The 911,108-nt window shown below is 66.2% G+C and carries 840 protein-coding genes, 9 tRNA genes, 1 other RNA gene, 3 pseudogenes and 1 riboswitch (1 of these 854 cut by a window edge); of the genes and pseudogenes, 419 read left to right on the plus strand and 434 right to left on the minus strand.

Annotated features, from left to right (window positions below; translation table 11 throughout):
- Positions 1-129 precede the first annotated feature (129 nt).
- Complete coding sequence (locus AC3D24_RS09320) at positions 130-750, plus strand: Dps family protein (RefSeq protein WP_489030047.1); 621 nt, start codon at positions 130-132, stop codon at positions 748-750.
- A gap of 55 nt (positions 751-805) precedes the next feature.
- Here the strand turns inward: AC3D24_RS09320 and bluB are convergent, their stop codons facing one another.
- The 3 genes from bluB to glmU are packed head-to-tail and all read right to left on the minus strand — an operon-like array spanning position 806 to position 4,773.
- Positions 806-1,513 (minus strand): 5,6-dimethylbenzimidazole synthase, encoded by a 708-nt coding sequence (gene bluB / locus AC3D24_RS09325; protein WP_489030049.1) that lies wholly within the window; start codon positions 1,511-1,513, stop codon positions 806-808.
- 28 nt (positions 1,514-1,541) lie between these two features.
- Entirely contained in the window at positions 1,542-3,365 is a 1,824-nt protein-coding gene (glmS, locus tag AC3D24_RS09330; protein ID WP_489030051.1) for a glutamine--fructose-6-phosphate transaminase (isomerizing), read from the minus strand.
- A gap of 25 nt (positions 3,366-3,390) precedes the next feature.
- Complete coding sequence (gene glmU / locus AC3D24_RS09335; protein WP_489030053.1) at positions 3,391-4,773, minus strand: bifunctional UDP-N-acetylglucosamine diphosphorylase/glucosamine-1-phosphate N-acetyltransferase GlmU; 1,383 nt, start codon at positions 4,771-4,773, stop codon at positions 3,391-3,393.
- A 62-nt stretch (positions 4,774-4,835) separates the two neighbouring features.
- On the opposite strand from glmU, the gene AC3D24_RS09340 reads away from it, so the two are divergent.
- Both AC3D24_RS09340 and AC3D24_RS09345 read left to right on the plus strand, forming a co-directional pair.
- Positions 4,836-5,504 (plus strand): HAD-IA family hydrolase, encoded by a 669-nt coding sequence (locus AC3D24_RS09340; RefSeq protein ID WP_489030055.1) that lies wholly within the window; start codon positions 4,836-4,838, stop codon positions 5,502-5,504.
- The gene (locus AC3D24_RS09345; RefSeq protein WP_489030057.1) at positions 5,501-5,860 is read left to right on the plus strand and encodes a VanZ family protein; all 360 of its coding nucleotides are present in this window, start codon (positions 5,501-5,503) and stop codon (positions 5,858-5,860) included. The genes AC3D24_RS09340 and AC3D24_RS09345 overlap by 4 nt, the downstream gene beginning before the upstream one ends.
- On the opposite strand, the gene AC3D24_RS09350 is transcribed toward AC3D24_RS09345, so the two are convergent.
- Genes AC3D24_RS09350 through AC3D24_RS09365 form a run of 4 tightly spaced genes read right to left on the minus strand, consistent with a single transcriptional unit; the run spans position 5,857 to position 8,438 of the window.
- Positions 5,857-6,900, minus strand: a complete 1,044-nt coding sequence (locus AC3D24_RS09350; protein ID WP_489030059.1) for a nucleotidyltransferase domain-containing protein — start codon at positions 6,898-6,900, stop codon at positions 5,857-5,859. The genes AC3D24_RS09345 and AC3D24_RS09350 overlap by 4 nt on opposite strands.
- The gene (locus tag AC3D24_RS09355) at positions 6,885-7,745 is read right to left on the minus strand and encodes an HprK-related kinase A (protein ID WP_489030061.1); all 861 of its coding nucleotides are present in this window, start codon (positions 7,743-7,745) and stop codon (positions 6,885-6,887) included. The genes AC3D24_RS09350 and AC3D24_RS09355 overlap by 16 nt, the downstream gene beginning before the upstream one ends.
- A complete protein-coding gene (locus tag AC3D24_RS09360) occupies positions 7,742-8,017 on the minus strand; it encodes an HPr-rel-A system PqqD family peptide chaperone (RefSeq protein WP_489030062.1) in 276 nt (91 codons plus the stop codon). The genes AC3D24_RS09355 and AC3D24_RS09360 overlap by 4 nt, the downstream gene beginning before the upstream one ends.
- 4 nt (positions 8,018-8,021) lie before the next feature.
- Positions 8,022-8,438: a hypothetical protein gene (locus AC3D24_RS09365; RefSeq protein WP_489030064.1), complete on the minus strand. Its 417-nt coding sequence runs from the start codon at positions 8,436-8,438 to the stop codon at positions 8,022-8,024.
- Positions 8,439-8,554: 116 nt separating this feature from the next.
- Between AC3D24_RS09365 and AC3D24_RS09370 the strand changes: the two genes are divergently transcribed.
- From AC3D24_RS09370 to AC3D24_RS09415, 10 genes are all read left to right on the plus strand, one after another.
- Positions 8,555-9,781 (plus strand): ATP-binding protein, encoded by a 1,227-nt coding sequence (locus AC3D24_RS09370; protein WP_489030066.1) that lies wholly within the window; start codon positions 8,555-8,557, stop codon positions 9,779-9,781.
- Positions 9,782-9,827: 46 nt separating this feature from the next.
- Positions 9,828-10,886, plus strand: a complete 1,059-nt coding sequence (locus tag AC3D24_RS09375) for a substrate-binding domain-containing protein (RefSeq protein ID WP_489030068.1) — start codon at positions 9,828-9,830, stop codon at positions 10,884-10,886.
- Between the two features lie 292 nt (positions 10,887-11,178).
- Positions 11,179-12,555: a phosphate ABC transporter permease subunit PstC gene (pstC, locus tag AC3D24_RS09380; protein WP_489030070.1), complete on the plus strand. Its 1,377-nt coding sequence runs from the start codon at positions 11,179-11,181 to the stop codon at positions 12,553-12,555.
- Positions 12,548-13,846 (plus strand): phosphate ABC transporter permease PstA, encoded by a 1,299-nt coding sequence (gene pstA, locus AC3D24_RS09385; protein ID WP_489030071.1) that lies wholly within the window; start codon positions 12,548-12,550, stop codon positions 13,844-13,846. Before pstC ends, pstA begins: the two co-directional genes overlap by 8 nt.
- Positions 13,846-14,625, plus strand: a complete 780-nt coding sequence (gene pstB / locus AC3D24_RS09390) for a phosphate ABC transporter ATP-binding protein PstB (protein ID WP_056489020.1) — start codon at positions 13,846-13,848, stop codon at positions 14,623-14,625. Before pstA ends, pstB begins: the two co-directional genes overlap by 1 nt.
- Before the next feature lie 14 nt (positions 14,626-14,639).
- The gene (gene phoU / locus AC3D24_RS09395) at positions 14,640-15,329 is read left to right on the plus strand and encodes a phosphate signaling complex protein PhoU (protein ID WP_187504876.1); all 690 of its coding nucleotides are present in this window, start codon (positions 14,640-14,642) and stop codon (positions 15,327-15,329) included.
- Positions 15,329-16,021 (plus strand): phosphate regulon transcriptional regulator PhoB, encoded by a 693-nt coding sequence (gene phoB / locus AC3D24_RS09400; RefSeq protein ID WP_055873047.1) that lies wholly within the window; start codon positions 15,329-15,331, stop codon positions 16,019-16,021. The genes phoU and phoB overlap by 1 nt, the downstream gene beginning before the upstream one ends.
- Positions 16,022-16,137: 116 nt before the next feature.
- A complete protein-coding gene (locus AC3D24_RS09405) occupies positions 16,138-16,485 on the plus strand; it encodes a hypothetical protein (RefSeq protein ID WP_187504877.1) in 348 nt (115 codons plus the stop codon).
- Positions 16,486-16,583: 98 nt separating this feature from the next.
- The gene (locus AC3D24_RS09410; protein ID WP_489030075.1) at positions 16,584-17,483 is read left to right on the plus strand and encodes an SDR family NAD(P)-dependent oxidoreductase; all 900 of its coding nucleotides are present in this window, start codon (positions 16,584-16,586) and stop codon (positions 17,481-17,483) included.
- A gap of 210 nt (positions 17,484-17,693) precedes the next feature.
- Positions 17,694-18,728, plus strand: a complete 1,035-nt coding sequence (locus AC3D24_RS09415; RefSeq protein ID WP_489030077.1) for a hypothetical protein — start codon at positions 17,694-17,696, stop codon at positions 18,726-18,728.
- A 6-nt stretch (positions 18,729-18,734) separates the two neighbouring features.
- Here AC3D24_RS09415 and AC3D24_RS09420 read toward each other — a convergent pair whose 3' ends face one another.
- From AC3D24_RS09420 to AC3D24_RS09435, 4 genes are all read right to left on the minus strand, one after another.
- Positions 18,735-19,136, minus strand: coding sequence for a PilZ domain-containing protein (locus AC3D24_RS09420; protein WP_489030079.1), 402 nt, complete (start codon positions 19,134-19,136; stop codon positions 18,735-18,737).
- Between the two features lie 200 nt (positions 19,137-19,336).
- Positions 19,337-19,717 carry a phasin family protein gene (locus tag AC3D24_RS09425; protein WP_489030081.1) on the minus strand — a complete coding sequence of 127 codons (381 nt, stop codon included), beginning with the start codon at positions 19,715-19,717 and terminating at the stop codon, positions 19,337-19,339.
- Between the two features lie 35 nt (positions 19,718-19,752).
- Entirely contained in the window at positions 19,753-20,253 is a 501-nt protein-coding gene (locus AC3D24_RS09430; RefSeq protein WP_489030082.1) for a homogentisate 1,2-dioxygenase, read from the minus strand.
- Positions 20,254-20,263: 10 nt separating this feature from the next.
- Positions 20,264-21,265, minus strand: coding sequence for an NAD-dependent epimerase/dehydratase family protein (locus AC3D24_RS09435; RefSeq protein ID WP_489030084.1), 1,002 nt, complete (start codon positions 21,263-21,265; stop codon positions 20,264-20,266).
- A gap of 196 nt (positions 21,266-21,461) precedes the next feature.
- Here AC3D24_RS09435 and AC3D24_RS09440 point away from each other — a divergent pair, with 196 nt between their 5' ends.
- The 6 genes from AC3D24_RS09440 (at position 21,462) to AC3D24_RS09465 (ending at position 30,189) form a co-directional block, all read left to right on the plus strand.
- Positions 21,462-22,763, plus strand: coding sequence for a UDP-glucose dehydrogenase family protein (locus AC3D24_RS09440; protein ID WP_489030086.1), 1,302 nt, complete (start codon positions 21,462-21,464; stop codon positions 22,761-22,763).
- Between the two features lie 64 nt (positions 22,764-22,827).
- A complete protein-coding gene (locus AC3D24_RS09445) occupies positions 22,828-23,442 on the plus strand; it encodes a TetR/AcrR family transcriptional regulator (RefSeq protein ID WP_489030088.1) in 615 nt (204 codons plus the stop codon).
- 351 nt (positions 23,443-23,793) lie between these two features.
- The gene (locus AC3D24_RS09450) at positions 23,794-24,192 is read left to right on the plus strand and encodes a hypothetical protein (protein WP_107953860.1); all 399 of its coding nucleotides are present in this window, start codon (positions 23,794-23,796) and stop codon (positions 24,190-24,192) included.
- Complete coding sequence (locus AC3D24_RS09455) at positions 24,189-25,466, plus strand: efflux RND transporter periplasmic adaptor subunit (RefSeq protein WP_489030091.1); 1,278 nt, start codon at positions 24,189-24,191, stop codon at positions 25,464-25,466. Before AC3D24_RS09450 ends, AC3D24_RS09455 begins: the two co-directional genes overlap by 4 nt.
- 135 nt (positions 25,467-25,601) lie before the next feature.
- The gene (locus AC3D24_RS09460) at positions 25,602-28,778 is read left to right on the plus strand and encodes an efflux RND transporter permease subunit (protein WP_489030093.1); all 3,177 of its coding nucleotides are present in this window, start codon (positions 25,602-25,604) and stop codon (positions 28,776-28,778) included.
- 10 nt (positions 28,779-28,788) lie between these two features.
- A complete protein-coding gene (locus AC3D24_RS09465; protein WP_489030095.1) occupies positions 28,789-30,189 on the plus strand; it encodes an efflux transporter outer membrane subunit in 1,401 nt (466 codons plus the stop codon).
- A gap of 147 nt (positions 30,190-30,336) precedes the next feature.
- Here the strand turns inward: AC3D24_RS09465 and AC3D24_RS09470 are convergent, their stop codons facing one another.
- Positions 30,337-33,543, minus strand: a complete 3,207-nt coding sequence (locus AC3D24_RS09470; RefSeq protein ID WP_489030097.1) for an autotransporter outer membrane beta-barrel domain-containing protein — start codon at positions 33,541-33,543, stop codon at positions 30,337-30,339.
- Between the two features lie 136 nt (positions 33,544-33,679).
- Here AC3D24_RS09470 and AC3D24_RS09475 point away from each other — a divergent pair, with 136 nt between their 5' ends.
- Entirely contained in the window at positions 33,680-34,165 is a 486-nt protein-coding gene (locus AC3D24_RS09475; RefSeq protein WP_489030099.1) for a hypothetical protein, read from the plus strand.
- 97 nt (positions 34,166-34,262) lie between these two features.
- Here AC3D24_RS09475 and AC3D24_RS09480 read toward each other — a convergent pair whose 3' ends face one another.
- The 4 genes from AC3D24_RS09480 to AC3D24_RS09495 form a co-directional block, all read right to left on the minus strand.
- A complete protein-coding gene (locus AC3D24_RS09480; RefSeq protein ID WP_489033117.1) occupies positions 34,263-36,698 on the minus strand; it encodes a TonB-dependent receptor in 2,436 nt (811 codons plus the stop codon).
- Positions 36,699-36,700: 2 nt separating this feature from the next.
- Complete coding sequence (locus AC3D24_RS09485) at positions 36,701-37,618, minus strand: FecR family protein (RefSeq protein ID WP_489030101.1); 918 nt, start codon at positions 37,616-37,618, stop codon at positions 36,701-36,703.
- Between the two features lie 65 nt (positions 37,619-37,683).
- The gene (locus tag AC3D24_RS09490; RefSeq protein ID WP_489030102.1) at positions 37,684-38,196 is read right to left on the minus strand and encodes a sigma-70 family RNA polymerase sigma factor; all 513 of its coding nucleotides are present in this window, start codon (positions 38,194-38,196) and stop codon (positions 37,684-37,686) included.
- Between the two features lie 113 nt (positions 38,197-38,309).
- A complete protein-coding gene (locus AC3D24_RS09495; protein ID WP_489030104.1) occupies positions 38,310-39,158 on the minus strand; it encodes a hypothetical protein in 849 nt (282 codons plus the stop codon).
- Between the two features lie 190 nt (positions 39,159-39,348).
- Between AC3D24_RS09495 and AC3D24_RS09500 the strand changes: the two genes are divergently transcribed.
- The 6 genes from AC3D24_RS09500 to AC3D24_RS09525 all read left to right on the plus strand — a co-directional run bounded on the left by AC3D24_RS09500 (position 39,349) and on the right by AC3D24_RS09525 (position 45,336).
- A complete protein-coding gene (locus AC3D24_RS09500) occupies positions 39,349-40,965 on the plus strand; it encodes an ATP-binding protein (protein WP_489030106.1) in 1,617 nt (538 codons plus the stop codon).
- Positions 40,965-41,588 (plus strand): response regulator transcription factor, encoded by a 624-nt coding sequence (locus AC3D24_RS09505; RefSeq protein ID WP_489033118.1) that lies wholly within the window; start codon positions 40,965-40,967, stop codon positions 41,586-41,588. Before AC3D24_RS09500 ends, AC3D24_RS09505 begins: the two co-directional genes overlap by 1 nt.
- A 65-nt stretch (positions 41,589-41,653) precedes the next feature.
- Complete coding sequence (locus tag AC3D24_RS09510) at positions 41,654-42,949, plus strand: MFS transporter (protein WP_489030108.1); 1,296 nt, start codon at positions 41,654-41,656, stop codon at positions 42,947-42,949.
- Positions 42,946-43,962, plus strand: coding sequence for a helix-turn-helix domain-containing protein (locus AC3D24_RS09515; protein ID WP_489030110.1), 1,017 nt, complete (start codon positions 42,946-42,948; stop codon positions 43,960-43,962). Before AC3D24_RS09510 ends, AC3D24_RS09515 begins: the two co-directional genes overlap by 4 nt.
- 149 nt (positions 43,963-44,111) lie before the next feature.
- Positions 44,112-44,960: an AraC family transcriptional regulator gene (locus tag AC3D24_RS09520; RefSeq protein WP_489030112.1), complete on the plus strand. Its 849-nt coding sequence runs from the start codon at positions 44,112-44,114 to the stop codon at positions 44,958-44,960.
- An 85-nt stretch (positions 44,961-45,045) separates the two neighbouring features.
- Positions 45,046-45,336, plus strand: a complete 291-nt coding sequence (locus tag AC3D24_RS09525) for a hypothetical protein (protein ID WP_489030114.1) — start codon at positions 45,046-45,048, stop codon at positions 45,334-45,336.
- An 18-nt stretch (positions 45,337-45,354) separates the two neighbouring features.
- Here the strand turns inward: AC3D24_RS09525 and AC3D24_RS09530 are convergent, their stop codons facing one another.
- Positions 45,355-45,642 carry a hypothetical protein gene (locus AC3D24_RS09530; protein ID WP_489030116.1) on the minus strand — a complete coding sequence of 96 codons (288 nt, stop codon included), beginning with the start codon at positions 45,640-45,642 and terminating at the stop codon, positions 45,355-45,357.
- A gap of 102 nt (positions 45,643-45,744) precedes the next feature.
- Between AC3D24_RS09530 and AC3D24_RS09535 the strand changes: the two genes are divergently transcribed.
- Entirely contained in the window at positions 45,745-45,897 is a 153-nt protein-coding gene (locus AC3D24_RS09535) for a hypothetical protein (RefSeq protein WP_489030118.1), read from the plus strand.
- Between the two features lie 127 nt (positions 45,898-46,024).
- A complete protein-coding gene (locus AC3D24_RS09540) occupies positions 46,025-47,074 on the plus strand; it encodes a lactonase family protein (RefSeq protein WP_489030120.1) in 1,050 nt (349 codons plus the stop codon).
- A 7-nt stretch (positions 47,075-47,081) separates the two neighbouring features.
- Here the strand turns inward: AC3D24_RS09540 and AC3D24_RS09545 are convergent, their stop codons facing one another.
- The 7 genes from AC3D24_RS09545 to AC3D24_RS09575 all read right to left on the minus strand — a co-directional run bounded on the left by AC3D24_RS09545 (position 47,082) and on the right by AC3D24_RS09575 (position 56,232).
- Complete coding sequence (locus AC3D24_RS09545; RefSeq protein ID WP_489030121.1) at positions 47,082-47,354, minus strand: hypothetical protein; 273 nt, start codon at positions 47,352-47,354, stop codon at positions 47,082-47,084.
- Positions 47,355-47,479: 125 nt separating this feature from the next.
- Positions 47,480-49,024 carry a DHA2 family efflux MFS transporter permease subunit gene (locus tag AC3D24_RS09550; protein ID WP_489030123.1) on the minus strand — a complete coding sequence of 515 codons (1,545 nt, stop codon included), beginning with the start codon at positions 49,022-49,024 and terminating at the stop codon, positions 47,480-47,482.
- A gap of 277 nt (positions 49,025-49,301) precedes the next feature.
- The gene (locus AC3D24_RS09555) at positions 49,302-50,465 is read right to left on the minus strand and encodes an EmrA/EmrK family multidrug efflux transporter periplasmic adaptor subunit (RefSeq protein WP_489030125.1); all 1,164 of its coding nucleotides are present in this window, start codon (positions 50,463-50,465) and stop codon (positions 49,302-49,304) included.
- A complete protein-coding gene (locus AC3D24_RS09560) occupies positions 50,462-51,862 on the minus strand; it encodes an efflux transporter outer membrane subunit (protein WP_489030127.1) in 1,401 nt (466 codons plus the stop codon). The genes AC3D24_RS09555 and AC3D24_RS09560 overlap by 4 nt, the downstream gene beginning before the upstream one ends.
- Positions 51,859-52,329, minus strand: coding sequence for a MarR family winged helix-turn-helix transcriptional regulator (locus AC3D24_RS09565; RefSeq protein WP_489030129.1), 471 nt, complete (start codon positions 52,327-52,329; stop codon positions 51,859-51,861). Before AC3D24_RS09565 ends, AC3D24_RS09560 begins: the two co-directional genes overlap by 4 nt.
- A gap of 61 nt (positions 52,330-52,390) precedes the next feature.
- Positions 52,391-52,552, minus strand: coding sequence for a hypothetical protein (locus tag AC3D24_RS09570; RefSeq protein WP_489030131.1), 162 nt, complete (start codon positions 52,550-52,552; stop codon positions 52,391-52,393).
- 137 nt (positions 52,553-52,689) lie between these two features.
- Positions 52,690-56,232 carry an autotransporter domain-containing protein gene (locus tag AC3D24_RS09575; protein WP_489030133.1) on the minus strand — a complete coding sequence of 1,181 codons (3,543 nt, stop codon included), beginning with the start codon at positions 56,230-56,232 and terminating at the stop codon, positions 52,690-52,692.
- 310 nt (positions 56,233-56,542) lie between these two features.
- Between AC3D24_RS09575 and AC3D24_RS09580 the strand changes: the two genes are divergently transcribed.
- Together AC3D24_RS09580 and acnA are read left to right on the plus strand one after the other, a co-directional pair.
- Positions 56,543-56,893 carry a hypothetical protein gene (locus AC3D24_RS09580; protein ID WP_489030135.1) on the plus strand — a complete coding sequence of 117 codons (351 nt, stop codon included), beginning with the start codon at positions 56,543-56,545 and terminating at the stop codon, positions 56,891-56,893.
- 179 nt (positions 56,894-57,072) lie between these two features.
- Positions 57,073-59,769, plus strand: a complete 2,697-nt coding sequence (gene acnA, locus AC3D24_RS09585; RefSeq protein WP_489030137.1) for an aconitate hydratase AcnA — start codon at positions 57,073-57,075, stop codon at positions 59,767-59,769.
- Positions 59,770-60,231: 462 nt separating this feature from the next.
- On the opposite strand, the gene AC3D24_RS09590 is transcribed toward acnA, so the two are convergent.
- The 8 genes from AC3D24_RS09590 to AC3D24_RS09625 all read right to left on the minus strand — a co-directional run bounded on the left by AC3D24_RS09590 (position 60,232) and on the right by AC3D24_RS09625 (position 68,376).
- On the minus strand, positions 60,232-61,623 hold the full coding sequence (locus tag AC3D24_RS09590) for an amino acid permease (protein ID WP_489030139.1): 1,392 nt from the start codon (positions 61,621-61,623) through the stop codon (positions 60,232-60,234).
- Positions 61,624-61,930: 307 nt separating this feature from the next.
- Positions 61,931-62,284, minus strand: a complete 354-nt coding sequence (locus tag AC3D24_RS09595) for a HesB/IscA family protein (protein ID WP_332754289.1) — start codon at positions 62,282-62,284, stop codon at positions 61,931-61,933.
- A gap of 136 nt (positions 62,285-62,420) precedes the next feature.
- On the minus strand, positions 62,421-62,882 hold the full coding sequence (locus tag AC3D24_RS09600; RefSeq protein WP_056057670.1) for an SUF system Fe-S cluster assembly protein: 462 nt from the start codon (positions 62,880-62,882) through the stop codon (positions 62,421-62,423).
- Complete coding sequence (locus AC3D24_RS09605) at positions 62,879-64,039, minus strand: cysteine desulfurase (protein ID WP_489033119.1); 1,161 nt, start codon at positions 64,037-64,039, stop codon at positions 62,879-62,881. The genes AC3D24_RS09600 and AC3D24_RS09605 overlap by 4 nt, the downstream gene beginning before the upstream one ends.
- A 176-nt stretch (positions 64,040-64,215) precedes the next feature.
- Entirely contained in the window at positions 64,216-65,289 is a 1,074-nt protein-coding gene (locus AC3D24_RS09610; protein ID WP_489030142.1) for a SufD family Fe-S cluster assembly protein, read from the minus strand.
- A gap of 146 nt (positions 65,290-65,435) precedes the next feature.
- Positions 65,436-66,179: a Fe-S cluster assembly ATPase SufC gene (sufC, locus tag AC3D24_RS09615; protein ID WP_120299889.1), complete on the minus strand. Its 744-nt coding sequence runs from the start codon at positions 66,177-66,179 to the stop codon at positions 65,436-65,438.
- 153 nt (positions 66,180-66,332) lie between these two features.
- A complete protein-coding gene (gene sufB, locus AC3D24_RS09620) occupies positions 66,333-67,823 on the minus strand; it encodes a Fe-S cluster assembly protein SufB (protein WP_056057660.1) in 1,491 nt (496 codons plus the stop codon).
- Between the two features lie 124 nt (positions 67,824-67,947).
- Positions 67,948-68,376 carry an SUF system Fe-S cluster assembly regulator gene (locus AC3D24_RS09625; protein WP_489030144.1) on the minus strand — a complete coding sequence of 143 codons (429 nt, stop codon included), beginning with the start codon at positions 68,374-68,376 and terminating at the stop codon, positions 67,948-67,950.
- A 298-nt stretch (positions 68,377-68,674) separates the two neighbouring features.
- On the opposite strand from AC3D24_RS09625, the gene AC3D24_RS09630 reads away from it, so the two are divergent.
- From AC3D24_RS09630 to AC3D24_RS09640, 3 genes are all read left to right on the plus strand, one after another.
- Positions 68,675-69,700, plus strand: a complete 1,026-nt coding sequence (locus tag AC3D24_RS09630; protein WP_489030146.1) for a quinone-dependent dihydroorotate dehydrogenase — start codon at positions 68,675-68,677, stop codon at positions 69,698-69,700.
- A 182-nt stretch (positions 69,701-69,882) separates the two neighbouring features.
- Complete coding sequence (gene ggt, locus AC3D24_RS09635; protein WP_489030148.1) at positions 69,883-71,619, plus strand: gamma-glutamyltransferase; 1,737 nt, start codon at positions 69,883-69,885, stop codon at positions 71,617-71,619.
- Between the two features lie 185 nt (positions 71,620-71,804).
- Positions 71,805-73,589 (plus strand): AMP-dependent synthetase/ligase, encoded by a 1,785-nt coding sequence (locus AC3D24_RS09640; RefSeq protein WP_489030150.1) that lies wholly within the window; start codon positions 71,805-71,807, stop codon positions 73,587-73,589.
- A gap of 156 nt (positions 73,590-73,745) precedes the next feature.
- On the opposite strand, the gene AC3D24_RS09645 is transcribed toward AC3D24_RS09640, so the two are convergent.
- A complete protein-coding gene (locus AC3D24_RS09645; protein WP_489030152.1) occupies positions 73,746-76,658 on the minus strand; it encodes a M16 family metallopeptidase in 2,913 nt (970 codons plus the stop codon).
- A gap of 286 nt (positions 76,659-76,944) precedes the next feature.
- Between AC3D24_RS09645 and AC3D24_RS09650 the strand changes: the two genes are divergently transcribed.
- The 16 genes from AC3D24_RS09650 to AC3D24_RS09725 all read left to right on the plus strand — a co-directional run bounded on the left by AC3D24_RS09650 (position 76,945) and on the right by AC3D24_RS09725 (position 91,836).
- Positions 76,945-77,682, plus strand: a complete 738-nt coding sequence (locus AC3D24_RS09650) for an aspartyl/asparaginyl beta-hydroxylase domain-containing protein (protein WP_489033120.1) — start codon at positions 76,945-76,947, stop codon at positions 77,680-77,682.
- Positions 77,683-77,777: 95 nt separating this feature from the next.
- On the plus strand, positions 77,778-78,788 hold the full coding sequence (locus AC3D24_RS09655; protein WP_489030154.1) for a patatin-like phospholipase family protein: 1,011 nt from the start codon (positions 77,778-77,780) through the stop codon (positions 78,786-78,788).
- 190 nt (positions 78,789-78,978) lie between these two features.
- Positions 78,979-79,551, plus strand: a complete 573-nt coding sequence (locus AC3D24_RS09660) for a NifU family protein (protein WP_093398839.1) — start codon at positions 78,979-78,981, stop codon at positions 79,549-79,551.
- Positions 79,551-80,144 (plus strand): malonic semialdehyde reductase, encoded by a 594-nt coding sequence (locus tag AC3D24_RS09665; protein ID WP_489030156.1) that lies wholly within the window; start codon positions 79,551-79,553, stop codon positions 80,142-80,144. The genes AC3D24_RS09660 and AC3D24_RS09665 overlap by 1 nt, the downstream gene beginning before the upstream one ends.
- Before the next feature lie 120 nt (positions 80,145-80,264).
- Positions 80,265-80,882, plus strand: a complete 618-nt coding sequence (gene tsaB, locus AC3D24_RS09670; RefSeq protein WP_489030158.1) for a tRNA (adenosine(37)-N6)-threonylcarbamoyltransferase complex dimerization subunit type 1 TsaB — start codon at positions 80,265-80,267, stop codon at positions 80,880-80,882.
- Complete coding sequence (locus AC3D24_RS09675) at positions 80,882-81,370, plus strand: GNAT family N-acetyltransferase (RefSeq protein ID WP_489030160.1); 489 nt, start codon at positions 80,882-80,884, stop codon at positions 81,368-81,370. Before tsaB ends, AC3D24_RS09675 begins: the two co-directional genes overlap by 1 nt.
- 74 nt (positions 81,371-81,444) lie before the next feature.
- Entirely contained in the window at positions 81,445-81,867 is a 423-nt protein-coding gene (locus AC3D24_RS09680) for a Fur family transcriptional regulator (RefSeq protein WP_056047123.1), read from the plus strand.
- A 70-nt stretch (positions 81,868-81,937) separates the two neighbouring features.
- Positions 81,938-82,585, plus strand: coding sequence for a lysophospholipid acyltransferase family protein (locus AC3D24_RS09685; protein WP_489030163.1), 648 nt, complete (start codon positions 81,938-81,940; stop codon positions 82,583-82,585).
- A gap of 286 nt (positions 82,586-82,871) precedes the next feature.
- Positions 82,872-84,188: a tRNA (N6-isopentenyl adenosine(37)-C2)-methylthiotransferase MiaB gene (gene miaB, locus AC3D24_RS09690; protein ID WP_489030165.1), complete on the plus strand. Its 1,317-nt coding sequence runs from the start codon at positions 82,872-82,874 to the stop codon at positions 84,186-84,188.
- A gap of 384 nt (positions 84,189-84,572) precedes the next feature.
- Positions 84,573-85,577, plus strand: a complete 1,005-nt coding sequence (locus AC3D24_RS09695) for a PhoH family protein (RefSeq protein WP_489030167.1) — start codon at positions 84,573-84,575, stop codon at positions 85,575-85,577.
- A gap of 48 nt (positions 85,578-85,625) precedes the next feature.
- The gene (locus AC3D24_RS09700) at positions 85,626-85,883 is read left to right on the plus strand and encodes a type II toxin-antitoxin system VapB family antitoxin (protein ID WP_489030169.1); all 258 of its coding nucleotides are present in this window, start codon (positions 85,626-85,628) and stop codon (positions 85,881-85,883) included.
- Positions 85,884-85,940: 57 nt separating this feature from the next.
- Positions 85,941-86,273 carry a PIN domain-containing protein gene (locus AC3D24_RS09705; protein WP_489030171.1) on the plus strand — a complete coding sequence of 111 codons (333 nt, stop codon included), beginning with the start codon at positions 85,941-85,943 and terminating at the stop codon, positions 86,271-86,273.
- 9 nt (positions 86,274-86,282) lie between these two features.
- Entirely contained in the window at positions 86,283-86,792 is a 510-nt protein-coding gene (gene ybeY / locus AC3D24_RS09710) for an rRNA maturation RNase YbeY (RefSeq protein ID WP_489030173.1), read from the plus strand.
- Positions 86,793-86,800: 8 nt separating this feature from the next.
- On the plus strand, positions 86,801-87,700 hold the full coding sequence (locus tag AC3D24_RS09715; protein WP_489030175.1) for a hemolysin family protein: 900 nt from the start codon (positions 86,801-86,803) through the stop codon (positions 87,698-87,700).
- A 194-nt stretch (positions 87,701-87,894) separates the two neighbouring features.
- On the plus strand, positions 87,895-90,168 hold the full coding sequence (gene katG, locus AC3D24_RS09720; RefSeq protein WP_489030176.1) for a catalase/peroxidase HPI: 2,274 nt from the start codon (positions 87,895-87,897) through the stop codon (positions 90,166-90,168).
- Positions 90,169-90,507: 339 nt separating this feature from the next.
- A complete protein-coding gene (locus AC3D24_RS09725; protein ID WP_489030178.1) occupies positions 90,508-91,836 on the plus strand; it encodes a PQQ-dependent sugar dehydrogenase in 1,329 nt (442 codons plus the stop codon).
- Positions 91,837-91,888: 52 nt separating this feature from the next.
- On the opposite strand, the gene AC3D24_RS09730 is transcribed toward AC3D24_RS09725, so the two are convergent.
- Positions 91,889-92,434 carry a pyridoxamine 5'-phosphate oxidase family protein gene (locus AC3D24_RS09730; RefSeq protein WP_489030180.1) on the minus strand — a complete coding sequence of 182 codons (546 nt, stop codon included), beginning with the start codon at positions 92,432-92,434 and terminating at the stop codon, positions 91,889-91,891.
- On the opposite strand from AC3D24_RS09730, the gene AC3D24_RS09735 reads away from it, so the two are divergent.
- On the plus strand, positions 92,421-92,729 hold the full coding sequence (locus AC3D24_RS09735; protein WP_489030182.1) for a type II toxin-antitoxin system CcdA family antitoxin: 309 nt from the start codon (positions 92,421-92,423) through the stop codon (positions 92,727-92,729). The genes AC3D24_RS09730 and AC3D24_RS09735 overlap by 14 nt on opposite strands.
- A complete protein-coding gene (locus tag AC3D24_RS09740) occupies positions 92,729-93,025 on the plus strand; it encodes a CcdB family protein (protein ID WP_489030184.1) in 297 nt (98 codons plus the stop codon). The genes AC3D24_RS09735 and AC3D24_RS09740 overlap by 1 nt, the downstream gene beginning before the upstream one ends.
- Before the next feature lie 3 nt (positions 93,026-93,028).
- Here the strand turns inward: AC3D24_RS09740 and tldD are convergent, their stop codons facing one another.
- Both tldD and AC3D24_RS09750 read right to left on the minus strand, forming a co-directional pair.
- Entirely contained in the window at positions 93,029-94,456 is a 1,428-nt protein-coding gene (tldD, locus tag AC3D24_RS09745) for a metalloprotease TldD (protein ID WP_489030186.1), read from the minus strand.
- 18 nt (positions 94,457-94,474) lie between these two features.
- The gene (locus AC3D24_RS09750) at positions 94,475-94,708 is read right to left on the minus strand and encodes a zinc-finger domain-containing protein (protein ID WP_489030187.1); all 234 of its coding nucleotides are present in this window, start codon (positions 94,706-94,708) and stop codon (positions 94,475-94,477) included.
- Positions 94,709-94,993: 285 nt separating this feature from the next.
- Here AC3D24_RS09750 and AC3D24_RS09755 point away from each other — a divergent pair, with 285 nt between their 5' ends.
- From AC3D24_RS09755 to AC3D24_RS09765, 3 genes are all read left to right on the plus strand, one after another.
- Positions 94,994-95,932, plus strand: coding sequence for an ABC transporter ATP-binding protein (locus AC3D24_RS09755; protein WP_489030189.1), 939 nt, complete (start codon positions 94,994-94,996; stop codon positions 95,930-95,932).
- Positions 95,929-97,506 (plus strand): L-aspartate oxidase, encoded by a 1,578-nt coding sequence (nadB, locus tag AC3D24_RS09760; RefSeq protein WP_489030191.1) that lies wholly within the window; start codon positions 95,929-95,931, stop codon positions 97,504-97,506. The genes AC3D24_RS09755 and nadB overlap by 4 nt, the downstream gene beginning before the upstream one ends.
- Positions 97,507-97,624: 118 nt before the next feature.
- Positions 97,625-98,737: a serine hydrolase gene (locus AC3D24_RS09765; protein WP_489030193.1), complete on the plus strand. Its 1,113-nt coding sequence runs from the start codon at positions 97,625-97,627 to the stop codon at positions 98,735-98,737.
- Positions 98,738-98,873: 136 nt separating this feature from the next.
- On the opposite strand, the gene AC3D24_RS09770 is transcribed toward AC3D24_RS09765, so the two are convergent.
- The 5 genes from AC3D24_RS09770 to hflK all read right to left on the minus strand — a co-directional run bounded on the left by AC3D24_RS09770 (position 98,874) and on the right by hflK (position 105,683).
- Positions 98,874-100,118: a M20 metallopeptidase family protein gene (locus AC3D24_RS09770; protein WP_489030195.1), complete on the minus strand. Its 1,245-nt coding sequence runs from the start codon at positions 100,116-100,118 to the stop codon at positions 98,874-98,876.
- Between the two features lie 174 nt (positions 100,119-100,292).
- On the minus strand, positions 100,293-101,936 hold the full coding sequence (locus tag AC3D24_RS09775) for a helicase HerA-like domain-containing protein (RefSeq protein WP_489030197.1): 1,644 nt from the start codon (positions 101,934-101,936) through the stop codon (positions 100,293-100,295).
- Positions 101,937-102,045: 109 nt separating this feature from the next.
- The gene (locus tag AC3D24_RS09780) at positions 102,046-103,587 is read right to left on the minus strand and encodes a Do family serine endopeptidase (RefSeq protein WP_489030199.1); all 1,542 of its coding nucleotides are present in this window, start codon (positions 103,585-103,587) and stop codon (positions 102,046-102,048) included.
- Between the two features lie 102 nt (positions 103,588-103,689).
- Entirely contained in the window at positions 103,690-104,556 is an 867-nt protein-coding gene (hflC, locus tag AC3D24_RS09785) for a protease modulator HflC (protein ID WP_489030201.1), read from the minus strand.
- Positions 104,553-105,683 (minus strand): protease modulator HflK, encoded by a 1,131-nt coding sequence (gene hflK, locus AC3D24_RS09790; RefSeq protein ID WP_489030203.1) that lies wholly within the window; start codon positions 105,681-105,683, stop codon positions 104,553-104,555. The genes hflC and hflK overlap by 4 nt, the downstream gene beginning before the upstream one ends.
- 70 nt (positions 105,684-105,753) lie before the next feature.
- Here hflK and AC3D24_RS09795 point away from each other — a divergent pair, with 70 nt between their 5' ends.
- The 5 genes from AC3D24_RS09795 (at position 105,754) to AC3D24_RS09815 (ending at position 108,571) form a co-directional block, all read left to right on the plus strand.
- Positions 105,754-106,704, plus strand: a complete 951-nt coding sequence (locus AC3D24_RS09795; RefSeq protein ID WP_489030205.1) for an Mrp/NBP35 family ATP-binding protein — start codon at positions 105,754-105,756, stop codon at positions 106,702-106,704.
- A 99-nt stretch (positions 106,705-106,803) separates the two neighbouring features.
- Positions 106,804-107,235 carry a CoA-binding protein gene (locus tag AC3D24_RS09800; RefSeq protein ID WP_489030207.1) on the plus strand — a complete coding sequence of 144 codons (432 nt, stop codon included), beginning with the start codon at positions 106,804-106,806 and terminating at the stop codon, positions 107,233-107,235.
- A gap of 55 nt (positions 107,236-107,290) precedes the next feature.
- Positions 107,291-107,626: a hypothetical protein gene (locus AC3D24_RS09805; RefSeq protein ID WP_132896124.1), complete on the plus strand. Its 336-nt coding sequence runs from the start codon at positions 107,291-107,293 to the stop codon at positions 107,624-107,626.
- A 28-nt stretch (positions 107,627-107,654) separates the two neighbouring features.
- A complete protein-coding gene (locus AC3D24_RS09810) occupies positions 107,655-108,074 on the plus strand; it encodes a hypothetical protein (RefSeq protein ID WP_332755539.1) in 420 nt (139 codons plus the stop codon).
- 26 nt (positions 108,075-108,100) lie between these two features.
- A complete protein-coding gene (locus tag AC3D24_RS09815) occupies positions 108,101-108,571 on the plus strand; it encodes a hypothetical protein (RefSeq protein WP_489030209.1) in 471 nt (156 codons plus the stop codon).
- 201 nt (positions 108,572-108,772) lie between these two features.
- On the opposite strand, the gene AC3D24_RS09820 is transcribed toward AC3D24_RS09815, so the two are convergent.
- Positions 108,773-110,062, minus strand: coding sequence for a homoserine dehydrogenase (locus AC3D24_RS09820; protein ID WP_489030211.1), 1,290 nt, complete (start codon positions 110,060-110,062; stop codon positions 108,773-108,775).
- Between the two features lie 91 nt (positions 110,063-110,153).
- Here AC3D24_RS09820 and AC3D24_RS09825 point away from each other — a divergent pair, with 91 nt between their 5' ends.
- The gene (locus tag AC3D24_RS09825) at positions 110,154-112,901 is read left to right on the plus strand and encodes a [protein-PII] uridylyltransferase (RefSeq protein ID WP_489033121.1); all 2,748 of its coding nucleotides are present in this window, start codon (positions 110,154-110,156) and stop codon (positions 112,899-112,901) included.
- A 98-nt stretch (positions 112,902-112,999) separates the two neighbouring features.
- On the opposite strand, the gene AC3D24_RS09830 is transcribed toward AC3D24_RS09825, so the two are convergent.
- The 3 genes from AC3D24_RS09830 to thrS form a co-directional block, all read right to left on the minus strand.
- On the minus strand, positions 113,000-115,807 hold the full coding sequence (locus tag AC3D24_RS09830; RefSeq protein WP_489030213.1) for a TonB-dependent receptor: 2,808 nt from the start codon (positions 115,805-115,807) through the stop codon (positions 113,000-113,002).
- Between the two features lie 550 nt (positions 115,808-116,357).
- Positions 116,358-116,888 (minus strand): translation initiation factor IF-3, encoded by a 531-nt coding sequence (gene infC / locus AC3D24_RS09835; RefSeq protein ID WP_031396176.1) that lies wholly within the window; start codon positions 116,886-116,888, stop codon positions 116,358-116,360.
- Positions 116,889-116,986: 98 nt separating this feature from the next.
- The gene (gene thrS, locus AC3D24_RS09840; protein WP_489030215.1) at positions 116,987-118,978 is read right to left on the minus strand and encodes a threonine--tRNA ligase; all 1,992 of its coding nucleotides are present in this window, start codon (positions 118,976-118,978) and stop codon (positions 116,987-116,989) included.
- A 134-nt stretch (positions 118,979-119,112) separates the two neighbouring features.
- Between thrS and AC3D24_RS09845 the strand changes: the two genes are divergently transcribed.
- Complete coding sequence (locus AC3D24_RS09845) at positions 119,113-119,664, plus strand: hypothetical protein (protein ID WP_489030217.1); 552 nt, start codon at positions 119,113-119,115, stop codon at positions 119,662-119,664.
- A gap of 76 nt (positions 119,665-119,740) precedes the next feature.
- Here the strand turns inward: AC3D24_RS09845 and AC3D24_RS09850 are convergent, their stop codons facing one another.
- Positions 119,741-120,556 (minus strand): LD-carboxypeptidase, encoded by an 816-nt coding sequence (locus tag AC3D24_RS09850; protein WP_489030219.1) that lies wholly within the window; start codon positions 120,554-120,556, stop codon positions 119,741-119,743.
- Positions 120,557-120,608: 52 nt separating this feature from the next.
- Here AC3D24_RS09850 and AC3D24_RS09855 point away from each other — a divergent pair, with 52 nt between their 5' ends.
- From AC3D24_RS09855 to AC3D24_RS09905, 11 genes are all read left to right on the plus strand, one after another.
- Complete coding sequence (locus AC3D24_RS09855) at positions 120,609-122,006, plus strand: glutamate ligase domain-containing protein (RefSeq protein WP_489030220.1); 1,398 nt, start codon at positions 120,609-120,611, stop codon at positions 122,004-122,006.
- A gap of 25 nt (positions 122,007-122,031) precedes the next feature.
- The gene (locus AC3D24_RS09860; RefSeq protein WP_489030222.1) at positions 122,032-122,286 is read left to right on the plus strand and encodes a DUF6356 family protein; all 255 of its coding nucleotides are present in this window, start codon (positions 122,032-122,034) and stop codon (positions 122,284-122,286) included.
- Between the two features lie 213 nt (positions 122,287-122,499).
- On the plus strand, positions 122,500-122,904 hold the full coding sequence (locus tag AC3D24_RS09865; RefSeq protein ID WP_489030223.1) for a hypothetical protein: 405 nt from the start codon (positions 122,500-122,502) through the stop codon (positions 122,902-122,904).
- A complete protein-coding gene (locus tag AC3D24_RS09870; RefSeq protein WP_489030225.1) occupies positions 122,901-123,110 on the plus strand; it encodes a helix-turn-helix transcriptional regulator in 210 nt (69 codons plus the stop codon). The genes AC3D24_RS09865 and AC3D24_RS09870 overlap by 4 nt, the downstream gene beginning before the upstream one ends.
- Positions 123,107-124,036: an alpha/beta fold hydrolase gene (locus AC3D24_RS09875; RefSeq protein ID WP_489030227.1), complete on the plus strand. Its 930-nt coding sequence runs from the start codon at positions 123,107-123,109 to the stop codon at positions 124,034-124,036. Before AC3D24_RS09870 ends, AC3D24_RS09875 begins: the two co-directional genes overlap by 4 nt.
- A 20-nt stretch (positions 124,037-124,056) precedes the next feature.
- Positions 124,057-124,821: an alpha/beta hydrolase gene (locus AC3D24_RS09880; protein ID WP_489030229.1), complete on the plus strand. Its 765-nt coding sequence runs from the start codon at positions 124,057-124,059 to the stop codon at positions 124,819-124,821.
- The gene (locus AC3D24_RS09885) at positions 124,818-125,624 is read left to right on the plus strand and encodes a tetratricopeptide repeat protein (protein WP_489030231.1); all 807 of its coding nucleotides are present in this window, start codon (positions 124,818-124,820) and stop codon (positions 125,622-125,624) included. The genes AC3D24_RS09880 and AC3D24_RS09885 overlap by 4 nt, the downstream gene beginning before the upstream one ends.
- A gap of 206 nt (positions 125,625-125,830) precedes the next feature.
- Entirely contained in the window at positions 125,831-126,244 is a 414-nt protein-coding gene (locus AC3D24_RS09890; protein ID WP_489030233.1) for a VOC family protein, read from the plus strand.
- Positions 126,245-126,251: 7 nt separating this feature from the next.
- On the plus strand, positions 126,252-126,977 hold the full coding sequence (gloB, locus tag AC3D24_RS09895) for a hydroxyacylglutathione hydrolase (RefSeq protein WP_489030235.1): 726 nt from the start codon (positions 126,252-126,254) through the stop codon (positions 126,975-126,977).
- Between the two features lie 40 nt (positions 126,978-127,017).
- Complete coding sequence (locus tag AC3D24_RS09900) at positions 127,018-127,434, plus strand: hypothetical protein (protein WP_489030237.1); 417 nt, start codon at positions 127,018-127,020, stop codon at positions 127,432-127,434.
- Positions 127,434-127,787 (plus strand): hypothetical protein, encoded by a 354-nt coding sequence (locus AC3D24_RS09905; protein WP_489030239.1) that lies wholly within the window; start codon positions 127,434-127,436, stop codon positions 127,785-127,787. The genes AC3D24_RS09900 and AC3D24_RS09905 overlap by 1 nt, the downstream gene beginning before the upstream one ends.
- A gap of 197 nt (positions 127,788-127,984) precedes the next feature.
- On the opposite strand, the gene AC3D24_RS09910 is transcribed toward AC3D24_RS09905, so the two are convergent.
- Positions 127,985-128,767, minus strand: a complete 783-nt coding sequence (locus tag AC3D24_RS09910) for a crotonase/enoyl-CoA hydratase family protein (protein ID WP_489030241.1) — start codon at positions 128,765-128,767, stop codon at positions 127,985-127,987.
- A gap of 95 nt (positions 128,768-128,862) precedes the next feature.
- Here AC3D24_RS09910 and AC3D24_RS09915 point away from each other — a divergent pair, with 95 nt between their 5' ends.
- The gene (locus AC3D24_RS09915; RefSeq protein WP_489030242.1) at positions 128,863-129,318 is read left to right on the plus strand and encodes a PaaI family thioesterase; all 456 of its coding nucleotides are present in this window, start codon (positions 128,863-128,865) and stop codon (positions 129,316-129,318) included.
- A complete protein-coding gene (locus AC3D24_RS09920) occupies positions 129,315-129,710 on the plus strand; it encodes a PaaI family thioesterase (RefSeq protein WP_489030244.1) in 396 nt (131 codons plus the stop codon). Before AC3D24_RS09915 ends, AC3D24_RS09920 begins: the two co-directional genes overlap by 4 nt.
- 191 nt (positions 129,711-129,901) lie before the next feature.
- Here AC3D24_RS09920 and AC3D24_RS09925 read toward each other — a convergent pair whose 3' ends face one another.
- Positions 129,902-131,026 (minus strand): PQQ-dependent sugar dehydrogenase, encoded by a 1,125-nt coding sequence (locus tag AC3D24_RS09925; protein ID WP_489030246.1) that lies wholly within the window; start codon positions 131,024-131,026, stop codon positions 129,902-129,904.
- Between the two features lie 178 nt (positions 131,027-131,204).
- Here AC3D24_RS09925 and rimP point away from each other — a divergent pair, with 178 nt between their 5' ends.
- Genes rimP through AC3D24_RS09940 form a run of 3 tightly spaced genes read left to right on the plus strand, consistent with a single transcriptional unit; the run spans position 131,205 to position 133,812 of the window.
- On the plus strand, positions 131,205-131,801 hold the full coding sequence (rimP, locus tag AC3D24_RS09930) for a ribosome maturation protein RimP (protein WP_056051561.1): 597 nt from the start codon (positions 131,205-131,207) through the stop codon (positions 131,799-131,801).
- A complete protein-coding gene (nusA, locus tag AC3D24_RS09935; protein WP_489030248.1) occupies positions 131,801-133,576 on the plus strand; it encodes a transcription termination factor NusA in 1,776 nt (591 codons plus the stop codon). The genes rimP and nusA overlap by 1 nt, the downstream gene beginning before the upstream one ends.
- Complete coding sequence (locus AC3D24_RS09940; RefSeq protein ID WP_489030249.1) at positions 133,576-133,812, plus strand: tautomerase family protein; 237 nt, start codon at positions 133,576-133,578, stop codon at positions 133,810-133,812. Before nusA ends, AC3D24_RS09940 begins: the two co-directional genes overlap by 1 nt.
- Positions 133,813-133,939: 127 nt before the next feature.
- On the opposite strand, the gene AC3D24_RS09945 is transcribed toward AC3D24_RS09940, so the two are convergent.
- Complete coding sequence (locus tag AC3D24_RS09945; RefSeq protein WP_489030251.1) at positions 133,940-134,248, minus strand: GIY-YIG nuclease family protein; 309 nt, start codon at positions 134,246-134,248, stop codon at positions 133,940-133,942.
- 155 nt (positions 134,249-134,403) lie between these two features.
- Between AC3D24_RS09945 and AC3D24_RS09950 the strand changes: the two genes are divergently transcribed.
- The 14 genes from AC3D24_RS09950 to AC3D24_RS10015 all read left to right on the plus strand — a co-directional run bounded on the left by AC3D24_RS09950 (position 134,404) and on the right by AC3D24_RS10015 (position 147,514).
- Positions 134,404-135,150, plus strand: coding sequence for a DUF448 domain-containing protein (locus AC3D24_RS09950; protein ID WP_489030252.1), 747 nt, complete (start codon positions 134,404-134,406; stop codon positions 135,148-135,150).
- Complete coding sequence (infB, locus tag AC3D24_RS09955; protein WP_489030254.1) at positions 135,147-138,002, plus strand: translation initiation factor IF-2; 2,856 nt, start codon at positions 135,147-135,149, stop codon at positions 138,000-138,002. The genes AC3D24_RS09950 and infB overlap by 4 nt, the downstream gene beginning before the upstream one ends.
- Positions 138,003-138,117: 115 nt before the next feature.
- The gene (gene rbfA, locus AC3D24_RS09960; RefSeq protein WP_107954753.1) at positions 138,118-138,507 is read left to right on the plus strand and encodes a 30S ribosome-binding factor RbfA; all 390 of its coding nucleotides are present in this window, start codon (positions 138,118-138,120) and stop codon (positions 138,505-138,507) included.
- Complete coding sequence (locus AC3D24_RS09965; RefSeq protein ID WP_489030257.1) at positions 138,479-138,802, plus strand: AbrB/MazE/SpoVT family DNA-binding domain-containing protein; 324 nt, start codon at positions 138,479-138,481, stop codon at positions 138,800-138,802. Before rbfA ends, AC3D24_RS09965 begins: the two co-directional genes overlap by 29 nt.
- A gap of 5 nt (positions 138,803-138,807) precedes the next feature.
- Positions 138,808-139,200 carry a type II toxin-antitoxin system VapC family toxin gene (locus AC3D24_RS09970; RefSeq protein ID WP_489030259.1) on the plus strand — a complete coding sequence of 131 codons (393 nt, stop codon included), beginning with the start codon at positions 138,808-138,810 and terminating at the stop codon, positions 139,198-139,200.
- Positions 139,200-139,775: a thymidine kinase gene (locus AC3D24_RS09975; protein WP_489030261.1), complete on the plus strand. Its 576-nt coding sequence runs from the start codon at positions 139,200-139,202 to the stop codon at positions 139,773-139,775. The genes AC3D24_RS09970 and AC3D24_RS09975 overlap by 1 nt, the downstream gene beginning before the upstream one ends.
- Positions 139,776-139,886: 111 nt before the next feature.
- Positions 139,887-140,912: a tRNA pseudouridine(55) synthase TruB gene (truB, locus tag AC3D24_RS09980; RefSeq protein WP_489030262.1), complete on the plus strand. Its 1,026-nt coding sequence runs from the start codon at positions 139,887-139,889 to the stop codon at positions 140,910-140,912.
- Positions 140,913-140,930: 18 nt separating this feature from the next.
- Positions 140,931-141,200, plus strand: a complete 270-nt coding sequence (gene rpsO / locus AC3D24_RS09985; RefSeq protein ID WP_055881152.1) for a 30S ribosomal protein S15 — start codon at positions 140,931-140,933, stop codon at positions 141,198-141,200.
- Between the two features lie 192 nt (positions 141,201-141,392).
- The gene (gene pnp / locus AC3D24_RS09990; protein ID WP_489030265.1) at positions 141,393-143,807 is read left to right on the plus strand and encodes a polyribonucleotide nucleotidyltransferase; all 2,415 of its coding nucleotides are present in this window, start codon (positions 141,393-141,395) and stop codon (positions 143,805-143,807) included.
- Positions 143,808-143,948: 141 nt separating this feature from the next.
- Entirely contained in the window at positions 143,949-144,323 is a 375-nt protein-coding gene (locus AC3D24_RS09995; RefSeq protein WP_489030267.1) for a response regulator, read from the plus strand.
- 122 nt (positions 144,324-144,445) lie between these two features.
- The gene (locus AC3D24_RS10000) at positions 144,446-144,664 is read left to right on the plus strand and encodes a hypothetical protein (protein ID WP_489030269.1); all 219 of its coding nucleotides are present in this window, start codon (positions 144,446-144,448) and stop codon (positions 144,662-144,664) included.
- 54 nt (positions 144,665-144,718) lie between these two features.
- Entirely contained in the window at positions 144,719-145,492 is a 774-nt protein-coding gene (locus tag AC3D24_RS10005) for a GDSL-type esterase/lipase family protein (RefSeq protein ID WP_489030270.1), read from the plus strand.
- A 22-nt stretch (positions 145,493-145,514) separates the two neighbouring features.
- Positions 145,515-146,663: an acyltransferase family protein gene (locus AC3D24_RS10010; protein WP_489030272.1), complete on the plus strand. Its 1,149-nt coding sequence runs from the start codon at positions 145,515-145,517 to the stop codon at positions 146,661-146,663.
- A gap of 134 nt (positions 146,664-146,797) precedes the next feature.
- A complete protein-coding gene (locus AC3D24_RS10015) occupies positions 146,798-147,514 on the plus strand; it encodes a hypothetical protein (RefSeq protein ID WP_489030274.1) in 717 nt (238 codons plus the stop codon).
- 50 nt (positions 147,515-147,564) lie between these two features.
- Here AC3D24_RS10015 and ssrA read toward each other — a convergent pair.
- Positions 147,565-147,920: a transfer-messenger RNA gene (ssrA, locus tag AC3D24_RS10020) on the minus strand.
- 121 nt (positions 147,921-148,041) lie between these two features.
- Here ssrA and AC3D24_RS10025 point away from each other — a divergent pair.
- On the plus strand, positions 148,042-148,473 hold the full coding sequence (locus tag AC3D24_RS10025) for an RrF2 family transcriptional regulator (RefSeq protein ID WP_489030275.1): 432 nt from the start codon (positions 148,042-148,044) through the stop codon (positions 148,471-148,473).
- 147 nt (positions 148,474-148,620) lie between these two features.
- On the opposite strand, the gene mscL is transcribed toward AC3D24_RS10025, so the two are convergent.
- Positions 148,621-149,091, minus strand: coding sequence for a large conductance mechanosensitive channel protein MscL (gene mscL / locus AC3D24_RS10030; RefSeq protein ID WP_056065888.1), 471 nt, complete (start codon positions 149,089-149,091; stop codon positions 148,621-148,623).
- Positions 149,092-149,196: 105 nt separating this feature from the next.
- Here mscL and AC3D24_RS10035 point away from each other — a divergent pair, with 105 nt between their 5' ends.
- Genes AC3D24_RS10035 through AC3D24_RS10050 form a run of 4 tightly spaced genes read left to right on the plus strand, consistent with a single transcriptional unit; the run spans position 149,197 to position 151,828 of the window.
- On the plus strand, positions 149,197-149,793 hold the full coding sequence (locus tag AC3D24_RS10035) for a LemA family protein (RefSeq protein WP_056051590.1): 597 nt from the start codon (positions 149,197-149,199) through the stop codon (positions 149,791-149,793).
- 10 nt (positions 149,794-149,803) lie between these two features.
- Positions 149,804-150,661: a TPM domain-containing protein gene (locus AC3D24_RS10040; RefSeq protein ID WP_489030278.1), complete on the plus strand. Its 858-nt coding sequence runs from the start codon at positions 149,804-149,806 to the stop codon at positions 150,659-150,661.
- 1 nt (position 150,662) lies between these two features.
- Complete coding sequence (locus AC3D24_RS10045) at positions 150,663-151,328, plus strand: TPM domain-containing protein (protein ID WP_489030280.1); 666 nt, start codon at positions 150,663-150,665, stop codon at positions 151,326-151,328.
- Positions 151,325-151,828 (plus strand): NUDIX hydrolase, encoded by a 504-nt coding sequence (locus tag AC3D24_RS10050; protein ID WP_107954744.1) that lies wholly within the window; start codon positions 151,325-151,327, stop codon positions 151,826-151,828. The genes AC3D24_RS10045 and AC3D24_RS10050 overlap by 4 nt, the downstream gene beginning before the upstream one ends.
- Before the next feature lie 100 nt (positions 151,829-151,928).
- Here the strand turns inward: AC3D24_RS10050 and AC3D24_RS10055 are convergent, their stop codons facing one another.
- Together AC3D24_RS10055 and hrpB are read right to left on the minus strand one after the other, a co-directional pair.
- Positions 151,929-152,210 (minus strand): ETC complex I subunit, encoded by a 282-nt coding sequence (locus tag AC3D24_RS10055; RefSeq protein WP_489030283.1) that lies wholly within the window; start codon positions 152,208-152,210, stop codon positions 151,929-151,931.
- 10 nt (positions 152,211-152,220) lie between these two features.
- Positions 152,221-154,749, minus strand: a complete 2,529-nt coding sequence (hrpB, locus tag AC3D24_RS10060) for an ATP-dependent helicase HrpB (protein WP_489030285.1) — start codon at positions 154,747-154,749, stop codon at positions 152,221-152,223.
- 517 nt (positions 154,750-155,266) lie between these two features.
- Here hrpB and AC3D24_RS10065 point away from each other — a divergent pair.
- From AC3D24_RS10065 to AC3D24_RS10075, 3 genes are all read left to right on the plus strand, one after another.
- Positions 155,267-157,786 (plus strand): penicillin-binding protein 1A, encoded by a 2,520-nt coding sequence (locus AC3D24_RS10065; protein WP_489030287.1) that lies wholly within the window; start codon positions 155,267-155,269, stop codon positions 157,784-157,786.
- 105 nt (positions 157,787-157,891) lie between these two features.
- Complete coding sequence (gene prfB, locus AC3D24_RS10070; protein WP_056051599.1) at positions 157,892-159,019, plus strand: peptide chain release factor 2; 1,128 nt, start codon at positions 157,892-157,894, stop codon at positions 159,017-159,019.
- Between the two features lie 23 nt (positions 159,020-159,042).
- Positions 159,043-159,738 carry a class I SAM-dependent methyltransferase gene (locus AC3D24_RS10075; protein ID WP_489033122.1) on the plus strand — a complete coding sequence of 232 codons (696 nt, stop codon included), beginning with the start codon at positions 159,043-159,045 and terminating at the stop codon, positions 159,736-159,738.
- 185 nt (positions 159,739-159,923) lie between these two features.
- Here AC3D24_RS10075 and AC3D24_RS10080 read toward each other — a convergent pair whose 3' ends face one another.
- The gene (locus tag AC3D24_RS10080) at positions 159,924-160,271 is read right to left on the minus strand and encodes a JAB domain-containing protein (RefSeq protein WP_489030290.1); all 348 of its coding nucleotides are present in this window, start codon (positions 160,269-160,271) and stop codon (positions 159,924-159,926) included.
- 136 nt (positions 160,272-160,407) lie between these two features.
- Between AC3D24_RS10080 and AC3D24_RS10085 the strand changes: the two genes are divergently transcribed.
- From AC3D24_RS10085 to AC3D24_RS10115, 7 genes are all read left to right on the plus strand, one after another.
- Positions 160,408-161,202, plus strand: coding sequence for a thymidylate synthase (locus tag AC3D24_RS10085; protein WP_489030292.1), 795 nt, complete (start codon positions 160,408-160,410; stop codon positions 161,200-161,202).
- Between the two features lie 77 nt (positions 161,203-161,279).
- Positions 161,280-161,798, plus strand: coding sequence for a hemerythrin domain-containing protein (locus AC3D24_RS10090; RefSeq protein ID WP_489030294.1), 519 nt, complete (start codon positions 161,280-161,282; stop codon positions 161,796-161,798).
- Between the two features lie 190 nt (positions 161,799-161,988).
- Positions 161,989-162,453, plus strand: coding sequence for a dihydrofolate reductase (locus AC3D24_RS10095; protein WP_489030296.1), 465 nt, complete (start codon positions 161,989-161,991; stop codon positions 162,451-162,453).
- Between the two features lie 128 nt (positions 162,454-162,581).
- A complete protein-coding gene (locus AC3D24_RS10100) occupies positions 162,582-163,508 on the plus strand; it encodes a bifunctional riboflavin kinase/FAD synthetase (protein WP_489030298.1) in 927 nt (308 codons plus the stop codon).
- 176 nt (positions 163,509-163,684) lie between these two features.
- Complete coding sequence (locus tag AC3D24_RS10105) at positions 163,685-166,675, plus strand: isoleucine--tRNA ligase (RefSeq protein ID WP_489030300.1); 2,991 nt, start codon at positions 163,685-163,687, stop codon at positions 166,673-166,675.
- Positions 166,668-167,171, plus strand: coding sequence for a signal peptidase II (gene lspA / locus AC3D24_RS10110; protein ID WP_121904308.1), 504 nt, complete (start codon positions 166,668-166,670; stop codon positions 167,169-167,171). Before AC3D24_RS10105 ends, lspA begins: the two co-directional genes overlap by 8 nt.
- Entirely contained in the window at positions 167,164-167,577 is a 414-nt protein-coding gene (locus AC3D24_RS10115; RefSeq protein WP_489030302.1) for a DUF3035 domain-containing protein, read from the plus strand. Before lspA ends, AC3D24_RS10115 begins: the two co-directional genes overlap by 8 nt.
- A 319-nt stretch (positions 167,578-167,896) precedes the next feature.
- On the opposite strand, the gene AC3D24_RS10120 is transcribed toward AC3D24_RS10115, so the two are convergent.
- Positions 167,897-168,751 (minus strand): TorF family putative porin, encoded by an 855-nt coding sequence (locus tag AC3D24_RS10120; RefSeq protein WP_489030303.1) that lies wholly within the window; start codon positions 168,749-168,751, stop codon positions 167,897-167,899.
- A gap of 556 nt (positions 168,752-169,307) precedes the next feature.
- On the opposite strand from AC3D24_RS10120, the gene AC3D24_RS10125 reads away from it, so the two are divergent.
- Positions 169,308-170,285: a CsgG/HfaB family protein gene (locus AC3D24_RS10125; RefSeq protein WP_489030305.1), complete on the plus strand. Its 978-nt coding sequence runs from the start codon at positions 169,308-169,310 to the stop codon at positions 170,283-170,285.
- A 15-nt stretch (positions 170,286-170,300) separates the two neighbouring features.
- On the opposite strand, the gene metC is transcribed toward AC3D24_RS10125, so the two are convergent.
- From metC to AC3D24_RS10140, 3 genes are read right to left on the minus strand one after another with little or no spacing between them, the layout of a single operon-like run.
- Positions 170,301-171,497, minus strand: a complete 1,197-nt coding sequence (metC, locus tag AC3D24_RS10130) for a cystathionine beta-lyase (protein ID WP_489030307.1) — start codon at positions 171,495-171,497, stop codon at positions 170,301-170,303.
- Positions 171,494-172,321, minus strand: coding sequence for a sulfurtransferase (locus AC3D24_RS10135; protein WP_489030308.1), 828 nt, complete (start codon positions 172,319-172,321; stop codon positions 171,494-171,496). The genes metC and AC3D24_RS10135 overlap by 4 nt, the downstream gene beginning before the upstream one ends.
- Before the next feature lie 24 nt (positions 172,322-172,345).
- On the minus strand, positions 172,346-173,896 hold the full coding sequence (locus AC3D24_RS10140; RefSeq protein WP_489030310.1) for a cryptochrome/photolyase family protein: 1,551 nt from the start codon (positions 173,894-173,896) through the stop codon (positions 172,346-172,348).
- Positions 173,897-174,084: 188 nt separating this feature from the next.
- On the opposite strand from AC3D24_RS10140, the gene queF reads away from it, so the two are divergent.
- The 3 genes from queF (at position 174,085) to AC3D24_RS10155 (ending at position 178,307) form a co-directional block, all read left to right on the plus strand.
- Positions 174,085-174,543: a preQ(1) synthase gene (queF, locus tag AC3D24_RS10145; RefSeq protein ID WP_056489630.1), complete on the plus strand. Its 459-nt coding sequence runs from the start codon at positions 174,085-174,087 to the stop codon at positions 174,541-174,543.
- A 146-nt stretch (positions 174,544-174,689) separates the two neighbouring features.
- Positions 174,690-176,960 (plus strand): glycosyltransferase family 4 protein, encoded by a 2,271-nt coding sequence (locus AC3D24_RS10150; RefSeq protein ID WP_489030312.1) that lies wholly within the window; start codon positions 174,690-174,692, stop codon positions 176,958-176,960.
- 63 nt (positions 176,961-177,023) lie between these two features.
- Complete coding sequence (locus AC3D24_RS10155) at positions 177,024-178,307, plus strand: glycoside hydrolase family 130 protein (RefSeq protein WP_489030313.1); 1,284 nt, start codon at positions 177,024-177,026, stop codon at positions 178,305-178,307.
- Between the two features lie 346 nt (positions 178,308-178,653).
- Here AC3D24_RS10155 and AC3D24_RS10160 read toward each other — a convergent pair whose 3' ends face one another.
- Both AC3D24_RS10160 and AC3D24_RS10165 read right to left on the minus strand, forming a co-directional pair.
- A complete protein-coding gene (locus tag AC3D24_RS10160) occupies positions 178,654-180,627 on the minus strand; it encodes an OPT family oligopeptide transporter (protein WP_489030315.1) in 1,974 nt (657 codons plus the stop codon).
- A 234-nt stretch (positions 180,628-180,861) separates the two neighbouring features.
- The gene (locus AC3D24_RS10165) at positions 180,862-182,100 is read right to left on the minus strand and encodes an N-acetylmuramoyl-L-alanine amidase family protein (protein ID WP_489030317.1); all 1,239 of its coding nucleotides are present in this window, start codon (positions 182,098-182,100) and stop codon (positions 180,862-180,864) included.
- 552 nt (positions 182,101-182,652) lie between these two features.
- On the opposite strand from AC3D24_RS10165, the gene AC3D24_RS10170 reads away from it, so the two are divergent.
- From AC3D24_RS10170 to AC3D24_RS10190, 5 genes are all read left to right on the plus strand, one after another.
- Positions 182,653-185,619: an Rne/Rng family ribonuclease gene (locus tag AC3D24_RS10170; protein ID WP_489033123.1), complete on the plus strand. Its 2,967-nt coding sequence runs from the start codon at positions 182,653-182,655 to the stop codon at positions 185,617-185,619.
- A 741-nt stretch (positions 185,620-186,360) separates the two neighbouring features.
- A complete protein-coding gene (locus tag AC3D24_RS10175) occupies positions 186,361-187,716 on the plus strand; it encodes a M48 family metalloprotease (protein ID WP_489030319.1) in 1,356 nt (451 codons plus the stop codon).
- A complete protein-coding gene (locus tag AC3D24_RS10180) occupies positions 187,713-188,423 on the plus strand; it encodes a DsbA family protein (RefSeq protein ID WP_489030321.1) in 711 nt (236 codons plus the stop codon). Before AC3D24_RS10175 ends, AC3D24_RS10180 begins: the two co-directional genes overlap by 4 nt.
- 188 nt (positions 188,424-188,611) lie before the next feature.
- Complete coding sequence (locus AC3D24_RS10185) at positions 188,612-189,541, plus strand: ABC transporter ATP-binding protein (RefSeq protein WP_489030323.1); 930 nt, start codon at positions 188,612-188,614, stop codon at positions 189,539-189,541.
- A complete protein-coding gene (locus AC3D24_RS10190; protein ID WP_489030325.1) occupies positions 189,538-190,299 on the plus strand; it encodes an ABC transporter permease in 762 nt (253 codons plus the stop codon). The genes AC3D24_RS10185 and AC3D24_RS10190 overlap by 4 nt, the downstream gene beginning before the upstream one ends.
- 72 nt (positions 190,300-190,371) lie before the next feature.
- Here AC3D24_RS10190 and AC3D24_RS10195 read toward each other — a convergent pair whose 3' ends face one another.
- From AC3D24_RS10195 to AC3D24_RS10215, 5 genes are all read right to left on the minus strand, one after another.
- Positions 190,372-192,237: a CocE/NonD family hydrolase gene (locus AC3D24_RS10195; protein ID WP_489030327.1), complete on the minus strand. Its 1,866-nt coding sequence runs from the start codon at positions 192,235-192,237 to the stop codon at positions 190,372-190,374.
- Positions 192,238-192,291: 54 nt separating this feature from the next.
- Positions 192,292-193,023: a CPBP family intramembrane glutamic endopeptidase gene (locus AC3D24_RS10200; protein ID WP_489030329.1), complete on the minus strand. Its 732-nt coding sequence runs from the start codon at positions 193,021-193,023 to the stop codon at positions 192,292-192,294.
- Positions 193,024-193,262: 239 nt separating this feature from the next.
- A complete protein-coding gene (glpX, locus tag AC3D24_RS10205) occupies positions 193,263-194,234 on the minus strand; it encodes a class II fructose-bisphosphatase (RefSeq protein WP_423327280.1) in 972 nt (323 codons plus the stop codon).
- Positions 194,235-194,295: 61 nt separating this feature from the next.
- Positions 194,296-195,114 carry a 2,3,4,5-tetrahydropyridine-2,6-dicarboxylate N-succinyltransferase gene (gene dapD / locus AC3D24_RS10210; RefSeq protein ID WP_489030331.1) on the minus strand — a complete coding sequence of 273 codons (819 nt, stop codon included), beginning with the start codon at positions 195,112-195,114 and terminating at the stop codon, positions 194,296-194,298.
- Positions 195,111-195,776 carry a pyrimidine 5'-nucleotidase gene (locus tag AC3D24_RS10215; RefSeq protein WP_489030333.1) on the minus strand — a complete coding sequence of 222 codons (666 nt, stop codon included), beginning with the start codon at positions 195,774-195,776 and terminating at the stop codon, positions 195,111-195,113. The genes dapD and AC3D24_RS10215 overlap by 4 nt, the downstream gene beginning before the upstream one ends.
- Positions 195,777-195,901: 125 nt before the next feature.
- Between AC3D24_RS10215 and AC3D24_RS10220 the strand changes: the two genes are divergently transcribed.
- Positions 195,902-196,900, plus strand: a complete 999-nt coding sequence (locus tag AC3D24_RS10220; RefSeq protein WP_489030334.1) for an LLM class flavin-dependent oxidoreductase — start codon at positions 195,902-195,904, stop codon at positions 196,898-196,900.
- Between the two features lie 117 nt (positions 196,901-197,017).
- On the opposite strand, the gene nudC is transcribed toward AC3D24_RS10220, so the two are convergent.
- The 3 genes from nudC to AC3D24_RS10235 are packed head-to-tail and all read right to left on the minus strand — an operon-like array spanning position 197,018 to position 200,315.
- Positions 197,018-197,896: an NAD(+) diphosphatase gene (nudC, locus tag AC3D24_RS10225; protein WP_489030336.1), complete on the minus strand. Its 879-nt coding sequence runs from the start codon at positions 197,894-197,896 to the stop codon at positions 197,018-197,020.
- Between the two features lie 5 nt (positions 197,897-197,901).
- Entirely contained in the window at positions 197,902-199,254 is a 1,353-nt protein-coding gene (locus AC3D24_RS10230) for a serine hydrolase domain-containing protein (protein ID WP_489030338.1), read from the minus strand.
- Entirely contained in the window at positions 199,251-200,315 is a 1,065-nt protein-coding gene (locus tag AC3D24_RS10235) for an A/G-specific adenine glycosylase (protein WP_489030340.1), read from the minus strand. Before AC3D24_RS10235 ends, AC3D24_RS10230 begins: the two co-directional genes overlap by 4 nt.
- 26 nt (positions 200,316-200,341) lie before the next feature.
- Between AC3D24_RS10235 and AC3D24_RS10240 the strand changes: the two genes are divergently transcribed.
- The 4 genes from AC3D24_RS10240 (at position 200,342) to AC3D24_RS10255 (ending at position 205,998) form a co-directional block, all read left to right on the plus strand.
- Positions 200,342-200,905 carry a DUF721 domain-containing protein gene (locus AC3D24_RS10240; protein WP_192976822.1) on the plus strand — a complete coding sequence of 188 codons (564 nt, stop codon included), beginning with the start codon at positions 200,342-200,344 and terminating at the stop codon, positions 200,903-200,905.
- Positions 200,905-201,570, plus strand: a complete 666-nt coding sequence (locus tag AC3D24_RS10245; RefSeq protein WP_489030342.1) for a thioredoxin domain-containing protein — start codon at positions 200,905-200,907, stop codon at positions 201,568-201,570. Before AC3D24_RS10240 ends, AC3D24_RS10245 begins: the two co-directional genes overlap by 1 nt.
- A gap of 26 nt (positions 201,571-201,596) precedes the next feature.
- Complete coding sequence (locus AC3D24_RS10250; protein ID WP_489030343.1) at positions 201,597-202,337, plus strand: thioredoxin domain-containing protein; 741 nt, start codon at positions 201,597-201,599, stop codon at positions 202,335-202,337.
- 274 nt (positions 202,338-202,611) lie between these two features.
- Positions 202,612-205,998, plus strand: coding sequence for a chromosome segregation SMC family protein (locus tag AC3D24_RS10255; protein WP_489030344.1), 3,387 nt, complete (start codon positions 202,612-202,614; stop codon positions 205,996-205,998).
- A gap of 24 nt (positions 205,999-206,022) precedes the next feature.
- Here the strand turns inward: AC3D24_RS10255 and AC3D24_RS10260 are convergent, their stop codons facing one another.
- The gene (locus tag AC3D24_RS10260) at positions 206,023-206,295 is read right to left on the minus strand and encodes a hypothetical protein (protein WP_489030346.1); all 273 of its coding nucleotides are present in this window, start codon (positions 206,293-206,295) and stop codon (positions 206,023-206,025) included.
- A gap of 127 nt (positions 206,296-206,422) precedes the next feature.
- Between AC3D24_RS10260 and AC3D24_RS10265 the strand changes: the two genes are divergently transcribed.
- From AC3D24_RS10265 to AC3D24_RS10275, 3 genes are all read left to right on the plus strand, one after another.
- Positions 206,423-206,599, plus strand: coding sequence for a hypothetical protein (locus AC3D24_RS10265; RefSeq protein WP_489030348.1), 177 nt, complete (start codon positions 206,423-206,425; stop codon positions 206,597-206,599).
- 219 nt (positions 206,600-206,818) lie between these two features.
- Positions 206,819-208,063, plus strand: coding sequence for a putative DNA modification/repair radical SAM protein (locus tag AC3D24_RS10270; RefSeq protein ID WP_333923222.1), 1,245 nt, complete (start codon positions 206,819-206,821; stop codon positions 208,061-208,063).
- Between the two features lie 139 nt (positions 208,064-208,202).
- Complete coding sequence (locus tag AC3D24_RS10275) at positions 208,203-209,588, plus strand: UdgX family uracil-DNA binding protein (RefSeq protein WP_489030351.1); 1,386 nt, start codon at positions 208,203-208,205, stop codon at positions 209,586-209,588.
- 129 nt (positions 209,589-209,717) lie between these two features.
- Here AC3D24_RS10275 and AC3D24_RS10280 read toward each other — a convergent pair whose 3' ends face one another.
- Positions 209,718-210,515 (minus strand): aldo/keto reductase, encoded by a 798-nt coding sequence (locus AC3D24_RS10280; protein ID WP_489030353.1) that lies wholly within the window; start codon positions 210,513-210,515, stop codon positions 209,718-209,720.
- Positions 210,516-210,595: 80 nt separating this feature from the next.
- Here AC3D24_RS10280 and AC3D24_RS10285 point away from each other — a divergent pair, with 80 nt between their 5' ends.
- The gene (locus AC3D24_RS10285) at positions 210,596-211,228 is read left to right on the plus strand and encodes a DedA family protein (RefSeq protein WP_489030354.1); all 633 of its coding nucleotides are present in this window, start codon (positions 210,596-210,598) and stop codon (positions 211,226-211,228) included.
- On the opposite strand, the gene AC3D24_RS10290 is transcribed toward AC3D24_RS10285, so the two are convergent.
- The 12 genes from AC3D24_RS10290 to AC3D24_RS10345 form a co-directional block, all read right to left on the minus strand.
- The gene (locus AC3D24_RS10290) at positions 211,225-211,926 is read right to left on the minus strand and encodes a DJ-1/PfpI family protein (protein WP_489030356.1); all 702 of its coding nucleotides are present in this window, start codon (positions 211,924-211,926) and stop codon (positions 211,225-211,227) included. The genes AC3D24_RS10285 and AC3D24_RS10290 overlap by 4 nt on opposite strands.
- Positions 211,927-212,574: 648 nt before the next feature.
- The gene (locus AC3D24_RS10295; RefSeq protein ID WP_489030358.1) at positions 212,575-213,084 is read right to left on the minus strand and encodes a hypothetical protein; all 510 of its coding nucleotides are present in this window, start codon (positions 213,082-213,084) and stop codon (positions 212,575-212,577) included.
- Positions 213,085-213,149: 65 nt separating this feature from the next.
- Positions 213,150-213,686 carry a demethoxyubiquinone hydroxylase family protein gene (locus tag AC3D24_RS10300; RefSeq protein ID WP_489030360.1) on the minus strand — a complete coding sequence of 179 codons (537 nt, stop codon included), beginning with the start codon at positions 213,684-213,686 and terminating at the stop codon, positions 213,150-213,152.
- Positions 213,683-214,165, minus strand: coding sequence for a disulfide bond formation protein B (locus tag AC3D24_RS10305; RefSeq protein WP_489030362.1), 483 nt, complete (start codon positions 214,163-214,165; stop codon positions 213,683-213,685). Before AC3D24_RS10305 ends, AC3D24_RS10300 begins: the two co-directional genes overlap by 4 nt.
- A gap of 20 nt (positions 214,166-214,185) precedes the next feature.
- Entirely contained in the window at positions 214,186-215,580 is a 1,395-nt protein-coding gene (locus AC3D24_RS10310; RefSeq protein ID WP_489030364.1) for a S41 family peptidase, read from the minus strand.
- A 309-nt stretch (positions 215,581-215,889) separates the two neighbouring features.
- Positions 215,890-217,062 (minus strand): murein hydrolase activator EnvC family protein, encoded by a 1,173-nt coding sequence (locus tag AC3D24_RS10315; RefSeq protein ID WP_489030366.1) that lies wholly within the window; start codon positions 217,060-217,062, stop codon positions 215,890-215,892.
- Positions 217,063-217,065: 3 nt separating this feature from the next.
- Positions 217,066-217,488 carry a 23S rRNA (pseudouridine(1915)-N(3))-methyltransferase RlmH gene (locus tag AC3D24_RS10320; protein ID WP_132895442.1) on the minus strand — a complete coding sequence of 141 codons (423 nt, stop codon included), beginning with the start codon at positions 217,486-217,488 and terminating at the stop codon, positions 217,066-217,068.
- Between the two features lie 14 nt (positions 217,489-217,502).
- The gene (rsfS, locus tag AC3D24_RS10325; RefSeq protein ID WP_131583613.1) at positions 217,503-217,910 is read right to left on the minus strand and encodes a ribosome silencing factor; all 408 of its coding nucleotides are present in this window, start codon (positions 217,908-217,910) and stop codon (positions 217,503-217,505) included.
- Between the two features lies 1 nt (position 217,911).
- Positions 217,912-218,526, minus strand: coding sequence for a nicotinate-nucleotide adenylyltransferase (locus tag AC3D24_RS10330; protein WP_489030369.1), 615 nt, complete (start codon positions 218,524-218,526; stop codon positions 217,912-217,914).
- The gene (locus AC3D24_RS10335) at positions 218,523-218,810 is read right to left on the minus strand and encodes a type II toxin-antitoxin system RelE/ParE family toxin (protein ID WP_489030371.1); all 288 of its coding nucleotides are present in this window, start codon (positions 218,808-218,810) and stop codon (positions 218,523-218,525) included. Before AC3D24_RS10335 ends, AC3D24_RS10330 begins: the two co-directional genes overlap by 4 nt.
- The gene (locus AC3D24_RS10340; RefSeq protein ID WP_489030373.1) at positions 218,807-219,061 is read right to left on the minus strand and encodes a hypothetical protein; all 255 of its coding nucleotides are present in this window, start codon (positions 219,059-219,061) and stop codon (positions 218,807-218,809) included. Before AC3D24_RS10340 ends, AC3D24_RS10335 begins: the two co-directional genes overlap by 4 nt.
- Before the next feature lie 31 nt (positions 219,062-219,092).
- Complete coding sequence (locus AC3D24_RS10345) at positions 219,093-220,355, minus strand: glutamate-5-semialdehyde dehydrogenase (RefSeq protein WP_489030375.1); 1,263 nt, start codon at positions 220,353-220,355, stop codon at positions 219,093-219,095.
- A 78-nt stretch (positions 220,356-220,433) separates the two neighbouring features.
- Between AC3D24_RS10345 and AC3D24_RS10350 the strand changes: the two genes are divergently transcribed.
- Entirely contained in the window at positions 220,434-221,543 is a 1,110-nt protein-coding gene (locus AC3D24_RS10350; RefSeq protein WP_489030377.1) for a DUF3667 domain-containing protein, read from the plus strand.
- Positions 221,544-221,692: 149 nt separating this feature from the next.
- Here the strand turns inward: AC3D24_RS10350 and AC3D24_RS10355 are convergent, their stop codons facing one another.
- From AC3D24_RS10355 to ruvB, 7 genes are all read right to left on the minus strand, one after another.
- A complete protein-coding gene (locus AC3D24_RS10355; RefSeq protein ID WP_235518258.1) occupies positions 221,693-222,070 on the minus strand; it encodes a hypothetical protein in 378 nt (125 codons plus the stop codon).
- Positions 222,071-222,133: 63 nt separating this feature from the next.
- Complete coding sequence (gene ftsH / locus AC3D24_RS10360) at positions 222,134-224,041, minus strand: ATP-dependent zinc metalloprotease FtsH (RefSeq protein ID WP_243644099.1); 1,908 nt, start codon at positions 224,039-224,041, stop codon at positions 222,134-222,136.
- A 185-nt stretch (positions 224,042-224,226) separates the two neighbouring features.
- Positions 224,227-225,195 carry a tRNA lysidine(34) synthetase TilS gene (tilS, locus tag AC3D24_RS10365; protein WP_489030378.1) on the minus strand — a complete coding sequence of 323 codons (969 nt, stop codon included), beginning with the start codon at positions 225,193-225,195 and terminating at the stop codon, positions 224,227-224,229.
- 193 nt (positions 225,196-225,388) lie between these two features.
- Positions 225,389-226,318, minus strand: a complete 930-nt coding sequence (locus tag AC3D24_RS10370; protein WP_489030380.1) for a tetratricopeptide repeat protein — start codon at positions 226,316-226,318, stop codon at positions 225,389-225,391.
- 101 nt (positions 226,319-226,419) lie between these two features.
- Positions 226,420-227,388, minus strand: a complete 969-nt coding sequence (locus AC3D24_RS10375; RefSeq protein WP_489030382.1) for a helix-turn-helix domain-containing protein — start codon at positions 227,386-227,388, stop codon at positions 226,420-226,422.
- 110 nt (positions 227,389-227,498) lie between these two features.
- Positions 227,499-229,772, minus strand: a complete 2,274-nt coding sequence (gene ptsP, locus AC3D24_RS10380) for a phosphoenolpyruvate--protein phosphotransferase (protein ID WP_489030384.1) — start codon at positions 229,770-229,772, stop codon at positions 227,499-227,501.
- Positions 229,773-229,974: 202 nt separating this feature from the next.
- Positions 229,975-231,000: a Holliday junction branch migration DNA helicase RuvB gene (ruvB, locus tag AC3D24_RS10385; protein ID WP_132736034.1), complete on the minus strand. Its 1,026-nt coding sequence runs from the start codon at positions 230,998-231,000 to the stop codon at positions 229,975-229,977.
- A gap of 54 nt (positions 231,001-231,054) precedes the next feature.
- Here ruvB and AC3D24_RS10390 point away from each other — a divergent pair, with 54 nt between their 5' ends.
- On the plus strand, positions 231,055-231,963 hold the full coding sequence (locus AC3D24_RS10390; RefSeq protein ID WP_489030387.1) for a 2-hydroxyacid dehydrogenase: 909 nt from the start codon (positions 231,055-231,057) through the stop codon (positions 231,961-231,963).
- Between the two features lie 170 nt (positions 231,964-232,133).
- On the opposite strand, the gene ruvA is transcribed toward AC3D24_RS10390, so the two are convergent.
- The 4 genes from ruvA to AC3D24_RS10410 form a co-directional block, all read right to left on the minus strand.
- On the minus strand, positions 232,134-232,733 hold the full coding sequence (gene ruvA / locus AC3D24_RS10395; RefSeq protein ID WP_489030389.1) for a Holliday junction branch migration protein RuvA: 600 nt from the start codon (positions 232,731-232,733) through the stop codon (positions 232,134-232,136).
- Complete coding sequence (gene ruvC, locus AC3D24_RS10400) at positions 232,730-233,236, minus strand: crossover junction endodeoxyribonuclease RuvC (protein WP_489030391.1); 507 nt, start codon at positions 233,234-233,236, stop codon at positions 232,730-232,732. Before ruvC ends, ruvA begins: the two co-directional genes overlap by 4 nt.
- A 195-nt stretch (positions 233,237-233,431) precedes the next feature.
- Positions 233,432-234,175 (minus strand): YebC/PmpR family DNA-binding transcriptional regulator, encoded by a 744-nt coding sequence (locus AC3D24_RS10405; RefSeq protein WP_056477859.1) that lies wholly within the window; start codon positions 234,173-234,175, stop codon positions 233,432-233,434.
- Positions 234,176-234,204: 29 nt separating this feature from the next.
- Positions 234,205-234,747 carry a DUF1003 domain-containing protein gene (locus tag AC3D24_RS10410; RefSeq protein ID WP_489030393.1) on the minus strand — a complete coding sequence of 181 codons (543 nt, stop codon included), beginning with the start codon at positions 234,745-234,747 and terminating at the stop codon, positions 234,205-234,207.
- Positions 234,748-234,950: 203 nt separating this feature from the next.
- On the opposite strand from AC3D24_RS10410, the gene AC3D24_RS10415 reads away from it, so the two are divergent.
- Positions 234,951-236,414 carry a helicase HerA domain-containing protein gene (locus tag AC3D24_RS10415; protein WP_489030395.1) on the plus strand — a complete coding sequence of 488 codons (1,464 nt, stop codon included), beginning with the start codon at positions 234,951-234,953 and terminating at the stop codon, positions 236,412-236,414.
- Here AC3D24_RS10415 and AC3D24_RS10420 read toward each other — a convergent pair.
- The 4 genes and pseudogenes from AC3D24_RS10420 to AC3D24_RS10435 form a co-directional block, all read right to left on the minus strand.
- A complete protein-coding gene (locus tag AC3D24_RS10420; protein ID WP_489030397.1) occupies positions 236,411-236,848 on the minus strand; it encodes a nuclear transport factor 2 family protein in 438 nt (145 codons plus the stop codon). The genes AC3D24_RS10415 and AC3D24_RS10420 overlap by 4 nt on opposite strands.
- 166 nt (positions 236,849-237,014) lie before the next feature.
- Positions 237,015-237,212 (minus strand): annotated as a pseudogene (locus AC3D24_RS10425) (DUF1294 domain-containing protein); the annotation flags it as partial.
- A gap of 89 nt (positions 237,213-237,301) precedes the next feature.
- Positions 237,302-237,544 (minus strand): DUF2312 domain-containing protein, encoded by a 243-nt coding sequence (locus AC3D24_RS10430; RefSeq protein WP_197942503.1) that lies wholly within the window; start codon positions 237,542-237,544, stop codon positions 237,302-237,304.
- A 214-nt stretch (positions 237,545-237,758) separates the two neighbouring features.
- Positions 237,759-238,067, minus strand: coding sequence for a DUF1244 domain-containing protein (locus AC3D24_RS10435; RefSeq protein WP_489030399.1), 309 nt, complete (start codon positions 238,065-238,067; stop codon positions 237,759-237,761).
- A 92-nt stretch (positions 238,068-238,159) separates the two neighbouring features.
- Here AC3D24_RS10435 and pyk point away from each other — a divergent pair, with 92 nt between their 5' ends.
- The 4 genes from pyk to AC3D24_RS10455 all read left to right on the plus strand — a co-directional run bounded on the left by pyk (position 238,160) and on the right by AC3D24_RS10455 (position 243,008).
- Positions 238,160-239,623, plus strand: a complete 1,464-nt coding sequence (gene pyk, locus AC3D24_RS10440; RefSeq protein ID WP_489030401.1) for a pyruvate kinase — start codon at positions 238,160-238,162, stop codon at positions 239,621-239,623.
- Between the two features lie 627 nt (positions 239,624-240,250).
- On the plus strand, positions 240,251-242,305 hold the full coding sequence (locus tag AC3D24_RS10445) for a carbon starvation CstA family protein (protein WP_489030403.1): 2,055 nt from the start codon (positions 240,251-240,253) through the stop codon (positions 242,303-242,305).
- Positions 242,302-242,490: a YbdD/YjiX family protein gene (locus tag AC3D24_RS10450; protein ID WP_489030405.1), complete on the plus strand. Its 189-nt coding sequence runs from the start codon at positions 242,302-242,304 to the stop codon at positions 242,488-242,490. Before AC3D24_RS10445 ends, AC3D24_RS10450 begins: the two co-directional genes overlap by 4 nt.
- The gene (locus tag AC3D24_RS10455) at positions 242,487-243,008 is read left to right on the plus strand and encodes a biliverdin-producing heme oxygenase (RefSeq protein WP_489030407.1); all 522 of its coding nucleotides are present in this window, start codon (positions 242,487-242,489) and stop codon (positions 243,006-243,008) included. Before AC3D24_RS10450 ends, AC3D24_RS10455 begins: the two co-directional genes overlap by 4 nt.
- 21 nt (positions 243,009-243,029) lie before the next feature.
- Here AC3D24_RS10455 and AC3D24_RS10460 read toward each other — a convergent pair whose 3' ends face one another.
- Positions 243,030-243,332: a polyhydroxyalkanoic acid system family protein gene (locus AC3D24_RS10460; RefSeq protein WP_489030409.1), complete on the minus strand. Its 303-nt coding sequence runs from the start codon at positions 243,330-243,332 to the stop codon at positions 243,030-243,032.
- A 9-nt stretch (positions 243,333-243,341) separates the two neighbouring features.
- Positions 243,342-243,761, minus strand: a complete 420-nt coding sequence (locus AC3D24_RS10465; RefSeq protein WP_489030411.1) for a VOC family protein — start codon at positions 243,759-243,761, stop codon at positions 243,342-243,344.
- A gap of 344 nt (positions 243,762-244,105) precedes the next feature.
- On the opposite strand from AC3D24_RS10465, the gene lnt reads away from it, so the two are divergent.
- Together lnt and metK are read left to right on the plus strand one after the other, a co-directional pair.
- On the plus strand, positions 244,106-245,638 hold the full coding sequence (lnt, locus tag AC3D24_RS10470) for an apolipoprotein N-acyltransferase (RefSeq protein ID WP_489030413.1): 1,533 nt from the start codon (positions 244,106-244,108) through the stop codon (positions 245,636-245,638).
- A gap of 58 nt (positions 245,639-245,696) precedes the next feature.
- Positions 245,697-246,914: a methionine adenosyltransferase gene (gene metK, locus AC3D24_RS10475; protein ID WP_489030415.1), complete on the plus strand. Its 1,218-nt coding sequence runs from the start codon at positions 245,697-245,699 to the stop codon at positions 246,912-246,914.
- 302 nt (positions 246,915-247,216) lie between these two features.
- Here metK and AC3D24_RS10480 read toward each other — a convergent pair whose 3' ends face one another.
- From AC3D24_RS10480 to AC3D24_RS10495, 4 genes are all read right to left on the minus strand, one after another.
- Positions 247,217-248,296, minus strand: a complete 1,080-nt coding sequence (locus AC3D24_RS10480) for an AI-2E family transporter (RefSeq protein WP_489030417.1) — start codon at positions 248,294-248,296, stop codon at positions 247,217-247,219.
- A gap of 119 nt (positions 248,297-248,415) precedes the next feature.
- The gene (locus AC3D24_RS10485) at positions 248,416-248,700 is read right to left on the minus strand and encodes a hypothetical protein (RefSeq protein WP_489030419.1); all 285 of its coding nucleotides are present in this window, start codon (positions 248,698-248,700) and stop codon (positions 248,416-248,418) included.
- Between the two features lie 94 nt (positions 248,701-248,794).
- A complete protein-coding gene (locus AC3D24_RS10490) occupies positions 248,795-249,424 on the minus strand; it encodes a phosphatase PAP2 family protein (RefSeq protein WP_489030421.1) in 630 nt (209 codons plus the stop codon).
- Entirely contained in the window at positions 249,424-250,266 is an 843-nt protein-coding gene (locus AC3D24_RS10495) for a formate/nitrite transporter family protein (protein WP_489030423.1), read from the minus strand. Before AC3D24_RS10495 ends, AC3D24_RS10490 begins: the two co-directional genes overlap by 1 nt.
- 65 nt (positions 250,267-250,331) lie before the next feature.
- Here AC3D24_RS10495 and trmB point away from each other — a divergent pair, with 65 nt between their 5' ends.
- Positions 250,332-251,012 (plus strand): tRNA (guanosine(46)-N7)-methyltransferase TrmB, encoded by a 681-nt coding sequence (trmB, locus tag AC3D24_RS10500; RefSeq protein WP_489030425.1) that lies wholly within the window; start codon positions 250,332-250,334, stop codon positions 251,010-251,012.
- Between the two features lie 13 nt (positions 251,013-251,025).
- On the opposite strand, the gene AC3D24_RS10505 is transcribed toward trmB, so the two are convergent.
- Positions 251,026-252,126 carry a GNAT family N-acetyltransferase gene (locus tag AC3D24_RS10505; RefSeq protein ID WP_489030427.1) on the minus strand — a complete coding sequence of 367 codons (1,101 nt, stop codon included), beginning with the start codon at positions 252,124-252,126 and terminating at the stop codon, positions 251,026-251,028.
- Between the two features lie 123 nt (positions 252,127-252,249).
- On the opposite strand from AC3D24_RS10505, the gene AC3D24_RS10510 reads away from it, so the two are divergent.
- Complete coding sequence (locus AC3D24_RS10510; protein WP_489030429.1) at positions 252,250-252,708, plus strand: DUF2721 domain-containing protein; 459 nt, start codon at positions 252,250-252,252, stop codon at positions 252,706-252,708.
- A complete protein-coding gene (locus AC3D24_RS10515) occupies positions 252,705-253,094 on the plus strand; it encodes a DUF4345 domain-containing protein (protein WP_489030431.1) in 390 nt (129 codons plus the stop codon). The genes AC3D24_RS10510 and AC3D24_RS10515 overlap by 4 nt, the downstream gene beginning before the upstream one ends.
- A 54-nt stretch (positions 253,095-253,148) precedes the next feature.
- Here the strand turns inward: AC3D24_RS10515 and AC3D24_RS10520 are convergent, their stop codons facing one another.
- Both AC3D24_RS10520 and AC3D24_RS10525 read right to left on the minus strand, forming a co-directional pair.
- Positions 253,149-253,535, minus strand: a complete 387-nt coding sequence (locus tag AC3D24_RS10520; RefSeq protein WP_489033124.1) for a VOC family protein — start codon at positions 253,533-253,535, stop codon at positions 253,149-253,151.
- Positions 253,536-253,703: 168 nt separating this feature from the next.
- On the minus strand, positions 253,704-254,534 hold the full coding sequence (locus AC3D24_RS10525; RefSeq protein ID WP_489030433.1) for a ferredoxin--NADP reductase: 831 nt from the start codon (positions 254,532-254,534) through the stop codon (positions 253,704-253,706).
- 166 nt (positions 254,535-254,700) lie between these two features.
- On the opposite strand from AC3D24_RS10525, the gene uvrB reads away from it, so the two are divergent.
- Entirely contained in the window at positions 254,701-256,899 is a 2,199-nt protein-coding gene (uvrB, locus tag AC3D24_RS10530; RefSeq protein WP_332799199.1) for an excinuclease ABC subunit UvrB, read from the plus strand.
- A 50-nt stretch (positions 256,900-256,949) separates the two neighbouring features.
- Here uvrB and AC3D24_RS10535 read toward each other — a convergent pair whose 3' ends face one another.
- Positions 256,950-257,324: a PRC-barrel domain-containing protein gene (locus AC3D24_RS10535; protein ID WP_380783702.1), complete on the minus strand. Its 375-nt coding sequence runs from the start codon at positions 257,322-257,324 to the stop codon at positions 256,950-256,952.
- A gap of 55 nt (positions 257,325-257,379) precedes the next feature.
- Here AC3D24_RS10535 and AC3D24_RS10540 point away from each other — a divergent pair, with 55 nt between their 5' ends.
- On the plus strand, positions 257,380-258,015 hold the full coding sequence (locus tag AC3D24_RS10540) for a hypothetical protein (RefSeq protein WP_489030436.1): 636 nt from the start codon (positions 257,380-257,382) through the stop codon (positions 258,013-258,015).
- A gap of 426 nt (positions 258,016-258,441) precedes the next feature.
- Here AC3D24_RS10540 and AC3D24_RS10545 read toward each other — a convergent pair whose 3' ends face one another.
- The 3 genes from AC3D24_RS10545 to AC3D24_RS10555 form a co-directional block, all read right to left on the minus strand.
- Positions 258,442-258,918, minus strand: a complete 477-nt coding sequence (locus AC3D24_RS10545; protein WP_489030438.1) for a DUF2501 domain-containing protein — start codon at positions 258,916-258,918, stop codon at positions 258,442-258,444.
- A 55-nt stretch (positions 258,919-258,973) separates the two neighbouring features.
- Positions 258,974-260,491 (minus strand): fumarate hydratase, encoded by a 1,518-nt coding sequence (locus AC3D24_RS10550; RefSeq protein WP_489030440.1) that lies wholly within the window; start codon positions 260,489-260,491, stop codon positions 258,974-258,976.
- Positions 260,492-260,708: 217 nt separating this feature from the next.
- Complete coding sequence (locus AC3D24_RS10555) at positions 260,709-261,503, minus strand: hypothetical protein (RefSeq protein ID WP_489030442.1); 795 nt, start codon at positions 261,501-261,503, stop codon at positions 260,709-260,711.
- A gap of 204 nt (positions 261,504-261,707) precedes the next feature.
- Between AC3D24_RS10555 and AC3D24_RS10560 the strand changes: the two genes are divergently transcribed.
- Positions 261,708-262,406 (plus strand): NAD-dependent deacylase, encoded by a 699-nt coding sequence (locus tag AC3D24_RS10560; RefSeq protein WP_489030444.1) that lies wholly within the window; start codon positions 261,708-261,710, stop codon positions 262,404-262,406.
- Between the two features lie 230 nt (positions 262,407-262,636).
- On the opposite strand, the gene era is transcribed toward AC3D24_RS10560, so the two are convergent.
- The 3 genes from era to lepB form a co-directional block, all read right to left on the minus strand.
- Entirely contained in the window at positions 262,637-263,560 is a 924-nt protein-coding gene (era, locus tag AC3D24_RS10565; RefSeq protein WP_489030446.1) for a GTPase Era, read from the minus strand.
- A gap of 279 nt (positions 263,561-263,839) precedes the next feature.
- Positions 263,840-264,502: a ribonuclease III gene (gene rnc / locus AC3D24_RS10570; RefSeq protein WP_489030448.1), complete on the minus strand. Its 663-nt coding sequence runs from the start codon at positions 264,500-264,502 to the stop codon at positions 263,840-263,842.
- Positions 264,499-265,308, minus strand: a complete 810-nt coding sequence (lepB, locus tag AC3D24_RS10575; protein ID WP_489033125.1) for a signal peptidase I — start codon at positions 265,306-265,308, stop codon at positions 264,499-264,501. The genes rnc and lepB overlap by 4 nt, the downstream gene beginning before the upstream one ends.
- A gap of 125 nt (positions 265,309-265,433) precedes the next feature.
- Here lepB and pgi point away from each other — a divergent pair, with 125 nt between their 5' ends.
- From pgi to gorA, 3 genes are all read left to right on the plus strand, one after another.
- Positions 265,434-266,924, plus strand: a complete 1,491-nt coding sequence (gene pgi, locus AC3D24_RS10580) for a glucose-6-phosphate isomerase (RefSeq protein ID WP_489030450.1) — start codon at positions 265,434-265,436, stop codon at positions 266,922-266,924.
- A gap of 189 nt (positions 266,925-267,113) precedes the next feature.
- On the plus strand, positions 267,114-267,590 hold the full coding sequence (locus AC3D24_RS10585) for a DUF4174 domain-containing protein (protein ID WP_489030452.1): 477 nt from the start codon (positions 267,114-267,116) through the stop codon (positions 267,588-267,590).
- Positions 267,545-268,942 (plus strand): glutathione-disulfide reductase, encoded by a 1,398-nt coding sequence (gorA, locus tag AC3D24_RS10590; RefSeq protein ID WP_489030454.1) that lies wholly within the window; start codon positions 267,545-267,547, stop codon positions 268,940-268,942. Before AC3D24_RS10585 ends, gorA begins: the two co-directional genes overlap by 46 nt.
- Positions 268,943-269,016: 74 nt before the next feature.
- Here the strand turns inward: gorA and AC3D24_RS10595 are convergent, their stop codons facing one another.
- On the minus strand, positions 269,017-269,808 hold the full coding sequence (locus AC3D24_RS10595) for an enoyl-CoA hydratase/isomerase family protein (protein WP_489030456.1): 792 nt from the start codon (positions 269,806-269,808) through the stop codon (positions 269,017-269,019).
- Positions 269,809-270,134: 326 nt separating this feature from the next.
- On the opposite strand from AC3D24_RS10595, the gene AC3D24_RS10600 reads away from it, so the two are divergent.
- From AC3D24_RS10600 to AC3D24_RS10615, 4 genes are all read left to right on the plus strand, one after another.
- The gene (locus AC3D24_RS10600) at positions 270,135-273,131 is read left to right on the plus strand and encodes a TonB-dependent receptor (protein ID WP_489030458.1); all 2,997 of its coding nucleotides are present in this window, start codon (positions 270,135-270,137) and stop codon (positions 273,129-273,131) included.
- A gap of 81 nt (positions 273,132-273,212) precedes the next feature.
- Positions 273,213-274,661, plus strand: a complete 1,449-nt coding sequence (locus AC3D24_RS10605; RefSeq protein ID WP_489030460.1) for a glucoamylase family protein — start codon at positions 273,213-273,215, stop codon at positions 274,659-274,661.
- 66 nt (positions 274,662-274,727) lie between these two features.
- The gene (locus tag AC3D24_RS10610) at positions 274,728-275,924 is read left to right on the plus strand and encodes a thiolase family protein (RefSeq protein ID WP_489030462.1); all 1,197 of its coding nucleotides are present in this window, start codon (positions 274,728-274,730) and stop codon (positions 275,922-275,924) included.
- Positions 275,925-276,067: 143 nt separating this feature from the next.
- On the plus strand, positions 276,068-276,853 hold the full coding sequence (locus AC3D24_RS10615) for an SDR family NAD(P)-dependent oxidoreductase (RefSeq protein WP_489030464.1): 786 nt from the start codon (positions 276,068-276,070) through the stop codon (positions 276,851-276,853).
- A 33-nt stretch (positions 276,854-276,886) separates the two neighbouring features.
- On the opposite strand, the gene AC3D24_RS10620 is transcribed toward AC3D24_RS10615, so the two are convergent.
- The 4 genes from AC3D24_RS10620 to AC3D24_RS10635 form a co-directional block, all read right to left on the minus strand.
- Positions 276,887-278,272 (minus strand): dihydrolipoamide acetyltransferase family protein, encoded by a 1,386-nt coding sequence (locus AC3D24_RS10620; protein ID WP_489030466.1) that lies wholly within the window; start codon positions 278,270-278,272, stop codon positions 276,887-276,889.
- A complete protein-coding gene (locus tag AC3D24_RS10625; protein ID WP_489033126.1) occupies positions 278,272-279,279 on the minus strand; it encodes an alpha-ketoacid dehydrogenase subunit beta in 1,008 nt (335 codons plus the stop codon). The genes AC3D24_RS10620 and AC3D24_RS10625 overlap by 1 nt, the downstream gene beginning before the upstream one ends.
- A 56-nt stretch (positions 279,280-279,335) precedes the next feature.
- Positions 279,336-280,625, minus strand: a complete 1,290-nt coding sequence (locus tag AC3D24_RS10630; RefSeq protein WP_056490339.1) for a thiamine pyrophosphate-dependent enzyme — start codon at positions 280,623-280,625, stop codon at positions 279,336-279,338.
- Between the two features lie 139 nt (positions 280,626-280,764).
- Positions 280,765-281,784 (minus strand): fumarylacetoacetate hydrolase family protein, encoded by a 1,020-nt coding sequence (locus AC3D24_RS10635; RefSeq protein WP_489030468.1) that lies wholly within the window; start codon positions 281,782-281,784, stop codon positions 280,765-280,767.
- A gap of 152 nt (positions 281,785-281,936) precedes the next feature.
- Between AC3D24_RS10635 and AC3D24_RS10640 the strand changes: the two genes are divergently transcribed.
- From AC3D24_RS10640 to AC3D24_RS10655, 4 genes are all read left to right on the plus strand, one after another.
- On the plus strand, positions 281,937-282,182 hold the full coding sequence (locus tag AC3D24_RS10640; RefSeq protein ID WP_489030470.1) for a DUF6894 family protein: 246 nt from the start codon (positions 281,937-281,939) through the stop codon (positions 282,180-282,182).
- 152 nt (positions 282,183-282,334) lie between these two features.
- Positions 282,335-283,069: a Crp/Fnr family transcriptional regulator gene (locus AC3D24_RS10645; protein ID WP_489030472.1), complete on the plus strand. Its 735-nt coding sequence runs from the start codon at positions 282,335-282,337 to the stop codon at positions 283,067-283,069.
- A 241-nt stretch (positions 283,070-283,310) separates the two neighbouring features.
- The gene (locus AC3D24_RS10650; RefSeq protein ID WP_489030474.1) at positions 283,311-284,744 is read left to right on the plus strand and encodes a DEAD/DEAH box helicase; all 1,434 of its coding nucleotides are present in this window, start codon (positions 283,311-283,313) and stop codon (positions 284,742-284,744) included.
- A gap of 57 nt (positions 284,745-284,801) precedes the next feature.
- Entirely contained in the window at positions 284,802-285,068 is a 267-nt protein-coding gene (locus tag AC3D24_RS10655) for a hypothetical protein (RefSeq protein WP_489030475.1), read from the plus strand.
- Between the two features lie 208 nt (positions 285,069-285,276).
- Here AC3D24_RS10655 and AC3D24_RS10660 read toward each other — a convergent pair whose 3' ends face one another.
- The 5 genes and pseudogenes from AC3D24_RS10660 to AC3D24_RS10680 form a co-directional block, all read right to left on the minus strand.
- Positions 285,277-285,942 carry a nitroreductase gene (locus AC3D24_RS10660; RefSeq protein ID WP_489030477.1) on the minus strand — a complete coding sequence of 222 codons (666 nt, stop codon included), beginning with the start codon at positions 285,940-285,942 and terminating at the stop codon, positions 285,277-285,279.
- Positions 285,943-286,059: 117 nt separating this feature from the next.
- Positions 286,060-287,355 (minus strand): ATP-dependent protease ATPase subunit HslU, encoded by a 1,296-nt coding sequence (gene hslU / locus AC3D24_RS10665; protein ID WP_060526425.1) that lies wholly within the window; start codon positions 287,353-287,355, stop codon positions 286,060-286,062.
- A gap of 130 nt (positions 287,356-287,485) precedes the next feature.
- A complete protein-coding gene (gene hslV, locus AC3D24_RS10670; protein ID WP_056066793.1) occupies positions 287,486-288,028 on the minus strand; it encodes an ATP-dependent protease subunit HslV in 543 nt (180 codons plus the stop codon).
- Positions 288,029-288,191: 163 nt separating this feature from the next.
- Positions 288,192-288,419, minus strand: a pseudogene (locus tag AC3D24_RS10675) (3TM-type holin); the annotation flags it as partial.
- Between the two features lie 95 nt (positions 288,420-288,514).
- Positions 288,515-289,051 carry a glycoside hydrolase family 108 protein gene (locus AC3D24_RS10680; protein ID WP_489030480.1) on the minus strand — a complete coding sequence of 179 codons (537 nt, stop codon included), beginning with the start codon at positions 289,049-289,051 and terminating at the stop codon, positions 288,515-288,517.
- 548 nt (positions 289,052-289,599) lie between these two features.
- On the opposite strand from AC3D24_RS10680, the gene AC3D24_RS10685 reads away from it, so the two are divergent.
- Positions 289,600-291,882 (plus strand): NADP-dependent malic enzyme, encoded by a 2,283-nt coding sequence (locus AC3D24_RS10685; RefSeq protein ID WP_489030481.1) that lies wholly within the window; start codon positions 289,600-289,602, stop codon positions 291,880-291,882.
- Between the two features lie 257 nt (positions 291,883-292,139).
- Here the strand turns inward: AC3D24_RS10685 and AC3D24_RS10690 are convergent.
- Positions 292,140-292,216 (minus strand) — tRNA-Pro (locus AC3D24_RS10690).
- A 243-nt stretch (positions 292,217-292,459) separates the two neighbouring features.
- Between AC3D24_RS10690 and yajC the strand changes: the two genes are divergently transcribed.
- From yajC to AC3D24_RS10710, 4 genes are read left to right on the plus strand one after another with little or no spacing between them, the layout of a single operon-like run.
- Positions 292,460-292,801, plus strand: a complete 342-nt coding sequence (gene yajC / locus AC3D24_RS10695; RefSeq protein WP_489030483.1) for a preprotein translocase subunit YajC — start codon at positions 292,460-292,462, stop codon at positions 292,799-292,801.
- Positions 292,801-294,405 (plus strand): protein translocase subunit SecD, encoded by a 1,605-nt coding sequence (secD, locus tag AC3D24_RS10700; protein WP_489030485.1) that lies wholly within the window; start codon positions 292,801-292,803, stop codon positions 294,403-294,405. Before yajC ends, secD begins: the two co-directional genes overlap by 1 nt.
- A gap of 14 nt (positions 294,406-294,419) precedes the next feature.
- Positions 294,420-295,385, plus strand: a complete 966-nt coding sequence (gene secF, locus AC3D24_RS10705) for a protein translocase subunit SecF (protein ID WP_489030487.1) — start codon at positions 294,420-294,422, stop codon at positions 295,383-295,385.
- Positions 295,386-295,760 carry an MTH938/NDUFAF3 family protein gene (locus AC3D24_RS10710; protein WP_056489903.1) on the plus strand — a complete coding sequence of 125 codons (375 nt, stop codon included), beginning with the start codon at positions 295,386-295,388 and terminating at the stop codon, positions 295,758-295,760.
- Positions 295,761-295,804: 44 nt separating this feature from the next.
- On the opposite strand, the gene AC3D24_RS10715 is transcribed toward AC3D24_RS10710, so the two are convergent.
- Both AC3D24_RS10715 and AC3D24_RS10720 read right to left on the minus strand, forming a co-directional pair.
- A complete protein-coding gene (locus tag AC3D24_RS10715) occupies positions 295,805-296,977 on the minus strand; it encodes a glycosyltransferase (protein ID WP_489030489.1) in 1,173 nt (390 codons plus the stop codon).
- Positions 296,978-297,292: 315 nt separating this feature from the next.
- Entirely contained in the window at positions 297,293-298,117 is an 825-nt protein-coding gene (locus tag AC3D24_RS10720) for a class I mannose-6-phosphate isomerase (RefSeq protein WP_489030491.1), read from the minus strand.
- Between the two features lie 147 nt (positions 298,118-298,264).
- On the opposite strand from AC3D24_RS10720, the gene AC3D24_RS10725 reads away from it, so the two are divergent.
- Both AC3D24_RS10725 and recN read left to right on the plus strand, forming a co-directional pair.
- Positions 298,265-299,227 carry an outer membrane protein assembly factor BamD gene (locus tag AC3D24_RS10725; protein WP_489030493.1) on the plus strand — a complete coding sequence of 321 codons (963 nt, stop codon included), beginning with the start codon at positions 298,265-298,267 and terminating at the stop codon, positions 299,225-299,227.
- Positions 299,228-299,282: 55 nt separating this feature from the next.
- Positions 299,283-300,947, plus strand: a complete 1,665-nt coding sequence (recN, locus tag AC3D24_RS10730) for a DNA repair protein RecN (protein WP_489030495.1) — start codon at positions 299,283-299,285, stop codon at positions 300,945-300,947.
- Positions 300,948-301,094: 147 nt separating this feature from the next.
- Here the strand turns inward: recN and AC3D24_RS10735 are convergent, their stop codons facing one another.
- The gene (locus tag AC3D24_RS10735; RefSeq protein WP_489030497.1) at positions 301,095-301,445 is read right to left on the minus strand and encodes a hypothetical protein; all 351 of its coding nucleotides are present in this window, start codon (positions 301,443-301,445) and stop codon (positions 301,095-301,097) included.
- 153 nt (positions 301,446-301,598) lie between these two features.
- Positions 301,599-302,378: a class II aldolase/adducin family protein gene (locus tag AC3D24_RS10740; RefSeq protein WP_423326490.1), complete on the minus strand. Its 780-nt coding sequence runs from the start codon at positions 302,376-302,378 to the stop codon at positions 301,599-301,601.
- A gap of 97 nt (positions 302,379-302,475) precedes the next feature.
- Here AC3D24_RS10740 and AC3D24_RS10745 point away from each other — a divergent pair, with 97 nt between their 5' ends.
- Positions 302,476-303,141 carry a Crp/Fnr family transcriptional regulator gene (locus AC3D24_RS10745; RefSeq protein WP_489030499.1) on the plus strand — a complete coding sequence of 222 codons (666 nt, stop codon included), beginning with the start codon at positions 302,476-302,478 and terminating at the stop codon, positions 303,139-303,141.
- Between the two features lie 151 nt (positions 303,142-303,292).
- Here AC3D24_RS10745 and AC3D24_RS10750 read toward each other — a convergent pair whose 3' ends face one another.
- Complete coding sequence (locus AC3D24_RS10750; RefSeq protein ID WP_489030501.1) at positions 303,293-304,276, minus strand: SDR family oxidoreductase; 984 nt, start codon at positions 304,274-304,276, stop codon at positions 303,293-303,295.
- A gap of 115 nt (positions 304,277-304,391) precedes the next feature.
- On the opposite strand from AC3D24_RS10750, the gene ligA reads away from it, so the two are divergent.
- Both ligA and AC3D24_RS10760 read left to right on the plus strand, forming a co-directional pair.
- Positions 304,392-306,515: an NAD-dependent DNA ligase LigA gene (gene ligA / locus AC3D24_RS10755; RefSeq protein ID WP_489030503.1), complete on the plus strand. Its 2,124-nt coding sequence runs from the start codon at positions 304,392-304,394 to the stop codon at positions 306,513-306,515.
- A 210-nt stretch (positions 306,516-306,725) separates the two neighbouring features.
- On the plus strand, positions 306,726-309,443 hold the full coding sequence (locus AC3D24_RS10760) for a TonB-dependent receptor (RefSeq protein ID WP_489030505.1): 2,718 nt from the start codon (positions 306,726-306,728) through the stop codon (positions 309,441-309,443).
- Between the two features lie 64 nt (positions 309,444-309,507).
- Here AC3D24_RS10760 and AC3D24_RS10765 read toward each other — a convergent pair whose 3' ends face one another.
- From AC3D24_RS10765 to AC3D24_RS10775, 3 genes are read right to left on the minus strand one after another with little or no spacing between them, the layout of a single operon-like run.
- Complete coding sequence (locus AC3D24_RS10765; protein WP_489030507.1) at positions 309,508-310,818, minus strand: PepSY-associated TM helix domain-containing protein; 1,311 nt, start codon at positions 310,816-310,818, stop codon at positions 309,508-309,510.
- The gene (locus tag AC3D24_RS10770) at positions 310,806-313,085 is read right to left on the minus strand and encodes a TonB-dependent receptor (protein ID WP_489030509.1); all 2,280 of its coding nucleotides are present in this window, start codon (positions 313,083-313,085) and stop codon (positions 310,806-310,808) included. Before AC3D24_RS10770 ends, AC3D24_RS10765 begins: the two co-directional genes overlap by 13 nt.
- A 55-nt stretch (positions 313,086-313,140) precedes the next feature.
- Complete coding sequence (locus AC3D24_RS10775; RefSeq protein ID WP_489030511.1) at positions 313,141-313,560, minus strand: hypothetical protein; 420 nt, start codon at positions 313,558-313,560, stop codon at positions 313,141-313,143.
- 329 nt (positions 313,561-313,889) lie between these two features.
- On the opposite strand from AC3D24_RS10775, the gene AC3D24_RS10780 reads away from it, so the two are divergent.
- From AC3D24_RS10780 to AC3D24_RS10795, 4 genes are all read left to right on the plus strand, one after another.
- Positions 313,890-315,035: a sensor histidine kinase gene (locus tag AC3D24_RS10780; protein WP_489030513.1), complete on the plus strand. Its 1,146-nt coding sequence runs from the start codon at positions 313,890-313,892 to the stop codon at positions 315,033-315,035.
- Positions 315,032-315,829: a LytR/AlgR family response regulator transcription factor gene (locus AC3D24_RS10785; protein WP_031393111.1), complete on the plus strand. Its 798-nt coding sequence runs from the start codon at positions 315,032-315,034 to the stop codon at positions 315,827-315,829. The genes AC3D24_RS10780 and AC3D24_RS10785 overlap by 4 nt, the downstream gene beginning before the upstream one ends.
- A gap of 174 nt (positions 315,830-316,003) precedes the next feature.
- The gene (locus AC3D24_RS10790; RefSeq protein ID WP_489030516.1) at positions 316,004-317,020 is read left to right on the plus strand and encodes a cell wall hydrolase; all 1,017 of its coding nucleotides are present in this window, start codon (positions 316,004-316,006) and stop codon (positions 317,018-317,020) included.
- A 378-nt stretch (positions 317,021-317,398) separates the two neighbouring features.
- Entirely contained in the window at positions 317,399-319,267 is a 1,869-nt protein-coding gene (locus AC3D24_RS10795) for an ABC-F family ATP-binding cassette domain-containing protein (protein WP_489030518.1), read from the plus strand.
- Between the two features lie 282 nt (positions 319,268-319,549).
- On the opposite strand, the gene AC3D24_RS10800 is transcribed toward AC3D24_RS10795, so the two are convergent.
- Positions 319,550-319,870: a DUF3297 family protein gene (locus AC3D24_RS10800; protein WP_489030520.1), complete on the minus strand. Its 321-nt coding sequence runs from the start codon at positions 319,868-319,870 to the stop codon at positions 319,550-319,552.
- A gap of 121 nt (positions 319,871-319,991) precedes the next feature.
- Positions 319,992-320,387 carry a hypothetical protein gene (locus tag AC3D24_RS10805; RefSeq protein WP_489030521.1) on the minus strand — a complete coding sequence of 132 codons (396 nt, stop codon included), beginning with the start codon at positions 320,385-320,387 and terminating at the stop codon, positions 319,992-319,994.
- 240 nt (positions 320,388-320,627) lie between these two features.
- On the opposite strand from AC3D24_RS10805, the gene AC3D24_RS10810 reads away from it, so the two are divergent.
- Positions 320,628-321,290, plus strand: a complete 663-nt coding sequence (locus AC3D24_RS10810) for a L,D-transpeptidase family protein (RefSeq protein ID WP_489030523.1) — start codon at positions 320,628-320,630, stop codon at positions 321,288-321,290.
- 177 nt (positions 321,291-321,467) lie between these two features.
- The gene (locus tag AC3D24_RS10815; protein ID WP_489030525.1) at positions 321,468-322,460 is read left to right on the plus strand and encodes a diguanylate cyclase domain-containing protein; all 993 of its coding nucleotides are present in this window, start codon (positions 321,468-321,470) and stop codon (positions 322,458-322,460) included.
- A 312-nt stretch (positions 322,461-322,772) separates the two neighbouring features.
- Here AC3D24_RS10815 and typA read toward each other — a convergent pair whose 3' ends face one another.
- The 3 genes from typA to AC3D24_RS10830 form a co-directional block, all read right to left on the minus strand.
- Positions 322,773-324,617: a translational GTPase TypA gene (gene typA / locus AC3D24_RS10820; RefSeq protein WP_056051990.1), complete on the minus strand. Its 1,845-nt coding sequence runs from the start codon at positions 324,615-324,617 to the stop codon at positions 322,773-322,775.
- An 89-nt stretch (positions 324,618-324,706) separates the two neighbouring features.
- Entirely contained in the window at positions 324,707-325,672 is a 966-nt protein-coding gene (locus tag AC3D24_RS10825; protein ID WP_489030527.1) for a hypothetical protein, read from the minus strand.
- A gap of 323 nt (positions 325,673-325,995) precedes the next feature.
- Entirely contained in the window at positions 325,996-327,009 is a 1,014-nt protein-coding gene (locus tag AC3D24_RS10830; RefSeq protein ID WP_489030529.1) for a zinc-binding alcohol dehydrogenase family protein, read from the minus strand.
- Between the two features lie 152 nt (positions 327,010-327,161).
- Here AC3D24_RS10830 and AC3D24_RS10835 point away from each other — a divergent pair, with 152 nt between their 5' ends.
- From AC3D24_RS10835 to AC3D24_RS10845, 3 genes are read left to right on the plus strand one after another with little or no spacing between them, the layout of a single operon-like run.
- Positions 327,162-328,373: a toxic anion resistance protein gene (locus AC3D24_RS10835; RefSeq protein ID WP_056066683.1), complete on the plus strand. Its 1,212-nt coding sequence runs from the start codon at positions 327,162-327,164 to the stop codon at positions 328,371-328,373.
- Between the two features lie 5 nt (positions 328,374-328,378).
- The gene (locus AC3D24_RS10840) at positions 328,379-329,086 is read left to right on the plus strand and encodes a hypothetical protein (protein WP_489030531.1); all 708 of its coding nucleotides are present in this window, start codon (positions 328,379-328,381) and stop codon (positions 329,084-329,086) included.
- 4 nt (positions 329,087-329,090) lie between these two features.
- Positions 329,091-329,270 carry a hypothetical protein gene (locus AC3D24_RS10845; protein ID WP_489030533.1) on the plus strand — a complete coding sequence of 60 codons (180 nt, stop codon included), beginning with the start codon at positions 329,091-329,093 and terminating at the stop codon, positions 329,268-329,270.
- A 125-nt stretch (positions 329,271-329,395) separates the two neighbouring features.
- On the opposite strand, the gene AC3D24_RS10850 is transcribed toward AC3D24_RS10845, so the two are convergent.
- From AC3D24_RS10850 to ubiA, 4 genes are all read right to left on the minus strand, one after another.
- Entirely contained in the window at positions 329,396-330,442 is a 1,047-nt protein-coding gene (locus tag AC3D24_RS10850; RefSeq protein ID WP_489030534.1) for a hypothetical protein, read from the minus strand.
- Positions 330,443-330,618: 176 nt separating this feature from the next.
- The gene (locus AC3D24_RS10855; protein WP_489033127.1) at positions 330,619-331,383 is read right to left on the minus strand and encodes a 3'(2'),5'-bisphosphate nucleotidase CysQ; all 765 of its coding nucleotides are present in this window, start codon (positions 331,381-331,383) and stop codon (positions 330,619-330,621) included.
- A gap of 43 nt (positions 331,384-331,426) precedes the next feature.
- Positions 331,427-332,773 carry a TldD/PmbA family protein gene (locus AC3D24_RS10860; protein WP_489030536.1) on the minus strand — a complete coding sequence of 449 codons (1,347 nt, stop codon included), beginning with the start codon at positions 332,771-332,773 and terminating at the stop codon, positions 331,427-331,429.
- 9 nt (positions 332,774-332,782) lie between these two features.
- The gene (ubiA, locus tag AC3D24_RS10865; protein ID WP_489030538.1) at positions 332,783-333,724 is read right to left on the minus strand and encodes a 4-hydroxybenzoate octaprenyltransferase; all 942 of its coding nucleotides are present in this window, start codon (positions 333,722-333,724) and stop codon (positions 332,783-332,785) included.
- Between the two features lie 83 nt (positions 333,725-333,807).
- Between ubiA and AC3D24_RS10870 the strand changes: the two genes are divergently transcribed.
- The 3 genes from AC3D24_RS10870 (at position 333,808) to AC3D24_RS10880 (ending at position 336,387) form a co-directional block, all read left to right on the plus strand.
- The gene (locus AC3D24_RS10870) at positions 333,808-333,969 is read left to right on the plus strand and encodes a hypothetical protein (RefSeq protein WP_489030540.1); all 162 of its coding nucleotides are present in this window, start codon (positions 333,808-333,810) and stop codon (positions 333,967-333,969) included.
- A 236-nt stretch (positions 333,970-334,205) separates the two neighbouring features.
- Positions 334,206-334,946 (plus strand): 16S rRNA (uracil(1498)-N(3))-methyltransferase, encoded by a 741-nt coding sequence (locus tag AC3D24_RS10875; protein WP_489030542.1) that lies wholly within the window; start codon positions 334,206-334,208, stop codon positions 334,944-334,946.
- 67 nt (positions 334,947-335,013) lie between these two features.
- Positions 335,014-336,387, plus strand: coding sequence for a glutamate--cysteine ligase (locus AC3D24_RS10880; RefSeq protein WP_489030543.1), 1,374 nt, complete (start codon positions 335,014-335,016; stop codon positions 336,385-336,387).
- A gap of 109 nt (positions 336,388-336,496) precedes the next feature.
- Here AC3D24_RS10880 and AC3D24_RS10885 read toward each other — a convergent pair whose 3' ends face one another.
- Positions 336,497-337,771 (minus strand): methyltransferase family protein, encoded by a 1,275-nt coding sequence (locus AC3D24_RS10885; protein ID WP_489030545.1) that lies wholly within the window; start codon positions 337,769-337,771, stop codon positions 336,497-336,499.
- 128 nt (positions 337,772-337,899) lie between these two features.
- On the opposite strand from AC3D24_RS10885, the gene AC3D24_RS10890 reads away from it, so the two are divergent.
- Positions 337,900-337,973, plus strand: a tRNA-Gly gene (locus AC3D24_RS10890).
- Between the two features lie 27 nt (positions 337,974-338,000).
- On the opposite strand, the gene AC3D24_RS10895 is transcribed toward AC3D24_RS10890, so the two are convergent.
- From AC3D24_RS10895 to groES, 6 genes are all read right to left on the minus strand, one after another.
- A complete protein-coding gene (locus AC3D24_RS10895) occupies positions 338,001-338,492 on the minus strand; it encodes a hypothetical protein (RefSeq protein WP_489030547.1) in 492 nt (163 codons plus the stop codon).
- 21 nt (positions 338,493-338,513) lie between these two features.
- Positions 338,514-338,972: a hypothetical protein gene (locus tag AC3D24_RS10900; protein ID WP_489030549.1), complete on the minus strand. Its 459-nt coding sequence runs from the start codon at positions 338,970-338,972 to the stop codon at positions 338,514-338,516.
- Between the two features lie 34 nt (positions 338,973-339,006).
- Complete coding sequence (locus AC3D24_RS10905) at positions 339,007-340,032, minus strand: sigma factor-like helix-turn-helix DNA-binding protein (protein WP_489030551.1); 1,026 nt, start codon at positions 340,030-340,032, stop codon at positions 339,007-339,009.
- 285 nt (positions 340,033-340,317) lie between these two features.
- A complete protein-coding gene (locus tag AC3D24_RS10910; protein ID WP_489030553.1) occupies positions 340,318-340,881 on the minus strand; it encodes a Uma2 family endonuclease in 564 nt (187 codons plus the stop codon).
- Between the two features lie 199 nt (positions 340,882-341,080).
- Entirely contained in the window at positions 341,081-342,724 is a 1,644-nt protein-coding gene (gene groL / locus AC3D24_RS10915; protein WP_380782136.1) for a chaperonin GroEL, read from the minus strand.
- A 120-nt stretch (positions 342,725-342,844) separates the two neighbouring features.
- A complete protein-coding gene (gene groES, locus AC3D24_RS10920; RefSeq protein ID WP_056052039.1) occupies positions 342,845-343,132 on the minus strand; it encodes a co-chaperone GroES in 288 nt (95 codons plus the stop codon).
- A 468-nt stretch (positions 343,133-343,600) separates the two neighbouring features.
- Between groES and sppA the strand changes: the two genes are divergently transcribed.
- Complete coding sequence (gene sppA, locus AC3D24_RS10925; RefSeq protein ID WP_489030556.1) at positions 343,601-345,544, plus strand: signal peptide peptidase SppA; 1,944 nt, start codon at positions 343,601-343,603, stop codon at positions 345,542-345,544.
- Positions 345,544-346,110, plus strand: coding sequence for a GNAT family N-acetyltransferase (locus tag AC3D24_RS10930; RefSeq protein WP_489030558.1), 567 nt, complete (start codon positions 345,544-345,546; stop codon positions 346,108-346,110). The genes sppA and AC3D24_RS10930 overlap by 1 nt, the downstream gene beginning before the upstream one ends.
- Positions 346,111-346,457: 347 nt before the next feature.
- Here the strand turns inward: AC3D24_RS10930 and AC3D24_RS10935 are convergent, their stop codons facing one another.
- A complete protein-coding gene (locus AC3D24_RS10935; RefSeq protein ID WP_489030560.1) occupies positions 346,458-347,096 on the minus strand; it encodes a trimeric intracellular cation channel family protein in 639 nt (212 codons plus the stop codon).
- A gap of 199 nt (positions 347,097-347,295) precedes the next feature.
- On the opposite strand from AC3D24_RS10935, the gene AC3D24_RS10940 reads away from it, so the two are divergent.
- The 3 genes from AC3D24_RS10940 (at position 347,296) to AC3D24_RS10950 (ending at position 348,817) form a co-directional block, all read left to right on the plus strand.
- Positions 347,296-347,601 (plus strand): glycine zipper 2TM domain-containing protein, encoded by a 306-nt coding sequence (locus tag AC3D24_RS10940; protein WP_489030562.1) that lies wholly within the window; start codon positions 347,296-347,298, stop codon positions 347,599-347,601.
- A gap of 78 nt (positions 347,602-347,679) precedes the next feature.
- A complete protein-coding gene (locus AC3D24_RS10945) occupies positions 347,680-348,108 on the plus strand; it encodes an OsmC family protein (RefSeq protein WP_489030564.1) in 429 nt (142 codons plus the stop codon).
- A 112-nt stretch (positions 348,109-348,220) separates the two neighbouring features.
- Positions 348,221-348,817: a glycine zipper 2TM domain-containing protein gene (locus AC3D24_RS10950; RefSeq protein ID WP_489030566.1), complete on the plus strand. Its 597-nt coding sequence runs from the start codon at positions 348,221-348,223 to the stop codon at positions 348,815-348,817.
- Positions 348,818-348,872: 55 nt separating this feature from the next.
- On the opposite strand, the gene AC3D24_RS10955 is transcribed toward AC3D24_RS10950, so the two are convergent.
- Entirely contained in the window at positions 348,873-349,094 is a 222-nt protein-coding gene (locus AC3D24_RS10955; RefSeq protein ID WP_056052052.1) for a hypothetical protein, read from the minus strand.
- A 240-nt stretch (positions 349,095-349,334) separates the two neighbouring features.
- Here AC3D24_RS10955 and AC3D24_RS10960 point away from each other — a divergent pair, with 240 nt between their 5' ends.
- The 3 genes from AC3D24_RS10960 to AC3D24_RS10970 all read left to right on the plus strand — a co-directional run bounded on the left by AC3D24_RS10960 (position 349,335) and on the right by AC3D24_RS10970 (position 352,042).
- Positions 349,335-350,063: a hypothetical protein gene (locus tag AC3D24_RS10960; protein ID WP_489030569.1), complete on the plus strand. Its 729-nt coding sequence runs from the start codon at positions 349,335-349,337 to the stop codon at positions 350,061-350,063.
- 315 nt (positions 350,064-350,378) lie between these two features.
- Complete coding sequence (crcB, locus tag AC3D24_RS10965) at positions 350,379-350,753, plus strand: fluoride efflux transporter CrcB (RefSeq protein WP_489030571.1); 375 nt, start codon at positions 350,379-350,381, stop codon at positions 350,751-350,753.
- Positions 350,750-352,042, plus strand: coding sequence for an RluA family pseudouridine synthase (locus AC3D24_RS10970; protein ID WP_489030573.1), 1,293 nt, complete (start codon positions 350,750-350,752; stop codon positions 352,040-352,042). Before crcB ends, AC3D24_RS10970 begins: the two co-directional genes overlap by 4 nt.
- A 360-nt stretch (positions 352,043-352,402) precedes the next feature.
- Here AC3D24_RS10970 and AC3D24_RS10975 read toward each other — a convergent pair whose 3' ends face one another.
- On the minus strand, positions 352,403-352,897 hold the full coding sequence (locus AC3D24_RS10975) for a DUF1440 domain-containing protein (RefSeq protein ID WP_489030575.1): 495 nt from the start codon (positions 352,895-352,897) through the stop codon (positions 352,403-352,405).
- 114 nt (positions 352,898-353,011) lie between these two features.
- Between AC3D24_RS10975 and AC3D24_RS10980 the strand changes: the two genes are divergently transcribed.
- Genes AC3D24_RS10980 through AC3D24_RS10990 form a run of 3 tightly spaced genes read left to right on the plus strand, consistent with a single transcriptional unit; the run spans position 353,012 to position 354,563 of the window.
- The gene (locus AC3D24_RS10980; protein WP_489030577.1) at positions 353,012-353,671 is read left to right on the plus strand and encodes an HAD-IA family hydrolase; all 660 of its coding nucleotides are present in this window, start codon (positions 353,012-353,014) and stop codon (positions 353,669-353,671) included.
- Positions 353,668-353,886: a hypothetical protein gene (locus AC3D24_RS10985; RefSeq protein ID WP_056489735.1), complete on the plus strand. Its 219-nt coding sequence runs from the start codon at positions 353,668-353,670 to the stop codon at positions 353,884-353,886. Before AC3D24_RS10980 ends, AC3D24_RS10985 begins: the two co-directional genes overlap by 4 nt.
- Positions 353,883-354,563, plus strand: coding sequence for an ATP12 family chaperone protein (locus AC3D24_RS10990; protein ID WP_489030579.1), 681 nt, complete (start codon positions 353,883-353,885; stop codon positions 354,561-354,563). Before AC3D24_RS10985 ends, AC3D24_RS10990 begins: the two co-directional genes overlap by 4 nt.
- A gap of 130 nt (positions 354,564-354,693) precedes the next feature.
- Here AC3D24_RS10990 and gmk read toward each other — a convergent pair whose 3' ends face one another.
- From gmk to AC3D24_RS11015, 5 genes are all read right to left on the minus strand, one after another.
- Positions 354,694-355,344, minus strand: a complete 651-nt coding sequence (gene gmk / locus AC3D24_RS10995) for a guanylate kinase (RefSeq protein WP_489030581.1) — start codon at positions 355,342-355,344, stop codon at positions 354,694-354,696.
- Between the two features lie 72 nt (positions 355,345-355,416).
- Positions 355,417-355,614, minus strand: a complete 198-nt coding sequence (locus tag AC3D24_RS11000; protein ID WP_423326398.1) for a hypothetical protein — start codon at positions 355,612-355,614, stop codon at positions 355,417-355,419.
- A complete protein-coding gene (locus AC3D24_RS11005; RefSeq protein WP_131583932.1) occupies positions 355,611-355,823 on the minus strand; it encodes a hypothetical protein in 213 nt (70 codons plus the stop codon). The genes AC3D24_RS11000 and AC3D24_RS11005 overlap by 4 nt, the downstream gene beginning before the upstream one ends.
- A 152-nt stretch (positions 355,824-355,975) precedes the next feature.
- Complete coding sequence (gene fumC / locus AC3D24_RS11010; RefSeq protein ID WP_489030584.1) at positions 355,976-357,364, minus strand: class II fumarate hydratase; 1,389 nt, start codon at positions 357,362-357,364, stop codon at positions 355,976-355,978.
- Positions 357,365-357,550: 186 nt separating this feature from the next.
- Positions 357,551-358,036, minus strand: coding sequence for an SspB family protein (locus tag AC3D24_RS11015; RefSeq protein WP_489030586.1), 486 nt, complete (start codon positions 358,034-358,036; stop codon positions 357,551-357,553).
- A 71-nt stretch (positions 358,037-358,107) separates the two neighbouring features.
- Here AC3D24_RS11015 and hisB point away from each other — a divergent pair, with 71 nt between their 5' ends.
- The 8 genes from hisB (at position 358,108) to AC3D24_RS11055 (ending at position 363,939) form a co-directional block, all read left to right on the plus strand.
- The gene (hisB, locus tag AC3D24_RS11020) at positions 358,108-358,695 is read left to right on the plus strand and encodes an imidazoleglycerol-phosphate dehydratase HisB (protein ID WP_489030588.1); all 588 of its coding nucleotides are present in this window, start codon (positions 358,108-358,110) and stop codon (positions 358,693-358,695) included.
- On the plus strand, positions 358,692-359,297 hold the full coding sequence (gene hisH / locus AC3D24_RS11025; RefSeq protein ID WP_489030590.1) for an imidazole glycerol phosphate synthase subunit HisH: 606 nt from the start codon (positions 358,692-358,694) through the stop codon (positions 359,295-359,297). The genes hisB and hisH overlap by 4 nt, the downstream gene beginning before the upstream one ends.
- The gene (gene hisA, locus AC3D24_RS11030) at positions 359,294-360,040 is read left to right on the plus strand and encodes a 1-(5-phosphoribosyl)-5-[(5-phosphoribosylamino)methylideneamino]imidazole-4-carboxamide isomerase (protein ID WP_489033128.1); all 747 of its coding nucleotides are present in this window, start codon (positions 359,294-359,296) and stop codon (positions 360,038-360,040) included. Before hisH ends, hisA begins: the two co-directional genes overlap by 4 nt.
- Before the next feature lie 220 nt (positions 360,041-360,260).
- Entirely contained in the window at positions 360,261-361,037 is a 777-nt protein-coding gene (hisF, locus tag AC3D24_RS11035) for an imidazole glycerol phosphate synthase subunit HisF (RefSeq protein ID WP_489030592.1), read from the plus strand.
- 3 nt (positions 361,038-361,040) lie between these two features.
- The gene (locus AC3D24_RS11040) at positions 361,041-361,247 is read left to right on the plus strand and encodes a hypothetical protein (RefSeq protein ID WP_489030594.1); all 207 of its coding nucleotides are present in this window, start codon (positions 361,041-361,043) and stop codon (positions 361,245-361,247) included.
- A 32-nt stretch (positions 361,248-361,279) separates the two neighbouring features.
- Entirely contained in the window at positions 361,280-361,600 is a 321-nt protein-coding gene (locus AC3D24_RS11045) for a phosphoribosyl-ATP diphosphatase (protein ID WP_489030596.1), read from the plus strand.
- Between the two features lie 238 nt (positions 361,601-361,838).
- On the plus strand, positions 361,839-362,216 hold the full coding sequence (locus tag AC3D24_RS11050; RefSeq protein WP_489030598.1) for a histidine triad nucleotide-binding protein: 378 nt from the start codon (positions 361,839-361,841) through the stop codon (positions 362,214-362,216).
- Positions 362,217-362,328: 112 nt separating this feature from the next.
- Positions 362,329-363,939 (plus strand): amino acid permease, encoded by a 1,611-nt coding sequence (locus AC3D24_RS11055; protein WP_489030600.1) that lies wholly within the window; start codon positions 362,329-362,331, stop codon positions 363,937-363,939.
- A gap of 121 nt (positions 363,940-364,060) precedes the next feature.
- Here AC3D24_RS11055 and AC3D24_RS11060 read toward each other — a convergent pair whose 3' ends face one another.
- The gene (locus tag AC3D24_RS11060; protein WP_489030602.1) at positions 364,061-365,059 is read right to left on the minus strand and encodes an adenosine kinase; all 999 of its coding nucleotides are present in this window, start codon (positions 365,057-365,059) and stop codon (positions 364,061-364,063) included.
- A 426-nt stretch (positions 365,060-365,485) separates the two neighbouring features.
- Here AC3D24_RS11060 and AC3D24_RS11065 point away from each other — a divergent pair, with 426 nt between their 5' ends.
- Together AC3D24_RS11065 and AC3D24_RS11070 are read left to right on the plus strand one after the other, a co-directional pair.
- The gene (locus AC3D24_RS11065) at positions 365,486-366,175 is read left to right on the plus strand and encodes an EI24 domain-containing protein (protein WP_489030604.1); all 690 of its coding nucleotides are present in this window, start codon (positions 365,486-365,488) and stop codon (positions 366,173-366,175) included.
- Positions 366,172-366,543 carry a hypothetical protein gene (locus AC3D24_RS11070; protein WP_489030606.1) on the plus strand — a complete coding sequence of 124 codons (372 nt, stop codon included), beginning with the start codon at positions 366,172-366,174 and terminating at the stop codon, positions 366,541-366,543. The genes AC3D24_RS11065 and AC3D24_RS11070 overlap by 4 nt, the downstream gene beginning before the upstream one ends.
- Before the next feature lie 588 nt (positions 366,544-367,131).
- Here AC3D24_RS11070 and queG read toward each other — a convergent pair.
- The gene (gene queG / locus AC3D24_RS11075; protein WP_489030608.1) at positions 367,132-368,268 is read right to left on the minus strand and encodes a tRNA epoxyqueuosine(34) reductase QueG; all 1,137 of its coding nucleotides are present in this window, start codon (positions 368,266-368,268) and stop codon (positions 367,132-367,134) included.
- A gap of 44 nt (positions 368,269-368,312) precedes the next feature.
- Between queG and AC3D24_RS11080 the strand changes: the two genes are divergently transcribed.
- The 4 genes from AC3D24_RS11080 to msrB (AC3D24_RS11095) all read left to right on the plus strand — a co-directional run bounded on the left by AC3D24_RS11080 (position 368,313) and on the right by msrB (AC3D24_RS11095) (position 372,474).
- The gene (locus AC3D24_RS11080; RefSeq protein ID WP_489030610.1) at positions 368,313-369,239 is read left to right on the plus strand and encodes an ABC transporter ATP-binding protein; all 927 of its coding nucleotides are present in this window, start codon (positions 368,313-368,315) and stop codon (positions 369,237-369,239) included.
- Positions 369,236-370,471, plus strand: coding sequence for an ABC transporter permease (locus tag AC3D24_RS11085; protein ID WP_489030612.1), 1,236 nt, complete (start codon positions 369,236-369,238; stop codon positions 370,469-370,471). Before AC3D24_RS11080 ends, AC3D24_RS11085 begins: the two co-directional genes overlap by 4 nt.
- Positions 370,472-370,685: 214 nt before the next feature.
- Positions 370,686-371,924 carry a cytochrome P450 gene (locus AC3D24_RS11090; RefSeq protein WP_489030614.1) on the plus strand — a complete coding sequence of 413 codons (1,239 nt, stop codon included), beginning with the start codon at positions 370,686-370,688 and terminating at the stop codon, positions 371,922-371,924.
- Between the two features lie 61 nt (positions 371,925-371,985).
- Entirely contained in the window at positions 371,986-372,474 is a 489-nt protein-coding gene (msrB, locus tag AC3D24_RS11095; protein WP_489030616.1) for a peptide-methionine (R)-S-oxide reductase MsrB, read from the plus strand.
- A 359-nt stretch (positions 372,475-372,833) separates the two neighbouring features.
- Here the strand turns inward: msrB (AC3D24_RS11095) and AC3D24_RS11100 are convergent, their stop codons facing one another.
- From AC3D24_RS11100 to AC3D24_RS11115, 4 genes are all read right to left on the minus strand, one after another.
- Complete coding sequence (locus tag AC3D24_RS11100; RefSeq protein ID WP_489030619.1) at positions 372,834-373,454, minus strand: CHAP domain-containing protein; 621 nt, start codon at positions 373,452-373,454, stop codon at positions 372,834-372,836.
- A gap of 137 nt (positions 373,455-373,591) precedes the next feature.
- A complete protein-coding gene (locus AC3D24_RS11105; protein WP_489030621.1) occupies positions 373,592-375,469 on the minus strand; it encodes a M1 family metallopeptidase in 1,878 nt (625 codons plus the stop codon).
- Between the two features lie 239 nt (positions 375,470-375,708).
- Positions 375,709-377,142, minus strand: a complete 1,434-nt coding sequence (locus AC3D24_RS11110) for an MFS transporter (protein WP_489030622.1) — start codon at positions 377,140-377,142, stop codon at positions 375,709-375,711.
- On the minus strand, positions 377,139-377,966 hold the full coding sequence (locus tag AC3D24_RS11115) for an SDR family NAD(P)-dependent oxidoreductase (protein WP_489030624.1): 828 nt from the start codon (positions 377,964-377,966) through the stop codon (positions 377,139-377,141). The genes AC3D24_RS11110 and AC3D24_RS11115 overlap by 4 nt, the downstream gene beginning before the upstream one ends.
- 131 nt (positions 377,967-378,097) lie before the next feature.
- Between AC3D24_RS11115 and AC3D24_RS11120 the strand changes: the two genes are divergently transcribed.
- Positions 378,098-378,886: an SDR family NAD(P)-dependent oxidoreductase gene (locus AC3D24_RS11120; protein WP_056061017.1), complete on the plus strand. Its 789-nt coding sequence runs from the start codon at positions 378,098-378,100 to the stop codon at positions 378,884-378,886.
- A 156-nt stretch (positions 378,887-379,042) separates the two neighbouring features.
- Here the strand turns inward: AC3D24_RS11120 and AC3D24_RS11125 are convergent, their stop codons facing one another.
- On the minus strand, positions 379,043-381,298 hold the full coding sequence (locus AC3D24_RS11125) for an NADP-dependent malic enzyme (RefSeq protein WP_060526371.1): 2,256 nt from the start codon (positions 381,296-381,298) through the stop codon (positions 379,043-379,045).
- Positions 381,299-381,745: 447 nt separating this feature from the next.
- Between AC3D24_RS11125 and mutS the strand changes: the two genes are divergently transcribed.
- The 3 genes from mutS (at position 381,746) to AC3D24_RS11140 (ending at position 386,018) form a co-directional block, all read left to right on the plus strand.
- Entirely contained in the window at positions 381,746-384,325 is a 2,580-nt protein-coding gene (gene mutS, locus AC3D24_RS11130; protein WP_489030627.1) for a DNA mismatch repair protein MutS, read from the plus strand.
- Positions 384,326-384,568: 243 nt separating this feature from the next.
- The gene (locus AC3D24_RS11135; protein ID WP_489030629.1) at positions 384,569-385,528 is read left to right on the plus strand and encodes a cation diffusion facilitator family transporter; all 960 of its coding nucleotides are present in this window, start codon (positions 384,569-384,571) and stop codon (positions 385,526-385,528) included.
- 64 nt (positions 385,529-385,592) lie between these two features.
- Entirely contained in the window at positions 385,593-386,018 is a 426-nt protein-coding gene (locus tag AC3D24_RS11140; RefSeq protein WP_423326341.1) for a glycine zipper 2TM domain-containing protein, read from the plus strand.
- 149 nt (positions 386,019-386,167) lie between these two features.
- On the opposite strand, the gene AC3D24_RS11145 is transcribed toward AC3D24_RS11140, so the two are convergent.
- Positions 386,168-387,196, minus strand: a complete 1,029-nt coding sequence (locus AC3D24_RS11145) for a polyprenyl synthetase family protein (protein ID WP_489030632.1) — start codon at positions 387,194-387,196, stop codon at positions 386,168-386,170.
- A gap of 129 nt (positions 387,197-387,325) precedes the next feature.
- On the opposite strand from AC3D24_RS11145, the gene AC3D24_RS11150 reads away from it, so the two are divergent.
- The 13 genes from AC3D24_RS11150 to AC3D24_RS11210 all read left to right on the plus strand — a co-directional run bounded on the left by AC3D24_RS11150 (position 387,326) and on the right by AC3D24_RS11210 (position 402,644).
- Positions 387,326-387,613: a chorismate mutase gene (locus AC3D24_RS11150; RefSeq protein WP_489030634.1), complete on the plus strand. Its 288-nt coding sequence runs from the start codon at positions 387,326-387,328 to the stop codon at positions 387,611-387,613.
- A 218-nt stretch (positions 387,614-387,831) separates the two neighbouring features.
- Positions 387,832-388,533 (plus strand): AcvB/VirJ family lysyl-phosphatidylglycerol hydrolase, encoded by a 702-nt coding sequence (locus AC3D24_RS11155; protein WP_489030635.1) that lies wholly within the window; start codon positions 387,832-387,834, stop codon positions 388,531-388,533.
- A 10-nt stretch (positions 388,534-388,543) separates the two neighbouring features.
- The gene (locus tag AC3D24_RS11160; protein WP_489030637.1) at positions 388,544-388,957 is read left to right on the plus strand and encodes a DUF2147 domain-containing protein; all 414 of its coding nucleotides are present in this window, start codon (positions 388,544-388,546) and stop codon (positions 388,955-388,957) included.
- A gap of 5 nt (positions 388,958-388,962) precedes the next feature.
- Positions 388,963-391,503, plus strand: coding sequence for a bifunctional lysylphosphatidylglycerol flippase/synthetase MprF (mprF, locus tag AC3D24_RS11165; RefSeq protein ID WP_489030639.1), 2,541 nt, complete (start codon positions 388,963-388,965; stop codon positions 391,501-391,503).
- Between the two features lie 19 nt (positions 391,504-391,522).
- A complete protein-coding gene (locus AC3D24_RS11170; RefSeq protein WP_489030640.1) occupies positions 391,523-392,182 on the plus strand; it encodes a nucleoside/nucleotide kinase family protein in 660 nt (219 codons plus the stop codon).
- Between the two features lie 210 nt (positions 392,183-392,392).
- Positions 392,393-394,864 (plus strand): TonB-dependent receptor, encoded by a 2,472-nt coding sequence (locus AC3D24_RS11175; RefSeq protein ID WP_489030642.1) that lies wholly within the window; start codon positions 392,393-392,395, stop codon positions 394,862-394,864.
- Between the two features lie 13 nt (positions 394,865-394,877).
- A complete protein-coding gene (locus tag AC3D24_RS11180; protein WP_489030644.1) occupies positions 394,878-395,684 on the plus strand; it encodes a TOBE domain-containing protein in 807 nt (268 codons plus the stop codon).
- 212 nt (positions 395,685-395,896) lie between these two features.
- Entirely contained in the window at positions 395,897-396,349 is a 453-nt protein-coding gene (locus tag AC3D24_RS11185; RefSeq protein ID WP_489030646.1) for a MarR family winged helix-turn-helix transcriptional regulator, read from the plus strand.
- Positions 396,346-398,400 carry an FUSC family protein gene (locus tag AC3D24_RS11190; protein ID WP_489030647.1) on the plus strand — a complete coding sequence of 685 codons (2,055 nt, stop codon included), beginning with the start codon at positions 396,346-396,348 and terminating at the stop codon, positions 398,398-398,400. Before AC3D24_RS11185 ends, AC3D24_RS11190 begins: the two co-directional genes overlap by 4 nt.
- Positions 398,397-398,603, plus strand: coding sequence for a DUF1656 domain-containing protein (locus AC3D24_RS11195; RefSeq protein ID WP_353465542.1), 207 nt, complete (start codon positions 398,397-398,399; stop codon positions 398,601-398,603). Before AC3D24_RS11190 ends, AC3D24_RS11195 begins: the two co-directional genes overlap by 4 nt.
- Positions 398,600-399,499, plus strand: coding sequence for an HlyD family secretion protein (locus AC3D24_RS11200; protein WP_489030649.1), 900 nt, complete (start codon positions 398,600-398,602; stop codon positions 399,497-399,499). The genes AC3D24_RS11195 and AC3D24_RS11200 overlap by 4 nt, the downstream gene beginning before the upstream one ends.
- A gap of 257 nt (positions 399,500-399,756) precedes the next feature.
- Positions 399,757-401,145 (plus strand): efflux transporter outer membrane subunit, encoded by a 1,389-nt coding sequence (locus tag AC3D24_RS11205; RefSeq protein ID WP_489033130.1) that lies wholly within the window; start codon positions 399,757-399,759, stop codon positions 401,143-401,145.
- Positions 401,142-402,644, plus strand: a complete 1,503-nt coding sequence (locus AC3D24_RS11210) for a DHA2 family efflux MFS transporter permease subunit (RefSeq protein WP_489030650.1) — start codon at positions 401,142-401,144, stop codon at positions 402,642-402,644. The genes AC3D24_RS11205 and AC3D24_RS11210 overlap by 4 nt, the downstream gene beginning before the upstream one ends.
- 24 nt (positions 402,645-402,668) lie before the next feature.
- On the opposite strand, the gene mdoH is transcribed toward AC3D24_RS11210, so the two are convergent.
- From mdoH to AC3D24_RS11280, 14 genes are all read right to left on the minus strand, one after another.
- Positions 402,669-404,474, minus strand: a complete 1,806-nt coding sequence (mdoH, locus tag AC3D24_RS11215; protein ID WP_489030652.1) for a glucans biosynthesis glucosyltransferase MdoH — start codon at positions 404,472-404,474, stop codon at positions 402,669-402,671.
- Positions 404,474-405,967 carry an OpgD/OpgG family glucan biosynthesis protein gene (locus AC3D24_RS11220; protein ID WP_489030654.1) on the minus strand — a complete coding sequence of 498 codons (1,494 nt, stop codon included), beginning with the start codon at positions 405,965-405,967 and terminating at the stop codon, positions 404,474-404,476. Before AC3D24_RS11220 ends, mdoH begins: the two co-directional genes overlap by 1 nt.
- 87 nt (positions 405,968-406,054) lie before the next feature.
- Entirely contained in the window at positions 406,055-406,300 is a 246-nt protein-coding gene (locus AC3D24_RS11225; protein ID WP_489030656.1) for a hypothetical protein, read from the minus strand.
- A gap of 272 nt (positions 406,301-406,572) precedes the next feature.
- Positions 406,573-407,262 (minus strand): response regulator transcription factor, encoded by a 690-nt coding sequence (locus AC3D24_RS11230; protein WP_489030658.1) that lies wholly within the window; start codon positions 407,260-407,262, stop codon positions 406,573-406,575.
- 42 nt (positions 407,263-407,304) lie between these two features.
- The gene (gene nhaA, locus AC3D24_RS11235; protein ID WP_489030660.1) at positions 407,305-408,426 is read right to left on the minus strand and encodes a Na+/H+ antiporter NhaA; all 1,122 of its coding nucleotides are present in this window, start codon (positions 408,424-408,426) and stop codon (positions 407,305-407,307) included.
- Complete coding sequence (locus tag AC3D24_RS11240; protein WP_489030662.1) at positions 408,423-409,799, minus strand: FAD/NAD(P)-binding protein; 1,377 nt, start codon at positions 409,797-409,799, stop codon at positions 408,423-408,425. Before AC3D24_RS11240 ends, nhaA begins: the two co-directional genes overlap by 4 nt.
- Before the next feature lie 222 nt (positions 409,800-410,021).
- The gene (locus tag AC3D24_RS11245; protein WP_489030665.1) at positions 410,022-411,998 is read right to left on the minus strand and encodes an alpha-L-fucosidase; all 1,977 of its coding nucleotides are present in this window, start codon (positions 411,996-411,998) and stop codon (positions 410,022-410,024) included.
- A complete protein-coding gene (locus AC3D24_RS11250) occupies positions 411,995-414,307 on the minus strand; it encodes a GH92 family glycosyl hydrolase (RefSeq protein WP_489030667.1) in 2,313 nt (770 codons plus the stop codon). Before AC3D24_RS11250 ends, AC3D24_RS11245 begins: the two co-directional genes overlap by 4 nt.
- Positions 414,304-415,737 (minus strand): glycoside hydrolase family 125 protein, encoded by a 1,434-nt coding sequence (locus AC3D24_RS11255; protein ID WP_489030668.1) that lies wholly within the window; start codon positions 415,735-415,737, stop codon positions 414,304-414,306. The genes AC3D24_RS11250 and AC3D24_RS11255 overlap by 4 nt, the downstream gene beginning before the upstream one ends.
- Positions 415,734-418,280 (minus strand): glycoside hydrolase family 3 protein, encoded by a 2,547-nt coding sequence (locus AC3D24_RS11260; RefSeq protein WP_489030669.1) that lies wholly within the window; start codon positions 418,278-418,280, stop codon positions 415,734-415,736. The genes AC3D24_RS11255 and AC3D24_RS11260 overlap by 4 nt, the downstream gene beginning before the upstream one ends.
- Positions 418,280-420,889: a beta-mannosidase gene (locus AC3D24_RS11265; protein WP_489030671.1), complete on the minus strand. Its 2,610-nt coding sequence runs from the start codon at positions 420,887-420,889 to the stop codon at positions 418,280-418,282. Before AC3D24_RS11265 ends, AC3D24_RS11260 begins: the two co-directional genes overlap by 1 nt.
- Complete coding sequence (locus AC3D24_RS11270) at positions 420,889-423,177, minus strand: beta-N-acetylhexosaminidase (RefSeq protein WP_489030673.1); 2,289 nt, start codon at positions 423,175-423,177, stop codon at positions 420,889-420,891. The genes AC3D24_RS11265 and AC3D24_RS11270 overlap by 1 nt, the downstream gene beginning before the upstream one ends.
- On the minus strand, positions 423,174-425,372 hold the full coding sequence (locus AC3D24_RS11275; protein WP_489030675.1) for a glycoside hydrolase family 2 protein: 2,199 nt from the start codon (positions 425,370-425,372) through the stop codon (positions 423,174-423,176). Before AC3D24_RS11275 ends, AC3D24_RS11270 begins: the two co-directional genes overlap by 4 nt.
- 56 nt (positions 425,373-425,428) lie before the next feature.
- On the minus strand, positions 425,429-428,245 hold the full coding sequence (locus AC3D24_RS11280) for a TonB-dependent receptor (protein ID WP_489030677.1): 2,817 nt from the start codon (positions 428,243-428,245) through the stop codon (positions 425,429-425,431).
- 381 nt (positions 428,246-428,626) lie between these two features.
- On the opposite strand from AC3D24_RS11280, the gene AC3D24_RS11285 reads away from it, so the two are divergent.
- From AC3D24_RS11285 to nagE, 6 genes are all read left to right on the plus strand, one after another.
- Positions 428,627-429,391 (plus strand): copper homeostasis protein CutC, encoded by a 765-nt coding sequence (locus AC3D24_RS11285; RefSeq protein WP_489030679.1) that lies wholly within the window; start codon positions 428,627-428,629, stop codon positions 429,389-429,391.
- 80 nt (positions 429,392-429,471) lie between these two features.
- The gene (locus tag AC3D24_RS11290) at positions 429,472-430,209 is read left to right on the plus strand and encodes a GntR family transcriptional regulator (protein WP_489030681.1); all 738 of its coding nucleotides are present in this window, start codon (positions 429,472-429,474) and stop codon (positions 430,207-430,209) included.
- 133 nt (positions 430,210-430,342) lie between these two features.
- A complete protein-coding gene (locus AC3D24_RS11295; RefSeq protein WP_489033132.1) occupies positions 430,343-431,350 on the plus strand; it encodes an SIS domain-containing protein in 1,008 nt (335 codons plus the stop codon).
- Entirely contained in the window at positions 431,347-432,498 is a 1,152-nt protein-coding gene (gene nagA, locus AC3D24_RS11300) for an N-acetylglucosamine-6-phosphate deacetylase (RefSeq protein ID WP_489030683.1), read from the plus strand. Before AC3D24_RS11295 ends, nagA begins: the two co-directional genes overlap by 4 nt.
- 4 nt (positions 432,499-432,502) lie before the next feature.
- On the plus strand, positions 432,503-435,073 hold the full coding sequence (gene ptsP, locus AC3D24_RS11305) for a phosphoenolpyruvate--protein phosphotransferase (RefSeq protein WP_489030684.1): 2,571 nt from the start codon (positions 432,503-432,505) through the stop codon (positions 435,071-435,073).
- Complete coding sequence (gene nagE, locus AC3D24_RS11310; RefSeq protein WP_489030686.1) at positions 435,070-436,818, plus strand: N-acetylglucosamine-specific PTS transporter subunit IIBC; 1,749 nt, start codon at positions 435,070-435,072, stop codon at positions 436,816-436,818. The genes ptsP (AC3D24_RS11305) and nagE overlap by 4 nt, the downstream gene beginning before the upstream one ends.
- Before the next feature lie 73 nt (positions 436,819-436,891).
- Here the strand turns inward: nagE and AC3D24_RS11315 are convergent, their stop codons facing one another.
- From AC3D24_RS11315 to AC3D24_RS11325, 3 genes are all read right to left on the minus strand, one after another.
- Positions 436,892-439,738 (minus strand): TonB-dependent receptor, encoded by a 2,847-nt coding sequence (locus AC3D24_RS11315; RefSeq protein WP_489030687.1) that lies wholly within the window; start codon positions 439,736-439,738, stop codon positions 436,892-436,894.
- Between the two features lie 234 nt (positions 439,739-439,972).
- Positions 439,973-440,128 (minus strand): hypothetical protein, encoded by a 156-nt coding sequence (locus AC3D24_RS11320; protein ID WP_489030689.1) that lies wholly within the window; start codon positions 440,126-440,128, stop codon positions 439,973-439,975.
- A complete protein-coding gene (locus AC3D24_RS11325) occupies positions 440,125-440,451 on the minus strand; it encodes a hypothetical protein (RefSeq protein ID WP_489030691.1) in 327 nt (108 codons plus the stop codon). The genes AC3D24_RS11320 and AC3D24_RS11325 overlap by 4 nt, the downstream gene beginning before the upstream one ends.
- 251 nt (positions 440,452-440,702) lie before the next feature.
- Here AC3D24_RS11325 and bamA point away from each other — a divergent pair, with 251 nt between their 5' ends.
- From bamA to AC3D24_RS11345, 4 genes are all read left to right on the plus strand, one after another.
- Entirely contained in the window at positions 440,703-443,306 is a 2,604-nt protein-coding gene (gene bamA / locus AC3D24_RS11330) for an outer membrane protein assembly factor BamA (RefSeq protein WP_489030693.1), read from the plus strand.
- 245 nt (positions 443,307-443,551) lie between these two features.
- Positions 443,552-443,851 (plus strand): putative quinol monooxygenase, encoded by a 300-nt coding sequence (locus tag AC3D24_RS11335; RefSeq protein ID WP_489030695.1) that lies wholly within the window; start codon positions 443,552-443,554, stop codon positions 443,849-443,851.
- Between the two features lie 26 nt (positions 443,852-443,877).
- The gene (locus tag AC3D24_RS11340) at positions 443,878-444,780 is read left to right on the plus strand and encodes a Gfo/Idh/MocA family protein (protein ID WP_489030697.1); all 903 of its coding nucleotides are present in this window, start codon (positions 443,878-443,880) and stop codon (positions 444,778-444,780) included.
- A 1,263-nt stretch (positions 444,781-446,043) separates the two neighbouring features.
- Positions 446,044-447,690 (plus strand): Na+/H+ antiporter, encoded by a 1,647-nt coding sequence (locus AC3D24_RS11345; RefSeq protein WP_489030699.1) that lies wholly within the window; start codon positions 446,044-446,046, stop codon positions 447,688-447,690.
- Between the two features lie 324 nt (positions 447,691-448,014).
- On the opposite strand, the gene AC3D24_RS11350 is transcribed toward AC3D24_RS11345, so the two are convergent.
- Positions 448,015-448,392, minus strand: coding sequence for a hypothetical protein (locus AC3D24_RS11350; RefSeq protein ID WP_489030701.1), 378 nt, complete (start codon positions 448,390-448,392; stop codon positions 448,015-448,017).
- 219 nt (positions 448,393-448,611) lie between these two features.
- Between AC3D24_RS11350 and AC3D24_RS11355 the strand changes: the two genes are divergently transcribed.
- The 10 genes from AC3D24_RS11355 (at position 448,612) to AC3D24_RS11400 (ending at position 462,460) form a co-directional block, all read left to right on the plus strand.
- Entirely contained in the window at positions 448,612-450,792 is a 2,181-nt protein-coding gene (locus AC3D24_RS11355; protein ID WP_489030703.1) for a TonB-dependent siderophore receptor, read from the plus strand.
- A 363-nt stretch (positions 450,793-451,155) separates the two neighbouring features.
- A complete protein-coding gene (locus AC3D24_RS11360; protein ID WP_489030705.1) occupies positions 451,156-453,369 on the plus strand; it encodes a TonB-dependent siderophore receptor in 2,214 nt (737 codons plus the stop codon).
- Positions 453,366-453,674, plus strand: coding sequence for a hypothetical protein (locus AC3D24_RS11365; protein ID WP_489030706.1), 309 nt, complete (start codon positions 453,366-453,368; stop codon positions 453,672-453,674). Before AC3D24_RS11360 ends, AC3D24_RS11365 begins: the two co-directional genes overlap by 4 nt.
- Positions 453,671-455,341 carry a PepSY-associated TM helix domain-containing protein gene (locus AC3D24_RS11370; protein WP_489030708.1) on the plus strand — a complete coding sequence of 557 codons (1,671 nt, stop codon included), beginning with the start codon at positions 453,671-453,673 and terminating at the stop codon, positions 455,339-455,341. Before AC3D24_RS11365 ends, AC3D24_RS11370 begins: the two co-directional genes overlap by 4 nt.
- The gene (locus AC3D24_RS11375) at positions 455,338-455,670 is read left to right on the plus strand and encodes a DUF3325 family protein (RefSeq protein WP_489030710.1); all 333 of its coding nucleotides are present in this window, start codon (positions 455,338-455,340) and stop codon (positions 455,668-455,670) included. The genes AC3D24_RS11370 and AC3D24_RS11375 overlap by 4 nt, the downstream gene beginning before the upstream one ends.
- 364 nt (positions 455,671-456,034) lie before the next feature.
- Positions 456,035-456,241 (plus strand): amidohydrolase family protein, encoded by a 207-nt coding sequence (locus AC3D24_RS11380; protein WP_489033134.1) that lies wholly within the window; start codon positions 456,035-456,037, stop codon positions 456,239-456,241.
- 20 nt (positions 456,242-456,261) lie between these two features.
- Complete coding sequence (locus tag AC3D24_RS11385; RefSeq protein ID WP_489030712.1) at positions 456,262-457,686, plus strand: M20/M25/M40 family metallo-hydrolase; 1,425 nt, start codon at positions 456,262-456,264, stop codon at positions 457,684-457,686.
- A gap of 147 nt (positions 457,687-457,833) precedes the next feature.
- Positions 457,834-460,014 (plus strand): TonB-dependent siderophore receptor, encoded by a 2,181-nt coding sequence (locus AC3D24_RS11390; RefSeq protein WP_489030714.1) that lies wholly within the window; start codon positions 457,834-457,836, stop codon positions 460,012-460,014.
- Between the two features lie 4 nt (positions 460,015-460,018).
- Positions 460,019-460,930, plus strand: coding sequence for an alpha/beta hydrolase (locus AC3D24_RS11395; protein ID WP_489030716.1), 912 nt, complete (start codon positions 460,019-460,021; stop codon positions 460,928-460,930).
- Between the two features lie 198 nt (positions 460,931-461,128).
- Positions 461,129-462,460 (plus strand): MFS transporter, encoded by a 1,332-nt coding sequence (locus AC3D24_RS11400; protein ID WP_489030718.1) that lies wholly within the window; start codon positions 461,129-461,131, stop codon positions 462,458-462,460.
- Positions 462,461-462,652: 192 nt separating this feature from the next.
- Here the strand turns inward: AC3D24_RS11400 and AC3D24_RS11405 are convergent, their stop codons facing one another.
- Positions 462,653-463,540 (minus strand): LysR substrate-binding domain-containing protein, encoded by an 888-nt coding sequence (locus tag AC3D24_RS11405; RefSeq protein ID WP_107959558.1) that lies wholly within the window; start codon positions 463,538-463,540, stop codon positions 462,653-462,655.
- Between the two features lie 34 nt (positions 463,541-463,574).
- Positions 463,575-464,510 carry a 5-dehydro-4-deoxyglucarate dehydratase gene (kdgD, locus tag AC3D24_RS11410; RefSeq protein ID WP_489030720.1) on the minus strand — a complete coding sequence of 312 codons (936 nt, stop codon included), beginning with the start codon at positions 464,508-464,510 and terminating at the stop codon, positions 463,575-463,577.
- 342 nt (positions 464,511-464,852) lie between these two features.
- Here kdgD and AC3D24_RS11415 point away from each other — a divergent pair, with 342 nt between their 5' ends.
- The 6 genes from AC3D24_RS11415 to AC3D24_RS11440 all read left to right on the plus strand — a co-directional run bounded on the left by AC3D24_RS11415 (position 464,853) and on the right by AC3D24_RS11440 (position 475,372).
- On the plus strand, positions 464,853-466,007 hold the full coding sequence (locus AC3D24_RS11415) for a mannonate dehydratase (protein ID WP_489030722.1): 1,155 nt from the start codon (positions 464,853-464,855) through the stop codon (positions 466,005-466,007).
- Positions 466,008-466,062: 55 nt separating this feature from the next.
- Positions 466,063-468,915, plus strand: coding sequence for a TonB-dependent receptor domain-containing protein (locus tag AC3D24_RS11420; protein ID WP_489030724.1), 2,853 nt, complete (start codon positions 466,063-466,065; stop codon positions 468,913-468,915).
- A gap of 257 nt (positions 468,916-469,172) precedes the next feature.
- Positions 469,173-470,483: a sugar porter family MFS transporter gene (locus AC3D24_RS11425; RefSeq protein WP_489030725.1), complete on the plus strand. Its 1,311-nt coding sequence runs from the start codon at positions 469,173-469,175 to the stop codon at positions 470,481-470,483.
- Positions 470,480-471,838, plus strand: a complete 1,359-nt coding sequence (locus tag AC3D24_RS11430) for a family 43 glycosylhydrolase (RefSeq protein ID WP_489030727.1) — start codon at positions 470,480-470,482, stop codon at positions 471,836-471,838. Before AC3D24_RS11425 ends, AC3D24_RS11430 begins: the two co-directional genes overlap by 4 nt.
- Positions 471,835-475,005 (plus strand): glycoside hydrolase family 2 TIM barrel-domain containing protein, encoded by a 3,171-nt coding sequence (locus AC3D24_RS11435; protein WP_489030729.1) that lies wholly within the window; start codon positions 471,835-471,837, stop codon positions 475,003-475,005. Before AC3D24_RS11430 ends, AC3D24_RS11435 begins: the two co-directional genes overlap by 4 nt.
- A 142-nt stretch (positions 475,006-475,147) precedes the next feature.
- Positions 475,148-475,372, plus strand: coding sequence for a hypothetical protein (locus AC3D24_RS11440; RefSeq protein WP_489030731.1), 225 nt, complete (start codon positions 475,148-475,150; stop codon positions 475,370-475,372).
- A 300-nt stretch (positions 475,373-475,672) separates the two neighbouring features.
- Here AC3D24_RS11440 and AC3D24_RS11445 read toward each other — a convergent pair.
- Positions 475,673-475,765: transfer RNA gene (locus tag AC3D24_RS11445), tRNA-Ser, on the minus strand.
- A gap of 242 nt (positions 475,766-476,007) precedes the next feature.
- Between AC3D24_RS11445 and AC3D24_RS11450 the strand changes: the two genes are divergently transcribed.
- A complete protein-coding gene (locus AC3D24_RS11450; RefSeq protein ID WP_489030733.1) occupies positions 476,008-476,784 on the plus strand; it encodes a DUF1134 domain-containing protein in 777 nt (258 codons plus the stop codon).
- A 179-nt stretch (positions 476,785-476,963) separates the two neighbouring features.
- Positions 476,964-477,314: a hypothetical protein gene (locus AC3D24_RS11455; RefSeq protein WP_489030734.1), complete on the plus strand. Its 351-nt coding sequence runs from the start codon at positions 476,964-476,966 to the stop codon at positions 477,312-477,314.
- A gap of 112 nt (positions 477,315-477,426) precedes the next feature.
- On the opposite strand, the gene pyrC is transcribed toward AC3D24_RS11455, so the two are convergent.
- On the minus strand, positions 477,427-478,461 hold the full coding sequence (gene pyrC / locus AC3D24_RS11460) for a dihydroorotase (protein WP_489030736.1): 1,035 nt from the start codon (positions 478,459-478,461) through the stop codon (positions 477,427-477,429).
- 94 nt (positions 478,462-478,555) lie between these two features.
- On the opposite strand from pyrC, the gene ygfZ reads away from it, so the two are divergent.
- The gene (gene ygfZ, locus AC3D24_RS11465) at positions 478,556-479,311 is read left to right on the plus strand and encodes a CAF17-like 4Fe-4S cluster assembly/insertion protein YgfZ (RefSeq protein ID WP_489030738.1); all 756 of its coding nucleotides are present in this window, start codon (positions 478,556-478,558) and stop codon (positions 479,309-479,311) included.
- Between the two features lie 542 nt (positions 479,312-479,853).
- Here ygfZ and AC3D24_RS11470 read toward each other — a convergent pair.
- From AC3D24_RS11470 to AC3D24_RS11565, 20 genes and pseudogenes are all read right to left on the minus strand, one after another.
- The gene (locus AC3D24_RS11470) at positions 479,854-480,975 is read right to left on the minus strand and encodes an OmpA family protein (protein WP_489030739.1); all 1,122 of its coding nucleotides are present in this window, start codon (positions 480,973-480,975) and stop codon (positions 479,854-479,856) included.
- Between the two features lie 121 nt (positions 480,976-481,096).
- Positions 481,097-481,600 carry a DUF2793 domain-containing protein gene (locus AC3D24_RS11475; RefSeq protein ID WP_489030741.1) on the minus strand — a complete coding sequence of 168 codons (504 nt, stop codon included), beginning with the start codon at positions 481,598-481,600 and terminating at the stop codon, positions 481,097-481,099.
- Positions 481,601-481,622: 22 nt separating this feature from the next.
- Positions 481,623-482,450 (minus strand): GTA baseplate fiber-binding domain-containing protein, encoded by an 828-nt coding sequence (locus AC3D24_RS11480; protein ID WP_489030743.1) that lies wholly within the window; start codon positions 482,448-482,450, stop codon positions 481,623-481,625.
- Positions 482,431-483,153: pseudogene (locus tag AC3D24_RS11485) on the minus strand (non-contractile tail sheath protein); the annotation flags it as partial. The pseudogene AC3D24_RS11485 and the gene AC3D24_RS11480, both read right to left, overlap by 20 nt.
- Before the next feature lie 230 nt (positions 483,154-483,383).
- Positions 483,384-483,935, minus strand: coding sequence for a tail tape measure protein (locus tag AC3D24_RS11490; protein ID WP_489033136.1), 552 nt, complete (start codon positions 483,933-483,935; stop codon positions 483,384-483,386).
- Positions 483,925-484,227 (minus strand): phage tail assembly chaperone, encoded by a 303-nt coding sequence (locus tag AC3D24_RS11495; RefSeq protein WP_489030745.1) that lies wholly within the window; start codon positions 484,225-484,227, stop codon positions 483,925-483,927. The genes AC3D24_RS11490 and AC3D24_RS11495 overlap by 11 nt, the downstream gene beginning before the upstream one ends.
- Positions 484,113-484,427: a gene transfer agent family protein gene (locus AC3D24_RS11500; RefSeq protein WP_489030747.1), complete on the minus strand. Its 315-nt coding sequence runs from the start codon at positions 484,425-484,427 to the stop codon at positions 484,113-484,115. The genes AC3D24_RS11495 and AC3D24_RS11500 overlap by 115 nt, the downstream gene beginning before the upstream one ends.
- Positions 484,428-484,595: 168 nt before the next feature.
- Complete coding sequence (locus AC3D24_RS11505; protein WP_056060976.1) at positions 484,596-485,003, minus strand: phage tail tube protein; 408 nt, start codon at positions 485,001-485,003, stop codon at positions 484,596-484,598.
- A gap of 83 nt (positions 485,004-485,086) precedes the next feature.
- On the minus strand, positions 485,087-485,437 hold the full coding sequence (locus tag AC3D24_RS11510; protein WP_489030749.1) for a DUF3168 domain-containing protein: 351 nt from the start codon (positions 485,435-485,437) through the stop codon (positions 485,087-485,089).
- A 29-nt stretch (positions 485,438-485,466) separates the two neighbouring features.
- Complete coding sequence (locus tag AC3D24_RS11515) at positions 485,467-486,015, minus strand: head-tail connector protein (RefSeq protein WP_489030750.1); 549 nt, start codon at positions 486,013-486,015, stop codon at positions 485,467-485,469.
- A gap of 121 nt (positions 486,016-486,136) precedes the next feature.
- Complete coding sequence (locus AC3D24_RS11520; protein ID WP_489030752.1) at positions 486,137-487,138, minus strand: phage major capsid protein; 1,002 nt, start codon at positions 487,136-487,138, stop codon at positions 486,137-486,139.
- Positions 487,139-487,357: 219 nt separating this feature from the next.
- Entirely contained in the window at positions 487,358-487,807 is a 450-nt protein-coding gene (locus AC3D24_RS11525; protein WP_489030753.1) for an HK97 family phage prohead protease, read from the minus strand.
- Positions 487,729-488,034, minus strand: a complete 306-nt coding sequence (locus AC3D24_RS11530) for a DUF6127 family protein (RefSeq protein ID WP_183129183.1) — start codon at positions 488,032-488,034, stop codon at positions 487,729-487,731. The genes AC3D24_RS11525 and AC3D24_RS11530 overlap by 79 nt, the downstream gene beginning before the upstream one ends.
- Entirely contained in the window at positions 488,034-489,884 is a 1,851-nt protein-coding gene (locus tag AC3D24_RS11535; RefSeq protein ID WP_489030755.1) for a phage portal protein, read from the minus strand. Before AC3D24_RS11535 ends, AC3D24_RS11530 begins: the two co-directional genes overlap by 1 nt.
- A complete protein-coding gene (locus AC3D24_RS11540) occupies positions 489,862-490,536 on the minus strand; it encodes a hypothetical protein (protein ID WP_489030757.1) in 675 nt (224 codons plus the stop codon). The genes AC3D24_RS11535 and AC3D24_RS11540 overlap by 23 nt, the downstream gene beginning before the upstream one ends.
- A gap of 318 nt (positions 490,537-490,854) precedes the next feature.
- Complete coding sequence (locus tag AC3D24_RS11545) at positions 490,855-491,166, minus strand: type II toxin-antitoxin system RelE/ParE family toxin (RefSeq protein ID WP_489030758.1); 312 nt, start codon at positions 491,164-491,166, stop codon at positions 490,855-490,857.
- Entirely contained in the window at positions 491,163-491,450 is a 288-nt protein-coding gene (locus AC3D24_RS11550; protein WP_489030760.1) for a CopG family ribbon-helix-helix protein, read from the minus strand. The genes AC3D24_RS11545 and AC3D24_RS11550 overlap by 4 nt, the downstream gene beginning before the upstream one ends.
- A gap of 22 nt (positions 491,451-491,472) precedes the next feature.
- A complete protein-coding gene (locus AC3D24_RS11555) occupies positions 491,473-491,658 on the minus strand; it encodes a hypothetical protein (protein WP_489030762.1) in 186 nt (61 codons plus the stop codon).
- Between the two features lie 233 nt (positions 491,659-491,891).
- Positions 491,892-492,878, minus strand: coding sequence for a DUF4062 domain-containing protein (locus AC3D24_RS11560; RefSeq protein ID WP_489030764.1), 987 nt, complete (start codon positions 492,876-492,878; stop codon positions 491,892-491,894).
- Positions 492,879-493,192: 314 nt separating this feature from the next.
- Positions 493,193-494,062: a 3-hydroxyacyl-CoA dehydrogenase NAD-binding domain-containing protein gene (locus AC3D24_RS11565; RefSeq protein ID WP_489030766.1), complete on the minus strand. Its 870-nt coding sequence runs from the start codon at positions 494,060-494,062 to the stop codon at positions 493,193-493,195.
- Between the two features lie 124 nt (positions 494,063-494,186).
- Between AC3D24_RS11565 and AC3D24_RS11570 the strand changes: the two genes are divergently transcribed.
- The gene (locus AC3D24_RS11570) at positions 494,187-495,287 is read left to right on the plus strand and encodes a DUF1176 domain-containing protein (protein ID WP_489030768.1); all 1,101 of its coding nucleotides are present in this window, start codon (positions 494,187-494,189) and stop codon (positions 495,285-495,287) included.
- 70 nt (positions 495,288-495,357) lie between these two features.
- On the opposite strand, the gene AC3D24_RS11575 is transcribed toward AC3D24_RS11570, so the two are convergent.
- The 5 genes from AC3D24_RS11575 to AC3D24_RS11595 form a co-directional block, all read right to left on the minus strand.
- The gene (locus AC3D24_RS11575; protein ID WP_489030770.1) at positions 495,358-495,825 is read right to left on the minus strand and encodes a DUF1203 domain-containing protein; all 468 of its coding nucleotides are present in this window, start codon (positions 495,823-495,825) and stop codon (positions 495,358-495,360) included.
- A gap of 154 nt (positions 495,826-495,979) precedes the next feature.
- The gene (egtD, locus tag AC3D24_RS11580) at positions 495,980-496,957 is read right to left on the minus strand and encodes an L-histidine N(alpha)-methyltransferase (RefSeq protein ID WP_489030772.1); all 978 of its coding nucleotides are present in this window, start codon (positions 496,955-496,957) and stop codon (positions 495,980-495,982) included.
- A complete protein-coding gene (egtB, locus tag AC3D24_RS11585; RefSeq protein ID WP_489030774.1) occupies positions 496,957-498,225 on the minus strand; it encodes an ergothioneine biosynthesis protein EgtB in 1,269 nt (422 codons plus the stop codon). Before egtB ends, egtD begins: the two co-directional genes overlap by 1 nt.
- Before the next feature lie 64 nt (positions 498,226-498,289).
- Complete coding sequence (locus AC3D24_RS11590) at positions 498,290-498,877, minus strand: cob(I)yrinic acid a,c-diamide adenosyltransferase (protein WP_489030776.1); 588 nt, start codon at positions 498,875-498,877, stop codon at positions 498,290-498,292.
- A gap of 148 nt (positions 498,878-499,025) precedes the next feature.
- Positions 499,026-499,256, minus strand: coding sequence for a twin transmembrane helix small protein (locus tag AC3D24_RS11595; protein ID WP_056052241.1), 231 nt, complete (start codon positions 499,254-499,256; stop codon positions 499,026-499,028).
- 83 nt (positions 499,257-499,339) lie between these two features.
- Here AC3D24_RS11595 and AC3D24_RS11600 point away from each other — a divergent pair, with 83 nt between their 5' ends.
- Positions 499,340-499,690 carry a DUF3147 family protein gene (locus AC3D24_RS11600; protein ID WP_489030778.1) on the plus strand — a complete coding sequence of 117 codons (351 nt, stop codon included), beginning with the start codon at positions 499,340-499,342 and terminating at the stop codon, positions 499,688-499,690.
- 273 nt (positions 499,691-499,963) lie between these two features.
- Here AC3D24_RS11600 and gluQRS read toward each other — a convergent pair whose 3' ends face one another.
- Complete coding sequence (gene gluQRS / locus AC3D24_RS11605) at positions 499,964-500,803, minus strand: tRNA glutamyl-Q(34) synthetase GluQRS (protein ID WP_489030780.1); 840 nt, start codon at positions 500,801-500,803, stop codon at positions 499,964-499,966.
- An 89-nt stretch (positions 500,804-500,892) separates the two neighbouring features.
- Between gluQRS and AC3D24_RS11610 the strand changes: the two genes are divergently transcribed.
- From AC3D24_RS11610 to ppc, 3 genes are all read left to right on the plus strand, one after another.
- Positions 500,893-501,459: an HNH endonuclease gene (locus AC3D24_RS11610; protein ID WP_423326253.1), complete on the plus strand. Its 567-nt coding sequence runs from the start codon at positions 500,893-500,895 to the stop codon at positions 501,457-501,459.
- Positions 501,460-501,484: 25 nt separating this feature from the next.
- Positions 501,485-501,859 (plus strand): EF-hand domain-containing protein, encoded by a 375-nt coding sequence (locus AC3D24_RS11615; RefSeq protein ID WP_489030782.1) that lies wholly within the window; start codon positions 501,485-501,487, stop codon positions 501,857-501,859.
- Positions 501,860-501,952: 93 nt separating this feature from the next.
- Positions 501,953-504,628, plus strand: coding sequence for a phosphoenolpyruvate carboxylase (ppc, locus tag AC3D24_RS11620; RefSeq protein ID WP_489030784.1), 2,676 nt, complete (start codon positions 501,953-501,955; stop codon positions 504,626-504,628).
- Between the two features lie 150 nt (positions 504,629-504,778).
- Here ppc and AC3D24_RS11625 read toward each other — a convergent pair whose 3' ends face one another.
- Together AC3D24_RS11625 and AC3D24_RS11630 are read right to left on the minus strand one after the other, a co-directional pair.
- A complete protein-coding gene (locus AC3D24_RS11625; protein ID WP_489030786.1) occupies positions 504,779-505,171 on the minus strand; it encodes an acyl-CoA thioesterase in 393 nt (130 codons plus the stop codon).
- Positions 505,168-507,222, minus strand: a complete 2,055-nt coding sequence (locus AC3D24_RS11630; RefSeq protein ID WP_489030788.1) for a S9 family peptidase — start codon at positions 507,220-507,222, stop codon at positions 505,168-505,170. Before AC3D24_RS11630 ends, AC3D24_RS11625 begins: the two co-directional genes overlap by 4 nt.
- 622 nt (positions 507,223-507,844) lie before the next feature.
- Between AC3D24_RS11630 and AC3D24_RS11635 the strand changes: the two genes are divergently transcribed.
- On the plus strand, positions 507,845-509,653 hold the full coding sequence (locus AC3D24_RS11635; RefSeq protein ID WP_489030789.1) for an aminopeptidase P family protein: 1,809 nt from the start codon (positions 507,845-507,847) through the stop codon (positions 509,651-509,653).
- Here AC3D24_RS11635 and AC3D24_RS11640 read toward each other — a convergent pair.
- Positions 509,646-509,783: a hypothetical protein gene (locus tag AC3D24_RS11640; RefSeq protein ID WP_168371626.1), complete on the minus strand. Its 138-nt coding sequence runs from the start codon at positions 509,781-509,783 to the stop codon at positions 509,646-509,648. The two genes, AC3D24_RS11635 and AC3D24_RS11640, sit on opposite strands and share 8 nt — an antisense overlap.
- 89 nt (positions 509,784-509,872) lie before the next feature.
- On the opposite strand from AC3D24_RS11640, the gene AC3D24_RS11645 reads away from it, so the two are divergent.
- A tRNA-Thr gene (locus tag AC3D24_RS11645) sits at positions 509,873-509,947 on the plus strand.
- A 527-nt stretch (positions 509,948-510,474) separates the two neighbouring features.
- On the opposite strand, the gene AC3D24_RS11650 is transcribed toward AC3D24_RS11645, so the two are convergent.
- The 4 genes from AC3D24_RS11650 to AC3D24_RS11665 form a co-directional block, all read right to left on the minus strand.
- Positions 510,475-512,892, minus strand: a complete 2,418-nt coding sequence (locus AC3D24_RS11650) for a hypothetical protein (RefSeq protein ID WP_489030791.1) — start codon at positions 512,890-512,892, stop codon at positions 510,475-510,477.
- Between the two features lie 34 nt (positions 512,893-512,926).
- Positions 512,927-513,757: a WecB/TagA/CpsF family glycosyltransferase gene (locus AC3D24_RS11655; RefSeq protein WP_489030793.1), complete on the minus strand. Its 831-nt coding sequence runs from the start codon at positions 513,755-513,757 to the stop codon at positions 512,927-512,929.
- A 225-nt stretch (positions 513,758-513,982) separates the two neighbouring features.
- Positions 513,983-515,422, minus strand: a complete 1,440-nt coding sequence (locus AC3D24_RS11660) for a UbiA family prenyltransferase (protein WP_489030795.1) — start codon at positions 515,420-515,422, stop codon at positions 513,983-513,985.
- A complete protein-coding gene (locus AC3D24_RS11665) occupies positions 515,419-516,792 on the minus strand; it encodes a hypothetical protein (RefSeq protein WP_489030797.1) in 1,374 nt (457 codons plus the stop codon). The genes AC3D24_RS11660 and AC3D24_RS11665 overlap by 4 nt, the downstream gene beginning before the upstream one ends.
- Positions 516,793-517,017: 225 nt before the next feature.
- On the opposite strand from AC3D24_RS11665, the gene AC3D24_RS11670 reads away from it, so the two are divergent.
- Entirely contained in the window at positions 517,018-519,405 is a 2,388-nt protein-coding gene (locus AC3D24_RS11670) for a WD40/YVTN/BNR-like repeat-containing protein (RefSeq protein ID WP_489030799.1), read from the plus strand.
- Here the strand turns inward: AC3D24_RS11670 and AC3D24_RS11675 are convergent.
- The 6 genes from AC3D24_RS11675 to AC3D24_RS11700 are packed head-to-tail and all read right to left on the minus strand — an operon-like array spanning position 519,349 to position 526,444.
- Positions 519,349-520,662 carry a hypothetical protein gene (locus AC3D24_RS11675; protein ID WP_489030801.1) on the minus strand — a complete coding sequence of 438 codons (1,314 nt, stop codon included), beginning with the start codon at positions 520,660-520,662 and terminating at the stop codon, positions 519,349-519,351. The genes AC3D24_RS11670 and AC3D24_RS11675 overlap by 57 nt on opposite strands.
- A complete protein-coding gene (locus tag AC3D24_RS11680; protein WP_489030803.1) occupies positions 520,659-521,771 on the minus strand; it encodes a glycosyltransferase family 4 protein in 1,113 nt (370 codons plus the stop codon). Before AC3D24_RS11680 ends, AC3D24_RS11675 begins: the two co-directional genes overlap by 4 nt.
- A complete protein-coding gene (locus tag AC3D24_RS11685; protein WP_489030805.1) occupies positions 521,768-522,934 on the minus strand; it encodes a glycosyltransferase family 4 protein in 1,167 nt (388 codons plus the stop codon). Before AC3D24_RS11685 ends, AC3D24_RS11680 begins: the two co-directional genes overlap by 4 nt.
- A complete protein-coding gene (locus AC3D24_RS11690) occupies positions 522,931-524,262 on the minus strand; it encodes an oligosaccharide flippase family protein (protein ID WP_489030807.1) in 1,332 nt (443 codons plus the stop codon). Before AC3D24_RS11690 ends, AC3D24_RS11685 begins: the two co-directional genes overlap by 4 nt.
- Positions 524,259-525,260, minus strand: a complete 1,002-nt coding sequence (locus tag AC3D24_RS11695) for a glycosyltransferase family 2 protein (RefSeq protein ID WP_489030809.1) — start codon at positions 525,258-525,260, stop codon at positions 524,259-524,261. The genes AC3D24_RS11690 and AC3D24_RS11695 overlap by 4 nt, the downstream gene beginning before the upstream one ends.
- A complete protein-coding gene (locus AC3D24_RS11700) occupies positions 525,257-526,444 on the minus strand; it encodes a glycosyltransferase family 4 protein (RefSeq protein WP_489030811.1) in 1,188 nt (395 codons plus the stop codon). The genes AC3D24_RS11695 and AC3D24_RS11700 overlap by 4 nt, the downstream gene beginning before the upstream one ends.
- Before the next feature lie 77 nt (positions 526,445-526,521).
- Here AC3D24_RS11700 and AC3D24_RS11705 point away from each other — a divergent pair, with 77 nt between their 5' ends.
- Positions 526,522-528,444: an acyltransferase family protein gene (locus tag AC3D24_RS11705; protein ID WP_489030813.1), complete on the plus strand. Its 1,923-nt coding sequence runs from the start codon at positions 526,522-526,524 to the stop codon at positions 528,442-528,444.
- On the opposite strand, the gene AC3D24_RS11710 is transcribed toward AC3D24_RS11705, so the two are convergent.
- From AC3D24_RS11710 to AC3D24_RS11735, 6 genes are all read right to left on the minus strand, one after another.
- Positions 528,419-529,864, minus strand: a complete 1,446-nt coding sequence (locus AC3D24_RS11710; protein WP_489030815.1) for an O-antigen ligase family protein — start codon at positions 529,862-529,864, stop codon at positions 528,419-528,421. The two genes, AC3D24_RS11705 and AC3D24_RS11710, sit on opposite strands and share 26 nt — an antisense overlap.
- Before the next feature lie 169 nt (positions 529,865-530,033).
- Positions 530,034-532,154, minus strand: a complete 2,121-nt coding sequence (locus tag AC3D24_RS11715; RefSeq protein ID WP_489030817.1) for a GumC family protein — start codon at positions 532,152-532,154, stop codon at positions 530,034-530,036.
- A gap of 64 nt (positions 532,155-532,218) precedes the next feature.
- A complete protein-coding gene (locus tag AC3D24_RS11720) occupies positions 532,219-533,580 on the minus strand; it encodes an outer membrane beta-barrel protein (protein ID WP_489030819.1) in 1,362 nt (453 codons plus the stop codon).
- Positions 533,581-533,641: 61 nt separating this feature from the next.
- Positions 533,642-534,217: a polysaccharide biosynthesis/export family protein gene (locus AC3D24_RS11725; RefSeq protein ID WP_489030821.1), complete on the minus strand. Its 576-nt coding sequence runs from the start codon at positions 534,215-534,217 to the stop codon at positions 533,642-533,644.
- Between the two features lie 93 nt (positions 534,218-534,310).
- Positions 534,311-534,853 carry a glycosyltransferase gene (locus tag AC3D24_RS11730; protein ID WP_489030823.1) on the minus strand — a complete coding sequence of 181 codons (543 nt, stop codon included), beginning with the start codon at positions 534,851-534,853 and terminating at the stop codon, positions 534,311-534,313.
- Complete coding sequence (locus AC3D24_RS11735; RefSeq protein WP_489030825.1) at positions 534,850-535,347, minus strand: hypothetical protein; 498 nt, start codon at positions 535,345-535,347, stop codon at positions 534,850-534,852. Before AC3D24_RS11735 ends, AC3D24_RS11730 begins: the two co-directional genes overlap by 4 nt.
- Positions 535,348-535,692: 345 nt before the next feature.
- On the opposite strand from AC3D24_RS11735, the gene AC3D24_RS11740 reads away from it, so the two are divergent.
- The 5 genes from AC3D24_RS11740 to AC3D24_RS11760 all read left to right on the plus strand — a co-directional run bounded on the left by AC3D24_RS11740 (position 535,693) and on the right by AC3D24_RS11760 (position 542,863).
- A complete protein-coding gene (locus tag AC3D24_RS11740) occupies positions 535,693-536,490 on the plus strand; it encodes a metallophosphoesterase family protein (protein WP_489030826.1) in 798 nt (265 codons plus the stop codon).
- Positions 536,491-536,556: 66 nt separating this feature from the next.
- The gene (locus tag AC3D24_RS11745; RefSeq protein ID WP_489030828.1) at positions 536,557-536,829 is read left to right on the plus strand and encodes a hypothetical protein; all 273 of its coding nucleotides are present in this window, start codon (positions 536,557-536,559) and stop codon (positions 536,827-536,829) included.
- A 367-nt stretch (positions 536,830-537,196) separates the two neighbouring features.
- Complete coding sequence (locus AC3D24_RS11750; RefSeq protein WP_489030830.1) at positions 537,197-539,785, plus strand: O-antigen ligase family protein; 2,589 nt, start codon at positions 537,197-537,199, stop codon at positions 539,783-539,785.
- A 136-nt stretch (positions 539,786-539,921) separates the two neighbouring features.
- On the plus strand, positions 539,922-540,623 hold the full coding sequence (locus tag AC3D24_RS11755) for a polysaccharide biosynthesis/export family protein (protein ID WP_489030832.1): 702 nt from the start codon (positions 539,922-539,924) through the stop codon (positions 540,621-540,623).
- A gap of 23 nt (positions 540,624-540,646) precedes the next feature.
- The gene (locus AC3D24_RS11760) at positions 540,647-542,863 is read left to right on the plus strand and encodes a GumC family protein (protein WP_489030834.1); all 2,217 of its coding nucleotides are present in this window, start codon (positions 540,647-540,649) and stop codon (positions 542,861-542,863) included.
- Positions 542,864-542,900: 37 nt separating this feature from the next.
- Here the strand turns inward: AC3D24_RS11760 and AC3D24_RS11765 are convergent, their stop codons facing one another.
- On the minus strand, positions 542,901-543,332 hold the full coding sequence (locus tag AC3D24_RS11765; protein ID WP_489030836.1) for a Rap1a/Tai family immunity protein: 432 nt from the start codon (positions 543,330-543,332) through the stop codon (positions 542,901-542,903).
- Positions 543,333-543,389: 57 nt separating this feature from the next.
- Between AC3D24_RS11765 and AC3D24_RS11770 the strand changes: the two genes are divergently transcribed.
- The gene (locus AC3D24_RS11770) at positions 543,390-544,529 is read left to right on the plus strand and encodes a cell wall hydrolase (RefSeq protein WP_489030838.1); all 1,140 of its coding nucleotides are present in this window, start codon (positions 543,390-543,392) and stop codon (positions 544,527-544,529) included.
- Between the two features lie 2 nt (positions 544,530-544,531).
- Here AC3D24_RS11770 and AC3D24_RS11775 read toward each other — a convergent pair whose 3' ends face one another.
- The 14 genes from AC3D24_RS11775 to AC3D24_RS11840 form a co-directional block, all read right to left on the minus strand.
- Positions 544,532-545,647, minus strand: a complete 1,116-nt coding sequence (locus AC3D24_RS11775; protein ID WP_489030840.1) for an acyltransferase family protein — start codon at positions 545,645-545,647, stop codon at positions 544,532-544,534.
- Between the two features lie 65 nt (positions 545,648-545,712).
- Positions 545,713-546,009, minus strand: coding sequence for a hypothetical protein (locus AC3D24_RS11780; RefSeq protein ID WP_489030842.1), 297 nt, complete (start codon positions 546,007-546,009; stop codon positions 545,713-545,715).
- Entirely contained in the window at positions 545,999-546,364 is a 366-nt protein-coding gene (locus tag AC3D24_RS11785; protein ID WP_489030844.1) for a hypothetical protein, read from the minus strand. Before AC3D24_RS11785 ends, AC3D24_RS11780 begins: the two co-directional genes overlap by 11 nt.
- 210 nt (positions 546,365-546,574) lie before the next feature.
- Positions 546,575-546,880 carry a hypothetical protein gene (locus tag AC3D24_RS11790; RefSeq protein WP_489030846.1) on the minus strand — a complete coding sequence of 102 codons (306 nt, stop codon included), beginning with the start codon at positions 546,878-546,880 and terminating at the stop codon, positions 546,575-546,577.
- A 232-nt stretch (positions 546,881-547,112) separates the two neighbouring features.
- Positions 547,113-547,865 carry a class I SAM-dependent methyltransferase gene (locus tag AC3D24_RS11795; protein WP_489030848.1) on the minus strand — a complete coding sequence of 251 codons (753 nt, stop codon included), beginning with the start codon at positions 547,863-547,865 and terminating at the stop codon, positions 547,113-547,115.
- A gap of 66 nt (positions 547,866-547,931) precedes the next feature.
- Positions 547,932-548,177 carry a hypothetical protein gene (locus AC3D24_RS11800; protein WP_489030850.1) on the minus strand — a complete coding sequence of 82 codons (246 nt, stop codon included), beginning with the start codon at positions 548,175-548,177 and terminating at the stop codon, positions 547,932-547,934.
- Between the two features lie 85 nt (positions 548,178-548,262).
- Positions 548,263-550,794: a DNA topoisomerase (ATP-hydrolyzing) subunit B gene (gene gyrB, locus AC3D24_RS11805; protein ID WP_489030852.1), complete on the minus strand. Its 2,532-nt coding sequence runs from the start codon at positions 550,792-550,794 to the stop codon at positions 548,263-548,265.
- Positions 550,795-551,278: 484 nt separating this feature from the next.
- Positions 551,279-552,079 (minus strand): OmpA family protein, encoded by an 801-nt coding sequence (locus AC3D24_RS11810; RefSeq protein ID WP_489030854.1) that lies wholly within the window; start codon positions 552,077-552,079, stop codon positions 551,279-551,281.
- Positions 552,080-552,166: 87 nt separating this feature from the next.
- A complete protein-coding gene (locus tag AC3D24_RS11815; protein WP_489030856.1) occupies positions 552,167-553,354 on the minus strand; it encodes a DNA replication/repair protein RecF in 1,188 nt (395 codons plus the stop codon).
- A gap of 174 nt (positions 553,355-553,528) precedes the next feature.
- Entirely contained in the window at positions 553,529-554,338 is an 810-nt protein-coding gene (locus AC3D24_RS11820; protein WP_489030858.1) for a Coq4 family protein, read from the minus strand.
- A 52-nt stretch (positions 554,339-554,390) separates the two neighbouring features.
- The gene (locus tag AC3D24_RS11825; RefSeq protein ID WP_489030860.1) at positions 554,391-554,819 is read right to left on the minus strand and encodes a type II toxin-antitoxin system VapC family toxin; all 429 of its coding nucleotides are present in this window, start codon (positions 554,817-554,819) and stop codon (positions 554,391-554,393) included.
- Positions 554,816-555,067 carry a type II toxin-antitoxin system Phd/YefM family antitoxin gene (locus AC3D24_RS11830; protein ID WP_489030862.1) on the minus strand — a complete coding sequence of 84 codons (252 nt, stop codon included), beginning with the start codon at positions 555,065-555,067 and terminating at the stop codon, positions 554,816-554,818. The genes AC3D24_RS11825 and AC3D24_RS11830 overlap by 4 nt, the downstream gene beginning before the upstream one ends.
- A 54-nt stretch (positions 555,068-555,121) precedes the next feature.
- A complete protein-coding gene (dnaN, locus tag AC3D24_RS11835; RefSeq protein ID WP_056017955.1) occupies positions 555,122-556,240 on the minus strand; it encodes a DNA polymerase III subunit beta in 1,119 nt (372 codons plus the stop codon).
- 130 nt (positions 556,241-556,370) lie between these two features.
- Complete coding sequence (locus tag AC3D24_RS11840; RefSeq protein WP_489030865.1) at positions 556,371-557,024, minus strand: outer membrane protein; 654 nt, start codon at positions 557,022-557,024, stop codon at positions 556,371-556,373.
- 140 nt (positions 557,025-557,164) lie between these two features.
- Between AC3D24_RS11840 and AC3D24_RS11845 the strand changes: the two genes are divergently transcribed.
- The 4 genes from AC3D24_RS11845 to AC3D24_RS11860 all read left to right on the plus strand — a co-directional run bounded on the left by AC3D24_RS11845 (position 557,165) and on the right by AC3D24_RS11860 (position 560,533).
- Positions 557,165-557,848, plus strand: coding sequence for a histidine phosphatase family protein (locus AC3D24_RS11845; RefSeq protein WP_489030867.1), 684 nt, complete (start codon positions 557,165-557,167; stop codon positions 557,846-557,848).
- Complete coding sequence (locus AC3D24_RS11850; protein WP_489030869.1) at positions 557,845-558,318, plus strand: invasion associated locus B family protein; 474 nt, start codon at positions 557,845-557,847, stop codon at positions 558,316-558,318. Before AC3D24_RS11845 ends, AC3D24_RS11850 begins: the two co-directional genes overlap by 4 nt.
- Positions 558,319-558,555: 237 nt before the next feature.
- The gene (rlmN, locus tag AC3D24_RS11855; protein WP_056061442.1) at positions 558,556-559,761 is read left to right on the plus strand and encodes a dual-specificity RNA methyltransferase RlmN; all 1,206 of its coding nucleotides are present in this window, start codon (positions 558,556-558,558) and stop codon (positions 559,759-559,761) included.
- Positions 559,754-560,533, plus strand: coding sequence for a sulfite exporter TauE/SafE family protein (locus AC3D24_RS11860; protein WP_489030871.1), 780 nt, complete (start codon positions 559,754-559,756; stop codon positions 560,531-560,533). The genes rlmN and AC3D24_RS11860 overlap by 8 nt, the downstream gene beginning before the upstream one ends.
- A 108-nt stretch (positions 560,534-560,641) precedes the next feature.
- Here the strand turns inward: AC3D24_RS11860 and AC3D24_RS11865 are convergent, their stop codons facing one another.
- The gene (locus tag AC3D24_RS11865; protein WP_489030873.1) at positions 560,642-561,259 is read right to left on the minus strand and encodes a flavin reductase family protein; all 618 of its coding nucleotides are present in this window, start codon (positions 561,257-561,259) and stop codon (positions 560,642-560,644) included.
- A 51-nt stretch (positions 561,260-561,310) separates the two neighbouring features.
- On the opposite strand from AC3D24_RS11865, the gene AC3D24_RS11870 reads away from it, so the two are divergent.
- Genes AC3D24_RS11870 through AC3D24_RS11880 form a run of 3 tightly spaced genes read left to right on the plus strand, consistent with a single transcriptional unit; the run spans position 561,311 to position 564,143 of the window.
- On the plus strand, positions 561,311-562,093 hold the full coding sequence (locus AC3D24_RS11870; protein WP_489030875.1) for a cytochrome b/b6 domain-containing protein: 783 nt from the start codon (positions 561,311-561,313) through the stop codon (positions 562,091-562,093).
- Positions 562,090-562,851 carry a molybdopterin-dependent oxidoreductase gene (locus AC3D24_RS11875; RefSeq protein WP_489030877.1) on the plus strand — a complete coding sequence of 254 codons (762 nt, stop codon included), beginning with the start codon at positions 562,090-562,092 and terminating at the stop codon, positions 562,849-562,851. Before AC3D24_RS11870 ends, AC3D24_RS11875 begins: the two co-directional genes overlap by 4 nt.
- 47 nt (positions 562,852-562,898) lie before the next feature.
- On the plus strand, positions 562,899-564,143 hold the full coding sequence (locus tag AC3D24_RS11880; protein ID WP_489030879.1) for a class I SAM-dependent methyltransferase: 1,245 nt from the start codon (positions 562,899-562,901) through the stop codon (positions 564,141-564,143).
- A 135-nt stretch (positions 564,144-564,278) separates the two neighbouring features.
- On the opposite strand, the gene AC3D24_RS11885 is transcribed toward AC3D24_RS11880, so the two are convergent.
- On the minus strand, positions 564,279-564,671 hold the full coding sequence (locus tag AC3D24_RS11885; RefSeq protein ID WP_489030881.1) for an EF-hand domain-containing protein: 393 nt from the start codon (positions 564,669-564,671) through the stop codon (positions 564,279-564,281).
- A gap of 134 nt (positions 564,672-564,805) precedes the next feature.
- Between AC3D24_RS11885 and AC3D24_RS11890 the strand changes: the two genes are divergently transcribed.
- From AC3D24_RS11890 to AC3D24_RS11905, 4 genes are all read left to right on the plus strand, one after another.
- The gene (locus tag AC3D24_RS11890; RefSeq protein WP_353469838.1) at positions 564,806-566,023 is read left to right on the plus strand and encodes an argininosuccinate synthase; all 1,218 of its coding nucleotides are present in this window, start codon (positions 564,806-564,808) and stop codon (positions 566,021-566,023) included.
- Positions 566,024-566,275: 252 nt separating this feature from the next.
- Positions 566,276-567,793, plus strand: a complete 1,518-nt coding sequence (locus AC3D24_RS11895) for an NAD(P)/FAD-dependent oxidoreductase (protein ID WP_489030883.1) — start codon at positions 566,276-566,278, stop codon at positions 567,791-567,793.
- Positions 567,794-567,960: 167 nt separating this feature from the next.
- Entirely contained in the window at positions 567,961-569,775 is a 1,815-nt protein-coding gene (locus AC3D24_RS11900) for a hypothetical protein (RefSeq protein ID WP_489030885.1), read from the plus strand.
- Between the two features lie 11 nt (positions 569,776-569,786).
- Positions 569,787-571,373: a hypothetical protein gene (locus AC3D24_RS11905; RefSeq protein ID WP_489030887.1), complete on the plus strand. Its 1,587-nt coding sequence runs from the start codon at positions 569,787-569,789 to the stop codon at positions 571,371-571,373.
- Here the strand turns inward: AC3D24_RS11905 and AC3D24_RS11910 are convergent.
- The 4 genes from AC3D24_RS11910 to AC3D24_RS11925 form a co-directional block, all read right to left on the minus strand.
- On the minus strand, positions 571,336-572,481 hold the full coding sequence (locus AC3D24_RS11910) for a GNAT family N-acetyltransferase (RefSeq protein ID WP_489030889.1): 1,146 nt from the start codon (positions 572,479-572,481) through the stop codon (positions 571,336-571,338). The genes AC3D24_RS11905 and AC3D24_RS11910 overlap by 38 nt on opposite strands.
- 74 nt (positions 572,482-572,555) lie before the next feature.
- Entirely contained in the window at positions 572,556-573,020 is a 465-nt protein-coding gene (locus tag AC3D24_RS11915; RefSeq protein WP_107963944.1) for a RidA family protein, read from the minus strand.
- Between the two features lie 200 nt (positions 573,021-573,220).
- Positions 573,221-573,847, minus strand: a complete 627-nt coding sequence (locus tag AC3D24_RS11920) for an HAD family hydrolase (protein WP_489030891.1) — start codon at positions 573,845-573,847, stop codon at positions 573,221-573,223.
- Positions 573,844-574,113 (minus strand): DUF3572 domain-containing protein, encoded by a 270-nt coding sequence (locus tag AC3D24_RS11925; protein ID WP_056490061.1) that lies wholly within the window; start codon positions 574,111-574,113, stop codon positions 573,844-573,846. The genes AC3D24_RS11920 and AC3D24_RS11925 overlap by 4 nt, the downstream gene beginning before the upstream one ends.
- Positions 574,114-574,149: 36 nt before the next feature.
- On the opposite strand from AC3D24_RS11925, the gene AC3D24_RS11930 reads away from it, so the two are divergent.
- Positions 574,150-574,512 carry a response regulator gene (locus AC3D24_RS11930; protein ID WP_489030894.1) on the plus strand — a complete coding sequence of 121 codons (363 nt, stop codon included), beginning with the start codon at positions 574,150-574,152 and terminating at the stop codon, positions 574,510-574,512.
- A gap of 345 nt (positions 574,513-574,857) precedes the next feature.
- Here AC3D24_RS11930 and rpmG read toward each other — a convergent pair whose 3' ends face one another.
- Positions 574,858-575,025 (minus strand): 50S ribosomal protein L33, encoded by a 168-nt coding sequence (gene rpmG, locus AC3D24_RS11935; protein WP_055881863.1) that lies wholly within the window; start codon positions 575,023-575,025, stop codon positions 574,858-574,860.
- A gap of 191 nt (positions 575,026-575,216) precedes the next feature.
- On the opposite strand from rpmG, the gene AC3D24_RS11940 reads away from it, so the two are divergent.
- From AC3D24_RS11940 to AC3D24_RS11965, 6 genes are all read left to right on the plus strand, one after another.
- A complete protein-coding gene (locus AC3D24_RS11940) occupies positions 575,217-575,564 on the plus strand; it encodes a hypothetical protein (protein ID WP_489030896.1) in 348 nt (115 codons plus the stop codon).
- Positions 575,565-575,567: 3 nt separating this feature from the next.
- On the plus strand, positions 575,568-576,134 hold the full coding sequence (locus tag AC3D24_RS11945; protein ID WP_489030898.1) for a TMEM165/GDT1 family protein: 567 nt from the start codon (positions 575,568-575,570) through the stop codon (positions 576,132-576,134).
- Positions 576,135-576,197: 63 nt separating this feature from the next.
- Positions 576,198-576,695 (plus strand): Dps family protein, encoded by a 498-nt coding sequence (locus AC3D24_RS11950; RefSeq protein WP_489030900.1) that lies wholly within the window; start codon positions 576,198-576,200, stop codon positions 576,693-576,695.
- 67 nt (positions 576,696-576,762) lie between these two features.
- Positions 576,763-576,948: a DUF1328 domain-containing protein gene (locus AC3D24_RS11955; RefSeq protein WP_489030902.1), complete on the plus strand. Its 186-nt coding sequence runs from the start codon at positions 576,763-576,765 to the stop codon at positions 576,946-576,948.
- Positions 576,949-577,221: 273 nt separating this feature from the next.
- Positions 577,222-578,814, plus strand: a complete 1,593-nt coding sequence (locus AC3D24_RS11960) for a cisplatin damage response ATP-dependent DNA ligase (protein ID WP_489030904.1) — start codon at positions 577,222-577,224, stop codon at positions 578,812-578,814.
- 71 nt (positions 578,815-578,885) lie between these two features.
- Positions 578,886-579,659: an AcvB/VirJ family lysyl-phosphatidylglycerol hydrolase gene (locus AC3D24_RS11965; protein WP_489030906.1), complete on the plus strand. Its 774-nt coding sequence runs from the start codon at positions 578,886-578,888 to the stop codon at positions 579,657-579,659.
- Positions 579,660-579,911: 252 nt separating this feature from the next.
- Here AC3D24_RS11965 and AC3D24_RS11970 read toward each other — a convergent pair whose 3' ends face one another.
- Positions 579,912-580,679: a glutaminyl-peptide cyclotransferase gene (locus AC3D24_RS11970; protein ID WP_489030908.1), complete on the minus strand. Its 768-nt coding sequence runs from the start codon at positions 580,677-580,679 to the stop codon at positions 579,912-579,914.
- 112 nt (positions 580,680-580,791) lie between these two features.
- Positions 580,792-581,655, minus strand: a complete 864-nt coding sequence (locus tag AC3D24_RS11975) for a cold-shock protein (RefSeq protein WP_489030910.1) — start codon at positions 581,653-581,655, stop codon at positions 580,792-580,794.
- Between the two features lie 303 nt (positions 581,656-581,958).
- Between AC3D24_RS11975 and AC3D24_RS11980 the strand changes: the two genes are divergently transcribed.
- The 5 genes from AC3D24_RS11980 to rpoN all read left to right on the plus strand — a co-directional run bounded on the left by AC3D24_RS11980 (position 581,959) and on the right by rpoN (position 586,321).
- Entirely contained in the window at positions 581,959-582,579 is a 621-nt protein-coding gene (locus AC3D24_RS11980; RefSeq protein WP_489030912.1) for a ribonuclease D, read from the plus strand.
- The gene (lptC, locus tag AC3D24_RS11985) at positions 582,579-583,232 is read left to right on the plus strand and encodes an LPS export ABC transporter periplasmic protein LptC (RefSeq protein WP_489030914.1); all 654 of its coding nucleotides are present in this window, start codon (positions 582,579-582,581) and stop codon (positions 583,230-583,232) included. The genes AC3D24_RS11980 and lptC overlap by 1 nt, the downstream gene beginning before the upstream one ends.
- 5 nt (positions 583,233-583,237) lie before the next feature.
- Positions 583,238-583,777 carry an LptA/OstA family protein gene (locus tag AC3D24_RS11990; protein WP_489030916.1) on the plus strand — a complete coding sequence of 180 codons (540 nt, stop codon included), beginning with the start codon at positions 583,238-583,240 and terminating at the stop codon, positions 583,775-583,777.
- A 108-nt stretch (positions 583,778-583,885) separates the two neighbouring features.
- A complete protein-coding gene (gene lptB / locus AC3D24_RS11995; protein WP_056474335.1) occupies positions 583,886-584,668 on the plus strand; it encodes an LPS export ABC transporter ATP-binding protein in 783 nt (260 codons plus the stop codon).
- Between the two features lie 153 nt (positions 584,669-584,821).
- On the plus strand, positions 584,822-586,321 hold the full coding sequence (gene rpoN / locus AC3D24_RS12000; RefSeq protein WP_489030919.1) for an RNA polymerase factor sigma-54: 1,500 nt from the start codon (positions 584,822-584,824) through the stop codon (positions 586,319-586,321).
- 149 nt (positions 586,322-586,470) lie between these two features.
- Here the strand turns inward: rpoN and AC3D24_RS12005 are convergent, their stop codons facing one another.
- The 3 genes from AC3D24_RS12005 to AC3D24_RS12015 form a co-directional block, all read right to left on the minus strand.
- Positions 586,471-588,111, minus strand: coding sequence for a S10 family peptidase (locus tag AC3D24_RS12005; protein WP_489030921.1), 1,641 nt, complete (start codon positions 588,109-588,111; stop codon positions 586,471-586,473).
- A 62-nt stretch (positions 588,112-588,173) separates the two neighbouring features.
- A complete protein-coding gene (locus AC3D24_RS12010) occupies positions 588,174-589,172 on the minus strand; it encodes a ligase-associated DNA damage response exonuclease (RefSeq protein WP_489030923.1) in 999 nt (332 codons plus the stop codon).
- Positions 589,173-589,565: 393 nt separating this feature from the next.
- The gene (locus AC3D24_RS12015) at positions 589,566-590,171 is read right to left on the minus strand and encodes a hypothetical protein (protein WP_489030924.1); all 606 of its coding nucleotides are present in this window, start codon (positions 590,169-590,171) and stop codon (positions 589,566-589,568) included.
- Positions 590,172-590,254: 83 nt separating this feature from the next.
- Here AC3D24_RS12015 and AC3D24_RS12020 point away from each other — a divergent pair, with 83 nt between their 5' ends.
- The 3 genes from AC3D24_RS12020 to AC3D24_RS12030 all read left to right on the plus strand — a co-directional run bounded on the left by AC3D24_RS12020 (position 590,255) and on the right by AC3D24_RS12030 (position 595,332).
- Positions 590,255-592,687 carry a ligase-associated DNA damage response DEXH box helicase gene (locus tag AC3D24_RS12020; protein ID WP_489030926.1) on the plus strand — a complete coding sequence of 811 codons (2,433 nt, stop codon included), beginning with the start codon at positions 590,255-590,257 and terminating at the stop codon, positions 592,685-592,687.
- 222 nt (positions 592,688-592,909) lie between these two features.
- Positions 592,910-593,860 carry an aspartyl protease family protein gene (locus AC3D24_RS12025; protein WP_489030928.1) on the plus strand — a complete coding sequence of 317 codons (951 nt, stop codon included), beginning with the start codon at positions 592,910-592,912 and terminating at the stop codon, positions 593,858-593,860.
- A gap of 68 nt (positions 593,861-593,928) precedes the next feature.
- Entirely contained in the window at positions 593,929-595,332 is a 1,404-nt protein-coding gene (locus AC3D24_RS12030; RefSeq protein ID WP_489030930.1) for a M20/M25/M40 family metallo-hydrolase, read from the plus strand.
- Between the two features lie 199 nt (positions 595,333-595,531).
- On the opposite strand, the gene AC3D24_RS12035 is transcribed toward AC3D24_RS12030, so the two are convergent.
- Entirely contained in the window at positions 595,532-597,505 is a 1,974-nt protein-coding gene (locus tag AC3D24_RS12035) for a potassium transporter Kup (protein WP_489030932.1), read from the minus strand.
- 135 nt (positions 597,506-597,640) lie between these two features.
- Between AC3D24_RS12035 and pdeM the strand changes: the two genes are divergently transcribed.
- On the plus strand, positions 597,641-598,303 hold the full coding sequence (gene pdeM, locus AC3D24_RS12040; RefSeq protein WP_489030934.1) for a ligase-associated DNA damage response endonuclease PdeM: 663 nt from the start codon (positions 597,641-597,643) through the stop codon (positions 598,301-598,303).
- 154 nt (positions 598,304-598,457) lie between these two features.
- On the opposite strand, the gene msrA (AC3D24_RS12045) is transcribed toward pdeM, so the two are convergent.
- The 4 genes from msrA (AC3D24_RS12045) to pabB all read right to left on the minus strand — a co-directional run bounded on the left by msrA (AC3D24_RS12045) (position 598,458) and on the right by pabB (position 602,657).
- Complete coding sequence (gene msrA, locus AC3D24_RS12045) at positions 598,458-599,117, minus strand: peptide-methionine (S)-S-oxide reductase MsrA (RefSeq protein ID WP_489030936.1); 660 nt, start codon at positions 599,115-599,117, stop codon at positions 598,458-598,460.
- Positions 599,118-599,166: 49 nt separating this feature from the next.
- On the minus strand, positions 599,167-599,313 hold the full coding sequence (locus AC3D24_RS12050; RefSeq protein WP_489030938.1) for a hypothetical protein: 147 nt from the start codon (positions 599,311-599,313) through the stop codon (positions 599,167-599,169).
- Positions 599,314-599,645: 332 nt separating this feature from the next.
- Positions 599,646-600,845, minus strand: coding sequence for a pyridoxal phosphate-dependent aminotransferase (locus AC3D24_RS12055; protein WP_489030940.1), 1,200 nt, complete (start codon positions 600,843-600,845; stop codon positions 599,646-599,648).
- Between the two features lie 51 nt (positions 600,846-600,896).
- Positions 600,897-602,657, minus strand: a complete 1,761-nt coding sequence (pabB, locus tag AC3D24_RS12060) for an aminodeoxychorismate synthase component I (protein WP_489030942.1) — start codon at positions 602,655-602,657, stop codon at positions 600,897-600,899.
- Positions 602,658-602,737: 80 nt separating this feature from the next.
- Here pabB and AC3D24_RS12065 point away from each other — a divergent pair, with 80 nt between their 5' ends.
- Positions 602,738-603,397 (plus strand): MBL fold metallo-hydrolase, encoded by a 660-nt coding sequence (locus AC3D24_RS12065; protein WP_489030944.1) that lies wholly within the window; start codon positions 602,738-602,740, stop codon positions 603,395-603,397.
- A gap of 243 nt (positions 603,398-603,640) precedes the next feature.
- On the opposite strand, the gene AC3D24_RS12070 is transcribed toward AC3D24_RS12065, so the two are convergent.
- Together AC3D24_RS12070 and AC3D24_RS12075 are read right to left on the minus strand one after the other, a co-directional pair.
- Positions 603,641-605,266 (minus strand): M28 family metallopeptidase, encoded by a 1,626-nt coding sequence (locus tag AC3D24_RS12070; RefSeq protein WP_489030946.1) that lies wholly within the window; start codon positions 605,264-605,266, stop codon positions 603,641-603,643.
- On the minus strand, positions 605,263-605,694 hold the full coding sequence (locus tag AC3D24_RS12075) for an MAPEG family protein (protein ID WP_489030948.1): 432 nt from the start codon (positions 605,692-605,694) through the stop codon (positions 605,263-605,265). The genes AC3D24_RS12070 and AC3D24_RS12075 overlap by 4 nt, the downstream gene beginning before the upstream one ends.
- Positions 605,695-605,911: 217 nt before the next feature.
- Between AC3D24_RS12075 and rpmF the strand changes: the two genes are divergently transcribed.
- The 5 genes from rpmF (at position 605,912) to AC3D24_RS12100 (ending at position 608,917) form a co-directional block, all read left to right on the plus strand.
- Positions 605,912-606,091, plus strand: coding sequence for a 50S ribosomal protein L32 (gene rpmF / locus AC3D24_RS12080; RefSeq protein WP_056054400.1), 180 nt, complete (start codon positions 605,912-605,914; stop codon positions 606,089-606,091).
- A 41-nt stretch (positions 606,092-606,132) separates the two neighbouring features.
- Positions 606,133-607,161 (plus strand): phosphate acyltransferase PlsX, encoded by a 1,029-nt coding sequence (gene plsX / locus AC3D24_RS12085; RefSeq protein WP_489030951.1) that lies wholly within the window; start codon positions 606,133-606,135, stop codon positions 607,159-607,161.
- Positions 607,158-608,126 carry a beta-ketoacyl-ACP synthase III gene (locus tag AC3D24_RS12090; protein ID WP_489030953.1) on the plus strand — a complete coding sequence of 323 codons (969 nt, stop codon included), beginning with the start codon at positions 607,158-607,160 and terminating at the stop codon, positions 608,124-608,126. The genes plsX and AC3D24_RS12090 overlap by 4 nt, the downstream gene beginning before the upstream one ends.
- Positions 608,127-608,222: 96 nt before the next feature.
- Positions 608,223-608,522 (plus strand): integration host factor subunit alpha, encoded by a 300-nt coding sequence (locus tag AC3D24_RS12095; protein WP_307088196.1) that lies wholly within the window; start codon positions 608,223-608,225, stop codon positions 608,520-608,522.
- A gap of 8 nt (positions 608,523-608,530) precedes the next feature.
- The gene (locus tag AC3D24_RS12100) at positions 608,531-608,917 is read left to right on the plus strand and encodes a MerR family transcriptional regulator (protein WP_489030955.1); all 387 of its coding nucleotides are present in this window, start codon (positions 608,531-608,533) and stop codon (positions 608,915-608,917) included.
- A gap of 107 nt (positions 608,918-609,024) precedes the next feature.
- Here AC3D24_RS12100 and AC3D24_RS12105 read toward each other — a convergent pair whose 3' ends face one another.
- From AC3D24_RS12105 to rpmI, 7 genes are all read right to left on the minus strand, one after another.
- Positions 609,025-610,593: a peptide chain release factor 3 gene (locus AC3D24_RS12105; protein ID WP_489030957.1), complete on the minus strand. Its 1,569-nt coding sequence runs from the start codon at positions 610,591-610,593 to the stop codon at positions 609,025-609,027.
- A 292-nt stretch (positions 610,594-610,885) separates the two neighbouring features.
- Complete coding sequence (locus tag AC3D24_RS12110) at positions 610,886-611,770, minus strand: aldose 1-epimerase family protein (RefSeq protein ID WP_489030959.1); 885 nt, start codon at positions 611,768-611,770, stop codon at positions 610,886-610,888.
- Between the two features lie 183 nt (positions 611,771-611,953).
- Positions 611,954-614,452 carry a phenylalanine--tRNA ligase subunit beta gene (gene pheT / locus AC3D24_RS12115; protein WP_489030960.1) on the minus strand — a complete coding sequence of 833 codons (2,499 nt, stop codon included), beginning with the start codon at positions 614,450-614,452 and terminating at the stop codon, positions 611,954-611,956.
- On the minus strand, positions 614,449-615,543 hold the full coding sequence (pheS, locus tag AC3D24_RS12120; protein WP_181321194.1) for a phenylalanine--tRNA ligase subunit alpha: 1,095 nt from the start codon (positions 615,541-615,543) through the stop codon (positions 614,449-614,451). Before pheS ends, pheT begins: the two co-directional genes overlap by 4 nt.
- Before the next feature lie 22 nt (positions 615,544-615,565).
- Positions 615,566-615,895 (minus strand): GIY-YIG nuclease family protein, encoded by a 330-nt coding sequence (locus AC3D24_RS12125; protein WP_056061401.1) that lies wholly within the window; start codon positions 615,893-615,895, stop codon positions 615,566-615,568.
- A gap of 304 nt (positions 615,896-616,199) precedes the next feature.
- Positions 616,200-616,565, minus strand: a complete 366-nt coding sequence (rplT, locus tag AC3D24_RS12130) for a 50S ribosomal protein L20 (RefSeq protein WP_489030962.1) — start codon at positions 616,563-616,565, stop codon at positions 616,200-616,202.
- A 19-nt stretch (positions 616,566-616,584) separates the two neighbouring features.
- A complete protein-coding gene (gene rpmI, locus AC3D24_RS12135) occupies positions 616,585-616,788 on the minus strand; it encodes a 50S ribosomal protein L35 (protein ID WP_031395289.1) in 204 nt (67 codons plus the stop codon).
- Between the two features lie 168 nt (positions 616,789-616,956).
- On the opposite strand from rpmI, the gene AC3D24_RS12140 reads away from it, so the two are divergent.
- Positions 616,957-619,092, plus strand: coding sequence for an AsmA family protein (locus tag AC3D24_RS12140; protein ID WP_489030964.1), 2,136 nt, complete (start codon positions 616,957-616,959; stop codon positions 619,090-619,092).
- A 463-nt stretch (positions 619,093-619,555) separates the two neighbouring features.
- Here the strand turns inward: AC3D24_RS12140 and AC3D24_RS12145 are convergent, their stop codons facing one another.
- Positions 619,556-620,407, minus strand: a complete 852-nt coding sequence (locus AC3D24_RS12145; RefSeq protein WP_489030966.1) for an inositol monophosphatase family protein — start codon at positions 620,405-620,407, stop codon at positions 619,556-619,558.
- A 90-nt stretch (positions 620,408-620,497) separates the two neighbouring features.
- Here AC3D24_RS12145 and AC3D24_RS12150 point away from each other — a divergent pair, with 90 nt between their 5' ends.
- Both AC3D24_RS12150 and AC3D24_RS12155 read left to right on the plus strand, forming a co-directional pair.
- Positions 620,498-621,034: a peroxiredoxin gene (locus AC3D24_RS12150; protein WP_489030967.1), complete on the plus strand. Its 537-nt coding sequence runs from the start codon at positions 620,498-620,500 to the stop codon at positions 621,032-621,034.
- A 148-nt stretch (positions 621,035-621,182) separates the two neighbouring features.
- A complete protein-coding gene (locus AC3D24_RS12155) occupies positions 621,183-622,211 on the plus strand; it encodes a GGDEF domain-containing protein (RefSeq protein ID WP_489030969.1) in 1,029 nt (342 codons plus the stop codon).
- 432 nt (positions 622,212-622,643) lie between these two features.
- Here the strand turns inward: AC3D24_RS12155 and AC3D24_RS12160 are convergent, their stop codons facing one another.
- Together AC3D24_RS12160 and AC3D24_RS12165 are read right to left on the minus strand one after the other, a co-directional pair.
- Complete coding sequence (locus AC3D24_RS12160) at positions 622,644-623,273, minus strand: YbhB/YbcL family Raf kinase inhibitor-like protein (protein WP_489030971.1); 630 nt, start codon at positions 623,271-623,273, stop codon at positions 622,644-622,646.
- A 3-nt stretch (positions 623,274-623,276) separates the two neighbouring features.
- Positions 623,277-623,789 (minus strand): Ivy family c-type lysozyme inhibitor, encoded by a 513-nt coding sequence (locus tag AC3D24_RS12165; RefSeq protein ID WP_489030973.1) that lies wholly within the window; start codon positions 623,787-623,789, stop codon positions 623,277-623,279.
- A 41-nt stretch (positions 623,790-623,830) separates the two neighbouring features.
- Between AC3D24_RS12165 and AC3D24_RS12170 the strand changes: the two genes are divergently transcribed.
- Positions 623,831-624,283 carry a DUF1810 domain-containing protein gene (locus AC3D24_RS12170; RefSeq protein WP_489030974.1) on the plus strand — a complete coding sequence of 151 codons (453 nt, stop codon included), beginning with the start codon at positions 623,831-623,833 and terminating at the stop codon, positions 624,281-624,283.
- A 91-nt stretch (positions 624,284-624,374) separates the two neighbouring features.
- A complete protein-coding gene (locus AC3D24_RS12175; RefSeq protein ID WP_423326662.1) occupies positions 624,375-624,500 on the plus strand; it encodes a hypothetical protein in 126 nt (41 codons plus the stop codon).
- Between the two features lie 193 nt (positions 624,501-624,693).
- On the opposite strand, the gene AC3D24_RS12180 is transcribed toward AC3D24_RS12175, so the two are convergent.
- From AC3D24_RS12180 to AC3D24_RS12190, 3 genes are read right to left on the minus strand one after another with little or no spacing between them, the layout of a single operon-like run.
- Positions 624,694-625,335 (minus strand): heme exporter protein CcmB, encoded by a 642-nt coding sequence (locus AC3D24_RS12180; RefSeq protein ID WP_489030976.1) that lies wholly within the window; start codon positions 625,333-625,335, stop codon positions 624,694-624,696.
- Positions 625,332-625,904: a heme ABC exporter ATP-binding protein CcmA gene (ccmA, locus tag AC3D24_RS12185; protein WP_489030978.1), complete on the minus strand. Its 573-nt coding sequence runs from the start codon at positions 625,902-625,904 to the stop codon at positions 625,332-625,334. The genes AC3D24_RS12180 and ccmA overlap by 4 nt, the downstream gene beginning before the upstream one ends.
- On the minus strand, positions 625,901-626,323 hold the full coding sequence (locus AC3D24_RS12190; RefSeq protein WP_489030979.1) for a metallopeptidase family protein: 423 nt from the start codon (positions 626,321-626,323) through the stop codon (positions 625,901-625,903). Before AC3D24_RS12190 ends, ccmA begins: the two co-directional genes overlap by 4 nt.
- A 48-nt stretch (positions 626,324-626,371) precedes the next feature.
- Here AC3D24_RS12190 and AC3D24_RS12195 point away from each other — a divergent pair, with 48 nt between their 5' ends.
- Complete coding sequence (locus AC3D24_RS12195; RefSeq protein WP_489030981.1) at positions 626,372-626,668, plus strand: 4a-hydroxytetrahydrobiopterin dehydratase; 297 nt, start codon at positions 626,372-626,374, stop codon at positions 626,666-626,668.
- 144 nt (positions 626,669-626,812) lie between these two features.
- Here the strand turns inward: AC3D24_RS12195 and AC3D24_RS12200 are convergent, their stop codons facing one another.
- Positions 626,813-627,604: an SDR family oxidoreductase gene (locus tag AC3D24_RS12200; protein WP_489030983.1), complete on the minus strand. Its 792-nt coding sequence runs from the start codon at positions 627,602-627,604 to the stop codon at positions 626,813-626,815.
- A gap of 50 nt (positions 627,605-627,654) precedes the next feature.
- Between AC3D24_RS12200 and AC3D24_RS12205 the strand changes: the two genes are divergently transcribed.
- Together AC3D24_RS12205 and AC3D24_RS12210 are read left to right on the plus strand one after the other, a co-directional pair.
- Positions 627,655-628,413, plus strand: coding sequence for an ATP-binding cassette domain-containing protein (locus AC3D24_RS12205; protein ID WP_489030985.1), 759 nt, complete (start codon positions 627,655-627,657; stop codon positions 628,411-628,413).
- Positions 628,410-629,948, plus strand: a complete 1,539-nt coding sequence (locus AC3D24_RS12210) for an ABC transporter permease/substrate-binding protein (RefSeq protein ID WP_489030986.1) — start codon at positions 628,410-628,412, stop codon at positions 629,946-629,948. The genes AC3D24_RS12205 and AC3D24_RS12210 overlap by 4 nt, the downstream gene beginning before the upstream one ends.
- Before the next feature lie 154 nt (positions 629,949-630,102).
- On the opposite strand, the gene AC3D24_RS12215 is transcribed toward AC3D24_RS12210, so the two are convergent.
- Both AC3D24_RS12215 and AC3D24_RS12220 read right to left on the minus strand, forming a co-directional pair.
- Entirely contained in the window at positions 630,103-632,682 is a 2,580-nt protein-coding gene (locus AC3D24_RS12215; RefSeq protein ID WP_489030988.1) for a TonB-dependent receptor, read from the minus strand.
- A gap of 101 nt (positions 632,683-632,783) precedes the next feature.
- Positions 632,784-634,106 (minus strand): sugar porter family MFS transporter, encoded by a 1,323-nt coding sequence (locus tag AC3D24_RS12220; protein WP_489030989.1) that lies wholly within the window; start codon positions 634,104-634,106, stop codon positions 632,784-632,786.
- A gap of 89 nt (positions 634,107-634,195) precedes the next feature.
- Here AC3D24_RS12220 and xylB point away from each other — a divergent pair, with 89 nt between their 5' ends.
- Entirely contained in the window at positions 634,196-635,641 is a 1,446-nt protein-coding gene (xylB, locus tag AC3D24_RS12225; RefSeq protein ID WP_489030991.1) for a xylulokinase, read from the plus strand.
- 104 nt (positions 635,642-635,745) lie between these two features.
- Positions 635,746-636,795: a spore coat protein U domain-containing protein gene (locus tag AC3D24_RS12230; protein ID WP_489030992.1), complete on the plus strand. Its 1,050-nt coding sequence runs from the start codon at positions 635,746-635,748 to the stop codon at positions 636,793-636,795.
- Here AC3D24_RS12230 and AC3D24_RS12235 read toward each other — a convergent pair whose 3' ends face one another.
- From AC3D24_RS12235 to AC3D24_RS12290, 12 genes are all read right to left on the minus strand, one after another.
- Positions 636,796-639,174, minus strand: coding sequence for a DUF3772 domain-containing protein (locus tag AC3D24_RS12235; RefSeq protein ID WP_489030994.1), 2,379 nt, complete (start codon positions 639,172-639,174; stop codon positions 636,796-636,798).
- A 486-nt stretch (positions 639,175-639,660) separates the two neighbouring features.
- A complete protein-coding gene (locus AC3D24_RS12240; RefSeq protein WP_489030996.1) occupies positions 639,661-641,745 on the minus strand; it encodes an ATP-binding protein in 2,085 nt (694 codons plus the stop codon).
- Positions 641,746-641,797: 52 nt separating this feature from the next.
- Positions 641,798-642,160: a lysozyme inhibitor LprI family protein gene (locus AC3D24_RS12245; protein WP_489030998.1), complete on the minus strand. Its 363-nt coding sequence runs from the start codon at positions 642,158-642,160 to the stop codon at positions 641,798-641,800.
- Entirely contained in the window at positions 642,151-643,206 is a 1,056-nt protein-coding gene (bioB, locus tag AC3D24_RS12250) for a biotin synthase BioB (RefSeq protein WP_489031000.1), read from the minus strand. The genes AC3D24_RS12245 and bioB overlap by 10 nt, the downstream gene beginning before the upstream one ends.
- Positions 643,207-643,282: 76 nt before the next feature.
- The gene (locus tag AC3D24_RS12255; RefSeq protein WP_489031001.1) at positions 643,283-643,855 is read right to left on the minus strand and encodes a TlpA family protein disulfide reductase; all 573 of its coding nucleotides are present in this window, start codon (positions 643,853-643,855) and stop codon (positions 643,283-643,285) included.
- Positions 643,852-646,125, minus strand: a complete 2,274-nt coding sequence (scpA, locus tag AC3D24_RS12260) for a methylmalonyl-CoA mutase (protein ID WP_489031003.1) — start codon at positions 646,123-646,125, stop codon at positions 643,852-643,854. The genes AC3D24_RS12255 and scpA overlap by 4 nt, the downstream gene beginning before the upstream one ends.
- A gap of 130 nt (positions 646,126-646,255) precedes the next feature.
- On the minus strand, positions 646,256-647,041 hold the full coding sequence (locus AC3D24_RS12265) for an enoyl-CoA hydratase-related protein (protein WP_489031005.1): 786 nt from the start codon (positions 647,039-647,041) through the stop codon (positions 646,256-646,258).
- A 10-nt stretch (positions 647,042-647,051) separates the two neighbouring features.
- Positions 647,052-647,480: a methylmalonyl-CoA epimerase gene (mce, locus tag AC3D24_RS12270; RefSeq protein ID WP_489031007.1), complete on the minus strand. Its 429-nt coding sequence runs from the start codon at positions 647,478-647,480 to the stop codon at positions 647,052-647,054.
- Positions 647,477-647,698 carry a hypothetical protein gene (locus AC3D24_RS12275; RefSeq protein ID WP_055882014.1) on the minus strand — a complete coding sequence of 74 codons (222 nt, stop codon included), beginning with the start codon at positions 647,696-647,698 and terminating at the stop codon, positions 647,477-647,479. Before AC3D24_RS12275 ends, mce begins: the two co-directional genes overlap by 4 nt.
- Positions 647,695-648,003, minus strand: coding sequence for a hypothetical protein (locus AC3D24_RS12280; protein WP_489031010.1), 309 nt, complete (start codon positions 648,001-648,003; stop codon positions 647,695-647,697). The genes AC3D24_RS12275 and AC3D24_RS12280 overlap by 4 nt, the downstream gene beginning before the upstream one ends.
- A gap of 54 nt (positions 648,004-648,057) precedes the next feature.
- A complete protein-coding gene (locus AC3D24_RS12285; protein ID WP_489031012.1) occupies positions 648,058-648,570 on the minus strand; it encodes a hypothetical protein in 513 nt (170 codons plus the stop codon).
- A gap of 135 nt (positions 648,571-648,705) precedes the next feature.
- Positions 648,706-650,232, minus strand: a complete 1,527-nt coding sequence (locus AC3D24_RS12290; RefSeq protein ID WP_489031014.1) for an acyl-CoA carboxylase subunit beta — start codon at positions 650,230-650,232, stop codon at positions 648,706-648,708.
- Positions 650,233-650,333: 101 nt separating this feature from the next.
- Between AC3D24_RS12290 and AC3D24_RS12295 the strand changes: the two genes are divergently transcribed.
- On the plus strand, positions 650,334-651,728 hold the full coding sequence (locus tag AC3D24_RS12295) for a helix-turn-helix domain-containing protein (RefSeq protein WP_489031016.1): 1,395 nt from the start codon (positions 650,334-650,336) through the stop codon (positions 651,726-651,728).
- A gap of 135 nt (positions 651,729-651,863) precedes the next feature.
- On the opposite strand, the gene AC3D24_RS12300 is transcribed toward AC3D24_RS12295, so the two are convergent.
- A complete protein-coding gene (locus AC3D24_RS12300) occupies positions 651,864-652,277 on the minus strand; it encodes an acyl-CoA thioesterase (RefSeq protein ID WP_489031018.1) in 414 nt (137 codons plus the stop codon).
- A 180-nt stretch (positions 652,278-652,457) separates the two neighbouring features.
- Here AC3D24_RS12300 and clpB point away from each other — a divergent pair, with 180 nt between their 5' ends.
- Positions 652,458-655,037, plus strand: coding sequence for an ATP-dependent chaperone ClpB (gene clpB / locus AC3D24_RS12305; protein WP_489031020.1), 2,580 nt, complete (start codon positions 652,458-652,460; stop codon positions 655,035-655,037).
- An 89-nt stretch (positions 655,038-655,126) separates the two neighbouring features.
- Here the strand turns inward: clpB and AC3D24_RS12310 are convergent, their stop codons facing one another.
- The 4 genes from AC3D24_RS12310 to xseA form a co-directional block, all read right to left on the minus strand.
- On the minus strand, positions 655,127-658,192 hold the full coding sequence (locus AC3D24_RS12310; protein ID WP_489031022.1) for a TonB-dependent receptor domain-containing protein: 3,066 nt from the start codon (positions 658,190-658,192) through the stop codon (positions 655,127-655,129).
- Between the two features lie 258 nt (positions 658,193-658,450).
- Positions 658,451-659,308, minus strand: coding sequence for a M23 family metallopeptidase (locus AC3D24_RS12315; protein WP_489031024.1), 858 nt, complete (start codon positions 659,306-659,308; stop codon positions 658,451-658,453).
- The gene (locus AC3D24_RS12320; RefSeq protein ID WP_332796977.1) at positions 659,305-659,505 is read right to left on the minus strand and encodes a DUF2093 domain-containing protein; all 201 of its coding nucleotides are present in this window, start codon (positions 659,503-659,505) and stop codon (positions 659,305-659,307) included. Before AC3D24_RS12320 ends, AC3D24_RS12315 begins: the two co-directional genes overlap by 4 nt.
- A gap of 14 nt (positions 659,506-659,519) precedes the next feature.
- Positions 659,520-660,944: an exodeoxyribonuclease VII large subunit gene (xseA, locus tag AC3D24_RS12325; RefSeq protein ID WP_489031027.1), complete on the minus strand. Its 1,425-nt coding sequence runs from the start codon at positions 660,942-660,944 to the stop codon at positions 659,520-659,522.
- On the opposite strand from xseA, the gene purD reads away from it, so the two are divergent.
- The 3 genes from purD to AC3D24_RS12340 all read left to right on the plus strand — a co-directional run bounded on the left by purD (position 660,943) and on the right by AC3D24_RS12340 (position 664,538).
- Positions 660,943-662,205: a phosphoribosylamine--glycine ligase gene (purD, locus tag AC3D24_RS12330; protein ID WP_489031029.1), complete on the plus strand. Its 1,263-nt coding sequence runs from the start codon at positions 660,943-660,945 to the stop codon at positions 662,203-662,205. The genes xseA and purD overlap by 2 nt on opposite strands.
- Before the next feature lie 196 nt (positions 662,206-662,401).
- A complete protein-coding gene (locus AC3D24_RS12335) occupies positions 662,402-663,241 on the plus strand; it encodes an NADH-quinone oxidoreductase subunit E (RefSeq protein WP_489031031.1) in 840 nt (279 codons plus the stop codon).
- Positions 663,242-663,395: 154 nt separating this feature from the next.
- On the plus strand, positions 663,396-664,538 hold the full coding sequence (locus AC3D24_RS12340) for an MlaA family lipoprotein (RefSeq protein WP_489031033.1): 1,143 nt from the start codon (positions 663,396-663,398) through the stop codon (positions 664,536-664,538).
- A 388-nt stretch (positions 664,539-664,926) separates the two neighbouring features.
- Here AC3D24_RS12340 and AC3D24_RS12345 read toward each other — a convergent pair whose 3' ends face one another.
- Entirely contained in the window at positions 664,927-666,228 is a 1,302-nt protein-coding gene (locus AC3D24_RS12345) for a hemolysin family protein (RefSeq protein WP_489031035.1), read from the minus strand.
- A gap of 182 nt (positions 666,229-666,410) precedes the next feature.
- Between AC3D24_RS12345 and AC3D24_RS12350 the strand changes: the two genes are divergently transcribed.
- Positions 666,411-667,085, plus strand: a complete 675-nt coding sequence (locus AC3D24_RS12350) for a YiaD family glycine zipper/OmpA-like lipoprotein (protein WP_056063994.1) — start codon at positions 666,411-666,413, stop codon at positions 667,083-667,085.
- Positions 667,086-667,236: 151 nt separating this feature from the next.
- On the opposite strand, the gene AC3D24_RS12355 is transcribed toward AC3D24_RS12350, so the two are convergent.
- The 6 genes from AC3D24_RS12355 to AC3D24_RS12380 form a co-directional block, all read right to left on the minus strand.
- Positions 667,237-667,584: a tRNA-binding protein gene (locus AC3D24_RS12355; protein ID WP_489031038.1), complete on the minus strand. Its 348-nt coding sequence runs from the start codon at positions 667,582-667,584 to the stop codon at positions 667,237-667,239.
- A complete protein-coding gene (locus AC3D24_RS12360; protein WP_056054264.1) occupies positions 667,571-668,245 on the minus strand; it encodes a glutathione S-transferase family protein in 675 nt (224 codons plus the stop codon). The genes AC3D24_RS12355 and AC3D24_RS12360 overlap by 14 nt, the downstream gene beginning before the upstream one ends.
- Positions 668,246-668,578: 333 nt before the next feature.
- A complete protein-coding gene (gene gltB, locus AC3D24_RS12365; RefSeq protein ID WP_489033137.1) occupies positions 668,579-673,081 on the minus strand; it encodes a glutamate synthase large subunit in 4,503 nt (1,500 codons plus the stop codon).
- 20 nt (positions 673,082-673,101) lie between these two features.
- The gene (locus AC3D24_RS12370) at positions 673,102-674,544 is read right to left on the minus strand and encodes an NAD(P)-dependent oxidoreductase (RefSeq protein ID WP_489031040.1); all 1,443 of its coding nucleotides are present in this window, start codon (positions 674,542-674,544) and stop codon (positions 673,102-673,104) included.
- A 151-nt stretch (positions 674,545-674,695) separates the two neighbouring features.
- On the minus strand, positions 674,696-675,505 hold the full coding sequence (locus AC3D24_RS12375) for an undecaprenyl-diphosphate phosphatase (RefSeq protein WP_489031042.1): 810 nt from the start codon (positions 675,503-675,505) through the stop codon (positions 674,696-674,698).
- A gap of 58 nt (positions 675,506-675,563) precedes the next feature.
- Complete coding sequence (locus tag AC3D24_RS12380) at positions 675,564-676,517, minus strand: complex I NDUFA9 subunit family protein (protein WP_489031044.1); 954 nt, start codon at positions 676,515-676,517, stop codon at positions 675,564-675,566.
- Between the two features lie 101 nt (positions 676,518-676,618).
- Between AC3D24_RS12380 and AC3D24_RS12385 the strand changes: the two genes are divergently transcribed.
- Together AC3D24_RS12385 and topA are read left to right on the plus strand one after the other, a co-directional pair.
- Positions 676,619-676,705, plus strand: a tRNA-Leu gene (locus AC3D24_RS12385).
- 440 nt (positions 676,706-677,145) lie between these two features.
- Positions 677,146-679,749, plus strand: a complete 2,604-nt coding sequence (gene topA / locus AC3D24_RS12390; protein ID WP_489031046.1) for a type I DNA topoisomerase — start codon at positions 677,146-677,148, stop codon at positions 679,747-679,749.
- A gap of 162 nt (positions 679,750-679,911) precedes the next feature.
- Here topA and AC3D24_RS12395 read toward each other — a convergent pair whose 3' ends face one another.
- Both AC3D24_RS12395 and panC read right to left on the minus strand, forming a co-directional pair.
- Complete coding sequence (locus AC3D24_RS12395; RefSeq protein ID WP_056487338.1) at positions 679,912-680,208, minus strand: SEL1-like repeat protein; 297 nt, start codon at positions 680,206-680,208, stop codon at positions 679,912-679,914.
- Between the two features lie 94 nt (positions 680,209-680,302).
- Positions 680,303-681,139 carry a pantoate--beta-alanine ligase gene (panC, locus tag AC3D24_RS12400; protein WP_489031049.1) on the minus strand — a complete coding sequence of 279 codons (837 nt, stop codon included), beginning with the start codon at positions 681,137-681,139 and terminating at the stop codon, positions 680,303-680,305.
- Between the two features lie 75 nt (positions 681,140-681,214).
- Between panC and AC3D24_RS12405 the strand changes: the two genes are divergently transcribed.
- The 8 genes from AC3D24_RS12405 to AC3D24_RS12440 all read left to right on the plus strand — a co-directional run bounded on the left by AC3D24_RS12405 (position 681,215) and on the right by AC3D24_RS12440 (position 688,262).
- On the plus strand, positions 681,215-682,033 hold the full coding sequence (locus AC3D24_RS12405; RefSeq protein ID WP_489031051.1) for a division plane positioning ATPase MipZ: 819 nt from the start codon (positions 681,215-681,217) through the stop codon (positions 682,031-682,033).
- Entirely contained in the window at positions 682,030-682,293 is a 264-nt protein-coding gene (locus tag AC3D24_RS12410) for a DnaJ domain-containing protein (RefSeq protein WP_489031053.1), read from the plus strand. Before AC3D24_RS12405 ends, AC3D24_RS12410 begins: the two co-directional genes overlap by 4 nt.
- Before the next feature lie 88 nt (positions 682,294-682,381).
- Positions 682,382-683,749 (plus strand): phosphoglucomutase/phosphomannomutase PgmG, encoded by a 1,368-nt coding sequence (gene pgmG / locus AC3D24_RS12415; RefSeq protein WP_489031055.1) that lies wholly within the window; start codon positions 682,382-682,384, stop codon positions 683,747-683,749.
- A 218-nt stretch (positions 683,750-683,967) separates the two neighbouring features.
- Positions 683,968-684,417, plus strand: a complete 450-nt coding sequence (locus AC3D24_RS12420) for a PH domain-containing protein (RefSeq protein WP_489031057.1) — start codon at positions 683,968-683,970, stop codon at positions 684,415-684,417.
- Between the two features lie 27 nt (positions 684,418-684,444).
- The gene (locus AC3D24_RS12425) at positions 684,445-685,224 is read left to right on the plus strand and encodes a 3'-5' exonuclease (protein ID WP_489031059.1); all 780 of its coding nucleotides are present in this window, start codon (positions 684,445-684,447) and stop codon (positions 685,222-685,224) included.
- A 57-nt stretch (positions 685,225-685,281) separates the two neighbouring features.
- A complete protein-coding gene (locus tag AC3D24_RS12430) occupies positions 685,282-686,790 on the plus strand; it encodes a sensor histidine kinase (protein WP_489031061.1) in 1,509 nt (502 codons plus the stop codon).
- Positions 686,787-687,230, plus strand: coding sequence for a response regulator (locus tag AC3D24_RS12435; protein ID WP_489031063.1), 444 nt, complete (start codon positions 686,787-686,789; stop codon positions 687,228-687,230). Before AC3D24_RS12430 ends, AC3D24_RS12435 begins: the two co-directional genes overlap by 4 nt.
- Positions 687,231-688,262, plus strand: coding sequence for a sensor histidine kinase (locus AC3D24_RS12440; protein ID WP_489031065.1), 1,032 nt, complete (start codon positions 687,231-687,233; stop codon positions 688,260-688,262). It abuts the gene before it with no gap.
- 179 nt (positions 688,263-688,441) lie between these two features.
- Here AC3D24_RS12440 and AC3D24_RS12445 read toward each other — a convergent pair whose 3' ends face one another.
- Positions 688,442-689,053 (minus strand): NADPH-dependent FMN reductase, encoded by a 612-nt coding sequence (locus tag AC3D24_RS12445; protein ID WP_489031067.1) that lies wholly within the window; start codon positions 689,051-689,053, stop codon positions 688,442-688,444.
- A gap of 221 nt (positions 689,054-689,274) precedes the next feature.
- Between AC3D24_RS12445 and AC3D24_RS12450 the strand changes: the two genes are divergently transcribed.
- From AC3D24_RS12450 to AC3D24_RS12460, 3 genes are all read left to right on the plus strand, one after another.
- Positions 689,275-691,437, plus strand: a complete 2,163-nt coding sequence (locus AC3D24_RS12450; protein ID WP_489031069.1) for a transglycosylase domain-containing protein — start codon at positions 689,275-689,277, stop codon at positions 691,435-691,437.
- A gap of 246 nt (positions 691,438-691,683) precedes the next feature.
- On the plus strand, positions 691,684-692,685 hold the full coding sequence (locus AC3D24_RS12455; protein WP_489031071.1) for a threonine aldolase family protein: 1,002 nt from the start codon (positions 691,684-691,686) through the stop codon (positions 692,683-692,685).
- Entirely contained in the window at positions 692,682-693,605 is a 924-nt protein-coding gene (locus AC3D24_RS12460) for a DMT family transporter (RefSeq protein ID WP_489031073.1), read from the plus strand. Before AC3D24_RS12455 ends, AC3D24_RS12460 begins: the two co-directional genes overlap by 4 nt.
- On the opposite strand, the gene AC3D24_RS12465 is transcribed toward AC3D24_RS12460, so the two are convergent.
- Complete coding sequence (locus tag AC3D24_RS12465) at positions 693,518-694,354, minus strand: Rossmann-fold NAD(P)-binding domain-containing protein (RefSeq protein ID WP_489031075.1); 837 nt, start codon at positions 694,352-694,354, stop codon at positions 693,518-693,520. The two genes, AC3D24_RS12460 and AC3D24_RS12465, sit on opposite strands and share 88 nt — an antisense overlap.
- A gap of 4 nt (positions 694,355-694,358) precedes the next feature.
- Positions 694,359-696,065, minus strand: coding sequence for a M28 family metallopeptidase (locus tag AC3D24_RS12470; protein ID WP_489031077.1), 1,707 nt, complete (start codon positions 696,063-696,065; stop codon positions 694,359-694,361).
- A 288-nt stretch (positions 696,066-696,353) separates the two neighbouring features.
- Here AC3D24_RS12470 and pepN point away from each other — a divergent pair, with 288 nt between their 5' ends.
- Complete coding sequence (pepN, locus tag AC3D24_RS12475; RefSeq protein ID WP_489031079.1) at positions 696,354-698,942, plus strand: aminopeptidase N; 2,589 nt, start codon at positions 696,354-696,356, stop codon at positions 698,940-698,942.
- 147 nt (positions 698,943-699,089) lie between these two features.
- On the opposite strand, the gene AC3D24_RS12480 is transcribed toward pepN, so the two are convergent.
- Positions 699,090-699,539, minus strand: a complete 450-nt coding sequence (locus AC3D24_RS12480) for a nucleoside deaminase (RefSeq protein ID WP_489031081.1) — start codon at positions 699,537-699,539, stop codon at positions 699,090-699,092.
- Positions 699,540-699,578: 39 nt separating this feature from the next.
- A complete protein-coding gene (locus tag AC3D24_RS12485) occupies positions 699,579-699,797 on the minus strand; it encodes a hypothetical protein (protein WP_489031083.1) in 219 nt (72 codons plus the stop codon).
- Between the two features lie 159 nt (positions 699,798-699,956).
- Between AC3D24_RS12485 and rpmB the strand changes: the two genes are divergently transcribed.
- On the plus strand, positions 699,957-700,256 hold the full coding sequence (rpmB, locus tag AC3D24_RS12490) for a 50S ribosomal protein L28 (RefSeq protein ID WP_056053386.1): 300 nt from the start codon (positions 699,957-699,959) through the stop codon (positions 700,254-700,256).
- Positions 700,257-700,571: 315 nt separating this feature from the next.
- On the opposite strand, the gene AC3D24_RS12495 is transcribed toward rpmB, so the two are convergent.
- Positions 700,572-701,594: an esterase-like activity of phytase family protein gene (locus AC3D24_RS12495; RefSeq protein WP_489031086.1), complete on the minus strand. Its 1,023-nt coding sequence runs from the start codon at positions 701,592-701,594 to the stop codon at positions 700,572-700,574.
- Positions 701,595-701,749: 155 nt separating this feature from the next.
- On the opposite strand from AC3D24_RS12495, the gene AC3D24_RS12500 reads away from it, so the two are divergent.
- Positions 701,750-702,124: a glycine zipper 2TM domain-containing protein gene (locus AC3D24_RS12500; protein WP_489031088.1), complete on the plus strand. Its 375-nt coding sequence runs from the start codon at positions 701,750-701,752 to the stop codon at positions 702,122-702,124.
- Positions 702,125-702,341: 217 nt separating this feature from the next.
- On the opposite strand, the gene AC3D24_RS12505 is transcribed toward AC3D24_RS12500, so the two are convergent.
- The 6 genes from AC3D24_RS12505 to lgt form a co-directional block, all read right to left on the minus strand.
- A complete protein-coding gene (locus AC3D24_RS12505; RefSeq protein ID WP_489031090.1) occupies positions 702,342-702,860 on the minus strand; it encodes a phosphoribosyltransferase in 519 nt (172 codons plus the stop codon).
- Positions 702,861-703,031: 171 nt separating this feature from the next.
- Positions 703,032-704,378: a cystathionine gamma-synthase family protein gene (locus AC3D24_RS12510; RefSeq protein ID WP_489031092.1), complete on the minus strand. Its 1,347-nt coding sequence runs from the start codon at positions 704,376-704,378 to the stop codon at positions 703,032-703,034.
- Between the two features lie 76 nt (positions 704,379-704,454).
- The gene (gene pgeF / locus AC3D24_RS12515; protein ID WP_489031094.1) at positions 704,455-705,213 is read right to left on the minus strand and encodes a peptidoglycan editing factor PgeF; all 759 of its coding nucleotides are present in this window, start codon (positions 705,211-705,213) and stop codon (positions 704,455-704,457) included.
- Between the two features lie 168 nt (positions 705,214-705,381).
- Complete coding sequence (locus tag AC3D24_RS12520; RefSeq protein ID WP_489031096.1) at positions 705,382-705,894, minus strand: GNAT family N-acetyltransferase; 513 nt, start codon at positions 705,892-705,894, stop codon at positions 705,382-705,384.
- Positions 705,891-706,952: a class I SAM-dependent methyltransferase gene (locus AC3D24_RS12525; protein WP_489031098.1), complete on the minus strand. Its 1,062-nt coding sequence runs from the start codon at positions 706,950-706,952 to the stop codon at positions 705,891-705,893. The genes AC3D24_RS12520 and AC3D24_RS12525 overlap by 4 nt, the downstream gene beginning before the upstream one ends.
- A 141-nt stretch (positions 706,953-707,093) precedes the next feature.
- A complete protein-coding gene (gene lgt / locus AC3D24_RS12530) occupies positions 707,094-707,975 on the minus strand; it encodes a prolipoprotein diacylglyceryl transferase (protein ID WP_489033138.1) in 882 nt (293 codons plus the stop codon).
- A gap of 69 nt (positions 707,976-708,044) precedes the next feature.
- On the opposite strand from lgt, the gene AC3D24_RS12535 reads away from it, so the two are divergent.
- From AC3D24_RS12535 to phbB, 4 genes are all read left to right on the plus strand, one after another.
- A complete protein-coding gene (locus AC3D24_RS12535) occupies positions 708,045-709,733 on the plus strand; it encodes a class I adenylate-forming enzyme family protein (protein ID WP_489031100.1) in 1,689 nt (562 codons plus the stop codon).
- 157 nt (positions 709,734-709,890) lie between these two features.
- The gene (locus AC3D24_RS12540; protein ID WP_489031102.1) at positions 709,891-712,077 is read left to right on the plus strand and encodes a xanthine dehydrogenase family protein molybdopterin-binding subunit; all 2,187 of its coding nucleotides are present in this window, start codon (positions 709,891-709,893) and stop codon (positions 712,075-712,077) included.
- Complete coding sequence (gene hemH / locus AC3D24_RS12545; protein WP_489031103.1) at positions 712,074-713,081, plus strand: ferrochelatase; 1,008 nt, start codon at positions 712,074-712,076, stop codon at positions 713,079-713,081. The genes AC3D24_RS12540 and hemH overlap by 4 nt, the downstream gene beginning before the upstream one ends.
- Before the next feature lie 34 nt (positions 713,082-713,115).
- On the plus strand, positions 713,116-713,838 hold the full coding sequence (phbB, locus tag AC3D24_RS12550) for an acetoacetyl-CoA reductase (protein WP_489031105.1): 723 nt from the start codon (positions 713,116-713,118) through the stop codon (positions 713,836-713,838).
- A 396-nt stretch (positions 713,839-714,234) separates the two neighbouring features.
- Here phbB and murA read toward each other — a convergent pair whose 3' ends face one another.
- The gene (murA, locus tag AC3D24_RS12555; protein ID WP_489031107.1) at positions 714,235-715,518 is read right to left on the minus strand and encodes a UDP-N-acetylglucosamine 1-carboxyvinyltransferase; all 1,284 of its coding nucleotides are present in this window, start codon (positions 715,516-715,518) and stop codon (positions 714,235-714,237) included.
- A 250-nt stretch (positions 715,519-715,768) separates the two neighbouring features.
- Here murA and AC3D24_RS12560 point away from each other — a divergent pair, with 250 nt between their 5' ends.
- Positions 715,769-716,452, plus strand: coding sequence for a Crp/Fnr family transcriptional regulator (locus AC3D24_RS12560; protein ID WP_489033140.1), 684 nt, complete (start codon positions 715,769-715,771; stop codon positions 716,450-716,452).
- 146 nt (positions 716,453-716,598) lie between these two features.
- Here AC3D24_RS12560 and clpS read toward each other — a convergent pair whose 3' ends face one another.
- The 3 genes from clpS to AC3D24_RS12575 all read right to left on the minus strand — a co-directional run bounded on the left by clpS (position 716,599) and on the right by AC3D24_RS12575 (position 719,664).
- Entirely contained in the window at positions 716,599-716,934 is a 336-nt protein-coding gene (gene clpS / locus AC3D24_RS12565; RefSeq protein ID WP_353443345.1) for an ATP-dependent Clp protease adapter ClpS, read from the minus strand.
- 192 nt (positions 716,935-717,126) lie between these two features.
- Positions 717,127-717,843, minus strand: coding sequence for a phasin family protein (locus tag AC3D24_RS12570; RefSeq protein WP_489031109.1), 717 nt, complete (start codon positions 717,841-717,843; stop codon positions 717,127-717,129).
- A gap of 102 nt (positions 717,844-717,945) precedes the next feature.
- Positions 717,946-719,664, minus strand: a complete 1,719-nt coding sequence (locus AC3D24_RS12575; RefSeq protein ID WP_489031111.1) for a PHA/PHB synthase family protein — start codon at positions 719,662-719,664, stop codon at positions 717,946-717,948.
- 327 nt (positions 719,665-719,991) lie between these two features.
- Between AC3D24_RS12575 and AC3D24_RS12580 the strand changes: the two genes are divergently transcribed.
- Genes AC3D24_RS12580 through AC3D24_RS12590 form a run of 3 tightly spaced genes read left to right on the plus strand, consistent with a single transcriptional unit; the run spans position 719,992 to position 722,410 of the window.
- The gene (locus AC3D24_RS12580; protein WP_093398371.1) at positions 719,992-721,200 is read left to right on the plus strand and encodes an LL-diaminopimelate aminotransferase; all 1,209 of its coding nucleotides are present in this window, start codon (positions 719,992-719,994) and stop codon (positions 721,198-721,200) included.
- Positions 721,201-721,209: 9 nt separating this feature from the next.
- Entirely contained in the window at positions 721,210-721,986 is a 777-nt protein-coding gene (locus tag AC3D24_RS12585) for a sulfite exporter TauE/SafE family protein (RefSeq protein ID WP_056053440.1), read from the plus strand.
- 1 nt (position 721,987) lies between these two features.
- On the plus strand, positions 721,988-722,410 hold the full coding sequence (locus AC3D24_RS12590; RefSeq protein WP_489031114.1) for an acyl-CoA thioesterase: 423 nt from the start codon (positions 721,988-721,990) through the stop codon (positions 722,408-722,410).
- 62 nt (positions 722,411-722,472) lie between these two features.
- On the opposite strand, the gene AC3D24_RS12595 is transcribed toward AC3D24_RS12590, so the two are convergent.
- A complete protein-coding gene (locus tag AC3D24_RS12595) occupies positions 722,473-722,895 on the minus strand; it encodes a winged helix-turn-helix transcriptional regulator (protein WP_489033141.1) in 423 nt (140 codons plus the stop codon).
- Between the two features lie 185 nt (positions 722,896-723,080).
- Here AC3D24_RS12595 and AC3D24_RS12600 point away from each other — a divergent pair, with 185 nt between their 5' ends.
- The 3 genes from AC3D24_RS12600 (at position 723,081) to AC3D24_RS12610 (ending at position 726,653) form a co-directional block, all read left to right on the plus strand.
- Positions 723,081-723,410, plus strand: a complete 330-nt coding sequence (locus AC3D24_RS12600) for a CC_3452 family protein (protein WP_489031116.1) — start codon at positions 723,081-723,083, stop codon at positions 723,408-723,410.
- Between the two features lie 47 nt (positions 723,411-723,457).
- Positions 723,458-725,563, plus strand: a complete 2,106-nt coding sequence (locus AC3D24_RS12605; RefSeq protein WP_489031118.1) for a RelA/SpoT family protein — start codon at positions 723,458-723,460, stop codon at positions 725,561-725,563.
- 67 nt (positions 725,564-725,630) lie between these two features.
- On the plus strand, positions 725,631-726,653 hold the full coding sequence (locus tag AC3D24_RS12610) for a glycosyltransferase family 2 protein (RefSeq protein ID WP_489031120.1): 1,023 nt from the start codon (positions 725,631-725,633) through the stop codon (positions 726,651-726,653).
- A gap of 185 nt (positions 726,654-726,838) precedes the next feature.
- On the opposite strand, the gene AC3D24_RS12615 is transcribed toward AC3D24_RS12610, so the two are convergent.
- The gene (locus AC3D24_RS12615) at positions 726,839-727,567 is read right to left on the minus strand and encodes a class I SAM-dependent methyltransferase (protein WP_489031122.1); all 729 of its coding nucleotides are present in this window, start codon (positions 727,565-727,567) and stop codon (positions 726,839-726,841) included.
- A 15-nt stretch (positions 727,568-727,582) separates the two neighbouring features.
- Entirely contained in the window at positions 727,583-728,008 is a 426-nt protein-coding gene (locus tag AC3D24_RS12620) for a GtrA family protein (RefSeq protein ID WP_489031125.1), read from the minus strand.
- A 90-nt stretch (positions 728,009-728,098) separates the two neighbouring features.
- Here AC3D24_RS12620 and AC3D24_RS12625 point away from each other — a divergent pair, with 90 nt between their 5' ends.
- Positions 728,099-729,901 (plus strand): AcrB/AcrD/AcrF family protein, encoded by a 1,803-nt coding sequence (locus AC3D24_RS12625; protein WP_489031127.1) that lies wholly within the window; start codon positions 728,099-728,101, stop codon positions 729,899-729,901.
- A gap of 107 nt (positions 729,902-730,008) precedes the next feature.
- On the opposite strand, the gene AC3D24_RS12630 is transcribed toward AC3D24_RS12625, so the two are convergent.
- The 6 genes from AC3D24_RS12630 to AC3D24_RS12655 all read right to left on the minus strand — a co-directional run bounded on the left by AC3D24_RS12630 (position 730,009) and on the right by AC3D24_RS12655 (position 734,409).
- On the minus strand, positions 730,009-730,629 hold the full coding sequence (locus AC3D24_RS12630) for a MarC family protein (RefSeq protein ID WP_489031129.1): 621 nt from the start codon (positions 730,627-730,629) through the stop codon (positions 730,009-730,011).
- Positions 730,626-731,501 (minus strand): bifunctional methylenetetrahydrofolate dehydrogenase/methenyltetrahydrofolate cyclohydrolase FolD, encoded by an 876-nt coding sequence (gene folD, locus AC3D24_RS12635; protein ID WP_489031131.1) that lies wholly within the window; start codon positions 731,499-731,501, stop codon positions 730,626-730,628. The genes AC3D24_RS12630 and folD overlap by 4 nt, the downstream gene beginning before the upstream one ends.
- Positions 731,498-731,770, minus strand: coding sequence for a DUF167 domain-containing protein (locus AC3D24_RS12640; RefSeq protein ID WP_489031133.1), 273 nt, complete (start codon positions 731,768-731,770; stop codon positions 731,498-731,500). Before AC3D24_RS12640 ends, folD begins: the two co-directional genes overlap by 4 nt.
- A gap of 35 nt (positions 731,771-731,805) precedes the next feature.
- Positions 731,806-732,108: a YggT family protein gene (locus AC3D24_RS12645; RefSeq protein WP_056053469.1), complete on the minus strand. Its 303-nt coding sequence runs from the start codon at positions 732,106-732,108 to the stop codon at positions 731,806-731,808.
- A gap of 574 nt (positions 732,109-732,682) precedes the next feature.
- Entirely contained in the window at positions 732,683-733,600 is a 918-nt protein-coding gene (gene argB / locus AC3D24_RS12650; protein WP_132895904.1) for an acetylglutamate kinase, read from the minus strand.
- 161 nt (positions 733,601-733,761) lie between these two features.
- A complete protein-coding gene (locus AC3D24_RS12655; RefSeq protein WP_489031136.1) occupies positions 733,762-734,409 on the minus strand; it encodes a queuosine precursor transporter in 648 nt (215 codons plus the stop codon).
- A 141-nt stretch (positions 734,410-734,550) separates the two neighbouring features.
- On the opposite strand from AC3D24_RS12655, the gene AC3D24_RS12660 reads away from it, so the two are divergent.
- A complete protein-coding gene (locus AC3D24_RS12660) occupies positions 734,551-735,816 on the plus strand; it encodes a NupC/NupG family nucleoside CNT transporter (protein WP_489031138.1) in 1,266 nt (421 codons plus the stop codon).
- Positions 735,817-735,862: 46 nt separating this feature from the next.
- Positions 735,863-736,624 (plus strand): MerR family transcriptional regulator, encoded by a 762-nt coding sequence (locus tag AC3D24_RS12665; RefSeq protein WP_489031140.1) that lies wholly within the window; start codon positions 735,863-735,865, stop codon positions 736,622-736,624.
- 264 nt (positions 736,625-736,888) lie between these two features.
- On the opposite strand, the gene AC3D24_RS12670 is transcribed toward AC3D24_RS12665, so the two are convergent.
- From AC3D24_RS12670 to AC3D24_RS12680, 3 genes are all read right to left on the minus strand, one after another.
- Entirely contained in the window at positions 736,889-737,443 is a 555-nt protein-coding gene (locus AC3D24_RS12670; protein ID WP_489031142.1) for a fasciclin domain-containing protein, read from the minus strand.
- A gap of 83 nt (positions 737,444-737,526) precedes the next feature.
- Positions 737,527-738,465 (minus strand): diaminopimelate epimerase, encoded by a 939-nt coding sequence (gene dapF / locus AC3D24_RS12675; RefSeq protein ID WP_489031144.1) that lies wholly within the window; start codon positions 738,463-738,465, stop codon positions 737,527-737,529.
- Between the two features lie 39 nt (positions 738,466-738,504).
- Positions 738,505-738,969, minus strand: coding sequence for a DUF6456 domain-containing protein (locus tag AC3D24_RS12680; protein ID WP_489031146.1), 465 nt, complete (start codon positions 738,967-738,969; stop codon positions 738,505-738,507).
- A 98-nt stretch (positions 738,970-739,067) separates the two neighbouring features.
- Here AC3D24_RS12680 and AC3D24_RS12685 point away from each other — a divergent pair, with 98 nt between their 5' ends.
- A complete protein-coding gene (locus tag AC3D24_RS12685; protein WP_489031148.1) occupies positions 739,068-739,631 on the plus strand; it encodes a helix-turn-helix domain-containing protein in 564 nt (187 codons plus the stop codon).
- Here the strand turns inward: AC3D24_RS12685 and AC3D24_RS12690 are convergent.
- From AC3D24_RS12690 to AC3D24_RS12725, 8 genes are all read right to left on the minus strand, one after another.
- Positions 739,632-739,707: transfer RNA gene (locus AC3D24_RS12690), tRNA-Val, on the minus strand.
- Between the two features lie 62 nt (positions 739,708-739,769).
- Positions 739,770-740,702 (minus strand): hypothetical protein, encoded by a 933-nt coding sequence (locus AC3D24_RS12695; protein ID WP_489031150.1) that lies wholly within the window; start codon positions 740,700-740,702, stop codon positions 739,770-739,772.
- Positions 740,703-740,804: 102 nt separating this feature from the next.
- Positions 740,805-742,277 (minus strand): NAD(P)(+) transhydrogenase (Re/Si-specific) subunit beta, encoded by a 1,473-nt coding sequence (locus tag AC3D24_RS12700; RefSeq protein WP_489031152.1) that lies wholly within the window; start codon positions 742,275-742,277, stop codon positions 740,805-740,807.
- Between the two features lie 113 nt (positions 742,278-742,390).
- On the minus strand, positions 742,391-742,708 hold the full coding sequence (locus tag AC3D24_RS12705; RefSeq protein WP_489031154.1) for a proton-translocating transhydrogenase family protein: 318 nt from the start codon (positions 742,706-742,708) through the stop codon (positions 742,391-742,393).
- Positions 742,709-742,837, minus strand: a complete 129-nt coding sequence (locus AC3D24_RS12710) for a hypothetical protein (protein ID WP_489031156.1) — start codon at positions 742,835-742,837, stop codon at positions 742,709-742,711.
- The gene (locus AC3D24_RS12715; RefSeq protein ID WP_489031158.1) at positions 742,807-743,034 is read right to left on the minus strand and encodes an endonuclease domain-containing protein; all 228 of its coding nucleotides are present in this window, start codon (positions 743,032-743,034) and stop codon (positions 742,807-742,809) included. The genes AC3D24_RS12710 and AC3D24_RS12715 overlap by 31 nt, the downstream gene beginning before the upstream one ends.
- Before the next feature lie 104 nt (positions 743,035-743,138).
- A complete protein-coding gene (locus AC3D24_RS12720; RefSeq protein WP_489031160.1) occupies positions 743,139-744,260 on the minus strand; it encodes an NAD(P) transhydrogenase subunit alpha in 1,122 nt (373 codons plus the stop codon).
- 4 nt (positions 744,261-744,264) lie between these two features.
- Positions 744,265-744,468 (minus strand): aa3-type cytochrome c oxidase subunit IV, encoded by a 204-nt coding sequence (locus AC3D24_RS12725; protein WP_489031162.1) that lies wholly within the window; start codon positions 744,466-744,468, stop codon positions 744,265-744,267.
- Between the two features lie 61 nt (positions 744,469-744,529).
- Here AC3D24_RS12725 and AC3D24_RS12730 point away from each other — a divergent pair, with 61 nt between their 5' ends.
- Entirely contained in the window at positions 744,530-745,942 is a 1,413-nt protein-coding gene (locus tag AC3D24_RS12730) for a sigma-54-dependent transcriptional regulator (RefSeq protein ID WP_489031164.1), read from the plus strand.
- Between the two features lie 116 nt (positions 745,943-746,058).
- Here the strand turns inward: AC3D24_RS12730 and AC3D24_RS12735 are convergent, their stop codons facing one another.
- The 7 genes from AC3D24_RS12735 to glmM all read right to left on the minus strand — a co-directional run bounded on the left by AC3D24_RS12735 (position 746,059) and on the right by glmM (position 752,958).
- Positions 746,059-746,943 (minus strand): bestrophin family protein, encoded by an 885-nt coding sequence (locus AC3D24_RS12735; protein ID WP_489031166.1) that lies wholly within the window; start codon positions 746,941-746,943, stop codon positions 746,059-746,061.
- Between the two features lie 67 nt (positions 746,944-747,010).
- Positions 747,011-748,069 (minus strand): dihydropteroate synthase, encoded by a 1,059-nt coding sequence (folP, locus tag AC3D24_RS12740; protein ID WP_489031168.1) that lies wholly within the window; start codon positions 748,067-748,069, stop codon positions 747,011-747,013.
- 209 nt (positions 748,070-748,278) lie between these two features.
- Positions 748,279-749,421 carry a site-specific DNA-methyltransferase gene (locus AC3D24_RS12745; RefSeq protein ID WP_489031169.1) on the minus strand — a complete coding sequence of 381 codons (1,143 nt, stop codon included), beginning with the start codon at positions 749,419-749,421 and terminating at the stop codon, positions 748,279-748,281.
- 176 nt (positions 749,422-749,597) lie between these two features.
- Positions 749,598-750,236: a ribonuclease HII gene (gene rnhB / locus AC3D24_RS12750; protein ID WP_489031171.1), complete on the minus strand. Its 639-nt coding sequence runs from the start codon at positions 750,234-750,236 to the stop codon at positions 749,598-749,600.
- The gene (thiD, locus tag AC3D24_RS12755; RefSeq protein ID WP_489031173.1) at positions 750,236-751,084 is read right to left on the minus strand and encodes a bifunctional hydroxymethylpyrimidine kinase/phosphomethylpyrimidine kinase; all 849 of its coding nucleotides are present in this window, start codon (positions 751,082-751,084) and stop codon (positions 750,236-750,238) included. Before thiD ends, rnhB begins: the two co-directional genes overlap by 1 nt.
- A gap of 318 nt (positions 751,085-751,402) precedes the next feature.
- Positions 751,403-751,618: a DUF1272 domain-containing protein gene (locus AC3D24_RS12760; RefSeq protein ID WP_489031175.1), complete on the minus strand. Its 216-nt coding sequence runs from the start codon at positions 751,616-751,618 to the stop codon at positions 751,403-751,405.
- The gene (gene glmM / locus AC3D24_RS12765; protein ID WP_489031177.1) at positions 751,618-752,958 is read right to left on the minus strand and encodes a phosphoglucosamine mutase; all 1,341 of its coding nucleotides are present in this window, start codon (positions 752,956-752,958) and stop codon (positions 751,618-751,620) included. The genes AC3D24_RS12760 and glmM overlap by 1 nt, the downstream gene beginning before the upstream one ends.
- A gap of 69 nt (positions 752,959-753,027) precedes the next feature.
- Between glmM and AC3D24_RS12770 the strand changes: the two genes are divergently transcribed.
- Both AC3D24_RS12770 and AC3D24_RS12775 read left to right on the plus strand, forming a co-directional pair.
- Complete coding sequence (locus tag AC3D24_RS12770; protein ID WP_489031179.1) at positions 753,028-754,302, plus strand: dicarboxylate/amino acid:cation symporter; 1,275 nt, start codon at positions 753,028-753,030, stop codon at positions 754,300-754,302.
- Positions 754,277-755,269, plus strand: a complete 993-nt coding sequence (locus AC3D24_RS12775) for an aldo/keto reductase (protein WP_489031181.1) — start codon at positions 754,277-754,279, stop codon at positions 755,267-755,269. The genes AC3D24_RS12770 and AC3D24_RS12775 overlap by 26 nt, the downstream gene beginning before the upstream one ends.
- 120 nt (positions 755,270-755,389) lie before the next feature.
- Here the strand turns inward: AC3D24_RS12775 and AC3D24_RS12780 are convergent, their stop codons facing one another.
- Complete coding sequence (locus tag AC3D24_RS12780) at positions 755,390-756,997, minus strand: peptide MFS transporter (RefSeq protein WP_489031183.1); 1,608 nt, start codon at positions 756,995-756,997, stop codon at positions 755,390-755,392.
- Between the two features lie 109 nt (positions 756,998-757,106).
- Here AC3D24_RS12780 and AC3D24_RS12785 point away from each other — a divergent pair, with 109 nt between their 5' ends.
- Positions 757,107-757,682, plus strand: coding sequence for a nitroreductase family protein (locus AC3D24_RS12785; protein WP_489031185.1), 576 nt, complete (start codon positions 757,107-757,109; stop codon positions 757,680-757,682).
- Between the two features lie 38 nt (positions 757,683-757,720).
- Positions 757,721-758,077 carry a GntR family transcriptional regulator gene (locus AC3D24_RS12790; protein ID WP_056053547.1) on the plus strand — a complete coding sequence of 119 codons (357 nt, stop codon included), beginning with the start codon at positions 757,721-757,723 and terminating at the stop codon, positions 758,075-758,077.
- A 241-nt stretch (positions 758,078-758,318) separates the two neighbouring features.
- On the opposite strand, the gene AC3D24_RS12795 is transcribed toward AC3D24_RS12790, so the two are convergent.
- Positions 758,319-759,134, minus strand: a complete 816-nt coding sequence (locus AC3D24_RS12795; RefSeq protein WP_489031188.1) for an arylamine N-acetyltransferase family protein — start codon at positions 759,132-759,134, stop codon at positions 758,319-758,321.
- Positions 759,135-759,363: 229 nt separating this feature from the next.
- Positions 759,364-761,076: an acyl-CoA dehydrogenase family protein gene (locus AC3D24_RS12800; protein WP_489031189.1), complete on the minus strand. Its 1,713-nt coding sequence runs from the start codon at positions 761,074-761,076 to the stop codon at positions 759,364-759,366.
- A 46-nt stretch (positions 761,077-761,122) separates the two neighbouring features.
- Here AC3D24_RS12800 and AC3D24_RS12805 point away from each other — a divergent pair, with 46 nt between their 5' ends.
- Positions 761,123-762,142, plus strand: coding sequence for an L-threonylcarbamoyladenylate synthase (locus AC3D24_RS12805; protein WP_489031190.1), 1,020 nt, complete (start codon positions 761,123-761,125; stop codon positions 762,140-762,142).
- Positions 762,143-762,252: 110 nt separating this feature from the next.
- Here the strand turns inward: AC3D24_RS12805 and msrA (AC3D24_RS12810) are convergent, their stop codons facing one another.
- On the minus strand, positions 762,253-762,795 hold the full coding sequence (gene msrA, locus AC3D24_RS12810) for a peptide-methionine (S)-S-oxide reductase MsrA (RefSeq protein ID WP_489031192.1): 543 nt from the start codon (positions 762,793-762,795) through the stop codon (positions 762,253-762,255).
- 59 nt (positions 762,796-762,854) lie between these two features.
- Here msrA (AC3D24_RS12810) and galE point away from each other — a divergent pair, with 59 nt between their 5' ends.
- On the plus strand, positions 762,855-763,853 hold the full coding sequence (gene galE, locus AC3D24_RS12815) for a UDP-glucose 4-epimerase GalE (RefSeq protein ID WP_489031194.1): 999 nt from the start codon (positions 762,855-762,857) through the stop codon (positions 763,851-763,853).
- On the opposite strand, the gene AC3D24_RS12820 is transcribed toward galE, so the two are convergent.
- From AC3D24_RS12820 to folK, 3 genes are all read right to left on the minus strand, one after another.
- Entirely contained in the window at positions 763,850-764,536 is a 687-nt protein-coding gene (locus tag AC3D24_RS12820; protein ID WP_489031196.1) for a phosphatase PAP2 family protein, read from the minus strand. The two genes, galE and AC3D24_RS12820, sit on opposite strands and share 4 nt — an antisense overlap.
- Positions 764,537-764,574: 38 nt before the next feature.
- A tRNA-Lys gene (locus AC3D24_RS12825) sits at positions 764,575-764,650 on the minus strand.
- A 21-nt stretch (positions 764,651-764,671) separates the two neighbouring features.
- Positions 764,672-765,181 carry a 2-amino-4-hydroxy-6-hydroxymethyldihydropteridine diphosphokinase gene (folK, locus tag AC3D24_RS12830; RefSeq protein ID WP_489031198.1) on the minus strand — a complete coding sequence of 170 codons (510 nt, stop codon included), beginning with the start codon at positions 765,179-765,181 and terminating at the stop codon, positions 764,672-764,674.
- A gap of 22 nt (positions 765,182-765,203) precedes the next feature.
- On the opposite strand from folK, the gene AC3D24_RS12835 reads away from it, so the two are divergent.
- Positions 765,204-765,953, plus strand: coding sequence for a uracil-DNA glycosylase (locus AC3D24_RS12835; protein ID WP_489031199.1), 750 nt, complete (start codon positions 765,204-765,206; stop codon positions 765,951-765,953).
- Between the two features lie 208 nt (positions 765,954-766,161).
- Here the strand turns inward: AC3D24_RS12835 and AC3D24_RS12840 are convergent, their stop codons facing one another.
- Complete coding sequence (locus tag AC3D24_RS12840; protein ID WP_489031201.1) at positions 766,162-767,139, minus strand: MBL fold metallo-hydrolase; 978 nt, start codon at positions 767,137-767,139, stop codon at positions 766,162-766,164.
- A 133-nt stretch (positions 767,140-767,272) separates the two neighbouring features.
- On the opposite strand from AC3D24_RS12840, the gene AC3D24_RS12845 reads away from it, so the two are divergent.
- A complete protein-coding gene (locus AC3D24_RS12845; RefSeq protein ID WP_489031203.1) occupies positions 767,273-767,848 on the plus strand; it encodes a DUF4337 domain-containing protein in 576 nt (191 codons plus the stop codon).
- Positions 767,849-767,976: 128 nt separating this feature from the next.
- Here AC3D24_RS12845 and aguB read toward each other — a convergent pair whose 3' ends face one another.
- Positions 767,977-768,825 carry an N-carbamoylputrescine amidase gene (aguB, locus tag AC3D24_RS12850; protein ID WP_107964167.1) on the minus strand — a complete coding sequence of 283 codons (849 nt, stop codon included), beginning with the start codon at positions 768,823-768,825 and terminating at the stop codon, positions 767,977-767,979.
- Positions 768,826-769,022: 197 nt separating this feature from the next.
- Between aguB and ung the strand changes: the two genes are divergently transcribed.
- Positions 769,023-769,721, plus strand: coding sequence for a uracil-DNA glycosylase (ung, locus tag AC3D24_RS12855; RefSeq protein WP_489031205.1), 699 nt, complete (start codon positions 769,023-769,025; stop codon positions 769,719-769,721).
- Entirely contained in the window at positions 769,718-770,017 is a 300-nt protein-coding gene (locus AC3D24_RS12860) for an alkylphosphonate utilization protein (protein WP_489031207.1), read from the plus strand. Before ung ends, AC3D24_RS12860 begins: the two co-directional genes overlap by 4 nt.
- 84 nt (positions 770,018-770,101) lie before the next feature.
- On the opposite strand, the gene AC3D24_RS12865 is transcribed toward AC3D24_RS12860, so the two are convergent.
- The 9 genes from AC3D24_RS12865 to AC3D24_RS12905 form a co-directional block, all read right to left on the minus strand.
- Positions 770,102-770,644: a hypothetical protein gene (locus AC3D24_RS12865; RefSeq protein WP_489031209.1), complete on the minus strand. Its 543-nt coding sequence runs from the start codon at positions 770,642-770,644 to the stop codon at positions 770,102-770,104.
- 4 nt (positions 770,645-770,648) lie between these two features.
- Positions 770,649-772,580: a phosphomethylpyrimidine synthase ThiC gene (gene thiC, locus AC3D24_RS12870; RefSeq protein ID WP_489031211.1), complete on the minus strand. Its 1,932-nt coding sequence runs from the start codon at positions 772,578-772,580 to the stop codon at positions 770,649-770,651.
- 40 nt (positions 772,581-772,620) lie between these two features.
- Positions 772,621-772,730: riboswitch (TPP riboswitch) on the minus strand.
- Positions 772,731-773,126: 396 nt separating this feature from the next.
- A complete protein-coding gene (locus AC3D24_RS12875) occupies positions 773,127-774,008 on the minus strand; it encodes an outer membrane protein (protein ID WP_489031212.1) in 882 nt (293 codons plus the stop codon).
- A 78-nt stretch (positions 774,009-774,086) separates the two neighbouring features.
- Positions 774,087-775,142, minus strand: coding sequence for a ferritin-like domain-containing protein (locus AC3D24_RS12880; protein ID WP_489031214.1), 1,056 nt, complete (start codon positions 775,140-775,142; stop codon positions 774,087-774,089).
- 61 nt (positions 775,143-775,203) lie between these two features.
- Positions 775,204-776,223 (minus strand): ferritin-like domain-containing protein, encoded by a 1,020-nt coding sequence (locus AC3D24_RS12885; protein ID WP_489031216.1) that lies wholly within the window; start codon positions 776,221-776,223, stop codon positions 775,204-775,206.
- Positions 776,224-776,562: 339 nt separating this feature from the next.
- Positions 776,563-777,426, minus strand: coding sequence for a MipA/OmpV family protein (locus tag AC3D24_RS12890; protein ID WP_489031218.1), 864 nt, complete (start codon positions 777,424-777,426; stop codon positions 776,563-776,565).
- 68 nt (positions 777,427-777,494) lie between these two features.
- Positions 777,495-777,896 carry a DUF2141 domain-containing protein gene (locus AC3D24_RS12895; RefSeq protein WP_489031220.1) on the minus strand — a complete coding sequence of 134 codons (402 nt, stop codon included), beginning with the start codon at positions 777,894-777,896 and terminating at the stop codon, positions 777,495-777,497.
- Positions 777,850-778,662 carry a sterol desaturase family protein gene (locus tag AC3D24_RS12900; protein WP_489033142.1) on the minus strand — a complete coding sequence of 271 codons (813 nt, stop codon included), beginning with the start codon at positions 778,660-778,662 and terminating at the stop codon, positions 777,850-777,852. Before AC3D24_RS12900 ends, AC3D24_RS12895 begins: the two co-directional genes overlap by 47 nt.
- 122 nt (positions 778,663-778,784) lie before the next feature.
- Positions 778,785-779,825, minus strand: a complete 1,041-nt coding sequence (locus AC3D24_RS12905; protein WP_489031222.1) for a hypothetical protein — start codon at positions 779,823-779,825, stop codon at positions 778,785-778,787.
- 366 nt (positions 779,826-780,191) lie between these two features.
- On the opposite strand from AC3D24_RS12905, the gene AC3D24_RS12910 reads away from it, so the two are divergent.
- Positions 780,192-780,356 carry a hypothetical protein gene (locus tag AC3D24_RS12910; protein WP_489031224.1) on the plus strand — a complete coding sequence of 55 codons (165 nt, stop codon included), beginning with the start codon at positions 780,192-780,194 and terminating at the stop codon, positions 780,354-780,356.
- Between the two features lie 49 nt (positions 780,357-780,405).
- Here the strand turns inward: AC3D24_RS12910 and AC3D24_RS12915 are convergent, their stop codons facing one another.
- Complete coding sequence (locus AC3D24_RS12915) at positions 780,406-780,930, minus strand: GNAT family N-acetyltransferase (protein ID WP_489031226.1); 525 nt, start codon at positions 780,928-780,930, stop codon at positions 780,406-780,408.
- A 310-nt stretch (positions 780,931-781,240) separates the two neighbouring features.
- On the opposite strand from AC3D24_RS12915, the gene crtY reads away from it, so the two are divergent.
- The 4 genes from crtY (at position 781,241) to AC3D24_RS12935 (ending at position 785,765) form a co-directional block, all read left to right on the plus strand.
- Entirely contained in the window at positions 781,241-782,407 is a 1,167-nt protein-coding gene (gene crtY, locus AC3D24_RS12920; RefSeq protein ID WP_489031228.1) for a lycopene beta-cyclase CrtY, read from the plus strand.
- Positions 782,404-783,882: a phytoene desaturase gene (locus AC3D24_RS12925; RefSeq protein ID WP_489031230.1), complete on the plus strand. Its 1,479-nt coding sequence runs from the start codon at positions 782,404-782,406 to the stop codon at positions 783,880-783,882. Before crtY ends, AC3D24_RS12925 begins: the two co-directional genes overlap by 4 nt.
- Before the next feature lie 184 nt (positions 783,883-784,066).
- Positions 784,067-784,648, plus strand: a complete 582-nt coding sequence (locus AC3D24_RS12930; RefSeq protein WP_489031232.1) for an LOG family protein — start codon at positions 784,067-784,069, stop codon at positions 784,646-784,648.
- A gap of 166 nt (positions 784,649-784,814) precedes the next feature.
- Positions 784,815-785,765: a phytoene/squalene synthase family protein gene (locus tag AC3D24_RS12935; protein WP_489031234.1), complete on the plus strand. Its 951-nt coding sequence runs from the start codon at positions 784,815-784,817 to the stop codon at positions 785,763-785,765.
- Between the two features lie 130 nt (positions 785,766-785,895).
- Here the strand turns inward: AC3D24_RS12935 and AC3D24_RS12940 are convergent, their stop codons facing one another.
- Positions 785,896-786,126 (minus strand): hypothetical protein, encoded by a 231-nt coding sequence (locus AC3D24_RS12940; RefSeq protein ID WP_489031236.1) that lies wholly within the window; start codon positions 786,124-786,126, stop codon positions 785,896-785,898.
- Positions 786,127-786,247: 121 nt separating this feature from the next.
- On the opposite strand from AC3D24_RS12940, the gene AC3D24_RS12945 reads away from it, so the two are divergent.
- On the plus strand, positions 786,248-788,077 hold the full coding sequence (locus AC3D24_RS12945) for an ABCB family ABC transporter ATP-binding protein/permease (protein ID WP_489031238.1): 1,830 nt from the start codon (positions 786,248-786,250) through the stop codon (positions 788,075-788,077).
- A gap of 411 nt (positions 788,078-788,488) precedes the next feature.
- Here AC3D24_RS12945 and AC3D24_RS12950 read toward each other — a convergent pair whose 3' ends face one another.
- From AC3D24_RS12950 to AC3D24_RS12960, 3 genes are all read right to left on the minus strand, one after another.
- On the minus strand, positions 788,489-789,562 hold the full coding sequence (locus AC3D24_RS12950) for a type I restriction endonuclease (RefSeq protein WP_489031240.1): 1,074 nt from the start codon (positions 789,560-789,562) through the stop codon (positions 788,489-788,491).
- Between the two features lie 89 nt (positions 789,563-789,651).
- Positions 789,652-790,311 (minus strand): SdpI family protein, encoded by a 660-nt coding sequence (locus AC3D24_RS12955; RefSeq protein WP_489031242.1) that lies wholly within the window; start codon positions 790,309-790,311, stop codon positions 789,652-789,654.
- Entirely contained in the window at positions 790,287-790,592 is a 306-nt protein-coding gene (locus AC3D24_RS12960) for a metalloregulator ArsR/SmtB family transcription factor (RefSeq protein ID WP_489031244.1), read from the minus strand. The genes AC3D24_RS12955 and AC3D24_RS12960 overlap by 25 nt, the downstream gene beginning before the upstream one ends.
- A 217-nt stretch (positions 790,593-790,809) precedes the next feature.
- Between AC3D24_RS12960 and recQ the strand changes: the two genes are divergently transcribed.
- The 3 genes from recQ to AC3D24_RS12975 are packed head-to-tail and all read left to right on the plus strand — an operon-like array spanning position 790,810 to position 793,399.
- Positions 790,810-792,579, plus strand: coding sequence for a DNA helicase RecQ (recQ, locus tag AC3D24_RS12965; protein WP_489031246.1), 1,770 nt, complete (start codon positions 790,810-790,812; stop codon positions 792,577-792,579).
- The gene (locus tag AC3D24_RS12970; protein WP_489031248.1) at positions 792,576-793,004 is read left to right on the plus strand and encodes a protein tyrosine phosphatase family protein; all 429 of its coding nucleotides are present in this window, start codon (positions 792,576-792,578) and stop codon (positions 793,002-793,004) included. Before recQ ends, AC3D24_RS12970 begins: the two co-directional genes overlap by 4 nt.
- On the plus strand, positions 793,001-793,399 hold the full coding sequence (locus AC3D24_RS12975; protein ID WP_489031250.1) for a hypothetical protein: 399 nt from the start codon (positions 793,001-793,003) through the stop codon (positions 793,397-793,399). The genes AC3D24_RS12970 and AC3D24_RS12975 overlap by 4 nt, the downstream gene beginning before the upstream one ends.
- 902 nt (positions 793,400-794,301) lie before the next feature.
- Here AC3D24_RS12975 and AC3D24_RS12980 read toward each other — a convergent pair.
- From AC3D24_RS12980 to AC3D24_RS13005, 6 genes are all read right to left on the minus strand, one after another.
- Complete coding sequence (locus AC3D24_RS12980; RefSeq protein ID WP_489031252.1) at positions 794,302-795,654, minus strand: ammonium transporter; 1,353 nt, start codon at positions 795,652-795,654, stop codon at positions 794,302-794,304.
- Positions 795,655-795,665: 11 nt separating this feature from the next.
- A complete protein-coding gene (locus tag AC3D24_RS12985) occupies positions 795,666-796,004 on the minus strand; it encodes a P-II family nitrogen regulator (protein ID WP_056053652.1) in 339 nt (112 codons plus the stop codon).
- Between the two features lie 300 nt (positions 796,005-796,304).
- Positions 796,305-797,867 (minus strand): bifunctional phosphoribosylaminoimidazolecarboxamide formyltransferase/IMP cyclohydrolase, encoded by a 1,563-nt coding sequence (gene purH / locus AC3D24_RS12990; RefSeq protein WP_489031254.1) that lies wholly within the window; start codon positions 797,865-797,867, stop codon positions 796,305-796,307.
- 247 nt (positions 797,868-798,114) lie between these two features.
- A complete protein-coding gene (locus AC3D24_RS12995) occupies positions 798,115-799,854 on the minus strand; it encodes a heparinase II/III family protein (RefSeq protein WP_489031256.1) in 1,740 nt (579 codons plus the stop codon).
- A complete protein-coding gene (gene rpe / locus AC3D24_RS13000) occupies positions 799,851-800,507 on the minus strand; it encodes a ribulose-phosphate 3-epimerase (RefSeq protein ID WP_489031258.1) in 657 nt (218 codons plus the stop codon). The genes AC3D24_RS12995 and rpe overlap by 4 nt, the downstream gene beginning before the upstream one ends.
- A 169-nt stretch (positions 800,508-800,676) precedes the next feature.
- The gene (locus AC3D24_RS13005; RefSeq protein ID WP_489031260.1) at positions 800,677-801,954 is read right to left on the minus strand and encodes an RsmB/NOP family class I SAM-dependent RNA methyltransferase; all 1,278 of its coding nucleotides are present in this window, start codon (positions 801,952-801,954) and stop codon (positions 800,677-800,679) included.
- 106 nt (positions 801,955-802,060) lie between these two features.
- Between AC3D24_RS13005 and AC3D24_RS13010 the strand changes: the two genes are divergently transcribed.
- Together AC3D24_RS13010 and AC3D24_RS13015 are read left to right on the plus strand one after the other, a co-directional pair.
- A complete protein-coding gene (locus AC3D24_RS13010; RefSeq protein WP_082441494.1) occupies positions 802,061-802,219 on the plus strand; it encodes a DUF1674 domain-containing protein in 159 nt (52 codons plus the stop codon).
- Between the two features lie 209 nt (positions 802,220-802,428).
- Positions 802,429-804,285, plus strand: a complete 1,857-nt coding sequence (locus AC3D24_RS13015) for an AsmA family protein (RefSeq protein ID WP_489031262.1) — start codon at positions 802,429-802,431, stop codon at positions 804,283-804,285.
- Between the two features lie 207 nt (positions 804,286-804,492).
- On the opposite strand, the gene AC3D24_RS13020 is transcribed toward AC3D24_RS13015, so the two are convergent.
- Together AC3D24_RS13020 and tsaD are read right to left on the minus strand one after the other, a co-directional pair.
- Positions 804,493-805,470, minus strand: coding sequence for an NAD(P)H-dependent glycerol-3-phosphate dehydrogenase (locus tag AC3D24_RS13020; RefSeq protein ID WP_489031264.1), 978 nt, complete (start codon positions 805,468-805,470; stop codon positions 804,493-804,495).
- A complete protein-coding gene (tsaD, locus tag AC3D24_RS13025; protein WP_489031266.1) occupies positions 805,467-806,495 on the minus strand; it encodes a tRNA (adenosine(37)-N6)-threonylcarbamoyltransferase complex transferase subunit TsaD in 1,029 nt (342 codons plus the stop codon). Before tsaD ends, AC3D24_RS13020 begins: the two co-directional genes overlap by 4 nt.
- Positions 806,496-806,556: 61 nt before the next feature.
- Between tsaD and hemC the strand changes: the two genes are divergently transcribed.
- Both hemC and AC3D24_RS13035 read left to right on the plus strand, forming a co-directional pair.
- Positions 806,557-807,462, plus strand: a complete 906-nt coding sequence (hemC, locus tag AC3D24_RS13030) for a hydroxymethylbilane synthase (RefSeq protein WP_489031268.1) — start codon at positions 806,557-806,559, stop codon at positions 807,460-807,462.
- Positions 807,459-809,204, plus strand: coding sequence for a uroporphyrinogen-III synthase (locus tag AC3D24_RS13035; RefSeq protein WP_489031270.1), 1,746 nt, complete (start codon positions 807,459-807,461; stop codon positions 809,202-809,204). The genes hemC and AC3D24_RS13035 overlap by 4 nt, the downstream gene beginning before the upstream one ends.
- Before the next feature lie 166 nt (positions 809,205-809,370).
- Here the strand turns inward: AC3D24_RS13035 and AC3D24_RS13040 are convergent, their stop codons facing one another.
- From AC3D24_RS13040 to AC3D24_RS13050, 3 genes are all read right to left on the minus strand, one after another.
- The gene (locus AC3D24_RS13040) at positions 809,371-809,652 is read right to left on the minus strand and encodes a hypothetical protein (protein ID WP_489031272.1); all 282 of its coding nucleotides are present in this window, start codon (positions 809,650-809,652) and stop codon (positions 809,371-809,373) included.
- 145 nt (positions 809,653-809,797) lie between these two features.
- Positions 809,798-810,589 (minus strand): DUF72 domain-containing protein, encoded by a 792-nt coding sequence (locus tag AC3D24_RS13045; RefSeq protein WP_489031274.1) that lies wholly within the window; start codon positions 810,587-810,589, stop codon positions 809,798-809,800.
- A gap of 117 nt (positions 810,590-810,706) precedes the next feature.
- Positions 810,707-810,781: transfer RNA gene (locus AC3D24_RS13050), tRNA-Gly, on the minus strand.
- Between the two features lie 197 nt (positions 810,782-810,978).
- Between AC3D24_RS13050 and AC3D24_RS13055 the strand changes: the two genes are divergently transcribed.
- The 7 genes from AC3D24_RS13055 to AC3D24_RS13085 all read left to right on the plus strand — a co-directional run bounded on the left by AC3D24_RS13055 (position 810,979) and on the right by AC3D24_RS13085 (position 819,407).
- The gene (locus AC3D24_RS13055) at positions 810,979-811,761 is read left to right on the plus strand and encodes an ImuA family protein (RefSeq protein WP_489031276.1); all 783 of its coding nucleotides are present in this window, start codon (positions 810,979-810,981) and stop codon (positions 811,759-811,761) included.
- On the plus strand, positions 811,730-813,199 hold the full coding sequence (locus tag AC3D24_RS13060) for a Y-family DNA polymerase (protein ID WP_489033144.1): 1,470 nt from the start codon (positions 811,730-811,732) through the stop codon (positions 813,197-813,199). Before AC3D24_RS13055 ends, AC3D24_RS13060 begins: the two co-directional genes overlap by 32 nt.
- A gap of 13 nt (positions 813,200-813,212) precedes the next feature.
- Positions 813,213-816,704, plus strand: a complete 3,492-nt coding sequence (locus tag AC3D24_RS13065) for an error-prone DNA polymerase (protein ID WP_489031278.1) — start codon at positions 813,213-813,215, stop codon at positions 816,702-816,704.
- Between the two features lie 375 nt (positions 816,705-817,079).
- Entirely contained in the window at positions 817,080-817,976 is an 897-nt protein-coding gene (locus tag AC3D24_RS13070; protein ID WP_489033145.1) for a tetratricopeptide repeat protein, read from the plus strand.
- Positions 817,973-818,614: an LON peptidase substrate-binding domain-containing protein gene (locus AC3D24_RS13075; RefSeq protein ID WP_423324278.1), complete on the plus strand. Its 642-nt coding sequence runs from the start codon at positions 817,973-817,975 to the stop codon at positions 818,612-818,614. Before AC3D24_RS13070 ends, AC3D24_RS13075 begins: the two co-directional genes overlap by 4 nt.
- Entirely contained in the window at positions 818,611-818,802 is a 192-nt protein-coding gene (locus AC3D24_RS13080) for a Trm112 family protein (RefSeq protein ID WP_489031279.1), read from the plus strand. The genes AC3D24_RS13075 and AC3D24_RS13080 overlap by 4 nt, the downstream gene beginning before the upstream one ends.
- Positions 818,802-819,407 (plus strand): DUF2238 domain-containing protein, encoded by a 606-nt coding sequence (locus tag AC3D24_RS13085; RefSeq protein ID WP_489033146.1) that lies wholly within the window; start codon positions 818,802-818,804, stop codon positions 819,405-819,407. Before AC3D24_RS13080 ends, AC3D24_RS13085 begins: the two co-directional genes overlap by 1 nt.
- On the opposite strand, the gene AC3D24_RS13090 is transcribed toward AC3D24_RS13085, so the two are convergent.
- The 3 genes from AC3D24_RS13090 to AC3D24_RS13100 are packed head-to-tail and all read right to left on the minus strand — an operon-like array spanning position 819,366 to position 821,324.
- Positions 819,366-819,941: an MAPEG family protein gene (locus AC3D24_RS13090; RefSeq protein ID WP_489031281.1), complete on the minus strand. Its 576-nt coding sequence runs from the start codon at positions 819,939-819,941 to the stop codon at positions 819,366-819,368. The genes AC3D24_RS13085 and AC3D24_RS13090 overlap by 42 nt on opposite strands.
- A gap of 6 nt (positions 819,942-819,947) precedes the next feature.
- Entirely contained in the window at positions 819,948-821,162 is a 1,215-nt protein-coding gene (locus tag AC3D24_RS13095; protein ID WP_489031283.1) for a UbiH/UbiF/VisC/COQ6 family ubiquinone biosynthesis hydroxylase, read from the minus strand.
- A 9-nt stretch (positions 821,163-821,171) separates the two neighbouring features.
- Positions 821,172-821,324, minus strand: coding sequence for a hypothetical protein (locus tag AC3D24_RS13100; protein ID WP_489031285.1), 153 nt, complete (start codon positions 821,322-821,324; stop codon positions 821,172-821,174).
- On the opposite strand from AC3D24_RS13100, the gene AC3D24_RS13105 reads away from it, so the two are divergent.
- The 6 genes from AC3D24_RS13105 (at position 821,323) to AC3D24_RS13130 (ending at position 828,654) form a co-directional block, all read left to right on the plus strand.
- On the plus strand, positions 821,323-823,635 hold the full coding sequence (locus tag AC3D24_RS13105; RefSeq protein ID WP_489031287.1) for a DNA translocase FtsK: 2,313 nt from the start codon (positions 821,323-821,325) through the stop codon (positions 823,633-823,635). The genes AC3D24_RS13100 and AC3D24_RS13105 overlap by 2 nt on opposite strands.
- A gap of 225 nt (positions 823,636-823,860) precedes the next feature.
- Positions 823,861-825,255 carry a carbohydrate porin gene (locus AC3D24_RS13110; protein WP_489033147.1) on the plus strand — a complete coding sequence of 465 codons (1,395 nt, stop codon included), beginning with the start codon at positions 823,861-823,863 and terminating at the stop codon, positions 825,253-825,255.
- Between the two features lie 68 nt (positions 825,256-825,323).
- Positions 825,324-825,953: a LolA family protein gene (locus AC3D24_RS13115; protein WP_489031289.1), complete on the plus strand. Its 630-nt coding sequence runs from the start codon at positions 825,324-825,326 to the stop codon at positions 825,951-825,953.
- Between the two features lie 357 nt (positions 825,954-826,310).
- Entirely contained in the window at positions 826,311-827,093 is a 783-nt protein-coding gene (locus AC3D24_RS13120; protein WP_489031291.1) for an exodeoxyribonuclease III, read from the plus strand.
- Positions 827,090-828,133 carry a GTP cyclohydrolase II gene (gene ribA / locus AC3D24_RS13125; RefSeq protein WP_489031293.1) on the plus strand — a complete coding sequence of 348 codons (1,044 nt, stop codon included), beginning with the start codon at positions 827,090-827,092 and terminating at the stop codon, positions 828,131-828,133. The genes AC3D24_RS13120 and ribA overlap by 4 nt, the downstream gene beginning before the upstream one ends.
- A 41-nt stretch (positions 828,134-828,174) precedes the next feature.
- Positions 828,175-828,654, plus strand: a complete 480-nt coding sequence (locus AC3D24_RS13130) for a YdcF family protein (protein WP_489031295.1) — start codon at positions 828,175-828,177, stop codon at positions 828,652-828,654.
- A gap of 209 nt (positions 828,655-828,863) precedes the next feature.
- On the opposite strand, the gene AC3D24_RS13135 is transcribed toward AC3D24_RS13130, so the two are convergent.
- Together AC3D24_RS13135 and AC3D24_RS13140 are read right to left on the minus strand one after the other, a co-directional pair.
- Positions 828,864-829,538, minus strand: coding sequence for an HAD family hydrolase (locus AC3D24_RS13135; protein WP_489031297.1), 675 nt, complete (start codon positions 829,536-829,538; stop codon positions 828,864-828,866).
- A complete protein-coding gene (locus AC3D24_RS13140; RefSeq protein ID WP_489031299.1) occupies positions 829,535-830,209 on the minus strand; it encodes a YggS family pyridoxal phosphate-dependent enzyme in 675 nt (224 codons plus the stop codon). Before AC3D24_RS13140 ends, AC3D24_RS13135 begins: the two co-directional genes overlap by 4 nt.
- A gap of 22 nt (positions 830,210-830,231) precedes the next feature.
- Between AC3D24_RS13140 and AC3D24_RS13145 the strand changes: the two genes are divergently transcribed.
- A complete protein-coding gene (locus AC3D24_RS13145; RefSeq protein WP_489031301.1) occupies positions 830,232-830,750 on the plus strand; it encodes a thiamine phosphate synthase in 519 nt (172 codons plus the stop codon).
- Between the two features lie 357 nt (positions 830,751-831,107).
- Here the strand turns inward: AC3D24_RS13145 and AC3D24_RS13150 are convergent, their stop codons facing one another.
- Positions 831,108-831,815, minus strand: a complete 708-nt coding sequence (locus tag AC3D24_RS13150) for a hypothetical protein (protein ID WP_489031303.1) — start codon at positions 831,813-831,815, stop codon at positions 831,108-831,110.
- A 291-nt stretch (positions 831,816-832,106) separates the two neighbouring features.
- On the opposite strand from AC3D24_RS13150, the gene AC3D24_RS13155 reads away from it, so the two are divergent.
- Genes AC3D24_RS13155 through holA form a run of 4 tightly spaced genes read left to right on the plus strand, consistent with a single transcriptional unit; the run spans position 832,107 to position 836,771 of the window.
- Positions 832,107-832,541: a DUF3576 domain-containing protein gene (locus AC3D24_RS13155; protein WP_489031305.1), complete on the plus strand. Its 435-nt coding sequence runs from the start codon at positions 832,107-832,109 to the stop codon at positions 832,539-832,541.
- 11 nt (positions 832,542-832,552) lie between these two features.
- A complete protein-coding gene (leuS, locus tag AC3D24_RS13160; RefSeq protein ID WP_489031307.1) occupies positions 832,553-835,237 on the plus strand; it encodes a leucine--tRNA ligase in 2,685 nt (894 codons plus the stop codon).
- Positions 835,234-835,755, plus strand: coding sequence for an LPS assembly lipoprotein LptE (lptE, locus tag AC3D24_RS13165; RefSeq protein WP_489031309.1), 522 nt, complete (start codon positions 835,234-835,236; stop codon positions 835,753-835,755). Before leuS ends, lptE begins: the two co-directional genes overlap by 4 nt.
- On the plus strand, positions 835,752-836,771 hold the full coding sequence (gene holA, locus AC3D24_RS13170) for a DNA polymerase III subunit delta (protein WP_489031311.1): 1,020 nt from the start codon (positions 835,752-835,754) through the stop codon (positions 836,769-836,771). The genes lptE and holA overlap by 4 nt, the downstream gene beginning before the upstream one ends.
- A gap of 258 nt (positions 836,772-837,029) precedes the next feature.
- Here the strand turns inward: holA and AC3D24_RS13175 are convergent, their stop codons facing one another.
- From AC3D24_RS13175 to AC3D24_RS13200, 6 genes are read right to left on the minus strand one after another with little or no spacing between them, the layout of a single operon-like run.
- Positions 837,030-837,926 (minus strand): ParB/RepB/Spo0J family partition protein, encoded by an 897-nt coding sequence (locus AC3D24_RS13175; protein WP_489031313.1) that lies wholly within the window; start codon positions 837,924-837,926, stop codon positions 837,030-837,032.
- Positions 837,923-838,705, minus strand: a complete 783-nt coding sequence (locus AC3D24_RS13180; RefSeq protein WP_332744945.1) for a ParA family protein — start codon at positions 838,703-838,705, stop codon at positions 837,923-837,925. Before AC3D24_RS13180 ends, AC3D24_RS13175 begins: the two co-directional genes overlap by 4 nt.
- Positions 838,702-839,322, minus strand: coding sequence for a 16S rRNA (guanine(527)-N(7))-methyltransferase RsmG (rsmG, locus tag AC3D24_RS13185; RefSeq protein ID WP_489031315.1), 621 nt, complete (start codon positions 839,320-839,322; stop codon positions 838,702-838,704). The genes AC3D24_RS13180 and rsmG overlap by 4 nt, the downstream gene beginning before the upstream one ends.
- Complete coding sequence (gene mnmG / locus AC3D24_RS13190; RefSeq protein WP_489031317.1) at positions 839,319-841,154, minus strand: tRNA uridine-5-carboxymethylaminomethyl(34) synthesis enzyme MnmG; 1,836 nt, start codon at positions 841,152-841,154, stop codon at positions 839,319-839,321. Before mnmG ends, rsmG begins: the two co-directional genes overlap by 4 nt.
- Positions 841,155-841,208: 54 nt before the next feature.
- The gene (mnmE, locus tag AC3D24_RS13195; RefSeq protein ID WP_489031319.1) at positions 841,209-842,486 is read right to left on the minus strand and encodes a tRNA uridine-5-carboxymethylaminomethyl(34) synthesis GTPase MnmE; all 1,278 of its coding nucleotides are present in this window, start codon (positions 842,484-842,486) and stop codon (positions 841,209-841,211) included.
- A gap of 7 nt (positions 842,487-842,493) precedes the next feature.
- Positions 842,494-842,727 (minus strand): DUF6489 family protein, encoded by a 234-nt coding sequence (locus AC3D24_RS13200; protein ID WP_489031321.1) that lies wholly within the window; start codon positions 842,725-842,727, stop codon positions 842,494-842,496.
- A gap of 56 nt (positions 842,728-842,783) precedes the next feature.
- Here AC3D24_RS13200 and AC3D24_RS13205 point away from each other — a divergent pair, with 56 nt between their 5' ends.
- Together AC3D24_RS13205 and AC3D24_RS13210 are read left to right on the plus strand one after the other, a co-directional pair.
- Complete coding sequence (locus tag AC3D24_RS13205) at positions 842,784-843,257, plus strand: methylated-DNA--[protein]-cysteine S-methyltransferase (protein ID WP_489031323.1); 474 nt, start codon at positions 842,784-842,786, stop codon at positions 843,255-843,257.
- Positions 843,254-843,955, plus strand: a complete 702-nt coding sequence (locus AC3D24_RS13210) for a dienelactone hydrolase family protein (protein ID WP_489031325.1) — start codon at positions 843,254-843,256, stop codon at positions 843,953-843,955. Before AC3D24_RS13205 ends, AC3D24_RS13210 begins: the two co-directional genes overlap by 4 nt.
- 179 nt (positions 843,956-844,134) lie before the next feature.
- Here the strand turns inward: AC3D24_RS13210 and AC3D24_RS13215 are convergent, their stop codons facing one another.
- The 4 genes from AC3D24_RS13215 to hemE all read right to left on the minus strand — a co-directional run bounded on the left by AC3D24_RS13215 (position 844,135) and on the right by hemE (position 848,108).
- Entirely contained in the window at positions 844,135-844,854 is a 720-nt protein-coding gene (locus AC3D24_RS13215) for a TerC family protein (RefSeq protein WP_489033148.1), read from the minus strand.
- Positions 844,855-845,055: 201 nt separating this feature from the next.
- The gene (rho, locus tag AC3D24_RS13220) at positions 845,056-846,312 is read right to left on the minus strand and encodes a transcription termination factor Rho (RefSeq protein WP_031395107.1); all 1,257 of its coding nucleotides are present in this window, start codon (positions 846,310-846,312) and stop codon (positions 845,056-845,058) included.
- 300 nt (positions 846,313-846,612) lie between these two features.
- Positions 846,613-847,074, minus strand: a complete 462-nt coding sequence (locus AC3D24_RS13225) for a HemJ family protein (RefSeq protein ID WP_489031327.1) — start codon at positions 847,072-847,074, stop codon at positions 846,613-846,615.
- Positions 847,071-848,108, minus strand: coding sequence for a uroporphyrinogen decarboxylase (gene hemE, locus AC3D24_RS13230; RefSeq protein ID WP_489033149.1), 1,038 nt, complete (start codon positions 848,106-848,108; stop codon positions 847,071-847,073). The genes AC3D24_RS13225 and hemE overlap by 4 nt, the downstream gene beginning before the upstream one ends.
- 340 nt (positions 848,109-848,448) lie before the next feature.
- Between hemE and AC3D24_RS13235 the strand changes: the two genes are divergently transcribed.
- The 11 genes from AC3D24_RS13235 (at position 848,449) to AC3D24_RS13285 (ending at position 855,706) form a co-directional block, all read left to right on the plus strand.
- A complete protein-coding gene (locus AC3D24_RS13235) occupies positions 848,449-849,282 on the plus strand; it encodes a pyruvate, water dikinase regulatory protein (RefSeq protein ID WP_093398203.1) in 834 nt (277 codons plus the stop codon).
- Positions 849,279-849,869 (plus strand): Maf family protein, encoded by a 591-nt coding sequence (locus AC3D24_RS13240; RefSeq protein WP_489031329.1) that lies wholly within the window; start codon positions 849,279-849,281, stop codon positions 849,867-849,869. The genes AC3D24_RS13235 and AC3D24_RS13240 overlap by 4 nt, the downstream gene beginning before the upstream one ends.
- 247 nt (positions 849,870-850,116) lie before the next feature.
- Positions 850,117-850,938, plus strand: a complete 822-nt coding sequence (locus AC3D24_RS13245) for a shikimate dehydrogenase family protein (RefSeq protein ID WP_489031331.1) — start codon at positions 850,117-850,119, stop codon at positions 850,936-850,938.
- Entirely contained in the window at positions 850,935-851,510 is a 576-nt protein-coding gene (gene coaE, locus AC3D24_RS13250; RefSeq protein ID WP_489031333.1) for a dephospho-CoA kinase, read from the plus strand. The genes AC3D24_RS13245 and coaE overlap by 4 nt, the downstream gene beginning before the upstream one ends.
- A 15-nt stretch (positions 851,511-851,525) precedes the next feature.
- The gene (gene dnaQ, locus AC3D24_RS13255) at positions 851,526-852,218 is read left to right on the plus strand and encodes a DNA polymerase III subunit epsilon (protein WP_489031335.1); all 693 of its coding nucleotides are present in this window, start codon (positions 851,526-851,528) and stop codon (positions 852,216-852,218) included.
- Between the two features lie 60 nt (positions 852,219-852,278).
- Positions 852,279-852,890 (plus strand): ribosome hibernation-promoting factor, HPF/YfiA family, encoded by a 612-nt coding sequence (gene hpf, locus AC3D24_RS13260; protein ID WP_489031337.1) that lies wholly within the window; start codon positions 852,279-852,281, stop codon positions 852,888-852,890.
- A 103-nt stretch (positions 852,891-852,993) separates the two neighbouring features.
- On the plus strand, positions 852,994-853,461 hold the full coding sequence (locus AC3D24_RS13265) for a PTS sugar transporter subunit IIA (protein ID WP_489031339.1): 468 nt from the start codon (positions 852,994-852,996) through the stop codon (positions 853,459-853,461).
- Positions 853,451-853,924: a PaaI family thioesterase gene (locus AC3D24_RS13270; protein ID WP_489031341.1), complete on the plus strand. Its 474-nt coding sequence runs from the start codon at positions 853,451-853,453 to the stop codon at positions 853,922-853,924. The genes AC3D24_RS13265 and AC3D24_RS13270 overlap by 11 nt, the downstream gene beginning before the upstream one ends.
- Positions 853,921-854,247 carry a DUF1491 family protein gene (locus AC3D24_RS13275; RefSeq protein WP_489031343.1) on the plus strand — a complete coding sequence of 109 codons (327 nt, stop codon included), beginning with the start codon at positions 853,921-853,923 and terminating at the stop codon, positions 854,245-854,247. Before AC3D24_RS13270 ends, AC3D24_RS13275 begins: the two co-directional genes overlap by 4 nt.
- Positions 854,248-854,400: 153 nt before the next feature.
- Positions 854,401-855,036: a cell wall hydrolase gene (locus tag AC3D24_RS13280; RefSeq protein ID WP_489031345.1), complete on the plus strand. Its 636-nt coding sequence runs from the start codon at positions 854,401-854,403 to the stop codon at positions 855,034-855,036.
- Between the two features lie 172 nt (positions 855,037-855,208).
- On the plus strand, positions 855,209-855,706 hold the full coding sequence (locus AC3D24_RS13285; RefSeq protein WP_423324082.1) for an MmcB family DNA repair protein: 498 nt from the start codon (positions 855,209-855,211) through the stop codon (positions 855,704-855,706).
- Between the two features lie 145 nt (positions 855,707-855,851).
- Here the strand turns inward: AC3D24_RS13285 and AC3D24_RS13290 are convergent, their stop codons facing one another.
- Positions 855,852-856,460 (minus strand): ankyrin repeat domain-containing protein, encoded by a 609-nt coding sequence (locus tag AC3D24_RS13290; protein WP_489031347.1) that lies wholly within the window; start codon positions 856,458-856,460, stop codon positions 855,852-855,854.
- Between the two features lie 107 nt (positions 856,461-856,567).
- On the opposite strand from AC3D24_RS13290, the gene AC3D24_RS13295 reads away from it, so the two are divergent.
- Genes AC3D24_RS13295 through AC3D24_RS13305 form a run of 3 tightly spaced genes read left to right on the plus strand, consistent with a single transcriptional unit; the run spans position 856,568 to position 858,270 of the window.
- Positions 856,568-857,149, plus strand: coding sequence for an SCO family protein (locus tag AC3D24_RS13295; RefSeq protein ID WP_489031349.1), 582 nt, complete (start codon positions 856,568-856,570; stop codon positions 857,147-857,149).
- Positions 857,146-857,580, plus strand: coding sequence for a YcgN family cysteine cluster protein (locus AC3D24_RS13300; protein ID WP_432715098.1), 435 nt, complete (start codon positions 857,146-857,148; stop codon positions 857,578-857,580). The genes AC3D24_RS13295 and AC3D24_RS13300 overlap by 4 nt, the downstream gene beginning before the upstream one ends.
- A 15-nt stretch (positions 857,581-857,595) precedes the next feature.
- Complete coding sequence (locus tag AC3D24_RS13305) at positions 857,596-858,270, plus strand: M48 family metallopeptidase (protein WP_489031351.1); 675 nt, start codon at positions 857,596-857,598, stop codon at positions 858,268-858,270.
- Here AC3D24_RS13305 and AC3D24_RS13310 read toward each other — a convergent pair.
- From AC3D24_RS13310 to AC3D24_RS13335, 6 genes are all read right to left on the minus strand, one after another.
- Positions 858,246-860,333: a transglycosylase domain-containing protein gene (locus AC3D24_RS13310; RefSeq protein WP_489031353.1), complete on the minus strand. Its 2,088-nt coding sequence runs from the start codon at positions 860,331-860,333 to the stop codon at positions 858,246-858,248. The genes AC3D24_RS13305 and AC3D24_RS13310 overlap by 25 nt on opposite strands.
- A 138-nt stretch (positions 860,334-860,471) precedes the next feature.
- Positions 860,472-860,882 carry a peptide-methionine (R)-S-oxide reductase MsrB gene (msrB, locus tag AC3D24_RS13315; RefSeq protein WP_489033150.1) on the minus strand — a complete coding sequence of 137 codons (411 nt, stop codon included), beginning with the start codon at positions 860,880-860,882 and terminating at the stop codon, positions 860,472-860,474.
- A gap of 31 nt (positions 860,883-860,913) precedes the next feature.
- On the minus strand, positions 860,914-862,002 hold the full coding sequence (locus AC3D24_RS13320) for an NAD(P)/FAD-dependent oxidoreductase (RefSeq protein WP_489031355.1): 1,089 nt from the start codon (positions 862,000-862,002) through the stop codon (positions 860,914-860,916).
- A complete protein-coding gene (locus AC3D24_RS13325) occupies positions 861,981-862,661 on the minus strand; it encodes a methyltransferase domain-containing protein (RefSeq protein ID WP_489031357.1) in 681 nt (226 codons plus the stop codon). Before AC3D24_RS13325 ends, AC3D24_RS13320 begins: the two co-directional genes overlap by 22 nt.
- Positions 862,658-863,722 (minus strand): type III polyketide synthase, encoded by a 1,065-nt coding sequence (locus AC3D24_RS13330; protein ID WP_489031359.1) that lies wholly within the window; start codon positions 863,720-863,722, stop codon positions 862,658-862,660. Before AC3D24_RS13330 ends, AC3D24_RS13325 begins: the two co-directional genes overlap by 4 nt.
- Positions 863,723-863,871: 149 nt before the next feature.
- The gene (locus AC3D24_RS13335) at positions 863,872-864,033 is read right to left on the minus strand and encodes a hypothetical protein (RefSeq protein WP_489031361.1); all 162 of its coding nucleotides are present in this window, start codon (positions 864,031-864,033) and stop codon (positions 863,872-863,874) included.
- Positions 864,034-864,432: 399 nt separating this feature from the next.
- Between AC3D24_RS13335 and AC3D24_RS13340 the strand changes: the two genes are divergently transcribed.
- From AC3D24_RS13340 to AC3D24_RS13365, 6 genes are all read left to right on the plus strand, one after another.
- A complete protein-coding gene (locus AC3D24_RS13340; RefSeq protein ID WP_489031363.1) occupies positions 864,433-864,894 on the plus strand; it encodes a hypothetical protein in 462 nt (153 codons plus the stop codon).
- Between the two features lie 424 nt (positions 864,895-865,318).
- Entirely contained in the window at positions 865,319-866,245 is a 927-nt protein-coding gene (locus AC3D24_RS13345; protein WP_489031364.1) for a hypothetical protein, read from the plus strand.
- A gap of 23 nt (positions 866,246-866,268) precedes the next feature.
- Positions 866,269-866,754, plus strand: a complete 486-nt coding sequence (locus AC3D24_RS13350) for a hypothetical protein (protein ID WP_489031366.1) — start codon at positions 866,269-866,271, stop codon at positions 866,752-866,754.
- 68 nt (positions 866,755-866,822) lie between these two features.
- On the plus strand, positions 866,823-867,962 hold the full coding sequence (locus AC3D24_RS13355) for a hypothetical protein (protein ID WP_489031368.1): 1,140 nt from the start codon (positions 866,823-866,825) through the stop codon (positions 867,960-867,962).
- Between the two features lie 126 nt (positions 867,963-868,088).
- The gene (locus tag AC3D24_RS13360) at positions 868,089-873,068 is read left to right on the plus strand and encodes a hypothetical protein (RefSeq protein ID WP_489031369.1); all 4,980 of its coding nucleotides are present in this window, start codon (positions 868,089-868,091) and stop codon (positions 873,066-873,068) included.
- A gap of 31 nt (positions 873,069-873,099) precedes the next feature.
- Complete coding sequence (locus AC3D24_RS13365) at positions 873,100-873,354, plus strand: hypothetical protein (RefSeq protein WP_489031371.1); 255 nt, start codon at positions 873,100-873,102, stop codon at positions 873,352-873,354.
- Between the two features lie 38 nt (positions 873,355-873,392).
- Here AC3D24_RS13365 and AC3D24_RS13370 read toward each other — a convergent pair whose 3' ends face one another.
- On the minus strand, positions 873,393-873,545 hold the full coding sequence (locus tag AC3D24_RS13370) for a hypothetical protein (RefSeq protein WP_165886441.1): 153 nt from the start codon (positions 873,543-873,545) through the stop codon (positions 873,393-873,395).
- A 77-nt stretch (positions 873,546-873,622) separates the two neighbouring features.
- Positions 873,623-873,709: transfer RNA gene (locus AC3D24_RS13375), tRNA-Leu, on the minus strand.
- Between the two features lie 112 nt (positions 873,710-873,821).
- Here AC3D24_RS13375 and AC3D24_RS13380 point away from each other — a divergent pair.
- Positions 873,822-875,183 carry an MATE family efflux transporter gene (locus AC3D24_RS13380; protein WP_489031373.1) on the plus strand — a complete coding sequence of 454 codons (1,362 nt, stop codon included), beginning with the start codon at positions 873,822-873,824 and terminating at the stop codon, positions 875,181-875,183.
- Positions 875,184-875,218: 35 nt separating this feature from the next.
- Here AC3D24_RS13380 and AC3D24_RS13385 read toward each other — a convergent pair whose 3' ends face one another.
- Positions 875,219-876,028, minus strand: a complete 810-nt coding sequence (locus AC3D24_RS13385) for a DUF3426 domain-containing protein (protein WP_489031375.1) — start codon at positions 876,026-876,028, stop codon at positions 875,219-875,221.
- A 165-nt stretch (positions 876,029-876,193) separates the two neighbouring features.
- On the opposite strand from AC3D24_RS13385, the gene ftsE reads away from it, so the two are divergent.
- From ftsE to AC3D24_RS13405, 4 genes are read left to right on the plus strand one after another with little or no spacing between them, the layout of a single operon-like run.
- Positions 876,194-876,925 (plus strand): cell division ATP-binding protein FtsE, encoded by a 732-nt coding sequence (gene ftsE, locus AC3D24_RS13390; RefSeq protein ID WP_489033151.1) that lies wholly within the window; start codon positions 876,194-876,196, stop codon positions 876,923-876,925.
- Positions 876,925-877,815: a cell division protein FtsX gene (locus AC3D24_RS13395; RefSeq protein WP_489033152.1), complete on the plus strand. Its 891-nt coding sequence runs from the start codon at positions 876,925-876,927 to the stop codon at positions 877,813-877,815. Before ftsE ends, AC3D24_RS13395 begins: the two co-directional genes overlap by 1 nt.
- Positions 877,812-878,348: a YdcF family protein gene (locus AC3D24_RS13400; RefSeq protein WP_489031377.1), complete on the plus strand. Its 537-nt coding sequence runs from the start codon at positions 877,812-877,814 to the stop codon at positions 878,346-878,348. Before AC3D24_RS13395 ends, AC3D24_RS13400 begins: the two co-directional genes overlap by 4 nt.
- Complete coding sequence (locus AC3D24_RS13405; protein WP_489031379.1) at positions 878,345-879,025, plus strand: lysophospholipid acyltransferase family protein; 681 nt, start codon at positions 878,345-878,347, stop codon at positions 879,023-879,025. Before AC3D24_RS13400 ends, AC3D24_RS13405 begins: the two co-directional genes overlap by 4 nt.
- 33 nt (positions 879,026-879,058) lie before the next feature.
- On the opposite strand, the gene AC3D24_RS13410 is transcribed toward AC3D24_RS13405, so the two are convergent.
- Together AC3D24_RS13410 and hisC are read right to left on the minus strand one after the other, a co-directional pair.
- Positions 879,059-879,967: a prephenate/arogenate dehydrogenase family protein gene (locus AC3D24_RS13410; RefSeq protein ID WP_489031380.1), complete on the minus strand. Its 909-nt coding sequence runs from the start codon at positions 879,965-879,967 to the stop codon at positions 879,059-879,061.
- Positions 879,967-881,064: a histidinol-phosphate transaminase gene (hisC, locus tag AC3D24_RS13415; protein WP_489033153.1), complete on the minus strand. Its 1,098-nt coding sequence runs from the start codon at positions 881,062-881,064 to the stop codon at positions 879,967-879,969. Before hisC ends, AC3D24_RS13410 begins: the two co-directional genes overlap by 1 nt.
- Positions 881,065-881,499: 435 nt before the next feature.
- On the opposite strand from hisC, the gene metX reads away from it, so the two are divergent.
- The 4 genes from metX (at position 881,500) to AC3D24_RS13435 (ending at position 884,128) form a co-directional block, all read left to right on the plus strand.
- Positions 881,500-882,639 carry a homoserine O-acetyltransferase MetX gene (gene metX, locus AC3D24_RS13420; RefSeq protein ID WP_489031382.1) on the plus strand — a complete coding sequence of 380 codons (1,140 nt, stop codon included), beginning with the start codon at positions 881,500-881,502 and terminating at the stop codon, positions 882,637-882,639.
- Entirely contained in the window at positions 882,636-883,070 is a 435-nt protein-coding gene (locus AC3D24_RS13425; protein WP_489031384.1) for a GNAT family N-acetyltransferase, read from the plus strand. The genes metX and AC3D24_RS13425 overlap by 4 nt, the downstream gene beginning before the upstream one ends.
- Positions 883,067-883,654 carry a methionine biosynthesis protein MetW gene (gene metW, locus AC3D24_RS13430; protein WP_489031385.1) on the plus strand — a complete coding sequence of 196 codons (588 nt, stop codon included), beginning with the start codon at positions 883,067-883,069 and terminating at the stop codon, positions 883,652-883,654. The genes AC3D24_RS13425 and metW overlap by 4 nt, the downstream gene beginning before the upstream one ends.
- Before the next feature lie 93 nt (positions 883,655-883,747).
- Positions 883,748-884,128, plus strand: a complete 381-nt coding sequence (locus AC3D24_RS13435) for a response regulator (RefSeq protein ID WP_489031386.1) — start codon at positions 883,748-883,750, stop codon at positions 884,126-884,128.
- A 23-nt stretch (positions 884,129-884,151) separates the two neighbouring features.
- On the opposite strand, the gene AC3D24_RS13440 is transcribed toward AC3D24_RS13435, so the two are convergent.
- The 6 genes from AC3D24_RS13440 to AC3D24_RS13465 all read right to left on the minus strand — a co-directional run bounded on the left by AC3D24_RS13440 (position 884,152) and on the right by AC3D24_RS13465 (position 890,390).
- The gene (locus tag AC3D24_RS13440; RefSeq protein ID WP_489033155.1) at positions 884,152-885,606 is read right to left on the minus strand and encodes a sensor histidine kinase; all 1,455 of its coding nucleotides are present in this window, start codon (positions 885,604-885,606) and stop codon (positions 884,152-884,154) included.
- Positions 885,607-885,689: 83 nt separating this feature from the next.
- On the minus strand, positions 885,690-886,286 hold the full coding sequence (gene ssb / locus AC3D24_RS13445; RefSeq protein WP_489031388.1) for a single-stranded DNA-binding protein: 597 nt from the start codon (positions 886,284-886,286) through the stop codon (positions 885,690-885,692).
- A gap of 170 nt (positions 886,287-886,456) precedes the next feature.
- Positions 886,457-888,331, minus strand: a complete 1,875-nt coding sequence (gene feoB, locus AC3D24_RS13450; protein WP_489031390.1) for a ferrous iron transporter B — start codon at positions 888,329-888,331, stop codon at positions 886,457-886,459.
- A gap of 9 nt (positions 888,332-888,340) precedes the next feature.
- On the minus strand, positions 888,341-888,616 hold the full coding sequence (locus tag AC3D24_RS13455; protein WP_055874807.1) for a FeoA family protein: 276 nt from the start codon (positions 888,614-888,616) through the stop codon (positions 888,341-888,343).
- Positions 888,617-888,744: 128 nt separating this feature from the next.
- Complete coding sequence (locus AC3D24_RS13460; RefSeq protein WP_489031392.1) at positions 888,745-889,398, minus strand: COQ9 family protein; 654 nt, start codon at positions 889,396-889,398, stop codon at positions 888,745-888,747.
- On the minus strand, positions 889,395-890,390 hold the full coding sequence (locus AC3D24_RS13465; protein WP_489031394.1) for a DMT family transporter: 996 nt from the start codon (positions 890,388-890,390) through the stop codon (positions 889,395-889,397). Before AC3D24_RS13465 ends, AC3D24_RS13460 begins: the two co-directional genes overlap by 4 nt.
- An 84-nt stretch (positions 890,391-890,474) precedes the next feature.
- Here AC3D24_RS13465 and AC3D24_RS13470 point away from each other — a divergent pair, with 84 nt between their 5' ends.
- The gene (locus tag AC3D24_RS13470) at positions 890,475-891,563 is read left to right on the plus strand and encodes an alkene reductase (RefSeq protein ID WP_489031396.1); all 1,089 of its coding nucleotides are present in this window, start codon (positions 890,475-890,477) and stop codon (positions 891,561-891,563) included.
- A gap of 275 nt (positions 891,564-891,838) precedes the next feature.
- Positions 891,839-892,333, plus strand: coding sequence for a hypothetical protein (locus AC3D24_RS13475; protein WP_489031398.1), 495 nt, complete (start codon positions 891,839-891,841; stop codon positions 892,331-892,333).
- A gap of 35 nt (positions 892,334-892,368) precedes the next feature.
- On the opposite strand, the gene AC3D24_RS13480 is transcribed toward AC3D24_RS13475, so the two are convergent.
- The 10 genes from AC3D24_RS13480 to gltX form a co-directional block, all read right to left on the minus strand.
- Positions 892,369-893,184 carry a DUF1206 domain-containing protein gene (locus AC3D24_RS13480; protein ID WP_489031400.1) on the minus strand — a complete coding sequence of 272 codons (816 nt, stop codon included), beginning with the start codon at positions 893,182-893,184 and terminating at the stop codon, positions 892,369-892,371.
- Between the two features lie 281 nt (positions 893,185-893,465).
- The gene (locus AC3D24_RS13485; RefSeq protein ID WP_489033157.1) at positions 893,466-893,657 is read right to left on the minus strand and encodes a DUF4169 family protein; all 192 of its coding nucleotides are present in this window, start codon (positions 893,655-893,657) and stop codon (positions 893,466-893,468) included.
- Position 893,658: 1 nt separating this feature from the next.
- Positions 893,659-894,171 (minus strand): GNAT family N-acetyltransferase, encoded by a 513-nt coding sequence (locus AC3D24_RS13490; RefSeq protein WP_489031402.1) that lies wholly within the window; start codon positions 894,169-894,171, stop codon positions 893,659-893,661.
- Positions 894,172-894,214: 43 nt separating this feature from the next.
- Complete coding sequence (gene ribH, locus AC3D24_RS13495) at positions 894,215-894,637, minus strand: 6,7-dimethyl-8-ribityllumazine synthase (RefSeq protein ID WP_489031404.1); 423 nt, start codon at positions 894,635-894,637, stop codon at positions 894,215-894,217.
- Positions 894,637-895,791, minus strand: a complete 1,155-nt coding sequence (gene ribB / locus AC3D24_RS13500; RefSeq protein WP_489031406.1) for a 3,4-dihydroxy-2-butanone-4-phosphate synthase — start codon at positions 895,789-895,791, stop codon at positions 894,637-894,639. The genes ribH and ribB overlap by 1 nt, the downstream gene beginning before the upstream one ends.
- Positions 895,775-896,386 (minus strand): riboflavin synthase, encoded by a 612-nt coding sequence (locus AC3D24_RS13505; protein WP_489031408.1) that lies wholly within the window; start codon positions 896,384-896,386, stop codon positions 895,775-895,777. The genes ribB and AC3D24_RS13505 overlap by 17 nt, the downstream gene beginning before the upstream one ends.
- A complete protein-coding gene (gene ribD, locus AC3D24_RS13510; RefSeq protein ID WP_489033158.1) occupies positions 896,386-897,462 on the minus strand; it encodes a bifunctional diaminohydroxyphosphoribosylaminopyrimidine deaminase/5-amino-6-(5-phosphoribosylamino)uracil reductase RibD in 1,077 nt (358 codons plus the stop codon). Before ribD ends, AC3D24_RS13505 begins: the two co-directional genes overlap by 1 nt.
- Positions 897,459-897,806 (minus strand): hypothetical protein, encoded by a 348-nt coding sequence (locus AC3D24_RS13515; protein ID WP_489031410.1) that lies wholly within the window; start codon positions 897,804-897,806, stop codon positions 897,459-897,461. The genes ribD and AC3D24_RS13515 overlap by 4 nt, the downstream gene beginning before the upstream one ends.
- Positions 897,807-897,861: 55 nt before the next feature.
- Positions 897,862-898,527: a TonB family protein gene (locus AC3D24_RS13520; protein WP_489031412.1), complete on the minus strand. Its 666-nt coding sequence runs from the start codon at positions 898,525-898,527 to the stop codon at positions 897,862-897,864.
- Between the two features lie 543 nt (positions 898,528-899,070).
- Entirely contained in the window at positions 899,071-900,396 is a 1,326-nt protein-coding gene (gene gltX / locus AC3D24_RS13525) for a glutamate--tRNA ligase (protein ID WP_489031414.1), read from the minus strand.
- A gap of 103 nt (positions 900,397-900,499) precedes the next feature.
- Between gltX and AC3D24_RS13530 the strand changes: the two genes are divergently transcribed.
- Positions 900,500-901,438: a ribose-phosphate pyrophosphokinase gene (locus tag AC3D24_RS13530; protein ID WP_489031416.1), complete on the plus strand. Its 939-nt coding sequence runs from the start codon at positions 900,500-900,502 to the stop codon at positions 901,436-901,438.
- 75 nt (positions 901,439-901,513) lie between these two features.
- Here AC3D24_RS13530 and AC3D24_RS13535 read toward each other — a convergent pair whose 3' ends face one another.
- Positions 901,514-901,843: a PilZ domain-containing protein gene (locus AC3D24_RS13535; protein WP_055874768.1), complete on the minus strand. Its 330-nt coding sequence runs from the start codon at positions 901,841-901,843 to the stop codon at positions 901,514-901,516.
- Positions 901,844-901,887: 44 nt separating this feature from the next.
- Positions 901,888-902,418 carry a sterol desaturase family protein gene (locus tag AC3D24_RS13540; RefSeq protein WP_489031418.1) on the minus strand — a complete coding sequence of 177 codons (531 nt, stop codon included), beginning with the start codon at positions 902,416-902,418 and terminating at the stop codon, positions 901,888-901,890.
- 198 nt (positions 902,419-902,616) lie between these two features.
- Here AC3D24_RS13540 and sucC point away from each other — a divergent pair, with 198 nt between their 5' ends.
- From sucC to AC3D24_RS13555, 3 genes are all read left to right on the plus strand, one after another.
- Positions 902,617-903,819 (plus strand): ADP-forming succinate--CoA ligase subunit beta, encoded by a 1,203-nt coding sequence (gene sucC / locus AC3D24_RS13545; protein WP_489031420.1) that lies wholly within the window; start codon positions 902,617-902,619, stop codon positions 903,817-903,819.
- A gap of 233 nt (positions 903,820-904,052) precedes the next feature.
- Positions 904,053-904,799: an electron transfer flavoprotein subunit beta/FixA family protein gene (locus AC3D24_RS13550; RefSeq protein ID WP_489031422.1), complete on the plus strand. Its 747-nt coding sequence runs from the start codon at positions 904,053-904,055 to the stop codon at positions 904,797-904,799.
- Entirely contained in the window at positions 904,796-905,725 is a 930-nt protein-coding gene (locus AC3D24_RS13555) for an electron transfer flavoprotein subunit alpha/FixB family protein (protein WP_489031424.1), read from the plus strand. The genes AC3D24_RS13550 and AC3D24_RS13555 overlap by 4 nt, the downstream gene beginning before the upstream one ends.
- A 293-nt stretch (positions 905,726-906,018) precedes the next feature.
- On the opposite strand, the gene AC3D24_RS13560 is transcribed toward AC3D24_RS13555, so the two are convergent.
- Complete coding sequence (locus tag AC3D24_RS13560; protein WP_489031426.1) at positions 906,019-907,116, minus strand: acyltransferase family protein; 1,098 nt, start codon at positions 907,114-907,116, stop codon at positions 906,019-906,021.
- Between the two features lie 97 nt (positions 907,117-907,213).
- On the opposite strand from AC3D24_RS13560, the gene AC3D24_RS13565 reads away from it, so the two are divergent.
- The gene (locus AC3D24_RS13565; RefSeq protein WP_489031428.1) at positions 907,214-908,449 is read left to right on the plus strand and encodes a dipeptidase; all 1,236 of its coding nucleotides are present in this window, start codon (positions 907,214-907,216) and stop codon (positions 908,447-908,449) included.
- Positions 908,450-908,810: 361 nt separating this feature from the next.
- Here AC3D24_RS13565 and AC3D24_RS13570 read toward each other — a convergent pair whose 3' ends face one another.
- The 3 genes in view from AC3D24_RS13570 to AC3D24_RS13580 are tightly spaced (at most 60 nt apart) and all read right to left on the minus strand, a layout consistent with a single transcriptional unit that may run on beyond the window.
- A complete protein-coding gene (locus tag AC3D24_RS13570; RefSeq protein ID WP_489031430.1) occupies positions 908,811-910,064 on the minus strand; it encodes an MFS transporter in 1,254 nt (417 codons plus the stop codon).
- Positions 910,064-910,597, minus strand: coding sequence for a hypothetical protein (locus tag AC3D24_RS13575; protein WP_489031432.1), 534 nt, complete (start codon positions 910,595-910,597; stop codon positions 910,064-910,066). Before AC3D24_RS13575 ends, AC3D24_RS13570 begins: the two co-directional genes overlap by 1 nt.
- A 60-nt stretch (positions 910,598-910,657) precedes the next feature.
- Positions 910,658-911,108, minus strand: partial view of a histone deacetylase family protein gene (locus AC3D24_RS13580; protein ID WP_489031434.1) — the 3' portion only. 575 nt of this gene lie beyond the right edge of the window; only the last 451 of its 1,026 coding nucleotides appear in the window; the start codon falls outside the window, past its right edge — the gene reads right to left on this strand; it ends in the stop codon at positions 910,658-910,660.

Below are 911,108 nucleotides of genomic sequence, written 5' to 3' on the forward strand. Positions count from 1 at the left end.
CTTTGCCGGGCCGCCCGCGTCAAGACCCTGGCCGATTCCGATTACCGTGAATGAGGATTTCGTGCGCTGTCGATCTGCGAGATCGTGCGTTATGCTGATCGAGTTCACCCGAACAGACAGGAATTTCCGATGGCGAAGAAACCCGCAAAGCTGCCGAAAGCCGACACCGCCGATAACGGTGGCGTCTCGGTCGAGGCCCAGCCGCAGTACAAGGTCGAGTATCGCGAGATCCAGCCCTACGGCACGCTCAAGCGCCTGCCGATCGCACTCGAGGACAATGCCCGCGCGCAAAGCGTGGCGACGTTGAACCAGGTTCTCGCCGACACGATGACGATCCGCGACATGTACAAGAAGCATCATTGGCAGATGTCGGGCGCGACCTTCTATCAACTGCACCTGTTGCTGGACAAGCATTACGAGGAGCAGGCCGCGCTCGTCGATCTGATCGCCGAGCGGATCATGGCACTCGGCGGCATTTCGATCGCGATGGCGCCCGATGTCGCCGAGATGACGACGATCCCCCGTCCACCCAAGGGCCGCGAAGACGTGCCGACGCAGCTCGCCCGCCTGCTCGAAGCGCACGAGATCATCCTGCGACAGGCGCATGAAGGCGCGGAGGCAGCAGACGAGTCCGGCGACGATGGCACGAACGACCTGCTGGTAAGCAACATCATCCGCACCCACGAACCGCAAGTGTGGTTCCTGGCCGAGCATCTCGCCGCCACCGAACTGGTTCGCGGCGACAAGTAAGCGACGCGGGAGATGACTGGGTGCGCTCGCCTACCGGCGGGCGCACCTCTTGCCGTCACCGCGCGATCAAGACGGTGCGACGGCGCGTTTCCCAGCCTTCGCGTTCGAGTTCCGGACGATCGGCCTCACCGTCGGGATACCCCAAACACACATACCCGACGAAGCGCCAGTGCGGCGGCACGTCCAGAGCCGCGTTCATCGTCGCCGGATCGAGGATCGATACCCATCCCAGTCCGACGCCGTGCGCGCGTGCCACAAGCCACAGGCTGTGGATCGCGATCACCGCCGAAAACGCAACGGCTTCCGGCATGGACTGCCGTCCCAGCCCATGGCCTTGGCTCGGATCGGGCTCGACGAATACCGCAAGCTGACACGGCGCGTTGTCCAGCCCGGCGAGCTTCAGTCGGGCGTAGATGGTCGCCCGGGTCTCTCCCTGCGCTGCCAAAGCCGCGGCATTGCATGCGGCGAAGTTCGCCCGCACCGCCATGCGCCGCGCCGGATCGTCGACGGCGACGAACCGCCACGGTTGGCTGAGCCCGACCGAAGGCGCGGTATCGGCGACCTCCAGCAACCGTTCGAGCATACCGATCGGCAAAGCGTCGCAACGGAAATGGCGGACGTCACGACGCCATCGGAACACCGTTTCGAGCTGCTCGCAGAACTCCGTCTCGAACACCGGCGCGACAGCCGTTGCCGCGATCTCGAGGCCGGAGTTCGGAATGGGCGCGGACAGCACCCGTGGCACTGCCGCACCCGCCCTCATGACCCTGCTCCCGTCATTCGGTGCTCGACTATTCGACCGTGACGCTCTTCGCCAGATTGCGTGGTTGATCGACGTCCGTGCCCTTCAGCACGGCGACGTGATACGCCAGCAACTGCACTGGCACCGCGTACACCAAAGGTGCGATCAGCGGATGGACCTTGGGCATCGTGATCGTCGCCATGCAGCCTTCGCCGGCGGCCTGGATGCCGTCATAGTCCGAGATCAGCACGACCTTGCCGCCGCGCGCCATGACTTCCTGCATGTTGCTGATCGTCTTGTCGAACAGCGGGCCCGACGGTGCGATGACGATCACGGGCACGTGCTCGTCGATCAGCGCGATCGGGCCGTGCTTCATTTCACCGGCGGCATAGCCCTCGGCGTGGATGTAGCTGATTTCCTTCAGTTTCAGCGCGCCTTCGAGCGCAAGGGGGTAATCCGTCCCGCGCCCCAGATACAGCACGTCGCGCGCGCCGGCGATGTTGTGCGCCATGGCCTCGATCGCTTCGTCATACGCGAGCGCACCGTTGAGCGCGGCCGGTGCCTCGGCAAGATGGCGAACGATATCCCGCTCCTGCTCGGGCGTCAGCAAGCCCTTTGCATGTGCCAGGTTGGCGGCCAGAGCGGCGAGCACGGCAAGCTGGCAGGTGAACGCCTTGGTCGAGGCGACGCCGATCTCGGGCCCGGCATGCGTCGGCAGCAACAGGTCCGCCTCGCGCGCCATCGAACTGGTCGGCACGTTGACGACGACCGCGATCTTCTGCCCTTCGGCCTTGGCATGGCGAAGGGCGGCCAGCGTGTCCGCGGTCTCGCCCGATTGCGAGATGAACAGCGCGAGGCCGCCATCTTCCATCACCGGTGCGCGGTAACGGAATTCGGACGCGACATCGAGATCGACCGGCACGCGCGCGAACTGCTCGAACCAGTATTTGGCGACCATGCCGGCGTAGAAGCTCGTCCCACACGCGACGATCGTCACGCGCTTGATCGTCGACAGATCGAATTCCGGAATCGGCAGCGAGACCTCGCCTTCCATCCGCTTCAGGTACGAGCGGAGCGTCTGCGCCACGACGATCGGCTGCTCGTAGATCTCCTTCAGCATGTAATGCTTGTGGTTGCCCTTCGAGATCACCTCGCCAGTGACGCCCGAGATCGTGATCGTACGCTCGACCGGCACATTGCCGCGATCATAGACCTGCGCACCGTCGCGCGTGAGCACGACCCAATCGCCCTCGTCGAGATACGCGATCCTCTGCGTGAGGGGCGCGAGCGCGAGCGCATCGGAGCCGAGATACATCTCGCCGTCGCCGTGGCCGACGACCAGCGGCGAGCCGAGCCGCGCGCCGATCAGCAGGTCGGGATGCTGGCGAAACAGGATCGCGAGCGCGAACGCCCCGTGCAGCCGCGGCAGGATCTCACGGACGGCCGATACGGGATCGCTGCCGGCTTCGACCTTCTCGCTGATCAAATGCGCGACGACTTCGGTGTCGGTCTCGCTGGTGAACACGCGACCGCGGGCGATGAGTTCGTCGCGCAGCGGCTTGAAGTTCTCGATGATGCCGTTGTGGACCACCGCGACTTCGCCGGTCGCGTGCGGATGTGCGTTGTTGGTCGTAGGCCCGCCATGCGTCGCCCAGCGCGTATGGGCGATCCCGGTGCGACCGGGCAGAGGGTGCGCCGCGAGTTCGGTCGCGAGGTTTACGAGCTTGCCCGACGCGCGGCGCCGTTCGATCGCGCCGTCGTGATCGGTCGCGATGCCAGCCGAATCATAGCCGCGATATTCGAGCCGCTTGAGCCCGGCGAGCAGACGCTCTGCGACATCTTCGCCGCTCAGAATTCCAACGATGCCGCACATCTACATCTTACTCCGTAGAATCATTTTACTTGGCGGCCTTACGCGCCAACATCTTTTCACGAAAGCGCGCGGCCCAGCCGGCGCGCGCGATCTGCGGCGGACGAACCAGCGCGAGCGCATCGGCCTCCACGTCCTGCGTCACGACCGATCCCGCCGCGACGATCGCGCCGGCGCCGATCGTCACCGGGGCGACGAGCGCCGAGTTCGAGCCGATAAACGCGCCGGCCCCGATGACCGTGCGGTATTTGAAATAGCCGTCGTAATTGCAGGTGATAACGCCTGCGCCGATGTTCGATCCCGCGCCGATATCCGCGTCGCCGATATAGGTGAGGTGGCTGACCTTCGCCCCCTCGCCGATGACGGCCTTCTTGACCTCGACGAAATTGCCCACCTTGGCGTCCGCGTGCAGCTCGGCACCGGGGCGGAGGCGCGCGAACGGGCCGACACTGGCGCCCTTGCCGACGCTCGCCCCTTCGACATGGCTGAACGCGTGGATCGTCGCCCCGTCTTCGATCCGCGCACCGGGACCGAAGACGACGTTGGGCTCGATCACCACGTCGCGACCGAGCTGCGTATCGTGCGCGAACCAAACCGTGTCGGGCGCGATGAGCGTCACGCCGTCCACCATCGCCTGCGCGCGCCGCATCGCCTGCCACGCCCCCTCGACGATCGCGAGTTCGCCGCGGCTGTTGACGCCGGCTACCTCGTCCGCGCCGGTTTCGATGACGGCGGACGATCGGCCGTCGGCACCCGCCAGCCCGACGATATCGGTGAGATAATATTCGCCTGCCGCATTGTCGTTGCCGAGCCGGTCGAGCAGCGCGAACAGGTCGATCGAGCGTACCGCCATCAGCCCCGAGTTGCACAGCGTCACTGCCCGTTCGGCATCCGACGCGTCCTTATACTCGACGATCCGGTCCATTCGGCCCGCAGCGTCGGCGATGACGCGACCATAGGCGCCGGGATCCGCGGGCCGAAAGCCGAGCACCACGACGGCGGGCGCATCGTCGCCGTGCAATCGATCGATCATCCGCTGCATCGTCGCAGCCGTGACGAGAGGCACGTCGCCGTACAGGATCAGCACGTCGCCTTCGAATCCCGTCAGCGCCTCGCGTGCCTGCGCGACGGCGTGGCCGGTGCCCAGCTGCTCCGCCTGCAGCGCGGTGGCGATACCGAGCGGCGCGACCGCGGACTCGACCTGTTCGCGCCCTGCCCCGGTGACCACGACGGTCTTGGCAGGATGCAACGCCGCCGCGCTCGCAACCAGGTGCAACAGCATCGGCCGGCCAGCGATCGGGTGGAGAACCTTGTGCAGATCGGACTTCATCCGCGTGCCCTTGCCGGCAGCGAGGATCACGACCGCAACGGGATGGGCGGGAATCGGTTGGTCGGGAGAATGCGTCGTCATGGGATTTTCGCTGCCACGAAAGCCTTGCCAATTCCATAGCGTCGCTGGCAGGCCCCTGCGCAATGACGCATTTTTCATTCGATATCGTCGGCTTCGACCTCGACGGCACGCTGCTCGACACCAGCGGTGACCTTGCCGCCGCGGTCAACCACGCACTGGCGTCGGTCGATCGCCCGTTGCTCAGCGTCGAGCAGGTCAAGCCGATGATCGGCGGTGGCGCACGGCATATGCTCAAACAGGGCCTGACCGCGACCGGCGGGTATGACGAGCCGATGCTGGACGCGCTCCACGCGAAGCTGCTCGCCTATTACGAGGCGAATATCTGTGTGCTGACCAAGCCCTATCCAGGCGCGATCGAGGCGCTCGATGCATTGGCGGCGCAGGGTGTCACGCTCGGCATCGTCACCAACAAGATCGAGCGGTTCGCGCGGATCGTGCTCGGCGAGCTCGGGCTGACCGATCGGTTCGCGTGCATCCTCGGCGGCGATACGCTTGCGGAGTCGAAGCCCTCGCCGATGCCGATCCACGAAATGGTAAAACAGTGTGGCGGCGGTCGTGCAGCCTTTGTGGGTGATTCGATCTTCGACATTCAGGCGGCGCAATCCGCCGGGTTGCCCGCGATCGCCTGCAGCTTCGGCTTCCTGATGCAGCCGGTCGCGGACCTCGGCGCCGACGCCGTGATCGACGGCTACGACGAACTGCTGCCGGCGCTGGCGAGGCTCGGCGCGTGAACCGGACGGTTCTCACGCGCGTCGCACTGGTCCTGGCAATCGTGTTCGCGGTGACGATGGCGCTGCTGCCGAAGCCGCCGCACATGCCGATCGACCAGTTCGGGGACAAGTTCGGGCACATGCTCGCTTTTGCGACGATGGCGCTGCTGGCGGCGCTGTCCTTTCCGACCGCGCGATTGTTCCGGATCGGCGAGCGGCTGTCGTTCCTCGGTGCGATGATCGAGGTGCTGCAATCGATCCCGTCGCTGCACCGCGATTGCGACATCCATGACTGGATCGCCGATACGCTGGCGATCACGGTGGTGCTGCTGCTGGTGTGGTTCGCCCGTCGTGGTCGTGGTGCGCGGCTTAATTAGATTTTGCGCCACTTCGTCCAGAGATGCCGGGCGAGCATGGCCGGGGGCATCCGCAGCCAATGCGAGCGGACGTAGAATGCGAACCGCGTAAAGGGCCGAGTTGGCCTGCCCCAGCCGTCTCGGGCCGTGAGCCGACGCCGAAACCAACGATCTTGCGGACGTTCGTTTAACCGAAAGCGGATCGGCGAATCGTATCCTCTGATCGGCGTGTCAAACATCTGGTTCGCCAATCGCAGGGCCCGCCCCACCGCCTCCCATAATCCGTGCTGATGACCTGCTTCCATGACGGTTAGGCAGAAGTCCGGGTTCTGATCGCCGAACTCGCGACATAGCCGGTCAATGTCCCACAGGTTGCGCAGCCCACCAGCCAAGTCACCATCCGCCAGCAAATGCGCGGCTGCATGAACGACCATATGCTCCGGCGTTAAGACGCTCAGCCCGTTCCCGAGCGCCACACTGCTATCGATCAACACGTCCGCATCCGGCGTGATCCGCGCGGTCAGCGGCAGGATCGTGTGGTGGACGTCGATCATCCGGTCACGCTCGCGGTGGATCAGCGGCGGCAGTTCATGCATCCAGCGGCGGTAATAGGCGTCGTCATACGGATCGGGCTTCACCCATTCCCAGCCGGCCGCGAGCAGGGCGGCCTCGACCAGATCGAGCGCGCCCCTTGGCACGAGGATATCGAGATCGCCGATCGACCGCCCCTGCCCCGCCGACAATCCCGCTGCGACGAACGCCGTCCCCTTCAGGAGTACGACCGGACAGTCGATCGACGCCAGCGCGCGCCGCGCCATTTCCGCCTCCCAGAGCGCGGCCCGACGCCCCTGCTCGGCGGCATCGCGAGCATCGCTCAGGACCGTCTGCACCGCCCCCGGCATCGGCAGACCGTCGAGCCGTACGGCGAGCGTCCCGATCAATTGCTCCGCGCGCGCCATCGCCAACAACGCGGTCCAACCGTCCGCGTCCAGCGCCGCGACACTGGCCGGATCGACAAGCGCCCGGGCGAGCAGGCGGGCGTCGGTCACAATCCCGCCCATAACGCCTCGACCTGTTCGATCGCGCTCGCGCCGTCGGGATAGTCGATCGCCACCGACGGAACGCCCGCAATAAGGCCGGTCAGCGCGCGGAACCCCGCCTCCCCCAGTGCGACATAGTTGGTCGAGGCCTGCGTCATCCGCACGAACGCCTCGGCCGGCGGCACAGACCGCGTTTCCGCCTCGAAGCCGTAGCGCGGGAACAGCAGCAGCGCGGGCTTGGCGGGCGTATCCATCGTCGCGATCGCACGCGCATCCGGGACCATGTGGCGAATGTCGCCCTTCGGAGTCGCGGGCATCAGCGGCCCCATCCGCGCGTCCGGCCACGCCGCCCCCGCAGCGGCGATGGCCTCGTTCTTCAGGCTGATCAGCCGCGGAAACGCGTGTACCAACCCGGTCGCCGGATCGAGCAACGCAAACTCGTCGCCCATGAACCGCCAGCCTCTCGCCGCGAGCAAAGTCGCCAGCGTCGACTTCCCCGCGCCTGAAATGCCGGTCATCAACAGCGCGCGCCCTTCCCGCTCGACCGCCGACGCATGCAACAACAGATACCGCCGCGCACCCAGCGCCATCTGCAGGTTCATCGCCATCTCGGCCGCCAGCAACCCCTGCCGCAACGGCAGCGGTGCGGCTTCGGGCAGCATGTAATCGCCCCCGATCTCCACCGACGGACGGAGGAACCGGCGCCAAGGACGGCGCGCAAACAGGCGGACCGTAAAATCCGCCACGCCGTCGCGCGGCTTGGGGTAGTCGCGATACAGCGTTTCGAGCTGCGCGATCGGCGCGCGCCAGTCCGAGCCGATGCGAAACCCGATCGGCCCTATCCGTACCGAGAAGCTGTGCTTCATGACCGCTCGACGAGTCCGGCGTCGATCAGTTCGTCGAGACGCGCCGCCAACGCTGCACGATCGGCATCCTGCAGGTCATAATCGTGCCCGAGCCGATCGAGCAGTGCGTCCAGCGACACGCCGTCCCGGCCGAGCACGACGAGAATCTGCGGGGCCGGTTCGGTCAGCAGGTGCGTAATGCCCGACGCGCGGTGATAGACGGCCGTGAATTCGTCGAGCGGCGCGACCAGCAGGCCGTCCTCGGGCGGACCGCGATAGACCACCGGCTGCACGGCCTCAGCCGCGGGGCATCTGCAACGATGCGAAGCAGGTGAAGCCGCCCTGGCCACGCTGCAACCGGCGAATGTATTTGACGTACGCGCGGCTGCGGTCCGAGTCGGTGCCGGGCAGGTTGCTGCCGTTCGCCATCGCGCGCTTGACCTCCTCGCCCTTGAACGCGCGGGGTGACGGCGCGAATGCACCCTTGGTGCGCGCGGGCACGACGCTGCCGTCCGCCGCGATATAGCTGCCGGCGCGGCCTGGATCGGGGATCGGGATCTCGCAGTTCATCACCGAGCCGACGGTCTGCGCAAGCGCCGGCCGGATCGACACGACCGCGCCTGCACCGACCGCGCCGAGCACCAGGACGCGACGACGCGTCGGCGTGCCGCTGTCGGGATTTGGGTCCTGATCGGGTCGGATGTCGTCGCTCATGATGCCCCTGCTAAGCCGCAGCCCTTTCACAATACTGAAGCGCTGACAATATAGCCGCGCGCATCGTACCGAACTAGGACGGACCTGCGCCGCGTTCACGCGCCCTGGAGATGAGAATGCTTTCCGGATTTGGCCTGCGTACCTTCTGGGCGATCGTCGTGGTCGTCGTCGCTGCAGTGGCAGTGTTCGCGATTACGCGCGACGTGCAGGGCGCGATCGTCGCGCTGGTCGGCGGGATCGCCGCCGCTCTGGTCGCCGCGGGGACCGGCGACGAAGCGTCCGCTCCCGATGAAGCCGGCGTTACGACCTCTTCGATCCTGGACGACGTACTCGACGCGATCGTCGCGCCGGTGCTGCTCGTACAGAACGGACGCGTGACGCTGGCCAATGCGGCCGCACGCACGCTGCTCGGCGCGCATATCCTCGGCGAGGATGCCCGCGTCGCGATCCGCCACCCTGCCGCGGCCGAACGGCTCGGCACGCCGGGACCGATCGATGGCGAGCGGCCGATCGAACTGGTCGGGCTCGGCACGCGCGACCAGCGCTGGGAGATGCGCCTAGGCGAAGCGTCGGACGGCCAGCGGATCGTCCACCTGATCGACCAGACCGGCAACTATGCCGCCGAGCGGATGCGGATCGATTTCGTCGCCAACGCCAGCCACGAGCTGCGTACGCCGCTCGCCTCGATCCTCGGGTTCATCGAGACGCTGCGCGACGAGGCCGGCGAGGATGCGGAGGTGCGGGCGCGCTTCCTGAAGGTGATGGACGACGAGGCGCGGCGGATGCAGCGGCTGGTCGAGGATTTGATCTCGTTATCGCGAATCGAAGCGGAAAAGTTCCGCTTGCCCGATCAGGCAGTCGATCTCGCACAACTGGTCGAAGACACGCGCGAGGAGCTGGCCGACGCGGCGGGCGATCGTGGGCATGATCTGGTCGCGACGCTCGATCGGGATTTGCCGGCGGTATCGGGCGACCGGGTCCAGTTGTCGCAGATGCTCCACAACCTCATGGGCAATGCGATGAAATACGGTCGTGCGGGCACGCCGGTCACGGTCGAGCTGAAGCGCGACCCCGCCGGCATGATCCGCCTGTCGATCCGCGACGAGGGCGACGGCATCGCGGCGGTGCACATTCCAAGGCTGACCGAGCGCTTCTACCGCGCCGACGCCGGGCGGAGCCGTTCGCTCGGCGGAACGGGCCTCGGACTCGCGATCGTCAAGCACATCGTCGAGCGCCATCGCGGGCGGCTCGACATTGCCAGTCAGGTCGGCGTCGGCACCACCGTCGTCGTGACCCTGCCACCCGCGGCGATGGCCACGAAAGGCGCTGTCATAAAAGGGTAACGCAACTGTCACACAGGATCGCCTTTAGGTCCGCTATGGGCGGTGCATGACGGGAATTCGGGTGCAGCGGTTCGTTCTACTGGGATTGGTGACGGCTCTTTCCGCGTGCGTCGATCAGGCGAACGGCGGCGGTGCGGGCTCGCGCGATCAGATCACCGCGGTCGGGTCTTCGACCGTCTATCCGTTCACGACCATCATCGCCGAGCAGCTCGTCGCGAACGATCCCGATGCGAAGGCGCCGGTGATCGAATCGACCGGGACCGGCGCCGGCATGAAGCTGTTCTGCGCAGGGATCGGCGCGGCGCATCCCGATATCGAGGACGCATCGCGGCGGATGAAGGCCAGCGAATACGCGACGTGCGCGAAGAACGGCGTGCGCGACGTGATCGAGATCCAGGTCGGGATCGACGGCATCGCCTTTGCCGAGGCGAAGAACGGCCCGAAGATGCAGCTGACGCCGACCGATCTCTACAAGGCGCTGGCCGCCAATCCGGGGGGCAAGGTGAACACGGCGCGGGTCTGGCGCGACGTCAATCCGGCGCTGCCCGCGGTGCCGATCCAGGTTTACGGGCCACCGGCGACTAGTGGCACGCGCGATGCGCTGGCCGAGCTGATCCTGACCAAGGGGTGCGAGGCGAGCGACCCGACCGCCAAGGCGCTCGCGAAGTCCGATGCCGAGGCGCACAAGGCGCTGTGCACGCGGGTGCGCGAGGACGGCGTGTATGTTGATGCGGGCGAGAACGACAATCTGATCGTGCAGAAGCTGCAGTCGAACCCCAATGCGATCGGCGTGTTCGGGTACAGCTATCTGGAGGAGAACAAGGACGACGTGAACGGGGTGTCGATCTCGGGCGTGGCGCCGACCTATGCGACGATTGCGGACAACGCGTATCCGGGGTCCCGGCCGCTGTATATCTATGTGAAGAAGGCGCATCTGACCGCGATCCCGGGGCTGCGGAATTTGCTGAAACTGTATGCGGCGAACTGGGGGGCGACGGGGCCGTTGGTGAAGCGGGGGCTGATCGCGGCGCCGGCGGATATCCAGGCGCGGTCGGCGGCGATCATCGCCAACGAGACGGTGCTGGATCCGGCGGTGTTGAAGTGATGTTTGGCTCACGCAATCGCACGCCCCTCCTAGTTCCCTCGCGAACGCGGGGGCCCAGGGGCCACACGGCCCACCGAAACTTAGCTGGGCCCCCGCTTCCGCGGGGGAACGATACTTTTGCGGTGATAACCCCCAATTATAGCGCCACCACCCCGGCGGAGGCCGGGGCCCAGTTGGGCACCGTCGGATTGGTGAGCGCTGCGCATCGTTACCTCGACCTTTCCAACTGGGCCCCGGCCTCCGCCGGGGTGGCGGCTACCGGGATAGTGCATCTGAGCGGGCGAGAACTGTAATGTCGGCCATCGCCCTCCTATTCCTAGTCCTCGGCCTAGGCCTGATCGGCTGGCTCACCGCCCGCGTCCGCGCCACCCGCTTCCGCGCCGGCAGCACCGCAAGGTTCAGCTCCCTCCCCTCCCATCACGGTTGGTACGTAGCGTTGTGGACCGCGATCCCACCGCTGGTCTTCCTCGTGATCTGGTCGATGACCGCGCCCGCGCTCGTCACCGACACGGTGCTCGCGACTCCGGCGGCGATACAGCTCCCCCCGCCCGGCTTCGATCGCGCATCGATCCTGTCCGAAGCACGCAGCCTCGCCGAGGGGCGCAGCTTCGGCGCGTTCCACGGGCTCGCCCGCACGCTGGCGCCCGCCTACGCCGCCGCGCAATCCCGCTACGACTGGATCGCGACCGCACTCGCCTTGCTGCTCGCCTTCGCCGGCGGCGCGTTCGCCTTCACCCGCGTCAAACCCGGTTTCGGCGCGCGGACGCAGGTCGAGCGGGTCGTGATGCTGATGCTGCTCGGTGCGTCGCTGATCGCGATCCTGACCACCGTCGGTATCGTCGCCTCGCTGCTGTACGAGTCCGCACGGTTCTTCTCGGTCGTACCGATCACCGATTTCCTGTTCGGCACGCATTGGAGCCCGCAGGTCATCGATGGCCGGGATCCGGGCGCGTCGCTCGGCGCGGTGCCGTTGTTCTGGGGGACGTTCTTCATCGGTGCGGTGATCGCGATGATCGTCGCCATTCCGTTCGGATTGATGAGCGCGATCTACCTCACGCAATACGCCAAGCCGACCACGCGCAAATGGATGAAGCCGATCCTCGAGATGCTCGCCGGCGTGCCGACCGTCGTCTACGGCTATTTCGCCGCGCTGACCGTCGCCCCCGCAGTGCGCGACTTCGCGGTTTCGATCGGGATCAGCTGGGCATCGTCCGAAAGCGCGCTCGCCGCCGGCCTCGTGATGGGCATCATGATCATCCCGTTCGTCTCCTCGATGGCGGACGACTCGATAGCCGCAGTCCCCTCGTCGATGCGTGACGGCAGCCTCGCGATGGGCGCGACGTCGTCCGAGACGATCCGCCGCGTGCTGCTCCCGGCAGCCCTCCCCGGCGTCGTCGGCGGCGTGCTGCTGGCCGTGTCGCGCGCGATCGGCGAGACGATGATCGTCGTGATGGCCGCGTCCGGCGTTGCAACGCTGACTCTCAACCCGTTCGCCAGCACCACCACGGTCACCAAGCAGATCGTCGACCTGCTGACCGGCGAGGCCGAGTTCGACAGCCCCAAGACGCTCGCCGCGTTCGCACTGGGCCTGACGCTGTTCGTGGTCACGCTCCTTCTCAACATCGTCGCGCTGCGCGTCGTCAAACGGTACCGCGAAGCCTATGAGTGACACGCTCGTGCCCCAGATTCCCGTAAGTGCCGCGGAGCCGGTGCGCCGCGTGCCGACCGACTGGACGACGCACGCGATGCAATCGCGCATCCGTCGCCGCTACGCATCCGAGCGCCGCTTCCGTTTCGCCGGGCTCGCCGCGGTATGGCTGTCCGCCGCGTTCCTCGCTTACCTGCTCATCACGATGGTGATGCAGGGCGCGAGCGGCTTCGTCGAGACGCGCGTGTCGCTTCCGATCGATCTCGCCGCCGCCAAGCTGCCGATCGAACCCGCCCGCCTTGTCGGTCGCGGTGCCGACCTCGCGCTCGCTGGCGCAGGGCTGGAAGGCACCGTCGACCTCGCCGCGACCAAGGCGTTCGGCAAGGACGGCACCGACCTGCTCTCCGACGGCGCCTGGGCGGTGGTCCGCGATGCGATCAAGGCCGACCCGTCGCTGCTTCAGCGCAGGACCGTGTTCGAGGTCCCCGTCTCCAGCCCGATCGACGTCGCCGCCAAGGGCAACGGCACGCGCGACGCCGAAGCGGTCGTCGCGCGCCTGAAAGCGAGCGGCGCGCTGACTCGTGGGTTCAATGCGGGCTTCCTCACCTCGGCGGACTCGACCGATGCGACCCGAGTCGGGATCTGGGGGGCGTTCAAGGGGTCGCTGTTGACGATGATCGTCACGTTGCTGCTGGCGTTCCCGATCGGCGTGCTGTCCGCGCTGTATCTCGAGGAATATGCGCCGAAGAACCGCTGGACCGACCTGATCGAGGTCTCGATCAACAATCTCGCTGCGGTCCCGTCGATCATCTTCGGCCTGCTCGGGTTGGCCGTATTCCTAGGCACGTTCGGGATGCCGCGGTCGGCACCGATCGTCGGTGGCCTCACGCTCGCGCTGATGACCATGCCCGTCATCGTCATCGCCGGGCGCAACGCGATCAAGAGCGTCCCGCCGTCGATCCGCGACGCCGCGCTCGGCATCGGCGCGTCGCCGGTGCAGGTCGTCTTCCACCACGTCCTGCCGCTCGCGCTGCCCGGTATCCTCACCGGCACGATCATCGGCATGGCGCGCGCGCTCGGCGAGACGGCGCCGTTGCTGATGATCGGCATGCGCGCATTCATCGCCGCCCCGCCATCTGGGCTCGCCGATCCCGCGACCGTGCTGCCCGTCCAGATCTTCCTCTGGTCCGATCAGGTCAGCCGCGGCTTCGTCGAGAAGACCTCCGCCGCGATCATCGTCCTGCTCGTGTTCCTGCTCGCGATGAACGGCGTCGCGATCTACCTCCGCAACCGATTCGAGACCCGCTGGTGATGCCAAAACATTCTAAGCCTCCCATCCTCAAGATGACGGCGCGCAACGTCTCTGTCGCCTATGGCAGCAAGATCGCGATCAACGACGTCTCGATCGACGTCGACCAGGACGAGGTGGTCGCGTTCATCGGCCCGTCGGGATGCGGCAAGTCGACCTTCCTGCGCACATTGAACCGCATGAACGACACCGTCGCCAGCGCGCGCGTCACGGGCGAGATCAAGCTCGACGGCCAGGACATCTATTCGCCCGACATGGACGTGGTGCAGCTTCGCGCCCGCGTCGGCATGGTGTTCCAGAAGCCGAACCCCTTCCCCAAATCGATCTACGAAAACGTCGCCTACGGCCCGCGCATACACGGACTGGCGGGCGCGAAGGCGGACCTCGACCGGATCGTCGAGAAGTCGCTGCGCCGTGCAGGCCTGTGGGACGAGGTCAAGGATCGGCTCTCGGACAGCGGCACCGCGCTATCGGGCGGTCAGCAGCAGCGGCTGTGCATCGCGCGGGCCATCGCGGTCGATCCCGAGGTCATCCTGATGGACGAGCCGTGCTCGGCACTCGATCCGATCGCGACCGCGAAGATCGAGGAGCTGATCCACGAACTTCGCGGCCGCTACGCCATGGTGATCGTCACGCACAACATGCAGCAGGCCGCGCGCGTCAGCCAGAAGACCGCGTTCTTCCACCTCGGCACGCTGGTCGAATACGGCAACACCTCGGACATCTTCACCAATCCCCGCGAAGAGCGGACCAAGGATTACATCACCGGCCGCTACGGCTGAGTGGGGGAACGACCATGAACACGCATACGGTCAAGGCCTTCGACAACGACATCGGCGAGCTCCGCGGGTTGATCTCGCAGATGGGCGGGCTCGCCGAGGACGCGATCGACAAGGCGATGCAGGCGCTGCAACGCAACGACCTCGCGCTCGCGGAACAGGTGCGCGTCGCCGACAAGCAGATCGACGTCATCGAGGCGGAGGTCGAGCGGCTCGCGGTGCGGATCATCGCGCTGCGCGCGCCGATGGCGGTCGATCTCCGCGAGGTGGTCGCCGCGCTGAAGATCGCCGGCGTCGTCGAGCGGATCGGCGACTACGCCAAGAACATCGCCAAGCGCGTGCCGATGATCGAGAGCGAGCACCGGATCGAGCCGATCTCGATACTGCCCGCGATGGGCCGGATGGCGAGCGAGATGGTCCACGACGTGCTCGACGCGTTCGCCGCGCGGGACGCGGAAGAGGCGGTGCGCGTGGTCGAGAGCGACAATGCGCTCGACGATTTCTACGACAGCATCTTCCGTACGCTGGTGACCTACATGGTCGAGAACCCGAAGACGATCAGCCAGGTCGCGCATCTGCTGTTCGTCGCCAAGAACCTCGAGCGGATCGGCGATCACGCCACCAACGTCGCCGAGATGGTCTATTTCGCCGCGACCGGGACGCAGATGGTCGACCGGGAACGTGGCATCAAGCAGGAGCAGGCATAATGGCACGCGCGAAGATGCTGCTGGTCGAGGACGATGCTGCGCTGGCCGAATTGCTGGTCTGGCATTTCAAGCGCGAGGATTTCGAGATCGCGCATACGCCCGATGGCGAGGAAGCCTTGCTGCTCGCCAAGGAGAAGGTGCCCGACATCGTCCTGCTCGACTGGATGGTCGAGGGGTTGTCGGGGATCGAGGTGTGCCGCCGCCTGCGTCGCGCGCCCGAAACCCAGAACGTGCCGATCATCATGCTCACTGCGCGTGGTGAGGAGGAGGATCGCGTTCGGGGCCTCGAGACGGGTGCCGACGATTACGTGACCAAGCCGTTCTCGCCGCGCGAACTCGTCGCGCGCGTCGGGGCCGTGCTGCGCCGCGTCCGCCCTGCCCTCGCCGGTGAGGCGCTGAGCTATGCCGACATCGAGATGGACACGGTTGGCCACAAGGTCCGCCGCTCGGGCGAAGTCGTGTCGCTCGGACCTACCGAGTTCCGCCTGCTGAAGCATTTCCTCGAGCATCCGGGCTGGGTGTTCTCGCGCGAACGCCTCCTCGATGCGGTCTGGGGGCATGACTCGGATATCGAGAGCCGAACGGTGGACGTCCACATCCGGCGGCTGCGCAAGGCGATCAACGTCGGCGAGCGTCCGGACATCATTCGCACCGTCCGTTCGGCGGGCTATTCGCTCGACACAGGCGGATAAAGACTCCGTCCCAAGGTGGGGCGAATGGAATCGGATGCGAAACGAAGGACCCAAGCGCGACTTAGTGCGTTCAGACGTCGCGCTACCAAAATGGTGCACCCATTTAGGAGATTCGTATGAAGTCCATTCTTCTCGCCGCCGCCGCTCTTCTCGCGTCGCCCGTGATCGCCCAGACGACGCCGCCGGCCGATCCCGCCGCGCAGACCGCACCGGCCGATCCCGCCATGCAGACGGCACCCGCGGATCAGGCAGCCCCTGCTGATCCCGCAGCACCGGCAGATCCGGCAATGGCGGCACCCGCCGATCCGGCAGCAGCACCTGCCGCACCGATGGCCGCCCCTGCCCCGACCGGTGGCGTGACGTTCGGTCAGCCGACGGTAACCCCGCCGACGCCGGCGCCCGCCGAATATCCGGTGTGCTCGAAGACGGTCAAGGACGGCTGCCGTAACCGCGGCGGCAAGTAACTGACGTCAGTGCAGGCGGCGGATCGATCCGCCGCTTGCACGGCTAGCTTTACGTTCTAGGAAAGGCGCTCCAACGATAAGAGAGGAGCGCCTTTTCCATGTCCATAGGTTTTGAGGGCCGCGTCGCGATCGTCACCGGCGCCGGCGGCGGCTTGGGTCGCGAATACGCGCTCGAACTCGCCCGCCGCGGCGCGAAAGTCGTGGTCAACGATCTGGGCGCATCGCGCGATGGCACCGGCCATTCCGATGCCGCGCTGAAAGTCGTCGAGGAAATCGAAGCGGCCGGCGGTGAGGCGATGTCGAACGGCGGCAGCGTCACCGACTACGACCAGATGGTCGAGATGATCGCTAAAGCCTCCGAGAAATGGGGCGGTGTCCACATCCTCATCAACAACGCCGGCGTCCTGCGCGACAAGAGCTTCGCCAAGATGGAGCCTGCCGATTTCAAGTTCGTCGTCGACGTCCACCTGAACGGCTCGGCCAACGCCACCAAGGCGGTGTGGGACACGATGCGCGCCCAGAACTATGGCCGCATCCTGATGACCGCGTCGTCGACCGGGCTGTTCGGCAATTTCGGCCAGGCGAACTACGGCGCGGCGAAACTCGGCCTCGCCGGCCTGACCAAGACGCTCGCGATCGAGGGCGCCAAGAACAACATCAAGGTCAACACGATCGCTCCGACTGCGGGCACGCGCATGACGCAGGACATCTTCCCCGAGGAAGCGTTCAAGGCCTTCTCCCCCGACAAGGTCGCCCCCGCGGCGGTATTCCTCGTGTCCGAGGACGCACCGACCAACATGATCGTCGGCGCCGGTGCGGGCGTGTTCCAGGCGGCGTACGTCACGCTGACTCAGGGCAAGCTGCTCACCGGCGACGACCTGTCGGTCGAAGGCGTAGCGGCAAACTGGGACGCGATCATCGACCGCGCGGGCGAGATCGTGCCACAATCGGGGTCGGAACAGTCGATGACCATCCTGAGCAAGCTGCAGGGACGGTAAGAAAGTCACCCAACGATTCCAACTATCGTCATCCCCGCGCAGGCGGGGACCCATACTGGGTGGCGTGGAGCTGGAAGTCGCAACGGCATAGGATATGGGTCCCCGCCTGCGCGGGGATGACGCTTAGGATGAAGCCCGCCGCTAACCCCATTACAACGTGTATTGCTCAATCAATACACCCGTGATACGCCTCCCGAAACAGGAGGATGCATGTACAGCGAGAGCGACATCGACAGTGCGGTGACCGCAGGCGTCATCTCGCCTGCCATCGCTGCAGCGTTCCGCGATCATGTCGCCACCGGACGTGATACGCCGGCGGTCGACGAAGAGCATTTCCGCCTCCTCACCGGTTTCAACGACATCTTCGTGTCGATCGCGCTGATCCTTCTGATGCTCGCGATCGGCCAGATCGGCGGGACCATTCACCCGACGCTCGCCGGCGCGCTGGTCGCCGCCGCGTCCTGGGCGCTCGCCGTCTATTTCACCGCCAGGCGTCGCATGGCGCTGCCGAGCATCCTCCTTCTGCTGACCTTCGTCGGCGGCGTCGCAGGCGCGGTCGCCGCGCTGGGCATCAGCCTGGCGCCCGATGTCGGACAGCGCGGCCAAGCACTGCTCTCGGCGATCACCGGTCTCGCCGCAGCCGCAGCTGCCTACGCACATTGGCGCCGGTTCGCGGTACCGATCACGATCGCAGCGGGAGCAGCCGCGCTGGTCGCGGTCGTCGTATCGCTGATCTACGCGGCGATTCCGGCTGCACGCGACGCCGTCTATGCGATGCTGCTGGTCTGCGGGATTGCGGTGTTCACGCTCGCGATGCGCTGGGACCTGAGCGATCCGGCCCGCCAGACGCGCCGCGCGGACGTGGCGTTCTGGCTTCACCTCGCCGCCGCCCCGATGATCGCGCACCCGGTGTTCCAGATGCTCGGCGTCTTCGGCAACACGATGGGCGTCGGCACCGCGGTCGTCGTGCTGGTCCTCTACATCGCCTTCGCATTCGTCGCGCTGGCGGTCGATCGGCGGGCGTTGCTGGTGTCCAGCCTCGCCTATGTCCTGTATGCGATGTACGCGCTGATCCGCACCACGGGCGCCGTCGAACTGAGCGCGGCGTTCACCGGGCTCGTCATCGGCTCCGCACTGCTCAGCCTGTCCGCCTTCTGGCAGCCGATGCGCCGCAGGGTGATCGGCATGCTCGGCGATCTCGGACGGAAGCTTCCCCCGGTCCAGATCGTCGCCAGCAGCCGTTGAACAGGCTCAGCGCCCGCCGCGGCGCGCATAGGGATCGTTGAGTTCCGCCATCCACCCTGCGGACGGTGCCGCCGCAGCCTGACCGGCGACCCGTCGCAACCGCGCGCGCGCCACGTCGATCGGCGTATGGAACTTCAGCCCGGCAAGCCCTGCGCGAACCCAGACGATATCGGCCGGGACCTGCTCGACCTGGCCGATCGTCACCACCACGACGCTGCCGACGTCGAGTGCACCAGCCTGGACGATGCACAGCCCGGTCTCGGAAATGTTGGTCACGCGGTGGGGTTCGCCGACGCGGTTCAGTCGAAACACCGTTGCGCTCAGCATCACGCTCGTCCGCGTCGCGCGCGAAAGGGGAACCGCCGGGTCCATAGTTCTATTTTCGTCCTTGGATCGGGCGGCTCTCATCGCGGTTCGTCGCGCGGTACGCAACCGGCAAGCCGGAAATGTTCAAGGGTCGGACGCCGCGGCTACGTCCTCGTATCGGAGCGACGGCGTTCTTGCTCGTCCGTACGTCGCTCCACCCGCTTGCCGCGCCCCACCGCGATCGTTTCGCTCATAGGCCCCGCCGGACCGAACCGCCCGGCGAGGTCCGCGATTGCCGCCCGTTACTGCGGACCAGTGCCCCGCAACGGCGCAACGGCATCCTTGCCGAACTTCATGATCAGTTCGCCGATCTCGCGCGCCTGGCTCATGCTGCGCTGGCTCTGCTCGCGGAGATAATCGCCCTGAATCTTCATCACCTGCGACAGGTCCTTGGCGCTGGCCGCCTCGCGCATCGCCGCGAACGCCTCGCGCGCATTCTGTTCGGCCTGGTCGATCATCGCCTTGCCGATCGTCGCGCCACCTTCCGCGATCTTGCCACCCGACTCCTTCATCGCCTCGCCGGCGCGCTTGGCAGGATCGACGACCTTTTCCGTAAATGCGTCCCGTGCCTTTTCGGCGCCCTCGCGCATCGAATCGGTCGCGTTCTTGATGTCGTCAGCCATGGTCTCGCTCCTTTGCGATGGATGTTGATCCCCGTTCAACCGGCGCCGCCGGCTTTGGTTGCGCGGGTGACGAGGACCGTGACGCTCGCCGTCTTCGCACCCGAAAGCTGGAGCGCATAGCGTCCCGGCGTCAGCACGAAATCGACTATCTTCCTCACCGGCGAACAGGCTGGGCCGTGGCCGTGCCTTGCCGCGTCCAGCGCCTTGCCGCCGCCGATCACGTCGATCCATACCGGACCGCTCAGCGCGACGCGGTACGTGCCCGCGGTTTTGACCTCGAACGATACGGTTCCCGAGAACGTGCCGGCAACCGGCGGCTTGGCGGACGCGACGGCGAACGTCACGTCGCCCGACGGCAGCAGTGCGAGCACGGCACCACGATCGATCGTGACCGCGTCGCCCGATTTCGCCGCGACCGGTTTTGCCCAGCCCGCGAACTCGGGCGGCAGCACCGTCGCCGTGCACGGAGCCTCCGCAGTCTGCGCACCGACTGGCGCCGCGATCGCCAGCAACAGACCTGCCGTCATCATCCGCATACCATTCTCCTCAGTCGTTATAGTCTCGATACCACCGGACGAACGCGTCGACGCCGGTTTTCACAGTCGTATCGGGGGTATAGCCCGTCAACGCCCGCAACAACGACGCATCCGCAAAGGTCCGCGGCACGTCGCCCGCCTGCATCGCCATCATGTTGAGCTGCGCCTTGTGCCCCAACGACTCTTCGATAGTCTCGATGAAGTCCATCAGCGGCGTCGGCGTGCCCCCCGCGATGTTGACGACCCGGAACGGCGCGACCTTCGACAGCGTGTCGACGTCGGCGACGCGGTTTGCCTCGTCCGGGATCACGTCCGCGAGGCGGACGATCGCCTCGACCAGATCCTCGACATAGGTGAAGTCACGCGCCATCTGGCCCTGCCCGTACACGTCGATCGGCCGCCCGTTCAGGATCGCGTCGGTGAACTTGAACAGCGCCATGTCGGGCCGCCCCCACGGGCCATAGACGGTGAAGAACCGGAACATCGTCATCGGCAGGCCGAACAGATGCGACTGGCTGAACGCCATCGCCTCCATCGCCTTCTTGGTCGCGGCGTACAGGCTGAGCGGCTCGTCGGCGCGGTCGAGTTCGCGGAACGGCATGCTCTCGTTCGCGCCATATACCGACGAGGTCGACGCCATCATCAGATGCTTGCAGCCGACCGCCTTGGCGATGTCGAGCACGTTCCACGAGCCAACCAGGTTGCTGTCGACATAGGTGCGCGGCGCCTCGATCGAATAGCGCACGCCAGCCTGTGCCGCGAGGTGGACGATCACGTCGGGCTTCGCGAGATTCGCCGCGGCGACGAGCGCATCGCGGTCCTCCAGCATGCCCGTGACCAGTTCGAACCCCGGATGCTGGCGGAGCAGGTCGACCCGCGCCTGTTTGAGGCGGACATCGTAATAGGCGGTCAGGCCATCGAACCCGACGACCGCGTGCCCGTCCTGCAACAGCCGCGAAGCAAGGTGAAAACCAATGAAGCCGGCCGCGCCAGTGATCAGGAATCGGCTCATGCATAGTCTCCAGTCGGGATCGCCGATCCGATGGCCAACGGGCGAAAGGTCGCGCGACAGATACGCGGGTCGTCCGTCAGCTTGCATGGGGCGCGATTTATCTCAATAGGTCGCCCGAGCTTTCGAACTCGCTTTCGCTCCAGCTTGCGCCCGCTTCAGGCGCTGCTTGCAGAAGCCAGCTTTCAAGGAAACGTCGATGCGTATCACGATGATCGGTTCTGGCTATGTCGGCCTGGTGTCCGGCGCCTGCTTTTCGGACTTCGGGCATGACGTGATCTGCGTCGACAAGGATCAGGCGAAGATCGATGCGCTCCATGCCGGCCGCATGCCGATCTTCGAGCCCGGCCTGGACCAGCTTGTCGGCTCGAACGTCGCTGCGGGCCGGCTGACCTTCACCACCGATCTGGCGAGTGCAGTCGCGGGTGCCGACGCGATCTTCATCGCGGTCGGCACGCCGTCGCGGCGCGGCGATGGCCATGCCGACCTCAGCTATGTGTTCGCCGCGACCGAGGAAATCGCCGCCGCCGTCACCGGCCCGACCGTCGTCGTCACCAAGTCGACCGTCCCCGTCGGCACCGGCGACCGCGTCGAGGCGATCCTGCGCGAAAAGCGTCCCGACATCGACGTTGCGGTCGTCTCGAACCCCGAATTCCTGCGCGAAGGCGCCGCGATCGGCGACTTCAAGCGCCCCGACCGGATCGTCATCGGCACCGACGACGAGCGCGCCAAGCAAGTCATGCGCGACGTGTACCGTCCACTTTACCTCAACGAATCGCCGATCCTGTTCACCAGCCGGCGCACGTCCGAGCTGATCAAATATGCGGCGAACGCGTTCCTCGCGACGAAGATCACCTTCATCAACGAGATCGCCGACCTGTGCGAGGCGGTCGGTGCCGACGTCCAGGACGTGTCGCGTGGGATCGGCCTCGACAACCGCATCGGGAAGAAATTCCTGCACGCCGGGCCGGGCTATGGCGGCTCGTGCTTCCCCAAGGACACGCTGGCACTGCTCAAGACCGCGGAGGACTACCAGACGCCGGTCCACATCGTCGAAGCGGTGGTGAAGGTGAACGACAGCCGCAAGCGCGCGATGGGGCGGAAAGTGCTTCACGCGCTAGGCGAGAACCCGCGCGGCAAGACGGTCGCGCTGCTGGGCCTCACGTTCAAGCCGAATACCGACGACATGCGCGACGCCCCCAGCCTCGCGATCGCGACCGCGCTGGCGGATGCAGGTGTTACGGTCCGCACGCACGATCCCGAAGGCATGGTGCCGGCCAAGGCGATGATGCCCGACCTCGTCTATTGCAACGACGCCTACGACGCAGCCGAAGGTGCCGATGCGGTCGTCATCGTGACCGAATGGGACGCATATCGGGCGCTCGATCTCGCGCGTTTGAAGCGCGTAATGGCCGGCCCGGTGATGGTCGACCTGCGCAACGTGTACCAGCGTTCGGATGTCGAACAGGCGGGCTTCGCCTACACGGCGGTCGGTCGATGATCGTCACGACCAACGCATTCTGCTTGCTGGACCTTTCGCCGTTCGTCACTATATACCGAACGGTATGAATAGGCTTTGCACGCTCACCGCCCCCAAGGGCCGCCCCCGCGAGTTCGATCTCGACGTGGCGCTTGCGGGTGCGCTGCGCGTATTCTGGCGCAACGGGTATGAAGGCGCCTCGATGGCCGAACTCACCGCCGAGATGGGCATTACCAAGCCCAGCCTCTACGCGGCGTTCGGCAACAAGGAGGCGCTGTTCCACAAGGCGCTCGACCTCTACGAGCGTGAGAAGCTGGCCTATATGACGTATGCGCTCGATGCGCCGACCGCACGCGCCGTGGCTGAAAATCTGCTGCGCGGTGCGCTCCAGATGCAGTCCAGCACGTGTGATCCGAAAGGATGCCTGAGCGTCATCAGCAGTGTCGCGTGCAGCCCGGAGGCTGAGCCGATCAAGGCTGAAGTTGCGAAGCGTCGCGCGTCCTCGGAGGCCGCCTTGATTCGGAGGTTCGACGAAGCGAAGGCTGCGGGCGAATTCCCGGACGGCCTCGAGTCGCATGCGTTGATGCGGTATCTGTTCGCGATCATGCAGGGTCTGACGATCCAGAGCGGATCGGGTGCGACCTGCGGCGAGCTGAACCAGCTCGTCGAAACCGCGATGTCGGTTTGGCCGACCAAGTAGACGGTACGCGACCGGCAAAATTGTCACGCATATTGGTGCGCTGCGATTTAAAATACCGCCCGGTACAAAAGTCTGTTGACTAGATGAACGCCAGGTTTATATACCGACTGGTATCGAAGCTCACTCCTACTTCGGATGGAGCAACCGGGGACACCAACCCATGACCACGGTTACAACCTGACCTAGCACGGCCGGCTTCGGCCGACCGAACTCAAGCATTTCCAAGCGGGCAAGCGCGGCATGATGATGTGCCGGCAACGACCGCGCACGCCTTGCGATCAGCTAACGCCGATGGGTCCTCCCTCGGCGACGGCTAGCGCTTGTCCAAAAATTCAAAAGGGGGACAATCCCATGGCTTATCTCGACCTCGACAACATGTTCGCATCGCCCGTCACCAGCCGCACGCAGACGGTCGCTGCTCCAGCCCCGACCGGCTTTTCCGCACTGGAATGGAGCGTCATCGCGCTCGCCAAGCGCGACACGTTGCGCAGCCTGTCCGGCCCGAGCCGCATGTCGCGAGCGATGGGCAGCCTGTTCGGCCTAAGCACCGCATCGCGGCTCGCCGACCCCCGGCTCGAGGCGTTGCGGCGGATGGCCGTGTACGCCTGGCGTCGCGGCTTCGCGCTGCCGATGGCCGAGATCCAGGGGTTCCTCGCCGCCGGCTTTGCCGAGGCACAGATCGAAACGCTCGTCGAGAGCGTGACCGGCATGCGCGTCGGCATCCAGCAGAAGCGGAGCATCGCAGCGTGAACCAGATGACCACGATCACGGCCGCGAACGACGCAGACGTCGTCGCGTCGCCGCCCGCGGACCGTCACCGACGACCGGCCTGGCAGCGCGGCGCGATGGTGCTCGTCCCGATCGCGCTGCTCGGTGCGGTCGGCGTGAAGATGTTCGATCATCCCGACGCAGCGATGGCGGCCCCGCCGCCCGCCTCCGTCACGGTCGCGTCGCCCCTAGTACGGCAGGTCAGCGAGTGGGACGATTATGTCGGCCGGTTCGCGCCGAGCCGGACGGTCGAGATCCGTCCGCGTGTCGCGGGCGAAGTCACCGGCATTCATTTCCGCGACGGCGAGATCGTCAGCAAGGGCCAGCTGCTCTTCACGATCGACTCTCGCCCGTTCGCCGCTGCCCTGGCGGAGGCGCATGCCAACGTCGCAAGCGCGAAAAGCGCTCTGTCCCTCGCCCGCACCGACCTTGGTCGCGCCCAGCGATTGGTCGCCGATGAAGCGGTTTCGGCAGGCGAAGTCGACGCTTTGCGTGGCAAGCTGGAAGCAGCCCAGGCCGCACTCGCCGCCGCACAGGCTCGCGAACGTGCCCGCGCCTTGGACGTCGGCTTCACGCAGGTTCGCGCGCCGATCGGCGGTCGTATCTCCGACCGCCGCGTCGATGCAGGCAACCAGGTCGCGGGCGGCGAAGGCACCGGCGGCACGGTACTTACGACGATCAACGCGCTCGACCCGATCTACTTCACGTTCGACGGCTCCGAGGCGCTGTACCTCAAGACGCAGCGCGCGCGTCAGCCCGGCGCGACGCCGGCGGCGGTAGAGATCCAGTTGCAGGACGAGACCGAGCATCGCTGGAAGGGCAAGCTCGACTTCACCGACAACGGCCTCGACCAGCGGTCGGGCACGATCCGTGGCCGCGCGGTGCTCGCCAACCCGGGGTATTTCCTGACGCCGGGGATGTTCGGCAACATGCGCCTCGCAAGTGCGGGAACGCGGCAGGCGCTGCTGGTGCCCGACGACGCGGTGCAGACCGATCAGGCGCGCAAGGTGCTGCTGACGATCGATGCGAAGAACGTCGTGAGCCAGAAGCCGGTCGAACTCGGCCCGGTGGTCGATGGGTTGCGGATCGTGCGCTCGGGGATCGGGCCGAACGACCGGATCATCATCCAGGGTACGCAGATGGCGATGCCCGGCGCGACCGTCGCGCCGAAGGTCGGCCGGATCGTGGTGGCGTCGGGTACGACTGCGCCAGCCTCCGTCCAGCCCATCTCGGGTGAAGCTACCCTCGCGAAGTAACCACCACCCCGGCGAAGGCCGGGGCCCAGGTGGGATAGCGTTTCGACTTCATCATTGCGGTTCGCCCAACTGGGCCCCGGCCTCCGCCGGGGTGGTGTTGGCGCGTGCCCGCCTCCCTCTACCGAGGAAATTCCCATGCGCTTCTCGCGCTTCTTCATCACCCGGCCGATCTTCGCGGGCGTGATCGCGGTGATCATCACGATCGTCGGCGCGATCGCCTACATGACGCTGCCGGTGTCGCAATATCCCGACATCGTTCCCCCCACCGTCACCGTCAGCGCGACCTATCCCGGCGCCTCCGCCGAGACGGTCGCCGAAACCGTCGCCGCGCCGATCGAGCAGGAGATCAACGGCGTCGACAACATGCTGTACCAGTCGTCGCAATCGACCGGCGACGGCAAGGTCACGATCACCGTCACCTTCAAGATCGGCACCGACCTCGACGCCGCGCAGGTGCTCGTCCAGAACCGCGTCGCGGTTGCCGTCCCGCGGCTGCCCGAAGACGTCCAGCGCCTCGGCGTGGTGACGCGGAAGACGTCGCCCGACTTCCTGATGGTCGTGAACCTCGTCTCGCCCGACAACTCGCTCGATCGCGGCTATATCTCCAACTACGCGCTGACGCAGGTCCGCGATCGCCTCAGCCGTATCGACGGCGTCGGCGACGTGCAGCTGTTCGGCGCACGCGATTACTCCATGCGCATCTGGATCGATCCCGGCCGCGCCGCCGCGCTAGACCTCACCGCCGGCGAGATCGTCGCCGCGTTGCGCGCGCAGAACGTCCAGGTCGCCGCCGGCACGCTCGGCCAGCCGCCTTACGACAAGGGCAACAGCGCGTTCCAGCTCAACGTCGAGACGCAGGGTCGCCTGACCGATCCCAAGCAGTTCGCCGACGTCGTCATCCGCACCGACGCGCAAGGCCGCCAGGTCCGCGTCTCGGACGTAGCCCGCGTCGAACTCGGCGCGCAGGATTACGGCGCCAACACCTATCTCAGCGGCAAGCCCACGGTCATCGCCGCGGTCTTCCAGCGTCCGGGCTCGAACGCCCTCGGCGCGGCGCAGGCCGTCACCGCCGAGATGGAGAGCATGTCGAAGCGCTTCCCCAAGGGCCTCGAATACAAGGTCATCTACAATCCGACCGAGTTCATCGCGCAGTCGATCGACGCGGTGAAGCACACGCTCTTCGAGGCAATGGTCCTCGTGGTACTGGTGATCCTCGTCTTCCTGCAGAAATGGCGCGCGGCGATCATCCCGATCGTGGCCATCCCGGTCTCGCTGATCGGCACCTTCGCGGTGCTCGCCGCCGCCGGGTACAGCCTCAACAACCTCTCGCTGTTCGGCCTCGTCCTCGCGATTGGCATCGTCGTCGATGATGCGATCGTCGTGGTCGAGAATGTCGAGCGCAACCTCGAACACGGGCTATCCCCGCTTGAGGCAGCGCGTACGTCGATGGACGAAGTGTCCGGCGCGCTCGTCGCGATCGTGCTCGTGCTGTGCGCGGTGTTCATCCCGACCGTGTTCCTCACCGGCCTGTCCGGCGCGTTCTACCGCCAGTTCGCGGTGACGATCTCGACCGCGACGATCATCTCGCTGCTGATCTCACTGACTCTATCGCCAGCGCTCGCCGCGATGCTGCTCAAGCCGACCGCCCCCGCGGATTCGGGCAACCGCCTGACCCGCACCGTGCGCCGCGCCGGCGATGCCTTCAATCGCGGGTTCGAGCGGATGGGCAACAGTTATGCCCGCCTCACCGCGCGCCTCGTCACCGCGCCGAAGCGGATGATGGTCGCCTATGCCGCGCTGATCGCGGTCACGGTCGGCGTGTTCATGGTTACTCCTAGCGGCTTCGTGCCCGCGCAGGACCAGGGCTACTTCCTGACCGTCATCCAGCTTCCGCCCGGCTCGTCGGTCGAGCGCACCGACGCGGTCATGCAGAAGGTCGCCAAGCGCATCCTGCCGCTCGCGGGCGTCAAAGGTGCGGTGATGTTGGCCGGTTTCGACGGCCCCTCGCAGACGCTCGCCCCCAACTCGGCCGCAGCGTACATCCCGCTCAAAAGCTTCGAGGAGCGCAAGAAGCTCGGCGTCACGCTCGCCAGCATCATGGCGGAATCGCAGAAGGCGACCGGCGACATCACCGAAGCGCGCCTGCTGATCGTCCCGCCACCCCTGATCCAGGGCATCGGCTCGGCCGGCGGCTATCGCCTGATGGTGCAGGACCAGGGCGGCCACGGTTACGCCGACCTCGGCAAGACGAGTTACGCGCTGATCGGCCAGGCGAACCAGACCAAGGGTCTCGCCCAGATCTACACGTTCTTCGACACCGCCACGCCGCGCATTTTCGCCGACGTCGACCGCGCCAAGGCCAACCTTCTCGGCGTCCCACCCGAGCGCGTGTTCGAGGCGTTGCAGGTCTATCTCGGCTCGGCGTTCGTCAACGACTTCAACCTGCTGGGCCGCACCTACCGCGTCACCGCGCAGGCCGACGCACCGTTCCGCAACACCACCGCGGACATCGCCAACCTGAAGACGCGCTCCAACTCGGGCCAGATGGTCCCGGTCGGCTCGGTCTCGACGTTCAAGGACAAGACCGGCCCGTACCGCGTCGTGCGCTACAACCTCTTCCCCGCGGTCGAGGTCGATGGCGACACCGCCAAGGGCTATTCCTCCGGCCAGTCGCTGGTCGCGATGGAGAAGCTCGCCGATGCATCGTTGCCCGCCGGCTACGCGCATGAATGGACCGGCATCGCCTACCAACAAAAGGCCGCCGGCAGCACCGCCGCGCTCGTCTTCGGCATGGCGGTGGTGTTCGTCTTCCTCGTGCTCGCCGCGCAATATGAGAGCCTGACATTGCCGCTCGCGATCATCCTGATCGTGCCGATGTGCCTGCTCGCCGCGATGACCGGCGTGAACCTGCGAGGTATGGACAACAACGTCCTGACGCAGATCGGCCTAGTCGTGCTGATTGCGCTCGCCGCGAAGAACGCGATCCTCGTGGTCGAGTTCGCGAAACAGGCCGAAGAACAGGACGGACTCACCCCGGTCGAGGCGGCGGTACGCGCGGCGAAGGACCGGTTGCGGCCGATCCTAATGACGAGCTTCGCGTTCATCCTCGGCGCAGTGCCGCTGGTGATCGCGACTGGTGCCGGTGCGGAACTCCGCCAAGCGCTCGGGACCGCGGTGTTCTTTGGGATGATCGGCGTGACCGGGTTCGGGCTGCTCTTCACCCCCACCTTCTATGTCGTCGCACGGGCGCTGGCGCTGCGGTTCGAACGCCGCCGTCCCGCACCCGCCGCGACCCTTCAGCCAGCCGAATAGGACCAGCCTCATGAAGTCCGCCCTCCTCGCGAGCCTCTCGGCGCTGACGCTCGCCGCGTGCGCCGCCGGCCCCGACTATGTCGCACCGATCACTCCCCCCAAGGCGGCCGCATCGTTCGTCACCGCGAATGCCGCCACCGTAACCACGGCGCCCGACAACGACTGGTGGCGGATGTACCGCGACCCAGTCCTCGACGGTCTCGTCGCGGACGCGCTCGCAGCGAACACCGACCTCCGCGTCGCCGTCGCCCGGCTCGACAGCGCCCGCGCGTCGTTGCGCGGGGCCAAGACCGACCGCGAGCCGCAGGTAAACGCCGGCGCGAGCGGCAATTATACGCGCACCTCGCAACTCCAGACCCTGCCCGGCCTCGACCGCGAGCGCGCCACCTACGACGTAGGCCTGGACGTCAGCTACGAGGTCGATCTCGCCGGCCGAGTCCGCCGCAACGTCGAAGCAGCACGCGGTGACGTCGGCGCCGCGCAGGCCGATGCGGACGCCGTCCGCGTCTCGATCGTCGCCGCCACCACCCGCGCCTATGTCGACGCAGCCTCGTCCGCCGAACGCCTCGCGGTTGCGCGGCGCATCGTCGACCTGCTCGACAAATCGAACACGCTGACCGGCAAGCGCGTCGACGCCGGACGTGCAGCCCGCCTCGACCAGGTCCGCATCGCCGCCCTGCGCGATCAGCGCGCCGCCAACATCCCGCAGATCGAAGCCGAGCGCCAAGCCGCGCTCTTCCGCCTCGCCACGCTCACCGGCCGCACCCCGCAGGACCTGCCCGCAGCCGCTGGCGCGCGCACCACCACGCCACGCCTCGACCAGCCGATCCCGATCGGCGACGGTGCGGCGCTGCTCGCCCGCCGCCCCGACGTCCACGCCGCCGAACGTCGGCTGGCCGCGGCGACCGCACGGATCGGCGTCCAGACCTCGCAGCTCTATCCGCAGATCTCGCTCGGCGGATCGATCGGCTCGACCGCGCTCAGTGTCGGCGACATCTTCACCGGCGGCCCGATCCGCTGGCTGCTCGGGCCCCTGCTGAACTGGTCGCTTAACCAGTCGGCGGCCCGCGCGCGCATCGCCGGCGCCGAGGCAGACACCCGCGGCGCACTCGCCAATTTCGACGGCAGCGTCCTCACCGCACTCGAGGAAACCGAGACCGCATTGTCGAACTACGCCCGCGAACTCGATCGCCGCACACAGTTGCAATCCGCGCACGACAACGCCGCCACCGCCGCCCGCATCACCCGCGCCCGCCAGCGCGAAGGCCAGATCGACTTCCTCGACGTCCTCGATGCGGAACGCACGCTGGCGGATACGGATACGGACCTGGCCGCAGCGGATGCCCGCATCGCCGGCGCCCAAGTCGACCTGTTCCGCGCACTAGGCGGTGGCTGGCAGACCCGCGCGTAGTCCTCACGATCCTCCCCCGCCAGGGGGAGGTGGCGCCGAAGGCGACGGAGGGGGAGGACACGGAACGGAGGTTGGCGTTTGCCTCCCCCTCCGTCAGGCTAACGCCTGCCACCTCCCCCTGGCGGGGGAGGATCGTGAGGTTCGAACTTACAACCCGATCTGCAGGCTCGCGCGCAGCGACAGCGCCACGCGGCCCTGCTGTTGCTCGCCACCGAACTCGCCGCCCAGCCGGAACGCCGAACTGCCGCCGACCGCGCGCAGCTTCCCGACCCAGCCGCTCGTCCGCTCCTCCGGCGTCAGCGTGAACGACTGCCCACCCTCGAACGCCGCCGTCGTCGCACCCAGGCCACCGCCGACCAGCTCGCGCCGACCACCTTCGGCCTCGACCCGGAACCAGCCTTCGTCCGGGCTCGTGCCCCCGAAGTTCAGCCCCAGCGCGGTGCTCGCGGTTACTGCCAGTTCGTCGCTGCTCCGCGAGCGGACGACAAGGTCGATCGCCTTGCCACCGCCAGTCTCGCTGTAGCCGTCCTCCTTCAGCTTGTAATAATCGATCGCAAGCACCGGGCGGAACACGAAGATGCCCTTGCCGCCGTCCCACGAGACACCACCCGACGCCGAGTACAGCGTCCCGTTCCAGTCGCCCTTTGACGTTCGATCGACCTTTTCGGTGCCGATTGCGCCGTTGAACTGGCGCGTGCCGTCGAATGCGATCTTGGCGCCAGACACGCGGGCGTTCGCTTGCAGATCGCCCCAATGCCCGCGCCAATATCCGGCCAGCTCATACTGGTTCGACCGGACCTCGTTGCTGGTGCCGTCATCCGCATCCTGGCCGTTCAGATACGCCAGCGACGTGCCGAAATTGCCCACGCCGGTCTTGTACTCGGCGCCTGCCGAGACACCCCAGCCGCTGATGTCGTAGCCCGCGGTATCGGCGATGCTCTTCGACGTGCCCCAGGCGACCTGCGTCACCCAATACCCCCATTTGCCCTCGTCCTTGAACGGCCCGTGCGGGTCGGCAAGCACGCGGGCAGCGGCGCGCGAGCCCATCGTCACCGCCTCGAACGTACCGCCCGCATGGTCGGGCAGCATCTGGCGAACCGAGCCGCGGAACGCGTCGCCATCGGTGATGTTCAGGAACGCGCCGCCGACCTTCGCGTCGTTGCCAAGCGCCTTGTAGACCGCATCATAGGCCGACGCCTGCGAACGGTTGAAGCCGAGCTCGGTCGACGTCTTGCGCAGGATGTCGACGGTCAGGTCGTTGCCCGTCCCGGTCGCGATGCTGCCCTTGTAGAGGAACGGCAGCGCGGTCGTCGTCGCGGTCAGGTTCGCGGCGCCGGTCAACGTGCCCGCACGCAGGACGACGTAACGCCCCTCCGCATCGGTGACGCTGGTGAGCTTCAGTGCCAGCTTGGAATCCTTGTCGAACGACGCCGTGCCCGCGACCTGGATCATCGTGCCGGTGCCGCCAGTCTTGTCGAGCGTCACCGCGAGCACACCGCCTCCGCCGACCGACAGCGACGCGATCGACGCCGCCTTGGTGATGTCGAGCGTGCCGCCATTGACCGCGACCGCGAGGCCGCCGGCGTTGGCAAGCGTGCCGACGAACCGCGACGTACCGCCGAGCGTCAGCGTATCGCTGCCGCCACCAAAGTCCGCCGCGCCGTTGAATACCGACGTCCCCGCTAGCGTAAGCGCGTCGTTGCCCGCACCGAACACTGCGCCGCCGGTAAACGCAGCATCGCCCGACAAGGCCAGCCGGTTGTTCCCGTTCCCGAACCGGGCAGTCCCGGCGACAGTACCGTCCGCGACGTCGAACAGGTCATTGCCGCTGCCGAAGCGCACGTCGCCGACGATCGCGGGTGCCGCGATGCCGGTCGCGACCGCGGTCTGGCGAACGATCGTGCCGGTGGTGTTCGCCGACAGGTCGATCGCGACGTTTCGCTCGGAGGTGGCAAGCGCGCCCGATGCGCCGATCCCGCCGCTGTTCTCGACCAGCGTGACAGTGCCCGAGCGATCGAGGATGGCGATCGCAGTGCCGTCGGCGGCCTGCGCTGCCGCCTTGATCGTGCCGCTGTTGCGGATCGTCGCGACCGATGCGCCGGTATCGACCAGCACTGCGGTCGACCGCGACGCCGTCGTGCCACCACCCGCCGCGGAGATCGTCCCGGCATTGCGGATCTCAGGGGTCGAGGCGCCGCTACCGATCTTAAGCGCGGTCGCGCTCGCACCGTTCGCGGTGGCCGCCACGGTGCCGTTGATGCCGATCCCGCCGGCGATCGTCACCGCGCCGCCCAGGCCACCGATCGCCAGGCCGTTACCCTCGACACCGCCGTACACGCCGCTGCCTGCGATACCTCCGTCGACGATCAGACCGAAGCCGGTCCCCGTCCCGGCCACTGCGCCGATCGCGACTGCACGCGTGGCCGATCCGATCTGCACCGCGGGCGCTGCGCCGTAGGAGGTGATTACGGCCGAGCCTTCGGTGGCGTCGGGCAGGCCGTCCTTGTCCTCATCGGTATCGGTCGTGCTCGCATCCTTCGGGGGTATCGCGAAGATGATCCCGCCCGAGACATTGCCCGCGACGACCAGCGCCGATCCGCCCTGCAACAGATCGTCCGCATCGAGCTTCGAAGGATCGGCGGGTGCCGTCACGTAGCGATAGCCGGTCGAGCCGAGCGCGCCCTGCACCACCAGCGCGCCAGCGATGTCGCCCTCGACGCGCGCGGCGACCGCGCCCTGCCCGATCGCCGCGATCGTCCCCGCGAGCCGGACGTTGCCGGTCACGTCGGCGATCCGCACGCCGGTCGAGCGATCGCCGGTGACCGATGTCTGCCCGTCATGCGTGAATGCACCCGTCAGCGGTCCGCCCAGCCAGATGCCCGCGGAATTGTTGCCCTTCACCGTGATCGCGCCGCTGTTGACGATCGCGCCGGTGTACGCGCCGGCGGTGCGGATCCCGGTGCGTCCGGCGCCCGCCGCGAACGGCCCGTCGAGATCGCCGTCCTTGTCGGTGTCGGTCGCGACATAGCTTTCGTCGATGATGATCTTGCCGGCCGCCGCGTTGGTGATGCCGCCGCCGGTGCCGGCGTTGGCGAGGATGCCGGTCGCGCCGTCGGCGTTGGTGATCTGGATCGTGCCTTCGTTGGCGACCGAATTGACGCTGTCGACGGTCACCGCGGTGCCGCTGGTCGGCGTGACCGACCCTGCCGCGACGATCTTGAGGTTGTCGGGTGCGCCCGCCTTGATCGTCGAGGTCCGCACTGCATCGGTCCGCTTGGTGTCGATCACGGTCTGCGCCTGGGCGCCCGTCGTCACGGCAAACAGGCAGGTGGTGGTCAGCAGGAGACGACGCATACGGAACCCTTTTCGATGTGTTTTCGAAAAGAGGACGGAGACGCCTGGCGCGAACCTTGAACGGCGTCGCATTATCCCGCGGCACAACCGCAGCAGCAGCGCGTTGTCGGGCGGATATCTTCAGGGAAACACGATCATGATCACCACTATCGCCGAACTCGACCGCATCCGCGACGACAGCAAGCGCCTCGTCACGACGCGCTCGATGATGTCGGCGGGGGCGGCGGTCGTGCCGATTCCCGGCGCGGATATCGTCGCCGACATCGGCCTGCTCACCAAGCTGCTGCCCGAGATCAGCAAGCGCTTCGGCCTCGATCACGAGCAGGTGAAGACGATGGAGCCGCAGCTCGCACAGCAGGCGCTCGTGATGGCGTCGAGCCTCGGCAACACGATGATCGGCCGGATGGTGACCAAGCGCATCGTCGCCGCGCTCCTCCGCCGCGTCGGCGCTCGCGTGGCAGTCGGATCGATGGCGAAGTTCATCCCGTTCGCGGGCTCCGCGGTGGCCGCGACGATCAGCTTCGGCGCGATGAAGCTGGTCGGAAACTCACACGTCGAGGATTGCTACAAGACCGCGCTGGCACTGTTGCCGGCGGACCAGCGCGCGCTGGCGAAGGCCTGACCTGTGATCCTCCCCCGCCAGGGGGAGGTGGCTGGCCCTTGCCAGGCGGAGGGGGAGGCGAGCGAGACGCCCGTTGCGTCTCCGCCCCCCCGTCTCGTCAAAACGCGGCGTCCAGCCCGATCCGCACCGTCCGCGGTCGCTGTGGCGTGATCTGTCCGCTGCCGACCTGAAACGGCGTCCCCAGCGCGAACCGGTTGCCGACGCTGTCCGTCAAATTCGTCACGCCGAGCGTCACCCCCAACGCAGGCCGTCCGACCCTCGCGGTCAGCGCCGTATCGAAATAATCCCCCTGCTCCTCGCCGAGCACCGGCCCGACCCCGAGCCGCGATCGCCCGACATAGCGCGCCCATCCATACACCCGCAGTTCCAGGTCGCGACCGACATCCCGCCGGTAATCCGCCCCCAGTCGCCCGGCATAGCGCGCGATATTGGGCACCTGGCTCATCCGCGCGAGCGCCACGAACAGCGCCGCGCTGGGTTCGGTCACGCGGCTGTCGTTATAGGTGAACCCCGCATCCAGCGTCAGCCCGGCCACCGGCTTCCACCCGCCGGTCGCGCCGAACGTCCAGATCCGCCCGTCGCCGATATTGGCGGTACTCGGCAGCCCGGTCGCGTCGATGAAGTCCGCCTGGATATCCTGCCAGATCGTGTGCGACACGCTCGCCGTCAGATACGCCCGGTCGACGCCCGCCAGTCCGACGCGCACGCCGCTCTCCAGCGTCCGCACCCGGTCATTCTCGAACCGCCGCACGAAGTCGCTCTCGATCGCCAATCCGCCCGGTCGAAACCCCTGCTGGTAACGCCCATATAACGACACCTTCGGCAGCACCGTCGCGATCAGCGAGGCGGACGGCAGCACGCTCGTCTCGATCCGGTCCGCGGTCACGCGCGCACGGGCGAGCGCGACTGCCTCCAGCCGGGCCGGCGCGACGTCTTCGCCGGTCCCCGCCAGCGATGCCCGCGTGACGCGCGCGCCGGCGGTCGCGATCAGGCCGCGTACCAGTTGCACGCTCCCCTCGCCGTACAGCGTCGCCTCGTCGATGCTGTTGGTGACGCCGGTCACCGGGGTCGGCGCATCGACCGGGCCGAGCGAGCGCGACAACCTCGTACGATTGTGCGTAAAGCTGCCGCCGACCACCCAGCCGAAGCCGTTCCGCATCGGCCGCCACACCCGCGTCTCGTTCGCGATCAGCATCGTCGCGTTACGCTGCGCAAACACTCGCGGACTGCCTGCCAGTGTCGGCATGGGATCGCTCGATGCAGGCCAATCCGCGCCCGGCAGCGTCGCGTCCCCGGTCGGCAAGGTCGCGTCATAGCGTTCGGTCAGCGTCTGGCCGACGATCCCGGTCGACGACCTGACCTTCAGCCCGCCGATCGCGCCCGACACGACCACCTGCCCCATCGCATAGTCCGCCGAGAAGCCCTGCACGATCGCGCTCGACCGGGTCAGCGGGGCCGCGTCGCGATCGGCATATTGGCTGTCGTCGCCCTTGGTCCATTGGCCGATTCCACCGAGATCGACGGTCCAGCCATTTCCCGCATCGAGCCGCAGCGTTGCCCGACCGCCGCCGATCCGCGTCCGGTTCACGTCACGCCGGCCGAGCACCGGATTGTCGATATACCCGCCCTCGCTCACCCCGTAGCCGACTACCCGCAGCGCCACGCGCTCGCCCAGCGGCACGTTCAGCGTCGCGCCCAGATCGGCGCCCGGATCGCCGTGCCACGTCGCCGACAGCCCACCCGCGATCGATGCCGACACCGCGCCCATCTCCGGCGCGTTGGGCACGGTACGGATGATGCCGCCGAGCGACCCCGCGCCGTACAGAGTCCCCTGCGGCCCTTCGAGCACCTCGACCGAGGCGATATCGTACATCCGCAGATCGGGATCGGGCGCGTTGTAGCTCAGCCGGAGGTCGCCGAAATACTGGCCGACGGTGGTCTGGGTCGGTCCGGTGAAGCTGGAATCGGCGATGCCGCGGATGAATAGCTTGTTGCGCCCCGCGCCGAGATGCGTCGACGACACGCTTGCCAGCCGCGCGAGGATCGCGTCGGTCCCGCCCGCGCCGCCGAGCGCGAGATCGACCCCATCGAGCAAGGCCACCTGCCCCGCGAAATCGCGCAACCGGACGTCGCGCTTGCTGCCGGTCACGACGATGTCGGCCCCCTGCACCGCCGGTACCGGCACCGCGACCGGAACGGCTTCAGGCCGCTTCACCCGAACCGCGACACGCGGGGTGCGAGCCATGAGCCGCCACCCGAACGGCCCGGCCGCGACGACATCGGCATTCGCCGCGACCGCCAGTCGGTCGAGCGCCGCTCTCGCGGTCATCCGCCCGCGCACCGCCGGCACGCGCCGCGCCCATAGCACCGGATCGCCGACGACGATGCTCGTCCCCGACTGCCGCCCGAGCGCCAGCACCGCATCGCCGAGCCGCCCCGCGGGCAGGTCGACCGCCGGCGTTCTGGTGGTTGGAGAGCCCGCCAGGGCAGGAGCGGCGGCGACCAGCGCCACGACGATCAGGCATGCCCGCATCGTCACGAGCGCGTGGACATCACCCAGTGGCCGCCACGCTTGCGGATCGCCACGCCCAGCAGCGGTGCGGCCAGGCTGGGGTCGCCGGCCAGCTTGGCGGTCGCGATGCTGCCGCTGAACGCACGCTTCGCCACGGTCGGATCGGCGCGCAGGTCGACGCCCAGCGCGCGCGACAGATCGTCCGCCACCTCCGCCAGAGTCGCGCCTTCATAGGCCAGCACGCTGTCGCGCCACGATCCGACGCTGGCAACGTCGACCGCGGTCACGCTCGCCTTGCCGTCGCGTACCAGCAGACCCTGCCCCTTCACGAGCCGGATGGCATCGCTGCCGGGGTTGTAGTCGACCGCGCCCTCCGACACCGCGACGCGCGTTTCGCCCCGCGCGTGCTTCACGTCGAACGCGGTACCGACATCGACCAGCCGTGCGCCGCCGACGTTCACCTCGAACGGATCGCGGTCGTCGTGCCGGACCACGAACATCGCCTCGCCCCGCTCCAGCGTCGCGACCCGCGGGTCGTCGCGGTCGAGCATCAGCCGCGTTGCGCCGCCCATCGCGATGCTGCTGCCATCGGCGAGGCGAACCGTCCGCATCGCCCCTGCCGCCGTTTCGACCGCATAAGGATGCGCGCCCGTATCGATCGCCTCATACCCGACGAAAAGCGCCAGCGACGCCGCGATCGCACCGCCAGCCCAGACCGGCCAGCGCCGCTTCGGCATCGCGACGACGACCGGTGCGGCGACGTCGACAGGCACGGACGCCGTCATCTCTTCGATATCCGCCGACATCGCATGGTAGGCCGCCGCGTGACGCGGGTCCGCCTCCAGCCACGCCTGGAACGCCGGCCAGTCGTCGAACGCATCGCTGCCGGTCCGGACGACCCAGTCCAGCGCGCGCGCCTCCATATCGTCATGCTCCGCCATCATGGCCTCCTATAGCCGAAGACGGAGGCGAACGCGTACGCCCTTGAATATCCGGGCTTGAATATTCAGGCCTCATCATGACGCCGCTTCGCATCGATCATCGCGCGATACGCCTTCCGCAGGTCGCTCTCGACGGTGCTGAGGCTGACGCCGAACTCCGCCGCGACCGCACGCTGCTCGACCCCGTCGATCCGGTGGCGCCGGAATATCCGCGCGGCGCGGTCGCCGACCGACTGCAACGCAGCCTCGGCCAGCACCGCCTGTTGGCGCGCGATCACGACCCGCTCGGCAGAGGGCTCCTCGGACCGATCGAGCGACGCTCCGCCGGTCGCCTCTGTCCACGCGCGATCGCGCTTCTCCGCCTGCCGCACTGCCCGGTGCCGATCGAGCATCAGATTGTTCGCCATCCGGTACAGATACGACAGCGGGGCTGCGATCGGCCCGGTCGGCGCGGTCTGGATCCGCACCCACAGTTCCTGCAGCAGATCTTCCGCATCGCGCGCGCCGAGCGAGCGGAGAAACCGCAGCAGCGTGTCGCGGTTCGCGAGAAAGACGGCCTCAAGGCCCGAGGAGTCCATGTTCCGCCCGTGTCGATAGGCCGCCGATCGGCGCGCAACGGCGCCGTGTTCCCCGCGGGACCTACAGCGGTTGGTCGGCGCACACAATCGAGCTGGCGATCGAACCGCGCTGCTCAGCCATGGACGAACTCGCGCAGACCGGCGCGCGCTACGCGTTCGACCTTGCGGGATCGGCGCGGCCTCAACTGATAGTCCGGGTGATCGCTCTGCACGTTGGCGAGATGGGCATCCATCACCTGCCGCATCGCCTGCGCGGCGTCGGCCATGCCGGGGCCGGGCGTGCCATCGCCATTGGGCGACGCACCGTTGCAGGGCGGATCGAGCAGCGCGACGATCGCGCGCTCCATCGCCCGCAGGTGCGGATCGAGCGCCGCCTTGTCCATCCCCGCCAGTCGCCCGTGCAGCGACGGCCGCAGGAACACGAACCCGAACCGCTCCAGCATCGCCGCGTCGAGCACCGCGAAATCGTCCCAATGCCGGTCCGCGAACCGGAACTTGGCATACTGCGTCTGCAGGGCGCCGGCGGTCTTCGCGATCCGCGCCCGATCCGCATCGAGCAACAGCGCACCCAGCGGCGTTGCGGTCTCGTCCGCGATCCGGTCGAGCGCCTTCTCGCCGATCGTGACGTTATGGCCGCGAAAGGTCATCCCGGCGACGTGCTTGGTCCAACGCTCCTTGGCGACGTTGCCATTGGTCGGCCGGTCGTTGCCGGCAAACGTCCCGACATAGAAAAGCCGGCGGTCCCAGAAGCACGCATAGATGCCGGGCCCGCTATGACCGTCCGCCGCGATAACCCGCTGCCCGGCTTCGGTCGGCCGGTAATCGATCCGTACGTCCGCCAGCGCGTGCGTCCCGGGCGCCTTGGTACGTCGCAGGCCGAACAACGCGTCGCCGGTGATCGAAATTGCGGGCAGGACCATCGGGCTGATCGGCTGGCCTTCGATATTATGATAATAATTCATCGTGGTAAGGCCGACATCGCAGTCCCCGGATACGCGGTTGGGGGTCGTCGGTAGGCGTCCGCACGCGCCCCCGTCATTCCGGGTAAAACCCGCGGCCGTTTCGGTTTTATCCCCCGCCGGTCCGCTTTCGAAGCGCGTCCGGGTATTTCCCTAGTTCTGCCGCGCGCACTTCCGGGTATCGAGCGTCGTCATGGCCACCGCCCCCTTCCCCGCAGCGATCGAGGACGCACCCCGGTCGCGTGCCCGCCCGAGCTGGGTGCCGCGCGACCGCGAATGGCTGTTGCTCGCCGGCTACGGCCTCGTCTTCTTCGCGTTGCACCGGCTGGCGATCCTGTGGGGCGGGGTCGGCTATTATTCGCTCTGGTTCCCCGCGGCGGGCGTCCGTCTCGCCTTGTTCTGGCGGTTCGGCGCGCGCTTTGCCCCTGCGACCGCGCTGACCGAGATCATCGTCCAGTGCCTCACCGGGATCGTCGTCTTCAGCCACCCGGACTGGCCGCGCGAGATGTTCGGCATCGCCAGCCCGGTGATCGCGTACGGCGTCGCCGTAGCGATCGTCCGCCGGGTCTCCGATGGCGCCAGGGGCAGCCTCGCCACCGCACCGATGCCGCTCGGCCTCGCCTCCGTGCTCGCGCCGCTCACCGCGGTCACGTTCGCGCTGCCCTGGTCGATCATCCGGCCCGACATCACCAACGTCGCCAACATACGCGACGTGATCGCCTCGCTGACCGGATTCGCGGTCGGTGACATGCTGGGCGTGCTGCTAGTCGCGCCGCCATTGCTATGGCTCGCCGACCTGTCGCGCGGCAAGGCGGCGATGCCGGCGATGGCGCCGTCGCGCGGGCACATCGCCGAAGCGGTCGTCGTGCTCGGCCTGTCGCTGGGATTGGTGGCGACGCTCGCGACCATCGGCCTCGGCCTGCCGGCGACGCCGGTGCTGCTCGCGATCGCCTGGATCGGGCTGCGGTTCGGGCGCGCCGCCGCCTGGGCCGCGATCGTCGTCACCGCGATCCTCGTCCTGCCCGAGACCACCGGGGCGATGCCCGTCGACCAGCGGCTCGCGCTGCACATGAGCCTCGCCGCGGTCACCGTCGTCGGCTATCTCGCGGGCAGTTTCGCCGATGCCGAGGCCCGCGCGCTCGCCGCGGTCGCCCGGCGCGACCGGATGCTGTTCCAGGCCGAGCGCCTGAAGACGCTGCGCGCGATGTCGGTCGCGGTGATCCACGAGATCAGCCAGCCGCTCTCGACGCTGGCGATCGAGGCGCGCCACCTGGTCGAGATCAGCGCCGGTGCCGACCCCGAGATCGCCGAGACCGCCGTGCTCATCGAACGCAAGACCACGACGCTGTCGGCGCTGGTCCGCAGGCTCAGGCGGTTCGGCGGGCGCGCGGTCGACGAGCCGTCTCTGCTGCCGGTCGCGACCCTGCTCGACACCGTCCAGGCGCTGGTCCGGCCCGAGGCGAGCGTCGCCGGGGTCACGATCCGGATCGCGCCGATCGATCCCGAATGGACCGTGCTGGCGCAGGAGATCGAGATCGCGCAGGCCTTGGTCAACCTGGTCCGCAACGCGGTGCAGGCGTGCGACGACGGCGTGGTCGAGATCGCCGTCACCCGCCGCGGAGACGGCGTCGCGATCGCGGTCGTCAACCACTGCACCGATCACCCGCTGGTCCATGAAGGCATGGGCGTCGGCTCGCTCGTCGCCAAGGCCATCGTCGAGGCGCACGGCGGCACGCTCACCCGTGCCGATCGCGGCCCGGCGCGGATCGCTCATATCGTCACCCTGCCGCTCGCCGGAGATAGCGCATGATGTCCGCCAGTTTGCCTCGTGGGTCCGTATCGGGGCCGCAGCCGGAGCCGCAGCCGCAGACCGTGTACGTCGTCGACGACGATGCCGATCTCGGCGCCAGCGTAGCGCGGTTGCTCACCCGGCACGGCCATGCCGCCCGCGCGTTCGTCGCGCCGACCGATCTGCTGCGCGACTATCCGGCCGGGCCCGCCGCCTGCATCATCTCCGACGTGATGATGGGCGACATGGACGGCTTCTCGTTCGCCGACGCGTTGCGGGTGATGGATCCGACCGTAGCGCTGGTGTTCATGACCGCGTGGCCGACCACCGCCAACGCGGTCGACAGCGTGCGCCGCTATGGCGGGCTCGATTATCTCGAAAAGCCGATCGACGAGGATCGCCTGCTCAATGCCGTCGCCGAAGGGATCGCCTGGTCGAACAGCCGGCGGATCCTCGCCAGCCGCACCGCATCGCTGACCACGCGCGAACGCGAGGTGTTCGACATGCTCGTATGCGGCCACAGCAACAAGGCGATCGCCGGCCATCTCGGGCTCAGCGTCAAGACGATCGAAAATCATCGTGCCGCGGTCGTCACCAAGACCGGCACCAACGGCCTCGCACAGTTGATCGCCCTGGTATCGTGACGGCGTTTTCCGTGACGTCCGGCGACAGTTTTCGGCGTAATGACAATGGTGTACGACGAACGTACGTGACGTCGCCGCCTACCTCTCCCATCGCACCGGATCGCGCGCTGCCGGTCGCGGCGATCCTCGCGCTGTCGCTCGCGCATCTGCTGGCGATGGCCGACCGGTCGGTATTCTCGGCGATCGCGCCGCTGCTCGCGCAGCGCTACGGCTTCACCAATACGCAGCTCGGCATCCTGCTCGGGCCTGCGCTCGCAGTGACCTACGGGATCGCCGCGATCGGCTTCGGCACGCTCACCGATCGATCGATGCCGCGCACGCTGGTCGCGGCCGGGCTCGCGATCATGGTCGCCGCATCGGCGATCATGGCGTTTGCCGACGGCTATGCGATGCTGCTGGCCGGGCGTATCCTGTTGGGCCTGGGCCAGGCGGCGCTGATCCCGGCCGCGATGGTCCTGGTCGTGCGGACGCCCTACGGCGTCGCGCGACCGCAGGTGCTCGCCACCTTTACCGGCGCTTCCGCGCTCGGCCGCAGCGGCGGACTGATCCTGGCGGGACTGGTGCTCGGCGCCGCGGCGTCGTTCGGGATCGCACCCGAAGGCGCAGGCTGGCGCATCCTCCTGCTGCTCACCGCGGTGCCCGCAATCGCGCTGCTGGTCGCCTGCCTGCGGATGTTGCCCGTCGGCGCCAGCACGATCGGGAGCACGATCGGCGTCACGCCGTCCGCCATGCCCCCGACCGCGACCCGTGACCTGATCGTAAAGCTCGCGCCGCAGTTCGCGGTCGCGATCGGCCCGATCCTGATCGGCCAGAGCCTCGCCGCCTGGGTGCCCGTGCTGCTGATCCGCCAGCATCATTTCGCGGTTCCCGCGGCCGCGACGTTCTTCGGCGTCATCCTGCTGGTGATGGGCACCGGCGCGCAGTATCTCGGCGGGGTCATGACCGCCCGCGTGCACTGGTTCGCGCGGCGCCCGATCCTCGCCAACGCGCTGTGCCTGCTGCTCGCCCAGCCGTTCCTGATGCTCGCCACCCGCTCGAACGCGGCATGGGCGATCGGCACCGGGCTCGCGGGCGTGACCCTGCTCGGCGGGCTCGCCGCGTTCGTCACGCTCTACGCGGTCCAGGCGCTTTCGCCGCCGGCGCGACGCGGCGCGGTCACCGGGCTGTTCCTCTCGCTCGTCACATTGGTCGGCGCAGGCAGCGGCCCGTTGCTGACCGGCGTGCTCAGCGACACCGCCCGGCTGTCGCGCACCGCGAACAACCTCGGCCTGGCACTCGAACTGATCGGCGGCGGTGCCGCCGCGATCAGCCTCGCCACCGCCGCCGTCGTCGCCGCGTTCGCCCGGGCCGGTCGCCGATGACCGCACCCGAACCCGATATCTCGACCGCCGCGCTGCTCCAGTTCGACAGCACGATGCTGCCGCCTGCCGAGCGTTTCGCCGCCTACCGCGATCTCTACAACGGCGGCACCGATGCGGACCAGATCGGCCCCGCCTTCCACGCCCGCGTCGATGCCTGGTCGCTCGACCGCGTGACGCTGTTCGAGCGCCATCTGAACGATGTCGGCCATAGCCGTTCGCGCGAGCGGGCGACCGGCGACGCGTTCGATCATTTCATCCTGACCTTCGTCGTCTCGGGCGACGTGCAGGTCGATACCGGCAGGGGCTTCGTCACGATCCCCGCGGGCGGCGGCGTCGTGGTCGACGCGCGCCAGTCGATGCGCAACCGCCTGCGCAACGCGCACATCTACAGCATCCGGATCGCGCGCGATCAGTTCAACGCGGTGATCGGCCCGTCGCGCAAGCTCCACGGCATGACGATGTCGGTCGATCGCACCACGCTGTTGATCGACTATCTCCAGGCGATGACGCGGCGGATCGGGTCGCTCGACATGGCCTCGGCCGGCCACGCGGTCGATGCGCTGTTCGCGCTGATCATGGGCGCGCTCGAGCCGATCACCAGCACCGTCGACCTTCCCGCCGTGGTTCGCGACGCCGCGCGGTTCTCCCGCGTCCGGGCGCTGATCGACGCGCATATCGCCGATCCCGATCTCGGCCCCGACATGATCGTCGAGCGCGCCGATCTGTCGCGCGCCACGCTGTACCGGCTGTTCAAGCCGCATGGCGGGATCACCGCGCATATCCGCCTGCGCCGCCTGCAACTGCTGCTGATGGCGATAGTCGACGAACTCGACACGCGCAGCTTCGCCGACCTGGCGATCGCCTGGGGTTTCCGCAGCGAGGCGCATGCCAGCCGCCTGTTTCAACAGCGTTACGGGGTCCGTCCCGGCCAGTATCGCAGCGCCTGGGCCGCGCAGGCCGATCCGGTCCTGCCGCTCCGCGAAATGCGCCTGCTCGATGCCACTATCGGCTGACCCAACCACCGCAACGTAGATCCGGATCTTACAAAACGTCTCAAAATTGAGCCGCACGGACATTTCGCTTTTGTAAGAACTCGATCACCTCCTGCCCTCGCGGAGCGACGCCGATCCCGTCGGTACGCATCCGATTTCTGGAGCCGATAATGCTGACTTCCCTGCTGCGTGCGCTCGATCCGACGATACTGGCGCAAGCCCCCGCCCCGGTCGGCGACACGCCCCTGACAGGGATTGCCGCGCGGTCGTCGAGCGATCCCGTACTGCGCCGCGAACCCGCCGTCCCCGCCGCACCGACCGAAACCAGTCGCCTGCCCGGCGATGCGCGGATCCTGCTGATCCCCACGCGCTCGGGGGTTGCCGCACAGATCCGCAACCGTCGCTACGACCGGCTTCCCGAGGTCGCGATCGTCGGTCCGTCGAGCCAGCCGGTGACGCTCAGGATCGACGGCGTCGTCCCGGTCGAGATCCCACTCAACGCGCTGGACTGGGCCCGCCTGACCACCGTTCCCGCAGCAATGGTCGTCGACCGGATCGTCCCCGCCGCCGACCTCGGGCTCCGGCTCGATGGTCTGGGCACAGACGACACAGGCGACATCGCCGCGACCGCCGTCGCACGGCTGGCGGACGCGATCACGCGCCGTCCGGCCAATGGCGCCGACCTGACCGACGAGCCTGTCATCCGCGCGCTGATCGCGCTGATCGACGAGGGCACCGTGTTCGACGCGGCGACCGCCGCCGACCGGATCGGCACCACGCCGCATCTGCTCCGTCGCGTCGCGCTGCGCTGGTTCGGGTTTCCGCCCAAGACCTTGCTGATGCGCCGCCGCTTCCTGGCCGCGCTCGAACAGTTCCGCGTATCGGAGATGGACTTCGCCTCGGTCGCACCGCTCGGCTATTACGACGCCTCGCATTTCCTGCGCGACGCGAACCGCTTCCTCGGCACCACGCCACGTCGCTATCTCCGCCGCGTCGGCGCCACCGCCCACCGCGAATAGCCCTGGCCCACAGCGCATTAACTATACCTAGTCACCACCCGTAAACCGACCTGCATCAAGTCTTGGCACGACGACGGAGACGAGCATGACCGACAAGCCCGCCCATACGACCCGAGACGATACGACCGCCAGCACACAGGCCTGGATCGAGCAGGTCGCCTATCACCGCGAGCGTGCCGTTCAGGAAAAGGCGCTCGCCGGCCGTTCGCGGTCCGCGGCAGGCCGGTCGGCGCATCTGGCGCTCAGCGAGCATCACGAGCAACTCGCCGCATCGGCCGCGCTGGTCGTCGGCATGGCCGATCCGGAATCGCCGCAGAGTTCGTCGCTGCAGCATACCGGCTGGCTGATGCGCGAAAGCTACGGCGAGCCGCTGTAACGCAGCACGCGACCGACGTTATTCGGCGTCGATCGTGCCGAGGTTGATGCCGTCGTACAGCGCCAGCAGCGCGGTCACTTCGGCGACGACGGTTTCCTGCTCCTCGCGCCACCGCGCGGTCGCGTCGTGGCGCGGCGTACCGCCCTGCCCGTCGTGCAGCGTAAACCCCTGATCGATCAACCATATCGCATCGGACGCACGCGCGCGCTGCCGACGCAGGTGATAGACCCATTGCTCGATGATTCCCGACGGAACCAGTCTATCCAGATCGCCCATCGCCACGCGGTAGGCCAAGCATACGGGCAATGCCAGAGTCCGATCCCGGCAAAATACGATCCCGCCGCAAAGATCGCCGCGATTAACCCTGATCCGAAATCCGGCCGCAACATCGTGGGCCCAGCACGGGTCATGGATATCATGCCGCACCCCGCCATACTCGAACGCCGGATGGACGATCAGTCGGTGCTCGCACGCCAGGCACCAAGCTCGGTCATCGCCCGCATGCATGAGGATCTCGCCAGGCTGTACCGCGAACAGCTGATCGCGGTGCTAAAGATCTGACGGCACGCGCACGACGACGGTATGCGGCGACGGTATGCGGCGACGGTATGCGGCGACGGTATGCGGCGACGGTATGCGGCGACGATATCGGATGGGCCGGCGCCACCGATCCGCGTAATGGTGGCGCATGACGTTACCCGAAGCCACACGCGCCGCGCTCTGGATCGGCACCTATGCTGGAGGCGGCGGCGCCGGATTGTACCCGCTTCACCGCAACCCCGACGGCTGGACGATCGGCGCGCCGCACGACCTTGCCGCCAACGCGTCGTTCGGCACCTATGCGCCGCGGTTCGGGCTGCAGTATCTGGTTGACGAACAGAATGGCGCGCTCGGCGTCCACCGTTTCGATGGCGCGGGCTGGACCCGACTGGCGCACGTCCCGACCGGTGGCCAGGACCCGTGCCACGTCGCCCTCGACCACAGCCAATCCCACATCGCGGTCGCCAATTATGCGAGCGGCAGCATCGCGCTCTACCGCCTGGATGCCGCGACCGGCCTGCCGATCGCGCCGCCCGCGGTGCACGCCAATACGGGATCCGGGCCCGACGTCGATCGCCAGCAATCGCCGCACGCGCATTGGGTCGGGTTCAGCCTCGACGATCGTTGGCTCTACGCGACCGATCTGGGCACCGACCAGATCCTCGCCTTCGCGGTCGATACGGATACCGGCACGCTCAGCCCGCCGGCGACCGCGTTCGACGCGCCCGCCGGATCCGGCCCGCGCCATCTGCTGATCCACGCCCGTCACCCGCGCACGGCGTATCTCGCCTGCGAGCTTTCGAACGCGCTGATCGTACTGGATGAGAATAACGGCATTTTCAGCAGCCGGACCACGCTGTCGACGCTCCCTGCCGACTGGAGCGGCCATTCGATCGTCGCGCATATCGCCGCCAATGCGACCGGCGACCGGCTCTACGTCTCGAACCGCGGCCATGACAGCATCGCGGTGTTCGCACTGGATGCCGACGGCAATCCTACGCTGGTGCAGCACGCCCCCAGCGGAGGCGCCTCGCCGCGCTTTTTCCTCCTGCTGGAGGACGAGCATCGCCTGATCGTCGCGCATGAACGCGATCACCGGGTTACTGCGCTGGCGATCCTCGCCGACGGCAGGCTCGGGCCCCCCGATCGGTCGATCGCGGTTCCCGGCGCGGCGTTCGTGCTCGCCGGGAACCTCTAGTCGCTGCTCAGCTGACCCGAGCGATCAGCAGCGTCAATTCGTCGCGGACCGGATCCAGCTCGATCCGGCTCGGCTTTACGACCCGGCGCTTGACCGGATACGACGCGCGCACCGCGTCGCACAGGTCCTTGAACGGTACGCGGATGCACGCACCCTCGTCGCATACCAGGCGTGCCCTGTTCGCGACGCTGCCGCAGGACGGTTCGCCCGCCCAGGCCGGCGCAGCGCCGAACACCAGGCATACGGCGGCAATCCGCAAAACGGTGGTTTTGATAGTCATGTGTCTGGCCCCCCACAGGCATTTCGTATTTGGTGAAGCCACCCGGTAGGGCCGGAGTGGTTTCGATAGTGTTTCAATCCGGGATGGTTTTGGCACAGTCGTAAGGAACTGACAGCTGTCGGGGCTCAATCGGCGGCGATCGGTCCTTGCGGCGGCTCGGGGCGGCGTGTGAACCAGACCAGCACGATCAAGGCGAGGCACAGCCATGCCGACAGCCGGAACAGGTCGGTCGACGCCAGCAGATACGCCTGCCCGACCATCTGCCGGGTGATCGCCGCCGCGGCCTGGACGTCGGTCAGCCCCATCCGCGTCAGCGCCTCGCGTGCCATCTGGTACGGCGACCCTGTGCCCACCGCCTCCGACAACCGGCTCTGGTGCAGCGTCTCGCGCCGATCCCATGCGGTGGTGATCAGCGATGCGGCAAAGCTGCCCGCGGTGATGCGGACGAAGTTCGAAATGCCGGTCGCGGACGGCAGCCGCTCGGCCGGGATGCGGTCGAACGAGATCGTCAGCATCGACAGGAAGAAGCTGCTCATCGCGATACCCTGCACCAGCATCGGCAGCATCAGGTCATAGAAGCTCGCATAGGTCGTATAGCCCGAGCGCAAATAATAGGAATATCCGAATGCCGCAAACGCGATGCTGGCAAGGATGCGCGCGTCGAACTTGCCTGCGAGCTTGGCCATGAACGGCGTCAGGATCACCGCGACCGCGCCGCTCGGCGCTGCGACCAGTCCGGCCCAGGTCGCGGTATAGCCCATCTGCGTCTGCAACCAGAGCGGCAGCAGCAGCGTGTTGGCGAAGAACACCGCGTAGCCGAGGCAGAACGCGGTCGTCCCGATCGCGAAATTGCGGTTCTTGAACAGCGAAAGGTTCACCGCCGGATTGGCGTCGGTCAGCTCCCAGATCAGCCAGCCGACAAACCCGATCGCCGCGATCACGGTGGCGATGACGATCCGGTCGGCCGCGAACCAGTCGTCGTTCTTGCCGAGATCGAGCACGATCTGCAGCGCGCCGACCCACACCACCAGCAGGATCAGCCCGACCTGGTCGATCGGCAGTTTCCGCGTCGGCGTGTCGCGCTTGCCCAGCTTCTTCCAGCAGACGAACGCGGTGAACACGCCGAACGGCACGTTGATCAGGAAAATCCAGCTCCAGTGATAATTGTCTGAGATATAGCCGCCCAGGATCGGCCCCATGATCGGCGCGACCAGCGTGGTCATCGACCAGATCGCCAGCGCGGTGCCGCGCTTATGCGCCGGGAAGATCGCGATCAGCAGCGCCTGGCTGCCCGGGATCATCGGCCCGGAAACGGCACCCTGGAGGACACGAAACCCGATCAGCGACGGCAGGTCCCACGCGATCCCGCACAGGAACGACGCGATCGTGAACAGGAACACGGACACGCAGAACGTCCGCACCACCCCGAACCGGCCCATCAGCCAGCCGGTCAGCGGCACCGCGACCCCGTTCGCGACCGCAAACGCGGTCACGATCCAGGTCGAATTGTCGCTAGAAACGCCGAGGTTGCCGGCGATCGTCGGTAGCGACACGTTGGCGATCGTGGTGTCGAGGACCTGCATGAAGGTGCCCAGCGCGAGCGCGAACGCGGTGAGCGCAAGCGATCCTCCGACGAGGGGGGCGGGGCCGGGTCCGGAGGGCGCGGCCATCAGCGGGCGCTCCGTTGAGAGCGAAGCACCCCACCGGGGGCACCCCCCCGGCGAAGGCCGGGGCCCAATTGGCAAACGCTGCTGATGGAAGACGGCGCTCTGTTACGACCACCTCTCCAATTGGGCCCCGGCCTCCGCCGGGGTGGTGCAGTATGGATGCCGACGGAGCGCAAAAAGCTTGTTTCCCCGCGAAGGCGGGGACCCAGACTGGGCTCCCGCCTTCGCGGGAGAACAAGGAGGGGAAGACAGGTCCCGAGCAGCGACCACCGCACAAACATCACCGATTCGCCGCGATGATCTGCCGGATCTTCGTCTCGACCGCAGCATCCCCTGCCCCGGTCACCAACCCCTTGTACGACGCCACAGCAGGCCGCCCGACCATCGTCCCAGACTTGTCCGCCGTATCCACCGTCGCATTCACCGACAGCCCGACCCGCAGCGGGTTCCGCCGCAGCTCACCCTTGTCGAGCGCGATCCGGACCGGCACGCGCTGCGTGATCTTGATCCAGTTCCCGCTCGCGTTCTGCGGCGGCAGCAGCGCGAACGCGTTGCCGCTGCCCGCGCCCAGCCCGATCACATGCCCGTGATACACTAGGTCGTCGCCGTACATGTCCGCCGTCACCGTCGCCGCCTGCCCGATCCGCAGATCGCGCAACTGCGTCTCGCGGAAGTTCGCGTCGACCCACACCCGGTCGAGCGGCACCACCGCCATCAACGGCATCCCCGCCGACACCTGCTGCCCGAGCTGCACCGTCCGTTGCGCGACAACCCCATCGATCGGCGCGACGACATGCATATGGCTCCGCGTGATCGCCGCGCGCCGATAGGCCGCGATCGCCGCCATCACCGCCGGGTTGTTCGACACGGTCGTCCCCATGACGCCATTCCGGGACTGCGCCTGCTGGCTCCGCGCCAGTTGCAGCGTCGCGCTCGCCACCTTCACCTGGTCCGCCGCGTGGCTCAGTTCCTCGCCCGAGATCGCACCCTCGGCCGCAGCCCCACGACGCCGCGAAAGGTCGTTCCGCGCGCGCGCCAGTTCCGCTTCGGCCTGCACCACTGCCGCGCCGGTCTCGTTCACCTTCGAGAAGTCCGACCGTGTCGATCGCACCGCCCGCGCCAGTTCCGCCTCCGCCGACGCGACCCCGACGTCCGCCGTCGCCGCGTCGAGATCGATCAACGGCTGCCCCGCCTTCACGACCTGCGTGTTGTCGGCATGGATCGCGGTCACCTGCCCCGGATCGCGCGCGGTGATCGCGACGACGTCGCCCGCGACATACGCGTCGTCGGTCTCCTGCTCAGGGCTGGCGAGCAGGAAATGGAACACCGCCCACACGATCGCCCCGATCACGACGACGACGCCCAGGATCGAAAGCGCCCGCTTGCGCCCCTTCGGGTTGCCGGCAGCGACTGGTGGCGGCGGCGGGGTCTGCGTGTCGGTCATCGGTTCAAATCCTGCAAATCGAAACCACCGCCCAGCGCCAGCACCAGCTGGACACGCTGTTGCGCGGCATTGGCGGCGAGGTCGGCATCGGCCTGTTCGGCGGCGAGCAGCCGCACGTCGTTGTCGACGAGGTCGAGCCGGCTATCGAGCCCGCTCGACACGCGAATCGCGTTCAGTCGCCCGGTCTCGGCATAGCCGCGCACCACCTCGCGTTGCCGCGCACGGTCCGCATCCAGCGCCCCGATCCGCGCGACCGCATCCGCCGCCTCGCGCACCGCACCGACGACCCGGTCGTTATACTCGGCCGTCGCCAGATCGAGCACCGCAGTCGCGCCCGCCAGATCCGCCTTCAACCGGCCATTGTCGAAGATCGGCAGGTGGATCGCCGGCCCCGCGCCGACCGTCCCCGCATCGAGCGACACGAGATTGCCGAGCCCGATCGCCTGGAACCCCGCCAGCGCCGCCAGGTTCACGTTCGGATAAAACGCTTTCCGCGCAACCTGCCGCCCGGCGGCCGCCGCCTCGATCCGAGCCTGCGCCGCCGCAATATCGGCCCGCCGCGCCAGCAAATCCGCCGGCACCGTCCTCGGCAGCGGCAAGACCGCATCCAGTTTCAACGCAGTCGCGCCGATCGCCGCGGAATAGTCCACCCCGCGGCCCGCCAGCGCCGCCAGCGCGTTCTTCGCCAGCACCTGCCCCGCCTCGGCACGCACCAAGGCCTGTCGCGCCTGCGCCAGCAACGTCGTCGCCGCCTGCGCCTCCAGCTTGCTGCCGAGCTTGTTGCGGATCCGCACGTTCACCAGCCGCAGCGTATTCTCACGTGTAGCGATTGTCCGCCGCGCGATCCCCGCCTGCGCCTCGGCGCGTTCGAGGTCGATATACGTCTGCACCACCGCGCCCGACAGCGCCAACCGCGCCGCCGCCACATCGAGCGCCGCTGCCCGCACCGATGCCCGCGCGCCGACGATCGCCGCCTTCTGTCGCCCGAACAGATCGAGGTTCCAGCTGAGGTTCGCCGCCGCCGTGCCCACGAACCGCGTCGTCCCAGCATAGGGTGGCGGGATCGTGTACCGCCCGCTCAACCGGACAAACTGCTCCTGCGCATCCAGCGTCACGTCCGGGCCGTTATCGGCACGCCGCGTCGACAATATCGCCTGCGCCTGCGACACCCGTGAGAGCGCCGCATCGAGCGACGGATTCCCCGACACCGCATCGTTCACCAGCCGGTCGAGCTGCGGATCGCCGAACCCGCGCCACCAATCCGCGGCGATCACCGGCGCCGGATCCGCCGCGAGCCCCAGCGCGCTCGCCGAGATCGGCGCCACGACGGTTTGGGACGCGGGCACCGCGCACCCCGCCAAGGCCGCGACCGAAGCCACCAGGATTACCTGCCTCATGCCCCGCGCCCCTCGGCCGCTGCTTGTTCGAGCGTCCCTCGAAGCTTCTGCATCAGCGCGATCAGCGTATCGACCTCGGCTCGGTCCCAGTCCTTCAACGTGGCGTTCCAGAAATCGACCACCCGATCCCGACACCGCAGTGCCACCGCCTCGCCCGCCGGCGTCTGTTCGAGGTTCACCACCCTCCGATCGTCCGTCGCGCGCGACCGCGTCACCCACCCGCGCTGCTCCAGCGTATCCACCAACCGGGTCGTCGCGCCCTTGTCATGCGCCAGATCGCGCGCGAGATCGGCCGACGTATTGGCCCGCCCGATCCAGATCGATACCAATGCGGACCATTGCGTGATCGTCAGCCCCTCCTCGACGAACACCGGCTCCAGCGAAGCCTGCCCGATCTGATGAATGCGCCGCGCGAGATAGCCCAGCGAACAATCGGGTCCAAATTCGTCGGTGGTATAAATTGCCATATCACTGCCTAGGCAATCATTGCCCAGGCAGTCAATTATTCTTTGTGATAAGTAGGAGCGATCAGGCCGAGAACGACGCTATCCGCTCGTCGACACAGCCGGCACAATCATCGAGCTTGGCGCCGAGCATGTGCTCGCTCTCGTGGTCGGCGATGTCGCGCGCCTCGCCGATCAGGCGACGGATGACCTTTAGTCGCTCGATCGTCGGGTCGATGTTTCGCATGGCGTATCCCCCATCCGTCCGGGCGACTCGCTCGAACATGAAGTGGCATGCGCCCCATTGTAAAAAAGAGCCACCGGCGATTGCCGATGACCCCTTTTCGCCCGCCTGCTTGGCGCGTGCGCGGCCGCGCCGTTCGATCAGAAACGGATCTTGATCGAGCCCTTGTACGACTGGTTCGAGACGTCCTTGCGCTCGACGGTGGTGTCCGCACCGACCGAGATGTCGACCCGGTCGCCGACCAGCGTCAGCCCCGCGCTGATCTCGCCCCAGTTCTTGTCCTGCCCGGCCAGCCCGAACAGCGCGTTCGGACCGATCCCGCCGACAAAGTTCGCGCCGAACACGCCCGGCGTCGACTGGAAGTCGTGGACGTAGTTCGCCGCGGCGTAGGGCCGGAACGAGCCACTAGCGCCGAGCGTCAGCCCGGCACGCCCCTGCAGGCTGTCGAAGCTGTCGCGATCGACGAACAGGGCAGGTCCGCCGCCATTCTCGATCGTCTTGCCGAAGCCGATATGGCTGGCGCGCATCGACACGCGCGGGCCGACCTTGAGCATCGACAGGTCGAACGCCTTGCCGAGCCCGACCTCGCTGACGACCGTCAACGCGTTGTCAGTGCCGCGCAGGCGGTAGTTGGTGCCGACGAAACCGACGGTGCGGTCGGTCTTGGCGACGAACGCGCCCGCGCTGAATTGCGTATCGAGCACGATCCCCGATGCGGTCTCCAGCTTGCCGTACAGCGTACCCTGGAACAGTTCGCCCTTGGCGCGCTGTGCGATCCCGCCGGTGGTGCCGTCGGTATTGGTGTACGAGAACGAGAAGCCGATCACGCCGCCGTCACCCGCCTGCTTCTCGAGCCCCGCCGCTGCGAAATAGCCGTCGAACTTGTCATGCCCGCCAAACGGATTGGTGCCCGGCATCGAACGGCTTTTGCCATCGATATAGCCGCCGGCGATGAAGCCGCTCATGTCGTCGGGCAGCTTGCCCTGCTGCAACACGGTCCCCGACGAGTCGCTCATCGTGTCCTGCCCGCCCGGCAGGTCGCTCGCCATCAGCGACGCCACCTGGACCGGCTTGCCGATCAGCGCGAGCGTGCCGCCCAGCCCGCCCCGCGTGTCGATCTGCGCGATGTGATCGCGGTAGAAGCGCGACATCGTATCGACCGATGCGACGCCGAGGCTCGACTTGAGCGTTTCGGCGCGCGGCGCGAGACCCTCCAGCGTCGAGCGGATCGTTGCCGCATTCTGCAGATCGAGCGAACCATAGACTCCGCTCAGCGCCGCATAGTTCGACCGGTTCTGGTCGAGCAGCCCGGCATAGGCCGACTGCACCGGCGTCGCGGCGACGACGTTGCGGTACTGCCCCGCTAGGATCCGGACCTGCACCGCGTTGGTGCTGTAGACATAGCTCGGCGTCAGGATCGCGCTCAGCGGAGTCGCTGCGGCGAACGAGCCGCTGATCCCGCCCTGCGCGGTCACGATCGTATAGAGATCGTTATACCGGATGGTGTGCCCCGAAACCGGCGCGAAGCCGACCTTGCCGCCCAGATTGACGATGCCGTTGGTCGCCACGCCCGCTGCGTTGAACGTCGTCGCGGCGAAGGCGAGCTTGTCCGACGTATTGTTCGGTCCCAGGTCGACCAGCAGGTTGGTGCCCGAGGCGAGCACGCCGTTGCCGCCGACCGTCAGCGTGCCGATCGTGCCGGTGGTGCCCGGCGCGATCATGCCGGCGACGCTGGTGAAGAACGGCGTGTTGATCCGTCCCGATCCGGTCAGCAGCCCCGACAGCATGAAGTAATCGCCCGGCGTCGAGATGACGCCGTCGTTCTGGACGACGCCGGTCACCTGGTTGATCGTCATCAGGCTGGTCAGCGACCCCGCCGACGTCACCGCCAGCTTCGCGGTGCTGCCCGCGACGGTGAACTTGTCGACCGTCACCGCGGAACCGAGCGTGGTCGTGCCCGCCGCCGACAGCGTCACGTCGTAATAGCGCGCCGTGCGCTGCGTCGTCCGGTCCGGATCGACGTTGTTGGGGACGAAATTGGTAGCACCGGGCAGGCCGTTGGCGAGCGTCGGCGACAGCACCGCCAGCGCGACCGCGCCGCCGCCTGCCAGCGCCACGTCTTCTGCACCACCGAGCGATGCCGCGTCGGCCTTGCCGCCCTGCGCCGCCGTCTCGAGCGTGAGCCCTTCGACACCGACACCCGGCGTCGATACCTTGGTGACGACTGCAGCCACCGCCGGCGCATCCGCAGTGGTCGTGACGGGGACGCCGTCGACCGTCTCGATGCCGGTCTTCACGTCGACGCAATCGGTCTCGAAACAGACCTGGCCGAACTTGTTGCCGTCGCCCGCGATCCCCGCACCGGTCGTGGTCGGCACGCCGTTGACCAGCTTGCCGTCGACGATGATCTGATAGTTCGGATCGAGTGCCGTCACCCAGTGCGACGCGTCGGTCCACAGCCCGTCGCCGGCCTTGGTCTGCGCGTAGCGATACGGGTTGTTCGCGGTGATATAGTCGGAGAACAGATACAGCGGCTGATAGAAGCTCTCGGTGCCGTACGCCCCGAACGGCTGCGCGGCATAGAAGCGGCTACCGCCCGACAGCACGCCGATCACGACCTGCTTCGCGAACGCGCGGTCGAGGATCAGCGGACCGCCCGAGTCGCCGCCCGCCGTCGTCCCTTCGTTGGGCAGCGCGTCGTCCTTGAACAGGTTGAAGTCGTACGGGCTGGCCGCCGCGGTACCGCGGCGGGGATCGTCGAAATCGAGCTGATACAGGTTCTGCGGCAGGCCGCTGGTGGATCCGAACAGGAACGCATCGCGGTCGTCGAACGAGCCGAGGATGCCGATCGTGTTCTCGGCGATGCGACGACGGTAATCGATGCCGTTGGTATCGCCGGTCAGCGTACCGCCCTGGCCATTGCGACCATAGCCGGAGAGCGTAACGTGATAGCCCGTGCCGGTCGTATCGTTGATCGCAGCGGGTGCCGGCAGCGCCGACAGCAACAGCGCCCAGGTCGGCACGTTGGCGGCCGGCGTATCCAGCGTCGCGATCGCCACGTCGCCCTGCAGGAAGTTCTGCGCGAGACCCAGCTTGAGCGAGTCAGCATTATAGACGACCTGGTTGACGTTATAGAGGAAATTGGCCGTGCTGGTCTTGTACTGGTTCGGGTTGGCCGCACCGGTCGCGGTCGTCGCCAGCACCCAGTCGCGCACGGCCGGCAGGTTGTTCTGCGCGAACCCGAACGCGATCGGGATGCCGCCGCCTTGCGATCCGTACTGCCATGGATCCTGCGCACCGGTGCCTGCGCCGTTCTCGTTGACGCAATGCGCGGCGAAGATGACCGTCCGCGGATTGATCAGCGTGCCGGTGCACAGCCCCAGGCTGCCGCCGCCGAGCGAGATCGTCATCTGGCCGATGCCGTTCACGCCGCCGGCGGTATCCTGCGCGGTGGTCGGCGTGCCCGGCGCGCTGATCACGATGCTGGGCGTCGTAACCAGGTCGGCGGGGTTGAGCGAACTGCTATACGCCATCGTATCGGCGCCCGTCGGACGGTCCTGCGCCGACGCCGCAGTGGTCAGCGCGGCCGACAGAAGCAGCGCGGTCGACGCGAGCAGGCCGGTCGAGGCGAGCAGGCCGGCGCGCGCGTGGCGCGAAACGGAACGCATGGAAGCGGTTTTCATCAATCTGTGTCCCCTGTTGGGCCGCCCATACTTCGGAACGTGCACCATATCGGGAAGCTATGCAGGCCAAATTGGGAACGCAATCAGCGAATTACCCAGTTTGGCCAGGTCGTAACAATCTGTCACGATTGCGTCATTTAAGACACACAACCTGCAGTGCCTAGCCTGATGCCAGACGAAGACGTGCGTTTGTTGGCCGCACATTACGCTGCCGCGTACCCATGTTGCACCGCGCCTGCATACCCGATGTCTGCCCCGCCGCCTTGGCATTGTATAAGGCACCTCATCACGCGGCGCCGTATCCAGCCGCATGCCCGACGATATCGACACAGCGCGCGCGGCCGAGAATCTCATTCTGGTTCGCGGCCTGCGAACCGACGTCTTCCCCAGCGAGATATTTGCCGAGCATGCCTGGAACATGATGCTGCGGCTGTTCGTGGCGCAGATGCGGCACGAACCGCTGTCCGAGGCCGACCTGATGACACGTACCGGTACGCCGCCGGGCACCGGGCGGCGCTGGCTCGCACACCTCGCGGACGATGGTCAGATCATTGCGCTCGCCAAGGGTGGCGCACTCGCGCTGACGCCGGCCGCGCTCGATCGGATGCATGTATTCCTGAAGATGGCGAGCCGGGTTCACGCCACTAGTCGCCTCGCCTGACGGCCACCGCTCGCGATAACCGCATCCTGTTGCACCCGCGCCCTTCCCCGATCCGCTCCCCCTTGCTAAGGCCCCCCCGGTAACAGCATTTTTTGCTCGGTTCCCGGCGCGCCCGCGTGGCCTTCATGGCTGCTTTCCCCTCGGCGCCCGGCGGCCCGACGCCCACGGGAAGGACCCCTATGACTGCCATTGGCCAGGATACCCTCAAGACCCGCACCAGCCTGTCGACCGGCGGCAAGTCGTACGACTATTACAGCCTCGCCAAGGCGTCGGAACAGCTCGGCGACATCAGCCGCCTGCCGTTCTCGATGAAGGTCCTTCTCGAAAACCTGCTCCGCTTCGAGGACGGCGTGACGGTCACGCGCGAGGATATCCAGGCGATCGTCGACTGGCAGAAGGAGCGCCGCAGCGACCGCGAGATCCAGTATCGCCCCGCCCGCGTACTGATGCAGGATTTCACCGGTGTTCCCTGCGTGGTCGACCTCGCCGCGATGCGCGATGCGATGACCAAGCTCGGCGGCAACCCCGAGAAGATCAACCCGCAGGTCCCCGTCCACCTCGTCATCGATCACTCGGTGATGGTCGACGAGTTCGGCACCCCGCAGGCGTTCCATGACAACGTCGACCTCGAATATGAGCGCAACATCGAGCGCTACGAGTTCCTGAAGTGGGGCAGCAAGGCGCTCGACAATTTCCAGGTCGTCCCCCCCGGCACCGGCATCTGCCACCAGGTGAATCTCGAATATATCGGCCAGGCCGTCTGGTCGTCGGCGGCGTCGGGTGACCACGGCGCCAAGCTTCCGGGGGGCACGATGATCGCGTATCCCGACACGCTGGTCGGCACCGACAGCCACACGACGATGATCAACGGTCTCGGCGTGCTCGGCTGGGGCGTCGGCGGGATCGAGGCCGAGGCCGCGATGCTCGGCCAGCCCGTGTCGATGCTGATCCCCGAAGTCGTCGGCTTCAAGCTGCTCGGCAAGCTGAACGAGGGCATCACCGCCACCGATCTCGTGCTCACCGTCACGCAGATGCTGCGCGCCAAGGGCGTGGTCGGCCGCTTCGTCGAGTTCTTCGGCCCCGGCCTGTCGTCGATGACGCTCGCCGATCGCGCGACGATCGCCAACATGGCGCCCGAATACGGTGCCACCTGCGGCTTCTTCCCGATCGACGACAAGACGCTCGATTACATGCGCCTCACGGCACGCTCCGATGAGAACGTCGAGCTGGTCGAAGCCTACGCCAAGGCCAACGGCTTCTGGCGCGACGAGAACGCCGAGGATCCGGTGTTCACCGACACGCTCGAACTCGACATGGGCACCGTCGTCGCATCGCTTGCCGGCCCGAAGCGCCCGCAGGACCGCGTCAGCCTCAACAAGGTCGACGAGGTGTTCAACAGCGACCTCCACAAGCTGTACCACAAGGAGCAGCCCGCACGCGTCGCGGTCGAGGGTCGCGAGCATGACATCGGCGACGGCGACGTCGTGATCGCCGCGATCACCAGCTGCACCAACACCTCGAACCCGTCGGTGCTGGTCGCCGCCGGTCTGGTGGCCCGCAAGGCGAACGCACTCGGCCTCAAGTCGAAGCCGTGGGTGAAGACCTCGCTCGCCCCCGGTTCGCAGGTCGTCACCGACTATCTCGACAAGGCAGGCCTCACCGCGGACCTGAACGCGCTCGGCTTCAACCTCGTCGGATACGGCTGCACCACCTGCATCGGCAACTCGGGCCCGCTCGCGCCCGCCATCTCGGCCGCGATCAACGAGAACGATCTAGTCGCCGCGTCGGTCCTCTCGGGCAACCGCAACTTCGAGGGCCGCGTGTCGCCCGACGTCCGCGCCAACTTCCTCGCCTCGCCGCCGCTTGTGGTCGCCTATGCAATCAAGGGCACCGTCACGACCGACATGATCGAGACGCCGCTGGGTCAGGGGTCGGACGGCCAGGACGTGTATCTGCGCGATATCTGGCCGACCAACGAGGAAGTCCGCACGACGATGGACGCCAACATCGACGCCGGCATGTTCGGCGCGCGCTACGGCGACGTCTATGCGGGCGACGCCAAGTGGCGCGAGATCGACGTCACGGGCTCGGACACCTACGCATGGCGCGCCGGCTCGACCTATGTCGCCAACCCACCGTATTTCGAGGGCCTCAGCATGACGCCGTCGCCGGTGCAGGACATCATCGACGCCAAGCCGCTCGCGATCCTCGGCGATTCGATCACCACCGATCACATCTCGCCGGCCGGTTCGATCAAGGCCGACAGCCCCGCTGGCCGCTTCCTCCAGGAGCATCAGGTCAGCAAGGCGGACTTCAACAGCTATGGCGCGCGTCGCGGCAACCATGACGTGATGATGCGCGGCACCTTTGCCAACATCCGCATCAAGAACGAGATGGTCCCCGGCATCGAGGGCGGCATGTCGAAGTACGACGGCGAAGTCATGGCGATCTACGATGCCGCGATGCGCTTCAAGCAGGACGGCACCCCGCTGGTGATCGTCGCCGGCAAGGAATACGGCACCGGATCGTCGCGCGACTGGGCGGCGAAGGGCACCAACCTGCTCGGCGTCCGCGCCGTGATCACCGAGAGCTTCGAGCGCATCCATCGCTCGAACCTGGTCGGCATGGGCGTGCTGCCGTTGCAGTTCGCCGAAGGCACCGATCGCAAGACGCTCGGCCTCGACGGCTCGGAGACGTTCACGATCCTCGACGTGGCGAGCATCCGCCCGCGTCAGGACGTCACGGTCAAGATGACCCGCGCCGACGGCACCAGCGAGACGTTCCAGACCAAGTGCCGGATCGATACCGTCAACGAGCTGGAATACTTCCTCAACGGCGGCATCCTCCAGTACGTCCTGCGCAAGCTGGCCGCGTAAGACCATTACGTCATCCCGGAGCGATCCGGGACGACCTCTCTCGATACCGTCATCCCAGCGAAAGCTGGGATATCCCCGTGAGGCCCACACGGCCCAACGAGGGATATCCCAACGTTCGCTGGATGACGTGCTTTGGGATCATTGGAGAGGCAGCGACTCCGCGCCTCGCGCGCTCTCAACCAAAAAAGGCGGGGCGATCACAAGGATCGCCCCGTAGTTCAGGGAGAAGACCGGGACAGGGGAGACCCGGTCAGGTCGCCGTCCACAGGGGGAGAGGGGCGGCGACCCACTCCCTTTCGTCCCGATATGTTGCAGCGATATGTCGAGCGGGATCGAAAACGAATTTTCTCGTTCGGCGCCGAAGTATGCACCCTACTCCAGCATCCCTTGTTCACCCGCGAAAGCGGGAGCCCAGGGTTCCAGGCTCTGGCGTCTCTAATGTCGTCCCCTCGTCAAAGCCGTCTACTCCGCCAGCGCTCTCGGCCGCGCGTAGACGAAGTAGAGCGCCAACCCGACCAGGTTCCACAGCCCGAAATACAGCTGCGTCTTCGAGGGCAGGCTGAAGAACAGGTACAAGCACCCAAGAATACCGATCGTCCCGACCAGCGTTGCGGCCGGTGCCCGGAACGCCCGTACCGCGTCAGGCGCGCGGCGGCGCATCACCAGCATGCAGGCACAGACCGCAACGAATGCGGCGAGCGTGCCCGCGTTGGCGAGCGCCGCGATCTCGGCGAGCGGCAACAGGCCTGCAATGACGGCAACGATCGCCGCGGTGATCCAGGTGATGCGGACGGGGGCACCTCGCTTGGAAACCTTGGCGAGGCTCAATGGGAGCAGGCCGTCTCGCGCCATCGTGAAGAAGATCCGGCTCTGGCCGAACAGGAACGCGAGCAAAACCGTCGGCAACGCGATAACGGCGGACGCACCGAGGAAGGTGGCGAACCCCGGTCGGCCGATCTCGCGCAGGATCAGCGCGAGCGGCTCTGCGCTGCCGGCAAACCGGGTGTAGGACAGCGCGCCGACCGCAGCGACCGCGACCAGAATATAGATCGCGATGCACGCCACCATCGACCCGACGATGCCGATCGCCAGATCACGGCCGGGGTTCTTGGTCTCCTCAGCCGCGGTCGAGATCGCGTCGAAGCCGTAGAACGCGAAGAAGATGATCGCTGCCGCCGCCATCACGCCGCGCTCGGCGCCATCGGGCTGGACGGCCTTCGGAAAGCCGTAGGGCATGAACGGATGGAGATTGGCGCTGTTGAAATAGTGGAGCGCGATGAACACGAACACGGTCAGCGCGATCATCTTCACGCCGACCAAAACCGCGTTCAAAGTCGCGCTCTCACGCGTGCCGAACGACAGCACGCCCGCGACGACCGCGATGATGAAGATCGCCGGCACGTTGAGGATGCCGCCGAGTTCGGGGCTGAGCGTCAGTGCCTCGGGAAACCCGAAAGCGCCGCGCAGCAACGGTGCGGCATAGCCTGACCAGCCGACCGCGACGGTCGACACGACCAGCGAATATTCCAGTATGAGGCTCCAGCCGATCACCCATGCGATCAGCTCGCCGAGCACCACATAGCTGTAGGTGTACGCGCTGCCCGACGCCGGGATCATCGTCGCCATCTCCGCATACGCGAGCGCCGCGCAGGCACAGATCCCACCGGCGATGATGAACGACAGGATCACCGCAGGCCCGGCGAGCCCCGCGCCGACGCCGATCAGCGTCAGGATACCGGTGCCGACGATCCCGCCCACGCCCATCGCCACCAGATGCGGCCACGACAATGTCCGCGCGAGCTGATGCTCCGGCGGCTGCTCGGTGACGATTTTTCGGCGAAACAGACTGGCCACGGATATCCCCTCTTGTTGGGGCGGGGAGTGGCACAGGACGGGACCGGGGGGCAAGGTCAGCCGCCAACCACTTACCCGAGCGTCAATTTCCTCCCCGGCGGAGGCCGGGGTCCAGTTGGCAAGGTCATCGTGACGATGCGCTGCGCAATGTCAGCAGCGTCGCCCAACTGGGCCCCGGCCTTCGCCGGGGTGGTAGAAGGGGAGCCGAAATCGAACGGCAGTCCGCTAGTCCCTGTTCTCCCGCGAAGGCGGGAGCCCAGTCTGGGTCCCCGCCTTCGCGGGGACACAAACTACCTAACGGCGGGACTCAGACGGTGAAGCTCTCGCCGCACCCGCACGCGCCCTTGGCGTTAGGATTCTGGAAAACGAAACCGGCGGTAAAGTCGTCCTCGACCCAGTCCATCGTCGACCCGATCAAATACAGGATCGACCCGCCATCGACGAACAAAGTCCCGCCCGGCGTATCGATCCGCTCGTCGAAAGGCTTGGCCTCGGTGACGTAATCCACCGAATAGGCCAGCCCCGAACACCCACGCTTAGGCGTCGACAGCTTCACCCCGATCGCATCCGCCGGAGCCCGCGCCATAAGATCCGCAATCCGCGCATGCGCCGTCGCCGTCAGGTTCAGCGCCGCCGGCCGCGCTCGCAATGTCGTCGCCATGATCGTCCTTCCTTCCCCCTCCCGTAAGCGGGAGGGGCCGGGGGTGGGCTCCCGGCCAGCCACTCATAACCGTCGTTCGCAAGGTGAGCGCGAGCCCACCCCCTGCCCCCTCCCGCCTGCGGGAGGGGAAGCAGAGTCAGAGCATGCCCAGCTCTAACTTCGCCTCGTCCGACATCTTCTGCGGATCCCAAGGCGGATCCCAAACCAGGTTCACTTCCGCAAAGCCGACCCCCGGCACCGACCCGACGCGCATCTCTACCTCCGCCGGCATCGACTCGGCGACCGGACAGTTCGGCGTCGTCAGCGTCATCGCCACCACCGCATGCCCGTCCTCGGTCACCTCGACGCCGTAGATCAGCCCCAGGTCATAGATGTTCACCGGGATCTCGGGATCATAGATCTCCTTCAGCGCATCGATGATCGCATCGTACACCGCGCCACCGGGCTCGCCGGGCGAATCCACCTGCGGCTTCTGCGCGAGGAAGCCCGCGAGATAATCCCGCTTGCGCTCCGCGTCAGAGTCCGTCTCCATGACGACGCGCGCCTTGGGCGGCGATGCAACGGCATCCACTTCCTCGATCTCGAACCGATCGCTCATCCAAAAATCCTCGTTACTCGCTCGATACCACGCACCAGCGCCTCAACGTCCGCCGGCCCGTTATACACGCCGAAGCTCGCGCGTGCCGTCGCCTCGACGCCCAGCGCCTCCATCAGCGGCTGTGCACAGTGATGGCCGGCACGGATCGCGACGCGCTCCTCGTCCAATATGGTGCCGATGTCGTGCGGATGAACCCCCTCGATGGTGAAGCTCACGATCCCCGCCGAGTCCGCCGGGCCATACAGGCGCACCGAATTGATCCCCGACAGCGCCTCGCGCGTGGCGGTCACCAGCGCAGTCTCGTGCGCGTGGATCGCCCCCAGCCCGATGCTCTCGACATAGTCGATCGCCGCGTGCAGCCCGAGCGCGCCGACGATATGCGGCGTCCCCGCCTCGAACCGACCCGGCGGCGGCGCGTAGGTGGTCTTGGCGAACGACACCTTGTCGATCATCGACCCGCCACCCTGGTACGGCGGCATCGCGTCGAGCAATTCCGGCTTGGCCCACAGCACGCCGATCCCGGTCGGCCCGTACAGCTTGTGCCCGGAGAACACGTAGAAATCGCAGCCGATCGCCTGCACGTCGACCGCGATCCGCGGCACCGACTGGCACCCGTCGAGCAGGATCTTCGCGCCGACCGAATGCGCGATCTCGGTCGCGCGCTTGGCATCGAGCACCGAGCCGAGCACGTTCGACACATGCCCAAGCGCGACCAGCTTATGAGCCGGGGTGATCATCCGCTCCATCGCGTCGAGATCGATGCGATGATCCTCCGTCAGCGGCAGGACGTCGATCGCGACGCCGCGCGCTTCCGCGATCATCTGCCACGGCACGATGTTCGAGTGATGCTCCAGCATGGAGAGCAGGATGCGATCGCCTGCCTTCAACTGCTCGCCGGCCCAGCACTGCGCGACGAGATTGATCGCCTCGGTAGCACCGCGCACGAACACGATCTCGTCGGCCGAACCCGCGCCTATGAACCGCGCGACGGCCTTACGCGCCGCTTCATAGGCGACCGTCATGTCCGCCGAGCGTTGGTACACGCCGCGATGCACCGTCGCGTAGGTCTCGCCATAAGCGCGCGTAATCGCGTCGACCACGACCTGCGGCTTCTGCGCAGTCGCAGCGGTATCGAGATACGCCCAGCCCTCTGGAATCGCGGGGAAGTCCGAGAGCCGGTCGAGCGCATCCTCCCCGGCACGGGGAGGGGGACCGCGACGCGCAGCGGCGGGGTGGAGGGGGGCTTCCACAGACGCTACGCCAAGCGGAGAACCCCCTCCACCAGCTACGCTGGTCCCCCTCCCCGTGCCGGGGAGGATTTCTGTCCCGTCATTCACAGCGCCCGCTCCAGCCACGCATCTGCATCCGCCACGAACGCCTCGCGCACCGTCTCGTCCGCGATCTGGACGAACGCATCGCCGACGAACGCGCGCGTCAGCAGTGCCTGCGCCTTGGCGTGCGGGATCCCGCGGCTCTGCATGTAGAACAGCGCCCGCTGATCGAGCTCGCCGACCGTCGCGCCATGCGCGCACTTCACGTCGTCCGCGAAGATCTCCAGTTCGGGCTTCAGGTTCACCGTCGCGGTGCGCTGCAACAGCAACCCGCGGAGCGACTGCACGCCGTCGGTCTTCTGCGCATCGCGCGCCACCTCGACCCGCGCCGCAAGGCTCGCGGTCGACTTGTCCGCCGCGACCGCACGCCAGATCTGCTTGCTCTGCCCGTTCAGCGCAGCATGCCGCACCGACACCGCACACTCCTGCCGCTGGTCGTTCCGCGTCAGCAACGCGCCGCCATATTCGGCAAATGCATCGTCACCCGTCACGGTGATCGCGCCATCGATGCGCGTCCCGGCATCGCCCGCGCCCAACACAGTGACGATCAGGCTTGCCTCGGCCCCGATCTCGACCTTGTCGCGCAACGACACGAAGCCATCAGCCTGCAGCAACCGCACCGCCCGCGTAAGCTTCGCACCCTTGCCAAGCATCATCCGCGTCGACCGGTTCGACCAGCCAGCCCCGACATACGTCTCGACCACCGAAGCGCTCGCGCCAGCGACGAGAACGATCTCCGCCGGAAGCTGGTTGTCGCCGCCCGTCGCGATATGGACGATCTGGATCAGTTCGGCCTCAGCGTTCGCCTCGACCCGGATCGACCACCCGGTACCGGTAGTACGACGGCCAAGCACATGCGCGCCGCCATCGACGTGCGCGATTGCGACGTGCCGCAGATCGCTCCGAGCCTCGTCGAGCACACCATCGACGAACACCGCCCGCGCACCCGGCAAGTCAAGAAACCACTCGCCAGCATCCAGCGCAGCCCCGCGCGGCAGCTCAGCCGCAGCCGCAATCGCCGCCGGATCACCCCAGCGCCAGGATTCCTCGCGCGTAGAGGGGAGTTCGATCTTCAAATCCTCCCCGGCACGGGGAGGGGAACCGCGACGCGTAGCGGCGGGGTGGAGGGGGGCTTCCACGGACGCTACGCCCAGCGGAGCCCCCCCTCCACCAGCTTCGCTGGTCCCCCTCCCCGTACCGGGGAGGATTTTCGACAGGAGGCTCACGCCGCGATCCCCACATAGCCTTCGCTCTCGAGCTGCTTGGCCAGCTCCTTGCCCCCCGAGCGGACGATCTTCCCATCCGCCAGCACATGAACGAAGTCCGGCTCCACATAATCCAGCAGCCGCTGGTAATGCGTGATCAGCAGCACCGCCTTGTCGGGCGCGCGCATGATGCGGTTGATGCCGTCGCCGACGACGCGCAGTGCATCGATGTCGAGACCCGAATCAGTCTCGTCAAGGATCGCGAACTTCGGGTTGACGATGCCCATCTGGACCATCTCGTTGCGCTTCTTCTCGCCGCCCGAAAAGCCGACGTTCACCGGCCGCTTGAGCATGTCGTAATCCATGCCGAGCAGATCCGCCTGCCCGCGCGCGAGCTTCAGGAACTCGCCCCCCGACAGCGGCTTCTCGTCACGCGTGGCACGCTGGGCGTTCAAAGCCTCGCGGAGGAACTGGACGTTCGACACGCCGGGGATCTCGACCGGATACTGGAAGCCGAGGAACACGCCCGCCGCGGCGCGCTCATGCGCCTCCAGCTCGAGCAAATCGACGCCGTCGAACGTCACCGAGCCCGCCGTGACCTCATAGCCGGGCCGCCCGCCGAGCACATAGCCCAGCGTCGACTTGCCCGCGCCGTTCGGCCCCATGATCGCGTGCACCTCGCCCGCGTTCACTTCGAGCGACAGGCCCTTGAGGATTTCCTTGCCGTCGATCTCGGCGTGGAGGTTTTCAATTTTCAGCATCGAATGTAGCCCAATTCCAAATCTCTAAAATGCGAGGCGCCAATTACGCCAACCCTACCCCGTCATTCCCGCGAAGGCGGGAATCCACCCATCCGCATGCGCGAAAGGCAGAGTGGATTCCCGCCCTTCGCGGGAATGACGGAACGAGGGGGTTCACCCCACAGAGCCTTCCAACGAAATCCCCAGCAGCTTCTGCGCTTCCACCGCAAACTCCATCGGCAGTTGCTGCAGCACCTCCCGCGCAAAGCCATTCACGATCAGCGCCACCGCCGCCTCCTGATCCAGCCCGCGCGACATCGCGTAGAACAGCTGGTCCTCGGAGATCTTCGACGTCGTCGCCTCGTGCTCGATCTGCGCCGACGGGTTGCGGACCTCGATATACGGCACGGTATGCGCACCGCACTGGTCGCCGAGCAGCAGGCTGTCGCACTGCGTGAAGTTCCGCACGCCCTCCGCGGTCGGCGCGACACGCACCAGCCCGCGATAGGTGTTGTCCGAACGCCCCGCGGAAATCCCCTTCGACACGATCGTCGACCGCGTGTTCTTGCCGAGGTGGATCATCTTCGTGCCGGTATCGGCCTGCTGGCGATTGTTCGTCACCGCGACCGAATAGAACTCGCCGACCGAGCCATCGCCGAGCAGCACGCACGACGGATATTTCCACGTGATCGCGCTGCCGGTCTCGACCTGAGTCCAGCTGACCTTCGAGTTCTTGCCCTGGCACAGCGCCCGCTTCGTGACGAAGTTATAGATCCCGCCGACGCCGTTCTCGTCGCCCGGATACCAGTTCTGCACCGTCGAATACTTGATCTCGGCATCGTCGAGCACGACCAGCTCGACCACGGCGGCATGAAGCTGGTTCTCGTCGCGCATCGGCGCGGTGCAGCCCTCGAGATACGAGACGTACGACCCCTTGTCTGCGACGATCAGCGTGCGTTCGAACTGCCCGGTATTCTCCGCGTTGATCCGGAAATACGTCGAAAGCTCCATCGGGCAGCGCACGCCCTCCGGGATGTAGACGAACGTGCCATCGGAGAAGACCGCCGAGTTCAGCGTCGCGAAATAGTTATCGCGCTGCGGCACGACCTTGCCGAGCCATTTCCGGACGAGATCGGGATATTCCTTGATCGCCTCGGAGATCGACCGGAAGATCACGCCCGCGGCCTCGAGCTCCTTGCGGAACGTGGTCGCGACCGAGACGCTGTCGAACACCGCATCGACCGCGACGCGGCGCTTGGGCGTGCCGTCCTCGTTCAGCGGATCCTCGACCACGCCCGCCAGCATCTTCTGCTCGCCGATCGGAATGCCGAGCTTCTCGTAGACGCGCAGGATCTCCGGATCGACCTCGTCGAGCGACCCAAGCTTTGGCTTCGCCTTGGGCTCCGCGTAATAATACGCGTCCTGGTAATCGATCGGGGGGACGTTGAGCTTCGACCAGTCGGGCGCCTCCATCGTCTGCCACAACGCGAACGCCTTCAGCCGCCAGTCGAGCATCCACTGCGGCTCGCCCTTCTTGGCGGAAATGAAGCGCACCGTGTCTTCCGACAGACCCTTCGGCGCGAATTCCTGTTCGATGTCCGAGGAGAAACCCCACTCGTACGTCTTGTTCGCGGCGGCGTAAGCCTCAGCGTTCCGGGTAGCCATCATTCCATCTCCGCCGCGACGCGGCTCTCTAAAAACTCGGCGATCTCTGCGTCTCTGCGCGAACAAGTACTTTTGCGCGCAGAGGCGCAGAGAGCGCGGAGGAAGGGGTAAGGCGCTGCGCGCATTATACGGGCACCTGTAAAACCGGGGTTTGCGAAAGGCTGGCGAGCGACACGCCGGCGAGCGCACCGCGGACCGCGCCGTTGACGGCGTTCCAGTGCGGCTTCACCTTGCACGTCTGCTCGACGCAGCAATCCTGCGACGCGCCATCGACGCACGACGTCAGCGCGATCGGACCTTCGACCGCCTCGATGATGTCGGCAAGCGAGATCATCGCCGGTGGTCGCGACAAGCGGAAGCCGCCGCCAGTGCCGCGCGTGCTCTCGATCAGCCCCGCGGCCGACAGCCGGCTCACCAGCTTCTGCACGGTCGGAAGCGGCACGCCGGTCTCCTCCGCCAGCAGCGTCGCGTTCAGCCGCGCGATACCGCCGCAATGACGCGCCGCGGCGCTCATCATCACGACCGCATAGTCGGCTAGGCTGGAAAGACGCATGATGGCTTAGGAGTCCAATCGGACCGATATGATCCGATTGGTCAAATGGGCTTTGTGCAGTGCATCGTCAACCCGGCCAGGGGTGCTAACGACTCGCAACTAGAGCGCTGTTTTGTGCATCGCACACGACCCGAAAGCTTGACTTCCCCCCTCCCTGGAAGGGAGGGGTCGGGGGTGGGTCGGCTGCTGACGTCAGGGAGCACCAGCTAACGGACCAACCAACCCCCAGCCCCTACCTTCCAGGGAGGGGAGCAAGAATGACCCTTCCCGACCAGTGGAAGGAGCAAGGACGACGCGCATGGCCTTCTACCACCCGATCCTGTTCCGCCTCGACGCCGAGCGCGCGCATACCCTTACCATCGCCGCGCTCGGCGCATGGGGGAAGGCCGGCGCGCCGCTCGCCCCCAGCGTACCGCGGCTCGCGACGACCGTGGCGGGGATCGCCTTCCCCAACCCGGTCGGCTTGGCGGCAGGCGTCGACAAGGACGGCCGCGCGATCGACGGCTTCTTCGGGCTGGGCTTCGGTAGCGTCGAGATCGGCACGCTCACGCCGCTCGCGCAGCCCGGCAACCCCAAACCCCGCATCTTCCGCCTTCCCGAAGACCGTGCGGTGATCAACCGTTTGGGCTTCAACAACGGCGGCCTCAATGGCGCGCTTCCCCGGGCACAGAGCGCAAAGCGGAACGGCGTTCTCGGAATCAACGTCGGCGCGAACAAGGACGTTTCGGATCGCACAGCCGACTATGTCCACGGCGTTACCAGAGCCGCACCCCACGCAGACTACATCACTATAAACATCAGCTCCCCCAACACCCCCGGCCTGCGCGATCTCCAGCACGGAGCAGCGCTCCGCGACCTCCTCGCCGCCTGCACCGCCGCCAAGGGCACGACGCCGATCTTCCTCAAGGTTGCCCCCGACCTCGAACCCGCCGACATAGACGACATCGCCCGCGCCGCGCTCGACAACCGCATCGACGCGCTGATCGTCAACAACACGACCATCTCCCGCCCCAGCCTGCGCTCGGCCAATGCCCAGGAAACCGGCGGCCTCTCCGGAGCCCCCCTCGCCCCGCTGGCCCGCCAACGCCTGTCGGACTTCCGCAAGGCGACCGGCGCAGCGATTCCCCTGATCTCGGTCGGCGGCGTCGACAGCGGCGCCGAAGCATATGCCCGCCTCCGTGCCGGTGCGAGCCTCGTCCAGCTCTACACCGCGCTGGTCTACGAAGGCCCCGGCCTCCCCGCCCACATCCTCCGCGAACTCGACGCGCTGCTGAATCGCGACGGATTTGCGACAGTCAGCGATGCGGTGGGCGTGGACGCCTAACGATCCTCCCCCGCCAGGGGGAGGTGGCTGGCCCTTGCCAGACGGAGGGGGAGGAAAGGGACAACCTGTGTTCCGTGTCCTCCCCCTCCGTCGCCTTCGGCGCCACCTCCCCCTGGCGGGGGAGGATCGCAAGGTTGCGAGACGGGTTGCCTCGTATTCGAACCACGCTACGCTCGCGCTCGATGAAGACCTCCCTCCTAGCGCTCGCCCTCCTCGTCCCCGCCGCTACCGTAGAGGCGCGCCAACCCGTTCCGGCCAAAGACCAGGGCATGGTCAGCGCCGCAGACCCCCGCGCCGCTGCCGCCGGCGTCGAGATCCTCCGAGCCGGCGGCAGCGCGACCGACGCCGCCATCGCGACGATGCTGGCGCTCAACGTCGTCGAACCACAAAGCTCGGGCATCGGCGGCGGCAGCTTCTGGATCTCCCACGCGGCCGGCGGCGCGCTCAGCACGATCGATGCGCGCGAAGAAGCACCCGCCGCAGCCGACGCACACTGGTTCTACGCCCCCGACGGCACGCCGCTGAGCCACAGCGACGCGGTCCCCGGCGGCCGCAGCGTCGGCATCCCCGGCGCGCTACGCGGCATGGCGCTCGCGCACCGCGCCTCGGGCAAGCTCCCCTGGGCACAACTGTTCGCCCCCGCGATCCGCCTCGCGACCAACGGCTTCCAGGCCTCGCCGCGCCTCGTCAACGGCATGAAGGCATACGGCGACCACATCACGCCCGAGACGCGGCGGCTCTTCTCCGCCCCCGACGGCTCACCGATCGCGATCGGCGCCACGATCAAGAACCCCGCCCAAGCCGCGCTCCTCCAGCGCATTGCCACCCAAGGCCCCGACAGCTTCTACGTCGGCCCGCAGGCGCAGAAGATCGTCACCGCGGTCAACACCGCCGCACGAAATCCGTCGAAGATGACGCTCGGCGACCTAGCCAGCTATGACGCGAAGTCGCGGCCGCCGGTCTGCGTCAAATACCGCGTCTACCGCGTCTGCGGCATGGGTCCGCCCTCGTCCGGCGGCATCACCGTGCTGATGATCCTCAAGCAGCTCGAACGCTTCGACATGGCCAAGCTCGGCAAGGACAGCGCGCAAGCCTGGCACCTGTTCGCCGAATCCTCGCGGCTCGCCTATGCCGACCGCGACCTGTACGTCGGCGATCCCGACTTCGTCCGCGTGCCGGTGCTGGGCATGCTCGACACCAAGTATCTCGCGTCGCGCTCGGCCCTGATCTCCCCCACCACGACGATGGCGACCGTCGCACCGGGCACGCCCCCCGGCGCCCCCGCCCGCGTCCGCGCGCCGATCAGCGAAGTCGCTGGCACCACCGACATCGCCACCGTGGACGCACGCGGCAACGTGGTCGAGGTCACCACCACCGTGGAGGGCTATTTCGGCTCCGGCATCACGGTCGACGGCACCGTCCTCAACAACCAGCTCACCGACTTCGACATCGTCCCCGAAAAGGACGGCGCGCTCGTCGCCAACCGCGTCGAGGGCGGCAAGCGGCCGCGCAGCTCGATGTCGCCGACGATTGTCTACGGCCCCGACGGCAAGGTCCGCCTCGCTGTGGGCGCGGCAGGCGGTTCGACGATCATCGCGCAGGTGGCGAAGGCGATCATCGGCGTGGTCGACTGGAAACTGTCTGCGCAGGATTCGATCGCGCTGGGGCTGCTCTATGCACCGGGCCACGTCGCTGCTGCGGAGAAGGGTACCGAGCGTGAAACAATGGTCCCCGCCTTGCAGGCGCTAGGCGAGACGGTCCAAGTGGCCGCACTCGGCCTGAAGGCAAACGCGATCGAGCGCGTAGGCGGCAAATGGGTCGGCGCCGCAGACCCCCGCAGCGAAGGCGTCGCGATCTCAGAGGACGGTACCGTCACCAACATTCAACGCGTCGGCGCCCTCCAGCGCGCGCCGGAATGACACGCCCTTCCGTCACCCCGGACTAGTTTCGGGGTCCACCTTTCCGCGTACTCGACAGCAGAGAGATTGCGGAACGGTGGATGCCGGAACAAGCCCGGCATGACGGGGGCGTTCGAACGGGCTATACCACCCCAAAGATCGAGCACCCCGCCAAGGCAAGCTCGCAGAGCAGTTCAGGAGAGACAATGGCCCGCCAGCTCGAACGCTTCCCGAACCTCGTCACGATGTTCTTCGCGCGCGCCACCGAACGAGGCGACGCGCCGTTCCTCTGGACCAAGACTAGCGGCACGTGGGTCGCGACAAGCTGGGCCGAAGCCGCCCGCCAGGTCGCGAGCCTAGCCACCGCGCTCACCGCGATCGGCCTGAAACGCGGCGACCGCGTCATGCTGGTCGCCGAGAATCGCCCGGAATGGTGCCTCAGCGACCTCGCGATCATGGCCGCGGGCTGCATCACCGTGCCGACCTACGTCACCAACACCGAACGCGATCACCTCCATATCATCGAAAACGCCGGCGCCTGCGCGATCATCGTCTCGACCGCCAAACTCGCGAAGACGCTGCTCCCCGCGGTGATCCGCTCGAACCAGGCGCAGACCGTCATCGGCCTCGAGGACATGAAGGTCCCCGCCGGGATCGACTTCCACAACTGGCACGCGCTGATCGCCGCGCACCAGACCGCCCCCGAGACCGCCGCAGCCCGCGCCGACTTCGTACGCGAAGACCTCGCCTGCATCATCTACACCTCGGGCACCGGCGGCGCGCCGCGCGGCGTCATGCAGCACCACGGCGCGATCCTGCACAATTGCGCCGGCTGCGCGAGCGTGATCTCGGAGGATTTCGGCTGGGACGACGAGGTGTTTCTGTCGTTCCTGCCGCTCAGCCACGCCTACGAACACACCGGCGGCCAGCATTTCCCGATCTCGCTCGGCGGCCAGATCTACTACGCCGAGGGTCTGGAGAAACTCGCCGCCAACATCGAGGAGACGCGACCGACGATCATGTTCGTCGTCCCCCGCCTGTTCGAAGTCCTCCGCACGCGTATCTCGAAGACGATCGAGAAACAGGGCGGCGCCTCGGCGTACCTCCTGCGCCAGGCGCTCGACATCGGTGGCAAGCGCTACGCCGGCCGCCTGCGCCTGATTGATCGCCCGATGCAGGCCGCCGTCGCCACGCTGTTCAAACCGAAGATCTCGAAGAAGTTCGGCGGCCGGCTGAAGGCGATGATCTCGGGCGGCGCACCGCTAAATCCCGAGGTCGGCCTGTTCTTCGAGGCGCTCGGCCTCACCTTCCTGCAAGGCTATGGCCAGACCGAAGCCGCCCCCGTCATCTCGTGCAACCGCCCCAAGGCCGGCGTCCGGATGGACTCGGTCGGCCCGCCGCTCAACGACACCGAGGTCCGGATCGCCGAGGACGGCGAGATCCTGGTCCGCGGAGAACTCGTCATGCACGGCTATTGGCGCAACGACGCCGAGACGGCGAAGGTGCTCAAGGACGGCTGGCTTCATACCGGCGACATCGGCGAGATCGACGACCGCGGCCGCATCCGCATCACCGACCGCAAGAAGGACCTGATCATCAACGACAAGGGCGAGAACGTCGCCCCGCAAAAGGTCGAGGGGATGCTGACGCTCCAGCCCGAGATCGCGCAGGCGATGATTGCTGGCGACAAGCGGCCGTACATGGTCGGGCTGGTGGTGCCCGATCCGGAGTGGACGCAGGAATGGTGCGCGGCCAACGGCGACGCGTGCAGCTTCGCGCGGCTGGCGGAGAACAGCGAGTTCAGGACCGCGATCGGTCACGCGATCGAGCGGGTGAACAAGGAGCTGACGGTCACCGAACGCATCCGGCGTTTCGTGCTCGCGGATGGCCCGTTCACGATCGAGAACGAGCAGCTGACCCCCAGCCTAAAGATCCGCCGCCACGTCCTGAAACAGGCTTACGGCGAGAGGTTGGACGCGCTCTACAAATAACCCTCTCCCCCACGGGGAGAGGGAGGGGCCCGCGCGCCCTTGCGCGTGGGAGGGTGAGGGGCGTGAGGCTCGCAACGCCTCCGCCAACGCCCCTCACCCTTCCGTCGCCAAGCGGCTCCTCCCTCCCTCTCCCCAGTGGGGAGAGGGACTAGAAGATCACTTCTTCGCAGGCGCCGCAGTCGGCACCACGGCCATCGTCCAATCCTTCTCCGGCCGCAGATACTTCGCCGCCGTCGCCTGTAACTCCACCGGTGTCGTCGCCACCAGATCGCTCGCAATCCGCTGCGTCGCCGCGATCCGGCGCGGATCGAACGTCGCGCCGCCGAGCTGCTGCAACCAGAACTGATTCCCGGTCGAGGCGCGCAGGATATACTGCCCCATCGGCTTCTTGATCCGGTCCAGCTCGTCCGCCGCGATCGGCGTCGACACCAGCTCCGCCGCAATCTGCCGCGCGATCTGGAAGAAGAACGCCACCTTGTCCGGCGCAACCTGCCCGATCGCGACCATCCGACCGCCGGTGTTCATGCCCACCGGCCACTGGCTCGACACGTTGGGGCTGTAGCTCGCGCCCGCCGCCTGCCGCAGCCGCTCGAACAGCCGATCGCTGAACACCTGCGCCAGCACGTCGAGACGCCGCGCCTCGACGATATTGTCGATCCCGCCGCCGGTCGGCCATGCGATCACCGCCGCCGCCTGGTTCTCCGGGCCGGTATGCGCGCGCATCACCGGCGTCGCGTTGTGCGCGGGGAAGCCCACCGGCGCGCCGACCGTCCATACCGCCGTCCGCGGCTTCATCGCCCCGAACGTCTTGGCGACCGCGGCGATCGCTTCCTCGGTCTTCACGTCGCCGAAGATCGAGACCTCGATCGGACCCGTCTTGAGGATAGGCTCCCAGAATGCGCGGAAGTCCTTCGCATTCAGCGCCTCGACGGTTTGCTTCGACGGCGTCCCCCAACGCGGATCGCCCGCGCGGAGCAGGCCTTCAAGGTCACGCGACAACACACCGTCCGGCGACGAATCATACCCGGCAAACCCCGCCAGCGCAGCCACGCGAGCACGCGCCACCGGCGCCGGATCCCACGCCGGGAACGCGAGTTTCGCCGCCATCAGCCGCAACTGATCCGCATAATCCGCCGGCGACGTGATCGCGCTCAGCGTGAACGCATTGTCGTCGATCCCGAAATCGAGCCCGATCCGCCGACCCGCGGTCAACTGGTCGAGATCGCCCTGGTCGAGCTTGCCGATACCGCCCGCGACCAGCGCGAGATCACCCGCCCACGCCGGAGTCGAGCGGTTCGAAGGGATCGCAGTATACCCCCCGCCGAACCGCACGCGCACATAGACGCGACCGGTCTCGCCCGCGTTCGGGAACAGCAGCACGCGCGTACCGTTGGCAAAGTTCACCTGCTCCATGTCGAACGCGGCGATCTTTTCGCGGCTCGCGACGACACCCGGCTTGCCGAGCGACGGCAGCTTCGAGAAGTCGACCGCCGCCTGCGCGCGCCGCTTGCCGGCAAGACCCGAAACGTCCGCCTTCAACGCGGTCGCCAGCTTGGCCGCAGCGCCCGCATCAGGCGTCTGCGTATTCACGAGGGCTCGCGTCGCGGTCCCCTCGAAGATCGCCTTGCTCGATGCGAGCAAGGTCGCGGGCGTAAACATGCCCTTCGCCTTGGCGTCCTGCAAAATCTTGTACGACGTCTCGGGCCCCGCCACGGTCTCGCGGATGTCGAGCGCACCGACCATGTCGTCCGCCTGCTTCGACCCGGCCTCGACCCGCGCGGTCTCCACGCTGGTCCGCATGATCGTGTCGAAATCGGCGTATTCGCGGTCGACCTCGGCCTGGCTCGGCGCGTTGGTCTGCGCGTCGGCGATCACCGCGCGGACGTCCTTCAACGCCGCTTCCCAGTCGGTCCCGATCGGCACGATGTTGACGCTCGTCAGGTTCGCCGATCGCGACACGTCGTCGATCGATACGCCGGCTTGCAGGTAACTGCCGCCAGCGCGCGCGCGCGTCTCCAGACGCCGACTGATCAGGCGGGTGGCGAGTACGTCGACCAGCCGTTCCTGGTTCATGATCGCGGTGTCGTCCTTGTATTCCCAAGGCCGCACCACGCCGAGCGTTACCACCGCCGGAATAGCCGGCTCGGCGATCGTCGCGGAGACCGGTGCCTTCGGATCGGGCTTGCCGAAATCGGGGGCAGGCACGACCGGGTCGGTACGCTTCCAGTCGGCGAAGTTCTTGACGATCAACCGTCCGAACAACGCCGGATCCATGTCGCCGGAGATGATGACGACGGTGTTCTCCGGCCGATACCAACGATCGTGAAACGCCTTCACGGTCGCGCCGGTCGCCGCCTCCAGCGTCTTGATGTTGCCGATCGGCGAACGATCCGCGAGCGACTGCCCGGCGAAGAACGTCGAGCGGATCGCATCGCCGAACCGTACCTGTGGCCCCGGCTGCTCGCGCTGTTCGGCCAACACGATCGGGCGCTCGGCGGCGACCGATGCGTCGGTGATCGTCGGTTTTTCCATCATGCCGGACATGATCTTCAGGCTCTCGTCGAGCCCCGCTTCAGTCGCAGAAGGAAGGTCGAGCTTGAACGTGGTCGAGGTCGGCGTGGTCTGCGCGTTGGTATCCGACCCGAAGGTCGCGCCGAACCGCTGCCACACGCGCTTGGCCTCGCCATCCGGCACGTATTCGGAGCCGCGGAACGACAGATGCTCGATGAAATGCGCAAAACCGCGTTCACTGTCGGTCTCGTTCAGCGACCCGGCATCGATCCGCACGCGCACCGACACCTGGCCAGGCGGCACGCCATTCTTGCGCACCGCGAACCGCATGCCGTTCGGCAATGTGCCGAACTTCCACTCCGGATCCCGCGTGAGATCGCTGCCCTTGTAGAGCCACGCGGTCGTATCGATCCCGCTCAGTTCGGGAAGCGTCGGCGCCTCTTTGGCAGGCGTGGATGTTGCCTGCTGCGTCGCCATCTGCCCGCTCGCGGGGATTGCGAGGCCAAGGATGACGGGGAGAAGGACGGGAGCGCGGTACAAGCGCGAAAAGGACACCATGGCTCACCTGTAGCGCCCCCGCGCGCGCATCGCCAGCGCCGCCCCGCACCGCGCCGTCTTCGGTGCCATCATTTCGTCCAACACGTGGCCTATATCGTGTTCGAACAAGGGGATCGGCGCCGGCGACGCGCCTGGATGCAGGGTAGAGATGACGGTCGAAGCCGAACTGGGCCACGAACTGGGGCAGTCTTCATTGTGGCGGGATTCGGGCGAACCGGCGTTGCGGCGCAGCGCCCGCATGCCCGACCTCAACGTGATCTCCGGCGCGCCGAGGCCCGGCGCGCCGATGATCGCCGAAGCCAACCGCCCGCTGATCATCCGCGTCGGCAAGCACCTCCGCGGCGTCTTCGACCGCATGATCGCGTCCTCGTCGCTGGTCGCCAACGACCCGGTCCTCGACGTCCGTGATTTCGCCTGGACCGCGGTGCTGCGCGAGAACTGGGCCGCGATCCGCGACGAGGCCGTCCTTGTCGCGCTACGAGGCGAGGCCTCGCCCAGCCTCGCGACGATCTCCCCCGATCACCGCTCGATCGCCGAGATCGACAAATGGCGCTCGTTCTTCCTCTACGGCTACGGCTACCCGATCGAGGAGAGCCTCGCGCGCTGTCCGCACACGGCCGCAGCCGTCGCCCGCATCCCCGGCCTCAACAGCGCGTTCTTCTCGATCCTCGCGCCCGGCACGCACATCCCCGAACACCGCGGCGTGACCAAGGGGCTGATCACCTGCCACCTCGGCCTGATCGTGCCGCGCGACGGCGACGTCCGCATGCGCGTCCACGACCGCACCGTCCGCTGGGCCGAAGGCGAGACGCTGGTGTTCGACGACACTTACCAGCACGAGGTCTGGAACGACACCACCAGTACCCGCGTCGTCCTGCTGATCCAGTTCGAACGCCCCTTGCGCAACCCGGGCAAGTGGATCGCCGACCTGTTCCTCGGCATCGTCCGCCGCTCCGCCTTCGTGCAAGACGCGGTCCGCAACATCGGCAGCTGGAACGCCGCCGTGAAGGCGATGGACGTCTGACCCCGCGGTAAGGATCGAACCGATCCGGACCGGTCTCTCGCAACCGTCCGACCATTCGCTGTTACGCTTGCCGCGTCATTGGGGAGTGGGCATCCATGGGCGACGATCGCGCGAAGACGAGATACATCCTGACGATCGACGGCGGCGGAATCCGCGGGCTCATCCCCGCGCTGATCCTCGCCGAACTCGAGCGCAGGATCGGGCGGCCGCTGCACGGCTGCTTCGACCTGATCGCCGGCACCTCGACCGGCGGCATCATCGCCGCGGGCCTCACCGCGCCTAGCCAGGCGGACCCAACCAGGGCAGCCTGCACCGCGAGCGATCTCGTCGATCTCTATCGCAACGACGGCAAACGGATATTTCCCCACCTCCTCGGCCTGTCACGGCGCCTGCCCGGCTTCCCTTACAGCCCCAAACCGCTCGAAGAGATTCTTGCCAGACGGATCGGCACGAAGGCGCGGACGCAGGATGCGCTGACGAACATCGTCATCCCCGCCTATGATTTGCTCGAGCGCAAGGCGGTGTTCATGGCTGGCGGTCCCGATTACGATGCCGCTGCTGGCTCTCCGCAACGCTCGTTCCCGCTCAATGTCGCCGCGCGCGCGACTTCGGCGGCACCGACGTTCTTCCCCCCGGCCGAGATTCCCGCCACCGCGGTCGTACCGCCTGCAAAGCCCGAACCCGAACTCCTGCTGATCGACGGCGGCGTCTTTGCGAACGACCCGACGATCGCTGCGATCATCGAGGCGCGCAAACTCGGCTGGCACCTCGGCGACCTCGAAATCCTGTCGCTGAGTACGGGCAGCTCGGAAAAGCCTTACGGATCGGCGGGACACTGGTCGATCTTCGGCTGGGTCAATCCGTTCCGCCGCGTGCCGATCTTCTCGATCCTGATGCAGGCCGGCTCCAGCACGATCTCCTACCAGGCCGAGCGGCTGGTGGGCGCCGCGCAATATGATCGCGCCGAGTTCACCCTGGACCCCAATGGCGGCGGCCTGGACGATGCCAGCCCCGCGCATCTCGCCGAACTGACCAAACTGGCGCAGGAGTGGATGGAACAGCACGAAAGCGTGCTCGCCCGCTGGGCCGCCAAACTCAGCCTTTAACGATCCGATCCGCCCCTTGCCCTCGCGGCATGACGTCCGCGGCGGCCGTCTGATCGGACACGCGTCACGTAGTTGCGTGACGGGTTTAGCGGGAACGGGAGCGTCGCCGGAATGCGGGGATCGGCGCGGGAAAGAAACCGTTTCCCGTTCCGCGCTTGATCCCCCGCCCCCGCCGGGCCACATGACCTCCATGCTCATCGAAACGGAATCCACTCCCAACCCGTCGACGCTGAAGTTCCTCCCGGGACGCACCGTCATGGAAGCCGGCACGCGCGACTTCGCCACCCCCGAAGAAGCCGAGGTGAGTTCGCTCGCCGACGCGATTTTCGGCCTCGGCGACGTCACCGGCGTGTTCTTCGGCCGCGATTTCGTTTCGGTAACCGCCGCGCCTGGCACCGCATGGTCGGACCTGAAGCCTGACGTGCTCGCGATCCTGCTCGATCACTTCTCCGCCGCTATGCCGCTGTTCAAGCCCGCGCGCGCCGGCTTCTCGGTGCCGTCGGACGAGCCGGCGCTGTCGGACGACCCCGCCGATGCGGACATCGTCGCGCAGATCCGTGAACTGATCGACACGCGCGTCCGCCCCGCGGTGGCGAACGACGGCGGCGACATCGTCTATCGTGGCTTCGACAAAGGCAAAGTGTTCCTCCAGCTGCAGGGCGCCTGCGCCGGCTGCCCGTCGTCGAGCGCGACGCTCAAGAACGGCATCGAGCAACTGCTGAAATACTACGTCCCCGAAGTCACCGAAGTGAGAGCCGTCTGATGCGCGAGAAACTCGACGACACCGTCCTCGACGCCGTCTTCCGCGACGCACGCAGCTATAACGGCTACACCGACGAGCCGGTCGCCGAATCCGAACTGCACGCGATATGGGAGCTGATGAAGTGGGGCCCGACGTCGGCCAACCAGCTTCCCGCGCGGTTGATCTGGGTGACCAGCGACGAAGCCAAGCAAAAGCTGGCGGATGCGTGCAGCGCGCAGAACCAGCCCAAGATCCTGAACGCCCCCGTGTCGGTGATCATCGGCATGGACACCAATTTCCACGAACACCTCCCCGAGCTGTTCCCGCATGCCGACGCGAAGTCGTGGTTCGACGGCAACGCCGAACTGCGCGAGGCATCGGCGTTCCGCAACTCGACGTTGCAGGGTGCGTATTTCATCATCGCCGCGCGGATGCTCGGGCTCGATACCGGGCCGATGTCGGGCTTCGACGCGGGCAAGGTGGATGCGGCGTTCTTCACCGACACGCCGGCGGTGCGGACCAACTTCATCTCGACGCTCGGCCACGGCGACCCCGCGACGATCTACGCCCGCTCGCCCCGCCCCGACTTCGCGAAGTTCAACAGCATCGCGTAAAGCGGGACCTGCTCCCTCTCCCCTGCGGGGAGAGGGTCGGGGTGAGGGGTAGTTGGGAAGGGCAGCGCTCGCGGCGCCCCTCACCCTGCCCTCTCCCCTGAGGGGAGAGGGTAAGAAGTAATGCGCACGCTAGTAATCGAGACATCCACCACCGCCTGCTCGGTCGCCCTCATCGAGTCCGGCGCCATCATCGCCCGCGCGCATGAAGTCGTCGGCCGCGGCCATGCCGAGCGCCTCATCCCGATGATCGCCGAGCTCCCCAATGGCGGCCGTGCGGACAAGATCATCGTCGATTGCGGACCCGGCAGCTTCACCGGCGTCCGCGTCGGCATCGCCGCCGCCCGCGGCCTAGCGCTCGGCTGGGGCGCTGAAATCGCCGGCTTTTCCTCGCTCCCGCTCATCGCCGCCGCCGGTTTCGCCGACCGCTTAATCGACGATATTGCGGTGATCATGGAAGGCGGGCATGGCGAGGTCTTCATGCAAGCCTTCTCCGTCGATCTGTCGCCGCGATCCGACATGGTATCGCTGAAGCCCGAGGCCGCGCTGGCCGCGCTGGCGGGACGGCGCGCGATCGGCAACGGGGTCCGCTGGCTTGCCACACTGGATGACAGCCTCGACCTTACCGAAGCGCTCCCCGACGCAGCCTCCGCAATCCTGCTCCCGGCATCGCTGACCGCGCTTGCCCCAAGCCCGATCTACGGGCGCGCCCCCGACGCCAAGCCCTCGGTCCCGAAATAATGGCTACGCGTCAGGCCGCCACCCGAACTGTCACCCTCCGCACCGGAAATGCCCGCGATCTCGCCATCGTCGACACGCTGATGACCGACGCGTTCGACCCACGCTACGGCGAGGCGTGGACGCGCAGCCAGTGCCTCGGTGTCCTCGCGCTCACCGGCGTCCACCTCACCCTCGCGTTCGTCGACGACGTCCCCGCCGGCTTCACCATGACCCGCACGGTCGCGGACGAAGCCGAACTGCTGCTGATCGCGGTCACGCCAGACTATCGCCGCCGCGGCGTCGGCACCGCGCTGATCCGCGCGGCGATCGCCGACTGCTCGGTTGGCAACATCGCGAAACTCCACCTCGAGGTCCGCGCCGGCAACGACGCGGTCAAGATGTACGACGCGCACGGCTTCGCCAAGGTCGGCGAACGCCGCGCCTACTACCGCGGCAAGACCGGCGTCGCGTATGACGCACATACATATTCGAAAGATATCAACAGGTAAGGCTTATTGCGAGTCACTATCCCTTTTCGCAACAGCGCGAACGTCCTACATGGGGTGCAACGAGGGAACGAACCATGCCGCGCAAGATCGATCTGGAAGCACTCTGCAACGAGAAGGGCCTGCGCATCACCGAGCAGCGCCGCGTCATCGCGCGCGTGTTGTCCGAGGCGGACGACCATCCCGACGTCGAGAAGGTCTATGAGCGCGCGTCGCAGATCGACCCCGGCATCTCGATCGCAACGGTGTACCGCACGGTCCGCCTGTTCGAGGAAGCCGGCATCCTCGACCGCCACGATTTCGGCGACGGCCGCGCGCGCTACGAGCCCGCGCCCGAGGCGCATCACGATCACCTGATCGACGTCGAGAGCGGCAAGGTCATCGAATTCGTCGATCCCGAGCTCGAGCAGTTGCAGAAGGCGATCGCGGAGAAACTGGGCTTCCGCCTGGTCGATCACCGCATGGAACTCTACGGCGTCGCCCTCACCCGCAAGGACTGACGCGATCGGCCGGATCCGCCTGGGCGCGCGACTGGCTGCGCTGCTGGTCGCGCTGATCCTGGCGTTGCCGTTGCATGGCGCATGGCGATTGTTCGGGCAGAAGTCCCCATGGCCACCGCGTTTCCTGTGGCTGGTCGCGCGGATCGTTGGCGCCAGAGCCCATGTCGAGGGCACGCCACTCCGCCACGACGTCGTCTTCGTCTCGAATCACCTGAGCTGGATCGACATCCTGCTCCTGTCCGGCGCGACCGGCAGCGCGTTCGTCGCCAAATCCGAACTCCGCGCGGCCCCGCTGGTTGGCTGGCTCTGCACGCTCAACCACACGATCTTCGTAAGCCGCGCCGATCGCATGGCGGTCACCGCCCAGATCGCCCAAATCCGCGACGCGCTGGCAGCCGACTGGCCCGTCACCCTTTTCCCCGAGGGCACGACGGGAGACGGCGTTACCCTCCTCCCGTTCAAGGCCGCGCTACTGGCCGCGCTCGACCCGCCCCCGCCCGGCGTGAGGGTGCAACCCGTCCGCATCGACTATGGCGCGGCAACGAGCGAACTCGCCTGGGTCGGCGACGAACTCGGCCAACACCACGCCGCCCGCGTCCTCAGGCGCAAGGGCACGTTCGTCGCGACACTACACTTCGCCGATCCCTTCGACCCCGCCGACTATGGCGACCGAAAAGCCATAGTCGCCGAAGCCCGCCGCCGCATGGAAGCGCTGTAGCTCATGAACAATGAGTGTGCCCCCGCGAAGGCGGGGGCCCAGTCTGGACTCCCGCTTTCGCGGGAGAGTGCGCACCTTATCCCCAACACGAAAACCGCACCCCGGCGAAGGCCGGGGCCCAGTTGGAAAGGTCGCAGTAACGAAGCGCCGACACCAGTTAGCGCCGTCCCCCAACTGGGCCCCGGCCTTCGCCGGGGTGGCGCTCTCGTTAGCAAGGTCCCCGCAGCCGCCAGTTCGAGATAACGCCCCCTCCCGCTACCCGCACAAATTTGGTACGGCCCCCACCATGTCCCCTCCCAAAACCTTCCACGTAAAATCCTTCGGCTGCCAGATGAACGTCTACGACGGCGAGCGCATGGCTGAACTGATGGCTGCCCAGGGCCTCACGCAAGCCGACGCGGTCGACGCCGACGTCGTCGTCCTCAACACCTGCCACATCCGCGAACGCGCCACCGAAAAGGTCTATTCGGACATCGGTCGCCTCCGGAAGGACCAGCGCCGCAAGTCCGGCAAGACGCCGATGATCGCCGTCGCCGGCTGCGTCGCGCAGGCCGAGGGCGAGGAGATCTTCACCCGCGCCAAGGTCGACATCGTCGTCGGCCCGCAAGCCTATCACAACCTCCCCGACCTCGTCGCGAAGGCCGCCGCGGGCACGCCTTCGCTCGACACCGACATGCCGCTATTGTCGAAGTTCGGCGCACTCCCCTCCCGCCGGAAGGTCGCGCCTTCGGCGTTCCTGACCGTGCAGGAAGGGTGCGACAAGTTCTGCACCTACTGCGTCGTACCCTACACGAGAGGTGCGGAAATCAGCCGCCCCTTCGCTGCGATCGTCGACGAGGCGAAGGCCTTGGTCGACGCCGGCGCGCGCGAAATCACCCTGCTAGGCCAGAACGTCAACGCCTGGTCCGAAAACGAGCGCGGCCTGCACGACCTGATCCGCGACCTCGACCGCATCCCCGGCCTTGCGCGCATCCGCTACACCACCAGCCACCCCAACGACATGACGCAAGGCTTGATCGACGCACACCGCGACATCGAGAGCCTGATGCCGTTCCTCCATCTCCCCGTGCAGGCGGGCAGCGACCGCGTCCTCAAGGCAATGAACCGCAGCCACACCCGCGACTCCTACCTCCGCCTCCTCGACCGCGTCCGCGCCGTCCGCCCCGACATCGCACTCTCGGGCGACTTTATCGTCGGCTTCCCCGGCGAGACCGACGCCGAGTTCGAGGACACGCTAAGCCTCGTCGACGCGGTCGGCTACGCGCAGGCCTACAGCTTCAAATACAGCCCCCGCCCCGGCACCCCCGCCGCGTCGATCGTCGAACAGGTCCCGGAGTCGGTAATGGACGAGCGCCTCCAAAGCCTCCAGGCCGCGCTCAACCGCGACCAGCACGCCTTCAACGCCGCCACCGTCGGCCGCACCTGCACGGTCTTGCTCGAACGCCCGGGCAAGCTCCCCGGCCAGCTGATCGGCAAGTCCCCCTGGCTGCAATCGGTCCACCTGATCGGCAACCACGCGATCGGCGATCTCGTCGAAGTCACGCTGGCGGCTGCAGGCCCCAACTCCCTGAGCGGCATCGAACGGATCGCCGAGGCAGCCTGAGCCCCCTCCTAATCCTCCCCCGCCAGGGGGAGGTGGCAGGCACTTGCCTGACGGAGGGGGAGGGCGCGATAACCGCAGTTGCGTGTCCTCCCCCTCCGTCACCTGCGGCGACACCTCCCCCTTGCGGGGGAGGATCGCAACGGCGTCCCTGAGGCGTCAAAACAATACGCTGGGCTTGCGAAACGAGCCCCCGCGATTTCGCTGTCCTACATCCGGATCGCCTGCCACACTCGCCCCCGATGCAGCTTCGCCCACGCGACTCGAATCATCTCTCGGCCAGCGCCTTGGCGCGGCTTGAACGCGTCGCCCGCGATGCTCATCTTCCTTTCAAAGGTTACGGTTCGACGCTTCCAGGCGTAACCTTTGACACCCTGAAAGGACCGTATGAGCCGTAAACCCGTTCCCGCCCAGTCCGGTGACCGCGCCCGAGTCGAACTGCTGTTCGACAAGCCCCAGCTCCTCGTCCGGCTGTTCGGCCAGTACGACCAGAACCTGGTAGCGCTCGAGAACCGCCTCGGCGTCTACATCACCGCGCGAGGGAACAAGATCGGCCTGGAGGGCACCGCCGAACAGGTCGCCAAGGCGCGCGACGTGCTCCACGATCTCTACGCCCGCATCCAGCGCGGCGAGGACGTCGACACCGGTCTCGTCGACGCCTCGATCGCGATGGCGGACGAGCCCGTCCTCGCCGGCATCATCCGCGCCGATGCGGGTGGCGGCGGTGCGCCCCCGATCATGATCCGCACGCGGAAGAAGACGATCGTCCCGCGCACACCGGCGCAGGCGCACTACATGCGCGAACTCGCCAACAACGACATGATCTTCGCGCTCGGGCCAGCGGGCACGGGCAAGACCTATGTGGCGGTCGCACAGGCGGTGCAGCAACTCATCACCGGCAGCGTCCAGCGGCTGATCCTGTCGCGCCCAGCGGTGGAGGCCGGCGAACGCCTCGGCTTCCTTCCTGGCGATATGAAGGAGAAGGTCGATCCCTACCTGCGGCCTTTGTACGACGCGCTGTACGACTGCCTCCCCGCGGAACAGGTCGAACGCCGCATCGCCAGCGGGGAAATCGAGGTAGCCCCGATTGCCTTCATGCGTGGCCGCACGCTGGCCGACGCGTTCGTGATCCTCGACGAAGCGCAGAACACCACGCCCGCGCAGATGAAGATGTTCCTCACCCGCTTCGGCCAGAACAGCCGCATGGTGATCTGTGGCGATCCGAAGCAGGTCGACATCCCCGGCGGTGTCGCAGCCTCCGGCTTGGCGGATGCGGTAAGGCGGCTCGAAGGCGTCGAGAGCATCTCGATGTGCCGCTTCACCGTCGGCGACGTCGTCCGCCACCCGATTGTCGGCCGCGTCGTCGAGGCGTATGAAGGCACCGATGGTTGATGCCTGGGATATCCCGGCGTATATCCGGGATATCCCAGGAGCATGACGATGGCGTCTCTCTACATCAAAGACAACGAAACCGCCGAACTCGCTGCTGAGCTGGCGGCGCGTCTGGGCGTTACCAAGACCGAAGTCGTTCGTGATTTGCTGCGTCGCCAGAAGGCGGAATTGCTGCCGTCGGCTCCGCTGCCCAGCATGCGCGAACGCCTGGATGCATGGCGCAGGGCTAACCCCCTGGGTGAACCGACTGGCCTTAAAGCCGACAAGGCCTTTTTTGACGAATTATGGGGCGAGGAACCGGATTGACCCTGTTCGTCGATGCCTCCGCGCTTGTAGCGATGATCGTAGGTGAACCGGAGCGCGATGCTGATCACCCGTGTCGAACATGACGGAAATTCCTTGTGGTCGGCTATGTCGTGCTGGGAGACGGTGTCCGCTCTTCGTAGCTCCTATCGATTTGATATCGATGTGGCTCGCGGTGAAGTGGAGAACACCGCTCGCGTGTTGGCTCTTCGTCTTGTCGCAATCGGTGAGAGCGAATTATCTACGGCGCTCGACGCCTATCAAATCTACGGCAAGGGCCGCCATTCCTGCAAGCTCAACATGGGGGATTGTTTCGCCTATGCCTGCGCGAAAGCCAATGGTGCGGAACTTCTCTATAAGGGTAATGATTTCGCCCTGACCGATCTTGCCTGAAGGACCTGCATGCTCGAAATCGCGCTGTCTTCCGACGCCCCCTGGCCTGACCACGACTGGGACGCGCTCGCGCTGCGCGCAGCAACGGCGGCGATCGAGCGGACCCCGCACGGCGAGCTCCTGACCAGCGCGGCGACCGTCGAGATCTCGATCCGCCTCGCCTCGGACGAAGAGGTCCACACGCTCAACAAGCAGTATCGCCAGAAGGACAAGCCGACCAACGTCCTGTCCTTCCCGATGGTCCAGTCCGACCTGTTGGAGACGATCACCCAGAACTCCGACGACGGTGAAGTCCTGCTCGGCGACATCATCCTCGCGCACGGCGTCTGCGTGGCCGAGGCCGCCGAGCGCAATATTTCGGTCGAGGATCATGCGATGCATCTGATGGTGCACGGCACGCTGCATCTGCTAGGCTATGATCACATCGACGACGACGAGGCCGAGGGCATGGAGCAGATCGAGCGCGATGCGCTTGCGGCGCTCGGGCTCCACGACCCTTATCTGATAACAGAGGACTGACGACCACGATGGCCGATGGCCCCAATGCCGGAAACGGCGATAGTACCGACAGTATCTGGCGCGGGCTGAAAGGCCTGATCTTTGGTACTCCCGACGAATCGCTACGCGACCAGCTCGAGGATGCGATCGACCGGCACGAGGGCGACCCCGCCCCCGATGCGGTCGGCGATCTTACCCCGCTCGAACGTCAGATGGTCCGCAACCTGCTCCATTTCGGCGAGCGTGACGCCGGGGACGTCGGCGTACCGCGGGCCGATATCGTCGCGGTCGAGGAGGGCACGAGCTTTGCCGACCTCGTCCAGCTGTTCGCCGAAGCGGGGCATAGCCGCCTGCCGGTATACCGCGAAAAACTCGATACGATCATCGGCATGGTCCACATCAAGGACGTCTTCAACATCCTCGCCACGGGGGCCGAGCATCCGGCGTCGATCGCCGATCTTATCCGCGAGCCGCTCTATGTACCGATGTCGCGCGGTGCGCTCGATCTGCTGGCCGACATGCGCCAGAAGCGCGTCCATCTCGCTGTCGTGCTGGACGAATATTTCGGCACCGAGGGCCTCGTCACGATCGAGGACCTGATCGAGGAGATTGTCGGCGATATCGAGGACGAGCATGACGACGCCCCCGAAGCGTTGCTCGTGCCGATCGATGGCGGCGCGTGGGACGCGGACGCGCGCGCCGAACTGGAGGACGTCGCGCAACTGATCGACGCGCGGTTGGCGGAGGCGGATGGCGACGTCGACACGCTCGGCGGCCTCGCGGCATTGCTCGCCGGACACGTGCCGCAGATCGGCGAGTGCGTAGACCATCCGAGCGGCTGGAAGTTCGAGATCACGGAAGCCGACGAACGCCGCATCAACCGCCTGCGCCTGCATCCGCCGGTCGTGCCGATCGAGGACGACGACTGAAGCCCGTATCCGTTCGCCCTGAGCGAAGTCTAAGGGCATGCCAGACACGCATTTGCTTCGACTTCGCTCAGCACGAACGGGCACTGGTACATATCACCCAGCCGATCACTGCGGACGACGCAATCTATTTCACCAATCAGTCGGGGAGTGGCATACCCTGTTCCAACTTCAGAAGACGCTGAATTGGAGATGGTATGACCACCGAAGCAACCACCGCAGCCCCCGCTGCCGGACAATGCCCGATGCACGGCGGCTCGTCGCACCAGGCGACCAACGAGCCCGGCAAGATGGATGGCCCCGCCGTCCTGCTCGAGATGTCGAACCGCACCTGGTGGCCGAACCAGCTCAACGTCTCGGTGCTCCACCAGAACCCGCCCGCGGGCGATCCGATGGGCGACGACTTCGACTATGCCGAGGCGTTCAAGGCGCTCGACCTCGCCGCGGTGAAGGCCGACATCTTCGCGCTGATGACCGACTCGCAGGAGTGGTGGCCGGCCGATTTCGGGCATTACGGCCCGCTGTTCATCCGCATGGCCTGGCACAGCGCCGGTACCTACCGGATCGGTGACGGCCGCGGTGGCGCCGGCGCGGGCCAGCAGCGGTTCGCGCCGCTCAATTCGTGGCCGGACAACGCCAACCTCGACAAGGCGCGCATGCTGTTGTGGCCGATCAAGCAGAAATACGGCCAGAGCCTGTCCTGGGCCGATCTGCTTGTCCTCACCGGCAATTGCGCGCTCGAGTCGATGGGCTTCCAGACCGCAGGGTTCGCAGGCGGCCGCATCGACGTGTGGGAGCCGGCGACCGACGTGAACTGGGGCGCCGAGCGCGAGTGGCTCGCCGACGAGCGCTATTCGGGCGACCGCGATCTCGCGCACCCGCTCGCCGCGGTGCAGATGGGCCTGATCTACGTCAATCCGGAAGGGCCGAACGGCAATCCCGATCCGATGGGGTCTGCGCGCGACATCCGCGAGACGTTCGCGCGCATGGCGATGGGTGACGAGGAGACCGTCGCGCTGATCGCCGGCGGCCACACGTTCGGCAAGACGCACGGTGCCGCGGAGCCCGATCCTTATATCGGGCCGGAGCCGGAAGGTGCGTCGATCGAGATGCAGGGCCTCGGCTGGGCGAACAGCTATGGCAAGGGCAACGCCGGTGATACGATCACCAGCGGTCTCGAAGTCACCTGGACGCAGGAGCCCACCAAGTGGACCAACCTGTATTTCGAGAACCTGTTCGGCCACGAATGGGAGCTGACCAAGAGCCCGGCCGGTGCGCACCAGTGGGTCGCCAAGGACGCGGCCGAGGACGTGCCCGACGCGCATGACGCCACCAAGAAGCATCGCCCGACGATGCTGACGAGCGACATCGCGCTGCGCGTGGACCCGGCGTACGAGAAGATTTCGCGCCGGTTCCACGAGAATCCGGACGAGTTCGCCAAGGCGTTCGCCGAGGCATGGTACAAGCTGACGCACCGCGACATGGGCCCCTACCCGCTGCTGCTCGGTCCCGAAGTGCCGGCAGAGCCGCGCATCTGGCAGGATCCCGTGCCGGCAGCCGAAGGTGAGCCGCTGTCCGACGCCGACGTGTCCGCGTTGAAGACGAAGATCCTCGACTCGGGTCTGTCGATCTCGCGTCTGGTCAAGACGGCGTTCGCATCGGCCTCGACCTATCGTGGCACCGACAAGCGTGGTGGTGCGAACGGTGCACGCATCCGTCTCGCCCCGCAGAAGGATTGGGCGGTCAACGAGCCGGCCGAACTGGCCAAGGCGCTCTCGACGTATGAGGGCATCCAGCGTGAGTTCGCCACCGGCGGCAAGACCGTGTCGCTCGCCGACCTGATCGTGCTCGGCGGCAATGCAGGCATCGAGGCGGCGGCGAAGAAGGCGGGTCACGACCTGACCGTGCCGTTCACGCCGGGCCGTACCGATGCGTCGCAGGAGCAGACCGATGCGATCTCGTTCGCACCGCTCGAGCCGCGCACTGACGCGTTCCGCAACTATGTCGGCGAGACCTCGGTCTATTCGGCAGAGGAACTGATGGTCGATCGTGCGCATCTGATGGGCCTCACCGCCCCTGAGATGACGGTGCTCGTCGGTGGCCTGCGCGTGCTTGGTGCCAACCATGGAGACTCGAAGCTCGGCGTGTTCACCGATCGGCCCGAGACGCTGACCAACGACTTCTTCCGCAACCTGCTGCGGACGAGCTTCACGGCGAAGTGGACTGCGGTTGGCGACGGTACGTTCGAAGCGAAGGATCGCAAGACGGGCGAGACGACGATGACCGGCAGCCGCGTCGACCTAGTGTTCGGCTCGAACTCGCAGCTGCGGGCACTGGCCGAAGTCTACGCGGCGGACGATGCGAGCGAAAAGTTCGCGGGTGCGTTCGTGAAGGTCTGGAACAAGGTGATGAACGCCGACCGTTTCGACCTGCCGAAGGTGCGCGCTGAGCAGGACGCCGCGATTTCGTAAACGCGACGTTTGAATGACGAAGGCCGCTCGCAGTAATGCGGGCGGCCTTTTTTATTCCTCCCCGGCACGGGGAGGGGGACCGCGACGCGTAGCGACGGGGTGGAGGGGGACCACCGCAAGCGTATCGCCGGTGGACGCCCCCCTCCACCAGCTACGCTGGTCCCCCTCCCCGTACCGGGAAGGATTTTGGCCCGCTCCCCTTCCCCTCGCCCGTCATCCCAGCGAACGCTGGGATATCTATGAGGCGGTTGCCGCGGTTTGAACCGGGAGATCCCAGCGTTCGCTGCAATGACGGTGGTAGAGATTGCCCCCGCCCGCTTGCCCCCCTAATCTCCCCCCATGCGCAAACACATCCTCATCGTCCTGGGCCTGATCCTGCTCGTGATCGCCGCGGGCGTCACCTATATCGCCTGGCCCGACACCGCCGAACTGTCGGTCGACCAGGTTGCCGGCAAGCTGCCCAAGATAACCGATCCGCGCATCCAGACGATCCCGACCGTCAAGGTCGCGAAAGTCGTCGGCTGGCAGAACGGCGCGATGCCCACACCCGCCGCCGGCCTGAAGGTGCAGCCGTTCGCAACCGGCCTCGATCACCCGCGCTGGATGTACCGCCTGCCCAATGGCGACGTCTTGGTCGCCGAGACCAACTCGCCGCCGCGCGAAGGCGGCGGCATTACCGGGTGGGTGATGAAGGTGCTGATGGGCCGCGCCGGCGCCGGCGTGCCCTCGGCAAACCGCATTACGCTGCTCCGCGACGCCGACGGCGACGGCGTGGCGGAGACGAAGTCGGTGTTCATGACCGGCCTCAACTCGCCGTTCGGCATGACGCTGCTCGACGGCCAGCTCTATATCGGCAACACCGACGCGCTCGTCCGCGTGCCCTACACCGACGGCGCGACCAGGATCACCGCCAAGCCCGAGCTCGTCATCAAGCTCAACCCCGGCGGCAATCACTGGGCGCGCAACGTCATCACCGCCGCGGACGGCAAGACACTCTACGTCGGCGTCGGCTCGTCCTCGAACATCGCCGAAAACGGCATGGACGCCGAAAAATACCGCGCCAACATCCTGCAGGTCTGGCCGAAGGACAAGAACTGGCGGATCTACGCCGCCGGCTTGCGCAACCCGAACGGCATGGCGATCAACCCCAGGTCGGGCGGACTGTGGACGGTCGTCAACGAGCGCGACCAGCTCGGTTCCGATCTCGCACCCGATTACCTGACCCAGGTCGAGTTCGGCGATAATTTCGGCTGGCCCTGGTATTATTGGGGCGGCTATCCCGACAGCCGGGTCGAGCCCAAGAACCCCGCACTCCAGCAATATTCGAAGCGTCCCGACTACGCGCTCGGACCGCACGTCGCGGCGCTCGGCCTGACCTTCTCGGCGGACGCAAAGCTCGGCGCGAAGTTTTCCAACGGCGCATTCGTCGGTGAGCACGGCTCGTGGAACCGCAAGCCTGTCTCGGGCTACAAGGTCGTTTATATCGCCTTCGGCGACACCGGCTTCCCGGCCGCGAACGTGAAGCCCGTCGGCATACTCGGCGGCTTCCTGAACAAGGACGGCGATGCGCAGGGCCGCCCGGTCGGCGTCATCACAGACAAGACCGGCGGCCTGCTGGTTGCTGACGATGTCGGCAACGCGATCTGGCGGGTCAGCGCCGGCAAGTGATCCAATGGGGCGAGCGCAAGTTCGCCCCTTACGTCGGACCCAGTCCGGCATCCTACGGCGCGATAGTCGCAACCCGCACCGGCAACCCGTCGATACTCGTCGTCCGCCCCGCCCATTTCACCAGCCGCTCGGTGCCCGCCTGCGCGGCATGATATTTCGACAACGTCTCGCGCTCGCGCTCCAGCGTCATGAACGGCACGCCCCACCCGCAACTCGTCTGCACCTCGTCGACCGCGATCACGAAGATCTGTCGCGTCCCCGGCAGATGCGTGAACTGCGCATAGAGATCCGCCCACCCCTCATCCTGCGGCAGAACCGCTCGACCGCGGCCATAGATACGGAAGATCAGCGCTGGCTGGTCAAACGCGCAGAACATGACCGTGATGCGCCCATCCGCCGCCAGATGCGCGCTCGTCTCGTTCCCGGAGCCGCCAACGTCGAGATACGCGACCGTCTTCGCATCCAGCACGCGAAAACTGTCCATCCCCTTGGGACTGAGATTGATCCGCGCACCCTCGGCGGCGGTCGCAACGAAGAACACCGGCTGGCGCGTAACGAATGTCCGATGATCATCTGTGAGCGCGGTGAAGAATTCCATCGGTCGGCTCCGAATTGACGCGCGGCAGGCAGGCGCATACTCTGTGCGCATGAGACATGATCCGATCGCCACCGGCAAGCGCAAATCCGTGAACCTGTCGCTCGATACCGGTATCGTTGCAGCGGCACGAGAAGCGGGGATCAATCTGTCGCAGGTCAGCGAGGCTGCAATCCGCGCGGCGGCAAAGCGTGTGCAAGAAGAAAAATGGCGCGAGGAGCATCGCGACTGGATTACGGCAAACAACGCCTGGATCGAAGAGAATGGCCTGCCGCTCGATCGATATCGATTGGCTTGATGGCGCGCTTCGACGTCTACACCGCACCCGAAGGAGGGTATTGGCTCGACTGCCAGTCCAATTTGCTGTCGGACTTGAACAGTCGTTTCATCGTACCTCTCCGGTTGTACGCCGATGTGCCCGGTGGAGATCGACGGTTGAACCCAGTCTTCACAATTCACGGCACAGAATACGTCATGCAGAAGCACCTGGCAGCCGCGATCTCGACAAAACTGCTGTCCGAACCAACAACTTCACTCGTCGAGCACGAATACCGCATCGGCAGCGCGATCGACATGCTCACCGGCAGTTACTGAAGGCTAAGCCGCCGTCCCACCAACCGTAAGCCCATCGACCAGCAACGTCGGCTGCCCGACGCCCGCCGGCACCGATTGCCCACCCTTGCCGCAAATCCCGATGCCCTCGTCGAGCGCGAAGTCGTTGCCGATGCCGCGCACCTTGGTCAGCGAACTCGGACCGTCGCCGATCAGCGTCGCGCCCTTGATCGGTGCACCCAGCTTGCCGTCCTCGATCAGATACGCCTCGGTGCAACTGAACACGAACTTACCCGACACGATATCGACCTGGCCGCCGCCGAACGCCTTGGCGAAAATGCCCTTCTTGACGCGCGACAGAAGCTCCGCCGGATCGTCGTTGCCCGCCTTCATGAAGGTGTTCGTCATCCGCGGCATCGGCGCATGCGCGTAGCTCTCGCGACGCCCATTGCCGGTCGCCTCGACGCCCATCAACCGCGCGTTGAGCCGGTCCTGCATATAGCCCTTGAGGATGCCGTCCTCGATCAGCACGGTCTCGCGCGTCGGCGTGCCCTCGTCGTCGATCGTCAACGACCCGCGGCGATCCTGGAGCGACCCGTCGTCGACCACGGTGACACCCTCGGCGGCAACCCGCTCGCCGATCCGCCCGGAGAATGCCGACGTCCCCTTACGGTTGAAATCGCCCTCGAGCCCGTGGCCGATCGCCTCGTGCAACAGAATGCCCGGCCAGCCATTGCCGAGCAACACAGTCATCTCGCCAGCAGGGGCCGCGATCGAATCGAGGTTCACGAGCGCCTGCGACAGAGCCTCGTCGATCGCCCTGTTGTACGTCTCGGGCTCAAACAGGTCGTTATAGAGATAGCGCCCACCGATCCCGTAACTGCCCGTCTCGCGCCGCCCGTTCTGCTCGGCAACGATCGACACGTTGAGGCGGACCAAAGGCCGAACGTCGGTCGCGATGAAACCATCTGCACGGACGATCTCGACCACCGACCACGTCCCCGACAGGCTAACCGACACCTGCGCGACGCGAGGATCGCGCGCGCGGGCGGCAGCGTCGATCGTCTGGCACAGGTTCACCTTGTCCGCGAACGGCACGAGGTCGAGCGGGTCGGCGGCGGTGTAGCGGTGATGGTTGGTACCCTGTGGCGGGCCGGCCTTTGCGGCGACGCCGGGCTCGATCAGCGCCATCGTCTCGGCAGCGCGACGGATCGCGGAAGGCGTCATCTCGTTGGAATGCGCGAACGCGGTCATCTCGCCCGACACGGCGCGCAAGCCGAAACCCGAGCTGGTATCGTACGACGCGGTCTTCAGCCGACCGTCGTCGAACCCAAAAGCCTCGGCCTTGCGATACTGGAGATACAGCTCGCCGTCATCGGCCTTGCCAAGCGCCTTGGCGGTCAGCGCCTGTGCCTGCTCGGGGTCCAGAGTATCGCGGTAGAGAAACGAACGGGGGTCTGCTGCTATCGTCATCCGATAGATATAAGGGGCTTAGCGCCCTGCGCCATCCCCGTGATCGCGCAATGTCGCCTGGTCCGCGCCGTCGGCGGCACCACCGACGAGGATGAAGCGGCGGTCGCAATAGCCGCAATCGACATAGCCGGTCTCGTCGATCTGCAACCAGACGCGCGGATGGCCGAGCGCTGCGCCGCCGGGAATGTCGGTGGCGCCGTCGCAGGCGACGCGGGCGTAGGTGACGCGGGTGGTTTCGAGCGGCGGATGCATGCGGGCGCGATAGCAAGGGAGCGCGGGCCGGGCAATTGGTTCTTCCTTCATCAGCGTCGAAGGGGGAAAGGAAGATTGGGTTCGCGCAGAGGCGCAGAGGACGCGGAGATGTTGTATTCAGCCTGTCGACCGGGAGACGCCACTATCTGTTACACCGTAGATTATTGAAAGGTCGCTTCGCGACGAACGTGACACCTCCGCGTCCTCTGCGCCTCTGCGCGAACAAATCTTCTTTGACACGCCCCAGGGGATGACCAGCCCCGCCCGCCCCGCTATGCCGCAGCCATGACCGAAGCCGCGATCGCCATCAAAAACCTCTGCAAAACCTACGCCCCCGTCGGCACCGCGCCACCGAAGCGCGCGCTCGACGATGTGACGTTCGACGTTCCCCGCGGCCAGATCTTCGGCCTGCTCGGCCCCAACGGCGCGGGCAAGTCGACGCTGATCAACATCCTCGCCGGCCTCGTTAACAAGACCGATGGGAGTGCCGCGATCTGGGGCTTCGACATCGACGAGCATCCGCGCAACGCCAAGGCGTCAATCGGGATCGTCAACCAGGAGATCCTGTTCGACCCGTTCTTCTCGCCGTTCGAGACGCTGGAGATCCAGGCCGGGCTCTACGGCGTGTCCAAGGCGAAGCGCCGCACGATGGAACTGCTCCGCGCGGTGCATCTGGAGGACAAGGCGCACGCCTATGCCCGCACGCTGTCGGGCGGCATGAAGCGCCGGCTGATGGTGGCGAAGGCGATGGTCCATTCGCCCCCCGTTCTCGTCCTCGACGAGCCGACCGCCGGCGTCGACATCGAACTGCGCCAGCAACTCTGGACCTATGTCCGCAGCCTCAACCAGGCCGGCGTGACGGTGGTCCTGACCACGCACTACCTCGAGGAAGCCGAAGAACTCTGCGACCGGATCGCGATCATCAACAACGGCCGGCTCATTGCGAACGAACCGACGCGCGAACTCGTCGGCAAGGCACAGGAAAAGATCGTCGCCGTCACCGTAGATCGCGACGTGGCCGACATCCCTGCCAATGTCTGCTTCGAGAAGATCGCGCTGAAGGGCACCCGGACACTGGAAATCACCTATAAGAAGGACCGGGTAAACGCCGGTGAGGTCCTTGCCGCGATCCAGTCCGGTGGCTTCGGCATCGTCGACGTCTCGACCAAGGAGCCTGACCTCGAAGACGTCTTCCTCAGCCTGACGCGCGCCGCCAACGCATGACGAGCGACATCCTGATCGTCGGCTCGGGTGCTGCCGGGCTGACAGCCGCGTTGAACCTCGCCGACCGATTCAAGGTCACTGTCTTAGCCAAGGGCGCGCTCAACGAAGGCTCGACCGCCTGGGCGCAGGGCGGGATCGCCGCGGTGCTCGAACCCGGCGACACGTTCGAGAACCATGTCGAGGACACGATGGTCGCCGGCGCCGGGCTCAACGACCGCGCCATCGTCGAGATGGTCGTCGAGGGCGCACCCGCCGCGATCGAGCGCCTGACGCACCTAGGTGTGCCGTTCGAGACCGAGGGCAACGCGCTGCACCTGACGCGCGAAGGCGGCCACTCGCACCGCCGCATCGTCCACGTTGCCGATGCGACCGGATGGGCGGTGCAGGAAGCGTTGCAGAAGGCTGCCGAAGCGCATCCGAACATCACCCTCGTCCCCGACCAGATCGCGATCGACCTCGCCACCGGCCGTCACGAGGAGCGCTATTCGGGCGCCGGCAACGTCTGGGGCGTCTACGCGGTCGACCGCCATACCGAGCGCGTTGCGCTATATACGGCGCGCGCGACTATTCTCGCGACCGGGGGCGCGGGCCGCACATACCTGTTCTCGACCGCGCCACGCGGTGCGACCGGGGACGGCATCGCAATGGCATGGCGCGCGGGCGCGCGCGTCTCCAACATGGAGATGATGCAGTTCCACCCGACCTGCCTCTACAATCTGGAGGTCAAGAATTTCCTGATCACCGAGGCGGTACGCGGCGAAGGCGGCCGCCTGATCAACCCGTCGACCGGCATGCGCTTCATGTCCGACTACGACGCCGAGCGGATGGAACTCGCGCCCCGCGACATCGTCGCCCGCGCGATCGACGCCGAGATCAAGCGCGACGGTCTCGACTATGTCCACCTCGACATCAGCCACATGCCGGCCGACTTCATCCGCCACCACTTCCCGAACATCCACGAGAAGCTGCTGAGCCTCGGCATCGACATGACGACGGACCCAATTCCGGTCGTCCCCGCGCAACACTATACCTGCGGCGGCATCGTCATCGACGAGCACGGCAAAACCGATCTGCCGGGCCTGTATGCGGCCGGCGAATGCACCGAATCCGGCCTCCACGGTGCCAACCGCCTCGCGTCGAACTCGCTGCTCGAATGCTTCGTGTTCGGCGAAGCGGCGGCGGACAGCATCGCCGCGGCCTGGGACAACCTCCCCGCGCCCCCGCCGATCCGCCCTTGGGACGAAAGCCGCGTCACCGACTCCGACGAGGAAGTCGTGATCAAGCAGACGTGGACCGAAATCCGCCGGTTCATGTGGAATTACGTCGGCATCGTCCGCACCACGAAGCGGCTGGAGCGCGCGCAGCACCGGATCAAGCTGCTGAATGACGAGGTCGCCGAATATTACCAGCATTTCCGCGTCACGCCCGACCTGATCGAACTGCGCAACCTGCTCCAGACCGCCGAACTGATCGTGCGATCGGCACTGCACCGCCACGAAAGCCGCGGGTTGCATTTCACGCTCGATTACCCCGAGATGATGCCGGAAGCGGTCGATACGGTTCTCGTTCCCTGATCCTCCGGTGATTCGGCGCGCCCGTAGCGCGCTTCGTCGCAGCGGCACACGGCGGCTGTTTCCCGCGCTCGATCAACGGATAAGGGTCGATGCTTCAGTGCAGGGCGTTCAAACCATCATGACATCGGCGAGTACGTTCAAGCGCCTTTTGGCAATCGCACTGTTCGGAACTGCGCTTGCCGGTTGCGGATCAGCATCGCGGCCCAGCCCGCCGGCGGTCGCACCCTTGCATCAGGCCGAAGGGTTCGTCTCGATTCCCGTACCGCCGCCGTTGCCGCGTACGCCACGCCCCGCGCCGGCCAGCCTGGTCAACGCGATCTCCGAATTACAGAGCGGGTTTCAGGGCAAAGCTGGCATTGCGGTCCGTGCGGTCGACGATGGCTGGACGGTCGAGGCGGGCGGACGCCAGTTGCTGCCGCAGCAGTCGGTCAGCAAGCTGTGGGTCGCACTGACCGTCATGGACCTGCGCGACCAGGGCAAACTTCGCCTCGACGAACCGATCGTCGTCGGGCCGCAGGACCTGACGCTGTTCCATCAGCCGATCGCGATGCTGGTCAAGGGCGACGGCTATCACACCACGATCAACGACCTGCTGACGCGCGCGCTAACGCATAGCGACAATACGGCGAACGACCGGCTGCTGACGCGCGTCGGCGGGCCTTCCGCGGTGCGATCCATGATCGAGCGCAAACAGCTTGGGGCGATCCGCTTCGGCCCTGGTGAACGACTATTGCAGAGCGGCACCGCGGGGCTCGTCTGGCAGCCGTCCTATGCAGTCAATGGCGGCTTCATGACCGCGCGCAATCGGCTGTCGCCTGCCGTGCGCGAGGCGGCGCTGAACGCATATGTCCGTAATCCGCCCGACGGCGCTGCGCCGATCGCGATCGCCGATTCGCTCGCGCGGCTGGCAAAGGGTCATCTGCTGTCGGAAACGTCGACCAAGATCCTGCTCGACACGATGGGCCGGTCGGTCACCGGCCGCGCCCGCCTGCGTGCCGCGCTGCCGGGCGGTTGGGAGATCGCACACAAGACCGGCACCGGCCAGGACCTCGGCCGCCGCAACGCCGGCTTCAACGACGTCGGCCTGCTCACCGCCCCGGACGGTCGCCGCTACGCAATCGCGGTGATGATCGGCGACACGATCCGGCCAATGCCCGAGCGGCAGCGGCTTATCCAGGCGGCGGCGGCGGCGGTTGCCACCTACGCCGGGGCCACGCGGTCTTCGAACTGAAAGTAGCGGTTCGGGGGTACGCCACCCAGCGTCCGTCACCCCGGACTGGTTCCGGGGTCCACCGTTCCGCGAACTCACGTCTATCTAGCGTGCGGAGCGGTGGATGCCGGAACGAGCCCGGCATGACGGGGCAGCCTCAGTCGAACCCGTTCGCCAGAAACCGCTCCGCCACCGCACAGTGGATCGCGATGCCGTGCGCCATCACGCGCTCGTCGATCGTCATCTTCGTGTTGTGGAGCGGCGGGTTGGTGCGGGGGTCGCTGCCTTCGGGTGCTGCGCCGATGAAGGCCATCGCGCCGGGGAGCTTTTGGAGCACGTAGGAGAAGTCTTCCGCGCCCATCATCGGCGGCATCACCTGATACGCGCCCTCGCCGCCGATCGCAGTCGCACACGCCTTCATCAGGTCGGTCGCACGCTCGTCGTTGACGGTCACCGGATAGCCTTCCTCGATCGACGGCGTGCCGACCGCGCCGTGCGCGGCGGCGATGCCCTCGACCATGCGGATGAACGCGGCGCGAACCTGTTCGCGCGTGCGCTCAGACAGCGTCCGCATCGTGCCGAGCATCTCGACCGTCGAGGGGATGACGTTGTGCGCGCTGCCGGCGTTGAGCTTGGTGATCGAGAGCACGGCGGGGTCGGTGACAGCGACCTGCCGCGCGACATAGGTCTGCAAGGCCGTGACGATCTCGCAGGCGATCGGCAGCGGATCGAGGCAGTCGTGCGGCATCGCGGCGTGGCCGCCGCGGCCGGTGATCGTCGCGCGCAGCGTGTCCGTCGACGCCATCAGCGTACCGGCGCGGCTGACGACATGCCCCATCGGCATGTTGGGCGAGATGTGGAGCGCGAAGCCTGCCTCGGGCAGCGGCGCATCGAGCAGGCCGTCGGCGATCATGTGACGGGCGCCGTGATGGCCCTCTTCGCCGGGCTGGAACATGAAGACGACCGTGCCCGGTAGCTCGTCGCGACGTGCGCAGAGCGCCTTGGCCGCGCCGACAAGCATCGCGGTATGCGAGTCGTGGCCACAAGCGTGCATCGCGCCGTCGATCTTGGAGGCGAACGGCAGACCGGTTTCCTCCTGCATCGGCAGCGCATCCATGTCGCCGCGCAGCAGCACCGTGCGGCCATTACCGCCGGCATTGCCGCCGCGCCCGCCGCGCAGGATCGCCACGAAGCCGGTGGTCGAGGTGCCCTCGCGGATTTCGAGCGGGAGACCGGCGAGCGCGGCCTTCACCTTGTCCGACGTGCGGGGACAGTGGAGGCCGACTTCGGGGTCGGCGTGGATTGCACGGCGAAGTGCGATCGCGTCGTCGAGGCTGTCCTCGCCGATGGCGGTCCAGTCGGTCGGGGCCCAGTCGGTGGTGGATTCGAAATCGAGGGACATGGTTTGCTCCTTGAAACGCTTGACCACCACCCCGGCGAAGGCCGGGGCCCAATTGGAAAGGTCGATGTAACGGAACGCCGTCCGACGTTACCTTCGTTTCCCAATTGGGCCCCGGCCTTCGCCGGGGTGGTGCTTCTCTTGGGACGTATCTCGCCCCTCAATCATGAAGACAGCCTACCCCCGGAATAGCCCGCCTAAAACCCCGCGCAGTACCGTGCCGACCAAGCCGCCGCTCGACGACGACCGCCGCGACTTGGTGCCGAACACCTGCTTGCCGATCTCGTTGGCCACCTGCCGGCCGATCGACGAACTCGCCGCCCGCGTCGCGGAGGTCGCCATCTTGGTCCAGGGGGAGTTCGCCGCCTCGCGGTCGGCTTCGCGCTGCTGGCGATCGGCCTCTCGCTGTTCCGTAACCCGAGCCCGCTCCGCCTCTTTCGCCGCTTTGGCATCGAGCTTTGCCTGGGTGGCGGCGGCCTTCTCGGCTTCGGTCGTCGCCTTCGCTTCGGCAGCGGCAGCGCTCGCCTCCTGCGTCTTGGCGGCCAGCAATTCCTCCGCCGACTCGCGATCGACCAGCGTGTCGTATTTCGCGCCGACAGCGTCGGTCTCGATCATCACTTTTCGCTCGGCCGGGGTGATCGGGCCGACCCGCGAGGCAGGCGGCTTGATCAGCGTGCGCTCGACCGGCGTCGGCGCGCCGTCCGCCTGGAGCAGCGACACCAGCGCTTCACCCACCTTCAGTTCAGTGATGATCGTCGCGACATCGACGCCGGGGTTGGCGCGGAACGTCTCCGCGGCCGAGCGCACCGCCGCCTGATCGCGTGGGGTGAAGGCGCGGAGCGCATGCTGGACCCGGTTGCCGAGCTGCCCCGCCACCGCGTCGGGAATATCGATCGGGTTCTGCGTGATAAAATAGACACCGACGCCCTTCGAGCGGATCAGTCGTACGACCTGTTCGATCTTCTCCAGCAGCGCCTTGGGAGCTTCGTCGAACAGCAGATGTGCCTCGTCGAAGAAGAAGCAGAGCACCGGCTTGTCGGGATCGCCGACCTCGGGGAGGTGCTCGAACAACTCGCTCATGAGCCACAGCAGGAAGGTCGCGTACAGCTTGGGCGAGGCCATCAGCTTGTCGGCGGCGAGGATGTTGACGATCCCCCTGCCCCGGTCGTCTGTACCGATGAAATCGTTCATCTCGAGCGCGGGTTCGCCGAAGAAATTCTCCGCGCCCTGCGTGCGCAACTGGAGCAGCGAACGCTGGATCGCGCCGATCGACTGTTTCGAGACGTTGCCGTACGTGACCGTCAGCTCGTCCGCGCGGCCTGCGCAGTCGGTCAGCATCGCCTGGAGATCGTCGAGGTCGATCAGCAGCAACCCCTCCTTGTCGGCGACGTGGAAGGCGATCGTCAGCACGCCCTCCTGCACCTCGTTCAGGTCCATCAGCCGCGCCAGCAGCAGCGGCCCCATCTCGCTGATCGTGGTGCGGATCGGATGCCCCTGCTCGCCGAACAGGTCCCAGAACTGCACGGGGTTGTCGGCATAGGCCCAGCCATCGTCGCCGATCGCTTTCGCGCGCTCGGCGAAGGTCGCATGCGTCTTCGCGGTCGGCGAGCCGGCCATCGCGAGACCGGACAGATCACCCTTCACGTCGGCGACGAAGCACGGCACGCCGTTTGCCGAGAAGCCCTCGATGATCCCCTGCAGCGTCACGGTCTTGCCGGTCCCGGTCGCACCCGCGATCAGGCCGTGGCGGTTGGCGCGCTTCAATTCCAGCGTCTGCGGCTTGCCGTCCACGCTCGCGCCGATGAAGATGCCGTCGCTCATGCTTGTGTCCTCAATTACCCGCGCAACCCTAACCCCGTGCCGTGCAAAGAAAAAGGACCGCCGCTCGGGGTGAGCGACGGTCCTTTCAGTCGATCGTGTCAGTCGTGGGTTACTTGATCTTCACCGCGATGAACGCGCTCGCACCGCGGCCACGCTGCACGAGCAAGAGCACCTGCGGACGACCCGCCGCCTTCGCCTGTGTCACCGCTGCCGCGAGATCGGTCGCGGTCCGCACCGGCGCGCCGTTGACTGCCGAGATCACATCGCCGCGCTTCAGCTTGCCATAGGCATCGCTCGACTGATCGACCTGCGCGATTACGACACCCTGCACGGTCGCATCGACGCCGATCGAGCGTGCGATCGCTGGAGTCAGCGGCTGCACGGTCATGCCGATGCCGTTGCCCGTAGCCGGAGTCACCGCACCGGGCGTATCGTCGTCGCCATCTGCACTGAAATCGTCGTCGCCGCCGCCCACGAGTGCTTGCAGCTTCTCGGCTGATGGACGCTCCGCGACGGTGACATTGACGACCTGTGGACGACCGCTGCGCAGCACATCGAGCCGTGCGACCTGTCCCGGCGTCACGCGCGACACGAGGTACGACAGCGTCTGGTCCGCGCTGACCGGCTGACCGTTGACCTTGGTCACCACGTCGCCGAGCTTCAGGCCACCGCGTGCTGCCGGGCCGTCCGGCTCGACGCGTGCGATCAACTCACCCTGGTTCTTGGGAATGCCGAGTGCCGCCGCGGCATCGTCGTCGACCGGACCGCCGAGGCTGACGCCAAGATAGCCGCGCTTGATCGAGCCGCCCTTCATGAATGTCTCGATGATCGGCTTGGCCTGCTCCGCGGGAATTGCGAAGCCGATGCCGATATTGCCGCCCGACTGGCTGAAGATCTGGCTGTTGATACCGATCACGTTGCCGTTCAGATCGAACATCGGGCCACCGGAATTGCCCTGGTTGATCGAGGCGTCGGTCTGGATGAAGCGGTCATACGCGCCGCCCTGCCCGGTGACGCGGTTGATCGCCGATATGATGCCGGCCGTGACCGTACCGCCGAGACCGAACGGCTCGCCGATCGCGACTACCCAATCGCCGACACGCGCGCGCGACGAATCGCCGAACCGAACGAACGGCAGGTTCTGTGCCTCGATCTTCAGCAGCGCGAGATCGGAATCCTGATCTTGGCCGATGACCTTGGCGACATATTCCTTCTTGTCGGTCAGCGTGACCGTGATCGAATTGACCGTCGCCCCCTTGGCACCGGGCCGGATCACGTGCGCGTTGGTAACGACATAGCCGTCCGGCGAAATCAGGAAGCCCGAGCCGAGCGAGGCGCCTTCGCGCTTCACCGGCGCGCCGCCCTGGCCGCCGCCGCCCATGCCGCCGAACAGGTCGCCGAACGGAGTCCCCGCGAACGGGTTGGCCTGCTGCGCCTGGACGATGGTCTGCTTGGTCGAGATGTTGACGACCGCCGGCTGAAGCTTGGCGACCATGTCGGCAAAGCTCATCGGAGCACCGGGGCGCGGGGCTGCGGCCTGGATCTGGCCGGGGTCGTTCTGTGCGACCTGGGCGGCGCCGGGCTGGAGCGCGAGCGTCGCAGTTGCACCGCCGAGGAGAAGAGCACTGGTAATGGCGTAGGCGTAACGCACTAGATGTTGTCCTCTCGTTTCATCAATCGAAACAGCTACCGCGTAGGCACGCCGTTCTGAACGATGCTTGAATATGAACCGGTATCGAAAGGTTCCGCAGGCTTAACGCCCGCGGCCCTCGAATTCCCGCAGATAACTGTTGCTCGGCGAAAGAATGATCGAGGTCGATCCTTCGGGTGCCGGCCCGCCATCCGCGCCGAACGTATGCCGATACGACTGCATCGCGCGGTAGAAGTCGTAGAAGTCGGCGTCCTTGCCGAAGCTCTCGGCATAGATCTTCGCCGAATCCGCATCGGCTTGGGCACGGACGATCTGCGCCTGCTTCTGGCCCTCGGCACGGATCGTGATCGCCTCTTGCTGGCGCGCGCTCGACATGCGCTTGAGCGCGCTTTCGAGCGGCAGGCCGACGGGGAGGTTCGCCTGCTTGATCCGGACGTCGACGATCTCGACGCCGTACTGGCTGGCGACACGCTGGAGGCCCTTCTGGATGTTGTCCATCAGTTCCGACCGCTCGGGGCTCAGTAACTCGACGAAGCGGCGCTTGCCGAGTTCGTTGCGCAACGCAGAGCCGAGGATCGGGCGAAGCTGATCGGGGATCCGGTCCTCGCTGCCGACCGCGTTGCGCATTTTCCGCGGATCGACGATCCGGTAGCGCGCATACGCATCGACCTCGAGCCGCAGCTGGTCGGTCGACAGCACCAGCGTGTTGTCGAGTTCGAGATCCTGCACGCGCTTGTCGATCCAGACGATCCGGTCGACGAACGGGATGCGTGCGATCAGGCCGGCGCCAGTCTGGCCAAACGCGGTGTTGGGCTGCCACGCGTTGACCGTGCGGATCGGCTGACCGAAGCGCAGGATTACCGCCTGCTTGGTCTCGGGGACGATCGCGAAGGTCGATGCGGCAAGAATCACCAACAGCAGCGCGACGATGCCGGCGACGATCGGGTTGCGGAAACTTACGGCGTTCACTGGGCAGCTCCAGACTGGGGGGCAGCCGCCGCGGCAGGCGCTGGCGTCGACTGAACAGCCTCGGGGTTCGGCAAACGCTTGGCGTTCGACAGCGGCAGGTACGGCACAACCCCGCCCGGCGTCTCGACGATCGTCTTGTCGCTCTTGGCGAGCACCGCCTCCATCGTCTCGTAATACATGCGACGACGCGTCACCTCGGGGGCAAGCTTGTACTGCTCGTACACCTTGTCGAACGACGCGGCCTCGCCCTGTGCTCGCGCGACGACCTGTTGCGCGTAGGAGCGCGACTGGTTGAGGTTGGCGATCGCCTCCTGCTGCGCGGCCGTGACCGCGTTGAAGTCCTCGACGATCCGTGCGGGCGCGGCGGCCTGCTTGATCGCGACGCCCTGGATACGGACGCCGGACTTGTAGTCGTTGAGGATCTGCTGCGTCAGTTCGGCGACGCGCTGCTCGATCACGGTGCGGCCGGTACCGATCGCCTGATCCAGCGTCGTCGTAGCCACTACTGCGCGCATCGCGCTCTCGGCGGCGGCGCGGACGGTGTCGTTCGGCTCGGCAAGCTGGAACACGTAATCGCGCGGATCGGCGATGTCCCAGCGGACCGAATAGGCGAGGTCGATGATGTTCTGGTCGCCGGTCAGCGTCAGATTCTCGCCATCGCCGACGGGAAAGTTGTCGGTGCGGATCTTCTGCACGTCGACCACCGTCACGTCGGCGATCGGCGCCGGCATCGTCAGGCGAACGCCCGGATCGAGCGTGCCGGCGTATTTGCCGAAATAGGTGACGACGCCGCGCTGCTGCGGGCCAATCTGATGCACCGAGGTGAACAGGATCCACACGACCGCGATGATCGCGACGCCGATCGCCCAGAGCGCGCGGGCGTTGGCGCCCGACGGCAGGCCTCCGAAGCCGCCCGTGCCGCCGCCACCGCCGCCCGATCCGCGCGCTTTGCGCAGGAACTCGTCGAGCGCAGTCGGCTTGGCTGCAGGCTTGCGACCGCCGGGCGGCAAGGCCCAGGGGTTGCGCGGGCCAGAATTACCGTCGTCGCCCGAGCCGCCCCAGGGGCCTTTCGGTGTTTCGGTGGCGAGGATATCGGGACGCCGGAACCAGCGCGAGAAGATCGTCATACCAACCTTTATAGGTGTGCGGCGGCGGAAAAACAGTGCCAAGCGCCCTTAGCGGCCCTATCTGGCCCGGATGATCGATATCGAAGCGGTAAAGGCGGCGGTTGCTGCAGTAGCGGGCAAGCGGGCGACCGTCCGGCTCGAAGGAACGCGAGCGGGCATCATCATCGATGCGACCGGGCTAGACCCGCAGGCACGCGATGCGCTGGAGGCGACCGTGCGGATGGCCGCGACGCAGCCCGGCGTCTCCGAAGTGCGTATCGCCGTCACCGCCGAACGCTCGACCCGCCGTCTGATCGCAGTCGCCAGCGGCAAGGGCGGCGTCGGCAAGTCAACGCTCGCCGCCAACCTCGCGATCGCGATGTCGCGCGCGGGTCGCCGTGTCGGGCTGGTCGACGCCGATATCTACGGGCCGTCGCAGCCGCGCCTGATGAACGTCGAGGGCACCCGCCCGACCGCGAAGGACAAGGTGCTCGATCCGGTCCCAACCCCGTACGGTGTGCCGCTATTGTCGATGGGCCAGCTCGTCGAGCCGGGCAAGGCGATCGCTTGGCGAGGGCCGATGGCGGCGGGCGCGCTCGGCCAGCTGGTCGAGGCGGACTGGGGCGCGACCGATACGCTGGTGCTCGATCTCCCGCCCGGCACCGGCGATGTCCAGCTGACGATGGTCCAGAAATACCGGCCCGCAGGCGCAGTGATCGTCTCCACCCCGCAGGATCTCGCGCTGATCGACGCGCGCCGCGCGATCGACCTGTTCGAGAAGGCCGGCATCCCGATCATCGGGTTGGTCGAGAACATGGCCGGCTATGTCTGCCCGCATTGCGGCGAGGCGTCGGACCCGTTCGGCAATGGCGGCGCGGAAGCGGCGGCGCGCGAGCTGGGCATCCCGTTCCTCGGACGCGTGCCGCTGACGATCTCGATCCGCACGGCGTCTGACGCGGGCACGCCGCCGGCTTCGAACCCCGACGATACGGTGTTCATGCCGATAGCGGCTCAGGTCGTCGCATGGCTCGGAAAACTGTGAAACTCGCGGGCCTGATCTACGTTGTCTGATTACCGGTCGTACCGAGCGGCCTTCTGCCACGGTACGAGCGGACCAGGTTTCTTCTTCAAGGAGGCATCGATGCCGTTGACCGCCGATGCCGACATCAAGGCCCTGCTCGAAGGTGCGCGGACGATCGCAATGATCGGCGCCTCCGACCGTCCCGACCGCCCGTCCTACGGCGTCATGGCCAAGCTTCAGGCGCATGGCTACCGCGTAATCCCGGTCAATCCACAGATCACCGGCGAGCATGTCCACGGCGAATTCGTCTTCCGCGACCTGTCGCAGTTGGGCGACCCGATCGACATCGTCGACATTTTCCGTAACTCGGCCGCGGCCGGCGAAGCGGTCGATCAGGCTATTTCAGTCGGCGCAAAAGCGGTGTGGATGCAACTCGGCGTCATCAACGAAGAAGCGGCAGCACGCGCCGAAGCTGCAGGGCTGCAAGTGGTGATGGATCGCTGCCCGGCAATCGACATTCCCCGACTCGGAGTCGCCAAGATCGAGCCATGATGCTTGCTCCTTCGGACGATCGCGGTCAGGTTGCGTGTCAGTCCGGGAGACGCCGATGCTGGTCATGCTGCTATCGATACTGATCGAAGACCCGCTGATGGCGACCGCGAAGGCGCGGATGGCCGCCGAGCGCCCCTGCCCGACCAGTGTCGATGCGACAGACATCACGGTCTGCGGCATGCGAACCGCCGATCGGTTTCGCGTGCCATTCGTCGTCCATGACGCCGGTGATCCCAAGCATGAAAGCCTCAGGGACGAACGCACCCGCCTGCTCCACCGCACCTCGCCGCTCGCCGATCTCAGCCCCTTCCAGGTCGGCGGCGGGATGGCAGGCGTCACCATGACGGTCGGGGGCGAAGGCGGCACGTCGTTCCGCAAGCCGGCGCCGTAAGGCCCGCGCCGCGCCATAGGAATCCAGTATGATCGCCGTACTTCTATCTGCCCTGCTTCAGGTGGCCGCGGCCCCGGTTGCGCCGCCGGTGCCCGAGCGTTTCTCGATCCTCGTCGATCCGTGCGCCACGCAGACGCAGGACGGCAATGAAGTGGTCGTCTGCGGCAAGTCCGCGACGACGACCCCTCGCCTGCCGATGCGCGATGATCGCGGTCCGCCCGACCACGCGGTTGCCTCCAACCCCAACCTCACCGCCGTCCGCGCGCTGGAGTTGTCGGATACACCGTGTGCCGCTCGACAGGGAGGATGCCAGGTCGGCTTCGGCCCACCAATCGCCCCGATCGCCAAGGCCGCAGTCGGGCTCATCAAGAGCGCGTTGGCGAAAAAGCCCGACAAGAGCGGCCGCGTGCCGATCGATCTCGACGGCCCCGTCGGCACGGTGAACTAGGCGAAGCGACGTAACGGGGGCGCACGATGATCCTGCTGCTGGTACTGCTGCAAGCTGCCGCATCGGCACCGCCGGCGAGACCGATCGTCGCGCCGCCGCCGCCGCGCTGGTCGATCCTCAATCCGCCCGCGTGCCCCGGTTCGAGTCCGACCGAGGTGATCGTCTGCGGCGGCAAGGGCACGGCCGAGCAGCGCCTCCCGCTGCCCGGCGAACGCCCGCCGCAGGATCGTCCACGCCAACCGACCGGCGATCCGCGCGCGGCGCTCGACAATAGCGGGCCGGTGTGTCCGCCGGGGGGATGCACGGGCGTCGACCTGTTCACGGTCCCGGTCGTGCTGATCCGCGGCATCGGCGCGCTGATCGATCCGCATAGCTGTTGCGAGAATAACGAGGGCAAGGATGCCATGGCGCTGGTGCGCGACGTCGGGCGGAAGTTTCGGAAGAAGCCGGACAAGTCGAACCGCGTGCCGATCGTGCTGGATGAGCCGGTGAAGTAGGGTTGGCGCAGCGCATCACCTCAGCACGACCGCCTTCGCGGGAGAACAAGGAGGAGGTTGCTTTGCTATCCACCACCCCGGCGAAGGCCGGGGCCCAATTGGAAAGGTTGCAGTGACGGCGCCCAGTCCGCCGTTACAACCGTCCCCCAATTGGGCCCCGGCCTTCGCCGGGGTGGTTGCGTCCCGTGGTAGCGAGCCCCCTCAATCCAGAATATGCATCCACATCGGCTGGCCCACGAGACTCTGCGACCCGCGCAGCTTCTCCAACGCCTGTGCGATCGAGCGTTCCGGGCTTTCATGCGTGACGATCGCCACCAGCACGCTGCCATCCGCAATCGCCCCCCGCTGGATCAGGCTCTCGATCGAGACCCCCGCGTCACGCATCGCCGCCGCGATCTCCGCCAGCACCCCGACCCGGTCCGCGACGGTGAACCGCAAATACGCACGCCCCCGCCGCTCGCCACTGTCCGCTTTCGGCGCCGCCGTAAGCGACACCACCGGCATCGCGAACGGCGGGCCGAACTCGCCCCGCGCGATGTCGATCAGGTCGGCCACCACCGCGCTCGCGGTCGGGCCATCGCCCGCGCCTGCGCCCTGGAACAGCAGCCGCCCGACGAAATTGCCTTCCGCCACGACTGCATTGAGCGATCCGGTGACATGCGCCAGCGGGTGATCGATCGGCACGAGATGCGGATGGACGCGCTGGAACAGCCCGTCGGCGCCCGCTTCCGCCAGACCGAGCAGCCGCACGCGGTACCCCAAAGCCGCTGCCTCGGCGATATCCGCGCCCAGCAGATGCCGGATGCCGCTGATCGCGACGTCGTCGAACGCCGGCTGCGTCCCAAACGCGACCGCCGCGAGGATCGACAACTTGTGTGCCGCGTCGACGCCATCGATGTCGAAGCTCGGATCGGATTCCGCGAACCCCAGCGCCTGCGCTTCCGCCAGAACCTCGGCGAAGTCGCGACCTTCCGATTCCATCTTCGAAAGGATGAAATTGCAGGTGCCGTTGAGGATGCCGTAGACACGGGCGATCTCGTTGGCCGCCGCGCCTTCACGCAAGCCCTTTATGACCGGGATTCCCCCCGCGACCGCCGCCTCGAACTTCAGAGCCACGCCCGCCGACTCCGCGGCTTGCGCGAGTTCCAAACCGTGATGCGCGATCATTGCCTTGTTTGCCGTGACGAAACTCCGCCCCGCCGCCAGCGTGCTGCGTGCGAGCGTCAACGCCGGGCCATCGGAACCACCGATCAGCTCGACCACGACATCCGCGCCCGGCTGCTTCGCCAGTGCGGTCGTGTCGTCGACCCACGCGAAGCGCGACAGATCGACGCCGCGATCCTTGCCGCGATCGCGCGCGGAGACCGCGACGATCTCGATCTCGCGCCCCGCCCGCCGCGCAATCAACTCGCGGTTCGCATCAAGCAGCCGGATCACGCCGCCGCCTACCGTCCCAAGTCCCGCAAGGGCCACGCGCAATGGTTCGCTCATTTTCGTCCTCCATTCGCGCGTCCGGTTACGTTTCGCGCGACGTTTGCGCAATCCTGATGACGCGTACGCATGCGCACTCTATCTGGGCGGCATGACCGGCCGCTTCGACCACCTCCCCAACCGCCGCACGATCGTCGATCGTCGCGCGCTTGCCGAAACCATCGCGGCATTGGAGGGCGTGGACGCCACCGCCCTCCGCCGCGAGGCGACAACGTTGTTGAAGGCGGCGCTCGACGCCGGTCGCGCCGAAGTCGAGCGTCGACTGGTCGAGCATCCTTCGCGCGGGCTCGAAGCGGCTGGCGCGCAGGCCTATCTGATCGACCAACTGCTGCGCGTATTGTTCGATTTTACCGTCCACCGCCTTTACCCCCTGCCCAACCCGACCTCCGGCGAGCGGCTGACGCTGATCGCGGTCGGCGGCTATGGCCGGGCAGAGATGGCACCACATTCGGACGTCGATATCGGCTTTCTCACTCCCGGCAAGCAGACCCCCTGGGCCGAGCGCGTCATCGAATCAATGCTCTATGCGCTGTGGGATCTCGGGCTGAAGCTGGGCCAGTCCAGTCGCTCGCTCGACGAAATGGTCCGTCAGGCAAAAGCAGACGTCACCGTCCGCACTGCGTTGCTGGAGGCGCGCTATGTCTGCGGCGACACCGAACTCTATGAACAGGCATCACACCGCTTCAAGACCGAAGTGCAGGCGGACACCGCCCGCGTCTTCATCGCCGACAAGCTCGCCGAGCGCGACGCGCGCCACCGGAAGATGGGCGACACGCGCTACGTCGTCGAACCCAACATCAAGGAGGGCAAGGGCGGCTTGCGCGATCTTCACGCTTTGTTTTGGATCGGCAAATACATCTACGACGTCCAGCGCGCGGCCGAACTTGTCGAGGTCGGGCTGTTCACCAAGGCCGAATACCGCCTGTTCCACCGCGCCGACAATTTCTTTCAGGCGGTGCGCTGCCATCTGCACAGCATCACCGGCCGTGCCGAGGATCGCCTGACGTTCGATCTGCAGCGCGAGATCGCCGACCGGATGCGATTCTCCGACCGACCCGGCAAATCGAAGGTCGAGCGGTTCATGCAGTTCTATTTCCTGCAGGCCAAGACGGTCGGTACGCTGAGCGGGGTGTTCCTCGCACATCTGGACGAGAAGTTCGCCGCCCGTGGACGGCGTTTCGGGCTGCCGACGATCCGCCGTAGCCCACGCAAGCTCAACGGCTTCGTGCTCGACCGGGGGCGGCTGGCGCTACCGACCGACGACTTCTTCAAGGCCGACCCTGGCCGGCTGATCGAGATTTTCCAGCTCGCCGACAAGCACGGTGTCGAAATTCACCCGCTCGCGATGCGCGCCGCCGCGCGCGACGCGAAGCTGGTCGACGACGTGCGCAACAGCCCGAGCGCCAACGCACTGTTCCTCGACGTGCTGACCTCGCCGCGCGATCCCGAACTGGTGCTGCGCTGGATGAACGAGACGGGCGTGTTCGGCCGGTTCGTGCCCGATTTCGCGCGCGTGGTCGCGCAGATGCAGTTCGACATGTATCATCACTACACCGTCGACGAGCACACCATCCGCGCGATCGGACTGCTCGCGCGGATCGAGAGTGGCGTACTAAAGGAAGAGCATCCGCTCGCCAGTGCGATCTTCGAACAGATCGTGTCGCGGCGTGCGCTGTATGTGGCCGTGCTGCTGCACGACATCGCCAAGGGTCGTGGTGGCGATCATTCGATTTTGGGCGCAGAAGTCGCGCAACGGCTTTGCCCGCGCTTTGGGCTGACCGCAGCGGAGACAGAAACGGTCGCGTGGCTGGTTCGCTGGCATCTGCTGATGTCCGCGACAGCCTTCAAGCGCGACCTCAGCGATTTCAAGACGATCCTAGACTTTTGCGACGTCGTACAAAGCCCGGAACGCCTGCGCCTGTTATTGACGCTTACGATCGTCGACATCCGAGCGGTCGGCCCCGCTGTATGGAACGGCTGGAAACGCCAATTGCTTGGCGACCTGTACGAAGCGGCCGAGGAAGTGCTCCGTCTCGGCCACAAGCAAAAGGGTCGTGTCGAGCGGATTGCCGCCAAGCAGTCGCGTCTGCGCGACGAACTCGGCTGGACCGAGGAAGCGTTTGCAACGCTCGTGCGTCGGCTCCCGGAAGCCTATTGGATCGCCGAGCCCGAGGACGTGCTGGTGCACAACGCCCGCTTCCTCGCCAATACCGGTGAGGCGCAACTCGCGATCGACGCGCATGTCTATCCAGGGCGCGGCGCGACGTTGGTTACGATCTACGCAGCCGATCATCCCGGGCTGTTCTACCGTATCGCAGGCGCGATCCATGTTGCCGGCGGCAATATCATCGACGCGCGGATCCACACGACTCGAGATGGCATGGCGGTCGACAATTTCCTGGTACAGGATCCGTTCGGGCGGCCATTCGATGAAACCGGACAGCTTGCCCGACTGAAGACCGCGATCGAGGATGCACTCGCCAACCGCGGCAAGCTTGCCGACCGGCTGGTGGCCAAGCCCCTCCCCCGCACCCGCGCGGAGGCGTTCGACATCGTTCCGAATGCGCTGGTCGACAACAAGGCCTCGAACCGCTTCACGGTGGTCGAGGTCAATGCGCGCGATCGTCCGGCGTTGCTCAACCAGCTCGCCAACGCGCTGTTCCAGTCGAAGGTGACGATCCATTCCGCGCACGTCGCGACGTACGGCGAACGCGCGGTGGATACGTTCTACATCACCGACCTGACGGGGGACCGCATTACGGCGCCGGCGCGGTTGAAGACGCTTGAGCGGCGGCTGCTGGCGGCGGCGGCGGGGGAAGAGATCGACCTGGCGGCTTAGCGGCGTCTGCAATCCTCGCTTGCGAGGGGAGGAATGGGACATGAAAAAGCCGGCCTGCACCTTGGTGCGGACCGGCTTTTCCTACTCCTGCCGGACGTTCAAAAACGCGAGCGGAGCGTCAGGCCGTAGGTACGTGGTTCGCCCAGGTACGACGAGAAGATCTGGTTCGCCGTCGTGCCGAACGCCTGGGTCTGCGCCTGGCTGCCAGCGCCCTGGAACGGCGCATTGAACGCGACCTGCTGGTAGTTCGTATCGAGCAGGTTCTGCGCCCAGACTTCAAGGGCCCATTTCTGCTGCGGGCCACGGATGCCGACGCGGGCATTCATCAGGAAGAAACCGTCCTGCGCCTTTTCGGGGAACAGGTCGGAGCCGGTGTTGTAGTCGCTAGTCATGCGGCCATCGACGTAGAACAGCGCGGTCATCCCCGACGATCCAATATCCGGCGTCCACGCGGTCGATGCGGTTACGGTATGCTTCGGCGCGTTCGACAGGGTGCTGCCCGACAGCAGGAACAGTGCCGGATCGAGCGCCTGACCTGATTCGCTGCCGACCAGATTGTTACGGAAGCGCGTGTTCGTGTAGGTGTAGCCGAGGTTCACCGTGTAGTTTGGTGCCGGGAACAGTCCTGCTTCGAGCTCGAAGCCCTGAGACACGACGCCGTATTTGACGTCGCCGGTGCAGACACCCGTGGCTGCGCTTGCATCGCGATCGGCACCGTTGAGGCTGGTACCGCAGGTGCTGATGTTCTGGACGATGAAGTTCGTGCCGTTGAAGGTGTTCAGCTGGAAGTTCTTGAACTCCTGACGGAAGCCCGCGACGTTGAAGGTGAAGTCCTTCGACGTGAACTTGAGGCCGAGTTCGTACGAATTTACCGTCTCGGGATCGAACCGCAGATTGGCGGCACTTGCATTGGTCGGCGATGCGAACACGTTTGCGGTCAAATCCGAGCGGTCGAGATTGTAACCGCCCGCCTTGTAGCCACGCGAATACGACGCATACAGCAAGGTGTCGGTGCGCGGCTTGTACGAGATCACGCCGGTGCCGGTGAACTCGCCTTCCTTGAAGCTGTTGTTCAGATCGAGCGCATTCAGTGCCGAGGTCGAGTTGCCCGTGCAGGTCAGCGTAATGATGCCACCTGCGATCTGCTGTGCGGCGGCCGGGATGGTCGTGCTGCCGACGATGCCGCCGAGACCACCCTGCGCGAGTGGTGCCTGCTGCGCCGGGCAGATCGTGTTGTTGTTGTTGAAATCGCCGTGGAAGTCTTTCGCTTCATGCGTGTAGCGAAGGCCGCCGGTGATCGACAGTTTATCGGTCAGCTTGAAGATGTTGTGCGTAAAGAACGCGTAATTCTCGCTGTCCTGATAATAAGTCGAGCGAACGTCGCCACGATCGTTGAGCGTGCTCAGGCGATTGAGGCCGTTGACGATCGAAGGACCGAGTGCACCGAAGGCCGCGGTGACCGTGGCGATGCCGGGGCCGCTGAGACAGCCCGGTGCGGTCGGATTGCGCAGCGCGGCAACGGGGCTTATCGTCGCGACGATACGGCAGGCCGCGAATGCGCCATATTGCGTGCCGAACTTCAAATTGTCGGCAACGACCAGGTCTTCCTTCGAATAATAGCCACCGATCAGCCAGTCGAGCTTGTCGTTGAACAGCGAGCCGTTCAGGCGGACTTCCTGGCTGAAGGTGTGGAACTGACGGTAGCTGTTGCCGTCGTCAGGACGATAGCCGATGTCCAGGCTGCCATAGTCGATATCGGCAGCACCGCCCGATTTGTATTCGCGGTATGCCGTGATCGACGTCAGCGATGCGCCGCCGAGATTGATGTCGATCTGGCCGGAGCCACCGTAATCGGTCGTGACGTTCGAATAGGCCCGGCCAGGCGAATTGGCGATGCGGCGGTTGTACGGGTCGCCCGCGCTGGGGAACACCGCGCCAAGGCTCTGCATGACCTGAACGATGCGATTGCCGGCAGGGTTGATCGCGAAGTCACCGGGCGTGCCGGGAGTCGGATCGATCTTCTCCTGCGTGTTGATGTAGACCGCGCCGCAGCACTTTTCGTCGCGGTGCGTATAGTCGCCGATCAGCCGGACGGTGACGTCGGACGAGGGCTCGAACAGCAGCTGACCCCGGACGAAATAGCGGTTGCGATCGTTGTAATCGGTCTTGTTGATGACGTCGTAATAGAAGCCGTCGCGCTTGCCGAACACGCCGTCGAGCCGAAACGCCAGCTTGTCCTGGACGATCGGCCCGGTCAGGCCGCCGGCAATACGGACATTGTTGTAGTTGCCATAGGTCGCCTCGGCATAGCCACCAAACTTGTACGACGGCAGCTTCGTCAGGATATTTATCGAGCCGGCCGTCGCGTTACGACCCGACAACGTGCCCTGTGGCCCGCGCAACACTTCGATACGATCGACTTCGCCGAGATCGTTCAGGCCCGACCCCGTGCGGCTGCGATAGACGCCGTCGATGAACACCGCGACCGAGCTTTCGAGACCGGGATTGTCCCCGACCGTACCGATGCCGCGGACGCGGGCGGAGGCGTTGGCCTCGCTGCCAGTCGAGGAGATCAGCAGCGACGGCACGAGCTGCGTCGCCTGACGAATATCGTTCGCGCCGGTGTTTTCCAGCGCAGCCGAGCCGACAGCCGAGACCGCGATCGGCACGTTCGACAAACGCTCGGAACGGCGCGTCGCGGTGATGACGATGTCGCTGGCATTGCCAGCCGACTGAAGCGGCGCGGCGACTGGTGCCTGCCCCGCATCCACTGACCCCGCGCCTGCGCCCGATGCGGTAGTGGTCGCCTGGGCTTCCGGCTGCGTGGTCGGCACGTCCTGCGCGAATGCCGGCGTGACGAAGGCTGCAGTCGCAACGGCGGACAACAGATATGCGGTCATACGCATCGGCATTCTCTCCTGGATATTCGAATATTTTCGAACTTATGGTTTGGCCGATTGGTAGAGATATACATACGGTCACGTCTAGTAATTTCCGCATCCGGAAAGCAGTTTTTGAATACCGTGTCTCCAAATCGCAACATAGCGACAGGCGACAAACCCTAGTTTCAAATTGCAACTGTTTAACGATGGATGCGGGGGCTGGCCGTCAGCCGTCTCAGGTGGCGAAGTCTCTATCGTTGGTGGCCCCACCCTCGCCGACGACACCACCCCGGCGAAGGCCGGGGCCCAATGGGAAAGGCCGTAGTGGAGAAGCGTTGCCCGCACTCATCACCGTTCCCCAATTGGGCCCCGGCCTTCGCCGGGGTGGAAGGATGCGGAATATGGGCACACTTGCTCCCCATCCCGGCCTGAGAGGTGCCTCCTCCCTCTCGCACCAGGCCAGCGGTGAAGGAGGACGCGCCACCAGCACGCCAAACGCGAAAAAGGCCGGCCAGCCCCTCGGGACCGACCAGCCTTTCAACGTCACATCGCTACGGCCGAAGCCGTCACGCCATTACTTTGGTGCGAGCACCATCAGCATCTGGCGGCCTTCCATGCGCGGATACGCCTCGATCTTGGCGATCTCCGCGACGTCGTCCTGAACGCGCTTCAACAGGTTCATGCCGAGCTGGCCGTGGCTGAGCTCACGACCGCGGAAGCGCAGCGTGATCTTGACCTTGTCGCCCTCGCCGATGAAGTCGTTCACCTTCTTCATCTTCGTGTCGTAGTCATGGTCGTCGATGTTCGGACGCATCTTGATCTCCTTGATCTCCTGCGTCTTCTGCGACTTGCGTGCGAGGTTCGCCTTCTTCTGCGCCTCGTACTTGAACTTGCCGACATCGAGGAACTTGGCGACGGGCGGATCGGCGTTAGGCGACACTTCGACCAGGTCGAGGCCATGCTCGGCTGCCTGCTCGATCGCTTCGCGCGTGTACATCACGCCCAGATTCTCGCCCTCGTGATCAATCACGCGGACCTTCTGGCTCTGGATGAATTCGTTGAATCGCGGGCCGTTCATTGCGGGCGTCTGCATCGGCCGGCGCATCGTGGGAGGACGTATGGGGTTTGCTCCTGAAGTTTCTGACAATATTTGGGCCGGCGTATAGCGCAGAAACCTGCGCGCGGAAAGCCGGCCCCGTTGGATCACATATCGGGTGCGCGAGCCTCGTCCGCAAGACGCGCGATCGCTTCGTCGAGCGTCAGGATGGTCTGCGCCTGGCTGCCGAGCGTGCGGAGTGCGACCTTGCCTTCTTCGGCCTCGCGCTTGCCGACGACCAGCAGGTTCGGCACCTTCGCCAGGCTGTGTTCGCGCACCTTGTAGTTGATCTTCTCGTTGCGGAGATCGGTCTCGACGCGGATCCCCGCCGCCTTCAGCTTCGCGGCAACCTCGACCGCATAGTCGTCCGCATCCGAGACGATCGTAGCGACGACCGCCTGCACCGGTGCCAGCCAGAGCGGGAAGCGGCCGGCGTGATGCTCGATCAGGATGCCGAGGAAGCGCTCGAACGTGCCGAGGATCGCACGGTGGAGCATCACCGGGCGGTGCCGCTCGCCGTCCGCGCCGACATACGATGCATCGAGTCGCTCAGGCAGCACTCGGTCGGACTGGATCGTGCCGACCTGCCACGTCCGGCCGATCGCGTCGGTCAGGTGGAATTCGAGCTTGGGCGCATAGAACGCGCCCTCACCCGGCAATTCCTCGAAGTTCGCCTTGATCGTGTCGCTCAGGCCCGACTGCATGACGGCCTCGCGCAGTTCGGCCTCCGCCTTGTCCCACATCGCGTCGTCGCCGAACCGGTTGTCGGGTCGCAGCGCGAGCTTCACCGCATAATCCTCGAAACCGAGATGCTTGTAGACGCTGTCGAGCAGCTCGCAGAATTTCCGGACTTCCTCGACGAGCTGGTCCTCGCGGACGAAGATGTGCGCGTCGTCCTGCGTGAACTGACGGACGCGCATGATGCCGTGCAGCGCGCCGTGCGGCTCATTGCGGTGGCAGCAGCCGAACTCGGCCATCCGGATCGGCAGGTCGCGGTACGACTTGATCCCCTGCTTGAAGATCAGGACATGCGCAGGGCAGTTCATCGGCTTGAGCGCCATCAGGTCGCCCTTGCCCGACAGGATCGCGCCCTCGTCTTCCGCATTCGGGATCTCGTCGGGGACGACGAACATGTTCTCGCGGTACTTGCCCCAGTGGCCGGACTGTTCCCACTGCTTGGCGTCCATCAGCTGCGGGGTCTTCACCTCGGCATAATCGGCGGCGTCAAGGCGGCGGCGCATATATGCCTCGAGCTGGCGCCACAGCACGAAGCCGTTGGGATGCCAGAATACCGACCCCTGCGCCTCGGACTGGAGGTGGAACAGGTCCATCTCCGCGCCGATCTTCCGGTGATCGCGCTTGGCGGCTTCCTCGAGGCGGAAGAGATGCTGATCGAGCTGCTTCTTGTTGAGCCAGCCGGTGCCGTAAATGCGGCTGAGCATCGCGTTCTTCTGGTCGCCGCGCCAATATGCGCCAGACACGCGCGTCAGCTTGAATGCGGTGGGGTCGAGCTTCCCGGTCGACGCCATGTGCGGCCCGCGGCACATGTCGAGCCACTCGCCCTGGCGATAGATCGTCAGTTCCTCGCCCTCGGGGAGCTCGGCAGCCCATTCGGCCTTGAAGCTCTCGCCCTGCTGCGTCCAGCGATCGATCAACTGCTGGCGCGACCAGACCTCGCGCAGGAACGGCTCGTTCCGGGCGATGATCGCGCGCATCTCGGCCTCGATCGCCGGGAGGTCCTCGTCGGTGAACGGGCGATCCTTCGGCGCGAAGTCGTAATAGAAGCCGTCGTCGGTCGCAGGACCGAAGGTAATCTGCGTGCCGGGGAACAGGTGTTGCACCGCCTCCGCCATGACGTGCGCGAGATCGTGGCGGACGAGCTCGAGCGCGTCGGCCTCGTCGCGCGCGGTCACCAGCGCGAGCGCGGTATCGCCCTCGAACGGCCGGTTGAGGTCGCGCACCTGCCCGTCGATACGCGCGGCGAGCGCGGCCTTGGCGAGGCCCGGGCCGATCGCAGCGGCGACATCCGCGGGGGTAGTCCCGGGCGCAACCTCGCGGACGGAACCGTCGGGCAGCGTGATTCGGAACATTGCGGACATGGGAGACTTTCTCTCGGGGTGACGCGCGCGGACCGATCCGCGCACGGCGTGTATATAAGACGATACGCGCACAGGGCTACTCCAGACGGACATGCGCCGGACTGGGGAGCGCCTGGGCGCTTTGGGAGAGTGCGATGCTGGGTCTGGTAATGATGCTGTCCGCCGCTGCGGGTCCTGCTGCAACATGCGCGCCGACGCGGTTGGCGGCGTGCCGGGATACGAACCAGCTGATCGTGACGCCGGCGTTCACCGCGGCAGTCCGGCGGTTTATCGGCAAGCGCAAGGCGTCGTATCTGTATGCAAACGGCGACGTCGCAGATCAGCAGATCGAGGTGCTGCACGGGCCACCCGACGAACCGACGCGGATCGGGAGCCTGTACCGCTTCACCGCGTGCCGCGCGCATAGTTGCCCGGAAAAGGGCGCGGCGGTGCTCGATCCCACCGGGAAGATCGTGGCGCTGGCGATCCTGTATTCGCCGTGTGCGACGGCGGACACGCGCGACTGCAACCGGCGCGACGATCTGGTCGTGTTCATGCGTGAGCGGGAGCGCTTGCAGCGAGTGGAGGTGGTGGCGAATCTGCGTGCCTGGGCGGTGGAGCAGGCGGCGGAGAGCTATACGATGGTAGGGCAGCCGAAGGTGCGATTTGGGGGAATGCAGGTGATCGATCCGACCGCGGAACAATAGCAGGCGATTGTACCGCGACCCCCACCCCGGCGAAGGCCGGGGTGGGGGCAACGTCAGATGCTATCTGATACCCCGCTCAAACCATCCCGAACGGCACAACATGGTTCGCCTGGGTATGGCCGATCTCCGCGCGCCCCAAATACGGCACGCCCATGTCGCGGCTCCAACGCACCATCATGTAGTCTAGCGTCTCGCCCCAAGGCGGATCATTCTCCTGCACCGCCGTCACCGCACCCAGCCGCAGCCCCGCAATCCCCTTCAACTGCGTGGCGTTGGCGACCTTGAACAGCATCCGGTCGATCGCATACAGCGGCTCCGACACCTCCTCGACGATCAGGACGTGATCGGTGAGATCGGGCAGCCACGGCGTACCGATCAGCGAGGTCAGGATGCTGAGGTTGAACGCCGCTGAGGGCCTCCCGTCGAGCCCCGGTTCCAGTCCGGCCCGATCGCCGCGCACCATCCAGCCGAGCGACCGCGCGACCGTCGCCTCGCCGTCATGCCGGTTGACGTCGCTGACCATCGGCCCGTGCACCGGCCTTCCGATCCGCCGAGCGTAGAGCGCGCCAAGCAGGAAGCCTACGTCGGAATAGCCGAGATAAATCTTGTGCCGCGCTGCGCGCCCGAGCTCGGGCATGACCATCGCGAGGATGCGGTTGGCACCGTAGCCGCCGCGTAGGAACCAGAGCGCATCGAACGCAGGATCGTTGGCGTACTCAAGGAACGCCCCCGCCCGTCGAAAGTCCGAGCCCGCGAAATGGCCGTCGGTCTCCAGGCATTGCGGGTGGAAGACCAGCTCGACCTCGGGGAACGCAGTCGCCGCATACGCGGTGATCTTGGCGATCGCCGCGGGGTTGGTCCGGCTCGACGCGGCGAGGACACCGATGCGCATTGTTCGTGTTCCCGACCTTGCCCCGTTACCAAACCGCCCATATCGCGGCGTGATGGATATCAGCAAACCCTGTTTCTTCGTCGGCATCGGCGGATCCGGCATGATGCCGCTCGCGATGATCCTCGCGGGCCGCGGCGCGACCGTCGCGGGCTCGGACCGCAACCTCGACCAAGGCCGCGTCCCCGCCAAGTTCGACGATCTCGCGGCAAAGGGCGTCGCGCTGTTCCCGCAGGATGGCAGCGGCATCGTCTCGGCGGACCAACTCGTCATTGCCTCCGCCGCGATCGAGGCGAGCGTGCCGGACATGATCGCGGCGGACGCGCTCGGCTGCACGCGCTCGACCCGTGCGGCGATGCTGGCGTCGCTGTTCAACGACAGCCGGTTGCCGATCGGGGTCGCGGGGACGAGCGGCAAGTCGACCGTCACCGGCATGATCGGCTGGATCCTGCATGCCGTCGGGCGCGATCCCACGGTGATGAACGGCGCGGTGATGAAGAACTTCGCCACCCCCGATGCGCCGTTCGCGAGTGCTCTGGTCGGCGAGGGCGAGGCGTTCGTCAGCGAGGTCGACGAGAGCGACGGCTCGATCGCGGGCTATGCGCCGAAGATCGCCGTGCTGAACAACGTTAGCCTCGACCACAAGTCGCTGGAGGAGCTGCGCATACTGTTCGGGGACTTCGTGGCGAAGGCCGAGACCGCGGTGGTGAATGCCAACGATCCCGACGCCGCCGCGCTCGCTGCACGCCTGCCGCGCGGCCAGGTCACGACCTTCGCGATCGATGCTTCGGCCGATCTGCGCGCCGAAAACCTGAAGCCCGAACCGTTCGCGATCCGCTTCGACATCGTCTCGCGCGGGGTGCGGACGCCGGTGAAGCTCGCCGTGCCTGGGCGGCATAACGTGTCGAATGCGCTGGCCGCAATCGGGGCGGCGATGGCGGCGGATGTTTCGCTGGTCGATGCGGTGAAGGCGATCGCCGGGTTCACAGGCTTGCGGCGGCGCTTTGACCTGGTCGGCAAGGCGGGCGGGGTCTCGGTGATCGACGATTTCGGGCACAACCCGGACAAGATCGCCGCGACGCTCGACACGCTCCACGCGTTTCCCGGGCGGCTGCTGCTGTTCTTCCAGCCGCACGGCTATGGCCCGCTGAAGGTGATGGGCCGCGAACTCGTCGCAACGTTCGTCGAGCGGATGGCGGAAGACGATGTGCTCGTCCTGCCCGACCCGGCTTATTACGGCGGGACGGTCACGCGGGAAGTCACCAGCGCCGACATCGTCGCGCAGATCGTCGAGGGCGGTCGCGACGCGCGGCACGTCGCCGACCGCGCGGAGGCGGCCGCCGCGCTGGTGGCCGAGGCTCGGCCGGGCGACCGGATCGTCGTGATGGGCGCGCGTGACGACACGCTGAGCGTGCTGGCGGCGGGGATGGTCGACGCCCTGGCCGCCACCTGATACAGAGCAAGGCAGGAGACCGCCCATGTTTCGCCGCCTGTTCCTCGACCATCCCGCCACCGTCGGCGAGAGCTATGCCGAGCATTTCGGCGTTGCCGGACGCTTCGGGCTGACGATGATCAAGGGCGGCCTCGGCGCGCTGGTCCATGCATTCGTGCCGGCGCTGTGCAAGACGCGGGGAAGCGATACGGTCGCCGAACTGCACCGCCAGATGGTGCTGAAGCGCGGTGCGGTTGCGGCGGAGCAGACGCAGATGAAGACGGTCGAATTCATCATCTGACGATCGTCGGGCAAGCCCGCTGGCTTTCCAAAGGTTACGATAAAGTCACACCTGAAACGGGTTTGCGACGACGTCTGCTCCGTGTCCTCCCCCTTCGTCACCTTCGGCGCCACCTCCCCCCTGCAAGAAAGCAAGGCAGTATCTGTAAAGCGTCATTGACTATATCGTGGCGTCATGACAAGCCTCCTTTACTGATTCGAGAGGGTTTTTTCCATGATCAAGAGTCCGGCTATCCGTCGTTACAACCGACGCGTGATCTTGTTGATGCTCGTCTACGCGGCGATCCTGATGGCGGTCGTCTACGGCTTCAATCGCCATCTTCTGAATGGACCACTGGCTTATGCTGCAGCGATCCTGCCAGCACTGCCGATCATCGGCGTGTTCGGCGCGATCGGACGTTACCTGATCGAGGAGACGGATGAATACATCCGCATGCTGACGATCCGCCAGACGCTGTACGCCAGCGGCTTTGCCCTGAGCATCGCGACGGCCTGGGGATTTCTCGAGGCGTTCGACCTCGTCGGCCATATCGAGTCCTATTACATCGCAATATTGTGGTTCGCCGGGCTCGGATTCGGCAGTTGTGTGAACGCGTTGACGAGACCACACGAGGCATGAAAAACCGCCTCAAGATACTGCGTGCCGAGCGCGACTGGAGCCAGGGCGATCTGGCCGAGCGGCTCGAAGTCTCGCGGCAAAGCGTCAATGCGATCGAGACCGGACGCTATGATCCGTCGCTGCCGCTGGCGTTCAAGATCGCCGAACTGTTCGACCTCGCGATCGAGGATATCTTCACCAGCCCGTCCAAGGAGCCTGTGACATGATCTCGCACCTGAAGGCCCGCCTCGCCGCAACTGCGGTGACGCTGATGATCGTCCTGCATCCCGCCGCCGGTCACGCGCAGGGTCCGACCGCGGCCGGGCCGAAGCTCGCCGCCATCGAAACGCGGATGCCGCATATCTCGGTGCAGACTGTCGGCAAGGGTGAACCGGTGATCCTCGTTCCGGGACTGTCTTCGCCCCGCGCGGTATGGGCGGGCGTCGTCCCTGCCCTCACCAAGTCGCACAGAGTGTATCTCGTGCAGGTCAACGGCTTTGGTGGCGACGATCCGCGTGCGAACCTGTCGCCGGGAATTCTCGACGGGATCGTCGCCGACCTGCACACGCTGATTGCCCAGTCGAAGCTCGGCAAACCGGCCGTCGTCGGGCATTCGATGGGCGGACTGGTCGCGCTGATGCTCGCCAAAGCTCACCCGGATGACGTCGGCAAGCTGATGATCGTCGATTCGCTGCCGTATATCGGCGAGATCTTCGCGCCCGGTGCGACAGTGGCGGCTCTCGAACCTCAGGCCAGCGCGATGCGCGCGGGCATGGCGGCGGCGTATGGGAAGCCCGCAAACCCGGCCGCGAACGCCGCGCTCGCTGCGCGCATGGCGCTCAAGCCAGCGTCCCGCGTGAGCGTTGCCGACTGGGCGGCAAAGGCGGATGCCCGCGTCTCGGCTCAGGCGATGTACGAGGACCTGACCACCGACCTGCGTCCCGCCATGGCGTCGATCGCTACGCCGATCACGCCGGTCTACCCGTGGAACGCGGTGGGGCCGACCAAGCCGGTCGCCGATGCGCTCTACCGGAAGGCCTACGCCACCGCACCGCACGTGACCTTCGTCGATATCGGCGATGCGGCGCATTTCGTGATGCTCGATCAGCCTGTCGCGTTCCAGGCGGCACTCGACGACTTTCTCCTGCGCTGAGGGGCCGCTAAGGTGGCGGCATGACTGATATGACTCCTGCCGCCGCCCCGCTTCCTGTGAAGGAGCGCCCTCGCCTCGCTTATCATCATAGCCCAGCAGCCGAAGGGGTCACCGGTCCGACGATCGTGTTCCTGTCGGGCTATGCGTCGGACATGATGGGGACGAAGGCGGTGACGCTGGAAGCCTGGGCGAAGTCCGAGGGTCGGGCGTTCCTGCGGTTCGATTATGGCGGGTGCGGGCAGAGCGAGGGGGCGTTCGAGGATCAGACCCTGGTCGACTGGCGCGACGACGTGCTGGCGATGATCGATGCGCTCGTCGAGGATTCTGCGATCCTCGTCGGGTCGTCGCTGGGCGGGTGGCTGATGCTGCTGGCAGCCAGGATGCGGCCGGATCTGGTCAAGGGGCTGGTCGGCGTGGCTCCAGCGCCCGACTTCACCGACTGGGGCTTCACCACCGACGAGAAGATGGCCCTTCTGACCAGCGGGCGGATCGAGCGCAAGAACCCCTACGGTCCCGAGCCGACCGTCTATACCCGCGCGTTCTGGTCGTCGGGCGAGGCTAACCGGCTGATGTTTGGTGAAATCGCATTCGATGGCCCGGTGCGGCTGGTGCAGGGCCAGCGCGATCCGGACGTGCCGTGGCAGCGGACCGCGCGGCTTGCCGAGCTGTTGCGTTCAGCCGATGTGCAGACATGGCTGGTCAAGGACGGCGACCACCGCCTGTCGCGCGACAGCGACATCTCCCTCATCATCCGGGCGGTCGAGGATGTGATCGCCGCCCTATGATCTTTCTGCTGCTTGCCTTTGCGCCGGTTCAGGCCAGCGCCGTTCCGGCCAAGGCCGCCGCCTCCGCCGGCCCGCTGGAAATCCGCACTGACCGGTTGCAGCGCTGCATAGCGCTGACCCAGAGCGATCCGGCGGCGGCGCGCGCCGAGGCGGGTCGCTGGCGCATCGCGGGGGGGCGGTTTTTCGCGCGGGAGTGCGCCGGGCTGGCCTTTGCCGCGGAGAAGGCGTGGCCATCGGCGGCGGGCGAATTTGAGGAGGCCGCGCGCGAGGCGCAGCTTGCCAAGGACGTTCACGCTGCGACCTATTGGGCGCAGGCGGGCAATGCCTGGCTGGCCGCCGCTGATCCGGCCAAGGCGCGCACGGCGCTCGATTCGGCGCTGACCACAGCGACGCTGACCGGGCTGGCGCTGGGCGAGGCGCAACTCGATCATGCGCGGGCGCTGGTGGCGACGGGGGATCTCGAATCGGCGCGGAACGATATCGACTTGGCATTGACCAACGCGGCGGACGATCCGCTCGCGTGGCTGTTGTCGGCGACGCTGGCACGCCGGGAAGCCAATCCGGTGCGGGCGAAGAAGGATATCGGCGAGGCGCTGAAGCGATCGGCGGACGATGCTTCGGTCCAGCTTGAGGCGGGGAATATCGCGGCGATGGCCGGCGACGAGGATGGCGCGCGGGCGGCTTGGGGACAGGCGGCGCGGCTGGCGCCGGACACGCCGGTCGGGCGGAGTGCGGTGGTCGCGTTGCGGCAGTTCGATACGGGGACCAGCGCGCCTCGGGCCAGTGCGCCGGTCGGACGATAGTACGCGACAGTACGCCACCACCCCGGCGAAGGCCGGGGCCCAGTTGAGAGACGTTGCTGATTTAGGACGGCGCTTCGTTACGACCACCTTTCCAACTGGGCCCCGGCCTTCGCCGGGGCGGTAACTGCATTTGGCTATGAGGTGATACCCTTTCCCACTGGGGCCCCCGTCCCTATCTGCTTGTCCGAACAACCCTCGGAGCCAGCATGAAATATCTCCACACGATGATCCGCGTGACCGACCCGGCGAAGACCATCGCGTTCTTCGAGTTGCTCGGGCTGAAGGAGGTCCGGCGGATGGAGAACGAGAAGGGTCGCTTCACGCTGATCTTCCTATCCGCGCCGGGCGACGAGGGCGCCGAGGTGGAGCTGACGCACAATTGGGATCCCGAGGAGTATGGCGAAGGCCGCAATTTCGGGCATCTCGCCTACCGCGTCGACAACATCTACGACACGTGCCAGCGGCTGATGGACTCCGGCGTGACGATCAACCGGCCGCCGCGCGACGGGCACATGGCGTTCGTGCGGACCCCCGATAACATTTCGATCGAGTTGCTGCAGGACGGTAGCCTCGACCCCGCCGAGCCGTGGGCGTCGATGCCCAATACCGGCAAGTGGTAAGACGCTGATGCTCGATATCGTCCGCGTTCCGGTGCTGGCCGACAACTACGCCTGGCTGATCCACGACACCGTTTCGGGCGAGACGGTCGTCGTCGATCCGGGCGAGGCGGGGCCGGTGATCGCCGCCGCCAAGATGCGCGACTGGCGGATCGACCGGGTGTGGACGACGCATTGGCACCCCGACCATACCGGTGGGAATGCCGAGATGAAGGCGTATGGCGCGACGATCGTCGGCCCGGCGGCGGAGGCGGACAAGATTCCCACGCTCGACGAGCAGGTCGGCGAGGGCGATGTCGTCCGCCTTGGCGCGCACGCGGCGACCGTGATGACGGTGCCGGGGCATACGCAGGGGCATATCGCGTTCCACTTTACCGACGATGCGGCGATCTTCACTGGGGACACGCTGTTCGCGATGGGGTGTGGGCGGCTGTTCGAGGGAACGCCGACGGACATGTTCGCGAACATGCAACGCTATGCGGTGCTGCCGGACGAGACCGAGGTGTTCTGCGGGCATGAATATACGCAGAGCAACGGGCGGTATGCGCTGGTTGCCGAGCCGGATAATGCGGATATTGTCGCGCGGATGGCCGAGGTCGATGCGTTGCGCGCGAAGGGCGAGCCTACTGTGCCGACGACGATTGGCCACGAGCGCGCGACCAATCCGTTCCTGCGGGCGACGTCGGTCGAGCAGCTTGCACGCTATCGTGCGGCCAAGGATGCGTTTCGCGGGTAAAAGGCGTATGAGGGTGGCGGGGGTTTTGAGGAGCTTTGCGATGCGGATGCGGACCCTGCCACTATTGATGCTGCCGGCTTTGGTGCTGGGTGCGTGTACGCAGACCCGGGCGGAGGTCGAACGCGCGCAGGTGCGTGAGGCAAGCGTGCAGGAGAAGCTGGCGAAGCAACTCGCCGGGCTGGTTCCGGGCAAGCCCGAGACGTGCATCAGCCAGTTCCCGCAGAGGCAGAGTTCGGGTTACGGCGCCACGATCCTGTACCGGGTGAACAGCAAGCTGGTCTATCGCAGCGACACCGTCGGTGGGTGCGAGGGGATTGCGCGGGGCGACATCCTGGTGACGCGCACGCCGACCGGGCAGTTGTGCCGTGGCGACATCGCGCAGACGTTCGACCAGTCGTCGCGCTTTCCGACCGGGAGCTGCAGCTTCGGCGAGTTCGTGCCGTATCGGAAGCCGTGATGCGCGCGGTGCTTCTCGCGGCCTTGGCGTTGCCTCTTCTTGCCGGACGATCGGACCCGCTTGAAGGGCGCATTGCCGGTTCGCCGGTGCGGTGCGTCGATCTTCAGCAGCTCAACGGGCCGGAGATCGTCGATTCGCAGACGATCCTGTATCGACAGTCTGGCAAGCGGATCTGGAAGACCGGGCCGGTCGGCGAGTGCCCTGCGCTGCGGCCGTTCGATACGCTGATCGTCGATGTCTATGGCGGGCAATTGTGTCGGAACGACCGGTTTCGGACGGTGTCGGCGGGTATGTCGATTCCGTCGGGCTATTGCCGGTTTCGGGATTTCACGCCGTATGACGCGGTGAAGTAGACGCATCCCACGCTACCCAACGACACCACCCCGGCGGAGGCCGGGGCCCAGTTGGGGGACGATGATGGCGTAAGGCAGCGCTCCGTTACAACGACTTTTCCAACTGGGCCCCGGCCTTCGCCGGGGTGGTAGAAGTAGGGCTGAACGTCGCCCTTCTCCCGTCATCCTAACTTTCGTCAGGATGACGGGAGAAGGGCTCAGTCCTCGAACACCGCCGCCCGCTTCTCCATGTTCGCGCGAACCTGCTCGACCTGGTTGGGGGTGCGGATGACCTTCAGCTGCTCTTCCGTCTCCGCGAGCAGAACCGCTGCGGCGTCCGCATCTGCTGCGAGGTTGTAGAGGCGCTTGGAGCCCTGGATCGCGTGGGGGTTCCTCGCTGCGATCTCGCGGGCGAGCATCATCGCTTCGCCGAGCGGGTCTTCGGACAGACGCGTTACGAAGCCGTGCCGCAACGCTTCCGCACCGTCGAACTCGCGTGCAGTGTAGGTGAGCTCGCGCAGCACGTCGTCGCGGGCGAGCGTGCGCCAGAGGGCGATGCCGGCCATGTCGGGGACCAGGCCCCAATACGTCTCGCGGATCGCAAAACGGGCGCCCGGATGTGCGATGCGGATGTCGGCGCCGGACATGATCTGGAACCCGCCGCCGAACGCGACGCCGTGGACTGCAGCGATCACCGGCATCGGTAGCGTGCGCCAGCCCCACGCGACCTGCTGGGGAAGGTTCGCACCCTCCTCGGTGCGGTCGCCCAACGCCAGCCCCGAGCCGCCGCTCGCCATCGAAGCCATGTCGAGGCCGGCGCAGAACGCCTTGCCCTCGCCAGACAGCACGACGCAGCGGACGTCCGTCATCACCTTGAGCCGATCGATCGCGGCGGCGATGCCTTCAAACATCGCCGGATCGATCGCGTTCATTTTGTCGGCGCGGTTGAGGCGGACGTCGGCGATGCCGTCGGCGACGCTTATTGTGACCCGGTCATTCATTCTGGCGATCCTCTCGATCTTTGCGGGAACGCTAACCGGCCCTGCGCGCGCCCGCAATGTTGCGCGCGCTCACACGGCGTGTAGAGGCTCCGCGCATGGCTGGTTTTGATCCACAATGGTTTGCGACGCGCGGGTTCGGCGGGCACGGCGCCGCGCTGGGGATGCGCTATCACGCGCATGGCGACGACTGGGCGGAGCTTGCGCTGCCCTATGACGAACGGCTGATCGGCGATCCGGCAAGCGGCGTGATCGCGTCGGGGCCGATCATCACGATGATGGACATGGCGACGAGTCTGGCGATCTGGATCAAGCGCAAGGCGTTCGTGCCGCATGCGACGCTCGACCTGCGAGTGGATTATCTGCGGCCGGCGACGCCGGGGAAGACGGTGATCGGGCGCGGGGAGTGCTACCGGATCACGCGCTCGATCGCGTTCGTGCGCGGGCAGGCGCATGACGGCGATCCGGGCGATCCGCTCGCGCATGTCGCGGGGACGTTCATGGTGGTGGGCGATGTCGCCGGCATGGGTCTCAACAGGAGGACCGAGGCATGACGATCGGCTTGCCGCCTTATGCGGAGATTCTCCGCGTATCGGTCGAGGCCGAGGATGGCGCGCCGCCGGTATTGCTGATGCCGTTTGCGGATGACGTGCTGGGGCGGCCCGGGTTTCTGCATGGCGGCGCGATTTCGGGGTTGCTGGAGATGGCGGCGATTGCGGCTTTGCAGCATGCGCTGGAGGCTGAGGGTGGTGCCGATGCGCGGATTAAGCCGGTGAACGTTACCGTCGATTTCATGCGGGGTGGTCGGGATAAGCCGACGCGGGCGGCTGGGGTGGTGACGCGGTTGGGGAACCGGGTAGCCAATGTCGAGGCGACCGCGTGGCAGGACGAGCGGGAGAAGCTGATCGCCGCGGCGCGGATGAATTATCTGATCGTGCGCGACTAAGTCTGGCCCATACGGAGGGGGGAGCCAGACGCTCTTCACCTACCCCGTCATGCCGGGCTTGTTCCGGCATCCACCGTTCCGCACAGGCGATAGCGGTGATTATGCGGGACCGTGGACCCCGGAACTAGTCCGGGGTGACGGGGTGGGGTTGCGGCTGTTTGTTTCCAACGCGCCATGGACTTCAGTTCGGCTTACTTCGCGGTCAGTTTGATCAGGCGGCCTTGCGAGTCGCCGCCGTCTTCCAGGACCCAGATCGCGCCGTCGGGGCCTTGCTCGACTTCGCGGATTCTTGCCCCCATGTCCCATTGGTCCCCCTTCGCGGCGTTCGTGCCGTTCAGGTCTACGCGGACCAGCGACTTCGACGACAACCCGCCGATGAAGGCGTCACCCTTCCACTGCGGAAAAATGCTGCCCGAATAGATCATCAGGCCGCCGGGCGAGATCACCGGGTTCCAGAAAACCTTGGGCGGCTCATAGCCATCGCCGGGCTTGTGATCGGGGATATCGGAGCCATCATAGTTGCTGCCGTTCGATGCGTTCGGCCAGCCATAGTTGAGGCCGGGCTTGATCAGATTGACCTCGTCGCCGCCCTTCGGCCCCATCTCCTGCTCCCAGAGATTGCCCTGCTTATCGAACGCGATGCCGAGCAGGTTGCGGTGGCCGTAGCTCCAGATCTCGGGTGCGAAGCCCTTCGCGACGAGCGGATTGCCGGGGGCGGGCTTGCCGTCGAGCGTGAGACGCAGGACCTTGCCGAGCGTCATCTTCGGGTCCTGTGCGGGAGTGAACTTCTGGCGCTCGCCGTTGGTGAAGAACAGGTATTTGCCGTCGGGCGAGAACGCGATGCGGCCGGAGTAGTGGCCGTTGCCCTCCACGAACGGACGCGCGCTGAAGATCACCTCGATCTCGCCGAGCCGCTCGCCGCCGCCACCGTTCGGACGCAGGCGACCGCGGGCGAGAACGACGCCCTTGCCGCCCTCGCCTGCGGTCGAATAGCTGAAATAGACGCGCTGGCTGGTCGCGAAGTCGGGCGCGAGGACGACGTCCATCAGCCCGCCCTGCCCAGCCGAATCGACGGTGAGCGTCGCGACCGTCTGGCGCGACTTGCCGTCGGCGGAGACGAGCAGCATCTCGCCCTTCTTCTCGGTGACCAGCATGCGCTTGTCGGGCAGAAACGTCATCGCCCAGGGCGAATCGAAATCGGCGACCACCGTTTCCTTGAACGGCTTGCCCGCCGCGGCCGGTTGCGCGGAACAGGCAGTCGAGGCGAGCAGCGTGGCGGACAGCAGCCCAGTGGCAAACAGCGTTTTGCGAATCATGATCTTCTCCCGGAAATCCCTGCGCTAACGCAGCGTACTAAACGAAGGTTGCTCCCGCTTGCGGACCAGCGCCACCCCGCGTATAGAGGCACCACTTCTCTACATCGCCAGATGAAGAGGCTGCGGGGCTTGCTCCGCGGCGGCAATCACCTGTGCTTTGGCCCTGTTTGGAATTTCGATGGCGAATATCGCCCTGCTGACCGACCTGATCGAACCCGAGGCGACCGCGCTCGGCCTCAGCCTCGTGCGCGTGCGCATGCAGGGCGGCAAGTCCGATCCGACGTTGCAGGTGATGGCCGAGCGCCCCGACACCCGCCAGCTGGTGATCGAGGATTGCGCCGAGCTGTCGCGCCGGATTTCGGACAAGTTCGATGCGCTCGAAGCCGAGGGCAAGGACCCGGTCGGCGAGGACGCGTACCGCCTCGAAGTGTCGAGCCCCGGTATCGATCGCCCACTGACCCGGTTGCAGGACTTTGCCGACTGGGAAGGCCAGGAGGCGCGCATCCGCCTCGTCGAGCCGTTCGAGGACCGCAAGCAGATCTCGGGCAATCTGATGGGCGTCGAGGGGACCAAGATCACCGTCGACGTCAACAAGCACAAGCTCATGACGATCGACTTTTCGCAGGTCGCCGACGCCAAGCTCGTCATGACCGACCGACTCATCGCCGCGACCGCGCCGCTTTCGATCGAAGGCGCGGACGAGGTTTTCTATCAAGATACGCCCACCGATGAGCCCGATGCTCACGAGGCCGACACCGAAGAAGGACAGCATTGATGGCCACGGCAGTCACCGCAAACCGCGCGGAACTGATCGCGATCGCGAATTCGGTCGCGTCGGAGAAGATGATCGACAAGGCGATCGTGATCGAGGCGATGGAGGACGCGATCCAGCGCGCCGCCCGCTCGCGCTACGGCGCCGAGAACGACATCCGCGCAAAGCTCGATCCGAACACCGGCGATCTGCGCTTGTGGCGCGTCGTCGAAGTGGTCGAGGCAGTCGACGATTATTTCAAGCAGGTCGACGTCAAGGGCGCGCAAAAGCTCCAGAAGGATGCGGCACTCGGCGACTTCATCGTCGATCCGCTGCCCCCGATCGAGTTCGGCCGCATCGCCGCGCAGGCCGCCAAGCAGGTCATCTTCCAGAAGGTCCGCGACGCCGAGCGCGAGCGCCAGTTCGAAGAGTATAAGGACCGCGCGGGCGAGATCATCACCGGCGTCGTCAAGCGCGTCGAGTTCGGCCATGTCGTCGTCGACCTGGGCCGCGCCGAGGGCGTGATCCGCCGCGACGCGCAGATCCCGCGCGAAGTGGTGCGCGTCAACGACCGCATCCGCTCGCTGATCCTCAACGTCCGCCGCGAGAACCGCGGGCCGCAGATCTTCCTGTCCCGCGCGCATCCCGACTTCATGAAGAAGCTGTTCGCGCAGGAAGTGCCCGAGATTTACGACGGCATCATCGAGATCAAGGCCGCGGCCCGCGATCCGGGTTCGCGCGCGAAGATCGGCGTCATCTCGCATGACTCCTCCATCGATCCGGTCGGCGCATGCGTCGGCATGAAGGGTAGCCGCGTTCAGGCCGTCGTGCAGGAAATGCAGGGCGAGAAGATCGATATCATCCCCTGGTCGCCCGACATCGCGACCTTCGTCGTCAACGCATTGCAGCCGGCTTCGGTGTCGCGCGTCGTGATCGACGAGGAAGAAGAGCGCATCGAGGTGGTCGTTCCCGACGACCAGCTTTCGCTGGCGATCGGCCGTCGTGGCCAGAACGTGCGGCTCGCGTCGCAGCTGACCGGCAAGGCGATCGACATCCTCACCGAGGCCGATGCGTCCGAGAAGCGCCAGAAGGACTTCGTCGAGCGCTCGGCGATGTTCGAGAAGGAGCTCGACGTTGACGAGACGCTGGCACAGCTGCTGGTCGCCGAAGGGTTCACGAACCTCGAAGAGGTCGCGTATGTCGAGGTCGAGGAGATCGCCGGCATCGAGGGCTTCGACGAGGACCTGGCTGGCGAGTTGCAAAACCGTGCGACCGAGGCTTTGGAGCGTCGCGACGCCGCGAGCCGCGAAGAGCGTACCGCGCTCGGCGTGGAGGACGCGCTGGCGGGCATGCCGTATCTGAACGAGGCGATGCTGGTGACGCTCGGCAAGGCGGGCATCAAGACGCTCGACGACCTCGCCGATCTCGCGACCGACGAACTGGTCGAGAAGAAGCGCGTCGAGCCGCGTCGTCGGAATGAAGACGCGCCGAAGCGTCCTGAGCCCAAGGGCGGGATTCTCGCCGAGTATGGCTTGAGCGACGAGCAGGGCAACGAGATCATCATGGCCGCTCGCGCGCACTGGTTCGAGGACGAGGCGCCTGAGGCCGAGGCTGATGACGTCGAGGCGGACGAGACTTCGGTGGAAGAGGCTTCGGCTGACGACGCCGTGGTCGAGGACGCTGCGACGGAAGAGACGACGGCCGACGAAGCCGTGGGTGAGGACGCTTCGGCTGAAGACGCCGCGGATGAAGACGCTGCGGACAAGACCGACACGAAGAGCGAGGGCGACAAGGCCTGATGCCCTTCGTCAGCATCCGCATCTCGGGGTCCGCCACCAAGGACCAGAAGTCCGGCATCGTCGCCGACGTCACCCAGTCGCTCGTGCAGCGGCTGGGAAAGAACCCGGCTGCGGTGCAGATCGTGATCGAAGAAGTCTCGACCGAGAATTACGGCGCGGGGGGTCAGCTCTTGGTCGACCGCGACGCTCCGAAGACTCCGGCGCAGGAGGACGCAAATGCGGAACCCTCCCGATGAGACGCTAGGACGTACCACCTCTTCTCCGTCACCCCGGGCTTGTTCCGGGGTCCACCGGTCGGCATTCTCTGCGGCCGGCGGGTTAGCGGAACCGTGGATGCCGGAACGAGTCCGGCATGACGACGTGTTAGGTCAGCGGTTCGAGGCCCAACGCTACGGCGAGATCGTCCCAATGGGGGTTGTCGCGCTCGATCAGGTTCATCTTCCAGTCGCGATGCCACTTCTTGATTCGCTTTTCGCTGGCGATCGCGGACTCCATCGTGTCGGCCATTTCGTACCAGACCAAGCGGATGATTCCGTGGCGTTTGGTAAAACCTTCGAAGGTGCCTTCACGATGTTGGAGGACTCGGCCGATCAGGTTGGACGTGACGCCAACGTAGAGCGTGCCGTTATAGCCGTTGCAGAGGATGTAGACGCAGGGCTGTCTGTTCCTCATGGCTTGGAGAGTGCGGCGCCGTGGACCCCGGAACAAGTCCGGGGTGACGAATATCTCCGTCGGCCTAACGCTCCCCGTCATGCCGGGCCCTTCGACTTCGCTCAGGAGAGCCTTGTTCCGGCATCCACCCATCCGCGTACCGAAGGGATCGCCGCATGACCGACGAACCCGTTCGCAAGTGCATTCTGTCGGGCGAGCGCGACGTTCGGCCGCACCTCGTGCGACTCGCGTTGTCGCCCGATGGCCAGATCCTTCCCGACGTACGCGCCAAGGCTCCCGGCCGCGGCGCGTGGATCGGCGTGACTCGGGTCGAGCTCGAAGCCGCGATCAAGAAGGGCAAGCTCAAGGGCGCTCTCTCCCGCGCGTTCAAGACCGGCGAGTTCAGCATCGATCCCGAGCTTCCCGCCAAGATCGAATCCGCACTGGAGCGTAACGCGCTCGACCGCCTCGGGCTCGAATCGCGCTCCGGTACGGTGCTGATCGGCTCCGATCGGATCGAGCAGAACGCGCGCCAGGGCAAGCTTAAGGCGCTGTATCACGCGTCCGACGCTGCCGAGGACGGCAACCGCAAGCTCGATCAGGCGTGGCGCATCGGCAACGATGTCGAGGGCTCGGGTTTGCGGGGGTTGGCACTCCCGGTATCGCGCACCATATTGGCGTTGGCGCTGGGGCGGGAAAATGTGGTACACATTGGCCTGACCGACCGCGCTGCAGCAAAGCGGGTGAGCGAAGCGCTCGACCGTTGGCTGCATTTTATCGGCCCCGAACCTTCTTCCGTGTCTTGCGAAACGGCCTCGCAGGGCGCATCGGCGTCACCACAAAATGGGGCGCCACCGATACAACAGGCGTCCGGATCGACCGGAACACGCCCGGCCGTGGACATGACTGAGGAATTTGAGTGAGCGACACGGACAACGAGAAGCCGAAACTTGGCATGCGCGCACCTTTGGGTGTGAAGCGCACGGTCGAGACCGGCCAGGTGAAGCAGAGCTTCAGCCACGGCCGATCGAATACGGTGATCGTGGAAACCAAGCGCGCGCGCGTCCTGCGCCGTCCGGGCGAGCCCGACGTGCAGGTCGCGGATGCCGCACCGGTTGCCGCGCCCGCCCCGGCGGCTGCCCCCGCAGCCCCGGCACCGCAGGCGCGCGCACCGCAGCCTGCGCCCGCCCCCGTGCGTCAGCAGCAGAGCAATCTGTCGCCGCAAGAGCGCCAGGCCAAGCTGCTCCGCGAGGCTGAAGAGCAGCGCATGAACACGCTGGAAGAAGGGCGTCGTCGCCAGGAAGCCGAGCGGGCCAAGGCGATCGAAGACGAGCGTAATCGCGTCGCCGATCGTGCGCGTGCCGAGGCGGAAGCCAAGGCGCCGAAGCCCGTCGAGGCCCCTGCGCCCGCACCGGCACCTGTGGTCGAAGCGGCTCCCGCTCCGGTCGCAGCACCAACGCCAGCGCCTGCGCCGGCTCCGGTCGAAGCTCCCGTTGCGGCGGCTCCTGCCCCGGCTCCGGTTGCCGCGGCACCTGCGCCTGCACCGAAGCCCGTTCCGGTAGCGGCTGCTCCTGCGCCGGCTCCCAAGCCTGCGCCGGCGCCCGTCGCGCCGCCGGCGCCGCCGCCCATCATCGAACTCACCCGCGATCCGGCGTTCCCGGCACCGCGCCGGTTCTCGCCGGTGGCGCGTCCCGAGCGTCCTCCTCCGCCGCCAAAGCCTGTCGCAGCACCCGCTGCCGCAGCGCCGACCACGGCTGCGAATGCCGGCACGACCGCGGCGCGCCCCGGCGCGACCGGCGTCAACGCTCCGGCTGGTGGCGTGCGTCGCGACGCCGTGCCAGCACGTCCGCAGCAGCGTGACCGCAAGGGTGACGATCGTCGCACCTCGGGCAAGCTCACCGTCAACCGCGCGCTCGGCGATGGTGATGGTGCACGCGCTCGCTCGCTCGCCGCACTGAAGCGTGCGCGCGAGAAGGAGCGTCGTGGTAGCGGCGGTCCGCGCGAGGCGCAGGCCAAGCAGATTCGCGACGTCGTCGTCCCAGAGGCGATCACGGTGCAGGAACTCGCCAACCGCATGGCCGAGAAGGGTGCCGACCTCGTCAAGGCGCTGTTCAAGATGGGCATGCCCGTCACGATGACGCAGACGATCGACCAGGATACCGCCGAGTTGCTCGTCACCGAGTTCGGCCACAACCTGACGCGCGTCAGCGATGTCGACCAGGATCTGGCCAACGACACGATCGACGATGCCGAGGAGACGCTGAAGCCGCGTGCCCCGGTCGTCACGATCATGGGTCACGTCGATCACGGCAAGACGTCGCTGCTCGATGCCCTGCGCGGTACCGACGTGGTGCGCGGCGAAGCGGGTGGCATCACCCAGCATATCGGCGCCTACCAGGTCACGCTGAAGGACAAGTCGAAGATCACCTTCCTCGACACGCCGGGCCATGAGGCGTTCACGCAGATGCGTGCGCGTGGCGCGGACGTCACCGACATCGTCATCCTGGTGGTGGCGGCGGACGACGGTCTCATGCCGCAGACGGTGGAGGCGATCGCCCACACCAAGGCGGCGGGCGTGCCGATGATCGTCGCGATCAACAAGATCGACAAGGAAGGCGCCAATGCCCAGAAGGTGCGCGAGCGCCTGCTGAGCGAGGAGATCGTGGTCGAGGACATGGGCGGCGACGTCCAGGACGTCGAAGTCTCCGCGACCAAGAAGATCGGCCTCGATGCGTTGATCGAGAAGATCCAGCTCCAGGCCGAACTGCTCGAACTGCGCGCCAATCCGGATCGCGCGGCCGAGGGTACGGTGATCGAGGCCAAGCTCGACAAGGGCCGTGGCCCGGTCGCGACGATCCTCGTCAACCGCGGTACGCTGCGGGTCGGCGACATCTTCGTGGTCGGCGGCGAGAGCGGCAAGGTCCGCGCGCTGGTCGACGACAAGGGCAAGCAGATCAAGGAAGCGGGTCCGGCGATGCCGGTCGAGGTCCTCGGTCTGTCGGGTGTCCCGCAGGCGGGTGATCCGTTCCAGGTCGTCGAGAACGAGGCACGGGCCCGCGAAGTCGCGGAATATCGTCGCAGCGTGAAGACCGACAAGCGGACCGCATCGGTTCCTGCCAGCCTCGAGAGCATGTTCTCGGCGCTGAAGGAAAAGCAGGCGATCGAATATCCGCTGGTCGTGAAGGCGGATACGCAGGGCACGGTCGAGGCGATCGTCGGGGCGATCAACAAGATCTCCACGGACCTGATCAAGGCACGCGTGCTAAGCTCGGGCGTCGGCGGCATCACCGAGTCGGACGTCACGTTGGCGGCCGCTTCGGGGGCGCCGATCATCGGCTTCAACGTTCGTCCGAACGCGAAGGCACGTGAAATCGCCGAGCGCCAGAAGGTTGCGTTCAAGTACTATGACGTGATCTACGATCTGATCGACGAGATCCGGGCGGGGATGGCAGGCGAGCTTGGGCCGGAAGCGTTCGAGACGGTCGTCGGTCGTGCCGATATCCGCGAGGTCTTCTCGGCGGGCAAGCACGGCAAGGCGGCAGGTCTGCTCGTCACCGAGGGCAACATCCGCAAGGCGCTCAAGGCGCGCATCACGCGCAACGACGTCATCATCTACCAGGGCGAGATCGCATCGCTGCGTCGCTTCAAGGATGATGTCGCCGAGGTCCGTGCGGGGCTGGAGTGCGGCGTGACGTTCACGTCGAACTTCGTCGACATCAAGGCCGGCGACGTCCTCGAGACGTTCGAAGTCGAGATGCGCGAACGCACTTTGTAACTACTAAAGCCCTCTCCCCTGCGGGGAGAGGGTTGGGTGAGGGGCTGTCCCAGGCGCTGGCGTATGCGGCACCCCTCACCCCCGCCCTCTCCCCGAGGGGGAGAGGGAGCTTAAGATGAAGACCGATACCCCAGAAGCAAAAGCCGTCCGCTCGCTGCGAGTCGGCGAACAGGCGCGCCACGCCTTGTCGGACATCCTCGCACGCGGCGACGTCCACGATCCGGTGCTTGAAAAGCACCTCGTGACGATCACCGAAGTCCGCATGTCCCCGGACCTCCGCCACGCGACCGTCTTCGTGAAACCGTTGCTCGGCAAGGACGAGGAAAAGGTGCTGAAGGCGCTCCGCACCAACACCGCCTACCTCCAGCGCGAAGTGGCGAACCGGGTGCAGATGCGGTATGCCGCGAAGCTCAAGTTTCTCGCGGACGAGAGCTTCGACGAGGGTACGCATATCGACCAGTTGTTGCGCGATCCGCATGTTGCGCGGGATTTGGCTGAAGATTGACGGTAAGCCAGGTAAGGCGCAAGTTCGAGCCATGGGTAACGAAGTCACCATTTCATCGAAGGGTCAGGTCGTCATCCCCAAGGACGTGCGGGATGCGTTGAACCTGAAGGCTGGTGCAAAGCTGATGCTGCGCCAAGTCGGACATCACATCGTCCTCGAAGCACCCGAGCCGCCACGCAAAACGATCAGCTACGAAGAATTCCGACGGCGCGTTCCTCGTTATGACGGTCCAACGATCGCCATCGAGGACATGACAATGGACATCGGCACGCTGTTTCGCGATTGGAAAGTCTAAGCGACGTGATTGCCGTCGACACGAATATCGTCGTGCGCCTGATCGTGGCGGACGACGATGCACAAGTTTCGCTCGCCCTCGACCTGGCGAATCGCGAGCTTCTCTACGTAGGGATGACCGTTCTACTTGAGACAGAATGGGTTCTGCGCTCCAAATATCGTTTTGATCGCGTCAGCCTTTGCTCAGCGCTTTTAGACTTCGCCGATTTGCCGTTCATTCGGTTCGAAGCCGATCAGGATATCCGCTGGGCTCTCGCCCGTTATGCGGAGGCGGGCGAACTGGCCGACTATATCCATATCGCAGCGGCGCGAGAGGTCGGACGGTTTGCCACGTTCGAACGCCGACTAAACCGCCGAGCCGGTGACGCCCCGCCTGCTCGCATTGAGACACTGAATTGATGGCCAAGCTGTATTTCTACTACGCGTCAATGAACGCGGGGAAGTCGACGAACCTGTTGCAGGCGGACTTCAATTACCATGAGCGGGGGATGCGGACGATGTTGTTCACGGCGGCGATCGACGATCGGTTCGCGGCGGGGACGATCACGTCGCGGATCGGGCTGGAGGCGCCGGCGATCGCGTTCGATGCGGGGACGGATATCGGGGCCTGCGTGGCGAGGCAGCACGGCGAGGACGCGATTTCCTGCGTGCTGGTGGACGAGGCGCAGTTCTTGACGTCCGCGCAGGTGGATCAGCTTGCGCATATCTGCGACGTGGTTGGGATCCCGGTGCTGGCATACGGGTTGCGGACCGATTTCCAGGGGGCGCTGTTTCCGGGGTCGGCGCGATTGCTGGCGCTGGCGGACTCGCTGGTGGAGATCAAGTCGGTTTGCGGGTGTGGGCGGAAAGCTACGATGAACCTGCGGGTCGATGGGAACGGGCGGGCGATCGCCGAGGGGCAGCAGACCGAGATTGGCGGGAACGACCGCTATGTCGCGCTGTGTCGGCGGCATTTTTGTGAGGCTTTGGGCTGAACCTTACGCCCCTGCCCGTTCGTGCTGAGCGAAGTCGAAGCACCTCTACCCCATGTCCTTCGACTTCGCTCAGGACGAACGGAGGGGGCCAATATTCTAGGACTTACGCGCATGCATGGCTGGATCATTCTCGACAAGCCGCTGGGACTTGGCTCGACGCAGGGCGTGTCGGCGGTGAAGCGTGCCTTGCGCAGCGGCGGGTATGGGAAGTTCAAGGTGGGGCATGGGGGGACGCTCGATCCGCTCGCTACCGGGGTTTTGCCGATCGCCGTCGGGGAGGCGACGAAGCTGGCCGGGCGGATGCTCGATAGCGACAAGATTTATGACTTTACGGTGATGTTCGGGGATCAGACGGATACGCTCGATGCTGAGGGGGTGAGCATCGCTACATCCGACGTGCGGCCGACTTTGGCGGCGGTGGAGGCGGTGCTGGCGCAGTTTACCGGGCCGATTTCTCAGGTGCCGCCGGCGTACTCCGCGCTGAAGGTGGATGGGGAGCGGGCTTATGATCTGGCGCGCGCCGGGCATGAGGTGGTGCTCGCGAGCCGCGACGTGACGATTCACTCGCTATCCTCCCCGGTACGGGGAGGGGGACCAGCGCAGCTGGTGGAGGGGGGCTTCCGCGAGCGTTCCGCGGGTGGCGAGTCCCCCTCCACCCCCGTCCAAGCGGACGGCGGTCCCCCTCCCCGTGCCGGGGAGGAATTGCAGGATGCGCCCCTACCCCACACTCCCCTTGAGGAGGTTACGCTCACCGCGCATGTCTCGAAGGGCACCTACATCCGCAGCCTCGCCCGCGACATCGCGCTCGCGCTCGGCACCGTCGGCCACGTCACGATGCTGCGCCGGACCAAGGCCGGTCCGTTCGACCTCACATCCGCGATATCGCTGGACAAACTGGACGAACTCGCTAGAGGCAACGCGCTTGAAGATGTACTTCTGCCCTTGAGGGTGGCGCTGGACGACATCCCGGCTCTCTCCCTCACCCCCGACCAGGCAGGGGCGCTCCGACAGGGGCGTATCTTGGCCGGGATCGCCGCAGACGATGGCCAATACTTTGCCGAACTGGACGCTGTCCCGGTCGCGCTGGTCGAGGTCGAGGACGGAGACGTCCGGGTCGTTCGCGGTTTCAATCTGTGATGTCGAGGACATGAATTCATGACGATTACCGCTGAACGCAAGACCGAGCTCGTCAAGGAGCATTCGCGCGCCGAGGGTGACACCGGTTCGCCGGAAGTCCAGGTCGCGATCCTGACCGAGCGCATCAAGAACCTGACCGAGCATTTCAAGGGCCACAAGAAGGACAACCACTCGCGTCGTGGTCTTCTCATGATGGTCAACAAGCGCCGGACGCTGCTGGATTATCTCCGTCACAAGGACGGCCAGCGCTATCTGGATCTGATCGCGAAGCTCGGTCTCCGCAAGTAACCTAGACGGCTCCCCTCGGGGGGCCGTTTTCGTATATAGGGTTTTGATTCCGCGCATTTCGCGCGGAGGCAAACGCCAGAGCGCAATTCGGCGCAATGGCAAGGAGCGACAACTCGCTCCACACCGCCGCGGGCCGGCTAAGCCCGCACATAGGCCCCAAACGCATCTGGCGTTTGGAGTGAAGGAAAAAGAATGTTCGATACCAAGACCGTAAGCGCCCAGTGGGGCGGCAAGACGCTGACGCTCGAGACCGGTCGCGTTGCGCGCCAGGCCAATGGCGCAGTGCTCGCCACCCTCGGCGAGACCGTCGTTCTGTGCGCCGTGACGGCAGCACGGACCGTCAAGGAAGGGCAGGATTTCTTCCCGCTCACCGTCCATTACCAGGAGAAGTTCTCCGCGAGCGGCCGCATCCCCGGTGGCTTCTTCAAGCGTGAGCGCGGCGCGACCGAAAAGGAGACGCTGACCAGCCGTCTCATCGATCGCCCGATCCGCCCCCTCTTCCCAGAGGGTTTCTACAACGAGATCAACGTCATCTGCCAGGTTCTGTCGTATGACGGCGAGAACGAGCCGGACGTCCTCGCGATGGTCGCGGCCTCCGCAGCGCTGACGATCTCGGGCGTGCCGTTCATGGGCCCGATCGGCGCAGCGCGCGTCGGTTACGTCGATGGCGCGTACATCCTCAACCCGACGCTGGAAGAAGCCAAGGCTGGCGATCTCGACCTCGTCGTCGCCGCTACCGGCCAGGCCGTGATGATGGTCGAATCGGAAGCCAAGGAGCTTTCGGAAGAGATCATGCTCGGCGCCGTGCAGTTCGCCCACAAGGCCTGCCGCGAAGCCGCCAACCTGATCATCGATCTGGCCGAGAAGGCTGCCAAGGATCCTTGGGAAATGGCCGAGCAGGCTGATCTCTCGACCGCCAAGGACAAGCTGAAGAAGCTGATCGGCAAGGACATCGCGGCCGCCTACAAGGTGACCGACAAGCCCAAGCGTTCGGACCTGCTGAACGCCGCGCGTGCGAAGGGCAAGACGGCGTTCGCCGATGCCTCGCCGCAGGACCAGATGGCAGCCGGCAAGCTGATGAAGAAGCTGGAGGCGGAGATCGTCCGCGGCGCCATCCTCAAGGACGGCACCCGCATCGACGGCCGCACCACCACGCAGATCCGTCCGATCGAGGCGATGGTGCACTTCCTCCCGCGTACGCATGGCTCGGCCCTGTTCACGCGTGGCGAAACGCAGTCGATCTGCACCACCACGCTCGGTACGCGTGACGCAGAGCAGATGATCGACGGTCTGAACGGCCTGTCGTACGAAAACTTCATGCTGCACTACAACTTCCCTCCCTATTCGGTCGGTGAAGTCGGTCGCTTCGGGGCGCCGGGTCGTCGCGAAGTCGGTCACGGCAAGCTCGCATGGCGCGCGCTGCACCCGGTGCTGCCGACCAAGGAAGAGTTCCCGTACACGATCCGCGTTCTCAGCGACATCACCGAGAGCAACGGCTCGTCGTCGATGGCGACGGTCTGCGGCGGTTCGCTGAGCATGATGGATGCGGGCGTTCCGCTGAAGCGTCCGGTGTCGGGCATCGCGATGGGCCTGATCCTCGAAGGCAAGAACTTCGCAGTTCTCAGCGACATCCTCGGCGACGAGGATCATCTCGGCGACATGGACTTCAAGGTTGCGGGCACGTCCGAGGGCATCACCACGATGCAGATGGACATCAAGATCGCCGGCATCACCGAAGAGATCATGGGCAAGGCTCTGGCGCAGGCCAAGGAAGGCCGTGCGCACATCCTGGGCGAGATGGCCAAGGCACTCGACCACACCCGTGAGGAACTCAGCGCCCACGCACCGCGCATCGAGAGCTTCCAGATCGACAAGTCGAAGATCCGTGAAGTCATCGGCACCGGCGGCAAGGTGATCCGCGAGATCGTCGCGCAGACCGGCGCCAAGGTCGACATCGACGACGAGGGCGTGATCAAGGTGTCGTCGTCCGACCCCGCGCAGATCGAAGCCGCGATCAAGTGGATCAAGGGCCTCGTCGAGGAAGCCGAAGTCGGCAAGGTCTATGACGGCAAGGTCGTCAACCTGGTCGATTTCGGGGCGTTCGTGAACTTCATGGGTGGCAAGGACGGTCTCGTCCACGTGTCCGAGATCAAGAACGAGCGCGTCGAGAAGGTGTCTGACGCGCTGACCGAAGGCCAGGAGGTCAAGGTCAAGGTTCTCGAGATCGATCCGCGCGGCAAGGTTCGCCTTTCCATGCGCGTCGTCGACCAGACGACCGGCGAAGAGCTGGAGGACACGCGTCCTGCACGTGAGCCCCGTGAGGGTGGCGACCGTGGTCCGCGCGGTCCGCGTCGTGATGGCGATGGCGGTCGTGATGCAGGCGGTAACGGCGGTGGTCGTGGTCCGCGCGGCGAAGGCGGCGGCGGTGACCGTGGTTCGCGTGGCCCGCGTCGTGACGGCGATGGCGGCCGTGACGCAGGCGGCAACGGCAGTGGCCGCGGTCCGCGTCGTGACGGCGGCGGCGAGCGTGCTCCGCGCGCCGAGCGTTCGGAAGGCGACAAGGCTCCCGAGTTCGCTCCGGCGTTCCTGACGGGCGATCGCGACTAAGTCTTTGCGGCCTAACGGCAATCGGAGAAGGGGCTCGGGAAACCGGGCCCCTTTTCTCATGCGAAGAACGCTCTGTCGTCTTACTGGCCGAGAAGAGGGTTAACTTCGGAACGGACCGATAGGCCGGTAGTTCGACCCGATATGAATGCTATCTCCAAGTCCGTAATCCTCGTCGTCGATGATGATCCGCTCGTTCGCGTGCATTCCCAGTTTGCGCTGGAGGACGCCGGCTATGAGGTGGTCGAAGCGGGCAATGCCGCCGACGCGCTCGCGCGGCTGGAGGAACGTCCCGACATCGCCGCGTTGTTCACCGATATCCGGATGCCGGGTGCGCTCGACGGCGTCGATCTTGCCAAGGCGGTCCACGCGCGTCGGCCGGACATTTCGATTCTGGTAACGTCGGGCGCGGACGATGGCAGCGAACTCGCGCTGCCCGATGCGGCGCATTTCGTCAGGAAGCCCTATACCGGCGTGCAACTCAGCCGCGTCCTGGGTCAGATGGACGGCAACACCTGAGGTTCTAGACATCGAATCTATCCGCGCAGCGGTCAGATCCGAGATTTGTCGAGTCCGTCGGTCAGGACCGTCCACCCCGCGCCATCGTCTCCCCTGCGGCGAGTGTGGAGACCGGTACTGCCATGTCGATCGAAAAGCCTGCCCCGCGTCCGGTTGGCCGCGCCCGCCTGCGACTGGAGACGATCGCGGCGAAATTTCGCGATGCGTTCGGTGTCGCGCACGCCGCGCCGGTCGATACGCAGCTGAAATCGCTGACGGTCCTGCTGGAGGATCTGGAGTCCGTCGAACGTAGTCCGGCATCGACTGCGGACGCGAAAATCGGCCCCGTCGAGCCGCTTTAACGTTTGCCTTACGCGTGACGGTTAGACCGACCACGAGGCAATAGGCGAGGCGCAGTGGCGCGATACGGTACCGATACATCACGATTGCGATCGCCGCTTGAGGTCGGTCGCTCGCCCCTGGCGGCGACGGTGGGGAAAATCTGTACGGCATTGGCCGTCTTCGCGACCGTGTTCGGCGGATGGCTGATGGTGGTCCAGTCGCGCGCCGAGACGCGCGCTGCTGCCGCGCGGCTTCCTGCGATCGGCGCCGCGGACCCGTGCGCGATATGGTTCATCGGCAGCTCCTCGATCCATAAATGGACCACGCTGGAAACCGACATGGCACCGTGGAGCGTACGCAACCGCGGCGTCAACGGCGCATTGATGCCCGAGCTGCTCCAGATGTTCCGCAACGAACCGCGCGGGCCCCGCCCCCGCGCGATCATATTCTACGCTGGCGAGAACGATATCGCGCACGGCGCGACTGCGGCCGAGGACGTCGTCAACCTGCGCCGCTTCCTGGCGCTCAAGATCCGCCGCTGGGGCGACGTTCCGGTCGTAGTCGTGTCGTTGAAGCCAACCCCGACGCGCTGGGGCAATCTTCCCGAACAGACCATCTTCAACACCGCCGCCCGCACCATCGCGGCGCGGACGCCGGGGGTGACGTTCGCTGACGTCGTGCCGCTGTTCCTGGTCAACCACCGTCCGGGACCATTCTACGTCGACGACGGCATTCACCTCAATGCCGCGGGATACGAGCGCCTGACGCATGCGATCCGGCCGATGATACGCGATATCGTGCAACACGATGATTTGCGCCGCTGCGACAAGAACGAGCCTGAAGCGTGACGTCCTGGATACCCATTCGAGCGTGATCACCGGCGCCACCAACAGCAGGATCGAAGGCCTGTCGGTATGGCGCGCGATCCTGATGCTGGGCGGTGTCGTGCTGCACAGTGCGATGGGGCTGGAGCACATGGCGGTATTCGCGGCGATCCCCTTGATATCGCATGCGTTCCGGATGGGCAGCTTCATGCTGATCTCGGGGCTGTTGTGCGGGAATGCGCTGGCCCGGCGTCGATCGCCGCTTGCCTGGCTTGGCCGACGCAGCGTCCAGCTCGGCGTGCCGTTGATGGTCGGGCTGTTGCTGATCTGCCCCTTGATCGGCTGGATGATCGACGACCTGACCGACCGGAAGCACTGGCCGTTCGCGATCGCGCATGACTGGTATCACCTCTGGTTCCTGGTCGCGTTGCTGGCCTATGCCCCGCTCAGTTATGCGTTCCACCTGTTCGATCGTCGCCACGACGCGATCGGGATGCTCGAACACGCGCTGGCCACCGGGCGGCTTGGCGGCGTCCGATCTGCACAGACCACCGTGTTGCTTGCCGCCGCGGTCGCGTGCTGTGCGCTGATGATGGTCACGCGCCAGACGCTGGCGGGACACGCGCCCGCGCTCTACGCCCCTGCGCTGTCGCATGTTCAGCTGATGCTCGGCTATGCCCCCTTCTACCTGCTCGGCTTCCTGCTCGCGCGGTCGTCGATGCTGTACCGCGTTCTGACCGCTTCGATCCGCACGCCCGTCGCGATCCTGGTCGCGGTCGGCGCGATGTACGCGCTCTGGTTCGGCGGCGTGAACGCGGTGCTGGCTCCGGTTCGGCAGGCGATCGTCGGCGACCTGATCGAGCTGGTCGGCATGTCGCTGTGTCCACCCGCGGACTCGGTGCTGATCCTGCGATCCGCGGTGGCGATCCGCGCGGTGCCGGTGATCGTGCGGCGGTTCGCGGATGCGTCGTTCACGATCTATATCCTGCATTTCCCGGTGATCATCGCAGCCAAGCTGGCGCTGACGCACATCGCTTGGAACCCGTACATCGAGTTCTCGATCACGATCGTTGCAGCATCCGTAATCACCTACACCGTCCATGTCCTGCTGGTCGACAGATTCGCGCTGATGTCGTTCCTGTTCAACGGCCGCTATCCCGAGCCCGCCAAGCAAGCGGTCGCTGTTCGGGTCTAGTTTCGTTCATTCCTGATCTGTCGAAGCGTGCCGCTACGATCGCGTGATCTTGCTTGCTCGTTTTCCGAAACAGGATCATCCTTGCCCGAATCGAAGCATCGACTCGCGGGGGCGACAGGATGGCGACGGCGATCATGACTGGGACGACACAGCGCAGCGTTCTGGCGAGCGAGCGGCGGTTTTTCCTGATCATGGCGATTGCGATCGCGGTCACGGTGGTGGTCGGGTTCACGATGAACGCGGCGCGCATGCAGTGGAGTTTCCTGGAGCTGCCGACGCAGGTTCATCTCCATGCCGCCGCGTTCCTGTCGTGGATTCTGCTCTATGTCGTGCAGAACTGGCTGATCGTACGCGGTTCAGTCACGCGGCATCGCCAGTTGGGCATGCTCGGGGCCGGCATTGCAGCGGTGATGGTCGTGCTCGGCATCGTCACCACCGTCATGGCGATCCGCCAGCACCGCGTCCCCGGATTTTTTCCACCGGGCATATTCCTGGTGCTCGACGTCCTGGGCGTGCTGGGGTTCGGCGTGCTCACCGCCTGGGCGATCGCTCTGCGCAAACAGGCGGCATGGCACAAGCGGCTGATGCTGTGCGGCACGATCCTGGTGATGTCGCCGGCGCTCGGGCGAATCCTGCCGATGCCGTCGCTCGGCTCGCTCGCGCCGCTTGCGGTGTTCGGGTCGATGGCGCTGTACGTGATCGCAGGGATGCTCTTCGACCTGCGATCGCGCGGGCGGGTCCATCCGGCCTATTGGTGGGGTGCCGCAGTCCTGGTCGTGACGCAGGCGCTGATCGGGCCGCTCGGCTTCAGTCCGCCGGTGCTGCGACTGGTCGCGCGTCTCGCGGCGTAGCGTGTCGGGATAGTGGGGAGCTTCTGTTGCTCGGTGCCCCCCGTACCGCCGGTGTCCACTTCTGTTGCCCGGTGTGGCCCGAACCGCGCTTTCGTCCGTATAACCTAGGTCGTTAGACCGTCAGTTATGCAGCAATTGCGAGTGCTTCGTTATCGTTGGCACTTGTGTATGGGCCGTTGCGGTGGTCCCATTCCGAGCGAAACATAGCGTCGTTGAACACACGTCGATCCTAGTTCGACCCCGTCATCGTCCCCCTCTTGCGAAGAGGGCGGTGGTGGAGTCGCCGGGTACTGCCCCCGGGTCCGCTGTGTCTATGACACGCCACGGTTTATCGCCATAGCCGCCAAGAGAAGATTCCCCCGACGGCATCACCGATATAGGGGGGCCGCATCGATCTGAAAAGCCCGGCCAAATGAAAAGACTGGCGCGATGGCAGCACCCTCCCGGATAAATCTCCAACGGGTTAGCACACGGCGTGCCAAACCGCCTTCCGCTCGCCACAAAGCGCGTGCATAGCAACCTGCATTATGTTGACGCAGCGCTCCCGCTACGCGCTCCGCGCGATGATCTTCCTTGGCGGCGCCCCCGCCGGTGGCCCGCCCATCCCGATGACCCGGATCGCCGCGGAGGCGAACGTGCCGCGCAAATTCCTCGAGCTGATCCTCGCCGACCTGCGCGAATCCGGCCTCCTCCACAGCCATCGCGGCAAGATGGGCGGCTACCGCCTGTCGCGGCCGAGCCATCTGATTTCGCTCGGCGAGATCATCCGGATCATCGAGGGGCCGCTGGCGCTGGTGCCGTGCGTGAGCCGTACGGCGTACCGGCCGTGCCTCGATTGCAAGAGCGAAGCCGACTGCGCGATCCGCTTTGCGATGATGCGCGTACGCGACGAGACTGCGCGGATTTTGGATGGGACGAGCCTGGCGGATGCCAACGCAGAAGATCTGGTAGCGGCTTAGGCTTTTCCTTCTCCCCTCGGGGAGAAGGTGGCGCGGCAGCGTCGGATGAGGGGGAGTTGGGATGCGCTCCCGAGCCTCACGCCCCTCACCCTTCCGTCGCCTACGGCTCCTCCCTCCCTCTCCCCGGCGGGTAGAGGGACAAGGTGATTACCCCCGCGCCTTCAACTCGTCGCGGATCTCGCGAAGCAGCGCGATCTCGACGGGCTCCGGCGCAGGTGCGACGACCACCGCCTCTTCCTCGCGCTTCAACCGTGCCGTCTCGCGCTCGATCAACGCCGCCGTCCGGTTCACCACGCGCAGGATCATGAAGATGATACCCGCGACGATCACGAAATTGACCAGCTGCGTCGCGAACGCGCCGTATCCGAGCAGCGGCACGCCTGCCTTCTTGAGCGCCGCGTAATCGCTCAGCGAACCGGCGTAATTTGCCGGCACCGGCCCCATCCGCCAGAAATAGCTCGAGAAATCGAGCCCGCCGAAGATCTTGCCGATCACCGGCATCAGCACGTCGTCGGTCAGCGACGTGACGATCTTGCCGAACGCCGCGCCGATGATCACCGCGATGGCGAGATCGAGCACGTTGCCGCGCATGATGAACGCCTTGAATTCCTTGAGCATCCGCGCTCCCCTTGCTGTTCGACGATCAGGCTAACCGCCGATTTCGGTTTCGCCAACCCTCGCGACTGTCCTATGAGGGTGACACAGGTATTCAGGAGAGCCCCGATGTCACGTGCCCCAATCGCCCGCGGTACCGCCGCGATCCTCCTCGCATCGGCGCTGGCCGGGTGCGGGATCAACAGCATTCCGACCGCGGAAGAGACCGCGAAGGCGCGCTGGGCCGACGTCCAGAACAATTATCAACGCCGCGCAGACCTGATCCCCAACCTCGTCGCGACCGTGAAGGCAGCAGGCGCGCAGGAGAAGGACATCCTCGTCCAGGTGACGCAGGCGCGTTCCGCCGCGAACTCGGTCCAGGTTTCGGCTGCCGATCTCTCCGACCCGGCGAAGATGGAGCAGTATCAGCGCGTCCAGGGTGCGGTCGGCGTATCGCTGCAGCGTTTGCAGGAAGCGTATCCCGAGCTGAAGAGCCAGGCCAACTACACCACGCTGATGAGCCAGCTCGAGGGCACCGAGAACCGCATCACGATCGCGCGGCGCGATTACAACGGCGCGGTGCAGGCGTATAATACCAAGATCCGCACCTTCCCCGACGCGGTCGGCGCGAAGATCTTCTATGGCGCCAAGCCGATGGTACCGTTCGCGGCGACCACGCCGGGTGCCGAGACCGCGCCGACGGTGAACTTCGGCAACGCGAGCTGATCGGGGCGCTATGCTCCGCCACCTCCTGACGCTGGCGTTCGCGGTGTTGCTGGGTAGCAGCGCCGCGAGCGCGCAGACGCTTCCCAAGTTCACCGGCTTCGTCGTCGATGCGGCCAACGTCATACCGCCCGATCAGGAAGCGGCGCTGACCAAGCGGCTCGACGACCTGCAAAAGGCGACCGGCAACCAGCTGGTAGTCGCAACCGTGCCCGATCTCGAAGGCTATCCGATCGAGGATTACGGCAATCGGCTGATCCGGAGCTGGGGCGTCGGGCTGAAGGATGCGAACAACGGCGCGATCCTGCTGATCGCGCCGAACGACCGGAAGGTGCGGATCGAGGTCGGCTACGGGCTGGAGCCGGTGCTGACCGACGCGTTCTCCAGCATCGTTATCAACCAGCAGATCCTGCCGCGCTTCAAGGCGGGCGATATCCCCGGCGGTATCGTCGCGGGGACGAACGCGGTCGCTGACCAGCTCGCGCTCCCCGATGCGGAGGCGCGCGCGAAGGTTGCGGCGGCAGCGGCGGAGTATGACAAGACGCATCGTCGCACGAACTCGGGCGGCGGCGGCGTGCCGATCGGGCTGATCTTCTTCGGGATCGTGCTGGCGGCGATCGTCATTCCGATGATCTCGCGGCGCGCGGGCGGCAAGCATTACGTCGATGGCGGCAGCCGCGGCGGTGGCAGCGGCGCGTTGCCGATCGTGTTGTGGAGCATTGCCGATGCGATGACCCGTGGCGGCGGCGGTGGTGGCGGCGGAAGCTGGGGCGGTGGCGGCGACAGCGGCGGCGGCGGCTGGGGCGGCGGTGGTTTTGGCGGCGGCGGCGGTGGATCCGGCGGCGGCGGCGGCGCATCGGGGGGATGGTGACATGCGATTGAGCGACACCGACCACGACCGCGTCACTGCGGCAGTCACGCAGGCGGAGACCGCGACGACCGGCGAGATCGTCACGATCGTCGCGCGGCAGTCGGATGCCTATCACGACGTGTCGATGCACTGGGGCGTGCTGGCGATGCTGCTGACGCTGGCGCTGCTCGCGTACCACCCGGTCGCGGCGGACCATATGTACGCGCTGGTCGATCCTTGGCAGGCAGCTCCGCAGGGTGCGCTGTACGTGGTGGCACTCGTGCTGGTGACCTTGGTGTTCCTGGCCGTACGGCTGGTGCTGGCGTGGACACCGGCGCGGCTTGCGCTGACGCCGGGCGCGACCAAGGCGCGGCGCGTGCGGCGGCGGGCTCTGCTCCTGTTCCGTGCGGGCGCCGAGAAGCGGACCAAGGGTTCGACCGGCGTCTTGCTGTACCTGTCGCTCGCCGAGCACCGTGCGGAGATCATCGCCGACGATGCGATTCACTCGCGCGTGCCGAACGAGACCTGGGGCGCGGCTATGGCGGCGGTTCTAGCGGGCGTTCGCGATGATCGTCCCGCCGACGGGATGGCGGATGCGGTCGCACAGATCGGCGCGGTGCTCGCCGAGCATTTTCCGCGGACCGGTGCGCCGGTGAATGAACTTCCGGACAGGCTGATCGAGTTATGAGCAAGACCGTATGGGCCGGGAAATTCCTGACCGTGCAGACCGAAGGCACGTGGGAATTCGCCGCGCGCCAGGGCGAGATCGCGGCGGCGGTGATCGTCGCGATCGACGAGGGCGACGTGATCCTGGTGGAGCAGTTCCGCGTGCCGCTCGGGCGCGCGTGCCTGGAGCTACCGGCAGGCTTGGTCGGTGACGAGACCGCGGGCGAGAGCGTCGCAGTCGCCGCCGGCCGCGAGCTGGAGGAAGAGACCGGCTACCGCGCGGACGCGATCGAGGACCTGGGGGTGTTCTATTCGTCGCCGGGGATGACGTCGGAATGCTTCACGCTGGTCCGCGCGACCGGGCTGACGAAAGTCAGCGATGGCGGCGGGGATGGCGACGAGAACATCACCGTGCACCGGGTGGCACTGGCGGACGTGCCGGCGTTCGTCGCGGAGAAGCGGAAGGCGGGCGTGGCGATCGATACCAAGATGCTGCTGATCCTGGCGGGGTCGATCCTCTAACCAAGATTTGTTTCCCCGCGAAGGCGGTGACCCAGACTGGGCTCCCGCCTTCGCGGGAGAACAAGGAGGTGCGGGAGGGCCTAGCGCCGCTCCCGCGGGCTTACTTGAAGTTGTCCGCGTAGCTCTGGAGCTTCAGCGTCTTCGCAGGCGCCGGCACGACGGTGTAGCCGAAGCCCTCGCGCTCGCAGTGCGCGATCGCGGCTTCCGCGGTCGGGAACAGCAGGCGCAGCTGATCGCGCGTGTCGCCGCTGCCGGCCCAGCCGGTGAGCGGGTCGGGGCGCTTGGCCTCCGAGGGTTCGAATTCGAGCTGCCAGGCGTCGGTCCGGTGCTTGCCGGACTGCATGGCGTTCTTGGGGCGCTGGAAGATACGGGCGGTAGGCATAGATCCCCCCTTATCGCGAACCGGCGGCCCTTGCATCCGCCTTTTTCGTGCGCAGCGTGGCGGACGCCGCGGCGGGGTCGTCGGGCCAGGGATGCTTGGGGTAGCGGCCGCGCATTTCCTTCGCCACCGCGGTCCAACTGCCGGCCCAGAAGCCGGGGAGGTCTCGGGTCGTCTGGATCGGGCGACCGGCGGGGGATGTGAGGCTGAGCACCAGCGGGACGCGGGCCTCGCCGATCACCGGATGCACCGCGAGGCCGAACAGGGCTTGGACGCGGAGTTCGACGCGCGGGCCGCCTTCGGCGGCGTAGTCGATCGCGTGCGTGCTGCCGGCGGGGCTGGTGAAATCGGGCGGCGCGAGGCGGTTGATCGTCTGCATCGCGTCCCAGCCGAGCAGGTTGCGCAGCGCTTCGGCAAGCGCGCCGGGGGCGATCGCGTCGAGTCGGCGCTTGCCGGTCAGGAGCGGTGCGAGCCATTCGTCGGCGCGGTCGAGCAGGGTTTCGTCGTCGAGCGGGACGCCGGCATAGGCGGCGCGGTCGCGCAGGGCCTGGGCGCCGTCGCTCCACGGTAGCAGCGCGAGGCCGTGCTCGCGGACGCCGTCGATGAGTGCGGCGAGAATCGCGTCGGGGTCCGCGCCACTGTCGGGGCCGCTCGACAGGCGGATCGCGCCGAGGCGACGTTCGCGGAGGGTTTGGATGCCGCCGGTCGTGGGGTCGAACGTGACGGTGCGGCGGGATTCGATGCGGTCGGCGAAAAGTGTTTCGACGGTGGCCTGGTCGATCACCACTGCGGAGAGAATGCGCGCGCCGGCGGCCGAGCCCTGCGTGTCGGCGACGGCGAGCCATTCGGAGCGGGCGAGCGGCGAGGTAGGGTCGAGCTTGAACCCGCGGCCGCCGACCGAGGCCCAGGTTTCGCCGGACGGGTCGCGGCGGCGGGCCACGCGATCGGGGAAACCGAGCGCGACGCAAACCTCTGCTCCCCCGCCCGCTTGCGGGAGGGGGTTGGGGGGTGGGCGCCCGGTCTCGACGTCGCGCGACGAGGATGGCGCGAGCCCACCCCCCAGCCCCCTCCCGCCTGCGGGAGGGGGGGCAAGTTTCGCCCACCTATCCGCCATCGCTCTTGCCGCCTGCGCCTTTGAACCACGTTCGGTTTTCCAGCGGCGGAGGCGGATTTCCAGGTCGACGTCCTGTCCACCGATCCCGCGTTCGCCTAGCAGGACTGCGATCTGGGCTGCCACCGGCGCCAAGCCGCGCTCCCCCGCTCGCAGCAGCATGTGCGCCAGTCTTGGCGGCATCGGCAGCTTGGCGATCGCGCGGCCGTGCGAGGTTGGGCGGCCATCCTCGATCGCTTCCAGCGTCGTCAGCCGCGCCATCGCCTCGTCGATCGCGGCGGCGGGGGGCGGGTCGATCCAGCGGAGGTCGCGCGGGTCGCCAACACCCCATAACGCGCAAGCGAGAACCAGCGCGGACAAGTCCGCTTCGAGAATGTCGGGGGGATCGTAGCGCGGGAGGCCGGCGGTCGCCGCTTCCTCCCACAGGCGATACGCGATGCCCGGACCCAGCCGCGCGGCGCGGCCGGCGCGTTGCGTGACCGCGGCCTGGCTCGCGCGCTCGGTGACCAGGCGCGTCATGCCGGCGGCGCGGTCGTAGCGGGGGCGCCTCGCTAGCCCCGAGTCGACGACGATGCGGATGCCGTCGAGCGTCAGGCTGGTCTCCGCGATGCTGGTGGCGAGCACGACTTTGCGCCGGCCATCGGGCTCGGGGAGGATCGCAGCGCGCTGGGCTGCGGGATCAAGGCTGCCGTGGAGTTCGTGCAGGACGATGTCGTCGGGGAGGTTGGCGAGGCGGTCGGCGGTGCGTTCTATTTCTGCGACGCCGGGGAGGAAGGCGAGCACGCCGCCCTCCGCTTCGCCGAGCGCGCGGCGGATGGCGGCGGCGACCGAGTCCTCGATGCGGAGTTCGGCCTGGCGGCCGATGTGGCGGAGGGTCAGGGGATAGCTCCGGCCTTCGCTTTCGATGACGGGGGCGCCGTCCATCAATGCCGCGAACCGTGCTCCGTCGAGCGTTGCGGACATCGCGACGATACGGAGGTCGGGGCGGAAGCCGGCTTGCACGTCGAGCGCCAGCGCTAAGCCGAAATCGCCGTCGAGGCTGCGTTCGTGAACTTCGTCGAACAGGACCGCGGAGACGCCGGCGAGTTCGGGGTCGGCCTGGATGCGCGTGACGAAGATGCCTTCCGTGATGACCGTGACGCGGGTCGCGGCGGAGCGCTTGCTATCCATGCGGGTGGCGTAGCCGAAGGTGCCGCCGACGGGCTCGCCGGCAGTGGACGCCATGCGTTCGGCGGCGGCGCGGGCGGCGAGACGGCGGGGGGAGAGGAGGAGGATCTCGCCGGTGCACCAGGGTTCGGTGAGGAGGGCCGGCGCTACTGCGGTGGTTTTTCCGGCGCCTGGGGAGGCGACGAGGACCGCGGAGGTGCGGTCGCGGAGGGTGGCGAGGAGATCGGGGAGTACGGCTAGGATCGGGAGTGGCGGCGGGGTCATGCGGGCCTGCTGCCACAACGGAGGGTTGGGTGACAGGCTTTGTAGGCGCACGTGCGTGTAGTTCGGGGGTGAGCGCCAGAACTTTGCGATCCTCCCCCGCCAGGGGGAGGTGGCACCGAAGGTGACGGAGGGGGAGGACACGGAACGTACGTGGTCGCTTGCCTCCCCCTCCGTCTGGCAAGCGCCAGCCACCCCCCCCTGGCGGGAGGAGGATTGTTGGGGCTCACGGACTTCCGTGACTTACCTACCCGCCAACAGCCTCACCTATCCGCCAACAGCACCACCCCGGCGAAGGCCGGGGCCCAATTGGGAAACGGCGCTGACAGCCGTTGCGCTCCGTTACTGCCACCTCTCCAATTGGGCCCCGGCCTCCGCCGGGGTGGTGCGCATAGGCCGACCGCCCGGGCACTAGACAAGTTTATCGCTGACCAACGCGTGCGAAAGCTCGCCCCGCCACCGCCCCGTCACCGGAGGCTGGCAAGCGCGCGCTAACCTGCTAGACGCTCCACCAGTAATCATGGCGTCCGATCCCTCCCCCATCTCGACGACGGCGACAGGCCGCACCTCCGACCGGCTGCGCGGCAAGGTCGCGCGCGCGTGGGCGAGTCGGTGGACCAAGGCCGCGCTGGTGCTGGTCGTGCTTGGCGTCGTCGCGGTCTTCGCGTTCTGGTTCGCGGTCATGCGCGACCTGCCTTCGGTCGATACGTTGCGCACCTACGAGCCACCGCTGCCGACCAACGTCCGAGGGATCGATGGCGCGCCGATCCACAGCTACGCACGGGAACGCCGCGTAGAGCTCAGCTACGCCGAATATCCGCCGTTGCTGGTGAAGGCGTTCCTCGCCGCAGAAGACAAGTCGTTCTTCGAGCATCACGGCGTCGATTACCCCGGCCTCGCCGGCGCGGTGTACGACTACGCATCCAAGCTCGGCACCGGCAAGCGCGCCAAGGGCGGCTCGACCATCACGCAGCAAGTCGCCAAGAACCTGTTGATCGGCAACGCCTATTCGCCGTCGCGGAAACTGCGCGAGGCGGTGCTGGCGTACAAGATCGAGGATACGCTGACCAAGCCGCAGATCCTGGAACTGTATCTGAACCAGATCGCGCTGGGGCGTAACGCGTTCGGCGTCGAAGCGGCGAGCCACGCGTATTTCGACAAGGAACTCGACCAGCTCGATCTCGCGCAGATGGCGTATCTCGCGATCCTGCCTAAGGGGCCGTCGAACTACGATCCGGTGCGCAACACCGAGCGCGCGATGATCCGGCGCAACTACGTGCTGAACCGGATGCTCGACAACGGCTTCATCACGCGCGCGCAGCGGGACCAGGCGAATGCCGAGCCGCTCGGCGCGGTGATGCGGCGGACGCCGAAGTTCGAAAGCGTGGGTGGCTATTTCGTCGAGGAAGTCCGCCGCCAGCTGATGGCGAAGTTCGGCGAGAGCGCGAAGGACGGCCCGTACAGCGTGTATTCGGGCGGCCTGTGGGTGCGGACCTCGTTCGATGCGAAGTTGCAGGATCTCGCACAGCAAGCCTTGCGTGATGGCCTGGTGCGGTTCGACAGCGGACGCGGCTGGAACGGGCCTATCCGCCATGTCGAGATCGAGGACGACAACTGGCTCCAGCCTTTGCTCAACAGCAACATCGCGCTCGATTACCGCGATTGGGTCGCGGCGATCGTGACGGGCAAGGACGGCAATGCCTGGAGCCTCGGCTTCCGCACCGGCAAGACCGGCACGCTGCCGCGCTATGCCGCGCAGATGCCGGTGCGCGGCAAGGGCGGCAACGCGTTCGGCGCGATCAAGGCCGGTGACATCATCGCGGTGGCGCCGGAAGGTGGTACGTTCGCGTTGCGGGCGATCCCGAAGGTGTCGGGCGCGTTCGTCGTCGAGGAGCCGGCGTCGGGCCGCGTGCTGGCGATGCAGGGTGGCTTCGACGACCGGTTGCAGGCGTTCAACCGCGCGACTCAGGCGATGCGGCAGCCGGGGTCGACGATCAAGCCGATCGTTTATTCCGCTGCGCTCGACAACGGCATGACGCCTGCGTCGATCATCGTCGATGGGCCGTTCTGCGTGTATCAGGGCGCACGGCTGGGGCAGAAATGCTTCCGCAACTTCGGCAATTCGCGCGGCGCCGGGCCGCATACGATGCGCTGGGGTATCGAACAGTCGCGCAACCTGATGACGGTGCGCGCCGCCGCGCAGACCGGCATGCCGAAGGTCGTTGCGACGATCAAGAAGATGGGCGTCGGCGATTATTCGCCGTATCTTTCGTTCGCGCTGGGCGCCGGCGAGACGACGGTCGGGCGGATGGTCAACGCGTATTCGATCCTCGCCAACAACGGCAAGGGCGGGCCGCCGTCGCTGATCGACTTCGTGCAGGATCGTCACGGGAAGGTAATCTGGCCGGAGAACTGGCGGCCATGCGATCGTTGCAACGCGCCCGACTGGGACGGCAAGCCGATGCCGCGTCCGGTCGCACGCCAGCGCCAGGTGCTCGATGCGATGACCGCGTACCAGATGGTCCACATCACCGAGGGTGTCGTCCAGCGTGGCACCGCGGTGACGCTGCGCGATCTCGATCGGCCGATGTTCGGCAAGACCGGCACCAACAATGGCCCGACCGACGTGTGGTTCATCGGCGGTACGCCGCAATTCGTCGGCGGGCTGTATATCGGCTTCGATACGCCGCGGAATCTCGGTGGCGCGGCGCAAGGCGGGACGCTCGCCGCGCCGATCTTCAAGCAGTTCGCGGTGAAGGCCTATGATGGGCTGGAGAAGCTGCCGTTCCGCGCGCCGGCAGGCATACGCATGGTCCGAATCGATCGAGCGAGCGGCCGTCCGGTCTATGGCACGTGGCCGAACACCGACGATCCCAAGCCCGCGGTGATCTGGGAAGCGTTCAAGCCCGAGAGCGAACCGCGGCGTGCCGCACGGCGCTCCGATACAGCCCCGACTGCGACGGCGGCGACCACCGCGGTGAAGAAGGCCGAGGCCCCGCGCGACAGCGATTTCTTGCAAAGACAAGGCGGAATCTACTAGCGCGCTTATATAGACGTCATCCCGGCGCCCGCCGGAGACCCGCCCCGCTCGCGTGGGACGGCGATCCCGGCCTCCGCCGGGACGACGGAATTTTTGGAGAATATCATGCGCGCCGAAGCGCAGGCTCACGTAGACACCATCAACGACGCGCTGGCGCTGCTGCGCCGCTTCCTCGACTGGGACCGCGCGCTGCGTCGTCTCGACGAGCTGAACGCGCGCGTCGAGGATCAGGCGCTCTGGTCCGATCCCAAGGCCGCGCAGGAGGTGATGCGCGAGCGTCGTCGTCTCGACGAGGCGATCAGCGCGACCCGCGCGATCCAGAGCGAGCTGTCGGACACCGCCGAGCTGATCGAGATGGCCGAGGCCGAGGGCGACACCGAGATGGAGGCGGACGGCGTTGCGTCGCTCGCCGAACTCGCCGCGCGTGCCGACAAGGACAAGATCAAGGCGCTGCTGGCGGGCGAGGCCGACGCCAACGACACCTATATCGAGGTCAACGCCGGTGCCGGCGGGACCGAGAGCCAGGACTGGGCGGGCATGCTCAGCCGGATGTATTCGCGCTGGGGCGAGCGCCACGGCCTGAAGGTCGAGCTGGTCGACCAGCATTCGGGTGAGCAGGCGGGGATCAAGTCCGCCACGCTCTTGCTCAAGGGCGAGAACGCGTACGGCTACGCCAAGACCGAGAGCGGCGTGCACCGGCTCGTGCGGATCAGCCCGTACGACTCGGCGGCGCGGCGGCACACGTCGTTCGCCAGCGTCTGGGTGTACCCGGTCGTCGACGACAATATCGAGGTCGAATACAACGAGAGCGACCTGCGCATCGACACCTATCGTGCGTCGGGCGCCGGCGGTCAGCACATCAACACGACCGATTCGGCGGTGCGCATCACGCACATCCCGACGGGGATCGTCGTGCAGTGCCAGAACCAGCGCTCGCAGCACAAGAACAAGGCCGAGGCCTACAACCAGCTCCGCGCGCGTCTGTACGAGCGCGAACTGGCGATCCGCGAGACTGCGGCGAATGCCGAGAACGCGGGCAAGACCGACATCGGCTGGGGCCACCAGATCCGGTCGTACGTGCTTCAGCCGTACCAGATGGTGAAGGACCTGCGCACGGGCGTGGTCTCGACTAGCCCGTCGGACGTGCTCGACGGCGACCTCGAGATGTTCATGGCGGCGGCGCTGTCGCAGCGCGTGACCGGCGAGGCCGTCGAGGTGGAGGACGTCGATTGAAGCTGAAGGGTGCTCTTGCCCTGATGCTGTCGCCGGTGTTCCTGCTCGCAGCGTGTGATGGCAGCAAGCCGCTGATCAAACGCGAGCCGAAGGAGCCGGTGTTCCCCGCTGCGGACCGTCCGGTCGCGTCGATCGTCTCGTCGCGCTGGTCTAACGAAGAAGCGCGCGACCGCCTCAACGAAGCGGGCGAGGTCATGAACAAGGGCGACATCCGCAAGGGCATGACGGTCGCGGATATCGGCGCGGGGGAGGGATATTACACGATCCGCATGGCGGCGCGGGTCGGCAAGGACGGGCGCGTGCTGGCCGAGGACATCGTCGCGAGCGTGCGCGATACGCTGGCGGAGCGCGTCGCGCGCGAGGATCTGGCGAACGTCAGCGTAAAGCTGGGCGAGGCGAACGATCCGAAGCTGCCCGAGGCAAGCTTCGACCGCGTGCTGATGGTGCACATGTATCACGAGATCGAGCAGCCGTACGAGTTCCTGTGGCGGTTGCGGCCGTCGCTGAAGCCCGACGGGCTGGTGGTGGTGGTCGATGCGAACCGCCCGACGCAGAACCACGGCACGCCGCCGGCCTTGCTGAAGTGCGAGTTCGCTGCGGTTGGGTATACGCAGGTCGATATGGACGACATGCCGTCGGCGGGCGGGTATCTGGCGACGTTCCGCGCGACCGGGCCGCGGCCGAAGCCGGAGGCGATCCGGGCTTGCCGGTTGAAGTGAGGCGCGATGTTGGCGTTGGCTTTCGCTTTGGCTCCAAAGCCTAACCCAACCAACTGCACCACCCCGGCGGAGGCCGGGGCCCAGTTGGAAAGTTCGCAGTAACGGCATCCTGCACGTAGTTGGCACGGTCCCCCAACTGGGCCCCGGCCTCCGCCGGGGTGGTATCTCAGGCATGGGCGTTGGAATTAAACCAACCCTATCGCCCTCAGACTCGTCACCTCAGCGCCTGCGATCACCAAGTGATCGAGCAACACCATTTCCAACGTCCGCAACCCTGCCGCCAGTGCCCGCGTAAACGCCACGTCCCGCGCGCTCGGTGCAGCGTCCCCACTCGGATGGTTGTGCGCGATAATCACCCCATGAGCGCCGAACGCCAATGCATCCACCGCGACCGTCCGGATCGAGATCGCCACCTGATCCCGCCCCCCGACTACATGCCGCATTCCGAGAAGCCTCCGATTCGGATCAAGATAGGCGACCGCCACCGTCTCGACCGTGGCATCGCGCAACCCGGCGAACAGCGCGCGAGCCATTGCAAGGTCAGCAATACGAGGAGAAGGCGCGGGCAACGGCGGCACGTATCCGACTGCACCGCCGCGCGGACGGCTGCACGCGCAACAGCCTCCACATCGGCTTGAGCCGCCGCCCCTACGCCGCTACGCCCGAAGCATGCGCCAATATCTAGACCTCATGGACCGCGTGCTCTCGACCGGCGTCGAGACGATGGACCGCACCGGCACCGGCACGCTCAGCGTGTTCGGCGCGCAGATGCGGTTCGACCTCGCACAGGGCTTTCCCGTGCTCACCACCAAGAAGCTCCACCTCCGCTCGATCATCGTCGAGCTCCTGTGGTTCCTGCGCGGCGACACCAACGTGCGCTGGTTGCAGGAGCGCAAGGTCGCGATCTGGGATGAGTGGGCGGACGAGAACGGCGATCTCGGCCCGGTCTACGGCAAGCAGTGGCGCGACTGGGTCGCGGGGGACGGTCGCCACATCGACCAGATCGTCGAGCTGATCGCGCAGATCAAGACGAACCCCGCCTCACGCCGCCAGATCGTCAGCGCATGGAACCCGGGCGACCTGCACGCGATGGCACTCGCGCCGTGCCACTGCCTGTTCCAGACGCACGTCGCGAACGGCAAGCTGTCGCTCCAGCTCTACCAGCGTTCGGGCGACATCTTCCTCGGCGTGCCGTTCAACATCGCCAGCTACGCGCTGCTGACGCACATCCTCGCGCAGCAATGCGGGCTGGAGGTCGGCGAGTTCATCTGGACCGGCGGCGATTGCCACCTCTATTCGAACCATCTGGAGCAGGCACAGCTGCAACTGACGCGCTCGCCGGGACCGCTCCCGCGACTCGAGATTCTCCGGAAGCCGGACTCGATCGACGCGTACGAGTATGAGGATTTCGTCCTCCACGATTACGTCGCGCAGGCTCACATCAAGGCGCCCGTCGCGGTCTGAACAGAGAGCGACCCAGCGGCAGCGCCGCGACCGAATCGCAATAGGAACCCCGGGCAGCGCACGCGGTTCTGATGCGCATGGATATCACACAGCTCATTCTCGACGAACACGCGCAGCAGCGTAACCTCTTTGCGCAGATCGATTCGATCGACGCCAAGGACACCGAGGCGCTGTCGGCGCTCTGGACCCGCCTTAAGAACCTGCTCGACGCGCATGCCGAGGCGGAGGAGCGCTTCTTCTATCCGCGTCTGATGAAGATCGGCACCGGCGGCAACGACGCGGACTCGGCCGCCGAGGAGACCGAGGACGCGATCGAGGATCACAACGACATCCGTGAGACCGGCGAAGCGGTCGACAAACACCCGGTTGGGTCTGACGCGTGGTTCGAAGCGGTCGGCGAGTGCAACAAGGCAAACAGCGATCACTTGGCGGAGGAAGAGCGCCAAGGCCTGACCGATTTCCGCAAGCATGCGACGCTGGAAGAGCGGCATGAACTTGGCGTGCGGTTTGCGGCGTTCGAGGCGAATCATCTGAACGGGGTGAAGGTCGTCGAGAAGGATCCCGAGGCGTATGTGAAGGAACACGCGCCGGAGTGAACCGCGCCACCAGCTTACTACCACCCCGGCGAAGGCCGGGGCCCAATTGGCAAGGCTGGAGTAACGGAGCGCGGCGCTCATCAACGACGTCCCCCAATTGGGCCCCGGCCTTCGCCGGGGTGGAGTTAACGGCGGGATGCCGACAAAGGGAGGCATAGCCCTGCCCCCCTCATTCCGGCATGACCGAAACATGATCACCTTCTACCTCGCCCGCGCCACCAACGGCGTCATTGGTCGCGACGGCCAGCTCCCGTGGCGCATCCCCGCCGACCTCAAGCGCTTCAAGGCGCTGACGATGGGCAAGCCGATGGTGATGGGGCGCAAGACGTTCGAGAGTTTTCCGAGCCCCCTGCCCGGTCGCCGGCATATCGTCCTCACGCGAGGCGACTGGACGGCGGCGGGTGCGGAGGTCGCGCACTCCGTTGAAGAGGCGCTGGCAATGGCGGGCGCCGATGTAGCCGTGATCGGAGGCGCGCAGATCTATGCGCTGTTTCTCCCTTACGCGGATCGTATCGAACTGACCGAAGTGCATGCCGAACCGGAAGGCGACGCCACCGTGCCGGCATTCGAAGGCTGGCGCGAGATCGACCGCGAAGACCATCCGGCCGAAAACGACCGCCCTGCGTATAGCTTCGTCACTCTGACACGACGCTAAGCTTGTTCTCCCGCGAAGGCGGGAGCCCAGGCTGGACTCCCGCCTTCGCGGGAGAACAAGAGAATGCGGGGGGACCAAGGTTACGGAAGGACTATCGCCGTTCGCGACGGCTGGTTACTGAACCGCGCATGCAGCGGCTCGACGGCGGCGCGTCCATTCCTTCGCATCTCGCGGACGGGATCGTCGCGCTGGGTAATTTCGATGGATTCCACCTCGGTCACCAAGCGGTGGTCGCGCGCGCGATCGCGTGGGCGAAGGCCAAGGGCCGACCGGCGCTGGTGGCGACGTTCGATCCGCATCCGGTCCGCCATTTCCGCCCCGACACCACGCCGTTCCGCCTTACCACGCTCGACCAGCGCGAGCGGTTGTTCACCGACGCTGGCGCCGACGCGATGGTGGTGTTCCATTTCGACGGCGATCTCGCCGCGCTGACCGCCGAGCAGTTCATCGCCGACCGCCTCGAACGCAACCTGCGCATCGGCGGCGTGGTGACGGGCGAGGACTTCACCTTCGGTCATGCCAAGAGCGGCAATGTCGACACGCTTGCCGCACGAGGACCGGCCCATGGTTTCCGCGCGGAGACGGTCGGCGCGATCGCACTCGATGGCGAGACGGTGTCCTCCACGCGCATCCGGGAGGCCCTGCGCGCCGGCGACATGGCGACCGCCACGCGCCTTCTCACGCGGCCGTTCGCGATCGAGGGCGTGGTGCAGCACGGCGACAAGCTCGGCCGCACGATCGGCTATCCGACCGCGAACATCGACATGGGGAATTACCTTCGCCCTGCGTACGGGATCTACGCGGTGACTGGGCAACTTGACGATGGCCGCGTGGTGAAGGGCGCCGCCAATCTCGGCATCCGCCCGAGCTTCGATCCGCCGAAGGAATTGCTGGAGCCGTTCTTCTTCGATTTCGCCGAGGACTTGTACGGCCGCCGCATCCAAGTCTCGCTGGTCGAATACCTCCGCCCCGAGGCGAAGTTCGACAGCCTCGAAGCGCTGACGACCCAGATGGATGCCGACTGCGCGCGAGCGCGGATGATATTGGCGCGGTAGCCCCCGCTCACCTTCAATGTCGACTTACACCCCAGTACGTCACCCCAGCGGAAGCTGGGGTATCCCGGTAATGAAGCGCGCCCCTGCCGCACGATACCTCAGCTTTCGCTGGGGTGACGGCAGAAGGGAGAGGGGATGGCAACGTGCGCCCCGCTCGGCTAAGTGCGCCGATACTTATGACCGATACTCCTGCGCCCGCCCGCGATTACCGCGACACCGTCTTCCTGCCGAAGACCGACTTCCCGATGAAGGCGGGCCTCGCCGCCAAGGAGCCGGCGATCCTTGAGCGCTGGGCGAAACTCGGCATCTACGACCGGCTGCGCGAACAGCGGCTCGGGCGCGAGCGGTTCATCCTGCATGATGGTCCGCCGTATGCGAACGGCGACATCCACATGGGCCACGCGATGAACAAGGTGCTGAAGGACATCATCGTCCGCTCGCAGTCGCTGATGGGCAAGGACGCGCCCTATGTGCCCGGCTGGGACTGCCACGGCCTGCCGATCGAGTGGAAGGTCGAGGAAGCGTATCGCGCGAAGAAGCTCAACAAGGACGACGTGCCGGTCGAGCAGTTCCGCGCCGAATGCCGCGCCTATGCCGAGAAATGGGTCGCCGTGCAGAAGGCCGAGTTCGAACGGCTCGGCGTGATGGGCGATTGGGCCGATCCGTATCTGACGATGAAATACGACGCGGAAGCGACGATCGTCGGCGAACTGCTGAAGTTCGCGGAGTCGGGCCAGTTGTACCGCGGCGCCAAGCCGGTGATGTGGTCGCCGGTCGAGAAGACCGCGCTCGCCGAGGCCGAGGTCGAGTATGAGGACATCGTTTCCACGCAGATCGACGTCGCGTTCGAGATCGTGGAAGCCCCGAACGCGCCGGAACTGGTCGGCGCGCATGCGGTGATCTGGACGACGACGCCTTGGACGATCCCGGTGAACCAGGCGCTGAGCTATGGGCCTGAGATTGATTATGTTTTGGTAGCGGACGGCGACCGTCGCTTCCTGATCGCAGACGCGCTGATCGACAGCTTTTTTGCCCGTACCCTCCCCTCCCGTCATCCCGGCGGAGGCCGGGACCCACTTACCAACGGGGGAGACCGCGGTGAGGTGGGCCCCGGCCTCCGCCGGGGTGACGGAGCGGAGGGTGGCGCTGCCATCCTTTGGCGCGGAAAGGGTTCTTCGCTCGCCGACGCAACCGCACGGCACCCGATGCACGCACTCGGCGGGTTCTTCGCGAAGCCGCGTCCGTTCCTCCCCGGCGCGTTCGTCACGACCGACGCGGGCACCGGGCTCGTCCACATGGCGCCGGACCACGGCGAGGACGATTTCGAGCTCTGCAAGCAATACGGCATCGACCCGGTCTTCGCGGTCGACGGTGCGGGGATGTACCGCGCCGACTGGGCGTGGCTCGGCGGCCAGGGCAGCGTCATCAACAAGAAGTTCGTGAGCGCCGACGGCCCGATCTGCACCGACCTGCGCGAGGTCGGCGGATTGCTCGCGGCGAGCGATGACTTCAAGCACAGCTATCCGCATTCGTGGCGCTCGAAGGCGAAAGTGATCTTCCGCGCGACCCCGCAATGGTTCATCCCGATGGACTCTTCTTCTTCCCCCCTCCCGCAGGCGGGAGGGGCCGGGGGTGGGCACGCGCTCTCGACCGGTGCTGCCGGGGATGGCGCGAGCCCACCCCCCGGCCCCCTCCCGCAAGCGGGCGGGGGAGCAGAAAGCTCGAACGGCGCCACGCTCCGCGAAATCGCACTCGACGCGATCGCCGCCACCACCTGGATCCCCGCGCGCTCCGAAAACCGGATCACGTCGATGGTCCAGGGCCGCCCCGACTGGGTGATCAGCCGCCAGCGCGCCTGGGGCGTGCCGATCGCGCTGTTCGTCGACCGCGCCACCGGCCAGTACCTCAACGACCCCGCCGTCAATGCGCGGATCGTCGAAGCCTTCCGCGAGAACGGCGCGGATGCGTGGTATGCCGACGGCCACCAGGCGCTGCTCGGCCCCGGCTACGACCTCGCCGACTATGAGGTCGTGAAGGACATCCTCGACGTCTGGTTCGACTCCGGCTGCACGCACGTCTTCACCGTTGAGGCGCGCTACGGCGAAGGCACCCGCGCCAACCTGTATCTCGAAGGCTCGGACCAGCATCGCGGCTGGTTCCAGTCTTCGCTGCTCGAAAGCTGCGGCACACGCGGTCGTGCGCCCTATGACGCGGTCCTGACGCACGGCTTCGCGCTCGACGGCCAGGGCCGGAAGATGTCGAAGTCGCTCGGCAACGTCGTCGATCCGCTCAAGATCATCGGCGAGTCCGGCGCGGACATCCTGCGCATGTGGGTCGCCTCGACCGACTATTTCGACGACGTGAAGATCGGCAAGGAGGTGCTCGCCACCGCCTCCGACGCATACCGGAAGCTGCGCAACACGTTCCGCTACATGCTCGGCGCACTCGAGGGCTTCGAGGAGTCGGAGCGCGTCGCGGTGTCCGACATGCCCGAGCTCGAGCGCTACGTGCTCCACCGCCTCGGCATGATCGACACCGAACTGCGCCAGGCGGCCGAGGCGTACGAGTTCAACCGTTACACGCGCCTGCTGACGGACTTCGCAAACGAGGACCTGTCCGCGTTCTTCTTCGATATCCGCAAGGATTCGCTCTATTGCGACGCGCCGAGCGACATCAAGCGCCGGTCATACCGTACCGTCCTCGACGTGCTGTTCCACGCGCTGGTCCGCTACGCCGCACCGGTGCTGTGCTTCACCGCGGAAGAAGTGTGGCAGTCGCGCTTCCCCAACGACGACAGCTCGGTACACTATCTCGAATGGCCGTCGCTGCCAGAGGTGGAGGACGGCGTCGATGTCGGGAAGAAGTGGACGCAAATCCGTGCACTTCGCGAAACGGTTACCGAAGCGATCGAACCCATGCGTCGCGAAAAGACCGTGCGTTCGAGTTTGGAGGCAGAGGTCACGATCCGATCGATGTCGCCTCTCGCGCCGACTGAAGCTGCGGAACTGGCCGAAGCGTTCATCGTCGCCAAGGTCACCCCCGGCAACGCGGTCACCGTAACCCGCACCGACTTTCACAAATGCGGCCGCTGCTGGCGTCACCTCCCCGAGGTGAAGGTCGATGGCGATCTCTGCGACCGGTGCGACGAGGTGGTGGCCGATGCGTAACCTGCCAAAGGCCGGGTTCGGCGCGGCGATCGCGCTGTTCCTCGCCGACCAGCTCAGCAAATGGGCGGTGACCAAGCCGCTCGGGATCGACTCGCTTGGCGATTCGCAGACGATCACCTCGTTCTTCGACCTGCGCTTCGTGCCCAATATCGGCATCTCCCTCGGGCTGCTTCCCGCCGACGGCCACCTGACCCGCTGGGCGCTGGTGCTGCTCACCGGCGCGATCGCGGTCGGCGTCGCGGTGTGGATGACGCGCGAGAAGAACCCCGCCGACCAGGTAGCGCTGGGCTTCGTGCTCGGCGGGGCGATCGGCAATATCCTCGATCGGATCCGGCTCGGCTACGTCGTCGATTTCGCCGACCTGCATATCGGCGAGTGGCGTCCGTTTTTGGTCTTCAATGTCGCCGATGCAGCGATTACTGTCGGCGTGCTCGTCCTGCTTGTTCGGGCGCTCCTCGTGCGCGAGAAGCCCCCTGTGGAGAATTCCCATGCGTAAGTTCGTACCCCTGGCCGCCGGCCTCACCTGCGTCGCGCTGCTCTCGGGTTGCGGTGCAGGCCGAAGCCTAGACCGCGCACGTCCGGACGAGTTCGCCGTGGCGCGCCAAGCCCCGCTCGTGATCCCGCCCGACTTCGCGCTGGTCCCGCCTCAGCCGGGTGCTGCCCGCCCGCAGGATACCGCCGCCAACGCCCAGACGCTCGACGCGCTGTTCGGCGGCGTCGCTGCCCGTAGCCCTGCGGAATCCGGTGTCGTTGCCGATGCGGGCGCCGACAACGACGATCCGGGCATCCGGTCGAGCGTGGGCGATCCCGGTACGACGGTCGTCGACAAGGGCTCGACGACGCGCGACATCGTCGCGGCGCCAGAGGGCGATGGCCAGGACGCAAAGACTACCGCGAACTGATCGAGTCCTAGCGGCTGACGAAAAAGGGCGGCTTCTCGCGGGGCCGCCCTTTTTCGTGTCTGCCTGCCCAGCCCGTCATCCCCGCGGAAGCTGGGATTTTGTCGTATGGCGAACGTCGCCCGCCTCGAGAGATACCCCAGCTTTCGCTGGGGTGACGGCTTGGGGATGGGAGATGCGGCAACCTCGACGCGCCCTTCCTTGTTCTCCCGCGAAGGCGGGAGCCCAGTCTGGGTCCCCGCCTTCGCGGGGAAACAACCCTTGGTAGCGCCGTCCTCTCCCTCCCTTTGTCGGTGAAAGGTAGGGGGAGGACGGTTTCAGTTCAGAACGCCGCGGTCAGCGACACCAGTACCTTGCCGTTGGCGATCGAGCCATTGCCGTCCTGCCCGCGGCTGAAGCTTGGCTGCAGATAGGCCGACTCGCCCTTGCCGATGTCCGTGTCGACATAGGCCACGCCGAGCGTCAGCGGGGTCGTCGGGATCACGTAGTCCGCGCCGAACAGCCAGTCGAAATACTCGCCGGTCGGCGACACGCTGGTCGCGAACGGTCCGAGACCCTTGTTGCCGTTCGAATAGCCGACATGCGCCTTCACCGTCAGCCCGGTGTTGGGGATCCCGCTGCTGACGTCGCCCCAGAGATAGAGGTTGTCGTCCTTCGCGTTTACTCGGTCGTACACCCCGGCCGCCGCAGACGCACCGTTGGTATACCACGGCCCCAGTGCCTGCTGCTTGGGCGCATAGGCGACACCGGCGAGCAACGCGACCGGGCCGACGGTGCCCGACAGCTTGGCATAGGGCTCGATGAAGTCGGTATTGTCGAAGCCGCTCGGGTACATGTACCACGTCGCGCCCACGTCGAGCGCACCGCCGCCGACCGGCACCTTGAAGCCCGCGATCAGATCGAGCTCCATGTTGGCGCCGCCGAACGTGCCCCAGCCGGCGAGATTCGAACCCCAGGTGCCGATATACAGCCCGCTTTCATGCGCGATGGTGATGCCGCCCTGCACGGCGAGGTTCTCGTCCGACTGCGACACGCCGCGAAAGCGATAGTCGCTGACGAGCCCGACCGAACCGGTGACGGTGATCGGCTTGGGTGGCGCGGTAGCCTCGTCCTGAGCGAACGCTGGCGTGGCGGCCGCAAGTGCAATGCCGCCGAGAAGAATAGTGGTGAAGCGCATCGTTTCCCTTTCGATACCGGAAGTCGATGTCCGCCCTGCATCCGTGGACGCCGCATCTTTAGGGGCGAACCCCAGCGCGGTCTTTCCGACGGTGACACCGCGATGACAGCGCCGGTTGCAGTGCACAAGCGAATCTTGCGTACAACCGGGCGTTGACAGCACGCATGTTGCGCAAGCGCAACAGTGTCGGGTGATCGCTCCACGGTCACTCTCCACCGGTCCGGCATCACATCGCCGCGAATGGACTCCGATCCGAACGTCCTGGAATGGGCCACCGGTCGGTTTAGCAGCCGCCACGTGCCGATCCCGACCTCGCTATGGCCTAGTAAAGGTCTTTCAAGCGAAGACGTTGAGCGGCTTGCACAAGATAGTCGCCTCCCCTTCCCTGTTATGTCACAATCCCGCGCGATATCCTGCACTTCGCGAAGACATCCTATGTCTTTGCGAAGCAGATGACTTTCGACCGCCACGCGCTTAACGATAGTGGTAAGACGAGATCAATATGCACCCACGCGAGCCAAGCGATCGGTACAGTGATGAACGGGGAGAGATAATCGTGCTTAGAATCAAGACGATGACGATGGCCGTAGTGTCGATAGCGACCATTTTGGCGATCCATCCTGCGTCAGCGCAACGACTTGCCAGACCATCGGGTACGCAGAAGACGCAGGACGCGACGATGGCCGACGTACCACGTTGCGCGCGCAAACTCGGTACGGTGTCGGTAATGGACGGCGACGATCCCTCGGCCTGGACGCAGTTCCAGCTGTCCGGCCCGCAAAAGCTGATCAAGGTGCTGGTGCAGCGATCCGGCTGCTTCAATCTGGTCGATCGCGGTTCGGGCCTCAGCGCGGCGCAACGCGAGCGCGACATCGGTGGCGAACTCGGCCTGCAACGCCGCTCGAACGTCGGCCAGGGCCAGATCAAGGCCGCGGACTATGTCCTGATCGCCGAAGTCCAGGCGTCGAACCGCAATTCGGGCGGCAGCGGTGTCGCTGGCGGCATCGGCGGCTTGCTCGGTGGTCGCGCGGTCGGCGGCCTGCTGGGCGGCATCGGCAGCAAGAAGATGGAGGCCAACACCGTCTTGTCTCTCACCAACGTCCGCACCACCGAGACGATCTCGACCGTCGACGGCTATGCGGCAAAGAACAGCCTGAGCTTCGCGGCGGGTGGCGGTGGCTTCTTCGGCGGCGGCGCGGCGGGCGCGGTCGGCGGCGGCTACGACAATACCGACATCGGACGGATCGTCACGCTCGCCTTCATCCAGGCGTACAGCAAGATGGTGACCGAACTCGGCCTGGTGCAGCCCGGCGACATCGGTACGGCGCAGGCCGCACCCAAGAAGACCTTCACCGCGCAGGGGCCCGTCGCGATGCGCGCCGCCGCCTCGGCATCGGGCAAGATCGTCCGCACCCTGCCACCGGGCTCGATCGTCTACCCGACCGGACCGCAGAACGGCCTGTGGTGGGAGATCGCCGACGAGAACGACAATGTCGGCTGGGTGTTGAATACCAAGCTCGCGCCGTCGCAATGAGGCAGGATCCGCCGCCTATCCCTTGGCGGCGGTAAAGGCGGCGAGCCCGGCTTCGAGATCGGCGATCAGGTCGACGGGGTCTTCGAGGCCGATCTGGAGGCGGACCATCGGGCCTGCGGCGTCGCGCTGCGTCACGCTGCGATAGCGCTGCGGGTCGGCGGGGATGGCGAGGCTTTCGAAACCGCCCCAGCTATAGCCTATGCCGAACAACTGGAGCGCGTCGATCAGCGCGGCGCGGGCGGTTTCGTCACCCCCGTTGAGGACGAACGAGAACAGGCCGCTGGAGCCCTTGAAGTCGCGCACGAACAGGTCGTGGCCGGGGCAATCGGGGAGCGCAGGGTGCAGCACCTGCGCGACTTCGGGGCGCGATTTGAGCCAGTTCGCGATGGTCAGCGCACTCGACTGGTGCTGTGCGAGGCGGACCGCCATCGTGCGCAGGCCGCGGCTGCCGAGCCAGCAATCGTCGGGGCTGGCGACTTGGCCGAGCTGAAAACTGGTCTCGCGCAGTTTCTTGAAATGGCCGGGCGCAGCGGTGACCGAGCCGAGCATGACGTCCGAATGGCCGACGACGTACTTCGTGCCGGCGAGGATCGTCAGGTCGACGCCGCGCTCGATCGCGGGAAAGAACAGCGGAGTCGCCCAGGTGTTGTCGAGCAGGGTAGTCACCCCCCTCGCCTTCGCGGCGGCGACGATCGCGGGAACGTCCTGCACCTCGAAGCTGAGCGATCCGGGGCTTTCCATGAAGATCGCCCGCGTCTTCTCGCTGATCAGGTCGGCGATGCCCGCGCCGATCATCGGGTCGTAATAGCGCGTCGTGATCCCGAACCGCTTGAGCAAGCCGCCCGCCATCCCGCGCGTCGGGTCATAGGCGCTGTCGACCAGCAGCAGCTCGTCGCCGGGGGACAGCACCGACAGCAACGCCGCCGCGATCGCCGCGACGCCCGAGCAATACAGGAAAGTTCCCTCCGCCCCGGGCTCTAGCGACGTCAGCGCGTCGGCGAGGCTCCACTGCGTCGGCGTGCCCTTGCGCCCGTAGAACAGCCGGTGATGCGTATCGCGGGTGGCGCTTTCGCGGAGATGCCCAACCGAATCGTACAGGATCGTCGAGGCGCGCCAGACCGGTGGGCTGACAATGCCCTGAGTCCATTCCGGGCGACGTCCGGCGAGGACGACCTTGGTCGCGTCGCCGACCGGCTTGTTCGTGTCGCTCATACGGTTGTTGCTTTCGGTGTGGACGGATCGCCACCCCATTCGGACCAGCTGCCGTCGTACAGCGCCGCGTCGTTGCCGAGCAGGTGTGCGCCGAACGCGAGCACCGAGGCGGTGATGCCGGAGCCGCAGGTCATCACGATCGGCTTCGACAGGTCGATGCCCGCCTTGTCGAACTCGGCCTTCAGCGCGTCGCCGGTCTTCCACGTGCCGTCGGCGTTGAACACCGCGCCCTGCGGCAGGTTCTTCGAGCCCGGGATATGCCCCGGCGCAGTGCCCGGCCGCGGGTCTTCTTCCGCGCCGGTGAAGCGCGTCGCGGACCGCGCGTCGAGCACCTGCTCCGCGCCGCTCGCGACATTCGCCTTCATCTGGTCGAGATCGCGCACGCCCTTCAGGTCCGCCCAGGTTGTGAAGTGGCGATGCCGTGGCGTCTCCTTCCCCGTCACTATCTCGCGTCCCTCAGCCTGCCACTTGGCGAACCCGCCATCGAGGATCGCCACGTTGTGCGCGCCGAACAGCCGCAGCAACCACCACGCGCGCGCCGCCGTGTGCCAGGGGGAGCTGTCGTACAGCACGATCCGGCTGCCATCACCCAGCCCCAGCGTCTGCATCCGGCTCGCGAATTTCTCCGCCGACGGCAGCGTGTTGGGCAGGTCGCTGTCGGTATCGCGCAGCTCGCTGAGGTTCATGAACACCGCACCGGGGATATGCGCCGCTTCATACTCCGCCGCCGCATCGCGCCCTTCCGCGTAGGTCGCGTCGACGATCCTGAGATCGCTCGCGCCCAGTTCGTTCGCCAGCCATTCGGTGCTTACCAACGCGTCCATATGCCGCTCCTTGTGCTCGGTCGGTCAGTAGCCAGCCGGGCCGCTCGCGTCGAGGGAGGCGAGGAACCCGGCCGCCTGAGCCCGCGTCGCCTCGCGGTCCGCCTCGGACTGTTTCGCCCAGTTGCGATACGGCATCGCCAGCCGGTTGTTGCGCCCGAGCTTGTCCTCGTGCCGCGCGAGGAAATCCCAGTACAGCGCGTTGAACGGGCACGCATCCGGCCCGATCCGCTGCTTCACGTTATACCGGCAGGTCCCGCAATAATCGGACATCCGGTCGATATACGCGCCCGACGAGATATACGGCTTCGAGCCCAACAAGCCGCCATCGCCGAACTGGCTCATCCCCAGCGTATTGGGCAGCTCGACCCATTCGTAGGCGTCGACATACACCTCGAGATACCAGAGGTGCACCTTGGCCGGATCAGCGCCGATCAGCAGCGCGAAATTGCCCGTCATCATCAACCGCTGGATGTGGTGCGCGTGCGCGGTCTCCAGCGTCTGGCCGATCGCCTCGCGCAGGCAATGCATGTCGGTCTCGCCGGTCCAGTACCAGCCGGGCAGCTGGCGGTGGTGATCGAGAAAGTTGCGCTCGACGTAATCCGGTCCCTCGCGCCAGTAGATCCCGCGCATATACTCCCGCCAGCCGATGATCTGGCGGATATACCCCTCGACCGCGTTGAGCGGCGCACGACCGGCGCGATATTCCGCCTCCGCGCGCCGGCACAGGTCGAGCGGATCGAGCAGCCCCGAATTGATGTAAGGCGACAGGATCGAGTGCCACAGATGCCGCTCGCCGGTGAGCATGGCATCCTCATAGTCGCCGAACTGCGCGAGGGCATGCTTGAAGAAGTTCGCCGCCTGTCGCTCCGCATCCTGCGCGGTCACGGCGTATTCGAACCCGTCGAGACTCCCCGGATGATCCGCGAACCGCTCAGCCACCAGCGCCAGCACACCTTGCGTAATCGCATCCGGCGCGAAGACCAGCGGGCGCGGCATCAGCAGGTCGTTCTTGGCGGGCTTGCGGTTCTCCTTGTCGAAGTTCCAGCGATCGCCCTCGGGCTTGCCGGCGGTCATCAACAGCCCGGTACGCGTCCGCATCTGACGGTAGAACCACTCCATCGTCAGCGTTTTCCGCTCCGCCGCCCAGGTCTCGAAATCGGCATGGCTGGCGAGGAAGCGATCGTCGCTGCGGATCTCGACGGGGATGCCGAACAGCGTCTCCCAGCTTTCGAGCATCGCCATCACCCGCCATTCGCCGCCCTCGGTGACGACGATCCGCTCGGGGTCATGCCGCTCGACCGCCCGCGCGATCTCGCCGGTGAAGCTGCCCGCATTGTCGGGGTCGTCGAGCTGCGTATACTCGACCGTCCACCCGGCCTCGCGCAGCGTCTCGGCATGGTGCCGCATCGCCGAGAGAATATACGCGATCTTGCGCTTGTGGTGGCGAACGTAGGTCGTCTCCTCGTCGACCTCCATCATCAGAACTACGGTCGTCGCAGGATCGCAATCGCGCAGCGAGGCGATGTCGATCGTGAGTTGGTCACCGAGGATCGGCACGAGTGCGGTCGTCGTCATTGCTCAAACCTCTTCGTCACCCCGGACTTGTTCCGGGGTCCACAGTTCCGCATGTTCGCCGCCCGTAGAGTCCGCGGACGGGTGGATGCCGGAACAAGGCTCTGCTGAGCGCAGCCGAAGGGCCCGGCATGACGGAGGAAAGCATCACCCACTTTGCGGCATTCGAATCGCATCCTACATGGCGGCACATGACCGCTCCCCAGAACCCATTGCATCTCGGCCAGAACAGCGCCCTCCCCGCCTCTCCAGAAGAGGCCGTGCTCGATTATGTTCCGAACCCGCGGCCGGGCCGGACGTATCTCGTGCGGTTCGCGGCGCCCGAGTTCACCTCGCTGTGCCCCGTCACCGGCCAGCCCGACTTCGCGCACCTCGTCATCGACTATGTCCCCGGCGAGACGATCGTCGAATCCAAGTCGCTGAAACTCTTCCTGAGCAGCTTCCGCAACCATGCCGGGTTCCACGAGGATTGCACCGTCGGCATCGGCGAGCGCCTGTTCGACGAGATGAAACCGGTGTGGCTGCGGATCGGCGGCTATTGGTATCCGCGCGGCGGAATCCCGATCGACGTGTTCTGGCAATCGAGTGCACCGCCGCACGATCTGTGGCTGCCTGATCAGGGAGTCGCCCCCTATCGCGGCCGCGGATGAGGCACTGGAAATATCGATTTGATTTAGATTGATTCTATTCCCGTGCTGCACTGCAGTATGTCATGAAACTTTATGCTACCTGAACCGTTCAAATGGATGCGCGACCGGGTTCTCCCAGAAGTGCGCGCTCAAACGAGGGATAGGGTATGGTGAAACCGGCGGACGGTGGGAATATCGCGCGACTGGCGCTGATCGGTAATTTCCTGCCGAGACAGTGTGGCATCGCCACCTTCACGACCGACGTTTTCACGGCCATGCGCGCGCGCTTCCCCGAGATCGCGGTCGACGTCTACGCGATGGACGATCACCCCGGCAAATACGACTACCCGGCGGAAGTCACCGGCACGATCCCCGAGACCGAGCTGTCGGCCTACATCAACACCGCGCGGAAGATCGAGGCCAGTGGTGCGCAGGCGATCTGGCTCCAGCACGAATACGGCATCTTTGGCGGCCCCGCTGGAGAGCATATCCTTGCGCTGCTCGATCGCACCACTCTGCCCGTCATCGTCACGCTGCACACGATCCTCGAAAAACCCAACGCCGATGAGCGCCGTGTGCTCGAAGGCCTGTTGCGTCGCGCTGCCCGCGTGGTGGTGATGGCCGAGCGTGGCCGTGATATCCTCCAGCGCGTCTATGGCGCCAATTCGCGCCAGATCGTCATGATCCCGCACGGCGTGCCCGATCGCGACCTGCTCGATCCCGCCGTGCTGAAGGACAAGTTCGGCTGGGAAGGCCGGAAGGTCATGCTGACGTTCGGCCTGCTCGCCCCCAACAAGGGGATCGAGACGGTCATCAACGCACTGCCCGCGGTGATCGCGAAGCATCCCGACCTGCTGTACGTCGTGCTCGGCGCGACCCACCCGAACCTCGTCGCGTACGAGGGCGAGAAGTACCGCGACAAGCTGAAGGCGCTCGCCGCCGAGAAGGGTGTTGCCGGCAATATCGCGTTCGTCGATGCGTTTCTCGAGCATGGCGAACTGCTCGATTATCTCCAGGCGGCGGACGTCTATGTGACGCCGTACACCAACCCCGCGCAGATCACGTCGGGCACGCTCAGCTACGCGATCGGCGTCGGCAAGCCCGTCATATCGACGCCCTATGTCCATGCGACCGAGATCCTCGCGGATGGCCACGGCGTGCTCGTTCCGTTCGGCGATGTCGACGCGTTCGCGCGCGAAATCGACGCGCTGATGTCGAACGACCGCGATCGTAATCGTCTGGCCGAGCGTGCCTATGCGCGCGGCCGCACGATGATCTGGCCGAAGCTCGCCGAGGCGATGATGACGGAGATCCGTGCGATCGTGGCGGCGCGCCCTTTTCGCCTCGCCAAGATCCAGACGCCACTCAAGCCGCTGATCCCTGATTTCGCGGCGGTCGAGCGGATGAGCGATTCGACCGGCATGCTCCAGCATTCGATCTATTCGATTCCCGATCGTCGCCATGGTTACTGCATCGACGATAACTGCCGCGCGCTGATGCTGATGAGCGCGCTGCCCGATCTAGACGACGTCACCCGCGACAAGTGGATGACGATCTACGCGTCGTTCGTGCAGTATGCCTGGAACCCGGACACGCGCCGCTTCCGCAACTTCATGAACTTCGATCGCACCTGGTGCGAGGATTCGGGCTCGGAAGATTCGAACGGCCGTACGCTCTGGTCGCTTGGTGTGACCGCGCGCGATGCACAGGCTGCCAAGCACCGCGACTGGGCGACCGCGATGTTCGATTCGACCGCGTCGATGGCGCTCGAACTCGGCTCGTTGCGCGCGCAGGCGTTTGCGATGCTCGGCGCGGCGGCGATGCTGGAGGCCAAGCCCGGCCACCAATTGTCGCTCTCGATCCTGGAGGCCTTCCCCAAGGTCCATCTCGATCTCCTGGCGAAAGCACGGCGTCCCGAGTGGCAGTGGTTCGAGATCGTGCTCGCCTATGACAATACGCGCCTTCCGCAGGCGCTGATCCGTGCGGGCCAGGCGCTCGGACGCCAGGACCTGATCGACTGCGGCCTCGCCACGCTGGACTGGATCGTCGCCAAGCAGACCTCGCCGGAGGGTCGCTTCCGTGCGGTCGGGTCGGAGAGCTTCAACCGGCCCTATGCCGATCCGCTGCAGTTCGACCAGCAACCTCTGGAGGCACAGGCCACCGTCGACGCGTGCGCCGCGGCGTTCGAGGCGACCGGCGACATGCGGTGGCATGACGAAGCGCAGCGCGCCTATGGCTGGTTTCTCGGCGCGAACGACCTCGACCTGCCGCTCGCCAGTGTCGCGGATGGCGGCTGTTACGACGGTTTGATGCCGACCGGATTGAACCGAAACCAGGGCGCGGAGTCGATTTTGGCACTGCAACTCGCAAGTTGTGCCATTTCGGGGGTATCAAAAGCAGCGCAAAGCGTGGCAGGAGCGACCCGCGTCGTCGCCTAGTTCGCTAGCGACAGCCTCACAGGCGACGGTGCGCTGAGTGGAACGACGCGGGGCACTGCTACGATGGATCTGTTCAACCACCAGCTGCGGCTGCACGCGGACCCTTCGCGTGTCGTCGTGCGGCCGTTCCACATCGCCTGGGGCGGTCATGGCGGCGCACCGAGCCGCACCGAGCGGCTCGTCGGCGAAGTGCTGGAGATGTCACCCGCGCAGGCGCGTGCCCAGCTCGAGGTCGTGCTGAAGGATTTCGAGGCACGCCATTGGCAGACGCGGCGCGTGTTCATGACGCGCTACGACCAGATCGAGGACATGCTCGGGCTGAACGGGTCGGAGATCGGAGACGAGAAGCGCCAGCTGATCGGCGCGTATTTCTGCCACGAATACAGCTATGCCGCCGCCGCGCTGATGAACCCCAGCGCGGTGCCGCATTTCGACCAGTCGGGCATGCCGCCGGGCTCGATGCGGATCCTGATGAGCCTGCGCGCGGTCGGCGAGGGCCACATCTCGTCCGTCGCCTTCCGCGAGGGCATCATCACCTGCGAAAACCAGATGAAGCTCGCGCCGGAACCCCCGTTCGCGACCGCGACCGACGCGGTCGGCAGCGGCGAGGACGAGATGCCGATCGGCCCCGTCACCGTCTATCGCCACCGCGACAGCACGCTGAACGGCACGGTGATCTTCCCGATCACGCAGGCGCAGTCGAAGGGCCTCGAGGATCTCCGCATCGTCCGCTTCCAGCACGAGGACGGCGATTACGAGTGGATCGGCACCTACACCGCGTATAACGGCTCGGTGATCCAGTCCGAGCTGATGCGCACCCGCGATTTCCGCGCGTTCGACCTCGTGCCGATGACCGGCCCCGCCGCGCGCAACAAGGGCATGGCCTTGTTCCCGCGGAAGGTGAACGGCCAGTACATGATGATCGGCCGGCAGGACGGCGAGAATTTGTTCCTGCTCAAGTCGGACACGCTGACCGACTGGGACGACGGCGAGAAGATCCTGACGCCCGAATATCCGTGGGAGCTGGTGCAGATCGGCAATTGCGGCCCGCCGATCGAACTCGACGAGGGTTGGCTGCTGCTGACGCACGGCGTCGGCGCGATGCGCAAATACTCGATCGGTGCGGTGCTGCTCGACAAGGACGATCCGTCGAAGGTGATCGGCCGGACGAGCCAGCCGATTTTGGCAGCGAAGGACCAGGACCGCGAGGGGTATGTGCCCAACGTCGTCTACAGCTGTGGCGCGTTGAAGCATGGCGACACGATCTTCATGCCGTACGGGATCGCGGACAGCTCGGTGGGCTTCGCGTTCGTGCCGATCAAGGACATGCTTGCGGCGATGAAGTGAAGGGGGCGTCCCACGGACGCCATCCTTCTCCCACGTGTAAGCACCACCCCGGCGAAGGCCGGGGCCCAATTGGGGGACGCAGATAACGGCGAGCAGCGCTCCGTTACGACCACCTTTCCAATTGGGCCCCGGCCTCCGCCGGGGTGGTGGAATGGGTCAAGGTCCCAACCCAATCTTGTTTCCCCGCAAAGGCGGGAGCCCAGTCTGGATCCCCGCCTTCGCGGGGAAACAAACTTGCTTCTCCGTCACCCCGGGCTTGTTCCGGGGTCCACCCGTCCCGGTACTCGATAGCTTGAGAGTCCGCGGAACCGTGGATGCCGGAACGAGCCCGGCATGACGAATGCAATTACCGCGAAGCCGCCATCGTCCGCCGGTACATCACCCAAGTCAGCACCGCGAACAACAGCGTCCCACCAACCAGCGCCACACTCGCAAACCCATCCCCAACAAGCGCCAGCGGCGTCTCCTTGTTGGTGAGGTAGACGATCCCCGCAAAGCCAACGCCCCACAGCGACTCGCCGACGATCATCCCGGTAGCCGTCAGCACACCCATCCGCTTGGCCAGTTCCGGATCCCGAGCCCGGTCCGCCCAACGATCATACGCAAACCCCACGACCGCTCCGATCGTCACCGGCAACGTCACAGACATCGGCAGATACACGCCGAGCCCAACGCCCAGAGGCGGCAACCGCAGCTTCCCCGCCTTGCCGAGCAACTCGTCGACCGCGATCACGACCACGCCGGTAAGCGCCCCATAGCCGATCATCGCCCAGTTGAGATTGCCCCCCAGCACGCCCTTCGCCAGCGCCGAGATCAACGCCGCCTGAGGCGCCGCCAGCGCATTCGGCCCCGCCCCCGGCGCGCCCGCAAACCCCAGCGTGCTCCCGAGCAGGTTCAGCACCGGCGGCACCACGATCGACCCGAACACCACGCCGATCAGCAACGCGACCTGTTGCTTCCACGGCGTCGCACCGACCAGCTGCCCCGTCTTCAGATCCTGCAGATTGTCGTTCGAGATCGTCGCGATGCCGAACACGATGCCCGTCACGATCAATCCGTAGGCGACCAGAGCCTGCGTCGTACCCGGCTCGACCGCGCGACCGAACCACGACACCAACAGGATCGACGCCGCGAGAATGGCGAGGATGCCGATCCCCGATACCGGCGAGTTCGACGCACCGATCAGCCCCGCCATGTACCCGCAGACCGCCGCGATCACGAGCCCGATGACGAGGATGAACACGAGGCTCCCCGCGATCAGCCCGATCGCCGACGCCTCCAGCGGCCCACCCTGCAACACGGTCCAGAGCAGGATGCCGATCGGCACCAGCATCGCCAGCGAGCCGATCCCGACGATCCCGATCGGAATGTCGCGCTCTTCCAGCGCCAACACTTCGCCGCCGCGCTTGGCCGCCGAAGCCGCCAACGCCGAGCGCACGCCGCCGACGACGGGTCCGGCAATCTTCAGCAACGTCCAGATCGCCGCGACGCCAATCACGCCCGCGCCGAAGAAGCGGACGTCCGAGCGGAACACGGTGTTGGCGATCACCTCAGCTGTCCCCGTAACGCTGCCACTCGACGTCAGGATCGGCAGCAGGATCCACCAGCCGATCACCACGCCCGCGAACATGGCCATACCGACCGAGATGCCGACCAGATGCCCTGCGCCTAGCAGCGCGAACGACAGCCCGCCCGAGATCCCGGTCGCGCCCGCACCGACGCGGAACCACGTCGCGGCCTCGGCGGCGGCGAGCTTGGTCTGCGTCAGAATCGCGAACCCGGCCGAGACGACCGCATTGACGACGATGATGCCGAGGCCGCGCGCGCTCTCCTCGCCGCCTTCGCGGCTGCCCGCGCCGACCTTCAGCACCTCGGCGGCCGCGCGGCCCTCCGGATATGGCAGCACGGTGTCGACGACGAGCGCGCGGCGCAGCGGCACCGAGAACAGGACGCCGAGCACGCCGCCGAACATCGTGATCGCCGCGGTGGTGAAGAACGGAAAGCCCTGCCACCAGCCGATCATCACGAGGCCGGGCAACACGAAAATAATCGCCGCCAGCGTCCCCGCAGCGGACGCGATCGTCTGGACGATGTTGTTCTCGAGGATCGTCGAATCCTTGAACAACCGCAGCACCGCCATCGAGATCACCGCGGCCGGGATCGACGTCGCGAACGTCAGCCCGATCTTGAGCCCGAGGTACACGTTGGCAGCAGTGAACAGCAACGTGATGATCCCGCCGAGCACGATCCCGCGAAACGTAAGCTCGCGCATGCTGGTCTCGGGGCCCGTGTCGGTTACGCCCCGCGTTGCTTCGGTCATCTGGAGTGTCCTGAAAATTCAGGTTCCCGAATGCCGCGTAAGCTGTTGGAGCGCAACTACCGCCGCCGCCCGTCGTGCCGGGCTCATTCCGGCATCCACCGTTCCGCATGATCGAGAGACGTGAGTTCGCGGAAGGGTGGACCCCGGAACAAGTCCGGGGTGACGAAGGGCTGAGGAAGTCGATCATGAATCAGAACTTGGAGGAGCGGGCCGACCCGTCCTGGGAAGCGAACCCTACCGCGCCGCCATCCGCCGCGCGAAATGCACCTCGACTGCCCGCGTAACGCTCTCCGCGATCCGGTGCCGGCCCTCTTCGCTATCCAGGAACGCGGCATCCTGCGGGTTCGAGATATACCCCGTCTCGAACAGGATCGAAGGCATGTCCGGCGCCTTCAGCACCATCAGCGACGCCATTCGGTGAAAGTTCGCCTTCAACGGCATCAGCGGTTTCGCCTCCCGCCCGAGCAACCGCGCGAACGTGGCCGACGCATTCATCGTCTCGCGCTGCGTCAGGTCGATCAGGATCGACGACACGTCCGCGGGCGCCTCGCCGAGGTTCACACCCGAGATCACGTCCGCCTTGTTCTCGCGCGCCGCCAGCCGAGCGGCCTCCTTGTCGGACGCCACCTCGGACAGCGTGTACGCCGTCGCCCCGGTCGCGGTCTCCGAACCCGTGCTGTCGCAGTGGATCGAGATGAACAGGTCACCCTTCAGCCGCCGCGCGACGCCGTACCGTTCGCGTAAAATCAGATAGCGGTCGTCACTTCGAGTCAGGGCCACGCGCACGCGCCCCGACGCGAGCAGCTCGTCGCGGATCGCCTTGGCGACCTTCAGCGTCACGTCCTTCTCGCGCAGTCCGTTCGGCCCGATTGCACCCGGATCGACACCGCCATGCCCCGCATCGATCACGACGAGCGGCCGAGTGTCGTCGCCCTGCACACGCGGCAGCTTCATACCCCGCGCCTTGGGCGGTACCGCGATCGACACCTTATACTTGGGCCGCGACGCCGCGCCGAAATTGAATGGGAAGAAATTCAGTGGCCCGGCGATCCCAGCCTGCACGAACTGGTCGTCGTCGACGTTCCGAAGCGCCAGCGTCAGCTCGCGACCCTCTGAATCGAACCCGCCATCAGTGACGATCGCCGGCGCGGCCAGATCGAACACGATCCGCGCGCCCGTTCCGCGGCGCATTTGCGTCACGCTGGTGATCACGCCGCGCCCCGCGAAATCGCGCCCCGGCGTCAGGCCCGACACGTCGACCGCGATCTGCTGTGGCCCGGTCAGAATTTGGCTGGCCGCATTGCCGACCGCTTCGTCGAACCGGATGACGATCTGTCCGCCCCGAATCGCGACGCTCTGCACGGTTGCCGCCCACGCGGGAACGCTCGAAAGCCAGCCGGCCATGAGGGCGATTACCGTAAACACCCCGCGTCCTTGCCGTGCGGATCGACCGCCGGTCCAGCGAAAAGCCATGATACACCCCTTTGATCGATACATCCGATCGCTGCACGGACAGATAAGCCCCGGCGTCCCAAGAGCGGGTTGCGGTGTGCGGTTAATTTGCCGTTTGCCACGAATTTGCCGGCAAGGCTCTGCCGGGCCGGCAAGTCTGCGCCTCCCCGCCCCTATTTCGAGCCGAAACGCGCCGGAAAGCAGCCAATATCGGGCCAGTTGCGAGATCGGGTATGCAGTGCTAGTCCTGTCGTACAGCCGTGTGTCGCCTAGTTTTTACCAGCGACGCGCCGGTCTTCACGCCCGCCTGCGGATCCTTCGCCGGCGCGGCACTTCAGGTTGACGCTCGAATGACGCATTCCCCCCGCCCCGCACTCCGACCGGCCTTCGCCGACGGACTCGCGGTCGTGCGGGCGCCGCAGGGAGAGTTCCCGCGGCATGCACTTCGCGCAGAGGCAGTTTCGCACACCATCCGCGAGTCCGGGCGTCCGTGCCCGACCGCACCACCATCAAGCGCGCGACGGCTGCCGACAGGCCCGGCGCGCGCGCGGAGAATCTATAATGACAACGCGCATGCTGATCGACGCACGCCACCGGGAAGAAACCCGGATCGCAGTCGTCAAGGGTAACCGGATCGAGGAATTCGATTTCGAGAGTGCCGAACGCAAGCAGCTCAAGGGCAATATCTACCTCGCCAAGGTCACGCGGGTCGAGCCGTCGCTCCAGGCGGCGTTCATCGATTACGGCGGCAATCGCCACGGCTTCCTCGCGTTCAGCGAGATCCACCCCGATTACTACCAGATCCCCAAGGAAGATCGCGACGCGCTGCTCCGTGAGGAAGCAGAGCATGCCGCCGAGGAAGCCGCACTTCGCGCCGACTACGACTCGGACGACGAAGAGGGTGACGACGAGGACGACATCGAGCGCTTCGAGGACGATGGCGGGGTAGATCCCGACGTCGCCGACGAGCTCGAGGGCGGCGAGTCCGGCGAAGCCCCGCGACGGAAACGCAAGCCGAGCGCCGACGATGCCGCGGTCGAGGACCTGCGCGAGCGTCGCATGAACCTGCGCCGTCGCTACAAGATCCAGGACGTGATCCATCGCCGCCAGGTGCTGCTCGTCCAGGTCGTCAAGGAGGAGCGCGGCAACAAGGGCGCGGCGCTGACCACGTACCTGTCGCTCGCCGGTCGCTACTGTGTGCTGATGCCGAACACGTCGCACGGCGGCGGTATCTCGCGGAAGATCAGCAACGCGGGCGATCGCAAGCGCCTCAAGACGATCATGGCCGACATGCAGCTGCCGCCGTCGATGGGCTGCATCGTTCGCACCGCGGGCCTCCAGCGCTCGAAGGTCGAGATCAAGCGCGACTTCGATTACCTCGCCCGCCTGTGGGACGGTATCCGCGAAGCCACGCTGAAGGCGTCGGCCCCCGCGCTCGTCTACGGCGACAGCGACCTGATCAAGCGTGCGATCCGCGACATCTACAACAAGGAAATCGAAGAGGTCATCGTCGAGGGTGAGGACGGCTATCGCCAGGCGCGCGAGTTCATGCGCCTGCTGATGCCGACGCACGCGCGGCGCATCAAGCACTACGCCGACCCCGTGCCGCTGTTCCAGCGCGCCGGCGTCGAGGATCAGCTTGCCGCGATGTACCACCCGGTCGTCCAGCTGAAGTCGGGCGGCTATCTGGTCATCAACCCGACCGAGGCGCTCGTGTCGATCGACATCAACTCGGGACGGTCGACGCGCGAGCACAGCATCGAGCAGACCGCGACCGCGACCAACCTGGAAGCAGCCCAGGAAATCGGCCGCCAGCTCCGCCTGCGCGACATGGCCGGGCTCGTCGTCATCGACTTCATCGACATGGATAACAATTCCAACGTCCGTAAGGTCGAGAAGGCGATGAAGGAGGCGCTCAAGAACGATCGCGCGCGCATCCAGATCGGTCGCATCTCGTCGTTCGGCCTCATGGAAATGAGCCGCCAGCGCCTGCGCACCGGCGTGCTCGAAGCTTCCACGCGTGCTTGCCCGCATTGTGAGGGCACTGGCCTCGTTCGCACCGCGTCGTCGTCGGGCATCTCCGCGCTTCGCCTCATTGAGGACGAGGCCGCACGCGGTCGCGGTTCTTTGCTCACCCTGCGCGCGAGCCAGGAAGCCGCGGTCTACATCCTCAACCGCAAGCGCGCCGACATCGCCGAGATCGAGGATCGCTACGGCGTGATCGTCGAGATCATCCCCGGCCAGGACGAGGAAGGCGCGCACATGACGGTCGAGGCCAGCGGCCCGCCGCCCGCGCACGCGCCGAAGTTCGTCCAGATCATCGAGGAAGACGAGGACGACCTCCCCGAGGAGATCGAGGACGAGATCGAGGAAGAGGAAGTCGAGGAGGCCGAAGCCGAGCAGCCGCGTCGTCGTGAGGGCGGTCGTGAGCCCCGCGAAGGCAATGGCGAGCAGCGTGCACCGCGTGAGGCTCGCGATGCGGACAGTGAAGGCGGCAAGAAGCGCCGCCGTCGCCGCGGTCGTCGCGGTCGTGCACGTCCCGGTGAGGAAGGTGCCGCAGAGGGCGTCAACGAGGACGGTAATTTCGAGGACGCCGACACCAACGTCGAGGAGATCGACGAGGTCGAGGGCGACATCGTCGAAGTCGGCGGTGGCGAAATGGTCTCAGCTGGCGCACCCGCCGAGCAGGCCAATGGCGCAGAGGGCGAAGGTCGTCGTCGTCGCGGTCGTCGGGGACGTCGTGGCGGTCGCCGCAACGAGCAGGGCGCCGAGAACGGCCAGTCGGTCGCCGTCAGCAGCGTCGACGACGCCCAGCTGATCGCCGAGGCGCCCGAGCCGGAAGCGTATGAGCCGGTCGAGTCGACCTATGCCGAGCCGCCGTACGAGCCTGCGTCCGCGCCGGCCGTCGAGGAAGCCCCGGTCGCGGAAGTAGCCGAGGGTCCGAAGATGCGCCGTCGTCCACGTGCCCGTGCGGCAGCCGCAGCGGCGAACATCGCCGAGGCGGTGGCGGATGCAGCACCCAAGGCGCGTCGTGGTCGCAAGCCACGCGCGGTCGAAGCGGAAGCCGAGACGGTTGCACCGGAGCCAGTGGTTCCGGCGCAGATCGCTCCGGAGCCCGTCGCTGCCGAGCCGGCGGCACCGAAGCCCGGTCGTCGCCGTCGCGAAGCGGTTGCAGAAGCAACGATGGACGAAGTGAGCGCAACGCCCGCCGAGACCATCGAAGCGTCGGCGCCCAAGCCCAAGCGTGCGCGTCGCAAGGCGTCGGACGCGGTGGTAGAAGCCCCAGCGGTTGAAGAGGCGGTCGTCGAGGAAGCGCCCGCCAAGGTCGCCAAGCCCCGCGGTCGCCCACGGAAGACGCCGATCGTCGAAGCCGGTGACGCTGCGCCGACCAGCGAACCGCTCGCCGAGCCGATCGCAACCACCCCGCCCAAGGTCGAAGTCCAACCCCAGGACGTCGCGACTTCGGATACCAACGAAGGCGCCAACGACGACCCCGACGGCGCCCCCCGCCGCGGCTGGTGGCAGCGCACCTTCGGCTAACGCCGGACGCTGAGACCGAAGAACGGGCGCGACCGAAAGGCCGCGCCCGTTTTCGTTTGTAGGGAGCGATCGTCCGGACGCGCGGTATCCGTGAGCGCCCAATGCCTCACGTGGCGAACGAGAAAAGCTTGTATCCCCGCGAAGGCGGGGACCCAGACTGGGCACCCGCCTTCGCGGGTGAACAAGACACGGGGGCGATGCGAGGTTTGGGTTCGACCAGCTCCGATGAAGCACGCTAGACTCCCCACACCCACCACCACCCCGGCGAAGGCCGGGGCCCAATTGGAAAGGTGGCAATAACGAAGCGCCACCCTCAGTTAGCCCGGTCCCCCAATTGGACCCCGGCATCCGCCGGGGTGGAATTTATTGAGCGGCACCGTCTCGAACGCGTCCTCATGCCACTCCAAACCAAAACCCCCATCCCAACCCATACCCGTCACCCCAGCGAAAGCTGGGGTATCCCGCGTGGCGCGCGACACCCGCCAAACCATGAGATCCCAGCTTTCGCTGGGATGACAGGGGAAGAGAAAGGAGCACGACGTGCCCCCAGCAGCCCGCCAATGCCCCCCCCTCAAACCCCTGTCCTACACAAGCAAACCCTGCTCCCCTCCGCCAATGCCACCCGCACCCCAACGAACCGCAAAACAGCTCCCAGCGTCTGCACTTCCTATACTTCACTCCACCGCACGCCCGACCGCACGACCATTGCCCCCCCGCCCCCAATCGACGATACCCCGTAATATGAAGCGCTTCGTAGCCGCCGCAGCCACCGCTCTCCTCCTCTGGACGACGCCCCTCCAGGCCCAGTCGATCCTCCGCGACGCCGAGACCGAAACCATGTTCGCGGAGATGTCCAACCCGCTGATCAAGGCGGCCGGCCTCTCGACGCGCGACGTGAAGGTCGTGCTCATCAACGACGAGTCGATCAACGCGTTCGTCGCCGGCGGGCAGACCGTCTACGTCCACTCAGGACTCATCCAGGCCGCCGACAACGCCAACGAAGTCCAGGGCGTCATCGCGCACGAGCTCGGCCACATCGCCGACGGCCACGTCGTCCTCGCCGATCGCGGCACCAAGCCCGCAATGGGCATGTACCTGCTCTCGATGGTCCTCGGCCTCGCCGCGATGGCGGCCGGCAGCGGCGAGGCAGGTGCCGGCATCATGGCGGCGGGCCAGCAGGCGGCGATGGGCAGCTACCTCTCGTTCAGCCGCGTCCAGGAATCCACCGCCGACGCGACCGGTGCCAAGTTCCTCCGCGAGGCGAACGTCTCCGGCCGCGGCATGCTGAGCTTCTTCAAGAAATTGCAGCAGCAGGAATACCGCTTCGGCACCGCCAACATCGATCCGTTCATGCAGTCTCATCCGCTCTCGGGCGAGCGCGTCGCGACGCTCACCGCCGACCTCCAAGCCTCGCCCGCCTGGGCCAACAAACCCGACGCCGCGCTCGAGGAACGCTTCCGCCGCGTGAAGGCCAAGCTCGCCGGCTACGTCATGCCCGCCGACCAGACGCTGCAGGCCTACCCGCCCAGCAACCAGTCGATCTATGCCCATTACGCCCGAGCCTACGCGTATCACAAGGCCGGCTACCCCGAGAAAGCCGATGCCGAGGCGAACGCACTGGTAAAGGCCGAGCCCACCGATCCGTATTTCCTCGAGATCAAGGGCCAGATCCTGCTCGAAGCGGGCAAGCCTACCGAGTCGCTCGTCCCCCTGCGCGAAGCCACGGAGGGTTCGCGCAACAACCCCCTGATCGCCACCACCTTCGGCCACGCGCTGATCGCGACCGAGAACAAGGCGAACTACCCCGAAGCCACCAGGGTCCTGCGCACCGCAGTCGGCCGCGACGACCAGAACCCGTTCGCCTGGATGCAGCTCGGCACGGTCTACGAACTGACCGGCGATACCGCGCGCGCCGCGCTTGCCACCGCCGAGCGGGCCAGCATGGGCGGCGACATGCGGACCGCTTCGGCAAGCGCGCAATATGCGCTGGCGAACATCCCCGCGAACACGACCGACTGGATCCGCGCGCAGGATATCGCGATGGCCGCGCAGAACGAGATGGACGACAATCCCAAGCAGTATAAGCGCCGCAAATGAGCAAATTCACATTCCCGGCAATAGCCGTCGCTGGCGCCGTCATCGGAGGCCTCGCGGTCTGGGGCTATGACCGCCAGGGCGGCGGCGTCGAGCGCGCGCAGGTCGAATCGATCGTCCACGACTATGTCCTGGCGCACCCCGAGATCCTTCCCGAGGCGATGGAGAAACTGCGCGACCGCGAGTCCGGCAAGACCGTCACTGCCAACCGCGACGCGATCGTCACGCCGTTCGGCAGCGCCTGGGCCGGCAACCCCAAGGGCGACGTCACGCTCGTCGAGTATTTCGATTACAATTGCGGATACTGCCGCGCGAGCCTGCCGATGATCGCCAAGCTGATCGCCGCCGACCCGAAAGTCCGCGTCGTCTTCCGCGAACTCCCGATCCTCAGCGCCGAAAGCCGCATCGCCGCGCGCGCGAGTCTTGCCGCCGCACAACAGGGCAAGTTCGCCACCTTCCACGACGCGCTCTACGCCGGCGGCCCGGTCAGCGACGCCACGATCGCCGCAGCCGCGGGCAAGGCCGGGGTCGACACGACGCAGGGAAGCTTCACCAAGACCGCCGACGTCGAAATCGCCAAGAACATGGAAACCGCCGCCAAGCTCGGCATGACCGGCACGCCGAGCTGGGTGGTCGGCGACCGAGTCCTGTCCGGCGCGTTGCCGCTCGAAGACCTCCAGAAAGCGGTAGCAGCAGCGCGCGCAGGCTAACCCCACCCACTCCGTCACCCCGGACTGGTTCCGGGGTCCACCGCTCCGCAAATTCTCAGACCGCTGATACGCGGAAGGGTGGATGCCGGAACGAGCCCGGCATGACGGGGTGGCTGACGGAGTGGGTTTGGCAGCCCTTACTTTCCCGCGCAGCCACCCCCATCTTCCCCTCACAAAAAGGGGTGCCAATGACCGAACCGATCCTGTCCATCGCGGGCGTCACCAAGACCTACAAGAGCGGCACCACCGCGCTCCACCCCGTCGACCTCGACATCCAGAAGGGCGAGATCTTCGCCCTCCTCGGCCCGAACGGAGCCGGCAAGACGACGCTGATCAGCATCATCTGCGGCATCGTCACGCCGTCCGCCGGCACGATCAAGGTCGCCGGCTACGACGCGATCCGCGACTATAAGCAGGCGCGCAGCCGCATCGGCCTCGTGCCGCAGGAACTCAACGTCGACATGTTCGAAACGGTGCTCGCCACCGTCACCTTCAGCCGCCGCCTGTTCGGCCGCTCGGGCCATAGCGCGTACATCGAACAGGTGCTCCGCGACCTCTCGCTCTGGGACAAGCGCGACGCCAAGATCCGCGAGCTCTCCGGCGGCATGAAGCGCCGCGTGCTGATCGCGAAAGCCCTCGCGCACGAACCCGAAATCCTGTTCCTCGACGAGCCCACCGCGGGCGTCGACGTCGCACTCCGCCGCGACATGTGGAAGCTCGTTCACCGCCTGCGCGAAGGCGGCACGACGATCATCCTGACGACGCACTACATCGAGGAAGCCGAGGAAATGGCCGACCGCGTGGGCGTCATCGACAAGGGCAAGCTGCTGCTCGTCGACGACAAGGCCTCGCTGATGAAGAAGCTCGGCAAGCGCGAACTCGACATCGCACTTCAGGATCCGATGACGGCGATCCCCGCCGACCTGACCGAGTGGGACGTGTCGCTAGAGGACGACGGCAAACGCCTCCGCTACGTGTTCGACGCGCAGGCCGACCACACCGGCATCCCGTCGCTGCTCCGCAAACTCGCCGAACTCGGCATCGGCTTCAAGGACCTCGAAACCAGCAAATCGAGCCTCGAAGACATCTTCGTCGATCTCGTCGGAGAACGCGCATGAACACTCACGGCATCTGGGCGATCTATCGCTTCGAAATGGCGCGCGCGCTGCGTACCTTGTGGCAGAGCCTCGTCACCCCCGTCCTCACGACGTCGTTGTATTTCATCGTCTTCGGCGGTGCGATCGGCAGCCGGATGCAGCAGGTCGGCGGCGTCGGTTACGGCAGCTTCATCGTCCCCGGGCTGATCATGCTGTCGCTGCTCACGCAGAGCATCTCGAACGCGTCGATCGGCATCTACTTCCCCAAGTTCACCGGCACGATCTACGAGCTGTTGTCGGCGCCCGTCTCGGCGATGGAAATGGTGATCGGCTATGTCGGCGCGGCGACCACCAAGTCGGTGATCCTCGGGCTGATCATCCTCGCGACCGCCTCGTTCTTCGTACCGCTGCGGATCGAACACCCGTTTGCGATGATCGCGTTCCTGGTCCTGACCGCGGTGGCGTTCAGCCTGTTCGGGTTCATCATCGGCGTGTGGGCCAACGGCTTCGAGCAGCTGAACTTCGTTCCCGCGCTGCTGATCACGCCGCTGACGTTCCTCGGCGGCGCGTTCTACTCGATCGACATGCTGCCTCAGCCGTGGCGGACGTTCAGCCTGTTCAACCCGGTCGTGTATCTGGTCAGCGGCTTCCGCTGGAGCTTCTTCGGGGTAGGTGACGTCGCGGTCGGGGTCAGCCTCGCGGTGACGGCCGGCTTCCTCGCGGTTTGCCTGATAGCTATCGCCTGGATCTTCAAGACCGGCTGGCGAATGAAGAACTGACGGCGGAACCGTGTTTCCCCGCGAAGGCGGGGACCCAGTCTGGGCTCCCGCCTTCGCGGGAGAACAAGCTTCTTACCGCATAACCGGCAACGTAATCCGCGAGCCCGCGCAGACCTTCTGCGTCGCCTTCACGTAATCGCCCGGTTTCGCCCGCCCGATGTTCGGCACGAAAGACTGCGGGTTACGGTCGATCATCGGGAACCAGCTCGACTGCACCTGCACCACGATCCGGTGCCCCGCCTTGAACACATGGTCATGGTCGCGCAGCGGCACGTCCCACGCGACCACCTTCCCCGGTACCAGCGGCTGCGGCGCCGTATCGCTAGCCAGGAACCGTCCGCGCCGCACCTCCATCGCGATCGGCAACTGATACCCGTTCAGCGTCTTCGCGTAATCGCCCGGCTGCGCCTGGGACTTGTCGAACATCGCGGTATCGTCGGGCAGCACGTCGATCAGCTTCACCACGAAATCGCTGTCCGTGCCGCTCGTCGATGCCTGCAACGTCGCCGACAGCGCGCCCGTCACGGTCAGGTCCGCGGTCAGGGGCTCCGACAAATACCCTAGTACATCGGGCCGGTGATCGACGAAGCGCTGATCGTCCGCCTCCCACCACGCCCAGTCCGGGCTGGCATACGTCGCCGACATTGGTCGCCGGCGGAACGGCACCGGGTTCGCCGGATCGGACACGTAATCACGACACCCCTCGCCCGCGACCGGAGCGGTGAACGACAGGCTCCCGTCCGCATGCAGATACAGCTCGGTCGCCCTCGCGCCCGACGGAGGCCAGGCGGCATAGGTCTTCCACACGTTCGACCCCGACTGGAACATCTTCGCCGCAAAGTCCGGCCGCGTGCCCTTGCCGTGCAGCCAGTATGCGAAGAACGGCGCCTGGATCTGCTCCTGGAACTGCGTGCCGCTCGCGGTCCCGAGCGGGATCGGCCCGAGATGATCGGCCACCCCCTGCCACCCGCCATGCCGCCACGGCCCCGCCACCATCTGCGCCAGATGGTTCGGATCATTGCGCTTCTGCTTGGCGTAAATCTGCCACGAGCCCCACGGATCTTCCTGATCCCAGAACCCGGCGACGTTCAGCGTCGGCACGGTCGTCTTGCCGAGCGAATCGGTCCAGCGCTGCGCGGTATAGAAGCCATCGTGATTGGGATGATCGAGCAACGCCGTGAACATCGGCACCCGCCCCCTGAAGACGGTCCGGTCGATCGCCTCCGCCGAGCCCGCCTTGAGGAAGTAATCATAGGTGTCGCTCGGATAGGCGAAGGGCGAGTTCTTCGTCTTGTCGAGTTGCAGCGACGACACCCAGTCGGTCGCATAGCTCAACCGCAGCGCGCCATTCCGGTGCAGGTCGTCCGACTGCCAGTAATCGATCCACGCCGCCTGTGGGGATACGGCCTTCAACGCGGGGTGAGGATTAGCCAGCGCGACGGCCGCCGCGAAACCGGGATACGACACGCCCCACATGCCGACCTTGCCATTGTTGGCGGGCACGTTCTTCACTAGCCAGCCGACCGTGTCGTACGCATCCGTCGCCTCGTCGACGGCTTTCGGATCGCCGGCCCCGTCGCCCTTGGAATGCACCGCGGTCGACAGCGTGAACACGCCGTCCGACTTGAACCGCCCGCGCATCGACTGGAACACGAACACATAGCCGTCCTTCATCAACGGACCGAAGCGGCTGGCGTCGGGAAATGGCGCATCCGGCACGCCGTAAGGGGTACGCTGAAGCAGGATCGGCAGCGGCACGGTCATCCCGCGCGGCCGCATGATGACGGTCTGCAACGTTGCCCCGTCCCGCATCGGTACCATCACCTCCTGGTAGGTGAACGGCGATTGCGGCGTCGACTTGGTTGCGGTCTGCGCAACGGTGGCGCCGGGCACCGCGGCGGTAATCGCCAGCGCGAGCAGGAGGGCGGTGCGCGACATAGTCTTCCCCTTGGTAAATCGTTGCGGCGATTGGACGAACCCGCGCCCGCGAAGTCAAGCGGCGCGCCACGCTCCCGCCAGGATCGGCCGCACCACCAGCGCATTCAGGTCGATCAGCGCATGCAACCCCATCGCCAGCCACAGCGATCCGGTCATCAGGTAGACCGCAGCCATCAACCCGCCGACCAGCGTCGTGGCGATGACGCCCGCCCAGCCCTGATACAGATGCATCGCCCCGAACGCGGCGACTGCCATACCGAATGCGACGAACGCATTGCCGGTGACGAGCGCGATGAGCAGCGGCAGGAACAGGCGGAACGCGAGTTCCTCGGTAATCCCCGCGGCAACTGACATGGCGGCAGCATGCGCGATCTCCGGCCGGTTGCGCGGGAGCAGCGACCCGACATTGCCGATCGGCTTCAGCACACGCCAGTTGCGCCGGGTCGCGAGAAACGCACCAATGAGGAGTCCGGCAAGCGCACCGCCGCCCATCATGCCGAGCACGAACAGGCGGCCGTCCCCCTCGAAACTCGGGAGTAGAGTGCGAAGGCCGTCGAACTCGGGCGGTACGGTGGCGAGCGCGTCGAGCCGTCCCAGCAGTGCGAGGCCGACGATCGCCGGCAGGACGAAGGCGATCGTCGCCTTGGCGATCCAGAGGCGATAGGTTTTCTGGCGCGACGCCGTATCGGGGAGACGCTTGACGAGACGGTAGCCGAGCAGGTCGCCTTTGAGGAACCACAGCAGCGCCATGAGGGTGACGAGCAAGAGGGCGTTCGGAAGGATCATGCGATTACCCCCTCCTCATTGTTCTCCCGCGAAGGCGGGAGCCCAGTCTGGATCCCCGCCTTTGCGGTGACCCATGGTGCTGGTTCACCACCCTAACTCAGTGCTCCACCCCGGCGGAGGCCGGGGCCCAATTGGGAAACGTCGCTAACGGAACGATGCGCTCCGTTACTGCGACCTTTCCAATTGGGCCCCGGCCTTCGCCGGGGTGGTGCTTACTAGGGTTAGTGGGAAAGTTGGTTTCAATCAGTCCGATGCTCGCCCTTGACCCACCGCACGGTCCCCGACGACGCCCGCATGACCACGCTCTCGGTCGTCATCTTGCCCTTCTTCCGCTTCACGCCAGCCAGCAGCGACCCATCGGTAACCCCGGTCGCCGCGAAGATGCAGTCGCCCTTGGCCAGCTCGGACAGGTCATACTGCTTGTCGAGATCGGTGATCCCCCACTTCGCCGCACGGCCGCGCTCGTCGTCGTTGCGGAACAGCAGCCGGCCCTTGAACTGGCCGCCGACGCAACGCAGCGCCGCGCACGCCAGCACGCCCTCTGGCGCGCCGCCGGAGCCCATATACACGTCGACGGTCGTCTCGGGATCCGATGTCGCGATCACGCCGGCAACATCACCGTCGCCGATCAACATGATCCCGCAGCCAACCTTGCGCAGCTCCGCGATCAGCGCCTCGTGACGGGGGCGATCCAGCACGCACACGATCAGGTCGCGCGCCGGCACGCCCTTCGCCGCAGCGACGGCATTGATGTTCTCGGTCGGTGTCTTGTCGAGGTCGATGATGCCCTCGGGATAGCCCGGCCCTACCGCGATCTTGTCCATGTAGACGTCGGGCGCGTTCAGCAGGCCGCCCTCTTCGGCGATCGCCAGCACGGCCAGGCTGTTCGGCCCGGCGGTGGCGCAAATCGTCGTACCTTCGAGCGGATCGAGCGCGATGTCGATCTTCGGCCCGGTGCCGATCGCGGAGCCGACCTTCTCGCCGATGAACAGCATAGGCGCCTCGTCGCGCTCGCCCTCGCCGATCACGACGGTGCCGTCCATGTACAGCGAGTTGAGCGCCTCGCGCATCGCCTCAACCGCCGCCGCATCCGCCGCCTTCTCGTCGCCGCGACCGACAAGTGTGGACGCGGCGATTGCCGCAGCCTCGGTCACGCGGACCATTTCGAGTACGAGTACGCGGTCGAGAACCTGGCTGGCGGCAGCGGTCAATGTCTTTCCCCTCGGAATGTTTCGACCCGGATAGGCAGGGCTCGGCGAGTTGTCGACCCGATCAGTCGCGCAACAGGTCGTTGATGCTGGTTTTGGAACGAGTTTGCGCATCGACGCGCTTGACGATGACTGCACAGTACAGCGCAGGCTTCCCGTCGCCGCCACCGATCGAGCCCGGCACCACGACCGCGTAAGGTGGCACTTCGCCCTTGAAGACTTCGCCGGTCTCGCGGTCGACGATCTTCGTCGATGCGCCCAGGTACACGCCCATCGACAGCACCGCGCCCTCGCCGACGCGAACGCCCTCGGCCACTTCCGCGCGCGCGCCGATGAACGCGCCGTCGCCGATGATGACGGGATCGGCCTGCAAAGGCTCGAGCACGCCGCCGATCCCGGCGCCGCCTGACAGATGCACGTTCTTGCCGATCTGCGCGCACGACCCGACCGTCGCCCACGCGTCGACCATCGTGCCCTCGCCGACATACGCGCCGATATTGACGAAGCTCGGCATCAGGATCGCACCCTTGGCGATGAAGCTCCCGCGCCGTGCAACCGCACCCGGCACGACGCGGATACCCGCCGCGCGGAACTCGCTTTCGCCCCAGCCCGCGAACTTCGACGGCACCTTGTCGAACGCCGGCGCGCCGGCCGAACCACCGTCAATCACGACGTTGTCGTTGAGCCGGAACGACAGCAGAACCGCCTTCTTCAGCCACTGGTTGACCTGCCAGCCGTCAGCCGTTGGTTCTGCAACACGGGCCGTCCCCGCATCCAGCATCGCCAGCGCGCTATCGACGGCATCGCGAACCTCGCCCTTCGTGTCGAAGCCAAGATTGGCGCGGTCGTCCCACGCGGCGTCGATGATGGTCTGCAAGGTCATGATGTCTCCAGGATGGTTTCGAGCCACGGCGCAAGCACCGGCACGGTGAAATCGATATGCCCCCGCTCGACGTCGGGCGATTGCTCGGAGCCGTTGTCGACCCACACGGTCGTCATCCCGATCGCCTTCGCCGGCGCCAGGTTGCGCGCCATGTCGTCGACGAACAGCGACTCGCGCGGGTCGATATCGAACGCCGCGCAGAAGCCCGCATAGGCCGACGCATGCGGCTTCGGCATCAGGTCCATCGCGTGGATGTCGTGGATCGCCTCGAAGCTCTCGCCCAGCCCGAGCCGGTCGAGGATCTTGAGCGCGTAAGGCTTGTCGCCATTGGTGAACACGAGCTTGCGACCCGGCAGCTTGGCGATCGCCGCGACCAGCGGCGCGTCATGCTCCAGCACGTCCATCTCGATGTCGTGGACATGCGCCAGGAACGCGTGCGGATCGACGTGATGTTCGGTCATCAACCCCGACAGCGTCGTGCCGTGGTTGTGAAAATACCCCTTCTGCACCCGCCGCGCCTCGTCATGCTCCAGGCCGAGCAAGTCCTGGATGAACCCGGTCATCCGCGCGTCGACCTGCGCGAACAGGTCCGCGCTCGCCGGGTACAGCGTGTTGTCGAGATCGAAGATCCAGTTGCGGACATGGCTAAGGCGGGAAAGCATCGGCCGGAACCTCTAAGCAGCGCGAGGCGTGGCGACAAGCGGGCTGACGCTTGCTGGAGCAGACGAAAGCACCGGGAATCACATGAAGGGTGGATAAGCTACCGTTCGGTACCTATCTCTGGTGCATGACACGCTATTCCCTGCTCGATCTCGTCCCCGTCGTCGAAGGCGGCACCATTTCCCAATCGCTCGCCAACGCGGCCGATCTCGCGCGCCATGCCGAGAGCGTCGGGTTCCAGCGCTACTGGGTCGCCGAACATCACGGCATGACCGGCATCGCCTCGGCTGCGACCGCGGTTGTGATCGCGCACGTTGCCGCCGCGACCTCCACAATCCGCGTCGGCTCGGGCGGCATCATGCTGCCCAACCATGCACCGCTGGTGATCGCCGAGCAGTTCGGCACGCTCGATGCGCTGTTCCCCGGCCGGATCGACTTGGGGCTCGGCCGAGCGCCCGGGTCCGACCAGCGGGTCGCGCGCGCGATGCGCCGCACGCTGGAAACCGACGCCAACGCCTTCCCGCAGGACGTGATGGAGCTGCAGAGCTATTTCGCGAACGACGGCCAGACCGGCATCGTCGCCACCCCGGGTGCCGGCGCGGACGTCGACATGTGGATCCTCGGCTCCAGCACGTTCGGCGCGCAACTCGCCGCCGCGCTAGGTCTTCCCTACGCGTTCGCCTCGCACTTCGCGCCCGATGCGCTCGATGCCGCGCTGGCGATCTATCGCCGCGATTTCCGCCCATCCGCACGTCTGGCCAAGCCGCATGCGATGGCCGGGTTCAACGTCTTCGCGGCTGAAACGGACGCCGAAGCCGAACTGCTCGCCAGTTCGCAGCAGCAGTCGTTCGTGGCGCTTCGCACCGGTAATCCTGGCAAGATGAAGCCGCCGCTCGCCGGCTATCGCGAGTCGCTCGGCGCGCAGGGCAACCAGATCCTCGACCATGTGCTGCAATGCTCGGCGGTCGGCAGTCCGGCCAAGGTCGCGCGCGGGATCGCGGCGTTCATCGAGCGGACCGGGGTGGACGAGGTGATGGTGACGAGCGCGATCTACGACCACGAGGCGCGCAAGCGGAGTTTGTCGATCACCGCCGACGTGATGCAGGAATTGAAAATCGCCGCGTAATTAGCGCTAACTTTGGACTGCCGGCTCCCCCTCCCCCGTTCGTCCTGAACGAAGTCGAAGCACCCCGTTTGGGGCATGCCCTTCGACTTCGCTCAGGGCGAACGGAAAAACTTACACCTACTCCCCAGCCCATTCCTTCAACAACGTATACGCGATTGCATAAGGCGGCGGCGCCACGAACGGCCCCTCCTCCCCCCGCAACACCGCGCGGACCATCTCGCGCGGCACCCACATCGCGTCCTCGAGCTCGTTCACGTCGAGCGTGATCGCATCGTCCTCGGCCTCCGCGACGCATGCCATCATCAGCGATGAGGGAAACGGCCAAGGCTGGCTCGATACATAGCGCACCTTGCCGACCCGCACGCCCGCCTCCTCGACGATCTCGCGCGCGACCGCTTCTTCGATCGACTCGCCCGGCTCCAGGAACCCCGCGAGCGCCGAGTACCGCCCCGGCGGCCAGCCCTTGCCGCGGCCGAGCAGCGCCCGCCCGTCATGCTCGGCGATCATGATGACCACCGGATCGACCCGCGGAAAATGCTCGGTCGCGCAGTTCGGACACTTCCGCGCCCACCCGGCGCGGAAGACCTCGGTCGGCGACCCGCACTTCGCACAGAAGCCATGCCGGACGTGCCAGTCGATGACGCTGCGTGCGCCGGCATAGGTCGCAGCCTCACCCGGCGCGAGGGCGGCGAGCACCGCCATTAGCGCGGGCGAACGCATCGCCGGCGCATTGTCGACGCGCATGCCCGCCAGCAGCGCCGCGAAATGCGGCCGCCCGCTCTCGTCGAGCCCGAGCAGGATCGGCTCGGCATCGTCCGGCATATCCGCCATCGACGTCCAGGCGAGATGTCCGTCGTCGGTCGTGCCCGGCAGCAGCCCGTCGAGCACCAGCAGCCGCGCACGCCAATCGCGCTGCGCCGCCGCCAACCCCGCCGGATCGTGGCGCAATGCATCCGACCGGTCGAGCGTCCCGCCTGTGAAACCTGGTGTCTCCATCACGCTCATCGACGCAACCTCGCCGCATCCTGCATCAGCGCCGCGACCACCTGTTCCCGCAGCGGAATGCGGTCCGCGGGGAAATAATTGACCATCACGTTGCCGCGCGACCGCTTGACCGGGTCGACCCAGGCGATCGTCCCCGCCGCGCCGCCCCAGGCATAGGTGCCCTTGCCCGGCCCGTTCGGCGTCGTGGCGAGCACCACGGAACCGCCCGCGCCAAACCCCATGTTGCTGCCCTTCGTGCCGCCGGTACCGCCACTCACGCCACCATAGGTCACGCCCGGTGGCAACAGGTTCGACGTCGCCAGCGCGATCGTCTCGGGCTTCATCACGCGGACGCCGTCGAGCGTGCCGCCGTCTTGGATCATGTGCAGGAACCGGTCGTAATCGCGCGCCGACATCACGAGTCCGGCGCCACCATAGGGAAAGCTCGGCTTCTGCAGGAATACCGACGTCGCCGCCGGATCGAGCGGCGTGCGTGTGTCGCCGACGAACGCGTAGTTGGTCGCGAGCCGGCCGACTTCGCCCTGCGGCACCTGCCAGAAGCTCGATCGCATCTTGAGCGGATCGAGCAGCCGCGTCTGGACGAACCGTTCGAAGCTCATGCCGCTTGCAACCTCGATCACGCGGCCCATCACGTCGAGCCCGATCGAATAGCTCCACTTGGTGCCCGGATCGGCGATCAGCGGCAGCGTCGCGACGCGGTTGGCGAATTCCTCCAGCGACTTTGGCCGCACGGGCCGCATCTTCTCTTCCATCGCCGCGCTGACCGACAGCGGCAGAATCCCGAGCCGCTCATATTCCTTGAGCAGCGGCCCCTTGGTGACGATCGTGTAGCCGAGCCCAGCGGTATGCGTCAGCAAATTGCGGATCGTGATCGGCCGCGTCGCCGGCCGCGTGGCGAGCGACGTGTCGGGGCTGGTCGCGACCTTCATGTCTTTGAACGCCGGGATATATTTGCTGACCGGATCGTCGAGGTTGAGCTTGCCGTCCTCGACCAGCATCATCGCCGACATGCCGGTGATCGGCTTGGACATCGAATAGACGCGCCACAGCGAATCGGGGCCGGCGGCGGGCGCGTTCGGATCATCGCTGATCTTGCCGGCAGAGGGGAACAGCGTCGGACCGTCGCCAGCCCCGAATGCACCGACGATCCCCGGCATCCTGTTCTGCGCGACATAGCTATCGAACAACGCGGACGTGGCAGGCAGCAATGCGTTGACCGGGATCGTCATCCGCGGCGTCGGCCGAGCCTGCGGGCTAACTTGCGGACGCGGCTGCGCCTGTTGGGCATAGGCCGTGGCGGCAGCCAATGCGGCAAGTCCGCCCGTCGAAATCCAGTGCACCAGTTTCATGCAGCTCTCCGTATGGCCCCGTTCCGAATGGCTTTGCCGGCCTTGGCGAAAACGGTCGGGAGCCCGGCGGTATCCAGCTCGTCGATCGGCCACCATTCGCTTGCCGTTGGAACGCGCGGTTGATGCGCCTCGACCGTCGCCACCGCAAGCGTCAGTTGCAGATCGAAATGCGTAAATCCGTGCGCGACGGTCGCGTCCAGCATCCGCCAATCCGCCTGTGCCGGCGCATCCTCGAACCCAGGTGCAACCTCAACCCAAGGGCCGGTCGGAAACGCGCGCATCCCGCCGAGCAAACCCTTGTCCGGCCGCCGCACCAGCAACACCTGCCCGTCGTGCTCCAGCCAGAAGATCGTGCCATAACGCTGAGGCTTTGCCACCTTCTTCGCCTTCACCGGCAACCGATCAGGCGCGCCCTGCTTGAAGCCTTCGCAAAACGCGCGGATCGGACACAGCAAACATTTCGGCGCGCGCGTTGTGCAGATCCCCGACCCGAGATCCATCATCGCCTGCGCGAAATCCCCCGCGCGAGCATCTGGCGTGATCAAATCCGCCGCCACCCGAATCGCAGGCCGCGCCGCCGGCAAGGGCGTCTCGATCGCAAACAGCCGCGCAACCACCCGCTCGACATTCGCATCGACCACCACCGCACGCTCGCCAAACGCGATCGCCGCCACCGCCGCCGCGGTATACGCGCCCAGCCCCGGCAGCGCGCGCAGCTCCACCTCGGTCCGCGGAAACTCTCCGCCATGCTCGGCCACCACGGCCTTCGCCGCCTTCACCAGATTGCGCGCCCGAGCATAATACCCAAGCCCCGCCCAGGCTGCCATCACATCGGCATCCTCAGCCGCCGCCAGACTCCCGAAATCCGGCCACCGCGCAGTCCATGCCAAGAAACGCGGGGTCACCGCGGCCACCGTCGTCTGCTGCAACATCACCTCGGACAGCCACACCCGGTACGGATCGACCGCCTCGCACGGCTTCGCGCGCCACGGCAGGTCGCGGCGATGCGCGTCATACCAGTCGAGCAGGGCCCCGGAGACCGAAGAGCGCTTGGCGTTCACGCGTCGCCTATGGCATGGGTTCGCAGATGAGCAAGCCGCCCGTTTCTGTGCCTAAATCTGCGACGCCCAAGCCGGCGACGAAGCGCGTGAAAGGCAGGACCGACCCAGACGCCCCGCGTGAGAACCGCTCGCGCGCGGTTGCGGAGCTGTTGCCTGCGATCGGCGGCGCGGCATTCCGGCGATTCGGCTTCGTCCAGTCGTCGATCGTCAGTCGCTGGCCCGAGATCGTCGGCGCCAAACTCGCCGGCGCCAGCATCCCCGAATCGATCCGCTTCCCGGTGGGCAAGAAGCAGGACGGCGTCCTGACCCTTACCGTCCGCGGCGCGCACGCACCGATGATGCAGCACATCGCCCCCGAGATCATCGAGCGCGTGAACCGCTTCTTCGGGTACGCCGCCATCGTGAAGGTCGCGATCCGCCAGGGCGAGGTCGCCGCCCCCGTGCCGCGGAAAGCCCCGCCTTCGATCCGCCCGGTCCCCGTCGATCTCGGTATGAGCCTGAAGGGCATCGCCGATCCGGAACTGCGCGCCGTCCTCGAATCCCTCGCCGCCGGCGTCGCCTCGACGCACGGCCTTCCCAGGATCAACTGATGCGCGTCCTCCTTGCCGTCTTCGCCCTCTTCCTGCTGACCGGGGCCGCGCCCAAGCGCGACTGGTCGCAGACCGCGAGCATCCTCCCCTCGGGCGCCTACCTGATCGGCAACCCCGCGGCACGCGTGAAGCTGGTGGAGTATGCCAGCTACACGTGTTCGCACTGCGCCGACTTCTCGGTGAAGTCCGAACCCGTGCTCAAGCGCCAGATGATCGCATCGGGCTCGACCAGCCTGGAGTTCCGCCACTTCATCCGCGACCGGCTCGACCTGTCGGCAGCGATCCTCGCCCGCTGCACCGGTCCGAAAGGCTTCTCCGCCACCTCGTCCGCGATCTTCGCCGCACAGCCGCAATGGCTCGAGCGCGGGATCGAATACCAGCAGGGCAACGCCGCGCGCCTGAACATGTACCCGGCCGCCGCCCAGATCCGCGCCAACGCCGACGGCTCGGGCCTGACCGCGATGATCAAGGCACGCGGGCTGTCGGACGCGGCGATCAACGCATGCTTCGCCAACCAGCCCGAGATCGACCGCATCGTCAAACTGACCGCCGACGCGCCGAAAGAGATCGACTCGACGCCGACCTTCTACCTCAACGGCAAGATCATCCCGCATGTCGGCTGGGAACAGCTCGAACCCGCGCTCCGCAAGGCCGGCGCCCGTTAATTCACGTGATCCACTGGAGTAACCCGATGAAGTTCCTGACCACGCTCGCCGTCCTGCCGCTCGCGCTCGCCGCCTGCTCGAAGAACGATTCGACCGGTAACGTCGACCAGCCCGCCGCCGCGCCGGTTGCGGCCGCCGCAGCCCCCGCCGGCCAGAACTGGACCGAGACCGTCGTGAAGACCCCCGAGGGTTACCTGATGGGCAACCCCAACGCGCCGATCAAGCTCGTCGAATACGGCGCACGCTCGTGCCCGACCTGTGGCGCTTTCGCCCGCGAGGCGTATCGGCCGCTGACCGAAAAGTATGTCGCGACCGGGAAAGTCAGCTTCGAATTCCGCGACTTCCTCGTCCACGGCGCGCCCGACGTCGCGCTGACTTTGCTCGGCCAGTGCGCCGGCGTCGCGCCGTTCTTCCCGCTCCTCGAGCAGATGTACGGCAACCAGATCGCCTTCCTCGACAAGCTCCAGACGATGACGCCCGACCAGCAGAAGGCGCTCGCCAACCAGCCGCCGACGGTCGTCGCGACCAAGCTCGCCGAACAGATGGGCGCGATCGATTTCGTCAAGCAGCGCGGGATCCCGGAAGCGAAGGCGCGCGCGTGCCTCGCGGATCAGAAGCAGCTCGAAGTGATGGCCAAGCCGACGGAGAACGCGATGCAGGCGGGCACCGTCACGGGCACGCCGACGTTCCTGATCAACGACAAGAAGCTCGATCAGGTCGTGAGCTGGGATCAGATGGAGAAGGCGCTGAAGGCGGCTGGGGCGTAAGCTAACCGCTCCACAAGTAACTACCACCCCGGCGAAGGCCGGGGCCCAATTGGAAAGGTCGCAGTAATGGAGCGCCACCTTCGTTAGCGCCGTCTCCCAATTGGGCCCCGGCCTTCGCCGGGGTGGAGACTAAGTGCGGTGTACCTGCCAGACGGCAGCTTCTTCTTGTTCTCCCGCGAAGGCGGGAGCCCAGTCTGGGTCCCCGCCTTCGCGGGGAAACAACAGCGCAACGGTCCGGGGTAAGATCCAACATCAGTCGTCGGGGGGCGCAAGAATGCAGATCAAGCGCCTCCGCATCACCGGCTTCAAGAGCTTCGTCGACCCCGCCGATCTCCGCATCGAACCCGGCCTCACCGGCGTCGTCGGCCCCAACGGCTGCGGCAAATCGAACCTCCTCGAAGCGCTTCGCTGGACGATGGGCGAGGCCAGTGCGAAATCCCTGCGCGGCGCCGGCATGGAAGACGTGATCTTCGCCGGCACCGCGACCCGCCCCCCGCGCGACTTCGCCGAAGTCTCGATCCTCGCCGAAATAGCAGGTGACGAACGCGAGATCGTCCGCCGGATCGAACGCGGCGCCGGCTCCGCCTACCGGATCGACGGCCGCGACGTCCGCGCGAAAGACGTCGGCCTGCTCTTCGCCGACGCCGCCACCGGCGCACACTCGCCCGCGCTCGTCAGCCAGGGCAAGATCGGCGCGGTCATCGCCGCCAAACCCGCCGACCGCCGCGCCATGCTCGAGGAAGCCGCCGGAATCGCCGGCCTCCACGTCCGACGGAAAGACGCCGAGGGGAAACTCCGCGCCACCGAAGCCAATCTCGCCAAGCTCGACGAGATCATCTCCGACCAGGACGCGCGCGCCGCCACGCTGAAACGCCAGGCCCGCGCCGCCGAACGCTACCGCCTGATCTCCGCGCAGATCCGCGTCGCCGAAGCGCGCACGCTCTTCGCCCGCTGGCGCGAAGCCGCCACCGCAGCCGATGCCGCCAAAGCCGAAGCCGCCGCTGCAGAAACCCGCGTCCGCGCACTCACCGAAGCCGAACGCGCAGCCGCCGCAAACCAGTACCGCGCGATCGAAGCCGTCTCCACCGCCCGCACCGCAGCGCTCGCCGCGCGCGACCTGGTCGGCGATCTCGCCCACCGCCTCGCCGCGCTAAGGACCGAAAAGGCCAGCGTAGAGCGCAGGATCGCCGACCTCACCGACGCCCGCACCCGGATCGCCGACGACCGCGCCCGCGAAGGATCGCTCGCCAGCGACGCCGCCGCCGCGCTCGGCCGCCTCGCCGACGAAGCCAAGACGCTCGACACCGCGATCGCCGATGCCACCGCCGCAATCCCCGATCTCGACGCAGCCCTCGCCGAAGCCGAACGCAGCGCCCGCGACGCCGAAGTCTCCCTGGCCCAGGCGCTCGCCACGCAAGCCCGCGACGCCGCCGAAGTCCGCGTCGCCAGCGCAGCCCTCGCCGCCGCCCGCACCCGCGCCGACCGCGCCGACCGCGACGCCGCGCAGATCGCCGCCGCCCTCCGCGCCCTCGGCGCCCCCGCACCGCTAGCCGCAGAGCGCGAAACCGCCGCCGAAGCCCGGCGCGCCGCGACCACCGCCGCAGAGTCCGCTCGCCAAGCCATCACCCAGGCAGACACCGACGAAACCGCCGCAACCAGCGCGCGAGACGCCGCCGAAACCACCCACGCCACCGCCCGCGCAGACCTCGCCGCGATCGACAGCGAAGTGACCGCGCTCACCAAGGCAACACAGCGCAGCGGCCGCGACCGGCTGCTCGACCATGTATCGGCAAGCACCGGCTACGAACGCGCACTCGCCGCCGCGCTTGGCGACGATCTCGACACCAACCTCGATGCATGGGCCGGCGCCAAGCCCCGCAAAGACGACCCCGCCCCGCTGACCGACGCCGAACCGCTGGCAAAGCATGTCGACGCACCCCCCGCCCTCGCCCGCAGGCTCGCGCAAATCTTCGTCGTGGACACCGACGGCCAGCAACACCTCGCCGTCGGTCAGCGCATCGTCACCCGAGACGGCCAACTCCGCCGCTGGGACGGCTTCACCGCAACCGGCACCGGCGCGGCCGCCGCCGAACGTCTAGTCCGCCGCAACCGCCTCGCCGCGCTCCAGGCCGCCCGCCCCGCTGCGGCCAAGGCGCTGGAAGACGCCGAACGAACCCGCGCCGCGATCGACGAGCGCATCGCCCAGGCTAGAGGCCAGTCGCAAACCGCCCGCGCCGCCTTGCAACGCGCCGAAACCACCGCGCGCGACGCCCTCCGCCAGGAAGACCGCGCCGCCGCCGCGCTCGAACGCCTCGCCACCCAGCGCGCAGACCTCGACGTCCGCGCGCGCCGCATCGCCGACGACGTCGCCGACGCGCACGCCGACCGCACCCGCGCCGAAGCCGCGATGGCCGCCGTCCCCGACGGCACCGCCAACGCGCGTCAGGTCGCCGCGCTCCAGTACGACGCCGAACGCGCCCGCGCCGCCGTCGCGCAGGCCCGTGCCGATCGCACCACGCTCGACCGCAGCATCGCCACCCACCGCGAACGCCTGTCCGCCGCCCAGGCCGACACCCGAAGCTGGCGCGCGCGCGCGGGTGAAGCCGCCAAGCGCATCGCCGCCATGGACTCGCGCGAAACCACGCTCGCCACCGACCTGGCCGCGATCGCCGCTCGCCCCGCCGCCCTCGACGCTGAAATCGAGACGCTCGACGCCGAACACCAGGAAGCCCGCACAACCGCCGACGCGCTCCTCGCCACCGAACGCGCCGCGGAAACCACTGCTGGCACCGCCGACGACGCCCACCGCGCCGCCACCGAAGCGCTAGCCGTCGCCCGCGAAGCCCGCGCTGGCGCGATCGCCCGCGTCGAAAACCACGAAGCGCGCCGCCTCGATCTCGGTCGCCTCTCGGGCGAGCGCTTCCAATGCCCCGCCCCCGTCCTACCCGAGCGCCTCGGCTTCGCGGTCGCCAACGTCCGCGCGCCAGCCGAAGAGTCCGCCACGCACGACCGCCTCACCACCGATCGCGAGCGGATCGGCCCGGTCAACCTCGTCGCCGAAACCGAACTCGCCGAACTCGAAGAGTCCGCACGCGGCAACGCGGTCGAGCGCGACGAACTCGGCCAGGCGGTCAACCGCCTGCGCGGCTCGATCGGCACGCTCAACCGCGAAGGCCGCCAGCGCCTGCTTGCCGCGTTCGAGGCGGTCAACGGCCATTTCCAGCGCCTCTTCACCACCCTCTTCGACGGCGGCGCCGCGCACCTCGAACTGATAGACTCCGACGACCCGCTAGAAGCCGGGCTCGAGATCATGGCGCAGCCACCCGGCAAACGCCTCCAGTCGCTCACGCTGCTATCCGGCGGCGAGCAGGCGCTGACCGCGGTCGCGCTGATCTTCGGCCTGTTCCTCACCAATCCCGCGCCGATCTGCGTCCTCGACGAGGTCGACGCGCCGCTCGACGATGCGAACATCGAGCGCTTCTGCGACCTGCTCGACCGCATGTCGCGCGACACCGACACGCGCTACCTCGTCGTCACGCACAACGCCGTCACGATGAGCCGCATGCACCGCCTGTTCGGCGTGACGATGATCGAACGCGGTGTCAGCCGGCTGGTTTCGGTCGACCTGCAAGCCGCGACCGGATTGATCGCGGCGGAATGACGCCTGGCCGGACGGGCGCCGCGGTCATCTGGACGGGCTTCGGTCGCCCGTCGTCGTCATCCGCAGCGCCCGGCGGAAGTCATTCGCACCGGCATCGCCGCTAGCGTCGAACTTCTGCCATTCGACTGCCGTGTTGCAGACACGAGTCGACATGATGCTGCCAGTGGGCATCAATTGCCGGCAGGTCTTCTTTTCCTTGACCGGTGCTTTCTCGACATTGGCGGTTTCCTGAGCCTGCGCGGCAAGCGGCAGCAAGGACAGGCAGATCGGGGCAAACAGGACTCGACCGAATTTCATAGCGACGATATCTCCCAGATACGCCGCAACCTAACAAACGGGTGATCGATGTAAACGACCTTGTCGAAACCCGCGGCACTCCAGGACCTCGGGGTCGTTTGGGACTGATCATCGACGGGATTTCGCAATGTTCTTCGACGAAACCAGTATCTGGCCGCGCAAAGACGACCTTCCACCGCGCAAGCCGGTATTTCGGCACGAGCGGGCGCTTACCCGTATCATCTTCGTCTATCTGTTCCTGCTGTTGATCCTGCCGGTCAGCCTCGGCGGCATGGTCGATCTGATTCGGTATCTGCTCGATTGAACGACCGCTGTCCTACACGCCCCGATCCTGACAGCGTCCGACGCCAAGATCGTGAGACTTTCCTACCCGCGAAACTGCCCCGGCGAAAACGCTCCCAGCGTCTATACTTTCTATACTTCACTCTGCCGCGATGACCGAGAACCGCCCCGCATCAGCAACATAGCAACAAGTTGATCTCCATCACTCGACACCCCTTTTCGCGGAACGTAAGACGAACGAATGGCCCAACTCGACACCCGTGAAAAGCTCGAGATCCTCGCCGATGCGGCCAAATACGACGCGTCCTGCGCGTCGTCGGGCACGACCAAGCGCAACTCGAAGGATGGCAAGGGGCTCGGCTCGACCGAAGGCATGGGGATCTGCCACGCCTATGCGCCCGACGGCCGATGTATATCGCTGCTGAAGATCCTGCTCACGAACAGCTGCATCTTCGACTGCCATTACTGTATCAATCGCAAGAGCTCGAACGTCCGCCGTGCCCGCTTCACGGCGAAGGAAGTCGTCGATCTCACCATTGCCTTCTACAAGCGCAATTATATCGAGGGCCTGTTCCTGTCGTCGGGGATCATCGCGTCGTCGAACTACACGATGGAGCAGATGGTCGAAGTCGCACGGTCGTTGCGCGAGGATCATCATTTCCGGGGATATATTCACCTCAAGACGATCCCCGATGCCGATCCCGAACTCGTTCACCAGGCCGGGCTGTACGCGGACCGCGTCTCGATCAACGTCGAACTCCCGACCGCGAACGGCCTGAAGCGGCTCGCGCCCGAGAAGGACGGGGTCCGGATCGAGACTGCGATGGCGGAGGTGAAGGCGTCGATCATCGACGGCAAGGATGCGAAGGCCAAGTACAAGTCCGCGCCGAAGTTTGCCCCCGCCGGCCAGTCGACCCAGATGATCGTCGGCGCGGATGCGGCGACGGACGGCGACATCGTGCGGAAGGCGTCGACCTTGTACGACCGGTTCGGCCTGCGCCGCGTGTATTATTCGGCGTTCAGCCCGATCCCGGATGCGAGCGCGGTGCTGCCGCTGCAGCGCCCACCGTTGATGCGCGAGCACCGGCTTTACCAGTCGGACTGGCTGATGCGGTTCTACGAGTTTCAGCCGCATGAGGTGGTGGCGGCTGCCGACGATGCGACGGGGATGTTGCCGCTCGATATCGATCCGAAGCTTGCCTGGGCATTGAAGTTTCGGGGGTCGTTTCCGGTCGATGTCAACCGGGCGCCGCGAGAGATGCTGTTGCGCGTGCCGGGGCTTGGCGTGAAAGCGGTCAACGGAATCCTGACGAGCCGGCGCTGGCGGCGGCTGCATCTGGCGGACGTGGCGCGGCTGACAGTCTCGGTCGCCAAGCTCCGCCCCTTCATTATCGCCGAGGACTGGCGCCCCGTCGTCCTGTCCGACCGCGCGGAGCTGCGCCCGATCGTAGCCCCGAAACCCAAGCAGATGGAAATGTTCGCGTGACGGCGCATTCCTCCCCGGCACGGGGAGGGGGACCAGCACAGCTGGTGGAGGGGGGCTTCCACGAGCGTATCGTTGGTCGTGAGCCCCCTCCACCCCTCCACCAGCTGCGCTGGTCCCCCTCCCCGTGCCGGGGAGGATTATGCGCGTCGTAACGCTTTCCGAACCCGACGACTTCGACGGCTGGCGAGACGCCGCGCGCGGGTTGATCGCCGAGGATGTGCCGCCCGATGACGTGGTGTGGCAGGTCGGCGACGAGCCGGTGGACCTGTTCGCGACCGTTGCAGACCCCGCTCCCGCCCCGGCCCCCGGCGCGTTCTCCGTGCCGCGCGCATTCCTCGACCTCGCCCGCAGCGCCATCCTCGGCAGCGATCCCGAGCGGTTCGCGCTGCTATACACGCTGCTCTTCCGCCTCCGCCGTGAACCCAAGCTAATCGAGGACCGCGCCGACCCACTGGTCCGCCGGCTCGACAGGATCGCCAAGGATGTCCGCCGCGATATCCACAAGATGCGCGCCTTCCTCCGCTTTCGCGAAGTCGAGGAAGAGGGCGGAACGCGCTTCGTCGCTTGGTTCGAGCCCGACCATCACATCGTCCGCGCCAACGCCGCGTTCTTCGTCAGCCGCTTCGCCAGCATGCGCTGGTCGATCCTGACGCCCGAAGTCTCGATCCACTGGGACGGCAAGGCGCTCAGCGAAGGCCCCGGCGCGAGCAAGGCCGACGCCCCGGACGGCGACCCGACCGAGGAAGTGTGGAAGACCTATTACGCCAGCATCTTCAACCCGGCACGCGTGAAGATCGGCGCGATGCTGAAGGAGATGCCGAAGAAATACTGGAAGAACATGCCCGAAACCGCGCTGGTGCCGGGCCTGTTGGCAGCGGCACAGGCAAGGGAGAGCGGGATGATCGCGAAAGCGCGCGACACGGTCGGCGGCAACAGCCTGATCGCATGGGAAGCCCTGCGCGACGAGGCGGCCGGATGCACCCGCTGTCCGCTCTACAAGCCAGCGACGCAAACAGTGTTCGGCGAAGGCCCGGTAGACGCGCCGCTGATGTTCGTCGGCGAGCAACCGGGCGACCAGGAGGATATCGCCGGACGCCCCTTCGTCGGCCCCGCCGGCCAGATGTTCGACAAGGCGATGGCGGAAGCTGGCGTCGACCGCTCACGCGCCTACGTCACCAACGCCGTGAAGCATTTCAAGTTCGAACAGCGTGGCAAGCGCCGCATCCACGCCAAGCCTGGGGCGGGTGAAATCGACGCCTGCCGGTGGTGGATCGAGCAGGAGCAGATGCTGATCAAGCCGAAGGTGACGGTGGCCTTGGGCGCGACCGCAGCGCGGTCGTTGTTCGGGAAGGTGATGACGATCGGGCGGGAGCGCGGGCGGGCGTTGCAGTTGCCGGATGGGGGCGAGGCCTGGATTACTGTGCATCCGAGCTATCTGCTGCGGTTGCCGGATCCGGCGCAGGCTGCGGAAGAATATGCGCGGTTCGTCGAGGATCTGCGCATCGTGGGCGAACGGATCGGTTGATCCTCCCCGGTACGGGGAGGGGGACCAGCGCAGCTGGTGGAGGGGGTTTACCGCAAGCGTACCGTTCGTGGTGAACCCCCTCCACCCCGCCGCTTTGCGTCGCGGTCCCCCTCCCCGTGCCGGGGAGGATTACATCGCGTTCGGTTCTGGCCCCAGGCGACCGGCGGGATCGTCGAGCGCTTCGATTGCCACCATGTCTTCGTCGTTGAGCGTCAGGTCGAGCGCTGCGAAATTGTCCGCCAGATGCTCCGCGTCCGAGGCCTTGGGGATTACCGAAAAGCCGTTCGCCAGATGCCACGCCAGGATCACCTGCGCTGCGCTGCGGCCATGCTTATCGCCGATCCGGACGATCGCCTCATCGTGCAACAGCGTCTTGCCCTGGCCCAGCGGGCTCCAACTCTGTGTCACGATGCCGTGTGCCTCGTGATACGCGCGCTGTTCGCGCTGCTGGAAATTCGGGTGGAGTTCGATCTGGTTGACCGCCGGCGTCACGCCGGTCGCAGCGACGATCGCGTCGATATGCTCGGGGAGAAAGTTCGATACGCCGATCGACTTGGCTTTCCCGGCATCGCGCAGCGCAACTATCGCCTTCCAGGCTTCGACATACTTGTCCTGCTTCGGCACCGGCCAGTGCATCAGGTAGAGGTCGACCGATTCGATGCCCAGCAAGGCCAGACTCTCGTCCATTGCCGCTTCGGCGTCGCCCTGCCGGTCGTTCCAGAGCTTGGTGGTGAGGAACGCGTCGGAACCCTTGTAGCCGTCGCCGACGCCGCGTTCGTTATCGTAGATCGCAGCGGTGTCGACGAGGCGGAAGCCGATATCGAGCCCGGAGCGGACGATCGCCGCGGCCTGGCTGTCGGGGATCTGCCACGTGCCCATGCCGAGCTGGGGCATCGTGCGACCGTCGTTGAGTGTAAGATCTGTCATATGGCACCAGCGAACGAACCGCGTGCCGGTTCCGATTTTGGGCTTCCCTTCCGCGCCAGGTTCGCGCAATCGACCGACCCATGTTCGAAAAGATCCTGGCCGTGTTGGCCACCTTCACGATCGGCGTCATCTCGTCGGGTGGCTATGTCGGCATCGCGCTGCTCATGGCGATCGAGAGCGCGTGCATCCCGCTGCCGTCCGAGATCATCATGCCGTTCGCCGGCTACCTCGTCTCGACCGGGCGATTCGACCTGTATCTCGCCGCGACGGCGGGCGCGATCGGGTGCAATCTGGGCTCGATCGTCGCCTACGAGATCGGCAAGCGCGGCGGGCGACCGATGGCCGAGCGCTGGGGCCGCTACGTCCTGATCGGGCCGGGCGAGCTCGACGCGGCCGATCGGTTCTTCGCACGCTGGGGTTCGATGGCGGTGCTGATCGGGCGCCTCCTGCCGGTGATCCGCTCGTTCATCGCCTTCCCCGCCGGGGTCGCGCGGATGAAGCTGGTGCCGTTCCACGTCTACACGTTCATCGGGTCGTGGCCGTGGTGCTTCGGGCTGGCCTGGGTCGGCATGAAGCTCGGCGACAAATGGGACAGCGATCCGCGCGTGAAGGCCGCGTTCCACAGTGCCGACCTGCTGATCGGCATCGTCCTGATCGCGCTGATCGGTTTCTATATCTGGCACCGGGTGCGCGGACTGAAGCGTCACCCTTAAGTATCGCGGGCGTAACCGCGACGTTTCGCCAGCGCGCGGAGGTCCTCGTCGCGCGTTGGCACAAGCTGCGCCGTTCTCCGCTTCACCGCTTCGAGGATGTCCGGGTCGGCCTTTTCGGGCGAGCCGCTGTCGAACGGTGGTGCCGGATCATATTCGAGGCTCAGCTGGACAGCCTTCGCATGCGCTTCGCCGCGGATCATCGCGGTCAGCGTCAGCGCGAAGTCGATCCCCGCCGTGACGCCGCCGCCGGTCACGCGGTTGCGATCGACCACGATGCGCGCATCGACCGGGATCGCGCCGAATAGCGGCAGCATTTCGCGTTGCGCCCAGTGGCACCCAGCACGATAGCCATCGAGCAATCCCGCCGCGCCGAGGATCAGCGAGCCGGTACAGACGCTCGTCACCCAGGTCGCGTCGGCACCGACCGCCTGCACCCACGCCATCGCTTCGTCGTCGGCAATCACGTCGTTGGTCCCGAAACCGCCGGGGACGCAGAGAATGTCGGCGCGCGGCACGTCGGCGAAGGTCGCGGTCGGCAGGATCGAGAAGCCAGCATCGGTCGGCACGGGGTCGAGCGTCTTCCAGACAAGATCGAGCCGCGCATTGCCGAGCCGCGACAGGACCTGCGCGGGGCCGGTCAGGTCGAGCTGCGTCACGTTCGGGAACAGCAGGAAGGCGATGCGCAGGGGTTCGGTCATACTGGCGTTTCTAGCGGGAGGAGCTTTGGCGACGGTCGGGTTCTCTATTGCTCCAAGTCGTTGCAAATCTGGATTTATTGGACGTCGACCGGGTCAAGTGTCCGAGTGAAGTGTAGGAAGTGTAGGCGCTCGCGCAGATTCTTTCCGACGGGAGACGCGCTTCGGCGGGCGGTTTGGAGGATCGCGCTTGGGAAGGCTGCCAACGTCATCGGCGCATCCTGTCACGTCCTGCCCTTGTAGGACAGCAACGGCTCGAGAGTGTTGTGGGAAGGCGTCAGGCAAAAGGCCGTGTGGCGAGGGGGCGCAAAGGGTCGACGCTTGGGTCTGGGGGAACGCGGCGGGAGTCTACGGGGCGACCGTTCGGGTAATGGGCCGTCGTGCGGGGCTGGTGTCACTCACATCGTGAAATACCCCAGCTTTCGCTGGGGTGACGGGTTGGGTTTGCAGGTCAGGGGTGGGTTGGAGTTGGATCGGGCCGGGCCGGGCCGGGCCGGATCGGGTCGGATCGGGTCGGATTGGGTTGGGTCGGAGGCTAAGGTGATCAGCCGCGGGAAGCGGATGGGCGTAGAGGTATGAAGCGCTCCCCCAGGCCGTCATCCCAGCGAAAGCTGGGATATCGTCGTGTCGGTCCCGACGCGCGCCGAAAGCTCAGGGGAGAACCGGCACTTCCGCCGCCCGCGTCTTGTTTTCCAGGCGGGATTCCCTGACCCGCTGGCCGAAGCACCCCGTCGCGCCGCCGGCGCCGACCGCGGAGCAGCTGCCGATCGTGTTGACGCCCGAGCCCGCGTCCATCGTGCCCTGGGCCTTGGTCGCCCAGCTGGCGTTTTCGGGGGTCACGACGAACTCGCGGAGTTCTTTCGGGACGCGGTATTGTTCCTGCGCGCTGCGGCGGACGCAGACGACGATCTCTTCGCCGTTCTGGTTGGTCGGGCAGCGTTCGTTGCCGAACAGCGTCAGGACACCGTTGATCGGTGCGTTGCGCGAGACCTGCGGGGGGGCGACGACCGGTTTGGGCTTGGCCGTCTCACCGGGAAGCGCGGGGGCCTTGGCGGGCAGCCGCGCAAGGGTGGGTCCGGTATTGGCACTGGGTATCGGCTGCGCGGTCTGTGCGACCGCGGGGCCGGCGACGAGCAAGGCCGCCGCAAAAAGCATCTTCATACGCATCACTCCCACGCGTTCGTTCGGCTTGTTATAGTCGTTCGGCCTGAACCGTATCCGTCCGCCTAGATCCGCTTCGCGGTTGCGATCGCGACTTTGCAGCCGAGCCGGATCGCGGCACTCAACACCGGATAACCCGGCGTCTCCTCCGCCCCCGCGGCAATCGCGGTGGCCTTGTGTTCGAGTTCCTCGGCCTGGAAATCCAGGATCGCTGCCGATAGCTCGGGATCGCTGGCGCCAAGCTGAACGAGCTGTTCCTCGTAATGCTTGTCGATCTCGGTCTCTACCGCGGCGGTGCACGCCATCGCAGCCCGTGGGCTGATCGCGGCCGTGACCGCGCCGAGCGCGAAGCCGGCGACTTTCCAGATCGGCTGCAGCACCGTCGGGCGCACGCGGCGATCGACGATCATCTTGTCGAAGAACGCGCGGTGGCGTTCCTCCTGCTGCGCCATGTGGTGGATCGAGCGCGAGGCCGGGTGGCGGTCGCCGAGCACGGCGAGCTGCCCCGCGTAGATACGGATCGCGCCGTATTCGCCGGCCTGGTCGACCCGGATCATCGAATTGGTAGCGCGCTTGGCGTCCCCTGGCTTCCAGCCGCTCATCTCGTCTTCCTCATGAGTGCGAATATGGTGAACGCACCGACGAGGGAAAAGATGGCGTTGAAGCCGGCAAGCGAGATTCCGAGCAGTTTCCACTGTGGCGCGTCACAGCGCACCATCGGCGCGTTCATGATTGCGGCGAGGCGCTCCGCGGCGGTGGTGCCGGCCATCGAGACGGTCGTGGTGCAGGCGGTGAAGCCGTTCCACCAGTGATATTCGACACCGGCGTGCGCGACGCCGATCAGCCCACTGAGGCCGATCAGCAACCCGGCGATGATGACCAGCGTGGCGCGTAGCGAGCGACCCGGGACCAGGAACGTCGCGCCGGCGACGAGCACTGCGGCGTAATGCGGCCAGCGCTGCCAATGGCACATCTCGCACGGGTACAGCCCGCCGAGATATTGCGAGCCGAGTGCGCCGAGCAGCAGGAACGCCGGCAACAGGAGCGCGATGGCGCGCGCGATCTCTTCATTCTTGGTCATGCCAAGTCCACGACGCACGCTCACTTGGTGGGCGCCTTGGTTGCGTCGGGGGCGGTAGGATCGGGCTTGATCGGGCGCGGCTTGGTGGCGGCGGCGACCTGCGTTGCCCCGCCGAGGCGCGCGACGGTCTTCAGCGCGTAATAGAGCTGGAAATCGTCGATGCCCTGCTTCTTCAACTGGTCGGGCGTCTGCGAGAAGCGGGGATCGGTCTTGGTATCCTCCTCGAGCACCGCGTTGTCCGCTTTCACCTCGTTGATCAGATGTTTCCGGAGATCGGCCTCGCGGAACACCGGGCGCGACTTGTAGTCGGGATCGGTGAGCTGCGGCACCTTGATGTCGGGCTCGATCCCGCCCTCCTGCACCGACCGGCCGGACGGCGTGAAGTAACGCGCGGTAGTCAGGCGAAGCGCGGTCTCGGGGCCGAGCTGGAGCACGGTCTGGACCGAGCCCTTGCCGAAACTGCGCTCGCCCATGATCAGCGCGCGGTGATGATCCTGGAGCGCGCCGGCGACGATCTCGGACGCGGACGCGGTGCCGGGATCGGTGAGGACGACGACCGGCAGGCCGTGCGCGTCGTCGCCGGGCTTGGCGTAATAGCGCTCGATATCGGTCTTCTCGCGGCCACGTTGCGAGACGATCTCGCCGTGATCGAGGAACGCGTCGCTGACTTCGATCGCCTGCGTCAGGAGGCCGCCGCCATTCTCGCGGAGGTCGACGACATAGCCAAGCGGGCGGTGGCCGAGCGACTTGTCGATCGCCATGATCGCGGCGCGCGTGTCGGCGCCGGTGTTCTCGCTGAAAGTGTTGATATTGATATAGCCGACGTCGCCGCGGACTTCCCATTTCACCGGCTTCTGGACGATGACCTCACGCATCATCGTCACGTCGAGCGGCTTGTCGCGGCCGGGGCGAACGAGGCCCAATGTGATCTTGCTGCCGGGCTTGCCGCGCATCTTGCCGACCGCCTCGTCGAGCGAATCGCCGTAGATCAGCTTGCCGTCGATATGCGTGATGTAGTCGCCGGATTTGACGCCGGCGCGAGCGGCTGGCGAGTCTTCCTGCGGGGAGACGACCTTGATCGCGCCGTCCTCCATCTGCACCGTGAGGCCGAGACCTCCGTAGTTGCCTTCGGTCATGATGCGCAGGTTCTCGTAGTCGAGCGCGTCGACGTACGAGCTGTGCGGATCGAGGCTGGCGAGCATGCCCTGGATCGCGCCCTTGATCAGCGTCTTGTCATCGACCTTGTCCACATACTCCGCCTTCACGCGGTTGAAGACGTCGAGGAACTGGTCGAACTCGCGGTACGTGTCGGTGTCGACCGCCGCCATCGCCGAGGTGGCGAGCGGGATCAGCGTAAGCGCGCCGACGATCGCCGTGGCGGTAAGGATCGGGGTACGCAGTATAGGACGAGGCATCGATGGTCCTGCAACCTGAGAAAAGACGTGTCGTACGGTCGTGACGGCGTAGCGTAGCGGAACGCTGGCGGCAACGCGCGCGCGGAGTGAAGACGGGTGGGGGTTAATGGGGGCTGACTGGGGGGCCTGGTCGTTAACGATCGCCTATTGCGTCGATCCTCCCCCGCAAGGGGGAGGTGGCGCCGAAGGTGACGGAGGGGGAGGACACGGAGCGGACGTTGCTCCTTCCCCCCCCTCCGTCTGGCAAGGGCCAGCCACCTCCCCCTGGCGGGGGAGGATTGAAAAGCAGACGCCCATTGGGTTCGTTGATCAGCGCGATCCTATCAACGAAGCGACGTCGACCGGGCGGCCCTGGCGACGGAGTTCGACGGTGATGCGCGGGTCTTCGCGGGGGGCGGTACCGAGCGGGGCACCCATCTTGACACGGTCACCGGGCTTTGCCGACGTTGCGGCAAGGCCGGTGACAAGGCTGGTCCAGCCATCGGCGTGGTCGATGATGACGATCGTACCGTAGTCGCGGAAGCGGCGGGCGTAGCGGATCGTCCCTGCGGCGGGGGCCACGACGCGGGCACTGGGAGCCGTGGCCAAGGTCAGCCCGCGCGACCGGACGCCGGAGTCCGAGACTTCGTCGAAGCCGGTTACGAGCTTGCCCGTTACCGGGGTGTGGTACACGCCGCTCGGGGGGAGCGGCGGCGTGGTGCCGGGCGCGATCGGGCGAGGGATTGGACCGGCAAGCGCGATCAGGGCGGCGGCGGTCGCCTTGGCATTTGTCGTGGCGGCCATCCCGTCGACGAGGTCGCGCGCGCGTTCGCCGAGCGCCAACGCGCGGTCGGACTCACTGAGCGCACCGCGGCCGAGCGACTGGCTGCGTTGGCGATGGCGCGCTTCGAGGGTGGCCAGTGCGATGCGGTCGCTCTCCAGGCGTGCGCGGCCGTCGGAAAGCGCCTTGGCGGCAAGCGTGGCGCTGGCCTGAAGGCGTCGCGTTTCGGCGAGTTCGATGCGAACTGCTTCGGTACGTTGGCGGACGACGGGAAGCGCGCTGCCGAGCACCGCGCGGACATGGACGAGGTCATCGACCGATCCCGGCTGCGCAACCGCGACGATAGTCGGACGGCGGGCGAGCGACTCCAGCGCCGCCAGTAGCCGCGCGACGGGGGCCTGCGCACGGCCGAGCCTCGCGCGCTGATCGGCGAGCAGACGCTCGACCAGCGTCACGCGAGCGCTGGCGGTGGCGAGGTTCGCCTCGGCCGCGGTGACGCGGGCGGCTAGTGCCTGTTCTTCGCGCCACGCCTTGTCGGCGGCGTTGCGTTCCTGGGTGGCCGCGGCGGCGAGCTTGGCGGCGCGGGCGGCGGCGATCGCGGCGTCGCGTTTCGCCACGACCAGACGTTGCTGCTCGGTCGCCAACTCGGGCGCGTCAGTTTGCGCGGTTACGCCCGCCGCCGCGAACAGCGCCGCGATCGCCAAGACGCCCCCTGCCCTCATGCATCACCCTTCGCGGTGATAAGGGTGGTTGGCAAGGATGCTGGTCGCACGGAAGAGCTGTTCGGCGAGCATCGCGCGCGCGAGCAGATGCGGCCAGGTCGCGCGGCCGAACGAGAATAGCAGGTCGGCCTCGTCGCGCGCCGCGTCGTCGAAGCCGTCGGCAGCGCCGATCATGAACCGCGCCTCGCGCACGCCGTCGTCACGCCATCGCTCGAGGTGTCGCGCGAATTGCGTCGACGACAGCGTCTCGCCCTTCTCGTCGAGCAGGATGCGCTTGGTCTGCTCGCCGACCAGCGGGATCTTGCCGCCGGTATCGGGGAGCTCGCTGACCTTGGTCGGCCAGACGATTCGCTTCAGATAACGGTCGACGAGGTCGGCCTCGGGCGAGCGCCCGATCCGTCCACGGGCGACGATGTGGAGCAGCACCGCCGCCTCGGGGTCTAGTCTTCGTCGGTGAAAGTCGGCACGGGCGGCGGCGTCGGGGCGTCACCGAACGCCCACATCCGCTCCAGATTGTAGAAGCTGCGGACTTCGGGGCGGAACAAGTGGACGATGACGTCGGTCGCGTCGATAAGCACCCAGTCCGCGGTCGGCAGGCCTTCGATCTTTACCGGGCGCTTGAACTCGGCCTTGATCCGCTCGGCCAGCTTCTGCGCCATCGAGGCGACCTGGCGGGTCGAACGGCCGCTGGCGATCACCATATAGTCTGCGATGCTGGTCTTGCCCGCGAGCGGGATCGAGATGGTCTCGACCGCCTGGTCGTCGTCGAGCGACGCGAGGATCAGGCGATGCAGCGCCTCAACCTCTTCGGGGTCGGTCGCGCGAGGGGCAGTAGGGGAAGTGGCCAAGTCAGCTCCTGGGTAAGACTACCGGGTCAGCAACGTGCTGGGCCCAGTCGGGATTTTCGGCACGCAGGCCGGTTGCGGAGGTCGGGTCGGGTCGGAAGCGCAACAGCACGAGGGCCGGCAATCTCCACGTCGTCCAGCTCTTCGCATGGTCTGTGCGCCGTTGGAAGCGCCGCAGCCAACCCATCGCGGGGGCCGCGAGGGCGCGCCCGTCATATCCCGGCCGCGCGATTACCGCAATCGGAACCTCGCGGGCGATCTGTCGCCAGTTCTTCCACCGGTGGAAGTCGGCGAGATTGTCCGCGCCCATCAACCAGATGAACCGAATTTTCGGGTAACGCCGCTTGAGCTTGCGGATCGTGTCGAGCGTGTAGCGGGTGTGAAGCCGCGCCTCGATATCGGTCGCACGGATCGGTGCGCGGCGGGCCATTCTTCGCGCGGATGCAAGACGCGCGGGGAGCGGCGCCATGTCGTTCGCGGCGTCCTTGAGGGGATTGCCGGGGGATACCAGCCACCACGCCTCGTCGAGCGCGAGCGCATCGATCGCCGCGAGCGTGATCCCGCGGTGGCCGCGGTGCGCGGGATTGAACGACCCGCCGAGTATGCCGACGTTGGTCACAGGAACTGCTGTCGGTCACGCGCGACGTGAATGACGCGGACGATGAACAGGTCACCGTCCGCCAACCGATAGAGCAAAATGTAAGGCGTACCTGCGACCCGCCATTTACGCAGCCGGGTATTTGGCACCGCCGGCCCCGCGCCCGGGTAGTCCGCCAGAAATCTGGCTGCGTTTACCGCCGAGGTGCCAACCCGGCTCGCGGTATTCGGATCGATCTTGTCGAATTCGTCATCGATCGTCGCAACATCGGCCTGCGCGTCGCGCGACCATCTCACGCCCCTCATGCAGCGTCGGCGGTCTTATGCCGTTGCGCAAACCAGGCTTCCATCTCGTCTTGGGTAAGGTAATCGCCTCGCGCGATCGAATCCTCGCCGGCTTGAATGAAGTCCAGAAATTCGAGTTCTTCGTTGACGCGACGCCCGATCGCTTCGGCGGCGATGCAACTAGCGTCGACGCCGCGGCGCTGCGCCAGTGTCGCGAGTTTGTCGGCAACGCCAGGCTCGATCACGATCATCAAGGTCGATCCGTTCGTCATGTCGCGAACATGCGCTTTCCACCTCTTACAATCAACCGCGCACCTGGCCGGTGCCGCGGCCGATCCATTTGTAGGTGGTAAGGCCTTCGAGCGCGACCGGGCCGCGGGCGTGAAGGCGGCCGGTGGCGATGCCAATCTCCGCGCCGAGGCCGAACTCTCCGCCATCCGCGAATTGCGTGGACGCGTTCCAGAGCACGATCGCGCTGTCGACCGCGGTGAGGAAGCGCTCGGCCACTGTCGCATCCTCAGCGACGATCGCGTCGGTGTGGTGCGAGCCGTGGCGGGCGATATGCGCGACCGCCGCGTCGAGGCCGTCGACGATCGCGACCGAGGCGATCGCGTCGAGATATTCGGTGTCCCAGTCGGCTGCGTCCGCCACCGCTATGGCGGGAACGAGCGCACGTGCGGCCGTATCGCCACGGACTTCGCAGCCGGCATCGACCAGGCTCTGAATCAGCGACGCGGGCTCGGCATAGTCCCGATCTATCAGCAGCGTTTCCATCGAACCGCAGACACCGGTGCGGCGCATCTTCGCGTTGACGACGACCGCCGCCGCCATCGCAGGGTCCGCAGACGCATCGACATAGACGTGGTTGATGCCGTCGAGGTGCGCGAGGACGGGCACGCGCGCTTCGGCCTGGACACGGGCGACGAGGCTCTTGCCGCCGCGCGGTATGATCAGGTCGATCACCCCGTCCGCCTTGAGCATCGCGCCGACTGCCGCGCGATCGGTGGTCGGCACGAGTTGCACCGCCTCCACGGGCACCCCGCCCGCTTTCAGGCCCTCGACTAGCGCCGCATGGATCGCGCGATTGCTCTTTACCGCTTCGGACCCGCCGCGCAGGATCGCTGCGTTGCCGGCCATCACGCACAACGCCGCCGCGTCCGCAGTGACGTTGGGGCGACTCTCGTAGATGATGCCGATCACGCCGATCGGTACGCGAACGCGCGAGAGCTTCAGGCCGTTCGGACGCTCGCTAGCGTCGATTACCTGTCCGACCGGATCGACGAGCGCCGCCACCGCGGCCACGCCGTTAGCCATCGCTGAGACGCGCGCCGCGTCTAATCGCAACCGGTCCAGCAGCGCGCCCGAAAGACCAGCGTCCGCTGCACGCGCCATGTCTTCCGCGTTCGCCGCAACGATAGTCGCCGATTCCGCCCGGATCGACTCCGCCGCCGACGCCAGCGCTGCAGCCTTCCGCGCGGACGGCATCGACGCCAGCACCAGCGTGGCCGAGCGCGCGCGGCGGCCCATTTCGGCGATCAATTCGGTCGGATTTTCTGCGTCGGCCATGGCTCGCGCGGTAGCATGCGATGCCCCTCGCGCCAACGCCGCGAACTCGTTACGCTCGCGATATTACAAGGGGGACTCATGACCGGAGATATCGGAGCAGCGGCGGACATCGCCACGGGGGCCCTAATCGGGCGCGCGTTCGAACCGAAAGCGGGGGACGCCCATCGCGCCCATGCCGGTCACGGCCCGGACGATGCGCTCTGTCTGAATTGCGGGACGCGGCTGCTGGGCGAGCATTGTCACGCCTGCGGGCAGTCGGCGCACGTCCATCGCTCGCTCGGCGGGATCGGACATGAGATCGCGCACGGGGTATTCCACTTCGAAGGCAAGATCTGGCGGACGTTGCCGTTGCTGATGCTGCATCCCGGCACGCTCACCCGGCGTTACGTCAACGGCGAACGGGCACGGTTCGTGTCGCCGCTGGCGCTGTTCCTGTTCACCGTCTTCCTGATGTTCGCGACGATCGGTGCGGTCGGTGGCGAGCTGACCGACACGTTCGTCAACGACGAACGTCCGGGCCAGACCGCCGACTATCTCCGCGAGGCCGCCAAGACGCGCGCCGCTCTCACACGGGTCGAAGCGCAACGCGCGGTCGCGGCGAAAGCGGGCCCGCGCTACACAGGCGCGTCGGTGGCCGATCTCGACGAGCATGCGGCCTCGCTCCGCACCACGCTCAAGGCGATTGCCGCCGCTCAGGCCATCAAGGGAGACGTGAACCACGGGCCGATCGTTGACCTGGGCGACTTCAAGACCGGATGGGAACGGCTCGACCACGGCATCGCCAAGGCCAATGGCAATCCAGGGTTGATGATCTACAAGCTGCAGACCAGCGCGTATAAATATAGCTGGGGCCTGATACCGCTATCGGTGCCGTTCGTCGCGCTACTGTTCCTCTGGCGGCGCAAGCACCGGCTATACGATCACGCGATCTTCGTGACGTATTCGCTGGCGTTCATGATGCTGCTGACGATCGTACTGATCATCGGCCACGTCGTTGGCATGCCGGATTCGACGCTGAGGCTCGCCGCCGTCGCGGTTCCGCCGATCCATATGTTCGCCCAACTACGCGGGGCGTATTCGCTGCGGAAGCGGTCGGCGGCCTGGCGGACGGTCGCGTTGCTGACGTTCGCGTTCACGGTATTGCTGGCGTTTATCGTGCTGTTGCTGCTGCACGGGCTGACGGATTGAGCGCTATCCGGCGGGTTCTGCCAACTCCCGTTCGTGCTGAGCGAATTCGAAGCACCTTCGCGCGGGGTATGTCCTTCGACTTCGCTCAGGACGAACCGGAAAAGAGGACACCCCCTCCTTCCTTAACTTCCCAAAGACTCCGAATATCCTCAACGGCAGGGGTACAGATTCGCCAGGACGCGGGCGTAGCCGTCCTTGAGGGGGCGTTTCTGGTAGCTGGCGGGGAGTTCGTTGAGGCCATCGAGCATGTCCATGATCCCGACCGACTCACCTTCCGGAACGCAGGCGATCGGTGGTTTGCCGGCGGCAGCGCGAGCGGCGCGTTCTGCCTTCAGCTGATTGGTTGCGGCCTTGGCTTCGGCCTTCAGGGCGGGGAGGTCGGGGGACATCAGCGCCATCGGGCCCTGGTCGCGCAGCGCGTTGGCGCGGGCCAGGAAGGTGCCGACGGTCATTGCCGCGCTTGCCGGCATTGCCGCGCCGACCATCAGTAGCGCTGCGACTACAGCCTTGGAACGCGAATACGACATGGGCGGACTTTCCGAGAAAAGACCGCCCATGGAGTTACTTAGGTGACTGCCGGGTGAACCAGATCACGCCCCCAACGGAGTCGGTGTTCCAAACGGACCGGACGGACGCCGCGTCTTGGGGATCGACGTGCCCGCACGCGGGACGGTCGACGCCTTCGCACCCGGATCCGGCCGATCGAGATCCTCGCCGGCGATCAGCTTCTTGATCTCGTCACCGGTCAGCGTCTCGAACTCGAGCAGTGCGCCGGCTACGGTGTGGAGCTGATCGACATGATCGCTCAGCACTTGCTTGGCGCGGTCGAGACCACCTTCGACGATCCGCTTGATCTCGTCGTCGATCAACTGCGCGGTCTGGTTCGACATGCGCGACGGACGGCTCGACGAGTAACCCAGGAACGACTCGCCCTCGGGCTCGCCGTACTCGAGCGGACCAACCTTGTCGGACATCCCCCAGCGCGTGACCATGTCGCGCGCCAGACCCGTGGCGTACTGGATGTCGCCCGATGCGCCCGACGAGACCTTGTCGTAGCCGAAGATCACTTCCTCGGCGACGCGGCCGCCCATCGACACAGCGAGGTTCGCGTACATCTTGTCGCGGTGATAGCTGTACGAGTCCCGCTCGGGCAGACGCATGACCATGCCCAGCGCACGACCGCGCGGAATGATCGTCGCCTTGTGGATCGGATCCGACGCGGCCTCGTGCATCGCGACGACCGCATGACCGGCCTCGTGATACGCGGTCATCCGCTTCTCGTCGTCGGTCATGACCATGCTGCGACGCTCCGCGCCCATCATGACCTTGTCCTTGGCCTCCTCGAACTCGGCCATCGCCACCAGACGCTTGCCCTTGCGCGCCGCGTGCAGCGCCGCTTCGTTAACGAGGTTGGCAAGATCCGCACCCGAGAAGCCGGGCGTACCGCGAGCGATTACGCGCGCATCGACGTCGGGTGCGAGCGGCACCTTCTTCATGTGCACTTCGAGGATCTTGATGCGACCCTCGATGTCCGGCCGCGGCACGGTGACCTGGCGATCGAAACGGCCCGGACGCAGCAGCGCGGGGTCGAGCACGTCGGGACGGTTGGTCGCGGCGATGATGATGATGCCTTCGTTCGCCTCGAAGCCATCCATCTCGACCAGCAGCTGGTTCAGCGTCTGCTCGCGCTCGTCATTGCCATTGCCGAGACCGGCGCCACGATGACGACCGACCGCGTCGATCTCGTCGATGAAGACGATGCACGGTGCGGACTTCTTCGCCTGCTCGAACATGTCGCGGACACGGCTCGCGCCGACGCCGACGAACATCTCGACGAAGTCGGAGCCCGAGATGGTGAAGAACGGCACGCCAGCCTCACCCGCGATCGCGCGGGCGAGCAGCGTCTTGCCGGTCCCAGGCGAGCCGACCAACAGCGCGCCCTTGGGGATCTTGCCGCCGAGGCGTGCGAACTTGGTCGGGTCCTTCAGGAATTCGACGATTTCTTCCAGCTCTTCGCGCGCTTCGTCGATGCCGGCGACGTCCTGGAAGGTGACCTTACCCTCCTTCTGTGTCAGCATCTTCGCACGGCTTTTCCCGAAGCCCATCGCGCCGGAGCCCGAATTCTTCTGCATCTGCTTCAGGACGAAGAACGCGATGCCGAGGAACAGCAGGAATGGCAGCGACTGATACAGGAGGAGCGCCAGCATGGACGGACCCTCTTCGGGCTTCGCGCTGATCGATACGCCCTTCTCGCGCAGCTTCGGCACGAGCGTCGAGTCCGGGATGGGATACGACTTGAACTTCTCGCCCGAGGACAGTGTCCCCGAGATGATATCGCGCGAGATGTTGACGTCCTTGACGGTGCCCTCGTCGACCTTGTCGAGGAACGCCGAATACGCAATCGTGTTACCGCCCGACGCAGCCGTGCGGCCGTCGAACATGGTCACGAACAGCGCCAGCGCGAGCAGGATGCCGACCCAGATCAGCAGGCTTTTCATCCAAGGATTGCCGCCGCCATTCTCGGGGCCGCCGTTTCCGGAGCCCTGGGGCTTCTGACCGCGGTTGTCGTTGTCGCTCATGGGTGCACGATACCTTTCACCGCACAAGATAAGCGCGCGCAGGTTAATGGCAATGGAACAACGCGCGACTTGCGTTGATCAGTGTGAACGGATGGGTACGTGGGTCAGGCGGGGGCGCGACGCGGGGGTGCCTCGCGGAAGCGCCAGACGTCGCCGCGTACGCTCGCGATAATCCCGGCCTGCGTGGTGCGCTTGCCGGCCATCAGCGAGTCGAGCAGGCTTTCGATGTTGGCGGCCTCGGTCCATTCGGGCGCGACGATGCCGGCGTCGGTGCGGACCATGCCAATCGCGCGGCGGGCGAGGCGGCGGAGGATTTCGCGGGGGAGGTTCTCGACCGCAAGCTTAACTTCGCCGCCGCCGACCTTGGCGCGTTCGGCCCAGATCCATTCGACCATCGCGCGGACGTCGGTATCGGTCTCGGCGAGCGCAGCGGCGGCGCGCGCGAGGTTGGGGGTGCCGAGCCATTCGTTCTCGCCGAGCAACCGGCGGAAACGCGTGCGATCGTGGCGGTCGTCATGGTTCGAGGGATCGTCGAAGAACGGCACTTCGGCACGGCGGACGATCGCGCGGAGTTCGGCGCGGCGCCAGTCGAGCAAAGGGCGGACGACGATGACGCCGTGGACTTCGGTGCGCGCGCGGACGCCGGCGAGTCCCGCGAGGCCGGAGCCGCGCGCGGCGCGCATGAGGAAGGTCTCGGCCTGGTCATCGGCGTGGTGGCCGGTGACGAGCGCCCCTCCCCCGATCGCGCGGGCGTGATCGGTAAGCAGGGCGTAGCGCGTGGTGCGGGCTTGAGCCTGGACGCTGGCGCCGGTGATCGGTTCGGTTGGCGCTAGCGTCGCGTGCGGGATGCCGAGCGTGGCGCAATGCGCGGCAACCATGGCGGATTCCTCCACCGCTTCAGGGCGGAGGCGGTGGTCGATGCTGGCGACCGTGAAACCGGGGGGCAGGGCCTCGTGCGCGAGCGTGAGCATCGCCATGCTGTCCGGGCCGCCGGAGACGGCGAACAGCGGGTTGGTGATGTCGCTGGCGAGCCGCGCGAAGTCGGCGGCGAAGCGGCGTCCTTCTTCGGTCATGCGGTGCGCGTCATCATCGTAAAAAGTCCACCACCCCGGCGTAGGCCGGGGTCCAGTTGGGAAACGTTGCTGATCAAGTGCTGCGATCCGTTACTGCGACCTTTCCAACTGGGCCCCGGTCTCCGTCGGGGTGGGGCCGGTTCGCGAGGTGCAGACACGAACAGGCGGTCACGCTCAACCATCAAGATATCGCTTACTTGCACTTCGCCGCGGAGCGCCCGGCGGCAACCTGCCCCTTCATCGCGGACGCCATCTTGGCGCCGTAGACGTCGTTCAGCTCGTCATATACCTTGCACGCATCCGCTGGCTTGTTGAGCTTGGTCAACGCCTGCCCCAGATACAGCAAACTGTCCGGCGCGCGTTCACCCTCGGGCATCTTCTTGTAATTGTCGTAGAACGCCATCGACGCGAGGCTCGGCTTGCCCTCGTCGAGATACGATCGGCCGAGCAAATTTTGCGCATAGCTGGCGCGCTTGCTCTTGGGATACTCGGCGACGACCTTCTTCAGCTGCGCCTCGGCCTGCGGGTATTGCTTGGCCGCCCACAGGCGGTAGCCATACATATACTCGTCCTCCGCCGGATCGCCGGTCGAGGGCTTCTCCACCGAGACCTTCGTTGGTGCAGGCGTACCCGGCTTGGACGCCGTCTCGGGGCGCGTCGTCGGGCGCGAGGGGCCGCCGTTCGAGGGGTCGTCGGGTTCGATCGGACCGCCAGTCGCGGCGATCGGCGCGGGGCCGGTCTCGATCGTCTTGATCCGCGCGTCGTTCGAACGCCGGTAATTGTCGAACGCATCCTGCAACTGGCGCGTGCGGTTCTGGTTCTGCTCGATCTGCTCGGTGAGCGAAGTCATCTGCTGTTCGAGCGACGTCACGCGCTGGTTAACGTCGGCGAGCGCGCTGGTCGCGGGCGAGCCAGGCCCCGGGCCCTGCTCGGCCTGCGGCGCGCGCACTTCGGGTTGGAGCATCTGTCCGGCACCACCCGGAAAGACCTTGCGCTGGACCGCGCGCATTTCGCTTTCGAGCTTGCCGACGCGGCCTTCGACATTCTGCGCCTGGGCGCCGCTGGAAACCGCTACGGGCAAGAGGGCCGCGAGGCAGACGCCGATCAGAATTGACTTACGCATGGGTCACACCCCCCGGTGGATTGGTTAATCGTCCGGCTATAGCTGCAACATCCATCCTGTCGCCAGCCTTAAGGCATTGCGCTTTTGCAACGGCACCGCGTTTACGGCGTCGGCGATGCCGTAGCGGCAGGCGGCGGATTGGCCGCGGCTTCGATATTGGCGCGCTGCGTTTCGGTCAGCGGTCGGCGCGGCGTGCGCGGACGACTGGCACGCGATCGCTCGGACGAGCGGGTCGCGGTCGGCGACGACGACTGCGTGGTTGGCGTCGCCTGCGGCTCGGGTGTACCGGCGAGACGCGCCGCGATCGCAGGCGCACCGACACGAACGTCCTTGATCGCGCGCTCGCCGGTTCCGAGCGGCGGCACCGCGGCGCCATTCAACGTCACCGCCAGCTTGTCCGCGCGGCCGATGTTAATCATCGGATCCTTCGCATCCTTGGGCACGTCGAACTTGTCGCCCGGCTTCATCGTGCCGAGGTAGAGCGTCTTGTTGTCGGCATCGTAGACCCGCATCCACACCTCGTCCGACGCGGTCAGCGTGACCTGCCCGTTGGCGGGCGTCGCCGGCGCGGGCACCGGTTGGGCGGTCTGTGCTGCAGGTACGGTCGTCTCCGCGACCGGCACGGCGACCGACGACGACGAGGAACCGCGGAACATGTCTGTGCCATACCACAGGCCGACCAGCACCAGCACCGCGATCGCCAGACCCAGTGCGACGATCGCGAGGCCGCGCGACGGCACGCGCGACGGATCGGTCATCTCGTACGGTTCGTATTCGGGCGTCTTGCGTCCGAGCTTGGCAACGTCCTCGCGGACGAGCTGCGCGATCCGGACCTCGTCCAAGCCGACCGCGCGGGCATAAGCGCGCGTGAAACCGACTGCATAGGTGGAGGAAGGCAGCGCCGAATAATCGGACTGCTCGATCGCTTCGAGATGGCGCAACGGCACGCGGGTGCGCGCGGCGATGTCCGCCACGCTCAGGCCCTGCGCCTCGCGCGCGTTTCGAAGAATGTCGCCGGCGCGCTCTGGTACAGCGGGCGCAGCGTTCTGGCCGGTTTCGACCTCGTCCATTCTTATCTCCGAAGCCGGGCTGCGTCGCGTTGCCCGTTATGTCCCCCGTCTTTCAGAGGGCCCTAGCCGTGTCAACGCGCACGCTGCCCAGAACCCCCGCTTTCGGACGGTCAGACGATTTCGACGCCGTTTTCGGTCGCCCAGGCGGTGAGCGCGCCGCGCATGTCGCGGGGAGGATCCGCCAGCAATGCTGTCATGTATTCGATGAGCGCGGCGCGATCGAGCGAACGCGTCATTGCTTTGATCGGGCCGACGGCCGCGGGAGTAATCGACAGCCGCTCGATCCCGAGCCCGATCAGCGCCATCGCCTCCAGCGGCCGTCCGCCCATCTCGCCGCACACCGCGAGATCGACCTTCGCCGCCCGAGTCGGTGACACCAGCCGCGCGATGAAGCGGAGGATCGACGGGCTGAGCCAGTCATAGCGCTCGGCAAGCTTGGGGTTGGCGCGATCGGCGGCGAACAGGAATTGCGTGAGGTCGTTGGTGCCGATCGACAGGAACTCGATTCGCGGCAACAGCACGTCGAGCATCTCGGCGAGCGCCGGCACTTCGAGCATCGCGCCGTAGCGGATCGCGAGCGGCAGTTTGCGGCCCCTGCCTTCCAGCCAATGGCGTTGCGCCTCGAACAGCGCGCGCGCCTCGTCGAACTCCCACGGCTCGCTGACCATCGGGAACATGACGTTGAGCGTGCGACCGGCGGCGGCTTCCAGAAGTGCGCGGGCCTGCACCTTCATCAACCCGTCGCGCTCCAGGCCGAGGCGCAGTGCGCGCCAGCCCATCGCCGGGTTCTCCTCGTCGGAATCTTCCTTGTTGAGATACGGCAGCGCCTTGTCGCCACCGATATCGACGGTGCGGAAGATCACCGGGCGATCGCCCGCCGCGTCGAGCACTTCGCGGTAGAGCCTCTGCTGGCGCTCGCGCTGCGGTAGCGTGGCGGAGACGAGGAACTGGAACTCGGTGCGGAACAGGCCGATGCCATCCGCGCCGGTCACGTCGAGTGCTGCGACGTCGTCGCGGAGGCCTGCGTTGACCATGAGGGTCAGGCGGTGGCCGTCCTTGGTGATCGGCGGCACGTCGCGCAGGGCAGCGAACGCCGCCTTGCGCTTCTGGCGCATCGCGAGGCGCGCCTCGAACGCTTCCTCCATCGCCGCAGAGGGCCGTGCGAAGACGTTGCTCTCGGCGCTGTCGAGCAACAGCATGTCGCCCTCCGCCACCAGCCGGCGGATGTCGCGGACACGGCCGAGCACGGGTACGCCCATCGCGCGCGCGACGATCGTGACGTGCGCGGTCAGCGAGCCTTCTTCCAGGATCACGCCTTTGAGACGCCGCTTGTCGTATTCGAGCAATTCGGCGGGGCCGAGGTTGCGCGCGATCAGGATCGTGTCCTGGCGAAGACCCATCTGCGCGGCGGTACCCATCTGGCCCGAGACGATCCGCAGTAGCCGGTTCGACAGGTCCTCCAGATCGTGCATCCGGTCGGCGAGCAGCGGATCGTCGATCTGGCGCATGCGCTGCCGAGTACGTTGCTGCACGCGCTCGATCGCCGCCTCGGCAGTCAGGCCGGAGTCGATCGCCTCGTTGATGCGCCGTGCCCAGCCCTCGTCATAGGCGAACATCTTGTAGGTCTGGAGCACTTCGACATGCTCGCCGCCGACGCCGAATTCGGCCTCGCGCGTCATCCGGTCGATGCCTTCGCGCATCTTGTCGAACGCCGCATAGACGCGGTGGCGCTCGGCGTCGGTGTCCTCGGCGACGGTGTGCTCGATATGGATGCGCGGCTGGTGATAGACCGCGAAGCCCGCGCCCATGCCGTCGACCAGCTTCTGGCCGGGGATGCGCATCGCTGCGGTCGACTGCGGCCGATCCGCGCCGCCGCCGGTGGTGTCGATCAGCCCGGCATTGGCGATCAGTTCGGAGAGCACCATCGCCACCGTCTGCAACGCCTCGATCTCGACGTCCGCGTATTTGCGACGATCGGTGTGCTGGACGGCCAGGACGCCCACGGAACGCTCGCGGCGGATGATCGGCACGCCGGCAAAGCTGTGGAAACGATCCTCGCCGGTCTCGGGCTTGTAGGCGAAATCGGGATGGCTGGCGGCCTCGTCGAGGTTGAGCACCTCGACGTCCTCGGCGATCGTGCCGACCAGACCTTCGCCGAGCGCGAGCTTGGTGACGTGGACGGCGGCCTGATCGAGCCCGCGGGTGGCGAACAGTTCGAGCACGCCTTCGCGCAGCAGGTAGATCGAGCAGACTTCGCTGTCGATCGCGGTGGCGATGATGCCGACGACGGCGTTCAGCTTGGCTTGCGCAGACGTGCGCGATGCCATCACGTCGTGAAGGCTGGTGAGGATTTCGCGGGCGGAGGCGGCGGCCGAAAGGGGCATTCGCGTTGGCTATCAGATGAAGCGCTTGGGTGCCACGCAACAAAAGCAGTGCCGGGGCGAAGTTCGATCGATCTCTGGGTGTGGATTCTTACAACCTCTGCCGTCATGCCGGGCTTGTTCCGGCATCCATGGTTCCGCAGACTCGACAGTAGTGAGTTCGCGGCGCTGTGGACCCCGGAACACGTCCGGGGTGACGAAGGCGTTACGCGTCGAACAAGCCGTCCTGGCTTCCGGCCGGTGGGTTCAGACCCAGGTGTTTCCAGCCGCCTGCGTTCAGGAACCGGCCGCGAGCGGTGCGCGCGATCAGGCCGAGCTGGATCAGGTACGGCTCGATCACCTCTTCGATCGTGTCGCGGGGTTCGCTCAATCCCGCCGCCAGCGTCTCCACCCCGACCGGACCGCCGCGATAGATGTCGGCGATCATCATCAGGTATCGCCGGTCCATCGCATCGAGCCCGAGCGAATCGACCTCCAGCCGGTTGAGCGCCGCATCCGCCGCCCGCGCGTCGACCGTCTCATGCCCCGCGACATTGGCGAAATCGCGCACCCGTCGCAGCAGTCGCCCGGCGATCCGCGGCGTCCCCCGCGCACGACGCGCGATCTCCATCGCACCATCCTTGGCAATCCCCAACCCGAGCAGGCCCGCGGCGCGCGTGACCACCCGCTCCAGTTCCTCGACCGTGTAGAATTGCAGCCGTACCGGAATCCCGAAGCGATCGCGCAGCGGCGTCGTCAGCAACCCTTGCCGCGTCGTCGCACCGATCAGCGTGAAGCGCGGCAAATCGATGCGGACGCTGCGAGCGGACGGTCCCTCGCCGATCATCAGATCGAGCGCACGGTCCTCCATCGCCGGGTACAGCACTTCCTCGACCGCGGGCTGCAACCGGTGGATCTCGTCGATGAACAGCACGTCGCCATCCTCGAGATTGGTCAGCAGCGCGGCGAGATCGCCCGACTTGGCGATCACCGGCCCCGAGGTGGCGCGGAACCCCACCCCCATCTCGCGCGCGACGATCTGCGCGAGCGTCGTCTTGCCGAGCCCCGGCGGTCCGAAGAACAGCACGTGATCCAGCGCATCGCCGCGCGACTTCGCCGCCTGGATGAAGATGCGCAAATTCTCGCGCGCGGCCTTCTGCCCGACGAATTCGTCGAGGCTCTTTGGGCGCAGCGCGGCGTCGACGTCTTCGGGACGCTTGGCGGCAGTCAGGATGCGGTCTGTATCGGTCACCCGTCCGCGATAGCCCGCTCGCGGTGGAGGGGGCAAGGCGGCTATAGGCCCGCGATGACCAACGAAACCACACTTCCCGACCTGTATCTGTTGGCGGGAGTCTCCGCCGCGCTGGAGCACGCGCTGGCCCAGCGCTTCACATTGCACCGCAAGGACCCACCGGTAACGACCCGAGCGATCGTCGGTGGCGGCACGAGCGAGGTCGATACCGCGCTGCTCGATCGCCTGTCCGCGCTGGAGATCATCGCGATTCACGGCGTCGGTCATGACGGGGTCGACCTCGCTGCGACCAAGGCGCGTGGCATCGCGGTGACGACCACGCCCGACGTCCTGACCGACGACGTCGCGGACCTCGCCATCGGGCTGATGCTCGCGGTGCAGCGGGGAATCGCGGCTAACGACCGAGCCGTGCGGGATGGCGAGTGGAAGGTCGATCTTGCGCGCCGGGCGAGCGGTCGGCGGATCGGCATTTTCGGCCTTGGTCAGATCGGCAAGGCCATCGCCAAGCGCGCACGGCCCTTCGCGGACGATCTCCATTATACTGCCCGGTCGGCCAAGCCCGCGTTCGAGGGCGTGTTCCATGCCGATATCGCCTCGCTCGCGACGGCATGCGACGTGTTGATCATCGCCGCGCCCGGTGGCGAGGATACGCACCATGTCGTCGATGCCGCTGTCCTGATGGCGCTCGGCGAGGACGGCATCCTGGTCAACATCGCTCGCGGAAGCCTGGTCGACGAGCCAGCGCTTGTGGCGGCGCTTCAGGCCGGGACGATCGCCGGAGCGGGTCTCGACGTGTTCGCCGACGAACCGACCGTACCCGATTCGCTCAAGACGATGGATCAGGTCGTCCTGTCACCGCATCAGGGCAGCGCGACCGTCGATGGGCGGGCGGAGATGGCGGCGCTGGTCGTCGCCAATCTCGACGCGCATTTTGCCGGGAAAGCGTTGCTTACGCCGCTCTGAAACGGGTGCAACCTGGAACGGGGGCAGCCCCTTTCTCCGTTCGCCCTGAGCCAAGTCGAAGGGTGTGCCCAAGTGCAGGTGCTTCGACTTCGCTCAGCACGAACGGAAGATGGGGAGAATGGGCCGCACGTACTTAGGCTGAAGGGTATGAACCGGGAGCGGCCCCAACCCTAGGACTTTGACGCCTTGCGCAACGCCAGGCGCACGAGCGCATCGAGCGAAGCCCCCGGCCCCAGCTCCTCGTCGGCCGCCGCCACCGCCAAACTCGCCTCGTTCGGCCGGAACCCAAGGTTCAGCAACGCCGACACCGCATCCGCCGAAGCCCCAGGCGCCGCATTGACCACCGCCGGTCCAAGCCCGAGCGCGATGCCGCCGACCTTGTCCTTCAGTTCCATGACGATCCGCTGGGCAAGCTTGGGCCCGACGCCATTCGCCCGCGCGACCATCGCCTTGTCGCCACTCGCGATCGCGCGGCTCAGGTCGACCGGCTCCAGTGCTGACAGGATCGCCAAAGCCACCCGAGCGCCGACGCCCTGAACCCCCGTCAGCAAGCGGAACCAGTCGCGCTCGTCCGCGCTGGAAAAGCCGACCAGCCGCTGGAAATCCTCGCCGACCAGCAATTCGGTAAACACCGTGCACGCCTCGCCGATCGGCCCGAGCGCCGACAGCGTGCGCGCCGATGCGCCGACCAGATAGCCGACTCCGCCGACGTCGATCACCGCATGGTCGATACCGGTCGAGTCCAAACGTCCCTTCAGATGCGCGATCATGCGCCTACTCCCGTTCGTCGCGACAGCGCCGCGGCACTCGCGACATGATGCGCGTGCGTGATAGCCACCGCCAGCGCGTCGGCCGCATCCGGCCCAGCCAGCTTCGCGCCGGGCAGGAGCACCGCCATCATCGCCTGAATCTGCTTCTTGTCCGCACCACCGGTGCCGACGACGCCCTTCTTGACGGTCGACGGATGGTATTCGCCGATATGCAGCCCCGCCCCGGCGGCGGCGAGCAGCACGACGCCGCGCGCTTGCCCCAGTTTCAGCGTCGACTGCGCGTTTGTGTTGCCGAGCACTTCCTCGACCGCCGCGCCGTCCGGGCGTTCGGCGCGGATCACGTCGATCAGTGCGTTGTACAGCGCGGTCAGGCGGCGGGGGAGCGCCATCGACGGATCGGTCTTGATCTGGCCGTTGGCGATATGGCTCAGCCGGTTGCCGTCGGCGCGGATGACACCCCAGCCCGTGGTGCCGAGGCCGGGGTCTAGTCCGAGAATGATCATAGGAAGGAAGAAGGTTGGTTCACGCGGAGACGCGGAGACGCGGAGGTGGCGCGTGTTTGGCGAGCGTCTCGCGTCAGCGGGACTTTCACTCCGCTAGGCTGGCCGACAGATATGAGGCCGCTGGCGCGGAGGACGGATCCACACGGCGCAAATCTCCGCGTCTCCGCGTCTCCGCGTGAACCCACCTTCTTCATCTCAACCCAGCGACTCCATGATCTCGTCGGAGATTTCGTAATTGCCCCACACCGTCTGCACGTCGTCGTCGTCGTCGAGCGCGTCGATCAGCTTGAACAGCGTCGCCGCATCGTCCGCACCGACCGCGACCATGACCTGCGGGCGCCAGGCGAGCTTGGCGCCTTCGGCCTCGCCGAGCTTGGCTTCCAAAGCCTTGGCTACCTCGTGCAGGTCGCCCTGCGCGGTCCAGACCTCGTGGCCGTCCTCGCTCGACGTGACGTCTTCCGCGCCCGCTTCGAGCGCGGCTTCGAACACCGTGTCGGCATCGCCCGCGCTCGCCGGATACGAGATCAGCCCGACGCGGTCGAACGCGTGGCTGACCGAACCGCCCGCGCCGAGGTTGCCGCCGTTCTTGCCGACCGCGACGCGCACGTTGGTCGCGGTGCGGTTGCGGTTGTCGGTCAGCGCCTCGATGATCAGCGACACGCCGCCGGGACCGAAGCCCTCATAGCGGATTTCCTCGTAATTCTCGGCATCGCCGCGGCTCGCCTTGTCGATCGAGCGCTGGATGTTTTCCTTCGGCAGCGACGCCGCCTTGGCCGCGTTGACCGCCGCACGCAGGCGCGGGTTCATGTCGACGTCGGGCAGGCCCATCTTGGCCGCGACCGTGATCTCGCGGCTGAGCTTGCTGAACGCCGACGAGCGCTTCTTGTCCTGCGCGCCCTTGCGGTACATGATATTCTTGTATTTGGAATGGCCTGCCATCGGTGCCTCTTTAGCTGATGGCCCCGCTCTTAGGCGTCAGGCGCGGATTTCGCCAGACCGTCGATCTTGGCTTCGATCGCGTCGAGCCGGGCCAGCACCAAGTGATCGATCTTGTGATGCACGCGCAGGATGTCGAGTTCGGCGCGCAGGTTGGTCTCGTAGTCGAGGCTCGCGGCCAAGCGATCCTTCGCCGATTGCCGGTTCTGGCTCATCATGATCACCGGCGCCTGGATCGCTGCGAGCGTCGACAGCATCAGGTTGAGGAAGATGTACGGATAGGGATCGAACGCCATCCCGAAATGGCCGAGTATGTCCGAATTTAGGATCATCCAGCCGAACAGGATCACCGCAAAGGCGATGATGAACCCCCAGGACCCACCGACCGCGGCGACCCTGTCGGCGAGCCTGTCACCGTAGCTGGAGCGCTCGTCCGATACGTCCGCGGCGTCGCGGCTTACGGTAGTACCCGCCTCGATCCCCGCGAGGACGCGGCGCTCCTCGTCGTCGAGTTCGCCCGGCGCCTTGCCGAGCAGCCGTTGCGAGAGGTCGGCGAGCGGGGAGTGTGTGGCCATCGCTCCGCCCTAACCGGGATTGCGGATAATTCCAGCCTTCCGTCATGCCGGGCTCGTTCCGGCATCCACCGTTCCGCAAACTCGCCGACGGTTGACGATGCGGGACCGTGGCCCCCGGAACAGGTCCGGGGTCACGGGGTACTTGCGACGGAAGCCACAAAGACTCCTTGCTCCCATGCGCCCGCACCTGCCAAACGCGCGGCATGACGGTTAGCGTGAATATGGGCACCGACGGCAATGGTACTGCTGTCGGCGTCGACCTGGAGGAACTACTCGCCACCCGCCTGTTGGTGCAGGGCAATTCGGGCTCGGGAAAATCGCATCTGCTGCGCCGCCTGCTCGAGCGATCGGCGGGCCACGTCCAGCAGATCGTGATCGACCCTGAGGGCGACTTTGTGACGCTCGCCGGGCCGCACGGGCACGTCGTGATCGAGGCCGGCGACTATAGCGAACGCGAGATTTCGCGGATCGCGACGCGGCTGCGCGAACACCGGACGTCTGCGGTGCTCAGCCTCGAAGGGCTCGAGGTCGAGGGCCAGATGCGCTGCGCCGCGTCGTTCCTGTCCGCGCTGTTCGATGCGCCGCGCGAGCATTGGTATCCGGTGCTGGTCGTGGTCGACGAAGCGCAGATGTTCGCGCCCGTCACCGGGGGCGAAGTGTCTGAAGAGGTTCGTCGGGCGTCGCTGGCGGCGATGACCAACCTGATGTGCCGCGGGCGTAAACGCGGCCTCGCCGGCGTCATCGCGACGCAGCGGCTGGCGAAACTGGCGAAGAACGTCGCGGCGGAGGCGTCGAACTTCCTGATGGGCCGCACCTTCCTCGACATCGACATGGCGCGCGCCGCCGACCTGCTCGGCATGGAGCGCCGCCAGGCCGAAGCGATTCGCGATCTTCAGCGCGGCACGTTCATGGCGCTCGGCCCGGCAGTGTCGCGCCGGCCGATCACGGTAAAAATCGGCGACGTCGCCACGTCCGCCCGCAGCGGCAGCCCGAAGCTCACCCCCCTCCCCAGCGCCGCGCCGATGGATTTGCAGGACCTGCTGTCAGAGCCGGTGGTCGACGCCCCCGAACTCGGTCTGCTGTTCGATTCGCGGCCGCGTCGCGTGCCGGCGGAGGAACTGCTCGACGGCATCGCCCGCCCGCCCGAGCCGCGCACCGCCGCACCGCCGCCGCCCGAAAAGACCGACGATGAGGTCGAGGCGGTCTACGCCGACGTCTTCCGCGCGATCGTCGAGGATCCGGAATCGACGCTCCGGCCTCCGTCGGTACTGTTCCAGGATTTCCAGGTGCGCTGCCGAATGGGGGGCCTCGCCAAACCACCGCTCGACCTCCCCGGCTTCGTGCGCCGGTTAAGCTGCGCCCGCGCCGGCATCTTCGACATGACCGACGAGGCATGGACGGCGGCGCTCGACGTTGCGAGCGGCCTCCCCGACGACATGCTCGGCGCGTTCCTTTTGGTGGCCCGCGCGGCACGTGAAGGCGAGCCCTGCCCGTCGGACGCGCGCATCGCAGCGACGTATGGTACGAGTTCGCTTGGCCGTGTGAAGCGCCTGATCGGCTATATCGAAAGCCGAGAGTTGATCGTCTGCCGCACCGATCTCGCCGGCAAGCGCTCGATCACGATCCCCGGCCTCGGCTGGACGACGCTACCAGCGGAAGCCGCCTAGCGGATCGGCGTGAACTGCGCCGATACGAAGCGCCACTCCTTGCCGATCCGTCGCGCGACGAAGCCGGCGCGCAGCGCGCGTGACTGTGGCTGGCCGTCCTTGCCGGGTACCGCATAGGCGATCCGCATCGTGACGACACCGAGTGCCCCCGCCGGTCGCGCGACCGTTTCGGTGATCGTCATCGGCGGCGCGGGCTTCTTCTTGTCGGGCGCATAGAACCCGATCACGCGCTCGCGGGAATCTACCTCACCGACGGGCGATACTTCCTGGTATTCGGGCGCCATCATTGCGATCATTGCCGCCTGATCGAACTGGTTGCGGACCTGAACGAACGCCTCCGCCCGCTGCGCGAGGCGATGCGCCTCGGTCTCGATCGATTGCGCCGCGACGGGAGCACTGACCAATGCCGCCGCAATTCCCAGAAATACCAGCATGCTTGCCCCCGATGCAATGTTGCACAACAGCAATACACCCAAGCTTCAGGTGCAGCAATAACGATACAAGTTGCTCAAAATAGAATGCGAAAGCGATGGCGAGACCTGCGACGACGCCGACTTGTACCATCGCGATGAGCTGGAGCCGGCCAACGAACGGTTGCTTCCGTGTCTTGTGCCGGTAGCGACCTCGCGCCCAGAACGCACCGGGGCTACCGCCGAGTGCCGCGAACCAAAGCAAGCGGGACTCGGGGACTCGCCACGCGCCGGTCGACGATCGCCGTTTGTCGATCGCGAACGCGGTGACGGTGATCATGTTGATGATCAGGAACAGGACGGACGCCGCAACGATCGGGAGAAGCATTCTCTACCGGTACATCGAGCGGGTTAACGCGGTGCCCCCTCGCGACCCGACACCATATCGGGGGAGGCACCGCGCGAGATCAGGAATCCTCAGATCATCCCCAACGCCTGGAGATACACTTCGAGGATCGCTTCCTCCTCCTGATATTCTTCCTTCTTCTTCTTCCGGATCGACAGGATCTTCCGGATGGCCTTGGGGTCGTAGCCGCGGCCCTTGGCTTCGGCCATCACGTCCTTGATGTCGTCCGAGATACCCTTCTTCTCTTCCTCGAGACGCTCGGCGCGCTCGATCAGCAGGCGCAGTTCGTCCGCTGCGACCGCGCCGCCGCCCATGCCGTGTTGCCGTTCGTCAGACATAGAAAATTCCCCACTCGCCGACGCCCACGCGCCGGTCAAAAGCCAATCGAGATACAAGCCTGCATCGGTGATCGCCGTCCGGAGACGTCCTGAATCATGCCGAATTGGGTGCGGGCCTGCGTCTAGGCGTTTACCGTGTTCGGCTCAAGCGACCCTGCGGGGGATCGTCGCGAATCAATTGCAGACGTTCTCAAATCACCGCGTTCTTCGCGACGCTCGCCTTCATCCGTTCCAACTGCTCAGGCGTCGCGTCGCCTTGGTGGTGCGCCTTCCACTCCGCGTACGGCATCCCGTACACCGTTTCCCGCGCCGCATCCTTCGACATGCCGCCCGCCTCTTCGACCCAGTCCGACAGGCAGTTGCGGCAGAAACCGGCTAGGCCCATCAGGTCGACGTTCTGCGCATCCTCACGGTGGCGAAGGTGGCGGATCAGGCGGCGAAAGGCCCGTGCCGCTACGGCATCGTCGAGTGCATCGAGCGAGTCGGTTTCGGGATTCATTCTTATGCTCCGTGGTTGATCCCGCGGAGATAGGGTTTAAGGCCCGTCGCGGCAAAGACCTCCCCCAGGAAACGCCGAGGAAGACGCAACGCATGACCATGGCCATCGCCCCCCGTTCGCGGAAAGTCCGCATCCTCGCGACGCTCGGCCCCGCTAGCAGCACGCCCGAGATGATCGCGACGCTCTTCCGTACCGGCGCAGACGCCTTCCGCGTTAACATGAGTCACGGCGACCAGCAGTCCAAGATCGCGGTGATCCAGGCGATTCGCGCGCTCGAAAAGGAATTTGGTCGCCCCTCGACCATCCTCGCCGATCTGCAGGGCCCGAAGCTGCGCGTCGGCAAGTTCGAAGGCGGACGGACCGTGCTCGAGACCGGCTCGACCTTCGTGCTCGACCGCGATCCGACGCCGGGCGACGCAACGCGGGTGGAACTGCCACACGACGAGATCTTCGCGGCGATCGAGCCGGGCGCCCGCCTGCTGCTCGACGACGGCAAGCTCGTGCTGCGCGTCGTGTCGCATAGCCCGCGCCAGATCACGACACGGGTCGAGGTCGGCGGCGCCTTGTCGAACAGCAAGGGGCTGAACGTACCCGACGTCGTGCTGCCGATGGCCGCGCTGACCGAGAAGGACCGCAGCGACCTCGACTTCGCGGTCGACCAGGGCGTCGACTGGATCGCACTGTCGTTCGTCCAGCGCCCGGAAGATCTGTGGGAAGCGCGCAAGCTGATCGGCGGCAAGGCGGCGCTGATGGCGAAGATCGAAAAGCCGGCGGCGATCGAGCGGCTGGAGGAGATCGTCGAGGCCTGCGACGGCGTGATGGTCGCGCGCGGCGATCTCGGCGTCGAACTGCCGCCGCAGCAGGTCCCGCCGCTGCAGAAGCGCATCGTCGAGGTCTCGCGCCGGATGGGCCGCCCGGTGGTGGTCGCGACGCAGATGCTCGAATCGATGATCACGTCGCCCTCGCCGACGCGCGCCGAAGTGTCCGACGTGGCGACCGCGGTATATGACGGCGCCGACGCGATCATGTTGTCGGCCGAAAGCGCGGCGGGCGCGTGGCCGGTCGAATCGGTGGCGATGATGGATGCGATCGGCGTATCGGTCGAGGCCGATCCCGAGCACGGCGACCGCATGCACTTCACCGTGATGAAGCCCGACCCGACGACCGCGGATGCGCTGGCCGAGGCGGCGAAGAACATCGCCGCGACGGTGTCGGCGGTGGCGATCATTTGCTTCACGACCTCGGGCTCGACCGCACGCCGGATCGCGCGCGAGCGGCCTTCTGTGCCGTTGCTGGTACTGACGCCGAGCCAGGAAACGTCGCGGCGGCTCGGGCTGCTGTGGGGCACGCATGCGGTCCACACGCGCGACGTCGAGTCGTTCGAGGACATGGTCGCTAAGTCGAAGCGGATGGCGTTGCGTCACGGGATCGCCAAGGCCGGCGACCGGGTTATCGTGCTCGCGGGCGTGCCGTTCCGAACGCCTGGGTCGACGAACGTGCTGCATGTGGTTCGGATCGTCGGGGATGAGCTGAAGGGGCATCACTCGCAGGTTTGAATTTGGGAGCTTGAACCGGCGGCGCGCGCGGCTTGCCGGTCGCTGCCATGCAGATGAAGCCCTGTGATGGGGAAAGCGGTGCGCGCCCCAACTGTTCCCCCGCGAAGGCGGGGGTCCAGGGCACCGGTGCGCTACGGTACTTAGCTGGCCCCCGCGTCCGTGGGGGAACGGGCTTGGTGTAGGTCGTGTCTTCCTCGCACCAGCACAGCGTTCAAGTTGGATACCAAAGAGCGCCCCCCCCCTACCCCGTCATGCCGGGCTCGTTCCGGCATCCACCGTTCCGCATGCTCGCGGCCCGTGGGGTATGCGGAACGGTGGGCCCCGGCCTCCGCCGGGGTGACGGAAGAGAGGTGTGATGCAGGTCTTTCATCCCGCCGGCTCCGAGCGAGTCCCGTTGATCGGGCAGCGTGTCCCTTATCCAACCAGCGACACCACCCCGGCGGAGGCCGGGGCCCAGTTGGGGGACGGCGATGACTACGCTCCCGCCTCGTTACCGCGACCTTTCCAACTGGGCCCCGGCCTTCGCCGGGGTGGTACTGTGCAGGCGTTAGTACCTGCATCGGGGCTAGCGCTCGCCGCCCGAATACGCGATGCCGCGCAGACGGACCGCGCGGGAGGGCGAACGCAATGACATTACGCGAGAAGATCGGTTGGGGCGCCCTCGCCCTGCTCGCAGCCTGCGCGCTCGCGGTCGTCGCGTTCGAGCGCGGCGAGCATGTCAACGCGCTGTGGATCGTCACTGCAGCGGTCTCCGTCCAGCTGATCGCGTACCGCTTCTACGCGAGGTATATTGCCCGCCACGTCCTGAAGCTCGACCCGAGCCGCCCAACCCCGGCGCTCCGCCGCGCCGACGGCCTCGACTACGTCGCGACCGATCGCAACGTCCTGTTCGGCCACCATTTCGCCGCCATCGCCGGCGCCGGGCCGCTCGTGGGGCCAGTGCTCGCCGCGCAGATGGGCTATCTCCCCGGCACGCTCTGGATCCTCGCCGGCGTCGTGCTCGCAGGCGCGGTGCAGGATTTCATGATCCTGTTCATCTCGATGCGCCGCGACGGGCGGTCGCTCGGCGAACTGATCCGCATGGAGATGGGCGCGGTCCCGGGCGTGATCGCGCTGATCGGTGCGTTCGCGATCATGGTCATCATCCTCGCCGTGCTCGCGCTGATCGTGGTGCGCGCGCTGGCGGGCAGCCCGTGGGGGCTGTTCACGGTCGCGGCGACGATCCCGCTGGCGTTCCTGATGGGTATCTACACCCGCTGGATCCGCCCCGGTAAGGTCGGCGAAGTCTCCGTGCTCGGCGTGATCGGGCTGCTCGCCGCGATCGTCTATGGCGGCACCGTCGCCGCCTCGCCGACGCTCGCACCGCTGTTCACGCTGACTCCGGTCCAGCTCTGCGTGCTGATGGTCGGCTACGGCGCGGTCGCGTCCGTCCTCCCCGTGTGGCTGCTGCTCGCGCCGCGCGATTACCTCTCGACCTTCCTCAAGATCGGCGCGATCGTCGCGCTGGCGATCGGCATCGCCGTCGTCGCGCCGCCGCTGCGGATGCCCGCGCTGACCCCGTTCATCGACGGCAGCGGGCCGGTGTGGTCGGGCGGGCTCTTCCCATTCCTGTTCATCACCATCGCGTGCGGCGCGGTGTCGGGTTTCCACGCGCTGATCGCCAGCGGCACCACGCCCAAGCTGATCGCCAGCGAAGGCGACGCGCAGTTCATCGGCTACGGCGCGATGCTGATGGAGAGCTTCGTCGCGATCATGGCGCTGGTCGGCGCGTCGATCCTCGATCCCGGCGTGTATTTCGCGATGAACAGCCCGGCGGCGGTGGTCGGCACCGACTTCGCGTCCGCCGCGACCGCGGTCACCGCGATGGGCTTCCCGATCACGCCCGAACTGCTCGCGCAGACCGCGAAGGACGTCGGCGAGACCACGATCGTCTCACGGACGGGCGGCGCGCCGACGCTGGCGGTAGCGATGTCGGAGATCTTCAGCCACCTCGTCGGTGGACAGGCGATGAAGGCCTTCTGGTACCATTTCGCGATCCTGTTCGAGGCGCTGTTCATCCTCACCGCGGTCGATGCGGGGACGCGCGCCGGGCGGTTCATGCTGCAGGATCTGATCGGGCTCGCGGTGCCGTCGTTCCGCAATGCCTCGGCGATCGTGCCGGGGCTGATCGCGACGGCGCTGTGTGTCGTTGCCTGGGGCTTCTTCCTGTATCAGGGCGTCACCGATCCGCTCGGCGGCGTGAATACGCTCTGGCCGTTGTTCGGGATCTCGAACCAGATGCTCGCCGCGGTCGCGCTGGTGCTGGCTACCGTGGTGCTGTTCCGAATGAAGCGCCAGCGTTACGCGTGGGTGACGATCCTGCCCGCTGCGTGGTTGTGCCTGTGCACGATCACTGCCGGGCTGATGAAGCTGTTCGCGAGCGATCCGAAGGTCGGCTTCCTCGCGCATGCCTCGAAATTTGCCGACGCAGCGGCGCGCGGCGAACTGCTCGCGCCGGCCAAGACGATGGCGGAGATGCAGCGGATCGTGCTCAACGACCGGATCGACGCCGCCCTGTGCGCGCTCTTCCTCGCAGTGGTGCTGTCGATCGTGGTCTTCGGCATCCGTACGTGTCTGGCCGCGCTTAAGATCGACCGGCCGACGGTGACCGAAGTCCCGCCGCAGCTGGTGGCCGCGGAATGATCCGCGCGCTCTACGCGAAGGCGCGCGAGACGGCGCTGCTGATGGTCGGCGTGCCGTCCTACACGGCGTATTGCCAGCACATGGCGGAGCGGCATCCGGACCACGCGCCGATGGACGAGCGCGCGTTCTTCCGCGATCGGCAGGAGGCGCGCTACGGCAGCAAGGGCGGAGGGCGGTGCTGTTGACCAAGACTCCTTCGACGGTCGCGCGACTGCGTGCGGCGACCGCGAACGATCACAACGCCGTCGATGCCGGGTTCGGCCGCTACGACCTGACCGAAGCGACCGATTACCGCGCGTTCCTGATCGCGCATGCCAGGGCGTTGCCCGCGGTAGAGGCGTGGTTGCGGACTATTCCCCGCCTGCCTGCGTTTCGCGACCGGGCCGATCTACTTGCCGCCGATCTCAAGGCGCTGGGCGAGCCGATGCCCACGCCGATGACGTTCGACGCCTTACCGAGCGCAGCGGCTGGATGGGGCGCGATGTACGTGGTCGAGGGGTCGCGGCTCGGCGGCATCATGCTGTCGCGGTCGGTGCCCGCAGGCATGCCGTCGGCGTATCTCGGTGCCAAGCACCTGCCCGGCGAGTGGCGCGAATTGCTTGCGGCGATCGATGCGCAGCCTGCCGACGACGCCTGGGTTGCCAATGCGATCGCCGGCGCCAAGGCCGCATTCGATCTTTACGCGCGCGCGCCGACGGCCTGACGGTCGATCGGCGCCTTCGCGTCAGCGCAGCAGCTTCGGCGCTTCCTTGCGGATCATGTCCTGCACCTTGCTCGCGAACAGGCCGAGGATGCCGGGCAGGTCGACGACCGCGTGGACGTTGGTCTCGAACACGGTGACCGCGCTGGCGATCGTCTGCCCCATCGCCTTGACGGTGAAGTGCAGCGTGTCGCCGTCCCAACGATGATCGGTCACCGCCCCCCCGGGGATGTTCGCGCCGATCTTGTCGATGCTGCCGTCGAGCCGCGCGCGAACTGCCGCCTTGCCGAGCTGATGGGGGACGTCGACGGTGATGGGAGTGCCCATGGAGATTCCTTAAGTCGCGAAAAGCATGTCGTCGTTGGCAAACGCCTTGAACTCGAGCGCGTTGCCCGACGGATCGAGAAAGAACATCGTCGCCTGCTCGCCGGGCTGGCCCTTGAAGCGAACATAGGGCGCGATGCCGAATGTTACGCCAGCGGCGGTGACGCGTTCCGACAGCGTGGTCCAGTCGTCCATCGTCAGCACGACGCCGAAATGCGGCACGGGCACGGCGTGACCATCGACCGCGTTCTCGACCGCGACTGGTTTTGCCGAAGGATCGAGATGGGCGACGATCTGGTGACCGAACAGGTCGAAATCGATCCAGTGGTCGCTGGAGCGGCCTTCCGGGCAGCCGAGGGTGGCGCCGTAGAAGGTGCGGGCGGCGTCGAGGTCGTGGACCGGGAAGGCCAGGTGGAAGGGGCGTAGGGTCATCTAGGGAAGATAGGTTGGTCGATCCGGTTCGTCACCCTTTTCGCGTGCGTTACCGGCTCGCCTTGTTTCCCCGCGAAGGCGGGAGCCCAGTCTGGGTCCCCGCCTTCGCGGGGAAACAAGGTTGGAAGGGCACACCTCACCCAACCATACCGCACCACCCCGGCGAAGGCCGGGGCCCAATCGGGGGACGTAGCTAATGAAGGGGAGCGCTTCGTTACTGCGACCTTTCCAATTGGGCCCCGGCCTTCGCCGGGGTGGTGCTAGACGCCGGGAGGCGCTCCTCATCCCCGCCCCATAACACCGAAAACATTGCCCCCCCTTCCCCGCCACGCCATAGCGCGAGCGTGAACCGCTACCCCGCCCTCGCCTGCCTCGTCCTCGGCGCGCTCGCCGCAACGGGGTTCGCCCCGCTCGATTTCTGGCCACTGACGCTGGTCGCATTCGGGCTGTGGATGAAGCTCGTCCATGACGCGCCGACCCTACACGGAGTCCTCTGGCGCGGCTGGCTGTTCGGGGTTGGGCATTTCACCGTCAACAACAACTGGTTCCAGCACGCGTTCGACTTCCAGGACGCGATGCCGCCGGTACTGGGGTATTTTGCAGCGGTCGGGCTGGCGCTGTACCTCGCGCTGTTCCCGATGCTCGCGGGCGCGCTCGCGTGGCGGATCGCGCGGAGGCCCGGCACCCCCGACGCGACTTTCGTGCTGGTCTTCGCCGCCGCCTGGATCGCCACCGAGTGGCTCCGCGCGACACTGTTTACCGGGTACGCCTGGGATCCGCTGGGCGTCGTGTGGCTACCGGCGATCGGCGTCGCGCGGCTGTCGGCCTGGATGGGGACCTATGCGCTGTCAGGCGTAACGATCGTCGCCGCCGGCGCGCTGCTGATGCTTGCAGTACGCCGCTGGACTCTGCCAGCGATCGTCATTCCCGCGCTAGGCCTCGCCGCACTATCCGCGCTCTGGACCAACGCGCCGCCGCCAGCCCCCGGCACGCCGCTGGTCCGCGTGGTCCAGCCCGACATCGGCCAGGAAGATCGCAGCGAGACCGATGGCGAACGCGTGCTTTCCGCGCTGGAAAAGCTGTCCGGCCAGGGCGGCACCACCCCGCGCCTCGTCGTCTGGCCCGAAGGCGTCGTCCGCGATTACGTCGAGGACGGCTACCCGTTCTACGCCTATGGCTGGTCGAGCCCGCTCTACCTCCGCCGCCGCATGGCGCGCCTGCTGGGCCCCGAGGACATCCTGCTGATCGGCGGCACTGCGCTCGAGTTCAACGCCAGGGACCAGATCTCCGGCGCTGCCAATTCGGTGTTCGCACTCGACGCCCAGGCGCGGCTGCGGGGGCGGTACGACAAGGCGCATCTCGTGCCGTACGGCGAATATCTACCGATGCCGTGGCTGCTGAAGCCGCTCGGCCTCGCGCGCCTCGTGCCCGGCGATATCGACTTCACCTCGGGCAAGGGACCGGCGAACCTGACGCTGCCCGGCTTCGGCTCGATCGGCATGCAGATCTGCTACGAGATCATCTTCTCTGGCGAGGTGGTCGACCGCACCCACAGGCCGCGCATCCTCTTCAATCCCTCGAACGACGCGTGGTTCGGCAAATGGGGCCCGCCGCAGCATCTCGCGCAAGCCCGGATGCGCGCGATCGAGGAAGGGTTGCCGATCCTCCGCGCGACGCCGACAGGTATCTCGGCGATCATCGCCGCCGATGGCCGCCTCGTCGCGACCGTCCCACACGAGACCGCCGGCGCGATCGAGCAGCCGATGCCGTCCGCTCTGCCCCCGACCCTGTTCTCGCGCGTCGGCAACGCGATGGCGGCGATCGTCGCCGCGCTCCTGCTCGCAACGGCGGTTGCCCTGCGTCGCCGCCGCCGCTAGGGTCATATAAAGCTTTCCTTATATGACGCTCGCTTCAGAGCATGGCAAAGAGGCCCTCATGCGCAAATCCTTCCTCTTCACCTCCGAATCGGTCTCCGAAGGCCATCCCGACAAGGTCGCCGACCAGATCAGCGACACGATCGTCGACCTGTTCCTCGCCAAGGACCCGCAGGCGCGCATCGCCTGCGAGACGCTGACGACCACGCAGCTCGTCGTCCTCGCCGGCGAAATCCGCGGCAAGGGCATCTACGAGAACGACCAGTGGGCCGACGGCGTGCTGAAGGAGATCGAGGCAGCCGTCCGCAACACCGTCAAGGAAATCGGCTACGCGCAGTCGGGCTTCCACTGGGAGACGTTCCGTTTCGAGAACAACCTCCACGGCCAGTCCGCGCACATCGCGATGGGCGTCGACGAGAGCGGCAACAAGGACGAGGGCGCCGGCGACCAGGGCATCATGTTCGGCTACGCGACCGACGAGACCCCCGGTCTGATGCCCGCGACGCTGTATTACAGCCACAAGATCCTCGCGAAGATGGCCGAGGATCGCCATTCGGGCGCGGCACCGTTCCTCGAGCCCGACGCCAAGAGCCAGGTCACGCTGTCGTACGAGAACGAAGTGCCGGTCGGCGCGACGGCTCTCGTAGTCTCGACGCAGCACGCACCGGGCTATTGCGAGAAGGGCGACAACGCCGATCCCGCCAAATACGCGGTGCTGCGCGACTATGTCATGGGCGTGTTCAAGGACGTGCTGCCCGACGGTTTCATCACCGACGAGACCGCGATCTACATCAACCCGACCGGCCAGTTCGAGATCGGTGGCCCAGACGGCGACGCCGGCGTGACCGGGCGCAAGATCATCGTCGACACCTACGGCGGCGCGGCACCGCATGGCGGCGGCGCATTCTCGGGCAAGGATCCGACGAAGGTCGATCGCTCGGCTGCGTATGTCGCACGGTATCTGGCGAAGAACGTCGTTGCTGCCGGTCTCGCGCGTCGCTGCACGATCCAGCTGAGCTATGCGATCGGGATTGCCGAGCCGCTGTCGGTGTATGTCGACACGCATGGTACCGGCACGGTCGAGGAAGCCAAGCTCGAGGCGGTTCTGCCGAAGCTGGTTCGCCTGACGCCGAAGGGCATCCGCGAGCATCTGAAGCTGAACGCACCGATCTACAAGAAGACGGCGGCGTACGGCCACTTCGGTCGTGAGCCCGAGGGTGACACGTTCACCTGGGAAAAGACCGATCTGGTCGATGCGCTGAAGGCTGCCGTCGCCTGATAGCGACGCGCTTTTAGAATACGAAAAAGCCTCCCGCGGACCAGTCCGCGGGAGGCTTTTTGCATTTTGGAGCTAAATTTCGAGTCCCTCTCCCCGCCGGGGAGAGGGAGGGAGGAGCCGCTTGGCGACGGAAGGGTGAGGGGCTTTGGAGGAGAGGGTCCGAGCCTCACTCCCCCTCACCCTCCCACCCGGCTTCGCCGTGCAGGCCCCTCCCTTTCCCCAAGGGGAGAGGGTTATCGAGCACAAGGCGCGTTCCGCTCGCCAACCCATCCTTCGATACGCCGCTTCGACAGGCTCAGCAGCTACTCAGGACGAACGGGGTGGAGAACCTGCGCATGCCGCTGCTCGGTCAAGATCTGCCAAGCCGTCAGGAACAACGCGGCCACCAACGGGCCGACGACGATACCACTCAACCCCACGACCTCGATCCCACCCAGCGTCGTCACCAGCACGATGTAATCCGGAATGCCCGTGTCACGTCCGACCAGGATCGGCCGCAGGATGTTGTCCGCCAGACCAATCACCACGACGCCCGAGACCACCACGACCACGCCCTGCCAGATCGCGCCCGTCGCCAGCAGGTACACCGCGACCGGCACCCAGACGATTGCCGGCCCGAGCGCCGGCAGCAGCGACGTCAGCGCCATCAGCAAGCCCCACAGCAAGGCCGCCGGCACGCCGACGATCCAGAATGTCAGCCCCCCGAGCGCACCCTGGACGAGGCCGACGATCACCGATCCCTTGATCGTCGCGCGTACCACCGCGACGAACTTGTCGACCAGCTTTGTCGTAACCGAATGCTCGAACGGCAGCGCGCGGCGGATTGCCGGGCCGACCTTGTCGCCATCGCGGAGGAGGAAGAACGTCACGTACAGCCCGACGCCGAACGACAGCAGGAACGAAGCCGCGTTGCGACCGATCGACAAAGCCTGACCCGCGATCGAGCGGACGCTGTTGCCGAGGATGTTCGACACGCGCGACTGCGCCTGCTCAAAGCTGTTGAGTCCCGCCTTGTCGAGCGCACCCTGGATGCGGTTCGGCAAAGCGTCGTGGATCTGCTGGAAATACGCGCCGAAGTTGATCTGGCCGCTTTGCAGCTTGGCATAGACCGAAGCGGACTGGTCGATCATGAGGCTGCCGATGAACAGCGTCGGTATGATCACCGCGACGAAGATGATCAGCAGCGTCAGTGCGGCGGCGAGATTGCGCCGCTCCGGCCAGCGCTTGAGCAGCCACTGGTAGAGCGACTGGAACAGGATCGCGGCCAGCGCGCTCCACAGCAGAGCCGCCGCGAACGACGACACGACCACGCACAGCCCGATCGTGATCGCCACCAGGAAGGTGATGAAGCCCCCTGTTTCCAGTCGACGCCTGTCGATCATTGCGCTGTCCCCTGTCGTCGTATTGCCGGTTCGATCCGGTCGATTCAAAACGTCGAAACCGCCCCCCGGCGTTTACCGGAAGGCGGTCCCGACGCCGGCGCGAGTGTGCGCCTGGATTATCAGCGGAGCTTTTCGCTGCCGTTGACGAGTGCGTCCTTCTGCGCCTGCGGCATCGCCTGCGCGTTCACGTCGGCATCGTCGATCGCGTCCGCCTGGCGGTCGCCGTCCTTGCGGACTGCCTTGGCCTGGTCCTCGAGGTTATCGGCAGCGGCGTCGAGCGCATCGGCGCGGTTGTCCGCGGCCTTCTCGACCTGGCTGCCGAGCTTGTCGTCGCCCTTGCCGCCGCAGGCTGCGAGCGGGAGTGCGATGGCGGCGATCATCGTGGCGATGGCGAGCTTCTTCATGATACGGACTTCCCTGTTATGACGAGGTCGCAAACCGTCACGGGCTCGTAACGGTTCCATGCGCAGCCGCGTCGCACGAAAAAATCCGGCGTAATCAGGCGGTAGCCGGCGCGTCGTGCAGAGGCAGTGTCTCCACCGCGGCGTTTTCGATCACCGGCGCAACCCGGTCGAACACCGCGCTGACCAGAGCCTCGGCGATCCAGCCGACCGCCGCGCCGACGACGAGGTCGGAGAGGTAATGCTTGCCGTTGAGCGGTTGCGCCGCGGCGACCAGGCCGGTGACCAGCGCGGCCGGTGCCCCTGCCCCGTCGATGTCGCGCGACGCCGCCCGCGCGACCGCAACCGCGCCGGCGGTGTGGCCGGACGGGAACGAGGTCTGCTCGTGATCTTCGCTGTCACCGGGTTCGAACCGCGCCTTGCCGTCCTCGATCGCCTTTTCGGGACGCGTGCGATCGATCGAAGCCTTGATCGCCGACTTAACGAAGGTGGCCGCTGCGTGCGCCGCGAACATTCGCACCCCGCCGCGGATCATGTCGGGACGACGCGCGACGAGCCCGATCACGACCGTCCCTAGCGACGTCGCGACGAGTTGCGGCTGGTCGCCGATCTCGGCCAGGAAACCGGTCGCCTTGACGATCGGCTGGTCGCGGTGCGCGGCAGCCTTGTGCGTCACGGCGCGATCCGCCTTCTCGACGGACTTTGCCGCCTGTTCGATCTCGCCCATCAAGTCTTCTCCCGCCCGGTCATCTCGCCGCGCACCTGTGCATGCGCCAGCAGCGCGAACAACCCCGCACCACCCAGCAAGTTGCCGAGAATCGCCGGCAGCATCAGGCCACCCAGCGCCTCACCGACGCCGACCTTCCCCGAAAACAGCAGCAGCCACGCCTCCACGGATCCAACGATCGAGTGGCTGAATGCGCCGATCGCGACGACGTAGGTGATCGCGAAGATCACGAGGAACGACTGTTCGCGCGCGTTCGGCAGCGACCAGGCGAGGATCGCGATCATGAACCCGGCCGGGACCGCATTGACGAACGTCGCCGCGGCCGAAAGTTCGGTTATGCCCATCGACACCTCGATCATCGCGGTGCGAAGCGCGTTGCCGCCGAGCAGGCCCGCCGCGATCATGCCGCCGGCCAGCGCCGTACCGATCAGGTTGGCGCCCAGCACGACGCTCCAGAGCCGCAAGGTCCGTCGCAATGCCCAGCCCGACGGCTTGGTCACCAGCGGCAGCATCGCGGTGATCGTGCTCTCGGTGAACAACTGCATCCGCCCGAGGATCACGACGAGAAACCCGATCGGGTAGCCGAGCGATACGACGGTCGATCGCCACGGCGTATCGGGCAGCGCCGCGTGGAGCGCACCTTCGGCGATCAGCGAACTGGCGATCGCCATGCCCGCCGCGAGGCCGGAGAAGAACAACGACGAGATCGGCCGGTCGAGTTCGTCCTCGCCCTCCTCGCGGACGGCCTGGTGGAGATCCTTGGCATCGGCGGCTTTCAGCGCGTCGACGTCGTCCTCGGATCCGGCGGGATCGGGCGATGCGGAGGGGTTTTGTTCGGCCATTACGGACATGCAACGGCTCGCGGGGGACTTTGCTCCGGCGCCCCACACCGCTAGGGCACGCGGCGATGAACGATCCTTCTGTTATCCGCCGCCTCTATGGCCGTCGCCAGGGCCACAAGCTGCGCCTCGGCCAAGCCGCGCTCGTCGAGGAAACGCTTGCCGATCTGTCGGTGCCCGAAGAGGGCCCGATCGATGCGATGACGCTGTTCGGCGACAACCGCCCGCTGCACGTGGAGATCGGCTTCGGCGCGGGCGAGCATCTGGCGGGACAGGCCGCGATGAACCCCGACGTCGGCTTCATCGGCTGCGAGCCGTTCCTCAACGGCGTCGTCGGCGCGCTGGCGCATATCCGCGACGGCGAGCTGACCAACGTGCGGCTGCACATGGGCGATGCGCTGGAGGTGATCGAGCGGCTGCCCGACGCAAGCCTCGACCGGTTGTACCTGCTGCATCCCGATCCGTGGCGGAAGGCGCGCCACGCCAAGCGCCGCATGGTCAATCACGGCCCGCTCGACACGATCGCCGCCAAGCTAAAGCCCGGCGCGGAATTCCGGCTCGGCACCGACGATCCGACCTATTGCCGCTGGTCGATGATGATCATGAACGCGCGCCGCGATTTCGAATGGCAGGCACAAACCCCCCACGACTTCCTGACGCGCCCCGACGACTGGCCCGAGACTCGGTACGAACGCAAGGCGCGGCGGCAGGGCCACGAGGTCTGGTATTTTAGGTATATTCGGGTCTGACACCCGCGGCGCGCTATCTGCGGGGCTGACGATGGCCGCTGCGCCGCCAGATCCAGCCGAATAGGCGCCCGGCCAGCGCGGGCGCGCCCGGCCTGAGCAGGATCCAGTCGCGGATCGGCGCGTCGACCTGCGCGCCGATCACCTGCTTGTAGCCGCTGTCGCCCGCGCCCCAGTCCACACGACGAATACCACGGCCAAGCGCGGCGACCAGATTGCGCCAGTAGAGCAGCTTGCCCGGCGAATGCTTGGCGAAGCGCGGGTCATAGCTGTTGGCGATCGCGTACAGCAGTTCGCCGGTATCGATATCGAACGAGAACGCCGCCGGGGCGCCGTCGATCGTCAGCAGCGCCGCGCGAAACATCTCGGCGAGCACCGGGTCAGCGACCGCCGCCTGCCAGAAGGCGAGATGGCCGTCGGACGTGAACTTCATGCCTGATCGATCGGTATCGTGCGCGATCCAGCTCACCTGCTCGACCGCGCCGAGATCCGCGAACGCCGCGGGCCAGTCCGCCGCCGAGAGAAACCGCCACTCGGGCATGCCGTGCTCGGCCAGATGCTTTTCGTGGAAGCGATTCTTGCGCAGCGTCGAGTTGCGCGGCCAGGGCTGGCCCCCGACGATCGGCTGCATCTCGAGCGACCAGCTGTCACCGATCCGCCGGTCGATCGCGGTCCAGCCGTTCGCGCGCGCCGCCGCGATCAGCGCCGTGGCGGCAGCATCATTGTCATACACCGGACCGACCCGCAGGCCGCCGAGCTGCCCCGCCAAAGTCGACAGCGCGGCTTTCAGACTGGCGTCGCTCGCCCCCAGCGCCAGGCCGAAACTGCGGAACGGCCAGTAGCAGCCTGGGATCGCCGCCATGCCCAGAGCGCGCGGACCGAGAGGGACGAACGGCAGCGTCAGCACCGGAGCGTCGTCCTCCTCGACGACCAACGTCCGCGCCTGGCCACCATACGCGGCGAGCGCCGCCGCGTACCAGCCGAAGCGCAGGAACCGGTGACTTTGCGGCCCGCGGTCGGCCACCGTGTCGATCGCGGCGGCCAGCCCTTCGACGATCTCGCCGCGCACGGCGGGAGGAAGGCGGACGAAATCGGCCAGGAGCATCGGCTTGGACATGCCCCCCGATACTGCGCGGAACCTTACGATTACATGCCCTTTCCAACCGGACCGGCAAAATCGGACCATTTTTCATGGCGTCACGTTCTTCCCATCACGGGCGTTCCCCACCATGGTGTCACGATGCCGACGATCCCCGCCATCTCGACGATCGCTCAGACGATCCAGCTTTCGCTCGCGCCGGTGTTCATGCTGGCCGGTATCGGCCAGTTGCTCAACGTACTTGCGGGACGCCTGTCCCGTGTGATCGATCGTGCGCGCAAACTGGAATTGCTCCACGGGAGCATCACCGGGCCCGACCATCATCGCTATGTCTGGGAGCTGCGGCTGCTCGATCGGCGGATGACAATCATCAATGCCGCGCTGTTCCTTGCGGTATCGAGCGCGATCATGACCTGCGTGCTGATCGCGTTGCTGTTCATCGCCGAACTGGCGAAGCTGCATTTCGGCACTGCGGTCGCGTTGTGCTTCATCCTTGCGATGATCCTGCTGATCGCCGCGCTCGTATCGTTCATCGTCGAGGTACGGATTTCGCTGCGCGCGTTCCGCATTCGCCCGGAATTGCTGAAGGACCTGTCGTGATCGAGAAACGCATATTGCAGATCGTCATCGCTGCGGCATGCCTCCTGCCGCTGATCGTCGGCGGCCAGGGCGTTCTGCACGGGCCGGCGCCGTTCGGGCATCTGGCCGACGTGCCCCGCGATCTGGACAGCCATTTCCGGTATATCTCGGGTATCTTCTTCGCGACCGGACTGGGCTTTGTCAGCTGCATTCCGGCTATCGAACGCAAAGGTCCACGATTTCGGTTGCTCGGCGGACTGATCTTCGTCGGCGGCCTGTCGCGTGGGATCTCGTTGCTCACGGTGGGCGTGCCGTCACAGGGCCATGTGCTCGGGCTGGGCATGGAGACGATCGTCGTGCCGCTGCTGATGCTGTGGCAGTGGAATTTCGCGAAACGCGCGGCCTGAGCGGCGACGACGTCATTCTCGATTGGCTGAGAATGATGTCGAACCGGAGAGCGTTCAGCCCATCTTGAACGCGCAAAGCTTGTTGCCGTCCGGATCGCGGAAATACGCGCCGTAAAAGCCCATCTCCTCGGGGCCGCGCGAGCCCGGGCCACCCTCGTCCGCGCCGCCGAGTTCGATCGCCTTGGCGTAGATCTGATCGACTTGCTCACGCGAATCTGCCGCCAGTGCGACCATCGTGCCGTTGCCGGCGGTCGCCGCAGCACCGTCATACGGCCGGCCGATCACCAGCATCGGCTTGTCGGCGCCTGCACCGTAGAAGGTCAGCTGGCGTTCGTCGGGCACCTGCATGAGCCGCTTGCCGCCGACGGTCGCGAACAGTGCGTCGTAGAAGTCGAGCGCGGTGTCGATGTCGTTGCTGCCGAGCGTCGCGTAACCGATTATGGGTCTCTCCTATTTTGGTGGAGAGGGTATCGGCGGATTGAGCGAGAGAAACAATCAGCCTTGCTGCAACCCCGCGAAGGCGGGGGTCAGGGACTCAGTAGCGGCGAACGCCGGGAGCGTGCGGGACTGTTTCCCCCGCTTTCGTGGGGGAACAGCAGATGTCGCGGTTCAGCCGACGAAGGCGCGCTCGATCACGAAAGTACCCGGCTTCGCATTCGAGCCCTCGTCGAAGCCGTTAGCTTCGAGCATTACCGCGAATTCCTTGATCATTTCGGTCGAGCCGCACAGCATCGCTCGATCGGTCTCGGGGTTGAGCTTCTGCTCGCCGCGCACCGGATGGCCGAACAGCGACGCATCCTCGATCAGCGCGCCAATCCGCCGCGTGGTGCGGAACGGCTCGCGCGTCACGGTCGGGATGTAGTGGAACTGCGTCTGTGCCTCCTCCGCGATCAGCGGATCCTCCGCCAGCAGGCCGACCATCTCGTCATGATAGGCGAGGTCGCTCACGCGGCGCACGCTGTGCACGACGATGATCTGCTCGTACGCTGCATACACGTCGGGATCGCGCATCAGGCTGAGGAACGGCGCGAGGCCGGTGCCGGTCGAAAACATGAACAACCGCTTCCCGGGCAGCAGCGCGTCGAGCACCAATGTACCCGTCGGCTTCTTGCCGAGATACAGTTCGTCGCCCGGCTGGATCAGCTGGAGCTTCGAGGTCAGCGGGCCGTCCTCGACCTTAATCGACAGGAACTCCAGTTCCTCCGAATAATGCGGCGACGCGATCGAATAGGCGCGCATGATCGGCTTGCCGCCTTCCTGCGGCAGGCCGATCATCACGAACTCGCCCGAGCGGAAGCGGAAGCTCGCCGGCCGCTCGATCGCGAAGCTGAACAGATGTTCGTTCCAGTGACGCACCCACAGTACCTTGGCGTTGAGGAACGCGGGGGTCTCGAGGATCAGCGCGGGAGCGCGGGTTGCTTCGACGGTCGGGGCGGTCATGCGTCTATTCCTTGGCCTACGCGCGGGCGCTGGCGGATCGATGGCTTGCGAAACGGTCGCATTATGGGCGTGAGCCGGACGGGTCAACAACAGCTAAACTTGGCATCGGCCAAACAGGTCCCGGGGCCGTTGCCGACTCACCGTATGTTCCCCATATTCCCCCTCGATGGCCATTCAGATCCGCACCAGCCTCGCCGAGCCCGAAACCGGCGACACCTTCGTGCCGCACCGCCCGACCGCGCGTCCCGACAAGGTCGAGGGCGGCAAGCGGTTCAACCTCGTCAGCGAATACGAACCCGCGGGCGACCAGCCCACCGCGATCGCCGAACTCGTCTCCGCGATCGGCGACGGCGAGAAGGACCAGGTGCTGCTCGGCGTCACCGGCTCGGGCAAGACCTTCACGATGGCCAGCGTCATCAACCGCGTCCAGCGCCCCGCGCTGATCCTCGCGCCGAACAAGATCCTGGCCGCACAGCTCTACGGCGAGATGAAGTCGTTCTTCCCCGACAACGCGGTCGAATATTTCGTCAGCTATTACGATTACTACCAGCCCGAAGCGTATGTCGCGCGCTCCGACACGTACATCGAGAAGGAATCGTCGACCAACGAGTCGATCGACCGGATGCGGCATTCCGCGACTCGCGCGCTGCTCGAACGCGACGACGTGATCATCGTCGCGTCGGTGTCGTGCCTGTACGGCATCGGTTCGGTCGAGACGTATTCCGCGATGATCTTCGACCTCAAAAAGGGCACGACGGTCGATCAGCGCGAGATCGTGCGGAAACTCGTCGCGCTCCAGTACAAACGCAACGACGCGGCGTTCCAGCGCGGCAATTTCCGCGTAAAGGGCGATACGCTCGAGATCTTCCCGTCGCATTACGAGGACAGCGCTTGGCGCATCTCGTTCTTCGGCGACGATATCGAGGAGATCATCGAGTTCGATCCGCTGACCGGCAAGAAGGTCGCGTCGCTGAACTCGGTGCGCGTCTATGCGAACTCGCATTACGTGACGCCCGGCCCGACGCTCAAGCAGGCGGGCGAGGCGATCAAGCACGAGCTGGCTGAGCGGCTGAAGGAGCTGGTGCTGGAGGGCAAGCTGCTGGAGGCGCAGCGACTGGAGCAACGCACCAACTTCGACCTGGAGATGATCGCGGCGACCGGCTCCTGCGCGGGGATCGAGAATTACAGCCGCTTCCTCACCGGGCGCATGCCGGGCGAACCGCCGCCCACGTTGTTCGAATATCTGCCCGACAACGCGCTGCTGTTCGTCGACGAGAGCCATGTCACGATCGGCCAGATCAACGGCATGTCGCGCGGCGATCACCGGCGGAAGCTGACGCTCGCCGAATACGGCTTCCGCCTGCCGTCGGCGATCGACAACCGCCCGCTGCGCTTCAACGAATGGGACGCGATGCGCCCGCCGACAACCTATGTCTCGGCGACTCCGGGCAGCTGGGAGATGGAGCAGACCGGCGGCGTGTTCGCCGAACAGGTCATCCGCCCCACCGGGCTGATCGATCCCCCCGTCGAGATCAAGCCGGTCGAGGAACAGGTCCAGGACCTGATCGTCGAAGTCGGCAAGACCACCGCGCTCGGCTACCGCACGCTCGTCACCACGCTGACCAAGCGGATGGCGGAGGATCTGACCGAGTACATGCACGAGGCGGGGATCAAGGTCCGCTACATGCATAGCGACGTCGAGACGCTGGAACGCATCGAACTGATCCGCGACCTGCGGCTCGGCGTGTACGACGTCCTGATCGGCATCAACCTGTTGCGCGAGGGGCTCGACATACCCGAATGCGGGCTGGTCGCGATCCTCGACGCGGACAAGGAGGGCTTCCTGCGCTCCGAAACGTCGCTGATCCAGACGATCGGCCGCGCGGCGCGCAACGTCGACGGCCGCGTGATCCTGTATGCCGACCGCGTCACCGGATCGATGGAGCGCGCGATGAACGAGACCTCGCGCCGTCGCGAGAAGCAGGTCGCGTACAACACCGAACACGGCATCACTCCGACGACGATCCGCCGCAACATTGGTGACATCATCGCGCACGTCGCGAGCCAGGATCAGGTCACGATCCCGATCGACGAGGACCGTCCGCACATGGTCGGCCACAACCTGCGCGCGTATATCGAGGATCTCGAGAAGCAGATGCGCAAGGCGGCGAGCGATCTTGAGTTCGAGACTGCCGGGCGTTTGCGCGACGAAATTCGGCAGCTGGAGAACGAGGAACTGGGCCTGCCGGTCGACCAGCAGAAGGCGCCGGTCATGGGACGGTCTAACGAGGGCAAGCCCGGCACGCGGAAAACGCGTTACGGCAAGAGCCAGAAAATGCGCATGGGGGGATCGCGATCGCGGTGATCGCGGACGTCACCGGTGCGGGCAACTCACCCGCACCGGTCAAAGTGTGCTTAGCCGACGACGAGGTCTTCGCTGCTCGACCCGTAATAGCTCGCGACGCGGTCCGCGTATGCCTGGTCGAAGACCGGTGCGTTGTTCGCCCAGCTCGGGCCGCCTTCGAGGACGCGCTTGTCGATCGTGACGACGTAGAGGTCGCGGACCGCGTCGAACTGGAGGAGGGCGAACGGCAGCGGATAGAAGCTCTTGCCCATGCCAAGGAAGCCGCCGAGACTGAGCACGGCGTGGGTGACGCGGCCGGTGCCTTTGTGGACCATGAACGCGTGGACCGAACCGACGTTATCGCCATCGCGGCTTTCGACCTTCATTGTGCCGGAAATGTTCGCCTGGACGAGCAACTGGGTCGGGGTGGCGGCGGTATCGGACATGTCTCTTCTCCAAATTCTTCCGTCGCTGAACCGGTAGCAACGCGCGCCGGTTCCCATGGCTCATGGTTCGTCGCGGGTTGAGCCGTTGCCGGACGTGCCGCATAGCGGTGCGATGCGCGCTTTGCCCCCCTCCCCCGCCGGTTTGCGATCGCTCCTCGGCCCCGCCACGCTTGCTCGGTCCGCCAGCCTCGCTGCCCTTGCGCTGATCGCAGGGTGCGTCGCGCCGCCGCGTGCCGAGCCGCCGCCACCGCGTGCCGCGCCCCCCGTGGCGGCGCCGGCGCCCCGGCCCGCCCCGATCGCGGCGGACTGGCGCGACTGGCCCTATTCGCCGGGAACCTGGGTGTATCGCCGCGATGCGCGCGGTTCGATCGCGCTGTTCGGCCCAGCCAATGCCGACGCCTCGCTGACGCTCAGGTGCGATACTGCCGCGCGACAAATCTACCTGTCTCGCGCCGGCAGCGCGCCAACGCCGCTGACGATCCGCACGTCCAGCGTCACGCGCGCCCTTCCCGTCCAGCCGACCGGCGGGACGCCGCCCTATGTCGCCGCCGCGCTGACGCCGAACGATCCGCTGCTCGAGGCGATGGGTTTCAGCCGCGGGCGGTTCGTCGTTCAACAGGCCGGACTGGCACCCCTGGTGGTGCCGGCCTGGGCTGAAATCGAGCGCGTCACCGAGGATTGTCGCGGCTGATTTCGACCAACCGAAGGCCGCAGAAGATCAGTCGAAAACTTCTGTAAAACAAGGCTTGTATCGTGGCCGCGTCCGGCACACATTGGCGTTGCGGTCAGGCTTGGCCGCGTTGTTTCAACAAGCGAAAGGAGGTGATCCGATGTCTCATGGTTCAGCAGTGAGTTCGGTTCGGTTCGTTCGGGGGACGCACCGCTAAGTCCGCCGGTCCGCGTGGGGAGTATCCTCTCCCAGTCAACACGTGGTCCATAGGATAGGCGGTACGCATGGTCCTCCGGGCTGGAGCTCTCCGGCCGCTGACCATGTCTGGAGGCCACCGGATCGTCGGGAGACGATCCGGTGGCCTCTTTTCATTTGAAGTAGGCGCGTATCGACGCCGCCGCCCACTTCGCGCGAGCAAGACAGGGTCTGTCCTTGCATCAGACCACCTTAAAGGAACGACTTCGCACGGTTGAGCACGACGCTGCACACGCGCGTCTTTACCAGTCCGCCAAGATTACCCAGCGATAGGCCCTGCCCGTTAGGCGTCTGGATCTGCCCCGCCTGCCCCGCCGCGTAGCCCGGCGAGGTCGTCACGCCTTGGCGACCGGTCAGGCGCTGGAGGATCGACTGTGCGCCAGTCGGAGCGGGTGCGGCCGCTTGCGGGGCGGTTGCCTGCCCGCCCGTCAGCGCGTCGAGCGCGCTACCCTGCCCGAGCAGCTTGTTCTTGAGGCAATAGCCGAGCAGCCCAGCCGCGTTGCCCGCACCGATCGACCCGACGCTCGGGATCGCGCTGCCGAGCAAACCACCAAGGCCTCCCGAACGTGTCGCCGGCGCTGTCGTAGTCGTTTGCGCGGAAGCACCCGACGACAGGCAGGCGATGGCGATCAGGGCGGTGCCGAACTTCGACGAGAGCAGGTTGGACATGAAGAACTCCTGTGTTTCCCATGTCCAACGGTACAGCCCCCCGACCCGTTCCAGATCAGGCCGGCGTCAACAATCCCTCGCGGGCGATCTTCTCGCGCCAGACGAGCGGCGCGAGCTGGTGAACGTTCTCGCCTGCGGAGTCGACCGCAACGGTGACGGGGAAGTCGCTGACCTCGAACTCGTAGATAGCCTCCATGCCGAGATCGGCGAACCCGACGACCTTCGAGCCCTTGATCGCGCGCGCGACGAGATACGCAGCCCCGCCAACCGCCATCAGATAGGCCGACTTGGCCTCCGCGATCGCCTTGGTCGCGTCGGCGCCACGCTCGGCCTTGCCGACCATCGCCAGCAGGCCCTGGTCGAGCATCATCCGGGTGAACTTGTCCATCCGCGTCGCGGTGGTCGGCCCCGCAGGTCCGACGACTTCCTCGCCGACCGGATCGACCGGACCGACATAATAGATCACGCGCCCCTTGAAATCGACCGGCAGCGGCTCGCCCGCATCGAGCATGTCCTTAATCCGCTTGTGCGCCGCGTCGCGCCCGGTCAGCATCTTGCCGTTGAGCAGCAGGCGGTCGCCATGCTTCCAGGTCTGCACGACGTCCGGCGTCAGCGTGTCGAGATCGACGCGGATCGCGGCCTTGTCGGGCGTCCAGTTCACATCCGGCCATTCCTCCAGCTTCGGCGCTTCCAGATACACCGGACCCGAGCCGTCGAGCACGAAATGCGCGTGGCGCGTGGCGGCGCAGTTCGGGATCATCGCCACCGGCTTCGACGCGGCGTGCGTCGGCCAGTCGAAGATCTTGACGTCGAGGATGGTCGAAAGTCCGCCCAGCCCCTGCGCGCCGATACCGAGCGCGTTGACCTTGTCGTAGATCTCGATCCGCAGCGCCTCGATGTCGTTCCTGGGGCCGCGCGCCTTCAGTTGCGCCATGTCGATCGAGCCCATCAGCGATTGCTTGGCAAGGATCATCGACTTTTCCGCGGTGCCGCCGATGCCGATGCCGAGCATACCGGGCGGGCACCAGCCGGCGCCCATCTGCGGGATCATCTCGAGCACCCAGTCGACGATCGAATCGCTCGGGTTCATCATCTTGAACTTTGACTTGTTCTCGCTGCCGCCGCCCTTCGCCGCGACGTCGACCGAGACGGTGTTGCCCGGCACCATCTCGACATGCATCACGCTCGGCGTGTTGTCCTTGGTGTTGCGGCGCGTGAAGGCGGGATCGGCGAGGATCGACGCACGCAGCTTGTTCTCGGGGTTGAGATACGCTTTCCGCACGCCTTCATCGACGACCTCCTGCAGCGAGCGGGTCGACTCGAGGCGGCAATCCTGGCCCCATTTGACGAAGATCGTGACGATGCCGGTATCCTGGCAGATCGGGCGGTGGCCCTCGGCGCACATCCGGCTGTTGGTGAGGATCTGCGCAATCGCGTCCTTGGCGGCGGGGCTCTGCTCGGCCTCGTACGCGACGCCCAGCGCGCGGATATAGTCCATCGGGTGGTAGTAACTGATGAACTGGAGTGCGTCGGCGACGCTTTCGATCAGGTCGGCTTCGGTGATGACGGTCATGCAGCGCCTTTACGGATACAGGTTTGCAAGCGTCTTAACGGCGATCGTATGATTTTTGAAGACGGGGTCGTGCCCGTGGTCCGGGCACAACCGGCCAACGGTTACGATAAGGTCACACGAACGTGCTCTCACGTATCCGATGCCACCAAACGAAAAAGGCCGGAATGGCCTTAGCGCCACCCCGACCTTTCCTAGTTATCTCAAGATATTAGTGAGACTACATCGGCGGCGTCAGGCCGTCCTTGCCGACGGCGACCGACTTGGCGCCCTTGGAGTCGGTCGTGACGATCGCGAACAGCTTTTGGCCCTTGGCGAGGACCGTGCGCTCGGCTGGCTCGAACCGGACGATCGGCGTGCCGACGGGAACGACGACCTGTGCCTTGCCGCCCTTGTACGAGATGCTCAGCTTGGTCTCGCCGGGCTTGCCTGCGCCGCCGGTAACGGTGCCATTCGTCATGCCGCTCTGCTGCGAGACCGTGCCGTTGGTCATCGCGCTTTGGCCATCGACCGTACCGTTGGTCATCGCGCTCTGCCCGTCGACGGTGCCGTTGGTCATGGCGCTGGACCCGTTCGTGCCGCCGCCTGCAGCCGCGACCGCGCCGGGGACGTCCCAGGGATAATGCCCCTCGCCGGTGCCGCGCATCGCCTCCGGGAAGATGACCAGTTCGACCGCGCGCAGGGCGTCATCGGGACCGGTCGTCGCCGTGCCGATGAAGTCGCCGTCCTTGAGCGTCGACAGGTCCGACTTCACCACCCAGGCGAACTTGGTGTTGGCGTCGAGCGGCACGGTGGCAGACTTGCCATCATAGGTCTGGACGGTCAGCGCGTCGGTGCCGATCGCGGTGATGACGCCGCGGACGCGATTGACCGCCGGGGTCGCACTCGCTGCGGCGCTGGTGTTGCCCATGGCGATGTTTGCGGTCGAGGTGTTCGAGTCCGTCGATGTCGTCTGACCACAACCTGCAAGGACCGCGACCACGCCGCTCAGCAGCACCAGTTTCTTCGTCAACATCGCATCGAATCCTTCGAGTATCGAAGCGCGCGATGCCACAATGGCCTCGGCGATCGGGTTTTCAGCGGCCAAGGTGGCTTGGTCGGTGTAGCTCAACGCTGCAAGACGGCAACCGGGCGCATCGCGCTATCCGGTACACCGATGGGCGCGATGTCGACGTAACAGCCACTATCCGGGCCACAGCGCACGGCGTAGATCGTGGCGATGGGGGATATCAGAAATATCGTCGTTCTGACCGGGGCGGGCATTTCAGCGGAAAGCGGGATCGCGACGTTTCGCGGGCCGGGTGGCTTGTGGGAGGGGCACCGTGTCGAGGATGTCTGTACGCCCGAGGCGCTCGCGGGGGATCCGGAACTGGTGCACCTGTTCTACGATCTGCGGCGCACGGCTCTGGCGACGGTCGAGCCCAACGCCGCACACCACGCGCTGGCGCGGCTGGATGCGGCTTGGGACGGCGAGCTGCTGATCGTCTCGCAGAATGTCGACGATCTGCACGAGCGGGCGGGGGCGACGCGGATGCTGCATATGCATGGCGAGTTGTTGTCGGCCTTGTGTGCCGTTTGTGGGGCGCGTGAGCCTTGGACGGGGGCGTTGCCGGAGGGGTCGGTGTGTGGCGCGTGCGGGGCGGCGGCGTTGCGGCCGGACATCGTGTTCTTTGGGGAGATGCCGTACCAGATGGAGCGGATCGAGGCCGCATTGGCGAAGGCCGATCTGTTCGTTTCGATCGGCACGTCGGGCGCGGTGTATCCGGCGGCGGGGTTCGTGCAGACCGCGGCGTATCATGGGGCGCGGACGCTGGAGTTGAACCTCGATCCGTCGATGGGGAGCGTGTTCTTCGAAAAGACGCGGATCGGTGCGGCGGGGGTGTTGGTGCCTGCCTGGGTGGAAGAGGTGTTGGACTGACGAGTTTTGATCCCCCCCGGCGAAGGCCGGGGTCAATTGGAGAGGTCACAGTAACTACGCACTGCCCGCCGTTACAGACGTCCCCCAGTTGGGCCCCGGCCTTCGCCGGGGTGGTGATGGATTGGGGACCTCAGTGCCCTTCGTGGACGACGGAAGATTTGTTCTCCCGCGAAGGCGGGAGTCCAGTCTGGGTCCCCGCCTTCGCGGGGAAACAGTTTCTTGAGTGAGGGTCAGTCGACCCAGTCGAGGCCCATGTCGCGGTAGACTTCGCGGTCTTCGTCCCAGCCGGGCTTCACTTTAACGTGCAGGTATAGGTGAACGGGCTTGCCGGTGATCGAGGCGAGTTCGATGCGGGAGCGGGCTCCGATTTCCTTGATGCGGACGCCGCCCTTGCCGAGCACGATCGCGCGCTGGGTGGGGCGTTCGACGAGGATTTGCTGGTGGATTTCCAGCGAGCCATCCTGGCGTTCGATATACTGCTCGGTCTCGATCGTGCTCGCATAGGGCAGTTCGGCGTGGAGCTGGAGGTAGAGCTGCTCGCGCGTGACTTCGGATGCTAGTGCGCGCTCGGTCGAGTCGGAGACCTGGTCTTCGGGATAGTGCCACGGGCCTTCGGGCATCGCCTTGGCGAGCTGCGTCTTGAAGTGTGCGAGGCCGTCGCCGGTGCCGGCGCTGATGAAGAACGTTTCGGCGAACGGAAGCAGCGCGTTGAGTTTCTCGGCGTGGATCAGCAGCTTGGTCTTGTCGGCGAGATCGACCTTGTTGAGGATCAGCCAGATCGGCTCGGTGCGGCCGACCAGCGACTCGACGATCGTCGTGACCTTGCCGCCGATGCCGCCCTTGGCGTCGACCACCAGCGCGATGATGTCGGAGCCCTCCGCGCCACCCCAGGCGGCGGCGACCATCGCGCGATCGAAGCGGCGCTTGGGCTCGAAGATGCCAGGGGTGTCGACGAGCAGGATCTGCGTGTCGCCCTCGATCGCGACGCCCATCAGTTTTGCGCGCGTCGTCTGTGCCTTGGGGCTGACGATCGCGACCTTCTGGCCGACGAGCGCGTTGACGAGCGTCGACTTGCCCGCGTTCGGCGCGCCGACGATGGCGACTAGGCCGCAATGCTTGGGGGCGGAGATTTCAGGCGTGGTAAGTTCGGTCACTTAGGCTCTTTTCGGCATCGGGATATTCGAGGTCGGTCATACAGACAAAACGTCCTCGCGTCATTCCCGCCAAACTACGGCACTGTCGCCGCGCCGTGCGCAGTTTTAGGAAGGCAGTTGGTTCGCGCAGAGGCGCAGAGGACGCGGAGATGGTGCGAATGAGGCGCGTGTCCGCTGCTATCACACGCCGCCGAATATCTCGGTGGCTTGCCGGGCACGACCTTGCCCCGATCGCACCATCTCCGCGCTCTCTGCGCCTCTGCGCGAAAAAAATCCTTTTTAGCTCAGCTTCTCCAGAAGCGCTTTGGCCGCGGCGGTCTCGGCTTCCTGTTTGCTGGAGCCCGTCGCGGTGGCTTCGGCAAGCTTACCGACCGAGACCAGCATCGTGAATTTAGGGGCGTGGCCGGGGCCGGTGCGTTCGACGATGGTGTATTCGGGGGGCTTGCGGTTGTGCGCGGCGGCCCATTCCTGGAGCGCGGACTTGGGGTGTTGCGGGGCTTTTGCGCCGGCTTGGACGCGGTCTCCCCATGCGCCGCGGACGAAGGCGCGGGCTGCGTCGAGGCCGGCTTCGCGGTACCACGCGCCGATCAGTGCCTCCATCACGTCGCCGAGCACGTTATCGCTGTCGCTGGCGCCGTCGTCGCGGGCCTGCTTGCCGAGTTTCAGATGCGCGCGGACGCCGAGTTCGCGGGCGACGTCGGCACAGACGGGGCCGGTGACGAGCGCGTTGAGGCGCTTCGACAGCGAGCCTTCGGGGTCGGTGGCGAACAGTTCGTAGAGCCACTCGGCGATGATCAGGCCGAGGACGCGGTCGCCCAGGAACTCGAGCCGTTCGTAGTTCGCGGCGGCCTGGCTACCGTGGGTCAGCGCACGTTCGTAGGGGGCGAGGTCGGTTGGAACGCGGCCGAAGAGCGTCTTCAGCCAGCCGGCGAGGTCGCTCAAAAGCCTTCCCCGATACGGCTCCAGCGGGCAGCGCTGACCCAGGTCCAGGGCTTCAGCCATTCGGCGTCGCCGTCGGTCGAGAAGAAGTTGACGACCGCCTTGCCTTCGACGTTTTCGAGCGGGACGTAGCCCATGCCCTGCGGCGCGGGGAAACGGCTGTCGCCGCTGTCGTCGCGGTTGTCGCCCATCACGAAGATGTGGCCGGCGGGGATCGTGTAGAGCCCGGTGTCGTCGCGATCGGGGAGTTCGGCCTGGTCGAGGACTTCGTAGCTGCGGCCGCCGGGAAGCGTTTCGCGGAAGCGGGGGTAACGGCAGATCTGGACGTTATTCACCACGTCGACGAAGGGCGCGCCGCATTTCTCGGCGTTGAAATTGGCGGTCAGCGGGATCGTGAAGTCGGCGATGCGCAGCTTAGGGATCGCCTTGCCGTTGAGGTAGACGGTGCCCTGACGCATCTGGACGGTCTCGCCGGGGAGACCGATGACGCGCTTGATGACGTCGTGGTCGAGCACTTCGGGTGCGCGGAAGACGACGACGTCGCCGCGGGTCGGCGTGCTGCCGAAGATGCGGCCGGGGATCAGCGGGATGCCGGCAGGCAGTGACCAGCGCGAATAGCCGTAATTCCACTTCGAGACGAAGAGATAGTCGCCGATCAGCAACCGGGGGAGCATCGATTCGGACGGGATGCTGAACGGCGCGAAGATGAAGCTGCGCAGGATCAGCACGACCAGCGCGAGCTTCAGCAGGAAGCGGAACGTTTCGCTCGTCTCAGAGCGCTTGGGTTTGGTCTTCACGTCATTTGCCATGTGCGCGGGTTTGCGCAGACCGCGCCTATCGTCAAGCGTGTGCGGGATACGTGTCACCGAAAGAACGTTGTCGCGGTCTCGCGCTTGCAGCATGACCGGCGCGCACGTCTATTCGGAGAAGTAGCATGACCGCCGACTGGTCCAAGATCGAAGCCCTGCCCGCCACCAAGCTGACCGACCTGTTCGCAGCGGACTCGGAGCGACTCTCGAAGCTGAGCCTCGACGTCGCGGGGATTCACTTCGACTGGTCGAAGACGCATCTGACGACGGACATGGTCGCTGCTTTCGAAGAGATGGCGAAGGCGCAGGACCTGTCGGGCAAGCGCCAGGCGCTGTTCTCGGGCGAGGTCGTCAACGTCACCGAGGGCCGCGCGGTCGAGCACACCGCCGAGCGCGGCGAAGGCAAGCCCGAGAGCGTCGCGATCGCGCAGGCCAGCCACCAGCGGATGCGGACGCTGATCGATGCGATCGAGGCCGAGGCGCTAGGTCCGGTGCGGCATATCCTGCACGTCGGGATCGGTGGATCGGCGCTGGGGCCGCAGTTGCTGGTCGATGCGCTGGGGCGTGACGATAAGCGCTACGACGTGGCGATCGTCGCCAATGTCGACGGCGTCGCGCTGGAGGACGTGTTCGCGAAGTTCGATCCGGCGGCGACGTTGCTGGTGGTCGCGTCGAAGACGTTTACCACGACCGAGACGCTGATGAACGCCGAAAGCGTCCTGCAGTGGATGACCGAGCATAATGTCGAGGACCCGTATGGCCGGGTGATCGCGCTGACCGCGTCCCCTGAGAAGGCGATGGAATGGGGCGTCGACGAGACGCGCATCCTGCCGTTCGCGGAGAGCGTCGGTGGGCGGTATTCGCTGTGGTCGACGATCGGGTTTCCGGCGGCGATCGCGTTGGGGTGGGACCGGTTCGAGGAACTGCTCGAGGGGGCGGCCGAGATGGACCGGCATTTCCGGCTTTCGGCTATGCATGAGAACGCGCCGGCGCTCGCGGCGTTCGCCGACCTGTATTACACGCAGATCCGCCATGCCGAGACGCGCGCGCCGTTCGCGTATGACGAGCGGTTGCGGTTGCTGCCGAGCTATCTCCAGCAGTTGGAGATGGAGTCGAACGGCAAATCGGTGACGGTCGACGGGCAGCCGCTCGGGCGTCCGTCGGCGGCGATTACCTGGGGTGGCGTCGGCACCGAGGCGCAGCATGCGGTGTTCCAGTTGCTCCACCAGGGCACGCATCTCGTGCCGGTCGAGTTCATCGCGGTGATCGAGCCGGGCGATACGCTGCCCGAGGAACATCACCGGGCGCTGTTGCTGAATGCGTTTGCGCAGGGGGCTGCGCTGATGGCGGGCAAGCAGGTCGAGGATCCGGCGCGGAGCTATTCGGGTGATCGGCCGTCTTCGACGTTGCTGCTGGATGATCTGGATGCGCGGACTTTGGGTGCGCTCATCGCGTTCTACGAGCACCGGGTGTTCGTGAACGGGGTGCTGTTGGGGATCAACTCGTTCGACCAGTTCGGGGTCGAGTTGGGGAAGGAAATGGCGAAGGCGGCGGAGAAGGGCGGACAGACGTTCGATCCTTCGACGGATGATTTGATCAAGCGCGCGTTTGGGTGAGGTGTTGGAGGACGTCCTCCCCTTTTCAATCACTCACCCGTGTCCAGAAGCTGCACCACCCCGGCGAAGGCCGGGGTCCAATTGGGCGGACCTCGGTTCGATAAGCGACCACCTTTCTAATTGGGCCCCGGCCTTCGCCGGGGTGGTGGGGTGGGGGGAGCGCAAGCCTGCCTCCTGCGTTATTCCCGCATGCCCATACTCCTTGCCGTCGCGCTCGCAGCCTCCCCGACCATCGCGCAGATGGAGTGGGAACGGCGCGTTTTGATCGTTGCGGCGTCATCTGCCGAAGACGCGTCAGACGCGTCGCTCGCCGCGCAACGGCGCATCCTCGCAGATTGGAAAACCAAGGCTGACGCGCGCGATCTTACGATCGTCGAAGTCGTAGGCGATCAGGTTCGCGGTGCCGCCGACAGTGCCGCGCAGGTTCGCCGCAAATACCGCCTTCCCGCCGCCTTCACAGCGATCCTGATCGGCAAGGATGGCGGCGAGAAACTGCGTAGCGCGAGGCCCTTCTCCGCAGCCGCGCTGGAAGCGACGATCGATGCGATGCCGATGCGCAAAGCCGGTCAGCGTGATCGCCGGGCTGGGGTTGTCCGCGCATCCCCCCTGCCCCAGATGGCATGCAAAGCTGCTTCGATGCACGCGACGTACAAGGACTGCCTGTGACCGACCCCCAATATGACTACGACCTCTTCGTCATCGGCGCCGGCTCGGGCGGCACGCGGGCATCGCGCGTTGCCGCTGCGCACGGTGCCCGCGTCGCGGTTGCCGAGGAATACCGGGTCGGCGGCACCTGCGTCATCCGCGGCTGCGTGCCGAAGAAGCTGCTGATCTACGGCGCGCATTTTGCCGAAGATCTGAAGGACGCCAAGCGGTTCGGCTGGCAGGTGCCCGACGACTGCGCGTTCAGCTGGCCGACGCTGCGCGACAACGTGATGGAGGAGGTCGACCGGATCAATGGCGCCTACACGACCACGCTCCAGAACAACCATGTCGACATCATCCACCAGCGCGCGATCGTCTCCGGCCCGAACGAAGTCACGCTAGCCGACGGCAGCGTGAAGACCGCCGCGAAGATCCTGATCGCGGTCGGCGCGCATCCGCTGGTGCCCGATTTCCCCGGCGCGGAGCACGGCATCACCTCGAACGAGGTCTTCCACCTCGACGACGTGCCGAAGCGTGTGCTGATCGCGGGCGCGGGCTACATCGCCAACGAGTTCGCCGGGATTTTCCACCAGTTCGGATCGCACGTCACGCTGGTCAACCGCACCGACGTGATCCTGCGTGGCTATGACGAGTCGATCCGCGACCGCCTGCTCCAGATCTCGATGAGCAAGGGCATCGATTTCCGCTTCAACGCCGCGTTCGAACGCATCGAGAAGGACGAGAACGGCTGCCTCAAGGTCAGCATGAGCGGGCATGAGCCGATCACCGTCGACCTCGTGATGTTCGCGACCGGCCGCTTGCCCAATACCAAGGGCCTGGGCCTCGAAACCGCCGGCGTGACGATGGATGCGGCGGGCGCCGTGATCGTCGACGAGGACAACCGGTCGAGTTGCGGCAGCATCTTCGCGGTCGGCGACGTCACCAATCGGATCCAACTCACACCGGTCGCGATCCGCGAGGGGCAGGCGTTCGCGGACACCTTCTTCGGCGGCAAGCCGACGCGGGTCGATTATGCCAACGTGCCCGCGGCGGTGTTCAGCCATCCGCCGATGGCCGGGGTTGGCATGACCGAGTTGCAGGCCAAGGAGGCGCTTGGCTCGGTGAAGGTCTACACGTCCGACTTCCGCCCGATGAAGAACGTGCTGGCCGGCCGCAACGAGCGGTCGCTGTACAAGATGATCTGCGACGGCGAGACCGATCGCGTCGTCGGCATCCACATGATCGGGCCGGACTGCCCGGAGATCCTGCAATCCGCTGCGGTGGCGGTAAAGGCCGGGCTGACCAAGGCCGATTTCGACGCGACGGTCGCGCTGCATCCGACGATGGCGGAGGAACTCGTGCTGATGAAATAAGGGCGTGTAGCGCTTCAAGCCTGTTCTCCCGCGAAGGCGGGAGCCCAGTCTGGGCCCTCGCCTTCGGGGAACGATCAGGTGCCCGTGAACTGCCCTGGCCGCCGTTCGCTGACCGCACGGACGCCCTCAGCGAAGTCGTTCGTCTTCTGCAACCACGCCTGTTCGGCGAGTTCGTGATCGGTCTGCGCCTGGACGAGCGCGGACAGGTCGCCGCGCATCGTCTTGCGCGTCGATGCGACCGCCAGCGGCGCGCCTGCTGCGATCTCCTGCGCGAGCGACAGCGCCTCGGCACGCAACCGATCGCCCCGCACGATCGCATCCGCCAAGCCCCAGTCCGCCGCCTGCTCGGCCCGAATACGCCGCGCCGTCAGGATCATCAGCAGCGCACGCTGGCGCCCGATCACGCGCTCCAGCACCGCCGAAATGCCAAAGCCCGGGTGGAAGCCGATCTGCACGAAATTGGCGACGAACTTCGCCTCGGGCGATGCGACACGGAAGTCCGCGACCAGCGCGAGGCCCAGCCCCGCCCCTACCGCCGCGCCCTGGATCGCGGCGACCACCGGTGTCTCGACCGCGAACAGCTTGGCGGCAGCCACGTAGAACGGATTGCGCTCGCCTTCGGGACGTTCCGCCGCAACCGGGTTGGCGTTGACCAGGTCCGCGCCCGCGCAGAACACGCGTCCCTCGGATTGCAGTACGATCGCGCGTACGTCGCGGTCGGCATCAGCCGCCGCAAAGGCGGCGCCGATCGACTCGATCAGCGCGAGGTCGGCGAAGTTGTGCTGCGGCCTTGCGAACGTGACGATCGCCACATGGCCGTTGCGGGCAACATCCACGCCGGAAAAATCCAGTGCATCCTCAATCATCACGGCCTCTTCACTGTCGAACACGGTTCGGCAAAACATAGATTGTGGCGATAATGACACGGACTGTCGCCGAATCCACCCCCGGAGCGGGCAAGGCATTGGCAGAGATCGGGAACCGGGCGTAAGGCGACCGTCCCGGCAGCCATGCAAACATGCGTGCCGCCGGGGCTGTATCCATCGGGAGCGGCCAGTGGAGAGGATGAGGGCATGGGGTCGCGACCGTCGCGAGCAGCATCGGATGGCGCGGCACGACGTGTCGGCACGCCCCACACGATTGCGCCCAAGCCACATGCCAATCCGCGTTTCAACGCAGGGGACTATTCGAGATGAAGACCATGATGGTCGCGGCGCTGCGCGCTGCGCTGGTGACGACGACGATTCTCGGATCGACCGCAGGCCTGACGACGGCGGCGACCGCGCAGACGACGACCGCCGCGATCCGTGGGCAGGTGCGCGATGCGGCGGGCACGGCGGTGGCCGGCGCGACGGTCGTGGCGGTGAACGGGGGAACCAACCAGAGCTTCCGCACGGTGACGGCCGCGAACGGGAGTTATATCCTCAACGGGCTGCGGCCGGCGCAGTACACGATCACCGTCACGGGTACGAATGGCGACGTCTCGGTACAGCGCATCATCGTCTCGATCGGCCAGTCCGCGACGCTCGACGCAACGCTCGCACCGGCGGCGGCTGCTTCGGCTGCGAACACCGACGCAACCGGCGCCACGACCGGCGGTTCGGCTCCGGACACCGGCGATGGCCAGGAGATCGTGGTCACCGGCGGGCGACTGGTCGAGACCAGGACCAGCGAAGTCGCGACCAACGTCAGCCAGCAGCAGATCCGCAACCTGCCGCAGACCGATCGCAATTTCCTGTCGTTCGCGGCGCTGGCGCCGGGCGTGAAATACAACGACAGCGAGACCAACAAGGGGTTCCAGTCGGGCGCGTCGACCGCCAGCCAGGTCAACGTGTTCATCGACGGCGTCAGCCTGAAGAACAAGCTGCGCGAGGGCGGCGTTGCCGGCCAGCAGAACAGCCGCGGCAACCCGTTCGGCCAGCTGGCGGTGCAGGAATTCCGCGTCCTGACGCAGAACTACAAGGCCGAGTACGAACAGGCCGGCGCGGCGATCATCACCGCCGTCACCAAGTCCGGCACGAACGAGTTCCACGGCGAGGCGTTCGGCCAATACACGGACAAGAGCCTCAGCGAGAAGTCGTACCTCGACAAGACCAACAACCGCCCCGAACCCGCGTTCAAGCGCAAGCAATACGGCGTGTCGCTCGGCGGCCCGATCATCAAGGACAAGCTGTTCTTCTTCGCGACGTACGAAGGCAACGACCAGGACCGCGCATTCAACGTCGACAGCACCGGATCGACCGCGGCGGTCGCCGACTTCGAGGCCAATTCGGGGCGCCGCCTGAGCGACTTCGAGGGTGCGTTCGTCAGCCCGTTCCGGGGCGACTTCTACTTCGGCAAGTTGACCCTGACGCCTGACAGCAACCAGGTGATGGACCTGTCGTTCAGCCGCCGCCAGGAAACCGACATCCAGAATTTCGGCGGCAACGTGTCGTACGAAAACGCCGAGAACAAGATCAACGTCGTCGACACGTATCTGTACAAATGGACCTATACCGGCAGCAACTTCATCAACGAGTTCAACGCCAACTATCTCAGCTACAAGTTCAATCCGACGTCGCTCAACCCCGATCTGCCGACCTACGACTATGACGGCGTGATCATCTTCGGCGGGAAGGATTCGACCCGTCGCGAGATCCAGCAGGGCTACACGCTGCGCGACGACGTCACCTACACCGGCCTGCAGAACCATTCGTTCAAGGTGGGTGCGCGCGTCGAGATCACCGATATCGAGTTCGACAACCAGTCGTTCATCCAGCCACGCTACACCTATCGGCGCGAGCCGCAGAACGGCCTGACCTTCGCATTCCCTGCCGAAGCGCGTCTTGGTCTTGGCAGCGGCCGGATCCTCGCCTCGAACACGCAGATCGGGCTGTATGCGCAGGACGATTGGGACGTGACGAGCAAGCTCCAGCTGAACGTCGGCGTCCGCTGGGATTACGAAACCAACGGCTTCAACAACGAATATCGCACGCCCGCCAACGCCGCCGCGGCGCTGCGCGCGCTGCCCACGACGTCGTATTTCGATCCGGAAAACTACATCACCGACGGCAGCAACCGCAGCCCGTTCGCTGGCGCAATCGCGCCCCGGTTCGGGTTTTCGTACGATCTGAAGGACGACCAGACGACGGTCATCTTCGGCGGAATCGGGCGCTATTACGATCGCAACAACTTCAACAACACGGTCGACGAACTCAGCCGCACGATCAACCCGATCGGCGTGTTCCGCTTCTCGGCGAACGGGACGCCGCGCGAGGGGCTGCCGACCGTCCCCTGGAACGCCGGGTATCTGACTCGCGATGGGCTGTTGCAGCTCGCCGCGACCTCGACGCAAGGGCTGCCGGAACTGTTCGCGGTGAAGAACGACGCCCGCCCGCCGGTCAACGACCAGGCCAGCATCGGCATCCGCCAGAAGGTCGGCATCTTCCAGGCCGCGCTGACCGCATCCTATATCCGCGGGCGCAACGGCTACACCAACATCTTCGCGACGCGGACCCTGAACGGGCTCGGTGGCTGCTGCGACACCGCGCCGCTGCAACAATTCGGCTATGCGAACGCGATCGTCGGCCTCGACGGGCTCGATACGCGGTACAAGGCGATCTATTTCACGCTCGACAAGAACTACACCAAGTCGTCGGGCTGGGGCCTGAACGTCGCCTACACCTTCTCGAAGGGCGAGCAGAATGGCGGCGACCTGTTCAGCCTCGATGCGATCACCCCGGACGCCTATGGCTGGCGCCCGCGTGCGGGCGACGAGCGACACCGGGTCGTGATCTCGGGCATGGTCGACCTGCCGCTCGGTTTCCAGTTCTCGATGTTGAACACGCTGGGCAGCGGCCAGGCCTTCCAGGTCACCGACGCCACCAACGGCGCCGATTCGGGCTTCAACCGCTTCACCGCGCGGTATCCGCGGAAGAACTGCATCAAGGGCGTGTTCGCCTATTGCGAGGTCAACCTGACGCTCGCCAAGCGCTTCAGCGTGCTCGGCAAGGAGGATCAGTTCGAGGCTGCGGTCGATCTGCTCAACGCCTTCAACAACAAGAACTTCGAGGGGTTCGACGCGTCGTTCAACAACACGATCGACCCCGCGACCGGTCAGGTGACCGATCCGCTCGAGCCGGCACGGATCGGCACGAGCACGCTGACGCTGCCGCGCCGTATCCAGTTCAGGGTCGGTTACAGGTTCTGATGCGTTGATGCGGGGCGGCCATGTCGGCCGCCCCGCCTGCCCTCCAGGGTCAATGGCGGTGCCCCTCGACCAGGAGTTCGAATGCTCGATCGACGGCAGTTTCTCGGCACCGGTGCGCTTTCGCTCGGTGGACTTACCGCAGGATGCACATCGGTCGGACGGCCGCTGGCCAGAGCGCTCGAAAGCGTCACGGGCACCGCACCGCCCGCACCATCGCCATCCGCAAACCCGCTGATCGACAATCTGCAGGAGCGCGCGTTCCTGTATTTCTGGGACACGACCGATCCGGTTACCGGGCTTGCGCTGGATCGCTGGCCGACCCCGTCCTTCTCGTCGATCGCCGCGGTCGGGTTCGCGCTGACGGCGTATCCGATCGGCGTGGTCAATGGCTGGATCACGCGCGAGCAGGCGCGCAAGCGAACCCTGGCGACGATGGAGTTCTTCGCGATCGCGCCGATGGGCCCCGAGCCGACCGGCAACAGCGGCTACAAGGGATTCTTCTACCACTTCCTCGGCATCACCAAGGGACAGCGCTTCGCCCGCGCCGAACTGTCGACGATCGATACCGCGCTGCTGCTCGGCGGCATGCTGTTCGCGCAGAGCTGGTTCGACGGCGATCATCCCGAGGAACAGCGGATTCGCGCTCTGGCCGACCAGATCTACGGCGCGGTCGACTGGACCTGGATCACGCCGCGTGCGCCGTTCCTGTCGATGGGTTGGCATCCCGAGAGTGGGTTCATCGCCAGCGACTGGAACATCTACAACGAGGGGATGCTGATGTATCTGCTCGCGCTGGGATCGCCGACGCATCCGCTGCCGCCCTCGACCTGGGGCGCGCTTACCGCGAAGTTCGAGCCGTCGTGGAGCGGCAACTATCTTCATTACCCGCCGATGTTCGTGCATCAATACAGCCATGTCTGGGTCGATTTCCGCGGCATTCGCGATGCGTATATCGCGACCAAGGACATCGATTATTTCGAGAACAGCCGGCGCGCGACGATCGCGCAGCGCGACTACGCGATCGCCAATGCGGGCGGGTTCGCCGGCTACGGCCCGGACGTCTGGGGGCTGACCGCGTGCGACGGGCCTGGCGACTTCAAGGCGACGATCGCCGGTCGGCCGCGCGAGTTCTTCAGCTACTCCGAACGCGGGCCGGGCGCGCGTGACGACGGGACGCTCGCGCCAACCGCCGCGGTCGGATCGATCGTGTTCGCGCCCGATCTCGTCATCCCCGCGATCACCGCGATGCACGATCGCTACGGCAAGGGGATCTACGGCAAATACGGTTTCTTTGATGCGTTCAACCCGACGCTGACGGAGATGGGCGAGCCGTTGAAGCATGGCCGGATCGTGCCGGGGGTCGGCTGGGTCGACGTCGATTATTTGGGCATCGACCAGGGGCCGATCGTCGCGATGATCGAGAACTGGCGGACCGGCATGGTGTGGAACACGATGCGCCGGAACCCGCATATCCGCCGTGGGCTGGACCGTGCGGGATTCACCGGCGGCTGGCTGGCGCGCGTACCCTAAGGGGCTTTCCCCCGCGCCGCGGAACGCCTAGATCGGCTGCATACCCGATCCTCGAAAGGTTCCAGCATGCGTGAAGCCGCCATCGTCTCGACTGCCCGTACCGCTATCGGCAAAGCCTATCGGGGGGCGTTCAACGCGACCGAGGCGCCGGTGCTGGCGGGGCACGTGATGAACGCGGTGGTCGAGCGGGCGGGAATCGATCCGGCGCGGATCGACGAGGTGTTCTGGGGCGTCGGCAACCAATGGGGCACGCAAGGGGGGAACGCCGGGCGAATGGCGATCTTTGCAGGCGGATTGCCGGAATCGGTCCCGGCGTTCACGCTGGACCGTAAGTGCGGGTCGGGGCTGACCGCGGTCGCGCTCGCGGCGCGGACGATCATCTGCGACGAGGCTGACGTGGCGCTGGCTGGCGGGATGGAGTCGATCAGCTATACCGTGACGAAGGACGCGCCACGCTTCGTCAATGCGAGCGTCACCGCCAGGGAGCCGGCGGCCTATATTCCGATGATCGAAACCGCCGAGATCGTCGCGGAGAAATACGGCATCAGCCGCGAGGCCCAGGACGAATACGCAGCGACGAGTCAGCAGCGCGCCGCCGCCGGTATCGCCAACGGTGCGTTCGCCGAGGAGATCACCCCGATCACGGTCGAGAAGGCGCTGTTCGACAAGCAGGGCGAGCGGACCGGTATCGAGAGGGTCACCCTGACACAGGACGAGGGCATTCGCGCGGGCACGACGCTGGAGGGCTTGCGCGGGTTGAAGACGGTGTGGGCGGGCGGCGCATTCTCCGGGGCGGGCACGAGCGTGACGGCGGGCAATGCAAGCCAACTCTCGGACGGCGCCTCCGCGCAGTTGCTGATGGACCGCAAGACCGCGGAAGCCGAGGGCAAGGACATCCTCGGCATCTATCGCGGGTTCCAGGCGGCGGGGTGCAGCCCGGCGGAAATGGGGATCGGGCCGATCTTCGCGATCCCTAAGCTGCTCGATCGCGCAGGACTTTCGATCGCCGACATCGGCCTGTGGGAACTGAACGAAGCGTTCGCGTCGCAGTGCCTCTATTGTCGGGATTTCCTCGGCATCGATCCGGAGAAGTACAACGTCAACGGCGGTGCGATCGCGGTCGGCCATCCGTTCGGGATGACGGGGTCGCGGCTGGTCGGGCACGCGCTGATCGAGGGGCGCAAGCGCGGTGTACGCTATGTCGTCGTGTCGATGTGCACGGCTGGCGGCATGGGCGCGGCGGGGCTGTTCGAGATCGTCTGACCAGCCGACGCGGAAGTACTCCGCAGCCAAAGGGCTGCGGAGCCGTTCCCTCTCCGCAAGGAGACCGAACGTAGGCCTGTGCCATTGCCAGCGCCGACGGCACGGCCCACGCTGGCGTCTTCACGATCGGCGAGGCGCAGGACATGGCTACGGCATTGATTACCGGCGCGTCATCGGGTTTGGGCGAAGGCTTCGCGCGAGCGCTGGCAGCCGATGGCCATGCGCTGATCCTCACCGCGCGGCGCGGCGGGCGGCTCGAGGCGCTTGCGTCCGAATTGCGCGCCAAGGGTAGCACGGTCCACGTCTTCACCGCCGATCTCGCCGAGCCGGATGCACCCTCGCGATTGCTGGCCGAGATCGAGGCGGCCGGGCTTACGATCGACACGCTTATCAACAATGCCGGCTTCGGCCTGCAAGGAGCGTTCGCAGAAACCGACGCCGCGGCGCAACTCGGCATGATCGATCTGAACTGTCGCGCCTTGGTCGCGCTCGCGCACGGCGTGCTGCCGCAGATGATCGCGCGCGGCCGTAGCGGAATCCTCAACATCGCCTCGGTCGCCGCGTTCCAGCCGGGGCCGTGGATGGCGGTCTATTATGCCAGCAAGGCGTTCGTGCTGAGCTTCTCGGAGGCGCTGCACGAGGAGGTGAAGGCCAAGGGCGTGCACGTTACCGCGCTGTGCCCCGGCCCGACGCGCACCGGATTCGCCGATATCGCCGGGCTTGGCAGCTCGCCGCTGTTCCACCGCTTTGCGGGCGACGCCGACGCGGTGGTGAAGGACGGGCTGAAGGCGCTGTCGACGGACCAGGCAGTCAAGGTATCGGGCGCGATGAACCTGGCGATGGCGCAGGGCATCCGCTTCACCCCCCGTTTCCTTGCGCGGCGGATCGCCGGATCGCTGCAGAAATCGCGCAGTGGGATCGTCGCGTGAGCATTCGCTAGCCGACGATCCCGATGAAGCGCTTCAGTCCGCGAACAGGAGAACGGGCGTTTCGAGGTACTTCTTGAGGCCCTGGACGAAGCTTGCCGCATCCCAGCCGTCTACGACGCGGTGGTCGCAGCTGATCGACAGGTTCATGAGCTTGGCGCGGACCACTTCGTCGCCCTTGAAGACCGGGCGTTCGACGATCTTGTTGGGGCCGATGATCGCGACTTCGGGGCGATTGATGACCGGCGTTGTGGCGATGCCGCCAAGCGGGCCGAGCGAGGTTACCGTGATCGTGCCGCCGCCCATTTCGCTGGGGGCGAGCTTGCCGGCGCGTGCGGCTTCGGCGAGGCGCGTGATCTCGGTGGCGAGCTGCCAGACGTTGCGGTCCTGTGCGTCGCGGATCACGGGGACGGTGAGCCCGGCGTCGGTCTGCGCGGCCATGCCGAGGTGGATGGCGCCGTGGCGCGTGACCACGCCCGCTTCGTCATCGTAGCGCGCGTTGAGCATCGGGAAGTCCGGGATCGTCTTGCAGATCGCGACGATCATCAGCGGCAACATCGTCAGCTTGGGGCGGCCACCACGGTTGGCGTTGAGGTCGGCGCGCATCGCTTCGAGGGCGGTAACGTCGATCTCGTCGACATAGGTGAAGTGCGGAATCGCGCGCTTCGACGCGGCCATGTTCTCGGCGATGCGGCGACGCATGCCGATGACCTTGATGGGCTGGTCTTCGCGGGCGCGTGATGCGTGCGGGGGGTGGTAGCCTTCGCCGGAGCCGTAGCGGAGATAGGCGTCGAGGTCTGCGTGGCGGACTCGGTCGGACTCTGATTTTACCGAGGCTAGGTCGATGCCGAGGTCTCGCGCGCGGGCGCGGACTGCGGGGGATGCGAGGGCGTGCACCTTATCCTCCCCGGCACGGGGAGGGGGACCATCCGCAGGATGGTGGAGGGGGGCTTCCACGGGCGGAGCGGTCTTCGCCGGTGGGGCGAACTCAACGGGCGGAGCGGCCGTCACTGGCGGGGTCGTTTGCGGCACGCCCCCTCCACCCCCGGCTTCGCCGGCGGTCCCCCTCCCCGTTTCGGGGAGGATTTCGACGCCTGGATTCTCGGCTTCGTATTGTTCGGCGGTCTCGGCCTGCGCCGAGGTCAGCGGCGCAGCGACGACTTCGTCCGCAGCATCCACCGCGTCCGTCTCGATCACCACCAGCGCAGCGCCGATCGAGACCTGGTCGCCGACCTCGCCCGCGAGTTCGACGACCACGCCCGACACCGGCGATTCCATCTCGACGGTGGCCTTGTCGGTCATCATGTCGGCGATCGCAGAATCCTCCTCGACGCGGTCGCCGATGGCGACGTGCCATGCAACGATCTCGGCCTCGGAGATGCCTTCGCCGATGTCCGGCAGCTTGAAGGTGAAGCGGGCCATTATGCGTCCTTCATGATCTTTTTCAGGGCTTCGCCGATGCGGACCGGCCCCGGGAAATACGCCCATTCGAGGCTGTGCGGGTACGGCGTGTCGAACCCGGTCACGCGCTCGATCGGCGCCTCGAGATGGTAGAAACAGCGTTCCTGGACGATCGCCGACAGCTCCGCGCCGAAACCGCTGGTGCGAGTCGCCTCGTGGACGATCATGCAGCGGCCGGTCTTCTTCACCGACGCTTCGATCGTCTCGATATCGAGCGGCACGAGCGTGCGAAGGTCGATGATCTCGGCGTCGATGCCCGCCTCGGCGACGACGGCGGCGCAGACATGAACCATCGTACCGTAGGCGAGGATGGTGAGCGCCTCGCCCGCGCGGACGATCTTCGCCTTGCCGAGCTCGATCTTGTAATAGCCGGTCGGGACTTCGCCGGCCGGATGCTTCGACCAGTTCTGCGACGGACGATCCCAGTATCCGTCGAACGGGCCGTTGTAGATGCGCTTGGGCTCGAAGAAGAGCGTCGGGTCGTTGTCCTCGATCGCGGCGATCAGCAGGCCCTTGGCGTCGTAGGGCGTCGACGGGATCACCGTCTTGATCCCCGACATATGGGTGAAGAGCCCCTCGGGCGACTGGCTATGCGTCTGGCCGCCGAAGATGCCGCCGCCGAACGGCGAGCGCACCGTGATCGGCGAGGTGAACTCGCCGGCGGAGCGGTAGCGGAGGCGTGCGGCTTCGGAGACGAGCTGGTCGAGCGCCGGGTAGATATAATCCGCGAACTGGATCTCGGGGACGGGGCGCAGGCCGTACGCGCCCATGCCCACCGCGACGCCGATGATGCCGCATTCGGTGATCGGGGTGTCGAACACCCGGGTCTTGCCGTGCTTGGCCTGGAGCCCGGCGGTCGCGCGGAAGACGCCGCCGAAATAGCCGACGTCCTCGCCCATGACGATCACGTCGGGGTCGCGCTCCATCATGATGTCCATGGCGGAGTTGATCGCCTGGATCATGTTCATGCGGGTGGTGGGTTCGGCGTCCGTTGTTTCGGACACGGGTGCCTCGATCATGTCGCTCATGCCTTGCGATCCCATGGACGGCCGCTGGCCGTTTCCTCATCGAGCATCTGCTGGCGCTGCTCCTTCAGATGCCACGGCAGTTCCTCGAACACGCCGTCGAACAGCGACTCGAGCGGCTGGTGGAGGCCGTGGCCGAGGATGCCATTCTTCTCGGCCTCCTTCTGCGCGGCCTTCACCTGCTCGGCGAGTTCCTTGTCCTGCGCCGCGTGGCGCTCCTCGTCCCATTCACCGATCGCGATCAGGTGGTCCTTGAGACGCTTGATCGGGTCGCCGAGCGGCCAGGCGTTGGGTTCGCCTTCGCTGCGATACTGGCCGGGATCGTCGGAGGTCGAATGACCTTCCGCGCGGTAGGTGAAGTGCTCGATCAGCGTCGGGCCCTGATTGGTGCGGGCGCGCTCGGCGGCCCATTCGGTCGCGGCGTAGACGGCGAGCGCGTCGTTGCCGTCGACCCGCAGCCCGGCAATGCCGTAGCCGACCGCGCGCGCGGCGAACGTCGTCGCCTCGGCACCGGCGAACCCGGAGAAGCTCGAGATCGCCCACTGGTTGTTGACGACGTTGAAGATCACCGGCGCGCGGTAGACTGCGGCGAACGTGCAGGCGGAGTGGAAGTCGCCCTCGGCGGTGGAGCCCTCGCCGCACCAGGTCGCGGCGATGCGCGTGTCGCCCTTGGCGGCGGACGCCATCGCCCAGCCGACCGCCTGCGGATATTGCGTGGTGAGGTTGCCCGAGATCGAGAAGAATCCGGCTTCCTTGACCGAATACATGATCGGCAGTTGCTTGCCGCCGAGCCTATCAGCCGTGTTCGAATAGATCTGGTTCATCATGTCGACGAGGCTCCAGCCCCGTGCGATCAACAGCCCCTGCTGGCGGTACGAGGGGAAGCACATGTCCTCATAGTCGAGCGCGTAGGCCGCCGCGACCGCGACCGCCTCCTCACCGAGCGCCTTCATGTAGAAGCTGGTCTTGCCCTGCCGCTGGGCACGGAACATCCGTTCGTCGAACGCGCGGAGCAGCGCCATACTGCGCAACATGCGGCGCATCACGTCGGGCGAAAGCTTGGGGTCCCAGGGGCCAACCGCGTTGCCGTCGTCGTCGAGCACGCGGACCAGCGTATAGGCAAGATCGATGAAGTCGGACGCCTTGTCCGCGGTGTCGGGACGGCGTGCTTCGCCGGCGGGCGGCACGTCGACTTCGGCGAAGTCCACCGCGTCGCCGGGGCGGAACTTCGGCTCGGGGATATGCAGCGTAAGTGGCTGCAAATTGGCGCGCGGATGCTCGCTTGCCATCGTCATTCCATCTCCATGAGGCCGCTGTGACCGCGGAACACTCTTACCGAGGCTTGTTATTAAATTTCAACGCAGATTGCGAGGGGGAGTTGCGCATTCACGATGTGCCGCGCGGATTTTTTCCCCCCCTCCGCAGATTTCAGCCGGCGACGGTCTGTTCGATAACGCCGAAGATTGGGTGGCGCTTGTCATCTTCGGCCCAGATCCGAACGACGTCGCCCTTCTTGAGGAACGGCGTGACGGGCTTGCCGCCCTGGATCGTCTCGATCGTCCGTACTTCGGCGAGACAGGAATAGCCGACGCCGCCGTCGGCAACCGACTTGCCGGGACCGCCATCGCCCCCCCGGTTCGAAACGGTACCAGATCCTACGATCGTCCCCGCCCCCAGCTTCCGGGTCTTGGCGGCGTGCGCAACCAGCGTGCCGAAATCGAACGTCATGTCTTCGCCAGCCTCGGCACGCCCGAGCGGCTGACCGTTGAGATCGACCATCAGCTTGCGGTGCAGCTTGCCGTCCTTCCACCAGTCGCCGAGCGAGTCGGGCGTGACGAACACGGGTGAGAACGCGCTGGCCGGCTTGGACTGGAAGAAGCCGAACCCCTTGCCAAGCTCGCCGGGGATAAGATTGCGCAGCGAGACGTCGTTGGTCAGTCCGACCAGCAGGATCGCTGCCAAGGCCTCGTCACGGGTCGCGCCCATCGGCACGTCGCCGGTAACGACCACGACTTCGCCCTCCATGTCGCAACCCCACGCTTCGTCGGCCAGCGGGATAGGATCGCGCGGGCCAAGAAATCCGTCCGATCCCCCCTGATACATCAGCGGGTCATGCCAGAAGCTGTCGGGCATTTCCGCCCCCCGCGCCTGCCGTACCAGCGCGACATGGTTCACATACGCCGAGCCGTCCGCCCATTGATACGCTCGCGGCAACGGCGAGGCCGCATCGTGTTCGTGAAAGCGCCGCATCGGAATCATCTCGTGTTCCAGATCGGTCGACAGGTTCTTGAGATCTATCGAAAGACGATCCCAATCGTCGAGTGCGGCCTGCAACGTCGGCGCGATGTGGCTTGCGTCCGCGCACCAGGCGAGATCGCTGGAGACGACGACGAGCTTGCCATCGCGTCCTTGGGCTGGATCGGCGTGCTTCAGGCTGGCCAGTTTCATGCGGCGGATCCTCTCGTTGTTTGGGGTGTCCTACGCCCTCGGCGTAGCCGAAGTCGAGCATGGTCGACTTACGAAAACCTGATTTTGGTAAAAGCAAAGCGCGCGACGGGGGCGTAGGGTGCAACACGCGTCATCCGCTAAGGAAATGCAGCATGCCCAGATACTTCTTCGATATCGACGACCACAAGCACGACGTGGACGACGAGGGTACCGAGCTGGCCGACGATGACGAGGCGCGCATCCAGGCAGTCATCTTCGCGGGCGATTACCTTCGCGATCATCCGGGTATGGTATGGGACGGAAGCCGTTTCAGCGTGGCCGTTCGCGACGAGGGGGATGCGGTACTCCTGAATGTCATCGTTACCGCAAACGATCCGCGCCAATCGGGTCAGGCATGATGTGATCCCCACAGCGCATGCGCCTCTCAGCCTAACATGTGTTTCGCACTTTAGCTCAATCCTGGGATAAGGTGAGGGATGACGCAACGCGCTATCGTGGCGATGGAGACAGCGAGAAACGAGTGCTCCTGCCTTGGATGCGGAGCGTGCACGTGGATATCGCCACCGTGACTGAACAGTTGATTCGGAAGTTCGCATCGCGCGTTGCGATGAGTGCTGCCGATCGCGCTCAGGTCGCGGCGTTGCCCTTCAAGGTGCGGACGATCGACGCCTCGACCTATGTGCTGCGCGAAGGCCAGCGCCCGACGCGGTGCGCGTTCATCGTCGAAGGACTCGCCTACCGCCAGAAGCTGACTCCAAACGGTGAGCGCGAGATCGTGTCGATCTTGATGCCCGGTGAATTCGTCGACTTGCAGAACCTGTTCCTTGAGGAATCGGATCACGACATCCAGGCACTGACCCGCGTGACGCTGGCGGAAATCCCGATTGCAGCCCTGCGACTCCTGATCGGGGCCAGCCCGGCGGCGAGCCAGGCGCTGTGGATCGACGCGCTGGTCGAATCGTCGATCCACCGCGAGTGGCTGCTCAATATCGGCCGACGCAACGCCCGGAGCAGGCTTGCGCATCTGCTGTGCGAATTTTCGGTCCGCTTCAAGAAATCCGCGCTTGGCGGGACGATCGCGTATGAATTGCCGATGACGCAGGAACAGCTCGGCGACGCGCTCGGGTTGACGCCGGTCCATGTCAACCGCGTGCTCAAATCGCTGGAAGCCGATCAGCTGATTACGCGCAAGAAACGCCAGGTCAGCGTGGTAGACTGGTCACGCCTGCGGGACGCCGCGGAGTTCAACGAGCGCTACTTGCATCTAAGCCAGATCATCGCCTGAGATTGTCTTGATTGGTACCGCTCAAGCCGTGCCGTAGCAGCAAAGCTTGACTTTTCGCGGACGTTGCTGCAGGTGCGGCATATCGAGGCGTAATGCAGCGTGATTGGACCCTAGCCGGTCTTAGCTCCGCCTCGGTCGTTTCCAACGGGCTTCCCTTTTCACGCGGGGTGTCAAAACACCACCGCCCCTCGCGCGTCCTTGTGTGGATTCGCGAGCCCGGCATCTATTTGAGAGACTATTCATGTCATTTGCAAACCTCGGCCTTGCCGAGCCGCTCGTCCGTGCGCTCGAAGCCAAGGGCTATACCGAGCCGACGCCGATCCAGGCCCAGTCGATCCCGATCCTGCTCGAGGGCGGCGATCTGCTCGGCATCGCGCAGACGGGCACCGGCAAGACCGCCGCATTCGTGCTGCCGTCGATCCAGCGCCTGACCGAGAACCAGAAGCGCGTCCTGCCGACGCATTGTCGCATGCTCGTGCTAGCGCCTACCCGTGAGCTGGCGAGCCAGATTGCAGACAGTGCCCGCGCGTACGGTCAGTTCAGCAAGATGTCGGTGACGACCGTGTTCGGCGGCACCAGCATCAACAAGAACCGCCAGGACATGAGCCGCGGCGTCGACATCCTCGTCGCCACGCCGGGCCGCCTGATCGATCTGATCGAGCAGGGCTTCGTCAACCTGTCGATGATCGAGATCCTCGTGCTCGACGAAGCCGACCAGATGATGGACCTCGGCTTCATCCATGCTCTGAAGAAAATCGTCCGCATGCTGCCGAAGAAGCGCCAGACTTTGTTCTTCTCGGCGACGATGCCGGTCGCGATCCGCGAGCTGGCCAGCCAGTTCCTGCTCGACCCGAAGACGGTGTCGGTGAAGCCGGCTGCGACGACGGCCGAGCGCGTCGACCAGTACGTCACCTTCTGCAACCAGTCGGAAAAGCAGGCGTTGCTGACGATCACGCTGGCCGATCCGGCGATCGACCGCGCGCTCGTGTTCACGCGCACCAAGCATGGCGCCGACCGCGTCGTGAAGCTGCTCGCGGGCAACGGCATCGCCTCGAACGCGATCCACGGCAACAAGAGCCAGGGCCAGCGCGAGCGCGCACTCGGCGAGTTCAAGCAGGGCAAGGTCAAGGTCCTGATCGCGACCGACATCGCCGCACGCGGCATCGACGTCTCGGGCGTTTCGCACGTCATCAACTTCGAGTTGCCGAACGTCGCCGAGCAGTATGTCCACCGCATCGGCCGTACCGCGCGTGCGGGCGCGAGCGGCATCGCCGTCGCGTTCTGCGCCGATGACGAGAAGGCGTACCTGCGCGACATCGAGCGGATCACCCGCCAGAAGGTCCAGGTCCGGTCGCTGCCGGAGGATTTCGTCAACCTGTCGAACCAGATCAAGCAGACGCGCGTCAAGACGATGGGTGCCGATCCCGAAGTCCGGATCGACCGTCCGCGCGATCCGGCACGGCCGCGCGCGACGCATTCGCCGCGGGCGACCGGGACGACTGGTCGCAACTATGCGGGTGCTAGCCGTGGTGGCCAGGGTGGCGGCGGCGGCCAAGGTGGCGGCGGCCGTCCCCAGGGCGGTGGTCGTCCCGGCGGTCAGGGCGGTGGTCGCCCAGCCGGCGGCGGCGGTGGTCGTGGTCCGAGCCGCGGCGCGGGCCCGAGCTCGGCACGCTAAGGAGCGTTCGTTCGCCTCGCGGGTTTGGTGTAGACCGGTCCCGCGAGGAGAATGCTCATGGACGTTTCTACTACACCTGTCGCCGAACGCGTCGCGCGCGTGCTGGCGGGACAACGGATCAGCCGCAACGCCGGCGGCGATGCCGAGTCGGCGTCGCGGTTGATCGACGCGGCTTGGGCGGATTATCTGCCCGATGCGCTAGCGGTGCTGAAGACGTTGCGCGAGCCCGACCAGGCGATGGCTGCGGCGGGTGATCCTGCGGTCTGGGAAGCGATGATCCTTGCGGGGATCAAGGGCGCCAAGCCGGTGACGGTGGTCCTGTAATTTTTGTTTCCCCGCGAAGGCGGGGACCCAGTCTGGGCACCCGCCTTCGCGGGTGAACAAGCTTACGCCTCTACGCACCACCCCGGCGGAGGCCGGGGCCCAATTAGCAAGGCCGGCGTAACTGGGCTCGCGCTATATCAAAAGCGTCCCCCAATTGGGTCCCGGCCTTCGCCGGGGTGGTGGCTTGATTTTGAGGTAACTGCGCAGGTTAGCGGATCGTCGTCAACCACTCCGCTTCGTTTGCGCGCTCCGTGCGCAGAGCATTGGCAGGCGCGCTTTTGTCTTCGTAACCGATCGCCATGCCGCAGAAGAGCATGCGATCTTCGGGCATGTCCAAGACCCTTCCGACCGTCTCAGGATACATTGCCCAGCATTCCTGCGGGCAGGTGGCGAGACCGGCGTCCACCGCGAGCAGCATCAGGTTTTGCAAATACATGCCGAGGTCCGACCATTGCGGCGGGCCCATGCGGCGGTCGACGGTGCAGAAATACGCAGCGGGAGCGCCGAAGAACTGGAAGTTTCGGGCGAACCATTTCTGTCGCGCGGGCTTGTCGTCGCGGGGGATGCCGAGGTGGGCGTACATCGCTTCGCCGACGGCGTAGCGACGGTCGCGGTAGGGGGCAGCTAGGTCTTTTGGATAGATGTCGTAGGCTGGCGCCTCGGTAACGCCGGTGGCGATCTTTTCGGCCATGATGGCTTTGAGGCGGGTCATGGGTTCGCCGTAGACTATGGCGATGTGCCAGGGCTGAAGGTTGCCACCGGTTGCCGCCCGGGATGCCTTTGTGGCGAGGTCGTGGAGCAGGGTCGGATCGACGGGGGTGTCGAGGAAACCTCGGACGGAGCGGCGAGCGGCTATGGCTTCGGTCACGTCCATGGTGTTCTCCTAAATACCCCCACTCCGTTCGCCCTGAGCGAAGTCGAAGGGCATGAGACTCAGGGTGCTTCGACTTCGCTCAGCACGAACGGGGGGTGGTGGCCCCCCGCCCTATGATCAGAGCACGAACCGGCTCAGGTCGGTGTTGCGGGCAATTTCCTTCAACTGGCTGTCGACGTACGCGCCGTCGATGACGAGGTTCGAGCCGCCTCTGTCTTCGGCGTTGTAGCTCACCTCTTCCAGCAGCTTCTCCATCACCGTCTGCAGGCGGCGGGCGCCGATGTTCTCGATCTCGGAATTCACCTCGGCAGCGATGCGCGCGATGGCGGCGATGCCGTCTTCGGTGAACTCGATGCCTACGCCTTCGGTGGCGATCAGCGCTTTATATTGCAGCGGCAGCGACGCCTTTGTGTCCGACAGGATCGCGACGAAATCCGCTTCGGTGAGCCCCTTCAACTCGACGCGGATCGGCAGGCGGCCCTGGAGTTCGGGAAGCAGGTCGCTCGGCTTGGCGACGTGGAACGCGCCGCTGGCGATGAAGAGGATGTGGTCGGTCTTCATCGGGCCGTACTTGGTCGCAACCGTCGTACCCTCAATTAGCGGGAGCAGGTCGCGCTGGACGCCTTCACGGCTGATCGAACCGCCGCGACCGTCGGAGACTGCGATCTTGTCGATCTCGTCGAGAAAGACGATGCCATTGGCCTCCGCGTCGGCCAGGGCCGCGCGGCTGACCTCGTCCTGGTCGAGGCGCTTGTCGGCCTCTTCCTCGACGAGCTTGTCCCAGGCCGCGTGGACGGTGAGTTTCCGTCTCTTCAGCTGCTGGCCGCCGCCGAACGACTTCATCATCTCGCCGAGATTGATCATCTGCGGCGCGCCGCCGGGGATTTCGAACGGCGTGGTCGGTGCCTGCTCGACCTCGATTTCGACTTCGGCCGAGTTCAGATGGCCGTCGAGGAAGCGCTGCTTGAAGCTTTCGCGCGTCGCGGTGCTCGAGTCCTTGCCGACCAATGCGTCGAGCAGACGTCCCATCGCCGCCTCTTCGGCCTTGTCCTTGACGGCGATACGCCGCCGTTCCTTTTCGAGGCGGATGGCTTCCTCGACGAGGTCGCGGGCGATCTGCTCGACGTCGCGGCCGACATAGCCGACCTCGGTGAACTTGGTCGCCTCGACCTTCACGAACGGCGCGTCGGCGAGCTTGGCGAGGCGGCGGCTGATCTCGGTCTTGCCGCAGCCGGTCGGTCCGATCATCAGGATGTTCTTCGGCGTGACCTCGTCGCGGAGGTCTTCGCTGAGCTGCTGGCGGCGCCAGCGGTTGCGCATCGCGACGGCGACCGCGCGCTTGGCGGCGGCTTGGCCGATGATGTGGGCGTCGAGCGCGGCGACGATGGCCTTGGGGGTGAGCTGGTCGTTCATGATTTTCTCGCTCCCCTCCCGCGGGCGGGAGGGGCTGGGGGTGGGCTCGCGCTTCCCTCGAAGGTTGGCGCTGGAGGTGAGCGGGCGCCCACCCCCTGCCCCCTCCCGCTTCCGGGAGGGGGAGAAGGAGTTACGTGGTCGAGTCCATCGTTTCGACCGTGAGGCGGTCATTGGTGTAGACGCAGAGCTCGGACGCTATGCCCATCGCCTTGCGACACAGGACTTCGGCGTCAGTCTCGTATTCTACCAGCGCTCGGGCGGCGGCGAGTGCGTAGTTACCGCCGGAGCCGATCGCGGCGACGCCGTTCTCGGGTTCGAGGACGTCGCCGTTGCCGGTGAGGATCAACGTCACGTCCTTGTCGGCGACGATCATCATCGCTTCGAGGTTGCGGAGGAACTTGTCGGTGCGCCAGTCCTTGGCGAGTTCGACCGCGGCGCGCAGGAGCTGGCCCTGATGCGCTTCGAGCTTGCGTTCGAGGCGTTCGAACAGGGTGAAGGCGTCGGCGGTGGCGCCGGCGAACCCGCCGATGACGCTGCCGTCACCTAGGCGGCGGACCTTGCGCGCGTTGGGTTTCATGACGGTCTGGCCCATCGAGACCTGGCCGTCGCCGATCACGACGACCTTGCCGCCGCGGCGGACCGAGAGGATCGTGGTGCCGTGCCATGTCGGCATGGCGTGGGGGTCGTTGCTCATAGGCGCGATGTAGGGTTTGGTTTTGGCGGCGCAACGCCCTGCCCTCCTCGGTCATCCTGACGAAAGTCAGGACCCAGGGTAACGGGCCCCTACGCTCTTGGCTCTGGATCCTGACTTTCGTCAGGATGACGGAAGCGGGAGGTCAGCGCCCTTTCCCCCATTCCCGGGCGACCGTGTAGCCTAGATAGCCGGTGCCGAAGAGCGCGTAGAGGGGTTCGGGGATCGCGTTGAGGTACGCTGCCATACCCGCCGCGATTGCCTGCGCCATTTGCGGGCGGACGGCGGCGATCAGGCCGGCGGGGATCGCGCCGAGCAGCAATGTGTACATCACGTAGAGGAAAGTCGGGCGGGCTCGGGTGATCCAGGGATCTGGTGCGGGATCAAGGGGTTGCGGGGTCATTGGCTGCCTCCGGCAAAAGTGAAGTATAGGAAGTGTAGACGCTGGGAGCGTTTCGCCGGAGCGTCTCAGGTGCGGTTGGCGAGCCAGCCGTAGAGGAAGGCTTCGTTGGCGGGACGGGTCTCGGCGAGCGCGACGTAGCGTTCGCCTTGAAGGGCCTCGATCGCTTTCAGGAGCACGGTTTCGCCACCGGGTTTGCGGCGGACTAGGAAGGCATCGAGGGCGGTTAGCGTGGCCGGGCCGACGCGGCCGTCGAGGATCATGTCGGGATAGTCGGTGGCGCCTCGGTTGAGCGCGTTGAGCGCGCGTTGAAGGAAGGTGGCGGCGACTGCGGGACCCATGTTGACGCCGGTGTCGAAGAGTTCTTCGGCGATTTTGGGGGCTCGGGGGTTGATCTGATCGAAGGCTGGGCGGGTCCAGTAGAGGCGGCGGTAGATGGTTTCCGCCCGGTCGCGGGGGAAATTGCGCATGTCTCCGGGGTAGCCGTTGGTGCGGGCTACGGCTTGCGTGATGCCGTATCTGGTGGGGCCGCCTCGGTCTGCCGGGTGGTTGATGTAGCCGCCTTCGCGGTCGATGACGGCGTCGATTAGGTGGTCGATGGTCATGGTGTGGGTTCCCGCCCTGTTGAGGGACGGAGCGAACCATATTGGTTCGTTGTAGGACAGGGGATTTGCTAAATCTCAATCCTCCCCCGCAAGGGGGAGGTGGCTGGCGCTTGCCAGACGGAGGGGGAGGACACGCAACGGAGGTGATCGCTTGCCTCCCCCTCCGTCACCTTCGGTGCCACCTCCCCCTTGCGGGGGAGGATCGTTAGGGCGCGCACCGCCCCGGCGGAGGCCGGGATCCAGTTGGGGAACGGTGCTGACGGAGGGCGGCGCTTCATTACCTTTGACGTTCCAACTGGGCCCCGGCCTTCGCCGGGGTGGAGGCACTTTTGAGTGGTGGCACTGTTGGGTGGTGGCCTGATGGGTGGTGGCACTGTTGGTGGTAGTCGGGTGGGGCGACGGTCGCCCCCCCACCCAAACCGACGCTACGTCCGCGCGGGGTTGGCGGATTGGTGTGCCTAAGGCTATGCGCTCCCTTGAACATTCGCCGCGAGCCATGCCCGCGCGCTCAACCCGGTCGCCGCCGCGGCCGACAGGTTAGGAAGACCATGGAAGACGATTTCCGCAAAGCCGCGCTCGATTATCACCGCTATCCAAAGCCCGGGAAACTCTCGGTCGAGGCGACCAAGCGGATGGCGACGCAGCGCGATCTCGCGCTTGCCTATTCGCCGGGCGTCGCCGCCGCGTGCGAGGAAATCGCCGCCGATCCCGACAAGGCGCGGGATTACACGGCTCGCGGCAATCTCGTGGCCGTAATCACCAACGGGACAGCGGTGCTCGGGCTCGGCGCGATCGGTGCGCTCGCGTCGAAGCCGGTGATGGAGGGCAAGGCGGTGCTCTTCAAGAAATTCGCCGGGATCGACTGCTTCGACATCGAGATCGACCAGCTCGATCCGCAGGCGTTCATCGAGGCGGTCCGCGTGCTCGAGCCGACGTTCGGCGGGATCAATCTCGAGGACATCAAGGCGCCCGAATGCTTCGAGATCGAGACGAAGCTGCGCGAATTGATGAACATCCCGGTGTTCCACGACGACCAGCACGGCACCGCGATCGTGTGTGCCGCCGCGGTGCGCAACGTGCTCGAACTGCGTGGCAAGCGGCTCGACCAGATGAAGCTGGTGACGTCGGGCGCGGGCGCGGCGGCGCTGGCGACGGTCGACCTGCTCGTGTCGATGGGGCTCAACCCCGAGAACGTCACGCTGACCGATATCGCGGGCGTCGTGCACAAGGATCGCGGCGACGTGATGCCGCCGAACATGGCGCGGTACGCGCGCACGACCAACGCGCGGACCCTGCCGGACGTGCTGGAGGGGGCGGACATCTTCCTCGGGCTGTCGGCGCCGCGCGTGCTCAAGCAGGAATGGCTGCATCTGCTCGCGCCCGATCCGCTGATCCTGGCGCTGGCGAATCCCGAGCCCGAGATCCAGCCGGCGCTGGTGCATGCGACGCGGCCCGACGCCATCATCGCCACGGGCCGCTCGGATTTTCCGAACCAGGTCAACAACGTACTGTGCTTCCCGTTCATCTTCCGTGGCGCGCTGGACGTCGGCGCGACCGAGATCAACGAGGCGATGAAGGTGGCGGCGGTCGACGCGATCGCAGCGCTCGCACGCGCGACCGCTTCGGACGTGGTGGTCACCGCTTACGGTGGCGCGACGCCGGTGTTCGGGCCGACCTACATCATCCCCAAGCCGTTCGATCCGCGGCTGATCCTGCATGTCGCGCCGGCGGTGGCGAAGGCGGCGATGGATTCGGGCGTGGCGACGCGGCCAATCGAGGATTTCGACGCGTATCTGCGTGATCTCGAAGTGTTCGTGTATCGCTCGGGCCAGCTGATGCGGCCGATTTTCGCGCGTGCCAAGCAGGCGGGGCGCTCGATCGCGTATGGCGAGGGCGAGGACGACCGGACGCTGCGCGCGGTGCAGACCGTGATCGACGAGGGGATCGGGCGGCCGGTGCTGATCGGGCGGCGCGAGGTGATCGGCCAGAAGATCGAGGCGAGCGGCCTGCGCATGTCGATCGGCACCGATGTCGAGGTGCTCGATCCGGGTACCGACCGCGAGGTGTTCGATCCGTTGCTTGCCGGATACAACGCGCTGGTGGGTCGTCGCGGCACGCCGCCCGACAGCGCCGAGCGTGCGCTGCGGACGCGGCCGAGCGTGGCGGCGGCGATGCTGCTGCGCGAGGGGCGCGTCGATGCGGCTTTGTGTGGCGGGATCGGCGACTGGTGGACGCAGATGACGTACATCATGCCGCTGATCCCGCGGATGCCGGGCGTCTCGCGGCTGTATGCGATGTCGGCGGTGATCCTACGGACCGGCAGCCTGTTCTTCTGCGATACGCACGTGACGATCGATCCGACCGCCGAGCAGATCGCCGAGATGACGATGCTCGCGGCCGAGGCGGTGCGCGCGTTCGCGATCGAGCCGAAGGCGGCGCTGCTGTCGCATTCGAGCTTCGGTGCGTCGCGGTCGCCGTCAGCGCAGAAGATGCGCGCGGGGCATGCGTTGCTGAAGGAGTTTGCGCCGGAGTTCGAGTTCGACGGCGAGATGCACGGCGATGCGGCGCTGTCGGAGGCGCTGCGGCGGCGGCTGGTTGCGGACAGCCCGCTGACGGGGTCGGCGAACTTGCTGGTGATGCCGAACATCGACGCGGCGAACATCGCGGTGTCGTTGCTGTCGGCGTCGACCGAGTCGTTGCCATTGGGACCGATGCTGCTCGGGCTCGCCAAGCCGTTGCAGATGATGGTGCCGAGCGTGACGGCGCGGGGAATCGTGAACTTGAGCGCGGTGGCGGTGGGTCATGCGGCGACGGTGAGCGAGACGGCGTAAGCTGGTTTCTCGTCATGCCGGGCTCGTTCCGGCATCCACCGGGCCGCGTATCAGCGGCGTGAGGTTTTGTGGAACCGTGGATGCCGGAACGAGCCCGGCATGACGGAGACTATCCGATTTTTGTCCCTCACCGCGCCCGTTCTCCCGCGAAGGCGGGAGTCCAGAGTTACGGGCGACAGCGTTCATGGTCCTGGGCCCCCGCGTTCGCGAGGAAACAAGCAAGGCTGAACCCGCCGATACATATCGTTGTAAGAAAATGGTCGGAGCGACAGGATTCGAACCTGCGACCCCCACACCCCCAGTGTGGTGCGCTACCAGGCTGCGCTACGCTCCGACCGAACGGGCCGCATAGCAGCCCGAGGGGGGCGCACTACGCGGCGCGCGCGCCGGATGCAAGTACGAACACGGCCGCGATGTCAGATGCGCCTGGCCGCACGGCTCCCACGTCTCATCCTGTGGCGATCTGTTGCGCGAGGTTCCAAGCGATGATAGCGGGCGGACCAATGCGGGCGCGACGCGCGACGTCCGGCCCGACCCATCCTTGCGCCTTCCACGGCCCAGCCAGATACGGACCTTCATGTTCATCTCACCAGCTTTTGCCCAGGCCGCAGACGGCTCCACCACGGCGGGGGGCGGGATCGCCTCGTTCCTGAGCCTTGCGCCGCTCTTCCTCGTGTTCGTCGTGTTCTATTTCCTGATGATCCGTCCGCAGCAAAAGCGCATGAAGGCGCTGCAGGCATCGGTCGCGGCGGTGAAGAAGAACGACAGCGTCGTGACCTCGGGCGGGATCCTGGGCAAGGTGACCAAGGTCGAGGATAATGTCGTCGAGGTCGAGATCGCGCCGAATGTCCGCGTGCGCGTCGTCAAGGCGACGCTGACCGACATCACCAGCCCGAACACGAAGCCGGCGAACGACTGATGCTCGACTTCCCGCGCTGGAAAATCGGGTCGATCATCGGGTTGCTGGCGGCATTGTGCCTGCTGGCGATCCCGAGCTTCCTCCCTGAGAGCACCACGAGCCAATGGGGGCGGATTCCGCATCCGCACATCAACCTCGGGCTCGATCTCGCCGGCGGCAGCTATCTGCTGCTCGAGGCGGATACCGCCGACCTCGCCGCGACGCGGATCGAGGCGATGCGCGACAGCGTCGCGGGGACGATGCGCAACGGCACGCCGCGGATCGAGATCGGCGACATTTCGACGCGGGGCGGCCAGCTGACCTTCCTGCTGCGTGACCCGTCGCAGGTCGATGCAGCGCGTGAACGTCTGCTGGCGATCACCGGTGGTGGCGCCGGGATGAGCGGCCAGCGCGAATGGGACATCAACGTCGTCGACACGAGCCGCTTCGTGCTCAAGCCGACGCAGGCCGGCCTGACGCAGGCGGTCGACACGGCGATGAAGGACGCGATCGAAGTCGTCCGCCGCCGCATCGACGAACTCGGCACCAAGGAGCCGACGATCGTCGGGCAGGGCGCGACGCGGATCGTCGTCCAGGTGCCGGGGCTGAAGAACCCGCAGGCGCTGAAGGATCTGCTCGGCAAGACCGCCAAGCTCGAATTCAAGCTGGTCGACCAGACCGCGAACCCGGCCGATCTGGTCAAGGGCATCGCGCCGCTCGGCAGCCAGGTCCTTCCCTACCCCGGCAATCCGCAGGGCGTGCCGTTCATCGCGGTCAAGCGATCGGTGATCATCTCGGGCGACCAGCTCGCCGATGCGCGCCAGGAGTTCGAGCCGCAGACCAACGCGCCGCAGGTGGCGATCACGTTCAACGCGGTCGGCGGGCGTCGCTTTGCCAAGGTGACCACCGAGAACACCGGCAAGCCGTTCGCGATCATCCTCGACAACCAGGTGATCTCCGCGCCGAACATCAACGAGCCCATCCTCGGTGGTCGCGCGTCGATATCGGGCAACTTCACGGTCGAGTCGGCAAACGCGCTGGCGATCACGCTGCGATCGGGCAAGCTGCCGGTCAATCTGAAGACGATCGCTGAGAGCACCGTGAGCCCCGATCTCGGTAAGGACTCCATCCGTGCCGGCGTGCTGGCGTCGATCGTCGCCGCCCTGCTCGTGATCGTGTTCATGTTCGTCACCTATGGGCGGTTCGGGCTGTATGCGAACCTCGCGGTGGTCATCAACATCCTGGTCATCGTCGCCGTCATGGCGATGCTGAACGCGACGCTGACGCTGCCCGGTATCGCCGGGTTCGTGTTGACGATCGGTACCGCGGTGGATGCCAACGTGCTGATCAACGAGCGTATTCGCGAGGAGCGGCGACGCGGGCGCAGCGTCGTCCAGTCGGTCGAGCTCGGCTACAAGGAAGCCTCGCGGACGATCTTCGAGGCCAACGTGACGCACGCCATCACCGGCGTGATCATGCTGCTGCTCGGCTCGGGTCCGGTGAAGGGCTTCGCGGTCGTGCTGCTGATCGGGATCTGCACGTCGGTGTTCACCGCCGTCACGTTCACCCGGATGATGGTCGCGCTGTGGCTGCGGAAGAACCGCCCTACCACGATCAATATTTGAGGCGGGAGATTACCATGCGCCTGCTGAAACTCGTACCCGACAACACGAACCTGAAGTTCGTCTCGCTCCGTAAATGGGCGTTCGGGCTTACCCTGCTGCTGTCGTTGCTGGCGATCGGACTCGTCGTTACCAAGGGCCTCAACATGGGCGTCGACTTCGTCGGCGGCGTCCTGATCGAGGAGAAGTTCGCGACCACGCCGTCGATCGACGCGGTCCGGACCGAAGTCGACCGGCTCGGCGTCGGCGAAGCGTCGATCCAGTCGTTCAGCGATCCCAAGACGCTGTCGATCCGCCTGCCCGTGCCCGCGGGTGACGAAGGTGCTACCAACCGCCTCGTCAAGAAGGTGTCGGACGACCTAGCGGTCAAGTTCCCCGGCGCGACCTTCTCGAAGTACGACACGATCTCGGGCAAGGTCTCGGATGAACTGATCAACAAGGGACTGCTCGCGGTCGGCCTCGCGATCCTCGGCATCGCGCTGTTTGCGGTGGTGCGGTTCGAGTGGCAGTTCGGCGTGTCGACCGTCGTCGCGATCGTCCACGATCTGTTGATGACGCTCGGCTTCTTCGCGCTGACGCAGTTCGAGTTCGACCTGAACATCGTCGCGGCGGTGCTGACGATCATCTCGTATTCGATCAACGACAAGATCGTGATCGACGACCGTATCCGCGAGAACATGCGCCGGTATCGGAAGATGGACATGCGCGAGATCATCGACCTGTCGGTGAACGAGACGCTGCCGCGGACCGTGATGACGTCGGTGACGATCCTGCTCGCGCTGGTCGCGATGTTGGTGCTGGGCGGCCACGTGCTGCGCGGGTTCACCGCGGCGATGATCCTGGGTATCGTCGTCGGCACCTACTCGTCGATCTACGTGTCGTCGTCGCTGCTGATCACGCTGGGGCTGCGGGCCGATCCTGCGCCGCGCAAGGGCGGCGTGCAGGACGGCGCCGAGCGGGTTGGTCCGAAGGTCGAACGCTAAATGAGGATGGACCGCGAGAAGACCGATGGGCCGATGATCTCGGCGATCGGTCGGGCCGGGTTCAAGGTCGACGACGGGTATTACACGGCGCTGTCGATCAGTCCCGAGCGTGCGGATGGCTGGGAGCCGCCGGCGTTCGAGGCTCTCGGCGAGGCGGACGTGGCGGCGTTGCTGGCGCTCGATCCGCCGCCGGAGTTTCTGTTGCTAGGGACCGGTTCGGCGCTGCGTCAGCCGCCGCTTGCATTCAAGAAGGCGGTCGAGGCACGGGGGTTCGGAATCGAGGCTATGGACAGCCGGGCTGCGGCTCGTGCTTGGGCGGTGTTGCGCGGCGAAGGTCGCTGGATCGTGGCGGCGCTGTACCCGCTGGAGGGGTGAGCCTGAGCTCGCGATCCTCCCCCGCAAGGGGAAGGATCGAGCATCTATCGGTTATCGACGACTAGCTTCGCGAGATGATCGTAGAGCGCCGCGGTATTGGCGTCCCAGGTGAAGGACGCTGCGGCCCGGCGCGTCGCCTCCGGCGTTGGAGGGTTCGCGAGCAGCGAACCGATCGCCGCCGCAAAGGCGAGCCCGTCGCGGATGGCGACCCGCCCGGCGTCGGGCGTCGTCACCACTTCGTGCGCGCCGCCGGCATCGGTGATGACGATCGGCGTACCGCAGGCGAGCGATTCGACCCAGGCGTTGGCAAGGCCTTCGGAACTGGAAGCGAGCGCGCTGACGTCGGCGGCAGCGATCAGCCTGGGCAGATCGTCGTGTTGAACGGCGCCGAGCAGGCGGACCCGGTCGGCAGTGCCGGTTTTCGCGATCTGTGCTTCGAGCGACGCCCGTTCGGGGCCCTCGCCTGCGATCATCAGCGTAACGCCGGGTAGCGCCGCAACCGCATCGACGACGATGTCGTGCCCTTTCCGCGGGATCAGCGCGCCCACGGCTATGACCAGCGGACCCGCCACGCCCAGTTCGGTCTTGGCGGCGGCGCGATCCAATGGCCGGAAGCGATCATGGTCGACGCCGGTATGATGCACGCGGATGCGATCGGCGGGCAGTCCGAGCGCGACCATGTCGGCCTTCAGCGCTGCGCTGACGGCGAGCATGCCATCTGCCCCCTGCCCCGCCTTGCGCACACCCGACGCGGTGGCTGCCGCATTGCCCCAATGGTGGATGTCGGCGCCGCGCGCCTTGATCGAGACGGGCACGTCGTAGCGCTGGCCGAGCGCGACCGCCGCGGACCCGTCGGGGAAGAAGAACGACGCATCGATGACGTCGAACGCGAAGTCCTCGCGGATCGCGTCGAGCGCGGGGACGAGTGCGCGGGCGAGTTCGGCGGGGTGGCGCCGGCCCTGACGAAATGGACGGACCCTGAAGCGCGGCCGGTGAACATCGATGCCTTTCCAGCGCTCGTATGTCGGGAGCGCGGCAAGCCCGGCGTAATGGCCGATGCGCTTGAGCGGTCCGGGGGGAAGGCCTATCGGCGCCACCGCCTTGAGGATGACATCGGGGTGCGCCGCGAGACCCAGGGTCTGGCGCTCGACGAAGATGCCGAAATTGGGGCGGGTGGCATCGGGGAACAGCGTCGAGAGGGTCAGGATGCGGAGCATGTCGGCGGGGGTATAGCGGGGCGCGGGTTAATTGGGCGTGAGCTTGGTAGTGTCAGCCCACCTTGCCACCCCGGCGGAGGCCGGGGCCCAATTGGAAAAGTGGCAGTAACGGCTTGCTGCCATTCTTTAGCAACGTCCCCCAATTGGGCCCCGGCCTTCGCCGGGGGGGGGGGGGTGATGTTGGGGGCAGCACTTATAAGACTAGAGTTTGGCCGCGCTTACCTTGTTTTCCCCGCGAAGGCGGGGACCCAGACTGGGCTCCCGCCTTCGCGGGAGAACAGGGAGGCTGGAAACACCGCAGACCAAAAGCGGTGCTTAAATCCGCTTTGCCAACGGATACGCGAACAGCACGTCGGCGTCCGTACTCGTCGAGACCGTCTCGCTCCCCGCCATGGTCGCACATTCGCCCGCCTTGAACGCAACGCCGGCGACATCGCCCGAGCCGGTGATCGGGATCACCCAGCCGGTAATACCCTCGGGCAGGTTGACGACATGGTCGCCGCCCTTCCAGCGTTCGAGCACGAACTTCGGCCCCTCGACCATGATTGTGCGGCCGGTCTCGATCTCGACCGGCGGCGCGACCGGCACGTAGGGCGTCGGGTCGGCGACATCGATGCCGTCCTTCAGGTGCAGTTCGCGGTCGCTGCCGTAATCGTAGAGGCGATAGGTCGTCTCGGAATTCTGCTGGACCTCGATCACGGTCAACCCGCCGCCGATCGCGTGAATCGTGTCCGAGGCGCAGTACATGAAGTCGCCCGGCTTGACCGGCTTCCAGTCGAGCTTGTCCTCGATCGTGCCGTCGATCGCCGATTGGCGCAGCTCGTCCTTCGAGATCGGCTGCTTGGTGCCGACCGCGATCGTCGAGGTCGGCTCGGCCGCGAGGATCGTCCAGCATTCGTCCTTGCCGCGCGGCAGGTTTCGCGCGTGCGCCTGCTCGTCGTTGGGATGAACCTGGACTGAGAGCTTCTCGCTCGTGAACAGATACTTGATCAACAGATCGGGCGTGGTGTTGCCGGGCTCCTGGAACCAGACTTCGCCGATCGGTGGCGAACCTGCAGCCGGATCCTCGAAACCGGGCCAGAGCGTGTCGCGACCCCAGGGCTTCTCGACGCGGTGGGTGTGCAACAATGTGGCCGGCATGACATGATCCTCGACGTGAATGGCGCGCTTGAATAGCGGAGCCCCAACGCATGACTATTGCCGTGCGATCCGGTCGCCGTGAAGGGGCGGAACGGCCCCGCGAAAAGGATTGTTCGTGGCTATCTGCTTACGCTAAGGACAACGCCGATGCGTATCACCCAGTCTCGTGCCCTCGCGGTCACGCTCATCGCCGCGCTTGCGCTCCCCATTGCCGGTTGTGCGGGTGGCCGCGCCGCCAAGGGCGACCTGCCCTATGTCGCGCGCGACGTGGGGACGCTGTATTCGACCGCGAAGCGCCGGCTCGATCAGGCGCGCTACAAGGAAGCCGCCCAGCTGTTCGACGAGGTCGAGCGCCAGCATCCCTATTCGATATGGGCACGCCGTGCGCAGATCATGTCGGCGTTCAGCTATTATCTCGCCAAGGACTATACCGCGTCGATCAGCTCGGCACAGCGCTTCCTGGCCGTGCATCCGGGTAACCGCGACGCGCCTTACGCCTATTACCTGATCGCGCTTGGCTATTACGAGCAGATCACCGACGTGACGCGCGATCAGAAGATCACCCGCCAGGCGCTCGATTCGCTCGGCGAGCTGATGCGCCGCTATCCGAACACGCGCTATGCGTCGGATGCGCGCCTCAAGATCGATCTGGTCAACGACCATCTCGCCGGCAAGGAGATGGAGATCGGCCGCTTCTACGAGACGCGCGGCCAGTGGCTCTCGGCGAACGGCCGGTTCCGTACGGTGATCGACAAGTTCCAGCAGACCACGCACACGCCCGAGGCGCTGATGCGGCTGACCGAGACGTATTTGCAGCTCGGCGTGCCGATCGAGGCCGAGAAGGCTGCGGCGGTGCTCGGCCGCAACTATCCCGGCACCGACTGGTATGATCACGCCTACAAGCTGATGCAGGAGCATCCGGTGAAGCCAATCGCGCCGCTGGCGCCGGGCGAGGCAATCATCCCCAATGGCACCGCGGGTACGCCCGGCACGGGCGTGCTGGAACTACCCAAGGCGAACGGCAATACGGGCGGTACGGGTGCGGGCAGTGTTTCGAGCCCTGCCCCCGTCGGTCCGGGCAGCGCGACGCGAACCGGTCCGGGTACCTGACGCCTGAGAACAATTGGGGATCAACATCGCAGGCGAATCGTTTAGGACGCGCGTGATGCTGACTGATCTTTCCATTCGCGACGTGGTGCTGATCGAGGCGCTGGATCTGGGATTCGGCGAAGGCCTTGGCGTGCTGACTGGCGAGACCGGCGCGGGCAAGTCGATCCTGCTAGATGCGCTGGGGCTGGCGCTGGGCGGACGCGGCGACAGCGGACTGGTACGGCACGGTGCCGCGCAGGCGGTGGTGACCGCGACGTTCGATGCCCCCGCACCCGAATCGCCTCTTGCCCTTTTGTTCGACGAGAACGGACTGGAGATCGAGCACGGCGAGCCGCTGATCGTGAAGCGAATCGTCAAGGCGGATGGCGGCAGCCGCGGGTTCGTCAACGACCAGCCGGCGTCGGCGGGTCTGCTGCGCGAGATGGCGCCGCATCTGGTCGAGATTCATGGCCAGCACGACAAGCGTGGCTTGCTCAATGCGCGCGGGCATCGGGCGCTACTCGACATTTTCGGCCGGACCGAACCGGGTGCGACGGGCAAGGCCTATGCCGGATTTCGTGCGGCGGAGGCAGAACTCGCCGCGGCGCGCGCGGACATCGAGACGGCGGCGCGCGATCGCGAATGGCTGGAGCATACGGTCGCCGAACTGGCCGCGCTCGCGCCTGTTGCCGGCGAGGAAGAAACGCTGGCGGATACCCGGCGCTCGATGCAGCGCGCGGAAAAGATCGCCGACGATCTGGCGGCGATCGACGATTTTCTCGAGGGCAAGGACGGCGGGATGGCGAAGCTGCGCCAGGCCGCACGCGTGCTGGAGCGGATCGCGGAGGATCACGTCGCGCTGGGCAACGCCCTTGCGGCCGTCGATCGCGCGGTGATCGAGGCGTCGGTGGCGGAGGAGAGCCTGCGCGATGCGCGCGCCGAGATGGCGTATGATCCGCGTGCGCTGGAGGATGACGAGGCGCGGTTGTTCGAGCTTCGAGCGATGGCGCGCAAGCACCGCGTGCAGCCGGACGATCTGGCGGCACTGGCGGACGAGATGCGCGCGCGGCTGGAGCGGCTCGATGCCGGTGAAGGCGGGATCGCGGTGCTGGAGGCCCGCGTGGCGTCGGCGCGGAAGGCGTATGACACGGCTTCGGATGCGCTGACGAAGCGGCGTCTGGCGGCGGCCAAGCGCCTCGACGTGGCGGTGGCGGGCGAACTCGCGCCGTTGAAGCTGGATGCCGCGCGGTTCCAGACCGTCGTTGCGCCGCTCGGCGAAGAGGGCTGGTCGGCGGCGGGCAAGGACCGGGTGGAGTTCGAGATTTCGACCAATCCGGGCGCGCCGTTCGCGGCGCTGACCAAGATCGCGTCGGGCGGCGAATTGTCGCGCTTCATCCTGGCGCTGAAGGTGGCGCTGGCGGAGGAGGGCGGCGCGTCGACGATGGTATTCGACGAGATCGACCGCGGGGTCGGCGGCGCGGTGGCGAGCGCGATCGGCGAGCGACTCGCGCGGTTGGCGCAGAGCACGCAGTTGCTCGTGGTGACGCACAGCCCACAGGTTGCCGCGCGTGGAGCGAAACACCTGCTGATCGCGAAAAGCAGCGACGGGACGGTCACGCGGACCGGCGTGCGGGCGTTGTCGGAAGAAGAGCGGCGCGAGGAGATCGCGCGGATGCTGTCCGGCGCGACGATCACCGACGAGGCGCGGGCCCAGGCGGAGCGGTTACTGGAGCGAGCTTGAGGGTAGCGGCTCTCGGTTACGCCCCACTCCGTCACCCCGGGATTGTTCCGGGGTCCACGGTTCGGCACACTCGACGGTCCCGATCGTGTGGAACCGTGGATGCCGGAACGAGCCCGGCATGACGGGGGTGAGTGAACCAGCCGGAGGTCAGGGCGTCTCGCGCTTCGAGTGCCCCAGGTGGATCTTCAACACCGGCACGACGATGTAGTCGCCGCCGACTTTCCGCAGGCCGTGCAGCGCGCGGCTGCCGAAATCGCCGTCTTCGCGGATCGCGGCATGGATCGGGGCCTGCTCGGCATGGATCATGTCGTCGAGCCCGGCTGCGCTGGCGTCCGAGCGTGGCCAGAGCGATTGCTGGACGCGGTCGTCAGCCGAGGAGTCGTCGTTCCAGTCGTAGCCGATCGCCGGGGCAGCCTCGGGTGAAACGTGCGTTTGCTGCGCCGTGGCTGGGGCGGCCAGACCGATCGCGACCAAAGCTAGCCATGCCGATTTCATCATGCCGCCTCTCATACCACCCCGGCGGAGGCCGGGGCCCAGGTGGGAGACTGTAGTTGGCGAACGCAGTGCGTCGTTACAACGACCTTTCCAGCTGGGCCCCGGCCTTCGCCGGGGTGATAACGGTTTAGGAATAGCGTCGCCAGGTTGCAGCACTCAATCCCGATAGCTTGGGTCGATCCGGTCGAGCTTGCGCAGCAACGCCGGCCACGCCAGCCCGTCCGCGAGCATCCGCATGCCGGGACCGCTCGACTGGCCCTCGACCTTCTCCGCCACGCCCTGGTTCGGGTTGTTGAGATTCTCGCGGCCGGCGCTCAGCATCAACACCTGCGCCTCGCACGCGCGCTCGAGAAAATACATGCGGAGGAACGCCTGCGGGATCGACTCGCCGACGGTCAGCGTGCCGTGGTTGCGCAGGATCATGCTGTGCTTCGTGCCCAGATCGGCGACCAGCCGCTCGCGTTCCTCAAGCTCGGTCGCGATGCCTTCGAAGTCGTGATAGGCCACGTCGTGCCCCGCGATCATCGCGGTCTGGGTATGCGGCAGCAGCCCCTCCGCCATCGCCGACACCGCCTGGCCGTGCGGCGTATGGAGATGAAGCACCGCCACCGCATCCTCGCGCGCGGCATGCACGGCGGAGTGGATCACGAAGCCGGCGCGGTTGACCGGCGCTGGCGTGTCCATGACCTTGTCGCCGTTCGCGTCGATCTTGACGAGCGACGACGCGGTGATCTCCTCGAACATGTGCGTGTACGGGTTGATCAGGAAATGATGCTCCGGCCCCGGCACGCGCGCCGACAGATGCGTGAAGATCAGGTCGTCCCAACCATAATGCGCCACCAGCCGGTAGGCCGCGGCAAGATCGACTCGGATCGCCCATTCCTCCGGCGACACGAGATCGCGTACGGTCGGTTCGGTCCTGAGTGCGGTCGCCATCATCCATCTCCTGTTTTTATGCCGTTGCCCTAGCACGGCGACCGGAGCGAGAATGTCGCTAGATTGACAATTTCGTCAAAGGATCGACACTCGCGCGATGCTCTCTGACGATCACGCTCTACTCGAGAAAGATCAGTGGTTCGGCGCGGTGCCGGCCGACCGACGCGCGCTGTTGCTGGCGCAAGCGGGGGTTCGATCGGTTGCGGCCGGCGCTCGGCTGTACGGCGTCGGCGATCCCCCCGATGGCCTGTGGGCGGTACTCGATGGGCAAGTCCGGCTGATGGGATATCCAGCGGTCGGCGCCGAACTGGTGGTGCTGATCATGGGACCGGGCACGTGGTTCGGCGAATTGTCGACGCTCGACGCGGGGCCAAGACCACATGACGCGATCGCGTTCGGGCCGGCGCGCGTGCTGCATATCGGGATCGAGGCCTTCCGGCGGGCGGCGCACGACACGCCCGAGCTCTGGTGGGACATCGCGCTGCTGGCCTGCGCGCACCAGCGCGCATCGCTGGCCTTCATGATGAACACGCTGTCGCAGCCGATCCCGGTGCGGCTCGCGCGAACGCTGGCCGGGATGGTGCGCGCAGGAAGCGGGAGCGTGGCGATCCGGCAGGCGGACGTAGCGGCGATGATCGGCGTGTCGCGGCAAACGCTGAACAAGGCGCTGAAGGCAATGGAGCGGGCCGGGGTTATCGCGCTGGACTATGCGCGGATCACGGTCGTGGATGCGGAGGGATTGCGGCGGTTGGGGACGGGGTGAGGCCCGGACCGATCCGATTTCGCTGACCACCCCGGCGAAGGCCGGGGCCCAATTGGGGGACGGCAGTAACCGCCGACGGTCCTCCGTTACCACGACCTTTCCAATTAGGCCCCGGCCTTCGCCGGGGTGGTCTCCAATGTGAGCATTAACTCTACAGCACCCCGCTGCCGCCGGTTGCGGCGAAGGCGCTGCCGCTGGTGAAGCTCGTCCCCGTCTCCGCCAGCGTCACGAACAGCGATGCGAGTTCAGCCGGCTGACCCGCACGACCCAGCGGCGTATCCTGCCCGAATTCGCCCATCTTGCCCGGCAACTGCCCACCCGCAACCTGCAGCGGCGTCCATACCGGCCCCGGCGCGATCATGTTGACGCGGATGCCTTTCTTGCCGAGCTGTTTCGCCAGCCCCTTGGTGAAGATCAGGATCGCCCCCTTGGTGGTCGCATAATCGAGCAGTTCCTCGCCCGGATCGACCGAGTTGACCGAGCCCGTGTTGATGATCGACGCGCCCGGCTTCATCAACGGGATCGCCGCCTTGCAGAGATGGAACATCGCATAGACGTTGGTCTTCATCGTCCGGTCGAACTGCTCGAAGCTGATCTCCGCGATCGACGCCTTCGACTGCTGGTACGCCGCATTGTTGACGAGAATGTCGAGCCCACCGAGTTCGCGGTTCGCCCGCGCGATCAGGTCGGTGCAGAATTTCGCATCGGTCAGATCGCCGGGGATCAGGACGATTTTGCGACCTTCTGCACGGAGCAGCTTCGCCAAGTCCTGCGCGTCGGGCTCCTCGGTCGGGTAGTAGTTGATCGCGACGTCGGCGCCTTCGCGGGAGAAGGCGATGACCGCCGCGCGGCCGATACCGGAATCGCCGCCGGTAACGAGCGCCTTGCGGCCGGCAAGCCGACCCGAACCGCGATAGCTGGCCTCGCCGCTGTCCGGAACGGGGCGCATGTCGCGCTGGAGCGCAGGCCATTTCTGGCGCTGTTCGGGGAACGGCGTCGAAACGAAGCGCGTCTGCGGATCGGCAAGTTGCGCCTGCCCCGCCCCCTGCCCTTGCGCGAAGGCGGGGGCTGCGGCGGCGGCGAGGCCAGTGACGGCGGCGCCCTTGAAGAGGTCTCGGCGGCTGGTGTCTGTCATGATCATGGGTCCCGGGAAAAATACCTTGGGATGTCAGCGCTCAAGTCGCGCAAATGTTCACGCCGTGTTGATGCAGGTCTTGTCGAAAGGTAGCCCCCTCCCCTAACCCGGCGCGATGCCCGACCTTCCCGCGACCGAGACCGAAGCCGCCGCCGAGCTGGAGACGCTCGCCGCGCAGATCGCGTATCATAATGCGCGCTATCACACCGACGATGCGCCCGAGATCAGCGATGCCGAGTATGACGGTCTGGTGCGACGCAATGCGGCGATCGAAGCTGCGTTTCCGACCGCGGTCCGGGGCGATTCGCCGAGCGTTACGGTCGGCGCGGCACCTGCCGGGCATCTAGCGAAGGTCGCGCATGCCAAGGCGATGATGAGCCTCGACAATGCGTTCGCCGACGAGGAGGTCGAGGAATTCGTCGCCCGCGTGCGCCGCTTCCTGAAGCTGGCGGACGACGCGCCGGTGGCGTTGACTGCCGAGCCGAAGATCGACGGGCTGTCGTGTTCGTTGCGGTATGAGGACGGGCGGCTGGTGCAGGCGCTCACGCGGGGCGATGGACAGGTCGGCGAGGATGTGACGGCGAACGTCCGGACCATCAGCGACATTCCCGAAACCTTGCAAGGTGAGGCCCCCGCGATCTTCGAGGTTCGCGGAGAGGTGTATATGGCGAAGGACGACTTCGCTGCGCTCAATGCCCGGCTGCTCGCCGAGGCGGAGGAGAGCGGCAAGGACGCGCGGCAGTTCGCCAATCCGCGCAATGCCGCCGCCGGATCGCTGCGCCAGAAGGATGCAGCCGTCACCGCGAGCCGGACTCTGCGGTTTCTTGCGCATGGCTGGGGCGAGGCCAGTGTCGTGCCGGGCGAGACGCAGGCCGAGGTAGTCGACACGTTGCGCGGCTGGGGCTTTCCGATCGCCGACGGGTTTGCGCGGGTCGAGGGGACGGCCGCGGCGCTCGACGTGTATCGGAAAATCGAAGCCGAGCGCGCCGACCTGCCGTTCGATATCGACGGCGTGGTCTACAAGGTGGATCGGCTCGACTGGCAGGCGCGGCTAGGGCAGGTCGCCAAGGCGCCCCGCTGGGCGATCGCGCATAAATTCCCCGCCGAGCGCGCGCAGACGCTGCTCGAACGGATCGACATCCAGGTCGGCCGCACTGGCGCCATGACCCCCGTTGCGCGCCTCTCTCCCGTCACGGTCGGTGGCGTAGTCGTGACCAACGCGACCCTCCACAATGCCGACGAGATCGAGCGACTCGGCGTGCGGCCGGGCGACCGTGTGCTCGTCCAGCGCGCCGGCGACGTGATCCCGCAGATCGTCGAGAACCTCACTCCCGACGCCGAGCGCGAGGCGTATTTCTTCCCCCACACCTGCCCCGAATGCGGGTCCGCCGCCGAGCGCGAGGAGGGCGAGGTCGTCTATCGCTGCACCGGCGGGCTGATCTGCCCCGCGCAGCGAGTCGAGCGGCTGATCCACTTCGCCTCGCGTCATGCATTCGACATCGGCGGGCTCGGCCAGACGCTGATCGAGGCATTCTTCCGTGATGGGCTGATCGAGTCCCCCGCCGACATCTTCCGCCTGACCGAGGAGCAGCTCGCCGCACGCAAGAAGGATGGCCGCGTGTGGGCGGCCAAGGTCATCGCGGCGATCGAGACCAAGCGGACGATCCCGCTCGACCGGTTCCTGTTCTCGCTCGGCATCCGCCACGTCGGCGAGATTACCGCGCGTGATCTCGCGCGACGCTATGTGTCGGCGCGGGCGCTCGGTGCGGTGCTGCGTCACGCGGTATTCCTGCGCGGCCAGATCAAGCCGGTGATCGGCGAACCCGAGCGGAAGTTCGTGCTCCGTCGCGACAAGCTGCTGGTCGGCGCGATCGAGACGGCGGGGATCGGCCCGGAGGTCGCCAGCGCGCTCGTCGGCTTCTGCGCCGAGCCGCACAATCGCCGCGTGGTGTTCGACCTGTTGCGCGAAGTGAAGCCAGCGGATGTGGTGCACGAAACCCGGGACTCGCCGGTAACCGGCCAGATCCTGGTCTTCACCGGCAGCCTGGAGACGCTGAGTCGCGACGAGGCCAAGGCGCAGGCGGAAGCTCTGGGCGCACGCGTCGCCGCATCGGTGTCGAGCAAGACCGGGCTCGTCATCGCCGGCCCCGGCGCGGGCTCGAAGCTGAAAAAGGCCACCGACCTTGGTATTCGCGTGATCACCGAAGCCGAATGGGCCGAGATCGTCGCCGCCAGCTGAGCGTGGACACGCCTTAGCCCCTGCTTGGTTCCAGCACACCGGAATCGGTTACATTGCGTGGCTTTTTTGCAACGCACCATGACCGAGTGCATCTGTGACAATTCCCGACTCGCCAATGTCACATAACCGAAATATCCCCGGTGCAGGGGCACGGGTGTGAGGCGGAAACGCCGACATCCAGAGCTACGGGCTCTAAGGGGACATTTTCAGATGCGTACTATGCTTGCTTGCGGGGTTGCGTTCGCCGCACTCCTGGTTCCAGCCACCGCCTTCGCGCAGTCGACCGGCACCGTCGATGCCGAAGAGAACAGCGAAATCCTGGTCACCGGTACGCGCGCCGACGACGTCGGCGGCGTCAAGGTCAGCAACACGTCGAAGAACAAACAGGTCTTGAAGCAGGCGTTCATCTCCCGCCAGACCCCGGGCCAGACGATCAACGAGATCATCAACAGCCTGCCAGGCGTCAGCTTCCAGAACAACGATCCGTTCGGTTCCGCCGGCGGCACGCTGACGATCCGCGGCTTCGACTCCAGCCGCATCAGCCAGACGTTCGACGGCATCCCGCTGAACGACACGGGCAACTACGCGATCTATTCCAACCAGCAGCTCGACCCCGAGCTGATCGAGGAAGTGAACGTCAATCTGGGCGCGACCGACGTCGATTCGCCGACCGCCTCGGCATCGGGTTCGACGGTCAACTACCGTACGGTCAATCCGACCGACGAGATCGGCGCACGCATGGTTGGCTCGATCGGCGACTATAGTTTCTTCCGGACCTTCATCCAGCTCAACAGCGGCGTGTTCACGCCGTTTGGTACGAAGCTGTGGGTTGCAGCCAGCAGCGCGACCAACAATGTCGTGTTCAACGATTTCGGCAAGATCGAAAAGCAACAATACAACGCCAAGCTGTACCAGCCGATCGGCGGCAATGGCGACTTTATCGCCGTGTCGGGCAACTACAATCAGAACCGCAACAACTTCTTCGGTTCGGCGCCCTTGCGTGACGACAACAACGTCTTCACCTCGACCATCGTCAACGGCGTGCCGACGCTGGTTACCGGTGCGGTTCGTACCGCCGGCACCGCGTCGACCAGCCGCTTCCCGCGCAACCGCGACGAACTGCCCTATTCGGTACCGCGCTGTCAGACCACGCCGGCCGTGGCGGGCGTGAACAACGTCCCGAATACCTGCGGCACTACGTTCGACGAGCGTTACAACCCATCGAACACCGGCAACATCCGCGTCAATTCGCGCTTCACGCTGACCGATAAGCTGACCCTGACCGTCGACCCGAGCTATCAGTACACCAAGGCAAATGGCGGCGGCACGGTGCGCGCACAGGAAGGCGGCTATACCCAGACCGCAACGGCGACCCGCGGTGCGATCACGACCCCAATCTACGGCTTCGTTGGCGGCAACTATTATTTCGGCCAGGATCTGAACGGCGACGGTGACGTCCTGGATCGGACCGCTACGGTCGGCACCGTCACGACCAACGGCGGCGTGACCCTTCTGGCTCCAAGCCAGACGATCACGCATCGCTATGGTGTGATTTCGTCGCTACGCTATGACTTCTCGGACTCGCAGAACCTGCGCCTCGGCTACACGCTAGACTATGGCCGCCACCGCCAGACTGGCGAACTGGGCCGCATCCTGTCGAACGGCGTGCCGATCGACGTGTTCCCGGTCAACGACGGCCTGACGGCAGTCAATGGCAGCGTCGTCCAGAAGCGCGACCGCAAGTCGTTAGCCATATTGAACCAGGGCTTCGGTGAATATCGCGGCACATTCTTCGACGCGCTGACGGTCACTGTCGGCGTCACCGCGAAGTTCTTCAAGCGTGAGCTGAACAACTACTGCTTCACGACGGCGGCGAACGGCAACGTCGACTGTCTCGGCCTGGGTAATGCGGCGGACAACGCAACCTACGCCGCGGCCAACCCGCTCTACGCGGCACCGCAGCAGCGCAATTTTAAGTATAATCGCGTGCTGCCGAACGTCGGTTTCGTGTACAATACGCAGGGCCACTTCTCGATTTTCGGCAACTACTCGAAGGGCGTACAGGTTCCGGGTACGGACAACCTGTACCAGACCTTCTTCTACGCGGCCGGCACCGACGCGGCCAATCCCACGCCGGAGACGACGGACAATTTCGACGGCGGCATTCGTTATACGTCTAGCCGTATCCAGGCGTCGGTCGGTCCATGGTATACGCGCTTCACCAACCGTCTGGCAGCGTCTTACGATCCCGATACCCAGCAGACGCTGTATCGTAACCTGGGTCGTGTCGATAAATACGGTATCGACGGCAGCGTGTCGTATCGGCCGATCAACGAGCTGCTGTTCTACGCTTATGCTTCGTATCTGAAGTCCGAGATCAAGAACGATGTCCAGATCGGTACCTGCACGACGAACACGACGGTCAACTGCTCGGCAGTCGGCGCGCCGATCTTCGCGCTCACCGACGGCAAGCGTGAGTCGGGCGCTCCCGTGTACACGTATGGCGGCCGGATCCAGGCGACGCTTGGTCCCCTCGACCTGGGTGTGCAGGCCAAGCGTACCGGCCGCCGCTACCTGAACGACCAGAACCTTGGCCAGATCGCCTGCACGGTCGCACTGGTCAACACGATTTGCCCGACCGTCGCGAACACCACGGCGGCCTTCCCAACGGCGTCGCGTGGCCTTCAGTACAACACCTATGGTGCGGTCGCGCCGGGCTACACCACGGTCGATTTCGATCTTCGCCTTTCGCTCGACTGGGCTGGGATCGAGAGCAAGAAGACGTACCTTCAGTTCAACCTGCAGAACGCCTTTAACAAATATTATATCGGCGGCTTCACGGGCGGCTCGACGCTGGTGACCGCGGTCCCGTTCGTCCAGATCGGTTCGCCACGCGCGTTCATCGCATCGTTAAACGTCGGGCTTTAACTCTCGCACGATACCGCGCGCGATTGGCCGCCGTTCCCTTCGGGGAGCGGCGGCCTTTTTCGTTCTAACGCGGGCGGAGGCGGTCGATGGTGATGACCGCGAGCAATGTTGCGCCGAACAGCGGCATCGCGACGCCGAGCGTGGCGATGCCGCCGATCAGGAGAGGGCCGTAGCGGGGGCGGGTCAGTGTGATCGGCGTACCAAGCGTACCGGGCTTGCGGCGGCGCCACCACATGACGGTGCCGGATATGGCTAGGGTGGCGAGCAGCGTCGTGACCAGCGTGCCGAGGATCTGGTTTGCGAGGCCGAAGAACGCGCCTTCGTGGATCGCTATGCCATAGCCTACCGCGCGGTCGATCCATTGGCGTTGGGCGAAATCGCGGCGGTCGAGGATGCGGCCAGTGGCGCCGCGCAGGGTCAGGCGGGTTCGCTCGGGCCGGTTGGCGGACTCGGAGCCTATCGTCCAGTTCCCGGTGCCGGGTTTCGGGGCGATCAGAACCGGGGCGGCGAGCGGGAGGCTCTCCGCGACCGCGACCATGCGATTGAGGTCACCGGAGTGCGACGTCGCCGAAGCAGCAGGCAGCGCGGGCATTGCCATGCCGCGATGCTCGGCGTGTTCGTCGTTTTTCGGCTTGGGCTTGCCGGCGATCATCCAGTCGACCGGGCCGTCGGTCGTGCCGGTCGCGGTGCGGACCGCGGCGAGGTAGCTGCCCCAGGCGTTCGCCCAGGGCAGACCGGTGGCGATCAGGAAGACTGCCGCGAGGCTGACCCAGATGCCGGCCACCGCGTGCGTGTCGCGCCAGAAGAGGCGGCGGCCGCTTCGCCAGCGGGGGTAGAGGATGCCGGCGAGTCCCTTCCGCCCCCTCGGCCACCAGAGATAGAGGCCGGTGAGGAGCATCGTGATCGTCCAGCAGGCGGCGATCTCGACGAGCCAGCTGCCGGCCTTTCCGGCGAGCAGCGTGCCGTGGAGCGCGGAGATGGTCTTCATCAGGCGGGCGTCCTCGCGGACACTACCGAGGATCTTCGCACGGTACGGATCGACGTAGACGCGCGTCTCGACGCCGTCCTTTGCGATCAGGACGCGGACCGCCTGGGTCGGCGTTTCGGGGCGTTCGTATTTGCTCAGGCGCGCGCCGGGGTTCGCGGCGAGTGCGGTGGCGACGATCGCCTCGGGGGTGGCTCGTGCGCCGGTTACCGGGAGGCTGTCATGGGCGCGCTCCTGCCAGGCCTCGATTTGCGGCTTCCACAGATAGATCGTGCCGGTGACCGACAGCCACAGGATAAACGGCAGGCAGAACAGCCCGGCATAAAAATGCCAGCGCCAGACCGCGTTGTACCAGGAGACGCCCTGCCCCTTGCTCGTCACAGTTTCCATGTGAGATCCGCCTGAAAGCTGCGCTGGGGGAAGGGGTGGAACAGGAAATACCGATCGTTGCCGACGTTATCGACGCCGAGCCCAAGCGTGTAGTGATCGCCGACGCGGAACTGCGCGCGGAGATCGACGACGAGGTATTTGTAGAAGCCCTGATAGGTGTTGCCGACGACGTCGCTGTTGTCGAGCGTGCCGTAGAGGCGGCTGGCGTAGCGGCCGGCGGCGGTGAGCGCGATGCCGTCGGCGGGGCGCCATGTGCCGACCAGGGTCGCCTTCCATGCGGGGACCTGTGGCAGGCGCTTGCCGATCGAGCCGGGGAACGCGGTGTTCGCACGCGTGGTCGCGTCGGCATAGGTGACGCTGGCGGAGACGTCGAACCGGTCGACGATGTCGGTCCGCTGGACGACGGCTTCGATTCCTCTCGCACGGGTGCGGTCGACGTTCTGGACGAAGGTGGCGAGCGTGGTCGTGCCGTTGAGCGGACCGGTCTGCGAGATCAGCGCGTCCTCCACCGATTCGTTGAACAGCGCGACGCGGACGAGGCCGTGGTCGTCGTGATGCTCGATGCTGACCTCCTCGGATAGCGCGCGTTCGGGTTTCAGGTTCGGGTTGGGGACTGCGGCGACGGGGGTGGTGACGATCTGGTAGAGTTCGCCGACGGTCGGGAAGCGCCATGCCGTCCCGAACGAGGCGCGGGCGGTCCAGTTGGGAGCCGCGGTCCATGCCAGCGACGCCTTGGGGGAGAAGCGCGCGGCGGTCAGTTCGGGCTGGGTCGCGGCGATCGCCGGGGCCAGCGAAAAGTTGCGGCCGTCATAGGCGCGCCACCCTTCGTAGCGGCCGCCGAGAGTCAGCGTGACGTCCGCGATCGGCGTCCACGCATCCTGCGCCCACAGCGCAGCGGTGCGGGTCTTGCCCTTCGACTGGAGGTTGAGCGCACCATTGCTGCCGGCGATCCAGTCGGTGGTCGCGTAGCGCTTACTGTTTAGGACGAAGCGATCGAAATGCGCGCCGGCGCTGACGACGTGGTTGCCGGCATGCCATGCGGCCTTGGCATCGAGCGTCGTCCAGCCGGTGCCGTCGAGCCGGGCGATCGTCCCTGCCCCGCCGGTCTGTGCAGTCGGCAGTGCGGTGGTCGGGACGCGCTGGATGTCGTGGGCATAGTCGTAGAGCGTGCCGATCACTTGCCAGTCGACCGCGTTCGACGAGCCGGTCGCCGAGAGAGAATGGCTCCAGTGGCGCTGGTCCTGCGCGTAGGTGCCGCCAGAGAACGCGCTCGGCGCGACGGTGTAGGCGCGGCCGTCGATGTTGAAGGTTCCGGCATAAGCAGGCTGGCCGGTGGTGGCGTCGGTCAGATAGGCCTGCGCGACCGCGTCGGTGTCGTTGAGGAACAGCGCGCCGACATAGGTCAGGCGGATCGCAGACGTGACGTCGAGCGCGGCCTTCAGCTTGAAGCGATCCTGTCGCTGGTGCTCGATGCCGCTCGCCCCGAGCACGCGGATTGCGGCATTGGTGCGGTTGACGTCGTCATAGCCGCCGGTAACGGGCGTGCCCGTAGCGCTGGTCGCGGTCGGGCGCGTGGCGGTGACGAACAGGAGCGGCTGGCTGTTGCTGGTGACGTGGTCGTAGCTTGCGAACAGGCTGAGCGGGCCGAAGCGATCGCCGAGCGTCGCGCCGACCTGGTACGCGGGCAGCGTGTCGTGCGTGCCATATTGATCGTAACGCTGGACGTTGGTGCCGGCGGTTATCGTGGCTTCGAGTGTGTCCGGCAGGCGCGTGGTGATGTTGACGACCGCGCCGATCGCGTTGCCGGGATAGGCTGCGGAGAACGGGCCGTAGATCACGTCTACACGCGCGATCTCCTGCGGACTGACCAGGCCCCAGCGCGGCGAGGCGTTGGTATTGTTGTTGCCGATCAGTGCGGAGAGCAGCGCGCCGTCCGCGTAGACGAGGCTGCGGGCGCTGGCACCGACGCCGTTGGTGCGCGTGGCGAGCGGGGCCTGGGTGTCGCCGATGTGGCGTTTGCGGACGAGCAGGCTCGGCAAATATTTGAGGCTGTCTTCCGCGTTCACCGCATTAACGGTGGTGGCGATCGTGGCGGCGTCGATGCTGGCCTGGGTCGCAGGCGCGTTCTCGATCGACTGGGATTGCTTGCGCGCGAGGACGAGAATGTCGGTGCGAGTCTTGTCGTCTTCTGCGATGGCGGGCGCGGCGAGCGCGATCAGCGCTGCGCAAGCGAACCCACGGGTTCGCGCGCTGGAGAGCGTTGGCATTGAATGTCCTTCGATACTGGTCGTGGCGGCACTGCTCGAAGGCAGCGCGCGGGCGTCAGGCGAAGGTCGGTGGGCCGGTTTGGGGCGGCGGTGGCGCAGCGAGGCCATGGCCGATCGTAACGAGTGCGCGCGCGAGGGCCGGCGTCGCCCGGACCCGCATTGGCGGCAAAGGCGCGGCAAGCGTCGGTACGCCGATCGCAGGTGTGACGCCGGCGAACGCGCATGGGTGTTCGGGGCCCTGGCTGTGATGATCCGACGATTTCTCGTGATGCATGCCGGCCATCGCATGATCCATCGGCGCCTTGGCCGCAGGCATCGCCGGGCCGGTGCCCGAGCAGAGGACGATCCGGAAGCCCTGCGCGTCGGCAACGGGCATCCAGCCGGTCGGGATCAGCGCACGGACGAGCATGGCACAGGCGAACAGCAGCAACAGCCAACGGCGATGCGTCGCGGTCAGGGTGCGGAGAGCGGCCATACTGGCGACGGTTTGCGCCGGGTGGACAGGCGCGGCAAGTGGGCGTTTGGTCCGGGGCGGTTGCAAACCGTTGACACCTAGGCAGCACCGCCCCGGCGGAGGCCGGGGTCCAGTTGGGAAGCGTCGATAACGACGGACGGCGCTCCTCACTCGAGCCTCGCCAACTGGGCCCCGGCCTTCGCCGGGGTGACGCCCCTTTAAAGGATGGTCCGCGCTCCATCATCGCCAACGACGTCGGTCCGGCATGTCTGCGCCCTTGATAAGAGCTGTAGCGTAGGCCCTCCACAGCTTTTGCGTGTCTTCGCCGCCGCGTGTAAGACCGCGGGCCAATGGCTACCCCTCCTGCCTCGCCTTCCGGCTCCTCCGCCCCGAACCCCGCTCGACGCCTGCCCTTCACCGCGCGGCCGTTTTTCGAGAACAAGGCCCGTGCGTTTTGGATTCTCCAGGCGGTCGGGTGGAGCGGCTACCTGCTGCTGCGCGGCGTGGTGTCGATCTCGAACGGGCTGTCGCTCGACGGGGTGATCCCGGTGATCGTCGAGGCGATCGTCGGTTACTGCATCACGCTGCTCCTCTCGACGATGTACGGCCAGTATCGGCGGATGAACCGGCTTGTCGGCATCTTCCTGACGATCGCGACGCTGGCCGCCGCTACCTTCCTGTATGCGGTGCTCGACGCGTTCACCTTCTCGTTCATCGCGACCGCGACGCCGGGGGTAACGCTGACCCGGCTGCTCGGGTCGGTGTACGTCACGTTCACGGTGCTGTTCGGGTGGTCGGCGCTGTATTTCGGGATCAATTTCTACCTGATCGTCGAACAGCAGATCGACCAGATGGAGCATCTCGAGAACCAAGCGTCGTCTGCGCAGCTGGCGATGCTGCGCTATCAGCTCAACCCGCATTTCCTGTTCAACACGCTGAACTCGATCTCGACGCTGGTCCTGCTCAAGCAGACCGAGCGGGCCAACGCGATGCTCAGCCGGCTGTCGTCGTTCCTGCGCTACACGCTGGCGAACGAGCCGACCGCGCATGTCACCGTCGCGCAGGAGGTCGACCAACTGAAGCTGTATCTGGAGATCGAGAAGATGCGCTTCGAGGATCGGATGCGGCCGAAGTTCGACATCGATCCGCGCGCCGAGCGGGCAAGATTGCCGTCGCTGCTGCTGCAACCACTCGTCGAAAACGCGATCAAATATGCCGTCACGCCGCAGGAAGAAGGCGCCGAAATCTGCGTCGAAGTGCGGCTCGCCGGGGAACGCGTGCAGATCGCCGTATCCGACACGGGTCCGGGCTTGATCGAGGGCCGGATCGGTTCAAGCCTTTCAACCGGCGTGGGGCTCGCTAATATTAGAGACAGGTTGGTTCAGGCATACGGCCCTGACCACCGTTTCGAAACGCGCTCCACGCCCGCTGGCGGATTCTCGGTAGAGATCGAGATTCCCTACCAGCTTGAAGACGTGAACAGAGAGGCCGCATGACCATCCGTACCATTCTCGTCGACGACGAGCCGCTGGCGATCCAGGGGCTGGAACTCCGACTCCAGGCCCATGAAGACGTCGAGATCATCGAAAAATGCTCGAACGGCCGCGAGGCCATCCGCGCGATCAAGACGCACAAGCCCGACCTCGTCTTCCTCGATATCCAGATGCCGGGGTTCGACGGGTTCTCCGTCGTGCAGGGCCTGATGGAGGTCGAGCCGCCGTTGTTCGTGTTCGTGACCGCGTATTCGGACCATGCCTTGCGCGCGTTCGAGGCGCAGGCGGTCGATTACCTGATGAAGCCGGTCGAGGAATCGCGGCTGGCCGATACGATCGAGCGGGTTCGGCAGCGTCTGTCCGAGAAGCGCGGCGTCGAGGAGGTCGATCGGTTGCGCGAAGTGCTCGCCGATGTCGCGCCGGATGCGGCCGCGGACATGCCGGATGGGGACGCCGTGTCGGCGAACCGGTTCGAGAAGCTCATCAACATCAAGGATCGCGGGCAGATCTTCCGCGTCGATGTGGATACGATCGAGCGGATCGATGCGGCCGGCGATTACATGTGCATCTATACCGGCGATAATACGCTGATCTTGCGCGAGACTATGAAGGATCTGGAGAAGCGGCTCGACCCAAGGCGGTTCCAGCGGGTGCATCGGTCGACGATCGTGAACCTCGATTTGGTGAAGCAGGTCAAGCCGCATACCAATGGCGAGTGTTTCCTGGTGCTGAATTCGGGGGCGAGCGTGAAGGTTTCGCGGTCGTATCGCGATGTGGTGGCGCGGTTCGTTCACTGAGATAGTCCCCGTTATCCCAGCGAAAGCTGGGATCTCCCGGTAACAGGATCCGTCCTTGCCGATCGAGGTCCCGACTTTCGTCGGGATGACGGGGGTGTGCTTCGTTAGCGAGCGCTTCTCCCGTTTCCCGGCCCCATTAACCAGTCCCTAAACCCCGCGGCCTAGAGCGGGAGGATGAAGACGTCGGGTTACGGCCTTTACCGCCACGCGCTGATCAGCCTGCCCGCGTTGGTGATGGCGACGTCGTGCGTGCCGGCGGATCGGCCGGCGGCGATCGCTCGGGTCCAGCCGGAGCGGAACTCGCGTGCGCTGCTGAGCCGGATGGCGTTGCATGTGCCCGACGACATCTCTGCGAAGATCGCGACGGCCGCCCCCGATGCGCCGTTTGCGGCTGCGGCGCCGTTCGTTGCTCCGCCGTTTTTGACGTCGAACTCCGTCGATGATGCGAGCCGTGCCGCCGACTGCCTGACGGCGGCGGTGTATTATGAGGCGCGGTCACAGTCGGAGGATGGTCAGCGCGCAGTGGCGCAGGTCGTGTTGAACCGGGTACGCGACCGGGCCTTTCCGAACAGCGTTTGCGGGGTCGTGTATCAGGGGGCCGAGCGGCGGACCGGGTGCCAGTTCAGCTTTACGTGCGACGGCTCGATGAACCGTCCGCGGGAGCCGGGGGCTTGGGATCGCGCGCGGGCGGTGGCGAGCGCGGCGCTCGGTGGGAGCGTGTACGCACCAGTCGGGGCGGCGACGTCGTTTCATACGACGAGCATATTGCCTTGGTGGGCTTCCAGTCTCGCACGGATCACGACGGTTGGGGCGCATGTGTTCTATCGCTGGCAGGGGGCGCTGGAGCGGGCGCTGACGTTTCGGCAGGCTTATGCGGGGGTTGAGCCTGGGGTTCGGGGTGTTGGTTTGGCGAGCGGTGGTGGTGTGGCAGTGGCCGCGGCGCAGGTTGCTGGGGTTTCGGTGCATTATGGTAATCGGGACGACGTTGCGGACTCAAGTGCGGCGCCGGTCGATGCGCCGCATGGGGTGACGGTGCATCGGGGGATGGCGCGCTCGGACTCGATGATGGCGGGCGCGGCGGATGTGCAGACACGGTTGGTTTCCGGGGTGCGGGTGCATGTTGGTGGGCGCGCGGCCTTGATGGTTGGCGGCGGTGAGAGTTCGAACGCGGTCGTCTCGGACGAGACTTAGCCTCAACGTTGCACCACCCCGGCGGAGGCCGGGGCCCAGTTGGGGGACGTTGCCAACTGCGGACTGCCCTTCGTTACGACTACCTTTCCAACTGGGCCCCGGCCTCCGCCGGGGTGGTGGCCTCCGCCGGGGTGGTCCTCTATCGATGACGGATCGGCGCTCGATCCTCCCCCGCAAGGGGGAGGTGGCTGGCGCTTGCCAGACGGAGGGGGAGGCATGCGAAACCTTTGCTCCGTGTCCTCCCCCTCCGTCGCCTTTGGCGCCACCTCCCCCTGGCGGGGGAGGATTGAAAAAGAATGTCGAGGCGGGGAATCTGGCCGCAAGCACCCCCTACCCCTCCCCTCGCAAAACCATGCTGCATCTGCTAACGGCACGCGCATGCTGAACCTGAACAATATCACGGTGCGCCTGGGCGGACGCGTTATCCTCGATGGCGCCACCGCCGCGTTGCCGCCGGGCTCGCGCGTCGGGCTGATCGGGCGCAACGGCGCGGGCAAGTCGACGATGGTGCGCGTGATCGCGGGGCAGTTGGAGCCCGACGACGGGTCCGCCGACATGCCGAAGGGCGCTCGCATCGGCTACCTCGCGCAGGAAGCGCCGCACGGCGTCAAGACCCCGTTCGAGACCGTGCTCGAAGCCGATCTGGAGCGCGCCGCGCTGATGATCGAGAGCGAGACCAGCGAGGATCCCGACCGGCTCGGCGACGTGTACGAGCGGTTGATCGCGATTGACGCGTATACCGCGCCCGCCCGCGCCGCGCAGATCCTGCTCGGGCTCGGGTTCGACGAGGACATGCAGGCGCGCACGCTCGACAGCTTCTCGGGTGGCTGGAAGATGCGCGTGGCGCTGGCCGCGCTGCTGTTCTCGCAGCCGGACCTGCTGCTGCTCGACGAGCCTTCGAACCATCTCGATCTCGAAGCGGTGATGTGGCTCGAGGACTTCCTCAAGGGCTACAAGGCGACGATCGTGGTGGTCAGCCACGAGCGCGATTTCCTCAACAACGTGGTCGATCACATTCTGCATCTGCAGGGCGGCAAGGTCACGCTGTATCCGGGCGGCTACGACGCGTTCGAGCGGCAGCGTGCCGAGCGGCTCGCGCAGATCGAGGCGGCACGCGCCAACCAGGCGGTGCAGCGCGAGAAGCTGCAGGAATATATCGCGAAGAATTCCGCCCGCGCTTCCACGGCGAAGCAGGCGCAGTCGCGGCAGAAGATGCTGTCGAAGATGCAGCCGATCGCGGAGAGCTACAACGACCCGACGCTGTCGTTCGGCTTCCCCAACCCGACCGAACTGCGTCCGCCTCTGATCACGCTCGACATGGCGACCGTGGGCTATGCCGACGTGCCGATCCTGAAGCGGCTCAACATGCGGCTCGATCCCGACGACCGGGTCGCGCTGCTCGGGCGCAACGGCAACGGCAAGACCACGCTCGCGCGGTTGCTGGCGGCGCAGCTGACGCCGATGGACGGCGAGATGTCGTCGTCGGGCAAGATGAAGGTCGGGTATTTCACGCAGTATCAGGTCGAGGAACTCGATCCTACCGACTCGCCGATCGAGCATATGTCGCACCTGATGAAGGGCGCGACGCCGGCCGCGGTGCGCGCACAGTTGGGGCGGTTCGGCTTCTCGGGCGACAAGGCGACGACCCGGGTCGGCAAGCTGTCGGGTGGCGAGCGAGCGCGTCTGGCGCTGGCGCTGATCACGCGCGATGCACCGCATCTGCTGATCCTCGATGAGCCTACCAACCATCTCGACGTCGATGCGCGTGAGGCGCTCGTGCAGGCGCTCAACGCGTATACCGGCGCCGTGGTGCTGGTCAGCCATGACCGGCACATGCTGGAGCTTACCGCGGATCGGCTGGTGCTGGTCGACGACGGGACGGCGAAGGAATTCGACGGTAGCCTCGACGACTACATCGCGTTCGTCCTGAAGGGTGACGGCGGCAAGGGCGATGCGGCGTCGAAGGCCGACAAGAAGGCCGGCAAGAAGGCTGCGGCCGAGGCGAAGAGCAACGACGCGGCCCTGCGGAAGGCTCTGCGCGAGATCGAGGAGCAGACCGCGAAGTTCACCAAGGAGCGTAATGCCCTGGACCGCGCAATGGTCGATCCGGCTAATGCGGAGCCGCGGTTCTCGCGGATGTCGATGGGGGACCTGAGCAAGCGTCGCGCCGAGGTGCATGCGAAGTTGGAGGCTAGCGAGGCGAAGTGGCTTGAGGCTAGCGAGGCGTTGGAGGGCGTGGCGGCTTAAGGCCCCCCGCCCCGCATAACGTCCCTCGCCCCAAGCCCGTCATCCCAGCGAAAGCTGGGATCTCCCCATTCCGGTCGCGGCGTCCGCCAAGCGGGATACCCCAGCTTTCGCTGGGGTGACGAGATTTGGGAGGGGGCAGCCGTATTCCAGCGCGCCGGTAACTCAGCGATAGTCCGCGCTTCTATGTTCTCCCGCGAAGGCGAGAGCCCAGTCTGGATACCCCGCCTTCGCGGGGAAACATTATTCTCTAAGCTCAGAGCGTATGCTCCGAGCTCTTCGGGCTCAGCCCTCGTCGGTGTCCGCGCCCGCTGCCGGACGCTCGAACCAGGCCTCGACAGGCCCAACCAGCTTGACCGTCAGCGGGTTACCCGCGCGATCGACCTTCTTGCCGAGCGCCACTCGGATCCAGCCTTCGGAAATACAATATTCCTCGACGTCATGGCGGACCTTGTCCTTGAAGCGGATGCCGATGCCGCGTTCGAGCAGGTCCTGCTGGAAAAACGGGCTGCGCTGGTTGATCGACAGACGATCGGGGGGCGTGTCGCCGGTTGCGGCCGGGGTGGCGGCGGCTTCGGTCTCGGGCGTGTTGGGCGTGTCGGTCATGGTCGCGCGTCTAGCGGCAAGCGCCTGTCCCGCGCCAGAAAAAAGGCACGCCCAAAAAACACCTCGCACTAAAACGGCGCCGGGATTGCTCCCGACGCCGTCATTTCGTCCTGCGATCGGATCAGCTGCAGACCTGCACCGATACCCGGTCGCCATAATAAGGATCGACCCGCCACTCGTTCCAGCACCGCGGACGATAGTCCTGACGGTAATAGGACTGGACCGGCTCGCTGTAATAGGCGCGCGGCGGGGGACCGCGGTAATAGCCGTCGTCGTAATAACCGCGGTTGCGATTGTTGTTGCTGGCGATCGCCGCGCCGACGCCCAGGCCCAGGATACCGCCGAGCACTGCTGCCCCCGCCGCATTGCCGCCACCCCGGTGACCGTGCCACCCGCCGCCATAGCCGCGCCCGTAACCACCACGACCCCAGCGCTGCGCATCCGCAGGCGCCGCTGCGGTCAGCGCGGTTGCGGCGAGGGCGATGCCCAGGCCTGCCTTCTTCATCAATCCGTTCATGTTCCGAACCTCCATTACCAGTTACGCCGGCCCGCTTCAGATACTCGTCTGGTACAAACGCATAAGTGTCCGACCGTGTTGCAGGCTTTGCCCGATTCGGTCTGAACTGCGGCGGAACGGGCTGTTAACCTGCCGTATAGCCACGCCACGCAAGTCCCGTCCGGGGACGCTGGCGGCTTTGACGGTATGCGCAATCTTCACGAATATGCGATAGGTGACGGCATGCGCAGGACCGTGACGATGCGAACGATCGCCTTTGCCGTACTGGCCACTAGCGGCGTGCTGATCGCCGGGCTCGCGCTGTCGGGATCACCGGTGCAGGTGCGTGCAGCGGAAACGCCGGTGCGGATTGCCCAAATGCGGCCGGCTCCGAAGGTGGCACCTGCCGCGCCTAAGGCCGTCCCCACTCCCGTCGTCGCCGCGGCCGATCCGACCGAGGGCTATGTCGTGAAACGCGTGCTCGATGTCCCCGAACCGTTGCGGCACGGCGCCTATTACTGGGACACGGAAGGCGTACCCGAGGGCCCGATCGTGATCACCGTCGACTTGGTGGCGCAGACGCTGTCGATCTTTCGCGCGGGCTACGAGATCGGGACGGCCGCGGTGATCTATGGCGCGGACGAAAAGCCGACTCCGCTGGGCGTGTTCAAGATCACGCAGAAGGACGCGCATCACGTGTCCAACCTGTACGGCGCGCCGATGCCGTACATGCTGCGGCTGACCAACGACGGTGTCTCGATCCACGGCAGCGCGCTGATGGATGGAAAGTACGCCACGCATGGTTGCGTCGGGGTGCCGACCGCGTTCGCCAAGCTGATCTTCGGACAGGTGAAGCTCGGCGACCGGGTGATCGTGACGAGCGGCGAGATGCTGGAGCGCGGCGGACGGATCACCGCGGCCTGAAGACTGCCGCCTGAAGACTGCCCCTTTGAAGACTGCCACCTGAGTCGAACTGCCGATAATCCACCGCGCCTTGTAAGCAAATCACAGTCAATTTGGCTGGACCGCCATTCGCTCTTAACCGCTGACCCGATATCTTTCGGTCATGGAACAACGGGTAGGACAAAGCGGGCGCGCGGCATGAACACGACGATCGACACCTGGTCGCCGACTGCGCCCGACGGAACCTTCGACAAGGCGACGCTGATCGAGCGCTCGCTTGCGCTGGCGGGCATTGGCGCCTGGACCTGCGACCTGGCGGATTCGTCGCTGCGCTGGACCACGGGAATCCACGAGCTGTTCGGGCTGCCGGCCGACGCGCGGGTCGATCGGCGCGAGACCGTCGCGATGTACGCAGAGGAGTCGCGCGAGACGATGGAGCGGCTGCGTGCCCAGGCGATCGCCGACGCCGGAACGAGCGGTGATTCAAGGCGGGGCCGGTTCTCGCTCGACGCCGAGATCGTCCGGACCGATGGCGCTCGGCGGTGGATGCGGTTGACCGGCGACGTCGTCGTCGAAGGTGGACGCGCGCGGCGACTTTATGGGATCAAGCAGGACATCACCGACGAGAAGCTGCGCTGGGAGGCAATGCGCCGGCTGGCCGAACACGACGCGCTGACCGGGCTGGCAAGCCGGGCGCTGTTCCAGAGCCGGTTTCTCGATGCGCCGGCGGGCGGAGCCGGGATCGCACCGCTGGGGGCGCTGATCCTGTTCGACATGGATGGCTTCAAGCAGGTCAACGACCGGTTCGGGCATGCCGCCGGGGACGCCTGCCTGCGAATAGTGTCCGAGCGTCTGACCACGGCGTTTCCGGACGCGCCGATGATTTCGCGGATCGGTGGCGACGAGTTCGCGGTGCTGGTGCAGGCAGAAACTTTGGGCGCTGCGCTCGAACTGCGACTCGCTGCGGCGCTGGCCGACCTGCGGATGCCGATCGCGTGGGCGGCAGAAATCCTGCGGGTTGGCGCGTCCGCGGGAATCGCGGTGGCGGGTGATGCCTATGATTATGACGCGGAGGCGATGTTCGCGGTTGCGGATGCGGCGCTGTACGCGGCGAAGACGGCGGGGCGGAACACGTTTCGGGCCGGGGTGCCGGGCGGTGAGGTCAAGCAGGTGATGCGGCTGGTCGGGTGAGGGTGTGACGTTTCCGTCAGATAGCGCCTTCCCTACATTCGTCATCCCCGCGAAGGCGGGGATCCATATCCTCAGGGGTCGGCAATTCTGCCGCGAGGCCCGCTAATATGGGTTCCCGCGTTCGCGGGAATGACGGGTAGAAGTGCCCGTTTCACCGAATAGAAAAGCACACACGAACAAAAAGGCCGGAGGTTTCCCTCCGGCCTTTTGCATTTCCAACCTAGCGCGACACGGCAAAGCCGTGTCGTCGGACCTCGCTTGAGCGAGGCCGGCCGAGCGCCTGAGGCTCAGCCGGCTTCGCCTTTGCTGGCCTCAGGCGCTCTGCTTAGCCCGGCTAGCCCGCTTGCGCTCGTTCGCATCCAGGAAGCGCTTGCGCAGGCGGATCGACTTCGGCGTAACTTCGACCATCTCGTCGTCGTCGATGTAGGCGATCGCCTGCTCCAGCGTCGCGCGCTTTGGCGGGGACAGGCGGACCTGGTCGTCCTTGCCGCCGCTCGCGCGGAAGTTGGTCAGCGCCTTGGTCTTCATCGGGTTGACCTCGAGGTCGTCCGGCTTGGCGTTCTCGCCGACGATCATGCCCTCATAGAGCGCCTCGCCGTGGCCCACGAACAGGATGCCGCGCTCTTCGAGCGGGCCCAGTGCGTAGTTGTTCGCCTCGCCCGAACCGTTCGAGATCAGCACGCCGTTCTTGCGACCTTCGATCGCGCCCTTGTGCGGACCGTACTTCTCGAACAGCCGGTTCATGATCCCGGTGCCGCGCGTGTCGGACAGGAATTCGCCATGATAGCCGATCATCCCACGCGACGGCGCCGAGAAGGTGATGCGGGTCTTGCCGCCGGTCGACGGACGCATGTCGGTCAGCTCAGCCTTACGCGTGTTCATCTTCTCGACGACGGTACCCGAATGCTCCTCGTCGACGTCGATGATGACCGTCTCGTACGGCTCGGTCTTCTTGCCGTTCTCGTCCTCCCCGAACAGCACGCGCGGACGCGAGATGCCCAGTTCGAAGCCTTCGCGGCGCATCGTCTCGATCAGTACGCCGAGCTGAAGCTCGCCGCGGCCGGCGACTTCGAAGCTGTCCTTGTCGGCAGCCTCGGTCACCTTCACGGCGACGTTCGACTCGGCTTCGCGGAACAGGCGTTCGCGGATCATGCGGCTCGTGACCTTGCTGCCCTCGCGGCCCGCCATCGGCGAATCGTTCACGGCAAAACGCATCGACAGCGTCGGGGGATCGATCGGCTGCGCGTGCAGCGGCTCGGTCACCGTGATGTCGGCGATCGTGTCGGCAACCGTAGCGACCGAGAGACCTGCCAGAGAGATGATGTCGCCGGCCTTGGCTTCGTCGACGGGAACGCGCTCGAGACCACGGAACGACATGATCTTGGACGCACGACCGGTCTCGATGATCTTGCCGTCGTTATCGAGTGCGTGGATCGCCTGGTTGGTCTTCACGGTACCCGAATTGACGCGACCGGTGAGGACGCGGCCGAGGAACGGATCGCGGTCGAGCAGCGTGACGAGGAAGGTGAACGGCACGCCGGCGACTTCCACGGCGGGCGGCGGCACGTGCTTCACGATCGTCTCGAACATCGGGATCAGCGTGCCTTCGCGCGCGTCCATGTCGGTCGAGGCATAGCCGTTGCGACCCGATGCGTAGAGCACGGGGAAATCGAGCTGGTCGTCGTTGGCGTCGAGCGACACGAACAGGTCGAACACTTCGTCGAGCACTTCCTGGATGCGCGCGTCGTTACGATCGACCTTGTTGACGACGACGATCGGCTTCAGGCCGAGCGCCAGCGCCTTGCCGGTGACGAACTTGGTCTGCGGCATCGCGCCTTCCGACGAATCGACCAGCAGGACGACGCCGTCGACCATCGACAGGATGCGCTCGACTTCGCCGCCGAAATCGGCGTGGCCGGGCGTGTCGACGATGTTGATGCGGATGCTCTCGGACTCGCCGGGAGGAGTCCAGTCGACCGAGGTCGGCTTGGCGAGAATGGTGATGCCACGCTCTTTTTCGAGGTCGTTCGAATCCATTGCGCGCTCTTCGACGCGCTGGTTGTCGCGGAAGGTGCCGGACTGGCGGAAGAGCTGGTCGACCAGCGTCGTCTTGCCGTGATCGACGTGCGCAATGATCGCCACGTTGCGGAGGCTCATGGATATAATCTCTTGATCGAGGGATTGGTTGGCGCGCGCCATAGCGTAATTGTTGCGCCGCGGGAAGATGCAGCCGTATTTAGGGAACCTCAGCGCCGTTTGTAAGTTCCGGCGGCGAGAATGCTGCGGGGGTCGCGAACCGCCAACATCGCCTTCAGCGCGACGTGCTTGTCGGGTGCCGCGGCATAATAACGCTGCCAGATGCGCAGGCCCATCCAATAGCCGAGTTCGGGCGGCCAGCTGGCGGGCGGCGTGGAGTAGTTGCCGACCCAGCGTGCATAGGCCTTGGCTTCGGGCGAGCCTTCCTCGGGGTCGTCCTTGTCGGTGAGCTTGCGGGTGAGCGCGATGTCGGCCTGCATCTGGCGCCAGAGTTCGGCCTCGCGCGGGGTGGCCCAAGCGGCGCGAGCGGCGTCGGGCTCCTCGCCGGTGACGAGCTGCGCGATGAAGTCTGCGGCGCCCTCGACGAGGATCGCGGTGAGCAGGGGGTCTCGGGCGAGCGTCATCCCGGCATCCTGCTGGAAGGAATGCACCGTCTCGTGCGCGAAGAAATGGCGGAGCGTCTGGCGGAGTTTCTCGGGGCTCGGCGACATGCGGCACAGCACTTCGAGCCCGAGCACCTGCGCGCCCGGCTTGGCGGTGCCGCCGGACGTGTTCGCGCCGAAGACTATATAGACCTGCGGGAGCTTCACGTCGGGGAGCGCGCCGTGGAGGCCGAGATAGATCGCGCGGAGATCGGCGGTGGTGGCCTTGGCGGCGGGGAGGCAGGTCTTGATCGCCTGCGCGTAGCGGGTGGGGCTGGCGGCGATGGCGCGCGCGAGATTGTCGGCGTCGACGATCCGCCCGGGGGTGAAGACGCCGATCCCGAAACTGCCCTTGTCGAGATAGTCGCGCTTGAGTTGCGCGGCGGTGGGCTTGCCTTTGGTTTTGGCGAAGAGGGTCGCGAAGCGGTCGGCGTCTTCGGTGTGGATCGTGGCGGTTAGCGGGTCGGTTGATGGAGGACGATTCGTGGCCGCTGCGGGGAGGAGGGCAAGCGCGAGGATCAGCGGGCGGAGCATGGTGCAGAGTATCGTGTGTTTGCGCCGCCGCCAGTCTCATTTGGCGGTAAGATGCCCAGCGCGTCACCCACGCCGTTCCCCCGCGAAAGCGGGGGCCCAGGGTCACGAGCGGTGACGTCCCTGGCTCCTGGGCCCCCGCGTTCGCGAGGGAACAAGAAAGAGTGGTTCGTCTGCCCGGCCTCCACCCCGGCGGAGGCCGGGGCCCAATTGGAAAGGTGCCAATAATGGAGCACCCCCATCCGTTAGCAACGTCCCCCAATTGGGCCCCGGCCTTCGCCGGGGTGGTAGCCTAGGTTAGCGGGACGCTCTGGAAAGTCGAAAGCTTAGAACCCCTCCAGCACGATCTTCCCCTTGGCCGTGTGGCTCTCGATCCGCTCGTGCGCCCGCCGCAAATTCGCCGCGTCGATCCGCCCGAAATTCTCCGCCAGCGTCGTCCGGATCGTCCCCGCATCCACCAGCCGCGCGACCTCGTCGAGCAACTTGCCCTGCTCGCCCATGTCCGCGGTCTGGAACAGCGAGCGCGTGTACATCAGCTCCCAGTGGACCGAGATCGACTTTTGCTTGAGCGGCACGATGTCGAGCGTCTTCGGATCGTCGATCAGCACCAGCCGGCCCTGCGGCGCCAGCAGCTCGCCGATCTCGGCGATGTGCTCGTCGGTATGCGTCGTCGAGAACACGAACCCCGGCGCCCCCAGCCCGAGCGCCTCGACCTGCGCGGCGAGCGGCTTGCGGTGGTCGATCACGTGATGCGCGCCGAGATCCTCGACCCAGCCGCGGGTCTCGTCGCGCGACGCGGTGGCGATCACGGTCAGGTCGGTGAGCTGCCGCGCGAGCTGGATCGTGATCGAGCCGACCCCGCCTGCCCCGCCAATGATCAGGATCGCGTTCGCCGCGCCGGGGACGGGTTTGCGCACGTCGAGCCGGTCGAACAGCGTCTCCCACGCGGTAACCGACGTCAGCGGCAACGCCGCCGCCTGCGCCCAATCGAGCGACTCTGGCTTGTGGCCGACGATGCGCTCGTCGACGAGATGATATTCGGAATTGGTCCCAGGTCGGTCGATCGCACCCGCGTAGAACACGTCGTCGCCGACCTTGAACCCGGTCACGTCCACGCCGACTGCGACGACGACGCCCGATGCATCCCAGCCCAGCACCTGCGGCTTGCCGTCCGGATCTTCGCGGCGCTGGCGGATCTTGGTGTCGACCGGATTGACCGAAACCGCCTTCACCTCGACCAGCAGGTCGCGCCCCGCCGCTTCGGGCTTGGGGAGATCGAGGTCAACGAGCGACTGCGGATCGTCGATCGGGAGCGACTTGGTATAGCCGATGGCGCGCATGCTGGAACTCCTGTGATGTCGCCGACAAGCTGTCCACGCGGCCGCCCGGTTTCAAGGAGAGCAGTTGGCAAGCCTGAGTGTATTATCTATATACGCCACTTGAACGCGGGGCGGGTTGCAGCCACGATGCCCCACCGAACGGAGACACGAGCATGGCGACGACCCCGAACACGCTGACGGAAGAGCCGGGCCTGGTGCTGACTCCGCCGGATCCGGTGCCGACCGTTGCCGCCGCCAAGGCGTCCGGCCTCGTCCCCGTCGATGCTGGCGTGAAATCGCAGCTCGAGGAGCGCGTGTCGGGCTTCGTCACCGATCTCGTCGCGCAGGACGTGAACTCACCCGAGTTCGGCAAGCGCGTCGACGCGATCACCGCGATGGGCGCGAAGGAAATCCGCGACGCCGCCGGCCAGTCGAACCGCTTCCTCGATCGCCCGGTCAAGGCGATGGATCAGGAGACCGGCGTCGGCAAGGACCTGGCCGAGCTGCGCCGCGTCGTCGAGGACCTCGATCCCGGCAAGAAGGGCAACCTCACCGCGCCGCAGAAGCTGTTCGGGATCATCCCGTTCGGTGGCAAGATGCGCAATTATTTCGACGGCTATAAATCGTCGCAGACGCACATCGCGCAGATCCTGAAGAGCCTCGGCTCGGGCAAGGACGAGCTGCTGATGGACAACGCCGCGATCGATACCGAGCGCGCGAATCTGTGGGCGGCGATGGGGCGGCTCGAGCAGATGATCCATCTGTCGAAGACGATGGACGCCAAGCTGGAGGACGTCGCCAACGACCTCGACCACAGCGATCCCGCCAAGGCGAAGGCGATCCGCGAGACCGCGTTGTTCTACACGCGCCAGCGGACGCAGGATTTGCTGACGCAGATGGCGGTCACCGTGCAGGGCTATCTCGCGCTCGATCTCGTCAAGAAGAACAATGTCGAGCTGGTGAAGGGTGTCGATCGCGCGTCGACCACGACCGTGTCCGCGCTGCGCACCGCGGTGACGGTGGCGCAGGCGCTGACCAACCAGAAGCTCGTGCTGGAGCAGATCACCGCGCTCAACACGACGACCGCGAACATCATCGATTCGACCGGCAAGCTGCTCAAATCGCAGACCGCGCAGATCCATGAACAGGCCGCGTCGGCGACGATCCCGCTGGAGACGCTGCAACGCGCGTTCCAGAACATCTACGACACGATGGACGCGATCGACGTGTTCAAGCTGAAGGCGCTCGATTCGATGAAGGTGACCGTCGGCGCGCTGTCGAACGAAGTCGACAAGTCTCGCGGCTATATCGCGCGGGCCGAAGGCGCGACGCAGGGGCAGTTGGGCGGACCTTCCGCCAGCCCGTTCAAGCTGGAGGCGATGTAACTCTCGTGAGCGAAGTCGACGACGCCATCGCCAGCGCCCGCGCCTCCTGGTCGCGCATTTCCGACGACCGGACGGGCACCGTCATCGCACGCGCGCCATCGCGGGGGCGGGCTCGGCAAACGCAGGCGATCGGCAAGCGGCTGACCCGGATCGCGGTCGCCGACGTGTCGATCCTGATCGCGGCGATGGTGATCGGCTGGATCGTCCCGCTCGGGATCGGCGGCGCGATGCTGGTGATGGCGCTGCTGGTCGCGGCCACGGTACTGTTCGCGGTCTGGCCGGCCGAGCGAGCGCCAACGCCCGAGCGGCTGGCCGCGGTCGACATCCGCGCGCTGCCGGCGCAGACCGAACGCTGGCTGGAGGCGCAGCGCCCCACCCTCCCCGCTCCCGCGATGACTCTGGTCGACCGGATCGGCCTGCGCCTCGAAACGCTGACACCACAGCTCGCCACGCTCGACGCGAACACGCAGGAAGCGGTCGACGTGCGGAAGCTGATCGGCGAACAACTCCCCGCCTTCGTGAAGGATTACGAAAAGGTGCCGGCGTCGCTCCGCACCACCCCGCGCAACGGCCGCACGCCCAACGCCGAGCTGGTGGACGGGTTGAAGCTGATCGAACAGGAAATCGGCGAGATGACCGCCCGGCTTGCACAGAGCGACCTCGACAACCTCTCGACCCGCGGCCGCTTCTTGGAGATGAAGTACAAGGATTGAGGCGGTGAAACGCACCCGGCTCAGCGTCTGCCGCCGCAAGGCGCGGTTCAAGTCGGAGGCGGACGCGCTGGTGGTGGCGGCAGCCGGACGAGTGCCGCTCAGGGCGTATCGGTGTGACCGGTGCGGCCAGTTTCATTTGACCAGCCGGACGAAGGGTAAGCACATGGCTTTACGGCAACAGTAATGCCGTAATAGCTTTAGTTGCCAGACGTGAACGGCTAGGTGATCGCTTTCGAAGTTATACAAACTTTAGGTTCGATTTTAATAGTCAGATTGACTTCACGACGCTGGCCACGCCGTTTGATGCCGTCAGTTTTTTCGGTTTGCCCAAAGCTCGTCCATGTCGACATTCGGCAGCGCCTCCTCCATCCGTCGCTTGGCGTTATCGGAAAAACAAGGAATCTTCTGCGCTCCAAACTCGAAGACGTGGCAGCAGTTAGGGTCATCGTCGATGTCGAGATGCGCGCGAAGCACTTTGGCCTTAGGCGCGGTGAGGCCAAGCTTGACGGCAAGCTCATTGCGCTGGAGGTGAAACTTCTTGCGCAGATCGACTTCACGGACAGCTGCTGCCGCCGCCGGATCGTCGCCGCCGACGTAGTGCACGGGAGCGCCGTTCTTCTTTGTGAAATGAACAACGAGGTTGACGCCCTCCCCCTCGGTCGTTGTGCCAACGGTCGCTAGACGGGGGAAGACTGCGGTGAACTCGGCGCCCCCACGCATTGCTTTCTCAATCCGATCGATGTCGCGTTCGGATATCTCGACCTCCTCCGTCACGATCGCCTCCAGCGCCAGCATGGAGCGGATACGCGCACGTGCTTCGTCGCGGGCGCGGCGGCCCGGCTGTAGGAGTTCGTTCACGTAGTTGAACTCCTTGTCCACCAAGAATTCAAAATCACCAGGTGGTTTGGTAGAAATTGGCAAAACCCGGGGCGGGATATGTTCGTGCAGCGCTACGTCCAACTTGCGCTTCATGTAAGCATCGAACGCAGTGATCAGCGCTCGAATTTGCATATAAAGCAAGTCCTCGGACACGAAAACAAACCAATGCTGGGCCGCGTCCCGCTGAGCATCGATCGCACGCATTATGCCGGCCTCGTCGGTCGTAAGGTCGTGATGCGCCCGGCAAAGGCCAAGGCATTTTTCGAAGCCGACCGATTTACCGCTGTCTTTGTCGAAGACCTTCGCCTTTCCCTGTACGAGAATAGCCTTAAGCAGCATTTCGCAAGCGTGCTGGGAGTGCATCAGCACCGTAGTGACCCGCCCGGTGTCCTCGTAGCTGTTGAACGCCGTCATAGCGATCCGAAGCGACTCGATGGCTTTAGTCTTGAGTGTTTTAGCGTCGCGTACCAGCTTCATCCTGCCCCCCGGTTATTACTGTGTTGAAGCATGATGGTCGCGCGGGCACGGCCTGTCGACGGGCGGCGAGCATTGGGCCGGACAATTAGGTCGATGAATCGTGGTGGACAGAGGGTCTTCTGTGTGAATGGAGCGCCCCAAAGCGCGCTGGCCCGCGTGCTCTCCAGTTTAACCGGTTAGTTCAGTACAACGCCCGCCCGGTCCGCCAACCGCTCGACCGCCGCGGCATGGATGCCCGGGGCGCAGGCCAGCACCCCAAACGCCTGCGGTCGCGGCTTGTTGAAGACCAGCGGCGCGCCGAGCGCATCGCTCACCGTCGCACCCGCTTCGCTCGCGACGAGGATTGCCGCGGCGATGTCCCATTCGTTGCCCCAGCGGAGGGTGGCGACGAGGTCGGCTTCGTCGGCGGCGACCATGGCTATCCGGAGCGCGATCGAGTTGGGTTTGTGGACCATGACGAGGTCTCGGTCGGCTTTGGGGAGGGCGTCCACCGGGGTTCGGCTACCGGAGAAGTCGGTGCGATTGCCGGTCTGGAGCGCAATGCCGTTGCGGGTGGCGCCCTGCCCTGCGACCGCATGCCAGCGTTCGTCGCGGGACGGGGCTTCGAGGATGCCGATCACCGGCTTGCCGCGGTCGACTAAGGCGACCGAGACGCACCAGCCGGGGCGTGCGCGGATATAGTCTCGCGTTCCGTCGATCGGGTCGACGACCCAGAGCAGGTCGTGGGCTAGGCGGTCGGCGTTGTCGGCGGTTTCCTCGGAGAGCCAGCCGGCCTCGGGGAGCAGCGTCGACAGCCGTGCCTTGAGCATCCGGTCGATCGCGATATCGAGTTCGCAGACCGGGCTGCCGGGGGTCTTTTCCCAGCGCTGGAAGTCGGTGTCGAACCGGTCGAGCGCCATCGCGCCGGCCTCTGCGGCAATGTTCGCCACCGCATCCGCCATTGCGCGCAGCCACTCGGGCGAGCGCTCGGGGCCGCGCCGCCGATCAGCCACTCGCCACCGTCATGCCCTCCACGCGGAGAGTCGGTACGTTGACGCCGTAGCGGAATTCCAGGTCGTTCGCCGGCGTCATCGCGAGGAACATGTCCTTGACGTTACCGGCGATCGTGAACTCGGCGACTGGCGTGGTGATCTGGCCTTTCTCGATGCGGAAGCCCGCTGCGCCGCGGCTGTAGTCGCCGGTCACGCCGTTCGCGCCGCCGCCCATCAGTTCGGTGACGTAGACGCCCGATTCGATGTCGGCGATCAGCGTTTCGAGCGGCACATGGCCCGGCTCCATGAACACGTTGCTGGTCGATACGCCGGGCCCGCCGCCGACACCGCGCGCGGCGTGACCGGTGGGTTCGAGGCCGAGCTGGCGCGCCGAGGCGGAGTCGAGCAGCCAGCGTTCGAGCATGCCGTCCTCGATGATGTCGCTCGGCGAGACGGGCAGGCCTTCGCCGTCGAACGGGCGCGAGCGCAGGCCGTGTGGGCGGTGCGGATCGTCGCGGATGGTGATGCCCTGCGCGAACACCTGACTGCCGAGCGAGTCGAGCAGGAAGCTCGTCTTCCGCGTGATCGCCTGGCCGGAAATTGCGCCGAGCATGTGCCCGACCAGCGATCCACCGACGCGGCGGTCGTAGACGATCGTCGTGGCGCCGCTGACGAGACGGCCGGGGTTGAGGCGCGCGACCGCCTGTTCGCCGGCGCGGCGGCCGATCGCTTCGGGCGATTCGAGGTGCGCGCGGAGGCGGGCGCTGCTGTGCGCGTAGTCGCGCTGCATGCCGCCGCCCTCGCCTGCGAGCACGCTGGCCGACACGCCGTATCCGGTCGCGGCATAGGCGCCCGCGAATCCGTGGCTGGTGGCCAAGGCCCAGACGCTGCGCGAGGCGCTGGCGCCGCCGCCTTCGCTGTTCGAGACGCCGGGGACGGCGCGGGCGGCATCTTCGGCTTCGAGCGCGGCGTCGCGAAGTTGCTCGGGGCTGGCTTCGCCGCCATCGTCGAGACCGAGCATGGGCGTGATACCGTGGAGGAGGCGCTCAGCAGGCGCGAGGCCGGCCCAGGGGTCCTCGGGTGCCTCGCGCGCCATCGCCACCGCGCGTTCGACGAGCGCGTCCATCGCGGCGGTCGAGAGGTCGGAGGTAGAGACGCTGGCGGAGCGCTGGCCGACGAACACGCGCAGGCCCAGATCCTCGCTTTCGGAGCGTCCGATATCCTCGAGCTTGCCGAGGCGGATCGACACGTCGAGCGCGGCGTCGGCGGCGAAGACCGCGTCGGCGGCGTCGGCGCCCGCCGCCCTCGCGCGCTGGACGATGTCGTGGGCGCGGTCGCGGGCTTGGTCTGGGGTCAGCATATCAGCGAGTTAGGGATGCAAGCTCGTGCCGACAACCACGCAGGCGAGGAACATCAGCAGTCCGGCGAAACGGTTCGACCGGAAGCGGGCGAGTGCGGCGGTGCCTGCGCCGTCGTGCGTGTCGGGTTTGAGTGTGGCGACCTGCCATGCGAGGTGGAGCGCGACGGGGACGAGCGCGGCGATCGCGAGCGGGTCGGGGCGGACTTGCCAGAAGGCTGCGGCCCATAAGGCGACGGCGGCGACGTAGAAGATGCCGACGCCGGCCTTTACATGGGCCCCCATGCGGAGCGCGGAGGAGCGGATACCGATCATCGCGTCGTCCTCGCGGTCCTGCAACGCGTAGATCGTGTCGTAGCCGATCACCCACGCGATCGACCCGGCGTAGAGCAGCCACATCGGCGTATCGAGTGCGCCGGCGATGTCGCTCCAGCCGACCAGCAAGGCCCAGGAGAAGACGATGCCGAGCCACGCCTGCGGCCACCAGGTGATGCGCTTCATGAAGGGATAGGCGGCGACGGGCGCTAGGCTGGCGAGCGCGACAAGTCCGGCGAAGAGGGTGAGTTGGAGGAGGACGACCAAGCCGATCAGGCAGAGCGCGACGAGCCAGATCCAGGCGAGCCTGATCGAGACGAGCCCGCTCGGGATCGGCCGCGCGCGGGTGCGCGCGACTTGCGCGTCGAGATCGCGGTCGACGATGTCGTTGAAGACGCAGCCAGCGCCGCGCATCGCTACGCTGCCGAGGAGAAGCCATAGGATCAGGTCCCAACGGTCGACCGCGCCACCGGCTAGCGCGACGCCCCAAGCGCCGGGCCAGAACAGCAGCCACCAGCCGATCGGGCGGTCGAAACGAGCGAGCAGGGCAAGGCCGCGGAGGGTTGGCGGGAGGCGACCGACCAGGCCCTTGTGTTCGCTGTCAGGGACGATTTCCGCGTGGCTCGGCTTGGTCTGCATGGCGGGGGCGTAGGAAGACGGGGTTTGGCGCGCAAGCCTTTGCCGGCTAGGGTCGGCGTAGTGGCGCGTTCGGACCCTCTCGCATGATCGGCCTTTCGGTCGCGGTCGGCCGCTTTGTCGAGGCGTTGTTCTGGGGAATTTTCCGCGTCGCCGGGGCGGTTGCGGGGGTGTTGATCCTCGGAGTTTTGGTTGCGGTCGTAGCGTGGGTGGTAGCGCGGAAAATGTGGGCGCGGCGGAAACGCTGAACGCCCCTTTCCGGAGAGGCGCGTCCTCAAATCCTCCCCGGCACGGGGAGGGGGACCGTTCGCCTTGGCGAAGGGTGGAGGGGGATCACCGCGAGCGTTCCGCTAGTAGCGAAGGGCGTCGCACGTGCCGAGTTTGCGACAGCTCCAGACGCCGTCGTTACTCTCGTGAAAGCCCCCCTCCACCAGCTGCGCTGGTCCCCCTCCCCGTGCCGGGGAGGATTTGCTAGAGGCGAGTTATGCCCGCAACTCCCGCCTGGCCGCCGCAATCCACGCCGCGCCTTTTCGTCGATCGCCTCCTCGCGCCCGGCCCGCTCCACATCGACGGCCCCGCCGCGCATTATCTCGTCGGGGTGATGCGGATGAAGATCGGCGATCCGGTGAAGCTGTTCGACGATCGCACCGGCGAATGGCTCGGCGTCGCGTCGAGTGTCGGCAAGCGGGACTTGGCGCTCGACGTCACCGAGATGCTGCGACCGCGCGAGGACGTGCCCGATCTGTGGCTGTGCGCCGCACCGCTCAAGAAGGGCCGCGTCGACTGGATGGCGGAGAAGGCGTGCGAACTCGGCGTCGCAAGGCTGGTGCCGGTCGTCACGCGGCGGACGATCGTCGACAAGCCCAATACCGAGCGCCTGCGCACGCAGATGATCGAGGCGGCCGAGCAGTGCGGTCGCACCGCGCTGCCCGAGGTTGCCGAGCCTGTGAAGCTCGCCGCGTTGCTCCGCGACTGGCCCGAAGACCGCGCGCTGTTCTTTGCCGACGAGACCGGCGGCGTGGCGGCGCTGGACGCGATGCGGTCGCGGCCCGGCCCTGCGGCGATCCTGATCGGGCCGGAAGGCGGCTTCGACGCGGACGAGCGCGAGGCGATCCGCGCGCATCCGCAAGCGGTCGGTATCGGTCTCGGTCCCCGTATCCTTCGCGCGGAGACCGCTGCGGGTGCTGCCGTCGCGCTGTGGATGGCGGCGGCAGGCGACTGGTAACCACATCGGTACCGATTGGTCCGAATCTCCTCTAGCACCCTCGTTCATCGACGCGTAAGGCGCGGCGATGACGACGATTCCAGCCCCGCTCAAGACCAGCCCGACGATCGAGTCGCGCGACCAGTTGATCGCCAGCTTCGCGGGCGGCGAAAAGCCGAAGGACGCGTGGCGGATCGGCACCGAGCACGAGAAGTTCGTCTATGCGAACGGCGATCACCACGCGCCGTCCTACGACGAGCCGAGCGGTATCCGCGCGTTGCTCGGCGAGCTGGAGCAATATGGCTGGAAGCCGGTCATGGAGGGCGGAAATGCCATCGCCATGTCGGGTCCCGACGGCAGCATCAGCCTGGAGCCCGCGGGCCAGTTCGAACTCTCGGGCGCGCCGCTCGACAGCCTGCATGAGACTTGCGCCGAAACGGGACGCCATCTGGAGCAGGTGAAGGCGGCGGGCGAGAAGCTCGGCATCGGCTTCCTCGGGCTCGGCATGTGGCCGGACAAGACCCGCGCCGAACTCCCGACGATGCCCAAGGGACGCTATGCGATCATGCTGCGGCACATGCCGCGCGTCGGCAGCATGGGGCTCGACATGATGCTGCGGACCTGCACGATCCAGGTGAACCTCGACTACGCGTCCGAGGCGGACATGGTGAAGAAATTCCGCGTCGGGCTCGCGCTCCAGCCGCTGGCGACCGCGCTGTTCGCGAACTCGCCGTTCACCGAAGGCAAGCCCAACGGCATGCTGTCGTATCGCAGCCATATCTGGTCCGACACCGATCCGCACCGCACCGGCATGCTGCCATTCGTGTTCGAGGATGGCTTCGGGTACGAACGCTACGCCGAGTACGCGCTCGATGTGCCGATGTACTTCGTCTACCGCGACGGCAAGTATATCGACGCCGCTGGCCTCTCGTTCCGCGATTTCCTGAAGGGCGAACTCAGCGTCCTGCCGGGCGAGAAGCCGACACTCGACGACTGGACGGATCATCTGTCGACCGCGTTCCCCGAGGTGCGGTTGAAGACGTTCCTCGAGATGCGCGGCGCGGATGGTGGGCCGTGGAACCGGATCTGTGCGCTGCCGGCGCTGTGGGTCGGTCTGCTGTACGATCAGGGTGCGCTCGATGCGGCGTGGGATCTGGTCAAGGACTGGACGATCGACGAGCGCCAGTCGCTGCGAGATTCGGTGCCGAAGCTCGGGCTGAACGCGCCGATCGCGGGCGGTGGCAAGCTGCGCGACATTGCGGGCGAAGTGCTCGACATCGCCGGCGCCGGGCTATCGGCGCGCGCGCGCTTCAACCGGGCGGGCGACAACGAGACGGGTTTCCTCGATCCGCTGCGCGAGATCGTGCGAAGCGGCAAGGTGCCGGCGGAAGTGCTGTTGGAGCGCTATAACGGCGTCTGGAACGGCGACGTGTCGAAGGTGTACGACGAAGCCAGCTTCTAACGGCTCCTTCCCGTTTACGGGGGGGTTGGGGAGGGCTTGGCCGCGCGCGCTTCGGTGCACGGCGCAGGTGATCCCCTCCCCTAACCCCTCCCGCAAGCGGGGGGGGAAATTAGCCGCGCAGCCTCGCGAACAAGCGCGGCACCAATCCGTTGCGCGTCATCCAGTCGAAATACGCGCGGTAGTCGGCATCGAGCTTCAGGTGCCGCTCCTCGGTCTTGGCACGCCAGTAATAGACGCCGCTGACCGCCACCATCAGCAGCGTCGCGCGCGTCGCGTCGACGACGCTGCCGAGCGTCAGGACCGGGATCGTCGAAATCCACCAGAACAGGTTCTTCGAAAGATAGGCGGGGTGACGCGACACCGCATACGGCCCATGCGTCAGGATGCCGCGGTTGGTCAGGTTCGAGAAGCGGAAGCCGAACGCCATCGTTGCCCAGGCGTAGATCGCGGTCAGCCCGACTAGCACCGCGCCGATCAGCGCCAGCAGGATCGGATGCCCCTGGAACCAGTACGCCCAGTCCGACGTGCCCGGATGATAATCGAGCGGTCCGCCGGTATTCATCAGGATGAACGGCGGATAGCACATCAGCGCAGGCATCCACGCCGCCGCGAACGGATTGGCGCTGCGAATGTGCGAATCGAGCGGGCGGAACGTCAGTAGATACCCGACCGTGGCGAACGCCACGTCGATCAGGAACATCAGCGTCACCAGCCAGCTCGACAGCGCGACCGGATCGTGGAGCACTGCGCGCAAGTCGCCGCGAACGAAATCGCCGAACCCCGGCGGCACGATCGCGAGCATGAAGGCGAGGAAGAACGTCTTCACCCCCCAGGCGCGCAAATGGCCGTAGATCGCCTCACGGTCGACACCCGGCTGTCCCGTCATCCATGCGCCGAGGTGCCAGGCTCCATCGCGCGGCTCGACCAGATAGCGGTCGATCCAAAGGACATAGGGGATAGATACCACGAACAGGATCGGCGCGGCGTTGGTGAAACACCACATCGCGAAGGCGAAGTTGCCCTGCCAGTAAAACCGCCCGGTACCGTAGATCACCGCGATCATGGCCCAAGTCGCCCATAATCCGGCGAGCTTGGTCAGGCTCAGGTCGAGCGTATCGCGCCATGGCTTGTCCGACGCCCAGTCGATTCCGGTGCTCGTGCTCAAGTGAACCCTGTCGATCAGGAGCGACCAGATCACCATCGGTAGTCCGCAGGCGGCGACGTTGACGAGCGCCGAATAGGGCCCGTCCATGCCATAGGTTCGCGCGATCACGATCCAGACGAGCGTGCCGGCAAGACCCGCCAAGCCCGCGCCGTGACTAACCGCGGACTTGGGACGAGGATCGGTCGATACGGGACCGGAAAGCGCTGGGTCGTGATCCATGCGCCGGGGTTAGCGCAGAATGGTAATGAAGGCGTGAAGCATGTTCGCGCGGCGTGCATTCAGGCCAGGCAGACGCTTGCGCCGGACGTGCGGCGGCGCTAGTCCGGGCACGCGCCGCGGCGCACCGGGCGGGTATAGTACAATGGTAGTACAGCAGCCTTCCAAGCTGAATACACGGGTTCGATTCCCGTTACCCGCTCCAAAAAGCCGCCCCGATCCTTGTAACTGCTCAGACCATCGCCAGTCGGCCGAGCAGCGTCGTCATGCGTCGCCGCCCGAGCACCGTCAGCCCGACATGCGAGCGGCGTCCGTCACGAACGTCGCGGGTGCGGACGACGAGATCCGCATGTTGCAGCATCGCCAGATAGCGTAGCGCGGTGGCGGACGGTGCCCGTGCACCGATGCAGACTGCAGAGACGCTGAGTTGTCGGCCCTCGTGATCCGAGATGAACAGGTCCAGCAGGATGTCCCAGGCCGGCTCGGAGAACAGCGCATCACCGAGCATCTCGTCGCGCAACTGGCGAACGTCGTAAAGCCGCTTGGCAACCTGTACGAGCAAAGCATGAGATACCGCGGCATGAAGCGGCGACTCCGACCCGAGCGCCGTCTTGCGCAAAGGTGTGCCGAGCGGGGGCGCCACGAGCGGTAGCGCCATGGCCGATGGCGTCAGGGGCGGAACGAGCGGCGTCGTCAAAGGCGCCATGGAGAGTGCATAGGTCATGTGCGCCTTCCCGAATTACGGTTAGCCGACGGTTCGATCCTGTCGGCTCCAGTCGAGATCCCAGCCGCGAGACTGGATTCGACGCGAGTGCCTGACGGTGCCGATCACCAGCACGAGGACGATGGGGTAGCTCCAGGCGGCAGCAAGAACGGCGTATACGAGCCGGATCAGGTCAGGACTGATCACCTTGGTCAGATGCGCGCCCAATCCCAGAGCATGCAGCGCCGTGACCCAGGCTGGCCAGAACCGATCGGCATGCAAGGTGATTGCGATCATCGCCACCAGCAGCAACAGGTCGACGATCATCACGCCGACCTCGAGGCCCGAGAACAGCGAGGGAATGTCCCATTGCAGGATGCTGGTCGACGCTGCTGCAAGCAGCAGCGCCAAGCCGGTCAGGCGCTCCGGTGCGCCACCGCGCGCCAGAGCATAGCCGGACGCAACCACCTGGATCGCGTAGAACAACCATACTCGATCCAACGCCTACCTCCGAAGCCGATCCTGGATCTACTGGTCAGGCGACTGCGGCCAGGCGGACCGGCGTGTCGCCCGTCGGCATTCCGATCAGCGTACCTTCGTTCGGTGGGCATTGCGCGGTATCGCCATATCCATAAAATTGGCCCAACCCGATCTCGTGCCGAACCTCGACCAGCGCGCGGTGCGCCTCGACGAAGCGCTGGCGAGCGTTGATCATGTCGAACGATGCCTGCGATACCATCTGCAACGCCGCGGTGCCGACGCCGACGGGCAGGTTGGCGGCGACCCGCTGCTGGAGCAGGGTCGATACGCACGATGCGGCGAGCATCGCGGCCTCGTCGACCGCAGCCTCGGCCTTCAGGAATATGGCGGTTACGGCATCCGTGGCGTCGCGTCGCTGTTTCAGCATCGAAAGTCTCCCCTTGGGCACCGACGTTGCGGTGCCATGTATGGGAGCGGTGCTGCTCCGGTTCGCCCTCAACAGCGTGGTCATCGTCATCGCCAAGTTCACGAGCGCCATCGACGTGACGGCGATCAAGCCCATGAGCCCGATCAATCGTACCAATCTGTCGCCGACCGAGACCCGGTTGCGCGCCACCCCCATCGATCCGCTGACCTGAGCTAATCCCAGGAAGCGGCGAACAAGCCCCCACGGCCCGGTCGCTGCCATCTCTGCCCGTCTTAAGGGAGCGTTGGGAACGTCGAATGGTTCGGATGGGAGCCGTTCGTATGGGGATGCGGCGTATGCGGGCGGGGCTGGGTCAAGCCGGGCGGGGACGTATCGCGCGTGATCGCGGAGCAGGAAGGCATCGCTAGCCCCACCCGCGCCCCCGCCTGCCCCGTCCGGGTTGGCGTCGATGCGTTCATGCTGCTGGAGCCGCCTTGCGGCCTCGAACCGCGTGCCCACCCCAAGCATCTGGACCGCGCGCTCGATCCGCTTGTCGATCGCGGATGGCGACACGTTGAACTGCGCCGCGATCTCCTTCGAATTGTGATGCGTCAGCACCAGCCGCAGACAGGCCCTTTGGGCTTCGGTCAGCTGAGCGATGCGGGCTGCGGTCATGGCGTGATCGTAGCGCGATCCGGGAGCGGTTGCACGTTTCGTGTGCGCGAACTCTTCAGCGGAGCGCAGGCCGTTGAATTGTACCGAAGTCTTCGCGCCGAGCCGCCGAGTCTACGCCAACTATTTCAGATAAATAACGGCGGGGGCGATAAAACAGAAGGATTTTCGGGCACGCCGCCGACTTTACGACCTCCTACCTTATCTTCCCTGCTCTTCATCGAACCGAGTCTTGGATGCGCCAATCTTGCCACCTGGTGCTCTGACCGCCCCGCCCCTCGGGGTACGTCAATCCCGAGCGAAGATTTCCGAATGCGGGATCGTCAGCTTCACCGACGGAAGTGCCACGTCGTGCGGCTGCGCAAACATATCGTCGCGCCACGTCGTGGGCCCGAGTCGCTGGACGACGCGGGTCAGTTCGTTCTCGGGGTCAGCGAAAACGATCGTGTCCACCGAGGCGAGTTCGCGATATTCGGCGAGCTTGCTGCCTTGATCGATCTTCGCGGTCGAGCCGGAGAGAACTTCGAAGATGATCGTCGGATCGTCGAATACGCGCTGTTCCTCGCGCTGACGGGTCGCGGGGTTACCGCAGAAGACGCTGACGTCGGGGTAGCGCAGGTCGGTGTCGTTGACGCGGATGCCCATGTCGGAGTTGTACGCGCGACAGCCGGTGCCGCGGAGCTTCGCACCGATATAGGCCAAGGTGTTGCTTGCTACACGCGACTTGGCGGGTCCGCCCCTAGTCTTGAGATAGATGGCGCCATCGACCAGCACGAACTTGCGATCCGTGCCGAAGTCGATTGCGAGAAACTCGTCGACCGTGATCTTCTTGTAGAGGGGATCGTGCCGCAAGGGCGGGTTTTACCACTATGGCGCGGACAACAAAGGGCCGGGGATTGCTCCCCGGCCCTTTGCCTTGGTCGTCGTGTTCGGAACGGAGGACCGGCGAAGCCGGCCCTTTTCGTCGGACGAGACTGGTGGCTTGCGCCGCCCAGCCCGCCCGCCGTTCTGATTGCGTGTCGGGACCAGCTCTCGCTGGCCCCGTCCGAAATCAGAAGTCCATGCCGCCCATGCCGCCCATGCCGCCGCCGCCCATGGGCATGGCAGGCTTGTCTTCGGCGAGCTCGCTCACGGCCGCTTCGGTCGTGATGAGCAGGCCGGCAACCGATGCTGCGTTCTGCAGCGCGGTGCGGACGACCTTGGTCGGATCGATCACGCCGGCTTCCACCAGGTTCTCGTAGGTGTCGGTCGCGGCGTTGAAGCCGATCGACGTGTCGTTGCCGTCGAGCAGCTTGCCCGAAACCACCGCACCGTCATGACCCGCGTTCTGCGCGATCTGGCGAACCAGAGCGGTCAGCGACTTGCGGACGATGTCGATACCGCGCGTCTGGTCCTCGTTCGCGCCGGTCAGGCCGTCGAGAGCCTTGGTCGCGTACAGCAAAGCCGTACCACCACCGGGGACGATGCCCTCTTCAACGGCTGCGCGGGTTGCGTGCAGCGCGTCGTCGACGCGATCCTTGCGCTCCTTGACTTCGACTTCCGAAGAGCCGCCGACCTTGATCACGGCAACGCCGCCGGCAAGCTTGGCGAGACGCTCCTGGAGCTTCTCCTTGTCGTAGTCGCTGGTCGTGTTCTCGATCTGCTGGCGGATCGCTTCGGTGCGACCCTTGATCGTGTCGTGATCGCCGGCACCGTCGACGATGACGGTGTTGTCCTTGTCGATCGTGACGCGCTTGGCGGTGCCGAGCATGCCGAGCGTGACGGTCTCGAGCTTGATGCCGAGGTCTTCCGAGATCATCTCGCCCTTGGTCAGGATCGCGATGTCCTCGAGCATCGCCTTACGACGATCGCCGAAGCCCGGTGCCTTGACCGCTGCGACCTTAAGGCCGCCGCGCAGCTTGTTGACGACGAGCGTGGCCAGAGCCTCACCCTCGATGTCTTCGGCGATGATCAGGAGCGGACGACCCGACTGAACGACGGCTTCCAGGATCGGGAGCATCGCCTGCAGGTTCGACAGCTTCTTCTCGTGGATCAGGATGTAGGGATCCTGAAGCTCGACCGACATCTTCTCGGGGTTGGTGATGAAGTAGGGCGACAGATAGCCGCGGTCGAACTGCATGCCCTCGACGACGTCGAGCTCGAATTCGAGACCCTTCGCTTCCTCGACGGTGATCACGCCTTCCTTGCCGACCTTCTCCATGGCTTCGGCGATCTTCTCGCCGACTTCACGGTCGCCATTGGCCGAGATGATGCCGACCTGCGCCACTTCCTTCGAACCCGAAACCGGCTTCGAACGCGCCTTGACGTCCTCGACAACCTTGATGACGGCGAGATCGATGCCGCGCTTCAGGTCCATCGGGTTCATGCCCGCTGCGACCGACTTCATGCCCTCGCGGACGATCGCCTGCGCCAGAACCGTTGCGGTGGTGGTGCCGTCGCCGGCGATGTCATTGGTCTTCGAGGCCACTTCGCGCAGCATCTGCGCACCCATGTTCTCGAACTTGTCCTTGAGCTCGATCTCCTTGGCGACGGTGACGCCGTCCTTGGTGATGCGCGGTGCGCCGAAGCTCTTGTCGATGACGACGTTGCGGCCCTTGGGGCCCAAGGTCACCTTGACCGCGTCGGCGAGAATGTCGACGCCGCGGAGGATGCGCTCACGCGCGTCACGACCGAATTTTACGTCCTTGGAAGCCATGTCAGCTGCCCTTTCGATTGAGTGAAGTATAGGAAGTGCAGACGCTGGCGCGGATGTCGCGGCCAGCCTTTCTCGGCCCGTTCACGTCAGCACGACGCCGACGATCCCGAGCCCGTCGGGTCAACCGACGATGCCGAGAATGTCCGATTCCTTCATGATCAGCAGGTCTTCACCGTCGACCTTGACCTCAGTGCCCGACCATTTGCCGAACAGGATCTTGTCGCCGGTCTTGACGTCGAGTGGGGTGATCGTGCCGTTCTCGGCGCGGGTGCCGGTGCCGATGGCGACGACTTCGCCTTCCTGCGGCTTTTCCTTGGCGGTGTCGGGGATGATGATGCCGCCAGCCGTCTTCTCTTCGGCTTCGAGGCGCTTCACCAGCACGCGATCATGCAACGGACGAAAGTTCATGGGGTCCATGTCCTTTTGGATTGTGACAGATTTCTGGCACTCGAGGTTATCGAGTGCCAACGGACCGCATATGTGCCTCGGGGTGCGGCATGTCAAAGGTTCCGCGGGCGAATTTTTTTCGGGCGGGCGTGGGTTTCGGGCACCTGCGCTCGTTTACCCGAAGCACCACCCCGGCGGAGGCCGGGGCCCAGTTGGCAAGGTCGTTGTAACAGACGCTCCGCTCCGTCAGCGACGTTCTCCAACTGGGCCCCGGCCTTCGCCGGGGAGGTGGGATTGCGATGCTCGCTTACAAATCCTTCCGTCACCCCGGACTTGTTCCGGGGTCCACCGTGCCCCGCATCAGCGGCCGGCGAGTTTGAGGAACCGTGGATGCCGGAACAAGCCAGGCATGACAAAGATAGTTGGTCTGTGTTGGCCTCGTAACACAGGGCATTTACCTCGGTCCGCGCATGCTCTAGCTCTCGTCCCATGACCGATACCGCAGCGCCGTCCTACGCCCCCTCCTATGTCGACCCTGCCCGTCCGCCGCGGCGGAAATGGCGGCTCGTGCGGGGCGTGTGGAAGTTCCTCGTGGCGATCAAGGACGCGCTCGTCCTGATCGCGATGTTGCTCTTCTTCGGGCTGATCTTCGCGGCGCTCAATGCGCGGCAGGGCACCACGGCGATCAAGGACGGCGCGCTGGTGCTCGACCTCAACGGCTCGATCGTCGAGCAACCCGAAGAACAGGCCGCGTTCGCCGCGTTGTCGGGGCAGAGCCGGACGCGCCAGTTCCGCCTGCGCGACGTGGTCCGCTCGATCGACACGGCAAGAACCGATGCACGCGTGAAAGTGGTGGTGCTCGATCTCGACAGCTTCGGTGGCGCGTATCCGGCGGCACTGGGCGAAGTCGGCGATGCGCTGGCGCGGGTGCGGGCGAGCGGCAAGCCGGTGCTCGCCTATGCGACCGCGTACACCGATGGCGGTTACCGGCTGGCCGCGAATGCGAGCGAGGTCTGGGTCAACCCGCTGGGTGGCACGATCTTCATGGGCCCAGGTGGAAACCAGCTCTATTACAAGGGCCTGATCGACAAGCTCGGCGTCAACGCGCACGTCTACCGCGTCGGCCGCTACAAGTCTTTCGTCGAGCCGTACACGCGGGCGGACCAGAGCGAGGACGCGCGCGCCGCCAGCACCGCGCTATACGGCACGCTGTTCTCGCAGTGGCGTGAAGCCGTCGCCAAGGCCCGCCCGAAGGCGCAGATAGCGCAGTTCCTGACGGCGCCCGACAAGATCATCATCGCGGCGAATGGCAACATCGCCGAAGCGAACCTGCGCGCGGGGATCGTCGACAAGCTCGGCGATCGGACCGCATTCGGGCGGCGCGTCGCGGAGATCGCCGGGTCCGACGACAAGAAACCTGCGGGCAATTACAACACGATCAAATACGACGCGTGGGTGAAGGCAAACCCGCTCCCGACCGCAGGCGACGCGATCGGCGTGCTGACGATCGCTGGCGAGATCGTCGACGGCGAGAGCGGCCCCGGCAAGGCGGCAGGCAAGACGATCGAAAAGGCGGTGCTCGACGGGCTCGCCAAGAAGACGCTCAAGGCGCTCGTCGTCCGCGTCGACTCGCCGGGCGGATCGGTGCTGGCGTCCGAGCAGATCCGGCTCGCGATCCTCGAGGCCAAGCGCCAGAAGCTGCCCGTGGTCGTGTCGATGGGTGGCCTGGCCGCCAGCGGCGGCTATTGGGTGTCGACGCCGGCGGACGTGATCTTCGCCGAGCCCGGCACGATCACCGGCTCGATCGGCATCTTCGGCGTGATCCCGACCTTCGAGAACGCGCTCGCCAAGATCGGCGTGACCAGCGACGGCGTGAAGACCACGCCGCTGTCGGGCCAGCCCGATATCGTCGGAGGCACCTCGCCGATGTTCGACGCGATCGCGCAGGCCGGCATCGAGAACGGCTATCGCGAGTTCGTGTCGCGCGTGGCGACGTCGCGGAAGCTGTCGCCGGCACGGGTGAACGAGATCGGCCAGGGGCGCGTCTGGGATGGCGGCACCGCGCGACAGATCGGGCTGGTCGACCGGTTCGGCACGTTGCAGGACGCGATCGACGAGGCCGCCAAGCGCGCCAAGCTCGATCCGGCCAAGGTGCATGCCGAATATCTGGAGAAGAAGCCCGGCTTCCTCGCGACGATCGCGCAGGATTTCGGTGGTGCGGACGACGAGGACGCGGGTGGTGGCGACGCATTCGCGCATGTCGCGGCCGACCGCCGTCAGATGCTCGCGCAGGCTGTCGGTGACATGAAGCGGTTGGCGACGTCGGGCTCGATCCAGGCGCGCTGCCTGGAGTGCGGCGGGATGGGGCCGACGACGGCCGGGCTCGGCGATGCGAAACTGCTCGACCTGTTGCTCACACGGATCGGATTCTGATGCCTGCCGGCATCGTCATTCGCGCTGCAGTGCCTGAAGACGCTGCGTCGATCGCCGCGATCTATGCCCCGCATGTGCTGGTCGGAACGGTATCGTTCGAAACGGTCGCGCCGGATGCGCGGCAGATGCGATCGCGGATGGCGGCGTCGAATGGGCTGTATCCGTGGATGGTCGCGACGATTGGGGATGAAGGCGGCGTGTTGGCATTTGCCTACGCGGCGCAGTTTCGCGAGCGCGAGGCGTACCGGTTCGTGTGCGAGACCACCGTCTATGTGGCGGACGCGGCGCAGCGCCAGGGTGCGGGACGGCTGTTGTACGAGGCGCTGATCGACACGTTGCGGGCGCAGGGCTTCACGCAGGCGATCGGGGTGATCGCGCTGCCGAACGATTCCTCGATCAAGCTGCATGAGGCGGTCGGGTTCCGGCGGGCCGGGGTGTACCGCGAGGTCGGGTACAAGAACGGCCAGTGGATCGATGTCGGCTATTGGCAGTGCGAACTGAACGAGGGCACCGTGCCGCCGGTCGAGCCCAAGCGGTTTGCGGATGTTGGTGTGGTGCGGGGTTAGAGTTCCTTTTGGAGCGACCTATCTGCTCGGTGAAATCGTCCCTTGCGAATATACCACCCCGGCGGAGGCCGGGGCCCAATTGGTGAGGCTGTAGTAACGAAGTACCGTCCATCGTTGGCGACGTCCCCCAATTGGGCCCCGGCCTTCGCCGGGGTGGTTGCCGTGTCGGAGGGTGCTTTCTTCAACGGGTACCGGTCAGACGCGTAAGATTAGATCGAATAAGATCGGACCGTCGGCTCAAATCCAACCGCCGGCCCGCTCTTCCTTGTTCTCCCGCGAAGGCGGGAGCCTAGACTGGGTCCGCTCCTTCGCGGGGACACAAGTGGTAACGCGACAAGCCGGGTGGGTTAGCGCCGCCCGCCATACGCTGGCAGCGCCAGATGGAAGCGGATCGCCGCCGCCCGCAGCGTGAACCCCGCACTCGCCGCGATCACCGCCGCCCACGCCAGCGGTACGCCCAGCAACACCAGCCCCACATAGCTCGCCGCCGCGAGTGCCGCCGCGGTCACATACAGCTCCGGCCGCATCAGGATCGAAGGCTCCCCCGCAAGTACGTCGCGGATGATGCCGCCAACGCACGCGGTCATCACCCCCATCAGCGCCGCGGGTACCGGCGGCACGCCGTAACCGAGCGCCTTGGCCGCGCCGTACACCGCATACGCCGCGAGCCCGACCGCGTCGAACCAGCCCAGTGCCTCATCCTTCCACCAGCGCTCCGGCGTCACCCAGATCAACAGCGCGACGCCGAGGCACACGCTGGCGGCGCGCGCGTCGTGAACCCAGAATACCGGCGCGCCGATCAGCAGATCGCGCACCGTACCGCCGCCGACGCCGGTGATCAGGCCGAAGAACACGAGCGTCACGAACGTCTGGCCGCGCTTGGCCGCCGCCAGCGCGCCCGAGGCGGCGAACACCGCAAGCCCGGCAAGGTCGAACCACGGCGCGGCGACGGGCAGGATTTCGACGGGAAGCGGGACGGGCAACATCAGTGCGGCGTAACCGGCCGGCGATCCAGCGTAAAGCGGGGCCAGCGTAAAGCGAGACCGTGGAATGGCCTCTCCTCCAAGACGTCGCGGCGTCGCGCAGGTGAACGACAGCATGAACGGGGTGTTGTTTTCCGTTCATGCAACCCGCCGTATACAACGCTCGTTACACCATCAGATCATATCACTTGGGAGTTCAATCATGCGTAAGTTTATCCTGGCACTCGGCTGCAGCGCGATGGTCCTGCCGACCGTTCTGATCCCGGTTTCGGCCGCAGACGCGCGCGATCGTCGCGAATGGCGTGGTCGTGACGGCCGCACCTATTGCAAGAAGAACAACGGCACGACCGGTACGATCATCGGCGGCGTCGGCGGTGCACTGCTCGGCCGCACGGTCGACACCCGCGGCGACCGTACGGTCGGCACGCTGGGCGGCGCCGTGCTCGGCGGCCTCGCCGGTCGCGCAATCGACAAGGGTTCGAGCAACAACAATCGTCGTTGCCGCTAAAAATACGCTTCGTGCGTTGTGGAAGGGCGTCGTGGGAAACCGCGGCGCCTTTTTTCATGTCCCGAAAGGATCAAAACGATGACCACACGCAGCGGTTCGGCCAAGTATGACGGTCTCGGCAAGAGCGGCAAGGGCCATGTCTCGACGCAGTCGGGCGTGCTGTCCGACAGCCCCTATGGCTTCAACACGCGGTTCGAGAACGAGCCCGGCACCAATCCCGAGGAACTGATCGCGGCGGCGCATGCATCGTGCTTCACGATGGCGCTGAGCTTCGCGCTCGCTGGCAAGGGCTATGAGGCGGGCACGCTGGAGACGTCGGCGAAGGTAACGCTCGACAAGGATGGCGACGGGTTCAAGATCACCAAGTCGGCGCTGACGCTGAACGCCAAGATCGATGGCATCTCGAAGGACGAGTTCGAGGCCATCGCCGCGGACGCCAAGGCGAACTGCCCGGTGTCGAAGGTGCTCAATGCCGAAATCACGCTGGAGCATAATCTGGCCGCCTAAAAGCGCCTGATCTCAAGGACCTGTCGGCCGGCTGAATGCGACGTAGTTTGCGGTTCACGCAACCCCCGTATTGGCCGGCCGTTCTGCATGCACAGCATTTGGGAGAGAGATCATGCGTATTGCCATCCTGTCGGCAGCCCTGGCCGCCACCGCGTTCGGTGCAATGCCCGCAGGCGCGCAATCCACCGTGCGCGGCGCCAACCGCGAATATAACGACCAGGTCCGCGACGCGCAGCGCGACTATCGCCGCGACGTCCGCAATGCGGATTCGCGGGGCGACGTGCGCGATGCCCGCCGCGAATATCGTGACGAGGTGCGTGACGCGCGCCAGGACCGCCGCGGCGATATTCGCGATATCCGCCGCGACAATGGGCGCAACAACAATTGGCAGCAGTATCGCGGCTATGACTATAATCGCTACGAGCGGGGGCAGCGGGGCTATTTCGCCGACCGCTATTACCGCGATGGTCGCTATTACCAGGAGCGTCGCCTGGGCCGGAACGACCGGATCTATCGCGGCGGCAACGGACGCTATTACTGCCGTCGCAACGATGGGACGACCGGGCTGATCGTCGGTGGTCTGGCCGGCGGTGCGCTCGGCAACATCATTGCGGGCGGCGGCTCGCGACTGCTCGGCACGCTGATCGGTGCGGGCGGTGGCGCGGTGCTGGGGTCGTCGATCGACCGCGGCAACGTGCGTTGCCGCTAAGCTCAGGCTAGCGTAACTCGAAAGGGCCCGGTGGAAACGCCGGGCCCTTTTTGTATCAGATGATGCCGCCGCCCAGGCTGAGGCGGAGCGCGAAGATGATGATCAGGACGATGTTGAGGTTGCGCCCGCCGCTGCTCGACGAGAGCGCGCCGACCGCAGCGCCGACGATGCCGATCGGGATGACGAGCCAGTTCATCCAGCCAAGCAGCGGAATGAACGCGACGAGGCCAAGCACCAGGGTGACGAGGCCGATGAGGATCGAGACGATGTTCAGCATGCAGTGAACATGGCGAGTCGCAGCGGTTCGGGCAAGATCAAGGTATTTGGCCGAGCTGACGATCCTCCCCCGCCAGGGGGAGGTGTCGCCGAAGGTGACGGAGGGGGAGGACACGAAACGTCGGTTGCCTCTTACCGCCCCCTCCGTCTGGCAAGCGCCAGCCACCTACCCCTGGCAGGGGAGGATAGGGTTGTGCGGAAAACGCTTTCTTCACCGTCGTTCGCGCATAGGATGCGGGTGATGACTTTCCCCCTGCGCTCCGCCCTTCTCCTCCCGCTCGCGCTGGCGGCCTGCAACCGGTCCTCGACCGACCAGCAGGATCTCAACAGCCTCGATGCCGAACTGACCAATGGCGCAGTGCGCGATCCGGCGCTGACGTCGGCGCTGGGCGGGCAGATCATGGTCGATCCGCGGTTGGCGCAATCGTCGAACACCGATGCAATACGGCCGCCTTCGCGACCGGAGGACGGCGCGGTGCCGCCCGAGGGTCCGCTGAAGGCCGATCCGGTCGACCCGAAGACGTTGCAGCGTGCGCCGGCGCCGTCGAACGATTGCCCGGAGTGCAAGTCTGCGAACGGCGCGCTGACGCTGGGCGCGCTGGCGGAGCGGCAGAAGACGCCGGACGCAGGGGCGTGTGCGCAGAAGATCGGCTATTCGGCAGGGTGGGCGAACCGGTTGCCGGCGGACCTGCCGCTGTATCCGGGCGCGCGGTTGACCGAGGCTGCGGGGGCGGATCGCGACGGATGCCGCTTGCGCGTGGTGAGTTTTGCGAGTGCGGCGCCGATGCAGAAGATGCTGGATTGGTATTTCACGAAGGCGCGGGCTGCGGGGTATTCTGCTGGGCATAGCACGGACGGCAAGCAGCATTTGCTGGGCGGGGTTCGGGGGAACGACGCGTACGTGGTGTATGTGACGGCGCGGGCTGGTGGCGGGAGCGATGTGGATATGGTGTCCAACGCTGGGCGGTGAGGCGTTGCGATAGGTGCACAACCCCGGCGGAGGCCGGGGCCCAATTGGGAAACATTGCTGATTGAGCGCCGCCCTTCGTTACTGCGACCTTTCCAATTGGGCCCCGGCCTTCGCCGGGGTGGTTTGTAACGGAGGCACGGGCTGCTCTCCTTGTTCTCCCGCGAAGGCGGGAGCCCAGACTGAATCCCCGCCTTCGCGGGGAAACACTTTGGGACAGGGCTCGCACGGTGATCTCGAAGTGACCCGGATGAAGCGCACATCCCCACCCCTGCGGCGCACCTTTCCGTTTTGCCCGATTCACGCTAGGGCGCGGGGATGCTTCCCCTTCTCTATGTCATGGTCGGTGGTGCGGTCGGGTCCGGCGCGCGCTATCTGACTGGCCGCGCGATGCTGTCGTTGCTCGGCCCGGACTACCCCTTTGGTACGCTTGCCGTGAATTTGATCGGTGGGTTGCTGATGGGGGTGCTGATTGGCGTGCTCGCCCGCAATACCGCTTCGGAAACATGGCGGCTGTTGCTCGGCGTGGGCGTGTTGGGCGGATTCACGACGTTCTCGAGCTTCTCGCTCGACGTCGTCACGTTGATCGAACGCGGCGCGATCGGCGTCGCGTTCGGGTATGTTTTAATTTCGGTGATCGGCTCGATCGTCGCAGTATTCGCGGGTCTCTCCGCAGTAAGGGCCGTCGCATGACCGCGGGCAAAAACGATAGCGATATGGGTTTCCGCGAGTTCAACGTCGGGTTCGACGATGACGGCATCCGGCTCGATCGGTGGTTCAAGCGGCATCTGCCCGACACGAGCTTCACGACGGTGGCGATGTGGGCGCGCACCGGCCAGCTCCGCGTCGACGGCGCGCGCGCGACTCCGGGCGATCGGATCGCGGCGGGACAGATGCTCCGCGTCCCGCCGCCCGAAGCCGACAAGGCCACCGCCGACGTCGACAAGCCCCGGCGCGTCCGCGAACGCGTGATCCTGTCGGACGAAGAAACCGAACTCGCGCAGTCCATGGTCATCCACAAGGATTTCCAGGCGTTCGTGCTGAACAAGCCGCCGGGCCTCGCGACGCAGGGCGGGACCAAGACGACGCAGCATGTCGACGGGCTGCTCGATGGGTTGCAGTACGACAACGAGGGTCGGCCGAAGCTGGTCCACCGCCTCGACAAGGACACGTCCGGCGCTTTGCTGGTGGCGCGGACGTCGCGGGCCGCTGCGTTCTTTGCGAAGGCGTTTTCGGGGCGGACCGCGCGAAAAGTCTATTGGGCGCTGGTGGTCGACGTGCCGTCGATCGAGGACGGCATGATCGAACTGCCAATCGCGAAGCAACCGGGCACCGGCGGCGAGAAGATGCATGTCGACGAGGCCGAGGGCGCACCGGCCCGCACTCGCTACCGGGTGATCGAGCATGCCGGCAACCGCGCGGCGTGGGTCGAGTTGCAGCCGTTTACGGGGCGCACGCACCAGTTGCGCGTGCACATGGCGGCGATCGGGCATCCGATCGTCGGCGACGGCAAGTACGGCGGCGCGGCGGCGTTCCTGACGGGTGGAATCTCGCGGAAAATGCATCTGCATGCTCGCCGCATCAAGGTGGATCATCCCGATGGCGGGTCGATCGACGTGACCGCCGAGCTGCCGACGCATTTCGCCGAGAGCCTGAAGCAATTGGGTTTCGAGGAGAAGCTGGGCAACGACCTGGTGCTCGACGAGAAGACCGCGCCGACGCGCGAGCAGATGAAATCGCGGGCTAAGGCGCATGCGAAGTCGGTGCGGAAAGACCGTAAGGGTGAGCGGCGTGGACGTGGGGTTGTCGAGGAGAAGGCGACCGGCAAGCCTGCGAAGACGGGTGGGCCTCGGACCGGGGCTGGGTCGAAGTTCGGGGCGCCGCGGAGTGGGCCTCGGGTTGAAGGGGCGAAGCCTGCCGGGCGCGGGCGTCCGGGTGGGGCTGGGAAGCCTGGGCCTCGGAGTGGGCCTGGGACTCGGTAATTGATGCCTGCCGCCTAACGTACCCTCACCCTCCCTACGGCCAAACGGCCGCGGGCCCCTTCCCTCTCCCCAAGGGGAGAGGGGGAGCTAGGGAAGCTGACAGCCTCCTCACCTCGCACACCACCCCGGCGAAGGCCGGGGCCCAATTGGAAAGGTTGAGGTAACGGAGCGATGACTTCCGTTACCGACGTTCCCCAATTGGGCCCCGGCCTTCGCCGGGGTGGCGTTTGAGTTGGTTGAAGGCGCCTTGCCCCAAGCCATTCCCCCGCGAAGGCGGGGGTCCAGGGGCCACGATCGTAACGCTGCTTGATTCCTGGGCCCCCGCCTTCGCGGGGGAACTAAGTGGGGGCAGTTAGTACCCTACTTCAGCCACCCCAGCAGCAACCGCCGCACGCCATCCGTCACCGTCCCGAACACGATGTGCGACGCCGCGCTATACAGATGCGTCGTCGGCGCGGTGTTCCACGGCGCATCGCCAAGCCCCGCCGCCGGCACCGCCGCCTCATCGAGCAACGCCGTCGTCGCCGCGGCGAACGCGGTGCCATAGCCTGCCGTCACCGAAGGCCGGTATTCCGCCGCCACCGCGTAGGCGATCCCCAGCCCTGCTCCGAGCGCGTAGTGCACGACCTGCCCGGCGAGCGGCTTGCGATCGTCGGGGATATCGTGGCCGACCACGACCTGCGACACCTTGTCTGCCGCCTTCTCCGTCGCAGGTTCCGCATCGCTATCCGACGAGGACAGCGCGGCGACGCCGGCCTGGAAGCGGTCCATCACGAACGAGGCGGCGAGCCCTGCGACCAGGCCCGCAGCGGCGGCGGCCCAGATGTTCGGGGTATCGGTCTGTGCGTGCGCCATCGTTGAGTCTCCAGAGCTATCCGACACGAACCGTTCGCAAACGCGCGCGTTCCGGTTTGGCGTTCCCTCCCGCGCACGCGTGATCTACGAGGCGGCGATGCGTTGGAAAACTTCATGACCCGTCTTGCCGTGTTCGATTGCGACGGAACGCTCGTCGACAGCCAGGCGAATATCTGCGTCGCGTGCGAGCGTGCGTTCGAGGGCGCCAAACTGATACCGCCGCCGCGCGCCGACATTCGGCGGATCGTCGGGCTCAGTCTCGTCGAGGCGATGCAGGTTCTGTTGCCGGAGGCGGACGAGGCGCTGCACCGGTCGCTCGCCACTGACTACAAGAACGCGTTCCATGCGATGCGCGCGAGTGGCGAGCTTGCCGACGAGCCGCTGTTCGAGGGGATCGCCGAGGTGCTTGCCACGCTCGCCGACGACGGTTGGGCGCTCGGCGTGGCAACGGGGAAATCCGACCGTGGCCTCGCGCATATCCTTGCCGCGCACGGGATCACCGATCGGTTCGTGACGCTTCAGACCGCCGACCGGCACCCGTCGAAGCCCGATCCGGCGATGCTGCTCGCGGCGATTGCGGAGGCAGGTGCGAGCGTGGAGACGACCGCGATGATCGGCGATACTAGCTTCGACATGGCGATGGCGCGCGCGTCGAGGGTTCGCGCGGTAGGGGTCGCGTGGGGGTATCACGACGTGCACGAGCTTTCAGACGCGGGCGCGGATGTCGTCGCGACAACGGTACCGGACCTGCTGCATATGGTGGCGCCACGATGACCGACGCGGACAAATTGGCGCAGCGGCGCTGGTTCGTGCTGGTCGGCGTGCGGCTGGCGGGCGTGGCGGGGGCGTTGCTCGGGTTGATCCTGATCGCGCGCGCGCATGATCTGGGGCCGAAGATCCTCGGGACGGCAATCGTGCTGTCGGCGATGGCGATGATCGCGATCGTGCCGCGCAGTCTGGCGCATCGCTGGCGGAGTCCTGACGCGTGAAGCGGTTCTGGAAAGACGTTGCGATAGATGCGGACCGGGTGGTGACGCTCGATGGCAAGCCGGTGCGGACGCCCGGGCGGCGGCCGCTGGCGTTGCCGAGCGATAAGCTGGCCGATGCGGTCGCGGAGGAATGGCGCGCGGTCGGTGAGACGATCGATCCGCGGACGATGCCGCTGACGGGCCTGGCGAACGCGGCAACCGATCCGATCGCGAACGATCCTGCGCAGTTTGCCGCGCGGCTGGCAGCGTATGGCGAGAGCGACCTGCTCTGCTACCGCGCCGACGGGCCACCATTGCTGGTCGAGCGGCAGGCGGCGGCGTGGGATCCGCTGCTGGCCTGGGCCCGCGCGCGCTACGACGTGACGTTCGCGGTGACGGCCGGCGTGATGCACGTCGCGCAACCGGCGGCGACGATCGCGCGACTGTACGAAGCGGTGGCGGCGTATGACGACTTTCGGCTGGCGGGGTTGTCGCCGGTGGTGACGCTGACCGGGTCGCTAGTGATCGGGCTGGCGCTGATCGAGGGTGAGATCGACGCGGATTCAGCCTGGGCGGCGGCAGGGATAGACGAGGACTGGTCGGTCGAGATGTGGGGCGAGGACTGGCAAGCGACTCAGTTGCGGGAGTTGAAGCGCAAGGAGTTCGGGGTCGGGGTGGAATTTCTGGGGCTGCTCTAAGAGCGATGCACCTTAACTCGTTTGAGCCCTCCCCCCACGTCCGTCATCCCAGCGAAAGCTGGGGTATCCCGGTTGGCGAGTGCTGCGACCCGGAACGGGGAGATCCCAGCTTTCGCTGGGATGACGGCGTTCAGCGCGTCAGCCTGCGGATGAAACCGATCAGCCCGGTCTGGCGCGAGCGCTTCAGTCTCTCCGCCGCCAGGATCGTCTTCACGCCGCGGATGCAGCTGTCGACATCGTCGTTGACCAGCACATAGTCATAACCGTCCCAGTGGCTGACTTCGTTCGCCGCGCGCGACATGCGGGCTTCGATCACCTCGGTCGAGTCGGTGCCACGGCTGGTGAGCCTGCGATGCAGCTCCTCCATAGATGGCGGGAAGATAAAGACGCGGACGACGTCGCCGCCGGCGATCTGGAACAGCTGTTGCGCGCCCTGCCAGTCGATGTCGAACAGCACGTCCTTGCCGGCTGCCAGCATCTCCTCGACCTGCGCGCGCGGGGTGCCGTAGCGGTGATTGAAAACGTGTGCCCATTCGAGGAACTCGTCGTTCGCGACCATGTCGCGAAAGCCCTCGAGGTCGGTGAAATGATAATCCTTGCCGTCCACTTCACCGGGTCGCACCGGTCGCGTCGTGACCGAGACGGACATCTCGAGTTCGTGCTCGTCCGCGAGCAAGCGACGCGCGATCGTCGACTTGCCGGCGCCGGACGGCGAGGACAGGACGAATAGGACGCCGCGGCGACGGAAGCCATGCGGGTCGGACGGGGGATTGTTGGGCATGCGCGCCCTTGCCGCGGACTACGCATGGGCGTCAACCCATGCGCGGCCCGCACGTGTCATTCCGGCGGCAGATCAGATCGACTTGCGCGCCTTGTTGCGGTCATAGGCCTTCTTGGCTGCGTAACCGCCGCCGAGGACCATGCCGAGCGGGCCCATACGGCGGAGTACGCTCATCGCGACCACGCCCTTGACCGCACCCGATGCGCCGCCCGAACCGTCGCGACGGCCCATCTCGCGGCCAACCAATGCACTGATGATACGTCCGATCATGCTTCTGTCTCCCCGAAAACCTGGTCCTTGAGTTCCGCTGCACCGCGCAGCACCGCCCAGCCGATCGCGTAGGTCACGGCCAGTGGCACGACGACCTTGAGTACGTTGGCGGTGATCGCACCGATGATCGCGCCGTCCGCGTTGCCGTCGTCGCCACTCAGCGAGTCGATGCCTGCGCCGATCAGCGCGCCTATGGTCGTTGCGCCCACGTAATTTCTCCTGTCCGTGTGGCGGCTTAGCGCGCGACGGGCGTTTGGGTTCCCGACCAACACCCGTTCGCCCTGAGCGAAGTCCAAGGGTTTGCCCCAAGTGAAGGTGCTTCGACTTCGCTCAGCACGAACGGAATTTAAGCGTGCGGGTGTCAGCGGCCGAGCATCGATTCGGGTTTGACGACCCGGTCGAAGGTCTCAGCGTCGACCAGGCCGAGCGCGAGGCCGGCTTCCTTGAGCGTCAGTCCCTCGGCATGCGCGTATTTGGCGATCTTCGCCGCCGCGTCGTAGCCGATCTCGGGAGCGAGCGCGGTCACCAGCATCAGTGAGCGATCGAGCAGTTCGGCTATGCGGCCGCGGTTTGGTTCGATGCCGTCGACGCAGCGTTCCGCAAACCCCTCCATCGCGGTGGCCAGCAGGTCGATCGAGCGGAGCACGTTGGCGCCGATCAGCGGCTTGAATACGTTCAGCTCGAGATGGCCCTGCATCCCGCCGACCGTGACCGCGACGTGATTGCCCATCACCTGCCCCGCAACCATGGTCAGCATCTCGCACTGCGTCGGATTCACCTTGCCCGGCATGATCGAGCTGCCGGGCTCGTTCGCGGGGAGGTCGATCTCGCCGAAGCCGCAGCGAGGTCCCGAGCCGAGCAGGCGGATGTCGTTGGCGATCTTGGTCAGCGCGACCGCCAGCGTGTTGAGCGTGCCGGAAAGGTGAACGAGCGGGTCGTTCGACGCCAGCGCCTCGAACTTGTTGCGCGCGCTGACGAACGGCAGGCCGGTAATTGCGGCCAGTTCGTGTGCGATCGCGTCGCCGAAGCCTGCGGGGGCGTTGAGGCCGGTGCCGACCGCGGTGCCGCCTTGCGCGAGGATGACCATGCCGTGGCTGATCGCGGGCTCGATGCGGTGCCGGCAGCGGTAGAGCTGGTTCGCGTAGCCGGAAAATTCCTGGCCGAGCGTCAGCGGAGTTGCGTCCTGCAGGTGCGTGCGGCCGATCTTGACGATGTCGTCCCAGGCATTGGCCTTCGCGTCGAGCGCGGCGTGGAGCTTGTCGAGTGCGGGGATCAGGCGGTGGGTGGTGGCGATCGCGGCGGCGATGTGGAGCGCGGTCGGGAAGCTGTCGTTCGACGACTGGCTCATGTTGACGTGGTCGTTGGGGTGGACGGGCGACTTGCCGCCGCGCGTGCCGGTGAGGACCTCGTTGGCGCGGCCGGCGATGACCTCGTTCGCGTTCATATTCGACTGCGTGCCGCTGCCGGTCTGCCAGATGACGAGGGGGAACTGGTCGTCGAGCTTGCCGTCGATGACTTCCTGCGCGGCGGAGTCGATCGCGGTGGCGATGGTTTCGTCGAGGCCGTGGGCGCGGTTCACGCGGGCGGCGGCTTGTTTGACGAGCGCGAGCGCGTGGACGATCTCGATCGGCATGCGTTCGCGGGTGGCGAAGGGAAAGTTCTCGATCGAGCGCTCGGTCTGCGCGCCCCAATAAGCGTCGGCGGGGACTTCGATCGGGCCGATCGTGTCGGTTTCTGTGCGGGTGGTCATGGGAGGAGATCCTTCCGGAGCTTGCGTGGGATCCCTCGCCCCTTCGGGGAGAGGGAGGGAGGAGCCGCAGGCGACGGAAGGGTGAGGGGTTTTGGAGGAAGCGGCCTTAGCCTCACGCCCCTCTCCCTTCCCACGGCAAGGGCCGCGGGCCCCTTCCCTCTCCCCGTAGGGGCGAGGGAGTTCGGGTCACTTCTTCCGTTTGAAATCCACCGCTACGACATTCGAGCCGTCTTCGATCGGCACCGCGGTCGGGCCATCGTTTTCCGCTTCGTCGTGATCGCCCAGTGCGTCGTCCGCACCCTCCTGCGCCTGGAAGCGGAGTTCGAAGCTTACCGCCGGGTCCTGGAACGCGGTGATCGCCGAATACGGGATCACAAGCTTCGAAGGGACCTGATTGAACGACAGCCCGATCGAGAAGCGCTCATCGTCGACGATCAGGTCCCAGTAGCGGTTCTGCATGACGATCGTCATCTCGTCCGGGAAGCGCTCGATCAGGCGCTTGGGGATGTCGACGCCGGGGGCCTGCGTCTTGAAGGTGATGTAGAAATGATGCTCGCCGGGCAGCCCGCCGGCCTCCGCGACCGAACCGAGGACTCGGCCGACCACGGCACGCAGGGCTTCTTGTACGATCTCGTCGTACGGAATCAGGCTATCGGGCAGTCCATCACTCATTCCCCTTGGGTAGCGGCATTCGTTTCCCGGTCAAGATTGCATGCGTCGTACGGGGCGTTATGGGAGGTGGCATGCGCACCGCCACGATCACCCGCTCCACCGCCGAGACGGCGATCGACGTCACCGTGAACCTCGATGGGACCGGCGTGTACGACGTCGAGACCGGGGTCGGTTTCTTCGATCACATGCTCGAGCAACTCTCGCGCCACTCGCTGATCGATCTGCGGGTGCGGACCAAGGGCGATCTGCACATCGACGAGCATCACACCGTCGAGGACACCGGCATTGCGATCGGCCAGGCGTTCGCGCAGGCGCTCGGCGACAAACGGGGTATCACGCGATATGGCGATGCGTTGTCGCCGATGGACGAAACCTTGACCCGCGTTGCGCTGGATATTTCCGGGCGGCCCTGGCTGGTGTGGAAGGACCTGTTCTCGCAGAAACGCCTAGGCGGCATGGATACCGAGATGTTCGAGCATTTCTTCCACAGCTTTGCGCAGGCGGCCGGCATCACGCTGCACGTCGAGACGCTGTACGGTTCGAATAATCACCACATCGCCGAGGCGGCGTTCAAGGGTGTCGCGCGCGCGCTGCGGGCGGCGATCGAGATCGATCCGCGCAAGGCCGACGCGATCCCGTCGACCAAGGGGATCCTGTGACGCTCGCGCTGATCGACTACGGCGCTGGCAATCTCCATTCGGTCGAAAACGCGCTGCGAACTGCGGGTTGTGTCGATCTGACTGTCACGGCGGATGCCGATGTCGTTGCGAAGGCTGACCGAATCGTTTTGCCGGGTGTTGGCGCGTACGGCGCTTGCGCGGCGGCGTTGCGCGCGGTGCCGGGAATGGTTGAGGCGCTGAACCGGCGGGTTCGCGACGAGGGTACGCCGTTTCTCGGCATCTGCGTCGGCATGCAGTTGATGGCCGATGCGGGCGAGGAAATGGGAACGCATGCCGGGCTCGGCTGGGTTGCGGGGCGCGTGCGCAGGCTCGAGCCAGGGACGATGGAGGCGAAGGTACCGCATATGGGATGGAACGACGTCGTGCCGTCCGTCGCGCATCCGCTGATCGAGCCGGGCGAGGCGTATTTCCTGCACAGCTTCGCGTTCGAAGGCGCTGATGTGCTCGCGACGACCGAGCATGCCGGCGCGGTCACCGCGGCGATCGGTCGCGACACCATGATCGGCGTGCAGTTTCATCCTGAGAAGAGCCAGCGCTACGGCCTGGCCTTGCTCGAACGATTCCTGGAGTGGCGGCCATAAATACCTCTGCGAGCCTTATCATTTTCCCCGCGATCGACCTCAAGGCGGGTCAGGTCGTGCGTCTCGCCGAGGGCGATATGGACCGCGCGACCGTGTACGGCGACGATCCCGCGGCGCAGGCGATGCTGTTCGCCGAGGCGGGTGCGGAGCATCTGCACGTGGTCGATCTCGATGGCGCGTTTGCGGGGGCTTCGGTGAATGGCGATGCGGTGAGGTCGATCGTCGCGCGGTTTCCGGGGCATGTGCAGCTTGGCGGCGGTATCCGGACGCGGGCGAGCGTCGAGGGTTGGTTCGATCTGGGCGTGTCGCGCGTCGTGATCGGGACGGCGGCGCTGGAGGACCCCGACTTCGTGCGCGGCGTGGCGAAGGACTTTCCGGGCGGGATCGTCGTCGCGGTCGACGCGAAGGACGGCATGGTCGCGACCAAGGGCTGGGCGGACGTGTCGACCACGAGCGCGGTCGATCTGGCGCGGCGGTTCGAGGATGCGGGGGTGGCGTCGTTGCTGTTCACCGACGTCGGGCGCGACGGGATGCTGAAGGGATGCAACGTCGAGGCTACGGTCGATCTGGCGCGGTCGGTGGACATTCCGGTGATCGCCAGCGGTGGAGTGAAGGGCATTGCTGAGATCCACGTGTTGGCTTTGCATGTTCGGGACGGCGTCGAAGGCGTGATTACGGGGCGGGCGTTGTATGACGGGCGTCTCGATCTCGCGGCGGCATTGAGCGTGGCGAAGGCTGCATGATGGTTCACGCGGAGACGCGGAGACGCGGAGAGAAGTTGAGCGCCGCAGGCAGAAACTTGTTCGCGCAGAGGCGCAGAGGCGCAGAGAGTAAGAAGTTAGGCCTTACTCCCTTCCTCTCTCTCTGCGCCTCTGCGCCTCTGCGCGAAATATTCTTCTTAGCGGCCTTGCCGCGTCTCCGCGTCTCCGCGTCTCCGCGTGAACCATTTCTGCGGCGCAGCGCATGACGGTTCGTGCGCGCGTGATCCCATGCCTCGACGTCGCCGATGGGCGCGTGGTGAAGGGCGTGAACTTCGTCGAGTTGCGCGATGCCGGCGATCCGGTCGAGCAGGCGAGGGCGTATGATGCCGCCGGGGCGGACGAGCTGTGCTTTCTCGATATCGGCGCCTCGCATGAAGGCCGCGGGACGATCCTCGACGTCGTGAGACGGACCGCAGCGGTGTGTTTCATGCCGTTGACGGTCGGCGGCGGCGTCAGGACGGCGGACGATGCGCGCGTGCTGTTGCTGGCGGGGGCGGACAAGGTGGCGGTCAATTCCGCGGCGGTCGAGCGGCCGGAACTGGTCGCCGACATCGCCGAGCGGTTCGGTAGCCAGTGCTGCGTGGCGAGCGTCGATGCTCGGCGGTCGGGCGAAGGCTGGGAAGTGTTCACGCATGGCGGCCGGCGCGCGACCGGGATCGATGCGATCGCGCATGCCTTGAAGCTCGCGGAACTGGGTGCGGGCGAATTGCTCGTTACGTCGATGGACCGCGATGGGACGCGCAGTGGCTACGACCTCGAACTGATCCGGGCGATTTCGGACCGCGTCAGCGTGCCGGTCGTGGCGAGCGGGGGGGTCGGCGGGCTCGACGATCTCGTGGCGGGCATCCGCGACGGGCATGCGAGTGCAGTGCTGGCGGCGTCGATCTTCCATTTCGGGCAGGCGTCGATCGGCGATGCGCATGCCGCGCTGGCGGCGGCGGGGATCCCGGTGCGAACGCCGGTTCGTTCGGCCGCCTGAGCCATGCCAGCGCTCGTGCTTCTTTCCGTTCAGTCCGGGCATACCGGCGTCGTGCATGCGCGGACCTCGCCCGAGGCGTCGGACATCGCCTTGTTCGGCTTTGCGGCGATCGGCGTGTGGCTGGTGCGGCGGGCGTTGCGCAAGCGGTTCATCAAGTCCCGCCGCCGGAACATCGCTGCGCGCGACGCCGCGCCACCCAAGAAGGATTGACCCGCCTGCCCTGCTGCGCCAGCACGCACGCCATGGCAGACCCCGTATTCGACCGCCTCGAAGCGACCATTCGCGCGCGCCGCGATGCGCCCGCCGACACCTCGTACACCGCCAGCCTGTTCGCGAAAGGCCGCCCCAAGATCGCGCAGAAGCTCGGCGAGGAAGCCGTCGAGACGGTGATCGCGGCGTGCTCGGGGGATGAGGCGAGCATCGTGCCCGAAGCGGCGGACCTGATGTTCCATCTGGCGGTGTTGCTGGCGGATGCGAGGCTGAGCCTGGACGACGTGCGCGCGGAGCTGGAACGGCGCGAGGGTATTGGCGGGTTGGTCGAGAAGGCTGGGCGGACGGAGTAGCCCGTCATGCCGGACTGGTTCCGGCATCCACGGTGCCGCAAATCGTCGGCCGCTGGTTTGCGGAACAGTGGTCCCCGGAACCAGTCCGGGGTGACGGAGAGGTTGGGATGGACGGCGGTCTGACGCCCCCCTTCCGCTTGCGGGAGGGGTCGGGGGAGGGCATGACGCACACGCTCCGCCGGGATCGGGAAGGCAAGCCCCTCCCCCAACCCCTCCCGCAGGCGGGAGGGGACTACATATGCCCATCGACGCTACCCAGCCCTATGACGACCAGAACATCTTCGCGAAGATCCTGCGCAGCGAGATTCCGTCGAAGCGGGTGTACGAAGACGACTTCGCGATCGCCTTCCACGACATCAACCCGCAGGCGCCGACGCATCTGCTCGTGATCCCCAGGGGCGCGTACGTGTCGTGGGACGATTTTTCCGCGCGCGCACCAGACGCCGAGATCGCCGGGTTTGTCCGCGCAGTGGGCACCGTCGCACGCGCCGCCGGCCTCGTCGAACCGGGCTATCGTCTGCTCGCCAATGTCGGCCAACACGGCAACCAGGAGGTGCCGCATCTGCATGTTCATGTCTTCGGCGGCCGTCCCTTCGGGCCGATGCTGACGCGATAGGCCAGCTTTCCGCCACTAAAGGATTGCGCGTAATAAAATTGCCATTAGGCTCGGCGGCTTGTGCAAGGGGGCCTTATTGACCCGGCCCTCGCAATCCCCGGGGGGTACCGAATTGATTTTTGGTCGCGTAAAATCGCTGGATGCCATTCTGGCGACGGCAGAGAAAAAGGGCCTGGCGCGAACGCTCAGCGCGTTCCAGCTGACGCTGCTGGGCGTCGGCGCGGTGATCGGCACGGGTATCTTCGTGCTGACGTCCGAGGCCGCGCAAAAGGCCGGGCCGGGCATGTTGCTGAGCTTCGTCGTCGCGGGCTTCGTCTGCGCGGTTGCGGCGCTCTGCTATTCCGAGCTTGCGTCGATGGTGCCGGTGTCGGGCTCGGCCTACACCTACACCTATGCGGTGACCGGTGAGTTGCTCGCTTGGATGGTCGGCTGGGCGCTGATCCTCGAATATGCGGTCGGTGCTAGTGCAGTCGCGGTCGGCTGGTCGAACCATCTGGCCGGACTGCTCGACGGGATCGGCTTCCACATCCCCAACGGGTTGCGCAACGCCGACGCGCTGATGGCGAACGTCCAGGTCGCGTTCGGCGCCACGCCCAACGCGGATCTGCAGACCGCGATGACCGTCGGCGGCTTCATGAACCTGCCCGCGGTCATCGTCATAGCGCTCGTCACGTGGCTGCTGGTGGTCGGCACGACCGAGAGCGCACGCGTCAACGCGGTGCTGGTGCTGATCAAGATCGCCGCGCTGACCGCGTTTATCGCGCTGACGATCCCGGTCCTCAAGGCGGACAATTTCCATCCGTTCCTGCCCTACGGCGTCGGCAACCCGCTGAGTTCCTCAGGTGTCGGCGTGCTGGGTGCGGCAGCGTCGATCTTCTTCGCCTATGTCGGCTTCGACGCGGTTTCGACCGCGGCGGAGGAGACCAAGAACCCGCAGCGTAACGTGCCGATCGGGCTGATCGCCAGCCTTGGCATCTGTACGTTGTTCTACCTGCTGGTCGCATCGGGCGCGATCGGTGCGATCGGTGCGAACCCGGTGACGAGCGCCGATGGCGGCGTACTGGCACCGGGCTCGGCCGAGATGGCCGGGCGTTGTGCGGCGATCGTCGCGGGCGGCGCGATGGAGCCTCTGGTCTGCTCGAAGGAAGCGCTGGTCCACGTGCTTCAGGTCATCAACTGGCCGATCATGGGGCGTCTCGTAGGCCTTGCCGCCGTGCTGGCGCTGCCGTCGGTCGTGCTGATGATGATGTTCGGCCAGACCCGCGTGTTCTTCACGATGGCGCGCGATGGTCTGTTGCCGGCCAAGCTGGCGTCGATCCATCCGAAGTTCCGCACGCCGCACGTCGTCACGGTCGTGACGGGTATCGCCGCAGCTATCGCGGCGGCGGTCCTGCCGGTCGGCAAGCTCGCCGATTATTCGAACGCGGGCACGCTGTTCGCGTTCATGATGGTGGCGATCTCCGTAATGGTCCTGCGCAAGACCGACCCGAGCCGCAAGCGTCCGTTCCGCACGCCGGCGGTGTACATTGTCGCGCCGCTGGCGATCATCGGCTGCATCGGGCTGTATCTGTCGCTGCCGCTGACCGCCAAGCTGGTCCTGCCGGGCTGGGGCGCGATCGGGTTGGCGATCTACTTCCTGTACAGCCGCTCGCGCAGCCATGTCGGGCTTGGGCTCGACGATGGTGCTACCGAGGACGATCGGGCGCCTCCGGGTACGCTCTGAGACCGGACGCGAAAAGGGCCGCGGGAGGAAACTCCCGCGGCCCTTTTTTTGTCTTGCTCACCTGTTCTCCCGCGAAGGCGGGAGCCCAGTCTGGGTCCCCGCCTCCGCGGGGACACATGCCTCAGCCGATATGCTTGGCGGCGAGCGCCCTCATGTCGACCATCGGACGGGCGCCGACATGGCTGATGATCTCCGCCGCGCAGACCGCGCCGAGCTTCAGCGATGCCTGCAGGTCGTAGCCCTGCGCCTGCCCGTGGAGGAACCCCGCCGCGAACAGGTCGCCCGCGCCGGTGGTGTCGACGACCTTGGCGATCGGCTCGGCCTTCACCTCGGCGCGCGTGCCGTTCTGGAGCGCACAGGCGCCGTGCTCGCCGCGCGTGACGACCAGGGTCGGGACCTGGGCGGAGATCTTGGCGACCGCTGCGTCGAAGTCCTCGGTCTCTGCAAGCGCGGCGAGTTCGCCCTCGTTGGCGAACAGGATGTCGACCAGGCCGTCCGACAGCAGCTGGCGGAAATCGCCGCCGTGGCGCGAGATGCAGAACACGTCGCTGAGCGTGAAGGCAACCTTGCGCCCTGCCCCGCGTGCGCAATCGATCGCGGCGCGCATCGCGGCGCGCGGCTCTTCAGGATCCCAGAGATAGCCTTCGAGATACAGGATCGCACTGTCGGCGATCATCGCGGTGTCGATCGCGGCGGCGGGAAGGAACTGGCCCGCACCGAGGAAGGTGTTCATCGTGCGCTGGCCATCCGGCGTCACGAAGATCAGGCAGCGACCGGTGGTCGGATCGCCGGCGCGGACAGGCGTGGCGAACTCGATGCCGATGCTGCGGACGTCGTGCGCAAAGACCTGGCCGAGCTGGTCGTCGGCGACCTGGCCGATGAACCCGCATTTGCCGCCGAGCGCAGCGATGCCGGCGACGGTGTTCGCGGCCGAGCCCCCGGAGATTTCCATGCCCGGGCCCATCTTGGCGTAGAGCGCGTCTGCTTCCTCGGACGAGAACATCAGCTGCATCGAACCCTTGGCGACGCCGATTTCTTCGATGAACGCATCGTCGGCGGTGCTGAGGATGTCGACGATGGCATTGCCGATCGCGACGACGTCGTAAGTGGGTGTGCTCAAGGGGAAACTCCGGGGGTGCGGGAAAGCCTTGCCGTAAATCGCGGGGGGGATTGGTGCAACTGGTGTGGGGTCCCCGCCGCTCAGGTCTCGGCAGAGCGGTTAGATCCTCCACCCCGGCGGAGGCCGGGGCCCAATAGGAAAGATAGTCGTAACGGAGTACCGCGTTACGTCATTGCCGTCCCCCAATTGGGCCCCGGCCTCCGCCGGGGTGGAGATCATGGTTGCTGGTTTCCGCGATCTGCTCGGTTCCAGTAGTTACGGCGGTTACTGCGGTTACGGCGGTATCCTTCTTTGTCCCTCGCGAACGCGGGGGGACAGGATCTCGGCAGCTGGGCCCCAGCGTCCGCGAGGGAACGGGGTGCGCGTATCTACCCAACGTGGCGGAGCTTCGTTGACCTTCCGCTGCCCTCGCGTCATCCCTCCCGAATGATCCGTGCCCTCCTCCTCTCGCTCGGCCAACTTACCGATCCGCCGATCCTGCGCGTGTTCGTAAAGTCTATGCTCGTCACCCTGCTCGTCTTTGCAATCCTCGGCGTCGGCACATGGTGGGGAACGCAGGCTGCGCTGGCCGCGTGGCTTGGCTGGGAGGCGAACGGACTCGCCGCGGCATTCGCACTGTTCGTCACGATCCTGGCGCTGTGGCTGCTCTTCCGCGCGGTCGCGATCGCGGTGGTCGGGATCTTCGCGGACGAGGTCGTCGAAGCGGTCGAGGCGCGGCATTATCCCGATGCGCTGAAGACCGCCCGCCCCGTCCCGTTCGCACGCAGCCTCGCCATGGGCCTGCGCTCGGCCGCCCGCGTGGTCCTCGTGAACCTGCTGGTGCTGCCCGTCTACATAGCGCTGCTCGTCACCGGCGTCGGCACCGCCGCGGCGTTCTTCATCGTCAACGGCTGGCTGCTCGGGCGCGATCTGGGCGACATGGTGGCGGCGCGGCACATGGACGCGGCGGCGATGCGGGGCTGGCGTGCGACGACACGGCCGGGACGGTTCGTGCTGGGGCTTGCGAACACCGGGCTGTTCGTGGTTCCGATCCTCAACATCGCCGCGCCCGTGCTGGGGGCGGCGATGGCGACGCATTATTTCCACACCCGATATTCTCGCAAAGGCCGATCATGACGCGATTGACGACGATAGGAATCGCGCTGGCGCTCGGCGGCGGACTGGCCGGTTGCGCGGTACCGGTCGCCAAGCCTGCGGTCGGGCGGGCCGCCATCCCCTATACGAGCGTCGGACTCGAGCGCGTACTGGGCCAGGACGCCGCCGGTCTGACCAAGCTGTTCGGCCAGCCCGATGCCGACGTGCGCGAAGGCAGTGCGCGAAAGCTCCAGTTCCAGAGCGGCATCTGCGTGCTCGACGCGTATCTGTATCCCAAGGGTTCGGACGCCCCCCGCGTCACCTATCTCGACGCCCGCGAACCCGACGGCAGCACGATCGACCGCGCCAGTTGCGTGGCTGCGCTGACCAGGCGCGAGGGGGGACGGTAGCGGCTGGTTTCGCCCAATTGCAGACATTGGCGGTAGTGCTATCGTGAGCAAATGACATGGAAAACCGCACTTGTTGGTTGCGTCGGGTTGTCCCTTGCAGCGGAAGCCCAAGCACAATCACGAGTTAGCGAATCGTCTTTCAACACGTTCGTCACGGATGGGAAAGACCTGCGGAACCGGATAACCCTCGCCGGGCAACCGATTCGTCGACAGTTGGACGCGCTTCTTCCGGCAAAAGCTACGAAGATGTTTCGCATTGTTTTAGATTGCGCCGTTGATAAATCGGGAAAGCCAGCAAGTTGCCGTAGAGATCGATCGTTTTCGGATCAATTCGGCGATGTATCTGTAGCGCGGAGAACTCTCAAAGGATTGAGAGTTTCGGAAACAGATATGTTCGGAATCAAGGAGAAAAGCCTTCGGCTGCAAGTCGTTGTATATCTTGATGACCCTGCAAGGTCATTGGATCGCTTCAATCCGTGGAGTATCCCGACTCCTGCTCCTTGACCTGATCCACCATTCCCGTGAAGTAGTGTGGGGGACTAACGTCCGCTGTCCTCCCAAGTCGGACGTCGCTTGATCGTGACGCGTCTACGCCGCGCAGGTCCATTCGGCGATGACGGAGTCGTCAGCTTCCTGGGGTAGATGGCGAGTGCGTTCGGTCTGACAGCGTAGGTCGTCGAGCCGGGCCAGTGACCATATCGCCGCGCCTCGGATCGAGGGGGCGGGGTCGTCGAGCAACGCGGCGACCGCGGCGACTAGCGCCCGATCGCCGCTGTTGCCCGCCGCGATCAGGGCGTTGCGGATTATCTTGGTGCGGCCGATGCGCTTGATCGGGGAGCCGGCGAACACCGTGCGGAAGCTGGCGTCGTCGAGCGCGAGAATGTCCGCGAGTTCGGGGGCCACCAGTTCGGCTCGAGGGTGGAAGGCCAGGTTCGCGTTGGCGGCGGCAGCGAACTTGTTCCAGGGGCACACGGCCAAGCAGTCGTCGCAGCCGTAGATGCGGTTGCCGATCGCGGCGCGGAATTCGTGCGGGATCGGGCCGGCATGTTCGATCGTCAGGTAGGAGATACAGCGGCGGGCATCGAGCTGGTATGGCCGGGGAAACGCTGCGGTCGGGCACGCGGTCTGGCATGCGTCGCAACTGCCGCAGGTGTCGACGCCGCCGCGGTCCGGCTCTAGGTCCAGCGTCGTGTAGATCGCGCCGAGGAACAACCAGCTGCCATGCTCGCGACTGACGAGATTGGTGTGCTTGCCCTGCCAGCCAAGCCCGGCGGCTTCGGCGAGCGGCTTTTCCATCACCGGCGCGGTATCCACGAACACTTTCAGATCGAACGGCGGCAGGTCGCGCCCCGCCTCCGCCGCCAGCCACCGCCCGAGCGCCTTCAACTGCCGCTTCACGACATCGTGATAGTCCGGCCCCTGCGCGTAGACCGAGATTCGCCCCACCCCGCCCTCGTCCGCCAAGCGCAACGGATCGTCCTTCGGCGCATAGCTCATGCCGAGCGCGATCACGCTGCGGACCTCGGGCCATAGGCCGGCGGGGCTTTCGCGATGGTGCTTGCGCTCCTCCATCCAGATCATGTCGCCGTGACGCCCGTCGGCCAGCCACTGGTGGAGGCGTTCGCCGGCACGCGGCGCAGCATCGGCGTGCGCGATCCCGCAGGCGGCAAAACCCAATTCGGCCGCTTTGGCCTTAAGTCGGTGTTCCAGCTTGTCTTGCGCCACGTACGCCCGCTACCACGACGTCACCCTCGGTAGGAAGATTGCGCGTGAACGATGAATGGGCGGTCACCGCGAGCGGGATCGTGAAGCGGTTCGGCGATCGGCGCGTGGTCGACGGGGTGGACATGATGGTGCCGCGCGGCTCGGTGTACGGCGTGCTCGGGCCCAACGGCGCGGGCAAGACGACGACGCTGCGCATGCTGCTCGGGATCATCGAACCCGACGAGGGTTCGCGCACACTGCTCGGCTACGACAATCCGCGCGATGCAAGCGACCGGGTCGGCTATCTCCCCGAGGAGCGCGGGCTGTATCCAGCGATGAAGGCGCGCGAGGCGATTGCGTTTCTGGGGGCGTTGCGTGGGCTCGATTGGAAGACCGGGCGCGAGCGGGCGGTGGTGTTGATGGAAGCCGCCGGCCTTGGCCATGCGGTCGACGAGAAGATCCGGAAACTGTCGAAGGGCATGGCGCAATTGGTGCAGTTGCTCGGCTCGGTGGTGCACCAGCCCGACCTGCTGGTGCTCGACGAGCCATTTTCGGGGCTCGATCCGGTCAACCAGGAGCGGCTCGAGAAGCTGATCCTCAACGAGCGCGATCGCGGCGCGACGATCCTGTTCTCGACTCATATCATGAGCCATGCCGAACGCCTGTGCGACCGCCTCGCGATCATCGCCGGCGGCAAGCGGCGGTTCGAGGGGACGGTGGCGGATGCGCGCGGAATCCTGCCGCAGCGAGTGCATTATACGCCGCATCGGCCTGATCCCGCGATCCGCGGCGTGCTGCCGACGGATGCGGTAGCGGACGGGGACAGCTGGCGGTTCGAGCTGCCGAACGAGGGGATAGAGAGCTTGCTCGTGAGACTGATCGACGCGGGATACGGGATTTCGGGGCTGTCGATCGAGCGGCCCGGGTTGCACGAGGCGTTCGTCCGGATCGTCGGCCAGCATGGCGACGTCGCGCAGGAGCAGGCGGCATGAGCCGTTTCCGTCGCACCCTCCGCCAGACCTTCACGATCGCGCGGCGCGACTTCATCGCCACGGTGTTCACGCCGATATTCCTGCTGTTCCTGTTCGCGCCGGTCATCATGGGATCGTTCGGCGCGATCGGCGGCATGGGCGCGGCGAGCGTCAGCGGCGGCGCGCAGGACAAGACGCGGATCATCGCGATCGTCCCCGCCGCGATCACGCGGCCGATCGCCGAGGCAGACACGCGGTTGCGCGGCATGTTCCGCGAGGACGAGGCACCGCCGGCGCTCACCACCGTCGCACCGCTGGCCGATCCGGCGGCGCAGGCACGTGCAGCGTTCGAGACCAAGGATATCGATGCGTCCGCAGTAATCTACGGCTCGCTCGACGCGCCGCAGATCCTGTACGGGCCGCGCGGGCGGCGCTCGGCGGATTACCTCGGCTTGCTCGCACAGACGACGCTCGCCGCGCAGAAGCTTGGCGGTACGCTGCCGACGATCGCCGCGACCAAGACACAGGTGACGCGCTCGACCACCTCGGTCGGCGGCCAGCATCAGTCGGCGTTCTTCGCGGTGTTCGGGATCTTCTTCCTGACGCTGTTCCTGTCGGGGCAGGTCGTCGGAACGATGGCCGAGGAGCGCAACAACAAGGTGATCGAGGTCCTCGCCGCCGCAGTCCCGCTGGAGTCGGTGTTCTTCGGCAAGCTGATCGGGATGTTCGGCGTGGCCGTGCTGTTCGTCGCGTTCTGGGGCACCGTCGTCACGCAGATCACGTCGCTGATGCCGGCTGCCGCCGCGGTCGCGCTGGGCGACCTGACGCCCGCGGTCGGCGCGCCGATGTTCGCCCTCCTATTTGCGGCATATTTCAGTATGGCGTACCTCCTCCTCGGCTCGGTGTTCCTGGGCGTTGGCGCGCAGGCAACGACGATGCGCGAGATCCAGATGTTGTCGCTGCCGATCACGATCCTGCAGGTCGCGATGTTCGGGCTGTCGTCTGCGGCGGCCTCGCGTCCCGGAAGCTGGATCGCGACGGTGGCGGAGTTGTTTCCGTTGTCGTCGCCATTCGCGATGGCCGGGCGGGCGGCGAACTCGCCGGAGCTTTGGCCGCACGTTGCGGCGCTGGCGTGGCAGGCGTTGTGGGTGACGATCTTCATCACGGTTGGCGCGCGGCTGTTCCGGCGCGGCGTGCTGCAATCGGGGAGCGCGCGGCCGTTCTGGCGACGGAAGGCCAAGGCGACGGCGTAGGTTTCTGCAATCCTCCCCCGCCAGGGGGAGGTGGCTGGCGTTTGCCAGACGGGGGGGGAGGTAAGGAATAACCTCTGCCCCGTGTCCTCCCCCTCCGTCGCCTTCGGCGCCACTTCCCCCTGACGGGGGAGGATCATTCGATCACAACCCACGCCACTCTATTGACATAAGTGTCAGCAAAGCCTTTCCTATGGCAAAACACGGGAGAGAGACGATGGCGACTCTGGTGAGAGATGTGGCGCAACACGCGGTCGATCCGCTCGACGTCAGCCGCGCAGAGTTGTACCGTGACGATGTGTGGCAAGCGCCATTTGCACAGCTTCGCGCCGAAGCCCCTGTCCATTACATCGAGCATTCCGACTACGGACCCTATTGGTCGGTGTCCTCCTACAAGGGGATCGTCGAGGTCGAGTCCCTCCCCGATCTCTATTCCTCCGAAGCCGGCGGGATCACGATCGCCGATTTCGTTGCCGAGCGCGACGTCCGCATGCCGATGTTCATCGCGCGCGACCGGCCCGTGCATACCGGCCAGCGCCGCACCGTCGCACCCGCCTTTACCCCGAGCGAGATGACCCGGATGTCGGGCGATATCCGGCAGAGGACTGCCGCGATGCTCGACAGCCTGCCGTGGAACACGCCGTTCGACTGGGTCGATACGGTCGCGATCGAGCTGACCACGCAGATGCTCGCGATCCTGTTCGATTTTCCCTGGGCGGACCGGCGGAAACTGACCTTCTGGTCGGATTGGGCAGGCGATATCGAACTGGTGAAAAGCGAGGAGCTGCGTCAGCAACGCCTCGTCCACATGTTCGAATGCGGGTCCTATTTCAAAGGCCTGTGGGACGCGAAGATCGACAAGGATCCGACGCCCGACCTGATCTCGATGATGATCCATTCGGACGCGATGAGCCACATGGATCACAACGAGTTCATCGGAAACCTCATCCTGCTGATCGTTGGCGGCAACGACACGACGCGCAATTCGATGTCGGCGCTCGCCTACGGCCTCGACAAGTTTCCGGAGTCGCGCGCGAAGCTGGAGGCGGATCCGGGGTTGATCCCCAATGCGGTGAGCGAGATCCTCCGCTGGCAGACGCCGCTCGCGCACATGCGGCGGACGGCGACCGCCGACGCGGAGTTGATGGGGCAGCAGATCAAGGCCGGCGACAAGCTGGCGCTCTGGTACATCTCGGCGAACCGGGACGAGAGCGTGTTCGGCGACGATGCGGACGACATCGTGGTGCATCGGCCAAACGCGCGGCGGCATCTGGCGTTCGGGCACGGTATCCACCGCTGTGTGGGGGCACGGCTGGCCGAGATGCAGATCGCTATCCTGCTCGAGGAGATGGCCAAGCGCCGCATGCGGATCAACGTGCTGGCCGAGCCGACGCGAGTCGCCGCATGCTTCGTCCACGGCTATCGCACGCTGCCGGTGGAAATCAGCAAATACTGAAGCTGGGCGTAACCTTATCGGGTGGTTCGGACGTACCTATATCCGAACCATGGAGACGAACATGACCCAGGACCGCCGCGCTTTTCTCACGCTTGCCGGGGCGGGCGTCGCCGGCTTTGCGCTATGGGGATGCTCTTCGCAGCCCGCGCAGGCCGCCGAGCGGTTCGAGGTCAACCTGACCGACGCGCAGTGGCGCAAGAAGCTATCGCCGGATGCGTATGACACGCTCCGCAAGGAGGGCACCGAGCGGCCCTATTCGAGCCCGCTCAACGGCGAGCATCGCGCGGGAATCTTCTCGTGCGGCGGATGTGCGCTGCCGAATTTCTCGTCGAAGACCAAGTTCGAGAGCGGGACGGGGTGGCCGAGCTTCTGGCAGCCGCTGCCGAACGCGGTACGGACTCGGGTGGACTCGACTATGGGGATGGCGCGGACCGAGGTGCATTGCCGACGGTGTGGCGGGCATCTCGGGCACGTGTTCGACGATGGGCCCAAGCCTACGGGGAAGCGCTATTGCATGAATGGCGACGCGTTGACGTTCAAGGCTGTTTGAGGCCGTTCAGTTGAACGTGTTCGGCGCGTATCGGAACTGAGCAGGTAGCGTGTTCCCCCGCGAAGGCGGGGGTCCAGACTGGGCTCCCGCCTTCGCGGGAGAACAGGAAGTAAGATGCCCGGCGTGCTGTTTTTGCCCCCCCCCGGCGAAGGCCGGGGTCCAATTGGGAAACATCGCTGATCGAGGGCCGCGATCCGTTACTGCGACCTCACCAATTGGGCCCCGGCCTTCGCCGGGGGGGTGCCGTTAGGGACGGTTTGAGGCGCTGAACTGTCAGGCGCGGTCAGCAGCGAAAATCAGACTGCCGAAGTATCAACCAGGCCGTGGATACGAAAAGCACCCCACCGCAAGGACAAACCTCAGTTCGCCTCGTTCACCAGCGTGAAAATACCACGAGGATCGGTCGGGCCATGCTGGATCGTCGCCAGCTGAGCAGCATTGGCGCGCTGCGTTGCGGTGACGGTGTGGGTAGCGCTCGCCATCTGGAACGAAGACGCGGGCGCATCGAGCGTATCGCCGGCAGGCGCATGGCCCGAGTAGATGAAGCCCTTGGTCGGATAGGCCGAGGTGCCGAGGTCGCCCTGTGGTCCGTACCAGACCTTCACCATGCTCCAGTCGCCGGCAGCCGAGACGTCGATCGCGCGGACGTTGGTCTCGATGGCACCGGGGCGCGACCAGTTGGCATGCGTGAGGAGGACTTCGCGGTCGCTGACGACCTTCGAGACCATCGCGACATGGCCGACGCGCATCCGCGAGGTCGGCGAGAAGGCGAGGACCGAACCGGCCTTCGGGGTGTGGCCACGCTCGTAGCGACCCTCGGCCTGGCCCCACCAGGTGTTGGCGTTGCCGCGGATTTCGATCCCCGAAACCGAGCGGGCGAACGTCACGCACTGCCAGAACTGAGCCGCAGCAGGGGTGGCCGTCATCAGGCCGCACGATACCACCAGCGCAAAACGCGCTGCTAACGCCTTGAAATTCATCGAGACCCCCCGGCCAAAACCCGCTTGTCGCATTCTGGCTACGGGAGGTTCGATTTAATTGAAATACGCGCCGGAACCATATCCGACGAAGCGTGTTACCGCACCGACCAACGCCCGAATGCGTCAGCCAGGCTGGCTCAGTTCATCAGTTTCCAGCCGGTTATGCGATCCACGGTGACCTGCGTGACCGCATGATAGCCCGGCCGCGCCTTGCCGTAGATGTCCATCGCCAGCTTGTGGCCCCAGTCACCCGATTCCATCATCTGCTGGAACAGCGGCGCGACGAATTTGCGCCTGCCCTGCGAGGTCAGGAACTGCTCGGCCGACGCGTCGGCGGGCGCATAGTGATTGGCGAGCGCGAGTTGCAGCCAGGCGAAGCGGATCTCGGCATTGCCGGTGGTGTTCCAGCCGAACGCGGTATCGAGCGCCTTCAACCGCTCGGCCGGGAGTTTGCGCGGCAATTGCGTGATGAAGCGCGTGATCTCCTGCGTGGTCGCCTTGCCGGGAACGGCGGACACCGGACCGCCGGCTGCGTACGCCTTGGCCGCCGCATCGACCGCGGGGAAAGCAGCGGACGTCACGTGCACCGCGTTCGCCGGAATACCGGGGCTGTAGACCCACGTGTCGACGCCGATCGTCTTCGCCTCGGCGGGGGTCAGCAGCTTCGACTTGAGGTCGGTGAGGAAGCCGGCGCTGGTCTGCGGCTGGAAGGCGTGGCGGTCGAAATAGCTTCGAAGATACGCGTCCCACCGTGCGCGCCCGACCTGTTTCTCGATCGTGCGGAGGAAGGCGGCGCCCTTGTCGTAGGCGATCTGCGTCATGCCGTCGTCGGGATCGCGCGCGGCGTCGAGATCGAGGTGGAGTTGCGTGTCCTTCGCCGCGGGGCCACCGGCGTCCTTCACCGCGGCGAGCATGTCGGTCCAGGCGAGGTCGGCCTCCATGTCGGCGCGGCGCTTGCCGTAGAGCGCCTCCATGATCCGGTTCTCGAAATAGCTGGTGAAGCCTTCGTTGAGCCAGAAATCGTCCCACGTCGCGTTCGTCACGAGATTGCCCGACCAGCTGTGCGCGAGTTCGTGCGCGATCAGCGAGACGAGGCTGCGGTCGCCGGCGATCGCGGTCGGCGTGGCGAAGGTGAGCGTCGGGTTCTCCATGCCGCCGAACGGGAACGAGGGCGGCAGGACCAGCACGTCGTAGCGGCCCCAGCGATACGGGCCGTACAGCCCTTCCGCGGCGGCGACGAACTTCTCGAGCTCGCCGAACTCGTACGCGGCCTTGGGCAGGGTCGCGGGTTCGGCCCAGATCCCGGTGCGCGGCCCGGTCGACTTGAACGCAATGTCGCCGACCGCGAGCGCGATCAGGTACGGCGCGACGGGCTTGTCCATCTTGTACTGGAACGTGCAGCGATCCGCGACGCAGGTGGGCTTGCCGGTCGCGAGCCCGCTCATCACCGCGGTGAGTTGCTTGGGAACGGCAATCTTCGCTTCCCAGGTCTGGCGGATGCCGGGCGAGTCCTGCGTCGGGATCCAGCTGCGGTTGAGGATCGCCTCGCCCTGGCTGAACAGGAACGGCTGCTTCTTGCCCGCGGTCTGCGCCGGCGTGAGCCATTGCAGCGCCTTCGCATCGGGGGACGAGGCGTAGGCGATGCGGATTTTCTTGGCGCCGTTGAGCGTGACGGTCAGCGGTGCGCCGTGGATCTTGTCGATCGCGCCGACCGAGTAGGGGAGCGGCTTGCCGGCGGCGTCGGTGATGTTGACGATCTTCAAGCCGTTGTCGTCGAGCACAAGTTTCGCGCCCGGCTTCGCGAGGATGTCGAGCGTGGCGATCCCGCGAATGACGTGAGTGTCGAAGTCGGCGGCAAGATCGAGCGCGACGTGCGTGACGCGGGCCTCGGCGGGGCGGGCGTAGCTGTGCGGATCACGCGCATCGGGGGTGGTGAGGACCGGTGCGACCGTCTGCGCGACGGCGGGGGATGCGAGGACGAGACCGAGGGCGGTGGCTAGGGCGGGGATACGCATGGGAACTCCGATGTCGCCGTTCCTCGATATCGGGACGGCCAAGCGTTGGTCCTACCGTGCGGGTCCCGTTGCTGGAAGGGCGGGACGATCGCCGTTTTGCATCCTCCCCCGCAAGGGGGAGGTGTCACCGAAGGTGACGGAGGGGGAGGACCCGGAACGGACGTTTCGCATGCCGCCCCCTCCGTCTGGCAAGAGCCAGCCACCTCCCCCTTGCGGGGGAGGATCGTGTGAGGCTTTCGTTAGCGTTCGGTAATTGTGCCCGTTGCCAGTCGCGCCAACCGGGCCTCATGCTCCACCCGCCCGAACGGGAAGCGCGAGAAGAAGTACGCCGAGACGCACGCCAGCACGATGTAGAGGCCGGCGTAGATCAACGTCAGCCGGTCGATCGTGCCCACCGGCACCGTCCCCGGCATAGCCTTGGCCGGGAACCCCGCCACCGCGAGGATCATCCCCGCGAAGAATATCCCGATCCCGCTCGTGCATTTCTGGACGAAGAACGAGCCCGCGAAGAACACGCCTTCCGACCGCCGGCCCGTCTTCGCCTCCGAATCCTCGACCACGTCGGCCATCATCGACGCGCCGAGGATGAACCCGGTGACGTTCGACGCGGTGCCGAGGATGAAGAAGCCGAACAGCATCGGCAGTAGCGTGGGCTCGCCGACCTCGGGAAACACGCCGAGCATCCGCAGCCAGTACGGCGACGTGTTGAGCGCCGCGCCGAGCAGCACCGCGCCCATCGCCGCCTTGGGCTTGCTCCCCGTCCTGCCGAGCCGGGGCGCGGCGAGGAACGCGAGGAACACGCCCGAGAACAGCGCGATCGTCAAATAGACGAACACCGGCCCCTTGAAGCCCCACACATAGGTGTAGAGGTAGTTCGACATCGCGTAGCTGATGCCCTGGATCGTGTAGGCGCAGACGCCCGCCGCCATCAGGATCGCGAACGCGCGGTTCTTCACGGTCTGGCGGAGTTCGGCGAAGGATTCGCGCAAAGTCTGGCGGACGATCGGCGGGTTGGGGAGGTGCTTGATCTCGTGATGCGTGCCGAGCGCGGAGACGAGGATCGCTACGCCGATGAACAGCGCGCCTGCTAATGCGAAGCCGCTATAGCCGGCGCGGTTGAGCAGGCCGTTCGGGAACGCCGCCGTCGGCGCGAGGAAATACTGGTACGCCGACAACAGCATCAGCAACCCGCCGACCCAGCCGAACAGATAGCGATACGCCATGATCCGCGTGCGCTCGTCATAGCCGGAGGTGAGTTCGGGGGTCAGCGCGACCGATGGCACTTCGTAGCAACTCACCGCGCTGCGAACGAGCACTGCCACCGCGAACAACCAGATCAGCGTCTGCGGCTCCGACATGACCGAGGGCGGGTTCCACAGCAGGAGCCAGCCGATCATGATGGGGAGTGCAGACGCGTACATCCACGGATGCCGCCTGCCCCATCTGGTCCGCGTCCGATCGGAGAAGAAGCCCACCGCGGGATCGACGAACGCGTCGATCAGCAGCGCCATCATGATGACGAGGCCGACGGTGGCGGAGGGCAGCCCGACGACCTGGTTGTAGAACAGCAGCAGGAACGTGCCGAACCCGGCGTCCTTCACCCCGTACGCGACCGCGCCGAAGCCGTAGCTCGCCATCGTGCCGGTCGAGAGGCGGCGGGCGGTTGCGGTCATTTCAGTTTGTCGAGCAGCGCGAACAGCGAGGGTTGCGCAGGGTCCCAACTCGGCCGCGTGCCGATCGTCATGCCGCCATCGACCAGGATGTGCGTGCCGGTGATGAAGCTCGCGTCGTCGCTGGCAAGGAAAGCGACCGCGGCGGCGATGTCGTCGCCGGTGCCGGTGCGGCGGATCGGCTGCGCGTCGGCGGCGATGTGCGCGATCATCGCGTCCGCCTGCGACGTCTTGGCCGCGTCGAGTTCGAGCATGCGCGTGAAGATGTTGGTGACGATGAAGCCGGGCACGACGGCATTAACCCGGATTTTGTGCTGCGCGAGATCTGCGGCGGCCTGTTTGGTGAGGTGGAGCACGCCCGCCTTGGCGGTGGAATAGGCGGTCGGCGCGTAGCCGGTGCCGAGCGCGGACACCGACGAAGTGTTGACGATCGCGCCGCCGCCGCGTTTCGCCATCAGCGGTGCGGCATAGCGGATGCCGAGCGCGACCGAGCGCAGCAGCAGCGCCTGCGTGCGGTCCCAGTCCTCCGGGGAAATCTCGCCGATCGGATCGCGCGAGCCGCCCGCGCCGGCGTTGTTGAACAGGATGTCGAGCCCGCCCGCATCGTCGGCGGTCTGCATCAGAGCCTCGATATCACCGGCCTCCAGCACGTCGGTACGCTGGAACAGGATCCGCCCGCCGGACGCGTCGGCGATCGCGTGGCCGCCGGGCTCGTCGATGTCGCCGATCAGCACGGTGGCACCTTCGTCGGCGAGTCGGAGTGCGGTCGCCCGGCCGATGCCGGACGCGCCGCCGGTCACGACGGCTCGCTTGCCTGAAAACCTCACACGCTCTCTCCTGATCTTTTGGCGAGCATAGTACGGGCTTTGCACTCGTCAATGACGGCTGGTTCGAAAAACGGGTTTGCGGCGAGCGCCGCTCGGCGATACCAAGCAGGCAAACATTCGGAGGATGCGTGATGGATACGACCAACCTGTTCCGGCTCGACGGCCGCGTCGCGCTGATCACCGGCGGCAGTCGCGGGATCGGCAAGATGATCGCCGCCGGCTTCATCGCGCAGGGGGCGAAGGTGTATATCTCGTCGCGCAAGGCCGATGTGTGCGAGGCGGCCGCCGCGGAACTCGGGCCGAACTGCATCGCGTTGCCGCAGGACGTCTCGACCGTGGCAGGATGCAAGGCGCTGGCCGCGCAATTCGCCGAGCATGAGTCGAAGCTCGATATCCTCGTGAACAACGCGGGCGCGGCGTGGGGCGTGCCGTTCGAGGAGTTTTCGGAGGTCGGCTGGGACAAGGTCATGGACCTGAACGTGAAGTCGCCGTTCTTCCTCACGCAGGCGCTGCATGCGGCGTTGAAGGCTTCGGGATCGCGCGCAAAGCCGGCGAAAGTGATCAATATCACGTCGATCGACGGCCAGCGGCTGAACCCGTGGGAGACGTACAGCTATCACGCGTCGAAGTCGGCACTGATCTATCTGACGAAGCGGATGGCGGCGCGGCTGGTGACGGATTCGATCAATGTGACCTCGATCGCACCGGGGGCGTTTGCCAGCGACATGAACAAGGCGGCGCGCGATCACGGCGACGCTGTGGCGCAGGGGATCCCGGCGAAGCGCGTCGGCGTGGACGAGGATATGGCGGGCGCGGCGATCTACCTCGCCAGCCGCGCAGGAGATTATGTGATCGGGGAGACGATCACGGTGGACGGCGGCCTGGTGCACGCTTCGCTGGGGACGTCGATCGACGCGTAAGCCAATTCCCTCGCCCCTCCGGGGAGAGGGAGGGAGGAGCGCTTGCGACGGAAGGGAGAGGGGCGTTGGGATAAACCGTCCCGAGCCTCAAGCCCCTCTCCCTTCCCACGGCAAGCGCCGCGGGCCCCTTCCCTCTCCCCGTAGGGGCGAGGGAAATTACCGCGCGATGCCGCCAGCGGCGAGAACGGCCAGCGTAACCAGCTCGCTCGCGGTCGACGTCATCGGCGCAACCTGGACCGGCTTCTCCATCCCGATCAGCATTGGCCCGATCACCGAGTCCCCACCCAGCTCCCGCAACAGTTTCGCCGAGATGTGGGCGGACTGAAGCCCCGGCATGATCAGCACGTTCGCCGGCCCCGACAGCCGCGCAAACGGATAGTTCGCCAACTGCTTCGGGTTGAGCGCGACATCCGGCGCCATCTCGCCCTCATACTCGAACCCGACCTTCCGCCCGTCGAGCACCGTCACCGCATCGCGGATGTTATCGAGCCACTCCCCCTTCGGATTGCCGAAGTTCGAATAGCTCAGGAACGCCACGCGGGGTTCATGCCCCATCCGCCGCGCGACCGCCGCGGTCTGCTCGGCGAAGTCGGCCAATTGCTCGGCAGTCGGGCGCTCGTTGACCGTGGTATCGGCAATGAACACCGTGTGGCTCTGGCCGACCAGCAGGTGGATGCCGAACGGCGTCTTCCCCGCCGCCGGATCGATGACGCGATAGATCTGGCGCATCGTCTCGCCGTACGTGCGCGTGATCCCGGTGATCATCGCGTCGCCCTCGCCGAGCTGGAGCAGCAGAGCGCCGAAGATGTTGCGGTCCTGGTTGACCATCCGCTCGCAATCGCGGCGCAGGTAGCCGCGACGCTGGAGCCGCGAATACAGGAAGTCGACCATCCGCGGCACGAGTGGCGAGACACGGCTGTTGTGGAGTTCGAAGCTTTCGGGATCGGTGACTCCCAAAGCGCGCAGCCGGTCGGGCACATCGTCGCGACCGACCAGGACCGGCGTGCCGTAGCCGCCTTCCTTGAACGCGATGGCGGCGCGGAGGACGACTTCTTCCTCGCCCTCCGCGAAGATCACGCGCTTGGGATGCGCGCGGGCGCCTTCATAGGCCATCGACAACACCGACGTCGTCGGGTTGAGGCGGGCCCGCAACGAATGCCGATACGCTTCGATATCGAGGATCGGCTTGGTCGCGACGCCCGAGGCCATCGCCGCCTTGGCGACCGCGACGGGGACGACTTCCATGAGCCGCGGATCGAACGGCGCGGGGATGATGTACGCCGGGCCGAAGCTGTGGCTGACGCCGTACGCCGCCGCGACTTCCTCCGGCACGCGTTCGCGGGCGAGTTCGGCGATGGCGTTGGCGGCCGCGATCTTCATCGCGTCGTTGATGCCGGTCGCGCGGACGTCCAATGCGCCGCGGAAGATGAACGGGAAGCCGAGCACGTTGTTGACCTGGTTCGGATAATCCGAGCGCCCGGTCGCGACGATCGCGTCGGGGCGCGCGGCCATCGCCAGTTCGGGCCGGATCTCCGGCTCGGGGTTGGCCATCGCGAAGATGATCGGCGCGGGCGCCATGTCCTTGACCATCTCGGGCGTCAGCGAGCCTGCCGCCGAGAGCCCCAGGAACACGTCGGCACCGACCAGCGCCTCGGTCAGCGTGCGCGTTTCGGTGATCGCGGCGTGCGCCGACTTCCACTGGTCGACGCCCTCGCGGCCCTGATAGATCACGCCCTTGCGATCACAGAGTATGACGTTGTCGCCGCGCACGCCCATCGCCTTGACGAGTTCGGTGCAGGCGATCGCCGCGGCACCCGCGCCGTTGACGACGATCTTGACCTCGGACAGCTTGCGCCCGGTGAGCAGGCAGGCGTTGATCAGGCCGGCGGCGGTGATGATTGCGGTGCCGTGCTGGTCGTCATGGAACACCGGGATGTTCATCCGCTCGCGCAACGCCTGCTCGATGATGAAGCATTCGGGCGCCTTGATATCCTCGAGGTTGATGCCGCCGAACGTCGGCTCCATCAGCTCGACCGCATCGATGAAGCGGTTCACGTCCTCGGTCTTCAGCTCGATATCGATCGCGTCGACGTCGGCGAAGCGCTTGAACAGCACCGCCTTGCCTTCCATCACCGGCTTGCTGGCGAGCGGCCCGAGATTGCCCATGCCGAGGATCGCGGTGCCGTTCGAGATCACCGCGACGAGGTTCCCCTTCGCGGTGTAGTCGTAGACGGTGGCGGGATCGTCGTAGATCGCCTGCACCGGCACCGCGACGCCGGGCGAGTATGCGAGCGCGAGATCGCGCTGCGTCGCCATCGGCTTCGACGCGATGATCTCGATCTTCCCCGGACGGCCTTCCGAATGGAAGAGCAAGGCTTCGCGTTCGGAGAATTGGAGCGTTTCGTCGGACATGGGCGGGCCTCGCACGGTCGTTAGGTTTGGAGGACCTTCTAGGCAGGTGGTCGGCATTCGTCACCCCGGACACTTCGCCCATGCCGGTACCATCGCGTAAACCACACCACCCCGGCGAAGGCCGGGGCCCAATTGGAAAGGCCGGAATAACGACGGACCGCGCTCTGTTATTACCGTCCCCCAATTGGGCCCCGGCCTTCGCCGGGGTGGTGCTGGTGCGGGGTGGTGCTGGTGCAGGGTGGTGCCCTCAAATTCCTTCTCCCCCTCGGGGAGAAGGTGGCGCGCCTGCGCCGGATTAGGGGTGGTTGGGGTGCGTACCCAAGCCTCACTCCCCCTCACCCTCCCACGCTATGCGCGGGCCCCTCCCTCTCCCCGAGGGGAGAGGGGTTTTATGGGGCGCGCCTTTTCGCTAACCGCCTCGTGATGTCGCACCCCGCCCCTACCCCCATGATGACACAGTATCTCGGCCTGAAGGCGGAGGCGCAGGACTGCCTGTTGTTCTACCGGATGGGCGATTTTTTCGAATTGTTCATGGAGGACGCGCGGATCGCGGCGGGGGTGCTCGACATCGCGCTGACCGCGCGCGGCGAGCATGAGGGCAAGCCGATCCCGATGTGCGGCGTGCCGGTGCATGCGGCGACGGTGTACCTGCAACGCCTGATCAAGGCGGGCCACCGCGTCGCGATTGCCGAGCAGGTCGAGAGCCCGGCGGAAGCCAAGGCGCGCGGCGGATCGAAGGCGCTCGTCGCCCGCGCCATCGTCCGGGTCGTGACCGCGGGGACGCTGACCGAGGAGGCGCTGCTCGACGCGCGCTCGGACAATTGGTGCGTGGCGATCGGCGAGGCTGGCGGGTCGGTGGCCATTGCCGCGGCTGATGTGTCGACAGGGCGGTTCGAGATCGTCGAGGTTGCGGGGGATGCGGTCGAGGCGGAACTTGCGCGGCTTGGCGCGGCCGAAGTTGTCGCGTCGGAGGCCAGCGCTTTCGAAGAGGCGGCGACGACGCTGCGGCCGAAAATCGATTTCGACAGTGGCGCGGGCGAGACTCGGCTGAAGCGGCTGTACGGCGTGGCGACGCTCGACGGGTTCGGGCAGTTCGGGAGCGCGGGGCTCGCCGCGGCGGGCGGGCTTGTGGCGTATCTCGAGCATAATGCGAAGGGCGCGATGCCCTTCCTCCGCCCCCCGCGGATCGGCCGCGCGGCGGAGACGATGGCGATCGACGCCGCCACCCGCGAGAGCCTGGAACTGACCTGCACCACCGGCGGCGTGCGGAAAGGGAGCCTGCTGAATGCGGTCGACCGGACCGTGACGGGAGCCGGCGCGCGATTGCTGGGGGCAGATCTCGGCGCGCCGTTGATGGACAAGGCGGCGATCGATGCGCGGCTCGATCTGGTGCGGCTATTCCATGACGACCAGGCGGCGCGCGAGCGGTTGCGCTCGACGTTGCGTGCCTTGCCGGACATCGGCCGCGCGCTCGGGCGGCTGGCGGCGGGGCGTGGCGGCCCGCGCGATCTGGGGCAGTTGCGCGACGGGCTCGACGGTGCCTGGAGCCTCGGCGAGCGGATGGACGCGATCGTCGATCCGCCGGTGCTGCTCCGAGACATCGCGCCGAGATTGCGCGGACACGGCGCGCTGATCGATCTGCTCAAGCGCGCGCTGGTGCCGTCGCCACCGATCGAGGCGTCGGACGGCGGCTATATCGCGGCGGGCTATGACGCCGCGCTCGACGACCTGCGCGATGCGGGCGCTGGCGGACGGCGCGCGATCGCCGCGCTGGAGGCGGAGTTCCGCACCGCGACCGGCGTCACCGCGCTGAAGATCCGCCACAACGGCGTGCTGGGCTATCATGTCGAGGTCCCCGCGCGGGCCGCGGATCCGTTGATGAAGCCCGAGAGCGGCTTCACGCATCGCCAGACGCTCGCGGGCGTGGTCCGGTTCAACACCCCTGCCCTGCACGAAGTCGCGGCGAAGGTGTCGCAGGCCGGCGCGCACGCGCTGGCGGCGGAGGCGGCGCATCTTGAGGAACTGACCGCGCAGGCTTTGGCGGGGCGCGAGGCGATCGCGGCGACGGCGGATGCGCTCGCGCGGCTCGATGTCGCGGCTGGGCTGGCGGAGCGCGCGGCGGAAGGCGCCTGGGCGCGGCCTTCGCTGGTCGATCACGCATGCTTCGAGATCGAGGGCGGCCGGCATCCGGTGGTTGAGGCGGCCGTGGCGAAGTCGGGCGATCGGTTCGTCGCCAACGATTGCAATCTGTCGGAAAGTTCGCGGCTGTGGCTCGTCACCGGCCCGAACATGGGCGGCAAATCGACGTTCCTGCGCCAGAACGCGCTGATCGCAGTCCTCGCGCAGGCCGGGTCCTACGTGCCCGCGACCAAGGCCACCCTGGGTCTGGTCGACCGGCTGTTCAGCCGCGTCGGCGCGTCGGACAACCTCGCGCGTGGGCGGTCGACGTTCATGGTCGAGATGGTCGAGACGGCGGCGATCCTCGCGCAGGCGACGCCGCGGTCGTTCGTGATCCTCGACGAGGTCGGGCGGGGTACTTCGACGTATGACGGCTTGGCGATCGCCTGGGCGGTGGTCGAGGCGATCCATGAGGATAATCGCTGCCGGTGCCTGTTCGCGACGCATTATCACGAGCTGACGCGGCTGGCGGAGCGGTGCGAGGCGCTGTCGCTGCACCACGTCCGTGCGCGCGAGTGGAAGGGCGAACTGGTGCTGCTCCACGAACTCGCCGATGGGCCGGCAGATCGGAGCTACGGGCTGGCGGTCGCGCGGTTGGCGGGGATGTCGCCGGTAACGGTGGCTCGGGCGAAGGCGGTGCTGGCGAAGCTAGAGGCCGGGCGCGCGAAGACTGGCGGTATTGCGGCGGGGCTCGACGACTTGCCGTTGTTCGCGGCAGCCGCGCAGGTCGAGGAGGTGGCGTGCGACGTGTTGCGCGAGGATCTGGCGAAGCTGGATATCGACGCGATGAGCCCGCGGGAGGCGCTGGAGGCGCTGTACCGGTTGAAGGCGTTGGCGAACGAGGGCTAGCCCTCCAACGATGTACAGCCCCCGTCATGCCGGACCCTTCGGCTTCGCTCAGGAGAGCCTCGTTCCGGCATCCACTGGTCCGCACATTCGAGAGAATTGAGTGTGCGGGCCGGTGGGCCCCGGCCTCCGCCGGGGTGACGGGGTTTATGGTGACGAATGTGGCGGGAAATTCGCTCCGTCGCGTCCTAGTATCTCACGATACGTCGATGCTAGGCGGCGGCCGGATTAGCGGAGTGCCGAGCGTTGGGCGGACATCATCACGGACATGACCATTCGCATGGTCACTCACACGGCGGAGGCCACTCGCACGGGGGCCACAGCCACGCCCCGGCGTCGTTCGACCGCGCGTTCGCGATCGGCATCGGCCTCAACATCGTGTTCGTCGCGGTCGAGGCGATCGTCGGCCTGCGGATCGATTCGGTCGCGTTGCTCGCCGATGCCGGGCACAATTTGTCCGACGTGCTCGGCCTCGTCGTCGCCTGGGGCGGGACCATGCTCGCGCGCACTGCACCGACCAAGCGCTTCACCTACGGGCTGAAGGGCTCGACGATCCTCGCCGCGCTGACCAACGCGCTGCTGTTGCTGGTCGCACTCGGCGCGATCGTGCTGGAGGCGTCGCAACGCTTCTCCGATCCCGCCCCGACCACCGGCCTGACCGTATCGATGGTCGCGGGCGTCGGCATCGCCGTCAACGCGATCACCGCGTGGATGTTCGCGCGCGGGCGCAAGGGCGACGTCAACATCCGCGGCGCGTATCTCCATATGGCCGCGGACGCGCTGGTCTCGGCGGGCGTGGTGATCGCCGGCCTCGTGATCTGGCGCACCGGCCTCACCTGGATCGATCCGGCCGTGAGCATCGTCATCGCGATCCTGATCTTCTGGCAGACCTGGGGTCTGTTGCGCGAAACCGTCGAGATGTCGCTGTCCGCCGTCCCCCGCGGTATCGAATTCGACCATGTCGACGACGCATTGTGCGGCTTGCCCGGCGTGAGCGAAATCCACGATCTCCACATCTGGCCGATGAGCACCACCGAACCCGTCCTCACCGCGCACCTCGTGATGCCCGCCGGCCACCCCGGCGACCAATTCCTCAGCGATGCGCGGACGATGCTGCACGACACATTCGGGATCGGCCACGCGACGTTGCAGGTCGAGACGGGCCACGGCCATGACTGTTCGATGGCTGACGCAACGACCGTCTGAATTTGGCGGTTTGAACTTTTCCGGGTCGGTGCGGGTTACCTTCGCATAGATCAGGAGTGAATTTATGAAAAAGCATCTTATCGCCGCGCTGATGTCCGTCGCCGTCGCGGCGCCGGCGATGCTGCCGACCGCAGCGACTGCACAGCGTCACGACGATCGTCGGGACCGTGACGATCGTCGCGGCGATCGCAACGATCGTGGTGATCGCAACTGGCGTGGTGACCAGCGCAACTGGGATCCCTCGCGCAGCTACCAGAACGGCAATTACCGCGAGCGCCGTCTGGGTCGCAACGACCGCATCTATCGCGGCAATGACGGCCGCGCCTATTGCAAGCGCAACGACGGCACGACCGGTCTCGTGATCGGTGCACTCGGCGGCGGCGCGCTGGCGAACCTGATCGGCGGCGGTACGCTGGGTACGCTTGCGGGTGCCGGTGGCGGCGCACTGCTCGGCCGCTCGGTCGACCGCGGCAACGTGAAGTGCCGCTGAGCCTTTAACCGGGTTTGGAAATGACAACGGCGGCCGAGCGATCGGTCGCCGTTTTTGCGTCTGCGCTATAGGCCGTTCGTGCGGAGCAAACTCGAAGCACCTGCGCCTTGGTCAGACCCTTCGACTCTGCTCAGGGCGAACGGACGTGTCTAGTAGGCGCGTGCTACCGCGAACTCGACGGCTTCGACCATAGCGTCCTTGGCCTCGCCGTTGGGGAAGCCGCCGATCGAGTCGATCGCGCGCTGGCCGTAATGGCGGGCCCTTGCGAAGGTGTCGTCGATCGCACGGGTCGAACGGATCAGGCGGATCGCGTGCTGCAGGTCCGCGTCGCTGTCGCGGCGACCTTCGACCGCATCCTTCCAGAATGCGCGATCCTCGGCCGAGCCGCGCGCATAGGCCAGGATCACGGGAAGCGTCATCTTCCCCTCGCGGAAATCGTCGCCCGCGTCCTTGCCCATCGTATCCGCGTCCGAGACGTAATCGATCGCGTCGTCGACCAGCTGGAACGCGATGCCGAGGTTGCGGCCATAGGCGTCGAGCGCGGCTTCCTCCGCTTCGGGGCGCTCGGCGACGACCGCCGAAATCCGGCAGGCGGCCGCGAACAGCGCGGCGGTCTTCGCGCCGATGATGTCGAGATAGCGCTCCTCGCCGAGATCGACGCGCCGCGCGGCGGTGAGCTGGTTGACCTCGCCCTCGGCGATGACCGCACTGGTCGAGGACAGGATCTTCAGCGCCTTGAGGCTGCCCGCCTCTACCATCAATTCGAAGCTGCGGCTGAACAGGAAATCGCCGACCAGCACGCTGGCCGGGTTGCCCCAGATGATGTTGGCGGTGCGCTTGCCCCGGCGCAGGTCGGAGCCGTCGACGACATCGTCATGGAGCAGCGTCGCGGTGTGGATGAACTCGACTGCGGCGGCGAGCAGGTGATGCTGCGTGCCGGTATATCCGATCAGCCGCGCGCTCGCGAGCGTCAGCATCGGCCGCATCCGCTTGCCGCCGCCGGCGATCAGATGCCCGGCGAGTTCTGGGATCAGCGGGATCTCGGACTCCATCCGGCCGCGGATCACTGCGTTGACCTGGTCCATGTCGCCCGAGACGAGCTTGACCATCGGGTCCAGCGAGGGCTGTGACTCGGGATTGGGACGCAGGGTGTCGAGGCGGTGGACGGTGGCGCTCATCTGCCCGAGCCTCTGACGCCTATGCCCCTGCAAAGCAACCCTTGCCGGGTCTTGCCGGCCCTTGCCGGCCCTTGCCCATCGCGCGTCGCGCCCGCAAAAGGCGCTCCGAACCAACGAAAGGGTGCGTGGATGGCGGACGAACTGCTGAACGGATACCGCCAGAGCATCGACAATATCGATGCGGCATTGATCCATATGCTCGCGGAACGCTTCAAGGTGACGCAGGCGGTCGGTCGGCACAAGGCGACGCACGGCCTGCCCCCCGCCGATCCAGGTCGCGAAGAGCGCCAGATCGCGCGGCTGCGGCAACTCGCGGCGGATGCGCAGCTCGATCCGGAGTTTTCGGAGAAATTCCTGCGCTTCATCATCGACGAGGTGATCCGCCATCACGAGCGATTGGCGCACGACCAAGGGTGAGGCATTCTAATCCTCCCCCGCCAGGGGGAGGTGGCTGGCCCTTGCCAGACGGAGAGGGAGGTAAGCGATGACCGCTGTTGCGTGGCCCTCCCCCTCCGTCGCCTTCGGCGCCACCTCCCCCTGGCGGGGGAGGATCTCGGATTTCAGAGACAGTCCGTGACGAAAACGTCACGCACTCTCCACCAGACGATCATCACGACTGGCGCAATCGGCGGCCGATGAGGGGCTTTCGTGTCATTCTGGTCGGATTCGCGGTCATCGTCCTCGGCGCGGTCGGGGCGATGGCGTGGCTCGGCTATTTCGGCGGACCGTTGTTTACCGATGTGCCGGCGACCGCGCCTCGCAAGCGGTTCGCCGCAGTCCTCTTGTCCAGCGACATGGGATTGCGCGCGGGCGTGGCGCCCGCGGTCATGCGGCGGCTGGCGGCCGACGGCGTGTCGGTCGTCGGGGTCAACACGCTCACCTATCTGCGCAAGACCAGGACGCCGGCGGAGATCACCGCGTTGATTGCGCGCGCGGAAGTGCGGGCCATGCGTCTGGGCGCTACCGAGCGAGTCGTGCTGATCGGTCAGTCGTTCGGCGCGGACATGCTCCATGTCGGGCTGGTCGACCTGCCACCGAGCCTGCGCGCGAAGGTGACCAAGGTCGTGCTGATCGTGCCTGAGAATACCGTCCAGTTCCGTGCGTCGCCCAATGAGATCTTCGATTACTGGACGCCGACAATCGCCGCGATGCCAACCGCGCGGCAGCTGACCTGGGCGCCGCTGCTGTGCATTCAGGGCAGGGAAGAAGCCGATAGCTTGTGTCCGCTGCTGAAGCAGCCCAATGCCCAGGTCGTGGCTCTGCCGGGGGGGCATCCGCTTCACCGCGACGTCGATGCGCTCTACGCTACCGTCTCGCGGTTCGTATTCGCGCAGTAAGGATGAATCGATGATTCCCGCATTGATGGCGCTCGCGATGGCCGCGACCGGTTCCGCCCCCGCCACCGCCGCCTCCGCCGCCGCCGCCGCCCCGCGGGTGGAAGGCGTCTGGCATAATCCGAAGAACAGCGTGGCCGTTAAGACGGGTACGTGCGGCGACAAGCTGTGCGGCTGGGTGGTCCGCGCGACCGACGAGGCGCAAGCCGATGCGCGCGATGGCGGCACGCCCAAGCTGATCGGCACGGCGTTGCTGCGCGAATATCGCCCGAGTGGTCGCAACAAATGGTCGGGCCAGATCTTCGTGCCCGACATGGGCCGGACCTTCGGATCGACGCTGGCGCTGGTCGATGCGAACACGATCTCGGTGAAGGGGTGCCTGATCGGCGGATTCCTCTGCAAGACGCAGATCTGGCACCGCGGTTGACGCGCATGTCGAGGATACGCGACTGGATCGCGCACCGCCAGGGGATGCTGATCGCGCTGGCGGTGCTGGTCGTGGCGGTGCTCGGCTTCGCGGCGATCCACAAGCTGACCGCGGAGATCCGGCTGTCCGAAGTGCGCGCGGCGTTCTCCGCACTTGGCTGGCCGCAGCTGTCGGTGTCGATCGGGCTGACCGTGGTCAGTTACATCGCGCTGACCTTCTACGATTCCATCGCTTTGCAGGTGATCGGCCATCCCTTGCGGTGGCGCACCGCGGCGGTGGCGTCGTTCACCAGCTATACGATCAGCCACAATCTCGGTCTCGCGATGCTGACCGGCGGCTCCGCGCGGTACCGCGTCTACAGCCGCGCCGGGCTCGACGAAGCCGCCGTCGCCCGCGTCGTGCTCATCGCGGGCGTCACGTTCTGGGCGGGGGTGATCACCGTCGCGTGCCTGTCGATGGCGATCCATCCGGGAATGCTGCCGATCGTCAAGTGGACGATGCCGCCGCTGCTGGAGCGGTGCATCGGCAGCACGATCCCTCTGGCGATGGTCGGGATCGTGCTGCGCTATCGGCGTGGCGGGTCGCTCGCGGTGTTCGGCTGGCGATTGCCGTTGCCGAACTGGCGGCAGGCGCTGGCGCTCGTGCTGGTCTCGACCGTCGACCTGGCGGCGGCGAGTGCGGCGCTGTTCGTGCTGCTGCCGAACGCCTCGCCCGAGCTCTATCCGGTGCTGTTCCTCGGTTATGCGGTCGCGATCGTCGTCGCGCTGATCAGCCATGTGCCGGGCGGGCTCGGCGTATTTGAGGCGGTGATCATCGCGACGATGCCGCAGGACAATGCGACGATCCTGGCCGCTTTGTTGGCGTATCGCATCATCTATTACGTCGCGCCGCTGATCCTGGCGGCGGTGCTGATGGCGTTCCACGAGGGACGACAATGGCGGAACAAGGGGCGAGGGCGCGGGTCCGGCCCACTCACGATCGCGCTTCCCCTCGCGCCGCTCCTGCTCGGCGTGCTGGTGTTCATGAGCGGTGCGATGCTGCTGGTATCGGGCGCGCTGCCCGCCGCGCCCGGTCGCATGGACGCGCTGGCGACGATCCTGCCGCTGCCGATCAGCGAGATGGCGCATGTCGCGGCGAGCCTCGTCGGCGTCATGCTGCTGCTGGTCGCGCTGGGGCTGTACCGGCGGCTCGACGGGGCGTTCTGGGCGGCGCGGACGTTGCTCGTCGCCGGCGCGCTGCTGTCGATCGCCAAGGGCCTCGATTACGAGGAAGCGACGATCCTGCTGCTTACCGCCGCCGCGTTGCAGTGGACGCGGGCGGCGTTCTATCGGCGGACGCGGCTGACCGCCGAGCCGCTGTCGCCCGAATGGCTGGTCGGGGTCGGTGCCGCCATCGGCCTGTCGGTGCTGATCGGCTTCTTCGCGTACCGCCGGGTCGGCTATTCGAGCGACCTGTGGTGGCAGTTCGAGACCAACGCCAACGCCTCGCGCTTCCTGCGCACCAGTCTCGCAGTCGGGCTGTTGCTGATCGGTGCGGCGATCTGGCGGCTGTTCGCGGCGGCGCCCGTCCCGATGGTCCACGACACGCTGCCCGACGACGTAGCCACTGCCGCGCTCGCGCATGCCGATCGCACCGACGCGATGCTCGCCTTCACCGGCGACAAGCGCTTCCTGGTGTCGGACAGTGGCGATGCGTTCCTGATGTACCAGGTGAAGGGCGCGAGCTGGATCGTGATCGGCGATCCAGTCGGGCCGAGCGAGGCTTGGTCCGAACTCCTCTGGGCGATCCGCGCGCGCGCCGACGCCGCGCAGGGCCGGCTGATGCTGTACCAGATCAGCCTCAGGATCGTGCCGATCGCGATCGAGATGGGCTTGAAGCTGGTCAAATACGGCGAAGAGGCGACCGTCGAGCTCGACCGCTTCACGCTCGACACGCCCGACATGCGCAGCGTGCGCAAGGCGAGCCGCGTCGCCGAGCGTGCTGGCGCAGAATTCACGGTCGTTCCCGCCGCCAACATGCTCGCGATCATCCCCGAACTGCAGGCGATCTCCGACTGGTGGCTCGCCGACAAGGATCATGCCGAAAAGAGCTTCAGCGTCGGTCGGTTCGAGCCGGGATACATGGCGAAGTTCGACTGCGCGGTAGTGCGGATCGAGGGCAGGATCGTCGCGTTCGCCAACGTCTGGGGCACGCCGAACAAGCAGGAGCTGTCGGTTGACTTGATGCGCCATGCCGAGGACATGCCACAGGGCGGCATGGACTTCCTGTTCACGCGGCTGATGCTGTGGGGGCACGAGCACGGCTATCGCAATTTCTCGCTGGGAATGGCGCCGCTGTCGGGGATCGAGGCGCGGCGACTGTCGCCGACCTGGTCGAAGGTGGCGGCGTTCCTGTTCCGCCACGGCGAGCGCTTCTACGGGTTCGCCGGCCTGCGCGCGTACAAGGAGAAGTTCCGCCCGAACTGGACGCCGCGCTACATCGCCTCGCCGGGCGGCACCTCGCTGCTGCGCGGGCTGATCGATTTGCAGGCTTTGGTGAGTCGGTAAGGCTTGCTAGGGCGGCTCCATGAGTTTCCTCCTGGCAATCGAAGGCGCCGACGGCGCGGGCAAGGCCACCGCCTCGGCATTGGTGGTCGAGCAGTTGCGCGCCGCCGGCCGCACCGCCGACGTCGTGTCGTTCCCGCGCTATACGGAAACGGTCGGTGGCTGGGCGCTGGGCGCGATGCTGGCGGGGACCTTGCCGCGTGGCACGTCGCCGAAGGCTGCGGCAGTTCTTTACGCGCTCGACCGGATGGAATCGCGGGATCACCTGCTGGCGACGATGGCGGCGAACGAGGTAGTGGTGTTCGATCGCTATATCGCGTCGAACATGGCGTATCAGGCCGCGCAGGTGCCCGCGGACGAAGCCGACGCGATGATGGCATGGATCGCCGACCTGGAAACGGGCTCGTTCGCGCTGCCGAAGCCCGACCTGTCGGTGTATCTCGACACCCCCGCCGCAATCGCCCGCGGGCTGATCCTGAAGAAGCGCAAGCGGTCCTACACCGACGATGCGTTCGACGCCTATGAGGCGGATACCGGGCTGCAGGACCGGGTCCGGACGAATTATGCGGCGATGGCGGAGGCAGGTTTGCTCGGGCGCTGGGCCACCGTTTCGACGGTAACTGATGGCGCGTCGCGCTTGCCCGCAGAGATCGCAGCGGAGATCGTCGCCCTCCTCGGCTGACGCCGCTGGACCACCCCGGCGAAGGCCGGGGCCCAATTGGGAAGGTCACAGTAACGACATCCGACGCCCGCCAAGCGTCGTGCCCCAATTGGGCCCCGGCCTTCGCCGGGGTGGTAATGCGGTTGCGCGTGCGCGCGTGTCACAAATCCCTCTATTCGTTTCAAAACTTCTCGTTATGTAGCGCGACTATATAACGAAGGGGTGACGACAATGCGGGGACATGATTTCGCGCGGCTGAGTGCCGTGCTGCTGGCGACGACATGCCTGCCGATGATGGCAGACGCGCAGACCAGCGCCGCCAATCCGGAACAGACCCGCACCGAGGGCAGCGTTGCACAGCCTGGCGCCGACCCGGACACCTCGATGGAAGTCATCGTCACCGCCCGCCGCCGCGCGGAAAACGTGCAGAAGATCCCGGGCTCGCTGTCGGTCGTCGGTGGCGCCCTGCTCGACCGGTCGTACACCGTGAACACGCAGCAGCTCTCGCAGCTCGTCCCCGCGCTGAACTACAGCTCGGCCAACCCGCGCAACACCGCGTTCACGATCCGCGGTCTCGGCAGCAGCGTCGTCGCGGTCAGCCAGGCGAATGACGGGCTCGAGCCCGGCGTCGGCTTTTATGTCGACCAGGTCTATCACGCACGCCCCGCGACCGCCGCGTTCGACTTCAGCGACATCGAGCAGGTCGAAGTGCTCCGTGGCCCCCAGGGCACGCTGTTCGGCAAGAACTCGACCGCCGGCGCGATCAACATCACCACGCGAGCTCCGACCTTCACAACCGAAGGCGAGGCCGAGATCAGCTATGCGAGCTATAATTTCCTCCAGGTGAAGGGCGCCGTCTCGGGCCCAATCATCGGCGACACGCTGGCGGGTCGCGTGTCGGTGGTCAGCACGCGCCGCGACGGCGTGATCGACAACGTCGTCACCGGCCGCGACCAGAACGGGATCGGCAACCAGGCGATCCGCGGGCAATTGCTGTTCCGGCCTTCGGAAGTGTTCCAGGTGAAGGTCAGCGCCGACTTCACCAACTTCCAGAGCAACTGCTGCACGCAGGTCTATTACAACGTCGCCACCCGCCCGACGAGCGGTGCCAGCGGCGCTGTATTCCGCACCGCGACGCGCCAGTTCGGCGGCCCGACCGGCCTCGCAGCGCAGTTCGGCTATGCACCGCCCAGCACCAATCCGTACGATCGCAAGACCGACATCGACGCCGCGCTCGGCGTCGATACCAACGAAGGCGGCGTCGGCGTGATCGCCGACTGGAACCTCGGGGCAGCGACGCTCACCTCGGTCAGCGCCTGGCGGTTCTGGAACTGGGATGCGGCGAACGACCGCGACTACACCAGCATCCCGATCCAGATCGAACAGCACATCCCGTCGCGCCAGGACCAGTATAGCCAGGAACTCCGCCTCGCCTCGAACGGTGACCACAAATTGAGCTATGTCGGCGGGCTCTACTTCTTCCGCCAGCGCGTGATCGGCCGACCGATCTCGATCTACGGCCCCGCCGCCGCCCGCTACCTGATCGGTACGACCACCCCGACGCCGGTTCCCGCCGGCAGCCCGGCACTGCCCGCAACCGCTGTGCCGAGCAACCTGCTCGACGGCTACGGCACCGACGGCCGCACCGATTTCCGCTCGGACAGCTATGCCGCATTCGGCGAAGTGAACTGGAAGCCGGTCGATCGCCTGACGCTGACTGGCGGCCTGCGCTACACCTATGAGGAGAAGGAGGGCACGTACGACACCTTCACCTTCGGCGGCCTCCAGACCACCAACGCCGCGCTCAATGCCGCCAAGCTGTCGATCCTGCGCGGCCAGAACTACGCCGCCAGCGACAAGGACGGTGCGCTGACCGGCCGCGCCAACATCGCCTATCAGGCGACCGATGGCATCCTCGCCTATGCCAGCTACGCGCGCGGCGAGAAGTCGGGCGGGATCAACATGTCCGGCCTGCCTCTGAACGACCAGAACCTGCCCGCGATCGGCACCGCGGTCGTCCGCCCGGAGAAGAATACCGCGTACGAAGTCGGCTTGAAGACGCAGCTGTTCGACAATCGTCTCATCTTCAACGTCGATGGCTATTATACGCGCGTCACCGACTTCCAGACCAACGTCACCGACACGCGCGCCGCCGCCGCACTGCGCACCTATCTCGCCAACATCCCGAAGGTAACGGTCCGCGGCTTCGAGGCGGACGCGACCGCGCTCGTGACGCGCAACCTGTCGCTGCGCGGCAGCGTCGCCTATGCCGACGGCAAGTTCAATTCCTACCCGGCGGCGCCCTGCCCGATCGAGCGGATCTTCAACACCGCCGCGTTCTGCGACCTGTCCGGCCAGCGCCTGTCGAGCCTGCCGCGCTGGTCGTACACGCTCGGCGCCGATTACAACCAGCCGATCGCGGACATCGGCAGCGGCTTCGTCCATGTCGATTCGAATACGCGCACCCGCCAGTTCGGCGATCCCTCGGGCTCGGCGTTCACGGTGATCAACGGCTATACGATCGTCAACGGCAGCATCGGCTTCCGCTCGAAGGAAGGCTGGGAACTCGCCGTGTTCTCGCGCAACCTGCTCGACAAGGACTACATCCAGAACGTGACGATCCAGGCGGGCAATTCCGGCCTGATCCTCGCCACGCCGAGCGACCCGCGCACGATCGGGCTTACGTTCCGCATCAAGCAGTGAGTATGAGGCGGGGATGACGCTGCCGCCGGACCCCGCCCTCCACGCCACGATCCTGCTCGCCAAGGACCAGACCGGCCGCGTCGGCGCCGACCGGATCGCGCTGCTCCGCGCGATCCGCGACGGCGGCTCGATCACCAGCGCGGCCAAGGTCGTCGGGCTCAGCTACAAGGCGGCGTGGGATGCGGTGCAGGTGATGAACAATCTGTTCGACCGCCCGCTCGTGCTCCCCGCCGCGGGCGGCAAGGACGGCGGCGCGAGCCCGATCACCGAGGCGGGGATTGCGGTGCTCGACGGCTATGCGGTCGCCGAAGCCGAACTCGCCAGCGCGATGGCGCGGATCGAGGCGAGCGTGTCGAACGGGCTGTCGTTGAAGCCATTGCTATGGGGAATCGGGATGAAGACGAGCGCACGCAACGTGCTGCGCGGCACCGTGTCGCGGGTGACGCCGGGGACGATTGACGCCGAGGTGACGCTGGCGGTTGCCGACGGCGTGGAGATCGTCGCGACGATTACCCGTGGCAGCGCCGAGGATCTGAGACTGGTGCCGGGCGCGACCGCGCTGGCGCTGATCAAGTCGAGCTTCGTGATTCTCGCGCGCGGCGACGAGAGTTTGCGGACTTCGGCACGCAACACGCTGGCGGGGACAGTGATCGCGCGCGAGGATGGCGCGATCTCCAGCGAAGTGACGCTGGAACTGACGCTCGGCAAGACGCTGACCGCGACGTTGACCAGGGAGAGTGCGGAAGCGCTCGACCTGCAGGTGGGGACGCGCGCGCTGGCCTTGATCAAGGCCAGCCATGTGATCCTGGCGGTGGAGTAACACCTTTCCGTTGAGCGGCACCACCCCGGCGGAGGCCGGGGCCCAGTTGGGAGACGTCACCACTTCCCACTGCCCTCTGTTACCTCGGCCTTGCCAACTGGGCCCCGGCCTCCGCCGAGGCGGTGCTTACCCGCCCGGAACCCATCCTAACTTTTCCGTCATAAACCGATTCCGCATTGCAGCATAAGTAAACATCATTACTTAGCACGCTAATGACTTCTCCCCGTCGCGTCCTCGAGTCGTCCTACGCTCGCACCCTCCTGCCGCTCGCCAGAATGTGGCGACGGGCGGCGGATCGTGCGCTCAGCGACATGAACGTGTCGGCGTCGACCGGATGGGCACTCGTGCAGGTCGGGCGGCTCGGCGACGACGTCCGCCAGACCGATCTTGCGAGCGAACTCGACGTGACGCAGGCCTCATTGGTCCGCTCGATCGACCAGATGTCGGCCGCGGGTCTCGTCGAGCGTCGCCGCGACCCCGCGGACGCGCGCGTCAGCCGCATCCGCCTGACCGATCACGGCCGCGCGCTCGTCACGACGATCGAGGCAAAATTCGCGAGCTTGCGTGCAGGAATGCTCGACGACGTGTCCGACGATGACCTCGCCACTGCGCTGCGTGTCGCCGAACGGCTCGGCGCACGGTTCGCGGCGGATCACACGCGATGATCCTCGCGAAATTCGGCGCCAAGGAAGCGCTCTTCTCGGTCAAATGCCTGATCGCGGCGCTGCTCGCCTACTATATCGCGCTGCGGATCGGCCTGACGCGTCCCTATTGGGCGGTGACGACGTCGTACATCGTCGCGCAGCCGCTGGCGGGCGCGGTGCTGTCGAAAGCGGTGTTCCGCGTTGCCGGCACCGTGCTGGGCGCGATCGCCGCGGTCGTGCTGGTGCCCAACCTGGTCAATTCGCCCGAGTTGCTGTCGATCGGTCTCGCGCTGTGGCTCGGCCTGTGCCTCTATATTTCGCTGCTCGACCGGACGCCGCGCGCGTACCTGTTCCTGCTGGCGGGCTATACGGCGAGCATCATCGGCTTCCCGTCGGTGACCGCACCCGCCGCGATCTTTACGACCGCGGCGTTGCGCGTGCAGGAGATCACGATCGGGATCCTGTGCGGGAGCCTGATCCACGGGTTCGTGTTTCCGCAGACGGTAACCGCGACGTTGCTGGCAAGGATCGATGCGATCCTGGCCGATGCCGAGCGCTGGTCGCGGGATTCACTCGCCGGCGCGTCGGATGCGGCGCTCGACCGCGATCGGCGGCGGCTGGCGCTGGACATCAACGAGCTTCACCAGCTCTCGATCCACCTGCCCTTCGATACCGCCCGCCTGCTGCCGCGGGTGCGGACGCTGCGCGCGCTTCAGGCCGAGCTGTCGATGCTGCTGCCCTTGGCAAGCGCGGTCGACGACCGGATCGTCGAGTTGTTGCGTGGTGCCGACGCGCCCAGGCCCGAGGCGCGTGCGCTGATCGAGGACGTCCGCGAATGGCTGCGCGATCCGCTGCCGTTGGCCGAACGGGGCCAGACCGCCGACGCGCTGATCGCCCGCGCCCGCGCGCTGGAGCCGTCGGTCGACGACGCGCTGATTTGGCGCGACGCGCTGCGGTTGAGCCTGCTCGCGCGGCTTGCGGAACTGGTCGACGCGCACCGCAACGCCCGCGACCTGCGCGATCAGATGCGGTCGCCGTCGCGCACGCCCGTCACGCCTGCGGTCGCCCGGCTGCTCGCGCGTACCGCCAAGCGACCGCTGCACCGCGATCGCGGCATCGCGCTGCGCGCCGCGGCGGGGACGATCGCGACGATCCTGCTTGGCTGCACGTTCTGGATCGGCACCGGCTGGGCGGACGGCGCGGGCGCGGTGCTGATCGCAGGCGTGTGCTGCGCGCTGTTCGGCAGCAGCGACGATCCGGCGCCCGCGATCATGGCGTTCTTCTACGGTACCATCCTCGGCCTTTTGGTATCGGCGATATACGCCTTTGCGATCCTGCCGCGGGTGACAGATTTCGTGACGCTGGCCGCCGTACTCGCACCACCGATGCTGATCGGCGGCGTGTTCCTCGCTCGACCAGGGACGATGCTGGTAACGCTCGGCGCGCTCCTCGGTGGGCTAAACACTGTCGGATTGAACGACCGCTATGGCGGCGGTTTCGACACGTTCCTCAACGGCGGCATCTCGCAGTTGATCGGCACGTTGTTCGCGGTCGTGACCGTCGGGCTGTTCCAGACGATCGGCGCGGACACCAGCGCGCGACGACTGATCCGCGCAGGCTGGCGTGAACTGGCGCAGCGTGCCGACGCGCCCGGTCGCCCCGATGCGCAGGCATGGGTCGCGCGGATGCTCGACCGGATCGGCCTGCTCGCGCCGCGCCTGGCGCTTCAGGGCAAGGACCCAGGCAAGCCGCTGCTCGATGCGCTGACCGATCTGCGCGTCGGCGTGTCGGTCGGGGAATTGCGGCAGATGCGGCTGGACGGGACGACCGACGAGGCGATGATGATCACGCCGGTGCTGAAGGGCATCGGTGCGCATTACCGCGCGCTCAGGCCTAACGAACCGGCGCCGCCCGAACCAGACCTGCTTGCCGGGATCGATGCGGCGATGGCTGGTTTCGCGAGGAGCACGCCTGATCGTCACCGTACCGGCGTACTCGCGCTGACCTCGCTCCGCCGCAATCTGTTCCCCTCGGCGCCGGCATATGGACCCATCTCTGGAGTGGTCGCATGACCGGTGAAATCTCGATCGGCGGCGTGTACCTGCCGAGCATCCTCCTGCTCGCGGTCGCCGCCGTCATCCTCACGGGCATCGCCACGCGGCTGCTCGCGTTCGCCGGATTTTATCGCGCGGTGACGTATCGACCGCTCGTCGATCTCGCGCTGTTCTTCCTCATCCTCGGGCTGCTCGCCCTGCTGACCGGACCTTCCGCATGAATACCCGCCTGAAATCCTTGTTCGCCCCGCTCGGCCGTTCCGCCGTCACGATTCTCATCGTCGCGCTCGCGGTGCTGGTCGCGCTGTGGCTGTGGAAGCGGTACGAGACGGACCCGTGGACGCGCGACGGGCATATCCGTGCCGATATCGTCCGCGTGACGCCCGATGTCGCCGGCCTCGTCACGCAGGTCGCGGTGCACGACAACCAGGCGGTGAAGCCCGGCGACATCCTGTTCGTGGTCGATCGCCCGCGCTTCGAACTGACCCTGGCGCAGTCGGACGCCTCGATCGCGAGTGCGCGCGCGACGCTGTTGCAGGCGCGCCGTGAAGCGCAGCGCGACTTGGCGCTAGGCGATCTGGTGGCGAAGGAAACGCACGAGCAGAACGTCGCGCGCGTCGCCACGGCGTCCGCGGCCCTCGCACAGGCCCAGAGCGCCCGCTCGACTGCCGCGCTGAACCTTGCCCGCACGACCGTGCGCGCGACGGTACACGGGATCGTCACCAACCTCGATCTCCACCCCGGCGATTACATCGCGACCGGCGCGCAGGCGATGGCGCTGGTCGACACCGACTCGCTCCGCGTCGAAGGCTATTTCGAAGAGACCAAGCTCGGCAGCATCCACCTCGGCGACCCGGTGATCGTCCACCTGATGGGCGAGCCGCAGGCGCTGCACGGCCGCGTCGACAGCATCGCCGCGGGGATCAACGACAGCGAGCGGACGAATACGACGAACCTGCTGCCCAATGTGAACCCGACCTTCAACTGGGTGCGGCTGGCGCAGCGCATTCCGGTGCGGGTGAAGCTGACCCAGGTGCCGAAGGGGACGCAGCTGATCGTCGGTCGCACCGCGACGGTGACGGTCGAGCCGCGAGTCCAGCCGGGGGCCACGACATGAAGCGCGAACCTGGCATCCACGATTGCGTCCTGAGCCCGATCGGGTTTGTCACCCGCCCCCCCCATACCGATACGCCTCCCCGGCGGAGGCCGGGGCCCAGATGGCAAGGTCGTCGTGACGAAGCGCAGCTGTTCGTTGGCAACGATGCCCAACTGGACCCCGGCCTCCGCCGGGGAGGAAGATGTGGGGATGCAGTCCACAGCCTAAGCCGGCATGCCGTGGTTGCTTGTGGCATATCGTCGAAAGCGCCCCGGGTACTGATTGGTGCAGTCGCGCTGGCCCTCGCCGCCTGCACCACCGCAGGCCCGAACTACGCCCTACCCGATCGCGCGGCGGTGAACATGCCCGCGGCCCAAGGCAAGTTCGACAGCGGCAACGAGAAGGCGTTCGTCGACACCCCGCTCCCCGACCATTGGTGGCAACTCTACGGCGACCCCCGCCTCGACGGCTTCGTCACCGAAGCGCTCGCCGCCAACACGGACCTGCGCGCCGCCGACGCGAACCTGCGCCGCGCCGATGCGGTCGTCGCCGAAGTCGCCGCGGGCCGCACGCTGTCGACCGTGCTCGGCGGCGGCACCTCGCTCGACCGGCCCTATACGACCGGCGGCAACCTCCCCGGCACGCTCGACTACAACCTCGGCATCACGCTGGCCTATCCGCTCGACCTCTCCGGCCGCATCCGCCGCGGGATCGAAGCCGCGCAGGGCGATGCCGAGGCGGTCGCCGCCGCACGCGATAATGTCCGCGTGACGGTCGCTGCCGAAACCGCGCGCAGCTATGCCGCCGCGTGCACCGCCAACATGGTGCTCGCCGCGAACAACCGCGTACTCGCGCTACAACGCCAGACTCTCACCGTGACGCAGCGGTTGCAACGCGGCGGCCGTGGCACCGCGTTCGACGTGACGCGCGCCCGCACCGCGGTCGACCAGAGCGAGGCGCTGATCCCCGCGCAGGTCGCGACCCGCACCGCCGCGCTGTACCGCCTCGCCACGCTGATGGGCCGCGCCCCCGCGGACTATCCGCAAGACGTCGCGACCTGCGCCAAGCCACCGACCCTCACCCGCCCGCTCCCGATCGGCGACGGCAGTGCGCTGATCCGCCGCCGCCCCGACATCCGCGGCGCCGAACGCACGCTTGCCGCCGCGACCGCGCGGATCGGCGTGGCCACCGCCAACCTCTATCCACAGGTCAGCCTCGGCGGCTCGGCCGGGTTCACCGGACCGGTATCGTCGCTCGGCTCGGGCAATGCATTCCATCTCGGGCTCGGCCCGCTTATTAGCTGGAGCTTCCCCAACCGCGTCGTCGTCCGCGCGCAGATCGCCCAGGCCGGCGCGACGGCGGACCAGGCGCTCGCCCAGTTCGATTCGACCACGCTCGAGGCCCTCCGCCAGACCGAAACCGCGCTCTCCGCCTATGCCCGCGAAGGCGACCGCAACGCCGCGCTCCGCCGTGCGCAGTCCAGCGCCGCGCGCGCCGCGGATCAGGCCGGCACGCTCTACCGCTTCGGCCGCACCGACTTCCTCTCGCTGCTGACCGCGCAGGCCGCGCTGACGACCGCGCAGGCGAACCTCGCGACATCCGACGCGCTGCTGGTCGATCGCCAGGTCGACGTCTTCAAGGCGCTCGGCGGGGGTTGGCAGACGTGAGGCTCCGCAGACGCGGGCTGGCGTCGATCAATAGCGAGATCCGCGACGGCATCATGCCCGCCGCCGACACCATCGCGCGCGTCGCCAAGGACCCGGACGCGTTACCGCATACGCCGAGCAACTACCGCGTCACCGCGCTGATCATCGCCTGCGCGTTGTTCATGGAGCAGATGGACTCGACCGTGCTCGCCACCGCGCTGCCGACGATGGCGCGCGATTTCGGCGTGCCGGCGACCAGCATGAGTTCGGCGCTGACCTCATATTTGCTGGCGCTGGCGATCTTCATCCCGGCGAGCGGACGGCTCGCGGACCGGTTCGGCTCGCGCACGATCTTCCGCGCGGCGATCCTCATTTTCGTCGGCGGATCGATGCTCTGCGGCCAGGCGACCAGCCTGCCGTTCATGATGGGCGCGCGCTTCCTGCAGGGGCTCGGCGGCGCGATGATGATCCCGATCGGCCGCCTCGTCCTGCTGCGCAGCGTCGCCAAGGAGGACATGGTCCAGGCGATGTCGTGGCTGATCATGCCCGCGCTGATCGGCCCGATCCTCGGCCCCCCGGTCGGCGGCGCGATCGTCACCTATCTCGACTGGCGCTGGATCTTCTACCTCAACGTCCCGATCGGCCTGCTCGGCGTGGTGCTGGTGACGCGCTTCATCGGCGAGGTCCGCGAGGACAAACCGGCGCGTTTCGACGTCCCCGGCTTCATCCTGTCCGGTGTGTCGCTCGGCTGCCTGCTGTTCGGGTTCGAGATGACCAGCCGGACCGGCGAATTGACACGTGCCATCGTCCTGATCGTCGTCGGGCTGATCGCCGGCGTCGCCTATATCCGCCACGCGAAACATCGCAGCGACCCGATCCTCGATCTGTCGCTGATGCGGATCCCGACCTTCCGCCTGTCGGTGATCGGCGGATCACTGACCCGCATCACGCAGGGTGCGCAGCCATTCCTGCTGCCGATGATGCTCCAATTGGGCTTCGGCATGACCGCGGCGGCAAGCGGCGCGATCACGATCGCCGGTGCGATCGGCTCGCTGGCGATGAAAAGCCTCGCGCCGCGCGTGCTGCGCCGCTTCGGGTTCCGCAACAGCCTGATCGTGGGAGGCCTCTGCGCCAGCTCGGGCTATGCGGTCGCCGGCCTCTTCCGCCCCGACTGGCCGATCCCGGCGATCTTCGGCGTGCTGATGATCTCGGGCTTCTTCATGTCGTTCCAGTTCTCGGCGTACAACACGATCGCCTATGACGAGATCCCGTCGTCACGGATGAGCAGCGCGACCAGCTTCTACGCGACGTTCCAGCAGCTGATGCTGTCGCTCGGCATCTGCGTGGGGGCTGCGTCGCTGCATGTCGGGATGCTCGGCACGGGCGCGACTAGGCCGGCGCTGGCGGACTTCACGCTGGCTTTCCTGGTGGTCACAGCGGTGTCCGCGTCCGCGACGATCTGGAACCGCCGGTTCGCGGTGAATGCCGGCGCGGAACTGAGCGGCCACCGGGCAGCGTGATCCTCCCCTGCCACGGGAGGATCTTCAGCCGCTATGCGCTGGCAAAGACGGCCGCGACAACACCGACACATGCTCGCCCGGCTCGACGAACATCCCGTGGCCGGTCGCCCACTCCCCCGCCTTCTCGCTCGCCGTCAGCATCGTCAGGAACGGGCTGAGCAACAACCCCAGCGTCACCGGGGCGAGCCACGCCGCGGTGATCGGCGCGAACGGCGTCACCGCCAACAGCGCCACCCCCACCCCGACATGCCAGCGATAGCGCGGCATCACGTCCGCCAGCGACAACTCATGCGCGTCGCGGTTCTGCGGCGCCCAACCCGACTTCCGCCCCATCAATATCCCCGCGAGATCGATCGTCTGCGTCAACGCGATCACCGGCGCCGACAGCATCGAGAACGGCACGTCGATCAGCACCGACCGCACGATCCCGCGCCGCCCGCCAAACCCCGCACGCCGCTCCGCGTTCGAGAACGCCCAGATCACGCTCAACAGCTTGGGCCCGAACAGCAGCAGCAGCGTGACCATCAGCACCTGCAACGAGGTCTGCGCCTCGACGATATTGCGCTCGCCGAGCAGCGCCTGCACCACGCTCGTCGCGATCATCAACAGCCACACCGGCGAGGTGATGAACGCCGACGCACCCATCAGCAGTTGCAGGCGGCTGACCCAGTGGAACCCCGACGAGGTCAGCAGGCTCAGGTGCTGGATATTCCCCTGCGCCCAGCGCCGGTCGCGCACCGCCGCGTCGATCAAGGTCGGCGGATATTCCTCGAACGTCTCCTCGGTCATCAACATGTGGACGCGCCAACCGCGCCGCCGCAGCAGCGCCGCCTCGACCATGTCGTGACTCATGATGACACCGCCGAACGGCGCGCGGCCGGGCAGGTCGGGCAAGCCGCAACTGCTCGCGAACGCCTCGATCCGGATCAGCGCGTTGTGACCCCAGAAGGTCGCTTCCGAACCCGACCACCAGACGAGGCCAGCGGTGGAGATCGGGCCGTACAACCGGCTCGCGAACTGCATCCAGCGCTGGAAGAACGTCACGCCGTTGATCACCGCGGGCACGGTCTGAAGCAGCGCCACCGCAGGCCGGCGTTCGAGCACCTGCGCCATGCCGATGATCGTGTTGCCGCCCATCAAACTGTCCGCGTCGAGCATCAGCATGTAGCGATAGCCGCCGCCGAACCGCCGGATCCACTCCGCCACGTTGCCCGGCTTGCGCCCGACATTCTCGGTGCGACGACGATAATAGAGCGCGCAATCGAGGCTTGGGGCGAGTGCCTGCCATGCCGCGACCTCGGCCGCCTCCGCCGCTTCGCCGGAGTCGCTCAGGATGAAGATATCGAACCGGTCGGCGACGCCGCCCGCGGCGATCGCGCGCGCCATCCACGCGATCCGCTCGAACACCGCATCGATGTCTTCGTTGTGGACCGGCATCAGGATCGCGGTGCGACCCTCGAGCGGTTCGGACTGGCGCGGCGTCGGAACGAACCCCGGATGCCCGCCGGTCATCAGCAGTACGAAGCCGATCGCCGCGTTCATGAAGCCGAACGCGATCCACGCGAACAACGGGAAGAACAACGCCAGCAACACCGCGTCCCACAGGCTCATCCCGTCGGCGAGCAGCGATTCCTGCACCGCGGACGATGCCGCGGTGGCGAGCAGGCCGGTCATCAAGATCAGGATGATCCGGCGCGCGAGCATATCGTCGTTCGAAACGACCCTCCCCGGGCCGGGCTCGGGCGCGGACCAACGCGGCGGTGGCCCGTCGAAACGCTGCGGCTGCATCTCGATCGGCGATTCGCCGGGCATCATGGGAAGCACGGCCATCAGAAGATCGGCGTCAGGACGGTTTCGCTGAGCGCGCGACCGCCGCGCGTGAGGAACAGCCTGACGTCGGCAGGCCCTTGTGCATCGGGGGCAATGTCGGCGGTCACGCGCCAGCGGTTCTTCTGGCCGACGACCGGATAGGCCGCGTTGGCGAGCACCTTGCCGCGGACGACGTCGATCTTAGCGGTCACGCCGCTCTGCCGGTCGAGTCCGGCAAGACCGTCGCCAATGAAATCGACCACGAGCTTTCGTGCGCCCTTGACCGGCTCCGCGCCCGGTCGGCCAGCCACGCCCTGCCAGCAATCGACGACATGCGCGGTCGCGGCGACCGCGGTCGGATCGCTTGATTTCCACGATAGCGCGTAATCGAACTGCAACCGCTGGCCGGCCTTTGCCGGCGCGGCCGGCGTCCAGAACGAGACGACGTTATCCACCGTCTCGCTGTTGGTCGGGAACGCATAAAGCATCACCGCGCCCTTGCCCCAGTCGCCCTGCGGCTGGACCCACAGGTTCGGCCGGCGATCGTAGAACGCGCCGTCGTCCTGATAATGATCGAAATTGCGGTCGCGCTGGATCAGCCCGAAGCCCTTCGGCGCCTGATCCGCGAAACTGTCCAACGTATCGTGCGGCGGATTGTTGAGCGGGCGCCAAATGCGCTCGCCGGCACCGGTGAGCAGCGCGAGGCCGTCCGAATCGTGGATCTCGGGGCGCCAATCGACAGCAGCCGCGCGGTTGCCTTCGCCGTACCAGAACATGCTGGTAGCGGGTGCGACGCCGAGCCGTTCGATGTCGCGGCGGATGTTCAGGACCGACGAGACCTGCTGTTCGACGCCCGCGCCCGCGACATGCCGCGACTGGAAGCGGTACGCGCCGGTGACGCTCGCGCCGTCCATCAGCGCGTAGATCGTGTAGGCGTCGGTGCCGGTCCGCTCGATCCAGAATTCGGTGAAGTCGGGAAATTCCTCGCGCCCGGGGAGCCCGGTGTTGATCGCCAGTCCGCGCGCGGACAGGCCGTATTGGTCCTGCGACCCGGCGGTGCGAAAATAGGAGGCGCCCTGGAACGCCATCCAGTCGCTGGTCCCGCCCGGCGCCATCGCCCGGAAACCGGCAATGCCCAGCGCGGCGGCATGGCCTTCCTCCGCCTCGAACAAATCGCGCGAGAAGTCGATGCGATGCGCCAGCCCGCCCTCCATGACGTTGATCGCGACCGGCATCGGCGCATAGCGGCCGAGCGGGAACAGACGGATACCGCCCGCCAGCGTCTTGTCGGCGCGAAAGCGAATGCTGCCGACCTTGTCGTAATCGATCGCGGCAGCCGCGGCGACTTTGGCGGGGGCTGCGTATGGCTTGGTGGCAAGCGTCGCGGCGCGTTGCTGAAGCGCTTCCCACGAAAACGGCTCGGCCTTGCCGGGTGCTGCGCGCATCGCTGCGGCAGCCTGCGGGAGGACACCCAACAGACCCAGCGCGGTCATTACTTCGCGTCGACCGATCATGCAGAGCGCTCCTTCGTCATCATGCTGCAACGCGGTAGCATAGTGACTTGGTCCACGCGCGTCGACAGGTCCCGCCGAGGGCGCGCCCTATCGCGCTACGCGTCGCCAGCGGGCGCTGATCTGGATGCGGTCGTGGATGTGGGGGCCGACGATCACCAGCATCGTGCCGCCACTCGCGCAAAGGAAACCGATCGCGGCCAGGAAGAACGCGAGCGCGCCGGTTGGTGGGTGGAGACGGGCGAGCGTGTGGATCGCGGTGGTCGCGATCGCGAGCGACAGGACGCCGCTCGCGCGGAGGCTGAGGTCGGTGCGGAGTCGGCGGGCGTCGGTCATGCGACGCATCAGCTATCGCTAATCGCATAAGCATTCGAGACTGGTTTCAGGGGGGAGCCATAGTGTTCGCGTAGTGCGCAACCCCGTCATCCCGGCGAAAGCCGGGACCTCGCGCGGCAGGGGCGACCTATGTAGCGGGGAGACCCCCAGCATTCGGTGGGGTGACGGCTGGTTGCGCAGGATAACGAGCGAACCAATCGCTTCGTTGTTCTCCCGCAAAGGCGGGAGCCCAGTCTGGATCCCGCCTTCGCGCGGAAACAAGCTTTCTCAGCTCAAGCGTCGACGAGCAGCCGGTATCCAATCCCGAGTTCGTTCGCGATCACCGTGCCGACGCCCCCCGTCCCCTCCAGCTTCTGTCGCAGGTTGCGCACCACGATGCGCAGATATTCGATCCGGCGGTCGTGATCAGTCGGCCATGCCGCCTCCAATATCCGCTGGTGCGTCACCACCCGCCCCGGATGCGCCGCCAGCGCCGACAACACGTCGAACTCCTTCCGCGTCAGATGCGCCTCATCGTTCCCGCGGCGGACGAGGCGGTGTTCGAAGTCGATCTCCACACCGTGCGCGCGCAAGACCGTCGGCCGAGACGTCGCCTCGCCGCGCCCCCGCAACGCGACCCGAAGCCGCGCGAGCAGCTCCTCGGTATCGAACGGTTTTGTCACGTAATCCTCAGCGCCGAGATCGAGCGCGGCGACCTTCTGGTCGGTCGCCTCGCGCGCGGACACGACGAGGATGATCGGATCGCCGAGCTTCTTCAGCAGCGGCACCAGTTCCAACCCGTCGCGGTCGGGCAACCCCAGGTCGAGCAGCACGGCGGTCAGCGGCCGGCTTGCCGCGATCCGCAGCGCCTCACGCGCGTCGACCGCCTCCTCGACCGCATAGCCGACGCGTTCGAGCGTATTGCGAAGCAGCCGTCGGATGTGGAGTTCGTCATCGACGACGAGCACGGTCGGGCCAGTCATGCCGCTCGCTTCGGCCAAAGCACGGCGGATGGCAAGACTCGGTCAGGCCCGCCGCAGCAGGATCCAGCCGGCGAGGCCCGACAGGATCGAGCCCGCGAACACGCCGATCTTGACCGAATCCAGCGCGTGCGGCGCGTCCGCGAACGCAAGCCCGCCGATGAACAAACTCATCGTGAAACCGATCCCGCACAGCACCGCCATGCCGTAAACCTGCGCCCAGCTCGCGTCCCTCGGTGCCTCGGCCAGCCGGAACGTCACGAGCCCGCGGATCGTCGCGAAGATGCCGATCTGCTTGCCGAGGAACAGCCCGAGCATGATCCCGACCGGCAGCGGCGCGATCACGTCCGCCGCCACCATCCCGCCGAACGCGATCCCCGCATTGGCGAACCCGAACGCCGGCACGATCAGGAAACTCGACCAGGGCTGGAGCGCGTGTTCGAGACGTTTCAGCGGCGGCTGACCGTCCCCCGTGCGCAGCGGTATCGTCAACGCGACCGCCACGCCGGCGAGCGTCGCATGCACGCCCGACAGCAGGACGCCGTACCAGATTCCGACACCGATCAGCAGATATGGCAACAGCGACCGCACGCCCGACAGGTTCAGGATCACGAGCACGCCCAGCCCCACGCCCGCGCCGAGCAACGGCAACAGCGCGATATGGCCGGTGTAGAACACCGCGATCACGAGGATCGCGAGCAAATCGTCGATCACCGCGATCGCCGTCAGCAGTACCTTCAACGAAGTCGGCACGCGCGACCCGAGCAAGGCGAGAATGCCGAGCGCGAACGCGATGTCGGTCGCCGCCGGGATCGCCCAGCCGCGCAGATTGGCGGGCGTGCCCATGTTGACGAGCAGATAGAGGCACGCCGGCACCACCATCCCCGCGAGCGCCGCCGCACCGGGCAGGATGCGCTCCCCCCAGGTCGAGAGATGCCCCGAGACGAACTCGCTCTTCACCTCCAGCCCGATCAGCAGGAAGAACAGCGCCATCGCACCGTCGTCGATCCAGCGATGGACGCTCATCCCGCCGACGGCGTGGTGCAGCGTCGCGAAATAGGTCGGCGCGAGCGGCGAGTTGGCGACCAGCAGCGCCGCGATCGTCGCGGCGAGCAGCACGATGGCGCCCGCCGCATCGCCCGCGAAAAAGCGCCGGACCGCGGTCACAGCCCTTCGCCGCCGACCCATTGTGCGTTGGACAGGCGGCGCGCGAGGTCCCAGCTCTGGACGCGGATATCGGGCACCGCGACCACCTCCCACAGCCCGCCGCGGGTCATCGGGCCGATGCAGTGGATGCGGTCGTCGGGCGTGCCGCCGACCCGGATCACCCGCGACTGCGCATCGACGTCGACGCCGAGCCTGAGCGGATCGGGCCGGATCGCACCAGCCGCGAGCAGGTGCTTCACGAGCGGCTCCTCCGATCGCAACAGATCGCCCTGCGGCCCGGTGCAATTGACGATCCGAGCGGCGTGCGTGACGACGGGTTCGGTGGCGCCGCGCGGTCGCCACGTCAGGTTGGCGTGCGTTCCATCTGCCTCTGCGGACACGATCTTGCCCGCCGCAAAGGTCAACCGTCCGCTCGCGACGAGCGCCTCGACGCGGTCGGCGACGGCCGGCGCGACGCGGTGGCGATGGACGTCCCAATAGGGCCGCAGATGCCGCAGGAAACGCCCCCGTAATTCCTGCGAAGCCGCCGCCCAAAGCATCTGCGTAACGGGGCGAAGTTCGTCGACCGCAGCCCGCCAGCCGCCCTCTTCGGTCCGCGCACGAACGTGACGGACGAGGTCGGTCAGCCCGCCCTGCGGCTTGTCCGAAACCCCGCGGTGCGCAGGCGCACCATCGACATGCCGCCGCGGCGATAGCCCACGCCGGGAGGTAGCAAGGATGTGGCCAGCAAACCCCTGAGCATCGAGCAACAGCGCCGCGTCGATCGCGGTCAGCCCGGTTCCGACCAGCACGACGGTATCGTCCGCGCCCAACCCCTCGGCGAGGTCGGCCGCCCATGGGTCCGCGCAATACACGCCAGCCGGCAAGGCCTCGGGCTTCAACCCCGGCGGGGTGTGCGGCGGCAGATTGCCGAGCGCGAGCACCGCGGTATTGGCGGCGATCTTGCGCCCGTCCGCCATCGTCAGCGTCACGCCATCGCCTTCGACCGGCTCGATCGCGCAGACCTCGCCCTCGACATGCACCAGCCGGCCGTTCGAGTCCGCGATCGCCGCATCTAGCAGTTCGCGCAGATACGCGCCGTAGGTCGTGCGCGGGACGAAGGTCTTGCGGTCGCCCTTGCCGTGCGCCTCGAGCCAGCGGACGAAATGATCGGGATCGTCGGGCAACGCACTCATGTTGCCTGCCCGGACGTTGAGCAGGTGATCGGGATGCGCCGCGCTATAGGCGACGCCCCGTGCGAGCTGCCGATCGCGGCGCTCGATCAGCGTCACGCGGGGCCCCTCGTGGCGCATTAGGTTGACCGCGAACAGCGCGCCCGAAAACCCGCCGCCGACGACCACGACATGATCCTCGGGCCCCGCGATCCGCGGCATCGTTGCTCTGTCCTCCATCCGTTCGCCCACCCGTGCTGCCGAGGGACGCCATGCCCGATCGGAGCCGGCTAGCCCAGCCCCCTCTCGATCCTCCCCCGCCAGGGCGAGGTGGCTGGCACTTGCCAGACGGAGGGGGAGGAAAGGGAAACAGCCGTTCCGTATCCTCCCCCTCCGTCACCTTCGGCGACACCTCCCGCTTGCGGGAGAGGATCGATCGGAAACTTACGGCCGGAACGCACCGATCGCGGCGATCGCCATCTTCGGCTGCGCCGTCGCGACTGTCGTGAAGCCCAGCATCAGATACCGCGCGTTCCGCGCCTTCGCGAAGGTGATCCGCTGCGTGGCACGCGCATAGGCGATGTTGCCGAACTCGCCCTCGCCCGCCGGCGTCCAGGTCTTGCCGTCCTCGCTCGTCTCGACGCGGTAGCGGCCCGGCGGGCCCGCGTCGGGCAAAGCCTGACGGGTCGGCGTCAGGCTGAACCCGGCGACCTGATCCGCCTTGCCCATGTCGATCATCAGCATCACCACGCTCGTCGGGGTCGGCGCGGGCGTCTTCCAGACGGTGGCGAGGTCATCGTCGAGCACCGCCTCGGCTCCGGCCAGCGGCGCCTTCACCGCATTCACCAGCGACATCGCCTTGCCTGGATCGAGCGACGCCGGACCGCCTTGCGTCGTGCCCGCGATCGTCCACCCGGTCTTCGAGATGATCTTGTTACCCGTCGCCTGCGATGCGACGACCGCGACCGGCGGAACGCTCAGGAACAGCGACAGCTCGGTGATCGCCGGGCACGCCGGCGCCTCGACGATCCGCAACCGCACGCGCCGCGCGGTCACCGGCTCGGGCAGGCGGATGATCCGCTGCGCGCCGATGCACTCGTGCATCGCAACCTCGCGCCACGCGCCCTTGACATCCGCCACATCGATCGCGAACTTCGTCACGCGCACGCCGAGCGCCAGCGCCTCGCGGATGCGGATCAGGTCGAAGCGGCGCCCCGGCGGAAGGTCGAGCACCAGTGACGGCGTCTTCACCGCATCCGGCGTGCTCCAATACGTCTCGGGATTGCCGTCGAGCACGTTGGCCGGCGCAAACCGGGCCCCGCGCGACGGTCCATTCGCCACCGCGCCCTTGGCGAGATCGGTCTTGAAGCTGCCGCGCAACGCATCCCCGAACGACTTCAGCGACGCGAGATCGGGCTCAGCGATCAGCCCGCGGCGATCGGGCGGCAGGTTGAGCATCATGTTGGTGCCGCGCCCGACCGACTCGTCGTGGAACTGCATCAGGCGCTGCGGCGACTTCACCTGAAGGTCCTCGTCGGCATGATAGAACCAGCCCGGACGGATCGACGTATTGGTTTCCGCCGGCCACCACAGTGGCGCACCGCGCACGCCCGAATTACCCTCGCTCTGGACGTACGGATGGTTCGGCATCGTCGGCCAGCACGGATCGCCCGCGTGCCCGTCCTCGTTCCCCACCCAGCGGATATCCGCACCGAGCGGGTCGAAGGTGCACGCCATCGGCTGCAATTTGTGGACCAGCGCGATGATCGAGGGCCAGTTATAATATTTCGGCGCATCGATCTTCCGCGCCTCGCGCGCGCCGCCATAATAGCCATCGCCGCCGTTCGCGCCGTCGAACCACACTTCGAACAGCTCGCCGTAATTGGTGCAGAGATCGGTCAGCTGCGCGCGGAAATACGCGATGTACGCAGGCGTGCCATAGTCGGCACGGTTGCGATCCCATGGCGACAGGTACAGCCCGTAGGCAATCCCGCCTCGCCGGCACGCGTCGCCCAGTTCGCGGACGATGTCGCCTTTGCCGCCCTTGTACGGGCTGTTGCGGACGCAATGCTCGGTGAGTTTGGTCGGCCAAAGGCAGAAGCCGTCATGATGCTTGGCGGTCAGGACGAGCCCGGTCAGCCCCGCGCTTTTCGCCGCCGCGACGATCTGGTCGGGGTCGAACGCGGTCGGGTCGAAGAGTTTGGGGTCCTCGTCGCCGTATCCCCATTCCTTGTCGGTCCAGGTGTTCAGCGTGAAGTGAACGAAGCCGTACCGCTCGCGCTTGTGCCATGCGAGCTGGCGGACGCTGGGCGTCGCACCCCACGGGGCTGGTGCACCGACCGGAGCAGCGTTCGCACGGCCGGCAGCTGCAGTGGCAAGCGTACCTGCGATCAACGCGCGGCGGTTCAGATCCAAGGTCATAGCGAAACTCCGGTGGTTGCTGGCGGCCGGTCGGCTAGCGCGCGGCCAAAATCACGGTTGGGCTTGTCGCCCATCTCGAACACGAGCCGGCCACCGCGCACGATATCGGCATGCGCGATCCAGCTCTTGGTCCAGGGCCGGCCGTTCCACGTCACCGACTGCACATACGGCCGATCCGTCGCATTGCCGCGCGCCTCGACGACGAGAGTCCGGCCTGCGCCGACGCGCATCTCGGCCCGGTCGAACAACGGCGATCCCAGCACGTAATTCGCGCTAACCGGATCGACCGGGTACAGCCCGAGCGCGCTCAGCACGAACCACGCGCTCATCTGCCCGCAATCGTCGTTGCCGATGATGCCGTCGGGATCGTCCTTGTACATCTCGGTCAGCAGCCGCCGGACCATCGCCTGCGTCTTCCACGCCGCGCCGCAATACGCGTACATGTACGCGACGTGATGGCTGGGTTCGTTGCCATGCGCATATTGCCCGACCAGCCCGCTGATATCGGGCGGCGCATCCTTCGGCAGGATCGACGACGCGTTGAACAGGCCGTCGAGCTTGGCCTCGAACTGCGCATCGCCGCCCATCGCCGCGATCAGGCCATAGACGTCGTGCTGGTTTAGGAACGTCGCCTGCCAGCCATTGCTTTCGGTGTAATCGCGCCATTTCGACGAATGGCCGAGCGCGATGGGATCGTATGGCGTGGTCCATGTCCCGTTCGCGAGCTTGGGCCGCGCGAACCCGATCGACGCGTCGAACACGTTGCGCCAATTCCCACTCCGCTTGCGCAACCGCGCGGCATCCGCGCCCGCCCCCGCCGCGTCCGCCAGATGCGCAGACGCGTAATCGTCATACGCATATTCGAGCGTGCGCGAGACCGACTCGAACACCGTGTCCGCGGGGATGTAGCCCATCGTGTCGTACGGCTTGATCCCGAGGCTGTTGTCGAGATTCGGCATCGCGAAATCGAACGAGCGGCGTTTCACATTCGGCCACGCCGCGGCGTAGTTCGCGGGCACTCCCTTCGCGCGCGCCTCGGCCATCACCGACACCGAATGCCAGCCGATCATGCACCCTGTCTCGACACCCTGCAAAGGCCAGACCGGCGGGCCATACGGGCTTTGCTGCGTCTGGCGGATCAGGTCGCCGACCAGCTCTGCGGTACGCTCCGGCTCGATCAGCGTAAGCAGCGGATGCAGCGCGCGATACGTATCCCACATCGAATAGGAGCTATACGCACGGTCCTTGCCCGTCACCGTATGCACGTGCCGATCGAGCCCGACATACCGGCCGTCCACATCGGAGAAAAGCGTCGGCGCAAGCTGCGCATGGTACAGCGCGCTCGTCATGATCGTGCGCTGCGCAGGCGTGCCGCCCTCGACGCGGACGGCCTCGAGCGCCGGAGCCCAGCGCCTGGAGGCATCGGCAAGATAGCGATCGAAATCCCAATGCCGCGCCTCGGCCGCTAGGTTCTTGCGGGCGCCGGCGACGTCGACCGCGGAGATCCCGGTGCGGATCACGATCGGTGCGGCGCCCGCGTCGTCATAGTGCAGCACCGCCTTGACGCGCTTGCCCGCGACGCCCTTCGCGCCCGCCGGATGCTCGGTGTCGCCATCGCCGTAGAACACGATCCGGTCTGGCTTGCGCGACAGCTGCATCGCGAAGTGGATCCGCCGCCCCTTCGCCCAACGGAACACGCGCCGGCTCCCGGTCAGAATGCCCGTCTCATCGATGTTCAGCGACGCGTCGTCGATCAGCACGCCCTTGTCGGTCTTGTCGAGCACCAGGTGCGACAGGTTCACGAGGATATGCCCCGCGCCCGCCGGAAAGACATGCCGCTGGATCCCGGTCCGTTCGGTCACGGTCAGCTCCGCGCGTACGCCCGATTCCAGCGTCACGCGGTAATAGCCCGGCTCGGCATGCTCGGCCGAAAACCGCTGGCGATAGCCCGAATCCGGATCGGCGAGCGTACCGGGCGTCAGCTGCACCGGCCCACGCGTCGGCACCACCAGCACGTCGAGCATGTCGCCGATCCCGGTGCCCGACAGATGCGTGTGGCTGAACCCCATGATCGACGTATCGGTGCGGTGATAGCCCGAACACGCGTCCCAGCGCTCGACATCTGTATCGGGGCTGAGCTGCACCATGCCGAAGGGCAGCGTCGCCCCCGGATAGGTGTGGCCGTGGCCGCCGGTACCGACGAACAGGTCGGGCGCAGTCGCCTCGCGTGGCGTCGCGGCGAAGGTTGCGCGCGCGGTGAGCGCCAGCGCGCCGGTGCCGGCGAGGAGCGAACGACGGGTCAGGTTCATGCGCAGACTCCGAGAAGTGCGGGGCGTTTGGCGGCGATGTCGACGATCAATTCGCCGAACAGCCCATTGGCCCAGGCGAACCACGACCGCGTGAACTTCGCCCCGTCGTCCTGGTTGAAGGATTCATGCATGAACCCGGTGCCGCCATGCGTTGATTTGAGCGCAGCCAGCGACCGCGCGACGGTCGCGTCGTCACCGGTCTCGAGCGCGTTCAGCGCGTGCATCACGATCGACATCGGCCAGATCTCGCGCAAGCCCGTATGCGGACTGCCGATTCCCTCCGCCGCCTTGCCGGTGAAGAAATACGCGTTGTCCTTGCTCCACGCGCGCGCCGCGGTGCGCCGCCAGAGCGGATCGTCGGCGTTCACCGCACCGAGATACGCGAGCCCCGACAGGCTCGGCACATTGGCGTCGTCCATGAAGATCGCGTTGCCATAGCCATCGACCTCATACGCCCAGACCGGCTGGCCGTCCGGCCCCTTGGTCATACCATGCAACCGCAACGCCGCCTCGACCTCGTCCGCCAGCGCAGATGCATCCGCCGCCAGCGCCGCGTCGGGCCGAGCGCGCGTCGCGAGTTCCGCCAACTGGCGCAGCGCACGCACCGCAAAGATGTTCGACGGGATCAGGAACGGGAGCACGCACGCATCGTCCGACGGCCGGAAGCCGCAATGGATCAGCCCGACCGGTCGCGACGGCGGCCCATAGCCGTCGAGCGCCATGCTCTCGCCGACGATCGGCGACGACCGGCGGAAGCGATACGGCCCCGGCCCGTCCTTACGCTGCTGCTCGCGGAACGTCCGGATCGACGCGCGCGCACCGTCCGCCCACAGCGCGTCGAACGGGACGGTATCGCCGGTCGCCTGCCAATAGGCGTGCGCGATCCACATCGGGTAGCAGAGTGAATCTACCTCCCACTTCCGCTCGCCGACGCCCGGCTTCATCACCGTATCGTCGCCCAGCGACCAGCTCAGATTGGTCTTCGCCGAGGGGTCGTGCATGAACGCGTTGGCGTACGGATCGATCAGGATGCACCGCGCCTGCCGCGCGATCAACCCGCGGAACAGGGTGCGCAACGCCGGATCGCGCTTCGCCAGCGGCAGGTACGGATGGACCTGCGCCGAGCTGTCGCGCAGCCACATGCAGTCGATGTCGCCGGTGATGACGAACGCATCGGGCTTGCCGTCGACCGCACCCATGAACACCGTCGTGTCGAGCGTGTTCGGGTAGCAATTCCCAAACATCCAGGCGAGTTCGGGATCGGCGATCTTGGCAGACACGCGCGCGATCTCCGCCTCCACCGCGCGGCTGGTGTAGCGGCGATCGCCAGGCTTCGGGCGCTTGCTGACGAACGACGGTGTGGCGGCCCGCAGCGGCCCCGCGACACCGAGCGCCGCAGCGCCCGCAATGAGCATGCGACGATCGATCATTTCGGCAAATCCTGCGTTCCCGTCACGGCGAAGACGGTATCGACACCCGGCCCGTCTCCCGGCTGGCCGCCACCTATATGCAGCCGGTATTCGCCCGGCACGACGCGGCGATTGCCCGCCGCATCGACGCTGCTCATCCCGCGGGGATCGATCGTGAAGGATACGCGTGTCGTCTGGCCCGGCTTCGCGGTCTGGCGCTTGAACCCGACGAGCTGCCGTTGCAGCACGGGATCGTTGAAACGCGGCTTCACCGCCGGTTCTGGCGGTACGAGATATGCCTGCACCACTTCGTCGCCCGTGACCTTGCCGGTATTGCGCACCGGCACCTCGACCGTGAAGTTCTCGCCCGCCGCAATCGTGCTGCGCAGCATTCTGGGCGCAGCATAGGCGAACTGCGTATAGCTCAGCCCGTGTCCGAAGCCCCAGAGCGGCGTGCCGGTGAAGTAGCGATAGGTGCGTTCGCGCATGTTGTAATCGATGAACGCGGGCAGATCGCGTGTCTTGGCATAGAACGTCACCGGCAGTCGCCCGCCCGGATTGCTCGTCCCCGTCAGCGTATCGGCGATCGCCTGCCCGCCAGCCTGACCCGGATACCAGCCGACCAGGATCGCATCGGCATGCGCCTTCGCCCATGTCATCGCGACTGCGCTGCCGGTCATAAGCACGACGACCAGCGGCTTGCCTGTCGCCTTTGCCGCTTCGAGCAACCGCACCTGCGCCGCGGGGAGCCCGATATCGGTACGGTCGCCGCCCGAGAACCCTGCCACCTCGATCTGCAACGCTTCGCCCTCGACCGCGGGCGACAACCCGACGAATGCGACGATCGCATCGGCGTCGTTCGTGGCTGCGACGGCTTCCGCCAGCTGCGCGGCGGCGGGTGCGGTCCAGGTCAGACGCAGTCCCTGGTCTTCACCGCTATGCGCAAGCTCGACGCGGATCGCGTGCGGGCCGGCGGTCAGCGTCACCGGCGCCTCGACATGTGCGCCGCTGCCATCGTCGTCGGCGACAGGCTTGCCGTCGATCCACAACCGCGCAGGATCATGTCCCTTGCAGTCGAAACAGCGCGGAACGTCGAGCCGGAACACATACTCGCCCGCAGCCGGCGCGGTAATCGTCCCCGTCCAGCGTACCGAGAATGCAGCCGGATCGATTCCCGGCGCAGGTGCGGTACGGTCCCAGTCGAAGTCGATCAGGCGGTCGGCGCGCGCTACCGGCGGGCCGGCGAAATCACTCCCGCGAAAATACTCAGCCCGCAGCGACAACGCGGTGTCGGGCACCGGCACCGGCACGCCCTCGGCAATGCTCGATCCTTGCGCGTAGCGGACGCCAGCAAACGACTTCCGCAGCGCCGCCAATGGCGTGATCGGTGCCGCAGCCGTGCCGTGGTAGTTCGCCTCCAGTACGTCGACGCTGTCAGCATTCGGCCCGATCACCGCGATCTTCGCCGAGGGTTTCAGCGGCAGAACGCCATTGTTCTGGACCAGCACCATGGCTTTACGCGCCGCCTCGAGCGCCAGCGCGCGGTGTGCGGGCGTGTCGAACTCGGTCGGCTTGATCTTGTCCCACGGGCTTGTCGTCCCGAACGCGCCGCCGAGCATACGCCGCACCGCGAAGGTCCGCGTCAGGCTCGTGTCGAGCGTCGCCTCGGGCACCAGCCCTCGCCGCACCGCATCGCCAAGCGCCGCGTAGGTGCGCCCGCAATTGAAATCCATGCCCGCCGAGATCGCCGCGGCAGACCCGCTCGCGGAGTCGGGCCGGTAATGGTGATAGTTCGCGATGTTGCCGACCGCATCGCAGTCGGACACGATCAGCCCCTTGAAGCCCCATTGCTCGCGCACCGTCTGGTTGAGCAGCGGCTCGGACGCACACACCGGGACGCCGTGGATCGAGTTATACGCGCACATGGTCGACAGCGCATGGCCCTCGGTCAGCGCGAGCCGGAACGCGGGCAGGTACGTCGCCTCGCGGTCGTGCGGGCTGATATCGACGTCGAACCCGTCGCGCCCCGCCTCGGGCCCGCTATGCGCGGCGAGATGCTTCGGCGTGGCGATGACCTTCGGGTGCGTCAGGTCCGGGCCCTGCAACCCGCCGATGAACGCGACGCCAAGCCGTCCCGTCAGATACGGATCCTCGCCGTACGTTTCCTGCCCCCGCCCCCAGCGCGGATCGCGGAAGATATTGATGTTGGGCGACCAGATCGTCAGCCCCTGATAGCGCGCGCGGTCGCCCGCCGGCAGCGCATTGGACTTGGCGCGTGCCTCGGTCGACACGACGTCGCCGACGCGCCTGAGCAGCGCTTCGTCCCATGTCGCGGCCAAGCCGATCGCTTGCGGAAACACGGTGGCGACACCGTTGCGCGCAAGCCCGTGCAGGCCTTCATTCCAATAGTCATACGCGGGCAGGTTCAGCCGCGGAATCGCGGGCGCAACGCTCTGCAACTGCGCCGCCTTCTCGTCGAGCGTCATGCTCCGCACCGCGGGATCTGTCTGCGCAAGCGCGGACGTGGCGAGCAGTAGCGAGACCGGGACCAGCGCGAACCGCATCACGACTTCACCGCCGAGACACCCGCCAGCGTACGGACCGTCATCTCGCGTCGCAGCGTCGCCGCGGATGCCTTTGACGCGACCGACACAGTGATGCTCTCACCCGGCAACAGATCGAACGCATTGTCGGACGGCGTCGCCTCGACCTTGCCGAAGTCGATCCACACCGCGCGCGCCAGCCTGGTCGCGGTCAGCGTCAGGCGATCGCCCTCCCATGTCGCGGTCAGCCCCGGATCGGGCAGCGTCATCGTCTTGGGCGCCGCCGACACCAGCACGCGCGACGTCACGCGGCCGTCCACCAGCAACTCCGCCACCGCGATCGTCCGCGCGGGATCGCCACCCGCGAAGAGCGTCGCATCGGGCAGCGTCGCCACCGCCGTCGCGGACAAGGGCGCCAACGTCGCAGGCTCCTCGCGCGTCGCGACGACCTTGCCGTCGACGTCGAGCGTCCGCACCCGCCAGCGCGCATCGGTCGGCGTCGTCGCGTCGGAGATCAGGCTCACCTTGGTCGCGCCGTCCTTGTGCTCGGCCGCGATCGCCAGCGGCGCATAGAAATGCCGCGCCCGGAATTGCAGCGCCTTCCAGCGACCATAATAATCGATGCTCGACCAGGACGCGCCCGGCCAGACGTCGTTTATCTGCCAGAACAGCGACCCCATCGTCACCGGCCGGCACGCGCGGTGATGCAGCGCGGCGAGCTCTATCCCCTCCGCCTGCATCACCTGGCTCAGATACACAAACTCGGCGAAGTCACGCGGCTCGCGGTATTTTTCGCGGATGTAGAACAGCAGCCGGTCGTTGCCCTCGCCCTTGAGGAACTTCTGGTGCGCCTTCATCACCGGGGAGGTCGGCGATAAATCCGCGTCGGTCGCAAACGTCCGGATCGTCTTCATCTGGGGCATCGACTGCAGGCCGTATTCGGACATGAACCGCGGGCAGCTGTCGAGATATGCCTCGACCGGCTTCTTGCCGCCCCACACGTCCCAGTAATGCCGGTCGCCATCGCCATCGATGTCGGGCTTGTCCTCGTAATTGCTGCTCGGCGAGCCCGGCCAGTACACTGCGTCGGGATCGCGGCGCTCGGCGGCATCGCGCAGTACGCGGTCGAAGATCACCGCCATGCCGACGCCGATCCGCTCCTGCTCGTCCGCGCCGACGGTCTTCTTGAACTTGATCCGGTCGCCCCACGTGGCCCAGCCGCTGAGCACTTCGTTGTTGCCCGACCACAGCACGATCGAGGGATGCGCCTGGAGCCGGTCGACCTGTTCCTCCGCCTCGATCCGCACGGTCTCGCGGAAGTCGCGATCGGGGGGCGTCACCGCGCCGCCGAACATGAAGTCCTGCCACACCATCAGCCCCATCTGGTCGGCGATGTCGTAGAACGCGTCGTCGAGATAATAGCCGCCGCCCCACACGCGGATCATGTTCATGTTGGCATCGCGCGCGCCGGCGAGCACGGTGCGGATCTGGCTCTCGGGCACGCGCGCGGGGAACATGTCGAACGGGATCAGGTTCGCGCCCTTGGCGAACACCGGGATGCCGTTGACCACGAACGCGAAGCCGCGCCCGTTCGCATCCTTGTCGCGGCGCAGTTCGACGGTGCGCAGGCCGGTGCGGCGCTGGGCGGTGTCGATCGTCGCGGTCCCGTCGTTCAGGGTCGCCTTCACGGTGTAGAGCGGTTGCGCGCCGTAGCCCGCGGGGAACCAGCGTTGCGGGTTGGCGATGCTCACGGGCACCGTGACATGGCTTGCACCTGCCGCGACGGTGACGGTCCGCGATGCCTGCGATACGCGGCCGTCGGGACCGGTGACGGCGACCTGCACGGTGACGGGACGCTCTTCGCCGGCGACGACGTCGAGTTCGGCCGACAACCGCGCTTCGGACTTGGTCAGCCCTTCCTGCGTCACGCGAAACGCCTCGATCCGGGCGTCGTCCCAGGCTTCGATCCGCGCCGCGCGCCAGATCCCCTGCGTGACGATCCGCGGGCCCCAGTCCCAGCCATATTGATACTTCGGCTTGCGGATATAGGGCGAGGTCTGCTTGCCCTCGGGCTCGTCGCCATAGATCGAATCATATTCGCCGGGCAGCGAGTTGGCGGTCTTCAGCACCATCGGCTGCAAGGTCCGGATCGGCGAGCGGAAGGTGATCAGCAGGTCGTTCGCACCCGCTTTCAACACCGCCTTCACCGGCACGCGCCAGCGCCGATGCGCGTTGTCCGCGGCGAGCAGTTTCGTACCGTTCAGCCGTACCTCGGCAAAGGTATCGAGCCCGTCGAACACGAGGTCGACATGATCGCGACCCAGCAGCTCCGGCGTCGCGCGCAGCACGGTGCGGTACTGCCAGTCGGTCAGCCCGACCCATTGGATCTTCGCTTCGTTCAGGCCGATATACGGATCGGGGACGATCTTCGCGGCCATCAGATCGGTCTGAGCGCTACCCGGCACGGTCGCGTGGAGCCAGCGTGCCGCTTTCGGGTGCGCCTTCGTGGCGGCCGTATCGGCAGGGTCGATCCGCATCGACCAGCCGCTGTCGAGCACGACGCTCGTGCGGGGTGCGGCCCAGGCGGGGGTGGCGACGCTGGCGAGCAGCAGCAGGACCGGCCAGCGCATCAGTTCTTCTCCGCCAACTGCATTGCTTCGACCGCGTAGAACGGTGATTCCATCGACTCGGTGAACTGCAGGCAGACGTCCGCGTCGCCCTTCGTCGCCGGCAATGTGCCGCGGAAAGTCATGCGGGTCGGGCTGTTCGCCGGATCGGGCAGCGGGAAGGTCGCGGCGATCGTGCCGGTGCAACCGCCGGTCCGCATCACCAGTTCGCCGAACGCCGTCACCGCATAATGCCGGCGCAGCGCCTTTTCGTCATGCGCGAGCCCATAGTGCCGCGGCAGGCGCGCGACGTCGATCGTGAAGCTGCGGGCAACGTCGAGGGGGGCGGCCGGATACATCGTGCACGTGTCGAAGATGTTGACGTTGAACACCGGCGTGTTCGCGGTCGCCTCCGACGTCAGCGGCACGCGCAGGCCGATCGCACCATTGGGGCACGCGACCAGCTCCGAACTCGACCGGTGCAGCAGCGACGCACGGCTGGTCTCGAACAGACGCGGCGTCGCGGTCGGGCGACCGTCGGTGGTGAAGGCGGCGGCGCGGATGGTGACACCTGGCTTGAGCGACAGCGGCGCAGCATAGACCTTCGACCGTGCGGTCGGCACCTTGCCGTCGAGCGTGTAGCGGATCGTGCCATAGCCCGTCTGCGTCGCCAGCGTGACCGGCACCCTGCCGCTGCGAAGCGCATCGCCGCGCGTGCCCTGCACCGTGAAGTCGACTGCGAACGCACTGTCCGCGGCCGCAATGCCGGCGCGTGCGTACCGGCCCATCTGTGGCTCCAGTCGCGCGACGAAGCTTGCATAGTCCTGCGTGGTTTTCGGCGACCACGTCCGCTCTGCCAGTGCCGAAAGCCGCGGGAAGGTCGCATGCTGGAGCTGTTCCGGCGTCACCAGATATTCGCTGAACGCATTGATCTGCGCGCCCAGCACATGCTTCGCCTTGTCGGGCGCGAAGCCCGCGGGCTCCGGTTCGTACGCGTAGAGCCTGGCGAGCGTCACGATCGCATCGCCGTTCGAAATGCGGCCCGGCGGCTCGTCGCTGCGCGTGCTCTGCAAGCTGTCGAGATACAGGATCGGCGCGGGGCTCAGCACCACGTCATGGCCCTGATTGGCCGCATCGACGGCCCCCTTTTCGCCACGCCACGACATGACGGATGCAGACGGCGGCAGGCCACCTTCGAGTATCTCGTCCCAGCCGATCAGGCGGCGGCCGTGCTTGGCCAGATACTCGCCGAGCTGGTCGATCATCCAGCTTTGCATTTCCATCTCGGTCCTCAGCCCGAGCGCCTTCATCTTGGCCTGCACCGCGGGCGAACGCTCCCACTGGTCCTTGACCGCCTCGTCGCCGCCGAGATGGATGAACTGCGACGGGAACACCTCCATCAGCTCGTCGAGCACGTGCTTGATGAAGGTCATGCTGCGATCCTCCGGGCTGAACAGCCACGGGTTCACGCCCCAATCGTGGCCGACGGGCGGACGATCGCCGAGCACGCCGACCTCCACCGGATACGATGCGACCGCCGCCTGCGCATGGCCGGGAAGGTCGATTTCGGGCATGATCGTGATCGCGCGCTCCTGCGCGTAGGCGACCAGCGCCTTCAATTCGGCCTGCGTGTAGAAGCCACCGACCTTTGGGCCGGGCGCGCCACCCGTCGAAGGCGGCGTCCGCCATGCGCCGATCCGCGTCAGGTCGGGATAGCGCTTGATCTCGACCCGCCAGCCCTGATCGTCGGTCAAATGGAGATGCAGCACGTTCATCTTCTGCGCGGCGAGCTGATCGACCATCGCGTACAGCGTCGGCATAGGCACGAAATGCCGCGCCGGATCGATCATCAGCCCGCGCCACTTGAAGCGCGGTGCGTCGCGGATCGTCATCGCCGCCAGCGTGACGGGCTTGCCGATCGCCGCGTCGGGGCTGAGCAGCTGCGCCAGCGTCATCGCGCCGTGGACGAGGCCCGCGTCGCCGCTCGCCGCGATCGTCACGCCCTTCGTGTCGACCGTCAGAGTATACGCTTCGTCGCCGGCGACGCTTGCATCGCGCACGAACCGGATCGGGCCTGCACCCGCATCACCGGCGAGCGTCAGGCCGCGATCGACCTTCACCTGCTGCACGAGCAACCGTGCCGCAGTCTTCGCCCCCGCATCGCCCGCGACGATCCCGGCGCCATCGGCAATCGTCAGCGTGCCCGTCTTCGCCTCGATCGACGCGGGCATCGGGATCAGTTTGGGACCCTCCGCCACCGCAGCGGTGGAGGTCATCAGCAGCGCGAGCGCGAGGGGGCGGAAACGGATCATGATGGGTCCTTCGGCAGTTGCGCAGGGTCTGGCGGATAGGCGGCGGAGCCGGCCTTGAACGGTTCATAGTCGCGGACGACGCCGCCAGCGCGCCCCCCCTCCGCGGTCAGGATATCGACGGTGACCGTGACGGGCGAAAGTCGACCGGGCCACGATGCGGAAACCTTGGTGGTCGCACCCGGCGCGATGACCGGCAGCGGCTCCTCGCCCTCGCCGAGCAGCACGCGGTCGCCGCCGATCGCGCGCCAGTGGAGGCGCGCGCCGACCAACGGATAGGACGGCAACGCATCCTTTGCCGCACCGGCGACAATGGCGGTGAAGCCAGTCGGTATCTCGCCCGCCATCTTGAGATCGACGGTCGCGGAGACGGCGCGATTGGCGGCTTCCCATGCGAAATAGCTCGGGCGGCGCTGGCGGTCGGCGTCGACCAGGCCGTGGTCGACATAACCGTCCGCCAACCCGGCGAAGAGGTTCTTGTTCGAGCGGTAATCCGAATAGCTCCAGAAGATCGCGCCACCGACCCAGGGCCGCGTCGCGAACGCCGCGAGCTGGTCCTTGAGGTTATCGGTGCGTGCGATATCGGCGCTGGCCGCGTCGTGCGAGAACGGCCCCGGCCAGCCGAATTCGGAGATCACCAGCATCCGGTCCGGATACGCCTTGTCGAACGCGTCGAGCCACGGGCCGACACCGCTCGCACGCCCGCTCCAGCTGCCGAAATAGGCGTTGGCCATGACGAAATCGGCCGCGACCAGCGCGGGGACGCGGACCGGCTGCACAGCGATTTCGGAATCCGCGAAGGTCACGAACCGGCCCGGATCGATCGCGTTGATATGCGCCGTCATCGCCTTGACGAAGGCAAAACCCTGCGGCGTCGCGGCCTCGCTCTCGTTCATGATGCTCCAGGCGAGCACGCTCGGGTGATTGCCGCTCTCGGCGATCATCTCGGCTATCATCGCCTTGGCGCGGACCAGCAGCCGGGGGTCGCCCAGCTGCGCCGCGGTCATCTGCCAGATCGGGATTTCGGGCACCAGCAGCACGCCGGCGCGATCGGCTGCGTCGAACACGCTCTGCGGCTGCGGATAATGCACTGGGCGCGTGAGGGTGACGTGCAGCGCGGCGAGATCGCGCATGTCGTGCAGGATCGTGCCGCGCGTCTCGGCGGCGCCTTCCCACGGCGAATCCTGATGCCGTGCCACGCCGGTCAGGCGCACGGGCATGTCGTTGACGTACAGCCGCCGGTCGCGGATCGCGAGCGTGCGGAGGCCGACGGTGTCCTCGCGCCGGTCAAGCAGCACGCCGCGCTCGTCGCGGAGTTCTGCGTCGATACGATAGAGTTTCCCCGCACCGATCTGCCACAGCTGCGGCTTGGCGATCGTCAGCGCAGCGTCGGATGTCGCGGACGACGATGCGGCAACCGTCACGCCCTGCGAAGCCCGCGCGACCTCCCGACCATCGGGATCGATCGCGATCGTCGTGAGGGCGTAGGTATGCGCCGTCGCATCGACATTCTCGATCGCGACGCCCGCGGAGATCGTGGCACTGTCGGCGCGCAAAACCTGGCGGATACGTTGGCGTCGGATCAGCCCACCCTCGGCTATCCGCAGCGACACGTCGCGCGTGATCCCGCCGCTATGCCACCAATCGTACCAGACGTTACCGGACCCGGCCAAGCGCATCGCATAGCCCGGAATCGTCGCGAACCCCGGCCGGTCGTCGGCGGCGACGACGATCCGGTTCGCGCCCGGCTTCAACGCACGCGAAACATCGAGATCGAACGCGGTGTGCCCGCCTTCGTGCGTGCCGACGAGCGTGCCGTTCACCCAGACGCGCGCGGCGTAGAACACCGCGTCGAAATGCAGCTCTAGATGCTTGCCGACGATCGCCTCGGGCACCACCAAAGTTCGCGCGTACCAGCCGACGCCTTCCGAACCCGCACCGCGAGACAGCGGCCAGCTATGCGGGACGACGACGCTTTCCGCGCCCGCGGGATCGGCCTTCAACCAGGACGGATCGCTCGGCGCGTCCTTCGCCAGCCAGAACGTCCAGCCGGCATCGAGATCGATACGCTCCGCTGCGGCGGGCATTGGCACCAACATCGGCACGAGCATCAGCATCGGCATCAGGACGGCCGAAGCGAATCCGACACCCCTATGCCCGATCTGCTGCAACCCTGTCCTGATCCATCCCGGTATCATGCGTGGCGTCGTGCTTTCGTCAAAAAGGGGGCGCGCCTTAGCCGGCGCGCCCGGTATTACATCCGGAACGAGACCGAAGCGACGAACGTGCGACCATTCTTGTAGAACGCAGTCGGGCGATCGCGCGTCTGGTTGTACTGCAGGTACGTCTCGTCGAGCAGGTTCTGCGCGTTCACCGACAGCGTCACCTGCTTGGTCAGGTTGAACCCGGCCGAGAAATCGAGCTGCGTGTACGGCGCCACCATCTCGCTGGAGCCAAGTCGGCCGATCGTGCGGAAATACGACGTCCGGTAATTGTAGCTGAGGCGCGCCTGGAATGGTCCGCTCTCGAAATACGGGATGATGTTGACGGTATGCTTCGACAGATACGGCAGGTTGAGCGACGCGCCCGATGCGTCGGTCGAGGAGGTCGTGCTGTCCTGATAGGTGTAGTTCGCCTGCAGCCCGAACCCGTGCCACAGCTCGCTCTGACCCGAAACGAGGATACCGTTCACCTTCGCCTTGCCGCCGTTGATCGGCTGCGACACGCTGTAATTGTTCTCCAGCTGCCCGGTCAGCGAGTTGAACAGCGTCACGCCCTCGGTGCGCGTGGTGATGATGTAGTTGCTGATGTCGCGGCGGAACGCCTCGACCGCGAGCAGGCTGCCCGGACGCGGATAGAATTCCGCGGTCAGTTCGTAGTTGGTCGACTCGTACGGCTTGAGGTTCGGGTTGCCGCCGCCGGCATCGCGCGTCGTGTCGTTCTGCGAAATCGACGCCGCCAGATCCTGATACCGCGGCCGCGAGATCACTTTGGCGATCGCCCCGCGGAAGATCAGCGTCGGGCTGGCTTCGTAGGCGATGTTGAAGCTCGGCAGGAACTTCAGGTAATCGGTGGTCGTCGTCGTCGGGGTCGGCGCCGGATTGGGGTTGGCCGCGGTCGACAGCGTCAGCGCGTAATCCGACACGTCCTTGGTGTAGACCAGCCGTCCACCGATATTGCCGCGGAACCCGCTCTGGTCGAAGTTGAGCTGGGCATAGCTCGCCGCGACGGTTTCCTTGACCTTGGTCGATGCGCCGATCTTGGTGATCAGCTGCGTGTTGATCGCGTTCGACAGGATGTCGATCACCGCCTGTTCGGACAGGTTCAGATACTGGGTCGCGTTGCCCGTCCCGCCGCTGCCGCTGAAGGCGTTGCCCGGCGTCGACGAGGTCGGCACGCCGAGCTGCGACCCGAGCAGCGAGGTGGTCAGGTACGTGTTGACGCCGCGGCCGTCGATCTTGTTGACGTGATCGGTCACGCGCGCGCCCAGCAACAGCTGCGTGAACGGACCGAACGAGACCGGGATCGTCGCATCATAGCCGCCGAAGATGTCGCGATCGGTGGTGACGCTGAAATCCTGCCCGCCAATCTGCGCCGCGTTCAGCTGCGCACCGTTGACGAGGACCGGGCTGCCCTCGATCTGGGCCGGGTTGTTGTTCGGGTTGGTGAAGTAATTCGCCGCGTTGGTCGGATCGCCGACGAAGTTCACATCGGCCGTATTGCCCGTGAACGCGTAGCTGAACGGCAGCTTGGTCTGGACGTTGAACAGATATTCCGGATTGCGCCCGCCGGTCGCCTTGCTCCAGCCGCCGGCGAACGACACCTTGGCGCCGTCGTCGCCTTCCCAGTCGGTGAAGAAATTGAGGTTGTCGGTCTTCAGCTTGGTCTTGCGCACCAGCGTGTCGAGCTGCGCGCTCTGGCTGTTCGCAGCACCAAACGAGGCGGCGGTGACGACACCGTTGTCGATCGTAGCCGACTGCAGCACGTCGCCGGTCCACGCGCCGGGAATGGTGTACATCGACTGGCTGTAATTGTTGTAGTTGCCGTCGATGTGGATGCCGTTGAGCGTCAGCGTCAGGTTGCTGGCCGGGCGATACTGCACCGTGCCCGACACGCTCTTGCGCTCGCGGGTCTGCTGGAAATACGCGTAGTTGATACCGAACGGCGACGCCGCCTTGTAGAGATCCGCGATCGATCCCCCGGTGATCGTCGCGCCGGGGCTCTTGAGGCTCAGCGTACCATCGGCGGCGCGATTGACGAAGGGGCTGTTATAGGTGCCATCGGCGTTCGCCGCCGCATTGTCGTACCCGAAGAACTCGACGCCCGAGCGGGTCAGGCTCTGCTTGTCGTAGGTGCCGGCGATCAGCACGCCGAACGTCTCGTCCTTGTTCTTCCAGCTGTACAAGCCCGAACCACGGACGTTGCCCTTGTCGGCGCGGTCGTTGTACGAATAGCCGCCCGAGGCGAAGATCGAATTGGCCTTCAGCTCCAGCGGACGGCGGGTGCGGACGATGACGGTACCGCCCAGGCTGCCCTCCTCGATGCGTGGTTCGGGCGACTTGTAGACTTCGAGGCGGTCGACCAGTTCGGGCGCCAGCAGCGAATAGTTGAAGGTGCGGCTCGACGGGTCGTTGTCGTTGCCGCCCCAGTCGGCCGAAGCCAGCGCATGGCCATCGAGCAGCATGCGGTTGAGTGCGGGGTCGGTGCCGAGGATGGCAACCTTCTCGCCCTCGCCGAAGCGCCGGTCGATGCTGACGCCGGGGATATGCGACAGCGATTCGGCGACGTTGCGGTCGGGGAACTTGCCGATCGCCTCGGCGCTGATGACGTCGACGACCGCGTTGGCTTCGCGCTTCACCGCGATCGCGCTGCGCAGACTGCCGCGGATACCGGTAACGACGATGTCCTTGCCGTCATCCTCGGCAGCGGGTGCAGCCCGGGCGTCGGCGACGGCAGGGGCAGCGGAGGGCGTCGGCGCAACCTGCGCGACGGCTGACGGGAGGAGGAACGGCGCTGCCAGACCGAATACGGCTGCGCTCGACGCGAGCAAAACCTGCTTACGAAAAACCATGTGTCAAAGCCCCTTCCCATCGACGCCGCAGCGCCACCCTCGACCCGAAATGCCTTCGTGTCGCTTCGATCCCCCGCCGCCTGGTACTGTTTTGGTTACTATCTCGGCGACTTGGTATCGGTAACGTATAACCAATTTGTTTGGGGAATCTATCGGGAAATTACATTTTCATGACCGCGAAGGACGGGCGGACAGGCCTTCCGCAAAAGTCTGTTTTCAGAGGCTTAGAGTCCACTCGGCCGTGCACCGACAATACCCACCGCTTCCCGACGGAATAAACCGACGATCCCTTTTCTTGCTCACCCGCCACGATTTTATCGTTGAAGGACACGAGTCGATCGGCCAAACGTAATATAATTACGACCAATCAAAGGCTACCCGATGACCCTGGAGATCTGCGTAGACGACATCGGCGGGATCGATGCGGCTGTCGCAGGAGGGGCCGATCGGTTAGAACTCTGCTCGGCGCTGGCGCTGGGTGGATTGACCCCCACCCCCTCGCTGATCACGGCGGCGCGAACGGTACCGATACCGGTCCACATGCTGATCCGCCCGCGGGAGGGTGGCTTTCACTATACCGCGCGCGAGGCGGCGATGATCGCCGAGGACATGAGCGCCGCCGCGGCATCCGGGCTTGCCGGCGTCGTCATTGGCGCCTCCAGAGCCGACTACACACTAGATGAAGGCTTGCTTGCGCGGTTGGTGATGCAGGCCAGAACGCTCGGCACAAACCGCGGAAAGCCGCTGTCCCTTACGCTGCATCGCGCGTTCGACCTGTCCCCAGATCTGGTCGACGCGCTCGAGACCGCAATTGCATTGGGCTTCGATCGCATCCTGACGTCGGGCGGCGAGCCCAAGGCCATTGACGGCCTTGCAGCGCTCGAAGCGCTGCACACGCGCGCCGACGGTCGCATCGGCATCCTTGCGGGCAGCGGTATCGATGCGGGAAATGCGCCACGCTTTCTGAAGGTGGGACTACGGGAACTGCACGCATCCTGCGGCGTACCGACAGACCTTGCCCCATCCCAGGACGAGGCCCGCGAACGCCGTTTTGGGTTTACCCTGCCCGGCCGCCGCCACACCGACGCCGGTCGGGTCCGAGCGCTCAAAGCGGTCCTGAATGACATCAGTCACCAAGTCGCTTGAACAATACCAATACATAACGTATCCCTCATCTGCTGCCTGCCTCTCTACGGAGAACGGCGGCACCATCGAAAGTCGCCTTCATGTCCTTTTCAGCGAGCATTGGCAGGTTTCGGGATGGCAATCCCGCGCCGTTGTACGTCCAGCTCCAGCAGCTGATCCGCGATGCGATCAACCGCAACGTGCTGGCCAAGGACGACGCGCTGCCGGCCGAACGCGATCTCGCGATCGAATATGACGTGTCGCGCATCACCGTGCGGAAAGCGATCGGCGGGCTGGTCGAGGAGGGGTTGCTGACGCGTCGTCGCGGGGCAGGCACGTTCGTCGCGACCCGCGTCGAGAAGAGCTTCTCGAAGCTGTCGTCCTTTTCGGAGGACATGCAGTCGCGCGGCCGGACGCCGAGCAGCGCGTGGGTCAGCCGTACGATCGGCATGGTGACACCGGAAGAATCCTTGTCGCTTGGCCTGTCGCCTGGTTCTGCCGTGTACCGGTTCCAGCGCATTCGCTACGCAGACGACGTCGCGATGGCGCTCGAATATTCGACCATCGCGGGCTACTGCCTGCCGACGATCGATGCGGTCCAGGACTCGTTGTACGAAGCCCTCGAAGCCGCCGGCAATCGCCCGGTCCGCGCGCTGCAACGCCTGCGCGCGGTCCATTTCAGTCCCGAACACGCCAAGATGCTCGGCGTCGATGCAGGCCATGCCGGCCTGTTCATCGAACGCCGCGGTTTCCTGCGCGACGGTCGGGCCGCCGAATTCACCCAATCCTATTACCGTGGCGACGCGTACGATCTCGTCGCCGAACTCAACGACATCTGACGCCGGCGCACGGGCGCCGGCCGGGGGGCTTACCGTGACCGAGACTATCACCGCGACCACTGCGTCGCCGACGACGTTGACCGCCACTGCGTCGCCGACGACGCTGACCGCCAATGCGTCGCCGACGACGCTGATGTACAGCGAAGCCGCCGAAGCCGCCGACGCTGTTGCCCGGTTGCTCGCCGCCAACCGCGATGCACTGACGGCGCTCGGCGAACGCCTCCGCGCCGCGCCGCCAGCAGTGGTCGTCACCTGCGCGCGCGGCTCGTCCGATCACGCGGCGACCTACGGCAAATACCTGATCGAGACGCTGCTCGGCGTGCCGGTCGCATCCGCCGCCCCGTCGGTCTCGTCGGTCTATGCCGCACCGATGGCGCCCGGCACCGCGCTGGTGATCGCCGTCTCGCAAAGCGGTCGCAGCCCCGATCTGCTCGCCACCGTCTCCGCCTATCAAAAGGCCGGCGCGCACGTCGTCGCCTTCGTCAACGACGAGACGTCGCCGCTCGCCGAGATGGCAGACACGATGATCGCGCTGAAGGCAGGCCCTGAGCGCTCGGTCGCCGCGACCAAATCCTATATCTGCGCACTCGCGGCGTTCGCGGCGCTGACCGCGGCATGGTCGCAGAACGACGCGCTGACCAAGGCGATCGACACGCTGCCGGATATGCTGACGCTCGCGTTCGGCGCGAACTGGACGTCGGTCGTCGATGCGCTGGCCGACGCCAACAACCTCTTCGTGATCGGCCGCGGCTATGGCTACGGCATCGCGCAGGAAGCGGCGTTGAAGCTCAAGGAAACCTGCGCGCTCCATGCCGAGGCGTTCAGCGCCGCCGAAGTCCGCCACGGGCCGATGGCGATCGTCAACGATGGCTTCCCGGTAATCGCGTTCGCCACCTCCGACACCGCCGGCGACGGCGTGCGCGAGGCGGCGGCCGAGTTCCGCGCCCGCGGCGCAGTCGTCTGCCTCGCCGATGCGAAGGCGAACGGCGAAGGCGATCCGGCCGCGTTCACCGCGCACCCCGCGATCGAACCGATCCTCATGATCCAGAGCTTTTACCGCATGGCCAATTCCCTGTCGCTCCGCCGCGGCCTCGACCCCGACGCGCCACTTCACCTGAGCAAGGTGACGAAGACGGTATGAGCAGTCTCCAGATGCAGTTCGTGAACGGCACGATCGTCACCCCCGATGCGCTGCTGAACGGCGCGACGATCACGGTCGATGGCGACCGGATCGTCTCGATCGTGCCACTCGACGGCACGCCGTCGGACGCGATCGACCTCCGGAACGGCTGGCTCGTCCCCGGCTTCATCGACACGCAGGTGAACGGCGGCGGCGGTGTGCTGCTCAATGACCAGCCGACCGTCGACGGCATCGCCGCGATCGGCGCCGCGCACAGGCCCTACGGCACGACCGCGTTCATGCCGACGCTGATCAGCGACACGCCCGACGTGATCGAGGCGACGCTCGATGCGATGGACGCTGCGATCCTGGCGGGTGTTCCCGGCGTGGTCGGCGCACATATCGAGGGGCCATGGATCAACCCTTCGCGCAAAGGCATCCACGATCCCGCCAAGTTCCGCCTGCTCGACGACGCGATGATCGAGCGGCTGATCCGTCCGCGCAAGGGCCGCGTGATGGTGACGCTCGCACCCGAACTGACCGATCCCGCCTCGATCGCGCGACTGGTCGCGGGCGGCGTGATCGTCAGCGCGGGCCATACCGATGCCGATTACGACACGATCGTCGAAGCGGCGGGCGCCGGCCTCACCGGCATCACGCATCTGTTCAACGCGATGTCGCCGTTGCTGCACCGCGCGCCGGGCGTGGTCGGTGCAGCGCTCGACGATCGAAGCGTCTATTGCGGGCTGATCGCGGACGGGCTGCATGTCCATGACGCCGCGCTCCGCCTTGCCTTGAACGCGCGGCCCAACGACCGGCTGATGCTGGTCAGCGACGCGATGCCGTCGGTCGGCGCAGTCGACAAGGATTTCCGCCTCCAGGGCCGCCTAATCCATGTCGAGGACGGCAAATGCTTCGGCGAGGACGGGACGCTGGCCGGCTCCGATCTCGACATGGCCGGCGCGGTTCGCAATCTCGTCGCGCGGACGCATGCCGATGTCGCCACCGCAGCGCGGATGGCGGCGACCAACCCCGCCGCGTTCCTTGGCCTAAGCCATGAGCGCGGCGCACTCGCCCCCGGCTTGCGCGCCGACTGGGTCGCACTCACCGCCGACCTGATGCCCGCGGGTACATGGATCGGCGGCCAACTGGTCGCAGGCAGGACGTAAAGCCATGAAGCCTATCATCCTGACGTCGCCCCTCCAGGGTTGGGCATCGCCTCTCGAGGCGGTCCCCGACCCGGTCTTCGCCGAACGGATGATGGGCGACGGGATCGCCGTCGATCCGACCGGCGATTGCCTGCATGCGCCGTGCGACGCTGTGGTGCTCAGCGTCCATGCGAGCGGCCACGCGATCACGCTACGCACGCCCGAGGGCGCCGAGATCCTGATGCATATCGGCCTCGACACGGTCGCGCTCGGCGGGCGCGGGTTCAGCCCGTGCGTGGCCGAGGGCGCGACTGTCCACCGCGGCGACCCGCTGATCCGCTTCGACCTCGACCTGCTGGTCTGCGAGGCGCGCGCGGTCATCACCCCGGTGATCGTCACCAACCCCGAGCGCTTCACGATCGTCCGCCGCGAGACGGACCGATTGGTCGGCGTCGGCGAGGCGATGATGACGCTCGAACCCCGAATCGATGCGGCCGACGTCGCCGTGGTCGAAGGCGACACGGTCCGCCGCACGATCGTCGTGCCGCTGGTCCACGGGATCCACGCACGCCCCGCCGCCCGGATTGGCGAGACCGCGCGAAAGTTCGTGTCCGAGGTAAAAATCACCAAGGACGAGCGCGAAGGCAACGTCCGCAGCCCGGTCGCGCTGATGGCTCTCGGCATAAAGCTCGGCGACGAGATCACCCTCGCCGCGACCGGCCCCGACGCCGCGGAAGCACTCGCAGCAATCGGCGACCTGATCCTCGGCGGCATGGGCGAGAAGGCGGCTGCCGCCCCCGCGTTCCCCCGCGAAGGCGAGAGCCCAGGAGCCAAGAACGATGACGCTGCTGGGTCCTGGGCCCCCGCCTCCGCGGGGGAACACGGAGCGCGAAAGCCTGCCACAACCCTCCCCGCAGACGGCCACCTCCCCGGCGTCACCGCCTCCCCCGGCATCGCGATCGGCCAGGCCGGACTCTTCCGCCTCGCCGAGATCGCCGTGACGCGCGAAGGGGCGGACGCGACCACCGAACGCGCCGCGTTCGATGCGGCGCTCGCCACCGTCACCACGCGCCTCGCCACCAAATCGGCGACCGCGACCGGCGCCGAACGCGCGATCCTCACCGCGCATACCGCGCTGCTCGACGACCCCACCCTGACCGCCGCCGCGCACGCCGCGATCGCCCAGGGCGACAGCGCAGCCTACGCCTGGCGCACCGCGATCCGCGCGCAGGCCGACGCCCTCCACGCCACCCGCGACGCCCGCCTCGCAGAGCGTGCCGACGACATGCTCGATCTCGAACGCCAGGTACTGCGTGCGCTCGCCGGCGAAGACCTCGACGAACGCCTCAGCTTCCCGCCCGGCACGATCCTGCTGGCCGACGACCTGCTCCCCTCGCACCTGCTCGGCCTCGACACCGCGTCGATCGTCGGCTTCTGCGTCGAGCGCGGCGGGCCGACGTCGCACGTCGCGATCCTCGCCGCGACGATGGGGTTGCCGGCGCTCGTCGCAGTCGGCCCAGTGCTCGCCGAGATCACCGCGAGCACGCCGCTGATCCTCGACGCCGACGCAGGCCTGCTCCACGTCGCCCCCGATGCCGAAACGCAGGCAACTGCGCAAACCGCGTTCGACGCCCAGACCGAACGCCGCCGCGCCGCCCTCGCCAACGCCGCGCGCGAATGCCGCACACAGGACGGCATCCGCATCGAAGCGTTCGCCAATCTCGGTTCGGCCGACGATGCCGAGGCCGCGGTCCGCAACGGCGCCGAAGGCTGCGGGCTGCTCCGCACCGAATTCCTGTTCCTCGAACGCGTCAGCGCCCCCAGCGTCGAGGAACAGACCGCCGACTACCAGCGCATCGCCGACACGCTAGCCGGCCGCCCGCTGATCGTCCGCCTGCTCGACATCGGCGGCGACAAGCCCGCGCCCTACCTCCCGATCGCAGCGGAAGAGAACCCGGCACTCGGCCTGCGCGGCATCCGCGTCGGCCTCGCCCACCCGGAGATGCTCGACGCACAGTTGCGCGCGATCCTCGCCGTCCGCCCCGCCGGCCAGTGCCGCATCATGGTGCCGATGGTCGCGAGCCTCGCCGAACTCCGCGCGGTTCGCGCAGCACTCGAAGCCGCCGCCGCAGCCACCGGCCATACGGAGCACGTCACGCTCGGCATCATGATCGAGACGCCCGCCGCCGCGATCACCGCCGACCTGCTCGCGAGCGAGGCCGACTTCCTCTCGATCGGCACCAACGACCTGACGCAATACGCGCTCGCGATGGACCGCGGCAATCCGGCGGTGGCGAGCGACCTCGACGGCCTCCACCCCGCCGTCCTCCGCCTGATCGCACGCACCTGCGAAGGCGGCGCGGTCCACGGCAAATGGACCGGCGTGTGCGGGGGCCTCGCCTCCGATCCGCTCGCCGTACCGATCCTGATCGGGCTCGGCGTGACCGAACTGTCCTCTGCGCCCGCGCTCGTGCCCGAGATCAAGGCGCTCGTCGCCACCCTCACGATCGGGGCCTGCCGCGAGCATGCGGCCGCCGCACTCAACTGTATATCAGCCGCGGATGTCCGCGCGCTCGCCCGGGAATTCCGCCCATGAAATCGGTGCTAGAACTCCTCCAGCCACTCGGCCGCGCGCTGATGCTGCCGATCGCGGTGCTCCCCGTCGCCGGGCTGTTGCTGCGCCTTGGCCAACCCGACCTGCTCGACATCGCCGTGCTCAGCGCCGCCGGCGATGCAATCTTCTCGCACCTCGGCCTGTTGTTCGCGATCGGCGTCGCGACCGGTTTCGCGCGCGACGGCAATGGCGCGGCGTGTCTCGCCGGCGTGGTCTGCTACCTTGTAACGACGCAGGGCGCGCAGGCGCTGATGACCGTCCCCGCCGACGCGCTCAAAGGCCTGACCGGCGACACGATCGCGCTCGCCACCGCGGCATGGAAAGCCAAGGCGATCGCCCGCCTCGACGTGCCGATCGGCATCCTGTCGGGGCTGATCGGCGGTAGTTTCTACAACCGCTTCTCGGCGATCGCGCTGCCAGAATATCTCGCCTTCTTCGGCGGACGCCGGTTCGTGCCGATCGTCAGCGGCGTCGCGGGCCTCGTGCTCGGCATCGTCGTCGGCCTCGGCTTCGGCGCGCTCAGCACCGGAATCGACGGCCTCAGCTACGGGATCAGCGGCGCCGGCGGGTTCGGCCTGTTCGCGTTCGGCCTGCTCAACCGCCTGCTGCTCGTCACCGGGCTGCATCACCTGCTCAACAACATCGTCTGGTTCGTGGCGGGCGACTATCAGGGCACGACCGGCGATCTCCGCCGCTTCTTCGCGGGCGATCCGACCGCGGGCGCGTTCATGGCCGGGTTCTTCCCGGTAATGATGTTCGGCCTGCCCGCCGCGTGCCTCGCCATGTACCACGCCGCGTTGCCCGAGCGCCGCAAAGCGGTCGGCGGCATGCTGCTCAGTCTTGCGCTCACCTCGATGCTGACCGGCGTCACCGAGCCGATCGAGTTCAGCTTCATGTTCCTGGCACCGGTGCTCTACGCGATCCACGCGGTGCTGACCGGTCTGTCGATGGCGTTGATGGATGCGCTCGGCGTGAAATTGGGCTTCGGCTTCTCCGCCGGGCTGTTCGATTACGTGCTGAACTACGGCAAGGCGACCAAGCCGCTGCTGCTGCTTCCGGTCGGCCTTGCCTATGCCGTGATCTACTATTTCCTGTTCCGCACCGTCATCAAACGCCTCGACCTCCCCACGCCTGGCCGCGAGCGTGATGCTCCCGTGGCTGCAGCAAGCGTCGCCAAAAGCGAACGCGGCGCCGCCTTTGCCGAAGCGCTCGGCGGGGCCGCCAACCTGACCAGCGTCGGCGCTTGCACCACGCGGTTGCGGCTGATCGTCGTGGACCAGAAGCGCGTCGACGAGGCCCGTCTCAAGGCGCTCGGCGCACGCGGCCTGATCCGCCCGTCCGCCAACGCACTCCAGATCGTGCTCGGCCCGATCGCGGATTCGGTCGCGGTCGAAATCCGCGATGCGATCGCCGCCGGTGATCCCGCGCCGGCAACGACGCCCGCCACGCCCGCGGTTGCGACCACCGTCGATGCCGCAGTCGCTGCCCCAGTCTCTGCCGATGTCGCGCTGACTCCCGCAACGATCGCCGCACTCGGTGGCTCGGACAATGTGCGGGCCGCGACGCTGCACGGCACCCGCCTGCGCATCCGCCTGATGGACGGCGACCATATCTCGACGCCCGCGCTCGAGGCGCTCGGCATCCAGGCGATCGCCCGCCCCGCCCCCGGCCTGCTCCATCTGCTGATGGCAGCCGACGCGGACATCCTCGCCCGCCCCCGGTCATGAAAAACCCCGCCATCCCGAACCGCAGTTCGGGATGGCGGGGAAACGACACGCCAGGCGGTGTCGGACTCGCGCTCTAGAACTTGACGTTCGTGCTCACGAAGAACGCCCGGCCATACGGGTCGTAGGTCGACGGATAGGTGTTCGCCTGATCCTGGTTGTCGCCGAGGATGGGGGGCTGCTTGTTGAACACGTTGTTCATGCCCACCGACCAGGTGAAGCCGGGCTTCACTTCGAACGCCGCGGTCAGGTCGAAGTAGTTGTACGCCTTGATCCGCTCGACCGCATAGACGGTGCCGCGGTCGTCGTCGTTCACTGCCGAAAGGTGACGATAGAGAACCGAGACGGTCACGGGGCCGGTCGAATAGGTCGTCCGTGCCGACAGGCGCCACTTGGCATACGGATTGCCGCAGGTGGTGCCGAACTTGCCCGCGCAGTTGATCGTCAGATCGGGGATTGCCGCGAGCGGGTTGTAGTCGAACGCGATCAGGCGCGTTCCGCTGACCCGGAAGTCGAGCTTGCTCGTGCCGTCACCGAATGCGCCGAAGTTCAGCGGCAGGCCGTAGCGCGCCTCGAAATCGACACCGCGGGTCGTCACGCCACCGGTGTTCGCCAGCGTGTTGGCGGCATCGGTGATCGCATAGCTGTTGGCGTCGCGCGGCAGCGACGAGCAGTAGCTGGAGTTATACGGCGTGTAGCCATTGTCCGCATCGCCGTAGCAGGCACGGATCAGGTTGGTGGTGCCGACCGTCGAGATGTAGTTGGCGATCTTGATCTTGTAGTAATCCGCCGTGAACGAGAAGCGCGGCAGGAACCGTGGCTGCAGGACGATGCCGGCGGTGTAGGTGTCGGAGGTTTCCTCGCGCAGCGCGGGGTTGCCACCGTTGACGGTCTGGATCTGCGTGCTGCCGCCGTCATACGCCGTGCCGATCAACGATGCCGGAACACCCGTCGCGACGCAGCTCGCGTTGAGGTTGGTGTTGGTCCTGGCGATCGCCGTGGTGCAGGGATCGGTCGCCGCCGGGAAGTCCTGCGACGAACCGCTGTAGAGATCGGACACGGTCGGTGCGCGGACGGCCCGCGAATATTGCCCGCGCAGCGAAATGTCGTCGATCAGCGACCAGACGACGCCGCCCGAATAGGTGCTGACCGATTTCGCCGCGGTCGAGTAATAGGAATAGCGGTACGCGCCGTTCACCTCGAGCTTCTTGATCAGCGGGATGTTCGCGAGCAACGGCACCGCGACTTCGGTATAGGCTTCCTTGACGTCGTAGCCGCCGCTCAGGCCTTCGCCTGCGTTGAAGCCGACGACGTCGCCCGACGACAGCGAGAAGTCGGGATTGTAGCTGCCATGCTCGCGCCGATATTCGGTGCCGAACACGATGCCGACCGGGCCCGCGCCGAGATCGAAAAGGTTGCGGTTCGAGATCGATGCGCTGGCGACCTGCTCGCTGATCGTGCTGGTGTTCTGCACCGGGATGGTGATGAACGCGGCGGCCGCCGCACTGATGTTGCCCGCACCGTAGATGTTCAGCGGTACGCAGCCGTTGCTGCTATCCGAGCAGACCAGGTTGCCGCTGGCATCGTAGCTGGTCCGAAGCGCCTGCAGCACGCGGCTGCGCGAGACGTTGCCCGACTGCGTCTCGATCGATTTGGTGCGCGAATAGCTGTAATAGGCGTCGTAGTTCCAGCCGCCGCCGATATCGCCATTGGCGCCCAGCACCGCGCGATAGGCGGTGTTGTCGAGGCTCGATACCCGATCGCCGACTTCGGTCAGGCGGCGATAGATCGTCGAGGTGACATAGCCGTCGCCGTCGGTGTCCAGCCCCTTGAGCAAGGCCTGCGAGCCCGACGACAGGAACGACGAATCGGTGTCGATCGCGACCGATCCGGTGAACGGCGTCGGCGCCAGCTTGTTCTTTACGCGGTTGTTGATGAACTGGCCCTCGGCATAGACGTTCAGCGCCGGGCTGACTTCGTAATGCGTCTGTGCGCTCATCAGGAACCGCTCCTGCGGCACCTGGAGATAGTTCGAAGGCGCGTAGTTGTATGCGTCGGTCGCCGAATTATACGGCGTGTAGCTGCCGTCGGTCTCGAACTTGCGGTTGACGCCGCCGATCGCGAACCGGGTGCCCTCGATCGAGCCCGAACCGCCTGCGATCAGGCCGCCTTCGCCATCGTCGACCTGCGCCTGCTTCGAATAATCGCGCGCGGACTGAAGGATACCGTTACGCTTGGTATAATCGAAATAGATCGTCGCATTGCCGCGGCCGTCTTCGAAATTACCGCCGAGCAGCAGGTTGCCGTTGAAGTTCGCGCCATCGCCAGCCTCGTTCAGGCGGTAGTTCGCATTGGCCTGAACGCCGCTGAAGTCCTTCTTCATCACGAAGTTGACGACGCCCGAGATCGCGTCCGAGCCGTACACCGCGGACCGGCCGCCGGTGACGATGTCGACGCGCTCGATCAGCGCCGCCGGGATGGTGTTCAGATCGACCACCTGGTTCGCGTCATAGGCGACGTACCGGCGGTTGTTGACCAGCACGAGCGTGCGCGTCGAGCCGAGCCCGCGCAGATCCGCGGTGGCGACGCCGCCGCCCGGATTGTTCGAGGCGGCCGTGCTGCTCGGGATGAGCTGCGGCAGGTCCTTCAGCACGCTCTCGACGTTGATCTGGCCCGACAGCGCGATCTCCTTGGCGCTGACCACCGAGATCGGCGATGCCTGTTTCAGGCTGTCGCCGCCGAGACGCGAACCGGTCACGACGATCGTGTCGCCGTCCGCGGGAGCGGCATCCTGCTCGGTCACCGTCGTCGCAGGCGTAACCGGCGCGGGTGCTACAGGGTCGGCGGTCTGCGCAAAGGCGGGACCAGCCATACCCAGCAGCAAAGTGGACGCCAAAAGGCGTGCGCGAAAGTCGAGACGCATGGATATACTCCCTGAACCGCGATCCTTGATCGCCGCGGCAGATGTTGTGGGGCACGGTGAAGGTCCGCCACTCAGGTTTGCTGTACGATTCCGCGCTCGACAAGCGATGTTCGGGGGAGCGTTTCACTAAGGACGACCGGTGTCGTCAGGTGAACACGGTTCTATTCATAACCTTTCATAGTGTGATGACTTCGTGACATTGTTTGCACGGCTGTAGCCGATCGGGGCATCGTGTCAGGCAAAGCTGACCCGCCGCACGCGGACCCGCGGCACGCCCAGCCCGGCCCAGATCACCTGCGCCTTGCGAATCGGCGCGATGACGCCTCGAAACGCGACGCTCTGCGTGATCGACGGATAGCCCGTCGACGCGTCTGTCCGAACCACGGTCACTGGAACGTCGCCCCGTTGGCCATCGCCTTAGACGGACTGAGTCCCTGTTGTTCGAGGAACTGGTTGAGCCCCGCGACGAGTTCCTGCGCGGCGGCGCTGGTCAGCGCGATGCGACCGACGACGACACGGTCGACGCCGGGCGGTTGCCGGGTATGATCGCAGCGCGCGCTCTCCAGCGTCAGCACGATGACGCCGCTAAGATTGGCGAGGCCGGTGAACCCGGTCGCGAAGATCTCGGGGGCGAACGGATTGTCGACGATCGGCGGCGATTCCGCCGGACGGATGGGTTCCGGTGCCGAGACACCCTTGATGGCAACGCGCATGGTGGACCTTTCCTGAGGCAGGCGACGCTTCCGCCTGCACCCCCTTCGCTAGGCGCGACCGGTGTCCCGCGAATGTCCTCGCGCGCGCGCCATGACATGCGTGCGACACGACCGGACACGCCGCCGCCGATCGCACGCCGCGCCCGTCCCGGGGCGCGCCAATGTTGCAGCCCTGCGATCTCCCGACATGCCGGAACATTCGCGGGAAACACGTCTCCCATAGCGCCGCGGTTCACCCCGGAGACGCAGGCATGATTTTCGATTTTGGCGCCGGATCCCTGGCTTTGGTCATGGCGGGGACGCTGGCGGCACCCGGCACGCACCCGCAGACGGCCCCCGCCACGCCTTCCGCCACACCCGTTCCGGCACCCGCTACCGCCCGCACGATCAAGACCCTGCGCGTCGAGGGCTCACAACGGATCGAGCCCGAGACGGTGCTGAGCTATACCAAGCTGCGGATCGGCGCGCCCTACACCGCGGAGACGCTCGACCAGGCGCTCAAGGACCTGCAGGCAAGCGACCTGTTCGCCGATTACTCGATCAGCGGCGTCGCGGATGGCAATATCGTCCTGCGCGTGCGCGAGAACCCGATCGTCAACCGCGTCCTGATCGAGGGCAACAAGGCGCTGAAAAGCGAGAAGATCACCAAGGAGATCAAGCTCGCCCCGCGCCAGATCTTCACGCGCACCGCAGTCCGCCAGGATATCGCGCGGATCATCGAGCTCTATCGCCGCCAGGGCCGGTTCGCGGCGGTCGTCGACCCCAAGATGGTCAACCTCGACCAAAACCGCGTCGATGTGATCTTCGAAGTCAGCGAAGGCCCGAAGTCGAAGGTCCGCCAGATCAACATCCTCGGCAACGCGGTCTTCTCCGACGCGCAGATCCGCGCGCAGATGGCGACCAAGCAGGCCCGCGTCAGTCGGTTGCTGTCATCGGCGACCAGCTACGACCAGGACCGCCTGAGCTATGATCAACAGAAGCTGCGGCAGTTCTATCTGACGCAGGGCTATGCCGATTTCCGCGTCACCTCCGCGGTCGCCGAACTCACGCCCGACAAGAAGGACTTCATCATCACGTACGTGGTGGAGGAGGGGAAACGCTATAAGTTCGGCGATGTCACCGTCGACAGCCAGATCCGCGATTTCGACGGCAAGAAGCTCGCCGCCACGCTGCCGCTGAAGAAGGGCGACTGGTACAACGCCAAGCTCGTCGAGGATTCGGTCGACAACCTCAGCCAGACCGCCGGCCTGTTCGGCTATGCCTTCACCGAAGTGAACCCGGAGTTCCAGAAGGATCCGGATACGCTGACGATGGGCGTCAATTTCAACATCGCCGAAGCCAAGCGCACCTATGTCGAGCGCGTCGAGATCAACGGCAACACCCAGACCAAGGACAAGGTCGTCCGCCGCGAGATCCGCCTCGCCGAGGGCGACGCCTTCAACAGCTTCCAGGTCAAGCGTTCCGAAGACCGGATCAATTCGCTTGGGTATTTCCAGGACAAGATGACGATCAAGCAGAACCCTGGGTCCGCCCCCGACCGGATCGTGCTGGAGACCAATCTGGAGGAGAAATCGAGCGGCGAGCTGCAGCTGTCGGCGGGCTATTCGAGCCTCGAAAGCTTTATTGCGTCGGCGAACATCACCCAGCGCAATTTCCGCGGCATGGGCCAGGAACTGCGCGCCGGGGTCAGTTATTCGGCCTATTCGAAGTCGGTCAATCTGGGCTTCACCGAGCCGTATCTGTTCGACACCAACATCGCGCTCGGCGGCGATCTGTTCCGCCGCGATTACAGTTCGTACAGCACCACCGGCGACAGCAACGACACCACCTACGAACAGGTCTCGACCGGTTTCCAGATCCGCGCCGCGGTGCCGCTCACCGAATATTGGTCCGCCACCGCGCGCTACGGGCTATCCTATGATCAGGTCACGCTCGACGCCGACACCTATTACACCAATGGCGTCTGCGATCCCGGCATCGCCGGCACCTATCTGTGCGATGCGGTCGGCAATCGCTGGACCTCGTCGATCGGCTATTCGCTGGTGTTCGACAGCACCAACAGCCGCACCCGCCCGAGCAAGGGCAGCAAGTTCAGCGTCAGCCAGGATTTCGCCGGGCTCGGCGGCGACACCAAATACATCCGCAGCACGGCGAACTACACCAAGTACATGGACCTCGGCTCGAGCTTCATCCTCTCCGCGCATGCCGAAGGCGGCTATATCAAGGGGCTCGGCCAGGACGTCCGGCTGACCGATCGCTTCTATCTCGGCGATCCGCAGATGCGCGGCTTCGACATCCGCGGCGTCGGCCCGCGCGTGACGCGCACCTATTACGACACCACGACGGTGCCTGCGACGCTGTCGAACAGCAGCAGCACGACCACACAGACCGCGCTGGGCGGCACGACCTATTACCAGGCCCGCCTCGAACTCGAGCTGCCGATGGGTGCCGGTGCGCGCGAACTCGGCCTGCGTCCGTCGATCTACATGGACGTCGGCGCGGTATTCGGCGGCAAGACGCCGACGCTGACCGACACCTGCGCCGCCGCCAACGCCGCATCCCTCGCCTGTGTCGCGGGCACCCGCCAATATACCAACAGCGCGGGCGACCTCCTGTATCTCGACACCGCGGGCGCCAGCACCACCACCAACACCGGCACGCCGTACACCTACGCGCTCGGCACCTATAAGGAGACGTATACGGGCAACACCGCCAGCCCGCGCCTGTCGGTCGGCGTCGGCGTCAACTGGACCTCGCCGTTCGGCCCGCTGCGGATCGATCTCGCCAAAGCGCTGCTGAAAGCCCCCGGCGACGACGACAAGCTCATCACCTTCAACATCGGCGGGCAGTTCTGAGGGGGGAAGAGCTTTCAATCCTCCCCCGCCAGGGGGAGGTGGCTGGCGCTTGCCAGACGGAGGGGGCGGCACGCGAAACCTCAGTTCCGTGTCCTCCCCCTCCGTCGCCTTCGGCGCCACCTCCCCCTGTCGGGGGAGGATCGTTCGGCTCCGACGATCGGAAAGTCGGTCCATACCAAATCACGGCGCTTGCCCCGTTCACCCGACCACGCCAGAACCCGTGGAAACTAGAAAGAGGATGTCCCATGTCCGTAAAGATCATCGCCTTCGTCACCGTGAAGCCCGGCAGCGAGGACGCCTTCGTCGCCGCCGCCGGCATCTGCGTCGCTGCCTCGCGCAACGAGCCCGGCGTGCTGCATTACGACCTGTGGCGCGAAGCCGATGGCGAGCGCCGCTACGTCTTCAACGAACTCTACGCCGATGACGCCGCGGTCCAGAGCCACATGGCATCGGACCATTTCAAGGCATTCGGGCTTGCCGCCCGCGACCTCGCCGCCGCGCGCCCGGTGATCATCCAGAACCACCCGGTCGACGTCGCCGAATAAGCGGCCGAAGACGCGGACCGATCACGATGCGCGTGATGATGGCAGGGCTCGGCGACATTGCGCGCAAAGCCTATCTCCCGGTGCTCGCCGCGACGCCGGGGATCGAACTCCACCTCGTCACGCGCAACCGGACCGTGCTCGCCGAACTGGGGGCGACCTACCGGATCGCGCACCTGCACGACAGCCTCGACGCGGCGCTGGCGGCGACGCGCTTCGACGCCGCGTTCGTCCACTCGGCAACCGCGGCGCATCCGGCGATGGTCGAGACGCTGCTCCGAAGCGGCGCGGCGGTATTCGTCGACAAGCCACTCGCTGACAATTTCGACGCGGCGGCAAGACTGGTCGATCTCGCCGACCGCGAAGGCCGCCTGCTGGGCGTCGGCTTCAACCGCCGCTTCGCCCCGGATTACGCCGCACTCCGCGGCGAACCCCGCGCGTTCATCCTGATGCAGAAACACCGCCGCGCCCAGCCGGATACGCCACGCAGCGTCGTCTTCGACGATTTCATCCACGTCGTCGACACACTCCGCTTCCTCGCCCCCGGACCGATCGAGCGGACCCACATCGAGACGATCGTCCGCGACGGCCTGCTCAGCGGCATCACCCTCACGCTGGCCGGCGACAACCACCACGCGATCGGCACGATGCAGCGCGAATCCGGCCTCGACGAGGAACGGCTAGACATTATCGGCGCGGATCGCCGCCGCTCGGTCCTAGACCTTGCCGAAACCCGCGACCAGAACGCCACCGACACCCGCGCCCGCCGCGGCGACTGGACCCCGGTCACCCGCCAACGCGGCTTCGAAGCGATGTGCGCCGACTTCCTCACGGGGGTACGCGAAAGCCGCCCGACGGCCGCCGAAGACATCCTGTCCACCCACCGCCTCTGCGAAGACATCGTCCGCCACGCGGAGGCCGTGGGAAAATAGCATCAGCCTCGCTGCATGTCTGATGTGGGAGAGGAAAGCGGTCTGTCCGGTTACGGCCAGCGATCGATTGGAAAGGCCATTCAGCTACCGTTTTTTAAGCAGCCAACGAGATCGAAGAACTCCTTAGCGAGAAAGGCTTCATCCCCGGAACCCGCGGAATTTGGGAAGAGCATATGCGCCGGGGCAGGCTCTCCCCGTTTTGGAACATGACCTATAAGATTATACGCGACGTCGGCTCCGAGATATTGCCGGTTACCGTATGGACGAGCCCCCCCATCTGGACTTGGCGTCTGCCAACCTTTGGCGGTAACGTCTTCGGTAGACGCAACATTTTGGAGACCATCCGTGCCTCCGTTCCATGGCAACCACCAAAAGGTCTTGCCTGATTTCTTATGATGTATTGCTAGCGCAATGCCGCTCGGCCACTCTGGACCGCTATCTACCGGGCGGAAGTAGGCCGTCACGTCAGGATTATGGCGCAGAATATACTGTGCGTGATCGACCGGACACGAAGCTATGGTAGCTGCCGCAAACGCTAACAAGCCGATCATTTTGCCGTTCCCGTTCCCGATCCCTGCCTCATCTTAGACTCTTAACGAGCGTCCGCAATCGGGATTGCCAAGCGAAGGCTATTGCGTCCGGGTATGGGCGTCAGCGGAATGGCCGGGTTGGGAAGGAAAGCGGACAGGCCGCTTTATCGAACGCAAAGAACGCGCGTCAGTCGAATTTTATTGAGAAGACGCGGACTGAAAAACCGTTTGCCCGCACCTCCTTGAGCGCGGCTTTATCTTCTCCGGCTTTGAACGTGGGACCACTAGTCGAGATAGTTTTGACGAATTGCCAAGGCGAATAGCGCTGCGGCAGGTTCGCCCCCGTTCTGTCGACTGTATAGGCCACAGCGCCTTTCACCCCAGAAAACACATATAGGGCTTCACCATCACGGGAAGCTTCCGCGCTTCCGACTGCTACGCTCCCTGCTATCGATAATACGAGAGCGCATATGCGTCTGATCTTCCTCATTGGTCCCCCAAGCAGCATGTTGCACCATACAGAATATTACTGAACGAACGGCAGCTACTGAGCAAGGCGCCAAGGTGAGGCCGTGGCCGAGAATGGGCGATTCCGGAGATCATCTGCTCATTCCTGGCAACTACGCCGGAGCGAAGGTTCATCCCGCTATCCGCCAAACCAACCACCCGGTCCCCAAAACCGGTCGTGTCGTGTATGGCCACGCCTCCATCTTCCCAATGCGAGGTCCTTCGTTTGCAGATCGTTACCCTGTGCCTGTTCCTGCTGCTCGCCGTCGTCATCAGTGGGATGGCGTCGAGAATGCTGCCGTCCGCGCTGCCCCGCCCGCTCGTCCAGATCGCACTCGGTGCGCTGATCGGCATGGTGGCGCACATCCGCGTCGAGCTCGATCCCGAGTTGTTCTTCCTGTTGCTGGTCCCTCCCCTGTTGTTCCTTGACGGCTGGCGGATCCCGAAGGACGAGCTGTTCCGCGATCGTGGCGCAGTGCTCGGGCTGGCACTCGGTCTCGTGTTCCTGACGGTGCTGGGCATGGGGTTGTTCATCCACTGGCTGATCCCGGCGATGCCGCTCGGCGTCGCGTTCGCGCTGGCCGCGGTGGTCTCGCCGACCGATCCGATCGCGGTGTCGGCGGTCGCGCAGAAGGCGCCGATCCCGAAGCGGATGATGCATATCCTGGAGGGCGAGGCGCTGCTGAACGACGCGTCGGGCCTCGTCTGCGTACGGTTCGCGATCGCCGCGGTGCTGACCGGCAGCTTCTCGCTTGGCGAGGCGACGCTCACGTTCGCATGGATGGCGCTGGCCGGCGTCGCGATCGGCGTCGGCATCACCTGGGCGATCGTCGCGACCAAGGCGGCGTTCGCGCGTCGGTTCGGGGACGAGACCGGCTCGAACATCTTGGTCAGCCTGCTGATCCCGTTCGCCGCGTATCTCGCTGCCGAACACGTCCATGCCTCGGGCGTGCTCGCCGCCGCCGCCGCCGGGATCGCGATGACCTTCACCGGCGCGACCACCAGTGTCGCCGCCGGCACGCGGATCCGCCGTCGCGCGGTGTGGGACATGCTGCAATTCACGCTCAACGGCGTGATCTTCGTGCTGCTCGGCGAGCAATTGCCCGAGGTGTTCGTCCGCGCCCGCGATACCGTCACCGCGACCGGGCATGTCAGCCCGTGGTGGCTCGCCGTCTACGTCTTCGCGGTCGTCGCCGGGCTCGCGCTGCTGCGGTTCGGCTGGGTGTGGGTGTCGATGCAGTTCACGCTGTTCCGCGCGCGCCGCCGCAACGACGAGGCGGTCAGCCCACCACGCCGGATCATCGCCGCGATGTCGGCGGCGGGCGCACGCGGCGCGATCACGCTGGCGGGTGCGCTGACCCTGCCGCTGACGCTGAACGACGGCACGCCGTTTCCGGCCCGCGACCTGGTGATCTTCCTGGCATCGGGCGTGATCCTGTCGTCGCTGGTGATCGCCGCGGTCGCGCTGCCGCTGCTGCTGCGAGGATTGCACCTGCCGACCGACGAAGGCGTGGCGGCGGTGCGCGACCGGGCGCGCCTGATCTCGGCCAAGGCGGCGATCGCCGAACTCGACCGGGTCCAGCATCAGATGGCCGAAGGGCGCGACGATCCCGACCGGTTCACCGATATCGCGGCGCGGTTGATGGATCAGTATCGCGAGCGGATCGACAGCCTGGCCACGCTGCCCGAGGATCGCACCGGCCAGGCCGACGCGCCGATCGAGCGCGACATGCGGCTGGCGGCGGTGCGCGCCGAACGCAACGCGATCTTCGATCTGGCGCGCAGGCGTGAGATCGGCGTCACGCTCGCCGAGCAACTGGGCCGCGAACTCGACCTGATCGATGCGCGGCTGTCGCGACAGGGTTTGGCGTAAGGAGGCTGGTGCAGGGAGGGGGCGGCGTAGGGGAGGATGTGCGCCCCGCCCGCCCGTGTGACTGGTACCTGGCGGGGCGCAGAAGATACGCGATACTACGGCGATTCCTCTGCGCGCAGCTATGCGATCCCTTGGTTAATTCTGGGTGAACGATGGCGCCCCGTCCGTCCGTGCGACACTCTCGTATCCGGACGGGGCGCCAAGGACGCAGCGCCCTGGGGCGCGCGTCGCTCTCCACAAGCTAGCAGCAGAACTGCCAGGGGGAAGAACAGCCTAACGCGCGTGTGCCTCGTTTTGTCCGATATAGGGCAGAAAATATGTCGCTTAGCCTTTGACGTCCGATCGCGCAGGCATTCCGGCACGGTTCGGTACTCCGGGAAGCTTCATTTTCCGCATCCGCGCGATCACCTCGCGCGCACCCTTGGGAGCGACCTGCAGGAACAGGTCGAACAGGTCATCGTCGCCGAGCGTGTCGATCGCGACGCTGGTCGGCAGCGCGATCGCCTGGCGACTTCGCGCACCCGGCTGCGCCTCGATCACGATCGTCCGCCATGCCATGCCCACCGGTGGCGGACCGTCGACGTCGACGAACTCGCGCGGCACCATGTTGCGGATCCGCATCCGGCGATCGCCATGCGCCTCGAACCAGAGCGCATCGCCCGCCGTCGCGATCTCCGTTGCTAGGTCCCGTTCGTTCATCATGCTCGCCTCATCCGCGCTGGCTGTCGATGGACGCGTGCTGCGGGAACGCCGACGATGCAAGACCGAAGCGCAGCCCCGCCTCCTCCATGCGCTGCAACGGAACGTCACATCGTGATGCTCGAATACCACAGCATCGTGCAGACCTGAGACCGCAGACATCTTTGCTATTGATAGTGGTTATCACAAACGGTAGCCGGCCCGCATTACGAAAGGGTTCCCATGACACGACGTTTCGGCATAGCCGTCCTGCTGGCTTCGGCCACGATCGCCGCCCCGAGCTACGCACAGACCGCGCCGGATGCGGTCGATACCGGCATCATCGTCGTGACCGGTCAGCATCTGCGCACGCAGGCCTCGTCCGGTACCAAGAGCGACACCCCGCTCGCCGAAACGCCGCAGTCGATCAGCGTCATCACCGCCGACGACATCGCCGGCCTGGGTCTGCAGAACCTCAACCAGGCGCTCCGCTTCGTCGCCGGCGTCACGCCCGAGCAGCGCGGATCGAGCGCGGAAGTCTACGACCAGTTCAAACTGCGTGGCTTCGATGCGCCACAGTTCCTCGACGGGCTGAAGCTGCAGGGCGGCGCGGGCTATCTGGCGCCGCAGGTCGACGTCTCGCGGCTCGATCGTATCGAAGTCGTCAAGGGGCCGGCATCGGTACTGTATGGCCAGTCGGGCCCCGGCGGCCTGGTCTCTCTGTCGAGCAAGATGCCCCTGGACCGCAGCCTCTACGGCGCCGTCAGCGGCAGCTATGGCACTTACGACCTGTACCGCGTCGATGCCGATATCGGCGGCCGCGCCGGCGATGGCGTGTTGTGGCGCCTGAACGGCAGCGCGAACGGCGCCTCGACGCAGCAGAAGTTCGGCAAGCGCGAGCGCCAGACGGTGTCGGGCGCAGTGACCGTCGGCGCCGGCAGCTCGACCAGCTTCACGCTGCTCGGCGCCTATTCGCACGATCCCGACAATGGCACGTACAGCGTGTTCCCGGCCTCGGGCACGTTCATCCCCAATCCGAACGGCAAGCTGTCGACCAAATGGGACGGCGGCGAGCGCGACAATTTCTTTTCGCGCGAACAGGCCGCGCTCACCTACATCTTCAACCATGATTTCGGCAGCGGCTGGAGCCTGCGCTCGTCGGGGCGCTATCAATATGTCAGCTCGAAGCTCGGCATCGTCTATCCTGGCGGCACGCTGAACGACGGCGATCCGACCCAGCAGACCTATGATCGCTACTCCTATTCGACCCGCGAGCAGCTGAATGCCTGGACGTTCGACAACCAGATTCACGGCACGATTAATACCGGACCACTGAAGCATGATCTGCTGTTCGGTGCCGATCGTCAGGTGTCGCATGCCAACGAGGTCTATGCGTTCGGTGGCGCGACGACGATCAACGCGTTCAACCCTGTCTATGGCACGATGGCGGTTCCGCTGACCCCGGAGACCGTGCCGGGCTATGTCGCCGGTACCGCCGCCCAGGTTAATACGCAGCAGATCAACCTGCGCCAGCAGGGCGTGTACGCGCAGGACCAGATGTCGCTCGGTGCCTTGCGTGTCGTCGTGAGCGGTCGTCAGGATTGGGCGCGGATCGAAGGCAATGGCGACGTTGCGAAATCCGACAAGTTCACCTGGCGTGCAGGCGCGTTGTACACCACGTCGATCGGCCTGGCGCCTTATGTCAGCTATTCCACGTCGTTCGAGCCGCAGACCGCGCAGCTCGGCACGCCGACGGCACCGACCGGTATCGCCAAGCCTTCCTCCGGCAAGCAGATCGAAGCGGGTGCGAAATACACCGTACCCGGCACCTCGATCCTGGTGACCGCGGCGTGGTTCAAGATCGACCAGACCAATCTGGTGACGACCAACCCGCTCACGAACTTCGCCACCCAGAGCGGCAAGGTCCGCTCGAAGGGCGTCGAGATCGAGGCGAGCGCGCCGCTGCCCTACGGCTTCAACGCCAAGGTCGCCTTCAGCCGCCAGCGCGTGAAGACGATCGAGGACACCAACCCCGCCAATATCGGCAAGGGCATCCTCGGTGTCGGTCGCGGTGGTGTCTCGGCAAACCTCGAATGGGCGCCGACCAGCGGCACGTTCGACGGCTTCGCGATCGGCGGCGCGGTGCGTCACGTCGACAATGTCTATGCCGGCACCTACACCGACGCCAGCATCCCGGCCTATGCCAACGGCGTGGAATCGAACACGCCGTCCTATACGCTGGCCGACGCGCTGGTCCGCTACGACATCGGCAAGTTCGCCCCGAAGCTGACCGGCGTCAGCCTGGCGGTCAACGTGACCAACCTGTTCGACAAGAAGTATATCAGCACCTGCTATCTCGATTACGGCTGGTGCTGGTACGGCAACCGCCGCACCGTCCAGGCGACGATCGGCTACCGCTTCTGATCCTGCCCGCGACCGGCGTGGAAACGCTGGTCGCGGCCCGTATTCGGGTTTCGTTCGCCCGCCCCGGGCCTTGGACCTTGGGCCTTGGTGCCCCCCGCGCCATCGTCATTCCCGCGCGCGGGGGAACCCATACTGGCTAACCTCAGCGATATAACCGCAAACGGTCGAGGATATGGGTCCCCGCCTCCGCGGGGATGACGGCGTAAGCTGACCACAGCAGCGCACTTCGGGACATCCCGCAACGGCTCATGTTGCAATTCGGTCGCAACAAGCTTGCATGAACATTTTGTCATGCTAAAGGCGTTCTTGCTATTGAGTTGCAGTAGTGAACGACGGGGACCAAGCGTGAAATCAGTTCGGCATATGACGGCAGCAGCATTTCTGGCGTGCGTTTCGACCACCGCGTTCGCCGCCGCCGACACAACCAAGAACGCCCCCGAAGCCAGCGACCGCGCAGACGACACCGCTACCAACGATGACGAGATCACCGTCCTCGGCAAAAGCTATGGCCAGGCGGTCGGCAAGACGATCACGCCGCTGAAGGACGTGCCCAACACGGTCACCGTCATCGACCAGCAGCAGATCCAGGCACAGAACCTGTTCACGCTCGAGGATGCGCTGACCGCGACGCCTGGCATCACCGTCACCGGCGTCGGCAGCGAGGATCCCTCGTTCATGTCGCGCGGCTTCGCGATCAACAACTATCTCGTCGATGGCACCCCGACGATGGCGTTCGGCTTTCCCGCCGTCGTCCCCGACCTGTTCTTCTACGACCGGCTCGAAGTGTTGCGCGGTCCCGCCGGCCTGTTCAGCGGTTCGGGCAACCCCGCCGGCAGCATCAACCTGGTCCGCAAGCGCCCGCTCGAAACCTTCAGGATGAACGCCTCGGCCGGCTATGGCTCGTACGACAACATGCGCGCGGAGATCGACGTCTCGACCCCGCTCGGCGACGGCGCCGGGATCCGCGTCGGCGCGATGGCGCAGGATCAGGACCAGTTCTACGACACCGCGCACCGCAATCGCTGGGGCGCGTTCGGCGTCGCCTCGACCAAGCTGGGCGACCGCACGACGCTGACCGTCGGCGGCAATTACGATCGCTTCAAGCCCGCGGTACAGTCGGGCCTGCCCGGGCTGATCGGCGGTGCCGACGGCAGCGACGGCAAACTGCTCGACGTCCCCCGCTCGACCTATCTCGGCGCCGACTGGAACCGCTTCACCTCCGAAAGCGCCTCGGGCTTCGTCGAGGTCGCGCACCGGATCAGCGATCGCTGGGCCCTGCGCGCCACCGGCCTGCTCACCAACGTCGATCGCGTCGACATCTACAGCTATATCGGCAGCCAGCCGGTCACGCCGACCAACGGCGTCACCAGCCACATCGCCTACCGCGGCGACAATCACATGCAGACGCGGGCCTTCGACTTCAACGGCGTCGGCAGCTTCCCGCTGTTCGGTCGCGATCAGACGCTGATCCTTGGGCTGGATTACCAGGCGAACTCGCAAAAGGCCGCGCAGACCCGCCTGTCGCGCTATGCGACGATCGACGTCTACAACCCGGTTTCGCCCGCCGAGCCTGCGCTCAATCCCTATGGCCCGTCCCCAGTGTTCAACGGTCCGCTCGGCGCCGTATCGCAGGTCTATGGCGGCAGCCGCACCGAGACCGAGCAATATGGCATGTACGGCCAGATGCGCCTCAGCCCGCTTGCCGGCCTGACGCTGATCGGTGGCGGACGAATGACGTGGTGGGATACGCGGTCGCTGATCACGCTGCCGGCACGCGGCAACTGGAGCGGCTATTCGATCGAAGGCCGGTTCACGCCCTATGCCGGGATCGTGTGGGACGTCACCTCGGCGCTGAACCTCTATGCCAGCTATGCCGACAGCTTCACGCCGCAGACCTCGACCATGCCGCGCGCGGACGGTGGCGCGATCGATCCGCTGATCGGATCGCAATACGAGGCCGGCACCAAGCTCGCGCTGTTCGGCGACCGGCTGCTGCTGTCGGCGGCGGTGTACCAGATCACGCAGAGCAACCGCCTGTTCACCGATGCCGACCTGCCCGATGTGGTATTACAGATCGGCAAGGTGCGTAGCCGCGGGATCGAGGCCGAGGCGGCGGGCGAGATCCTGCCCGGTTGGCGGATCAACGGCGGTTATGCGTATAATCGCAACCGCTATCTCGAGGATACCAACGCGTTGTTCGAGGGGATCTCGTTCGTCCCCGTCACCCCGAAGCATTCGATCAAGGGCTTCACCAACTACGCCCCCACCGATGGCGCATTGGCGGGCGCGAGCCTCGGCGGCGGCGTGACCTGGTTCAGCTCGACCTTCGGCGGCAACCCCGCGGTGTTCAATACCAACGGCAGCGTCCGAACCGTCTCGTCGATCGTCCGCCAGGGCAGCTACGCCGTGCTGGACCTGCGCGCCGGCTATAAACTGAGCGAGCGCGTCGCCCTGTCGGTCAACGTCAACAACGTCTTCGACCGCAATTATTACGCGCGCATTTCGTCGTCGGGCCGCGGCAATTACTATGGCAGCCCGCGGACCGCGTTCGCGACGCTACGGTTCACCTATCCATGACCCGGGTGCGCACGCCTCACGCGTGGCGGCGGCGCGGCGATAACGGCCTGCGCATCCTGTCCGCGATCCCGATCGGCTATGCGGTCGCCAGCCTGTGGGCGATGGCGCTCGCCCGGATCCTGCCGGGCGACCGTGCCGAGGCGACCGTGATCGGCACGCTCTTCGCGTTCGTCATCTGCGCCGGTGCCGCGATATGGGCGTTCGCCGCGCGCAGCGGTTGGCGCGCGCTCTGGACGCTGGTGCTGGCGGGCGGGATCGCCGGCGCCATCACCGCGGCGTCGATCCAGCTCACGGGACGGCTATGACAACCAAGCCAAAGGGATTCCGCCAGAGCCAGGCGACGCTGCACACCTGGTCCGGGCTGATGGTCGGCTGGGTGCTGTTCGTGATCTTCACCGCTGGCACGGTCGCGTATTGGCGCGAGGCGCTCAACCGCTGGGCGCGCCCCGAACTCGCGCGGATCGAGGATCCCGCGCGCGTCGTCCGTGGCGCAGAAGCGTTCCTGCTCAGGAAGGCGCCCGATGCGAAGACCTGGTTCATTACCGTGCCGACGACTCGCTCGCCCGGCGCCGACGTCTTCTGGCAACCCCAGCCCAAGGAGGGCGAATCCCCCCGCCGCCGCCGTGGGCGCGGCGATACCTCTGCACTGATCGGCGCGGACGGCCTGCCGACCACCGCGCGCGAGACACGCGGCGGCGAGTTCTTCTACCGCTTCCATTTCGATCTTCATTACATGCCGGTGCTCTGGGCACGCTGGCTGGTCGGCGTCTGCGCGATGTTCATGCTCGTCGCGATCCTCAGCGGGATCGTCACGCACAAGAAGATTTTCAAGGATTTCTTCACGTTGCGCCGCGCCAAGGGTCAGCGATCCTGGCTCGACGGGCATAACGCCGCGGCGGTGCTCGGCCTGCCGTTCCACCTGATGATCACCTATACCGGGCTGGTGACGCTGATGGCGATGCTGATGCCGTGGGCGACCGTCGCGAACTATGCCGACCCGGCCAAGCTGTTCGCGGTGATCTTCCCCGAAGGTCCTGAAGCGATCCGCACCGGCCGCCCCGCCCCCCTGGTCGACCTGTCGAAGGTTCTGCGCGACGGCGAGCGCAGGCTGGGCGCGCCGATCGGGTTCATCACCGTCTCGCAGCCCGGCGACGCCGGTGCCCGCATCACCCTGTCGGAAAGCAACGCGGCGATGCTCTCCGCGCGCACGCCGCGCCTCGCCTATGACGGCACCAGCGGCGCGCTGCTGTGGGCGTCGCCTCCGCAAGGCGCCGCCGCAGAGACCGCGGGCGTGATGGTCGGCCTCCACGCCGGGCGCTATGCCGATGCGGTCATTCGCTGGGTCTATTTCCTGTGCGGGCTCGGCGGATCGCTGATGGTCGCGAGCGGCCTCGTGCTGTGGGTCGTCAAGCGCCGCGAGAAGCTGCCCGATCCCGATCGCCCGCATCTCGGCTTCCGCCTGGTCGAGCGCCTCAACATCGGTTTCGTCGCGGGCTTCCCCGCGGCGATGGTCGGCTTCCTGTGGGCGAACCGCCTGCTGCCGACCACGCTAGCGGCGCGCGGCGCGGCCGAGATCAACGCGATGTTCGCGCTCTGGGCGGTGCTGCTGGTCCACGCCTTCGTCCGCCGCCCGAAACGCGCCTGGGTCGAGCAGCTCGCGCTGACTGCCGCGCTGCTGCTCGGCCTGCCGCTGTTCGACCTGATCGCCACCGACAAGGGCGTGGTCACGACGATCGCCGATGGTGACTGGACGCTGGCAGGCGTCGACCTGACGCTCGCCGCGCTGGGACTGTCCTACGCCTGGACAGCCCGCCGCGTGCACCGCCACCACCCGAAAGCGAAACGCTCGCGCAAGACCATTCCCGCCGCGACGACACCTGCGGAGCTGACGCCTTCGGAATCCCCATCCTCGGAGCCCGCTCTCCCGCAACCCGGCCAAATCGCGCCACCAACGATGGTCCCCGCCGAATGACCGCGCTCCCCTTCCTGTTCGCACTGCTCGGCTTCGTCTGCTTCGCGCTGGCAACCGATCACCACCACCAGCGCCGTCTCCACCGACGCTGCACACCCCGCGCCGCCCGCACCCTGCGCACCCTCGCCTGGACGAGCCTGCTGCTGGCGTTCGCGGCGTCGTTCGCGGCCTGGAGCCCGGTCTACGCCCCGATCGCCTGGACCGCCGCCACCATGCTGTCCGCCGCCATTACGACGCTGGCGCTCAACCTTCTCCCCGATCAACCCAGACGCGCACGCCCCGCCACGACCAAGCGCGAAACCGAACCGCACCGTTCGACGGCGCGTTGACGGATGCACAACCGGCGCGTCAGGCCAGCGACGCAGGCCTGACGGACGACGTTCGCTTCGATCGCCGGATGCTCGGCCGGCTATGTCCGCATGCCGGACCTGTATCAGCGCCGCATCGTCGAGGCTGCACACGCGATGGGCGTACCCGTGACGGGGCACGAGATTTTCCCCGCCGCGTTCACGGGGGTCGACGCGACCGAGCATCTCGGCGCCACCAACCGCTGGTGCAGGGAAGCCTCGACGCGCTCAAGGCGATGTACGACGCCGGCACGAAGATCACCGCCGGCACCACACCACGATCACGATCAACCTGCACGCCGAGATCGCGTCCTATGTCGAGGCGGGCCTGACCCCGTTCCAGGCGCTGCAGGCCGCGACCAAGACCTCGGCGAAGGAGCTGAACCTCGACGCGGGCACGCTCGAGGTCGGCAAACTCGCCGACATCACGCTGCTGGCGGGCGATCCGCGCGAGAATATCGCCAACACCTTCAACGTTAAGACGGTGATCGCCAACGGACGCGCCTATACGGTCGAACAGTTGATCGCGATGGCCGGCAAACCTTCCAGCTGACGGTAGACGAGGACCCGATGATGACCCGCATGATCCGCACGCTTGCTGCCGCTGCCGCACTGGCGAGTACCGCCCCCGCTCACGCGGCGCCCGACCCCGGAGAGGCGCAGTACCGCGCCATCTTCAAGGAAATGGTCGAGACCGACACCAGCGTCGAGAGCGGCAGCTGCACCGCGCTGACCGAAAAGGTCGCCGCGCGGATGAAGGCGGCGGGCTATCCGGAGGCCAACCTCCATCTGTTCGTTCCCGAGGGCAATCCCAAGGCGGGCGCGCTGGTCGCGATCTATCCTGGCCGCGATCCGAAGCTGAAAGCGGTGCTGCTGCTCGGGCATATCGACGTCGTGAATGCGCGCCGCGCCGACTGGACGCGCGATCCCTACACGCTGATCGAGGAAGGCGGCTATTTCTACGCGCGCGGCACCGCGGACATGAAGGCGCAGGACGCGATCTATGTCGACAGCCTGCTGCGCTATCACGCCACGAAGTACAAACCCCTGCGCACGATCAAGATGGCGTTGACCTGCGGCGAGGAAGGCGGGTTCCTCAACGGCGCGCGCTGGCTGGTCGACAACCAGCGCGACCTGATCGATGCCGCGTTCGCGTTGAACGAGGGCGGCTATGGCGAAACCGACGCAGCAGGCAACCGCACCAACCAGAACATCCAGGCCGCGCAGAAAGTGGTGATGGGCTTCACCTTCTCCACCACCAACGCTGGCGGCCACTCGTCCGTCCCGCGTCCTGACAACGCGATCTACAGCCTCGCGCGCGCGCTCGACAAACTCAGCCGCTACGAGTTTCCGGTTCAGTTCATCGAAGCCAATCGCGGCTATTTCGCCAAGATGGCGAAGATCGTCGGCGGTGAAAACGGCGCGGCGATGACGACGATCGTCGCGCATCCAGACGACGAGCAGGCCAACGCCGTCCTCAACAGGTCGCCGATCTGGCATTCGATGCTGCGCACCACCTGCGTCGCGACGACGATGACGGCGGGTCATGCCGCCAATGCCCTGCCGCAAAGCGCCAGTGCGATGGTGAACTGCCGCGTGATACCGGGCGTCTCGCCAGCGGACATCCTGGCGACATTGGTCAAGGTGGTCGACGATCCGGAGGTCACGGTCACGCCGGGGCGAACGTCCTATGCGCCCTCGGCGCCTGCCCCGCTGACGCCGCGCATGATGGCACCGTTACAGGCGATGTCGCAGACGATATGGCCCGGCGTGCCGGTCGTTCCCAACATGGCGACCGGCGCGACCGATGCGGTAACGCTGAACGCCGCGGGGATACCCACCTACGGCGTGACCGGCCTGTTCCGCGATCCGGACGGCAATGGCGCACATGGCCTGAACGAACGGATCCGCGTCCGATCGGTCATGGAAGGACGGTCCTTCCTGTACGGCCTGATCAAGGCTTATTCGGATCAAAAGATGCCCGGCAGAACCCGGTAAGCGTCGGCGATCGGCACAACAGCAAACGATAATGCGCTTCATCGCAACCGGAACGATCAACGTCACGTATTTGCGATTGCTTCGCAGTAGCCTTTTTTGTAGGCGACCGGGGACACGCCGGGGGGGCGTGATACTCTCGGAGGTACCATGAAATTCAACCTCATCGCAGGATTGCTGGTCGGCGTCGCGCTCCCGGCATTTTCCGCTGATGTTCGTGCGGCGAAACCCGCCGGCCTAGCCGCTGATGGGACTGCGGCCGATGGGACTGCGACGACGCCCGATCCGCAACGCTCCGACGACATCATCGTCACCGGTTCCAAGGTGAGCAAGGCCGACGATCAGCAGAGCGCGTCGCCAACCGGGCTGGCATTGTCGCTGCGCGAAACGCCGCAATCGATCACGATCGTCGACCGCGAGCGGATCAATGATTTTGCGATCACCAACGTTAACGACCTGCTGACGCAGACCGTCGGCATCAACGTCGAGCGTACCGAGACCGACCGCACCGAATATAACGCGCGTGGCTTCGACATCACCAATTTCCAGATCGACGGCATCGGCCTGCCAATGTTCTTCAACATCCAGACCGGCGATCTCGACACCGTGCTGTTCGAGCGGGTCGAGGCGGTGCGCGGCGCCAACGCGATCATGACCGGCGTCGGCAATCCGTCCGCGACGATCAACTATCTGCGCAAGCGCCCGACCGCGGACTTCCAGGCCAACGCGTCGGCGTTCCTCGGATCGTTCGACCAGCGCCGCCTGGAGGCCGACGTGTCAGGCCCGATCACCAAGGACGGCGCGCTGCGCGTTCGTGCGATCGCCGCGCACGAGGAGCATGACAGCTATCTCGACTACAACCGCGTCAACCGCGACGTCTATGCCGGCCTCGTCTCGTGGGACGTGCTGCCCTCGCTGACCGCCACTGCGGGCTATATGCGACAGGACAATCGGTCCGATGGCGTGCTCTGGGGTTCGTTGCCACTGGTCTACAGCGACGGCAGCCGGATCGATTATGCGCGCTCGGCCTCGACCTCGGCCGACTGGACCTATTGGAACGTGCTCGACCAGACCGCGTTCGGCGAACTGGCTTTGAAGCTCGGCGGCGACTGGTCGGTCCGCGGCGTCTATACGTATCGCAACTGGCAGGAACGGGCGAAGATCCTCTACGCCTTCGGTACGCCGGACCCGGCAACCGGCCAGGGCATCGTCGGCATGACCGGCGCCTATCCGTCACAGAACAAGCAGTACATGGCCGACGCCTACGCATCGGGCAGCGTCGAGCTGTTCGGCCGCCGTCACCAGCTCGCCTTCGGCTTTTCCAACGGTATCTCGAACGGCAAGCAATATGGCGCCTTGTCGACCACCTACATCGATTACGGCGACATCCGTCAGCTCGCCAGCTTCCGTGCGGTCGAGCCCGATTATCCCGAACTGCCGCTCCAGGCCGACACCCGCGATCGCCTTACGCGCGCGTACGGATCGATGCAGGTCAATCTTGCCGATCGTTTGAAGGCGGTGATCGGCGGGACCGCGATCTGGCTCAAGAGCTCGGGCACCTCGTACGGGGTCGACCAGGCACGCAGCAACGACAAGGTCAGCCCGTATGCCGGTCTGCTGTTCGACCTGACCTCGAACCTGACGCTGTATGCGAGCTACACCGACATCTTCAATCCGCAGAGCGAAGTCGACGCCACCAACCGCCGCCTCGATCCCGCTAAGGGCACGAGCATCGAAGGTGGCGTGAAGGGCGAATGGCTCGGCGGGCGCCTCTATGGCGCAGCGTCGATCTTCCAGGCGAAGCAGAAGGGGCTGGCGGACTTTGCCGGGACGTTCGACGGCACCACCGCGGGTCAGATCGGTACCAGCTATTATGTCGGCCGTGACACGACTTCGAAGGGCTTCGAGGTCGAGGTCGCTGGTCATGTCTCGCAACGCTGGCTGGTATCCGGCGGCTTCACGCATCTGAAGATCGAGGATGACGACGGGGTGGCGGCACGGCTGTTCGTGCCGCGCGACACCTTCAAGCTGGCCGCGACCTACACGATCGAGGACCTGCGTGATCTGAAGCTCGGCGGCCAGTTCCGCTATCAGAGCCGGATCAGCGCGCCGAGCAGCATCGCCGATGCGGCAGGCGACGACATCGCGATCCGCCAGAAGGGCTATGCGACGCTCGACCTGCTGAGCAGCATTCGCGTCGTCGAGCGGGTCCGCGCCAGCCTGAACGTGCGCAACGTCACGAACACCAGGTATCTCGGCACGCTGAAATACGCGTCGGGCTTCTACGCCGCGCCGCGCAGCGTACTCGCCACGCTTCGGTTCGAGTATTGAGGTCGTGACGCGAGCACGCGCGGGTCGCGGTCCGGCGGCGATCGTCTCCGCGATCTTAACCACGTTGGCACCTGCGCTGGTGCCCGCGCTGTTCGCGGGCGTTGCACCCGCCGGGGCCGCAACCGCGGCGGCGGGGGCGGCGGAGAGCACCCTCGTGCGGATGCCGGGCACCCGCGAACTGGCCCTCAAGGGGCCGCACGGTGACGAGTATCGGATCTGGATCAGCGAACCGATCGGACGCGTCCCGTATACGGGCGGATACCGCGTGCTGTACGTCCTCGACGGCAACGCGTTTTTCGGCCTGTTCCACGACGCCAAGCGATTGCAGGGCGAGTTTGCCGACACGATCATCGTGTCGGTCGGCTATCCGACCGACAAACCGCATGATTTCGTACGCCGCGCCTATGACTTCACGCCCCCCGCCCCGGGCGCGAAGCTACGCCAGGGCGGACAAGACGCGATGCTCGATTTCCTCGAAAAGACACTCAAGCCGGCGATCGCCGCGCGGTACACGGTGGATGCCGATCAGGAGAGCCTGTTCGGGCACAGCTTCGGTGGAATGTTCGCCTTGTATGCGATGTACACACGCCCGGCGCTCTTCGATCACTACGTCGCAGCGAGCCCGACCTTGTGGTGGGCGAACCGCTATCTGCTCCCCTCCGAACGCGACTTTACGGCCCGCGTGACTCGCGGCGATGTCGACGTCCGCCAAACCAGCCTGTTGCTAGCGGTTGGCGATGCAGAACCGGCCCAGGAGGTTGACGACGTCATCGCGCTCGAACGACGACTCCAACCCTTGTCCGCGTGGGGCCTGCGAACGGGGCTGCACCGCGAGCCCGGTGAAGATCACATGTCGCTGCCACCATCGATCGTATCTCAGGTGCTGCGTGACGTCTTTACTGCTCGAACCCGATAATAGCTGCGCGCCGCTGCTTTTCCCAGGACGGCAGCTGTCGGTCGGCAATCGAGCCTTTGCTTCGGCATACCGGCGGTGATCTCCGATCGAGCCAATCCACGACTGGATCGAGTTGCTAACCAGCTTGGACTGCTCGTCCCGCTGCCCGTATGATGGCAAAGAGCCATGCACAAAAATGGCGTTCGGGAGAGTGTGGACGTGGCGATTTACGAGCATGACGCGAAGCCGATCGGTGGCAAGCCGACCAGGGTTCGGTACGGCATCATCGCGCTGATCTTCATCATCACGTCGCTCAACTATGCGGATCGTTCGACCTTTTCGATCGCCGGCAGCGCGGCATCGCACGATCTCGGCATCTCGACCGTGCAGACCGGCTTCATCCTGTCGGCCTTTGCCTGGGCCTATGTGCTCGCGCAGATCCCGGGCGGGTTGCTGCTCGATCGGTTCGGGACGCGGCGGGTCTATGCCGGCGCGATCGCGATCTGGTCGCTGCTGACCGCGATGCAGGGGCTAGCGGGGCTCGTCGCGCTCCCCGTACTGGCGATGCTGTTCGCGTTGCGCTTCATGGTCGGCGTTGCCGAGGCGCCGTCGTTTCCCGGCAATGCACGGCTCGTCGCGGCGTGGTTTCCCGGCAGCGAGCGCGGCACCGCCTCGGCCGTGTTCAACTCCGCGCAGTATTTCTCGCTGGTGGTGTTCGCGCCGCTGATGGGCTGGCTGGTCCACGAGCATGGCTGGCGCAGCGTGTTCTGGGTGATGGGCGCGCTCGGCTTGGTCGCAACCGCGGTGTTCTGGCTGTTCATCCGCAGCCCGGTCCGCCATCCGCGCATCAACGCCGCCGAACTCGCGCTGATCGAGGCGGGCGGCGGGCTGATCCACATGGAGGAAGGCGCCGGCGTGAAGCAGGTGTTCAGCTGGCACAATGTCCGCCAGCTGCTCGCCAACCGGATGCTGCTCGGCATCTATCTCGGCCAATATTGCATCAACGTGCTGACCTATTTCTTCGTGACGTGGTTCCCGATCTACCTCGTCAAGGAACGCGGACTGAACATCATGGAGGCAGGGATCGCCGCCGCCGCGCCGGCGCTGTGCGGGTTCGTCGGTGGACTGGTCGGCGGGTATCTGTCGGACACGCTGCTGCGCCGCACCGGCTCGCTCGACATCGCGCGGAAGACGCCGCTGGTGATCGGCATGCTGCTCGCGACGCTGATCATCGCGTGCGTGTTCGTCGAGGCGGAATGGCTGGTCATCACGCTGATGGCGGTCGCGTTCTTCGGCAAGGGCGTGGCCTCGCTGGGCTGGGCGGTGATGTCCGACGTCGCACCGCGCGAACTGTCGGGGGTGGCGAGCGGGATCTTCAACATGTTCGGCAACGTGGCGGGGATCGTCACGCCGATCGTGATCGGGTTCATCGTCGCGGGGACCGGATCGTTCGACGGCGCGCTGGTGTTCGTCGGGCTGCACTGCCTGCTGACGATCTTCGCGTTCCTGGTGGTGGTGGGGCCGATCAAGCGGGTCGAATTGAAGGCGTAAGGCGCTTTTTGCCGTTCGCCTTTAGCGAAGTCGAAGGGCATGCCCTTCCTTTTACCGTTCGCCCTGAGCGAAGTCGAAGGGCATGCCCTTCCTTTTACCGTTCGCCCTGAGCGAAGTCGAAGGGCATGCCCCACGCGACGGTGCTTCGACTTCGCTCAGCACGAACGGTAATTAGCTCATAACGAACGGGAATCAGCCAAGCGTATCGAGGCAGAGCTGGCGCATGGGGGCCAGCGCCGGGTTCGAATTGTCGCGGCGCCATGCCATGACCAGCTCGACCGGGTTTTCCGGTTCGGTCTGGATCGTGCGGAACTGGACGTCGGTCATGTGGAGGCTGGTCGCCGCCTGCGGCACGATCGCCGCGGCGAGCCCGGCGCGGACCAGACCGAGCATCGAATGGATCTGCGTGACGTGCTGAACATAGTCGGGCTCGGCGCCGGCGTCCGCGAACAGCTTCAGCAGCATCTCGTGGAAATAGCCGGCCCCCTGCCGCGCATACATGATCAGCGGCAGGCCGTCGAAATCGGCGGGGACGAGCACGCCCCTCGCCTGCCGCGGATCGCCCGCGGGTAGCGCGGCAATCAAAGGTTCACGCAGGACGCAGACCGACTCGAACTCGTGGCGATCGATCGGCGGGCGCACGAACGCGACGTCGATCAGCCCCGTCACCAACGCATCGACCTGCTCCGACGTGACCATCTCGCGCAGTTCGAGCGCGATGTTGGGAAGGCGCGCGATCGCCTGCGCGACGATCCGCGGCATCAGGTCGTAGCCCGACACCGCGGTGAAGCCGATCACGACGCGGCCGGCGTCGCCGCGCGCCACGCGCCTCGCGGACAAAGCTGCGCTTTCCGCGAGGCGGAGGATACGGCGCGCCTCGATCAGGAACGCGCTGCCCGCGGGTGTCAGCCGCACCTGGCGGCTGGTCCGTTCGAGCAGCATCACGTCGAGGATGCGTTCGAGCAACTGGATCTGTCGGCTGAGCGGCGACTGCGTCATGTTGAGACGCTGCGCCGCGCGGCCGAAATGCAGTTCCTCGGCCGCCGCGACGAAACAGCGGAGCTGGCTGAGGTCGAACATGGCCGACATCTATAGAGTGCCGGCCACTAGAATGTCACGCGGCGCGCTTGACCGCCGCCGGCGTCGCCTTGGCGATCAGCACGGCGAGATCGCGCTCCTCGTCCGCGGTCAGATCGGTCAGCGGGGTGCGCACCGGCCCGGCATCGCGGCCGACGACGCGCATGCCCGCCTTGACGATCGACACCGCATAGCCGCGGCTGCGGTTGCGGATCGCGATATAGGGCAGCACGAAATCGCGCAGTTCGGCCTGCACCTTGACATGATCGCCGGCGCGCACCGCTTTGTAGAAGTCGAGCGCCCATTCCGGCATGAAGTTGAAGATCGCCGACGAATAGGTCGTGACGCCCATCGTCAGATACGGCGTCGCGAACGTCTCCGCGGTCGGCAGGCCACCGATATAGGTGAGCCGGTCACCCATCCGCGAATGGACCCGCGCCATCAGCTCGATGTCGCCGACGCCGTCCTTGTAGCCGACCAGATTGGCGTTGCGCTCACATAGCCGCGCCAGCGTCTCGTCGTTCACGATCGCGTTGTCGCGGTTGTAGACGATCACCGCGAGCCCGGTCGACTTGCACACCGCATCGATATGCGCGGCGAGGCCTTCCTGGTTGGATGTGGTCAGATAGGGCGGCAGCAACAGCAGCCCGTCCGCGCCGACCCGCTCGGCACCGCGCGCGATCTCGCAGGCGATCGCGGTGCCATAGCCGCAGCCCGAGATCACCGGCAGCTTGCCCTTGGCCTCGGCGACGGCTGCGGCGACGACGTCGACGACTTCGGTCGGGGTCAGCGAGAAGAACTCGCCCGTACCGCCGGCTGCAAACAACCCGGCCAGCTCATGCTCGAGCATCCACGCGCAATGCGCGCGATACGGATCTTCGAGGAACGCGCCCGCTGCGTCGAAATGCGTGACCGGGAACGACAGCAACCCGCCGCCGATCGTCTTCGCCACGTCTGTAGGACCAAATGCCATTCTATGCTGCCTCCCCTGCCGCGCCGAACCTTGTCCGCCGGCGCTGGATCACTGATCACCGGGTCTATGGCAGCGGTATCATGCGGTCCATTCCAAAGGCGCAATCGATCGATGCCGTGGTTAGCATGATCCAGCATGTGGCAGTCGCGACGACGCTTAAGCAACTGTGCCTGGTATCAAATGCGATGGGATCACCATTCGTCTGGTCCCGAATTGCATCGAACGATCCAGGATTGGCAATGGAATTCGGTCCAGTCCGGATGCAATAGGCATCGTCCGGGCGAGAGATGCCCAGACCGGACGGACGGAAACATCTGCCGCCGACATCGAGGGGAGGACTGGATGCATCGTCGCACGTTCATGCTGGGTACCGGTGCCGCCGCTTCGCTGTCGGTGATCGGCGAGGCCGCAGAGGCGCAGACCCGCCAGACGCAGTCGCGCCGCCGCGCCACGCCGCCCGCCGCGAGCCAGTACCGCATGAAACTGGGCTGCCAGAGCATGCCGTCCACCGACGCGCATTTCGAAGTGTTCGCGCGCTACGGCGTCCGCAACATCTCCGCGCGCGCCACGGTCGCCGATGGGCGGATGTACCCGACCGTCGCCGAACTCACGACGCTGAAACAGATGGCGGAGCGCCACGGGCTGAGCCTCGACATGCTCGAACCCGAGATCCTCAACTCCACGCATATCGACCGCGAGAAGCACCCCGGCATCATGCTCGGCCAGGACCCGGACCGCGAGCGCGAGATCGAGGCCTTCGCGACCACCCTGCGCAACTGCGCCGCGGTCGGCATCCCCTGCGTCAAATACAACATGAGCCTGCTCGGCGTACTGCGCACCGCGCCCGTCGAGGGTCGTGGCGGCTCGAAATATTTCGGCTGGGATCTCGCGAAGGCCAAGCCGTCGACCCCGCTCACCCGCGCCGGCCGGGTCGACGCGACCGAGTTCTGGAAGCGCATCACCTATTTCCTCGACCGGATCGTGCCGATCGCCAACGAGACCAAGGTGCGGATTGCGTGCCACCCGCAGGACCCCGGCACGCCGCCGGGCGGCTACCAGGGGATCGACAACGTGCTCGGCACGATCGAGGGCCTCAAGCGCTTCGTGCAGATCAACGAGAGCCCGTATCACGGCCTCAATTTCTGCCAGGGCTCGGTGTGCGAGAATTTGACCGATCCGGCCAACCAGATCTTCGACGTGATCCGCTGGTTCGGCGAGCGGAACAAGATCTTCAACGTCCATTTCCGCAACATCCACGGCGCGCGCAACAGGTTCAACGAGACCTTTCCGGACGAGGGCGACATCGACATGGTCCGCGCGCTGCGTACCTATGCCGAGGTCGGGTATGACGGGATGATCATGCCCGATCACGTGCCGGGCATGGACGATCCGCTGGTGGTCGACGGCAAGCCGGTCTGGACGCCGCGGGCCGAGAATTTCGCCTTTTGTTACGGATACATCCGCGGGCTGCTGCAGTCCGCGCAACGATCGGCCTGAAGGCCGTCACACACATAACGGCAGGCCGAAGCCCGCCACCCAGGGGAGGAAAGACATGATCAACCGCAAGACCGCATTCTGCGGCGCCTCGGCGCTCGCCATGATGATCGCCGGCACCGCGACCGCACAGGTCCAGCCACAGCCGCAACCGGCCCTCCCCGCCGCGTCGCCTTCGGCCAGCGTCACCGCCGACGGCACGTCGCCTGCCGCCGACACCGGCGCGGCGCAGATCAGCTCGGCAGGCCCCGCCCCCAGCGAGACCGCGGACGCGGACATCGTCGTCACCGGCAGCCGCATCCCCGCCAACGGATTCGGCGCACCAACGCCCGTGACGGTCGCCAGCGCGACGCAGCTCAACGCCGCGGTGCCGACCACGCTCGGCGAAGCGCTGAAGCAGCTCCCCGCGCTCTCTTCCTCGGTCGGTCCGCGCGGTGCGCAGACGTCGAGCGGCCAGGGCGGCGCGTATCTCAATTTGCGCAATCTCGGCCCGACGCGCACGCTGACATTGTTCGACGGTCGCCGCTTCATCCCCAACGACGGCAGCGGCCAAGTCGACACCAACCTGTTCCCGCAGGCACTGGTCGAGCGCGTCGAGGTCGTCACCGGCGGTGCCTCGGCGGCCTATGGCTCCGACGCGGTCGGCGGCGTCGTCAACTTCATCATCAACAAGAAGTTCACCGGGCTGACCGGCACGATCCAGGGCGGCGTCACCACGTACGGCGACAATGCCGAGCAGAAATACGAGCTCGCCTACGGCACGCCGTTCGCGGGCGGTCGCGGTCATTTCCTGGTCAGCGGCGAATTCTTCCGCAACGAAGGCGTCGAGGATCGCCTGAGCCGCAGCTATTCGCGCAAGAGCTGCCAGCCGATCGCGCTCCCCGCCGGCTCCGCTACCTCGCGCGAATTCGCCTGCGACGTGCGCGTTGCCAACGCGACCTTTGGCGGGCTGATCACCGGCCCGACGGCCTTCCGCGGCACCACCTTCGACGCCAACGGCCAGGCGATCCCGTTCATCTACGGTACCAGCCTGACCAATTCGACGATGATCGGCGGCAGCGGCCCGCGCCCGCAGTTCGCCCCGCTGATCTCCGAGCTCGAAAAGCACATCGCCTATACGCGCGCCAGCTATGAGCTGAGCGACGCGGTCACGGTGTTCGCGGAGGGCAATTACGGCAAGACGCACAACGACTATCAGGTCGGCTCGTACAGCAACCAGATCGGCACCACCGCACTCGTGATCCGTCGCGACAACGCCTATCTGCCGACCACCATCCGCGATCGCATGACCGCGCTCGGCACGCAGACGCTGACGATGGGCCGTTACGACGACGATCTGCCGCGTACGCAGGTCAACGCCGACAACGAGACGATCCGCGGCGTGCTCGGCCTCGAGGGCACCGTTTTCGGCGGGTTGAAGTGGAACACCTATGTCGAGGCGGCACGCAACGATCGCCATCTCGCGCTGACGAACGATCTCATCCAGCAGAACTACGTCAACGCCGCCGATGCGGTGGTGAACCCGGCGAACGGCCAGATCGTCTGTCGCTCGACGCTGACCACACCCGGCAATGGCTGCGTGCCGGTCAACGTGTTCGGCTTCCATGCGCCGACCGACGCCGCGCTGAACTACGTCACCGGCACCAACACTGCCGATCAGCGCTTCAAGGAATTCGTCGCGGCGGGCTCGATCGCGGGTTCCGCGTTCCAGAACTGGGCGGGCGATGTCGGCTTCGCGGCGGGCCTCGAATACCGCAAGCAGAGCTTCAACCAGACCGTCGACGCGCTGTCGGAGGCGTTCAATCCGGTCACCAATGCCGAGGGTGCGTACCGCGTCGGCAACGCCAAGGCGCAAAGCGGCGAATATGAGGTGACCGAAGGCTTCCTCGAAGTCGACGTGCCGCTGCTCCGCGACGTCAATCTGTTCAAGGCGCTCGACTTTAACGGTGCGGTGCGGCGCACGCATTACACCACCAGCGGGTCGGTGACGACATGGAAGGCCGGGCTGACCTGGGCGATCAACGACGAACTGCGCTTCCGCGGCACGCGCTCGCGCGATATCCGCGCGCCCAGCCTGTACGAGCTGTTCCAGCGCGGCACGACCAGCTTCCAGCCGCAGGTGTTCGACCGCGCGACCAACAGCACCGCGACCAACGTGCGCTCGGTCGTGCTCGGCAATCTCAATCTGACGCCCGAGGTCGCGAAGACCACGACGTTCGGCGCGGTCTATTCGCCGTCGTTCCTGCGCGGGTTCAACGCCTCGATCGATTTCTACGACATCCGGATCAAGGACGCGATCGCCTCGCTGTCGTTCCAGCAGACGCTCGACGACTGCTTCAACGGCAGTGCGGCAAGCTGTGCGTTCGTCCGCCGCAACGATGCGGGCCAGCTGATCCAGATCGATCTGGTGACGCAGAACCTCGCCGCGTTCGACACCCGCGGGATCGATTTCGAGATGAGCTATAAATCGCGCATCGCGACCGACGCGAACCTGTCGCTGCGGCTGCTCGGCAATTACGTCGATCGCTATATCCAGCGCACGCCCAACGTCGTCGCGGTCGATCGCGCCGGCCAGATCGGCACCGCGCCGCACTGGCGGATGACCGGGCAGGTCCAGCTCGACGCCAAGCCGTTCAGCGTCTTCACGCAAGGCCGCTTCATCGGCGGCGGCGCGTACGACAAGGGTACCGTGCCGACCGATCTGGCGCAGCGCCACTTCAACGGCCAGCTGCTGGTCGACACGCGGATCGGCTACAAGCTGCCGATGGGCGGCGATGTCGAGACGTATCTGAGCGTCACCAACGTCTTCAACCAGCTGATCAACCCGTATGTCTCGAACGGCCCGTCGGGCGTCCAGGACTTCGACTCGATCGGCCGCACCTTCCGCGCCGGCGTACGCTTCACGTTCTGATCGGGGGCAGTCGGAGTTGTGGTCTGCGACGGATAGCAGCTCCACTCCGTCACCCCGGACTTGTTCCGGGGTCCACGGTTCCGCAAACTCAAGTCTCTCGATTATGCGGAACGGTGGATGCCGGAACGAGCCCGGCATGACGGAAGAACGGGTTGGACTAGCTGGCTTCAACTGACGGTCCATCCATCCTACGCGTGCCCGAATATATCACGATAGCGACCAGCGTAACCGCACGCCGGCCACAGGAGCGAAGACGCATGAATGCAACCCTGTTCCGCGGCGTCCTGGTCGGCGCGCTCGCCGGCCTGTTGTTCGGGTTCGACACCGCGGTGATCGCCGGCACGACCGAAGGCATCCGCACCGCGTTCGGCCTCGATGCGGCGGGGGTCGGCATCACCGTCTCCAGCGCGCTCTGGGGTACGCTCGCCGGCGCATTGCTCGCAGGCGTGCCCGGCGATCGCTACGGCGCGCGGACGTCGCTGAAGGTCATCGCGCTGATCTACCTGGTTTCCGGCATCGGCTGTTTCGCCGCGTGGAACTGGGGTGCGCTGCTCGCCTTCCGCGTGCTCGCAGGGTTCGCGGTCGGGGCGTCATCGGTGCTGGCGCCAGTGTACATCGCCGAGATCGCGCCGGCCGAAAAGCGCGGCATGATGGTCGGGGCGTTCCAGCTTAACATCGTGCTCGGCATCCTGGTCGCCTATCTCAGCAACGCGATCGTCACCGGCATGGATCTGGGCGCGCTCGACTGGCACGTAAAGTTCGGCGTCACCGCATTGCCGGCGCTGCTGCTGCTGGTGATGATGTTCACGATCCCCGACAGCCCGCGCTGGCTCGCAGCCCGCGGTCGTGAAGCCGAAGCCGAAGCCGTGCTCCAGTCGCTCGGCGTGGCGGACCCGGCCGCCGACATCGCCAGCTATCGCCAATCCAACGTCGCCGCGGCCGCACGAAAGCCGCGGCTGAGCTGGGCGCGGCATCGCCGCCCGATCCTGCTCGCCTTCGCGATCGCCTCGTTCAACCAGCTCTCTGGCATCAACGCGATCCTCTATTACCTCAACGACATCTTCGCCGCCGCCGGGTTCGACAGCGTTTCCGCGGACCGCCAGGCGATCGTGATCGGTGCGTGCAACCTGTTCTTCACCGCGCTCGCGCTGACCGTGATCGACAGGATCGGCCGCAAGACGCTGCTGCTGATCGGTGCGGCGGGTCTCACCGTCATGCTGTCGGGGGTCGCCTACGTGTTCCTCAGCGGCCAGCATCAGGACATGCTGCTGTGGCTGCTGATCGGCTTCATCGCCTTCTTCGCCTTCTCGCAGGGCGCGGTGATCTGGGTATATATCAGCGAGATCTTCCCGACCGACGTCCGCTCGCGCGGGCAGAGCCTGGGCTCGTCGACGCACTGGTTCATGGATGCGATCATCGCGATGGCGTTCCCGCTGGTCGCCGCCTATTCGCGCGGCGCACCGTTCATCCTGTTTGCGGCGATGATGGCGCTCCAGTTCGCGGTGGTCCTCGCGTTCTTCCCCGAAACCAAGCGCCGTTCGCTCGAAGCGATCGAGACCGCATTGTGAGCGCCTTGCGGCTGCTGATCGCCGGCCTGCTGGCACTGGCAGCAACGCCCGCGCTCGGTCGCGACGGCGCGCTCGATCCGGGCATTCGCAATCCGCTGCTGCCCGGCTATTTCGCCGACCCGTCGATCGTCCACGATGGGGACGAGTGGTTCGTCTTCGCGACGATCGATCCGTGGGGCGCCGACACACTCGCCCTGTGGCGCTCGCGCAACTTCCGCGACTGGACCTTCGAGACGCCGAACTGGCCGACCAAGGCCGCCGCGACCAGCCCGACGTCGGGCAAGAGCAAGGTCTGGGCACCCTCGGTCGTGAAAGGCCGCGACGGCAAATTCTGGATGTACGTGTCGGTCGGCAGCGAGATCTGGGTCGGCAGCGCGGATCATCCCGCCGGCCCGTGGCGCGATGCCAATGGCGGCAAGCCGCTGGTTCCGCGCAATTACCGCCCCGGCCTGCACATGATCGATGCCGAGGCGTTCGTCGACGATGACGGCCAGGCCTATCTCTACTGGGGATCAGGGCTGAACTGGGTCAACGGCCACTGCTTCGTGGTGAAGCTCAAGCCCGACATGGTGACGTTCGACGGCGAACCCCGCGACGTCACCCCGCCGCACTATTTCGAAGCCCCGTTCATGCTGAAGCGTGGCGGGCGATATTTCCTCACCTACTCCTTCGGCAACACGACCAAAGATACGTACCAGCTGCGCTATGCGGTCGGCAGCTCGCCGATGGGGCCTTTCAGCGAAGTGTCGGATCAGCCGCTGCTCGCTACCGATACGAAGCGGCAGATCATCAGCCCCGGTCATCACGCGATCTTCAGCGCGGGGGGCGAGGATTTCGTCCTTTACCACCGCCAGGCGCTACCGTTCACGCCAGCCGGCGACATGGTGCTGCGCCAGGTCGCGGTCGATCGCCTCGCCATCTCGGGCGACCGGCTCGCGATCGTCCCCACGCATCGCGGCGCCGATGTTCCAAGCACCGCCGCGCGGCGATCGGGAACGAGACTTGGCCGGCTGACCGCGTCGGGCTCCGCTGACCCCTCCCATTCCGCTACCGCAGCCGGCGACGACAATTACGCTACCAGTTGGCACTCCAACCCCGGCGCAGCGTGGTTGCAGGCTGATCTTGGCACGGTGAAGGCCATTGGCGCGACGACGCTCCGCCCGGCCTACCCAACCGCGACGGTCCGGTTCAGCGTCGAGGCCTCGTTGGACGGCAAGGTCTGGCAACAGATTGCAGCCGAACGCGCCGCCAGTGGCTCGCCGATCACCCTCCCCGCTGTCGCGAAAGCCCGCTTCGTCCGGCTCGTCTTCCCGCAGGGCGCCGACATCCTCGAATGGAATTCGCCGACCCGATGACCTACCGCCCTCTCCTTGCCGCCCTGTTGGTAACCGCCGCGCCCGTTACCGCACAGCGGGCGCCGGTCGCCGTCCCCATCCAGCCGCAGGTCTCGGCCGACCGGCCCGATTGGGAGAACCCCGCGGTCTTCGCGATCGGCAAGGAGCGCGCGCGCGCCACTGGGTTCCCGTTCGAAACCCGCGCCGCCGCGATTGAGGGGACGATGGAACGCTCGACGCGGTTCGTCACGCTCGACGGCCAGTGGAAGTTCGCTTTCTCGCCCGACGCCGACAAGGCACCGAAGGATTTCGCCAGCCTCGCCTACGACGTGTCGCAGTGGAAGGAGATCAAGGTCCCCGCCGACTGGCAGGCCGAGGGTTACGACCAGGCACGGTTCAACAACGTCACCTACCCCTTCCCCGCCAACCGCCCGCTGATCCCGCACGCGACTAACCCGGTCGGCTCGTACCGCCGCGACGTCGACGTACCGCGCGACTGGAGGCGAAGCGACGTCATCCTCCACATTGGCGCTGCCGGCTCGGCCTATTACGTCTGGGTCAACGGCCACAAGGTCGGCTATTCGGAAGACAGCAAGCTGCCGTCCGAGTTCGACGTCACCCGCTGGATCGAGCCTGGCCGCAACAGCGTCGCGATCCAGGTCTATCGCTGGTCCGACGGGAGCTATCTCGAGGACCAGGATTTCTGGCGCGTGTCGGGGATCGAGCGCTCGGTCTACCTGATGGCCGCCCCCAAAGCCCGGGTTGCCGATACGTTCGTCAAGGCTGGCCTCAGCGGCGACTATCGCGAGGGCACGCTCGATATCGCGCTCGACCTCACAAACGCTGCGCGCGGTCACACTGTCCGCGCGACCGTGATCGATGGCGACCGCACGTTGCTGACGAAGACCGCGCCTGCGACGGGGGCCAAGCTGTCGCTCACCGGCACGCTGCCCAGCATTCGCCCCTGGACCGCGGAAACGCCCAACCTCTACACGCTGCTCGTCGAACTGCTCGACCGCAAGGGCAACACGGTGCAGGCGACCGCCCGCCGCATCGGCTTCCGCAGCGTGGCGATCCAGAACGGCCTCGTCACGGTCAACGGCAAGCCGATCACGATCCGCGGCGTCAACCGCCACGAGCACGACCCCGAGACCTTCCACGTCATCTCGCTCGCGTCGATGCGCCGCGATATCGAGCTGATGAAGCTCAACAACGTCAACGCACTACGCACCTCGCACTACCCGAATGACGAACGGCTCTACGACCTCGCCGACGAATACGGCCTCTACGTGATGGACGAGGCCAATATCGAGAGTCACGCATATATGTCCGCCGCCAACCGCGGCGGACGCACGCCCGAGAGCATCCAGATCGGCTACGACCCCGCCTGGGAAGCCGCGCATGTCAGCCGCGTCGTCAACATGGTCGAGCGCGACAAGAACCATCCCTCGATCCTCTTCTGGTCGCTCGGCAACGAAGCCGGCACCGGTCCCAGCTTCGAGAAGGCCGCGGCGGCCGCACGCGCGATCGATCCGACCCGGTTGATCTCGTATCTCGGCTACAGCCAAATCAACGATTTCAAGCCGAACGCATACGCCGACATCTATGCGCCGATGTACGACAGCCCGGCCAGGATGCTCGACTATGCGCAGCATCCCGAGTTCAAGCAGCCGATGATCCAGTCCGAATACGCCCATATGCAGGGCAATTCGGGCGGCAATTTCAAGGAATATTGGGACGCGATCTATGCGCGGCCCGACCGGTTGCAGGGTGGCTTCATCTGGGACTGGGTCGACCAGTCGATGTACCGCTATACCAAGGACGGCCGGCGGTACTGGGGCGATGGCGGCGAATACGGCCCCAACCCCGGCGGCGAGATCGAATTCGGCGACGGGCTGCTCAACCCCGACCGCACCCCGCATCCACAGCTGTTCGAAGTCCAGAAGGTGTACGCACCGGTCCAGTTCACCGCCGTCGATGCGGTCTCGGGGCGGTTCACCGTCACCAACCGCGACGATTTCCGTGATTTGTCCGGCTTCGATTTCGACTGGACGGTGAACGAGAACGGCGTTCCTCTCGCGCAAGGCGCAATACCGGCGTTGCATACCGCCGCGCATGCGACCGAGCCGTTCACGCTGCCCTTGCCAAAACTGCCGCCCAAACCGGGCGCAGAGTATCTGGTCACGATCCGCGCTCGCGCAAAGGCGGGCACGATCCCGCTGGTGCCGGCGGGCCACGTCGTCGGCTGGGACCAGTTCGCGCTGGGAGTCCCGATCCCGGCGCGCATCACGGTACCGCGCGGTCGCACGACCTTGCAGGAAACCGGCGGCACGATCGCGTTGACTGCCGGTGACGCCAGCCTGACGATCGACCGAAGGACCGGCCTGATCGCCAGCTATCGGGTCGGGCGCGACGAGTTGCTGAGCGGCGGCGCGCCGAATTTCGCGCGGGCGTTGACCGACAATGATATCGGCACGCGGGGCGAGGCCGCGAATGCGCCGTGGCTGGCGATGTCCGCCGCGCGCACGGTCGAGTCCGTCAAGGCCGAGCGCATCGGTTCGGGTGCGGCGGCGGTCACCGTGCGCTATGTCATGGGCGAGGATGCGGTCCGCTTCACCAGTCGCTACACGATGCGCGGCGACGGCAGCGTCGACATCGCCGGCGCGTTCACGCCGCTCAAGCAGGACCTGTCGGACCCACTCCGCATCGGCTTTCAGTTCGCGGCACCGAGCCGGTTCAAGACCATCGAATATTATGGTCGCGGCCCGCACGAAAATTATGCCGATCGCAAGACCAGCGCGGCGATCGGCCTGTGGCGCGGCGCCATCGCCGATCAGAACCACAACTTCATGCGCCCGCAGGAAACCGGCACCAAAAGCGATGTTCGCTCGATGTCGCTGGACGGCGACGGCCAGACCGGGCTCAAGCTGGCAGGCGATCGTCCGCTGTCGATGAATGCGCTCGCATTCCCCTATGAAGATCTCGCGCGCCGCGCGCCCGGCACGCGCAAGAGCACCGATATCGTGCCTCACGACCATGTCTCGGTGCTTGTCGATGCTCTGCAGTCGGGCCTGGGCGGGGATACGACATGGAACGCACAAGGTCGCCCGTTGCCGAAATACCGTGTACCACTCGCGCCTGTTCGATTCGTTTTGCGACTGGTCCCCATACCAAGCCATCGATTCTAGATCGGCCACGCTCGCCACGCGGGTCAGGCCTCCTACGTTGCAAGCGACCGCTCCTCCGATAGGGCGAACCAGCCCAGCATGTTCGCGATCACCGCCTGAAGCTTCGTCGGAATCGCAAGTCACCAGGCAGGCGGTTGCCCAATTGATCGCCAAGGGGGGCAAGCAGATGGTCAATGTCGAAGCCGCGTCACGCCTCCTGAGCGGCGCGGCGTTCAATGCCGCATTTTGGGTTTGCGCCAGCGAGACGCCGCAAAATGCCCTTCCGCAGGCGATCGCCGCGTTCCGGCTGATGGCTGAGGGCTTTTCGGCAAGACGGGGCGGCGCCGCCTTCGATAGCGATTGCGACTATCGACCAAGTTGCTTCTAGATCAGTTAGTGAACGCCTGAGCCTTCGGTAGCTTTGAGGCGACTGACATCGTTCACTCATATGCTGACAGATGACCGCCTTCGGCCGCGTTCTCGCACAAACACGCGGTCTGCGCCCCTTGGAAAACCACTATCCACTTTCGACCCAGGCGTTTGGAGACCGCCCTCCATATCCGGGTCGATTTTCTTGATCTGGTCGTATGCCATCGCTCGCCGTCGCATACATCCGGCGGTCAACGTGGACATCGGGATGGACCCGGCATTAATTTTCTTGAAAAAATCTAATGATTTTAGTGCAAGATGGCGGAGACGGAGGGATTCGAACCCTCGGTACCAGTAAACCCGGTACGGCGGTTTAGCAAACCGCTGGTTTCAGCCACTCACCCACGTCTCCGGCTGCAGCAGATGCGGGGCTATAGCGAGGGTCGGCGAAGGGGGCAACGCCTGTAATCACGTGCACCCTCGAATTCGTCATTCGTCCGCATCTACCCGTTCACCGCGATTTCGCCCGAATTCGACAGGTGCTCGGCGTTCGTTCATTGCGCGGCAAGCCCCGCGCTGGTTAACTCGGCCGCAAGGGGGTAGTCCCCCTGGTTCGGGGTGCCTCCCGTGTTTTCGGCGAGTTTGGGGATCGACATGCGTAGCTTCTGGCTTGGCCTAGGTGCCATCGCGACCGCCGTCTGTGGTGGCGCGGTGGGTGGTGCCGCAACCGCGTCCGCGCAGGTTCGCACGATCGATCCCAACCAGGCGATCGATGGCGATCTCGCGCCGCAAGCCTATCAGCCGCCCGCGCGTGCTCAGACGACCCAGCCCTCGCGTCCGGCGGAGACCGAGACGACGGTCCAGAGCGATCCCAACCCTGCGCCGCCCGCGCCGCCGCCCGGCACCGCCTCGCAGGCCGCCCGCGCGGAAGCGACGACGCAGGCGGCCGACACCTACCAGCGCGACGACCTGCTCGCCGCCGGCGAAGGCGTGTTCGGCAAGGGCGCCGCGGGACTTGGGGGCATCCTCGAGAACATCCTCAAGGACCAGGGCCAGCCCAACGCCTATATCGCCGGGCGCGAGGCCTCGGGCGCGTTCGTGCTCGGCGTCCGCTATGGCTCGGGGATCATGAGCCACAAGGTCGAGGGCCAGCAGCCGGTCTACTGGACCGGCCCGTCGGTCGGCTTCGACATCGGCGGCGACGCGAACAAGGTCTTCGTGCTGGTCTACAACCTCTACGACACGGAGGAATTGTACAAGCGCTTCCCCGCCGTCGAAGGCCGCCTGTACCTGGTCGGCGGATTCGCCGCGACCTATCTCCGCCGCGGCAACGTCGTCCTGATCCCGATCCGCTTGGGTGTCGGCTGGCGCGCTGGGGTGAACGTCGGGTATATGAATATCACGCACAAGAGCAGGTGGTTACCGTTTTAGGCGAAGCGCGGCAGGCGGCCACGCCCGCCTGACTCGCGCAAGCCCGGCCGGCGGGGCACAGCCCCGTCCGACGACGTGGGCTTTGCCCATGGCGCGCTTGGAGAACGCAACGACTCCAAGCTACCGCTCCAACCCACCCCAGAAGTTGACGCCCCCACCCGACACGCTACGCCAAGCCAATGGCAAAACCCGACCGCCTCGCCCGTCTCGACGCCCAGCGCGAGGACCTCGAAACCGACTACCGCGACACGCTCCTGGCAGCGCTCGAAAGGACCGCATCCGGCTCGCTCGGCCTGTTCGATCGCACGCCGGACCGCCGCGTCCGCGCCGCGATCGCCCCGACGATCGACGCGCTCACCGAAATGGGCACCGACATCGATGCGATGCGCGACCGCCTGATGCTGGAGCCGTTCGCGCTTCACCGCGACTTCTTCGCCGCCCGCGGCCCGGTCAGTGCGAGCGCGGTCGGCGAGCAGAAGGAGGCGCGGTTGTGGCTCGACCGTTTGAAAGCGCAGGATCCGACGACCTAGACGGTGTGCCCCCGCCCTCACCCATCGCCGCCTGCGGCGTCTTCCCTCTCTTGATCGGAGAGGAATGGCCCGCGGCCAACCAGCCTGGAGAAGGGCGAAGCCGCAGCCCGCGTTACCCTTCGAACCGCCACCCCAGTTTCGTCCCCGCCAGGAACGGCACCACCGCGGTATCGCCCGAGCCGATCGCTCCAGGCACCTCGACCGCCTCGCGCACCAGCGACACGGTCCCCTCGTTCAACGGCAACCCGTAGAAGCGCGCCCCATGTTCGGAGGCGAACCCCTCGAACTTGTCGAGCGCGCCCTCCTCGTCGAACACGCTCAGATACGCCTCCAGCGCGAACGGCGCGTTGAAGATCCCGGCGCACCCGCACCCCGACTCCTTCGCCCCCACGACATGCGGCGCGCTGTCGGTTCCCAGGAAGAACCGCGGCGATCCCGATACCGCCGCCCGCCGCACCGCGAGGCGATGCGTCTCGCGCTTCAGGACGGGCAGGCAATAGGCGTGCGGCCTGAGCCCGCCGTCGAACAGCGCGTTGCGGTTAATCAGCAGATGCTGCGGCGTGATCGTCGCGGCGATCGGATGATCCGCCTCCGCAACGAACGCGGCCGCCTCGGATGTCGTGATATGCTCCAGCACGATCTTCAGTCCCGGATAATCGCGCGTCAGCGGTGCCAGCGTGCGGTCCACGAACACCGCCTCGCGGTCGAAGATGTCGATCGCCTTGTCGGTCACCTCGCCGTGGATCAACAGCGGCATGCCGATCCGCTGCAACGTCTCCAGCACGCTGGTCAGCGCGCGGATATCGGTGACGCCGTGCGCGGAATTGGTCGTCGCATGCGCGGGGTACAGCTTGCACGCGGCGAACACGCCCTCGGCATAGCCGCGCTCGATCTCCGCCGGATCGATGCCGTCGGTCAAATAGCACGTCATCAATGGCGTGAACGCGGCACCCCCCACCGCCGCCATGATCCGGCCCCGATACGCCCTGGCCGCCTCGATCGACGTCACCGGCGGGGTCAGGTTCGGCATGATGATCGCACGCGCGAACTGCCGCGCGGTATGCCCCGCCACCGCCTCCAGCATCGCGCCGTCGCGCAGGTGGACATGCCAGTCATCGGGGCGGCGGATCGTGAGGCGCTCGGTCATATGGCTCTCCTATCGGCGCAGGCGCACCGACGCCAGACGCAGCTTCACGTCCGGTCGCGCTTGGAAATCCCACGGCGCGCACTAGGTGGTAGCGATGACCCAGCCCATTCCCGACGCGACGCCCGGAACCATGCTCGCCGACCGCAGCGTGATCCGCATCGCCGGCGAAGACGTCCGGGGCTTCCTGCAAGGGCTGGTCACCGCCGACACGTCGCTGCTCGCGCCCGCCGCCCCGGCTTGGGCGGCGTTGCTGTCGCCGCAGGGCAAGGCGCTGTTCGACTTTATTCTGTGGGCGGACGGCGACGACGTGCTGGTCGACGTCGAGGCGACACAAGCCGAAGCACTGACGAAGCGCCTGTCGCTCTACCGCCTGCGCCGCGCAATCACGCTGCGGCCCTATGCGTTGAAAGTGCATTGGTCACTCGATCGCGCCCAGGGCGTCCCCGACCCCCGTCTCGCCGCGCTCGGTCATCGCTGGCTCGCGCCCGACGCCGCGCCCGCGACCGACTGGCACGCGCACCGATTGTCGCTCGGCGTTCCCGAAGGCGTCGCCGAGCTCGGCGCGGGCGAGACACTCTGGCTCGAATGCAACGCACGCGAGCTGAACGGCGTCAGCTTCACCAAGGGATGTTACGTCGGCCAGGAAAACACCGCGCGCATGCATCACCGGTCAAAGGTCAACCGCCGCCTCGTCGTTGCCCCCTTGACCGAACCGAGCGCCCGCACCCGTGTCACCTACCCCGACCGGGGGCTGACGGTAGAGCACCGCCGCATCGAAGCGCTCGGCGACGCGCTGATTCCCGATTGGCTCGCGACAGCGTTGGCGGAAGACAATCCGCCAACGCTGTAGAGCCTCGCGTCGCGTGTTCCAGCAAGAGCATGTGTTCACGCGAAGGCGCAAAGGCGCGAAGAGGGTTCGGGCAGGCAGCCTCACCTGCTCGTACATGCGTTTTTGGAATGGCTTCCCAATCGTTCGATCGTGGCCCGAGAGGCCGTGGTATCGAGATCAAACATCTTCGCGCCTTTGCGCCTTCGCGTGAACACATCGACGCTCCGCTGGACGCTGCCGATCGATGAGGTCGAAAGTCAGAAATTTGTTCGCGCGGAGGCGCGGAGAGTTGCCGCTTGAGGATGTGGTGGGACGTCAGCCGATCAGGTTACCGATGGGCGAAGTCGATATTCGAAAGCCGCATTCGCGGGCGCCGCCCGCCCCAAACGATCCATCTCCGCGCCTCCGCGCCTTGGCGCGAACAGAATCGACGCCCACCAAATCCACGAACCCCGCAGCCGAAAAATCGCCCACGCAAAGCACAAAAGAAAAGGGAGGCCGGCTTGCGCCGACCTCCCCGATCTTCATTCCGTAACCGACCCGAGGGCCGATTGGCGAAAGTCTTACTGGCCCGAACCCGGACCGTAGGTGACTTCCACGCGACGGTTCTGCACTTCGCGAACGCCATCGGCGGTCTCGACGCGCGGACGGCTCTCGCCGAATGCTTCCGTCGAAATGACGCTGTCCGGGATGGCATGCGAAGACAGATATGCCTTCACGCCATCTGCGCGGCGCTGCGACAGACCGACGTTGTACGAAGCCGAACCCGACTTGTCCGCGTGACCTGCGAGCATGACCTGTGCGTTGCCGCACGACTGGTACTGCGTGACCGCGTTGTCGAGGATCGACGCTGCCTCTGGCGTGATGTCCGACTTGTCCCATTCGAAGAACACGATGAACGGACCAGGCGAGCAGACCACTTCGACCGGCGCCGGCGGCGGCGGAGGAGGCGGGGGAGGCGGCGGCGGCGGCGGCGGCGGCGGCGGCGGAGCAGCAGGCTCGCCGAAGTTGTACGTCACACCACCAAGGATGCTGTGCGAACGATAGCGACCGTCGAACACGCGGTTCGAAACGTCGACCAGCTTGACGTTCTCGGCGTTGAAGAAACGATACTTCAGCGTCGCGTCGATGTGGTCGGTCAGCGGTGCACGGATACCGGCCAGGCCCTGATACGCGAACACGGTGTCCGAGTCGTTCAGGAAGTCGCCGTTGTTGTTGAGTGCGTACTGCGCCTTGACGCGAGCAACACCAACACCACCGCCGACGAAGCCCTGGATGCCATCGTCCGGACCGAAGTCCAGAAGGCCGTTCAGCATGAAGCTGAGAGCCGACGACGAACCACCAGCGTAGTCGTAGTTGCTAGCCGGCGCGTTGCCGCGAAGGCCAGTTGCACCGAAGGTCGGCGTGGTCGTGGTCGACGAGTAGCCGTCCACGGTTGCCTTACGGTAGCCGACTTCGGTTTCGAGGCGGAAACCGCCAAAGTCGTAGCCCATTACGGCGTCGACATCGTACCCATAGTCATGATCGACCGAACCGGCGTTATTCAACGCGCCGATATCATAGTCGATGTCTTCAACGATCATCCCACCGCCTTCGACGCCAACGTACCACGACTTGTCGCGGGCGAGGGCGGGAGTGGCGAGTGCGGTGGAGGCGAGTGCCAGAACGACGGCAAGCTTCCGCATACTAAAATCCCCTTTCATGAGTGTCACACGGACATCGCAAACTCCCTATCCTCGGGCTTGTTTCCACGCAAGCTAACAAAAGTTGATACTGTTGCTGGAACGACACAGTTTTCAGGGTGTTTTAGCCCGCAATCAGCCCGTGCCCCCGCAAAGCGCCCAATATGACGCCAATCGCGGTCCGCGCCTGGATATCGGCCACCGTGCCGCCGACCGGCTCGGGAATCGCCGCGCGCCTTGCGCCGACCACGTCGTTGCCGCCGATCGACACGCGCGTTCCTGCGATCACGCCCAGCGTCCATCCGCCACCACCGAAGCGCGCCGCCAGCCCGTCGGCGATGCTCCACACCGACATGCCCTCGCGCGGCACCAGGAACCGCCACCCGCCGCTCGTCCATCCCGCGATCGCCCGCGCCTGCCCGGTCCAGGCTCCCGTCGGTGCGGTGCCGACGATCCATCCGTTCCCCACCGTCGGCGCTGCCGGCGGTACGTTGGTTCCCACCGCCAGCACGCTCGCCTGGACCGCAAGATCGAGCAATGTCAGCGCCTCGTTGTGCGTCGTCTCCTTCTGCGCCTGTCCCGGCTGCAGCAACGGCAATGCCAGCCGCGATGTGGTGTCGTCGCTCATCTTTCGTTCCCCCGTTCGATTATCAGGCCGATACGATCAGTTCCGCGGCCAGCGACTCGCCGAACACGCCGCGCTGCCGCACCGCGACGCTCGCCGGCTCGGCCCTCTCGGCCACGGTGATCACCACCGACGGTTCCGCGACGTCGACGTTGCGGGAGCTTCCGCCGGCCGTGATCGTCACGCGGTACGCTTCGGCCTCCTCGGCCAGCGGCGCATCGACCCCGTCGATCCAGCGCCACCCCGCCCTGCTCCGCCGCGTCCACCGCACCGTGGCGCTACCGTCCACCTCGCCGGCCGATCGCAGATGCACCGGTGAAGGCGGCACTACCGACGCCCCCCGCATCACGCACCGCGTCTCGACCGGCGTCGCATCGCCCACCCCTGACGCCATCACGCGTATCTCGCGTCCGAGCACCGACACCGGCAGGTCGAACGTCCGCGCCGCCTCGGCTTCCAACAGCACGAACCGATCCCCGATCACCTGTAGACCGGCCGCCTCGGTTCCCCGCCGCCCACGCAGCAACCCGCTCAGCCGCCACCGCGCGCCACCCAGCGGTTCCGCTCGCCCGAACTGGAGGAGTTCATCGCCGATCAAAGCCAGGTTCACACCGCGGTCGAGCGACGCCGCATCGGCATCTCCCAGCACCATGTCGGCCTGCGCCAAGATGACCTCGAACGCGCCCCGACGATCGACCAACGTCGCCAGCGCACCCGGCGCCACCACCGCGATCGTCCCCAGCACCGCAGGCGCAGCCGTCGCCCCGGCCGCCACCCAGTTCAGTCCATCGTCCAGGCTGTAGAGCAAGGCCGCCTGCCGCCACGCGGCGCCCATACCCGAGATGCAGCGCATTCCGCAGCACCCGCGCCGGCGTCAGGTTATAGCTATCGTCATACCCGCCTGCGATCCGCACCCCATGCTCGGGCACCACCGCATCGCCGATCGCCAGAACCGACCCCGGCCCCTCGCAGACCAGATCGGTCCACTCGACCCACCCCTCGCGCGGCGCCGCCAAGGGGACGTCCACCCCAGAATACTCCGGCGGCACCACCGACACGAACATCCGGTCGATATCCCCCGCCCACACCGGATCCGCATCCTCGGGCAGCTCATACCCGCCGACCATCGCGCCAAAATCCAGCGAGACGACCGCGTCCTCCGGCGCCCCCACCGCATAATTCCACAATCGCACATACCAGGACCGAGCGCCCCCCGCCGCATCCCGCCCCTCGATCGTCAACGTCGGGCCGTTAATGGCATCCAACGCTATCACCCCCGAAGACAGCCACCGAAACCGCAGCCGACACGCCCGAAAATCCCGCGAAGTCTCGTACTTCAGCAAGGGATGATCGAAGCGATCCACAGCCTCCCAGATCACCCCGGCCAGATCGTCCGCCTTATAAAACACCGCATCCACCCGCAGCGACGCGGGGCTGGTGGTCACAACCGAAGCCATCATCGGCCGAGGAAAATCCACCGTCCAGAATCTCGGATCGAACCGAGACACAAGCCCCTCGACCTGCACAGTCCGCCCCGAGCAAAGCCAATGCGCCATAGGTTTGTCCTTCCTAAACCCTCGCCCCTACGGGGAGAGGGAGGGGCCCGCGCGCCCTTGCGCGTGGGAGGGAGAGGGGAGTGAGGCGAGGAACGCCCACCCCACGCACTCCGTCACCCCGGGCTTGTTCCGGGGTCCACCGTTCCGCGAATCAACGGCTGACGATCAAGCGCAACGGTGGATGCCGGAACAAGCCCGGCATGACGGATACGATCGCCACTCCAGCGCCATCACTCCACCGCCAAAGCCGCCTTCACAGCCCGAGCCACCTGCCGGCTCGACTGCGCCAACACCCCAGGCACACTCCCCCCAGCGGCGTTTACGGTGATCGCCACCCTCACCTCCCGAACCCCGCCCCCCGGCGCACCAGTCTCAACCCGCCCGCTGGAAGTAGGCACGAACACCTCCGCCCCCCGCTCCCCCACGACATAAGCCCGCCCCGGAGACACCGGCCCACCAGTCGCCCGCCCCGGCAGCCCACCGACCAACCCAGCCAGCGCCCCGCTCAAACCCCCACCACTCAACACCGACTGAACCCCAGCCTTCAACGCCGCCGAAGCAATCGCATCCAGCGCCGACAGCGCCACCCCCTTCAGCTCCTCGAACCCCAGTTTCCCCGACCGAACCGCGCGCAACAGCCCGGCCTCCAACCGAAGCGCAGCCCGCTCCGCCCCGCTCCCGAGCACCCCCTCCAATTCCCCCCGCATCGCCTCGACGTCACGCGAGAACCCGGCCGTATCCGCCCGCACGCTAACCAGCGCCGTGTCGAAATCATCCATCAGGAAAAGCCCCCCTCAACCGCGCGATCGTCGAAGCATCGGGCGGCGCCGCAACGTCGCCCACCAAAGCTGCGACCACCCCCGCCAATTCCGCCGGCGTAGCCCGCCAGAAAACCTTCGGCGCCCATCCCAGCACCGCCCCCGCAAACCCGGCGAGCCGCTCAGCGCTGTCCGAGAACGTCACCGTCCCGCCAGGATCTGCCGCAACAGCACCCGCAATACCGGCGTCACCGCGGCCAGCCCGGCCTCGACGACAGCCTCCCCCAGCCGCTCCCGGGTAACCCCCTCCGGGCACTCGCGAAGGCAATGCCAGAACAACCCCACCATCTCCCCAATCCCAAGCTTCCCCTCCGCCGCGCGCTCCACCAGCGCAAACAAAGGCCCCAACTCCCCCTCGGCCGCGACCAAAGCCGCAAAGCTAGGCCGCAACACAAGAGTCTCCCCCCCAACCCGAAGAGATCCCTCCCCCCGAACCGGATTCGCCAAATCACCCATGAGAATGTCCTTAGAAACCCCCTCGCCCCTCCGGGGAGAGGGAGGGGCCCGCGCGCGCTTGCGCGTGGGAGGGAGAGGGGAGTGAGGCACGGAACACTCGCCCCAAAGCCCCTCACCCTCCCGTCGCAAGAGCTCCTCCCTCCCTCTCCCCGACGGGGAGAGGGAAAGTTAACCCACAACAACAGCCCCGGAACTCTCCAGGCTAAGCGTATAAGACCGCTCCCCATTGAAATCCCCGGCATAGTCCAGCCGAGACACCAGGAACTTCCCCGTCATCGTGTCCCCCCCCTCGAACGCCAGCCGATAATCATCGAGCACCCCGGTCAGCGCGCTAGCCTTCACCCGCAACTCCGCCACAGACCCGGTAAAAACCCCAGCCCCCGACACGGACACACTCCGAACCCCAGCCCCCGACAGCAACTGCCGCCACCCGCCAGAATCCTTGGTGGTAACAACGATAGCCTCCCCATTCACCGACATCTGCGTCGTCCGCAGCCCCGCCACCGTCGCGTAGACCACCGGCACCGCCCCGTTCCCCACCTTCAGCAGGAACGCACTCCCCTTCTCCACCGCCATGTCAGCCCCTTCCTTGTTTCCCCGCGAAGGCGGGGACCCAGCCTGCACCGCGTCTTCGCGGCGCATCTCTCAAGTCTCGAAGCTCAGCTCTCGCGGTACATCCGCACCAGAAACTCCGACGTCCCGCGCCACCGATCCCCGACCCGCAGCACCCGAGACCGCACCAGCGCCAGCCGCACCACCCGCCACCCCTCGCCAAGATCGGACGGAAGCGCCTCCAACCCCTCCTCCGCCACCGCCAGCAGAGAACGAACCCGAACCGGCCGCTCCCCCCCATCGAACAGCGTCAAAAGAACGCGCCCCTCCCGCCCAACCCAGGTCTTCGTACTCCAGTCCGACAACACCGGCTCGTCGACCACCGCATAAGGCAGCCCCCCACGCACCGGCGGCGCATCGAACACGCTCACGTCCAGCACCGCGTTCAACCGAGCCACGACGGCAGCCTGCAAAACCACCCGCCCACTCACGAATGCACCTCAAGGCCCAACCGCATCCGCCGATAAGGCCGCCACAAAGCCGCAACCGCAGCCGGCGGCGCCACATCGCTCTCCCGGTGGTCAAAGAGGTGCGCGACCAGCATCGCCACCCCCTGCGCGATCGGCGCCGGCACCGCCTCGAAACTCAAGGCCAGCCCAGCCGAATACGCCACCGCCACCCGCCCCGCAGACCCCGCGGCCAGTACACGAACCCAACCAACCCCATCCGCATCGATGTCGACCGCATACGCCCCGACCGCCAACACGAACGGCGCCCCCTCCATCGGCAACCCGGTCAATCCGGAAATCACCGTGACGGGCGCGACCATCAACCGCCGCCACCCCGCCGCACTGGTCACCACATCCTCGAACGGCCGCACGATCACCGCCGCCCCCAGGAAAGCCTCCCCCAGCAGCAACGCCGTCGACGCCAACCGCGCCAGCACCAAGTCCTCCCCCGACTCCACCCGCAACAAAGCCCTAGCCGCGACGACCACCTCAGCGATCACCCCGGCAGAAATCGCCGACCCACCCATGGAACTTCTCCTATTTCCCTCGCCCCTCCGGGGAGAGGGAGGGGCCCGCGCGCCCTTGCGCGTGGGAGGGAGAGGGGCGTTAGGACAAGCACCCCTCGTCCCAAACCCGTCCCGCCGAAACTCAAGCCACCGAGAACTTCATCAGCTTGATAGCCTCGGAGTTCGTCACGCACCCACCAACCCGCTTGGTCGCGTAGAAATTGACAAACGGCTTGTTAGAATACGGATCGCGCAGGATCCCAGTCTCCGTCCGCTCGGCGATAATATACCCCGCCCGGAAATTCCCGAACGCGATCGCCAGCGCATTCGCCGCGATATCCGGCATGTCCTCGGCCTCCACCACCGGATACCCCAGCAGCGTAGCCGGCACCCCAGCCGCCAGCGAAGGCGCCCAGACGAACGCCCCATCCGTCGTCTTGAACTTCCGGATCCGCGCCAGAGTCGCCGCATTCATCACAAAACTGGCCCCCTGCCGATAAGGCCCGCGCAAAGACTGAACCAGATCGATCAACCGCTCCTGCGGGTTCGCCGAGAAGTCCCCAGCCGTACCGCTAGCGAGATACTGCAAGGTCCCGAACGCCCGCACGCCATCAGCCGTCGCCGCGGTAGCAGACGTCAAAAACCCCTTGGGCCGCGACACGCCCGACCCGGACACGAACGCCGCCCCCTCGGCCTTCGCAAACTCCATCGCGATCTCCCCCGCCAACCACTCCTCGACATCGAAAGCAGCATCGTCGAGCATCGCCTGGCTAGCCGAAGGGTTCGCATACAGCTCCCCCGTAGGCGGCGCGATCTCGGTGAAAACCGGCGAAGCCGTCTCCGGCCGAGCCGCATTCTCCGCCGCCCACCCGGACGGCGTACCCCCGGTCGTCACCAGCTTGCGATACCCGGCCGAGCCAACCTTCACCACATTGGCAATCGCCCGGATCGGCGACACCGCCTTCAGCAAAGTATCGATCTGAGCATCGATCTCCCGCGGCACCGCAAACCCGCCCGAGTCACCGGTCACCCCGGTAAACGCCTTCATCTCCAGCGTAGCGCCAGTCCGAACGAACCCCGAAAACGCCGCATTCACCCCGAGAGGAGCCGCCCCCTCCAAAACCGGCCGGTCAACAACACTCATATCCATCTCCTCACCCGAAAACGAAAAAAGGCGCCCCGCAGGACGCCTCACAAAACTCACTGAATCCCTCGCCCCTCCGGGGAGAGGGAGGGGCCGCGCGCTCTTGCGCGTGGGAGGGAGAGGGGCGTGAGGCTAGGAACACCCGCGCCAAAGCCCCTCACCCTTCCGTCGCCAAGCGGCTCCTCCCTCCCTCTCCCCGACAGGGAGAGGGACAAGCCGCTAAGGCACCACCTCAACCCGAGCCAAAGCCTGCATAGGAACCGCCACCAGACTAACCTCCACCAGGTCCACCGCCAGCAACTCTCGCCGCACCCCCTGCCGCACGGACGTCGCCCGATACCCAACCGACAACCCAGCCACCGCCCCGGCTCGCACCAGCCGAGCCAGCTCCAGATCCGCAACCACCCCCTCGACCCGCAACCCCCGCGCATCCTCCGCAACAACGGACAAGGACCCGACCGCCACACCCCGATGCTGCCACAACAAAGGCACCACCCCGGCCCCAGCAAAAGCCCCCCGCCGCACCACATCCCCAGCCCGATCGACAACATCGAACACCGCCGCATACCCCGCAAACGCGACCGCGCCCGTCACTTCAACCACGCGGCAAACCCCAGCTTCACCGCCAGCCCCGCCAGCATCAGCGCCATCGCCAGCCGAGCGATCCACCCCACCACCGCCTTCCAAACCGACCGCTTCGCATCCCGCCAAGCCGCCAACAGCTCGCGCAACTCCGCCACATCCTCCCGAGCCCGCTCGTCACTCAAAGCAACCCGCGCCAAGGCCCGAGCCGCCCCCAATTCCCCCGCCTCCTCCACGATCGCCCGCAGCGTCACCAGGTCGACACCACGTTCAGCCCCCTGCCGCATCAACTGCGCCAAAACCGCCCCATCCATCAGACCACCTCCTCGCCCGTCGCGCGTCGCGCGACATCAAACGGCATCGCGCCCGGCGCGATCTCCAGCAGAGCCCGCTTCTCAGCATCGCTGAGAAAGCCAGCCCCACTCACCATCCCCCAAAGCCGCTCGCGATCCTCCGCCAGCGCCGGCACCCGGTCGAGATCGACCGAAATCGCCGCCCCCTCGAACCACCCGGCCAGCCCCTGCGCGATCCCGCCCAGCACCGCGGTCGCCAGCGGCAAAATCGCCAGCCGCCACAGCGCGCGATTGGCCTCGCGGTAGTTCGCATAGGAATTGTCCCCCGGCAGCCCGAGCAGCATCGGCGGCACCCCGAACGCCAGCGCGATCTCCCGCGCCGCCGCCGCCTTCGTGCCCACGAAATCCATATCCGCCGGCGACAAGCTCAACGCCTGCCACCGCAAGCCGCCCTCAAGAAGCATCGGCCGCCCCGCATTCCCCGCCCCCGAGAACGAAGCCTCCAGCTCCCCCTTCAACCGCGCGAACTGCTCGGTCGACAACACCGCGCCGTCCTTGGGATCGTACATCAACGCCCCCGAAGGCCGCGCCGCGTTATCCAGCAAAGCCTTGTTCCACCGCGCCGCCGCATTGTGGATCGCCACCGCCCCCGAAGCCGCCCCCAGGCACCCCAGCCCATAATGATCATCGACCGGATTGAAGCTCTTCAGATGGATCACCTCGGGCCGAACCGGATCCGCCTGCAACCGAGCCACCCGCTCCCCGACCCGGTACCGATACGCCGCCGGCCACCCACTGGCAGCCGGAGGATCCACCCCGACGACAACCCGCACGACGGCAGGCGCAAAAGCCACCCGCCGAGACTCCACCAGCGCCCGAGTCCAAAGCGCGCCCACGACATCCTCGATCAGTTCCCCATCCAGCTCCTGCCGCCCCAACCGCGTCCCCGCATAGGTCGCGGTCACCGCCTCGACGAAACTCACCGGCAGATGCACATTATCGCGCGTCCGCCCCTGCGACCGCACCACCCCCGGCAGAGCCAAGATCCGCCGCAGCAACGCCACCGGCCGCGGCGTCGTCGTCACCACGATCCGCGGCAGCTCGCCCAGCCGCAGCCCCATCATCAGATTATCCCACGTCGCATCGCCGTTGCGCCACTTGGCCACCTCGTCGCACCACGCCGCCAGATGCTCCGGCCCGCGCAACGCCTCGGGCGCCTCCGCCGAATAGGCGAACGCCAACGCCCCATTCGCAAACCGCAGCTCGCCCGAGCCAGCCCGCCACACCAGATCCTCGTCATCGCGCGCGACGGCGAGCAACCCGCTCTCCCCCTCGATCATCACCCGCCGCACATCCTCGATGGTCGCCCCGACCAGCGCGATGCGGGCGCCAGGGTTGTCCCGCGCGACCTGACTGACCCACTCCGCCCCCGCCCGCGTCTTGCCAAACCCACGCCCCGCCAGAATCACCCAGATCCGCCAGTCATCCGCCGCCGCTCCCGAACCCGCCCCCGCTGCACCCGCACCCGCACCCGCACCCGCACCGGTCTTCAAATGCTGCCCAGGATGCGCCCACACCTCCCACCGATCATGCAGTTCATGCTGCTCGGCCGCAGTCAGCATCCCGACCAGCCGTGCCCGTCGTGCCGCAGGCAACGCCGCGAGCTCCGCGATCACATCCCGACCATTCCCGGCCCGACCATTCCCGGCCCGACCACTCCCGGTAACGCCTTCGCCCTCTGTCCCGCCGACCGCCTCACGCGCACGACCGTCTGAATTGCTCCTCGAATCCTCCAGAGCCAAGCGGTCGGTTTCATCGGCCACGCTACGCACTCCCTCGCCAGACCGGTCATCGCTCATGCTGCGCGCCATTCTTCAGGATCATCCCGGCCCCAGCCCCGGCTCCGTTCCCGTCATCACCGACCACGCCGCCCAGGACGATCACCGCCGGCGGCGCCACCAACCGCTTGGCCAAGGCATCCAGTTTCTTTGCGATCGAAGCATTGGTCTCCTCCACGGTCGCGCGCCGGCGATGCGATTTCGGTCGTTTCCCGCCCTTCGCCTGCGCGGTGCGAAACCGACCGAGCATCGCCAGCGCAACCTGCACCGCCTGCATGCTCGCCAGCCGCACGACACCCGTATCCGGCACCGAAATGCCCCCAAGATCGCTGCCGGAATCGATGGCGGGATCGCTGCCGAAATCGATGGCGTCATCGCTCGCAGCCTCGCCAGCCAAGTCCTCGGCGGCACGCTTGCCAGTGTCGCGCGTCTCAGCCACGAAATCTCCGCTCAGCCCGGCAATCGCCGCGGCCAGCAGCGCCTCCTCGAGCCGATCATACCCGTCGGCCAGCGCCGCCGCCCACGCCGCTGCAAAGGCGGGATCGCGGAGCCTCAGCGCATACGCGGTTCCAAACCCCATGCCGACATCCGCGGCGGCGGCCCTGACGTTGCAGGTCGTTCCCAGCACGCGCAGGAATTGCGCCCGCCGCGCCTTGGTCCACCCGTCGAAGCGCGGCGCGCGCACCTGAATACTCCGGTTCTTGCACGTGCCGATTATAGTCGCGCCACTCCCAACCGGCCGAACACGAGCATGTGTACCGGCAGTCGCCCCCGTCTTCCGAAAGCTCACCATCCCGCGCCCCCGCCCATGTGAACCAAATATGCGAACCGACCCGCCAGAACGCGAAAAGGCCGGCGACACCCGAGGCTCCACCCCGACCGTCCCGGCCTCTCTCCGCCCGAGCCACCAACCCGACCCGCAATTCTTCAGCGTTCCCGTTATGTACCAAACGAGCGTGACGATGTCAAGCGGTTTAACCGATCTGCTTATACGGCAATTCGGCTAATCTCCAGGCCAAGCCTCGACCGGCCAATCCCGCGCAGTATGGATCACATGCAGGATCGATATCTCCTCCCGATCGCCGCGCACCGTGATCGCATAGGCAATCACGTACGCCAGCCCCGTCACCGATTTCTCGAAAGTACCGCCAACCCTCCCCGGACGCCCGGTCGGGATAGCGCCTAGCGCCGCCCCCGCATCACCGATCCGAGCCGCAACCCGGTGCGCGGCGTCAGGGTTATCCGCTGCAATATAGACGAGTTGCGATGTCAGATCGTCCAGTGCATCGCGGGACCAGACGACGGTCCGAGTCAACCACCCGCCTTGTCGCCAACCTTGTCGCCAACCTTGTCGCCAACCTTGTCGACCGCCGCATGAAGCGCACGCACGGCATCGTCATGCCCGATCACCCGACCAGCCTCGACGTCATCGAGCCCACGCCGAATACCCGCGACGACGGCAAGCTCACGATCGACATATCCCGAGACGGCCAGCGCCGCGAGATCCGAAGGACTCTGCTGCGTATCCTGCGCCAACCGCCCCAGCCGCGCCTTGAGCGCCGACGTCACCCTGATCGTCATCGTCGTGCTGCCGCTCATCACCTAAACTTCGCTCCAGACGTCACGGCACATACCACAGCGCCGGAATTGCACCAACGCGCGGACGCATGACGATGCCAAACAGCCCTGCTGAATTGCCCGCAGCCTGCAACTCGCCCAGAGCAAAAGCAGCATGTTTCCCCGCGAAGGCGGGGATCCAGTCTGGGCTCCCGCCTTCGCGGGAGAACAAGAGGGTGCCAGCGATCATCGCACGGGCATCGGCAATCCCTCGTTAGGTTATTCTGGACAGTGTTGATGGCGGATCGCTTGGCGACCGTGACACGTCATGCAGGAATGGAGAACCACGCGCGATAATGCAGGTCGCGCTAGGCGTGTTATAATCGCCTGAGGCTGAGGCTGAGGCTGAGGCTGAGGCTGAGGCCGGGCATACGGTGAGAACAGCGCTCACTCTTGTCCGAATTGCCCTTTCGAAAATCTCTATTAATTTTTCGGCTTCGCGTTCTTTGCATCGTGTCTTGTACGGTCGATCCAAGCAGCAAAATCGATGCCCCTCTCCGTGATAACATATACGCGCTGCGCAGCAGTACGAGACGTGATGCTGAGCAATCGATGAGTGACTAGAACCGAGTAAACATTCTGCTCAAACCATTTAGTTCGCGGCTTGGTCGGCGTGGTAACAGTCGCGCCACGAACATAGTTGCTTACGTTGGCGACGAAAAGTGCTAATATAGATCGCTCTATTTCTTCGTTTGAATCAGATATATCCGCCGGAACTGTAACCTTTTGAGACAACAAGAGTTTTGATAATGGCAAAAATCCGTCATCATCTGACGACTTTGGAGCCAGATCATCTTGCTTAACTCGTGCGTCAGAAAGTTCTCCTTTAAGGAGGCGCACTTGATCTGTAAGCTCCGATATCTGCTTATAAAGCGGGTTGGGATCAACAACAGCGCTGCCCTGCACCCAGCCAATAAGATCTTCACGGCCCGCAAAGTCAATTAGATTCTCTAAAACATAGCTTCTTATATCACGAGGATCGTTGTATATAGAGCACATTTTGCCAAGAACTTTATCTTTGAAGTTATTTAGCTTTTCAGGGTTTTCCTGCTCAACAAATTTACCGCCTGTTTCTTTTAGCTTTGCATCGAATGCACTTGGTCCCATTACTAACGAAAAGTACGGCTTGCCGGTAGATACAGCGTAATCATACTCTACTTCGGTGTACCCGTCCTTTGAAGTCGGCTCAAGCGAACCGTAGCGAGTCCCAAGGATCAGCATATAGACGTCGGACTGGTCAATCCACTTTTTAATGACTTCAAGCTGCGATTGGTCACCAGCCGAAAACAATTCCATTCCTGCTGGGATATGACCGGCCTTTAATATGGCTGCTACAGCAGCTTGACGCTCTTCTACCAAGTCAGTGTACGTACTTGAGACAAAGACCTGTAGCTTCCGCACAGCAACCATTAGCCATCCCCTTATTGTTCGTTCGTACGATGCGATACATGGAAAGACGTCAAGATACGACACGTAGGTCGGGTTGCTTGCGTCTTACCTCACCTAGTACAAAGGGCTAACACAACATCCCGACGCAAAAAGATATATCCTTTGTTTTTCGATGCTTACGAGGATTTCACCGATCCCCCTCGGCTTCACCGGCGGGCACCAATCTGCGAGACTCAGTTGAACAGTCAGCGCTCTGATGGCCGGCAGCCCAGCCAGCAAATACGACCTATCACGCAAAACTGCAGTCGCGCCCACCGAAACGACCGCTACGGCCCTCACCTTGTAGGCACAGGCTCCGCGCCCGAATAATCATAAAACCCGCGCTTCGTCTTCCGTCCAAACCACCCAGCCTCGACATACTTCACCAGCAACGGCGCCGGCCGGAACTTCGGATCGCCCGTCCCCTCGAACAGCACGCGCGTGATTTCCAGGCACGTATCCAGCCCGATGAAATCGGCCAGCGTCAGCGGCCCCATCGGATGGTTCAGGCCCAACTGGCACGCGAGATCGATGTCGCGCACGCTCGCCACGCCCTCGCCAAGCGCAAAGCACGCCTCGTTGATCATCGGCATCAGCACGCGGTTGACGATGAAGCCCGGTGCGTCGTTCGCATGCACCACCTGCTTGCCGAGCGCTTGCGCAAACGCCTCGACCGCCGCCACCGTGGCGTCCGACGTCGCCAGCCCCCGGATCAGTTCGATCGGCCGCATCACCGGCACCGGGTTGAAGAAATGCACCCCCATGAACCGCGCCGCATCGGGCGCCGCCTGCGCGAGGCGCGTGATCGGGATCGACGACGTGTTCGACGCCAGGATTGCATCCGGCCCCAGCACCTTGCCGACCTCGGCGAAGATCTGGCGCTTCACCGCCTCGCGCTCGGTCGCCGCCTCGACCACGATCGCACAGTCGCCCATGTCGGCAACGCTCGCGACCGGCTCGATCAGCGTCAGCGCGTCGTCACGCTCGCGCGACCCGATCTTCTCCTTCTCGACCAGCCGGCCAAGCGTCTTGGCGATCCCCGCCTTGCCCTTGGTTGCCGCCTCCAGCGACACGTCCGCCAGCAGCACGCGGTACCCCGCCTGCGCCGACACCTGCGCGATCCCCGCGCCCATCTGCCCTGCACCAATCACGCCGATCGTCTGCATTTCGCTCTCCTAAGTCGTTGCCCCTCCCTAGCCGCTTTTCCCCGCGCTGCCAGAGCGCTACGCTGCAGCAATGCTGTGCAAACCGATCTTTTCCGCCCTCACGCCCCTCCTAGCGCTGCCGCTGATGACAGCCTGTTCGCTAAGCCAGCCCGCGCCGCAGCCCAAAGCCGAACCCGCGTCCGAGGCAAAGACAGAACTCGCTCCCGTCGCCCCGGCGGTACCACAGCCGACCCCCACCACCGACACGCACGCGCCACCCAAGCCCGGCGCCACGAAGACCTTCGCCGACTGGACCGCCGGCTGCGACAACACGCTTCGCTGCACGCTCGCCTCGCTTCTCCCGGACGCGAGCATCGGCCAGGACACGCTCACCCTCAACCTCGTGCGAGAGCCCGGCCCGGTCGCGAACGGCGGCGGCAGGATGTCGCTGGCGATCGAAACCCGCAACGACCAGGCCGCCACCAAGCGCCCGCCCGCCAGCTTCACCGTCGACGGCCAGCGCATAGCCCTGCGCGACGCCGCCGCCCTCGCTGCCGCGATCGCCAACGCCCAATCGCTCAAGATCCTCGACGCGAGCGGCGCCACGCTGGCCACGCTCTCGCTCAAAGGCGCCGCCGCCGCGCTCCGCTACATCGACGCACAACAAGGCCGCGCGGGCAGCACCGACGCGATCGTCGCCAAGGGCCCCGCCCCGTCTAGCGCCCCCATGCCAGCTCTCCCCGTCATCACCGCGCTCGCGCCGTCGGGCGCCGCCGCCAAGCTCACCCCCGCGCAGATCGCGACGATGCGCAAACGCGGCTCCTGCGAGCTCGGCAATTTCCCCTCCGGCGCAGACCCCGAACTGTTCGCCCCCGAAGTCCACGCGCTCGGCGGCGGCAAGTCGCTCGCGATCCTCCCCTGCTCGACCGGCGCGTACAATCTGATCGGCGCGCTCTTCATCATCGACGGCGCGAAGATCACGCCGGCGCAAACCGACGCTCCCTCCGGCTTCGAGGAAACCGGCGCCGACTCCGCAACGCCCCTGAAGAGCGTCGTCAACGGCAGTTTCGAGAATGGCATCCTCACCAGCTACGCCAAGGGCCGCGGCCTGGGCGACTGCGGCGTGCACCAAAGCTTCGTCTGGGACGCTACCCGCTTCCGCCTCTCCGAACAGTCCGAGATGGGCGAATGCCGCGGCAACATCGACTACATCACGACGTGGCGCGCAAAGGTGGTGCGCTCCTGACCGGCTCCATTCCCTTCAAGGGAGGGTCGAGGTGGGCCATGCCCAAACAGCGCGTCTTCACAAAGAATGGTCAGGCCCGAATGATACGAGCGGCGTAACATCCTCGTTTTGCGTAATGTGCCTGCAGATATGCGACCTCGGGGTCGCTGAAGAAGCGTTCGATCAGCGGAATCAGTAATTCACCGTCCGACAGGTCGGCATCCACCATCTCCCCATCCTCGCTGAAGGCACGCAGCGAGATCGACCGAATGCGCATCGCCTCTGGAATGGCATCGATCATGTCCAGCGCAACCGTTGCACCCTCGCGGACGAAGATAGCGTGCCGCGACCGATATGGCGTGGCGGCGGGCTGATGTTCGTAGTTGAGCAGGATGGCGCACTCCCCGATTGCCATATCGCGGACGTCGATGCGGTCGGGAAAGCCGGGTTTTGCATCCACGACATACCGCCTTGCCCCTGCGGCAGCCAAATCCTCATCCGACAGTGCGTAGAGGTGGCGGAACTGATCGGGATCGAGCCCCAATACGCGAAACGACATGCCGAGCTCCTACAAGACGGCCGTCTTCATGGCGCACTCGATAGTCACCGGCGTCCCGTTTGTTGCGCTCGAAATGGATATCGCCCTTGTCCCGATCGAATGTCGGCAATGTCTGGGGGATGCGGGCGTCACGTCAATCGCGATCGCCCCCTAATCAGGGCGCGGGCCGCTCCACCTGGGCCTCGGCCAGATACACGCCGAACAGCCCTTCCGGATCGGTCCACGCCGCGACCGGCGTCCATCCGCCCGATCGCAACAGGATCCGCGCATCGCGCGCACCATACTTATGCGAATTTTCGGTGTGTATCGTCTCGCCCGCAGTCATTTCGAACGATCGTCCATCGACGGTAAACGCCACGTCTCGCACTGCCTCCAGATGCATCTCGATCCGTGCGCGGTCGTCGTTCCACACGGCCTTATGCCGGAACGCATCGATCGGAATATCGCCGCCGAGTTCGCGGTTGATCCGCTCGAGCAGATTGAGGTTGAACGCTGCCGTCACACCCTGCGCATCGTCATACGCCGGCACCAGCACGTCTTCGCCCTTGATCCGGTCCATCCCGATCAACAGCATCGCGCCGACACCAAGCGACGATCGCATCGCACGCAGCAGATCGACCGCCATCAGCGGGATCATGTTGCCGATCGTCGATCCCGGGAAGAAACCGAGCTTGGGCGTCTCCGCGATCGTCTTCGGCAGGCTCAGCGGCCGCATGAAATCGGCCTCGAACGGCAGCACCAGCAGGTCGGGGAACTGCTCGCCCAGCACCTTCGACGACTCACGCAGGAAATCCCCCGAGATATCGATCGGCACATAGACGGAGGGCGCGACCGCATCGAGCAGGATCGGCGTCTTGGTCGACGATCCCGATCCGAATTCGACGACCGCCCGGCCCTCGCCGGCGATCTTGGCGACCTCCGGACACGCGGTCTCGAGGATCGATCGCTCGGTCCGCGTCGGGTAATATTCGGGCAGATCGGTAATCTTCTCGAACAGTTCCGAGCCGCGCCGATCGTAGAACCACCGCGCCGGGATCGCCCGCGGCCGGCGCGTGAGTCCGTCCAGTACGTCCGCGCGGAATTGTGGATCGGCAAGCGTCTGCTGGCCGTCCTCGATCTCAGGCTTCAACATCAGATATCTTTCGCGAGGCGCACGCCGGTGAACTGCCACCGTTGGTGCGGATAGAAGAAATTGCGGTAGCTCGCCCGTGCATGGCCACGCGGGGTCGCACAGCTCCCGCCGCGCAGGATGAACTGCGAGCTCATGAACTTGCCGTTATATTCGCCGACCGCGCCTGCCGCGGTCACGAACCCGGGATAGGGACGGTACGCGCTGCCGGTCCATTCCCAGACATCGCCGAAGAATGCCGGTCCGCCCGCGGATGGCCGAGGCTCGACCGGGCCAGCGACATCCATCTGGTTGCCACCGGACGCGTCGTGCGAGGCCGCCGCCGCCTCCCATTCGAACTCGGTCGGCAACCGCGCGCCGGCCCAGCTCGCATAGGCATCCGCCTCGAAAAAGCTCACATGCGTCACCGGCGCCGCCGGATCGATCGCCCGCCGCCCGTCGAGCCCGAACCGCGTCCAGCCAGACTCGCCCTGCTCCCAATACAGCGGCGCGACGATGCCCTCGGCCTTTACCCACGCCCAGCCATCCGCCAGCCAATGCCGCGCTTCGGTATAGCCGCCATCCGCAATAAACGCCGCCCATTCGCCATTCGTCACGGTCCGGTCGGCAAGTGCGTGCGGCGCCAGCAGCGCGGCATGCCGAGGCCCTTCGCAATCGAACGCGAAGTCGTCGCCGTCATGACCGACGTCGACGATCCCGCCGTGATGCGCGATCCAGCCGATCGCACCCGGCATTTCCACCGGCACCTTGCGCGGCGCCGGCCACATCGCCGGCTCCAGCGGATTTTCCGAAAACATGTGGAGGATGTCGGTCACCAGCAATTCCTGGTGCTGCTCCTCGTGATGGCAACCGAGCGCCACCAATGCCTGCGCCTCGTCCGGCAAACCCGGCAACGCATCAAGCAGCGCCGCGTCGACATACGCCCGATACGCGCGCACCTCGTCGAGCGACGGCCGCGTCACCATCCCGCGCCGATCGCGTGCGTGCCGCCGCCCCTCGGCCTCGTAGTAGCTGTTGAACAGGAACGGGAAACGCTCGTCGTGCAGCGCATAGCCGGCGAGATGATCGCGCAACACGAACGTCTCGAAGAACCAGGTCGTGTGCGCGAGATGCCACTTCGTCGGCGACGCGTCGGGCATCGACTGCACCGTCGCATCGGCATCGGACAGCGGCTTGGCCAGATCCAGTGAAAGTGCGCGAACCTTCGCGAACCGATCCGCCAACGCGGACTGCGGCAGTGGCGATGCATGGGGGCGAACGGGATTCGGCATCGGCTTTCCTTCAATTCGGCCCGATCCGTACGGTGGACCATACGGTGCTCGAACGAAGGCGCACCTAGTCGCGCGTAGCCCCCGGTCGCCATAGAACGTCGCCGGCCCCGTTTTGGTTCACCGCGCGCGACGCAACGAACAGGAAATCCGAAAGCCGGTTAACATACGCTAATGCCGCCGGATTTAGGGCCATGTCCTCGACGGCAACGGCCGAGCGCTCGGCCCGCCGGGTGATCGCGCGCGCCAGATGCAGCGCCGCGGCCTGCGGTGACCCGCCCGGCAGGATGAAGCTGCGCAGCGGCGCGAGATGTTCGTTCATCGCGTCGATCTCGCGTTCCAGCCGCTCGACCTGAGAGGGCACGATCCGCAACACCATCTCCGACGGCGCAAAGCCATCCTCGCCCGCCCCCGCTGTCGCAGGTGTCGCCAGATCGGCACCGAGATCGAACAGATCGTTCTGGATCCGCTCCAGTGCGGCGGCCAGCGGATCGCTGCCCAGCGCAACCACCGCGACGCCGATCGCCGAGTTCGCCTCGTCGACATCGCCGATCGCCTGCATCAGCGCACTCGCCTTCGACACCCGCGATCCGTCGACCAGCCCGGTCGTGCCGTCATCGCCGGTCCGCGTGTAGATCTTGTTCAGCTTGACCATCGGTCGATTCCTTCTGTCCGACCATGCTGTGCCACAAGTCCGTCACCCCAGCGAAAGCTGGGGTATCCCTCGTGGCTCGCGACATCCGCCTAACGTCGAGATCCCAGCTTGCGCTGGGATGACGGTGGTTAGGAAAGCGCGTTAGACCCTAGTTCCGCCCCGCCGCGAACAGGATCACCACCACGATCAGGATCGCCAGCGCCTGGAAGAAGATCCGCTGCTGCATCATCCGATTCGATTTCAGCGACGCCGCACTAGGGCCGTTGCCGTCGCGCACCTGCGCGGTACCCTCCTGCAGGAACGACACGACGCCCCGCACCAGAGCCACGACGGTCGCGATCATCGCCGCGATCAGGAGGATGACGAGGAATGTGTTCATGCATCGAATGTAAGCGCGTGCGGCGGCGCTAGCAATGCCGCGATGCGTGTTGTGAATGGCCGCAAGATGCGCGCAAATGCTGTATGTTATACCTGACGCTGAAAGCCCTGATCTCGGGCATCCTCATCGCCGCCGCGTCGGAGATCGCCAAGCGCTATCCCGGCTTCGGCGCGCTCGTGGCGTCGCTGCCCCTGGTGTCCGTGCTCGGCATGATCTGGCTGTGGCACGACAAGCCCGACCCACGGACGATGGCCGCACACGCCGGCGCGACCTTCTGGTACGTGCTCCCCTCGCTGCCGATGTTCCTGCTGATCCCCGCGCTGCTCCGCCACGGCGTACCGTTCTGGGTGTCGCTGGTAGCGGGCTGTGCGCTGACGATCGCGCTGTATGCGATGATGACGTGGGCGGCGCCGAGGCTGGGGATCGAGCTTTAGCGCACTAATTAAAACACCACCCCGGCGAAGGCCGGGGCCCAATTGGGAAAGCCAGGGTAATGAAGCGATCAGCCTCATCACAACTGTCCCCCAATTGGGCCCCGGCCTCCGCCGGGGTGGCAGCTGAGAAGCGTCGCACCTTCCCCCTGTTTCCCCGCGAAGGCGGGGACCCAGTCTGGGCTCCCGCCTTCGCGGGAGAACAAGGAAGTGCAGATTGCGAGCCGTTAAAGGCCACCGTGATCGGAGGATATTCGCACCATATAGTTCAGGTGCTCACCGGGGGGTCGCGAGCCGATCCCCAGCCCGCACCCGAGCCGCCAACGCAACCCCATCCTCCCCCGCCGCCCGCATCTCCGCCAGCGACACCGCCCCATCCCGCTTCGCCAACCGCCGCCCCTCGGCATCCACCACCAGCGGATGATGATGGTACGCCGGCACCGGCAACCCGAACAAAGCCTGCAACACCCGGTGCACATCCGTCGCCGCGAACAGATCCACCCCGCGCACAACATCCGTCACCCCCTGCGCGGCATCGTCGAGCGTCACCGCCAGATGATAACTCGCCGGCGCATCCTTCCGCGCCAGCACGACGTCCCCCTGCGCCAACGGGTCGGCCACGACCCACCCCGCCGCCGCATCATGCCACGCCAGCGCGCCGACCTCCGCCACCACCTTCGCCATATCCAGCCGCCAGCAACACGCCCCCGTCCGCGCCGCAATCTCCGCCGCCGACAGCCCCCGACAAATTCCCGGATAGGCCGGCCCGACCTCCCCCTGCGGCGCCGAAGCACTCGCCGCGATCTCGGCACGCGTACAGAAACACGGATAGACCAGCCCCCGCGCCTTCAACCCCTCCAGCGCCGCATCATACGTCGCCAGCCGCTCCGACTGGAACACGAGCTCGTCCCACGACAACCCAAGCCACGCCAGATCCTCGATAATCCCTGCAACAAACTCCGGCCGGCTCCGCGTCCCGTCGATATCCTCGATCCGCAGCACGAACCGCCCGCCCCGCGCCCGCGCGAAATCATGCGCGCGGATCGCCGACACCGCGTGCCCCAGATGCAGCCGCCCGGTCGGGCTCGGCGCGAACCGCGTCACGACGCTCACCACGCTTGACCTGACGCCGTGCGCCGTGCTGTCATGCCGCTGTCATCGCCATCGTCCATAGGGCGCTCTGCGAAGCCTGAGTGGGAGGAGCCGTGTTTCACCCCGATCTGATACGCCATCCGGATGGTTGTCCGGCGCTTGTGCTCAATGCCGATTACACGCCGCTCTCTTACTATCCGCTCAGCGTCTGGCCGTGGCAAACCGCGGTCAAGGCTGTGTTCCTCGACCGCGTCGACATCGTCGCCACCTATGAACGCGAAGTCCGCAGCGCCAATTTCGCGCTGAAGCTGCCCTCGGTGATCGCGCTCAAGCAGTTCGTCCGACCGTCGCAATTTCCCGCCTTCACCCGCTTCAACCTGTTCCTGCGCGACAAGTTCACCTGCCAATATTGCGGCAAGCTGCGCGATCTCACCTTCGACCATGTGGTGCCGCGCGCGCAAGGCGGTCGTACCACGTGGGAGAACGTCGTCACCGCCTGCTCCCCCTGCAACCTCAAGAAAGGCGGCCGCACGCCAAAACAGGCGGCGATGCCGCTCCACATCGAGGCGATCCGCCCGACCAACTGGCATCTCCAGGAACACGGCCGCAGCTTCCCGCCCAACTACCTGCACGACACGTGGCACGACTGGCTCTATTGGGACGTTGAACTCGAGGCCTGACGGCATCGATACGACGGGAGATTCTATGCAGGTGAAACTGGTGGCGGCGCTCGCCGCGACGGGACTTTTTGTGTCCGCATGCGGCAACAAGGACGAGCAGCGCGCGCAGGCCGACGCCAACGCGGTAGGCTTCGTGCCCCCCTCAGTAACCTCGCGCCTAGATTTCGGCGCGAGCATGGAACGCCGTTTCCGCACGCTAGACCGCAACGCCGACGACCGAATAACCAAGGACGAACTGCCATCGCCCAACGCGCGGATCAAGGCGTTCGACCGCAACAAGGACGGCATCATTACCGCGATCGAGTGGAGCGAAGGCACGCTCGCCTGGTTCGACAGGATGGACCTGAACCATGACGGCACGGTCACCTCGGAAGAGCGGGCGGAGTCGCGCAAGCGCTGATCGACGCAATTAAGTGTCGACGACGACCGGTTAGACACGACAAATATACCGCATGAGGTTGACCTGATCCCTGCCGCAGCGCAGCAGGGAATCATGGCAAGCCTCCCCGCAATCGCGAACAATTCCGACATCCGGTTCCTCGGCAAAGTGCTCGGCGACGTCATCCGCGCCTATGGCGGCGAGCGGCTGTTCGAAGCCACCGAGACGATCCGCAAAGCCTCGGTCGAGCGCCACCGCGACGCCTCCGAAGGCAAGCCCGGCGACGATCGCGCGGTCGACCTCAGCCTCGAAAAGCTCAGCCTCGACGAAACGCTCGACTTCGTCCGCGGCTTTATGCTGTTCTCGATGCTCGCCAATCTCGCCGAGGACCGCCAAGGCATCGCTGCGGAAGACGGCGCCGACCTAGCCTCCGCGATCGCCCAACTCGAATCCGAAGGCATAGACCGCACCCAGATCCGCACGCTGCTCGACCACGCGCTGATCGCCCCCGTGCTCACCGCGCATCCGACCGAAGTCCGCCGCAAAAGCATGATCGACCACCGCAACCGCATTGCCGAGCTGATGGGCTTGCGCGATCTCGGCCGCGACACCACGCCCGACGGCGACAGCGTCGACGACGCGATCCTCCGCCAGATCGCTTTGCTCTGGCAGACGCGCGTCCTGCGCCGCGACCGCCTCTACGTCACCGACGAGGTCGACACCGCGCTCAGCTACCTGCGCGACGTGTTCCTCCCCGCGCTCCCCGCGCTTTACCAGCGCTGGGACCGCGCCCTCGGCGAACGCACGCCCAGTTTCTTGCGCCCCGGCAGCTGGATCGGCGGCGACCGCGACGGGAACCCGTACGTCACCGCCGACTCGCTCAAGACCGCGCTGTCGAAGGCGAGCGAAGCCGTGCTCGGCTACTACTGCGACGCGGTGCACGCACTAGGCGCCGAACTCTCGATCTCGACCGAGCACGCCCCCGCCGATGCCGCGGTCCAGGCGCTCGCCGACGCCAGCGGCGACGATGCCGCCAGCCGCAGCGACGAGCCCTATCGCCGCGCACTCTCCGGCATCTACGCGCGCCTGTCCGCGACGCACGATGCGCTCACCGGCAAGCACGCCCCCCGCCCAGGCCGCCTCACCGGCGAGCCCTATGCGAGCCCCGCCGACTTCCGCGCCGACCTCGTCACGCTTGCGCACGGCCTCGGCATCGCGCTGAAGACCGGCGGCGCACTCGGCCGGCTGATCCGCGCGGTCGAGACGTTCGGCTTCCACCTCGCCACCTTGGACCTCCGCCAGAACAGCGCCGTCCACGAACGCGTCGTCGCCGAACTGCTCAAGGTGGCCGGGGTCGAGGACGAGTACCTCGCGCTCGACGAAGACGCCCGCGTCGCGCTGCTCCGCCGCGAACTCGCCAACGCCCGCCCGCTCACCTCGCGCTTTGCCGAATACACCGACGAGACGGCGGGCGAACTCGCGATCGTCCAGGCCGCTGCCGACGCACACGCCGCCTACGGCCCCGCGTGCATCACCAACTACATCGTCTCGATGGCGCAGTCGGTCAGCGACCTGCTCGAAGTGAACCTCCTGCTCAAGGAAGTCGGCCTCTACCGCCCGGGCGAAACCCCGACCGCCGCGATCATGGCGGTCCCGCTGTTCGAGACGATCGGCGATCTCGAAGCCGCCCCCGCCGTCATGACCGCGTGGTTCGCGCTCCCCGAGATCGCGACCATCTCGAAGGCGCGCGGCCATCAGGAAGTGATGATCGGCTATTCGGACAGCAACAAGGACGGGGGATATCTCACCTCCACCTGGCAGCTCTCGAAAGCCTCGACCGCGCTCAAACCCGTCTTCGCAGCCGCCGGCGTCGGCATGCAACTGTTCCACGGTCGCGGCGGCGCGGTCGGGCGCGGCGGCGGCTCGGCGTTCCGCGCGATCCGCGCGCAGCCCTCGGGCACCGTCCAGGGCCGCATCCGCATCACCGAGCAGGGCGAAGTGATCGCCGCGAAATACGGCACGCGCGACGCCGCGATGACCAACCTCGAAGCGATCGCGTCGGCCACGTTGCTCGCAAGCCTCGAACCCGAACGCCTCTCCAATGCCGACAACGCCAGCTTCTCCGCGGCAATGGACACGCTTAGCGACACCGCGTTCCACAGCTACCGCGACCTTGTCTACGGTACGGAAGGCTTCCGCACCTTCTTCCGCCAGATGACGCCGATCGCCGAGATCGCCGGGCTCAAGATCGGCAGCCGCCCCGCCAGCCGCACCAAGTCCGACCGCATCGAAGACCTCCGCGCGATCCCTTGGGTGTTCAGCTGGGCGCAGGCGCGCGTCATGCTCCCCGGCTGGTACGGGGTCGGCCGCGCGATCGCCGATTTCGAGGACAAGGCGCTGCTGAAGGACATGGCGCAAGGCTGGCCGCTCTTCGCCTCCGCGCTGGCGAACCTGGAGATGGTGCTCGCCAAGTCCGACATCGGCATCGCCGAACGCTATGCCGGGCTCGTCGAGGACGACAAGCTCCGCGAGATCTTCACCACGATCCGCGACGGCTGGCACCAGACCCACGACGGGCTCCTCGCGGTAACAGGCCAGTCCCGCCTGCTCGAAAAGCACCCCGCGCTAGACGCCTCGATCCGCCTCCGCCTCCCCTATATCGAGCCGCTCAACCTCCTCCAGATCGAACTGATCAAACGTCGCCGAGCAGGCGAGGACGATCCCCGCATCGGCGAAGGCATCCTCCTATCCATCAACGCCATCGCCACCGCCCTGCGAAACAGCGGCTAAAAACTCCCTCGCCCCTCCGGGGAGAGGGAAGGGGCCCGCCGCGCTTGCGGTGGGAAGGGAGAGGGGTGTTGGGATGGACGTCCCGAGCCTCACGCCCCTCACCCTTCCGCTCCTGCGTCGCTCCCTCCCTCTCCCCGGAGGGGCGAGGGACTAGGAGTAAAACGGCGCAGCCACATCCTCGCGCACCCGCATCAGCCGCCCCGTCGCGCGGTCCAGCAAAGCCCAGGTCGTAACCGCCTCCAGCTTCACCCGCCCATCATCGCCGACAAACCGAACATGCCGATCGAACCGAGCCCCCTTAGGCGCCCCCTCGACCCAAGTCTCACCGACAACCGTTTCCCCCGAAACGACACTCCCGCGGTAATCGATCTCATGCCGCGTCACGACCCACACATAGGCCAGCTTATGCTCGGCCGGCGCCACAGCCTCCCAATGTGCGGTCGCAATCGACTGGATCCACTGCACCCAGACCGCATTGTTCACATGCCCAAGCTCGTCGATATCCGCGTCCTGCGCCGTGATCGAGAGCGTGAACCGGCTCACCCCGCGACGCCCAGCTGCCACAGCACGAACGCATGTTCCTCCGCGCCCTCACGCAGCGACTCGAACCGCCCCGACTTGCCGCCATGCCCCGCGCCCATGTTGGTCTTGAGCAGCAGCACATTATCGTCGGTCTTCATCAACCGCAGCTTCGCCGCCCACTTCGCCGGCTCCCAATAGGTCACACGCGGATCGTTGAGCCCGCCGGAAATAAACATCGGCGGATAGTCCTGCGCCTTCACGTTGTCGTACGGCGAATACGACCGGATCAACTCGAACGCCGCCTTATCCTCGATCGGGTTCCCCCACTCAGGCCACTCGCCCGGCGTCAGCGGCAGGCTCTCGTCGAGCATCGTGTTGAGCACATCGACGAACGGCACATCCGCGATCACCGCACCCCAAAGCTCGGGGTCCGAATTGACCACCGCCCCCATCAGCTCGCCACCCGCAGACCGCCCCGCGATCGCGATCTTCCCCGCCGACGTCCACTGCGCATCGACCAGCGCCTTCGCCACATCGACGAAATCGTTGAACGTATTCGCGCGCTTCTCCAGCTTGCCATCGAGATACCATTGCTGGCCCAGGTCATCGCCGCCCCGAATATGCGCGATCGCATAGGCGAACCCGCGATCGAGCAGGCTCATCCGCCCGGTCGAGAAGCCCGGCGGGATCGCATAGCCGTACGCGCCATACGCATAGAGGAACAACGGCGCCGACCCGTCGCGCACGAACCCGGCCGGATACACGATCGACACCGGGATCTCGGTCCCGTCCCGCGCGACGATCTTCAGCCGCTCGGTAGCGTATTTCGCGGCGTCGTAGCCGCTCGGGATCTCCTGCACCTTGAGCATCGTCCGCTCACCGGTATCGACGTCATAGTCGTACACCGTCCCCGGCGTGACCATCGACTCATACCCAAGCCGCAACACGGTCATGTCGTACTCGGGATTATCCCCCAGCCCAGCGACATAGCTCGCCTCGGGGAAGTCGATCCGCTTGCCCTCGGTCGGCGTCTCGTACCGGTGGATCGCGATCTGATCCAAGCCGTCCTCGCGCCCATCGACCACGAAGAAGTCCTGATAACACTCGACACCCGTCATATAGAAATGTGGCGAGGCCGGAATCAGCTCGCTCCACGCATCCGGCTCCTCGACCAGCGCGGTGCAAAGCCGGAAATTCGGATCGACGTCGTTGGTATGGATGAACAGCGTCCCGTCATGCTCGTCCACATCATATTCGCGGCCCACCTTCCGCGCCGACACGAGGATCGGCACCGCCAGAGGCTCATGCGCCGGCAGCAGGTACAGCTCGCTCGTCACATGATCGCTGGTCGCAATCACGATCCACTTGCGCGAACTCGTCTCACCGACGCCGACGCGAAAACCCTCGTCTTCCTCGTGGAACAGCACGACATCCTCGGAGATCGGCGTCCCCAACCGGTGGAACCGCGCATTGTCCGTCCGCCACTGCTCGTTCGCCAGCCCGTACAGGAAGCCCGCATCGTCCGCGGTCCAGACGATCTCGCTGAGCATCCCCGGGATCACGTCGGGCAGATGCTCGCCGGTATCCAGGTCCTTGACCCGAACCTCGAACCGCTCGCTCCCATTGTCGTCGATCGCATAAGCGAGATAGCGCCCGTCATTGCTGACCGAGAACGCCCCGAGCCGGAAATACTCATGCCCCTCCGCCAGCGCCGGCTCGTCGAGCAACAGCTCGTCGTCACCACCCGCGGCCGGCTTGCGCCACCATTTCTTGTACTGCCCGCCGGTCTCGTACGCGGTCCAGTAGAGCCAATCCCCATCCTTCTGCGGCACCGAGGATTCGTCCTCCTTGATGCGCGCCTTCATCTCTTCATAGATCGTGTCGGTGAGCGCTTCGTGCGGCGCCATCTGCTCTTCGAAATACACATTCTCGGCGGCGAGATACGCCAGCACGTCGGCGTCATCGACCTCCGGATAGTTCGGATCCTTCAGCCACGCATAGGGATCCTCGATCGTCACGCCATGCGTGGTGAAGCTGTGCGGGCGCTGTTCGGCGATGGGGGGCGTGGTCATGCAGCGGTGTTAGCCGCGCCGCGGGTGGAAGCCAAACGCCGTGGCATCGGGGAGAACCGATCCCCGCCACAACCACCACCCCGGCGAAGGCCGGGGCCCAATTGGAAAGGTCGCAGTAACTGCGCGCAATCCCTCGTCACCATCGTCCCCCAATTGGGCCCCGGCCTCCGCCGGGGTGGTGCGATTGGTGCGAGCGACCGTGACCCAATCCTGTTTCCCCGCGAAGGCGGGGACCCAGTCTGGGCTCCCGCCTTCGCGGGAGAACAAGGAACAGGAACCTGCGATAGCCGCTAAGAACACCACCCCGGCGGAGGCCGGGGCCCAGTTGGAAAGATCACCGTAACGAAGTGCGGTCCTCAGCCATCACCGCTCCGACTAGCCACGTCCTACCTCGGGAAAATGGTCGAAAGTACCGGCCAACGCTGCAAGCGCATTCCCTCCCCCGCCCGCACCTGTCCTACACATCTGCTTTCTGTCACAACCCCCGGCATGGCCGTGACCGCCCAATCCGCGCCCATATCGATGCCGTCGCACCCGTCCACAACGCCCACCGGATGCATGTATTGAAACCTCGCCAGCGTCTGCACTTTCTGTACTTCACTTTTGACGAGAGACCGAACCGATGACCCCGACCGCCCGCTTGGCCGACCGCCTCGCCGCCCTCCGTGCCCAGCTAACCACCGATAATCTCGACGGTTTCGTCATTCCCCTCACCGACGAACACATGAGCGAATATGTCGGCGGCTACGCGCAGCGCCTCGCCTGGCTCACCGGCTTCGGCGGCTCGGCCGGCACAGCCGTCGTCCTCGCCGACCGAGCCGCGATCTTCACCGACGGTCGCTACACGATCCAGGTCCGCGAACAGGTCGACGGCGCGCAGTGGGACTATGCCGACGTCCCCCAGACCAGCCCCGCCGCCTGGCTCGCCAAGCACGCCCCCGAAGGCGGCCGGATCGGCTACGACCCGTGGCTCCACACCGGCACCTGGGTCGCCGACGCCACCACCGCCCTCGCCGACCGCGGCGCGACGCTGGTAGCGGTCGAAGCCAACCCCATCGACGCGATCTGGACCGACCGCCCCGCCCCCTCGCCCGCCAAGCTGACCGTCCAGCCCGACCAGTTCACCGGCGCCTCCTCCGCCGAAAAGCGTGCAAAAATCGCCGACTGGCTCTCCGAGCAGAACGCCGACGCGGTCGTCCTCACCGCACTCGACTCCATCGCCTGGGCGCTCAACGTCCGCGGCGGCGACGTCGACCACACCCCCGTCGCGCTGTCCTACGCGATCGTGAGCGCGGACGGCACCACCGACCTTTTCGTCGCCCCCGACAAGCTCGACGACACCGTCCGCCAGCATCTCGGCAACGCGGTCCGCCTCCACGACCGCACCGCCTTCGCCCCAGCCCTCGGCACCTATGCCGGCAAGCGCGTCGCCGCCGACCCCGAGCGCGCGGTCGCGGCAATCACGCAAGCACTCCAGGCCGGCGGCGCTAAGATCCTCCCGCTGCGCGACCCCGTCGTCCTCGCCAAGGCGATCAAGAACCCGATCGAGATCGCCGGCCACCGCGCCGCCTCGGCCCGCGACGGCGCCGCGCTCGCGCGCTTCCTCCGCTGGGTCGAAATCGAATGCGTGAAGGGGGGCCAGACCGAACTCAGCGCCGCCGCCAAGCTGCTCGCCTTCCGCGAACAGACCGGCGTCCTGAAGGACACCTCGTTCGACACGATCTCCGCCACCGGCCCCCACGGCGCGATCCCGCACTACCACGTCACCGAGGAGTCGAGCGCGCCGATCGAACCCGGCCAGCTCTACCTGATCGACTCCGGCGGCCAATATGCGGACGGCACTACCGACGTTACGCGCGTGATGCCGATCGGCGAACCGACCGAAGAGATGCGCGACCGCTTCACCCGCGTCCTCAAGGGTCACATCGGCATCGCCACGGCGGTCTTCCCCGACGGCACGATGGGCGGCCAGATCGACGCCTTCGCCCGCCGTCCGCTTTGGGAAGCCGGCCTCGATTTCGGCCACGGCACAGGCCACGGCGTCGGTTCGTATCTTGCGGTCCACGAAGGCCCACAGCGGATCGCCTCGCCCAACTACCCGGGCGGAGCCGCGATGGAACCCTTACGCGCCGGCATGATGCTCTCCAACGAGCCCGGCTATTACAAAGCCGGCGAATACGGCATCCGCATCGAGAATCTGATCCTGATCGAGCCCCGCGCGATCCCCGGTGCCGACCGCGAGGTGCTCGGCTTCGAGACGCTCACCTTCTGCCCGATCGAACGCACGCTGATCGAGCCGACGCTTCTGACCGCGGCAGAGCGCCAATGGGTCGACGATTATCACACGCAGGTGCTGGCGGTCTTGACCCCCGAAATGACCGACGCTGAAGACCGCGCGTGGCTGACCGCCAAGTGCGCGCCTCTCAGCTAGAAGGCTCGTCCTTGATCGCAGGCGCAGCCCCGACGGCACGCGCCTGCGCCTTGCGCCGCCGCAAATTCTCGCGCAGCGCAGCCGCCATCCGTTCGGCCTTCTCCGCCGCCTTTCGATCCCGGTCATCCATAAATCCGCCCTACATTGTGGCGGGACCGCTTGACAATCATCCCGCCCTCGTCTCTTAGCCCCACTCCGCCGGCAGCGATGCCGACGAGTGCTGCCGTAGCTCAGTGGTAGAGCGCATCCTTGGTAAGGCTGAGGTCGTGAGTTCAATCCTCACCGGCAGCACCATTCTTTTCATGTAGATCAACGCGTTGCAACTTTCCCTTCGGGGGCCCCCACGTGATTTTATCCTGGTCCCTCCGCGCGAGCGTGGACTACCTTCCGTACAATTCGGAATTTGCACCGCATCGCCGGCGTTGGCCGACCGATAGGATCTTCCTACCGAAGTCCAAACGGAACGGTCCTTCAGCATCTTCGATGACATGAAAACCACGACATTTGAAAGAAATTGCTCAACTCATTTGGCCCAGGCGATAGCCAATAGATGACAAGTAATTTAATCGCCTGAACTCTACTGGCTGCTATCCGCTATGGAAAAAGGAGTTGGTCATGCTGAAACGAATCGTCGGCCGCGCCAAATGCTGCGTTGGACTACATCGTCGATCACGCAGTCGAACTGTATTTCATGGCGGAGGAGCCGATACCAGTGTTTGTCGATACTGCGGAACGGCAATGAAAAGCAGCCCCGGCGGATGGGTCGTCGCCAGGGACTGACCATGCCCTACGCGACCACGTCCGAGCGATAGCCACACGCATTATCTGACTTGCGAGCATTGCAACTCGGTCGGGAGATCATTGCCCGTGGGGGCGCAGGGCGCAGGTTCGCCCCAGATCCACGATGATCCGAGATAGCCGAGATAGACGCGTCCGAACACATCAGGGTCGGCGCCGACCGCGCTGACCTGGTCGAGCGTACCCACCGGGAAATCGACCAGTCGTTGCCAGCTCTTCGCATCGTCGATCGAACGCCAGATGCCGTACTGGCCATCGACCTGTCCCGAGAGGAAGATGGTCGGATACGTGGCCCCCTTCGCGGCCTTGCCGAACGCGATGTCGTCGACACGCGTAACGTTTGCCATGGTCTGCCAACTGCCGCCGCCGTCGATGCTACGACGAAGCCCGGTGTCGCTGGCGTGTTCAAAGCCCGAGGTGAAGAACAGGTGACCGGCGTGACCTGGCACCGACCTAAGCTTGGCAGCAGCGTCGCTCGAGGGCGCGATTTCCCCTTCGAAGACCTTGTCCCAGCTCTTGGCACCATCGCGCGTCCGCCACAGCCCTTGCAGCGCGGCGTTTGCGCCCCCACCGCTGTGATAGAGATAGAAGGTGCTTGGCAGGGACTTGTCGGCGGTCAACGTCTTGCGCTGCAGCCAGTTGTCGCGGAACGAGCCGGGGGTGTCGCCGGACGCACCCGCCAGGTTCACAGCCGCCCAACTGCGTCCGCCATCGCTGGTGTAATAGGGCTGACGGTTCCACGCCGGTTGCCAGACGATGTTCTGCGCGTCGCTCGACGAGACCGCGATGGTGCCGAACGACATCCGCCAGGGGTCGCTCTCCTTCGTCCCAGGTGGTGTCGGTAAAGAGGCGAAGTTGGTCCACTTTCGGCCGCCGTCGGTGCTGGTGCCAGCCATCACCGCGTTGCCGTCCTCCGAGCAGCAGCCGAGCCGTGCATCGGACGCATTGGTGACGACGAAGCCGGGTTTGGCGGGGGTCCAGTCGAGCTGCTGCACCGACATCAGCGAGCGTTCGTTCGGCCCGAAAGTCGTCGAATAGCCGTTCAGATCGTCCTTCACGTGCATGCCGAAATCCCAGCCGGCGAAGATCGGCGAGCCACCTGGCGGCTGGATGACGTCGTTGGCGACCAGCTCCTCGATCCCGCGCGTCTGGCTGACCCAGTCGAGCGAGGCGGTGCCCGGCGGTACGTCGGCGTAGAATACGCCGGTTCCCGCCGCGACCCACAGCCGGTTCGCGACCGCGGGATCGAACATCAGGTCCGCAGTCGTGAAGAACGGCTGGTTCGCCACGCGCAGCCAGGGCGGATCGCCTGCGCCGACCTTGGCGGTGTGCGAGATGCTGTTCCAGTTCGCGCCGCCATCGGTACTCGTATACCCCTGCCCGCCGCGATCGACGACGATCACCTGATCCGCGCGGGGATTGGCGACGACGGCGGCATATTCGCGCACCGTGAGCCCCAGTTCCGCCGTCAGATCACGCCAACGTCCGGCCGAATAGGACCAGATCGACTTGGTGAGATCGTCGACGCCGAAGAACGTGCCACGCCGGTCGAACGTGCCGCGTTGAAGCGTAAGTGGTTGAGCGCCCGCCGCGGGCAGCGGCGAGAACGTCGCGCCGTTATCGCTCGACACGAACATGCCGTTCCCGGGTGACAGCGCAAACAGCCGCCCGGTCGGCTTGCCACCAGCGGGACGTTCGAACCACAGCATGATGCCCGGCGCCTGCACACCGGGATCGGTCTTGAGATCCTTGCTGGCTGGCACCGAGCCGACCCGCGCCCAGCTCGCGCCGGCATTCGTCGACCGCCACAGCCCAGCCGCGGGCGTACCCAGCAGGACGATATCGGGATTGGCCGGATCGACTGCCATGAACGGGCCGTGCAGGCGGTATTCGCTGTTAGCCTCCCAGGTCAGGGGAAACGGGCTGCCGGCGCTCGGCTGGACGAAATGCCGGCCGGTGTCGTCGGACCGATAGAGCCGCCCCTGCAACGCCATGTAGATGCGGTCGGCGCGCGACGGGGCGACCGCGATCTCGTACACGCCGCCCACGCCGCCGTTCTGCATGCGGTTGGCGGCGGGCATCGACGTTGCGGTGACCAACTGGCGCCAATGGTTCGCCGTGGCATCCCAGATATACGCGCCATAGACGTCGGTGCGCGCGACGAACGTCTTGCCCGACGCATCGCTCGACAGGCCGGAGATCATGCCGCCGCCGCCGATCGCGACATGCTTCCATTGATAGGTTTCGTTCGCGACCGGCGCACCGGCCTGCGACAGGGCGGGCGGCGGCGTGTGCGCCTGACCGGTACCGTGGAACCAGAACGCCGCGAGCCCGGCAGCAAGCGCCAGCAGGATCACGATTCCGACGATCCACGGCCAGCGCCGACGACGCGGTTTGACGAAATCCTGATATCGGACGGTGCGACGTTCACGTGGTTCCATCGAACTTCCTGCCGATCCCCGAACGTCGTTGCGATCAGTCACGCGTTCTGGTCGCCAGATAGTAGATCGCGACCGGGCTTGTCACCAGATAGCGCCAGCCCAGCCGCATCGGCTCGCGGGCGGCGCGGTAGAGCCATTCCAGCCCCGCCGCCTGCATCCAGGCAGGTGCACGCGAGACACCGCCGCCATAATGATCGAACAGCCCGCCGCAGGTCCGAATCCAGCCGACGCCGCCGAGCAAATGCCGATTGTCGACCGCGAACCGCTCCTGCGCCGGACTGCCCATCCCGACCCACAAGACGTCGGCGCCCGATGCGCGCACCTTCGCGCAAATTTCGGGAATGGCTTCGGGGGAGAAGAAACCGTGCCGCGTGCCGACCACCTTCAATCCGGGAAACCGGCTGCGCAGATGCTCCGCCGCCCGCGCGGCGACGCCGGGACGCGAGCCGAGAAAGAAGAAGCGAATGCCCTGGCTCGCCGCCAGCCCGGCCGCGTCGAGCAGGAAATCGGTCGTCGCAGTCCGCTCAGACAGCGGTTCGCGACACAGCAGGCGGCTGGCGAACACCAGTGGCATGCCGTCCGCATCGATAATGTCGGTGCCATCCATGAGTTGCCGATAGCGCGCGTCCCGGTTGTACGCGGCGACCACGCTGCCATTGGCGGAGGTCACAATGCGCGGGACAGGACGCCGTCCGCTCCGTGCGGCCCGTACGTCCGCCTGCATCAATTCCGCCAGTTCGTCTCGGCCGAGCCGAGCGATCTGCATTCCGCCGATCGTTGCGGTACGGACCTCGCGACCATCCTTCATATCGGTCTCGGATACGGTGGAAATGGCAGTAGCGTCGTTCTGACCGATAAGCGGCACGTCCCCCACCCGATCTTACCTCCGACGACGCTATTTCACTGACTATCGTTCCGATCCGTGAGGATCCTCAAGAACCGTCAATGCTCGATTGACTATGACCTTATGCGCAAGCGTGTCGGATGATTGCAACCCCGAACTTCGCACATCATTAACGCGACTTAGCGAAAATTGTACTATTCCACGCCAAACAGTTGATCTCTGCATGCACAAACATGCATCATGAGTTTACAGCCACGCGGCCAAGATCACGACGCCGCTCAGTGCACCGGTAAACAGGCTCCACCGGTCCCGCAGGGCAAACACCACCGGATCGTCATTCATTTCCCCTCGGCGAGTCAGCACGAGAATTCGGCTTATCCATGCCAGCAACAACACGCACAGGAACCAGAGCCGATCCGGATGAGCATAGACTTCGCGTTCGGGGGCACTGTTCACGTACAAGGCGAGGACGAGCGCACTGTTGTAGCCCGCGGCGGCAGCCATCGCCTCGAGTACGGGCAGATCGTCCAGACGATAGCCGCGCGCGGAAATCTCACCGCCCTTGTCTTTCAGCCGTGCGACCAGTTCGGCACAGCGCTTCACCAGTGCGAGGCTGAGGAACAAGAAGATTGCCAGCCCGGCGAGCCAGTGCGACAGGATTGTATCGCTGGCATAGCCCCCCGCCGCCATCCGCATGCCGTACAAACAGGCGAGCACGATGACGTCGACGACTGCGCGGCGCTTGAAATAGAGCGAATAGGCTATCGTCAGCAGGAAGTACGCGAACAGCGCGACGCCGAATTTCCACGGCAACAGCAGCGAGAGCGCGAACGCCACAAAGACGACGAGGACGGCCAACGCCGCGCCGATGCCGGGCGACGCGGCCCCCGATGCGAACGACCGAAACTGCTTGCGCGGATGATCGCGGTCGCCGGACAGATCGAGCAGGTCGTTGCAGATATAGACGCCGGCCGCACACAGGCTGAAGGCGAGAAACGCAAGGATCAGGACGGGCAGATGCTCGACGAGCGTGTGACCGGCAGCAGCGGGGACGAAGACGAGGACGTTCTTCAGCCATTGGTGCGGCCGCATCGCCTTCAGATACGGGCTGATGCCGCGGCCCGCGCTTGGCAGGATTTCGACGCTGTCATGCGTGTCCGTCAGCCGCTTTGCGAGCGTATTGCTCCCGCCCGCGAGATAGGCGGTGTGTGATTGTTCCCAGACGTGCAGGTCGACGAGCGCATTGCCTGCATAGTCGAAGCCGCCGGCGCCGTAGCGCGCGACCAACAGGCGTGCCTTGGCGGCGCCCGACAGGTTCTCGCCGTGCTCGGTACCGAAGACGGCATCGAACCATCCGAGATGGCCTGCCAGCGCCTGGACGAAGCGCGCGTCCGATGCGGAGGCCAGGATGACTTGCCCCCCCGCCGCGCGCCGCTGCGCGATCAGGTCGCAAACCGCGGTATCGAGCGGCATGCTGCCCATGTCGAGCACGGCCTGGTCGGCGATCCGCGCCTTCAGTGCCGCCTTGCCGTGCCGCAGCGCGCCGATCGCACGGATCGCGTCGACCGGATGCGTCGCGAGGAGATGCAGGAAGGATTCGATCAGAAGATCGGTTCGCAGCAGCGTGCCGTCGAGATCGACGACCAGCGGCCTGGGCGTATCGCCATGGCTGTGCGCGCTGTTCAAGACCCGGCCCCCTTGCCGTCCGTTACCGCAAATCTCGCCAGCGAGTGTCGTGCGAGATCGGTCGATGCGAGAAACGCACGGCTATTGGCAATCCCCCCCGCGACCACGACGCAGACGAGCGCCGCGATATGAACCCTGCGCCAGCGCCCCTGCGCACCGACGCAGGCGAACACGACCAAAACGACGAAGAAGTCGGCGGCATAGAGGAACGGCTCCTCGCCATAGATCGCGTGCATCGCGATCTGCCCGGCGAGGAACAGCATCAATGCCACGATCACCGGAGATGCGAGCCGATCGCGGATCAGGCTGACCAGCGAGATTCCGATCGCTACGATCCAGGCCGTCGCGGCGATCCAACCGACAGTTCCCAAGCCGGTAAGCGTGTGATCCAGATAGGTGACGACCTGCGCGCCCGAACTCGACTGTACCGCGGTGTCGGGCATCGGTGCGATCGCCGAGGTAAGGACGATCCCGATGGCGTGCAGCACCGAGCTCCAATGCGCCGCACCGCCGACCACTTCGCCGCCACCGACATATTGCGTCTCGGCGAACAGCTGGCGCGGATCGAGGAAGACGCCTGCGACGGGAAACAGGCCGCGCTGGACGCCGGACGCAATCGTGCACAGGACCAGCGCGACCAGCGAATAGCGCAGGAACCGCGACAACGGATAGCGCATGAAGACCAGCGCCAACCCCAGCGACCAGTTGGTGATCACCATGCATAGCGACGCGAACGAGGCGGCGACCGCCGACGTCGCCGACGGCACCGGGCGCCGGACCATCAGATACACCGCGGCAATCGCGAAACTGCTGCTCAGCGCATAGGTCTCGACCACCGCGAACCAGTGCAGGAAGGTCGCACTCGACAGAAAGACGGCGCAGGCCAGCAGCGCGACGGCACGCCCGAACCGCAGGCGGACGAGGGTGAGAAACAGCAGCGACACGGTGGCGAAGGCACAGATCGCGATCATCACCTGCCCCGCCATGACCGGCGAGCAGCCGAGCGCCCGAAACACCGCGACGATCGGGTAGGCGATCAGCGTGAACAGCGGGTGGACCGCGTTGCGGTAATTATAGCGGCTCGCGCGGTCGGTCAGCACTTCGAGGATGCGGGGCGGATCGGCCTGGAACCAGATGTCGAACCCGTGGAGATCGTAGAGCCCGGCGGGGATCGCTGCCATCAGGCAAGCTGACAGCACGACTGCGCCGAGACCGACCAGAACGGCAAGGACGCGGTCGAGGCGGGCCAGCGGGGCGTGAGGATCGCGCCGGTGAACGAGCGCGCATTTCAACCGGTCGGTCGCCCGCACGATCGCCGTACGATCGATCCACGTGTCGAACCGATCGGCGCGCATCCTTTCAAAAACCATGTCGTCCCCGCCCTGCTCGTGGGCTCGCATACCAAGTCGCTACAGCGTTGGACAGCGTGGCAGGGCATGCCGTATTCGACTTCGCTGCATAAGCCAGCAGATGATGTGGCGGCCGGCAAAAGTTCTAACCGGAGACCGGATTCACGAGGACCCTTGAACCGCGTCGCCACTTTGTTGGCCACCTTTTCGATCGTCCGGGTTTTGATCCGATGATAAGGGCGCGGGATGGATGCAGCTGCACTCGACGTCATCAAGCCTGCACCGCGTGACGGCCGTCACTCTTTTCTCAAGGCAATCGTGCTGATGGCGACGGGCGTGATGTGTTGCGCGCCGCGACCAGATGCCGCGCCGTCCGCGCCGCCTGCCTTGTCGAAAGACGGGCGGCCGGTTGCGCATGAGGCCTATCAGTGGCGCGCGGTGGCGATCGGCGGCGGTGGGTTCGTCACCGGATCGTCGACCGACGCCGCGGGTGCCAGCTTCGTGGTACGGACCGACGTGTACGGCGCGTATATATGGGACATGGCAGGCGATCGCTGGCGCCAGCTGGTGACGGCGACGAGCATGCCGGACGCGGACCGCGTGCAGGATGGTATCGCCGAGGGCGTGTACGAGATCGTCGTCGCGCCCTCGAATGGCAAGCGCCTCTACATGGCGGTGAAGGGTCGGGTCTATCGATCCGACGACCAAGGCGTATCCTGGCAGCTTCCACAAACCGGCAAGCCGTTCCCGTTCCGCTGGGACGCTAACGGGAAATACCGGTTGCAGGGGCCGTATATGGCGGTCCAACCCGGCAGGCCCGACGTCGTCCTGCTCGGCACGCCCAACGACGGCGTCTGGCGATCGATCGATGCCGGTGCCAGCTGGACGCGTGTCGCCTCGCTGCCGACCGGCATCGAAGCGGACGGTGGAGCGTCCGGCACACTGCTCTGGTTCGGCAAGACCGGCAATGTGTTCGCCTTCGTCCCCGGGCAAGGCCTGTTCGCAGCCGACGCGCCGACAGCGCTGTTCAGGCCGGTTGGCAGCGCTGTCGGCCCCAAGCATATCCGACGTGGAGCGTTCGACCGCCACGGAACGTTCCTCGGGGCCGATGACGAGACCAGGACCGTCTGGGCGTTCCGCGCCGGCGCCTGGCACGACCTCGTTCGCGAGACTTCGCTACCGGCCAGCGACTACGGCGTCGCCGCCGCCAATCCGGGAAGCGATCAGCTTGTCGTCCTCGATCTGTCGGGTGACGGGTATCAGTCGATCGATTCCGGGCGGCATTGGACCCGCCTCGCGCATACCGCTTCCGCAGGACCGAAGGACCCGCCCTGGCTGGGGCATGGCGAGTCCGGCTATTTCTCGATCGCCGATATCCGCTTCGACCCGGTCGTGCCAAACCGTCTCTGGGCGGCGGCAGGATCGGGCGTTTTCCAGGCCGATCTTGCGCCGGGTCGGCAGACGCTCGCTTGGTACAGCCGGACGCGCGGGATCGAGGAACTCGTCACGAACGACGTGGTGCAGCCGCCCGGTCACGCACCGCTGTTCGCCGCCTGGGATTTCGGCATCCATATCAAGCCGGACCTCAACGCCTATTCGACCGAATTCAAACCGCATGGCCGCTTCATCTCGGCGCAATCGCTCGACTGGACGCCCGCTGAATCCGGCTTCGTCATTACCAACGCGTCGGACGCGCGGATGAACTGTTGTTGGCAGGACGGCCAATCGGTGCAGGCCGGGTACAGCATGAACGCAGGCGCGAACTGGTCGTCGTTCGACACCTATCCAACGCCAGCGGGACAGCGGCGAACCGAACCCTGGCGGATGTCGTTCGGCGTGATCGCGGTATCGTCGGGCAATGCTGACAACATCGTCTGGGCGCCCGCGTTCAACCGCACGCCCTTCTATACCAAGGATCGCGGCAGGACATGGTCCGCCGTCCGCCTGCCCGGCGAGGTCGGCGACGCGCCAGGCTCGTTCAAGGAAATCTGGTACGTCCGCAAGACGCTGGTCGCGGACAAGGCCGAGCCGGGGACCTTCTATTACTTGCATAGCGGCGACGCCCCGAACCAGGCGCTCGCCGGCGTCTGGCGGACGCAGGACGGCGGCGCGAGCTGGATCCGCATGTTCAAGGGCGAGATCATGCCGGCGAGCGACGGCGGCGCCAAATTGCGATCGGTACCGGGCCATGCCGGGCATCTGTTCTTCACGGCCGCCTATGCGCACGTCTCCGATACCGCGCTGCGCCGCAGCGTCGATGGCGGACGAACCTGGTCGAGTCTGCCCCGGGTGACGCGGGTCGAGGACGTCGCGATCGGCAAGGCCGCGATCGGTGCCCCCTATCCGACGCTGTTCGTGTCGGGGCGAGTCGATGGCGTCTACGGTATTTGGCGATCGATCGATAACGGCGCCGAGTGGCAGCGGATCGTCGATTTCCCGGCCGGCTCGCTCGACCAGGTCACCGCGATCGGCGCCGATCCCGACGTCTTCGGTCGCGTCTATATCGGCTACAAGGGCTCCGGATGGGTCTGGGGCGAGCCGGCGCATTGCAAGCCCGTCGAGCCGTCATCTGCGCCGTCAAAGTGGCGCGCGCGCGAATGCTACCCCGTCGAGGCGCCGGTGGCGATCGAGTGAGGGCCACAAGGCGCCGGCCAGGAAGCATAACGACGGATAAAGGATATAGGCGTAGCGCGATACCGGCTGGAACGGCGCGATGAGCAGGACCGTCAGGAGCACCATTACGGCCGGGTAGATCCCGCCTTCGCTGCGCCGCCGGACGATCAGGAGCGCCAATCCCAGCAGCCCGGCCAGACCGACCGCCTGGATATACAGTGCGCGGATGCCGCCGATCAGGGAATGCCGCGGATCGGTCATCCAGCGATCGGGCAGAAGCATCTGGCGGATGTGCCGGCCCCATAATCGCGCGGCACTAGCCGGATTGGCCGCGATCCACGCCTTGGCCCGCGTACCGAGGCGATTGGCGTAGGCGACTTCGCCGATACGGAGCACCTCTTGCCGGGCTCGCGGGTTGGCGGTCGGGTGGAGTGCGAACAGCCGCTGCTCCAGTTCGGTGGAGGGATCGGTGGTCTCCGCCATCTCGCGGTTGTTGGCGAGCGCCAGTTCCAGCCCGGCGTTACTGCGCAGCGGTACGATCTCGCCCAGCGCGTAATAGTTGCGGATCGTCCACGGCACGATCGCCACTGCGAGGAAGCCTATCGCCATCGCCGCGCCGGCGACGTTCGCGCGCAGCGGCATCCTGGTGAGCCCGAGGATCAGCAGGCAGGCGAATGCGCTGACGCCGAGCGGTGGGTTCACGAAGAACACCAAGCTGGCGCAGGCGACGAGCGTCGAGGGAAAGCGGCGTGTGTCGTGGTCTTGCGCTTCGATAGCGCGGTGCGTGGCGAGAATGCGGCCGAGGAACAGCGCGGACAGGAACGTCGCCAGCCCGCCTTCCCAGACCCGGAAATCGATCGTCTCGACGGTGATATAGGCCGGTGCGAGCATGCCGAGCGCGAGCGCGATCAACCGGGGCGTCCGCGCGATGCCGAGATGGCGGAACGCGCGGAACAGGAGGAGATAGCTGCCGATCGACAGGCCGATCGACCAGGCCGCCAGGATCGCTTCCGCCGCGGCCGACCCCGGCGCGAGCCAGCGATAGACGCCGCCTGCAAGAGCCGGCCCCAGCGGCAATAGATGCGCCGTCGCACCGTGGCCCGCGCCATAGGCTCCGGCGAACCCCCGGCCTTGCCCCAGCGCGACGGCGACGTTCATCGCCTCGCCCATCGCGGTACGGGCGGGTTGCGCGGCCAGCCAGACGACGCGCTCGGCGATGCCCGCCAGGCACAAGGCGATTTCGGGAATCGGTGCGCGGAATGCAGACCGGGTCGTCATGCGGGCGCGACCATGCGGTTCAGGTCGAGCGCGGCCTCGTAGCGGTCCAGCATCCGCGCGTTCGACGCTTCGCGACCGAGGCGCGTGGCGAGTACGGCCCAGTGCGCGCGGCGTACGGGGTCGCGAAGGCTTATGATCGCCTCCGCCAACCCGACCGGATCCTCGAGCGGCACGACGATCCCACACCGCACCCCGTCCGCAGCGGTCACCCCTTCGACCTGGACGGGGACGTCGGACACGATCAGCGGCAGTCCGAGCCGGGCGGCTTCGATCAGCGCCAGGCTATGCCCTTCGTAGCGGCTGACCTGCACGAACACGTCCGCCGCCGCTGCCCTGGCGAGTGCGGCCTCGCGCGGGATCAGGCCGACGAACAGAACACGCTCGTCGAGGTCGAGGTCAGCGACGAGCGCGCGCAACATCGCCTCGTCCTCGCCGCCGCCGACGATCTCCAGCACCGCATCCGGCACGTGCGCGATCGCGCGGATCAGCATGGGGTAGTTCTTCTGATGTGACAGCCGCCCTAGCGCGACGATCCGGAAGCCGTCGCCGGTCTGCGCGCGCGGCAGTGCATCGAGCAGACGCTCGACCCGTTCGGACAGCGCGTTGTGAATCGTCAGCGTCTTCGCGCGATACGCAGCGGGCTTGTGCGACAGCGTCGCGCCGACCGCGTCTGACACGCTGATGATACCGACCACGCAGGGCAGACAGCCGGTCAGGCCATCGATCCGGTCTAGGACGCGGTTGTGCGTGTCGGTCGGCGAGTGATGCGACAGGAACACGTGGGTCGGCACGCGGGCGAGCGTGACCGCGATCGGCAGCAGCACGTTGGCAGCCGGCATCGAGGAGACGAGCACCGCCGGTCGCTCGCGGCGCAGATACCGGACGAGTGCTGCGACCATCCGCAGCGCAGCCAGCGGCGAGCGGGGTCGAGCGGCAACGATGTGGTGCCACGCCGCCATGTCGACGCCCTCCGCCGCGGGGTCCGCCGGCGGATACAGCACGAACCGCTTCACCGCATGGCCCCTCAGCGCCAAGCCGTCGGCGATGTCATCCCACAATTCGCGCAGCCCCCCCGCGGTCGAATGCGTGATCGCGAAATGGACCGTCATGCAGCATCCAGCGCGGCGACCGTATGCGCGGACAGCCATGCCCGATCGTCGGCATCGTCGCGCACCCAGTGACCGATCATCTCGCCCCATTTGACCGGGTTCTGCATCCGCGCCCACGCCGCCGCCGAGCCTTGCGAAAGCCGTGCGTACAATGCCGGATCGGTCATCAACCGCGCGATCGCGTCGGCCAGTGCGCGCGGCTTGGCGGCGGTGAACAGCAAGGCGCTCCGCTCATGCTCGAGATGCCCGCGGAACATCGGATGGTCCGACGCGATCACCGGCGTGCGCGAGGCGAGGCCCTCGAACAGCGTCAGCGGCAATCCTTCGGGAAAGCTGTGCCGGCTCGGCACTACCACCGCGTCGGCCGCCTGCATCATCGCCGGAACCGCGCCGTTGGGGACGAGCCCGAGAAACGTCACCCGGTCGCTCACGCCGAGCCGCTCGGCCAGCGCCGCGAACCTGTCCGTCGCACCCACGCCCGCAACGTCGAGCCGCACGTCGAGACGGTCCTTCAGCACCGCGACCGCGCGAACCAGATCGCCGACGCCTTTCTTCCCGCTGATCGATCCGACATAGAGCAGCGTGTACGGAGAGCCCCCCGCCCCGCCCTTGCACGGCTGCATGTCGGGCGACCGATGATGCGGGAAATCCCAGGCCAGCACCTTGTCCGGCCGAACGCCGATCCCAACGAGGGCTCGCGCGGCGTTGGCACCGTGGTTCGCCACCAGGGTCACGCGCGGATCGTTCAGCAACCGCGGCAGCGTGCGGAAACGCACCCAGCGATAATAAAGGTTCGCGAACGAATCCGCCATGATCACGCCGAGCCTGACCGGATGCTCAAGCCCCCAGCGGATCAGCGGCAGCATCGGCCCGAACACGATCAGGTGCGTCGGTGCGAACCGCTCGATCAACGCCAACACCGGGGCCGGGTTGCGATCGGGATTGGCATTCGCGCCGATCACCGTCACGCCATTGTCCAGCGTGTCCCAATAGTCTGGCGCGAGCGCGCACAGGAAGCCAACCGCGTCATGCTGCGCCTTCAGCGCCGCCAGCTGGTCGAGCACATAGCCGTGGCCGTAATAAATCTCTTCGCCCGACGCGCGGCGCAACCGGTCCGCCTCGCGGTAGTCGCCGGCATATTGGACGATCAGCAGGCGCGTCATCCGATCCTCCCCATACCGGCCAGCGGACTGCCCAGCCCGAGCTGCCACCGCGCGCCCAGCACCATCAGGATCACGACCGCGGCCGCGCCGATCGCCATCGCATCCTGCCGCCAGAAGTTCATCCGCACGCGGTGCACGCCGATCGCGATATAGCAATATTGGAGCAGCTCGGTCGCGGCAACCGCCACCACCGCGCCGGCAAATCCTGCCAGCGCGTACCCGGAGGGCAGCAGCACGGCCAGCGTGATCAGCCGCAGGACGTTGGCGATACTGCCATAGATCGGCCGCCCCGCGCTCAGCAGCAGCGCCTCGTTGAGGTTCGACAGCACCGCGAACACCGCGCCGACCAGCAGGACCGACAGCATCCAGCTCGCCTGCTGGTAGCGCGGATCGTAGATTACGATAATCATCGTATCGGCGATCGACGCCGCCAGCCCGAGCCCGGCGCAGACCCCGAGCGTAAACACCGCGCGCGACCGGGCGATCGCGATCATCTGGCCGGCGCGATCGCTGTCGGAAACGCCGGCCAGCGCCGGGAAAATGATCTGATAGCTCAGCCGGCGCGCGAGCGTGGTGGGCAGCTCGGCGATGGCGCGGGCGATCCCGTAGATGCCGACCAGCGCGAGCGGTGCGACCTGCCCCAGATACAGCCGGTCGAGATTGGTCGCGGCGTACATCACGAGCGAGGTGATCGCGATCCACTTGCCGAAATGGATGATTCGGCGTGCCACGTCGCGATCGAACCGCAGCCGCTGGCCCGGATCGGGCAGCAGATAGCTCAGCGCCGAACGGATCGCGACCGCGAGGACCAGGCCGATGACCGGCGCCCATACCGAGCGCAGCCACGCCGCCAGCGCGACCTGCACGATAAAGGCGAGCACTTCGCAACCAAGCTCGAACAGGTTGCGGCGACGAACCTCCATCTGCTTCACGAGCGCGAAGATCGCGGTCGAATGCGCGCCGCCGATCACCGGCGACAGCGCCGCGACCAGGAAGATGCGGACGTCGATGCCGTAAGCTGCAGCAAGGAACGGCGCGGCGATCAGGAACGCAGCGCTCAGCAATGCACCGCGCAGCAATTGCAGCGTCCAGGCGGTGTCGCGGAAATTGCGGTCGAGCCCGTCGCGGTGGTGGATGATGTTCTGTTCGATGCCGACGTCGGTCAGCAGCTCGACGCCGAGGCGGATCGCGTTGACCACCACCATCACGCCGAGGATCTCGGGCGCGAGCAGATAGGCCAGGACGATGTTCAGGCCGAACTTCAGCCCCGCAGACAGGACGAACGTGCCCGCGGTCCAGACGAACTTGCCGAGATATCCGCCGCTCACGCCCTGGACAGGTCGTTGGCCGGGACGGGTCCGTCGGTCGGGCGGCGTGGCCGGACGAGACCCTGGAGCATGCCGATCGCGATCATGTTCCACGTCGCCAGCGAATACAGCCCGACGCGCAGGCTGCGGCGGCGCATCGTCAGGAAGCCGAGCGGGATCAGCAGGATCGCGAGCAGCGCGAGCCCCTGCCCCGCGATCAGCGCGACCAGCAGCGCCAGCCACCAGCCATAGACGATGACGCTGTACCGCAATTGCGCGAACCCGCGGACGATCTGCTTCCAATGGGGGCGTCCCCACGCCGCGCGCACCACTTCGCCGGGGCCGCCGGCATAGCCGCTGTGCAACCGTCGCCACATCAGCCGGTAGCCGCCGACCGCATGGCCGTGATGCTCGACCGCGGGGACGTCGATCCGCGCCAGCTGCCAGCCGCCGCTGCGCAACCGCGCGCCCAGTTCGAACTCCTCGAAGGCGTGGAGATTGCGATCGGCAAAATACCCGACCGAGCGCACTGCCGCGACGCGGTAGAGACCGCCGCAATCGAGCCGGTCGACGTCGCCGGCCAGCGAGCTCCCCTTCACCCGATCGTTGCGCGCGCGCAGTTCGAACTCGATGCTGTCGGTGTTGACCTCACGCACGCCGCCGCCGACCGCGGCGTGGCGCAGATTGGCTTCGAGAAACGCTACGCCCGCTTCCAGAAATCCGGGATCGAGCACCATGTCGCCATCGAGGAGGTAGAAATACTGTGCCCCCGACGCTTCCGCCGACTGGAAGGCGAGCTGCGCGCCGGTGCCGCAGGATCGCTGCGCCGGGTCGGCGAGCTGGACGATACGGACGCCCTCATGACCCTGCGCGCGCGCGATCGTGTCGTCGGTCGAGCCGCTGTCGGCGAGCACGATCGCCCCGCCGCCGACGCCGGCCAGCGCCGCACGCGCGCTCACGATCGCCGCGTCGATATGCGCGGCCTCGTTCAGCGCCTTGATCCCGATCGCGACCGTCATCGTTCCCCGCCCCGCCGGCCGCCCCGTCCATCGGGCGCAGACCCCAGAGCGCGATAGCGCGCCAGATAGGCGGATGCCATGCTCTGTGGACTGAAGCGCCGCGCGAGTTCCTCACCATAAGGCGCGACCGTCGCGCGCGCGCCGTCCGGATCGTCGATGATGCTCGCCAGCTGTGCGCCCAGTGCCGCGACATCCTCGGGGTCGGCCTTGAACGGGTAATCGACGGGGATCACCTCATCGAGGCCGGGCGCATTGGTCGTCACGACGGGCAGACCGGCGAGCAGCACTTCGACCGGCAGCAGTCCGAAGCCTTCGAACCGGGATGGTACGAGCACGACGTCGTGCTCGGCGAACCGGTCCGACAGGCGCTTGATCGGCTCGGTCATCCGGACATCCCAGCCCGGGACCTGCCCCGCAAGATCGCGCTCCACGGCATCCCGCAGGACGCCGGCCCCCGCGATTACGACCGAGACGTCGCGTCGGGTCGTTCGTGCATAGGCGGCCGCGAGGATGGCGGGCAGCAGATCGGCGCCCTTTTGATGGACCAGTCGCCCTGCGAACAGCAGGCGTACCGGGCCTGCGCCGCGTTCGGCGGGGACGCGGGGCGGCGCGACGACTCCGTTGTAGAGTATTGCCGGACGCGGGCGCGGCGTGCGGGTCGCGATGGCAGCATCCGCTTCGGCGGCGTGCCGTGAGACCGCCATCGCCTCGCCGTGCGCAAGGCGCTGCGTGACCCAGCGCCCCAGCCCACCCCAGGCGATCCACAGCTCGCTATTGTGCACGGTGCGCAGCAGCGGCGTGCGCCGGACGCGCCGCGACAGCACGGAGGCGACGGCCAGCGTCATTTCGGGGATTTCGGTGTGGACGTGGATAACGTCGGGGCGCTGTTCGGCGACGGCGCGAGCTAGCGACCGTGCCGCGAGGATGACGCCGCCAGACTTAAAACGCCCGCCGACGCCGAAGCTGCAAGGGACGCCCCAACGTGCCAACCGCTCGGCCATATCGCGCCCGATCGCGCTCGGCACGGCTTGGCGCAGGACGGCGAACAGCGAGAACGCGACCTCCGCGCGCAACGCGTCGATCAGCCCCAGCGCAACCGTCTCCGCCCCCCCCATGTCGAGATGGGTAATCACATGCATGACGCGCAAGCGGTGCGCGGAGTCGATGGGCTGCGGGTCGGTCACGCTCATCCCCTAGCAGCCTGTGACACTAGTCTATAGACCGCCGGTCGAGCGGGGCCAGCAATGTTGGGGAAACGGAATTGCCAACACGTGCGGCCATACAAACGGCATCGGGTGAACGGCCAGCGTTACACTACCGTCCCGACATCGACGGACTCCGCGCACTGGCGATCCTGCCCATCCTGCTGCTGCATTGCGGAGTCACGCGGTTGCGCGGTGGGTTCGTCGGGGTCGACATCTTCTTCGTGATCTCGGGCTTTCTGATCACCGCGATCATGGTGCGCGACATCGCCGAAGATCGCTTCTCGATCGCGCGCTTCTATCGGCACCGGATCGTCCGCATCTTGCCCGCCTTGCTGACGATGATGACGGTGACGCTCGCGCTCGGCTGCGTGCTGCTGTTGCCGAACCAGTTGCGCGATCTCGGGCGCAGTGCCGCGGCGACCAGCGTGTTCGGGTCGAACGTCTATTTCTACCTGACGTCGGATTATTTTGCGGCGGCGTCGGATGCCAAGCCGCTGGTGCATACCTGGTCGCTGGCGGTGGAGGAGCAGTTCTACCTGCTCTATCCGCTGCTGTTATGGTCGTTGCGCGGTATCTCACGGCATCGGCTTGCCTGGATCTTAGGGGGGCTCGCGCTCGCATCCTTCGCGATCGGCGGATGGCTGGCTCTGTATCAGCCGTCGGCGGGGTTCTTCCTGCTGCCCGCGCGGATCTGGGAATTGTCGCTCGGCGCACTGGTCGCGCTAGGCGCGGTGCCGACGATCGCGCGGCGGTGGATGCGAAACTGCCTGTGCCTGTCCGCGATCGCCGTCATCGCCGCCTGCTGCGTCGCGATCAGCGGTGGCTGGCCGTTCCCAGTTCCGTTCGCACTGCCACCCGCAGTCGCCGCGGCGGTGCTGATCGCCTATGGCCGCGATGGCCCATCGGCTCGACTGCTCGGCGCCAGGCCGCTGCGCTGGATCGGGCTGATCTCCTACCCCGCCTATCTATGGCACCGGCCGATCATCGCGTTCTACCAAACGCGTCACGGATCGACGCCGTCCGCATTCGAGACCGTGTTGCTGCTCACGCTCACGCTGAGTGCGGCGTGGGCGAGCTATGCGCTGATCGAGCGGCCGACCAGCCGGCGCTGGCGGACTGGATCGGGACTGATGCCGCACGGGATTGCTGTTGGTTCGCTCGCGGCGATGGCGCTCGCAGGGCTGGTGATCGCGGCGAACGCCGACACGATCCGCCCGCTCCCGCCCCGCCTCGCGCTGGCAGCCAGCTATCTCGGTTGGGACACGACGGCCGCGGGCAAGCGCCAATTCTCCACCGATCGCTGCTTCGCCCTGCCGACCGGCCGCCCGTTCTCGCCCGAGTGCCTGCGCCTGTCGGCGACGCGTCCGAACGTGGCCCTGTTCGGCGACAGCCACGGCGCGCATTTCTCGCAGGCGCTGCGCGAGCTGCTGCCCCAGGCCAATATCGTCCAGGCCACCGCCGCCGGATGCCGCCCCCTGCTCCACGGCAAAGGCTTCTCCGGCTGCCGCGCGACGATGGACCTGGCGTTCACCACCCTCGACTTCACCCGCATAGACACCGTTATACTCTCCGCCCGCTGGCTAGACTTCGAACAACCCGCGTTGCTGGAGACGATCCGCTACCTCCGGGCGCGCGGTACGACGGTGCTCGTGATCGGGCCGTCGGTCGAATATGATGCGGAACTGCCTGCGCTGATCGTGCGGGCGGCGCGCGAGCATGATCCACGGCTCGCTGACCGCTACCGTCTCGCCGATCGGATCGCTTTCGATCGCGCGATGGCGGGTCCGGTACGCGCGGCGGGTGCAGACTATGCGTCTGCGATCGATACGGAATGCGTGCGCGCGCAATGCCGGCTGACGACCGCGGATGGCACGCCGCTACACTTCGACCACTCGCACTTCACGCCGGCCGGCGCGCGCGCTGCACTGGCTGCGATCCTCGCCCGGTATCCGGTCAGCCGGCGCCGCCGGCGGTCATAACCGGCCTGTGCTTACTGCGCTTACGTCGCCGCAGTTCGCGCATCATGTCATCCGCGTCCTGTTTGGAGGCGCGCCCGGGCTTGTCCCCCAGCGTGCAATACTGCGCAAAGGCAACGGCGAAGAAGAACATCGTGCTGACGATGCCGTCGCGCTCGAACAGGCCGCTTTCGGTAATGTTGTGACCTATGCAGAACATCAGCATCGCCGATATCAGCGCTCCCTGACCTTTTGGAATTTGTTGGCTGATCAACAATTTGGTTAGTGGCCAGACCGCCATCGCGAAGATCATCATCAGCACGCCCGGTATGCCCACCGTGACGAGCTGATCGATATATCCCGAATGGCCGACGAAGATGATCGTAACATAGCCATGCCCGTATTCGAACACCGGGCTCATCTTCTGGATGTTCCAGAACGATCCGAAGCCGGCGCCCAGCAAGGGGTGATCCGCTGCATAACTCAGCAGCGTCGACCAGATCTGACCGCGTCCGGTGAACGCTTTCGGGTTCAGGAAATTCGACTGGACCATGTCGCCATAGGCGCTCGTCAGGAACCAGACGACCGAACCGCCGATCGTCAGGATCGGGATGAGGTAACGCCGCAACCGCAAGCTGACGAGCTCGAAGATCATCCCGCCAAGCGCCGCCAGCACGAGCATTCCGCCGGAGGTCTTGGATTGCGACCGGAACAGGAAATACCCGGCCACGACGATCGCGACGATGCGGATCGCGGGACGGACCCGCTTCGCATCGAACAGGAACATGATGATGCACAGCGCGCACACCGCACCGGCGAAATTCTTGTGCCCCAGGAAGCCACGCCAGTTGCCGATCAGTGCAGTCGATATCCCGGGTTCGGAATAGAGATGCATGCCGATCGCCGGATCGAGTGCGACGAACAGATACGAGATCAGAACGGAGACGAGGAGCGCATACCGAAGGATGTCCGCGCTGAGCTGATAGCCGGCATGCCGCACCAGTGCGAACACCATCCACCCGACCAGCGTGGTGAGAAACACACGGCGAACCGCGACGCCCGGATCGATCGCCCAGGTAAGACTGAGCCAGCACCATGCGAAGGTCAGCAGGATCGGCCATGTGAACGCCACGAGCGAGCTGGGCGTGGCGGTGGGCCGGATCGCGTAGATGGTGAGGCCGAAGATCAGCAGGTAGCCGATCTGGCGGTCGATACTGCCTTCGCCCGCCGTTCCGCCCTCGACGATCGTCATCAGCGGTCCCAGCATGACCAGCGCGATCAGTGCGATGATCGCGATCCGCAGCGGGGTCTGCCGGTCGACCGACACGAACCTGGCCGGATTGACCTGCCCCGCCTTGTTCGGGGCAAGTTCGCTCAGCCAGTTGCCGGCCGAATAGGATCCGTCCTTGGCACCTCGGTTCACGCTATCGGGACCTGAAACCATGGCGGAACTCTTTTCGCGAACGTGGCGGACGTCGATAAGCCGAACGATGCCGGTATTCTACCGGTCGCTGCGATACGCGTCCAGCGGCGGCAGACCCGGTGCATCCCGTCCGTTTCGGTACAGCGCCATCGTCCGGTTTCGAACGGCGACCCAAGGGGCCGCCGAACGCTCAGGCTTCCTGGTAATATTCGGAATATTGCTTGGAATAATAATAATACGACCCGACGCTCTGCGAGCTCGTATCGACCATCGTGTAGATCGTGCCGACCAGGTTCGCGCCGTCGGAGTTGAGCCACGATGCCGCCGACGTCACGGCATGCTTCGGCGTCTTGTTCCAGCGGATGACCAGCGCGACCGCATCGGCGAGCGCGGCGAGGAAGCGCCCGTCCGCCAGACCGACGAGCGGCGGCAGATCGAGGATGATCGTGTCGTAGCGCTCCGACAGCTGCTCGAGGATCTTCGGCATCAGATCGTTGCCGAACAGGTTCTCGGACGAGAAATACGGCTTGTGGATGATGATCTGATCGAGGTTTTCCAGGCCGCTGAACTCGATGGCTTCGTCGAGCGTCACGTCGCCGTGGAGTAGCTCGACCAGGCCGACGCCGTCCGCCTTGGTCGGTGTGATCATGCGGAGCTGCGCGCGGCGGACGTCGGCGTCGACGATGATCGTCCGGTCGCCGTTCATCGCCATGACGCGCGCCAAGGCCAGCGCGGTCGTCGTCTTGCCCTCGCTCGGCAATGCAGACGTCAGCGCGATGATCTTCGGACGCGCTTGTCCGCGGACGCCGAGCAGCGACGCTCGGGCGTTGCGCAACGCCTCGGCATATTGCGAGGTCGGCTTGTCCACGACGATGTCGGCCGGGTGATCCTGGCGGATGTTCGGGACCGCCGCGATCAACGGCACGCCCAGTTCACGCTCGACCTCATCGATGCTGCGCATGCCCGTGACCAGCATTTCCTGCGTCACGATGACCGCGATACCCACGCCGAGCCCTGCGATGATCGACAGCAGGAACAGCAACGGACGGTTCGGCCAGCTCGGCGCCTGAGACGGCTCGGCATTGTCGATGATCTGCGCCTGCGCGATCGAGTTCTGCGCAGCCTGGCGCGATTCGAGCGCCATCTGCGAGATCTTCTCATACGCGTCGTGCTTGCCGTCGGCATCGCGCTGCAGGCTTGCCGCGATGACCGAGGCCCGCGCGTTGTTCGCCTGCTTCTGCTCGAGCTGCGTCATCGAACTGCGCAGGCTTGCGGCGCGGGCATCGGCTGCACCGGCATCGGCATCGAGCGAGCGCACGACGCGGCCCATTTCCTTGTTCAGCTCGGCATCCAGGCCAGCGACCTGATCGCGAACCTTGATGAAATCGGGATGCTTCTCGCCGTACCGGCCGCGAACGTCTTCGAGCGTCTGCGACAGCATCGCACGCTTGCTCCGCAGATCCTGCACGGTCGCGGATTCGCGAACGTCGGAGATATTGTCCAAGGTACCGCGACGGACCTGCTGACGTGCGGACTGTTCCTTCGAGCGTGCCTCTGCGGCGAACGACTCCGCGCTGGCAAGTTGCACGGAGAGCGGCGCGACCTGCTGGTCGACGATCGTCCCGACCTGGTTCGAGGCGCCGCGCACGATACCCGCCTGCGCCTGGTACTGCGCGACGCGTTCGTCGGCGGCGCGGATCTCGCCCGCCAGCTCGTCCATGCGCTTCTGGTACCAAGCCGTCTGGCGCTCGGCGGTGCCGATCTTGTTGCCGACCTTCGTATCAAGATACGCAGCCGCAAACGCATTCGCGATTTTCGCCGCCTTTTCCGACGACTCCGAATTGAAGCGGATCGCCATGATGTACGTCAGGCGGTCGCGCGCGACATCGAGGTGACTGTTGACCGACCGGGCCACGACATCGAGCTTCGCGGCGGGCGCCAGCGCCGGCTGGCCTTCCGGCGTCGGGCCGCCACCGAATTCGGGATCGTTCAGCAGGTTGAGCCGCTTGACGACGATACGGGACAGGTCGATCGAGCGGATGACCGAGACCTCGGTCTCGATGGCTTCGCTGGCGAGCTGTGCCTGTGCCTCGCTCGCGGTGCGCGCCAGCGGATTGCGGCTGGGATCGATCTGGATCCGCGTCACGCCCTGATAGACAGGCGTGATCCGCAACGTCAGCACGATGCCAATCGCGGCGACCGCTGCGGTGATGGCGACCAGGATCAGGATACGCCGATGTATGACATCGCGTACCGTGCGGATCACGTCGCTCAATCGGGTTTCGGCCTCTGCCGCGTTCACGACCTTCATGTCAGAATTGTCCTAAGTATCTGGCGAAAAGGCCGTTGCTCTGTATTTGAAGCATGTGTCGTTCTCATCGTCTGATACGGATTGAGAGACGGCCACGCAACTCGTCAAAAGGGTTGCCGAGACCGTTGCCACTTGGCTGGCTGGATCCGTACCCAATGTTTGCGTCGAACCCCAACCAGCGTGTGACTTGGTAGCGCCCGCCGAGTTCGGCGCGATAGATGTTCGTGGAAACCGATCGTTCCGTATAGTCGCGCCTGCCGACCTCCGCACCGATCGTGACGATCAGATTGTACAGCAACTCATGGTCGAGCGTGGTCCGAATCCGATTCTCCCACGACGTTCCGGCGTTAGACAGGTCGACGTCGATCAATCGGCGCTGCAGAAGGACGCCGACGGTCGTAAGCTCGCTCGGAAACCAGTCCGCGCGTGCTTCGACCGACAAGCCGCTCGCCGTCCGATAGGTCGAACTCGCGTCGAACTTACGATAACTATAGCCGATACCGACCGTGCCGCGTGCGACACCCGCAATGTCGAAATTCGAGCCGAACACAGCCCGGTAGCCATTCGAATCGCGGTTCGGCGCACCGAACGACACGGCTGCCGCGTAGCTGTTTCGGTCCGCCTCGAGCCGCGTGTACAGCGAAAGACTAGGCGTGAAGCCAAGCTCGTAGGTACCGGACCCGTTATACGTCACGCGGTCTCGATAGGTTTGATCGCGAATGCTGCCATCGGCGAACTGTACGGAACTGAAATCGTATGATGTACGATCCAGCGAGCCGATCAGTCGTGAGCGACCGGCATCATACGTGCCCCGAGCGGCGATGACCGTCCGAAGAAAGCGTGAAGGAACCGTCAGGTTTGCCACGACATCCGCCGAGAACGGCGACTCGTATGTCTTGTCGACCTGCCCATCGATCCGCACGGTGAAATCGCTCGTCACGTCGATACGACCGCTGCCCTGGACGTTCCAGGCGTCCTGGTTGCGCAGCGTCTGATTGGCGAAACGGCGAATATCGCCAGCACCCGTAAGACGCAGCTGGTGGACGGACCAGTCCGACGCGACGGTCACATACGGTTCGAAGGACGCGTAGACGTCCGAACGCTTGTTGGAATTGTCATTGAAGACATTGCTGCTGTAGCCGAGCGATGTCGCAATCTGGGGGTTCACGATGAAGCTGCCCAGACGCACGCCCAACGCGTCATATTCGGGATGCGCGCGCTCCGTGACGCTGACGTTGTGACCGCGATCATAGGCGTCGCCGCTGGTCGTCGCGGGGGGAAGCAACAGGCTGCTCGTCTGCGCCGTGGCTAGCCCAGGCGCCGACAGTAATGCGCCACCGACCCCAAGCGCCGCAACGGCACGCCTCGACACGCTCAACGTTGCGACAAAGCCGTTTCGCCCGGTCATCGCTTCGGCAGACGGCACCGCACAAGTCGACAACAGGCCATGACGCTTTGCTCGAGCCACCCGAACCGGGCCCACAATATCAGAAGAACCGTTCGGTCAGGCGAATGGTGTCACCCGGCAGAATACGCAGATCGGGCGTCAGGACGTATTCCTGCTCATACTGCTCGCCGAACCGACGAATACGGACCGTCTTCTTGCCGGCACGCGGCGTGTAGCCCTGTGCCGTCGCAATCGCGTTCATCGCGGTTAGACCACTGAGATATGGATACTGGCCAGGCGACTTCACCTCACCCAGGATAAAAAACGGACGATAGGTCTGCACTTCCATGCTGACGCGAGGATCGCGCAGATAGCCATCGGCAAGACGCGCCTGCACTTCCTGCGATACGCGCTCGATCGTCTTGCCGCCGACTTGGACGTTGCCGATCAGCGGTAGAGACATCTCGCCATCGCTGCTGACGGAAAAATCACCGCCAAGTTGCGGTTCATTGTAAACGAGTACGCGAATCTTGTCGCCGGCACCGAGCCGGTAGACGTCATCGCTCCCTTGACCGGTAACATAGCGCTCGCCGCTCGAAATGGGCGGCGGGCCTGATTTCGAGCAGCCCGCAAGCGCGATGGCGGCAATTAACACAAAAGCCGCTTTTTGCCTCACTCGAACCCCCAGCACTCATACATGTATTGATCGGCTATCACGCAACTAATAGAGCATCAAGCCAATTTGTTGCGGTGCGATAGATCGTCTCGATTAGTTGTTCTTTACGCCGCTTCCAAAGAAAAAACGCCGGATACGACATATCATCGGTCGCTTGATCGGCAGGTTTACGATCGCGGCAAGCTGATCGACGAACCCGGGCGAGGCACTTGTACCAAGCGTAGAATACGCGGTCAGTTCATCGGCGCGATCAAGCAACGCGACAAGTTCGCCCTCGGTTTCAGCGGGATACACACCGGGATGATCGCCAAATTCGCGCAAGGTCGCGAACTGATGGCCGTTGCGATGTTCGCCGAGGCGGTGATCCCGCGCCATCACGATGATCGGCTTGCCAAACTCCATCGCGGTTATGATCGAGCCCATGCCTGCATGGCAGACCATGACCGAGCACTCGGCCTGCAAGACCCGGAATTCGTCATAGGCGAGGTGGGCGAAGCTCCGCATCGCGGCCGGGCGGTAGCGGGTCGGACCTACCTGCGCGACGACATCGGTGCGGCCGCGGTCCTGCGCCCAGCGGTCGACGGCGCAAATCAGGCGATCGAACGGCAACTGCGTGCCGACGGACAGGAGAATCACAAGATCTGACCGAGATACCGCAACGACCGATTGCCTTCGGCAAGGTGCTGCCACTGCGTGATCCGAACGTCCGCGACCGGCCGCACCAGCCGCCCCGAAAGCGACAGCCCCTCGCTGTTCGCGATACTGTCGATCCAGATCGTCCGCGCGCCGAACAGCTTGGCGAGAAACAGCGCAAGCGCGCCCGGCGCCGCGCCAGTCGACACCACGAGATCGGGATCGAACCTGCGAAAGATCCGCACCAGGCTCGCCGTTGTCGGGGCAAGCGTCCGGATCGTATCACGCGCGGTATCGGCAACCTCGAACACGTCGCGGTCGCCGAGCGGCGCGACCAAGCCCTTGGCGGTGCTGACGAACTGGCAGTCCGCGCCGATAAACGCGCTCCTGAGCCGGTACAGCTCGGTCCAGTGCCCGCCAGCCGACGCCACGAGCAGGACGCGCAGCGGCGTATGCTCCCTGCCGACCACGGAATGCCGGGTATTCTCTGACCCCATGTCTACCATGCCATCGAAATGCGGACTGTCGACGCGCTTCGCAAAAAGCCGTTCAGGCGTGGCAAAGGCCGATGCTGATCCAACCTCAGCCAATGCGTCGCGCCCCTTATCTTCGTCGCCAATTATAGGTCAGTTCAGATGACCGATCGATAGGGATCGACAGCACAGGAAACACACCGATCGACGCGGCAAATTCCGTAACACGCAATCTCTAACGAGCACTCATTAGTCTGCGGCCATACGTCTGCACAATCATATATCTATCAATTGATTGCACTGGCCTGTTCAAGCTAGAGCGCCACGCTTACCGGTGGCTATCCGGAACGCTATACCGGAGATGTTGCGTTGCCAAGTACCGATTCGGGCGAGCGTATATATGCCATCGGCGACATTCACGGACGCTTCGATTTACTTCGACAGCTGCTCGACAAGATCGAAGAACACTCCCGCGCGCTACCTCCAACCCGTTCGCTATACGTCATTTTCATTGGCGACCTGATCGATCGCGGCCCACAAAGTGCCCAGGTTCTGGCGATGCTGTACGACCTTCAGCAGAAGACCGACCACGTCATCGTCCTGCTCGGCAATCATGAAGACGTCATGCTGCAGGCGCTGGACGGCGATATGGATGCACTGCGTGGCTGGCTTGCCGTCGGCGGCAAGCAGACGCTCAAGAGCCTAGGGATCGAACCGCTCCGCCGCGACGAGGATGCACGCGCCCATCTGCAGCGCGCCCGCGCCGCGATCCCCCGTGAATGGCTCGCCTGGCTTCGTCGTCTACCGTTGAGCGTGCAGTCGGGCGACTATTACTTCGTCCATGCCGGCATCCGCCCTGGCGTGTCTCTCGACCGCCAAACCCGCACCGACATGCTGTGGATTCGCGAGGACTTTCTGGACGACGAGCGGGATCACGGTGCGATCATCGTGCATGGTCACAGCATCGCGCCGGAGACCGACATCCGGTCGAACAGGATCTGCATCGATACCGGCGCCTATCGCTCCGGCATGCTTAGCGCGCTGTATCTGGAGGGCGAAAAGCGCGAGATTCTCTTCACTACGCCACCGATCGCCGAGGACTTGCCGCATCGGCGAACGCTTGGCGAAACTCTGGGGAAACCCTTACAATCCACCACTTCAACTTGACTGGAGCTTGCCGGCGTGCGTAGTGGCCCCAAAGGCGTAATACGTCGTTGCAAAGGGTGATTGCAGATGATCAAGAAAATTCTACTTGGCGCGGTGATCGCCAGCCAGGCCATCACGGGCGCAGCGATCGCAGCACCGGCGCGGCCCCAGGCCGTCAGCTTCGACAGCGTGAAGTCGGTTCAGGGCGCAGCGATGCCAACCCGCATCGGCACCTCGGCTGGTCGCAAGAGCAATATCGCTGGCGCGCCCTTCCTTCTGCCGCTGCTCGGCGTCGTGGCACTGGTTGCCGTGGTCGCCGTCGTCGCGAGCGGCGGGGACGACGATTCCAGCCCTAACTGATCGACCACAGGCCACTTGCGGCCTTCTGGTTTGCAGACATCAAAGCGGGACGCTCGACATCGAGCGCCCCGCTTTTTTTGTACAACGGCCTTGGGCGGCGCGGTGCGGCAAGACGACGGTCTCGTACTCGTCGCGGATGCTGAACCCGGTCGATAGCGGCACAATTCCGCGACATTTCCCGCAGCATCCCGGAATATTCGTTTGTCGGTTAGCGGACCGAAGCCAGTTGGCACGACACCGAACCTTGGATTTGCCGATTGCCGAGCATGCCGGATGAACGCAGACCTCAGAAAAGACCTAGTGCCTCCCCTACCCCCGTGTCGTCCCCTACCCCGGATCACCCACTATCCCGTATCAGGCGCGTATCATGAGCCGAGTTGCCGTTCGCCGTCGTAGCAAGCGTAGCGCAAGCAAGTTCTGTGGCAGCTATGCGCAGACCCCGGCATTGTTGTTTCTGGTCGTCCTGCTGTTCGGCGGCGGGGCCGGTTCGAGCTATCCTCTTGTCGAGCTCGCCGCGCAGGTCCTCGCGCTTGTCCTGATCGTCCGGTCCGCACGCGCGACGCCAGTTGGATCCTTGACGACGCAGGCTACCGCCACGCCTGCGCTATACCGGTTCCTGCTCCTGTTCGGTCTCGCGGCCGGGTTGCTGGTGCTGCAGCTCGTGCCGCTGCCGCCGGCCTGGTGGCATGCGCTGCCGAGCCGCGAGACCGCCGTGAAGATCTACACGCTGCTCGGCTGGAGCGCGCGGTGGCATGCGTTTAGCCTGACGCCCGACGGGACGCTCGTTGCCCTGCTGTCGTTGCTGGTGCCGGTCGCCGCGATGGTCACGGTGGCATCGCTATCGCCGAAGGACTGCATCACGCTCCTGCGCCTGATCGTCGGCGGCGCGATCGTCGGCACCGTGCTGGGGGCGCTTCAGGTTGCGGCGGGGAGCAGCAGCGCACCGATGCTCTACGATACCGCGCATCGCGGATTCGGAGTCGGCTTCTTCGTCAATCGCAACCATCAGGCGACGCTGCTGCTGGTGGCGATCGTCGTCGCCGCGGTGCCCGGTGTGCTGGGAAGCGGTCCCGCACGCCGGGTTGCGACGCTGGGGACGATCGCGTTCCTCGCGCTCGGCATCCTGGCGACCAGTTCGCGGACCGCCTTGCTGCTGTTGCCGCTGGCCCTGATCGTGGCTCTCGCGCTGGTCGTCGGCGTCAGGCGATCGGGCCGTCCGCTGATCGGCGCCGCCGCGCTGTACCTACTGGGCGGATTCCTGCTGTCGCGGACCGATCTGATGCAGCGGGTGTTTTCGCGCTTCGCGACCGTCGCCGAGGAACTGCGCTATCAATATTGGGAGAACTCGCTCTACGCCATTCGCGAGACCGTCCCGTTCGGCACCGGATTCGGCAGCTTCGAGCGAGTCTATCGTGCGGTCGAGCCGCTCGGGCAGGTGTCGCCGCTCGGCGTCAATCACGTCCATAACGATTATCTCGAACTGATCCTCGAAGGGGGCGTGCCGGCTGCCATCCTGATCGCGCTCGGCGTGTTGGCAGTGATCACCGCGCTGGTATCGGGGTGGAAGACGGGCAACGATCGACAAGAGCGCGCAACGCTCGTCGCATCTGGGGCGGCGATCGGCCTGATCCTGCTGTTCTCGCTGGTCGACTATCCGCTCCGCATGCCGGGGATTGCAGGTCTGCTTGGCGCGTCGCTGGGCCTGATCGCCGCAGTCGGCCAGTCGAGGTCCGCCGCGGTGTCCTCTTCCGCGTCGTCGGGAACGCCCGGGCGACCGCGGATCTGGCTCGTCGGAGGGATCGCGCTCGTCATCGGCGTCATCGCCAGCGGCGATGCGGTCGGTCGGTTCCTGGTGCTGCACAAGCAGGCGGCGGCGGCAACGACGGTCGCACCATGGTCCAGCACCGCGTGGTCCGCACTAGCGGACAACGAACAGCTTGCCGGCCGGCCGGGCGACGCCCGCACCGCCGCCGCCCGCGCGCTGTCGATCGTTCCGATCGACGCGGCCGCAGTCCGTGCGCACGGCTATGCCGATCTTGCACTTGGCGCGCCGGATCGCGGCAGCCTTCTGCTGCAGGCAGGGGCGGCGCTCGGGTGGCGCGATACACTGATGCAATTGTGGCTGGCGGAACGGGCGCTCGAAGTCGGCAGCGCCGCGGTCGCTTCGGAACGCATCGATGCGCTGTTGCGCCGCGCGCAACTGTCGGACGCGTTGATGGGGCAGATGCGCGCGACCTATCGCGTGCCGGGCGGCGTCGAGGCGATCGTCGTTCGCCTCGCCGATCGTCCGCACTGGCGACAGGGGTTCTTCAACGCGATTGCCGACGACGCTGCCGGTTCGCTGCCCCGCACGCTCGATTTCCTGGCCAGGCTGCGCGCGGCCGGCGTCCCTGCCACGCCCGACGAAACGCTGTTGCTCCGCTGGCGGCTGGCCGACCGCGGCGACATTGCCGGCGCGCGTTTGGTGTGGCTGGGAAGCGGCGGGCGCGGCCAGATCGCGGACGGCGATTTCGAAGCGGTGCCCGCGCAATTGCCGACCGGCCGCGTGCCCTATGCCTGGGGTGTGCCCAGTTTGCCCGGCGTGCGCGTCATCCCGACCGATCGCGGGGCGGGCAACAGCCGACACGCGGTGCAGATCGTAACCGACGGGCTGGCGAACGGCACGGCACTGGCGCAGATCGTCAAGCTGCCGCCGGGACGCTGGCGGTTGTCGGCGATGGTACGCGGCGCCGACGTCCCCGCCGCGCTGACCCTGTCCTGCCTGGGTCACGATCCGTCAACGCCGATCGGCCGCGTCTCGCTGGACGGTCCGCAGGCGGGCAACTGGCGGCTGGTACGGAGTATCGTCGCGATCGACGCGAGGTGCCCGGCGCAACTGCTTGGCATCGACCTGCGCGAACGGGGGGGGCAGACCGGCAGCTTCTGGATCGACGCGATACAGGCGACACCGGCATGACGCTTTGCGGAGTTCTGCAAGGATCGCCAGAGCCCTCTGCAGTCTGCAGCAACTTGTTCGACAACCGCCGTTCAGGCTTGACCGGGCACGCTAGGTAATGCGAGTGGACATGGGTCGGAAGGGGCAAGATCAAAAGATGCGAGCGACCTTATTCAGCGTGGTCGCGCTGGGCGCTATGCTTGGCGCGTGCGCCGATGACAATATTGGCCCGAACCTTCATACAGGCGAACGCGCCTATGAAACCATTCCGGCGCCCGCGGGAGAACCTCGCGCACAGGATTATCGGATCGGCGCGCTCGATACGGTCAATATCGCGGTCTATCAGGAACCCGATATCTCGAGCAGCGGCGTCGTCGTCGATGCCGCCGGGATCATCTCGATGCCGCTGATCGGTCGCGTCAGCGCGGCGGGCAAGACGAGCACCCAGCTCGCCGACATTCTGGCGGCCAAGCTGGCCGAGCGATTCTACGTCAATCCGCAGGTCACCGTAACGGTGGCCAGCTCGGTCGCGCAGCGCGTCACCGTGCAGGGCGACGTCAAGGAACCCGGAATCTACCCGATCTCCGGCCCGACGACGCTGCTCGACACGATTGCGCTCGCCAAGGGCGAAAGCGAGGATGCCGCGCTGCGCGAGGTGATCGTGATCCGGTATATCGAGGGCAAGCGGATGGGCGCGGTGTTCGATCTGAAACAGATCCGCCGCGGCGACGTTGCCGATCCCGCGATCGAACCGCGCGACACGATCATCGTCGGCCACTCCGCCAGCAAGTCGGCATGGCACGACATCCTGCGCGCCGCGCCGCTGCTGGCCGGCGTCGGCGTCTTCGCGCAATTCTAAGCAAACAGGAAGCGAACTGATCCATGGGGAGCATCGACGCCTCTCTCGGTGCTCTTACGCCGAACGACCGGCGCAGTGCCGGAACGCCTTTCCCCGACCGCGAGGATCCGGCGCTGATGGAGGAGGACGCCCAGCCGGCGATCGACCTGCGCGCGCTGTGGTCGACGGTCTTCCGCAATCGCTACATGATGATCGCGATCATCGGTGTCGCACTGTTGCTGGGGATCGCCTCGGCATTGCTGATGCCGCGCAAATATACCGCGCAATCGAGCATCCAGATCGACCAGCAGGTCGCCAAGGTGCTCGGCACCGAGGATAGCGAGCCGCAGGTCGCGGGCAGCGATGCCGACCGGTTTCTCCAGACGCAGGTCGACGTGCTCACCAGCCGCGGGATCGCGCGACGCGTGTCCGAAAGCCTGGGGCTGGCGGCGAACGACGACTTCCTGAAGCGGATGACGGGCGCCAGCCAGATCGAGTTCAAGCCCGGTCAGGCAAGCCGTGCCGACCTGGTGGTCGACGTGTTGCAGAACAACCTGACGGTCAATCTGCGGCGCAATTCGCGCGTGGTGCACATCATCTTTGTCAGCCGCGACCCGGCGCTCGCGGCCGAGATCGCCAACAGCTACGCGACGAACTTCATCGAGGGGAACATCCAGCGCAAGTTCTCGGCATCGTCCTATTCGCGGCGATTCCTGCAGAACCAGCTGGGGCTGGCCAAGACGCGACTCGAAGGCTCCGAGCGCGACCTGATCGCCTATGCGCGGGCGGCACGTCTGATCGACGCCAGTGCCGGCGCACGCCAGGCGGAAAGCGACAATGCGCCGCGTTCGCTCGTCACGTCGAACCTCGTCCAGATCAACGCCGACTCGGCGACCGCGGAGGCGAACCGGTTGCGGACGCGCGAGCGCTGGGAACAGGCACGTCGTACGCCGATCATGTCGCTCCCCGAGGTCCAGGCCAACGAGGCGATCCAGCGGCTGAGCCAGAAGCGCGCCGAGGACATCGCCAGCCTGAGCGAAGTCCGGCGCCGGCTGAAGCCCGATCATCCGGTCGTGATCCAAGCGATTGCCGAGATCAACACGCTCGAGCAGCAGATCCGCCAGCTCGCAGAGGAAACCCGCCGGTCGATCCAGAACCAGTATCTGACCGCCGAGCGCCAGCACAGCGCGCTCGCCCGACAGGTCGTCTCGCTGCAGGGTGCGACGCTCGCCGAACAGGGACGCAGCGTGCGCTACAACATCCTGCGGCGCGAGGTGGATACCAACCGCCAGCTCTATGAGAGCCTGTTGCAGCGGTACAAGGAAGTCAGTGCGGAGGCGGGTATCACGTCGAACAACGTGTCCAGCGTCGACACCGCAGAACAGCCGCGCCGCCCGACCTCACCGCGCCCGCTGCTCAACATCGCGCTCGCGCTGGTGCTGGGGACGGTCCTTGCGATGCTCTACGCGTTCGGTCGCGAGTATCTCGACGACTCGATCCGCGACCCGCAGGACGTCGAGGAAAAGCTGCGCATCCCGCTGTTGGGCGTCGTGCCCGACAGCAAGGGGGTGGTGCCAGCCGAAGCACTCGACGATCCGAAGTCCGAGATCGCCGAGGCGTATCACGCGATCCGCACCTCGATCGAGCTGTCCTCGAACCAGGGTCCCCCACGCTCGATCCTGGTGACCGGCAGCAGCAAGTCGGAAGGCAAGTCGACGACGTCGTTCGCACTCGCGCGCGACTTCGCTGGGCTGGGGCGTCGCGTCCTGCTGATCGATGCGGATCTGCGGCGGCCGTCGCTGCACCGCGCGCTGGGGCTGTCGCTGCCCGAGATCGGCCTGTCATCGGTACTCGCGCGGATGACCGAACGCAGCGCGGCGATCATCTCGACCGGTGCGGCCGGACTGAACTTCCTGCCCAGCGGCCGCCTGCCGCCGGACCCCGCGACGCTGTTCGCAGGATCGGCGATGCAGGATCTGCTTATCGCGCTGGAGTCCGATTACGACGTCGTGATCGTCGATGGACCACCGGTCCTGGCCCTGGCCGACGCGGCACAGCTCACCGCCGCGGTTCAGGCGACAATCTTCGTCGCGGAGGCATCGGGTGCGCGCTTCGGCCACGCACGTAACGCCGTATCGCGCCTGATGCGCGCGGGCGGCAACGTCATCGGCTGCGTGGTGACCAAGTATAACGCCAAGAAGGCGGGCTACGGGCAGTCGTACGATTACTATCGTTACCGCTACGACGAAACCTCCAAGTAAGACCGGGTGCCGCCCGTTTCATTACCCGGAAGCAGGTTCAGCGCGCCCTGGGTTTGCCTGGGCTCGTGGCGGCGTCCGCCGCGGGCTTGGCGCTCGTCGGACAGGCGTAGCGAATCTTCAACGACACCACGACCACCGAGGCGGCCTCACCGCCGAGATCGCTGGGATTATCGCCCAGATACTCCATGAATGCACGCCGCAGATCGCCTTGCGGCACGTGCCGCGGCACACAGAACTCCCGCAGGTTCAGCCACGCCTCGTATGCGCGAACCGTATCGTGGACCCCGGTGATGTAGGCAAAGCAATAGGACGCGTCGGCCGCCACGTTCGACAGGCAGCGTTGGCGCAGCTGCCCGGCGCTGAATAAGCCGCCGGCTGGCGGCGCGGAGGTCACCGATGATCCTGCGAGCGGCGGTGCCGATTGCGCGGGAGATGCTGCGGTAAGGAGCAAGGCGAAGAGCGTGATCATGATCGCGTTTCGTTAGGCGCTGGCGCGAGGTGCAGCAACGCACTAACAGCGAGCAACGTGGATCCATCGAGCCCCGACCAGCGCCGTGCGCCCGCCGTCGATCCGGTGACAACCGCTTGGCCGAACCGAACGACACCGTTTCGGCCGCCGATAGATCCTGCGTCCGTCTCGTCCCTGCCGCTCGTCCGCCGACTGCGTTTGCGCGTCCTGATCCCCGCCCTGCTGGCAGCGTTGATGATCATCGGTTCGATCACGACCGCCGTATTGAGCCTTCGACAGAAGCCGACCGACGACGGTCTTGCCCCGACCGGCAGCGCGCGCGCGGTCCGCGAGGCGCGCATCGAGGCACCGTTCGCGCCGGCAACGCTGCGGCCGCTTTCGCCCGAGCAGGCGGTGGCGTGGAACGCAGCCACGCCTGCCGACCGACGCGCGACCGAAACCGCCTCCGCCTTCCTGCTACGGACGAGCAAGGCGAGCGATTTCCAGCGCTCTTTGCAATGCCTGACGATGGCGGTGTATTACGAGGCCGGCAGCGAAACCGACGATGGCGAGCGTGCCGTGGCACAGGTGATCCTCAATCGCGTACGCCACCCCGCCTACCCCAAGACGGTCTGCGGCGTCGTCCTGGATGGGGCGCAACGCGGCCATGGCTGCCAGTTCACCTTCGTCTGCGATGGCGCGATGACGCGGACCCCGTCGATCAAGGGGTGGGAGCGCGCGGCGCGCGTCGCGACGGCAGCGCTGGGCGGGGCGGTGTTCGCCCCGGTCGGCTGGGCGACGCATTACCACGCCAATTACGTCGTGCCCTATTGGGCGGCAAGCCTGGACAAGGTTGCGGTGATCGGCGCGCATATCTTCTACCGCTGGACCGGCCTCGCCGGGCGCGCCACCGCGTTTCGTGCGGCCTATGCCGGGAACGAACCGGCGTTGACGATACCCGCGGTCGATAGCGCGACGGCGACGAGCAAAATGGCGGGAGCAGGCGCCGGCGACGCTTCCGGAACCGTGCCTCCGACGGACCGGCCCGTGCTGACCGTACCGCGCGTCGGCGATGGCAGCGATGCACGGACACCGATCATCGGGCTCGGCGAACGGCGGGTATTGTCGCGCGGCCCCGATATCGGCGAGGCGGCCGCGCCGATGCCGGCATCGCCTGAACGCCGCGTCCTGCCCACGTCTCCCGCGGGCGCCACCTGAGCTCAGGGTGCGACGCGTTCGGCTGCGGAGAGGCGGCGCCCGCGTAGCCAATCGGCGATCGGCAGCTCGATCAGCCGCCATGTGATCCAGCCAGCCGCAAAACAGATCAGGCATGCGAGCAGGGTCATCGCGACCAGCGCTGGTGTACCGCGTGCGGCGGTCGAGGCGGTGGCCGACGCGAACGCCCCGAGCAGGAAGCTGTGCGTGAGATAGATGCTGTAGGAGGCATCGCCGAACGCGCGGGACAGCATCGACAGGGCGCCGGGCACTCCCTCGCACGGAGCCGGGGGGAGCACGGCCACGCCGAGCGCGACGGCGATCGCGAGCATCGTCACGCCCCGGCTCAGGTCGAATGCGGCGATCGCCAGCGCAGCCAGCAGCACGACGACCATTACCGGCACCGGCAGCGCCGGCAGTCTCCGCCAGAACCGATGCCGGATCAGCGCGATCGCGATGCCGATCGCGAAATACCCCATGATAGGTCGCGTGAAGACATACACGATGATCCGCACGCCCAGCATGTCCCCCGGCGCCTCTATCCCCGTTCCCGCAACGACCAGCAGGCCGAGGACCACGAGGACCGCGATGCCCGCCCGCCGCGCGACGAGCGACAGTCCGACCGCAAACAGCAGGTAGAAAAACATCTCGTAATGCAGCGTCCATCCGAGCTCATAGATCGGCTGGATCAGTCCCTTCACGCCGCGATGCGGCACGAAACCGAACGACAGGATCAGTTCGGTCGCATTCGGCAGGCGGTAGCCAGGCTCGCGCCCGAACCCATGCGTCACCCAGCCAAACAGGATCATCGCCAGCGTCGTCAGATAGTAAAGCGGCGCAACGCGTAGAAAGCGGCTGCGCAGAAACGCGGCGCCGGTAGGCGGATGCCTGTCGTCCCGTAGCGAGATGTAGACCATGATGAAGCCGCTGATCGCGAAGAAGGTGGCGACGCCGGTCTGGCCCAGCTTGCTCGTGAAGTCGGGCAGGCCGCCCGGGATCACGCCGCGTTTCGCATAGCGCTCCAGCAGATGCTCGATCACGACGCCCGATGCGGCGACCCCGCGCAGGAATTGCAAGGGCGCGATCTGGTTGCGGTCGAGACCGCCGCCGCGAACGCGCAACCGGGCCGAGAGTCTAGTTCGGAACGACCCGCCGTCCGGCCCGGACGCCTTCGTCCCCGCTTTCGTCAAGTCAGCCGCAACATGACGATCGTGGCGTTCAAGGCAAAACCCAAGCCGACGCTCTTGATCATCTCGCGCGGCGTGACCGGAAGGTTGGCATTGATAATAGCCGCGATCAGCGAGGTAGAGGCCGCGAACAGCAACAGCGACCACCAGCTCGGCCATGTCGCATCATGCACCTGCGCCCAGTCGGTGATCAGCGGCAGAAGCACCATCAGGAAATGCCCGAAACATGCCGCGAGCCAATGCGAGAAGAACCGGGGAAGACTTTCACCAAGCTCGAGATGCGGATCACCACTCACGCATGGCGACCTTCTCTTCGTCTTCGGCATGCCTGACGAGCGTGCCGATCAACACTTCGTAATAGGCGGCCGAGTTCGGTTCGATCTCTTCGTCCATTCCGGCTTCCGGCGGACGCGTCTGCGCGGCTTTCGCACGAGCCGCGCGGATCTGCCATTCAGCCATGTCGCGCCAGGTCGCCACGTCACGCGCGGCGATCGCCTGTTGCGCAAGCCCGATCAAGATCACGAACGCCCCGAGGATCGCGACCGCGACCGCCAGAAAATAGCCGTGCGCCCAGATCGCCCGCAGCCAGAAACCGTAGATGACCGTGCCGATCACCGCCACCAACGCCAACAGACAGATCGCATCGATCAATCGCCCTATTCGCGCAGGCCAGCGTGATTCGTTGAGACTATTCGCGGTCGAATTTAGCACCGCCTCGATATGTCAGAGCGGAGGATAATCGGCAACAGACACAGATGCGGTGCGAAGCTTTCGCTCCAAACCGGCGACATACCCCAGCACTCATCGCGAAGGCGAGGCGTTTTCTGCTATTATCGTCTGGGAGGCAGCATTTCGATCCGGTCACTCATAGAGTTTGGTCGGTCCGAACTGCCGACTGATGGCGTTTGTCGGCGATGCGTTTGACGCGATTTCCGTACAACCATTTCTTGAGCCAGTTATCGCGCTTGGTCCGTAGATAGAGACGGTGCGTTCGCTGCTCATATCGTTGCAGATGATGAAGGCGCCGCTGTCGTCGCCATATCCCGATACCAACCAGGAGTAGGGCAAGGACCAGAACAGCGACTTCGACGACCATCCGACTGCCCCCTGTATCAGCACGCTCATGATACCGTCGGCTTGCAATTCTTCTAGTAAAATATGCGTCATTACGGTTTGGTTTCTAACCCGCTGCGATCGATGCACTAAACGGCAATGACCGGCCCGAATGCTGCGTGGGGGGTTTGACTGGTCCACTGCGACTCGGACGATTGCGACCTCAACCTATATTGCAGCGAACGGACTTCGGAACGTCCGCTCTCCGACACGATCTCGTGTTCCAAGGGATGAATTCCGGCGCTGGTCGACGATCGAAGCGATCTCGACCAGCGCGGATCGACGGTCAGGGCTTCTTGAACTTGTAGACGAACTGGTCGGTCATGCCGCGGATCGCCGGATCGAAGACCGGCTTGCTGTGATCGTCCGAAGGGTTGCGAAGCACGGTCGATTCGCCGACGAACTTGAAGCCCGCCGCCTCGACCTGCGCCCTGACGACCGCCGGATCGATCCGGTGGCGTGTCTCCGTACCGCCCAAGCCGCTGCCCGGGGCATCGGCGTGATCGATGACGACATAGCTGCCGCCTTTCTTGAGCAACCCGAACACCGCCGTGTCGAATGCGCGCAACGCCGGCTCCCCGCCGCCGTTATTGGCGATGTCGTGATAGTTCTGGACGGTCCAGAAAACGTCGACAGGCTTGGGCGACGTCGGCAGGTCGGTTGCCTGGACCTCAGCCGTGACGTTCTTCAGCCCGCGCGCCTGAAGCGCCGGCAGCGACTTCTCGGCATATTTGGCTCCAGCCGCCGGCCAGATCGCATAAACGTGACCGCGGGGGCCGACGAGGCCCGTCAAGATCCGCGTCCAATAGCCGGCACCCGGCAGGTAATCGACGACGACATTGCCCGGCTTCACACCGGAAAAAGTCAGCACGGAAGCGGCTTTGCGGCGGGCATCGTCGCGCTGCTGGTCGACCCGGGCGGGGTCCGCCAAGGCGCGGTACACGGCGGGGGTAATCTTCTGCGCTTCCGCCCCGACCGCGCCGACGGCGATCGCACCGGTCGTCATGGCCAGTGCGACACCCATCCAGATCGTCTTCATCATCCGTCTCCCAACAGTTCGGACGCCATCGCCGGGCCCGGGAGCAGGATCACCCGGACGGCGCCTCTAGTCCAGATCGTTCTCGCTGATCACGACGATCTCCTGATCGGGATCGCGCGCCAGCGCAACGACGCCGAGGTCGGCGATCTCACCCAGATGCTGTTTGAAGATCGCCACCGCATCGCCCTCGGGCGCTACCGTGCTCAGCGCTTCGAGCACATCATACTGCACCGCGAACTGATAGCGTTCTTCGCTGACTTCGCCCTCGAATTCGACCTGGCGCAGGTCGCTATTGTCTTCGAGGGTCTTCATATCGATGTCCAACCGGTCTTCGGCCATGTTCTACGCTCCTAGATAGATGGCCGTTAAGCGCGGTTGGACGTTCGATGTTCCGTCCTTAGACGTCGAGGTTGGCGACGTTGAGCGCGTTGTCCTGGATGAACTCGCGGCGGGGTTCGACGACTTCGCCCATCAGCTGGGTGAAGATCTCGTTCGCGCTCTCGGCGTTGAGCGCGGTCACGCGGAGCATCGAGCGAACCGACGGGTCGAGCGTGGTTTCCCACAGCTGTTCCGCGTTCATCTCGCCGAGACCCTTGTAGCGCTGGATCGCGAGACCTTTCCGCCCCGCGGTCAGGATCGCGTCGAGCAGGTGGCTCGGGCGCGAGACCTGAGTCGAGCCGCGTGCGGCGACGGCCGTGACCGAGCCGATCACGCCGGCACCGGCGTCCGCGCCCTCTTCAGCCTCGGGCTCTTCGGCCTGCGATGCCTTGCTGGCGGGGACGAGGTTCGAGGTCTGCGCATAGCTTTCAGCATGTTCGCCCGACAGCGCGTGGAGCTTGCGTGCCTCGGCCGACACCAGGAAGCTGGCCTCGATGATGTGGTGGTCGGTCACGCCGCGCCATGCGCGCTGGAAGTGGATGCCGCCGTCTTCAGTGAGCACCGCGGTCCAGCGGGCATCGCCGTCGTCGAGTTCGAGACGCCGCGTGACGATCTCCAGACGTGAGGTGCGATCCTCGACCGACGCCTCCGGATCGAACACGCCGCCGAGTGCGAGCGCCTCGATCATCCCGGCGTCATAGCGCTTGGGGACGTAGCGCATCAGCGTCCGCATCCGGCGCGCGTGATCGACCAGATCTTTCAGGTCGCGTCCCGAACGACCGCCGCTGGGGCCGTCGAGCACCATCGTGTTGACGCCCGCATCGACCAGATACTCGTCGAGCGCCGCGTCGTCCTTGAGGTATACCTCGGACCGGCCCTTGGTCGCTTTGTAGAGCGGCGGCTGGGCGATGTAGAGGTACCCGCCCTCGATGATCTTCGGCATGTGGCGGTAGAACAGTGTCAGCAGCAGCGTGCGGATGTGCGCGCCGTCGACGTCTGCGTCGGTCATGATGACGATCTTGTGGTAGCGCAGTTTGTCGGCGTTGAAGTCGTCGCGGATGCCGGTGCCCATCGCGGTGATGAGCGTGCCGATCTCGCGGCTCGACAGCATCCGGTCTTCGCGGGCGCGCTCGGTGTTGAGGATCTTGCCGCGCAACGGCAGGATCGCCTGGAAATGGCGATCGCGGCCCTGCTTTGCCGAGCCGCCTGCCGAGTCACCCTCAACCAGGAACAGCTCGGACTTGGCGGGATCGCGCTCCTGACAGTCGGCGAGCTTGCCGGGTAGCGAGGCGATGTCCATCACGCCCTTGCGGCGCGTCAGTTCGCGGGCGCGCTTTGCAGCCTCGCGCGCGGCGGCGGCGTCGATGATCTTGGCGACGATCGCCTTGCCGTGCGCAGGGTTTTCCTCGAGCCATTCGGCCATCTTGTCGGCCATCAGGCTTTCCAAGGGCTGGCGGACTTCGGACGAGACGAGCTTGTCCTTGGTCTGGCTGCTGAACTTCGGGTCGGGCAGCTTGACTGAGACAATCGCGGTCAGGCCCTCGCGCATGTCCTCGCCGGTGAGCTGGACCTTTTCCTTCTTCAACATGCCGGATTTCTCGGCGTAGTTGTTGAGCGTGCGGGTCAGCGCGGCGCGGAACGCGGCCATGTGCGTGCCGCCGTCGCGCTGCGGGATGTTGTTCGTGAAGGCGAGGACGTTTTCGTAGTAAGAATCATTCCACTGCAGCGCGACGTCCATCGTGACGTCGTCGCGCGTGCCGCTGATCGCGACCGGCTCGGGCATCAGGGGGAGCTTGGCGCGATCGAGATACTTCACGAACGCGGCGATCCCGCCTTCGTAATAGAGCTCGACGGTCTTGCGCTCTTCGCTGCGCGCGTCACTCAGGAACAGGCGGACGCCCGAGTTGAGGAAGGCGAGCTCGCGGTAGCGATGTTCGAGCTTGTCGAAGTCGAAATCGGTGATCTTGAACGTGGCGGGCGACGGGAAGAAGGTGACGCGCGTGCCCTTCTGGCCTTCGGTTGCGGGGCCGACGACCTTGAGCGGCGCGACCGCGTCACCGAATGCGAAGCGCATGTAATGCTCCTCGCCGTTGCGCCAGATCGTCAGGTCGAGCCATTCGCTGAGCGCGTTGACGACCGAGACGCCGACGCCGTGCAGGCCGCCCGAAACCTTGTACGCGTTCTCGTCGCTGGTGTTCTCGAACTTACCGCCGGCGTGGAGCTGGGTCATGATGACCTCGGCTGCGGACACGCCTTCCTCGGTGTGGATGCCGGTCGGGATGCCGCGACCGTTGTCGGTGACACTGACCGATCCGTCGGCGTTGAGGACGATGTCGATCCGGTCGCAATGCCCCGCGAGCGCTTCGTCGATCGCGTTGTCGCTGACCTCGAACACCATGTGGTGGAGGCCGGAACCGTCGTCGGTGTCGCCGATGTACATGCCGGGGCGTTTGCGGACTGCGTCGAGGCCCTTGAGGACCTTGATCGAGTCCGCGCCATAGTCGCCCATGTTCGGGAGGTTGGGATTGTTGGTTTCGGGGTTGGATGCCATGCCGAGTATATAGGCATTCGAGGGCCGAAACGGAAGCGAAATGGCCTGTAGGGGCTGGAGCGCCGGCGAGTGAAGTATAGGAAGTGCAGACGCTGGGAGCGTTTTGGCGCGGGTGTGCACTTCGCGTTTCGGGCGTGCCGGTTTCAAGGGGGTTGGGATCGCCATGCGGGGATGGTGACAGGGTCTGGCTGTGTAGGACAGCGGCTTGCCCTAGCACCGCGCCGGCGCAGGCCGGGGTCCAATTGGAAAGGTCGCAGTAACGACGAACTGCACTTCGTCAGCAACGTCTCCCAATTGGGCCCCGGCCTTCGCCGGGGTGTGCAGGCTTGTCCCTCTCCCCTTGGGGAGAGGGAGGGAGGAGCCGTAGGCGACGGGAGGGTGAGGGGGAGTTGGGGTGCGCGCCCGAGCCTCACTCCCCTCTCCCTTCCCACGGCAAGGGCCGCGGGCCCCTTCCCTCTCCCCGGAGGGGCGAGGGAGACCCTTCTTAGAAGCGGTCGGCGCGCTGGCCTAGCAGGGTCACTTCGACGCGGCGGTTGAGGCGCATGCCGGCAGGCGTTGCGTTGGTCGCGACCGGCTGGTTCTCGCCGTGGCCGACGACGCTGAACCGCGCGCGGACGACGTCCATGTCGTCGAACGCCTGGCGGACGCTCGCCGCGCGGCGCTCGGACAGGTCCTGGTTGTGCGCGTCCGTACCGCGCGAGTCCGTGAAGCCGTCGATCGCGACGCGGACGCCGGGGTTGCCGCGCAAATAGCGGGCGAGCGGCCGTAGCTTCTCGATCGCGCCGGGACGCAGCACGGCGCTGTCGGTGCGGAACAGCACGTCCTCCTGCAGCGTCAGAGTCGCGCCGCGCGGGGTCTGGCGGAACCCGTAGTTGCGCATCGCGCCGCGGTCCCAGGTCGTGGTGGTCTCGACGATCGTCGTGCCGCCGCGGTCACCGCGATAGCCGCGCGGGTCGCGGCCGTATGCATCCCAGTCGAAGCGGTCGCGGCGGGGGCCTGCAATGCGCGCAAATTCGCGGTTGGCGTCGTCGGCTTCCTGGCGGCTGATCCGGCCGTCGCCGTTCGCATCGAAGTTCGGCATCACGAACGCGATGCCGCGCCGCGTATTGCGCAGTTCGGGGAAGAGCACAGGCACGCCGGCGCCTTCCAGACGATAGCCAGGACGCGACCAGGGGGCGCGGCTCATGTCGTATCGACCATTGTCGCGGGCTTGCGCAAAAACGGGGGCGGTCGTGGCTGCGACCATCAGGACGCCAAGGGCTGCGCGCGTGAAATTCCGGGTCATCTTGGTCTCTCCGTGTCTTCGATGGACGGAGCTTTGCCCGCGCCCGCTTGAACGCGCGGTGAGCCTGCTCGACAGCGCGCGTTCAGCCTAACGCCCGACCGCGATCCGCGTTGCCTGCGCGCCGATCGCATCGAACAGCGCGTCTTCGGTGCCGGTCATCCACACTTGGCCGCGGCCTGCGAGCCGGGCGAACAGCGCCGCGCGGCGGGATGGGTCGAGATGTGCGGCGACTTCGTCGAGGAGAAGGACGGGGGGCTGGCCGGTTCGCTCGGCGACGAGATCGGCATGTGCGAGGACGATGCCGAGGAGGAGTGCCTTCTGTTCGCCGGTCGAGGCGAGCGAGGCGGCGCGGTCCTTGTCGAGGTGCGTGACGATCAGGTCGACTCGGTGCGGGCCGCTGAGCGTGCGCCCGACAGCGGCGTCGCGCGCGCGGCCCTGGGCGAGGTCGGTTTGCAGGCGCGTGGTGTCGCCGGCCCAGCCTTCGAGTGTCAGGCCGGCGCGGGGGAATGGGCCGTCGTCTTGTTCCGCCAGTCGTGTTCCGAGCAACGTCACCGTCTCGCGCCGGGCGGCATCGACCGCGGCGCCGTGCTCGACCATCTGCGCTTCGAGTGCGGAGAGCCAGTCGCCGTCGGGACGGCCTTCGTCGGCAAGCAGGCGGTTTCGCGCGCGCATCGCGGCGTCGTAGCGGGCGGCGTGGTGCGCATGGCTCGGGGCGAGCGCGAGCGTGAGGCGGTCGAGGAAGCCGCGGCGTTCGCCGGCGGGGGCGACGAAGAGGCGGTCCATCGCCGGAGTGAGCCAGAGGATCGTGAGCCACTCGGCGAGCGCGTTGGCGGTGGTAGTCGCGCCCTGGATGCGAACGATGCGGCGTTCGGGGGCTGAGGCGAGCGTGCCGGTGGCGACATCGACTTCGCCGACTGCGGGCGCGTCCTGTTCCGCTTCTAACTCCCCTTCCGCTTGCGGGAGGGGTCGGGGGAGGGGCGCGCTTTCCTCGGGAGCGGACGCCAGTACGTACGTCGCGGCCTCCCCTAACCCCTCCCGCGAGCGGGAGGGGAACAGCGTTGCGGCTACGCCGAAGCCACCGGCCCCGCCCTGGCGCGCCATCTCGCCGAGCGCAGCCCTCCGCAACCCACGACCGGGCGCGAGCAGCGACACCGCCTCAAGGATATTCGTCTTCCCCGCACCGTTCTCGCCGGTCAGCACGACGAACCCTGAGCCCGGCTGGAGCGTCAGGTCGGCATGATTTCGAAAATCGGTAAGGACCAAGCGCGACAGCATCGCCTCGGCCTTAGAGGAGTTTTGCAGCCGATTGCATCGCCCTTTTCCGTTCGCCCCGAGCGAAGTCGAAGGGCATTGCTCAGGCGACGGTATTTCGACTTCGCTCAGCACGAACGGGGACGTGGATCGTGCTGATCCGCCGCAAGCGACGGTCTCCGTCCGTCTACCTTCGCGTCAGGCGGCGATCCGCTCCGGCGCGATTACGGGTGCGGCTGTCGCGGTCGTTGCCTTCTGCGTACTGAGATACGATGCGAGCGCCGGTCCGAGTTCGCGCTGCGCTCGCTGATACGCAACCGGCGTGACGATGCCGAGCCGCGCACGCGCCGCGTCGAGCGGCTCGTGGAGCAGTTCAAGATAATCCTCGCCCGAAATCCACTTCGCTTTCCGCCCGTTGCGATAGCCCTCCCAGACTGCCTTGGCGAACAGCTTGCTGCCGGTGACGCGGATGCTCTTCAACGCCGCCGCGGAGCCGATCAGCGCCCAGCCGAGCCCGCCGACCTGCGCATAGCTGAACGCGACGAGTGCCGCTTCGCCCATGCTTTCGTCAGCCTTGTAGCCGGTCAGCACGTGCCAGATATCGTGCGTGTCGCGCACCCGCCGGCCGAACCACGCATAGGGATGCGCCAGATCGTCCTCGGACGGCACGAGCCGCGAGACCTCGACCAGACCGTCGGCGGAATAGCCCGTCGTCTCGAGGAAATTGCGATACGCCGCCCCGACCGTGCCGGGCGCGAAGCTCGCGACGAACGCGGGGTCGGAGAAACGCTGCGCCAGTTCGACGCGGTCATAGGCGATCCGGCCGCCCTGCTCGGAAGCGATCAGCCGCGCGTAATTCATCGGCGCATTGCCGACGTTGAGCGCGCGCATGATCCGGAAAACCTGCGTGGTGTCGTCGCCGTTCGCGAGCAATTTCTTGATCGCATCGAACGCCGTACGCCAATCGCGACGACCGGTCGTACCGGGAAACGGAGGAAGCTTCGCCATCGAGTCGACTCCTTACTGACATTGTTGTTAGTATTGAGCGGCGGGCGAGGAGTCAATCGAGCACGGTATCTACTTCGACGCGCATTTGCGTGGCGGCGTCCGCAAGGTCGTGATCGAGCGTCGCTAAGGACCAACCGCGCGCGACGACGATCGCGAGATGAAGGGCGTCTCCGGAGCGCAGCTTCAGGTCACCGCGATCGAGCAACGTTGCCGCCAACGCAAAATCGGTTTCGGTGACTGACTCTACGTGAAGTTCCCCGGCGCAAAACCGTTGCCACGCCTTCATCACACCACTCCAGCCAACGGTATCGATGACACCCAATCGCCGTTTCATCGCAAGCGCACCGGAAAACTCGGTTGCGACCCAATGGCTGACCGCCAGAGTATCAGTCCGTCGCGATAGCCACGCGCGTACGTCATCGCTTTGCGCCTCGGCGGTGAAGGCCGACACCATCACCGCCGTATCGCAATAGAGGGTCAATATCGCGAGTCGTCGCGCATCTGCCGGACCAGGTCACGGGCAGATGTCGGATCGTAAGGTAGCGACTTCGCTAGTGCTTCTAGCGCGTCGACGTCGATAGGCTTGCGGCGGGGGAGCGGCGGCGCCTCAGGGGTCACGCGAGCGAAGGGCTGGCCATTGCGCGTGATCTGCACAGCCTCGCCAGCTTCGAGCCGGTCGATCAGCGTGCCCAGTTCGTCTTTCAGATCAGCGATATTGATCGAGTTCATGATCCGGCTCCTGCCTGTCGCGCCGCTATACCACGGCGCGACAGGCAGACCGAATCACACGCGCATCGGCATCAGCACGTACAGCGCCGGCGACTTGTCGTTCTCGCGGATCAGCGTCGGGGCGGCGGCGTCGGCGAGATGCACCTCGACCATGTCGCCATCGATCTGCGCGAGGATGTCCATCAGGTAGCGGCTGTTGAAGCCGATCTCGAACGGCAGCGCGACGTAATCGCCGGGGACTTCCTCCGCGGCGGTGCCGTTTTCGGGCGAGGTCACCGATAGCGTGATCTTGTCGCGATCGAGCGCCATTTTTACGGCCCGCGTCTTCTCAGTGGCGATCGTGGAGACGCGGTCGACGCCTTCCATGAAGCTTTTCGGGTCGATCTTGAGGATCTTGTCGTTGCCGGTCGGAATGACGCGGCTGTAATCCGGGAAGGTGCCGTCGATCAGCTTCGAGGTCAGGATCGCCTGGCCGAGGTCGAAGCGGATTTTGGTCGGCGACAGCGACACGCCGACCGAGCCGTCGACCTCGTCGAGCAGTTTCCGGAGCTCACCGATGCATTTGCGCGGCACGATCACGTCGGGCATCGATTCGGCGCCCTCGGGACGCGGCAGCGTGACGCGCGCGAGGCGGTGGCCGTCGGTCGCGGCGGCCTTCAACACCGGGTTCGAGCTGTCGCCGTCCGCCACGTGCAGGAAGATACCGTTGAGATAATAGCGCGTCTCTTCGGTCGAGATCGCGAAGCGTGTCTTGTCGATAATCTGCTTGAGCGTCTCGGCTGGCAGCTCGAACTGGGTTGGCAGTTCGCCCTCGGCGATCACCGGGAAATCGTCGCGCGGCAGCGTGCCGAGCGAGAAGCGTGCGCGGCCTGCGACGATGCTCATCCGGCCTTCCGACGCAGCGAGCTGGACTTGAGATCCCTCGGGGAGCTTGCGCGCGATGTCGAACAGCGTGTGCGCGGACACCGTGGTCGCGCCGGGCTGGTCGACCGCTGCCGCGATCGATTCGTTGATCTGGAGATCAAGATCGGTCGCCATCAGCTTGAGCGTGCCCTCGGCAGTCGCCTCGATCAGCACGTTCGACAGGATGGGGATGGTGTTGCGCCGTTCCACCACGGACTGGACATGGCTCAGCCCCTTGAGGAGCGTTGCGCGTTCGATCGTCGCCTTCATGAAAATCCCCCATGCCGCCGCGGTCTGACTCGATACCGGGGGCAACTCCAAACCTACCTACCCAACAACAAAGGGCCGGGGCAAGCACCCCGACCCTTCGATCATGCAGGTAAATTCAGGGTTAACCGGATCAGAAGCGGAAGCCGTAGCTCGCCACGACCTGATGGCGATCGGTATCGACGTCGAAGCGGCTGCTGATGCCGCCGGTCGCATAGTCGATGTTGCCGCGCTCATAGTTCGAATAGCGGTATTCGAGCTTGGCATAGCTGTTCGGGCCCATCGCGTGCTCGGCGCCCGCACCGACGCGCCAGCCACCGAGCTTGAAGTTCGTATCGGTGGTCTGGCTGGTATCGCCCGCGAGCACCTTGAGCTTCGAGTTGGTGTAGCCGCCCTTGACGTACAGCATCGTCGTCGGTGCGACGACATAGCCCGCGCGTGCGCCGACATAGATGTCACGGCCCTGCTTGACGCGGCCATAGCCGAAGTCGCTGGTGTAGTCGTTGCGGTCGCTCTTCGCGGTCGAACCGGTCAGTTCGGCTTCGGCGCCGAGCACGATGTTGTCCGAGGTCGCGATGTCGTAGCCGATGCCGCCGCCGTACAGCAGGCCGTCGATCTTCTGGTCGTCGCGCCCATTGTCGTTGGACACGCTGCTGCCGGCGCCGGTGTGGTCGTAGCCGAGCGTGGCCTCGACGCGGGGGCCGGTGAAGGTCGGGTTGGTCTGCGCGAGGGCGGGTGCGGCCACTGCGGTGGTGGCGAGCAGCGAGACGGCGATAAGCGTACGCATTGGGGTTACTCCTTACTGATCTGTCGCCCCAAAACGCGGGGCGGACCGCTCCAATGGACCAACCGCGCGGGCGTTGCATGAACCCCAGATAAACGCGGAAATCCGTTGCTTTTGCGCCACAGGGGGTTGAAACGCGGGCCATGATTCCAAGCCAACGGCAGGGTGAAACGGACGCCCGATCAACCGACATTCCGGCCCTTCGCAAGGGTCGGGATTTCGTCGCGCGGCACGGCGAAACCGTGTTCAATGCGGCGCACCGGTTGCAGGGGGATGCGGCGCATACGCCGTTGACGCGCGCTGGGTTCGCGCAGGCGGACGAGCTTGGGCGGGCGTTGCGAGGGCTGCTGGGAGTGAAGCCGGCGCTGACGCTGTGGTCCTCCCCGACCGGGCGAGCTTTGCAGACGCTGGCGGTGATCTGCGAGCATCTGGAGCTGGACTGGCATGATGCGCGGACCGATCCGCGGTTGGTCGAGATCGACATGGGGTCATGGGGCGGGCGCTATTATGCGGACGTGATCGACGAGGTCGGGCCGGTGATGCTGCCGGGTGGGACGCTGAAGCCTGCGCCCGATGGCGAGACCTATGCGGAGATCGCAGAACGAGTCGGCGGGTGGCTTGCGGATACGGCGGAGGATCCGGGCGATCGGCTGGTGATCATGCACGGGATTTCGAGTCGAGTGATGCTCGGCGTGATGACCGGTGCGGCGGTCGATCCGTTGCTGGGCGCGCCGGTTGCGAAGGGGTTGCCGCAAGGATCGGTTACGCTGGTCGAGAACGGACGGGCGACCGTGCCGCATCTCGGCTCCGGTTTCGCACCGGCGTGAGATTGGCGGCTCTGTTGATCCTCGTAGTCGCGGTTCCGGTATCGGCGCGCGACACGATCGGCATCTACAAGGGCTGGGGCGCTTTTCGCGACGCGACACCCGACCGCTGTTACGCGATAGCGCGCCCGGTGATGGCGGGGGGCCGCTCGAGCGGTTTCGCCAGCGTTGCGACGTGGCCCAAACGCGGTCTGCGCGCCTCGCTTCACATCCGCCTCAGCCGCGAGCGCGATCGATCCGCAGGGGTGACGCTGACGATCGGCGAACGCCGACTCGCGCTGGTCGCGAACGGGCTGGATGCTTGGGCGAGCGATGAACCAAGCGACCGCGCGATTGTCGCGGCGCTGCGGTCTGGGCGGAGCATGAGTGTCGAGGCGGTCGGCGCCGGCGGGCGGCCGTTTGCGGATGTTTATGCGCTGTCGGGCGCGGCGACGGCGATCGATGCGGCTGTGCTGGCGTGTAGCGGGGGGTGAGCTCGGGGCTTCCCATCCGACCTTTCCCGACGAGCCTAACGACCCTCCCTCGCCAGGGGAAGGTGTCGCCGCAGGTGACGGAGGGGGAAGGACACGGAACGGACGTGGGCGTGTGCCTCCCCCTCCGTCTGGCAAGGGCCAGCCACCTCCCCCTGGCGGGGGAGGATCAAAGGGTGTCGTTGCCCCCTTCCCCACACCCAGTAGAAAAATCACGAAAATTCCGCTACGGGCTCGCGCATGCAGACCGCCGCGAACCTCATGCCCATCCCTGGGCACATCGATCCCGTGCCCGTTCCCCGCAGCTTCGTGCCGCGTAGCGATGGGCGTATCGACCTGCTCGGGCTGTCGCTCGCCGATCTGCGGATGGCGCTGGAGACGTCCCAGCTCGAGGAGAAGCAGGCCAAGCTGCGCGCGAAACAGCTGTGGCACTGGATCTACAATCGCGGCGCGACCGAGTTTTCGGCGATGACCGATATCTCGAAGACGATGCATCCGTGGCTGGAGCAGCGCTTCGTGATCAGCCGGCCCAACGTGGTCGAGGCTCAAGTGTCGACCGACGGCACGCGGAAATGGCTGTTGCGGTCGGACGACGCGCAGGATTACGAGATGGTGTTCATCCCCGATGCGGATCGCGGCACGTTGTGCGTGTCGAGCCAGGTCGGCTGCACGCTCAACTGCACGTTCTGCCACACCGGCACGATGCGGCTGGTGCGCAATTTGACGCCGGCCGAGATCGTCGGCCAGGTGATGCTCGCGCGCGATTCGCTGGGCGAATGGCCGAGCCAGCCGGAAGGCCGCATGCTCACCAACATTGTGATGATGGGAATGGGCGAGCCGCTGTATAATTTCGAGAATGTCCGCGATGCGTTGAAGCTGGTGATGGACGGCGCGGGGCTCGCGCTCAGCCGCCGCAGGATCACGTTGTCGACCAGTGGCGTGGTGCCGATGATGGCGCGCGCGGGGGCCGAGATCGGCGTGAACCTCGCCGTATCGCTGCACGCGGTGACCAAGGAAGTGCGCGACGAGATCGTGCCGCTCAACCGGAAATACGGCATCGAGGAATTGCTGCAGGCGTGCGCGGACTATCCGGGCACGAACAACGCGCGCCGGATCACGTTCGAATATGTGATGCTCAAGGACAAGAACGATTCCGACGACGACGCGCGCGAACTCGTCCGGTTGCTGCGGAAGTACGAGCTGCCGGCGAAGGTGAACCTCATTCCGTTCAATCCGTGGCCGGGCGCGCAATACGAGTGCTCGACGCCCGAGCGGATCAAGTCATTCTCCAGCATCGTGTTCGGTGCCGGGATCTCGGCGCCAGTACGGACGCCGCGCGGTCGCGATATCGATGCGGCGTGTGGGCAGTTGAAGACCGCGTCGGAGAAGAAGAGCCGGGCACAGATAGATCGCGAGGCCGCTGCCGAGTCCGACGCTTTTGCTTGAGTGGACTGCGGTTGCGCTGGCGGCTGGAGCTGGGGTTCTGGGCGGGGCGATGAACGCGCTCGCGGGCGGCGGCAGCTTCGCGACGATGCCGACGCTGATCGGGCTCGGCGTGCCCTCGACCTTCGCCAACGCCACCAGCAACGTCTCGCTTCAGCCAGGTGCGATGGCGAGCGCATGGGCGTATCGGCATGGGCTTCAGCCGATCTCGGGCGTCGGCATGAAGACTATGGCGGGGGTGACCTTCGTCGGCGGGCTGGTCGGCAGCCTGTTGCTCGTGGCGACGTCGGCGCGCGCATTCGACCTGATCGTGCCGTGGCTGCTGCTGTTCGCGACGCTGGCGATCGCGTTCGGGACACGGGCGTCGTTGTGGCTCAGGTCGCGCGTCGAGATCGGACCGAAGTCGCTGGTCGGAGTGCAGGCTCTGCTGGGGATTTATGGCGGGTATTTCGGGGGTGGCGTCGGTCTGATGCTGACCGCCGCGTGGGGTCTGTTGTCGGGCGCGACACCCGCGACGCTCGCGCCGCCGCGGACGTTGATGCTGGCGGTCGCTAATCTTGCCGCGACGATCATCTTCATCGCGACCGGGATGGTGGTGTGGGCGCTGTGCGTGCCGATGCTGATCGGCGGGATCGTCGGCGGGCATTACGGGGCGAAGTTGGGGTTGCTGCTGTCGCCGCAGGTGATCCGCGTGTGGACGCTGCTGGTGACGATCGCGACGACTATCGTCTTTTTCTGGCGGGCGTATGGTTATTTGTTCATCACCCTGACTTGATTGCCCGTCACCCCAGCGAACGCTGGGGTCTCGTGCGGCAGGGGTGCGCTTCGTTACGAGGATATCCCAGCTTTCGCTGGGATGACGGACTTGGGGAGGGGCGAAGACTTACCCCGGCCGGCGCATCTTGAAGAGCGCGTCTTCGGTGATCTCGAAATAATCCGCGGGGCCGCCGCCGCGCAGGATCGGGTTCGCGCGGGCAGTCTGGTAGACGCCGTCCTCCAGCATGCCTGAGTCGATGTGGATCGCGACCGCCTCGCCGAGCACCAGCCACTGGTCGAGCTCGCGGCCTTCCTTCGTCTCGAGTCGGATCAGCTGCGTCAGCTTGCATTCGAACTGCGCGCGCGATGCGGCGACTCGGGGCGGCTTCACTTTGGTCGACGCCGCCATCTCCAGCTTGGCGAGCGCGAACTCGTCGACGTCGGCGGCGACGTTCGCGGCGGTCGTGTTCATCGCCTCGCTCAGGTCGCGTGATACCAGGTTCCAGACGAACTCGCCGGTCGCCTCTATATTGGCGACGCTGTCCTTCCAGCCCATCGACGAGAAGCCGATGATCGGCGGCGTGTAGTTGAACAGGTTGAAGAACGAATAGGGCGCGAGGTTCGCCACGCCGCCAGCAGACACGGTGCTGACCCAGCCGATCGGGCGCGGCGCGACGATCGCGTTCAGGGGATCGTGCGGCAGGCGGTGGCCGTTCGCGGGTTCGTAAGAATGCCATTCGGTCATGCGCTTATCCCTGCTAAGGTCGGGTTCGACTGGCTATAGCGAAGGCCGAGCATGAACGATCCCGTTGCCTCCTCCGATTCCGTTTCTGGTTCCGTCCCCGGTGCGGCGGCCGTCGTCAAACGCCACAAACTGGCGACGCGCGTCTGGCACTGGGTGACGGTGGTGACGATGTTCATCATGATCGGCAGCGGGATCGGCATCCTGAAAGCGCATCCGCGACTGTATTGGGGGCGGTACGGGGCAAATTTCGACACAGCATGGACGACGCTCGACCAGTGGCCGAGCTGGCTGGTGACATTGCTCAACCTGCTGACGATCCCGGCGAGCTACAACCTCGCAATCTCGCGGCGCTGGCATCTGCTGTTCGCGCTGGTGCTCGCGTTCGCGTTGCTCGGGTTCATGATCGTCAGCCTGATCAACAAGCATTTCCAGCGCGACCTCCGCGTGCGCGCCGCCGATCTGTCGCCGCGCGAGGTCGGGCATGACGTGAAGGAACATCTCGCCTTCCGCTTCCACGATCCGAAGCGGCCGGGCGCGTACAACATCCTCCAAAAGCTGTCTTATGTCGCGACGATCTTCGTGCTGATCCCGGTGATGATCCTGACCGGGCTGACGATGTCGCCGGGGATGGACGCTGCTTGGCCTTGGCTGCTCGAAGTGTTCGGCGGTCGGCAGTCGGCGCGGTCGATCCACTTCATCGCCGCGACCGGGCTGGTACTGTTTATCGTCGCGCATCTCGCGTTGGTGATCCTGGCGGGGGCCTGGAACGAGGTGCGGTCGATGATCACCGGGCGTTGGCACGTTCCCAAGCACCCGTCGGAGGACGTCGCATGAGCGCGCTGATTACCCGCCGCTCGCTCGTTGTCGGTGCGACACTCGGTGCGGGCGCACTGCTGACCGGCTGCGACAAGGTCATCCAGAACCCGTCGGCGCGGAAAATCCTGTTCATGGGCGAGGACATGAACCGGGGGCTGCAACGCGCGCTGACCAACCGCAACGCGCTCGCGCCGGAGTTCACCCCCGCCCAGATGTCGCCGATCTTCCGCTCGAACGGCACGAGCAATCCGGGGACGGCGGATTACACCGCGATGGTCGCCAACAATTTCGCGGATTACCGGCTGAAGGTCGGCGGGTTGGTCGATCGGCCGCTGTCGGTCTCGCTGCCGCAACTCCGCCAGATGCCGTCGCGCGCACAGATCACGCGGCACGATTGCGTCGAGGGCTGGTCGGCGATTGGCAAGTGGCAGGGGCCGAAGCTCGGTGCACTGCTGCAAGCCGCGCAGATCCGCGATACCGCGCGTTACATCGTGTTCACCTGCGCCGACCTGTACCGCGGCACGCCCTATTACGAATCGATCGACCTGGTCGATGCGTTCCACCCGCAGACGATCCTCGCCTGGGCGCTCAACGATCAGGTGCTCGACGTCGCGCACGGCGCCCCCGTCCGGCTGCGCGTCGAACGGCAGCTCGGCTACAAGCACGCCAAATACGTCATGGCGATCGACGCCGTCGCCAGCCTCGCCGGGATCGGCAAGGGCAAGGGCGGATATTGGGAGGATAACGTCGATTACGACTGGTATGCGGGGATCTGATCGAACCGGGCTGGCGCAATTCCATACCAATCGTTAGCAAGTGCAACATGGCTCTTTTCGATCGTTTCCTGGCCCGGCAGGTGAAAACCGGCGAACTCACCCTGATCCACGCCGACGGCACCACCAAGCACTTCGGCAAGCCTGATCCGGCCTACAATCCCGTCACGATCCGGCTGACTCAGCCCGGCGTTGCAGGCGCGATCGTCCGCCACCCGGCACTGGGCGCGGCGGAGGCGTTCATGGACGGGCGCCTCGTGATCGACCGCGGCGACATCCGCGACCTGATCAACCTGCTGAAGGGCAACAGCCCGTGGGAGCATGGCGGCGGGCTCAATCCGTCGCTGCCGATCAAGCTGCTCGGCAAGGTGGTGCACCGCGTCGATCGTGTAAACATGGCGCGTCGCTCCAAGAAGAACGTCGCGCATCATTACGACCTGTCGGACCGGCTGTACGACCTGTTTCTCGATGCGGACCGTCAATATTCCTGCGCGTACTTCACCGATCCGGACAACAGCCTGGAGAAGGCGCAGGACGACAAGAAGGCGCACATCGCCGCCAAGCTCGCGATCAAGCCGGGCATGCGCGTGCTCGACATCGGCTGCGGCTGGGGGGGGATGGCGCTGTACCTACATGCGAAGACCGGTGCCGAAGTGCTCGGCGTTACGCTGTCCGAAGAGCAGCTGAAGGTGGCCCGCCGTCGTGCCGAAGAGGCCGGCGTTGCCGACAAGGTGAAGTTCGAACTGATCGACTATCGCGCGCTGACCGGGACATTCGACCGGATCGTCTCGGTCGGGATGTTCGAGCATGTCGGCCCGGCGCACTACAAGGCGTTCTTCCGCAAGTGCCGCGACCTGCTGACGGAAGACGGCGTGATGCTGCTCCACACGATCGGCCGGATGGGTGGGCCTGGCGTGACCGACACGTTCACGACCAAGTATATCTTCCCGGGTGGCTACAACCCGGCGCTGTCGGAGATCGTAAAGGGGTATGAGGGGCTGAAGTTCTTCCCGTGCGATATCGAAGTGCTGCGCGTGCATTACGCGCTGACGATCGACCTCTGGTACGACCGCACGGTGGCCGCGAAGGACGCGATCGTCGCGTTGTACGACGAGCGATTCTATCGGATGTGGACATTCTATCTTGCAGGGGCTGCGGCGGCGTTTCGGACCGGGGGGATGGTCAATTACCAGATCCAGCTGTCGAAGGGCCGGATGACCCTGCCGCTGACGCGCGACTACATGATCGAGGGCGAGCGGGCGTTGCGCGAGGCCCCCGCCGTTCGTCCTGAGTAGGGACTGAGCGAAGCCGAAGACCCGTATCGAAGGACAATGACCCACGCGGGCCAGTCCTTCGATACGTCGCTTCGACGAGCTCAGCAGCTACTCAGGACGAACGGAAATTTTGCAGTATCGCCGAACGGTCAGGACTCAGCGCGGCCCTTGCACGTCGGCCTTCGCTGCGGCGCGCTCGTCGCCGCCGATCTTGCCGTCCTTGTTCGCGTCGTACTTCGCGAAGGTCGCCGCGAGCAGCGCCTGCGCCTCGGCCTGCGTGACCTTGCCGTCCTTGTTCTTGTCCGCGCTGGTGAACCACAGGTCCGCGAGGCGCTTGGCGTGGACCGGGTCCGGACGGCCTTGCCCGCCGACCTTCATGTTGCCGATCCGTGCCTGCACTTCGGCACGCGTCAGGACGCCGTCCTTGTTGGTATCCGACGCGGCGAATTCGGCCTTGAACTTGGCCGAGGCGGACGCGCGGGTTTCCTGCGCGAGCGCCGGAGTCGCAAGACCGGCAAGAGCGAGAAGGGTAAGGCTTTGGCGTAGCACGGTGCGGTAACTCCAGAGGATTTGCGGCGCGAATAGACCGGTTTGGTTGTACGCGCCATGAATGCACGCGGTTGCATGGGGCGCGCCCAGCGCATAGGGGCGCGGACATTGGATATTGCCGAAGGACCCTGCCCGTGACCGATCAGATCAACCGCGTCGTGCTCGCCTATTCCGGTGGCCTGGACACGAGCGTGATCCTGAAATGGCTCCAGCAGACGTATAACTGCGAAGTCGTGACCTTCACCGCCGATCTCGGCCAGGGCGAGGAGCTGGAGCCGGCGCGCGCCAAGGCCGAGATGATGGGCGTCAAGCCCGAGCACATCTTCGTCGACGACCTGCGCGAGGAGTTCGTCCGCGACTACGTGTTCCCGATGATGCGGTCGAATGCGCTGTACGAGGGGCTGTATTTGCTGGGCACGTCGATCGCGCGGCCGCTGATCGCCAAGCGCCAGATCGAGATCGCCAAGATGGTCGGCGCCGACGCGGTCAGCCACGGTGCGACCGGCAAGGGCAACGACCAGGTCCGCTTCGAGCTCGGCTATTACGCGCTGTCGCCCGACATCAAGGTTATCGCGCCGTGGCGTGAATGGGATCTCACCAGCCGCACGCGGCTGATCGAGTTCGCCGAGCAGCACCAGATCCCGGTCAGCAAGGACAAGCGCGGCCAGGCGCCGTTCTCGACCGATGCGAACATGCTGCACACGTCGAGCGAAGGCCTGGTGCTCGAGAACCCGTGGGACGAGGTTCCCGACTATGTCTACTCGCGCACCGTGAACCCCGAGGATGCGCCCGACGTGCCCGAGTACATTACGATCGATTTCGAACGTGGCGACGGCGTCGCGATCAACGGCGAGGGGATGAGCCCGGCGACGCTGCTGTCGACCCTGAACGAATATGGCCGCCGCCACGGCATCGGCCGTCTCGATCTCGTCGAGAACCGCTTCGTCGGCATGAAGAGCCGCGGCATGTACGAGACTCCCGGTGGCACGATCTATCACCTCGCACATCGCGGCATCGAGCAGCTGACGCTCGATCGCGGCGCCGCGCATCTGAAGGACGAGCTGGCACCACGCTATGCCGAGCTGATCTACAACGGCTTCTGGTTCTCGCCGGAGCGCGAGATGCTGCAGGCAGCGATCGACCACAGCCAGGAGAAGGTGTCGGGCACCGTCCGGCTGAAGCTCTACAAGGGCGGCGTGTACGTGGTGGGCCGCAAATCGGCGAACTCGCTGTATTCGGAGAAGGTCGTGACGTTCGAGGACGACCAGGGCGCGTACGATCAGCGCGACGCGGCGGGGTTCATCAAGCTGAACGCGCTCAGGTTGCGGTTGCTGGGGCGGCGGGACCAGTAAATCGGCAAGCAGAATTACACTTCCCCGGCGAAGGCCGGGGCCCAGTTGGGGGACGTTGCTGACGAAGGACGGCGCGTCGTTACCGTAGCTTTCCCATCTGGACCCCGGCCTTCGCCGGGGAGGTGAGCTTGCGGTGAGGTGAGGTGGGGTGACGTGAACGCCTCCGCCCCGCCCCTCGCAGCACCCCGCGCCCGTTAACCACGCCTTAGGCATCTTCCGTCATAAACCTCGCAACTTGTGGGGAATGTCTGGATGCCGAACACGCCTGTCGACGTTGCGATCATCGGGGCGGGCCCTGCCGGGCTGACAGCCGCCTATCTGCTCGGCAAGGCGGGCTATTCCGTCACCGTGATCGAGAAGGATCCGGTGTACGTCGGCGGCATCAGCCGGACCGTCGAGCATCAGGGCTTCCGATTCGACATCGGCGGCCACCGATTTTTCTCGAAGTCGCAGCCGGTGGTCGATCTCTGGAACGAGATCCTGCCGGACGACTTCATCGAACGCCCGCGGATGAGCCGGATCTATTACGAAGGCAAATTCTACAGCTATCCGCTGCGTGCGTTCGAAGCGCTGGGGAATCTCGGCATCTGGCGCTCCACGCTGTGCATGGCGAGCTATGCCAAGGCCAAGCTGCGACCTAACCCCAACGTCCGTAGCTTCGAGGATTGGGTGGTCAACCAGTTCGGCCACAAGCTGTATTCGATCTTTTTCAAGACCTATACCGAGAAGGTCTGGGGCATGCCGTGCGACACGATGTCGGCGGATTGGGCCGCCCAGCGGATCAAGGGACTGAGCCTTGGCGGGGCGGTGATCGATGGGCTGAAGCGCTCGCTTGGGCTCAACAAGAAGCCCAATGACGGCATGCAGACCAAGACGTTGCTGGAGAGTTTCCGTTATCCGCGGCTCGGGCCGGGGATGATGTGGGATGCCGCGCGCGACAAGGTGCTGGGGCACGGCAACACGATCCTGATGGGGCATGCGCTGAAGCAGCTTGCCGAGGATTCGACCGGTCGCTGGCGCGTCACCGCTACCGATCGCGACGGCGGGACCGTCACGATCGATGCGGGCCATGTGATCAGCAGCGCGCCGATGCGCGAACTGGCGGGTCGCCTGCATCCGTTGCCGACGACGTTGCCGCAGGCGAGTGCGCTTAGGTACCGCGATTTCCTGACCGTCGCGCTGATGATCAAGTCGCCCGACCTGTTTCCGGACAACTGGATCTACATCCACGATTCGAAGGTGAAGGTGGGTCGCGTCCAGAACTTCCGCAGCTGGTCGCCGGAGATGGTGCCCGATCCGGATATCGCGTGTGTGGGACTCGAGTATTTCTGCTTCGAGGGCGATGGATTGTGGGCGGCGAGCGATGCCGATCTGATCGCGCTGGCGACGAAGGAAATGGCGATCCTCGGGCTGTGCGATCCCGCGCACGTCACCGGCGGTGCGGTGGTGCGACAGGAGAAGGCGTACCCGGTGTACGACGAGGAGTACCGCGACAACGTCGACGCCCTGCGCGAGGAGATCGAGACGCGACATCCGACCTTGCATTGTGTCGGGCGCAACGGGATGCACCGCTACAACAACCAGGACCACGCGATGATGACCGCGATGCTGACGGTGCGCAATATCCAGGCGGGCAAGCGAGTACACGACATCTGGAGCGTCAACGAGGACGCCGAATATCACGAAGCGGGTAACGAGGGGGAACAGGCGGGGATTGCTGCGGCGCTCTCCAGCGTCCGCGACGTTCCGGAGCGGCTCAAGGCGGCGTGATGGGGCGACGTCTACGTCATTCGTGAGCACCACCCCGGCGAAGGCCGGGGCCCAGTTGGAAAGGTTGTAGTAACAGCGCGATGCCCTCCGTTAGCGACGTCCCCCAACTGGGCCCCGGCCTTCGCCGGGGTGGCGCAGGTGGGGCTGATCGCTGGAACGAGCACGGCATGATTGACGCCCCCCCCCCATCTGACGAACCAAAGCTCGGCACCCGTCTCTGGCCGACTGTCCTCGGGGGCTGGACGCTGGCCGCGCTAGTCCTGTGCCTCGCGTTCGCCAGCGCGATCGCGACGCTGCGCTTTCCCGATCCCGACGACGCGATGCGCCTGCTCGAAGTTCGCGACTGGCTCGGCGGACAGAGCTGGTGGGACGTCGGCCAGCATCGGCTGAACGGGGGCGATTTCGCAATGCATTGGTCGCGTCTCGTCGACCTGCCGATCGCGGCAACGATGCTGGTGCTGGATCCGCTCTTCGTGCCCGATACCGCGAACCGCATGGCGATGACCATCGTACCGCTGCTTACACTGCTCGCACTGATGGCGTTGGCCGCGGACCTCACGCGGCGGGTGAGCGACGTCGAACGCGCAAAACTTGCGCTTCTACTGGCGCCGCTGTCGATCCCGATAGTCTACCAGATGCGACCGTTGCGGATCGATCATCATGGCTGGCAGATCGTGCTGGCCATGGCCGCGACGACGTTGCTAGTCGGGCGCGCTACGGCACGAACCGGAGTTTTTGCCGGATTGGCGCTGGCGACACTGGTGACGATTTCGCTGGAGGGATTGCCTGTTGCGGTGGCGATCACCGCGGTTGCGGCACTTGCCTGGGCCTGGAAGCCGGCGCGTCGTCCGTTCCTGATCGGACTGGCGAGCACGTTCTTTGGGGCGGCGCTGCTGCTGCATGGCGTGACGCGAGGCCCGGGGATGTTCGCGACCGTATGCGATGCGGTCTCTCCCGGCTGGCTGGCAGTGCTCGGCGTGGCCGCGGTCGGACTGTCGGTCGCCACGATGTTCGGTACTCGGTCACTCGCGGCTCGCCTCGCGGCATTGGCCTCGGCGGGTCTCGCCTGTGTCGCGACGCTGCTGCTCGTTGCGCCTGAATGCCTGCGCGGACCGTTCGCGACGCTCGATCCACTGGTGTACCGGGTTTGGTACCAGAACGTGCCCGAGGGCCTGCCGATCTGGCGGCAGGATGCGGCGTGGGCGGCGATGACGCTCGGCTTTCCAATCGTAGGTCTGGTCGGGACAGTGCTCGCCTGGCGTCGTGCAAATGGTACCGCAGCGACACGGTGGGCAACCCTGCTCGCGGTCCTCGTCTTTGCAACTGCCCTGTCGTTGCTCGTGATGCGGACCGGGGCGACCGCGAATGCGCTCGCACTGCCCGGCGGAGCCTGGGCGCTGCTCGCCATGCTCGAGCGAACGCGCCGGATCGGGCCGGTATTGTTGCGCACCGTGGCGACCGCAGGCGCGTTGCTCGCCGCATCGCCGGGATTGGTAGCAGGCGCATTATTCGCGGCGACGCCGGGCTCCCCGGCGCATTCGGACATGCGTGGCTCGGGCCATTTGCCCTGCCAGGGCGTCGCAGATGTCCGCGCGTTGGAGCAGCTCCCGCCGAGCACGCTGTTCGCGCCGATCGACGTGACGCCGGAGATCGTCGCGACGACCGGCCATCATGCGATCGCGGGTGGCTATCACCGCAACACGCGCGCGCTGCACCGCGTCATCGCCGGTTTCATGCAATCGCCCGATGCCGCGCGCGGCACGATTGTCGCCAGCGACGCAGCGTATGTCATCGCGTGTCCCGGCGCGATCGAGATGAACATCTACCGTGACGAAGCGCCCAACGGCCTGTGGGCGCGACTCGATCGCGGCGAGCGGTTCGCGTGGCTGACACCTGTGCCGATCGCCGGATCGCCAGTTCTTGCATGGCGAATCAACAACTCGTCGCGCGCGCCCTTGTCTGGAGCGCCCGTCCGCCCCTAGGGTCGGATGGTATGAACATTCCGGGGGAAAAGCTGCACTGGTGGCAGACGCGCGGCTTCGTCGTCGCCGTGGCGATCGCGTCGATGATACCGCTGCTGTGGCCGGAGGTGCCGCCGCTGGTCGATCTGCCGGGGCATATGGGGCGCTACCGCGTACAGCTCGCGATTGCCGATAATCCCTGGCTATCTGAATGGTATAACTTCCATTGGCAGATGATCGGCAATCTCGGCATCGACCTGCTGATCATCCCGCTTGCCCCCATTTTCGGGTTGCAGCTGGCGGTTAAGCTGATCGTGATCGCGATCCCGGCGCTGACGGTCACGGGCCTGTTGTGGATCGCGCGCGAGGTGCATGGCCGCATCCCGGCGACCGCTTTGTTCGCCCTGCCCCTCGCCTATAGTTACCCGTTCCAGTTCGGGTTCGTGAATTTCGCGCTGGCGATGGCGCTGGCGCTCAACCTGTTCGCGCTATGGCTGCGCATGGGCCGACTGAAGCGCGTGCGCCTGCGGGCCGCGATATTCGTGCCGATCTCGTGCCTGTTGTGGCTGTGCCACACGTTCGGCTGGGGCGTGCTGGGCGTGCTCGCCTTTTCCGCCGAGCTGATCCGCCAGCATGACATCCGCCGCGACAGCGATCCCAAGAGCTGGGCGCATGGCTGGTTCAAGGCGTTCGTCCAGGCGGGGCTGAACTGCCTGCCGCTCGCGCTGCCAATGGTGATGATGATCATCTGGCGGTCGGGTGATCATGTCGGCGGCAAGACGCAGGATTGGTTCAACTGGCGCTGGAAGATGAACTGGATCACGATGGTCCTGCGCGACCGGTGGATGGCGTTCGACATCGCGTCGGTCACCGTGCTGTTCGTGATCCTGTTCCGCGGCGTGCGCGACCAGACGATCGAATATTCGCGCAATTTGGGGCTGTCGGCGCTGTTTCTGCTGGCGGTCTATGTGCTGTTGCCACGGATCGTGTTCGGGTCGGCCTATGCGGACATGCGGCTCGCGCCGTTCGTGCTGGCGATCGCGTTGATCGCGCTCCGGCCGCGACCCGGCGTGTCGCTACGCGGCGCAGCGGTGCTGGCGGTGATCGGCTTCGCGTTCTTCGCGGTGCGGCTCGGCGGGACCACGATCAGCTACCTGATGTACGACCGCAGCTACGACCAGGCGATCGCGGCGATCGATACCGTGCCCGAGCGCGCCCGCGTCGTGTCGTTCGTCGGGCGGCGCTGTCGCGACGACTGGGCCTATTCGCGGCTCGAGCATGTGCCGGCGCTGCTACTCGAGCGCCGCCTGGCCTTCACCAACGATCAATGGTCGATGGCCGGCGCGCAGCTGCTGACGACGCGATATCCCGCGGCGAAGGGCTTTGCGCACGATCCGTCGGAGATTGTCAGCGACATCAAGTGCCGGGGCCAGTTCTGGCGGCCGATCTCGATGGCGCTGGAGAAATTCCCGCGCGCGGCCTTCGATTACGTGTGGCTGATCCACCCGCCGAAATTCGATCCGGCGCTGATCCGCGACCTAACCTTGATCCGCCGCGACGGAACGAGCCTGCTCTACCGCATCAACCGACCTGCTGCTCGCCCCGCCGGAACGGAGTAAGCTCGCCGAGATACTCCTGCTGTTCGGCAACGGCTTCGCGCTCGCGGACGAGATAGTCGGCGATCGCGCGACGGAAGCTCGGATCGGGAATGTAGTGCGCGGAGTAGGTTGCGACGGGCGCATAACCACGCGCGAGCTTGTGTTCGCCCTGCGCGCCGGCCTCGACAGTCTCCAGGCCGCGCGCGATGGCGGCGTCGATCGCCTGGTAATAGCAGAGCTCGAAATGGAGGAACGGCACCTCCTCGGTCGCGCCCCAATAGCGGCCGTAGAGCGTGTTCTCGCCGATCAGGTTGAGCGCGCCAGCGATGGGCAGGCCGTCGCGTTCGGCGAGGATCAGCAGGATCTGGTCGCCCATCGTCTTGCCGATCTGGTCGAAGAAGGCGCGTGTCAGGTACGGCTGACCCCATTTGCGCGCGCCGGTGTCCTGGTAGAAGATCCAGAACGCGTCCCAGAGCTCCGGCGTGATCTCGGCGCCGGTGAGATGGCGGATCGTCAGGCCTTCGACGGCGGCGGCGCGTTCCTTGCGGATCGCCTTGCGCTTGCGGCTGGCGAGCACGGCGAGGAAGTCGTCGAAGCTGGCGTAGCCGTCGTTCTTCCAGTGGAACTGCGTGCCCTGGCGGATCAGCCAGCCAGCGGACTCGAACAACGCCACTTCGTCGGGGTCGATGAAGGTGGCGTGAGCCGACGACAGCCCGCTTTGGTCGGTGACCGCTTCCAGTGCGGCAATCAGAGCTGGGGCGTGTTCCCGATCGCGGAGTAGCAGGCGCGGGCCTGGCACCGGGCTGAACGGCGCGGCGATCTGGAGCTTGGGGTAATATTGCCCCCCTGCCCGCTCCCACGCATCGGCCCAACCCTGGTCGAACACGTATTCGCCCTGGCTGTGGCTCTTGGCGTAAGCGGGGGCGATTGCGGCAGGCTTGCCGTCGGGACCGTCGACCACGACCGGCAGCGCCTGCCAACCGGATCGGCCGCCGACGCTACGCGACGTTTCGAGCGCGGAGAGGAAGGCGTGGCCGACGAACGGGTTGGCGGTGCCGGAGCACGCGTCCCAATCCTCGGCCGCGATGGAGGTGACGCCTTGGGCGATGCGAGCGGTGACGGCGTTCATTGCCGCCTAGGTAGAGACGCGGGCGCGCGCCTCCAAGGGCCATGGGTGGAGACGCGGGCGCGCCTCCGGGACGGTCAGGCGGAAACCTGCACGATCGCGTCGATCTCGACTGCGGCGCCGAGCGGGAGGACGGGGACGCCGACGGCCGAGCGGGCGTGCTTGCCCGCATCGCCGAACAGCGCGACCATCAGGTCGGAGGCGCCGTTGGCGACCTTGGGCTGATCGGTGAAATCGCCGGTGGAGTTGACGAATACGCCGAGCTTCACGATCCGCTCGACGCGACCGAGCGTGCCGAGTGCCGCCTTCATCTGTGCGACGAGCATGAGCGCGCAGAGCTTGGCGGCCTCCTGCGCGTCTTCGAGCGAAACGCCGTCTCCGACGCGGCCAGTGACCAGCGCGCCGTCCTTGAACGGCAACTGGCCGGAGATGTGGAGCATGCCGTTGGCCAGCACGGTCGGGACGTAGGACGCCACGGGTGCGGCAGCCTGCGGGAGGGTGAGGCCCAGCTCTTCGAGCTTGCGGTCGATACGATCGGTCATGTGGGGAGCATCACCACAGCGTTGGGGGACGGGTCAAGTGGGCCTCGGTACGAACCGCCGTTCGAGCAATCCTCCCCCGCGAGGGGGAGGTGGCGCCGCAGGCGACGGAGGGGGAGGCACACGCAACAAGGGTTTCCCTTACCTCCCCCTCCGTCTGGCAAGGGCCAGCCACCTCCCCCTTGCGGGGGAGGATCGAGAGATTAGGCGTCCGCCGGCAAGCCCGCCTCGAACCGCGCGGCAATCCAGTCGGCAGCTTCGCGCCAATCGTCGATTCGCGCATGCGCTTCAGGCGCTTTCGGCACGTTCACCGCCAGCGTCGGTTCCGAGATCATGTGCAGCCGGTGCACCCCCGGCGCATGCTTGGCGACCGACTCGTGATGCACCGCGAGATCGTCGACGAACACCGTGACCGGGTTCCCATATTCCTCGACCAGCCGCGATACCGGCGTACCCTTGCCGCCCTGGTTGCACTCGACACGGTGGGCGATGCCGAACTTCGCCAGTTGTTCGATCCGCGGCTGGCGGCATTCGTCCTGCAGGTTGGTGAGGATGACGATATCCGCCACCTCGCCAAGCCGCGCCAGCGCCTCGACCGCATGCGGCACCAGCGTTTGGCGGTGCATCTCGGCGGGGAAGAACTCGCCCAGCATCGTCCACATATCCTCGCGTGACGGCGGCGGGCCGCCATCGCGGCGCGTCATCGCAGTCGAGAAATCGCCGTGCTGGATCGCAAAGTCGATGTCATGGCGCTCGTCGAGCCACACGCCGAAATGCTTGACCATGTGCAGCAGCACTTCGTCGCAATCGCTGATCAGCAGCGGCCTCATGCTTCAAGCTCCATACGGGCGCGGACCAGCGCTTCGGGCTTCACGCCGAGCGATTCGGCGCACGCGATCAGGTCCGGCTCGTGGTTTTCGAGGAACCCAAGCGCCGCGGACAGCACGGTCGGGTCGCTTGCCCTTGCGCGCAGATCGTGTGGCTCCAGCCCGGTCACCGACAGCAGCCGCATCGCGCGGTCGGGCTCGACCAAGGTCCATACCAGCGCGCGCAGGGCGAGCGCTTCGGCGTCTTCGTTTGAATCGCGGTCGCGCATTGCCTATCGTGCCCTCTTTCCGGATAAGGTGCGGCGGTGACAAAGAAGGTGCTCGTTGTCGAGGACAACGAACTGAACCTCAAACTATTCTGCGATCTGCTGCGCGCGCATCAGTTCGCCGTCGAACCCGTGCGCGACGGCCGCGAAGCCGTTGCGCGGGCTCGCGATTTCGTGCCCGACCTGATCATCATGGACATCCAGATGCCGCACGTCACCGGCTACGAGATCATCCTCGAGCTGAAGGCGGACGAGGATTTGCGTGCGATCCCGGTGATGGCGGTGACGGCGTATGCCGGGCGGGACGACGAGGAGCGGATCCGGGCGGCTGGCGCGGATGCGTACGTTTCGAAGCCGATCAGTCTGGCGCGGTTCATGGATGCGGTGGGGTCGCTGATCTGAGACGGGCGCGCGCCTCTCGCCACGGCCCGGCATGCCACATCGACCCATAATCCGGTGCCTTACCCTATTCCCGTTCGTGCTGAGTAGAGTCCGAGTAGCTCCGCAAGGAGCGTATCGAGGGCTCGTATCGAAGCATGCGTTCCGCGCGCCAACCTGTTCTTCGATACGCCCTCTCGATACGCCGCCTACGGCGACTACTCGACGGCTGCTCAGGACGAACGGGAGAGGGGGCAAGCGGAAGGGGGAGGGACGAACGGAAGGGAAACACAAACGCCAAAAGCCGCGGAGTTACCCGCGGCTTTCCGGATCGTCGCAATCAGTCGGCGGTTTGCACCGCCGGCCGGATTACTTGATCTTGGCTTCCTTGAACTCGACATGCTTGCGCACGACGGGATCGTACTTCGAGAAGGAGAGCTTCTCCGTCTTGGTACGGGGATTCTTCTTGGTGACGTAGAAGAAGCCGGTGTCAGCGGTGCTGAGCAGCTTGATCTTTACGGTGGTCGGCTTGGCCATGAGCCCAATTCCTATGGCTTGAAAATGCGAAAGCGGCGAACTGACGCCGCCGCTCCATCAGGGGCGGCGCATGGCGGACGCGCAGGGCGAAGTCAAGCTTTACGCCCTCGACACGCCGTAGAATGCGTCATTTAACCCGCTATTCACTACCATAAGCGCATTCTATCATCAGATAGAATGGAGCGAGGATCATGGGGCAGGCGCTACGAATCGACGTTACCGCACGAATCGACGACATGGGCGCCGTGAAAGCCGATCTCGCCGCGCGAATTGCCGCGATCGACGTCCGCGCCCCCTATTCCCGCCCATGCGACATCGCCACCGAGATCGATGCGATCCGCGTCATTGCGCATAGCAATGGCCTGAACCCCGCGGTCACCGTCGCGCATTTCGTCGACTCGGCGCTGTCCCGCGGCGAGCATGGCGCGCTGGTCCATGGCTGGTTGTCGATCCTGCGCGATGCGGTCGGCAGCGATCGGCAGGACGTACAGGCATGCCACGCATTCGCCGCCGCCTGTTCGGTGCGCCTTGCGGGATAATCCATGGACGCCTTGATGGCGGCATTCGTCGCGGCCGCGCTGGCGCAGGTCGGCGATCGGACCGCGTGGCTCGCCGCGATCCTGTCGGACCGCTACGCCAGGCCGGGCGCGGTCATCGCGATGGCGGCGATCGCGTTGCTCGCAGCCAGCGGGCTGGCGGCGACGCTGGGCGCGGTGATTGGGCCGAAGCTCGCACCCAATGCGCAGCAACTGATGCTCGCGCTTGCGCTGCTGTTGCAGGGCGGCGGGTCGTTCTTCCCGGCCAAGGCGCCCGAACGGCTCGATCGCTGGACGCTCGGTGCACTCGCCACCGCCGCGCTCGGGCTGTTCATCCTGGCATTCGGCGACGGCGTGCAGTTCATCGTCCTGACATTGGCGGCGCGCACACCCGTCCCCGCCCTTGCGGCGATCGGCGCGACGGTCGGCTCGCTGGTGGTGATCGTCCCCGCAGCGCTGATGGGCGAAAAGGCCTGGCTCAGGCTGCCGCTGCGGTCTTTGCGGATTGCGATCGGCGTCGTGTTTCTGGTCATCGGCATCGTCCTCGCACTCGGCGCTTTGCGGCTGGTCTGAATCGCGGGGGAGCATTTCGGCTATCGGATCGTTACCGCAACGACTTTACAACCGGAGCTAGACATGGCCGACATCAACCCCGCCCTCGACACCCCCACCGACCTGCCGAGCAACAGCACCAAGTCGGTCGCCGACGCGCTGAACGCCGCGCTCGCGGATTGCTACGCGCTGTACCTCAAGACCAAGAACTTCCACTGGCACATGTCCGGGCCACATTTCCGCGATTACCACCTGATGCTCGACGACCAGTCCGCGCAGATCCTCGCCATCACCGACGCCATCGCCGAGCGCGTGCGAAAGACCGGCAATACCACGCTGCGCTCGATCGGCGACGTCTCGCGCCACCAGACCATCACGGACAACGACGCGGCGTTCGTCGGCCCGACCGAGATGCTCGCCGAACTGCGCGAGGACAATGTGAAGCTCGTGGAGCAGTTCCGCATCGTCAAGGATGCCGCCGACGCGGCGAAGGACAATGCGACCAGCGGCATCGTCGACGAGTGGACCGACCAGGCCGAGGAACGCGCATGGTTCCTGTTCGAGGCGAGCCGCAAGGCCTGATCGTTACTGCGGAGGAACAATCCGGCCGTCAGACCGGTTGAGCGATCCTACCAAACAGGAGGCCGATATGTTGAAGCTCGCAATCACTTTTCTCGTCATCGGCGCCGTGCTCGCGCTGCTCGGCTTCGGCGGCGTCGGTGGTGCGTTCATCGGTATCGCCAAGATCCTGTTCTTCATCGCGATCGCGCTGTTCGTGATCTTCCTCGTGCTCGGCCTGCTGGCGGGCAAGGGGATCAAGAACGCGGTCGACTGACGCACCTGTCTCAGGCGCATGAATACGACCGTCGCCGGCCCATCGGGCGGCGGTCGTTTCGTATCTGCGTCGCTCTGTCGTGATCCTCCCCTGCCAGGGGGAGGTGGCTGGCCCTTGCCAGACGGAGGGGGAGGTAAGAATCACGTCTTTTCCGTGTCCTTCTCCTCCGTCACCTTCGGTGCCACCTCCCCCTTGCGGGGGAGGATTGCGACAGGCGCGACCGGTGTGGGACCTGTTCTGCATCCCTTCGCGTGGCAGGCGCGTTGAGGATCGATGCACGCTTTCGCCGCCCTGCTCGACTCGCTCACCTACACGCGCTCTCGCAACGCCAAGCTGAAGCTGATCGCGGATTATCTGCGCGCGACGCCCGATCCGGATCGCGGCTGGGCGATGGCCGCACTGACCGGCGATCTCGATCTCAAGGGCGTGAAATCGGCGGTGATTCGCGGGCTGATCGAGGATCGCGTCGATCCGGTGCTGTTCCGAATGAGCCGCGATTATGTCGGCGACACCGCAGAGACGGTCGCGCTGCTCTGGCCCGAGCCGACGGTTCCGGTCGATCCGACGCCACTGTCGATTACCGACGTCGTCGATCGGCTCGCGGCTCTTTCGCGTGCTGACGCCCCTGGTGCGCTGGCGGACATGCTCGACCGATCCGATGCCGAGGAACGGTTCGCACTGCTGAAGATGGCGACGGGGGCGCTACGGATCGGCGTGTCCGCACGGCTGGCAAAGACCGCGCTGGCCGATGCGTTCGGACTCGATGTCGATGCTGTCGAGGAGGTGTGGCATGGTCTCGATGCGCCTTACCCCAGCCTGTTCGCCTGGGCCGAGGGCACCGGGGCACAACCCACGCCCGCCGACGTGCCCGTGTTTCGACCCTTCATGCTCGCGCATGGGCTGGAAGATTTGCGCGTCGATCTCGCCGACTATGCCGCCGAGTGGAAATGGGACGGCATCCGCGTGCAGATCGTCCATGTCGCGGGGGAAACGCGACTCTACAGCCGCACCGGTGATGACGTTACCGCCAGCTTTCCCGAGATTGCGGCTGCATTCCGGACGCCGGGCACGGTCGACGGCGAGCTGCTGGTGAAGGGCGAGCATCAGGGCGGCACCCTTGAGGATGGCGGCGGCGCGGCGAGCTTCAACGCACTCCAGCAGCGGCTCGGTCGCAAGACCGTCTCCGCGAAGATGCTGGCGGACTATCCTGCGTTCGTCCGGCTCTACGATCTGTTGATCGATGGCGAAGAGGATTTGCGCGCGCTGCCGTGGACCGACCGGCGCAAGCGGCTGGAAGCGTTCGTGCCGCAACTCGACGCCGAGCGGTTCGATCTCAGCCTGGTCATCGAGGCGGACGATTTCACCGCGCTGGAGGCGATCCGCGCCACCGCGCGCGATGCGGCGATCGAAGGCGTCATGCTCAAGCGTCGCGACTCGCCTTATGTCGGCGGACGCCGTGCCGGGCTCTGGTACAAATGGAAGCGCGATCCGCTGACCGCCGACTGCGTGATGATGTACGCGCAGCGCGGCTCAGGACGGCGATCGTCCTATTATTCGGATTACACCTTTGGCTGCTGGACCGAGGACGGCGAATTGCTCCCCGTTGGCAAAGCCTATTCCGGGATCACCGACGAGGAGCTAAAAATGCTCGACAGCTTCGTCCGCAACCATACGCAGAATCGCTTCGGCCCGGTGCGCGAAGTGGAAAAAACGCTGGTGCTGGAGATCGCGTTCGATTCGCTGCACGATTCGAAGCGGCACAAATCGGGCGTCGCGATGCGCTTTCCGCGGATCGCGCGGATCAGGACGGACAAGCCCGCCGCGGAAGCTGACCGGATCGAGACGCTCAAGCGGATGATTACGTAATCCGCGCGTCATCGAAGCGGGTAGAAGAGCGCGCTATCGCGCCGCATCTTGGTACGCGTAAGGACGGTCCGGTGAACAGTTCGAAACCTTCCCGCACGGCAGCGGCCCGGCGTTGGCGACGCGGCGTGTGGGTGACCGGTATTCTCTCCGCAATCGTCGTTTTCTTCGTGTATCTAGCGGGCTATTTCGACCACGATCCGGTCCACGTATACCCTGCCATCGGCGTGCACGCTGCGGGAGCGCCACCGATCGCGGTCGTCAATTTCTCGGGCGACATGGGGCTGCGGTTCCTGCTCGGTGCGTCGACATCCCGGGGGCTGACGGAGCACGGTATCCCGGTCGTCGGAATCACGACGCCTGCGTTGTTCGCGCATCGTCGGACGCGAAGCGAAGTGGACGCGATCGTCGCGGGCGGGGTGCGGACTGCGCTGGCGCGGACCGGGGCGAAGCGGGTCGTCGTGATGGGGCAGTCCTACGGCGCGGACATCGTCCAGACCGGGTTGGCGAACCTGCCTCCGTCGTTGCGGACTCGGGTTGCGGCGATCGTATTGATCCTGCCGGGCGAATCGGTTTTCTATCGCGCCGATCCGTCGGGGCTTCTCTACGATCACGGCACGCTCGACAGCGTGGGCGCTACGACGGGCAACCAGCTCGGATGGGCACCGTTCACCTGTATCTACGGGGTCGAGGAGACGGACAGCCTGTGCCCATTGCTGACGCCGCCGACCGTGCGGAAGGTGGGGATGCCGGGGGGGCATAACATTCATCACGATGCGGATGGTTTGCTGGGACATGTGCTGGCGGCGATCTGGGCAGTGGCGCCGGGGGCCGGGCGGGGGTTTTAGGGTAAAGCACGCGACCGTTGCGCCGGTCTCTGCTCTCGCTTCCTCGCCACCCCCCGCCCGCCGTCATCCCAGCGAAAGCTGGGATCTCATCGGGTAAGGCACGGCGCCCGCCAACGGGGATACCCCAGCTTTCGCTGGGGTGACGGAAGCGGGCGTGACGGAGTGGGGTGATGATAGCGGGAGCAACGGCAGAGGGCGTTATGAAATCGGCGGAAGAGCGAAGGCCGAACTCGGCTAACCGACCGCGACGACTTATTGTGGCGCGGCGGCGATGTTGATCTCGAACAGCATCGGCCAGTATTTGCCGGTCACGAACAGCCGTTCGGCCTTTGCGTCCCAGGCGATCCCGTTCAGCACCGCTTCTGGATTGGTCGCGGCGACTTCGGCGACCAGCGGGCGGAGGTCGATCACGGCAGTGACTTTGCCGGTTGCGAGGTCGATGCGGACCAGGAAGCCGGTGTGCCAGACGTTCGCCAGCAGCGCGCCATGGACATATTCGAGTTCGTTGATCTGTCTTAAAGGACGACCGTCGATCGTCACTGCGACGCGCTTGCGTTCGGCGAGCGTCAGCGGATCGCGAAAAATGATGTTGGGGCTGCCGTCGGACTGGAGCAGCGACGTGCCGTCGCTCGTCAGGCCCCAACCCTCGCCCGTGTAGCGATTCTGGCCCTTGGGCTTCAGCGTACGGGCGTCCCAGCGATGAGCGATGCCGTCATGCCACGTGAGGCTGACAAGCTGATCCTTCCATAGCGCGAGACCTTCGCCGAACTGGGCGGAGTCGATTCGGGCTTTGGCGAGGATCTTGCCATCGGCGAGCGAGACGCGGCGGACGTCGGATTGTTGCTCCTGCCCCGTGCTCTCGTACAGCGCGCCATCGTGCCACAGAAGCCCTTCTGTAAACGCGGTGCGATCATGGGGGTAGCGCGCAACGATCGCCGCCGAGAACACCGGCACCCGCGTCGGCTCGCGGGGGGTCGCCTCGCGCGTGGCTGGCGCAGCGACCTGCCCGGCTCGCGCCATGGACGACAACGAAGATGATGAAACGAGAACGGCCGGCCCCGCCAAAGCGAAACCGGCCGCAATCATTATCCTACCGAACACGGTACGATCAGCGTTCTGAGTCAGGCAGCTATCAGCCGCCTGCGCTCAGGTTCACCGCTGCGTACTTGCCGCGACGATCGACCTCGAGCTCGAACTCGAGCTTGTCGCCCTCGTTCAGCGTCGCCATGCCGGCGCGTTCCACGGCCGAAATGTGGACGAATGCGTCAGGCTGTCCGTCGTCGCGCTGGATGAAGCCGAAGCCCTTCATCGCGTTGAAGAACTTGACCGTACCGGTCGCCTTCTCGCCGGTGAGCTGTCGCTGTGCGCCACCTGCACCACCGTCACGGTCGCGATCGCCACCACGGGGTGCACCCGGGCCGGCATCACGGTCACGCGGCGGGCCGCGATCGGTGACGGCCATCGGCTCGCCATCGATCTTCAGGTCGGTTGCCGAGATACGGCCACCGCGATCGACGAGCGTGAAGCCGAGCGGCTGACCCTCGGCGAGCGCGACCATGCCGGCCTGCTCGACTGCGCTGATGTGGACGAACACGTCCTCGCCGCCGTCATCGCGAACGACGAAGCCAAAGCCCTTCTGCGCGTTGAAGAACTTTACGACGCCAGTGCCTTCGCCGACAACCTGGGGAGGCATCCCGCGACCACCGCCGCCGCCGCCACCGCCCGAGAAACCGCCGCCACCGCCGCCGCCGCGGTAACCACCGCCGCCGCCGTTGCCGCCACCGAAGCTGCTGCCGCCGCCGTAGCTGCTGCCACCGCCGCCACCGTAGCTCGAGCCACCGCCGCCGCCATAGCTGCTACCGCCGCCGCCGAACCGATCGCCGCCACCGCCAAAGCTGCTGCCGCCGCCGAACTCGTTGTCGCCGCCGCCGAAGCTGTCGCGCTTGTCGCGGCCACGCCCGCCACGGTTCCCGCGGCCACCTTTATCGAAACCCATAAGCTCTGTTCGTCTTCCCGGTTCGCCCGCAAATTTCTCAAAACCCTTGTGCCGGACGACGAACGCAGGTTTTCCAGCGCGAAACCTTTTGCGCCTTGAGGGGACCCTTAGCGCAAAATACAAGCCGTCGCGAATAGATTCTGACGTATTGGGTCACGATAAGGATCGATACTGATGCAGGTGTCGCTCATCAGCCACGACTGGTCGCACAGGCAGTCCAAACGCCATCTTATCGCCCGATTTAGACACGGGGTTGGATCACGGCCATTGAGCGTTCAGCGTCGGACCGCTACGGCCAAGCCCATGACAGTTCATCTCCACGAAGGCGACATCCCCGCCGATCTGTTCGCGGCCGGCGCCGCGATCGCCGTCGATACCGAGACGATGGGGCTCATCACGCCGCGCGATCGGCTCTGCCTGGTCCAGCTTTCCGATGGCGGCCCCGACGAGCATCTCGTTCGATTCGCCGCCGGTGCCGGCTACGACGCGCCCAATCTGAAGGCGCTGCTGGCCGATCCGGCGCGCGTGAAACTCTATCATTTCGGCCGATTCGATATTGCCGCGGTCCAATATTATCTCGGGGTCGTCGCGGCCCCGGTCTATTGCACCAAGATCGCCTCGCGACTGATCCGCACGTATACCGATCGCCACGGCCTGAAGGAGCTGGTCCGCGAACTGCTCGGGCAGGACATTTCGAAACAGCAGCAATCGTCGGATTGGGGCAGCCCCGAATTGTCGGACGCGCAGAAGGACTATGCCGCGTCCGACGTGCGCTTCCTCCACCGGTTGCGGACCGAACTCGACAAGCGCCTGATTCGCGAAGGCCGGATGGAGCTGGCGCAGTCGTGCTTTGACTTCCTGCCGACTCGTGCGGCGCTCGATATCGCGGGTTGGCCCGAAATCGACATCTTCGCGCACGCCTGATGGACGTTCCGCCGCCTTCTCCGGTCGCCCGCCGCGCCCGTACCGCGCGACAGGACTGGGCCGCGCCGGGCGGCAGTCACGACCGGCTGGTCGCGATCGCGCGGCTCGGCCTGCCGACCGCGATCGGCGTGCTGGCAGCATTCCTGGTGATGGCTCCACTGACGGCAGGTGGCGACGTGTCGTTCCTGCTCGACAAGAACAAGGTCGACGTCGCCCAGGAACGGATGAAGCTGCAGGCAGCGCAGTATCGTGGCGAGGACAGCAAGGGGCAGCCGTTCACGCTCGACGCGAAGTCCGCGATCCAGAAGAGCTCGGCCGAACCGATCGTTCAGCTCAACCAGCTCGCTGCGCAAATCCAGCTCACCGACGGCCCCGCCAATATCAAGGCGAATACCGGGCGTTACGACATGGACACCGAGAAGGTGCAGCTGTTCGGTCCGCTGAACGCGACCGCGGCGGGCGGCTACGACCTGAAGACCACCAATGCGACGATCGACATGAAGGCGCGTACGCTCGAAAGCGGTGGCGCCGCGACCGGCACGGTTCAGCAAGGGACTTTCAGCGCGAACAAGCTGCGCGCGAACCTCGAGGAGCGCACCGTCACGCTCGATGGCAATGCCCGCTTGCGGATCGTGCCTAGAGGGCCGAAATAGCCGCCATGCGCGCGCCCCTCATCTTAATAGGCCTGTCCGCCCTGCTCTCCACGACCGCGGTCGCGCAGCAGGCGCACAACTCCAACGCCCCGATCAATTTCGGCGCGGATCATATCGAGCTGCAGGACAAGGCGAATCGGGCTATCCTGTCGGGCAACGTCTCCGTGAAGCAGGCCGAGATGACGCTGAACTCGGCACGGATGACGGTGGCGTATACGGGGCAGGTGATCGGCGGAAACCCACAGGTCTCACGGCTCGATGCCTCGGGCGGCGTCACTGTGAAGCGTCCCGACCAGACCGCGCGCAGCCAGTATGCGATCTACGATCTAAACCGCCGCGTCATCACGATGCTCGGCGCGGTCACGTTGACGCAAGCCGGCAACACGGTGAATGGCGGGCGCCTGACGATGAACCTCGACACCGGCCGCTCGGTGATCGACGGATCGTCGGTGGGCGGCAGCAGCGGCGCCAGCACCGGCGGTGGCACCGTCACGCAGACCGGCGGCCGCGTGACCGGCACCTTCTCGGTTCCCAAGCGCAACTGATCGCTCGAGCGTGTCGCGAGGGCTTCCTTCCGGCGGCGCGCTCGTACATGTTTCCTACCAAACTCCTGCCGAGCGTTCGGCTGCTGACTTTTGCGAGGGCCTGATCCCATGGACGCCACTACGCTGCCGCCGATAGAGGCAGTAGAACCGATCTCGGAGCCGCCGGTCAGCAACGGACTGCAGGTCGTCTCGATCGCCAAGTCGTACGACAAGCGCGTCGTGCTGACCGACGTGTCGGTGTCGGTGGGGCGCGGCGAAGTGGTCGGGCTGCTGGGGCCGAACGGCGCGGGCAAGACGACGTGCTTCTATTCGGTGATGGGCCTGGTGAAGCCGGATTCGGGCCGCATCATGCTCGACGGCGAGGACATCACGAAGCTGCCGATGTACCGGCGTGCGATCCTTGGGCTCGGCTATCTGCCGCAGGAGACGTCGATCTTCCGCGGGCTGACGATCGAGAAGAACATCCTGACCGTGCTCGAACTGTCCGAGCCGGACAAGGCGGCGCGCCAGCGGAAACTCGATACGCTGCTGGAAGAGTTCGGCCTGACCCGGCTCCGCGCGGCACCGGCGATGGCGCTGTCCGGCGGCGAGCGACGGCGTGCGGAAATCGCCCGTGCGCTGGCCGCGGACCCGTCGATCATGCTGCTGGACGAGCCTTTCGCTGGCATCGATCCGATCTCGATCGCCGACATCCGCGATCTGGTGAAGGACCTCAAGCGCCGCGACATCGGCGTGCTGATCACCGACCACAATGTCCGCGAGACGCTGGAGATCGTCGACCGCGCGTACATCATCTACGACGGCCGGGTGCTGTTCTCGGGCTCGCCGGAGGAACTGGTCGCCGACGCCAATGTGCGACGGTTGTACCTCGGCGAAGGCTTCTCGCTTTAGCTTTATGGACAGGCTGGCGCATCCATTCCTCCCCGGCACTGGGAGGGGGACCAGCAAAGCTGGTGGAGGGGGCCCTCCGCGAACGCAGCGCCTGATGCGCCCCCCCTCCGTCGACGCTTCGCGCCGCCACCTCCCCTTGCAGGGGAGGATTTAGTGAGCCTCGCCCCTCGCCTGGATATCCGCCAGTCGCAGTCGCTGGTAATGACCCCGCAGCTCCAGCAGGCGATCAAGCTGCTGGCGCTGTCGAACCTCGAGATCGAGGGGTTCATCGCCGAGGAAGTCGAGCGCAACCCGCTCCTCGAAGCCAGTGCCGCCGAGGACAACGACGCCCCCGACCGCGAACCTGCTCCCGAAGTCCGCGACGAACGCGTCGCCGCCGACGAACTCGTCTCCGGCACCGGCGCAGGCGACGAACCGACGCTCGACGTCGACTACGCCACCGAAAGCCACCAGCAGGACAGCGTCGCCGACGGCGGCAGCGGGATGGACGGCGCGCTTTCGATGACCGGCGCGAGCGCAGGCGGTGCCGGCAGCGAGGACGGTCCCGACCTAGACGCGTTCGCCGATACCAGCCTCAGCCTCGCGGATCACCTGCTCGCCCAAGCCGGGCCCGCCATCCCGCACGACGACGCGTTCATCGCCGCGCACCTGATCGACCAGATCGACGAGGCGGGCTACCTGACCGTGTCGCTGCTCGACATCGCCAACCGGCTCGGCGTGCCGCTGGTCCGCGTCGAGGCGGTGCTGGCGACGATCCAGACGTTCGACCCGACCGGCGTCGGCGCGCGCGATCTTGCCGAGTGCCTGGCATTGCAGGCGCGCGAGGCGGACCGTTACGACCCCTGCATGGCGCGGCTGATCGACAATCTCGACCTGCTCGGGCGCGGCGAACTGACGCGGCTCAAGCGGATGTGCGACGTCGACGACGAGGACATGGCGGACATGATCCGCGAACTGCGCGGCTATGATCCGAAACCCGGCTGCCGCTATGGCGGCGAGCCGTCGCAGTCGGTGACCCCCGACCTGTTCGTCGCGCGGACGAAAGCCGGCTGGGCGATCGAAATCAACGCCACGACGTTGCCCCGCGTTCTGGTGAATCGGAGTTATTACACCGAACTCTCGGGCGGGCAGCAGGACAAGGCGTCGAAGGCGTGGCTGTCGGACTGCCTGGCCAGCGCGAACTGGCTGGTGAAGGCGCTCGACCAGCGCCAGCGGACGATCATCAAGGTCGCGACCGAGATCGTGAAGCAGCAGGAGGCATTCTTCCTCAAGGGCGTCGCGCATCTCCGCCCGCTGACGCTGCGCCAGGTGGCGGACGCGATCGAGATGCACGAATCGACCGTCAGCCGGGTGACGAGCAACAAATACGTGTCGTGCGCGCGCGGGCTGTACGAGCTCAAATACTTCTTCACGAGCGCGATCCAGTCGGCGGATGGCGGCGAGGCGGTGTCGGCGCAGGCGGTGAAGTCGGCGATCAAGGCGCTGATCGATACCGAGGGGGCCAAAATCCTGTCGGACGATACGCTGGTCGAGTTGCTCAACGGCAAGGGCTTCGACATCGCGCGGCGGACGGTCGCGAAGTACCGCGAGGCACTGGGAATCGGAAGTTCGGTGCAACGCCGCCGGGCGAAGGCGCTGGAGGGGGTTCGGTAGGCTAACGTCCCTGCGATCCTCCCCCGCCAGGGGGAGGTGGCGCCGAAGGCGACGGAGGGGGAGGGCACGATAACAGTGGTTTCCCTTACCTCCCCCTCCGTCTGGCAAACGCCAGCCACCTCCCCCTGGCGGGGGAGGATCGCACCGGCTCAGTTCGGAACCTGCCCCGAGTCCCCCGCCCCCGAAACGCTAGCGCCACCCGGCGGCGTCGCGCTCCGCGCCTCGCCCACCGCTTGATCATACCAGCGCGCCAGATCCGCCTTCATCTGGTGCAGCGCCTCAGGATTGAGATACGTCATGTGCCCCGCCGGATAGTACCGGAACGCTAAATTCCGCTGCCGCGCCGGATCGAGCATCATATGCCCAAGGTCGTTCTCCGTGCCGAAGAACGGCGTCGCCATGTCATAGTAACCGTTCATCGACAGCACGTTCAGATACGGATTCTCGCGCATGGCCGCCGCCAGATCGACCGCGGTATTCGGGTTGTTCTGCGACTGCCCGCCTCGGCCGGGGGCGTCGTGCTTCCAGTTCCATGTCCAGCCGGGCGCATCGCGCGCGCTCAGCCGGTAGGGCATCTCGGTCTTGTAGCCGAGCGTGTGCGTCACGTAATCGTTGAACGTCGCGATGAACGCGCCGGCGATCGCGGTGTCCGACGCGTCGGTCTCGGGCCGCTCGCCCGCCGCATCGCTATCGACGCCGGTGTAGCGCGAGTCGAACCGCCCGAGCGTCAGCCGCTGGTCGCGCAACAGCTCCTTCTGGAAGCGGGCGAGATCGATGCGGAGATTGGCGCGCTTGATGAAGTCGGGCGAGATCCCGATCAACTGGCTCATCCGGGTGGCGACCGCATCGCGCTCCGCATCCGAGATCGTCTGCCCCTTCGACAGCGCCGCCGCGTACGGCCCGGTCGCGAACGCGCGCGCCTCGGCAACGGTCGTGGCGACGTCGGCGGGACGGTTCTGCAGGCGGTTGTGGTACCAGGCGCTCGCCGCGTAGCTCGGCAGGTAGTTGAGATAGATCTCGTCGAGCCCCGGCTGGCGGTAGCCATAGTTCATGATCGACGACAGCAGCACGACACCGTTCAGCGCCATCCCGCGATCCTGCAACTGGTAGGCGAGCGCGCCCGAGCGGGTGGTGCCATAGCTTTCGCCGAACAGGAATTTGGGACTGTTCCAGCGGCCGTATTTGGTGGCGTATCGCAATATGCCCTTGGCGAACGCATCGGCATCCTCGTCGACGCCGTAGAAGGCGGACGGTTTCGTGTCGCCGAGCGGCCGCGAATAACCGGTGCCGACCGCGTCGATGAACACCATGTCGGTCTTGTCGAGCAGCGTGTCGGGGTTGGGCCCGAAGTCGTACGGCGCGGGCTTGATGTATTCGGGGTTGGCGGTGCGCAGCCGGACCGGCGCGAACGAGCCCATGTGCAGCCAGAAACTGGGGGACCCCGGCCCACCATTGTAGAAGAACGTCACCGGGCGCTTGGTGCCGGGCTTCACCCCGTCGAGCGTGTAGCCAGTGTAGAACAGGCTCGCGGTCGGCTTGCCCTCGGTATCGCGCAGCGTCAGCGTGCCGACGGTCGCGGTATAGCCGAGCGACTTGCCGCCGACGGTGACGCGACCCTTCGACTTGACCTCCTGCTCGGCAACCGGCGCGTTGGCGTAATCCGCCTCCGCCTCGGCCTTCATCCGATCGGCGTTGCTCTCGGACTTGTCCTTCTTCGGCGCGTCCTGCGCGATGGCGGTGGTCGAGAGCGCTAGCAGTAACAGAGCGGCGAACTTGGTCGAACGGGCCACGGATCATCCTTGCGACAGGGGCAATGTCCTATCCTGCCGCAGCCTCCACAAAGCGCAAGGACTCAGTCGTCCTCGTCCTCGAACCCGACCAGCGCCAGCGCGCGGGCCTTGATCTGGCGGGTCATGCACCAGTGAACCAGCGCGTCCTCGCGGCCGTGCGTGACCCATACTTCCTGCGGCGCGATCTCGGTCAGCGTCGTGGTGAGTTCGTCCCAGTCGGCGTGGTCGCTGAGGATCAACGGGAGCTCGACGTTCTTCTGTCGCGCACGGCCCCGCACGCGCATCCACCCGCTCGCCATCGCGGTGATCGGATCGGGCAGCCGCCGCGACCAGCGGTCGTTGAGCGCGCCGGGCGGGCACATCACGACATGCCCCGCCATGTCCGCCTTCTTCGCGTCCGCCACGGGGAGCAGTTCGCCAAGCCGGACGCCGTGCTCGGCATACAGGTCGCACAGCTTTTGCAGCGCGCCGTGGATGTAGATCGGCGCTGCGTGGCCTCGCTCGCGCAGTTCGGCGATCACGCGCTGCGCCTTGCCGAGCGCATAGGCACCGACCACGACGCAGCGGTCCGGGTTGGCGTGGAGCGCGGCGATCAGCTTGTCGATCTCGTCGCCGGTGTCGGGATGGCGGAACACCGGCAGGCCGAAGGTCGCCTCGGTGATGAAGACGTCGCATTTGACGGGTTCGAACGGCGTGCAGGTCGGGTCCGCGCGGCGCTTGTAGTCGCCCGAGACGACGATCCGCTCGCCGCGGTAATCGAGCACGATCTGCGCGGAGCCGAGGACGTGGCCGGCGGGGACGAAGCCGATATCCACCTCCCCCATCCGGATCGTCTCGCCGTAGGCAACCGGGTTTCCGGCTTGCGGACCGTAGCGCGCGTCCATGATCGCGAGCGTCTCGGGCGTGGCCCAGACCGCATCGTGGCCACCACGCGCATGATCGGCGTGGCCGTGCGTGACGAGCGCCTTTGCACTGGGGATCGAAGGATCGATCCAGGCGTCGATCGGCTTGACGAGGATGCCGTGCGGATGCGGTTCGAGCCAGTCGCCGAGTTTTGCCATGGGGTAGTAACGCGTGACGCGGGGTGCGGTGCCGTGACTACCTGCGCGGGCGTGGTGGCATGAACGATGTCTCCGTCATGCCGGACTGGTTCCGGCATCCACGGTTCCGCGGAATCGAAAGTAGTGAGATCGCGGAACGGTGGACCCGGGAACGGATCCGGGGTGACGACCTGTTAGTTGCGGGCGCGCCGACTGTTCGAGACGAGCCTGACTTGAGGCGGCATTGCCGTCGTGAAGCCGTACCGGTGTCGAACGATCCTCCCCCGCTAGGGGGAGGTGTCGCCGAAGGTGACGGAGGGGGCGGATACGGAACGCAGGTTACCCTTTCCGCCCCCTCCGTCTGGCAAGTGCCAGCCACCTCGCCCTGGCGGGGGAGGATCGCGAGTCCATTCTTTACCGCCGTCTGCCGACCTTGATCGTCGCCAAAATCTCATCCATCCGCGCCGCCGCGACCGCCTGGGGCGGCGCATTCCGGCCCGCCGGTGCCGCCGCCTTCACCGCATAGGAGATCCGGTCGATCGCATAGCACGCACCATTGATGACGCTGCGGAAGTTGGTCGCGTTGACCCGCTGGCTCATGCCTGCGTCGCCGTTGGTGTAGACCGTCCAGCGGTGGCCACCGAGCATCCGGTTGGGAAGCCGCTTCGCACTGCCGGAAACCAGCCCCGCGGTGCCGCACTCGGCGACCACGGCCGCGCTCCGGCTGAAGCCGACCTGGATCATCTCGGTGACCTGGCCCTGGCCGTCGGTCGGTTTGGCGACCTGCCAGAAGCGGACGATGCCGACGCCGCGGCCGACCGGCGTGCCGTCCCACATCTGGCGCCAGCCGCTGTTCAGCAGCGCGCGGCCGGCAAAGTTGCGCGTCGGCATGACGCTCGACGGATGCGAGAGGCGGACCATTCCGCCGCCGCCGACGAACGACTTGTTGGCGGCAGTGGCATTGGCGAACGGCAGGAGTGCGAGCAACGGCAGGGGCAGGAGATAACGAAAAAGCGACACCGATCGTCTTTCACAACAGAGCTTTGGCCAAATTGGCGGTCGTTACGCGTGCGGTCCATAGCGGTGCGGCGCGATGCCCCCATATGACGACGATGCGTGAACAGGCCGTGAGCGACCTCCCCTCCCCCTTGGAAAACTGGTTTGCCGCGAGGGGTTGGCGGCCGCGGCGGCATCAGCTCGAAATGCTCGCCGAGGGCCGCGCGGGGCATCATGCCCTGCTGGTCGCGGCGACCGGCGCGGGGAAGACGCTCGCAGGGTTCCTGCCGACGCTTGTCGAGCTGATCGAGGCGCCGACCTCTGGTTTGCACACACTTTACGTATCGCCGCTCAAAGCGTTGGCGGTCGACGTGCAGCGCAATTTGCTGACACCGATCGACGAGATGGGTGTGGATATCCGCGTCGAGACACGTACCGGCGACACCCCCTCCGACCGGAAAGCGCGGCAACGGATCAAGCCGCCGCAAATCCTGCTGACCACACCCGAATCGCTGTCGCTACTGCTGAGCTATCCCGACAGCATCACGATGTTCGAGAATCTCCGCACGATCGTGGTCGACGAGGTCCACGCATTCGCGACCGGCAAGCGCGGCGACCTGCTGTCGCTCTGCATGGCGCGGTTGCAAAAGATTTCGCCGGGGATGCGGCGCGTCGCGCTGTCGGCGACGGTCGCGGATGCCGACGGCTATCGCGCGTGGCTCGCCCCCGACGGCGATATCGACCAGGTCGCGATGGTCCGCGGCGAGGCGGGTGCGGATCCCAACATCGCGATCCTGCTGCCCGAGGGCCGCGTGCCGTGGTCGGGGCATTCGGGCCGCTATGCCGCCGCGCAGGTGATGGCGGAGATCGAGGCGCACGAGACCTCGATCGTGTTCTGCAACACGCGCAGCCTCGCCGAGCTGATCTTCCAGGATCTGTGGAAGGTGAATGCGGGCAATCTGCCGATCGGCGTCCACCACGGCAGCCTTGCCAAGGAAGCGCGACGGAAAGTCGAGAACGCGATGGCGGAGGGAAAACTCCGCGCGCTGGTCGCGACGTCGAGCCTCGACCTGGGCGTCGATTGGGGCAATGTCGATTGCGTGATCCAGATGGGTGCGCCGAAGGGGTCGTCGCGGCTGTTGCAGCGGATCGGGCGTGCCAATCACCGGCTCGACGAATCGTCGCAGGCAATCGTCGTGCCGGGCAACCGGTTCGAATATCTCGAGGCGCGCGCGGCGCTCGACGCGGTCGAGGCGGGCGAGCTCGATGCGGACATTTTTCGGGTCGGTGCGCTCGACGTGCTGGCGCAGCACGTGATGGCGTGCGCATGCGCGGCCCCGTTCCACGAAGCTGCGTTGCTCGACGAGATCCGCTCAGCCCTCCCCTATTCCGCGCTACCGACCGAGACGTTCGAGCGCGTGCTGCACTTCATCAGCGACGGGGGGTATTCGCTGAAGGCGTATGACCGGTTCAAGCGGCTAACCAAGGACGCGGACGGGACATGGCGGGTTAGCCATCCGAAATTCATCGGCCAGCACCGATTGAACGCAGGGATCATCGTCGAGGCGACGATGCTCAACGTGCGGTTCGGCAATGGCCGCGTGCTGGGTCGTGTCGAGGAGGCGTTCGCGGCGCAGCTGAGCCACGGGGACACGTTCTTCTTCGCCGGATTGAGCCTTGAGGTGATGAAGATCGACCTTGAGGATCTGGTGGTGCGCGCGACGTCGAAGCCTGCGCGGATCCCGACCTATGGCGGCAGCCGGATGCCGCTGTCGACCAACCTCGCCGATCGCGTCCGCGGGTTCCTCGCGCATCCCGGCGACTGGGCGCGGTTTCCCGACGACGTACGCGAGTGGCTGGAGATGCAGGCGTATCGATCGGTCATGCCCGAGCCCGGCCAGCTGCTGGTCGAGACGTTCCCGCGCGAGGGGCGGCATTACATGGTCGCGTACAGCTTCGAAGGGTGGAACGCGCACCAGTCGCTCGGCATGCTGATCACGCGGCGGATGGAGACGCAGGGGCTGAAACCGCTTGGCTTCGTAGCCAATGATTACGCGCTGGCGGTGTACGGGCTGGAAAAGATCACCGATCCGGCGGCACTGTTCTCGGCGGATATCCTCGAGCATGAGTTCGTCGAATGGGTGCAGCAATCGCACCTGCTGAAGCGTGCGTTTCGCGAGGTCGCGGTGATCGGGGGGCTGGTCGAGCGCCAGCATCCGGGCAAGCGCAAGACCGGTAAACAAGTGACGTTCTCGACCGATTTGATCTACGACGTGCTGCGAAAATACGAGCCGACGCATCTGTTGCTGGAGGCAGCCTGGGCGGATGCGCGCGCGCGGATGACCGATGTCGGGCGGCTGGCATCGCTGCTCGATCGCGCGGCGGCGACGATGGTGCATGTCGATCTGGAGCGGGTGACGCCGCTGGCGGTGCCGGTGCTGACGTTGATCGGGCGCGAGAAGATCTCGACGAACAGTTCGGACGACGCGTTGTTGATCGAGGCGGAAGCGATGATCGCGGATGCTATGCGACCTGATTGAGGGCGAACGCCGCCGCGCCCCGCCACACGGAACCCCGAAATCCACCACCTCGGCGGAGGCTGGGGCCCAGTTGGGGAACGTTGCTAACGAAGGGCAACTGGCCGTTATTGCCACCTTTCCAACTGGGCCCCGGCCTCCGCCGGGGTGGTGCCGCTTGTGACGGGCGTTCGTCCCTGACAACGACAGTTGCACACCTGCAAAATCAGGCGCAGCATTTGCAGCATGCACAGGTGGTTCGGCCCGTTGCTGCTCGTCATATCCGCCCAGGCTAGCGCTCAGGACGCCGCATTTTCGCAAACGAATGCTGCACCCCCGCCCAGTGCAGCATCCGCAGCAGAGCCGGACCCCGCCACGCTGCTGTTCGGCGACAACGAAACCCGGATGACGGTGCCCGTGACGATCGCGGGGGCAGGACCATTCCCCTTTATCGTCGATACCGGCGCGCAGCGGACCGTGATCTCGCGCGAGCTGGCGGCGACGCTGGGGCTCGCGCCGGGACATACGGTGCGCGTCACCGGCATGACCGGATCGGACAGCATCGCGACGGTCGTCATCCCGTCGCTGAAGGTCAGCGTGATCGGCAGCGCGCCGATCGAGGCACCCGCGATCAGCGCACGCTATCTCGGCGCGCGCGGGTTGCTCGGGATCGACACGTTGCAGGACCATGCCGTGGAAATCGATTTCGACACGAAGACGATGACCGTCACGCCTTCGAGCAAACGCCGCAGCCGGGATCGCGCGGCGCCCGACGAGATCGTGATTCGCGCGCGCAGCCTGTTCGGGCAGCTCGTCGTCACCGACGCCTATTGCAACGGCGTCCGCATCCGCGTGATCCTCGATACCGGATCGTCGGTGAGCATGGGCAACGCCGCGCTCCGGCGAAAGATGCGCAAGGCGGTCGCCACCCAGCCCGTGTCGCTGACCGGCGTCACCGGCGAGACGGTAGTCGCCGACTACACCACGATCGACCGCGTCACGATCGGTGGCCTGATGCTGGGCGACCTGCCCGTCGCGTTCACCGCAGTCGACGCGCCGCCGTTCCGCCAGTTCGGGCTGGCCGAGCGACCGGCGATCCTGCTCGGCATGGACGTCCTGCAATTCTTCCGCCGCGTCGACATCGATTTCGCCAACCGCGAGGTGCGGCTGGCGCTGCCCCGCGGAACGCGTCGTTGAGCGCCAAATCGTCGAGGTTGCGTCGGCGTGCGTTCGCTGCAACTCTCCGCGCATAAACGATCAAGGGGATGACGATGCGCGCGACTGGTTGGCTACTCACGGCAGCGATTCTGACGACGCCGGTCTCCGCACAGGCGCAGTCGCGGCCCGACCAGAAGGCGTTTCTCGGGCTCTACAAGGAGCTGGTCGAGACCAACACGTCGCTGTCGGTCGGCAGCTGCACGCAGGCCGCGGCGCAGATCGGCGCGCGGCTGAAGACGGCAGGCTATGCGGACGGCGACATCACCTATTTCTCGGTGCCCGAGCATCCCAAGGACGGCGGGCTGGTCGCGGTGCTGAAGGGGTCGGACGCGTCGATCAAGCCGATGCTGCTGCTCGCGCATCTCGACGTGGTCGAGGCCAAGCGCGAGGATTGGGTGCGCGATCCGTTCAAGCTGATCGAGGAAGGCGGCTATTATTACGCGCGCGGCACCGTCGACGACAAGGCGCAGGCGGCGATCTGGTCCGACGCGATGATCCGCTTCAAGACGAGCGGCTACAAGCCGAAGCGCACGATCAAGCTTGCGCTGACCTGCGGCGAGGAGACGACGTTCGCGTGGAACGGCGCGCAGTATCTGGCGAAGTCGAAGCCCGACCTGATCGCGGCGGAGTTCGCGCTGAACGAAGGCGGCGGCGGGCGGCTCGACGATAACGGCAAGCGCCAGCTGCTGGCGATCCAGGTCGGCGAGAAGGCGGCGCAGAACTACACGTTCCTGGCCACCAACCCGGGCGGGCACAGCTCGCAGCCGATTCCCGAGAACGCGATCTACGAGCTCGCCGATGCGGTGAAGGCGGTGCAGGGCTACGAGTTCCCGGTGAAGTTCACCGATACGACCAAGGTGTTCTTTGCAGCCAGCGCGAAGGCGATGCCGGGCGAGATGGGGGATGCGATCACGAAGCTGCTCGCCAATCCCGAGGACAAGGCCGCGGATGCGATCGTCAGCCGCGACAAGGCGTTGCATTCGACGCTCCGGACGACCTGCGTGGCGACGTTGCTGAGCGCGGGGCATGCGGAGAACGCCTTGCCGCAGCGCGCGACGGCGAACGTCAATTGCCGGATCTTTCCGGGGGAGACGGTCGAGGGCACGCTCGCCAAGCTGAAGGAACTGGCAGGCGCGAAGGTGACCGTGACCGCGAACCAGCCGGTGCGGCCGACCGCGATCCCGCCGACGCTCGATCCGAAGATCATGGGGCCGGTGACGAAGGTCGCGGCGAAGCACTTCCCCGGCCTGCCGATCCTGCCGCTGATGTCGACGGGGGCGACCGACGGCATTTTCTTCGAGGCGATCGGGATTCCGGTCTATGGCGCTCCGGGGGTGTTTATCGACAAGGACATGGGGGGGATTCACGGCCTGAACGAGCGGATCCGGGTGGAGTCGCTGTATGATGGCCGCGACTACCTCTTCGACTTGGTCAAAGCATTCGCGGGGTGAACGCTACGTCCCTCGCCCCTTCGGGGAGAGGGAGGGAGGAGCCTTAGGCGACGGAAGGGAGAGGGGCGTGAGGCTCGAGACTGTGCGTCCCAACGCCCCTCTCCCTTCCCACGGCAAGTGCCGCGGGCCCCTTCCCTCTCCCCGGAGGGGCGAGGGAGTACGCGCTTTTCGCCTCGAAACCGTTCGCCCCGCGCTCGGCTTACACCGTGACCTGTTCGCCTAGTTCGAGCACCTTGCCCGGCGGGATCTTCAGGAAGTCGGTGGGGTCGCTGGCGTTCCTTTGCAGGAACAGGAAGATTCGGTCCTGCCAGGGCGGCATGCCCTTTTCCGCATCGGGTTTCAGCGTATTGCGGCCGATGAAGAACGAGGTGCGCATCGGGTCGAGCCCGAGCTGCTCGGTCTTGTTGCCGACGCCGAGATCGCGGGGCACGTCAGGGGATTCCATGAACCCGTAGGTCAGCACGACGATCGAGAAATTGTCGTCGACGCGTTCTACCTTCGCCCGCTGAGACTCGTCGACGAACGGCCGGTCGGCGGTGCGGATGCTGACGATCAGGTTGCGCTCGTGGAGCACCTTGTTGTGTTTCAGATTGTGCAGCAGCGCCCCCGGCGTTGCATGCGGGTTCGCGGTGAGGAACACCGCGGTCCCCGACACGCGTTCCGGCGGGCGCTTCTCCAGCGCGGCGGCGAGATCGCTGAGCGGGATGCTCTGGCGCTTCTCGAACGCACTGACGATCTTCTTGCCGCGCACCCAGGTGAAGATGATCAGCCCGATCCCGGCGGCGATGACGAGCGGCACCCAGCCGCCCTCGATCACCCGCAGGATGTTCGCGCCGAAGAAGATCAGGTCGAGCGTCAGGAACGGCAGGATCGCCGCGAGCGCCAACGGGCGCGACCAGTTCCAGCGGTGCCTGACCACGATATAGGCCAGCAAGGTCGTGACGACCATCGTGCCGGTCACCGCGATGCCGTACGCCGCCGCCATCGCCGACGACGTCTTGAACTGCACGACCAGCACCAGCACGCCGATCAACAACAGCCAGTTGATCGCGGGCAGGTAGATCTGGCCGGCGAACACGGCGGAGGTCTGGCGGATGCGCAGACGCGGGAGCAGGCCGAGCTGGATCGCCTGCTGCGTCAACGAGAACGCGCCGGTGATGACCGCCTGGCTGGCGATGACGGTCGCGAAGCCGGCGAGGATGATCAGCGCGGGGCGCAGCGATTCGGGCGCCATCAGGAAGAACCAGTCCTGGTTCACGAACGGCACGCCGCGCGCCGCCGCATCCTCGAGCCGCGACAGCGCGAAGGCGCCCTGCCCCAGGTAATTCAGCGCGAGTGCCGGGAAGACGAGGAAGAACCAGCCAATGCGGATCGGCAGCTTGCCGAAATGCCCCATGTCGGCGGTCAGCGCTTCCGCGCCGGTGACGGTCAGAAACACCGCACCGAGCACGAACAGCCCCGTGACGCCGTGGGTGGCGAGGAACGAGATGCCGTAATTCGGGAGGAAGACGCGGACGATCGAGGGTTCGTCGGCGATATGCCAGATGCCGAGCGCACCGATCGCGACGAACCAGAGGATGCAGACCGGGCCGAACAGCTTCGACACCTGCGCAGTGCCACGCGCCTGGATCATGAACAGCGCGATCAGGATGACGATCGTCAGCGCGCGCACGGTGCCTTCGTCGAAGATGTGCGCGGCGCTCGGGATCGTTCGCAGGCCCTCCATCGCGGAGAGCACCGACAAGGCGGGGGTGATGATGGCATCGCCGTAGAACAGCGACGCGCCCGCCGCGCCGAGCACGATCGCGATCTTCGAGCGCATGCCGAGCGCGCGACGGGCAAGCGCGGCCAGCGCCAGCACGCCACCCTCGCCCTGGTTGTCGGCGCGCATCAGGAAGATGACGTATTTGACGGTCACGACCAGGAACAGCGACCAGAGCGCGAGGCTCAGCACGCCGAGGATCTCGCTCGGATCGATGCCGCCGGCGGACGTCTGGCCGAGTGCCTCGCGGAAGGCATAGAGCGGGCTGGTACCGATATCGCCGAACACCACGCCGATCGCACCGACCGTGAGCGCGGCGAGCGCCGGATGCGGATGCAGATGCGCCGCCGACAGATCGGTCGACGGTTCTGGAGGCACGGCAGTTTCGGGGGTTCCGGCTACGGACGACATGGCGCGAGACGCGCTCCTCCTGGAGGGACGGGGCGCTTTACGCCGATTGGGGCCGCGCGCAAGTCCCGCCCGGTGGCGACCCGGTTGACGACGTCGCAGCTTGATTCACGGGGACGGGGGCGGCATGGCGAGTGGATGGTTCCCTTTTCGTTCGGCGGACATGCGCTTCTGGCGCTGCCTCAAGGCGCGCTGTTCTGGCCGGCGCGGCGCGCGCTGCTGGTCGCCGACCTGCATTTCGAGAAGGCGAGTTGGTTCGCGAAACGCGGCCAGATGCTGCCGCCGTATGATTCGATCGCGACGCTGGCGGACCTGACCGCGCTGGTCGCCGCGACCGGGGCCCGCGAAGTCTGGTGCCTGGGCGATAGTTTCCACGACAGCGACGGCTGCGAGCGATTGCCGCAGCGGGCGCAGGACATGCTGCGGGCGATGACCGATGGCACGCGGTGGACGTGGATCACGGGCAATCACGATCCGGCGATCCTCGATCGGTGTGGTGGCGAGGTCGTGGACGAGGCGGTCGTCGACGGGCTGGTGCTGCGGCACGAGGCGGACCGGGCGGAGACGCGGCCCGAACTGTCGGGGCATTTCCATCCGAAGCTGCGGTTGCGCGTGCGGGGAAAGTCGGTCGCGCGACGCTGTTTCGTGGCGACCGCGACGAAGCTGATCCTGCCGGCGTTCGGATCGTTGACCGGGGGGCTGGATGTGGATCATCCGGAGATCGTTCGCGCGGTGGGTCTAGGCGCGGAGGCTATGGTGCCGGTGGCGGACCGGATGCTGCGGTTTCCGGTTGCGGCCTGAATTTGTCGCTACTCAGGTGTTAAGCCACCACCCCGGCGAAGGCCGGGGCCCAATTGCGAGCGGCTCATAACGGAGGTTTGTCCGCCGTTACTTCAACCATTCCACTTGGGCCCCGGCCTTCGCCGGGGTGGTAGTGATGGAAGGGTCGTGTTCTTCAGTTCGAGATCGTCGGAAACGCAGCCCTGAACGCCGCCAGCTTCGGCTTATCCCACATCACGATATACGGATGCGTCGGGTTACGATCGAAGAAGTTCTGGTGATACGCCTCGGCCGGATAGAACGTGCCCGTCTCCAGCTTCGTCACGATCGGCCCGGAAAACGCGCGCGTGCCCCCCAGCTGCGCGATATACGCCCGCGCCACCTGCGCCTGTACGGGCGACTGCGGGAAGATCGCCGAGCGATAGCTGGTGCCGCTGTCCGGGCCCTGGCGGTTCAGGCTGGTCGGATCATGCGCGATCGAGAAATATACGCGGAGCAGCGTGCCGTAGCTGACGACACGCGGGTCGTACGCGATCTTGATCGCTTCAGCATGGCGAGTCGCTTCTGCGGAGACCTGGTCGTAGGTCGCGGTATCCCTGGTGCCACCGGCGTAACCGGCCGTGACGGACTTCACGCCCTTCACATGCTCGAACACCGCTTCCATCGTCCAGAAGCAGCCGCCCGCCAGCACCGCGGTCTGGAGACCGGGTGCGGCGGGAACGTCTGTCTTGACGGCTGGAATGACGACCGCTCGGGCACCTTGCGCGGCACCGGATGAGAGGATCGCACCGGCAATACCGGCGGCGGCGAGCGTGGCGAGGAGCGGCTTTTTCATGTGTAGATACATGGGGTTGCTGTGACCATTCGCCAAGGCGCCGGCAAGACTAGCGGGTGGCGGAAACGCTGTGCTCGAAATGGCTGGCGAAGGTCTGGCGTGCTTCGGCGGGTTGCATCGCGAACAAGCCGATGGCGCCGAGGACGAAACCGCCACTGAACTGCCAGAAGAAACTCGACTTTACGATGCTGCCCATGATGCGATCCCAATGAAACCAAATGATGACGCCGACCGAATGGGTCAGCATCAGCTACGTACCGGCATGTCGTAGAGATGCCGGCCAACCACAATGTCGTTTTTAGAAACTCTCGATTAACGCGGCGTGGCCGATCCGTTCATCTTGCCGGCCGGTTGCCGAAAGATGTCGCCGCGTGTCTCGATTGTTGCTCGAACCTTTAATCCTCCCCCGCCAGGGGGAGGTGGCTGGCGCTTGCCAGACGGAGGGGGAGGAAAGGGAAACAAACGTTCCGTGTCCTCCCCCTCCGTCACCTTCGGTGCCACCTCCCCCTGGCGGGGGAGGATCGTTTTTTACTTCAGCGCGGCGCACGCCGTCTGGATCCGCGTGCACGCCTCGCGGAGCAACGCGTCGGACGTCGCGTAACTGATCCGGAACGCTGGCGAGAGGCCGAACGCGGCGCCCTGCACCACCGCCACCTTGGCGTCGTCGAGCAGATAGCCGACCATCGCCTCGTCGGTGTCGATCAGGCGACCGTTCGGCGTCGTCTTGCCGATCAGCTCGGCGAACGACGGGTAGACGTAGAACGCGCCCTCCGGCGTCGGGCAGTGCATACCGTCGATCTCGTTGAGCATCGCGACGACCAGATCGCGACGGCCCTGGAACGCGGTGTTGCGCTCGGCGAGGAACGACTGGTCGCCGTTGAGCGCCGCCACCGCCGCCGCCTGCGCGATCGAGCACGGGTTCGAGGTCGACTGCGACTGGAGCTTGGCCATCGCCTTGATCAGCCACGCCGCGCCGCCCGCATAACCGATCCGCCAGCCGGTCATCGCATACGCCTTCGAGCAGCCGTTGACGGTCAGCGTGCGCTCGAACAGCTCCGGGCAGGCCTCCGCAATCGTTGCGAACTTGAAGCCGTCATAGACGATGTGCTCGTACATATCGTCCGCGAAGATCCAGACGTGCGGATGCCTCGCCAGCACCGCGCCGAGCGCCTTCAGTTCGTCGATCGTGTAGCCGGCACCGGTCGGGTTCGACGGCGAGTTGAGGATCACCCACTTGGTCTTCGGCGTGATCGCGGCATCGAGCGCGGCAGGATCGAGCTTGTAGCCGACCTCGGGCCCCGCCTTGACGATGACGGGCACGCCGCCCGCGAACTGGACGACGTCGGGATAGCTGACCCAGTACGGCGCGGGGATGACGACCTCGTCGCCCGGATCGATCGTCGCGACCATCGCGTTGAACAAAGTGTGCTTGCCGCCGACGTTCACGCTGATCTGGTCGGTGGTGTACGTCAGCCCGTTGTCGCGCGCGAACTTGGCGACGATCGCCTGCTTCAGCTCGATCGTGCCGTCGACGTTGGTGTACTTGGTCTTGCCGTCACGGATCGCCTGGATCGCGGCCTCTTTCACGAAGTCCGGCGTGTCGAAATCGGGTTCGCCCGCACCAAGCCCGATCACGTCGACGCCTGCGCGCTTCAGTTCGAGGACGCGGCTGGTGATCGCGAGCGTCGGCGAAGGGCTGATGCGACCGAGCGCGGCGGATGCGTGCATGATGGAACCTTTGCGGTTGTCCGCAGTTCGAGCCCGCGGAATTCGCGCGGGCTATACGCCCCGCGTTACCGAATTCGCAACCGCAACAATCGCCGGAACGAGCCCGCGGACCGCATTTCCGACGAAGAACCCACCCGCGAGGTCCGCGCGGGTGAGCGGCGCCTCGGTCGCGCGGCCCGATTCGATCAGCTCGGCGCGGAGGATACCGGGGAGCAGGCCGTTCCGTAGCGGCGGCGTCACGAGGCCCGCTCCTCGCGGTACGAACAGATTCGAGAAACTGCCTTCGGTGAGAAAGCCATCGGCATCCTCGAACACGATCTCGAACGTGCCGGCCGCCTTGCGGGCGTCGTCGTAGAAGTCGCGTGCGCTCGTCTTGTGGCGCAGGCGGAAGTCGGTCGGTGCCACGGGCAGCGGAACGATCGCGACGGCCACTTGGGTGGGCAATTGCGGCAGCGGGGCCGCCTCGATCGCGACGGCGCCGGTCGGGCTGAGCAGCAGGCGGATGCGGCGTGGCCCGCGCAACCGGAAGGTCGCGGCTTGCAGTTCGTTGCGCGCGGCGTGGCGGTCGAAGACGAAGCCGAGTGCGTCGGCGCTGGCCTTCATTCGCGCGAGATGCGCCTCGAGCCGCATAAGCCCGTCGTCGGGATCGAACGCCATCGTCTCGATCAGGTCGAAGCGGCGCTGACCGGCGGTGACGAACGCGCCCTTCGCATGGCATTCCGCCCATTCCGCGTCCGCGTCGCTGTCGGCGACGATGCCCGAGCCGAGACTCATCGTCGCCGCGCCTTCCTCGACAGCGATCGTGCGGATCGCGACGTTGAAGATTGCGTCGCCGTTCGTGTCGAACCGCCCGATCGCGCCGGTATAGATGCTGCGGACGCGCGCGTGTTCGACTTCGGCGATCACCTCCATGGCGCGCTGCTTGGGTGCGCCCGTGATCGATCCGCACGGGAACAGGGCAGCGAGAACGTCGGTCGCGTCGCATTCGGGTTTCAGCGTGGCGGTGACGGTCGACGTCATCTGGTGGACGGTCGGATAGGTCTCGACAGTGAACAGGTCGGGGACCGCGACGTGGGCCGCGACGCGCGACAGGTCGTTGCGCATCAGGTCGACGATCATCAGGTTTTCGGCGCGTTGTTTGGGGTCGGCCGCGAGTGCCTCGGCGAGCGCGCGGTCGGCGTCGGGCGTGTCGCCTCGTGGTGCGGTGCCCTTCATCGGGCGGCAGGTGAGCGTGTCGCCATCCAGCGCGAAGAAGAGTTCGGGCGACAGCGACAGGAAGCGCGTCTCGCCGGTATCGATCAGCGCGCCGTAACCCGCCCCGGCCTGAAGGCGCAGCCGGGCGTAGAGTGCGAGCGGATCGCCGACGAAGGGCACGGTGGCGGCGAAAGTTAGGTTCGCCTGATAGATGTCGCCTGCCGCGATCAGCTCGAGCACGCGCGACAGGCTGGCGTCGTAGGTGTCACGGTCGATCAGCGGTTGCGGCGCACCGGTCCAGGCGCCGGCGGGGTCCGGAAGGCGCGCGGCGACGTCGTCCGCAGGGATCTCTTCGTAACCGGTGAACAGGCCGAACCAGAGCAGCGGGCCCTCGGTGCGGACGTCGACCGGCTTCGAGGCGAGCGCGGCGCCGGCCTCGTAGGTGAGGTACCCGGCGGCGTGGAACCCCTCGGCGCGAGCTACACGGAGCGCGTCGAGCGCGGGACGGACCTCGGCGAGCGTATCGGCGCGGACGATCCTGACGGGGTCGCGGTACAATCGCGCCTGGGCTCCTGCCGCGCGGGCATCATCGAGCAACACGTAGGGCGCGGTCCACATCGTCGCGACTGTTGCACGGAGCGCGAGGCAAACCGCAAGCGGCGATTGCTCCAACCGCCGCGCTATCCTATTTCGAGGCCATGACAAATCCTCCCTTACGCGCCGCGATCGTGCCCGTTACGCCGATCCAGCAGAACTGCACGCTCCTCTGGTGCACCGCGACGATGAAGGCCGCGGTGATCGATCCTGGCGGCGACCTGCCGCGGATCATGGCGGCGGTCGAACAGGCGGGCGTGACGGTCGAGAAGATCCTGCTGACGCATGGCCATATCGATCACGCGGGGGGCGCCAAGCGGCTGTCGAACGATCTTGGCGTGCCGATCGAGGGGCCGCACGAGGCGGACCGGTTCTGGTTGCAGCGGCTCGACCAGGACGGGCCGAAATACGGGATTTCGGGGGTTAATTTCGAGCCGGACCGGTGGTTGGTCGAGGGCGACACGGTGTCGGTCGGCGACCTCGTGCTCGATGTCTACGAGACGCCGGGGCATACCGAGGGCCATGTGATCTTCCACCACGCGCCGTCGAAGTTCGCGCAGGTGGGGGATGTGTTGTTCCAGGGCTCGGTCGGGCGATCGGACATGCCTGGGGGGAATCATCAGACGCTGGTGAAGTCGATCGTCGAGAAGCTTTGGCCGCTCGGGAGCGATACGAGCTTTATCCCGGGACATGGGCCGGCGAGCACGTTCGCGCATGAGCGGGCGACGAATATGTTCGTTAGCGACCGGGCGTTGGCGGCGTAGCTTTCTACCGTTCCCCCGCGGGGGCGGGGGTCCAGGATACCAAGCGGTGGCGCCTGTGACCCTGGGCTACCGCCTTCGCGGGAAAACAGGAGGAAGGATGTGCCATCATCCCAATCACTCCACCCCGGCGAAGGCCGGGGCCCAATTGGGGGACGAAGTTTGGCATAGGCCGCGCCCCGTTACAGCGACCTTTCCAATTGGGCCCCGGCCTTCGCCGGGGTGGTTGCCAACGTGGAGGTTGGGCTACTTCCGCTCCCCAGCACTTTCGGCCCGCACCGATTTGAACTCCGACCCGGCGCGCCATTCCGGCCACAGCCGCGTGTTCGCCAGCTTCGTCCCGATCGTCTGGAACAGCCCGACGTCCTGCGCCGCACCGCGCAGATCCCAGTCCGCGCCCCAGGCGTCGCACGTCTGGTGATAGCATTTCATATAGCCCTCGAGCCAAGCCTGCCCCGCAGTCCGGCCGCCCTTGACCAGATCGGGTGCGCCACTGATCGCCATCAGCAGCAAGGTCGGCACGCCGCGCCGTGCGACCGAAAAATGATCGGCGCGATAGAACAGCCCGCGTTCGGGGAGCGCCTCGGGCGTCACGACGCGGCCTTGGGCCTTTGCAGCGTCACCCAGCATGTCTTCGAGGCTGTTCTGCCCTGCGCCAACCAGCATGACGTCCTTCGCGGGGCCTGCGGTCTGGAGAATGTCGAGCGTCAGGTTGGCGACGGTCTTGGCGGCCGGATAGACCGGGTTCACCGCATAGGTTTCCGAGCCGAGCAGCCCCCGCTCCTCGCCGCTCCACAGCGCGAAGACGAGGCTGCGGTCGGTGCGGGGCGCCTTGGCGAACCCGCGGGCCAGTTCGAGGACGCCGGCCACGCCGAGGCCGTCGTCGTTCGCGCCAGGCCGGATCGTCCGCCCCTGCGCATCCGGCGCGCCGATCCCGTACGCGTCCCAGTGCGCGCCGAACATCACGACCTCGTCCGCGTGCTTCGTGCCAGGCAGCTTGGCGAGCACGTTCTGGCTCACGGCGGTGTCGTGTTTGACTGGCAGGTCGGTGGTGAACGCCTGCTTCAGCGCGACCGGACGGAAGTCGCTCCGCCGCGCCGCTTTCCGCAACGTCGCGAGATCGAGACCGGAGGCTGCGAACAGGCGAGTCGCCGCGCCGCCCTCCAGCCAGCCCTGGAGCAGCACCCGCGACTCAGGGTCCTTCCGCACGATGTCGTAATTCTCGCCAGCCGGCGCCGTCACCGTGTTCCAGCCGTATCCCGCGCCCGGCGTATCGTGGACGATCAGCGCCGCGACCGCGCCACGCCGCGCCGCCTCTTCGTACTTGTACGTCCAGCGGCCATAATAGGTCATCCGCCGGTCGCCGAACTTGCCCTTCGAATCGTCGCCCGCGACCGCCTCGAAATCGGGATCGTTGACCAGGAACACCGCCACCTTGCCCTTGAGATCGAGACCCTTGAAGTCGTCCCAGCCGCGTTCGGGTGCGCTGACGCCGTACCCGACGAACACCATCGGCGCGCTGGCGATCGCGACCCGGTCGACCCCGCGCACCGTGCTGAGATAGACGTCGCGGCCTTGCACCAGAGCGGTGTCGCCGGCGCGGACGGTGCCGGCACTCATCCGGGTGTGGACGAGCGGGACGGGCTGCGTCCAGCTGCCGTTCGGGCCGCCGGGTTGCGCCTTCATCGCCTTGAACTGCGCGATCAGCCAGTCGATCGTCTTGGTCTCGCCGGGCGTACCGGGCGCGCGGCCCTCGAACGCGTCGGACGCGAGCGTCTTCACGTCGGCCGACAGGCGCTCAGGCGAGACCTGCGCAACGGCGGGGGATACTGCCAACAGCGCGGCAGCAGGGAGGAAGCGAAGCGCGCTCATGCCTGCGACCCCGACGGCACGACCTGGAAGGTCTTGGCGGCCGGCACGCTGTTCGCCTGATACGCGATCGTCAGCGCCCAGCCTGCGAGCAGCGCCATCAGCGCCCAGGTCGCCAGCGCGCCCCCTGCCCGCGGTGCGCTCGACGTCGTGCGGTCCATTCCGAACGCGTGCGCGATCCGCGCGATCACGAACACCGCGCCAGCGATCCACAGCCATGTCGTCGATCCGCCGGCCAGCTCGATCAGCCCGATCAGGATCAGGATGAACGGCGCATATTCGGTGAAGTTGGCGTGCGCGCGCATCCGTGCCTGCAGCCGCTGGTTGCCGTCGTCGCCGATCAGCACGCTCTCCTTCAGCCGCAGCGGCACGATTCGGAAGGCGAGCCACAGATTGACGACGGCCGCAGCGGCTGCGATCGTCAGTGTCACGGGTAATATCACGGCGTTGCCCCTCGTTGAATGTCGGATCCGGTCCTGCCACCGCGGGCCAATGCTTGCAACGCGGGGTGAAATCGCTATAGCGCCACGCTTCGCGAGCGTCAGGCCGCATGGGTTGCTTCAGGCGGCCGGCATTCATGTCGGTTGCCTGCGTCCCGTGTCCGGACGTACTCGGAGCCCCGACCTTTAGATTGAACAAGGTGCCGAAATGGCCGTCCCCAAAAGAAAAACCTCGCCCTCCAAGCGCGGCATGCGCCGTGGCCACGATTCGCTCACGATCGCGTCGTTCCAGGAATGCCCGAACTGTGGTGAGCTGAAGCGTCCGCACAACCTGTGCGGGTCGTGCGGTCACTATAACGGTCGTGAAATCCTCTCGATCGAGGGCTGAGGCTTCCATCCGGAACCTCTAACTTGAACGAAGGATAAGCGATGCCCGACAGCGGCTGGATCGCGGTCGATGCGATGGGTGGCGATGACGGGCTGGCAGTGATGCTCGCCGGTGTCGCCCGCGCGCGTCATCGCTACGAGGGCACGCACTTCTTCCTGGTCGGTGACGAGACTGCGATTCGCGAGGGGCTGAAAGCCCATCCGAACCTGTCGCAGAACTCCGAAATCGTCCACGCACCCGAAGTCGTCGGTTCGAGCGAAAAGCCGAGCCAGGCGATCAGGCGTGCGAAGAAGACGTCGATGGGCATCGCGATCGACCTGGTGAAACAGGGTCGCGCCGCCGCCGCGGTGTCGTCCGGTAATACCGGCGCACTGATGGCGATGGCGAAGATATCGCTGCGGATGCTGCCCGGGATCGACCGGCCGGCACTCGCGGCGCGTCTACCAACGCTGGGCGACACCGATATGGTGATGCTCGACCTAGGTGCGAACACCGAGTGCGATGCACGCAACCTCGTCCAGTTCGCGATCATGGGCGCCGCCTATGCCCGCACCGCGCTCGACATCCCGCACCCGCGTGTCGCGCTGCTCAATATCGGCAGCGAGGACATGAAGGGCACCGACCAGATTCGCGATGCCGCAGCCCAGCTGCGCGCGACGCCGTCGGTCGACATGAAGTTCGAAGGCTTCATCGAGGGCGACCGGCTGTCGCGCGGTGAGGTCGATGTGGTCGTGTGCGACGGCTTCTCGGGCAACATCGCGCTGAAGACCGCCGAAGGCACTGCGCGATTCGTCGCCGACCTGCTGAAGCGCGCGTTCCGCAGCTCGGTCCGCTCGAAGCTCGGCTTCCTGATCTCGAAGCCCGCGACCGAATTGCTGCGCGATCACCTCGATCCCAACAATCACAACGGCGCGGTTTTCCTCGGCCTCAACGGCATCGTCGTGAAGAGCCATGGCGGCGCCAACGAGCGCGGCGTGGCGACCGCGATCGGCAATGCCGCCAAGATGGTCCGCAACGACCTGGTGCGACGGATCGCCGACGATCTCGGCAACGTGGAGAAGGCGGCATGATCCGGTCTGTCGTGATGGGCACGGGTTCGGCGCTGCCGAAGCGCCGCGTCTCGAACGCCGAACTGGCGGCGCAGGTCGACACCAGCGACGAGTGGATCGTCGAGCGCACCGGCATCCGCTTTCGCCACATCGCCGGCGAAGGCGAGACGACCGCGACGCTAGCCGCGGACGCGTGCCGGGCCGCGCTGGCCGCCGCCGGGATCGAGGCCGCGAGCATCGACCTGATCGTGCTCGCCACCGCGACGCCCGACCAGACCTTCCCCGCCAGCGCCACCAAGGTGCAGGCGATGCTCGGCATCAACGACTGCGTCGCGTTCGACGTCGCCGCGGTCTGCTCGGGCTTCCTGTACGCGGTCCAGGTGGTCGACAGCATGATCCGCAGCGGGGTCGCCAAGCGCGCGCTGGTGATCGGCGCCGAGACGTTCAGCCGCATCCTCGACTGGGAAGACCGGACGACCTGCGTGCTGTTCGGCGACGGCGCCGGCGCGATCGTGCTGGAGGCGCAGGATACCGCCGACGAAGGCGGTCGCGGGATCCTGACGACCAAGCTGCATGCCGATGGGCGCCACAACGAACTTCTGCACGTCGACGGCGGAGTCTCGACGACCGGGACCGTCGGCAAGCTGCGCATGAAAGGCCGCGAGGTCTTCCGTCACGCCGTCACCAACCTCGCATCGGTGATGACCGAGTCGCTGGCGATGGCCGGGCTCGAGGCGGATCAGGTCGACTGGGTCGTGCCGCATCAGGCGAACGCCCGTATCCTCGACGCGACCGCACGGAAACTGGGTCTTGAGCCGGCGAAAGTGGTCGTCACGGTCGACCAGCATGCGAACACCTCGGCGGCCTCCGTACCGCTCGCACTCGACGTTGCGGTGCGTGATGGACGTATACGGCAAGGCCAGATCGTCGTGCTCGAGGCGATGGGCGGTGGATTTACCTGGGGCGCGGCGGTTATCCGCTTCTAAAGCCTGCCGAAATCGATCGGTTCGCATGCAGAACAAAAGTTCTTCCGGTCCTCTCTCTGCTTGTGTAGGTAGTTCGCCGGGCGTGGGAGCGTGTGAATGACGATGACGGGTACTTTGACGCGGGCCGATCTGGCTGAATCCCTCCACCGCGAGGTGGGGTTGTCGCGTGCGGATTCCTCCAAGATCGTCGAGCAGATCCTCGCCGAGATGTGCGGAGCGCTCTCTCACGGTGAGAACGTCAAGATCTCGGGGTTCGGCACGTTCGTGCTCCGCGACAAGGGCGAGCGCGTCGGCCGCAATCCCAAGACCGGCATCGAGGTGCCGATCGCGCCGCGCCGCGTCCTGACGTTCCGCGCGAGCCAGATGATGCGTGAGCGCATCGTCGGTGCCGACTGACCGACCCGGTGCCTGATACTGACGACGCATTACCGGATGCCGGGGGGCAGAAGGCCGGTGCGGCGTTTCGGACGATCGGCGAACTCTCGCGCGAAACCGGCCTGCCGCAGCATATCCTGCGCTATTGGGAGACGCGGTTCGTCCAGTTGCGGCCGCTGCAGCGTGCGGGCAACCGGCGCTATTACCGTGCCGAGGACGTCGCCTTGGTGCGGCGCATCGACCAGTATCTGAACCGCGAGGGCTATACCGTCCGCGGCGTCCAGCAATTGCTGGCGGGCGAGAAGGGCGCGCCTGCAATTCCAGGACCCGGCGAGATCGTCGCGCAGGTAGAGTCGCCTATGACCGCCCTACGAGCGATCCGAGACATGCTCGCCGAAGCTCTGGCGGCGGACTAACTTCCACGTCACCCCGGGCTTGTTCCGGGATCCACCGTCCCGCGCACTCACGCCTCTCGATTGTGCCGAACCGTGGATGCCGGAACGAGCCCGGCATGACGAGAGGCTTACCGCTCGCGGGTCGCGGCGAAGCGGATCTTCGCATAGCGCTCGGCGATGTAGTTCACTTCCCACGCGCTTTTCGCGAGAAACACCGGGTTGCCATCGCGATCCTTTGCCATCGCGCCGCGATTGATCTCGGCGAACGTCTTCAACTCCAGCGGGTCTTCCGCCGAAATCCAGCGCGCGGTCTCGTAGGGCGCAGGCTCCAGCCCCGCCGCGACCTTGTACTCCGCGTCGAGGCGCGACAGCAGCACTTCGAGCTGAAGCTGGCCCACCACGCCAATGATCCAGTTCGAGCCGATGTCGGGGTAGAACACCTGCGTGACCCCCTCCTCGGCCATGTCGTCGAGCGCCTTGCGCAACTGCTTGGTCTTGGTGAAGTCCTTGAGCACGACGCGGCGCAGGATCTCGGGCGCGAAGTTCGGCAGGCCGGTGAAGCGGATCGCGGCCTTTTCGCTCAGCGTATCGCCGACCCGGAGCGTGCCGTGGTTGGGGATGCCGATGATGTCGCCGGGGAATGCCTCGTCCGCCAGTTCGCGGTTCTGGGCGAAGAACAGGATGGGCGAGTGCACCGCGATCGGTTTGCCGTGGCCGGTCGGGGTGAGCTTCATGCCGCGCTTGAACACGCCCGAGCACAGCCGCATGAACGCGATGCGGTCGCGGTGGTTGGGGTCCATGTTGGCCTGCACCTTGAACACGAAGCCGGTGACTTCGGGCTCATCCGGGGATACGGGCGCCGGTTCGGCGGGCTGCGCGCGCGGTGGCGGGGCGTAGTCGGCGAGCGCGGCGATCAGTTCGGCGACGCCGAAGTCCTTCAGCGCCGAGCCGAAATAGACCGGCGTCAGATTGCCCGCGCGATACGCGTCGGGGTCGAAGCTCGAATAGCCGCCCTGTGCGAGTTCGGCCTCGTCGTTCAGGCGGACCATCGCTTCGGGGCTAAGAATCTTGGCGAGTTCGGGATCGTCGATGCCGACGAACGGGATCGCCTTGCCCATGAATTCGCGGCTGTCGCCTTCGGGGCGGCTCAGCGTGTTGGCGTAGAGGTCGTAGACGCCCTCGAACTCGCCGCCCATGCCGACCGGCCAGCTCATCGGGCAGACGTCGAGCTGGAGCATCTCCGCCACCTCGTCGAGCAGCGAGAACGGATCGCGGCCCTCGCGGTCGACCTTGTTGACGAAAGTGATGATCGGCACGTTGCGCAGCCGACACACCTCGAACAGCTTCCGCGTCTGCGGCTCGATGCCTTTCGCGGCGTCGATTACCATCACCGCCGAATCGACCGCGGTGAGCGTGCGGTAGGTGTCCTCCGAGAAGTCTTCGTGGCCTGGGGTGTCGAGCAGGTTGAACGTGATCCCCTGGCGCTCGAACGTCATCACCGACGAGGTGACCGAGATCCCGCGCTGCTGCTCGATCTTCATCCAGTCGGAGCGGGCGCGCCGCGTCTGGCCGCGCGCCTTCACTTCGCCGGCGAGATGGATCGCACCGCCGAAATAGAGGAGCTTCTCGGTCAGCGTGGTCTTGCCGGCATCCGGGTGCGAGATGATCGCGAAGGTGCGGCGGGGAAATTGGGTCATGGCGTGGGTCCGGTGCGCCGAGTCTTGGCTCGGGAAGATGGGTGAGCCGGGTCAGCGGCGGTCATGGCGCCGCTATTGGCAGATGCGGGACGTGGAGGACAGAGGGACGTCCTTCACAGCACCACGTTCGGATAGAGTCGCAAAATTAAATCCTCCCCCGCCAGGGGGAGGTGGCGCGAAGCGTCGGAGGGGGAGGACACGAAGCAGATGTAACCCTTACCTCCCCCTCCGTCTGGCAAGAGCCAGCCACCTCCCCTTGCGGGGGAGGATCGCCGAATCCGATACGTTTGGTTCAAACGGCGGCGGGCACCAGCGTCACGCTCATGGTGATGCTCTTCGTGTCACCCGCGGCCACCTCGAACACGCCGGGTTTGGCGCGATAGTCGCCGGTATAGCCTTCAGGGTCGGCGATGCCGTGCCAAGGCTCGACGCAGACATAGGCTGCGCCGGGCTTGGTCCAGATGCCGAGTTTCGGCGTGTCGGGGAAGTCGATCCGGAGCTGCGGGCCGTCCGGCGCGCCGTAGGTGACCGAGTCGGAGTGCACGCTATCCCAGACCAGCGCGTCCTTTTCGAACAGCGCGTCGCGCAATGCCAGCGTGCGGCCTTCCAACGGCGACGGACGCTCGCCCTCGGCGATCGTGCCGTCGTCGGCGATTGTCCGCAGCGCGTCGGGCTCGTCCGCGGAGAAAACGATGCGGTGGTCGGCGCGAGGCTGGCCATACGGGAGCGGCCAAGCGAAGGCGGGGTGGAAACCGAAGCTGGCTGGGAGAACGACATCGCCGGTGTTGCGGACCGCGACCTCTATCGACAGCGTCGCGCCGGTGAGCTGGAAGGCGATCTCCAACGCAAAGGCAAACGGGTAGTGCGCGTGCGTTTCTTCGCTGTCGGTCAAGCGGAAGGTGACGCCGTCTGGGCTGGTGGCGATGATCTCGAATGGCAGGCGGCGGGCGAATCCGTGCTGCTTCATCGGGTATTGGGTGCCGTCGACGCGAATCGTGTCGCGGTAGGGGCGGCCGACCACCGGGAAGAGAATCGGCGCGTGCCCGGTCCAATAGGCCGGGTCGGCGTTGGTCATCAACTCGCGGCCCTTGGCGTCGACGAGCGACGTGAGTTCAGCGCCGAGCGGGTTGATCTGGGCCGTGAGGTGGTCGTTGGCGATCGTGATCAGGTCGGTCATGGAGTTCCTTCCGTCGGGGTCGAACGCGCGAGGCTCGATAAGGCTCAGGTCTCCACCCGCACCACCACCCCGGCGGAGGCCGGGGCCCAAGTGGGAAACGTCGCCAACTGCGCGCATCGCCCCGTTACAGTGGCCTCGCCACTTGGGCCCCGGCCTTCGCCGGGGTGGTGTTTGGGGGGAGCGTTATCCTCTCAAGCTCGCGCCCTGCTTGGCGGCGGCCGCGACCACCTTGTCGGCGATCGCCTTGATCTCTTCGTCGGTGAAGCTCTTGGCGGTCGGTTGCAGGACGATCTCGACTGCGACCGACTTGTGGCCGTCCTCGACCCCTGCCCCGGTGAACACGTCGAACACGCGGGCCGAGACGATCGCGACCTTGTCCGCCCCCTTTACCGCACGGACCAGCGTGTCGGTGGCGAGCGCCGCTGGCACGAGGAAGGCGAAGTCGCGGCGGACGGCTTGCAGCGCCGGCGGCGTGTAGGCCGGGCGCGTGAAACCGGTGGCGCGCTTAGGCGGGATCGCGTCAAGGTAGAGTTCTACCGCGGCGACCGCGCCGTCGAGGTCGAACGCCTTCAGCACCGACGGATGGAGCATGCCGAAGCTTGCCAGCACCGTCTTGGGGCCAAGGCGGAGCGTGCCGGACTGGCCGGGGTGCCATGCGTCGCCGGCTTCACCCATCACTTGCAGGTTTTCGACCGGGGCACCCGACGCTGCGAGCAGCGCCAGAGCTTCGGCCTTCGCGTCATATGCGTCGAAGCTGGCGGCCTTGCCGTCGCGCCAGCCGCGGGGGCGGCGGTCGCCGGCCAGCACCACGCCAAGGGTCGCGCGCTCGGCATCGGCGAGGTAGCGACGGCCGATCTCGAACAGGCGGACACTCTGTGCCCCGCGCTTGAGATTGCGGCCGGTCGCGGCGAGCAGGCCGGGGAGCATCGAGGGACGCATGACCTTCAGGTCTTCGCTGATCGGGTTGGCGAGCGTCCATGCGCCGCCGCCGAAGGGCGCGGCTTCGGCTTCGGACAGGAAGCTCCACGTTACCGCCTCGTCGAGCCCTCGCGCTGCAGCGGCGCGACGTGCGCGGCGTTCGAGCTTCTGCTCGGGCGTGGCGGTCGGCTTGGCGACGCCGGGTATGCGGGGGAGCGGCGTCGAGGGGATGTTGTCGATGCCCTCGATGCGGACGACTTCCTCGACGAGATCGGCAGGGCCGTCGACGTCGCGGCGCCAAGTCGGGATCGTGACCGGCCATTTGCCCTCGATCGTCGAGAACAGCGCGTCGCTGAACGCATCGGCGGACTTGATCGCGCCGATCGTGAAGCCGAGCGACAACAATGTCCGCGCCTGGCGTTCGGGGGCGACGTGGAGGCCGCCGAGGTCTGCGCTGAGGCGGGGGTCGTAGTGCACGACGCGGGGTTCGAGCGGGGGCTCACCCGACCGGGTGACGTCGCTCGCCGTACCGCCGCAGATGTGGAGGACCAGCGCAGTGGCGATGGCCAGGCCGTCTTCGAGGAACGCCGGGTCGACGCCGCGTTCGAAGCGGCTGCGCGCGTCGGAGGTAAGGGTCAGCTTCTGGCCGGTGCGGGCGATGTGGTCGGGATCGAAATAGGCGCATTCGATCAGGACGTCGGTGGTGTCCGCCGAGACGCCCGAATGCTCGCCGCCCATGATGCCGCCGATGTCGTGCACGGCGGTGTCGTCGGCGATGACGGTCATGGTCGCGTCGAGCGTGTAGGTCTTGCCGTTGAGGGCTACGACCTGTTCGCCGTCCTTTGCCTTGCGCGCGACGAGGCCGCCGGTGAGTTTGGCGCGGTCGTAGACGTGGAGCGGGCGGCCGAGGTCGATCATCAGGTAGTTGGTGATGTCGACGAGCGCGGAGATCGGCTTCTGGCCGATCGCGAGCAGGCTGCGGCGCATCCATTCGGGGGACTCGCCGTTGGTCACGCCGGTTACGGTCTGGGCGAAGAAGGCGGGGCAGCCTTCTGGGTCCAGCGTTGCGACGTCGGGTCCGTTCCCCGTCCCTGGTTTGTCATTTCCGTGGGGGCGGGAGTCCGCCTCACCGGTTGCGTTTGCCGAACCTTGGGTCCCGGCGTCCGCCGGGATGACGGAGGGGGTGGGGATGACCAGCGGCGTGAGTGTGCCGAGGCCGGCGGCGGCGAGGTCTCGCGCGATGCCGCGGACGCCCATGCAGTCCTGGCGGTTGGGCGTGATCGCGACGTCGATGACCGGGTCGGTAAGGCCGGCATAGTCGGGGTACGCGGTGCCGATCGGGGCATCCGCGGGCAGTTCGATGATGCCGTCGTGATCCTCGCCGAGTTCCAGCTCACGCGTCGAGCACATCATGCCGTTGGATTCGACGCCGCGGATGCTGGCGAGCTTGAGCGTCACGTCGAGACCGGGGACGTAGGCGCCGGGTGCGCCGAACACGCCGACCAAGCCGGCGCGTGCGTTGGGGGCGCCGCAGACGACTTGGAGCGGACCGTTACCGGCATCGACCGACAGGATCTGGAGCTTGTCGGCTTGCGGATGGCGTTCTGCGCTGAGCACCTTGGCGATCTTGAACGCGGCGAGCTTCTCGCCGGGGTTCTCGACGCCTTCGACCTCAAGGCCGATGCGGGTCAGCGCTTCGACGATCTGGTCGAGCGTGGCGGTGGTTTCGAGGTGCTGCTTGAGCCAGCTGAGCGTGAACTTCATGCGCCGACTCCGCCGGACAAGGTGGGGACGTCGAGGCTCGAGAAGCCGTAATGCTTGAGCCAGCGGATATCGCCGTCGAAGAACGGGCGTAGGTCGTCCATGCCGTATTTGAGCATCGCCAGCCGGTCGATGCCGCAGCCGAACGCGAAGCCCTGCCATTCGTCGGGGTCGAGCCCGCAGGCCTCGATCACCTTGCGGTGGACCATGCCCGAGCCGAGGATCTCGAGCCAGCCATCGGGCTCGGCGCCGCCGACGACGCGCTTGCCCTTCACGAGCGTGTAGCCGACGTCGATCTCGACCGACGGCTCGGTGAACGGGAAGTAGCTGGGGCGCAGGCGGAGCACGATGTCGTCGCGCTCGAAGAACGCCTTCACGAAGGTTTCGAGCGTCCACTTCAAATGGCCGAGCGTGATGCCCTTGTCGATCACGAGGCCCTCGACCTGGTGGAACATCGGCGTGTGCGTCGCGTCGGAGTCCGAGCGGTAGGTGCGGCCGGGGGCGATGATGCGGATCGGCGGCTTTTGGCTCAACATCGTGCGGATCTGGACCGGCGACGTGTGCGTGCGGAGCAGCGAGAAGGTCGTCTTTTCGTCGGCGGTGCCGGCGGCCTTCGCGTCGATCCCCTGCTGGAGATAAAAGGTATCGTGCATCGCCCGCGCGGGATGCGTCTCGGGGATGTTGAGCGCGGTGAAATTATGCCAGTCGGTCTCGATCTCGGGACCGGTCGCGACCGCGAAGCCCAAGTCGGCGAAGATCTCGGCGAGTTCGTCCATGACCTGGCTGACGGGGTGGATCGTGCCGGCGGGCGTGGCGTCCGCGGGGAGCGTCATGTCGAGCGTTTCGCTGGCGAGACGCGCGTCAAGCGCGGCGCGTTCGAGCGTGGCTTTCCGCTCGGCGATGCCGTTGGCCACTGCCTCACGCAGCCCCTGGATCAGCGGGCCTTGGACGAGGCGTTCGTCCGGCGTCATCTTGCCGAGCGTCTTCAGCAGCGCGGTGATCGTGCCCTGCTTGCCGAGCGCCTCGACCCGGCACGCGTCGAGCGCGTCGAGCCCGGATGCGGCGGCGATCGCCGTCAGCATGTGGTCGCGCATCTGGTTCAGGTCTTGCGTCACGTCATACTCCCAGGGCGGGTTCGGTTAGGCGGGGAAGCCCGAGGCCGATACCCAGATCGTCCCAATTCTCGTTGCGCGCTTCGATCAGCTCGATCTTCCACGCTCTTCGCCACTCCTTCAGCCGTTTCTCACGTACGATCGCGGCCTCCATCGTGTCGAACATCTCGTAATAGGCGAGACGCTTGATGCCGTACCGGCGAGTGAAGCCGGGGATCAACCCCTCTCGGTGCTGAACCAGCCTTGCGAGCAAGTTTGAGGTGACGCCGATGTAGAGCGTGCCGTGGCGGCGGGAGTGGAGGATGTAGACGCACGGCTGGAAGGTTTCGCGCATTTCGTGCTCCCCTGATCACCGCTCGATCGCTCATTTCTAGAGCTCCGTCATCCCGGCGGACGCCGGGACCCACGGTAGCGGGCCGGTTGTTGGTAGCACGCTTTCGCCGGGTCCGCCTTAACCATGGGTCCCGGCGTTCGCCGGGATGACGGAGGAGGGGCGAGGGGTGATCATAGTTGGGGATCGGTATCGAAGCTTGAGCCTGAGAAACTACGCGTTCCTTCCAGCGCCCCCCCGCCAGAACGCAGAAAGGGCGCCGGTGGTCTCCCACCGACGCCCTCCCGAAACTCACCTCAGTCGCGGATTACGCGGCCTGAGGGAGCGCCGCCTTCACCTGGGCGACGATGGCGCTGAATGCAGCGCCTTCGTGCATGGCGATGTCGGCCAAGACCTTCCGGTCGAGTTCGATCCCTGCCAGCTTCACGCCGTGCATGAACTGCGAATAGGTCAGACCCTCGGCGCGGACGCCAGCGTTAATGCGCTGGATCCAGAGGCCACGGAACGTGCGCTTCTTAACCTTGCGGTCGCGATATGCGTACTGTCCGGCCTTCTCGACGGCCTGACGGGCGATGCGGATGGTGTTCTTGCGACGGCCATAATAGCCCTTCGCCTGAACAAAAATACGCTTGTGCTTGGCGCGGGTGGTAACACCCCGTTTTACGCGTGCCATTGTCTAATTCCTTCTCAGCTCAACGCAGGCCGTAAGGCGCCCAGGCCTTAACCGCTGCGGTATCGGCCTTCGACAGCAGCTTGGTGCCGCGGTTCTGACGGATGTACTTGCCGTTGTGATGCGCCAGACGGTGACGCTTGCCGGCGACGCCGTGCTTGAGCAGGCCGGTGGCGGTGAGCTTGAAGCGTTTCTTGACGCCGCTCTTGGTCTTCAGCTTGGGCATTTTTATCCTTTCGGTTACGAAGGAGGACGCTGAAATCGCCGCGGCAGCCCACACTGGCCGGGCGATTCGTCGAACGCGTTCCCTTCGAGGAAGCGGGGCCGATACCCGCATTAATTAGGAATATCAACCGCTGTGGAACTGCCGCGCCCGCCATGCGATAGGGCTTGCATGGACGCCAGCCCGACGCCGCCGATCGACACCCCCTCCCCGGCACCCGCGCCTGTCGACGCGCAAAAACGTCGCAAACGGCGGATACTGCGCAACATCCTGCTCGGGATCGTCGCGGTCATCGTCGCGATCTGGCTGGTGCTGTACATCACCAAGGGGCGCTTCCTGAAGCACCCGTTCGAGCGCGTCGTTGGCTCGCTTACCCACCGGACGCTGACCGTGCGCGGCGACTTCCAGCTGTATTTCGCGCCGTTCCGCATCAAGCTGTACGCGGAGAACTTCACGCTCTCGAACCCAGATTGGGCGAGCAAGCCGAACCTGTTCCAGGCGGACAAGCTCGACACGCGGATCGCACCGCTGTCGCTGCTGTTCGGCAAGCGGCGGCTATACTGGCTCGATCTCGTCAACGGCGCGGTCGATCTGGAGTGGAATGCGGCGCACTCGGCCAACACCTGGACGTTCAGCGAGAAGAAGGGCGGCAAGCCGCTCGAATTCCCGCGAATCGACGTCGCCACGGTGACCGGCACGACGGTGCGCTATCTCGATCCGCGGATGCGCGTGCTGGCGGACCTCAAGGTCGCCGACATCCGCTCGGTCGACGCGACGATCGGCCGCGCGGTCGGGCTGACCGGCAAGGGCCGGCTGCGCGAGACGCCGTTCACCGTGACTGCGCAACTCCTGTCACCGGATGCGACCGCCAACCGCGGGCAGAACAAGCTGGTCGCGCGGATGCGGGCGGCGGGCAACGTGATCGACGTCGCGGGCACGCTGCCGAGCATCGCCGATGTTGAGAACGTGCCGCTTGCTGTGACCGCGCGCGGCGCCAACCTGTCGACGCTGCTCGGCGTGATCGACGTCGCGATCCCGAACACGCGGACCTACAAACTGCGCGCGCAGCTGATCAAGCAGGGCGACGAATACGCCTTCACGCATCTGCGTGGCTTTGCGGGTCGGACCGATCTCGCGGGCAAGCTGACGATTCTCAACGGCGAGCGCATCCATCTCGACTCGGTGCTGACGACCAAGAGCCTCGACATCATCGATGCGGCGCCGTTCATCGGCTTCAATCCCGACATCGTCGAAACGCGCGGCGCGGTGGCGGCCGCTGCCGCGACGGGCGCCGCACCACAGCGCCTGCTGCCCAACGGCAAGCTGCCGATCGAGACGATGAAGCTGTTCGATGCCGACCTGAAATGGGCGATCGGTACGGTCAAGTCGCGCAACCTGCCGATCTCCAACGTCGACCTGACGCTCGATCTGGAGCGCGGGCGGCTGGCCTTGTCGCCACTGACCTTTTCGATGGCGCGCGGCAACGTATCCTCGGACGTCATCTTCGACACGCGGGCGCGGCCGAGCGCGGTATCCTACGATATCCGGCTCGCCGCGACCCCTCTCGGGCGGTTGCTCAAGGGCTATGGGCTTGCCGAGGCGGGCACGACTGGAACGATCAAGGGTCGCATCGAACTGAAGGGGCGCGGCGATTCGGTGCATGAATCATTGGCGTCGTCGCAAGGCCGGATCGCATTCGTGATGCCGTCGGGCGCGCTTTCGGTGCGTAATATCCAGCTCGCCGAGCTCGATATCGGCACGTTTGCGCAGCGGATGTTCCAGGGAAAGCTGAAGGAGCCGGTGCAGGTCAATTGCGGGCTGATCGGCTTCACCGTTCGCGGCGGCGTCGCGGCGGCGGACCCGATCATCATCGACACGCGCAAGAACGTGATCGTCGGACGCGGCGGGTTCAGCTTCCGCAACGAAGCGGTGGATCTCGCCTTCCGCGCGGATTCGAAGAAGTTCAGCCTGTTCGCGGGGCAGTCGCCAGTCGGCGTCGGCGGGATGTTCGCCGCGCCGCAGCTACAGGTGATCTCGAAGGACCTCCTCGCGCGCGTCGGCAGCGGCCTTGGACTGGCGTTGGTGGCGACGCCGGTCGCGGGGATCCTGGCGTTCGTCGATGTCGGCGATGCGAAGTCGACCGCCTGCGGACCGGTTCTGGCGGGGGCAACCGCGGCGGCGCAGCGAACGACGAAGGGCCAGCCGCGCGACGACGTGGGCCACGGGACGACCGCCAAGGCCGAGGACGGGAAGACGACCGCCGCGGAGAAGAAGGGGCAGCGGAAGAAGTTCCTGGGGATCTTCTGAGAGCGCGTCCGCGTCATGCCAGCGGGGTTCGTCCTGCCGGCGGGATTCGTCAGGCCGGCGGGATTCGTCAGGCCGGCGGGATTCGTCAGGCCGGCGGGATTCGCCATCCCACACCATCCTCGTCATCCCAGCGGAAGCTGGGAGCTCGTTCCGCTGGGGCGACACCCAATTTGGAGACCCCAGCGTTCGCTGGGGTGACGGACGGGGCGGGAGCGACGGGCGGGGCTCGGGTGACGGACAGGGCTCGGGTGACGGACGGGGCTTGGGTGACGGACGGGGGAGCCGTTGGTCCGCTAGCGGAAAGGCGTAGCTTCTGCCCCGGCTGGAGAACGGCGCTTTCGACCATGCCCCCTCCCCAACCCCATCCGCCCCGTCATCCCGGCGTCCGCCGGGATGACGGATTGGAGAGAATGGCGCTGGGGCCGTTGTCCTCTGCGGTGCAGCCGGTTTGGCTGGACGACTATTAGTGCTTGTGGCCGTGGCCGTCGCCATGATCGTGGTCGTCATCACCGTGGCCACCCTGCAACCGGTGCATCGCCTCCAGCACGTCGTCCATCCGTGCGGGATCGCCGATCGCCAGCACATGGCCTTCGCTTGCCGCCGTCAGCGGATCGCCGCTCCAGTCGCACATCATGCCCCCTGCCCCCTCGACCACCGGTACCAGCGCCGCGAAGTCGTAGAGCTTGAGGCCGGATTCGCAGACCACGTCGAGATGGCCGCTCGCGAGCAGGCCGTAATTATAGCAGTCGCCGCCATAGACCGGGCCCTGCCGCGGGTTGCCACCCGAGATCGCCGCGACCAGCGCCAGGTAAGGCTGTACGTCGACCTTGTCGAAGAGGTGCGGGCTGGTGGTGGCGATCGTCGCGCCGGCGAGTTCGCGGCAGGCGCGCGTCCGGACCGGTACGCCGTTGAGGGTGGTCGGACGGCCGGCGACTCCCACCCAGCGCTCGCGCTGAACGGGCTGGTCGATGATGCCGAGCACCGGCCAGCCATCCTCGACCAGCGCGATCAGCGTGCCGAAGATCGCGCGTCCCACCGTGAAGCTGCGCGTGCCGTCGATCGGATCGAGCACCCACTTCCGGTTGGTGACGCCCGCTTTCTCGCCAAACTCCTCGCCGACGATGCCGTCGCCCGAGCGTTCGGCGTCGAGCAGGCGGCGCATTGCGGTCTCGGCCTCGCGGTCGGCGCGGGTGACGGGGGATTGGTCGTCCTTGATCTCGACGCCGTGCTCATGGCGGAAATAGGGTCGGATGACGTGGCCCGCAGCATCCGCGAGGCGGTGCGCGAGGTCGATATCGGCTTGGGTTACTGGCATTGATCCAGCCTATCGAGCCGGGACGTCACGGGCAATGGACGGATCGCTCGGTCGAGCGTAGGTCGTTGCAATCCAACCGGAGTATCGTCCATGCGCCTCGTCTCGACTCTCGCCGCCGCCGCCCTTCTCGCGGCAACGCCCGCATTCGCGGCGCTCGCGCCCGGCGCCCGGGCTCCCGACTTCACGACGCGCGGCGCCATCGCCGGCAAGGTGTTCACCGTCCACCTCGCCGAGCAGCTGAAGAAGGGCCCGGTCGTGCTCTACTTCTTCCCGGCGGCCTATACCGGTGGCTGCAACGCCGAGGCGCATGCGTTCGCCGAGGCGATTCCGGCGTTCACCAAGGCAGGCGCGACGGTGATCGGCATGTCGGCGGACAATGTCGAGACGCTCAGCAAGTTCTCGGCGGAGAAATGCGCAGGCAAGTTCGCGGTCGCCAGCGCCGGGCCGACCGTCGTCAAGGGCTATGACGTCGCGCTCGGCAAGCAGATCTCGGGTCGCGACGTCACCAAGCGTACCAGCTACGTCATCGCCAAGGACGGCCGCATCGCCTTCGTCCATGACGAGATGAACCCCGAGGCGCACGTCGCGACGACGCTGGCCGCCGTCCAGAAGCTGACGGGCAAGTAAGCCGCCCGGAACGCTGGAGGAAACTTCCGAACCGGCAAATCATTGCCGGTTCGGTGACGCTATCCTAACCCTTTCGGGTCTATCGCGGTGTTGGGACGCGGAGGGTAACATGCGGGACGCGCTGGCAGCGAAGCCAACGAGCGATACAATGCCGGACGACACCCTGTTCGAGCGAATCGGCAGCTTTCTCGACGAGCAGCGGCTGAGCCCGGACCCGGCGCACTATGCGTTTGCGTTCGCCGTGCTGTCGGCGCCGGGCGGGCCGCTCGCCGATGCGGTGGCACGATTGACCGAGCACGGCGTGCGCCTGACGCGGAACGACATCGAACGACTCGGCGGGCGCGTGGTCGATGGCCCGCCCCTGGTGCGGACGCGCCGCGACGCGACGACCCCCGATACGCCGAACGACGCCGCGAGACATAGCGAGGCGCGCACCGCGATCGCGCTGGTGCTCGAGACCCAGCAACAGGTCGATGGGTTCGCGCGCATCATGCGAACGATGCAGGACGAGACGCGCGGCTTCGGGCAGGATCTGGCCAAGAGCGCGAAGGCGATCACGCAGATGGCGGAGATCGACGAGATCACCCGGATCACGAGTTCGATGATCGCGCGAATCCGCGACAGCGAGGTCCGGCTGGCGGAGGCCACCGCGGAGACCGACGCGTTGCGCGCCAAGCTTGCCGAGGCGCGCGATACCGCGCGCCGCGACGTGCTGACCGGCCTGCCCAACCGCCGCGCGTTCGAGGAGGCGTTTGCCGAGCGCGATCCCCAGGGCGGGCCCTATTGTCTGGCGGTATGCGACATCGATCGGTTCAAGCACGTCAACGACCTGCACGGCCACGGCGTCGGCGACCGGGTGCTGACCGCGATCGGTCAGGCGATGGCCTCCGAATGCGCGCCGCACCTCGTCGTGCGGCACGGTGGCGAGGAGTTCGCGGTGCTGCTGAGCGGCGTCGATCTCGCCGATGCGGCCGAACTGCTCGATTCGGTGCGCGCGACGGTCGCGGGCAAGCGCTACCGCAACCGCGAGACCGATACGGCGCTGGGCATGATCACGTTTTCAGCCGGAATCACCGCGATCCGGTCCGACGAACCGGCGGAAACCGCGTTCGAGCGGGCCGACCGGCTGTTATATACCGCCAAGGAACAAGGCCGCGATCGGGTCTGTGCCGGCTGATCCCGGAGATTGGCGTGAATTGCTGTGGGAACATGGTGCGTTTTCCCAATTCGCGCGCGGGCTGAACAGGAAACCCAGCAATTTCAGCAACGTAAGAAACTGGCACGGGGTATGCAATTCATTCGACATGGGAGGCTGGATGGTCCGGCAGCCCGAACATCGAAGGAAAATCCCATGTCGCTTCGTTTCGAAACCGCTCAGCGCATCGCTCTCTCGTTCGTCGGCGCGCTCTTCTTCGCTGCCATCGCCGTCAGCGCTGCAACCCCGATCATCCCGATCGCCTGATCCCTCCGGTACAGGAGTTTCATCATGAACCGCAGCATCCTCATCGGCCTCGCCGCCTTCTCGACCACGGTCCTGCTGATCGTGACACATACCGGCGCCGTACTCGCCTGAAGACCGGGGTACTCGACCAACGATCTGGGCGCCGGCCTATGCCGGCGCACCCATCCCCACCGGCCCGACCGGTGCATCCTCTTCCCGCGAATATGTGCCGATCAACAGCCCCGCCGCCAGCACGTGCCCGGTGATGGCCTCGATCACGGCCGAGCGCCCGGGCGTATCGCCGGGATCCCCTGCCCCCGCGCCGACCGCGAACAGCTGGAACGCGTAGCGATGCTCGCCGTGCCCGCTGGGTGGATCGGGCGGCAGCCAGCCTTCGCGGAGGTACGAATTACGGCCAACGTCACGGCCTGACGCATCGCCCTCACCGTCAGCAGCGATCGCACCTTCCGCCAGACGACCCGAATCCGCTTCGAGACCCCAGACGATCGCGTGCACCAGGGGTTGCGGCGCCGGTGCGTCGGGATCCTCGACGATCAGCACCATACGCTCGGTGCCGGCTGGCGGCGTGCTCCAGACGAGTGGCGGCGAGACGCCTGCGCCATCGCCCTCTGCATCGGCCGTGAACCGCGGCGGCAGCCGGGCCTCATGCGCGAATGCCGGGCTGGTGAGGTCGAGCGTCTCGAAATTCCGGCCGAGCTGGACGATGGCGAGCTTGTCCGCACCAGCGCGCAGGCCGCTCATCGCATTGCCGAGCCAGGCGGGGATATGTTCGAGCATGAATCAAGCCTCCGAGGGACAGGCCGCGTAGCGACGCACGGGCGCGGCACCGGCATACCAGTCGCTGCGATTGCCCATCGTCGCGGCGTCGTGATGACAGACTTCGGTCTTGCCGCGCTTGGGGTCGACGAGCACCGCCCAGTTGTGATCGCCGCAATTATGCTCCTCGCAGCCCCAGGCAGCAATGCGGTTGCCGACCGTGAAGATCGGCGTCGCCGGCCCCGAGCGACCGCGGATCGTCTCGCGCAGCTTCGCGTCGCCGACCGCGTTGACGAGGCCGGTGGCGACATCGGTGCGATCGTAGAAATCGACGCCGTCGACCGCGTCGTGCGGGTATTTGCCGACATAGGCCGTGATCGGCGTGGTCTGGGCCTGGCCGGGGATCGGCGTTGGCGCGCGCGTCTCGGGCGGCGTAAAGCCGCTCGCCGCCGCGGTGTTGGTGGGATCGTCCTTCTTCGCGCACGCGCCGAGCAACAAAGGTGCGGCGAGAAGCGCAGCCGTGATCATGATCTTCATGGCAAATCCTCGTTCGTTACGGGTGCAACGCATCGGCGGGCATGACAGTTGCGGCGACGGTGCGGGGTGACCATCTGCAGGGCATGACGCATGATCTCGACCGCTTCGTCGCCGCGCAGGACGGCGTGTATCCGCAGGCTTTGGCCGAGTTGCGTGCCGGGGCGAAACGCAGCCACTGGATGTGGTTCGTGTTCCCGCAGATCGCCGGGCTTGGGCAGAGCACGATGGCGCGGACCTATGCGATTGCCGGCGCGGACGAGGCGCGGGCCTATCTCGCGCATCCGGTGCTGGGCGCGCGGCTGATCGAGGCGACGGCGGCAGTGACAGGCGCGCGCGAATCCGCCGAGGCGATCATGGGTGGAATCGACGCGGTGAAGTTGCGGTCGTCGATGACGCTGTTCGCGGCGGTCGCGACCGATCCGACGCCGTTCCGTGCGGCGCTTGAGCGGTTCTTCGGCGGGATGCCGGACGAGGCGACGCTCCGATTGCTGTGATAGGAGGCGCACGCCTGATGCGATAAGAGGCGCACTCGCGCTCGCAAGGGTGTACGATGCCGCGGGGCCTTCCGCCCCATGAGGTGTCGTCATGGCCAAGAGCCAGAAGAAATCGAGCAAGGAAGTCCGCAAGCCCAAGGCCGAAAAGGCACCCAAGGCCAATGCGTCGAACCCGACGACCAAAGGCAAGGCCGTGGAAATGACGACGCTCAACTAAGCGGCGTAAGGGCGTACGCGAGCGACGTTACCCTCAACCTTCCAACGACCAAGTGGAACGACTCTCCCCCGCCAGGGGGAGGTGGCGCGAAGCGACGAAGGGGGCGGATACGCGACAGCGGTTGTCGCCGGCCTCCCCTCCGTCTGGCAAGTGCCAGCCACCTCCCCCTTGCGGGCGAGGATTGCGGTAAGGCTTAGTCCAATGCCGCGCGGATGGCGGCGGCAGCTACGAAGGGTGCGCCGGCGATCAGGACGAGGCTGACGGCCGCGAGGAGCTTGATCGCGCCCGCCCCGCTCGCAGGATCGAGCGAGCCTGCGCCGAAGATCAGCAGCGGCACGGCGAGTGGCAGCATCACCAGCCCCGTCACCGCGCCGCCACCACGGACGCCCGCAACCAGCGCGCTGGTGACGACGGCGAGCGCGGCCAGGCCCGGCGTGCCGATCAGCAGGCCGATCTCGACTCGCAGCAGCGTCTCGCCCGACAGGTTGAGCAGGCCGGCGGCGATCACCGCGGCGAGCATCAGCGGCGGGCCGAAGCCGAGCCAGTGCGCGATCGTCTTGGCCGCCGCGACCGCGGTCATCGACAGGCCACGCACCGCGAACTGGTCGAACACGCCCGCCTCGAGATCCGGGCCGATCAGGCGTTCGACCGGGAGCAACGCCGCCAACAGCGCCGCGGTCCAGATCACGCCGCCGCCGATCCGCGCGAGCAGGGCTGCATCGGGCCCGATCGCGAACGGGAACAGCGTCGCGACCAGCAGGAAGAACGCGACGACCAATGTGGCGCCGCCACTCGACACGCTGCGGCGGAGGTCGCGGCGGATGAGTGCGATCACAGGGCGATCTCCTGCGCGCCCGGCATCGCGAGCGGAAGATGCGTGGCGACCAGTGCGATGCCGCCGGTCGCGCGATGCCGTGCGATCAGGGTTTCGAGGCGTGCGACGGAGACCCTGTCGAGCCCGTTGGCGGGTTCGTCGAGCAGCCAGACCGGCGCTTCGCTGGCGGCGACGCGCGCGATCGCGGCGCGGCGGCGCTGCCCGGTGGAGAGCAGACGGACGGGGATCTCGGCCAACGCCGTCAGGTCGAGGGCGTTGAGCGCGCGCGTAACGCGGGCTTGAGGATCGGGTGCGTGGTCGAGCGTCGCCCAGAAATGGAGCGCCGCGACGAGCGTCCGGTCGGTGTCGAGTGCGCTGGCTTCGGTCAGCAACGCCTTGGCCGCATCGCCGGTAACCATGCCTTCGAAAGCGCCAAGCAGACCGGCGGCGATGCGGATCAGGCTCGACTTGCCGATGCCGTTGGGGCCGGTGACGACCGCCGCGTCACCGGGGCCGAGATCGAACGACACGCTCGAGAACACCAGCTTTCCGCCCCGTACGCACGCGACGTCGCGGAACGAGAGACTCACGTGGCCGAGTCTTCTGCGGCATCTTCCAGCGCGTGCATGTCGTCGTCGCTGAGGCCGAAATGATGGCCGATCTCGTGGATCGTGACATGCGCGACGAGGTCGTCGAGGCGAACGCCGGTCTCGATCCATTCCTCCAGGATCGCGCGGCGATAGAGGACGATGCGATCGGGCATCGCGCCGGAGTCCATCGACGATTTTTCGCCGAGCGGACGACCGTGATACAGGCCCGACAGGTCGAGCGGGTGCTCCAGGCCGAGTGCGGCGAGCGTCTCGTCGTCGGCATAGTCCTCGACCGCGAAGACGATGTCACCGAGATGCGCTGCGAACTGCGCGGGCAGCCTGACGATCGTCGCGCGGCAGATCGCCTCGATCGTGTCGGCGTCCGGGGCTTCTCCACGCAATGATGCTTGCTCGCTCATGCCGCCAGCCATAGTCGTTGCCCGAGGATAGCGGCAAGGGAAACGCGAATGATCGAAGCGCTGAACGAGACCGAGCGGGCCGAGGCGCTCGATGGGCTGGACGAGTGGGATTACGACGATGGACGCGATGCGATCACGCGGACGATCGTGTTCGCCGATTTCGTCGAGGCGTTCGGCTTCATGACCCAGGTCGCGCTGATCGCCGAGCGCGCGAACCATCATCCGGAGTGGAAGAACGTCTGGAACCGGGTCGAGATCTTGCTGACCACGCATGACGCGGGTGGCCTTTCTCCACGCGATATCGAAATGGCCGAAGCGATCGACGCGATCGTCGGCGACGCCTGAGCTTCTCTCGATCCTCCCCCGCAAGGGGGAGGCGGCTGGCTCTTGCCAGACGGAGGGGGAGGTAAGGAATAACCGCTGTTGCGTGTCCTCCCCCTCCGTCACCTTCGGCGCCACCTCCCCCTTGCGGGGGAGGACCAGTAAGAGTCACCCCCGTGTCATGCTGCGGCGCATGCGTTTGCGTAGCGCGCCCGGCATCCATCTGGCGGCGAAGGCCATGCGGTGCGCGGTCTTGCCGACATAGGTGTGGACCTTGTCGCCGTGCACCGCCTCCCATGCCGCCTCCGCGACCTTGTCGACGCCGGTCAGCTCCAACCCTGCCCCGGTCACCGTCTCGCGGATCGAATGGTTGGTTTTCCCCGCGGCGGAATCCAGCAGCGGCGTGTCGATGAAGCTCGGGACGATCGAGCGCACCTTGATGCCATCCGCCGCCCATTCGCCGTCGAGCGCCTCGGTGATCGCGCGGACGCCGAACTTGGTCGCGGAATAGGGCGCTAGGCCCGACGAACCGTAGATCGCCGACGCCGACGCGGTGTTGAGCAGGCAGGATCCCGGCGTGCGCTTGAGATACGCATGGCCGATCCGCGCACCGTTCAAGGCGCCGACCAGGTTGATCGCGATCACCCGGTCGATCTCGGCGAAGTCGGTCTCCGCGAGTGGCCCACCCGAGCCGATGCCGGCATTGTTGAACAGCACGTCGAGCCGCCCGCCGGTGGTCGCGACGAACGCATCGAGGCAGGTCACCCACGCATCGCGGTCGCGCACATCCATCTGGTAGGTGGTCGCCATGCCGGCGGGGAGCAGCACCGCGGTCTCGGTCAGGCCGGCGGCGTTGACGTCGGCGAGGCCGACCCGCCAGCCTTTCCGCGCGAACAGGACCGCGGTGGCGCGGCCGATACCGGATCCGCCGCCGGTAATGAAAATGCTCTGTTGGCTCATCGCCCTCTCCCATTTGATTTTGCGGTATGTTTCCCGCATCCTGCACGCAGATGCCAGATCAAATTCCAGCGCTCGCTTTCGAACGCGTCACCAAGCGATACGGGTCGACGATCGCGGTCGACGCCGTGTCGCTCGACATTGCCCGCGGCGCGTTCGTCGCGCTGGTCGGAACCTCGGGGTCGGGCAAGTCGACGCTGCTCAAGACGATCAACCGGCTGGTCGAGCCGAGCGAGGGCCGCGTGACGATCGATGGCGCGGACGTCGCCGCCGAGCCCGCGCCCGAACTGCGCCGGCGGATCGGTTACGTGTTCCAGAATATCGGCCTGTTCCCGCACATGACGATCGCCGAGAACATCGCGATCGGATTGCGCATCGCCGGGCGCTCCGACGAGGCGAAGGTCGGCGAACTGCTCGACCTCGTCGACCTGCCGCGCGACATCGCCGGGCGGATGCCCGACGCGCTCTCGGGCGGCCAGCGCCAGCGCGTCGGCATTGCCCGCGCGCTCGCGCCGGGCGCGAAGCTGTTGTTGCTGGACGAGGCGTTCGGTGCGCTCGATCCGGTGACGCGCGATGCGCTGGGGACGCGGATCCGCGAGTTGCACGATCGGCTCGGGCTGACGACGATCCTGGTGACGCACGACATGGCGGAGGCATTGCTGCTCGCCGACCGCGTTTTGGTGATGAAGGCGGGGCGCATTGTCGCCGATGCGACGCCGGCCGAACTTGTCGCGGGCAAGGGTGGCGACGAGGCGCAGGCGCTGGTCCAGGTGCCGCGCGCGCAGGCCGAACGCTTGCGAGCCCTCGCATGAGCGCGTTCCTCGACGCACTCGCCCGCGTGCCGCCGCTGCTCGCCGCGCATGTCCTGCTGTCGGCGTCGGCGCTGCTGCTGGGAATCGCGATCAGCTTGCCGCTAGGGATCTGGTCCGCGCGCAACGCCAATGTCGCACGCGTCTCGCTCGGGTTCGCCAGCCTCGTGCAGACGATCCCAAGCCTCGCGCTGCTCGCGCTGTTCTATCCGCTGTTGCTCAGTCTCTCCGCGCTGGTCGGCGGGGGGATCCCCGCGCTCGGCTTCCTGCCGTCGCTGATCGCGCTGACGCTGTATGCGTTGCTGCCGATCATCCGGAATGCGGTGGCAGGGCTGCACGGGATCGATCCGGCGGTGATCCAGGCGGCGGATGCGGTCGGGATGACGACAGCACAGAAGCTGCGGCTGGTCGAGGCACCCCTGGTCGCACCCGTGCTGATCGCGGGCATCCGGACCGCGGCGGTTTGGACGATCGGCGCGGCGACGCTGTCGACGACGGTTGGCCAGCCAAGCCTCGGCGACATGATCTTCGCAGGGTTGCAGACGCAGAACTGGGCGCTGGTGCTGGCCGGCTGCGTGTCCGCCGCCGCGCTGGCACTGGCGGTCGACGCGCTGATCGGCGGGATCGAATACGGCATCCGCGCGCGGCGGCGGTGGTTGTGGATCGCTTGCGCCGTCGTGCTGGTAGCCGGGACAGCGATCGCGACGCTCCCGCTCTGGCCGAAGAGCGGCGGCGACCGGACGGTGGTGGTCGGCGCGAAGAACTTCTCCGAGCAATATATCCTTGCACGGCTGATCGGCGATCGGCTGGAGCGCGCGGGCTACACCGTCGAGTACCGCGACGGGCTGGGTTCGGCGGTGGTGTTTGGGGCGCTCTCGGGCGGGGATATCGACGTGTATGTCGATTATGCCGGCACGATCTGGGCGAACGAGATGAAGCGATCAGACGTACCCGAGCATGGTGCGATGGTCGCGGCGATCCGGGATTGGGCGAAGCGCGAGCACGATGTCGGGCTGATCGGATCGCTCGGGTTCGAGAATGCCTATGCGTTCGCGATAAAGGGGGCGGACGCCAAGGCGAAGGGTATTTCCAGCCTAGACGATCTGGTGAAGGCCGCACCCGGCATGACGCTCGGCAGCGACCTGGAGTTTCTCGAGCGGCCCGAATGGGCGGCGGTCAAGCGCGCCTATCCGCTGCGGTTCGCCAAGACCACGCCGTACAGCCCGACGTTCATGTACCGGGCGCTGGAGAGCGGGAATGTCGACGTGATCTCGGCATTCTCGTCGGACGGGCGGATCGCGGCGGATGGGCTGGCGGTGCTGAGCGATCCGCGGCGGGCTATTCCCGGGTATGACGCGATATTGATGGTGGCGCCGAAGCGGGCTGGCGACACGAAGTTCGTGGGTGCGCTGAAGCCGCTGGTCGGGCGGATCCCGGTCGAGGCGATGCGGGCTGCGAATTATCGGGTGGACCGGGATGCGGACAAGCAGACGCCCGAGGCCGCGGCGCGGTGGCTGGCGGGGAAGGTTGGGCTGTAATCCCTCGCCCCTCCGGGGAGAGGGAAGGAGGAGCACTTGCGACGGGAGGGTGAGGGGCTGTTGTCGGAAGTGTCCCGAGCCTCACGCCCCTCACCCTCCCACCCGCAAGAGCGCGCGGGCCCCTCCCTCTCCCCGGAGGGGAGAGGGTTTCGGGTCAGAAGAACAGTTTGCGGATGCTGAGTCTTACCGTGCGGCCTAGCGGGTCGAGATAATCCGGCTGGTAGTTATTGGGCGTCGCCCCGGTCGCGTCAGTCACGCGCTGGCGGGTGTTGAGGACATTGTCGACCGACAGGCTGACGCGCATGCCGCGCAGCCACGGGTGCGCCTTCACCCATTCGAGGCGCTGGCCGAGATCGGCGAACAGGCGGGCGTTCGCGGTCGCGAGACCACCGAAGTTGAGCGTCTCGGGTGCCGCCAGCGTGCCGCCGTTGACGCGCGTGCCGGTCGCGTAATTGGCCGACACGCGCGCGCCGATACCGTTGTTGGTGTAGCCGGCCTGCGCCTCGAGCTCGTGCCGCGACTGGCCGCCGCTGCTGCCGATCGCATCGCCCTTCAGCAGGTTCAGGCTCGGGCCGCCGTTCGCGACCAGCACCCGGTCGGTGAAGTGCCAGGTGTGATAGACCGCGAACTGAACGCGCCCCCCGGCCTGTCCGCCGCGCCCGCCAAAGCCGCCGGGACCGCGTCCGCCTCCACCACCAGGCCCGCCACCGCCCGGACCACCACGCGCGCCATCGCCGCCTGCTCCCTCCGGAGGCCGGAAGCCGCCGGGTGGTCGCAACCCCTCGAACGGGTTGGGCCCGGTGCCGGCACGGTAGGCCTCCAGCTCCTTCTGGACCTTCGATTTGAGCGGCGCGGAGAAATTGATGCCCCAGCGCAGTTCGGATCGCTCGCTGCTGGCGAAGTTGATCGGGCGGCGGTCGACCTGCAGCAGATTGCCGCCCGCATCGCGGACGAAGCGATCGGGGAACGCCGCCTCGATCGCAGCGGTCGCCGACGGGAACGCCGCGATCGGGTTGTCGACCTGGCTCTCGACGTAGTTCGCGGTGATCGACAGGTCCTTGGCGGTCCACGGCTTCAGCGTCAGCCCGACCTTCTTCACGTGGTTGTTGTCCGCGACGAGCCCGGCGTTGCCGCCGCTGATCGTCGTGACGGTCGCGGTGGTGCCGCGCACATAATCGAAGATGCGGACGTTCGGCGTGGTGATCGACGGGTTGCCGAGCTGTTGCGCGGTCGGCGCCTCGTCGGTGTCGGTGACCGAGGCAATCACCCGCACGCCCTCGATCGGCGACCAGTTCGCGCCGTAGCCGAGCGTGGTCAGCGTGCCGAAATCCGACAGATGATCCTCGGCGATGTTGAAGTTCGCCGACAGCGTGCCGAGGAACGGCAGCACGTCCTTCGACCGGCTGGTGAGCGGGAGATCGACGTTGAGCTGGCCATTGACCGTGTCGCGCGACACCTGTCCGGTCTGATCGAGCCCCGCGCGGTACGAGCGGCTGTTGAAATCCGCGGTTTCGGCGCCAAGCTTGATCGTCGTCGAGATCGCGCCCGCGGGCAGGTTGAACAAGTTGCCGTTGACGACCGCATCGACCCCGCCCGTGCTCTGGCTGGCATAAGCCCGGTTGCCGGGCGCAGCGCCGATGTCGCTGGCAGTGAGGCGATTGAACGGGCTGGCGGTCGGATCGCCGGCCGCGAGCCTGGCGTTGAACGCGGTCGCGTCGACGCCGGTTTCGGTGAAGGTCTGCGTATCGCTGCGGTCGTAATTGCCGGTGACGTTCCAGCGCCACGTCCCGACATCGCCGTTGAGCGTGGTGCCGAGGTGCGCGGCGATCGACGACACGCGCTGTGCGAGCGGGAGGAAGCCGTCGTCGTCGAGCGCGCGGTTGACGACCGTGCCGTCGGCCAGCGTCAGCGCAGCGACCGGCAGGCCGTTGAGGCTGCGGCTGTCGGTCGATTCGAGGCGCCCGTTGATGGTCGCGCCGACGTTGCCGAAGATGTTGCGCGCATAGACGCTGTTGGCCGTGAAGGTGCTGGTCGCGGCCTGGAGGCTGCGGAATGGCGTCGGATCGATCGCGGTGCCGTTCGCGCCGACCGCCGTGGTGGTCGTGGGCGTGATATCGCGCTCAGCCTCGGTCAGTCCCGAGGTCGAGGTGTATTCGACGTGCAGGTTGAGGCGACGGTCCCGGGCAATGTTGAGCATGTCGAGCTCGCCCTGCGGCGTGTTGCTGCCGCCCTCGGTCGGCATCTTGTCGGTCGCTTCGGCGGTCACCGCGCGGAAGCGGCGGCGCAGGACGAAGTTCACGACTTTCTGGTCGGCGCGATAGCCGTATTTGAGCGCGACTTCCTCGGGCAGGATCTCGACCCGCTGGATCGCCTCGGTTGGGATGTCGCGGATCTCGGAGAAGCTGGAGATGCGGCGACCGTTGAGCAGCACGACCGGCGCGCCGCCGCTGCCGCGTCCGCTGGTCGTCTGCGGGCTGAGTTCGGTCAGCAGGTCGGAGATCGAGCTGACGCCGTAGGAGCGGATTTCGGCCTGCCCCAAGGTCTGGTCGGGCGGGATGTCGCCGACCACCGAGCCCGGCAGCTTGCGCGATCCGGTGACGACGATGTCCTCGGACTCGGCAGGCTCCTCCTGCTCCGTCGCTTGCGCCGCCTGCGTGGCCGTCGACGCGGGAGCCTGTTGTGCAGCCGCCATCGCGGGCATGCTCACCGCCAGAACCAGACCCAATTTACGCATACCCGTTCCACCCCGATGATCGACCGTCGATCGAGCATGCGACTAGCGGGGAATTGTCGCAGGATTGTGCCGGTTCGGTATCGAAACTACCGCAACCCGCTTCATCTCGACATATGCGCGTCCATCTTTTCGAGCGGCACGCCCTTGGTCTCGGGGAAGTAGAAGAACACCGTCACGAACTGCACCGCCATCATCGCGGCGAAGAACAGGAACGGGACGCCCGCCGACCATGCCGCAGCGATCGGGAAGATCTGTGCGATCACCGCGTTCCAGCCCCAGTGGCTCGACGAGCCGATGCTGGAGCCGCGCGCGCGGACGTTCTGCGGGAACACTTCCGAGATATACACCCAGATCACCGCGCCCGAGCCGGGGGCAAAGAACATGATGAAGACGATCAGCGACGGCAGCAGTAGCCAGCTTGGCAGCACGCCGAGCAGCGCGAACCCGCCGACGGTGAGCGCGGCGGCCATGCCGGCCGAGCCCCAGAGCAACAGCGTGCGACGGCCGATCCGATCGATCAGCAGCATGCCGAGCAGCGTGAACACCATGTTGGCGACACCGATCATCACCGCCTGCAAGTCCGGCGAGAGGCTGCCGCCCGACGCCTTGAAGATGTCGTTGAGGTAATAGAGGAACGCGTTGATGCCACTGAACTGGTTGAACATCGCGACCAGGAAGGCGAGCGTGATCGGCTTGCGGTGACGCGCCCAGGAGAGCGCGGCGTCGCCCTTGGGTTCGTCGAGTTCGCGGCGTGCGATATCCGGGCTCATGCCGACCATCGCCAGCACGTCCTTCGCCTCCGCATCGCGACCCTTGGCGAGCAGCCAACGCGGCGAATTGGGGATGCGGAACAGCAGCGCGAAGAAGACCAGCGACGGCAGCGCGACGATCCCGAGCTTCCACCGCCACTCGACATCGCCGAGATCGAGCGCGCCGATGATCGCATTCGAGACATAGGCGAGCAGGATGCCGGAGATGACCGCGAACTGGAACCCGCCGACCATTTTCCCGCGCTGTGCGGGCGGTGCGAGTTCGGCGATATACGCGGGTGCGAGCACCGACGAGCCGCCGATCGCAATCCCGTTGATGAAGCGGAAACCGATGAAACTGTGCCAGTTCCACGCGAGCGCACACCCGAGCGCGGTCACGACGTAGAGGAAGGCGAGCATGCGCAGGACGTTGCGACTGCCGTAGCGATCGCCGAGCGAACCGACGAACAGCGCGCCGATCAGCGTACCCCATAGCGCCGACGAGACGGTGAAGCCGAGCCACGCATCGCTGAGCGCGAACCTGGTCTTCAGCGCGCCGGTGACACCGGCAATCACCGCGGTGTCGAAGCCGAACAGCAGCCCGGCGAGCGCAGCGGTGGCAACGCTGGCGATCAGGACGGTGTGCGGCCGTGCGGTCTGCGATGGGGCGCTCATGCGCGGCGATGTCCGGAGGGAGCCTTGTTCATGGCCTCTACGTTTCAATGTTTTGGCGGGTCACCGCAACCCCGACGGAAGGAACGCGCATGTATCTGGGGATCGACATCGGCACGTCCGGGGTGAAGGCGGTGCTGCTCGCCGATCGCGGACAGGTGGCGGATCAGGCGACCGCGCCGCTGACGGTATCGCGGCCGCAGCCTTTGTGGTCGGAACAGGATCCAGCCGACTGGTGGCAGGCGACCGGAGCGGCGGTGCTGAAACTCGACGCGGGCAAGCGTCGCCAGGTGCGCGGGATCGGGCTGGCGGGGCAGATGCACGGCGCGGTGTTGCTCGACGAGGCGAACCGGGTTCTGCGGCCGGCGATCCTCTGGAACGACGGGCGGTCGCAGGCGCAGTGCACGACATTGCTGGAACGCGAACCGCGGACGTCGAATATCACCGGCAATCCCGTGCTGGCGGGGTTCACCGCGCCGAAACTGTTGTGGGTGAAGGAAAACGAATCCGAGATTTTCGCGCAGATGCACAGCGTCCTGCTGCCGAAGGATTATCTGCGACTGATGATGACCGGCGAGACATGGAGCGACATGTCGGATGCGAGCGGGACCTTGTGGCTCGACGTCGCGCAGCGTCGCTGGTCGCCCGAGATACTTGCGGCGTGCGACATGGACGAAGGCATGATGCCGCGGCTGTGCGAGGGGACCGATGCGACCGCGCCGTTGCGGGCGGACGTCGCCGAGGCCTGGGGCATGGACCGGGTGATCGTCGCGGGCGGCGGCGGGGACAATGCGGCGGGCGCGGTCGGGCTCGGCGTCGTCAAGCCAGGCGACGCGTTCCTGTCGCTGGGAACGTCCGGCGTGATCTTCGTCGTTACCGACCGTTTCCGCCCGAACCCACAGGCCGCGGCGCACGCGTTCGCGCATGCGATCCCGGACCGGTGGCACCAGATGTCGGTGATGCTGAGCGCCGCCGCCTGTCTCGACTGGGCGGCGAGGCAATTGGGGCTCACCGACGTACCGGCGTTGCTGGCGCTGGCCGAGGCCGCGGACCGGCGTTCGCCGGTGCTGTTCCTGCCCTATCTCGCGGGCGAGCGGACACCGCATGCCAACCCACGCGCGCAGGCGGCGTTCTTCGGGATGACGTCCGACACCAAGCCGGCGGATCTGGCACTGGCCGTGCTGGAGGGCGTCGCGATGGGATTGCGCGACGGGCTCGATGCGCTGTTGGCGGCGGGGGCGGAGGTCGGCGCGCTGACGATGGCGGGCGGCGGATCACGCTCGCCGTTCTGGGGCCGGATCATCGCCGCCGCGCTGGGCCGCCCGCTCGAATGGCGCGAGGGCGGCGATGTCGGCCCTGCGCTGGGTGCGGCTCGCCTCGGCAGGATCGCGGCGGGAGACGGCGACGTCGCCAACATCTGTACCGCACCGCCCGTGGTCGCGACGGTCGAACCGGAACCGGCGATGGCCGATCGTCTGGCGGAAGGACAAGGCCGGTTCCGCGCATTGTACACCGCGGTCGCCCCGCTATGGGCGTGACGGATTGCCCCGATCCGGTGCCGACTACACCCGATTCCAGTCTTTGAAACCGCATTAACTCTTGCAGCCTAGCCCTGCTCCATCGAACGAGCACGGGGTACGCAGTGGACATTAAACACGGTCTTGAGGGAAGCTTCCTGCGCGTCGTCGGGCGTCTGCTCGCCGGCCTGAGCCTGTATCTCGGGCTCGCGGCTGCTCCGGCGTTCGCCTGCGATATCGTGACGCCGAATACCGCCAATGTCGGCACCTATTTGCCCAGCGCGGTTCCGACCGGGACGTATATCGCGACGACGGGCTCGTTCAAATGTCCGAACGGCAGCGTCCTGTCGCTGCTCGCCGCGGATTACCTGCGCGCGACGCTGACGACGACGGGCACGCTGACGCTCGCGGCCGCGACCGGGGGGTCGGTGACGTACACGCTGTTCGCAACCGCAGACACCACGGCTCCGCTGACCGCCAACACGCGCCGATCGTATATGGAGGGTACCACCCTGTCGCTGCTGGGCAGCAGCAAGGCCGAACCGCCAATCTATATCAAGCTTGCGAGCGGCGCGACGCCGCCCGCCGGCCTCTACAAGGGCAAGTTCCAGATCACGTGGAGCTGGCAGTTCTGCAACGGCGTCGCGGTTCTGGGGGCTTGCCTGCTCGGCGACCTCGACAAGGGCGACAAATCGGTCAATGTCGACGTCGCGATGACGGTCGCCAAGAATGCGATCGTCACGGTCACGCAACGCGCCACCTGGGAAGCCTCCGCGACCACGGTCAATCCGAAGGCCATTCCCGGTTCGAAGCTGCGTATGATGATGCTGATCGAGAACCCCAACCCGTTCGCGCTGGATGCCGACACGCTGGCAGTCACCCTGCCCACCCCCACCGGCCTGCGGATCGCGCTCGACGGTGACGGCGCCAATACGGGCCCCGTGGTGCAGGGCGGCGACACGACCGGCGCGACCGGTCTGCTATTTGCCTATACCTCGCCGTCGAACACCACCGACAGCGTCGACTTCGCGAGCGGCAACGGCGTCTGGGGTTACGTCCCCACCGCCGGAGATTCGGTGACGCAGGGCAACGTGACCGCGGTGCGCTTCAGTCCGAAGGGGACGATGGCCGCGAACACCGCGTACACCATCTCGATCCCGTATTCGGTGAAGTGATCAGGCCGGCGCGTCGACGCTCGGCGATGCGGGCATGCCCCCGACGATCTCCATCTTGGTCGCGGTCGAGCCGACTTCGATGCCTGCCTCGCGGAACTGGCGGAGCAGCGTGAACAGTAGTTCGCTGCGCATCGGATAGGCATCGCGCGGGGACGCCACGTACGCGAAGCAGTTGAACTTGGCGCGGCCGGCGTCGATCGAATCGATGAACACCTTGGGCTCGGGATCGTCGAGCACCTCGTGCTTCTCCGCGAACGCCGCGAACAGCATCGTCCGCACCGCATCCAGATCCTCCTCGAGCGGCACTGAGAATTGCAGCTGGATCCGGCCGATCGGCGCCGCCAGCGTCATGTTTTGGATCGTCTTGGTGATCAGTTCCGAATTGGGGACGATCAGCGTCGAGCGGTCCGCCACCTGGATCTCGGTCGAGCGCACGTTGATGCGCTTCACGTCGCCCTCCATGTTGCCGATCCGGACGAGATCGCCGATCTTCACCGGCCGCTCGGCCAGCAGGATCAGGCCCGAGACGAAGTTCTGCGTGATCGCCTGGAGACCGAAGCCGATCCCGACCGACAGCGCGCCGAGCACCACCGCCAGCTTTTCCATGCCGATGCCGAGCGCACCGAGCGACCACAGCACCGCGGCGATGATCCCGGCATAGCGCGCGACCATCGTCACCGAATTCTGCGCGCCGGCATCCATCGCGGTGGTCGGCAGGTAACTGTTCACCAGCCAGTGCTGCAGCCCGCGCATGATGGCGAGCGCGACGAACAGCACCGCGATCGAGCGCAGCACCGCGCCTGGCGAGATCGTGACCTGGCCGATCGTGACGCCGTTCGCGACCGTCCCGAACAGCTCGAACGCCGAGCCGACGCCCGCTCCGAACGGCGCCATCACCGCGCCGACCGAAAGCAGGATCAGCAGCAACCGCAGCACCGCCGACAGCAGCACGCCGATCTGGTCGACGGTCTTGTTGTCGACGCCGAACCCGCTGTTCGCCGAGCGGCCTAGACGATTGCCGCTCGATAGCAGCGTCCGGCAGGCGTCGTCGGTGAAGGTCATCATCAGGTACAGAGCGGCGCCGACGATCGCGCCCCACAGCAGCCAGGTCGCGACCTTCAGCGCAAAGTTCACATAGCCGATCAGGCCAGCGCCGAGCGCGACGATCAGGACCAGCCAGACGAGCGTGGCGACGATCGCGAGCAGCGTGTTGCGCGCGGGCTTGGCCGGATCGGGCAACGCGGCGGCGCGCAGTCGGCCGAGCGTCACCAGGATCGCGCCGAGCAGGACGATGTGCAGCAGGGCGACTATGGCGTTGGCGGCACTCGATGCCTGCGCACTGATGCCGATCAGCGCGTTGGTCGCGATCAGCAGCTGGCCGAAGAAGATCAGTCCGGCCGCCATCCACGTGTAGGGCCGCAGCGCCTGCGACGCCTGATCGCCGATCGGCAACAACCGCCATGTCGACTGGCCACGCAACAGCAGCGCACCACCGAGCGACGACACGAACGCGCAGAACCACGAGATCCCGACGAAGATCGCGCCGAACTGGCTCCAGGCAGGCGAGACTAGCCCGGCCCAGCGCAGCGACGCGACGATCGCCCATGCAGCCAGACCGGGCAGCGCGGTGCCGATCACGACCAGCCACAGCGCGTAGGCCGAGCGTCGCAGGCGACCGCCGGGCGCGTGGTTGGTCGCATAGCGCCGGCCGACGCCGTGCAGCCAGCGCCGCAACGGCACGATCAGTATCAACGCAGTGAGGATCCCGATCAGCAGGCCGGTCCCGGCGCGCATGTCGAACCGCGTCCCGAACTGGCGGATCTCGACATTGGCGAACCGCATCAACCGCGCGGTATCGCGAGGCAAATGATCGACGATCGCGGCCCACAGCGTCGGCGACAGCGGCGAACCGGTATTTTCGGACAATTGCTGGCCGAGTTCCTCCGCCTCCGCCGCACCGATATCGTCGATCTGCTGCTTGGCCTCGATCCCGATAAGGCGCGCGCGCTTGATCGCGGAATCGATCGCCGACTGGCTCTGCGCGAGCAGCCGGCGCTGCTGACGTATCTCGGGCGCCTCGACGACGCCGGGGGTGGCGGCACCGAGCTCCGCTACGCGCGCCTGAACGAGCGCCATCTCGGGGGTGAGCGTGCGGACCGCGTCGGCGGCGGTGGTCTGCACGGTCTGTGCGCGGGTGCGGAGCGCTTGGCGCGCCTTGTCGTCGCGCGCGTCGGGGGTGGCGTCGTCGATCGCCTGGAGCTCGGCGGAGGCCTGGGTGAGACTGGCGGCGACGGTCGCGACCTTGGGCTCGTCCTGCGCGATCGCGGGGAACGCGGTGGCCAGGAGGAGGAGCGCGGCGAGGTAACGGAGGAGGGTCATCTGCGTCGCTCTACAGCGGCGGAGGGGGAAACGGGAGGGGGTGGCGGAATCGCAGGAATGGCATGTCTGCCGTTCCACGCTTCAAACCACCCCGGCGGAGGCCGGGGCCCAATTGGGAGCCGGTAATGATCTAGGTCAGCGCTCCGTTACGACGACCTTTCCAATTGGGCCCCGGCCTTCGCCGGGGTGGTGTTATTGGAACGCGGTCCCGCGCACGTCACCGTCCCCCGCACTCCGTTGTTCTCCCGCAAAGGCGGGAGCCCAGTCTGGGTCCCCGCCTTCGCGGGGAAACAAGGAGGCGGATCGCTTGTCTCATGGTTGCTTGGGAGGAATGCGTTCGCCCTACTCCGTCACCCCGGCGGAGGCCGGGGCCCACCTTTCCGCATACCCAGTTCTCTCGGATGTGCGGAACGGTGGATGCCGGAACGAGTCCGGCATGACGAGGCAAGACGTGCGCTGGTGACGAAAACCCGGTGGCGCGCCCGCTCAGTCCAGTTCGAGGATCACCTGATCCACTGCGAGACTATCCCCCGTCTTCGCCGCCACCGACTTGACCGTCCCCGTCTTCTCGGCGCGCAGGATGTTCTCCATCTTCATCGCCTCGACCACCGCCAACGCCTGCCCCGCCTCGACCTGGTCGCCTACCGCCACGTCGAGCCGCACCAGCAGCCCCGGCATCGGGCAGATCAGGAACTTCGACAGATCGGGCGCGATCTTCTCCAGCAAGTGCGCGGTGTAGGGCGCGACGCGGGCCGGCAGCACGCGGGCGACGTGGCTCGCGCCGCGGGTCGTCAGCTTGAAGCCGGCACGGGCCTTGGCGATGCGGATCGTCAGGTGTTCGTCGCCGTCGGTGCCGTGACCATCCGCGACCACCATCCGGTCGCCGGGCGTGTATTCGAGCGCAAGATCGAGGTCTTCGCCGTCGACGGTAATGCCGTCGGTCGACACCGTCACCGCGTGGTCGATCTTGTCGATCGTCACTGACCAGTCGGAGGGCGGGCGCAGGCGCTTGCCGAGCTGGCCGTCGATGCGGCGGGCGCGGTCGGCTTCGGCGGTGGCGGCGAAGGCTGCGACGGCGGCGAGCGTCTTCAGCAATTCGGCGTCGGCGGGGGCGCCGTGGAAGCCTTCTGGATATTCCTCGGCGATGAAGCCGGTGGTGAGGGCGCCCGACTGGAAGCGCGGGTGCTGCATGATCGCCGAGAGGAAATCGATGTTGTTGCCGGGGCCTTCCAGCTCGAACGCGTCGAGCGCGGCAATCTGCGCGGCGATCGCGCCCTCGCGGGTGGGCGCCCAGGTGATGAGCTTGGCGATCATCGGGTCGTAGAACATGCTGACCTCGCCACCCTCGCGGACGCCGTCGTCGACGCGGACGCGAGGTTCCGCGAACTCAGCCCCCCCTTCCCCGTTCGTGCTGAGCGAAGTCGAAGCACCTCCGCTTGAGCCATGCCCTTCGACTTCGCTCAGGGCGAACGGGAGAGGCGGATTGTAGCGCACCAGACGCCCGATAGACGGCAGGAACCCGCGATACGGGTCTTCGGCATACACCCGGTTCTCGATCGACCAGCCGTTGAGCTTCACCTCGTCCTGCGAGAACCCAAGCGGCTCGCCGGCAGCAACCCGGATCATCAGTTCGACCAGATCGAGCCCGGTAATCTCTTCCGTCACCGGATGCTCGACCTGAAGCCGGGTGTTCATCTCGAGGAAGTAGAACCCCTCCCCCGTCGTATCCGCACCCGAGACGATCAGCTCGACCGTTCCCGCCGAATAATAGCCGACCGCCTGGGCTAACGCGACCGCCTGCTCGCCCATCGCTTTCCGCATCTTTGGCGTCACGAATGACGATGGCGCCTCCTCGACGACCTTCTGGTGGCGGCGCTGGATCGAGCATTCGCGCTCGTTCAAATAGACAATGTTGCCGTGCTGGTCGCCGATCAGCTGGATCTCGATGTGGCGCGGCGACTCGATAAACTTCTCGATGAACACGCGGTCGTCGCCGAAGCTGGCGAGTCCCTCGCGCTTGGTCGCCTCGAAGCCTTCGCGGACGTCCTGCTCGCTGTACGCGAGCCGCATGCCCTTGCCGCCGCCACCGGCCGACGCCTTCATCATTACCGGATAGCCGATGCCGCCGGCGATCTCGACCGCGTGGTCGGTGCTGTCGATCTCGCCGAGATAGCCCGGCACGACGTTGACGCCCGCGGCCTTGGCGAGCTTCTTCGATTCGATCTTGTCGCCCATCGCGGCGATCGCGTTGGGCGGCGGGCCGACGAAGGCGATCCCGGCCTCGGCGCACGCCAGCGCGAAACTCTCGCGTTCGGAGAGGAAGCCGTAGCCGGGGTGGATGCAGTCCGCGCCAGTTTCCTTGGCCGCGAGCAGGATCAACTCGGCCTTGAGATAGCTCTCCGCGGCGGATGCCGGCCCGAGCCGGACGGACTCGTCGGCCATCAGCACGTGCGGTGCGCGCGCGTCGGCGTCGGAATAGACCGCGACGGTCTTGATGCCCATCGCCTTGGCGGTCCGCATGACCCGACACGCGATCTCGCCCCGATTGGCGACCAGGATTTTCTTGAACATCACTCGCCCTAATCTGTGCCGTCTTGCCGGACGCGGTCCGGGTGCGGACTGGTTATTGGTACCAAATCATCGTCTTGAGCTGCTTCGTCCGGGCTTGCGTCAGGTCGGTCCGACACCCGGCAATCGTCATGCCCTGCGCCGAACCGCCGGCATATTGCCCGCCTTCGATCACGCACTGCGTATCGCGAAACTTGAGCCACGCGCGCTGGCTCTCCAGCAGCGCGGCCGCATAGCCGAACCCGCCGCCGCGCGACCCGCCCTGCGCGTCGCGCCCCTTCATATAGGCGTAGGTCCGCTTCCACTGCGCGGCCATCGCCGCATCCGCCCGCGCGTAACTCGTACCGGCGGACGCGTTCATCGTCGCCTGCGACTGCATTGGAGCAGCCGCGGTCATCAGGAGTGCGATCAGCAGCATGTCTTGGCCTCCCGCATCGGCTCCGCGCCGACCATCGGTTTCATGCCGAGTTTCGCCAGCAGCGTCGCATCGGCGCTGTCGCCAGCGTTGCCGGTGGTCAGCAGCTTGTCGCCGGTAAAGATCGAGTTCGCGCCCGCCATGAAGCACAGCGCCTGGGTAGCCTCCGACATGCTCTCGCGCCCGGCCGACAGCCGCACCATGCTGAGCGGCATCGTGATCCGCGCGACCGCGACCGTCCGGACGAACTCGATGTCGTCGATCTGCGCCATCGGCGTGCCGGCGAGCATGTCACCGAGCGGCGTGCCCTTGACCGGAACCAGCGCGTTGACGGGGACGCTCTCGGGGTGGCGCGGCAGCGTGGCGAGCGCGTGGACGAAGCCGACGCGGTCGCTGCGCGTCTCGCCCATCCCGACGATCCCGCCGCAGCAGACCGAGATCCCCGCGTCACGGACGTTCGCGAGCGTCTCAAGCCGGTCGCCGAAGGTGCGCGTGGTGATGACGTTGCCGTAATTCTCCGGCGATGTGTCGATGTTGTGGTTATAATAATCGAGCCCCGCGTCGGCGAGCTGCTTCGCCTGCTGCGCGTCGAGCATGCCGAGCGTCATGCACGTCTCGAGCCCCATCGCGCGGACGCCTTCGACCATCGCGACGACCTTCGCCATGTCGCGCGGCTTCGGGTTGCGCCACGCGGCGCCCATGCAGAAGCGCTGCGATCCGGCGGCCTTGGCCTGCGCGGCGTCGGCGAGGACGGCGTCGACGTCCATCAGCTTTTCCGCCTTCAGGCCGGAGTCGGACGAGGCGGACTGCGAGCAATAGCCGCAATCTTCGGGGCAGCCGCCGGTCTTGATCGACAGCAACGTGCAGAGCTGGACCTCGCCGATCGCATGATGCGCGCGGTGGACGGTCTGCGCGCGGAACATGAGTTCATCGAACGGGAGGTCGAAGAGTGCCGCGATCTCGGAGCGGGTCCAATCGATGCGGACGCTCGGCGCGGCAGTCGCAACGGCGGGGTCTGCGACGGGGGGACGGAGGAGGGTTTCGATCATCATGCGGCCTTTGGTCTCTGGTCGTTTCGCGTCGTCGCATAGCGCCTGCACGCGGCGGCGTAACTGGTGGGCGATGTCACTTGGCCGCCATCGCACGCTTCACGCGCGCTTCGAGTTCGGGCCCGCCGCCGTCGCCGAAGCCGTAGGCGGTGTGGACCTGCCGCCCCTTGGCATCGAACAGATAGACGCGCGGAATGCCGACCTTGCCGTCGGGGATGTCCTTGATGTCCTTGCCGATGATCTGGCGATACGCATCGACGTCCGCGACGACGTAATCAATGTCGCTCATGCCCGCACGCTGCAGAAACTGCGCGATCGCAGCTGGCGGTTGGGTGCGATCGGGACTGCCCTCGCTGCGGTTGATGTAGAGAAAGTTGTAGCCGCTGCCCAAGTCCTTGCGAATCTTGTTCAGATACGGGGCTTCGGCAATGCACGGCGGACACCAGCTCGCCCAGATCGAGACGAGGGTGGGCTTGCCCGGCTTGATGCGCGATCCGAGTGGGATCGCCTTGGCGTCGCGGGTCTTCACCATGACCTGCGCGATCGTAGAGATCGAGCGGCCCGTGGTCGGCGCGGTTTCCTGCGCCACGGCAGGCGCGATAGTCAAAACGGTGAGGGCCATCGCCAACACCGTGGTGCGCATGTTCATACCCGTTCCTCCTCAGGTGCCATGTTGTGGCCGAGCAGTTTCAGCACGTCTTCGGCGGCCTGGATCAGATTGGTGCCGGGGCCGAAAATCGCCTGGACCCCGGCATCGCGCAGCGCCTGATAGTCCTGTGCGGGGATAACGCCACCCGCGATCACCTTGATATCCGCGCGGCCTGCCTCGCGGAGGTAGCCGATCAGTTCGGGGATCAGCGTCTTGTGGCCAGCGGCGAGGCTCGATGCGCCGACGATGTCGACATCCTTCTCGAGCGCGAGCGCGGCGGCTTCGGCGGGGGTCTGGAACAGCGGGCCGGGAACGATCTCGAAGCCCAGATCGCCGAACATCGACGAGACGAGGTTGGCGCCGCGGTCGTGGCCGTCCTGGCCCATCTTGGCGACGAGCATGCGGGGTTTGCGGCCCATGCGGCGCTCGGTCGCTTCGACGCCGTCGGTTAGGCGGGTCCAGCGCGCGTCGTCTTCGTAGGCGCCCCCGTAGATGCCTGAGACGGGGGTGGGCTGCGTGCCGTAGCGGCCGAATATGTCCTCCATCGCGGACGAGATTTCGCCGAGCGTGGCTCGGGCTCGGGCGCAGTCGACGGCAAGCGCGAGGAGGTTGTTCTCAAATCCTCCCCGGAACGGGGAGGTGTCGGCCGAAGGCTGACGGAGGGGGGCTTCCGCGAGAGGGTCCGTTTGTGGGACGCCCCCTCCACCAGCCGTTGGCTGGTCCCCCTCCCCGTTCCGGGGAGGAATTCGCGCGCCTTCGCGGAGGGCATCCAGGGCGGCTTGGCATTTCGCTTCGTCGCGCGTGGCCTTTACGCGGTTGATGCGTTCGATCTGGCCGGCGCGGACCGCGACATTGTCCACGTCGAGGATCTCGATCGCGTCCTGCTCGGCGAGCTTGTACTTGTTCACGCCGACGATGACGTCCTCGCCGCGATCGACGCGCGCCTGGCGTCCGGCGGCGGCTTCCTCGATCATCGCCTTGGGCCAGCCTGCCGCGACTGCCTTCGCCATGCCGCCCTCGGACTGGATCCGCTCGATCAGGCTCCATGCGCCGTCGACCAGCGATTGCGTCAGGCTCTCGATATAATAGCTGCCGCCGAGCGGATCGACGACCTTGGTCATCCCGGTCTCTTCCTGGATCACGATCTGCGTGTTGCGCGCGATGCGGGCGGAGAAGTCGGTCGGCAGCGCGATCGCCTCGTCGAGCGCGTTGGTGTGGAGCGACTGCGTGCCCCCCAGCATCGCTGCCATCGCCTCGATCGTCGTGCGCATGACGTTGTTGTACGGGTCCTGCTCGGTGAGCGAAACGCCGCTAGTCTGGCAATGCGTGCGCAACATCTTCGAGCGCTCGTCCTGCGCGCCGAGTTGCGTCATCGCGCGGTGCCAGAGGACGCGGGCGGCGCGGAGCTTCGCGATCTCCATGAAGAAGTTCATGCCGATCGCGAAGAAGAACGACAGCCGCCCGGCGAACTTGTCGATGTCGAGGCCGCTCGCGACGCCGTATTTCACATATTCCATGCCGTCGGCGATCGTGAAGGCCAGCTCGTGGAGCTGCGTCGCTCCTGCCTCCTGCATGTGATAGCCGCTGATCGAGATGCTGTTGAATTTGGGCATCTCACGCGAGGTGTAGCCGAAGATGTCCGAGATGATCCGCATGCTCGGTTCGGGCGGGTAGATGTAGGTGTTGCGGACCATGAACTCCTTGAGGATGTCGTTCTGGATGGTCCCTTCGAGCAGTTTCCGGTCGACGCCTTGTTCCTCGCCCGCGACGATGAAGAAGGCGAGGATCGGGATCACCGCGCCGTTCATCGTCATCGACACCGACATCTTGTCGAGCGGAATGCCGTCGAAGAGTATCTTCATGTCCTCGACCGAGTCGATCGCGACGCCTGCCTTGCCGACGTCGCCGGTGACACGCGGGTGGTCGCTGTCGTAGCCGCGGTGGGTGGCGAGATCGAACGCTACCGACAGGCCCTTTTGGCCGGCGGCGAGGTTGCGGCGGTAGAACGCGTTCGAGGCTTCGGCGGTGGAGAAGCCGGCATATTGGCGGATCGTCCAGGGGCGGCCGGCGTACATCGACGCGCGGACGCCGCGGGTGAAGGGCGCGAAACCGGGGAGGCCGGGGTCTTCGCGCACGTCTTCTGCGGTGTAGAGCGGCTTGACGTCGATGCCCTCGGGGGTCGGCCAGGTGAGGTCGGTGCCCTTTACTTCCTTGGTAGCGAGCGCCTGCCAATCGGCGAGGGTTGGAGCGGATGCAGGCGTGTCGGTCATACTTAAAACACCACCCCGGCGAAGGCCGGGGCCCAATTGGAAAGGTCGAAGTAATTGAGCGCAGCACCAGCCAATGGGTCGTTGCCCAATTGGGCCCCGGCCTTCACCGGGGTGGTGTTGGCGGCGGAGGTCACTTGCCAGTAAACACCGGCTTGCGCTTCGTCAGGAACGCGATGCCGCCTTCCATCGAGTCCGCAGACCCACGCGCGTCGCGCTGGTTCGCCGCTTCCGCCTGCATCGCGGTCGCGTAATCCGTCTCGTACGCCGCGGTGACCGCCCGGCGCATCAGCCCGAGCGCCACCGTCGGCATCGCCGCCAGCCGCTCCGCCAGCGCGAACGCCTCGGCATCAAGCGCCTCGTCCGCAACAACCTTATGCACCATCCCCCAGTCGAACGCCTTGACCGCCGGCACCCGCTCGCCGAGCATCATCATCTCGGTCGCGCGCGCCTTGCCGATCAGGCGGGGCAGCATCCACGACGCGCCACCGTCGGGCACCAGCCCGATATTCACGAACGCCTGGAGGAAATACGCGCTCTCGCTCGCCACGCAGAAATCGGCGGCGAGCGCGAGGCTGCAGCCGATCCCCGCCGCCGGCCCGCGCACTGCGCTCACCACCGGCACCGACAGATCGGCGATCGCCGTCATCGTCGGATTGTAGCTTCCGGTCAGCGCCGCGAACGTCGCCTCGCCCGGATTATCCGAGCCGAGCGCTCCGCCCCCAACGTCCGCGCCCGAACAGAAGGCCCGCCCGGCGCCCGCAATCAGCACCGCCCGCGCGCCGCCCAGATCACCAAGCGCCGCGCGCAATTCCTCGAACATCGCCGGTGGTGCGGCGTTCAGACGGTCGAGCCGGTTCAGTGTCAGCACCAGCACGTCGCCGCGCCGTTCGCTCAGGATATGCTCGTACGCGGCCATCAGATCTCTCCTAGTGCGCGCCGGTATCGCCCGGCGTCTCCATCAACTCGACCAGCATGCCGCCGAAGTCCTTCGGATGCACGAACACGATCGGCGTACCATGCGCCCCGATCCGCGGCTCGCCGAGGATCGTCGCGCCCTTCACCCTCAGGTCGGCAACCGCCGCGTCGATGTCGGCAACCTCGAAACAGACATGATGCTGCCCGCCCGCCGGATTCTTGCGCAGGAAGCCCGCGATCGGCGAACTCTCGTCATACGGCTCGATCAGCTCGATCTGTGTGTTCGGCGCATCGATGAAGCACACCTTCACCCCCTGCGCGGGCAGGTCGAACGGCTCGCCGATCGCGGTCGCGCCGAGCAGCAGGCGATACGTCTCGACCGACTTTGCGATCGACGGCGTCGCGACCCCGACATGGTTGAGGCGGCCCAGCATAGTCATCCTTCGATCCTCGGGCTGTCGGGCGTGCGGCGCGCCATCGCGGCGCCCTCGATCAGGCCTTCGATACGGCTGACGCGTTCGCGCAACGCGACATGACTGTCGGCAAGGCGCGCGAGCCCTGCACTCAGCCCCGTGAGTTTCGCGTCGAGCCCATCGAGGCGCTCCTGATACGTCAGCAAGGCCTTGATGACGCCGAACGCCTTTTCGGTCGCGCTCATGCGGCGTGGCTCAGTGGCACCGGATCGCCGGCCAGCGCGCGGTCGATCGCCTCGAGCGCGCGGTCGATCGACTGCTCCATCGAATCGATCTTCGCATGCCACTGCGGCAGCATCGCCTCGATCTCCGGCAGGATCAGCGCGAACGCCTTCTCGTCCTCCCCATCGTCACGATCCTCCGCCGCGAGATACCGCGTCGACGCCTCGCGCAGCACGTGGCCGACGGATTTGCCGTTGCTGGCGGCAAACGCATCAAGCGCGGCCTTATGATCGGGGGAGGTCAAAAACGTCACGCGCTCGGTCTGCATGTCACGACTCCTTAACATGACATGATAATGTGCGGAACGCCGCGATACAACGGGTCATTCCGCCGGCTCCGCGGCGGCCTTGGCTGGCGGTGGCGGGACGACACCGAGCGTGTAGCCGCAGACGCCAAGCACCTGTCGCACCATCGCATCGCTGGTCGGCGCGACGAAGTTTGCCTGCACTGCAAAGTTCGCGCCGTTGGTGGTCTCGACCCGTACCGTCTTCGACTTCACCAGGAACGTCGTCAGCCTGGTGATCGCTTCAGGATCAGTGACGTAGGTCCCCGTTCCCGGAAACTGCCAGTTATAGGTAAACGCCGGCCCGCCATCGAAGCGCACCGCGACGGGCTTGTCTGCGCCCGACCCTAGCGGCTGCGGCTGGATGAACTGGATCGACACGATCGGTTCCGAGCCGACGTCACACTTCACGACGAACCGCGAGAGCCCATCATTGCCGGTGACCGACGCGGAGATGCTGCGCACGCCCGCGGGATTGGTGCGATCGGCGATTTTCCAGGTGGGCGCCGGGACTGGCGCAGGAGCTTGGAGGAGCAGGAGAAACGCGAGCATTATACCTCCGTCCCCCGGCACGTCGTCACGCCAGCGAATACTGGCGTTTCAGCACGCAAACCAGCCACCTGCCGCGTCAGACCCGAGCGTTCGCCGGAATGACGGAGGGTAGGCCGGAACGCGTGACGGGCGGGGTCACAGCGGGATGTTATCATGCTTCTTCCACGGATTCTCCAGCGCCTTGCCGCGAAGTTTCCGTAGGCCGAGGGCAATGCGGCGGCGGGTCGAGTGGGGTTGGATCACTTCGTCGATAAAGCCCTTCGACGCGGCGACGAACGGGTTCGCGAACCGCGCCTCGTATTCCGCGGTACGTTCCGCGATCTCTTCCGGGGTCTTGCCGCGGAAGATGATCTCGACTGCGCCCTTCGCGCCCATCACCGCGATCTCGGCGGTCGGCCATGCGTAATTGAGGTCGCCGCGCAGGTGCTTCGACGCCATCACGTCGTACGCGCCGCCATACGCCTTCCGCGTTATAACGGTGATCTTCGGCACGGTCGCCTCGGCGTAGGCGAACAGCAGTTTGGCGCCGTGCTTGATGATGCCGTTATGCTCCTGCGCAGTGCCGGGCAGGAAGCCGGGGACGTCGACGAAAGTCACGATCGGGATCTCGAACGCATCGCAGAATCGCACGAACCGCGCCGCCTTCTTCGACGAATTGATGTCGAGCACGCCCGCGAGCACCATCGGCTGGTTCGCGACGAAGCCGACCGTGCGGCCCTCGATACGACCGAAGCCGGTGATGATGTTGGCCGCATGCGCCGGCTGCGTCTCGAAGAAATCGCCTTCGTCGACGGTCTTCCGGATCAGCTCGTGCATGTCGTAGGGCTGGTTCGCCGACGCCGGGATCAGCGTGTCGAGGCTCTCCTCAATCCGATCCCACTCGTCCGCGGTCGGCCGCTCGGGCACACCCTCACGGTTCGACGCAGGCAGGAAATCGAAGAAGTCGCGCGCCGCGAGCAGCGCCTCGATGTCGTTCTCGAATGCGTTGTCGGCGACCGAGGTCTTGGTGGTGTGCGTCACCGCGCCGCCGAGCGCTTCCTGCGTCACGACCTCGTTGGTCACCGTCTTGACCACGTCGGGGCCGGTGACGAACATATAGCTCGAATCCTTCACCATGAAGATGAAGTCGGTCATCGCGGGGGAGTAGACCGCACCGCCGGCACAGGGGCCCATGATCAGTGAAAGCTGCGGCACGACGCCCGACGCGAGCGCGTTGCGCTGGAACACCTCGGCATAGCCGCCGAGCGACGCGACGCCCTCCTGGATGCGCGCGCCGCCGCTGTCGTTGAGGCCGATGATCGGTGCGCCGACCTTCATCGCGCTGTCCATCACCTTGCAGATTTTCTGCGCATGGCGTTCGCTGAGCGACCCGCCGAAGACGGTGAAATCCTGGCTGAAGACGAACACGAGGCGGCCGTTGATCGTGCCCGAGCCGGTGACCACGCCGTCACCTGGGATGACCTGGTCCTGCATGCCGAAATCGACGCAGTTATGCTCGACGTACATGTCGAGCTCCTCGAACGATCCCTCGTCCAGCAGCACGTCAAGGCGCTCCCTCGCGGTGAGCTTACCCTTGGCGTGCTGCGCGGCGATCCGCTTTATGCCGCCACCCACTCTTGCGGCTTCGCGGCGGCGTTCAAGCTCTTCGATCGTCGATGACATCGTCTCTCCGTCCTGTTGCTGGCCTTCACAGAGCGGGATGCGATGCGCAAATGCAATGTTGCAAACTTGCTCGAGGCATATTTGCAAAGTAGCTGTGCGCCATGACCCCTCCCCCGCGTCGCCTCTTCGTCGGACACCGACTGCGTGCCTTGCGCGCCACGCTCGGAATCAGCCAGGCGGCGATGGCGGTGCGGATCGGGCTGTCGGTCAGCTACCTCTCGCAGATCGAGAATGGCGACCGGCCGGTGACCGAGGGCGTGCTGATTACGCTCGCGCGCGAGTTTCCCGCGGATTGGGGGAGCATCGATGCGGCGGACGATACCGCGTTGCTGATCGCGACGCTGGAGGCGGTGTCGGATACGAGTGTGGAGGCACCTGCGCTCGACGAGGCCGCGGTGCGCCGCGCAGTGAAGCACCAGCCGTTGCTGGCGCAGCGGTTGGTCGCGATGCACGAAGCGTACCGCCGCGCGCAGGAGCAGTTGCGGGCGCTTGATGACCGGCTGGTGGCGGGATCGGGCGCGCCGGGGTTGCTGCCGTGGGAGGACGTGCGCGACTGGTTTCACGCGGCCGGCAACTATGTCGATGCGCTCGATCGGCGGGGGGAGGAGATCGGCGAGACTTTGGGGGCAGACCGGATTGCGGCGCTGGAGGCTCGGCTGGCAGTGCGAGGCGTGTCGGTCGCGATCTCGGGCGCACTCGCCGCACCTTTGCGCGATTACGATGGCGCGACCTTGCGGCTCGATGGATCGCAGCCCGGCGAGACCACCCTGTTCTCGCTCGCGCATCAGGTCGCGCGGCACGAGTTCGGCGACGTCATCGGTGGGATCGTCGCGGCGTCGGAAATGGCGTCGGAGACGGCGCGCGCGCTGCTGACCGCCGGTCTGACCAACTACGCCGCAGGGGCGATCGTCATGCCCTATGCGCGGTTCCGGGCGGAGGCGCGGGCCGTACGGCACGATATCGACCGGTTGCGGCGGATCTTCGGGACGAGCTTCGAGCAGACGTGCCATCGGCTATCGACGTTGCAGCGACCGGGCGCGCTGGGCATCCCGTTCTTCTTCTGCCGGGTCGACATGGCGGGGAATATCACCAAGCGGCATTCCGCCACGCGGTTGCAGTTCGCGCGGTTCGGCGGCGCGTGCCCGCTGTGGATCGTCCACGAGGCGGTGGCGATCCCCGACCGGATCCTGACGCAGCTGATCGAGACGACCGATGGCATCCGCTACGTCTCGATGGCGAAGGGGCTGGTGAAGCCGTCTGAGACCTATACGCGGCCCGCGCGGCGTTATGCGGTAGCGCTCGGGTGCGAGGAGGCGAACGCATCGGAGTTCATTTATGCAGACGCGCTGGGGACGGGCGGGATCGCGACGCCGATCGGGTCTTCGTGTCGTGTTTGTTTGCGGACGGACTGCGACCAGCGGGCGTTTCCGCCGGCGGCGAGTGGGATCCGGGTGGACCCGGACCGGCGTGGGGCCGTGCCGTACGAGGTGATCTAACGGAAGCCGCCCTACATCGCACCACCCCGGCGAAGGCCGGGGCCCAATTGGGGGACGGTGATAACGAAGTGCGGTGCGCCGTTACTGCGACCTTCCCAGTTGGGCCCCGGCCTTCGCCGGGGAAGTGGTTATAACTCAGGCCGCCGCCGGGTCCTTCGGGAAGAAATGCTCCACCACGCTGTTCGCCAGTCGTGACGGCCGCAGCGTCTCCGCATCCAAACAACACCAGCTCGACTTCACCTCGGCGAGCACGTCCTCGCCGCGCTTGATGATCGTCTCGTAGAACGCCCGCGCGCCCTGCACCTTCTCGAGCAGCACCGTCGCGATGACGTCGTCGTCGAGAAACGCCGGCTTGCGGTACGTGATCTCGTGCTTCAGCGCGACCCACAGATGCCCGGCGACCGCCTCGGCCGGCGCGAGGCGCTGCCAATGGTCGATCACCGCGGCCTGTACCCACTTCAGATAGTTCGCGTTGTTGACGTGACCCATGAAGTCGATGTCGGCCGGCTCGATGCCGATGGCGTAGCTATGGGGAATGGCTGTTGTCACGCGTGACATATAGCATGCGAACCTGAACATAGCGATGACGGCGGGGCTTAGATACCGACAATAAACGCTATTCCGGCCGCAACGCGTGGCGCCTAGCATGCCGCCAGCCTCGCCTCTTGTGTTGCCATAATACAACACCATCTTTCGGCCAACACCGAACCAATCCCACAGGAATTCGTCATGAACATCGACAAATTCACCGACCGCGCGAAGGGCTTCCTGCAATCCGCGCAGACCGTCGCGATCCGCATGAACCATCAGCGGATCGCGCCCGAACATCTGTTGAAGGCGCTGCTGGAAGACGAGCAGGGCATGGCCGCCGGGCTGATCAAGGCGGCGGGCGGCGACGCCAAGCGCGCGACCTCGGAAACCGATCTGGCGCTGGCGAAGATCCCGGTCGTGTCCGGCTCCGGCGCGCAGACCACGCCGGGGATCGACAACGACGCGGTGCGCGTGCTCGACCAGGCCGAGCAGATCGCGAGCAAGGCTGGGGACAGCTTCGTCACGGTCGAGCGGCTGCTCGTCGCGCTCGCGCTGTCGCTCAACACCGCCGCGGGGAAAGCCTTGAAGGCTGGCGGCGTGACGCCCGAAGGACTCAACACCGCGATCAACGGCCTGCGGCAGGGTCGGTCCGCCGACACCGCCGGCGCCGAGGACCGCTATGACGCGCTGAAGAAATTCGCGCGCGACCTGACGCAAGCGGCGCGCGACGGCAAGCTGGACCCCGTCATTGGCCGCGACGAGGAGATCCGTCGCACCATCCAGATCCTTGCACGCAGGACCAAGAACAACCCCGCGCTGATCGGCGAACCCGGCGTCGGCAAGACCGCGATCGCCGAAGGGCTGGCGCTACGCATCGCCAACGGCGACGTGCCCGACACGCTCAAGGACCGGCGGCTCATGTCGCTCGATCTCGGCTCGCTGATCGCGGGTGCGAAGTATCGCGGCGAGTTCGAAGAGCGGTTGAAGGGCGTGCTCGACGAGGTGAAGGCCGCCGAGGGTGACATCATCCTGTTCATCGACGAGATGCACCAGCTGATCGGCGCGGGCAAATCCGAGGGCGCGATGGACGCCGGCAACCTGCTGAAACCCGCTTTGGCGCGTGGCGAGCTGCATTGCGTCGGCGCGACCACGCTCGATGAGTACCGCAAGTACGTCGAGAAGGACCCCGCGTTGCAGCGGCGGTTCCAGCCGGTCATCGTCGGCGAACCGACGGTCGAGGACACGATCTCGATCCTGCGCGGGCTGAAGGAGAAGTACGAGCTGCATCACGGGGTGCGGATCACCGACGGCGCGATCGTCGCCGCCTCGACGCTGTCAAACCGCTACATCACCGATCGCTTCCTGCCCGACAAAGCCATTGATCTGATGGACGAGGCCGCGTCGCGGATCCGGATGGAGGTGGAATCGAAGCCCGAGGCGATCGAAAACCTCGACCGGCGCATCATCCAGCTCAAGATCGAACGCGAGGCGTTGAAGCGCGAGACCGACGACGCATCGGTCGACCGGCTCGACACGCTGGAGGGCGAACTCGTCAACCTGAAGGAGCAATCCGCCGAGCTGACGACGCGCTGGAAAGGCGAGAAGGACAAGATCAATGCCGAGGCGCGGGTCAAGGAACAGCTCGATGCCGCACGGCTGGAGTTGGAACAGGCGCAGCGTTCGGGCGATCTCGCAAAGGCGGGCGAGCTTTCCTACGGTACGATTCCGGGGTTGCAGCGCCAGCTCGACGAGGCGGCGGGGGCGACCAAGGGCGCGATGCTGCGTGAGGAAGTGACCGCCGACGACATCGCCGGCGTCGTCAGCCGCTGGACCGGTATCCCGGTCGAGCGGATGCTGCAGGGCGAGCGCGACAAATTGCTCGCGATGGAGGCGACGATCGGCAAGCGCGTGATCGGGCAGGCGCATGCTGTGAAGGCGGTCTCGACCGCAGTGCGGCGCGCGCGTGCAGGGTTGCAGGATCCGAACCGGCCGCTCGGGTCGTTCCTGTTCCTCGGACCGACCGGCGTTGGCAAGACCGAGCTGACCAAGGCGCTGGCGGAATTCCTGTTCGACGATCCGAGCGCGATGGTCCGCATCGACATGAGCGAGTTCATGGAGAAGCACGCGGTCGCCCGGCTGATCGGTGCGCCTCCGGGTTATGTCGGCTATGAGGAAGGCGGCGTGCTGACCGAGGCCGTGCGCAGGCGTCCGTACCAGGTGATCCTGTTCGACGAGGTCGAGAAGGCGCATGGCGACGTGTTCAACGTGCTGTTGCAGGTGCTCGACGACGGGCGGCTGACCGACGGCCAGGGGCGCACGGTGGATTTCAGCAACACGCTGATCATCCTGACGAGCAATCTCGGCAGCCAGTATCTCGCGAACATGGCGGAGGGCGACGACGTGTCGTCGGTCGAGCCGCAGGTGATGGAGATCGTCCGGTCGCATTTCCGGCCGGAGTTCCTCAACCGGCTCGACGAGGTGATCCTGTTCCACCGCCTCGGCCAGTCGCACATGGCGCCGATCGTCGACATCCAGGTGAGCCATGTCGACAAGCTGCTCGCGGATCGCAAGATCGTTCTCGACCTGACGGACGCCGCGCGGGCGTGGCTGGGTCGGGTGGGGTATGATCCAGTGTATGGCGCGCGGCCGCTGAAGCGTGCGGTCCAGCGCTATCTGCAGGACCCGCTCGCCGACATGATCCTGCGCGGCGAGGTCAGGGACGGCTCGACCGTCAAGGTCGACGAAGGTGATGGAAAGCTGGTGCTCCAGGTCGCCTGATCGCGACGCAATCGTCCGAACCCAGACCCAATAAAATGGGGGGCGGCTCCTTCCGGAACCGCCCCCCATTTTTTGCGGGTGGGTAAGGCTTAGAAGCCGAACTTCACGCCTGCACGGAACTGACGACCGAAGATGCCGTCGCCGCCCTGGATCGCGTTGTACAGATACGCGCCGTAGGTGACGGTATCGACTGGCGGCAGGTGGTTGAACACGTTCAGCGCGTTTACGTAGAAGCTGAACTGATCAGTGACCTTGAAGTTCACGTTCGCATCGACCGTGATGTACTTCTTCACGTGGCAAGCAGTGTAGCCAGGTGCCAGGCCACAATCCTTGTACGTGCTCGTCCCGTCCTCGTTGAAGCTGCCTTCCTGATCCTGCGCCGACAGGTCGTAACCCGACGTGTAGTTGACCGTGGTGCTGAGCGCAAAATCGCCGAAGTCGAAGGTGTTGAGCCAGTTGCCCTTCCACTCGAACGTACCCGAACCCGCGGTCAGGTTGAAGTTGCCGAGCGTGCCTTCGTAGCGCTGCTTCACGCCGTCGATCGTCGTGCTCAGCTCGAGGATGTAGCTGGCGTTCAGGTTCGACGTCCACTTGACCGGACCGAAGTCGTACGCGCCGTTGATACCGAAATCGATGCCCGACGACTTGATCGTGTCGGCGTTGATCAACTGCGAGCGGACGAACGCGATACGCGGACGCGCGTTCGGGTTGTTGGTGTCGACCGCGTCGGCGATGACCTCGAACCCGGCGGGGATCGCCTGACCGGCATAATAGGCCGCGACCGCTGGCGAGTTGTCCGGCGTGGTGATCGCGCCAGTCTTCTTGATGTTATAGTAATCGACCGTGAACGACACGTTGCGGACCGGATCGAACTTCAGGCCACCGGTGAAGCTGCGCGACTTCTCCGGCTTCAGGTTCGGCGAGGCCAGCGTGGTCTGACCGATCGAGTAGGACGTGAGATACGTCGGGCAGCCGTTCGGCGTGGTCGGGGTACAACCCGCACCATATTGCGCCAGGAACGCAGCCGGGATGGCCGAGATCGACTGCGTCACATAGCCCGTCGTCGGCAGCGCATTCGCTTCGCCGAAGCTCGGGATACGGAAGCCGCGCGAATAGGTACCACGCGCCGTGATCTGCTTGATCGGCGTGAAGATCGCGCCGACCTTCGGCGAGAAGTTGCTCTGGCCGGTCGAGTAATGATCGTAGCGACCCGAACCGTTCAGCGTCAGCACGTCGAGGACCGGCGCGTTGATTTCGGCGAAGGCCGAGCTGACCGTACGGTTACCCTTGGTGCCGAACGCGTTGAGCGTGAAATACCGCTGCGTGGGGCCGTTGTAATCGTCGTTGGCGCTGGGTGCGTCGACCGCTTCGTAGAAGATCGACCCACCGACCGCGAGGCGAAGATCGCCGCCGGGCAGCGTGGCCAGCGACTTCTGCAACGTCAGCTGTGCCTGGTAGAGATCCGACGTCGTGTCGGTGATGTTCTCGGGCGAGAGATAGTCGCGCACCGCCTGGGTGTTGAGGCCCGGGTTGACGAAGTTGTAGCTGCCGTCGGCGATGACGTCGAGCAGATGCTGGATGTACACATAGCCATTGGTCTTGAGACGCAGGTCGGTGTGCATCGCGGTCGCGTTGAAGTCGTAATCGATATCATTGAGCACGGTGCCCTTGAGACCGAAGGCGGCACGGTACACGCGGCTGCGCGTTGCGTTCGAGGTGACCGTGTCAGGCAGCGCGCCGACGAGGCGAGCGACCTGGCCCTGTGCCGCGAACGGGTTGTTCGGGTTCAGCGTGCCGTTCGTTGCATTGCAGTTTACGCGTGCGGCGCAGACGAATACCGGCAGTGCCAGCACGCTCGAGCCAGCCGCCAGGGCCGGCGTTGCGGCCTGCGAGGTCGAGTATTGCGGGAAGAGGATGCCCGCTGGCGCGTTGGCGCGGATGCCGGCCGGACGACCGGTATAGTTGCTCGACGACTGCTGGAAATTGACCAGCAGGTAAGCCTCGGAATTGTCGCCGATCTTCGCCGTGAAGCGGGCCGACGCACCGAAACGCTCGAGGTTCGGGGTCACCGCGTCGTATTTGTTGGTGTTGTCGACCTGGCAGACCGTGGTTGGCGCCGTCGCATTGACGGTCGTCGCAAGCTGCGCCGCCGTCAGATTATACGCGGTACCGTTGAGGCAGCCCGCTGCCGGGTTCAACAGCTGGTAACGGCCCGATGCGACCGTGTTCGCAGCGTTCGCCGGACGGACGTAGAAATTGCCCGTGCCGATCGCGAAGCCGTTCAGGGCGCCGCTGGCGTCAAGGCCGTTGGAGGTGTTGTTCGGTCCGCACTGCGTCGTACCGGTACGATTCGAGCAGATGCCGGTCAGATTGTCCGAGTTGAAGGGCGCCGGCAGGTCGCGCTGGTACACCGCTTCGCTGCGATAGTAGAAGCCGCTGATATAGGCGTTGTAGCCCTTCTCGTCGAGATCGCCGGTGCCCGCGGTCAGCGTCAGGCGCTGGTTGGCGTTGACGCCGTCCTGCGAGATGCCGGCTTCCGCACGGCCCGAGATACCGTTGAACTTGCGCTTGGTGATCACGTTGACCACGCCGGCGATGGCGTCCGCGCCGTAGCTCGCCGATGCGCCGTCGCGCAGCACGTCGACGCGCTCGACGATGTCGTCGGGGATGGTGTTCAGATCGACGAAGTTACGCGAACCGTCATCCGACAGCGGATAATAGGCCGCGCGCAGGCCATCGAACAGCACGAGCGTCGAGTTGGTCGACAGGCCGCGCAGCGAAACCGACGATGCGCCCGCTGCGAACGCGCCGTTGGCGGTGAACGAGTTGGTCAGCGCCGGGCCGTTGTTCGACGACAGCGCCTGGATACCGGCCTGAACCGTATTGATGCCGCGCGAATCGAGGTTCTCGGTGGTCAGCGTGGTGGTCGGCGAGATGCCGGTGTCCATCCCGCGGATGATCGAGCCGGTGACGACGATGTCCTGGCCGGTCTGGTCTGCGGGTGCAGGCGCAGCCTGCGGAGCGACCGTCGCCTGTGCGTCGGTAGTAGCGGCAGCGTCCTGTGCGAAGCCTGCGGTGGTCGACAGAATGAGTGCCAGCGGCGTCGCTGCGGCAAGCAGCACTGCCTTAGACGTGAAACGAGACGTGGTTACCAAGTGAAATCCCCTTGCTCAGCCCGCTGCGGTCGCCCTGACGATCCGCTGCGGAAAACACCTCGACTGCCGTTGTTCGGCTACCGAGGACATGGGCAAAGAATGAAGCGCGCCTTTTCAAGTGTAAAGACACGTCCGGACGCGACCTGTAATTTGCTGCGGCCTAGTGTCCGAAATGACACAAAAGCTGCCCCATCAAAGGGCGCGTGCAATATTTTTAGCCACGGGTGGATCCGCGTGTAATAAAATCAGGCAGGATTGTTACGGCATTGCGCCGGCAACGAGCATGGGGTCGAGCTTCGCATCACCCCATTTGACGCTCCAGTGGAGATGCGGGCCGGTCGCGCGTCCGGTCATGCCGACGGCGCCGATCGGCTGGCCCTTCGTGACGTGATCGCCGAGCTTCACGTCGATGCGGGACAGATGGAGAAAAGCGCTGTTGAGGCCCATGCCGTGATCGATCATCAGCAGGTTGCCCTCCAGCGTGAAAGGGTGATCCGCGGCGAGGATCACGACGCCGTCGGCGGGAGCGGTGACGATCGCGCCAGTCGGTTTCGCGATGTCGGTGCCCGAATGATAGCTGCCGGGTTCGCCCTTGTAGACGCGCTGCGATCCGAACAGGCCGGAGATGCGGCCGGTGGCGGGCCAGGCGAATGCCTGTCGCCAGCCCTGTGCGTCGGTCGAGCGCGCGCGGGCGGCGACGATCTGGGCGAGTTCGGGCGGACGGAGCCTTGCGATGACGGGGTCGGGCGCGGGAAATTTGGGGAGCGTGTCGAGGCGTTCGATGCGCCACGCGCGCGGTGCGATCGTCAGCGCCTGGGTGACGGTGCGGCCGTCGCCGAGTGTCGCGATCAGTAACGCTTGCGGGCCGGCGTCACGGTCGAACCCGGCGAGGAAGCGGCCGTCGGAGGAAAGGCCGATCGATCTGCCGTCCAACGTGACGGTGCGCGTACCGACCGGGGCGGTGCCAACGATCAGCCCGCCCTGGCTGAGCGTCCCGGTCCAGCGGAAGGCAGTCTGACTTGCAGTCGTTGGGGCCGGTGCGTGCTGCGCGGTGGAGTTGGTCGCGACCAGTACGAGCGCCGCCGCCCGCATGAGCGCAGCGCCCCCGGGCCTCATCGCGGCGCCATCGCTTCGCTGGCGGCGGCAGCGGTGGCATAGGCTTCCTGGCGGGCGACGCTCCAGTAGCGCAGGTCCTCCAGCGCGATGCGGTGGCCGGTGGCGGCGCAGGGGACGTGATCGCCGGGGCTGAGCACGCGAAAACCATTGGCCATATAATGCAGGCGCGCGGCGCGGTCGGAGTTGGACATCAGCATTGTGGGGATCTTCTTTACAGCAGGGTCGGCTGGCGCGGCGCCGGATCGGGCGCGGCCTTTGCCTTGGAAGCAGCATAGGTTTTGGCGGCGGGGCGCTCAAGGCCGGTATCGGTGACCGCGTCGACCACGCCGTCGCGGAAGTGAAGCGTCAGCGTGCCCGCGTCGCGCGCCGACGTGGCGGAGGCGAGCGTTTCGCCGCCGGGGCGGGCAGTGACGCGGGCATAGCCGCGGTCGAGAATCGCGTCGGGGTTGAGCGACTGGACGAGGCGCCAGGTCGCGTCGAGCTGCGCACGTTTTGCTTCCAGCTTGCGCTCCAGCGTGGCGGGGCGGAGCGCGGCGCCAGAGCGATCGAGACTGCCACGCGCCAAGGTCAGCCGACGCTCCAATCCGCGATCGAGCCGCTGACCGAAATCGTCGGCACGCTGGCGCTGGGGTCCGAGCAGCTGGTCGCGCTTCGGGAGCAGGCGCGCAAGCGCGTCGAGGCGTTCGCGACCGCGCTCGACATGACGTCGTGCGCAGCGCTCGGTGCGATTGCGGTGGCTGTCGATCGTCAGGCGCAGATCGGCGAGCACCGGCACCGCGATCTCGGCCGCCGCGGTCGGCGTCGGCGCGCGCAGGTCAGCGGCGAAGTCGCACAGGGTCGTGTCGGTTTCATGCCCCACGGCGGAGATGATCGGGATCGAGCAGCCGGCGACCGCGCGGACGACGACCTCCTCGTTGAAGGACCACAGATCCTCGACCGAGCCACCGCCGCGCGCGACGATCACGAGGTCGGGGCGCGGCACCGGACCGCCGGGGACGAGCGCGTCGAACCCGCGCACCGCGGCGGCGATCTCGGCGGCCGAACCCTCGCCCTGCACCTTGACCGGCCAGACGATGACGTGCGTCGGGCAGCGATCTTCCAGGCGGTGAAGGATGTCGCGGATGACGGCGCCGGTGCCCGAGGTGACGACGCCGATCACCTTCGGCATGAACGGCAGGCGCTTCTTCCGCGTGCCGTCGAACAGCCCCTCGCCCGCCAGCTTCGCCTTCAATTTCTCGAGCAGCGCCATCAGCGCGCCGGCCCCGGCCAGCTCCATCCGCTCGATGACGATCTGGTATTTCGAGCGGCCGGGATAGGTGGTGAGCTTGCCGGTGGCGATCACCTCGATGCCGTCCTGCGGGACGAAGGCGAGGCTCGACGCATTGCCCTTCCAGATGACGCCGTCGATCACCGCCTGGTCGTCCTTGAGCGACATATAGCAATGCCCCGACGCGACGCGCTTCCAGCCCGAGATCTCGCCGCGCAGGCGGACATGGCCGAACTCGCCCTCGACCATCCGCTTCAGCTTGAACGCGAGTTCGCCGACCGACATGGCGAGTGCGTTGTCGCCAGGGACTTGCTCGGCTACCAGCCGCCCCATGTCGCTGGACACATCATCGGAAAAGGGATCGGGCATGAACGTCCTGCTGCTGGGCTCGGGGGGGCGCGAACATGCGCTCGCGTGGAAGCTGGTGCAATCTCGCGGCCTCGATACGCTGTATGCCGCGCCGGGCAACCCCGGGATCGCACGGCTTGCGACGCTCGTGCCGCTGGATGCGACGGACCACGCGGCCGTCACGGCGTTCGTGCGCGAGCATGATGTGGGGCTGGTCGTGATCGGGCCGGAAGCGCCGCTGGTCGATGGGCTCGCGGACTCGTTGCGCGCGGCGGACGTTCCGGTGTTCGGGCCTTCGAAGGCGGCGGCGCAGTTGGAAGGGTCGAAGGGCTTCACCAAGGATCTGTGTCTGCGCGCCGGCATCCCGACCGCGGGCTATGTCCGGGTGAAGACGCGCGCAGAGGCGGATATCGCGCTAGCCCGCACCTTCTCGCTGCCGGTGGTCATCAAGGCGGACGGCCTCGCCGCGGGGAAGGGCGTCGTCATTGCGTTCAGCGCGGCCGAAGCCGATGCCGCGCTCGACGCGCTGTTCGCCGACGGGGAAGCCGAGGCGGTGATCGAGGAATTTCTCGAAGGCGAGGAGGCGAGCCTCTTCGTGCTCACCGACGGCGTCGCGCTGATGCCGTTCGGCTCCGCGCAGGATCACAAGCGGGTCGGCGAAGGCGATACCGGGCCGAACACCGGCGGGATGGGCGCGTACAGCCCTGCCCTCGTCCTGACGCCCGCGCTGGAGAAGCGCGCGATCGACGAGATCGTCGCGCCGACCGTGGCGGCGATGGCGGCGGAGGGCATGCCGTTCTCGGGCGTGCTGTATGCCGGGCTGATGCTGACGCCGCAGGGGCCGAAACTGATCGAATATAATGCGCGGTTCGGCGATCCCGAGACACAGGTGCTGATGATGCGCTTCCAGGGCGATCTGCTCGCGACGATGCTGGCGACCGCGGAAGGCCGGCTCGGCGAAATGCCGGCAGCCAAGTTCAGCGACGAGACCGCGCTGACGGTGGTGATGGCGGCGGACGGCTATCCGGGTACGCCCAAGGCAGGCGGATCGATCGTCGGGCTCGATTCCGCGCGCGCGGCCGGCGGCACCGTATTCCACGCGGGCACCCGGCTTGAGGACGGCGGCCTGGTCGCGTCAGGCGGGCGCGTGCTCGCAGTGACCGCAACCGGCGACGACGTCGCGGCGGCGCAGGCGAACGCCTATCGCGCGGTCGAGGCGATCGATTTCGCGGAAGGCTTCTACCGCCGCGACATCGGCTGGCGAGAGATCGCGCGCGGGTGAGGCGTCTCGATCCTCCCCCGCCAGGGGGAGGTGGCTGGCTCTTGCCAGACCGAGGGGGAGGTAGGCAAAACCCCTGTTCCGTTTCCTCCCCCTCCGTCACCTTCGGCGACACCTCCCCCTTACGGGGGAGGATCGTCAGGTACGAGCCAGCCAATTACCTCTCGCCGCCTATCCCGCGCGGCGCTACGGTATGACAATGAACGAAACTTCCGCGACCTCCGCCTCGGGCCTCAGCCTGCTGCCCGACGGCATCGCCACGCTGACGGCGATCCACTTCACGATCATCGCCGTGGTGGCGATCCTCGTCGTGATCGGCCTGCTCTGGGGCATCCGCGCCAAGCGCAGCCGCGTGAAGGCCGCGCACGACGTGATCGCCAACGCCAAGGAAGCCGGGGTTTCGCCCGAGCCGATCTCGACGAAACCTGCAGTCGAGGAGCGCGAGGCCACCCAGTCGCAGGCGCAGACGCAGGGTTCGCCCACACCTGCGCCGCCCATCCCGACCGCAGCCCCGACCGTAGCCCCGACTCAGCCGACTCCGCCGGTCCAGAGCGCACCGATACCGGTCGCGCCGTCGATGCCACCGATCGCCGACGCGCCGGTGGCAGGCGTACCGGTAACGCCCGATCGGCTGGCCGACGAACCGATCGCTGCCGCTGCACCCTATGAGGCCAGCCCGGCGACCGAAGTCGCACCCCCCGCTCCGGTGGAGCCCGACGCTACCCCCGACCCGGCGCCCGCCGCACCCACGCCGATCCCTGCAGCGCCGGTCGAAACGCTGGCCCCTGCCCAATCCTATGCGGACGGGCCGGTCACGCAGTTGAAGGGGCTCGGGCCGAAGGTCGCGGCGCAGCTCGGCGCGCTGGGCGTGGCGACGGTCGGCGACATGGCCGCGCTGTCGGAGAGCGAGGCACAGACCATCGATGCGCAGCTCGCCAGCTTCACCGGGCGGATGGGCCGCGATCGCTGGATCGAGCAGGCCCGTTTGCTCGCGGCCGGCGACAAGGCGGGTTTCGAGGCGGTGTTCGGCAAGCTGTAAAGCGTGACAGGGGGTTCGCCTGTCACGTCGCGCGGTACGTACCCAGTCGGCCGGATGTCGATTGGCTCTATGCCGGGCGCGCGACGACGGGCATGTCAGGCGGCGTTGCACCTCGAAATATGAGGGCAGCCGATACACAGGGCGATGAGTGCACATGCTGGCAATGATGAGTGCGATGCTGTTGACCGCGGCGCCGGTGCATTCGACGACGGCGCCGATCGCGTTGCCCGGCGCGACGCCCTCGCCGTTCGCCGATGATTTTTCCGGGCCCCCGATGCCGATGCCGATGTCGTTGCCGATGTCGTTGCCGATGTCGATGCCGATGTCGATGCCGATAACCATGGCAGCCTCGCCGCTGGCACTGGTCGCATCGCTCCCTGCCGTGGAATTTTTGCCGCAAGGGGTTCCGACTCAATCGATTCCCCCGGTCGGTCCGGCGCCGCTGAACACGCCGTCGACCACCCGTGCCACGCAGTCCGACATCGTCGTCACGGGGCGCAAGGAAACCGCGGGCGATCCGCTGCGCGCAGTCAACGCCGAGTCGTTCGCGGTGACGCAGAAGGTCGACGACGCGGTGATCGGCCCGGTCGCACGCACCTACAAGAAGACCGTACCGAGCCCGATCCGGCGCGGCATCCACAATTTCCTCTACAATCTGCGCGAGCCGATCGTCTTCCTGAACTTCCTGCTGCAGTTCAAGCCGGGCAAGGCGGCGGAGACGGTCGGGCGGTTCGCGATCAACTCGACGATCGGCGCGGTCGGCGTGCTCGACATGGCCAAGCGGAAACCCTTCCACCTGCCGCGGCGCTCGAACGGGTTTGCCAATACGCTCGGCTATTACGGCGTGAAGAACGGTCCGTTCCTGTTCCTGCCGCTGGTCGGGCCGACGACGATACGCGACCTGCTCGGTGGCGCGGTCGATCGCCTGATCCTGCCGGTCGGGGTCGGCAAGCCGTTCACCAGCGCGACCTACACGATCCCGGCGGGGATCCTGGGTGCGCTCGATCACCGGTCGGAGTTCGACCAGACGCTGAAGGACCTCCATGACAATTCACCCGATCCGTATGCGGCAACGCGGGCGTTCTATCTGAACCGGCGCCAGGCAGAGATCGATCATCTCCACGGGCGCGTCGAGGGTGATCCGGCGGGGATGTCGGGGCCACCGCCGAGTGTCGTGCCGTTCGTGCCGAGCGATCTGGAGCCGGGGGCGAAACCGGTTTCCGACGTGCCTGAGAAGGCTCCGGTGGTCGAGACGCCGGCAGTTGATGCGAAGCCGGCGGCCGAAACCGGTCAGTAAAAAGGACGGAGCCGAACGCTCCCGTCGTCCTCCCCCCGTTCGTGCTGAGTAGAGACCGAGTAGCGCCGTCAGGAGCGTATCGAGGGCTCGTATCGAAGCATGGGTTCCGCGCGCCAACCCGTCTTTCGACACGCCGCTTCGACACGCTCAGCGGCTACTCGGGACGAACGGATGGTGCCGGTCAGCGCGCTTTCCGCAAGCGAGGCAAGCAACCAACTTAACCCCGAGTACCACCCCGGCGGAGGCCGGGGCCCAATTGGGGGACGTCGTAAACTAGGGTAACGCTTCGTTACTGCGGCCTTGCCAATTGGGCCCCGGCCTTCGCCGGGGTGGTGCATACGTAGAAGCGTCGGGTTCGATCTAAACTTCCGAGCGCCACGCCAAGCCCTCAGACTTCGCTCACCAGCAGCTTGTCGATGCGGCGGCCGTCGAGGTCGACGATCTCGAACTTCCAGCCCTGTTCGACGAAGCTCTCGCCTTCGCCCGGCAGATGGCGGAACACCGACAGTGCGAGCCCGGCGACGGTCGCGTAGTCGCGATCCTCTGGCAGGTCGATGCCGAGGCGGTCGGCGAGCGAATCCGCCGCCATCGTCCCCGCCACCAGCAGCGAGCCGTCGTCGCGCACCACGACCGAAGGCGCATCGTCCGGATCCGAGTCCGACTTGAACTCGCCGGCGATCGCCGCGAGCAGGTCGGCGGGCGTGACGATGCCTTCGAAATGGCCGTATTCGTCATGGATCAGCGCCATCGGCACCTCGGCCTCGCGCAACGCGAGCAGCGCGTCCATCGCGTCGATCTGGTCGATCACCACGGGCGCCTTGCGCATGAGCTTCAGCAGATCGAGCGGTTCGCCACGGAACAGCGCGGCGGCGATGTCGCGCGCCTGGACGACGCCCTGGACGCGGTCGATCGAGCCGTCGCCGACCGGCAGGCGCGTGTGCTGCGACCCGAGCAGGGTCGTGCGGATCTCGTCGGCGGTGCCGTTGCAGTCGAGCCAGTCGATCTCGGTGCGCGGCGTCATCACTTCTCGGACCGGGCGGTCGGCGAGACGGACCACGCCCGAGATGATCGAGCGCTCATGCTCCTCGATGATGCCCGATTTCGAGGCCTCGGCGACGATCATGTGGAGTTCTTCGGCGGTGACGTGCTCTTCCGATTCGCGGTTGAGCCGGAGCGCGCGAAATATGAGCGCGCTGGTCGAATCGAGCACCCAGACGATCGGCGCGGTGCCGATCGCGAGCCAGCGCATCACCGGCGCCATGAACGACGCGATCGCCTCGGGGGCGCGCAGCGCGAACTGCTTGGGGACGAGCTCGCCGATGATCAGCGATGCGTAGGTGGTCAGGCCGATGACGATCGCGAACCCGGCGGTCTCGGCGGTCGAGGCGGACAGGCCCCACGCCTGCAACCGCGCGGCGGTCGGCATGCCGAGGCTGGAGCCCGAATACGCACCTGCGAGAATGCCGATCAGCGTGATGCCGATCTGGACGGTCGAGAGGAACTTGCCGGGATCCGCCGCGAGGACCAGCGCGGCGCGCGCGCCCTTCTTGCCTTGGCGCGCCATCGCCTCGAGCCGCGCCTTCCGCGCGGAGACGATGGCCAGTTCGCTCATCGCGAACACACCGTTCAACGCGACGAGCGCGAGGATGATCGCGACGTCGATCCAGGGGAAGGGGGGAAGCGGTGCCATTGGCTCGACGCCTCTTTGCAGGACAACGGCCCGTCGCACAACCGTCCTTGCACATGCTCGACATCATGCCGCGAAGATGGTCAGGCTCGGTTCAGTGCGCAGGCGGAACAATCGTCGCGACACCGGGTTATCGGCCATAACGGGCATAACGCCGTCCTCATCATGTCTCAGGGAGATTATCTATGAAAACCAAGATGTTCGCAGGCGCTGCGATTGCGGCACTGATCGCCACCAGCGGCTGCACCACCGATCCGGAGACCGGTCGCCAAACCATCTCGAAGACCGCGCTGGGCGGTATCGGCGGCGCGCTGGGTGGCTATCTGCTCGGCGACGTGGTCGGTGGCCGGCACGACCGGACCGAGAAGCTGCTCGGCGCAGGCATCGGCGGCCTCGCGGGTGCGGGCATCGGCGCATATATGGACAAGCAGGAGCGCGACCTGCGTGCGCGCACCGCCGGGACAGACGTGCAGGTGATCCGCCAGGGCGACGATCTGGTGCTCAACATCCCGTCGGGCATCACCTTCGCGTATGACAGCGCCAACGTGCAGCCGCAGTTCCAGCGGACGCTCGATCAGGTTGCCGACACGCTGTCGCAGTATAACCAGACCTATGTCGACGTGTACGGGCATACCGATTCGACCGGCAGCGACGCGTACAACCAGACGCTGTCGGAACGCCGTGCGCGCTCGGTCGCGGATTACCTATCGGGTCACGGCGTGCAGGCGGCGCGTATCGGCACGCGGGGCTATGGCAAGACGCAGCCGATCGCGTCGAACGATACCGATGCCGGGCGCGCTGCGAACCGTCGCGTCGAGGTGAAGATTGTGCCGATCACGCAGAACGACCTGCGCCAGTAAGCTGGACCGGGTGGGGACGGATTGTCCGCTCCCCACCCGTTCGGGCTGAGCGAAGTCGAAGCCCCGCCGTTGCGTACCAGCCCTTCGACTTCGCTCAGGGCGAACGGAGGGTTGGGTACGTGGCGAGATCAGCAGGCGCGGGGGGAGTCTATTAGAACAGTCGTCCGCCGTTCGGGACTGGTCCGGTCGGCGAGATCAGCACCACTTTCCCGTCCGCATCGGGAAAGCCCAGCGTCAGGACTTCCGACATCATCGGGCCGATCTGGCGCGGCGGGAAGTTGACCACCGCGGCGACCTGGCGGCCGACCAGATTTTCCGGCGTATAATGCTCGGTAATCTGCGCGGACGAGCGCTTCACGCCTATTTCGCCGCCGAAATCGATCCGCAGCTTGATCGCGGGTTTCCGTGCCTCGGGAAAGGGTTCGGCCTCGACGATCGTGCCGACGCGGATGTCGACCTTCTCGAAGTCTGCGTAGGTGACCTGGTCAGAAATCGACATTGTCGTAGTGCGCCGGGGGTGAGATCAGCTCCATCCGTTCGGACAGCAGCGGGCGGAAGCTCGGGCGGCTCTTGAATCCGCGATACCAGCGTGCGGTCTGGTCGTGGCCCTTCCAGTCGATCCCGCCGAGGTAATCGGTGACCGATATCTGGGCGGCCGCCGCGAGATCGGCGAGACTCATCGTCGCGCCGCCGAGCCAGTTCCGGTGATCGAGTAGGTAATCCATATAGTCGAGATGCCCGACCGCGGCCTTCATCGCCTCGCGCAGGCCCTTGGCGTCGGGTGCGGTGCGGTGGGCGAGGCGCTTGACCATGCGCTCGTGGAGCAGTGGTCCGGTCACGTCGCGGTAGAAATGCGTGTCGAACCAGGTGACCAGGCGGCGGATCTCGGCGCGGTTGGTCGCGGTGCCGTTAATCATCGCCGCCTTCTCGACGGTTTCCTCGAAGAATTCGCAGATCGCCATCGAATCGATGAGGGGAGCGACGCCGCGCGACGCGTCGACCATCACCGGGGTCTGGCCGGCAGGGTTCATGTCCATGAACTCGTCGCGGCGGTCCCAGGGCGATTCGCGCACCAGTTCGTAGCCCACCCCCTTCTCGCCCAGCAGCAGGCGCACCTTTCGCGAGAAGGGACACAGGGGGAATTGATAAAGCTGCCACATGCCCATCGTTTAGGCGGTGGGGGGCGGCTGTGTCACTAGCGCGGGTTGGCGTCGTGTAAGAAGATTTGGTTCGCGCAGAGGCGCAGAGAGCGCGGAGGTGTTGCGCTTGTCGCGAAGCGTGCATTTCTGCAACTGGCGTTGGAGTGCAAGCAGCCCGTACCGGGCGCCCCTCCGCGTCCTCTGCGTCTCTGCGCGAAACCAACTTACTACTCCACCCCGGCGAAAGCCGGGGCCCAGTTGGAAAGGTCGCGGTAACGAAGCGCCGTCCTTCGTTAGCGACGTCCCCCAACTGGGCCCCGGCCTTCGCCGGGGTGGTGTTTGTGTGGCGTCGCTCTACTCGGCAGCGACCAACTCCGTGCTGTCGTCCAGCGGGTGGCTCAACCGGGTCAGCATTTCCTTCGGCACGATCTGCCAGAAATGGCCGGCTACCCGGTCCCAGTCCTCGAGCAGGCCCTTCGACCATTTGCTGTCGGTGTGGTCCGCATGATCGCGGACCAGATCGAGCAAGACGTCGGCCCAGTGGAGCGACTTCACGCGGTCCCAGGTGATGTTCTCGGGGTTGGCGCGCTTCGCGAAGACGCCGTCGGGATCGTAGACGAACGCCATGCCGCCGGTCATCCCCGCGCCGAAGTTGGCGCCGACCGCGCCGAGCACGACTGCGATGCCGTTGGTCATGTACTCGCACCCGTTCGCGCCGCAGCCCTCGACGACGACGGTCGCGCCCGAGTTGCGGACCGCGAAGCGCTCGCCCGCCTGCCCTGCCGCGAACAGTCGGCCCGACGTCGCTCCGTAGAGCACGGTGTTGCCGATGATCGTGTTCTCTTGGCTCGCCAAAGGCGAACTCACCGCCGGGCGGACGATGATCGTGCCGCCCGACAGTCCCTTGCCGACATAGTCGTTCGAATCGCCGAACACTTCGAGCGTGATGCCCTTGCACAGGAACGCGCCGAGCGACTGGCCCGCAGACCCACGCAACCGGATCGTGACGTGGTTGTCCGCCAGCGTCGACATGCCGAACTTCCGCGTGATCTCGCTCGACAACCGCGTGCCTACCGCGCGGTGCGTGTTGCGCACCGAATAGGTCAGCTGCATCTTCTCGCCACGCGAGAACACCGCGGACGCGTCCTTGATGATCTGCGCGTCGAGGCTGTCGGGGACTTCGTTGCGGAAGGTCGACAGGCTGAAGCGGCGCTGGGAATCATCCGCATCGACCTTCGCCAGGATCGGGTTCAGGTCGAGATCATCGAGATGCTCCGCGCCGCGGCTGACCTGACGGAGGAACTCGGTGCGGCCGATCACGTCGTCGAGGCTCTTCACGCCGAGCCGCGCGAGGATGTCGCGGACCTCCTCGGCGATGAAGGTCATCAGGTTGATCACCTTCTCGGGCGTGCCGACGAACTTCTGTCGAAGCGCATCGTTCTGCGTGCAGATGCCGACTGGGCAGGTGTTCGAATGGCATTGGCGGACCATGATGCAGCCCATCGCCACCAGCGACAGCGTGCCGATCCCGAACTCCTCCGCGCCCAGGATCGCGGCGATGACGATGTCGCGCCCGGTCTTGAGCCCGCCATCGGTGCGCAACCGCACGCGACCGCGCAGGCCGTTGAGCGTCAGCACCTGGTTGACCTCGGACAGCCCCATTTCCCACGGCGTGCCCGCGTACTTGATCGAGGTCTGGGGCGAGGCACCCGTGCCACCGACATGGCCGGCGATCAGGATCACGTCGGCATGCGCCTTGGCGACGCCCGCCGCGACCGTGCCGATGCCCGCCGAGCTGACGAGCTTGACGCAAACACGGGCCCGCGGGTTGATCTGCTTCAGGTCGTAGATGAGCTGGGCCAGATCCTCGATCGAGTAGATGTCGTGATGCGGCGGCGGCGAGATCAGCGTCACGCCGGGCGTCGCGTGGCGCAGCTTGGCGATGAATTCGGTGACCTTGAAGCCGGGCAGCTGGCCGCCCTCGCCGGGCTTGGCGCCCTGTGCGACCTTGACCTCGATCTCCTCGCACGCGTTGAGATATTCCGCCGTAACGCCGAACCGACCGCTCGCGACCTGCTTGATCGACGAGTTCGCGTTGTCGCCGTTCGCATACGGCACGAAGCGCGACTTGTCCTCGCCGCCCTCGCCCGAGACGGCCTTCGCGCCGATCCGGTTCATCGCGATCGCGAGCGTCTCGTGCGCTTCGGGCGACAGCGCGCCGAGCGACATGCCGGGCGTCACGAAGCGCTTGCGGATCTCGGTGATCGCCTCGACCTGGTCGACCGGAACGCCCTCCGCGGGGAAGTTGAACTGGAGCAGATCGCGCAGATACACCGGTGGTAGGTCGGACACGCCACGCGAGAATTGCAGATAGCTCGTATAGCTGTCGGTCGCGACCGCGGTCTGGAGCAGATGCATCAGCTGCGCGGAATAGGCGTGCGTCTCGCCGGTATGGCGCTGGCGGTAGAAGCCGCCGATCGGCAGCGTCGCGACGGCCGGATCGAACGCCGCTTCATGCCGGTCAGTCGCGTTGACATGCAACGACGCATAGCCCTCGCCGCTGATCTTGGCGGGCATGCCGGGGAACAGGTCGTTCACCAGGCTGCGCGAGAGGCCGACCGCCTCGAAGTTGTAGCCGCCGCGGTAGGACGAGATGACCGCGATGCCCATCTTCGACATGATCTTGAGCAGCCCCTCCTCGACCGCGACGCGGTGGCGGCGGAGGCATTCGGCAAGGTCGAGATCGCCGAACAGCCCGCGCGACTGGCGATCGACGATCGCGGCTTCGGCAAGGTACGCGTTCACCGTGGTCGCGCCGACGCCGATCAGCACCGCATAATAATGTGTGTCGAGACATTCGGCGGTGCGGACGTTGATCGACGCGTAGGAGCGCAGGCCCCGGCGGACGAGGTGCGTGTGGACTGCGGCCACCGCGAGCACGCCGGCGATGCCGACGCGGTCTTCGCTGATCGCCTCGTCGGTGAGGAATATCTCGCTCTTGCCCTGGCGGACGGCTTGTTCGGCCTCGTTGCGAATCCGCTGGATCGCCGCGCGCAGCTTCTCCGGGCCGCCGCCGACGTCGAACGTGCAGTCGATCTCGGCGACCGCGTTGCCGAAATGCGCCTTCAGCCGCGACCAATGCTCGCCCGTCAGCACCGGCGAATCGAGCACCAGCACGCGTTCGCGCTGATCGCGGACGTCGAGGATGTTGGCGAGATTGCCGAACCGCGTCTTGAGCGACATCACGTGGCGCTCACGCAACGGATCGATCGGCGGGTTGGTGACCTGCGAGAAGTTCTGGCGGAAGAACTGGCTGATCAGCCGGGGCTTGTCCGAGATGACGGCGAGCGGCGTATCGTCACCCATCGATCCGATCGCTTCCTTGGCGGATTCGACCATCGGCGACAGGATCAGTTCCATGTCCTCCATCGTCTGGCCCGCGGCAACCTGACGGCGTGCGAGCTCGGCGCGGTCGTAGCGCACGACCGCGTCCTCGACCGAGGGGAGGTCGGCGAGCGTGTGGAATTCGCCGATCATCGCGGCGTAATCCGCCTCGCCCGAGATGCGATCCTTCACTTCGCGATCCTGGAGCAGGCGCCCTTCGTCGAGGTCGACCGCGATCATCTCGCCCGGCCCGAGCCGGCCCTTGGCGACGATCGTCGATTCGGGAACGACGACCATGCCGCTCTCGGAGCCGACGATCAGCAGGCCGTCGGAGGTCAGCGTGTAGCGGAGCGGACGCAGCGCGTTGCGGTCCATGCCCGCGACCGCCCAGCGGCCATCGGTCATCGCCAGCGCGGCCGGGCCGTCCCACGGCTCCATCACCGACGCGAGATACTGATACATCGCGGCATGCTCGGGCGGCATGTCCGGGCTGGCGGCTTCGGGGACGAGCATCAGCTTGGCGGTCGGCGCATCGCGGCCCGAGCGACAGATCGCCTCGAACACCGCATCCAATGCGGCGGTGTCGGACGCGCCGGCGGGGATCACCGGCTTGATGTCCTCCGAATTGTCGCCGAACGCGAGGCTCGCCATGCGGATCTCGTGGCTGAGCATCCAGTTCTTGTTGCCGCGGATCGTGTTGATCTCGCCGTTATGTGCGAGGCAGCGAAACGGTTGCGCCAGCCACCATTGCGGAAAGGTGTTGGTCGAATAGCGCTGATGGAAGATCGCGACACGGCTCTCGAAGCGCTGGTCGCACAGGTCCGGATAGAAGACCGACAGCGATTCGGCGAGGAACAGCCCCTTGTAGATGATCGAGCGGCACGACAGCGAGCAGATGTAGAAGCCCTGGATCTGCGCCGCGATCACGCGCTTCTCGATCCGGCGGCGGACGAGGTACAGCGTCTTCTCGAACTCGGCGGCGTCCTGTTCCTCGGGCAGCGGCCCGGCGATCATGATCTGCTCGATCTCGGGGCGCGTCGCCTGCGCCTTCTGGCCGATCACCGACACGTCGACGGGCACCTGCCGCCAGCCATAAATGGTGTAGCCCGCCTCGATGATCGCGCTCTCGACGATCGTCCGGCAATCCTCCTGCGCGCCGAGATCGGTACGGGGGAGGAAGATCATGCCGACCGCGAGACGGTTCGGCCGGACCTTGTGGCCCGACGCGGCGACCGCGTCGTCGAAGAAGCGCAGCGGCAGGTCGATGTGCAGGCCTGCGCCGTCACCGGTCTTGCCGTCCGCATCGACCGCACCGCGGTGCCACACGGCCTTGAGCGCATCGACCGCAGACTGCACGACGCGGCGCGAGGCGCGGCCATCGGTGGCGGCGACGAGGCCGACACCGCAGGCATCGCCTTCGAATTCAGGGCGGTACATGCCTTCCGCGGCGAGGCGGGCGCGTTGATCGATCATCGGAGAACCCTGTTCGTTGCTCATGCCGCCACCTTCGCGTTCGCAGCCTTGGTCTTCAGCCATTTGTGCATCGTCGCGGCCACGTCGCGGCCGTCGCGGATCGCCCAGACGACGAGGCTGGCGCCGCGGACGATGTCGCCCGCCGCGAACACGCCGTCGAGCGACGTCATCAGCGTCTTGCCGTCGACCAGCACGGTGCCCCAGCGGCTCACGCCGAGTTCGGGGGTGGCGAACAGCGTCGGTAGGTCCTCGGCGTCGAAGCCCAGCGCCTTGATGACGAGATCGGCATTCACCGAATAATCGCCTGCGGGATCGGGTTCAGGTGCGCGGCGTCCGCTTGCGTCAGGCGCGCCGAGACGCATCTTCCGCACCTTGACGCTCGACACGGTATCGCCGCCGTCGAAGCTCTGCGGGCCGGAGAGCCAGACGAACTCGACGCCCTCCTCCTCGGCGTTCGCGACTTCGCGCTGCGAGCCGGGCATGTTGGCGCGGTCGCGGCGATAGAGGCACTTCACCGACTTGGCGCCTTGGCGGATCGCGGTGCGGACGCAGTCCATCGCGGTGTCGCCGCCGCCGATCACGACCACGTCCTTGCCCTCCGCATTGAGGCTGCCGTCGTCGAAGGCGGGGACGGCGTCGCCGAAGCCCTTGCGGTTCGACGCGACGAGGAAGTCGAGTGCGGCGACCACGCCGTTCGACCCACCGCCGGGCAGGTCCATCGCGCGCGCCTTGTAGACGCCGGTCGCGATCAGGATCGCATCGTGGCGCTGACGGAGATCGTCGAGGCTCGCATCGTCGCCGACCGCGAAGCCTTCGTGGAAGACGATGCCGGCTGCCTTGAGCCGCTCGACGCGGCGCATGACGATCGGCTTTTCGAGCTTGAAGCCGGGGATGCCATAGGTGAGCAACCCGCCTGCGCGGTCGTAGCGATCATAGACGTGCACGTCATAACCGTGGCCGCGCAGATATTCCGCCGCGGTGAGACCTGCCGGGCCCGCACCGATCACGCCGACCGACTGGCCGCGGGACTTGCCCGGTATCAGCGGTTCAACCCAGCCATTCTCCCAGGCGGTGTCGGTGATGAACTTCTCGACCGAGCCGATCGTGACGGCGCCGTGCCCGGTGAATTCGATGACGCAGTTGCCTTCGCAGAGCCGGTCCTGCGGACAGATCCGGCCGCAGATCTCGGGCATGGTCGAGGTCGCGTTGCTGAGTTCATACGCCTCGCGCAGCCGCCCCTCAGCGGTCAGCCGGAGCCAATCGGGGATATGGTTGTGCAGCGGGCAATGGACCGAGCAATAGGGCACACCGCACTGCGAACACCGCCCGGCCTGCTCCTCGGCGGGCTCGACCGCATAGCGTTGCGCGATTTCGCGGAAATCGTCGGCCCGCTCGTCGGCGGTGCGCTTGTCGGGATAGGATTGCTCCCGGCCGACAAATTTGAGCATCGAATCGTTCGCCATGATAGCCTCCGACAGCTGCGTTATTGCGCGCGCAGAGGCTTGTCACGACTAAATCAACATATAGGACAGCATACGCGCCCTATAAAACTGTATTTTGCGCTCGTTTTTGTGAGAACCATTCTTAACTGCGATTATTGGTTCCGATACGGTCTTATTTGCTCAGCAGCCAGATCAGCGCCGCCGAACCGGCCACCACCCGGTACAACGCGAACGGCACGAAGCCGTGCTTGGTGACGATCCCAACGAACCACTTCACCACCAGCAATGCGACGATGAACGACACCGCGGCGCCGATCGCGATTGCACCAAGCCCGACACCGCCGCCGCTCGCGATCGCATCTCGGTTCTTGAGCAGTTCGAGCGCGCTCGCGCCCAGCATCGTCGGGATCGCAAGGAAGAAGCTGAACTCCGCCGCCGTGCGCCGCTCGACGCCCAGCGCCAGCGCGCCGAGGATCGTCGCACCGGAGCGGCTGACGCCGGGGACCATCGCGAGACACTGCAGGAAGCCGATGCCGATTACCGTCTTCAGCGGGATGTCCGCAACGCCGCTGATGTCGCTGCGCGGCGCGAACCGCTCGACCGCGAGGATCGCGAAGCCGCCGACGATCAGCGCGATCGCGACGACTTCGGCGTTCCCGAGCAGCGCCTCGATATATTTGTGGAGCGCGAGGCCGATGACCGCCGCCGGGATGAACGCCACCACCAGGTTGCGCAGGAACAGCCACGACTTCGGCTCGCGCTTGATCAGCCCCATGCCGACCGCCCAGAACGTCCGCCAATAGAGCACGACGATCGCGAGGATCGCGCCGAGCTGGATCACGACGTTGAACACCTCCCAGCGCCCTGCGTCATAGCCGAGCAGCCGTGTCGCGAGGATCAGGTGGCCGGTCGAGGAGACGGGCAGGAATTCGGTGATCCCCTCGACGATGCCGAGGAGGATGACGGTCAGAAGTTCGGTCAAGCGGGAGCTCCGGCGCGGTAGGTCAGGGCAGTGTCAGCAACGCGTAGCACGCGCAGGATCAGGCGACAGGCACTTCCGCGTGCGTCTCGGCGCGGCGACCGAACCGTCCGGCCTTGCGGAAGCGCACCAGCCAGCCCGGCGCGACCGTCGACAGCGGCGTCGCGTCGATCCCGAACGCCGCAAGGCCGTCGGTGCCGGTGACGACATTGTCGCTCTGCAGCATCGTCCACTGGTCCTTGGTGATCGGCATGCCCGGCAGGAAGCCGGCCTTGGCGATCATCGCGCCGGCAAAGTCCGGCAGCTCGACGATCGACGGCGCGCGACCGATCGTCTTGGCGATCCAGCGGATGAGATTGCCCATCGTGATAATGTCGGGCCCGCCGAGCTCGAAAGTCTTGCCGCCGAACGTCTCGGGATCGGAGGCCGCTGCGACCACTGCATCGGCGACGTTGCCGACGAACACCGGCTGGAACTTCGCGCCCGCGCGCAGCACCGGCACGACCGGCGCCTTGGCGATCATCCCGGCGAACCGGTTCACGAACTGGTCTTCCTGGCCGAACACGATTGACGGCCGCAGGATCGTCGCGGTCGGGAAGGCGTTGAGCACCGCTGCTTCGCCCTGCCCCTTCGACTTGCCGTATGCCGATGCCGAGTCAGGATCGGCACCGATCGCCGAGACATGGACCAGCGCGCCGACGCCGGCCTTGGCCGCCGCTTCCGCAACCGTCTGCGCGCCGAGCGCCTGGATCCGCTGGAAGTCGCCCGCCAGCACCCCGACCAGGTTCACCACCACGTCCGAGCCGTGCACCGCATGCGCGATCGTCTCGGGCTTGGTGACGTCGGCACCGACGAACTGCGTCTGGCCGAGCCCGCCGAGCGGCTTCAGGAAAAACGCCTGCCGCGGATCGCGCTGTGCGATGCGGACGCGGGCGCCCGTCGCCAACAGCGCCTGTGCGACATAGCGGCCGACGAAACCGCCGCCCCCGATCAGCGTCACCAGTTTGTCGTTCATCGCCGTCCGTCCAATTTCTTTTGCCTACGCGCCCCTTGCCCCAGCAAGAGGTGTGTTGACAAGCATCGCGACCGTCCACTAGAGGCGCCCTCCTACCCCGTGCCCGGATGGCGGAATTGGTAGACGCACCAGCTTCAGGTGCTGGCGATCGCAAGGTCGTGGAGGTTCGAGTCCTCTTCCGGGCACCAGTTTTTCGGTCGTCATCGGCATCCCGCGCGATGCCTGACCGGAGACGAAGCGGAGCACGCTTCGCGCCCCCTTTCTATATAGACGCATCGGCTGTGCGAAGGGCGTGTGACCCCTCCAGACCGCACGCACCCCGAACGCCACCGAAAATTCTCGACGTTTCGACGGGTGGTCGCAGCGACGTGTTTTGCTCCCGACCCGCGCGCCGGAACCACAGCAAGCAACCTTTGCTTCCGTCGCGAACTGTCTCCGATCGTGAGGATAACCCTGGCATTACGCCAGCCGACCTCCTGCCACAGCGCGAACGCGGACGTGCGACCAAACGCTCGGGTACGCGTTCAACCCGCTTCGGTTAGCGCGTTACCGGGTTGGCGCCGGGTTGACGGCACCGCCCCGACGCCGCCACCCTCGTACGCGTACACGTAAGGACCACGGTTTCCCCATGCAGCTTGTCATCGTCGAATCGCCTGCCAAGGCCAAAACCATCGAGAAGTATCTGGGCAGCGATTACCGCGTCCTGGCAAGCTACGGCCATGTCCGCGACCTGCCGCCGAAGGACGGTTCGGTCGATCCCGACGATGCGTTCGCGATGACGTGGGAGAATTACGCGGACAAGTCGAAGCAGCTGAAGGCGATCACCGATCTCGCCAAGGTCGCCGACCGCCTGATCCTCGCGACCGATCCCGATCGCGAGGGCGAGGCGATCTCGTGGCATGTCCGCGAGGTGCTGCGGGCGCGGAAGGCGCTGCCCAAGGAGGTCAAGCGCGTCACCTTCAACGCGATCACCAAGGCCACCGTCACCGAGGCGATGAAGAATCCGCGCGAGCTCGACGACGACCTGATCGACGCGTACCGCGCCCGCCGTGCGCTCGATTACCTCGTCGGCTTTACGCTCTCGCCGGTGCTGTGGCGCAAGCTGCCCGGTGCCAAGTCCGCCGGCCGCGTGCAGTCCGTCTCGCTGCGCCTGATCGTCCAGCGCGAGCGCGAGATCGACGTCTTCAAGCCGCAGGAATATTGGTCCGTCACGGCCGAGATGGAGCATGACGGCACCGCGTTCACCGCGCGCCTGACGCAGTTCGAAGGCAACAAGCTCGACCGCCTCTCGATCGGCAACGAAGGCGATGCCCTGCGCGCCAAGCAGGCCGTGCTCGACGGCAATTTCTCGGTCCAGTCGGTCGAGACCAAGCCCGCCGGTCGCAACCCGCCGCCGCCGTTCACGACCTCGACGTTGCAGCAGGAGGCGTCGCGCAAACTCGGTTTCTCGGCGGATCACACGATGCGGATCGCGCAGGGTCTCTACGAGGACGGCGCAATCACCTACATGCGTACCGACGGCGTGCAGATGGATTCGAGCGCGATCAGCGCCGCGCGTCTCGCCGTCGCGAACCGCTTCGACGCGAGCTATGTCCCCGATAAGCCGCGCCAATATCAGTCGAAGGCGAAGAACGCACAGGAAGCGCACGAGGCGATCCGCCCGACCGACTTCGGCAAGGACAAGGCGGGTGGTGGCGATCACGCGCGCCTCTACGACCTGATCTTCAAGCGCGCCCTGGCAAGCCAGATGGCGTCCGCCCGCATGGAGCGCACCACGGTCGAGATGGCCGACGGCACCGGCCGCAACATCCTCCGCGCCACCGGCCAGGTCGTGCTCTTCCCCGGATACCTCGCCTTGTATGAGGAAGGGTCGGACGATTCGGCCGACGAGGACGCCCGTCGCCTGCCGCGGATGCGCGAAGGCGATGCGCCCGCCAAGAAGAAGGTCGACGCCGAGCAGCACTTCACCCAGCCGCCGCCGCGCTTCTCCGAGGCCTCGCTGGTCAAGCGCATGGAGGAGCTCGGCATCGGCCGCCCGTCCACCTACGCGTCGATCATCAAGACGCTGAAGGACCGCGCCTATGTCCGGATCGAAAAGAACCGCTTCTTCGCCGAGGAATCCGGGCGGCTGGTGACGGCGTTCCTGGAGCGCTTCTTCGAGAAATACGTCGGCTACGACTACACCGCCGAGCTGGAGGAGGAACTCGACGACGTCTCCGGCGGCCGCGCGCAGTGGCAGTCGGTGCTCGACGCGTTCTGGCGCGATTTCAAGCCGCGCACCAACGAGGTGATGGAGCAGCAGCCCTCGGCGATCACCGCCGAGCTCGACACCTTCCTCGCGCCGTACTTGTTCCCGGCCAAGGCTGACGGCGGCGATCCGCGGCTCTGCCCCAACTGCGGCGAGGGCCAGCTGGCACTGCGCGGCGGCAAGTTCGGCGCGTTCATCGCCTGCTCGAACTACCCCGAGTGCAAATACACGCGTCGGTTCGCGCAACCCGGCGGCGACGCCGAAGCGGATGCCGGCCCGTCGACGCTCGGCACGCACCCCGACACCGGGCAGCCGATCGAGCGCAAGTCGGGACGCTTCGGCCCGTACCTACAGATCGGCGAAGGCGAGGATCGCAAGATGGCGTCGATCCCGAAGGACATCGGCGAGCTGAACCTCGAATGGGCGGTCAAGCTGCTGTCGCTCCCGCGGACGGTCGGCAATCACCCCGAGACCGGCGAACCGATCATCTCGACGATCGGCAAGTTCGGGCCGTATCTGAAGCACGCGGGCAAGTACGCGCGGCTTCAGACGACGGCGGATGTGTTCGAGACGGGCATGAACGCAGCAGTCGTAAAGCTTGCGGAAGCCGCAGCCGGCGGCGGACGTACCGCGCGCGGGGCTCAGGCACCGCTCAAGATACTCGGCAACCATCCGCGCACCGAGGCCGAGATCAAGCTGATGGAGGGGCGCTATGGCGCCTATGTCACCGATGGCACGACCAACGCGACCTTGCCCAAGTCGATCGAAAAGGACCAGCTGACGCTCGAGGAGGCCGCGTCACTGATCGACGCGCGCGCTGCTGCGGCGCCGGCCACGAAGAAGAAGAAAGCGCCCGCCAAGAAGCCGGCGGCGAAGAAGGCACCGGCCAAGGACGCGGCAGACGCGAAGGCTCCAGCAAAGAAGGCTGCGGCGAAAAAGGCCCCCGCCAAAAAAGCCGCGCCAAAGAAGAAAGCAGAAGCCTGATCCTCCCCTGCAAGGGGAGGGGGACCATGCGAAGCATGGTGGAGGGGGGCTTCCACAAGCGTACCGCTGCGTAAAGTGAGACCCACAAACGCTACGTTCGCGGCACTCCCCCTCCACCCTTCGCCAAGCGGCGAACGGTCCCCCTCCCCGTTCCGGGGAGGATTACGCAGCCCGGCGCTGTGTCAGTTGCATCCAGTCGCGCGCAGCGCGCTGCGCCACCGAGATTTCCCGCGCGGTCATGTCCTCGGCGATCTCCGCGCGACATTCCTGCGCCGCGATGTTCCCCGACACCGCTGCCAGGTTGAACCACTTGTGCGCCTCGATCAGGTCGAGGACGACGCCCGACGTCCCCGTCGAGTACACCATCCCGAGTTCGTAGCACGCCCGGTCGTCGCCGCGTGCGGCATCCGCCAGACGGCGTTCGATACCGATATTCGCATTCTTCAGACTGCTGCCCATGGTCTTGCCCCCAATGTTCGTGAGGACAGACTGCCGTGATTCGGGCTACCAAATGGTTAATGGGTTAACGTCTGCTTTTTACAACTCGCCAAGCCTAGTCGATCGCGATGTTGTCGATCAGCCGAGTCGCGCCCATCCGCGCCGCCGCCAGCAACCGCCGCGGCCGATCCGCCGCGGGGTTCTCCGCCAGCGTCTCGGCATCTGCCAGCGCGACGTAATCGATCGTGAACCCCGCCCCGACCAGGGTCGTCCGCGCATCGTCCAGCACAGCCTCGACGTCCTCGCCCTTAGCGATCGCTCGTGCCGCGACGCCGAGCGCACGCGGCAAGGCCACCGCCTGCTTGCGCTGTTCGTCGTCGAGATAGATGTTGCGCGAGGACATCGCCAGGCCGTCGTCGTCGCGCTGCGTCGGCACCCCGACGATATCGATCGCGAAATCGAGATCGGCGACGAACCGCCGGATCACCGCCAGCTGCTGGTAATCCTTCTCGCCGAAATACGCCGCATCGGGCCCGACCTGATTGAACAGCTTCGACACGACCGTCGCGACGCCGTCGAAATGGCCGGGTCGCGAGGCGCCATCGAGCCCGTCGCTGACACCCGAGACGCGCACCGTGGTGGCGAAACCCTCAGGATACATCGTCTCGACCGTTGGCAGCCAGAGCAGGTCGCACCCGGCCTCGTTGAGCATCCGGATATCGGCCATCTCGCGCCGCGGATAGCGCGACAAATCCTCGTTCGGCCCGAACTGCGTCGGGTTCACGAAGATCGACGCGACCACCTTGGTCCCCGGCCGCTTCGCCGCCTCGATCAGCGCGACATGGCCGGCGTGGAGCGCGCCCATCGTCGGGACGAGCGCGACGCGCTGCCCCGCCGCACGGAAGGCGGCGACGCTTTCGCGCAACGCATTAAGGTCCCGGACGATGTCCACGTGAAACTCCTACTCGATAAGTGCGGTCGCGGCTTCTATGAAGGGTGACTGTTACGATCAATAAGGAAACGCGCGTTGGCCACGGGCCCCGACTCACCCCAAGCTTCGACGCATGTCATCGTGTTCGCCAACGAGAAGGGCGGCACCGGCAAGTCGACGACCGCGGTGCACGTCGCGATCGCGCTTGCCGCGAAGGGTGCGCGCGTCGCGTGTCTCGATCTGGATCACCGCCAGCGCACCGTCGGCCGCTATCTCGACAACCGCGCGGAGACGATGAAGCGTAACGGCTCGGTGCTGCCGATGCCGCGCCACGCGACGCTGTCGGAGCAGAGCGAGGACCAGTTCGAGGACCTCTGGCACTCGCTGTGCGAGGGTTCGGATTTCCTGGTCGTCGACACGCCGGGCCGCGACGATCCGTTCGCGCGCACCGCCGCCGCGCTCGCGAACACGTTGGTGACGCCGATGAACGACAGCTTCGTCGACTTCGACCTGATCGGCCAGGTCGATCCCGAGACGTATCAGGTGACTCGCCCAAGCTTCTATTCCGAACTGATCTGGGATGCGCGGAAACAGCGCGCACGCGCCGACGGCACGACGATCGACTGGGTCGTGCTGCGCAACCGCCTCCAGCATATCGAGGCGCGCAACATGCGCCGCGTGTCGGACGCGCTGGCGCAACTGGCGAAGCGCGTCGGTTTCCGGATCATCCCGGGCCTCGGCGAGCGCGTGATCTACCGCGAGATGTTCCCCGCCGGCCTGACGATGATCGACTCGAAGGCGTTCGGCAGCATGGGCCTCGCGCATGTCGCGGCACGTCAGGAACTGCGCGAGATGATGGCGGCGCTGCAGCTGCCGGACGTGGTCGCCGAGCGCGCACCGGACGTGGCTGCGTGAAGTGGATCGTCGCCGCGCTGTTTATCTGGGCGGCGTGGCATTACCTGCGGCCCAAGCCCAAATCTGAACGGCGCGTCGTCACTGACGAGGCAGAGGCCCGGTCGATTCTCGGCATCGATCGCACCGCGGACGCCGACGCAATCCGCAGCGCACACCGCCGCCTGATCGCGTCGGTCCACCCCGACCGCGGCGGCTCGACCGACCTGACCCGCCGGGTAAACGCAGCGCGCGACCTGCTGCTGAAGCGCGCTTCCCGATAACACCCACCGCCGTTCGTCCTGAGCGAAGTCGAAGGACATTGGCTCGAACCTGTCCTTCGACTTCGCTCAGGACGAACGGAAGTACGACATGACCCACCAGTTCGACCCGACCTCGCTCCGCGAATACGACATCCGCGGGATCGTCGGCAAAGCGCTAGGCCCCACAGATGCCGTCGCCATCGGCCGCGGCTTCGCCACCCGCATCCGCGCCGCCGGCGGCACCCGCGTCGCCGTCGGCTATGACGGCCGCAATTCCTCGCCGGAGCTCGAAGCCGCGCTCGTGTCCGGCCTCGCAGCCGGCGGTGTCGACGTCGTCCGGATCGGCCTCAGCACCTCGCCGATGCTCTATTATGCCGAGGCCACGCTAGAAGTGGATGGCGGCATCCAGGTAACCGGCAGCCACAATCCCCCCGAATATAACGGCTTCAAGATGGTGCACGCGCACGCGCCATTTTTCGGCGACGACATCCAGGACCTCGCCACGCTCGCCGCCTCGGGCGCCTGGAGCGAAGGCGCGGGCGAAGTGACGACCGCCAACGTGCTCGACGCCTATGTGGACCGGCTGATGCTCGGCTATGCGGGCGGCGCGTACCGGATCGGCTGGGACACCGGCAACGGCGCCGCCGGCCCGGTGATCGAGAAACTCGTGAAGCTCCTTCCGGGTGAGCATCATGTGATCTTTGCCGAAGTCGACGGCAATTTTCCCAACCATCATCCCGATCCTACCGAAGAGGCGAACCTCGCCGATTTGAAACGCCTGGTCGCGGAAAAGAACCTCGATTTCGGACTGGCGTTCGATGGCGATGGCGACCGGATCGGTGCGGTCGACGGGCTGGGACGGGTCATCTGGGGCGATCAGATTCTCGCCATTTTGGTCGAACCTGCGCTGCGCGAACACCCCGGTGCGCCGATCGTCGCCGACGTGAAGTCGAGCCAGGCGCTATTCGACCGAATCACTGAACTGGGCGGCGAGCCGGTCATGGCCCCCACCGGTCACAGCCTGATGAAGACCGCGATGACCCGCACCGGTGCCCCGTTGGGAGGCGAACTCAGCGGGCACCTGTTCTTCGCCGGCGAATATTACGGCTTCGACGACGCGCAATATGCGGCGGTACGGCTGATCCGCGCGGTGCATCTGTCGGGCCGCTCGCTGACCGAACTGCGCGACGCGATGCCAGCGCTGGTCGCGACGCCGGACGTGCGCTTTCCGGTAGACGACACGCGCAAGTTCGCGGTCGTGGACGAGGTGATCGCGCGGCTTCGGTCGGCGGACGCGGAGATGACCCTCACGGATGGCGCGCGCGTGACTACGCCGGACGGCTGGTGGCTGCTTCGTGCCTCGAACACGCAGGCGATGCTGACCGTCCGGGCCGAGGCGAAGGACCAGGCCGCGCTCGATGCGCTGCTCGCGGAGGTAGACGCGCACCTCGCGGCTAGTGGGGTAACCCGAACCTAACCACAAGCATTGCACCACCCCGGCGAGGCCGGGGCCCAGTTGGCAAGGTGGATATAACGAAGCGCCACCCTTCGTTAGCAACGCCCCCCAACTGGACCCCGGCCTCCGCCGGGGAGGTGCAGGTGGATGGAAGGTCGCTACACTTGCACAAGCCACCGAACCGATTGACTCATGGCCGGCCCAGCCTACTTTCCCCCACCACCCCAAGGAGTCCCCCCGTGGAGCGCCCAGTCGACGAATTCCGCTCCAGCACTCGCCGCTGGCTGCTCGGCAGCTTCGCCGGCTGGGGCACGTTGCTCACCTGCCTCGCCGGCATCGGCTTCGTCCTCATCGGCATCCGCTGGCTCAAGAACCGCAGCGCGAGCTACGAGATCACCGACCAGCGCCTGATCATCAGACGCGGCATCCTGTTCAAGACGATCGACGAGATCGAGCTCTACCGGATCAAGGACGTCCGCCTCGGCTACTCGCTGCTCAACCAGATGACCGACATCGGCACGATCACCTTAACCTCCAGCGACCGCACGACGAGCGGCGGCGAGTTCACCCTCCGTGACATCCCGATGGCGCGCGACCGCCGCGAGGGCCTGCGCAAGCTCGTCGACCGCGCGCGCCAACGTCGCGGCGTTCGCGAACTGGACGTGGAGGATGCATACGCGCTGGATTAAGCGCGCTTTTGTCCCCACATGGCGGGCATGGCGCCCTCCTATCCAAAGCCCAAACCGCAACCGCAGATGATCCGAGTCGTCGACCTGGAGACCACCGGCTCGGCCCCGCCCGCGCACGGCGTCTGCGAAATCGGCTGGCAGGATGTCGCGCTAGGCGAGGACGGCCGCTGGGAGATCTACGGCGAAGGCGGCAGCCTGCTGGTCAATCCCGGCCGGCTGATCCCGCCGATCACCCAGGCGATCCACCACATCCTCGACGAACAGGTCGCCGATGCGCCGTACTGGCACGACTGCGCGCGCCAGGTGCTCGACCCTTGGCCGCGCCGCCTCGCGCTCGCCGCACACCGCGCCGATTTCGAACAGAAATTCTGCACGTCAGCGCTGACCCGCGACGCCGAATGGATCTGCACCTGGAAATGCGCGCTGCGGCTCTGGCCCGATTCGCCGAGCTTCTCGAACCAGGTGCTGCGCTATTGGCGCAAGCCCCACGGCATGGATCACGAGCGCGGCCTCCCGGCGCACCGCGCGTTTCCCGACGCATACGTCACTGCGTTCCACCTGCGCGACATGCTCAACGAGGCGAGTTTTGCGCAACTCGTCGAATGGTCGCGCGACCCAGGGCTCATCCCGCGTGTCCGCTACGGCCCTGACCGCGGCAAGGAATGGTCAGAACTCGACCACGAGACGCTGATGGCGTTCATGACCGATCGGGATCCCGATATCCGCTTCACGGCCAACCACGAGATGGACCGGCGCAGCGGCGGCGGCCGGGTCGGCAAGGCCAGCGCACAGGACCTGCTGCTTTGATCTGAATTAAGAAGCTCGTGCCTAGCCAAGTCGCGAACGGCGGCCTAGGTCCGGCCGATGAACGTTGAGCTGCCGCAACGATTGAGCGTCAAGGAAGGTTGGATCGGCCGCGTCCTGATCGCCTTCATGGCGCTCGGCTTCGTCGCGCTGCTCGCGGCGGCGCTGGCGATCGGCTGGATCACGCTGCACACCCAGCACTACACCGCCGCAGTCGTCCATACGCAGGACGTCCGCCAGGCGATCGCCGACGTCCAGGTCCAGCTCGAGCAATCCGAAACGGCACGGCGCGGCTATCTGCTCAACGGCAAGCCGCTGTTCCGCGAGGCGTATGCGCGGACGTCCAACGGAATCGAGCCGAGGCTGGCCCGCCTGCGCCGGATGACCGCCGACAATCCGCACCAGACCACGCGGCTCGACCATATCGAGACACAGTTCGCCCGGTTGCGCACGCTTCGCACCCAGTCGATGATGCTGGTCGGCGCTGGCCGGATCGGCGAAGCGCAGCGCCGCTTCAGCGCTGACGCCAGCGTGCCGCTGACCCGCGCGATCCGTTATCGCACCCAGGCGATGGCGAACGAGGAGTTGACGCTGCTCAGCCGGCGGACCGTTCTGCAGCAGGGTGCGACCAAGCTGTTCATGGCGGTGGCCGTCGCCGCGGCGATTCTGCTGGTCGTCGTCGCGATGCTGTCGCTGGTGGTGGTGCGACGCTACACCAACGATCTGGCCAGTTCGCGCAACGAACTCCGCGCGTTCAACGAGCATCTCGAGGAGGAGGTCGCCGAGCGCACCGCCGATCTCAGCCGCGCGAACGACGAGATCCAGCGCTTCGCCTATATCGTCAGCCACGATCTCCGATCGCCGCTGGTCAACGTGATGGGCTTTACCGCCGAACTGGCCAGCGCGGCCACGCCGCTCGCCGAACTGGTCGACCGCGTCGAGGCAGACGCCCCGCACCTGCTGACCGAGGACGCCCGGCTGGCCGCGCGCGAGGACCTGCCCGAGGCGATCGGCTTCATCCGCACCTCGACGCAGAAGATGGACCGGCTGATCAACGCTATCCTGAAGCTCGCACGCGAAGGGCGCCGGACGATCACCGCCGAGCATATCGATCCGGCCCAGCTGGTCGACACGATCATCGGCTCGATGCAGCACATCATCGACGATCGCGGCGCCACCGTGCGCGTCGAGCGACCGATGCCGCCGGTCGTCACCGATCGCCTCGCGCTCGAACAGATTCTGTCGAACCTGATCGAGAACGCGACCAAATATCTGAAGCCCGGCCGCCCCGGCGAGATCGTCGTGCGCGGGCATGTCGAGCGCACGCGCACGATCCTGTCGGTGGTCGACAATGGCCGCGGCATTGATCCGCGCGACCATCAGCGCGTGTTCGACCTGTTCCGCCGATCGGGCGCGCAGGATCAGCCGGGCGAAGGGATCGGACTCGCACACGTCCGCGCGCTCGCCTATCGTCTCGGCGGTACCATCGACGTCAGCTCGACACTGGGCGACGGCGCGACGTTTCGTCTAAACCTGCCGGCGACGCTGGCCATTCAGGACGCTTCATGAACGATCACAAATCCGTCGGCATCGTGATGATCGAGGACGATGAGGGCCATGCCCGCCTCATCGAGAAGAACATCCGCCGCGCCGGCATCCTGAACGATATCCGGCATTTCACCGACGGCACCACCGCGCTCGATTTCCTGTTCAATGCGGCCGACGGCCCGGCCAAGAGCGGCCCGGCGATGATCCTGCTCGATCTCAACCTGCCCGACATGAGCGGCACCGACATCCTGACCCGGATCAAGGCGGAGGGCAGCCCGCTCAAGCGCACGCCGGTCGTCGTGCTGACCACCACCGACGACAAGGTCGAGATCCAGCGCTGCTACGATCTCGGCTGCAACGTCTACATCACCAAGCCAGTGAACTATGAGAGTTTCGCGCAGGCGATCCGCCAGCTCGGGCTGTTCCTGTCGGTGATCCAGGTTCCAGACGCAGAGGACTGAGTGACCGGCCCGCTCGTCCTGTACATCGACGACGACGCCGGCATCCGGCGGTTGGCGGCGCGTGCGCTTCAACGTCGCGGCTATGTGATGACGCTTGCCGAGACGGGCGCGGAAGGCGTGGTGAAGGCCGCCGCCGAGCGCTTCGACCTGATCGCGGTCGACCATTACATGCCCGGCATGGACGGCCTCGAGACGCTCGAAGCGCTTCGCCGCCTGCCCGATCCGCCGCCCGTGGTGTACGTCACCGGCTCCGAGGAGGGCCGCATCGCGGTCGCCGCGCTGAAAGCGGGCGCCGCCGATTATGTCGTGAAGACGGTCGGCGAGGATTTCTTCGACCTGCTCGCGGCCTCGTTCGAACAGGTCCGCGCACGCTCGGTACTGGAGCATGCCAAGGCTTCCGCGGAAGCCGACCTGCGCGCCAGCAACGCCCGGCTCGAAGCGCTGCTCGGCGAGGTGAACCACCGCGTCGCCAACTCGCTGCAACTCGTCTCGGCGATGGTGCGGCTGCAGGCCACCGCGCTGGTCGATCCGGCGGCGCGCGAGGCGCTGGAGGATACGCAGCGACGGATCCAGGCGATCGCGCAGGTCCACCGCCGACTCTATACCAGCAACGACGTCGAGAATGTCGACATGCAGGAATATCTAGGGGCGCTGGTCGACGAACTCGCCGAGACCTGGTCGACCGAGGCCCTGCCGCGCGCGCTCAGCCTTGCCGCCGAACCGATCCGCCTGCCCACAGACCGCGCGGTATCGCTCGGCGTGATCGTCACCGAACTCGTCACCAACGCGTGCAAATACGCCTATCCGACCAGCGGCGGCGAGGTTCGCGTCGCGCTACGCCGGATCGACGAGGACATCTTCCTGCTGGCGGTCGAGGACGATGGCTGCGGCATTCCCGAGGACGCCGTGCCGCGCGGCACTGGGCTTGGCACGAAGCTCATCCGGGCGATGGCGCAGAGCCTGCAGACCATCGTCGAATATGATCCGACCCACACCGGCGTCCGCGCGACGCTGCGGGCGGCGGTACGCTGAGGCGTACTGCGGCCTCGGCCTCTTTCCCTTCCCTGTAATCCTCCCCCGCCAGGGGGAGGTGGCGCCGAAGGCGACGGAGGGGGAGGATACGAAACAGCGGTTACCCTTACCTCCCCCTCCGTCTGGCAAGCGCCAGCCACCTCCCCCTGGCGGGGGAGGAATACGAGCTGAGCGACGGCCTAGTTCGAAGGCTCGGCCAGCGGCGCGAACCGTGCGACCTGATGCCCCACCAGACGTAATTGCTCGATCACCGCAGGATCGTTCGCCCCACCTTCGTCGTCGAACTTCGTGATCTGCGTGTTGATCGCCGCGGCGAACGGCGTCGGCCAGCCGCGCAACGCATGGACGATCGAGCGCAGCGCCGCGATCGTACTGCCGGTCGCCTGCCATCCGTAAGCGGTCGCGATCAGCCCGACCGGCATATCCGCCAGATACGGCCGCTCCGGATCGCGCGCAGTCTCCTCGAGCAGGTCGAGCGCGTTCTTCACCACGCCCGAGATGCTGCCGTGATAGCCCGGGCTGGCGATGATCACCGCCGACGCCTCGCGCACCGCCGCCACGAACGCCTGTTCGTCGGGGGTGCGCGTCGTCGCCTTGGGATCGTAGAGCGGCAGGCGCGCCATGTCGGCACCGCCGAACATCTGCGTGCGATACCCCTGTTTCTCGACCGCATCGAGCGCGATCCGAAGCGCACGCTCGGTCGACGAAACGCCGCCTATCGTACCGCCTATGCCAACTACCAAGGGAAGAGTGTCGGAAGCGGCCACGGTTTCATCCTGTTCGAACGTCATCGCCATGCTCTTCCCCGTTTCGCCGCACGATGACAACAGGGCTTCGGTCCGTTCTCGTCATGCGATCATCGCCACGGGTCTTGCGACGGCGCTGTCGCTAAGCCCCTGTACACGTTAAGCATGCGCAAAGGCCGGATGCAGGCGCACAGGCTTGCCCGAGCTGTTATAGAACGATAATACACCCGATGTCCGCCGCTTGGCCGACCCGCTGGAACGATCCGATGCGCCCCGATCCCTTCGACACCAACCGTTCCAGTGGCTCGAGCGCGGGTAGCGACCGCGAGCCCTATGCCTATGAACGCGAGCGGCTAATCACCGAACGCGAACGCCTGCGCCAGAAATACGAGCGTGATCGCGACGGCGACGATCCCGAACCGTATGAGCGCGATCTTACCGACGCTTATGTCGCACCGCGCACACCACGCCGCTCCCGGCCGATCGGCCGCTGGGTGCTGCGCGGTACCGGGATCGGCATCGTTCTGCTGGTCGTGGCGGTCATCTGGCTGGCGATCACTGCGCCACTGTCGAAGTCGCTGCAGCCGCCGACTCCACCCTCGATCACGCTGACCGCGGACGACGGCACGCCGATCGCGCGACGTGGTGCGATCATCGGCAAGTCGGTCGATGCGGCCAAGCTGCCGCCGCACGTCACCCAGGCGTTTCTCGCAATCGAGGACCGGCGTTTCTATTCGCACTGGGGCGTCGATCCGCGCGGCATCGCCCGCGCGGCGTGGGCGAACCTGGGTTCGGGCGGAGTCCGCCAGGGTGGCTCGACGATCACGCAGCAGCTCGCCAAGAACGCGTTCCTCGATTCGGACCGCACTGCGACGCGCAAAATCCGCGAGGCGATGATCGCGTTCTGGCTCGAGGCCTGGCTGTCGAAGGACGAGATTCTCTCGCGCTATCTCTCGAACGTCTATTTCGGCGACAACACCTACGGGATCAGCGCGGCGGCCAAGCATTATTTCGGTCGCACCCCCGACAAGTTGAACGTGGGCCAGGCGGCGATGCTCGCCGGCTTGGTCAAGGCGCCATCGCGTCTCGCCCCCACGTCGAACCTCGAAGGCGCGCGCAAGCGGGAGGCCGTCGTGGTCGGCGCGATGGTGGACGCGGGCTTCCTCACCAAGGCGGAGGGCGACGCGGTCCAGCCGCAGCGCGTGCTCGGCAGCCGCCCGTCGCAGCTCCCCAACGGCACCTATTTCGCCGACTGGATCCTCCCCGAGGCGCGCGACCAGGCGGGCGAGATCAAGACCGAGGCGACCGTCCAGACGACGCTCGATCCGCGGCTACAGCGTGCGGCGGAACGCACTGTTGCGCGCGCGGGCCTGCGTGAAGCACAGGTCGCGCTGGTGGCGATGCGTCCCGATGGCCGCGTCGTCGCGATGGTCGGCGGCAAGAACTATGCGAAGAGCCCCTTCAACCGCGCCACCCAGGCACGGCGCCAGCCCGGCTCGACCTTCAAGCTGTTCGTGTACCTCGCCGCGATGCGCCAAGGGCTCACCCCCGATTCGACGATCGAGGACCGGCCGGTGACGATCGGCGACTGGACGCCGAAGAACGCCGACGGTCGCTATCAGGGGACGATCACGCTCCGCCAGGCGTTCGCGCGCTCGTCCAACGTGGCCGCGGCACGCCTCACCCAACAGGTCGGCGTGAAGGCGGTGATCAAGGCGGCGCGCGATCTCGGCATCTCGACGCCGATCCCGAGCGAGGCGACGATCGGCCTCGGCACCTCGACCGTATCGCTGCTCGAACTGACCGCCGCCTATGCCGCGATCGCGCGCGAGCAATATCCGGTCCAGCCGCGTGGCCTCGCCGACGTGCGCGAGAAGGGCTGGTACCAGTCGCTGACCGGCGGCGCGACCGAGATGCCGAGCAAGATCCACGACGAGATGCTCGACCTGCTCGCCGCCTCGATCCGCGACGGCACCGGGCGGCAGGCGAACCTGACGGTCGACGCGTTCGGCAAGACCGGCACGACGTCGGACAACAAGGACGCGCTGTTCGTCGGCTTCGCGCGCGATCTGGTGGTCGGCGTATGGGTCGGCAACGACGACAATTCCTCGAACCCCGGCCTGTCGGGCGGCGGAATCCCCGCACGGATCTGGCGCGACTTCATGCAGTCCGCGCTGGGCATCGCACCGGTCGCGGCACCGGCGCCAGCGGTGGAAGAGGTCGATCCCGATGCGCTCCCGGCGGACGACCAAGACAATTCGGTGTTGCCGTTGGGGGGCGAGATCGAGGGCCTTGGCTTCAACCTGAAGATGGGCGAGGACGGCACCATCTCCGTCGGCCCCTCCCGCCGCGACCGCGAAGAAGGCCCGCCACCACGCGACGATCGCCGTCCGCCGGAGGAAGAGCCTGGAGCTTACGAGGGGCAGTAGTTCGGCGATCGGCGCCGCCCAGCTACTCGACATCGCAGCCGTTTCGAACCACCCCGGCTACTTCCAACCACCCCGGCGGAGGCCGGGGCCCAATTGGAAAGGTCGCAGTAACGACGCGCAGTCCTTCGCCACTTACCGCCCCCAATTGGGCCCCGGCCTTCGCCGGGGTGGAAGAGTAGAACGGGATGCTCAACTCAGTGAGACGCCCCCGTTGACCTCACCACCGCATCGCAGCATGTCTCACCGATGCGCTTCTTCTCCGACAACGCCGCCACGATCCACCCCCACGTCATGGCCGCGATAGCCGCCGCCGACACGCTCGACACCGCCTATGCCGGCGACGCGTGGAGCCGGCAGCTCGATAGCCGTCTGTCGGACCTCTTCGAAACCCAGGTCGCCGTCCTCTGGGTCCCCACCGGCACCGCCGCCAACTGCCTCGCGCTCGCAGCGCTCTGTCCCCCGCACGGCGGCATCGTCTGTCACCGCGACGCGCACATCCAGAACGACGAGGGCGGCGCGCCCGAATTCTACACCCACGGCGCCAAGCTGTTCCTGGCCGAGGGCGACGGCGCGAAGATGACGCCCGACACGATCCGCACCGTGATCGACGCGATCGCCGACGACGTCCACCGCGTCCAGCCGCACGCGATCTCGATCACCAACGCCACCGAATATGGCCGCGTCTACCTTCCCCACGAAGTCGCCGCGATCGGCGCTCTCGCCAAAGAGCGAGGGCTCGGCTTCCACATGGATGGCGCGCGGTTCGCCAACGCCATGGTCCACGCCGGCTGCTCGCCCGCCGACATGACGTGGCGCGCGGGCGTCGACGCGCTCAGCTTCGGCTTCGTCAAGAACGGCGCGATGAGCGCGGAGGCGCTGGTCTTCTTCAAGCCCGACCTCGCCGCCGTCACGCAATACCGCCGCAAGCGCGCAGGCCTGCTCCTGTCGAAGGGGCGGTATCTCGCCGCGCAGATCCTCGCGATGCTCGACGACGATCTCTGGCTCGCCAACGCCAGGGCCGCAAACGACGCTGCCGCCAAACTTGCCGCCGCGGCCGGCGACCGCCTCGTCCACCCGGTCGAAGCGAACGAAGTCTTCCTTCGCGCCACCCCCGAGGAAGCCGCCGCCCTCCGCGCGAAGGGCTTCGACTTCTACGACTGGGCGGCGGGCGAAATCCGGCTCGTCACCGCCTGGGACAGCCCGGCGGACGCGGTCGCCCTCCTCGCCGACGCGATCCTGGAGTTATGACTTCCGGCCCGACCGATCCTCCCCAGTCGACTCGCGCTGCTGTGCTGATCCCGTTCGGCATCGTCACGCTGATCTGGGGCTCGACATGGCTCGTCATCCGCGACCAGATCGCGGTCGTGCCGCCGAGCTGGTCGATCAGTTACCGTTTTCTCGTCGCCGGAATCGCGATGGCGATCTACGCGGGGATCAAGCGCGAGAGCTTCCGATTCGACGCGCGCGGCTACGCGTTTGCGGCCGTGATCGGCATCGCGCTGTTCACGCTAAACTTCAACTTCGTCTACCGCGCCGAGCACTACGTCACCTCCGGCCTCGTAGCCGTAGTGTTCGCCCTCCTGCTCGTCCCCAACGCGATCTTCGGCCGCATCTTCCTCAAGCAACGCCTGGGACGGCAGCTCATGGTCGGGTGCGCGGTCGCGATGGCCGGGGTCGCTTTGCTGTTCGTGAACGAAGCGCGGGTCGACCCGCATGGCCCGCGCTCGGCGACGATCGGCATCGTCCTGACGCTGTGCGGCGTGATGGCCGCATCGGTCGCCAACGTCATCCAGGGCAGCGCGTTCGCGAAACGCTATCCGATGGCACCGACGCTCGCGATGGCGATGCTGATCGGCGCGAGCCTCGACGCGGCGTTCGCCTGGATCACCACCGGGCCGCCGGTGTTCGAGCCGCGCTTCGGCTATGTCGCAGGCATCCTCTATCTCGGCGTGTTCGCCTCGGCGCTCGCCTTCCCGCTCTATTTCAACGTCATCCGCGCGATCGGCCCGGCCAAGGCAGCCTATTCGGGCGTGATCGTACCGGTGATCGCGATGCTGCTATCGACGATCTTCGAGCATTATCATTGGTCGACGCTGGCCGTCGCCGGCGCAATATTGTCCGGCATCGGCCTCGTCATCGCGCTCAGCGCACGCAGGCCCGCACGGTAATCCGGCCAAGCGGGCGTCCAGCCGAGCACCCGCTTCGCCTTGCCGTTCGCCACCCGCCGGTTCTCGTTATAAAAGCCGCGCCCCATCGCCGAGAGTTCCTCGAGCGTCACGAAGGGCGGTGCCGGCATCCCGAGCAGCATCGCCGCGAACGCCACGACGTCGTTCTGCGACGCGGGCACGTCGTCCGCGAGGTTATACGCCCCCGCCGGCGCATCGAACCCGGCGATCACGCCCGAAACGATATCGTCGACATGCGCGCGACTGAACACCTGGCCGGGTTGCTCGATCCTGTGCGCCTTGCCCTGCCGCACCCTGTCGAGCGGGGAGCGGCCGGGGCCATAGATCCCCGGCAACCGGAACGTCCGCGCACCGATCGCCAGCCAGTCCGCATCCGCCGCCGCCCGCGCGCTCCTGCGACCGCCACCAATCGGCGCCGTCTCGTCGACCCACGCGCCCTGCGCATCGCCGTAAACCCCGGTCGACGACAGATACCCTAGCCACGCACGCGTCCGCAGCAACAGCGAACCGTAGCGACCCAGCACGGGGTCCGCCTCATGCTCGGGCGGCACCGACGACAGGATATGCGTCGCCGCCGCGATCTCCGCCGTCACCGCATCCACATCGTCGAACCGGAGCGTATCGCCGCGACCGTCGCGCGTCGTACCGACGACATGCCAGCCGTCCGCCGCCAGCCGCTCGGCGAGCCGAGACGCGGTGTAGCCGAGACCGAAGACCAGCAGGCGGCTCATACGATCAGCTCCCCGCCCCGGTGGGCGCCATCGGCCCCTTGTAGAGCGTCCCGAAATAATCGCCCGCATTCCACACCGGCCGCTGCGCCCCATCGGCGATCTCGCGCGCGATCCGGTAGTTCGCATCGACGAACCGCACGCCCTGATCCCACATAATCGGCTGCGTCAAATCGTCTGACGGCTTATGATAATTGTTCGCCATGAAATACGCGACCGCGGCCTTGCCCGGCCCCTTCTGACCCGGCCACAGGAACACCGCCGGAATGCCCTTCTGAACGAAGCGGAAGTGATCCGAGCGGACGAAGATGCCTTCCTCCGGCATCGGATCGGGCGACAGGCCGACGCCGATCGCCGCCACCGCCTTCTGGACGATAGGACCGATCGTCGAGCGCTCGGCGCCGAACACGACCATGTCCTCGAACTTGTAGGTCAGGATCGGCATGTCGAGGTTCACGTCGGCGACGATCGAGGTCAGCGGCACGGTCGGGTGATTGGTAAAGTAATCGCTGCCGACCAGCCCCTTCTCCTCGCCTGTGACGGCCAGGAACAAGATCGTGCGCTTGGGCCCCTGCCCGCTGGCCGTGAAACGCTTGGCCTCCTCGATCAGGCTGGCGATGCCGATCGCATTGTCGAGCGCGCCGTTGTTGAGCGCGTCGCCCTTGATAGGCTTGGTAATGCCGATGTGATCGAGATGCGCCGACAACACGACGACCTCCTTGCCGACCACCGGATCGCTGCCGGGGATCACGCCGACGACGTTGCTGCTCGCGGCGGGGACGAAGCTCGTCCTGGTCGCAACGGTCAGCGTACCGACCAGCGGCATCGACTTGAACTTCGCGTTGTCGCTATCCGCCTGCTTCACGATCCGGCTCCAAGGCGTCTTCGCACCGGCGAATAGCTTCGCCGCGCCGACCATGCTGACGGTGCCGAGCGACGGAGCGCCGGGCGCATCGACCTTGCCGGTGCCGTCGGGATTCGCCCACGTCATCCGCGGCGTCGCATAGGAGTCCGCCAGCTTGCCGAACGTCCGCACCTTCGCCGAGCGCGGGCTCTCCAGCGTGATCACGCCGACCGCGCCCTTGGCCTGCGCGATTGCCGCCTTGGTCCCGCCCGACCCGAAGAACGCGCGCTCCTCGCCGCCGAACCGCGCGGGCGAGCCGCCGAAATAGGCGACGATCTTACCGCGCACGTCGACGCCCTTGTAATCGTCCTGGCCATATTGCGACGCGTCGATGCCGTAGCCGACGAACACCACGGGCGCCGAAACGCTGGTCTCCGCCTTCGCGCCGTTCGCGGCGGGGACGTAATCCTCACCGAACACGAGCGGCTGCGCAGCTCCGCGACCGGTCCAGACGAAATCGCCCTTGCTCGCCGCCTTGTACGACACCAGCGGTACTTTCTGGAGATACCCGCCCTGATCGCCACCGGGACGAAGCCCCGCCGCATAGAATTGCGCGGCGACATATTGCGCGGCGATGTCGAACTCGGGGCTGCCAGCTTCGCGACCCTTCATCGCATCCGACGCGAGGAACAGCACATGCGCCTTCATCGCCGCCTGATCGGCCGGCAGCGGCGCTGCAAGCTTGGCGTTCAACGCGGCGATATTCGGAGCCGTCGCCGGTGCAGGTGCGGGAAGGGTCTGCGGCGCGGTCTGCGCCAGGGCGGACGTAGAAAGCGCGAGCAACGCGAGCGCGCCGAGAGGACGATACATCCGGAAATCCTTGCAAAGGGAACGTGTTGCAGCGGCGTAGCATCCACCGTCACCCGCGCAAGCTTTGGGTCTTGGGACTTCGGAAAGAAGGACCCTGCCCGGCGGAGGGGAACCACCCCGGCGGAGGCCGGGGCCCATTTGGGGGACGGCGCTGACGACGATGGCGCTCCGTTACTGCAACCTTTCCAACTGGACCCCGGCCTCCGCCGGGGAGGTGCAAGTGCTCTGATGGGATGCGGTCAAGCTTTGTCTGGTGATAGCAAGCCACAGCCCTATATTCGCAAACATATGCTCGATATCCAGAACAGTCTCGCCAACCCGCTCGTCATTCGCCGCGAGGACTATACCCCGCCCGAGTGGCTGGTCCCCGAGACGAAACTGGAGTTCGACCTCGATCCCTCCACCGCCCGCGTAACGGCAACATTGTCGGTGACGCGCAACGGCGATCACGACGCGCCGCTGCGGCTCGACGGCGCGGGCCAGAAGCCGCTCTCGGTCACGGTCGATGGCGTGGCGATCAACGACTGGCGGATCGAGGGCGAACAGCTCGTCATCCCCCTTACCGGCGCCGCGCATGTCATCGAAACGCAGGTCGAGATCGCCCCCGATCGCAACACGCAATTGATGGGGCTCTACGCCTCGGGCGGCAATCTCTGCACCCAGTGCGAGGCGGAAGGCTTCCGCCGCATCACCTATTTCCCCGACCGCCCCGACGTGCTCAGCATCTATTCGGTCCGGATGACCGCGGACAGGAAGCACTTCCCGGTATTGCTCGCAAACGGCGATCCGGTCGCGCAGGGCGATCTCGACGACGGCCGCCACTGGGCGACCTGGCACGATCCGTTCCCCAAGCCGTCGTACCTGTTCGCGCTGGTCGCCGGCGACCTCGCGGTGAACCGCAGCAGCTTCACGACCATGTCGGGCCGCGAGGTGTCGCTCGGCATCTGGGTGCGCGAGGCCGACCTGCCCAAGACCGACCACGCGTTGAAGGCGCTCGAGCTCGCAATGGCGTGGGATGAGACGACCTATGGCCGCGAATACGACCTCGACGTGTTCAACATCGTCGCGGTCGATGATTTCAACTTCGGCGCGATGGAGAACAAGGGCCTCAACATCTTCAACTCGCGCTATATCCTGGCCGACCCGGATACCGCGACCGATTACGATTACGACGCGATCGCCGCGGTCGTCGCGCACGAATATTTCCACAACTGGTCGGGCAACCGGATCACCTGCCGCGACTGGTTCCAGCTGTCGTTGAAGGAAGGCTTCACGGTCTACCGCGACCAAGGCTTCTCCGCCGATCAGGGCTCGCGCGCGGTCAAGCGGATCGAGGACGTCCGCGGCCTGCGCGCCTCGCAATTCCCCGAGGATTCGGGCCCGCTCGCGCATCCGGTACGCCCTGAATCGTACCAGGAGATCTCGAACTTCTACACAGCCACGATCTACAACAAGGGCGCCGAGCTGATCCGGATGATGGCTGCGATCCTCGGACCGGAGGGTTTCCGCGCGGGCACCGACCTGTATTTCGATCGCTATGACGGCACGGCGGCGACCTGCGAGGATTTCGTCACCTCGATGGAAAAAGGCGGCAAGGTCGACCTCACCCAGTTCCGCCTCTGGTATTCGCAGGCGGGCACGCCGCGTGTTTCCGCGAGCCTTTCGCAGGACGGCGATCGCGCGACGCTGCGTCTGGCCCAGCAGGTACCCGCGACGCCTGGCCAGCCGGTGAAGTCGCCGATGGTCCTGCCGTTGCGCATCAAGCTGTTCGGCGCGGAGTCGGGCGCGGCGTTGACTGACGAACGCCTCGTCCTGTTCAACGACACGCTCGACACGGTCGTGTTCGAGGGTCTCGCCGAGCGCGCCGTGCTGTCGATCAACCGCGGCTTCTCGGCTCCGGTCGTGGTTGAGAGCGACCGCACCGCCGCAGACTTAGCCTTCCTGAGCGCGCACGACGACGATCCGTTCGCGCGCTACGAGGCGATGCAGCAATTGATGCTCGACACGCTGGTCGCCTCGGCGAGCGGGCATGCCGATCACGAGGCCGTGATTGCGGCGGTCGCCAACACCCTCGCCAATACCGATCTTGATCTCGCCTTCGTCGCCGAGGCCGTGCTGCTGCCGTCGGAGAGCTTCATCGGCGACCAGATGGCCATCGTCGATCCCGACGCGATCTTCCGTGCGCGCGAGGCACTGCGCCGCGATCTCGGCACGCGGCTGGAGGCGCAATGGCGGCAGGCTTACGCGCGGGGTGAGGGCCAGCCCTACGCCTACACGCCCGAGGGCAAGGGCCTGCGTCGCCTGCGGACCGTCGCGCTCAGCTATATCGCAGCGAGCGGTGCGGCGGATGCGGCGGACCTCGCGTTCGCGCAGTTCGATTCGGCGGACAACATGACCGACCGGATGGGCGCGCTGACGACGCTGGTGAGCAGCGAGTCCGAGATCCGCACCACCGCGCTCGACATCTTTTACAGCCAATATTGCGACAATCCGCTGGTGCTCGACAAGTGGTTCCAGGCTCAAGCGCAGTCGTCGCGCGACGATACCGGTGCGATTGTCGCGGGGCTGGCCGAGCATGCCGACTTCACCCTGACCAACCCCAACCGCGCGCGATCGCTGATCGGTGCGTTCGGCGCGAACCAGCGGGCTTTCAATAATGCCGACGGGAGCGGGTATCGATTCCTGGCGGACCAGCTGATCGCGCTCGACCGCCTGAACCCGCAGACCGCCGCGAAGCTCCTGCCGCCGCTCGGCCGCTGGCGCCGATTCGATGCGGCGCGCGCCGAACTGATGCGCGCGGAACTGGAGCGGATCGTCCGGACGCCGGGGCTGTCGAAGGACCTGTTCGAACAGGCGTCGAAGAGTTTGGAAGGCTGAACCTGATCCTCCCCCGCCAGGGGGAGGTGGCTGGCCCTTGCCAGACGGAGGGGGAGGACAGCGATTACCGCTGTTGCGGCGTCCTCCCCCTCCGTCGCCTTCGGCGCCACCTCCCCCTAGCGGGGGAGGATCGTGGACCACATCGACTTACCGCCGGCTCGCGAAAAACTCTCGCAGGATGCCCGCCGCCTCGGTCTCCGCAATCCCTGCGTAAATCTCAGGCCGATGATGACACGTCGGCTGACCAAAGAACCGCGGCCCATGTTCGACCGCCCCGCCCTTCGCATCCGCCGCTCCATAATAGAGCCGCGCAATCCGTGAATGCGCGATCGCCCCGGCACACATCGCGCAGGGCTCCAGCGTCACCCAAAGGTCGCACCCCTCGAGCCGGTCACTCCCCAAAACCAGAGCAGCAGTGCGAATCGCCTGAATCTCGGCATGCGCAGTCGGATCGGACAACGTCCGCGGCGCATTGGCGCCTACCGCGATAATCACCCCGTCCTTCACGACAACGGCGCCGACCGGGACTTCCCCAGCCAGCGCCGCGTTGCGAGCCGCGTCGAGCGCGCGGCGCATGGGATCGGGGACCGGGAACATGGCTTCAAGCCCTGCCCCGCGCGTGCCCGCCCGTAAAGCTCAGTTCGGCGCCTGGCTGTTGGCCGGCTTCTCGACGTTGATCGTCGGCACGGCCACGGTCTTGTTCTCGGTGCCGAGCGTGACCTTGGCGACGTCCGCCTGGAACTTCGGCGCCTGGACGACACCCTGGCGGGTCTGGTCGATGTTGATGATCCCGAAATACATCAGCGCGACTACAACCAGCACGACGATCGCGAGCAGCGACAAGAGCGTACGCATAGGACATCCCCTTTTCTTGAACAGTTCGATAGCGTAACAACGTCGCCGAGCGCTGCCGGTTGCACAACACGTTTTACGTGAATCGGTTGACGAAAGCCGGCGTGCCAGCTATCCGCGCGCCTTTCCGGGGTTCCTCCCGACACTTGAATAGGTAATCACATGTCGCGCATCTGCGAACTGACCGGCAAGGGCCGGATGGTCGGGAACAACGTCTCCCACGCCAACAACAAGACCAAGCGCACGTTCCTGCCGAACCTGCAGAACGTCACGCTGCTGTCCGATTCGCTCGAAAAGGGCGTCAAGCTGCGCGTCTCGACGCACGGCCTGCGCACCGTCGAGCATAATGGCGGCCTCGACAACTGGCTGGTGAAGGTTTCGGACGACAAGCTGTCGCTCCGCGTTCGTCGCCTGAAGCGCGAAGTCGTGAAGAAGATCGCAGCCTCGGCAGTCGCCGCCTAACAGCGACGGTTGAAGGTCGCCGCGTTACAGCGGCGGGCAAGAACGATCACCGCGGCCCGCCCTGCTCATTGCAGGGCGGGCCGTTGGCGTTTGTGCGTGTATCTGGGATTGGCGTGAGCTCGTGTCTTGCACCGGACAACCCAACCCTGGCGGCAGCCTACTCTCCACCCCTACCCCCATCCGTCACCCCCAACCGTCACCCGAGCGAAAGCTGGGGCATCCCGTTTGGTAAGCGCAACGGCCCGAACGGGGAGATCCCAGCTTCCGCTGGGATAACAGGTGAGGGGTAGGACGGGCGACCGATTCGCCCGGCCGCTACTGAAGCCGGAACTTCAGCAACAACGTCCGCTGCAGAAACATCTGGTTGTCGTCCGACACGATCCACACGATCGTCGCGCCGTTCTCGATGGTCGTGTCGATCCCCTCGAAATTATCGTGGATCAGCGGCGCGTCGATCGTCGCGATCAACCGCCCTCGCGCGATTCGCCCTGTCGCCACCTCCTGCGCCGCGACCCGCGATATCCGCGCCGAGAACGTGAACGGCAGCCGGAAACCGCGATCCAGCACGAGCAAGTCGCCATTCGGCAGCGCAGTCACGTCCGACGGGTCGTACCGGCCATAGGGTTCGTACGCGAATCGGGTCGGCAACCCCGCCCCTGTCGGATCGCCCGCGAAGATCAGCGCCTGGCGCGTGTGCAGCCGCTCCTCCTCCGACCCGGTCCAATCCGGTCGACGCGCATGTGCTTCCTCGCTGATGACGACGAATCGCCCGTCGGGCAGGTGGGCCAGCGATTCGGGGCCGCCGTTCGCCGGCCATTTGCGCATAGCCTCGGGGCTCACCCGCGCTTCGTACCGCGCGAACCCGGGCGAATAGCGCCAGATCGAATTGCTATCCTCGAAGCCGACCCAGATCTTGCCCGTCATCGGATCGATCGCCATCGATTCGCTGTCGCGGTCGCGCTTCTCCCAGCCGATGCCGGGGCCGGCGGGCAAGTTGGTGAAGGCGATGCGGTGCGGGCGCCAGTCCGGCCCCATGTCGAACTGGACGACGTTGCCGCCGTCGCTGAGCAGCGTGAATCGATTCCCGGTGACCGCCGGATTGACGTCGAGCGACGAGAACCCGCCGAACGCGCGATCGCGGCTGGCGAGCGCCACGCCGCCAAGATAGGTGAGCCCGCCGACGCGGACGTGCCGGGGATTCGTGCGATCGAGCATCACCCGCGTCGCGGTCAGCTGGGCCCGCTTGCCGAGCAGGTCGAGCCGCGCTTCGCCCGACCAGGTCGGCACGATCGCGCAGACGCTGACGCCGACGAACAGGATGGTGAGCAGGCGCCGCATCGCGCCCTAATAGGGACTCGCGCCGCGCACGGAAGCATGAACGGAGGATAACGGAGGCATTCAGGCTCGGCTCAATGCGAATCACCCATAAGCGTCTCATCGAGGATGGAAGCACGGCCGACGCCGCCGCCGAAATCCCCAACGGGAGACGCACGATGTTCAAGACTTTTACGCTCGCCGCCAGTGCCCTCGCATTGGGTGCGACTGCCCTCGTTCCTGCCGCCGCCGAGGCGCAGCGTTATGGCTCGCGCTACGAGCGCGGCTACGATGGCTATCAGAATGGCGGCTACGATCGTGGCTATCGCGAGTATCGCGGCAACGATCGCCGTTACAATTACAACGCCCGCAGCCGTCGCGGTTGCGACAACAGCGGCGGCACGATCATCGGCGCGCTCGCCGGCGGCCTGCTCGGTCACACGATCGCCGGCCGTGGTGACCGGACGCTCGGCGCAGTGCTTGGCGCAGCCGGCGGTGGCCTCGCCGGCAACGCGATCGATAAGTCGGATAACCCCCGGTATTGCCGGCGCTAGGCCCGGCAACGCCCGGGCCGCTGCAAGCGAAAGCGAGCAGCGCCGGCACGGACGGCGGGCAGGCATAGCCTGACCCGGCCCCGGATCGAGTGGGCGACGGCTTTGCCGACGTCGCGCCCGCTCGAGCCGCCCACCAGTTTCCCAGTTCCCTCGCGTAGCGTATCGAGGGCGAGGGCCGGTTTCCCGTTCGGAAGCCGGCCCTTTGTTCGTCCTCAGCCTAAGCGATTCGCTCGGGCACCTCGGCCGCATCCTCCGCGATCGCCGAAGCCGGTGCGACGGCCTCCCATGGAAACACGAACCAGTCCTTGGTCACGGTCCGGTCGATGACCCGCGCACTATACTCGATCCGCTCCGCCGAGCTGACATTGTCGATCAGCATCGCAAACCGCACCGATCCTTCCACGGCTCCGGCGGCGGCAAGCGCCCCGCGCAAATGCGTGATGGTCCGCCCCGAATCGTTGATGTCGTCGAGAAACAGCAGCCGCTCACCCTCACGCGTACGCTTGGCGAGCTTGACCAGCGGCTCGTCGGCGAAATCCTTCACCTGGCTCGAATAATCGACCGACAGCGTCGGCAGCCCGATCGCATGGCTGAGAAACACCGCCGGGACGAGCCCGCCACGACCGATGCCGATGATGAAATCGGGCTTCCATGCGGTGTCCTCGACCAGCTTGGCGGCGAGGATATGGATCGCGGCGACGAATTCGTGCTGCGGGATGGGGGTGAAGATCGGCATCGGCGAATGCTAGCGGCTTAGGCCGAAGACTTCACCCCAAAACCTAGCTTCTTGTTTCCCCGCGAAGGCGGGGACCCAGTCTGGGCTCCCGCCGTCAGGGCCCCTTCAAAGTATTACTTTGAAGGGAGACCCTTCGCGGGAGAACAAGGAGTGGCCGATGCTCTTTCAGAGTCAGATCGTCTCCAGCGCCTGCTCGAAATCGGCGATCAGATCGTCCGGATCCTCCACCCCGATCGAGATCCGAACGAGGTTGTCCGTGATCCCCAGCGCCTGCTTGCGCGCATCCGGCACCGACAGATGCGTCATCCCCGCAGGATGGCTCGCCAACGTCTCGGTCCCGCCCAGCGACACCGCCAGCTTGGCGATCTTCAGCGCATCGAGGAAGGCGAAACTCTCGCGCTCGCCACCCTTGAGGTACAGCGAGAAGGTCGAGCCACCCCCGGTGCAATGGCGCCGATAAATATCCGCCTGCCGCTCCATGCCAGGCTCGTCCTCAAGGAAACCGAGATACGCGACGCGCTCGACCTTCGGATGATGCCGCAGGAAACCGCATACCTTGGCCGCATTCTCCCCCGCACGGCTCATCCGCAGTTCGAGCGTCTCAAGCGACCGCAACAGCATCCAGGCGGTGTTCGGATCGGTAATCGTCCCGATCGTGTTCCGCATCGTCCGGATCGTGTTGATATGCTCCTTCGTGCCGAGCACACCGCCCGCGACGAGATCCGAATGCCCGCCGACATACTTGGTCAGCGAGTACACGACGATATCCGCGCCATGCTTCAGCGGCTGGAACCACAGCGGCCCGAGGAACGTGTTGTCGATCGCGATCGGCGGCTTTTCACCCTTGAAGATCGCGTCACGGCTGGCCGCGACCGCCTCGACATCGACCAGCGCGTTGGTCGGGTTGGCCGGGCTTTCCAGATAGATCAGCGCGACGTTGCCGGTCGCTGCCTCGGTCATCACCGCGTCGATTTCCTCGCGCGTCGCGCCCGCCGGGAAGTCGAGCCACTTCACCCCGAACTTGCCGAGCACGCGGCCGATCAGCGTCTCGGTCGCGGCATACAAAGGTCCCGAATGGACGATCGTGTCGCCCGGCTTGACCATCGCGAGAAACAACGTCGCGATCGCCGACATGCCCGACGAGAAGGCCAGCGCGTCCTCCGCCTCTTCCCAGACGCCGAGGCGGTCCTCGAGAATCTCCTGGTTCGGGCCGTTGAAACGCGAATAGACGAGCCCCTCGGCACCGCCCGGACGCTTGCCGGTGACGCCTTCGAAGTGGCGCTTGCCCGCTGCCGCGTTGGGAAACACGAACGTCGAGGTGAGGAAGATCGGCGGCTTCAGCGAGCCTTCCGACAGCGCGGGATCGTAGCCATGGCCCATCATCAGCGTCGACGGCTTCAGCTTGCGCCCACCGATCTTCTCGACCTCGGGCTTCGGCGCGACTCGTGCGGCGACGCCGGTCAGGTCTGCTTCGGTTTCCGCGGGTACGGCACCGGCGGTATTCGGGGTATCGGACATCATATGCTCCTGCGTGGCCCGTCTGGCGCGGGCCGATGTGCAGAGCCTAAACGAGCGATGCGGGATTTGGGACCCGCTATAGGCCGATGATGCTGATCTGGCGCCCATAGGAGGGCTCGCCGCGATGGGTCGCGCGCCGATAGCTGAAGAAGCGATCGTCATCGGAGTAGGTGTCGAGCCCGAGCGCCTCTATCCGCCCGATCCCGGCGACCGCGAGCCGGCTGACGACATACGCCTCCAGGTCGAACTGATAATGGTCCACTCGACCGTCGGCGAAGAAGCGCTCGTTCTCCGGATCCGCCTCGCAGAACCGGCGGATGAAGGCGTCGTCTACCTCATAGCTGGTGCGCGCGATGCACGGCCCGACCGCGGCGACGATCCGGTCGCGGTGTGCACCGATCGCTTCCATCGCCAGGATCGTCGCATCGGTGACGCCGCCGAGCGCACCTTTCCAGCCGGCGTGAGCCGCGGCGACGACACCGGCTTGCGCGTCGGCGAACAGCACCGGTGCGCAGTCCGCGGTGAGGATGCCCAGCGCGAGGCCGGGGCGGTTGGTTACCAGTGCGTCGGCATGCGGGCGAATAGCGTCGTCGAACGGCTCGATCACGGTGACCGCGTCGGCGGAATGGACTTGATACAGCCCGACGAGTTTCGCACCCGGCAGGACAGCCTCGGTCGCGCGGCGGCGGTTCTCGGCGATGTTCGCCGCATCGTCGTCGGAGCCGATGCCGACGTTGAGGCTCGCATACGCGCCGGTCGACACACCGCCACGCCGGCCGAGAAAGCCGTGGGGAATATCGCCCAGCGCCTTCGCGCGGATGACGTCGATGGTCATTTTAGGTCACCCAACATCAAACACATCCCACCCCGGCGAAGGCCGGGGCCCAGTTGGGCGACGTTGCTAACAGCAGGCAACGCGCCATTACCAACACCTTTCCAACTGGGCCCCGGCCTCCGCCGGGGTGGTGGCCTTTCGCTACGATATCTCTGAAGGCACCGATCATCACAGCACGAGCCGCATGATCCGGTCATCATCCGGCTGCTCGCCGACCATGAACACATACCGCCCGATCTCCACAAAGCCGTATCGCTGGTAGAACCGGATCGCGCGCGCGTTATCCACATACACGCTGAGGATCAGTTCCGTACGGCCATCCGCGCGGGCGGCATCGATCACCCAATCCATCAGCGCAGGCCCGACGCCCGCGCCATGCTGATCGCCGCGCACATAAAGCTGGTGAAGTTCGATCCCGGTCTCAGGCCACTCGCCCGGAAACGCGACAGGCCCGATCTTGGCAAACCCGACGATCTCACCAGCCTCGTCCACTGCAACGCGGACCGTGTAGGCGGGGTCGGACAGTTGCGCCGGCAGCCCCGTCTCCCCGAACGTCTGGTCGAGAAACGTGGCAAGGTCTTCGGGGCGGTACAGCGTGCCGAACGTATCGGTGAACGACCGCTTCGCCATCGCGGCCAGTTCTGCGCCGTCGGCGGGCACGGCATCGCGATAGGCGATCATGCAAACGCCGCCGGGGTCGGCCAAGTGGGCGCGGTGATCGCCAGCGCTTTGAAGAGAATACCCATGTCGTCCATCAACCGCCTCCGATCCGTAGCCAATGACTCGGCCCGCGCAGGCGACGCCTTGGCGAGCGCCGACGTCCGCGGGTCGATCCCGAGCGCACCGAGCAGGTCGCGCTGGCTTACCGGACCCCAGGCGATCGCACCCTCGGTCTGCGCGGCGGCGGCAAGCGTGGTGAAGTCGACATGCGCGGTCAGGTCGTGCGCGCCGGGCGCCTCGAACGGGTTGGCGAACGCGTGGCTGCGAACCGCCTGCAACGTGTCGCCGAGCGCCGGGCCTTCATAGCCATAGTCGACCGCGATCAGCGCACCGCCCTGCGCGGCGATGCGTTTGGCGAGGCCGCGAACGATGGTGACGGCGGCAGGCGACGTCTCGAGGATCGAGCCCGCGGGGGCATCGCGGAACGGCTCCGGAATCACCGCATCGGGGAGCGGCTTGCCCGCGATCGGCAGGAACAGCAGGTCCTGCGCCGCGACGAGACGCTCGTGCCACTGCCCGCGCTTCACCAACTGGCGGATCGGCAGCGCGTCGAAGAACTCGTTGGCGACGACGATCAACGGGCGATCGGTCGGCAGCGTGTCGATCGTATCGTGCCAGGTCGCGGCAGGGGCGCGCTCGGCCTGCGCCTTCCGCAACGCCGGGCTGGTCTCGACGAAATGCACGGGCGGCGTAAGCCCGGCCTTCGCCATCGCGCGCGCCGCGTCGGCGGCAAGCGTCCCGCGACCGGGTCCGAGTTCGACCCACGCTACATCCGGCCGCCCCGCGCGATCCCACAGATCGGCGCACCAAAGACCGATCAGCTCGCCAAACATCTGGCTGATCTCGGGCGCAGTGGTGAAGTCGCCGCCAACCCCCAGCGGATCGCGCGTTGCATAATACTGCGCGTTGGCCGCCGCCATATACTGCGCAACGGGGATCGGTCCCGCGAGTGCAATCGCTCGGGCGAGGCGTTCTGGGAGAGCGGTGTCGGTCAGGGGGGTGTCGGGCATGTCGACCATCTCAAAATCTCTACCACCCCGGCGGAGGCCGGGGCCCAATTGGAACGTCCGTAGTGACGTACGTTGCGCGTCGTTACATCAACCTTCCCAACGGGGCCCCGGCCTCCGCCGGGGTGGTGCTTCTAGTCGAAGGAAGCCGCGTTACGCGACGCTCTGCGTCCCCGCGATCGACTCGACCCGCACGCGGCGCTTGGCCGACGTCGCCACCAGATACCCGCCGCCAATGATCATCGGCACGCACAGCCACTGCCCCATGTGCAGCCCGGTATGCTCGGCAAACGCCCGCAGCTGCGAATCCGGCTCGCGGAAGAACTCGACGGTGAACCGTGCGAGGCCGTAGCCCAGCACGAACAACCCGACGAGCTTGCCCGGATCATAGCGCGCCTTGGTCTTCCAGAACGCGAACCAGAGCAACGCGAACAGCAGCACGCCCTCCAGCCCGGCTTCGTACAACTGGCTCGGATGCCGCGCCGGCTCGACCATCCCGAACGGCACGGTGCGCTCGAAAATAATGCCCCAGGCGACGTTGGTCGGCTTGCCCCAGAGCTCGCCGTTGACGAAGTTGGCGAGCCGCCCGAAGAACAGGCCGAACGGCACGCAGCACGCGATATAATCGTGCACGCGCAACCAGTTGAGCTGGTGCTTCCGCGCGAACAGGATCAGCCCAAGGGACGTGCCAATGACCCCACCGTGGAACGACATGCCGCCATCCCAGAGCCTGAAGATCCGCAGCGGATGCAGGAACATCTCGGGCGCGTAGAAGATCACGTAACCGAGCCGCCCGCCAAGGATGATGCCGAGCGTCGCGTAGAACACCAGGTCGTCGGCATGCCGCCGCGCCATCGGTGCGCCGGGCTGGGCGAGCAGCTTCAGCAGATACCACCAGCCGAGCAGGATCCCGCCGATATAGGCGAGGCTGTACCAGCGCAGCGTGAAGAAGCCGATCGAGAAGACGTCGGGGTGGAGCCCCAGATCCTCGAAGCGGATGTGACTGCCGACGGCAGCTGAAATGGTCGACAGGATCAAAGGCTTTTCCCCACGCGTTCGCCCCTGCATAAAGAGCCATAACGATAAGACCAATAGGAGAGCGATATGCGGACCGAGCTCGATGCGGCGATGGATTCGACGATGGCCGCGCTGACTGCGCCTGACGGCATGCTGGCGCTAGGGTCGGCCGAGCGGTTCGGCGTGACGCTGCCGACGATCGCCGCGGCGCCGCCCGCGCTCAGTTACTATTTCGCGCACTATGCCAACGAACACCGCGACGCCGTCTTCCTCGTCTCGGGTGCCGAGCGGCTGACGTTCGGTGAGGTCTACGCCGCCGCCGAACGCACCGCGCGCGCCCTTGTCGGTGGATACGGCATTGCGAAAGGCGACCGTATCGGCATCGCGATGCGCAATTCGCCGTCGTGGATCGTGCTTTACATGGGCATCGTCATGGCCGGGGGCGTGGCGACGCTGCTCAACGGCTGGTGGCAGTCGGAGGAACTAGAGGCGGCGATCGGCGAGGTCGACTGCACGCTCGTGTTCGCCGATCCGCTCCGCGTGAAGCGACTCGCGCAGATCGCGGGGCTGACCGCGCCGGTGGTCGAGATCGACGATGCGCTCGCGTTGGCAGCGGCTCTCGCACCCGTGATCGCGAAGGACGATCACACTGCGGACCTGCCGATGCTCGGGCCGGACGATCATGCGACGATCCTGTTCACGAGCGGCTCGACCGGCCAGTCGAAGGGCGCGCTGTCCGAACATCGGTCGATCGTGCAGGGCATCTTCAACTATCTCGGCCAGGCGATGATGATGGTCGGCATCGCCACCGCGCAAGGGTCGCCGCCGGTCGGCCAGCCCGTCACGCTGCTGACGATCCCCTTGTTCCACGTCACCGCCGAAGTCCCGGTATTCCTTCAGAGCTTCGCGATGGGCCGCAAACTCGTCCTCATGCCGAAATGGGATGCCGGCGAAGCGATGCGCCTGATCGTGCAGGAAGGCGTCACCTATTTTGTCGGTGTTCCCTTGATGAGCTTCGAAATCTTGAACCACCCGGACCGCGCGAAGTACGACCTCTCGACCGTCACCGACTTCGCCGCAGGCGGTGCACCGCGCCCGGTCGATCATGTCCGCCGCATCGACGAGGAAATGGGCGGGAGCGCGCCGCTGATCGGTTACGGACTCACCGAGACCAATGCGGTCGGCACCGGCAACTGGCGTAGCAACTACCTCGCCAAGCCCAATTCGGCGGGGCGGCCGTCGGCGCCGTTGGTCGACTTGGCCATTCTCGACGAAGCCGGCCACCCGGTCGATCAGGGCCAGCGCGGTGAGGTCTGCATCCGCACGATCTGCAATTTCAAGGAATACTGGAACCGCCCCGACGCGACCGCTGCCGCCTTTACCTCAGATGGCTATTTCCGCACCGGCGACATCGGCTATCTCGATACGGAAGGCTATCTGTTCATCGTCGACCGCAAGAAGGACATCATCATCCGCGGCGGCGAGAACATCTCGTGCCAGGAGGTCGAGGCGGCGCTTTACGAACATCCGGCGGTCGCGGAAGCCGCGGTGTTCGGCCTGGCGGACGAAAAGTTCGGCGAGGTTCCGGGGGCGGTGGTAGTCCCGCAGGAGGGCGAGACGTTGACCTCGGACGATCTCTGCGCGTTCCTCCACCAGCACATAGCTGCCTTCAAGGTGCCGCAGCGGATCTGGATTTCGGAGGAGCCGTTGCCGAGGCTCGGAACGGAGAAGATCGACAAGGTCTCGCTCAAAGCCACCTACCGAGCGCTGGCCTGACTTCCCTCGCCCCTTCGGGGAGAGGGAGGGAGGAGCCGCTTGGCGACGGAAGGGAGAGGGGCGGTGAGACTCCCGGCGATGTCCCGGAGACCCACTCCCCTCCTCCGCCGCTTCGCGCCACCTTCTCCCCGTGGGGGAGAAGGATTAGAGCCACGTCATGATTAGCAGGCGTGAGATTTTAGTCGGCGGCGGCGCGGGGGTCGGGCTCGTCGTTGCCTGGAGTCTCTGGCCCCGAACCTACGCCCCAAACCTCGTCGCCAACCCCGGCGAAACCCCGTTCGGCGCGTGGCTCAAGATCGGCACCGACGGGCACGTCACGGTCGCCGTCCCGCAGGTCGAGCACGGCCAGGGCGTCTACACGACCCTCCCCCAGATCGTCGCGGACGAGCTCGGCGCGGACTGGCGCACCGTCGGTATCGAGCCCGCCCCCCTCAGCCCGCTCTACGCAAACCCGATCGGCACGCACGACCTGTTCGAAGGGCTGTTCGACCGTCTCCCGGAGGGCACTGCGCAACCGCCGATGCTCACTGGCGGATCAAGCTCGATCCGGATGTTCGAGCAAGCCTGCCGCGAAGCCGGCGCAGGCGCCCGCGCGTTGCTCTGCATGGCGGCGGCCAAGCGCTGGGACGCCGACTGGACCCAGGTCAACGTCGACGCCGGCTTCTGCACGCATGCCGGCAAGCGCATCCGCTTCGCCGAACTCGCCGAGGAGGCCGCGAAGTTCACCCTCCCCGATCCCCTTCCGCTCGGCATCCAGGGCGCCGGCAAGCTGGTCGGCAAGTCGGCCCCCCGCCTCGACACCCCGTCGAAAGTCGACGGCTCGGCCAATTTCGCGGGCGATGTCCGCCTCGCCGACATGGTCCACGCCGCGATCCGCCAAGGTCCGGTCGGCGGTCGCCTGACAAGGGTCGACCGCGCCGCCGCAGACCGGATCCGCGGCGTGCTGTCGGTGGTCGAGAACCCGCGCTGGGTGGCGGCCGTGGCTACGACAGGGTGGGCCGCGCAAAAGGCGCTCGACGCGCTCGCACCGCGATTCGAGAACGACGCTCCCCTCCCCGATACCAGGTCGATCGACGCAGCACTCGACGCCGCGCTAGCCCGTCCCGGCACGCAGATGGCGTCCGCGGGCGATGTCGCCGCAACCTTCCAGGGCGCCAAGCTCGTCACCGCGACCTACCGCGCTGGCCTCGGCCTGCACGCAGCGATCGAGACCCGCAGCGCGACCGCCTCCTTCTCCAACGCCCGCCTCGAACTCTGGCTAGCAACGCAAGCGCCGGGACTCGTACGATCGGCAGCGGCGCGCGCGGCGGACCTCAGCGAGGATGCCGTCGTCGTCCACCCGATGCTGATCGGCGGATCGTTCGGCGCCGCGCTCGAACACGACGTCGCCGAACAGGCGGCGGTGCTTGCAGTAAAGCTAAGACGCCCGGTCAGCCTCGTCTGGTCGCGGGGCGAGGATTCGCTCCACGATCACTACCGCCCACCCGCCGTCGCAAAGATGGCCGCACGGCTCGCCCCCAACGGCGCGATCATGGGCTGGTCGGCCAACATCGCGGCGCCCTCGACCGGTGCCGAGATGGCACGCCGGATGATGCCGGGCCTCGCGACTGAAGCCGCGCTGATCGGTGTCAAAGGCGACCGCTACGCCGTGGCAGGCGCGGCGCCGGTCTATCGCATCCCCGCCTATACGGTCGGGCACCACCCCGCCGAGATCGGCATCCCGACCGGCCACCTCCGCGGCGGCGCGCATGGCTACACCGCGTTCTTCACCGAATGCTTCCTCGACGAACTCGCGCGCACTGCTCAGTCCGAACCGATGTCGTTCCGCATCGCCATGCTCGGCGGCGAACCCCGGCTCGCGCGCTGTCTCTCGACCGCGGCGGCGCTCGGCGGCTGGGACGGCGGCGTCGCCGGCAGCGGCCAGGGCATAGCGTGCCACGCCTTCCGCGGCAGCTACATCGCCGTCATGGCGGAGGCGCACATCGGCGCGGACCAGCGCCCGGTGGTCGACCGCCTCGTCGCCGCGGTCGATTGTGGTGCGCAGATCAATCCCAACATCGTCCGCCAGCAGATCGAGGGCGGGCTGATCTTCGGCATGGCCGCCGCGCTCGGCGCATCGACCGGTTTCACCCGCGGCCTCGCCGACGCGCGCGGGTTCGACACGATCGGCCTGCCCCGCCTCGCCGACACCCCGGACATCACCGTCGAGTTGATCCGTAGCGACGAAGCTCCCGGCGGCGTCGGCGAACTCGGAGTCCCCGCGGTCGCGCCCGCGATCGCCAATGCGCTCTATGCGTCAACAGGCTTCCGCATCCGCAATTTGCCTTTAAGACCAGCACCATGACCCTGCCCCCCGATCACCCCCCGATTCCCAAGCCCAGAATCGGCGTGTTGCTGATGAACCTCGGCACGCCCGATGGCCCCGATGCGAAATCGGTGAAGCGCTATCTCGGCGAGTTCCTGTCCGATTCGCGGGTCGTCGAGATCCCGCAGATCGCGTGGCAGCCGATCCTGCGCGGCATCATCCTCAACACGCGCCCGAAGAAGTCCGCGCACGCCTATGCGCAGGTCTGGCGCGAGGATGGGTCGCCACTCGCCGCGATCACCCGGTTGCAGGCGGCGGCGCTGAAGGATGCGTTCGGGCCGGAGGTGCTTGTCGATTGGGCGATGCGTTACGGCAATCCCTCGATTTCGGACCGGCTGACGGCGATGAAGGCGGCGGGTTGCGAACGCATCCTGCTCGCGCCGCTCTACCCGCAATATTGCGCAGCAACGACCGCGACGGCGAACGACAAGGCGTTCAAGCATCTCGCCGGTCTGCGCTGGCAGCCGGCGATCCGCACGCTGCCGCCTTACTATGACGACACGCTCTATATCGACGCGCTGAAGGACTCGCTCGAAGAGGGGCTCTCCGCCCTCGATTTCACGCCCGAGGCGATCGTCGCCAGCTTCCACGGGATGCCGAAGCGGACGTTGCAGCAGGGCGATCCGTATCACTGCCATTGCCAGAAGACCGCGCGACTGCTCGGCGAGCGCATGGGGCGCGAGCTGACGATCGCGTTCCAGTCGCGGTTCGGGCCGCAGAAGTGGCTGGGGCCGGCGACCGACGAGACGCTTGTCGCGCTCGCCAAGGCTGGCAAGGCCAAGGTAGCGATCTTCGCGCCGGGTTTCTCCGCGGATTGCCTGGAGACGCTGGAGGAACTGTCGATCCGCGGACGCGAGAGCTTCGAAGAGGCTGGCGGGACGCACTTCGCCTATCTCCCCTGCCTCAACGACAGCCCGGTCGGCGTGGAAATGTTGCGCAGCATTTTGGCGCGCGAGCTTGAAGGATGGGTGCGGGCTGGCTAGCCTCCACAAAAGGCTGATCTTGGGAGAGATACTGATGGCACGCGTCGCAATTGTAACCGGTGGTACGCGCGGAATCGGCGAAGCGATCAGTCTGGCATTGCAGGACATGGGCCTTACCGTAGCGGCAACCTATGCCGGCAACGACGCGCGCGCGAGGGAGTTCACTGAGCGCACGGGCATTGCAGCCTACAAGTGGGACGTCGCCGACTATGATGCGTGCCAGGCCGGCTGCGCGCAGGTCGCCGCCGATCTGGGCGATGTCGATATCGTCGTGAACAATGCCGGTATCACCCGCGACGGCACGATCCTGAAGATGACGTACCAGGATTGGAAAGAGGTGATGGACACCAATCTCGGCGGGTGTTTCAACATGGCCAAGGCGGTGTTCCCCGGCATGCGTACGCGCAAATGGGGGCGGATCGTCAACATCGGCTCGATCAATGGGCAGGCCGGGCAGTACGGCCAGGTGAACTATGCCGCGGCCAAGTCGGGCATTCACGGCTTCACGAAAGCCTTGGCGCAGGAGGGCGCGCGGGCGGGCGTAACGGTAAACGCGATTGCGCCGGGGTATATCGATACGGACATGGTCGCGGCGGTGCCGGCCGACGTGCTGGAGAAGATCGTCGCCAAGATCCCGGTGGGGCGACTCGGCCAGGCGACCGAGATCGCTCGGGGGGTGGCGTTTCTGTGCTCGGAGGAGGGTGGGTTCGTTACCGGGTCGACGCTGAGCATCAATGGCGGCCAGCACATGTACTGACGGGCGCAGGCGCGGCTACGTCCGCGCCGATGCCAGCAAGCGAAGCGAGCGGGCAGCGCCAGGCACGGCCGGCGGGTCGGTTCACCGAACCCGTCCGACGGCGGCTTTGCCGGCGGCGCTGAGTAGATGTCTACCGGATTACGAAGTGCGGTACTGCTTGATCCTGGGCCCCCGCCTTCGCGGGGGAACTGGGTAGGTAGCGCCGCCCGAACCCCACAGCGTCCGCAGCGAGCAAGGATGCCACCGCAAAAACCTGGCATCCTACTCCCTCTCCCCTCCGGGGAGAGGGTCGGGGGTGAGGGGCAGTTCCAGGCGCAACATTGCTTGGTTGCCCCTCACCCAACCCTCTCCCCAGAGGGGAGAGGGCTAACGCCCGTTCAAACTACGGCGCCCCAATCACCCGTCGCTGGCGCGCTCGATATCCGCGCCAACCGCCGACAGCTTCTCCTCCAACCGCTCATACCCGCGGTCGAGGTGATACACCCGACCCACCGACGTCTCGCCATTCGCCGCCAACCCGGCCAAGATCAAGCTCATCGAAGCTCGCAGGTCGGTCGCCATGACCTGCGCCCCGACCAGCTTGTCGACGCCGCGGACCATCGCGGTGCGGCCGTGGACCTGAATGTCCGCGCCCATCCGTGCCAGTTCGGGCACGTGCATGTAGCGGTTTTCGAAGATCGTTTCGGTCAGCATGCTGGCGCCGTCGGCCATACAAAGCATTGCCATAAATTGCGCCTGCATGTCGGTGGCGAACCCGGGGTACGGCGCGGTCGAGAGCGTCAGGGGTTGCAGCTTGCCGTCCGAGGCCACGCGCACGCCGTCCTTGGTCGGCGTCACCGACACGCCCGCCTCGACCAGCGCATCGATCGTCGCACCCATGTCCGGGATCGACACGCCAACCAGCTCCAGGTCGCCGCCGGTGATCGCCGCGGCGCACGCATAGCTGCCCGCCTCGATCCGGTCGGGCATCACTGCATAGGTCGCGCCGTGCAGCCGGTCGCGGCCTTCGATCGTCAGCGTCTCGGTGCCGATCCCGTCGATCGACGCACCCATCGCGACCAGGCAGTTGCACAGGTCGACGATCTCGGGCTCGCGCGCGGCGTTCTCGATCACCGAGGTGCCCTTGGCGAGCACCGCCGCCATCACGACGTTCTCGGTCGCGCCCACGGACACGATCGGGAAGCGGAAGCGGCCGCCCGGCAGGCGCCCGCCCGGTGCGATCGCCTTCACATAGCCTGCCGCCATTTCCAGCTCGGCGCCGATCGCTTCGAGTGCGCGCAGATGCAGGTCGATCGGCCGATTGCCGATAGCGCAGCCGCCCGGCAGCGACACCGTCGCCTCGCCGCCACGCCCGAGCAGCGGCCCGAGCACCAGGATCGACGCGCGCATCTTGCGTACGATGTCATACGGCGCCTCGGTCGAGGTCAGATTGCCTGCGCGGATCGTCATCACGCGACCGAAATCCTCGGGGCGCGTACCCTGGATCGCGGTCGACGCACCAAGCTGGTTGAGCAGATGGCCGAAACCGTCGACATCCGCGAGCCGCGGCAGGTTGCGCAACGTCAGTGGCTCTTCGGTCAGCAGCGCGCACGGCATCAGCGTGAGTGCGGCGTTCTTGGCACCGGAGATGGGCAAGCGCCCGGACAGGCGATTACCGCCGCGAATGAGAATACGGTCCATCCCGGGTGTCTATCGCGGCTGGCGTTCTGCGCAAGGGCTGCGCGCCGATCGGGCGACCGGCGGACGCTGGTTGGCGTCGAGCCACAACCCGGCCCCTGCGCCCGCGTCCGTTACGCTAAAGCCCCCCGCTTGATCGACTTTAATGCGCGGAAATCCCAGCTTTGCTCTGTAGTTCTTTAACATAGGGGACCGTTACAGAGTGCCGGACAGCTGCTTCGCCGATCGCGTCGGCGATCTCATCGACCTGTCGATGAACGAAAAGGCTGCGCTAGCGCGGTTGGAGGATCGCCCGCGAGACTTGCGTCGCGGTGCCGTCCTCGTGCGCGAGAATGATCCGCAGGCCGAACTCTTCATCCTGCAGCGCGGCATGGCGATGAGCTATGTGCTGCTCGACGACGGTAGCCGCCAGATTCTGCGCTTCCTCTATGCCGGTGACATGCTGGCAGTTTCGGCGCTCGTGTACCGTGATTCGCCCGAGACGGTGGTCGCGTTGACGGATTGCACGGTGTGTTCGTTCGATCGCTCGGCAATGACCGGGCTCGTCACCGATCACCCACGGCTGTCGGCGCTGATCATGGTCATGAACCAGATGGAGAAGGTGGCGCTGACCGACCGTCTCGCCGCGCTCGGCCGCACTTCAGCGAAGGCGCGGATTGCCGCGTTGCTGCTCGAGATGCGCAACCGGATGCGGATGCGCGATCGCGCGATGGGCAACAGCTTCACGCTCGGCCTTACGCAGGAGGAGATCGGCGACGCCACCGGGCTCACCGCGGTCCACGTCAACCGGATGCTGCGGCAGTTGGAAGAGGACGGCCTGATCCGCCGCGAGGCGGGGCGGGTGACGTTGCTCAACGAGACGTTGCTGGCGCAGGCAGCGAATTACATCGATCGGTTCGACAGGCTCGACCTACGCTGGTTGCCGCCCGCACGGTAACCTCTCGATCCTCCCCCGCCAGGGGAAGGCGCCTGGTTCTTGCCAGACGGAGGGGGAGGATACGAAGCAGGGGTGGCGCGTGCCTCCCCCTCCGTCACCTTCGGTGCCACCCCCCCCTGGCGGGGGAGGATCAGCAGACGGTTAGCTCAAGCCTTCTCCAGCGTGCACTGTAGCGGATGCTGGTTCTGCTTGGCGAAATCCATGACCTGCGACACCTTGGTCTCCGCCACCTCGTAGCTGAACGTGCCGCACACCCCGACGCCCTTCTGGTGGACGTGCAGCATCACCCGAGTCGCGGCCTCCATGTCCATGCGGAAGAAGCGCTGGAGACACAGCACAACGAACTCCATCGGCGTATAATCGTCGTTGAGCATCAGCACGCGGTACGGCGTCGGCTGTTTGGTCTTCGCGCGAGTCTTGGTCGCGATACCGGCGCCGGTGCCGTTCCCATCCTCGCCACCATCGTCGCGGCGCTCGGCCATCCGCTCGCCCGTCCTCTGGGGAGTCGTCATTTCAGGGGTCAAAAGCATGCTGCCAAAATATGGCATGCCGGGGGGCAAGAGCAAGGGGGCGCCCGCAAACCTCGCGCGAAAATCGCAAACGCAAAAGGGACGACCGTCGCGTGACGGCCGCCCCTTTCGTGGCACGCTATCCGAGGGCGGCGCGCGATCGACTTACGCCGAGATCTTCATCTTGTCGGTCGCGACCGCAACGCGGTTCGAGATCGGCTGGGCGAATTCGCCGAACATCTTGAGCATCCGCTCGGTCGAGCGCGAGCCCTCGGCGATCATCGTGTCGAACGCGGTGCGCGCATAATCGCCCTGGAGCTTCATGAACTCGGTCGGCGACTTGGCGGCGGCGAGCGTCTTGGCGGCTTCGGTCGCGCTCTCGAACGAGGTCTTGGCGTAGTCGGCCGCTTCCTGGCCAAGCGCCTCGACGTTCTTCGCGGCAATCTTCGACGATTCGACGAGCGCCTCGATGTTGCCCTTGCCGAATGCGACGAAATCTTCCGCCATCTTCGCCGACTTCTCCATCGCGCCCTTGGCCTGCTCGGTGTACTCGGCGGTGTTCGCGCCCGTGAAGAGGGCCTTGGTCTTCTCGGTGATGCTCTGGATCGTGTCCATCGTGGCGTCCTTTGTTTCGCTGGCAGGGATCCCCGTTGGCGCGGTGGCCGAAATCGGGGCGGGAATGTCGGTGTGCGGCGATACAAAAGCGGCCGCGAGAGGTTGAGGTGCCGGCGTCTTGGCGACCGGCTCGGGTGCCGGCTTCGCCGGCTTGGCGACGGTCCGGGCGGAGGCTTTGGCAGTCGCGGCCTTCACGGCAGCGACCGGCTTCGCGGCGGCGGCAAGCTTCGTACCGGCCTTGGCCGTCCGTTTCACGATATCCACCATCCACGCACCTCTCTTCGGAGTTATGTCGCGGCCTTTGTACACGATTCGTGGCGTCGCACAATTAAATTGTGCAGTGCACCATGACGTTCGCGTAAGGTAGCGCTACCGGCTCTTCACATAGTCGCCGGGCGCGTCGCCGATCGCTTCGAGGGGCCCCTCGCCGGGCAGCCGCGCACCGTCCGCGGACACCGTCTCGGCACCAAGCGCGCGCAACCATTCGACCCAGTCCGGCCACCAGCTTCCTTTGGTCTCCGTCGCACCGGCAACGAAGTCGTCGAGCGTCGTATGCGCGCCAGGATTGGTCCAGTATTGATACTTCCCCGCCGCCGGCGGATTGACCACGCCCGCGATATGCCCCGACCCCGCGAGCACGAACTTCAGCGGCCCGGCGAACAATTGCGTGAGTTTCCAGACGCTTTCGGCCGGCGCGATATGGTCCTCGCGCCCCGCCTGGACATAGCTCGGCGTCGCTACCTTGGTGAGATCGATCGGCGTACCGTCCACCGTCATCGTGCCCGTCACCAGCAGATTGTCGCGGTACAGATCGGTCAGATAGCTCAGATGCCATTTCGCGGGCAGGTTGGTGGTGTCGCCGTTCCAGTGGAGCAAGTCGAACGGCACGTAATCCTGGCCGAGCAGGTAATTCTGCGTGACGTAGTTCCAGATCAGGTCACGCCCGCGCAGCAGGTTGAACGTCGTCGCCATGTACCGCCCGTCGAGGAAACCCTCGGGCGACAGCGACGCGACCATCTTCAGCTGCTCGTCGTCGATGAAATGCTGCAGCTCGCCGGCCTGCGCGAAATCGACCTGGGCGGTGAAGAACGTCGCGCTCGCCACCTTTGCCGCTTCGCCGCGCGCCGCCAGCAATGCCAGCGTCGCGGCCAGCGTCGTCCCCGCCACGCAATATCCGATCGTATGCACCGCCGGCACCTCTAGCGCGGCACGAACCGTGTCGATCGCCTCGACCTGCGCGCCGACATAGTCGTCCCAGACCACGTCCTTCATGCTCGCATCGGCCGATTTCCACGACACCATGAACACGGTGATGCCCTGCTCAACCGCCCAGCGGATGAAGCTCTTCTCGGGCGTCAAGTCGAGGATGTAGAACCGGTTGATCCACGGCGGGAAGATGACGAGCGGCGTCGCCAGCACCTTCTCGGTGGTCGGGCTGTACTGGATCAGTTCGTAGAGCGGCGTCCGTTTCACCACTTTGCCCGGCGTCATCGCCAGGTTACGGCCGAGCTCGAACGCGCCGTCGGGCGTATGCGTCACCTGCCCGCGGGCAAGATCGGCCATCATGTTCTGCAGGCCTTTGAGCAGATTCTCGCCGCGCGTTTCGATCGTCTTCTCGATCACCTGCGGGTTGGTCAGCGCGAAATTGGTCGGGCTCATCGCATCGACGAACCCCTTGGTCGCGAACCGCAGCTGCTCCTTCTGCTTCGGGTCGAGCCCGTCGACCGCCTCGACGCCGCGGAGCATGTGGTCGCCGATCAGTTCGTAACTCTGACGGATCAGGTCAAACACGGGTTCGCGCCACTGCGGCGCCTTGAACCGCTTGTCGGTGACGGGCGCGGCCTCGGGCGCCTTGGCGGGATCGAGGAAGCGCTGCCACAAAGTCAGGCTCTCGGCCCAGAAATCGCGCGCGCGCTCCAGCGTGGCGGGGTCGGTGAAGCCGGGAATCGCGGGGATCGTCTCAGGCTTGGGCTGCATCGCGGCGAGCCCCTGCTCCATCATCATCTGCTGCGCACGCCCCATCACCCACGTCCAATGCTGGAGATCGGGCAGGGTCGGCGTGGAGGCGTCGGGAGGAGTATCGGCCATGGCATCCTCTGCTTTTTCGGGAGCTTAACGCAGACGCCGGCTCGGCGGAAGCATGGTCACATCGACGATTGGTGGTCGCAGGAAACTCAACGATCCTCCCCCGCCAGGGGGAGGTGGCTGGCCCTTGCCAGACGGAGGGAGAGGACACGGAGCAGAGGTTGCGCCGGCCTCCCCCTCCGTCAGCTTCGGTGCCACCTCCCCCTTGCGGGGGAGGATCGACGTGAAGCGAACCACGATACCCCAGCTTTCGTCCTCGCGACGAATGAGGCGGATGACGCCCCCGCTCACCTGCGGTACAGCACCCGCTCCTCCAGCTAGAGGCTGATCATGTCCGAAGACTTCTACCGCATCAAACGCTTGCCCCCCTATGTCATCGCCGAAGTGAACGCGATGCGGGCGGCGGCGCGCGCGGGCGGGGAGGACATCATCGATCTCGGCATGGGCAATCCCGACCTGCCGCCGCCCGAGCACGTCATCGAGAAGCTCGTCGAAGTCGCGCGCAAACCCAGCGCGCACGGCTATTCGCAGTCGAAGGGCATCCCCGGGCTCCGGAAAGCCCAGGCGAATTATTACGGCCGCCGGTTCGGCGTCGACGTCGATCCCGAGACCGAGGTCGTCGTCACGATGGGCTCGAAGGAAGGCCTTGCGAGTCTGGCCACCGCGATCACCGCGCCCGGCGACGTCGTGCTCGCGCCCAACCCGTCCTATCCGATCCACACCTTCGGTTTCATTATCGCCGGCGCGACGATCCGCGCGGTGCCGACGACCCCGGACGAGGCGTATTTCGAGAGCCTCGAGCGCGCGATGGCTTTCACCGTCCCCGCGCCGTCGGTGCTGGTGATGGGCTATCCGTCGAACCCGACCGCCGAAGTCGTCGACCTCGCCTTCTACGAGCGCGTCGTCGCGTTCGCGAAGAAGCACAAGCTGTGGGTGATCTCCGACCTCGCTTATTCGGAGCTGTATTTCGACGGCAAGCCGACCCCCTCGATCCTCCAGGTGCCGGGCGCGAAGGACGTCGCGATCGAGTTCACCTCGCTCAGCAAGACCTATTCGATGGCCGGTTGGCGGATGGGTTTCGGGGTCGGCAACAAGACGCTGATCGCGGCGATGACGCGCGTGAAGTCGTACCTCGATTACGGCGCGTTCACGCCGATTCAAGCCGCCGCCTGCGCCGCGCTCAACGGCCCGCAGGACATCGTCGAGCGCAACCGCCAGCTCTATCACAAGCGCCGCGACGTGCTGGTCGAGAGCTTTGGTCGGGCCGGCTGGGATATCCCGAGCCCCCGTGCGAGCATGTTCGCCTGGGCCCCACTGCCGCCCGCGCTCGCGCATTTAGGTAGCCTTGAGTTCACCAAACAATTGCTGACTCACGCGCACGTCGCCGTTGCTCCAGGCGTGGGCTACGGCGAGAACGGCGAGGGCTATGTGAGGATCGCGATGGTCGAGAACGAACAGCGGCTCCGCCAGGCGGCGCGCAACGTGAAGAAATATCTCCAGTCGATGGGCGTCAACACGCCCGCGCGTGGCGCCGGCTAACCCGCCAGCGTGGATATCAATCCGTTATATTCGGTAGCCGGCGTGCTCGTCGGCCTCATCGTCGGGCTGACGGGTGTCGGTGGCGGGTCGCTGATGACGCCGCTGCTGGTGCTCGTCTTCGGCTTCCACCCCGCTACCGCTGTCGGCACCGACCTGCTCTACGCGTCCGCGACCAAGACGGTCGGGACGACGGTGCATGGCTGGCGCGGCACGGTCGACTGGCAGGTCGTCCGCCGGCTCGCGACCGGCAGCGTCCCGGCGGCGATCGCGACGTTACTCGTGCTCAACCATCTCGGCGAGAAATCGTCCGACACCGGGCACGCGATCACCGTCGTGCTCGGGGTCACGCTGATCCTGTCGGCAGTCGCGACCTTCTTCCGCGGCAGGATCGTCGCGTGGCTGACGCCTCGGATCGGCACGGTTGGTGGTGAGCGCCAGGCGATGCTGACCATCCTGCTCGGCGCGGTGCTCGGCGTGCTCGTATCCCTCACCTCGGTAGGCGCCGGCGCGCTCGGCATGACCGCGCTGCTGATCCTGTACCCGACGCTGCCGATCAACCGGCTGGTCGGGTCGGACATCGCCCACGCTGTGCCGCTGACGCTGCTCGGCGGGATCGGTCATTGGATACTCGGCTCGGTCGACGTCGACCTGCTCGTGTCGCTGCTGATCGGGTCGATCCCCGGTATCATCGTCGGCAGCCTGATCGCGACGCGCGTCTCGGACCGCGTTCTGGTGCCGGTCCTCGCGACCGTGCTGGCGCTGGTCGGCGTGAAGCTGATCTTCTGAGATGCGGCCGGGTTTCGCCTTCTCGACGCGGTTCCGCGTGCGCTATGCCGAGATCGACGGCCAGCGCATCGTCTTCAACTCGCGCTATCTGGAATATGCCGACGTCGCGGTGACCGAATTCTGGGAATGGACCGGGATTGCGGAGGCGTTGCCGGAGATCTGGCCGACGACCGAGTTCAACGTGCGGCGTACCGAGATCGACTATCTGAAGCCGTTCCGCCTGGGCGACACGATCGAGGCGTTCGTGCGGATCGAGAAGATCGGGACGACAAGCCTCACCAAACGCTTCGAGCTGGCGCATGCGGAGACGGGTGAGTTGCACACGGTGATCACGATGGTCAGCGTACACGTCGACCTCGAGACAGGGCGGCCGCTGCCATTGCCGGATGCGATCCGGACGGTGCTGGAAGCGCTACCGACCTGATCCGTCACTCCGGACGTGTTCGGGGGTCGCGTGGATGCCGGAACGAGCCGGGATGAGGGCGGCTACTCCGCCGCCTCAGCCTGCACCCCGTCTTCAGCCACATCCCCGGGCAGCGCCCAGATCAGGTCGCCCTTGGTCAACACGCGCCCGTCATGCGACCGCACCGAGACGGGCTGCAACGGCCGCCGATCGCGCGCGTCGACCAGGATCGGGAACGCCGGCACGCACGTCTCCCAGCGCTCGCCCCATTGCCGGAGCGCGATCATCGTCGGAAGCAGCGCGAAGCCCTTGTCCGTCAGTCCATAGGCGATCTTGCGGCGATCCTCGGGGATCGGCTGGCGTTCCAGGATACCGTGCTCGACCAACCGCGCGAGCCGGTTCGCCAGGATATTGCGCGCAATCCCCAGTTCCGACTGGAACTCCTCGAAATGATGCAGGCCGTTGAACGACGCGCGCAGGATCAGGAACGACCAGCGCTCGCCCATCGCCTCCAGCGCGGCGGGGAGGCTGCATTCCAGCAGGGGTTCGCGCAGTTTGTCCAAGGCGTCTTCCTTATTGGAAAGCCGGTTTACCGCATAAATTCCCGAAGCGGAATGCTTGTCGACTTTTCAGTTGCAATTAAAGACCTATACCGATAGGTATCGATTAGAAACCTTTCAGGAGTCTATCGATGTCCGTCATCACCCGCGCAGTTCTGACCGCCGCTCCCGCCCTTGCGACAGGGTTCGCCGCGCTGATCGCGACACCGGTAACCGCACAGCTCCCGGCCAACTATTACGTCGCCGTCCCTGCTGCGGCGCCCGCATCCACGCGCCTGATCACCAACGGCACGCCGTGGCGCTGGGTGAATGCGGCGTTCGTCGCCAGCAAGGCGCCGCAGCGCGACGTGATCCTATGCGCCGCGGTCGCCAAGCGCGCCGGGCCGCTCGCCAGTTTCACGGTCGCGGGCAAGGCGTATGACGGCGAAGCACTGGCGTCGTGCAACAACCACGCGAAATAACGAGGAACTTGTTGCAAAGCGGCGCATCCCGGCCCCATCAAGGGGCTGTGCTGCGCCAATATGAACTGGTCGATCGCGTCCTCGACTACGATCCCGACGCCGACGAGGCGTTGCTGAACCGCGCCTATGTCTTCTCGATGCAGGCGCACGGGAGCCAGAAACGCGCGAGTGGCGATCCGTATTTCAGCCACCCGATCGAGGTGGCGGGCATCCTCACCGACCTGCACCTCGATGCCGAGACGATCGCCACCGCGATCCTCCACGACACGATCGAGGATACGGTCGCCACGCCCGAGGAGATCGAGCGGCTGTTCGGTGCCTCGGTCGCGCGCTTGGTCGACGGCGTGACGAAGCTCAGCAAGATCGAGGCGCAGACCGAGAACGAGCGCGCCGCGGAAAACCTGCGGAAATTCCTGCTGGCGATGTCGGACGACATCCGCGTGCTGCTGGTGAAGCTCGCCGACCGCCTGCACAACATGCGGACGTTGCATCACATCGCCAAGCCCGAGAAGCGCCGTCGCATCGCCAAGGAGACGATGGACATCTACGCGCCGCTCGCGGAGCGGATCGGCATGTACGAGTTCATGCGCGAGATGCAGTCGCTCGCGTTCGAACAGCTCGAGCCCGAAGCCTCCGAATCGATCAATCGCCGCCTCGAACAGCTTAAAAAAGGCGACGGCGACCGCATCGCCAAGATCGCGTCCGGGCTCAAGCTGGTGCTATCGCGCGCCGGGGTCGAGGCGGAGATTTCGGGGCGCGAGAAGCATCCCTATTCGATCTTCCGGAAAATGTCGGAGCGCCACATCAGCTTCGAGCAGTTGTCCGACGTGATGGCGTTCCGCGCGATCGTGCCGACCGAAGAGGATTGCTACCGGGTACTCGGGATCATCCACCAGCGCTGGCCGATGGTGCCGGGGCGGTTCAAGGATTACATCTCGACGCCCAAGCGCAACGGCTATCGGTCGCTGCACACCTCGGTGATCCACGCCGACAGCGCACGGATCGAGATCCAGATCCGCACCGCCGACATGCACGCGCAGGCCGAATTCGGCCTCGCCGCGCACTGGGCCTACAAGCAGCAGATTACCGGCAGCGACCGTCAGGTCAGCTGGATTCGCGACCTCGTCGAGATTCTCGACACGGCGGAGAGCCCGGAAGAGCTGCTCGAACACACGCGGATGGCGATGTATACCGATCGTATCTTCGCGTTCACGCCGAAGGGCGAGCTGATCCAGCTGCCCAAGGGCGCGACCTCGATCGACTTCGCCTACGCGGTGCATACCGATCTCGGCGATCAGGCGGTCGGTGCGAAGGTCAACGGCCGCGTCGTGCCGCTGTCGACGGTGATCGAGAACGGTGATCAAGTGCAGATCCTGCGCTCGAAGGGCCAGTCGCCACAGCCGCAATGGCTCAACGTCGCGACCACCGGCAAGGCGCTCGCCGCGATCCGCCGGCACCTGCGCCAGAAGGAGAGGGTCGAGCAGATCGCGCTCGGCCAGACCTTGTACGAGGATATCGTCACCCGCCTGCCCGCGCAGATCGGCACGGACGCGCTGAGCCACGCGCTCAAGCGATTGAAGCTGCCCGATGAATCGTCACTGATGGTGGCGATCGCGCGGCGGACCTTGTCCGACGCGGCGGTGATGGAGGCGCTGATGCCGGGCTCGGCGGGAGCGGACGTGACGCATGCGCTGGCGCCGCAATCGAGCGCGATCTCGATCAAGGGGCTCACGCCCGGCGTGGCGTACGACCTCGCGACGTGCTGCCACCCCGTACCGGGCGACCGCATCGTCGGGTTGCGCCGGCCCGATGCCGGGATCGAGGTCCACGCGATCGACTGCAAGGTCCTCGCCGAACTCGCGGAACGCTCGGAAAACGAGACCGACTGGGTCGACGTGGCCTGGGGCGACGAGACCGAGGGCGCCGTCGCACGCATATCGGTGATGGTGAAGAACGAGCCGGGCTCACTCGGTATCGTCTCGACGATCATCGGCGGGCACAAGGCGAACATCATCAACCTGCGCCTCGATACGCGCGACAAGAGCTTCCATACGAACGAGATCGACGTCGAGGTTCATGACGTGCAGCAGCTGATGCGGCTGATGGCGGGGCTGCGTGCGGCGGATGCGGTGCACACCGTGGAGCGGGTGTAGAGTTTGTTGCGTTTTGCTTCCCACATCTTTCAATGACGCCAGACAAACCCGACGCTAGACGGGAGCGATGAACCGTCCGTCCCTTTCAATCGTCGTCCCCTGCTATAACGAGGCAGCGTGCCTCGACATCCTGCACGCGCGCATTTCCGGCGCGGCGAAGGTCGCGGTCGGCGACGATTACGAGATCGTCCTGATCAACGACGGCTCGCGCGACGACAGCTGGCCGGTGATGCAGCGCCTCGCCGCCGCCGATCCGCGGCTGGTCGCTATCAATTTGTCGCGCAACCACGGACACCAGCTCGCGCTGACCGCCGGGCTGGACCTGTGCGCCGGCGAGCAGATCCTGATCATCGACGCCGATCTCCAGGATCCCCCCGAACTCCTGTCCGACATGCGCGCGGCGATGGCGGCAAGCCAGGCCGACGTCGTCTACGCGGTGCGTCGCCAGCGCGCGGGCGAAACCGTGTTCAAGAAAGCCACCGCTGCAGCGTTCTACCGCATGCTGACGCGGATGACCGACACGCCGATCCCGCTCGACACCGGCGATTTCCGACTGATGAGCCGGCGGGCCCTGGATGCGTTCCTCTCGCTCCCCGAGCAGGCGCGGTTCATTCGCGGCATGGTCGCGTGGATCGGCTTCAAGCAGGTGCCCTTCCCGTACGACCGGGCCGAACGGCTGGCCGGCGAGACGAACTACCCGCTGGCCAAGATGATCCGGCTCGCGTTCGATGCCGTCACCGGGTTTTCGACCGCCCCGTTGCGCTTCGCCAGCCATGCAGGTCTTGCGTTGACCGGCGTGTCGCTGTTGCTGTTCGTGTATATCGCGATCGGCTGGCTGTCGGGCAGCGCGGTTCAGGGCTGGACCTCGACGATGCTCGTGACCGTGTTCCTGGGTGCGGTGCAGATGTTCGTGCTGGGGATGATCGGCGAGTATCTCGGCCGGCTGTACGTCGAGTCGAAGCGGCGGCCGCTGTATATCGTCGCGGATGTGGCCGGGCCGATCCAGGGCAAGGCGACGTTGGGATTCCGCGCGGAGCCGGTGGACGTGGCGCGGTTGCATGACGCGTCCCTTCCCATCCGAACCGACTGACGAACACCGCTCACCCCGATTCTCGCACCACCCCGGCGAAGGCCGGGGTGGTGTTTTATGAAATTACAAAGCCTGCCCCCCTCCGTTCGTGCTGAGCGAAGTCGAAGCACCTGCGCGCGAGGCCTGTCCTTCGACTTCCGCTCAGGACGAACGGGTTAGGAAACGGGGAAGATCACGAGGCAGGGTTACCGCGGCACCGCCAACGTCACGATCGAAACCCCCGGAGTCATCGGTACGCGCCCCACCATATGGCGTTCCAGACGGAAGATCTTTTCGAACAGCGCATTCACCAGCTTCGGCGGCGGCGAATCGTCGCTGTCGTCACGCCCTGTCATCCGCCCGGCGATCCGCGCCGCCGCCGCCAGCGGGAATAGCAGCGAATTGAAATAGCCGAGCTTCTCCGGCTTCAGCCCGGCCGTCTCGATCGCGGCCTTCAGCGTCGCCTTTGAGTAACGCCGGTGGTGGTGGTTCACCACATCGTGTGCGCTCCACAGCCAGGCATGGGCCGGCACCGCGATCAGGATTTTGCCACCGGGCGCCAGGCAGTCGGCCATCGCCTTCAACGCTGCGACATCGTCCTGGATATGCTCGACCACATCCAATACCGCGATCAGGTCGTAATGCTTGCGTGGCACGCCCGGAAGTTCGGGCAAAGGCGCCGCACCGACTGGCTTGCCCAGTCGTTCGCTGGCGATCTCACGCGCGGCCGGGTCGATCTCGATCGCGTCGATCTCGCCGAACGCGGCGAGCATCGGCAAATTATGCCCGGTGCCGCAGCCAATCTCGAGGATCTTCGCATCCTTCGGCAATGCGCCATAGCGGGTCAGGTAATCGGCGAGGATGTCGCGGCGCGCGCGGTACCACCAGTGCGTGGAATCGTGGGCGGCCATGCGGTCGTAGACGATGCGGTCCATTAATTGTCGGCCATGTCAGTTGAAAACCCAGAGACGATTGAGCACGAAGCTCAGGATCGCGGCAAGCAGCACGGCGGGGACCAGCGGGATCCACGGGTGCAGGTGAAACAGCGCGGTGCCGATCCAGGTGACCATCGCGTTGAGCGCGAGCCCGGCGCCCTGCACGATCACGAACTTGACGTGCCGCCCTGCCCCCGGCTCCTTCGCATGCCCCCTGAAGCTCCAGCGGCTATGCAGGAAGAATCCGACGACGACTGCGACTGCGAACGCGAATGGCACGGCGGCAACCGCTTGGCGGGGCGGGAAGACGTAGGCGGTCAGCGGCAGGTAGACGAGCGAATATACCATGCTCGTAAAGCCGCCGGCGATGCCGAAGCGCACGAGCTGGCCGAGCACGCCGCTCGACCGCATCTGCTCCATGTGTCGCCAAATCGCCTGCATGCCCGCCTTGTTCTTTACCCGTACCGCGATAGAGCGGCCTCGAAGACAAGCCCGCGCATCTAGTGCGCGCGCGGGCAGGAGGAAAGCGTTTTGGATCAGGGGCCATCCCAGGAGCAGTCCACGCAGCGACGCACGCTGCTGGACGAACTCGATCGGCATTGGATCGCGCTGACGTTGCTCGCCTGGGTGGCGGTGGCGGCGTGGTCGATGTTCGATCGCTGGGGGCAGGTCCGCTGGCTGTCGCTCGGCGATACCGACGACAACATGCGGCTGATGCAGGTCCGCGCGCTGCTCGACGGGCAAGGTTGGTACGACCTGCGCAACTATCGGCTGAACCCGCCTCTAGGTTTTGATATCCACTGGAGCCGGATCGTCGATCTGCCGATCGCAGGGCTGATCCTGTTTTTCCGCCTGTTCGTGGGTAACAGCTGGGCGGAGCGGCTGGCGTGCGGGATCGCGCCGTTGCTGCCGCTGTCGATCGCGATGCTCGGCATCGGCGCGACGGTGCGGCGGTTGATCAGCCCGTATGCATGGCCGCTTGCCATCGTGTTCATGGTCGGTGCGACCGGCACGATGCTGATGTTCATGCCGGAGCGGATCGATCATCATGGCTGGCAGCTCGCCATGCTGAGCCTGACGGTCGCGGGGCTGTGCGATACGAACGGGCGGCGTGGTGGCGCGATGGTTGGACTCGCGAGCGCGGTGTCGCTGTCGATCGGGCTCGAGCTGTTGCCGTATGCGGCGATGGCGGGGGCGATCATCGCCTTGCGCTGGGTGTGGGACCGGTCGGAGGCCGAGCGGCTGTCGATCTATGCGCTGACGCTGGGCGGCGGCAGCACGCTGGGTTTCGCGCTGTTCGCGTCGAACGCGAACCAGGCGATGCGGTGCGATGCGCTGACACCTGTGTGGTTGAGCGTGATGATTGCGGCGGGGATGTTGCTGTTTCTGCTCGCGCGGTTCGGGCCGGCTTCGCGGGGGGCTCGGCTGGCGTTGGCGGTCACCGCGGGGGCGGCGATCGTTGCGGGCTTTGCGTTGGTGTTTCCGCAGTGTCTGGGGCGGCCCGAGGGGATTTCGCCCGAACTGCAACGCAACTGGCTGGACAATGTCCGCGAGGCCAAGCCGATCTACAAGCATAGTTTCCGGGTTGGGTTCGCGCTGGCGACGCTGCCGATCATCGGGCTGATCGGGGCGATCCTTGCCGCCTGGCGTGCGCGTCGCGACGACCGGGCCGTCGGCTGGGCGGCGGTCGCGCTGTTCACGGCGTTCGCGAGCGCGATGCTGTTGTGGCAGGTCCGCGCGGGGCCGGCGGCGCAGTTGCTGGCGATCCCGGGGGCTACCGCGCTGGGGTGGCTGATCCTGCCGCGGTTGCTCGGCAATCGGTCGGTGGCGGTGCGCGTGCTGGGGACGGTGGGGGCGTTCCTGATCGTGTCGGGTCTGTTCGCGGGAATGGTGATCCAGTATTTCCCGATCGATCGGCCGAAGCCGTATGAGAAGCGCGTCAACATGGCGACGGGCAATTGCCTGCGGACGACCGTGCTGCTCGCGCTGGACAAATACCCTGCGCAGACCGTGTTCACCTTCGTCGACATGGGGCCGCGGCTGATCACGATCACGCATCACGATGCGATCGCGGGGCCGTATCACCGCAACGGCGATGCGATCCTCGATGTGCAGCACGCGTTCGGGGGGACGCCGGACCAGGCGCATGCGATCATCAAGCGGCACGGCGCGACGATGCTGCTGCTGTGCCCGAACGCGGCGGAGTCGACCAACTACAAGGCGCGCAGTCCGAAGGGGTTCTATGCGGAACTGGCGAAGAACGAGGTGCCGGCGTGGCTGACGCCGTTGCCGCTGCCGGCGAAGTCGCCGTTGCGGTTGTTCAAGGTGGACTAGGTTCCGTCACCCCGGACCTGTTCCGGGGCCCACCGCTCCGCGCCCTCAAGTCTATCGAGTGTGCGGAACCGTGGATGCCGGAACAAGCCCGGCATGACGGAGTGGACTTAGCGCAGCACCACCGACAGGCCGTCGAGCACGAACTGCACCGCCAGCGCCGCCAGCAGCACGCCGAGCAGCCGCGTGATCACCGCCTCGATCTTCGCGCCGAGGATCCGCATGATCGGCCCCGCCGCGAGCAGCGCTACCAGCGTCAGCAGGAGGATCGTCACCATCGCGCCGAGCACCACAGCCGAGCGCTCGATCCCGCTGTTGCGGCTCATCAACAGCATCACCGACGCGATCGAGCCGGGGCCGGCGATCATCGGCATCGCCATCGGGAAGATCGAGACGTCCTCGACCTCGGGGTCGCTCGCGACCTTGGCGGCGCGGTCCTCGCGGCGTTCAGTGCGCTTTTCGAACACCATTTCGAGGGCGATCAGGAACAGCATGATGCCGCCCGCGATGCGAAAGCTGGCGAGGCTGATGCCGAGCCCCTTGAGCAACGCCTCGCCGAACAGCGCGAACACGAACAGAATCGCAGCAGCCACGCCGACCGCACGCATCGCCATAGCGCGCTTCTGTACGGTCGAGGCGCCTGCCGACAGACCGGCGTAGATCGGCGCGCAGCCGGGCGGATCGATGACCACGAAGAACGTGATCAGCGACGAGATGTAGAGTTCGATCACAGGCTCGACTCCTCGATCGCGATGCCTTCGCGACGTCCTGCCGAAACCAACGTGTTGCGGAGCAGGCACGCGATCGTCATCGGCCCGACGCCGCCCGGCACCGGCGTGATCGCCCCCGCGACCTCGACTGCGCTGGCGAAATCGACGTCGCCGACGAGGCCGGCATCGGTGCGGTTGATGCCGACGTCGATGACGGTGGCACCGGGCTTCAGCCAGTCGCCCTTGATCATCTGGGGAATGCCGACCGCAGCGACGACGATGTCGGCGCGGCGGATATGCGCGGGCACGTCCTGCGTGCGGCTATGGACGATTGTGACGGTGCAGCTTTCGCAGAGGAGCAGTTGCGCCATCGGCTTGCCGACGATGTTGGAGCGACCGACGACGACAGCCTCGAGCCCGCTCAAGCTCGGCAGCACGCTCTTCAACAGCAGTACGCAGCCGAACGGCGTGCAGGGGACGAACCCGGGCAGGCCGGTCGCGAGACGGCCGGCGTTGATCGGGTGGAAGCCGTCGACGTCCTTGTCGGGGTCGATCGCCGCGATCACCGCCTGCTCGTCGATATGCTTGGGCAGAGGCAGTTGGACGAGGATGCCGTCGATCGTCGGGTCTGCGTTGAGCGTCGCGACCAGCGCCAGCAGCTCTGCGGCCGGCACGTCGGCGGGGAGGCGGTGCTCGATGCTTTCCATCCCGGCCTCGCGCGTCGCCTTGCCCTTCGAGCGGACATAGACGTTGGAGGCGGGATCCTCGCCGACCAGCACGACGGCCAAGCCGGGCGCGCGGCCCGCCTTTGCACGAAAGGCGGTGACGCCGTCTGCGATACGGGCCCGGAGGCCGGCGGCGAAGGCCTTGCCGTCGATGATGGTCGCGCTCATGCCCGCGGCCCATAGAGCGCAGCGGCGATTTCCGCCAGCGTAGTGGACTCTCCGGCGATGTGCAGACGCTTCAGGCGGGCGGTTTCGCCGGCGATGATCGTCACGGCGCGCTTGGGTACGCCGAAAGTCTTGGCGACGAGGGCGACCAGCCCGGCGTTGGCGGCGCCATCGACGGGCGCTGCCGCCAGTCGCGCGGCGAAATGCTCGGGCGTTCCGGCGGCGAGTGCGTCGCGACCGCCGCGCGGCGTCACCCGGACGGCGATCGCCAAGCCATCATCGACCGCGCGCCAGGCCGCCGGCCCGATCAATAGGCTGCGACGAGGTAGTTCTGCGCGATGTTCGGAATGACGATGTTGGTCAGGATGTAGAGGATCAGCAGCACGACAAGCGGCGACAGATCGAGCGCGCCGAAATCGGGCAGGATGCGGCGGATCGGGCGATAGAGCGGCTCGGTGATCTTCTGCAGCGCGTTCCAGACCGTGCGGACGAAATCGCTGTGCGTGTTGATGACGTTGAACGCGATCAGCCACGACAGCACCGCCTGGATGACGATGACCCACCAGACGAGGTTGAGCAGCAACTGGACGATCTGAAGAAGGGCGATCAAGGCAAGGGTCTCCGCTGGTGTGTTGCCGATATAAGGGGGCGGGCGGAGAACGAGAAGCCCTGCTTAGGCGATAGTCCCCCCAGCCCCACCCCGTCGCCCCAGCGAAAGCTGGGGTATCCTAGTTGGCGAGTGCGCGGCTCGAACCGGGAGATCCCAGCTTCCGCTGGGATGACGGGTGTGGGGTGCGTGAACAACGAGAGGCCCTGTGGTGTAGGTCGTTTTCGCCGCCGCGCGCTCGACCGACCGACCGACTAACTATCGTCACTCCAACTATCGTCACCCCAACGGAAGCTGGGGTATCCCCGTTGGCGAGCGGGCGGCTCGAACCGGGAGATCCCAGCTTTCGCTGGGATGACGGGTTTGGGGTGCGTGAACAACGAGAGGCCCTGTGGTGTAGGTCGTTTTCGCCGCCGCGCGCGCGACCGACCGACCGACCGACTATGGTCACCCCAACTATCGTCGCCCCAGCGGAAGCTGGGGTATCCCTGTTGGCGGGCGGGCGGCTTGAACCGGGAGATCCCAGCTTTCGCTGGGATGACTGCGTGGCGGTAGTGAGGGTAAGGCCCGTCGCGCGTTACCGGGTGCGACCGTTGGCGCTGACCAGCGTGCCGGCGCCCTGCTTGGTGAAGATCTCCAGCAGCATCGCGTGGGGGACTCGGCCGTCGATGATGACCGCGGCATCGACGCCCGATTCGACCGCCGCGACGCAGGTGTCGAGCTTCGGGATCATGCCGCCGGTCACCGTGCCGTCGGCGCGGAGTTCGGCGATCCGCGCGGGGTCGAGGTCGGTCAGCAACTCGCCCTGCTTGTCGAGCACGCCGACGATATCGGTCAGCAAGAAGAAGCGTGCGGCGCCCATCGCGGCGGCGATCGCGCCGGCCATCGTGTCGGCGTTGATGTTGTAGGTGTGGCCGTCGGCGCCGATGCCGATCGGCGCGATCACCGGGATGATGTCGGCGGCTATCAGCGTGTCGAGGATCGTCCGGTCGACCGCGATCGGCTCGCCGACGAAGCCGAGGTCGACGTGGCGCTCGATCCCCTGGAGCTTGTCGGGCTCGCGGCCGTGGCCGACTTTCTGCGCGAGGACGAGGCCAGCGTCCTTGCCCGAGATGCCGACCGCGCGACCGCCCGCCTGGCCGATCCAGCCGACGATTTCCTTGTTGATCGAGCCGGCCAGGACCATCTCGGCGATCTGCGCGGTTTCCGCATCGGTGACGCGCAGGCCGTCGACGAAGCGCGATTCGACGCCGAGGCGCTTGAGCATCGCACCGATCTGGGGGCCGCCGCCGTGGACGACGACGGGGTTGATGCCGACTGCCTTCAGCAGCACCATGTCCTCGGCGAAATCGCGCTGGAGCTCGGGGTCGCCCATCGCGTGGCCGCCGTATTTCACGACGAACGTCTTGCCGGCATAGCGCTGCAGATACGGCAGCGCCTCGGTGAGCGTTTCCGCCTTGGCGAGCAGGGCGGGATCGGGCGTGTGATCGGTCATGCCGATCCCTTAGCCAGTTGGGGGGGGTAGCGAAAGACGCGCCATCCGTCACTGACCTCCGTCACCCCGGACTAGTTCCGGGGTCTACCGTTCCGCGTATCAGCGGCCGATGATCAGGCGGAACGGTGGATGCCGGAACAAGTCCGGCATGACGGAAGGGGTCAGACCCGGTCCAGCCGGCGTCCTAATCGCACGAAGAAGGTGATCAGGAACGGCACCAGCACGATCGACAGCACGACCTTGGTCAGCATTTGGCCCTCCATCAAGCCGAGGATCGGCCGCTCACCCAGGAACGAGATGGTGATGAACAAAATGGTGTCGATGATCTGCGAGATGATGCTCGCGATCATGCCGCGCAGCCAGACCAGCTTGCCCTCGCCGCTGCCGACCTGTCCCGACAGCTTCGAGAAGATCAGCACGTTGAGCGTCTGCGAGATGCCGTAGGAGATCAGCCCGGCGATCATCATGCGCGAGCTCTGGCCGACGACGATCGGGAACGCGTCGACCGCGGGCGGGTACATCCCCGGATCGTGCGGCAGCGCCAGCACCAGGTGGATCAGCGCCGCGGACACCAGCAGCGGGATGAACCCCAGGCGGACCAGGAACGTCGCTGTCTTCTGACCGTGCAGTTCGGAAATCGCGCTGCTCAGCACCACCAGCAGGAGGAAGCCGAAGATGCCCGCCTCGACCGCGAGCGGGCCGAGCGCGACCTGCTTCACCCCCAGCACGCCGGCAATACACACCATGCCGCCGTACAGGACCGAGAAAACGAAGAGCGAACGCGGGAACGCGGGAACAGGCTTATCCATCGCTCGGGACGCTAGCGGAATCGCGCGCGCCGTCAAATGACTCCCCCATCATAAAGACTGGCGAGCGCCGCGTACCCGTGTCATGTCGGTCGCTTGTGCCGCCGGGGGGCGGCGCGTGTCAGTCAAAAATGCAGGGCGTCCATGGAAAGACTATTCATCGGCCTTGCAGGCATCGCCGTCATCCTCGGCATCGCGGTGCTGCTGTCGAGCGACCGCCGCGCGATCCGGCTGCGCATCGTCGGCGCCGCGTTCGCGCTGCAGGTCGGGATCGCGGTGCTCGTGCTGTATTCGAGCATCGGCAAGGTCGTGCTGGGCAGCATGTCCGGCGGGGTCGCCAATCTGCTCGGCTATTCGCAGAAGGGCACCGAGTTCCTGTTCGGCAAGATGGCGACGCCCGAAATCGGCGGGCAGAGCTTTGCGATCGCCGCGCTGCCGGTGATCATCTTCTTCGCCAGCCTCGTCTCGATCCTCTATTATCTCGGCATCATGCAGCTGGTGGTGCGCTGGGTCGGTGGTGGGATCGAGAAGGTCATCGGCGTCTCGAAGGTCGAATCGCTGTGCGCGGCGGCGAACATCTTCGTCGGCCAGAGCGAATCGCCGCTGGTGATCCGGCCGTATCTGGCGGGGCTGACCCCGGCGCAGCTGTTCACGGTGATGACCAGCGGCATGGCCGGCGTCGCGGGCACGATCCTCGCGGCGTACGCGTCGATGGGCATCCGGATCGATTACCTACTCGCGGCCAGCTTCATGGCGGCGCCGGGCGGCATCCTGATGGCCAAGATCATCATGCCCGACCGCGTCATGCCGCCCGAAGGCGAGCTGGCGCTTGGCGACCAGCCAGGGGAATCGGGCGCGGGCGAGCCGATGCCGCAGGCGACGCACGACGAGGAAAAGCCCGCCAACCTGATCATGGCCGCCGCCCAGGGCGCGCAGACGGGCGTGCGGCTGGCGGTTGCGGTCGGCGCGATGGTGCTGGCGTTCGTCGCGCTGGTGGCGCTGGCGAACGGGTTGCTCGGCGGGCTCGGCAACATGATCGGGCTGCCGGGGCTGAGCTTCCAGGGGCTGCTCGGCTATGTCTTTGCGCCAATCATGTTCCTGCTCAACGTGCCGTGGAGCGAGGCGGGGATCGCCGGCGGGCTGTTCGGGCAGAAGATCGTGCTGAACGAATTCGTCGCGTATATCTCGCTCGGTACGCAGACCGGCCTCAGCCCGCGGACGATCGCGGTCATCACCTTCTCGCTGTGCGGGTTCGCGAACTTCTCGTCGATCGCGATCCAGATGGCGGTGACCGGCAGCCTCGCACCGAACCAACGGCCGATGATCGCCAAGCTGGGCTTGCGCGCACTGGCGGCGGGGAGCCTGGCCAACCTGATGTCGGCGGCGCTCGCGGGCCTGTTGATCGGCTGAAATTAGCGCTTGCTCCTGACGTAACGTCAGCGGGTATTCCGTCGGCATGGAAGACATGCTCGACATCGGCGAGGTCACGCGCCGCACCGGCCTCACGCTCCGCGCGCTGCGGTTCTACGAAGGCCGCGGACTGGTGGCGCCGCTGCGGACCGCGGGCGGACGGCGGGTCTATGGCGCGGGCGACCTCGCGCGGCTGAACGCGATCGTCGCGCTCAAGCAGGCCGGTTTCTCGCTGGCCGAGATCGCCGCGATGCTCCGGTCGGGACCGGTCGACATCGGCCGGCTGGTCGCGGCACGCCTCGCCGAACTCGACCAGCGCGCCGCGGCGATCGCCGACGCGCGCACGCTCCTCCTCTCCGTTCAGTCCCGCATCGATCGTGGCGAGCCGATCGACGTCGCGACGCTTTGCTCGCTGATCCGAACTGGAGACGACATCATGGATACCAACTGGCGCGGCGTCGTGGACCGCTATTTCTCCCCCGAAGAACAGGCGCGCTGGAACGAGCGGATCGCCGACGTGCCGAACCTCGATCCCGCCGGATACAATGCCCGCTGGCATGACCTCGGCAGCCGTATCGCCGCCGCCCTGCCGCTCGAGCCTGCGAGCCCGGCGGCGCAGGCCTATCTGGACGAATGGCAGGCGTTGCTGGCCCCTTTCACCGCGGTCGCGACGCCGGAGATGATGGCGGGGGCGACGTCGCTCTACGATCGGATGGGGGAGTGGCAGACCGATCAGCCATCGCCGTTCCCGGCGGACGTCTGGGCGTTTATCAAGGCTGCGGGCGAAGCGCGGCGTACGGCTGGCTAGAGCGGCTTTCCATAATCTTCCCCCGCAAGGAGGAGGTGGCGCCGAAGGTGACGGAAGGGGAGGACACGGAACAGAGGTTATCCCTTACCCCTCCGCAGGCCAGTGCCCGAAACTTCTCCCCTGGCAGGGGAGGATCTTCGCCCCCTGTCGAACATCCAAAGCCCTGCCCCTGAACGCAATCGGGCCCGCTGCCTGTTCGGCAACGGGCCCGACGAAAACCACCAGCGGGGGGATGGCGGTTATTTCGGCACGGCGGACGCCGGATTACGGCAGCATCACCGTGTCGACGACGTGGATCACGCCATTCGACTGCATGACGTTGGCGATCGTGACGCGGCCCTTGTGGCCCTTGCCGTCCATGATGCCCCAGCCGGTGCCGACCTTCTTGAACATCAGCGGCTCGCCCTGCACGGTGGTGTAGGTCGCGGTGCCGCCATTTGCCTTCGCCTTGGCGGCGATGTCGGCGGCGGTGATCGTGCCGGGGACGACGTGATAGGTCAGGACGCTGGTCAGCTGGTCCTTGTTCTCGGGCTTGAGCAGCGTGTCGACGGTGCCGGCGGGCAGCTTCTTGAACGCGGCATTGGTCGGCGCGAACACGGTGAACGGACCCGGGCCCGACAGAGTCTCGACCAGACCGGCAGCCTTCACCGCGGCGACCAGCGTCGTGTGATCCTTCGAATTGACCGCGTTCTCGACGATCGTCTTGGTCGGATACATCGCGGCGCCGCCGACCATCGGATTGGTCTGCGCGGCGACGATCGCGCTGCCACTGACGGCGACGGCGGCGGCAATAATCGCGGTACGAAAGACATGATTCATGGCTTCTATCCTCCACTGCGCCGTTTCTCCGGCGCTTCCGCACGGAGATACGGATGCGCCCGGAAGTCGGATGCAGGCGGGGATCAGATCTTTGCGAGAAGCGCTGCCCAGGCTGTGATCTCATCATCGTAACGCGTTGAGATCACTAGGTCGGTCGCGATCCCGCTATCGAGGCCGACCTCGATCGAGCCGGTCCATTCGAACGTCGCATTCCCCGACAGCGTGACCATCGCGGCCTCGCTCGCCTCCGCGCGGATTAGGCCGCCCTTGTTGAAGACCGTCGTCGGCGTGTCGTACGCGATCCGACCGGTCAGGCAGGCGGCATAGGTCGACGCCGCCATCGCGCTGCCGCAACTGTCGGTCAGCCCGACGCCGCGCTCGAACGTGCGGACGAACAGATTGCGCCCCCGCACCTCGACGAAGCTCACGTTCGCGCGGTTGGGCAACCAGTCGGGCGCCGCTTCGCATGCCGCGCCGACACGAACGAGTTCGGCCTCGTCGATGCGGTCGACGAACGTCACGAGATGCGGGTTGGGCATCGCGACGGCGGTGAACGCGCGCACCGTCGGCAAGCCGGCGATCGGCGCGTCGACGATCCGGTCAGCGCCCACGTCCATCGGCCAGGCGGCGATATGCAGCGACGCGGGTCCGGCGATCTCACGCACGGTGAACACGCCGTCCGCGATATCGGCGTCACGCTCGACATCGGCGTCACTGGTCTTCAGTCGCACCGTCGCAGCGTTGGAACCGGTCGCGGCGAACCCGGCGCGGGCGACACAGCGCAAGCCGTTGAGGCACGTTTCCGCTTCGCTGCCATCCGCATTGAACATCCGCATGCCGAAGGCATGGCGGTCGTCGCCAGCGGTGAGCAGCAACAGCCCGTCGCCACCGACCGGTCCGGAGCGATCGGCGAGCGCCCGCGCGACCACAGCCCAAACAGTCTCATCCAGCGTCGATGCGCGCGCGTCGACCAAGGGAAAATCGTTGCCGGAGCCATGACATTTGACGAGATCGAAGCGCATGCCCGCCATCTAGTCACGCCCGCGCGGTAATGCGAGCGCCTAACCGATCCCGTAATGCGTGGCGAGCCGATCGAGCGCGAGCGTCAGTACGACCCGCCCGGCACGCACCGGCCAGTGCAACGCCTTCTCTGCCGTCGGCAGTCCTTCCCCCGCACACACCACGCGCCAGAGAATATCCGCCAGCCCCGGCCCGGCCGCCGAGAGTGCGCCATCGAACCGTCGTTTCGCGGCGATCTGCGCCATCGTCGGATCGAGCCCGTCATGCCCGCCACCATCGACCCGTTCCGCCCAGCGCATCGTCACGCTGGGTGCGATCGCAGCCCTGTCGTAATCAGCGCGCAATCGTTCCCCCGCTTCGAACTGTCGCGCGTCGATGAGATCACGCGCGCGCAGCCAGCCGAGCGGCGACTCGGCAAGGTTGACGGTCACCCGATGCCCGCCGCGCCCGTCCTTCGCTTGCCGACTGCCCGGAGACCCCATCGATCGCTCTACCAGTTCGCGCATGCATTGCCTCCAGTGCGGTACCACGCGCCGCGTTTGGCGATTGCCATATCCACGGGGTTGTAGGACAGCGGTATAACCTATCTGGTTGGGGATGCATGATGATCACGGCTATTCGCGATGTTCGCCACGCCAAGCGTCTGACGTTGGAAGACGTTGCGCGCCGTTGCGTTCCACCGACGACCGCGCAGACGATCGGTCGGCTCGAGACAGGAACGCGCACCGTATCGGTTGGCTGGCTCAACCGGATCGCCGCGGCGCTCGACGTCACTGCCGCCGATCTGGTGTCCCTGCCCGAGAGGATCGAACTGCCCGTCACCGCGATCCTCGACGGGCGCGGCGTGCAGGCGCCACGGCGGACCACGACGGTGCCGCCATTGCAGGTGATGCCCGGCCAAATCGCCGTGACCGTCGCCGGCGGGATCGGTGATTACCGCGCTGGCGACGTCATCTGGTGCGCGATGCTGGCGCCCGAGACGTTCGCCACGGCACTCAACCGCGACGTGCTCGTGCCGCAGCCAGCGGGACTCTTCGCATTCGGCCGACTGATCGGATGCGGCGACGGGCTGACCGTGTTGCCGCCGGGCGCGGGGACGCAGGCGCTGACCATTGCACACCCCGCCTGGATCGCGGTCACGGTGCGGCTGGTCCGCGAACTTCAGTGATGGTGGGCGATGACGGGCTCGAACCGCCGACATTCTCGGTGTAAACGAGACGCTCTACCAACTGAGCTAATCGCCCTCTCGGGTAGGAGTGCGATGCCAAAGCCGGGCGGCCGGGGCAAGCCCGAAAGACGCGTCGGCTTACGGAATTCGTAAATCTGCACGACGAACCGCAACGATGTACCCGCGCATGGCCTCACTGGCGCGATCGGACAGTACCATGAACGCGCGGCGGCGATCGTGCGGGTCGGGCCTGCGCTCGAACAATCCGGTGTCGGTCATGCGGCCGATCCAGCGCAAGGCCGTTGTCGGCGCGACCGCTGCGGCGATGCACAAACTCGACACCGACACGCGCCCGCGCTCAAGCTCGGCGGCGTAGAGATCGAGCAGCATGTCCCAGCCCGGATCCTCGAACAGATTGGCGCCGAGAAACTGATCGCGCAGCCGACGCGCGCGGATCGCCCGGCGGACGTCCTCGGCACTCGGCTCGCCGACGGGCGGCGCGATGCCGTAACGCGTGGTGCGATCACCAACCGCGGGCGTCGGCGGCGCATCCCGGTCGGCGCGAGTCAGCCGCGCCAACGCCTCTGCGATCCGCGCGACTTCGACATTGAGACGCTCGAACCGGATCCCGTCGGTTTCGCGACCGACGTCGAAGACTCCCGTCGGTCGTCGCGCCCGCTCCGCCGCGACGACGATCGCCGCAACGCAGTCACCGATGCTTGGATCGACCAGCAAGGACGTGCCGCCGCCGAGCATGACCGCGGCGACCGCATCGATCTGGTCAGGCTGCATCGCGACGACAAGACTGGCCGCCATCTGGTCGGCCCAGTCCACGATCTGCGGCAGTCGCTCCGCAAGCACTGCCGGATCGGCACCGGCGGCATCGACCAGCACGACCTGAGGCATGGCGTATTTGCCGAACGCATCCTGCCAGCTGATTCGTGCGACCATACGTCCGGCTAGCGCCGCGACGGCAACGGCGAACCGGTCGGGCGCGTCGTCACGGGCAATCAGGATCGTGTCGATCCCGGTCTCGTAACTGGTGCCGGCTTGGTCATCCGTTGGGGTCATGATGCTCTCCGCCATGGCGCAAAGACTAACCTGCGTCAGGTGGCGAGCGACACTCGAACTGGGTCGACTTCCGTTGGAGTTGGTCGTCGATGACGCGCCGCGTCAGTCGAGCGCCTTGACGATATCCTCGACCATCTTCTTCGCGTCGGCCAGCAGCATCATCGTATTGTCGCGGTAGAACAGGTCGTTATCGACGCCGGCATAGCCGACCCCGCCCATCGACCGCTTGATGAACAGCACCGTCTTGGCCTTTTCGACGTCAAGCACGGGCATACCGTAGATCGGCGAGGACTTGTCGGTCTTGGCCGCCGGGTTGGTCACGTCGTTCGCGCCGATCACGAACGCGACGTCGGTCTGCGCGAACTCGCTGTTGATATCCTCGAGCTCAAACACGTCGTCATAGGGCACGTTCGCTTCCGCCAGCAGGACGTTCATGTGCCCCGGCATGCGCCCTGCGACGGGGTGGATCGCGTATTTCACGCGGACGCCCTCGGCCTTCAGCTTGTCGCCCATCTCGCGCAGGACGTGCTGCGCCTGCGCGACCGCCATGCCGTAGCCGGGGACGATGATCACTTGTTCGGCCTGGCTCATCAGGAACGCGGCGTCCTCTGCGGAACCGCGCTTCCAGGGACGGTCGCTGGCGGCCGCGGGGCCGCCGGCGTCCGAGGACTGGCCGAAGCCGCCTGCGATCACGCTGATGAAGCTGCGGTTCATCGCGCGGCACATGATGTAGCTGAGGATCGCGCCCGAGCTGCCGACCAGCGCGCCGGTGATGATCATCGCGCTGTTGTGCAGCGTGAAACCCATCGCGGCGGCCGCCCAGCCCGAATAACTGTTCAGCATGCTGACGACGACGGGCATGTCCGCGCCGCCGATCGGGACGATCAGGAGGAAGCCGATGGCGAAGCTCAAGCCCGTGATCGTCCAGAAGATCCATGCCGACTGATCGGTGACGAAATAGGCGATCAGGCCGAGGATGGCGGCGAGCAGCGCGATGTTGATGACGTGACGACCGGGCAGCATGATCGGCTTGCCGCCCATGTTGCCGTTCAATTTCAGGAACGCGATGACCGAGCCGGAGAAGGTGATCGCACCGATCGCGACGCCCAGACCGAGTTCGATCCGGCTGACCGGGTGGATGACCGCGAAGGGCTGGCCGATCAGCGGGATGACGAGGTCGGAGATGCCGAACGCCTGCGGGTTGAGGTAGGCGGCGATGCCGACGAGTACCGCGGCTAGGCCGACGAGGCTGTGGAATGCGGCGACGAGCTGCGGCATCGCGGTCATCGCGATGCGGCGTGCGGTGCCGATGCCGATCGCGGCGCCGATACCGATAGCCGCGAGAATCTGCATGATCGTCGGCAGATCAAGAAGCGAGCCGCCTCCCGTCATCGGGATAATCGGCACATGCGTCACCAACGTCGTGACCACCGCGATCGTCATGCCGATGATGCCGAAGCGGTTGCCACGCTGGCTCGACGCCGGGCTCGACAACCCGCGCAGCGCGAGAATGAAGCACACCCCCGCGACCAGATAGGCGAGCGATGCCCAGGGGCTGACCGTCAGTTCATGCATCGCGTTCGTCCCCACTTACCCACTTCGTCCTGCCAGCGAAGGCTGGCATCTCCCGGTTGCTCGCGCGGAGCTGGAGTCGCACGAGATCCCAGCTTTCGCTGGAATGACGGTCGCTACTTGGCGACCGGCCGTTCCTTCTTCTTGTACATCGCCAGCATCCGCGCGGTGACTGCAAAGCCGCCGAAGATGTTGATGCTCGCCAGCACGACGGCGACCAGGCCTAGCGCCTTCGCCACGCCCGATCCGGCACCGATCGCCCCCAGAACAGTCGGCGCCGCGGCGGCGATCAGCGCGCCGACGATGATCACGCTCGAGATCGCGTTGGTGACCGCCATCAGCGGCGTGTGCAGCGCGGGCGTGACCGCCCACACCACGAAATACCCGACGAAACACGCCAGCACGAAGATCGACAGGATCGCGATAAAGTCCATTTAGTCCTCCCCGGCACGGGGAGGGGGACCGGCCGCAGGCTGGTGGAGGGGGCTGGCCGCGGACGATACGATCATCGTCACCACGGCCTCGATATCCCTCAGCACGTCGCCTGCTGCCACTCGCAGCACCCGGTAGCCATTCTGCTCGAAAAATTGGTCGCGCTCGGCGTCGCGCCGTAGAATTCGCCATCGACCTCGACCGCGAGCTTGGCGGCGGCGCAGTAGAAGTCACAGACATACGGCCCGATGGGATGCTGGTTGCGGAACTTGAAGCCGGTCTTCTGTCCTCGGAGATACTCCCATAGGAGCACTTCTGGGAGGCTCATCTCTCGGCGTAATTTGCGCGCTAGTGATACTTCGGGGCGTAGCATGTGTGGGACGCCCCCTCCACCGGCTGCGCCGGTCCCCCTCCCCGTGCCGGGGAGGATTATCATGAGGTCAACCGCGGGTTCACGATCTTGCCGCCCTGCGTCAGGCGGATCGCGTCGCCGATTTCTGCGTCGAGCACGGGTTTGCCCGCCTCCTTGTCCCAGAAGGCGTTGAGGAAGTTGAACAGGTTGCGCGCGAACAAGGCGCTGGCGTCCGTGGCGAGGCGCGAGGGCACGTTGCGGTGGCCGACGATCTTGACGCCGTTCACGACGACGACTTCGCCGGCGACCGAGCCCTCGACGTTGCCGCCCTGCTCGACCGCAAGGTCGACGATCACCGAGCCCGGCTTCATGCTGGCCACCTGCGCTGCCGAGATCAGGCGCGGTGCGGCGCGTCCGGGGATCAGCGCGGTGGTGATGACGATGTCCTGCTTGGCGATATGCCCCGAGACGAGCTCGGCCTGTGCGGCCTGGTATTCGGGGGACATCTCGCCGGCATAGCCGCCCGTCCCCTCGCCTTCGATTCCCGCGACATTCTCGACGAAGATCGGTTTGGCGCCGAGCGACTGGATCTGCTCGCGGGTCGCGGCGCGGACGTCGGTCGCGGATACCTGAGCGCCCAGACGCCGTGCGGTTGCGATCGCCTGCAAGCCAGCCACACCGACGCCCATCACGAACGCTTTGGCCGCAGAGATCGTCCCTGCCGCGGTCATCATCATCGGGAAGGCGCGACCATATTCGGCGGCCGCGTCGAGCACCGCCTTATAGCCCGACAGGTTCGACTGCGACGACAGGATGTCCATCGACTGCGCGCGGGTGATGCGCGGCATGAGCTCCATCGCCAGCGCTTCGTAGCCGGCCGCGGCGTAGGCCTCGATCCGCGCACGCTCTGCAAAGGGATTGAGGCTGGCGACGATCCATGCGCCCGGTGCGACACCGGCGAGCGACGCCGCGTCAGGTCCCTGCACGCCGAGCACGATATCCGCCCCTGCCAGCGTCGTGGCACGATCGCCGACGGACGCGCCGGCATCCGCATAGGCGGCGTCGGCGATCGAGGCGGTCTCGCCCGCCCCTGCCTCCACCGCCAGCGTTGCCCCCAGCGCGATGAACTTCTTCACCGTTTCGGGCGTCGCGGAAACCCGCCGCTCGCCGTCCGCTTGCTCTTTCAGGACGGCGATCTTCATGGGGTTACGCAATCAGCCAGATGACGAGCGCGACGACCAGCGCGCACCCGACCGCGCCCCATTTCATCATCCCCGTCACGCTTGAATAGGTCGCGACGTGCGCCTTCATGTCCCCGTTGCCGGCCATGGTTCGTGCCCCAATCCTGTGAGTGTCATCCTCTATGCGGCCGACCTTATCGCGCACGGGGCGAATGTCCAATCCCGACACTTAAGTCGCCCTTTACCGATCCGCGCTATTGCACGTGCCGGAACGGGACAGGATTCGCCACATGCGCAACGGCCAGCGCCTGCTATTGCTGATCGACGACGAACCTGCCCAGCGACGGCTGGTGGCGGCACTCGCCGCGCGTGGCGGCTGGCGCGCGATCTTCGCTACAGATGGCGAGATGGCGATCGCGACGCTCGGCACGCAGGACGGCATGCAGCTCGACGCGATCGTCCTCGATCACGCATCGCCCGATACCGAGGCCACCACGCTGATCGCCGCGCTGCGCGAACGCCGCCCCGCCCTGCCGATCCTGATGCTGACCGCCAATGGTTCGGTCGCGCATGCGGTCAGCGCGATGCGCGCGGGCGCCACCGATTTCCTGGTGAAGCCGCTCGCACCCGATCGCTTTCTCGCCGCACTCGATGCAGCGGTCGTCGGCACGTCGGCCGGCGAACTCCGTCCCCTCACGGAGAAGATCCCCGCCTTGCTCGGGTTCGACGAGATCGTCGGATCCTCGCCCGATTTCCGCGCAGCCCTAGCAATCGCCGCCAAGGCCGCGCGCGCCCGCGTCGCGGTCCTCCTCGAAGGCGAGATCGGCGTCGGCAAGGACGTCATCGCCGAGGCGATCCATGCCGCCTCCCCGCGCGCAAAGAAGCCGATGATGAGCGTTAATTGCGGCGCGATCCCCGCCAACCTGGTCGAGTCTGAACTGTTCGGGCACGAAAAGGGCGCGTTCACCGGCGCGTTCGAACGCAAGATCGGCCGCTTCCAGGATGCCGATGGCGGCACGCTGTTCCTCGACGAAGTCGGCGAGATGCCGATCGAGGCGCAGGTCAAGCTGCTCCGCGTGCTCCAGACCGGGGAGGTCCACGCGATCGGCGCACGGCACGCCCGTGAAGTCGACGTCCGCGTGATCGCCGCCAGCAACACGCGACTGCTCGACGAGGTCGAGGCCGGGCGGTTCCGCGAAGACCTGTATTACCGTCTCAATGTCGTCCAGGTGACGATCCCACCCTTGCGGGAACGCACCGGCGACATTCCCGCGCTCGCCCGTCACCTGCTCGCGCGGATCGCCGAGCAACCGGGATTGCGGCCGCTGGGGATCACCGACTCGGCGCTCGCGCTGCTCGTGCAATATGACTGGCCGGGCAACGTCCGCCAGCTTCAGAACGCGCTCTTCCGCGCCGCCGTATTGTGCGAAGACGCTGCGCTGACCGAAGAGGACTTTCCGCAGATTGCAGCATTGGGAAGCCGCCGGCACGTGCCCAGGGCGGTCGCGGCCGGCGGCGGCGGCGTCACGTTGTTTCGCGCCGATGGCAATCTGCGGGCGCTCGACGAGATCGAAGCCGACGTCATACGCCTCGCAATCGGCCATTATCGTGGCCGGATGACCGAAGTTGCACGCCGCCTCGGCATCGGCCGCTCGACCCTGTACCGCAAGCTTGGCGAACTCGGGATCGACAATGCAGCCTGAACGGCGTGCGCATATCGCATATATTACCGATCTCGCCGAGACGATGACCGAGAGCATGCTCGCCGGTTGTGGCGGCTGCTTGAATGGGTATCGGCGTTTCTAAGAAAGCGGGTCGCTCACCACAAGACGCCGTGCACGGGCTGCAACGGTTCCGGCGCCTTGTCACCGATCGCCTGGAGAAGGTCGATTTCGATCGTCCGGCACATCGCGTTCAGTGGCACGTCGTGAATCGTGTCCGCGAACGGATCGACCAAGTCGTCGCCGATCTGCAGTACGGCCAGGAACATCAGGCCGGCGATGGTCGAACCGATCGGCGTCGCGAACCCAAGCGTCTCGACCAGACCGATTGGCAGCAGCACGCAGAATAATCGTGTGAAAAGGCTGGGGAAAAAGCGGTACTGGTTGGGCAGCGGCGTGTTCTTGATCCGCTCCATGCCGCCCTGCGCGTTGGCGATGTCGACCAGGATCGCCTCGAACTGCGTTTGCTGGATGGTGTCGATCCAGCCGTTGCGACGCGCGATGTCGATCCGCCGGCCGGTGCCGTCGAGCAACCCGTTGGCGATATTGGTGCGATCGAGCGCGAACGACGCCTCTTCCTTCGACAGGAAGCGCAACACCTCGGGCGGGGCGGGCTGTTTGCGCAATTGACAGCGCAGCGCGTTCACATACGCGATCTGGCGGAGCACGATGGTCCGCTTCATGTCGTGGCCCTCGGGCTCGGGCAGCATGTTGCGCGCCATCCGTGCCAGGTTGCGCGAGGCGTTGATCATCAAGCCCCAGAGGCCACGGCTTTCCCACCAGCGCTGATACGCCGAATTGTCGCGGAACCCGAGGAACAGCGCGAGCGCGGTGCCGAACAGCGTCAGCGGCAGCGCTGGCGCATGGAAGGGCAGCACGTAGTAGGTGATCGTCACGATGACGTCCCAGACGAACAGCCCGAGCAGTGGGCGCCAGACCTCGCCTATGATCTGGCTGATGCGCGGCGTTGCAGTGACGATCAAACCCGGATCTCCTTGTTCATGCCGCGTCTAATGCGCGAAGCGACGTTTCGCTGCAATGCAGCGACGATTAGCTCCCGCTCAGCGACTGATCGCGCAGACCCCGCCAAGTCTTGACCGCCTGCACCGTCTCGGCAACGTCATGGACGCGGAGGATCTGGACGCCGGCTTCGGCGCCTTTCAGGGCCAGCGCGAGCGAGCCGGCGAGACGCTGATCGACGGGCACTTCGTTCGAGAGCGCGCCGATCAGCCGCTTGCGGCTCGCGCCGAGCATGATCGGGCAACCGAGCCCATGAAAAATCGCGAGGCCGTTGAGTAGCGCGAGGTTCTGGCTGAGCGTCTTGCCGAAGCCGATGCCGGGGTCGACCATGATCCGCGTGGCGTCGACACCGCTCGCGACGACGGCGGCGATGCGGGTTTCGAGCCAGTCGAAAACGTCGGTCAGGACGTTGGCGTAGTTGCCGTCGCCGTGGCCGCCTTTCTTCGGATCCGGCGAGTGCATGAGCACGACGGGGCAGCCACTTTTTGCGACGACGCTCAGCGCGCGGTCGTCCCAGAGGAGCGCAGCGACGTCGTTGACGATGTGCGCACCGGCGGCGAGCGTCGCCTCCATCACGGCGGCCTTGCGCGTGTCGACCGATACGATCGCGCCGGCGCGCGCGAGGCGCTCGACGACGGGGACGAGGCGCGCGATCTCGTCGCCTTCCCAGACCGCGGGGGCGCCGGGGCGGGTCGATTCACCGCCGACATCGATCATCGTCGCACCGGCGGCGGCCATGTCGATCCCGGCTGCAGCGGCGGCGGCGGGGTCGTCGATGTGCTTGCCGCCATCGGAGAAGCTGTCGGGGGTAATGTTGAGAATGCCGGCGACGATCGGCTGGTCGAAGCGGAGCGTGCGTTCGCCTAGCTGGAGCGCGGCGCGGGGGGCGGTGATGGCAGCGTGGAGGCGGGCGGCGCGCTCGCCGAGCGTGGCGACATCGGCGATCGGGATCGTGCGGCGTGCGCGGCCTTCGATTACCTCGTACGCGGCGAACCATTGCAGGCCACCGGCGATGCGCGCGACGGTACCGTCTTCGTGGCCGATCGGGGTGTCTACGAACTGGACGGGGCGGAGGTGGAGGCTGGTCATCGGCGTGATCTACTCCAGTCCGTCCCCTCCGCGAAAGACGTTGCGCTCGCTAACCGTCCCGTCTGCCCCCACCCGTCTTCCCAGCGAAAGCTGGGATCTCCCGCTGCATCCATGGCGCGTCGTCGCGGGAGCCCCCAGCTTTCGCTGGGGTGCCGGGCTTGGTTGGGCGAGAGGGGATTGGTTGGACGGGACGGACGTGTCCGCGTGGCTCAGACCGTGGTCGCCAGCAGATACGTCTGGCGGAGGTCGTCGATCGGCTTCAGCCCCTTGTCGCTTTCATAATGCCAGAAGCTCCAGCCGTTGCAGGCGGGGGCGTTCTGAAGCGTCGAGCCGAGCTTGTGGATCGAGCCGATCGTGCCGCAGTCGCTGAGCAGCGAGCCATCCGCGCGGATCGTCGCGCGCCACCGCCGCTTCGAATCGGTCAGCACCGCGCCGGGTGTCAGATACGCGTTCTCGACCAACACGCCGAACGCGACCTTGGGCTGCGTGCGCGGGCTCATCATCGTGCGGATCGCCGATTCGTCGAGCGGCAGCGCGGCCTCGATCCGCTCCTGCGCCGCCTCGATATAATCGCCCTCGCGGTCGATGCCGATCCAGCTGCGACCGAGGCGCTTGGCCACCGCGCCGGTGGTGCCGGTACCGAAGAACGGATCGAGCACCACGTCGCCCGGCTTCGTGCACGCCAGCAGGATGCGGTAGAGCAGCGCCTCGGGCTTTTGCGTCGGGTGGACCTTGGTGCCGTTCTTCTTCAGCCGCTCGGCGCCGCCGCAGGTCGGGAATTCCCAATCGCTGCGCATCTGGAGCTCGTCGTTGAGCGTCTTCATGGCGCGGTAGTTGAAGTGGTATTTCGCCTTCTCGCCCTTCGACGCCCAGATCAGCGTCTCGTGCGCGTTGGTGAAGCGGGTGCCGCGGAAGTTGGGCATCGGGTTGGTCTTGCGCCAGACGATGTCGTTGAGGATCCAGTAGCCGAGATCCTGCACCGCCGCCCCCACGCGGAAGATGTTGTGATAGCTGCCGATGACCCAGAGCGCGCCATCGTCCTTCAGGATGCGGCGCGCTTCCTTGAGCCAGGCGCGGGTGAAGCGGTCGTACGCGGCGAAGGTGTCGAACTTGTCCCAGTCGTCGGTGACCGCGTCGACATGGCTGCCGTCGGGGCGGTAGAGTTCACCGCCGAGCTGGAGGTTGTATGGCGGGTCGGCGAAGATCATGTCGATCGAGTTCGACGGGAGCGCCTTCATGTGCTCGATACAGTCACCACGCAGGATCTGGTCGAGTGGCAGAACGGCTTGGACGGCCGGCTCCGATACCTTCTTGGTCGCGCGCGGTCGCGCGATCGTCTCGATCAAATCCATAGTTCTGGCCCCTCAGTCGCCCCCATAGCTGCGGAATTGTCCGACTCCGTCAAGCAAACATTCGTTAACGACGTTTTTGCGGAATTCCGCGGATACGGCCAATCGAGTCGCTGCAGCCCAGATGTTGAGTCGTGGGAGACTCGCGGCTCAAGCCCTTGGGGTGTGGCGCGAAAGACTCAGCTCGTCGTTTCCTGCGCGAAAAGTCCCTCACGGGCGAGATAAGCCGCTGCGACCGGTGCGAAACTGCGGCGATGAATCGGCGTGGGGCCGTGATCGCGGAGCGCCTTCATGTGGTGCGCGCAGCCATAGCCCTTGTTCGAATGCCAGTTATATTCGGGATGCACGTCGGCGGCGGCGATCATGATGAGGTCGCGCGTGTGCTTGGCGACGATCGAGGCCGCGGCGATCGACAGCGATTTCGCGTCGCCGCCGACGAGGGGCGTGGCGGGGTAGGTCCAGCTGGGCAAGCGGTTGCCGTCGACGAGGACGTGGCCGGGCGCGTGGCCGAGCTCGACCGCGAGCGCATCGACGGCGAGCGTCATCGCCTTCATCGTCGCCCAGTAGATGTTGAGCGTGTCGATCTCTTCGGGCTGGACGATGCCGATGCCGACGATCGCGCAGCCTTTGAGGCGCGCGCAGAGCCGTTCGCGCTCGGAGGGGGAGAGCTTCTTCGAATCGTCGATGCCGCGGGGGACGCCTTTTGCCGGGAGGATCACGGCGGCGGCCACGACTGGCCCGGCGAGCGGTCCGCGGCCGGCTTCGTCGACGCCAGCGACGGGGCCGACGCAGAGCTTTTCGTGTTTCATGCCGGGCATCAGCGGTCTTTCAACTGGTCGAACGGGCTGACGCCGAGTGCGTGCCCCATCGGGCCGTGCCCTGCGCCGAGCCCCGGTCCGTTTGCAAGCGCGGCGCGGACGAACGCGATGGCGCGCTCGATCGCCGCGTCGATCGCCATGCCCTGGGCGAGCCCGGTGGCGATACCGCTGGCGAGCGTGCAGCCGGTGCCGTGCGCGTGGCGGGTTTCGATGCGGGGGTTGGTCCAGCGGGTTTCGCCGGCGTCGGTGACGAGGCGGTCGGTGATGTCCGGGCCGTCGCCGTGACCGCCTTTTACGAGGACGGCGGGGCCTAGTGCGCGGATTGAGGCCTCGCCGCCGAGGGCTGCGAGTTCGGGGAGGTTGGGGGTTACGAGCGTGGCGATCCGCATGAGGCGGATGAAGGCGGCGATGGTGGCGGCGTCGGCGAGGACGGAGCCGCTGGTTGCGATCATCACCGGATCGAAGGTGATGGGAATGCGTGCGAGGTGATGGTGCCCTGCCCCCCCTTGTTCTCCCGCGAAGGCGGGAGCCCAGTCTGGGCTCCCGCCTTCGCGGGGGAACAAGGAGGTCAGGCGGTCGGCTACCGCGTTGGCGGTTTCGGCCGAGCCGATCATGCCGATCTTTACCGCATCCACGCCGATGTCCGACACGACCGAGTCGATCTGCGCGAGAACGATGTCGGTTGGGACCGGGTGCACCGCCTGCACGCCGAGCGTGTTCTGTGCGGTGATCGCGGTGACGGCGGTCATCGCGTGGCCGCCGAGCATCGTCACCGTCTTGATATCCGCCTGGATGCCGGCGCCGCCGCCCGAATCCGAGCCGGCTATTATGAGGATTCTGGCGGTCATTGGAGGTCGGCGGAAAAAGTGAAGTATAGGAAGTGTAGACGCTCGCACGGTTTCGTTGCGGAGCCGTTTGCGGTGGCTGAGCGGGGTTTGGCGAGGTTGGCGGTCATATAATGGGCTATGTCATACCTGGTGAGATGTAGGACAGGGGTATGCCCCCTCAACCACCCCGGCGGAGGCCGGGGCCCAATTGGGAAGGCCGAAGTAACGGAGCGATGCCCTTGGTTAGCACCGTCCCCCATTTGGGCCCCGGCCTTCGCCGGGGTGGTAGAAGGGGTTGGGGTTGCAGAAGGAGCCAGGTGGTGCTTGCCCGAACCGCGCCTAGTGCCGCCTGCCCGCTGCTGGCTTTTGCGGCGGTGCTTCGCCCAGCCTCGTCGGACGATCCAACAGCTCTCCACCGCAGTTCGGGCAACGCTCGTCGAGCGCGTCGGCACACTCCGCGCAGAAGGTGCATTCGAACGAGCAGATGAACGCGCCGGGTGCATCGGCCGGAAGGTCAGTGGCGCAGCGCTCGCAGGTGGGGCGCATCTCGAGCATCAGGCGGCTGCCTTCCGGACGGCGTCGCAGATCCGGTCGACGACCTGTTCGACCTGCGCGAGATCGTCGCCCTCCGCCATCACGCGGATCACGGGCTCGGTGCCCGACGGGCGGATGACGAGCCGGCCCTTGCCGGCGAGTTCGGCCTCCGCTTCGGCGATCACCGCCTTGACCGCGTCGTGGTCAAGCGGCTTGCCGCCGGCGAAGCGGACGTTCTTAAGCAACTGCGGCAGTGGCTCGAAGCGGTGGAGCACTTCGCTGGCGGGAGCGCCCGAGCGCTTTACCTCGGCGAGGATCTGCAACGCCGCGACGAGGCCGTCGCCGGTGGTCGCATAATCCGACAGGATGATGTGGCCCGACTGTTCGCCGCCGACATTATAGCCGCTGGAGCGCATCTTCTCGAGTACGTGGCGATCGCCGACCTTGGTGCGGACGAGCCCCAGGCCTTGCGCGGCGAGATGGCGTTCGAGGCCGAGGTTGGACATCACGGTGGCGACGAGTCCGCCGCCTGCCAGCCGCCCCTGCCGCGCCCAGCTAGCGGCGATCGTCGCCATCAGCTGGTCGCCGTCAACGATCGTGCCGGTCTCGTCGACCACGATCAGCCGGTCGGCATCGCCGTCGAGCGCGATGCCGATGTCGGCGCCGCTCGCGACCACGGTCTCGGCGAGCGTCTGCGGGGCGGTCGAGCCGACGCCGTCGTTGATGTTGGTGCCGTTGGGGGTGACGCCGATCGCGACGACGTCCGCGCCGAGTTCCCACAAGGCCGAGGGTGCGACCTTGTAGGCGGCGCCGTTCGCGCAATCGAGCACCACGCGCATGCCGTCGAGGCGGAGATTCTCGGGGAAGGTCGACTTGGCGAAATGGATGTACCGGCCCTGCGCATCCTCGATCCGGCGCGCGCGGCCGATCTGGTCGGAGGGGACGAGCGGGATGTCACCGTCGATCAGCGCCTCGATCGCCGCCTCGGCCTCGTCGGACAGCTTGTAGCCGTCGGGGCCGAACAGCTTGATGCCGTTGTCCGCATACGGATTGTGGCTGGCGGAGATCATCACGCCGATGTCGGCGCGCATCGACTGGGTGAGCATCGCCACCGCGGGCGTCGGCATCGGCCCGACCATGACGACGTCCATGCCGACGCTGGTGAAGCCCGCGACCAACGCCGATTCGAGCATGTAGCCGGACAGCCGCGTGTCCTTGCCGATGACGACGCGGTGGCGGTGATCGCCGCGTTGGAAATACGCACCGGCGGCCATGCCGACCTTCATCGCCATCTGCGCGGTCATCGGCGCGACGTTGGTGGCGCCACGAATGCCATCGGTGCCGAAGTATTTTCTTGCCATTACGTCCGCTTTCCGTCCCGTATCGGTGTCCGACCCGTTTGATAGCGCGGTACATCACGAAGGGCGAGCATGTCGCAAACTACACGGATACTTGCCGCCCTGATCGGCGGCATCGCGATCGGCATCGCCGCGGCGGCGTGGTCGCCGGCGAATGCGATCGCGGCGACGGCGGTGACCCAGCCGATCGGCGCAGCATGGCTGCACGGGTTGCAGATGGTGATCGTGCCGCTGGTCGTCGGGCTGCTCGTGACCGGGATCGGCGTGACCACCGAAGCGGCGCGCGCCGGGCGGATCACGGTGCGCGCGATGGTGATGATCGTCGTCATCCTGTGGAGCACGACGATCATGTCCGCGCTGGTCATGCCGTTGATCCTCGATGCCTTCCCATTGCCGCACGCGCTCGGTTCCGCACTGCGCGCCGCGCTGACGGGCGCCGCGCCGGTCGGGCCGGTGCCGGGGATCGGCGCGTTCTTCGACACGATCGTGCCGACCAACATCGTCGCGGCCGCCTCCAGCGACTCGTTCCTGCCGCTCACCGTCTTCGCGCTGACGTTCGCGTTTGCCGTGACGAAGCTGCCCGACGATCGCCGCCGCGTGCTGACCGGGTTCTTCCAGGCGGTGGTCGATGCGTTGTTGATCATCATCAAGTGGGTGCTGAAGCTGGCACCGATCGGCATCTTCGCGCTCGCCTACGGGGTCGGTGCGCGCACCGGGACGGCGGCGTTCGGCGCGCTGCTGCACTATATCGTGTGTGTCTCGGCGATCGGCTTCATCGTCCTGCTCTGCGCCTATCCGATCGGGATGATCGGCGGACGCGTGGGCTTCGGCCGGTTCGCACGCGCGGTCGCGCCGGCGCAGGCGGTGGCGATCAGCACGCAATCGTCGCTCGCCTCGCTGCCGGCGATGTTGAAGGCCTCGACCGATCTCGGCGCGTCGCCCGCCACCGCCGGGATCGTCCTGCCGCTGTCGGTCGCGGTGTTCCGCGCGACCAGCCCGGCGATGAACCTCGCGGTCGCGCTCTACGTCGCGCACTGGCTCGGGCTGCCGATCGGGCCGGGGCAGATGGCGGCGGGCGTGGCGACCGCGGCGATCACGACGATGGGGTCGATCTCGCTGCCCGGCACGATCAGCTTCGTCGCCTCGGTCGCGCCGGTGGCGTTGGCGATGGGCATCCCGCTCGAGGTGCTGGGTCTGCTCATCGCAGTCGAGACCATACCCGACCTGTTTCGCACCGTCGGGAACGTGACGATGGACACCGCCGTTACCATCTCCGTCGCAGCGCGGTCCGATCACGGGAACGGCGCTCAGGAGATTCCGCATGAAGTATCGCACGCTCGGCCCTGATTTCGAGGTTTCCGCGCTGGGTCTCGGCTGCATGCCGATGGCCGGCATCGGCAAGGGCATGTACGGCGAGGCGAACGCCGACGAGAGCATCGCCACGATCCACCGCGCGATCGAGCTGGGCGTGACGCTGTTCGACACCGCCGAGATCTATGGCCCGCTGGTCAACGAGGAACTGGTCGGCAAGGCGATCCGCGGCAAGCGTGACGGCGTCGTGATCGCGACCAAGTTCGGCTTCCGCTACGACGAGAACGGGATGACGGGGGTCGATTCCACACCGGCCAATGTGCGCCGGGCTTGCGAGGGATCGCTGAAGCGGCTGGGAGTCGAGACGATCGACTTGCTGTACCAGCACCGGGTCGATCCGGGCGTGCCGATCGAGGATACGGTGGGCGCGATGGCGGAGCTCGTTCGCGAGGGAAAGGTGCGGCATCTCGGTCTGTCGGAGGCTGGGCTCGATACGATCCGGCGGGCTGCGGCGACCCATCCGATTGCGGCGTTGCAGAGCGAATATTCGCTGTGGGAGCGCGATGTGGAGGACGAGATCCTGCCGCTGTGTCGTGAGTTGGGGATCGGGTTCGTGCCGTATTCTCCGCTGGGGCGCGGGTTTTTGACCGGGCAGATTACCGCGCGGTCGGATCTGCCGGAGGGTGATTATCGGCGCAACGACCCGCGGTATTCGGAAGAGAACTTTGCCAAGAACATGGAGATGGTGGCGGTGGTGAAGTCCATCGCCGATGCACATGGAGCGAGTCCGGCGCAGGTCGCGCTTGCGTGGCTGCTGGCGCAAGGGGATGACATCGTGCCGATTCCGGGGTCGAAGCGTCGGGTTACGCTGGAGGACAGCATGAAGGCGGCGGATATTGCGCTGTCGGCGGACGATCTGGCGAAGCTGGATGCGGCGGCGCCGCGGGGTGGGACGGCTGGGCCGCGCTACGGCGAGAAGGCACTGTCGATGACGCGGATCTGATCTTATCCCCTCCCGCCTGCGGGAGGGGTCGGGGGGAGGGGCGTGCCTCGCGGGCCGGACGCCAGTACGTACGTCGCGCCCTCCCCTAACCCCTCCCGCGAGCGGGAGGGGAATTTTGCGTCAGCCTCGTGGCACCTGCTCGCCGCGGGTGTCCAGGCCGGCAGCGCCCGGCTCGCCGAGCTCGTTCTGGCCGGCCATCGCGTGATCCACCGTACCCAGCTGGTCGAGATGCATCAGCTTGGTGACGAACGGCGCGAGTACCAGCACGACCACGCCGACGCCGATCGCGAACCAGCCGATCCGACCGTAGACTTCGAGCACCCGCCCGACGCCAGCCCCCTCGCCGCCGGTCGCCTGCGCGATCAGGCCGGCGAGGAAATTGCCGCCTGCGGTCGCCAGGAACCACGTGCCCATCATCAGCCCGGTCATGCTCGGCACCGACAGCCGCGTCATCGACGACAGGCCGATCGGCGAGAAGCAGAGCTCGGCCATCGAGTGGAGCATGTAGAGCAGCACGACGAAGATCGCCGGGGTCAGGCCCTGTGCCGGCGCGCCGAGCGTCAGCACGAAGAAGCCTGCGCCGACCAGGATCAGGCCGATGCCGAACTTGAACGGTGCGCTCGGCTCGAACCCTGACTTGCCGAGCCTGGTCCAGAGCGCGGCGAACACCGGCGCGAGGGTGATGATGAAGAACGGATTGACCGACTGGAACACCGACGCCGGGATAGTCCAGCCGAACACGACGCGGTCGACCGACTGGTCGGTGTAGACGTTGAGCGACGAGCCGGTCTGTTCGAACAGCGCCCAGAACAGCGGCGCGAGCGCGATCAGGAACAATGCGGCGAAGATTCGGTCGCGGTCGACACGCGGCAGCTTCGCCACCGCAGTCCACAGGATGTAACCGACGGTGACGAGCGACGCGACGATCAGCGCGGTACCGACGACGCCTTGGCTGCGCACCAGCCACCACGACACGGCGACGCCGACGATCCCGCCGAGATAGATCAGCCATTCGATCGACAGCCCGGCAACCGGCTTCGACGCGAGCACGGCGGCGTCGGGCGCTTCGCCGACACCGTGCAGCTCGCGCTGGAACAGGATGAACATGATCAGCCCGAGCGCCATACCGATGCCCGCGGCGCCGAAACCATACGACCAGCCGACCGTCTCGCCGAGGATGCCGACCGCGATCGGGCCGACGAACGCACCGGTGTTGATCCCCATGTAGAAGATCGAGAACGCGCCATCGCGCCGCATGTCCTCGCGCGCGTAGAGCTTGCCGACGAGCACAGAGATGTTCGCCTTCAGGAAGCCGGTGCCGACGATGATGAAGGCGAGGCCGAGATAGAAGCCGTTGAGTGCAGCGCCGTGCACGCCCTGCGGCGCCTCGACGATCGCCAGCAGCAGATGGCCGAGCGTGATGAAGATGCCGCCCGCGAGCACCGCTTTCCGCGGCCCCAGGAAGCGGTCGGAGAGATAGCCGCCGATGATCGGCGTGATGTACACCATCGAGGTATAGGCGCCGTAGATCGCGTAGGACGGCTCGTCGCCGAACAGGAAATGCTTGGTGAGATACAGCACCAGGATCGCGCGCATGCCGTAGAACGAAAACCGCTCCCACAGCTCGACGAAGAACAGCATGAACAGCCCGCGCGGGTGCCCGAAAAACGTCTTCGCATCGGCAGGAACGCCGCTGCTTGTACTCGCTTTGGCAATAGCGCTGGCCATGGGGTGGTGATGCTCCGTGTGTGCGCCGCTGACGGGCGCTCGATGGCGCGCAACTTAACGACAAAGCCCGGACTGTAAATATCACACGGCAGGGCCTATCTGCGGGGCCATGCTCAACGATCGCTCCACGCCGCTCTCGCTGCTCGCCACCCGCCGCTCGGGCAAGCCACGCGACCTGATCGCGCCCGGCCCCGATTCCTACCAGCTGGCGACGATCCTCGAGATCGCGGCGCGCACGCCCGATCACGGCAAGCTCGCGCCGTGGCGGTTCGTGGTGGTCGGCGAGGAACACCGGGCTGCGCTGTCGACGTTGATCACCGACGCCTACCGCGCCGAACGGCCCGAGGCATCGCGGCTGGAAATTGAGTCGCTCGATCAGTTCGCGCATCAGGCGCCGACCTTGGTGGTCGTCCTGTCGTCGCCGAAGGAGAGCAAGATCCCGGTGTGGGAGCAGGAATTGTCGGCGGGCGCGGCGTGCATGAACCTGCTCCACGCGGTGCATGCGGAGGGGTTCGCGGGCGGCTGGCTGACCGGCTGGGCGGCGTTCTCGGACACGGTGCGCGATGCGTTCGGGTCGACTTCGGAACGGATCGCGGGGTTCATGTTCATCGGTACGCCGTCGCGCGCGCTCGATGAACGGCCCCGCCCGGATATGGCACGGCTGGTAAGCCATTGGGGTTCCTGAGGACTCGACTTCCCACGCAATTACTGTATTAAGTCACCATGACAGCGCTCAGCAGCGACGACAGCCCTGTATATATCCGCCTCCGCAGCACGATCGCCGCGGGGATTTTACGCGGCGACTATCGCGCGGGGGACCAGTTGCCGTCGGTTCGCGCGTTCGCCGCCGAGCAGGGTGCGAACCCGCTGACCGTTGCGAAAGCGTATCAGAGCTTCCAGGACGACGGGTATGTCGAGGTTCGGCGCGGGGTCGGGATGTTCGTGATGCCGGGTGCGGCGGAGGCGCTGCGGGTGGCGGAGCGCGAGAATTTCGTGACGACGCAGTGGCCGCGGATCTTGGGGCATATCGACTTGCTGGGGTTGGATGCGCACGATTTGCTGGAGCGCGAGCGGGCTTAACTCGCTGCTAGCGATTTCCTTCGCCTCCCCTGCCCCTTGCGTTTGTTCTCACCCTCTCTCGTTCTTACTCCCCCTCCCCCGTTCGTCCTGAGTAGTCATCGAGTAGTGGCGAAGCCGCGTATCGAGAGGACGTATCGAAGGAAAGTTCGGCGCGGGGAACACATGCTTCGATACGCGCCCTCGATACGTCCCTGCGGGACTACTCGGTCGCTACTCAGCACGAACGGAAGTGGGTTAAACTTCAGAACAATCCCAACGCGGCTACATCCTCGACGCTCAGGTCGATACCGAACAACAGGCTCATGCGGATCCGGTACACGCGCGGGTCGGTGATCTCGCCGACCGTCGTGTCCGTGCCCGAACGGCGGCGGTAATCCCGCCCGATCAGCGATGCGAAACCGTTCGGCAGCACGATACTGGCGATCGGCGTATGGGTAAAGCGGCTGGCTGGCGCAGTCGATGTCCAGTGGTTGGACATTGCGAGGTCCGCATCGAACACTGGCGCGAGCGTGAAGCTGTATTGCGGCTGGAACCCCTCGCCCGAGCCGCGACCATCGGTGGTCATGGGATCGCCGTCGCGGAGGAGCATCCAGCCGCTTTCGGTCGATTCGAGGCGGAAGCGCGCGCCATCGGGTGCGGTCGCTTCGGCGCCGTCGGCAAGTGACAGGACCGGCGTATAACTGCCGCCGAAGCCGGTGTCGGCGATCCAGTCCTGCCCGTCGATCGTCACCAGCGCGAAGGTGTGGGTGAGCGGCGGCACGTCGATCGCCGCGATCCAGACGCGCGCGAGCAGCGGGCGGGCGGTGAAGCCGAGTTCGGCGAGGGCGTCGAGGAACAGCCGGTTATGCTCGAAGCAATAACCGCCGCGGCGAGCGGTCACGAGTTTCGCGAACACCGACGCGCCGTCGATCGCGATGCCGCGGCCGAGGACGACGTCGAGATCCTCGAACGGGATGGCGAGCCGGTGCGCGTGCTGGAGGCGACCGAGGCCGATCGAGTCGAGCGTCGGCCGCGCGGGCATCGCGACACGGAGGAGATAGGCGTCGAGATCGAACATCGGTCGGGCTTTCACAGATTTCTGCCTATCCATACCGTTCGTTGCGCGGGGCCGTCGAGTGGTGGCGATCCCGATATCAGGCGCCTCGAGCACCGTGCCCATCCCCGTTCGTGCTGAGCGAAGTCGAAGCACCTGCGAGTTGGGCATGCCCTTCGACTGCGCTCAGGGCGAACGGGAAAGGGTGGCGCCTTGCCGCGTAGAACGCTGGCATTCCAATGCCGGGTTTTGCTCAGGCGGCGAACAATTCCGGCTCGATCGAATACAGCACTGCCGCGCTGGCGTTTGCGGCCGCGCTCAGGCCCATCGCCTCGGGGACGATCTGGTCGAGGTAGAAGCGTACCGCCGCGGTCTTCATCCGGCCGAAATCGTCGGTGCCGGCGACCCCACCCTGCCGCTCCATCAGCCAGCCGCAGGTCGCGACCGACAGCATGGTGAGGAACGGATAGCTCGCCGCCAGCTTGTCGTCGGCGTCCGCGGTGGCGAGCTTACGCCCGATCGCTTCACAGGCATCGATTAGCGCGAGCAGCCGCTCGTCCTTCGCTTCCGCGCGGATGTCGGCGATCAGCGTGGCGAACGCGCCGCCATTGTCGAGGCCGAGTTTGCGCCCCACCAGATCCGCCGCCTGGATGCCGTTGGTGCCCTCGTAGATTGGCGTGATGCGGGCATCGCGGAAATACTGCGCGGCGCCGGTTTCTTCGACATAGCCCATGCCGCCGTGAACCTGGATACCGAGCGACGCGACTTCGTTGCCGAGGTCGGTGCCGTGCGCCTTGGCGAGCGGCGTGACGAGTTCGAGGCGGTTGCGCGCAGCGTGATCGCCGAGATTGGCGCGGTCGACCTGCCCTGCTGCGTAGTAGACGAGTGCGCGCGCTGCCTGGGTCTGTGCCTTCATCCGCATCAGCATGCGGCGGACGTCGGGATGCTCGACGATCTTGACCGAGTCCTTGTTCGGCGAACCGGCGCGGGCGGACTGCACGCGGTCGAGTGCGTAGGCGACAGCGCCCTGCGTTGCGCCCTCGGCAACCTGAACGCCCTGGAGGCCGACGTTGAGGCGTGCGTTGTTCATCATCGTGAACATCGCCCGGATGCCGCCGAGCTCCGCGCCGATCAGCTCGCCGATGCAGTCGTCGTTGTCGCCGAAGCTCAGCACGCAGGTCGGCGAGGCGTGGAGACCCATCTTGTGCTCGATCGAGACGACGCGGACGTCGTTGAAGTCGCCGGGCGTGCCGTCTTCCTGAAGGCGGTACTTGGGGACGAGGAACAGCGAGATGCCCTTCGTGCCAGCCGGTGCGCCCGGCGTCCGCGCGAGCACGAGGTGGACGATGTTCGGCGCCATGTCGTGGTCGCCGAACGAGATGTAGATCTTGGTGCCCTTGATGCTCCATTTGCCGTCGCCGAGCGCCGTGGCGGTCGCGCGCAATGCGCCGACGTCGGAGCCTGCCTGCGGCTCGGTCAGGTTCATCGTGCCGGTCCATTCGCCGGTCGCGAGATGGGGGAGGTAGAGCGCCTGCTGCTCAGGGGATCCGTGATGCTGGAGCGCCTCGATCGCGCCGACGGTCAGCGTCGGGCACAGCGCAAAGCCCATGTTGGCCGAGCCGAGCGTGTCGAGCACCGCGGTCTGGATCGCGAACGGGAGGCCCTGCCCGCCCCATTCCTCTTCGACGCCGATCGTGCCCCAGCCGCCCTCGACGTAATCCTTGTACGCCTGCGCGAAGCCGTCGGGCATGACCACGCCATCGGGGGTCCATTTCGCGCCGACGGTGTCGCCGGTGCGGTTGAGCGGGGCCCATTCGCCCGACGCCAACTGGCCAACGCCTTCGAGGACCGCGTCGACGACGTCGTCGCTGGCGGCGGCATAGCGTTCGGTCGCGGCGATCTCGCCGATCCGCACGACATGGTCGAGCACGAAACGCTGTTCGGTGGTTGCTGGAGTGAAGGCCATCGCATCCTCTTATCGCTACGGTTTGGACCCGCTATACGCCTGTGGAATGACCCGTCCACACCCTCGGATTTTACCCTACGGCACGGCCGCGATCGCCGAAGCCGCCGCGCTGATTCGCGACGGGGGGATCGTCGCGGTGCCGACCGAGACGGTGTACGGGCTGGCGGCGGACGCGACGAATGCGGAGGCGGTGGCGCGGATTTATGCTGCGAAAGGGCGCCCGAGTTTCAATCCGCTGATCGTGCATGTGGCGGATCTGGCGGCGGCGGAGCGGATTGCGGTGTTCGATGCGGATGCGCGGGCGCTGGCCGAGGCGTTCTGGCCGGGGCCGCTAACGTTGGTGCTGCCGGTGCGGGGGGACTCGGGGATCGCTTCGCTGGTGACGGCGGGGTTGGATACGATCGCGATCCGGGTGCCACGACACCGGGCTATGCAGGGGTTGATTGCGGCGTCGGGGCGGCCTTTGGCGGCGCCGTCGGCCAATGCGAGTGGGGGGATCAGTCCGACCAGCGCTGCGCATGTGGCGGGGAGTCTGGGGGGGAACGTGCCGTTGATCCTCGACGATGGGGCTACTGAGGCGGGGTTGGAGTCGACGATCGTGGCTGGGCGGACGGTGTTGCGGCCGGGGCCGGTTACGGCGGAGGCTATCCGGCAGTACCTAGAGCACCCCCCCGGCGGAGGCCGGGGCCCAATTGGAACGTCGGATGTAACCGGGCAAGACCTGCGTCATGACCGCCCCCCAATTGGACCCCGGCCTTCGCCGGGGGGGAGTCAGGGCGGAGTCACTGCGCCGGGGCAGCTTGAGAGCCATTATGCGCCGAACAAGGCGCTTCGTTTGAATGCGACCGAGGCCGGGTCCGGTGAGTGGCTAATCGGGTTTGGCGAAGTGACGGGCAACATAACCCTCTCCGCATCGGGAGACCTCGTCGAGGCCGCCGCGAAGCTGTTCGACCTGCTTCACGCAGCAGACGCGAACGACCGCCCGAAGATCGCTATCGCGCCGATTCCTCGCGAGGGCATCGGCGAAGCGATCAACGACCGTCTTCGCCGTGCCGCTCACCGCTAGCGCCTGTTCCCCCGCGAAGGCCGGGGTCCAAAAGCCAGGTCGGACTGCGGTATTTAGCTGGGCCCCCGCGTCCGCAGGGGAACAACTTATCTAGCGTTACTTAACGACCGTTACGCGCTGACCGCAGCTTTCGACCGTGCCGCGAAGCTCTTGCGGAGCTTTTGCAGCTTGGGCGGAATTACCGCCATGCAATACGGGTTCGAGCGGCCGGACGTTTCCCAGTAATCCTGGTGATAGCCCTCGGCCTCGTACCATGTGTCCATCGGCTCGATCGTCGTGACGATCGGCTTGGGCGAATCCGCCTGAGCCCGCTCCAGCGCTGCCTGCATCTCGGCCTTCTGCGCGTCGTCCGCGGGGAACATCGCCGAGCGGTACTGCGTGCCGACGTCGTTGCCCTGCCGGTTCAGCGTCGTCGCGTCGTGCGTCGCGAAGAAGATGTCGAGCAGGTCGCCGAGCTTCAGCTGCTCCGGATCGAAGCCGATGCGGATCGCCTCGGCGTGGCCGGTGTCGCCGCCGCAGACCTGCTTGTAGGTCGGGTTAGGCACCTGCCCGCCGATATACCCGCTCTCGGCGCTCTCGACGCCGATCACGTCCTTGAATACCGCCTCGGTGCACCAGAAGCAGCCGCCGGCGAGCGTTACATAATCCGTCATCACGATCTCCTTTCTCCCAAGATAGGAAGTCGCTACCGCGCAACAAAGAGGAGACGCGTATGATCGACGGTAAGGTTATGGTGACCGGCGGGGCCGGTTACATCGGCAGCCACGCGGTGCTGGCGTTGCTCGACGCTGGATACGAGGTCTTGGTGGTCGACAATCTGGTCACCGGGTTCGACTGGGCGGTCGATCCGCGCGCCGCGCTGGTCGAGGCGAACGTCGCCGACGATACGAAGGTGCGCGCGGCGATTCGCGAGCATAACGTCAAGGCGATCATGCATTTTGCTGGCTCGGTGGTCGTCCCCGAGTCGGTCAGCGATCCGCTCAAATATTACCGCAACAACACCGCCGCCAGCCGTGCGCTGATCGAGAGCGCGGTGGTCGAGGGCGTACCGCACTTCATCTTCTCGTCGACCGCCGCGACGTACGGAACGCCGGAAAAGGTGCCGGTCGCGGAGGGCGATCCAACCGTGCCGATCAATCCCTACGGCATGTCGAAGCTGATGACCGAGGCGATGCTGCGCGACGTCGCGGCGGCGCATCCGATCAATTACGCGGCATTGCGCTACTTCAACGTGGCGGGCGCAGATCCGCAGGGTCGCAGCGGGCAGTCGACGATCGGCGCGACCCACCTGATCAAGATCGCGGTCGAGGCGGCCACCGGCAAGCGCGGCCATGTCGGCGTCTATGGCACCGATTTCGACACGCCCGATGGCACCGGCGTGCGCGATTACATCCACGTCAGCGACCTGGCCGCCGCGCATGTCGCTGCTCTGGAAGTTCTGGTCGCGGAACCCGCCAAGAGCCACACGCTCAACGCAGGGTACGGCAAGGGTTTCTCGGTGCTGGAAGTGCTCGACGCGGTCGACAAGGTAACCAATGTGACGATCGAGCGCCGTCTGGAAGGGCGTCGCGCGGGCGATCCGGCGATGCTGATCTCTGACAACAGCGCGATCCTGGAACGGCTCGACTGGACGCCGCGCCATGCCGATCTCGACGGTATCGTCCGCGATGCGTTGGCGTGGGAGCGGGCGCTGGCTGAGAAGGGGCGCTAGGACGCCGGGTCGGCGGGTGGGTCGACGGGCGGGGTGCCGAACGCGTGGCGCTCGCCCCCGATCGCCCGGCGGGCACGGGCGGTGGCGAGCCACCAGGCGAGCGCCCAGAGCGTGCCGAAGCTCCAGCCGGCCAGCACGTCGCTCGGCCAGTGAACGCCGAGATACACCCGGCTACAGCCGATCGCGCCGACCAGCAGGATTGCGACGACGAGCAGGTAACGCCGTGCCGCGCGGTGCTCCGTCACCTGCGACGCGAGGCCCGCGAGCGTCAGATAGACGATCGCGCTGTTCGCCGAATGGCCGCTCGGGAAGCTCATGTTCGAGACGGTGACGAGGTGCTCGACGATGTCGGGGCGTGGGCGATTGACCTGCGCCTTGACGAAATCGACGATCAGCCCGCCGGTGATGCTCGCGGCGAGCGTCGCCAGTGCAGTCAGCCAAAGGCGTTGCACGATCAAGAGGCCAGTGACCACGACCACGACGATCGTCAGCACGATGCCGCCACCGAGCGCCGTGACGTCGATCGCGACGTTGGGCAGCCAGGAGGGCCCGTGCCAGGCGCGCAGACCGAGGATGATCGCGCGATCGAACGCGAACGGCCAATGGTCGACCGCGAGACCGACGAGGAGAATCAGGGTGATGCCGACTGCGGCGACCGACGCGCCCGCGAGAATCGCCGGCACATGCCTCCGCCTGCTCGGCGCATCGCCCGAGGCATCGATGGTGGGTCCGCCGGGGCTCGAACCCGGGACCTCTCGATTAAAAGTCGCTTGCTCTACCAACTGAGCTACGGACCCCCGCCATCGTGGACCGCGCACCTAATCGCGTGGCCGCTTTCGGTCAACCGATTGCGCCAATTGCCGTATCGTTCTGCCGGTAAGCGGATCGCGCCATGTCGGGACGAGGCCCGCAAGGGGACCCAGGACGAAGCCGCGTTCTCGAAAAGCGGCGTGCGGCACGGTGAGGCCGGGTGACGACCATGCGCCGCCCGACCAGAGGACGATGTCGAGGTCCAGCACGCGGCTGCCCCAGCGGCGTCCCGAGCGACGGCCGAACGCGCGTTCGATGCTTTTCAGGCGGACGAGCAGCGTGGCGGGATCTTCGTCCGTCTCGATCAGTGCGACGGCGTTGGCGTAGCGACGGTTCGAGGGGCCGAGGGGAGCGCTCGCCACGGTCGGCGATCGTGCGACGACATCGCCGAGTTCTTCCAGCGCGGCGGCGATCTCGCGCTCTGGAGCACCGTGGCGTCCGCGTCGGTTGGAGCCGAGCGCGATCGCGTAGGTGGTTGCGGCGGGCGCTATCGTCGGGAGCGGGGTTGCAGGCGACATTTGGTCCGCCTAGCGCAATCCCATGGATTCCACACCTTACAGCACCGAGCTTCCCGAGCACGCGATCGACTCGGCCGACGACATCGCCGACGACATCGACGTCACGACCGTCTTCGCGCCCATATCTGCACTGCCCGAGACCGAGCCGCCGCACGACTGCCCGCTATGCCCCCGCCTCGTTGCAGTGCGCGAGCAGTTGCGGACCGAGTTCCCGACCTGGTGGAACGCACCGGTTCCCGCGTTCGGCGATCCCTCCGCATGGCTTGGTATCATCGGTCTCGCGCCCGGCAAGCATGGCGCCAACCGTACGGGCCGCGCTTTTACCGGCGATTATTCGGGGCAGTTCCTGTTCGAGACTTTGGGTCGGTTCGGGCTTGCGACCGGGACCTACGGGGCGAAGGCCGAGGACGGACTGGCGCTGGACGGCGCGATCATTCTCAACGCGGTGAAGTGCCTGCCGCCCGAGAACAAGCCGACGCCCGAAGAAATCCGCACGTGCCGCCCGTTCCTGGAAACGCAGGCGGATGCGGTGCCGACGGCGCGGGTGTTCGTCGCGCTGGGGCATATCGCGCATCAGTCGGCGGTGAAGATGCTGGGCGGGCGGCTGCCGAAAGCGCGGTTCGCGCATGGCGCCGAGCACGTGATGCCCGATGGCCGCATCCTGATCGATAGCTTCCATTGCTCGCGCTACAACGTGAATACCGGTGTGCTGACGGCGGAGATGTTCGAAGCGGTGTTCAAGCGGGCGCTGGAGTTGCGCGGGGCGGTTTGAGGTGGAACAACCCTGTTCCGCGGCCTGAGACCCGTTCGGTGATTACTCATTCGAAGACGCGCACCTCCCCGGCGGAGGCCGGGGTCCAGTTGGTGAGGTCGCGGTAACGGAGCGCAACGGCCATTTAGCGGCGTTTCCCAACTGGGCCCCGGCCTCCGCCGGGGAGGTGTTGAAGGGCGGGGCCCTGCATAGCTGCGGCGATCGAATGCTACTCGATCACCCATGCCTCACCTGCTTCGGGCGTACGGAAGCGGGTTGCTGCGATGTGTTCTCGGACGAGCGCCGCGCGGAGATGGTCGGGCGGTTCGTTGATGCCTTCCGCCGTCAGTTCGAACGTGCCCCAGTGGACGCCGATCGCATAGGCCGCGCCGAGTTGCTCGAACGCGGTCACGGCCTGATCCGGGCCGATGTGATTGTCGGTTTCGTGTCCTGCGAAATGATAGGCGCCGATCGGCAGGATCGCGAGCCGGACCGGTCCCGCCGCGCGCGCCTCGATCGCCCAGCGCATGTCGCCCGGCCCGGTGTCGCCCGCGAAATACAGATTGCCGCCGGGCAGCGTCACGGTGAAGCCCGCCCATAACGTCTTGTCGCGGTCGCCGGGATCGTATTCGCTCCAGTGATGCGCGCGGTCGACGATCACGTCGATGCCGGGGCGCAACGTCACGCGGCCGCCCCAGTCCCGAGCGACGGAGCGGATGCCGCTGCGCTTCAGGATCTGGTCGTTGCCTAAACCCGTGACGATCAGCGGCTTGTCGCGGTGCCAGAGCGTTCGCATCGCCCGCATGTCGAGATGGTCGCGGTGATCGTGGCTAAGCAGGATCAGGTCGATCTTCGGCAGATCCTTCAGTCGCACGCCGGGTTCGCGGACGCGCTTCACGCCAAGGAACTGGACCGGCGATGCGCGCTCTACCCAGAGCGGATCGGTCAGGATATTGAGCCCCTGCGTCTGCACCAGCACGGTCGAATGGCCGATCCAGGTGACGCGCATCGTCCGCCCCTCGACGCGGGCCGGCGGACGCGAAGGCGTGACGGGTACGTGCCGTGGCCAGCTGCGATAGGGCGGCTTTACGAGGTTGCGGAACAGCGCGACGGGACCCTGCTTCTGCTCGCCAACGCTACCCTGCACGCCGTCCGGGTTGAAGAAGCGCTGGCCGTCGAAATGATCGCTCGGTGCGACGCCCCTCATCGATGGCGTCGCGCAACCGGCGAGGAGCGCGAGGGCCAACACGGATGCGGAGCGGATGCGGGTCATAGGCGCTAAAAAATATGTCACTCGATCATCAACGTCCAGTCACGCGCAGGATGCGACAGCGGATCGCATGGACGAGGATTACGAAGTGCGAGGCTGGCATGAGCAACTGGCCGAGGAGCGCGCCGAACAGGGCTTCGCGCTGGATCAGCGGATCGCGTTGTTTACCGCCGTGTTGGCGACGCTGGCGGCGGTGACGAGCTTCCTGGGCGGGCATACGCAGAACGAGGCATTACTGCACAAGAACGAGGCGGTGCTGATCAAGGCACAAGCGTCGGATGCTTGGGGCTATTACCAGGCGGAAGACCTGAAGCGGCATCTGGCGGAGATGGAGGTCGATCTGGAACCGACGCGGCCGGACTCGAAGCGGGTTGCAGAGCACCGCGCTGACGTTGCGCGGTATCGGGCACGCGGTACCGAACTGCAGGCTCAGGCACAGGCGCTCGACCGGCAGTCGGCGGCGGCGAATGCGGAGTCGGACGAGGCGCTGCGGCCGCACACGATGCTGGCGCTGGCGGTGACCGCGTTGCAGGTGGCGATCGCGCTTGCCTCGATTACCGCGTTGACTGGGCGGCGCTGGCTGTTGTGGGTTGCGGGTGCCGCCGCACTCGCCGGGGTGGCGCTGGCGGGGTTTGCCTGGCTTTAATCCTCACCCGCTAGGGGGAGGTGTCGCCGAAGGTGACGGAGGGGGCGGATACGCAACCGATGTTGGCGCCGACCTCCCCCTCCGTCTGGCAAGTGCCAGCCACCTCCCCCTGGCGGGGGAGGATCGGGTCAGATGTCCTGGACCAGCCGGCCGTAGAGGTCCGGGCGGCGGTCGCGGAAGAAGCCGAACGCAGCGCGGTGGCGCTTGACGATGTCCAGGTCGATCGTCGCGGTAATCACGCCTTCGTCGTCGCGGCCTAGCTCCGCCAGGATGTCACCACGCTCGTCGGCGATGAAGCTGGTGCCGTAGAAGGTCTGGCCGTGCTCGACACCGACGCGGTTGGCGGCGACGATCGGCACGACGTTGCTGACCGCGTGGCCGACCATCGCGCGGCGCCACAGCCGTGCGGTGTCGAGCGAGGTGTCGTGCGGCTCGCTGCCGATCGCGGTCGGGTAGAACAGGATTTCCGCGCCCATCAACATCATCGCGCGCGCCGTCTCGGGATACCATTGGTCCCAGCAGACGCCGACGCCTAGCTTGCCGGCGGGGTGGGGCCAGACCTTGAAGCCGGTGTTGCCAGGGCGGAAGTAGAATTTTTCCTCATAGCCGGGGCCGTCGGGGATGTGGCTCTTGCGGTAGACGCCCTGCACGTTGCCGTCGGGGCCGATCATCGCGAGGCTGTTGTAATGATGCGGGCCGTCCGCCTCGAAGAAGCTGGTCGGAATGGTGACCTTGAGCGCCTCGGCGAGCGCCTGCATCGCGAGCACCGCCTTGTGTTCGCCGACCGGGGCGGCGTTGGCGAAGAGGCCCTCGTCCTCGACGCGGCAGAAATACTCGCCCTCGAACAGTTCGGGCGGCAGGATCACCTGCGCGCCCTTCGCAGCGGCCTCGTGGACGAGGCGCGACACGTTGGCGATGTTGCGGTCGATGTTGGGCGTGAAGCCCAGCTGCAGCGCGGCGACGGTGATCTCGGTCATGGCGGCGCATATAATGAGGGGGGACGCGATGTGCGAGCCTTTCGCTTCGCATCAAGACCCGCTCGGTCGCCGTTCCCCCGCGGAGGCGGGGGGCCAGGGTTACGGGCGTTGCCCTGCGAGATCCTGGGCCCCCGCCTCCGCGGCGGGACGAGTGGGACGATTGACACTCCCCTGCCCTGTCCGACATGCGACCGGAGATGATGACACCCAACCTCACCGAAAGCTGGCAAGCGCTGCGTGCAGAGTTCGAGGCGCCGTACATGCGGGCGCTCGATGCGTTTCTGGAGGCCGAACGGGCAACGGGGGCTCAAGTATTTCCCGACGATGCTAACCGGTTTCGGGCGCTGGAACTGACGCCTCTCGATCAGGTGCGCGTCGTGATCCTCGGGCAGGATCCGTACCACGGCGAGGGGCAGGCGCATGGGTTAAGCTTTTCGGTCCGCCAAGGCGTGCGGACGCCGCCTAGCCTGGTGAATATCTACAAGGAGCTGGAGGCGGATCTCGGCATTCCGCGGGCACGCCACGGCATGCTCGATCACTGGGCCGCGCAGGGCGTGCTGTTGCTCAACGCGGTGCTGAGCGTGCGGATGGGCGAAGCTGCGTCGCACCAGAAGCGCGGGTGGGAGCGATTCACCGATGCCGTCGTCGCGGCGGTGAATGCGCAGGACAAACCGGTCGTCTTCCTGCTGTGGGGGGCGTATGCGCAGAAGAAGGCGGCGTTCGTCGACGATATCGCGAAGGGCGGGCGGCATCTGGTGATCCAGTCCGCGCACCCGTCGCCGCTGGCCGCGCGGACCGGGTTCTTCGGATCGCGGCCGTTCAGCCGGGCCAATGAATTTCTCGAAACCCATGGGCGCGCGCCGATCGACTGGGCGCTGCCGGAGACCGACCGATGAGCGACGAATATGTGTACGACGAAGCGACCGGCGAGTGGGTTGCGGGCGGTGCGGCGATGGCTGTTGCGGCCGACGACAGTGCGGTCCTGGTACGGGATTCGGTCGGAAACGTGCTCGCGGATGGCGATCAGGTGACGCTGATCAAGGACCTGACCGTGAAGGGTGCGGGGCAGACCTTGAAGCGCGGCACGCTGATCAAGTCGATCCGGCTGACCGGTGACGCGCAGGAGATCGACTGTCGCTACGAGGGGATCAAGGGACTGGTGCTGCGGGCGGAGTTCGTCCGGAAGCGGTAAGGCGCGCGGCTAATCTTCGTACCGTTGGAGACTGTCAGTCCGGAGCAAGTCGCAATTTACCCGACGGAGGCGGCTTGCGCCGCGTTAGCTGAAGCTCGTCCTTGCGACCTGCCATGGCGTATATGGCGGAGGACTGGATCCGGTATTCGCGAAACAGCCGGTCGAGTTTCCGTGAATGCTGAGCGCCCAGTCGATCCGCGATCGCTGGGCAACGAACTGGACGTGCTTTTGCGCCGTTTCCTGAAAATGAGATTGCGCATTGCGGAGCAGTCTCAGCGCGTCGCGATGCTCGCCGAATTCCTCCATGAGCGGAGGTATGCGCAACGCGATGTCCGGAATATCGAGCGGCCTCGCTCTCAGCTCTTTCTCCAGAGGGAGGGCCTCCACACCCTCCATGACGACGTAGAGGCTCGATAGCCAGACCATCAGGAAGTATCGTCGCTCGATCACCTTGGCATGGGACAGGCCGGACGATGTGCCCGCCTTCCTGTCGAGCTTCATGAACTGCTCCAGCATATAATCTGCTGGCTCGAAATAATGCGCGACGAGCCTGAGTATCGGATCGTGGTTACGATGAGGCAGGCCGGCCCCACCGTTCTCTTCGATCCGGCGCCAAGCCTCGTCCATTAGTTCACTCCGCCGGCAAGTAGATTTCGCTGCCCTTCTCGCGGAACCGCTCGCTCATGTCGGCCATGCCTTTTTCGGCTTCGGCGTGAGTGCCCTTGGCGAAGATCGCTCGGTCGGTGTCGGTCTGGTCGACGTCTGCCGCGAGGAACGTGTCCGCTGGCGCGTTCTGCTTCGCCGCGAAGTCTCGCACCTCTTGCGTGATCTTCATCGAGCAGAATTTTGGGCCGCACATCGAGCAGAAGTGGGCGGTCTTGGCGCCTTCTGCCGGCAATGTCTGGTCGTGGTATTGCTCGGCGGTGTTGGGGTCGAGGGAGAGGTTGAACTGGTCTCTCCAGCGGAATTCGAAGCGGGCGCGGGACAGGGCGTCGTCGCGCATCTGGGCGGCGGGATGGCCTTTGGCGAGGTCGGCGGCGTGGGCGGCTAGTTTGTAGGTTATGACCCCGACTTTTACGTCGTCGCGGTCGGGGAGGCCGAGATGCTCCTTCGGCGTGACGTAGCAGAGCATCGCGGTGCCGTACCAGCCGATCATTGCGGCGCCGATACCACTCGTAATGTGGTCGTAGCCGGGGGCTATGTCCGTGGTGAGCGGCCCTAGCGTGTAGAAGGGCGCTTCGCCGCAAACTTCGAGTTGCTTGTCCATGTTCTCCTTGATCTTGTGCATCGGCACGTGGCCGGGGCCTTCGATCATGACCTGGACGTCGCTCTTCCATGCTCGGTGCGTAAGTTCGCCGAGCGTGTAGAGTTCGCTGAACTGCGCTTCGTCGTTGGCGTCGGCGATGCTGCCGGGGCGCAGGCCGTCGCCGAGGCTGTAGGCGATGTCGTAGGCCTTCATGATCTCGGTGATCTCGTCGAAGCGCTCGTAGAGGAAGCTCTCCTTGTGGTGGCTGAGGCACCATTTCGCCATGATCGAGCCGCCGCGCGAGACGATGCCGGTGACGCGCTTCGCGGTCATCGGGATGTAGGCGAGGCGCACGCCGGCGTGGATCGTGAAGTAATCGACGCCCTGCTCGGCCTGCTCGATGAGGGTGTCGCGGAAAATCTCCCAGGTGAGGTCCTCGGCGACGCCGCCGACCTTTTCGAGCGCCTGGTAGATCGGGACGGTGCCGATCGGGACCGGCGAGTTGCGGAGGATCCATTCGCGGGTGTCGTGGATGTTGCGGCCGGTGCTGAGGTCCATCACCGTGTCCGCGCCCCAGCGGATCGACCAGACGAGCTTGTCGACTTCGGCGGCGACGTTGCTGGCGACCGCGGAGTTGCCGATGTTGGCGTTGATCTTGACGAGGAAGTTGCGGCCGATCGCCATCGGTTCGGATTCGGGGTGGTTGATGTTGTTGGGGATGATCGCGCGGCCGCGGGCGATCTCGTCGCGGACGAATTCGGGGGTTACGAAATCGGGGATCTGTGCGCCGAAGGATTCGCCGTCTCGCTTGTAGTCTTTCAGCATGGCGCGGCCGAGGTTTTCTCGGGTGGCGACGTATTCCATTTCGGGGGTGATGATGCCTCGGCGGGCGTAGTGCATCTGGCTGACGTTGGCGCCGGCGCGCGCGCGAAGGGGGCGCTTGATGGTGGCGGGGAACTGGGGGACGCCGCCCGAGCGATCGGGGCCTAGCTGGCCGTTGTCTTCGGGGCGGAGTTCTCGGGCTTCGTAGGATTCCACGTCGCCTCTGGCTTCGATCCAGGCGCGGCGGAGTTGGGGGAGGCCGGCGTTGATGTCGATTGTCGCGCGGGGGTCCGTGTAGGGGCCGCTGGTGTCGTAGATGCGTAGCGGGGGTTCGCTGCAGGATGGGTCTAGGACGATCTCGCGCATGGCTACGCGGACGTCTGGGCTGGTCGGGACCGCGACGTGGATTTTGCGCGAGCCTCGGATCGGGCCGGTGGTTACGCCGATGTCTGCGGTTGCTGCGGGCTTTTCGGTGCGTGCTTCGTAATCGGCCATGCGCTTGCTCCTACGGGTCTCGGAGCAAAGGTTTACGGTTCTGTGGCGACCGCTCCCTCCCTCCGCCGGTATCAACCGGATCAGGTTCAGCGGGTCGAAGGCTCCTGCCTTCCTCTCAAGCGCGGATAAGCGCTCCCCCGGGGTGGGGTGAGCATAGGGGGCTGGGGGTGGGGTGCAATGGGAAAAGCGGGTTGGCGGTGCGGGGTGTGCGAGGCTCAGTGATTATTGCACGCTCGATAATGCTCCACCCCGGCGAAGGCCGGGGCCCAATTGGGGGACGGCGATAACGACGCGATGTGCTTCGTTATATCCGCCTTGCCAATTGGGCCCCGGCCTTCGCCGGGGTGGTGGTAGTGGGGGGCGGGTTTTTGATGGTGAGCGCACGCTTGCTGAAACGGAAAAGGCCGCTGCCCGGGTTGGGGCAACGGCCTTTTCCTTACTCCGCGCGCCGTCAGTCGTTAGCTAAGCTACGCCTTGTGGCGTGCTTTGCTGCGCTGGCCGGGCTGGGGCGAGTCCTGCGCCAAGTTGGTGCAGGCCGCCCGGCGCCTAGAACCTGAAGCTCACCGTGCCACGCAGGCTGTGCCAACGGAAATATTCGTCGCTGCGGCGGAAGGTGGTGCCGGTGGTATTGGGGGCGATCAGGAAGGGGTTGTTGGCGAGCAACACCGGGCTGCCGGCAAGCGCGGTGCCGGCCGTTACCTGGACGCGGGCGTCGTTGTCCTGATACTGGTGGTACATGTATTCCATGCCGATCGAGATGTTCTTGGTCAGCTTCTGCTCGATGCCGCCGCCGCCGAGAATGCCCCACTGGTTCTTCGAACCGGTCGCCGCGAACGCGTTGGCGGTGTTGGTGGTGAAGAACAGATTGTCGATCTTGGCATAGCCCGCGCCGAACGTGCCGTAGAACAGCGTGGTGTTGATGGCATAGCCCGCGCGACCGCGGACCGAGGCTTCCCAGTCGACCTTGCGCGACATGGTGTAGCTGGCGGGCGTGGTCGAGAAACCGGAGGTGCTGTCGGTGATGTCGGTCTTGCCGAATTCGCCGACGACGCCGACGACGATGTTGCCGCGCTGTGCGTCGAAGCCGGCACGACCGTAATAGGCCCAGCCGTCATCGTCGTTGCGGCAACCATAGGCCGCCGCACCGGTGCGCGCGGAGCCGTTGCAGAAGCCCGGCGAGAAGGCGTTGGCGCCGGTGATGGTGTTGACGTTCTCGTTGAAATTGCCGTCGCCGTTGCGATCGAACAGGATCGACGAGCCGACGTCGTTCTTCTGGACGTCATACCCGCCGGCCGCGCCGACATAGACGCCCGAGAACGGACGGTCCGCGGTAGTTTCCTGCGAGAACAATTGCGCCTGGGCCGGAACGGCAAAAAGGCCCGCGACGGTAAGGCCGGCGAGCGTCGTGAGCTTCGTAAGGTGCTTCATGGTCGTTCCCCAAACAAGGATCGCGGCGCTCCTGAATGCGCCGCGATCCGAGGTTTCTGATTTAGTCGGTGGCTGCGATCACGCGTTGGCGCCGCTGGTCCGCAGTGAATCGAGGCGGTTGTTCGTCCCGTTGGGGAAGAAGCCGCCGCCGATCCGTGCCGTGGGCGTCAGGTAGACGATGTTGTGCACCTGAGCGACCGAGCGGCTGTACGCCAGGCCGTTGGCATCGGTCGGCACGATGTTCGAGATCGTCGGATCCGAACCGGTGATGCCCTGATCGTCGTCGCCGATCACGCCCGTCGTCGCGTTGGTGACGGTGCCGTCGAGGCTGTCGCGTGCGTCGCTGATCTGGTTGGCGGCGGTAATCAGCGACGGGATCGGGTTCGGCGTCTGCAGACCCTTGCGGTACAGGATCGTACGGATCAGCCCTGCATGATACGCCTCTGCCGCGAGGATGCCGGCGGCCGCCTCGAGATAGGTCTTGTTGGCGATCAGCGGTGCGGCACCCTTGTAGGCCGAAACGCCGACGTCCTCGAAGATGTACGCGCCGAGCAGGAAGCTGTTGTCGTCGGCATAGGGGTTGAACACGCCCGTCGCACCGATGACGCCGGCCGCACGGGCGGCTGCCGTGAACGCGCCCGGCGCGGCTGCCGTGCCGACCGAGATATCGATCGCGGGCTGGGCGACGGCGGCAGTGCCGAGAGCCGAGCGCAGGAAGGCGACGTGTGCGACTTCGTCGATCGCGATTTCGCGCGCATACTCACGGACGACGGCGTCCTGGAACGGCACCTGTGCGCCGCCGGTGACGGCGCCCTGCGTACCGATGCCGGTCAACAGGCTGGCGTTCAGGCCGACGCCGAATGCCGCGAACGCGTAGAACTGCGCTTCGAGATATTCGAGGTTCAGTGCGACGTTGAGCACGTCGGCATCGTTGAGTGCGGCTGCCGGGGTCGGCGTGGGCGTCGGCGTCGGCGCAGGCGCGAGATCGGAATCGTCATTGCCGCAAGCCGAAAGCAGGCTTGCACCACCGATGGCGAGGGCCGAACCGCCGGCGAAGCGGAGGAAGCCGCGGCGTTCGTTACGGCGGGCGGCGATCGCGTCGAATATCTCGAGCTTGGTATTGAGATCGGTCATTGGGTTAATCCCCTGAATAGCGAAGAAGAGCGTTTGGCGAGGCTGCGATCAGACGGATCGATCAGGCTGCCGCGATGCTCGTCTTGATGTTGCCGTTCATGCCGTTCGGGTAAAACCCGCCGGCAGATGCCGCACCGCTGTTGAGATAGACGATGTTGAGCACCTGGCTCGTCGAGCGGCTGTAGGCGACGCCGTTGCTGTCGAGCGGGACGATGTTCGACACGGTCACCGCGGCCTGCGTGGTGGCGAGGTTGATCGGCGTCGCGCTGTACGACGAGATGCCCTGATCGATATCGTTGGTGCCGAAGATCGTCGTGTTGGCGCCGCCGCCGTCGAGGCTGTCGCGGGCCTTCGAAATAGCATCTGCGGACGTCCGCAGCGACGGGGTCGCGATACCCTTGCCGTATAGCGTCGTGCGAACGATCGCGGCGTGATACGCCTCGACTGCGAGCAGCCCGGCGGCGGCCTCGAGATACGCCTTGCTGGTGAGCAGCGGGGCAGCGCCCTTGTACGCGGTCACGCCGACGTCTTCGAAGATGAACGCGCCGAGCAGGAAGGCCTCGTCGGTGGCGTAGGGATCGAATGCCGTGCCAGCGGGAACGAGCCCGGCGGCCTGGGCGGCGAGCGAGAAGGCGCTGGTCGGTGAGACGCTGACGTCGATCACCGGCTGCGCCACGGCGGCGGTGCCGAGCGCGGTGCGGAGGAACTTGACGTGCGCGATCTCGTCCTGCGCGATCTCACGCGCGTACTGACGGACGATCGGATCGGTGAAATTGACCTGGCGACCACCACGGACCGCACCCTGGTTGCCGGTGCCGGAGAGCAGGCTGTTGTCGAGCCCGGTGCCGTAGGCGGCATAGGAATAGAATTGCGCCTCGAGATATTCGAGGTTGAGCGCGAAGTTGAGGACGTCGGCGTCGGTGACGGACTGGGCCGCAGCCGAAGTGGAGAACGAGAGCGCGGTCGCACCCGCTGCGGTGATCGCAGCAGCGCCGAGCGCGTTCTTGAAGAAGTCACGCCGGTCGTTGCGTCGCTCTACGCGGGCATCGAGGGCTTCGATCAGGTGCACGCTCTCAGTCATATTCAGGGTCCTCCCCTTGCTGTTGCGGACGTCGATATGCTCTGCGGCCATCGCGCAATCGACCAGCACCAGACGAGGTTCGAATTAACGAACCCGATCGTAACACCCTCGATTGCGGACATAAAAAAAGCCGTCCGCGTCGAGTAACGACTGCGGACGGCTTTTGGATGCAGGGTTCAAGACCCTATCGAAAATAATTAGATCAGACGGGAACGGCTTACGTTTCCTTGCTCTCCCGCGAAGGAGGAAGCCCAATATGGGCCCGACCTTTGCGGGGAAACGAGCCCTCCAGCCTGACAGAATTGCGGCGGCCCTTGGTCACGCCGACCGTCTATGGCTTCAGAAGGTGTAGGTCAGTCCGACAGCGCCCAACCACTGATCCGCATCGCCGACGTCGGCAACGATCGGGCTGTCCTTGTACTTGCCGAGCATGCGACCATAGAGCACGCCTGCGCCGACGCCGAAGCCGCGACGCAGATCGCCCGACAGGCTCTGCAGCACGAAGAACGACGCATTGACCCGACGGAAGCCGCTATCGTTGATATCGTAGGTGCGCAGGCCACTGGCCAGCGTGCCGATCGGCGTTACCGCCGCATAAGTGCGGCCGAAGCCCTTGCCGGCATAGTCCGCGGCAACGCCGAGCGAGACAAGCGTGCGGATCGAGAGCGGCGTCGTATAGTTGATCTGCGGCGTGATGACGTAGCTGTCGTACGTGCCCGAAACGTCGTGGACATAGGCGACGCGCGCGGTGAGCGTATCGTAATCACTGGTGATCACACCGGTCTTGGCGATGCCGACATAGCCGCCGAGTTCATACGCGGTGTCGATCTTGCCGAGTGCGCGGACCTGACGATTGTCGACCTTGCCGGTGCGATCGGTGCGGATGCCGCCGATGACGCCGAGTTCGTAACTGATGCCGACATCGCTATTGGTCGGGATCAGGTTCACATAAAGCTGCGTGCCGCGCGTGAAGAAGTCATGGCCGGCGACCTTACCGATCGCGACCGCGCCCGGCGTCCACGAATTGCTGTCTGCGCCCTCGTAATCGGGCAGCGACGCGACACCGACGCCGACCGTGACGCGGTAGTTGTCGGGGCCGAGATCGGGGGCCGGCGTCGGCGGTGCGGAGTTCTGGGCGAGAGCCGGGGTGGCGATCGCCAATGCCGCGGTTGCGGCAGTCAGGACTAGAGAGAATGCGCGCAAGGAAATGCTCCGGAGAAAAGGTTCCATCGCGGAACGAAGTGAAAGTGGTTTCGGTCCGTCATGATCCGTCAGAAGATGTAACGCATCTTCACCTGTTGCATTTCAGCATCACCGGCGACCATGAACCGGGCTGCGGAAAAGCGTGGCGGACCGAACCGGACAGCAGCATCGCGCGAAAAACCATAGCCCTCGCGCGGGATGCCGGCGAAGGTGTCGAGCTTGGCGTTGCTGTTCTCGTCATGGATCACCGCGAGCGCGTAACCGCGCTGGGGAAGGCCTGGAAAACTGGTAGTGTGCACGCTGGCGGGCAGCGAGCGGGTGAGCGCGTTGGCATCGTCGACACAGGCCGGGAAGTTCTTGGGGTCGGCGGTGAGGCAGATTCGGATCAGGCCCTTTGCCGAGCGGAGATTGTCGACCTCGACGTCAAGCCGCGTGACCGGCGCCGCCGCTGCCAGCATCGCCCAGGCCATTCCGGCCGCCGCTACCAACCGCAGCTTTCGCCCGCGCCCTGGCATGCGATTTCGCGAAATCGCCAAGGCCTCGGTCGGTGCCGCAGAGCCGATCCCAGACTCGGAAATATAGCCCATAATTGCATCCGTATTGTTCATGATGACGCTGATGGTGGCTGGCCGTTATCAGCCATCCTCCCAATGCTCCCCGCCACATGAACCGCGGGAATATCTCCCATCCCATGTGATTGGTTACTCCCATAACCGTCATGATGGTCAGGACCAGCCCCAGCGCGCCGACATTGATCGGAATCAAGAACACCAGTAGCGGAATTATCACAGCGCCGGTGATCGCCTCGATCGGGTGGAACGCCATCGCCGCCCAGGCCGTCGGCGGGCGGCTGGCATGATGCACCGCGTGCGCGAGCTTGAACGGCGCCGGCCGGTGCATCCAGCGATGCGTCCAGTAGAACCACGTATCGTGCGCGAACAGGAACAGCAGCACCGACACCGGCAGATACCAGAGCGGATAGGCGTGGACGTCGGTATAGACGCGCGTCCAGCCGCGATTCTGCCAGCCCCAGGCGACGATCCCCGCGGGCACGCCGTAGATCGCGGCGGAGGCGATGCTCCACAGAATTTCGCGCCGCATCTGTACGTCGAGGCCGCGGTAAAGGCCGGGATGGCGGGCGCGGGTCGCCGCGGCGAACGCGCCGGAGACGATCAGATAGCGGATTCCGACGATCGCGGTCATCGCCGCGGCGGAGAGGAGGATGGCGAGCCACATGAGGCTCTTATAGGGCGTTTGCGCGCCGGGGTAATGGGGCTCCAGCTCAAGATCGAGCCTTGGAGCGCCGGGCTCGTCGCCTGCCTGCCAAGTCACCCCGGCTTGCGCCGGGGTGAGAAAGGTCAAACGGTCAGGTAGGTCACGTCGCTGCCCACCGGAATGATGTAATCGACCGGCATGTCGCCGACGGCGAGCAGCTTGCCCGACGCAAGATCGACCAGGTGATGGTTCGGGAACACCTCGTGCGCAGGCCGTGCGAAGGCGGCGAAGGCGTCGTCGTCGGACTGTTTGACGATCGACGCGCTCATCGCCAGGCTAAAGGTGGGAAGCGGTGTCCCGCCATTGGCATAATAGCTGTAGCTGATCGGCGAGGTCCAGTTCGCGGGGATCTCCAACGGTAGGAAGAAGCCGATCTGGCCCGAGGATGGGACGACCGTCTTCGGCAGGCTGATGACGGTCCCGTCGGGCAACGGCGTGCCGCACGAAAACGAGACTTCCGAACCGACCGGAAGCCCGGTGCACGTCAGCGACATATGGATCGACGATGCCGTGCTCGACGCGGGGTAGACCGTCGAGTTGGTGAAGGTGGCCGAGCTGCTCGCCCATTGCACATTATGCCAGCCGGTGCCGCCGGTGTTGCCGATCCAGGCGGCAAGATCGTCGAGCGACGAGACCGCGTTGGGCGGCTGCTGGGTCGAGAACGGCACCGCCGGTGTCGAGATGAAACCGATCAAGCAATAATGCTGGTCGGTCGTGGGCGGCACCCAGGAAAAGGGATCGGTCGTGACGCCGATTCCGTTCGGCGCTATCGATGCGATCGGACTGACATTGGCGCCACGCGATGTCTGCATCGCGTTCTGCAGCCATTGGACCGGATAGAGGAACAACGATTGCGGTGCATAGAACACCCGTGCCTCGGCGGTCGTCGCACTGCTATCGAGGTTGATACCGCGCACGTAGAAATAGTTCGGCGCGTTCTCGACCACCGGTTGCGTAGGATCGGTCGCATAGCTTGCTGCGGCGCTGAAAGTGCCTTGTGGATCGGCGATCGGCGCGGTGCCGGCGGCGATGAGATCGGGCGTGGCGGTCCACCCGCCGGTGCGAGGGATCAGCCCCTGATCGGAGAGATTCTGTCGCAAAAGAACACTGGTGTATTGGGCCACTGAAACTTCCTTCGATAAAATCGAGACTATCTCGCTCGAAAATCACGATATCATTGGATCAGCAAAGTTCAGCCTCAACAGCAGGATTGCATGTCGATATCGGCACCCGTCAGAACAACTTGTGCGACATCCGTCTACATCGGTTTTCCGTACAAAAAAATGGAACATTATCCATACTGAATGATTCATATATTATGGCATCATTCTGAATGCATTTAATCTATATTAACGAACCTCGGTGAGTGATCGGTCGATCGGCTCGCGGCTCCGTAAGCAGGATAAGGTCAAAGCCACTATGCAACGGCGCGAATCGCTGTAACTTCGACCACCAGAGCAGGACGACCTGCCGGATTCGGAGAGAGATGCATGGCAAATCGCAGCGATGTCGCGAGCAAGGACCATAAGGGCCTGATCTATATTATCACTGGCGGGATCCTGGCGGTCGGCGTCTTGATGATGGCATTCTATGGCCATCACGGCGATTCGGTTGCTCCGACTGCCCACCCCGCGACCGTCACCGCGCAGAGATAACGGGCGGGCTTAACGAGCCTCGCGCTCGAAAATCAGGATCGGGCGAAGATCAGGATCGGGCGAAGATCAGGATCGGGGCGTCGCGGTAGATGCCTTCGATTTGGAGGCAATAGCCGAGGCGCTTGGCGAGCTTGATCGAAGGCGCGTTAGCGGGGTCTATGATGCAGACCGTCCGCGGTATACGCGCGTCGGCCCAGGCGAGGACCGCGGCGAGTGCTTCTGACGCATAGCCCTGGCCTTGCATGTCGCCCGTGAGCGTCCAGCCCATTTCCGGAGTCGCGTCGATCGCCGGCATGATCGCCCTGCGCGCCTCGATCAGGCCGAGTTCGCCGATCAGGCGGCCGGTAGCGGTGTCGCGCGCGATCCAGCTGCCATAGCCGAACAGCGTCCATTGACCGATCGAGCGGAGCAGGCGGATCCAGACGTCCTCGCGAGACCGGGGCTGGCCGCCGATCATGGTGTAGACACGCGGGTCGGTCCACATCGCGGCGCAGTCGTCGAGGTCGGTGGCGGCGTGGCCGGTCAGGGTCAGGCGAGCGGTGGTCAGCGTGGGGGCGGATGTGGGCGTGGGCATGGAGAGCAGGCTAGCGGCATTGGCGGGTGGAGGGGAACACCCCTGGCCTCACCTTTTCACGGCAGAGGCGCCGCGATCTTCAATCCACCCCCATCGGGGGGGGGTGGCGACGAAGGCGAAGGAGGGGGCGGACACGCAGCAGGCGTTACCTCTTTCCGCCCCCTCCGTCTGGTAAGTGCCAGCCACCTCCCCTGGCGGGGGAGGATCGTGCGCCCTGCCCTCGCAGGCTCCCGGCAACGCAGATTGTCTTCGGCGGTGATTGCTTTGGAAAGGTTGTTTTCGTGCCCCCCGCTTTGCGCTAACCGAAGGCATGGCATCGACGATCTCCTGCGACGTCGCGATCGTTGGCGCGGGTTTGGCCGGCGGGATGATCGCGCTGGCGTTGAAAGCAAAACACCCGGCGTTGGACGTGCGGCTGATCGACTCGGCGCAAGACGTCGGCGGCAATCATTTGTGGTCGTTCTTCGGCAGCGACGTGGCGCAGGCGGATCGCTGGATCGTCGCGCCGCTCGTGGTGCATGCGTGGCGTGGCTATGATGTGCGCTTTCCGGCGCATGCGCGGACGATCGATGCGACCTATTACTCGATCGAGAGCAGCAAGCTGGATCGCGAAGTGCGGCGTGTCCTGCCCGCTCATGCCTTGATGCTGGGGCGGAAAGTATCGGGCGCAAGTGCGACGGCGGTGGTGCTGGCGGATGGCGACCGGATCGAGGCGACCGGCGTGATCGATGCGCGTGGGCCAGGCGACCTGTCGCTGCTCGATCTCGCTTGGCAGAAGTTTCTCGGGCGCGAACTGGCGCTAGCGGTGCCACACGCAAGCCCGCGGCCCATGGTGATGGATGCGACGATCCCGCAGATCGACGGGTATCGGTTCGTCTATTGCCTGCCGTTCTCAGCCGACCGGATGTTCGTCGAGGACACCTATTATAGCGACACGCCCGATCTCGATATTCCGGTGCTGGGCGGGCGGATCGACGACTATGTCGGTGTGCGCGGCTGGGACGTAGAGAGCGTCGTTCGCGAGGAGTCCGGCGTGCTCCCGGTCGCGATGGGCGGCGATTTCGAGGCGTATTGGCGTTCGGGTGGTGCTCGGGTGGCCAAGGCCGGCATGCGTGCGGGGATGTTCCATCCGACTACGGGGTACTCGCTGCCCGACGCGGTTCGGACTGCTTCCATGCTGGCGAGCCTTAGCGATTTCTCGGGCGTGAAACTCCACGATGCGACGCATGCGATGGCGCGGGCGACGTGGAAGTCGCGCGGCTTCTACCGGATGCTCGACACGATGTTGTTCCGCGCCGCCGAACCCGAGGAACGCTACCGCATCCTCGAGCGCTTCTACCGCCTCTCGCCATCGCTCATCGGCCGTTTCTACGCCGGACGCTCGACGCTTTCCGACAAGGCGCGCGTTCTGACCGGCAAGCCCCCCGTCCCCATCGTGCGCGCCGTCCGCGCCATCGCAGGCAGTATGTCATCATGAAGACCGCAATAGTCATCGGCGCAGGTTTCGGCGGGCTGGCGCTCGCGATCCGGCTGCAATCCGCGGGCGTGCAGACGACGATCGTCGAGAGCCGCGACAAGCCGGGTGGGCGCGGGTATTATTGGGAACGCGACGGCTTCACCTTCGACGCGGGGCCGACCGTCATCACCGATCCGGACTGCCTGCGCGAACTGTGGGCGCTGACCGGGCGCGACATGAGCGAGGACGTGACGCTCGATCCGGTGCTGCCGTTCTATCGCCTCAACTGGCCCGATGGGACGAATTTCGACTATACCAACGATGACGTGCAGATGCGCGCCGAGATCGAGAAGCTGCATCCCGGCGACTGGGCGGGATACGAGAAGTTCCTGCAATATTCGGCGGGCGTGTTTCACGAGGGCTATGAGAAGCTCGGCCATGTCGCGTTCCTCGACTTCGGGTCGATGATCAAGGCGGCGCCCGCGCTGGCGAAATACCAGGCGTGGCGGTCGGTCTATTCGATCGTGTCGAGCTTCGTGAAGTCGGAAAAGCTGCGCGAGGCGTTGTCGTTCCACACGCTGCTGGTCGGCGGCAATCCGATGACGACGAGCGCGATCTATGCGCTGATCCACAAGCTCGAGCGTGACGGCGGCGTGTGGTTCGCACGCGGCGGGACCAATCGTCTGGTCGCGGCGCTGGTGACGCAATTCGAGCGCCTGGGCGGCGTGCTGCGGCTCGACGACCCGGTGACGTCGATCGAGACTCTGGGCGATCGCGCGACCGGGGTTACGTGCGCGAGCGGCTGGTCGGGTCAGGCGGATGCGATCGCCGCGAACAGCGACATCATGCACACCTATCGCGACCTGCTGGCCACGTCGCGGAGTGCGAAGCGCAAGACCGGGTCGCTCGAGCGGAAGAAATATTCGCCGTCGCTGTTCGTGGTGCATTTCGGGATCAAGGGCACGTGGCCGGGCATTCCGCACCACATGATCCTGTTCGGGCCGCGCTATAAGGGGCTGCTCGAGGACATTTACGACCACGGCGTGCTGAGCGAGGACTTCTCGCTGTATTTGCATCACCCGACCGTGACCGATCCTTCGCTGGCGCCGGAGGGGTATTCGACCTTCTATGCCCTCGCGCCGGTGCCACATCTGGGGAAGTTTCCGGTCGACTGGGACGAGATCGCGCCGATCCTGGAGAAGCGCATCCTCGATGAGATCGGTCGGCGGTTGATTCCGGATATCCATGAGCGGATCGTGACGAAGTTCTCCTACGCCCCGAAGGATTTCGCGGAGGACCTGAACGCGCATCTGGGATCGGCGTTCTCGCTCGAGCCGGTGCTGACGCAGAGCGCGTATTTCCGCGTGCATAACCGCGACGAGCATATTCCGAATATGTACTTCGTGGGCGCTGGGACGCATCCGGGTGCGGGCATTCCGGGTGTTGTCGGGAGCGCGAAGGCTACCGCTCGGTTGATGCTTGAGGGTGAGAAGTAAGAGATCTTTCGCGCAGAGGCGCAGAGGACGCTGAGGTGTTGCGCGTGTCTCGGAGCGACTGTCCGCCAATTTGGAATTGGGCGTTAATGCCCGTTCCGGGCGGCTCTGCTCCGCGCTCTCTGCGCCTCTGCGCGAACAAAATCTTTCCTTGCGGCACCCCGCGCGCTTCCCCTAGCGAGGCAGGATGAAGAGACTTGCTGTGTATTGCGGGTCGGCGACGCCGGCTGATCCCACCTATATCGAGGGCGCTCGGGCGCTTGGGCGCGCCTTTGCCGCGCGGGGGATCGGCCTTGTTTATGGCGGCGGGCGGACAGGGCTGATGGGCGCGATCGCGGATGGCGCCCTGGAGGGCGGCGGCGAGGTTATTGGGGTTATTCCTCAGGCGCTGGTCGATGCGGAGGTTGCGCATCGGGGGCTTACCGAGTTGCACGTCGTCAGCGGGATGCATCAGCGCAAGCAGATGTTCACCGATCTCTCCGATGGGTTCGTGACGATCCCGGGGGGCACGGGGACGATGGACGAGCTGTGGGAGGCGCTGAGCTGGGCGCAGCTTGGCTATCATGCGGATCCGGTGGGGTTGCTGAATACCGCAGGCTATTATGATCACCTGATCGCGTTCTGGGAGAAGATGGGCGAGGTTGGGTTCTTGCGGCCGCAGCACCGGGATTTGCTGATCGTGGCGGATACGCTGGACGTGCTGCTCGACCGGATGGCGGAGCATGTGCCGACGCAGCCGATCGTGCGGATGAACGCGTCGGATCTGTGAGCTTCGAACCACACCCCGACACCCTGCTCCACCCCGGCGGAGGCCGGGGCCCAATTGGGAAACGTGAATTGGTTCGCGTTGCGCATCGTTACTCCAACCTTTCCAATTGGGCCCCGGCCTTCGCCGGGGTGGTGCCTGCAATGGTGGTAGCGCTGGGGGGTAGGTCGTGAGTCAGTCCCTCCCCTCACGCGAGGCGATCGTCGCGACCGCGCATGAGTCGATATCGCGGGGGTCGAAGAGTTTTGCTGCCGCCAGCCTGTTGTTCGACAAGCCTACGCGCGAGCGGGCTTGGCTGCTGTACGCGTGGTGCCGGCGGTGCGACGATATCGCGGATGGGCAGGATCATGGGCACGGGATGACTATGGTCGAGGACGCCCCTGCCCGGCTCGTGGCGCTGTCGGCTATGACCGAGCAGGCGCTCGCGGGGGAAGTCGTCGGCGAGCCGGCGTTCGATGCGCTGCGGATCTTTGCGGCCGAAACCCGGCTACCGAAGCGGTATGCGCGCGACCTGATCGAGGGCTTCGCGCTGGATGCGCGCGAGTGGCGGCCGCGGTCGGAGAACGACCTCTACAAATATTGCTACCATGTCGCGGGCGTCGTCGGGTGCATGATGGCGATCGCGATGGGCGTCGATCCCGACGACGAGGATACGCTAGATCGCGCGTGCGACCTGGGAATGGCGTTCCAGCTCGCCAATATCGCGCGCGATGTCGAGGAGGATGACCGGGTAGGGCGGTGTTACCTGCCCGAGGACTGGCTGGTCGAGATGGACTTCCCACCGGGTCAGCACATGAAGCCGCCGTTTCGCTCACGGCTCGCGGTGTTGACGAAGCGGATGGCGGATCGGGCTGCGGCGTTCGAGGGGAGTGCGCGGGAGGGGACGCCAGCGCTGTCGTTCCGTTCGGCTTGGGCGGTGTTGTCGGCGGCGGGAATTTATGGCGCGATCGGGCGGACTGTGGCGGCTCGGGGCGAGCATGCGTGGGATCACCGGGTGACGACGTCGGGGATGCAAAAGCTGGGGTTTATTGTGACCGCGGCGCGGGAAGCGGCGCGGCGGGATACGCTGTATCCGCGGACGGTGCGGGATGCTCGGTTGTGGACTCGGCCCCGGGTTTGATTTGTCGCTCCCGTCCCACCCCCATCCCTTCGTCCTGAGCGAAGTCGAAGGACATGAGAGTCAAGTGCTTCGACTTCGCTCAGCACGAACGGGGGGTGTCGTGCCCGCGCGTTGCAGGAACCGATAAACCTCAGCCCTGCGACTTCTCCTTACCAGTCTTTGCCATCAACTGGCCCTGAGCACGGCAGTTTGCACCGATCATGGGATACGGAACGTCGGTGTTCTGCGCCAACTGATCGGGGAGCGCCGCACGACACTGCGCCATCGTCTCGTACCGCGCCGGGATCACCCGTGCCTCGGTGCAGTTCACGTTGCCGTCACCGCAGCCCATGATAGCCATGACGTAGAACAGCGGTTCCATTTCATTCTCCAGTGGCTCGCGGTGTCCGACGTTGGACACGATAACAAAAGCGACGAAGTGGCAGGATTGTTCCCCCAACTGCTTTCGCCGGGGCTTGACTGCGCCTACATCGCGTCGATCCATGCCCCCTGATACCTACACCTCCACCCGCGCGGACCAGCCCTTGCTGCCGACGCTCCGCCGCTTCCTGCCGTTCCTGTGGCCGGCGGGGCAGCCCAAGCTGAAGGCGCGGATCGTCGTCGCGATGCTGCTCGTGATCGCGTCGAAGCTGATCCAGGTTTTCGGTGCCGCGTTCACCTTGAAATACGCGGTCGACCGGATGGCGGGGAACGACCGCGGGGCGCTGACGCTCGTCGTGCTGCTGGTGGTCGGGTACGCGGCGTCGCGGTTCGGAACGACGCTGTTCGACAATCTGCGCAATGCGGTGTTCGAGCGCGTCGGGCAGGACGCGTCGCGGCGGCTGGCGGCGCAGGTGTTCCGCCATCTGCATGCGCTGAGCCTCGATTTCCACCTGTCGCGGCGGACGGGCGCGGTCACCAAGGTGGTCGAACGCGGAACCAAGAGCATCGACACGATGCTGTATTTCCTGCTGTTCAACATCGCGCCTACCGTGTTCGAACTGGTGCTGGTGCTGGGGCTGTTCTGGACCAAGTTCGGCTGGCCGCTGGTCGTCGCTACCGTGGTAATGGTGGTCGGCTACATGGCGTTCACGCGGATGGTGACCGACTGGCGCAATGCGCTGCGTGCACGGATGAACGACCTCGATACCGGGGCGGTCGCGCATGCGGTGGATTCGCTGCTGAACTTCGAGACGGTCAAGTATTTCGGCGCGGAGGAGCGCGAGGCGCGGCGCTACGACAGCGCGATCACGGCGTATTCCGAGGCTGCGGTGAAGAGCGAGAATTCGCTCGCGTGGCTGAACCTCGGCCAGGCGCTGATCACCAACGTGATGCTGGCGGGCGGCATGGGCTTCGTCGTGTGGCGGTGGAGCCGCGGCGAGGCGTCGGCGGGCGACGTCGTGTTCGTGTCGACGCTGCTGGCGCAGCTGTTCCGGCCGCTCGACCTGTTGGGGATGGTGTATCGCACGATCCGGCAGGGGGCGCTCGACATGGCGGCGATGTTCGACCTGATCGATACGCCGGCCACGGTTGTGGATGCGCCGGGGGCGCCTGCGCTGGCGGTGAGCGCTGGGCATGTGCGGTTCGAGGGCGTGTCGTTCGGGTATGACGCGGGGCGGCCGATCTTGCGCGATCTGGAGCTTGACGTGCCGGCCGGGTCCACTTTGGCTGTCGTTGGGCCGTCGGGTGCGGGCAAGTCGACACTCGCGCGGTTGCTGTACCGGTTTTATGACCTGACGGGCGGGCGGATCACGGTGGACGGGCAGGATATTTCGCAGGTTCGGCAGGCGTCTTTGCGCGCTGCGATCGGGATCGTGCCGCAGGATACGGTGCTGTTCAACGACACGATCGGGTATAATATCGCCTATGGCCGCGAGGGGGCGGAGATGACCGAGGTCGAAATTGCCGCCAAGGGTGCGGCGATCGCCGGGTTCATCGAGCGCCAGCCGCTGGGGTATGAGACGCGCGTGGGCGAGCGTGGGTTGAAGCTGTCGGGCGGCGAGAAGCAGCGCGTGGCGATCGCGCGGACGCTGCTGAAGAACCCGCCGATCCTGATTCTGGACGAGGCGACGAGCGCGCTGGATAGCCGGACCGAGGCGGAGATCCTCGACACGCTGGAGGCGATCGAGCGCGGGCGCACGACGATCGTGATCGCGCACCGGCTTTCGACCGTGGTGCATGCGGACCAGATCGTCGTGCTGGAGGCGGGGCGGATCGTCGAGAAGGGCACGCACGCGGAGCTGCTGCGGCAGGGTGGCGTGTATGCGGAGATGTGGAACCGGCAGGCTCAGGAGCGCGCTGGGGATGACGATGGGGCGTTGGCTGCGGAGTAGGAGCGTTTGACGCGCTTGGAACACCTGCGGGCACTCGCCACAAAGGCTCCGTCACCCCGGACCCGTTCCGGGGTCTACCGTTCCGCACACTCTCACGTTTCGAGCTCTGGGACGGGTGGATGCCGGAACGAGCCCGGCATGACGGAAGCGTAGGCTCACCCCCGCCACCACCCCGGCGAAGGCCGGGGCCCAATTGGGGGACGTCGCTAACCGATGGTAGCGCGTTGTCACTGCAACCTTCCCACTTGGGCCCCGGCCTCCGCCGGGGTGGAGCCTTAAAGGCTAACGCCTCTGTTCCCTCGCGAACGCGGGGTGGCCAAGGGATCACGGGCGATGGCCCTGCTTGGGTCCTGAGCCCCCGCTTTCGCGGGGAAACAGAAGTAGGCGGGCGGCGGTAAGGCCGGGCATCCACTACGCCGGGATGGACGGATCCAACTCGCGCAACCTCGCCTCGATCGCTTCCGAATATTGATAGATGTGCGTCAAATCCGACAGCAGGTGCCGCGTCTCGTCCTTCCCCGCGAACATCCCGAGATACTTGGTCGTGATGCCGTTGAAATGCATCCGTGCGACCGTTTTCCGGTTATTGTCGTCGAGCAGGATCGCGCAATACGACTTCGCATCACGAACGATCACGCGTTTCGGATCGACCAGGCGTGAGGCGATAGCCTGGATGATGTGGAAGCCGGAAATCTCCTCCTGCGTAGTGACGATGCCGTCGCCGTCGGAGGGGTCGTCGGACGCGCCCGGCGGCAGGTCCTCGACCGGGCTCGACGCCTTCAGTGCGGACGACAGGCGTTCGTTGACGAAATCGCGGATCAGCGCGGCGATCGCCGGCGCGAGCAGCTTGGCGAACCCGTCCTTGATCGCCGGCGTCAGACGACCGCCGTGGACGCGTTGCGCCATCATCCGGACGAACTCGTCGGAGGGTTCGGCGAACTCCTTTTCGAGTTCGAGGCGGATCAGCGACTGCGTCTTGAGGTTGCCGGCCTCCTGGACGATCTTGTCGATGTCGAACGCGGCCTTGGTGAACTTCTCGAGCGTGCGGATGTCGGCGGGCTTGATCGCATCCATCGTGAAGGTGAAGAACGGCTTGTCGTCCATCTTGTTCGGGCGCTCGATGTCCGAATAGAATTGGTAGACGACGCCGTTGGTCAGCACCGCAAGGCGTGCGTCGGTGACGCTGAAATAACGGAACAGCTGGCCGGCGTGATTGACGTTGAGCTGGACCGAGGACGGCTTGCACTCGATCAGGATCGACACTTTCCCGCCCGCGCAGATCGCATAGTCGACCTTCTCGCCCTTCTTGGTGCCGACGTCCGCGGTGAATTCGGGCACGACCTCGGACGGGTTGAAGACGTCGTAGCCGAGCGACTGGAGGAACGGCATGACGAGCGCGGTCTTCGCCGCCTCTTCGGTCAGCAGGACTTCGCGGTGTTCGATCGTGCGCTTCTGCAGCTCGGCCAGCCTGATGTTCAGTTCCATGCGCGTCCCCCCGGATTGAACGGGGGAGGATGCGCAGGGAAGTTGCGCCGGTCCATGACGGGACCGCGAAAACCCGACCGGATCTCGATCTATCGCGCGCGGCGGCTGCGGCGCCAGTAGAAGAAGGAATAGAGGATCGGGGTGGTGACGGTTACCAGCAGTACCGAGCGAAAGAATGCTGTGCGGGTTTCGCCCTGCATCGGCAGGATTGCGAGAACGATGATCGCGAGCCCCGCGGCCATCATGATCCGGCTGGCGTAGCGATGCGTGGCGATCCAGTTGTCGGGGTCGACGATCGCCCAGGGGGTGCGGATGCCGACGAAGAAGCCCGGGCGCGATTTCGGCAGGACGTTGCCGATCGCGACGAGGAACGCGCCCAAGCCGGCGAGCATCGTTGTCGGGGGAAGCGCGAAGCCGAACGCGGGGGCGGCAACCACCGCTTCCAAAAGGGCCATCATCCCGAGCAGCGCGGCCCAGGCGGTGCGATAGAGCGGCGCAGACTGTTCCAGCTTGTCCTGCAACGGTTCGAGCGACGGCAGTGCCGTCATGAACAGCGAGACGCCGACCGTCAGCGCGACCGGCATGAACAGCGCCGTGCGCACGCTGGAGAAGCGATCGGGAAGGCCGTTGGCGCCCCAGTGGGTCGGCAGTTGCGTGCCCGCGGGCAATCGTCCGAGCGCGACCGCGGCGACGATCGCGAGGCCGGCGGCAGTCAGTGCCGAAGCTATGATGAGGTTTCGGTAGCGCATGTGTCCCCCTCTGCGTGTGCGTCGCCGACCCGGAGCCGGCCCATAAAGCCCATCACCACCTCCTCCATCACCGACAGGTCGAGCGTGTAGACGATCGACGTGCCGCGGTTCTCGGCTTGGATCAGGCCGGCGGCCTTCAGCTTGGCGAAGTGGTTCGACATGGTCGGTTTCGACACCGCGAACGCGTCGGCAAGCGCGCCGGCTGTCATCGCGCCGCCTTTCAGCAGTTCGAGAATGCGGCGGCGCGTCGGGTGCGCGAGGGCGTCGAAGACCGAGTCCATTAGTGCGCTTTATTCGCTAAAGGGCTAATTAGCAAGATGGCTAAATTCTTCCGTCATGCTGGGCTTGTTCCGGCATCCACCGTTCCGCATACCCGCCGATCGTTGAGCAAGCTGACCGGTGGACCCCGGAACAAGCCCGGGGTGACGAGGGCTGCGCCATCGCGATAACCCGCCCCTCCTCCTCGACATCGCCCCGAGGATCGCTACCTAGGCGGCAATGGCACTCGACCCCCTTCCCGATCTCCAGCGCATCTTCGGCTTTCCCGATTTTCGCGGGGTGCAGCGTGATGTCGTCGATCGGGTGCTCGCGGGGCAGCGGACCTTGGCGGTCATGCCGACCGGTGCGGGGAAGTCGCTGTGTTATCAGTTGCCGGCGACGATGCTGGAGGGGACGTGCGTGGTCGTGTCGCCGCTGATTGCGTTAATGCATGACCAGTTGCGGGCAGCCACTGCCGTTGGGATCAAGGCGGCGACTTTGACGTCGGTCGATACCAATCGCGAGGAGACGATCGCGCGGTTCCGGGCGGGGGATCTGGACCTGCTGTACGTGGCGCCGGAGCGGGCTTCGAACGAGAGTTTCCGCAATCTCCTGTCGCAGGCCAAGCTGTCGCTGTTCGCGATCGACGAGGCACACTGCGTCAGCGAGTGGGGGCATGATTTCCGGCCGGATTACCGGTTGCTGCGGCCGTTGCTCGACAGCTTTCCGGACGTGGCGCGGCTGGCGCTGACCGCGACGGCGGATGCGCATACGCGGGCGGATATCCTCGAGCAGCTTGGGATCTCGCAGGAGGGGCTGATCGTGTCGGGGTTCGACCGACCGAACATCCGCTATGCGATTTCGGGGCGCGACAACGTCAATCGGCAGATCGCCGATATTCTTGAAAAGATTCCGGGGCCGGGGATCGTTTACGCACAAACGCGCGCGGCTACCGAGAAGCTTGCGGAGGCGCTAGGGCGAAGCGGGCGGCCGACGCGGGCGTATCATGCGGGGCTCGATCCGCAGGTACGTGCGAAGAACCAGGCGGATTTCGTCGCGAGCGAGGACATGGTGATCTGCGCCACGGTCGCGTTCGGGATGGGGATCGACAAGCCCGACGTGCGGTTCGTGGCGCATGCCGGGCTGCCGAAATCGATCGAGGCCTATTATCAGGAAACGGGCCGCGCGGGGCGTGACGGCGACCCGGCGATCGCGCATCTGTTCTGGGGCGCGGAGGATTTCGCGCGCGCTCGGCAGCGGATCGGCGAGGTCGAACCCGAGCGGCAGGCGGGCGAGCGGCAGCGGCTGACCGCGATGGGCGGACTGGTCGAGACGGCCGGGTGTCGCCGGCGGATTTTGCTCAAGCATTTCGGCGAGGAGCGGCTCGAGGATTGCGGGAATTGCGACAATTGCCTGGGTAATGTCGATGCGGTGGATGCGACCGAGACGGCGCGGAAATTCCTGTCGGCGGTGTTCCGGACCGGGCAGATGTTCGGGGTTGGCTATATCGAGGGGATCCTGACCGGGGTGTCGTCGGAGCGGAGCCTGATGAACGGGCATGAGGCGCTGTCGGTGTACGGGATCGTCGATGGCGACGAGGTGGCGTTGCTCAAACCCGTATCGCGCGCGCTGATGTTGAAGGATGCCTTGCGCACCAATCCGCATGGCGGCCTCGAGTTCGGGCCGGCGGCAAAGGCGATCCTGAAGGGCGAGGCGGCGGTTTCGATCGTCGTGCCGCCGAAGCGTGAGCGGCGGCGCAAGGGCGCGGTTGGCGCCGTGCCGAACCCGGTCGACGATCCGCTGTTCGAGGCATTGCGGGTACGCCGACGCGATCTGGCGAAGGAAGCGGGCGTTCCACCGTATGTGATCTTCCACGATTCGGTACTGCGTGACATTGCGCGGCAGCGGCCATCATCGCGTGCCGAGCTGAGCCTGTTATCAGGCATTGGCGCGCGGAAACTCGACGCCTATGGGGATGCCTTCCTCCAGGTAATCCGCGAGTCCGCATGATACGGCACATCAACGAAAGTATTTCGGTCGCGCCACAGATCGCGGTCGAGCAGGTCGCGGATATCGCCGCGGCGGGCTTCAAGACGATCGTCAACAACCGGCCCGATGATGAGGATGCGGGGCAGCCTTCGGGTGATGCGATCCGTGCGGCGGCTGAGGCGGCTGGGCTGAACTATGTAGCGATCCCGGTGACGCATGCGGGCTTCTCGCATCCGCAGATCGACGCGATGACTCAGGCGCTGGTCGATGCGGACGGGCCAGTCCTCGCCTATTGCCGGTCGGGAACGCGGAGCTGCAATTTGTGGGCGCTGGCGGCGGCGAAGGCGGGGCGGAACCCGAACCTGCTGCTCGCGCAGGCCGAGGACGCCGGGTATGATCTGCGCGGGATCCGACCGATGCTGGACGCGCTCGCAGGGCCGCGATGACGCCTGCGATCGTCGGCGGCATCGTGGCCGTCGTTGTGGTTTTGTTTGGCGGGCTGGGCGGGCTGGTCGTGCGGATGCGGCGGGTCGTGAAGATCGAGACGCCGGAAGAAGCGGCGGACGCGGCGCAGGCGCAGCTTGCCGGGTTTGCCGTGGCGGGTGCGGTCGTTGGGGCCGATGGCCAGGGAGCGCTGGCGGTTGCCGATGACGGGCGGGTCGCGGCGGTGAAGCGGATCGGGAAGCGGCTGGCGGTACGCGAAGTTACGTGGCGGACGGTGCGGGCTACGCAGGACGGGATCCTGGTGGAGACCGGGGACCGCGCGCTGGGCGCGGTGATGCTGTCGCAGGTCGACGTGCTGGATATCCGGCGGTTGGCGCCTAAGGGCGTGCGGGTTTAACGCTTGAGGCGTTGGCGTTGGCGTGGCGTTGGTGTTGCCGCTTGTGCCCCCAGCCCCCCGTTCGTCCTGAGTAGCTGCTGAGCTTGTCGAAGCGGCGTATCGAAGGGTTGGCGCGCGGGACCTGTGCTTCGATACGCGCCCTCGATACGCTCCTTACGGAGCTACTCGGTCACTACTCAGCACGAACGGGGTGGGGGGAGCGCGCTTAGACCAACGGGGTCGGGTGGCAGCGCTCCTAGACCTAGGCTTCGTCATGCCGGGTCCTTTGACCGGCTTCGTCATGCCCAGCCCTCGGACAAGCCTCGCCTGCGCGGTCCTTCGATGAGCCTCGCCCTGCCCGGCGCTTCGACGAGCTTCCTCATGCCAGGCTCGTTCCGGCATCCACCGTGCCGCGTACTCGGTAGATTTGATTGTGCGGGACCGTGGACCCCGTAACTAGTCCGGGGTGACGGGGCGGATTGGGTGATCGTGCTCGAAGTTATATTTTCTAGAGAGAGCCGCCTGGCGACAGACGTCGCCGGCGGAGGCCGGGGTCCAAGTGGTGAACCGTGGTGACGACGGCCGCGCTTCGTTATTGCCACCTTTCCAACTAGGCCCTGGCCTCCGCCGTGGAGGTGTGTTGGTTAAATGGAATAGGTGCCGAGCCAGTCCGGGGTAATCGCCGAGGTTGGGGCAGGACCAGTGCGCTGCGCTGCTGTTTCCCCGCGAAGGCGGGGATCCAGACTGGGCTCCGGCCTTCGCGGGAGAACAAGGACGCTAAGTTTGCCCCCCCACCTGAATTCGCCCGAAGTACCACTTCGATCGACAAAAAAAGGCCCGGTGTGTTTCCACACCGGGCTTAGGATGTCCGCAGGAGGAACGTCGTGGGTGCGGGCTCGGGTGGCCCGCTACCGATCAGGTGTTCAGTTGTAGGCGCGTTCGCCGTGTTCGCCGATGTCGAGACCCTCGTGCTCGACTTCCGGCGAGACCCGGAGACCCGTGACTGCCTTGGCGATGAAGATCGCGATCGTGGTGCCGACCGAGGCCCAGATGATCGTCACGACCACCGCCTCGAGCTGCACCAGCAACTTGGCGCTCATCACGTAATCCGCTGGCCCAGGGCCGCCGAGCGACGGGGCATAGACCACCGCCGTGCCGATCGCCCCGATCATGCCGCCGATGCCGTGGATCCCGAAGGCGTCGAGCGAGTCGTCATAGCCGAGCATGGGCTTGAGCTTCGACACCGCCATGAAGCAGACGATCGAGGCGATCGCGCCGAGGACGATGGCGCCGAACGGGCCGGAGTTGCCGGCCGCCGGCGTGACCGCGACGAGGCCGGCGACGATGCCCGAGCAGAAGCCGAGCGCCGAACCCTTGTGACCCGAGAGCTTCTCGGCAAGCATCCAGAACAGGCCGGCAGACGCGGTGGCGACGAAGGTGTTGAGCATCGCGAGCGCGGCAGACCCGTTCGCCTCGAGTGCGGAGCCGGCGTTGAAGCCGAACCAGCCGACCCAGAGCAGCCCGGTGCCGATGCCGGTCATGACCAGCGAGTGCGGGGCCATGGGCTCCTTCGGGTAGCCGATGCGCTTGCCGAGGATCAGGGCGGCTACCAGCGCCGAGACGCCGGCGTTGATGTGGACCACGGTGCCGCCGGCGAAATCGAGTGCGCCTGCCTTGAAGAAATAGCCGCTCGATGCCCACACCATGTGAGCTACGGGGAAGTAGACGATGGTCAGCCAGACCAGGCCGAACACCATCACCGCCGAGAACTTCATGCGCTCGACGACCGAGCCCAGAACCAGCGCGATGGTGATCGCGGCGAAGGTCATCTGGAAGCAGATGAAGACATATTCGGGGATCTCGACGCCGGCCGTGAAGGTCGCCGCCTGCGAGGCCGGCGTGACGCCCTTCAGGAACGCCTTGTCGAAGCTGCCGATGAAGTTGCTGAGCAGCGGGTTGGTCACGTCGGGACCGAACGCCAGCGTATAGCCCCACATCACCCAGATGAGCATCGCGAGCGCCGCGACGGCGCCGATCTGCGTCATGGTCGACAGCATGTTCTTCGACCGCGTGAGGCCGCCGTAGAACAGCGCGAGGCCAGGCAGGATCATCATCAGGACGAGGATCGTCGAGGTCATCATCCAGGCGGTGTCGCCCTTGTTCACCGTAGCGACCACGGGAGCCGCAGCCGCCTGAGCCCATGCGGGCGCGGCGGCGATCATCGCTGCCCCGAACCCCAGAGCCGCGATGGCGGCCTTCTTTACTTCATGCTTCATCTCGTCCCCCCTCAGAGCGCTGAATCGTCGGTTTCGCCTGTGCGGATCCGCACCGCCTGGCCGACATCGAGCACGAAAATCTTGCCGTCGCCGATCGCGCCGGTGTTCGCCGATGCCTGGATCGCCTCGACCACGCGGTCGGACAGGCTGGCGGCGCAGACCACCTCGATCTTGATTTTCGGCACCATGTTGGTGCTGTATTCGGCCCCCCGATAGATCTCGGTCTGGCCCTTTTGACGGCCGAAACCCTTGACCTCGGTGACCGTCATGCCGGCCACGCCGATCGTGGTGAGCGCTTCGCGCACCTCGTCCAGCTTGAACGGCTTGATGATGGCAATGACGAGTTTCATCGCGCCCCTTCCCCTTGTTACGGGAGGTGCCTCGCAATGTGCGTGCCAGTTGCCGTGTGGAGGGGTGAGGGGTGCTCGAAGGGCGAGCAAATGGGGATGTGGGGTTAAAACTTGTGCAGCGCGGTGGAGGTGCTCGAAAAACAGGCACCTATTTCCTCGTCATGCCGGCCTTGTTCCGGCATCCACCGCGCCGCGTGCTCGCGAGCGTTTGTTTTGCGGGACCGTGGATGCCGGAACGAGCCCGGCATGACGGAGTGGGTGGGGTGGCGGGGTTTGTCTCCCCCGCCGGCCACGCCCAACTCAGTGGCGGAAGTGGCGCATGCCGGTGAAGACCATCGCGAGGCCAGCTTCGTCCGCCGCAGCGATGACGTCGGCGTCGCGGATCGAGCCGCCGGGCTGGATCACCGCCGTAGCGCCGGCCTCGACCGCCGCGAGCAGACCGTCGGCGAACGGGAAAAATGCGTCGGAGGCGACCGCCGAGCCGATCGTGCGCGGGGTGGGCCAGCCGGCCTTTTCCGCCGCATCCTTCGCCTTCCACGCGGCGATGCGTGCGGACTCTAGGCGGTTCATCTGGCCGGCGCCGATGCCGGCGGTGCCGCCGTCCTTGGCGTAGACGATCGCGTTGGACTTGGTGTGCTTGGCGACGGTCCAGGCGAAGCGGCAGTCGATCAGTTCCTGCTCGGTCGGCTGGCGCTTGGTGACGACCGTCAACTCACCGGGCGTGCCGTTGTCGCGGCCCTGAACGAGCCAGCCGCCGGCGATCGACTTCGCCGTCAAGCCGAGGCGGGCGGGATCGGGGAGGTCGCCGGTGAGCAGCAGGCGGAGGTTCTTCTTGGCAGCGAACAACGCGATCGCCTCCTCGTCGGCATCGGGGGCGACGACGACTTCGGTGAAGATGCCGGTGATTGCGCGGGCGGTCTCAGCGTCGAGCGTGCGGTTTACGGCGATGATGCCGCCGAATGCGGAGACGGTGTCGCAGGCGAAGGCCGCGGCATAGGCTTCGGCGAGGGTGGTGCCGGTGGCGACGCCGCAGGGGTTAGCGTGTTTAACGATAACTACGGAGGGGGCGGCGTCGCGGAATTCGGCGATGAGTTCGAGCGCGGCGTCGGCGTCGTTGAGGTTGTTGTAGCTGAGTGCCTTGCCCTGGAGCTGACGGGCCTGGCCGATGCCGCGCACCGAGCCGGTCGCGGTGTAGAAGGCGGCGGACTGGTGGGGGTTCTCGCCGTAGCGCAGGCTGTCGCCGCGCTTGAGCGTGATCGGCAGGGTGGCGGGAAACTGCTCCGCCTGGTCGACGGTGCCGAACCAGGTTGCGATCGCCGAGTCATAGGCTGCGGTGGTGGCGAAGGCCTTTGCGGCGAGCCTCTTGCGGTCGTCGAGCGTCGTGGTGCCGCCCGAGACGAGTGCGTAGTCGGCGGGGTCGGTGACGATCGCGACATAGGCGTGGTTCTTGGCCGCCGAACGCACCATGCTGGGGCCGCCGATGTCGATGTTCTCGATGATGGTGTCGCGGTCGGCGCCTTTCGCGACGGTCGCCTCGAACGGGTAGAGATTGACGATGACGAGGTCGATCGCGCCGATCTTGTGCTCGGCCATTGAGGCGGCGTGGCCGGCGTCGTCGCGGACCGCGAGGAGGCCCCCGTGGACCATCGGGTGGAGCGTCTTCACGCGGCCGTCCATCATTTCGGGGAAGCCGGTGAGTTCGCTGACGTCGCGGACTTCGAGGCCGGCGGCGCGGAGCGCGGTGGCGGTGCCTCCGGTGGAGACGAGTTCGACGCCGTGGCTGGCCAGCGCCTTGCCGAGATCGACGATCCCGGTCTTGTCGGAAACGGACAGGAGCGCGCGCTTGATCGGGATGCTGGTCATGGGAGTCTTTCGTCGGGAGTCGCCGTGCGGCGGTGCCTTAGCGTTGGTTGCCGCCCGGGAACAGGGGGGCAGGTCACGCACGAATGCCGCCATCCCGCGCCATTCCGAACAATGGCACCACCCCGGCGAAGGCCGGGGTCCAGTTGGGGGACGTTGCTAACCGGTGACGGCGCTCCGTTATTGCCACCTTTCCAACTGGGCCCCGGCCTCCGCCGGGGTGGTGCATCTCACCTAGGGCGGCCTCCGGTCAGACGGCCTTCTTCAGCGCCCAACTCACACTCGCACCGCCGGCTGCGGCCTCTCCGGTGATCATCAGTTGCTGCGTCGCTACGGGCCGCCCGTCCGCGTCAATCCAGACGCTGTCCTCGACCACCAGCGCGCCGCCGCGGCAGCGGAATTGCCATAGGGGGCCGCCGGGAAGGCGGAGGATCGCGCCCAGGCCGTCCGCTGTGGGGGAGACCTGCACGCCCTCCCCCAAATGGAAGCGGATCGCGAACAGCGACAGGCCTACGCGGCGTTTGCGGCCTTGCGGCAACAGCGCGTCCTCGCCGCGGAGTTCGCGGCCGTCGCCGGTGAGCATCAGCTGGCGGCGGTGGAGGAAGCCCCAGCGGCGGACATAGCCGTCGTGGCTCGCCTCGATCCGGCTCGCGGCATCCGATTCCTGGCGGCTGAGTTCGACCTCGGCGACGCCGCGACCGAGCGTGCCGTCGGTGAGGATCGCGGTCGAGTTGCTGTCGGCGATCGTCAGGGTCGAGTGCGCGGCCGTCGAGCGCAAACCCTCCACCATCGCCGCCGGCAGTTGCGCGATGCCCGCGCGCGCACCGCCGCAATTGACGACGATCCGCGCCGCGCCGTCGGAGAATTCGAATGCGAGCGTCGAGGCGCAGCCGCCTTCGACGAAGCGCGCGATCGGCGGCGGTGCGGCGTCGACGATCAGCACCGCGGTGCCGGCGGCGAGGCGTTGATAGCCCCAGTCGCGCGCTTGGCGGAGGGGACGCGTGCGGACACCGCTGGCTTCGATGACGGCTGCGACCTGCGTTTCGCTGGCGGGGCCACCACCCTGCCAGCTCGACAGGCCGCGATCGGCGTGCGCGACCCCGAGCAACGCCGCGACCATCCGCGTGAGCGTGACCGCCACCGTCTCGGGGAGTTCGGCGCTACGGGCGGCGTAGCTTTCCTGGAGCAGCGTGAGCAGCTGGATCGAATCGAGCAGCATCGCCGGACTGCGCGAGACCGAACCGCCATCGTCGAATAGACCGGTGCCCAGCGCGCGGAGGAGGCCGGCTTCACCGAACGCCTGCCTTGGTTCTCCGCCGGGGATTAGCAGCCCGGCCGCGACGACTCCGCACCACGCGGCGATGCGGGGGGCGCCGGCGGGGGCCTTGTCGGCGGTGCGATCGAGGTGGAGTGCGCCCTTTGCGAGCGCGTTGAGCACCTTCGAGCGGTAGATCTGGTCAGAGGACGACAGGATCAGCGGCGCGTGCGCGGTCCAGGCGAGGATGCGGCGGCCCCACATGTCGGGCCGCCACGCGATCCCGCCTTGGGTGTCAGCATGCGCGGTCAGCCAGAGGCCCATGAGGTATTCGGCGATCGGCGCACCGCGCGAGCGGGTCGCGACGGTCGACAGGTCGCGCAGCCAGGCGAAACTGTGGAGATATTCGGCGAACGGTTTGGGCAATGGCTTCGAAAGGTCGAGCGTCTCGATATCGCGCGCTTCGCCGCGGAACGAGAGGACGCCTTCGAGCAGCAGATGGCCGCGCGGGATGTCGCCGAGGATAGGGTCGTCGGGGACCGCGATCAGTTTCAGCGGGTAGCGGCCCTTGAGGCGCAGCGTGTGGAGCGGCGTGCGCCAAGTCAGGCGGTGGAAGCGCTCGGCCAGGCGATCGGCGAGCGACAGCCCCTTGTCGCCGCCGAGACGGATCAGGCGGCGGCCTTCGTCGATCCCGTCGGGGGCGGGATCGGTTACAGGATCACGCGGTTCGTTCACCCCCGCAACGCGGCGATGTTAGCGGCGTAGTGGTCGGGGCCGCCGCGGAAGACCGAGGTACCGGCGACCAGCGCATCGGCGCCGGCCTCGATGCAGCGCTTCGCCCAGTCCGCGTCAACGCCGCCGTCGACTTCGAGATCGATCGGGCGGCCGCTCTTCTCGATCATAGTGCGGATCGCGGAAATCTTCTTGAGCTGGCTGGGGATGAAGCTCTGGCCGCCGAAGCCGGGATTGACGCTCATCACGAGGACGAGGTCGACCATGTCCATGAGGTAGTCGAGCATTTTCGCCGGCGTGCCGGGGCAGATCACGACGCCGGCGCGCTTGCCGAGGCCCTTGATGTGCTGGAGCGAGCGGTGGATGTGCGGGCCGGCCTCGTAATGCACGGTGATGCAGTCGGCGCCGGCCTCCGCGAACGCGTCGAGATAGGCGTCGACCGGGGAGATCATCAGGTGGACGTCGAACGGCTTGGTGGTGACGCCGCGGACCGACTTCATGACGGCCGGACCGAACGAGATGTTGGGGACGAAATGGCCGTCCATCACGTCGATATGGATCCAGTCGGCGCCGGCGGCGTCGATGGCGCGGACCTCCTCGCCGAGTTTGGCGAAATCGGCGGAGAGGATCGAGGGGGCGATGCGGACGGGTTGCATGGTTTTGTCCTAGCGCGGGATTCGCGTGGTGCGAAGGGTTTGTATCCTCCCCCGCCAGGGGGAGGTGGCACCGAAGGGGACGGATGGGGAGGAACTCGCAACCTGCGGTATCGCCCCCTCCCCCTCCGTCTGGCGAGTGCCAGCCACCTCCCCCTTGCGGGGGAGGATTTTAGGCGCGCGTCAATCTTGCGATGAAGAAACCGTCGCAGCCGCCTTGGTCGGCGAGCATGCCGGGGAGCGTGCGGATGGCGCCGGTTTCGGTTGGCGTGATGCCGGCGGGGAGTTCGGACTGGTCGACCGGGGCGATCGTGTAGTCGCTGCGAGCGGACAGGAACGCGTCGAGCTGCGCTTCGCCTTCCGACGGTTCTAGCGAGCAGGTTGCGTAGACGAGCGTGCCGCCGGGCTTCACCCAGTCCGCCGCCCTTGCGAAGATCCGCGCCTGCAACGCCGCGGTTTCGGCGATGATCGAGGGGCGGACGCGGTGGAGGACGTCGGGGTGGCGACGGAAGATGCCCGTGGCGCTGCACGGCGCGTCGATCAGGATCGCGTCGGCGGGCTCGGCGGGCGCCCATTCGAGGATGTCGGCGTTGACGACCTCGGCCTTCAGATGCGTGCGGTAGAGATTCTCGCGTAGGCGCTTGATGCGGCTCTGCGAATTGTCGACCGAAGTGACGGTCCAGCCGGCGCTCGCGAGTTGCAGCGTCTTGCCGCCGGGCGCCGCGCAGAGATCGAGGACATGGCCCTCCCCTTTCCCCAGCAGACGCGCGGGGAGCGAGGCGGCGATGTCCTGGACCCACCAGGCGCCGTCGCCGAACCCTGCCATGTCGGGGACCGAGTCGTGGTCTCCGAGGCGCAGGTGTCCGGACATGAAGCTCTCGCCACCGAGTTTCTCGCGCCAGCCTTCGGTCTCGGACGGGTCGGCGATCGTCAGGTCGAGCGGCGGTACCTGCGCGATCGCGCGGCCGGCGGCGTCGACCATCTCCTCGCCCCACGCGGCTTCCCAGCGCAGTTCGACGGGGGCCGGCAGCGTCGGCACCTCGGGGAGCAGCATGTTGGCGCGGAACAGCGTGCCGAACACGCCGTGGACCAGTTTGCGCGGACCGCCGTCGACCAACGGCAACACGGTCGAGATCGCGGCGTGCGATGGGGTGCCGAGGATCAGCACCTGGACTAGCGCGATCCGCAACGCCATCCGCGCCTTCGCATCGTCGGGCAGGTTGGTCTTGGTGACCGAGTCGATCATCGCGTCGAGATCGGGCAGGCGGCGCAGCGTCTCGGCAGCGATCGCATGCGCGAGACCGCGATCGGGACCGTGGATCGCGCGCGTTGCAGCGGGGAGCGCGGATTCAAGCGACTCGCCGCGACGCAGGACGGCGTCGAGCAGGCGGAGCGCGGCGCGGCGGGTCGGGACGCCGAGCGGCTCGGGGGCGTGGGTATAGTCGGGCATATGAAGGTCCTTCGCGTTCGGTTTGTCGCGCGGCTGTTATGGCAAAGCGGCGCGACAGGGCCCATGTGGCGGTTACGACGCCAACACGCAAATCCGGAGAGCCGCGATGGGCCAGCGCCCCGATCATCTGAAGCCACCCGAGTATCTGGCGAAGAATACGCCGGTGCCGAAACCGGAGGCGATCGTGCCCGACAAGGACCCCGAGCCGCGTGATCCTACGCGCTATGGCGATTGGGAGCTGAAGGGCATGGCGATCGATTTCTGAGGGGCTCGACTTACCTTACCACCCCGGCGGAGGCCGGGGCCCAGTTGGAAAGGTGGTCGTAACGTAGCGCTACCCTTCATTAGCGACGTTCCCCAACTGGGCCCCGGCCTCCGCCGGGGTGGTGTATTGGTTGCCCCCCCGCTACGAAATCTGCGGCAGCGATCCTGACGCAGGCGGAACGATTTCCCCAGCGGCGCGTCGCCGCCATGATGAGGGGATTCTTCGAGAAACGCTGGGTGAAAATCACCGGCATCGTTGTCGTGAGCGTGCTCGTGCTGGGGCTGGTGGGGCTGGCCGCGTTTCCGTGGGGATCGCTGAAAGGCGTGATCGAGCGGCAGCTGACCACGCGGTTCGGGCGGCCAGTGACGATCGGCGGGATCGAGCGGGTCGACGCGTTCGGGTTCAATCCGACGATCCGGATCACGAACGTGCGAATCCCGCAGGCCGACTGGGCGGGCAAAGGCGATTTCGTGCAGTTGCGCGAGGCGGAGGCGACGTTCTCTGGAATGGGCTTGCTTAAAGGCGCATTCGGGCCGCGCGACGTGAAGGCGCGCGGGCTGCATCTGGTGCTGGTGCGCGACAAGCATGGCCGGACCAACTGGGAACGGCCGGGCAAGCCCAAGGGCGGCGGGAGTTCGACCGATCTCGACGGGCTGACGATCAGCGACAGCGTGATCGAGTATCGCGACGACAAGCAGGACCGCTTCGTCACCGCGCGGTTCGTGTCGGATCCGATGCACGGCATCCGCGCGAACGGGTCGGGGACGATCCGCGGGGCGGCGGTGCGGATCGCGGTCGCGGGGCCTTCGGTGGAGAAATTCCAGGAGAAACCGTGGCCGTTCACCGCGTCGATCGATGGCGATGCTCTTTCGATTGCCGCCAAGGGCCAGATGGACAAGCCGCTCGATACCGACGCGATGAGCCTCGACGTGACCGCACGCGCGACCGATCTGAAGCTGATCGACGCGGTGATCGAAGCGGGGCTGTTCCGGACGCAGCCGGTGTCGTTCAGCGCGCACGTCCGCCACGACCAGCCGAAATGGACGATCACGCGGCTGAAGGGCGTGGTCGGGCGCTCTGATTTCGCGGGGCACGTGACGGTCGACAAGCAGGCCGGCCGCAGCAAGGTCGATGGCGATATCGTCTCGCGGCAGTTCGATTTCGGTGATCTGGCGTCGGACGAGGGCAAGGCCGAGGGCGCCGCGCTGGAACGTCGGATCGGGCCGCGGCTGGTGCCGAACACGCGGATCGATATCGGCAAGATCGATACGACGGACGCGCGGATGGGGTTTCGGATCGGGCGGATCGTCAGTGGCAAGGGCAAGTCGCCGATCCTGTCCGCGAAGGGCACGCTGGCGATCGATCACCAGCTGCTGACGCTGAGCGATCTGGTCGCGCGGCTGCCACATGGTAATGTCACGGGCAAGGTGACGGTCGATCAGCGCGGCGATCGGAAAGTGCCGACGGTCGATATCGACCTCAGGCTGCGCGGGAGTAGCGTTCAGGATATCGCGGGCGGTGGGGGCGATTTCAGCGGCAACGTGAGTGCGCGGGTCCGGCTGAAGGGGCCGGGCGAGACGATCCGCGCGGCGGTCGGGCGGTCGAACGGGACGATCGGATTCGTCGCGCGCGACGGGCACTTGCCGCAGGGGATCGCCGCCGCGCTGGGGTTCGATGCGGCGCGGGCGCTGCTAGCGAAGGACGGCGAGCGGGCGGGGTTGCGGTGTGTGGTGTTGAAACTCGACGTGACGGGCGGGCGCGGGCGGATCAATCCGATGATCGTCGATACGACCGCCAGTCAGTTGCGGGGGGCCGGGAGCGTGGTGTTTCCGGGGGAGACGCTGGACATCCGGCTGACGGGCACGCCGAAACAGCACGCGCTGCTGCGGTTGCCGGGGTCCGCGTACATGACGGGGACGATCGAGCGGCCACATGTGACGATCCCGCAGGAGGTGAAGTCGGTGGGAAATATCTTCAAGGCGATCGGGCGGGCGATTACCGGGAAACAGGGGCCGACGGCGGGGGATGCCAATTGCTCCGGGCTGGCGGCGCGGGTGTTGCGGTAATCTCTGATCCTCCCCCGCCAGGGGGAGGTGGCTGGCTCTTGCCAGACGGAGGGGGAGGTAAGAGCAACGTAGGTTCCGTGTCCTCCCCCTCCGTCACCTTAGGTGCCCCCCCCTGGCGGGGGAGGATCGAGAGGTCAGTCCCCTTGTTCTCCCGCGAAGGCGGGAGCCCAGTCTGGGTCCCCGCCTTCGCGGGGAAACAATTTTGGGTTAGCCTGCCTCGCCTTTCAGTGGGCGCGCTAGGAGGTCGCCGATCACGTCGCTGACCGGGGCGCCTTCCAACAGGCGGCAAACGGCTTCGGTGATGGGCATGTCGACGCCGGCATCTCGCGCGGCTTCGCGGAGGACGGGGGCGGTGAAGGCGCCTTCTGCTACCGTCCGGCGATCAGCGAGCAGCGTCGCGGCGGAGTCGCCTCTCCCCAAACCGACGCCGAGCGAGAAATTGCGCGAGCTGGTCGAGGAGCAGGTCAGGACGAGGTCGCCCAGCCCCGACAGCCCCGCGAGCGTTTCAGCGCGAGCACCGCGGGCGAGGCCGAAGCGAGTCATTTCTGCGAAGCCGCGTGCGATCAGGGCCGCGCGGGCGTTCTGGCCGAGCCCTGCCCCTTCGACGACGCCGCAGCCGATCGCGAGGACGTTCTTCACCGCGCCGCCGATCTCCGCGCCGGCGACGTCGGTCGAGGCGTAGGTACGGAAATGACGCGCTGCCAGACGCGCGGCAAGGCGTTCGCCGAGGTCGGCATCTTCGCAGGCGAGCGTCACGGCGGTGGGCAAGCCGGCGGCGACCTCGTGCGCGAAGGTTGGGCCGGAGAGGACGGCGATCGATGCGTCCGGGTGAACGGCGCGCGCGACTTCGCCGACGAGGCGCTTGCTGCCGGCCTCGATACCCTTGGCGCACAGGACGAGCGGGATGCGGCCGACCGGGGCGGCGGCGAGGACGCTGCCGACGTGCTGCGCGGGCGCGACGACGAGGATCGCGTCCATGTCGGCGAGTGCGGCGAGGTCGTCGGTCGCGCGGATCGTCGGGGAGAGGGCTACGCCGGCGAGGAAAAGGATGTTCTCGTGGTGCGCGTTGATCGACTCGACGACCGCGGTTTCGCGTGCCCAGAGGACGACGTCGCGACCTTCATGCGCGGCGACCTGTGCGAGCGCCGTGCCCCAGGCGCCGCCGCCGATGACGCCAATCTTCATGCCTTCACTCCTGCACCACGCACCGCTTCGGCGTTCGGGTCGAGTGGCCAGCGTGGGCGCGCGGCGACGTCGAGCGGGTCGGTGAGCCCGGCGGCGAAGCGCTCGGCGCCGGCCCAGCCGATCATCGCCGCGTTGTCGGTGCAGAGCCAGAGCGGCGGCGCGACGAAGCGGAGGCCGTGTTCGCTGGCAAGCTTCTGCAACGCGCTGCGCACCGCGGTGTTTGCCGCAACTCCGCCGGCGACGACGAGCGCGGTGGCGCCGTGCGCGGTCCGCAGCGCTTTGGTGGTGCGGTCGATCAGGCAATCCACCACGGCGGCCTGGAACGAGGCGGCGAGGTCCTCGGGCGAATATTGGCCGACGACGCGCGCGACCGCGCTTTTCAGGCCTGCGAACGAGAAATGCGGTTCGGCCGAGCCTTTCAGCGGGCGTGGTAGCGGGACTGCCTTCGGGTTGCCGAGCGCGGCGGCGCGTTCGACCGCCGGACCGCCGGGGAAACCGAGACCGAGCAGCTTGGCGGTCTTGTCGAAGGCTTCGCCCGCGGCGTCGTCGATCGTCGTCGCCAACCGCCGGTACGCGCCGACGCCTTCGACCAGCAGCAGCTGGCAATGGCCGCCTGACGCGAGCAGCAGCAGGTACGGAAATTCGAGGTCGGGGTCAGACAGCCGCGGCGAGAGCGCATGGCCTTCGAGATGGTTGACCGCGATCAGCGGTTTTCCCGCGGCGTGCGCCAAAGCCTTGCCCGTCACGAGCCCGACCATGACGCCGCCGATCAGCCCCGGCCCGGCGGTCGCGGCGATCGCATCGACATCGGCGAGCGTCAGCTTCGCGTCGGCCAAGGCCGCGACAATCAGGGGCTCGAGTGCCTCGACATGCGCGCGCGCGGCAATTTCAGGGACGACGCCGCCGAACGGGGCATGCGCGGCTTCCTGACCCAGCAGCCGGTGCGCGAGGACCTGACGGTCGCCGGTGACGAGAGCGGCGGCGGTTTCGTCGCAAGAGGATTCGATGCCGAGGATGATCATCATGGCTCTGTATATGGGTGCGCGAAGCTTGTCGAAGCCCCGCCCTTTCTGCATGGCGCGCAGGATGACTCGTTTTCGGCTCGGTACGCGCGGTTCGCCGCTCGCCCTCACCCAGGCAGGGATGGTGCGCGATGCGCTGTGCGCGGCGCATGGCTGGTCGCCCGACATGGTCGAGATCGTCGTGATCCGCACCACCGGCGACCGCGTGCAGGATCGCGCGCTGGCCGAGATCGGCGGCAAGGCGCTGTGGACCAAGGAGCTCGATCGCGCGCTGCATGATGGCGACATCGATTGCGCGGTGCATTCGATGAAGGACGTCGAGACGATCCGTCCCCAGACGCTGAGGATCGCGGCGATGTTGCCACGCGCCGACGTCCGCGACCGATTGATCGGGGCGGAGACGCTCGCCGATTTGCGGCAGGGCGCAGTCGTCGGCACGAGTTCGCCGCGGCGGCGCGCGCAGATGCTGCGGCTGCGGCCCGACCTGGAGATCGTGCTGATCCGCGGCAATGTCGATACGCGGCTCGGCCGGGTGGCGAGCGGCGAGATGGATGCGACGTTGCTCGCTGCCGCCGGACTCGACCGGCTCGGGCGCGACGACGGCCATGCGATCCCGACCGACGTGATGTTGCCCGCGCCCGCCCAAGGCGCGGTCGGGGTCGAGGTGCTCGCCGGAAGCGCGGCGGGCGAGATCATCGCGGCGATCGACCACTGCGACACGAGTGCGTGCGTGCTGACCGAGCGTGCCTTGCTGGCGCGGCTGGGCGCGGATTGCCATTCGCCGGTCGCGGCGCTGGCCTCGCTCGCGGGCGAGACGCTGACGTTGCGCGCCGAGCTGATCGCCGAGGATGGCGCGTGCGACGTCGCGGGATCAATCGAGGGCACGGTCGACGACGATCTCGGAACGGCGCTCGCGGAGGATCTGCTCGCGCGTGCGCCGGCCAGCGTCAGGCGGCTGTTTTCCGCATGAGGCCGGTCGTGGTGCTGCGGCCGGAACCGGGCAACACGCGCACCGCCGACGCCTTGCGCGCGGTGGGGCTGGAAGTGCGGCAGGTTCCGCTGTTCGCGGTGGCGCCGGTCGACTGGACCGCGCCCGACCCCGCCGGGTTCGACGGGCTGTTGCTGACGAGCGCGAACGCGGTGCGGCACGGCGGCGGGGGGCTGGACCTGTTCAAGCGGCTGCCGGTCGTCGCGGTCGGCACGGCGACGGCGGCGGCGGCGAGCGAGGCCGGGTTTGCGGTCGCAGTGACGGGCAGCGAGGATGCACGCGCGGTGGTGGCCGAGGCGCGGGATCGGGGGTTCGCGCGGTTGCTCCATCTGGCCGGGCGCGAGCGGGCGTCGAGCGATGCTACCCTTGATGGGATTGGTGACGGCGCGGGCGTCGACGCGGTCACGGTCTATGCGAGCGATGCCGTGCCGCTCGATGCCGATATCGGGCGATCGTTCGAGAATGCCGTAGTGCTGGTGCATTCCGCGCGTGCGGCTGCCCGGCTGGGAGGCATCGTCGACGGGGGTGCGGATCGGGCGCGGATCGAGATCGTCGCGATCAGTCGCGCGGTCGGCGAGGCCGCGGGCAAAGGCTGGGCCGCAGTCTCGATCGCGCCGCAACCGAGCGATCCCGCGCTCGTCTCGCTCGCCGCCGCGCGGGCGGCGCGCGCCGTTGCTCGCGGTACCGCCGAACACGTGGTGCAGCCACCCGCCCCGCCTCATGCCGCACCTGCGAACACACGCGCGATTGACCATCCGGTGCGCGGCGGGGATAAGCGTGCCATGAGCGACTACGTGCCGACCGATCGCCCACGGGCACGCGGACCCAAAATGGGTGTCATCATTGCCCTGGTGGGGCTCGCTTTCGTCGCGGGGCTCGGACTGATGGGCTATGCCGTGAAGACGATGCCCTGGTTCGCCGGGCTGCATACGGGCGCGGGCTCGACGCCCGCCGGGCAGAAGCTGGCGAGCAGCAATTCGGGCTATATTCCGTCGCAACCGCTCGGCCCGAACGGCGAGCCGCAGGCAGCGCCACCGATCGACACCGCCGTGCTGGCGACGCGCGAGGCGACGCTGGCCGGGCAGTTGACCGTGCTCGAGGCGCGCACCGCGGCGATTACCACCGATGCGGCCGCCGCCGGTGGCCAGGCGACGCGCGCGGAAGGGCTGCTGGTGGCGTTTGCCGCGCGGCGTGCGCTCGATCGTGGGGTCGGTCTCGGCTATCTGGAGGAGCAGTTGCGGCTGCGGTTCGGCCAGGCCCAGCCGCGTGCGACGACGACGCTGATCCAGGCGGCACGCCAGCCGGTGACGCTGGAGGATCTGCGCCAGGGGCTCGACGCGATCGCGCCGGACATCACGAGTTCGACCGGCGAAGGCTGGCTCGACACGATCCAGCACCAGATCGATTCGCTGGTGGTGCTGCGCAAGGCGGGCACGCCCTCGCCGATGCCCGCCGACCGTCTCGCACGTGCGCGGCGGCTGCTGGGGGCGGGTCAGGTCGAGGCGGCGCGCGCCGAAGTGGCGCGGCTGCCGGGTGCGGCACAGGCGGGCAACTGGATGGATGCGGCGCGGCGCTACGTGGTGGCTCGCCAGGCGCTCGACGTGATCGAGAATACCGCGCTGATCGGCCAAGCTGGCCAGCCTCAGCCGGCACCGGTGGTAATTCCTGCGCCGGTGGCGGAAGCGCCCGCAACCGACGCTGCTTCGGACACTTCGGGAGTCTGAGGCATGCGCCAGCGAACGCGGCGTCTATTTCTCTTACCGAACGGACCTGCGTTTCGACTGTGACGCGCCGTTACACACGGGCTTCGACGATGCGCTCGAACAAGTTCGCCGCCAACGTCTGGGTTGAGAGGAAAGCGGAACGGCGGCTTTCGATTCAAAAAACCTATTAATGGTCATTATTGGCGCGGAAATAAGCCAGCGCTTCCGCGATGCTAGGATTCCAATCCTGATCATCGGATGGCAGCATGTTCAAGAAACTATCCAACGTAGCATTGGCACATACCAAATTATTTGCATCAAGCTCGGTTAGTTCATCTTCCTGATTGTGATCACTTACGAAATTTCCGTAAGCTATCCAAAATTGGCTATTCTCTAAGTTTCGAAATCCAACGTAACGAATAGCCAAGCGTGGATTAATCTTTGCCCAAACTGCAAATTCTTCAAACATACTAGAGCCCCGCATATCATTTACGTCGGCATGCTACCGTGATGATATAGATACGATTGACGGCTCTCGGGCAAGGCGCACAACACACCGAATGACCGGCTCAGGACGTGAGCGGACGAAGCGATCGGGGCTGCCGCGCAGCGTTTTACGCGGACACACGCTCGATCAGCGCCATCGCGGCCTGCGGCGCGCGCACTTTCGCGCCGTTGATGAAGAACACGAACGTCTCGCGTTTGTGCTTCCTGGGCGCGGCGTCCTCGACATAGGGCAAGCCGTCGGGGCGTCCGCCGGCTGCCCAGATCTTCGTCTTGGCCGCCCAGTCGTCGAGCGCGGTTGGCGCGTAGCCGGCAACGAAGCGCTCCTCGGCGTCCTCCAGCCGCGCGTAGACGAAGTCGCCGGTGATGTCGGCGATCGCGGGGTATTCGGCGGATTGGGCGTAGACGATCGCGACGCCGGCATCGCGGCACATCGTTACGAACTCAGGCACCGCGAAACTCTCGTGCCGGACCTGGATCGCGTGGCGCAGCGCTAGCCCGTCCTGCTTGGTGGGCAGCAGTTTCAGGAACGCGGCGAAATCGTCGGCGTCGAACTTCTTGGTCGCCATGAACTGCCACAGGATCGGCCCGAGCCGGTCGCCGAGCTCGACGATCCCCTGCCCGGTGAACTTGGCGATCGATTCGCCGGCGTCGGCCAGCACCTTGCGGTTGGTGCAGTAGCGCGACGCCTTTAGCGTGAAGACGAACCCGTCCGGCACCGACTTGGCCCAGGAGGCGAAGGTGGCGGGCTTCTGGCTGCCATAATAGGTGCCGTTGATCTCGATCGCGGTGACGTGCTCGGCGGCGTAATCGAGCTCGCGCTTCTGCGGCCATTTCTCAGGGTAGAAGGTCCCGCGCCACGGCTCGTAGGTCCAGCCGCCGATTCCGATTCTGATGGTCATGCGCAGACGTGTAGCGCGACATGGGACAGCTTGGCGATGATTTAGAGAATACCGATAGGTTTAGGAAACACCGGGATGTCGACCTCGGCAAAGTCGCTGCCATTCTCTGGCAGCGACTGGAGCGGGCGAAGGGATTCGAACCCTCGACCCCAACCTTGGCAAGGTTGTGCTCTACCCCTGAGCTACGCCCGCTCTGGCGCCGTAGTCTCCGGTCTGAAGCGACACGGTGACTGGGTGAGGCGCGCTGTTAGCCCGGGGTTTCGAGGACGGCAAGCACCTTTTCAACTTTGGCGTGAAATTCGCCAAGTTTGTTGTGCGGCGCACAAAGCGGCGAGCCAATGCGAGATTCCGCTTGCCGACTCCATATATAGAACATTACAAGAACAGTTGTGAACGAGTCGTCCGCCTTGATTGCCCGCCTGAAGCGGATCGCCACCACTGGGATGCCGACTCAGGGCGACGACCGCCCGGTCGATGCGTGGCTGACGCAAGGATTGGCAACGGCGCAGTTGCACGAGATTTTCTCCAGCGTCGACGATGCTGCGAGCGGTGCGGGGTTTGCCGTGGCGTCGGTATTGGCGGCGCGCGCGGCACCGATGATGTGGCTACGAACCGAGGCGAGCGAGCGCCAGGGCGGGCGGCTGCATGCGACCGGGCTGGTCGAAATGGGGCTGGACGTGTCGTCGCTGGTGCTGGGACTGGTGGAGGACGAGGCGAGCCTGTTGCGTGCTGCCGCCGACGCCGCGCGGTGCCACGGGCTTGGCACGATGATCATGGAATCCTGGGGTCGTGCGCCGGGGATCGACCTGACCGCGACGCGGCGGCTGATGCTGGCCGCCGAAGCCTCGGGCGTGACGATCCTAAGTCTTCGTATCGGTGCCGAGCCGGTGCCGAGTGCGGCGGCGTCGCGCTGGCAGGTGGCGGCGTGTCGTTCGCGCCCGCTGGAGGCCGACGCACCGGGCAAACCTGCCTTCGACATCGAATTGCTGCGTCGACGCGGAGGCCAGGCCGGGCTTCGCTGGCGTGTGGAGTGGGACCGTGACTCGTATATCTTCGACCAAACCGCCTTCGCCTCTGGTAATCCCGCGGCGCTACCTGGCGCTGGTGTTTCCATGGCTGCCGATCGAGCGGTTGCGGACGATGCGACCCCATTTGTTCGTCGGACGGGCTGAGACGCCGATCGCGTTCGTCGAGACGGTTTCGGGCGGGGTGCGGCTGAAGGCGCTCGACCGCGAGGCGGTGCGGGCGGGGCTCCAGCCGGGACTGACGCTGGCCGATGCGCGCGCGCGGGTGCCGGAACTGGAGGTGTACGAGCATGATGCGCATGCCGATCACGAATGGCTCGAGCGGCTGGCGGACGGGTGCCAGCGCTACACGCCATCGGTCGCGCTCGACGAACCCGATGGGCTGATCCTCGATATCGCCGGGTGCGTGCACGAATTCGAGGGCGAGCGGCGATTGGCGGCCGATCTGGAGGAGCGACTCGCGCGGCGGGGCGTGCTGGTGCGGCATGCGTTCGGCGACACGCCCGATACTGCGCGCGCGCTGGCGCGGTTCGCTGGCGCCCCTGCCCCGGATGAAAAGCGGGCGGTGAAGCGGTTGCCGGTGGCAGCGCTGGGGCTCGACGAGGATGCGACCACCGCCTTGTCGCGTGCCGGGCTCAAGACGATCGGCGAGGTGATGGCGCGCCCGCTCGCGACGATCGCGGCGCGATTCGGCGAAGAGGCGGCGATGATGATCCGCCGACTCGACGGATCGGTGAAGGGGCCGATCGTCGCGCGGCGCACCGTGCCGAAGATCGGTGTCGAGCGCCGCTTCGCCGAGCCGATCGCGCGCACCGAATATGCGCTGGAAATGCTGGCGGAGCTTGCCACCGAAGCTGCGGAACAGCTGAGCGAACGGCATGAAGGTGGGCGTCGGTGGGAGGCTCGCCTCTTTCGCGCAGATGGTCTGGTCCAACGTCTTCGGATCGAGACCGGCCAGCCGACGCGTGACGTAGCGCTGCTAATGCGGCTGTTCCGCGAGCGGATCGACAGTCTCGCGGATCCACTCGACCCTGGGTTCGGATATGATCTGGTCCGGCTGGACGTGGCGCTCGCCGAAAAGCTCGATGCGTCGCAGTTGAAGCTGGAGGGCGGCGAGGCGCAGAAAGGGGAGGTCGCGCAGCTCATCGACCAACTCGGCACGCGGCTGGGCCGGACGCGCGTGCGCCGGTTCTCGGCGCGCGACAGCCATATCCCTGAACAGGCCGAGTTGATGCTGCCCGCCGCCGAGGCCCCTGCCCCGACGCCGTGGATCGCGCCCGAAACCGGCGAACCGCCGCTGCGGCCGATCTACCTGTTCGATCCGCCACAACCGATCGAATCGATGATGGCCGAGGTACCCGACGGCCCGCCGCACCGCTTCCGCTGGCGCCGTACCGTGCATGACGTCGCGCACAGCGAGGGGCCGGAGCGGATCGCCGGCGAGTGGTGGCGTCGCCAGGACATCCCGACCCGCGATTACTACCGTATAGAGGACCGTCGCGGCCGCCGCTTCTGGATCTTCCGCCACGGCCTGTATTCCGAGATGGAGGCGCCGCGCTGGTACCTCCACGGCGTCTTCGCGTGACCGTGCCGGCGCCATGACGGGGTTCGCCGAACTGGTCGCCGCGACCAACTACTCGTTTCTGGATGGAGCGAGCCACGCCGAGGATATGGTCGGCGAGGCGATCAGGCTAGATCATGCCGGGATCGGGATTGCCGACCGCAACACGGTGGCCGGCGTAGTGCGCGCGCACAAGGCGCTGCGCGAAAAACGGGCGGACCTCGATCTGCTCGGCCTGCCCGACATCGATTTCAAGCTGGTGGTCGGCGCGCGCCTGATCTTTGCGGATGGCACGCCGGACATTGTCGCCTATCCCGAGACGCGTGCCGGCTGGGGTAGGCTGACGCGGCTGCTGACGGTCGGCAATCTGCGGGCGGAAAAAGGCGGCTGCATTCTCGGTCTGGGGGATCTGCTGCGGCATGCAGATGGCCTGTTGCTGATCGTCTTGCCCGAAACCAGCGCACACGACTCGACTCCGCTGAAGCCAACCCTGTTGCCGCCGCCACGACGGAATCCGAGCTTGAAGTCAACGCTGGCCCTGCTTGCGCGGATCCTGCACGGTCGGCTTTGGCTGGGCGTGACGATGCCGCGCGGGGGTAGAGATCGTCGGCGGCTCAAGAGGCTCGCGCGGATCGCCGACCCGTTAGACGTGCCGCTGCTGGCGACATGCGACGCGCTATACGCCGATCCCGACGACCGCCCGTTGCATGACATCGTTACCTGCATTCGCGAAGGCGTCACCGTACAGAATGCGGGCAAGCTGGTTGCCGCCAATGCGGAACGCCATCTTAAACCCGGCAGAGAAATGGCGCGGCTGTTCGGAGACCGGCCAGATGCGGCGACCGAAAGCTTGCGCCTGCTGGAACGGATCGATTTCGATCTTACCCAGCTCTCGTATGAATATCCGCACGAGCCAATTCCCGACGGATGGGAGGCGCAGGACTGGCTCGAGGAGCTCAGCTGGTCCGCCGCGCGCGAGAAATTTCCGGACGGCGTTCCCGAGCGGCTGGTGCGCCTGCTGGCCGAAGAACTGCCGCTGATCCGGGAGCGAAAATACGCGCATTATTTCCTGACCGTGCACGATATCGTCCGGCATGCACGGTCGCTCGATCCGCCGATCTTGTGCCAGGGCCGGGGGTCGGCCGCCAATTCCGCGGTGTGCTGGTTGCTTGGCGTGACCTCGGTCGATCCGATGAAATACGACCTGCTCTTCTCACGGTTCGTTTCGAGCGAACGCGACGAGCCGCCCGATATCGACATCGATTTCGAGCATGAACGCCGCGAGGAGATCATGCAGTATATCTACGGTCGCTATGGTCGACACCGGGCAGCGATCGCGGCGACCGTCATCCATTATCGCTCGCGCAGCACCGTGCGCGAAGTCGGCAAGGCGCTGGGGCTGACCGATGACGTCACGCAGCGACTGACGAGCACGGTGTGGGGCAGTTTCTCGGACAAGTTCGACGATCGTCGATTTCGCGAGACCGGGTTCGACATCGACAATCCAGAGATCGCACGACTGCGGACGATCGTTACCGGCCTACTGAAATTCCCCCGGCATCTGTCTCAGCATGTCGGCGGGTTCGTGCTGACGCAAGGGCGGCTCGACGAGACCGTGCCGATTCATAATGGCGCGATGAAGGACCGCACGTTCATCGAATGGGACAAGGACGACATCGACGAACTGAAGATCATGAAGGTCGATATTCTCGCTCTTGGAATGCTGACCTGCATCCGCAAGAGCTTTGATCTGATGCGCGCGCACGATCTTGGCGATCACCTGCTGAACACGGTCGCCAACGACGAGAATCCGTTAGTCTACGACATGCTGTGCAAGGGCGACAGCATCGGCGTATTCCAGGTCGAGAGCCGTGCGCAGATCAATATGCTGCCGCGGTTGCGACCACGTAAACTGTACGATCTCGTAGTGCAGGTGGCGATCGTCCGGCCGGGGCCGATCGAGGGCGATATGGTGCATCCTTATCTGCGGCGGCGCGCGGGTAAGGAGAAGGCGGAATATCCTTCTCCTGCGCCCGAGCACGGGCCCCAGGACGAACTGAAAACACTGCTTGGTGCGACCTATGGCGTGCCGCTGTTTCAAGAACAGGCGATGAAGCTGGCGATCGTCGCGGCGGGGTTCACGCCCGACGAAGCCAATCAGCTCCGGAAAGCGATGGCGACGTTTCGCAATGTCGGCACGATCGGCAATCTGCATGCGAAGATGGTCGAGGGCATGGTCGACCGGGGCTACGAGCGTGAATTCGCCGAACGCTGTTTCAAGCAGATCGAGGGGTTTGGGTCCTACGGGTTTCCGGAGAGCCATGCGCTGTCGTTTGCGCGGCTGGTGTATGTGTCGTCGTGGATCAAATGCTTTCACCCGGCGGTGTTCTGCTGTGCGCTGCTCAATTCGCAGCCGATGGGGTTTTATGCGCCGGCGCAGCTGGTGCGGGATGCGGTGGAGCACGGAGTTACCGTGCTGCCGGTGGATGTGAATGCGAGCGTGTGGGATAACAGCTTATCCTCCCCGCCACGGGAAGGGGGACCGCGCGAAGCGGGGTGGAGGGGGGCTTCCGCAGACGTTGCATTTGCGACTGCCACTGTTCCGGACGTTGCGTTTGCTGCGGCCACCCTTCGGAGCGGGACGTTTGTGGCGCCCCCCCTCCACCATCCTGCGGATGGTCCCCCTCCCCGTGCCGGGGAGGATTTGCGGCTGGGGTTTCGGCAGGTGGATGGGTTTCGCAAGGATTGGGCGGAGGCGATCGTCGAGGCGCGAGCGGGCGGGCCGTTCGCCGGGATCGAGGATCTCGTGCGGCGGGCGAATTTGCCGCAGCGGGCGATGAACCTGCTGGCGGATGCCGACGCTTTTCGATCGGTCGCGAAGGAGCGGCGCGAGGCTTTGTGGGACGTACGCCGGACTCCCCCGAAGCAACTCGCGCTGTTCGCCGCCGCCGAAGTACCCGAACTCGGTCAGGAGCCCGACGCGCATCTGCCGGCGATGCCGCTGTCCGAGCAGGTGGCGGCGGATTACCAGACGACGCGGTTGTCGTTGAAGGGGCACCCGATGGCGTTCCTGCGGCCGCACTTCGCCGCCGAGGGAATCCTGTCGAGCGCGCAGGCCAACGCGACCAAGGACGGGCGGCGCGCGAAGGTGGCAGGCGTAGTGCTGGTCCGCCAGCGGCCGGGCAAGGGCAATGCGATCTTCGTGACGATCGAGGACGAGACCGGGGTCACCAACGGGCTGATGTGGGCGCGCGATTTCGAGGCGAACCGCCGCGCGGTGATGGCATCACGACTGATGGTGCTGGAAGGCGTGATCCAGCGCAGCGAGGAAGGCGTGACGCATCTGATGACGTCGCGCGTGCAGGATCGCAGCGACATGCTGCGACTGTTGTCGGAGGATCATGCGCTGGAGCCGCCGCTCGCGCGCGTCGACGAGGTGATCCGTCCGGTGCTGACGCGCAGCCCGGACCCGCGCGCTGCCCATCCGCGCGACGTGCGTGTCCTGCCCAAGTCGCGCGACTTTCATTGAGGCTCGACAACCAGGGGTTTGGATCGAGATTTCACAAAAGAATCGCTCCGTTACCCCAGCGAAAGCTGGGGTCTCACCGTGTGGCGCCCTTCGCGTGCCACGTGAGGTACCCCAGCTTTCGCTGGGGTGACGGGGTGGGCGGTGACGGGGCAACGATCTTGAGGCAACGATCTTGAGGGACGGGCTGACAGGGACGAGCTGACGGGCTGACGGGCTGTACCGACGGTGACGGACCGAGGATTGACAGGCCGCTTCAACGGCTCTGCCGCCACACCGTGGTATTTCGAACGCGGTGCTCTAAAGCTGGCATTCGCCGCATGCGCGCCCCAGATAGCGCGTCAGATTACACGGGAGTTGAACTTGGCCACGCTTGGAATGTCCCCCGCGGAGAAGGACGCCGTCGAAGCGTTCCGTCGCGACGTCGTCGAACCGTCGATGACGAGCCTCGTGATCATCGATTTCTGGGCGGAATGGTGCGGGCCGTGCAAGGCGCTGACGCCGACGCTGGAGAAGGTCGCCGCGGATTACGCCGACAAGGGTGTCGTGCTGGCGAAGGTCGATACTGACAAGAACCAGTTCATCGCCGCGCAATTCCAGATCAAGTCGATCCCGACTGTCTATGCGATGTTCCAGGGCCAGCTGGTCGCCGACATGACCAGCGCGCGGACCGAATCACAGCTGCGCGTGATCCTCGATCAGTTGCTCAAGCAGTTGCCGATCGAGGCCGGGCCGGCCGACGCGGCGCCCGATATCGAGCCGCTGATCGCGGTGGGCGAAGAAGCGCTGGCGGCGGGTGACGGCGAGCGTGCGCTCGGGGTTTTCCGCGAGATCGCCGAGATCGCGCCCGAGCATCCGCAGGTCCATGCCGGCTTCGTCCGTGCGCTGGTCGCGACCGGGCAGCTCGACGAGGCGGCGGACTGGCTGGCGAACCTCGATCCGGCGATCGCCAAGGATCCCGCGATCACCCGTGCGCAGGCCGCACTTGCGCTCGCACAGTCGGCCCCGCCGGTCGCGGACCTGTCGCCGCTGCTTGCTGCGGTCGAAGCCAATCCCGATGATCTGGGCGCCCGGTTTGCGCTCGCCAACGGCCAGATGGCCGCGAACGACCGCGATGCAGCCGCGGACACCTTCCTCGGCATCATCGCGACCGAACGCGACTGGAACGAGGGCGCGGCGCGGACGCAGTTGCTGAAGCTGTTCGAAGTCGTCGGGCTCGAAGATCCGTGGGTGTCTGGACAGCGACGCCGTCTGTCTGCGATCCTGTTCGGATGACCACCGAGTCCGCCCCCCCGCGCGCCACCACGCGCCTGTCGATCTTCCCGCTGCCGGGGGCGCTGCTGTTCCCCGGCATGCACCTGCCGCTGCACATGTTCGAGCCGCGCTACCGGGCGATGATCAGCGACGCGATGGCGCGTGACCGGCGGATCGGGATGATCCAGCCGCGGGGCGGACCCAATGACGATGCGGATGCGCTGTACGACATCGGCTGCGTCGGCAAGATCGCCGAGGTCGAGGCGCTCGACGATGGGCGCTACAACGTCGTGCTGGAGGGCATCGCGCTGTTCCGGATCGTCCGCGAGTTGGACGTGACGACCGCGTTCCGGCAGGTCGAAGCGGAATTGCTGCCATTGATCGAGGACGACGCGCTGTCGCTCGGGCGGCGATCATCGCTGGAGCTGGAGTCGCGTCGTTTCGCGGACATGCAGGGCTATGCGGTCGATTGGGATGCGGTCGCGCGGCTCGATGATGAGAGCCTGGTAAACGGCATCGCCCAGATCGCGCCGTTCGACGCAGCCGCAAAACAGGCGTTGCTCGAGGCGCCGGATATCGAGCAGCGCGCCGAGCTAATCATCCAGCTGATGCAGTTCTTCGGGCGGCATGACGGCGACGAATCGGTGACGTTGCAGTGAGCCAGCTCGATCCCTGGCTGCTCGAACGCCTGGTCTGTCCGATGACCCGCACGCCACTGCGCTATGACGAAGCGGCGCAGGAACTGATCTCGGAGGCGGCCGGCTTGGCGTATCCGATCCGCGATGGCGTGCCCGTCATGCTGGTCGAGGAAGCGCGGCGGATCGATGGAATCGCGCCCGAAGCATGATGTCGACTGACCGCCGCCTGGCAATATTGGGCGCGGTTTGGGCAGTGGGACTTATCGCGTCGGGATGGTCACCGGCGGATCGTGCGACATGGTGGATGGAAATCGCACCTGTCCTGATTGCTTTTCCAATACTGGTCGCGCTGCGCCACCGGTTCCGCTTTTCCGATCTCGCGCTCGTGCTGATCGCACTGCACGGCTTGGTCCTGATGCAGGGTGGTGCGTACACCTATGCCCGCGTCCCGATCGGTTTCGCCGTGCAGGACTGGCTGCACCTCGCGCGCAATCCCTATGATCGGTTCGGTCATCTGATGCAGGGCTTCGTGCCGGCGATCGTCTTGCGCGAAGTGCTCGTGCGGACCGGGGCCATCACCTCGCGCCGGCTGTTGGCGATTACCGTGCTGTCCTATTGTCTCAGCGTAAGCGCGCTGTACGAACTGATCGAGTTTGGTGCCGCAGTCTCGCTCGGCCAGGGTGCCGACGCGTTCCTGGGGACTCAGGGCGATCCGTGGGATACGCAGTGGGACATGCTGATGTGCCTTGTCGGTGCCTCGATCGCGCTGCTTTTATTGTCGCGCGTTCACGATCGACAGATCGAACGCGTTTAGCTCGTGAAGCTGGGCATCGCGATTACGGCGGATACTGCGACCGTGAGCAGCGTAGCCAGCGTTGGATAGAAGGTCAGCGAAGCCGAAAGCGCGGGCCTGTGCGCCGCCGGAATAGCCTCGCCAAAAGGCTATGCGGCCGATCGTGAAGATCAGGCCGAGCGCGACCAGCAGCGTCATGGACCGATCGATCACCACCGCGGCGGCGATATGCACTGGGATCGCGAGCACGACCTGCTCCAGCGTATTTTGCAGAATCGCGGAGGCATCGCGGACCGCGACGCTGGCGTCCGTTCGGCCGCCCCCGGCAATATCGACGGGCGACAGGAACCGCAGGCGCGCGACGTTGGCAATGCCGGCGGCCAGCCAAGCGACGACCACCAGGTCCACCATGATCGCGACCGCCAGCCGATTGGAAATCGCGGCGGGCGATCCGAAAGCCAAGGATGCGGCGATGACCGCCGCGGTAACGAGCACGGCACCGGCTATCCGGACACCTACGCCGCGCTGTTCGCGTCGGAAGGCCGGATCGGTCACGACGGACTAGACCGTCATGCCCTGCAACAGCTTAGGCAGGGCACCAGACTCGCCACGTGCCTCGGCCATGAAGCGGTCCTTCAGCGGCGGGATCGCGTTGACCGCGCTGATGCCGAACCGACGCACGGCGCTGGCGGTCTTGCCGGGGAGGCCGAACAGGCGGGTGAGCGTGTCGGTGGCGGCCGCGGTCATGAACGTGTCGAGCCCGCGCCAGCGCTGGTAGCGGGCGAGCAGCGCCGCGTCGCCGAGGTCGAGGCCGAGGCGCTTGCCCTCGACCAGGACCTCGACGAGCGTCGCGACGTCGCGGAAGCCGAGGTTGAGCCCTTGTCCAGCGATCGGGTGGATGCCGTGGCCTGCGTCGCCGACCAGCGCGAGCCGGGTGTCGGTGATGCGGGCGGCGTGGTGGAAGCCTAGCGGGTAGGACGAGCGCGGAGTTGCCATCGACAGCGTGCCGAGGAAGCCGCCCATGCTCTTTTCCGCTTCGGCGAGGAACGCGCGGTCGCCGAGCTTGAGCATGCCGGGGGCGTTCTTCGCGTCGACCGTCCAGACGATCGCCGAGCGGTGGCCGTCTGCATCGTCGGGAAGCGGGAGCAGCGCGAACGGGCCGCTTGCATAGAAGATCTCGTACGCGACGTCCTCGTGCGAGCGTTCGTGGTGGAACGCGGCAATGATGGCGGCGTGATCGTACGACCAGCGCGCGATCGTGATCCCGGCAGCGTCGCGGGTTGGCGAGTTACGGCCTTCCGCAGCGATCAGCAGCGGTGCGCGGACGACGTCGCCCGTATCCAGCGTGACGGTGACACCCGATTCGGCACGATCGACCGAGATCGCGCGCGTCTTCATGCGCAGGTCGACATGCTGCGCGGCGGTCGCGGCGTCGAACAAAGTGCGACGGAGCAGCTTGTTCTCGTACATCGTGCCGAGCGCGCCATCGTCGGCGGCGGGGACGAAATCGAGCGCGCCCGGCTCCAGCCCGTCGCTGACACGGATCTGGCGGATCGCACAGCCCTGCCCCGCCAATGTCGCGCCAATGCCGATCGCATCGAGCATGCGGTGGCTCGCGCTCGCCACGGCAGACGCGCGGCCGTCGAAGCCGGGCGCCAGCGTCACCGCGGGGTCGGCGGGGTCGATTACGATCGTTGAGATGCCGTGCACGTCGAGCGCCACGGCGAGCGTCGCGCCGACCAACCCGCCACCGAGGATGATTACATCTGTGTCCATGAACCCGCTTTATCCCGCCAGCCGGTCGCTGCCAACGACGATCCCGGCGCAGCTTAACCCGTGTTTCAGCGTGATGCTTGACGTCGAAGCTGCCCGGCGCGATGAATTTTCAACCTTGGGTTGAATTTCAACCTTGAAGTGATTCTGGAGAATATGGGTCATGGCCAGCCGCGCGCAGCCAGCCTTGTGGCGTGAGACGGTGAAGGCGGGCGCCGTCCGCAGCGGCGCGCTGATCGCGTCGATCGCGTTGTTCGTCGGCACGCTGCTGATGGCGCTGGCGCTGGCGAGCTATCACCCGAGCGACCCTGCGCTCAACACCGCATCGGGCGGCTACCCCGCCAATCTGGTCGGACCGCCGGGCGCATGGTTCGCCGATATCGCGCTGACCTTGTTCGGGCCGGCGGTTGCGCTGATGCTCCCGATCGGACCGATCCTCGGCATGCGACTGTGGCGCGACGCGCCTCTCGGGCATTGGCTGCGGATGGTGCGCGGCGCGGCGATCGGCGTCGCGCTGATGGCGAGCGCGCTGGCGTTCGTATCCGGCACGTCGGTGCTCGCGCTTCCCGCCGGCTGGGGCGGCGTGATCGGCCTGTCGGTCTCCAGCGCAGTGCACTGGGCGTTGAGCTTCATCGGCCAGCCGGTCGCCGAACTCTGGTCCGCGCGCGCAATCGGGCTGGTCGCGGCGATTGCGGGCGCGATCGTCTGGGGCAAGAGCATCGAGATCGATCTCGGCGAACGCAAATGGCGCCTCCCCCGCCGCAATCGCACCGAGGCGCTCGGCTATGACGGCTTTGCGGAGATCGACGAGGACGACGACGAACCGCTGACGTTGACGCGCAAGCCGGTCGAGCCGCGTGCCGTGGCTGAGCCGGACCCGCGGCCTGCCCCGGTGATTGCGGACCGCCAGAACGCGCCGTCGCAGGCCAAGCCCAAGGAGCGGCAGTCGTCGCTCGACCTGCGCGACAACTTCACGCTGCCGAGCCTCGACCTGCTGACCCCGTCGCCGCCGAGCCAGGGCAATGTGATCGACAAAGCGGGGCTCGAGCGCAACGCCCGGCTGCTCGAGAACGTGCTCGACGATTTCCACGTGAAGGGATCGATCATCGAAGTGCGGCCGGGCCCGGTCGTGACGATGTACGAACTGGAGCCTGCGCCGGGCATCAAGGCGAGCCGCGTGATCGCGCTGGCCGACGATATCGCGCGCAACATGTCCGCGATTTCCGCACGTGTGGCGGTGATCCCGGGGCGCAATGTGATCGGTATCGAGCTGCCGAATGCGCGGCGCGAGGCGGTGAGCCTGCACGAACTCGTCGGCAGCCAGACGTTCGAGGACCAGTCGGCGCAGTTGCCGATCATCCTCGGCAAGAACATCGCGGGCGATTCGGTGATCGCCGATCTCGCGCCGATGCCGCATCTGCTGGTCGCGGGTACGACGGGCTCGGGCAAGTCGGTCGGGTTGAACAGCATGATCCTGTCGCTGCTGTACAAGCTGACGCCGAACCAGTGCCGGATGATCATGATCGATCCGAAGATGCTCGAACTGAGCATGTACGACGACATTCCGCACCTGCTGTCGCCAGTCGTCACCGATCCCGCCAAGGCGGTGCGCGCGCTGAAATGGGCGGTCGAGACGATGGAGGATCGTTATCGCCAGATGTCCTCCGTCGGCGTGCGCAGTCTCGCCGGCTTCAACGACAAGGTGCGCGGCGCGAAGGCCAAGGGGCAACCACTCGGGCGGAAAGTGCAGACGGGGTATCACCCGGATACCGGCGCGCCGATGTACGAGGAGGAGAAGCTCGAATACGACGTGCTGCCGCAGATCGTCGTAATCGTCGACGAGCTGGCCGATCTGATGATGACCGCGGGCAAGGAGGTCGAGTTCCTCATCCAGCGGCTCGCGCAGAAGGCACGCGCGGCGGGCATCCACCTGATCATGGCGACGCAGCGGCCGTCGGTCGACGTCATCACCGGCGTCATCAAGGCCAATCTGCCGACGCGGATCAGCTTCCACGTCACCTCGAAGATCGATTCGCGGACCATCCTCGGCGAGCAGGGCGCGGAACAGCTGCTCGGCAAGGGCGACATGCTCTACATGCCCGGCGGCAAGGGCATCGTGCGCGTCCACGGGCCGTTCGTGACCGACGACGAAGTGCGGCTGGTGGCGGATCACTGGCGCTCGCAGGGGCTGCCGGATTATATCTCGTCGGTGACCGAAGAGCCCGAGGAGAGTTTCGCGCTAGAGGGCTCGCCGACCGGTGAGGATTCGGCGGAGGATCAGCAATACCGCCAGGCGATCCAGCTGGTGTGCGAATCACAGAAGGCGTCGACCTCGTGGCTCCAGCGCCAGTTGCGGATCGGCTACAACTCGGCCGCACGGTTGATCGAGCGGATGGAGAAGGACGGCATCGTCGGTCGTCCGGATCATGTCGGGCGGCGCGAAGTGCTGCGCGATACCGAGGGGCATGCGATCTAGCGTCGGATTCGATCCTCCCCCGCCAGGGGGAGGTGGCACCGCAGGTGACGGAGGGGAGGACACGGAGCCGAGGTCGTCGCTTGCCTCCCCCTCCGTCTGGCAAGTGCCGGCCACCTCCCCCTGGCGGGGGAGGATTCTCGAAGTCCCTTTGACTTGTCGAGGGTTTCGGACAGCCGGCGTCCGGTCTACGGGGTTGATACGAGTTACGATAAACAGGTGGGCGTGATGGGGTATCGGCGGTTCTATGCGGCGGCAACGGCAGCGTTGGCGCTTGCCATACCCGGTCAGGTCTCCGCGCAGGATACCGCCAAGCAGACCCCCGGCAGCAGCGCCACCGATACCCAGCACCGCCCTCGTTCCGGCGTACGCCGCGACAGCGATCTCTCGCCCTCCGCGCTCACCGCCGATACGCAGCGCACGCCGCCGCCAGGACTGTTCGCCGACTGGTTCGACATCCGCAAGCGCCTGACCGAGCGCGGCATCGGCATCAGCGCGCGCTACGCCTCGGAAAGCGCGTATAATTTCTCGGGCGGCGACCGGAAGCTGTTGCGCGAAACCGGCCAGTTCGACGTCGGCGTGCTGCTCGATCTCGACAAGGTGGTCGGCCTTCGGGGGGGCGCTTTTCAGGCAACCGTCACATACCGGCGAGGCCGCGATCTCGGCGCGGATGCCAATCTCGGTGTGCTGCAACAGGTGCAGGAAGTCTATGGCCGCGGCCAGACCGTACGCCTGACGCAATTCTGGTACGAGCAGAAGCTCGGCGACAAACTGGAGCTAAAGCTGGGCCGCACCAATCCTGGTGAGGATTTCGCGGCCTTCTCCTGTTATTTCCAGAACCTCAGCTTCTGCGGCGCGCAGCCGGGCAATCTGAACGGCGATTACTGGCAGAACTGGCCGATCAGCCAATGGGGTGCGCGGCTGCGCTACGACGTGAACGATCACCTAACGCTGAAAACCGCCGCGTACGAGGTGAACCCGCGCAATCTCGATAACGATTTCGTGATCGGACATTTCCACGGCGCGACCGGCGTATTGGTCCCCGTCGAGGCCGAATGGCGGCGTGGCGACGATGAAGGCCATGTGGGTGCGTACAAGGTCGGCGGCTGGGTCAACACGTCCAACGGCGACGATGTATTCTTCGACGTCAACCGGCAGCCAATCGCGATCACCGGGCTCGAACCCCTCCGCCGCAACGCGCGTTACGGCGTATATTTCAACCTCCAGCAACAGGTCACCGGCACGTCGAAGGACGGCAAGTCGGTGACGGGGCTTAGCGTGTTCCTCAACGCGACGCAGGCCGATCGCGCAACCTCGACGACCGACAACCAGATCGCGGCGGGGCTGTTCTACAAGGGGCTGGTACCGTGGCGGCCGGGCGACATCCTTGGCTTTGGCGTGGCGCGGACCAACGTGAACGGGCGCGTCGCGAAGGGGCAGGCGCTCGATCCGACAAGGCCTGCGGTACAGGATGCCGAATACGCGTCGGAAATCTATTACAGCGTTCATCCGACAAAGTGGCTGGAATTGCGCCCGAACGTGCAGTGGGTTCATAATCCTGGTGGCGTGCACGATGCGAACGACGTCGCCGTGCTCGGGCTGAAGGGCGCAATCACGCTGTAGCGGAACTCGGCGAATTCAGTGGCGGTTCAACCGCGGGCGGGCAACGGTGACGCCCCAAGGAGAATTCGATGTTCAATACCCGCCCTGCGGTGATCGCGACGATCGCCGCGATTTCGATTGCTGCCGTCCCCACACCGCTTGCCGCGCAAGCCACCGGTGATCTGGCCGCGGTGCAGAAGCATCTGCAATCGCTCGAGACGATGACCGCGAATTTCTCGCAGGCGGATCGCAACGGCAAGGTGCTGACGGGCGCGCTGTCGCTGAAGAAGCCCGGCAAGCTGCGGTTCCAGTACGAGAAGGGCGTGCCGATCCTGATCGTCGCGGAGGGCGGCGCGCTGACCTTCATCGATTATTCGGTGAACCAGGTGCAGCGCTGGCCGATCAAGAATTCACCGCTCAGCATCCTGCTCGATCCGGCGCGCGACATCACGCGCTATGCCAAGCTCGTTCCCGGCTATGATCCGCGGATCGTGTCGGTCGAGGCAAAGGATCCGAAGCACCCCGAATATGGCCGGATCACACTGGTGTTCGTGCGGAGCGCCGGCGCGCCGGGCGGGATGATGCTGCAAGGCTGGGTGATGCTCGACAGCCAGAACAACCGGACGACCGTCCGCCTGACCAACCAGAAGTTCGGCGCACCGGTCAGCGACAACACGTTCCGCTGGAACGATCCACGGCAAAAAGGTGGACGAAAGTAACAAATCTTTCCGCTCATTCATGCAAGCGACAGGTTCCGATCCCTAGAGCGTGGCTTGCGGATGTGGGGCATTCGGGATTTTTCCCCCTGTTGCCCGGATGGTTTCTCCACCTCCTGCCTGCGTGACGAACGCTGAGTCGGCCCTCGCTCCATGCCCCCGGAGCGGGGGTCATTTGCGTAGAGCGGCAAGAAGACTGCGTCTTCATGACTCGCTCAAGCGCGGCCGGCGGGCCCCACTCTTCTCAGGGCCCGGTCGACGACAGCGGCTTTGCCGATGGCGCCTTCTGGCTTGCTATCTTCTTCCGCACTCCCAGCAGCGTTCCTTGTCCCGCCCCCCCCGCAACGCTACATCGCGGCGGTGAAGATCGTCTCCTGGAACATCAACTCGGTCCGTTTCCGGATCGCCATCGTCGAACAGTTTCTGCGCGACGAGCAGCCCGACATCCTGTGCCTGCAGGAGACCAAGGTCATCGACGGGGACTTCCCGTTGGAGGCGTTCCGCGCGCTCGGCTACGAACACATCGTCCTGCACGGCCAGCGCATGCACCACGGCGTCGCGATCCTCAGTCGCGTGCCGATCGTCGAGGACGATCGCTTCGACTGGCAGGCGAACAGCGAAGCGCGCCATGTCGGCGTCCGGCTGGAGAATGGGGTGCGGCTGGAGAACGTCTATGTTCCCGCTGGCGGCGACGTGCCCGACCGCGAGGTTAACCCCAAGTTCGGCCAGAAGCTCGACTTCATAGAGCGCATGACGACCTGGTCGGAAACACTCGCCGGTCCAACGATCCTGGTCGGCGATTTCAACATCGCGCCACTCGAAGCGGACGTCTGGAGCCACAAGCAGTTGCTCGACGTCGTCAGCCACACGCCGATCGAGGTCGAAGCGCTGGGCAAGTTGCAGGCAGCGGGCGACTGGGTCGATCTCGGCCGCCGTTTCCACCCTGCCCCCGCGCGCCTGTTCACGTGGTGGAGCTACCGCGCGAAGGATTGGGAAGCGTCCGATCGTGGCCGGCGGCTCGATCACATGTGGGCGACGGGTGCCGCAGCGGAGGCCGCGGTTTCGCACCATGTGTATGAGCGGTGCCGGAGCTGGCTGAAGCCGTCCGACCACGTCCCGATCATGACCGAGTTCGCGTTTTGAACCCGCGCGCGGCGGCGCGTGCGGTGGATGCGTTGCGGCGCGGGTGGCCGATCGCGATCGACGGGCTGGTGTTGCTGGCGGTCGAGACGGCGGATGCGGAGCGGTTAGCGGCGTTCGATCCGGCGGCGGATGGCGGCGTGCTGATATCGTCGGGACGTGCAGCGACGCTGAAGCTCGCGAACCAGCTGGCGGCGGCGGACCCGACCGAACCCGTACTGGTCGAGCGTGCACCGTGGATCGACTTTGCCGCGGCGACGGCGCTGGCCGATCCGCAGTTCGACTTGGCGACTCCGATGAAGGGACCCTTTCGCACGATTCCGCTCGCCGATCCTGCGGCAGCGGCCGCTGCGTTGCGGCTCGCGCGGATTGCCGGGTTGTTGCCGGCTTTCTTCCTTGGCAGCGGCGAGCCGGAAGTGTCGATTACCCAAGCGGACATCGACGCGCATGAGGACGCAACCCGACTGATGCTCGCGACGCGCGCGCGCCTGCCGGTCGAGGGTGCGGAGGATGCCGAGATCGTCGCGTTCCGGTCGCCCGAGAGCGCGGATGAGCATATCGCGCTCCTGATTGGCCAGCCCAATGGCCAGCCGCCGCTGGTCCGGTTGCATAGCGAGTGCCTGACGGGCGACGTGCTCGGCAGCCTCAAATGTGATTGCGGGCCACAGTTGCATGCCGCAATCCATGCGATCCGGGATAGCGGCTGGGGTATCCTGTTGTATCTGCGGCAGGAAGGGCGCGGGATCGGCTTGGTCAACAAGCTGCGGGCGTATGCATTGCAGGACCAGGGGTTCGATACCGTCGATGCGAATACGCGGCTCGGCTTCGCGGTCGATGCGCGTGATTTCGGGGTGGCGGCGCGGATGCTGACTCTGCTCGGCCAGCGCGAAATACGGTTGCTGACCAACAACCCCGCCAAGGTTGCCGGGCTGGAGGCGGCGGGCGTGACGGTGATCGAGCGCGTGCCGCATTTCCTGCCCTCGAACCCGCATAACGCACAGTATCTCGCGACGAAGCGGGATCGTACGGGGCACCAGTTCTGACCGAGACTCCTCCCTCACCCTCACCCTCCAGACGGTTGATCGTGGTATTTGGCGCAGCGGTTCGTCCCGATGGTAGCCCGAGCCCGACCTTGGCGCGGCGGATCGCGTTCGCGGCGGCGGCGGCGGCGCGGTATGTCGATGCGGACCTGTTCTGCTCGGGCGCGAAGGGTGCGCATGGGCCGTCCGAGGCCTCGGTGATGGCGGAAATGCTGGCGGAAACGGTCGATCGGTCGCGGATCCATCTCGACGAGGCGAGCGTGGACACGTTGCAGAGCGTGGTCGCGGCGACCGCCTTCGCGCGTGCCGGCCAGTACGCGCAGTGCATGATCTGCACCGATGGCTATCACCAGCCGCGCATCCGCATGCTGTTCGCGATGCTCGGCATGCCGGCGAGCGCGATCCACGTGCCGCATGGCGGGAGCCGGCGGTATCAGCTCAAGATGCGGACGCGCGAGGCGGCGGCTATCCCGTATGATCTGGTTGCGGGGATCGGCGCGATCTGGCGGCGGAAGCGGGGCTGATCGCCACTGCGGACGCGTTGAGGTTGTGTATTCCTCGAGTGAGCACCTCCCCGGCGAAGGCCGGGGTCCAGTCGGGAAGGCCGATGTAACGAAGGTCTGTCCGCTGTTATTCCCGTTCCGCAACTGGACCCCGGCCTTCGCCGGGGGGGGGGTGTGGCTATCGGAGCGGAATACTGGCTTGTCCCTGACTTTCAGAACCGGGGTCTAGCTTACCCGATCAACCGTGCCACGTCGGCGAAACTCTCCGCCAGCGCGTCGACACCGATCGCCTTGAGACGCGCGCCGTGTTCGGCGTTGCAATGCGAGCCCGCCGACAGGCCGATGACGTACCCCCCCGACGCCACTGCGCCGGTCGCGCCGACAGGGGAGTCTTCGAGAATTGCCGTCCGCGCGATGTCGACGCCGAGTTGGCGCGCGCCGAACAAATACAAGTCAGGTGCCGGCTTGCCGTTCGTGACGTGTTCGCGGCCGCTGTAGAGGTGGTCGCCGAATGCGTCGCGTAGGCCGATATGCTCCAGGTGCCGCGCGATCCAGCTGACCGGGCTCGACGAGACGATCGCCTTGGGCAGGTCCGCGGGCAGCGAGCGGACGAACGCCACCGCGCCCTCGATCGCGTCGATACCTGCCGCCATGACGCGCGCGTCCTCGGCTTTGCGCGCTGCGTAGAAGTCGTCGGGGAGTGGCCGGTCGATCCAGTGCTCGATCGCGTCGATGAACTGCGGACCGGCGAGCCCCATGAAGTTCGCCATCGACTCTTCGGCGGTGGTCGGGTGCCCGGCGGCGGTGAGCCATTCGGCGATGTGGCGGTTGCCGATTGATTCGCTGTCGATCAGGACGCCATCGAAGTCGAACAGGAGCGCGTCGAAGCGGACGGCGAGCGTCATGCCGGCGTCCCCCGCGCGCCGAACAGCGCGCTGCCGATGCGGACGTGATTCGCGCCGATCGTCACCGCCGTTTCGAAATCGTCGGACATCCCCATGCTGAGGCCGGTCAGCCCGTTATCCCGCGCAAGTTTCGCCAGCAGCGCGAAATACGGCGCGGGCTCGATGTCGGCGGGCGGCAGGCACATCAGCCCGGCGATCGGCAGGCCGGCGGCGCGCGCCTGCTCCACCAGCGCGGGGAGGTCGGCGATCGCGCAGCCCCCCTTTTGCGGTTCGTCGCCGATGTTGACTTGGAGAAAGCAGTCCGGGCGGCGATCGCTCGCGGCCATCGCCTTGCCCAGCGCCTCGACCAGCGACGGGCGGTCGACCGCGTGGATGCAGTCGAACAGCGTGACGGCTTCGGCGGCCTTGTTCGACTGGAGCTGGCCGATCAGATGAAGTTCGACGTCGGGATAGGCCTCGCGGAGCGCCGGCCATTTCTCCGCCGCCTCTGCCACGCGGTTCTCGCCGAATACGCGCTGGCCCTGTGCGAGCAGCGGCTCGATCGCCGCGACCGGGTGCGTCTTGGAGACCGCGATCAGCGTGATATCGGTCACGCGGCGGTCGGCGATCTCGGCGGCCTTGGCGATCCGGGTGCGGATGGACTCGAGTGGCGTGGTGTCGTCAGATGTCATGCCGGGCGCTATAGGCAGCGACGTGACGCGTCGTAACCCCATTCCCGTCCGCTGGCTGATGACTGACGAACGGATGGGCGACGCCTTGTGGCCTGCGTTGCGGCGACTGCCGCCGCGATCGGGGGTGGTGTTCCGGCATTTTGCGACGCCTGCGGGCGAGCGGCGGGCGGTGTTGCGGCGGGTCCTGCGGCTGGCGCGGGCGCGTGGATTGGTCGTGGTCGTGGCTGGAGGATCTTCGATCCTCGCTGATGGGGTTCACGGTCGAACGGGTACGCGTGGGATCAGGACCTGGCCCGCGCATTCGCGTATGGAGGCGCTGGCTGGGGTGCGTGCGGGGGCGGATGCCCTGTTAGTGTCGCCGGTTTATGCCACGCGGTCGCATGACGGTGCGGTTGGGTTAGGTGCGGCGCGCGCTATGCGGATCGGGCGCGGGCTCGGGGTGCCGGTGATCGCGCTTGGGGGGATGGACGAATCGCGGTGGCAGAGGATGCGGCGGTTCGGGTTTTATGGCTGGGCCGCGATCGACGCCTGGGTCGGGTAAATCCGAAAAGCCCTTTCAAAGGCGATGCCCCCCGCCCCGTCATCCCAGCGAAAGCTGGGATCTCTTCATGAGGCTATCGTCGCCCGTATCGCGGGAGACCCTAGCTTTCGCTAGGGTGACGGATGGGGGCGAGGGGTCACGGGTTTAGGGTTTAGGGTTTAGGGTTTAGGGTTTAGGGTGTTCGACACGTAAGGCCGCTATCATCCTTCCCACGACCAAACCGGCGCGGGCCCTTTCCCTCCCTCCATTGGGAGAGGAGACGCCAAAGGCGGCGATGGACGAGGACGAGATATAAGATCGTCTGCTTCCGCAACGATCAGGTCCGGTATTCTTGCAAAGTACCACTTTGCAGGACGCCTAGAAGCGGAAGGCTGTGCCCAGATACACGGCCTGGCTGTCGCGGCGGTCATCGTCGACCTTCACGAAGCGCTCACGGTCCGACCGATAGCGCACACCGGCGGTAACCGCGAGGCTGCGAGTCAGCGCGTAGGAGCCGCCGAGATCGACCGAATAGCTCGGCGCCTCCTCGACGAGACGCGGTGCGTTAGACAGCGGACGATCCGCTGCAGCCTTCACCGTGCCGCTGAACCGCTTGGCGCTATAGCTGACGGCCAGGTCGGCAGCTTCGCGGCTACCAGGCATCGCGCCCAGATCGAGCTTGTTCACGTCACCCGAGATCGCAAACCGCTTCCAGCCGACCGACATCCCGAGATTGTACGCGATCGGTGCGATACCAACGGTTGGTGCCGTCGATGCCAGGCTTGCCGTGTTGGCAATACCGCGGTTGGTCTGCGCGCGAACCGCGACAGTCACCGCCCGGTTGTCCTGCCGCGTTTCGGCAGGCGTAAAGCGGAAGCTGCCGGCGTCGAAGCCACCGCGCGCGAACATCGCGGCGAGGCGGGGATCGGCGGCGGCGGGGGTGAACGATCCGATACCGCGAACCGCGGCGACGTTATGCTTGGCGATCCGGGCGGGCTGTTCGCTGGCGCCGAAGGCGGGCGCGACGATTGCGGCGGTGGCGACAAGCGCCCCGGCAACCACCCCGAATATTCCCCCACGCGTCATCACAACGAATCTGTCCTTCGAATCCCGTAATCGGATCCTGTTAAACAGCATCTAACATGAATTGATCCCCAGCAAAGGCCGCAGAACCGCCCATTCCCACCCTTCGTCGCCGAATTGTCGGACAGTGTTGCAATCAGCACACAGATCGCCGCGATAGCGCTACCGAATCGGTTGTTCTCGCAGTCGGGGCAGCCCCCCGCGGATACGCTCGTCGTCCACGCCGGCGTCTGCTTGCGGGCACGCGGGCTCGCCTGTAGAGCAAGGGCTGATTTTCTTGCCAGGATGATGCCCATGTTCCGCCGCTCGCGTATCGCAGTCGTGCTGTTTGCCCTGCCTCTCGTCGCTTGCGGCGGCGGCGGTTCCGCGCGTCCCAAGGCGGATCTCGCCGCGTCGAAGATCACGACGATCGGCGTCAACAGCTATCTGTGGCGCGCAAGCCTCGACACGCTGGGCTTCATGCCGTTGCTCCAGACCGATTCCAACGGCGGCGTGATCGTCACCGACTGGTACATCAACCCGCAGACGCCGACCGAGCGCATGAAGGTGACCGTGTCGATCCTCGACCAGGATCTGCGCGCCGATGCGCTGCGCGTCGCTGCCCTCCGCGAAGTCAATCGCAACGGCCAGTGGGTCTCGTCGCCGGTCCAGGCCGCGACCACGCAGAAGCTCGAGGACATTATCCTGACCAAGGCCCGCGACCTGCGCCGCGCCTCGATCGCGGGCTGAGGACTGATATAATGGCGTCGCGTTTCAATGCGTTGAAGGCGGACGCGGCGTGGCAGAAGGTCTGGGACGAACGCAAGACGTTCGCCGCCGACGACCTGTCGACCAAGCCGCGATCGTACGTGCTCGAGATGTTCCCCTATCCGTCGGGGCGCATCCACATGGGGCATGTCCGGAACTACACGATGGGCGACGTGCTCGCGCGGTTCCGTCGGATGAAGGGCATGGAAGTGCTCCATCCGATGGGCTGGGACGCGTTCGGCATGCCCGCCGAAAACGCGGCGATGGAAAAGGGCGTCCATCCGGGCAACTGGACGCGCGCCAACATCGCGACGATGAAGGCGCAGCTGAAGCGGCTCGGCTTCGCGCTCGACTGGACGCGCGAGCTGGCGACCTGCGAGCCTGAATATTACGGCCACGAGCAGGCGCTGTTCCTCAACCTGTTCGCGGCGGGGCTCGTGTACCGCAAGGAATCGGCGGTAAACTGGGATCCGGTCGACATGACCGTGCTCGCCAACGAGCAGGTGATCGACGGTCGCGGCTGGCGCTCTGGCGCGCTGGTCGAGCGGCGGAAGCTGTCTCAGTGGTTCCTGAAGATCACCGACTTTGCCGACGAGCTGGTCGACGGGTTGGGCGCGCTCGAGCATTGGCCCGACAAGGTCAAGCTGATGCAGGAAAACTGGATCGGCCGCAGCCAGGGCCTGCAGTTCAAGTTCGCAATCCTCCCCGGCACGGGGAGGGGGACCGCCGGCGAAGCCGGGGGTGGAGGGGGCGCGCCACATACGGCAGCGCCCGTTGACAGCCCCCTCCCCCATCCTGCGGATGGTCCCCCTCCCCGTTCCGGGGAGGAATTCGTCGAGGTCTTCACCACCCGCCCCGACACGATGTTCGGCTCCAGCTTCGTCGCGGTCGCCGCGGATCACCCGATCGCGCGCGCCATCGCCGAGACGAACCCCGACGCCGCGGCCTTCATCGAACTCTGCAAGCGTGGCGGCACCACCGCGGCGGAACTCGACACGCAGGAGAAGCTCGGGTTCGACACCGGCATCCGGGCGGTGCATCCGCTTGATAAGGCTTGGGAACTCCCGGTCTACATCGCGAACTTCGTGCTGATGGAATACGGCACCGGCGCGGTGTTCGGCGTCCCCGCGCACGACCAGCGCGATCTCGATTTCGCGCGCAAATACGACCTGCCCGTCAAGCGCGTCGTCAGCGAAGGCGATGACGAGGCGCCCGTGTTCGTCGGCGACACCGCCTGGACCGGCGCCGGCACCATCGTGAACTCGCACTTTCTCGATGGGCTCGACATCGAGGACGCCAAGCGCGTCGTGATCGAGCGCGCCGAGGGCGAAGGCTGGGGCAAGGGCACGACCGTGTTCCGCCTGCGCGACTGGGGCGTCAGCCGCCAGCGTTACTGGGGCACGCCGATCCCGATCATCCACTGCGACGCGTGCGGCGCGGTGCCGGTGCCCAAGGATCAGCTGCCGATCGTCCTGCCCGAGGACGTCAGCTTCGACATCCCCGGCAACCCGCTCGATCGCCATCCGACCTGGAAGCACGTTCCCTGCCCGTCCTGCGGTGCGAACGCGCGGCGCGAGACCGATACGCTCGACACGTTCGTCGATTCGTCGTGGTATTTCATCCGCTTCGCCAGCCAGCCGGACGCCAAGCCGTTCGACCGGACGGGCGCGGAGAAGTGGCTGCCGGTCAACCAGTATATCGGCGGTGTAGAGCACGCGATCCTGCACCTGCTCTACGCCCGCTTCTGGACGCGCGCGCTGAAGCATATCGGCATGCTCGACATCGCCGAGCCGTTCGCCGGGCTGTTCACGCAGGGCATGGTGACGCACGAGACGTATAGCCGAGGCGACGCGCAGCCGGAGGTCGACACCGACGACGACGATTCGAGCGACGCGCCGGTGAAGACGAAGTGGCTGTCTCCCGACGAGGTCCGCAAGACCGATGCGGGGTATATCGAGATCGCGACCGGGGGCCCCGTGACGGTCGGTCGCGTGACGAAGATGTCGAAATCGAAGAAGAACACCGTCGATCCCGAGCCGATCGTCGACCAGTACGGCGCCGACGCGGTGCGCTGGTTCGTGCTCTCCGACTCGCCGCCGGAGCGCGATCTCCCCTGGAGCGAATCCGGCATCGAAGGCGCGTGGCGGTTCGTCCAGCGTCTCTGGCGCCTGATCGAGTCGGACGATGCGGCAGAGGCCGAGGGCGACGACATTGCGCTGCGCAAACTTTGCCACCGCACGACCGTGGGTATCGAAAGCGATATCAACGCCTTGCAGTTCAACAAGGCCGTCGCGCGGCTCTACAGCTTGTGCAGCGCGATCGAGAAGGCAGCGCCCTCCGCAGACCGCGAACAGGCGATCCGCACGCTGCTGCTGCTCGTCAGCCCGATGGTCCCGCACGTCGCCGAGGAAGCATGGGCGACCGCCGGAAACGACGGCCTTATCGCCGACGCCGCCTGGCCGATCGTCGATCCGGCGATGCTGGTCGACGACGAGGTCACGATCGCGGTGCAGGTCAACGGTAAGCTGCGCGACACGCTCGTCTTCCCGAAGGGCGCGCCGAAGGACGAGGTCGAAGCCGCCGCGCTCGCCTCCGAAAAGATCGTCCGCCTGCTCGAGGGCAAGCCGCCCCGGAAAGTGATCGTCGTGCCCGACCGTCTCGTGAACATCGTCGCATGAAGCGCCTAGCGATCCTCAGCGCGCTGATGCTGGCGCCCATGGTGTCCGGTTGCGGCCTGCATCCGCTGTATGCGGGCGGCAGCAGCGGACCGGTTGCGGGTACACTCGGCCAGGTCGAGATCGCGCCGATCGAGGGCAAGAACGGCTGGCTGATGGCGACGGCGCTACGAGACCGCCTGCCGTCGAACGGCGCGCCGGCGCTGTACCGGATCGACATCCGCCTCGACGACCAGATCAGCGGGCTTGGCGTCCGTACCGACGACAGCGTCTCGCGCGAACGCCGAACCCTGCGCGCGCGCTACCAGCTTGTCCGGATCGGTGATGGCTCGGTGTTGCTCGACGCGACCGCGGGCTCCGACGCTGGTATCGACGTCGTCCGTTCCGAATATGCGACGATCGCGGCGGAGAATACCGCGCTCGAACGCCTGTCGCAGATCGTCGCCGACCAGATCGTTGCGCGCGTCGCGCTGTATGCGCGCAACACGCCGGCGGCGCAGGGCGCTACACCCGCAAAGTGAAGGCCAGCGCCGGCCAGATCCGCGGTGCGCTGGCCAAACCGGACGGTGACATCCGTCTGTACCTGCTCCACGGCCCCGACGAGGCGGGCGCGAGCGACCTCGCGCGCGTGCTCGCCAAGGCGATGGGGGCGGATGCCGAGCGCGTCGATCTCGACGGCTCGATGCTCAAGGGCGACCCGGGCCGGCTGACCGACGAAGCCGCCTCGTTGTCGCTGTTCGCCGGCGCCCGGTTCGTCCGCGTCGCGTCGGCCGGCGAGGAAAGCCTCGAAGCCTTCACCAACCTGCTGGCGGCCGAGCGCGTCGGCAACCCGGTCGTTGCGATCGCCCCGACCGTCAAATCCACCGCCAAGATCGTCAAGCTCGCGATCGACTCCCCGCGCGCGATGGCGTTCGCCTGCTACGCCCCGACCGCGCAGGATGCCGAACGGCTGGCGACGACCATCGCGGGCGCGAACGGCCTCCGCCCGGCACCCGGCGTCGCGCGACGGCTGGTCGACACGACTGGCGGCGATCGCGCGGTCATCAGCCGCGAGATCGAGAAGCTGGCGCTGTACCTCGACGCCGCGCCCGACCGGCCGGCGGATCTCGATCACCACGCGCTCGACGCGGTCGGCGCCGACCTCGGGGATGCCGAGATGAGCCGCGCGATCGACGCGGTGATCGAGGGGCGGGTCGATGACCTTGGCGCCGAACTCGCCGTGCTCGAAGAGGCGGGTACGTCGCCGATCCCGTGGCTCCGCCAACTCGTCCGCCGCCTGATCGCGCTGGCCGACATGCGCGGCGAGATCGACCGGGGGGACACGGTCGACGCGGTGATGAAACGCCACCGCGTGTTCTTCAAGGAAGAGGCGAGCACCGCGCGGTCCTTGCGCCGCTGGTCCCCGGTCATGCTGGCGACCGCAATCCAGCGGGTACGAACGGCGGAGCGCGCGATCATGGCGTCGGGGAATGCCGGCGGGGTTGTGGCCGAGGCGGTGGTGGTGGCGCTTTCTCAGGCGATCGCACGGCGGAACTAACGCGCGTCTGCCTCCGCTTCCCGCCCCCCACCTTCCGTCATCCCGGCGCACGCCGGGACCCATGGATAGAGCACGATCACTAACGAAGCGGACCGCAACCGTGGGTCCCGGCTTCCGCCGGGATGACGGAGATTAGTGGTCCTCCCTCCCCCATCACCCGTTCGTCCTGAGCGAAGTCGAAGGATGGTCCGCTACGCTGGTGCTTCGACTTTGCTCAGCACGAACGGAAGGGATAATTCGCGCGCGCGTATTCTCGCCCTAGATCGCCCCGCCGGTAAGCCGCTGACACACCATATCAAGCTGGTCCAACGTCGAATAACTCAACGTCAACGTCCCCCCGGTCTCGGTATGCGCTACCCGGACCTGCAACCCGAGTAGATCGGCTAACTGCCGCTCCAGCGCCGCGATATCGGCATCCGGAATCCGCGCTTCGGACGGCTTCCCGCTCCGGCTCCGCCCCGGTTTCGCATCGCGCGCGAGCTTCTCGGTCTCGCGTACTGACAGTCCGCGCGCGACCACCTGGTCCGCCAGCGACTCCACATCTGGTGACCCGAGCAAAGCCCGAGCATGCCCCATCGACAGCGATCCATCGACCACCTGCGACTGCACCTGCGCCGGCAGCTCCAGCAACCGCAGCAGGTTCGCGACATGACTGCGCGACTTGTGGACGATCCTGGCGAGCACCTCCTGCGTATGCCCATATTCGCCCGCCAGCCGCTGATAGGCCTGCGCCTCTTCGATCGCGTTGAGGTCCTCGCGCTGGATGTTCTCGATCAGTGCGATCTCGAGTGTCTCGGCATCGTCGAAGTCGCGAACGACGACCGGCACCTCATGCAGCCGCGCGCGCTGCGCCGCCCGCCAGCGTCGCTCGCCCGCAACGATCTGGAAATCATGCCCGTGCGGCCGAACGACGATCGGCTGGATCAGCCCGCGCGACGCGATCGACGCGGCGAGTTCGTCGAGCATCGCCTCGTCGAAATGCCGGCGCGGCTGATCGGGATGCGGCGACAGCGAACTGACCGGCAGCATCCGCACGCCAGACGATTGCTGCGCTGCACCATCGGCGGACACCGGCGTCTCGCGCGCCATCTCGCCGAGCAGTGCGTTGAGGCCCCTGCCCAACCCTGGACGCCCGCGTTTGTTACCGTCGCTCATGCCGCCGCCTGCGCTGTTGCCGGGAGCCGGCCGATAAGTTCACGTGCGAGCGCAATATACGCCTGCGAACCCGAACACCGGTGATCGTAGATCAGAGCGGGTAACCCGTGGCTTGGCGCCTCGGACAGCCGCACGTTGCGCGGGATCACCGTCTCGAACACGACCTTGCCCAGCACAGCGCGAACATCCGCCGAGACCTGGTCGGTCAGCCGGTTACGCCGATCGAACATCGTCAGCGCCACCCCCAGGATCGACAGTCCAGGATTGAACCGCTGCCGGATCCGCTCGACCGTACTCAACAACTGCGACAATCCCTCAAGCGCGAAAAACTCGCATTGCAGCGGCACGAGCAGCGAGTCCGCCGCGACCATCGCGTTGATCGTCAGCAGCCCTAGCGATGGCGGGCAATCGATCAGCGCGATATCCCACGGCCCCTGCGCCGCCTTCACCGCACGATCGAGCCGGTGCGTGCGCGCGTCGAAATCGACCAGTTCGATCTCCGCGCCCGAAAGGTCGACCGTCGCCGGCACGATATCGAGCCTTGGTACGCGCGTATGCACCACCGCCTCTGCGATCGAGGTCTCGCCGACCAGCACGTCGTAGCTCGACCGCTCGCGCTGCGAATGGCCGATTCCGAGTCCGGTCGATGCGTTGCCTTGCGGATCGAGATCGACCAGCAGCACGCGCATCCCCGTCGCCGCGAGCGCGGTCGCAAGGTTGATGGCGCTGGTGGTCTTGCCCACCCCGCCCTTTTGATTGGCGACCGCGATGGTGATCATCGCGCGCTTACCCGATCCAGAACCACGATCGACGACTCCGGGTTCGTGACGCTTTGTTCCACGTGGAACATAAACCGCCAATGCTGCTTGAGCGCGGCCAGCTCTTCTTCGTCAAAACGCCCCCGAGGAAGCAACCACCGCGTCTCCGTTGTGGCGCAGTGTGCCGCGCCACGCAAAAGGTTTTGCAACGACGCGACCGCGCGGGCGGAAATGATCGTCGCGTCTGCCTTGGCGTTTTCGACCTTGGAGGCGTGAACGCGGACCTGGTCGCCCAGGCCGAGACGCGCGACGCAGAGCTGTAGGAAGTCCGCGCGCCGTCGCCGGGGTTCGACGAGATCGACCGGCCCCTCACGAACCAGCGCAACGACCATCCCTGGAAAGCCGCCACCGGTACCGATATCGAGCCAGCGCTTGGCCGACGACTCCGCGCCCGCCAATGCGACGAGCTGGAGCGAGTCGACCACATGCCGGTCCCAGATCGTCGGGATCGTCGAGGGGGCGATTAGATTCTGGTGCGGCGCTTCCTCGACGACCATCGCGACAAACGCCGCCAGGCGCTCGGTCGCCTCCGCCCCGAACCGCTCGGTCGTCCAGCTCTGTGCGTCGTCTTCGGTCATGCTGGCACTCGTTTCGTATGCAATAATACCGCCGACAAAGCCGCCGGAGTGATCCCGCGCACCCGCGCCGCCGCCGCCAGCGAGGTCGGTCGCGCGGTCGTCAGGCGGTCGATCATCTCGTTCGACAGGCCGGGTATGCGATCATAGGCGAGGTCCTCGGGCAAGCGGATCGCTTCGTCGGCACGTAGCCGCGCAACCTCCTGCGCCTGGCGTTCGATATACGGGGCGTAGCGCGCGTCCTCTAACACTTCGTCAACGACCGACGTCGGGATGCCTTGCGCTGCGTCGGGTGCGACGTGAGCGAGTGTCACGCCTTCGAAGCGGAGCCAGTCGAACGCAGTCCGCCGCGCACCATCCCGACCGATCGCAACGCCTTGGTCAGCCACTTCGGTCGCCGTCCGCTCGCCGTCGAGCGACGCGCGGAATCGGGCTCGGTCTTCAGCCAGTGCGTGCTGATGCGCAAGCCGCTCTGGCCCGAGGCAGCCCGCCGCCTCGGCAATAGCTCTCAACCGCGTCTCGGCATTGTCCGCACGCAACGACAAGCGAAACTCGGCGCGCGCGGTCAGCATGCGATAGGGCTCGGTCACGCCTTGGAGCGTGAGATCGTCGATCATCACGCCGAGATAGCTGGAGGCGCGATCGAGGATCACCGGCGCCAGGTCGCACGCATAGGCTGCGGCGTTGAGCCCGGCGACTAGCCCCTGCCCTGCCGCTTCCTCATACCCGGTCGTGCCGTTGATCTGCCCCGCGCAGAACACGCCGTCGATCGCACCGAGCGCCAGCCGCGTGTCGAGCGCGCGCGGATCGATGTAATCATATTCGACCGCATAGCCGGGCATCGTCATCTTGACCCGCTCGAGCCCCGGAATGCTGGCGAGCATCTCGGCCTGGACCTCGACTGGCAACGATGTCGACAGGCCGTTGGGATAGACCGTCGCGTCATCGAGCCCCTCGGGCTCGAGGAACACCTGGTGCCCGTCGCGATCGCCGAAGCGGTGCACCTTGTCCTCGATCGACGGACAGTAACGCGGCCCCGCCGCTTCGATCGCTCCGGTGAACAGCGGCGACCGATGGAACGCCTCGCGGATGATCGCGTGCGTCCTGTCCGTCGTGCGCGTTATAGCGCAGGCGATCTGCGGAAGCGGACGCGAGCGGGTCATCGGCGACATCGTCCAGGGATCGAGGTCCGATGGCTGCTCAGCGAGCGCGCCCCAGTCGATCGTCCGGCCGTCCAATCGCGGTGGCGTCCCCGTCTTCAGTCGGGCCATCGGCAGGTCGCGTGCGCGCAACTGATCCGCCAGAGGCTTGGCCGCACGCTCACCGATCCGACCGCCCTCTTCGCGATCATCGCCGCGGAAGATTCGGCCGCCGAGGAACGTGCCGGTCGCCAGCACGACCGCGCGAGCCCTTACGATCGCGCCGTCGGCCAGCACGACGCCCGCCATACGACCGCCCTCGAAATGGAGCGCGATCGCCTCCCCTTCGACGATCGACAGCCCGGCGGTTGCAGCCAGCATCGACTGGATCGCACCCGAATAGAGCCTGCGATCGGCCTGGATACGCGGGCCCTGCACGGCCGATCCCTTGCTGCGGTTGAGCATCCGGTAGTGGATCGCCGCAGCATCCGCCGCACGTCCGATTAGGCCGTCGAAGGCATCGACTTCGCGAACCATGTGCCCTTTGCCCAGGCCACCGATCGCGGGATTGCACGACATCGCACCAATGTGCCGCCCGTCGAACGACACAAGCGCAGTGCGCGCGCCCCTGCGCGCCGCCGCCGCCGCGGCTTCGGTTCCGGCATGGCCACCGCCAACCACCACTACATCGAACATGTCATCGCCCTAGAGCGACGGGGTGTGCGCGTCAAAGATGTTCCACGTGGAACATCACTTCCCGATGCAAAATCGTCCGAACAGGGCGTCGAGCATCTCACCGGTCGCGTCGAGCCCGAGAACGCCCGCGAGGATCGATCGTGCCTGACGGAGGTGCTCGGCGATGATGAGCGGATCGGAACTGGCGGATCGTAGAGCCTCGACAGCTTGTGCACATTGCCGCCGCTGATGCTGCTTAAGTGCGATGCCGTCGCTGCGGGGCAGCATCGCCATCGCGCGCCGGTGGAGTTCGGACCAGAGCAGATCGAGCGAGACACGATCGTCTTGCGCAACTGCCAGTGTCCGATCGGCTGGCAATCCCCCCCGCCCCGGCAGGTCGGCCCGCGCATGAATCCATATTGCGTCGGCACGCGGGGGTGCGGTATCGGCGAGCCACAGTACGATGTCCGCCGCAGCCAGCGCGCCTTCCGCGCGCGTGACGCCGATCGCTTCGATCGGGTCGAGCGTATCGATCAGGCCGGCAGTGTCGGTCAGCACATAGGCGACCCCATCGCGGATCACCGGTACCTCGATCCGGTCCCGCGTGGTGCCCGAGATGGGAGAGACGATCGCCGCGTCGCGCTCGCCGAGAAGATTGAGCAGGGTCGACTTGCCGCTGTTCGGCGGTCCGCCGATGACCACGCGCAGACCGTCCTTGAGCCGCTCGACCGGGGGCGCGTCGATGACGGCTTCGATCTCTCGGGCCAGCATGTCGATTGCCACGACGATCGCGTCGAAGGCGGCGCTATCGCTCGCGACGTCGTCCTCGTCGGCAAAGTCGAGGATCGCCTCGATCCGCGCCGACAGCATTGCGACCGCATCCATCCAGCCGCGGACTGCTTGGCTTACGCGCCCTTCCGCTGCCGTCATCGCCGCGACGCGCTGGCCCTCGGTCTCCGCTTCGAGCAGGTCGGCAAGGCCCTCCGCCTCGGTCAGGTCGATGCGGCCGTTGGTCAGGGCGCGGCGGGTGAACTCGCCGGGTTCTGCCGGACGGAGCCCGGGAACCGCCGACAGTGCGCGCTCGACCGCGGCGACCACCGCCCGCCCGCCATGACAATGAAACTCGACCAGGTCTTCGCCCGTCGCCGTCGTCGGTCCCGGAAAGACGATGACCAACGCCCGGTCCAGCAACGCACCCTCCGCGTCACGCAAGCCGCGCAGGCTCGCATGACGAGGCGCAGACAACGGCCCGGCCAGCGCTTCCGCCGCGGCGAACGCCTGCGGTCCACTCACCCGGACGACGGCGATCGCCGCGGGCGGCCGCCCGCTCGAGACCGCAAAGATCGTGTTCACGTGAAACTCAGCCGCTTTTGGTTGCGCCGTCGAACAGGCGCTTCCACATCGCCATCCCCGCTTCGCCCATCGGCTGCCAGCCTCGCATCATCGATTCGAGCATTTCGGGCTTCAGCTGCCCATCGGGGATTGCCTCCATCATCATTGCCACGTAGCGATCGTGGATCGGCGTGAGATCGGGCAGACCGACCGCGCGGCGCGCCTCTTCGGGGGTGCATTCGATCTCGATATTCATCTTCATACGCCGCATCCCAGATCAGGCTTGAGCCGCCCATCGGGGCGCTGCATAGCGCGTGGATGTATGCGCGCGATGCAGCCTCGATCGCAACGCCAATCGGGCTGGTCCGCGTGACCGGTTCCGCGGACCGGATCGACGCGATCGAGATTCTCGCGGCCGGTGACGTGGTACCGAGCGGTGCTGCGGCGGTGCGGGAGGCGCTTCGGCAACTCGACGCGTATTTCGCCGGGCGGTTGACCGCGTTCGACCTGCCGCTAGCGCCCTCGCCCACCGAACGTGGCACCATGCTTCGCCAGGGCATCGTCGACATTCCCTATGGCGCGACCGCCAGCTACGGCGCGCTGGCCAAGGCGATCCAGTCGAGCCCGCGCGCGGTCGGCCAGGCATGTGCGCGCAACCCGTTTCCGATCGTCGTCCCCTGTCACCGGATCCTCGGCGCCGGTGGAGCGCTGGGTGCGTATTCCGCGGGCAACGGCCCGATCACCAAATCCATGCTGCTCGACCATGAGCGGCCGCAAGGAGGATTGCTATGACGAACACGACGACCGTTTCGACGCTCGCAGGCGATGGCGATTTCCATGCTTATCGTGCCGTGCCGGCTGACACACCGAAAGCCGCGATCGTCGTGATCCAGGAGATTTTCGGTGTGAACGCCGGCATCCGTCGCAAGTGCGATACGCTCGCCGAGGCTGGCTATCTAGCGATCGCACCCGACCTGTTCTGGCGGCTGGAGCGCGGGATCGAACTCGATCCGGATATCGAGCCGCAGCTCCAGCAGGCGTTCGGATACATGAACGCGTTCGATCAGGATAAGGGCATCGCCGATATCGAGGCGACGATCCGCGCGGCGCGGGCAGAGCTTGGCGAAGGCGGCAAGGTCGGGGTCGTCGGCTACTGCCTCGGCGGGCGGCTCGCGTTCATGACCGCCGCACGGACCGACGTCGATGCCAGCGTCGGCTATTACGGCGTCGGGATCGACGGCCTGCTGGGCGAGAGGCACGCGATCGCACATCCGGTGTTGTTGCACGTGCCGGTCGAGGACCACTTCGTCGACAAGGCCGCGCAGGCGGCGATGCATGCCGGGCTGGACGATCATCCGAAGGTGACGATCTACGATTACGCCGGCGAGGATCACGGGTTTGCGACCGAGTTCGGGGATCGGCGGTCGGATGCTTCGGCTAAACTGGCGGACGAGCGGACGGTCGAGTTCTTCGCAAAGAATCTCGCCTGACCCCTCGCGTCACCCCGGACTTGTTCCGGGGTCCACGGTCCCGCGAACTCACGACTCTCGAGCGTGCGGAACGGTGGATGCCGGAACGAGTCCGGCATGACGGAGAATGGATGGAGACATGAAAAGGGCCTCGCCGGGTGATCCGGCGAGGCCCTTTTCTTATCCCAACTGCAACACGATCAGCGCAGCAGCGTGATGATCCCGAGCGTTTCGCCGGTGCCGGCCCAGCCCTCGTAGATCATCTTCAGCGCGACCACGAGGATCACTGCCAGGCCGATATACGCGATCCAGCGATACTTGTTGATCACGCGCGCGATGTAGTTCGCGGCAAGGCCCATCATCGCGACCGACAGCAGCAGGCCAATGACCAGGATGCCGGGATGCTCGCGCGCGGCGCCGGCGACCGCCAGGACGTTGTCGAGGCTCATCGAGACGTCGGCTACGGCGACGGCCCAGGCGGCGCTCGCAAAACCCTTGGACGACTTGATGCCTGAGCGTTCGTCGCCCTGGATTTCCTCCGAGCCGGCGTTCTCCGCACCCTCGCGGATTTCGCGGTAGAACTTCCAGCTGACCCAGAGCAGCAGCAGGCCGCCCGCGAAGATCAGGCCGACGATACCCATCAGCCACGTCACGATCAGCGCGAAGAAGATGCGCAGGACGAGCGCCGCGCCGATGCCGATCAGGATGACCTTCTTGCGCTGGTCGGCGGGAAGTCCGGCGGCAAGTGCGCCGACGACGATCGCATTGTCGCCGGCGAGGACGAGGTCGATCATCAGGACCGATCCGAACGCGGCGAGCGCCTTCGGGTCGCCGAGGTTGGAGAAGTCGGCGACGATGTGCTGCCAGATCTCCAGCGGCGAGCCGGGGCCCGCGGTGCTCGATGCGGCGGCGGCCAGCATGGCGATGATACTCAAGATGTCAGCTCCCGGTGACGGATTATTGGGGGATTAATAGCGAAGCGGCACGCGAAAGCCATTGCTCTCGCGTGCCGCTTGGTCTGCTTGGCGGACATGGGCAAAGCCCATGTCGTCGGTCGGGGCCTTGCCCCGCCGGCCGGATCGATGCGAGTCCCGCTGCAGCGTGCAGCGGGCCGCATTCGATCACTGATTCATGGAATCGAAGAAATTCTCGTTGGTCTTCGAATCCTTCATCTTGTCGAGCAGGAACTCCATCGCGTCGATCGTGCCCATCTGCATCAGGATGCGGCGCAGGACCCACATCTTGCTGAGCTTGGCCTTGTCGACCAGCAGCTCTTCCTTGCGCGTGCCCGACTTGCCGACGTCCAGCGCCGGGAAGATGCGCTTGTCCGCGACCTTGCGATCGAGCACGATTTCCGAGTTGCCGGTGCCCTTGAACTCCTCGAAGATCACCTCGTCCATGCGGCTGCCCGTATCGATCAGTGCGGTCGCGATGATCGAGAGCGAACCACCCTCCTCGATGTTGCGTGCGGCACCGAAGAAGCGCTTCGGACGCTGCAGCGCGTTCGCGTCGACACCGCCGGTCAGGACCTTACCCGACGACGGCACGACGGTGTTGTAGGCACGGCCGAGACGCGTGATCGAGTCGAGCAGGATCACCACGTCCTTCTTGTGCTCGACCAAGCGCTTGGCCTTTTCGATCACCATTTCAGCGACTTGCACGTGGCGCTGCGCGGGTTCGTCGAACGTCGAGCTGACCACCTCGCCCTTCACGCTGCGTTGCATGTCGGTGACTTCCTCGGGGCGTTCGTCGATCAGCAGGACGATCAGGAACACCTCGGGGTGATTGTCGGTGATCGCCTTGGCCATGTTCTGCAACATGACCGTCTTGCCGACGCGCGGCGGCGCGACGATCAGCGTACGCTGGCCCTTGCCCTGCGGCGAGACGATGTCGATCACGCGGGCCGACTTGTCCTTGACGGTCGGGTCGGCGGGATCGAGCGTCAGCTTGCTCTCGGGATAGAGCGGCGTGAGGTTGTCGAAATTGACGCGGTGGCGGACGACGTCGGGGTCGTCGAAATTGACGGCCGTGAGCTTCACCAGCGAGAAATAGCGTTCGCCATCCTTCGGCCCGCGGATCTCGCCCTCGACCGTGTCACCGGTGCGCAGGCCGAACTTCCGGACCTGGTTCGGCGAGATGTAGATGTCGTCCGGGCCGGCGAGATAGTTCGATTCCGGCGAGCGCAGGAAGCCGAAGCCGTCGGGCAGCACTTCGATCGTGCCGAGCCCCATAATCTGGTCGCCATTGTCCGCCTGCACCTTCAGGATCGCGAACAGCAGGTCCTGCTTGCGCAGCGTCGAGGCGCTCTCGACCCCCAGTTCCTCGGCCAGCTGGACCAGTTCGGCGGGTTTCTTCTTCTTCAGGTCTTTGAGATGCATGGGGATTTCCGGATAGCAATCAACGGGAGAACGCTCGGTCGGCGGTGCGCTTGGGAAGCGGAACTGGGCGAGACGAGTCTGGCAAAACACGACCGGGCAGGACGCCAGGAGGCCGTGTTGGGAGAAGGAGGTAGAATTGGGGGGCGGGCAAGTCAAGCGGCCCCTTCAATCCTCCCCCGCCAGGGGGAGGTGGCTGGCACTTGCCAGACGGAGGGGGAGGAGGCGACCACCTCTGCTCCGTGTCCTCCCCCTCCGTCACCTTCGGCGCCACCTCCCCCTGGCGGGGGAGGATCAGGAAGATCAGAACGGCTTAACGATCACCAGCACGACAATCAGCGTCACCGCCAGCGCGGGGACCTCGTTAAGCATCCGCAACTGCTTCCCCGTCAGCGTCGGCTTTCCCGCCGCGAGCTTCTTAGCATAGCCGACCGCCCAGCCGTGATACCCCGATAGCAGCACCACCAGCAGCAGCTTCAGGTGCAGCCACCCGAGCCCAGGCGCGCCGTCTGCCAACCCCAGGTTCAACGCCAGCGCGATCCCCAGCACCCAGACGACGATCATCGCCGGCGTCAGGATAATGTGCCGAATCTTGCTCTCGCGCTCGACCCAGTTCGCCGCCTCGGTCGTGTTGCCGGCCGCCAGCGCCTCCTGATGATACACCAGATAGCGCGGCAGCATGAACAGCCCCGCCATCCAGAAGATCACGAAGATCAGATGCGCCGCCTTCACCCAGTCATACGCAGCGCCGAGAAAACCGCTCATGTCGTGCTCCTTACGCGGGCAATCAGCTGCTCAACATGCGCGATGGGCGTGTCGGGAAGGATGCCGTGGCCGAGGTTGAAGACGTGCGGGCGCTCGACGAACGCCGCGAGGATGCGGTCGATCGCCGCATCGAGATCCGCCCCGCCAGCGATCAACGCCAGCGGATCGAGATTGCCCTGCACCGGCATGTCCGTAGGCAACGAAGCGTGCGCCCAGACCGGATCGACCGTCTCGTCCAGCCCGATCGCATCGACGCCGGTCTCACGCGCGTAAGCCGGAAGCTTGCCCCCCGCCCCCTTCGGAAAGCCGATGACCGGCACGCCAGGGCAACGCGCGTGGAGCCGCTCGACGATCGACGCGGTCGGCGCGATCACCCAGCGCTCGAACTGCGCGGGCGATAGCGACCCAGACCAGCTGTCGAACAGTTGCACCACGTCGACGCCCGCCTCGACCTGTCGCGCGAGATATTCGACGGTGTTGTCGGCGATCGCATCGATGATCGCACCGAACGCGGCCGGGTCCGAATAGGCGAAACGGCGCGTCTCGGACTGATCCTTGCTGCCCTTCCCCGCCACCATATAGGTCGCGACCGTCCAGGGAGACCCCGCAAAGCCCAGGAACGTCGTCTCGGGTGGCAAGGCTGCGGCGACCTTTGCGACGGTGCCGTAGACCGGCTCCAGCCGCCCCATCACCGGCTGCAACCGATCGAGCGCATGGTCGACCAACGCCGGCTCGAGCCGTGGCCCCTCGCCGACCCCGAAGCTCAAATCCTGTCCAAGTGCCCAGGGGATCATCAGGATGTCCGAGAACAGGATCGAGCCGTCGAACCCGAACCGACGGATCGGCTGGAGCGTCACCTCGGCGGCGGCTTCAGGATCGGTCGCGAGCGCGAGGAACCCACCCTTCTCCGCGCGGAGTTCGCGATACTCGGGGAGATACCGCCCCGCCTGCCGCATGAGCCACAGCGGCGGCACGGCCTGACGCTCACCGCGGAGGGTCGCCAGCAGCGGCTTGAAGGCAGACGAGTTGGGGATTGGATCGGTCAGCGGAGCACCCTTCTTCTACTATAAGAAGATTCAAGAAATAGGTTGTTGCAGTGGTTGGGCGGTTGAACCCGGGACTTATGCGGTGATCCCGGAATTGCCAACAGCTTGACCCTCGCGCACCGCCACAAACGCGCTGATTCGATTCAAGGCTCCCCGTTACCCACAGCCTGTGGATAAAATCCGCCCCTGTGCGCGGCGGTGTGGATAGAATCGGTGTTATCCACGGCGAACCCGTCGCTTGGCGAGGCGGACGAGTTACGCTAGCCGTTCTCCCCATGTTATCCACAGATTCACGCCCACAGGCACGCCCGCTGGGGATAAACCGCCGATGATGCGGCTCCACCTTCATTTGTTGTCGGATTCGACCGGCGAGACGCTGGAGAACATCGCGAAGGCGGCGCTGGCGCAATATGACGACGTCGAGACGGTCCGCCATTTCTGGCCGATGGTCCGCACAGAGGCGCATCTTGAGCGCATTCTCCAGGAGATCGCGCAGAACCCGGGGCTGGTCGTGTTCACGCTGGTGAACCCCGCGACGCGGCGGATCCTGGAGCAAAGGTGCCTCGCGCTTGGGCTGCCCGCAGTCGCCCCTCTCGACCCGGTCAACGACGCGCTTTCCGGCTTGCTCGGACAGCAGGCGAAGGCGCGGCCGGGACGCCAGCACGTCCTCGATGCCGCGTATTTCGCGCGCGTCGACGCGATCCAATGGACGATCGCGCACGACGACGGGATCGCCTCGGAAGAATGGGAGGAGGCCGATATCGTCCTTGCGGGCGTATCGCGCTCGTCGAAGACGCCGACCTCGATCTACCTCGCCAACCGCGGGTACAAGACCGCCAACATCCCGATCGTCGTGGAAAGCCCACCACCGCTGAACCTCTACAAGCTCGCCAACCCGCTAATCGTCGGCCTCACGACCAGTGCGGATCGGCTGATCCAGGTCCGCCGCAACCGCCTGCTGTCGCTCAACCAGCAGCCCGACACGTCCTACGTCGAGGAAGAAGCGGTGATGCGCGAACTCGCCTTTGCGCGCCGCATGTTCGCCGACAATGGCTGGCCGGTGATCGACGTGACACGCCGCTCGATCGAGGAAACCGCGGCGGCGATCATCGCCCTGTGCAACCAGCGCCGCGCCGACGCCGCTCCGAAGGTCGAGTCATGAGCCTGATCCTCGCCTCGCAAAGCGCCTCGCGTCGCGCGATGCTGACCGCCGCCGGCGTACCGTTCGAGGCGACCTTCGCCGGCGTCGACGAGGATGCGGCGAAGGCGGCGCTGCGCGACCTGTTGCCGCGCGATCTCGCCGATGCGCTGGCCGAACTGAAGGCGCTGAAGGTTTCCGCAAGGATGCCCGGCTATCTCGTCCTCGGCAGCGACTCGCTGGTCGCGCTGGAAGACGGCACCATCCTCGACAAGCCCGTCGACCGCGCCGACGCGGCGGCGCATCTGCGACTGATGTCCGGCAAGCGACACGACTTGTGGAGCGCCGCGGTCATCGCCGAGAACGGCAAGGCGATCTGGCGCCACGTCGAACGCGCGAAGATGCACGTCCGCCCGCTGTCCGATGCGTTCATCGAGACGTATCTCGATGCGGAATGGCCTGCGATCGCCGGCTGCGTCGGCTGCTACCGCATCGAGGGTCCCGGCGCGCAGTTGTTCGCCAAGATCGAGGGCAGCCAGTTCACGGTACTCGGCATGCCGCTACTCAACGTCCTCGACTTCCTCCGCATGCGCGGCGAGCTGCCGGCTTGATTTAAAACGATCCTCCCCCGGCAGGGGGAGGTGGCTGGCTCTAGCCAGACGGAGGGGGAGGTAAGCGAAACGTCTGTTGCGTGGTCCTCCCCCTCCGTCACCTTCGGCGCCACCTCCCCCTTGCGGGAGAGGATTGACTGGATCGTCGCGCATGGCAATCCGCCCGCGCTAGACTAAACCTCGTTCACCCGCGAAGGCGGGTGCCCAGACTGGATCCCCGCCTTCGCGGGGAAACACGGAGCTTCGAATGACCCTCGCCCCCCGTCCCTACGCAGAAGTGATCGGCGATCCGATCGCGCAGTCGAAATCGCCGCTGATCCACGGCTTCTGGCTCGACGCGCTCGGGATCGACGCGGAGTACCGCCACAAGCTCGTCACCCCGGACGCCCTCCCCGCCTACTTCGCCGAACGCAAGGCCGACCCGGCGTGGCGCGGGTGCAACATCACGATGCCGCACAAGCTCGCGGCGCTCGACCACGTCTCCGATCCCGGCAACGTCCGCGGGACGATCGGCGCGATCAACACGGTGTTCCGCAACCAGGCAGGCGATTGCATCGGCACCAACACCGACGCCGCCGGATTCTGGGCGCCGATCGACGATCTCGATATTGCCGCCCAGCCTGTCACGGTGATCGGCGCCGGGGGAGCTGCCCGCGCGATCCTGTTCGCGCTGTCGCGAATGGGCGTCGGCCCGGTGACGATCCTCAACCGCAATCCGCTGAAGGGCGCGGCGTTGCTGTCGGCATTCGGGCTCAAGGGACAAGCGTTGCCGATCGGCCCCGCCGCCCCGCCCTCGCGGCTTCTCGTCAATGCCAGCGTGCTCGGCATGGCCGGTCAGCCGTCGCTCGATATCGATCTCGGCGCGCTGGACCCGGACTCGCTGGTCTACGACATTGTCTACTCCCCACTCGAAACCGGTCTCCTGAAAGCGGCGCGCGCGCGCGATCTCGAAACCGTCGACGGCCTGGAGATGCTGATCGGCCAAGCCGCGGTAGCGTTCGAGATATTGTTCCACGTGGAACCACCGCGCGATCGGGACGAAGACCTCCGCGCACTGCTAATCAAATGATCATCGGCCTCACCGGCTCAATCGGCATGGGCAAATCCGCTGTGGCCGCGATGTTTGCCGACGAAGCCGTCCCCGTGTTCGATGCCGACGCGACCGTCCACCGGTTGCAAGGCATCGGCGGGCGACTGGTCCCCGCGATCGAAGCCGCCTTCCCCGGCACTACCATCGCCGGCGCAGTCGACCGCGCAAAACTCGGCGCAGCGGTCTTCGGCGACGACGTCGCAATCAAGCGACTCGAAGCGATCGTCCACCCCGCCGTTAGCGAAGAACGCGCTGCCTTCCTCGCCAAGCACACGGGCAAGCGAATCGTCTTCGACGTCCCCCTGCTGTTCGAGACCGGCGGCGACCGCAATGTCGACGTGATCGTCGTCGTTTCCGCCGCCCCCGACGTCCAGCGCGCCCGCGTCCTCTCCCGTCCCGGCATGACCGCGGAAAAGTTCGCCGCCATTCTCGCGCGCCAGACCCCCGACGCCGAAAAACGCGCCCGCGCGGATCACGTCATCCACACCGACACCAGCTTCGACGCAACACGCGCGCAAGTCCGGGCGGTGCTTGCATCCTTGGAAATCTGAGCCGATACCACCTGGATGCGTGAGATCGTCTTCGATACCGAAACCACCGGCCTCAGTTTTTCCGGCGGCGACCGCATGGTCGAAATCGGTTGCGTCGAGATGCTCAACCGGGTCGAGACCGGCCGAATCTTCCACGCCTATTATCACCCCGAGCGCGATATGCCGGTCGAGGCGTTCAACGTCCACGGGCTGAGCGCACAGTTCCTGTCCGACAAGCCGAAGTTCGCCGACGCGGTCGAGGACCTGCTTGAATTCGTCGGCGACGCGCCGATGATCGCGCACAATGCCGGCTTCGACTTCTCGTTCCTCAACGGCGAGCTGACCAAGTGCGGCCGCCAGATCGTCCACATGAAGCGGATGGTCGACACGCTGCAGATTGCGCGCAGCCGTCACCCCGGCGCCAAGCATTCGCTCGATGCGCTGTGCTCGCGGTTCGGGATCGATCGCAGTCACCGCGTCCTGCACGGCGCGCTGCTTGATGCGCAACTGCTCGCGCAGGTTTATGTCGAGCTGATGGGCGGTCGCCAGATCGGCCTCGGGCTGCTCAGCGAGACAGCTAGCGGCGCTTCGACTCCGATCGTCGCACAGGCGCCTCGGGTCGTTCGTCCGCCGCGTGTTTTCGCGGTAAGCGAGGGAGACCTTGCGGCGCATGCTGCGTTTATGAAGGGGATCAAGGATCCGATTTGGGGGGCCGTGGCGTCCGGATGACGCTGGCAGGGTGGAGCCAACAGGACCGCCCGAGACTGTAACGCCGACAAGGAGACGATAATGGATATCCGGATTTCTGGTCACCAGGTTGACACGGGCGAAGCACTCAACAGCCACGTGGAAGACCGACTCCAGGGTATCGCCGACAAGTATTTCTCGCGCGCCATCTCGGCGGAAGTCACGTTCGGCAAGGGCCCGCACGATGCCGGCTTCAAATGCGATATCGTCGCGCATGTGATGAAGGGCCTCGTGCTCAAGGGCCATTCGGAGGCCTATGACGCCCGCGCCGCCTTCGATGGTGCCGCCGCCAAGATCGAAACCCAGCTCCGCCGCTACATGCGCCGCCTGAAGGATCGCCACGCCGGCGAGGCCGTCGCGATGGCTGAGAGCAACGGCTACGACAATGCCGGCTACACGCTGTTCCAGGAGAGCATCGAGGAGGACGATGTTGCCGATGCACCGCTGATCATCGCCGAGACGCGCGTCGACATTCCGGAGGCCAGCGTGTCTGACGCGGTGATGATGCTGGATCTGCGCAACACCGCCGCATTGCTGTTCAAGAATGCGGGCACCGGCGCGCACAACATGGTCTATAAGCGCGGCGACGGCACGATCGGTTGGGTCGAGCCACAGCGGGCCGCTTCGACGGGCGCGGCCTCCCCTCCCCAGTAACAAGAAGGGTCCATAAGGGCGCGAGTCTCACGGCCGCGCCTTTACGCCCCCGCGCAACCCGCTAAGGCGGATGCGCGCGGGGGCGCTTGAGATATTGAACAGAATGACTGATTTCAGCGATATGTTGCGTCCCGACGCAGTGCAGACGGGCGTGATCGCCGCGACCAAGAAGGCGGTGTTCCAGCATATCGCGACGATTGCGGCCGAGATCGTCGACGCGGACGCGAAGGCGATCGCCGAGCGACTGACCGCGCGCGAGAAGCTGGGCTCGACCGGCTTTGGTGGGGGCGTTGCGATCCCGCATGCCAAGCTGGAGGGGCTCGCACAGGTCACAGGCGTGTTCGTGCGATTGGCGCAGCCGGTCGATTTCCAGGCAGTCGACGATCTGCCGGTCGACCTTATCTTCATGCTGCTGTCGCCGACCGATGCGGGGGCAGTCCATCTGAAGGCGCTCGCGCGCGTCTCGCGGCGGCTGCGCGACAAGCCGTTCCTGGAAAAACTGCGCGGCGCGGGTTCGCCCGATGCGCTCTACGCGCTGTTCACGGCGGACGAGGTGCGCGATGCCGCATGAGCCGGAACAGGGCTTGGGGGGCGCGGAGGCGCATTTCCGCGCGCTGGAATCGCTGTATGCGCAGGCGCCGATCAATCGGTTCTTCGAATCGTCGCTGGAAATCCCCGAAGCGGGAGTCGCGCGGATTCACTTCACGATCGACGAGCGACATTATCACGCGGGCGGCGCGGCGCACGGTACGAGCTATTTCAAGATGCTCGACGACGCCGCGTTCTATGCGTCGAACAGCCTCGTCACCGATCGTTTCCTGCTGACGACCGCGTTCAACCTGCTGCTCACCCGCCCGCTGAAGGTCGGCCCGGTGATCGCCGAGGGACGTTGGATCAGCGGCAAGCGACGCGTGTTCGTTGCCGATGCGCGGCTGATCGATGCGGACGGCGAAGAGGCGGCGCGCGGTACCGGCACGTTCATGCGCTCGCGGATCGCGCTTGCCGGCTTGCCGGGATACCGGGCGCTGGCATGAGCGGCAGGCTGCCCAGCGGCGTGCTCGTCAGTGCCCTCCTCCGGCGAGTAAACGATGCTGGCGGGTTCGGCGCAGTGATGGCGAAAGGCGATGCACAGGGCGGTGCGATCCTCGTCATCGCAGTCGACAAGGGCGCCCCTCCCCGGCTTCTGGAGCGCGGAATCGGGGCCGACGGACGGACTACGTTGATCGACTCGACTCCGGCCGAGGACCTTGACGGCTATTGGCGGCGGCGGCGTGCGCGCGACCCCGATTTGTGGGTCGTCGAGGTGGACATCGCAGCGGCGGAACGGTTCGCCGCTGAAACGATCCTCGACGATTGACTCGAAAGCCCCCCCAATAGAGGGGAATTGCAACATTGATCGGCGTTGTGCTGGGACGGGTGCGATCCGGATCGGTTACGCAGTCGGGGGGATGCCTGGACGATCGGCTTGTACGATTGCCTCCACGGTCCAACCGCACCTGAATAAGTTTGAATGACGATTTTGCAGCGGGCCGCGACTATCGCAGCCATAACTTTCTCACTGGCTGGCCTGCTCGGCAACAGCGCACCCGGTCAGGCGACCGGTCTCGATCGTTCCACGGTCAATCTCACCGCTCTCGCAAATCTAAACGCCCTCTCCCCGCAGAATGTTCCGCAGATCGCTCCCGCCGCAACGACCGTTGCTGCAGTTGAGCCGGTCGCTGCTGCCGAGGAAGAAGAATTCGACACGCTCGCCCAGGCCGTTGCCGCGCAGGATAGCGCCGCCGCCGACGAAGCGCTCCAGTGCCTTGCCGGCGCGATCTATTTCGAATCGAAGGGCGAGCCGCTGACCGGCCAGCTCGCAGTGGCCGAAGTCATCATCAACCGCGCCAAGTCAGGTCGTTTCCCCGCCGACGTCTGCGCCGTCGTCAAGCAGCGCGGCCAGTTCAGCTTCGTCCGCGGTGGCCAGATCCCCAACATCAACGCCGGCACCGCCTATCGTACCGCGATCGCAGTCGCCAAGGTCGCGCTCGCCAGCGCATGGAACAGCCCCGCCGAGAAGGCGCTGTACTTCAACACCCCCGATCGCCGCCCTTCGGTCCGTGCGGTCAAGGTCGCCTCGATCGGCAACCACGTCTTCTACCGTTGATACGACCCCGGCCCCGTTCGTGCTGAGCGAAGTCGAAGCACCTTTACTCGGAGCGCACCCTTCGACTTCGCTCAGGGCGAACGGGTAAGGGGCGGGCCGACAATCCTCTAAAACCACGACGACAATCCGTGAATGAGCTTGCCTCGTTCGCGGATTGTTCTATTTCCGGGGCATGCTCGACATGCCGCCGGACTCCTGCATCGACGAACCCGGATCGCCGCTTTGCGCCGCCGACGTGGCACGGGGCGTCATTCGGATGTTGCTCCGCCACGACCTCACCGCGATGACCGAAGTTCCGCTCGATGGTGGCCGTCGGGCCGACCTGATGGCGGTCGATGCGCGCGGGCAGATCGTGATCGTCGAGATCAAGGTGTCGCGCGCCGACCTGCTCGGCGACGGGAAATGGCCGGATTATCTGGGGCATTGCGACCGGTATTTCTGGGCAGTGCCGGCGGGGTTCGACGTCGGACCGCTGCATGGCCCCGCCTTCCTGCCCGAGCGGACCGGGATCATCGTCGCGGACCGCTACGACGCGGCGATCGTGCGCGAGGCGCATACCATCCCCCTGCCCGCGCATGTTCGCAAACGCTGTACGCTGGCGTTTGCCAGGCGGGCGGCGCGGCGGTTGATCGCGCAGATGGACCCCGATGCGGACGGGCTGGCGTTCTGAAGGCGAGATAATCCTCGCTTGCCAGGGGGGGGGCGGCTGGCGCTTGCCAGATGGAGCGGGAGGAAGCGGTAACCTCTGCTCCCTGTCCTCCCCCTCCGTCATCTTCGGCGCCACCTCCCGATGGCGGGGGAGGATCAGAAGACAGTCAGAATTTCGGGCCCGAGACGGCCTTCTTCACCGTCTTCGGCGCATCCTCCAGCAGCTTCGACACGATTGGATTGCGGCCGTCCTGCTTGGCGTAATCGCGCGCCGACATGCCGGCCATGATATCCGCCTGGTCGGGATCGGCCTTCTCGTTCAGCAGCGCCCGGATCATGCCGACGTCACGGCGCTGCACCGCACGGATCAGCGGCGTCTCGCCTGCCGAGTTCGCCAGGTTCGGGTTCGCGCCTGCCGCGGTGAGGATCGGGATCATCCCGGTCTGGCCGAGTGTCACCGCCAGCAACAGCGGCGTGTTGCCCTTGCCGTCGCGCAGATTGGCGTCGGCACCCTTTTGCAGCAGGAAGCGCAGATAGACTTCGTCGCCGCGCTTGATGACGATGTGGAGCGCGCCCTCCCCGCTGGTCACGTCGCGCGTGTTGATGATGTTGCTGCCGGGCTTGCCGAGCATCTCCAGCACTTCGTTGTTCTTGGTATCGCGGACCGCGGACAGGAACTTGTACCCCTCCGACTGGCCCTGCGCGAAGGACGGCGTGGCAACGCAGGCCAGCGCCGGCGTCAGGAGGGTGGCGGCGAGCATCAGGCGAATACGCATCGAGAGACTTCCTTGGTTCGTCCTGGATATCGGGCGACGGTTGCGCCGCTCATGATCTGGCGCGACGCTTGCGCCGCTGGGGCTAACAGATCAAGGCTGGCGGCATCATGAACCTGCGTTTCCTCTTCCTCCCCGCGCTTGCGCTGTCGGCATGCACCGCATCGGCCCCCCCTGCCAAGCCGCCCCTCGAAGGCGCCCGGATCGGCGGGCCTTTCGCCTTGACCGACCAGAATAGGCAGGCCGTGACCGAGCGCAATTTCGCCGGCAAATACCGGATCATGTATTTCGGCTACACCTTCTGTCCCGATGTGTGTCCGACGGATGTCCAGGCGATCGGCGCCGCGGTGAAAAAGCTCGAGGCGAGCGATCCGGTGATCGCCGCCAAGATCGTGCCGGTGTTCGTGACCGTCGATCCAGCGCGCGATACGCCTGCCGTGCTCAAGCAGTTCGTCTCCGCCTTCCACCCGCGCATGGTCGGGCTGACCGGCAGCGCCGAGGCGATCGAGCGGATCAAGACCGAATACGCGGTGTATTCGAGCAAGGGCGATCCTTCGCTCGGAGGGGGCTACCTCGTAAACCACAGCCGGCAGGCCTATCTGATGGACCCGGACGGCAAGCCGATCGCTTTGCTGCCACAGGAACAAGGGCCCGACGCGGTGGTGACAGAGATCAAGCGCTGGGTCCGATGAGCACGCGCTTCTGGGAAGATACGCCGATCGAGCAACTCGATCGCGGCCAATGGGAAGCCTTGTGCGACGGCTGCGGCAAATGCTGCATCCATAAGCTTGAGGACGAGGAGACCGGCGAGCTCGTCGCGACCAACGTATCGTGCCGGCTGCTCGACCGGCGCAGCGGGCAATGCTCCGATTACCGCCACCGCCACGCCTATGTCCCCGAATGCGTGCGGCTGACGACTGGCAACGTCCACGGCATCGACTGGCTGCCCTCGACGTGTGCGTACCGCCTTCGTGCAGCCGGCGAGCAGTTGCCCGAGTGGCATTATCTGGTCTGCGGCGACCGCGAGGCCGTCCACCGCGCCAAGCAGTCGGTGCGCGGCTGGACCGTCAGCGAGGACGAGGCCGGCGAACTGGAATATCACGTCATCGATCGGGAACTGTAAGCCGGTGATCGCCTGATGATCGAGGGCTTGGACATCGTCCGTCACCCCCGCGCCCGTCGCGCGCGTTTGTCGATCGATCCTGCGAGTGGCCGGGCGAGGCTGGTCCTTCCCAAGCGTGCGGCATTGAAACAGGCGCTGGCCTGGGCCGAAGACAAGGCGGGGTGGATCGCCGAACAGCGCGCGTTGCTGCCCCAGCCGCGGCCGTTCATCCCCGGTGCAGTCCTGACCGTCGCCGACGAACCGCTGACGATCGAATGGACTCCAGGAAGCCGGCGGACCGTGGTTCGCGAAGGCTCGACGCTGTCGCTATCGGGTCCTGCCGAAACCATTCCTCGCCGCGTCGAGGCCTGGCTGAAGCGGACTGCGCTCGCCATGCTCGAGACTGAAACCGCCGAATACGCCGCCAAGGCAAAAGTCAGCGTCTCGCAGGTCGTGGTCGGTGATGCGAAGGGCCGCTGGGGTAGTTGCGCGTCGAGCGGCGTCATCCGCTACAGCTGGCGCCTGATCCTCGCGCCAGGCTGGGTCCGCCGCGCCACCGTCGCGCATGAGGTAGCGCACCGCGTCCACATGAACCACGCGCCGGTCTTCCACGCGCTGGTCGAAGAACTTTACGGCGAAGACCCTACGCCCGCGCGCGTCTGGTTACGCACCCATGGCGCCGGGCTTCACTGGTTCGGGCGCTCTTCCTGAGGACGGTCGCTCTGGAAGCGTTGCGTCTGCACTGGATCGCGCGGCACGTCGCGGGTTAGCGGCTGGCGTCCTGCCGGCTGCTCCTGACGCGGCTGGTTGCGACCCGTGACGCGGTCGATCCAGTCCTGGTTCAACTGCTGTGGCGGTGCGGCGGGAGCTTCGGGCTGATCCGCATCCGGCCGGGGGATCGTGTCGCCGGTCTGCGCGTCGGTCGGAACCGGCGGCTGGCCCTGTTCGATCGGATTGCCGTCCGCGTCGACCGCCATTTGCCCGTTGTCGGGCTGACCGAAATAGCTCTCCTCGTCGGGTTCCAGCTGCCATTCGGGCAACGTCACCTGCGTATCGAACTGTTCGATCGGACGGCTGGCGGTCGCCGGCTTCATGAATGCCGCCCAGGCGCGCGCGGGCGCGGTGCCACCGTGCAGGCCCGCGATGGGCTTGGCATCGTCGCGACCCATCCATACGCCGGTCGTGATTCCGCTCGAGAAGCCGAGGAACCAGCCATCCTTCGACGAACTGGTGGTGCCCGTTTTGCCCGCGACCGGACGGCCGATCTGCGCTGCGCGACCGGTGCCGGTGTTGACCGCGGTCTGCAACAGGTCGGTCATCTCGGCGGCGACGTAGGGCGCGACCAGCACATGGCTGCGGTCGACCTCGTGCGTGTAGATCGTCTGGCCGTTCGCCGTCACGCGCGTGATCCCGTATGGCGTGACCGCAACGCCCTTGCTGGCGACGCTCGCGAACGCCCGCGTCATGTCGATCACGCGGACCTCCGACGTGCCGAGCACCATCGACGGATGCGTGTTGACCGTGGTCGTGATCCCGAACCGTCGCGCCATGTCGGCGACGGTGTTGAAGCCGACTTCCTGGCCCAGCTTGGCAGCGATCGTATTCAGCGAATAGGCGAAGGCGGTGCGCAACGAGACCGCGCCGGAGTTGCGACGGGAATCGTTGCGCGGACTCCAGCCCTGGATCGTGACGGGTTCGTCGACGATCGAATCCTCGGGCTTGTGACCCGCCTCCAGCGCCGCAAGGTACACGAACAGCTTGAACGCCGAGCCCGGCTGGCGGACCGCCTGCGTCGCGCGATTGTAGATCGACGAAACGTAATCCTTGCCGCCGACCATCGCGCGGACTTCGCCGCCACGATCGAGCGCGACCAGCGCGCCTTGGGCTCCCGGGGGCGCGTTGGCGCGGATCGCGTCGTCCGCCTGGCGTTGCATCGTCAGGTCGAGCGTCGTCCAGACTTCGAGCGGCTCGGTCGTCTCGTCGATCAGCGTATCGAGCTGCGGGATCGCCCAGTCGGTGAAGTAGCGTACGCTGTTCTGCCTGGGCTCGGGCGCGAGTTTCAGGCCCGATACGTCGGCATCGGCGGCCTGTGACGCGGTGATCGCGCCAGTTTCCTGCATCGTCTCCAGCACCACGCCGGCGCGGCCCATCGCGGCTTCGGCGTCGGCAGTCGGCGAGTAGTTGGAGGGCGCTTTTACGAGTCCGGCGATCACTGCGGCTTCGGCGAGGCTCAGATGATCCGCGCCGTGGCCGAAGAATTTGCGGCTTGCAGCGTCGATCCCGTACGCGCCGCCGCCGTAGTAAACCTTGTTCAGATACAGCTCGAGGATCTGATCCTTCGAAAACTTCCATTCGAGCGCGAACGCCAGGATCGCCTCGCGGAATTTCCGTCCGAACTTCTTCTGGTTGTTGAGGAAGACGGTCCGCGCGAGCTGCTGCGTGATCGTCGAGCCGCCTTGCGTCCAGTGCCCGCGATCGTATCGCACCTTCACCGAGCGCGCGACGCCGATCGGATCGATGCCAATATGCGACCGGAACCGGCGATCCTCGACCGACACGGTTGCGTCGCGCATCACCGCCGGAATTTGCCCGTAAGGCAGCCATTCGCCGAAGCTCGGGCCCATCGAGACGATCACAGTGCCATCGGCGGCGTGGACACGGATCATCTGGCCGTTGGGCGACGACTTCAGGCTGTCGAAGCTGGGGAGCTGCGACATCGCGACATAGACCGCGATCGCCAGCGCACCGAGCGCAAGGACCCCCAACCCGACCATGACCTGGAGAAGGAGGACGACCCGGCGACGCCAGCGAGACGCTGGACGCTGCGGGGGCCGACGGGACGGTGAAGCAGAACGCGTACGAGCCATGTGGCGCGCGGAATACCGCGCTATGCCCCTACCCTACAAGCGGCATCAAGCCGCGGCGTTCGCTTTGCGCGCCCGGAATTCGAGCGAGAGCGAATTCATGCAATAACGCTGCCCGGTCGGCGGTGGGCCATCCGGGAATACATGGCCGAGATGGCTGTCGCAGCGAGCGCAGCGCGTTTCGGTGCGGGTCATGCCGTGGCTGCGATCGCTATGGTCGGTCACCGCGTCGGGACGGATCGGCTGGCTGAAGCTCGGCCACCCCGAGCCGGACTCGTATTTGTCGGCGCTGTCGAACAGTTCGTTCGCACACGCCGCACAGCGGTAGACGCCGTCCGCCTTGTTGTCGGTCAGGACCCCGGCAAAGGCGCGCTCGGTGCCGGCTTCGCGCAGCACGTGATATTGCTCCGGCGTAAGCCGCTTGCGCCATTCGGCTTCGGAGAGGTTGAGCTGGTCCATGATCATGCATCTCGTGCTGGCGGGATGGATTTCAAGACTGGCCGATCCGGGTTGCGTTGGCGATCATCTTGATCAGCGAGGGGCGCAGGACGGGGAGCAGCCACGCGGCGCGCTCGCTCTCGGCAATTTGGCGGACGAGCCCGGCAATGCCGATCGGCCGGGCTAGGCGGCAAGCGAAATTTTCCTGCCACGCGGATGCCGCGTCCGGGCCGCCTCGTGTGTAGGCGGCGGCCGCGGCGACACCACTGGCGAGCGCGATCCCCATGCCTTCGCCGGCGAGCGACGGGATGACGCCCGCCTGATCACCCAGCCGGAACACCGCATCGACGCCGCTGCGTTGGCGCCAGCCATAGGGGACGTTGGCGATCGCATCGATCTGGGCGTTGCCGTCGATCAGCGCGACCCATTCGCCGAGCGCCGGCATCTCGCGGCCGAGTGCCTGCAGCAGGTGCATGGGCGATCCGGCGGCCTGGAGACGCGAGCGGTGGACCGCGAGGCAGAGGTTGGCGGTACCGTCTTCCTGCATCGCCAGACCCGCATAGCCGCGGTCGAACAGGTGCAGCTCGATGCCGCCTGCAAGGGAGCGGGCGAGGTTGGGGGAGGGAGCGATGCGGACTCGTATCCCGAGCGTCGGGTCGGCGCCGCGTGCCTCTTCGGGGCGTGCCATCCCGCGAACGTCATGCTTGCCGCTGGCGAGAAACAGCGCGTCGGGCGCGAACGTCGCGCCGTCGGCGGTGCGAACCGCCATGCCGTCGATCTCGCGGACCGTGACGCCGCGCTCGATCGGGGTGCCCAGCCGTTCGGCGTGGGCCAACAGCACCGTGTCGAGGCGATGGCGCGTAACCGACACGGCCGGATGGGGAAGGGCGGCATCCGCGCGCCGCCTACCGGCAAAGATACGCGCGCGCGTAACGCGTGCGGGGTTGAGCGTATCGGGATCGATACCGAGCCCTTCCAGCGTCTCCAGCGTACGCCAGCTCAGAAACCCGCCGCAGATCGCATCGCCGGTCTCGCGCGATCGTTCGACGAGGAGATGCGGCAGACGTGCGCGTGCCAGGCCGATCGCGGTGGCGGCGCCGGCGAGCCCGCCGCCGACGATCAGCGCAGGCGTTCGACGCATAACCGGAACGGGAAGACACGACGGATTTTCGCCTGGGTGATGCCTGCCTCGGCAAGGATCGGAGGCCATTCGTCGGGGCGGTAACTGCGCGCGATGGACAGTGTGCCGTCGTGGCGGACGATCGGGTGCCAGCGGGCGAGGGTGGCCAGGACCGGGAAACCCCAATGCGCGAAGCCGTGGCGGTGCAGGTCGTTGACGAACCATCCTGCGCTCGCTTGTGCCTCCATGAAGCGCAGGAAAGCGACGAGCTGATCGTGGCTCATGTGATGCGCGACGAGGCTGCTGACGATCACGTCCCAGGGCTCGTCGGCGAGATCGGCATAGTCCCCGGTGACGTAGCGGATGCCTCCCCCATGCGCTCGTGCTGCCTGTTCGCTGCGCGGGTTGAGGTCGACGCCGACCAGGTCTGCGGCGATGCCTTTGGCCTTCGCCCAGCGTGCGATACGGCGGAGCATGTCGCCATCGCCGAACCCGACGTCGAGCAGACGGAAGCTCTTTCGCCCCTTGGTGGCTCGGTCGAGAAAGTCGAGCGTGGGGCGACGCGCCATCGTGACGGTGTTCACCACGGCGAGGTCGCCGACGACATCCGCGTAGGTGGCCGCGTCGAGATCGTCCGCGTCCATAAGCTCGTCGGCCTGGCTGCGAATCGCGAGACTCATGCCGCGCTCCGGAATCCGAAGCCCTCCGCGGCGAGGCCGGGCCCAAACGCCAGCGCGACACCGTGCTCGACGGGCGGACCGGCCAGCAACCGTTCGAACACAAACATCAGCGTGGCCGACGACATGTTGCCGTTTTCCGCCAACACCTGACGCGACGCCGCCAGCGCATCCGGTTTCAGAGCGAGCGCGTGTTCGACGGCATCCAGGATCGATCGGCCGCCGGCATGGACGGCCCACGCATCGATCGCATCCGACGCTTGCCCGGCGCTCACGACGTTGCGGAACGCCGCATCGGACAGCGCCGTGGCGATTCGTCCGGGTACTTCGCCCGACAGGTGCATCGCGAATCCGGCATCGGTAACATCCCAGCGGATCAGCGCCTCGCTGTCGGGCAGCGTCGCGGCGAACGGCGTTTCGAGTGCGAACCCGGTCGCATCCGCGCTCACCAGCGCCGCTGCGGCGCCATCGCCGAACTGCAGCATCGCGAGCAACGCCTCGATTTCGGTCGCGGGTTGCAGGTGCAGGGTCGACAGTTCGACCGTCACGACGAGTATGCGGGCGTCCGGTTCGGAGCGGACGATGTGCCGCGCGCTACGCAACGCAACGACCGCCGCGTAACAGCCCATGAAACCGACCAGCAGCCGCTCGACGTTCGGCGCGAGCCCCAGCCGCCGGGCGATGATCTGGTCGATGCCGGGTGCGACGAAACCGGTGCAGCTCGCCACCACCAGATGCGTGATCCCGTCCAGCGCCACCTTCGCGCGCAACGCCTCGATCGCGCGGATCGCGAGGTCCGGCGCATGCTCGGCATACAGCGTCATCCGGGCTGCGGTGCCGGGGTGCGGTTCGGTGGCGTAGAACCCGGCATCGTCGACGGGGGAGCCGCCGGTCGCGGTCGGCGGCAGCACCGACCAGCGATGCGCGATGCCCGACCGGCTCGCCATCCGGTCGAACACCCGCGTTGATCGCTCATCGGTTCGCGCGCGCGCCCAGGCGATGAAGGCGTCGTGGATATCGTGACCGGGAACGGCAGTGCCGACGGCATTAAGATAAGCGGACACGAGACCCTTTCGTACGCAATTGCCCAGTAACGCACGGCCGGCTTGAATGGACGTGAGGACGCGGCGATAGTCCGTACGATCGATAGCATGACGGAGGGGCGGCACGAAGAGGCCGCCATGGCAGCGGAGACTCTATCGCCTGAGCCGGTTCATTCCAGGTTCGAGGCATCCAGATGGTCCTGTCCGACGCCATATTTATCCTGAACGAGCGCCATCGCGAATCCGACATAGGCAGCGATCGCGTGGTCTTCGGACGTTTCCAGTGCCAGACAGGCTTCCTGCAGCAACGAATAGACCCGCGTCGCAACCATTTTAGTTCCTCGTACCAAAGCCAGTGCGGCAACAGGTACCGCAATGCGCGTCGCCTTACGCTCTGGTAAAGCGTGCTTACCATAGTCATGCACGATGGGGGTGTGCTACATCTGCACCAAATCAAGACAATTAACACCAAAACGGATAGTATTGTGGTGGCTATTGCATCCGTTCTGATGTCGAAAAACGGGTCAAATACCGAATCTCGGGCGATTGAACGACGATTTCGCAGAAATCGCAGTAGGGGAGGGGTAAGGACATTGCGTTCGGCACATGTTTTGCGAGACTGTACGTGGGTCTGGGTCCGGCATCTCGTGGGCATGCGGTAAAATGCCGTAGCGACGATATGACGGATCGATTGAACGGATGTTGTGTTGGTAAGGCGAGGGGAGCCTTTGGTGAAAAACGAGTCCGTAGTCGATCTGATCAAGGATCTGACGGCCAAGCTTTCTGCGGTGGCCGAGGAGTTTAACGGGCGTGTCGCGCATGCCGCCGAAGTGGAACCCGAAGGCGACGAACCGAGCGATGCGGCGCTGGTCGCCCATGCCGAAGCGGTGCTGACCGAACGTCGGTTGCGACGCGATTACCTACCGGGCGAGCTCTTCCACGAACCAGCATGGGATATGCTGTTGGCACTGTTCGTCGCGCGTGACGATCGTCAACCGATGAACATCAAGGCGCTGGTAAGCATGTCGGACGCCCCGGTCACGACCTCGCAACGCTGGATCGAACATCTCCACAAGCTCAAGCTGATCGATCGCGTGATCGACCCAACGGACCGGCGACGCGTTGAGATCTCGCTGAGCCATGGCGGCGATCAGGCGTTGCGGTCCTATCTCCGGGCGCTCCCCCGCCGCTGAGCGGCTAGCATCCCGCCACTGGGGCAACGCCGCCCTCGGCGCCGCGTCGCCGTTTCAGGCAAGTGCCTTCATGCGCCTTTTAGGCCCTTTGAGCCTGACACTGTCGCGCAGAAGGACAGCGTATATGCACTATTGTCGAGATGGGGCGCTGTGGCAGCAAAAGAAACCGAATTACAAGTAATTCGGGTTCCAGTTTCTATAAGCCGCTAATGAAGACCAAACCCGATTTAATATGATTAACTATCAAAAGTTGGCCAAATAAAGCCGTTCCGATTTCGTAGCATTTGCTTAAGTGCAAGTCGTCGATTTGTTCCCGGTCAAATGAACGGGAACTACATTGATTCGACAGTCTGCCTCAAACGTGCGCCAGATCGGTTGGTTCCGGAGCGGGACCGTACCGTTCCGTATCGCGATGTGTTGCGGAATGGGTGCGGCGACCCTTGGCACGGCACGCGCCCAGACTCTGGCTGGTACGCCGATCGTCAACACGGCGGCACTTCGCTACGAATTGAACGGCACGGCTGGATCGATCGCTTCGAATACCGTCACGTTGATCGTCGCCGAGCGGCTCGACGTTCGGTTGGTGCGCGATGGGGAGGGGGCGTTGGTCGTCGGCCCACCCGGTGCCGCACAGTCCACCGCGGTTCCGCTGACGCTGACCAATGTCGACAACGGCAGTGAGTCGTTCTCGCTGGCAGCTACGATCTCGATGGTTGGCATCGTTGTCCGCGCGCTCGTGATCGATGCCAACGGCGACGGCCGCTACGATCCCGCGACGGATCTGCCCCTTGTCGATGGCATCACGCCGAAACTCGCGCCTGGACAGTCGATCAAGCTGTTCGTGCTGGTTGCCGCGACCGACGCTGGTGCCGCCGATAACACTCTCACCATCACCGCGCGGTCGACTACCGGATCGGGTCCGATGGGCAGCGTCTTTGCCAGCAAGGGCGATGGCGGGGGCGATGCGATCGTCGGCCCGACCGGTGCGATCGCCACCCTGAACATCCCCCTGGTGACCACGCTGACCGGTCCCGCGCTCATCAAGAGTCAGTCGGTGCGTGCCGCCGACGGATCGCAGAACGCGGTACGCGATTCGGTCATCACCTACACGTTGCAAGCGCGCTTCACCGACGCGGTAGCCGGCGCGCGAATCGCCGATTCGATTCCGGAGGGGACCGTGTTCGTCCCCGGCAGCCTCAGCCTCGATGGCGCTCCGCTCACCGACCGCGCCGACGGCGATGACGGCAGCTTCGATGCGGCCGCGCTCAAGGGCGGCCGCATCGCGGTCTCGCTTGGGCAGGTCGCGGCGGCATCGATCCACACCGTCCAGTTCAAGACCAAGATCCAATGACCCACCTTACGAGGAACATATCCATGATCACGCGTCCCATGATCGCCGCAATCCTGGCGACGACTGCCGTCATCGCGCCCGCCGTCACGTCCGCGGCAGCTGGCCCCTTGCAGATCACGAGCAGCATCATGGTCGAGGCGCGCAGCGCCGCCGCCGACGGAACGACGCGGGTGGCGCTGGTAAAGCCGTCGCGGGTGACGCCCGGCGACAAGGTCGTCTTCGTGCTCAGCTATCGCAACACCGGCGCACAGCCGCTGTCCAACGTGGTGCTCGACAATCCGTTGCCCAAGGCGATCGCCTATCGATCGGCCAATCCCGGTTCGCCCACACCCGACGTGTCGGTCGACGGCAAGACTTTCGGTTCCCTCGCCAGCCTTCGCGTCCGCAGCCCCGACGGCAGCACGCGCGCGGCGAGTCCCAACGATGTCACCAGCGTCCGGTGGCGCCTCGCGAGCCCGATAGCGGCCGGTTCGCAAGGCCAGTTCGCGTTCCAGGCCGTCCTCAAATGAGCACGCCCTCCTCTCGTCCCACTCTCTCCCTTCACACCTGACCACATCCAACGAAGAAAGATTCAGACATGCATGCAACAGGGGTAATACGCACGCTGATGGCCGGTACGGCCGCCATCGTGTCGATCGGTATGATGGCCGGTTCTGCGAGCGCGCAGGGCGCGCCGGGCCCAGCGGGCACCGCCGCCGGTACGGTCATCACGAACACTGCACAGGCGAGCTACACCGTCAACGGCGTGCAGCAGAGTGCGACGTCAAACGTTGCGACGTTCCAGGTCGATCTCAAAGCCAATTTGACGGTCGCACCGCTCGGCGGGAATACCGAGGTCGCAATCGGCCAAAAGGACGCAGTCGTGGCGTTCACGGTAACGAACAATACGAACGGCACGCAAGATTTCCGGTTGACGTACGACAGGAATTTCCTGGGCGGCCTGTTCGCGGGCGCAAACTTCCTTGCCGACAACATCAGGATCTTCGTCGATGCGGACGGCGACAAGAAATTCGATCCCAACAAGGATAAGTTGGACTTTATCGACGAACTCAAGGCGGATGACACGGCCACGGTTTTCATCGTCGCTGACATGTCCACGGATCAGTCTGCTGCGCTTGCCAGTGTGACGCTGATCGCGCAGATCGCCGAAGGCGGTACGCCCACCGTAAAGGGTGCGGCCCTGGTATCGAACGCACTGACCGCCAATCGCGACAACGCTATTGACGTCGTCTTCGCAGACGGTGACTCCGGTTTCGGCGATCTTGCCAATAACGGATATGGCCGTGCGGTTCTTGGCTATACGATCGCGACACGCAATGTCGCGTTGAGCGTCACCAAGTCATCGCTGGTGATTTCCGATGGGATCAGCGTGACGCTGCCAAAGGCGATCCCGGGCGCGGTCGTGCAATACTGCCTGGTCGTCAACAATGCGACGGCACTCGTACCGGCGGCCAACGTCAACTTGACCGACGTCATTCCCCAAAACACGACGTACCAAGCCAATTCGCTCAAGATCGGTGCGATCGCGCTTGGCACGAGCTGTCTGTTGTCGGGCGTCGTCGATGGCGTACCGCTGGCGGATGACGGTTCGGTCACCGTGCCTGTCCTTCTCTATACGGGCTCCTACAACAGCGCCACGAAGAAGGTGACCGCGACGATTCCGACGCTGCTTGGCGGCCAATCGGTAGCGGCGAGCTTCCGTGTGACGATCAACTAGACCTCGCCCGCCGAAAACTCCGTCCCTCGATAAAGGAACGACCGATCCCGGCGCGTGGCGACATGCGCCGGGAGAGGACCCTTCATGTCCAAATTCCGCTCCTTGACGCGCATTGGCGCCCCCCTGTTGGGAGTTCTTCTGGGGCTTGCCGCCGGCGTGATGCCGGCCGGGGCGCAGACGAGCCGTATCCAGAATACCGCGACCTTGTCGTTCGACGACGCGGGCAGCGATTCCGGTGTACGCACGGTGCCGTCCAATACGGTTACGCTCGACGTGAACCGTGCCAAGCGTCCGACGACGCTCACCTTTCATCTGCCGCCGCCCAATTACGAACTAACGGGCGCGACCTGCCAGACAACACCAAAGCTTCTTTTCACGCCGGCGACGATCGACGCCGCGACCTATGCGGCATCACCCTGGGTCGCCGCGATCGACATCTATGCCGACATGATCCTGGTGCTCGACAACCAGGCTGGCAACCACGACTCCGAGATGCGCGAGACGTCGGTCATCGACGTCGATGTCGGTGCTCTCCACACCACGCTGACGCTGACCGAAACTGCCGCCGACAGCGGCATCTTCGCCGGCGGCATTCCCGCGACCGCGACCGGCAAGCATCCCGAACTTGCTGCTTGCGATATCCGCAACATGCGTGGCGCGACGATCAAGCTGAGCTTCGCGGAAGACGGCTACAGCCTGTCGTCGATGGCGTCGCTGTTGATCGATCCGGCCGGCTACACCTTCGATTCGCGGACGGGTGCGCTGATCGATGGTACCACCGTCTCGTTGGTCGACGACGCTGGCGCGCCTGCAACCGTATTCGGCGATGACGGCGTCAGTCGGTATCCCTCGACCGTTGTCACGGGCGAACCCGTCACCGATGCCAGCGGCCGCCTGTATGCCGGTGAAACCGGTCGTTACCGCTTCCCGCTGACCGCGCCGGGCCGCTATTATCTGAAGATCGCCCCGCCGGGGACCTATACTGCGCCGTCGACTGTCGATCGCGCTGCGTTAGCCGCCTTGAAGGACCCGCAGGGCCGTCCGTTCATCCTCAACGATACCAGTTTCGGTGGCTCGCTGACCTTGTCGACGCCCGAGCCGTTCTCTGCGGACGTCCCGCTCGACAGCCCGGGTGCGGGCACGCTGCTGTTGACCAAGGTCGCCTCGGTCCGCGAGGCGTCGCCAGGCGATTTCGTCCAGTATCTTCTTCGCATCACCAACCGCGATTCGGTTGCGGCGCGCGGTCTCCACGTCGCCGATACGCTACCCAGGGGGCTGCGCTACGAGCGAAATTCCGCACGCGGTGGGGACGAGCCGACCGTATCGTCCGACGGTCGTAATCTCGACTTCGCGATTCCCCTGCTTGCTGCCGGTGCGACCACGGAGCTCAAATACGTCGTCAGCATCGCGCCGGGGGCCCCCACGGGCGAAGCGCTCAATCGCGCGCGGGTCGCCGGCCAGGGTACCGTGACGAGCAACGAAGCCGCCGCCTCGGTCCGTCTGCGTCCGCTGTTGTTCACCGATGCGATGACGATCATTGGCCGTGTCACCGAAGGAAATTGCGGCGATCCGGTCGACAAGCGCAAGGGCGTGGCCGGAATCCGCCTGCTGATGGAGGATGGCACGTTCGTCGCCACCGATCGCGACGGGCTGTACCATTTCGAGGGCGTCCGCGCCGGCCGTCACGTCGTCCAGATCGACACGTCGAGCATCCCCGAGACGCACGCGCCGGTAGCCTGCGACATCGACACGCGCCAGGCGAACAGCCCGATCTCGCGCTTTGTCGAGGGAGACGGCGGCCTGCTCAAGCGCGTCGACTTCCAGCTGAAGCCGACCGGCAAGGCTCGGGCTACCGACGCCGCGCTGCCGATCACGATCGTCGACGGAGCCACCGCCGCCGGCAGCCGCGACTGGCTTGCCGGTAGCCAGACCGCGGGCATCGACTGGCTGTTCCCGCTCGTCGATCACAACCCGCGCGCGCCGGTCGTCCGGGTCGTGATCAAGCACATGCCGGGCCAGCGTGTCGCACTGACGATCAATGGCAAGCAGGTCGATCCGCTCGCATTCGACGGTACCGACGCACGCGACGGTACCGATATCGCCGTCTCGCGCTGGACGGGTATTCCGCTTGCCGATGGCGACAACCGCCTCGCCGCGCGCATCCTGGCGGTCGATGGCAGCGTCGTGAAGACGCTGGACCGCGTGGTGCACTATGCGGGAATGCCGGTCCGCGCCGTGTTCGATGCCGCCAACAGCCGCCTGACTGCCGATGGCCTTACCCGCCCGCTGATCGCCGTGCGCGTCACCGACAAGGCCGGTCGGCCGGTCCGCGCCGGAACGGTCGTGCCGTTCACCGTCGACCAGCCTTACACAGCAGCGGTAGAGGCCGAACTCGAACAGGGCCGCCAGCTCGCCGGTCGCGAACGTTCCTCCACCACCGCGCTGGTGGTTGGCGACGACGGCCTGGCGTTCATTGCGCTCCAGCCGACCACGCAGGCCGGCGCCGTCCACGCCGTCGTCTCGCTGACCGAGGACAAGCTCGTCCACACCAACGAGATCCGCGCCTGGCTGGCGGCGTCCGCCAAGGACTGGGTCGTCGTCGGCTTTGGTTCGGGGTCGCTCGGCTACGACATGCTCAGCAAGCGGCAGAGCGGCCTGCCGCGGTCGCAGCGCAACGACGTCGTCACCGACGGCCAGCTCGCTTTCTATGCCAAGGGCCGGGTCAAGGGTTCGTGGCTGGCGACGATCGCCTATGACAGCGATCGCAAATACGATCCCGACCGCGGGCTGCTGGGGACGATCGATCCCGATCGCTACTACACCGTCTATGGCGACGGCTCGCGTCAGGGCTATGATGCGGCCACCCGGCGGAAACTGTACCTGCGGCTCGAGCGTCGCGAATTCTATGCGCTGTTCGGCGACTTCGAGACCGCGTTCACCGACACGCAGCTGACCCGCTACAACCGCACGCTGAACGGCATGAAGGCGGCCTATGAGGGCAAGCGGATCCGCGCGACCGGGTTCGCCGCGCATACCGACACGCTGTATTCGCGCGACGAGATCCAGGGCAACGGTCTGAGCGGACCGTACCGCCTGTCGGGGCGCAACATCGTGCCGAACAGCGACAAGCTGCGGATCGAGACGCGCGACCGGTTCCGCTCCGAGCTGATCATCGCGACCACCGAGCTGACGCGCCACATCGACTACGACATCGACACGTCGATGGGGACGGTCCGCTTCCGCAACCCGATCCTCAGCCGCGACGGCAGCCTGAACCCGATCTTCATCGTCGCCGACTATGAGGTTGAGGGCGGCAGGTCGGCGAAGCTTGCCGCCGCCGCACGCGTTGCGACCACGCTGGCGGGCGGCCGGGTCGAAGTCGGCACCGCGGTGATCCGCGACGAGACCGTCGGCAAGGCAACCGTGCTCGGCGCCGATATCAAGGCGCGCGTCACCGCCAATACCGAACTGCGCGGCGAGATCGCCAAGGGCGGGCGTGGCGGTCTGGGCGACGGCTTCGCCTATCTGGCCGAAGTCGATCACCACGGCGCGAAGCTCGATCTGCTCGCTTATGCGCGCCAGCAGGACGCGGCGTTCGGGGTCGGCCAGCAGAATATGGTCGAGGCCGGCACGCGAAAATTCGGGCTGGATGGTCGCGTGCGGCTGAGCGACCGGCTCAGCATGACGGGTGTCGTATGGCATCAGCAGCAGCTCGAGAATGCCGGCACGCGCACCGCAGGCGATTTCCGCCTCGAATATCGCCGCAACACCGGCACGATTTTCGTGGGCGGCCAGTTCGCGTCCGATCGCGGCGCCGACGGCAAGGACCGGGACAGCCGACTGATCTCCGTAGGCGGCAGCCAGAATCTGTTCGGCGACAAGGTGACGCTCACCGGCCAGACCCAGTTCGCGCCGGGCGGCGACAGCGACAGCGTCGACTTCCCGGTCCGTCACCAGATCCAGCTGTCATACCGGATCAAGCCCGGCATCCGCCTGATCGGAGGCTATGAGATCGCCAATGGCGACGGCTATGTCGCGCATACCAAGCAGTTCGGCGTCGATGTCGCGCCCTGGACCGGCGCCAAGCTGATGAGCACGCTCAACCAGCAGGCGATTGGCGAAAATGGCCAGCGGACCTATGCGCAATACGGGCTCAACCAGTCGGTGCCGCTCGGCAAGAACTGGACCATCGATGGCACGCTCGACGCCAGCAACACGCTGAAGGGCAAGATTCCCGAAGGCGCCGTCGTCAACGCGTTCCAGCCGGTCACGTCGGGCGGCTATGTCGGCCAAGACCAGACCAATGGCGACTATGCCGCAGCCACGTTGGGCGCGACCTACCGACAGGCGCTCTGGTCGATCAACGGACGCCTCGAATACCGCAATGCCGACAGCGGCGATCGCTGGGGGATCACCACCAATTTCCTGCGCACGCTGGGGCAGGGCAAGACACTCGCGTCGAGCATCAAGGCGTACACGATCAAGGACAAGGCGGGCGCGGTCGCTACTTATGCCACCGCCGATGTTGCGCTCGCCCTGCGTCCGCTCGACAGCCGCTGGTCGGTGCTCGAACGGCTCGAACTGCGCTACGAGGGTGCGGACGCCGGGTTCTCGGATTCCAATTCGCTCGGTGTGCCGGCCTATGGCGGTGGCGATCAGGTGACGACGCGAATCATCAACAACCTCGCCGTCAATTATCGCACCGGTCCCGAGGGCCTTGGCCACGGGACGGAGGCGACCGCCTATTACGGTGCGAAATACGTCGCCGGGCGGTTCGCCGACGACACGTATGACGGCTATATTGACGTCACCGGGTTCGAACTGCGCAAGGACATCGGCACCCGGATCGACGTCGGCGTGGCAGGGTCGGTGCAGCACGCCTGGACGCGCGGTGCATGGTCCTGGAGCGGTGGACCGTCGGTGGGCGTGTCGCCGGCGCAGAACATGTGGGTCAGCGCCGGCTATAACGTGTCGGGCTACCGCGACCGCGATTTCGAGGACGACCGCTACACGCGGCAGGGGCCGTACGTGACGATGCGGCTGAAGTTCGATCAGGCGACGCTCGGAACCGCGACACGCGCGCTGTTCAGCGGCGGCCGACGGTAATCGATGTGAAGAATAACAGGGAGAAAGAGCGATGACGATGCCGAGCCAGGGGACACCCATGACGCCCCCGCGCGACTTCACCGATCATGGCCCGTGCGTCGAGGACCTCGCGCGGGAATTCGCCAAGCAGGATGCCGCCAGCAGCGAGGCGTTGATCGAGACGCTGGCGACGCAGGCGATCCGGCAATGGCGGCTGGACGACGCGACGTTCTGGCAGCGGGTGAAGTTCCAGGCGCGGATGATTCGCGCGCAGATGGTGTCTGGAGCGCCGGTGGGGCGGCATTGATTTCCCCCCTCCCGCTTGCGGGAGGGGAACACCGCCGCCTATTTCTCGTCGGTGGTCAGCTTCACCTTGTTGGGCAGCTTCTTGCCCTTGGTCCGGCGCGACGGCAGCTGGACCGGGTTCTTCTTCTTCCACTGCGCAAAGGTCATCGGCCCCTCGGGCGTGTCGATGATCGTGTCGTCGATCGAACTCATGCAGGTTCCTCCTCACGATCAAACGCCCGACCTGCGGAAGGGGAGCCCCGAAAGGGTAATTCACTCGATCTGAAAAATGGTGCGGCCAAGAAGACTCGAACTTCCACGGGCTTTCGCCCACAACGACCTCAACGTTGCGCGTCTACCAGTTCCGCCATGGCCGCCCATGAAACATTACCGGGCGAACCCGGCATCTGGTAGGCGAGCGCCACTAGCAAGGCTTTCCGGACTACGCAACGGCCTTTGCGAAAAAGCGTGCGTCCGGTACCGCAAACGATGGCTGCACCACGTCTCTCCGCCGATATGAAGGCCGAAACGCGCCGCATTCTCGCGCTCGCATGGCCGGTGATGCTGACCAGCCTCAACTGGACGATCCTCCACGTCACCGACGTGATAGTCGTCGGGCTCGTCGGCGCACACGAAGTGGCGGCGCTGGGTGCGAGCCGCTCGCTGACCTTCATCGCGATCGTCACGGGGCTCGCCTGGTTGTCGGGCGTGCTCGTCCATACCGCGCGCGCCGATGGGGCGGGGGATCTGCCGCGCACCGGCCAAGTCCTGCGCGAGGGTCTCGTGCTCGGCCTGTTGCTCGGGCTGGTCGTCGGCGCGATCATGTTCCTGTTCGCCGACGGGATGCTGGCCGGGATCGGCGTCGCGCCTGCACTGGTCGAGCCTGCCGGCCGGGTCGTGCGGGTGATGGCGTTCACCTATCCACCGCAGCTGATGATCGTCGCGGCCAGCTTCTTCCTGGAAGGCGTCAGCCGCCCGCGTCGCGTCGCGGTGGTCAACCTGTCCATCCTGCCGCTCAACGCAGCGCTGGCGTGGGCGATGTCGGGCGGCCATCTTGGATTGCCCGCGATGGGCGCGGTCGGCGCGGCGACCGCCACCGCGATCGCCTCGGGCCTTGGTGCGGTCGGGATGATCACCGCGGCGCTGACCCTGCCGCGCGCCGAGGAGCGCGGCGTCCGGCGAATCGATCTGGCCGCGTGGCGCGGCGTCCCTGCTGGGATTACAGCGCTCGCCGTCTTCGGGATCGTTCCTGCAGTCGCATCGGGATTGGAGCTTGCCGGCTTCTCGATCCTGATCGCGCTGTCGACGCAGTTCGGCGACGATGTCGCGCATGCATTTCAGATCGTCTTCTCGGTGCACAACGTCACGTTCGGGTTGGCGCTGGGGCTTGGGTCGGCTTGCGGGGTGCGGGTCGGCAATGCGGTGGGCGAGGGGGATCCGAAGGCGGGCGTTTCCCGCGCGCTGATCGCCACCGGCCTGTCGATGCTGGCTCTCGGCTTATGCGGTATCGTCCTGATCGTTGCGCGTACGCCGATCGTCGCGGCATTTCCGGCCGACGCTGCGACGCACGGCGTCGCGCTGGCGATGCTGCCGGTGTGGGCGCCGTTCATCCTGTTCGATGGCGCGCAGGTGGTGCTTGTCTACGCGCTCCGCTCGCTAGGCGATCAGGTCGTCGCGGGCGTGAACAGCATCGTCGCGTATTTCGTCGTCACCGGCGGGGCGGGTTGGTGGATGGTGCAGGCGGGCGTCGGGCCGATGGCGCTGGTCTATGCGTCGGGGCTGGGGATGTTGACGGCCGCCGCGCTACACGGCGGACGCTTCTGGATCGTAAGCCGACGATTGCGCGCCTGATCCGATCCCCCCCTGGCGGGGGAAGATCGAAAGATTCAGCGCGTCGATTCGCCTGCAAAGCTCAGTTCGAGGCGTTTCGAATTCGGCGGCACGTTCAGCGTGGCCGAGTTGAAATCGATCGCACCACCCGGCGCCAGCGTCCGCTGCTGCGGCGTGATCGTCCAGCTGTACACCAGCCGCCCCTGCGCATCGCGGAGCTCGGCGCGAATGTCGGGCACACGCTGGCGCTGATCGGACGGATTGGTCACCTGGCCGCTGACTGCGAACAGTTCGGAGCCGTTCTCCAGTTCGCGCCGCTCGATCGGATTGTCGCGCAGTCGCAACGGTGTCTCGTCGCTGCCGAGCCCCAGACCCAGCTTGGCCGCAACCCCCGGCGCACCGAGATAGACGATAGCGCCGGCCGCGATCAGCATCAGCAGCCCGGCGAGCACCGCCACGATCGTCCACCGCCGTGCCATATTGCGACGCGGGCGAAACGGTGGCTGTTCGACGACCGACTCATACCGGGGGGGCGGCTCGGTGACCGGCGCGTAGGACGGCGGCGCAGATGCGGTCGGCGCGAATTTTGGCAATGCGAATGCGGATGCGGCGAGCGACGGCTCGGGATCTGCCGGCAAAGATCGCTCGTCCGGCTCGGCGAGCGGCGTTCGCGTCAAAGGGGCGAGCGGCGGCGGCATGGGCGCGAGCGGGGCCGCCGGCACGTCGATAGCGGCCTCCGCCAGCGGGGCCGCAGCCTGGAACCAGCTATGTCGGCAATTGGCGCAACGCACGGTGCGTCCGTCGGCGCCGATTGCGCTGTCGGGGACCAGATAGCGCGTGCTGCACTCGGGACATTGGAGGATCATGGATACGCTTCACCAGCGGTCGCTGGAGCGCGACCGGTCTTGGCGACGAATAAGCACGCGGCCCGCATCTGTGGCAAGCTTGAAGCGGCGCGCGCTTTCATGGCAAAGCGCCGATACGGGCATTGGCACGGGCATCAAGCGGGCGAGAGCGGGCGCAACCACGTCATGGCGAATATCGTCCAATTCGAGAATGTCGGGCTTCGCTACGGCACCGAGTCAGACTCGGGGCCCGACGCCGGGCCGGAGACGCTGTCGGACGTCAGCTTTACGTTGCGCAGCGGTGCGTTCTATTTCCTGACCGGCGCAAGCGGCGCGGGGAAAACCTCGCTGTTGAAGCTCCTGTATCTCGCGCAGCGGCCGACGCGCGGCGTGATCCGGCTGTTCGGCGAGGATGCGGTGGTGCTGTCACGCGATCGGCTGCCCGGATTTCGGCGGCGGATCGGCGTGGTGTTCCAGGATTTCCGGCTCGTGCCCCATCTGTCGACCTGGGACAATATCGCGCTGCCGCTGCGCGTTGCGGGTATGCCCGAAGCGGATATCGAGCAGCCGGTACGCGAGATGCTTGCCTGGGTAGGGCTGGCGGACCGCGCGGATGCGCGCCCGGCGACGCTGTCGGGTGGCGAGCAGCAGCGCGTCGCGATCGCCCGCGCGGTGATCGCGCGGCCTGAGATTCTGGTCGCGGACGAGCCGACCGGCAACGTCGATCCGGACATGGCGGAGCGCCTGCTCCACCTGTTCGAATCGCTCAACAAGCTGGGTACGACGGTGGTTGTCGCGACGCACGACTTCCATCTGCTCGGGCGGATCCCTGGCGCGCAGATGATGCGGCTCGATCGCGGGCGGCTGCTCGATCCGACCGGAGCGCTGCGCTATCCCCCGACGCGGCCCGATTCATGATGGCTTCGAAGGCCCGATCTTCGGCCGAACGCCGCGTACTCGACGAAGCGGGTGGCCTGCGCGCGATGACGTGGGTGATGGCGATCATGCTGTTCCTGACGATGCTCGCCGCGGCGCTGGGGCTGGCGACGGCGGGAGCTGCACGGTTGCTCGACCGGCAGCTGGCAGGGCGGTTGAGTATCCAGGTCATCGATGGTGATCCGGTGCGCCGGGACGCCGTCGCGGCACAGGTGCTTGCAGCGTTGCGCAAGATGCCGGCGGTAGCCACCGCGACGCCGGTCGATCGCGCCGAGCTGACGCGGTTGCTGCAACCCTGGCTCGGCTCGGATGGCGCCGATCCGCAATTGCCGGTGCCGGCAATGATCGACGTCGACCTCGCCGATCACGACGAGGTAGCAGCCGCACGCGTCGCGGCCACAATGCGGCGTCTGAGCCCGGTCCTCCGCGTCGATCGCCACGAAAGCTGGATGTCGCCGGTCAACGACGTGATGCGCTCGCTAACCTTCCTGGCGCTTGCGCTCGTGCTGCTGATGGCGAGCGCAACCGCGGCGGTCGTCGTGCTAGCCGCGCGCGCCGGGCTGGAGACGCACCGCGCGACGATCGCGGTGATGCACATGCTCGGCTCGACCGATCTCCAGGTCGCCCGGTTGTTCCAGCGTCGCATCGCACTCGACGCGACGATCGGTGGGGTCGGTGGCGGCGTGGCGGCGCTGGTCGTGGTCGCGTTCATCGGTATCCGGCTGCACGGGCTCGGCTCCGAACTCCTTGGTGGGGTGACTCTCGGCGGAGCCGACTGGATGGTGCTCGCGCTGCTCCCCTTCGCGTTCGTCGTCCTGGCCACGCTCGCCGCCCGCGTGACGATCGTCCGCGCGCTGAGGCATATCCTGTGATCGTGCGGTTCCTTGGCATCCTGGGGCTCGCCTGGGCGTTCGGCTTCGCGGTGTTCATGCTGCTGTTGCCTGAGCCGCTGAACGGCTTCACCTCCGATGCGATCGTCGTGCCGACAGGCGGGGCAGGGCGGATCGATCGCGGTATCGCGCTGCTCCGCGATCATCAGGCTAGGCGGATGCTGGTGACGGGCGTTGCGCCGGGGGTGCGGCCGATCGATCTCGCGCTGGAATATCGGACGTCGCCGGCGTTGTTCGCATGCTGCATCGATCTGGGTGCGGACGCGGTCGATACGCGCTCGAACGCAGAGGAGACCGCGCAGTGGGTGCGCGTGCACAAATACCGATCGGTGCGGCTGGTGACGTCGGACTGGCACGTCGCGCGGGCCCGCATGGAACTGGCGGCGGCGCTCGACAAGAATGTCGTGATCCTCGGCGACGGCGTGCCGGGCACGCCGCGGCTCGGGACCTTGGTCAACGAATACAATAAGTTGATCCTTCGCCGGATCGCATTGTGGATTGGATTTGGCGGATGATCTGGCTGCGCAACTGGGCATTCATGCTCGTCTTTTATACCATTTCGGTGCCGATCGTTGTGACCGTGCCGATCTCGGCCCTGTTCGGATCGAAAGCGGTGATCAGGCACTCGACGATCTGGACGCGGTTCCACCGCTGGGCGGCGCGCGCGATCCTGGGGGTGCACATCCGCGTGGAGGGGACGCGGCCGACCGAGCCGGCCTTTTATGCATGCAAGCATCAGGCGATGTTCGAGACGCTCGAGCTGCAGGCGCTGCTAGACGGCCCGGCGATCGTACTGAAGCGCGAGTTGGCCGATATCCCGGCCTGGGGCTGGGCGGCGCGGCGCTACGGGGCGATCGTCGTCGACCGCGAGGCGTCGGCCAAGGCGATGCGCAGCATGATGCGCGAGGCGACCGCAGCCAAGGCGACCGGGCGCTCGATCCTGATCTTTCCAGAGGGTACGCGCGTAGCGCCCGGCGAGCATCCGCCACTCAAGCCGGGATTTGCCGGTCTCTATCGTGCGCTGAAGATGCCGACGGTGCCGATCGCCTGCGACAGCGGGCTGGTATGGCCGAGAAAGGGTCCGAAACTTCCCGGGGTCATCACCTTCCGGTTCGGAGAAGTCGTTCCGCCCGGCCTGCCGCGGGAAGAGGCGGAATACCGCGTCCATGCGGCAATGAACGCATTGGACTAAACTCGAAATGTTCCACGTGGAACAACGACTTAATCAAGTATGTGTACGGCCGAAATCCTGCACGTCGTCGTCCTGACCTTGCTCGACGATGCTACGGCGAATTGCGCGCGTTCGCGTAAACAGATCGAACAGTGCATCGCCGTCGCCCCAACGAATCGCCCGCTGGAGATGGCTCAGATCTTCCGAGAAACGCTGAAGCATTTCCAGTACCGCCTCGCGGTTGTTCAGGAAGATGTCGCGCCACATCGTGGGGTCCGACGCCGCGATCCGCGTGAAGTCGCGGAAGCCACCGGCGGAGTATTTGATGACCTCCGATTGCGTCACCTCTTCCAGATCGCCCGCCGTGCCGACGATCGTGTAGGCGATCAGATGCGGGAGATGGCTGGTGACGGCGAGGACGCGGTCGTGATGTTCGGGCGCCATCGTCTCGACCTGCGCACCGAGACGACGCCAGAATTCGGAGACTCGTTCGACTGCGACCGGGTCGGCGCCGTCGGGGGGCGTGACGATGCACCAGCGGTGACGGAACAGTGTCGCGAAACCGGCTTCGGGGCCGGATCGCTCGGTGCCCGCGACCGGATGCGCGGGGATGACGATCGCACCCGGCAGCGCGTCGGTCAGCGCGCGGACGATCTCGGCCTTGCAGCTGCCGACGTCGCTGACGACGGCATCTGCGGGGAGCTCTGCTGCGAACTCACGCGCGACGTCGCCCATGACGCCGACCGGCACGCAGAGGATCACGAGGTCCGCGTCGATCACTGCCGCCCCCGCCGAGCCCGCGACGTCGTCGCAGAACTGCAACCGGTCCGCCGTCTCGCGTACGGTCGCGTCGGCGTCGTAGCCGGTGACGCGGACGGTCGGCATGGTTTCCCGTACCGCGCGCGCCACCGACGAGCCGATCAGTCCCAGCCCGATAATCGTGACGCGCGCGAACGGCAGCATCAGGCGGCTTCGACCAGGTTGCGCAGCGCCGCGGTGACGCCGCGCGTTTCCTCCTCGGTACCGATCGTGATGCGCAGCGCGTTGGGCAAGCCCTGGCCCGGCAACCAGCGGACGATGTAGCCCGCCTCCATCAGCCCGTGATAGGCGGCGTCAGCGGTCAGCTTGCCCTCGAACAGGACGAGCACGAAGTTCGCCTTCGACGGCACCGTACGCAAGCCGGCATTGTCCATCTGCGCGATCTGCTCGACGAACCAGCCGCGCCACGTGTCGTTATGCGCGCGCGTCGCATCGACGAAGGCGGTGTCGGCGATCGCGGCGACCGCGGCGGCCTGGCCCGCGGTGGTGACGTTGAACGGCGCGCGGATGCGGTGCATCGCGTCGATGATCGGGGCGCAGGCATAGCCCCAGCCGATCCGCTCGGCGGCGAGACCGTGGATCTTCGAGAAGGTGCGTGTGACGAGCACGTTCGCCTCGGTCATCGCCAGCGCGAGGCCAGCATCGTCCTCCTCCGGCGACAGATATTCTGCATAGGCCTGGTCGAGCACGAGCAGCACCGACCGCGGCAGGCCGGCATGCAGCCGGGCGATTTCCGCACGGGGCGTGAAGGTGCCGGTCGGATTGTTCGGATTGGCGACAAAGACGACTCGGGTCCGCTCGGTGACCGCGGCGAGGATCGCGTCGACGTCGGTCGCATAGTCGCGGTCGTCGACGATCACCGGCTCGGCACCGACGCGGCGCGTGGCGATCTCGTAGACCGCGAAACCGTAGCGGACGTGGATGATCTCGTCGCCGGGGCCAGCATAGGCGCCCGCGACCAAATGCAGGATCTCGTCGGAGCCAGTGCCGTAGATCACGCGCGCCGGATCGAGGTCGTAATGCGCCGCCAGCGCCTCGCGCAGTTCGACCGCGCCTGCATCCGGATAGCGTTCCAGCGTGCGGTCGGCGGCGTCGAATGCGGCCTTTGCGGCGGGGCTGGTGCCGAGAGGATTCTCGTTCGAGGAGAGTTTGATCACCGTGCGGCCGTCGTCGGTCGTCGAGCGGCCGGGCGTGTACGGCGCGATCCCCATGATCCAGGGCTTCGGCGCGGGTGCGGGCATGATGTTTGTCATGGCCGCGGGGCATAGCGGTCGCGGTGCCGCGGTGGCAAATCTTTGTGGTGAATCCGGTGTGGTCGATCGCCCGGCTTCACGATCCTGCCCCGGCAAGGGGAGGTGGCGCCGAAGGCGACGGAGGGGGGCACGAAACGCCGGTCATCACTCGCGATCAGACTCCACCGTGCGACGCCTTGTCATCCCCGGTAGGGCCTCGTCATCCCCGCGGAGGCGGGGAGCCATAGGCTCGGAAGCTTACCGATATGGGTTCCCGCCTCCGCAGAGATGACGATTGCATGGTCGAAGGGCATCGTGGGCTTCCCCCTCCGTCGGGCAAGCGCCAGCACTTCCCCTTGGCATGGGAGGATTGAGATGACCTGCCTTCGTACCCATGCAGGAACCACGCTGGCATGACCGCCGCCGCTTATGGTAGCGCGCATCATGCTCGATACGCCTGCCATCGATCCCACGACCGACCAGCGCTTCGGCCTCGCGCGACGCGTAGCGCTGCCGGGGCCGCTCAGGCTCGACGGCGGCGTGCTGCTCTCCCCCGTCGACATCGCCTACGAGACCTACGGCACGCTCAACGCCGATGCTTCGAACGCCGTCCTCATCTGTCACGCGCTGACCGGCGACCAGCACGTTGCCTCCAATCACCCGCGCACCGGCAAGCCCGGCTGGTGGACGCGCATGGTCGGCGAGGGCAGGCCGATCGACCCTGCGCGGCACTTCATCGTCTGCGCGAACGTACTTGGCAGCTGCATGGGCACATCCGGCCCCGCGACGATCAACCCGGCGACCGGCCGCCCCTGGGCCATGAGCTTCCCGGTCATCACGATCCGCGACATGGTCCGCGCGCAGGCGATGCTGCTCGATCATCTGGGCGTCGGCGTGCTCCACGCGGTGGTCGGCGGCTCGATGGGGGGCATGCAGGCGCTAAGCTGGCCCGCGACCTTCCCCGATCGGGTGAAGGCCTGCGTCGTGATCGCCTCGACTGCGCGCCACACAGCGCAGAACATCGCGTTCCACGAGGTCGGGCGGCAGGCGGTGATGGCCGATCCGAACTGGCGTGGCGGCGAGTATCATGACGACGCGCCGCCGACCGCGGGGCTGGCCGTCGCGCGGATGGCGGCGCACATCACCTATCTGTCGGAAGCGGGGCTGACCGAGAAGTTCGGGCGGCGCCTCCAGGCGCGCGATGCGAAATCGTTCGGGTTCGACGCCGATTTCCAGGTCGAGAGCTATCTGCGCCACCAGGGGCTCGCGTTCACCGACCGGTTCGACGCGAACTCGTACCTCTACATCACGCGGGCGATGGATTATTTCGACCTGGCCGAGGAGCATGGCGGGCTGCTCGCCAACGCGTTCCGCGCGACCAAGTCGCGGTTCTGCCTCGTCAGCTTCGATACCGACTGGCTGTATCCCACGGCCGAGTCGCGTGCGATCGTCCAGGCGCTGAACGCGGCAGGCGCCCCGGTCAGCTTCGTCGAGCTGTCGAGCCCGTACGGCCATGACGCATTCCTGCTGGAGGCTCCGGACCTGAACCGGGTCGTCGACGGCTTTCTGAGGGCTGGGCGATGACGATCATCCTTTCGGACGACACGAGCAGATTGCAGATCGACCGCATCCACGGCTGGCTGGCGAGCAGCTATTGGTCACCGGGTATAGAGCGCGCCCTAGTCGAACGTGCGATTGCCGGGTCGCATTGCCTCGGAGCGTATCGTGATGACCTTCAGGTCGGGTTTGCGCGTATGATCACCGATCATGCGACCTTCGCATGGCTCGCCGACGTGTGGGTCGAGGAGTCTGGGCGAGGGCAGGGGCTCGGTCGGCGGATGGTCAGCTGGTTCCTGGAACACCCGGCGTTCGCGGGGCTGCGTAGGTTCGGGCTCGTCACCGCCGACGCGCATGGCGTATATGCCGATCTGGGGTTCCACCCGCTGGTCCGTGCCGATCGCTACATGGAGAGGCTCGCGCCTGGCCTCGCCGAGAAATTGCGAGATGCGCCATGACCCTTCGGACCGATCTTGCCGTTATCGCCGGGAACGTCGCGCAAGGCAGTCGCGTGCTCGACATCGGCTGCGGCGACGGCGCGCTGATGGCGGCCCTCCGCGATACCCGCGACGTCGATGCGCGAGGACTGGAAATCGATGCTCGCAATGTCGCCTCCGCGGTCGCCCGCGGGCTGTCGGTGATCCAGGGCGATGCGGACGTCGATCTGGAAGGCTATCCCGACGCCAGCTTCGATTACGCGATCCTCAGCCAGACATTGCAGACGGCGCGCGCTCCCGATCTGGTGCTTGACCATCTGCTGAGAATCGGGCGGCATGCGTTCGTCAGCTTTCCCAATTTCGCACATTGGCGCGTCAGGCTGTCGCTTCTTTGGGGTGGGCGAATGCCGGTGACGCGGCAATTGCCCGAGAGCTGGTACGACACGCCCAACATCCACCACGTCACGATCGACGATTTCCGCGCTTTCGTGAAAGTGCGCGGGATAACGGTGGAAGATGCCTGGTTTCTGTCGGGCGACAAACGCACCGGCGCGGGCGCAGCCAATCTGCTTGCCGAGCACGCTGTGTTCCTGCTCAGACGCTGACGCACCGCGATAAATGTAACACTATGTCGCGTTATACTGATCGAGATCAGGATCGGTGCGGAACCGATCGGTCGGCGACCGGTTAACACGCCGATGACCAAGACAGCCCTCATTGTCGAAGACGAAATTTTCGTCGCGCTCGACCTGGAGAGAATCCTTACCGATGCGGGCTATGGCGTCGCGGGAATTGCGGCGGATCGAGAAAGTGCAATTGCCGCTGCCCCCGGGTGCAGCTTCGCGTTCGTCGACATCAACCTGCGCGATGGACCGACCGGACCGGAGATCGCCAGACGCATGTCCGCCGAGTATGGCGTCAAGGTTGTGTTCGTCACCGCCAATCCCGCACAGATCGGCGATGCGGATTGCCTCGGTTATATCCGCAAGCCATTCAGCGACGCTGCGATTTTGGCAGCGGCTGCACTCGCCTGTGACGAACAGCCCATCCTTCACGACGATGTCATTCGCATCGTCTGAGGGCTACCTCCACCGATTGGGGTCTACCGGCTAAATGCAGCCTTCGGTATATCGAGTATCACGGTAAGACCCGAGCGCTTCCATTGACGTTCGACCTTACCCCCTAACTGACGCACTGCACTCATTTCGATAAGTTGGGTGCCGAAGCCGATCGGCGTGGTCGGCTCGGTCGCGACCGGACCGCCTTCCTCACACCATGTCAGCTGTACGCGGTCGTTCCCGGCAGCCACCGTGATACGCACCGTGCCCAACTCGGTCGCCAGGCCGCCATATTTGGTCGCGTTGGTGGCAAGCTCATGGAACAGCAGCGCGAGCGGCGTAGCCGAGCGGTCGTCGATCGCCACATCGTCGCCCGATACGGTGACCCGCATCCCATCGACGCGCTGATAAGGTTCGAACAGCTCCTGCAACAGACCATGCAGGCTGTTTTGCGCCGCTGCGGGACGCGAGTTCGCACTGTGTGGCCTGACGAAGTCATGCGCGCGGCCCAGCGCGGTAATGCGGTGGCGCAGATCCGTTGCGATCCCTGCGAACTCGGGCTTTCCTCGCGCGGCAAAGGCGATCAGCCCGGCGATCACCGCGAAGATGTTCTTGATCCGGTGGCTGAGTTCCTGGCTGATGACCTCGCGCTCTTCATAGGCGAGCTTCTGTTCGTGAATGTCGGTGCACGTCCCGAACCAGCGCTGGATCGCGCCGCTCTCATCGTGGACGGGCAATGCGCGGCCAAGTACCCAGCGGTATGTACCGTCAAAATGGCGTAGCCGATACTCGATCGCGTACGGCTCACCGGTGGCAAGCGAATGGCGCCACATCGCCCAGGCGCGATCCTGGTCGTCCGGGTGGAACATGCCGTTCCAGCCTTCACCATCGGTCGTGCCGGCGGGCGCGCCCGTGAACTCGTACCAACGTGCGTTGTAGTAATCGTGGAAGCCGTCGGGCTGCGTCGCCCACACCATCTGCGGCATGGTATCGGCCAGCGTGCGAAACTTGAGGTCACTCGCTTCCAGTGTACGGCGCGCTTCGGCCTCGGCAATCGCCTGCTCGCGCGCGGTGCGGCGATCGTCGAGGCGTCCCATGGCCGCCTTGGCGAGGATCGTCAGGCCGTCGCGCTGGAATCGCGTCAGGCCTTCGCGCGGGTCGGGTGCCAGCACGCACAGCGCGCCCAACGGTACGCCTTCGCTCGAAACCAGCGGTGCACCGGCATAGAACCGCACATAGGGCTCGCCGGTCACCAGAGCATTGTCGACGAACCGCAAATCCTCCAGCGCGTCGGGCACTTCCATCACGTCGTGGTAGTGCATCGCGTGCGCGCAGAACGACATGCTGCGCGGCGTTTCGGTCAGGTCGGTGCCGGCCCGCGCAAGGAACCGTTGATATTCTTCCTCGACCAGGCTCAGCAGGGCGACCGGTGCGCCGCACAGTTCCGCGGCGAACGACACCAGATCATCCAGCTGTCCTTTGGCACGCGCGCCGGCCATGTCGTAGGACGAGATCACGCGCGCGCGCGCAGCCTCGTCGAACGAAGTGGTCGCCGGTAAAGACGATTGCGTTGTCACAAGCCTTAGAACGGCACGTCGTCGTCGAGATCGTCCGAGAAGCCACCGGTCTGGCCGAAGCTGCCGCCGCGCGCGCCGCCGCCCGAGGGTGCGCTGCCACCACGACCGCCGCCGCCGCCGCCGCCGCCGTAACCGCCGCCGCCACCCGACGAACCGCCGCCGAAGTCGTTGCCGCCACCGCCGCCGGCCCAGTCGTCGCCACCGCCGCGGCTACCACCGCCGCCGCCTGCGCCACCGCCCTGGCCGCCGTTCGGGCCGTCGAGCATCGTCAGCACGCTGTTGAAGCCCTGCAACACGATCTCGGTCGAATATTTGTCCTGGCCCTGCGCGTCCTGCCACTTCCGGGTCTGGAGCGCGCCCTCGATATAGACCTTCGAGCCCTTGCGGAGATACTTTTCGGCGACGTTCGCCAGACCTTCGTTGAAGATCGCGACCGAATGCCATTCGGTCTTTTCCTTGCGCTCGCCCGACATCTTGTCCTTCCAGGACTCCGATGTCGCGATGCGCAGATTGACGACCTTGCCGCCGTTCTGGAACGCCTTGCTCTCCGGGTCGCGACCCAGATTGCCGACGATGATGACCTTGTTGACGCTGCCTGCCACGAACCCAGGACTCCACTAGTAAGGTTTGATTGCTCAGACGAGCATGAACGAATATACGGTAGCGGCGTAGGACCTGGGTGCAGATTACCCGGTGGAAGGGATGATCGCTTCTGGGGAGAAGGACCAGGACCTACGCCTTGAACGGATTTGGAGTCCGCTCAGTGGATCACCTACAAACCGGCGGCTACCGCCAGCCAGTATGTGATGCCAGCCATGATGTACGCGGCGGCGAACAAATAGCCAACCATGAAGGCCGGCCATTTCCACCCATTGGTCTCGCGACGGGTGACGGCGATGGTCGAGATGCACTGCGGTGCGAACACGAACCACATCAGGAACGCGAGTGCGGTGGGCAGGCTCCAGCGGCCGCGTAGGTTCTCGACCATCGCCTTGCCGCCCTGGTTGCTGTCGGGATCGTCGATTGCGTAGACCGTGCCGATCGCGGCGACCGCGACTTCGCGCGCGGCCATCGCCGGGATCAGCGCGAGGACGATATCGCGGTTGAAGCCGATCGGCGCGAACACCGGCGCGATGCCGTTGGCGATCCGGCCCGCGACCGAATAATCGACCGCCGAGATCTTCGGCGCGCCGGCGGGCTGCTCGGGCGGCTTGGGGAAGCTCAGCAGCACCCACAGGATGATCGTCGAGGTCAGGATGATCCCGCCGGCACGCTTCAGGAAGATCTGCGCGCGGCTCCACAGGCCGATGCCGACGTCGCGCCACTGCGGCCACTGGTATTTCGGCATTTCCATCATGAAGCCCGACGACACGCCCTTGGTCACCGTCCGGCGCAGCACGAGCGCGGCGACGAACGCGCCGACGATGCCCATCACGTACAGCCCGAGCATGACGATGCCCTGAAGCCCCACGAACGGCAGTATCTGCGTGTTGGGGATGAACGCGCCGATGATCAGCGTGTAGACCGGCAGGCGCGCGGAGCACGTCATCAGCGGCGCGATCAGGATCGTCGTCAGCCGGTCCTTCTCGTCGTCGATCGTCCGCGTCGCCATGATCCCGGGTATCGCGCAGGCGAAGCTCGACAGCAGCGGGATGAACGCGCGGCCGGACAGCCCGACGCTCGCCATCACGCGGTCCATCAGGAATGCCGCGCGGACCATGTAGCCGCTCGCCTCGAGCACGAGGATGAACAGGAACAGGATCAGGATCTGCGGCAGGAACACAATCACCGCACCGACGCCGGCGATCACGCCGTCGACCAGCAGCGAGCGGAGCAGCGAGGCGGGAAGTTCTGCGGTGATGAATCCCTGCAACGCGGTGAAGCCCGCGTCGATCGCGTCCATGAACGGCTGTGCCCAGCTGAACACCGCCTGGAACATCAGGAACATGATCGCGAGCAGCAGGATCGGCCCGGCGACCGGGTGCAGCGCGACCGCGTCGAGCATGTGCGTCCAGCGGCGGACGGTCGTCTCGGACACGGTCGCCGAGGTGGCGATCGCGCGCGCGCGGCGCTGGAGCGTGACGATGTCGTCCTGCACGCTGCCGTCGGATTTCCGCAGCCGCATCGGGCCGTTGACGACGATGCTTGAGAGTGCCGCCTTCAACTCGTCCAACCCACGCTTGCGCACCGCGACGGTCGGGATCACCGGCACGCCTAGCTCGCGCTCGAGGACTTGCGGATCGAGCTTCAGCCCGTCGCGCTCGGCGAGGTCGACCATGTTGAGCGCGACCACGACCGGTAGGCCGAGCGCGATCAGCTGGAGCGTGAAGCGGAGGTGGTTGTCGAGATTGGCGGCATCGACGACGACGACCAGCGCGTCTGGCAGGCGTTCGCCGTCTTGCGTGCCGGTGACGACGTCGCGCGTCACGCGCTCATCGGGGGAGGAAGGTTCGAGGCTGTACGCGCCCGGCAGGTCGACCAGTTCGACTGGCCGTCCGTCGTCGAGCATCAGCCGCCCGACCTTCCGCTCGACCGTGACCCCGGGATAATTGCCGACCTTCTGGCGCGCGCCGGTGAGCGCGTTGAACAGCGCGCTCTTGCCGGCATTGGGATTGCCGACCAGCGCAACCAGCGGTGCTGCGTTCATTCTAAAGGATTATTCGGCCGCGGCAGGCATGGGAGAAACCTGGATCGCACCGGCGACGGCACGGCGCAGCGCGACGGTCATGCGACCGATCCGGCAGGCGATCGGGCCTTGGCCCAGCGTCGCGCGGTGCAGCACCTCGACATCGACACCCTCGTCGAAGCCGAGTTCGCGCAGGCGACGCGCTTCCGGCCCCGCAAGCCGCGCCCACTCGATTGCCGCAACAATAGCGTGCTGCTTGCGCGGCAGGGTTTCGAGGCTGACGGAACGATCGGGGCGAGTGTCCATGATGCGAGTGATTATCAGTAACGCCGTTCGAAGGAAAGCCCTAACCGTCGTTAGTCGGCACTAGCTCAACGTCGCGCCGTTCGGGCGAAAGTCAGGATAGAGAGTTACTTAGCGGACTGGTCGCGGCTTCAGGCCGTCGGATAGCGTAGCCGGCCAACAAATCGCGACAGGCTGAAACCGTGCTCGGTGCGCTTGAGGAAACCGGCCTTGGCCTTTTCGAACTGCATGATCCCGTTGATCCGGCGACCCAGGAACGCGCGCGTCTCGGCAAGGCCTTCGCTCTCGTCGTCGAGGAATACCGTGATCGTCGACGCATACACGCCGAGCAGGATCGTCCGCTTGGTGTAATAATTATAATCGGTCGCGACATCGCCGGCCGCGCGCCAGATCGTGTCGACCGTCCGCCAGCCCAGCCGCGTCGCCTTCGCAAGATTCTGTGGAAGCGCGAGAATCGCCAGCGCGCGGCGGAGCGATTCGCGATCGATCGACGTCGCATCGAGTCGTGCCTCGACCAATGCGGTGATCTTCTCGCGGATCTTCATCAGCGCGAGCCGTTCGGGGGGCACTGCGGCGAGCATCACGACGTCGATATGCGCGAACCACGCGTCGATCATGTCGACCGGGCCATCCTTGAACGCCAGCGCGGCGACGTCGGTGTCTATGCCTTCCGCTTGTGCGGCCATGTCGCGCGCGGCGTCGCTCCAGCCGTCGAAGGCCGCGTTGGCGGCGATGCCGGGCGCGAGCAGGGCACGGATTTCGTCGAGCGTAAGGTCCTGGGTCATACCGTCTCCTGCCGTCCAAAATCAGGCGTATCAAGCGCGTCTTCAAGAGGTAATGCGGGGGGAGGGCCCTGACGAACGAGCACCAGCGCGACCGCGACCATCACGACGCCGACCAGATCCGCCGCGCCCAGCCGTTCGCCATACACCAGCCAGCCGACCAGCCCCGCCACCACCGGCTGGATCAGCAGCGCGATCCCGATCACCAGCGGCGTGAAGCGGCCAAGCGCATAGATCATCAGCCCCTGACCGAGCACCTGGCTGCACAAGGCGAGCCCGATCAGCGGGCCCCAGTGCGCCGGCAGCACGCGCTCGCCCATCGCCAGCGCGAACACCAGCAGCGGCACGATCCCGGCGAGCGTCGACAGCGTCAGCGCGGAGACCGGGGCGAGCGTCGCCCGGGCGCGCGCCATCAGGATGAAATAGACGGTGTAGAGCAGCCCCGCGAGCAGGCAGAACAGATCGCCCGCGAGGTTCTTCGCATCGAGCTGGTACGAGCGCCCGAGCAGCAACGCGCCACCCGCCGCCGCCAGCGCTAGCGCGAACCCTTGCGTCCGCGTCGGCCAGCTTCGCACGATCAGGAAGCCGTAGATCGGGAAGATCAGCGTCGCGACATTGCCGAACAGCGTCGCATTGGCGAGCGTCGTACGGAGAATCCCGAGATGCCAGGTGCCGAGATCGGCGGCGAAGCACACCCCGCCCGCGAGTAGCCCGGCCCATAGCTTCCACCCCAACCGCATCGGTCGCGCGCCCTGCTGGACCGCGAGCACGACCAGGAATGGCACCGCCAGCGTGAGGCGCCAGAACCCCGCGGCCACCGGCCCGACCTCTGTCGCACGGACGAACCACGGCCCGAACGCGAGTGCGACGTTCGCCACCACCAGCGCCGCGAACGCGATCAGGCCGGGGGCGGCGCCAGGCACGGCGCTCGGCACAGCGCCCGCTACACCGACAGTGTTCGCCTCCGTGGTCAAACCGTGCGGCGTATCGGGCACGCTAGATAATCTTTGCGGGTCGGGGCGATGCATGCCGCCCTGTAGCCTCCTATCTTCCGCCCGTCAGGCCAATAAGGAGCCCCCATGCCTAGCCTTTTCGATCCTATCACGCTCGGTGCCGTCGAAGCGCCCAACCGTATCCTCATGGCCCCCCTCACGCGTGGCCGTGCCGACAAGGCCGCGGTGCCGTCCGACCTGATGGTCGACTATTACACGCAGCGGGCGAGCGCCGGGCTGATCATCTCGGAGGCCACCGGCATCAGCCGCGAAGGCCTGGGCTGGCCGTTCGCACCGGGCCTGTGGACCGACGCGCAGGTCGAGGCGTGGAAGCCCGTCACCGCGTCGGTGCACGCAGCCGGCGGCCGGATCATCGCGCAATTGTGGCACATGGGGCGCCAGGGTCATTCGTCGGTGTACGAGACTCAGCCCGTCTCGTCGTCGGCCACCGCGACCGAAGGCCAGGCGCACACGTTCGAAGGCAAGAAGGATTTCGAGGTCGCGCGTCCGCTCGAGACCAACGAGATTCCGCGCCTGCTCAACGATTACGAGCTGGCGACGAAGAACGCGCTGGCGGCAGGCTTTGACGGCGTGCAGATTCACGCGGCGAACGGCTATCTGATCGACCAATTCCTGCGCGACAACGCCAATTTCCGCACCGACGAATACGGCGGCGGAATCGAAAACCGCGTCCGCCTGCTGCGCGAAGTCGCCGAGCGCGTAATCTCGGTCGCCGGTGCCGGCCGCGTCAGCGTTCGCCTCTCCCCCAACGGTGATTCGCAGGGCGTCGACGACAGCAATCCCGAGCCGCTGTTCACCGCTGCTGCCAAGGCGCTGTCGGATCTCGGTATCGCGTTCCTCGAACTGCGCGAGCCGGGCCCCGACGGCACCTTCGGCAAGACCGACGTGCCGAAGCTCAGCCCCGCGATCCGCAAGGTGTTCAAGGGCGTGCTGGTCGTGAACTCGGACTACACGACCGTCGAGGAGGCGCAGGCCGAACTCGATTCGGGCAATGCCGATGCGATCACCTTCGGTCGCACGTTCATCGCCAATCCGGACCTGCCCGAGCGCCTGCGCACCGGCGCGCCGCTGGCGAAGGACGACGCGAAGACGTGGTATAGCCAGGGCCCCGAGGGCTATGTCGACTACCCCGCGCTTGAAACCGCGAACGCTTGAACCGGGGGCCGGCTGTTCGAAAGCCGGCTCGATCTATCGCCGATACGCAAATCTCATCGCCCATCCGAAAAGCCGTCACCCCAGCGAAAGCTGGGGTATCCCTCGTGGTTCGCGACGTTCGCCCCACAGTGAGATCCCAGCTTTCGCTGGGATGACGGCGGGGGGGGGGGGGGCGGACGGTTGGGTGACGGCTTGGAGCCCCTAGTCACCGGTGCCGCCATCGCCTAGCAGCGCGCCTCCGCGTCCGTGGCGCACCGGTGACGACAGGATATGCAATGAGTGACGGCTGGCCGAGCGGCGGCAGGGGAACGGGGCCGCTCATGCCGGGCACCGCCGACCGTGCCGCAAAGCGGGCGGAGGAGCGCGCCAACGGCCGCGAGCAGCGCGCAAGGGAACGGCTCGCCGCGTCCGAACAGCGATCCGAGTCACGCGCCGCCCAACGTGATCTCCAGTCCCAGGAACGGGAACGCGCCCGCGAAAGTCGGCGGATCGAGGAAGATCAGCGGATCCAGGCGCGGCTCGATGCACCGCCGACGAACGACGTCGAAGCACTGAAGATCTCCAAACGTCGCCGCTCCGGCGCGCTCGCCCGCAGCGGCGACGAGAGCAAGAAAGACCGCGATACGCGCGGCTACAGGACCGTCGTCGATACCGCCCGCATCCGAACGCTCTCCGATCGCGGCGCCTCGCTCGCGGGGCTCGCAGGCGCGTTCGGCATCACGGTCGAAGAGGTCGAGGCGGCGCTCGCCGAGACCGCGTCACTGGATTGATCGCGTCACCGGCGAACCACCGTTTTGCCGGCCCGTCAGTCGGTGCCGGGCAGGTCGACATGCAGTCGCCGAAAGCGCGCCTCGACCAGGCTGTAGGCACCGAACAGCGCCAGCCCGATCCCGGTCAGCACGAGTAGCCATTTGCCGCCCGGCTGCGACCGGAGCGTCTCCAGCGCCTCGGCGACGCCGCCCGCGTCGCTTGCGTGCGAACTCCATGCGGCCAGCGCGAACAGCCCGGCGACGATCAGGAACACGAGCGCGCGCGCGCCGTAGCCGATCCGCCCCATCGTGCAGACATAGCCCGGTGCGGGGGCATCGCCGCGCAGATCGTGGATGAAGTCTCCGCGCCATGCCTTCTGCGCCTGCTGAAATCCCGCGACGAGGATCCCGATCGCAACCGCGCCGACCAGGAACCGCCCGAGCGGCTGCGCGAGCAGCAGCGCGGTCCAGTCGCGCGCGCTCTCGTCGCCGGGGGAGACGGCAGTCGACCCCTTGCCCAGATGCAACGCGAGGCTGGTCGCGGTCCAGGCGAGGATCAGATGCGCGATCCCGCTGACGACATGGCCGATCCGCCTGAGGCTACCCTTGAGATCATGGCCGATCTGCTCGGGATTGGCGGCCGCTTCGGTCAGCCGCCAGACCGCGTAGCCGAGCAGCCCCGCGGCGACGATCGCCAGCAACAGCGTTCCGAACGCCGCATCGGCCAGCGATCCGATCGCGCCCTGGTTGTCGGCGACTTCGCCGCCCAGCAACGCGGCATCTATCGCGAACCATCCGACCAGGATGTAGACCACGCCCCGTGCGGCAAAACCAAGCTTGGCGAGCAGTGTCGCATTCGCGTCCGAAATCATGAATGCCCCTTTGTTACGGACGCATAACGGCGCGCGGGTCTCGACGTTCCTGTGGGAGAGGGGATGATGTGGTTGCGGCGGGCAGCGGGAACTGGGCGGGGATGTTTTACGTCAGACTTCAACGATCCTCCCCCGTAAAGGGGGGCAGGCTTCAGCGTTCGCGAAGAGGACTGCCAGGATAGTGCCCTCACCTTCACCCGTCGCTGGCTTTGCCGTCTCGCCTTATTTCGATGGGCGAGGGAAAGTGCCCGCGACATCTTCGCTTTGGGGGAGAAGTTAGGTTATTCCGGGGGCGTGTCGGATGTGAAATTCTGGAGTTTGGCGCCGTCCAGCGTCTTCTCGGTCCGAGCCTTCTCAGCCGCAACCGCAGCCTTTTCCGCGGCAGTCCGCCCGAACAGCCTGCGGTTCCGATCCGCCTTCGACGAAGCCTCGTCTCGCGCGCGCTGCTTCCGGACGAGTCGCAGGTTGATCACGTCACCCAAGCCCTGATCTCCGCCCCCGCCAGTCGGCGGCGCTCTGGCCCCAATCGTCCACCGGCAGCGATTCGAGCGGCGGGGGGAGGGTCGTTCGGCCGCGATGGGTCGATCCGAGGCGTTGCGCGAGTGCGATCGATTCGACGTTGTCCGGTGCGATCGTGTGGATGATGTCGGTCCAGCCGAGCCCGTCCACCGCATAGTCGATCGTTGCCGTCGCGGCCTCACGCGCAAACCCGCGACCTGCGAACTGCGATGCCAACCCCCAGCCGATCTCGGTACCCGGCCAGCCCTCGGGGTGCCAAGGACCGACGCGGCCGATCCATTCGCCGGTATCGCGCAGCGTCACCGCGAACATCGAGAAGCCGCGAATGCTCCACGCACCCGCCATGGCGCACAGCCCGCGCCATGCGACGCTGCGCGACTGAACGCCACCAAGATGACGCATCGTCACCGGATCGGCGTGGAACGCATACCACGCGTCGGCATCCTCCGGTCCGAGAGGCCGAAGCAACAGGCGCTCCGTCAGGAGCACCGGCGCGGTCATGCGACCGCGGTCATGCGAGGAAGCGGTCCTTCAGCGCCAGCATCGCGAGTGCCGCGTTCGCCGCGCCGCCGCCCTTGTCGCCTTCGGTTGGACGCGCGCGGGTCAAGGCCTGCGCCTCGTTCTCGGTGGTCAGGATGCCGTTGCCGACGGCCAAGCCGTCCATCGTCAGCTGCATGATCCCACGGGCACTCTCGCCCGCGACGATCTCGAAATGATAGGTCTCGCCGCGGATCACGACGCCGAGTGCCACATAGGCGTCGAACGTCTCGCTCTCGGCCGCCAGCGCGATCGCGCCGGGGACTTCGAGTGCGCCGGGCACGGTGATCGTCTCGTGCGTGTGGCCGGCGGCTTCGATCGCCGCCTTCGCGCCCTCGACGAGCAGGTCGTTCAAATGGTCGTAGAAGCGCGCTTCGACGATGAGGAGATGCGCCATCAGTTGCTCTTTTCACTATCCAGGGAGGCAATCCGCCGCTCGCCGACGATCGACAGGCCGTAGCCGTCGAGCCCTACGAGGGTGTGGTGCGTGTTGGTGATCAGCACCATGTCGTGCACGCCGAGTTCGGTCAGGATCATCGCGCCGACGCCGTAATCGCGCAGTTCCTCCATGTCCGGGGTGATCTCCGCGCCGGCCTTCTTCATCACCGCCGAGGTGAAGGTGTTGCTGCGAGGGCGGTTGATGACGACGATGACGCCCGCGCCCTCGTCGGCGATCATCTGCATCGAGCGCGCGAGGATCCGGCCGCGATCGCCTGCCTCGCCGAAGATGTCCGCGAACGGCGACAGTGCGTGCATGCGGACGAGCGTCGGCTTGGCGGGGTCGATCTTGCCCTTGACCAGCGCGACCTGCTCGGTGCCGGTGGCCTTGTTCCAGAACGTCAGCGCGCTCCAGTCGCCGCCCCATTCGGAGGTGAACTTCGCCTCGGCGCGCTTCTCGACGAGGTGATCGTGGCGGCGGCGATACGCGATCAGGTCGCGGATCGTGCCGATCTTGACGTTGTGGAACTGCGCGAAGGTGACGAGGTCGTCCATCCGCGCCATCGTGCCGTCTTCGTTCATGATCTCGCAGATCACGCCCGACGGGTTGAGCCCGGCCAGCCGCGCGACGTCGACCGCCGCCTCGGTATGGCCGGCGCGGATCAGCACGCCGCCGTCGCGCGCGACCAGCGGGAAGACGTGGCCGGGGGTGACGATGTCCGGCTTGCCCTTGGTCGCATCGACCGCGACCGCGATGGTGCGCGCACGATCGGCGGCCGAGATGCCCGTCGTGACCCCCTCGAGCGCCTCGATCGAGACCGTGAACGCGGTCTCGTGCCGCGTGCCGTTGTTGCGGCTCATCAGTTCGAGCCCGAGCTCTTCGGTACGCTCCCTGGTCAGCGCGAGGCAGATCAGGCCGCGGCCGAACTTCGCCATGAAGTTGATCTTCTCCGGGGTAGCCATCTGCGCGGGGATGACGAGATCGCCCTCGTTCTCGCGGTCCTCGTCGTCGACCAGGATGAACATCCGGCCGTTGCGCGCCTCGTCGATGATCTCTTCGGGCGACGACAGATAGCCGTGCTTCAGACGGGCGAGTTCAGCTGGCTTTGACACGGTAATGTTCCATGCGTTGGAGATAGCGGGCGAGGACGTCGATCTCGATGTTGACCGACTGCCCCATCTGGATCGTCCCGAGCGTGGTGACCGCCCAGGTATGCGGGATGATGTTGAGGCCGAATTCGACCTCGCCATCGATGTCTTGAACGCTGTTTACCGTGAGCGAGACGCCGTCGATCGTCACCGAACCCTTGGGTGCGATGAACGGCGCGATGTCGGCGCCGGCGCGGATGGTGACGCGGTGCGAGCCGCCTTCCTCCGCGAGCGCGACGACGGTGCCGAGACCGTCGACATGGCCCGTGACGATATGGCCGCCGAGTTCGTCGCCAAGCTTCATCGCGCGTTCGAGGTTGAACTTGCGACCTTGCGTCCATTGATCGCGCGCGGTCCGGCTGATCGTCTCGCCCGAGACGTCGACCGCGAACCAGTTCGGCCCCTTGTCGACGACGGTCAGGCAGACGCCCGAGCACGAGATCGACGCGCCGAGATCGACGGTGGCGGTATCATAGGCGGTGCTGACGACGACGCGCGTGTCGCCTGGCGACTCCACGCTCGCGACAGTGCCGATGTCGGTGACGATTCCGGTGAACATTATGCCTCGTTTCGTTCGCGCTCGTAGACCTCGAGCCGGTCGCTGCCAAGTTGCCGCGCATCGACGATCGTCCAGCGACCATGCGCTTCGGTCAGGTCGGTGAGGCCGATGTCGCGGAGTGCGTGCTTGCCGCCGCCGATCAGGATCGGTGCGCGGTAGAGTAGGAGCCGGTCCGCAAGATCGGCGCCAAGGAACGCCGACGCTACGGCCGCGCCGCCTTCGACCAGGATGTGGTCGGTGTTGGGGAGGGTGGCGATGGCTTGCGGGGACGAGATGACGGTCCAATCGCCGCTTCCGTCACCCCAGCGAAAGCTGGGGTCTCCTGGTGAGGCTCCGTCGTGGTCACCAACGGGGATATTCCAGCTTTCGCTGGAATGACGGGGAGAGGGAGGGGTGGTTAGGGTTGTCGAAAGCAACACCCGCTTCGGCCCGCGGTCTTCCAGACCCGGCAACCGTACGTCGAGTCGCGGTGCGTCCGCCTCGTACGTCCCACGACCAACCAGGATCGCTTCATGCCGACCCCGCTCCAGATGCGCATGCGCCCGCGCCTCTGCGCCGGTGATCCAGCGACTCGATCCGTCCGCCATAGCGATGCAGCCATCGAGCGAGGTTGCCAGCTTCAAGGTGACGTGCGGCCGACCAAGAGCCCGCCGCGTGAGAAACCCGGCCATCGAGCGTCGAGCTTCGTTCGCGCGAAGACCGCTCGCTACTGCGATCCCGGCGGCGTCGAGGCGGGAGAAGCCTTTGCCTGCGGTGCGCGAGTCCGGGTCTTCGAGTGCGCAGACGACACGGGCGATGCCGGCTTCGATCAGCAGGTCGCTACAGGCTGGCCCTCGGGGGGAAACATGCGCGCACGGCTCAAGCGTGACGTAGCACGTCGCGCCGCGGGCACGGCTCCCTGCCTCGGCCAGCGCCATTGCTTCGGCATGCGGACGACCACCCGGCTGCGTCCAGCCTCGCCCGACGACGCGGCCGTCGCGTACGATGACGCAGCCGACATTGGGGTTGGGCGCCGTCCTGCCGCGACCGCGCTCGGCGAGCGTCAGTGCAGCCCCTATCCAGCGCGAGTCGGTCAGATTCCCATCGCCTTCAGCTTGTCATCGAGCCGCTTGAACGACGCGCGCTGTGCGTCCTCGCGTGCCTTCTGCTCGGCGAGCGCCTTGGCCTTGATCGGCGCGTCGATCTTCTGCTGCGCGAGGATCTGCGCATCGGTGCGATCCGCGGGCCATTGCTCGACATAGATGATCTTCGGGCGGTATTCCTTTTCGACGTACGAATCCTTCATGAACGCGTAGATCAGGAAGCTGGTGACGCCGAGCGCCGCCACGAGAAAAATCAGCTCGTACGGCCGGCGCTGGCTGAGGAAGAGCCGCAGGTCGCGATAGGCGACGATCGGCGCGAAACGACTGAAAAAGCCCATGCGCGCCAAGATAGGGTTGCGGGGCCGGCTAGGCCAGCCCCGCAACCCTCAAGCTTTAGTTCTGGAGTACAAACGTCAGCGACATCGATCGCCATGCCTCGACCGGAACGCCGTCGCGGGTTGCCGGCTTGAACCGCCACTTCGCCAGCGCCCGTTCGAGCGTCGCGCGGTAGAACGCGTCGGTGGTCGCGCTGACCCGCTCGACCTGTTTCACGCGGCCGTCGGTGCCGACCAGCACGCGCACGGCGACGCGACCCTCGCGCTCGGCGCGGCGTTCTTCGGACGGATAGCTTGGCTGGAAGTCGGCGGCGTAGCGTGGGTCGATGCCGGGCTGCACGAACACGGGTGCGGGCTTTGGCGGATCGACCGCCACGGTGCCTGTACCGGTGCCTTCGATCCCGATCGGCGGCGTGTAGGGGAGCGGATCGGGCGCGACCGTCAAGCCGTCGGTTTGCGGTATCTGCACTATTGTGATCGGCGCATCGGGACGTGGCGCGGGGCGCGGTTGCTGGCGGATCAGCGGGTCTGTGGGTGGCACCGGTTCGGGTGGCGGCGGCGGGGTGTACGGCACATAGGTTATGAGCGGTTTGTCGGGCACGAACGGCCGCACGTTAGGCGCCGCGAAGAACAACGCTCCGATCACCGCGCAGTTGATAGCCAGCGCGACGCCGAGGCTCCCGGGATTGAATCCGCCCGTCCGGTTTGGTCGATCCGCATACATTTTCCGTCTCCCCTGCTTCTCCTCGAGGATGGCGGCGAGATAGGTACCGCCGGTTGGGATGGTACATCATTACATTTGCGAGGCAAGGGGGTTGGTTGGGTAGGGACGTGGCGTACGCTGACCGATTGGCGTCTGATCGGCGCCGGTGATGTTTGCGGCACGGCGGACACGGCGGACACGGCGGACACGGCGGACACGGCGGACACGGCGGACTGGTCTGACGTGCCGGTTCGGCCAGTTGGGCAGCACGTATCGTCGATACATCCACCACCCCGGCGGAGGCCGGGGCCCAGTTGGGGGACGTTGCTAACTGAAGCCGGCGCTTCGTTACTACGACCTTTCCAACTGGGCCCCGGCCTTCGCCGGGGTGGTGGTTGGGGTGAGGGTGGAGCCTCTCTCGGCGCCGCGGGGGCTGCTGCGAGTCGTCCAGACGGACGGTCAGCCCGCCCCTCCTTGTTCTCCCGCGAAGGCGGGAGCCCAGACTGGACTCCCGCCTTCGCGGGAGAACATTCTTGGGACGGAACGACGTTCGGAACCGCGAGATCAGCGCGCCGCTAATCGCTCCAGCGCCCGCTCGCGGCCGATCAGCGGGAGCATCGCCGCCATGTCCGGCCCGTGATCGCGGCCGGTCAGTGCTCGGCGTAACGGCAGGAACAGCGCCTTGCCCTTTCGCCCGGTCTCCGCCTTCAACCGAGCAGTCAGCGCGTGCCAAGGATCGCTTGACCAATCGATCTCACCCGCCGCAGCCAGCGCCTGATCGAGATACTCGACCTCCACGTCACCTTCGACCGCGATCGGCCCCTCGATCACGCCCCACCAATCCGCCGCATCGGTCAGCGTCACGAGGTTCGGCCGCACCGCCTCCCACGCCGCCACATTCATACCCTCGGGCAACCGCTCGGTCACCGCCTCGAACGGCAGCGCATGCAAAATCCGCGCGTTCAATGCCGCCAGTTCCGCCTCGTCGAACCGCGCCGGCGCGCGCCCGAACCGCGCGAAGTCGAACCCCGCGATCAGCGGCGCGGCGTCGGCGATCGGCTCGACCGGGTCGCTCGTCCCGATCCGTGCGAGCAGCGCACGCACCGCCTGCGGCTCGATCCCGACCTCGCGGAAATGATCGACGCCGAGAGACCCGAGCCGCTTCGACAGCTTGCCCTCCGCGCCGGTCAGCAACGCCTCATGCGCAAACCGCGGCGGCGTGACGCCCAGCGCGTCAAACATCTGCAGCTGGAGCGCGGTGTTCGACACGTGATCCTCGCCGCGCACGACGTGCGTCACGCCCATCTCGGCATCGTCGATTGCCGACGGCAGCATATACAGCCACGATCCGTCGGCGCGCCGGATCACCGGATCGCTCATCGTCTTCGCCTCGAAATGCGCCGCGCCGCGGATCAGGTCGTCCCAGGCGATCGCCGAGTCGTGATCGAGCTTGAACCGCCAATGCGGGCGCACGCCGTCCGCCTCCAGCTTTGTGCGAGCCTCGTCATCGAGCGCCAGTGCTGCGCGGTCATAGATCGGCGGTAACCCGCGCCCGGCCTGGATCTTGCGCTTAAGGTCGAGCTCCTGCGTCGTCTCGTACGCGGGATACACGTGCCCGCTCGCGACCAGTGCCGCGAACCGCGCCTCGTACAGCGCGAACCGTGCCGACTGCCGCTCCTCCGCATCGGGCGTCATCCCGAGCCAGTCGAGATCGGCGCGGATCGCGTCGACGAAGCGCTCTTCGCTGCGTTCGGGGTCGGTATCGTCGATCCGCAGCACGAATTTACCCCCGTTCGCCCGCGCAAACATCCAGTTGTGGAGCGCGGTGCGGATGTTGCCGACGTGCAGTCGACCAGTGGGCGAGGGGGCGAAACGGGTGATCACGGTCATGCCGCCGCTGTAGGTATCTGCGCGCCGACGGGCAAACCCTCACTCTTCCCCCTCGCGCCACCTGCGCCTAAGGGGTGCGCGTGATCGAGCGGGGAAGACTTTCATGAAACTGATGACCGGCAATTCGAACCTGCCACTCGCGCAGGAGATCGCCGCCTATCTCGAAACGCCGCTGACCGACGTCAGCGTACGGCGCTTCGCCGACGAGGAGGTCTTCGTCGAGATCAACGAGAACGTCCGCGGCGAGGACGTGTTCGTGATCCAGTCGACCGGCTACCCCGCCAACGACAATCTCATGGAATTGCTGATCATGATCGACGCGCTCAAGCGTGCGTCGGCCCGCCGCATCACCGCGGTGATCCCGTACATGGGCTATGCCAGGCAGGACCGGAAGCCCGGCCCGCGGACGCCGATCTCGGCCAAGCTCGTCGCCAATCTGATCACCGTCGCGGGCGCCAATCGCGTGCTGTCGGTCGATCTGCATGCCGGCCAGATCCAGGGCTTCTTCGATATCCCGACCGACAATCTCTACGCGGCGCCGGTGATGTCCGCGGACATCCTCGCGCGGTTCAAGGGCAAGAATTTGATGGTCGTGTCGCCCGATGTCGGCGGCGTGGTCCGTGCGCGCGTGCTCGCCAAGCGACTCGACAACGCGCCGCTCGCGATCGTCGACAAGCGCCGCGAACGCGCGGGCGAGTCGGAAGTGATGAACATCATTGGCGAAGTCGAGGGGCGGTTCTGCATCCTGATCGACGACATCGTCGATTCGGCGGGGACGCTCTGCAATGCGGCGGCGGCGCTCAAGGAAGCGGGCGCCGAGGACGTCGTGGCCTATGTCACACATGGCGTGCTGTCGGGCGGTGCGGTGGCGCGCGTCGAGGGCTCCGAGCTGCGTGAGCTCGTGATCACCGACTCGATCGGCAATCACGACGTTATCAAGGGCGCACACGGAAAGATTCGTCACCTCCAGATCGCGCCTCTGCTCGGGGAGGCGATCAAGAGGATCGCGGACGAAACCAGCGTATCAAGCCTGTTCGACTGAAAAAGTAGTTTGTTTCCCCGCGAAGGCGGGAATCCAGTCTGGTCTCCCGCCTTCGCGGGAGAACACTCTAGCAGCTTACCGCTGCGACAGCGCCACGATGTGATCGAACACCGCGGGATGCAGCGGCTTGGCGAATGCGCAGCCGTATTTGAACTTGTCGCGCCACGCGACCACCGCTTCGAGGGCTGCCAGACCGGGTAGCGTCAGCCACACCACCGTCCCCGGCCATAACGTAAAGCTCGTCTCCGCGCGGAATCCCGAGAGCGACAGATCCGTCACCTCGATCTCGAACCGAGTCTGGCCCCGATCGCGCAGATGCGCGCGCATCTTGACGGCCTTGCGTAGCGCTTGACGGAGTTCCTCGCCCTTCGGTTCGGCGGGAGGAATGGGGACGGGCTGTGTCATGTCCGGGACACTGCTCCCCAAGTGGTTACCAATCTCCAAACGCCCTACGATTCGGTAGCTTGAGATGCAGCCGCCCGCGGTCGGACCGGAGCGCGAATCCCCGCACGCGATCGCCGCTTGAGTTCGGCCTTCAGATCCTCGGGCTTGGGCGCGACGAGGAAGCCGAAGCTGACATTGCCCTCCTTCGTCTCGACGACGTGGTGCAGCCGGTGCGCCTGGACGATCCGCTTCATGTATTTCGACTTGGGCAGATACCGGGTCGGAATGCGCTGGTGCACGATGATGTCATGGAATCCGAAATAGATCGCGCCATAGGCCGCAATTCCCGCCCCGATCCATGCGAAACCGGACCACCAGCCAAGCTGGACGCCGCCGAGCAACAATATGAACGACGGTACTGCGAAGATCGCCGCATACAGGTCGTTCAATTCCCAGTTACCATGACGCGCGCGGTGGTGGCTCTCATGCAGGAACCAGCCAAAGCCGTGCATCACCCAGCGGTGCGCGGCATAGGCGAACGCCTCCATGCCGATCACGGTGCCGAGGAACAGGAGGATGCCGAGCCAGATCGCCATCCGCTGCATATAGGCGTGGGACGGCGTTACCGCAAAAGGCGAATTGTCCTAGCAAAAGCATAGTGTAATCAGCAGCAACAGGCCTTTATTGCGAGCGAGACGCAAGTGCATATGCCTTAAGGGTGGATTTGCCGCTCGCCCTGTGCTTTACGCCCAACCAATTCCCGAGTTTCCTAAAAATTGCGTGGAGCCTTCCCGATGAACATCCATGAATACCAGGCCAAGGAACTGCTGGCCAAGTTCGGCGTCCCCGTCCCCGCCGGTTTCGCGGCGCTGACCGTCGAGGAGGCCGTCGAGGCCTCGAAGAAGCTTCCCGGACCGCTCTATGTCGTCAAGGCGCAGATCCACGCCGGCGGCCGCGGCAAGGGCAAGTTCGTCGAGCTCGGCCCCGATGCCAAGGGCGGCGTCCGCCTCGCCAAGACCGAGGACGAGGTTCGCGCGGCCGCGACCGACATGCTCGGCAACACGCTCGTCACGATCCAGACGGGTGACGCGGGCAAGCAGGTCAACCGCCTGTACGTCACCGACGGCGTCGACATCGACAAGGAATTCTACCTCGCGCTGACGCTCAACCGCACCACCGGCCGGGTGATGATGGTCGTCTCGACCGAGGGCGGCATGGACATCGAGGCGGTCGCGCACGACACGCCCGAGAAGATCCAGTCGATCGACATCGACCAGGCGACCGGCTTCATGCCGCATCACGGCCGCGCCGTCGCTGCCGCGCTGCAGCTGACCGGCGATCTCGCCAAGCAGGCCGCGAACACCGCGTCGAAGCTGTATGACGCGTTCATGGGCACCGACGCCGAGCAGATCGAGATCAACCCGCTCGCGGTGACGAACGACGGCAAGCTGATGGTGCTCGACGCGAAGGTCGCGTTCGACGGTAACGCGCTGTTCCGCCACAAGGACCTGCTCGAACTGCGCGACGAGACCGAGGAAGATCCCGCCGAGCTCGAGGCGTCGAAGTACGACCTCGCCTACATCAAGCTCGACGGTGACATCGGCTGCATGGTCAACGGCGCCGGCCTGGCGATGGCGACGATGGACATCATCAAGCTGAACGGCATGTTCCCGGCCAACTTCCTCGACGTCGGCGGCGGCGCCAACAAGGAGAAGGTGACGGCGGCGTTCAAGATCATCCTCGCGGATCCGAACGTGAAGGGCATCCTCGTCAACATCTTCGGTGGCATCATGAAGTGCGACATCATCGCCGACGGAATCGTCGCCGCGGCGAAGGAAGTGAACCTGTCGGTACCGCTGGTCGTCCGCCTCGAGGGCACGAATGTCGAGAAGGGCAAGGAGATCCTCGCGAACTCCGGCCTGGCGATTGTCCCGGCGAACGACCTCGGCGATGCGGCCAAGAAGATCGTCGCGGAAGTGCAGAAGGTTGCGGCGTAACCGCTGACGACTTCGCATACTGATTCTGTGAAAACGGGGCTCGGACGGAAACGTCCGGGCCCTTTTTCGTTGATCTCGCACGCTACTCGGCAGGTGGTCCGGCTGGCATCTCGTCGTGACGCCACGGCACAGCGATGATTCCGTACCGCACTTGCGAAAAGGGCTCGAAACGGCCATCTGTCCGGCCAACGCCGTAAGGCGAAAAAACGATATCGACCTTGGAAGGAACCCCGATGAAGGTGCTGGTGCCGGTCAAGCGCGTGCTTGACTACAACGTGAAGCCTCGCGTGAAGGCGGACGGAACGGGCGTCGATCTGGCGAACGTCAAGATGAGCATGAACCCGTTCGACGAGATCGCGGTCGAGGAAGCGATCCGTCTCAAGGACAAGGGCGTGACGGAGATCGTCGTCGTCTCGATCGGCGAGCAGAAATCGCAGGAAACGCTGCGTACAGCGCTCGCGATGGGTGCCGATCGCGCGATCCTCGTCGTCAGCGAGACCAAGGTCGAGCCGCTGGGCGTCGCCAAGATCCTCGCCAAGATCGTCGAGGAAGAAAAGCCCGACCTCGTCATCCTCGGCAAGCAGGCGATCGACGACGACAACAACCAGACCGGGCAGATGCTCGCCGGGCTCCTGAACTGGGGCCAGGGCACGTTCGCGTCGAAGGTCGAGATCGCCGACGGTTCGGTCAGCGTGACCCGCGAAGTCGATGGCGGTGCGGAGACCGACACGCTGAAGCTGCCCGCGATCATCACCACCGACCTTCGCCTCAATGAGCCGCGTTACGCCTCGCTGCCGAACATTATGAAGGCGAAGTCGAAGCCGATGGCGCAGAAGACGCCGGCCGATTTCAGCGTCGACGTAACGCCGCGCCTGACCACGCTGAAGGTGGTCGAGCCCGCCAAGCGCTCGGCCGGGATCAAGGTCGCCGATGTCGACGCGCTGGTCGGCAAGCTCAAGGAAATGGGAGTCGCCAAGTGAAGACGCTCGTCTGGGTCGAACATGACGGTCAGGCCGTCAAGGATGCCACGCTATCGGCGGTGACTGCCGCATTGCAGCTTGGTGAAGTCCATCTGCTGGTCGTCGGCCAGGGCGTCGACGGCGTCGCTGCCGAGGCCGCCAAGATCGCCGGTGTCGGCAAGGTGCACGTCGCCGACGATACGGCGTTCGCGCATGCGCTCGCCGAGAACGTCGCACCGCTGATCGTCGAGTTGATGGGCACGCACGATGCGTTCGTCGCGCCGTCGACCACGCACGGCAAGAACATCGCGCCGCGCGTCGCAGCCCTGCTCGACGTCATGCAGATCAGCGATATCCTGTCGGTCGAGAGTGAAGACACGTTCACGCGTCCGATCTATGCCGGCAACGCGATCGCGACCGTGCAGTCGTCGGATGCGAAGAAGGTCATCACCGTCCGCGGCACGGCGTTCGCCAAGGCCGCTACCGAGGGTGGTTCGGGCGAGATCGAAGCGGTTGCCTCGACCGGCGACAAGGGTCTGTCGACCTTCGCCGGCTCGGAGATCGCCAAGAACGAGCGTCCCGAGCTGACCAGCGCAAAGATCATCGTCTCGGGCGGCCGCGCGCTCGCGTCGAGCGACCAGTTCCACGCGATCATCGATCCGCTGGCGGACAAGCTTGGCGCCGGCGTCGGTGCCTCGCGTGCCGCGGTCGACGCGGGTTACGCCCCGAACGACTATCAGGTCGGCCAGACCGGCAAGATCGTCGCCCCCGAAGTGTACGTCGCGGTCGGCATCTCGGGCGCGATCCAGCATCTCGCCGGCATGAAGGACTCGAAGGTCATTATCGCGATCAACAAGGACGAGGACGCGCCGATCTTCCAGGTCGCGGACATCGGCCTGGTCGGCGATCTGTTCAAGATCGTGCCGGAGTTGACGGAGAAGCTGTAAGCCTAAGCGAGGCGTGCAGCACAGCAGCACGCCGTTGCGAACAAGCGAAGCGAGTTCGCACGCGAAAGGCCGGCCGGCGGCGCTCCAGCGCCGACCGACGACGCGGGATTTACGCCCGCGTCGCGCGCCACAAACGGGCGGCATGGCAAAGGCCACGCTGCCCGTTCTAATATCCGGCAACCGTAACACTTACCCTCGCCCATTGCCTTCGGCGTCTCCCCCTCTCCCGTCGGGAGGGACCCCGCGGCAACTTCGCTGTGGGACGGAAGAGGACGGTTCGAACTAGCGCGGCATCACCGTCCCAACCGCCCCCCACTCAGCACGCCCGCTAGTGCCGGCGCGATCCACATCATCGCCAGTCCCAGCCCAACCGTAACCCCCAGCACCAGCAACGGCTGCACCAACAGATACGCGGGATACGCCCCTGCTCCCAGCGCCCCGACCGCCAGCCCGATCGCCGGTCCGAACAGCCACAACAGCACCAGGTGATCGCAAAATGCGAGAAACCCGTATCGCTCGATGTGTTGCAGCCAGGATGCAACGCGGCTCCCCGCCAGCGTCCAGGCCAGCCGCCAGAACAGCAAGGCGGATACCAGCCGAAAGACGATGTCGAACGCCGCCATCGCATGCGAATGCAGATCGAAGAACGCGTTCCCCAGCAACGCCGTCCATAGCCGTGGGGCGAGCAATGCGAGGAACGGCAGCGCGCACGGGGCGAGGGGCCACCGCACCACCCGCTCCGCTACGTCAAACCGCCGCGCGGCGATCCCCGCCGTAAAGAACAGCAGGATCTGCGGGCGCAGCAGCAGCGGGAGATGTACGCCGGACACGCTCCACGCGACCGCCGCGACTGCGACCGCCGCCAGCCAAGCGCTCGACAGCCGCACCAGCAGCGGCGCGATCATCATGCAGACGAACAGATCGCGCAGGAACGGCATCTGCACGTTGATGTCGTTGGCGTGCACCAGCGGCACGAGTTCGTTCAGCGTCCAGCCGAGGCTTGTCGGCGTCGGCGCCTTCAGATCGCCGAACGTCGCCGCGGCTCCGACGAGGACGATCGCGATGGCGTTCCACGCCAGCATCGGCAGCAGGATCGTCCGCGCCTTGCCCAGCAGGAACGGGCCGTAAGTCTGGCGCGTCGCCGTCGAGACCACCAGCCATCCCGAGATCATGCCGAGCAACGGCACCGCGCTGCGTCCGAACAGTTCGATCAGCGCGGTCCGCAAGATTCCCTGTCCGCTGAACGCCGCCGCCGCCAGCTCCTCGGCGGTGCGCCCGGTCCAGGCATGGACATAGACGACCCCCAATATCCCGATCAGCCGCGCGATCGCGATCGCGGTGGAGAATTGACTGTCGCGCGGGCGCGCCGGTTCGGTCGATATGGTCTGCAAGTCCGGCCCTTCGCCCCGTTTTCGGACGCGCCTTACCGCGCTTGTCGCACGCGATCACCTCCTTCAGGATGGAGCGGACGCTACGGGGGACCAAGACATGATCGCCGCATTGCTGCTGATCGCCGCGCAGGCGAGTCCGGACGCCGCGCTGTCGCGTCGCGTCGAACGCGTGCTGGAACGCAGCCCGGTTATTGACGGGCACAACGATCTCGCCTGGGAACTGCGCGACCTGCACGAGGCGAAGGTCAAGGCTGTCGACCTGTCCGCAGACACGGCGCACCTGCCGAACCCCTTGCAGACTGACATTCCCCGCCTCCGCAAAGGCCATGTCGGCGGCCAGTTCTGGTCGGTCTGGATTCCTGCCGATACGACGGGGCCTCGCGCGGTCGAGATGACGCTGGAGGAGATCGACATCGTCCGCCGCGTCGTCGCGGCGAACCCCGCGACCTTCGAACTGGCGAGCACCGCCGCCGACATCCGCCGGATCGAGAAGGCGGGGCGGATCGCGTCGCTGATCGGCGTCGAGGGCGGGCACCAGATTGACGGGCGCTTGTCGGTGCTCCGCCAATATCGCGCGCTCGGCGTCGCCTACATGACGCTGACGCACGGCAAGAGCCTCAACTGGGCGGACAGCTCTACCGACGCACCGCGCGCGAACGGGCTCAGCGATTTCGGCCGGCAGGTGATCGCCGAGATGAACCGGATCGGCATGATCGTCGACGTCAGCCACGTCTCGGACGCGACGATGGCCGCCGCGCTCGCCGCGACCAAGGCACCGGTGATCGCCTCGCACTCCAGTGCTCGCGCGCTTGCCGATGCGCCGCGCAACATTCCCGACGACCTGCTGCGGGGCATTGGTGCGAATGGGGGTGTCGTAATGGTGAATTTCTACCCTTCGTTCCTCTCGAGCGAATGGCGCGCGTGGGACGCGGCGCGCTCGGCGTATGCGAAGTTGGTGGGCGTACCGGCGGGGGGGTACGGCCCGAAATCGCCAGCGCCGCTGATCGCGTGGGACAGCGCACATCCGGAACCCTCGGTCACCGTCTCCACGGTTGCCGATCATGTCGATCATGTCGCGAAGATTGCTGGCCGCGACCATGTCGGCGTCGGCGGCGACTTCGACGGGATTCAGGGGACCGGGCCGATCGGGCTGAAAGGCGTCGATGGCTATCCGCTGCTGTTCGTGGAGCTCGCGCGGCGGGGGTGGAGCGATGGCGACCTGGCGAAACTATCTGGAGGCAATGTGTTGCGCGTCATGGAAGCGGTCGAGGCGGTCGCGAAGGGCATGGCGAGTTTGCCGCCGATCGACGCAACCGATGCGGCGTCGCGGTAGAGGGGCGATCTTTCCTGGCCGGTCCTTCAACTGAATTTGCGGCCGATCAATTTCGGCACCCGGCACACGTCCATCATCAGCAACGTCTTTCACTGGCGACGTTCGTCATCGGCCACACCCGTCACCGATCACACCACCCACCGATCACACGCGCCGCCGGCCAAACGTCCGTCACCCCAGCGAAAGCTGGGGTATCCAGCCGCCGCGGGCCGCGCGTGCCACACCATGATATCCCAGCTTTCGCTGGGATGACGGCACTGGTTGGGACCACGGCAATGGTCGGGATTGCGGGATTAGCAGGGAGCGGCGCAGGGGCGATCGCTCGGAGTTGTTGAAGCCCGTAGGCGTAGCGCGAGTATCCTCAAGGATCCGGCATCCGCTGCGGCGCGGGCGGTTCCACCACCAGCGGCGGTACGGTGCGTAGCACCAGCCCGATCACCAACGCCGCCACGCCGAGCAGCAGGCAGAACGCGGTCACCCCCGGCCAGCCGGCATGCGTCCACGCGAACCCGCCGGCCGATCCCAGCACGCTCGACCCCATGTAATAGAAGAACAGGTAGAACGCCGCCGCCTGCCCGCGCGAGCCCTGCGCGCGGCGCCCGACCCAGGCGCTCGCGATCGAATGCGCGCCGAAGAAGCCGATCGTCACCACCGCGATCCCCGCGATCACCAGGACCAGCGGCTGCATTGCGGTCAGCGCGACGCCGACGATCAGCAGGACGACCGGCATCCAGAAGATCTTCCTCCGGCCAAGTCTCCCCGCCAGCGTCCCGAACTTCGCCGAACTCACCGATCCCAGCACGTACAGCAGGAAGACCCCGCCGACCGCCGCCTGGCTGAGACCGTAAGGCGGGCTCATCAGCCGGAAGCCGGCATAGTTATAGATCGTGACGAACACGCCCATCAGCAGGAACGCCTCCAGATACAGCAGTGGCATCGCGCGGTCGGTGAACAGTGCGCCGGCACTCCGCAGCAGCGCGCCCGGCCGTCCTACACTCGGCGTGAAATTGCGCGAGGGCGGCGCAAGCCGGCGGAATGCCTCCGCCATCACCAGCCCTGCAACACCGACGGCAGCCAAGGCCCACCGCCAGCCTTCGAGATCGGCGACGACGCTCACGACCAACCGCCCGGCCATCCCGCCGATCGCGCTGCCCGCGATATACAGCCCCATTGCCGCGCCTACCGAGCCGGCATCGACCTCTTCGGCAACATAGGCCATCGCCACCGCCGGCACGCCCGCTAGCGCAACGCCGGTCAGGAATCGCAGCACGAGCAGCCCGCTCCACCCTGGAACGACCGCCGCCGCCAGCGTCAGCGCGCCCGCCGCGAACATCGCCGCAATCATCAACGGGCGTCGGCCGACCCGGTCCGAGACGAACCCCGCGAACAGGATGCCGATCGCGAGAGGTCCGGTCGCCAGCGACACCGCAAGCGAGGCGCCTTCCGCGGTCAGCCCGAACTGCGTGGCGAACAGCGGCAGCAACGGCTGCACCGAGTACAGCAGCGAGAAGGTCGAGAAGCCCGCGAACAGCATCGCCAGCGTCAGCCGGCGGTAGGCGGGCGTGCCGATCGCGATGGGGGTCGGGGGAGCAGTCGTGGCAGGAGCGGGGGCCATCAACCGACCGGACGCTTGAAGTAATGGAACGGCAGCCATGACGATACGAGCTGCCACCCATGCGCCGCCATCGCTTCGGTATCCGGGCCGATCCCGACCATCCGGCGATACTCCCACACGCGGTCGGTCTGGACGAAGATCAGCCGGAACATGCCGGTGCCGACCAGTTCGCGACCGTTCGCGCCTTCCTCCGCCATGATCGCTATCTCGTTGAACGCGTTGGCGCCCTGGCGGACGATATGGTCCGAATCCTCGAGGTCGTCGGCACGGCCGCCGCCGAAGCGCTGCTGCGCCGCCTGTTTGCTGATCCCGATCAGCGCCCCGATCTCGGTCCAGCTCAGTCCGGCGCGGCGACTGGCATTGATCCAGCGGTGCAGCGCCAGCCGCGCCTCGTCGGCGACCACGTGAGCGGCCATGATCATCGGTGGATATTCGTGGCGGGCGGCGCCCGCGAACGGGGTGCGCTCCTCCTGCCACGCCAGCGCGAGGCCGGCGGCGCGTCGGCGAAGATCAGTTTCGTCGGACGGTGTCATAGCGGCCTCCCCGTCAATAATGTCTTGACGATGTGTCAATGGAAGCTTGACCGCATTTCGTCAATATTTTCTTGACAGCGTATCAAATCCCTCCAGAAACGCCGCGACGTTGTGCCCCAGGGCGTCGACCGCGTAACCGCCCTCCATGACTATCACGGTGGGCCACCCGCGCGCCGTGATGTCGGTGGCGAGCACCGCATAGTCGGGCGTGGTAAGCTTGAAGTGCGAGATCGGATCGTCCTCCCACGTGTCCGCACCGAAGCTGACGACGAGCAGGCCGGGATCGAACGCGGCGATCGCGTCCAGCGCGGTCGTTTGCGCGTCGCGGAAAGCTTCGATCTGCGTACCGTGGGGAAGGAGGAGATTGAGCGTGGTGCCGAGCCCTTCGCCTTCGCCGGTTTCGTCGGCGTGACCCCAGTAGAACGGGTAGTCGGTCTTGGGATCGGCGTGGACGGACGCGTAGAACACGTCGCCCCGGGCATAGAAGATGTTCTGCGTGCCGTTGCCGTGG

Source organism: Sphingomonas sp. SL1004, from assembly GCF_057815015.1.

What these genes read in the sequence shown, in the direction of transcription:
- AC3D24_RS09320 (WP_489030047.1), top strand. Translation starts at nt 130, where the DNA reads ATGGCGAAGAAACCCGCAAAGCTGCCGAAAGCCGACACCGCCGATAAC.
- bluB (WP_489030049.1), bottom strand. Translation starts at nt 1,513, where the DNA reads ATGAGGGCGGGTGCGGCAGTGCCACGGGTGCTGTCCGCGCCCATTCCG.
- glmS (WP_489030051.1), bottom strand. Translation starts at nt 3,365, where the DNA reads ATGTGCGGCATCGTTGGAATTCTGAGCGGCGAAGATGTCGCAGAGCGT.
- glmU (WP_489030053.1), bottom strand. Translation starts at nt 4,773, where the DNA reads ATGACGACGCATTCTCCCGACCAACCGATTCCCGCCCATCCCGTTGCG.
- AC3D24_RS09340 (WP_489030055.1), top strand. Translation starts at nt 4,836, where the DNA reads ATGACGCATTTTTCATTCGATATCGTCGGCTTCGACCTCGACGGCACG.
- AC3D24_RS09350 (WP_489030059.1), bottom strand. Translation starts at nt 6,900, where the DNA reads ATGGGCGGGATTGTGACCGACGCCCGCCTGCTCGCCCGGGCGCTTGTC.
- AC3D24_RS09355 (WP_489030061.1), bottom strand. Translation starts at nt 7,745, where the DNA reads ATGAAGCACAGCTTCTCGGTACGGATAGGGCCGATCGGGTTTCGCATC.
- AC3D24_RS09365 (WP_489030064.1), bottom strand. Translation starts at nt 8,438, where the DNA reads ATGAGCGACGACATCCGACCCGATCAGGACCCAAATCCCGACAGCGGC.
- AC3D24_RS09370 (WP_489030066.1), top strand. Translation starts at nt 8,555, where the DNA reads ATGCTTTCCGGATTTGGCCTGCGTACCTTCTGGGCGATCGTCGTGGTC.
- AC3D24_RS09375 (WP_489030068.1), top strand. Translation starts at nt 9,828, where the DNA reads ATGACGGGAATTCGGGTGCAGCGGTTCGTTCTACTGGGATTGGTGACG.
- pstC (WP_489030070.1), top strand. Translation starts at nt 11,179, where the DNA reads ATGTCGGCCATCGCCCTCCTATTCCTAGTCCTCGGCCTAGGCCTGATC.
- pstA (WP_489030071.1), top strand. Translation starts at nt 12,548, where the DNA reads ATGAGTGACACGCTCGTGCCCCAGATTCCCGTAAGTGCCGCGGAGCCG.
- pstB (WP_056489020.1), top strand. Translation starts at nt 13,846, where the DNA reads ATGCCAAAACATTCTAAGCCTCCCATCCTCAAGATGACGGCGCGCAAC.
- phoU (WP_187504876.1), top strand. Translation starts at nt 14,640, where the DNA reads ATGAACACGCATACGGTCAAGGCCTTCGACAACGACATCGGCGAGCTC.
- phoB (WP_055873047.1), top strand. Translation starts at nt 15,329, where the DNA reads ATGGCACGCGCGAAGATGCTGCTGGTCGAGGACGATGCTGCGCTGGCC.
- AC3D24_RS09405 (WP_187504877.1), top strand. Translation starts at nt 16,138, where the DNA reads ATGAAGTCCATTCTTCTCGCCGCCGCCGCTCTTCTCGCGTCGCCCGTG.
- AC3D24_RS09410 (WP_489030075.1), top strand. Translation starts at nt 16,584, where the DNA reads ATGTCCATAGGTTTTGAGGGCCGCGTCGCGATCGTCACCGGCGCCGGC.
- AC3D24_RS09415 (WP_489030077.1), top strand. Translation starts at nt 17,694, where the DNA reads ATGTACAGCGAGAGCGACATCGACAGTGCGGTGACCGCAGGCGTCATC.
- AC3D24_RS09420 (WP_489030079.1), bottom strand. Translation starts at nt 19,136, where the DNA reads ATGAGAGCCGCCCGATCCAAGGACGAAAATAGAACTATGGACCCGGCG.
- AC3D24_RS09425 (WP_489030081.1), bottom strand. Translation starts at nt 19,717, where the DNA reads ATGGCTGACGACATCAAGAACGCGACCGATTCGATGCGCGAGGGCGCC.
- AC3D24_RS09430 (WP_489030082.1), bottom strand. Translation starts at nt 20,253, where the DNA reads ATGCGGATGATGACGGCAGGTCTGTTGCTGGCGATCGCGGCGCCAGTC.
- AC3D24_RS09435 (WP_489030084.1), bottom strand. Translation starts at nt 21,265, where the DNA reads ATGAGCCGATTCCTGATCACTGGCGCGGCCGGCTTCATTGGTTTTCAC.
- AC3D24_RS09440 (WP_489030086.1), top strand. Translation starts at nt 21,462, where the DNA reads ATGCGTATCACGATGATCGGTTCTGGCTATGTCGGCCTGGTGTCCGGC.
- AC3D24_RS09445 (WP_489030088.1), top strand. Translation starts at nt 22,828, where the DNA reads ATGAATAGGCTTTGCACGCTCACCGCCCCCAAGGGCCGCCCCCGCGAG.
- AC3D24_RS09450 (WP_107953860.1), top strand. Translation starts at nt 23,794, where the DNA reads ATGGCTTATCTCGACCTCGACAACATGTTCGCATCGCCCGTCACCAGC.
- AC3D24_RS09460 (WP_489030093.1), top strand. Translation starts at nt 25,602, where the DNA reads ATGCGCTTCTCGCGCTTCTTCATCACCCGGCCGATCTTCGCGGGCGTG.
- AC3D24_RS09465 (WP_489030095.1), top strand. Translation starts at nt 28,789, where the DNA reads ATGAAGTCCGCCCTCCTCGCGAGCCTCTCGGCGCTGACGCTCGCCGCG.
- AC3D24_RS09470 (WP_489030097.1), bottom strand. Translation starts at nt 33,543, where the DNA reads ATGCGTCGTCTCCTGCTGACCACCACCTGCCTGTTTGCCGTGACGACG.
- AC3D24_RS09475 (WP_489030099.1), top strand. Translation starts at nt 33,680, where the DNA reads ATGATCACCACTATCGCCGAACTCGACCGCATCCGCGACGACAGCAAG.
- AC3D24_RS09480 (WP_489033117.1), bottom strand. Translation starts at nt 36,698, where the DNA reads ATGCGGGCATGCCTGATCGTCGTGGCGCTGGTCGCCGCCGCTCCTGCC.
- AC3D24_RS09485 (WP_489030101.1), bottom strand. Translation starts at nt 37,618, where the DNA reads ATGGCGGAGCATGACGATATGGAGGCGCGCGCGCTGGACTGGGTCGTC.
- AC3D24_RS09490 (WP_489030102.1), bottom strand. Translation starts at nt 38,196, where the DNA reads ATGGACTCCTCGGGCCTTGAGGCCGTCTTTCTCGCGAACCGCGACACG.
- AC3D24_RS09495 (WP_489030104.1), bottom strand. Translation starts at nt 39,158, where the DNA reads ATGAATTATTATCATAATATCGAAGGCCAGCCGATCAGCCCGATGGTC.
- AC3D24_RS09500 (WP_489030106.1), top strand. Translation starts at nt 39,349, where the DNA reads ATGGCCACCGCCCCCTTCCCCGCAGCGATCGAGGACGCACCCCGGTCG.
- AC3D24_RS09505 (WP_489033118.1), top strand. Translation starts at nt 40,965, where the DNA reads ATGTCCGCCAGTTTGCCTCGTGGGTCCGTATCGGGGCCGCAGCCGGAG.
- AC3D24_RS09515 (WP_489030110.1), top strand. Translation starts at nt 42,946, where the DNA reads ATGACCGCACCCGAACCCGATATCTCGACCGCCGCGCTGCTCCAGTTC.
- AC3D24_RS09520 (WP_489030112.1), top strand. Translation starts at nt 44,112, where the DNA reads ATGCTGACTTCCCTGCTGCGTGCGCTCGATCCGACGATACTGGCGCAA.
- AC3D24_RS09525 (WP_489030114.1), top strand. Translation starts at nt 45,046, where the DNA reads ATGACCGACAAGCCCGCCCATACGACCCGAGACGATACGACCGCCAGC.
- AC3D24_RS09535 (WP_489030118.1), top strand. Translation starts at nt 45,745, where the DNA reads ATGGATATCATGCCGCACCCCGCCATACTCGAACGCCGGATGGACGAT.
- AC3D24_RS09540 (WP_489030120.1), top strand. Translation starts at nt 46,025, where the DNA reads ATGACGTTACCCGAAGCCACACGCGCCGCGCTCTGGATCGGCACCTAT.
- AC3D24_RS09545 (WP_489030121.1), bottom strand. Translation starts at nt 47,354, where the DNA reads ATGACTATCAAAACCACCGTTTTGCGGATTGCCGCCGTATGCCTGGTG.
- AC3D24_RS09550 (WP_489030123.1), bottom strand. Translation starts at nt 49,024, where the DNA reads ATGGCCGCGCCCTCCGGACCCGGCCCCGCCCCCCTCGTCGGAGGATCG.
- AC3D24_RS09555 (WP_489030125.1), bottom strand. Translation starts at nt 50,465, where the DNA reads ATGACCGACACGCAGACCCCGCCGCCGCCACCAGTCGCTGCCGGCAAC.
- AC3D24_RS09560 (WP_489030127.1), bottom strand. Translation starts at nt 51,862, where the DNA reads ATGAGGCAGGTAATCCTGGTGGCTTCGGTCGCGGCCTTGGCGGGGTGC.
- AC3D24_RS09565 (WP_489030129.1), bottom strand. Translation starts at nt 52,329, where the DNA reads ATGGCAATTTATACCACCGACGAATTTGGACCCGATTGTTCGCTGGGC.
- AC3D24_RS09570 (WP_489030131.1), bottom strand. Translation starts at nt 52,552, where the DNA reads ATGCGAAACATCGACCCGACGATCGAGCGACTAAAGGTCATCCGTCGC.
- AC3D24_RS09575 (WP_489030133.1), bottom strand. Translation starts at nt 56,232, where the DNA reads ATGAAAACCGCTTCCATGCGTTCCGTTTCGCGCCACGCGCGCGCCGGC.
- AC3D24_RS09580 (WP_489030135.1), top strand. Translation starts at nt 56,543, where the DNA reads ATGCCCGACGATATCGACACAGCGCGCGCGGCCGAGAATCTCATTCTG.
- acnA (WP_489030137.1), top strand. Translation starts at nt 57,073, where the DNA reads ATGACTGCCATTGGCCAGGATACCCTCAAGACCCGCACCAGCCTGTCG.
- AC3D24_RS09595 (WP_332754289.1), bottom strand. Translation starts at nt 62,284, where the DNA reads ATGGCGACGACATTGCGAGCGCGGCCGGCGGCGCTGAACCTGACGGCG.
- AC3D24_RS09600 (WP_056057670.1), bottom strand. Translation starts at nt 62,882, where the DNA reads ATGAGCGATCGGTTCGAGATCGAGGAAGTGGATGCCGTTGCATCGCCG.
- sufC (WP_120299889.1), bottom strand. Translation starts at nt 66,179, where the DNA reads ATGCTGAAAATTGAAAACCTCCACGCCGAGATCGACGGCAAGGAAATC.
- sufB (WP_056057660.1), bottom strand. Translation starts at nt 67,823, where the DNA reads ATGGCTACCCGGAACGCTGAGGCTTACGCCGCCGCGAACAAGACGTAC.
- AC3D24_RS09625 (WP_489030144.1), bottom strand. Translation starts at nt 68,376, where the DNA reads ATGCGTCTTTCCAGCCTAGCCGACTATGCGGTCGTGATGATGAGCGCC.
- AC3D24_RS09630 (WP_489030146.1), top strand. Translation starts at nt 68,675, where the DNA reads ATGGCCTTCTACCACCCGATCCTGTTCCGCCTCGACGCCGAGCGCGCG.
- ggt (WP_489030148.1), top strand. Translation starts at nt 69,883, where the DNA reads ATGAAGACCTCCCTCCTAGCGCTCGCCCTCCTCGTCCCCGCCGCTACC.
- AC3D24_RS09640 (WP_489030150.1), top strand. Translation starts at nt 71,805, where the DNA reads ATGGCCCGCCAGCTCGAACGCTTCCCGAACCTCGTCACGATGTTCTTC.
- AC3D24_RS09645 (WP_489030152.1), bottom strand. Translation starts at nt 76,658, where the DNA reads ATGGTGTCCTTTTCGCGCTTGTACCGCGCTCCCGTCCTTCTCCCCGTC.
- AC3D24_RS09650 (WP_489033120.1), top strand. Translation starts at nt 76,945, where the DNA reads ATGATCGCCGAAGCCAACCGCCCGCTGATCATCCGCGTCGGCAAGCAC.
- AC3D24_RS09655 (WP_489030154.1), top strand. Translation starts at nt 77,778, where the DNA reads ATGGGCGACGATCGCGCGAAGACGAGATACATCCTGACGATCGACGGC.
- AC3D24_RS09660 (WP_093398839.1), top strand. Translation starts at nt 78,979, where the DNA reads ATGCTCATCGAAACGGAATCCACTCCCAACCCGTCGACGCTGAAGTTC.
- AC3D24_RS09665 (WP_489030156.1), top strand. Translation starts at nt 79,551, where the DNA reads ATGCGCGAGAAACTCGACGACACCGTCCTCGACGCCGTCTTCCGCGAC.
- tsaB (WP_489030158.1), top strand. Translation starts at nt 80,265, where the DNA reads ATGCGCACGCTAGTAATCGAGACATCCACCACCGCCTGCTCGGTCGCC.
- AC3D24_RS09675 (WP_489030160.1), top strand. Translation starts at nt 80,882, where the DNA reads ATGGCTACGCGTCAGGCCGCCACCCGAACTGTCACCCTCCGCACCGGA.
- AC3D24_RS09680 (WP_056047123.1), top strand. Translation starts at nt 81,445, where the DNA reads ATGCCGCGCAAGATCGATCTGGAAGCACTCTGCAACGAGAAGGGCCTG.
- miaB (WP_489030165.1), top strand. Translation starts at nt 82,872, where the DNA reads ATGTCCCCTCCCAAAACCTTCCACGTAAAATCCTTCGGCTGCCAGATG.
- AC3D24_RS09695 (WP_489030167.1), top strand. Translation starts at nt 84,573, where the DNA reads ATGAGCCGTAAACCCGTTCCCGCCCAGTCCGGTGACCGCGCCCGAGTC.
- AC3D24_RS09700 (WP_489030169.1), top strand. Translation starts at nt 85,626, where the DNA reads ATGGCGTCTCTCTACATCAAAGACAACGAAACCGCCGAACTCGCTGCT.
- AC3D24_RS09705 (WP_489030171.1), top strand. Translation starts at nt 85,941, where the DNA reads ATGCTGATCACCCGTGTCGAACATGACGGAAATTCCTTGTGGTCGGCT.
- ybeY (WP_489030173.1), top strand. Translation starts at nt 86,283, where the DNA reads ATGCTCGAAATCGCGCTGTCTTCCGACGCCCCCTGGCCTGACCACGAC.
- AC3D24_RS09715 (WP_489030175.1), top strand. Translation starts at nt 86,801, where the DNA reads ATGGCCGATGGCCCCAATGCCGGAAACGGCGATAGTACCGACAGTATC.
- katG (WP_489030176.1), top strand. Translation starts at nt 87,895, where the DNA reads ATGACCACCGAAGCAACCACCGCAGCCCCCGCTGCCGGACAATGCCCG.
- AC3D24_RS09725 (WP_489030178.1), top strand. Translation starts at nt 90,508, where the DNA reads ATGCGCAAACACATCCTCATCGTCCTGGGCCTGATCCTGCTCGTGATC.
- AC3D24_RS09730 (WP_489030180.1), bottom strand. Translation starts at nt 92,434, where the DNA reads ATGGAATTCTTCACCGCGCTCACAGATGATCATCGGACATTCGTTACG.
- AC3D24_RS09740 (WP_489030184.1), top strand. Translation starts at nt 92,729, where the DNA reads ATGGCGCGCTTCGACGTCTACACCGCACCCGAAGGAGGGTATTGGCTC.
- tldD (WP_489030186.1), bottom strand. Translation starts at nt 94,456, where the DNA reads ATGACGATAGCAGCAGACCCCCGTTCGTTTCTCTACCGCGATACTCTG.
- AC3D24_RS09750 (WP_489030187.1), bottom strand. Translation starts at nt 94,708, where the DNA reads ATGCATCCGCCGCTCGAAACCACCCGCGTCACCTACGCCCGCGTCGCC.
- AC3D24_RS09755 (WP_489030189.1), top strand. Translation starts at nt 94,994, where the DNA reads ATGACCGAAGCCGCGATCGCCATCAAAAACCTCTGCAAAACCTACGCC.
- nadB (WP_489030191.1), top strand. Translation starts at nt 95,929, where the DNA reads ATGACGAGCGACATCCTGATCGTCGGCTCGGGTGCTGCCGGGCTGACA.
- AC3D24_RS09765 (WP_489030193.1), top strand. Translation starts at nt 97,625, where the DNA reads ATGACATCGGCGAGTACGTTCAAGCGCCTTTTGGCAATCGCACTGTTC.
- AC3D24_RS09770 (WP_489030195.1), bottom strand. Translation starts at nt 100,118, where the DNA reads ATGTCCCTCGATTTCGAATCCACCACCGACTGGGCCCCGACCGACTGG.
- AC3D24_RS09775 (WP_489030197.1), bottom strand. Translation starts at nt 101,936, where the DNA reads ATGAGCGACGGCATCTTCATCGGCGCGAGCGTGGACGGCAAGCCGCAG.
- hflK (WP_489030203.1), bottom strand. Translation starts at nt 105,683, where the DNA reads ATGACGATCTTCTCGCGCTGGTTCCGGCGTCCCGATATCCTCGCCACC.
- AC3D24_RS09795 (WP_489030205.1), top strand. Translation starts at nt 105,754, where the DNA reads ATGATCGATATCGAAGCGGTAAAGGCGGCGGTTGCTGCAGTAGCGGGC.
- AC3D24_RS09800 (WP_489030207.1), top strand. Translation starts at nt 106,804, where the DNA reads ATGCCGTTGACCGCCGATGCCGACATCAAGGCCCTGCTCGAAGGTGCG.
- AC3D24_RS09805 (WP_132896124.1), top strand. Translation starts at nt 107,291, where the DNA reads ATGCTGGTCATGCTGCTATCGATACTGATCGAAGACCCGCTGATGGCG.
- AC3D24_RS09810 (WP_332755539.1), top strand. Translation starts at nt 107,655, where the DNA reads ATGATCGCCGTACTTCTATCTGCCCTGCTTCAGGTGGCCGCGGCCCCG.
- AC3D24_RS09815 (WP_489030209.1), top strand. Translation starts at nt 108,101, where the DNA reads ATGATCCTGCTGCTGGTACTGCTGCAAGCTGCCGCATCGGCACCGCCG.
- AC3D24_RS09820 (WP_489030211.1), bottom strand. Translation starts at nt 110,062, where the DNA reads ATGAGCGAACCATTGCGCGTGGCCCTTGCGGGACTTGGGACGGTAGGC.
- AC3D24_RS09825 (WP_489033121.1), top strand. Translation starts at nt 110,154, where the DNA reads ATGACCGGCCGCTTCGACCACCTCCCCAACCGCCGCACGATCGTCGAT.
- AC3D24_RS09830 (WP_489030213.1), bottom strand. Translation starts at nt 115,807, where the DNA reads ATGCGTATGACCGCATATCTGTTGTCCGCCGTTGCGACTGCAGCCTTC.
- infC (WP_031396176.1), bottom strand. Translation starts at nt 116,888, where the DNA reads ATGCGCCGGCCGATGCAGACGCCCGCAATGAACGGCCCGCGATTCAAC.
- thrS (WP_489030215.1), bottom strand. Translation starts at nt 118,978, where the DNA reads ATGTCCGCAATGTTCCGAATCACGCTGCCCGACGGTTCCGTCCGCGAG.
- AC3D24_RS09845 (WP_489030217.1), top strand. Translation starts at nt 119,113, where the DNA reads ATGCTGGGTCTGGTAATGATGCTGTCCGCCGCTGCGGGTCCTGCTGCA.
- AC3D24_RS09850 (WP_489030219.1), bottom strand. Translation starts at nt 120,556, where the DNA reads ATGCGCATCGGTGTCCTCGCCGCGTCGAGCCGGACCAACCCCGCGGCG.
- AC3D24_RS09855 (WP_489030220.1), top strand. Translation starts at nt 120,609, where the DNA reads ATGGATATCAGCAAACCCTGTTTCTTCGTCGGCATCGGCGGATCCGGC.
- AC3D24_RS09860 (WP_489030222.1), top strand. Translation starts at nt 122,032, where the DNA reads ATGTTTCGCCGCCTGTTCCTCGACCATCCCGCCACCGTCGGCGAGAGC.
- AC3D24_RS09865 (WP_489030223.1), top strand. Translation starts at nt 122,500, where the DNA reads ATGATCAAGAGTCCGGCTATCCGTCGTTACAACCGACGCGTGATCTTG.
- AC3D24_RS09870 (WP_489030225.1), top strand. Translation starts at nt 122,901, where the DNA reads ATGAAAAACCGCCTCAAGATACTGCGTGCCGAGCGCGACTGGAGCCAG.
- AC3D24_RS09875 (WP_489030227.1), top strand. Translation starts at nt 123,107, where the DNA reads ATGATCTCGCACCTGAAGGCCCGCCTCGCCGCAACTGCGGTGACGCTG.
- AC3D24_RS09880 (WP_489030229.1), top strand. Translation starts at nt 124,057, where the DNA reads ATGACTGATATGACTCCTGCCGCCGCCCCGCTTCCTGTGAAGGAGCGC.
- AC3D24_RS09885 (WP_489030231.1), top strand. Translation starts at nt 124,818, where the DNA reads ATGATCTTTCTGCTGCTTGCCTTTGCGCCGGTTCAGGCCAGCGCCGTT.
- AC3D24_RS09890 (WP_489030233.1), top strand. Translation starts at nt 125,831, where the DNA reads ATGAAATATCTCCACACGATGATCCGCGTGACCGACCCGGCGAAGACC.
- gloB (WP_489030235.1), top strand. Translation starts at nt 126,252, where the DNA reads ATGCTCGATATCGTCCGCGTTCCGGTGCTGGCCGACAACTACGCCTGG.
- AC3D24_RS09900 (WP_489030237.1), top strand. Translation starts at nt 127,018, where the DNA reads ATGCGGATGCGGACCCTGCCACTATTGATGCTGCCGGCTTTGGTGCTG.
- AC3D24_RS09905 (WP_489030239.1), top strand. Translation starts at nt 127,434, where the DNA reads ATGCGCGCGGTGCTTCTCGCGGCCTTGGCGTTGCCTCTTCTTGCCGGA.
- AC3D24_RS09910 (WP_489030241.1), bottom strand. Translation starts at nt 128,767, where the DNA reads ATGAATGACCGGGTCACAATAAGCGTCGCCGACGGCATCGCCGACGTC.
- AC3D24_RS09915 (WP_489030242.1), top strand. Translation starts at nt 128,863, where the DNA reads ATGGCTGGTTTTGATCCACAATGGTTTGCGACGCGCGGGTTCGGCGGG.
- AC3D24_RS09920 (WP_489030244.1), top strand. Translation starts at nt 129,315, where the DNA reads ATGACGATCGGCTTGCCGCCTTATGCGGAGATTCTCCGCGTATCGGTC.
- AC3D24_RS09925 (WP_489030246.1), bottom strand. Translation starts at nt 131,026, where the DNA reads ATGATTCGCAAAACGCTGTTTGCCACTGGGCTGCTGTCCGCCACGCTG.
- rimP (WP_056051561.1), top strand. Translation starts at nt 131,205, where the DNA reads ATGGCGAATATCGCCCTGCTGACCGACCTGATCGAACCCGAGGCGACC.
- nusA (WP_489030248.1), top strand. Translation starts at nt 131,801, where the DNA reads ATGGCCACGGCAGTCACCGCAAACCGCGCGGAACTGATCGCGATCGCG.
- AC3D24_RS09940 (WP_489030249.1), top strand. Translation starts at nt 133,576, where the DNA reads ATGCCCTTCGTCAGCATCCGCATCTCGGGGTCCGCCACCAAGGACCAG.
- AC3D24_RS09945 (WP_489030251.1), bottom strand. Translation starts at nt 134,248, where the DNA reads ATGAGGAACAGACAGCCCTGCGTCTACATCCTCTGCAACGGCTATAAC.
- AC3D24_RS09950 (WP_489030252.1), top strand. Translation starts at nt 134,404, where the DNA reads ATGACCGACGAACCCGTTCGCAAGTGCATTCTGTCGGGCGAGCGCGAC.
- rbfA (WP_107954753.1), top strand. Translation starts at nt 138,118, where the DNA reads ATGAAGACCGATACCCCAGAAGCAAAAGCCGTCCGCTCGCTGCGAGTC.
- AC3D24_RS09965 (WP_489030257.1), top strand. Translation starts at nt 138,479, where the DNA reads ATGTTGCGCGGGATTTGGCTGAAGATTGACGGTAAGCCAGGTAAGGCG.
- AC3D24_RS09975 (WP_489030261.1), top strand. Translation starts at nt 139,200, where the DNA reads ATGGCCAAGCTGTATTTCTACTACGCGTCAATGAACGCGGGGAAGTCG.
- truB (WP_489030262.1), top strand. Translation starts at nt 139,887, where the DNA reads ATGCATGGCTGGATCATTCTCGACAAGCCGCTGGGACTTGGCTCGACG.
- rpsO (WP_055881152.1), top strand. Translation starts at nt 140,931, where the DNA reads ATGACGATTACCGCTGAACGCAAGACCGAGCTCGTCAAGGAGCATTCG.
- pnp (WP_489030265.1), top strand. Translation starts at nt 141,393, where the DNA reads ATGTTCGATACCAAGACCGTAAGCGCCCAGTGGGGCGGCAAGACGCTG.
- AC3D24_RS09995 (WP_489030267.1), top strand. Translation starts at nt 143,949, where the DNA reads ATGAATGCTATCTCCAAGTCCGTAATCCTCGTCGTCGATGATGATCCG.
- AC3D24_RS10000 (WP_489030269.1), top strand. Translation starts at nt 144,446, where the DNA reads ATGTCGATCGAAAAGCCTGCCCCGCGTCCGGTTGGCCGCGCCCGCCTG.
- AC3D24_RS10015 (WP_489030274.1), top strand. Translation starts at nt 146,798, where the DNA reads ATGACTGGGACGACACAGCGCAGCGTTCTGGCGAGCGAGCGGCGGTTT.
- AC3D24_RS10025 (WP_489030275.1), top strand. Translation starts at nt 148,042, where the DNA reads ATGTTGACGCAGCGCTCCCGCTACGCGCTCCGCGCGATGATCTTCCTT.
- mscL (WP_056065888.1), bottom strand. Translation starts at nt 149,091, where the DNA reads ATGCTCAAGGAATTCAAGGCGTTCATCATGCGCGGCAACGTGCTCGAT.
- AC3D24_RS10035 (WP_056051590.1), top strand. Translation starts at nt 149,197, where the DNA reads ATGTCACGTGCCCCAATCGCCCGCGGTACCGCCGCGATCCTCCTCGCA.
- AC3D24_RS10040 (WP_489030278.1), top strand. Translation starts at nt 149,804, where the DNA reads ATGCTCCGCCACCTCCTGACGCTGGCGTTCGCGGTGTTGCTGGGTAGC.
- AC3D24_RS10045 (WP_489030280.1), top strand. Translation starts at nt 150,663, where the DNA reads ATGCGATTGAGCGACACCGACCACGACCGCGTCACTGCGGCAGTCACG.
- AC3D24_RS10050 (WP_107954744.1), top strand. Translation starts at nt 151,325, where the DNA reads ATGAGCAAGACCGTATGGGCCGGGAAATTCCTGACCGTGCAGACCGAA.
- AC3D24_RS10055 (WP_489030283.1), bottom strand. Translation starts at nt 152,210, where the DNA reads ATGCCTACCGCCCGTATCTTCCAGCGCCCCAAGAACGCCATGCAGTCC.
- hrpB (WP_489030285.1), bottom strand. Translation starts at nt 154,749, where the DNA reads ATGACCCCGCCGCCACTCCCGATCCTAGCCGTACTCCCCGATCTCCTC.
- AC3D24_RS10065 (WP_489030287.1), top strand. Translation starts at nt 155,267, where the DNA reads ATGGCGTCCGATCCCTCCCCCATCTCGACGACGGCGACAGGCCGCACC.
- prfB (WP_056051599.1), top strand. Translation starts at nt 157,892, where the DNA reads ATGCGCGCCGAAGCGCAGGCTCACGTAGACACCATCAACGACGCGCTG.
- AC3D24_RS10075 (WP_489033122.1), top strand. Translation starts at nt 159,043, where the DNA reads ATGCTGTCGCCGGTGTTCCTGCTCGCAGCGTGTGATGGCAGCAAGCCG.
- AC3D24_RS10080 (WP_489030290.1), bottom strand. Translation starts at nt 160,271, where the DNA reads ATGGCTCGCGCGCTGTTCGCCGGGTTGCGCGATGCCACGGTCGAGACG.
- AC3D24_RS10085 (WP_489030292.1), top strand. Translation starts at nt 160,408, where the DNA reads ATGCGCCAATATCTAGACCTCATGGACCGCGTGCTCTCGACCGGCGTC.
- AC3D24_RS10090 (WP_489030294.1), top strand. Translation starts at nt 161,280, where the DNA reads ATGGATATCACACAGCTCATTCTCGACGAACACGCGCAGCAGCGTAAC.
- AC3D24_RS10095 (WP_489030296.1), top strand. Translation starts at nt 161,989, where the DNA reads ATGATCACCTTCTACCTCGCCCGCGCCACCAACGGCGTCATTGGTCGC.
- AC3D24_RS10100 (WP_489030298.1), top strand. Translation starts at nt 162,582, where the DNA reads ATGCAGCGGCTCGACGGCGGCGCGTCCATTCCTTCGCATCTCGCGGAC.
- AC3D24_RS10105 (WP_489030300.1), top strand. Translation starts at nt 163,685, where the DNA reads ATGACCGATACTCCTGCGCCCGCCCGCGATTACCGCGACACCGTCTTC.
- lspA (WP_121904308.1), top strand. Translation starts at nt 166,668, where the DNA reads ATGCGTAACCTGCCAAAGGCCGGGTTCGGCGCGGCGATCGCGCTGTTC.
- AC3D24_RS10115 (WP_489030302.1), top strand. Translation starts at nt 167,164, where the DNA reads ATGCGTAAGTTCGTACCCCTGGCCGCCGGCCTCACCTGCGTCGCGCTG.
- AC3D24_RS10120 (WP_489030303.1), bottom strand. Translation starts at nt 168,751, where the DNA reads ATGCGCTTCACCACTATTCTTCTCGGCGGCATTGCACTTGCGGCCGCC.
- metC (WP_489030307.1), bottom strand. Translation starts at nt 171,497, where the DNA reads ATGAGCGACACGAACAAGCCGGTCGGCGACGCGACCAAGGTCGTCCTC.
- AC3D24_RS10135 (WP_489030308.1), bottom strand. Translation starts at nt 172,321, where the DNA reads ATGGACGCGTTGGTAAGCACCGAATGGCTGGCGAACGAACTGGGCGCG.
- AC3D24_RS10140 (WP_489030310.1), bottom strand. Translation starts at nt 173,896, where the DNA reads ATGACGACGACCGCACTCGTGCCGATCCTCGGTGACCAACTCACGATC.
- queF (WP_056489630.1), top strand. Translation starts at nt 174,085, where the DNA reads ATGACCGCTCCCCAGAACCCATTGCATCTCGGCCAGAACAGCGCCCTC.
- AC3D24_RS10150 (WP_489030312.1), top strand. Translation starts at nt 174,690, where the DNA reads ATGGTGAAACCGGCGGACGGTGGGAATATCGCGCGACTGGCGCTGATC.
- AC3D24_RS10155 (WP_489030313.1), top strand. Translation starts at nt 177,024, where the DNA reads ATGGATCTGTTCAACCACCAGCTGCGGCTGCACGCGGACCCTTCGCGT.
- AC3D24_RS10160 (WP_489030315.1), bottom strand. Translation starts at nt 180,627, where the DNA reads ATGACCGAAGCAACGCGGGGCGTAACCGACACGGGCCCCGAGACCAGC.
- AC3D24_RS10165 (WP_489030317.1), bottom strand. Translation starts at nt 182,100, where the DNA reads ATGGCTTTTCGCTGGACCGGCGGTCGATCCGCACGGCAAGGACGCGGG.
- AC3D24_RS10170 (WP_489033123.1), top strand. Translation starts at nt 182,653, where the DNA reads ATGCTGATCGACGCACGCCACCGGGAAGAAACCCGGATCGCAGTCGTC.
- AC3D24_RS10175 (WP_489030319.1), top strand. Translation starts at nt 186,361, where the DNA reads ATGAAGCGCTTCGTAGCCGCCGCAGCCACCGCTCTCCTCCTCTGGACG.
- AC3D24_RS10180 (WP_489030321.1), top strand. Translation starts at nt 187,713, where the DNA reads ATGAGCAAATTCACATTCCCGGCAATAGCCGTCGCTGGCGCCGTCATC.
- AC3D24_RS10185 (WP_489030323.1), top strand. Translation starts at nt 188,612, where the DNA reads ATGACCGAACCGATCCTGTCCATCGCGGGCGTCACCAAGACCTACAAG.
- AC3D24_RS10190 (WP_489030325.1), top strand. Translation starts at nt 189,538, where the DNA reads ATGAACACTCACGGCATCTGGGCGATCTATCGCTTCGAAATGGCGCGC.
- AC3D24_RS10195 (WP_489030327.1), bottom strand. Translation starts at nt 192,237, where the DNA reads ATGTCGCGCACCGCCCTCCTGCTCGCGCTGGCGATTACCGCCGCGGTG.
- AC3D24_RS10200 (WP_489030329.1), bottom strand. Translation starts at nt 193,023, where the DNA reads ATGATCCTTCCGAACGCCCTCTTGCTCGTCACCCTCATGGCGCTGCTG.
- dapD (WP_489030331.1), bottom strand. Translation starts at nt 195,114, where the DNA reads ATGACCTTGCAGACCATCATCGACGCCGCGTGGGACGACCGCGCCAAT.
- AC3D24_RS10215 (WP_489030333.1), bottom strand. Translation starts at nt 195,776, where the DNA reads ATGCTTTCCCGCCTTAGCCATGTCCGCAACTGGATCTTCGATCTCGAC.
- AC3D24_RS10220 (WP_489030334.1), top strand. Translation starts at nt 195,902, where the DNA reads ATGACACGCTATTCCCTGCTCGATCTCGTCCCCGTCGTCGAAGGCGGC.
- nudC (WP_489030336.1), bottom strand. Translation starts at nt 197,896, where the DNA reads ATGGAGACACCAGGTTTCACAGGCGGGACGCTCGACCGGTCGGATGCA.
- AC3D24_RS10230 (WP_489030338.1), bottom strand. Translation starts at nt 199,254, where the DNA reads ATGAAACTGGTGCACTGGATTTCGACGGGCGGACTTGCCGCATTGGCT.
- AC3D24_RS10240 (WP_192976822.1), top strand. Translation starts at nt 200,342, where the DNA reads ATGAGCAAGCCGCCCGTTTCTGTGCCTAAATCTGCGACGCCCAAGCCG.
- AC3D24_RS10245 (WP_489030342.1), top strand. Translation starts at nt 200,905, where the DNA reads ATGCGCGTCCTCCTTGCCGTCTTCGCCCTCTTCCTGCTGACCGGGGCC.
- AC3D24_RS10250 (WP_489030343.1), top strand. Translation starts at nt 201,597, where the DNA reads ATGAAGTTCCTGACCACGCTCGCCGTCCTGCCGCTCGCGCTCGCCGCC.
- AC3D24_RS10255 (WP_489030344.1), top strand. Translation starts at nt 202,612, where the DNA reads ATGCAGATCAAGCGCCTCCGCATCACCGGCTTCAAGAGCTTCGTCGAC.
- AC3D24_RS10260 (WP_489030346.1), bottom strand. Translation starts at nt 206,295, where the DNA reads ATGAAATTCGGTCGAGTCCTGTTTGCCCCGATCTGCCTGTCCTTGCTG.
- AC3D24_RS10265 (WP_489030348.1), top strand. Translation starts at nt 206,423, where the DNA reads ATGTTCTTCGACGAAACCAGTATCTGGCCGCGCAAAGACGACCTTCCA.
- AC3D24_RS10270 (WP_333923222.1), top strand. Translation starts at nt 206,819, where the DNA reads ATGGCCCAACTCGACACCCGTGAAAAGCTCGAGATCCTCGCCGATGCG.
- AC3D24_RS10275 (WP_489030351.1), top strand. Translation starts at nt 208,203, where the DNA reads ATGCGCGTCGTAACGCTTTCCGAACCCGACGACTTCGACGGCTGGCGA.
- AC3D24_RS10280 (WP_489030353.1), bottom strand. Translation starts at nt 210,515, where the DNA reads ATGACAGATCTTACACTCAACGACGGTCGCACGATGCCCCAGCTCGGC.
- AC3D24_RS10285 (WP_489030354.1), top strand. Translation starts at nt 210,596, where the DNA reads ATGTTCGAAAAGATCCTGGCCGTGTTGGCCACCTTCACGATCGGCGTC.
- AC3D24_RS10290 (WP_489030356.1), bottom strand. Translation starts at nt 211,926, where the DNA reads ATGACCGAACCCCTGCGCATCGCCTTCCTGCTGTTCCCGAACGTGACG.
- AC3D24_RS10295 (WP_489030358.1), bottom strand. Translation starts at nt 213,084, where the DNA reads ATGAAGATGCTTTTTGCGGCGGCCTTGCTCGTCGCCGGCCCCGCGGTC.
- AC3D24_RS10300 (WP_489030360.1), bottom strand. Translation starts at nt 213,686, where the DNA reads ATGAGCGGCTGGAAGCCAGGGGACGCCAAGCGCGCTACCAATTCGATG.
- AC3D24_RS10305 (WP_489030362.1), bottom strand. Translation starts at nt 214,165, where the DNA reads ATGACCAAGAATGAAGAGATCGCGCGCGCCATCGCGCTCCTGTTGCCG.
- AC3D24_RS10310 (WP_489030364.1), bottom strand. Translation starts at nt 215,580, where the DNA reads ATGCCTCGTCCTATACTGCGTACCCCGATCCTTACCGCCACGGCGATC.
- AC3D24_RS10315 (WP_489030366.1), bottom strand. Translation starts at nt 217,062, where the DNA reads ATGAGGGCAGGGGGCGTCTTGGCGATCGCGGCGCTGTTCGCGGCGGCG.
- AC3D24_RS10335 (WP_489030371.1), bottom strand. Translation starts at nt 218,810, where the DNA reads ATGAGGGGCGTGAGATGGTCGCGCGACGCGCAGGCCGATGTTGCGACG.
- AC3D24_RS10340 (WP_489030373.1), bottom strand. Translation starts at nt 219,061, where the DNA reads ATGACGAACGGATCGACCTTGATGATCGTGATCGAGCCTGGCGTTGCC.
- AC3D24_RS10345 (WP_489030375.1), bottom strand. Translation starts at nt 220,355, where the DNA reads ATGGCCGACGCAGAAAATCCGACCGAATTGATCGCCGAAATGGGCCGC.
- AC3D24_RS10350 (WP_489030377.1), top strand. Translation starts at nt 220,434, where the DNA reads ATGACCGGAGATATCGGAGCAGCGGCGGACATCGCCACGGGGGCCCTA.
- AC3D24_RS10355 (WP_235518258.1), bottom strand. Translation starts at nt 222,070, where the DNA reads ATGTCGTATTCGCGTTCCAAGGCTGTAGTCGCAGCGCTACTGATGGTC.
- ftsH (WP_243644099.1), bottom strand. Translation starts at nt 224,041, where the DNA reads ATGAAAAGCCTGCTGATCTGGGTCGGCATCCTGCTCGCGCTGGCGCTG.
- tilS (WP_489030378.1), bottom strand. Translation starts at nt 225,195, where the DNA reads ATGACCGAAGAAGGACGCCGCTTCGCCGCCGACTTCGCGCGGCTCGCC.
- AC3D24_RS10370 (WP_489030380.1), bottom strand. Translation starts at nt 226,318, where the DNA reads ATGCGTAAGTCAATTCTGATCGGCGTCTGCCTCGCGGCCCTCTTGCCC.
- AC3D24_RS10375 (WP_489030382.1), bottom strand. Translation starts at nt 227,388, where the DNA reads ATGGACGAGGTCGAAACCGGCCAGAACGCTGCGCCCGCTGTACCAGAG.
- ptsP (WP_489030384.1), bottom strand. Translation starts at nt 229,772, where the DNA reads ATGCCCCTTTCGGCCGCCGCCTCCGCCCGCGAAATCCTCACCAGCCTT.
- AC3D24_RS10390 (WP_489030387.1), top strand. Translation starts at nt 231,055, where the DNA reads ATGACCAACGAAACCACACTTCCCGACCTGTATCTGTTGGCGGGAGTC.
- ruvA (WP_489030389.1), bottom strand. Translation starts at nt 232,733, where the DNA reads ATGATCGCGCATCTGAAGGGACGTTTGGACTCGACCGGTATCGACCAT.
- ruvC (WP_489030391.1), bottom strand. Translation starts at nt 233,236, where the DNA reads ATGATCATTCTCGGACTAGACCCCGGCCTCGGCACCACGGGCTGGGGT.
- AC3D24_RS10405 (WP_056477859.1), bottom strand. Translation starts at nt 234,175, where the DNA reads ATGGCAGGCCATTCCAAATACAAGAATATCATGTACCGCAAGGGCGCG.
- AC3D24_RS10410 (WP_489030393.1), bottom strand. Translation starts at nt 234,747, where the DNA reads ATGGCCACACACTCCCCGCTCGCCGACCTCTCGCAACGGCTGCTCGGC.
- AC3D24_RS10415 (WP_489030395.1), top strand. Translation starts at nt 234,951, where the DNA reads ATGACGGTTAGCGTGAATATGGGCACCGACGGCAATGGTACTGCTGTC.
- AC3D24_RS10420 (WP_489030397.1), bottom strand. Translation starts at nt 236,848, where the DNA reads ATGCTGGTATTTCTGGGAATTGCGGCGGCATTGGTCAGTGCTCCCGTC.
- AC3D24_RS10430 (WP_197942503.1), bottom strand. Translation starts at nt 237,544, where the DNA reads ATGGGCGGCGGCGCGGTCGCAGCGGACGAACTGCGCCTGCTGATCGAG.
- AC3D24_RS10435 (WP_489030399.1), bottom strand. Translation starts at nt 238,067, where the DNA reads ATGAATCCCGAAACCGACTCGCTCGATGCACTCGACGATGCCGTAGCG.
- pyk (WP_489030401.1), top strand. Translation starts at nt 238,160, where the DNA reads ATGACCATGGCCATCGCCCCCCGTTCGCGGAAAGTCCGCATCCTCGCG.
- AC3D24_RS10445 (WP_489030403.1), top strand. Translation starts at nt 240,251, where the DNA reads ATGACATTACGCGAGAAGATCGGTTGGGGCGCCCTCGCCCTGCTCGCA.
- AC3D24_RS10450 (WP_489030405.1), top strand. Translation starts at nt 242,302, where the DNA reads ATGATCCGCGCGCTCTACGCGAAGGCGCGCGAGACGGCGCTGCTGATG.
- AC3D24_RS10460 (WP_489030409.1), bottom strand. Translation starts at nt 243,332, where the DNA reads ATGGGCACTCCCATCACCGTCGACGTCCCCCATCAGCTCGGCAAGGCG.
- AC3D24_RS10465 (WP_489030411.1), bottom strand. Translation starts at nt 243,761, where the DNA reads ATGACCCTACGCCCCTTCCACCTGGCCTTCCCGGTCCACGACCTCGAC.
- metK (WP_489030415.1), top strand. Translation starts at nt 245,697, where the DNA reads ATGCGCAAATCCTTCCTCTTCACCTCCGAATCGGTCTCCGAAGGCCAT.
- AC3D24_RS10480 (WP_489030417.1), bottom strand. Translation starts at nt 248,296, where the DNA reads ATGATCGACAGGCGTCGACTGGAAACAGGGGGCTTCATCACCTTCCTG.
- AC3D24_RS10485 (WP_489030419.1), bottom strand. Translation starts at nt 248,700, where the DNA reads ATGAAGAAGCTCGCCATCGCCACGATGATCGCCGCCATCGCACTCCCG.
- AC3D24_RS10490 (WP_489030421.1), bottom strand. Translation starts at nt 249,424, where the DNA reads ATGGGCGAGATCGAACAGGCGGCAAAGTCCGTCGAGAAGGCGGATCGC.
- AC3D24_RS10495 (WP_489030423.1), bottom strand. Translation starts at nt 250,266, where the DNA reads ATGGCCGAACAAAACCCCTCCGCATCGCCCGATCCCGCCGGATCCGAG.
- trmB (WP_489030425.1), top strand. Translation starts at nt 250,332, where the DNA reads ATGAACGATCCTTCTGTTATCCGCCGCCTCTATGGCCGTCGCCAGGGC.
- AC3D24_RS10505 (WP_489030427.1), bottom strand. Translation starts at nt 252,126, where the DNA reads ATGTCCAAGCCGATGCTCCTGGCCGATTTCGTCCGCCTTCCTCCCGCC.
- AC3D24_RS10510 (WP_489030429.1), top strand. Translation starts at nt 252,250, where the DNA reads ATGCCGACGATCCCCGCCATCTCGACGATCGCTCAGACGATCCAGCTT.
- AC3D24_RS10525 (WP_489030433.1), bottom strand. Translation starts at nt 254,534, where the DNA reads ATGACCGCCCCGACCGTCGAAGCAACCCGCGCTCCCGCGCTGATCCTC.
- uvrB (WP_332799199.1), top strand. Translation starts at nt 254,701, where the DNA reads ATGGCCATTCAGATCCGCACCAGCCTCGCCGAGCCCGAAACCGGCGAC.
- AC3D24_RS10535 (WP_380783702.1), bottom strand. Translation starts at nt 257,324, where the DNA reads ATGTCCGATACCGCCGCCACCCCGACCCAGTTGCTCGTCCAGGCGAAC.
- AC3D24_RS10540 (WP_489030436.1), top strand. Translation starts at nt 257,380, where the DNA reads ATGGCTCATGGTTCGTCGCGGGTTGAGCCGTTGCCGGACGTGCCGCAT.
- AC3D24_RS10545 (WP_489030438.1), bottom strand. Translation starts at nt 258,918, where the DNA reads ATGTCCAACCTGCTCTCGTCGAAGTTCGGCACCGCCCTGATCGCCATC.
- AC3D24_RS10550 (WP_489030440.1), bottom strand. Translation starts at nt 260,491, where the DNA reads ATGACCGTCATCACCGAAGCCGACCTGATCGAAAGCGTCGCCGACGCA.
- AC3D24_RS10555 (WP_489030442.1), bottom strand. Translation starts at nt 261,503, where the DNA reads ATGTTGACGAAGAAACTGGTGCTGCTGAGCGGCGTGGTCGCGGTCCTT.
- AC3D24_RS10560 (WP_489030444.1), top strand. Translation starts at nt 261,708, where the DNA reads ATGGGGGATATCAGAAATATCGTCGTTCTGACCGGGGCGGGCATTTCA.
- lepB (WP_489033125.1), bottom strand. Translation starts at nt 265,308, where the DNA reads ATGGCAAATGACGTGAAGACCAAACCCAAGCGCTCTGAGACGAGCGAA.
- pgi (WP_489030450.1), top strand. Translation starts at nt 265,434, where the DNA reads ATGACCGCCGACTGGTCCAAGATCGAAGCCCTGCCCGCCACCAAGCTG.
- AC3D24_RS10585 (WP_489030452.1), top strand. Translation starts at nt 267,114, where the DNA reads ATGCCCATACTCCTTGCCGTCGCGCTCGCAGCCTCCCCGACCATCGCG.
- gorA (WP_489030454.1), top strand. Translation starts at nt 267,545, where the DNA reads ATGCAAAGCTGCTTCGATGCACGCGACGTACAAGGACTGCCTGTGACC.
- AC3D24_RS10595 (WP_489030456.1), bottom strand. Translation starts at nt 269,808, where the DNA reads ATGATTGAGGATGCACTGGATTTTTCCGGCGTGGATGTTGCCCGCAAC.
- AC3D24_RS10600 (WP_489030458.1), top strand. Translation starts at nt 270,135, where the DNA reads ATGAAGACCATGATGGTCGCGGCGCTGCGCGCTGCGCTGGTGACGACG.
- AC3D24_RS10605 (WP_489030460.1), top strand. Translation starts at nt 273,213, where the DNA reads ATGCTCGATCGACGGCAGTTTCTCGGCACCGGTGCGCTTTCGCTCGGT.
- AC3D24_RS10610 (WP_489030462.1), top strand. Translation starts at nt 274,728, where the DNA reads ATGCGTGAAGCCGCCATCGTCTCGACTGCCCGTACCGCTATCGGCAAA.
- AC3D24_RS10615 (WP_489030464.1), top strand. Translation starts at nt 276,068, where the DNA reads ATGGCTACGGCATTGATTACCGGCGCGTCATCGGGTTTGGGCGAAGGC.
- AC3D24_RS10620 (WP_489030466.1), bottom strand. Translation starts at nt 278,272, where the DNA reads ATGGCCCGCTTCACCTTCAAGCTGCCGGACATCGGCGAAGGCATCTCC.
- AC3D24_RS10625 (WP_489033126.1), bottom strand. Translation starts at nt 279,279, where the DNA reads ATGAACATGATCCAGGCGATCAACTCCGCCATGGACATCATGATGGAG.
- AC3D24_RS10630 (WP_056490339.1), bottom strand. Translation starts at nt 280,625, where the DNA reads ATGGCAAGCGAGCATCCGCGCGCCAATTTGCAGCCACTTACGCTGCAT.
- AC3D24_RS10635 (WP_489030468.1), bottom strand. Translation starts at nt 281,784, where the DNA reads ATGAAACTGGCCAGCCTGAAGCACGCCGATCCAGCCCAAGGACGCGAT.
- AC3D24_RS10640 (WP_489030470.1), top strand. Translation starts at nt 281,937, where the DNA reads ATGCCCAGATACTTCTTCGATATCGACGACCACAAGCACGACGTGGAC.
- AC3D24_RS10650 (WP_489030474.1), top strand. Translation starts at nt 283,311, where the DNA reads ATGTCATTTGCAAACCTCGGCCTTGCCGAGCCGCTCGTCCGTGCGCTC.
- AC3D24_RS10655 (WP_489030475.1), top strand. Translation starts at nt 284,802, where the DNA reads ATGGACGTTTCTACTACACCTGTCGCCGAACGCGTCGCGCGCGTGCTG.
- AC3D24_RS10660 (WP_489030477.1), bottom strand. Translation starts at nt 285,942, where the DNA reads ATGGACGTGACCGAAGCCATAGCCGCTCGCCGCTCCGTCCGAGGTTTC.
- hslU (WP_060526425.1), bottom strand. Translation starts at nt 287,355, where the DNA reads ATGAACGACCAGCTCACCCCCAAGGCCATCGTCGCCGCGCTCGACGCC.
- hslV (WP_056066793.1), bottom strand. Translation starts at nt 288,028, where the DNA reads ATGCCGACATGGCACGGCACCACGATCCTCTCGGTCCGCCGCGGCGGC.
- AC3D24_RS10680 (WP_489030480.1), bottom strand. Translation starts at nt 289,051, where the DNA reads ATGACCATCGACCACCTAATCGACGCCGTCATCGACCGCGAAGGCGGC.
- AC3D24_RS10685 (WP_489030481.1), top strand. Translation starts at nt 289,600, where the DNA reads ATGGAAGACGATTTCCGCAAAGCCGCGCTCGATTATCACCGCTATCCA.
- yajC (WP_489030483.1), top strand. Translation starts at nt 292,460, where the DNA reads ATGTTCATCTCACCAGCTTTTGCCCAGGCCGCAGACGGCTCCACCACG.
- secD (WP_489030485.1), top strand. Translation starts at nt 292,801, where the DNA reads ATGCTCGACTTCCCGCGCTGGAAAATCGGGTCGATCATCGGGTTGCTG.
- secF (WP_489030487.1), top strand. Translation starts at nt 294,420, where the DNA reads ATGCGCCTGCTGAAACTCGTACCCGACAACACGAACCTGAAGTTCGTC.
- AC3D24_RS10710 (WP_056489903.1), top strand. Translation starts at nt 295,386, where the DNA reads ATGAGGATGGACCGCGAGAAGACCGATGGGCCGATGATCTCGGCGATC.
- AC3D24_RS10715 (WP_489030489.1), bottom strand. Translation starts at nt 296,977, where the DNA reads ATGCTCCGCATCCTGACCCTCTCGACGCTGTTCCCCGATGCCACCCGC.
- AC3D24_RS10720 (WP_489030491.1), bottom strand. Translation starts at nt 298,117, where the DNA reads ATGCCGGCCACATTGTTGCACACCCACCGCGTCGAGAAGCCCTGGGGT.
- AC3D24_RS10725 (WP_489030493.1), top strand. Translation starts at nt 298,265, where the DNA reads ATGCGTATCACCCAGTCTCGTGCCCTCGCGGTCACGCTCATCGCCGCG.
- recN (WP_489030495.1), top strand. Translation starts at nt 299,283, where the DNA reads ATGCTGACTGATCTTTCCATTCGCGACGTGGTGCTGATCGAGGCGCTG.
- AC3D24_RS10735 (WP_489030497.1), bottom strand. Translation starts at nt 301,445, where the DNA reads ATGATGAAATCGGCATGGCTAGCTTTGGTCGCGATCGGTCTGGCCGCC.
- AC3D24_RS10740 (WP_423326490.1), bottom strand. Translation starts at nt 302,378, where the DNA reads ATGGCGACCGCACTCAGGACCGAACCGACCGTACGCGATCTCGTGTCG.
- AC3D24_RS10745 (WP_489030499.1), top strand. Translation starts at nt 302,476, where the DNA reads ATGCTCTCTGACGATCACGCTCTACTCGAGAAAGATCAGTGGTTCGGC.
- AC3D24_RS10750 (WP_489030501.1), bottom strand. Translation starts at nt 304,276, where the DNA reads ATGACAGACACCAGCCGCCGAGACCTCTTCAAGGGCGCCGCCGTCACT.
- ligA (WP_489030503.1), top strand. Translation starts at nt 304,392, where the DNA reads ATGCCCGACCTTCCCGCGACCGAGACCGAAGCCGCCGCCGAGCTGGAG.
- AC3D24_RS10760 (WP_489030505.1), top strand. Translation starts at nt 306,726, where the DNA reads ATGCGTACTATGCTTGCTTGCGGGGTTGCGTTCGCCGCACTCCTGGTT.
- AC3D24_RS10765 (WP_489030507.1), bottom strand. Translation starts at nt 310,818, where the DNA reads ATGGAAACTGTGACGAGCAAGGGGCAGGGCGTCTCCTGGTACAACGCG.
- AC3D24_RS10770 (WP_489030509.1), bottom strand. Translation starts at nt 313,085, where the DNA reads ATGCCAACGCTCTCCAGCGCGCGAACCCGTGGGTTCGCTTGCGCAGCG.
- AC3D24_RS10775 (WP_489030511.1), bottom strand. Translation starts at nt 313,560, where the DNA reads ATGGCCGCTCTCCGCACCCTGACCGCGACGCATCGCCGTTGGCTGTTG.
- AC3D24_RS10780 (WP_489030513.1), top strand. Translation starts at nt 313,890, where the DNA reads ATGGCTACCCCTCCTGCCTCGCCTTCCGGCTCCTCCGCCCCGAACCCC.
- AC3D24_RS10785 (WP_031393111.1), top strand. Translation starts at nt 315,032, where the DNA reads ATGACCATCCGTACCATTCTCGTCGACGACGAGCCGCTGGCGATCCAG.
- AC3D24_RS10790 (WP_489030516.1), top strand. Translation starts at nt 316,004, where the DNA reads ATGAAGACGTCGGGTTACGGCCTTTACCGCCACGCGCTGATCAGCCTG.
- AC3D24_RS10795 (WP_489030518.1), top strand. Translation starts at nt 317,399, where the DNA reads ATGCTGAACCTGAACAATATCACGGTGCGCCTGGGCGGACGCGTTATC.
- AC3D24_RS10800 (WP_489030520.1), bottom strand. Translation starts at nt 319,870, where the DNA reads ATGACCGACACGCCCAACACGCCCGAGACCGAAGCCGCCGCCACCCCG.
- AC3D24_RS10805 (WP_489030521.1), bottom strand. Translation starts at nt 320,387, where the DNA reads ATGAACGGATTGATGAAGAAGGCAGGCCTGGGCATCGCCCTCGCCGCA.
- AC3D24_RS10810 (WP_489030523.1), top strand. Translation starts at nt 320,628, where the DNA reads ATGCGAACGATCGCCTTTGCCGTACTGGCCACTAGCGGCGTGCTGATC.
- AC3D24_RS10815 (WP_489030525.1), top strand. Translation starts at nt 321,468, where the DNA reads ATGAACACGACGATCGACACCTGGTCGCCGACTGCGCCCGACGGAACC.
- typA (WP_056051990.1), bottom strand. Translation starts at nt 324,617, where the DNA reads ATGAGCCTCCGCAACGTGGCGATCATTGCGCACGTCGATCACGGCAAG.
- AC3D24_RS10825 (WP_489030527.1), bottom strand. Translation starts at nt 325,672, where the DNA reads ATGCTCCGCCCGCTGATCCTCGCGCTTGCCCTCCTCCCCGCAGCGGCC.
- AC3D24_RS10830 (WP_489030529.1), bottom strand. Translation starts at nt 327,009, where the DNA reads ATGCGCGCCATCGGCTATACCAAGTCGCTCCCGATCGACGATCCGCAG.
- AC3D24_RS10835 (WP_056066683.1), top strand. Translation starts at nt 327,162, where the DNA reads ATGGCGACGACCCCGAACACGCTGACGGAAGAGCCGGGCCTGGTGCTG.
- AC3D24_RS10850 (WP_489030534.1), bottom strand. Translation starts at nt 330,442, where the DNA reads ATGAAGCTGGTACGCGACGCTAAAACACTCAAGACTAAAGCCATCGAG.
- AC3D24_RS10855 (WP_489033127.1), bottom strand. Translation starts at nt 331,383, where the DNA reads ATGGCGGATGCGGTGGCGAACATTGCCGCAGAGGCCGGCGCGATGGCG.
- AC3D24_RS10860 (WP_489030536.1), bottom strand. Translation starts at nt 332,773, where the DNA reads ATGCTGACCCCAGACCAAGCCCGCGACCGCGCCCACGACATCGTCCAG.
- ubiA (WP_489030538.1), bottom strand. Translation starts at nt 333,724, where the DNA reads ATGCAGACCAAGCCGAGCCACGCGGAAATCGTCCCTGACAGCGAACAC.
- AC3D24_RS10870 (WP_489030540.1), top strand. Translation starts at nt 333,808, where the DNA reads ATGATCGGCCTTTCGGTCGCGGTCGGCCGCTTTGTCGAGGCGTTGTTC.
- AC3D24_RS10875 (WP_489030542.1), top strand. Translation starts at nt 334,206, where the DNA reads ATGCCCGCAACTCCCGCCTGGCCGCCGCAATCCACGCCGCGCCTTTTC.
- AC3D24_RS10880 (WP_489030543.1), top strand. Translation starts at nt 335,014, where the DNA reads ATGACGACGATTCCAGCCCCGCTCAAGACCAGCCCGACGATCGAGTCG.
- AC3D24_RS10885 (WP_489030545.1), bottom strand. Translation starts at nt 337,771, where the DNA reads ATGGATCACGACCCAGCGCTTTCCGGTCCCGTATCGACCGATCCTCGT.
- AC3D24_RS10895 (WP_489030547.1), bottom strand. Translation starts at nt 338,492, where the DNA reads ATGACCTATGCACTCTCCATGGCGCCTTTGACGACGCCGCTCGTTCCG.
- AC3D24_RS10905 (WP_489030551.1), bottom strand. Translation starts at nt 340,032, where the DNA reads ATGACCGCAGCCCGCATCGCTCAGCTGACCGAAGCCCAAAGGGCCTGT.
- groL (WP_380782136.1), bottom strand. Translation starts at nt 342,724, where the DNA reads ATGGCTTCCAAGGACGTAAAATTCGGTCGTGACGCGCGTGAGCGCATC.
- groES (WP_056052039.1), bottom strand. Translation starts at nt 343,132, where the DNA reads ATGAACTTTCGTCCGTTGCATGATCGCGTGCTGGTGAAGCGCCTCGAA.
- sppA (WP_489030556.1), top strand. Translation starts at nt 343,601, where the DNA reads ATGACCGATACCGCAGCGCCGTCCTACGCCCCCTCCTATGTCGACCCT.
- AC3D24_RS10930 (WP_489030558.1), top strand. Translation starts at nt 345,544, where the DNA reads ATGCCTGCCGGCATCGTCATTCGCGCTGCAGTGCCTGAAGACGCTGCG.
- AC3D24_RS10935 (WP_489030560.1), bottom strand. Translation starts at nt 347,096, where the DNA reads ATGTTGCCCGTCCCGCTTCCCGTCGAAATCCTGCCCGTCGCCGCGCCG.
- AC3D24_RS10940 (WP_489030562.1), top strand. Translation starts at nt 347,296, where the DNA reads ATGCGTAAGTTTATCCTGGCACTCGGCTGCAGCGCGATGGTCCTGCCG.
- AC3D24_RS10945 (WP_489030564.1), top strand. Translation starts at nt 347,680, where the DNA reads ATGACCACACGCAGCGGTTCGGCCAAGTATGACGGTCTCGGCAAGAGC.
- AC3D24_RS10950 (WP_489030566.1), top strand. Translation starts at nt 348,221, where the DNA reads ATGCGTATTGCCATCCTGTCGGCAGCCCTGGCCGCCACCGCGTTCGGT.
- AC3D24_RS10955 (WP_056052052.1), bottom strand. Translation starts at nt 349,094, where the DNA reads ATGCTGAACATCGTCTCGATCCTCATCGGCCTCGTCACCCTGGTGCTT.
- AC3D24_RS10960 (WP_489030569.1), top strand. Translation starts at nt 349,335, where the DNA reads ATGACTTTCCCCCTGCGCTCCGCCCTTCTCCTCCCGCTCGCGCTGGCG.
- crcB (WP_489030571.1), top strand. Translation starts at nt 350,379, where the DNA reads ATGCTTCCCCTTCTCTATGTCATGGTCGGTGGTGCGGTCGGGTCCGGC.
- AC3D24_RS10970 (WP_489030573.1), top strand. Translation starts at nt 350,750, where the DNA reads ATGACCGCGGGCAAAAACGATAGCGATATGGGTTTCCGCGAGTTCAAC.
- AC3D24_RS10975 (WP_489030575.1), bottom strand. Translation starts at nt 352,897, where the DNA reads ATGGCGCACGCACAGACCGATACCCCGAACATCTGGGCCGCCGCCGCT.
- AC3D24_RS10980 (WP_489030577.1), top strand. Translation starts at nt 353,012, where the DNA reads ATGACCCGTCTTGCCGTGTTCGATTGCGACGGAACGCTCGTCGACAGC.
- AC3D24_RS10985 (WP_056489735.1), top strand. Translation starts at nt 353,668, where the DNA reads ATGACCGACGCGGACAAATTGGCGCAGCGGCGCTGGTTCGTGCTGGTC.
- gmk (WP_489030581.1), bottom strand. Translation starts at nt 355,344, where the DNA reads ATGCCCAACAATCCCCCGTCCGACCCGCATGGCTTCCGTCGCCGCGGC.
- AC3D24_RS11000 (WP_423326398.1), bottom strand. Translation starts at nt 355,614, where the DNA reads ATGATCGGACGTATCATCAGTGCATTGGTTGGCCGCGAGATGGGCCGT.
- fumC (WP_489030584.1), bottom strand. Translation starts at nt 357,364, where the DNA reads ATGACCACCCGCACAGAAACCGACACGATCGGCCCGATCGAAGTCCCC.
- AC3D24_RS11015 (WP_489030586.1), bottom strand. Translation starts at nt 358,036, where the DNA reads ATGAGTGATGGACTGCCCGATAGCCTGATTCCGTACGACGAGATCGTA.
- hisB (WP_489030588.1), top strand. Translation starts at nt 358,108, where the DNA reads ATGCGCACCGCCACGATCACCCGCTCCACCGCCGAGACGGCGATCGAC.
- hisF (WP_489030592.1), top strand. Translation starts at nt 360,261, where the DNA reads ATGACGGTTCGTGCGCGCGTGATCCCATGCCTCGACGTCGCCGATGGG.
- AC3D24_RS11040 (WP_489030594.1), top strand. Translation starts at nt 361,041, where the DNA reads ATGCCAGCGCTCGTGCTTCTTTCCGTTCAGTCCGGGCATACCGGCGTC.
- AC3D24_RS11045 (WP_489030596.1), top strand. Translation starts at nt 361,280, where the DNA reads ATGGCAGACCCCGTATTCGACCGCCTCGAAGCGACCATTCGCGCGCGC.
- AC3D24_RS11050 (WP_489030598.1), top strand. Translation starts at nt 361,839, where the DNA reads ATGCCCATCGACGCTACCCAGCCCTATGACGACCAGAACATCTTCGCG.
- AC3D24_RS11065 (WP_489030604.1), top strand. Translation starts at nt 365,486, where the DNA reads ATGATCCGTGCCCTCCTCCTCTCGCTCGGCCAACTTACCGATCCGCCG.
- AC3D24_RS11070 (WP_489030606.1), top strand. Translation starts at nt 366,172, where the DNA reads ATGACGCGATTGACGACGATAGGAATCGCGCTGGCGCTCGGCGGCGGA.
- AC3D24_RS11085 (WP_489030612.1), top strand. Translation starts at nt 369,236, where the DNA reads ATGAGCCGTTTCCGTCGCACCCTCCGCCAGACCTTCACGATCGCGCGG.
- AC3D24_RS11090 (WP_489030614.1), top strand. Translation starts at nt 370,686, where the DNA reads ATGGCGACTCTGGTGAGAGATGTGGCGCAACACGCGGTCGATCCGCTC.
- msrB (WP_489030616.1), top strand. Translation starts at nt 371,986, where the DNA reads ATGACCCAGGACCGCCGCGCTTTTCTCACGCTTGCCGGGGCGGGCGTC.
- AC3D24_RS11100 (WP_489030619.1), bottom strand. Translation starts at nt 373,454, where the DNA reads ATGAATTTCAAGGCGTTAGCAGCGCGTTTTGCGCTGGTGGTATCGTGC.
- AC3D24_RS11105 (WP_489030621.1), bottom strand. Translation starts at nt 375,469, where the DNA reads ATGCGTATCCCCGCCCTAGCCACCGCCCTCGGTCTCGTCCTCGCATCC.
- AC3D24_RS11110 (WP_489030622.1), bottom strand. Translation starts at nt 377,142, where the DNA reads ATGACCGCAACCGCCCGCCGCCTCTCGACCGGCACGATGGCGAGCTAC.
- AC3D24_RS11120 (WP_056061017.1), top strand. Translation starts at nt 378,098, where the DNA reads ATGGATACGACCAACCTGTTCCGGCTCGACGGCCGCGTCGCGCTGATC.
- AC3D24_RS11125 (WP_060526371.1), bottom strand. Translation starts at nt 381,298, where the DNA reads ATGTCCGACGAAACGCTCCAATTCTCCGAACGCGAAGCCTTGCTCTTC.
- mutS (WP_489030627.1), top strand. Translation starts at nt 381,746, where the DNA reads ATGATGACACAGTATCTCGGCCTGAAGGCGGAGGCGCAGGACTGCCTG.
- AC3D24_RS11140 (WP_423326341.1), top strand. Translation starts at nt 385,593, where the DNA reads ATGAAAAAGCATCTTATCGCCGCGCTGATGTCCGTCGCCGTCGCGGCG.
- AC3D24_RS11145 (WP_489030632.1), bottom strand. Translation starts at nt 387,196, where the DNA reads ATGAGCGCCACCGTCCACCGCCTCGACACCCTGCGTCCCAATCCCGAG.
- AC3D24_RS11150 (WP_489030634.1), top strand. Translation starts at nt 387,326, where the DNA reads ATGGCGGACGAACTGCTGAACGGATACCGCCAGAGCATCGACAATATC.
- AC3D24_RS11155 (WP_489030635.1), top strand. Translation starts at nt 387,832, where the DNA reads ATGAGGGGCTTTCGTGTCATTCTGGTCGGATTCGCGGTCATCGTCCTC.
- AC3D24_RS11160 (WP_489030637.1), top strand. Translation starts at nt 388,544, where the DNA reads ATGATTCCCGCATTGATGGCGCTCGCGATGGCCGCGACCGGTTCCGCC.
- mprF (WP_489030639.1), top strand. Translation starts at nt 388,963, where the DNA reads ATGTCGAGGATACGCGACTGGATCGCGCACCGCCAGGGGATGCTGATC.
- AC3D24_RS11170 (WP_489030640.1), top strand. Translation starts at nt 391,523, where the DNA reads ATGAGTTTCCTCCTGGCAATCGAAGGCGCCGACGGCGCGGGCAAGGCC.
- AC3D24_RS11175 (WP_489030642.1), top strand. Translation starts at nt 392,393, where the DNA reads ATGCGGGGACATGATTTCGCGCGGCTGAGTGCCGTGCTGCTGGCGACG.
- AC3D24_RS11180 (WP_489030644.1), top strand. Translation starts at nt 394,878, where the DNA reads ATGACGCTGCCGCCGGACCCCGCCCTCCACGCCACGATCCTGCTCGCC.
- AC3D24_RS11185 (WP_489030646.1), top strand. Translation starts at nt 395,897, where the DNA reads ATGACTTCTCCCCGTCGCGTCCTCGAGTCGTCCTACGCTCGCACCCTC.
- AC3D24_RS11190 (WP_489030647.1), top strand. Translation starts at nt 396,346, where the DNA reads ATGATCCTCGCGAAATTCGGCGCCAAGGAAGCGCTCTTCTCGGTCAAA.
- AC3D24_RS11195 (WP_353465542.1), top strand. Translation starts at nt 398,397, where the DNA reads ATGACCGGTGAAATCTCGATCGGCGGCGTGTACCTGCCGAGCATCCTC.
- AC3D24_RS11200 (WP_489030649.1), top strand. Translation starts at nt 398,600, where the DNA reads ATGAATACCCGCCTGAAATCCTTGTTCGCCCCGCTCGGCCGTTCCGCC.
- mdoH (WP_489030652.1), bottom strand. Translation starts at nt 404,474, where the DNA reads ATGGCCGTGCTTCCCATGATGCCCGGCGAATCGCCGATCGAGATGCAG.
- AC3D24_RS11220 (WP_489030654.1), bottom strand. Translation starts at nt 405,967, where the DNA reads ATGATCGGTCGACGCGAAGTAATGACCGCGCTGGGTCTGTTGGGTGTC.
- AC3D24_RS11225 (WP_489030656.1), bottom strand. Translation starts at nt 406,300, where the DNA reads ATGACCGACGCCCGCCGACTCCGCACCGACCTCAGCCTCCGCGCGAGC.
- AC3D24_RS11230 (WP_489030658.1), bottom strand. Translation starts at nt 407,262, where the DNA reads ATGACTGGCCCGACCGTGCTCGTCGTCGATGACGAACTCCACATCCGA.
- AC3D24_RS11240 (WP_489030662.1), bottom strand. Translation starts at nt 409,799, where the DNA reads ATGCCGCGGATCGCGGGGCCCGAGGATCATGTCGTGGTCGTCGGCGGC.
- AC3D24_RS11245 (WP_489030665.1), bottom strand. Translation starts at nt 411,998, where the DNA reads ATGACCTTGGATCTGAACCGCCGCGCGTTGATCGCAGGTACGCTTGCC.
- AC3D24_RS11250 (WP_489030667.1), bottom strand. Translation starts at nt 414,307, where the DNA reads ATGAACCTGACCCGTCGTTCGCTCCTCGCCGGCACCGGCGCGCTGGCG.
- AC3D24_RS11255 (WP_489030668.1), bottom strand. Translation starts at nt 415,737, where the DNA reads ATGATCGATCGTCGCATGCTCATTGCGGGCGCTGCGGCGCTCGGTGTC.
- AC3D24_RS11260 (WP_489030669.1), bottom strand. Translation starts at nt 418,280, where the DNA reads ATGCGGTTCGCGCTGGTCCCGGTCTCGCTACTGCTCGCCACGTCCGCG.
- AC3D24_RS11265 (WP_489030671.1), bottom strand. Translation starts at nt 420,889, where the DNA reads ATGCGCTGGCCGGTCCTGCTGCTGCTCGCCAGCGTCGCCACCCCCGCC.
- AC3D24_RS11270 (WP_489030673.1), bottom strand. Translation starts at nt 423,177, where the DNA reads ATGATCCGTTTCCGCCCCCTCGCGCTCGCGCTGCTGATGACCTCCACC.
- AC3D24_RS11275 (WP_489030675.1), bottom strand. Translation starts at nt 425,372, where the DNA reads ATGATACCGGGATGGATCAGGACAGGGTTGCAGCAGATCGGGCATAGG.
- AC3D24_RS11280 (WP_489030677.1), bottom strand. Translation starts at nt 428,245, where the DNA reads ATGGTTTTTCGTAAGCAGGTTTTGCTCGCGTCGAGCGCAGCCGTATTC.
- AC3D24_RS11285 (WP_489030679.1), top strand. Translation starts at nt 428,627, where the DNA reads ATGACCCTGGAGATCTGCGTAGACGACATCGGCGGGATCGATGCGGCT.
- AC3D24_RS11290 (WP_489030681.1), top strand. Translation starts at nt 429,472, where the DNA reads ATGTCCTTTTCAGCGAGCATTGGCAGGTTTCGGGATGGCAATCCCGCG.
- AC3D24_RS11295 (WP_489033132.1), top strand. Translation starts at nt 430,343, where the DNA reads ATGTACAGCGAAGCCGCCGAAGCCGCCGACGCTGTTGCCCGGTTGCTC.
- nagA (WP_489030683.1), top strand. Translation starts at nt 431,347, where the DNA reads ATGAGCAGTCTCCAGATGCAGTTCGTGAACGGCACGATCGTCACCCCC.
- ptsP (WP_489030684.1), top strand. Translation starts at nt 432,503, where the DNA reads ATGAAGCCTATCATCCTGACGTCGCCCCTCCAGGGTTGGGCATCGCCT.
- nagE (WP_489030686.1), top strand. Translation starts at nt 435,070, where the DNA reads ATGAAATCGGTGCTAGAACTCCTCCAGCCACTCGGCCGCGCGCTGATG.
- AC3D24_RS11315 (WP_489030687.1), bottom strand. Translation starts at nt 439,738, where the DNA reads ATGCGTCTCGACTTTCGCGCACGCCTTTTGGCGTCCACTTTGCTGCTG.
- AC3D24_RS11325 (WP_489030691.1), bottom strand. Translation starts at nt 440,451, where the DNA reads ATGCGCGTTGCCATCAAGGGTGTCTCGGCACCGGAACCCATCCGTCCG.
- bamA (WP_489030693.1), top strand. Translation starts at nt 440,703, where the DNA reads ATGATTTTCGATTTTGGCGCCGGATCCCTGGCTTTGGTCATGGCGGGG.
- AC3D24_RS11335 (WP_489030695.1), top strand. Translation starts at nt 443,552, where the DNA reads ATGTCCGTAAAGATCATCGCCTTCGTCACCGTGAAGCCCGGCAGCGAG.
- AC3D24_RS11340 (WP_489030697.1), top strand. Translation starts at nt 443,878, where the DNA reads ATGCGCGTGATGATGGCAGGGCTCGGCGACATTGCGCGCAAAGCCTAT.
- AC3D24_RS11350 (WP_489030701.1), bottom strand. Translation starts at nt 448,392, where the DNA reads ATGATGAACGAACGGGACCTAGCAACGGAGATCGCGACGGCGGGCGAT.
- AC3D24_RS11355 (WP_489030703.1), top strand. Translation starts at nt 448,612, where the DNA reads ATGACACGACGTTTCGGCATAGCCGTCCTGCTGGCTTCGGCCACGATC.
- AC3D24_RS11360 (WP_489030705.1), top strand. Translation starts at nt 451,156, where the DNA reads ATGACGGCAGCAGCATTTCTGGCGTGCGTTTCGACCACCGCGTTCGCC.
- AC3D24_RS11365 (WP_489030706.1), top strand. Translation starts at nt 453,366, where the DNA reads ATGACCCGGGTGCGCACGCCTCACGCGTGGCGGCGGCGCGGCGATAAC.
- AC3D24_RS11370 (WP_489030708.1), top strand. Translation starts at nt 453,671, where the DNA reads ATGACAACCAAGCCAAAGGGATTCCGCCAGAGCCAGGCGACGCTGCAC.
- AC3D24_RS11375 (WP_489030710.1), top strand. Translation starts at nt 455,338, where the DNA reads ATGACCGCGCTCCCCTTCCTGTTCGCACTGCTCGGCTTCGTCTGCTTC.
- AC3D24_RS11385 (WP_489030712.1), top strand. Translation starts at nt 456,262, where the DNA reads ATGACCCGCATGATCCGCACGCTTGCTGCCGCTGCCGCACTGGCGAGT.
- AC3D24_RS11390 (WP_489030714.1), top strand. Translation starts at nt 457,834, where the DNA reads ATGAAATTCAACCTCATCGCAGGATTGCTGGTCGGCGTCGCGCTCCCG.
- AC3D24_RS11405 (WP_107959558.1), bottom strand. Translation starts at nt 463,540, where the DNA reads ATGTTCGACCTCAGCCAGCTCCGCTGTTTCGTCGCGGCGGCCGAGGAA.
- kdgD (WP_489030720.1), bottom strand. Translation starts at nt 464,510, where the DNA reads ATGGCATTTGGTCCTACAGACGTGGCGAAGACGATCGGCGGCGGGTTG.
- AC3D24_RS11415 (WP_489030722.1), top strand. Translation starts at nt 464,853, where the DNA reads ATGCATCGTCGCACGTTCATGCTGGGTACCGGTGCCGCCGCTTCGCTG.
- AC3D24_RS11420 (WP_489030724.1), top strand. Translation starts at nt 466,063, where the DNA reads ATGATCAACCGCAAGACCGCATTCTGCGGCGCCTCGGCGCTCGCCATG.
- AC3D24_RS11425 (WP_489030725.1), top strand. Translation starts at nt 469,173, where the DNA reads ATGAATGCAACCCTGTTCCGCGGCGTCCTGGTCGGCGCGCTCGCCGGC.
- AC3D24_RS11435 (WP_489030729.1), top strand. Translation starts at nt 471,835, where the DNA reads ATGACCTACCGCCCTCTCCTTGCCGCCCTGTTGGTAACCGCCGCGCCC.
- AC3D24_RS11450 (WP_489030733.1), top strand. Translation starts at nt 476,008, where the DNA reads ATGCGTAGCTTCTGGCTTGGCCTAGGTGCCATCGCGACCGCCGTCTGT.
- AC3D24_RS11455 (WP_489030734.1), top strand. Translation starts at nt 476,964, where the DNA reads ATGGCAAAACCCGACCGCCTCGCCCGTCTCGACGCCCAGCGCGAGGAC.
- pyrC (WP_489030736.1), bottom strand. Translation starts at nt 478,461, where the DNA reads ATGACCGAGCGCCTCACGATCCGCCGCCCCGATGACTGGCATGTCCAC.
- ygfZ (WP_489030738.1), top strand. Translation starts at nt 478,556, where the DNA reads ATGACCCAGCCCATTCCCGACGCGACGCCCGGAACCATGCTCGCCGAC.
- AC3D24_RS11470 (WP_489030739.1), bottom strand. Translation starts at nt 480,975, where the DNA reads ATGCGGAAGCTTGCCGTCGTTCTGGCACTCGCCTCCACCGCACTCGCC.
- AC3D24_RS11475 (WP_489030741.1), bottom strand. Translation starts at nt 481,600, where the DNA reads ATGAGCGACGACACCACATCGCGGCTGGCATTGCCGTTGCTGCAGCCG.
- AC3D24_RS11480 (WP_489030743.1), bottom strand. Translation starts at nt 482,450, where the DNA reads ATGCGCTGCATCTCGGGTATGGGCGCCGCGTGGCGGCAGGCGGCCTTG.
- AC3D24_RS11500 (WP_489030747.1), bottom strand. Translation starts at nt 484,427, where the DNA reads ATGGGTGATTTGGCGAATCCGGTTCGGGGGGAGGGATCTCTTCGGGTT.
- AC3D24_RS11505 (WP_056060976.1), bottom strand. Translation starts at nt 485,003, where the DNA reads ATGGCGGTGGAGAAGGGGAGTGCGTTCCTGCTGAAGGTGGGGAACGGG.
- AC3D24_RS11515 (WP_489030750.1), bottom strand. Translation starts at nt 486,015, where the DNA reads ATGGGTGGGTCGGCGATTTCTGCCGGGGTGATCGCTGAGGTGGTCGTC.
- AC3D24_RS11520 (WP_489030752.1), bottom strand. Translation starts at nt 487,138, where the DNA reads ATGAGTGTTGTTGACCGGCCGGTTTTGGAGGGGGCGGCTCCTCTCGGG.
- AC3D24_RS11530 (WP_183129183.1), bottom strand. Translation starts at nt 488,034, where the DNA reads ATGGATGGGGCGGTTTTGGCGCAGTTGATGCGGCAGGGGGCTGAACGT.
- AC3D24_RS11535 (WP_489030755.1), bottom strand. Translation starts at nt 489,884, where the DNA reads ATGGCGCGCAGCATGAGCGATGACCGGTCTGGCGAGGGAGTGCGTAGC.
- AC3D24_RS11550 (WP_489030760.1), bottom strand. Translation starts at nt 491,450, where the DNA reads ATGAGCGGCAGCACGACGATGACGATCAGGGTGACGTCGGCGCTCAAG.
- AC3D24_RS11555 (WP_489030762.1), bottom strand. Translation starts at nt 491,658, where the DNA reads ATGATCGCTGGCACCCTCTTGTTCTCCCGCGAAGGCGGGAGCCCAGAC.
- AC3D24_RS11560 (WP_489030764.1), bottom strand. Translation starts at nt 492,878, where the DNA reads ATGGTTGCTGTGCGGAAGCTACAGGTCTTTGTCTCAAGTACGTACACT.
- AC3D24_RS11565 (WP_489030766.1), bottom strand. Translation starts at nt 494,062, where the DNA reads ATGCAGACGATCGGCGTGATTGGTGCAGGGCAGATGGGCGCGGGGATC.
- AC3D24_RS11570 (WP_489030768.1), top strand. Translation starts at nt 494,187, where the DNA reads ATGACAGCCTGTTCGCTAAGCCAGCCCGCGCCGCAGCCCAAAGCCGAA.
- AC3D24_RS11575 (WP_489030770.1), bottom strand. Translation starts at nt 495,825, where the DNA reads ATGTCGTTTCGCGTATTGGGGCTCGATCCCGATCAGTTCCGCCACCTC.
- egtD (WP_489030772.1), bottom strand. Translation starts at nt 496,957, where the DNA reads ATGTTGAAGCCTGAGATCGAGGACGGCCAGCAGACGCTTGCCGATCCA.
- egtB (WP_489030774.1), bottom strand. Translation starts at nt 498,225, where the DNA reads ATGCCGAATCCCGTTCGCCCCCATGCATCGCCACTGCCGCAGTCCGCG.
- AC3D24_RS11590 (WP_489030776.1), bottom strand. Translation starts at nt 498,877, where the DNA reads ATGGTCAAGCTGAACAAGATCTACACGCGGACCGGCGATGACGGCACG.
- AC3D24_RS11595 (WP_056052241.1), bottom strand. Translation starts at nt 499,256, where the DNA reads ATGAACACATTCCTCGTCATCCTCCTGATCGCGGCGATGATCGCGACC.
- AC3D24_RS11600 (WP_489030778.1), top strand. Translation starts at nt 499,340, where the DNA reads ATGTTATACCTGACGCTGAAAGCCCTGATCTCGGGCATCCTCATCGCC.
- AC3D24_RS11615 (WP_489030782.1), top strand. Translation starts at nt 501,485, where the DNA reads ATGCAGGTGAAACTGGTGGCGGCGCTCGCCGCGACGGGACTTTTTGTG.
- ppc (WP_489030784.1), top strand. Translation starts at nt 501,953, where the DNA reads ATGGCAAGCCTCCCCGCAATCGCGAACAATTCCGACATCCGGTTCCTC.
- AC3D24_RS11630 (WP_489030788.1), bottom strand. Translation starts at nt 507,222, where the DNA reads ATGACCACGCCCCCCATCGCCGAACAGCGCCCGCACAGCTTCACCACG.
- AC3D24_RS11635 (WP_489030789.1), top strand. Translation starts at nt 507,845, where the DNA reads ATGACCCCGACCGCCCGCTTGGCCGACCGCCTCGCCGCCCTCCGTGCC.
- AC3D24_RS11640 (WP_168371626.1), bottom strand. Translation starts at nt 509,783, where the DNA reads ATGGATGACCGGGATCGAAAGGCGGCGGAGAAGGCCGAACGGATGGCG.
- AC3D24_RS11650 (WP_489030791.1), bottom strand. Translation starts at nt 512,892, where the DNA reads ATGGAACCACGTGAACGTCGCACCGTCCGATATCAGGATTTCGTCAAA.
- AC3D24_RS11665 (WP_489030797.1), bottom strand. Translation starts at nt 516,792, where the DNA reads ATGGTTTTTGAAAGGATGCGCGCCGATCGGTTCGACACGTGGATCGAT.
- AC3D24_RS11670 (WP_489030799.1), top strand. Translation starts at nt 517,018, where the DNA reads ATGGATGCAGCTGCACTCGACGTCATCAAGCCTGCACCGCGTGACGGC.
- AC3D24_RS11675 (WP_489030801.1), bottom strand. Translation starts at nt 520,662, where the DNA reads ATGACGACCCGGTCTGCATTCCGCGCACCGATTCCCGAAATCGCCTTG.
- AC3D24_RS11680 (WP_489030803.1), bottom strand. Translation starts at nt 521,771, where the DNA reads ATGACGGTCCATTTCGCGATCACGCATTCGACCGCGGGGGGGCTGCGC.
- AC3D24_RS11685 (WP_489030805.1), bottom strand. Translation starts at nt 522,934, where the DNA reads ATGACGCGCCTGCTGATCGTCCAATATGCCGGCGACTACCGCGAGGCG.
- AC3D24_RS11695 (WP_489030809.1), bottom strand. Translation starts at nt 525,260, where the DNA reads ATGACGGTCGCGATCGGGATCAAGGCGCTGAACGAGGCCGCGCATATC.
- AC3D24_RS11710 (WP_489030815.1), bottom strand. Translation starts at nt 529,864, where the DNA reads ATGGTTTCAGGTCCCGATAGCGTGAACCGAGGTGCCAAGGACGGATCC.
- AC3D24_RS11715 (WP_489030817.1), bottom strand. Translation starts at nt 532,154, where the DNA reads ATGAAGGTCGTGAACGCGGCAGAGGCCGAAACCCGATTGAGCGACGTG.
- AC3D24_RS11735 (WP_489030825.1), bottom strand. Translation starts at nt 535,347, where the DNA reads ATGGGGTCAGAGAATACCCGGCATTCCGTGGTCGGCAGGGAGCATACG.
- AC3D24_RS11745 (WP_489030828.1), top strand. Translation starts at nt 536,557, where the DNA reads ATGATCAAGAAAATTCTACTTGGCGCGGTGATCGCCAGCCAGGCCATC.
- AC3D24_RS11750 (WP_489030830.1), top strand. Translation starts at nt 537,197, where the DNA reads ATGAGCCGAGTTGCCGTTCGCCGTCGTAGCAAGCGTAGCGCAAGCAAG.
- AC3D24_RS11755 (WP_489030832.1), top strand. Translation starts at nt 539,922, where the DNA reads ATGCGAGCGACCTTATTCAGCGTGGTCGCGCTGGGCGCTATGCTTGGC.
- AC3D24_RS11760 (WP_489030834.1), top strand. Translation starts at nt 540,647, where the DNA reads ATGGGGAGCATCGACGCCTCTCTCGGTGCTCTTACGCCGAACGACCGG.
- AC3D24_RS11765 (WP_489030836.1), bottom strand. Translation starts at nt 543,332, where the DNA reads ATGATCACGCTCTTCGCCTTGCTCCTTACCGCAGCATCTCCCGCGCAA.
- AC3D24_RS11790 (WP_489030846.1), bottom strand. Translation starts at nt 546,880, where the DNA reads ATGACGCATATTTTACTAGAAGAATTGCAAGCCGACGGTATCATGAGC.
- AC3D24_RS11795 (WP_489030848.1), bottom strand. Translation starts at nt 547,865, where the DNA reads ATGAAGACGATCTGGATGGGTGTCGCACTGGCCATGACGACCGGTGCG.
- AC3D24_RS11800 (WP_489030850.1), bottom strand. Translation starts at nt 548,177, where the DNA reads ATGAAGACCCTCGAAGACAATAGCGACCTGCGCCAGGTCGAATTCGAG.
- gyrB (WP_489030852.1), bottom strand. Translation starts at nt 550,794, where the DNA reads ATGGCATCCAACCCCGAAACCAACAATCCCAACCTCCCGAACATGGGC.
- AC3D24_RS11810 (WP_489030854.1), bottom strand. Translation starts at nt 552,079, where the DNA reads ATGACCCGGAATTTCACGCGCGCAGCCCTTGGCGTCCTGATGGTCGCA.
- AC3D24_RS11815 (WP_489030856.1), bottom strand. Translation starts at nt 553,354, where the DNA reads ATGCTGTCGCGCTTGGTCCTTACCGATTTTCGAAATCATGCCGACCTG.
- AC3D24_RS11820 (WP_489030858.1), bottom strand. Translation starts at nt 554,338, where the DNA reads ATGGCGAAGCTTCCTCCGTTTCCCGGTACGACCGGTCGTCGCGATTGG.
- AC3D24_RS11830 (WP_489030862.1), bottom strand. Translation starts at nt 555,067, where the DNA reads ATGAACTCGATCAATATCGCTGATCTGAAAGACGAACTGGGCACGCTG.
- dnaN (WP_056017955.1), bottom strand. Translation starts at nt 556,240, where the DNA reads ATGAAGGCGACGATCGAACGCGCAACGCTCCTCAAGGGGCTGAGCCAT.
- AC3D24_RS11840 (WP_489030865.1), bottom strand. Translation starts at nt 557,024, where the DNA reads ATGCGTACGCTTATCGCCGTCTCGCTGCTCGCCACCACCGCAGTGGCC.
- AC3D24_RS11845 (WP_489030867.1), top strand. Translation starts at nt 557,165, where the DNA reads ATGATTCCAAGCCAACGGCAGGGTGAAACGGACGCCCGATCAACCGAC.
- rlmN (WP_056061442.1), top strand. Translation starts at nt 558,556, where the DNA reads ATGCAGACCGCCGCGAACCTCATGCCCATCCCTGGGCACATCGATCCC.
- AC3D24_RS11865 (WP_489030873.1), bottom strand. Translation starts at nt 561,259, where the DNA reads ATGACCGAATGGCATTCTTACGAACCCGCGAACGGCCACCGCCTGCCG.
- AC3D24_RS11870 (WP_489030875.1), top strand. Translation starts at nt 561,311, where the DNA reads ATGAACGATCCCGTTGCCTCCTCCGATTCCGTTTCTGGTTCCGTCCCC.
- AC3D24_RS11875 (WP_489030877.1), top strand. Translation starts at nt 562,090, where the DNA reads ATGAGCGCGCTGATTACCCGCCGCTCGCTCGTTGTCGGTGCGACACTC.
- AC3D24_RS11880 (WP_489030879.1), top strand. Translation starts at nt 562,899, where the DNA reads ATGGCTCTTTTCGATCGTTTCCTGGCCCGGCAGGTGAAAACCGGCGAA.
- AC3D24_RS11895 (WP_489030883.1), top strand. Translation starts at nt 566,276, where the DNA reads ATGCCGAACACGCCTGTCGACGTTGCGATCATCGGGGCGGGCCCTGCC.
- AC3D24_RS11900 (WP_489030885.1), top strand. Translation starts at nt 567,961, where the DNA reads ATGATTGACGCCCCCCCCCCATCTGACGAACCAAAGCTCGGCACCCGT.
- AC3D24_RS11905 (WP_489030887.1), top strand. Translation starts at nt 569,787, where the DNA reads ATGAACATTCCGGGGGAAAAGCTGCACTGGTGGCAGACGCGCGGCTTC.
- AC3D24_RS11910 (WP_489030889.1), bottom strand. Translation starts at nt 572,481, where the DNA reads ATGAACGCCGTCACCGCTCGCATCGCCCAAGGCGTCACCTCCATCGCG.
- AC3D24_RS11915 (WP_107963944.1), bottom strand. Translation starts at nt 573,020, where the DNA reads ATGACCGATCGTATCGACCGCAAGCTCGAAGAGCTGGGCCTCACCCTC.
- AC3D24_RS11920 (WP_489030891.1), bottom strand. Translation starts at nt 573,847, where the DNA reads ATGAGGCCGCTGCTGATCAGCGATTGCGACGAAGTGCTGCTGCACATG.
- AC3D24_RS11925 (WP_056490061.1), bottom strand. Translation starts at nt 574,113, where the DNA reads ATGCGCGACCGCGATTCAAACGAAGACGCCGAAGCGCTCGCCCTGCGC.
- rpmG (WP_055881863.1), bottom strand. Translation starts at nt 575,025, where the DNA reads ATGGCCAAGCCGACCACCGTAAAGATCAAGCTGCTCAGCACCGCTGAC.
- AC3D24_RS11940 (WP_489030896.1), top strand. Translation starts at nt 575,217, where the DNA reads ATGGGGCAGGCGCTACGAATCGACGTTACCGCACGAATCGACGACATG.
- AC3D24_RS11945 (WP_489030898.1), top strand. Translation starts at nt 575,568, where the DNA reads ATGGACGCCTTGATGGCGGCATTCGTCGCGGCCGCGCTGGCGCAGGTC.
- AC3D24_RS11950 (WP_489030900.1), top strand. Translation starts at nt 576,198, where the DNA reads ATGGCCGACATCAACCCCGCCCTCGACACCCCCACCGACCTGCCGAGC.
- AC3D24_RS11955 (WP_489030902.1), top strand. Translation starts at nt 576,763, where the DNA reads ATGTTGAAGCTCGCAATCACTTTTCTCGTCATCGGCGCCGTGCTCGCG.
- AC3D24_RS11960 (WP_489030904.1), top strand. Translation starts at nt 577,222, where the DNA reads ATGCACGCTTTCGCCGCCCTGCTCGACTCGCTCACCTACACGCGCTCT.
- AC3D24_RS11970 (WP_489030908.1), bottom strand. Translation starts at nt 580,679, where the DNA reads ATGGCGCGAGCCGGGCAGGTCGCTGCGCCAGCCACGCGCGAGGCGACC.
- AC3D24_RS11975 (WP_489030910.1), bottom strand. Translation starts at nt 581,655, where the DNA reads ATGGGTTTCGATAAAGGTGGCCGCGGGAACCGTGGCGGGCGTGGCCGC.
- AC3D24_RS11980 (WP_489030912.1), top strand. Translation starts at nt 581,959, where the DNA reads ATGACAGTTCATCTCCACGAAGGCGACATCCCCGCCGATCTGTTCGCG.
- lptC (WP_489030914.1), top strand. Translation starts at nt 582,579, where the DNA reads ATGGACGTTCCGCCGCCTTCTCCGGTCGCCCGCCGCGCCCGTACCGCG.
- AC3D24_RS11990 (WP_489030916.1), top strand. Translation starts at nt 583,238, where the DNA reads ATGCGCGCGCCCCTCATCTTAATAGGCCTGTCCGCCCTGCTCTCCACG.
- lptB (WP_056474335.1), top strand. Translation starts at nt 583,886, where the DNA reads ATGGACGCCACTACGCTGCCGCCGATAGAGGCAGTAGAACCGATCTCG.
- AC3D24_RS12010 (WP_489030923.1), bottom strand. Translation starts at nt 589,172, where the DNA reads ATGGCAAAACTCGGCGACTGGCTCGAACCGCATCCGCACGGCATCCTC.
- AC3D24_RS12020 (WP_489030926.1), top strand. Translation starts at nt 590,255, where the DNA reads ATGACGACGATGCGTGAACAGGCCGTGAGCGACCTCCCCTCCCCCTTG.
- AC3D24_RS12025 (WP_489030928.1), top strand. Translation starts at nt 592,910, where the DNA reads ATGCACAGGTGGTTCGGCCCGTTGCTGCTCGTCATATCCGCCCAGGCT.
- AC3D24_RS12030 (WP_489030930.1), top strand. Translation starts at nt 593,929, where the DNA reads ATGACGATGCGCGCGACTGGTTGGCTACTCACGGCAGCGATTCTGACG.
- AC3D24_RS12035 (WP_489030932.1), bottom strand. Translation starts at nt 597,505, where the DNA reads ATGTCGTCCGTAGCCGGAACCCCCGAAACTGCCGTGCCTCCAGAACCG.
- pdeM (WP_489030934.1), top strand. Translation starts at nt 597,641, where the DNA reads ATGGTTCCCTTTTCGTTCGGCGGACATGCGCTTCTGGCGCTGCCTCAA.
- msrA (WP_489030936.1), bottom strand. Translation starts at nt 599,117, where the DNA reads ATGAAAAAGCCGCTCCTCGCCACGCTCGCCGCCGCCGGTATTGCCGGT.
- AC3D24_RS12050 (WP_489030938.1), bottom strand. Translation starts at nt 599,313, where the DNA reads ATGGGCAGCATCGTAAAGTCGAGTTTCTTCTGGCAGTTCAGTGGCGGT.
- AC3D24_RS12055 (WP_489030940.1), bottom strand. Translation starts at nt 600,845, where the DNA reads ATGCACGCATCCGCCGCGCTCGGTCGCATCAGCCCTTCGCCGACGCTC.
- pabB (WP_489030942.1), bottom strand. Translation starts at nt 602,657, where the DNA reads ATGTGGACCGCGCCCTACGTGTTGCTCGATGATGCCCGCGCGGCAGGA.
- AC3D24_RS12065 (WP_489030944.1), top strand. Translation starts at nt 602,738, where the DNA reads ATGACAAATCCTCCCTTACGCGCCGCGATCGTGCCCGTTACGCCGATC.
- AC3D24_RS12070 (WP_489030946.1), bottom strand. Translation starts at nt 605,266, where the DNA reads ATGAGCGCGCTTCGCTTCCTCCCTGCTGCCGCGCTGTTGGCAGTATCC.
- rpmF (WP_056054400.1), top strand. Translation starts at nt 605,912, where the DNA reads ATGGCCGTCCCCAAAAGAAAAACCTCGCCCTCCAAGCGCGGCATGCGC.
- plsX (WP_489030951.1), top strand. Translation starts at nt 606,133, where the DNA reads ATGCCCGACAGCGGCTGGATCGCGGTCGATGCGATGGGTGGCGATGAC.
- AC3D24_RS12090 (WP_489030953.1), top strand. Translation starts at nt 607,158, where the DNA reads ATGATCCGGTCTGTCGTGATGGGCACGGGTTCGGCGCTGCCGAAGCGC.
- AC3D24_RS12095 (WP_307088196.1), top strand. Translation starts at nt 608,223, where the DNA reads ATGACGATGACGGGTACTTTGACGCGGGCCGATCTGGCTGAATCCCTC.
- AC3D24_RS12105 (WP_489030957.1), bottom strand. Translation starts at nt 610,593, where the DNA reads ATGACCCAATTTCCCCGCCGCACCTTCGCGATCATCTCGCACCCGGAT.
- AC3D24_RS12110 (WP_489030959.1), bottom strand. Translation starts at nt 611,770, where the DNA reads ATGACCGACCTGATCACGATCGCCAACGACCACCTCACGGCCCAGATC.
- pheT (WP_489030960.1), bottom strand. Translation starts at nt 614,452, where the DNA reads ATGAAGTTCACGCTCAGCTGGCTCAAGCAGCACCTCGAAACCACCGCC.
- pheS (WP_181321194.1), bottom strand. Translation starts at nt 615,543, where the DNA reads ATGCGCGACCACATGCTGACGGCGATCGCCGCCGCATCCGGGCTCGAC.
- AC3D24_RS12125 (WP_056061401.1), bottom strand. Translation starts at nt 615,895, where the DNA reads ATGCGCGAAACCTTCCAGCCGTGCGTCTACATCCTCCACTCCCGCCGC.
- rplT (WP_489030962.1), bottom strand. Translation starts at nt 616,565, where the DNA reads ATGGCACGCGTAAAACGGGGTGTTACCACCCGCGCCAAGCACAAGCGT.
- rpmI (WP_031395289.1), bottom strand. Translation starts at nt 616,788, where the DNA reads ATGCCCAAGCTGAAGACCAAGAGCGGCGTCAAGAAACGCTTCAAGCTC.
- AC3D24_RS12140 (WP_489030964.1), top strand. Translation starts at nt 616,957, where the DNA reads ATGGACGCCAGCCCGACGCCGCCGATCGACACCCCCTCCCCGGCACCC.
- AC3D24_RS12145 (WP_489030966.1), bottom strand. Translation starts at nt 620,407, where the DNA reads ATGCCAGTAACCCAAGCCGATATCGACCTCGCGCACCGCCTCGCGGAT.
- AC3D24_RS12150 (WP_489030967.1), top strand. Translation starts at nt 620,498, where the DNA reads ATGCGCCTCGTCTCGACTCTCGCCGCCGCCGCCCTTCTCGCGGCAACG.
- AC3D24_RS12155 (WP_489030969.1), top strand. Translation starts at nt 621,183, where the DNA reads ATGCCGGACGACACCCTGTTCGAGCGAATCGGCAGCTTTCTCGACGAG.
- AC3D24_RS12160 (WP_489030971.1), bottom strand. Translation starts at nt 623,273, where the DNA reads ATGCTCGAACATATCCCCGCCTGGCTCGGCAATGCGATGAGCGGCCTG.
- AC3D24_RS12165 (WP_489030973.1), bottom strand. Translation starts at nt 623,789, where the DNA reads ATGAAGATCATGATCACGGCTGCGCTTCTCGCCGCACCTTTGTTGCTC.
- AC3D24_RS12170 (WP_489030974.1), top strand. Translation starts at nt 623,831, where the DNA reads ATGACAGTTGCGGCGACGGTGCGGGGTGACCATCTGCAGGGCATGACG.
- AC3D24_RS12175 (WP_423326662.1), top strand. Translation starts at nt 624,375, where the DNA reads ATGGCCAAGAGCCAGAAGAAATCGAGCAAGGAAGTCCGCAAGCCCAAG.
- AC3D24_RS12190 (WP_489030979.1), bottom strand. Translation starts at nt 626,323, where the DNA reads ATGAGCGAGCAAGCATCATTGCGTGGAGAAGCCCCGGACGCCGACACG.
- AC3D24_RS12195 (WP_489030981.1), top strand. Translation starts at nt 626,372, where the DNA reads ATGATCGAAGCGCTGAACGAGACCGAGCGGGCCGAGGCGCTCGATGGG.
- AC3D24_RS12200 (WP_489030983.1), bottom strand. Translation starts at nt 627,604, where the DNA reads ATGAGCCAACAGAGCATTTTCATTACCGGCGGCGGATCCGGTATCGGC.
- AC3D24_RS12205 (WP_489030985.1), top strand. Translation starts at nt 627,655, where the DNA reads ATGCCAGATCAAATTCCAGCGCTCGCTTTCGAACGCGTCACCAAGCGA.
- AC3D24_RS12210 (WP_489030986.1), top strand. Translation starts at nt 628,410, where the DNA reads ATGAGCGCGTTCCTCGACGCACTCGCCCGCGTGCCGCCGCTGCTCGCC.
- AC3D24_RS12215 (WP_489030988.1), bottom strand. Translation starts at nt 632,682, where the DNA reads ATGCGTAAATTGGGTCTGGTTCTGGCGGTGAGCATGCCCGCGATGGCG.
- AC3D24_RS12220 (WP_489030989.1), bottom strand. Translation starts at nt 634,106, where the DNA reads ATGAGCGCCCCATCGCAGACCGCACGGCCGCACACCGTCCTGATCGCC.
- xylB (WP_489030991.1), top strand. Translation starts at nt 634,196, where the DNA reads ATGTATCTGGGGATCGACATCGGCACGTCCGGGGTGAAGGCGGTGCTG.
- AC3D24_RS12235 (WP_489030994.1), bottom strand. Translation starts at nt 639,174, where the DNA reads ATGACCCTCCTCCGTTACCTCGCCGCGCTCCTCCTCCTGGCCACCGCG.
- AC3D24_RS12240 (WP_489030996.1), bottom strand. Translation starts at nt 641,745, where the DNA reads ATGTTCAAGAAAATCCTGGTCGCCAATCGGGGCGAGATCGCGTGTCGG.
- AC3D24_RS12245 (WP_489030998.1), bottom strand. Translation starts at nt 642,160, where the DNA reads ATGCTGCTGATCGCACTCCTGATGACCGCGGCTGCTCCAATGCAGTCG.
- bioB (WP_489031000.1), bottom strand. Translation starts at nt 643,206, where the DNA reads ATGATCGAAACCCTCCTCCGTCCCCCCGTCGCAGACCCCGCCGTTGCG.
- AC3D24_RS12255 (WP_489031001.1), bottom strand. Translation starts at nt 643,855, where the DNA reads ATGAACATGCGCACCACGGTGTTGGCGATGGCCCTCACCGTTTTGACT.
- scpA (WP_489031003.1), bottom strand. Translation starts at nt 646,125, where the DNA reads ATGACCGACACGCCTGCATCCGCTCCAACCCTCGCCGATTGGCAGGCG.
- AC3D24_RS12265 (WP_489031005.1), bottom strand. Translation starts at nt 647,041, where the DNA reads ATGGCCGCGTACGAGCATATCCTGAGCGAACGGCGCGGCGACGTGCTG.
- mce (WP_489031007.1), bottom strand. Translation starts at nt 647,480, where the DNA reads ATGACTATGCTGGGCCGCCTCAACCATGTCGGGGTCGCGACGCCGTCG.
- AC3D24_RS12275 (WP_055882014.1), bottom strand. Translation starts at nt 647,698, where the DNA reads ATGAGCGCGACCGAAAAGGCGTTCGGCGTCATCAAGGCCTTGCTGACG.
- AC3D24_RS12280 (WP_489031010.1), bottom strand. Translation starts at nt 648,003, where the DNA reads ATGCAGACCGAGCGCGTGACGTTTTTGACCTCCCCCGATCATAAGGCC.
- AC3D24_RS12285 (WP_489031012.1), bottom strand. Translation starts at nt 648,570, where the DNA reads ATGCTCGCGTTTCTCCTGCTCCTCCAAGCTCCTGCGCCAGTCCCGGCG.
- AC3D24_RS12290 (WP_489031014.1), bottom strand. Translation starts at nt 650,232, where the DNA reads ATGTCATCGACGATCGAAGAGCTTGAACGCCGCCGCGAAGCCGCAAGA.
- AC3D24_RS12295 (WP_489031016.1), top strand. Translation starts at nt 650,334, where the DNA reads ATGACCCCTCCCCCGCGTCGCCTCTTCGTCGGACACCGACTGCGTGCC.
- clpB (WP_489031020.1), top strand. Translation starts at nt 652,458, where the DNA reads ATGAACATCGACAAATTCACCGACCGCGCGAAGGGCTTCCTGCAATCC.
- AC3D24_RS12315 (WP_489031024.1), bottom strand. Translation starts at nt 659,308, where the DNA reads ATGAGGCCCGGGGGCGCTGCGCTCATGCGGGCGGCGGCGCTCGTACTG.
- AC3D24_RS12320 (WP_332796977.1), bottom strand. Translation starts at nt 659,505, where the DNA reads ATGCTGATGTCCAACTCCGACCGCGCCGCGCGCCTGCATTATATGGCC.
- purD (WP_489031029.1), top strand. Translation starts at nt 660,943, where the DNA reads ATGAACGTCCTGCTGCTGGGCTCGGGGGGGCGCGAACATGCGCTCGCG.
- xseA (WP_489031027.1), bottom strand. Translation starts at nt 660,944, where the DNA reads ATGCCCGATCCCTTTTCCGATGATGTGTCCAGCGACATGGGGCGGCTG.
- AC3D24_RS12335 (WP_489031031.1), top strand. Translation starts at nt 662,402, where the DNA reads ATGAACGAAACTTCCGCGACCTCCGCCTCGGGCCTCAGCCTGCTGCCC.
- AC3D24_RS12340 (WP_489031033.1), top strand. Translation starts at nt 663,396, where the DNA reads ATGCTGGCAATGATGAGTGCGATGCTGTTGACCGCGGCGCCGGTGCAT.
- AC3D24_RS12345 (WP_489031035.1), bottom strand. Translation starts at nt 666,228, where the DNA reads ATGGCACCGCTTCCCCCCTTCCCCTGGATCGACGTCGCGATCATCCTC.
- AC3D24_RS12350 (WP_056063994.1), top strand. Translation starts at nt 666,411, where the DNA reads ATGAAAACCAAGATGTTCGCAGGCGCTGCGATTGCGGCACTGATCGCC.
- AC3D24_RS12355 (WP_489031038.1), bottom strand. Translation starts at nt 667,584, where the DNA reads ATGTCGATTTCTGACCAGGTCACCTACGCAGACTTCGAGAAGGTCGAC.
- AC3D24_RS12360 (WP_056054264.1), bottom strand. Translation starts at nt 668,245, where the DNA reads ATGTGGCAGCTTTATCAATTCCCCCTGTGTCCCTTCTCGCGAAAGGTG.
- gltB (WP_489033137.1), bottom strand. Translation starts at nt 673,081, where the DNA reads ATGATCGATCAACGCGCCCGCCTCGCCGCGGAAGGCATGTACCGCCCT.
- AC3D24_RS12370 (WP_489031040.1), bottom strand. Translation starts at nt 674,544, where the DNA reads ATGGCGAACGATTCGATGCTCAAATTTGTCGGCCGGGAGCAATCCTAT.
- AC3D24_RS12380 (WP_489031044.1), bottom strand. Translation starts at nt 676,517, where the DNA reads ATGAACGACAAACTGGTGACGCTGATCGGGGGCGGCGGTTTCGTCGGC.
- topA (WP_489031046.1), top strand. Translation starts at nt 677,146, where the DNA reads ATGCAGCTTGTCATCGTCGAATCGCCTGCCAAGGCCAAAACCATCGAG.
- AC3D24_RS12395 (WP_056487338.1), bottom strand. Translation starts at nt 680,208, where the DNA reads ATGGGCAGCAGTCTGAAGAATGCGAATATCGGTATCGAACGCCGTCTG.
- pgmG (WP_489031055.1), top strand. Translation starts at nt 682,382, where the DNA reads ATGACCCACCAGTTCGACCCGACCTCGCTCCGCGAATACGACATCCGC.
- AC3D24_RS12425 (WP_489031059.1), top strand. Translation starts at nt 684,445, where the DNA reads ATGGCGCCCTCCTATCCAAAGCCCAAACCGCAACCGCAGATGATCCGA.
- AC3D24_RS12430 (WP_489031061.1), top strand. Translation starts at nt 685,282, where the DNA reads ATGAACGTTGAGCTGCCGCAACGATTGAGCGTCAAGGAAGGTTGGATC.
- AC3D24_RS12435 (WP_489031063.1), top strand. Translation starts at nt 686,787, where the DNA reads ATGAACGATCACAAATCCGTCGGCATCGTGATGATCGAGGACGATGAG.
- AC3D24_RS12445 (WP_489031067.1), bottom strand. Translation starts at nt 689,053, where the DNA reads ATGACGTTCGAACAGGATGAAACCGTGGCCGCTTCCGACACTCTTCCC.
- AC3D24_RS12450 (WP_489031069.1), top strand. Translation starts at nt 689,275, where the DNA reads ATGCGCCCCGATCCCTTCGACACCAACCGTTCCAGTGGCTCGAGCGCG.
- AC3D24_RS12455 (WP_489031071.1), top strand. Translation starts at nt 691,684, where the DNA reads ATGCGCTTCTTCTCCGACAACGCCGCCACGATCCACCCCCACGTCATG.
- AC3D24_RS12460 (WP_489031073.1), top strand. Translation starts at nt 692,682, where the DNA reads ATGACTTCCGGCCCGACCGATCCTCCCCAGTCGACTCGCGCTGCTGTG.
- AC3D24_RS12465 (WP_489031075.1), bottom strand. Translation starts at nt 694,354, where the DNA reads ATGAGCCGCCTGCTGGTCTTCGGTCTCGGCTACACCGCGTCTCGGCTC.
- AC3D24_RS12470 (WP_489031077.1), bottom strand. Translation starts at nt 696,065, where the DNA reads ATGTATCGTCCTCTCGGCGCGCTCGCGTTGCTCGCGCTTTCTACGTCC.
- pepN (WP_489031079.1), top strand. Translation starts at nt 696,354, where the DNA reads ATGCTCGATATCCAGAACAGTCTCGCCAACCCGCTCGTCATTCGCCGC.
- AC3D24_RS12480 (WP_489031081.1), bottom strand. Translation starts at nt 699,539, where the DNA reads ATGTTCCCGGTCCCCGATCCCATGCGCCGCGCGCTCGACGCGGCTCGC.
- AC3D24_RS12485 (WP_489031083.1), bottom strand. Translation starts at nt 699,797, where the DNA reads ATGCGTACGCTCTTGTCGCTGCTCGCGATCGTCGTGCTGGTTGTAGTC.
- rpmB (WP_056053386.1), top strand. Translation starts at nt 699,957, where the DNA reads ATGTCGCGCATCTGCGAACTGACCGGCAAGGGCCGGATGGTCGGGAAC.
- AC3D24_RS12495 (WP_489031086.1), bottom strand. Translation starts at nt 701,594, where the DNA reads ATGCGGCGCCTGCTCACCATCCTGTTCGTCGGCGTCAGCGTCTGCGCG.
- AC3D24_RS12500 (WP_489031088.1), top strand. Translation starts at nt 701,750, where the DNA reads ATGTTCAAGACTTTTACGCTCGCCGCCAGTGCCCTCGCATTGGGTGCG.
- AC3D24_RS12505 (WP_489031090.1), bottom strand. Translation starts at nt 702,860, where the DNA reads ATGCCGATCTTCACCCCCATCCCGCAGCACGAATTCGTCGCCGCGATC.
- AC3D24_RS12510 (WP_489031092.1), bottom strand. Translation starts at nt 704,378, where the DNA reads ATGTCCGATACCCCGAATACCGCCGGTGCCGTACCCGCGGAAACCGAA.
- pgeF (WP_489031094.1), bottom strand. Translation starts at nt 705,213, where the DNA reads ATGACCATCGACGTCATCCGCGCGAAGGCGCTGGGCGATATTCCCCAC.
- AC3D24_RS12520 (WP_489031096.1), bottom strand. Translation starts at nt 705,894, where the DNA reads ATGATCGCCTATCGCGATGCCGTGCCCGCCGACGGCGCAGAACTGGCC.
- AC3D24_RS12525 (WP_489031098.1), bottom strand. Translation starts at nt 706,952, where the DNA reads ATGGTCGACATGCCCGACACCCCCCTGACCGACACCGCTCTCCCAGAA.
- AC3D24_RS12535 (WP_489031100.1), top strand. Translation starts at nt 708,045, where the DNA reads ATGCGGACCGAGCTCGATGCGGCGATGGATTCGACGATGGCCGCGCTG.
- AC3D24_RS12540 (WP_489031102.1), top strand. Translation starts at nt 709,891, where the DNA reads ATGATTAGCAGGCGTGAGATTTTAGTCGGCGGCGGCGCGGGGGTCGGG.
- hemH (WP_489031103.1), top strand. Translation starts at nt 712,074, where the DNA reads ATGACCCTGCCCCCCGATCACCCCCCGATTCCCAAGCCCAGAATCGGC.
- phbB (WP_489031105.1), top strand. Translation starts at nt 713,116, where the DNA reads ATGGCACGCGTCGCAATTGTAACCGGTGGTACGCGCGGAATCGGCGAA.
- murA (WP_489031107.1), bottom strand. Translation starts at nt 715,518, where the DNA reads ATGGACCGTATTCTCATTCGCGGCGGTAATCGCCTGTCCGGGCGCTTG.
- AC3D24_RS12560 (WP_489033140.1), top strand. Translation starts at nt 715,769, where the DNA reads ATGAACGAAAAGGCTGCGCTAGCGCGGTTGGAGGATCGCCCGCGAGAC.
- clpS (WP_353443345.1), bottom strand. Translation starts at nt 716,934, where the DNA reads ATGGCCGAGCGCCGCGACGATGGTGGCGAGGATGGGAACGGCACCGGC.
- AC3D24_RS12570 (WP_489031109.1), bottom strand. Translation starts at nt 717,843, where the DNA reads ATGGTGGATATCGTGAAACGGACGGCCAAGGCCGGTACGAAGCTTGCC.
- AC3D24_RS12575 (WP_489031111.1), bottom strand. Translation starts at nt 719,664, where the DNA reads ATGGCCGATACTCCTCCCGACGCCTCCACGCCGACCCTGCCCGATCTC.
- AC3D24_RS12580 (WP_093398371.1), top strand. Translation starts at nt 719,992, where the DNA reads ATGTCCGAAGACTTCTACCGCATCAAACGCTTGCCCCCCTATGTCATC.
- AC3D24_RS12590 (WP_489031114.1), top strand. Translation starts at nt 721,988, where the DNA reads ATGCGGCCGGGTTTCGCCTTCTCGACGCGGTTCCGCGTGCGCTATGCC.
- AC3D24_RS12595 (WP_489033141.1), bottom strand. Translation starts at nt 722,895, where the DNA reads ATGGGCGAGCGCTGGTCGTTCCTGATCCTGCGCGCGTCGTTCAACGGC.
- AC3D24_RS12600 (WP_489031116.1), top strand. Translation starts at nt 723,081, where the DNA reads ATGTCCGTCATCACCCGCGCAGTTCTGACCGCCGCTCCCGCCCTTGCG.
- AC3D24_RS12610 (WP_489031120.1), top strand. Translation starts at nt 725,631, where the DNA reads ATGAACCGTCCGTCCCTTTCAATCGTCGTCCCCTGCTATAACGAGGCA.
- AC3D24_RS12615 (WP_489031122.1), bottom strand. Translation starts at nt 727,567, where the DNA reads ATGGACCGCATCGTCTACGACCGCATGGCCGCCCACGATTCCACGCAC.
- AC3D24_RS12620 (WP_489031125.1), bottom strand. Translation starts at nt 728,008, where the DNA reads ATGCAGGCGATTTGGCGACACATGGAGCAGATGCGGTCGAGCGGCGTG.
- folD (WP_489031131.1), bottom strand. Translation starts at nt 731,501, where the DNA reads ATGAGCGCGACCATCATCGACGGCAAGGCCTTCGCCGCCGGCCTCCGG.
- argB (WP_132895904.1), bottom strand. Translation starts at nt 733,600, where the DNA reads ATGACCGATCACACGCCCGATCCCGCCCTGCTCGCCAAGGCGGAAACG.
- AC3D24_RS12655 (WP_489031136.1), bottom strand. Translation starts at nt 734,409, where the DNA reads ATGGATAAGCCTGTTCCCGCGTTCCCGCGTTCGCTCTTCGTTTTCTCG.
- AC3D24_RS12660 (WP_489031138.1), top strand. Translation starts at nt 734,551, where the DNA reads ATGGAAAGACTATTCATCGGCCTTGCAGGCATCGCCGTCATCCTCGGC.
- AC3D24_RS12665 (WP_489031140.1), top strand. Translation starts at nt 735,863, where the DNA reads ATGGAAGACATGCTCGACATCGGCGAGGTCACGCGCCGCACCGGCCTC.
- AC3D24_RS12670 (WP_489031142.1), bottom strand. Translation starts at nt 737,443, where the DNA reads ATGAATCATGTCTTTCGTACCGCGATTATTGCCGCCGCCGTCGCCGTC.
- dapF (WP_489031144.1), bottom strand. Translation starts at nt 738,465, where the DNA reads ATGCGCTTCGATCTCGTCAAATGTCATGGCTCCGGCAACGATTTTCCC.
- AC3D24_RS12680 (WP_489031146.1), bottom strand. Translation starts at nt 738,969, where the DNA reads ATGCGCGAACTGGTAGAGCGATCGATGGGGTCTCCGGGCAGTCGGCAA.
- AC3D24_RS12685 (WP_489031148.1), top strand. Translation starts at nt 739,068, where the DNA reads ATGATCACGGCTATTCGCGATGTTCGCCACGCCAAGCGTCTGACGTTG.
- AC3D24_RS12695 (WP_489031150.1), bottom strand. Translation starts at nt 740,702, where the DNA reads ATGACCCCAACGGATGACCAAGCCGGCACCAGTTACGAGACCGGGATC.
- AC3D24_RS12700 (WP_489031152.1), bottom strand. Translation starts at nt 742,277, where the DNA reads ATGCATGAACTGACGGTCAGCCCCTGGGCATCGCTCGCCTATCTGGTC.
- AC3D24_RS12705 (WP_489031154.1), bottom strand. Translation starts at nt 742,708, where the DNA reads ATGGACTTTATCGCGATCCTGTCGATCTTCGTGCTGGCGTGTTTCGTC.
- AC3D24_RS12715 (WP_489031158.1), bottom strand. Translation starts at nt 743,034, where the DNA reads ATGAGCCTCCCAGAAGTGCTCCTATGGGAGTATCTCCGAGGACAGAAG.
- AC3D24_RS12720 (WP_489031160.1), bottom strand. Translation starts at nt 744,260, where the DNA reads ATGAAGATCGCCGTCCTGAAAGAGCAAGCGGACGGCGAGCGGCGGGTT.
- AC3D24_RS12730 (WP_489031164.1), top strand. Translation starts at nt 744,530, where the DNA reads ATGCGCAACGGCCAGCGCCTGCTATTGCTGATCGACGACGAACCTGCC.
- folP (WP_489031168.1), bottom strand. Translation starts at nt 748,069, where the DNA reads ATGACCAGCCTCCACCTCCGCCCCGTCCAGTTCGTAGACACCCCGATC.
- AC3D24_RS12745 (WP_489031169.1), bottom strand. Translation starts at nt 749,421, where the DNA reads ATGGATTTGATCGAGACGATCGCGCGACCGCGCGCGACCAAGAAGGTA.
- rnhB (WP_489031171.1), bottom strand. Translation starts at nt 750,236, where the DNA reads ATGCCCGGCATGAAACACGAAAAGCTCTGCGTCGGCCCCGTCGCTGGC.
- thiD (WP_489031173.1), bottom strand. Translation starts at nt 751,084, where the DNA reads ATGACCGCCAGAATCCTCATAATAGCCGGCTCGGATTCGGGCGGCGGC.
- AC3D24_RS12760 (WP_489031175.1), bottom strand. Translation starts at nt 751,618, where the DNA reads ATGCTCGAGATGCGCCCCACCTGCGAGCGCTGCGCCACTGACCTTCCG.
- glmM (WP_489031177.1), bottom strand. Translation starts at nt 752,958, where the DNA reads ATGGCAAGAAAATACTTCGGCACCGATGGCATTCGTGGCGCCACCAAC.
- AC3D24_RS12770 (WP_489031179.1), top strand. Translation starts at nt 753,028, where the DNA reads ATGTCGCAAACTACACGGATACTTGCCGCCCTGATCGGCGGCATCGCG.
- AC3D24_RS12775 (WP_489031181.1), top strand. Translation starts at nt 754,277, where the DNA reads ATGAAGTATCGCACGCTCGGCCCTGATTTCGAGGTTTCCGCGCTGGGT.
- AC3D24_RS12780 (WP_489031183.1), bottom strand. Translation starts at nt 756,997, where the DNA reads ATGGCCAGCGCTATTGCCAAAGCGAGTACAAGCAGCGGCGTTCCTGCC.
- AC3D24_RS12785 (WP_489031185.1), top strand. Translation starts at nt 757,107, where the DNA reads ATGCTCAACGATCGCTCCACGCCGCTCTCGCTGCTCGCCACCCGCCGC.
- AC3D24_RS12790 (WP_056053547.1), top strand. Translation starts at nt 757,721, where the DNA reads ATGACAGCGCTCAGCAGCGACGACAGCCCTGTATATATCCGCCTCCGC.
- AC3D24_RS12795 (WP_489031188.1), bottom strand. Translation starts at nt 759,134, where the DNA reads ATGTTCGATCTCGACGCCTATCTCCTCCGTGTCGCGATGCCCGCGCGG.
- AC3D24_RS12800 (WP_489031189.1), bottom strand. Translation starts at nt 761,076, where the DNA reads ATGGCCTTCACTCCAGCAACCACCGAACAGCGTTTCGTGCTCGACCAT.
- AC3D24_RS12805 (WP_489031190.1), top strand. Translation starts at nt 761,123, where the DNA reads ATGACCCGTCCACACCCTCGGATTTTACCCTACGGCACGGCCGCGATC.
- msrA (WP_489031192.1), bottom strand. Translation starts at nt 762,795, where the DNA reads ATGACGGATTATGTAACGCTCGCCGGCGGCTGCTTCTGGTGCACCGAG.
- galE (WP_489031194.1), top strand. Translation starts at nt 762,855, where the DNA reads ATGATCGACGGTAAGGTTATGGTGACCGGCGGGGCCGGTTACATCGGC.
- folK (WP_489031198.1), bottom strand. Translation starts at nt 765,181, where the DNA reads ATGTCGCCTGCAACCCCGCTCCCGACGATAGCGCCCGCCGCAACCACC.
- AC3D24_RS12835 (WP_489031199.1), top strand. Translation starts at nt 765,204, where the DNA reads ATGGATTCCACACCTTACAGCACCGAGCTTCCCGAGCACGCGATCGAC.
- AC3D24_RS12840 (WP_489031201.1), bottom strand. Translation starts at nt 767,139, where the DNA reads ATGAGGGGCGTCGCACCGAGCGATCATTTCGACGGCCAGCGCTTCTTC.
- AC3D24_RS12845 (WP_489031203.1), top strand. Translation starts at nt 767,273, where the DNA reads ATGGACGAGGATTACGAAGTGCGAGGCTGGCATGAGCAACTGGCCGAG.
- aguB (WP_107964167.1), bottom strand. Translation starts at nt 768,825, where the DNA reads ATGACCGAGATCACCGTCGCCGCGCTGCAGCTGGGCTTCACGCCCAAC.
- ung (WP_489031205.1), top strand. Translation starts at nt 769,023, where the DNA reads ATGATGACACCCAACCTCACCGAAAGCTGGCAAGCGCTGCGTGCAGAG.
- AC3D24_RS12860 (WP_489031207.1), top strand. Translation starts at nt 769,718, where the DNA reads ATGAGCGACGAATATGTGTACGACGAAGCGACCGGCGAGTGGGTTGCG.
- AC3D24_RS12865 (WP_489031209.1), bottom strand. Translation starts at nt 770,644, where the DNA reads ATGGACGAGGCTTGGCGCCGGATCGAAGAGAACGGTGGGGCCGGCCTG.
- thiC (WP_489031211.1), bottom strand. Translation starts at nt 772,580, where the DNA reads ATGGCCGATTACGAAGCACGCACCGAAAAGCCCGCAGCAACCGCAGAC.
- AC3D24_RS12875 (WP_489031212.1), bottom strand. Translation starts at nt 774,008, where the DNA reads ATGAAGCACCTTACGAAGCTCACGACGCTCGCCGGCCTTACCGTCGCG.
- AC3D24_RS12880 (WP_489031214.1), bottom strand. Translation starts at nt 775,142, where the DNA reads ATGACCGATCTCAATACCAAGCTCGAGATATTCGACGCGATCGCCGCC.
- AC3D24_RS12885 (WP_489031216.1), bottom strand. Translation starts at nt 776,223, where the DNA reads ATGACTGAGAGCGTGCACCTGATCGAAGCCCTCGATGCCCGCGTAGAG.
- AC3D24_RS12895 (WP_489031220.1), bottom strand. Translation starts at nt 777,896, where the DNA reads ATGGCCTGGGCGATGCTGGCAGCGGCGGCGCCGGTCACGCGGCTTGAC.
- AC3D24_RS12900 (WP_489033142.1), bottom strand. Translation starts at nt 778,662, where the DNA reads ATGTGGCTCGCCATCCTCCTCTCCGCCGCGGCGATGACCGCGATCGTC.
- AC3D24_RS12910 (WP_489031224.1), top strand. Translation starts at nt 780,192, where the DNA reads ATGGCAAATCGCAGCGATGTCGCGAGCAAGGACCATAAGGGCCTGATC.
- AC3D24_RS12915 (WP_489031226.1), bottom strand. Translation starts at nt 780,930, where the DNA reads ATGCCCACGCCCACATCCGCCCCCACGCTGACCACCGCTCGCCTGACC.
- crtY (WP_489031228.1), top strand. Translation starts at nt 781,241, where the DNA reads ATGGCATCGACGATCTCCTGCGACGTCGCGATCGTTGGCGCGGGTTTG.
- AC3D24_RS12925 (WP_489031230.1), top strand. Translation starts at nt 782,404, where the DNA reads ATGAAGACCGCAATAGTCATCGGCGCAGGTTTCGGCGGGCTGGCGCTC.
- AC3D24_RS12930 (WP_489031232.1), top strand. Translation starts at nt 784,067, where the DNA reads ATGAAGAGACTTGCTGTGTATTGCGGGTCGGCGACGCCGGCTGATCCC.
- AC3D24_RS12940 (WP_489031236.1), bottom strand. Translation starts at nt 786,126, where the DNA reads ATGGAACCGCTGTTCTACGTCATGGCTATCATGGGCTGCGGTGACGGC.
- AC3D24_RS12945 (WP_489031238.1), top strand. Translation starts at nt 786,248, where the DNA reads ATGCCCCCTGATACCTACACCTCCACCCGCGCGGACCAGCCCTTGCTG.
- AC3D24_RS12950 (WP_489031240.1), bottom strand. Translation starts at nt 789,562, where the DNA reads ATGGAACTGAACATCAGGCTGGCCGAGCTGCAGAAGCGCACGATCGAA.
- AC3D24_RS12955 (WP_489031242.1), bottom strand. Translation starts at nt 790,311, where the DNA reads ATGCGCTACCGAAACCTCATCATAGCTTCGGCACTGACTGCCGCCGGC.
- AC3D24_RS12960 (WP_489031244.1), bottom strand. Translation starts at nt 790,592, where the DNA reads ATGGACTCGGTCTTCGACGCCCTCGCGCACCCGACGCGCCGCCGCATT.
- recQ (WP_489031246.1), top strand. Translation starts at nt 790,810, where the DNA reads ATGGCACTCGACCCCCTTCCCGATCTCCAGCGCATCTTCGGCTTTCCC.
- AC3D24_RS12970 (WP_489031248.1), top strand. Translation starts at nt 792,576, where the DNA reads ATGATACGGCACATCAACGAAAGTATTTCGGTCGCGCCACAGATCGCG.
- AC3D24_RS12975 (WP_489031250.1), top strand. Translation starts at nt 793,001, where the DNA reads ATGACGCCTGCGATCGTCGGCGGCATCGTGGCCGTCGTTGTGGTTTTG.
- AC3D24_RS12980 (WP_489031252.1), bottom strand. Translation starts at nt 795,654, where the DNA reads ATGAAGCATGAAGTAAAGAAGGCCGCCATCGCGGCTCTGGGGTTCGGG.
- AC3D24_RS12985 (WP_056053652.1), bottom strand. Translation starts at nt 796,004, where the DNA reads ATGAAACTCGTCATTGCCATCATCAAGCCGTTCAAGCTGGACGAGGTG.
- purH (WP_489031254.1), bottom strand. Translation starts at nt 797,867, where the DNA reads ATGACCAGCATCCCGATCAAGCGCGCGCTCCTGTCCGTTTCCGACAAG.
- rpe (WP_489031258.1), bottom strand. Translation starts at nt 800,507, where the DNA reads ATGCAACCCGTCCGCATCGCCCCCTCGATCCTCTCCGCCGATTTCGCC.
- AC3D24_RS13005 (WP_489031260.1), bottom strand. Translation starts at nt 801,954, where the DNA reads ATGCCCGACTATACCCACGCCCCCGAGCCGCTCGGCGTCCCGACCCGC.
- AC3D24_RS13010 (WP_082441494.1), top strand. Translation starts at nt 802,061, where the DNA reads ATGGGCCAGCGCCCCGATCATCTGAAGCCACCCGAGTATCTGGCGAAG.
- AC3D24_RS13015 (WP_489031262.1), top strand. Translation starts at nt 802,429, where the DNA reads ATGAGGGGATTCTTCGAGAAACGCTGGGTGAAAATCACCGGCATCGTT.
- AC3D24_RS13020 (WP_489031264.1), bottom strand. Translation starts at nt 805,470, where the DNA reads ATGAAGATTGGCGTCATCGGCGGCGGCGCCTGGGGCACGGCGCTCGCA.
- tsaD (WP_489031266.1), bottom strand. Translation starts at nt 806,495, where the DNA reads ATGATGATCATCCTCGGCATCGAATCCTCTTGCGACGAAACCGCCGCC.
- hemC (WP_489031268.1), top strand. Translation starts at nt 806,557, where the DNA reads ATGACTCGTTTTCGGCTCGGTACGCGCGGTTCGCCGCTCGCCCTCACC.
- AC3D24_RS13035 (WP_489031270.1), top strand. Translation starts at nt 807,459, where the DNA reads ATGAGGCCGGTCGTGGTGCTGCGGCCGGAACCGGGCAACACGCGCACC.
- AC3D24_RS13040 (WP_489031272.1), bottom strand. Translation starts at nt 809,652, where the DNA reads ATGTTTGAAGAATTTGCAGTTTGGGCAAAGATTAATCCACGCTTGGCT.
- AC3D24_RS13045 (WP_489031274.1), bottom strand. Translation starts at nt 810,589, where the DNA reads ATGACCATCAGAATCGGAATCGGCGGCTGGACCTACGAGCCGTGGCGC.
- AC3D24_RS13060 (WP_489033144.1), top strand. Translation starts at nt 811,730, where the DNA reads ATGCGACCCCATTTGTTCGTCGGACGGGCTGAGACGCCGATCGCGTTC.
- AC3D24_RS13065 (WP_489031278.1), top strand. Translation starts at nt 813,213, where the DNA reads ATGACGGGGTTCGCCGAACTGGTCGCCGCGACCAACTACTCGTTTCTG.
- AC3D24_RS13070 (WP_489033145.1), top strand. Translation starts at nt 817,080, where the DNA reads ATGTCCCCCGCGGAGAAGGACGCCGTCGAAGCGTTCCGTCGCGACGTC.
- AC3D24_RS13075 (WP_423324278.1), top strand. Translation starts at nt 817,973, where the DNA reads ATGACCACCGAGTCCGCCCCCCCGCGCGCCACCACGCGCCTGTCGATC.
- AC3D24_RS13085 (WP_489033146.1), top strand. Translation starts at nt 818,802, where the DNA reads ATGTCGACTGACCGCCGCCTGGCAATATTGGGCGCGGTTTGGGCAGTG.
- AC3D24_RS13095 (WP_489031283.1), bottom strand. Translation starts at nt 821,162, where the DNA reads ATGGACACAGATGTAATCATCCTCGGTGGCGGGTTGGTCGGCGCGACG.
- AC3D24_RS13105 (WP_489031287.1), top strand. Translation starts at nt 821,323, where the DNA reads ATGGCCAGCCGCGCGCAGCCAGCCTTGTGGCGTGAGACGGTGAAGGCG.
- AC3D24_RS13100 (WP_489031285.1), bottom strand. Translation starts at nt 821,324, where the DNA reads ATGACCCATATTCTCCAGAATCACTTCAAGGTTGAAATTCAACCCAAG.
- AC3D24_RS13110 (WP_489033147.1), top strand. Translation starts at nt 823,861, where the DNA reads ATGGGGTATCGGCGGTTCTATGCGGCGGCAACGGCAGCGTTGGCGCTT.
- AC3D24_RS13115 (WP_489031289.1), top strand. Translation starts at nt 825,324, where the DNA reads ATGTTCAATACCCGCCCTGCGGTGATCGCGACGATCGCCGCGATTTCG.
- AC3D24_RS13135 (WP_489031297.1), bottom strand. Translation starts at nt 829,538, where the DNA reads ATGACGCTCGCCGTCCGCTTCGACGCGCTCCTGTTCGACTTCGATGGC.
- AC3D24_RS13140 (WP_489031299.1), bottom strand. Translation starts at nt 830,209, where the DNA reads ATGACATCTGACGACACCACGCCACTCGAGTCCATCCGCACCCGGATC.
- AC3D24_RS13150 (WP_489031303.1), bottom strand. Translation starts at nt 831,815, where the DNA reads ATGACGCGTGGGGGAATATTCGGGGTGGTTGCCGGGGCGCTTGTCGCC.
- AC3D24_RS13155 (WP_489031305.1), top strand. Translation starts at nt 832,107, where the DNA reads ATGTTCCGCCGCTCGCGTATCGCAGTCGTGCTGTTTGCCCTGCCTCTC.
- leuS (WP_489031307.1), top strand. Translation starts at nt 832,553, where the DNA reads ATGGCGTCGCGTTTCAATGCGTTGAAGGCGGACGCGGCGTGGCAGAAG.
- lptE (WP_489031309.1), top strand. Translation starts at nt 835,234, where the DNA reads ATGAAGCGCCTAGCGATCCTCAGCGCGCTGATGCTGGCGCCCATGGTG.
- AC3D24_RS13175 (WP_489031313.1), bottom strand. Translation starts at nt 837,926, where the DNA reads ATGAGCGACGGTAACAAACGCGGGCGTCCAGGGTTGGGCAGGGGCCTC.
- AC3D24_RS13180 (WP_332744945.1), bottom strand. Translation starts at nt 838,705, where the DNA reads ATGATCACCATCGCGGTCGCCAATCAAAAGGGCGGGGTGGGCAAGACC.
- rsmG (WP_489031315.1), bottom strand. Translation starts at nt 839,322, where the DNA reads ATGACCGAAGACGACGCACAGAGCTGGACGACCGAGCGGTTCGGGGCG.
- mnmG (WP_489031317.1), bottom strand. Translation starts at nt 841,154, where the DNA reads ATGTTCGATGTAGTGGTGGTTGGCGGTGGCCATGCCGGAACCGAAGCC.
- AC3D24_RS13200 (WP_489031321.1), bottom strand. Translation starts at nt 842,727, where the DNA reads ATGAAGATGAATATCGAGATCGAATGCACCCCCGAAGAGGCGCGCCGC.
- AC3D24_RS13205 (WP_489031323.1), top strand. Translation starts at nt 842,784, where the DNA reads ATGTATGCGCGCGATGCAGCCTCGATCGCAACGCCAATCGGGCTGGTC.
- AC3D24_RS13210 (WP_489031325.1), top strand. Translation starts at nt 843,254, where the DNA reads ATGACGAACACGACGACCGTTTCGACGCTCGCAGGCGATGGCGATTTC.
- AC3D24_RS13215 (WP_489033148.1), bottom strand. Translation starts at nt 844,854, where the DNA reads ATGCTGGCCGCCGCCGCATCGAGCACCGCGGGCCCCGGCTCGCCGCTG.
- rho (WP_031395107.1), bottom strand. Translation starts at nt 846,312, where the DNA reads ATGCATCTCAAAGACCTGAAGAAGAAGAAACCCGCCGAACTGGTCCAG.
- AC3D24_RS13225 (WP_489031327.1), bottom strand. Translation starts at nt 847,074, where the DNA reads ATGAGCGGTTTTCTCGGCGCTGCGTATGACTGGGTGAAGGCGGCGCAT.
- AC3D24_RS13235 (WP_093398203.1), top strand. Translation starts at nt 848,449, where the DNA reads ATGATGCGGCTCCACCTTCATTTGTTGTCGGATTCGACCGGCGAGACG.
- AC3D24_RS13240 (WP_489031329.1), top strand. Translation starts at nt 849,279, where the DNA reads ATGAGCCTGATCCTCGCCTCGCAAAGCGCCTCGCGTCGCGCGATGCTG.
- AC3D24_RS13245 (WP_489031331.1), top strand. Translation starts at nt 850,117, where the DNA reads ATGACCCTCGCCCCCCGTCCCTACGCAGAAGTGATCGGCGATCCGATC.
- coaE (WP_489031333.1), top strand. Translation starts at nt 850,935, where the DNA reads ATGATCATCGGCCTCACCGGCTCAATCGGCATGGGCAAATCCGCTGTG.
- dnaQ (WP_489031335.1), top strand. Translation starts at nt 851,526, where the DNA reads ATGCGTGAGATCGTCTTCGATACCGAAACCACCGGCCTCAGTTTTTCC.
- hpf (WP_489031337.1), top strand. Translation starts at nt 852,279, where the DNA reads ATGGATATCCGGATTTCTGGTCACCAGGTTGACACGGGCGAAGCACTC.
- AC3D24_RS13265 (WP_489031339.1), top strand. Translation starts at nt 852,994, where the DNA reads ATGACTGATTTCAGCGATATGTTGCGTCCCGACGCAGTGCAGACGGGC.
- AC3D24_RS13270 (WP_489031341.1), top strand. Translation starts at nt 853,451, where the DNA reads ATGCCGCATGAGCCGGAACAGGGCTTGGGGGGCGCGGAGGCGCATTTC.
- AC3D24_RS13275 (WP_489031343.1), top strand. Translation starts at nt 853,921, where the DNA reads ATGAGCGGCAGGCTGCCCAGCGGCGTGCTCGTCAGTGCCCTCCTCCGG.
- AC3D24_RS13280 (WP_489031345.1), top strand. Translation starts at nt 854,401, where the DNA reads ATGACGATTTTGCAGCGGGCCGCGACTATCGCAGCCATAACTTTCTCA.
- AC3D24_RS13285 (WP_423324082.1), top strand. Translation starts at nt 855,209, where the DNA reads ATGCTCGACATGCCGCCGGACTCCTGCATCGACGAACCCGGATCGCCG.
- AC3D24_RS13290 (WP_489031347.1), bottom strand. Translation starts at nt 856,460, where the DNA reads ATGCGTATTCGCCTGATGCTCGCCGCCACCCTCCTGACGCCGGCGCTG.
- AC3D24_RS13295 (WP_489031349.1), top strand. Translation starts at nt 856,568, where the DNA reads ATGAACCTGCGTTTCCTCTTCCTCCCCGCGCTTGCGCTGTCGGCATGC.
- AC3D24_RS13300 (WP_432715098.1), top strand. Translation starts at nt 857,146, where the DNA reads ATGAGCACGCGCTTCTGGGAAGATACGCCGATCGAGCAACTCGATCGC.
- AC3D24_RS13305 (WP_489031351.1), top strand. Translation starts at nt 857,596, where the DNA reads ATGATCGAGGGCTTGGACATCGTCCGTCACCCCCGCGCCCGTCGCGCG.
- AC3D24_RS13310 (WP_489031353.1), bottom strand. Translation starts at nt 860,333, where the DNA reads ATGGTCGGGTTGGGGGTCCTTGCGCTCGGTGCGCTGGCGATCGCGGTC.
- msrB (WP_489033150.1), bottom strand. Translation starts at nt 860,882, where the DNA reads ATGGACCAGCTCAACCTCTCCGAAGCCGAATGGCGCAAGCGGCTTACG.
- AC3D24_RS13320 (WP_489031355.1), bottom strand. Translation starts at nt 862,002, where the DNA reads ATGCGTCGAACGCCTGCGCTGATCGTCGGCGGCGGGCTCGCCGGCGCC.
- AC3D24_RS13325 (WP_489031357.1), bottom strand. Translation starts at nt 862,661, where the DNA reads ATGAGTCTCGCGATTCGCAGCCAGGCCGACGAGCTTATGGACGCGGAC.
- AC3D24_RS13335 (WP_489031361.1), bottom strand. Translation starts at nt 864,033, where the DNA reads ATGGTTGCGACGCGGGTCTATTCGTTGCTGCAGGAAGCCTGTCTGGCA.
- AC3D24_RS13345 (WP_489031364.1), top strand. Translation starts at nt 865,319, where the DNA reads ATGGGTGCGGCGACCCTTGGCACGGCACGCGCCCAGACTCTGGCTGGT.
- AC3D24_RS13350 (WP_489031366.1), top strand. Translation starts at nt 866,269, where the DNA reads ATGATCACGCGTCCCATGATCGCCGCAATCCTGGCGACGACTGCCGTC.
- AC3D24_RS13355 (WP_489031368.1), top strand. Translation starts at nt 866,823, where the DNA reads ATGCATGCAACAGGGGTAATACGCACGCTGATGGCCGGTACGGCCGCC.
- AC3D24_RS13365 (WP_489031371.1), top strand. Translation starts at nt 873,100, where the DNA reads ATGACGATGCCGAGCCAGGGGACACCCATGACGCCCCCGCGCGACTTC.
- AC3D24_RS13370 (WP_165886441.1), bottom strand. Translation starts at nt 873,545, where the DNA reads ATGAGTTCGATCGACGACACGATCATCGACACGCCCGAGGGGCCGATG.
- AC3D24_RS13380 (WP_489031373.1), top strand. Translation starts at nt 873,822, where the DNA reads ATGGCTGCACCACGTCTCTCCGCCGATATGAAGGCCGAAACGCGCCGC.
- AC3D24_RS13385 (WP_489031375.1), bottom strand. Translation starts at nt 876,028, where the DNA reads ATGATCCTCCAATGTCCCGAGTGCAGCACGCGCTATCTGGTCCCCGAC.
- ftsE (WP_489033151.1), top strand. Translation starts at nt 876,194, where the DNA reads ATGGCGAATATCGTCCAATTCGAGAATGTCGGGCTTCGCTACGGCACC.
- AC3D24_RS13395 (WP_489033152.1), top strand. Translation starts at nt 876,925, where the DNA reads ATGGCTTCGAAGGCCCGATCTTCGGCCGAACGCCGCGTACTCGACGAA.
- AC3D24_RS13405 (WP_489031379.1), top strand. Translation starts at nt 878,345, where the DNA reads ATGATCTGGCTGCGCAACTGGGCATTCATGCTCGTCTTTTATACCATT.
- AC3D24_RS13410 (WP_489031380.1), bottom strand. Translation starts at nt 879,967, where the DNA reads ATGCTGCCGTTCGCGCGCGTCACGATTATCGGGCTGGGACTGATCGGC.
- hisC (WP_489033153.1), bottom strand. Translation starts at nt 881,064, where the DNA reads ATGCCCGCACCCGCGCCGAAGCCCTGGATCATGGGGATCGCGCCGTAC.
- metX (WP_489031382.1), top strand. Translation starts at nt 881,500, where the DNA reads ATGCTCGATACGCCTGCCATCGATCCCACGACCGACCAGCGCTTCGGC.
- AC3D24_RS13425 (WP_489031384.1), top strand. Translation starts at nt 882,636, where the DNA reads ATGACGATCATCCTTTCGGACGACACGAGCAGATTGCAGATCGACCGC.
- metW (WP_489031385.1), top strand. Translation starts at nt 883,067, where the DNA reads ATGACCCTTCGGACCGATCTTGCCGTTATCGCCGGGAACGTCGCGCAA.
- AC3D24_RS13435 (WP_489031386.1), top strand. Translation starts at nt 883,748, where the DNA reads ATGACCAAGACAGCCCTCATTGTCGAAGACGAAATTTTCGTCGCGCTC.
- AC3D24_RS13440 (WP_489033155.1), bottom strand. Translation starts at nt 885,606, where the DNA reads ATGGCCGGCGCGCGTGCCAAAGGACAGCTGGATGATCTGGTGTCGTTC.
- feoB (WP_489031390.1), bottom strand. Translation starts at nt 888,331, where the DNA reads ATGAACGCAGCACCGCTGGTTGCGCTGGTCGGCAATCCCAATGCCGGC.
- AC3D24_RS13455 (WP_055874807.1), bottom strand. Translation starts at nt 888,616, where the DNA reads ATGGACACTCGCCCCGATCGTTCCGTCAGCCTCGAAACCCTGCCGCGC.
- AC3D24_RS13460 (WP_489031392.1), bottom strand. Translation starts at nt 889,398, where the DNA reads ATGACCCAGGACCTTACGCTCGACGAAATCCGTGCCCTGCTCGCGCCC.
- AC3D24_RS13470 (WP_489031396.1), top strand. Translation starts at nt 890,475, where the DNA reads ATGCCTAGCCTTTTCGATCCTATCACGCTCGGTGCCGTCGAAGCGCCC.
- AC3D24_RS13475 (WP_489031398.1), top strand. Translation starts at nt 891,839, where the DNA reads ATGAGTGACGGCTGGCCGAGCGGCGGCAGGGGAACGGGGCCGCTCATG.
- AC3D24_RS13480 (WP_489031400.1), bottom strand. Translation starts at nt 893,184, where the DNA reads ATGATTTCGGACGCGAATGCGACACTGCTCGCCAAGCTTGGTTTTGCC.
- ribH (WP_489031404.1), bottom strand. Translation starts at nt 894,637, where the DNA reads ATGGCGCATCTCCTCATCGTCGAAGCGCGCTTCTACGACCATTTGAAC.
- AC3D24_RS13505 (WP_489031408.1), bottom strand. Translation starts at nt 896,386, where the DNA reads ATGTTCACCGGAATCGTCACCGACATCGGCACTGTCGCGAGCGTGGAG.
- AC3D24_RS13515 (WP_489031410.1), bottom strand. Translation starts at nt 897,806, where the DNA reads ATGGGCTTTTTCAGTCGTTTCGCGCCGATCGTCGCCTATCGCGACCTG.
- AC3D24_RS13520 (WP_489031412.1), bottom strand. Translation starts at nt 898,527, where the DNA reads ATGTATGCGGATCGACCAAACCGGACGGGCGGATTCAATCCCGGGAGC.
- gltX (WP_489031414.1), bottom strand. Translation starts at nt 900,396, where the DNA reads ATGACCGTGATCACCCGTTTCGCCCCCTCGCCCACTGGTCGACTGCAC.
- AC3D24_RS13530 (WP_489031416.1), top strand. Translation starts at nt 900,500, where the DNA reads ATGAAACTGATGACCGGCAATTCGAACCTGCCACTCGCGCAGGAGATC.
- AC3D24_RS13535 (WP_055874768.1), bottom strand. Translation starts at nt 901,843, where the DNA reads ATGACACAGCCCGTCCCCATTCCTCCCGCCGAACCGAAGGGCGAGGAA.
- AC3D24_RS13540 (WP_489031418.1), bottom strand. Translation starts at nt 902,418, where the DNA reads ATGGCGATCTGGCTCGGCATCCTCCTGTTCCTCGGCACCGTGATCGGC.
- sucC (WP_489031420.1), top strand. Translation starts at nt 902,617, where the DNA reads ATGAACATCCATGAATACCAGGCCAAGGAACTGCTGGCCAAGTTCGGC.
- AC3D24_RS13550 (WP_489031422.1), top strand. Translation starts at nt 904,053, where the DNA reads ATGAAGGTGCTGGTGCCGGTCAAGCGCGTGCTTGACTACAACGTGAAG.
- AC3D24_RS13565 (WP_489031428.1), top strand. Translation starts at nt 907,214, where the DNA reads ATGATCGCCGCATTGCTGCTGATCGCCGCGCAGGCGAGTCCGGACGCC.
- AC3D24_RS13570 (WP_489031430.1), bottom strand. Translation starts at nt 910,064, where the DNA reads ATGGCCCCCGCTCCTGCCACGACTGCTCCCCCGACCCCCATCGCGATC.
- AC3D24_RS13575 (WP_489031432.1), bottom strand. Translation starts at nt 910,597, where the DNA reads ATGACACCGTCCGACGAAACTGATCTTCGCCGACGCGCCGCCGGCCTC.